At 54.5% G+C, this 922746-nt stretch carries 767 protein-coding genes, 3 tRNA genes, 169 pseudogenes and 3 riboswitches (2 of these 942 running past the window's edge); of the genes and pseudogenes, 600 read left to right on the top strand and 339 right to left on the bottom strand.

Annotation, left to right across the window (positions count from 1 at the left end; genetic code table 11):
* The 3 genes in view from TKWG_RS20050 to TKWG_RS20040 are tightly spaced (at most 15 nt apart) and all read right to left on the bottom strand, a layout consistent with a single transcriptional unit that may run on beyond the window.
* Positions 1 to 2020: the 5' portion of a CHASE2 domain-containing protein gene (locus tag TKWG_RS20050; protein WP_014752603.1), read on the bottom strand. The gene continues 344 nt to the left of window position 1, outside the view; only the first 2020 of its 2364 coding nucleotides appear in the window; its start codon is at positions 2018 to 2020; its stop codon lies beyond the left edge, outside the window.
* A gap of 15 nt (positions 2021 to 2035) precedes the next feature.
* Positions 2036 to 3151, bottom strand: a complete 1116-nt coding sequence (locus TKWG_RS20045) for a FecR family protein (RefSeq protein ID WP_014752602.1) — start codon at positions 3149 to 3151, stop codon at positions 2036 to 2038.
* A complete protein-coding gene (locus TKWG_RS20040; RefSeq protein WP_014752601.1) occupies positions 3148 to 3897 on the bottom strand; it encodes a response regulator transcription factor in 750 nt (249 codons plus the stop codon). Before TKWG_RS20040 ends, TKWG_RS20045 begins: the two co-directional genes overlap by 4 nt.
* A 931-nt stretch (positions 3898 to 4828) precedes the next feature.
* On the opposite strand from TKWG_RS20040, the gene rpsL reads away from it, so the two are divergent.
* From rpsL to TKWG_RS22045, 13 genes and pseudogenes are all read left to right on the top strand, one after another.
* The gene (gene rpsL, locus TKWG_RS20035) at positions 4829 to 5206 is read left to right on the top strand and encodes a 30S ribosomal protein S12 (RefSeq protein ID WP_014752599.1); all 378 of its coding nucleotides are present in this window, start codon (positions 4829 to 4831) and stop codon (positions 5204 to 5206) included.
* A gap of 191 nt (positions 5207 to 5397) precedes the next feature.
* Entirely contained in the window at positions 5398 to 5868 is a 471-nt protein-coding gene (gene rpsG, locus TKWG_RS20030; RefSeq protein ID WP_014752598.1) for a 30S ribosomal protein S7, read from the top strand.
* Between the two features lie 15 nt (positions 5869 to 5883).
* Positions 5884 to 7988 (top strand): annotated as a pseudogene (gene fusA, locus TKWG_RS20025) (elongation factor G).
* Between the two features lie 303 nt (positions 7989 to 8291).
* The gene (gene rpsJ, locus TKWG_RS20020) at positions 8292 to 8603 is read left to right on the top strand and encodes a 30S ribosomal protein S10 (RefSeq protein WP_014752595.1); all 312 of its coding nucleotides are present in this window, start codon (positions 8292 to 8294) and stop codon (positions 8601 to 8603) included.
* A 564-nt stretch (positions 8604 to 9167) separates the two neighbouring features.
* A pseudogene (locus TKWG_RS20015) lies at positions 9168 to 10177 on the top strand (methionine ABC transporter ATP-binding protein).
* Positions 10174 to 10833, top strand: a complete 660-nt coding sequence (locus tag TKWG_RS20010) for a methionine ABC transporter permease (RefSeq protein WP_014752593.1) — start codon at positions 10174 to 10176, stop codon at positions 10831 to 10833. The pseudogene TKWG_RS20015 and the gene TKWG_RS20010 overlap by 4 nt, the downstream one beginning before the upstream one ends.
* 18 nt (positions 10834 to 10851) lie before the next feature.
* The gene (locus tag TKWG_RS20005; RefSeq protein WP_014752592.1) at positions 10852 to 11640 is read left to right on the top strand and encodes a MetQ/NlpA family ABC transporter substrate-binding protein; all 789 of its coding nucleotides are present in this window, start codon (positions 10852 to 10854) and stop codon (positions 11638 to 11640) included.
* 364 nt (positions 11641 to 12004) lie between these two features.
* Positions 12005 to 12400, top strand: a complete 396-nt coding sequence (locus TKWG_RS20000; protein ID WP_014752591.1) for a VOC family protein — start codon at positions 12005 to 12007, stop codon at positions 12398 to 12400.
* 225 nt (positions 12401 to 12625) lie between these two features.
* On the top strand, positions 12626 to 12973 hold the full coding sequence (locus TKWG_RS19995; RefSeq protein WP_014752590.1) for a ribbon-helix-helix domain-containing protein: 348 nt from the start codon (positions 12626 to 12628) through the stop codon (positions 12971 to 12973).
* A gap of 359 nt (positions 12974 to 13332) precedes the next feature.
* Positions 13333 to 13917, top strand: a complete 585-nt coding sequence (locus tag TKWG_RS19990) for a gluconate 2-dehydrogenase subunit 3 family protein (protein ID WP_171815196.1) — start codon at positions 13333 to 13335, stop codon at positions 13915 to 13917.
* Positions 13918 to 13969: 52 nt separating this feature from the next.
* Positions 13970 to 15538 carry a GMC family oxidoreductase gene (locus TKWG_RS19985; RefSeq protein ID WP_014752588.1) on the top strand — a complete coding sequence of 523 codons (1569 nt, stop codon included), beginning with the start codon at positions 13970 to 13972 and terminating at the stop codon, positions 15536 to 15538.
* 221 nt (positions 15539 to 15759) lie between these two features.
* Positions 15760 to 17120 (top strand): annotated as a pseudogene (rmuC, locus tag TKWG_RS19980) (DNA recombination protein RmuC).
* Between the two features lie 20 nt (positions 17121 to 17140).
* Positions 17141 to 17482, top strand: coding sequence for a hypothetical protein (locus TKWG_RS22045; RefSeq protein ID WP_050981685.1), 342 nt, complete (start codon positions 17141 to 17143; stop codon positions 17480 to 17482).
* A 126-nt stretch (positions 17483 to 17608) separates the two neighbouring features.
* Here the strand turns inward: TKWG_RS22045 and TKWG_RS19975 are convergent, their stop codons facing one another.
* The 3 genes and pseudogenes from TKWG_RS19975 to amaB all read right to left on the bottom strand — a co-directional run bounded on the left by TKWG_RS19975 (position 17609) and on the right by amaB (position 20566).
* On the bottom strand, positions 17609 to 18451 hold the full coding sequence (locus TKWG_RS19975) for an aminotransferase-like domain-containing protein (protein ID WP_238534261.1): 843 nt from the start codon (positions 18449 to 18451) through the stop codon (positions 17609 to 17611).
* Positions 18334 to 18810 (bottom strand): aminotransferase-like domain-containing protein, encoded by a 477-nt coding sequence (locus TKWG_RS25605; RefSeq protein WP_238534260.1) that lies wholly within the window; start codon positions 18808 to 18810, stop codon positions 18334 to 18336. Before TKWG_RS25605 ends, TKWG_RS19975 begins: the two co-directional genes overlap by 118 nt.
* A gap of 253 nt (positions 18811 to 19063) precedes the next feature.
* Positions 19064 to 20566: pseudogene (gene amaB, locus TKWG_RS19970) on the bottom strand (L-piperidine-6-carboxylate dehydrogenase).
* Between the two features lie 586 nt (positions 20567 to 21152).
* Between amaB and TKWG_RS19965 the strand changes: the two are divergent.
* The 51 genes and pseudogenes from TKWG_RS19965 to TKWG_RS23420 all read left to right on the top strand — a co-directional run bounded on the left by TKWG_RS19965 (position 21153) and on the right by TKWG_RS23420 (position 65841).
* A complete protein-coding gene (locus TKWG_RS19965) occupies positions 21153 to 22586 on the top strand; it encodes a circularly permuted type 2 ATP-grasp protein (protein ID WP_014752583.1) in 1434 nt (477 codons plus the stop codon).
* A gap of 101 nt (positions 22587 to 22687) precedes the next feature.
* Positions 22688 to 23634: pseudogene (locus TKWG_RS19960) on the top strand (alpha-E domain-containing protein).
* Positions 23635 to 23842: 208 nt separating this feature from the next.
* Positions 23843 to 26431, top strand: a complete 2589-nt coding sequence (locus TKWG_RS19955) for a circularly permuted type 2 ATP-grasp protein (protein ID WP_014752582.1) — start codon at positions 23843 to 23845, stop codon at positions 26429 to 26431.
* Positions 26432 to 27334, top strand: coding sequence for a transglutaminase family protein (locus TKWG_RS19950; RefSeq protein WP_014752581.1), 903 nt, complete (start codon positions 26432 to 26434; stop codon positions 27332 to 27334). It begins immediately after the preceding gene.
* Positions 27335 to 27563: 229 nt separating this feature from the next.
* Positions 27564 to 28741: pseudogene (locus tag TKWG_RS19945) on the top strand (NAD(P)/FAD-dependent oxidoreductase).
* Between the two features lie 94 nt (positions 28742 to 28835).
* Positions 28836 to 29963 carry a branched-chain amino acid ABC transporter substrate-binding protein gene (locus TKWG_RS19940; RefSeq protein WP_014752578.1) on the top strand — a complete coding sequence of 376 codons (1128 nt, stop codon included), beginning with the start codon at positions 28836 to 28838 and terminating at the stop codon, positions 29961 to 29963.
* 129 nt (positions 29964 to 30092) lie between these two features.
* Positions 30093 to 31010 (top strand): ABC transporter permease subunit, encoded by a 918-nt coding sequence (locus TKWG_RS19935; RefSeq protein ID WP_014752577.1) that lies wholly within the window; start codon positions 30093 to 30095, stop codon positions 31008 to 31010.
* Positions 31010 to 31582 carry a hypothetical protein gene (locus TKWG_RS27425; RefSeq protein WP_014752576.1) on the top strand — a complete coding sequence of 191 codons (573 nt, stop codon included), beginning with the start codon at positions 31010 to 31012 and terminating at the stop codon, positions 31580 to 31582. The genes TKWG_RS19935 and TKWG_RS27425 overlap by 1 nt, the downstream gene beginning before the upstream one ends.
* Positions 31506 to 32495: a high-affinity branched-chain amino acid ABC transporter permease LivM gene (livM, locus tag TKWG_RS19925; protein ID WP_407636940.1), complete on the top strand. Its 990-nt coding sequence runs from the start codon at positions 31506 to 31508 to the stop codon at positions 32493 to 32495. Before TKWG_RS27425 ends, livM begins: the two co-directional genes overlap by 77 nt.
* Positions 32492 to 33318: pseudogene (locus TKWG_RS19920) on the top strand (ABC transporter ATP-binding protein). Before livM ends, TKWG_RS19920 begins: the two are co-directional and overlap by 4 nt.
* A gap of 17 nt (positions 33319 to 33335) precedes the next feature.
* A pseudogene (locus TKWG_RS19915) lies at positions 33336 to 34039 on the top strand (ABC transporter ATP-binding protein).
* Position 34040: 1 nt separating this feature from the next.
* A complete protein-coding gene (locus TKWG_RS19910; RefSeq protein WP_014752571.1) occupies positions 34041 to 34640 on the top strand; it encodes a helix-turn-helix domain-containing protein in 600 nt (199 codons plus the stop codon).
* Positions 34633 to 34773, top strand: coding sequence for a hypothetical protein (locus tag TKWG_RS24190; protein ID WP_014752570.1), 141 nt, complete (start codon positions 34633 to 34635; stop codon positions 34771 to 34773). Before TKWG_RS19910 ends, TKWG_RS24190 begins: the two co-directional genes overlap by 8 nt.
* A gap of 2 nt (positions 34774 to 34775) precedes the next feature.
* Complete coding sequence (locus TKWG_RS19905) at positions 34776 to 35564, top strand: delta(1)-pyrroline-2-carboxylate reductase family protein (RefSeq protein ID WP_014752569.1); 789 nt, start codon at positions 34776 to 34778, stop codon at positions 35562 to 35564.
* A 272-nt stretch (positions 35565 to 35836) separates the two neighbouring features.
* The gene (locus TKWG_RS19900; RefSeq protein ID WP_014752568.1) at positions 35837 to 36052 is read left to right on the top strand and encodes a hypothetical protein; all 216 of its coding nucleotides are present in this window, start codon (positions 35837 to 35839) and stop codon (positions 36050 to 36052) included.
* Between the two features lie 117 nt (positions 36053 to 36169).
* The gene (rplC, locus tag TKWG_RS19895; RefSeq protein WP_014752567.1) at positions 36170 to 36859 is read left to right on the top strand and encodes a 50S ribosomal protein L3; all 690 of its coding nucleotides are present in this window, start codon (positions 36170 to 36172) and stop codon (positions 36857 to 36859) included.
* Positions 36859 to 37479 carry a 50S ribosomal protein L4 gene (rplD, locus tag TKWG_RS19890; RefSeq protein ID WP_014752566.1) on the top strand — a complete coding sequence of 207 codons (621 nt, stop codon included), beginning with the start codon at positions 36859 to 36861 and terminating at the stop codon, positions 37477 to 37479. The genes rplC and rplD overlap by 1 nt, the downstream gene beginning before the upstream one ends.
* Positions 37476 to 37778: a 50S ribosomal protein L23 gene (gene rplW / locus TKWG_RS19885; RefSeq protein ID WP_014752565.1), complete on the top strand. Its 303-nt coding sequence runs from the start codon at positions 37476 to 37478 to the stop codon at positions 37776 to 37778. The genes rplD and rplW overlap by 4 nt, the downstream gene beginning before the upstream one ends.
* 1 nt (position 37779) lies before the next feature.
* Positions 37780 to 38607 (top strand): 50S ribosomal protein L2, encoded by an 828-nt coding sequence (gene rplB / locus TKWG_RS19880; protein WP_014752564.1) that lies wholly within the window; start codon positions 37780 to 37782, stop codon positions 38605 to 38607.
* 12 nt (positions 38608 to 38619) lie between these two features.
* Positions 38620 to 38895: a 30S ribosomal protein S19 gene (rpsS, locus tag TKWG_RS19875; RefSeq protein ID WP_014752563.1), complete on the top strand. Its 276-nt coding sequence runs from the start codon at positions 38620 to 38622 to the stop codon at positions 38893 to 38895.
* Positions 38896 to 38898: 3 nt separating this feature from the next.
* Positions 38899 to 39228: a 50S ribosomal protein L22 gene (gene rplV / locus TKWG_RS19870; protein WP_014752562.1), complete on the top strand. Its 330-nt coding sequence runs from the start codon at positions 38899 to 38901 to the stop codon at positions 39226 to 39228.
* Between the two features lie 9 nt (positions 39229 to 39237).
* Entirely contained in the window at positions 39238 to 40044 is an 807-nt protein-coding gene (gene rpsC / locus TKWG_RS19865; RefSeq protein WP_014752561.1) for a 30S ribosomal protein S3, read from the top strand.
* 2 nt (positions 40045 to 40046) lie between these two features.
* Positions 40047 to 40463 (top strand): 50S ribosomal protein L16, encoded by a 417-nt coding sequence (gene rplP, locus TKWG_RS19860; protein WP_014752560.1) that lies wholly within the window; start codon positions 40047 to 40049, stop codon positions 40461 to 40463.
* A gap of 10 nt (positions 40464 to 40473) precedes the next feature.
* The gene (gene rpmC, locus TKWG_RS19855; RefSeq protein ID WP_014752559.1) at positions 40474 to 40668 is read left to right on the top strand and encodes a 50S ribosomal protein L29; all 195 of its coding nucleotides are present in this window, start codon (positions 40474 to 40476) and stop codon (positions 40666 to 40668) included.
* A gap of 1 nt (position 40669) precedes the next feature.
* The gene (gene rpsQ, locus TKWG_RS19850) at positions 40670 to 40951 is read left to right on the top strand and encodes a 30S ribosomal protein S17 (protein WP_014752558.1); all 282 of its coding nucleotides are present in this window, start codon (positions 40670 to 40672) and stop codon (positions 40949 to 40951) included.
* 267 nt (positions 40952 to 41218) lie between these two features.
* A complete protein-coding gene (locus tag TKWG_RS19845) occupies positions 41219 to 41614 on the top strand; it encodes a hypothetical protein (protein ID WP_148274611.1) in 396 nt (131 codons plus the stop codon).
* A 227-nt stretch (positions 41615 to 41841) separates the two neighbouring features.
* Positions 41842 to 42093, top strand: coding sequence for an AbrB/MazE/SpoVT family DNA-binding domain-containing protein (locus tag TKWG_RS19840; protein WP_014752556.1), 252 nt, complete (start codon positions 41842 to 41844; stop codon positions 42091 to 42093).
* A gap of 79 nt (positions 42094 to 42172) precedes the next feature.
* On the top strand, positions 42173 to 43540 hold the full coding sequence (locus TKWG_RS19835) for an FAD-binding oxidoreductase (RefSeq protein ID WP_014752555.1): 1368 nt from the start codon (positions 42173 to 42175) through the stop codon (positions 43538 to 43540).
* A gap of 22 nt (positions 43541 to 43562) precedes the next feature.
* Entirely contained in the window at positions 43563 to 44984 is a 1422-nt protein-coding gene (locus tag TKWG_RS19830) for an FAD-binding oxidoreductase (protein WP_014752554.1), read from the top strand.
* Between the two features lie 211 nt (positions 44985 to 45195).
* On the top strand, positions 45196 to 46101 hold the full coding sequence (locus tag TKWG_RS19825; RefSeq protein ID WP_014752553.1) for a 2-dehydro-3-deoxygalactonokinase: 906 nt from the start codon (positions 45196 to 45198) through the stop codon (positions 46099 to 46101).
* Positions 46082 to 46714 (top strand): 2-dehydro-3-deoxy-6-phosphogalactonate aldolase, encoded by a 633-nt coding sequence (locus TKWG_RS19820; protein WP_014752552.1) that lies wholly within the window; start codon positions 46082 to 46084, stop codon positions 46712 to 46714. Before TKWG_RS19825 ends, TKWG_RS19820 begins: the two co-directional genes overlap by 20 nt.
* Before the next feature lie 154 nt (positions 46715 to 46868).
* The gene (locus TKWG_RS19815; RefSeq protein ID WP_014752551.1) at positions 46869 to 47810 is read left to right on the top strand and encodes a sugar kinase; all 942 of its coding nucleotides are present in this window, start codon (positions 46869 to 46871) and stop codon (positions 47808 to 47810) included.
* A gap of 100 nt (positions 47811 to 47910) precedes the next feature.
* On the top strand, positions 47911 to 48207 hold the full coding sequence (locus TKWG_RS19810) for a type II toxin-antitoxin system Phd/YefM family antitoxin (RefSeq protein WP_014752550.1): 297 nt from the start codon (positions 47911 to 47913) through the stop codon (positions 48205 to 48207).
* An 8-nt stretch (positions 48208 to 48215) separates the two neighbouring features.
* Entirely contained in the window at positions 48216 to 48611 is a 396-nt protein-coding gene (locus TKWG_RS19805; protein ID WP_014752549.1) for a type II toxin-antitoxin system RelE/ParE family toxin, read from the top strand.
* 153 nt (positions 48612 to 48764) lie between these two features.
* Complete coding sequence (locus TKWG_RS19800) at positions 48765 to 49511, top strand: FadR/GntR family transcriptional regulator (protein WP_014752548.1); 747 nt, start codon at positions 48765 to 48767, stop codon at positions 49509 to 49511.
* Positions 49508 to 50352 (top strand): annotated as a pseudogene (locus tag TKWG_RS19795) (fumarylacetoacetate hydrolase family protein). The gene TKWG_RS19800 and the pseudogene TKWG_RS19795 overlap by 4 nt, the downstream one beginning before the upstream one ends.
* A 235-nt stretch (positions 50353 to 50587) precedes the next feature.
* Positions 50588 to 51556, top strand: coding sequence for a tripartite tricarboxylate transporter substrate binding protein (locus TKWG_RS19790; protein ID WP_014752545.1), 969 nt, complete (start codon positions 50588 to 50590; stop codon positions 51554 to 51556).
* Positions 51557 to 51633: 77 nt separating this feature from the next.
* Entirely contained in the window at positions 51634 to 52101 is a 468-nt protein-coding gene (locus TKWG_RS19785) for a tripartite tricarboxylate transporter TctB family protein (protein WP_014752544.1), read from the top strand.
* A 10-nt stretch (positions 52102 to 52111) separates the two neighbouring features.
* Positions 52112 to 53642: pseudogene (locus tag TKWG_RS19780) on the top strand (tripartite tricarboxylate transporter permease).
* Positions 53639 to 54720, top strand: a pseudogene (locus TKWG_RS19775) (Ldh family oxidoreductase). Before TKWG_RS19780 ends, TKWG_RS19775 begins: the two co-directional pseudogenes overlap by 4 nt.
* Before the next feature lie 19 nt (positions 54721 to 54739).
* Positions 54740 to 55492, top strand: coding sequence for an SDR family NAD(P)-dependent oxidoreductase (locus TKWG_RS19770; protein ID WP_014752542.1), 753 nt, complete (start codon positions 54740 to 54742; stop codon positions 55490 to 55492).
* Between the two features lie 113 nt (positions 55493 to 55605).
* Positions 55606 to 56163, top strand: coding sequence for a TRAP transporter small permease (locus tag TKWG_RS19765; protein ID WP_014752541.1), 558 nt, complete (start codon positions 55606 to 55608; stop codon positions 56161 to 56163).
* Between the two features lie 21 nt (positions 56164 to 56184).
* Positions 56185 to 57463, top strand: a pseudogene (locus tag TKWG_RS19760) (TRAP transporter large permease subunit).
* Between the two features lie 32 nt (positions 57464 to 57495).
* Positions 57496 to 58515: a TRAP transporter substrate-binding protein gene (locus tag TKWG_RS19755; RefSeq protein WP_148274610.1), complete on the top strand. Its 1020-nt coding sequence runs from the start codon at positions 57496 to 57498 to the stop codon at positions 58513 to 58515.
* A gap of 33 nt (positions 58516 to 58548) precedes the next feature.
* Entirely contained in the window at positions 58549 to 60333 is a 1785-nt protein-coding gene (locus TKWG_RS19750; RefSeq protein ID WP_014752539.1) for an IlvD/Edd family dehydratase, read from the top strand.
* Positions 60334 to 60594: 261 nt separating this feature from the next.
* Positions 60595 to 62004 (top strand): FAD-binding oxidoreductase, encoded by a 1410-nt coding sequence (locus TKWG_RS19745; protein WP_014752538.1) that lies wholly within the window; start codon positions 60595 to 60597, stop codon positions 62002 to 62004.
* Between the two features lie 136 nt (positions 62005 to 62140).
* Positions 62141 to 62770, top strand: a complete 630-nt coding sequence (locus tag TKWG_RS19740) for a bifunctional 4-hydroxy-2-oxoglutarate aldolase/2-dehydro-3-deoxy-phosphogluconate aldolase (RefSeq protein WP_014752537.1) — start codon at positions 62141 to 62143, stop codon at positions 62768 to 62770.
* Positions 62771 to 63092: 322 nt separating this feature from the next.
* Positions 63093 to 64088, top strand: coding sequence for an Ldh family oxidoreductase (locus tag TKWG_RS19735; RefSeq protein ID WP_014752536.1), 996 nt, complete (start codon positions 63093 to 63095; stop codon positions 64086 to 64088).
* Positions 64088 to 64900: a 2-oxo-tetronate isomerase gene (gene otnI, locus TKWG_RS19730; RefSeq protein ID WP_014752535.1), complete on the top strand. Its 813-nt coding sequence runs from the start codon at positions 64088 to 64090 to the stop codon at positions 64898 to 64900. The genes TKWG_RS19735 and otnI overlap by 1 nt, the downstream gene beginning before the upstream one ends.
* A gap of 34 nt (positions 64901 to 64934) precedes the next feature.
* Entirely contained in the window at positions 64935 to 65738 is an 804-nt protein-coding gene (locus TKWG_RS19725) for an aldose epimerase family protein (RefSeq protein WP_014752534.1), read from the top strand.
* Positions 65668 to 65841 (top strand): hypothetical protein, encoded by a 174-nt coding sequence (locus tag TKWG_RS23420; protein ID WP_171815195.1) that lies wholly within the window; start codon positions 65668 to 65670, stop codon positions 65839 to 65841. The genes TKWG_RS19725 and TKWG_RS23420 overlap by 71 nt, the downstream gene beginning before the upstream one ends.
* A 236-nt stretch (positions 65842 to 66077) precedes the next feature.
* Here TKWG_RS23420 and TKWG_RS19720 read toward each other — a convergent pair.
* Positions 66078 to 67051, bottom strand: a pseudogene (locus TKWG_RS19720) (tripartite tricarboxylate transporter substrate-binding protein).
* Between the two features lie 327 nt (positions 67052 to 67378).
* Here TKWG_RS19720 and TKWG_RS19715 point away from each other — a divergent pair.
* The 10 genes and pseudogenes from TKWG_RS19715 to TKWG_RS19665 all read left to right on the top strand — a co-directional run bounded on the left by TKWG_RS19715 (position 67379) and on the right by TKWG_RS19665 (position 77227).
* Positions 67379 to 67894 (top strand): SRPBCC family protein, encoded by a 516-nt coding sequence (locus tag TKWG_RS19715; protein ID WP_014752530.1) that lies wholly within the window; start codon positions 67379 to 67381, stop codon positions 67892 to 67894.
* The gene (locus TKWG_RS19710; RefSeq protein WP_050981684.1) at positions 67878 to 68228 is read left to right on the top strand and encodes an ArsR/SmtB family transcription factor; all 351 of its coding nucleotides are present in this window, start codon (positions 67878 to 67880) and stop codon (positions 68226 to 68228) included. The genes TKWG_RS19715 and TKWG_RS19710 overlap by 17 nt, the downstream gene beginning before the upstream one ends.
* Positions 68229 to 68687: 459 nt before the next feature.
* Positions 68688 to 69461 (top strand): ABC transporter ATP-binding protein, encoded by a 774-nt coding sequence (locus tag TKWG_RS19705; RefSeq protein ID WP_014752528.1) that lies wholly within the window; start codon positions 68688 to 68690, stop codon positions 69459 to 69461.
* A pseudogene (locus tag TKWG_RS19700) lies at positions 69458 to 70175 on the top strand (ABC transporter ATP-binding protein). Before TKWG_RS19705 ends, TKWG_RS19700 begins: the two are co-directional and overlap by 4 nt.
* A 44-nt stretch (positions 70176 to 70219) precedes the next feature.
* Positions 70220 to 71416, top strand: a complete 1197-nt coding sequence (locus TKWG_RS19695) for an ABC transporter substrate-binding protein (protein ID WP_014752525.1) — start codon at positions 70220 to 70222, stop codon at positions 71414 to 71416.
* Positions 71417 to 71502: 86 nt separating this feature from the next.
* Positions 71503 to 72390, top strand: coding sequence for a branched-chain amino acid ABC transporter permease (locus tag TKWG_RS19690; RefSeq protein WP_014752524.1), 888 nt, complete (start codon positions 71503 to 71505; stop codon positions 72388 to 72390).
* Entirely contained in the window at positions 72387 to 73367 is a 981-nt protein-coding gene (locus TKWG_RS19685; RefSeq protein WP_014752523.1) for a branched-chain amino acid ABC transporter permease, read from the top strand. The genes TKWG_RS19690 and TKWG_RS19685 overlap by 4 nt, the downstream gene beginning before the upstream one ends.
* Before the next feature lie 705 nt (positions 73368 to 74072).
* A pseudogene (locus TKWG_RS19675) lies at positions 74073 to 75066 on the top strand (tripartite tricarboxylate transporter substrate binding protein BugE).
* 104 nt (positions 75067 to 75170) lie between these two features.
* Positions 75171 to 75617 (top strand): annotated as a pseudogene (locus TKWG_RS19670) (tripartite tricarboxylate transporter TctB family protein); the annotation flags it as partial.
* A 103-nt stretch (positions 75618 to 75720) separates the two neighbouring features.
* Positions 75721 to 77227 (top strand): annotated as a pseudogene (locus tag TKWG_RS19665) (tripartite tricarboxylate transporter permease).
* Positions 77228 to 77567: 340 nt separating this feature from the next.
* Here the strand turns inward: TKWG_RS19665 and TKWG_RS19655 are convergent.
* Positions 77568 to 78314 carry an SDR family oxidoreductase gene (locus TKWG_RS19655; protein WP_014752519.1) on the bottom strand — a complete coding sequence of 249 codons (747 nt, stop codon included), beginning with the start codon at positions 78312 to 78314 and terminating at the stop codon, positions 77568 to 77570.
* Positions 78315 to 78506: 192 nt separating this feature from the next.
* On the opposite strand from TKWG_RS19655, the gene TKWG_RS19650 reads away from it, so the two are divergent.
* Positions 78507 to 79292 carry an IclR family transcriptional regulator gene (locus TKWG_RS19650; RefSeq protein ID WP_014752518.1) on the top strand — a complete coding sequence of 262 codons (786 nt, stop codon included), beginning with the start codon at positions 78507 to 78509 and terminating at the stop codon, positions 79290 to 79292.
* A gap of 113 nt (positions 79293 to 79405) precedes the next feature.
* On the opposite strand, the gene TKWG_RS26740 is transcribed toward TKWG_RS19650, so the two are convergent.
* A complete protein-coding gene (locus TKWG_RS26740) occupies positions 79406 to 80896 on the bottom strand; it encodes an outer membrane protein assembly factor BamB family protein (RefSeq protein ID WP_322786579.1) in 1491 nt (496 codons plus the stop codon).
* Positions 80872 to 81894, bottom strand: a complete 1023-nt coding sequence (locus TKWG_RS26735; RefSeq protein ID WP_171815194.1) for a PQQ-binding-like beta-propeller repeat protein — start codon at positions 81892 to 81894, stop codon at positions 80872 to 80874. The genes TKWG_RS26740 and TKWG_RS26735 overlap by 25 nt, the downstream gene beginning before the upstream one ends.
* A 369-nt stretch (positions 81895 to 82263) precedes the next feature.
* On the opposite strand from TKWG_RS26735, the gene TKWG_RS25600 reads away from it, so the two are divergent.
* The 3 genes from TKWG_RS25600 to TKWG_RS19630 are packed head-to-tail and all read left to right on the top strand — an operon-like array spanning position 82264 to position 82949.
* Positions 82264 to 82500 carry a type II toxin-antitoxin system RelE/ParE family toxin gene (locus tag TKWG_RS25600; protein ID WP_238534258.1) on the top strand — a complete coding sequence of 79 codons (237 nt, stop codon included), beginning with the start codon at positions 82264 to 82266 and terminating at the stop codon, positions 82498 to 82500.
* Positions 82433 to 82654, top strand: coding sequence for a type II toxin-antitoxin system RelE/ParE family toxin (locus TKWG_RS25595; RefSeq protein ID WP_014752517.1), 222 nt, complete (start codon positions 82433 to 82435; stop codon positions 82652 to 82654). Before TKWG_RS25600 ends, TKWG_RS25595 begins: the two co-directional genes overlap by 68 nt.
* Entirely contained in the window at positions 82632 to 82949 is a 318-nt protein-coding gene (locus tag TKWG_RS19630) for a helix-turn-helix domain-containing protein (protein ID WP_014752516.1), read from the top strand. Before TKWG_RS25595 ends, TKWG_RS19630 begins: the two co-directional genes overlap by 23 nt.
* Positions 82950 to 83156: 207 nt before the next feature.
* Here the strand turns inward: TKWG_RS19630 and TKWG_RS19625 are convergent, their stop codons facing one another.
* On the bottom strand, positions 83157 to 84590 hold the full coding sequence (locus TKWG_RS19625; protein WP_014752515.1) for an NAD-dependent succinate-semialdehyde dehydrogenase: 1434 nt from the start codon (positions 84588 to 84590) through the stop codon (positions 83157 to 83159).
* A gap of 353 nt (positions 84591 to 84943) precedes the next feature.
* Here TKWG_RS19625 and TKWG_RS19620 point away from each other — a divergent pair.
* The 5 genes and pseudogenes from TKWG_RS19620 (at position 84944) to TKWG_RS19600 (ending at position 90324) form a co-directional block, all read left to right on the top strand.
* Positions 84944 to 85626 (top strand): annotated as a pseudogene (locus tag TKWG_RS19620) (response regulator).
* Positions 85623 to 87037 (top strand): annotated as a pseudogene (locus tag TKWG_RS19615) (sensor histidine kinase N-terminal domain-containing protein). The pseudogenes TKWG_RS19620 and TKWG_RS19615 overlap by 4 nt, the downstream one beginning before the upstream one ends.
* 289 nt (positions 87038 to 87326) lie before the next feature.
* Positions 87327 to 88262, top strand: a complete 936-nt coding sequence (locus tag TKWG_RS19610) for a Bug family tripartite tricarboxylate transporter substrate binding protein (protein ID WP_238534447.1) — start codon at positions 87327 to 87329, stop codon at positions 88260 to 88262.
* Between the two features lie 87 nt (positions 88263 to 88349).
* Positions 88350 to 88787 carry a tripartite tricarboxylate transporter TctB family protein gene (locus TKWG_RS19605; protein WP_014752513.1) on the top strand — a complete coding sequence of 146 codons (438 nt, stop codon included), beginning with the start codon at positions 88350 to 88352 and terminating at the stop codon, positions 88785 to 88787.
* Positions 88784 to 90324 (top strand): annotated as a pseudogene (locus tag TKWG_RS19600) (tripartite tricarboxylate transporter permease). The gene TKWG_RS19605 and the pseudogene TKWG_RS19600 overlap by 4 nt, the downstream one beginning before the upstream one ends.
* 138 nt (positions 90325 to 90462) lie before the next feature.
* On the opposite strand, the pseudogene hutG reads toward TKWG_RS19600, so the two are convergent.
* Positions 90463 to 91259, bottom strand: a pseudogene (hutG, locus tag TKWG_RS19595) (N-formylglutamate deformylase).
* A 30-nt stretch (positions 91260 to 91289) separates the two neighbouring features.
* Positions 91290 to 92879, bottom strand: coding sequence for a gamma-glutamyltransferase family protein (locus tag TKWG_RS19590; protein WP_014752511.1), 1590 nt, complete (start codon positions 92877 to 92879; stop codon positions 91290 to 91292).
* A gap of 318 nt (positions 92880 to 93197) precedes the next feature.
* Here TKWG_RS19590 and TKWG_RS19585 point away from each other — a divergent pair, with 318 nt between their 5' ends.
* From TKWG_RS19585 to TKWG_RS24170, 9 genes are all read left to right on the top strand, one after another.
* Positions 93198 to 94568 (top strand): aspartate aminotransferase family protein, encoded by a 1371-nt coding sequence (locus tag TKWG_RS19585; RefSeq protein ID WP_041710497.1) that lies wholly within the window; start codon positions 93198 to 93200, stop codon positions 94566 to 94568.
* Between the two features lie 170 nt (positions 94569 to 94738).
* Complete coding sequence (locus TKWG_RS27420) at positions 94739 to 94909, top strand: spermidine/putrescine ABC transporter ATPase (RefSeq protein ID WP_014752509.1); 171 nt, start codon at positions 94739 to 94741, stop codon at positions 94907 to 94909.
* Positions 94906 to 95862: an ABC transporter ATP-binding protein gene (locus TKWG_RS19580; protein WP_014752508.1), complete on the top strand. Its 957-nt coding sequence runs from the start codon at positions 94906 to 94908 to the stop codon at positions 95860 to 95862. Before TKWG_RS27420 ends, TKWG_RS19580 begins: the two co-directional genes overlap by 4 nt.
* 25 nt (positions 95863 to 95887) lie before the next feature.
* Complete coding sequence (locus TKWG_RS19575; protein WP_014752507.1) at positions 95888 to 96949, top strand: ABC transporter substrate-binding protein; 1062 nt, start codon at positions 95888 to 95890, stop codon at positions 96947 to 96949.
* Positions 96949 to 97197, top strand: coding sequence for a hypothetical protein (locus TKWG_RS24180; protein WP_014752506.1), 249 nt, complete (start codon positions 96949 to 96951; stop codon positions 97195 to 97197). The genes TKWG_RS19575 and TKWG_RS24180 overlap by 1 nt, the downstream gene beginning before the upstream one ends.
* A complete protein-coding gene (locus TKWG_RS19570) occupies positions 97185 to 98126 on the top strand; it encodes an ABC transporter permease (RefSeq protein WP_014752505.1) in 942 nt (313 codons plus the stop codon). The genes TKWG_RS24180 and TKWG_RS19570 overlap by 13 nt, the downstream gene beginning before the upstream one ends.
* A complete protein-coding gene (locus tag TKWG_RS19565; RefSeq protein ID WP_014752504.1) occupies positions 98127 to 98963 on the top strand; it encodes an ABC transporter permease in 837 nt (278 codons plus the stop codon). It abuts the gene before it with no gap.
* Between the two features lie 124 nt (positions 98964 to 99087).
* Positions 99088 to 99471 (top strand): TetR/AcrR family transcriptional regulator, encoded by a 384-nt coding sequence (locus tag TKWG_RS24175; protein ID WP_202947741.1) that lies wholly within the window; start codon positions 99088 to 99090, stop codon positions 99469 to 99471.
* Complete coding sequence (locus TKWG_RS24170; protein ID WP_238534257.1) at positions 99408 to 99680, top strand: TetR/AcrR family transcriptional regulator C-terminal ligand-binding domain-containing protein; 273 nt, start codon at positions 99408 to 99410, stop codon at positions 99678 to 99680. The genes TKWG_RS24175 and TKWG_RS24170 overlap by 64 nt, the downstream gene beginning before the upstream one ends.
* A gap of 32 nt (positions 99681 to 99712) precedes the next feature.
* Here TKWG_RS24170 and TKWG_RS19555 read toward each other — a convergent pair whose 3' ends face one another.
* Positions 99713 to 100504, bottom strand: a complete 792-nt coding sequence (locus TKWG_RS19555; protein ID WP_014752501.1) for a MipA/OmpV family protein — start codon at positions 100502 to 100504, stop codon at positions 99713 to 99715.
* A 210-nt stretch (positions 100505 to 100714) separates the two neighbouring features.
* Here TKWG_RS19555 and TKWG_RS19550 point away from each other — a divergent pair, with 210 nt between their 5' ends.
* The 24 genes and pseudogenes from TKWG_RS19550 (at position 100715) to TKWG_RS23100 (ending at position 114663) form a co-directional block, all read left to right on the top strand.
* Positions 100715 to 100936, top strand: a complete 222-nt coding sequence (locus TKWG_RS19550; RefSeq protein WP_014752500.1) for a hypothetical protein — start codon at positions 100715 to 100717, stop codon at positions 100934 to 100936.
* Between the two features lie 321 nt (positions 100937 to 101257).
* Entirely contained in the window at positions 101258 to 101626 is a 369-nt protein-coding gene (gene rplN / locus TKWG_RS19545) for a 50S ribosomal protein L14 (RefSeq protein WP_014752499.1), read from the top strand.
* 11 nt (positions 101627 to 101637) lie between these two features.
* Positions 101638 to 101967 carry a 50S ribosomal protein L24 gene (gene rplX / locus TKWG_RS19540; protein ID WP_014752498.1) on the top strand — a complete coding sequence of 110 codons (330 nt, stop codon included), beginning with the start codon at positions 101638 to 101640 and terminating at the stop codon, positions 101965 to 101967.
* Positions 101968 to 101969: 2 nt separating this feature from the next.
* Positions 101970 to 102509 (top strand): 50S ribosomal protein L5, encoded by a 540-nt coding sequence (rplE, locus tag TKWG_RS19535; protein WP_014752497.1) that lies wholly within the window; start codon positions 101970 to 101972, stop codon positions 102507 to 102509.
* 11 nt (positions 102510 to 102520) lie between these two features.
* On the top strand, positions 102521 to 102826 hold the full coding sequence (gene rpsN, locus TKWG_RS19530) for a 30S ribosomal protein S14 (protein WP_014752496.1): 306 nt from the start codon (positions 102521 to 102523) through the stop codon (positions 102824 to 102826).
* A gap of 11 nt (positions 102827 to 102837) precedes the next feature.
* A complete protein-coding gene (rpsH, locus tag TKWG_RS19525; RefSeq protein ID WP_014752495.1) occupies positions 102838 to 103233 on the top strand; it encodes a 30S ribosomal protein S8 in 396 nt (131 codons plus the stop codon).
* A 10-nt stretch (positions 103234 to 103243) separates the two neighbouring features.
* Positions 103244 to 103776, top strand: a pseudogene (rplF, locus tag TKWG_RS19520) (50S ribosomal protein L6).
* A 21-nt stretch (positions 103777 to 103797) separates the two neighbouring features.
* Positions 103798 to 104163 carry a 50S ribosomal protein L18 gene (rplR, locus tag TKWG_RS19515; RefSeq protein ID WP_014752494.1) on the top strand — a complete coding sequence of 122 codons (366 nt, stop codon included), beginning with the start codon at positions 103798 to 103800 and terminating at the stop codon, positions 104161 to 104163.
* A gap of 15 nt (positions 104164 to 104178) precedes the next feature.
* Complete coding sequence (gene rpsE / locus TKWG_RS19510; RefSeq protein WP_014752493.1) at positions 104179 to 104700, top strand: 30S ribosomal protein S5; 522 nt, start codon at positions 104179 to 104181, stop codon at positions 104698 to 104700.
* A 3-nt stretch (positions 104701 to 104703) separates the two neighbouring features.
* Positions 104704 to 104892, top strand: coding sequence for a 50S ribosomal protein L30 (gene rpmD / locus TKWG_RS19505; RefSeq protein ID WP_014752492.1), 189 nt, complete (start codon positions 104704 to 104706; stop codon positions 104890 to 104892).
* A 23-nt stretch (positions 104893 to 104915) separates the two neighbouring features.
* Positions 104916 to 105359, top strand: coding sequence for a 50S ribosomal protein L15 (rplO, locus tag TKWG_RS19500; RefSeq protein WP_041709669.1), 444 nt, complete (start codon positions 104916 to 104918; stop codon positions 105357 to 105359).
* Positions 105360 to 105370: 11 nt separating this feature from the next.
* Complete coding sequence (secY, locus tag TKWG_RS19495; RefSeq protein ID WP_014752490.1) at positions 105371 to 106705, top strand: preprotein translocase subunit SecY; 1335 nt, start codon at positions 105371 to 105373, stop codon at positions 106703 to 106705.
* A gap of 3 nt (positions 106706 to 106708) precedes the next feature.
* Positions 106709 to 106927 (top strand): translation initiation factor IF-1, encoded by a 219-nt coding sequence (infA, locus tag TKWG_RS19490; RefSeq protein ID WP_014752489.1) that lies wholly within the window; start codon positions 106709 to 106711, stop codon positions 106925 to 106927.
* A gap of 25 nt (positions 106928 to 106952) precedes the next feature.
* Positions 106953 to 107066, top strand: a complete 114-nt coding sequence (gene rpmJ, locus TKWG_RS22845) for a 50S ribosomal protein L36 (RefSeq protein WP_014752488.1) — start codon at positions 106953 to 106955, stop codon at positions 107064 to 107066.
* Between the two features lie 31 nt (positions 107067 to 107097).
* Positions 107098 to 107463 (top strand): 30S ribosomal protein S13, encoded by a 366-nt coding sequence (gene rpsM, locus TKWG_RS19485; protein WP_014752487.1) that lies wholly within the window; start codon positions 107098 to 107100, stop codon positions 107461 to 107463.
* Between the two features lie 12 nt (positions 107464 to 107475).
* Positions 107476 to 107874, top strand: coding sequence for a 30S ribosomal protein S11 (gene rpsK / locus TKWG_RS19480; protein ID WP_014752486.1), 399 nt, complete (start codon positions 107476 to 107478; stop codon positions 107872 to 107874).
* 17 nt (positions 107875 to 107891) lie between these two features.
* Entirely contained in the window at positions 107892 to 108515 is a 624-nt protein-coding gene (gene rpsD / locus TKWG_RS19475) for a 30S ribosomal protein S4 (RefSeq protein WP_014752485.1), read from the top strand.
* Between the two features lie 132 nt (positions 108516 to 108647).
* Positions 108648 to 109631 carry a DNA-directed RNA polymerase subunit alpha gene (locus TKWG_RS19470; RefSeq protein ID WP_014752484.1) on the top strand — a complete coding sequence of 328 codons (984 nt, stop codon included), beginning with the start codon at positions 108648 to 108650 and terminating at the stop codon, positions 109629 to 109631.
* 259 nt (positions 109632 to 109890) lie between these two features.
* Positions 109891 to 110280, top strand: a complete 390-nt coding sequence (gene rplQ / locus TKWG_RS19465) for a 50S ribosomal protein L17 (protein WP_014752483.1) — start codon at positions 109891 to 109893, stop codon at positions 110278 to 110280.
* Between the two features lie 275 nt (positions 110281 to 110555).
* Entirely contained in the window at positions 110556 to 110774 is a 219-nt protein-coding gene (locus tag TKWG_RS19460; RefSeq protein WP_014752482.1) for a CopG family antitoxin, read from the top strand.
* A 221-nt stretch (positions 110775 to 110995) separates the two neighbouring features.
* The gene (locus tag TKWG_RS19455) at positions 110996 to 112240 is read left to right on the top strand and encodes an MFS transporter (protein ID WP_014752481.1); all 1245 of its coding nucleotides are present in this window, start codon (positions 110996 to 110998) and stop codon (positions 112238 to 112240) included.
* Between the two features lie 23 nt (positions 112241 to 112263).
* Entirely contained in the window at positions 112264 to 112587 is a 324-nt protein-coding gene (gene cutA / locus TKWG_RS19450; RefSeq protein ID WP_014752480.1) for a divalent-cation tolerance protein CutA, read from the top strand.
* 42 nt (positions 112588 to 112629) lie between these two features.
* Positions 112630 to 114092 (top strand): annotated as a pseudogene (dsbD, locus tag TKWG_RS23110) (protein-disulfide reductase DsbD).
* Positions 114093 to 114159: 67 nt separating this feature from the next.
* Entirely contained in the window at positions 114160 to 114663 is a 504-nt protein-coding gene (locus TKWG_RS23100; RefSeq protein ID WP_085946378.1) for a thioredoxin fold domain-containing protein, read from the top strand.
* Between the two features lie 141 nt (positions 114664 to 114804).
* On the opposite strand, the gene TKWG_RS19435 is transcribed toward TKWG_RS23100, so the two are convergent.
* Entirely contained in the window at positions 114805 to 115071 is a 267-nt protein-coding gene (locus tag TKWG_RS19435; RefSeq protein WP_014752478.1) for a hypothetical protein, read from the bottom strand.
* 271 nt (positions 115072 to 115342) lie between these two features.
* Between TKWG_RS19435 and TKWG_RS26285 the strand changes: the two genes are divergently transcribed.
* From TKWG_RS26285 to TKWG_RS19420, 5 genes are all read left to right on the top strand, one after another.
* Positions 115343 to 116065 carry a DUF1800 family protein gene (locus TKWG_RS26285; RefSeq protein ID WP_081489354.1) on the top strand — a complete coding sequence of 241 codons (723 nt, stop codon included), beginning with the start codon at positions 115343 to 115345 and terminating at the stop codon, positions 116063 to 116065.
* Positions 116049 to 116348: a DUF1800 family protein gene (locus TKWG_RS27415; RefSeq protein ID WP_050981680.1), complete on the top strand. Its 300-nt coding sequence runs from the start codon at positions 116049 to 116051 to the stop codon at positions 116346 to 116348. The genes TKWG_RS26285 and TKWG_RS27415 overlap by 17 nt, the downstream gene beginning before the upstream one ends.
* Entirely contained in the window at positions 116255 to 116974 is a 720-nt protein-coding gene (locus TKWG_RS26280; protein WP_081489353.1) for a DUF1800 family protein, read from the top strand. Before TKWG_RS27415 ends, TKWG_RS26280 begins: the two co-directional genes overlap by 94 nt.
* Positions 116971 to 118158, top strand: a complete 1188-nt coding sequence (locus TKWG_RS19425) for a DUF1501 domain-containing protein (protein WP_014752477.1) — start codon at positions 116971 to 116973, stop codon at positions 118156 to 118158. Before TKWG_RS26280 ends, TKWG_RS19425 begins: the two co-directional genes overlap by 4 nt.
* A 202-nt stretch (positions 118159 to 118360) precedes the next feature.
* Positions 118361 to 118915: an MOSC domain-containing protein gene (locus TKWG_RS19420; RefSeq protein WP_041710495.1), complete on the top strand. Its 555-nt coding sequence runs from the start codon at positions 118361 to 118363 to the stop codon at positions 118913 to 118915.
* 66 nt (positions 118916 to 118981) lie between these two features.
* Here TKWG_RS19420 and TKWG_RS19415 read toward each other — a convergent pair whose 3' ends face one another.
* Entirely contained in the window at positions 118982 to 119296 is a 315-nt protein-coding gene (locus TKWG_RS19415; protein WP_014752475.1) for an antibiotic biosynthesis monooxygenase family protein, read from the bottom strand.
* Positions 119297 to 119536: 240 nt separating this feature from the next.
* Between TKWG_RS19415 and TKWG_RS19410 the strand changes: the two genes are divergently transcribed.
* Both TKWG_RS19410 and TKWG_RS19405 read left to right on the top strand, forming a co-directional pair.
* A complete protein-coding gene (locus TKWG_RS19410; RefSeq protein ID WP_014752474.1) occupies positions 119537 to 119719 on the top strand; it encodes an antitoxin VbhA family protein in 183 nt (60 codons plus the stop codon).
* On the top strand, positions 119706 to 120311 hold the full coding sequence (locus TKWG_RS19405; RefSeq protein WP_014752473.1) for a Fic/DOC family protein: 606 nt from the start codon (positions 119706 to 119708) through the stop codon (positions 120309 to 120311). The genes TKWG_RS19410 and TKWG_RS19405 overlap by 14 nt, the downstream gene beginning before the upstream one ends.
* Positions 120312 to 120490: 179 nt before the next feature.
* Here the strand turns inward: TKWG_RS19405 and rfbB are convergent.
* Positions 120491 to 121574: pseudogene (rfbB, locus tag TKWG_RS19400) on the bottom strand (dTDP-glucose 4,6-dehydratase).
* 144 nt (positions 121575 to 121718) lie between these two features.
* Here rfbB and rfbC point away from each other — a divergent pair.
* Together rfbC and galU are read left to right on the top strand one after the other, a co-directional pair.
* A complete protein-coding gene (gene rfbC / locus TKWG_RS19395) occupies positions 121719 to 122273 on the top strand; it encodes a dTDP-4-dehydrorhamnose 3,5-epimerase (RefSeq protein ID WP_014752469.1) in 555 nt (184 codons plus the stop codon).
* A gap of 54 nt (positions 122274 to 122327) precedes the next feature.
* Positions 122328 to 123164, top strand: coding sequence for a UTP--glucose-1-phosphate uridylyltransferase GalU (gene galU / locus TKWG_RS19390; RefSeq protein ID WP_014752468.1), 837 nt, complete (start codon positions 122328 to 122330; stop codon positions 123162 to 123164).
* Positions 123165 to 123298: 134 nt separating this feature from the next.
* Here the strand turns inward: galU and hemB are convergent, their stop codons facing one another.
* Complete coding sequence (hemB, locus tag TKWG_RS19385) at positions 123299 to 124312, bottom strand: porphobilinogen synthase (protein WP_014752467.1); 1014 nt, start codon at positions 124310 to 124312, stop codon at positions 123299 to 123301.
* A 306-nt stretch (positions 124313 to 124618) separates the two neighbouring features.
* Positions 124619 to 125241, bottom strand: a pseudogene (gene yihA / locus TKWG_RS19380) (ribosome biogenesis GTP-binding protein YihA/YsxC).
* Between the two features lie 172 nt (positions 125242 to 125413).
* Here yihA and TKWG_RS19375 point away from each other — a divergent pair.
* The 5 genes from TKWG_RS19375 to ccsB all read left to right on the top strand — a co-directional run bounded on the left by TKWG_RS19375 (position 125414) and on the right by ccsB (position 129724).
* Complete coding sequence (locus tag TKWG_RS19375) at positions 125414 to 126127, top strand: c-type cytochrome (RefSeq protein ID WP_014752465.1); 714 nt, start codon at positions 125414 to 125416, stop codon at positions 126125 to 126127.
* Between the two features lie 198 nt (positions 126128 to 126325).
* Entirely contained in the window at positions 126326 to 127141 is an 816-nt protein-coding gene (locus TKWG_RS27410; RefSeq protein ID WP_407636873.1) for a cytochrome c biogenesis protein ResB, read from the top strand.
* Positions 127138 to 128364 carry a cytochrome c biogenesis protein ResB gene (locus tag TKWG_RS27405; protein ID WP_407636872.1) on the top strand — a complete coding sequence of 409 codons (1227 nt, stop codon included), beginning with the start codon at positions 127138 to 127140 and terminating at the stop codon, positions 128362 to 128364. The genes TKWG_RS27410 and TKWG_RS27405 overlap by 4 nt, the downstream gene beginning before the upstream one ends.
* 8 nt (positions 128365 to 128372) lie before the next feature.
* Positions 128373 to 128972 (top strand): hypothetical protein, encoded by a 600-nt coding sequence (locus TKWG_RS27400; RefSeq protein ID WP_407636871.1) that lies wholly within the window; start codon positions 128373 to 128375, stop codon positions 128970 to 128972.
* On the top strand, positions 128957 to 129724 hold the full coding sequence (gene ccsB, locus TKWG_RS27395) for a c-type cytochrome biogenesis protein CcsB (protein ID WP_407636870.1): 768 nt from the start codon (positions 128957 to 128959) through the stop codon (positions 129722 to 129724). The genes TKWG_RS27400 and ccsB overlap by 16 nt, the downstream gene beginning before the upstream one ends.
* Before the next feature lie 128 nt (positions 129725 to 129852).
* Here ccsB and TKWG_RS19360 read toward each other — a convergent pair.
* The 6 genes and pseudogenes from TKWG_RS19360 to lptM all read right to left on the bottom strand — a co-directional run bounded on the left by TKWG_RS19360 (position 129853) and on the right by lptM (position 136083).
* A pseudogene (locus TKWG_RS19360) lies at positions 129853 to 130745 on the bottom strand (ABC transporter permease).
* Positions 130732 to 131694, bottom strand: coding sequence for an ABC transporter ATP-binding protein (locus TKWG_RS19355; RefSeq protein WP_014752462.1), 963 nt, complete (start codon positions 131692 to 131694; stop codon positions 130732 to 130734). Before TKWG_RS19355 ends, TKWG_RS19360 begins: the two are co-directional and overlap by 14 nt.
* A 3-nt stretch (positions 131695 to 131697) precedes the next feature.
* Positions 131698 to 132732, bottom strand: coding sequence for an ABC transporter substrate-binding protein (locus TKWG_RS19350; RefSeq protein WP_014752461.1), 1035 nt, complete (start codon positions 132730 to 132732; stop codon positions 131698 to 131700).
* A 207-nt stretch (positions 132733 to 132939) separates the two neighbouring features.
* A complete protein-coding gene (locus tag TKWG_RS19345) occupies positions 132940 to 133857 on the bottom strand; it encodes a TauD/TfdA dioxygenase family protein (RefSeq protein ID WP_041709664.1) in 918 nt (305 codons plus the stop codon).
* 374 nt (positions 133858 to 134231) lie between these two features.
* Positions 134232 to 135479 (bottom strand): diaminopimelate decarboxylase, encoded by a 1248-nt coding sequence (lysA, locus tag TKWG_RS19340; RefSeq protein WP_014752459.1) that lies wholly within the window; start codon positions 135477 to 135479, stop codon positions 134232 to 134234.
* 304 nt (positions 135480 to 135783) lie between these two features.
* Positions 135784 to 136083, bottom strand: a complete 300-nt coding sequence (lptM, locus tag TKWG_RS24165) for an LPS translocon maturation chaperone LptM (RefSeq protein ID WP_407636869.1) — start codon at positions 136081 to 136083, stop codon at positions 135784 to 135786.
* A 35-nt stretch (positions 136084 to 136118) separates the two neighbouring features.
* Here lptM and cyaY point away from each other — a divergent pair, with 35 nt between their 5' ends.
* Complete coding sequence (gene cyaY, locus TKWG_RS19330) at positions 136119 to 136448, top strand: iron donor protein CyaY (protein WP_014752457.1); 330 nt, start codon at positions 136119 to 136121, stop codon at positions 136446 to 136448.
* Positions 136449 to 136696: 248 nt separating this feature from the next.
* On the opposite strand, the pseudogene TKWG_RS19325 reads toward cyaY, so the two are convergent.
* Positions 136697 to 139149 (bottom strand): annotated as a pseudogene (locus tag TKWG_RS19325) (penicillin-binding protein 1A).
* Positions 139150 to 139358: 209 nt separating this feature from the next.
* Here TKWG_RS19325 and TKWG_RS19320 point away from each other — a divergent pair.
* The 5 genes and pseudogenes from TKWG_RS19320 to TKWG_RS19300 all read left to right on the top strand — a co-directional run bounded on the left by TKWG_RS19320 (position 139359) and on the right by TKWG_RS19300 (position 144886).
* Complete coding sequence (locus tag TKWG_RS19320) at positions 139359 to 139934, top strand: shikimate kinase (RefSeq protein WP_014752454.1); 576 nt, start codon at positions 139359 to 139361, stop codon at positions 139932 to 139934.
* A pseudogene (aroB, locus tag TKWG_RS19315) lies at positions 139934 to 141065 on the top strand (3-dehydroquinate synthase). Before TKWG_RS19320 ends, aroB begins: the two are co-directional and overlap by 1 nt.
* 3 nt (positions 141066 to 141068) lie before the next feature.
* The gene (locus tag TKWG_RS19310) at positions 141069 to 142199 is read left to right on the top strand and encodes a deoxyguanosinetriphosphate triphosphohydrolase (RefSeq protein ID WP_050981678.1); all 1131 of its coding nucleotides are present in this window, start codon (positions 141069 to 141071) and stop codon (positions 142197 to 142199) included.
* 304 nt (positions 142200 to 142503) lie between these two features.
* Entirely contained in the window at positions 142504 to 143208 is a 705-nt protein-coding gene (locus TKWG_RS19305; protein ID WP_264300329.1) for a helix-turn-helix domain-containing protein, read from the top strand.
* A 47-nt stretch (positions 143209 to 143255) separates the two neighbouring features.
* Positions 143256 to 144886, top strand: a pseudogene (locus TKWG_RS19300) (acyl-CoA synthetase).
* 193 nt (positions 144887 to 145079) lie between these two features.
* On the opposite strand, the pseudogene uvrA reads toward TKWG_RS19300, so the two are convergent.
* Positions 145080 to 147886: pseudogene (uvrA, locus tag TKWG_RS19295) on the bottom strand (excinuclease ABC subunit UvrA).
* A 162-nt stretch (positions 147887 to 148048) separates the two neighbouring features.
* Here uvrA and TKWG_RS19290 point away from each other — a divergent pair.
* Both TKWG_RS19290 and ssb read left to right on the top strand, forming a co-directional pair.
* Positions 148049 to 149266: an MFS transporter gene (locus TKWG_RS19290; protein ID WP_014752451.1), complete on the top strand. Its 1218-nt coding sequence runs from the start codon at positions 148049 to 148051 to the stop codon at positions 149264 to 149266.
* Positions 149267 to 149357: 91 nt separating this feature from the next.
* Positions 149358 to 149867, top strand: a complete 510-nt coding sequence (gene ssb / locus TKWG_RS19285; protein ID WP_014752450.1) for a single-stranded DNA-binding protein — start codon at positions 149358 to 149360, stop codon at positions 149865 to 149867.
* 298 nt (positions 149868 to 150165) lie between these two features.
* On the opposite strand, the gene TKWG_RS19280 is transcribed toward ssb, so the two are convergent.
* A complete protein-coding gene (locus TKWG_RS19280; RefSeq protein WP_014752449.1) occupies positions 150166 to 150588 on the bottom strand; it encodes a DUF805 domain-containing protein in 423 nt (140 codons plus the stop codon).
* 106 nt (positions 150589 to 150694) lie between these two features.
* A complete protein-coding gene (locus TKWG_RS19275; protein ID WP_014752448.1) occupies positions 150695 to 150961 on the bottom strand; it encodes a hypothetical protein in 267 nt (88 codons plus the stop codon).
* Positions 150962 to 151417: 456 nt separating this feature from the next.
* Here TKWG_RS19275 and TKWG_RS19270 point away from each other — a divergent pair, with 456 nt between their 5' ends.
* The 7 genes from TKWG_RS19270 to TKWG_RS19240 all read left to right on the top strand — a co-directional run bounded on the left by TKWG_RS19270 (position 151418) and on the right by TKWG_RS19240 (position 156751).
* Complete coding sequence (locus TKWG_RS19270) at positions 151418 to 152299, top strand: RNA polymerase sigma-70 factor (protein ID WP_014752447.1); 882 nt, start codon at positions 151418 to 151420, stop codon at positions 152297 to 152299.
* A gap of 178 nt (positions 152300 to 152477) precedes the next feature.
* The gene (locus tag TKWG_RS19265) at positions 152478 to 152957 is read left to right on the top strand and encodes a carboxymuconolactone decarboxylase family protein (protein ID WP_014752446.1); all 480 of its coding nucleotides are present in this window, start codon (positions 152478 to 152480) and stop codon (positions 152955 to 152957) included.
* Positions 152958 to 153061: 104 nt separating this feature from the next.
* On the top strand, positions 153062 to 153433 hold the full coding sequence (locus TKWG_RS19260; protein ID WP_014752445.1) for a cupin domain-containing protein: 372 nt from the start codon (positions 153062 to 153064) through the stop codon (positions 153431 to 153433).
* A 26-nt stretch (positions 153434 to 153459) separates the two neighbouring features.
* Positions 153460 to 154533 (top strand): LysR family transcriptional regulator, encoded by a 1074-nt coding sequence (locus TKWG_RS19255; RefSeq protein WP_014752444.1) that lies wholly within the window; start codon positions 153460 to 153462, stop codon positions 154531 to 154533.
* Between the two features lie 111 nt (positions 154534 to 154644).
* On the top strand, positions 154645 to 155403 hold the full coding sequence (locus tag TKWG_RS19250) for an SDR family oxidoreductase (protein WP_014752443.1): 759 nt from the start codon (positions 154645 to 154647) through the stop codon (positions 155401 to 155403).
* Positions 155404 to 155424: 21 nt separating this feature from the next.
* Complete coding sequence (locus TKWG_RS19245) at positions 155425 to 155940, top strand: Ohr family peroxiredoxin (RefSeq protein WP_014752442.1); 516 nt, start codon at positions 155425 to 155427, stop codon at positions 155938 to 155940.
* 58 nt (positions 155941 to 155998) lie between these two features.
* On the top strand, positions 155999 to 156751 hold the full coding sequence (locus tag TKWG_RS19240) for an SDR family NAD(P)-dependent oxidoreductase (protein WP_014752441.1): 753 nt from the start codon (positions 155999 to 156001) through the stop codon (positions 156749 to 156751).
* Between the two features lie 33 nt (positions 156752 to 156784).
* Here TKWG_RS19240 and TKWG_RS19235 read toward each other — a convergent pair whose 3' ends face one another.
* Complete coding sequence (locus TKWG_RS19235; protein WP_014752440.1) at positions 156785 to 157708, bottom strand: LysR family transcriptional regulator; 924 nt, start codon at positions 157706 to 157708, stop codon at positions 156785 to 156787.
* A 154-nt stretch (positions 157709 to 157862) separates the two neighbouring features.
* Between TKWG_RS19235 and TKWG_RS19230 the strand changes: the two genes are divergently transcribed.
* From TKWG_RS19230 to TKWG_RS19205, 7 genes and pseudogenes are all read left to right on the top strand, one after another.
* Positions 157863 to 158735 (top strand): SDR family oxidoreductase, encoded by an 873-nt coding sequence (locus TKWG_RS19230; RefSeq protein WP_041710488.1) that lies wholly within the window; start codon positions 157863 to 157865, stop codon positions 158733 to 158735.
* Positions 158736 to 158744: 9 nt separating this feature from the next.
* Positions 158745 to 160256 carry an AMP-binding protein gene (locus TKWG_RS19225; RefSeq protein ID WP_014752438.1) on the top strand — a complete coding sequence of 504 codons (1512 nt, stop codon included), beginning with the start codon at positions 158745 to 158747 and terminating at the stop codon, positions 160254 to 160256.
* Positions 160257 to 160324: 68 nt separating this feature from the next.
* The gene (locus tag TKWG_RS19220; protein ID WP_014752437.1) at positions 160325 to 161305 is read left to right on the top strand and encodes a Bug family tripartite tricarboxylate transporter substrate binding protein; all 981 of its coding nucleotides are present in this window, start codon (positions 160325 to 160327) and stop codon (positions 161303 to 161305) included.
* Between the two features lie 491 nt (positions 161306 to 161796).
* On the top strand, positions 161797 to 162285 hold the full coding sequence (locus TKWG_RS26275) for a tripartite tricarboxylate transporter substrate-binding protein (protein WP_014752436.1): 489 nt from the start codon (positions 161797 to 161799) through the stop codon (positions 162283 to 162285).
* Positions 162219 to 162713, top strand: a complete 495-nt coding sequence (locus TKWG_RS26270) for a Bug family tripartite tricarboxylate transporter substrate binding protein (RefSeq protein ID WP_264300257.1) — start codon at positions 162219 to 162221, stop codon at positions 162711 to 162713. Before TKWG_RS26275 ends, TKWG_RS26270 begins: the two co-directional genes overlap by 67 nt.
* Before the next feature lie 130 nt (positions 162714 to 162843).
* The gene (locus tag TKWG_RS19210; RefSeq protein ID WP_014752434.1) at positions 162844 to 163764 is read left to right on the top strand and encodes a tripartite tricarboxylate transporter substrate binding protein; all 921 of its coding nucleotides are present in this window, start codon (positions 162844 to 162846) and stop codon (positions 163762 to 163764) included.
* 79 nt (positions 163765 to 163843) lie between these two features.
* Positions 163844 to 164736: pseudogene (locus TKWG_RS19205) on the top strand (SMP-30/gluconolactonase/LRE family protein).
* Between the two features lie 11 nt (positions 164737 to 164747).
* On the opposite strand, the gene TKWG_RS26265 reads toward TKWG_RS19205, so the two are convergent.
* From TKWG_RS26265 to TKWG_RS26255, 3 genes and pseudogenes are all read right to left on the bottom strand, one after another.
* On the bottom strand, positions 164748 to 164990 hold the full coding sequence (locus TKWG_RS26265; protein ID WP_264300328.1) for a type 2 periplasmic-binding domain-containing protein: 243 nt from the start codon (positions 164988 to 164990) through the stop codon (positions 164748 to 164750).
* A complete protein-coding gene (locus tag TKWG_RS26260; protein WP_264300256.1) occupies positions 164951 to 165403 on the bottom strand; it encodes a LysR substrate-binding domain-containing protein in 453 nt (150 codons plus the stop codon). Before TKWG_RS26260 ends, TKWG_RS26265 begins: the two co-directional genes overlap by 40 nt.
* A 149-nt stretch (positions 165404 to 165552) precedes the next feature.
* Positions 165553 to 165663: pseudogene (locus tag TKWG_RS26255) on the bottom strand (helix-turn-helix domain-containing protein); the annotation flags it as partial.
* Between the two features lie 131 nt (positions 165664 to 165794).
* Here TKWG_RS26255 and TKWG_RS19195 point away from each other — a divergent pair.
* The 12 genes and pseudogenes from TKWG_RS19195 (at position 165795) to TKWG_RS19145 (ending at position 176888) form a co-directional block, all read left to right on the top strand.
* Positions 165795 to 166856: an LLM class flavin-dependent oxidoreductase gene (locus tag TKWG_RS19195; RefSeq protein ID WP_014752432.1), complete on the top strand. Its 1062-nt coding sequence runs from the start codon at positions 165795 to 165797 to the stop codon at positions 166854 to 166856.
* A gap of 20 nt (positions 166857 to 166876) precedes the next feature.
* A complete protein-coding gene (locus tag TKWG_RS19190) occupies positions 166877 to 167671 on the top strand; it encodes a flavin reductase family protein (protein ID WP_014752431.1) in 795 nt (264 codons plus the stop codon).
* A gap of 84 nt (positions 167672 to 167755) precedes the next feature.
* Positions 167756 to 168525, top strand: a pseudogene (locus tag TKWG_RS19185) (enoyl-CoA hydratase/isomerase family protein).
* A gap of 3 nt (positions 168526 to 168528) precedes the next feature.
* Positions 168529 to 170661: an acetate--CoA ligase family protein gene (locus tag TKWG_RS19180; RefSeq protein ID WP_014752430.1), complete on the top strand. Its 2133-nt coding sequence runs from the start codon at positions 168529 to 168531 to the stop codon at positions 170659 to 170661.
* A gap of 17 nt (positions 170662 to 170678) precedes the next feature.
* Positions 170679 to 171950, top strand: a complete 1272-nt coding sequence (locus tag TKWG_RS19175) for an acyl-CoA dehydrogenase family protein (RefSeq protein WP_456047810.1) — start codon at positions 170679 to 170681, stop codon at positions 171948 to 171950.
* Positions 171883 to 172842 carry an acyl-CoA dehydrogenase family protein gene (locus TKWG_RS19170; protein WP_041709661.1) on the top strand — a complete coding sequence of 320 codons (960 nt, stop codon included), beginning with the start codon at positions 171883 to 171885 and terminating at the stop codon, positions 172840 to 172842. Before TKWG_RS19175 ends, TKWG_RS19170 begins: the two co-directional genes overlap by 68 nt.
* A 12-nt stretch (positions 172843 to 172854) precedes the next feature.
* Positions 172855 to 173612 (top strand): annotated as a pseudogene (locus TKWG_RS19165) (SDR family NAD(P)-dependent oxidoreductase).
* A pseudogene (locus TKWG_RS27390) lies at positions 173545 to 174521 on the top strand (SDR family oxidoreductase). Before TKWG_RS19165 ends, TKWG_RS27390 begins: the two co-directional pseudogenes overlap by 68 nt.
* 56 nt (positions 174522 to 174577) lie before the next feature.
* Positions 174578 to 174883, top strand: coding sequence for a Rossmann-fold NAD(P)-binding domain-containing protein (locus TKWG_RS25560; RefSeq protein ID WP_014752423.1), 306 nt, complete (start codon positions 174578 to 174580; stop codon positions 174881 to 174883).
* A gap of 45 nt (positions 174884 to 174928) precedes the next feature.
* The gene (locus TKWG_RS19155; protein ID WP_014752422.1) at positions 174929 to 175696 is read left to right on the top strand and encodes a carboxymuconolactone decarboxylase family protein; all 768 of its coding nucleotides are present in this window, start codon (positions 174929 to 174931) and stop codon (positions 175694 to 175696) included.
* A 200-nt stretch (positions 175697 to 175896) separates the two neighbouring features.
* Positions 175897 to 176478 carry a PaaI family thioesterase gene (locus TKWG_RS19150; protein WP_148274604.1) on the top strand — a complete coding sequence of 194 codons (582 nt, stop codon included), beginning with the start codon at positions 175897 to 175899 and terminating at the stop codon, positions 176476 to 176478.
* Positions 176479 to 176576: 98 nt separating this feature from the next.
* On the top strand, positions 176577 to 176888 hold the full coding sequence (locus TKWG_RS19145) for a PaaI family thioesterase (RefSeq protein WP_014752420.1): 312 nt from the start codon (positions 176577 to 176579) through the stop codon (positions 176886 to 176888).
* An 87-nt stretch (positions 176889 to 176975) separates the two neighbouring features.
* On the opposite strand, the gene TKWG_RS19140 is transcribed toward TKWG_RS19145, so the two are convergent.
* Entirely contained in the window at positions 176976 to 177956 is a 981-nt protein-coding gene (locus TKWG_RS19140; RefSeq protein ID WP_014752419.1) for a Bug family tripartite tricarboxylate transporter substrate binding protein, read from the bottom strand.
* 504 nt (positions 177957 to 178460) lie between these two features.
* Here TKWG_RS19140 and TKWG_RS19130 point away from each other — a divergent pair.
* Positions 178461 to 179258: an SDR family NAD(P)-dependent oxidoreductase gene (locus TKWG_RS19130; protein WP_014752417.1), complete on the top strand. Its 798-nt coding sequence runs from the start codon at positions 178461 to 178463 to the stop codon at positions 179256 to 179258.
* 243 nt (positions 179259 to 179501) lie between these two features.
* Here the strand turns inward: TKWG_RS19130 and TKWG_RS19125 are convergent, their stop codons facing one another.
* Positions 179502 to 180113 (bottom strand): superoxide dismutase, encoded by a 612-nt coding sequence (locus TKWG_RS19125; protein WP_014752416.1) that lies wholly within the window; start codon positions 180111 to 180113, stop codon positions 179502 to 179504.
* Between the two features lie 116 nt (positions 180114 to 180229).
* A complete protein-coding gene (locus TKWG_RS19120) occupies positions 180230 to 180706 on the bottom strand; it encodes a hypothetical protein (protein WP_148274603.1) in 477 nt (158 codons plus the stop codon).
* Positions 180707 to 180983: 277 nt separating this feature from the next.
* Between TKWG_RS19120 and TKWG_RS19115 the strand changes: the two genes are divergently transcribed.
* Together TKWG_RS19115 and TKWG_RS19110 are read left to right on the top strand one after the other, a co-directional pair.
* A complete protein-coding gene (locus TKWG_RS19115) occupies positions 180984 to 181565 on the top strand; it encodes a PadR family transcriptional regulator (RefSeq protein WP_014752414.1) in 582 nt (193 codons plus the stop codon).
* Positions 181566 to 181699: 134 nt separating this feature from the next.
* Positions 181700 to 182494, top strand: a complete 795-nt coding sequence (locus TKWG_RS19110; protein WP_014752413.1) for a siderophore-interacting protein — start codon at positions 181700 to 181702, stop codon at positions 182492 to 182494.
* 93 nt (positions 182495 to 182587) lie between these two features.
* Here TKWG_RS19110 and TKWG_RS19105 read toward each other — a convergent pair.
* Positions 182588 to 183463, bottom strand: a pseudogene (locus tag TKWG_RS19105) (DMT family transporter).
* 136 nt (positions 183464 to 183599) lie between these two features.
* Here TKWG_RS19105 and TKWG_RS19100 point away from each other — a divergent pair.
* The 5 genes and pseudogenes from TKWG_RS19100 (at position 183600) to TKWG_RS19080 (ending at position 189983) form a co-directional block, all read left to right on the top strand.
* Positions 183600 to 184930 (top strand): annotated as a pseudogene (locus tag TKWG_RS19100) (aminotransferase-like domain-containing protein).
* Between the two features lie 177 nt (positions 184931 to 185107).
* Entirely contained in the window at positions 185108 to 185614 is a 507-nt protein-coding gene (locus tag TKWG_RS19095; RefSeq protein WP_014752409.1) for a flavin reductase family protein, read from the top strand.
* Positions 185615 to 185726: 112 nt separating this feature from the next.
* A pseudogene (locus TKWG_RS19090) lies at positions 185727 to 187087 on the top strand (LLM class flavin-dependent oxidoreductase).
* A 38-nt stretch (positions 187088 to 187125) separates the two neighbouring features.
* Positions 187126 to 188466 (top strand): MFS transporter, encoded by a 1341-nt coding sequence (locus TKWG_RS19085; protein ID WP_014752407.1) that lies wholly within the window; start codon positions 187126 to 187128, stop codon positions 188464 to 188466.
* A gap of 47 nt (positions 188467 to 188513) precedes the next feature.
* The gene (locus TKWG_RS19080) at positions 188514 to 189983 is read left to right on the top strand and encodes an NAD-dependent succinate-semialdehyde dehydrogenase (RefSeq protein WP_014752406.1); all 1470 of its coding nucleotides are present in this window, start codon (positions 188514 to 188516) and stop codon (positions 189981 to 189983) included.
* Here the strand turns inward: TKWG_RS19080 and TKWG_RS19075 are convergent.
* Positions 189951 to 190883 carry a LysR family transcriptional regulator gene (locus TKWG_RS19075; RefSeq protein WP_014752405.1) on the bottom strand — a complete coding sequence of 311 codons (933 nt, stop codon included), beginning with the start codon at positions 190881 to 190883 and terminating at the stop codon, positions 189951 to 189953. The two genes, TKWG_RS19080 and TKWG_RS19075, sit on opposite strands and share 33 nt — an antisense overlap.
* A gap of 75 nt (positions 190884 to 190958) precedes the next feature.
* On the opposite strand from TKWG_RS19075, the gene TKWG_RS19070 reads away from it, so the two are divergent.
* Entirely contained in the window at positions 190959 to 192188 is a 1230-nt protein-coding gene (locus tag TKWG_RS19070) for an MFS transporter (RefSeq protein ID WP_014752404.1), read from the top strand.
* 71 nt (positions 192189 to 192259) lie between these two features.
* On the opposite strand, the pseudogene TKWG_RS19065 reads toward TKWG_RS19070, so the two are convergent.
* The 3 genes and pseudogenes from TKWG_RS19065 to TKWG_RS19055 form a co-directional block, all read right to left on the bottom strand.
* Positions 192260 to 193806, bottom strand: a pseudogene (locus TKWG_RS19065) (acetolactate synthase large subunit).
* 57 nt (positions 193807 to 193863) lie between these two features.
* On the bottom strand, positions 193864 to 194862 hold the full coding sequence (locus tag TKWG_RS19060) for a Bug family tripartite tricarboxylate transporter substrate binding protein (RefSeq protein WP_014752403.1): 999 nt from the start codon (positions 194860 to 194862) through the stop codon (positions 193864 to 193866).
* A 372-nt stretch (positions 194863 to 195234) separates the two neighbouring features.
* Positions 195235 to 198855: a hydantoinase B/oxoprolinase family protein gene (locus TKWG_RS19055; protein ID WP_014752402.1), complete on the bottom strand. Its 3621-nt coding sequence runs from the start codon at positions 198853 to 198855 to the stop codon at positions 195235 to 195237.
* Between the two features lie 371 nt (positions 198856 to 199226).
* Between TKWG_RS19055 and TKWG_RS19045 the strand changes: the two genes are divergently transcribed.
* From TKWG_RS19045 to TKWG_RS18995, 11 genes and pseudogenes are all read left to right on the top strand, one after another.
* Positions 199227 to 200201 carry a TRAP transporter substrate-binding protein gene (locus TKWG_RS19045; RefSeq protein ID WP_014752401.1) on the top strand — a complete coding sequence of 325 codons (975 nt, stop codon included), beginning with the start codon at positions 199227 to 199229 and terminating at the stop codon, positions 200199 to 200201.
* On the top strand, positions 200198 to 200707 hold the full coding sequence (locus TKWG_RS19040; protein WP_014752400.1) for a TRAP transporter small permease: 510 nt from the start codon (positions 200198 to 200200) through the stop codon (positions 200705 to 200707). The genes TKWG_RS19045 and TKWG_RS19040 overlap by 4 nt, the downstream gene beginning before the upstream one ends.
* A gap of 83 nt (positions 200708 to 200790) precedes the next feature.
* A complete protein-coding gene (locus tag TKWG_RS19035) occupies positions 200791 to 202089 on the top strand; it encodes a TRAP transporter large permease (protein WP_014752399.1) in 1299 nt (432 codons plus the stop codon).
* Positions 202090 to 202460: 371 nt separating this feature from the next.
* Positions 202461 to 203510 (top strand): type VI secretion system protein TssA, encoded by a 1050-nt coding sequence (gene tssA / locus TKWG_RS19030; RefSeq protein ID WP_014752398.1) that lies wholly within the window; start codon positions 202461 to 202463, stop codon positions 203508 to 203510.
* A gap of 59 nt (positions 203511 to 203569) precedes the next feature.
* Entirely contained in the window at positions 203570 to 204136 is a 567-nt protein-coding gene (tssB, locus tag TKWG_RS19025; protein WP_041709659.1) for a type VI secretion system contractile sheath small subunit, read from the top strand.
* Between the two features lie 13 nt (positions 204137 to 204149).
* A complete protein-coding gene (tssC, locus tag TKWG_RS19020; RefSeq protein ID WP_014752396.1) occupies positions 204150 to 205646 on the top strand; it encodes a type VI secretion system contractile sheath large subunit in 1497 nt (498 codons plus the stop codon).
* 188 nt (positions 205647 to 205834) lie between these two features.
* The gene (locus tag TKWG_RS19015; protein ID WP_014752395.1) at positions 205835 to 206320 is read left to right on the top strand and encodes an Hcp family type VI secretion system effector; all 486 of its coding nucleotides are present in this window, start codon (positions 205835 to 205837) and stop codon (positions 206318 to 206320) included.
* 114 nt (positions 206321 to 206434) lie between these two features.
* Positions 206435 to 207256, top strand: a complete 822-nt coding sequence (locus TKWG_RS19010) for a type VI secretion system accessory protein TagJ (protein ID WP_014752394.1) — start codon at positions 206435 to 206437, stop codon at positions 207254 to 207256.
* Between the two features lie 63 nt (positions 207257 to 207319).
* On the top strand, positions 207320 to 207874 hold the full coding sequence (tssE, locus tag TKWG_RS19005) for a type VI secretion system baseplate subunit TssE (RefSeq protein WP_014752393.1): 555 nt from the start codon (positions 207320 to 207322) through the stop codon (positions 207872 to 207874).
* Positions 207874 to 209891: pseudogene (gene tssF, locus TKWG_RS19000) on the top strand (type VI secretion system baseplate subunit TssF). Before tssE ends, tssF begins: the two are co-directional and overlap by 1 nt.
* Positions 209837 to 210487 (top strand): DUF3540 domain-containing protein, encoded by a 651-nt coding sequence (locus TKWG_RS18995; protein WP_014752391.1) that lies wholly within the window; start codon positions 209837 to 209839, stop codon positions 210485 to 210487. The pseudogene tssF and the gene TKWG_RS18995 overlap by 55 nt, the downstream one beginning before the upstream one ends.
* A 44-nt stretch (positions 210488 to 210531) precedes the next feature.
* Here the strand turns inward: TKWG_RS18995 and TKWG_RS18990 are convergent, their stop codons facing one another.
* The 4 genes and pseudogenes from TKWG_RS18990 to TKWG_RS18980 all read right to left on the bottom strand — a co-directional run bounded on the left by TKWG_RS18990 (position 210532) and on the right by TKWG_RS18980 (position 214378).
* A complete protein-coding gene (locus TKWG_RS18990) occupies positions 210532 to 212025 on the bottom strand; it encodes a DHA2 family efflux MFS transporter permease subunit (RefSeq protein WP_014752390.1) in 1494 nt (497 codons plus the stop codon).
* 57 nt (positions 212026 to 212082) lie between these two features.
* Positions 212083 to 212346 carry a hypothetical protein gene (locus tag TKWG_RS27565; RefSeq protein WP_456047809.1) on the bottom strand — a complete coding sequence of 88 codons (264 nt, stop codon included), beginning with the start codon at positions 212344 to 212346 and terminating at the stop codon, positions 212083 to 212085.
* Positions 212347 to 212465: 119 nt separating this feature from the next.
* Positions 212466 to 213254: pseudogene (locus tag TKWG_RS27560) on the bottom strand (efflux RND transporter periplasmic adaptor subunit); the annotation flags it as partial.
* Positions 213255 to 213589: 335 nt separating this feature from the next.
* A complete protein-coding gene (locus TKWG_RS18980) occupies positions 213590 to 214378 on the bottom strand; it encodes a DUF924 family protein (protein WP_014752388.1) in 789 nt (262 codons plus the stop codon).
* A gap of 216 nt (positions 214379 to 214594) precedes the next feature.
* Here TKWG_RS18980 and TKWG_RS18975 point away from each other — a divergent pair, with 216 nt between their 5' ends.
* The 3 genes from TKWG_RS18975 to TKWG_RS18965 all read left to right on the top strand — a co-directional run bounded on the left by TKWG_RS18975 (position 214595) and on the right by TKWG_RS18965 (position 216869).
* Positions 214595 to 214783, top strand: a complete 189-nt coding sequence (locus TKWG_RS18975) for a YqaE/Pmp3 family membrane protein (RefSeq protein ID WP_014752387.1) — start codon at positions 214595 to 214597, stop codon at positions 214781 to 214783.
* Between the two features lie 54 nt (positions 214784 to 214837).
* A complete protein-coding gene (locus TKWG_RS18970; RefSeq protein WP_014752386.1) occupies positions 214838 to 215332 on the top strand; it encodes a GyrI-like domain-containing protein in 495 nt (164 codons plus the stop codon).
* A 229-nt stretch (positions 215333 to 215561) separates the two neighbouring features.
* Complete coding sequence (locus tag TKWG_RS18965) at positions 215562 to 216869, top strand: NAD(P)/FAD-dependent oxidoreductase (RefSeq protein WP_014752385.1); 1308 nt, start codon at positions 215562 to 215564, stop codon at positions 216867 to 216869.
* Positions 216870 to 216980: 111 nt separating this feature from the next.
* On the opposite strand, the gene TKWG_RS18960 is transcribed toward TKWG_RS18965, so the two are convergent.
* Entirely contained in the window at positions 216981 to 217769 is a 789-nt protein-coding gene (locus TKWG_RS18960) for an IclR family transcriptional regulator (RefSeq protein ID WP_171815193.1), read from the bottom strand.
* 313 nt (positions 217770 to 218082) lie between these two features.
* Between TKWG_RS18960 and TKWG_RS26730 the strand changes: the two genes are divergently transcribed.
* From TKWG_RS26730 to TKWG_RS18915, 11 genes are all read left to right on the top strand, one after another.
* The gene (locus TKWG_RS26730) at positions 218083 to 218529 is read left to right on the top strand and encodes an ABC transporter ATP-binding protein (protein WP_322786575.1); all 447 of its coding nucleotides are present in this window, start codon (positions 218083 to 218085) and stop codon (positions 218527 to 218529) included.
* Positions 218526 to 219161, top strand: a complete 636-nt coding sequence (locus TKWG_RS26725; protein WP_322786574.1) for an ABC transporter ATP-binding protein — start codon at positions 218526 to 218528, stop codon at positions 219159 to 219161. The genes TKWG_RS26730 and TKWG_RS26725 overlap by 4 nt, the downstream gene beginning before the upstream one ends.
* 2 nt (positions 219162 to 219163) lie before the next feature.
* Positions 219164 to 220036 (top strand): ABC transporter permease, encoded by an 873-nt coding sequence (locus TKWG_RS18950; protein WP_014752383.1) that lies wholly within the window; start codon positions 219164 to 219166, stop codon positions 220034 to 220036.
* A 3-nt stretch (positions 220037 to 220039) separates the two neighbouring features.
* Positions 220040 to 220831 (top strand): ABC transporter permease, encoded by a 792-nt coding sequence (locus TKWG_RS18945; protein WP_014752382.1) that lies wholly within the window; start codon positions 220040 to 220042, stop codon positions 220829 to 220831.
* A 37-nt stretch (positions 220832 to 220868) separates the two neighbouring features.
* Positions 220869 to 221159 carry a (2Fe-2S)-binding protein gene (locus TKWG_RS18940; protein ID WP_014752381.1) on the top strand — a complete coding sequence of 97 codons (291 nt, stop codon included), beginning with the start codon at positions 220869 to 220871 and terminating at the stop codon, positions 221157 to 221159.
* Positions 221156 to 221818 (top strand): FAD-dependent oxidoreductase, encoded by a 663-nt coding sequence (locus tag TKWG_RS26720; RefSeq protein WP_014752380.1) that lies wholly within the window; start codon positions 221156 to 221158, stop codon positions 221816 to 221818. The genes TKWG_RS18940 and TKWG_RS26720 overlap by 4 nt, the downstream gene beginning before the upstream one ends.
* 703 nt (positions 221819 to 222521) lie before the next feature.
* Positions 222522 to 223646 (top strand): NAD(P)/FAD-dependent oxidoreductase, encoded by a 1125-nt coding sequence (locus TKWG_RS18930; RefSeq protein ID WP_014752378.1) that lies wholly within the window; start codon positions 222522 to 222524, stop codon positions 223644 to 223646.
* 34 nt (positions 223647 to 223680) lie between these two features.
* The gene (locus TKWG_RS18925; protein WP_014752377.1) at positions 223681 to 224742 is read left to right on the top strand and encodes an ABC transporter substrate-binding protein; all 1062 of its coding nucleotides are present in this window, start codon (positions 223681 to 223683) and stop codon (positions 224740 to 224742) included.
* Positions 224743 to 224991: 249 nt separating this feature from the next.
* Positions 224992 to 225894 carry a tannase/feruloyl esterase family alpha/beta hydrolase gene (locus TKWG_RS25555; RefSeq protein ID WP_050981676.1) on the top strand — a complete coding sequence of 301 codons (903 nt, stop codon included), beginning with the start codon at positions 224992 to 224994 and terminating at the stop codon, positions 225892 to 225894.
* Between the two features lie 11 nt (positions 225895 to 225905).
* Positions 225906 to 226709, top strand: coding sequence for a tannase/feruloyl esterase family alpha/beta hydrolase (locus TKWG_RS25550; protein ID WP_050981675.1), 804 nt, complete (start codon positions 225906 to 225908; stop codon positions 226707 to 226709).
* Between the two features lie 378 nt (positions 226710 to 227087).
* On the top strand, positions 227088 to 228470 hold the full coding sequence (locus tag TKWG_RS18915) for a GntP family permease (RefSeq protein WP_041710478.1): 1383 nt from the start codon (positions 227088 to 227090) through the stop codon (positions 228468 to 228470).
* Between the two features lie 4 nt (positions 228471 to 228474).
* Here the strand turns inward: TKWG_RS18915 and TKWG_RS18910 are convergent, their stop codons facing one another.
* The gene (locus TKWG_RS18910; RefSeq protein WP_014752375.1) at positions 228475 to 230436 is read right to left on the bottom strand and encodes an FUSC family protein; all 1962 of its coding nucleotides are present in this window, start codon (positions 230434 to 230436) and stop codon (positions 228475 to 228477) included.
* A gap of 20 nt (positions 230437 to 230456) precedes the next feature.
* Positions 230457 to 231619: pseudogene (locus TKWG_RS18905) on the bottom strand (capsule biosynthesis protein).
* Between the two features lie 400 nt (positions 231620 to 232019).
* Here TKWG_RS18905 and TKWG_RS18900 point away from each other — a divergent pair.
* The 8 genes and pseudogenes from TKWG_RS18900 (at position 232020) to TKWG_RS18865 (ending at position 242979) form a co-directional block, all read left to right on the top strand.
* Positions 232020 to 233129: a Wzz/FepE/Etk N-terminal domain-containing protein gene (locus TKWG_RS18900; RefSeq protein ID WP_014752372.1), complete on the top strand. Its 1110-nt coding sequence runs from the start codon at positions 232020 to 232022 to the stop codon at positions 233127 to 233129.
* Positions 233130 to 233233: 104 nt separating this feature from the next.
* Positions 233234 to 234304 carry a polysaccharide biosynthesis/export family protein gene (locus TKWG_RS18895; RefSeq protein WP_041709651.1) on the top strand — a complete coding sequence of 357 codons (1071 nt, stop codon included), beginning with the start codon at positions 233234 to 233236 and terminating at the stop codon, positions 234302 to 234304.
* A 13-nt stretch (positions 234305 to 234317) separates the two neighbouring features.
* Positions 234318 to 235109, top strand: coding sequence for an ABC transporter permease (locus TKWG_RS18890; protein ID WP_014752370.1), 792 nt, complete (start codon positions 234318 to 234320; stop codon positions 235107 to 235109).
* The gene (locus TKWG_RS18885) at positions 235106 to 235765 is read left to right on the top strand and encodes an ABC transporter ATP-binding protein (protein WP_014752369.1); all 660 of its coding nucleotides are present in this window, start codon (positions 235106 to 235108) and stop codon (positions 235763 to 235765) included. Before TKWG_RS18890 ends, TKWG_RS18885 begins: the two co-directional genes overlap by 4 nt.
* A gap of 90 nt (positions 235766 to 235855) precedes the next feature.
* On the top strand, positions 235856 to 236983 hold the full coding sequence (wecB, locus tag TKWG_RS18880) for a non-hydrolyzing UDP-N-acetylglucosamine 2-epimerase (protein WP_014752368.1): 1128 nt from the start codon (positions 235856 to 235858) through the stop codon (positions 236981 to 236983).
* Positions 236984 to 237013: 30 nt separating this feature from the next.
* A pseudogene (gene wecC / locus TKWG_RS18875) lies at positions 237014 to 238286 on the top strand (UDP-N-acetyl-D-mannosamine dehydrogenase).
* Positions 238287 to 238490: 204 nt separating this feature from the next.
* Positions 238491 to 239558, top strand: coding sequence for a coiled-coil domain-containing protein (locus tag TKWG_RS18870; protein ID WP_014752366.1), 1068 nt, complete (start codon positions 238491 to 238493; stop codon positions 239556 to 239558).
* A gap of 16 nt (positions 239559 to 239574) precedes the next feature.
* Entirely contained in the window at positions 239575 to 242979 is a 3405-nt protein-coding gene (locus tag TKWG_RS18865; protein WP_014752365.1) for a glycosyltransferase, read from the top strand.
* Positions 242980 to 243618: 639 nt separating this feature from the next.
* Here the strand turns inward: TKWG_RS18865 and TKWG_RS18860 are convergent.
* Together TKWG_RS18860 and TKWG_RS18855 are read right to left on the bottom strand one after the other, a co-directional pair.
* Positions 243619 to 244428 carry an alpha/beta hydrolase gene (locus tag TKWG_RS18860; RefSeq protein WP_148274599.1) on the bottom strand — a complete coding sequence of 270 codons (810 nt, stop codon included), beginning with the start codon at positions 244426 to 244428 and terminating at the stop codon, positions 243619 to 243621.
* A gap of 92 nt (positions 244429 to 244520) precedes the next feature.
* On the bottom strand, positions 244521 to 245390 hold the full coding sequence (locus tag TKWG_RS18855) for a hypothetical protein (RefSeq protein WP_148274598.1): 870 nt from the start codon (positions 245388 to 245390) through the stop codon (positions 244521 to 244523).
* Positions 245391 to 245674: 284 nt separating this feature from the next.
* Here TKWG_RS18855 and TKWG_RS21995 point away from each other — a divergent pair, with 284 nt between their 5' ends.
* From TKWG_RS21995 to TKWG_RS18840, 3 genes are all read left to right on the top strand, one after another.
* Complete coding sequence (locus TKWG_RS21995) at positions 245675 to 246298, top strand: LbetaH domain-containing protein (protein WP_014752362.1); 624 nt, start codon at positions 245675 to 245677, stop codon at positions 246296 to 246298.
* A 341-nt stretch (positions 246299 to 246639) separates the two neighbouring features.
* Positions 246640 to 248241 carry a heparinase II/III domain-containing protein gene (locus tag TKWG_RS18845; protein ID WP_014752361.1) on the top strand — a complete coding sequence of 534 codons (1602 nt, stop codon included), beginning with the start codon at positions 246640 to 246642 and terminating at the stop codon, positions 248239 to 248241.
* Positions 248220 to 249719 (top strand): heparinase II/III domain-containing protein, encoded by a 1500-nt coding sequence (locus TKWG_RS18840; protein ID WP_014752360.1) that lies wholly within the window; start codon positions 248220 to 248222, stop codon positions 249717 to 249719. The genes TKWG_RS18845 and TKWG_RS18840 overlap by 22 nt, the downstream gene beginning before the upstream one ends.
* Before the next feature lie 379 nt (positions 249720 to 250098).
* Here the strand turns inward: TKWG_RS18840 and TKWG_RS18835 are convergent, their stop codons facing one another.
* Positions 250099 to 250422 carry a YfbU family protein gene (locus TKWG_RS18835; RefSeq protein WP_264300255.1) on the bottom strand — a complete coding sequence of 108 codons (324 nt, stop codon included), beginning with the start codon at positions 250420 to 250422 and terminating at the stop codon, positions 250099 to 250101.
* Positions 250423 to 251564: 1142 nt separating this feature from the next.
* Here TKWG_RS18835 and TKWG_RS21990 point away from each other — a divergent pair.
* The 8 genes from TKWG_RS21990 (at position 251565) to TKWG_RS18795 (ending at position 263617) form a co-directional block, all read left to right on the top strand.
* A complete protein-coding gene (locus tag TKWG_RS21990; RefSeq protein ID WP_014752358.1) occupies positions 251565 to 252749 on the top strand; it encodes an FkbM family methyltransferase in 1185 nt (394 codons plus the stop codon).
* Positions 252712 to 253359, top strand: a complete 648-nt coding sequence (locus TKWG_RS18825) for a hypothetical protein (RefSeq protein WP_148274596.1) — start codon at positions 252712 to 252714, stop codon at positions 253357 to 253359. Before TKWG_RS21990 ends, TKWG_RS18825 begins: the two co-directional genes overlap by 38 nt.
* 201 nt (positions 253360 to 253560) lie before the next feature.
* Positions 253561 to 254718 (top strand): glycosyltransferase, encoded by a 1158-nt coding sequence (locus TKWG_RS18820; protein ID WP_014752356.1) that lies wholly within the window; start codon positions 253561 to 253563, stop codon positions 254716 to 254718.
* Complete coding sequence (locus tag TKWG_RS18815; RefSeq protein ID WP_014752355.1) at positions 254711 to 256564, top strand: glycosyltransferase; 1854 nt, start codon at positions 254711 to 254713, stop codon at positions 256562 to 256564. Before TKWG_RS18820 ends, TKWG_RS18815 begins: the two co-directional genes overlap by 8 nt.
* A gap of 243 nt (positions 256565 to 256807) precedes the next feature.
* Positions 256808 to 258226 carry a mannose-1-phosphate guanylyltransferase/mannose-6-phosphate isomerase gene (locus TKWG_RS18810; RefSeq protein ID WP_041709646.1) on the top strand — a complete coding sequence of 473 codons (1419 nt, stop codon included), beginning with the start codon at positions 256808 to 256810 and terminating at the stop codon, positions 258224 to 258226.
* Positions 258227 to 258656: 430 nt separating this feature from the next.
* On the top strand, positions 258657 to 260285 hold the full coding sequence (locus TKWG_RS21985; protein ID WP_014752353.1) for a Hint domain-containing protein: 1629 nt from the start codon (positions 258657 to 258659) through the stop codon (positions 260283 to 260285).
* Between the two features lie 249 nt (positions 260286 to 260534).
* Positions 260535 to 261599 (top strand): CgeB family protein, encoded by a 1065-nt coding sequence (locus tag TKWG_RS18800; RefSeq protein WP_238534251.1) that lies wholly within the window; start codon positions 260535 to 260537, stop codon positions 261597 to 261599.
* Positions 261596 to 263617 (top strand): capsular polysaccharide biosynthesis protein, encoded by a 2022-nt coding sequence (locus TKWG_RS18795; RefSeq protein WP_014752351.1) that lies wholly within the window; start codon positions 261596 to 261598, stop codon positions 263615 to 263617. Before TKWG_RS18800 ends, TKWG_RS18795 begins: the two co-directional genes overlap by 4 nt.
* Before the next feature lie 74 nt (positions 263618 to 263691).
* Here the strand turns inward: TKWG_RS18795 and TKWG_RS18790 are convergent, their stop codons facing one another.
* The 5 genes and pseudogenes from TKWG_RS18790 to TKWG_RS18770 all read right to left on the bottom strand — a co-directional run bounded on the left by TKWG_RS18790 (position 263692) and on the right by TKWG_RS18770 (position 267621).
* Positions 263692 to 263919 carry a hypothetical protein gene (locus tag TKWG_RS18790; RefSeq protein WP_014752350.1) on the bottom strand — a complete coding sequence of 76 codons (228 nt, stop codon included), beginning with the start codon at positions 263917 to 263919 and terminating at the stop codon, positions 263692 to 263694.
* Positions 263920 to 264080: 161 nt separating this feature from the next.
* Positions 264081 to 265016: a hydroxyacid dehydrogenase gene (locus tag TKWG_RS18785; RefSeq protein WP_014752349.1), complete on the bottom strand. Its 936-nt coding sequence runs from the start codon at positions 265014 to 265016 to the stop codon at positions 264081 to 264083.
* A gap of 26 nt (positions 265017 to 265042) precedes the next feature.
* Positions 265043 to 266041, bottom strand: a complete 999-nt coding sequence (locus TKWG_RS18780; RefSeq protein WP_014752348.1) for a Bug family tripartite tricarboxylate transporter substrate binding protein — start codon at positions 266039 to 266041, stop codon at positions 265043 to 265045.
* Positions 266042 to 266104: 63 nt separating this feature from the next.
* Positions 266105 to 267279 (bottom strand): annotated as a pseudogene (locus tag TKWG_RS18775) (UxaA family hydrolase).
* A gap of 60 nt (positions 267280 to 267339) precedes the next feature.
* Complete coding sequence (locus tag TKWG_RS18770; RefSeq protein ID WP_014752347.1) at positions 267340 to 267621, bottom strand: UxaA family hydrolase; 282 nt, start codon at positions 267619 to 267621, stop codon at positions 267340 to 267342.
* Positions 267622 to 267816: 195 nt separating this feature from the next.
* Here TKWG_RS18770 and TKWG_RS18765 point away from each other — a divergent pair, with 195 nt between their 5' ends.
* The gene (locus TKWG_RS18765; RefSeq protein WP_014752346.1) at positions 267817 to 268548 is read left to right on the top strand and encodes a GntR family transcriptional regulator; all 732 of its coding nucleotides are present in this window, start codon (positions 267817 to 267819) and stop codon (positions 268546 to 268548) included.
* Positions 268549 to 268737: 189 nt separating this feature from the next.
* Here TKWG_RS18765 and TKWG_RS23750 read toward each other — a convergent pair whose 3' ends face one another.
* The 7 genes and pseudogenes from TKWG_RS23750 to TKWG_RS18730 all read right to left on the bottom strand — a co-directional run bounded on the left by TKWG_RS23750 (position 268738) and on the right by TKWG_RS18730 (position 275061).
* Positions 268738 to 268902: a hypothetical protein gene (locus TKWG_RS23750; protein WP_171815192.1), complete on the bottom strand. Its 165-nt coding sequence runs from the start codon at positions 268900 to 268902 to the stop codon at positions 268738 to 268740.
* 392 nt (positions 268903 to 269294) lie between these two features.
* Positions 269295 to 270788, bottom strand: coding sequence for a class I adenylate-forming enzyme family protein (locus TKWG_RS18755; RefSeq protein ID WP_014752345.1), 1494 nt, complete (start codon positions 270786 to 270788; stop codon positions 269295 to 269297).
* A gap of 10 nt (positions 270789 to 270798) precedes the next feature.
* Complete coding sequence (locus tag TKWG_RS18750) at positions 270799 to 271533, bottom strand: CoA-transferase subunit beta (RefSeq protein ID WP_014752344.1); 735 nt, start codon at positions 271531 to 271533, stop codon at positions 270799 to 270801.
* On the bottom strand, positions 271533 to 272363 hold the full coding sequence (locus tag TKWG_RS18745; protein ID WP_014752343.1) for a CoA transferase subunit A: 831 nt from the start codon (positions 272361 to 272363) through the stop codon (positions 271533 to 271535). Before TKWG_RS18745 ends, TKWG_RS18750 begins: the two co-directional genes overlap by 1 nt.
* 16 nt (positions 272364 to 272379) lie before the next feature.
* Positions 272380 to 273105 carry an enoyl-CoA hydratase/isomerase family protein gene (locus TKWG_RS18740; RefSeq protein ID WP_014752342.1) on the bottom strand — a complete coding sequence of 242 codons (726 nt, stop codon included), beginning with the start codon at positions 273103 to 273105 and terminating at the stop codon, positions 272380 to 272382.
* Positions 273102 to 274263 (bottom strand): annotated as a pseudogene (locus TKWG_RS18735) (CaiB/BaiF CoA transferase family protein). Before TKWG_RS18735 ends, TKWG_RS18740 begins: the two are co-directional and overlap by 4 nt.
* 27 nt (positions 274264 to 274290) lie before the next feature.
* Positions 274291 to 275061, bottom strand: coding sequence for an IclR family transcriptional regulator (locus TKWG_RS18730; protein WP_014752341.1), 771 nt, complete (start codon positions 275059 to 275061; stop codon positions 274291 to 274293).
* A gap of 161 nt (positions 275062 to 275222) precedes the next feature.
* Between TKWG_RS18730 and TKWG_RS18725 the strand changes: the two genes are divergently transcribed.
* From TKWG_RS18725 to TKWG_RS18715, 3 genes are all read left to right on the top strand, one after another.
* Positions 275223 to 276188, top strand: coding sequence for a Bug family tripartite tricarboxylate transporter substrate binding protein (locus tag TKWG_RS18725; RefSeq protein WP_014752340.1), 966 nt, complete (start codon positions 275223 to 275225; stop codon positions 276186 to 276188).
* Positions 276189 to 276216: 28 nt separating this feature from the next.
* On the top strand, positions 276217 to 277884 hold the full coding sequence (locus tag TKWG_RS18720) for an FAD/NAD(P)-binding protein (protein WP_014752339.1): 1668 nt from the start codon (positions 276217 to 276219) through the stop codon (positions 277882 to 277884).
* Between the two features lie 172 nt (positions 277885 to 278056).
* Complete coding sequence (locus TKWG_RS18715; protein WP_014752338.1) at positions 278057 to 279049, top strand: Bug family tripartite tricarboxylate transporter substrate binding protein; 993 nt, start codon at positions 278057 to 278059, stop codon at positions 279047 to 279049.
* A gap of 155 nt (positions 279050 to 279204) precedes the next feature.
* Here the strand turns inward: TKWG_RS18715 and TKWG_RS18710 are convergent, their stop codons facing one another.
* The 5 genes and pseudogenes from TKWG_RS18710 to TKWG_RS18685 form a co-directional block, all read right to left on the bottom strand.
* Positions 279205 to 280176, bottom strand: coding sequence for a Bug family tripartite tricarboxylate transporter substrate binding protein (locus tag TKWG_RS18710; RefSeq protein WP_014752337.1), 972 nt, complete (start codon positions 280174 to 280176; stop codon positions 279205 to 279207).
* Positions 280177 to 280239: 63 nt separating this feature from the next.
* The gene (locus TKWG_RS18705) at positions 280240 to 281256 is read right to left on the bottom strand and encodes a cyclase family protein (RefSeq protein WP_014752336.1); all 1017 of its coding nucleotides are present in this window, start codon (positions 281254 to 281256) and stop codon (positions 280240 to 280242) included.
* Positions 281257 to 281267: 11 nt separating this feature from the next.
* A pseudogene (locus TKWG_RS18700) lies at positions 281268 to 282463 on the bottom strand (CaiB/BaiF CoA transferase family protein).
* 15 nt (positions 282464 to 282478) lie between these two features.
* Positions 282479 to 283453: a tripartite tricarboxylate transporter substrate binding protein gene (locus TKWG_RS18690; protein WP_148274595.1), complete on the bottom strand. Its 975-nt coding sequence runs from the start codon at positions 283451 to 283453 to the stop codon at positions 282479 to 282481.
* Between the two features lie 56 nt (positions 283454 to 283509).
* Complete coding sequence (locus tag TKWG_RS18685) at positions 283510 to 284259, bottom strand: HpcH/HpaI aldolase/citrate lyase family protein (protein WP_322786643.1); 750 nt, start codon at positions 284257 to 284259, stop codon at positions 283510 to 283512.
* 289 nt (positions 284260 to 284548) lie between these two features.
* Between TKWG_RS18685 and TKWG_RS18680 the strand changes: the two genes are divergently transcribed.
* The 5 genes from TKWG_RS18680 (at position 284549) to TKWG_RS26245 (ending at position 286906) form a co-directional block, all read left to right on the top strand.
* Positions 284549 to 284746: a heavy-metal-associated domain-containing protein gene (locus TKWG_RS18680; RefSeq protein ID WP_014752331.1), complete on the top strand. Its 198-nt coding sequence runs from the start codon at positions 284549 to 284551 to the stop codon at positions 284744 to 284746.
* Between the two features lie 253 nt (positions 284747 to 284999).
* Entirely contained in the window at positions 285000 to 285293 is a 294-nt protein-coding gene (locus TKWG_RS18675; RefSeq protein WP_014752330.1) for a DUF411 domain-containing protein, read from the top strand.
* Between the two features lie 92 nt (positions 285294 to 285385).
* Positions 285386 to 285904 (top strand): DUF305 domain-containing protein, encoded by a 519-nt coding sequence (locus TKWG_RS27555; protein ID WP_171815191.1) that lies wholly within the window; start codon positions 285386 to 285388, stop codon positions 285902 to 285904.
* A 112-nt stretch (positions 285905 to 286016) separates the two neighbouring features.
* Complete coding sequence (locus TKWG_RS26250) at positions 286017 to 286616, top strand: LysR family transcriptional regulator (protein ID WP_264300254.1); 600 nt, start codon at positions 286017 to 286019, stop codon at positions 286614 to 286616.
* A complete protein-coding gene (locus TKWG_RS26245) occupies positions 286514 to 286906 on the top strand; it encodes a LysR substrate-binding domain-containing protein (RefSeq protein WP_322786573.1) in 393 nt (130 codons plus the stop codon). Before TKWG_RS26250 ends, TKWG_RS26245 begins: the two co-directional genes overlap by 103 nt.
* 59 nt (positions 286907 to 286965) lie before the next feature.
* On the opposite strand, the gene TKWG_RS18660 is transcribed toward TKWG_RS26245, so the two are convergent.
* The 8 genes from TKWG_RS18660 to TKWG_RS18630 form a co-directional block, all read right to left on the bottom strand.
* Positions 286966 to 287691: an amino acid ABC transporter ATP-binding protein gene (locus TKWG_RS18660; RefSeq protein ID WP_014752327.1), complete on the bottom strand. Its 726-nt coding sequence runs from the start codon at positions 287689 to 287691 to the stop codon at positions 286966 to 286968.
* Between the two features lie 21 nt (positions 287692 to 287712).
* The gene (locus tag TKWG_RS25540; RefSeq protein ID WP_014752326.1) at positions 287713 to 288147 is read right to left on the bottom strand and encodes an amino acid ABC transporter permease; all 435 of its coding nucleotides are present in this window, start codon (positions 288145 to 288147) and stop codon (positions 287713 to 287715) included.
* Positions 288030 to 288284: a hypothetical protein gene (locus TKWG_RS25535; RefSeq protein ID WP_238534440.1), complete on the bottom strand. Its 255-nt coding sequence runs from the start codon at positions 288282 to 288284 to the stop codon at positions 288030 to 288032. Before TKWG_RS25535 ends, TKWG_RS25540 begins: the two co-directional genes overlap by 118 nt.
* A 134-nt stretch (positions 288285 to 288418) precedes the next feature.
* Positions 288419 to 289114: an amino acid ABC transporter permease gene (locus tag TKWG_RS18650; protein ID WP_014752324.1), complete on the bottom strand. Its 696-nt coding sequence runs from the start codon at positions 289112 to 289114 to the stop codon at positions 288419 to 288421.
* Between the two features lie 99 nt (positions 289115 to 289213).
* Entirely contained in the window at positions 289214 to 290095 is an 882-nt protein-coding gene (locus TKWG_RS18645; protein WP_014752323.1) for an ABC transporter substrate-binding protein, read from the bottom strand.
* 19 nt (positions 290096 to 290114) lie between these two features.
* Positions 290115 to 291701 carry a rhodanese-like domain-containing protein gene (locus TKWG_RS18640; protein WP_014752322.1) on the bottom strand — a complete coding sequence of 529 codons (1587 nt, stop codon included), beginning with the start codon at positions 291699 to 291701 and terminating at the stop codon, positions 290115 to 290117.
* A gap of 67 nt (positions 291702 to 291768) precedes the next feature.
* The gene (gene metC, locus TKWG_RS18635) at positions 291769 to 292926 is read right to left on the bottom strand and encodes a cystathionine beta-lyase (protein WP_014752321.1); all 1158 of its coding nucleotides are present in this window, start codon (positions 292924 to 292926) and stop codon (positions 291769 to 291771) included.
* The gene (locus TKWG_RS18630) at positions 292926 to 293516 is read right to left on the bottom strand and encodes a cysteine dioxygenase family protein (RefSeq protein ID WP_014752320.1); all 591 of its coding nucleotides are present in this window, start codon (positions 293514 to 293516) and stop codon (positions 292926 to 292928) included. Before TKWG_RS18630 ends, metC begins: the two co-directional genes overlap by 1 nt.
* 142 nt (positions 293517 to 293658) lie before the next feature.
* Here TKWG_RS18630 and TKWG_RS18625 point away from each other — a divergent pair, with 142 nt between their 5' ends.
* The 3 genes from TKWG_RS18625 to TKWG_RS18615 all read left to right on the top strand — a co-directional run bounded on the left by TKWG_RS18625 (position 293659) and on the right by TKWG_RS18615 (position 296561).
* Positions 293659 to 294519, top strand: a complete 861-nt coding sequence (locus TKWG_RS18625) for a LysR substrate-binding domain-containing protein (RefSeq protein WP_014752319.1) — start codon at positions 293659 to 293661, stop codon at positions 294517 to 294519.
* Positions 294520 to 294632: 113 nt separating this feature from the next.
* On the top strand, positions 294633 to 296036 hold the full coding sequence (locus TKWG_RS18620) for an MATE family efflux transporter (RefSeq protein WP_014752318.1): 1404 nt from the start codon (positions 294633 to 294635) through the stop codon (positions 296034 to 296036).
* Positions 296037 to 296111: 75 nt separating this feature from the next.
* Positions 296112 to 296561 (top strand): PaaI family thioesterase, encoded by a 450-nt coding sequence (locus tag TKWG_RS18615; protein ID WP_014752317.1) that lies wholly within the window; start codon positions 296112 to 296114, stop codon positions 296559 to 296561.
* Positions 296562 to 296579: 18 nt separating this feature from the next.
* Here the strand turns inward: TKWG_RS18615 and TKWG_RS18610 are convergent, their stop codons facing one another.
* From TKWG_RS18610 to TKWG_RS18600, 3 genes are all read right to left on the bottom strand, one after another.
* Complete coding sequence (locus TKWG_RS18610) at positions 296580 to 297005, bottom strand: VOC family protein (protein ID WP_171815190.1); 426 nt, start codon at positions 297003 to 297005, stop codon at positions 296580 to 296582.
* An 89-nt stretch (positions 297006 to 297094) separates the two neighbouring features.
* Complete coding sequence (locus TKWG_RS18605; RefSeq protein ID WP_014752315.1) at positions 297095 to 297835, bottom strand: helix-turn-helix domain-containing protein; 741 nt, start codon at positions 297833 to 297835, stop codon at positions 297095 to 297097.
* Between the two features lie 36 nt (positions 297836 to 297871).
* Positions 297872 to 299398 carry a CoA-acylating methylmalonate-semialdehyde dehydrogenase gene (locus TKWG_RS18600; protein ID WP_014752314.1) on the bottom strand — a complete coding sequence of 509 codons (1527 nt, stop codon included), beginning with the start codon at positions 299396 to 299398 and terminating at the stop codon, positions 297872 to 297874.
* 103 nt (positions 299399 to 299501) lie between these two features.
* Between TKWG_RS18600 and TKWG_RS18595 the strand changes: the two genes are divergently transcribed.
* The 8 genes and pseudogenes from TKWG_RS18595 to TKWG_RS18560 all read left to right on the top strand — a co-directional run bounded on the left by TKWG_RS18595 (position 299502) and on the right by TKWG_RS18560 (position 305801).
* Entirely contained in the window at positions 299502 to 300434 is a 933-nt protein-coding gene (locus TKWG_RS18595; RefSeq protein ID WP_014752313.1) for a LysR family transcriptional regulator, read from the top strand.
* 390 nt (positions 300435 to 300824) lie between these two features.
* Positions 300825 to 301796, top strand: a complete 972-nt coding sequence (locus TKWG_RS18590) for a Bug family tripartite tricarboxylate transporter substrate binding protein (protein WP_014752312.1) — start codon at positions 300825 to 300827, stop codon at positions 301794 to 301796.
* Positions 301797 to 301814: 18 nt separating this feature from the next.
* Positions 301815 to 302500: pseudogene (locus TKWG_RS18585) on the top strand (RraA family protein).
* Entirely contained in the window at positions 302497 to 303450 is a 954-nt protein-coding gene (locus TKWG_RS18580) for an NAD(P)-dependent oxidoreductase (protein WP_014752310.1), read from the top strand. The pseudogene TKWG_RS18585 and the gene TKWG_RS18580 overlap by 4 nt, the downstream one beginning before the upstream one ends.
* 181 nt (positions 303451 to 303631) lie before the next feature.
* A complete protein-coding gene (locus tag TKWG_RS18575) occupies positions 303632 to 304384 on the top strand; it encodes an IclR family transcriptional regulator (protein ID WP_014752309.1) in 753 nt (250 codons plus the stop codon).
* Positions 304385 to 304522: 138 nt separating this feature from the next.
* Positions 304523 to 304660 (top strand): annotated as a pseudogene (locus TKWG_RS25530) (DnaJ domain-containing protein); the annotation flags it as partial.
* A 251-nt stretch (positions 304661 to 304911) separates the two neighbouring features.
* Positions 304912 to 305472 carry a DnaJ C-terminal domain-containing protein gene (locus TKWG_RS23740; RefSeq protein WP_014752307.1) on the top strand — a complete coding sequence of 187 codons (561 nt, stop codon included), beginning with the start codon at positions 304912 to 304914 and terminating at the stop codon, positions 305470 to 305472.
* The gene (locus tag TKWG_RS18560; protein WP_014752306.1) at positions 305469 to 305801 is read left to right on the top strand and encodes a chaperone modulator CbpM; all 333 of its coding nucleotides are present in this window, start codon (positions 305469 to 305471) and stop codon (positions 305799 to 305801) included. Before TKWG_RS23740 ends, TKWG_RS18560 begins: the two co-directional genes overlap by 4 nt.
* A 68-nt stretch (positions 305802 to 305869) precedes the next feature.
* Here the strand turns inward: TKWG_RS18560 and TKWG_RS18555 are convergent.
* Positions 305870 to 306801, bottom strand: a pseudogene (locus tag TKWG_RS18555) (LysR family transcriptional regulator).
* 165 nt (positions 306802 to 306966) lie between these two features.
* Here TKWG_RS18555 and TKWG_RS18550 point away from each other — a divergent pair.
* From TKWG_RS18550 to TKWG_RS18480, 17 genes and pseudogenes are all read left to right on the top strand, one after another.
* Positions 306967 to 309257 (top strand): annotated as a pseudogene (locus tag TKWG_RS18550) (NADP-dependent malic enzyme).
* Between the two features lie 336 nt (positions 309258 to 309593).
* Positions 309594 to 310049 (top strand): VOC family protein, encoded by a 456-nt coding sequence (locus TKWG_RS18545; protein WP_014752303.1) that lies wholly within the window; start codon positions 309594 to 309596, stop codon positions 310047 to 310049.
* A gap of 112 nt (positions 310050 to 310161) precedes the next feature.
* Positions 310162 to 313533: a toll/interleukin-1 receptor domain-containing protein gene (locus TKWG_RS21970; protein WP_014752302.1), complete on the top strand. Its 3372-nt coding sequence runs from the start codon at positions 310162 to 310164 to the stop codon at positions 313531 to 313533.
* The gene (locus tag TKWG_RS18535; protein ID WP_014752301.1) at positions 313534 to 315276 is read left to right on the top strand and encodes an NAD-binding protein; all 1743 of its coding nucleotides are present in this window, start codon (positions 313534 to 313536) and stop codon (positions 315274 to 315276) included.
* A 286-nt stretch (positions 315277 to 315562) separates the two neighbouring features.
* Positions 315563 to 316159, top strand: coding sequence for an ABC transporter ATP-binding protein (locus tag TKWG_RS18530; protein ID WP_171815188.1), 597 nt, complete (start codon positions 315563 to 315565; stop codon positions 316157 to 316159).
* Positions 316156 to 316954: pseudogene (locus tag TKWG_RS18525) on the top strand (ABC transporter permease). The gene TKWG_RS18530 and the pseudogene TKWG_RS18525 overlap by 4 nt, the downstream one beginning before the upstream one ends.
* A gap of 345 nt (positions 316955 to 317299) precedes the next feature.
* The gene (locus tag TKWG_RS22825; RefSeq protein ID WP_014752299.1) at positions 317300 to 317500 is read left to right on the top strand and encodes an extra-cytoplasmic solute receptor family protein 37; all 201 of its coding nucleotides are present in this window, start codon (positions 317300 to 317302) and stop codon (positions 317498 to 317500) included.
* Entirely contained in the window at positions 317497 to 318267 is a 771-nt protein-coding gene (locus TKWG_RS18520; RefSeq protein ID WP_014752298.1) for a tripartite tricarboxylate transporter substrate binding protein, read from the top strand. The genes TKWG_RS22825 and TKWG_RS18520 overlap by 4 nt, the downstream gene beginning before the upstream one ends.
* A gap of 65 nt (positions 318268 to 318332) precedes the next feature.
* Positions 318333 to 318839 (top strand): annotated as a pseudogene (locus tag TKWG_RS18515) (2,4'-dihydroxyacetophenone dioxygenase family protein).
* 2 nt (positions 318840 to 318841) lie between these two features.
* A complete protein-coding gene (locus tag TKWG_RS18510; RefSeq protein WP_014752297.1) occupies positions 318842 to 319585 on the top strand; it encodes an SDR family NAD(P)-dependent oxidoreductase in 744 nt (247 codons plus the stop codon).
* Positions 319586 to 319602: 17 nt separating this feature from the next.
* A pseudogene (locus TKWG_RS18505) lies at positions 319603 to 320327 on the top strand (SDR family NAD(P)-dependent oxidoreductase).
* 9 nt (positions 320328 to 320336) lie between these two features.
* Positions 320337 to 320954, top strand: coding sequence for an IclR family transcriptional regulator (locus TKWG_RS18500; protein WP_322786572.1), 618 nt, complete (start codon positions 320337 to 320339; stop codon positions 320952 to 320954).
* Positions 320920 to 321147, top strand: a complete 228-nt coding sequence (locus tag TKWG_RS26710) for an IclR family transcriptional regulator domain-containing protein (protein WP_322786571.1) — start codon at positions 320920 to 320922, stop codon at positions 321145 to 321147. The genes TKWG_RS18500 and TKWG_RS26710 overlap by 35 nt, the downstream gene beginning before the upstream one ends.
* Before the next feature lie 332 nt (positions 321148 to 321479).
* Positions 321480 to 322502, top strand: coding sequence for a 2-keto-3-deoxygluconate permease (locus tag TKWG_RS18495; RefSeq protein ID WP_081489416.1), 1023 nt, complete (start codon positions 321480 to 321482; stop codon positions 322500 to 322502).
* A complete protein-coding gene (locus tag TKWG_RS18490; RefSeq protein ID WP_014752294.1) occupies positions 322499 to 323713 on the top strand; it encodes a four-carbon acid sugar kinase family protein in 1215 nt (404 codons plus the stop codon). Before TKWG_RS18495 ends, TKWG_RS18490 begins: the two co-directional genes overlap by 4 nt.
* Positions 323710 to 324752, top strand: a pseudogene (gene pdxA, locus TKWG_RS18485) (4-hydroxythreonine-4-phosphate dehydrogenase PdxA). The gene TKWG_RS18490 and the pseudogene pdxA overlap by 4 nt, the downstream one beginning before the upstream one ends.
* Positions 324753 to 324773: 21 nt before the next feature.
* Complete coding sequence (locus tag TKWG_RS18480) at positions 324774 to 325559, top strand: GntR family transcriptional regulator (RefSeq protein ID WP_014752293.1); 786 nt, start codon at positions 324774 to 324776, stop codon at positions 325557 to 325559.
* Between the two features lie 30 nt (positions 325560 to 325589).
* Here the strand turns inward: TKWG_RS18480 and TKWG_RS18475 are convergent, their stop codons facing one another.
* Positions 325590 to 326129, bottom strand: a complete 540-nt coding sequence (locus tag TKWG_RS18475) for a DUF2380 domain-containing protein (protein WP_014752292.1) — start codon at positions 326127 to 326129, stop codon at positions 325590 to 325592.
* A gap of 167 nt (positions 326130 to 326296) precedes the next feature.
* The gene (locus TKWG_RS18470; protein WP_014752291.1) at positions 326297 to 327157 is read right to left on the bottom strand and encodes an SIR2 family NAD-dependent protein deacylase; all 861 of its coding nucleotides are present in this window, start codon (positions 327155 to 327157) and stop codon (positions 326297 to 326299) included.
* Positions 327158 to 327727: 570 nt separating this feature from the next.
* On the opposite strand from TKWG_RS18470, the gene TKWG_RS18465 reads away from it, so the two are divergent.
* The 7 genes and pseudogenes from TKWG_RS18465 (at position 327728) to TKWG_RS18435 (ending at position 335687) form a co-directional block, all read left to right on the top strand.
* Positions 327728 to 327943 (top strand): hypothetical protein, encoded by a 216-nt coding sequence (locus tag TKWG_RS18465; protein ID WP_014752290.1) that lies wholly within the window; start codon positions 327728 to 327730, stop codon positions 327941 to 327943.
* 176 nt (positions 327944 to 328119) lie between these two features.
* Complete coding sequence (locus tag TKWG_RS18460; protein WP_014752289.1) at positions 328120 to 330123, top strand: tellurite resistance TerB family protein; 2004 nt, start codon at positions 328120 to 328122, stop codon at positions 330121 to 330123.
* Positions 330120 to 331423: pseudogene (locus tag TKWG_RS18455) on the top strand (ATP-binding protein). Before TKWG_RS18460 ends, TKWG_RS18455 begins: the two are co-directional and overlap by 4 nt.
* 19 nt (positions 331424 to 331442) lie before the next feature.
* The gene (locus TKWG_RS18450) at positions 331443 to 333647 is read left to right on the top strand and encodes a DEAD/DEAH box helicase (RefSeq protein ID WP_014752288.1); all 2205 of its coding nucleotides are present in this window, start codon (positions 331443 to 331445) and stop codon (positions 333645 to 333647) included.
* Between the two features lie 61 nt (positions 333648 to 333708).
* A complete protein-coding gene (locus TKWG_RS18445; RefSeq protein ID WP_014752287.1) occupies positions 333709 to 333996 on the top strand; it encodes a hypothetical protein in 288 nt (95 codons plus the stop codon).
* Positions 333997 to 334217: 221 nt separating this feature from the next.
* Entirely contained in the window at positions 334218 to 334685 is a 468-nt protein-coding gene (locus TKWG_RS18440; RefSeq protein ID WP_014752286.1) for a Panacea domain-containing protein, read from the top strand.
* A 9-nt stretch (positions 334686 to 334694) separates the two neighbouring features.
* Entirely contained in the window at positions 334695 to 335687 is a 993-nt protein-coding gene (locus TKWG_RS18435; protein ID WP_014752285.1) for a hypothetical protein, read from the top strand.
* A 143-nt stretch (positions 335688 to 335830) separates the two neighbouring features.
* Here TKWG_RS18435 and TKWG_RS18430 read toward each other — a convergent pair.
* Positions 335831 to 335906 (bottom strand) — tRNA-Phe (locus tag TKWG_RS18430).
* 144 nt (positions 335907 to 336050) lie between these two features.
* On the opposite strand from TKWG_RS18430, the pseudogene hemA reads away from it, so the two are divergent.
* The 4 genes and pseudogenes from hemA (at position 336051) to grxD (ending at position 339798) form a co-directional block, all read left to right on the top strand.
* Positions 336051 to 337326: pseudogene (gene hemA / locus TKWG_RS18425) on the top strand (glutamyl-tRNA reductase).
* Between the two features lie 86 nt (positions 337327 to 337412).
* Positions 337413 to 338498: a peptide chain release factor 1 gene (prfA, locus tag TKWG_RS18420; RefSeq protein WP_014752284.1), complete on the top strand. Its 1086-nt coding sequence runs from the start codon at positions 337413 to 337415 to the stop codon at positions 338496 to 338498.
* 72 nt (positions 338499 to 338570) lie between these two features.
* Positions 338571 to 339398, top strand: coding sequence for a peptide chain release factor N(5)-glutamine methyltransferase (gene prmC / locus TKWG_RS18415; protein ID WP_014752283.1), 828 nt, complete (start codon positions 338571 to 338573; stop codon positions 339396 to 339398).
* Positions 339399 to 339468: 70 nt separating this feature from the next.
* Positions 339469 to 339798 carry a Grx4 family monothiol glutaredoxin gene (gene grxD, locus TKWG_RS18410; protein WP_014752282.1) on the top strand — a complete coding sequence of 110 codons (330 nt, stop codon included), beginning with the start codon at positions 339469 to 339471 and terminating at the stop codon, positions 339796 to 339798.
* A 13-nt stretch (positions 339799 to 339811) separates the two neighbouring features.
* Here grxD and TKWG_RS18405 read toward each other — a convergent pair whose 3' ends face one another.
* From TKWG_RS18405 to folB, 4 genes are read right to left on the bottom strand one after another with little or no spacing between them, the layout of a single operon-like run.
* A complete protein-coding gene (locus tag TKWG_RS18405; RefSeq protein WP_014752281.1) occupies positions 339812 to 340606 on the bottom strand; it encodes an EI24 domain-containing protein in 795 nt (264 codons plus the stop codon).
* Positions 340607 to 340636: 30 nt separating this feature from the next.
* Positions 340637 to 341467: an NADPH-dependent 7-cyano-7-deazaguanine reductase QueF gene (queF, locus tag TKWG_RS18400; RefSeq protein WP_014752280.1), complete on the bottom strand. Its 831-nt coding sequence runs from the start codon at positions 341465 to 341467 to the stop codon at positions 340637 to 340639.
* Positions 341468 to 341475: 8 nt separating this feature from the next.
* Positions 341476 to 342507: a tRNA 2-thiocytidine(32) synthetase TtcA gene (gene ttcA / locus TKWG_RS18395; RefSeq protein ID WP_014752279.1), complete on the bottom strand. Its 1032-nt coding sequence runs from the start codon at positions 342505 to 342507 to the stop codon at positions 341476 to 341478.
* A gap of 45 nt (positions 342508 to 342552) precedes the next feature.
* Positions 342553 to 342912 carry a dihydroneopterin aldolase gene (folB, locus tag TKWG_RS18390; protein ID WP_014752278.1) on the bottom strand — a complete coding sequence of 120 codons (360 nt, stop codon included), beginning with the start codon at positions 342910 to 342912 and terminating at the stop codon, positions 342553 to 342555.
* Between the two features lie 296 nt (positions 342913 to 343208).
* Here folB and TKWG_RS18385 point away from each other — a divergent pair, with 296 nt between their 5' ends.
* On the top strand, positions 343209 to 343955 hold the full coding sequence (locus tag TKWG_RS18385) for an NAD(P)/FAD-dependent oxidoreductase (RefSeq protein ID WP_014752276.1): 747 nt from the start codon (positions 343209 to 343211) through the stop codon (positions 343953 to 343955).
* Here TKWG_RS18385 and TKWG_RS18380 read toward each other — a convergent pair.
* The 4 genes from TKWG_RS18380 to TKWG_RS23390 all read right to left on the bottom strand — a co-directional run bounded on the left by TKWG_RS18380 (position 343915) and on the right by TKWG_RS23390 (position 346695).
* Positions 343915 to 344820: a helical backbone metal receptor gene (locus tag TKWG_RS18380; RefSeq protein ID WP_014752275.1), complete on the bottom strand. Its 906-nt coding sequence runs from the start codon at positions 344818 to 344820 to the stop codon at positions 343915 to 343917. The genes TKWG_RS18385 and TKWG_RS18380 overlap by 41 nt on opposite strands.
* Positions 344821 to 344900: 80 nt before the next feature.
* Positions 344901 to 345383, bottom strand: coding sequence for a TonB-dependent receptor domain-containing protein (locus tag TKWG_RS21965; protein ID WP_050981670.1), 483 nt, complete (start codon positions 345381 to 345383; stop codon positions 344901 to 344903).
* Positions 345380 to 346402, bottom strand: a complete 1023-nt coding sequence (locus TKWG_RS26330) for a TonB-dependent receptor plug domain-containing protein (RefSeq protein WP_050981669.1) — start codon at positions 346400 to 346402, stop codon at positions 345380 to 345382. Before TKWG_RS26330 ends, TKWG_RS21965 begins: the two co-directional genes overlap by 4 nt.
* Positions 346369 to 346695 carry a hypothetical protein gene (locus TKWG_RS23390; protein WP_148274590.1) on the bottom strand — a complete coding sequence of 109 codons (327 nt, stop codon included), beginning with the start codon at positions 346693 to 346695 and terminating at the stop codon, positions 346369 to 346371. Before TKWG_RS23390 ends, TKWG_RS26330 begins: the two co-directional genes overlap by 34 nt.
* Before the next feature lie 67 nt (positions 346696 to 346762).
* Positions 346763 to 346923: riboswitch (cobalamin riboswitch) on the bottom strand.
* A gap of 148 nt (positions 346924 to 347071) precedes the next feature.
* On the opposite strand from TKWG_RS23390, the pseudogene metH reads away from it, so the two are divergent.
* The 3 genes and pseudogenes from metH (at position 347072) to TKWG_RS18360 (ending at position 352566) form a co-directional block, all read left to right on the top strand.
* Positions 347072 to 350846, top strand: a pseudogene (gene metH / locus TKWG_RS18370) (methionine synthase).
* A 35-nt stretch (positions 350847 to 350881) separates the two neighbouring features.
* Positions 350882 to 351699 (top strand): annotated as a pseudogene (locus tag TKWG_RS18365) (helix-turn-helix transcriptional regulator).
* Positions 351700 to 351927: 228 nt separating this feature from the next.
* A complete protein-coding gene (locus TKWG_RS18360) occupies positions 351928 to 352566 on the top strand; it encodes an OmpA family protein (RefSeq protein WP_014752272.1) in 639 nt (212 codons plus the stop codon).
* A 120-nt stretch (positions 352567 to 352686) separates the two neighbouring features.
* Here the strand turns inward: TKWG_RS18360 and TKWG_RS23735 are convergent, their stop codons facing one another.
* Complete coding sequence (locus TKWG_RS23735; protein ID WP_171815186.1) at positions 352687 to 352842, bottom strand: hypothetical protein; 156 nt, start codon at positions 352840 to 352842, stop codon at positions 352687 to 352689.
* A gap of 608 nt (positions 352843 to 353450) precedes the next feature.
* Positions 353451 to 353938, bottom strand: a pseudogene (locus TKWG_RS18355) (acyl-CoA thioesterase).
* Between the two features lie 401 nt (positions 353939 to 354339).
* On the opposite strand from TKWG_RS18355, the pseudogene TKWG_RS18350 reads away from it, so the two are divergent.
* The 3 genes and pseudogenes from TKWG_RS18350 (at position 354340) to TKWG_RS27375 (ending at position 358906) form a co-directional block, all read left to right on the top strand.
* Positions 354340 to 356548: pseudogene (locus TKWG_RS18350) on the top strand (heavy metal translocating P-type ATPase).
* A 24-nt stretch (positions 356549 to 356572) separates the two neighbouring features.
* Positions 356573 to 357049: a Cu(I)-responsive transcriptional regulator gene (cueR, locus tag TKWG_RS18345; RefSeq protein ID WP_014752267.1), complete on the top strand. Its 477-nt coding sequence runs from the start codon at positions 356573 to 356575 to the stop codon at positions 357047 to 357049.
* Positions 357050 to 357281: 232 nt separating this feature from the next.
* Positions 357282 to 358906: pseudogene (locus tag TKWG_RS27375) on the top strand (acyl-CoA dehydrogenase family protein).
* A gap of 69 nt (positions 358907 to 358975) precedes the next feature.
* Here TKWG_RS27375 and TKWG_RS18335 read toward each other — a convergent pair.
* The 3 genes and pseudogenes from TKWG_RS18335 to TKWG_RS18325 all read right to left on the bottom strand — a co-directional run bounded on the left by TKWG_RS18335 (position 358976) and on the right by TKWG_RS18325 (position 362998).
* Positions 358976 to 360276, bottom strand: a pseudogene (locus tag TKWG_RS18335) (NAD(P)/FAD-dependent oxidoreductase).
* 131 nt (positions 360277 to 360407) lie between these two features.
* Positions 360408 to 361768, bottom strand: a pseudogene (locus TKWG_RS18330) (esterase-like activity of phytase family protein).
* 312 nt (positions 361769 to 362080) lie between these two features.
* Positions 362081 to 362998, bottom strand: coding sequence for a Bug family tripartite tricarboxylate transporter substrate binding protein (locus tag TKWG_RS18325; protein WP_014752261.1), 918 nt, complete (start codon positions 362996 to 362998; stop codon positions 362081 to 362083).
* 530 nt (positions 362999 to 363528) lie between these two features.
* Here TKWG_RS18325 and TKWG_RS18320 point away from each other — a divergent pair.
* Both TKWG_RS18320 and TKWG_RS18315 read left to right on the top strand, forming a co-directional pair.
* Positions 363529 to 364353 (top strand): sulfite exporter TauE/SafE family protein, encoded by an 825-nt coding sequence (locus TKWG_RS18320; RefSeq protein ID WP_014752260.1) that lies wholly within the window; start codon positions 363529 to 363531, stop codon positions 364351 to 364353.
* Positions 364354 to 364384: 31 nt separating this feature from the next.
* Complete coding sequence (locus tag TKWG_RS18315; RefSeq protein WP_014752259.1) at positions 364385 to 365101, top strand: FadR/GntR family transcriptional regulator; 717 nt, start codon at positions 364385 to 364387, stop codon at positions 365099 to 365101.
* A 101-nt stretch (positions 365102 to 365202) separates the two neighbouring features.
* Here the strand turns inward: TKWG_RS18315 and TKWG_RS18310 are convergent, their stop codons facing one another.
* Together TKWG_RS18310 and TKWG_RS18305 are read right to left on the bottom strand one after the other, a co-directional pair.
* A complete protein-coding gene (locus TKWG_RS18310; RefSeq protein ID WP_014752258.1) occupies positions 365203 to 365643 on the bottom strand; it encodes a T6SS amidase immunity protein Tai4 family protein in 441 nt (146 codons plus the stop codon).
* Entirely contained in the window at positions 365640 to 366134 is a 495-nt protein-coding gene (locus tag TKWG_RS18305) for a type VI secretion system amidase effector protein Tae4 (protein WP_014752257.1), read from the bottom strand. The genes TKWG_RS18310 and TKWG_RS18305 overlap by 4 nt, the downstream gene beginning before the upstream one ends.
* A gap of 137 nt (positions 366135 to 366271) precedes the next feature.
* Here TKWG_RS18305 and TKWG_RS18300 point away from each other — a divergent pair.
* Positions 366272 to 367200: pseudogene (locus TKWG_RS18300) on the top strand (ZIP family metal transporter).
* Between the two features lie 27 nt (positions 367201 to 367227).
* Here the strand turns inward: TKWG_RS18300 and TKWG_RS18295 are convergent.
* Positions 367228 to 367611 carry a COG4315 family predicted lipoprotein gene (locus tag TKWG_RS18295; RefSeq protein WP_014752256.1) on the bottom strand — a complete coding sequence of 128 codons (384 nt, stop codon included), beginning with the start codon at positions 367609 to 367611 and terminating at the stop codon, positions 367228 to 367230.
* Between the two features lie 291 nt (positions 367612 to 367902).
* Here TKWG_RS18295 and TKWG_RS18290 point away from each other — a divergent pair, with 291 nt between their 5' ends.
* The 23 genes and pseudogenes from TKWG_RS18290 (at position 367903) to TKWG_RS18195 (ending at position 387663) form a co-directional block, all read left to right on the top strand.
* On the top strand, positions 367903 to 368529 hold the full coding sequence (locus TKWG_RS18290) for a pyridoxamine 5'-phosphate oxidase family protein (protein WP_014752255.1): 627 nt from the start codon (positions 367903 to 367905) through the stop codon (positions 368527 to 368529).
* Between the two features lie 234 nt (positions 368530 to 368763).
* On the top strand, positions 368764 to 369501 hold the full coding sequence (locus tag TKWG_RS18285) for a FadR/GntR family transcriptional regulator (RefSeq protein ID WP_041710453.1): 738 nt from the start codon (positions 368764 to 368766) through the stop codon (positions 369499 to 369501).
* Positions 369482 to 370693, top strand: coding sequence for a mandelate racemase/muconate lactonizing enzyme family protein (locus TKWG_RS18280; RefSeq protein ID WP_014752253.1), 1212 nt, complete (start codon positions 369482 to 369484; stop codon positions 370691 to 370693). The genes TKWG_RS18285 and TKWG_RS18280 overlap by 20 nt, the downstream gene beginning before the upstream one ends.
* A 19-nt stretch (positions 370694 to 370712) precedes the next feature.
* On the top strand, positions 370713 to 371480 hold the full coding sequence (locus TKWG_RS18275; protein WP_014752252.1) for an SDR family oxidoreductase: 768 nt from the start codon (positions 370713 to 370715) through the stop codon (positions 371478 to 371480).
* 191 nt (positions 371481 to 371671) lie between these two features.
* Entirely contained in the window at positions 371672 to 372250 is a 579-nt protein-coding gene (locus tag TKWG_RS18270; protein WP_148274589.1) for a hypothetical protein, read from the top strand.
* Between the two features lie 26 nt (positions 372251 to 372276).
* A complete protein-coding gene (locus tag TKWG_RS18265) occupies positions 372277 to 372756 on the top strand; it encodes a hypothetical protein (RefSeq protein WP_014752250.1) in 480 nt (159 codons plus the stop codon).
* A gap of 376 nt (positions 372757 to 373132) precedes the next feature.
* Positions 373133 to 373756, top strand: coding sequence for a quinoprotein dehydrogenase-associated SoxYZ-like carrier (locus TKWG_RS18260; protein WP_202947740.1), 624 nt, complete (start codon positions 373133 to 373135; stop codon positions 373754 to 373756).
* Positions 373744 to 373929, top strand: coding sequence for a thiosulfate oxidation carrier complex protein SoxZ (locus TKWG_RS27370; RefSeq protein ID WP_202947805.1), 186 nt, complete (start codon positions 373744 to 373746; stop codon positions 373927 to 373929). Before TKWG_RS18260 ends, TKWG_RS27370 begins: the two co-directional genes overlap by 13 nt.
* A complete protein-coding gene (locus TKWG_RS18255; RefSeq protein WP_014752249.1) occupies positions 373929 to 374849 on the top strand; it encodes a quinoprotein relay system zinc metallohydrolase 2 in 921 nt (306 codons plus the stop codon). Before TKWG_RS27370 ends, TKWG_RS18255 begins: the two co-directional genes overlap by 1 nt.
* Before the next feature lie 8 nt (positions 374850 to 374857).
* Positions 374858 to 375187 (top strand): c-type cytochrome, encoded by a 330-nt coding sequence (locus TKWG_RS18250; protein WP_014752248.1) that lies wholly within the window; start codon positions 374858 to 374860, stop codon positions 375185 to 375187.
* Positions 375188 to 375290: 103 nt separating this feature from the next.
* Entirely contained in the window at positions 375291 to 375683 is a 393-nt protein-coding gene (locus tag TKWG_RS26685; protein WP_322786567.1) for an FAD-dependent oxidoreductase, read from the top strand.
* Between the two features lie 2 nt (positions 375684 to 375685).
* Complete coding sequence (locus TKWG_RS18245) at positions 375686 to 376555, top strand: FCSD flavin-binding domain-containing protein (protein WP_322786566.1); 870 nt, start codon at positions 375686 to 375688, stop codon at positions 376553 to 376555.
* Between the two features lie 269 nt (positions 376556 to 376824).
* Positions 376825 to 377216 (top strand): annotated as a pseudogene (locus TKWG_RS18240) (nuclear transport factor 2 family protein).
* Between the two features lie 14 nt (positions 377217 to 377230).
* Positions 377231 to 378600 (top strand): annotated as a pseudogene (locus TKWG_RS18235) (NAD(P)/FAD-dependent oxidoreductase).
* Positions 378600 to 379412: a transporter substrate-binding domain-containing protein gene (locus tag TKWG_RS18230; RefSeq protein ID WP_014752244.1), complete on the top strand. Its 813-nt coding sequence runs from the start codon at positions 378600 to 378602 to the stop codon at positions 379410 to 379412. Before TKWG_RS18235 ends, TKWG_RS18230 begins: the two are co-directional and overlap by 1 nt.
* A gap of 161 nt (positions 379413 to 379573) precedes the next feature.
* Positions 379574 to 380608: a taurine ABC transporter substrate-binding protein gene (tauA, locus tag TKWG_RS18225; protein WP_014752243.1), complete on the top strand. Its 1035-nt coding sequence runs from the start codon at positions 379574 to 379576 to the stop codon at positions 380606 to 380608.
* Positions 380609 to 380681: 73 nt separating this feature from the next.
* Complete coding sequence (locus TKWG_RS18220) at positions 380682 to 381494, top strand: taurine ABC transporter ATP-binding protein (RefSeq protein ID WP_014752242.1); 813 nt, start codon at positions 380682 to 380684, stop codon at positions 381492 to 381494.
* Positions 381487 to 382313, top strand: a pseudogene (locus tag TKWG_RS18215) (ABC transporter permease subunit). Before TKWG_RS18220 ends, TKWG_RS18215 begins: the two are co-directional and overlap by 8 nt.
* A 177-nt stretch (positions 382314 to 382490) precedes the next feature.
* Complete coding sequence (locus TKWG_RS27365; protein ID WP_014752241.1) at positions 382491 to 383447, top strand: aminotransferase-like domain-containing protein; 957 nt, start codon at positions 382491 to 382493, stop codon at positions 383445 to 383447.
* Positions 383372 to 384055: an aminotransferase-like domain-containing protein gene (locus TKWG_RS27360; RefSeq protein WP_407636868.1), complete on the top strand. Its 684-nt coding sequence runs from the start codon at positions 383372 to 383374 to the stop codon at positions 384053 to 384055. The genes TKWG_RS27365 and TKWG_RS27360 overlap by 76 nt, the downstream gene beginning before the upstream one ends.
* 79 nt (positions 384056 to 384134) lie before the next feature.
* Positions 384135 to 384923, top strand: a complete 789-nt coding sequence (locus TKWG_RS18205) for an IclR family transcriptional regulator (RefSeq protein ID WP_041709639.1) — start codon at positions 384135 to 384137, stop codon at positions 384921 to 384923.
* Between the two features lie 53 nt (positions 384924 to 384976).
* Positions 384977 to 385957 (top strand): AAA family ATPase, encoded by a 981-nt coding sequence (locus TKWG_RS18200; RefSeq protein ID WP_014752238.1) that lies wholly within the window; start codon positions 384977 to 384979, stop codon positions 385955 to 385957.
* Complete coding sequence (locus TKWG_RS18195; RefSeq protein WP_014752237.1) at positions 385954 to 387663, top strand: cobaltochelatase CobT-related protein; 1710 nt, start codon at positions 385954 to 385956, stop codon at positions 387661 to 387663. The genes TKWG_RS18200 and TKWG_RS18195 overlap by 4 nt, the downstream gene beginning before the upstream one ends.
* Here the strand turns inward: TKWG_RS18195 and pta are convergent.
* Positions 387637 to 388682: pseudogene (gene pta / locus TKWG_RS18190) on the bottom strand (phosphate acetyltransferase). The gene TKWG_RS18195 and the pseudogene pta sit on opposite strands and share 27 nt — an antisense overlap.
* A 28-nt stretch (positions 388683 to 388710) precedes the next feature.
* Positions 388711 to 390521, bottom strand: a pseudogene (xsc, locus tag TKWG_RS18185) (sulfoacetaldehyde acetyltransferase).
* A 190-nt stretch (positions 390522 to 390711) separates the two neighbouring features.
* Between xsc and TKWG_RS27355 the strand changes: the two are divergent.
* Positions 390712 to 392388: pseudogene (locus tag TKWG_RS27355) on the top strand (amidohydrolase).
* Complete coding sequence (locus TKWG_RS18175) at positions 392385 to 393356, top strand: CobW family GTP-binding protein (RefSeq protein WP_081489344.1); 972 nt, start codon at positions 392385 to 392387, stop codon at positions 393354 to 393356. The pseudogene TKWG_RS27355 and the gene TKWG_RS18175 overlap by 4 nt, the downstream one beginning before the upstream one ends.
* A gap of 131 nt (positions 393357 to 393487) precedes the next feature.
* On the opposite strand, the gene TKWG_RS26220 is transcribed toward TKWG_RS18175, so the two are convergent.
* The 3 genes from TKWG_RS26220 to TKWG_RS18165 form a co-directional block, all read right to left on the bottom strand.
* Entirely contained in the window at positions 393488 to 393835 is a 348-nt protein-coding gene (locus tag TKWG_RS26220) for a Bug family tripartite tricarboxylate transporter substrate binding protein (RefSeq protein WP_014752233.1), read from the bottom strand.
* Positions 393757 to 394461, bottom strand: a complete 705-nt coding sequence (locus TKWG_RS18170; protein ID WP_014752232.1) for a Bug family tripartite tricarboxylate transporter substrate binding protein — start codon at positions 394459 to 394461, stop codon at positions 393757 to 393759. The genes TKWG_RS26220 and TKWG_RS18170 overlap by 79 nt, the downstream gene beginning before the upstream one ends.
* A gap of 83 nt (positions 394462 to 394544) precedes the next feature.
* The gene (locus tag TKWG_RS18165) at positions 394545 to 395351 is read right to left on the bottom strand and encodes an IclR family transcriptional regulator (protein ID WP_014752231.1); all 807 of its coding nucleotides are present in this window, start codon (positions 395349 to 395351) and stop codon (positions 394545 to 394547) included.
* Between the two features lie 194 nt (positions 395352 to 395545).
* Between TKWG_RS18165 and TKWG_RS18160 the strand changes: the two are divergent.
* The 5 genes and pseudogenes from TKWG_RS18160 (at position 395546) to TKWG_RS18140 (ending at position 403012) form a co-directional block, all read left to right on the top strand.
* A pseudogene (locus TKWG_RS18160) lies at positions 395546 to 397248 on the top strand (GMC family oxidoreductase).
* A gap of 82 nt (positions 397249 to 397330) precedes the next feature.
* Positions 397331 to 398664: pseudogene (locus TKWG_RS18155) on the top strand (MFS transporter).
* 389 nt (positions 398665 to 399053) lie between these two features.
* A complete protein-coding gene (locus TKWG_RS18150) occupies positions 399054 to 400892 on the top strand; it encodes a phosphoenolpyruvate carboxykinase (GTP) (RefSeq protein ID WP_014752230.1) in 1839 nt (612 codons plus the stop codon).
* A gap of 220 nt (positions 400893 to 401112) precedes the next feature.
* On the top strand, positions 401113 to 401565 hold the full coding sequence (locus tag TKWG_RS18145) for a MarR family winged helix-turn-helix transcriptional regulator (protein ID WP_014752229.1): 453 nt from the start codon (positions 401113 to 401115) through the stop codon (positions 401563 to 401565).
* 130 nt (positions 401566 to 401695) lie between these two features.
* Positions 401696 to 403012: an MFS transporter gene (locus TKWG_RS18140; RefSeq protein WP_014752228.1), complete on the top strand. Its 1317-nt coding sequence runs from the start codon at positions 401696 to 401698 to the stop codon at positions 403010 to 403012.
* On the opposite strand, the gene TKWG_RS18135 is transcribed toward TKWG_RS18140, so the two are convergent.
* The 3 genes from TKWG_RS18135 to TKWG_RS23385 form a co-directional block, all read right to left on the bottom strand.
* Positions 403000 to 403503 carry a DUF2938 family protein gene (locus TKWG_RS18135; protein WP_014752227.1) on the bottom strand — a complete coding sequence of 168 codons (504 nt, stop codon included), beginning with the start codon at positions 403501 to 403503 and terminating at the stop codon, positions 403000 to 403002. The genes TKWG_RS18140 and TKWG_RS18135 overlap by 13 nt on opposite strands.
* 114 nt (positions 403504 to 403617) lie before the next feature.
* Positions 403618 to 404445, bottom strand: coding sequence for an META domain-containing protein (locus TKWG_RS21945; protein ID WP_014752226.1), 828 nt, complete (start codon positions 404443 to 404445; stop codon positions 403618 to 403620).
* Positions 404446 to 404502: 57 nt separating this feature from the next.
* A complete protein-coding gene (locus TKWG_RS23385; protein WP_148274586.1) occupies positions 404503 to 404949 on the bottom strand; it encodes a hypothetical protein in 447 nt (148 codons plus the stop codon).
* Positions 404950 to 405238: 289 nt separating this feature from the next.
* Between TKWG_RS23385 and TKWG_RS18125 the strand changes: the two genes are divergently transcribed.
* On the top strand, positions 405239 to 405757 hold the full coding sequence (locus TKWG_RS18125) for a HugZ family pyridoxamine 5'-phosphate oxidase (protein ID WP_014752225.1): 519 nt from the start codon (positions 405239 to 405241) through the stop codon (positions 405755 to 405757).
* A 205-nt stretch (positions 405758 to 405962) separates the two neighbouring features.
* On the opposite strand, the gene TKWG_RS18115 is transcribed toward TKWG_RS18125, so the two are convergent.
* Positions 405963 to 407324, bottom strand: a complete 1362-nt coding sequence (locus TKWG_RS18115; RefSeq protein WP_014752223.1) for an alanine/glycine:cation symporter family protein — start codon at positions 407322 to 407324, stop codon at positions 405963 to 405965.
* A gap of 248 nt (positions 407325 to 407572) precedes the next feature.
* On the opposite strand from TKWG_RS18115, the gene TKWG_RS18110 reads away from it, so the two are divergent.
* Both TKWG_RS18110 and TKWG_RS18105 read left to right on the top strand, forming a co-directional pair.
* On the top strand, positions 407573 to 408550 hold the full coding sequence (locus tag TKWG_RS18110) for a metal ABC transporter solute-binding protein, Zn/Mn family (RefSeq protein ID WP_041710446.1): 978 nt from the start codon (positions 407573 to 407575) through the stop codon (positions 408548 to 408550).
* Positions 408551 to 408593: 43 nt separating this feature from the next.
* Positions 408594 to 409109: a single-stranded DNA-binding protein gene (locus TKWG_RS18105; RefSeq protein ID WP_148274584.1), complete on the top strand. Its 516-nt coding sequence runs from the start codon at positions 408594 to 408596 to the stop codon at positions 409107 to 409109.
* Positions 409110 to 409173: 64 nt separating this feature from the next.
* On the opposite strand, the gene TKWG_RS18100 is transcribed toward TKWG_RS18105, so the two are convergent.
* From TKWG_RS18100 to hmpA, 3 genes are all read right to left on the bottom strand, one after another.
* Positions 409174 to 410592, bottom strand: a complete 1419-nt coding sequence (locus TKWG_RS18100; RefSeq protein WP_014752220.1) for an amino acid permease — start codon at positions 410590 to 410592, stop codon at positions 409174 to 409176.
* 216 nt (positions 410593 to 410808) lie between these two features.
* Positions 410809 to 411429, bottom strand: a complete 621-nt coding sequence (locus tag TKWG_RS18095) for a trimeric intracellular cation channel family protein (protein WP_014752219.1) — start codon at positions 411427 to 411429, stop codon at positions 410809 to 410811.
* A 293-nt stretch (positions 411430 to 411722) separates the two neighbouring features.
* Positions 411723 to 412946 carry an NO-inducible flavohemoprotein gene (hmpA, locus tag TKWG_RS18090; RefSeq protein WP_014752218.1) on the bottom strand — a complete coding sequence of 408 codons (1224 nt, stop codon included), beginning with the start codon at positions 412944 to 412946 and terminating at the stop codon, positions 411723 to 411725.
* A 273-nt stretch (positions 412947 to 413219) separates the two neighbouring features.
* Here hmpA and TKWG_RS18085 point away from each other — a divergent pair, with 273 nt between their 5' ends.
* The 4 genes and pseudogenes from TKWG_RS18085 to TKWG_RS18070 all read left to right on the top strand — a co-directional run bounded on the left by TKWG_RS18085 (position 413220) and on the right by TKWG_RS18070 (position 417087).
* A complete protein-coding gene (locus TKWG_RS18085; RefSeq protein WP_081489412.1) occupies positions 413220 to 413723 on the top strand; it encodes an Rrf2 family transcriptional regulator in 504 nt (167 codons plus the stop codon).
* 177 nt (positions 413724 to 413900) lie between these two features.
* On the top strand, positions 413901 to 414875 hold the full coding sequence (locus tag TKWG_RS18080) for a Bug family tripartite tricarboxylate transporter substrate binding protein (protein ID WP_014752216.1): 975 nt from the start codon (positions 413901 to 413903) through the stop codon (positions 414873 to 414875).
* A gap of 7 nt (positions 414876 to 414882) precedes the next feature.
* A pseudogene (locus TKWG_RS18075) lies at positions 414883 to 416444 on the top strand (sulfatase-like hydrolase/transferase).
* Positions 416445 to 416601: 157 nt separating this feature from the next.
* A complete protein-coding gene (locus TKWG_RS18070) occupies positions 416602 to 417087 on the top strand; it encodes a thermonuclease family protein (protein WP_014752215.1) in 486 nt (161 codons plus the stop codon).
* Here the strand turns inward: TKWG_RS18070 and TKWG_RS18065 are convergent.
* Both TKWG_RS18065 and TKWG_RS18060 read right to left on the bottom strand, forming a co-directional pair.
* A complete protein-coding gene (locus TKWG_RS18065; RefSeq protein ID WP_014752214.1) occupies positions 417084 to 418235 on the bottom strand; it encodes a glycosyltransferase family 4 protein in 1152 nt (383 codons plus the stop codon). The genes TKWG_RS18070 and TKWG_RS18065 overlap by 4 nt on opposite strands.
* 419 nt (positions 418236 to 418654) lie before the next feature.
* Complete coding sequence (locus TKWG_RS18060) at positions 418655 to 418867, bottom strand: type II toxin -antitoxin system TacA 1-like antitoxin (RefSeq protein ID WP_014752213.1); 213 nt, start codon at positions 418865 to 418867, stop codon at positions 418655 to 418657.
* Positions 418868 to 419033: 166 nt separating this feature from the next.
* On the opposite strand from TKWG_RS18060, the gene TKWG_RS18055 reads away from it, so the two are divergent.
* Together TKWG_RS18055 and TKWG_RS18050 are read left to right on the top strand one after the other, a co-directional pair.
* The gene (locus TKWG_RS18055) at positions 419034 to 419723 is read left to right on the top strand and encodes a type 1 glutamine amidotransferase domain-containing protein (RefSeq protein ID WP_014752212.1); all 690 of its coding nucleotides are present in this window, start codon (positions 419034 to 419036) and stop codon (positions 419721 to 419723) included.
* 159 nt (positions 419724 to 419882) lie between these two features.
* Positions 419883 to 421187 (top strand): M20/M25/M40 family metallo-hydrolase, encoded by a 1305-nt coding sequence (locus TKWG_RS18050; RefSeq protein WP_014752211.1) that lies wholly within the window; start codon positions 419883 to 419885, stop codon positions 421185 to 421187.
* A 156-nt stretch (positions 421188 to 421343) separates the two neighbouring features.
* Here the strand turns inward: TKWG_RS18050 and TKWG_RS18045 are convergent, their stop codons facing one another.
* Positions 421344 to 421838 (bottom strand): methylated-DNA--[protein]-cysteine S-methyltransferase, encoded by a 495-nt coding sequence (locus tag TKWG_RS18045; RefSeq protein ID WP_014752210.1) that lies wholly within the window; start codon positions 421836 to 421838, stop codon positions 421344 to 421346.
* A gap of 299 nt (positions 421839 to 422137) precedes the next feature.
* Here TKWG_RS18045 and hmgA point away from each other — a divergent pair, with 299 nt between their 5' ends.
* The 5 genes and pseudogenes from hmgA (at position 422138) to TKWG_RS27350 (ending at position 426918) form a co-directional block, all read left to right on the top strand.
* Positions 422138 to 423490 (top strand): homogentisate 1,2-dioxygenase, encoded by a 1353-nt coding sequence (gene hmgA / locus TKWG_RS18040; protein ID WP_014752209.1) that lies wholly within the window; start codon positions 422138 to 422140, stop codon positions 423488 to 423490.
* A gap of 118 nt (positions 423491 to 423608) precedes the next feature.
* Positions 423609 to 423920, top strand: a complete 312-nt coding sequence (locus TKWG_RS26215) for a phasin family protein (RefSeq protein WP_014752208.1) — start codon at positions 423609 to 423611, stop codon at positions 423918 to 423920.
* Positions 423808 to 424041 (top strand): TIGR01841 family phasin, encoded by a 234-nt coding sequence (gene phaP, locus TKWG_RS26210; protein ID WP_264300324.1) that lies wholly within the window; start codon positions 423808 to 423810, stop codon positions 424039 to 424041. The genes TKWG_RS26215 and phaP overlap by 113 nt, the downstream gene beginning before the upstream one ends.
* Before the next feature lie 234 nt (positions 424042 to 424275).
* Positions 424276 to 425541 carry an MASE1 domain-containing protein gene (locus tag TKWG_RS18030; RefSeq protein WP_171815184.1) on the top strand — a complete coding sequence of 422 codons (1266 nt, stop codon included), beginning with the start codon at positions 424276 to 424278 and terminating at the stop codon, positions 425539 to 425541.
* 43 nt (positions 425542 to 425584) lie between these two features.
* Positions 425585 to 426918 (top strand): annotated as a pseudogene (locus TKWG_RS27350) (HdeD family acid-resistance protein).
* A 171-nt stretch (positions 426919 to 427089) separates the two neighbouring features.
* Here TKWG_RS27350 and TKWG_RS18020 read toward each other — a convergent pair.
* From TKWG_RS18020 to TKWG_RS17990, 7 genes and pseudogenes are all read right to left on the bottom strand, one after another.
* Entirely contained in the window at positions 427090 to 428076 is a 987-nt protein-coding gene (locus TKWG_RS18020) for an Lnb N-terminal periplasmic domain-containing protein (RefSeq protein WP_014752205.1), read from the bottom strand.
* Positions 428077 to 428378: 302 nt separating this feature from the next.
* Positions 428379 to 428867, bottom strand: a complete 489-nt coding sequence (locus TKWG_RS18015; RefSeq protein ID WP_014752204.1) for an EF-hand domain-containing protein — start codon at positions 428865 to 428867, stop codon at positions 428379 to 428381.
* Positions 428868 to 429148: 281 nt separating this feature from the next.
* Positions 429149 to 430603 carry an alanine/glycine:cation symporter family protein gene (locus TKWG_RS18010; RefSeq protein WP_014752203.1) on the bottom strand — a complete coding sequence of 485 codons (1455 nt, stop codon included), beginning with the start codon at positions 430601 to 430603 and terminating at the stop codon, positions 429149 to 429151.
* Between the two features lie 110 nt (positions 430604 to 430713).
* Positions 430714 to 432195, bottom strand: coding sequence for an aldehyde dehydrogenase (locus tag TKWG_RS18005; protein WP_014752202.1), 1482 nt, complete (start codon positions 432193 to 432195; stop codon positions 430714 to 430716).
* Positions 432196 to 432208: 13 nt separating this feature from the next.
* Positions 432209 to 433044: pseudogene (locus TKWG_RS18000) on the bottom strand (dihydrodipicolinate synthase family protein).
* 98 nt (positions 433045 to 433142) lie between these two features.
* On the bottom strand, positions 433143 to 434504 hold the full coding sequence (locus TKWG_RS17995; RefSeq protein WP_202947739.1) for an NAD(P)/FAD-dependent oxidoreductase: 1362 nt from the start codon (positions 434502 to 434504) through the stop codon (positions 433143 to 433145).
* A complete protein-coding gene (locus tag TKWG_RS17990; RefSeq protein ID WP_041709637.1) occupies positions 434470 to 435423 on the bottom strand; it encodes a 4-hydroxyproline epimerase in 954 nt (317 codons plus the stop codon). Before TKWG_RS17990 ends, TKWG_RS17995 begins: the two co-directional genes overlap by 35 nt.
* A 242-nt stretch (positions 435424 to 435665) precedes the next feature.
* Here TKWG_RS17990 and TKWG_RS17985 point away from each other — a divergent pair, with 242 nt between their 5' ends.
* Complete coding sequence (locus TKWG_RS17985) at positions 435666 to 436514, top strand: AraC family transcriptional regulator (protein WP_014752199.1); 849 nt, start codon at positions 435666 to 435668, stop codon at positions 436512 to 436514.
* Between the two features lie 23 nt (positions 436515 to 436537).
* Here the strand turns inward: TKWG_RS17985 and queC are convergent, their stop codons facing one another.
* Together queC and TKWG_RS17975 are read right to left on the bottom strand one after the other, a co-directional pair.
* The gene (gene queC / locus TKWG_RS17980) at positions 436538 to 437245 is read right to left on the bottom strand and encodes a 7-cyano-7-deazaguanine synthase QueC (RefSeq protein WP_014752198.1); all 708 of its coding nucleotides are present in this window, start codon (positions 437243 to 437245) and stop codon (positions 436538 to 436540) included.
* Between the two features lie 68 nt (positions 437246 to 437313).
* Positions 437314 to 438218, bottom strand: a pseudogene (locus TKWG_RS17975) (LysR family transcriptional regulator).
* 106 nt (positions 438219 to 438324) lie between these two features.
* Between TKWG_RS17975 and TKWG_RS17970 the strand changes: the two are divergent.
* Complete coding sequence (locus TKWG_RS17970) at positions 438325 to 439200, top strand: pirin family protein (protein WP_014752196.1); 876 nt, start codon at positions 438325 to 438327, stop codon at positions 439198 to 439200.
* Between the two features lie 14 nt (positions 439201 to 439214).
* On the opposite strand, the gene TKWG_RS17965 is transcribed toward TKWG_RS17970, so the two are convergent.
* Both TKWG_RS17965 and TKWG_RS17960 read right to left on the bottom strand, forming a co-directional pair.
* Positions 439215 to 439685 (bottom strand): DUF2784 domain-containing protein, encoded by a 471-nt coding sequence (locus tag TKWG_RS17965; RefSeq protein ID WP_081489411.1) that lies wholly within the window; start codon positions 439683 to 439685, stop codon positions 439215 to 439217.
* A 219-nt stretch (positions 439686 to 439904) separates the two neighbouring features.
* Complete coding sequence (locus TKWG_RS17960; protein WP_041709634.1) at positions 439905 to 440810, bottom strand: LysR family transcriptional regulator; 906 nt, start codon at positions 440808 to 440810, stop codon at positions 439905 to 439907.
* A 136-nt stretch (positions 440811 to 440946) separates the two neighbouring features.
* Between TKWG_RS17960 and trpB the strand changes: the two genes are divergently transcribed.
* Both trpB and trpA read left to right on the top strand, forming a co-directional pair.
* Positions 440947 to 442158, top strand: a complete 1212-nt coding sequence (gene trpB, locus TKWG_RS17955; protein WP_014752193.1) for a tryptophan synthase subunit beta — start codon at positions 440947 to 440949, stop codon at positions 442156 to 442158.
* The gene (gene trpA, locus TKWG_RS17950; RefSeq protein ID WP_014752192.1) at positions 442155 to 442964 is read left to right on the top strand and encodes a tryptophan synthase subunit alpha; all 810 of its coding nucleotides are present in this window, start codon (positions 442155 to 442157) and stop codon (positions 442962 to 442964) included. The genes trpB and trpA overlap by 4 nt, the downstream gene beginning before the upstream one ends.
* A 45-nt stretch (positions 442965 to 443009) precedes the next feature.
* Here the strand turns inward: trpA and TKWG_RS17945 are convergent, their stop codons facing one another.
* The 3 genes from TKWG_RS17945 to TKWG_RS17935 are packed head-to-tail and all read right to left on the bottom strand — an operon-like array spanning position 443010 to position 445505.
* Positions 443010 to 443792 carry an IclR family transcriptional regulator gene (locus TKWG_RS17945; RefSeq protein ID WP_014752191.1) on the bottom strand — a complete coding sequence of 261 codons (783 nt, stop codon included), beginning with the start codon at positions 443790 to 443792 and terminating at the stop codon, positions 443010 to 443012.
* A 50-nt stretch (positions 443793 to 443842) separates the two neighbouring features.
* On the bottom strand, positions 443843 to 444295 hold the full coding sequence (locus TKWG_RS17940; RefSeq protein WP_014752190.1) for a MaoC family dehydratase: 453 nt from the start codon (positions 444293 to 444295) through the stop codon (positions 443843 to 443845).
* A gap of 19 nt (positions 444296 to 444314) precedes the next feature.
* Entirely contained in the window at positions 444315 to 445505 is a 1191-nt protein-coding gene (locus TKWG_RS17935) for a CaiB/BaiF CoA transferase family protein (RefSeq protein ID WP_014752189.1), read from the bottom strand.
* A 125-nt stretch (positions 445506 to 445630) separates the two neighbouring features.
* On the opposite strand from TKWG_RS17935, the gene TKWG_RS17930 reads away from it, so the two are divergent.
* From TKWG_RS17930 to TKWG_RS17910, 5 genes and pseudogenes are all read left to right on the top strand, one after another.
* A complete protein-coding gene (locus tag TKWG_RS17930; protein WP_202947738.1) occupies positions 445631 to 446650 on the top strand; it encodes a C4-dicarboxylate TRAP transporter substrate-binding protein in 1020 nt (339 codons plus the stop codon).
* A gap of 37 nt (positions 446651 to 446687) precedes the next feature.
* Positions 446688 to 447206 carry a TRAP transporter small permease gene (locus TKWG_RS17925; protein ID WP_014752187.1) on the top strand — a complete coding sequence of 173 codons (519 nt, stop codon included), beginning with the start codon at positions 446688 to 446690 and terminating at the stop codon, positions 447204 to 447206.
* Positions 447203 to 448518: pseudogene (locus TKWG_RS25505) on the top strand (TRAP transporter large permease). The gene TKWG_RS17925 and the pseudogene TKWG_RS25505 overlap by 4 nt, the downstream one beginning before the upstream one ends.
* A 26-nt stretch (positions 448519 to 448544) precedes the next feature.
* Entirely contained in the window at positions 448545 to 449687 is a 1143-nt protein-coding gene (locus TKWG_RS17915; protein WP_148274581.1) for a type 2 periplasmic-binding domain-containing protein, read from the top strand.
* A pseudogene (locus TKWG_RS17910) lies at positions 449684 to 450861 on the top strand (CaiB/BaiF CoA transferase family protein). The gene TKWG_RS17915 and the pseudogene TKWG_RS17910 overlap by 4 nt, the downstream one beginning before the upstream one ends.
* Positions 450862 to 451043: 182 nt before the next feature.
* Here TKWG_RS17910 and acuI read toward each other — a convergent pair.
* The 8 genes and pseudogenes from acuI to TKWG_RS17870 form a co-directional block, all read right to left on the bottom strand.
* Positions 451044 to 452029 (bottom strand): annotated as a pseudogene (gene acuI, locus TKWG_RS17905) (acrylyl-CoA reductase (NADPH)).
* A 199-nt stretch (positions 452030 to 452228) separates the two neighbouring features.
* Positions 452229 to 452995 (bottom strand): annotated as a pseudogene (locus tag TKWG_RS17900) (IclR family transcriptional regulator).
* A 91-nt stretch (positions 452996 to 453086) separates the two neighbouring features.
* Positions 453087 to 453696 (bottom strand): annotated as a pseudogene (locus TKWG_RS17895) (cysteine dioxygenase).
* A gap of 81 nt (positions 453697 to 453777) precedes the next feature.
* Positions 453778 to 454524: an enoyl-CoA hydratase/isomerase family protein gene (locus TKWG_RS17890; RefSeq protein ID WP_014752180.1), complete on the bottom strand. Its 747-nt coding sequence runs from the start codon at positions 454522 to 454524 to the stop codon at positions 453778 to 453780.
* A complete protein-coding gene (locus TKWG_RS17885; RefSeq protein ID WP_014752179.1) occupies positions 454521 to 456017 on the bottom strand; it encodes a class I adenylate-forming enzyme family protein in 1497 nt (498 codons plus the stop codon). Before TKWG_RS17885 ends, TKWG_RS17890 begins: the two co-directional genes overlap by 4 nt.
* A gap of 40 nt (positions 456018 to 456057) precedes the next feature.
* Positions 456058 to 456857 (bottom strand): annotated as a pseudogene (locus TKWG_RS17880) (tripartite tricarboxylate transporter substrate-binding protein).
* Between the two features lie 303 nt (positions 456858 to 457160).
* On the bottom strand, positions 457161 to 457502 hold the full coding sequence (locus tag TKWG_RS17875; protein ID WP_014752178.1) for a carboxymuconolactone decarboxylase family protein: 342 nt from the start codon (positions 457500 to 457502) through the stop codon (positions 457161 to 457163).
* A gap of 64 nt (positions 457503 to 457566) precedes the next feature.
* Positions 457567 to 458769, bottom strand: coding sequence for a mandelate racemase/muconate lactonizing enzyme family protein (locus TKWG_RS17870; protein ID WP_014752177.1), 1203 nt, complete (start codon positions 458767 to 458769; stop codon positions 457567 to 457569).
* 389 nt (positions 458770 to 459158) lie between these two features.
* Between TKWG_RS17870 and TKWG_RS17865 the strand changes: the two genes are divergently transcribed.
* Positions 459159 to 460148, top strand: coding sequence for an NAD(P)-dependent oxidoreductase (locus TKWG_RS17865; RefSeq protein WP_014752176.1), 990 nt, complete (start codon positions 459159 to 459161; stop codon positions 460146 to 460148).
* Positions 460149 to 460242: 94 nt separating this feature from the next.
* On the opposite strand, the gene wrbA is transcribed toward TKWG_RS17865, so the two are convergent.
* Together wrbA and TKWG_RS17855 are read right to left on the bottom strand one after the other, a co-directional pair.
* The gene (gene wrbA, locus TKWG_RS17860; RefSeq protein WP_014752175.1) at positions 460243 to 460842 is read right to left on the bottom strand and encodes an NAD(P)H:quinone oxidoreductase; all 600 of its coding nucleotides are present in this window, start codon (positions 460840 to 460842) and stop codon (positions 460243 to 460245) included.
* A 277-nt stretch (positions 460843 to 461119) separates the two neighbouring features.
* Positions 461120 to 461719, bottom strand: coding sequence for a TetR/AcrR family transcriptional regulator (locus TKWG_RS17855; RefSeq protein WP_014752174.1), 600 nt, complete (start codon positions 461717 to 461719; stop codon positions 461120 to 461122).
* Positions 461720 to 461861: 142 nt separating this feature from the next.
* Here TKWG_RS17855 and soxC point away from each other — a divergent pair, with 142 nt between their 5' ends.
* Together soxC and TKWG_RS17845 are read left to right on the top strand one after the other, a co-directional pair.
* Positions 461862 to 463205, top strand: coding sequence for a sulfite dehydrogenase (gene soxC, locus TKWG_RS17850; protein WP_014752173.1), 1344 nt, complete (start codon positions 461862 to 461864; stop codon positions 463203 to 463205).
* Positions 463192 to 463767 carry a c-type cytochrome gene (locus TKWG_RS17845; RefSeq protein WP_014752172.1) on the top strand — a complete coding sequence of 192 codons (576 nt, stop codon included), beginning with the start codon at positions 463192 to 463194 and terminating at the stop codon, positions 463765 to 463767. Before soxC ends, TKWG_RS17845 begins: the two co-directional genes overlap by 14 nt.
* Here the strand turns inward: TKWG_RS17845 and TKWG_RS17840 are convergent.
* From TKWG_RS17840 to TKWG_RS17790, 10 genes and pseudogenes are all read right to left on the bottom strand, one after another.
* Positions 463704 to 464624 carry a GntR family transcriptional regulator gene (locus TKWG_RS17840; RefSeq protein ID WP_081489410.1) on the bottom strand — a complete coding sequence of 307 codons (921 nt, stop codon included), beginning with the start codon at positions 464622 to 464624 and terminating at the stop codon, positions 463704 to 463706. The genes TKWG_RS17845 and TKWG_RS17840 overlap by 64 nt on opposite strands.
* A 61-nt stretch (positions 464625 to 464685) precedes the next feature.
* Positions 464686 to 465441, bottom strand: coding sequence for an aspartate/glutamate racemase family protein (locus tag TKWG_RS17835; RefSeq protein WP_014752170.1), 756 nt, complete (start codon positions 465439 to 465441; stop codon positions 464686 to 464688).
* Entirely contained in the window at positions 465438 to 466874 is a 1437-nt protein-coding gene (gene hydA, locus TKWG_RS17830; RefSeq protein WP_014752169.1) for a dihydropyrimidinase, read from the bottom strand. Before hydA ends, TKWG_RS17835 begins: the two co-directional genes overlap by 4 nt.
* Before the next feature lie 11 nt (positions 466875 to 466885).
* Positions 466886 to 467617: a maleate cis-trans isomerase family protein gene (locus TKWG_RS17825; protein WP_041709630.1), complete on the bottom strand. Its 732-nt coding sequence runs from the start codon at positions 467615 to 467617 to the stop codon at positions 466886 to 466888.
* Positions 467618 to 467695: 78 nt separating this feature from the next.
* Positions 467696 to 469009, bottom strand: coding sequence for an MFS transporter (locus TKWG_RS17820; RefSeq protein WP_041709629.1), 1314 nt, complete (start codon positions 469007 to 469009; stop codon positions 467696 to 467698).
* Between the two features lie 519 nt (positions 469010 to 469528).
* Entirely contained in the window at positions 469529 to 469852 is a 324-nt protein-coding gene (locus tag TKWG_RS17815) for a type II toxin-antitoxin system HicB family antitoxin (RefSeq protein ID WP_014752166.1), read from the bottom strand.
* 706 nt (positions 469853 to 470558) lie between these two features.
* Entirely contained in the window at positions 470559 to 471065 is a 507-nt protein-coding gene (locus TKWG_RS17805; protein WP_014752164.1) for a ClbS/DfsB family four-helix bundle protein, read from the bottom strand.
* A 222-nt stretch (positions 471066 to 471287) separates the two neighbouring features.
* Positions 471288 to 471929, bottom strand: coding sequence for a 3-isopropylmalate dehydratase small subunit (gene leuD, locus TKWG_RS17800; protein ID WP_014752163.1), 642 nt, complete (start codon positions 471927 to 471929; stop codon positions 471288 to 471290).
* Positions 471922 to 473353, bottom strand: a pseudogene (gene leuC, locus TKWG_RS17795) (3-isopropylmalate dehydratase large subunit). Before leuC ends, leuD begins: the two are co-directional and overlap by 8 nt.
* Before the next feature lie 26 nt (positions 473354 to 473379).
* The gene (locus TKWG_RS17790; RefSeq protein WP_014752162.1) at positions 473380 to 474351 is read right to left on the bottom strand and encodes a tripartite tricarboxylate transporter substrate binding protein; all 972 of its coding nucleotides are present in this window, start codon (positions 474349 to 474351) and stop codon (positions 473380 to 473382) included.
* Positions 474352 to 474532: 181 nt separating this feature from the next.
* Between TKWG_RS17790 and TKWG_RS17785 the strand changes: the two genes are divergently transcribed.
* Positions 474533 to 475435 (top strand): LysR family transcriptional regulator, encoded by a 903-nt coding sequence (locus tag TKWG_RS17785; RefSeq protein WP_014752161.1) that lies wholly within the window; start codon positions 474533 to 474535, stop codon positions 475433 to 475435.
* A 314-nt stretch (positions 475436 to 475749) separates the two neighbouring features.
* On the opposite strand, the gene TKWG_RS17780 is transcribed toward TKWG_RS17785, so the two are convergent.
* On the bottom strand, positions 475750 to 476754 hold the full coding sequence (locus TKWG_RS17780) for a type I restriction endonuclease (protein ID WP_202947736.1): 1005 nt from the start codon (positions 476752 to 476754) through the stop codon (positions 475750 to 475752).
* Positions 476755 to 477073: 319 nt separating this feature from the next.
* Here TKWG_RS17780 and TKWG_RS17770 point away from each other — a divergent pair, with 319 nt between their 5' ends.
* The 7 genes and pseudogenes from TKWG_RS17770 (at position 477074) to TKWG_RS17745 (ending at position 482943) form a co-directional block, all read left to right on the top strand.
* Positions 477074 to 477958, top strand: a complete 885-nt coding sequence (locus TKWG_RS17770; protein WP_014752159.1) for a Bug family tripartite tricarboxylate transporter substrate binding protein — start codon at positions 477074 to 477076, stop codon at positions 477956 to 477958.
* Between the two features lie 156 nt (positions 477959 to 478114).
* Positions 478115 to 478756: a GntR family transcriptional regulator gene (locus tag TKWG_RS17765; RefSeq protein ID WP_014752158.1), complete on the top strand. Its 642-nt coding sequence runs from the start codon at positions 478115 to 478117 to the stop codon at positions 478754 to 478756.
* 74 nt (positions 478757 to 478830) lie between these two features.
* A pseudogene (locus TKWG_RS27345) lies at positions 478831 to 479830 on the top strand (Bug family tripartite tricarboxylate transporter substrate binding protein).
* A 35-nt stretch (positions 479831 to 479865) separates the two neighbouring features.
* Positions 479866 to 480941: pseudogene (locus TKWG_RS17755) on the top strand (isocitrate/isopropylmalate dehydrogenase family protein).
* A 38-nt stretch (positions 480942 to 480979) separates the two neighbouring features.
* The gene (locus TKWG_RS23730) at positions 480980 to 481138 is read left to right on the top strand and encodes a hypothetical protein (RefSeq protein WP_171815183.1); all 159 of its coding nucleotides are present in this window, start codon (positions 480980 to 480982) and stop codon (positions 481136 to 481138) included.
* A gap of 2 nt (positions 481139 to 481140) precedes the next feature.
* Positions 481141 to 481863 (top strand): amidohydrolase family protein, encoded by a 723-nt coding sequence (locus TKWG_RS17750; RefSeq protein ID WP_238534239.1) that lies wholly within the window; start codon positions 481141 to 481143, stop codon positions 481861 to 481863.
* 109 nt (positions 481864 to 481972) lie between these two features.
* A pseudogene (locus TKWG_RS17745) lies at positions 481973 to 482943 on the top strand (5'-nucleotidase).
* 196 nt (positions 482944 to 483139) lie between these two features.
* Here TKWG_RS17745 and TKWG_RS26675 read toward each other — a convergent pair.
* A pseudogene (locus TKWG_RS26675) lies at positions 483140 to 484654 on the bottom strand (M81 family metallopeptidase).
* A gap of 28 nt (positions 484655 to 484682) precedes the next feature.
* Complete coding sequence (locus TKWG_RS17735; RefSeq protein WP_014752157.1) at positions 484683 to 485666, bottom strand: Bug family tripartite tricarboxylate transporter substrate binding protein; 984 nt, start codon at positions 485664 to 485666, stop codon at positions 484683 to 484685.
* 121 nt (positions 485667 to 485787) lie between these two features.
* Between TKWG_RS17735 and TKWG_RS21940 the strand changes: the two genes are divergently transcribed.
* Positions 485788 to 486033 carry a LysR family transcriptional regulator gene (locus TKWG_RS21940; protein ID WP_050981666.1) on the top strand — a complete coding sequence of 82 codons (246 nt, stop codon included), beginning with the start codon at positions 485788 to 485790 and terminating at the stop codon, positions 486031 to 486033.
* Positions 486018 to 486701 carry a LysR family transcriptional regulator substrate-binding protein gene (locus TKWG_RS17730; RefSeq protein WP_050981665.1) on the top strand — a complete coding sequence of 228 codons (684 nt, stop codon included), beginning with the start codon at positions 486018 to 486020 and terminating at the stop codon, positions 486699 to 486701. The genes TKWG_RS21940 and TKWG_RS17730 overlap by 16 nt, the downstream gene beginning before the upstream one ends.
* A 48-nt stretch (positions 486702 to 486749) precedes the next feature.
* Here TKWG_RS17730 and TKWG_RS23095 read toward each other — a convergent pair whose 3' ends face one another.
* From TKWG_RS23095 to TKWG_RS17715, 3 genes are all read right to left on the bottom strand, one after another.
* Complete coding sequence (locus TKWG_RS23095; protein ID WP_238534238.1) at positions 486750 to 487022, bottom strand: hypothetical protein; 273 nt, start codon at positions 487020 to 487022, stop codon at positions 486750 to 486752.
* A gap of 130 nt (positions 487023 to 487152) precedes the next feature.
* Positions 487153 to 487791, bottom strand: a complete 639-nt coding sequence (locus TKWG_RS17720; protein WP_238534237.1) for a transcriptional regulator — start codon at positions 487789 to 487791, stop codon at positions 487153 to 487155.
* A 43-nt stretch (positions 487792 to 487834) separates the two neighbouring features.
* Entirely contained in the window at positions 487835 to 488704 is an 870-nt protein-coding gene (locus tag TKWG_RS17715) for an aldo/keto reductase family oxidoreductase (RefSeq protein WP_014752154.1), read from the bottom strand.
* A gap of 128 nt (positions 488705 to 488832) precedes the next feature.
* On the opposite strand from TKWG_RS17715, the gene TKWG_RS17710 reads away from it, so the two are divergent.
* Positions 488833 to 489741: a LysR family transcriptional regulator gene (locus tag TKWG_RS17710; protein ID WP_014752153.1), complete on the top strand. Its 909-nt coding sequence runs from the start codon at positions 488833 to 488835 to the stop codon at positions 489739 to 489741.
* Positions 489742 to 489948: 207 nt separating this feature from the next.
* Here the strand turns inward: TKWG_RS17710 and TKWG_RS17705 are convergent, their stop codons facing one another.
* On the bottom strand, positions 489949 to 490860 hold the full coding sequence (locus TKWG_RS17705; RefSeq protein ID WP_014752152.1) for a siderophore ABC transporter substrate-binding protein: 912 nt from the start codon (positions 490858 to 490860) through the stop codon (positions 489949 to 489951).
* Positions 490861 to 490953: 93 nt separating this feature from the next.
* Positions 490954 to 492948: a ligand-gated channel protein gene (locus tag TKWG_RS17700; RefSeq protein ID WP_014752151.1), complete on the bottom strand. Its 1995-nt coding sequence runs from the start codon at positions 492946 to 492948 to the stop codon at positions 490954 to 490956.
* A 176-nt stretch (positions 492949 to 493124) separates the two neighbouring features.
* On the opposite strand from TKWG_RS17700, the gene TKWG_RS23725 reads away from it, so the two are divergent.
* From TKWG_RS23725 to TKWG_RS17680, 3 genes are all read left to right on the top strand, one after another.
* A complete protein-coding gene (locus TKWG_RS23725; RefSeq protein ID WP_014752150.1) occupies positions 493125 to 494006 on the top strand; it encodes a response regulator transcription factor in 882 nt (293 codons plus the stop codon).
* Positions 494007 to 494128: 122 nt separating this feature from the next.
* Positions 494129 to 494644 (top strand): SixA phosphatase family protein, encoded by a 516-nt coding sequence (locus TKWG_RS17685; RefSeq protein WP_041710429.1) that lies wholly within the window; start codon positions 494129 to 494131, stop codon positions 494642 to 494644.
* Positions 494645 to 494782: 138 nt separating this feature from the next.
* On the top strand, positions 494783 to 495253 hold the full coding sequence (locus TKWG_RS17680) for a hypothetical protein (protein WP_148274579.1): 471 nt from the start codon (positions 494783 to 494785) through the stop codon (positions 495251 to 495253).
* On the opposite strand, the gene TKWG_RS21930 is transcribed toward TKWG_RS17680, so the two are convergent.
* From TKWG_RS21930 to TKWG_RS17645, 8 genes are all read right to left on the bottom strand, one after another.
* The gene (locus tag TKWG_RS21930; RefSeq protein WP_014752147.1) at positions 495250 to 495645 is read right to left on the bottom strand and encodes a DUF4150 domain-containing protein; all 396 of its coding nucleotides are present in this window, start codon (positions 495643 to 495645) and stop codon (positions 495250 to 495252) included. The two genes, TKWG_RS17680 and TKWG_RS21930, sit on opposite strands and share 4 nt — an antisense overlap.
* Positions 495646 to 495655: 10 nt before the next feature.
* Positions 495656 to 496054 carry a pentapeptide repeat-containing protein gene (locus TKWG_RS27340; RefSeq protein WP_081489408.1) on the bottom strand — a complete coding sequence of 133 codons (399 nt, stop codon included), beginning with the start codon at positions 496052 to 496054 and terminating at the stop codon, positions 495656 to 495658.
* On the bottom strand, positions 495955 to 496707 hold the full coding sequence (locus TKWG_RS17670) for a pentapeptide repeat-containing protein (RefSeq protein ID WP_014752146.1): 753 nt from the start codon (positions 496705 to 496707) through the stop codon (positions 495955 to 495957). Before TKWG_RS17670 ends, TKWG_RS27340 begins: the two co-directional genes overlap by 100 nt.
* On the bottom strand, positions 496700 to 499189 hold the full coding sequence (locus TKWG_RS17665) for a DUF2169 family type VI secretion system accessory protein (RefSeq protein WP_014752145.1): 2490 nt from the start codon (positions 499187 to 499189) through the stop codon (positions 496700 to 496702). Before TKWG_RS17665 ends, TKWG_RS17670 begins: the two co-directional genes overlap by 8 nt.
* 144 nt (positions 499190 to 499333) lie before the next feature.
* On the bottom strand, positions 499334 to 499828 hold the full coding sequence (locus TKWG_RS17660; RefSeq protein WP_014752144.1) for a hypothetical protein: 495 nt from the start codon (positions 499826 to 499828) through the stop codon (positions 499334 to 499336).
* Between the two features lie 6 nt (positions 499829 to 499834).
* The gene (locus tag TKWG_RS17655; RefSeq protein WP_014752143.1) at positions 499835 to 500335 is read right to left on the bottom strand and encodes a hypothetical protein; all 501 of its coding nucleotides are present in this window, start codon (positions 500333 to 500335) and stop codon (positions 499835 to 499837) included.
* Between the two features lie 199 nt (positions 500336 to 500534).
* Positions 500535 to 500858, bottom strand: coding sequence for a hypothetical protein (locus tag TKWG_RS17650; protein ID WP_014752142.1), 324 nt, complete (start codon positions 500856 to 500858; stop codon positions 500535 to 500537).
* A 9-nt stretch (positions 500859 to 500867) separates the two neighbouring features.
* Entirely contained in the window at positions 500868 to 502856 is a 1989-nt protein-coding gene (locus TKWG_RS17645) for a type VI secretion system Vgr family protein (RefSeq protein ID WP_014752141.1), read from the bottom strand.
* A gap of 416 nt (positions 502857 to 503272) precedes the next feature.
* On the opposite strand from TKWG_RS17645, the gene TKWG_RS17640 reads away from it, so the two are divergent.
* From TKWG_RS17640 to TKWG_RS17630, 3 genes are all read left to right on the top strand, one after another.
* Positions 503273 to 504550, top strand: coding sequence for a 3-isopropylmalate dehydratase large subunit (locus TKWG_RS17640; protein WP_014752140.1), 1278 nt, complete (start codon positions 503273 to 503275; stop codon positions 504548 to 504550).
* Positions 504547 to 505059 (top strand): LeuD/DmdB family oxidoreductase small subunit, encoded by a 513-nt coding sequence (locus TKWG_RS17635; protein WP_014752139.1) that lies wholly within the window; start codon positions 504547 to 504549, stop codon positions 505057 to 505059. Before TKWG_RS17640 ends, TKWG_RS17635 begins: the two co-directional genes overlap by 4 nt.
* A 184-nt stretch (positions 505060 to 505243) precedes the next feature.
* On the top strand, positions 505244 to 506107 hold the full coding sequence (locus TKWG_RS17630; RefSeq protein WP_041709626.1) for an isocitrate lyase/PEP mutase family protein: 864 nt from the start codon (positions 505244 to 505246) through the stop codon (positions 506105 to 506107).
* A gap of 68 nt (positions 506108 to 506175) precedes the next feature.
* Here TKWG_RS17630 and TKWG_RS25480 read toward each other — a convergent pair.
* The 3 genes and pseudogenes from TKWG_RS25480 to TKWG_RS17620 all read right to left on the bottom strand — a co-directional run bounded on the left by TKWG_RS25480 (position 506176) and on the right by TKWG_RS17620 (position 507914).
* Positions 506176 to 506645: pseudogene (locus TKWG_RS25480) on the bottom strand (GntR family transcriptional regulator).
* Positions 506646 to 506758: 113 nt separating this feature from the next.
* Complete coding sequence (locus tag TKWG_RS22805) at positions 506759 to 506851, bottom strand: GntR family transcriptional regulator (RefSeq protein WP_014752137.1); 93 nt, start codon at positions 506849 to 506851, stop codon at positions 506759 to 506761.
* A 97-nt stretch (positions 506852 to 506948) separates the two neighbouring features.
* Positions 506949 to 507914, bottom strand: a complete 966-nt coding sequence (locus tag TKWG_RS17620) for a Bug family tripartite tricarboxylate transporter substrate binding protein (protein WP_014752136.1) — start codon at positions 507912 to 507914, stop codon at positions 506949 to 506951.
* A gap of 608 nt (positions 507915 to 508522) precedes the next feature.
* Between TKWG_RS17620 and TKWG_RS17615 the strand changes: the two genes are divergently transcribed.
* The 3 genes from TKWG_RS17615 (at position 508523) to TKWG_RS21915 (ending at position 510852) form a co-directional block, all read left to right on the top strand.
* Complete coding sequence (locus TKWG_RS17615) at positions 508523 to 509392, top strand: TauD/TfdA dioxygenase family protein (RefSeq protein ID WP_014752135.1); 870 nt, start codon at positions 508523 to 508525, stop codon at positions 509390 to 509392.
* Positions 509393 to 509485: 93 nt separating this feature from the next.
* Positions 509486 to 510436, top strand: coding sequence for an Nramp family divalent metal transporter (locus tag TKWG_RS17610; protein ID WP_050981662.1), 951 nt, complete (start codon positions 509486 to 509488; stop codon positions 510434 to 510436).
* Positions 510437 to 510504: 68 nt separating this feature from the next.
* Entirely contained in the window at positions 510505 to 510852 is a 348-nt protein-coding gene (locus TKWG_RS21915) for a divalent metal cation transporter (RefSeq protein ID WP_148274578.1), read from the top strand.
* A gap of 48 nt (positions 510853 to 510900) precedes the next feature.
* Here the strand turns inward: TKWG_RS21915 and TKWG_RS17605 are convergent, their stop codons facing one another.
* The 3 genes from TKWG_RS17605 to TKWG_RS17595 all read right to left on the bottom strand — a co-directional run bounded on the left by TKWG_RS17605 (position 510901) and on the right by TKWG_RS17595 (position 513524).
* Positions 510901 to 511914: a LacI family DNA-binding transcriptional regulator gene (locus TKWG_RS17605; protein WP_014752134.1), complete on the bottom strand. Its 1014-nt coding sequence runs from the start codon at positions 511912 to 511914 to the stop codon at positions 510901 to 510903.
* 172 nt (positions 511915 to 512086) lie between these two features.
* Positions 512087 to 512386: a HigA family addiction module antitoxin gene (locus TKWG_RS17600; RefSeq protein WP_014752133.1), complete on the bottom strand. Its 300-nt coding sequence runs from the start codon at positions 512384 to 512386 to the stop codon at positions 512087 to 512089.
* A 217-nt stretch (positions 512387 to 512603) separates the two neighbouring features.
* Entirely contained in the window at positions 512604 to 513524 is a 921-nt protein-coding gene (locus TKWG_RS17595) for a LysR family transcriptional regulator (protein WP_014752132.1), read from the bottom strand.
* 113 nt (positions 513525 to 513637) lie between these two features.
* On the opposite strand from TKWG_RS17595, the gene TKWG_RS17590 reads away from it, so the two are divergent.
* The 11 genes and pseudogenes from TKWG_RS17590 (at position 513638) to TKWG_RS17545 (ending at position 522105) form a co-directional block, all read left to right on the top strand.
* Positions 513638 to 514792 carry an iron-containing alcohol dehydrogenase family protein gene (locus tag TKWG_RS17590; RefSeq protein ID WP_014752131.1) on the top strand — a complete coding sequence of 385 codons (1155 nt, stop codon included), beginning with the start codon at positions 513638 to 513640 and terminating at the stop codon, positions 514790 to 514792.
* A 22-nt stretch (positions 514793 to 514814) separates the two neighbouring features.
* Positions 514815 to 515696 (top strand): TauD/TfdA dioxygenase family protein, encoded by an 882-nt coding sequence (locus TKWG_RS17585; RefSeq protein ID WP_014752130.1) that lies wholly within the window; start codon positions 514815 to 514817, stop codon positions 515694 to 515696.
* 57 nt (positions 515697 to 515753) lie between these two features.
* Positions 515754 to 516730 (top strand): annotated as a pseudogene (locus tag TKWG_RS27335) (Bug family tripartite tricarboxylate transporter substrate binding protein).
* A pseudogene (locus tag TKWG_RS26190) lies at positions 516727 to 517544 on the top strand (alpha-hydroxy acid oxidase); the annotation flags it as partial. The pseudogenes TKWG_RS27335 and TKWG_RS26190, both read left to right, overlap by 4 nt.
* Positions 517538 to 517926, top strand: a pseudogene (locus tag TKWG_RS26180) (alpha-hydroxy-acid oxidizing protein). The pseudogenes TKWG_RS26190 and TKWG_RS26180, both read left to right, overlap by 7 nt.
* A gap of 82 nt (positions 517927 to 518008) precedes the next feature.
* On the top strand, positions 518009 to 518341 hold the full coding sequence (locus TKWG_RS17570) for a nuclear transport factor 2 family protein (RefSeq protein ID WP_014752126.1): 333 nt from the start codon (positions 518009 to 518011) through the stop codon (positions 518339 to 518341).
* Positions 518342 to 518353: 12 nt separating this feature from the next.
* Positions 518354 to 519124, top strand: a complete 771-nt coding sequence (locus tag TKWG_RS17565) for a fumarylacetoacetate hydrolase family protein (protein WP_014752125.1) — start codon at positions 518354 to 518356, stop codon at positions 519122 to 519124.
* Positions 519121 to 520113, top strand: a complete 993-nt coding sequence (locus TKWG_RS17560) for an NADPH:quinone reductase (RefSeq protein ID WP_014752124.1) — start codon at positions 519121 to 519123, stop codon at positions 520111 to 520113. The genes TKWG_RS17565 and TKWG_RS17560 overlap by 4 nt, the downstream gene beginning before the upstream one ends.
* 187 nt (positions 520114 to 520300) lie before the next feature.
* A complete protein-coding gene (locus tag TKWG_RS17555; RefSeq protein ID WP_041709625.1) occupies positions 520301 to 520918 on the top strand; it encodes a TetR/AcrR family transcriptional regulator in 618 nt (205 codons plus the stop codon).
* Positions 520911 to 521618: a glutathione binding-like protein gene (locus TKWG_RS17550; protein WP_014752122.1), complete on the top strand. Its 708-nt coding sequence runs from the start codon at positions 520911 to 520913 to the stop codon at positions 521616 to 521618. The genes TKWG_RS17555 and TKWG_RS17550 overlap by 8 nt, the downstream gene beginning before the upstream one ends.
* 43 nt (positions 521619 to 521661) lie before the next feature.
* Entirely contained in the window at positions 521662 to 522105 is a 444-nt protein-coding gene (locus tag TKWG_RS17545; RefSeq protein WP_041709623.1) for a YchJ family protein, read from the top strand.
* A gap of 12 nt (positions 522106 to 522117) precedes the next feature.
* Here the strand turns inward: TKWG_RS17545 and TKWG_RS17540 are convergent, their stop codons facing one another.
* The 3 genes and pseudogenes from TKWG_RS17540 to TKWG_RS17530 form a co-directional block, all read right to left on the bottom strand.
* Positions 522118 to 522549 (bottom strand): SRPBCC family protein, encoded by a 432-nt coding sequence (locus TKWG_RS17540; RefSeq protein WP_014752120.1) that lies wholly within the window; start codon positions 522547 to 522549, stop codon positions 522118 to 522120.
* Positions 522546 to 522880: pseudogene (locus TKWG_RS17535) on the bottom strand (ArsR/SmtB family transcription factor). The gene TKWG_RS17540 and the pseudogene TKWG_RS17535 overlap by 4 nt, the downstream one beginning before the upstream one ends.
* Before the next feature lie 146 nt (positions 522881 to 523026).
* Positions 523027 to 523914, bottom strand: a complete 888-nt coding sequence (locus TKWG_RS17530) for a LysR family transcriptional regulator (RefSeq protein WP_014752118.1) — start codon at positions 523912 to 523914, stop codon at positions 523027 to 523029.
* Positions 523915 to 524056: 142 nt separating this feature from the next.
* On the opposite strand from TKWG_RS17530, the gene TKWG_RS17525 reads away from it, so the two are divergent.
* Genes TKWG_RS17525 through TKWG_RS21900 form a run of 8 tightly spaced genes read left to right on the top strand, consistent with a single transcriptional unit; the run spans position 524057 to position 530309 of the window.
* On the top strand, positions 524057 to 525565 hold the full coding sequence (locus tag TKWG_RS17525; RefSeq protein WP_014752117.1) for an ABC transporter substrate-binding protein: 1509 nt from the start codon (positions 524057 to 524059) through the stop codon (positions 525563 to 525565).
* 32 nt (positions 525566 to 525597) lie between these two features.
* Complete coding sequence (locus TKWG_RS21910) at positions 525598 to 525870, top strand: ABC transporter permease family protein (RefSeq protein WP_014752116.1); 273 nt, start codon at positions 525598 to 525600, stop codon at positions 525868 to 525870.
* Entirely contained in the window at positions 525867 to 526535 is a 669-nt protein-coding gene (locus TKWG_RS17520; RefSeq protein WP_014752115.1) for an ABC transporter permease, read from the top strand. Before TKWG_RS21910 ends, TKWG_RS17520 begins: the two co-directional genes overlap by 4 nt.
* The gene (locus TKWG_RS17515) at positions 526532 to 527371 is read left to right on the top strand and encodes an ABC transporter permease (RefSeq protein ID WP_014752114.1); all 840 of its coding nucleotides are present in this window, start codon (positions 526532 to 526534) and stop codon (positions 527369 to 527371) included. Before TKWG_RS17520 ends, TKWG_RS17515 begins: the two co-directional genes overlap by 4 nt.
* The gene (locus TKWG_RS17510) at positions 527368 to 528360 is read left to right on the top strand and encodes an ABC transporter ATP-binding protein (RefSeq protein ID WP_014752113.1); all 993 of its coding nucleotides are present in this window, start codon (positions 527368 to 527370) and stop codon (positions 528358 to 528360) included. The genes TKWG_RS17515 and TKWG_RS17510 overlap by 4 nt, the downstream gene beginning before the upstream one ends.
* The gene (locus TKWG_RS17505; protein ID WP_014752112.1) at positions 528354 to 529352 is read left to right on the top strand and encodes an ABC transporter ATP-binding protein; all 999 of its coding nucleotides are present in this window, start codon (positions 528354 to 528356) and stop codon (positions 529350 to 529352) included. The genes TKWG_RS17510 and TKWG_RS17505 overlap by 7 nt, the downstream gene beginning before the upstream one ends.
* A gap of 10 nt (positions 529353 to 529362) precedes the next feature.
* The gene (locus TKWG_RS21905) at positions 529363 to 529983 is read left to right on the top strand and encodes a serine hydrolase family protein (protein WP_014752111.1); all 621 of its coding nucleotides are present in this window, start codon (positions 529363 to 529365) and stop codon (positions 529981 to 529983) included.
* Complete coding sequence (locus TKWG_RS21900) at positions 529980 to 530309, top strand: hypothetical protein (protein ID WP_014752110.1); 330 nt, start codon at positions 529980 to 529982, stop codon at positions 530307 to 530309. The genes TKWG_RS21905 and TKWG_RS21900 overlap by 4 nt, the downstream gene beginning before the upstream one ends.
* Here TKWG_RS21900 and TKWG_RS25460 read toward each other — a convergent pair.
* The 9 genes and pseudogenes from TKWG_RS25460 to TKWG_RS17460 form a co-directional block, all read right to left on the bottom strand.
* The gene (locus TKWG_RS25460; RefSeq protein WP_238534234.1) at positions 530283 to 531329 is read right to left on the bottom strand and encodes a metallophosphoesterase family protein; all 1047 of its coding nucleotides are present in this window, start codon (positions 531327 to 531329) and stop codon (positions 530283 to 530285) included. The two genes, TKWG_RS21900 and TKWG_RS25460, sit on opposite strands and share 27 nt — an antisense overlap.
* A complete protein-coding gene (locus tag TKWG_RS25455; protein WP_238534233.1) occupies positions 531212 to 531922 on the bottom strand; it encodes a metallophosphoesterase family protein in 711 nt (236 codons plus the stop codon). Before TKWG_RS25455 ends, TKWG_RS25460 begins: the two co-directional genes overlap by 118 nt.
* A complete protein-coding gene (locus TKWG_RS25450) occupies positions 531847 to 532416 on the bottom strand; it encodes a hypothetical protein (protein ID WP_238534232.1) in 570 nt (189 codons plus the stop codon). Before TKWG_RS25450 ends, TKWG_RS25455 begins: the two co-directional genes overlap by 76 nt.
* Positions 532417 to 532515: 99 nt before the next feature.
* The gene (locus tag TKWG_RS17485) at positions 532516 to 532791 is read right to left on the bottom strand and encodes a type II toxin-antitoxin system Phd/YefM family antitoxin (protein WP_041710423.1); all 276 of its coding nucleotides are present in this window, start codon (positions 532789 to 532791) and stop codon (positions 532516 to 532518) included.
* 115 nt (positions 532792 to 532906) lie between these two features.
* Positions 532907 to 533599, bottom strand: a complete 693-nt coding sequence (locus TKWG_RS17480) for a GntR family transcriptional regulator (protein ID WP_041709620.1) — start codon at positions 533597 to 533599, stop codon at positions 532907 to 532909.
* Positions 533600 to 533698: 99 nt separating this feature from the next.
* Positions 533699 to 534688 carry a Bug family tripartite tricarboxylate transporter substrate binding protein gene (locus tag TKWG_RS17475; protein WP_238534231.1) on the bottom strand — a complete coding sequence of 330 codons (990 nt, stop codon included), beginning with the start codon at positions 534686 to 534688 and terminating at the stop codon, positions 533699 to 533701.
* 70 nt (positions 534689 to 534758) lie between these two features.
* A complete protein-coding gene (locus TKWG_RS17470) occupies positions 534759 to 535112 on the bottom strand; it encodes a hypothetical protein (RefSeq protein ID WP_014752105.1) in 354 nt (117 codons plus the stop codon).
* A 3-nt stretch (positions 535113 to 535115) separates the two neighbouring features.
* Positions 535116 to 536669, bottom strand: a complete 1554-nt coding sequence (locus tag TKWG_RS17465; RefSeq protein ID WP_014752104.1) for a hypothetical protein — start codon at positions 536667 to 536669, stop codon at positions 535116 to 535118.
* A gap of 578 nt (positions 536670 to 537247) precedes the next feature.
* Positions 537248 to 538224, bottom strand: a pseudogene (locus TKWG_RS17460) (Bug family tripartite tricarboxylate transporter substrate binding protein).
* Positions 538225 to 538364: 140 nt separating this feature from the next.
* Between TKWG_RS17460 and TKWG_RS17455 the strand changes: the two are divergent.
* From TKWG_RS17455 to TKWG_RS17410, 10 genes and pseudogenes are all read left to right on the top strand, one after another.
* Positions 538365 to 539960: a class I adenylate-forming enzyme family protein gene (locus tag TKWG_RS17455; protein ID WP_014752101.1), complete on the top strand. Its 1596-nt coding sequence runs from the start codon at positions 538365 to 538367 to the stop codon at positions 539958 to 539960.
* Positions 539961 to 540050: 90 nt separating this feature from the next.
* Positions 540051 to 540824 (top strand): citryl-CoA lyase, encoded by a 774-nt coding sequence (locus TKWG_RS17450; RefSeq protein ID WP_014752100.1) that lies wholly within the window; start codon positions 540051 to 540053, stop codon positions 540822 to 540824.
* A gap of 285 nt (positions 540825 to 541109) precedes the next feature.
* Positions 541110 to 541907: an NADPH-dependent oxidoreductase gene (locus tag TKWG_RS17445; protein ID WP_014752099.1), complete on the top strand. Its 798-nt coding sequence runs from the start codon at positions 541110 to 541112 to the stop codon at positions 541905 to 541907.
* Between the two features lie 106 nt (positions 541908 to 542013).
* Positions 542014 to 542469, top strand: a complete 456-nt coding sequence (locus tag TKWG_RS17440; RefSeq protein WP_014752098.1) for a MerR family transcriptional regulator — start codon at positions 542014 to 542016, stop codon at positions 542467 to 542469.
* Positions 542417 to 542800, top strand: a complete 384-nt coding sequence (locus tag TKWG_RS17435) for a carboxymuconolactone decarboxylase family protein (protein WP_014752097.1) — start codon at positions 542417 to 542419, stop codon at positions 542798 to 542800. The genes TKWG_RS17440 and TKWG_RS17435 overlap by 53 nt, the downstream gene beginning before the upstream one ends.
* Before the next feature lie 62 nt (positions 542801 to 542862).
* Positions 542863 to 543318: an SMP-30/gluconolactonase/LRE family protein gene (locus tag TKWG_RS17430; RefSeq protein ID WP_171815179.1), complete on the top strand. Its 456-nt coding sequence runs from the start codon at positions 542863 to 542865 to the stop codon at positions 543316 to 543318.
* A gap of 22 nt (positions 543319 to 543340) precedes the next feature.
* Positions 543341 to 543628, top strand: coding sequence for a serine/threonine protein kinase (locus tag TKWG_RS17425; protein WP_014752095.1), 288 nt, complete (start codon positions 543341 to 543343; stop codon positions 543626 to 543628).
* A gap of 198 nt (positions 543629 to 543826) precedes the next feature.
* Positions 543827 to 544723, top strand: coding sequence for a LysR substrate-binding domain-containing protein (locus tag TKWG_RS17420; RefSeq protein ID WP_014752094.1), 897 nt, complete (start codon positions 543827 to 543829; stop codon positions 544721 to 544723).
* A 258-nt stretch (positions 544724 to 544981) separates the two neighbouring features.
* A pseudogene (locus TKWG_RS27330) lies at positions 544982 to 546153 on the top strand (alpha-hydroxy acid oxidase).
* Between the two features lie 82 nt (positions 546154 to 546235).
* Positions 546236 to 547227: pseudogene (locus tag TKWG_RS17410) on the top strand (Bug family tripartite tricarboxylate transporter substrate binding protein).
* Between the two features lie 397 nt (positions 547228 to 547624).
* On the opposite strand, the gene TKWG_RS17405 reads toward TKWG_RS17410, so the two are convergent.
* A complete protein-coding gene (locus TKWG_RS17405; RefSeq protein WP_202947734.1) occupies positions 547625 to 548032 on the bottom strand; it encodes a TetR/AcrR family transcriptional regulator in 408 nt (135 codons plus the stop codon).
* A 151-nt stretch (positions 548033 to 548183) separates the two neighbouring features.
* Between TKWG_RS17405 and TKWG_RS17400 the strand changes: the two genes are divergently transcribed.
* A complete protein-coding gene (locus TKWG_RS17400) occupies positions 548184 to 548954 on the top strand; it encodes an SDR family NAD(P)-dependent oxidoreductase (protein ID WP_014752092.1) in 771 nt (256 codons plus the stop codon).
* Entirely contained in the window at positions 548947 to 550161 is a 1215-nt protein-coding gene (locus TKWG_RS17395) for an MFS transporter (RefSeq protein WP_238534228.1), read from the top strand. Before TKWG_RS17400 ends, TKWG_RS17395 begins: the two co-directional genes overlap by 8 nt.
* A gap of 33 nt (positions 550162 to 550194) precedes the next feature.
* Here TKWG_RS17395 and TKWG_RS17390 read toward each other — a convergent pair whose 3' ends face one another.
* Entirely contained in the window at positions 550195 to 550935 is a 741-nt protein-coding gene (locus TKWG_RS17390) for a GntR family transcriptional regulator (protein WP_014752090.1), read from the bottom strand.
* A 109-nt stretch (positions 550936 to 551044) separates the two neighbouring features.
* Between TKWG_RS17390 and purB the strand changes: the two are divergent.
* From purB to TKWG_RS17375, 3 genes and pseudogenes are all read left to right on the top strand, one after another.
* Positions 551045 to 552405: pseudogene (gene purB / locus TKWG_RS17385) on the top strand (adenylosuccinate lyase).
* Positions 552406 to 552425: 20 nt separating this feature from the next.
* Entirely contained in the window at positions 552426 to 553400 is a 975-nt protein-coding gene (locus tag TKWG_RS17380) for a Bug family tripartite tricarboxylate transporter substrate binding protein (RefSeq protein ID WP_014752089.1), read from the top strand.
* A 3-nt stretch (positions 553401 to 553403) separates the two neighbouring features.
* Positions 553404 to 554917: pseudogene (locus tag TKWG_RS17375) on the top strand (fumarate hydratase).
* 170 nt (positions 554918 to 555087) lie between these two features.
* On the opposite strand, the gene TKWG_RS17370 reads toward TKWG_RS17375, so the two are convergent.
* Positions 555088 to 555999, bottom strand: coding sequence for a LysR substrate-binding domain-containing protein (locus tag TKWG_RS17370; protein ID WP_014752086.1), 912 nt, complete (start codon positions 555997 to 555999; stop codon positions 555088 to 555090).
* A 145-nt stretch (positions 556000 to 556144) separates the two neighbouring features.
* Here TKWG_RS17370 and TKWG_RS17365 point away from each other — a divergent pair, with 145 nt between their 5' ends.
* The 4 genes and pseudogenes from TKWG_RS17365 to TKWG_RS17350 all read left to right on the top strand — a co-directional run bounded on the left by TKWG_RS17365 (position 556145) and on the right by TKWG_RS17350 (position 560329).
* Entirely contained in the window at positions 556145 to 557149 is a 1005-nt protein-coding gene (locus TKWG_RS17365) for a Bug family tripartite tricarboxylate transporter substrate binding protein (RefSeq protein WP_014752085.1), read from the top strand.
* A 4-nt stretch (positions 557150 to 557153) separates the two neighbouring features.
* Entirely contained in the window at positions 557154 to 558218 is a 1065-nt protein-coding gene (locus TKWG_RS17360; protein ID WP_014752084.1) for a maleylacetate reductase, read from the top strand.
* A gap of 129 nt (positions 558219 to 558347) precedes the next feature.
* Complete coding sequence (locus tag TKWG_RS17355) at positions 558348 to 559157, top strand: citryl-CoA lyase (RefSeq protein WP_014752083.1); 810 nt, start codon at positions 558348 to 558350, stop codon at positions 559155 to 559157.
* 21 nt (positions 559158 to 559178) lie between these two features.
* Positions 559179 to 560329: pseudogene (locus TKWG_RS17350) on the top strand (CaiB/BaiF CoA transferase family protein).
* Here the strand turns inward: TKWG_RS17350 and TKWG_RS17345 are convergent.
* Complete coding sequence (locus tag TKWG_RS17345; protein ID WP_014752082.1) at positions 560304 to 560894, bottom strand: DUF4202 domain-containing protein; 591 nt, start codon at positions 560892 to 560894, stop codon at positions 560304 to 560306. The pseudogene TKWG_RS17350 and the gene TKWG_RS17345 overlap by 26 nt on opposite strands.
* Positions 560895 to 561137: 243 nt before the next feature.
* On the opposite strand from TKWG_RS17345, the gene TKWG_RS17340 reads away from it, so the two are divergent.
* The 13 genes from TKWG_RS17340 (at position 561138) to TKWG_RS23370 (ending at position 578085) form a co-directional block, all read left to right on the top strand.
* Positions 561138 to 562796: a type VI secretion system Vgr family protein gene (locus tag TKWG_RS17340; RefSeq protein WP_014752081.1), complete on the top strand. Its 1659-nt coding sequence runs from the start codon at positions 561138 to 561140 to the stop codon at positions 562794 to 562796.
* 242 nt (positions 562797 to 563038) lie between these two features.
* Positions 563039 to 563521, top strand: coding sequence for an immunity protein YezG family protein (locus TKWG_RS17335; RefSeq protein WP_014752080.1), 483 nt, complete (start codon positions 563039 to 563041; stop codon positions 563519 to 563521).
* Positions 563522 to 563839: 318 nt separating this feature from the next.
* Complete coding sequence (locus TKWG_RS17330; protein ID WP_014752079.1) at positions 563840 to 564073, top strand: hypothetical protein; 234 nt, start codon at positions 563840 to 563842, stop codon at positions 564071 to 564073.
* Positions 564074 to 564149: 76 nt separating this feature from the next.
* Positions 564150 to 564617, top strand: a complete 468-nt coding sequence (locus TKWG_RS17325) for a hypothetical protein (protein ID WP_014752078.1) — start codon at positions 564150 to 564152, stop codon at positions 564615 to 564617.
* 407 nt (positions 564618 to 565024) lie between these two features.
* On the top strand, positions 565025 to 566731 hold the full coding sequence (locus TKWG_RS17320) for a ShlB/FhaC/HecB family hemolysin secretion/activation protein (protein ID WP_238534227.1): 1707 nt from the start codon (positions 565025 to 565027) through the stop codon (positions 566729 to 566731).
* A gap of 81 nt (positions 566732 to 566812) precedes the next feature.
* Positions 566813 to 569122 carry a two-partner secretion domain-containing protein gene (locus TKWG_RS17315; RefSeq protein WP_014752076.1) on the top strand — a complete coding sequence of 770 codons (2310 nt, stop codon included), beginning with the start codon at positions 566813 to 566815 and terminating at the stop codon, positions 569120 to 569122.
* A 2-nt stretch (positions 569123 to 569124) separates the two neighbouring features.
* Positions 569125 to 569340 carry a hypothetical protein gene (locus TKWG_RS17310; RefSeq protein WP_014752075.1) on the top strand — a complete coding sequence of 72 codons (216 nt, stop codon included), beginning with the start codon at positions 569125 to 569127 and terminating at the stop codon, positions 569338 to 569340.
* Positions 569321 to 570262: a filamentous hemagglutinin family outer membrane protein gene (locus TKWG_RS17305; protein ID WP_014752074.1), complete on the top strand. Its 942-nt coding sequence runs from the start codon at positions 569321 to 569323 to the stop codon at positions 570260 to 570262. The genes TKWG_RS17310 and TKWG_RS17305 overlap by 20 nt, the downstream gene beginning before the upstream one ends.
* On the top strand, positions 570229 to 573789 hold the full coding sequence (locus TKWG_RS17300) for a hemagglutinin repeat-containing protein (protein WP_050981659.1): 3561 nt from the start codon (positions 570229 to 570231) through the stop codon (positions 573787 to 573789). The genes TKWG_RS17305 and TKWG_RS17300 overlap by 34 nt, the downstream gene beginning before the upstream one ends.
* Complete coding sequence (locus tag TKWG_RS21895) at positions 573765 to 575876, top strand: VENN motif pre-toxin domain-containing protein (RefSeq protein WP_050981658.1); 2112 nt, start codon at positions 573765 to 573767, stop codon at positions 575874 to 575876. The genes TKWG_RS17300 and TKWG_RS21895 overlap by 25 nt, the downstream gene beginning before the upstream one ends.
* A gap of 41 nt (positions 575877 to 575917) precedes the next feature.
* Positions 575918 to 576211, top strand: a complete 294-nt coding sequence (locus TKWG_RS17295) for a hypothetical protein (protein WP_202947733.1) — start codon at positions 575918 to 575920, stop codon at positions 576209 to 576211.
* Positions 576212 to 576765: 554 nt separating this feature from the next.
* Entirely contained in the window at positions 576766 to 577086 is a 321-nt protein-coding gene (locus tag TKWG_RS17290) for a hypothetical protein (protein ID WP_041709618.1), read from the top strand.
* A 528-nt stretch (positions 577087 to 577614) separates the two neighbouring features.
* Positions 577615 to 578085 carry a DUF596 domain-containing protein gene (locus TKWG_RS23370; protein ID WP_014752071.1) on the top strand — a complete coding sequence of 157 codons (471 nt, stop codon included), beginning with the start codon at positions 577615 to 577617 and terminating at the stop codon, positions 578083 to 578085.
* A gap of 859 nt (positions 578086 to 578944) precedes the next feature.
* On the opposite strand, the gene TKWG_RS17275 is transcribed toward TKWG_RS23370, so the two are convergent.
* Both TKWG_RS17275 and TKWG_RS17270 read right to left on the bottom strand, forming a co-directional pair.
* Complete coding sequence (locus tag TKWG_RS17275; RefSeq protein WP_014752068.1) at positions 578945 to 579898, bottom strand: alpha/beta fold hydrolase; 954 nt, start codon at positions 579896 to 579898, stop codon at positions 578945 to 578947.
* A gap of 112 nt (positions 579899 to 580010) precedes the next feature.
* Positions 580011 to 580439: an organic hydroperoxide resistance protein gene (locus TKWG_RS17270; protein ID WP_014752067.1), complete on the bottom strand. Its 429-nt coding sequence runs from the start codon at positions 580437 to 580439 to the stop codon at positions 580011 to 580013.
* Positions 580440 to 580563: 124 nt separating this feature from the next.
* Here TKWG_RS17270 and TKWG_RS26665 point away from each other — a divergent pair.
* The 6 genes and pseudogenes from TKWG_RS26665 to TKWG_RS17250 form a co-directional block, all read left to right on the top strand.
* Positions 580564 to 580971 (top strand): annotated as a pseudogene (locus tag TKWG_RS26665) (cupin domain-containing protein); the annotation flags it as partial.
* Between the two features lie 185 nt (positions 580972 to 581156).
* Positions 581157 to 581384 (top strand): helix-turn-helix domain-containing protein, encoded by a 228-nt coding sequence (locus tag TKWG_RS25435; RefSeq protein WP_322786560.1) that lies wholly within the window; start codon positions 581157 to 581159, stop codon positions 581382 to 581384.
* Positions 581385 to 581510: 126 nt separating this feature from the next.
* Positions 581511 to 582692: an ABC transporter ATP-binding protein gene (locus TKWG_RS17260; protein WP_148274571.1), complete on the top strand. Its 1182-nt coding sequence runs from the start codon at positions 581511 to 581513 to the stop codon at positions 582690 to 582692.
* On the top strand, positions 582692 to 583042 hold the full coding sequence (locus TKWG_RS17255; protein ID WP_041709614.1) for an ATP-binding cassette domain-containing protein: 351 nt from the start codon (positions 582692 to 582694) through the stop codon (positions 583040 to 583042). Before TKWG_RS17260 ends, TKWG_RS17255 begins: the two co-directional genes overlap by 1 nt.
* Complete coding sequence (locus TKWG_RS23720; protein WP_014752066.1) at positions 583042 to 583191, top strand: ABC transporter ATP-binding protein/permease; 150 nt, start codon at positions 583042 to 583044, stop codon at positions 583189 to 583191. The genes TKWG_RS17255 and TKWG_RS23720 overlap by 1 nt, the downstream gene beginning before the upstream one ends.
* Before the next feature lie 214 nt (positions 583192 to 583405).
* Positions 583406 to 583735: a YegP family protein gene (locus tag TKWG_RS17250; RefSeq protein ID WP_014752065.1), complete on the top strand. Its 330-nt coding sequence runs from the start codon at positions 583406 to 583408 to the stop codon at positions 583733 to 583735.
* 82 nt (positions 583736 to 583817) lie between these two features.
* Here the strand turns inward: TKWG_RS17250 and TKWG_RS17245 are convergent, their stop codons facing one another.
* Positions 583818 to 584825, bottom strand: a complete 1008-nt coding sequence (locus tag TKWG_RS17245; RefSeq protein WP_014752064.1) for a Rossmann-fold NAD(P)-binding domain-containing protein — start codon at positions 584823 to 584825, stop codon at positions 583818 to 583820.
* Positions 584826 to 584929: 104 nt separating this feature from the next.
* On the opposite strand from TKWG_RS17245, the gene TKWG_RS17240 reads away from it, so the two are divergent.
* The 5 genes from TKWG_RS17240 (at position 584930) to TKWG_RS17220 (ending at position 589450) form a co-directional block, all read left to right on the top strand.
* Positions 584930 to 585577, top strand: a complete 648-nt coding sequence (locus TKWG_RS17240; protein ID WP_014752063.1) for a TetR/AcrR family transcriptional regulator — start codon at positions 584930 to 584932, stop codon at positions 585575 to 585577.
* 126 nt (positions 585578 to 585703) lie between these two features.
* Positions 585704 to 586582 (top strand): LysR family transcriptional regulator, encoded by an 879-nt coding sequence (locus TKWG_RS17235; protein ID WP_407636938.1) that lies wholly within the window; start codon positions 585704 to 585706, stop codon positions 586580 to 586582.
* A gap of 103 nt (positions 586583 to 586685) precedes the next feature.
* Positions 586686 to 587465 carry an aldolase gene (locus tag TKWG_RS17230; protein WP_014752061.1) on the top strand — a complete coding sequence of 260 codons (780 nt, stop codon included), beginning with the start codon at positions 586686 to 586688 and terminating at the stop codon, positions 587463 to 587465.
* A gap of 54 nt (positions 587466 to 587519) precedes the next feature.
* On the top strand, positions 587520 to 588848 hold the full coding sequence (locus tag TKWG_RS17225) for an MFS transporter (protein WP_014752060.1): 1329 nt from the start codon (positions 587520 to 587522) through the stop codon (positions 588846 to 588848).
* The gene (locus TKWG_RS17220) at positions 588845 to 589450 is read left to right on the top strand and encodes a 2-hydroxychromene-2-carboxylate isomerase (protein WP_014752059.1); all 606 of its coding nucleotides are present in this window, start codon (positions 588845 to 588847) and stop codon (positions 589448 to 589450) included. The genes TKWG_RS17225 and TKWG_RS17220 overlap by 4 nt, the downstream gene beginning before the upstream one ends.
* Before the next feature lie 19 nt (positions 589451 to 589469).
* Here the strand turns inward: TKWG_RS17220 and TKWG_RS17215 are convergent, their stop codons facing one another.
* From TKWG_RS17215 to TKWG_RS17205, 4 genes are all read right to left on the bottom strand, one after another.
* Positions 589470 to 589892: a VOC family protein gene (locus tag TKWG_RS17215; RefSeq protein ID WP_014752058.1), complete on the bottom strand. Its 423-nt coding sequence runs from the start codon at positions 589890 to 589892 to the stop codon at positions 589470 to 589472.
* Positions 589893 to 590115: 223 nt separating this feature from the next.
* Positions 590116 to 590730: an IclR family transcriptional regulator gene (locus tag TKWG_RS17210; protein WP_238534224.1), complete on the bottom strand. Its 615-nt coding sequence runs from the start codon at positions 590728 to 590730 to the stop codon at positions 590116 to 590118.
* Positions 590700 to 590912 (bottom strand): hypothetical protein, encoded by a 213-nt coding sequence (locus TKWG_RS25430; protein WP_238534222.1) that lies wholly within the window; start codon positions 590910 to 590912, stop codon positions 590700 to 590702. The genes TKWG_RS17210 and TKWG_RS25430 overlap by 31 nt, the downstream gene beginning before the upstream one ends.
* 18 nt (positions 590913 to 590930) lie before the next feature.
* Entirely contained in the window at positions 590931 to 591548 is a 618-nt protein-coding gene (locus TKWG_RS17205; protein WP_014752057.1) for a flavin reductase family protein, read from the bottom strand.
* Between the two features lie 398 nt (positions 591549 to 591946).
* Between TKWG_RS17205 and TKWG_RS27325 the strand changes: the two genes are divergently transcribed.
* The 7 genes and pseudogenes from TKWG_RS27325 to hpaI all read left to right on the top strand — a co-directional run bounded on the left by TKWG_RS27325 (position 591947) and on the right by hpaI (position 596440).
* Positions 591947 to 592186, top strand: coding sequence for a tripartite tricarboxylate transporter substrate-binding protein (locus tag TKWG_RS27325; RefSeq protein ID WP_407636863.1), 240 nt, complete (start codon positions 591947 to 591949; stop codon positions 592184 to 592186).
* Positions 592132 to 592728, top strand: coding sequence for a Bug family tripartite tricarboxylate transporter substrate binding protein (locus TKWG_RS17200; protein WP_407636862.1), 597 nt, complete (start codon positions 592132 to 592134; stop codon positions 592726 to 592728). The genes TKWG_RS27325 and TKWG_RS17200 overlap by 55 nt, the downstream gene beginning before the upstream one ends.
* Before the next feature lie 27 nt (positions 592729 to 592755).
* Positions 592756 to 593151 (top strand): RidA family protein, encoded by a 396-nt coding sequence (locus TKWG_RS17195; RefSeq protein ID WP_014752056.1) that lies wholly within the window; start codon positions 592756 to 592758, stop codon positions 593149 to 593151.
* On the top strand, positions 593144 to 594016 hold the full coding sequence (locus tag TKWG_RS17190) for an amidohydrolase family protein (RefSeq protein ID WP_014752055.1): 873 nt from the start codon (positions 593144 to 593146) through the stop codon (positions 594014 to 594016). Before TKWG_RS17195 ends, TKWG_RS17190 begins: the two co-directional genes overlap by 8 nt.
* Positions 594013 to 594871: pseudogene (locus TKWG_RS17185) on the top strand (fumarylacetoacetate hydrolase family protein). Before TKWG_RS17190 ends, TKWG_RS17185 begins: the two are co-directional and overlap by 4 nt.
* A 3-nt stretch (positions 594872 to 594874) precedes the next feature.
* Positions 594875 to 595656: pseudogene (gene hpaH, locus TKWG_RS17180) on the top strand (2-oxo-hept-4-ene-1,7-dioate hydratase).
* A 16-nt stretch (positions 595657 to 595672) separates the two neighbouring features.
* Positions 595673 to 596440, top strand: coding sequence for a 4-hydroxy-2-oxoheptanedioate aldolase (gene hpaI, locus TKWG_RS17175; RefSeq protein WP_014752053.1), 768 nt, complete (start codon positions 595673 to 595675; stop codon positions 596438 to 596440).
* Positions 596441 to 596598: 158 nt separating this feature from the next.
* Here the strand turns inward: hpaI and TKWG_RS27320 are convergent, their stop codons facing one another.
* From TKWG_RS27320 to TKWG_RS17145, 7 genes and pseudogenes are all read right to left on the bottom strand, one after another.
* Positions 596599 to 597060, bottom strand: a complete 462-nt coding sequence (locus TKWG_RS27320) for an FAD-dependent oxidoreductase (RefSeq protein WP_407636861.1) — start codon at positions 597058 to 597060, stop codon at positions 596599 to 596601.
* The gene (locus tag TKWG_RS27315) at positions 597051 to 597812 is read right to left on the bottom strand and encodes an NAD(P)/FAD-dependent oxidoreductase (RefSeq protein ID WP_407636860.1); all 762 of its coding nucleotides are present in this window, start codon (positions 597810 to 597812) and stop codon (positions 597051 to 597053) included. Before TKWG_RS27315 ends, TKWG_RS27320 begins: the two co-directional genes overlap by 10 nt.
* Positions 597813 to 597929: 117 nt before the next feature.
* Positions 597930 to 598692 (bottom strand): annotated as a pseudogene (locus TKWG_RS17165) (ABC transporter ATP-binding protein).
* A gap of 12 nt (positions 598693 to 598704) precedes the next feature.
* Entirely contained in the window at positions 598705 to 599469 is a 765-nt protein-coding gene (locus TKWG_RS17160) for an ABC transporter permease (RefSeq protein WP_014752050.1), read from the bottom strand.
* A 31-nt stretch (positions 599470 to 599500) separates the two neighbouring features.
* Positions 599501 to 600508, bottom strand: coding sequence for an ABC transporter substrate-binding protein (locus TKWG_RS17155; protein WP_014752049.1), 1008 nt, complete (start codon positions 600506 to 600508; stop codon positions 599501 to 599503).
* A 15-nt stretch (positions 600509 to 600523) separates the two neighbouring features.
* Positions 600524 to 601486 (bottom strand): LysR family transcriptional regulator, encoded by a 963-nt coding sequence (locus TKWG_RS17150; protein ID WP_014752048.1) that lies wholly within the window; start codon positions 601484 to 601486, stop codon positions 600524 to 600526.
* 459 nt (positions 601487 to 601945) lie between these two features.
* Complete coding sequence (locus TKWG_RS17145) at positions 601946 to 603202, bottom strand: winged helix-turn-helix domain-containing protein (RefSeq protein WP_014752047.1); 1257 nt, start codon at positions 603200 to 603202, stop codon at positions 601946 to 601948.
* Between the two features lie 250 nt (positions 603203 to 603452).
* Between TKWG_RS17145 and TKWG_RS17140 the strand changes: the two genes are divergently transcribed.
* Positions 603453 to 604472: a hypothetical protein gene (locus tag TKWG_RS17140; protein ID WP_014752046.1), complete on the top strand. Its 1020-nt coding sequence runs from the start codon at positions 603453 to 603455 to the stop codon at positions 604470 to 604472.
* Between the two features lie 225 nt (positions 604473 to 604697).
* Here TKWG_RS17140 and gcvA read toward each other — a convergent pair whose 3' ends face one another.
* Positions 604698 to 605600, bottom strand: coding sequence for a transcriptional regulator GcvA (gene gcvA, locus TKWG_RS17135; protein WP_041709612.1), 903 nt, complete (start codon positions 605598 to 605600; stop codon positions 604698 to 604700).
* Positions 605601 to 605699: 99 nt separating this feature from the next.
* Between gcvA and TKWG_RS17130 the strand changes: the two genes are divergently transcribed.
* Entirely contained in the window at positions 605700 to 606548 is an 849-nt protein-coding gene (locus tag TKWG_RS17130; RefSeq protein WP_014752044.1) for an EamA family transporter, read from the top strand.
* 22 nt (positions 606549 to 606570) lie between these two features.
* Positions 606571 to 607464 carry an alpha/beta fold hydrolase gene (locus TKWG_RS17125; RefSeq protein ID WP_014752043.1) on the top strand — a complete coding sequence of 298 codons (894 nt, stop codon included), beginning with the start codon at positions 606571 to 606573 and terminating at the stop codon, positions 607462 to 607464.
* A gap of 109 nt (positions 607465 to 607573) precedes the next feature.
* Here TKWG_RS17125 and TKWG_RS17120 read toward each other — a convergent pair whose 3' ends face one another.
* The 4 genes from TKWG_RS17120 to TKWG_RS17105 all read right to left on the bottom strand — a co-directional run bounded on the left by TKWG_RS17120 (position 607574) and on the right by TKWG_RS17105 (position 612304).
* Entirely contained in the window at positions 607574 to 608548 is a 975-nt protein-coding gene (locus tag TKWG_RS17120; RefSeq protein ID WP_014752042.1) for a Bug family tripartite tricarboxylate transporter substrate binding protein, read from the bottom strand.
* A gap of 42 nt (positions 608549 to 608590) precedes the next feature.
* Complete coding sequence (locus TKWG_RS17115; protein ID WP_014752041.1) at positions 608591 to 610069, bottom strand: sulfatase-like hydrolase/transferase; 1479 nt, start codon at positions 610067 to 610069, stop codon at positions 608591 to 608593.
* Between the two features lie 15 nt (positions 610070 to 610084).
* Positions 610085 to 611008 carry a LysR family transcriptional regulator gene (locus tag TKWG_RS17110; RefSeq protein ID WP_081489331.1) on the bottom strand — a complete coding sequence of 308 codons (924 nt, stop codon included), beginning with the start codon at positions 611006 to 611008 and terminating at the stop codon, positions 610085 to 610087.
* A 423-nt stretch (positions 611009 to 611431) separates the two neighbouring features.
* Entirely contained in the window at positions 611432 to 612304 is an 873-nt protein-coding gene (locus TKWG_RS17105; RefSeq protein ID WP_014752039.1) for an alpha/beta fold hydrolase, read from the bottom strand.
* A gap of 602 nt (positions 612305 to 612906) precedes the next feature.
* Between TKWG_RS17105 and TKWG_RS17100 the strand changes: the two genes are divergently transcribed.
* The 3 genes from TKWG_RS17100 to TKWG_RS17095 all read left to right on the top strand — a co-directional run bounded on the left by TKWG_RS17100 (position 612907) and on the right by TKWG_RS17095 (position 615218).
* Positions 612907 to 613827 (top strand): restriction endonuclease, encoded by a 921-nt coding sequence (locus TKWG_RS17100; RefSeq protein WP_014752038.1) that lies wholly within the window; start codon positions 612907 to 612909, stop codon positions 613825 to 613827.
* A 3-nt stretch (positions 613828 to 613830) separates the two neighbouring features.
* On the top strand, positions 613831 to 614079 hold the full coding sequence (locus TKWG_RS22790) for a hypothetical protein (protein WP_014752037.1): 249 nt from the start codon (positions 613831 to 613833) through the stop codon (positions 614077 to 614079).
* Positions 614080 to 614405: 326 nt separating this feature from the next.
* Entirely contained in the window at positions 614406 to 615218 is an 813-nt protein-coding gene (locus TKWG_RS17095; RefSeq protein WP_014752036.1) for a hypothetical protein, read from the top strand.
* A 22-nt stretch (positions 615219 to 615240) separates the two neighbouring features.
* Here the strand turns inward: TKWG_RS17095 and TKWG_RS17090 are convergent, their stop codons facing one another.
* Complete coding sequence (locus TKWG_RS17090) at positions 615241 to 616257, bottom strand: epoxide hydrolase family protein (RefSeq protein ID WP_202947731.1); 1017 nt, start codon at positions 616255 to 616257, stop codon at positions 615241 to 615243.
* Positions 616248 to 616409 (bottom strand): hypothetical protein, encoded by a 162-nt coding sequence (locus TKWG_RS24135; protein ID WP_202947730.1) that lies wholly within the window; start codon positions 616407 to 616409, stop codon positions 616248 to 616250. The genes TKWG_RS17090 and TKWG_RS24135 overlap by 10 nt, the downstream gene beginning before the upstream one ends.
* A gap of 103 nt (positions 616410 to 616512) precedes the next feature.
* On the opposite strand from TKWG_RS24135, the gene TKWG_RS17085 reads away from it, so the two are divergent.
* From TKWG_RS17085 to TKWG_RS17075, 3 genes and pseudogenes are all read left to right on the top strand, one after another.
* Complete coding sequence (locus tag TKWG_RS17085) at positions 616513 to 617079, top strand: CGNR zinc finger domain-containing protein (RefSeq protein ID WP_014752035.1); 567 nt, start codon at positions 616513 to 616515, stop codon at positions 617077 to 617079.
* Positions 617080 to 617245: 166 nt separating this feature from the next.
* Positions 617246 to 617518, top strand: coding sequence for a CopG family ribbon-helix-helix protein (locus tag TKWG_RS17080; RefSeq protein ID WP_014752034.1), 273 nt, complete (start codon positions 617246 to 617248; stop codon positions 617516 to 617518).
* A 49-nt stretch (positions 617519 to 617567) separates the two neighbouring features.
* A pseudogene (locus TKWG_RS17075) lies at positions 617568 to 617768 on the top strand (type II toxin-antitoxin system RelE/ParE family toxin); the annotation flags it as partial.
* Between the two features lie 101 nt (positions 617769 to 617869).
* On the opposite strand, the gene TKWG_RS17070 reads toward TKWG_RS17075, so the two are convergent.
* A complete protein-coding gene (locus TKWG_RS17070) occupies positions 617870 to 618736 on the bottom strand; it encodes a MurR/RpiR family transcriptional regulator (protein WP_014752032.1) in 867 nt (288 codons plus the stop codon).
* A gap of 33 nt (positions 618737 to 618769) precedes the next feature.
* A complete protein-coding gene (locus TKWG_RS17065; protein ID WP_014752031.1) occupies positions 618770 to 620113 on the bottom strand; it encodes an aspartate aminotransferase family protein in 1344 nt (447 codons plus the stop codon).
* A 154-nt stretch (positions 620114 to 620267) separates the two neighbouring features.
* Here TKWG_RS17065 and TKWG_RS27310 point away from each other — a divergent pair.
* The 3 genes and pseudogenes from TKWG_RS27310 to TKWG_RS17050 all read left to right on the top strand — a co-directional run bounded on the left by TKWG_RS27310 (position 620268) and on the right by TKWG_RS17050 (position 623689).
* Positions 620268 to 621085 (top strand): annotated as a pseudogene (locus TKWG_RS27310) (carbon-nitrogen hydrolase family protein).
* Positions 621086 to 621153: 68 nt separating this feature from the next.
* Positions 621154 to 622166 (top strand): annotated as a pseudogene (locus TKWG_RS27305) (Bug family tripartite tricarboxylate transporter substrate binding protein).
* Positions 622166 to 623689 (top strand): M81 family metallopeptidase, encoded by a 1524-nt coding sequence (locus tag TKWG_RS17050; protein ID WP_014752028.1) that lies wholly within the window; start codon positions 622166 to 622168, stop codon positions 623687 to 623689. Before TKWG_RS27305 ends, TKWG_RS17050 begins: the two are co-directional and overlap by 1 nt.
* Before the next feature lie 163 nt (positions 623690 to 623852).
* On the opposite strand, the gene TKWG_RS24130 is transcribed toward TKWG_RS17050, so the two are convergent.
* Positions 623853 to 624335: a hypothetical protein gene (locus TKWG_RS24130; RefSeq protein ID WP_050981653.1), complete on the bottom strand. Its 483-nt coding sequence runs from the start codon at positions 624333 to 624335 to the stop codon at positions 623853 to 623855.
* A gap of 92 nt (positions 624336 to 624427) precedes the next feature.
* Complete coding sequence (locus TKWG_RS17045) at positions 624428 to 625525, bottom strand: sulfatase-like hydrolase/transferase (RefSeq protein WP_050981652.1); 1098 nt, start codon at positions 625523 to 625525, stop codon at positions 624428 to 624430.
* Between the two features lie 716 nt (positions 625526 to 626241).
* On the opposite strand from TKWG_RS17045, the gene TKWG_RS17035 reads away from it, so the two are divergent.
* Complete coding sequence (locus TKWG_RS17035; protein ID WP_238534220.1) at positions 626242 to 627090, top strand: alpha/beta hydrolase family protein; 849 nt, start codon at positions 626242 to 626244, stop codon at positions 627088 to 627090.
* A complete protein-coding gene (locus TKWG_RS25405) occupies positions 627087 to 627263 on the top strand; it encodes a hypothetical protein (protein WP_238534219.1) in 177 nt (58 codons plus the stop codon). The genes TKWG_RS17035 and TKWG_RS25405 overlap by 4 nt, the downstream gene beginning before the upstream one ends.
* Positions 627264 to 627340: 77 nt before the next feature.
* On the opposite strand, the gene TKWG_RS17030 is transcribed toward TKWG_RS25405, so the two are convergent.
* Positions 627341 to 628195, bottom strand: a complete 855-nt coding sequence (locus TKWG_RS17030; RefSeq protein ID WP_014752026.1) for an NAD-dependent epimerase/dehydratase family protein — start codon at positions 628193 to 628195, stop codon at positions 627341 to 627343.
* Between the two features lie 481 nt (positions 628196 to 628676).
* On the opposite strand from TKWG_RS17030, the gene TKWG_RS23360 reads away from it, so the two are divergent.
* The 5 genes from TKWG_RS23360 to TKWG_RS17010 all read left to right on the top strand — a co-directional run bounded on the left by TKWG_RS23360 (position 628677) and on the right by TKWG_RS17010 (position 634438).
* The gene (locus TKWG_RS23360; protein WP_148274568.1) at positions 628677 to 629105 is read left to right on the top strand and encodes a DUF2946 family protein; all 429 of its coding nucleotides are present in this window, start codon (positions 628677 to 628679) and stop codon (positions 629103 to 629105) included.
* Between the two features lie 277 nt (positions 629106 to 629382).
* Complete coding sequence (locus TKWG_RS17020; protein ID WP_014752024.1) at positions 629383 to 631437, top strand: TonB-dependent copper receptor; 2055 nt, start codon at positions 629383 to 629385, stop codon at positions 631435 to 631437.
* Positions 631438 to 631798: 361 nt separating this feature from the next.
* Entirely contained in the window at positions 631799 to 632605 is an 807-nt protein-coding gene (locus TKWG_RS17015; RefSeq protein WP_014752023.1) for a transporter substrate-binding domain-containing protein, read from the top strand.
* A 313-nt stretch (positions 632606 to 632918) separates the two neighbouring features.
* A complete protein-coding gene (locus TKWG_RS24125; protein ID WP_202947729.1) occupies positions 632919 to 633236 on the top strand; it encodes a hypothetical protein in 318 nt (105 codons plus the stop codon).
* Between the two features lie 17 nt (positions 633237 to 633253).
* Positions 633254 to 634438 carry a Fic family protein gene (locus tag TKWG_RS17010; protein ID WP_202947728.1) on the top strand — a complete coding sequence of 395 codons (1185 nt, stop codon included), beginning with the start codon at positions 633254 to 633256 and terminating at the stop codon, positions 634436 to 634438.
* 30 nt (positions 634439 to 634468) lie between these two features.
* Here the strand turns inward: TKWG_RS17010 and TKWG_RS17005 are convergent, their stop codons facing one another.
* Positions 634469 to 635065 carry a TetR/AcrR family transcriptional regulator gene (locus TKWG_RS17005; protein ID WP_014752022.1) on the bottom strand — a complete coding sequence of 199 codons (597 nt, stop codon included), beginning with the start codon at positions 635063 to 635065 and terminating at the stop codon, positions 634469 to 634471.
* A gap of 180 nt (positions 635066 to 635245) precedes the next feature.
* On the opposite strand from TKWG_RS17005, the gene TKWG_RS17000 reads away from it, so the two are divergent.
* Together TKWG_RS17000 and TKWG_RS16995 are read left to right on the top strand one after the other, a co-directional pair.
* Positions 635246 to 635980 (top strand): SDR family NAD(P)-dependent oxidoreductase, encoded by a 735-nt coding sequence (locus TKWG_RS17000; RefSeq protein ID WP_014752021.1) that lies wholly within the window; start codon positions 635246 to 635248, stop codon positions 635978 to 635980.
* Between the two features lie 240 nt (positions 635981 to 636220).
* Complete coding sequence (locus tag TKWG_RS16995) at positions 636221 to 636820, top strand: NADPH-dependent F420 reductase (protein WP_014752020.1); 600 nt, start codon at positions 636221 to 636223, stop codon at positions 636818 to 636820.
* A gap of 51 nt (positions 636821 to 636871) precedes the next feature.
* Here TKWG_RS16995 and TKWG_RS16990 read toward each other — a convergent pair whose 3' ends face one another.
* Positions 636872 to 637726, bottom strand: a complete 855-nt coding sequence (locus TKWG_RS16990) for a PA4780 family RIO1-like protein kinase (RefSeq protein WP_014752019.1) — start codon at positions 637724 to 637726, stop codon at positions 636872 to 636874.
* A gap of 419 nt (positions 637727 to 638145) precedes the next feature.
* On the opposite strand from TKWG_RS16990, the gene TKWG_RS16985 reads away from it, so the two are divergent.
* The 3 genes from TKWG_RS16985 to TKWG_RS16975 all read left to right on the top strand — a co-directional run bounded on the left by TKWG_RS16985 (position 638146) and on the right by TKWG_RS16975 (position 640826).
* Positions 638146 to 639129 carry a DUF1852 domain-containing protein gene (locus TKWG_RS16985; protein WP_014752018.1) on the top strand — a complete coding sequence of 328 codons (984 nt, stop codon included), beginning with the start codon at positions 638146 to 638148 and terminating at the stop codon, positions 639127 to 639129.
* 25 nt (positions 639130 to 639154) lie between these two features.
* Positions 639155 to 640183, top strand: a complete 1029-nt coding sequence (locus TKWG_RS16980) for a methionine synthase (protein ID WP_014752017.1) — start codon at positions 639155 to 639157, stop codon at positions 640181 to 640183.
* A gap of 133 nt (positions 640184 to 640316) precedes the next feature.
* Entirely contained in the window at positions 640317 to 640826 is a 510-nt protein-coding gene (locus tag TKWG_RS16975; protein WP_014752016.1) for a flavin reductase family protein, read from the top strand.
* A gap of 173 nt (positions 640827 to 640999) precedes the next feature.
* Here TKWG_RS16975 and TKWG_RS16970 read toward each other — a convergent pair whose 3' ends face one another.
* Complete coding sequence (locus TKWG_RS16970) at positions 641000 to 641785, bottom strand: LysR substrate-binding domain-containing protein (protein WP_014752014.1); 786 nt, start codon at positions 641783 to 641785, stop codon at positions 641000 to 641002.
* 75 nt (positions 641786 to 641860) lie between these two features.
* Between TKWG_RS16970 and TKWG_RS16965 the strand changes: the two genes are divergently transcribed.
* From TKWG_RS16965 to TKWG_RS16960, 3 genes are read left to right on the top strand one after another with little or no spacing between them, the layout of a single operon-like run.
* Complete coding sequence (locus TKWG_RS16965; RefSeq protein WP_014752013.1) at positions 641861 to 642754, top strand: MBL fold metallo-hydrolase; 894 nt, start codon at positions 641861 to 641863, stop codon at positions 642752 to 642754.
* A 20-nt stretch (positions 642755 to 642774) separates the two neighbouring features.
* Positions 642775 to 643149, top strand: a complete 375-nt coding sequence (locus TKWG_RS25400) for an alpha/beta hydrolase (RefSeq protein WP_238534218.1) — start codon at positions 642775 to 642777, stop codon at positions 643147 to 643149.
* A complete protein-coding gene (locus TKWG_RS16960) occupies positions 643065 to 643775 on the top strand; it encodes an alpha/beta hydrolase (protein ID WP_238534217.1) in 711 nt (236 codons plus the stop codon). The genes TKWG_RS25400 and TKWG_RS16960 overlap by 85 nt, the downstream gene beginning before the upstream one ends.
* Positions 643776 to 644180: 405 nt before the next feature.
* Here the strand turns inward: TKWG_RS16960 and TKWG_RS16955 are convergent, their stop codons facing one another.
* A complete protein-coding gene (locus TKWG_RS16955) occupies positions 644181 to 645185 on the bottom strand; it encodes an AraC family transcriptional regulator (protein WP_041709611.1) in 1005 nt (334 codons plus the stop codon).
* 59 nt (positions 645186 to 645244) lie between these two features.
* Here TKWG_RS16955 and TKWG_RS16950 point away from each other — a divergent pair, with 59 nt between their 5' ends.
* The 3 genes from TKWG_RS16950 (at position 645245) to TKWG_RS16940 (ending at position 647901) form a co-directional block, all read left to right on the top strand.
* Positions 645245 to 646486 carry an MFS transporter gene (locus TKWG_RS16950; RefSeq protein WP_014752011.1) on the top strand — a complete coding sequence of 414 codons (1242 nt, stop codon included), beginning with the start codon at positions 645245 to 645247 and terminating at the stop codon, positions 646484 to 646486.
* An 89-nt stretch (positions 646487 to 646575) separates the two neighbouring features.
* The gene (locus TKWG_RS16945) at positions 646576 to 646878 is read left to right on the top strand and encodes an ArsR/SmtB family transcription factor (RefSeq protein WP_014752010.1); all 303 of its coding nucleotides are present in this window, start codon (positions 646576 to 646578) and stop codon (positions 646876 to 646878) included.
* A 60-nt stretch (positions 646879 to 646938) separates the two neighbouring features.
* Positions 646939 to 647901 (top strand): zinc-dependent alcohol dehydrogenase family protein, encoded by a 963-nt coding sequence (locus TKWG_RS16940; RefSeq protein WP_014752009.1) that lies wholly within the window; start codon positions 646939 to 646941, stop codon positions 647899 to 647901.
* Positions 647902 to 648081: 180 nt separating this feature from the next.
* On the opposite strand, the gene TKWG_RS16935 is transcribed toward TKWG_RS16940, so the two are convergent.
* Entirely contained in the window at positions 648082 to 648417 is a 336-nt protein-coding gene (locus tag TKWG_RS16935; protein ID WP_014752008.1) for an EthD domain-containing protein, read from the bottom strand.
* Between the two features lie 22 nt (positions 648418 to 648439).
* Entirely contained in the window at positions 648440 to 649408 is a 969-nt protein-coding gene (locus TKWG_RS16930; protein WP_014752007.1) for a Bug family tripartite tricarboxylate transporter substrate binding protein, read from the bottom strand.
* A 538-nt stretch (positions 649409 to 649946) separates the two neighbouring features.
* Between TKWG_RS16930 and TKWG_RS16925 the strand changes: the two genes are divergently transcribed.
* Positions 649947 to 650969 (top strand): alpha/beta hydrolase family protein, encoded by a 1023-nt coding sequence (locus tag TKWG_RS16925; protein WP_014752006.1) that lies wholly within the window; start codon positions 649947 to 649949, stop codon positions 650967 to 650969.
* A 358-nt stretch (positions 650970 to 651327) separates the two neighbouring features.
* Here the strand turns inward: TKWG_RS16925 and TKWG_RS16920 are convergent, their stop codons facing one another.
* Positions 651328 to 652365, bottom strand: coding sequence for a Bug family tripartite tricarboxylate transporter substrate binding protein (locus tag TKWG_RS16920; RefSeq protein WP_014752004.1), 1038 nt, complete (start codon positions 652363 to 652365; stop codon positions 651328 to 651330).
* Between the two features lie 285 nt (positions 652366 to 652650).
* On the opposite strand from TKWG_RS16920, the gene TKWG_RS27300 reads away from it, so the two are divergent.
* Positions 652651 to 652971: a porin gene (locus TKWG_RS27300; protein WP_041709610.1), complete on the top strand. Its 321-nt coding sequence runs from the start codon at positions 652651 to 652653 to the stop codon at positions 652969 to 652971.
* Between the two features lie 27 nt (positions 652972 to 652998).
* On the opposite strand, the gene TKWG_RS16910 is transcribed toward TKWG_RS27300, so the two are convergent.
* The 3 genes from TKWG_RS16910 to TKWG_RS16900 all read right to left on the bottom strand — a co-directional run bounded on the left by TKWG_RS16910 (position 652999) and on the right by TKWG_RS16900 (position 655383).
* Positions 652999 to 653316, bottom strand: coding sequence for an NIPSNAP family protein (locus tag TKWG_RS16910; RefSeq protein ID WP_014752002.1), 318 nt, complete (start codon positions 653314 to 653316; stop codon positions 652999 to 653001).
* Between the two features lie 33 nt (positions 653317 to 653349).
* Positions 653350 to 654324 (bottom strand): Bug family tripartite tricarboxylate transporter substrate binding protein, encoded by a 975-nt coding sequence (locus TKWG_RS16905; protein ID WP_041709608.1) that lies wholly within the window; start codon positions 654322 to 654324, stop codon positions 653350 to 653352.
* Between the two features lie 168 nt (positions 654325 to 654492).
* Complete coding sequence (locus tag TKWG_RS16900; protein WP_014752000.1) at positions 654493 to 655383, bottom strand: helix-turn-helix domain-containing protein; 891 nt, start codon at positions 655381 to 655383, stop codon at positions 654493 to 654495.
* A gap of 197 nt (positions 655384 to 655580) precedes the next feature.
* Between TKWG_RS16900 and TKWG_RS26175 the strand changes: the two genes are divergently transcribed.
* From TKWG_RS26175 to TKWG_RS22775, 5 genes are all read left to right on the top strand, one after another.
* A complete protein-coding gene (locus TKWG_RS26175; protein ID WP_014751999.1) occupies positions 655581 to 656297 on the top strand; it encodes a type VI secretion system Vgr family protein in 717 nt (238 codons plus the stop codon).
* 22 nt (positions 656298 to 656319) lie between these two features.
* The gene (gene tssI / locus TKWG_RS26170; RefSeq protein ID WP_081489329.1) at positions 656320 to 657984 is read left to right on the top strand and encodes a type VI secretion system tip protein TssI/VgrG; all 1665 of its coding nucleotides are present in this window, start codon (positions 656320 to 656322) and stop codon (positions 657982 to 657984) included.
* A complete protein-coding gene (locus TKWG_RS16890; RefSeq protein ID WP_041709607.1) occupies positions 657951 to 661397 on the top strand; it encodes an RHS repeat-associated core domain-containing protein in 3447 nt (1148 codons plus the stop codon). Before tssI ends, TKWG_RS16890 begins: the two co-directional genes overlap by 34 nt.
* 616 nt (positions 661398 to 662013) lie before the next feature.
* Entirely contained in the window at positions 662014 to 662496 is a 483-nt protein-coding gene (locus tag TKWG_RS16880) for a hypothetical protein (RefSeq protein ID WP_148274567.1), read from the top strand.
* Between the two features lie 482 nt (positions 662497 to 662978).
* Positions 662979 to 663242 (top strand): PAAR domain-containing protein, encoded by a 264-nt coding sequence (locus tag TKWG_RS22775; protein WP_014751995.1) that lies wholly within the window; start codon positions 662979 to 662981, stop codon positions 663240 to 663242.
* 185 nt (positions 663243 to 663427) lie between these two features.
* Here the strand turns inward: TKWG_RS22775 and rlmF are convergent.
* Positions 663428 to 664317 (bottom strand): annotated as a pseudogene (gene rlmF, locus TKWG_RS16870) (23S rRNA (adenine(1618)-N(6))-methyltransferase RlmF).
* A 292-nt stretch (positions 664318 to 664609) separates the two neighbouring features.
* Here rlmF and TKWG_RS16865 point away from each other — a divergent pair.
* Positions 664610 to 665308 (top strand): annotated as a pseudogene (locus tag TKWG_RS16865) (tRNA-uridine aminocarboxypropyltransferase).
* A gap of 119 nt (positions 665309 to 665427) precedes the next feature.
* Here the strand turns inward: TKWG_RS16865 and TKWG_RS16860 are convergent.
* The gene (locus TKWG_RS16860) at positions 665428 to 666732 is read right to left on the bottom strand and encodes an SIR2 family protein (protein WP_014751991.1); all 1305 of its coding nucleotides are present in this window, start codon (positions 666730 to 666732) and stop codon (positions 665428 to 665430) included.
* A 59-nt stretch (positions 666733 to 666791) separates the two neighbouring features.
* The gene (locus tag TKWG_RS16855; RefSeq protein ID WP_014751990.1) at positions 666792 to 667658 is read right to left on the bottom strand and encodes a TIR domain-containing protein; all 867 of its coding nucleotides are present in this window, start codon (positions 667656 to 667658) and stop codon (positions 666792 to 666794) included.
* Between the two features lie 946 nt (positions 667659 to 668604).
* On the opposite strand from TKWG_RS16855, the gene TKWG_RS16845 reads away from it, so the two are divergent.
* Positions 668605 to 669600 carry a hypothetical protein gene (locus TKWG_RS16845; protein WP_014751988.1) on the top strand — a complete coding sequence of 332 codons (996 nt, stop codon included), beginning with the start codon at positions 668605 to 668607 and terminating at the stop codon, positions 669598 to 669600.
* A gap of 108 nt (positions 669601 to 669708) precedes the next feature.
* Here TKWG_RS16845 and TKWG_RS16840 read toward each other — a convergent pair.
* The 4 genes and pseudogenes from TKWG_RS16840 to TKWG_RS16825 form a co-directional block, all read right to left on the bottom strand.
* A pseudogene (locus TKWG_RS16840) lies at positions 669709 to 670334 on the bottom strand (tyrosine-type recombinase/integrase).
* 82 nt (positions 670335 to 670416) lie between these two features.
* Positions 670417 to 670956 (bottom strand): hypothetical protein, encoded by a 540-nt coding sequence (locus tag TKWG_RS16835; protein WP_014751985.1) that lies wholly within the window; start codon positions 670954 to 670956, stop codon positions 670417 to 670419.
* A 163-nt stretch (positions 670957 to 671119) separates the two neighbouring features.
* Positions 671120 to 671821 (bottom strand): TIR domain-containing protein, encoded by a 702-nt coding sequence (locus tag TKWG_RS25385; RefSeq protein ID WP_238534216.1) that lies wholly within the window; start codon positions 671819 to 671821, stop codon positions 671120 to 671122.
* A 206-nt stretch (positions 671822 to 672027) separates the two neighbouring features.
* Positions 672028 to 673800: a hypothetical protein gene (locus TKWG_RS16825; protein ID WP_014751983.1), complete on the bottom strand. Its 1773-nt coding sequence runs from the start codon at positions 673798 to 673800 to the stop codon at positions 672028 to 672030.
* A 633-nt stretch (positions 673801 to 674433) separates the two neighbouring features.
* Here TKWG_RS16825 and TKWG_RS16820 point away from each other — a divergent pair.
* Positions 674434 to 674715, top strand: a complete 282-nt coding sequence (locus TKWG_RS16820) for a transposase (RefSeq protein WP_041709605.1) — start codon at positions 674434 to 674436, stop codon at positions 674713 to 674715.
* A gap of 536 nt (positions 674716 to 675251) precedes the next feature.
* Complete coding sequence (locus TKWG_RS22765; RefSeq protein WP_081489405.1) at positions 675252 to 675425, top strand: PAAR domain-containing protein; 174 nt, start codon at positions 675252 to 675254, stop codon at positions 675423 to 675425.
* A 358-nt stretch (positions 675426 to 675783) separates the two neighbouring features.
* Here the strand turns inward: TKWG_RS22765 and TKWG_RS27295 are convergent.
* Positions 675784 to 677644: pseudogene (locus TKWG_RS27295) on the bottom strand (N-6 DNA methylase).
* Between the two features lie 94 nt (positions 677645 to 677738).
* On the opposite strand from TKWG_RS27295, the gene TKWG_RS22760 reads away from it, so the two are divergent.
* The 8 genes from TKWG_RS22760 (at position 677739) to TKWG_RS21865 (ending at position 683170) form a co-directional block, all read left to right on the top strand.
* Positions 677739 to 677966 carry a helix-turn-helix domain-containing protein gene (locus TKWG_RS22760; RefSeq protein WP_014751978.1) on the top strand — a complete coding sequence of 76 codons (228 nt, stop codon included), beginning with the start codon at positions 677739 to 677741 and terminating at the stop codon, positions 677964 to 677966.
* Positions 677947 to 678618, top strand: coding sequence for a MamI family restriction endonuclease (locus tag TKWG_RS27290; protein WP_014751977.1), 672 nt, complete (start codon positions 677947 to 677949; stop codon positions 678616 to 678618). The genes TKWG_RS22760 and TKWG_RS27290 overlap by 20 nt, the downstream gene beginning before the upstream one ends.
* A 1489-nt stretch (positions 678619 to 680107) precedes the next feature.
* A complete protein-coding gene (locus tag TKWG_RS23345) occupies positions 680108 to 680332 on the top strand; it encodes a hypothetical protein (RefSeq protein ID WP_148274564.1) in 225 nt (74 codons plus the stop codon).
* 31 nt (positions 680333 to 680363) lie between these two features.
* Positions 680364 to 681071: a P-type DNA transfer protein VirB5 gene (gene virB5, locus TKWG_RS16795; protein WP_014751976.1), complete on the top strand. Its 708-nt coding sequence runs from the start codon at positions 680364 to 680366 to the stop codon at positions 681069 to 681071.
* A gap of 8 nt (positions 681072 to 681079) precedes the next feature.
* Complete coding sequence (locus TKWG_RS23340; protein ID WP_148274563.1) at positions 681080 to 681331, top strand: EexN family lipoprotein; 252 nt, start codon at positions 681080 to 681082, stop codon at positions 681329 to 681331.
* A complete protein-coding gene (locus TKWG_RS16790; RefSeq protein WP_014751975.1) occupies positions 681318 to 682304 on the top strand; it encodes a type IV secretion system protein in 987 nt (328 codons plus the stop codon). The genes TKWG_RS23340 and TKWG_RS16790 overlap by 14 nt, the downstream gene beginning before the upstream one ends.
* Positions 682305 to 682325: 21 nt before the next feature.
* On the top strand, positions 682326 to 682529 hold the full coding sequence (locus TKWG_RS23335; RefSeq protein WP_148274562.1) for a hypothetical protein: 204 nt from the start codon (positions 682326 to 682328) through the stop codon (positions 682527 to 682529).
* A 455-nt stretch (positions 682530 to 682984) separates the two neighbouring features.
* Positions 682985 to 683170, top strand: coding sequence for a helix-turn-helix domain-containing protein (locus tag TKWG_RS21865; RefSeq protein WP_148274561.1), 186 nt, complete (start codon positions 682985 to 682987; stop codon positions 683168 to 683170).
* A gap of 70 nt (positions 683171 to 683240) precedes the next feature.
* Here the strand turns inward: TKWG_RS21865 and TKWG_RS16780 are convergent, their stop codons facing one another.
* The 4 genes and pseudogenes from TKWG_RS16780 to TKWG_RS16770 all read right to left on the bottom strand — a co-directional run bounded on the left by TKWG_RS16780 (position 683241) and on the right by TKWG_RS16770 (position 686006).
* On the bottom strand, positions 683241 to 684011 hold the full coding sequence (locus tag TKWG_RS16780) for a helix-turn-helix domain-containing protein (protein ID WP_014751973.1): 771 nt from the start codon (positions 684009 to 684011) through the stop codon (positions 683241 to 683243).
* Positions 684012 to 684016: 5 nt separating this feature from the next.
* Positions 684017 to 684238, bottom strand: a complete 222-nt coding sequence (locus TKWG_RS22755; RefSeq protein ID WP_081489326.1) for a helix-turn-helix domain-containing protein — start codon at positions 684236 to 684238, stop codon at positions 684017 to 684019.
* Between the two features lie 395 nt (positions 684239 to 684633).
* Entirely contained in the window at positions 684634 to 684867 is a 234-nt protein-coding gene (locus tag TKWG_RS16775; RefSeq protein WP_014751972.1) for a hypothetical protein, read from the bottom strand.
* Between the two features lie 72 nt (positions 684868 to 684939).
* A pseudogene (locus tag TKWG_RS16770) lies at positions 684940 to 686006 on the bottom strand (site-specific integrase).
* Between the two features lie 109 nt (positions 686007 to 686115).
* On the opposite strand from TKWG_RS16770, the pseudogene TKWG_RS16765 reads away from it, so the two are divergent.
* Positions 686116 to 687042 (top strand): annotated as a pseudogene (locus TKWG_RS16765) (ISL3 family transposase); the annotation flags it as partial.
* Entirely contained in the window at positions 686925 to 687323 is a 399-nt protein-coding gene (locus TKWG_RS27285) for a transposase (protein ID WP_407636937.1), read from the top strand. The pseudogene TKWG_RS16765 and the gene TKWG_RS27285, both read left to right, overlap by 118 nt.
* Before the next feature lie 138 nt (positions 687324 to 687461).
* On the opposite strand, the gene TKWG_RS16760 is transcribed toward TKWG_RS27285, so the two are convergent.
* Positions 687462 to 687546 (bottom strand) — tRNA-Leu (locus TKWG_RS16760).
* Positions 687547 to 687780: 234 nt separating this feature from the next.
* On the opposite strand from TKWG_RS16760, the pseudogene htpG reads away from it, so the two are divergent.
* Positions 687781 to 689693, top strand: a pseudogene (htpG, locus tag TKWG_RS16755) (molecular chaperone HtpG).
* 248 nt (positions 689694 to 689941) lie between these two features.
* On the opposite strand, the gene TKWG_RS22750 reads toward htpG, so the two are convergent.
* The 4 genes from TKWG_RS22750 to TKWG_RS16740 all read right to left on the bottom strand — a co-directional run bounded on the left by TKWG_RS22750 (position 689942) and on the right by TKWG_RS16740 (position 692140).
* Positions 689942 to 690160, bottom strand: a complete 219-nt coding sequence (locus TKWG_RS22750) for an antitoxin MazE family protein (RefSeq protein WP_014751971.1) — start codon at positions 690158 to 690160, stop codon at positions 689942 to 689944.
* Positions 690161 to 690367: 207 nt separating this feature from the next.
* Positions 690368 to 690979, bottom strand: a complete 612-nt coding sequence (gene ampD / locus TKWG_RS16750) for a 1,6-anhydro-N-acetylmuramyl-L-alanine amidase AmpD (RefSeq protein WP_014751970.1) — start codon at positions 690977 to 690979, stop codon at positions 690368 to 690370.
* A 49-nt stretch (positions 690980 to 691028) separates the two neighbouring features.
* Positions 691029 to 691289, bottom strand: a complete 261-nt coding sequence (locus TKWG_RS16745; protein ID WP_014751969.1) for a PP0621 family protein — start codon at positions 691287 to 691289, stop codon at positions 691029 to 691031.
* Positions 691289 to 692140: a cytochrome C assembly family protein gene (locus TKWG_RS16740; protein ID WP_014751968.1), complete on the bottom strand. Its 852-nt coding sequence runs from the start codon at positions 692138 to 692140 to the stop codon at positions 691289 to 691291. The genes TKWG_RS16745 and TKWG_RS16740 overlap by 1 nt, the downstream gene beginning before the upstream one ends.
* A gap of 117 nt (positions 692141 to 692257) precedes the next feature.
* On the opposite strand from TKWG_RS16740, the pseudogene ffh reads away from it, so the two are divergent.
* Positions 692258 to 693679: pseudogene (gene ffh / locus TKWG_RS16735) on the top strand (signal recognition particle protein).
* Positions 693680 to 693838: 159 nt separating this feature from the next.
* Positions 693839 to 694639, top strand: coding sequence for a methyltransferase family protein (locus tag TKWG_RS16730; protein ID WP_014751967.1), 801 nt, complete (start codon positions 693839 to 693841; stop codon positions 694637 to 694639).
* 99 nt (positions 694640 to 694738) lie between these two features.
* Here the strand turns inward: TKWG_RS16730 and betT are convergent.
* The 10 genes and pseudogenes from betT to TKWG_RS16685 all read right to left on the bottom strand — a co-directional run bounded on the left by betT (position 694739) and on the right by TKWG_RS16685 (position 706014).
* A pseudogene (gene betT / locus TKWG_RS16725) lies at positions 694739 to 696969 on the bottom strand (choline BCCT transporter BetT).
* Positions 696970 to 697683: 714 nt separating this feature from the next.
* Complete coding sequence (gene lysM / locus TKWG_RS16720) at positions 697684 to 698118, bottom strand: peptidoglycan-binding protein LysM (protein WP_014751966.1); 435 nt, start codon at positions 698116 to 698118, stop codon at positions 697684 to 697686.
* A gap of 392 nt (positions 698119 to 698510) precedes the next feature.
* Positions 698511 to 699449, bottom strand: a complete 939-nt coding sequence (gene pip / locus TKWG_RS16715) for a prolyl aminopeptidase (RefSeq protein WP_014751965.1) — start codon at positions 699447 to 699449, stop codon at positions 698511 to 698513.
* A 20-nt stretch (positions 699450 to 699469) separates the two neighbouring features.
* Positions 699470 to 700336, bottom strand: coding sequence for a tRNA (guanosine(46)-N7)-methyltransferase TrmB (gene trmB, locus TKWG_RS16710; protein ID WP_014751964.1), 867 nt, complete (start codon positions 700334 to 700336; stop codon positions 699470 to 699472).
* A gap of 90 nt (positions 700337 to 700426) precedes the next feature.
* Positions 700427 to 700966 carry a class I SAM-dependent methyltransferase gene (locus TKWG_RS16705; protein ID WP_014751963.1) on the bottom strand — a complete coding sequence of 180 codons (540 nt, stop codon included), beginning with the start codon at positions 700964 to 700966 and terminating at the stop codon, positions 700427 to 700429.
* Positions 700967 to 701111: 145 nt separating this feature from the next.
* Positions 701112 to 703212 (bottom strand): annotated as a pseudogene (gene metG / locus TKWG_RS16700) (methionine--tRNA ligase).
* 190 nt (positions 703213 to 703402) lie between these two features.
* Entirely contained in the window at positions 703403 to 703936 is a 534-nt protein-coding gene (locus tag TKWG_RS16695; protein ID WP_014751961.1) for a chromate transporter, read from the bottom strand.
* A complete protein-coding gene (locus TKWG_RS23715) occupies positions 703933 to 704100 on the bottom strand; it encodes a hypothetical protein (protein ID WP_171815175.1) in 168 nt (55 codons plus the stop codon). Before TKWG_RS23715 ends, TKWG_RS16695 begins: the two co-directional genes overlap by 4 nt.
* Positions 704101 to 704102: 2 nt before the next feature.
* Complete coding sequence (locus TKWG_RS16690) at positions 704103 to 704525, bottom strand: chromate transporter (RefSeq protein WP_014751960.1); 423 nt, start codon at positions 704523 to 704525, stop codon at positions 704103 to 704105.
* 112 nt (positions 704526 to 704637) lie between these two features.
* Positions 704638 to 706014, bottom strand: a complete 1377-nt coding sequence (locus tag TKWG_RS16685) for an MFS transporter (protein WP_014751959.1) — start codon at positions 706012 to 706014, stop codon at positions 704638 to 704640.
* Between the two features lie 177 nt (positions 706015 to 706191).
* Between TKWG_RS16685 and TKWG_RS16680 the strand changes: the two genes are divergently transcribed.
* Entirely contained in the window at positions 706192 to 707166 is a 975-nt protein-coding gene (locus TKWG_RS16680; RefSeq protein WP_081489403.1) for a LysR family transcriptional regulator, read from the top strand.
* 30 nt (positions 707167 to 707196) lie between these two features.
* On the opposite strand, the gene TKWG_RS16675 is transcribed toward TKWG_RS16680, so the two are convergent.
* The 4 genes and pseudogenes from TKWG_RS16675 to TKWG_RS16660 form a co-directional block, all read right to left on the bottom strand.
* Positions 707197 to 708300, bottom strand: coding sequence for an NADH:flavin oxidoreductase/NADH oxidase (locus TKWG_RS16675; RefSeq protein ID WP_014751957.1), 1104 nt, complete (start codon positions 708298 to 708300; stop codon positions 707197 to 707199).
* 502 nt (positions 708301 to 708802) lie between these two features.
* Positions 708803 to 709207 (bottom strand): DoxX family protein, encoded by a 405-nt coding sequence (locus tag TKWG_RS16670; protein ID WP_238534213.1) that lies wholly within the window; start codon positions 709205 to 709207, stop codon positions 708803 to 708805.
* Positions 709208 to 709717: a DUF1097 domain-containing protein gene (locus TKWG_RS16665; protein ID WP_014751956.1), complete on the bottom strand. Its 510-nt coding sequence runs from the start codon at positions 709715 to 709717 to the stop codon at positions 709208 to 709210. It abuts the gene before it with no gap.
* Between the two features lie 79 nt (positions 709718 to 709796).
* Positions 709797 to 710521, bottom strand: a pseudogene (locus TKWG_RS16660) (SDR family oxidoreductase).
* Between the two features lie 238 nt (positions 710522 to 710759).
* Here TKWG_RS16660 and TKWG_RS16655 point away from each other — a divergent pair.
* Positions 710760 to 711661 (top strand): annotated as a pseudogene (locus TKWG_RS16655) (LysR substrate-binding domain-containing protein).
* Between the two features lie 162 nt (positions 711662 to 711823).
* Here TKWG_RS16655 and TKWG_RS16650 read toward each other — a convergent pair.
* The gene (locus TKWG_RS16650; protein ID WP_014751953.1) at positions 711824 to 712111 is read right to left on the bottom strand and encodes a hypothetical protein; all 288 of its coding nucleotides are present in this window, start codon (positions 712109 to 712111) and stop codon (positions 711824 to 711826) included.
* 446 nt (positions 712112 to 712557) lie between these two features.
* On the opposite strand from TKWG_RS16650, the gene apbC reads away from it, so the two are divergent.
* The 12 genes and pseudogenes from apbC (at position 712558) to TKWG_RS16595 (ending at position 725932) form a co-directional block, all read left to right on the top strand.
* Positions 712558 to 713652 (top strand): iron-sulfur cluster carrier protein ApbC, encoded by a 1095-nt coding sequence (gene apbC / locus TKWG_RS16640; RefSeq protein WP_014751951.1) that lies wholly within the window; start codon positions 712558 to 712560, stop codon positions 713650 to 713652.
* 17 nt (positions 713653 to 713669) lie between these two features.
* Positions 713670 to 715451 carry an autotransporter assembly complex protein TamA gene (locus tag TKWG_RS16635; protein WP_014751950.1) on the top strand — a complete coding sequence of 594 codons (1782 nt, stop codon included), beginning with the start codon at positions 713670 to 713672 and terminating at the stop codon, positions 715449 to 715451.
* Positions 715451 to 715894: an AsmA family protein gene (locus TKWG_RS16630; protein WP_014751949.1), complete on the top strand. Its 444-nt coding sequence runs from the start codon at positions 715451 to 715453 to the stop codon at positions 715892 to 715894. The genes TKWG_RS16635 and TKWG_RS16630 overlap by 1 nt, the downstream gene beginning before the upstream one ends.
* Positions 715894 to 716478, top strand: a complete 585-nt coding sequence (locus TKWG_RS16625; protein ID WP_041709603.1) for a hypothetical protein — start codon at positions 715894 to 715896, stop codon at positions 716476 to 716478. The genes TKWG_RS16630 and TKWG_RS16625 overlap by 1 nt, the downstream gene beginning before the upstream one ends.
* A gap of 8 nt (positions 716479 to 716486) precedes the next feature.
* The gene (locus tag TKWG_RS16620) at positions 716487 to 718178 is read left to right on the top strand and encodes a translocation/assembly module TamB domain-containing protein (RefSeq protein ID WP_041709602.1); all 1692 of its coding nucleotides are present in this window, start codon (positions 716487 to 716489) and stop codon (positions 718176 to 718178) included.
* A complete protein-coding gene (locus TKWG_RS16615) occupies positions 718070 to 719470 on the top strand; it encodes a translocation/assembly module TamB domain-containing protein (RefSeq protein WP_014751948.1) in 1401 nt (466 codons plus the stop codon). The genes TKWG_RS16620 and TKWG_RS16615 overlap by 109 nt, the downstream gene beginning before the upstream one ends.
* 2 nt (positions 719471 to 719472) lie before the next feature.
* Complete coding sequence (locus TKWG_RS21860) at positions 719473 to 720984, top strand: translocation/assembly module TamB domain-containing protein (protein WP_050981648.1); 1512 nt, start codon at positions 719473 to 719475, stop codon at positions 720982 to 720984.
* Positions 720897 to 721790, top strand: coding sequence for a translocation/assembly module TamB domain-containing protein (locus TKWG_RS21855; protein ID WP_050981647.1), 894 nt, complete (start codon positions 720897 to 720899; stop codon positions 721788 to 721790). Before TKWG_RS21860 ends, TKWG_RS21855 begins: the two co-directional genes overlap by 88 nt.
* A gap of 85 nt (positions 721791 to 721875) precedes the next feature.
* Positions 721876 to 722439, top strand: a complete 564-nt coding sequence (dcd, locus tag TKWG_RS16605; protein ID WP_014751947.1) for a dCTP deaminase — start codon at positions 721876 to 721878, stop codon at positions 722437 to 722439.
* A 34-nt stretch (positions 722440 to 722473) separates the two neighbouring features.
* Positions 722474 to 724164: pseudogene (locus tag TKWG_RS16600) on the top strand (Orn/Lys/Arg decarboxylase N-terminal domain-containing protein); the annotation flags it as partial.
* Between the two features lie 177 nt (positions 724165 to 724341).
* Entirely contained in the window at positions 724342 to 724737 is a 396-nt protein-coding gene (locus TKWG_RS27280; protein WP_407636936.1) for an Orn/Lys/Arg family decarboxylase, read from the top strand.
* Positions 724730 to 725932, top strand: coding sequence for a BaiN/RdsA family NAD(P)/FAD-dependent oxidoreductase (locus TKWG_RS16595; protein ID WP_014751946.1), 1203 nt, complete (start codon positions 724730 to 724732; stop codon positions 725930 to 725932). The genes TKWG_RS27280 and TKWG_RS16595 overlap by 8 nt, the downstream gene beginning before the upstream one ends.
* A 203-nt stretch (positions 725933 to 726135) precedes the next feature.
* Here the strand turns inward: TKWG_RS16595 and TKWG_RS16590 are convergent, their stop codons facing one another.
* Positions 726136 to 726468, bottom strand: a complete 333-nt coding sequence (locus TKWG_RS16590; protein WP_014751945.1) for a GrlR family regulatory protein — start codon at positions 726466 to 726468, stop codon at positions 726136 to 726138.
* 460 nt (positions 726469 to 726928) lie between these two features.
* A riboswitch (glycine riboswitch) is annotated at positions 726929 to 727033 on the top strand.
* Between the two features lie 10 nt (positions 727034 to 727043).
* Positions 727044 to 727162: riboswitch (glycine riboswitch) on the top strand.
* Between the two features lie 62 nt (positions 727163 to 727224).
* Between TKWG_RS16590 and gcvT the strand changes: the two are divergent.
* The 3 genes and pseudogenes from gcvT (at position 727225) to gcvP (ending at position 731771) form a co-directional block, all read left to right on the top strand.
* Positions 727225 to 728369, top strand: a pseudogene (gene gcvT / locus TKWG_RS16585) (glycine cleavage system aminomethyltransferase GcvT).
* Between the two features lie 73 nt (positions 728370 to 728442).
* Complete coding sequence (gcvH, locus tag TKWG_RS16580) at positions 728443 to 728814, top strand: glycine cleavage system protein GcvH (RefSeq protein ID WP_014751944.1); 372 nt, start codon at positions 728443 to 728445, stop codon at positions 728812 to 728814.
* Positions 728815 to 728893: 79 nt separating this feature from the next.
* Positions 728894 to 731771: pseudogene (gene gcvP / locus TKWG_RS25375) on the top strand (aminomethyl-transferring glycine dehydrogenase).
* A gap of 248 nt (positions 731772 to 732019) precedes the next feature.
* On the opposite strand, the gene TKWG_RS16570 reads toward gcvP, so the two are convergent.
* The 9 genes from TKWG_RS16570 to TKWG_RS23325 all read right to left on the bottom strand — a co-directional run bounded on the left by TKWG_RS16570 (position 732020) and on the right by TKWG_RS23325 (position 739197).
* Positions 732020 to 732916: a CehA/McbA family metallohydrolase gene (locus tag TKWG_RS16570; protein WP_014751943.1), complete on the bottom strand. Its 897-nt coding sequence runs from the start codon at positions 732914 to 732916 to the stop codon at positions 732020 to 732022.
* Between the two features lie 13 nt (positions 732917 to 732929).
* Complete coding sequence (locus TKWG_RS16565; RefSeq protein ID WP_014751942.1) at positions 732930 to 733457, bottom strand: HAD family hydrolase; 528 nt, start codon at positions 733455 to 733457, stop codon at positions 732930 to 732932.
* Positions 733448 to 733600, bottom strand: coding sequence for an HAD family hydrolase (locus tag TKWG_RS23700; protein WP_014751941.1), 153 nt, complete (start codon positions 733598 to 733600; stop codon positions 733448 to 733450). Before TKWG_RS23700 ends, TKWG_RS16565 begins: the two co-directional genes overlap by 10 nt.
* A gap of 48 nt (positions 733601 to 733648) precedes the next feature.
* Positions 733649 to 734005, bottom strand: coding sequence for an extracellular solute-binding protein (locus TKWG_RS26165; RefSeq protein WP_202947726.1), 357 nt, complete (start codon positions 734003 to 734005; stop codon positions 733649 to 733651).
* An 83-nt stretch (positions 734006 to 734088) separates the two neighbouring features.
* A complete protein-coding gene (locus TKWG_RS26160) occupies positions 734089 to 734934 on the bottom strand; it encodes an extracellular solute-binding protein (RefSeq protein ID WP_202947725.1) in 846 nt (281 codons plus the stop codon).
* A gap of 54 nt (positions 734935 to 734988) precedes the next feature.
* Positions 734989 to 735849, bottom strand: coding sequence for a carbohydrate ABC transporter permease (locus tag TKWG_RS16555; protein WP_050981646.1), 861 nt, complete (start codon positions 735847 to 735849; stop codon positions 734989 to 734991).
* Positions 735846 to 736682, bottom strand: a complete 837-nt coding sequence (locus tag TKWG_RS16550; RefSeq protein ID WP_014751939.1) for a carbohydrate ABC transporter permease — start codon at positions 736680 to 736682, stop codon at positions 735846 to 735848. Before TKWG_RS16550 ends, TKWG_RS16555 begins: the two co-directional genes overlap by 4 nt.
* A gap of 94 nt (positions 736683 to 736776) precedes the next feature.
* A complete protein-coding gene (locus TKWG_RS16545) occupies positions 736777 to 737976 on the bottom strand; it encodes an ABC transporter ATP-binding protein (protein ID WP_014751938.1) in 1200 nt (399 codons plus the stop codon).
* Between the two features lie 63 nt (positions 737977 to 738039).
* A complete protein-coding gene (locus TKWG_RS23325) occupies positions 738040 to 739197 on the bottom strand; it encodes a MurR/RpiR family transcriptional regulator (protein WP_014751937.1) in 1158 nt (385 codons plus the stop codon).
* Between TKWG_RS23325 and TKWG_RS16535 the strand changes: the two genes are divergently transcribed.
* Both TKWG_RS16535 and TKWG_RS21840 read left to right on the top strand, forming a co-directional pair.
* Complete coding sequence (locus TKWG_RS16535; RefSeq protein ID WP_050981645.1) at positions 739196 to 741307, top strand: DUF3772 domain-containing protein; 2112 nt, start codon at positions 739196 to 739198, stop codon at positions 741305 to 741307. The genes TKWG_RS23325 and TKWG_RS16535 overlap by 2 nt on opposite strands.
* Before the next feature lie 12 nt (positions 741308 to 741319).
* Positions 741320 to 741634, top strand: coding sequence for a hypothetical protein (locus TKWG_RS21840; protein ID WP_407636935.1), 315 nt, complete (start codon positions 741320 to 741322; stop codon positions 741632 to 741634).
* Between the two features lie 179 nt (positions 741635 to 741813).
* Here TKWG_RS21840 and TKWG_RS16530 read toward each other — a convergent pair whose 3' ends face one another.
* The 3 genes and pseudogenes from TKWG_RS16530 to TKWG_RS16520 form a co-directional block, all read right to left on the bottom strand.
* Positions 741814 to 742338 carry a dihydrofolate reductase gene (locus tag TKWG_RS16530; protein ID WP_050981643.1) on the bottom strand — a complete coding sequence of 175 codons (525 nt, stop codon included), beginning with the start codon at positions 742336 to 742338 and terminating at the stop codon, positions 741814 to 741816.
* Between the two features lie 63 nt (positions 742339 to 742401).
* Positions 742402 to 743198: pseudogene (locus TKWG_RS16525) on the bottom strand (thymidylate synthase).
* A 2-nt stretch (positions 743199 to 743200) separates the two neighbouring features.
* Positions 743201 to 743623, bottom strand: coding sequence for an OsmC family protein (locus TKWG_RS16520; RefSeq protein WP_014751933.1), 423 nt, complete (start codon positions 743621 to 743623; stop codon positions 743201 to 743203).
* A 142-nt stretch (positions 743624 to 743765) separates the two neighbouring features.
* Between TKWG_RS16520 and coq7 the strand changes: the two genes are divergently transcribed.
* The 10 genes and pseudogenes from coq7 (at position 743766) to TKWG_RS16470 (ending at position 757214) form a co-directional block, all read left to right on the top strand.
* Entirely contained in the window at positions 743766 to 744443 is a 678-nt protein-coding gene (gene coq7, locus TKWG_RS16515; protein ID WP_014751932.1) for a 2-polyprenyl-3-methyl-6-methoxy-1,4-benzoquinone monooxygenase, read from the top strand.
* Positions 744444 to 745476: 1033 nt separating this feature from the next.
* Positions 745477 to 746550 (top strand): MraY family glycosyltransferase, encoded by a 1074-nt coding sequence (locus tag TKWG_RS16510; RefSeq protein WP_041710401.1) that lies wholly within the window; start codon positions 745477 to 745479, stop codon positions 746548 to 746550.
* A gap of 140 nt (positions 746551 to 746690) precedes the next feature.
* The gene (gene tviB, locus TKWG_RS16505; protein WP_014751929.1) at positions 746691 to 747965 is read left to right on the top strand and encodes a Vi polysaccharide biosynthesis UDP-N-acetylglucosamine C-6 dehydrogenase TviB; all 1275 of its coding nucleotides are present in this window, start codon (positions 746691 to 746693) and stop codon (positions 747963 to 747965) included.
* Positions 747966 to 748057: 92 nt separating this feature from the next.
* Positions 748058 to 749083: an SDR family oxidoreductase gene (locus tag TKWG_RS16500; RefSeq protein WP_014751928.1), complete on the top strand. Its 1026-nt coding sequence runs from the start codon at positions 748058 to 748060 to the stop codon at positions 749081 to 749083.
* Positions 749084 to 749086: 3 nt separating this feature from the next.
* A complete protein-coding gene (gene murJ / locus TKWG_RS16495) occupies positions 749087 to 750454 on the top strand; it encodes a murein biosynthesis integral membrane protein MurJ (RefSeq protein WP_041709600.1) in 1368 nt (455 codons plus the stop codon).
* Positions 750455 to 750500: 46 nt separating this feature from the next.
* Positions 750501 to 751601, top strand: coding sequence for a glycosyltransferase family 4 protein (locus TKWG_RS16490; protein WP_014751926.1), 1101 nt, complete (start codon positions 750501 to 750503; stop codon positions 751599 to 751601).
* Positions 751602 to 751610: 9 nt separating this feature from the next.
* On the top strand, positions 751611 to 753506 hold the full coding sequence (gene asnB, locus TKWG_RS16485; RefSeq protein ID WP_014751925.1) for an asparagine synthase (glutamine-hydrolyzing): 1896 nt from the start codon (positions 751611 to 751613) through the stop codon (positions 753504 to 753506).
* Positions 753507 to 753538: 32 nt separating this feature from the next.
* Positions 753539 to 754775: pseudogene (locus TKWG_RS16480) on the top strand (glycosyltransferase family 4 protein).
* Positions 754776 to 754921: 146 nt separating this feature from the next.
* Positions 754922 to 756057 (top strand): annotated as a pseudogene (locus tag TKWG_RS16475) (glycosyltransferase family 4 protein).
* A 24-nt stretch (positions 756058 to 756081) separates the two neighbouring features.
* A pseudogene (locus TKWG_RS16470) lies at positions 756082 to 757214 on the top strand (glycosyltransferase family 4 protein).
* Positions 757215 to 757306: 92 nt separating this feature from the next.
* Here the strand turns inward: TKWG_RS16470 and TKWG_RS16465 are convergent.
* Positions 757307 to 758695: a phosphomannomutase/phosphoglucomutase gene (locus TKWG_RS16465; RefSeq protein ID WP_014751923.1), complete on the bottom strand. Its 1389-nt coding sequence runs from the start codon at positions 758693 to 758695 to the stop codon at positions 757307 to 757309.
* A gap of 172 nt (positions 758696 to 758867) precedes the next feature.
* Here TKWG_RS16465 and TKWG_RS16460 point away from each other — a divergent pair.
* Positions 758868 to 760291: pseudogene (locus TKWG_RS16460) on the top strand (FAD-binding oxidoreductase).
* Here TKWG_RS16460 and mutM read toward each other — a convergent pair.
* Positions 760272 to 761098 (bottom strand): annotated as a pseudogene (gene mutM / locus TKWG_RS16455) (bifunctional DNA-formamidopyrimidine glycosylase/DNA-(apurinic or apyrimidinic site) lyase). The pseudogenes TKWG_RS16460 and mutM sit on opposite strands and share 20 nt — an antisense overlap.
* Before the next feature lie 149 nt (positions 761099 to 761247).
* On the opposite strand from mutM, the gene TKWG_RS21835 reads away from it, so the two are divergent.
* From TKWG_RS21835 to TKWG_RS16375, 16 genes and pseudogenes are all read left to right on the top strand, one after another.
* Positions 761248 to 762381: a tetratricopeptide repeat protein gene (locus TKWG_RS21835; protein WP_148274559.1), complete on the top strand. Its 1134-nt coding sequence runs from the start codon at positions 761248 to 761250 to the stop codon at positions 762379 to 762381.
* On the top strand, positions 762378 to 763028 hold the full coding sequence (locus TKWG_RS21830; RefSeq protein ID WP_050981641.1) for a tetratricopeptide repeat protein: 651 nt from the start codon (positions 762378 to 762380) through the stop codon (positions 763026 to 763028). The genes TKWG_RS21835 and TKWG_RS21830 overlap by 4 nt, the downstream gene beginning before the upstream one ends.
* Positions 763025 to 763647: pseudogene (locus TKWG_RS16445) on the top strand (lipoprotein insertase outer membrane protein LolB). The gene TKWG_RS21830 and the pseudogene TKWG_RS16445 overlap by 4 nt, the downstream one beginning before the upstream one ends.
* Positions 763644 to 764539: pseudogene (gene ispE / locus TKWG_RS27275) on the top strand (4-(cytidine 5'-diphospho)-2-C-methyl-D-erythritol kinase). Before TKWG_RS16445 ends, ispE begins: the two co-directional pseudogenes overlap by 4 nt.
* A gap of 4 nt (positions 764540 to 764543) precedes the next feature.
* Positions 764544 to 764619: transfer RNA gene (locus TKWG_RS16435), tRNA-Gln, on the top strand.
* A gap of 96 nt (positions 764620 to 764715) precedes the next feature.
* Positions 764716 to 765165, top strand: a pseudogene (prs, locus tag TKWG_RS16430) (ribose-phosphate diphosphokinase); the annotation flags it as partial.
* Between the two features lie 187 nt (positions 765166 to 765352).
* The gene (locus TKWG_RS16425) at positions 765353 to 766000 is read left to right on the top strand and encodes a 50S ribosomal protein L25/general stress protein Ctc (protein WP_014751919.1); all 648 of its coding nucleotides are present in this window, start codon (positions 765353 to 765355) and stop codon (positions 765998 to 766000) included.
* Positions 766001 to 766135: 135 nt separating this feature from the next.
* Positions 766136 to 766741, top strand: coding sequence for an aminoacyl-tRNA hydrolase (gene pth / locus TKWG_RS16420; protein WP_014751918.1), 606 nt, complete (start codon positions 766136 to 766138; stop codon positions 766739 to 766741).
* Positions 766738 to 767478, top strand: a complete 741-nt coding sequence (locus tag TKWG_RS16415; RefSeq protein ID WP_014751917.1) for a CPBP family glutamic-type intramembrane protease — start codon at positions 766738 to 766740, stop codon at positions 767476 to 767478. The genes pth and TKWG_RS16415 overlap by 4 nt, the downstream gene beginning before the upstream one ends.
* Before the next feature lie 120 nt (positions 767479 to 767598).
* Complete coding sequence (locus TKWG_RS16410; protein WP_014751916.1) at positions 767599 to 767997, top strand: VOC family protein; 399 nt, start codon at positions 767599 to 767601, stop codon at positions 767995 to 767997.
* Positions 767998 to 768729: 732 nt separating this feature from the next.
* Entirely contained in the window at positions 768730 to 769821 is a 1092-nt protein-coding gene (ychF, locus tag TKWG_RS16405) for a redox-regulated ATPase YchF (protein ID WP_014751915.1), read from the top strand.
* 248 nt (positions 769822 to 770069) lie between these two features.
* Positions 770070 to 770279: a hypothetical protein gene (locus TKWG_RS16400; protein WP_014751914.1), complete on the top strand. Its 210-nt coding sequence runs from the start codon at positions 770070 to 770072 to the stop codon at positions 770277 to 770279.
* A 26-nt stretch (positions 770280 to 770305) separates the two neighbouring features.
* On the top strand, positions 770306 to 770629 hold the full coding sequence (locus tag TKWG_RS16395; RefSeq protein ID WP_050981639.1) for a YidB family protein: 324 nt from the start codon (positions 770306 to 770308) through the stop codon (positions 770627 to 770629).
* 446 nt (positions 770630 to 771075) lie between these two features.
* Positions 771076 to 772674: an AsmA family protein gene (locus tag TKWG_RS16385; protein WP_041709598.1), complete on the top strand. Its 1599-nt coding sequence runs from the start codon at positions 771076 to 771078 to the stop codon at positions 772672 to 772674.
* 21 nt (positions 772675 to 772695) lie between these two features.
* Complete coding sequence (locus tag TKWG_RS16380; protein WP_041709597.1) at positions 772696 to 773775, top strand: AsmA family protein; 1080 nt, start codon at positions 772696 to 772698, stop codon at positions 773773 to 773775.
* A 59-nt stretch (positions 773776 to 773834) separates the two neighbouring features.
* Positions 773835 to 774209 carry an MOSC N-terminal beta barrel domain-containing protein gene (locus TKWG_RS16375; protein WP_014751911.1) on the top strand — a complete coding sequence of 125 codons (375 nt, stop codon included), beginning with the start codon at positions 773835 to 773837 and terminating at the stop codon, positions 774207 to 774209.
* Between the two features lie 136 nt (positions 774210 to 774345).
* On the opposite strand, the gene TKWG_RS16370 is transcribed toward TKWG_RS16375, so the two are convergent.
* From TKWG_RS16370 to rsmD, 3 genes are all read right to left on the bottom strand, one after another.
* On the bottom strand, positions 774346 to 774597 hold the full coding sequence (locus TKWG_RS16370) for a YfhL family 4Fe-4S dicluster ferredoxin (protein ID WP_014751910.1): 252 nt from the start codon (positions 774595 to 774597) through the stop codon (positions 774346 to 774348).
* Positions 774598 to 774763: 166 nt separating this feature from the next.
* Entirely contained in the window at positions 774764 to 775282 is a 519-nt protein-coding gene (coaD, locus tag TKWG_RS16365) for a pantetheine-phosphate adenylyltransferase (protein ID WP_014751909.1), read from the bottom strand.
* 86 nt (positions 775283 to 775368) lie between these two features.
* Positions 775369 to 775977, bottom strand: a complete 609-nt coding sequence (rsmD, locus tag TKWG_RS16360; RefSeq protein ID WP_014751908.1) for a 16S rRNA (guanine(966)-N(2))-methyltransferase RsmD — start codon at positions 775975 to 775977, stop codon at positions 775369 to 775371.
* Positions 775978 to 776548: 571 nt separating this feature from the next.
* On the opposite strand from rsmD, the gene ftsY reads away from it, so the two are divergent.
* On the top strand, positions 776549 to 777778 hold the full coding sequence (gene ftsY / locus TKWG_RS21825; RefSeq protein ID WP_148274669.1) for a signal recognition particle-docking protein FtsY: 1230 nt from the start codon (positions 776549 to 776551) through the stop codon (positions 777776 to 777778).
* A 155-nt stretch (positions 777779 to 777933) separates the two neighbouring features.
* Here ftsY and TKWG_RS25365 read toward each other — a convergent pair whose 3' ends face one another.
* The 5 genes and pseudogenes from TKWG_RS25365 to TKWG_RS16330 form a co-directional block, all read right to left on the bottom strand.
* A complete protein-coding gene (locus tag TKWG_RS25365) occupies positions 777934 to 778164 on the bottom strand; it encodes a CHAD domain-containing protein (protein ID WP_041709595.1) in 231 nt (76 codons plus the stop codon).
* A complete protein-coding gene (locus tag TKWG_RS25360; protein ID WP_050981638.1) occupies positions 778143 to 778910 on the bottom strand; it encodes a CHAD domain-containing protein in 768 nt (255 codons plus the stop codon). The genes TKWG_RS25365 and TKWG_RS25360 overlap by 22 nt, the downstream gene beginning before the upstream one ends.
* Positions 778911 to 779024: 114 nt before the next feature.
* Positions 779025 to 779636: a CYTH domain-containing protein gene (locus tag TKWG_RS25355; RefSeq protein ID WP_407636858.1), complete on the bottom strand. Its 612-nt coding sequence runs from the start codon at positions 779634 to 779636 to the stop codon at positions 779025 to 779027.
* A gap of 165 nt (positions 779637 to 779801) precedes the next feature.
* Positions 779802 to 781396 (bottom strand): annotated as a pseudogene (glpD, locus tag TKWG_RS27270) (glycerol-3-phosphate dehydrogenase).
* A 204-nt stretch (positions 781397 to 781600) separates the two neighbouring features.
* A pseudogene (locus tag TKWG_RS16330) lies at positions 781601 to 782075 on the bottom strand (MarR family winged helix-turn-helix transcriptional regulator).
* Between the two features lie 289 nt (positions 782076 to 782364).
* Between TKWG_RS16330 and TKWG_RS16325 the strand changes: the two are divergent.
* The 14 genes and pseudogenes from TKWG_RS16325 to TKWG_RS16260 all read left to right on the top strand — a co-directional run bounded on the left by TKWG_RS16325 (position 782365) and on the right by TKWG_RS16260 (position 795303).
* Positions 782365 to 784715 (top strand): annotated as a pseudogene (locus TKWG_RS16325) (bifunctional salicylyl-CoA 5-hydroxylase/oxidoreductase).
* Between the two features lie 6 nt (positions 784716 to 784721).
* A complete protein-coding gene (locus tag TKWG_RS16320) occupies positions 784722 to 785519 on the top strand; it encodes an SDR family NAD(P)-dependent oxidoreductase (protein WP_014751901.1) in 798 nt (265 codons plus the stop codon).
* Positions 785520 to 785745: 226 nt separating this feature from the next.
* A pseudogene (locus TKWG_RS16315) lies at positions 785746 to 786575 on the top strand (enoyl-CoA hydratase family protein).
* Positions 786576 to 786577: 2 nt separating this feature from the next.
* Positions 786578 to 787747 carry an acyl-CoA dehydrogenase family protein gene (locus TKWG_RS16310; protein ID WP_014751898.1) on the top strand — a complete coding sequence of 390 codons (1170 nt, stop codon included), beginning with the start codon at positions 786578 to 786580 and terminating at the stop codon, positions 787745 to 787747.
* Positions 787748 to 787818: 71 nt separating this feature from the next.
* Positions 787819 to 789487: pseudogene (locus TKWG_RS16305) on the top strand (AMP-binding protein).
* Between the two features lie 34 nt (positions 789488 to 789521).
* Complete coding sequence (locus tag TKWG_RS16300) at positions 789522 to 789944, top strand: RidA family protein (RefSeq protein ID WP_014751896.1); 423 nt, start codon at positions 789522 to 789524, stop codon at positions 789942 to 789944.
* 105 nt (positions 789945 to 790049) lie between these two features.
* Positions 790050 to 791198, top strand: a complete 1149-nt coding sequence (ribBA, locus tag TKWG_RS16295) for a bifunctional 3,4-dihydroxy-2-butanone-4-phosphate synthase/GTP cyclohydrolase II (RefSeq protein WP_014751895.1) — start codon at positions 790050 to 790052, stop codon at positions 791196 to 791198.
* 16 nt (positions 791199 to 791214) lie between these two features.
* Positions 791215 to 791777 (top strand): annotated as a pseudogene (gene ribH, locus TKWG_RS16290) (6,7-dimethyl-8-ribityllumazine synthase).
* 29 nt (positions 791778 to 791806) lie between these two features.
* On the top strand, positions 791807 to 792250 hold the full coding sequence (gene nusB / locus TKWG_RS16285; protein ID WP_014751893.1) for a transcription antitermination factor NusB: 444 nt from the start codon (positions 791807 to 791809) through the stop codon (positions 792248 to 792250).
* Positions 792251 to 792347: 97 nt separating this feature from the next.
* Positions 792348 to 793342 (top strand): annotated as a pseudogene (thiL, locus tag TKWG_RS16280) (thiamine-phosphate kinase).
* 16 nt (positions 793343 to 793358) lie between these two features.
* On the top strand, positions 793359 to 793910 hold the full coding sequence (locus TKWG_RS16275) for a phosphatidylglycerophosphatase A family protein (protein WP_014751891.1): 552 nt from the start codon (positions 793359 to 793361) through the stop codon (positions 793908 to 793910).
* Between the two features lie 2 nt (positions 793911 to 793912).
* Positions 793913 to 794425 carry a CinA family protein gene (locus TKWG_RS16270; protein WP_014751890.1) on the top strand — a complete coding sequence of 171 codons (513 nt, stop codon included), beginning with the start codon at positions 793913 to 793915 and terminating at the stop codon, positions 794423 to 794425.
* A 188-nt stretch (positions 794426 to 794613) separates the two neighbouring features.
* Positions 794614 to 794871, top strand: a complete 258-nt coding sequence (locus TKWG_RS16265) for a FitA-like ribbon-helix-helix domain-containing protein (RefSeq protein WP_014751889.1) — start codon at positions 794614 to 794616, stop codon at positions 794869 to 794871.
* Positions 794868 to 795303, top strand: a pseudogene (locus TKWG_RS16260) (PIN domain-containing protein). Before TKWG_RS16265 ends, TKWG_RS16260 begins: the two are co-directional and overlap by 4 nt.
* A gap of 66 nt (positions 795304 to 795369) precedes the next feature.
* On the opposite strand, the pseudogene pyrF reads toward TKWG_RS16260, so the two are convergent.
* The 5 genes and pseudogenes from pyrF to TKWG_RS16235 form a co-directional block, all read right to left on the bottom strand.
* Positions 795370 to 796193, bottom strand: a pseudogene (gene pyrF / locus TKWG_RS16255) (orotidine-5'-phosphate decarboxylase).
* A gap of 6 nt (positions 796194 to 796199) precedes the next feature.
* A complete protein-coding gene (locus TKWG_RS16250) occupies positions 796200 to 796595 on the bottom strand; it encodes a diacylglycerol kinase (RefSeq protein ID WP_041709592.1) in 396 nt (131 codons plus the stop codon).
* Between the two features lie 308 nt (positions 796596 to 796903).
* Positions 796904 to 797467: a DUF1097 domain-containing protein gene (locus TKWG_RS16245; protein ID WP_014751884.1), complete on the bottom strand. Its 564-nt coding sequence runs from the start codon at positions 797465 to 797467 to the stop codon at positions 796904 to 796906.
* Positions 797468 to 797549: 82 nt separating this feature from the next.
* The gene (locus TKWG_RS16240; RefSeq protein WP_014751883.1) at positions 797550 to 798206 is read right to left on the bottom strand and encodes a pyridoxamine 5'-phosphate oxidase family protein; all 657 of its coding nucleotides are present in this window, start codon (positions 798204 to 798206) and stop codon (positions 797550 to 797552) included.
* A 38-nt stretch (positions 798207 to 798244) separates the two neighbouring features.
* The gene (locus TKWG_RS16235; protein WP_014751882.1) at positions 798245 to 798523 is read right to left on the bottom strand and encodes a hypothetical protein; all 279 of its coding nucleotides are present in this window, start codon (positions 798521 to 798523) and stop codon (positions 798245 to 798247) included.
* Between TKWG_RS16235 and TKWG_RS16230 the strand changes: the two genes are divergently transcribed.
* Positions 798522 to 799556: a helix-turn-helix domain-containing protein gene (locus tag TKWG_RS16230; RefSeq protein ID WP_014751881.1), complete on the top strand. Its 1035-nt coding sequence runs from the start codon at positions 798522 to 798524 to the stop codon at positions 799554 to 799556. The two genes, TKWG_RS16235 and TKWG_RS16230, sit on opposite strands and share 2 nt — an antisense overlap.
* Before the next feature lie 505 nt (positions 799557 to 800061).
* Here the strand turns inward: TKWG_RS16230 and groL are convergent.
* The 5 genes from groL to TKWG_RS16210 form a co-directional block, all read right to left on the bottom strand.
* The gene (groL, locus tag TKWG_RS16225) at positions 800062 to 801708 is read right to left on the bottom strand and encodes a chaperonin GroEL (RefSeq protein ID WP_014751880.1); all 1647 of its coding nucleotides are present in this window, start codon (positions 801706 to 801708) and stop codon (positions 800062 to 800064) included.
* Between the two features lie 45 nt (positions 801709 to 801753).
* Positions 801754 to 802074, bottom strand: coding sequence for a co-chaperone GroES (locus TKWG_RS16220; protein WP_014751879.1), 321 nt, complete (start codon positions 802072 to 802074; stop codon positions 801754 to 801756).
* A gap of 365 nt (positions 802075 to 802439) precedes the next feature.
* The gene (locus TKWG_RS16215) at positions 802440 to 804002 is read right to left on the bottom strand and encodes an AMP-binding protein (protein WP_264300316.1); all 1563 of its coding nucleotides are present in this window, start codon (positions 804000 to 804002) and stop codon (positions 802440 to 802442) included.
* Positions 803947 to 804096, bottom strand: coding sequence for a hypothetical protein (locus TKWG_RS23695; protein ID WP_014751877.1), 150 nt, complete (start codon positions 804094 to 804096; stop codon positions 803947 to 803949). Before TKWG_RS23695 ends, TKWG_RS16215 begins: the two co-directional genes overlap by 56 nt.
* A 60-nt stretch (positions 804097 to 804156) precedes the next feature.
* A complete protein-coding gene (locus TKWG_RS16210) occupies positions 804157 to 804825 on the bottom strand; it encodes a GntR family transcriptional regulator (RefSeq protein ID WP_014751876.1) in 669 nt (222 codons plus the stop codon).
* Between the two features lie 286 nt (positions 804826 to 805111).
* On the opposite strand from TKWG_RS16210, the gene TKWG_RS26145 reads away from it, so the two are divergent.
* The 9 genes from TKWG_RS26145 to TKWG_RS16165 all read left to right on the top strand — a co-directional run bounded on the left by TKWG_RS26145 (position 805112) and on the right by TKWG_RS16165 (position 813659).
* Complete coding sequence (locus TKWG_RS26145; protein WP_014751875.1) at positions 805112 to 805765, top strand: type 2 periplasmic-binding domain-containing protein; 654 nt, start codon at positions 805112 to 805114, stop codon at positions 805763 to 805765.
* Positions 805725 to 806138 carry a type 2 periplasmic-binding domain-containing protein gene (locus TKWG_RS26140; RefSeq protein WP_171815173.1) on the top strand — a complete coding sequence of 138 codons (414 nt, stop codon included), beginning with the start codon at positions 805725 to 805727 and terminating at the stop codon, positions 806136 to 806138. The genes TKWG_RS26145 and TKWG_RS26140 overlap by 41 nt, the downstream gene beginning before the upstream one ends.
* A 127-nt stretch (positions 806139 to 806265) precedes the next feature.
* Entirely contained in the window at positions 806266 to 806751 is a 486-nt protein-coding gene (locus TKWG_RS16195) for a TRAP transporter small permease subunit (RefSeq protein ID WP_014751873.1), read from the top strand.
* The gene (locus tag TKWG_RS16190; RefSeq protein ID WP_014751872.1) at positions 806741 to 808054 is read left to right on the top strand and encodes a TRAP transporter large permease; all 1314 of its coding nucleotides are present in this window, start codon (positions 806741 to 806743) and stop codon (positions 808052 to 808054) included. The genes TKWG_RS16195 and TKWG_RS16190 overlap by 11 nt, the downstream gene beginning before the upstream one ends.
* A 33-nt stretch (positions 808055 to 808087) precedes the next feature.
* On the top strand, positions 808088 to 809419 hold the full coding sequence (locus tag TKWG_RS16185; protein WP_014751871.1) for an FAD-dependent oxidoreductase: 1332 nt from the start codon (positions 808088 to 808090) through the stop codon (positions 809417 to 809419).
* A 21-nt stretch (positions 809420 to 809440) separates the two neighbouring features.
* Positions 809441 to 810184, top strand: coding sequence for an enoyl-CoA hydratase/isomerase family protein (locus TKWG_RS16180; protein ID WP_014751870.1), 744 nt, complete (start codon positions 809441 to 809443; stop codon positions 810182 to 810184).
* The gene (locus TKWG_RS16175) at positions 810181 to 811764 is read left to right on the top strand and encodes an acyl CoA:acetate/3-ketoacid CoA transferase (protein ID WP_014751869.1); all 1584 of its coding nucleotides are present in this window, start codon (positions 810181 to 810183) and stop codon (positions 811762 to 811764) included. The genes TKWG_RS16180 and TKWG_RS16175 overlap by 4 nt, the downstream gene beginning before the upstream one ends.
* Positions 811757 to 812527, top strand: coding sequence for an enoyl-CoA hydratase/isomerase family protein (locus TKWG_RS16170; RefSeq protein ID WP_014751868.1), 771 nt, complete (start codon positions 811757 to 811759; stop codon positions 812525 to 812527). The genes TKWG_RS16175 and TKWG_RS16170 overlap by 8 nt, the downstream gene beginning before the upstream one ends.
* Positions 812517 to 813659, top strand: a complete 1143-nt coding sequence (locus TKWG_RS16165) for an acyl-CoA dehydrogenase family protein (RefSeq protein ID WP_014751867.1) — start codon at positions 812517 to 812519, stop codon at positions 813657 to 813659. The genes TKWG_RS16170 and TKWG_RS16165 overlap by 11 nt, the downstream gene beginning before the upstream one ends.
* Positions 813660 to 813673: 14 nt before the next feature.
* Here the strand turns inward: TKWG_RS16165 and TKWG_RS27265 are convergent.
* Positions 813674 to 814581 (bottom strand): annotated as a pseudogene (locus TKWG_RS27265) (LysR substrate-binding domain-containing protein).
* Positions 814582 to 814691: 110 nt separating this feature from the next.
* Between TKWG_RS27265 and TKWG_RS16155 the strand changes: the two are divergent.
* Complete coding sequence (locus TKWG_RS16155; RefSeq protein ID WP_014751866.1) at positions 814692 to 815399, top strand: SDR family oxidoreductase; 708 nt, start codon at positions 814692 to 814694, stop codon at positions 815397 to 815399.
* Positions 815400 to 815676: 277 nt separating this feature from the next.
* On the opposite strand, the gene TKWG_RS16150 is transcribed toward TKWG_RS16155, so the two are convergent.
* From TKWG_RS16150 to TKWG_RS16140, 3 genes and pseudogenes are all read right to left on the bottom strand, one after another.
* A complete protein-coding gene (locus TKWG_RS16150) occupies positions 815677 to 816636 on the bottom strand; it encodes a Bug family tripartite tricarboxylate transporter substrate binding protein (protein WP_014751865.1) in 960 nt (319 codons plus the stop codon).
* 443 nt (positions 816637 to 817079) lie between these two features.
* Positions 817080 to 818048, bottom strand: coding sequence for a tripartite tricarboxylate transporter substrate binding protein (locus TKWG_RS16145; protein WP_014751864.1), 969 nt, complete (start codon positions 818046 to 818048; stop codon positions 817080 to 817082).
* A gap of 122 nt (positions 818049 to 818170) precedes the next feature.
* Positions 818171 to 819627 (bottom strand): annotated as a pseudogene (locus TKWG_RS16140) (short-chain fatty acyl-CoA regulator family protein).
* Positions 819628 to 819800: 173 nt separating this feature from the next.
* Here TKWG_RS16140 and prpC point away from each other — a divergent pair.
* The 4 genes and pseudogenes from prpC (at position 819801) to TKWG_RS16120 (ending at position 825687) form a co-directional block, all read left to right on the top strand.
* On the top strand, positions 819801 to 820955 hold the full coding sequence (gene prpC / locus TKWG_RS16135) for a bifunctional 2-methylcitrate synthase/citrate synthase (protein WP_014751861.1): 1155 nt from the start codon (positions 819801 to 819803) through the stop codon (positions 820953 to 820955).
* Positions 820956 to 820960: 5 nt separating this feature from the next.
* Positions 820961 to 823564 (top strand): Fe/S-dependent 2-methylisocitrate dehydratase AcnD, encoded by a 2604-nt coding sequence (acnD, locus tag TKWG_RS16130; protein ID WP_014751860.1) that lies wholly within the window; start codon positions 820961 to 820963, stop codon positions 823562 to 823564.
* Between the two features lie 17 nt (positions 823565 to 823581).
* Positions 823582 to 824771: pseudogene (gene prpF / locus TKWG_RS16125) on the top strand (2-methylaconitate cis-trans isomerase PrpF).
* 56 nt (positions 824772 to 824827) lie between these two features.
* Positions 824828 to 825687 (top strand): annotated as a pseudogene (locus TKWG_RS16120) (isocitrate lyase/PEP mutase family protein).
* Between the two features lie 226 nt (positions 825688 to 825913).
* On the opposite strand, the gene TKWG_RS25335 reads toward TKWG_RS16120, so the two are convergent.
* Positions 825914 to 826366, bottom strand: coding sequence for an MmyB family transcriptional regulator (locus tag TKWG_RS25335; RefSeq protein ID WP_238534209.1), 453 nt, complete (start codon positions 826364 to 826366; stop codon positions 825914 to 825916).
* The gene (locus TKWG_RS25330) at positions 826366 to 826716 is read right to left on the bottom strand and encodes a helix-turn-helix domain-containing protein (protein ID WP_238534208.1); all 351 of its coding nucleotides are present in this window, start codon (positions 826714 to 826716) and stop codon (positions 826366 to 826368) included. The genes TKWG_RS25335 and TKWG_RS25330 overlap by 1 nt, the downstream gene beginning before the upstream one ends.
* A 102-nt stretch (positions 826717 to 826818) precedes the next feature.
* Between TKWG_RS25330 and TKWG_RS25325 the strand changes: the two genes are divergently transcribed.
* The 4 genes and pseudogenes from TKWG_RS25325 (at position 826819) to TKWG_RS16100 (ending at position 830379) form a co-directional block, all read left to right on the top strand.
* Positions 826819 to 827538 (top strand): MFS transporter, encoded by a 720-nt coding sequence (locus TKWG_RS25325; RefSeq protein WP_238534207.1) that lies wholly within the window; start codon positions 826819 to 826821, stop codon positions 827536 to 827538.
* Positions 827539 to 827758: 220 nt separating this feature from the next.
* Positions 827759 to 828346, top strand: a complete 588-nt coding sequence (locus tag TKWG_RS25320; protein ID WP_238534206.1) for an MFS transporter — start codon at positions 827759 to 827761, stop codon at positions 828344 to 828346.
* Between the two features lie 285 nt (positions 828347 to 828631).
* Positions 828632 to 829072, top strand: coding sequence for a DUF2231 domain-containing protein (locus TKWG_RS16105; protein WP_014751856.1), 441 nt, complete (start codon positions 828632 to 828634; stop codon positions 829070 to 829072).
* A pseudogene (locus tag TKWG_RS16100) lies at positions 829065 to 830379 on the top strand (PQQ-dependent sugar dehydrogenase). The gene TKWG_RS16105 and the pseudogene TKWG_RS16100 overlap by 8 nt, the downstream one beginning before the upstream one ends.
* A 104-nt stretch (positions 830380 to 830483) precedes the next feature.
* Here TKWG_RS16100 and TKWG_RS22720 read toward each other — a convergent pair.
* The 4 genes and pseudogenes from TKWG_RS22720 to TKWG_RS16085 all read right to left on the bottom strand — a co-directional run bounded on the left by TKWG_RS22720 (position 830484) and on the right by TKWG_RS16085 (position 833089).
* On the bottom strand, positions 830484 to 831185 hold the full coding sequence (locus TKWG_RS22720; RefSeq protein ID WP_081489319.1) for an MFS transporter: 702 nt from the start codon (positions 831183 to 831185) through the stop codon (positions 830484 to 830486).
* Positions 831186 to 831247: 62 nt separating this feature from the next.
* Positions 831248 to 831559: pseudogene (locus TKWG_RS27260) on the bottom strand (MFS transporter); the annotation flags it as partial.
* Positions 831560 to 831749: 190 nt separating this feature from the next.
* Positions 831750 to 832085, bottom strand: coding sequence for a DMT family transporter (locus TKWG_RS16090; RefSeq protein ID WP_014751854.1), 336 nt, complete (start codon positions 832083 to 832085; stop codon positions 831750 to 831752).
* 108 nt (positions 832086 to 832193) lie between these two features.
* A pseudogene (locus TKWG_RS16085) lies at positions 832194 to 833089 on the bottom strand (LysR family transcriptional regulator).
* A 103-nt stretch (positions 833090 to 833192) separates the two neighbouring features.
* Between TKWG_RS16085 and TKWG_RS16080 the strand changes: the two are divergent.
* The 7 genes and pseudogenes from TKWG_RS16080 (at position 833193) to TKWG_RS16055 (ending at position 840992) form a co-directional block, all read left to right on the top strand.
* On the top strand, positions 833193 to 834047 hold the full coding sequence (locus TKWG_RS16080; protein ID WP_014751852.1) for an NAD(P)H-dependent oxidoreductase: 855 nt from the start codon (positions 833193 to 833195) through the stop codon (positions 834045 to 834047).
* Between the two features lie 237 nt (positions 834048 to 834284).
* Positions 834285 to 834515: a hypothetical protein gene (locus TKWG_RS16075; RefSeq protein WP_014751851.1), complete on the top strand. Its 231-nt coding sequence runs from the start codon at positions 834285 to 834287 to the stop codon at positions 834513 to 834515.
* 349 nt (positions 834516 to 834864) lie between these two features.
* Positions 834865 to 836550, top strand: coding sequence for a dihydroxy-acid dehydratase (gene ilvD / locus TKWG_RS16070; protein ID WP_014751850.1), 1686 nt, complete (start codon positions 834865 to 834867; stop codon positions 836548 to 836550).
* 294 nt (positions 836551 to 836844) lie between these two features.
* Positions 836845 to 837299 (top strand): annotated as a pseudogene (locus TKWG_RS25315) (AraC family transcriptional regulator); the annotation flags it as partial.
* Positions 837300 to 837446: 147 nt separating this feature from the next.
* Positions 837447 to 837734 (top strand): helix-turn-helix transcriptional regulator, encoded by a 288-nt coding sequence (locus tag TKWG_RS27255; protein ID WP_407636934.1) that lies wholly within the window; start codon positions 837447 to 837449, stop codon positions 837732 to 837734.
* Positions 837735 to 838259: 525 nt separating this feature from the next.
* The gene (locus tag TKWG_RS16060; protein WP_014751849.1) at positions 838260 to 838733 is read left to right on the top strand and encodes a (2Fe-2S)-binding protein; all 474 of its coding nucleotides are present in this window, start codon (positions 838260 to 838262) and stop codon (positions 838731 to 838733) included.
* A 12-nt stretch (positions 838734 to 838745) separates the two neighbouring features.
* Complete coding sequence (locus tag TKWG_RS16055) at positions 838746 to 840992, top strand: xanthine dehydrogenase family protein molybdopterin-binding subunit (protein ID WP_014751848.1); 2247 nt, start codon at positions 838746 to 838748, stop codon at positions 840990 to 840992.
* Between the two features lie 180 nt (positions 840993 to 841172).
* On the opposite strand, the pseudogene TKWG_RS16050 reads toward TKWG_RS16055, so the two are convergent.
* Positions 841173 to 842397 (bottom strand): annotated as a pseudogene (locus TKWG_RS16050) (MFS transporter).
* A gap of 145 nt (positions 842398 to 842542) precedes the next feature.
* Positions 842543 to 843022 (bottom strand): cyclophilin-like fold protein, encoded by a 480-nt coding sequence (locus TKWG_RS16045; protein ID WP_014751845.1) that lies wholly within the window; start codon positions 843020 to 843022, stop codon positions 842543 to 842545.
* A 125-nt stretch (positions 843023 to 843147) separates the two neighbouring features.
* Between TKWG_RS16045 and TKWG_RS16040 the strand changes: the two genes are divergently transcribed.
* Entirely contained in the window at positions 843148 to 844050 is a 903-nt protein-coding gene (locus tag TKWG_RS16040) for a LysR family transcriptional regulator (RefSeq protein ID WP_014751844.1), read from the top strand.
* A 122-nt stretch (positions 844051 to 844172) separates the two neighbouring features.
* Here the strand turns inward: TKWG_RS16040 and TKWG_RS16035 are convergent.
* Positions 844173 to 845488: pseudogene (locus tag TKWG_RS16035) on the bottom strand (MFS transporter).
* Between the two features lie 92 nt (positions 845489 to 845580).
* Positions 845581 to 846743, bottom strand: a pseudogene (locus TKWG_RS16030) (FAD-dependent monooxygenase).
* Between the two features lie 588 nt (positions 846744 to 847331).
* Here TKWG_RS16030 and TKWG_RS16025 point away from each other — a divergent pair.
* Positions 847332 to 847814: a MarR family winged helix-turn-helix transcriptional regulator gene (locus TKWG_RS16025; protein WP_014751843.1), complete on the top strand. Its 483-nt coding sequence runs from the start codon at positions 847332 to 847334 to the stop codon at positions 847812 to 847814.
* Positions 847815 to 847860: 46 nt separating this feature from the next.
* On the opposite strand, the gene TKWG_RS25305 is transcribed toward TKWG_RS16025, so the two are convergent.
* Together TKWG_RS25305 and TKWG_RS16015 are read right to left on the bottom strand one after the other, a co-directional pair.
* Complete coding sequence (locus tag TKWG_RS25305) at positions 847861 to 849003, bottom strand: c-type cytochrome (protein ID WP_238534203.1); 1143 nt, start codon at positions 849001 to 849003, stop codon at positions 847861 to 847863.
* A gap of 1723 nt (positions 849004 to 850726) precedes the next feature.
* Positions 850727 to 851206, bottom strand: a complete 480-nt coding sequence (locus TKWG_RS16015) for a (2Fe-2S)-binding protein (protein WP_014751840.1) — start codon at positions 851204 to 851206, stop codon at positions 850727 to 850729.
* A 276-nt stretch (positions 851207 to 851482) separates the two neighbouring features.
* On the opposite strand from TKWG_RS16015, the pseudogene TKWG_RS16010 reads away from it, so the two are divergent.
* From TKWG_RS16010 to TKWG_RS15995, 4 pseudogenes are all read left to right on the top strand, one after another.
* A pseudogene (locus TKWG_RS16010) lies at positions 851483 to 853767 on the top strand (molybdopterin cofactor-binding domain-containing protein).
* Between the two features lie 21 nt (positions 853768 to 853788).
* Positions 853789 to 854612 (top strand): annotated as a pseudogene (locus TKWG_RS16005) (alpha/beta fold hydrolase).
* A gap of 60 nt (positions 854613 to 854672) precedes the next feature.
* A pseudogene (locus TKWG_RS16000) lies at positions 854673 to 855718 on the top strand (2,5-dihydroxypyridine 5,6-dioxygenase).
* 39 nt (positions 855719 to 855757) lie between these two features.
* A pseudogene (locus TKWG_RS15995) lies at positions 855758 to 856332 on the top strand (N-carbamoylsarcosine amidohydrolase).
* A gap of 207 nt (positions 856333 to 856539) precedes the next feature.
* Here the strand turns inward: TKWG_RS15995 and maiA are convergent.
* From maiA to TKWG_RS15970, 6 genes and pseudogenes are all read right to left on the bottom strand, one after another.
* A pseudogene (maiA, locus tag TKWG_RS15990) lies at positions 856540 to 857177 on the bottom strand (maleylacetoacetate isomerase).
* 36 nt (positions 857178 to 857213) lie between these two features.
* Positions 857214 to 857920, bottom strand: a pseudogene (locus tag TKWG_RS15985) (fumarylacetoacetate hydrolase family protein).
* A gap of 92 nt (positions 857921 to 858012) precedes the next feature.
* Positions 858013 to 858480 (bottom strand): cupin domain-containing protein, encoded by a 468-nt coding sequence (locus TKWG_RS27550; RefSeq protein WP_238534202.1) that lies wholly within the window; start codon positions 858478 to 858480, stop codon positions 858013 to 858015.
* On the bottom strand, positions 858399 to 858959 hold the full coding sequence (locus tag TKWG_RS27545; RefSeq protein WP_238534201.1) for a cupin domain-containing protein: 561 nt from the start codon (positions 858957 to 858959) through the stop codon (positions 858399 to 858401). Before TKWG_RS27545 ends, TKWG_RS27550 begins: the two co-directional genes overlap by 82 nt.
* Positions 858960 to 859164: 205 nt before the next feature.
* Positions 859165 to 860151, bottom strand: a complete 987-nt coding sequence (locus TKWG_RS15975) for a Bug family tripartite tricarboxylate transporter substrate binding protein (RefSeq protein ID WP_014751833.1) — start codon at positions 860149 to 860151, stop codon at positions 859165 to 859167.
* 40 nt (positions 860152 to 860191) lie between these two features.
* Positions 860192 to 861396, bottom strand: a pseudogene (locus tag TKWG_RS15970) (3-hydroxybenzoate 6-monooxygenase).
* Positions 861397 to 861534: 138 nt separating this feature from the next.
* Between TKWG_RS15970 and TKWG_RS15965 the strand changes: the two are divergent.
* Positions 861535 to 862467, top strand: coding sequence for a LysR substrate-binding domain-containing protein (locus TKWG_RS15965; RefSeq protein ID WP_014751832.1), 933 nt, complete (start codon positions 861535 to 861537; stop codon positions 862465 to 862467).
* 124 nt (positions 862468 to 862591) lie between these two features.
* Here the strand turns inward: TKWG_RS15965 and TKWG_RS15960 are convergent.
* Positions 862592 to 863946 (bottom strand): annotated as a pseudogene (locus tag TKWG_RS15960) (FAD-dependent oxidoreductase).
* A 22-nt stretch (positions 863947 to 863968) separates the two neighbouring features.
* Positions 863969 to 864935: pseudogene (locus tag TKWG_RS26645) on the bottom strand (Bug family tripartite tricarboxylate transporter substrate binding protein).
* A gap of 122 nt (positions 864936 to 865057) precedes the next feature.
* Here TKWG_RS26645 and TKWG_RS15950 point away from each other — a divergent pair.
* The gene (locus TKWG_RS15950) at positions 865058 to 865945 is read left to right on the top strand and encodes a LysR family transcriptional regulator (RefSeq protein ID WP_014751829.1); all 888 of its coding nucleotides are present in this window, start codon (positions 865058 to 865060) and stop codon (positions 865943 to 865945) included.
* A gap of 156 nt (positions 865946 to 866101) precedes the next feature.
* Here the strand turns inward: TKWG_RS15950 and TKWG_RS15945 are convergent, their stop codons facing one another.
* Positions 866102 to 866806 (bottom strand): glutathione S-transferase family protein, encoded by a 705-nt coding sequence (locus TKWG_RS15945; protein ID WP_014751828.1) that lies wholly within the window; start codon positions 866804 to 866806, stop codon positions 866102 to 866104.
* A gap of 115 nt (positions 866807 to 866921) precedes the next feature.
* On the opposite strand from TKWG_RS15945, the gene TKWG_RS15940 reads away from it, so the two are divergent.
* Positions 866922 to 867281 carry a winged helix-turn-helix transcriptional regulator gene (locus TKWG_RS15940; protein ID WP_014751827.1) on the top strand — a complete coding sequence of 120 codons (360 nt, stop codon included), beginning with the start codon at positions 866922 to 866924 and terminating at the stop codon, positions 867279 to 867281.
* Positions 867282 to 867556: 275 nt separating this feature from the next.
* On the top strand, positions 867557 to 867745 hold the full coding sequence (locus TKWG_RS15935) for a hypothetical protein (protein WP_148274556.1): 189 nt from the start codon (positions 867557 to 867559) through the stop codon (positions 867743 to 867745).
* Between the two features lie 128 nt (positions 867746 to 867873).
* Here TKWG_RS15935 and TKWG_RS15930 read toward each other — a convergent pair whose 3' ends face one another.
* From TKWG_RS15930 to TKWG_RS15920, 3 genes are read right to left on the bottom strand one after another with little or no spacing between them, the layout of a single operon-like run.
* Positions 867874 to 869259 carry a saccharopine dehydrogenase family protein gene (locus TKWG_RS15930; protein ID WP_014751825.1) on the bottom strand — a complete coding sequence of 462 codons (1386 nt, stop codon included), beginning with the start codon at positions 869257 to 869259 and terminating at the stop codon, positions 867874 to 867876.
* Between the two features lie 41 nt (positions 869260 to 869300).
* The gene (locus tag TKWG_RS15925; RefSeq protein WP_014751824.1) at positions 869301 to 870398 is read right to left on the bottom strand and encodes a carboxynorspermidine decarboxylase; all 1098 of its coding nucleotides are present in this window, start codon (positions 870396 to 870398) and stop codon (positions 869301 to 869303) included.
* Positions 870399 to 870410: 12 nt separating this feature from the next.
* Positions 870411 to 870797 carry a helix-turn-helix domain-containing protein gene (locus tag TKWG_RS15920; RefSeq protein WP_014751823.1) on the bottom strand — a complete coding sequence of 129 codons (387 nt, stop codon included), beginning with the start codon at positions 870795 to 870797 and terminating at the stop codon, positions 870411 to 870413.
* Between the two features lie 370 nt (positions 870798 to 871167).
* Here TKWG_RS15920 and TKWG_RS15915 point away from each other — a divergent pair, with 370 nt between their 5' ends.
* Positions 871168 to 871599 (top strand): carboxymuconolactone decarboxylase family protein, encoded by a 432-nt coding sequence (locus TKWG_RS15915; RefSeq protein ID WP_014751822.1) that lies wholly within the window; start codon positions 871168 to 871170, stop codon positions 871597 to 871599.
* Between the two features lie 227 nt (positions 871600 to 871826).
* On the opposite strand, the gene TKWG_RS15910 is transcribed toward TKWG_RS15915, so the two are convergent.
* On the bottom strand, positions 871827 to 872540 hold the full coding sequence (locus tag TKWG_RS15910) for a TerC family protein (RefSeq protein ID WP_014751821.1): 714 nt from the start codon (positions 872538 to 872540) through the stop codon (positions 871827 to 871829).
* 476 nt (positions 872541 to 873016) lie between these two features.
* Here TKWG_RS15910 and TKWG_RS15905 point away from each other — a divergent pair, with 476 nt between their 5' ends.
* On the top strand, positions 873017 to 873652 hold the full coding sequence (locus tag TKWG_RS15905; protein ID WP_014751820.1) for a carbonic anhydrase: 636 nt from the start codon (positions 873017 to 873019) through the stop codon (positions 873650 to 873652).
* A 37-nt stretch (positions 873653 to 873689) separates the two neighbouring features.
* On the opposite strand, the gene TKWG_RS15900 is transcribed toward TKWG_RS15905, so the two are convergent.
* The gene (locus TKWG_RS15900) at positions 873690 to 874817 is read right to left on the bottom strand and encodes a transporter substrate-binding domain-containing protein (RefSeq protein WP_202947722.1); all 1128 of its coding nucleotides are present in this window, start codon (positions 874815 to 874817) and stop codon (positions 873690 to 873692) included.
* Between the two features lie 554 nt (positions 874818 to 875371).
* On the opposite strand from TKWG_RS15900, the gene TKWG_RS22710 reads away from it, so the two are divergent.
* The 8 genes and pseudogenes from TKWG_RS22710 to TKWG_RS15875 all read left to right on the top strand — a co-directional run bounded on the left by TKWG_RS22710 (position 875372) and on the right by TKWG_RS15875 (position 883375).
* Positions 875372 to 875464, top strand: a complete 93-nt coding sequence (locus TKWG_RS22710) for a potassium-transporting ATPase subunit F (RefSeq protein WP_081489317.1) — start codon at positions 875372 to 875374, stop codon at positions 875462 to 875464.
* A pseudogene (gene kdpA / locus TKWG_RS27245) lies at positions 875448 to 877196 on the top strand (potassium-transporting ATPase subunit KdpA). Before TKWG_RS22710 ends, kdpA begins: the two are co-directional and overlap by 17 nt.
* Positions 877197 to 877199: 3 nt before the next feature.
* Positions 877200 to 879261, top strand: a pseudogene (gene kdpB, locus TKWG_RS15890) (potassium-transporting ATPase subunit KdpB).
* 17 nt (positions 879262 to 879278) lie between these two features.
* Positions 879279 to 879845 (top strand): potassium-transporting ATPase subunit KdpC, encoded by a 567-nt coding sequence (kdpC, locus tag TKWG_RS15885; protein WP_014751813.1) that lies wholly within the window; start codon positions 879279 to 879281, stop codon positions 879843 to 879845.
* Positions 879846 to 879985: 140 nt separating this feature from the next.
* Positions 879986 to 880623 (top strand): annotated as a pseudogene (locus TKWG_RS22705) (histidine kinase); the annotation flags it as partial.
* A 207-nt stretch (positions 880624 to 880830) separates the two neighbouring features.
* Complete coding sequence (locus TKWG_RS15880) at positions 880831 to 882288, top strand: DUF4118 domain-containing protein (protein WP_407636933.1); 1458 nt, start codon at positions 880831 to 880833, stop codon at positions 882286 to 882288.
* The gene (locus TKWG_RS22700) at positions 882285 to 882683 is read left to right on the top strand and encodes a sensor histidine kinase (protein ID WP_014751810.1); all 399 of its coding nucleotides are present in this window, start codon (positions 882285 to 882287) and stop codon (positions 882681 to 882683) included. The genes TKWG_RS15880 and TKWG_RS22700 overlap by 4 nt, the downstream gene beginning before the upstream one ends.
* Before the next feature lie 2 nt (positions 882684 to 882685).
* Positions 882686 to 883375 (top strand): response regulator, encoded by a 690-nt coding sequence (locus TKWG_RS15875; protein WP_014751809.1) that lies wholly within the window; start codon positions 882686 to 882688, stop codon positions 883373 to 883375.
* A 132-nt stretch (positions 883376 to 883507) separates the two neighbouring features.
* Here the strand turns inward: TKWG_RS15875 and TKWG_RS15870 are convergent, their stop codons facing one another.
* The gene (locus tag TKWG_RS15870; protein ID WP_014751808.1) at positions 883508 to 884389 is read right to left on the bottom strand and encodes a LysR family transcriptional regulator; all 882 of its coding nucleotides are present in this window, start codon (positions 884387 to 884389) and stop codon (positions 883508 to 883510) included.
* Positions 884390 to 884542: 153 nt separating this feature from the next.
* On the opposite strand from TKWG_RS15870, the gene TKWG_RS15865 reads away from it, so the two are divergent.
* On the top strand, positions 884543 to 885541 hold the full coding sequence (locus TKWG_RS15865; protein WP_041709586.1) for a Bug family tripartite tricarboxylate transporter substrate binding protein: 999 nt from the start codon (positions 884543 to 884545) through the stop codon (positions 885539 to 885541).
* A gap of 95 nt (positions 885542 to 885636) precedes the next feature.
* Entirely contained in the window at positions 885637 to 885912 is a 276-nt protein-coding gene (catC, locus tag TKWG_RS15860; protein ID WP_014751806.1) for a muconolactone Delta-isomerase, read from the top strand.
* Between the two features lie 110 nt (positions 885913 to 886022).
* Here catC and TKWG_RS15855 read toward each other — a convergent pair whose 3' ends face one another.
* On the bottom strand, positions 886023 to 887141 hold the full coding sequence (locus TKWG_RS15855) for a muconate/chloromuconate family cycloisomerase (RefSeq protein WP_014751805.1): 1119 nt from the start codon (positions 887139 to 887141) through the stop codon (positions 886023 to 886025).
* Positions 887142 to 887434: 293 nt separating this feature from the next.
* On the opposite strand from TKWG_RS15855, the gene TKWG_RS15850 reads away from it, so the two are divergent.
* Positions 887435 to 888400, top strand: coding sequence for a Bug family tripartite tricarboxylate transporter substrate binding protein (locus tag TKWG_RS15850; RefSeq protein WP_014751804.1), 966 nt, complete (start codon positions 887435 to 887437; stop codon positions 888398 to 888400).
* A gap of 26 nt (positions 888401 to 888426) precedes the next feature.
* Here the strand turns inward: TKWG_RS15850 and TKWG_RS15845 are convergent, their stop codons facing one another.
* The 14 genes and pseudogenes from TKWG_RS15845 to TKWG_RS15785 form a co-directional block, all read right to left on the bottom strand.
* Complete coding sequence (locus TKWG_RS15845) at positions 888427 to 888693, bottom strand: Ada metal-binding domain-containing protein (RefSeq protein WP_014751803.1); 267 nt, start codon at positions 888691 to 888693, stop codon at positions 888427 to 888429.
* Positions 888656 to 889477 (bottom strand): 2OG-Fe(II) oxygenase, encoded by an 822-nt coding sequence (locus TKWG_RS15840; protein WP_014751802.1) that lies wholly within the window; start codon positions 889475 to 889477, stop codon positions 888656 to 888658. The genes TKWG_RS15845 and TKWG_RS15840 overlap by 38 nt, the downstream gene beginning before the upstream one ends.
* The gene (locus TKWG_RS15835) at positions 889464 to 890231 is read right to left on the bottom strand and encodes a 2OG-Fe(II) oxygenase (RefSeq protein ID WP_014751801.1); all 768 of its coding nucleotides are present in this window, start codon (positions 890229 to 890231) and stop codon (positions 889464 to 889466) included. The genes TKWG_RS15840 and TKWG_RS15835 overlap by 14 nt, the downstream gene beginning before the upstream one ends.
* A 198-nt stretch (positions 890232 to 890429) precedes the next feature.
* Positions 890430 to 891218 (bottom strand): IucA/IucC family C-terminal-domain containing protein, encoded by a 789-nt coding sequence (locus tag TKWG_RS15830; RefSeq protein ID WP_050981637.1) that lies wholly within the window; start codon positions 891216 to 891218, stop codon positions 890430 to 890432.
* Positions 891190 to 892005 (bottom strand): ABC transporter ATP-binding protein, encoded by an 816-nt coding sequence (locus TKWG_RS15825; protein ID WP_014751799.1) that lies wholly within the window; start codon positions 892003 to 892005, stop codon positions 891190 to 891192. Before TKWG_RS15825 ends, TKWG_RS15830 begins: the two co-directional genes overlap by 29 nt.
* Before the next feature lie 36 nt (positions 892006 to 892041).
* Complete coding sequence (locus TKWG_RS25280) at positions 892042 to 892980, bottom strand: FecCD family ABC transporter permease (RefSeq protein WP_264300314.1); 939 nt, start codon at positions 892978 to 892980, stop codon at positions 892042 to 892044.
* Between the two features lie 183 nt (positions 892981 to 893163).
* Positions 893164 to 894068: pseudogene (locus tag TKWG_RS25275) on the bottom strand (FecCD family ABC transporter permease); the annotation flags it as partial.
* Positions 894065 to 895003, bottom strand: coding sequence for an ABC transporter substrate-binding protein (locus tag TKWG_RS15810; protein ID WP_014751796.1), 939 nt, complete (start codon positions 895001 to 895003; stop codon positions 894065 to 894067). The gene TKWG_RS15810 and the pseudogene TKWG_RS25275, both read right to left, overlap by 4 nt.
* A gap of 205 nt (positions 895004 to 895208) precedes the next feature.
* Complete coding sequence (locus tag TKWG_RS15805; RefSeq protein ID WP_202947719.1) at positions 895209 to 896672, bottom strand: TonB-dependent receptor; 1464 nt, start codon at positions 896670 to 896672, stop codon at positions 895209 to 895211.
* Positions 896673 to 896683: 11 nt separating this feature from the next.
* A complete protein-coding gene (locus tag TKWG_RS24085) occupies positions 896684 to 897202 on the bottom strand; it encodes a TonB-dependent receptor plug domain-containing protein (RefSeq protein ID WP_202947718.1) in 519 nt (172 codons plus the stop codon).
* A gap of 363 nt (positions 897203 to 897565) precedes the next feature.
* Positions 897566 to 898578 (bottom strand): annotated as a pseudogene (locus TKWG_RS27240) (endonuclease/exonuclease/phosphatase family protein).
* Between the two features lie 250 nt (positions 898579 to 898828).
* Complete coding sequence (locus tag TKWG_RS15795) at positions 898829 to 899608, bottom strand: SDR family oxidoreductase (protein ID WP_014751793.1); 780 nt, start codon at positions 899606 to 899608, stop codon at positions 898829 to 898831.
* A gap of 5 nt (positions 899609 to 899613) precedes the next feature.
* Positions 899614 to 900357: a class II aldolase/adducin family protein gene (locus TKWG_RS15790; RefSeq protein ID WP_014751792.1), complete on the bottom strand. Its 744-nt coding sequence runs from the start codon at positions 900355 to 900357 to the stop codon at positions 899614 to 899616.
* Positions 900354 to 901295, bottom strand: a complete 942-nt coding sequence (locus TKWG_RS15785) for a Bug family tripartite tricarboxylate transporter substrate binding protein (RefSeq protein ID WP_014751791.1) — start codon at positions 901293 to 901295, stop codon at positions 900354 to 900356. The genes TKWG_RS15790 and TKWG_RS15785 overlap by 4 nt, the downstream gene beginning before the upstream one ends.
* Positions 901296 to 901560: 265 nt before the next feature.
* Here TKWG_RS15785 and TKWG_RS15780 point away from each other — a divergent pair, with 265 nt between their 5' ends.
* Positions 901561 to 902139, top strand: coding sequence for a flavin reductase family protein (locus TKWG_RS15780; protein WP_014751790.1), 579 nt, complete (start codon positions 901561 to 901563; stop codon positions 902137 to 902139).
* Positions 902140 to 902276: 137 nt separating this feature from the next.
* Here the strand turns inward: TKWG_RS15780 and TKWG_RS15775 are convergent, their stop codons facing one another.
* The gene (locus TKWG_RS15775) at positions 902277 to 903416 is read right to left on the bottom strand and encodes an NAD(P)/FAD-dependent oxidoreductase (RefSeq protein ID WP_014751789.1); all 1140 of its coding nucleotides are present in this window, start codon (positions 903414 to 903416) and stop codon (positions 902277 to 902279) included.
* Between the two features lie 365 nt (positions 903417 to 903781).
* Here TKWG_RS15775 and TKWG_RS15770 point away from each other — a divergent pair, with 365 nt between their 5' ends.
* The 3 genes and pseudogenes from TKWG_RS15770 to TKWG_RS15760 all read left to right on the top strand — a co-directional run bounded on the left by TKWG_RS15770 (position 903782) and on the right by TKWG_RS15760 (position 907654).
* Entirely contained in the window at positions 903782 to 904936 is a 1155-nt protein-coding gene (locus tag TKWG_RS15770; RefSeq protein WP_014751788.1) for a TRAP transporter substrate-binding protein, read from the top strand.
* A 131-nt stretch (positions 904937 to 905067) separates the two neighbouring features.
* Positions 905068 to 905691 carry a TRAP transporter small permease subunit gene (locus tag TKWG_RS15765; RefSeq protein WP_014751787.1) on the top strand — a complete coding sequence of 208 codons (624 nt, stop codon included), beginning with the start codon at positions 905068 to 905070 and terminating at the stop codon, positions 905689 to 905691.
* A pseudogene (locus TKWG_RS15760) lies at positions 905688 to 907654 on the top strand (TRAP transporter large permease subunit). The gene TKWG_RS15765 and the pseudogene TKWG_RS15760 overlap by 4 nt, the downstream one beginning before the upstream one ends.
* A 71-nt stretch (positions 907655 to 907725) precedes the next feature.
* Here the strand turns inward: TKWG_RS15760 and TKWG_RS15755 are convergent.
* From TKWG_RS15755 to TKWG_RS25260, 4 genes are read right to left on the bottom strand one after another with little or no spacing between them, the layout of a single operon-like run.
* Entirely contained in the window at positions 907726 to 908133 is a 408-nt protein-coding gene (locus TKWG_RS15755) for a TfoX/Sxy family protein (RefSeq protein WP_014751786.1), read from the bottom strand.
* Positions 908130 to 908825: an ATP-binding cassette domain-containing protein gene (locus TKWG_RS15750; protein ID WP_014751785.1), complete on the bottom strand. Its 696-nt coding sequence runs from the start codon at positions 908823 to 908825 to the stop codon at positions 908130 to 908132. The genes TKWG_RS15755 and TKWG_RS15750 overlap by 4 nt, the downstream gene beginning before the upstream one ends.
* Entirely contained in the window at positions 908816 to 909013 is a 198-nt protein-coding gene (locus tag TKWG_RS25265; protein ID WP_014751784.1) for a hypothetical protein, read from the bottom strand. Before TKWG_RS25265 ends, TKWG_RS15750 begins: the two co-directional genes overlap by 10 nt.
* Entirely contained in the window at positions 908994 to 910841 is a 1848-nt protein-coding gene (locus tag TKWG_RS25260) for a glycine betaine ABC transporter substrate-binding protein (protein ID WP_014751783.1), read from the bottom strand. Before TKWG_RS25260 ends, TKWG_RS25265 begins: the two co-directional genes overlap by 20 nt.
* Before the next feature lie 402 nt (positions 910842 to 911243).
* On the opposite strand from TKWG_RS25260, the pseudogene TKWG_RS27540 reads away from it, so the two are divergent.
* The 12 genes and pseudogenes from TKWG_RS27540 to TKWG_RS15700 all read left to right on the top strand — a co-directional run.
* Positions 911244 to 911815, top strand: a pseudogene (locus TKWG_RS27540) (DUF6963 family protein); the annotation flags it as partial.
* Positions 911810 to 912172, top strand: a complete 363-nt coding sequence (locus TKWG_RS27535) for a DUF7259 domain-containing protein (protein WP_456047816.1) — start codon at positions 911810 to 911812, stop codon at positions 912170 to 912172. The pseudogene TKWG_RS27540 and the gene TKWG_RS27535, both read left to right, overlap by 6 nt.
* Entirely contained in the window at positions 912159 to 912368 is a 210-nt protein-coding gene (locus TKWG_RS26640; protein WP_322786558.1) for a TetR/AcrR family transcriptional regulator, read from the top strand. Before TKWG_RS27535 ends, TKWG_RS26640 begins: the two co-directional genes overlap by 14 nt.
* Positions 912326 to 912631, top strand: coding sequence for a hypothetical protein (locus TKWG_RS26635; RefSeq protein ID WP_322786557.1), 306 nt, complete (start codon positions 912326 to 912328; stop codon positions 912629 to 912631). The genes TKWG_RS26640 and TKWG_RS26635 overlap by 43 nt, the downstream gene beginning before the upstream one ends.
* Entirely contained in the window at positions 912628 to 912864 is a 237-nt protein-coding gene (locus tag TKWG_RS26630) for a hypothetical protein (RefSeq protein WP_322786556.1), read from the top strand. Before TKWG_RS26635 ends, TKWG_RS26630 begins: the two co-directional genes overlap by 4 nt.
* The gene (locus TKWG_RS15730) at positions 912815 to 914491 is read left to right on the top strand and encodes a thiamine pyrophosphate-dependent enzyme (RefSeq protein WP_041709581.1); all 1677 of its coding nucleotides are present in this window, start codon (positions 912815 to 912817) and stop codon (positions 914489 to 914491) included. Before TKWG_RS26630 ends, TKWG_RS15730 begins: the two co-directional genes overlap by 50 nt.
* Positions 914492 to 914504: 13 nt before the next feature.
* A pseudogene (locus TKWG_RS15725) lies at positions 914505 to 915751 on the top strand (D-amino acid dehydrogenase).
* An 86-nt stretch (positions 915752 to 915837) separates the two neighbouring features.
* Positions 915838 to 917433 (top strand): ABC transporter substrate-binding protein, encoded by a 1596-nt coding sequence (locus TKWG_RS15720; RefSeq protein ID WP_014751777.1) that lies wholly within the window; start codon positions 915838 to 915840, stop codon positions 917431 to 917433.
* A 7-nt stretch (positions 917434 to 917440) separates the two neighbouring features.
* Positions 917441 to 918380, top strand: a pseudogene (locus tag TKWG_RS15715) (ABC transporter permease).
* 33 nt (positions 918381 to 918413) lie between these two features.
* Positions 918414 to 919297: pseudogene (locus TKWG_RS15710) on the top strand (ABC transporter permease).
* A complete protein-coding gene (locus TKWG_RS15705) occupies positions 919294 to 920979 on the top strand; it encodes an ABC transporter ATP-binding protein (RefSeq protein ID WP_014751776.1) in 1686 nt (561 codons plus the stop codon). Before TKWG_RS15710 ends, TKWG_RS15705 begins: the two are co-directional and overlap by 4 nt.
* A gap of 48 nt (positions 920980 to 921027) precedes the next feature.
* Positions 921028 to 922500: an N-acyl-D-amino-acid deacylase family protein gene (locus tag TKWG_RS15700; RefSeq protein ID WP_014751775.1), complete on the top strand. Its 1473-nt coding sequence runs from the start codon at positions 921028 to 921030 to the stop codon at positions 922498 to 922500.
* A gap of 125 nt (positions 922501 to 922625) precedes the next feature.
* Here TKWG_RS15700 and TKWG_RS15695 read toward each other — a convergent pair.
* Positions 922626 to 922746: pseudogene (locus TKWG_RS15695) on the bottom strand (sterol desaturase family protein); it runs 697 nt beyond the window's last position.

Genomic DNA, 922746 nt, shown 5'->3' with positions numbered 1-922746 from the left:
AGCGCATCAGCAAAGACTGATCCCCTTTGATAAAGGCGCATAGCGGTGTGATGTCGCTCACAATCGAAATATTGCGCGCCCGGCTATCGACCCAGAGTTCATTGATGGCGTCCTGCAACAGATCACTCAGATTAAGCGGTACAAATTCGATGTCCGCCTTTTCTGCACGCGTAAACTGTACGAAGTCTTCCACCAGACCAATGGTTCTTTCCGATAAATGGCTGATGCGTTGCAACAGCGTGTCGGTGGGCAAGGCGCGCGTCGCATCTGCCTGCAGATCGATCAATGCCAGGATGGAGTTTTGCGGCGCCCGCATGTCATGCGAGATAAATCGCAAGGTGTCATCACGCTTGCGTTCGGCCTGACGCAGCGCACTAATATCGATCAGGTTCAGGATATATCCCGAGCGGCGATGGCCGGCAGTATAGGTCGGCATGGATTTGAGCAACAGGTCATTGCCGGCGCGATCACGCACTTCGAATCCTTCCTCGGCATGAATGCCGGTTGCCGCATTGTCGGTCTCCGACATTTGCCCCGATAGGGCGCGCTCAGGATGTTCAATGGCTGCCGTCAGTTCACGACATATCGACGCATCGGGAATAATGGCAGTGAGCAAGGTCTGCACCGGCAGCCCTTCGGTCAGCGCCAGATCGCCCAGGCTGGCCATATATCGTTTGGCGCTACCGGTCCACAGCGTGAGCTGATGGCTGGCGTCAAAGACCAGGGCGGGGTCCGGAATGGCGTTGAAGCTGTCGCTGATGAACTGGCGTAGTGAACGCACCCGGTTCAGCGCAAAGCGCAACTCCATGATTCGTTCGTTTAATGACAAATGAAATTTCTGGGGCACATCGGCCAATTCCATCTCTGCCCGTAGCAGGGGGTACTCGCGATTGAGTTCACTCATTTCCCAACTCATCTGGTTCAGGGCAATTTCCTGCGTGCGCCAGCTCCAGACGGGATAGGTCAGCGCAATCCCGCTCATGGCTGCGACAGGAGACACCCAGTAGCTGGCCAGGGCCAGTGTCAGCAGTGAACCGGCCAGCACCAGTAACAGCGCCACCAGCGTGGCAAACAGGACTCGACGGGGCGACAGTTGCCTGATCGCAATTAATAACAACAGCACCGGTACCAGGGAGATCAATGTGTGCGTCCACGTCCCGGGCTCGGTAATCCAGTTGTCTTCACGCGCCGCTTGCAGCACGTTGGCCAGGACTTCGACGCCCGACATATTGTCTACGGTGCTCGTGGCGGTCGGCGTCGGAAAACGATCGCCCATCCCGGTTCCCCATGCGCCGATCAGGACATACTTGTTGTTGAAATAGCTGGCTGGAATACGACCGAACAGCACGTCGCTGTATGAAATCATGGGGAAGGTGAGCGGGGAGCCCACATAGGGGATCAGATAGGGGCGTTGCGTGCTGCGTGCGGCGAGCGAGGCGACCGTGGCGGAATCGCCGCCGGCGGCCAGCATCGCCAGGGCAAAATGCTGTTGCGTGTTGTCCTGGGGCGCGGTCAAACGGATGCGGCGCACCATGCCGTCGGAATCGGGCACAATATTGATAAAGCCAAGCGCACGGGCGGCATCTGCCAGTTTGGCGATGGGATTGACCGGCAATTGCTGGCCGGGATCAGTCAGAAAATTGGCCAGCACCACCGTGCCATTGCGTTCAATGGCCTGCTCCAGCTGTTGATCACCCTGGGGGTCATGGGGGTCGGCATCGGCAAAAAGAATATCGAATCCCACAGCGCGCGCATTGCGCAGCGATGTCAGCAGATTCGCGTGAACATTGCGCTCCCATGGCCAGAAACCGATTTGTGTCAGGCTCTTGTCGTCGATGACGACAATGGCAATGTCCGGCGCGGGCTGCCGCGCTTTTGTGTAATTGACAGCTACATCGTACAGGGTAAAACTGAAACGCGACAGAAGCGAAAACTGGCTGCATACTGCAGTTACGGTCAGGATCAGCAGTGTAACCAGAACCCATTCCCGATGAAAGCGTCGGCCAAGCGTACCCAGCATTACGCCTGCCGCCGCTTAAAACGCGGGCCGCAGCAGGTAGCTGCCGTTACCGACGCCGACGGGCGATCCCTGTCCATCATTGATCGTATTCATCGTTTGCTCGATTTGCAGCACCGCGTGGTCGCCCGTCAGCATCTGCTGGTCAACGGAGCGTACCAGCACGTAGACAGTACCATTGCGTACTGCCGGCAGGGTCGCCGTGGTGCCGGTAATGCGCTGGCTCCACAGTACGTCATAACCCTCGCTGTCTTCAGCCAGGACAAGTTCATAGGCAACGGCACCAGCAACCGGATCAAAACGAAGCTGACGATTGTGTGATTGCGCGCCCATCGGATGTAAAACCGGCGGCGCCAGCAATGCGTATGTTCCCGAAGGTTTTCCGGCAGCGTCGGTTACCGTACCCTGGTTATTACCTAGCCTGGTAAGCGTGGCCCCATCGGCTGGCGAAAAATCGGCCTGGCCCTTGATGATGGCGCTGTAGGCGCCGCCCTTGTCCTGGTGCGTTCCCGCACGCAGGATGGTGCCGCGAACCCCGGTAACACTTACCGGAGTTCGGATTTCAAAGCGCCCCACGCCTTCGCCGCCCGGGTTGACATGACTCTGGACTTCGCCGCGGTCGATGGTGAAGATGGCGTCGATATAGCCTGTGCCCGAAAAGCGCTGCAGCCGTTTTGCGGTGATGGTGCTGTTGACCGGTACCAGAACCTTGCTGTTGTCCGGCAGCGTCAGAGTAACGTTGCTGTTGGGGCCCGTCGTAATGACCGCGCCCTCGTTGATCTGGCCACCAACTTGCGTGATCGGCGAACCGTTAAGAAACGCCTGTCCGCGCAAGTGAGAAATGGTCGCGCTCGCAGGGATCTCGTCAATCAGGGAAAACGGGATTTTCAGTTCAAAGCCGACAGGAATCTTGTATTGATCGGCTATGCCGTTGATTTTGCGAATGGTTTTCCAGTTTTCCTGATTCTGGGTAAAGCGCTGGGACAGCGTCAGCAGAATATCGCCGGGAAGAAATCGATAGGTGAAATAGTCGCCACGCGCGCCCGTTGCCTGACCGAAAGCCGGGCTGCTGACCAGCGCGCCGATCATAAGCAAGGACAGCAGATATACCAGGATTGCTCTGGATGTGTTCATGAGAGACCGGAGACGCGGGTCTGTTTAGGCTGTGCCTGGGTGTCTGTGGCAGCAGGCTCTGTCACCGTTTCCAGGCGATAGCCCAGTGCGTACGATGACACAATGCGTAGCCCGTTCTCGGGGCGAATCTGCAGCTTTTGCCTGACGTTGGACAAATGCGTGTCCAGCGTGCGGGAGGTGGCGGGAATTTCGCGATTCCAGATGGATGCGCTCAGCGCATCGCGAGAAAACAGCCGCCCCATGTTGCGGAAAAACAGAACCGCCAGGTCAAACTCCTTGGGCGCCAGGGCAACCACTTCGTTGTGCAGGCGTACCGAACGCATTTGCGTGTCGATGTGATAGGGGCCGACTTCAATCACGGTATTGTCAACATCGGCCGGATTGGCGCGGCGCAGCAGCGATAGTATGCGCACACGCAGGGCCTGTGTCGTATAGGGTTTGGCAATGTAATCGTCGGCACCGGCCTCAATGGCTTCGACCAGGTCTTCTTCGCTGGTCCGACTGGTCAGGAACAGCACCGGCAGGGAATACCCAATGTTGCTGCGCACCCAGGTCAGGACATCCTTGCCGGTAATTTCGGGCAGTTCCCAGTCCAGAATGAGCAGATTGAACATTTCAGGATCCCGCAGAGCAGACATGAGTTCTTTGCCTGAACTGTAATGTGTGCAGCCATACCCCATGTTTTCTACAGCCTGCACCATTTGCGCCGCCTGGGCGAGATCATCTTCTAGTATGGCAATCTTCATGTGATTTTTTTTCCTAGTATGGCGAGGCGCAGGATCGCTGGCCTGGCGCATGGCCCCGCAAGGCGGGAATTTAGTAGGCAATTATAGCAAAACCGTTGTTTTTTATGGACTATTTCACTAAAGAGCGTAAAGGCCGAAGCATTTTCCGGCCTTTTGTCAGGCCCTGGCTGTGCGATTCTTAAGGGGTGCAACGTACTGTTTTCTTGACGTTTTATAGGGATTGTGTTAATGTGACGGGCTACCTAGTGGAAATAGTGCTAGGTAATAGCAGTAAGACTTGTTGCTCTTTGGTTGTTTTAAGGTCTCTGTTATATGGTCGTTTCGCCGACAGGCGCTTTGTGAAAGGCGCCTTTTGACGCTTTCAGTTGCGTGTGCGTGATATTTGCGCGTGGCTTCTGGGTTTATGGAAAGCTTATGGTTTTCCTGGTGAAATGATGCTGGTTTCGAGTTGGTGTTGCAGCCTGGCGCATACATGCGCTTAGCGCAAGGCGCATCAATCAGGAAGCAGAACATGTAACGCGGCTGGCCCCGGTAATTTGTGGCAAAGCAATATTTCATTGAACGTTTCACGCAAACTTCTCTGGAGCTTTCTTTCACAATCGGGCGCGAAGACATCTTCGGGAGCACAATTTTAAGAGCAGTATCCTGGTCAGAATGTCGTGCCAAAGCAACATGCAGGCGGGCAACACAGCAACGTGCATAAAAGCAACAGTCGTGTTGGTCATCTGTCTAGCGCACAAAGCCTGTACAGGTTTTTTCAGCAAGAGAAAAACCTGTCCGAACAGTCCCGACACGCTCCGGTCATATGCCGGCGCTACCATCGCGACTTTGCTGTCCATTCTTCCCCGGGCGTACATTAACGTCAGTACGTAAAACAGACGCAAATATAAATCGGTACAGGTTTTCTGTACATGAAATAGGATAGAAGGTCATGCCAACCATCAGCCAGCTCGTGCGTAAACCGCGCGTAAGCAGCCATGAGAGCAGCAAAAGTCCTGCACTTGAAAACTGCCCTCAGCGTCGTGGCGTATGCACTCGCGTGTATACCACCACACCTAAAAAACCTAACTCTGCGATGCGTAAAGTTGCCAAAGTGCGCTTGACCAACGGTTTCGAAGTTATTTCGTATATCGGTGGTGAAGGTCACAACCTGCAGGAACACTCCGTGGTTCTTGTTCGTGGCGGTCGTGTAAAAGACCTCCCGGGTGTGCGCTATCACATCGTGCGCGGTTCACTTGACCTGCAAGGCGTCAAGGACCGTAAACAGTCGCGTTCCAAATACGGTGCAAAACGTCCGAAGAAAGCCTAATTCGCTTTTTCAACGGTTTCATCCGGTTTGGTGCTCACGCACAAAAAAATGCTTCCTTCCCACCGGTTGGTAAGCGTGCAGCCGCAGCTGCGAGAAAAAATTATCTGCGGTACGTAAGGGGCTGACCTCTCATATAGGCAGCCACGGCCACGCAAGTGGTTCAACTGAAACAGACACTCTAAGGAAGTACAATGCCACGTCGTCGCGAAGTACCAAAACGCGAGATCCTGCCTGATCCAAAATTCGGCAGTGTTGATCTTGCAAAATTCATGAACGTTGTCATGCTGGCAGGCAAGAAAGCCGTCGCAGAACGTATCATTTATGGCGCGCTTGATCATGTTCAGGCCAAAACAGGTAAAGAACCTATTGAAGTGTTCAACCTGGCAATCAACAACATCAAACCCATCGTCGAGGTCAAAAGCCGTCGCGTGGGTGGTGCCAACTATCAGGTACCCGTCGAAGTCCGTCCCGTTCGTCGCCTCGCGCTGGCAATGCGCTGGCTGCGTGAAGCCGCCAAAAAACGCGGTGAAAAATCCATGGACCTTCGTCTTGCCGGGGAGCTGATGGATGCGGCCGAAGGCCGCGGCGCTGCAATGAAAAAGCGTGAAGACACACACAAAATGGCAGAGGCCAACAAAGCCTTCTCCCATTTCCGCTGGTAATTTAAGGACACAACCATGGCCCGCAAAACCCCGCTCGAACGATACCGCAACATCGGTATTTCTGCCCACATTGACGCCGGTAAAACGACAACAACAGAACGCATTCTGTTTTATACCGGTGTGAGCCATAAAATCGGTGAAGTGCACGATGGTGCAGCAACGATGGACTGGATGGAGCAGGAACAGGAACGCGGTATCACCATTACTTCAGCCGCGACCACCGCTTTCTGGCGGGGCATGGCGGGTAACTATCCGGAACACCGCATCAATATCATCGATACGCCCGGACACGTTGACTTCACGATTGAAGTTGAGCGTTCCATGCGCGTGCTCGATGGCGCCTGCATGGTTTACTGTGCAGTAGGCGGCGTTCAGCCCCAATCCGAAACCGTATGGCGTCAGGCCAACAAGTACAAAGTGCCGCGTCTGGCCTTTGTGAACAAAATGGACCGTACCGGTGCAAATTTCTTCAAGGTTTATGACCAGTTGAAAACGCGCCTGCGCGCCATCCTGTGCCTATCGTCATTCCTATCGGGTCTGAAGATACCTTCACCGGCGTGGTCGATCTGATCAAGATGAAAGCCATCATCTGGGACGAAGCCAGCCAGGGTACCAAGTTTGAATACCTGGATATTCCTGCTGAACTGGTGGATTCTGCCAATGAATGGCGCGAAAAACTGGTTGAAACCGCTGCCGAAGCTTCCGAAGAACTCATGGAAAAATACCTTGAGAGCGGCGAGCTGAGCGAAGAGGAAATCCACCAGGCGATTCGTACCCGCACCATTGCATGTGAAATTCAACCCATGCTTTGTGGTACCGCGTTCAAGAACAAGGGCGTGCAGCGCATGCTGGATGCAGTGATTGATTATCTGCCTTCACCGGCCGATATTCCTCCTGTTACCGGTGAAGATGATGAGGGTAACCCTATCACCCGCAAGGCCGATGACAAGGAAAAATTCTCTGCGCTGGCATTCAAGCTGATGACCGATCCTTTCGTTGGTCAGCTGACTTTCGTACGTGTTTATTCAGGCGTTCTGGCCTCTGGTGATACAGTCTACAACCCGATCAAGGGTAAAAAAGAGCGTATCGGCCGGATTCTGCAGATGCATGCAAACAACCGTGCAGAAATCAAGGAAGTGCTGGCAGGCGACATCGCCGCTGTGGTCGGTCTTAAAGACGTGACAACGGGCGAAACCCTGTGTGACGTGGATTCGCATATCATGCTTGAACGCATGGTATTCCCAGAGCCCGTGATTTCACAGGCAGTCGAGCCAAAAACCAAGGCTGACCAGGAAAGAATGGGTATGGCCCTGTCTCGTCTGGCCGCAGAGGATCCATCCTTCCGCGTGCGCAGTGACGAAGAATCAGGCCAGACCATCATTTCCGGTATGGGCGAGCTGCACCTGGAAATTCTGGTCGATCGCATGAAGCGCGAGTTCAACGTGGAAGCCAACGTGGGTAAACCACAAGTGGCCTACCGTGAAACCATCCGCAAGGTATGTGAAGAAGTTGAAGGCAAATTCGTCAAACAGTCCGGTGGTCGTGGTCAGTATGGTCACGTTGTACTCAAACTGGAGCCGCTGCCTCCTGGTGGCGCCGGTTACGAATTCGTTGACGCGATCAAGGGCGGTGTGGTTCCTCGTGAATACATTCCTGCCGTTGACAAAGGTATTCAGGAAACCCTGTCTGCCGGTGTCGTCGCCGGATACCCGGTCGTTGATGTCAAGGTAACCCTGTTCTTCGGTTCTTACCATGATGTCGACTCGAACGAAAATGCCTTCCGCATGGCCGCATCCATGGCCTTCAAGGAAGGGATGCGCAAGGCCCAGGCGGTTCTGCTGGAGCCGATGATGGCTGTAGAAGTGGAAACACCTGAAGATTACGCCGGTACAGTGATGGGCGATTTGTCCTCACGCCGTGGTATGGTTCAGGGTATGGACGATATGGTTGGTGGCGGTAAAGTGATTAAAGCCGAAGTGCCACTGGCAGAAATGTTTGGTTATGCAACCAATCTGCGTTCTCTGACACAGGGTCGTGCAACGTACACGATGGAATTCAAGCAATACGCTGAAGCTCCGAAGAACGTTGCCGAAGAAGTCATCAGCGCCCGCAGCAAATAAACACAATAGGTGTTGCGCCTGTTCTCTCCAAAGGTTCAGGCAGGCGCAACGTTTTCATATTCAGATAGATTAAGTATTGGATAGATATTATGGCAAAAGGTAAGTTTGAACGTACCAAACCACACGTAAACGTAGGTACTATTCGCGGCCCGCGTTAATGGCCGTACCGTCGGCGCCGGCGTGGTTGCTAAAATCACGAAGTAATATTTACAGATGCATCCGGCAGTCTTCGGACTGTCGGGCGTCTTTGTCGCTACCCTGATCAGGTAGTTCGTTCTTTATAATTGTTCTTTAGGAATTCCCATGAAAAACCAGAAAATCCGTATTCGCCTTAAAGCATTTGACTACAAGCTTATCGACCAGTCAGCTGCTGAAATCGTGGATACAGCAAAGCGCACCGGTGCCGTTGTCCGTGGCCCAGTTCCACTGCCAACCCGCATCAAACGCTACGACGTACTGCGTTCACCTCACGTGAACAAAACATCACGTGACCAGTTCGAAATCCGTACGCACCAACGTCTGATGGACATTGTTGATCCTACAGATAAAACCGTTGACGCGCTGATGCGCCTGGATTTGCCTGCTGGTGTTGATGTAGAAATCGCACTGCAATAAGACATATGGTTGTTCATTGGCCGGTCTGATCTGCCGCTCTGGCGATGGCTCACTGGCCATAAAAAAATACCGTGCCCTGGCACGGTATTTTCTTTTCAGGGCAACGATAGCGGTTGGCGGCCGCGCTGCAAGGCAAGCCAGGCTCATGTGAGTGTGCCGGATTCCGCAACGAGTAAGGGGCGGCTTGCCGCAGAGGACGGGCAGTGAATGAGCATGCGGCAATCGTGCTGCCAGCGTGATTGTGGCAGAATAGCGCCATAGGCACCCCTGTATCAGCACGCTGTAATCAGCAGCCTGCATTGCACATGACGGTACGCGGCCAGAGTCAGGTTGTTCCGGCGCCGCCGTATCAGCAGGGAGCCAGATCAATCGTTGGACCACAGTATCGTACGGATGGGCCACCCGCGTGAGGGTCCGGACGCCGTTTCCTGCTGCTTTGTTTGTTTTCTTGCACCCTGCTTTTTCGTCAATTCTATATACCCATAAGCAATATTCAAATAAAAACAAATTTATACAGGTAATATAAAATTCGTTTAAACCACACCGATTTTCAGAGTATGTACGTTGATTGAGCTAAAAAATATTCATAAATCCTACGCTTCCCGCGACAAAGTGGTCGAGGCGCTGGCCGGCGTCAGTCTGGACATCGCCCAGGGCGAAATTTTCGGCATTATCGGCCGTTCCGGCGCCGGCAAAAGCACCCTCATACGCATGCTCAATCTGCTGGAGCGTCCCACCAGCGGCAGTGTGCTGCTACACGGTCAGGACATCACCAAAATCAGTGAAGCCGCGCTGCGAACCTTGCGTCACAAGATCGGCATGGTATTCCAGCACTTCAATCTGCTTACCAGCCGCACTGTGCTGCAAAATGTGGCCTTCCCCCTGCGCCTGGCCGGAATGGACAAACAGGCAAGAACCGAGAGGGCGCTGGCATTGCTGGAGCTGGTCGGACTGCAAGACCATGCTTACAAGTACCCCAGGCAGCTATCGGGTGGGCAGCAACAGCGGGTGGGCATTGCGCGCGCGCTGGCCAATGAGCCGGAGCTGCTGCTGTGTGATGAGGCCACCAGTGCGCTGGACCCGGAAACGACACAGTCGATCCTGAACCTGGTGCTCGACATTAACCGGCGCTTTGGCATTACCGTGGTGCTGATCACCCACAGCATGGATGTGATCCGCAGCGTCTGTGATCGCGTGGCGATTATCGACAATGGCCGGATCGCCGAATCGGGCGAGGTAGTCGAGGTTTTTTTGCATCCACAGCATGCAACAACGCTGTCACTGCTCTCCGAGAGCGGCGTCGATGCCGATGGCTGGAAAGAATTGATCGAAGGCGTGCCGGGCCGCATCGTGCGCCTGACCTACCGCGGGCACAGCACGGCGCGACCGCTGTTGAGCCAGGCCAGCCGCGATCTGGATGTAAATCTGAGCATCCTGCAGGGGCAGTCGGCAAAATCAAGGATACGCCCTATGGGCAGCTGGTGCTGGCTGTGGATGCCGATCCTTCGCGCTATGAGCCATTGGAGGCATTTTTTCGGCATAATCAGGTCAATTACGAGGTATTGAGAGCATGAATTGGAGTACGCTGGACTGGCCCCTCATCGGAGAGGCCACGATCGATACTTTGCTGATGACCGGCTGGTCGCTGTTGTGGACCGTGATCATCGGCCTGCCGCTGGGCGTTTATCTGTTTTTGACCAGTGACCGCCAGTTGCTGGCCAACAAGCCTATTTACCAGTCTGTGTCGCTGGTGGTCAATATTTTGCGTTCGGTGCCGTTTCTGATTCTGTTGATTGTGCTGATTCCGTTTACCCGCCTGATCATGGGCAGTGCGCTTGGCGTAGGCGGGGCGATACCGCCATTGGTCGTTGGCGCCGCGCCGTTCTTCGCGCGTCTGGTCGAAAATGTCCTGCGCGAGCTCGATCCGGGCATATCTGAAGCATGTCGGGCCATGGGTGCCAATTCGCGCCAGACTGTGCTGTGGGCGCTGCTACCCGAAGCCACAACCGGTATTATCAGTGCAGTGGTTGTTACCACGATCATGCTGATCAGCTATTCGGCCATGTCCGGGGTGATCGGCGGTGGCGGCCTGGGTGATCTGGCCATCCGTTTTGGCTATCAGCGCTATCAGACCGAAGTCATGATCATTACTGTGGTTATTCTGATCCTCATGGTGCAGCTGGTGCAGTCCGTGGGTGATTATCTGGTTCAACATTTCAACCGAAAATAGCAATAAGGAGTATTGCAAATGAACTTAAAACACATTCTGGGTGGCTTGCTTGTAGCCGGTTCCCTGATCAGCCTGTCAGCGGCTGCCAACGAGAAACTGAGTGTGGCCGCTACGCCGGTGCCGCACGCCGAACTGCTTGAGCACATCAAGCCTGCGCTGGCCAAGGAAGGGGTTGACCTGACCGTCAAGGTCTTTACCGACTATGTGCAGCCCAACCAGCAAGTTGCCGATAAGCAGCTGGATGCCAATTTCTTCCAGCACAAGCCTTATCTGGACACGTTCAACAAGGAAAAGGGCACCAAGCTGGTTTCAGTCGGCCTGGTCCATGTTGAGCCGTTTGGCGCATACTCCAAGAAAATCAAAAATGTTTCCGAGATCAAGGACGGCGCAGTTGTTGCCATTCCTAACGACCCGTCCAATGGCGCGCGCTCCTTGCTGTTGTTGCAGAAACAGGGCCTGATCAAACTGAAAGACCCTGCGAATCTGCTGGCCACTGCAAGGGACGTGACAGAAAATCCCAAGAATCTGGAATTCAAGGAACTGGAAGCCGCTACATTGCCGCGGGTGCTCGATGACGTGGATCTGGCGTTGATTAACACCAACTATGCGCTGGAAGCGGGCCTGAATCCGACCCAAGACGCCTTGTTCATTGAAGGCGCCGACTCGCCTTATGCCAATCTGGTGGCAACTACGGAAGACAAAGCCAAATCACCGGCTATCGAGAAGCTGATCAAGGCATTGCAGACTGACGATGTGAAAAAATTCATCGAAGAAAAATACAAGGGCGCGATTGTACCTGCGTTCTGATTAAGTCGCTTTGCTGGCGTGACGGCCCGGGCTGCAACACCTGCAGCCCGGATGTTTGTCGCCCCGCAGCCTGGTGCCGGCGTCTGTCCTGGATGTCTGCAACTGCAATATTTACAGCGCCTGTCTTTGCAGCTTGCGTCTCTTGCGCTTTGAGGCAAATTCGCGTCGCGGGACATCTGTCCATCTAAGTGCCAGCGCGGCGCGCCTGTCCAGGTACACGCGTTCACGCACCCTCGGATGCCTGTAGTAATCCGCTATTACCCCCATTGGCCTGCTCTGCTGCATAATCCAGGGACAGCGAGGCCGGAGGCATCACCGCCAGGCCCGTACATTGGTTTATACAAGGTTACAGGGGGACCACGATTTGGCAAAAGTCATACACGTCATGTTGCGCTGTCTTGATCTGGCAGCATCCAAGGCATTCTACAAAACCGCTTTCGGCCTGGAGCCGGCGCATGAGCTGGATTTCCCGGACTTTACGCTGTCGTACCTGCGAAACGCAGAAAACGATATGGAGATCGAACTGACCTGGAACAAGGGGCGTCAGGAACCGTACTCGCATGGCGATGGCTATGGTCATGTGGCGGTCTGTGTAGACGACCTGGAGGCCGAACATGCGCGTCTTGTGCAGGCAGGCCTGTCTCCCCTGGAGATCAAGCGCTTTCATGATGGCGATACCTTGCTGGCCCGGTTCTTTTTTATAGTGGACCCGGATGGCTATAAAATCGAAGTCCTGCAACGGCACGGGCACTATCAGTAGCGACCTGCTGCAGGCGGATCGTTGCCCGGATAGGCGGTCGCGCTTTGACCGGCTCATGATTCCGCTAAAGTGGTATTATCCAGTCACACGGGTGACCGTGGTCAGGTCCATAACAATTGCAGCGCCAGCGCGTTTTCGCATGGGTGCCATCTCTCGTGCGCCAATGCAGCACAGACCGGGCTTTGTACCGGCCTTGCCGGTTGGACGTCTGCAACAGGAGGCAATATGTGCAGCATTTATTCTCACACGGATCCCATCATGTACGAGTGCCGCAGCCGCTCGGTACGTATCGCCAAAGTGGTAACCAGTATCAAGCTGGAAAACATGTTCTGGGAAGTGCTGGCGGAACTGGCGCGCCGCGATGGCACAACCACCAATCAACTCATTGCCACGCTCTACGACGAGGTTTACGCCTATCGCGGCGAAGCCACGAACTTTACCTCTTTTCTGCGCGTCACCTGTATGCGCTACCAGGCCGTACGCTACGCCACGACCGGTGCAGAGCCGACGGCCCTGCAGACCTGTCCTCCACTGAAGGTGGTCCATGCCGAGAAAATGGCGCTGGTTGGTTAACCGCGGTTTCCAGCTGCCGCGTTGATCGCATCCGTGGGCCACTGCCGCTAAACCACCAAGCCCGTCATCGGTGTCGCTCTGCAACCCGCTATTGCCTGATTAGATCCTCTGTGCGCTTGCCCGCATTCTGCGGGCTTGCCATGGCCTTGTCCTGGCCTGACAGAGGCCTTGGGCTGCCTGATGACCTATTTGTGTCCTGAAAATCATAATGGGCATTGGGGTTTTCCTCTAGACATGTAGTAAATGGGTATTACCCGAGTCCATCGGTAAAGCACATAATGGTCGCATAACTAAACGAAGCGAGCCCTGGCATCAGCCTTCGGTTGTGCTTCGGATGAATGCGACTGCTACACGGAGGAATGATGGATACACCGATCCTGTTAAAAAAGACAAATCCTAATGGCGCCCTGACCCGGCGCGAATTTCTGCGCGGCGCTGCCGTGCTGACGGGGGTGCTGGCAGCTGGTTCCACACTGGCCGTATTTGCACCGTCGCGTGCCTGGGCGCTGGAAACCACGTACCTGAACCAGATACAGGCCGAGACGCTGCTGGCAATGGGCAAGGCGCTGTATCCGCACAGGGACCTGCCCGATGCGGTCTACGCCTTGCTGGTCAAGGATATGGATGCACAAATGGGAGATGCTGCGCAGGCCACACTGTTGGCCGACGGCGTGGCAAAACTCGACAGGCAGGCGAAAGGCGCTTTCTCAAGTCTTGCGCTGGATAAACAAACGGCGCTGTTGCAGAAAATGCAAGCCGATCCGTTCTTTCAGGCGGTACGAGGCCAATGCATCACCTCCATATACGACAACGATATGGCCTACCGTCACTTTGGCTACGAAGGGGAAGTCTGGAGCAAAGGCGGCTATCTTGCACGTGGCTTTGACGATCTGAAGTGGCTGCCCGACCCGCCCCAGAGCGCCAGCCCTTCCATGCAATCATAAAGCGCACCGGCGCTCACAGACAGAGACAGGCAGGACTAAGGAGATAAGCATTATGACAAGTTTTGATCACAAGGACGACAGCGTTGTTGTCATTATCGGCTCGGGCGCAGGCGGTGGCACGCTGGCCAATGAATTATGTCAAAAAGGAATCAGCGTTGTGTTGCTGGAAGCCGGCGCACGGCAAAGCACCGCATCGTTTGTTCAGGATGAATGGAAATCATTCAGCCAACTGGCCTGGCTGGACAAGCGCACGACATCCGGCACCTGGCGCATTGCCAAGGATTTTCCCAATCTGCCGGCCTGGATCTGCAAGACGGTGGGCGGCACCACAACGCACTGGGCGGGCGCCTCTTTGCGGTTCCAGGAACATGAATTCAAGGCGCGGACCCATTATGGGCAGCTCAAGGATGCCAACCTGCTCGATTGGCCCATCACGCTCAAAGATATGGAGCCCTATTATGCGCGGGCCGAAGACAAGATGGGCGTAACGCGCACGAATGGCATTCCCGGCCTGCCCGGCAACAATAACTTCAAGATCATGTACAACGGTGCGACGCGCCTGGGTTATAAAAAGATCAGTACCGGACACATGGCTATCAACAGCCGGGCCCGAGACGGCCGCGGCGCCTGTCTCCAGCAGGGGTTCTGTTTTCAGGGCTGCAAGATGGGGGCCAAGTGGTCAACCCTGTATACCGAAATTCCTAAGGCAGAAAAAACCGGCAAGCTGGAACTGCGTACCGAGTGTCATGTGGCGCGCATTGAGCACGATGCAAAAGGCAAAGTCACCGGCGTGGTGTATTTTGACAAGGACGGCAACGAGCAGCGCCAGTCTGCCCGCATCGTCTGTGTAGCCGGCAATTCCATTGAAACGCCACGCCTGTTGCTGCTGTCGGCATCATCCAAATTTCCCGATGGGCTGGCCAACAGTTCCGGTCAGGTCGGGCGCAATTACCTGCGCCACACCACCGGATCGGTGTATGCGGTGTTTGACGAGCCGGTTCATTTTTACCGCGGCACCACCATGGCCGGCATCGTACAGGATGAGGCCGGCCATAATGACAAGCGTGGTTTTGTTGGCGGTTATGAACTGGAGACCATCGCGCTTGGTCTGCCGTTTTATGCCGCGTTTCTTAACCCGGGAGGCTGGGGCAGCGATTTTGCGTCGTACATGGACGCCTACACGCGAACAGCAGGGTTGTGGATTGTGGGCGAAGACATGCCGCGTGAAACCAATCGCATTACCCTGAATCATGACCAGAAAGACCAGCACGGGCTGCCGGTGCCGAATGTGCATTTTGATGATCATCCCAACGATCACGCGATGCGCGAGCATGCGTTCGGTCAGGCAATTGCCATGTATGAAGCTGCAGGCGCTCGCAAGGCGTTTCGCACGCCGCCATACCCCTCGACGCACAACCTGGGCACCTGCCGGATGAGCGCCAGACCGGAAGATGGCGTTTGCAATAAACATGGCCAGACGCATGACATTGCCAATCTGTTTATATCCGACGGTAGCCAGTTCACTTCCGGCGCGACCGAGAACCCCACATTGACGATTGTTTCGCTGGCTATTCGCCAGGCCGAATACATCGCCGATCAGATGCAACGCCGGCAACTGTAGCAACGGTAGCTGTAGCATCGGTAGCTGTAGTTCGGGCAAGGGGCCTTGGCACAAACCATTGCCCGGGTGCGGCTGTTGTGCGTTTGCGCTAGAATGCATGACGTGCCCAGATTGTCGGGCAGCTTTCCGGGGTTCTGTCGTTATGTGTTTGTCCGCTCTGTCTGTGCTTCATGCTTCAAACGTGAACAGGCGCTGTGCGCCTGCTGTCGCGGCCCGTCTCTATGGCCTGTGGTTGCTGCCGGAGTGCGCACATGAATGAGGTGGTCGCAGCCTTGCAGGCCTTGCCCTTGCTGTGGGTGCTGGTTGCCGCTGGCGCCGTGGCGGGCGCGCTGCTGTGCGCCCTGTTCATGAACTATCGGCTTGCCACTGCCCGGGCGCGGGCAGCAGGCCTGGAAGATCTGCTGGCCGAGCGCGACCGGTTGCAGGAGCAGGAGCAGCATCGCCATGAACAATTGCAGATGCAATATCGAGAGCTGGATACGCAAAAGGATGAGCTCGCCGCTCAACTGGCCGCGGCGCGCAGTGATGTGGCCCATGCCCGGCAACAGAACGAGCAGCACAGCGACAGGCTGACGCAGTTCGAAGCGCAAGTGCGTGAGCTGGAAGCAGCGCGCAATACACTTGAAAAACAGCACATTTCCCTGCAAGCCGATTATGCGTACAAGACGCAGAGTCTGGAGGCCATGCGAGCACAGTTTGACGCATCGCGCGAACAATTGAGCACGGAGTTCCGTAATCTGGCGACCCGCATCTTCGAGGAAAAGGAACAAACCTTCTCGCGCAACAGTCGCCAGTCCATTGAAGGGCTGCTGCAGCCTCTGCGTGAACAGATCGACCGATTTCAGACACGGGTTAACGAGGTGCACGATCAATCGCTGCAGGGGCACAGCATGCTGCGCTCACAGATCGGCCAGTTGATGGACATGGGCATGAAAATGACCCATGATGCGCAGGCACTGGCGCGTGCGCTCAAGGGCGATAAGAAGGCCCTGGGCAACTGGGGCGAAATGCAGCTGGAAAGCGCGCTGGAAGCGGCCGGCCTGCACAAGGGCGCGCATTTTGATACGCAGGTGCTGTTTCGCAGCGAGGACGGCCGCGCCAACTACCCGGATTTCATTGTCTTTTTGCCTGATGGCAAGAACATTGTGCTGGACAGCAAAGTGTCGCTGGTGTCCTATGAGCAGGCTGTGAATGCCAACGAAGAAACGGCGCGACAGGGTTTCTGGACGCGCATCTGCGGGCGGTGCGCACGCATATTGACCAGCTGGCGGCCAAGGACTATACCGCGCTGGCCGGCATGAAAAGCCCGGGCTTTGTGTTGATGTTCATGCCCATAGAAGGCGCCTATATCGAAGCTTTGCGTCATACCCAGAATATTTTTCAGTATGGGTATGAGCGCGGCGTCATTCTGGTATCACATACGACATTGATGCCGATTCTGCGCACCGTGTCGTATTTGTGGATGATGGCCGACAGCAATGAGCAGGCGCAGGCTATCGGCGAACGCGCCAGCGATGTGTACAACCAGGTGGCGCGCGTTGCCGAGCATCTGGCAAACTGGGTGGCACGATCGGCACACTGAGCACGCATTACAATGCCGTCGTGCGTAGTTTCGCCGGCAATCAAGGGCTGACCGGCAAGGTTGACCGTTTCCAGAGCTTGTCGGCCAAGGCCGCCAAGACCATGCCGGAATTGCAGCCAGTCACCACCGAGGTCGATGTGCATCGACTGTCTGGAGTCCTGCAGACAACGCCGGATTCTGCTCAGAACGCTAACCTGAATCGGCATCCGACGCCGTTACAAGATACGTTTGCCGCAGGCAGCGATGCCGTGCCGGACCCGCAAGCTACCGATAGCACAGGCACGTGTGTGACGCCGGTGTCCTCAGGCATGGCAGATCCGGCAGTGAGCGATCAGAGCGATCAGGCAGCCTCAAGGTCGTGACTGCGAGCCTGCAAAGTCTCGGCCAGCCTATGCCTGCGCACCTCTATCGGCCGGCGGTTTCGGCTGGAGGTGGGTGTTGACGGCTTGATTCTGGTGTGTACCGGCGCCGGCGGCCATGCCGGCACCTTAAGCCCCTTGCGCAAGCCGCTGCGTGGCGCGGAAAAGGCGCTCGCACCCCTGAATAATCTGCTCGGGCGTACTCATGGTAAAACTCAGTCTGAAGGCCTGCGGATCGGGTTGTGCTGCGTAAAAAGCACTGCCGGGCACAAACATTACATTCTCCTGTATGGCCAGTGGCAGCAGCGAGGCGGCATCCAGCCCGTCCTGCAGGCGTGCCCAAAGGAACATGCCGCCTTCGGGCTCAAGCAGGGTCAGACTCTCGCCAAAGTGCTGCCGCAGCGACGCAATCATGAGGCGGGCGCGTTCGCCATAGGAGGCGGCAATGTTCGGCAAATGGATCTCATAGCGTCCCGAATCCAGATAATGGGCAGCCACTGCCTGTAAATAGGGCGCCGAGCACAGGTCATCAACCTGCTTGGCCAGGACACATCTGCGCAGAATATCAGCATGCGCCCGCATCCAGCCCAGACGCAGGCCCGGGGCGATGGTTTTTGACAGACTGGACAAATACACGACCTGGTCGGCCACGGGTGTATCGTGAGCCAATTGGGCAAGCGTTGGCACCGGCGTTCCGCAAAAGCGCAACTGGCCATAGGGGTCGTCTTCAATCAGGACGCAGGACGTGCCGGCAAGCAGATCCAGCAAGCGGCGCCTGCCCTGCAAGTCCATGGTGGCGCCTGTCGGGTTCGCAAAGGTGGGCACCAGGTAAAGCAGCTTGGGCTGGTGTTGCCTCAACACGTCGTCCAGCTCAGCCAGATCGGGGCCCTGGGGGCCGCTGCCAATCGTGACAATGTTTGCGCCAGCCAACCGTAATCCCTGAAGGGCCGCAGGATACGTGGGTCGTTCCACGACCACCCTATCGCCAGGCTGGATGAAGCGCGCAACAGCAGCTCAAAACCTTGTTGAGAGCCGCTGGTGACAATCAGTTGCTCGGCCTGGGTAGGAATTGCGCGCTCTGTTGTCAGGCGAGCAAAGGACGCGCGCAGTGCGGGCCAGCCCTCTGTTGCACCGTAGGACAGCGTCGTGCCTAAATTGTGGGCCACTGCAAGTAATGAGGTCTGCAGACCAGCCTCGTCGAACAGCTCCGGCGCCGGGTAGCCACCCGCAAAAGAAATCATGCCCGGTTGCGACAGGTAGCGGAACAGTTCACGAATGGGAGAGCCCTTGACCTGTGCAAAGGGTTCGGCAAAGCGGAAGGTAAATGCCATAAAATTGCTCGCGGTAAACGTAATTTTCGAACCGTAATGTTCGGACAGCGTAACGGTCAGACAGATTCAGCAGTCGGCTGAAATTGACAACAGCTTAACTAAGCAACAGCAAGACAACAGCATAAAGCGGCAGGGCAGAGGGACACTTATTGCATGTGGCATAACATGGCATGCAAGCCGCATTGCCGGAAACCGGGCTTCAAACCCGGACGCCAGCAATGCAGTTGGCATTTGCCATCGTATGCGCTGGTGCTTAGTCTTCGCCGAAGCGGATACCCTGAGCCAGCGGCAGTTCACGAGAATAGTTTACGGTGTTGGTGGCGCGACGCATATAGGCTTTCCAGGCGTCTGAGCCTGATTCGCGGCCGCCGCCGGTTTCTTTTTCTCCGCCAAAGGCGCCACCGATTTCCGCACCCGATGTGCCGATGTTCACATTTGCAATACCGCAATCGGAGCCCGATGCGGACATGAACTGCTCGGCCTCGCGCAAGTCTGTGGTGAAAACGGCAGAAGACAGGCCCTGTGGTACGTCGTTTTGCATCTCAATGGCCTCTTCGAACCTGTCATAGCTCATGATGTACAGAATGGGCGCGAATGTTTCGTGACGCACGACGTCTGTCTGCCCGGGCATTTCGACAATGGCCGGCCGGACATAGAATGCATTGGGGAAGCGCTCTTGCAGTGCGCGCTCGCCCCTGTCACCGTGCCACCCTGTTCGGTGGCCTGGCCCAGCGCATTTTGCATGGCCTCGAAGGCGGCCTGATCAATTAGCGGCCCGACCAGCGTGCCGGCTTCCAGCGGGCTGCCGATGGTGGCCGATGCATAGGCTTTTTTCAGGCGGGCGGTCAGCTCCTGCACGACATCGCGATGCGCGATAATGCGGCGGGTGGACGTACAACGCTGGCCGCAGGTGCCGATGGCGCCAAAAAGAATGCCGCGCACCGCCAGATCCAGATCAGCCGACTGGCTGACAATAATGGCATTGTTGCCGCCCAGCTCCAGCAGGCTACGGCCGAAACGGGCTGCCACGCGTGGTCCTACCTCGCGACCCATGCGGGTCGAGCCGGTGGCCGATACCAGGCAACCTTGGGGCTGTCTACCAGCACCTGGCCCACGTCGCGCTGGCCGATCACCACCTGGGCCAGATGCGCCGGTGCGTCGCCAAAGCGCTTAAGGCGCGCTCAAACAGGGCCTGGGTTGCCAGTGCCGTGAGCGGGGTTTTTTCCGAAGGCTTCCAGATGACTGCGTTGCCGCATACCAGCGCCAGGGCAGTATTCCATGACCATACGGCCACCGGGAAATTGAATGCGGTGATCACACCGACCACACCTACCGGATGCCAGGTCTCCATCATGCGGTGGCCGGGGCGCTCCGATGCGATGGTCAAGCCATACAGCTGGCGCGAGAGGCCGACCGCGAAATCACAAATGTCGATCATCTCCTGCACTTCGCCTTCACCCTCTGCGGTGATCTTGCCGGCTTCGACGGACACCAGACGACCCAGGGCCGCCTTGTGTTCACGCAGCTCTTCACCCAGCAGCCTGATCAGCTCGCCACGGCGCGGTGCCGGAACATTGCGCCATGCCTTTTGGGCAGCAACGGCCTGGTCAATCGCCTGGTTCGTTTGCTGCTTCGTATGTTCCCGAACATCGGCAATGCGAGCACCGTCTACCGGCGAGTGGACCGGCAGCGAACCACCGGTGACCGATTCCTGGGCGATGCCCAGCGCGCTGAATAATTCCTTGACTGAATCCATTTTCGGTTTCCTTGTTTGCCGGCAGAACCGGGATAGATAACGGTAACAATAGACACACGGATCACACATACAGGCGACAGAGCCTGAACTGTCAATAAATGCCAACGAACTTCACGTAGCGCAGCTTGACGATGATTCTGTCCTATATGCTATTGTTAACATAAAAATAATTGCGAACGAAATTTTCAACCAAAACTGTTTGAACAGAACGCTGGCACAGCTTCAACATTGCTTTAATCCGGGCTTTACTGTGCTTTGCACCGCGTTTTAACCACAGCTTTGAATGGGAGGTGCTATCACGCTTAAATGGCAAGCGGCAATGGCCAGCGACGTTACCGGGGTGAGCCGCAAGGGCAATGGTCGTTCAACATTCAATTGTGGTAGCGTACTGCCATCCTTTCTTAAAGTCAAAAAATTTCTTAAAGGAAATTTAACACTAACGGAGGTCTCGTCCCATTCGTACTTTCCCCTGTTCATCATGACTCACTAGACCCTGGCGCCGCTGCCGCCAGTTGGCGTGGCCCGAAAGTGGCACCACTTTTGCTTTGGCAATCCTGCGCAATCAGTTAACAAAGGAAACAGGTATATGGCTCCCAAGTTTTACAATGAGATATGGCTGGAAGAGGCGAAAAAGAAACCGGTCCCCCGCAAGCACTATGAAGAATACCTCAAGTGGCTGGAGCGACAGGAGGCCGATTTGCTGCTGAACAAACGCGAAGAAGCCGAGGCGCTGTTTCAGCAGGTGGGGATTACCTTCTCGGTATCGGGCGACGGCGATGGCACAGAGCGCACCATTCCGTTTGACATCATTCCCCGCGTATTCCCGCAACGAGAGTGGAACGCCTTGCAGCGCGGCGTCGAGCAGCGCGTCAGGGCCCTGAATATGTTCCTGCATGATGTCTACCACGACAAGGACATGATTCGCGCCGGGCTCATTCCTGCCGACCTGATCATCAATAACACGCAATACCGCCCGGAGATGGTCGGTCTGGATGTGCCGCATCAAACCTATGCGCATATCGCGGGCATAGACATCGTGCGCGCCGGTCAGGGTGAGCTGTATGTGCTCGAAGACAATCTGCGGGTGCCGTCCGGCGTGAGCTACATGCTGGAGAACCGCAAGATGATGATGCGGCTGTTCCCCGACCTTTTCAGCAAAATCAAAGTCACACCGATAGCGCATTATCCTGATCTGCTGCTTGAAACCCTGATCGAGTCGGCGCCTGAAGGCATCGACAAACCCACCATTGTGGTGCTCACGCCCGGTATGTACAACTCTGCATACTTCGAGCATACGTTTCTGGCGCAGCAAATGGGCGTGGAGCTGGTCGAAGGCAAGGACCTGTTCGTCAAGGACGATTATGTCTACATGAGAACCACCCAGGGGCCGCAGCGCGTCGATGTCATGTATCGCCGCCTGGACGATGACTTTCTGGATCCCGAGGTGTTTCGCAAGGATTCGGCGTTGGGCGTGCCGGGTCTAATGCGGGCGTACAAGGCGGGCAACCTGACGCTATGCAATGCCATCGGCACCGGTATCGCCGACGACAAGTCGGTGTACCCGTATGTGTCGGAAATGATCCGCTTCTATCTGGGCGAAAAACCGCTGCTGAGCAATGTGCCCACTTATATGTGCCGCAATGAAGAGGATAAGGCCTATGTGCTGGCCAACTTGAAGGAACTGGTGGTCAAGGAAACGCATGGTGCCGGCGGTTACGGCATGCTCGTGGGGCCGGCGGCCACGCGCGATGAGCTGGCCAGGTTCGAGCAGCTGATCAAAAAGGACCCGGCCAAGTACATTGCCCAGCCGACGCTGGCGTTGTCCACGTGCCAGACGTTCGTTGAGGCCGGCATCGCGCCACGTCATGTGGATCTGCGGCCGTTCGTGCTATCCGGCAAGACGATTCGCATGGCTGCGGGTGGATTGACCCGCGTGGCATTGAAGGAGGGATCATTGGTGGTCAACTCGTCGCAGGGCGGCGGCACCAAGGATACCTGGGTCATCAACCGGCGCGGTTAGGAGCACCGGCCGGACGCAAAGCGGGTGGATGCCGTCTGGCTGACCGCGCCGTCGCGCTGCAGCAGACCGCATTGTCGTCGAATCAAGAATAAGGAAGAATCATGTTAAGTCGTACCGCCGATCATATTTACTGGATGTCCCGTTACCTGGAGCGGGCAGAAAATACCGTGCGTCTGCTGGAGGTCTGTTACCAGACGACCCTTATGACCAATGACGAAGACCATTCGGACTATAGCTGGCGCAGTGTGCTGGCGACACTGGAAACGCTGGAACAGTATGAGGCAGAATGCGGCGCCATCAGCGCGGATCGGGTGATCGATTTTGTCGTCAACAGCAAGAACTACACCTCGTCCATCGTTTCATGCATCCGGTTGGCCCGGGAAAATGTGCGGGCGATACGCGGCACTGTGACATCCGAAGTATGGGAAACCATCAATGCTACCTGGCTGGAGATGAACCGCCTGCTCAAGACGCCGATGCTGGCCAGCAATCCGACGCGGTTCTTCGAATGGATCAAGACTCGTTCCCTGCAGACGTTGGCGCCCAGGAAGGTACCATGCTGCGCAACGAAACGTACAATTTCATGCGGCTGGGCACCTATCTGGAGCGCGCCGACAATACTGCGCGCATGCTGGAAATTCGTTTCTACCTGGAAAATGCGGCCGACGACAAGCGCAAGCTGGTCACCCAGCTCTATCACTGGACTGCGGTGCTGCGTTCGCTCTCCGGCCTGGAAATTTATCGTCAGGTGTTTCGCGAAACGGTCGACCCCAAGCGGGTGATCGAGCTGATTGTGTTGCATCCGGACATGCCGCATTCATTGGCCCATTCCTCATGCGAGCTGCTGGCTCATTTGCAAAAAGTACGCAATGCCAAATCCGATGAAACGCTGCGCCTGGCTGGAAGGCTGGATGCGGACCTGCGCTATACCACGATCAATGAAATTTTCAAGGCGGGTCTGCATGACTGGCTGACCAGGTATCTGGAGAATATGGAGGTGATCGGCCAGGGTATCAATGACGATTTCCTGTGGCAGCCGGTGCAATAGCATCATCGGCTGCTGCAGGCCTGAAGAACATGCAACGGCGCTGGCGGGGCGCAATCGGCTGCGGCAGTACGCGCGCCAGGGCGTGTGTCCCAGCTGGCACGGGGTGTGGTGCAGGTGCATCGTTGTCGCCGATTAGTCGAAACAAGGGGTAGGCGTCTGGGCGAAATTGCGTACAATGACTCATTGTAAAGTCATCATCAATGGTTGCATGGACTTTTCTCTTGATCAATTACTGCGTCCTTCCCCGGATGGAGCGTTTTCCGAGCTGCGTGACCAGGCCCAGCACCTGGCGCCGGAGTGGGAGTCTGTGCTGTCTGCGCTCAGGAATCTGGCTCCCGCTGATCTCAAGGGCTTTCTGGCATACATCACCGAAAACATCCAGAACCGCGGCAGTATCTACAATGCCTATAGCGAAGATGGCAGTACCGAGCCCTGGGAGTCGCTCAGTGTTATTCCATATGTGATTTCTGAGCAGGAATGGGACTTCATCGAGCTGGCGGTGGCCCAGCGCGCGGCGGTGATCAACGACACGCTGCGCGATATTTACGGCCCGCAGCAATTGATTCGGCGGGGCCTGGTGCCTCCTTCGCTCATATTCGGCCAGCGCGGTTTTCTATGGCCTTGTATCAATACCCTGGATACGCACGAAAATCACCTGCATATGTACGCGGTTGATATTGCCCGCGATGCGCAGGGGCAGTGGCGGGTGCTGAAGGATCGGACCCAGGGGCCGCTGGGTGCAGGCTATGCCCTGCAGAATCGCCAGATCATGAGTACAGCGTTGCCGGCACTGTTTAATCAGTTGCGGGTTCACCCGCAAACCGATTATTTCCGCGCGCTGCGCCAGACCCTGCTATCGAGCATGTCGGTCGAAGACGGTAACGTGGTTACGGTGCTGCTCTCGCCCGGCCCCAAACATCCGGCATATTTCGAACATGTTTTCCTGGCCCGGCAAATGGGGGTGCCGATTACCGAGAGCCTGGACCTGACCGTACGCAACGATCTGCTGTATCTGAAGACGCTGCGGGGCCTGCAGCGGGTGCACGTGGTGCTGCGTCGCCTGGAAGACAGCGAATGCGATCCGATGGAGCTGTATGGCAGCGACTATCCAGGTATTCCTGGCCTGCTGCAGGCCATCCGCAAGGGCAACGTGACGGTGTGCAATGCATTGGGCTCGGGCGTACTCGAATCTGCGGGCATGCTGGAATTTTTACCCGGCATCTGCCAGCATCTGCGCGGCGAACCCTTGCTGATGGATTCGATCCGCAGCTGGTGGTGTGGCGACGAGGCCAATCTGGAATATGCGCGCAAGCACTTTGATTCGCTGATGTTCAAATCCAGTTTTTCATCGATGCGCGCCAGCCCGCAGTACGTGCCAGATCTGAATCAGGTGCAGCGCGAGGCGCTGTTGCAGCGGCTGGAGACCAGCCCGCGTTCGTTGGTAGCGCATGAGGTAATGCCGCTGGCCCGCATCCCGGAAATTGATCTTGAATCGCAGCAGCTGCAGATGCGTCGCTTTACCATGCGGGTGTTCGCCACTCTGACCCATGATGGTTCCTATCAGGTCATGCCCGGCGGGGTGGTACGGGTCGAAGACAAAAGCAATACGCCGGTATTGTCTTCGCGCAACCGGCAGATCAACAAGGACCTATGGGTCTGTCGAGCGGGCCGTTCTGCCGTGCCGACGGAGGTTACCGTGCCGCCGGTTCGCGCCCGGGTGCGCAGTGTACCGGATGCGTTTGAGGCCAAGCCGCTCACGCTCGAACAATTGCTGGCGGCGCATACGACCACCCCGGCCCGCATTGGCGAGAATCTGTTCTGGATGGGGCGCTATGGCATCCGCGCCGAACTGTCGGTACTGCTGCTGCGCACCATCATCCGCAACCTGACCGAACGCGTGACCGAGAAGGAAACACTGATCACGTTGCTGTATAAGCTGGCAACGGATCTGCATGTACTGCCTGTGCCGTCGGCGCAATCCATCGGCGATGACGATACCTATGACATCAATTTCATTCGTCATCAGCTGGGCGCATCGCTGGCGCCTTCATCGCTCAGCGGCGCGCTGAACAATAATGTGAACTATCTGCATCAGTGTGCGTTCAATATACGGGAAAGGCTGTCGCTGGATGTGTGGTGGGTGGTCAACTACATGCCCGCCTATCTGGGTACCACCGAATTCGATCTGACCGTGGTGCAGCAGCGCATGCAGGAACTGTTCGCCAGTTGCTCGATCCTGTCGGGTTTTACGCATGAACAGATGACGCGTGATGAGGGCTGGAGCTTTCTGCTGTTGGGCCGTCTGATCGAAAAGCTGGGTCGCATGAGCGATACGCTTGGGTTTTTCCTCAAGCAGAGCGAGCATGACAAAACCATTATGCTCGAGTCGCTGCTGGAAATCGCCTACAGTATCGTGACCTATCGCGCCCGCTACCATCGCGAAGAAGAGATGCTGGCCGTGCTGTATCTGCTGGTGTTTGACCGCAGCAATCCTTATTCACTGCGCTACCTGTGCCAGAGCCTGCTGGATAACAGCGCTGCATTCAGTGTCCAGGAGGCGCAAAGCAGGCAAATCCTGCAAAAGGCGCTGGGCGATATGGATGCGATTGATCTGGCGCGCTTTGCAGTGGGAACGCCTGCAGCCGACCAGATTTATCAGCAACTGGCCAATGTATGCGCCGATATTTCTTACGGGCTGTCCATTTACGCCAACAGCATCAGTCATCAGTATTTTCTTGTTACCGAGACCATTACGAGCGATACCGGTCTTGAGGCGGCCAACAAGGAGTTCCTGTAAATGGTGACTTATCACATTCAGCATGACACGGAATATGATTACCACTCACCGGTGACCCAGTCGCGGCAGATACTGCGGCTTTCTCCGCGTATATTGCCCTGGCAGGGACCCGAGTCCCACACCATCAATATTGAGCCGTGTCCGGACAAGATCGACTTTTTGCTCGATTGCTTTGGCAATCCCCTGCAGTATTTCACCCTGATGGGTGACCACAACCGGCTGGCGGTGCGGGCGCATTCAGTGGTCAGCCTGACTCATCGGCGGCTGCCGGACAGCGCAGCTACGCCGCCCTGGGAAGAGGTCGTGAATCATTTGCGCTATATGTCGGGAAGGACGTATCTGCCCTATGACTTCGAGGCCACCCAGTTTCGCTTCGAATCGAATCACATCCGCCTGCTGCCCGCTATTGCCCAGTGGGCGCGTCAGGCCATCCGTCCCGGCATGCCTGTGCTGGCCGCGGTGGGAGCGTTGCAAGCGCGTATTTTCAACGAATTTGTGTTTGACCCGCAGGCCACCACCATTTCCACCCCGGTGCAGGAGGTCTTTCAAAAGCGTCGCGGCGTATGCCAGGACTTTGCGCATTTCATGATTTCCTGTCTGCGCGCGCTCGGCCTGGCTGCGCGCTATGTCAGCGGCTATCTGCTGACCCACCCGCCGGCCGGCCAGCCCCGGTTGGTCGGGGCAGACGCCTCGCATGCCTGGGTGTCCGTCTATATTCCAGGCCATGGCTGGGTAGACTCGGATCCGACCAATAATGTGTTTCCCGACCAGGAACATATCACCCTGTGCTGGGGCCGCGATTTTTCCGATGTCTCACCAATTCGGGGCATGATGTACGGAAGTAGTGCGCATAGTCTGAAAACCTCGGTTACGGTCATGCCGGAAAGTGAAATGCCGCGTTAAATTGCCTCTATTTCAGTTGTGATAATCGTAAATTTCCTGTCGGAATTATTTTTTCATCAGGGTTTTCCATAGGATTCGGTCGATTTTTTATATTCGCAAGTTATTGATTTATAACAATAAAAAATAGCGCTTAAAAATTTACCTTTAAACTTAAAAAAAAATTATTGACGAATTTTTTTTCTTATGAGAATTTAGATATATGTCTTAACTTCTTCCCGGAAAATTCGGTGTGAATAGTCAATATGATGTCGTGATCGTTGGTGGTGCAGCCACGGGCAGTTCGCTGGCCTATTTCCTGAGCGCATCGGCTTCCTTCGACGGTTCAATCCTGGTGATCGAAAAAGATGCCAGTTATCAGAAATGCGCAACGGCCCTGTCAGCCGCTTCCATCCGGCACCAATTCTCAACGCCGGAAAATATTCAGCTCTCGCAGTTCGGCACCGAGTTCCTGCGTCACTTCGGCGACACACTGGCCGTCGATGGCGATCGCCCCGATGTGGGCTTCCAGGAAAAAGGCTACCTGTTTCTCTCCACCCCTGGGGCGAGAAGGTCATGCGTGAAAACAATGCGCTGCAGCGTAGCCTGGGGGCCGATATCGTTTTGAAAACGCCTGCAGAACTAAAGGCAACATGGCCCTGGCTGAACGTGGAAGACCTGGCGCTTGGCTCCTACGGCGTAACAGGCGAAGGGTGGCTGGATGCCTATGGCATGATGCGCGCGTTTCGCCGCAAGGCTATCGCCCAGGGGGTCACCTACATTGAAGATGAAGTCGTTGCCATCAACAAAGCCGGCAGAACCGTGACAGGCGTGACCCTGAAAAGCGGCAGGCAAATTGCCTGCGCCACGCTGGTCAATGCGGCCGGAACAGGGGCGGCGGCGCTCTCGGCGCAGGTGGGCGTGGTGTTGCCGCAAGAGTCGCGCAAGCGCTGCGTCTTTTATTTCACCTGCCCCGAAAAAATTGCCGATTGCCCCATGGTGATCGATCCGAGCGGCGCCTATTTTCATCCGGAGGGTGAAGGCTTTATTGGTGGCATACAGCCCCCGCAGGATCAGGATCCCGAATGCTTTGACTATGACGTTCAGCATGAGTTGTTCGATGAGCTGCTGTGGCCGATTCTGGCCGCACGCGTTCCGGCCTTCGAAGCCCTGCGCTGCGAGCATGCTTGGGCGGGCCATTATGACTACAACACGTTCGACCAGAATGTGATTCTTGGGTACCACCCAGCTGTAGAAAATATGGTTTACGCTAATGGTTTCAGCGGACATGGTATGCAACAATCACCCGCTGTTGGTCGCGGGCTGGCTGAACTTATCGAATTTGGAAAGTATCGCAGTCTTGACCTCTCCCGCATGAGCTGGGAACGTGTTTTGAACAATCAGCCCATTGTGGAGCAGAATGTGTGGTAGTGGTGGTAAGTAGCGTGACCGGCGTGTGCCTGTCGCATATTCAAAATTGGTTTTGCCTCGTGCAGGACCCATGCTCGTCGATCAGGAGAAAAGCATGAATAAAATGTTGAAGAGAGTATTTCTGGCCTCCGCGCTTACCGCTGCCTTCGGGACGCCGGCGCTGGCCGCAGATGAAATCAAAATCGGCCTGGGCGCGCCCATGACAGGGGGCAGCGCAGCGTTTGGCAAGCAGTTGCAGACCGGTGCACAGGCAGCCATTGATGCCATCAATGCCAAGGGCGGCGTTAACGGCAAGCAGCTCAAACTGGTTACCGTTGATGACGCATGTGATCCCAAGCAGGCGGTCGCTGCCGCCAATCGCCTGGTTGATCAGGAGAAAGTCACGGCCGTGATCGGTCATTTCTGCTCGTCCAGCACCATCCCCGCTTCCGAAATCTATGACGAAGCCAACATCCTGAACATCACGCCGGCTTCGACCAATCCCAAGGTGACCGAAAGGGAACTGTCAACGATTCTGCGCACTTGCGGACGCGATGATCAGCAGGGTGAAGTGGATGCGCAATTCATGAAGGATGTGCTTAAGGTCAAGCGCGTTGCGATCATCAATGATAAAGATACTTACGGTGTCGGCCTGGCCAATGCCACGCGCGATGCTGCCAAGAAGCTGGGTATTGAAGTGGTGCTTGAAGACGGCGTGACACGCGGCGAGCGTGACTACAATGCGCTGGTCACAAAAATCAAGGGCGCCAACGTGGATGCCGTCTTCTTCGGTGGTCTGTATGCCGAGGCCGGTGTGCTGGTCAAACAGATGCGTCAACAGGGTCTGAAAACGCCATTCATCTCTGATGATGGTATTGCCGATCCCGCTTTCGTGACTGCTGCAGGCGGTATCCAGAATGCAGAAGGCGTATATATGAGCTTTCTGAAAGACCCGCGCAATGACCCGGCTTCCAAAGAAGTCGTTGATGCGCTGAAAAAATCGGGTAGCGATGCCGAGGGCTTTACACTGTATTCCTATGCTGCAGTACAGGCTGTCGCAGCGGCACTGGCAGCCAACAAGGATGAGACAGACGGCACCAAGCTGGCCGACTGGCTCAAGGCCAATCCGGTTCCCACAGTAACGGGTAACAAGGGCTGGGATGAAAAGGGTGACCTCAAATCCAACGACTTCGTGCTGTATGTCTGGAACAAAGACGGCAAGTACGTAGAGTATAAAAAGTAAGGTCTGAACGGGACGGCGCATGACATCAACATGCGCCGTCTGCATTTACCGCATAAATACTCCCAAGAAGCGATGGCTGTTTTTTCGCAAAACACCAGACCTTTGTCTTCACCCTGAAAAGGTACAATCATGGATTGGTATATTCTGGGCCAGCAATTGGTAAATGGCGTCACGCTGGGCGCTATTTACGGCTTGATTGCAATTGGCTACACCATGGTTTATGGCATTATCGGCATGATCAATTTCGCCCACGGTGAAATCTACATGATCAGTGCTTATATCACTGCAATTGCATTTGCCGTATTCACATTTCTTGGCATAGATTCGCTGGCGCTTTCCTTGCTGCTTACCCTGATGGTCACCATGTTTATTACCGGGCTGTATGGCTGGTATATTGAACGCACCGTGTACCGTCCGTTACGCACGACCAATCGCCTGGCCCCGCTGATTACGGCCATCGGCGTTTCCCTGCTGCTGCAAAACTATGTGCAGGTCAGCCAGGGGCCCTATGTACAGGGTGTGCCCTCGGTTATTCAGGGTGGCTTTACTATCGGGTCTGATGCCGGCTTCTTCCAGATTCGCTATATCGATCTGCTGATTGTGGTTGTCAGCTTTATTGCCATGATGATCCTTACCTGGGTGATTCAGAAAACCAGCCTGGGCAGGCAATGTCGGGCGGTTGAACAGGATCGCAAGATGGCGACCATCCTGGGAATCAATACCACCCGAATTATTTCAACTGTATTTGTCATCGGTTCGGTGATGGCGGCGGTGGCCGGTGAACTGGTCACATTCAACTACGGCTCTTTCGATTTTCATATTGGCTTTATTCTGGGTATCAAGGCGTTTAGCGCGGCCGTGCTGGGCGGAATTGGTTCGTTGCCCGGCGCCATGCTGGGCGGCCTGATCCTGGGTGTGCTCGAATCGCTGTTCGCCGGCTTCGTGAGCAGTGACTACAAGGATGTGTTTTCCTTCAGTGTGCTGGTGCTGGTGCTGATCTTCAAACCGAGTGGCCTGCTGGGCCGGCCTGCCGTGGAGAAAGTGTAATGAGTACCACGCAAACTACAACCATCGATTTTGGCCATTCATTGCGCGACGCTGTGGTTGCCGGCATCTTGACCATGCTGGTATTCAGTCCGATTACCAATTTCGTTCTCAAGCAGTACTCGTTCACGCTGGACTGGTTCCGCAGCCCGTTCTTTCTGAATGGCGTGGCTATCGGCCTGATTGTCGCGTTCGTGCGCTTTTTTGTATCGGTGGGCGCGCAGACACAGACCGGGCAGAACTTCATCCAGAACTTTATCAAGACCGAACACGGTGTTGAGGTGGAAGATGAGTATGCCGATGGCGGCAAGCGCCTGAGGCACGTACTGCTGTGGGGCGGCGGCCTGATGGCACTGTTCCTGGCGCTGGGTCTGTCCGGCATCATCTACCGGGCGCCGGCATTGCCTGGTGCTGGTCGTGCTGTTCGTCATGATCGCCATGGGTGTGCGTATACCGAAGCGCCGGGGCAAGAAACATCCGTGGAAGGGTGCGCTGCCGGTGTTGTTTCTGGTGGGCCTGTTGCTGCCTTTGTTGTTCTTCTACTTCGGCTGGTTCGGCAAAAGCTGGATCAATAACCTGACCCTGGCCATGGTGTATGTATTGCTGGGGCTGGGTCTGAATATCGTTGTCGGGCTTGCCGGTTTGCTTGATCTGGGCTTTGTGGCGTTCTATGCGGTCGGCGCCTATTTTCTGGCATTGGGCGCCGAGTACCTGGGTATCGGTTTTTGGACCGCGCTGTTTCTTGCGCCTTTGCTGGCGGCGCTATGCGGCGGGCTGCTGGGGTTTCCGGTACTCAAGATGCATGGGGATTATCTGGCCATTGTGACGCTGGGTTTTGGCGAAATTATCCGCCTGGTACTGGTCAACTGGATCAGTTTTACCGGCGGTCCCAATGGCGCATCGGTTCCGGACCCGACTATTTTCAATCTGGAATTCGTACGGCGCGCACGCGGTGACGCAGTGGCGTTTCATGACTTTTTCGGTCTGCCGTACAGCAGTGACTATCGTTATCTCTTTGTCTATTTGTTGCTGTTTGTGATCAGCATGATTGCGCTGCGCTTTTTTACCCAGTTGCGCGTCATGCCCATCGGGCGATCCTGGGAAGCCTTGCGGGAAGACGAAATTGCCTGCCGCTCACTGGGCATTAACCACGTGACGGTCAAGCTGTCCGCCTTCATGCTGGGCGCGATGATCGGCGGTCTGGCAGGCGTATTTTTTGCCACGGCACAGGGCTTTATCAGTCCGCAATCGTTCAACTTTTTCGAGTCGGTGCTGATTCTGTCTATTGTGGTGCTGGGCGGCATGGGATCATCCATCGGCGTGATCATCGCTGCCTTTACGCTCACGCTGTTGCCTGAATTCCTTCGCGAATTTGCTGGTTATCGCGTGCTGATTTTCGGTCTGCTCATGATTTTGATGATGATCTGGCGGCCCAACGGCCTGTTGCGGCCGAAACGATCCGTATTCAGAAAAAGCGAGGTGGCATGATGGCCCAGGACGTGAAAGAGGACGCGATACTATCGGTTCAGCACCTGACACGCCGATTTGGCGGCATTATTGCCAACAATGATGTCAGTTTCGATGTACGCAGGGGATCGATTACGGCGTTGATCGGCCCCAACGGCGCCGGCAAAACCACGGTCTTTAACTGCATTACCGGCTTTTATACGGTCTCGGCCGGACATATCTACCTGACCCAGCCTGACGGACAAGTGGAAATCGGCGAACTGCTGGGCCGCAAGGTAACCGGTGGTTCATACCTGGTTGCCCGTGCCGGTATCGCCCGTACGTTTCAGAACATCCGTCTGTTCAAGGATATGACCGTGCTGGAAAACCTGTTGGTGGCGCAGCATCGCAAGCAGAACCGTAACCTGTTTTCCGGCCTGCTGGTCACCTCGGATTTTTCAGACAAGGAAGAGGCCACGCTGGCCCGTGCTTTCGAGTGGCTTGAGATCGTTAATTTGTCCGAAGACGCCAACCGGCTGGCGGGCGAACTGTCCTATGGTCGCCAGCGTCGCCTGGAAATCGCGCGCGCCATGTGCACCGATCCGGCAATTATCTGTCTGGATGAACCGGCCGCCGGCCTGAATCCGCGTGAAACCCGGGAACTTTCAGCGCTCATCCGCAAGCTGCGCGACGAGCATAAGGTGACCGTTCTGCTGATTGAGCACGATATGGGCCTGGTTATGGAGATTTCCGAGCATATTATTGTGATGGATCAGGCAAGGTGATTGACGCCGGCACGCCGGAACACATTCGCAATTCCGACGTGGTGATCGCTGCCTATCTGGGCACCGAAGTGGAGGACTAAGCATGGCAGACACCCCAATTCTTGAAATCAAGGATGTGAGCTCCTACTACGGGCAGATTCAGGCACTCAAAAACGTGTCGCTGCATATCAATCCGGGTGAGATCGTTACGCTGATCGGCGCCAATGGCGCCGGCAAAAGCACCCTGCTCATGACCATTTTCGGCGCGCCCCGGCGCGCACCGGGCAGATCCTGTACAAAGGCAATAACCTGTTGCGCCTGCCGCCGCATAAGATTGCCACCCAGGGCATTGCCCAGGTGCCCGAGGGTCGCCGCATCTTCCCGAAAATGACGGTGGAAGAAAATATCATGATCGGGACCCTGCCTATTGGCGACGCCCATCTGGACGAAGACCGGCAGCATATGTTTGATTTGTTTCCGCGCCTCAAAGAACGGCGCAACCAGCGTGCCGGGACGCTGTCGGGCGGAGAGCAGCAGATGCTGGCTATCGCCCGCGCACTCATGAGTCGGCCCGACATGATTTTGCTGGATGAGCCCAGCCTGGGGCTGGCGCCGCTGATTGTGCGCCAGATTTTTTCAGTGCTCCGGGAATTGGGCAAAAGCGGCAAAACCATTTTTCTGGTTGAGCAAAATGCCAATCACGCGCTCAAGCTGGCCGACCGGGCTTATGTCATGGTAACCGGCGAGATCAGGATGACGGGTACCGGCGCAGAACTGCTGGCCAACCCGGAGATCCGCGACGCTTATCTGGGAAGCCATTAGGATGGCTGCCCGCGAGGAAACGCCGCTGATGCAGCGTCTGCGTGCCGTGCGCCAGGCCAATGACCTGACGCTGGAGCAGGCCGGACGGGCCTGTGGCATTGCGGCCTCGACGCTCTCGAAAATCGAGAACGGGCTGATGTCGCCCACCTACGATGTATTGCAGAAGCTGGCCATCGGTCTGTCGCTGGATGTTTCCGAACTGTTTACGCCGGCGCGCGAACCGATGGGGGCGGGCCGTTGCGTGGTTGATCGCAGCGGGCAGGGCAAGGTGCACAAGACGCGGTATTATGAACATCTGCTGCTGTGCTCGCAGCTCTCGCACAAGCGGATGATGCCCTTTCTGACACGTATTACAGCCAGGGACCTGAGCGCATTCAGTGACTGGAATCGTCACGAAGGCGAAGAATTCGTTTATGTGATCAGTGGCCAGATCCAATTGCATACGGAATTTTATGCCGAGGCAACGCTGGGGCCGGGCGACAGTTTTTATATTGACAGCCGCATGGGGCATCGCTGCATCAGCGTCAGCCAGGAAGATGCACAAGTGCTCTGGATGGCGACCCAGCGCCCCGAGGCAGAATCAGGAGAAGTAAATGAGTAGTCCGGTGCCACGTGTGTTCAGTGCCGAAGAAACGCGCCAGTTAATCGCTTTCGGGCCGTTGCGCCAGCATATCCTGGATGCGGCCTTGCAATACGCGGCAGGCCAGATTCACAGCCCGATCGCCAGGTGCTGACAGTGCCTGGCAGCAAGGATGGTGTGCTGCTGTCCATGCCTTGCACGGCCCAGGATATTTGCGCACATAAGCTGATTTCCCTGCTGCCGGACAATCCTGCGCAAGCTCGGCCCACCATCCAGGGCATGGTGTCAGTGCTCGACAGCGCCACCGGTGTCCCGCTGTTCGTGCTGGACGGCCCCACGGTGACCGCAAGACGTACGGCCGCACTGTCCATGGCCGGCCTGCAGCTTTTTCTGGAACAAGAGCCGCGCACCATTGTGATCATTGGTGCCGGGAGCCAGGCCGATGGGCACGTGCAGGCCATAGCCGAGCTGTATCCCGATGCCACGGTGCATATTGCCGCACGCGAGCAATCCTGGGCAAAGGCCCAGACCTTTTGTGAACGCCACGCCGCCCTCGGCATCCACTTGCAAGTGACCGATCTGAATCAATTGCCGGAACAGTTTGACGCGGTCATTACGCTGACTACGGCTGTTGAACCGGTTTATCATGCGCCTCCGCTGGCCGGGCGCCTGATTATCGGCGTGGGCGCCTTTCGCTCGCATATGGTGGAGGTGGCGCCGGAAACGGTGATGAACAGCGTGTGCTATGTCGACGATCTGGTCGGAGCACAGCATGAAGCCGGCGATTACATTCAGGCGAAAAAAGACTGGAGCGACGTGACTACGCTGGCGCAGGCCATTGAAAGCGACATCGATTATTCCCGTCCGATCATGTTCAAGACCGTCGGCTGCGCCGCCTGGGATCTGGCGGCAGCGCGTTGCGCAAGGGCGGCGGCGGGCCTTTAGTGGGGGCTTGAGGGGCGTTAAGTGAGCCGCGATGAGCAAACGGTCCGTTCATGAATTATTGAATGACTCCCCTATACCGCGCCTCGGTCCCCTCTGATTTTTTAGCCGCTTTTTTGGATGAACGAGAGTTCGCGCTCGATACGACAGCGCCTGCCCCTGTCGCAAATTTCTGACATAAATGATTGATTCGGCGTGGCTTTTTTGTTCATTGCCAGTAAGTTTTCTTGCCAAACGGCTCGCGCAATGCTATAGTCACAGGCTAACCACTGTAGTTGGGTTCACTGATTGACCGGCTTTTGAACTGGTTTCAGGCGCTAAACAAGTATCAAAGAAAGATTTTAAAGATGGGCGAAGCGGGCATGGAAAGTGCGGCGCGGCGTGGTCTTTATGCCTTTTCTTATACCTGTATGCGCCTTGATCTGTTTGGTCAGTTGCTGGTTTTGCGTTGTCATTTTTTTGGTACCGCAATGCCGCTGACAGCACTTTGAATTGAACCTGCATGGGTATTGTTGTCCGGGAAGGCAATGCGTTGCAGCCTTGAGTTTACCGGATGAATCATATTAAATTTAGCCCCAGCCAATCGTAGCTGGGAATTGGAGAAAATGATGTCGAATACGACACCTACGCCTGCCGCTTATCGGCTGGGACTGGTTGGTCGCAAGGTTGGCATGATGCGTATCTTCACGGAAGAAGGCGAGTCAATCCCTGTCACCGTGCTGGACGTATCCAACAACCGAGTTACCCAGGTCAAGTCTCTGGACACAGACGGCTATGCTGCCGTTCAGGTAGCCTACGGCGAACGCCGTGCAAGCCGTGTGGTCAAGGCACAAGCAGGTCACTACGCAAAAGCCGGTACAGAAGCCGGTTCCATCCTTAAAGAATTCCGTCTCGATCCTGCAAAAGCCGCTGAATTTACAGCCGGCGCCGTTGTTGCTGTCGAAAGCGTATTCGAAGCCGGCCAGAAAGTCGACGTGCAAGGCACAACGATCGGTAAAGGCTTCGCAGGTACCATCAAGCGTCACCACTTTGGTTCCCAGCGCGCTTCTCACGGTAACTCCAGGTCGCATCGCGTGCCTGGTTCTATCGGTCAGGCACAGGATCCAGGTCGCATTTTCCCTGGTAAACGCATGTCCGGTCACCTGGGTGATGTAACCCGTACCGTTCAAAATCTTGATGTTATCCGTGTTGACGCCGAACGTGGTCTTCTGATGGTCCGTGGCGCAGTGCCCGGTCACAAGAATGGCGACGTCGTGGTTCTGCCGGCCATCAAAATGTCTGCGAAAGGAGCCAAATAATGGATCTTAAGCTCCTGAACGATCAGGGCCAGTCTGACGCAACCGTCAGCGCACCTGACACAATCTTTGGCCGTGACTTTAACGAAGCACTGGTTCACCAGGTCGTGATTGCCTATCAGGCAAATGCACGTGCCGGTAATCGTGCCCAGAAAGATCGCGAACAGGTCAAGCACAGCACGAAAAAACCATGGCGCCAGAAAGGCACCGGGCGCGCTCGTGCCGGTATGACATCTTCCCCAATCTGGCGTGGAGGTGGTCGTGCATTCCCGAACTCTCCTGAAGAAAACTTCAGCCAGAAAGTCAACAAAAAAATGTATCGCGCGGGTATCCGTTCGATCCTGTCTCAACTGGCTCGCGAAGGTCGCATCGCCGTTGTTGACGCTTTCACTTTCGACACGCCAAAAACAAAACTGGCTGCGTCAAAACTGAAAGCCATGGGTCTGGATTCTGTTCTGATCATCACCGATACTGTTGATGAAAACACCTACCTGGCAACTCGCAACCTGCCAAACGTAGCTGTTGTAGAACCGCGTTACGCTGATCCGCTGTCTCTGGTCCACTACAAAAAAGTGCTGATCACCAAAGCAGCTATCGCTCAATTCGAGGAGATGCTGGGATGAAAGCAGAACGTTTATTGCAAGTGATTTTGGCACCCGTCATCACCGAGAAAGCGACTTTCATCGCCGAATCTGGTGCGAAGCCCCAAATCGCGCTGCGTGTTGCACCCGATGCAACCAAGCCCGAAGTGAAAGCAGCTGTTGAAATGCTGTTCAAAGTTGAAGTTGATTCCGTCTCTGTACTGAACCGTAAGGGTAAGGTCAAGCGCTCAGGCCGTTTCGTCGGTCGCCGCAAAGCCAACCGTATTGCCTACGTTTCACTCAAGCAAGGTCAGGAACTCGACTTTACGGAGGTAAACTGAGATGGCCTTAGTTAAAACAAAACCAACCTCTGCCGGCCGTCGCGGCATGATCAAGGTTGTGCATGCGAACCTGCACAAAGGTGCTCCGTTTGCAGCCCTGACAGAACATCAGAAACGTGGTTCCGGCCGTAACAACAATGGTCATATCACTATTCGCCATCGTGGCGGTGGTCATAAGAGCCATTACCGTCTGGTCGATTTCCGTCGCAACAAAGATGGCATCCCTGCAAAGGTAGAGCGTCTGGAATACGATCCTAACCGTACAGCACACATTGCCCTGCTTTGCTATGCAGACGGCGAGCGTCGTTACATCATCGCTCCTCGTGGTCTGGAAGTCGGCGCATCACTGTTGTCCGGCAAGGAAGTGCCTATCCGCGTGGGTAACACCATGCCGATCCGCAATATTCCTATCGGTTCAACCATCCACTGCATCGAAATGCTGCCAGGCAAAGGCGCGCAAATCGCCCGTTCCGCCGGTGCATCCGCTGTACTGATGGCCCGTGAAGGCATTTACGCCCAGATCCGCCTGCGTTCCGGTGAAGTTCGTCGTGTGCATATTGATTGCCGCGCGACAATCGGTGAAGTCGGCAATGAAGAACACAGCCTGCGTCAATACGGTAAAGCCGGTGCGATGCGTTGGCGTGGTATTCGTCCGACCGTTCGTGGTGTTGCCATGAACCCGGTTGATCACCCACACGGTGGTGGTGAAGGCCGTACAGGTGAAGCTCGTGAGCCGGTCAGCCCATGGGGTACACCGTCCAAAGGCTTCAAAACCCGCCGCAACAAGCGTACTGACTCAATGATTGTGTCACGTCGCAAGCGTAAATAAGGGGCGAACTAAATGTCACGTTCTATTAAAAAAGGTCCTTTCGTAGACGCCCACTTGCTCAAAAAAGTGGATGCCGCCGTCGATGGGAAAGAGAAAAAACCGATCAAAACCTGGTCGCGTCGTTCAACCATCCTGCCTGATTTCATCGGCTTGACAATTGCTGTTCACAATGGCCGTCAGCACGTGCCTGTGTATGTGAACGAAAATATGGTTGGTCACAAGCTTGGCGAGTTTGCTCATACCCGTACATACAAGGGCCATGCTGCAGACAAAAAGTCTAAGAGGTAAGCGATGGAAACTACAGCCGTTATTCGTGGTGTACATATCTCTGCGCAAAAAACCCGTCTGGTTGCGGACATGATCCGTGGCAAGTCTGTGGCACATGCGTTGAATATCCTTACATTCACACCTAAAAAAGCCGCTGGTATCGTCAAGAAAGCGCTGGAATCCGCAATTGCGAATGCCGAGCATAATGATGGTGCCGATATTGACGAACTGAAAGTGACGACAATCTATGTCGACAAAGCTCAGTCAATGAAGCGATTCTCCGCAAGGGCCAAGGGCCGCGGTAACCGTATCGAGAAGCAGACTTGCCACATTGTGGTCAAAGTCGGCGCATAAGGAGTCACAATGGGTCAGAAAATTCACCCTACCGGGTTCCGTCTCGCAGTTAACCGTAACTGGAGCTCACGCTGGTACGCTGACGATAAAGACTACGGCGCCATGCTGGCCGAAGACGTCCGCGTTCGCGAGTACCTGAAACGGAAACTGAAAAACGCATCCGTCGGTCGCGTCCTTATCGAGCGTCCTGCAAAAAATGCACGGATCACTGTATTTTCTGCACGTCCCGGTGTTGTCATCGGTAAACGCGGCGAAGATATCGAGAGCCTGAAGTCAGACCTGCAACGCCTGATGGGTGTGCCGGTTCACGTTAATATCGAAGAAATTCGCAAGCCTGAAACCGATGCTCAGCTGATCGCTGATTCTATCGCTCAGCAGCTGGAAAAACGGATCATGTTCCGTCGCGCCATGAAACGCGCGATGCAGAACGCCATGCGCCTGGGTGCGCAAGGTATCAAGATCATGTCCGCCGGCCGTCTGAATGGTATCGAAATTGCCCGTACCGAATGGTATCGTGAAGGTCGTGTGCCTCTGCACACCCTGCGCGCCATCATCGATTACGGCACCTCTGAAGCACAGACTACCTACGGTATTATTGGTATCAAAGTCTGGGTCTACAAAGGTGATCTGCTGCCAAACGGCGAAATGCCTGCTGAAGTGGCTGCTGCTCCTCGTGAAGATGAGCGTCGTCCACGTCGTCCTCGCGGTGACCGTCCTGATGGACAGCGTCGTCCAGGCGGCCGTGGTCGCAGCAGTGGTCGCAAAGCAGGTGATGCTGCAGCGCCAGCCGCAGCAACTGCGACAGAAGGAGAATAATTATGTTGTCACCAGCACGCAGGAAATACCGTAAAGAGCAGAAAGGCCGCAATACCGGTCTGGCTACTCGCGGTACCAATGTAAACTTTGGCGACTTCGGTCTGAAAGCTACTGGTCGCGGTCGTCTGACGGCTCGCCAGATTGAGGCAGCCCGTCGTGCCATGACCCGTCACATCAAACGTGGCGGTCGTATCTGGATCCGAATTTTCCCAGACAAGCCGATCTCTCAGAAACCTGCTGAGGTCCGGATGGGTAACGGTAAAGGTAACCCGGAGTACTGGGTAGCCGAGATCCAGCCTGGTAAAGTATTGTACGAAATGGACGGCGTCAGCGAAGAGCTGGCACGTGAGGCGTTCCGTCTGGCAGCTGCCAAGCTGCCAATCGCGACAACGTTTGTCACACGTCACTTCGGCGCATAAGGAGAGATTCATGAAAGCAAGTGAACTCCGTTCGAAAGAGACGACCGAGCTGTCCAAAGAGCTCGAAAGCCTGTTGAGGGCGCAATTTAGCCTGCGTATGCAGCGCGCTACTCAGCAGCTGTCCAACACCAGTCAGTTATTGAAAGTGCGTCGCGACATCGCGCGTGTACGCACCGTCATGACTGAAAAAGCTGCAGGTAAGTAATATGAGCGAAACAACGCAAACGACACCCGCAAAGCGTCAGCGTACCCTGATCGGTAAAGTGGTTAGCAACAAGATGGACAAATCCGTTGTCGTTCTGGTAGAACGTCGCGTGAAGCACCCCATCTACGGCAAAATCGTGGTCCGTTCAAACAAGTACAAAGCGCATGACGAATCCAATGAGATTAACGAAGGCGACACAGTAGAAATTGCTGAAGGCCGTCCTATTTCACGCAGCAAATCGTGGAGTGTTATTCGTCTTATTGAAGCAGCACGCGTCATCTGATGCTTCACCGGCGCTAGGCAAGTCATTGGCCTGTGCATTATGCAGGCCTGCGACAGCATAGTTTGCCGGTATGCGAAGAAGAAGTACCAAAGCCATCCTTTTGAAGGATGCTTTTTTGCGTATTGCCAACAGATCATACGTTCGCAGCACCGTTTATCGGGGTAAACCCCGGGCCCAGGACGAGAGGCCGGGTTCATATGGCCATTTATCGTGATGCAGTCAGCGCTGATTGACTACAATCAACCTATTTTTATCAAAGGAGATGGCATGCGTCTGATTCTACTTCCGGCGGTCCTGGTCAGTATGGTTCTGCCCGGTTGCGCGACCGGCTCGGCGGACGGCAACAGAGATGGCAGTAATTCTGGCCGCACACAGCAGTCCGTTTATACCTGCAAGGGTAAGCTGCAACTGGGCGTGGCCTATGAGTTCGTCAACGACAGGGCAACCAAAGTGATTGTCAGCGACAAGCGCCGAACATATGAACTGACGCGTGCAGACCAGACCGACGGCGACGCTACGGCGTTTACCAATGGAACGGTCACGTGGATTGCCAGCGGCGAGGTCACGCCGCAATCCATAAATACCCATCAGGGTAGTCGTCTGCTCAAGGTGGGGCGCAACGGCAGAGCGACTGCCGCAGCCAGTGACTGCAACCCGGCCTGAATACGTTTTAACTTCAGTACATCACGCCACGCCTTTTGCAAGGGTGGCGTTTTCATTCATCCATGATGATGTCCAGCAGGCTGCCGGCCAACGTCGCCACGAATAATGACGCATTAACGTCGTTGCCGGTTGAGAGATGGCCCGCTAGGACATGCGACAATGCGATCCTTTGGAGGCAGTTTAAAGAATCAATTACTGCATCGTCATTCAAGTTACAAGGATTTTCCATGGCGTCACTAAAGATAACGATGAAAGGACAGGTCACCCTAACGCGGGACTTACTGCAGCATCTTGGTATCAAACCGGGGGAACGGATCGACTTTGACAAGATGCCGGGCGGTGAGCTTCGGCTCAGAGCTGCGCGTCCTGCAGGTACGATTGAAAATTTTATTGGGCGGCATGCCGGCAAAGTTAAAACACCAATAACTATCGAGAAAATGAACGAGCTTGCCGCCGCTGGGCCGACATATAAGCGGTGATCAGCTGCAGGTGGCGGTTGCAGGGTGGTCAATCGTATAGAATAAATCTTCTGTCATTTTCTGCGATCCCCTCTTTTTCATGTCTGATTCCTTTATCTCCCAATTACCGGCAGAACTGAACGTTTTGACGGACCCGGCTTCGCTCGTACGATACAGCAGCGACGCCAGCGGTTTGCGGGCCGGCGCTCCGCTACTGGTGGCGAGGCCTGCCACGGTCGAGCAAGTGGCCGCGCTGGTTGCCCTGTGCGCCAGGCATAACAGGAAAATCACCATTGCCGGCGGTGGTAGCGGATTGGCCGGTGGGGCTGCGCCCGACGACGGCGATGTGGTCATTTCGCTCGAACTGCTGAACCGAATTGAAGATATTGATGAAGCGGGCGGTACCGCGCTGGTGCAGGCTGGTGTTGTGTTGGAGACGCTGTGTGCGGCGGTGGAAGAAAAGGGCTGGTACTTTCCGCTGGACCTTGGCGCGCGCGGCTCCTGTCAGATCGGGGGCAACGTGGCGACCAATGCCGGTGGCAATCGGGTCCTGCGTTATGGCACCACCCGGCAACTGGTGCTGGGCCTGGAAGTCGTGCTGCCAGACGGCACTATCATGACCGTGCTGGATCGCACCCTTAAAAACAATACTGGCCTGGATTTGAAGCAGCTGTTCATCGGCACCGAGGGTACGCTGGGCATTATCACACGTGTGGTTGTGCGCCTGTTTCCCCGTCCGCAGACAAGGCGCTCGGCCCTGGTTGGCCTGGCTTCGTTCGCGCAGCTCGCGCCCTTGCTAAAGGCGGCGCGCAGCGCGCTGCCCGAGTTGTCCAGCTTCGAGGTGATGTGGGCAGACTATGTGGCCCAGGCTGCCGGCGTTACCGGCAGGGCGATACCCTTTGATGGCCAATGGCCGCTGACCGTGCTGCTTGAAACCGAAGGCGCCGACACGCCCATGTTTCATGCCGGTTTCGATGCCTTCCTGGAATCCATGCTTGAGAACGACGCCGTGCAGGATGCCATTGTGCCGCAAAACCTGGAACACGCAGCAGATCTATGGGCGATCCGCGATGGCATTGGCGAGCTGTTCACTTCGCTGCGGCCATTCGTGGCCTTCGATATAGGTATTCCCTTAAAAGATATGGGCGCCTTCATAGAGCAGGCCATGGCTGAGATCAGCCGGCGCTGGCCGCAGGCCTCTAACCTGCTTTTCGGCCATCTTGGCGATGGTAATTTGCATCTGACGACCGGCCATCTGCAAGCGGACGATATTGTGCCGGTGGAAGAGGCGGTATACGCCCTTACCTGCAGGTTTAATGGCAGCATTTCGGCCGAGCATGGCATTGGCCGTCTGAAGAAACCGTTTCTCCATTACAGTCGTGATAATACCCAGCAGCAGGTGATGCGTCGCATCCGCGACGCACTGAATCCGCAAGGTGTGCTGAACGCGGCACGTATTCTTGATTGATATTTTTTAAGGCCACAACGCCATGGCATATAGCCCAGCTACCCCTGTTTCCAGCGCGCCCAGGCATCTTTGCGAGACGGCGCGCGCTGCTTTTGTTGCCCATTTCGGCGAACGCTTCACCACCGGTGCGGCGGTTCGTGATCATCATGCGCGTGATGAATCGGCGTACCCGCCGGTGCAGCCCGACGGTGTCTTGTTTGCCAGGGACACCGACGATGTGGTTGCCGCAGTCAAACTATGTACCCAATTCAATGTGCCGCTTATTCCATTTGGCATCGGTTCATCCATCGAGGGCCATGTGCTGCCCATCGAAGGCGGCATCACGATCGATTTTCGGGACATGAACCGGGTGCTGGCCATTCAGCCGGAAGATTTCACCGTAACGGTGCAGCCGGGGGTGATTCGCACTCAGTTAAATGATGAAATCCGCCATACCGGTTTGTTCTTTCCCATCGATCCGGGTGCGCACGCATCCATCGGCGGCATGACCGCGACCCGCGCTTCCGGAACCAATGCGGTCCGTTACGGCACCATGCGCGACAATGTACTATCGCTCAAAGTGGTCACGGCAACCGGCGAGGTCATCCGTACCAGCAGTCGCGCCCGCAAATCATCGGCCGGCTATGATCTGACGCATTTATACGTGGGTAGTGAAGGCACGCTGGGCGTGATAGTGGAAATTACCCTGCGAGTGTATCCGCTACCCGAGGCGGTGACTGCCGCGGTGTGTTCGTTCCCGACATTGCGCCATGCCGTGCAGGCCGTGACCGAGATCATGCAAAGCGGTGTGCCCATTGCCCGCGTCGAGTTCATGGATGAACGCGCCGTACGTGCCGTCAATGCCTACAGCAAAACCGCGCTGGCCGAACAGCCGCTGCTGCTGTTCGAATTTCATGGATCGCCTGCAGGCATTGCCGAACAGGCCGTGATCGTACAGGAATTGACGGCGGGGCAGGGTGGCACGGCGTTCCAGTGGGCCGAAAAACCCGAGGAACGTACTGTGCTGTGGACGGCCCGCCACAATTACTATTTCGCCTGCCTGCAGCAACGGCCTGGTGGACGCGCCATCACCACCGATGTGTGCGTGCCCATTTCGCGTCTGGCCGACTGCGTGACCGACACCGCGGCCGATTTGCAAAGCCTGGCCTTTCCCTGGTCGATTGTCGGCCATGTTGGCGATGGCAATTTCCATGTGGTCATGATGATTGATGCAGATAATGAGCAGGAATGGCATCAGGCAGAAGACATCAACAACCGCCTGGTGCTGCGCGCCATACAGATGGACGGCACCTGCACCGGCGAGCATGGCGTGGGCATTCACAAGATGGGTTTTCTGAAGGCAGAACATGGCGAGGCAGCACTGCAACTGATGCGCAACATCAAGCACGCCTATGACCCCAACAATATCTTCAATCCGGGCAAAATCGTCAGTTGGTCGGCCTGATCGACCAATGGCAAATGTGATCGTCGCGCCACGCCAGGCGTGCCAGCGCAGATGATGCAGCAACCAGACAAAGGCAAACAGTAATCTGGTTTTCTGTTCATTTGTGATAAGCTGATCGCCGCCAGGCACATGGTGTCATGTGCCCGATAGTGCTGCAGGCACCCGAAAGAACACCATATGCGCCGGCGCAATAACAGGAGAAGAAGACAAAATGGTTTCGCGTTATCTCGCAGCAGACTGGGGCTCAACCAATCTGCGTCTGTGGTTGGTTGAAGACGGCATTGCCGTGAAAAATGCGGCATCGCCCTTTGGGATTACGCGGATGCAGAACCAGTCGTTTCCCGCTGTTCTGCAGGGCCTGCTGCAGCAAATGCAGATTGCGCAGTCCGACATTTCACGCGTTTACATTGCCGGCATGGCCGGCAGCAATGTGGGCTGGCAACAGGCGAACTATCTGCACTGTCCGGTATCGCTCAACGCCCTGGGCACAAGCCTGACGCCGGTGGATCCGGGTTGGCCGGCGCAGGCCGGCATTATTCCCGGGGTGTGCGTGCCCGGCCCGGATGGCGCCGATGTGATGCGCGGCGAGGAAACCCAGTTGCTGGGCGCACTGCAAGAGACGGCATCAGCCCTGTTTATCCTGCCTGGAACGCACAGCAAATGGGCGCGCGTGCATCATGATGTCATCCACAGCTTTACCACGGTCATGACCGGGGAACTGTTTGATGTACTGCGCCACCATTCCCTGCTGGGTCGGGGTCTGCCTGCGGCAGCGCCACACCCCGAGTCTTTTGATCGCGGCGTCATGGCCGGGCTGGCTGCCAGCGATACCATGACCGAACTGTTTACCGTCAGGGCGCGGCATATTTTGGGTCATCTGCCCGCCCAGCAGGTTGACGACTACCTCTCGGGGCTGCTGATCGGCTCCGAAGTGCGCGATATGCGCCAGCGTTTCGAGGTTTCGGCCGATACGCCAGTCACGCTGGTGGGTAGCGGTTCGCTCTTTACACGCTATGATCGCGCCCTGCATCTGGCGGGCATTGCATTTACGACCCAGGACGCCGATACGGCCATTTTGAACGGAATAAGGAAAATACATGACTCCCTGGACTCCTGAGCTGCCGCTGATCGCCATTTTGCGCGGCATCGGCCCTGATGAAGCGCTTGACCACGTGCAGGTGCTGCATGAGGCTGGCTTTGACGCCATTGAAATTCCCACCAACTCGCCAGACTGGCAGGTGAGTGTGCAGCGCGTGAGCCAGGCCTTTGGCGAGGCGCTGATGACCGGGGCCGGAACGGTCCTCACATCGGAGCATCTGGCGCAGTTGTCTGCAGCCGGCGGCAGGCTGATGGTGACACCCAATACTAATCCAACGCTGATCGCCGAGGCTGTCAATACCTACGGTTTTCAGGTGTGCGCCGGGTTTGCCACGGCCAGCGAGGCGTTTGCCGCCATGCAGGCGGGTGCGCAGGCGCTCAAGCTGTTTCCATCCAGCGTGTTCGGGCCGGATTACGTCAAGGCGCTCAAGGCCGTATTGCCCGCACACGTGCCGCTGTATGCGGTCGGTGGCATCAACCCCGGGAATCTGGCCAGCTATCTGGACGCAGGTTGCATCGGTGCGGGGCTGGGGTCCGATCTGTATCGGCCCGGCCAGCAGGTGGCCGTGACGCGTGAACGCGCACAGCGCTTTGTACAGGCCTGGCAGGCTGCGCGACCGCAGGCAAGGTAAAGATGGATGTGTCCGCGCTCAGGATTCTGCTTGCGGTAATGCCTCTTGCGAGTTGTGCCCGGGGATAACAGGCGTTTTGATATCGCGCGGCAACACGTGCTGTCCGGGTTGGTACAGAATCAGAAAACACAGACAATAACTGGAGAATAGAGACATGGCGACATTTGATGTGGCGCTGTTTGGGGAAATGATGGTGCTGCTGGTGGCTGCCGATCCGGGGCCGCTGGAAGCGGTGCACACCTTTCACAAAATGACGGCCGGCGCCGAAACCAATGTGGGCATTGCGCTGGCCCGCCTGGGCGCAAAGGTCGCCTGGGCCAGCCGGCTGGGTGACGATACCATGGGCAAGTATCTGAAAAATGTCATGCAGCAGGAAGCCATCGATTGCTCGCGGGTGCTGATGGTGCCGCGTGAACGCACCGGCTTTATGCTCAAGGGCAAAGTTACCGAGGGCGATCCGCCAATTGAATATTACCGTTCAGGCTCTGCCGCCAGCGCCATGACGGCGGACGATCTGGATCCTAACTGGCTGGGCCAGGCCCGGCATTTGCATGTCACCGGCATTTTCCCGGCCCTGAATGCCGGTACCTATGCGCTGACCGTCGCCGCCATGCAGCACATGCGTCGCGCGGGGGGAACGGTTTCCTTTGATCCCAATCTGCGTCCGGCCTTGTGGGGGTCCGCCGAGCTGATGCGCGCGCGCCTTAATGAGCTGGCCGGCCTGGCAGACTGGGTCTTGCCCGGACTGGAAGAGGGCCGAATCCTTAGCGGTGCCGACAGTGAAGAAGGGATTGCGGCATTTTATCGGGGTCTGGGTGCGCAGGCCGTTATTGTCAAGCTGGGTGCGCACGGCGCGTTTGCACAGGCTGGGGAGCAATCGTTCCGGGTCCCGGGCTATCCCGTGGAAAAAGTGGTGGATACCGTGGGCGCCGGAGACGGGTTTGCCGCCGGGCTCATCAGTGGCCGACTCGAAGGGCTGGACTGGCAGGCCAGCGTGCGTCGCGCCACTATCATCGGCGCCTGTGCTGTACAGGTCGCTGGGGATACTGAAGGCTACCCCGACCGGGCCAGACTGGCGGAACTGGACAAGGTTTAAGTATTCCCGCATTACGGATTCTCCTAATTTCACTCCTTTTTCTGTGCTGGTATAATGTACGTTATAGTGTACAAAAATTTGTATAAATGGGAGCAATACCATGGGAATCACTTCCGGTGACGTCATTTCGCTATCCCAGGCCCGGGCAAATTTGTCCGAACTGGCCGATCAGGTCAAGGGGGGCGCTGAGAAAATCATCACCAAAAATGGCGAAAGCTATGTGGCTATCATTGATGCCCAGCGACTGGATTACTATCATCAATTGGAACGTGAGCGCATCCACTTGCTGCTTATTGATGATGCCAGCAAGGGGCTGGCAGATGTCGCCACTGGAAAAGTGAAAGATGCTCAGTCTACCCTGGCGGCAATCAAACGCCGTCGCAGCGCAGCAGGCTGACGGTGCATATGGCGCAAACAGCTCGCTATACCATCAGGCTGACAGCCCACTTTGAACGCAACCTTGAACAAATTGAAGCTTTCCTGTTGGAGACCGAAGCGCCTCAGACGTTTGACGCGCTTCTGGATGAACTGACAGATACCATCATTCCGAATCTTGCGCGTTTTCCGCATATGGGCCGTGTGTTCTCGGCCCGACCCGCACGCTCGGTCGAAGTTGCTAATGGTATTGAACGTCTGAGCGCACAATTTGACGTCATTGCCAATTCAGGCGATCAGTTGCGCGAATATGTGATGTCGAACTATTTGCTACTGTATGCAACAATCAATACGACCGTCTACTTGCTCTCCATCCGGCATCAACGCCAACTGTCTTTCGACTTCGCAAATCACTGGCCGTCCTGAAAATCAGGGCTTTTTTGTCCTACCTAGGGTTTTCTACAGTTGCGGCATGTCATTCAGTGGTCTTACCATTGAACGCTAATTTGAGATCCACCGTTTAACCGGGGTATTTCAGGCAAGCGGCCCAGCCAAAACAGAAAAAGCGAAAAGAGACAAGTGAAGTTCGAAGCCATCAAATCCCGCTCCGTGTCGGAACTGGTTGCCCAGCGATTGATCGATATGATCCGCAAGGGGCAACTGGTTGCCGGCCAGCAGCTGCCGCCAGAGCGGGAACTGGCGGTGTTGTTCGATGTGGGCCGGCCTGCTGTACGTGAAGCCATCCGCGGCCTGTCGCTGCTGGGCCTGGTCAAGATCCAGCAGGGCGAAGGCAATTTCATCAGCTCACTGAATGTGGAAGACCTGATTGAGCCGCTCAGCCTGCTGATTGACCTGCATTTTGATCAGATCAACGAACTGTTCGATGCGCGCAAAATCATTGAAGGCGGCATTACGCGCCTGGCTTGCGAGCGGCTGACCGAAGCCGAAGTTGAACGCCTGCGCGTCAACGTTGAGGAAGCGCGTGCCGCGCTGGCCCGCAATGACCACGAGGCCATTCGTCATCTGGATATCGAGCTGCATCAGACCATCATCAACGCCTGTGGCAATGTTTATCTGCAGCGGGTGGCGCAAAGCATTAGTTTGCTCAGCCGCAAGAGCCGTACGATCACAACCGTCATTCCGTCGATCTTGCAGTCCACCTTTGACGATCACGAACATATTGTGCAGGCCCTGGCCGAACGCAATCCGGCCAAGGCTTCCGAAGCCATGTACCGGCACCTGGACCATGTGCAGAAGCACTACAACGACTATCAGCAAGCCGGCGCAACGACGCCGACACACACAAACCAACAGGAGTCAGTATGAAACTCATTCGTTATGGGGAAAGCAAGCAGGAAAAACCGGGCATCGTCGATAGCGACGGCCGTATCCGTGATCTGTCCGGCGTCATCAGCGATGTCGACGGCAGCACCATCACAGAAAGTGGCCTGGCGCGTCTGCGTGGGCTGGATATCTCGACCCTGCCAGTTGTCGAAGGCAATCCGCGCATTGGTCCCTGCGTTGGCAACATCGGCAAATTTGTTTGTATCGGCCTGAACTATTCTGATCACGCGGCTGAGTCTGGTCTGCCGGAGCCTTCCGAGCCCGTGGTATTTAACAAGTGGACCAGCGCCATTGTGGGCCCCAATGACGACGTGGCCATTCCCCGCGGTTCAAAGAAAACCGACTGGGAAGTGGAGCTGGGCGTGGTTATCGGCAAGGAAGCACGTTACATCAGCAAGGAAGATGCGCTCTCGCATGTGGCCGGCTATTGTGTGATCAATGACGTATCGGAGCGGGAATACCAGACCGAGCGTGGCGGCACATGGGATAAGGGCAAGGGTTGCGATACGTTTGGTCCTATCGGCCCTGGCTGGTAACGGCAGATGAAGTGCCCGACCCGCAGGCATTGAATTTATGGCTGGAAGTGGATGGCAAACGCTATCAGGACGGCACCACCGCCAAAATGATTTTTGATGTTGCCACGATTATTTCGTATCTGAGCAATTTCATGAGCCTGCAGCCAGGCGATGTGATTTCCACAGGTACGCCGCCCGGCGTTGGCATGGGCGTCAAGCCTGAACCTGTTTACCTGAAGGCTGGCCAGACCATGCGTCTGGGAATTGAAGGCCTGGGTGAACAGACACAGAAAGTGGTGCAGGCCTAAGGCTGGCACAAGCGCGGCGCGAAGGAGGCGCCGCGTTGCTTTAATCTGAATGGCGCTTGCGATATTCAGGTTGTTGATGAAGTCGGGCGTCCGACCGCCGGAACAAGGTTGGTGCGATGCCAGACAGCAGTAGTAGATGTATAAAAACAGAACCGTCCGTCGCGCAATTCGTGTGTACGGACACCACATCTCAGGAGCCCGGCTGCGCCGGGGTTGCCTGTAAACGGAGACAGACATGAACAAACGCAATATGCTCAAAGGGTTGCTGGGATTGACGTTGACAGTGGGCGCAGGCATGGCTCACGCGGCCTACCCCGAGCGTCCTATCACCATGATCGTACCCTGGGGTGCCGGTGGCGGCACAGATGCCACGGCCCGTATGATCGCCACCCTGCTTGAAAAAGAACTGGACAATCCGGTGAACGTGGTCAATCGTACCGGCGGCAATGGTGTCGTGGGCCATATGGCCATCTCCAAAGCCAAGCCTGATGGTTACACGCTGGGCATGCTCACGGTGGAAATTGCCACCATGAAGCACTTGGGCCTGACCACCATTACCCCGGCCGATTACACGCCGCTGGCCCTGATGAACGAGGATCCTGCCGGCGTGACAGTAAGCGCCACGTCTGAATATAAAGACATGAAAGGCCTGATGGAAGCCATCAAGGCTAATCCCGGTAAGCTGAAAGCCTCTGGTACCGGACAGGGCGGCATCTGGCATATCGCCATTGCCGGCCTGGTCAATAAAGCCGGCCTGCCAGCCAATTCGGTGCCTTTCGTTCCTTCCAACGGCTCTGCGCCTGCCATGCTCGAGCTGGTTGCCGGTGGCATCGATATCGTGCCCACATCCCTGCCGGAAGCGCGTTCAATGATCGATGCCGGTAAAGCTAAACCGCTGGCCATCATGTCCAAAGAGCGGTCACCCATGTACCCGGACGTGCCAACGTTGAAGGAAACCACTGGCAATGACTGGACCGTGGGCGTGTGGCGTGGCATTGCCGGTCCCAAAGGGCTACCCGATGACGTGACTACCAAGCTGGATGCCGCGCTCAAGAAAGTCAATGAGAGCAAGGAGTTTCGTGATTTCATGGCCAAACGCGGCTTTGGTGTTGCCTACGCCAGCGGCAAGGAATATGGCGATTACATGGCCAAGTCCACCGCTGATTTCGGCGAAGTGCTCAAAGCCATCGGAATGGCCAAATAAACTGATATGAACCGGGTAGTCGGTTCTGTGCGCCTGGCGCGCACGGAGCCGCACTGCCGACCCTGTGGAAAATTCCCATGAAGATCAGTGATACCCTTTCCGGCATTATCATCGGCATTTTTGCCATTCTCGTTTTTGTAATGGCGCTGTCGTTTCCCCCTACACCCGGCCAGGAATATGGCTCGGGACTGTTCCCTCGTCTTATAGCTATCGGGTTGCTCATTTGTTCAGTGTGCCTGATCGTGCAAAGCCGGCGTCGGCGGGACCACCAGCAGTGGCTGGCCTGGCCTGGCCTTAATATGGTGACTTTTCTGCGCTTCTGCATGATCCCGGCAGCGCTCATTTTCTATTTTCTGACGGCGGAATCGCTGGGCTTCTTTATTTCATCCGGCATTATCCTGATGGTCTCGTTCCTGGTGTTTGGCGTCAAACCCTTGCGCGGCCTGATTCTGACCGTAATCAGCGTGCTGGTCATCCACTTTTCCTTCTACAACATTCTGCAAGTCCCGCTGCCGTGGGGATTGCTGGAAACTTTCGCGTGGTGACCCTATGTTCATGAGCAATTTTACTGCTGCACTGGGTCAGGTAACCGACCCGTTCGTGCTGGGCGTCATTCTGGTGGCGGCGATTTTCGGTCTCTTTGTGGGTGCCATTCCGGGCCTGAGCGCCACCATGGCCGTAGCCCTGCTGGTGCCCGTGACCTTTTTCATGGATCCTGTTCCGGCCATTGCCATGATGGTCACCTCAACCGCCATGGCCATTACTTCCGGCGATGTGCCCGGGTGCCTGTTGCGGATTCCCGGCACCCCGTCGTCGGCGGCGTACACGGATGAAGCCTACAACATGACCCGCAAGGGCATGGCAGACCAGGCGCTGGGCGCCAGCATCGTGTTTTCTTTTGTGGGCGGTCTGTTTGGCACACTCGTGCTCATTACCTGCGCCCCCATGCTGGCCAATTTCGCGCTGAATTTCTCTTCATATGAATTTTTCTGGCTGGTGGTATTGGGCCTGTCGTGCGCCATCGTTATCACGCCGGCCAGCCAGCTCAAGGGTTTTGTGTCGTTGCTTATCGGCCTGTTGCTCGCTTGTGTGGGTATGAATAACCCGGCAGCTATCCGCGCTTTACCTTCGGCAACGAAGACCTGATGAACGGAGTGACATTGCTGCCGATGATGGTGGGCATGTTCGCCATTGCCGAAGTCCTGCGCTATGCCGTTAACTCACAGGACAGCATCGGTGAAGTCAAGACACAGATCGGCAATATCTTTACCGGCATGTGGAAACTGACAAAGAAATATCCTGCGTCCATTTTGCGTGGCAGTGTGCTGGGAACCATCGTGGGCGCATTGCCGGGCGCAGGTGCCGACATTGCCGCCTGGATGTCTTACGGCATTAGCAAGAAATTTTCCAAAGAACCGGAAAAATTCGGCACCGGACACGTGGAAGGCATTGTCGAGGCTGGCGCTTCGAACAATTCGGCACTGGCCGGCGCCTGGATCCCGGCGCTGGTTTTCGGGATTCCAGGAGATTCCATTACCGCGATCGTAGTGGGTGTGCTGTACATGAAAAACCTCACACCGGGACCCATGATTTTTACCAATAATGCAGTTGAAATGTACTCCATTTTCCTGGTGTTCATTATTGCCAATATTCTGATGCTGCCGCTGGGCTATGCGCTGGTCAAGATTGCCAGAAAAGTTCTGCGGGTGCCGCGCTCTCTGCTGATGCCCATTATTTTGCTGTTCGGTATTGTCGGTACCTTTTCCATCAACAATAGCCCGTTCGACGTGATCATCATGATGCTCATGGGGCTGCTGGCCTATGTCATGGAAGAGAACGACTTTCCCATTGCACCGGCCGTGCTGGGCGTGGTGCTGGGCGGCATGCTGGAAGAAAACTTTATTTCATCCATGATCAAGCTGACGGTGATTTTCTCATGTTCTTCAGCCGGCCCATTGCTGCCATTCTGGGCGTGGTGGCCATTCTGATCTGGACCATTCCCATTATCAAACTGTTCCTCGGCAAATCCAAGCCGCCGGCCGGCGGCACTGGAGATCCGGTGACCAAACCAGGAATCACGACATGAACCAGACCACCAACCCCGCTAAGCAACAGGCCGACGAGCGCTATGACGCCGAGGCATTGCGCGAGTTTGCACGTGCGCTGCTGGTGGCCGCTGGCGCCGCGGATAACATTGCACGCACTGTATCGGACGTATTGCTTGACGGAGATCTGCTGGGCCATACCACGCACGGGCTGGCGCTGCTCAATCCGTATTTGCAGCAGATCGAACAGGGCAAGATGAGCACGCAAGGCAGCGCCGACATTATTTCCGACAAAGGGGCATCGTTGTTGCTGGACGGGCGGCGTCTGCCGGGACCGTGGTTGGTGAATCAGGCTATAGATATGCTGCTGCCGCGTGCGCGGCAATACGGCAACGCCACGGCAGTGATTCGCCAGAGCCATCACATTGCCTGCCTGGCCAGTTATTTGCTGCGGGCGGTTCGTGAAAACATGCTGATTGTGCTCAGCTGTTCCGATCCGTCAGGCGCCAGCGTTGCACCTTTTGGCGGCACCCGCGCTGTGTTCACACCGAATCCGATTGCGATTGGTATACCTTCGGCATCGCCGTTCCTGGTGGATATTTCTGCCTCGATTACCACAAACGGCATGAGCGGCCGCCTGGCCAAGGAAGGCAAGCAATTCGAAGAAGAATGGCTGATTGATAGCACCGGCAAGCCCACACGTGATCCCGCTGTACTGTCGCAAGAGCCGCCAGGAACCATCCTGCCGCTGGGCGGCCTGTCGGTAGGACACAAGGGCTTTGGACTTGCACTGCTGATTGAAGCGCTCACCGGTGGCCTGGCCGGCCATGGCCGGGCCGACAACGTCCAGGGTTGGGGCGCGACCGTTTTTGTCAGTCTGTATGATCCCGAAGCATTTGGTGGCAAAGACCAGTTTGCGCGCCAGATGGACTGGATTGCCGATGCCTGCCGCAACAACCCGCCCCGCGAGGCTTCGATAATGTGCGCATGCCCGGAGACCGTGGCCTGGCATTGTATGAACAACAGAAGAAAAACGGCGTGCGCTTGCATCCGTCCATTACGCCACTGCTGCAGGAATCTGCGCAAACCTATGGCATCGGCATGCCGGCCACACTTTAATTTACGACAAGGATAGACAATGAGTCAGAACAGTTTACAGAACCGGGTAGCCGTTATTACGGGCGGAGCACGCGGTATTGGCCTGGCTGCCGCCAAACGCATGCTGGAATCGGGCGCATCGGTCGCGCTGTGGGATCTGGATGCCGATCGGCTGGCGCAAACGCGTCAGCAACTGGAAGCGCTGGGCAAGGTGACTGCGCATGCGCTGGACCTGACAGATCTGGCCGCGGTGGAAAACGCAGCGGCTGACACGTTGCAGCAACATGGCAAGATCGACATTTTGGTCAATAACGCCGGCATTACCGGCGGCAACGGAGTGACCTGGGAGCTGGATCCGGCCGTATGGCAGCAGGTAGTGCAGACCAATCTGATGGCTCCTTACTATACCTGCCGCGTGCTGGTGCCTGCCATGCTCAAAAACGGCTACGGTCGCATCGTTAATATCGCCTCAATTGCCGGTAAAGAGGGCAATCCGAACGCCTCGCATTACAGCGCCTCCAAGGCTGGGCTGATCGGACTGACCAAATCGCTGGGCAAGGAACTGGCCGAACGTAATATTCTGGTGAACGCGATTACCCCTGCGGCGGCAAAGACTGAAATTTTCGATTCGATGTCGCAGGAGCATATTGACTATATGTTGTCCCGGATTCCCATGAAGCGGTTTCTTGCCGTGGACGAGGCCGCCTCCATGATCTGCTGGCTGGCTTCGGAAGAGTGCGCGTTCAGTACCGGCGCCGTATTCGATCTGTCAGGCGGGCGGGCAACCTATTGATGACACCATAGCGTCACAAACCCGTGCGATTGTGTTTCATACATGGAATGCAAAGCAGAAAAATGATACATGCAGCCAGAAGCCGCATGGCATCTTAGTATAAGGAGATATTAATGACGATCCTTGAAAGTTCGTTATTTCGGTCAGTGGCAGCGATTACGCGGACCGTGGAAAAGGCGCTAACTTATATGCTGGGCCTTTGCGTACTGGTGATGGTGGTGCTGGTGTTCGGCAACGTTGTCCTGCGGTACGGCTTTAACTCGGGTATTACCATTTCCGAAGAGGTCGCCCGGATGTCATTCGTCTGGCTGATTTTCCTGGGCACCGTCATCGCGTTTCGCACCAAGCAGCATCTCGGCGTGAACATGCTGCTGGACCGCCTGCCGATCATGCTGCAGAAAGTCATCCACATCCTGCGTCAGCTCATCATCATGTGGGTCCTGTGGTTGCTCATGCAGGGCGGCTGGGACCAGATGGTAATTGGCATGAACACCGCCTTGCCGGTGACTGGCTGGTCGCAGGCCCTGTTCAGCGGCATGGTCTGGTTCAGTGCGGTGGCCATGTTTGTCCTGGCTATCGGCGACATTGCAATTGCAATCATGACGCCGGCGGACCGCAGCTATCAATATCGTTTCAGAACTGCGGTCGACCATGTCGACGACGCCGGTTAACGCAAGTAACAGGAAACCAACATGACCGTAACCATATTTCTTTCCGTGTTGCTGGGCTTTATGGCATTTGGCATGCCAATCGCCTTTGCCCTGCTGCTCTCGGCCATTGGCCTGATGTTTTATCTGGACTTCTTTGATGTGCAGATTCTGGCCCAGAACATGCTGGCCGGCGCCGACAACTTTTCCTTAATGGCTGTCCCCCTTTTCATGCTGGCCGGTGAAGCCATGAATGCCGGTGGCATGTCGCGCCGTATGGTGGCTCTGGCCAGTTCTCTGGTGGGCCACGTACATGGCGGACTGGGCTATGTCGCCATTATGGCAAGCGTGTTGCTGGCTGCGCTCTCGGGTTCGGCTGTCGCCGATTCGGCAGCACTGGCTGCAATGCTGGTGCCCATGTTGCGCAATCGTGGCTATGATCTGAAACAGTCCTGCGGGCTGATCGCTGCCGGTGGCATTATTGCCCCCATCATTCCACCGTCCATTTCGTTCATTATTTTTGGCGTGGCCGCCAATATTTCGGTTACCAAGCTGTTCATGGCCGGCATTGTGCCCGGGCTGCTCATGGGCCTGACCCTGGTTTTGGTGTGGACGTTCGTCGCGCGCCGCTCCACCAGCTTCAAGCCCTTTCCAAAAGAACCTGGTCTGTCAGGGCCAAGGCCTTGCGTGAATCGGGCTGGGCGCTGGTGCTACCCGTTATCATTATCGGCGGCCTGCGCTTCGGCATTTTCACGCCGACAGAGGCGGCAGCGGTGGCAGCCATTTATGCGCTGTTCGTGGGCATGGTTGTCTATCGCGAAATCAAGCCCCGAGATCTGATGAAGCTGCTGGTCAATGCGGCCACAACCACCAGTGTAGTGATGTTCCTGGTGCGGCCGCGCTGGTTACATCCTATATGATCACGCTGGCCGATCTGCCCAAGGAACTCATTGCTTTGCTGGGCCCGCTGGTTGACTCGCCTACGCTGCTGATGCTTGTCCTGGTGGTGCTGCTTGTGCTGGTTGGCACAGCCATGGATCTGACACCGACTATCCTGATTCTGGCGCCGGTGTTGATGCCGGTCATCAAGGAAGCCGGTATTGATCCAACTTATTTCGGGGTGATTTTCATTATGGTCGGTTGTACCGGCCTGCTGACCCCGCCCGTAGGAACTGTGCTGAATGTGGTCTGCGGCGTAGCCCGCATTCGTATGGAAGATATCATCAAGGGCGTGTGGCCATACGTGACGGCCTACACCCTGCTGATTCTGCTGCTTGTGCTTTTCCCGCAGATTGTCACGGTACCGATGAACTGGTTCTATTGATCTGCAACTATACCTATATCCTGGAGATGAAAATGAAGACATTGAAAAAGACCGTTGTGGGCCTGACAGCAGTAGCGCTGCTGGGCATGGGTTCGGCGGCCGTATGGGCCAAGGACATCAAGCCACGCATTATCCGCTTTGGCTACGGCCTGGCCGATGACAGTCCGACCGGCAAGGCGTCGGCACACTTTGCCGAAGTGGTCAGCAAGCTGAGCGACGGCAAAATGAAGGTCAAGACTTTCGGCAATGGCGCCCTTGGTCCTGATGAGCAGTTGATCAATTCATTGATCAGCGGTTCCGGCGAAATTACGTTTGTATCTACGGCACCGATAGCCAGCCTGATCCCCGAATTCGGCGTGTTTGACCTGCCGTTCCTGTTCGACAATGAAAAAGTGGCGGACGCGGTACTGGACGGTCCCGAAGGCCAGAAGCTGCTGGACAAACTGCCGGCCAAAGGCCTGATCGGACTGAACTACTGGGAGAATGGTTTTCGCAATATCACCAATTCCCGGCGTGAAATTTCCAAACTGGAAGACATTAGCGGCGTCAAGTTGCGCGTGATGCAGAACCAGGTCGCTCTGAGCGTGTTCAAGGGCCTGGGCGCCAATGCTATTCCCATGCCGTTTACGGAATTGTTTACTGCGCTGGAAACCAAAACGGTAGATGGCCAGGAGAATCCGCTGTCCACGATCCAGACCAGCAAATTCTATGAGGTGCAGCCCTACCTGACACTGTCCAACCACGTGTATACGCCTTTTGTATTCCTGGCCTCCAAGAAATGGTTTGACCAGTTGTCCCAGGATGAAAAGGACGTCATTGTGCAGGCAGCCAAAGACAGCCAGGCATTCCAGCGCAAAGCCAGTCGCCAGGGCAATGAGGACGCACTCAAGTACCTGAAAGAGCATGATGTCAAAGTGGCCGAATTTTCTACAGAGGAAAAAGAGAAGATTCGTGAAAAAGTGGCACCGATTGTAGAAAGCCTGAAAGCCAAGATTGGCACAGAAACAGTGGAAGGTGTACTGGAAGCGGCCAAAAAGGCTTCCGGCGCCTGAGTATTATTACAATTGAAATAGAAGGAACCCGTTATGTCTAAGTCAGAAAAAACGCCTTTGCGCAGCCGCCGGTGGTTTGACAATCCGGCCAATCCAGGCATGACTGCCCTGTATATCGAACGCTATATGAATTACGGTATCACCAGGGAAGAACTGCAGTCGGGCAAGCCCATTATCGGCATTGCCCAAACGGGTTCCGATCTATCTCCGTGCAACCGCCATCACCTGGAGCTGGCTACGCGGGTGCGTGATGGCATTCGTGATATGGGCGGAATTCCGCTGGAATTTCCGGTCCATCCCATACAGGAAACCGGCAAGCGCCCGACCGCGGCCCTTGATCGCAACCTAGCCTATCTGGGGCTGGTTGAAATCCTGCATGGCTATCCGCTGGATGGCGTGGTGCTAACTACAGGCTGCGACAAAACCACGCCAGCGTGCCTGATGGCAGCCGCCACCGTTAATATTCCTGCCATTGTGCTCTCAGGCGGCCCCATGCTCGACGGCTGGTGGAAAGGCAAGTTGGCCGGTTCCGGCACTGTTGTCTGGGATGCGCGCAAGCGCCTGTCTGCTGGCGAGATCGGCTATGACGAATTCATGAATAATGTGGCCTCATCCGCCCCGTCGGTCGGCCACTGCAATACCATGGGCACGGCGCTGTCCATGAACTCTCTGGCTGAAGCGCTGGGTATGTCGTTGCCCGGCTGTGCCGCCATTCCGGGACCACATCGGGAACGAGGCTGGATGGCTTACGAAACGGGTCGCCGTATTGTCGATATGGTCCGGGAAAATCTGCGTCCGTCCGATATCATGACGCGCGCTGCCTTTGAAAATGCGGTTGTCGCGGCCGCGGCGCTGGGCGGCTCGTCCAACTGTCCGATACACATGGTGGCCATTGCCCGTCATATGGGCGTTGATCACACGCTGGCAGACTGGCAGCGTCTGGGTCCGGACATCCCATTGCTGGTAGACTGCCAGCCTGCGGGGCGCTTCCTTGGGGAAGCATTCCACCGTGCCGGGGGCGTGCCGGCGGTCATGAAAGAACTGCTGGATGCCGGTAAAGTAGATGGCACGGCCATGACCGTGACCGGCAAGACACTGGCCGATAACCTGGCAGCGGTACCTGTCCCGGATCGTGAAGTGATTCGCGCCTACGACACACCGCTTAAAGAGGCGGCCGGCTATGTTGTGCTCACCGGCAATCTGTTTGATAACGCAGTAATCAAGACCAGCGTGATCGATGATAAATTCAGGGCCCGTTTCCTGTCTGACCCGGCTCATCCGAACGTGATGGATTTGAAGGCGGTGGTTTTTGAAGGGCCTGAAGACTATCACGATCGTATTGAAGATCCGGCGCTGGGGATTGACGACAAATCCATACTGGTGATTCGCAACAGCGGCCCGGTAGGCTATCCGGGGGGCGCAGAAGTGGTCAATATGCAGCCACCTGCCTATCTGCTTAACAAGGGAATCGATACGCTGCCCACCATGGGAGATGGTCGCCAGAGCGGTACCTCGGCCAGCCCGTCCATTCTGAACGTCTCGCCCGAGTCAGTGGTCGGTGGTGGACTTGCCTTGCTGCGCACCGGTGATATCGTCAGGGTAGATCTGAACACCTGTCGCGTCGATGTGCTGATTCCCGATGAAGAACTGCAGGCGCGCCGCGACGCGTGGGTAAAACCGGAGCTGCTGAACATGACGCCGTGGGAAGAGATCTACCGCGGCATGGTGGGCCAGCAGGGCGATGGTGCATGTCTGGAAGCGGCAACGGCCTATGTGGATATTATCCAGACGCGGGGCGAATCGCGCGATAATCATTAATGCCAGTTGTCGTGACTATTGGCTTGCTATTTCGTCTGCGCTATTGGTAACGAAATGGCTAGCCGATGGTGGCCAAATGGCAAACCAATGACAGTGGTGCTGTAGCAATGCCCTGGAGGGCAGGCCCGTACAAACGCCAGCCGCTTGGCGCTGCAGTACCACTGCCGGCAGGCATGAATCATGTCTGTCACTTTTCATTCATTATTGACGCCTTGCCTGTGTGATACAACATAGAGTCAACAGCAGGGCAGCGAGCATACTATGACAGTTCTGGACAAGAAAGCCATTCGTACTCTTCCCGAAGCAGCCATTGCCGCTTTTCGCCAGCGCTTCGGTGAACGTTTCATTACCTCCATGGCCGTGCGAGAGCACCACGGTACCGACGAATCCCCGTACCCCGTGTGCCCGCCCGAAGCCGTCATCTTTCCGCGCGACACCGATGAGGTGGTCGACGCTGTCAAGATCTGCAATCAGTACAAAGTACCGGTCATTCCTTTTGGCATTGGTTCTTCGCTGGAAGGGCACGTGTTGCCCATCGAGGGCGGGGTTACGCTGGACTTTACCGAGATGAACAAGGTGCTGGCCATCAACGCCGAAGACTTTACCGTGACCGTGCAGCCGGGCGTGATTCGCACGCAGCTCAATGATGAAATCCGGCACACCGGTCTGTTCTTTCCGATCGATCCCGGCGCGCACGCGTCTATCGGAGGCATGACCAGTACGCGCGCTTCGGGGACCAACGCCGTGCGCTATGGCACCATGCGCGAGAATGTGGTCTCCATGAAAGTGGTGACAGCCACCGGCAAGGTGATTCGTACCAGCAGCCGCGCCCGCAAGTCTTCATCGGGCTACGACCTGACCCGCCTGTTCGTTGGCAGTGAAGGCACCCTGGGCATTATTGTCGAAGTTACCGTACGCGTCTATCCGCAGCCCGAGGCGGTGACGGCGGCCATTTGCAATTTCCCCACGCTGGAGTCTGCGGTGCAGTCGGTCATTGAAATCATGCAGTCAGGCGTGGCGATTGCGCGAGTCGAGTTCATGGATACACGGGCGGTCAAGGCAGTTAATGCCTATAGCAAGCTCACGCTCAAGGAAACACCGCTGCTGCTGTTTGAATTTCATGGCAGCGAAACCGGCGTGCGTGAGCAGGCCGAGATTGTGCAGGAAATTGCGAAGGACAACGGCGGCATGGACTTTGAGTGGGCCGAAAAGCCCGAAGATCGCAAACGCTTGTGGACGGCCCGTCATAATTCACATTATTCCGGCCTGCAATTGCGTCCTGGTTCGCGTTCTGTTGCGACCGACGTATGTGTGCCGATTTCGCGGCTTGCCGAGTGCGTCAGCGAAACCGCCCAGGAGCTCGAAGGCATGCCCTTTCCGTACACCATCGTCGGGCATGTGGGCGATGGCAACTTCCATGTGCAGATGCTGATCGACCCGGACAGCCGTGAAGAATGGGATATGTCCGAAGGCATCAATCGCCGGCTGGTATCGCGCGCCATTCGCATGGACGGCACCTGCTCGGGTGAACATGGCGTGGGCATTCATAAAATGGAGTTCCTCAAAGAAGAGCATGGTGAGGACGCACTGCAATTGATGCGGCTGATCAAGCATGCTTATGATCCCAACAATATTTTCAATCCAGGTAAACTGGTTTCCTGGAATGCGTAAATCACAATTGAACTGATGGCGCGGGCGGTTTTCAGCAGATTGCTGCCCGTGTCTGGTTCAACATCACGCCCGTGACGCGCCATCTCGTCGAAGCGAGCCTGTGCCGGGTGAGATTAATCACAAAGGAAATACTGTCGTGGACACACTTGCCATTCTTAAACGGGGCCCGGTCATGCCGGTCATGGTCATTCAGTCGGTTGATGAGGCCCTGCAGGTCACTCGTGCCTTGCTGGATGGGGGCATTAACACATTTGAAATCACACTGCGCACCCCCGCTGCACTCGACGGCGTGCGCGAACTGGTCGCGGCATTTCCGCAAGCATTGATCGGTGTGGGCACGGTACGGGACGCAGATCAGCTGGAAGCGGCGCTGCAGGCAGGTGCGCGTTTTGCCGTGTCGCCCGGCCTGCCCGCGGCTCTGTTGCCGGCGCTGGCCGCCAACCGGGTGCCGTTTTTGCCAGGGGTTGCCACGCCCACCGAGGCCATGAACGCCTTTGATGCCGGCTTTGCGGCCCAAAAGCTTTTTCCGGCAGAGGCCGTAGGCGGCGTGCCATTGCTCAAGTCGCTGCACAGCCCCTTGCCCGATATTGTTTTTTGCCCTACCGGTGGGATCCACGCAGCCAACGCAGCGACTTATCTGGCGCTGCCCAACGTCGCCTGCGTCGGCGGCTCCTGGCTGGCGCCCGCAAATCTGGTGCAGGCAGGCGACTGGGCGGGGATCACAGCGCTGGCCGCCGCCGCACTGGCCCAGTCGCGTCAGGGCTGACAGGCTCACCCGGTCGCAGCCAGCCCGGCGGCGTGCCGCTCATCGGTGGGATGGCCGACTCCGTTTTACGCCCAAATCCGCTTTATTAACCCTGTTATGCTCGTCGATAACAGGCGGCCCAGCCTGGACAAGACTGCTTTTTGTCGCCGCATGCCACCCTATTTCCATTAAATCCCATGCACGTGCCGAAAAATTGCCGGTACGCCTGGCGATCTGCGGCAGTGTCCGCTCTTCCTGAATTATCATTAGGCTGAAGCAGGTCGTGTTGCGCATTTGTCGCAGCACCGCCCAGGATCACACACAACAATATGGACGAGGCAGCATGAGCACAATTTCACTTTCTTCCCTGATCACCCTGGCGCAGGATACCCTGGCCGCCGCCGGTGCCAATCCGGTTATGGCCGAGACAACGGCCAAAGCATTGGTGTTTGCAGATGCGCACGGGATTGCCACGCATGGCGTTTCGCGCGTGCCTAGTTACGCGCTGCACCTGTCTTCAGGGCGGGCCGACGGGGGAGCTGAACCGGAAATTGTGCAGGAAAAAGCATCAGCGCTGCTGGTTGATGCGCGCACCGGGCTGGCCTTTCCAGCCTGCGAGCTGGCCATTACCGCAGCGATAGAAAAGGCCAGGCAGACCGGCATTTGCATTGCCGGCGTGACCAACAGCCATCATTTCGGCATGGCGGCCTATCATCTGGAGCCGGTGGCCCATGCCGGACTGATCGGGCTGGCCTTCAGCAACTCGCCTTCGGCGATCACGGCGTGGGGTGGCAAGCGGCCGCTTTTTGGTACCAACCCCATCGCTGCGGCTTTTCCGCGCGAGCAGGCCGAGCCGGTGGTAATTGATCTGTCTTTGTCGCAGGTGGCCCGGGGTAAAGTCATTCTGGCAGCACGCGACGATAAGCCCATTCCCGATGGCTGGGCGCTCGATAGCGAAGGCCGGCCCACCAATGATGCCAAGGCGGCCCTCAAAGGCAGTATGCAGGCTGCTGGCGGCGTCAAGGGGTCAATGCTGGCCCTGATGGTTGAAGTGCTTTGCGTGGCGCTTACCGGGGCTAATTTCGGCTATGAGGCCGATCCGCTTTATGATGACACCGGCAACGAACCCAGGCTGGGCCAGGTATTTATTTTGATCGATCCGCAAGCCCTGGCCGGCCAGCAGACCTATTTCAATCGTCTTGAAGACCTGATTGCCGCCATGCTGGAAGATGACGGGGTCCGCCTGCCTGGCGCGCGCCGTCATGATCTGGCCAATACGGCCCGGGAAGAGGGCATCACGGTGCCCGACAGCCTGTTGGCACAAATGGGATACCAGTGATGTTGAAATTTGCTGCAAATCTGTCCCTGCTGTACACCGAGGTGCCGTTTCTGGATCGCTATGCGCTGGCGGCGCAGGATGGCTTCAAGGGGGTTGAATGCCTGTTCCCTTATGATGATGAGGCCGATGCGATTAGCCGCCGACTGCAGGACCACGGCTTGCAGCAAGTGCTTATCAATGCGCCACCGGGCGTTGCGGCTGCCGGTGAAAAAGGGCTGGCCTGTCTGCCGGGCCGTCAGGCCGAATGCCTGGATGGCGTGAAAAAAGCCATTGATTACGCATTGATTCTGGGCGTGCCGCGCATCCATGTGATGGCCGGGATCGTCCCTGACCAGGCCGCCCAGGCCGCTGCGCAAGACCAGTATCTGGATACCCTGTCCAAAGCGGCCACGCTGCTGCAGGGCGCCGGTCTGGACCTGATGATCGAACCAATCAATCCAGTCGATATGCCCGGTTATTTTCTGTCGCGTCAGGCGCAGGCACGCGATGTGCTGGCGCAGGTCAACATGGATAACCTGCGTATCCAGATGGATCTTTATCATTGCCAGCGCACCGAAGGCGATGTCACTCGTCATATTGGGCAATCGCTGGGCGCCGGGTTGGTCGGCCATATGCAGATTGCCGGCGCACCGGACCGGCACGAGCCCGATACGGGAGAATTGAATTATTCGTATATATTCAGGCAGCTTGAGGCGGCCGGCTACGATGGCTGGATCGGCTGCGAATATCGACCGGCGCGCGGCACTCGTGACGGACTCGGCTGGCTGCAGCGCTATTGGGCTGCTGGTGCAGCGACAGCACAGAGCGCATGAAGCTGATATATACATTGCACATAAAGGACACGGAATGAGTAAAACGAAACTGATTACCCTGCGTGCCGACCAGGCCGAATTGATCGTCGCGCCTCACATCGGGGGTGCCATTTGCGGCTACCGGCATCGCATTGATAACGTCATATGCCCCTGGTTGCGCGATGCTTCCCGACAGGCGATTGACGAAGGTCTGGTCTCGGAGATGTCCAGCTTTCCGCTGCTGCCTTGGTTCGGACGGCTGCGCAACGGCACCTTTGAGTTCGAAGGCCAGCGCGTGACCTACCCTTCAGCCAAGCCTGACTCACCGCACAGCATCCATGGCATTGTGCGTAACAAGCCCTGGACCGTGGAATCACAGCAGGAAAATGAACTGGTCATACGTTATACGCATGCGCCGGATGCCTGGCCGTACGCGTTTGTTGCCGAGCAGCGTTTCGTACTGGAGCCGCTACGACTGAAGGTGCACCTGACGGTGACCAATACCGGTCACCGTGTCATGCCGGTGGGTATGGGACATCATCCTTATTTCGTGCGTCATTCCAATACGACACTGACCGCTGGCGTGGGGCAGGCGTGGATCAGCGATGAGGAGGTCATGCCGCTGAATCTGGCCATGCACCCGGATACCGATGCGCTCAAACAGGGTATTGCAATCGACCGGCATGTTTTCGATCATCCTCACTGCCTGGGATCATGTGGCCGACATCCACTGGCCCGACGAACGCCGGACCTTACGCATGACGGCAACCCAGCCTCTGGATTTCCTGGTGGTCTACAGCCCGCCGGGCAAAGACTGGTTCTGCGCCGAGCCGGTCAGCAATACGTCCGATGCCTTTAATCTGAACGCCACCTACGACCCGACACAGGTGGGTGGACAGCCGCTGGAGCCGGGGCAATCGCTCACCTCGGTGATGACATTCGATGTGGCCTTCAGCGAGTAGTGTCTGTCAGGTTAGCGCAGGACTGAAAAAATGCCGGGTACGGTAATTCGCATCACAGATGCCATCGCCGGCAGGCACCGCTGACATATTCATAATGTCACCATTGCAATTACATCTGACATAGCGGCAGGGCGTGTTGTAATACGCTCGCGCCAGCAGAAAAAAAGCCTGCCAGAATCGGGTTCACAGGCGCAAGTCCGGCGGCCCATGCCACCGGATTTGTGCATCCATGCGATTTAGTTGATGCTGATGTTTTCTGCTTTCAGGATAGGGCCCCATTTGGCCACTTCGGCGGCAAGCCATTTGTGCAGCGACTCGGGGGTCTGGCGCTCTGGGCTCACAATCTGTGCACCCAGCTGCTCCATCCGTTGCACAAACGCAGGGCTTTCAGGGCCACCTTCAAAGACTCGTTCAATTTGTCTATGGCTTGCTTGGGCGTGCCTTTAGGCGCGTACAGACCATGCCACACTTTAACGTCGAATCCTTTGAGCCCTTGTTCGGCCAGTGTCGGCGCATCGGGTAACTGTTTGATCCGCTCGGGCGTAGTCACGCCGTAGAATTTCAGATCCTTAGCCTTGATATGCGGCAGGGTCTGCGTGGTCTGGTCACACAGCACGTCGACCTGCTTGCCCATTAAGGCGGTCATGGCGGGGCCGGTGCCTTGGAAGGGGACGGTGGTAAATTTCACACCCATGGCCTGCTGCAGCAGCGAACCACAAAGCTGGGAGACCGCGCCCGGGCCGGCATTAGCCAGATTGATCTTGTCGCCGTTGGCTTTGGCGTAATCGACAAACTCCTTGAAATTGTTCGGCGGCAGATCGGCGCGGGCCATCAGGGTCATGGGCACGTCGACCACTTCACCAATATATTCAAAGCTCTTGAGCGGGTCATAGCGCAGCTTGCTGTACATGGCGGGGGCCGTTGCCATGCCGGTGTGGTGCAGGAAAATCGTGTGGCCGTCAGGCTTGGCGGCTGCAACGTAGCCTGCCGCCAGTGTGCCGCCGGCGCCGGTCCTGTTTTCCACCACCACGGTTTGCTTGAGCACCTTGCCCATTTCGTTGGCAAGAGACCGGGCGACAACATCGGTCGGGCCACCAGCGGCAAAAGGCACGATCAATGAAATGGGCCGTTGCGGATAATCGGCAGCGGCGGACAGGGCGGGGGCAACCAGCAGGGCCAGCGTGGCAGTAAGGCGCAGGGGTGTTCTCATATTAGTGTCTCCGTATGGGGGCGTGGGCGCACAATGGGGCACGCGAATTAGTCAGCGGGGTAGTATGTCGAAAAATGCCCTGAAGGCCTATCGTTAAATCCGAAAGGCAGGCTTTTTCATTTTGATAACCCCCTTCGGGCAAGTGCTGCCTAGGGTTCGCCGGTAGACCCCTAGATAAGGGAGGGCAGCCTGGAGCATCCGGTTACATTCGTGATGGACCAGACCTGTATAGGTCCATCGTTGCGGCAAAAAAAAACGTTTGCCTGTTCGATTTTCCTGTTATACACTAAGTGCAACTATATGGTTGCACCTAAACAGGAGGATCACATGTCTTCAAACCAGATTGAAAAAAGCGTCACGCTGGCCGCACCCGTCTCCCGGGTGTGGCGTGCCCTGACCGATGCGCAGGAGTTCGGGCAGTGGTTCGGGGTCGCGCTCGAAGGACCCTTTATCGAGGCCGAGACAGTCCGGGGAAAATTCACTGGCCCATTGGACGAGGCTGTTATCGAGCAATACCAGCGTCAGGCTGGCCTGGAGCCGGCACCCGTCAATCTGCCGCAAGAGAGTTCGACATTCTGCACGGTGCAGACGATCGAGCCGGAGCGATACTTCAGCTTTCGCTGGATCCCTTTCGGTATTGATGCCCAAGCGGATCCACATAACGAACCTACTACACTGGTCGAGTTCCGCCTGGAGCCCGTTGCTGACGGCACCCAACTGACGATTACCGAATCGGGGTTCGACAACGTGCCCGCACATCGTCGCGCCCGTGCTTTCCTGATGAACACGGGTGGCTGGGAAGGTCAGATCCGCAATGTGAAGCAATATGTCGAGCGTGATTGATCAGGCCACTGCCGATGAGCAGAGCTTTGCAGATGTGTTTGCTGCGCTTGGCGATGCCACCCGGCTTGCGCTGGTGCAGCAACTGGTGGAGCAGGGCGCGCAATCGGCGACACGTTTGTCCGAGAATGCACAGGTTACGCGCCAGGCCATCATCAAGCATCTACAGGTGCTCGAAGGCGCCAACCTGGTGCAGCACCAAAGGCACGGTCGCGAAGTACGCTATGCACTGAAAACACAACGGCTGCAAGAAGCGCAGGCCTTTCTGCACGGCATCTCGGCAGGCTGGGATCGTGCGCTCGAACGCTTGCGGCATATGGTAGAGGGAGATGTGTAAAAAAACGGCCTGTGATGCCCACGCACTGGACGCCGTAGACATCGGCGACACAGGTTAGCGAGTTGGCAAAGCCTATGTTCTGGCCCGCCTGCGTGCCGAAAAAATATGACAATTGCAATAGTCGACGACTATTGACTTTCACCTCGCCAAAACGGCCTGCCAGGCCAGCAATGCCTGGAGTTGCGAAAAGCGTAGTAAAAGTGATGCCTTGGCGCATTCGACGATTTTCTGATTCGCCGCGCCAGCAATTGTCGCCTATGCGACAGACAATGTTTCTAAAATGGTCTTTTTTTATCCAATCGTCTCTGAATTTGCCGTGTAGTTTCATTAACTATTGCCGTCAACAATTCACCTATGGTTAGCACTAATAGCAAATTGACGTGTTCGTAAGCATACTGTCTGCTACATACGGCAGCGGGTGAACTACCTGCTTTCTTGCGGGTTTCACAAGACAAGAACATGACAGATCTAATATTAGAGACAAAGAAACTGACCAAGGAATTTCTTGGTTTTGTGGCGGTAAATGCTGTTGATCTGCAGGTGGAAAGAGGGTCCATCCATGCGTTGATCGGCCCTAACGGCGCGGGCAAAACAACGTGCTTTAACCTGCTGACAAAATTTATTACGCCAACCTCCGGCGAGATTTTTTTCAACGGCCAGAACATTACATCTGCAAAACCTGCACAGATTGCGCGCAAGGGAATCATCCGTTCTTTCCAGATTTCCGCCGTGTTTCCGAACATGACGGTCCTTGAAAATGTACGCATCGGGCTGCAGCGTGAAGAAGGCACGTCCTTTCATTTCTGGAAAAGCGATACCTCGCTGGACAAGCTCAATGACCGGGCCCGTGCGCTTCTGGCAGAAGTTGATCTGCTGGATTTCCAGGATCATATTACTTCCAGTCTGCCTTATGGCCGCAAGCGTGCGCTGGAAATCGCCACGACGTTGGCGATGGAACCCGAATTGATGCTGCTGGACGAACCCACGCAGGGAATGGGGCATGAAGACGTGGATCGCGTTACGCAATTGATCAAAAAAGTCAGTGTCGGGCGCACCATTCTGATGGTTGAGCACAACATGAATGTCATCGCTTCTATTGCCGATCGTATTACAGTGCTGGCGCGCGGAACCGTGCTGGCCGAAGGCGATTACGCCACGGTTTCAACCAATCCAGCCGTTATGGAAGCCTATATGGGCACCGCCGACGCCGCTTTGCAAGGAGCGCATGCATGAGCGCCCTTGCCCTTGAAATAAAAGATCTGCACGCGTGGTATGGCGAGTCGCATATTCTGCATGGCGTAAACATGAGCGTGCCCAAAGGCAGTGTCGTGACCCTGCTGGGCCGTAACGGCGCCGGCCGCACCACGACCATGCGCGCCCTGCTGGGTCTGACCGGCAGCCGCAAGGGTTCTGTGCGGATTCACGGCCAAGAGGCCATCAGTCTGCCGACCCACCGCATTGCTCACCTGGGTGTTGGCTATTGTCCGGAAGAGCGCGGTATTTTTGCCAGCTTAAGCTGTGAAGAAAACCTGCTGCTGCCGCCGCCGCTGAAAAACGACAAGGCCGCGGCCAATGCCATGTCGCTGGATGAAATCTACGCCATGTTCCCGAATCTGAAGGAACGTCGCAATTCACCCGGCACCCGCCTGTCGGGCGGCGAGCAGCAGATGCTGGCAGTGGCGCGCATCCTGCGCACTGGCGCCGACATCCTGTTGCTGGACGAAATTTCCGAAGGCTGGCGCCGGTCATTGTGCAGGCGCTGGCTCGCATGATTACCACGCTCAAGCAAAAGGGGCTGACGATCATCATGGTCGAACAGAATTTCCACTTCGCCGCGCCTTGGCAGACCATTTCTATGTCATGGAACACGGTGAGATCGTAGAAGCTTTTCCGGCTGCACAACTGTCTGCAAAACAAGATACGTTGAACGAGCTGCTTGGCGTTTAACGTTTCAATTAACAACAATTAATCATATCTATTGGAGAGTAACGATGAGACTCACAAAAACGCTTTGTGCGCTTGCACTGGCTTCGCTGGGCACCCAGGCCATGGCTGCGGGCATTTCCGATGATGTTATCCGTATCGGCTTCATTACCGATATGTCAGGCGTCTATTCTGATATTGACGGCAAAGCCGGTGTGGAAGCCATCAAAATGGCCATTGAAGATGCTGGCGGTGCGATCGATGGCAAGAAAATCGAACTGCTCAGTGCCGACCACCAGAACAAGGCCGACGTGGCTTCGGCCCGCGTGCGGCAATGGATCGACCAGAATAAGGTGGACATGATTATCGGTGGGACCAATTCGGCTACCGCACTTGCGTCTGCCGCTGTGGCTGCCAACAAGAAAATCCCTTATATTGCGATCGGCCCCGGTAGTACCGCGCTGACCAATGCCAACTGCACGCCTTACACCATCCACTACGCCTATAACACCAAGGCGCTGGCCAACGTAACCGGTGGCGCCGTGGTCAAACAGGGCGGTACCAAATGGTTCTTCCTGACCGCCGATTATGCATTCGGTCACGCGCTTGAAGCCGATACCACCACGGTAGTCAAGGCGAACAAGGGTGAAGTCGTGGGTTCGGTCAAGGTGCCGCTTGGCACAACGGATTTTTCGTCCTACATGCTGCAGGCGCAGTCTTCTGGTGCACAGATCATGGGTCTGGCCAATGCCGGTGGCGACTTCATCAACTCCATGAAAGCCGGCAGCGAATTCGGTGTTTTCCCCGCGATCAAGCCGGCCGGGCTGCTTGTGTTCATCAACGACGTGCACTCGCTGGGCCTGAAAACCACGCAAGGCCTGTACCTGACGTCCTCCTGGTATTGGGATCAGGACGATGAGTCGCGCGCCTGGTCAAAAAAATTCGAGGATAAAGTCAAACGTAAGCCTTCATTCCTGCAGGCTGGTGACTATGCTGCGGTGGGCACTTATCTGAAAGCCGTGGCTGAAACCAAGACCGATAACGGTGATGAAATCATCAAATGGTTCAAATCCAATAAAATCAACAACATGTTCATGAAAAACGGCGTGACCCGCAAGGACGGCCTGGTGGTACATGACATGTATCTGATGCAGGTGAAAACACCGGAAGAATCCAAAGGACCTTGGGATTACTACAAGGTTGTGGAAAAAGTCCCCGGCGAAGTCGCCTACGGAGCGGAAAGCGAATCAACCTGCAAGCTCTGATTCTGCAGGCCTGTTCTGACAGGCGCGCCAATCGCGGCGCCTGTCAGATTCATGAATGTTATTTAAACTGACGCAGTCGTTGAAATATGATTACCATTTTTGGCATACCCCTTGCTGCTTTTCTGGGCCAGATTCTTCTGGGCCTGGTCAACGGCTCTTTTTATGCAGTGCTATCGCTTGGCCTTGCCGTGATCTTCGGCCTGCTCAACGTGATCAACTTTGCTCACGGCGCACTGTATATGCTCGGAGCATTCGTGGCGTGGATGGGCCTGCAGTTTCTGGGCCTCAATTACTGGGTCATGCTCATTGTCGCCCCGCTCGTGGTGGGCCTGCTCGGCATTATCATTGAACGCTTGCTGCTGCGTCACCTGTACAAGCTGGATCATCTTTATGGTCTGCTGCTTACGTTTGGCCTGACCTTGCTCATCGAAGGCATTTTCCGCAGCATGTACGGCGTATCCGGACAACCCTATCCCACGCCGGAATCATTGCGCGGCGCGGTCAACCTGGGTTTCATGGTATTGCCTATCTATCGCGGCTGGGTCGTCGTCGCCTCGATTATCGCCTGCCTGGTCACCTGGTACGTGATTGAGCGTACCCGCCTGGGTGCATTGCTGCGCGCCGGCACCGAGAATTCCAAACTGGTGGAAGCGTTCGGCATCAATGTGCCGCTCATGGTGACGTTAACCTATGGCTTTGGCGTTGCCCTGGCTGGATTTGCCGGCGTGCTTGCCGCACCAGTCCTGCAGGTATCTCCGCTGATGGGATCGAATCTTATTATTGTCGTGTTCGCTGTTGTGGTGATTGGCGGCATGGGGTCCATTATGGGCTCTATTGTCACCGGTCTCGGACTGGGCGTTATCGAAGGGCTGACCAAAGTATTCTGGCCGGAAGCGTCCAGTACGGTCGTCTTCATTATTATGGCAATTGTCTTGTTATTGCGTCCTGCCGGACTCTTCGGGAAAGTGAAATGAACCGCCAACTGCTTGCCTTGCTGGTTTTTGCCCTGGCACTGGCCTTTCTGCCTGCTTTGGGTATCTATCCGATTTTCGTCATGAAAATCCTGTGTTATGCGCTGTTTGCCTGCGCCTTCAATCTTCTGCTGGGTTACGTGGGCCTGCTGTCCTTTGGTCATGCCGCCTTCTTTGGCGGTGCCGCCTACGCTGCCGGCCACGCCATCAAGGTCTGGGGCCTGACGCCGGAACTGGGTATTCTTTTTGGCGTCATCATTGCAGCCCTGCTGGGATTGATTGTGGGCTGGCTGGCCATCCGGCGCAGCGGCATCTATTTCACCATGATTACGCTTGCCATGTCGCAGATGGTTTTCTTCTATTTTCTGCAGGCCCCCTTTACCGGCGGCGAAGACGGCCTGCAAGGCGTACCGCGTGGCAAGCTGTTCGGCATGATTGACCTGAGCAACGATCTGAATCTGTACTATTTGGTGATTGTCATTTTCCTGATTGGTTACTTCATCTGCTGGCGCACCGTGAAGTCGCCTTTTGGTCAGGTGCTGCACGCGATCAAGGAAAATGAACCACGCACCGTTTCACTGGGATATGACGTCGAAAAGTTCAAGCTGCTGGCCTTCGTGTTGTCTGCGGGCCTGGCCGGGCTGGCCGGCGCCACCAAGACCCTGGTGTTTGTTTCAGCAACGCTGTCTGACGCCATGTGGCAGATGTCGGGCACGGTTGTACTCATGACCCTGATCGGCGGTGTGGGCACCTTTACCGGACCGGTGATCGGTGCGCTGATTGTGGTGTTCATTGAGAACAAAATCGGCGATATCGGACGCATGCTGGCCAGTTCAACCGGCATTCAGTGGTTCCAGACGCTGGGCGAGTCGGTCACTATTGTCATGGGGCTGATTTTCATTCTGTGCGTTATGGCGTTTCGCAAAGGGATTGTCGGTGAGCTGCTGGCCCTGCTGCCGGCAAATCGGAAGAAGCACTAGCCACCCCACGCGGCGCGATCACAAACGCCGGCAGCCCGCGCCAGATCGCTTCAGCGGGCTGTGATTTGCTGCTGCTAATGCGCGCACGCCCAGTCCGGCCTGGGTGGAATGCCTACTGTGTGCATAAACCGCATGCATCGTCCTGCCGGTCGTGACATACTGGCTCACCCGGGGCGTATCGGGCGGACAATAAGCGGCAAATTTCGTGTTGTGCTGACGGAACGCAAAGGCCAGGGAGTGGCGCGGCGCAATTGGCGCAATAAATCGCAGGCTGGCGCATGACCGGCGCAGAGGACCCAACACGGCAGTATAGAAAGATCGGATATCAGACAAATGGAATTGAGTGGCAGGACCCGCATTAGCCCATGATTTCACATACGTGCAAAATTGACGGCGTTTCACGTGCAATGGCCGGCAATTGCGGAAAGCATATCCATATCAGTTGTAATATCACGCATGTCGTATACCCGAAGGCCTGCGCGAACAGGAAGCACCATGACATCACATTACTGCACGGTTACATTGCATCAATGTCTCCGCAATTACCCTAGGTTCAAATATTAGGGCTTGCTTCCAGTGCATGTTCCTTAATACTATCTTGTTTTAATTGAAGCCAAGTGCGCGCAATCCGCCACGGTGTTTGAATTAAATCCGCCAGGATTTCATCTGTAATGATGCCATCTCCGAGAATTCTATAACTAAGGAATGTCAATGAAAAAGCGTACCCTTTTTTCAGTTGTTACATCCGCCCTTTGCCTGAGTGCTGTAGCCGTGGGCTCTGCACATGCACAGGCAGCGGATTACCCAAGTAAACTATCCGCGTCATTGTGCCGTTTGCACCAGGCGGCTCTACCGATATCGTTGCTCGTGTAGTCACGACAAAAATGAGTGATATCCTGGGCAAACCCATGGTCATCGAAAACAAAGGTGGCGCAGGCGGTGCACTGGGCGCAACTGAAGCGGCCCGCGCCAAACCAGATGGCTACACGCTGTCCATTGCCACCGTCTCCACCATGGCGGTCAATCCTGCGTGCAAACCCACCGGTCTGGGCTACGATGCGCTTAAAGATTTCGCACCCGTAGTCAATTTCGCCAATGTACCCAACATCCTGGAAGTGAATCCCAAGTTTCCTTCCAAAGACTTCAAGGCTTTCCTTGAAGAAGTTAAGGCCAATCCTGGCAAATATTCCTATGGTTCTTCGGGCACCTGCGGCGTGCTGCACCTGTTCGGAGAAGCCTTCAAGCAAACCACCAAAACTGATATCGTGCACGTGCCTTACCGTGGCTCGGGCCCTGCCGTTACCGACGCTGTCGGCGGACAGATACAAATCCTGTTCGACAACCTGCCTTCATCATTACCCCAGATTCAAGGTGGCAACCTGCGGCCTATGGCAATCGCCTGGAAAGAGCGCTTGCCAGCCTCAAAGATGTACCCACTTTCGCTGAACTCGGTTATGAAAACCTGAATCAGCCTGTCTGGTATGGCCTTCTGGCTCCAGCCGGCACACCCAAGGAAGTGATCGATAAACTCAACAGTGTGGCTGTAGAAGCACTGAAAGATCCCAAAGTTGTTGAAGCTCTGGAGAAACAGGGCGCATTTGCTTCCGGTAATTCGCCTGAAGAATTCGGCAAGGAAATTCAGCAACAATTCGATTGGGCCAAGGACGTCGTCAAGAAAGGCAATATCAAGCTCGACTGACGCATCAGGCTGACCGTCAAGTGCAACCGGGACTGGGCATCCCGGCGGCACCGTGACCGCAGCATTGCCTTGCGCAAAGTAAATTAAAAACGAAGGTTTAGTATATGCACATCAAAAGTCAACAGGATTTTTGGGCAGGAATCATGTTCGTCGCTATCGGAGTGGGCTTTGCCCTGTTCTCCGGAGCGTATGACATGGGTACTCCAGCCCGCATGGGTCCGGGTTATTTTCCATTCTGGCTGGGCGTCTGCCTGGCGTTGCTTGGCGCTGTCGTCTTTATGACCTCCCTGCGCGGCGAGGCTAAAGAAGACTCCGACATCGGCCATTTCGACTGGGACATTCTTTTTCTGATCATCGGTTCGATTGCCGTATTCGCGCTCATGCTGGACCATCTGGGACTGTACATTTCGGTTCCATTGCTGATTATCTTCAGCAGCCTGGCCAGTCATGAATTTAGCATCAAGATCGCGATTTTCAATGCCATTTTCCTCACATTGTTCACCTGGCTGGCGTTCATCAAGGGGCTTGGCCTGATTTTCCCCTTGCTGCCAGTCCCTTTCGGCGAATGGTCCCTGCTCGCGCAGATCTTCGTCCCTCTGTCACTCATTATCGCTGTTGTGACGCTGGCACGTCGTCTCAAAGGAAAATAACATTATGGAACTATTTGAACACCTGGCGCTGGGGTTTTCGGTGGCGTTTACGCCTGAGAACCTGCTGTATGCGCTGCTCGGATGTATTCTCGGAACTTTGATCGGCGTATTGCCTGGTATCGGCCCCGTCCCTACCATTGCGATGCTGCTGCCGCTTACCTACGTTCTGCCCCCTGTTGCCGGTTTGATTATGCTTGCCGGTATTTACTACGGCTCCCAGTACGGGGGGTCAACCACGGCCATTCTGGTGGCGCTACCGGGGGAAACCTCGGCGGTGGTCACGGTGCTCGATGGCCACCAGATGGCCAAGAATGGGCGAGCGGGAGCGGCGCTGTCGATCGCGGCGCTGGGCTCTTTCTTTGCCGGTTGTTTTGCCACAGTCCTGCTGGCCGCATTCGCACCGCCACTGGCTGAGGTCGCCTTCAAATTCGGGCCTGCAGAGTATTTCTCGCTGATGGTGCTGGGTCTGATTGGTGCCGTGGTCCTGGCCTCAGGCTCCCTGCCCAAGGCGATTTGCATGATTCTGCTGGGCCTGTTGCTAGGCATGGTTGGTACCGATGTAAACTCCGGCGTTGCCCGTTTTGACTTCGGTATTCCTGAGTTGCAGGATGGGATCGACTTTGCCGTGGTCGCCATGGGTGTTTTCGGCCTGGCTGAAATCATGAACAACCTGGCGCAAAAGGAAAATCGCGTCAACATTACCGACAAGATCGGCAGCCTGTATCCAAACAAACAGGAATTCAAGGAAGCGGCGCCCGCTGTTCTGCGTGGTACGCTGCTGGGTTCATCACTGGGTATTCTGCCTGGGGGCGGTGCAGTATTGTCGTCCTTTGCCTCCTATACCATGGAGAAAAAGCTTTCCAAAAATCCGGAACGCTTCGGCAAGGGCCATCCCGCCGGTCTGGCCGGTCCTGAGACTGCCAAGCAACGCGGCGGCGCAAACCTCGTTTATCCCGCTACTCACGCTGGGTATTCCGGGTAACGCGGTGACAGCGCTGATGGTGGGTGCGATGACCATTCACAACATTCAGCCAGGCCCGCAGGTCATGAGCAGCAATCCCGATTTGTTCTGGGGTCTGATCGTGTCCATGTGGATCGGTAACATGATGCTGGTGATCCTGAACCTGCCGCTGGTCGGTCTGTGGGTCAAACTGCTTAAAGTGCCTTACCGCATGCTGTTCCCGGCCATTGTGCTGTTCTGCTCGATAGGTGTGTACTCGTTGAACTACAACGTGTTCGATATCTATGTGATGGCTATTTTCGGCATCATCGGCTATTTCTGGAGCAAACTCAAATGCGAGGGCGCGCCGCTGTTGCTGGGACTGGTACTGGGCCCGATGATGGAAGAGAACTTCCGTCGCGCCCTGCTGTTGTCACGAGGTGATTTCACTACCTTTGTCACGCGGCCGCTGTCCATGTCACTGCTTATTGCAGCAGCCATTCTTGTGGTGATTGTGGCCATTCCATCGATCCGCAAGAAACGTGAGGAAACCTTCGTCGAAGAAGACTAACCCCGCGTTCTGAAAGAATAATCCCCGCCCGGGTCTGTAGTTAAAAACAACAGGATCCGATCAGGCGGGGATTTTTTATGCCCTCCGATATTGGGAACAAGGGTCAGGGCAATGACGGCCGACGCATTAAAGTAATAAAAATAATAAAGCGTGCCACCGGCCAGGTGAGCACGCTTTACGGTTTCCTGACGGGTCACCGCTGCATTATGATCTGCAATGCAGCGGTAATCCATATTTTATGCGCTGCACCGTGGTGGCCAGCGCCGTTACAACAACCAACGTGCCGATCAGATGATGATCGTGAGGGTGGATGCCGGTTCAGTGAAGCTGGCATGCGCCATTATAGCGACCAGCCGCCATCAATAATCTGTGTGGTGCCGGTCGTGTAAATGGACTCATCGGACGCAAGGTACAAGGCAAGATAAGCAATTTCTTCAGGACGGCCGACGCGGCCGATAGGCTGGCGCGAGACAAAGTTAGCGCGCATCTCGTCTTCAGACGTGCCATATTTTTTGGCCTGACCGGCAATGCGGTCCTTCAGTGACGGCGATTCCACGGTGCCCGGGCAAATGGCATTGCAACGAATACCCTGGCCGACGTAGTCGGCTGCTACCGCCTTGGTCAGCCCGATCACCGCTGCTTTGGTCGTACCGTAGACAAAGCGGTTGGGCACGCCTTTGACGCTGGATGCCGCAGAGGCCATATTGATGATGGAGCCCTGTTTTTTCTCCAGCATACCGGGCAGGAAGGTGCGAATCATGTAATACATGGAAGTCACATTCAGATCAAAGGAAAACGCCCAATCTTTAGGCTCGCATCCCAGAATATTGCCGTCATGCACATACCCGGCGCAATTGAACAGGGCATCCACGGCGCCAATTTCCTTGTGCAGCGCGGCAATCTGTTCTGGTTTGGTCACATCCAGCTTGCGCGTTTCGCAACCCTTGAGCTCGGCCAGCAATGCCTCGTTAATGTCTGTGGCATACACTTTGGCGCCTTCACTGACGAACAGTTCCGCTGTTGCCCGGCCTATGCCCTGGCCTGCTGCGGTGATAAGTACGGTTTTTCCTGCCAGACGCTGTCCCATGGGGGATCCTCCTTGCGTTTTCATTAATAAAAATAGTTTTGATATATAAACAAAGGTTATCTTACCGGAATAGTGGTAACGCTTCAATCACTGGCGTATTTCTGTCACTGAGGAATTACCCCAATGCCTGGCCGGCCCTGGGCAAAACCTCGTATACTCTGTCATCACTTTTATCAGTAAAAAATGACTTTTATGATTGGAAAGACCTCGGACGCCAACCCATCGCGTTATTCGGCCCCCGCGCTGGAAAAAGGGATGGCCATTCTTGAAGTGCTGAGCGAGAGCACCCAGGGCTGCACCATGAATGAATTGAGCGCCCGGCTTGGACGCTCGGTGAGTGAAATATTCCGCATGGTGATTGTGCTGGAAAAGCTCGGCTATATTGCCGCCGATGCCAGCGATCGCTACACACTGACGCTACGGCTATTTCATCTGGCCCACCGGCACTATCCTGTTCGTCAGCTGACCGAATGTGCCTTGCCCCTGTTGCAGGAGCTGGCCGTGCGCAGCCAGCAATCCTGTCATATGAGCATTTACCGCCAGGGTAGGCTGGTGATCATTGCCCAGGTGGACAGTCCGGCCAGATGGTCGCTCAGCCTGAAACTGGGAACCGAAATGGGCTTGGGCGATACCTCGTCCGGACAGGTGCTGCTGGCCTTCTGCGACGACCAGGAACGCGAGCGCATGCTGCAGACTCATGTTCCCACGGACGGCGAACTCCTCTTGCCGGAGGAACAATTACGCCGGCAACTGGCCAAGGTCAGGAAAGCGGGATATTCGGTTATGAAAAGCCGACAGATCCAGGGCGTGACCAATATCGCCGCACCTGTGCGCAACGAGCACGGACAAGTCATTGCTGCTATCAACGTGCCGCACATCGCCCGTATCGATGCCTTGCATACGCCCTCGGCGGACGCCATACGCCCCATGCTGCTGGATGCAGCGGAACGCATTTCGCGCCGGCTGGGGCTTGAATAACGAGCTGTGGGCAAGCAGGGGGTATTGGCACGGACAGTTTGTGCCGGTAAGTGGAGAAGGGACTCTGTCGCCAGCTGTACCGGCTGCGGCAAAGTCCCTGTTGCTCCGGCGAGTTACTGCGCCAGTTTGTAAGCCATGACGTAGTCGCCCAGTTTGGTGCCGACCGAACCGTGACCGCCGGCAACCAGTACGACCATCTGCTCGTTTTTACTGTTTAGATAGGTCATGGGAGTTGCCTGTCCGCCAGCTGGCAGCCGGGCGTTCCACAGTACCTTGCCGGTCGTCAGATCGTAGGCCCGCAGATAATCATCTACGGCAGCGCCCATGAAGACCACGCCGGAGCCGGTGATCATCGGGCCGCCAATGCCCGGTACACCCATGGTTATGGGCAGTGGCAGTGGTGACAGGTCGCGAATGGTACCGTTTTTGTGTTTCCATGCCGTCTGGCCAGTACGCAGATCTACCCCGGCCACAAAGCCCCATGGCGGTTGCTGGCAAGGCACACCCAGCGGCGACAGGAACGGATGCATATTGACTGCATACGGCGCACCCTCATTGCTGTTAACGCCCTGTTCGCCCACGTTCATCTGTACGTCTTTACCCAGTTCTTCCTTGGGTACAAGCTGGGACACGAACGCCAGTTGCAGGGGCATGCCGAACATAACCTGGCGTTTCGGATCGACCGCGACCCCGCCCCAGTTAAAGGCGCCGAAGTTGCCTGGATACACAATCGTTCCCTGCAGCGAGGGCGGTGTGTACTGGCCTTCATAGCGCAGCGATTTGAACTGGATGCGGCACCACAGCTGATCAAACGGCGTGCCGCCCCACATTTTGCCTTCGGTCAGGGGATCGGGTTTGAAGTTCAATGCCGATTCCGGTTGAGTCGGCGCGCTGTGCTCGCCTTCAATCGTACCTTGTGGCGCCTGCACTTCGCGTACCGGCAATACGGCTTCGCCAGTACGACGGTCCAGAACGAAAATATCACCCTGCTTGGTGGGCACGACCATTGACGGCACCACGCCCGCGGCGGTGTTGATGTCCATCAGGCTGGGCTGGGCAGGCGAGTCCATGTCCCACAGGTCGTGGTGAATGAACTGGTGAACCCACTTGGCCTGGCCGTTGTTCAGATCCAGAGCGACTACAGACGTAGCATATTTTTCCTCATGCTCGTTGCGGTACTGCCCCAGTTGATCTGGCGTGCGGTTGCCCATGGGGAAATATACCAGGCCCAGTTTTTCGTCGACACTGCCCACAGACCAGCTGTTGGGCGAGCTCGCCGTATATTTCTGATCCGGGTTGTTCGGATCAAACGGGGCGGTATCATCAGGGTTGCCCGAATCCCAGTTCCACAACAACTGGCCAGTGCGAACGTCATAGGCGCGGATCACGCCGGAGGGCGAGTTGATATCATAGTTGTCATTGACTGCACCCGCGACCACGATCTTGCCATCGGCAATCACCGGTGGTGAAGTGGAGTAATAATATCCGTGCTGCTTGAAGGGCATATTGTGCGTCAGATCCAGTTCGCCGTTATTGGCAAAATCCTTGCAGACTTCGCCTGTTTGCGGATCCAGTGCGATCAGCTTGGCTGTGGCGGTTGGCAAAAACAGACGGGTGCTGCAAGCGGCGCCGGTATCGGCGACTGTCGCAGGCGCAGCAGGGCGGGAGCGGGTGTTGCACTTGTTGCCGCAGTGGCCTGGCCATTGTCGGTGGTTGCCGTGGCGGCCTCGCCTGCTGTTGTGGACGCGGCAGCGCCGGTTGCGGCACCATCACCGGCCCAGTAAGACAGGCCGCGGCAGGTTTGGTGTTGACGCTGGCCATCGGCCACTACATCGGCCTTGTACTCCCACTTTTTCTCGCCGGTATCGGCGTCCAGTGCGATCGCCCAGTTATGCGGCGTGCACAGATAAAGCGTATTGCCTACCTTGATCGGCGTTGCCTGGTAGGTAAACTCGTTGGTATCGCCTTCGAGCTTGACGTCGCCGGTCTGATAGGACCAGGCCAGTTTCAGCTTGCTGACGTTATCCGGTGTAATCTGGTCCAGCGGCGAGTAGCGCTGGCCGTAGCCCGTGCGGCCATAGGCGTGCCAGTCGCTATCGCCGGTATGGGCGTTGTTGCCCATGTCCGGCTCAGCACTCACGACTGCATCGGGCAGGGTTCCCTCGATTTCATGGGTGGGATTGAAGATGCTGCCCAGTGTGCCAATGGCAATCACGACTGTGATAACGGCGAGTACGGCCTTGGAATTGGTCGTCTCGTTGGCGGCCATGCGGCGGTCGGATTCAAGACGGCTGCGCTGCGGGCGAGCCACGCCGGGCAACAGCAGGATCAGGCCGAGAATCAGGAAAAAACCCAGGCGGGCTGCCAGCGGCCACCAGTCATAGCCGGATTCGAAAAACGCCCACACGGCCGTGCCGATCAGGAAGGCTGCGTATAGCACGAGTGCAAAAGGGCGGCGTTTGAACAGAAGAAATGCCGTGATCAGCAGGACGATACCCGCAGCCACATAATAGATGCTGCCTCCAAGTGACAACAGCCAGCCGCCTCCGACGGCAAGTGCCAGGCCGGATAGTAGCGTGAGTAATGCCGCGATGGCGTTCATGATCTGCTCCGTTTGTTGATAATACATTTGTCATAGACACTATGCTCACTTACAACATGTCCTGAAAACAAAGCAGCAGGCATGGCCAGCACCGTGTCAGATCCGATTTTGTCATTCTAGCACCGCTGTATGTCAAATAACCGAGTCGTGAGCGCGGACATTCGTTCCCATATGTTAATTGACATGAGCCTGAATGGCCGGCCATAAAAAATTCCTCATTCAAGTTTATCGTGCACGTCACGCAAAAGCCTGAAACCGCTTTAGGGGCAATAGGCGTCTTCGTGGCGCTGGCCGCAACGGTTAGAATTTTGCTCAAAGCGTTATTTTATGTAATACTAAGTGTTATATAAATATTGTTGAAATAGCTGTATGAGGGTTTTCAAAAACGCGTGGTTTGATCGTTTTGCTCGAAAACACGGCATTACAGACGAAGCGCTCTTGGACGCCATTGCCCGCGTAAAGCGTGGGTTAATCGACGCCGATTTAGGGGCAGGCGTCCTCAAGCAGCGTGTAGCACGGCCTGGTCAGGGCAGGTCCAGTGGTTTTCGCACCATCATTGCAGTACCGCATTGCAGAGCGCGCTTTCTTCGTGTATGGATTTTCTAAGAACAACCGCGACAATATCGACGATGATGAAGAGGCCGCGTTCAAGAAAGCGGCAGGATATGTGCTGGGGCTTTCAGATTCTGATCTGGCCGAGCTGATCGATCAAAAGCAATTTACGGAGGTACATGATCATGACAAAGAAACACCGAAGTGACGCCTATGCAGCCATCCACGAAACAATGGAGTCGCTACACAACGTCGGCGCCATCAACAAACAGACCATGCGGGAATTCGACGAAACCTGCCTGACACCGGCGCTACCAATGGCGCCTGAAAGCATACGTGCCCTGCGCGAACGGGAACACTTGTCGCAGCCCATCTTTGCACTTTATCTTAATGTCAGCAAAAACCTTGTCTCCGACTGGGAGCGTGGCATCAAGAAACCGGGTGGACCTGCGCTGCGTCTATTGAGCATAGTAGAAAAACACGGTATTGAGGCTATCGCCTAACGCCCGATCCGCACGTGTCCAAGTATATGGTTTCTTTTTTCGAGAACTGTTACGGTCAAGGTTGGAACTGCTTCGTGTGCAGTTTTTCCATACCCGTTCACATGGGGAAATAAAAAACCGGCGTCCCTTGCGGGAGCGCCGGTCATATACCAACAGCAAATGCACGACATCATTTTGACCTGGCCGCAAGGACCGGGTCAGGCGTCATCATACCTGGGTAATAAATTTGGTTACCAGGTAACCGTCAAAGGTTTCGGTACCGCCTTCACTGCCGATGCCGCTGTCCTTGACGCCGCCAAACGGCGTTTCGGGCAGGGCCACGCCGAAGTGGTTGATGTTGACCATGCCCGCTTCGATTTCATTGGATGCCTTGGTGGCGGTCTGCAATGAGGTGGTGAACACATATGAAGAAAGGCCAAAAGGCAGGCTGTTGGCGCGCTTGATCACTTCGTCCGTATCGGAAAAACGCACCACCGGCGCGATCGGGCCAAACGGCTCTTCGGTCATCAGGCGCGACTCGTCACTGATATTGGTGACCACGGTCGGCGGGAAAAAGTATCCCTGGCCGCCCAGCGGATCGCCGCCCAATTCGATGGTAGCGCCCCCCTTGCGGGCATCTTCGACGAAAGAGGAAATGGCGCCGACACGACGCTCGTGGGCCAGCGGCCCCATTTCCGTGTCCTTGGCGGTGCCATCGCCTACCTTGACGCCTTTGAGTGTTTCGACAAATACAGAAAGGAACTGGTCATAGGCCTTTTCCTGCACGTAGAAGCGAGTTGGGGAGATGCAGACCTGGCCGGCATTACGGATCTTGAACTTGGCAAGCATCTTGGCTGCTTTTGGAATATCCGCATCGTCAAACACCAGCACCGGAGAGTGTCCGCCCAGCTCCATTGTGATGCGCTTCATGTGGGCACCGGCCAGCGCGGCCAATTGCTTGCCCACGGGAACGGAGCCCGTGAAGGACACTTTGCGCACGATCGGCGAGCGGATCAGATAGTCGGATACTTTTGGCGGATCGCCCCAGACAATATTCAGAATGCCCTTAGGCAGACCGGCGTCATGGAAAATGCGGGCAATGGCCATCACGGCACTGGGCGCGTCTTCCGGACCCTTCAGGATGATGGTGCAGCCTGCGCCGATGGCGGCGGAAATCTTGCGGATCGCCTGGTTGAACGGAAAGTTCCATGGGGTGAAGGCAGCGCATACGCCAATGGGCTCGCGCACCACAAGCTGGCGTACTGCCGGATTGCGTGGTGGCACGATACGGCCATAAATACGGCGGCATTCTTCGGCGTGCCAGTCGCAGTGGTCGGCGCAGCTGATAATTTCACCTACGGCCTCGGCCAGTGGTTTGCCCTGGTCCCGTGTCAGATTCAGGCCAATGTCCTGGGCCCGTTCACGCGCCAGTTCGGCTGCCTTGCGCAAAATGGCCGAACGATCCATGGGAGAGCTGTGTTTCCAGGTCTGGAATGCGCGATCGGCTGCCTTGAGCGCGCGGTCCAGATCTGCCTCGCTGGCATGCGGCAATTGCGCCAGCACTTCGCCGGTAGCGGGGTTGACGACATCCTGCGTGGCTCGACCGTCTCCTGAAAGAAACTCACCATCAATGTAAAGACTGAGTGCTTCATACTGGCTCATTACTTATCCTTTCTGTGTCTATGGAATTTATATAAAAATGCGCCGCACCATCGCAAGCGACAGTACTGCATAGGGTTGGTTTTTTTTATATTCTTGTGCCTATCCCGATAATAAACGGACTGGCGCAATTTTGCATGCGCTGCACGCGGTAATGAAATATTTTTCATTTGATTCAACCACAGACTGACCGCGGGCAAACCCAGCATGGTCGTCTTGTGCGCTTGTCCTGGCCTGTTGCCAGACCGCCCAGGACAGTTGCAGTTCATGGCCCCAGGTTCATAATCGCCCCATTCAATCTCCTTCGGCTTGCCGGGTGTAAGGTCTTTTCTGTATGCCTGTGCTGTATCGCAACAATGAGAATATTACTTGTAGAAGACGAACCGTCCCTGGCCAAATGGCTCGCCAAAAGCCTGGCACGCTATGCGGGCTTTATTGTCGAATGGGCCGACGACGGGCTGCTGGCGGTACGACGCCTGGAGCTTGAGGAGTACGATGCGGTGATTCTGGACCTGGAGACTGGCCGGGGCTGGACGGCGCCGGTGTACTGGCACGCATGCGAGCCCGCGACGATCGCACGCCCGTCTTGGTATTGACTGCGCGTGATTCCCTGAACCAGCGCATTGATCTGCTGCATCAGGGTGCCGATGATTTTCTGGCCAAGCCATTTGAAATGGGCGAGCTGGAAGCGCGCCTGACGGCGCTGATCCGGCGCAGCCGCGGCAAAAGCCGCCCGCGTCTGCAATTGGGCAACCTGTCGCTGGATGCCGGTCTGCAGCAGTTTTATCTGGCCGAACAGCCGCTGGCCCTGTCTCCTCGGGAAACTGCCGTGTTGCGCGTGCTGATGCAGCGTAGTGGCGAACCGGTGAGCAAGCAGTCCATACTGGACCGCGTGGTGGCCGACGATAAGGAAGTCAATCTGGAAGCCATTGAAGTGATTGTGCATCGGTTGCGCAAGAAATTGGCCGATAGCGGCGCGCAAATCGTGACGGTGCGTGGTGTGGGCTACAGCCTGGAAGCGTTGGCGGCACAGGCATGAATCTGTTCTCGCGCAGCCTCAAATCGATTTTGCTCTGGCTGCTGGTGCCGGCGCTTTTGCTCACCATGCTGACTGCGCTCGGATTGTCCAGCAAGGACCTGCGCAAGCAAATTACGGTGGCCTACGATCGCTCCCTGGTCGGTGCGCTTAATTCGCTGAACCATAATATCTCTACCCAAAGCGGCGGGCTCTCGCTGGAGCAGCCCTATACTTTGCTGGAATTTTACGAACTGACAGCCAATGCCGACGTGTTTTTCAAGATTGCCGCCGACGACGGCCTGTCGGTAATTGGTAATGCCGATCTGCCCATGCCGCAGATGGCCCTGGAGTCGGGTAAAGCGTAATTTTTTGATACCGATTACCTGGGCGAGCCGGTACGCTCGGTGGTCATGGCACGCGAAGCCGTGCCGCCCCTGTATGGCGATAAAAGCGTGCGCATCATCATCCAGGTGGCCGAAGGCATTGGCGACAGGGAATCCTTTATCAACCGCATGTTATGGCGCTCGGTGTTGCGGGATCTGCTGCTTATTTCTGTTGTGATGATTATTGTGATTGTCGGTGTTATTTTCGCGGTGCGACCGCTGGAGCGCCTGCGCTACGAAATGCGTTCGCGCACCATCAATGATCTGCGACCCGTGAGCACGGAGGGGATGCCCAAAGAGGTCAAGCCGCTGGTTAATGCAATCAATCAGCATATGCAGCGCTATACCGAGCAGGCCGACCGGCAGCGTCAGTTTCTGGATGACGCTTCGCATCAGCTGAAAACGCCGCTGGCGGTCCTCAAAACACAGCTGGATTACGCCTTGCGCGAGTCGGACCCGCAGGAAGTGCGCGAGGTACTGCTATCGATGACTGAAGGAGTGGATCGGGCCATTCGCATGACCAGTCAGATGCTGGCGCTGGCGCGTGTGCGCGATTCGCTGGATACCCAGGTATGGCAGGATAGCGCCTCGGTCGATCTGGGCGAACTGGTCAATGAACTGGTCCGGGACTTGTGGCCGGTCATACGCGAGCGACGTATTGATCTGGAAGTCATACCTCCCGCGACCCCGCTATTCGTGCGTGGGGTAGCCTGGCTGTTGCAGGAAGCGCTGCGCAATGTGCTGGATAACGCCATCCGCTATTGTCCGCGACAGGGCGCGGTGGTTGTTTCGCTCACGCGTCTGGACGATACGACTGCCCAGGTCGTGATCGAAGATAACGGCCCGGGGATGTCCGAAGAGGACAGGCAGAAAGCCGGCATCCGCTTTCGGCGGGGCAAGGCGGGCAAGCATTTGCCGGCGCCGGGCTGGGGCTGGCCATTGTCAGCACCATCGTGCAAATGCATCAGGCCCGGATGGTGCTGGAGCCGGGCGAGCGGCTCAAGGGCTTGCGTGTGCGCCTAGTGTTTACCCTTAATTTGAGGCCTTAAACGGCATTGCCGCCGCTTTTGAAAGGCAATCGAAAGGTTCCATCTGTAATGTACGCAAAGTTCCGTGGTCCTGTGGGTTATGCGGTTGCCTGATGCGCAGGACAGGCTTTGCCAAGGGTGGGTGCACATATGGGTGTGCCAGCGCAACCGGCAAAACCGGACGGCAACGGCTGGTCAGGCTGCAGGCCCGGCCAATCCCTACCATTTAATTATAAAGATGAGACTAACCATGCGTTCTTCTTTCCTGTCCCGAGCCTTTGGCGCTTCTGTCCTTGCTGCTCAGCTTGCAATGGCACCAGCCGCGTTTGCCGACGAACCCCGTCGTCCTGAATGTATTGCACCGGCGCAGCCGGGTGGTGGTTTTGACCTGACCTGCCGTCTGGCGCAGGAAGGTCTTAAACAGACCGGCGCCCTCAAGGCCCCGATGCGCATCGTGTATATGCCCGGTGGTATCGGCGCGGTCGCCTACAACAACGTGGTTGCGCAAAAACCATCTGAAGGCGGCAATATCGTGGCATTTTCCGGCGGCTCATTGCTCAATCTGGCGCAGGGCAAGTTTGGCAAGTACAACGAAAACGATGTCCGCTGGCTGGCTGCCGTGGGCACCGACTACGGGGTGGCCGTTGTACGCAATGACTCTCCCTATAAAGACCTGAAATCACTGATGCAGGCATTCAAGGACGATCCGACCAAGGTCGTGCTGGGCGCCGGCGGCACCGTTGGCAGCCAGGATTGGATGAAAGCGGCGCTGACTGCCAAGGCAGCGGGCGTGGATTACAAGAAAATGCGTTTTGTTGCCTTTGAAGGGGGTGGCGAATCCCTTACTGCACTGCGTGGCGGGCATATTCAGGCCTATATGGGCGATGCAGCAGAAGCCTTCACCATGCTCGAAGGTGGCGCGCCCATCCGAGTGCTGGCCGTATTCAACGACAAGCGTCTGGAAGGCAAGTTCAAGGACGTACCCACCGCCAAGGAACAGGGCTTTGATATTCAGTGGCCGATTATCCGTGGTTATTATGTTGGCCCCAAAGTGTCCGACGCGGATTACAACTTCTGGATTGATGCGTTCAAGAAGATGACCGCCGATCCTGGCTTTGCCAAGCTGCGCGAACAACAGGGACTGTTCCCCTTTGACAAAACCGGCCCCGAGCTGGATGCCTATATCAAGGAACGCGTTGCCGCGTACCGCGAACTGGCCGATTCCTTTGGCCTGATGAAAAAATAACAGTGCCGCCTGATCCGCTGCCGCCAGCTCTGGCCGGCAGCGGCCGGCGCTGTTGCGCCGCGCCAATCTCTGCCTGGAACTACCACCATGAATGATCGCATATTGGGGATTGTATCCCTGGGGCTTGCCATATTCCTGACCATCTTCGGCTGGAACCTGCATGCACCCGTTTCCTACGAGCCCGTAGGTCCGCGCGCCTTTCCTTTGCTTATTGCGCTGGTCATCGGCCTGTGTGGCCTGTGGCTTATCTACAAAAATGAGTTTACCGCCGAGGCCAACCCGCCCGGCGCCAACGGCCGTATTTTCCTGATGATACTGGTCGCCATGGGTTACGCATTCCTGTTTCAATGGCTCGGCTTTATTATCGCAACTGCACTTATGACCGTGCTGGTGGGTCGCCTGTTCGGCGGCGCCTGGATCAAGTGCCTGATCGGCGGCGTTGTCATGGGTGTTTTGTTTTTCCTCCTGTTCGATCGCGCGCTTGATGTGGTGCTGCCGACAGGTATTCTGGAGGGCCTGCTATGAGCGGCTTACTCGATCACTTATCTATCGGTTTCGGTGTTGCACTCACCTGGAGTAATCTGCTAATTGCTGCTGCCGGTGCTTTCCTGGGTACGCTGGTGGGCGTGCTGCCCGGCCTGGGACCCATCAACGGCGTGGCTATGCTGATTCCGCTGGCGTTTGCCATGAATTTTCCGCCTGAGTCTGCCATGATTCTGCTGGCTGCCGTCTATGTTGGCGCCGAATACGGCGGACGCATTACCTCTATTTTGCTGAACGTGCCTGGCGAAGCCAGTGCGATCATGACCACGCTTGACGGCTATCCGCTGGCGCGCCAGGGCCTGGCCAACGTTGCGCTGTCGTTGTCGGCCTGGTCTGCCTTTTGCGGCGCCATGGTGTCGGTGGTCGGCATTATGCTGCTGGCGCCGTTGCTGGCACGCTGGCCCTGGCCTTTGGCCCGCCAGAGTATTTTGTCCTGATGATTTTCTCGTTCTGCTGCCTGACCAGCCTGCTGGGTAAAAAACCGGTCAAGGGAACGCTGGCGGCCATGCTTGGTCTGGCCATTTCCGTGGTCGGCGTAGATGCGAACTCCGGGGTCTATCGCTATACATTTGACTCCGTGCACCTGGCCGATGGTATCGAGTTTGTGGTTGTCGTGATTGCGCTGTTTGCGGTGGCCGAATTGCTTGAAATGCTTGAGAAGGTCATGGGCGGACAGCACGTGGAAGTCGATTCCAGCGGCCGTAAAATGTTCAACCTGAAAGAGCTGGCCTTTACCTGGTGGAGTGTCGTGCGCAGCGCCTTTGTTGGCTTTTTCGTGGGCGTGCTGCCCGGCGCCGGCGCCAGTGTGGCCGCCGCTGTTGCCTACTCACAGGAGAAACGCATTATCGAGGGCAAGGACCCCAATGCCAAGTTCGGCAAGGGCGATATGCGCGGCCTGGTTGCACCGGAAGCGGCCGCAACCGGCTCGGCCATTGGTTCCTTTGTGCCCATGCTGACCCTGGGCGTGCCAGGTTCGGGTACGACAGCGGTAATGATGGGGGCGCTCACGCTCTATAACATTACGCCAGGCCCGGTGCTGTTCGACTCCAAGCCCGAGCTGGTGTGGGGGCTGATCGCCTCGCTGTTCATTGCCAACGTTATGTTGTTTATCATGAACGTACCAATGGTGCGAGTATTCTCCAAAGTTCTTGCTGTGCCAGGCTGGCTGTTGGTTCCGGGCATTTTGTGCATCAGCTTTATCGGGGTATATGCGATTAACGCGGGCAGTTTTGACCTGATGATGGTTGTGATAGTCGGCGTGATCGGCTACTGGCTGCGCAAGATGGAAATTCCCATGGCGCCGTTGGTGCTTGGGGTGGTGCTGGGTGACATGATGGAGCAAAACCTGCGTCGTGCCCTGTCCATTACCAATGGCGACGCCACAATCCTGGTCCAGAGCAATATTTCAATTGGTTTGTGGATCGCATCGGCAGCGGTTGTGCTGCTGCCTGTGCTGTTGCGCAAGTTCAGCAGTAAAGGCAAAAAGCTGCTGGCGCAGGCTGCAGACGACGGCGAATAAGTTGTCCTGATCGCTTTCTGTCGCAGTATATAAAAGGGCGTCCTGCAAGACGCCCCTTGTTTTTTGCAGCAGGCAAAGCGTGATGGCTGCAGGTTATTTCGTACGTGACAGGGGCCACGCCCCGTTTGCCCGAATCAATTACATTTTTGCGTAGCGCAAGGTGGTTTCCAGCGCCTGCTGCAGCAGCGGCGTGACTCTGGCCGCCTTGGCCTCGTCGTAGGCAAAGGGCCGAGACTCCTGCATATAGGCAATTTGGGTCAGTTCCAGTTGTACTGCGTGAACGCGCTCGGCCGGGTTGCCGTACTGCCGGGTGATATAGCCGCCCTTGAAACGGCCATTGGCTGCAGCGGTAAATTGCCCATCCTGTTCGATTTGTTGCGCCAGCACTGCACACAATTGCGGGTGGGCGCTTTGGTTATTGGCAGTGCCGAAGTTGAAGTCTGTCAGTTTGCCGGGAAAGAACCGGCTGATCTCGGAACGGATGGAATGCGCTTCCCATAGCACGGCAAACCCGTGTTCCTGCTTGATGCGTTGCAGCTCTGTTTGCAGCGCTGCGTGATACGGCTCCCAGAACAACTGTCGACGCCGGATCTTTTCCTGCTCTGACGGTTCACGTCCGGCCAGATAAAGCGGTTCTTTGTCAAAGGTGTCCACGGGGCATAAGCCGGTGGTGTCCTGGCCCGGATACAGATTTTCATCATCGGGCGGACGGTTCAGATCAATAATATAGCGCGAATAGACGGGTGTCAGAAAAGAGGCGCCGCCATCCCGGGCGAATCCGTACAGCCGATCCAGATGCCAGTCGGTATCGTCCACGAATCCGGCCACTTGTGTGAAGTTCGTGGCAATTTGCGGATCCAGCCGGTCCCCATGTGGGGAATGGAAATGAGCAGGGGAATAGCGCCTTGCTGCAGGGAAAAAATAGGGTCCGGCATGATTACTCCGTTTGTTCGTTCATCGCTGTTTCAGAAACCGACGGCCTGGCCATCGCGGCGGGAGTCGGATGCTGCGTAATAGCCATGCTTTGCTTTATAAATCAGCTGCGCGGAGCCAAACTCAAGGCTGTCGGCAGGCGCTACCTCTACCCGGTGTCCACGCGCCTTCAAGGTCTGGACTACGGTCTCAGGCGTATGGGCTTCCAGATACACAATAGGACCATTTTCTACGCGAAAGCGCGGCGCATCGCTCATGGCTTGCGGGTTTTGTGCGAATGCGCCCAGGCGCGCCACCATTTGCGCATGACCCTGCGCCTGCATGCTGCCGCCCATCACGCCGAATGACATCAGCGGCTCGCCATTGCGGGTAATAAATCCGGGGATAATGGTGTGCATGGGTTTTTTCTTCGGGCCGACACAGTTGGCGTGGCCTTCGCGAACGTTGAAGCCGCAGCCGCGATTATGCAAGGCAATGCCGGTGTCCGGGACAACTACGCCGGAGCCAAAGCCGTGATAATTGGACTGAATGAACGACACCATCGTGCCATCCTGGTCAGCGGCGGTCAGATAAACCGTACCGCCACTGGCGGGCATGCCGGCAGCTGGCGTGGATGCCTTTTCCATATTGATCAGACGAGCGCGTTCCTTCAGATAGGCAGGCGACAGCAGATCTGCCGTAGTCATTGTCATATGGGCAGGATCGGCAATATGTTCGTGCAGATCGGCAAACGCCAGTTTCATGGCCTCAACGCCCACATGATAAAAGTCGGGGCTGTCTAGGCCCATGGATTCAAGGTCGAACTGATCCAGGATACCCACGCCCATCAGGGCGGCAATGCCCTGGCCGTTGGGCGGAATCTCGTGCAGCGTCAGGTCACGGAAGTTGGCGCTGATGGGTTCTACCCATTCTGCTGCCGCGCTGTCCATATCGGCGGCAGTCAGATAGCCACCGGTCTGCTCGGCAAAGGCAATGATTTTTTCGGCAAGTGCACCGCGGTAGAAGCTTTCACCGCGGGTCTGGGCAATGTCCTTTAGGGTCGCGGCCTGTTCAGGAAACCTCCACAACTGGCCAGCCTTGGGGAACTGGCCCTCGGGCATAAACGCCTGGGCAAAACCGGGCTGGTCTTTGCAGGTCTCGCCCTGCGCAGCCCAGATGCGTGCAATGTTCGGTGAAACCATAAAACCCTGTTCCGCATAGCGGATGGCCGGTTCGAACAGCGCCTCAAAGGGCAGTTTACCGAATCGTTCCGACAGGGCGCGCCAGCCGGCTACCTGCGTAGGCACCGTTACCGTGCCCCAGCCCTTGCCGGGCATGGTCGGCTGGTCCTTGAACAGGTCATACGTCCATTTTTCGGGAGAGTGGCCACAAGCGCTCAATCCGTATAGTTTGCCTTCATGCCAGATTTGCACGAACAGATCGCCGCCTATGCCGTTCATGACCGGTTCCACCACTGTCAGGGCGATTGCGGTAGCCAGCGCGCTGTCGACCGCGTTGCCGCCACGGTAAAGCATGGACAGCCCGGCCTGCGCGGCTAGCGGTTGCGACGTGCTGACAACGTTGCGAGCGAAAACAGGCATTTTCTGTGAACGGTAGGGGAAGGACCAGTTTAAATCGGACATGGGAAATATTTCACTTCTGTTAATTAGAGGGAAGCAGCGCTCAAAAGAGATGCCATTTGTGTTATATCAATATGAACATGATAATCATAGCTTATTATCAAGGCAAGGCACGTCCACAAAGAAGAAACAGGGGGCCGCATTTGCGTGAACAGTCTGGTCTCGCGGCCGGCATCCATTGCAAGCGGTGGGGCGCTCGCTTGTGCCTGGTCTGCGACAGTTCCTTTGGTGATTTCCCGGACAATAGCCGGCGTGCTCGCCAAGCTGACAGATAGTATGGATAATAACTATGAACCAGACGTAACCGATATTGGAGACACAATGAGCAATTCAATTTCACAGCAGGGCAGTGACGACATCGCCTTTCACATGCATCCCTATACCAACGCGATCACGCATGCCTCACAGGGACCATTGGTGATCACCCGCGGCGATGGCATTTATGTTGAAGACGAAAATGGCAAGAAATACATCGAAGCCATGGCTGGCTTGTGGAGCGTTGCTGTCGGCTTCAGCGAGCAGCGATTGGTGGATGCAGCCATGCGTCAGATGCAGACCCTGCCGTTTTATCACTTGTTTACCCACAAAACACATGAAGCTGCAGTCCGTTTTGCCAAAACCCTGATTGACCTGGCGCCGGTGCCCATGAGCAAGGTGTTCTTTACCAATTCCGGCTCAGAAGCCAATGACACGGTCATGAAACTGCTGTGGTATCGCTCCAATGCACTGGGCCAGCCGAACAAGAAAAAGCTCATTGCACGTCATAAGGGCTATCACGGGGTCACCATCGCATCGGCCAGTCTGACCGGCCTGCCAGGCAATCATAAAGGCTTTGACCTGCCCATTGAGCGCGTGTTACATACGACATGTCCACACTATTGGCGCGAAGGCAAAGATGGCGAAACCGAAGAGGACTTTGCCACTCGCATGGCAGCCGATCTGGAGGCCTTGATCCAGAAAGAAGGCCCCGATACCATTGCGGCGTTCTTTGCTGAACCGGTCATGGGTGCGGGCGGGGTGATTGTGCCGCCAAAAACCTACTGGGAAAAAATCCAGGCCGTACTGAACAAATATGATGTGCTGCTGGTGGCCGACGAGGTCATTTGCGGGTTCGGACGCACCGGCAAAATGTTTGCCAGTGAAACCTATGACATCAAGCCCGATGTGATGGTGCTGTCCAAACAGATTTCCTCTTCGTATCAGCCGCTGTCAGCCATCTTGCTCAACAGCCGCATGTTTGATCCGATTGCAGATGAAAGCAACAAGCTGGGCGTACTGGGCCATGGTTTTACCGCCGGTGGTCATCCGGTGGCGGTAGCTGTGGGTCAGGAAAACGTGAATATCATTCGTGAAAGAAATCTTGTACAAAATGCAGCTGTGACAGGTGCACATCTGCAGCAACGGCTTGCCGGCTTGAGTGATCATCCGCTGGTGGGCGAGGTTCGCGGGGTGGGGCTGATTGCTGGCCTTGAGCTTGTGACTGACAAGGCGGCCAAAACGGCATTGGCCAGCCCCGGGCAACTGGGCACCGCTGTTGGCCGCAAGCTGCAGGAATTGGGCGTGATTACACGCAATATCGGCGATACCCTGGCATTTTGCCCGCCGCTGATCATCAACGCCGAGCAGGTGGATACGCTGGTCGACGCGGTCACGCAGGCGCTGGATGCTACCCAGCAGTCGCTCAGATCCTGAGCCTGATCCACCCGGGCTGCAAACCTGAAGGGGGTGCAGCCAGGCAAACACATTTGCAATCTTTCAGATGTGTTTGCCATGTGCAATACAATGATATGCGCCGGTTGGTGGCGGGGTCGTCGTAGGCGGGACCTGTCGCTGCATGAGTGATACTGGGAGAAGCAAGGCTTATGTCTGCAGCAACTGCGAATAACAACAACCCTCTGGTGCGTTTTAAAAACGTGCGCAAGAGTTATGATGGCAAAAACCAGGTCGTCAGGCACCTGAACCTGGATATCCGGCAAGGCGAATTTCTGACGCTGCTGGGCCCGTCCGGATCGGCAAAACCACCACGCTCATGATGCTGGCTGGTTTTGAAACACCCACCTCTGGCACCATTGAACTGGCCGGCGAGCAAATTGATAACCTGCCGCCTCACAAACGCAATATCGGTATGGTTTTCCAGAATTACGCCCTGTTTCCACACATGACGGTTCAGGAAAATGTGGCCTTTCCCCTCAAGGTGCGCAAATTCGATGCCGATACCCAGCAACAAAAAGTAAAAACGGCGCTGGCCATGGTGCAGCTCGACGGGATGGAAAAGCGTTATCCCGCGCAATTGTCTGGTGGGCAGCAGCAACGTGTGGCGCTGGCGCGGGCACTGGTTTTTGAGCCGGAGCTGGTGCTGATGGACGAACCACTGGGGGCGCTGGACAAGCAGTTGCGCGAACATATGCAACTGGAAATCAAACGGCTGCATGGCGAACTGGGTGTCACGGTGGTTTATGTGACGCACGATCAGGACGAAGCCTTGACCATGTCGGATCGTGTCGCCGTCTTCCATGATGGCATGGTCCAGCAAATCGGTTCTCCACAAGATATATATGAAACGCCCGATACCGCATTTGTCGCCGGTTTCATCGGTGAGAATAATCGTACCCATGGCACCATTACGCAGGCCGGCGTGCGCCAGGCCACCGTCAATCTCGATAGCGGCATGCAAATCCAGGGTACGCAACAATTGGGGATGAAGGTTGGTGACCGAGTGTCGGTTTCCATTCGTCCCGAACGTATTGCGCTCAATCCGGCGGAAAACTCCACGGACGTGCGCTGCCAGGGCAGGGTACAGGAAGTCATTTATCTGGGAGATCACGTTCGTGTTCGACTGGTCATCAATGGCGATCCTGATTTTGTGGTGAAGCAGCCAGTGTCGCAGGTGCGGCAAAAAATAACGGTAGGCGAGACAGTTGATCTTGGCTGGAATCACGAATTTGTGCGGCTTCTGGATCCCATCGAGAAGCCGGCGGCGGTATAACAACCATTGATATGGAGCGAGACAAATGAAAAAGACAACAATTAAAGCTGCCGTGTTGCGCACGGCAGCCATGGCCTGTCTGGGGTTGGGCATGGGCAGCGTGTATGCAGCCGATAGCCTGACACTGGTCTCCTTTGGCGGGGATAATAAAACCGCGCAGGAAAAAGCCTATTACGGCCCGTATGAAAAGGCAACGGGCACCAAGATCACGGCTGCCGAATACAATGGCGAGCAGGCCAAGATCAAGGCCATGGTAGATACCAATAGCGTCAGCTGGGATGCGGTGGAAGTTGAAAGTCCGGAACTGGTGCGCGGTTGCGAAGAAGGTTTGTTCGAGCCCATCGACTGGAGCGTGATCGGCGACAAGGCAGATTTTATCGAAGCGGCGACTGACAAGGATTGCGGCGTGGGCATGTTTGTGTGGTCTGTCGCGCTTTCCTATAATGGCGACAAATTCAAGGACAACGCCCCCAAGAGCTGGGCCGACTTCTGGGACGTGAAAAAATATCCCGGCAAGCGGGGCCTGCGCAAGGGCGCCAAGTACACACTTGAAATTGCCCTGATGGCCGATGGTGTGCCGCCCAAGGAAGTATATAAAGTACTGGCTACGCCGGAAGGGGTGGATCGCGCCTTCGCCAAGCTCGATCAGCTCAAGCCCAATATCCAGTGGTGGGAGTCCGGTGCGCAGCCTGCGCAGTATCTGGTGTCCGGTGACGTGGTCATGACCTCTGCCTATAACGGCAGGATCTCCCAGGCTGCCCGCGAAGGTAAAAACCTGAAAGTGGTCTGGGATGGCAGCGTTTACGACCTGGACTATTGGGCGATTCCCAAAGGCAGCGCCAACAAGGCAGAAACAATGAAATTCATCGCCTTTGCCAGCAAGCCTGAAACCCAGAAAGTGTATGCGGAAAATATCGCTTATGGCGCGGTCAATAAAAAGGCAATCGACCTGATCGACAAAAAATACCTGGCCGATATGCCGACGGCGCCGGACAACGAAAAGAACGCCATTGCACTGGATGTGAACTTCTGGATCGACAACGGTGTTTCTCTGGAGCAGCGTTATAACGCCTGGGTTGCCAAATAATGGGCGGGCCACGCAAGGCGCTCTGGCTGGTTATGCCGCTGTTGCTGTTTCTGCTGCTGACCTTTGTGGCGCCGATCGCTTCGTTTCTGGGCAAAAGCGTGGCCAATCCCGAGGTGGTCACGATCCTGCCGACCACCGTCAAAACACTTAACAAGTGGGAGCCGGGCACGCCGGTAAGTGAAGACATGTACCGTGCCCTGCTGATGATCTGGCCCGGGCGCGGGCCGAGCAGGCCATGGGGCCGCTGATGCAGCGGCTCAATTTCGAGCGGGCGGGGTTCCGTACGCTGATCGCCAAAACAGCACGCCGGCTGCCGTTCAAGATAGATCCGCCCAGTTTCCAGAAGGCATTCGAAGAGATCGACCCGCGCTGGTCGGACCAGGATTATTGGGGCATATTGAAAAACAATGCCCGCGCGCAAACGCCATACTATCTGCTGACCGCCCTGGATCTGAGGCAGGCTCCCGATGGCAGTATCGCTGCGGCACCGCCGGATCAGGGCATTTTCAAAGCTATTTATTTGCGCACGTTCTGGATGGCAGCCGTGGTCACCCTGGTGGCGCTGGTGCTGGCGTATCCGCTGGCCTATCTGCTGGCGCGGTTGCCCGCGCGCACCAGTAACTTGTTGATGATTCTGGTGTTGCTGCCGTTCTGGACCTCATTGCTGGTGCGTACGGCAGCCTGGATCGTGCTATTGCAAAATGGCGGTCTGATCAATCGCCTGCTGATTCAGATCGGGCTGATTGATGCGCCAATGCAATTGGTGTTCAACCGCCTGGGCGTTTATATTGCCATGGTGCACATCATGCTGCCGTTCATGATCCTGCCTTTATACAGTGTGATGAAAGGCATTTCGCCCACCTATATGCGTGCGGCGGTGTCGCTGGGCTGCCATCCCCTGCGCAGTTTCTGGGCGGTGTACTTTCCTCAAACGCTGCCTGGCATTGGCGCAGGCTGCCTGCTGGTCTTCATTACGGCAATCGGCTATTACATTACACCCGCGCTGCTGGGCGGGCCGAAAGACCAGATGATCAGCTACTTTATTGCCTTCTATACCAACGGCACCATCAACTGGGGCCTGGCCGGGGCATTGGCGGCCATGCTGCTGCTGGCGACATTAATACTGTATGCGGTCTATAGCCGGCTAAGCGGCTCCACCCGCCTGGGGGTAGCATAAATGGCGCAGGAAAATATCATTCGCACGCCGTCCGAGCGCATCTGGCGTGTGGTCCACTGGCTGCTGGCCATCCTGGTGTTGTTGTTTCTGATTGTGCCGGTGCTGGTCATTGTCCCACTGTCCTTCAATGACAGTTCCTTTCTGGTGTATCCGCTCAGTGGCTTCTCTTTGCGCTGGTATGAGAATTTTTTCCAGTCGCCTGAATGGATGCTGGGCCTGAAAAATACGCTGATCGTTGCCCCGCTGGCAACGGTCATTGCCACGGTATTGGGAACGGCGGCTGCGCTGGCACTGTATCGGGCACGTTTTCCGGGCAAAGGGCTGTTGCTGGCGCTACTGATTTCTCCCATGGTGGTTCCGGTGGTTATCCTGGGTGTCGCTGCGTATCTGTTTTTCGCGCCAATGGGCCTGGCCAATAATCTGGGCCTGCTGGTAGTCATGCATGCCGTGCTGGGCACGCCCTTTGTGCTGATCACCGTGATGGCTACGCTGGAGGGCTATGATACCAACCTGGGAAGGGCAGCAGCCAGCCTGGGCGCCCCGCCCTTGTATGTATTCCGTCGGGTCACTTTGCCGCTGATTGCGCCGGGCGTGATCTCGGGGGCGCTGTTCGCCTTTGGCACCTCGTTCGATGAGGTCGTCATGACGCTGTTCATTGCGGGGCCCGACCAGTACACCCTGCCGCGCGTCATGTTCAGCGGGATTCGCGAGAATCTGAATCCGACCATCGCTGCTGCAGCAACATTGCTGATTCTGTTCTCTGTTCTCATGCTGCTGACGCTGGAATGGCTGCGACGGCGCGCCGAACGGTTGCGTATGGCAATGCCCCAAGCGTGAACCAAATGCGTGTTGGCGGTGATCAATGGGTGCATGAGGGTGAAGCATGAAAATAAGATACATGATATTATCTTAAATAATGATAACAAAATGCTAATCTGACTGCTAACGATGCTGCGCAAATATGACTATCGCGAAATCTGTAAAAACACGGCGGCGTGGCGCCAGGCTTGAGCAGGCCATTATCCAAGTGGCCTGGGATAAACTGGTCGAGCATGGGTACACGTCGTTAACCATGGAAATGGTTGCCAGCGCAGCCCTCACCAGCCGCTCGGTGCTCGCGCGGCGCTGGACCAGTAAAGCCGCGCTGGTGATGGCGGCCATTAAATATCAGCTGTCCAGGCAGCCGCCGCAAGTGTCCGACCAGGGCGATGTACGAGTAGAACTGCTGGAGTATCTGCAGCGACTTGGCAACTTTGCGCCCATCTTCGCAACTGTGAACGCTTGCTGTCGAACGACATGTTTCGCAAGGCCTTCGCTACGCCGGAAGAGGTCAGGCGGGCGCTGAGCGCCGGCAGACCAGACAATTTGAGCGTGATTCTGGACCGTGCGGTGGCGCGCAACGAAATTGATCCGGACAAGTTGATCCCGCCCGTAAAGACGCTCTTGCGGGATCTGCTGCGTCATCATGTCATGATGCATCGGGTCGCGCCGTCCGAACAATTGCGCATCGCCTGGGTCGATTCAATTTTTCTTCCGCTGGTGCGGCGCGCCTGAACCGGAGAACTCGGTGTTGCCCGGTCCGGTTGCTAGAACCGATAGGCAACGCCAAGGGCGCCCACTGCCTGCGATTTGCGTCGGACCAGCGGGCTGTCGGCCGCGTCTCCCATGAGGCGGCTGACGCCGGCAGCCCCGGTAATGCTCCATGTTTTTGTCAGCTCATAACTGAAGCCAACCCGCAGGGACACGTCCTTGAATCCGGCCGACGGTCGGTATTCCGACAAACCGGAGCGGGCTGCCTGCTGCGCGTTAATGCCGAAGTAGCTTTTCATGTACTTGGCATTAGCCCATTCGACCGATACGCTGGGAATGACTTTAAACCGCTCCGACACGGAATAGGGATAGGAGACGCGTGCGTTGGCAATGAGCCCGCGCTCGCTTTTGCTTATTGCCTGGGTGGCCGATACCGTGAGAATCGCAGCCCAGGCGTTTGTCGATACAAAAACACGTGCACCGAGGGTATCGGATAGCTTGCCGATGCCTTCGGGCACGTCGCTTTCGCTATATCCATCCATCATGTTCAGGCCGGCGCCGATAGTCAGCTGCGGGGATTGCCAGATATTCAAGCCAAGGCCATCGCCTGAGCGCGCAAAAAAACGCCCGTACTGGGCATCCACTACGGGAAAGGGCTGCATTCGATATTCATCGGCGCCTTCATAGCGCGGGGCAATGGCTGCACCCAGGCCGAGTTTGAAATGATCGTCATCGGCGGCATGGGCGGCCGCGGCCGTCAGGCTCAATAAAGCGAACAGGATTCGGGACGGTATGTTAACGGGTAGATCGGCTTGTGCATTTGCAGGGATTGAAACGGCACGCTTCATGCTGGCTCCAGAGAGGTTGACACTTGGGTTTAAGGTTCGTGAAAGAATCTTAAATACAATCGCCGGGCTTGTCAAAGTACGTCAATGTATCTTATTTTGCCTGTCTCACATGCGAGATAGCGTGTTCGACGGGTCCGAACAGGAGCCTGCTATATATAGATAGCGAATGCGTTGGGGGGCAGAACAATGGCCTTGATCTGCAGATGGTCAATGAATGACCGGGCGGCAGCGGCCGATGCGCAGGTGAAGGCTTATGAGCGGCAGGCTGCAAACGGCTTCACTCCGGAAGTATTGAGCGGTGCCAGCCAGCGGGGCGGCCCATCACCGATGCGGCGCAGGCTATCCTTAGTGTTGTGCCCGATTAAACCTGTCACATTCGTCTTTGCCGCCCCAGCCACGCTTTTTTCGAAAAAGTTGTTGTTTTTCAAGTAGTAATTAGCCTTTTTAAGGCGTTTTGCACTTGCATCCGGTACCCAGATAGGATATATTAGAGGACTTCGTTCGTTTACGGGCGGAGAAACTATTTAAACAGATTTCAACCCAGGGTGGCGCACAAACTGATGGGCGCGGCCTGACGGGACCAAAACTGGTTATATGAATAGCATCTGGTGCTTGCTGGCCTGCCTGACGTGCTGATTTACCTTGGTGTTTATATGGGTAGATCGAAAACGAAGTGGGTCGAAATACCAGAAATGGCAAACGGGCTGTCGGGAGACCGACAGTGTATGTAACTAAGTTGGAACAGGAATAATCATGATCCAAATGCAAAGCACGCTAGACGTGGCTGATAACACCGGTGCGCGCCGTATTATGTGCATCAAGGTGTTGGGCGGCTCAAAGCGCCGTTACGCAGCCATCGGTGACATCATCAAAGTGACTGTCAAGGATGCAGCTCCGCGCGGACGCGTCAAAAAAGGCGAAATCTATAACGCGGTCGTCGTACGTACCGCCAAGGGCGTTCGTCGTAAAGACGGTTCGCTGATTCGTTTTGGTGGCAACGCAGCAGTGCTGCTGAACGCCAAACTTGAACCTATCGGTACACGTATTTTCGGGCCTGTTACGCGTGAACTGCGTACCGAGCGCTTCATGAAAATCGTGTCACTGGCACCTGAAGTGCTGTAAGGGGCAGATAGATGGAAAACATTCGTAAAGGTGACGAGGTTATCGTCCTTACCGGTCGTGATAAAAAGCGCCGCGGTGTCGTACTGGCCCGTGTTGACGCTAATTACGTCCTGGTCGAAGGCGTGAACGTTGTCAAAAAACACACTAAACCTAATCCGATGAGCAACAATCCCGGCGGCATCATTGACAAAACAATGCCTATCCACGTTTCGAACGTGGCATTGTTCAATCCTGCAACCGGCAAGGGCGATCGCGTAGGCGTCAAAGAAGTCGATGGACGTAATGTCCGTATTTTCCGTTCTAACGGCGAAGTCGTTGGCGCGAAAGCGAAAGGGGCGTAATCATGGCTCGTTTGCAAGACTTATACAACAGCAAGATCGCTGGCGAAATGAAGAAGCAGTTCGGTTACAAGAGTGATATGGAAGTGCCTCGCATTACCAAGATCACACTGAACATGGGCGTTTCTGAAGCCGTTGCTGACAAGAAAGTGATCGAACACGCTGTTTCCGACCTGACAAAAATTGCCGGTCAGAAACCTGTGATTACTAAAACCAAAAAGGCGATTGCCGGTTTTAAAATCCGTGAAAACTATCCTATCGGCTGCATGGTGACATTGCGCGGTCAGCGTATGTACGAGTTTCTGGATCGTCTGGTTACGATCGCATTGCCTCGTGTACGCGACTTCCGTGGTATCTCCGGTCGCGCGTTCGATGGTCGTGGTAACTACAACGTCGGGGTGAAAGAGCAAATCATTTTCCCTGAAATTGAGTACGACAAAATCGACGCACTGCGTGGCCTGAATATCAGTATCACAACGACAGCTAAGACAGACGAAGAAGCCAAAGCGCTGCTAACAGCCTTCAGCTTCCCGTTTCGTAACTAAGGGGCGATGACGTGGCAAAACTTTCACTCATCAATCGCGATATCAAGCGCGCCAAACTGGTTGAGAAATTCGCAGCCAAACGTGCAGCACTGACAGCGATCATTAACGACACATCGAAATCCGACGAAGAGCGCTACGACGCACGTTTGAAATTACAGCAATTACCGCGTAATGCAAACCCAACTCGTATGCGTAACCGTTGCGTTATCACCGGACGCCCACGTGGCGTGTTCAGCAAATTTGGTTTGACCCGTCACAAACTGCGCGAGATGGCAATGCGCGGAGAAGTGCCCGGTATGACCAAGGCTAGCTGGTAGGAGAATAAATTATGAGCATGAGCGATCCAATCGCCGATATGCTGACGCGTATTCGTAACGCGCAGCAAGTCGAGAAAGTCTCGGTATCGATGCCCTCCTCTAAGCTGAAAGTGGCTATTGCCACCGTGCTGAAAGAAGAAGGTTATATCGAGAGCTTTGAAATCAAAGGTGAAAAAGCCAAGCCTGAGCTTGAGATTTCACTGAAGTATTACGCGGGACGTCCCGTGATCGAACGCATTGACCGCGTATCACGTCCTGGACTGCGCATCTACAAAGGCCGTACTGCCATCCCTCAGGTGATGAACGGTCTGGGCGTAGCCATCGTCTCCACTTCACGTGGCGTCATGACAGACCGCAAGGCTCGTCATGAAGGCGTGGGCGGCGAAGTTCTGTGTTACGTGGCATAAGGAGAAGAATATGTCACGTATAGCAAAATATCCTGTTGAAGTCCCTAAAGGTGTTGAAGTTAACATCACGGACAGCAACATTCATGTTAAAGGCCCTTTGGGTGAACTGAACCAGCAACTGGGCGGCGAAGTCGCTCTCAAGCTGGACGACGGCAAAATCTCTTTTACCGTGGCTGATGATTCCCGCCATGCAAAAGAAATGTCCGGCACTCTGCGCGCCTGGTAAACAATATGGTTACCGGCGTCAGCAAGGGTTTCGAACGTCGTCTGAATCTGGTTGGCGTGGGTTACCGTGCCCAGGTTCAGGGAGATTCACTCAAGCTTCAACTTGGTTTCTCGCATGACATCGTGCACCCGCTGCCAAAAAGCGTGAAAGCCGAATGCCCAACTCAGACCGAAATCGTTCTGAAGAGCTTCGACAAACAGGCTGTTGGCCAGGTTGCCGCGAAAGTCCGCGCCTATCGTCCACCAGAGCCCTACAAAGGCAAAGGTGTTCGTTATGCTGACGAACGCGTCATCATCAAAGAAACCAAGAAGAAATAATAGCGCAGGCAAGGATATATCATGGACAAAAAATTATCCCGTTTGCGTCGTGCAGTGGCGACTCGCCGGAAAATTGCAGAGCTCGGTACATACCGTCTGGCAGTTCACCGTTCGAATCTTCACATTTACGCAAACGTTATTTCGCCGGAAGGCGACAAGGTGTTGTTAACCGCTTCTACGCTCGAGCCCGAAGTCCGCAAGGAACTGGCCGAAGGCAAGAAAAATGGTGGCAACGTTGAGGCAGCCGTCATTGTTGGAAAACGGGTTGCCGAGAAAGCCAAGGCAGCGGGTATCGAGTCTGTAGCATTCGACCGTGCCGGTTTCCGTTACCATGGCCGCGTCAAGGCGCTGGCCGAAGCCGCGCGTGAAGCCGGCCTCAAGATCTAATCGAGGAATTGTCAAATGGCAAAAGCACAAGGCAAGAACGCCCCTGAGCAAGAACGCGATGACGGTTTTCGCGAGAAGATGATTGCGGTCAACCGTGTGACCAAGGTAGTAAAAGGTGGTCGCACAATGAGTTTCGCAGCCCTGACCGTAGTCGGTGATGGCGATGGCCGCATCGGTATGGGTAAAGGTAAAGCACGCGAGGTGCCCGTCGCAGTTCAGAAAGCAATGGAACAGGCCCGTCGCGGCATGGTTCGTATCGCGCTGAAAGAGGGTACCCTGCATCACACCGTCGTGGGTAAACATGGCGCATCTACCGTTCTGATTTCACCGGCTGCCGAAGGTACCGGAGTGATCGCAGGCGGTCCAATGCGCGCCATCTTCGAAGTGATGGGTGTACGCAACGTGGTTGCCAAGAGCCTGGGCTCAAGCAACCCGTACAACCTGGTACGCGCAACATTGAACGGTCTGAACGCCTGCCTGACACCTTCCGAGGTGGCAGCCAAGCGCGGCAAATCGGTCGAAGAGATTCTGGGGTAAATGATGGCACAGAAGAAGCAAATTAAAGTCACGCTTGTTCGGTCCGTTATCGGCACCAAACAAAGTCACCGCGATACAGTGCGCGGGTTGGGTTTGGGTAAAGTAAACAGCAGCCGCGTGCTGGTGGATACACCGGAAGTTCGCGGGATGATTCGCACAGTCGATTATCTCGTGTCCGTTTCGGAAGCCTGAAGCCTTATCGTAAAGGAATAGAGATGTCCGAAATGCAACTCAACTCATTGTCCCCCGCTGAAGGCAGCAAGCATGCCAAGCGCCGTGTTGGTCGCGGCATTGGTTCAGGCTTGGGTAAAACAGCCGGTCGTGGACACAAAGGTCAGAAATCACGCTCAGGCGGCTTTCATAAAGTCGGCTTTGAGGGTGGTCAGATGCCCCTGCAACGTCGTTTGCCAAAACGTGGCTTTACGCCTCTGGGTCAGCACCTGTACGCAGAAGTACGTTTGTCTGAACTGCAGAAGGTCACTGGCGACGAAATCGATGTTCAGGTGCTCAAGCAGCAAGGTTTTATTGGTCAGCAAGTACGTTACGTGAAAGTCATCAAGTCTGGTGACCTTTCCCGTAAAGTATCCCTCAAAGGGCTGACAGCAACAGCCGGTGCCCGCGCAGCGATCGAAGCCGCTGGTGGTTCACTCGCTGAGTAAAAGGGGTAAAAGTGGCTAAAGCACAGGCAGCAGGAAAAGCAGGTAGCGGTAAGAAATACGGCGACCTCAAGCAGCGTCTTGTGTTCCTGATTCTCGCGCTGATCGTGTATCGGCTGGGTACGCATATTCCGGTACCGGGTATTAATCCCGATGCCATGCGCCAGCTGTTCAATTCGCAATCGGGCGGGATTCTGGGCCTCTTTAACATGTTCTCGGGCGGCGCGCTGTCGCGCTTCTCTGTATTTGCTCTGGGTATCATGCCGTATATTTCGGCATCGATTATCATGCAGCTGGTCAGCTCCGTAGTACCTTCTCTTGAGGCAATCAAGAAAGAAGGCGAGGCCGGCCGCCGCAAGATCACCCAATACACACGCTATGGCACGGTGTTGCTCGCGTTGGTGCAATCCTTTGGTATTGCCGCTACGCTGCAGGCTCAACCGGATCTGGTCAATTCACCAGGACCCATGTTTGTCTTTACGACAGTGGTCACCCTGGTAACCGGAACCATGTTCGTGATGTGGCTTGGAGAGCAAATTACCGAGCGTGGTCTTGGCAACGGTATCTCAATCCTGATTTTTGCAGGTATTGTGGCTGGTCTGCCTACCGCTCTGGCAAGCATGTTCGAGCTGGTCAGTCAGAATCAGATCGGAACAGTGTCCGCACTGTTTATTCTGGTCCTGGTGGTTGCAATTACCGCTCTGGTGGTGTTCGTTGAGCGTGGTCAACGCCGAATTACGGTGAACTACGCGAAGCGTCAGGTCGGCAACAAGGTTTATGGTGGTCAGAGTTCGCATCTGCCCCTGAAGCTGAATATGGCAGGTGTGATTCCTCCCATCTTTGCTTCATCCATCATCCTGTTTCCGGCGACCATTGCCAGCTGGTTTTCGCAATCAAGTAACATGCGCTGGTTAAGCGACACGGCAGCCGCGCTGCAGCCTGGTCAACCCCTGTATGTAACGGTATTTACCGCTTTGGTTGTGTTCTTCTGCTTTTTCTACACCGCGCTGGTATTTAACAGCCGGGAAACGGCAGACAATCTGAAGAAAAGCGGCGCATTTGTTCCGGGTATCCGTCCGGGACTGCAGACATCAAAATATATCGACAAAATTTTGATGCGCCTGACACTGATCGGTGCCATTTACATCACGCTGGTGTGTCTGGTTCCCGAATTTCTCCGGATGCAGTGGCAGAATGTACCGTTTTATTTTGGCGGCACCTCGCTGTTGATTATCGTAGTGGTAACAATGGACTTCATGGCGCAGGTACAGGCCTATATGATGTCACACCAGTATGATTCGCTGCTCAAGAAGACAAGTTTTAAGGGTTCGAGCTTACCTATGAGATAGATCATGGCCAAGGATGACGTCATACAAATGCAGGGTGAGGTTGTCGAGAACCTCCCGAACGCAACATTTCGTGTAAAGCTCGAAAACGGACATGTGGTTCTTGGCCACATTTCCGGCAAGATGCGAATGCACTATATTCGGATTCTTCCGGGTGACAAGGTAACCGTGGAACTCACGCCCTATGACCTTTCACGTGCAAGAATCGTCTTCCGCTCCAAATAAGCGGAAACAAAACTAGGAGTCAACCATGAAGGTAATGGCATCGGTAAAAAAGATCTGCCGTAATTGCAAGATCATTAAACGACACGGAGTTGTACGAGTAATTTGTACAGATCCACGTCACAAGCAGCGTCAGGGTTAATCCTGGCGCATCGATTTAACGAGGAACAGACATGGCCCGTATAGCTGGCATTAACATTCCGCCGCATCAGCATGCTGAAATCGGTCTGACCGCTATTTTTGGCATCGGACGCACTCGCTCTCGCAAAATTTGCGAAACAGCCGGTGTGGCCTTTGACAAGAAAGTGAAAGATCTGACAGATGCAGAACTCGAGAAAATCCGTGAACAGGTTGGTCAGTTCACAGTCGAGGGTGATTTGCGTCGTGAAGTACAACTTTCGATTAAACGTCTGATTGACCTGGGTACCTACCGTGGTCTGCGTCACAAACGTGGTCTGCCCGTTCGCGGTCAGCGCACACGTACAAACGCACGTACACGCAAGGGCCCACGTCGTTCAGCACAATCACTGAAGAAATAATCGGGGTAGATTATGGCGAAAGCTTCTGGCGGCGCTGCACGCGCACGCAAAAAAATTAGAAAGGTTGTATCGGACGGTATTGCACACGTTCATGCATCTTTCAACAACACAATCATCACAATTACTGACCGTCAAGGCAATGCCTTGTCATGGGCGACGTCGGGTGGCGCGGGCTTTAAAGGCTCACGTAAATCGACGCCTTTTGCAGCGCAGGTTGCAGCCGAGTCAGCGGGCCGTGTAGCATTGGAATATGGTATCAAAACACTGGAAGTACGCATCAAGGGCCCTGGTCCTGGTCGTGAATCTTCAGTGCGTGCATTGAATGCACTGGGTATCAAGATTTCCAGTATCTCAGACATCACGCCAGTCCCGCATAACGGTTGCCGCCCTCCTAAACGTCGTCGTATTTAATTTAGCAAGGGAAAATAATGGCACGATATACTGGACCAAAATGCAAACTTTCGCGTCGCGAAGGCATTGATCTGTTCCTGAAGAGCGCACGTCGTTCACTCGACTCCAAATGCAAGCTTGACTCCAAACCCGGTCAGCACGGCCGCACCTCTGGTGCCCGTACGTCCGACTACGGCCTGCAACTGCGTGAAAAGCAAAAACTGAAACGTATGTACGGTGTGCTCGAAAAGCAATTCCGTAAATACTTCGCTGAAGCTGAGCGTCGCCGTGGCAACACTGGCGAGACCCTGATTCAGTTGCTCGAATCGCGTCTGGACAACGTTGTATACCGTATGGGTTACGGTTCAACACGTGCAGAAGCCCGTCAACTGGTTGCCCATGGTGCAATCGAGCTGAACGGTCACAAGGCAGACATTCCATCAATGCTGGTCAGCAGCGGTGATGTTGTTTCTGTTCGTGAAAAGTCCAAAACACAGGCTCGTATCAAAGAGTCTATGGATCTGGCATCCGGCAACGGTCTGCCACAGTGGGTTGAAGTGGACACCAGCAAATTGACTGGTACCTTCAAACAGGCGCCGGATCGCGCTGATGTCGCTCGTGATATCAACGAATCCATGATCGTCGAGCTGTACTCACGTTAATGCATCAAAGAAAACAGGGAACCAATATGGTTTCCTGTTTTTTGCAATTTCAAGTTTTTCCAGGTTGTATTTATCTTATCCATCAGCCTTATCGGTGTAACGAGCCGAGGGTATTGAAAAGGACACAGAGTTATGTCTCAAGGTTTTTTGAAACCCCGTTCCATTGAAGTCACACCGGTTACCGAAAACCACGCCAAAGTGGTAATGGAACCGTTTGAACGTGGTTATGGCCACACGCTGGGCAACGCGCTGCGTCGCATTCTGCTGTCTTCCATGACAGGTTTTGCGCCTACTGAAGTGCAGATCACAGGTGTGGTTCATGAGTACTCTACGCTGACAGGCGTGCGTGAAGATGTCGTTGACATCGTTCTGAACCTGAAGGGCATTGTATTCAAACTGAACAACCGTGAAGAAGTGACCGTTACGCTGCGCAAATCTGGCTCCGGCCCGGTCCTGGCCAGCGATATCGATCTGCCTCACGACGTAGAAATTATCAATCCGAATCACGTGATTGCGACGCTGACAGAAAACGGCAAGCTCGAGATGCAAATCAAGATCGAGCAGGGCCGTGGTTATGTTGCCGGCAATATGCGCGCACTCACCGACGAGCGTTCGCACACCATCGGCCGTATCCAGATGGACTCCTCGTTCAGCCCCGTTCGCCGCGTCAGCTATGCTGTCGAAAGCGCCCGTGTTGAACAGCGTACCGACCTGGACAAGCTGATTCTGGATATCGAAACAAACGGCGTGATTTCTCCTGAAGAAGCCGTGCGTCAGTCTGCCCGTATCCTGATGGACCAGATTTCCGTATTCGCAGCCCTGGAAGGCGCCAGCGATACATTCGAAACACCGGTCCGCGGCGTACCGCAAATTGATCCTGTGCTGTTGCGTCCTGTTGACGATCTCGAACTGACCGTTCGTTCGGCCAACTGCCTCAAAGCAGAAAACATCTATTACATTGGTGATCTGATCCAGCGTACTGAAAACGAGCTGCTCAAAACACCTAACCTGGGCCGTAAATCTTTGAATGAAATCAAAGAAGTACTGGCTGCACGTGGCCTGACCCTGGGCATGAAGCTGGAAAGCTGGCCGCCACTGGGTCTTGAGCGTCCTTAAGGTGCAATCTTGTTGGCTGCAGGCCTCAAAACCTGCTGCCTGCATGAGCCCAGGCTCATATTTGCTGTAAAATTGCTGGTTCCCGCAAGGGGCCAAAAGAACCGGATGGTTTCAGGCTTATCATATTTCAAATATGGTCACCCGATTCTGTTCTTATACCAACCGGACCGCCAGTTATGACAGCCGTCATAGCAGGATAGAAGAACCGGTCAAACAGACGGCATAAGCTGTCTTTAACCTAGATTCAAAGGAAATTATTATGCGTCACCGTAGTGGTCTACGTAAGCTGAACCGTACCAGCAGCCATCGCCTGGCGATGTTCCGCAACATGTCTGTATCTCTGATTCAGCACGAAGCGATCAAAACAACATTGCCAAAAGCCAAAGAGCTGCGTCGTGTCATCGAGCCTCTTATCACCCTGGCCAAAGAGCCGACCCTGGCCAACAAACGCCTGGCATTCGCCCGTCTGCGCGACCGCGATGCTGTGGTTAAACTGTTTGCTGAAATCGGTCCTCGCTATAAAGAGCGCAACGGTGGTTACACCCGCGTTCTGAAAATGGGTTTCCGTCAGGGCGATAACGCGCCAATGGCATTCATGGAACTGGTTGACCGTCCTGAAGTTGCCGACGAAGTGGTTGACGCCGAGTAAGGCTGAAATCCCATAGTCGACAGCCGGTGTGCATGCACCGGCGGGCGTCGCAGTATTTCTTTGCCGGGGTATCACAACACCGGTAGCAAAAAGGCATCTGTCTCGGCAGATGCCTTTTTGCGTTGTGTTCAGGGTAAGTCTGGACCTCAACCCGCAATTGTACGGCTGGAGCAATGGTTCACACCTCTCTTGCCTGAATGCAGCGGCTTGGTATTCTGATTTGATCAGATGCATTTTTATATTTCTATACGAATGTATATGCATTTGTGTATGCAATGGGCAAGCGATTATCCGTTACAGGTTTTGATTGGGATTCGACCTATGATTTATCCGGTTTCAGGCCCATGAGTTTCGAAGTGCAAAATAAAACGGCTGCTCTTAATCTGCGGTTGCCGCAAAGTATGCTGGATGCGATTAAAGTGAAGGCAAAAAACAAAGGCATTCCGTATACCCGATATATCAGAATGCTGATCGAACACGATCTTGCACAATAGATGCAAAAGCGTCACAGATGGCGCCAACGCTATTGCTACAAACATGATGTTCTGTGAAGTGGCGATCTGCTAACTCGCTGCGTTCAAAAATGCTTGGCTCTCTTTGAACCCACCGTTCTTTTCTCCATAATCTATTCTTTCAGATTCATGACAGTCGTGCCCGCGCTACAATAAGGCCTGCAAAAATTTCCCCCCTTTCTTTTCCCCAACAGGAACGAACAATGCGTGCTTCGTCTGTGTCAGGTCTTGCTGCGCCCGCAGAACGTGACTACCAAAAAAATGCCAGAAAAGCCATCTGGGCTTCATCAATCGGCTATGCCCTGGACGGATTCGACCTGCTGATCCTGGGTTTTATTTTATCGGCCGTTAGTGCAGGCCTGGGTCTGACCAGCACCGAAGCAGGTTCGCTGGTGACCTGGACCCTGGTGGGCGCGGTCATCGGTGGCGTCGGCTTTGGCCTGCTTAGCGATATTTACGGTCGGGTCCGGGTGCTGACCTGGACGATTCTGCTGTTTGCTATTTTCACAGGAATGTGCGCCCTGGCGCAGGGTTATTGGGACTTGCTGGTATATCGGACTATCGCCGGCCTGGGCCTGGGCGGCGAGTTCGGCATTGGCATGGCGCTGGCCACTGAGGCCTGTCGGCCGTCGCAGCGCGCCCGTGTCTCTTCATACGTCGGCCTGGGCTGGCAGGCAGGTGTACTGGCCGCAGCGCTGCTAACGCCGCTCTTGCTGCCCATCATTGGCTGGCGCGGTATGTTCGCGGTGGGTGTGTTGCCGGCCATTGTCTCGTTTTTTGTGCGCTCCTATATCGGTGAGCCCGAACACTTTGTTAAATCGGCCCCGGTGGCAAAGTCATTTACGCTTGCGCCCCTGCGCTTGCTGGTGGCGGATGCCGAAACCATAAGACGTAGTATCGGGGTGATTATCCTGTGTTCGGTGCAGAACTTCGGCTATTACGGCCTGATGATCTGGATGCCTTCGTACCTGTCTACCCAGTTTGGCTATTCGCTCACCAAATCGGCCAGCTGGACGGCCATGACCGTGCTGGGCATGAGTCTGGGCATCTGGCTGTTCGGGCAACTGGCAGACCGCATCGGTCGTCGCCCCAGTTTTCTGCTCTATCAGGTGGGTGCCGTCATCATGGTTTACGTCTACTCACAGCTGACCACGCCGACCGCGCTGTTGTGGGGTGGGGCGCTGATGGGCGTTTTCGTCAATGGTATGATTGGCGGGTATGGGGCGCTGATTTCCGAGTTGTATCCCCGGGCTGCCAGAGCCACCGCGCAAAACGTCCTGTTCAATATCGGCCGGGCCATCGGTGGATTCGGGCCCGTGGTAGTCGGTGCGCTGGCGACGGCATATTCCTTTGAAGTGGCCCTGGCGTTGCTGGCGTCCCTGTATATACTGGATATTATCGCGACTCTGTTTCTGATTCCTGAACGCAAGGGGATGGAACTGGAGTAATTTCACCTATTCAGGAGTTTCCGATGACAACTGACTGCGTGGTCATGTACACCACCGTCCCCGATACGCTGCTGGCAAAGCGTATCGCGCATTTGCTGGTCGAAGAACATCTGGCTGCCTGTGTGAACTTAAGTCCCGCCGGTCTGTCTATTTATTTATGGGAAGAGAACGTCGAAGGGACCGAGGAAATCACCCTTACCATCAAGACCTCCAGCCGGGCCAGTCTGCGCTGCCAGGAGCGAATCGTGCAATTGCACCCCTACGACGTTCCTGAAATTATTATCCTGCCCGTCCTTGGCGGGCATGTGCCGTACCTGGACTGGGTGCGGGCGCAAACATCGGTATAGAGAGGTCGCGTGTTCACGTCGTCGGATTTGAAGGGCCGCATTATGTGGCTGTTGGGGCTCATGGCCATGCTGTTGCTACTGGCAGCCCCTGCTGTTCATGCGGAAGAAGAATTTCTGGATCCGGAGCAGGCGTTTGTCTTTTCTGCGCAAATGCAGACGCCCTCCGAGTTGCGTATAGACTTTCGCATCGCGCCCAAATACTATATGTATCGCGAGCGTTTCGAGTTTCATATCAAAGGCGATGCGGACAAATCCCAGGCGGCCGCCCTGCTGGGCACACCGGTGCTGCCTAAGGGAGAAGTAAAGTACGACCCGACCTTCGACAAAAACATGGAGGTCTATCATAAGCAGGTAAGCATCCGTCTGCCCCTCCTTAAGCAGACAACGCCGTTTACCGTGCAGGTGGTGGGACAGGGGTGCGCCGATGCCGGCCTGTGCTATCCGCCCATAACCTATGACATCGTCCTGGAGCCCGCGCCCGGCGGCGGCATGAGTATTAACGGCGGCACGCCTGGCGTCAAAAAAGGCGCTGCACCGGCCGCTGCAGTTAGCATGCCACTTGCAGGCAATAATGCCTCTGGCATGGCACAAGAACAGTCATCTTCCGCCGCAAACGATGTTACAAATACCCTTACCGGCCAGGCCGGCACAGGCTCCAGCGCAGTTCAGGCAGCGCAGCCGGGCGCTGGCGCGAGCTCCAGCACCGGTGCCATTTCTACTGTGGCTTCTGCCGAACCCGATAACGCCTCGCTTTTTGATGCCGGCGATACCACCATCGCCCAATGGCTGTCAGAGGCGGGCCTGGCGCGCATTTTATTGATCTGCTTCGCGCTGGGCGTGGTGCTCTCGTTTACCCCCTGCGTCTTGCCCATGCTGCCTATCTTGCTGTCCGTCATTGTGGGTGACCAGAAGGCACGCGGGGGTGTGCCATCCAAAGGGCGCGGCTTTGCACTCACGCTCATGTATGTGCTGGGTACGGCCGTTGTGTACACATTGCTGGGCATTGCGGCTGCCTCTGTCGGTTCGGTGCTGGCAGCCTGGATCCAAAACCCCTGGGTACTTTCGGCGTTCGCGGTGGTGCTGGTTATTCTTGCCATCGGCATGTTCGGTGCTTTTACCATACAGGTGCCGGTGTCCTTGCAGACTTCACTGAACAGCAAAGTGTCGCGGATGCCGGCGGGCGCTATGGTGGTGCTTTCGGCATGGGCATGCTGTCGGCGCTTATTTGCGGCCCCTGCGTTGCGGCGCCGCTGGCCGGTATTTTGCTGTTTATCTCGCAGACAGGTAATCTGGTACTGGGAGGCCTGGCGCTGTTTGTGCTGGCCTGGGGGCAGGGCTTCTCGCTGCTGATCCTGGGCGCCACGTCGGGTGCGCTTATGCCCAAAGCGGGCCCCTGGATGGAAGCGATCAAGTATTTCTGCGGCTTGTTGCTTCTGGCAACGGCACTGTGGATGCTGATGCCTGTGTTGCCCTGTGGGCTCAAATGCTGGGCTGGGCGTTTCTGAGTATGTGTCTGGCGGTGCTGCTGGGCGCCTTCCGCAGTGACACCGGTCCTGTCGCCAGCGCCGGCCCTTGCGGCTCATATTGCGTGCGCTTGGCCTGCTGGCTGCCGCGTGGGCATTGCTGTTGCTGGTGGGTCTGGCAACCGGCAGCCGGGATCCGCTGGCTCCCCTCAAAGGGATCGCGCAGGTAAACGGAGCCGCGCAATCGAGCGTTGCCAAAGTGCAGTTCGAAAGGGTGCAATCACTGGCGGAGCTCGAAGCGCGCATTGCGGCGGCCGGCAAACCAGTCATGCTGGACTTCTACGCCGATTGGTGCATTTCCTGTCACGAAATGGAAAAATTCACCTTTTCCGATAGCCGGGTGGCCAGTGCCATGAACGACATGCTTGTATTGCAGGCGGACGTCACCGGCAATAATGAGCAGGATCGCGAACTGCTCAAGCGCTTTCGCCTGTTCGGCCCGCCGGGCATTATTTTCTTTGACCGCAATGGCCAGGAAATGAAGAGCAATCGCGTGGTCGGTTTTCAGAAGGCGGACAAATTTCTGAAAAAATTGCAGCTGGCGCTACGCTAGGAACAGCGCGGCGGCCAGTCGCCTCTTTTCGCAAGACACAGGCATGCCCTGGCAAGTGAAAGATTGCAAAAGAGGGGGCTAAGAATATTGCTATCCGGGTGTGACAACACGCCGGATGTGGATGCAGCAAGAGGAGAGGATTCAGTCCAGATCGAGCCAGCTACGGTTCTTTTCCGAAAGACCGATGCCAGCCCATTTATTTCCCAGTTCGATCACCAGGAGGCTGTCGTTGGTATCCAGGGCAGGCAGCAAAAGCTCGCGTACCTGCGTGACCCCCAGATTGGTTGCCACGATATAGCTCGAATCGTAGCAATGCCAGCGACTGGGGAAATGTTCATCTATGAGCTGTTTTAACTTGGTAAATCGGGTACCCAGCAGACGGCGGTCATACGTGATCAGCACTTTCATCTCATTTCCCCTGACTATGAAAAACCATTCCCGATATAGTAATACAAATCCGCGACAATGGGCCAGATAGTTGCGGCAAGTAGTGGTCCCTCTTCTGCTGCAGTGATTTTTCCGTAATGCAATAACAGTTTCCTGTTGTCATTTACTGTCACATGCGCATCGTTTCAGCCGCTTTCAATTTGTTAATGCTGCAAGGCGGTACATTACACTAAAATCCCTATGTCTCGCGGGCGAAGCGGGATGGCCCCCAACTCCAGACAGAGAATTGTTCATGCTAAAAATGTGGATCAAATCCAAACAGTACAAGCCAGGAAATTATCCCTGCTCACCGGCTGCTGTCCGCTCACCAAGTCGTGTATCGAAATTTGATGACGTAATGACACGAAGCAGTGCATGGATTGTATTGGTTTTCGTTCTGCTGTTGTCCACCGTCGCTCCGGCATTCGCTGCGCTGTCTGCCGAGGATCTGGCATGGATAAATCGAGTCACTTATGGGGTCAATAAACAGACGGTGATGGAGTACGAAAAGCTGGGTCGCGATGCTTTTTTGAAAAAGCAACTAAACCCACCTCAAGACGATAAGGTTGATAAAGAGACAGCTACTGAACTTAATCGTGGGTATCGTTCTCAAGAGGTGATGATGGAGGATATTACCGAACGGCGCCAGAAGTACCGTCGGCAAGTGAAAGACGAGAAGAAACGGTCGCAATTTAATACTATTTTGCGACGAGAAGGAAATAAAGCGGTGGCCATAGCTGAGCGCCGTCACTTGATGCGGGCGATATATTCTCCATGGCAATTAAAAGAACAAATGGCTTGGTTTTGGCTTAATCATTTCTCTGTATTCGTTAAAAAAGCGAACATTCGATGGCAAATCGCGGACTATGAAGATAAGGCTATTCGGCCCTATGCATTAGGTAAATTCAAGGATATTTTACGAGCTACGATGACCCACCCAGCAATGCTCGATTATCTCGATGCTTCTAAAAAATAAAAAAAACCAACCTAATGAAAATTACGCGCGTGAACTTATGGAATTACACACATTAGGGGTAAACGGCGGATATACGCAAAAGGATGTGACAGAAGTGGCGCGTGTTCTTACGGGCATAAGCGCAGCTTTCGGACCCGTTTCAAATAAACTCGAGCAAGATGCGGGAGTTGGTTTTTCCGAAAAAATGGTTTGCAGTTTTCTCCAAAAGATCACGACTATAAAAACAAGAAAATTATGGGTTCTACTATTAAAGGCACCGGCTGGGATGAAATTGACGCCTTAGCGACGATGCTGGCCGGACAGCCGGCCACAGCAACCCATATCAGTACAAAATTGGCCCAGTTTTTCATGGGTGACAAGCCGGATGCTTCACTAATTAAAGAGATGAGTGAGCGATTTCTCACCAGTGAAGGAGATATTGAACAAACGTTGGAAGTCCTATTTAATAGTCAGGCGTTTCTGTCTTCGTTAGAACGTAAGTTCAGAACTCCCATGGAAGTTGTAGTGTCGACCGCACGGTTGGCTTATGAAGACAACAAAGTGCAGAATTATGTACCGTTGGCGTCGTTCCTGGGAAACCTAGGCCAAGGGCTTTACCAAAGGGTTACTCCAGACGGCTATCCTATGGAAAAAAGCATGTGGGATGGTTCAAGTCAGCTATTTAAGCGTTTTGAGGTTGTCCGTTTCCTAAGTAGTGGTAGCCCACGGTTTTTTCAATATGGAAGTAAGCCTGTAAAGGTCAAGGCGGCAGTACCAGAGTTGAATAATGAATTTTTTGACCAAAATATCAAACCCCATTTGTCTCAGACAACGCAGGCTGTTTTAAAGAAGACGGAGAAGAATCCGGTCTTATGGAATGCAATGCTATTTTCCTCACCCGAATGGATGAACCGGGAGTTTACACAATGAACAGACGTGATTTTTTAGCAGCCACCATGCTGGCTCCACTCACTGTGAACAGTCAACAGCTTTTTGCAGCGGAAGGCACTGACATTAAAGTGTTGGTTATTTTTCTTCGTGGCGCCTATGACGCCTGTAATTTTCTGGTGCCTTATACCAGCGATGACTATTATGAAACCCGACCGCGTATCGCGATCGCGCAGCCTGGCAGTGGAGAGGGCGCGGCACTGAAACTGAATGATAATTGGGGAATGCATCCTGCGTTTCAGCACACTCTACTGCCGTTGTGGGAACAGAAACAGATATCGTTTATTCCATTTGCTGGCACTGCTAATATGTCTCGTAGCCATTTTGAAACGCAGGACTTCATGGAAAGTGGACAGCCAGCTACCGGTTCGCGTGAGCACGGATCAGGCTTTTTGAATCGGCTAGCTGCAGTGCTGGGAGCCAAGGCTCAACCAGTTTCTTTCACGAACAACAATCCGCTCATCATGCAGGGGCCGGCGCGAGTTCCGTTGATTGCCCTTAGCGGCTCGGGCAAATCCATTTATAAAGACGAGCAAATTTCGCTCCTAGAAGAACTATACAAAAACACGAAGGACCAACAAACCGTTGCAGAAGGCGTGGCCAATCATCGTATGATGCTCGAAGAATTCGAAAAGGAAAAGGAAGCGGCCAGCAGGAATGCCATGAATGCTAAAGGTTTTGATTTGCAGGTCAAACGCATGGCTACCCTCATGAAAGATAAATACAGTCTGGGGTTTCTTGATATTGGCAATTGGGATACGCATTTCAGCCAAGGTGGCGCTACCGGTATGCTGGCCAATCAGTTCAAGAGCCTGGGCAGCGGCTTAAAGACATTCGCCGAGGAAATGGGTCCGAAGTGGGACAAGACGGTTGTGTATGTGATGTCTGAATTTGGCCGCACCTTTCGTGAAAACGGCAGTGGGGGCACCGATCATGGGCACGGCTCGGTGCATTGGCTGCTCGGAGGCGCTGTTAACGGGGGCAAGATCCTGGGCGAACAAACCGATGTCAATATTGCCTCCCTGAATGAAGAGCGTGATTACAAGGTGCTCAACAATTCGCGGGATGTGCTTGGCGGATTGTTCAAACAGGTTTATGGTCTGAATAATGCGCAACTGCAAAAGGTCTTTCCTTCATCAAAAGTGTCGGCAATCAAGCTGGTCTGATAGTGCAGTTCAAAGAGTGATGGTTCGCGCAAGTTTGCCTGGGTACGCTCGATGAAGCGGCACAGGCCTGCTAGCGGACTTGAGTAGTATTTCGCTCGCAACACGCTTTGGGGCAGCCAGCCTTACTCAGGCCTGGTGGGGGCCCTACATACAAATGAAATACCCGCGCATTACAATAAAAAAATCTTTGCGGAAATTTCATATGACCATTCCAGCCAGCGGGCGCGTACTGTCTGTCTCCCAAGACGATGTACATCGCTTTTCCAAAACCCCCGTATCAGAGATATGCATCGTGACTGGCCTGGGCGTGCAGGGCGATGCGCATGCGGGCGTCACCGTCAAACATCGATCAAGGGTTGCAGCAGATCCGATGCAGCCGAACCTGCGCCAGGTTCATCTTATGCATGCCGAACTCTTTGCTGAGCTCAAAAGCCAGGGCTTTAATGTGAGGCCCGCTGATCTGGGTGAAAACATTACCACTGAAGGCGTAGATCTGCTGTCTTTGCCCAGGGACACGTTGCTCAGAATTGGCGACGATGTGCTTTTACAGATAACGGGCTTGCGCAATCCTTGCGTGCAAATAGACCTGTTCCAGCCAGGTCTGCTCAAGGCGGTGTTGCTGCGCCAGCCCAATGGTGAGTTGATCCGCAAAGCTGGCATTATGACAATTGTGATAGCGGGAGGAACGGTTCGCGCAGGGGATTCAATCCATGTTCAATTGCCCGCGCCTCCCTACCTGCCGCTGGAGCGCGTGTAGGCGTACTTTTTTCGCTCTTGCCTTTGTTGATCAGCAGGTTTGCTGGTGTGCCAATTATCGTGGCTGCTAGCCGGAAATAATGCCCAGGCGCTCGTCGCCGTATATGTCTTTTACCTGGGCAATCACAACTTTATATCCGTTGAGCCATTTGGCCTGGTTGGCTTTTGCCTGACGATGTACGGGATCATGAATGAGCTTTTCCAGCGCCTGCAGCGACGCCCAGTAATACACATTGGACACCAGCCCGGTAACAGGATTTTCCCAGGCCTCTTCACCCAAATAACCGTCTATATTGCGTGCTATTTCAGCAATGGTTTTGTCCAGACTGTGAAACTCGTCGTCAAACTGTTTTTTTGAGAAAATAAAAGTGGATGAGTACATTGAGAGAAGTGTCATTGAGTAAGTGTGCATACGGATTCTAGCATTACTGAACGCGTAGAGGAGGCCGCAGCACTGGCAAATATGGGTGCGCCGGCAACCAATGCGGGCGATGGAAAAACGATAAGTCACCCGGGTCCATGCAGTTGCATTAGATTCTCGGCAAGTTCATTTAAATATATGATAAGTAAGGTATTTTTGTTATAATGATATGGTTGCTATTTCAATATTTAAAGGTCTTTAATGGACGTGCAGTCAGAAGAGTTTCGGCAGGAAATGCAATCAGAGATTGGCTCTCTGGCCCTGGAAGGGCTGATCCCGGATGCGCAGGCGCTGGCCGACCTGGAACTGGTCATGCAGGGCAAATTGACTATTGAACAGGCAAAGCAGAACGTGTTTGCCCGGATCAGGAATGGCAAAGTATAGCAGCAGCCCCGATTCCTATGTTTATCCGGGTACAGATGTCCTGATCAACAAAGAGGGCATTAAGGACGCCGCGACATTATGCATTGCCGAATCCAACAGTTATCTGTTTGCTTCGGCCGCCTTGAAAGCGCATCCGGTCAAAGGCAACTTTGACTTCAATCATTTGCAGCAAATACATCAACGGCTTTTTGGTGATTTATACGAGTGGGCGGGCCAGGCCCGGACCGTGGATATTTCCAAAGGAACGTCCAGATTCGCTAACCATCAATACATCGAGCAATCGGCCAGGCAACTGTTGCGCCAGCTGCAGGATGAAAACTATTTGCGGGACCAGCAGGCCGACACGATAAGCGAAAGGGCTGCGCATTATCTCGGCGAACTGAACGCAATCCATCCTTTCCGGGACGGTAATGGCAGGGCCACCCGGCATTTTATCGGCCAGCTTGTCAAAGAGGCCGGGTATGCAATCCAATGGGAAAATATCAGTCAGCAGCAAATGACCGATGCTGCCATTCTGTCTTTTCATGGCGATGTGAGCGAGTTGGCCAGCCTGATCAAAGATAACTTGAAAGCGTTGACCGTAAGAAAATAAATACACGGGCTTAAACCCCCGGTTTGTGCAAGGACCAAGGTGCCCGGCTGCAAAAAACCTTGAGCAACCGCGATCCAGGCGCCGGCCCACAATGCCTCGCACCAGCACTCACTCACAATACATCCTCCTCGTCCGACCAGCGCGAGGTAGTATGGCGTGTCCGTTTTGCAGCAGACTGTTTATGTCAATTGTGATAATGCCGAACGCCACCATGGTTCGTTGTCCAGAAACCAGTCAACGGTTTTGATGATGCCCGCGTCAAACGGTTCGCTGGCGACAAAAGCCAGTTCCTGTTCAATCTTTGTCGGATCCATAGCGTAGCGCCGGTCATGGCCGGGGCGATCCTGCACATAGCGGATCAGCGACGCGCTATTGCCCGCCTGCGCCGCCGTTGCCTGCGCAAACCGCTGCCGCAACGGTGGCCGCGTTGCAAAGGCCCGGTCCATAATCTGGCACAACTGATGGATGAGCTGCAGATTGGTCAGCTCGCAGCGGCGCCGACGTTCCAGGTGTCGCCAGCCTTGCCTTGTGCCAGAATCGCTTCGATGGCGCGAACGTGGTCCAGCACGTATAGCCAGTCGCGCACCTGCTGGCCATCGCCAAAAACCGGAATGGTTTTGTTGTGCAGGATGTTTGTCAGTGTCAGAGGGATGAGCTTTTCGGGATAGTGATAGGGGCCGTAATTGTTCGAGCATCGGCTGATGGTCGTGGCCAGGCCATAAGTCTGGTGGTAGGCCCGCACCAGATGATCAGCTGCGGCCTTGCTTGCCGAGTACGGCGAGTTCGGCGCATAGGGTGTGTCTTCGGTAAACGCCGGCTGGCCGGCCGCCAGGCTGCCGAATACCTCGTCGGTACTGACGTGATGAAAGCGATGCGGCAGGGGGGCTTTTTTTTGCAGCGCCGGCACCTCTATCCATACCTGGCGCGCCGCCTTGAGCAGACTGTGGGTGCCGGTGATATTGGTGCGGATAAAGGTATCGGGCCCTGGATGGATCGATCCACATGGCTTTCTGCAGCCAAATGCACGATGGTGTCCACGTTGTGCTGTTGCAGCAATGCGATCACCTGGTCGGTATTGCAGATATTGCCGTGTACAAATGTGAAATTGGCGTGGCGTTCAAGCCCGGCCAGACTGCTGCGGTTGCCCGCATACGTGAGCGCATCCAGCACGACCAGCGTATCGTCTGGATGCGCTCGGAGCCAGTAATGCACGAAGTTGGCGCCGATAAATCCGGCGCCACCGGTAACAAGCAAGGATGCCATTGCGTTCAGGGCCGTTATGTGAAAGTTGCAATGATTCATGATAACAGGACCGGTGTAAACCGCGAAGTCTGTTGTTGGCGATGGTGATGGCCTATCAGTTATAATCAGCGTTGATGCAATCCATTGGGGCTTTGCCCGATACGCATGAAAACAGAACGCCTGGTTATTCCCGATGTCCTGCTGATCACTCCCAAAGTGCATCGCGACGAACGCGGTTATTTTCTGGAGGCCTGGCGCCAGCAGGTGCTTGATGAGGCCCTGGGGCGCGAACTACGCTTTATTCAGGACAACGAATCACAGTCGTCTTATGGCGTGGTGCGAGGGCTGCATTACCAGTTACCGCCTTATGCCCAGAACAAGCTGGTGCGCGTGGTGGCCGGGCGGGTGCGCGATGTCATCGTAGATTTGCGCAAGAGTAGCGCGACCTTCGGACAGTCTCTGCAAATTGAACTGGATGCCGTGGGCAAGCAATCGTTGTTTATTCCTGCCGGCTTTGCACATGGTTTTGCCGTGCTCAGCGAACAGGCTATTTTTACCTACAAAACCGATGCCGCCTATGCCCCCGATTACGAACGTGGTCTGGCCTTTGATGATCCACAACTGAACATTAATTGGCAGGTGCCACGCGAACATATGATACTGTCTGACAGGGATCGGCGTTTCCCTGTGTTTGCCGGCCTGCAGGACTTATACCCCTGAGCGCTGCGGCTTTTATCATAAAATGGCGTTATTCGATACGTCAATGAGGTTTAAATGAATCCGATCCGTAAAGCTGTATTTCCCGTCGCAGGCCTGGGCACCCGCTTTTTGCCGGCGACCAAGGCCATGCCTAAAGAGATGCTGCCCGTTGTGGATAAGCCCCTTATCCAATACGCAGTGGAAGAGGCAGTCAAGGCTGGCATTACCGATCTGATTTTCATTACGGGGCGGCACAAGCGCGCGATCGAGGATCATTTTGACTCCATGCCCGAGCTGGAATCCGAACTGGAAGAAAAGGGCAAGCAGGAGATGCTGGAGCAGGTGCGGCAGGTCATTCCATCCAACGTCAATTGCATTTACATCCGCCAGCCGGCACCGCTGGGCCTGGGCCACGCCGTGCTGTGTGCTGAACCTGTAGTGGGCAATGAGCCGTTCGCTGTGTTACTGGCCGATGATCTGATTGATTCGAACGTGCCGGTGACCCAGCAACTGATTCAGGCTGCCCATGCCAATAACGGAAGTGTGCTTGGTATCCAGACCATTGCTCGCGAAGACTCCAATAAATACGGGATTATCGCGGGTAAATCGGTGTCGTCCAACACGATCCAGGTGAACCAGATCGTTGAAAAACCGGCGCCGGCCGATGCCCCTTCAGACAAGGCCGTGGTGGGTCGCTATATTCTCGAACCGGAGATTTTTGAATACCTGCGCCACATCGGCAAGGGTGCCGGTGGCGAGATCCAGCTTACCGACGGCATTGCTGCCTTGCTCAAAAGCCGTAATGTATTTGGGTTTGCCTACGAAGGTACGCGCTACGATTGCGGTAGCAAGGCAGGCTTTTTTGCCGCCACGGTAGCGCTAGGCCAGAAATACCACGGCTTCAAGCTGTAATTCATTCCTGGCAAGGCAGTCACGGCTAGCGGATATCCCGTACCCGTGATTGCCTGTCAATGAACCAGCCCAGGCCGCAATCGGCCACAGATCGCACACACCGAGCGCGTATGCGATGGCAGGCTGCAGGTGGTTTACTGACGCCCGGTCAAAATGCGGGCAGCTTCAATTGAAAAGTATGTCAGGATACCGTCGGCGCCGGCGCGCTTGAAGCACATCAGCGACTCCATCATCACCTTGTCATGGTCCAGCCAGCCGTTTTGCGCGGCCGCCTTGATCATGGCGTATTCGCCGCTAACCTGATAAGCGTAGGTGGGCACGCGGAAGGTGTCCTTGACCTCCCGTACGATATCCAGATAGGGCATGCCTGGCTTGACCATGACCATATCGGCGCCCTCGCGGATATCTGCTGCAATTTCCCGCAGCGCTTCGTTGCGATTGGCCGGATCCATCTGGTACGTCATTTTGTTGGATTTACCCAAATTGGTGGCCGAGCCAACCGCATCGCGAAACGGCCCGTAAAAGGCGCTGGCGTACTTGGCAGAATAGGCCATGATGCGTGTGTAGATCAGCTTTTCCTTTTCCAGGGCCTGCCGGATGGCGCCGATGCGGCCGTCCATCATATCGCTGGGCGCGACATAGTCGGCGCCGGCGCGGGCCTGGGTCAATGCCTGCTGCACCAGGATATCGGTGGTCTCATCATTCAGCACGTAACCGTCTTCGTCCAGTACGCCATCCTGCCCGTGGCTGGTGTACGGATCCAGCGCCACGTCGCATAAAATACCCAGTTCGGGGAACGCTTTCTTTAGCATGGCAATGGTACGCGGAATCAGGCCATCTTCATGCGTGGCGGCAATACCGTCGGGCGTTTTCAGTGACGGGTCGATAGATGGGAACAACGCCATTACCGGAATGCCCAGCGAAACACAGGTCTCGGCCACTGCCAGCAGCGTGTCGGGGCTATACCTGTTGACGCCTGGCATGGACGCCACCGCTTCGGTCACGCCCGTGCCCTCCTTGATGAATACCGGGTAAATCAGATCATTAACGGTCAGGACGTTTTCCTGAACCAGCCGGCGCGAAAAATCGTCACGACGGTTGCGACGAGGGCGGGATGCGGGAAAATCGGCAGTGATTATTGAAGTCATGGTGTTATCCGTATTGCAATCGGCACCGCAAGGGTGCAATGTAAAGGTGAAGCAAAAAAAGGAGATCAGAAATCATCCACAGGGTTGTGCCGGTTCAGGGCAAGCGAGCAAGAGGCGGTGGGCGCGGCAATCATATCGGTTGCCAGGGCAGGCCGCTTTCCGGTCCGGCGGTTGCGGGCAGGGCACGGCAAGCAAATGTCTTGAACAGGTGTTCTGAAACAAACCCAAGTACGCGATTGTGTTATCAGAGTGCCTGTTGCCCGAAAAGTTCCGCCTGCTCTGCCCGTTCACCTAGGGGCGTGGCGATCAGGGTACGACCTGCGGAGAGATCCAGTTGACGATGCTGCGGTCAGCCTCTTCCAGCCCAATGCGTTGCGTGGCGGAAAACGGCACCGCATTCAGGCGCCGATATCAGCCAGCTCCTGTTTCACCGCAAAGACCGCTTTGATGCGCTGCCCGTAAGGCAGTTTATCGGCCTTGGTCAATAGCGCCAGCACCGGCTTGCCGGTAGGCGCGATCCAGTTGGCCAGGCGCTTGTCCAGATCGGTCACGCCACGGCGGATGTCGATCAGCAGCACCACGCCGGCCAGCGAGCTGCGCTGGCGCAGATAGGCGCCCAGCACTTCAGCCCATTCTTCGCGGGCGTCGCGGGCGACAGAGGCATAGCCGTAACCGGGCAGGTCGGTCAGAAAGCCCAGCGGCTGCTCCGGATCCAGCGGATCGGGGATGCCAAACAGATTGATCAGCCGGGTGCGTCCGGGCGTTTTGCTCGAAAACGCCAGGCGTTTCTGGTTGGCCAGCACATTGATAGCGGAAGATTTGCCGGCGTTGGAGCGGCCCACAAAACAGACTTCAGGCGCCCCTGGCGGCGGCAACTGGTCGAGCCGGGCGGCTGAAGTGTAAAACGAGGCGCGATGTAATATTGACACAAAGGGTTCCGGCAAAAAAAGATTCGTCCTCTATTGTATAATTGCTAAGCCAAAAAATGCCTAAATTCATGTTTGAGGTTTATACTTCCGTGTTTATACGCATTTGTCTTTTAAAATACGGGCCGTGGCTGCTAAAGTGCGCCCCAGATCCATGGGATCACAGAGGATATTCATGAAGCGAGTTTTAACAAACATTCTGGTTGCCGGCAGCGTTTTGGCTGGCATGGCCTTCGGTACGACAGCTTTCGGCGCAGAAGCCGCTGCTGCATCCGCTGTTCCTGACGCCGAGAAAGGTGCAGCCCTTTACACAAAGGGTGATACATCTCGCGGCATTCTTGCCTGTGTTGCCTGTCATGGCGCCAACGGCAATAGTGGGGTTGCCATGTACCCGAATCTGGCCGGCATGCCTCATGAGTACCTCACGCTTCAGCTTGAACACTTCAAGGCGCCCGCCGACAAGGTTATTCGCGGCACGCCAGACGGCAAGCCTACAGCCATGGCGCCTATCGTAGCGCAAATGACCAAGGAAGACATGCAGAACCTGTCGGTCTTCCTGAGCAAACAGCAACTGACTCAACCGGCCAAAGCCAAGCAGGGCGACAATCGGAAAGTGGTTGAACGTGGTCGCCAGATCTGGCGTGCCGGTATCCCCGACCGTGGCGTTCCCGCCTGTGCATCTTGTCACGGCGCGACTGGCCAGGGTATCCCATCGGCCTTTCCCCGTTTGTCCGGTCAGCATCCAGAGTATCTTGAAGCTCAGTTGCATGCCTTTGCCGATGGCTATCGCACGCAGGGTGGCGCGGAAAACATGATGGGTAAAATTGCCAACCGCATGAACAAGGCAGACATCCAGGCCGTTGCAGACTACGCAGCCGGCATTCGCTGATTCAACAGCCTGACGGTCAGCGGCCCCTCGCAATTGGCCGCAACCGACAATTTCTGACCTGTGTTATGGAACTTTTCCGTAGCAACGGGTCAAAGAAGGGGTAACGCGCATCGTGTGCCCCTTTTTCTTATGACAAATTCAGTTTCTAGACCCACTACCAGAGCCTGGGGCGCCCAGCTCGTTGAATTGCTCGGCTCCATGCGTTTTGCTGTGAGCCTGCTCATGTTTATCTGCGTGGCCAGCATTATCGGTACGGTCCTGCAGCAAAACCAGCCTGATCTGACCTACACCGACCAGTTCGGTATGTACTGGTATGCTGTTTTCAGCAAGTTCGGCGTGGCGCAAGTCTATAACACCTGGTGGTTCCTGCTTATCATGACTTTTCTGGTGGTCTCCACCAGCATCTGCCTGATACGCAATGCGCCCAAGATGTTCAAGGACATGCGTTCGTTTCGCGAATATATCCGCGAAGGCAGCTTGCGTGCCTTTCCGCATCGCATAGATATCCAAACCGGCCTGACCAGTGCTGCCTCACTCGCGCGGGTGCGGGGCTGGCTGAAAAAAGAAGGATATGCGGTCAAGGAAAAAACCGACGCCAGCGGCACGCTGCTGGCGGCCAAAAAGGGCAGTGCCAATCGGCTGGGCTATATTTTTGCGCATTCGGCCATTGTGATCGTCTGTATCGGCGGGCTGCTCGACAGCGAGTTGCCCAACCGTCTGCAAATCTGGCTGGGCAGCAAACAACCCATTCCCGACACCGCCAGATACGTTTCCGATGTGCCGGACGCAGCACGTTTTTCGCCGGGCAACCCCAGTTTTCGCGGCAATGTCTCCATCGCAGAAGGCAATTCGTCCAACACCGGTATTCTGGCGCTCAGCGGCGGGCAGTATTTGCAAATGCTGCCCTTCGATATCAAGCTCAATAAATTTATTATTGAGTACTACGAAACCAATGGGACGCCCAAGCGTTTTGCCAGCGAAGTGACGATCACCGACAGGCAACCGGCCAGGTGACCAACGAAACCATCGAAGTCAATCATCCGTTCCAGATGCATGGCATTACCCTGTATCAGTCAAGCTTTCATGATGGTGGCTCCAAGGTGTCAGTAACCGGCTATCCGCTGGCAGGCAGCGACAGCGCGCCGTTTGAGTTGTCCGGCGTGGTCGGAGAGCAGACACGCCTGACCACAACCCTCAATGGTCAGAGCAAGAACTACACCGTGACCTTCGATGACTTCAAACCCATCAACGTCGAAGATCTGTCCGCGCCGAACCCGGGCGCAGCCCAACCCAAAACATTCCAGGAAGACATCCTGGCCGTAACCGGCAGCGCTGCCGGCAGGAGCGAAAAGAAATTGCGCAACATTGGCCCCAGCGTGTCCTATACGCTGACCGATGATCGCAATCAGTCCATCAAGTTCAATAACTACATGCTGCCGGTCATGCTTGAAGACTCACCGGTTTTCCTGATCGGTATGCAACTGCCTGGCGACTCGATGTTCCGTTATGTCCGGATTCCTGCAGATAGCAAAAGCACGGTCAACGAATTTCTGGCCATGCGTGCGGCATTCAATGACAAGGCGCTGCGCCTGAAAGCGGCCACGGCCTATGCAGAAAAGAATCAGGATGGCCGGATTGATAAAGCGGTCATCGTGCAACTGGCCGAGCGCGCGCTCAGTGTCTTTGCAGCCGACGGCTTTGTCGGTATCGACAATTATGTTGAAGGCCAGGGCGTGCCGGAAAGCGACCGGGTTCCTGCCCAGTTGCGCGAACCCATGAAGAAAATCCTGCGCGAGTACCTGCTATTTAGCGCCATTGAGCTGCGCAACCTGGCGCGCGAACAAGCCGGTCTTGCGCCCATCGTTTTCGAAGGGCCGGATGCCCAGGCACAGGCGCGCTGGTTTGATCTGTCCCTGCGTGCCGTCTCTGATCTGGCAAACTACCCGGCGCCCATGTTTCTTCAGCTGAAAACCTTTCAGCACATTCAGGCCAGTGTTTTGCAGGCCACGCGTTCCCCGGGTAAACTATTGGTCTATGGGGGATCAATCCTGCTGATGCTGGGTGTGTTTTCCATGTTCTACATCCGTGATCGTCGAATCTGGATCTGGGTCAAGCCCGGGCAGGATGATCAGGATAGCCGTATGATGGCAGCAATGACCTCGCAAAAACGCACCCTCGACTTCAATCGTGAATTCGAGCGCTTCCGCCATTACTTTACCGGCAACGAAAAAGCCTAGGGGCAAATATGTCAAATACCGTTGTGACCGCATCAGGAGCCGCCGACCAGCTGGTCGATTGGGAAAAGAATATTACCGAGTCCGGTGACAGCCGCGTGCTGCGCGGTAAACCCGACCTTTCAGACCTTTTGTTCCTGCTGGTGCTGCTGGCAGGCGCCGTCTACGCCATCATTCAGTACCCCGATTCGATGGATTACTACGAGAAAGCCATTCTGGTCGGCATGACATTTGCGGCCACCTGGATTGGCTGGTTGTGGCGGCCCGCGCGCAAGCTGATGATCGCCTGTGCCCTGGCTGCCGGTGTGGCCATATGGCTGTATGACGGCCAATTGGCACATGCGGAAAGCAATTTCCTGCTCAAATACCTGCTCTCTTCACAATCGGCCATTTTGTGGATGTGCGCACTGTTTTTCATGGCCACTGTGTGCTATTGGATCGGATTTGTCAGTACGACTGGCGCCTGGATGGGGTCAGCCCTGACCTGGACCGGCGTTTTTGCCGGCTTTACCGGCCTGTTGGTGCGCTGGCGCGAGGGTCATCTGATTGCGCCTGATATGGGCACATCCCTGTCAGCAATCTGTATGAAGTTTTCGTGCTGTTCTGCCTGATCACGGCCCTGTTCTACCTGTATTACGAAAGACGCTACAACACGCGTGCCCTGGGCGGCTTTGTGCTGCTGGTCATCTCGTCTGCCGTCATATTTCTGCTCTGGTATACATTTGAGCGTGACGCTGCCGTGATTACCCCGTTGAATAACGCCCTGCGCAGCTGGTGGATGAAACTGCACGTACCGGCCAATTTCATTGGTTATGGTTCCTTTGCGTTGTCCGCGATGGTCGGTTTTGCCTATCTGGTCAAGCAGCATGGTGCCACCACCAGCTGGAAACCCATGATTCCGCTGCTGGTCGTGGGCGGCGCCATGGTGTCGGAGCTGTTCATTTTCCGAGACAAAGACAATATGGGCTTCTGGTTCGTGTACTTCCTGGGCAGCCTGGCCATCGTGGCGGCCATTTTGCTTGGACGTCGCGTCATTGCTGCCAAATTGCCGCCGCTGGAGGTGCTGGACGATATCATGTATCGATCCATCTCCATCGGCTTTGCCTTTTTCACCGTGGCCACCATTCTGGGCGCGTTCTGGGCCGCCGATGCCTGGGGCACCTATTGGCAATGGGACCCGAAAGAAACCTGGGCCTTTATCGTCTGGCTCAACTATGCCGCCTGGCTGCACCTGCGCCTGATGAAAGGCATGCGCGGGACATTTGCCGCCTACTGGGCGCTGGTTGGTCTGGTTATTACCAGCTTTGCCTTCCTGGGCGTCAATATCTTCCTGTCGGGCCTGCACTCCTACGGAGAGCTGTAAGCCACAGCTGGCGCCCCGCGCCGGACAGCCAAAAAAAGGGATACCCGGTTATACGGCAACCAGGTATCCCAACAGGGAAAATCATCAATTCATTCATCTGCACTCGCGCTGGCGGGCGTTTGTGCTGCCTACTGCTGTGTGCCCCAGCGCCGCACTGTCATTTTTTCCAGGGTTCTGAACACCAGGTTTTCAACCACCAGGCCCAGGATCACGACCATGACCAGTCCGGCAAACACCTGAGCGGTTTCCAGTTCATTCCGGTGCTGGAACACATACCAACCCAGGCCGCCTTGGCCCGATGATGCGCCAAAGACCATTTCAGCTGCGATCAACGTACGCCAGGCAAAGGCCCAGCCAACCTTCAGGCCGGATACGATGGAGGGCAGTGCGGCCGGAATCAGGATCTGCCAGACAAACCTGAGCCCGCGCAGTCCATAGTTCTGCCCTGCCATGCGCAGTGTTTGCGGCACGCTCTGAAATCCGGCAAAGGTGTTCAGGCCAGCGGCCACATAACCGAATGCACCAGTACGAACAATAAGCTGCTTGTGCCCAGTCCGAACCACATCAGCGCCAGTGGCAGCAGCGCAATGGCTGGCAAGGGATTAAACATGGAGGTAAGGGTGGACAGGATATCCCGGCCAAGTCGGGTGGAAATGGCAAATGTGGTCAGAAAAAACGCCAATATCACGCCCAGCGCATAACCTTGCAGCAGCACCGACAGTGAAATCGCCATGCGGGCAGGCAACTCGCCGTTGATCAGGTCAGCCCACATGGCGCCAACGGTGGCGGTAAATGTGGGTAGCAGCAGTTCATTGTCCTGCCAGCGACCGACTATTTCCCAGATCGTCGCCAGAACTGCCAGGATCAGGATTTTGCGCACGCCGTCATGATTGGCCAGGCGATGCGTGAGGCTCAGGGGTTCACGCAGCGACTCGGCCTGTGCTGCGGGCGCCAGTGCCGAAAGCGGATATTCGAACTCCGGTCGGTAAGGGGGTTCGATGCGCAAGCTAGGCTGGTTCATGAGAATGCTCGGCAAGCGTGGAATCTGCTTCGAAGGCAGGCAGCTCCTCGAATAGAAGGCGGTGAATTCGGCTGGTTGCCGCCTGAAACTGCTCGCTCCCCGCACTATCCATACTGAATTGGTGACTGTTGAGCTCTGCACGTACGCGGCCCGGATGCGGCGACAGCAGCAAAATCCGATTGCCGACCACCAGCGCTTCTTCTATGGAATGGGTGACGAACATCAATGTGACCCGGGTTTCTTCCCACAATTGCAATAATTCTTCCTGCATTTTGCGCCGCGTAAGCGCATCCAGGGCGGCAAAGGGCTCGTCCATCAGCAGCACCGCCGGTTCCATCGCCAGCGCGCGTGCAATTGCAACGCGTTGCTTCATACCGCCCGAGAGCGTATGCGGATAGGCATGCAAAAAATTGCCCAGTCCGACCCGGTGCAAATAATGCTCAGCGCGCTCCCTTGCCTGCACCTTGTCCAGCGTACGCGAGGCGCGCAAGGCGAAGATGACATTCTGCAGTACCGTCTTCCATGGGGCTAGCTGATCGAATTCCTGAAAAACCACCACCCGGTCGGGTCCTGGCCCGGAAATGGCGTTGCCATTGAGCGTAAAAGCGCCCGATTGGGGCTTGATAAATCCGGCAGCCGCTTTGAGCAGGCTCGATTTGCCACAACCGGACGGGCCCAGCAGAATGAACCGGTCGCCTTTGTAGATGGAGAAACTAACGTCGCGCGTCGCCTGTACGATGGCATCGCCGGTCTGGTACCGCAGGTTTACCCGCTCTGCACGAAACAGGGCCTCGGGCAGGCTGGCTTCTGGCAGAACATCGCCACGTGGCAAAGACGCCTGTCCTGCCGGACCGGTGGGGGCGCTTTGACTAGCGGGTTGTGATTTTTGCAGCACTTGCGCGGGAGTGGCAGCCAGTCGCAACGACGTGTTTTTCAGTGCATGGGTCATATTTCAACTGCCATTGTGGTTGTGTTCATCATCAAAAAAGTAATCCTGATAGGATGCCGGGCGGTTTTTGATGGCGCCGACATCGCCCATGAACTGAGCCAGCGGGAAGGTGTTTTCCGGCGCCAGCTTGACCTGGATATCGGGATTCCTGATGATCTCAATCAACAAGTTGCGGTCGATATTGCTTTTAGCCGTCCGAATATACGCATCGGCCGCGCCTTCAGGGTTGGCTTTGATAAACGCCGCCGCTTCTTTCAGCGACGCGACAAAGGCGCCATAGGTCTTGGGGTTGTCCTGGCGAAACTTCTCTGTGGCGTACAGCACGGTTGATGTCGACGGTCCGCCCAGCACGTCATAGGATTTCAAAACAATATGCGCGTTCTTGTTGCCCTTGAGTTCCTGTTCCTGATAGGGAGGCGTGGCAAAATGGGCGTTGATTTCCGTGCCGCCCTTGATGATGCTGCCGGTCGCTTCCGGGTGCGGCAGGGTCACCGTCAGCCGATCCAGCTGTTTGAACGCCTCCTTACCCCATTGCTTGGATGCAGCCAGTTGCAATATGCGTGCCTGGACCGAAACGGTTGTTGCCGGCAGCGCAATGCGATCCTTATCGCTGAAATCTGCAATGGTTTTAACGTCTGGATTATTGCTGATCAAATAATACGGAAAGTTGCCCAGGGAGGCGACGCCTTTGACATTGTATTTGCCGCGAGTTTTATCCCAGATGGTCAGCAACGGGCCCACACCGGCGCCTGCGATGTCGATTGAGCCGGACAACAGGGCATCATTAATTGCCGCGCCGCCCGACAGCTTGACCCATTGGGGTTTGATCTCAAGCCCCGTGGTCTTGCCGTGTTTTTCGATCAGTTTCTGATCCTGCACAACCTGCAGCAACAGATAGACGATGCCATGCTGCTCGGCGATTCGCAACTGACCTTCGGCATACGCCGTGGTGCCGGCAAATGCCCAGGCTGCCAGTGCAAGCGCTGCGGTACGCATTGACAGAAAACGAAACGGGCGTCTGGCAGCATTGATACTCATGATGGACTCTCTGGATAAAGTGAAGATTGAAATGTTGTTATTGACGGTCGAGTATGCGGCGTGTTTATTGGCGGGATCAGAACGGCGTACGGGCTAGCTCTATTGTGTTGGCAATTCAGGCAATCCTGCAGCGAGGCGACTACCGGTTCGGGTGCAACTGGCAGATTCACCCGACCCAGGCCGCATCGCGTATTAACACAGTTGTGATCAAACTGGCGCGGTTCCTTCCACTGTGGTCCGGTTCAGGCGGCGACGCTGATCGTCGGGGGTGCCGCCGGCCAGATGGATGACCGAGCGGTTATCCCAGAAAACCATATCGTCCTTCTGCCATTGATGGGTATAAATGAATTCGGGACGGACACTGTGCGCAAACAGTTGCTGCAGCAGATCCTCACTCTCATCCTGCGGCAGACCGACAATACGCGAGGTGAAGTGTTCGTTTACGAACAGGGTCTTGCGGCCATTGTCAGGATGGGTCGTGACTACCGGATGGACCACTGGGCGCACTTCATCCAGCTGCGCCTGCGTCAGTGCCGGGCGCCACGGCGCCTTGGCGCGCTGTTCTTCGTAGCGCTTGATGTAACTATGCTCTGCTTTCAGCGGCAGCAACACTTTTTGCAGCGATGCAGGCAGGGTTTCCCAGGCCAGGTGCATATTTGCAAAATGGGTATCGCCGCCGGAGTCGGGCAACTCACGGGCATGCAGCAGCGAGCCCAGACTGGGCACCGCCTTGTACGACAGATCGGAATGCCAGAAAGCGCCGGCATCGCCCAGGCCGATCGGCTTGCCGTTTTCCCGGATATTGGATATTTGCAGAATTTCTTCGTGGCCTGGCAACTGGAACTGTCTCAATACATGAATCTGCAGCGGTCCGAAGCGACGACTAAATTGCACATGCTGCGCCGGCGTAATGTCCTGCTTGCGAAACACCAGCACATGGTGATCCGAAAAGGCTTGCCTGATACGTGAGAATGCCTCGTCGGACAGTGGTTGATCAAGGTTCAGATCAAGCACCTCAGCGCCAAGCGCTGCGGCCAGTGGCCGTATCACAAAAGGTGATGCAGAGGACTCGGGCTGGCCAACAGGCACAGGAGAAGACGAGAGTGAAGCGTAGACGGCAGACATAGATGACCAAAGACAAAATGGGGGATCAGATATGGCTACTGTATATAAGGAATTCTTATACGTAAAATAGAAAATTCTTATTTATATATTCGGATATAAGGACCTAACTGGAGCCCATAAAGCGCTGGAGGCTTCCTGGGGGTGATACTGTTTCTTGCCAACGGTACAACCGGAGCCTGTTTGATGGGCGCATCGCGCGCGCGGGTGATTGTTGTTGCGGGGGCAGGTTAGATGCAGCGCTATATCTGTCGCTGGACGCGTTATGGCCGTGACTGCATTCCCTATGCCAGTTGTCATAATGAAAAAAGCGAATGCCGGATTGCGGCACTCGCTTTGATTGATTCTCCGGGGGCAAGGGCCGGCGGCAGGTAACCTCAACCAGGCAGCATCTGCTCCGAAGCGAACAGTTCTTCGATGGTTTCGCGGGGGCGGATCAGATAAGTCTGATCCGCGTCGACCATCACTTCTGCACACCGCGGCCGCGTGTTGTAATGGCCCGACATGACAAAGCCATAAGCCCCGGCCGATTCGATTGCCAGCAGGTCATTTTGCTGCAATTGCAACTGGCGGTCGCGCGCCAGCCAGTCGCCGCTTTCGCAGATCGGACCGACAATATCGTACACGCGGGCTTGTGCCGCATCGTTCACGTCGCGTGTATTCGACGGGCTGACAACAGGCAGCACCCCATGCCAGGCGTCGTACAGGGTCGGGCGCAGCAAGTCGTTCATGGCGGCATCCACGATGGCAAAATTCTTGCTTTCGTGATGTTTCAGGTATTGCACCCGGGTGACCAGGATGCCGGCATTGCCAACCAGGGAACGCCCGGGTTCCATGATCAGTTGCAGATGTCCATAACCGCGTTCTTCAAGTCTGGCGAACACCTTGTCCAGCAGCAAGGCTGGCGCAATGGGTGTTTCGTCCTGATAGCGGATGCCCAGACCACCGCCGATGTCCAGGTGTGCCAGCCGGATATCCAGGCCGGCCAGGGTATCAATCAGATTAAGCAGGCGCTCCAGCGCATCCAGATACGGCTCTATCTGTGTGATCTGAGACCCGATATGACAATCAACACCGACGATCCGGATGCCGGGCAGGACGGCAGCGCGCTGGTATACCTGCGCTGCTATTTCAATTGCAATGCCAAATTTGTTGTCCTTCAGCCCGGTGGAGATATAGGGGTGGGTCTTGGCGTCCACGTCCGGGTTCACGCGCAGTGATACCGGCGCGGTGCGTCCCAGCTGGCTTGCGATAAGAGAAATGCGTTCCAGCTCGTCGGTAGACTCCACATTGAAACATTTGACGCCTGCTTGCAGTCCGGCTTTGATTTCCCAATCCTGCTTGCCCACGCCGGAAAAGACAATGGTGTCGGGGCGGGCGCCTGCTTTAAGGGCTCGGGCCAGTTCGCCGCCGGAAACGATATCGAAACCGCTACCCCATTGCGCAAATTGCTGCAATACGGCCAGATTGGAATTGGCTTTCATGCCGAAACAGACCAGTGCGTTGCGATTGGTCAGCGGCTGTGCGTAGGACTCCCAGGCCGCCTTGAGCGCTGCACGGGAATAAACGTACAGCGGTGTGCCGTAGCGTGCCGCCAGCTCGGAAACAGAGACCGACTCTGCCATGAGTTGCGAGCCGTCGTAATGAAAAAAGGGTGCACCGCCGGGGCATTCAGTTCAGACATGATAAACAGTAGTTAATGAAACAATTAAAAGGGTGAAGTCATACGGGGATGACAGAAATGGGGTCAGCACAGATGATGACTGGGTTATAGAAGCACTATAGAAGCATAAAGAACGTCACGCTATCAGGTCCCCAACCGGTCGGCGTTGCCGAGCGGGCGACGTGTCCGCTTTCATTGGGTGGGCTGTGGTGGCCTGTCTCGTGCAGTAATAAGGATCAAACTGCGCCAGGTCACCGTGCCACAGCTCACAGCGCAAGCGCTTTATCGCGTACTTGCAATGCGCTATCACGGTGCGGCAGTTGAGCTGGTGCCGCCAGCGGGTTGCGCGGTGGCAGCGTTTTTGGCCGCTTGCCGCTTCGCCTGTTTTTCTGCTTCGGCCTTCGCCTTGCGGGCTTGATGCGCTCTTCACGTTCCTGCAGCTTCTGTTTTTGCTCGGCAGTGGGAAGATACAGTGGCGCTTTATAGCCGCAAGCCGTTAAACCCACACTCCCGACAAGGAGGGTTACAATAATGGCTAAAAGGCGTTTTATACTTGGCGCAGACACGGCACACCCTATTAAATTTTTTACAGAACCATATTATGACTGAATCAGAATTTCTTGCACGCGCAGATGCCATCCTGGACAAGATCCATGAACAAGCCGACGACTGGTTTGAAACACTGGATATTGACCTGGATGCCAGCCGCAGCGGTCAGGTACTCACTATCGTATTCAATCAGAAAACCCACGTCGTGGTCAACAGTCAGGCACCGCTTCAGGAAATGTGGGTAGCCGCGCCGTCCGGCGGATTTCATTACAAGTTCGATAACACCAACTGGGTGGACACACGCACCGGGACGACGCTTCAGGATAACCTGAGCAGCATTTTTTCCGATATTACCGGTCGCGCGCTCACCATAACCCTCTGAAGCAGCGCGGCATAATCGCTGTATTTCAGGCCGGATATCGCCGCGATCACAATTGTGGCGGCGATCTATATGCCAGGCCGCGTGCAGGTTGAATCGTTCCGCGCGACCCGGAAGTAAAAAGAGCAATAAAAAAAGGGGTTCATGCATGAGATGTGCATGAACCCTTTTTTATCCGTGGCCAAACCGGTTGCCTGCTACTTCAGATCATCAGATCCTTGCCTTTGGGGCCATAAACCGATTTGGGGTGCTTAAAACCGTATGGGTGGCCCACCCATGGGGTTGAACGACTCCAGGGCCTTGCCGATGGCGTCACCCGATGGCGAGCCTGCCGGTTTGGCAGCATTCGAATCCCGAGCACCGCTGCCCGACACACCTATATTAGCCAATGCCTTGCCCTGCGGAAATTCAGAGAAATAGTAGTTGTCACCCACTTTGGTCAACCCTTCAGGCATTGGGCCGGGCTGGGTCACAGGCACTTTTTTGAGGGCGGTTTGCATGTACGTGAGCCAGATCGGCATGGCCGCGCCGCCCCCGGTTTCCTTGTCGCCCAGTGATTTGGGCTGATCAAAGCCCAGCCAGGAAATGCCTACCAGTTTGGGTGTAAAACCGGCGAACCAGGCATCAAATGACTGGTTGGTGGTGCCGGTCTTGCCCGCAATGTCATTGCGTTTGAGCGTGGCCTGGGTTCTGGCGGCGGTGCCCGATTTGGCCACGCCGCGCAGCAGTTCATTCATCACATAGGCTGTACGGGGATCCAGTACGCGGTTGGCTTCGTCGCCGGCCACGGCTGGCTGGGCCTTCATGATGACGCGTCCCGTGGCAATATCCACAACGGAATCAATGATGTACGGATTGATACGATAACCGCCGTTGGCAAACACCGAGTAGGCACTGGCCATTTGTAGCGGCGTTACGCTGCCGGCGCCCAGCGCCATGGTCAGGTACGCGCTTTTGGGCGGCTGACGTGCCGGATCAAAGCCAAAGCGGGAGATGAATTCACTGGCGAACTCCGGACCCACCGTTTGCAGAATGCGGATGGATATCATGTTTTTGGATTTATACAAACCCTGGCGCATGGTCTGGCTGTAGGAGTACGAATTACCGTAGTTCTTCGGGCTCCAGGGTTTACTACGCGTCTGCGCGGCGCTCAGATGAAAGGCTGATCCGAAATATTGGTGCCGGGTGTAATACCGCGTTCAAGACCGGCTGCATACACGAAGGGCTTGAAGGTAGAACCGGGCTGGCGCCAGGCCTGGGTGACGCGATTGAAATCGCCCCGGTTGAAGTCGAACCCGCCGATCATCGATTCGATGGCGCCATTTTGCGGGTTCAGGGAAATGAACGCGCCTTCGACCGTCGGCATATTGATAATCGTCCAGGTGTCGTCCACTTTCTGCAGATAAATGACTGAACCACGCTGGATCCGACGGGAAACCGGTCCGGTTTTGACCAGGGCCCGTTTCACATAGCCCAAAGACTTGCCGCTCAATTCATAGATCTGTTCCGGCGTGCGCGCGGCGACCACTTTGGTGGCGCTGGACGAGAGCACCACGGCTGTCACCAGGTCATCGCTGTCGCGGTATTTATTGCGGATTTCTTCAAGGGCAATATCAAACCGTTCCGTATCATTCTCGATCCCTTCAGGCAGATCAACCTGAGCCGCCGGTCCGGGATACGGTTTTCTTCGCGTATACGACATGATGCCTTCGCGTACCGCATGATAGGCCACTTCCTGGTCTTCCGAGCGGATGGTCGTGTAAACACTCAGGCCACGCCCGTATACATTGTCTTTGTAAACGTTGTACATGAGCTGCCTGGCCAGTTCTGCAACGTACTGGCCATGACGGGCAATGTTGGTTTCCGGTGTTTCCTGCGTATTGTCACGCAGGACGATTTTCTGCGCCATGGCCTGCTGATGCTGTTCGGGTGTAATGTATCCCAGCATTTCCATGCGATCGAGCACGTAATGCTGACGTGCGACAGCACGTTTCATGTTTGCGCGCGGATTGAAGCGGGAAGGCGCCTTGGGAATACCGGCCAGCAGGGCGGCTTCGGCAATGGTAACCTCTGACAGCGGCTTGCCGTAGTATGTGCGGGAAGCGGCGGCAAAACCATAGGAACGATGCCCCAGGTAGATCTGGTTCAGATATAGCTCAAGGATCTGTTCCTTGCTCAGGTTCTGTTCGATCTTGTAGGTGAGCATCAGTTCGTAGAACTTACGGATGAAGGATTTTTCCGAGGACAGGTAGAAGTTTCGTGCAACCTGCATGGTAATCGTGCTGGCGCCCTGTGATTTGGCGCCGGAAACCAGGTTGGCAATAACTGCACGACCCACGCCAGACCAGTCGACCCCGCCATGACTGTAGAAGTTATCATCTTCTGCCGCCAGCAAAGCCTGTTTCATAACATCCGGAATTTCATTGAAGCGCAAGACGTTACGTCGCTCTTCGCCGTATTCGGCCAGCAGGACTTTATCTGCCGTGTACACGCGCAACGGCACCCGCGGGCGATAATCGGTCATCGCCTTCAGATCCGGCAGATTCGGCCAAGTCAGCGCAACGGCAAGGGTACCCAGCAACAAACCGCAAAGCCCGAGGCCAATGCAGAATATGACGGATTGAAAAAGGAACCGGCCTATGCGCGAGCCTGCGCTCGGGCGCTGCACAGTTTTACGAGGGGAGTTGGGTTTACGTGTACTCATCGCAGGCAATTTTAATACCTTCTAGCAGGAAAAGCTGAATTTTTCGGCTCTTTCTGTAACTGAATTGTGCTGTGTGGTGTACATGTGCTATGTTGCAACAAATAAACGACAAATCCTTGAAAACATGGTGTCATTTCTTTGACAACTGTCATAGAACGTCTGTATTTTTCACGCCCCGGCGTAACCGGGAGAAAAACCTTTTTACGTACATGCAGCATACAGAACAGGACAATTCCCATGTCCGCCACACCGGTCAGGCGCCCATTTTCCTTATCGGCATGATGGGCGCCGGCAAAACAACCATCGGCCGAGGCTTGGCCCGCTCGCTGGGTCGCGAGTTTCTTGATCTTGATCACGAACTCGAGGCCCGTTGCGGGGTCAGTATTCCAACCATCTTCGATATCGAAGGCGAAGCCGGTTTCCGGCGTCGGGAAACCCAGGTACTGCAGGAGATCACCTTGCGGCGCGATGTGGTCCTGGCCACCGGCGGTGGCGCCGTTGTGGCGCCCGAAAATCAGGAACTGCTGCGCGCACGCGGTATCGTGTTGTACCTGAAGGCGGGCAGCGACGAGCTCTTTCGGCGAGTCGCAAAGGATAAAAATCGCCCCATGCTGCTGACGGCCAATCCTAAAGCGCGTATCGTAGAACTGTTAAAACAGCGCGAACCCATTTATGAAAGCCTGGCCGATTTCACCATCGAAACCAGCCACGGCTCCATCAATACGGTACTTGACGCGATTGACCGTCTATTGAAAGATTATCAACAACGAGGTGAAAGAATCTGATGGCCCCAGTTAACGTCGCTACATCTGCCGGACAATACCCCATTCACATTGCGCCGGGGCGCCTGCAGCATATTGCCGAATCGGTCCCGGCCAATGCAACGCGGCTGGTCATCATCAGCAATCCTGTCGTTGACGGGCTGTACGGAGACGCATTGCGCCAGGCACTGGCCGGCCTGAACAAACCGGTGCTCACCATCATTGTGCCTGATGGCGAATCCTTCAAATCACTGGATACGCTCAATACCATTTACGATCGCATGCTGAGCGAAAAACTGGACCGCCGCGCCGTCGTGCTGGCGCTGGGCGGTGGTGTCATCGGCGATATGTCCGGGTTTGCGGCAGCGACCTATATGCGTGGCATTCGCTACATGCAGATTCCGACAACGCTGCTTGCCCAGGTCGACTCCTCGGTGGGCGGCAAAACCGCGGTCAATCATCCGCTGGGCAAAAACATGATCGGCGCCTTCTATCAGCCATCAGTGTCGATATCGACATCAATGTCCTGCGCACCCTGCCGGCCCGCGAAGTGTCGGCCGGACTGGCTGAAGTGATCAAATACGGTCTGATCATGGACCGTACGTTTTTTGAATGGTGCGAAAGCAATGTCGCGCAACTGGTGGCGCTTGATGCAGACGCGCTGGCCTATGCCATCGCACGCTGCTGTGAGCTCAAGGCGCAGGTCGTCTCAGAAGATGAAAAGGAAACCGGTCTGCGCGCCATCCTTAACCTGGGCCACACTTTCGGTCATGCGATCGAGGCAGGTCTGGGGTTTGGCACCTGGCTGCATGGTGAGGCAGTGGCCTGCGGGCTGGTTCAGGCTGCCGTGCTCTCGGGCAAGGTGCTGGGCCTGCCTGAAACCGATATCGCGAGGGTACGCGCGCTGGTGCACGCCATCGGCTGTCCGGATATTGCGCCGGATCTGGGGGAGAGCACGTGGCTTGACCTGATGCAGGGCGATAAAAAAACCGAGGCGGCGAAATACGTTATGTACTCATGCCGGCAATCGGCCAGGCGGTGGTTCAGGCTGCTCCATTAAAGCAGGTTCAGGAAACGCTCAGCGAGACGGTCGGCGATATTGCCATCGGTCGTCGCGCAGCTCAGGTTTCCGATATGGCCGGCACCCAGGCATAAAGCATGACAGTGACCACGCTAGCGCCCTACGCGACCCATCCTGCCCACTCCAGGGGGCGGCAGCATCAGGAAGATGCCGACCCGGCGCGCGACCCTTTCCAGCGGGATCGTGACCGCATCATCCATAGCGGGGCCTTTCGCCGGCTCGAATATAAAACACAGGTTTTTGTTAATCACGAAGGTGATTTATTCCGTACCCGCCTGACCCACAGCCTGGAAGTGGCGCAAATTGCACGGGCGGTGGCGCGCAATCTGGGATTGCACGAAGACCTGACCGAAGCGATCTCGCTTGCCCATGACCTGGGTCACACCCCATTTGGCCACGCCGGACAGGATGCCCTTCACGATTCCATGCAGACGCTGCGTCCCGGGGCGGGCGGCTTCGAGCACAATCTGCAAAGCCTGAGGGTGGTCGATGAGCTGGAGGAGCGCTATGCCTCGTTCAACGGCCTGAATCTGACTTTTGAAACCCGCGAGGGAATTCTCAAACATTGTTCGCTGTCGCACGCACGCCAACTGGGCGAAGTAGGGCAGCGCTTTATTGATAGAAAGCGACCGGGCCTGGAAGCGCAACTGGCCAATCTGGCCGACGAAATTGCCTATAACAATCATGATATTGATGACGGCCTGCGTTCCGGTCTGATCACGATTGAACAGATGCGTCAGGTGCAACTGTTTGCCACCTACCATGATGAAGTGAGTCGTCTGTTTCCCGACGTGACCGGGCGCCGGCTTATTGCCGAAATTATCCGGCGCATGATCAACGCGCTGATCGTTGACCTGACCCACACGACCCGGGACAATCTGCGCATTCATCACATTCAGACACGTGAAGACGTGACAGAAGCGCCGGCGTTGCTGCAGTTTTCAGACGCCATGCGTACGCAGGCAGACGAACTCAAATCCTTCCTCATGCATAATCTGTATCGCCACTACAAGGTGATGCGCATGGCGAACAAGGCCAGCACCATTGTCCAATCACTGTTCAAGGCTTTTGTGGATGATCCGCGGCTGATGCCGGCAGACTACCGGCACGATGATGAACGCAGGCAGGCGCGCGCTATTGCCGACTATATCGCCGGGATGACCGATCGTTATGCGATCAAAGAATACAAGCGTCTCTTTGTCGTATAAACCGGGGTATTGCACGGCAAATTGAATTGACTGACATTAAGAATTATTCATAAAAGTACAATTCATTCTTTTTTCAAAAAGCATCAAGAGTATTTTCAAAATAGGAATTGTGCATCTTGTTGGAAAATGATTTCGCATTTTCAATTTAGTTAGTCAAGCGAAATCCTATGGACAGTCCGGCCCCACTCTTGCGCAGCTCTCATGCTCTGTTTGTCGATGGCAATATGCAGAGTTTGCACGGCGTGCTTGCTGCCATGCGCAGCGCTGGTTTCCGTATCACAGTTGCATTTGATGGGCTGCAGGGATACGAAAAAGCCATTACGCTGCAGCCGATGTCGTTGTTTCGGAATTGCACTTGCCCCGACTTGATGGTCTTCCGCTATGTCGTCGGCTCAAGGCCAACACGCTCACCACAGATATCCCCGTGCTCTTCTATAGCGATCTGGACGATCCGCAATCGCGCCTGCAGGCACTGGAATATGGGGCCTCCGACTTCATCTCCAAGTCTCATCCGTATGATGAAGTAGTGGCGCGCATCCGCATTCATGCGGGTATCTCCCAGCGGTTGCATAGTGTGCGGCAACAGCGGGCATCCATGTCCCTGCCGCAGGGCCAAGACCCGCATCCGGGTACCATAGACAGCGATGATGAAGTGGCCGTGCGCATCGTCATGCAATATGCCCAGGAGCATCTGTCTGAAGACCTGAGTCTGCCCAAATTGTCAGCGCTGGTGTCCATGAATAAAAAGCGCCTGAATCGCGCCTTCTACAATGTTTGCGGTTGCAGTGCCTTTGAATACATTCGTGATTTACGTATGCGTACAGCAAAACACCTGCTGGCCACCACGTCGTTGCGCACCCTAACCATTGCTGAAGACGTGGGGTTTTCCAATGCCGCGAATTTCGCTACGGCATTTCTGAACATGCAGGGCATGACGCCGTCGGAATACCGGCGGAAAACGAAGCAAATACGGGTTTCCGAGAGTGTGAAAAACGTGAATGACGTATAAGCGACGACAGCGAACCGATATACAATAAAAAGAAAAGGAGACCTGCCTTGCTTATACGCCATGCAACCTATGCCGCAACAGTATCGGCTACCCACTGGAATGTGCCGCAACACTACAATATCGGCATTGACGTTTGTGATAAATGGGCAGACGGAACCGGCCGCCTTGCCATCATTCATGAAAAGTCGCCCTCGGATATCCAGTACTACACCTTTGACCAGTTGAAAGCCTATTCCAACCAGTTCGCGCATGTATTGCAACAGGCTGGGGTGGCGCGTGGCGATCGGGTGGGTATTTTGCTTGCCCAGGGCATTGAAACTGCGATTGCGCATATTGCCTGCTACAAGCTGGGACTCATTGCCATTCCTCTGTTTTCACTGTTCGGCTCCGATGCGCTGGCTTATCGTCTGTCCAATTCCGGCGCGCGAGCCTGGTAACCAATGCAGATGGGGTGGCCAAGCTGGGCACGATTGCGACACCCTTGCCCGAACTGAAAACGGTTGTGGATATTGACGCCACGCAAAATACAGCGGCAACGCTGGCATTCTGGCCATCGCTGCAACAGCAGCCCGATACCCTTGAGCCGGCGCGCACCCTGGCTAATGATCCGGCCGTCATCATTTACACGTCTGGCACAACCGGCAAGCCCAAAGGGGCCCTGCATGCGCACCGGGTCTTGCCGGGGCATTTACCCGGCGTTGAAATCTCCCATAATTTCTTTCCCGACAATGCCAAAGTCATGTGGACACCTGCAGACTGGGCGTGGATCGGCGGTCTGTTTGATGTCCTGATGCCGTCATTGCATCACGGCATTCCCGTGTTGGCCTGCCGCTTCTCTAAATTTACCGCCGAAGCCGCTTTCGAGATCATGTCGCGGCACCAGGTCACGCACACCTTTTTGCCGCCAACGGCGCTTAAAATGCTGCGCCGGCTGGAAAACCCGCGTGAGCGCTGGCCGCTGGCGCTTCGTTCCATTGCCAGCGGGGGTGAAAGCCTGGGGTTGGAATTGATAGACTGGGGGCGCCGCAATCTGGACATTACCATCAACGAATTTTATGGGCAGACCGAATGCAATATGCTGGTGTCATCCTGCGCCGATCTGTTCGAACCCAAAATAGGCAGCATGGGCAAGGCCGTGCCAGGGCATGACGTGCAGATTGTCAACGATCAGGGGCAGGTGTTGCCAGACGGCACCGAGGGCAATATCGGCGTCAGAAGTCCCGATCCGGTCATGTTCCTGGGCTACTGGAATAACCCGGAGGCTACCCGGGAGAAATTTGCCGGCGACTTCCTGGTCACGGGAGACATGGGCGTGCGGGATGAAGAGGGGTTTTTCCGCTTTGTCGGTCGCAATGACGACGTGATCACCAGCGCGGGTTATCGCATTGGCCCGGGCCCCATCGAAGATTGTATTCTGGGGCATCCGCTGGTTAGCATGGTTGCCGTGGTGGGGCTGCCCGATGACGAGCGCACCGAAGCGGTGACTGCTTTTGTCGTGCTGAACGAGGGCGTGGCGCCATCGGACGCGCTTAAAAAAGAAATCCAGGAACACGTCAAAACGCGCGTCGCTGCACACGAATATCCGCGCCGCGTTTATTTTGTCGACGCGCTACCCATGACCACAACCGGCAAAATCATTCGCAAGGAACTGCGCAATTACACCGAAGCTGCCGGGTAGTTTTGGGCACAGGTGCTCACAGGGCTACCCAGGGACCGGTGTTTATAACGCTCAGGCATCCATCACGCATGGCCAGGTTCGATCAGCCGTTGATCGAACACAACTAAGCCCTTGGTCATCTATCGCGTCGGTCTCGCTTGAGCATCGTTCTCGCTGCAAGCGCGCAGCCCCTGCTGAAATCATGTAGGGCTGCTCAGGCCTTTTCTCTTTCCAGCAGGGGTTTCAGGTAGCGTCCCGTGTGGCTCTTCGGGCTGGCGGCAATATCGGCGGGCGTGCCCGTTGCCACGATCTGTCCGCCACCCTGGCCGCCTTCTGGGCCCATATCAATAATCCAGTCGGCGGTCTTGATCACATCCAGATTATGCTCAATAACCACAACTGTATTACCTGCATCCACCAACTGGTTGATCACCTTGAGCAATAGTGCGATATCGGCAAAGTGCAGGCCGGTTGTAGGTTCGTCCAGAATGTACATGGTCTTGCCGGTACTGCGCTTGGACAGTTCCAGCGACAGCTTGATACGTTGCGCTTCCCCGCCCGAGAGCGTGGTGGCAGACTGGCCCAGGCGGATATAACTCAGGCCCACGTCCATCAGGGTCTGCAGTTTGCGATTGATCACCGGCACCGCGCTGAAGTATTCCAGCGCCTGCTCCACTGTCAGATCCAGCACATCGCTAATGGTACGGCCCCGGTAGCGGATTTCCAGGGTCTCGCGGTTATAGCGCTTGCCATGACAGGTATCGCAAGGGACATACATATCGGGCAGAAAATGCATTTCAACCTTGATAACGCCGTCGCCCTGGCAACTCTCGCAACGCCCGCCTTTGACGTTAAAGGAAAAGCGCCCGGGATCATAGCCGCGGGTACGCGACTCTGGCGTGCCCGCAAACAACTCACGGATTGGCGTAAACAGGCCGGTATACGTGGCTGGATTGCTGCGCGGCGTACGACCGATAGGGCTTTGGTCCACATTGATGATCTTGTCAAAGTGCTCCAGCCCCTCTACCGACGTAAAGGGGGCGGGCTCGGTCTGGGCGCGATGCAATTCATGTGCCATCAGCGTTGCCAGCGTGTCGTTGATCAGGGTGGATTTACCCGAACCGGATACACCCGTGACGCACACCAGTTTGCCAGCAGGTACCTGCAGTTCGACGTTTTTCAGATTGTTGCCCGAGCAGCCGCGTATTTTCAGCCATGCCTGCTCCTTATCCAGCTTGCGCGGATTATGCGCCTTGATGCGCATGCGTCCACTCAAGTAAGCCCCGGTCAGCGATGCTTCATCATTGGCAATCTGGTCCGGGTGCCGGAGGCAATGATCTGGCCGCCATGCTCGCCTGCTCCCGGGCCCATGTCCACCACCCAGTCTGCCGAGCGGATCATGTCTTCATCATGCTCGACCACAATCACGCTGTTGCCCAGATCGCGCAAATGCGCAAGGGTCTGGATCAGCCGGTCATTATCACGTTGATGCAGCCCGATAGAGGGTTCGTCCAGTACATACATGACGCCGGTCAGTCCGGATCCGATCTGGCTGGCCAGCCGGATACGCTGCGCCTCGCCGCCGGAAATCGTATCGGCGCTGCGATCCAGCGACAAGTAATTGAGGCCCACATTGTTCAAAAACTCAAGTCTGGCACGGATTTCCCGCACAATCCTATCGGCAATTTCCTGCTTGGATCCGGTCAGATTCAGGTTTTCAAACCAGTGCAGGCATTCGGACAGCGCCATGGCCTCCACTTCATAGATTGCCATGCCTACCCGCGAACCGCCGCGAGGTTCATTGCCGATCAGCACATGCCGGGCGTCTTCACGCAAGCGCGAGCCGCCGCAATCGGGGCAGACCTGCAGGCTGCGGTACTTGCCCAGTTCTTCACGCACGGTATTGGAATCGGTTTCCTTCCAGCGACGCTCCAGATTGGGAATAATGCCCTCGAATGCATGCTTTTTGACCGAGCCGCGGCCCTTGTCGTTCAGGTACACAAATGAAATTTCTTCGCTGCCCGAACCGTACAGCACCGTTTTCTGAATCGCCGGCGGGAGCTCTTCAAAAGGTACATCCATATCGAATTCGTAATGCGCCGCCAAGCTGGTCAACAGTGAATGGGTAAACGCATTGCGCTTGTCCCACCCCTTGATGGCGCCGCTGGACAGGCTCAGGGTGGGGAAGGCCACAACCCGTTTCGGGTCAAAGAACCAGGTGTGCCCCAGGCCATCGCAGGTTGGACAGGCGCCGACCGGGTTGTTAAAGCTGAACAGGCGTGGTTCCAGCTCTGCCAGCGCATGATTGCAAATGGGACAGGCATAGCGGATAGAAAACGGCTGTTCGTGCTCATTGTCCATATCCAGCACCAGCACGCGGCCATCTGCCAGCTTGAGTGCGGTCTCTATGCTCTCGGCCAGCCGTTGCTTGCTTTCTTCCCGTACCCGCAAGCGGTCAATGACCACATCAATCGAGTGTTTTTCGTTTTTATTCAGAACAGGGCGCGGCTCCAGCTCGGTCATCTGGCCGTTGATGCGCACCCGTACAAAGCCCTGGGCCTGCAACTGGGCAAAATCGTCTTCATAGCTGCCCTTGCGTTCCCGGGCGATGGGGGCCAGGATGGCAATGCGCGTATCGGCAGTCATGGCCAGAATGTGGTCCACCATATGTGCAACCGACTGCGCCTGCAGGGGTTCGCCATGGACGGGACAGTAGGGCGTTCCTACGCGGGCATACAGCAGCCGTAAATAGTCGTGGATCTCGGTAATGGTACCCACGGTGGAGCGGGGGTTATGGCCCGCCGCCTTCTGCTCAATGGAGATCGCCGGCGACAGGCCTTCGATCAGGTCCACGTCGGGCTTGTCCATCAGTTGCAGGAACTGCCGGGCATAGGCCGACAGGCTTTCCACATAGCGGCGCTGCCCTTCTGCGTACAATGTGTCAAAGGCAAGCGAAGACTTGCCTGAACCGGATAAACCGGTCAGAACGACCAGTTTATGACGGGGGAGGTCGAGCGACACATTTTTTAAATTATGCGTACGGGCACCGCGAATGCGGATGGCATCCATGAAATTATCTTTTCCTGTTGAACGAACTGGGTTTTTCTCGGACTAATCCATTACTATAACGCAGGTGTCAATCCCAGTTATACCTTCCTCCCACTTTGTCTTTTTATTTGCTGAATGAATTCCGCTGCGCCAAGTCAACCCGCTCAAGCAGATGCTGCCAAACCGGCTAAACTCAAACTTACGCCCACTGAACGCCGTGCCAGCACGACGCTGGCGCTGCTTTTTGCAGTTCGCATGCTGGGCCTGTTCCTGCTGACACCGGTTTTTGCCGATGCGGCCAAAAGCCTGAGCGGTGGCAGCAATGCGGCCCTGGTAGGCGCCGCCATTGGTGCGTATGGCCTGACCCAGGCCATTTTGCAGATTCCGCTGGGCATGGCTTCGGACCGTTTCGGACGCCGCCCGGTCATTATTGGCGGTATGGTGCTGTTCATCATCGGCGGCATTATCTGCGCCCTCAGCGATTCGGTGACCGGCGTTATCATTGGTCGTTCCATCCAGGGGCTGGGGGCCATTTCTGCAGCCATTACCGCCTGGGTGGCAGATGCGACACGCCCGGAAGTGCGCACCCGCGCCATGGCCATGGTGGGAGGCTCCATTGGTATTTCGTTTGCCCTGGCGCTGGTGCTCGCGCCCCTGCTGGTCGAATATGGCGGTTTGTCGGGCTTGTTCTGGGTTATTTCCCTGCTGGGCTTTGTCAGCCTGCTGCTGGCCACGTTTATTGTGCCGGTGGCGCCCTTGCAGACACCCGCCATCCAGTCCCGTGCGCAAGATGTCCTGAAAAACGGCGACCTGTTGCGTCTGAATTTTGGCGTGTTCTGCCTGCATTGCATCCTGATGTCCATTTTCGTGGTGGCGCCGCCACTGCTGATCGGGTTAGGTGGGTTGACCACAGGTACGCTCTGGAAAGTCTACCTGCCCGTGATTCTGGCCTCGTTTGTGGCCATGGTGCCGGTCGTTTTCTACACGGAAACGCGGCACGTGCACAAGCAGAGCCTGGAGTGGAGCGTAGCCGGCCTGGCCATCGTCATGGCCATCATGGCTTTTGCAACCCATTCGTTTGCCGCCATTGTGGTGCTCTTCGTGGGCTATTTCGTTGCATTCAATATTCTGGAAGCGCTGCAGCCGTCGCTGGTATCGCGCGTCGCCCCCGCAGAGCACAAGGGGCTGGCCCTGGGGTTCTATAATATGTCCCAGGCGTTGGGTGTTGCCGCCGGGGGCGCGGTGGGCGGTCTGCTGGCCCGCTACACGGGTGTGCCGGCCGTTTTTCTCATGGGAGCGGCACTGGCTGCCGTCTGGTTCTTTACTGCCAGAAGCTTCAAATCTCCTACGTAAAGCCCGCGGTGGCTATAATGACCCAATTGTGCAAGCCGGTAAGGGCAGTTAAGATACTGTCCTGATTACCATCTACAGTCAGGATTTAACCATGGCATCAGTCAATAAAGTCATACTCGTCGGCAATCTGGGACGCGACCCGGAAGTGCGCTATTCTCCAGATGGCGCGGCGATCTGCAACGTCTCCATTGCCACTACTTCAAACTGGAAAGACAAGAATTCGGGCGAGCGCCGTGAGGAAACCGAATGGCATCGCGTGGTGTTCTATAACCGCTTGGCCGAAATCGCCGGTGAATACCTCAAGAAAGGCCGCTCGGTTTATGTCGAAGGTCGTCTGAAAACCCGCAAGTGGCAGGATAAGGACACAGGCGCAGACCGTTTCTCAACCGAAATCGTGGCAGACCAGATGCAAATGCTGGGTGGTCGCGAAAGTACAGGTACGGGCGGCATGGACGATGGCGGTTTTGGTGGCGATGAGTCTTATTCCGCTCCGCAACAACGCCAGGCACCCCAGCAGCGCAGCCAGGCACCGCAACAGCAGCGCCCCGCGCAAAAGCCTGCAGCCAATATCATGGATATGGACGACGATATTCCGTTCTAGCGGATACCTACTCCACTTTGCAAATAAACCCCTGTAATAACCAATATTGCAGGGGTTTTATTATTTATATTTTTTGATGGTATCGCATATTATAGAAAATATGCGATACCTTTTGAATGTGTAAACAATGAACGCAAGACATAAGGTCAAGTTGGCTTCTGGAGAGTAATTTTGCTAACCGCAGTTCTGATTGCAACCCCCAATACTGCGCATTATAGGCCAAGTCCCGAGGCGCTTGCTCACCCTTGGTGCCCAGCGTCACGATCGAATTCAAGATTGTATGGTTCTTTTCGCCTTATCAATCGTACGGCTCCTCGTTGCACCAGAAAAGGGCAATGATTGTACCCACAGGCATGAACCACGAGACGAGCTGATACCAGCCGCTTCTGTTTGTGTCGTGCAGGCGACGTGCGGCGACGGAGTGAAACGGTATCAATGTAAAGGCCAGCAAGATTGAAAGAACAAGGTCTGAAAGATTGAGCAGGCCGAGCATCAATAGCAGCAGCACATAGAAAAGCATCGCATACCAGAATTCCGTACGGCTAGCTCTGCCCGTAAAATTAAAGTATCCGGTAAAAAACCTGCGCACCGCCGTTGTAAAGCTGACTGGCGAAGCCGTCTTGCCAAAGCGGTTAGGGCCTTGCGATGGTCTGCTCTTGTAGGAAATTACAAAAACAACAAGCAGCGAAGCCAATATACCAAATGCGAAAATCCAATGCATTAATCCGAAATCTCCATTCTTATGATTATGGGTAGGTTCCAATAGGGCAAGACGACGTTGCAGCCGAAACCAAATCCGGTCCTGCTTTATGCCTGGACGAGATAATTTATTTTTCTAAATTAGGCAGATTAGCTATTGTCTCAAGATGCGTAACTGCTGCTGCAACGGCTATTAAGATTGCCGGCTGAAAGGCGGCTGAGGCGATCCCACCGAACAGGCCGAGCCAAAGCATGACTCCAGATCTTGGCCCGGAGTGCAGCATTTCAATAATTCCCATGACCACGCCCAGGGCCTGAATGACAAATATCACTATAGCGACAATGCAAAGTAGTTGCGGTGCTGTTCGAATTAGTTGGGTGGCAATTTGGCCCATACTCCACTTCTGACCTGATCTCTGAGTAAATATATTTATACTTTGAATGAATATTCAAAGTATATTTGAGTAATCATCGAACAAATCAGAATCTGTGCCTGTTTTGGTTAAAAACAAGTCCGCTGATACGGACTACTTGCTTAAAGTACGACAAATTAGCCGCTGCGACCTTTTCACATCATTATTCATTGACAAGTAGCTGCCAGGTGCAAGCAATTCCGGGGATTTGTGATGAGTGTAAATTTTTGCCGCTCAGTTACGGGCACGATATATTTATCTTTTTTGCTGGTGGCTGCACATCCGGTTGTCCTGATGCCATTGAGCGCCGTTAGCGCCGATACATATTAAGGGCGGTCGCCCCGTTGCAGCACGCACATTCATGGACAAAATCACCTTGCACGGATATTATTGAGACCCGTTCACCCCAGAAGCAGCCACCACCACGGTCAATGATCCATGGACGATATTGCGCGCACTTTTAATGAGCTACGCCCACGATTGCAGAAAATCGCCTATCGCATGCTGGGATCGGTAGCCGAAGCAGAAGATGTCGTGCAGGACGCTTGGCTGCGCTGGCATGGCGCCGTGCAGGATCACATCGAAAATGTCGAAGCCTGGCTCGTGGCGGTGACGACACGGTTGTCGATAGACCGGTTGCGGGCAGTCAAATCGCAGCGCGAGCATTATGCAGGCATTTGGCTGCCCGAGCCATTCATGACGCAATCGCCGCCCACACCTGAACAGATCAGCGAACGCGCGGACGACGTGTCCATGGCATACCTCTTGCTGCTCGAACGCCTGACCCCAGAAGCGCGTGCGGCGTTTCTTTTGCATGAGGTTTTTGACGCAGACTATGATCAGATCGCGGACATTCTTGGCAAAACCCAGGCAGCCTGTCGGCAGTTGGTGAGCAGGGCACGTACGCAGCTGCGCAATGAACAGCCGCGGTTTACCGTGCCGCCTGAAACGCATCATCGCCTGCTGCAAACTTTCGCACAGGTGCTCGAGCGTGGCGATTTTGCCGGAATCAACGCACTGCTGGCCGAAGATGCCGTGCTGATGGGCGACGGTGGCGGCAAAGTGACCAGTTTTCCCAAACCCATGGTTGGCGGACGGCGTATTGCACAGCTGTTCATGGCTGCATCGCTGCGTTACAAAACCGGGCTTCATATTCAGATGGTTGTGCTCAATGAGCAATGGGCCTTGTTGCGTTACATCCAGGGTCAGCTTGAATCGGCGTTGATGTTCGAAGTGGATGGTGAGCGGATCAACCGCATTTATGTCCAGCGCAATCCCGATAAGCTGGTACGCATTGCAGCAGCAGTGACGCCAAGCTGATCGTCGCCGGCAGTTCCGGTGCAGCCTTCACCAGCGATTTGGTGCCTGCCGGGCAACACGGTGATCCCTTCTACCTACCTACCGCCTTGCCCTCGTATTGCCTACGATGATGCTATTCGGCCTCCCGCCGTATTCAGTGCCCGAACATCCGTGGCGCTGCCTTCTCTCTGGAGCAATCATGACACAGCGCATCAACTATATTCAGCAATCGCCTGAACTGTTCAAAAAATTCATGGAATTTAGCAACGCCCTGGCAAACAGTGCCATAGAAACATCGATTCGCGACCTTGTTTCGATTCGTGCTTCTCAGCTCAATGGTTGCGGATTTTGCCTGGATATGCATGTTAAAGAGGCGCGCATCCATGGAGAACGAGAGTTGCGTATTTATCACTTGGCAACGTGGCGCGAGTCCACGCTTTTTGCGCCGCGCGAACGGGCAGCGCTTGCCTGGACCGAAGTGCTGACCAGGCTGCCCGAACATGGCGTCGCAGACGATATCTATGAGCGGGTGCGGGAACAGCTGAGCGAAAAAGAACTGTCTGACCTGACCTTCGATGTAATGGCTATTAATGCATGGAATCGCGCCAATGTTGCGTTCAAGACGGTCCCCGGCTCTGCCGACAAGGCGTTTGGTCTGGATAAGGCCAATCTTGCCTGAGCCGGGCTCCTTTCATTCACCCGATCGGCATTAGGGTTGTATGCCCGGGCCGTTTTTAGGAACGCTTGTATGCTTAATCTGAAACATGTCGCACTTACCTGATCATGATCCCGCTGATCTATACGGGCAGTGCCCAGGCAGCACCACCCGCAGCGGTGGTCAACAAGGTCATGACCCAACCTCTGGCCGACTATCCCGGCAAGGAAATGCTAATGATTACTGTGGACTACCCGCCGGGCGCGGTAGATCCGGTGCATCGGCATAACGCTCACAGCTTTGTCTATGTGCAAGAGGGCACTATTGTCATGCAGGTCAAGGGAGGCAAGGCAGTGACGCTGGGGCCGGGCCAAAGCTTTTATGAAGGGCCAAATGACATCCATACCGTTGGGCGCAATGCGAGCAAGACCAAGCCGGCAAAATTCGTTGTGTTGTTATTGAAGGACCAGAACGTCCCGTTCTTTATCCCCACGCATTAGCCTGTCTGTTGCAAGCAATTGTAATAATGGCGCAAAGGCGGCAATTGCTGTCACAAACCGTGGTGTTCATACGTCTTGTTCAGTATGGATACTCCGACCTTTCTTCCAATGCAGAGCGAACCAGTACGCCCGGCCCCCGCGCCGACGCGCTTGCCAACAGCTTTGTGACCAGCTACGCTGGGGTAGTGGCTTTTCTGGCTGTTGCCAACGAAGGCAGTTTTTCCCGAGCGGCAGACCGGCTGGGCATTGGCCGCTCGGCAGTCAGCCGCAGTATACAAAAACTTGAAGCACAGCTCGATACGCGTCTGTTTCAGCGCACGACGCGCAGCACCTCGCTGACACGGGAAGGCCAATTGTTTTATGAGAACTGCCAGCCTGGCGTGGAGCGCATCGTTCATGCACTGGAAGAGTTGCGGGAATTGCGCAATGGGCCGGCGCAAGGCCATCTGCGCATCCATGCGAGCCCCGGGTTCGGACGCAAAGTAATTGCGCCGCTGCTGACAAGCTTTCATGCCCAATATCCGGCTATCACACTTGAATTGCTACTTGATGTGCGTCCTGCTGACTTCATGACCGATCGCATAGACGTTTCCTTTCGCGATGGCCGGATGCAGGACAGCGACATCGTGGCACGACAGCTGGTTCCGATGCAGATGTTCGTTTGCGCTTCCCCCGCCTACGCACAGGCTTATGGTCTGCCACGCCAGGTTGACGAGCTGGGCAGCCATCGCTGTATAAATTTTCGTAATGCCCTGGGCCGCATCAGGGAGTGGGAATTCAAGATCGACGGTCTGCCTCACCGACGTATGCTGCCAGCCCGGCATACATTCAATGATCTTGATCTGATGCTGCAGGCGGTGCTGCAAGGTCAGGGCATTGCCCAACTCCCAGGGTATCTGGTGTGTGATTTGCTCAGGGACCATCAATTGCAGCACTGCCTGGCGCAGCATGCGCCTGATGACGGCGGTCACTATGTCTGCTATTTAAGCCGCAAGCAGTTGCCGGCCAGAATTCGCGTATTTGTCGATCATATTATCGAGCACACGCGTGCGCTTGACCTCAATTGCATGCAGGCGCCGCTAACTCCGATCACGTCGTGATCCATTGCCATTGATGCGCCTGATGCAACACCATGGGGCCTTTAGCGGCGCTACCGCGACATCACGCTTCACCCTAGAATTTGCCATATACATCAACGCCAGGAGTATTCCATGAAAATCGTCGTCATCGGCGGCACCGGCCTTATCGGTACCAAAGTCGTTAATACGCTGCAGGCACAAGGGCATCAGGTCATTGCGGCAGCACCGTCAACAGGAATCAATACCATCACGGGTGAAGGCCTGGCGCAAGCCATGCAAGACACCAGTATCGTCATCGATCTTGCCAATTCCCCATCGTTTGCAGATCAGGATGTGCTCGCATTCTTTGAAACATCCGGGCGTAACCTGCTTGCCGCCGAGCGCGCTGCTGGTGTACAGCACCACCTGGCATTATCTGTGGTGGGCACTGAGAAATTGACTGAAAGCGGCTATTTTCGTGGCAAGCTGGTACAGGAGAAGCTGATACGCGAATCGGGCATTCCTTATACCATTGTGCAGTCAACGCAGTTTTTTGAGTTCCTGCGCAGTATTGCGCAGGCAGGCGGCGAAGGTCAGACCGTGCGTATCTCTCCGGCGCTTTTCCAGCCTATCGCGTCGGATGACGTGGCTGCGGCAGTGGTGGACTATGCGCTCGGTGCGCCGAGCAATGGGAGCGTGGAAATTGCCGGTCCCGAATGCACAAAGTTTTCACATATGGTGCAGCGTTACCTGCAGGCAAGCGCCGATTCGCGCACAGTGGTGGAAGATGCACAGGCGCTGTATTTCGGCGCCCGGCTCAGCGAAAATTCCCTTATTCCAGGCACGGCCAATCCGCGTCTTGGAACGGTGAATTTTGATGCCTGGTTCGCTCAATCACAGTTGTCGACATAACTAGCGCACCCCTCAATTCGCATGGCTGATCTGCAACCGCCGTCTTTATCCTTGCTCGACGTCTACCATGGGCGCGAAGCCAGGACGCTGTATTCCACTTGCGTGACTGTAACGGGTGGCGATGCCGGGCACGGACGCGCCTCGGGCGTTGCCCGCTCCGATGATGGCAATCTAGACCTGCATTTGCGCCTGCCTGCCGCGCTTGGTGGGCCGGGCGGGGGAACCAATCCGGAGCAGTTATTCGCGGCCGGCTATGCCGCCTGTTTTCATGGCGCGCTAAGCCTGCTGGCCGCTCGCTCAGGCATTTCTATCCCCGGCAGTTCTGTGCAGGTAACGGTCGACTTCAGCCGCGACCCGGTCGATGGCCTGTTTATGCTGACTGCGTACACCTGTATTCGTCTGCCTGGGGTAGAGCGAACCCTCGCGCAGGAACTGGTGCGCAATACAGAGCGATTCTGTCCATATACAAAAATGGCGCGACACGGCATTACCAATACTGTCGCGCTGGCTTGCCTGGACGAAACAGCTGAGCGCTAACAGCGCGTCTTTCCTGTCCAGCCGGCCCATTCACCCCTTTTTTATGTTGAGTAAAACGATGAATCAATTCGAAAACAAGGTTGTACTGATCACCGGTGGCGGCGCAGGCATCGGTCTTGCAGCCGCTGCAAAATTTGCCGCTGGCGGCGCTCAGGTTATTATTACCGGACGCAGGCAAGCTGCCCTGGCGCAGTCTGCGCAGACCGTCCCGGGCATTGAGTATCTGGTGGCAGACGCCGGCAAGCCAGGCGATGCCGTGCAAACCATCGATCAAGTCATACGTCGCCATGGACGTCTGGACGTGCTGGTCAACAATGCAGGCGCTGGCGCAATCCTGCCGTTGTCAGAAGCCGGAGCCGAGCAGATCAGCGACATATTTTCGGTCAACGTTATCGGCCCGTCTTTGCTGGCCACCGCCGCATTGCCGCACCTGAAGCAGTCGGCGGGCAGTATCATCAATGTGTCCAGCACCTTTGGCCACAAGGCTGCATCGGCACTCTCGCATTACGCCGCCAGCAAGGCAGCACTTGAACATATGACGCGTTGCTGGGCACTTGAGCTGGCGCCCGATGGCATACGCGTGAACGCTGTTGCGGCAGGACCGACAGAAACGGATTTTCTGGCTGAAAGAATGCAGTTGTCTGCTGAGCAGATAGAGAGCGTCAAAGCCGATGAGCGTGCCCGCATTCCGTTGGGCAGGCGCGGGCTACCCACAGATGTGGCCGGCTGGATTGTTGCGCTTGCTTCTGCCGAGTCCGGCTGGGTCACCGGGCAGGTGCTGGCGGTCGATGGCGGCCTGAGCGTGGCGTAACGCGGATCGCTTTTGCACTGCGCCTGCTCGCCCTCATTTACCGAACACTGTTTTGAGCTGGGCCTGCAGGTATTGCGTGAGTGTCTTAATGGCAGCCGATGCCAAGTGTGGTCTGGCTGTTGTCAGGATATAAAGTGTCGCGTCAATACCGCCTATCCGATATTGAGGCAATACCAATTGCAGATTGCCCTCGGCTACATCGCGCGCAACAACGTAACTGGGCAATAGCGCGACCCCAAGATCGTTTTTGGCGGCTGTGAGTAAAAAGCGGAAGTTCTCCGATTGCAGGCCGGGCTGTAGCTTGAGCCTTGTGGCAGTCTCACCGTTCTCCAATATGATCTGCTCGTGGAAACGCCGGTTAGATGAGCAAATGAATTGCAGTTGTGCGATCTGCTGGGGGTCTTGCGCTGCTTTACTATGTGCAGCCAGATAACCCGGAGAGGCGCACATGCGCCATTGCACATCGCATATTTTTTTTGCGACATAATCCTGGGGCGGCTCGGCCACGACCCGCAAGGCAACATCCACCCGCGATTCAATCAGATCGTTTACGCGATTCGAAAACATGATTTGCAGATTAAGCCGCGGATAGGCTTTTTTGAAATCAATCAAAATCGGCTGCAAGATGAGCTCCCCCAAGCCGGTTGGCACACTCAGTCTTACGGTGCCTGTCGGTTCTGCACCCAGCATCAACATTTGGTTGGTTGCGGCTTCCAGTTCACGCAATATGCCCAGTCCGTGCTGGTACAGCACTTCACCCTGCTGGGTGAGCTCCAGGCGCCGGGTTGATCTGCGAATCAGCTGGGTATTTAACTGTGCTTCCAGTCGCTTCAGGCTCTTGCTCACATGTGACTTGGTAATGTGATGGCGTTTTGCCGCCTCGCTGAGCGTGCCGGTGTCAATGATCGTCACAAACAGACGGATCAGATTCAGGTCCAGCTCACTGTAGTTGTCCATTCTGTTCCTTCTCCTTTTCGGTCGAATTTCAGACGAAATATCCGTATTGTTATTGTCAACTCACAGGAAACATATATTAGCTATTTATCCGCATTGTTTCCAGCAGATGACATTGCTACACTCAATTGCACAGGAGACAACTATGCAAAACCAAATTTTTTCAGACAATCTATTTCAGGGTCAGCGCGTGCTGGTAACGGGAGGCGGTACCGGCCTGGGTCTGGCCATGGCCGAAAAGCTGGTCAGCCTTGGCGCACAGGTGCATCTTTGCGGGCGCCGCCAGCACGTACTGGAAAAGGCCGCAGCCAATCTGCAGGCGAGTTTTCCGGACAGCCGTGTTTTTGTTCATTCGGTCGATATCCGGAACTCAGACAAAGTTGACCAAATGGTTCAGCAAATCTGGGACGAGCATGGCGGCGTAGACGCATTAATCAACAATGCGGCCGGGAATTTCATTTGTCCGACCGAGGATATTTCAATCAATGGTTTCAAGGCGATAACCGAAACGGTGCTCAATGGCACATTCTATGTCACCCAGGCGGTTGGCAAACGCTGGATTGCTACGCAGCATCCCGGTTCAGTGGTATCTATCGTTGTCACCTGGGTCTGGACCGGGTCGCCTTTTGTCGTGCCTTCGGCCATGTCCAAGTCCGCAGTCGACACCATGACCAAATCGCTGGCCATCGAATGGGGGCGCCACGGTATTCGATTCAATGCCATCGCCCCGGGAGTGATTCCAACAGAAGGAGCATCGGCAAGGCTGCGTCCTACCGAGAGCAACACTGATGCGCTGGTTAGTCAGAATCCCATGCAACGCCTTGGCCAGTTCAGCGACATTGCCAATCTGGCCACCTTTTTACTATGCCCGGAAAACAGCTGGCTCAACGGCCAGACCATCGCCCTGGACGGTGGTGACTGGCTGGCTAACGGTGCGTACTTCAAGCAGTATTTCGAATGGGATAAAAACGACTGGCAGGTTGCCCGTGAACGTATCCAGGCGCGAACGGCATCCGTTGCGCAAAGCTAAGGAGCGCCAATGGAACCGATAATTGTTATCCAGGACAGAAAAACCAGCAAGGCAGCGCATCAGTCGCGAGCCCGCCGGCTGGCATCCGGCCTGCGCGCACTTGGTCTGAAACCAGGCGACACGTTTGCGATCATGTTGCGCAATAGCGAAGCCTTTCTGGAGTCCATTGATGCCAGCAGGCAGGTCGGCACGACATATTGCCCCATCAACTGGCATTTTGCCGCTGCCGAGGTTGGTTTTTTGCTTGGCGATAGCGGTGCGCGATTGCTTATTGTGCATGCCGATTTTTGGGATCGCATACAAGCAGTCGTGCCGCCATCCATGCTCGTGTTGATCGTGGATGAACATCCTGCGTGCACTGGCCAGGCGAACGCGCCGTTGCCCTATGCCAGCTGGCGCGATGGGTTCTCTGAAAGTGACCAATTTGCCGATGCGCCGCGTGGGCACATGGCCTACACCTCCGGCACGACCGGCAAGCCAAAGGGTGTGGTACGACATGTGTTTCCCCCGGAGATTGCCGCAGATCGCAAGCAGGCGGCGCAAAAGTTGCTGCAGCAAACGTTCGGCCTGGCCCAAGGGTGCAGGGCATTGTTGCCGGCACCTATTTATCACAGTGCGCCCAGTCTGTTTGCCCAGAATGCATTGCAAATGTGCGATACCTTTGTAGTGACAGACCGATTCGATCCACTGGAAGTGCTGCAACTGGTGCAGGCGTATCGCATTGAAGTACTGTATCTTGTTCCGATCATGTATGTGCGTATGCTCAAGCTGGACCAGCAGTTGCGCCAGCGCTATGACCTCAGTTCCCTGCGCTTTATTGCTTCCACCGGAGCCCCTTGTGCGCCGGACATCAAGCGGGCAATGATCGAGTGGTTAGGCCCTATTGTGTATGAAACCTATGCATCCAGCGAGGCAGGCCTGATTACATTGCTGGATTCGCATCAGGCACTGGCAAAGCCGGGTAGTGCAGGCATGCCGGCGGGTGAGGCCGTGATCAGAATTTACGACGAGGACGGCAGCGAGTGCGCACCCGGTGTCGCCGGTTATATTTATGTCCGGCAACCGGCATATGCTGATTTTCATTACCGCAATAATCCGCAGGCACGCAACGACATCGATAAAGACGGACTGATCAGCCTGGGAGATATCGGTTACCTGGACGACGATGGCTTCTTATTTGTCTGCGACCGCAAATCCGACATGGTGATCTCCGGTGGGGTCAATATCTATCCTGCAGAAGTCGAACACCAGCTCTTGCAATATGAGGGCATCGCCGATTGTGCGGTTATCGGTGTTCCCGATGCCGAATTTGGCGAGTCGCTGCTTGCGTTTGTACAACCGCAAGCCGGTCAAACGCTGGACACCCAGGCGATCGCAAGCTGGTTGCAGGCGCGCATGGCCAAATTCAAGGTTCCGCGCCAGTTCCTAATCGATGCAGCCTTGCCCAGGGATGATTCCGGAAAAATATACAAGCGCTTGCTACGCGATAAATACTGGGCTGGCCACAGCCGCAAAGTCTAATACAACTGTCATTGTGTGATGGAAAAAGCCCGATAAGTGGCAAAAACGAATAACCAAGGAGACTGTTCATGAATCAACGCATTGCAAACATCATTATTGCAGCTACCGCTACGTTCGGCCTGGGCGTGGCTGCGCCAGCCTGGGCCGCTTATCCCGAGAAGCCCATCAAACTGGTTGTGCCGTACACACCGGCAGGCGCGGCAGACCAACTGGCGCGAGCGCTGGCGCAGAACATGGGTCAGGCACTAGGGCAGGCGGTGGTAGTGGAAAATAAGCCGGGGGCCAGCACCAAAATAGGCGCAACCCAGGTGGCACGCTCGCCTGCCGATGGCTATACCCTTTTTCTGGCAAGCAATTCAAGCATGGTGCTTAACCCCCTGCTTTACAAGAAGTTTCCCTATGATCCCGAACGCGATTACCGTATCGTTTCCATCGTTGCCGATATTCCACTCGTTGTAATCACAAATGAGAAATCCGGCCTGGATAGCATGCAAAAGTTTGTAGACTACGCCAAGCAGCACCCAGGTAAGCTTAACTATGCTTCTGTGGGAAACGGCAACCCTTTGCACCTGGCCACCGAATTATTGCTCGGTCAATATGGCATCAAGGCAACCCATGTTCCCTATAATGGCAGTGCGCCGGCGTTGACGTCTCTCATGAGCAATGATACGCAATTGATGATCGACGTGATCAGCACTTCACTGCCGCTCATCAAGGACGGAAAAATCAAGGCGCTGGCCGTCACCTCGCCCAAGCGTCTTGATGTCCTTCCTGATGTGCCCAGCGTATCGGAAATCGGCAAGACCAACTATCAGGCCTCAACCTGGTTCGGTATTGCCGTGCCCAAAAGCACGCCCGACACTGTCGTGGACGCTCTTCGGATGGCGATTGACACCACACTAAAGAATGAATCATTTCAGAAACGGTTCGAGACACTGGGCCTTTATGTTCAGCAACCGCGCGCGCAGCATCAGGTTGACCAGTTTGTTGACGAGGATCGCGCCAAGTGGAAGACAGTAATAGAAAACAACCGGATTTCGCTGGACTGATAGAAGCGCGCTCAGGCGTCGGGTGCCATTTGGCGGGTCTCGGGCGCTTGGGGTTTTTCTGCCCGTTTCATGTGCGCTGCCGGCGACCATAATCACAAACACAGCCACACATTGCCGGTCGAATTCGGTGACAGTTAGATCATTGGTGTCGCTTACTAATCGACGGGCACAGCGGCGTTCCCGACTGTCTGGCCAGCGCGAAGCAGCCGTAGCAGGCAGGGGGATTTGTCGCTGCCCTGTAAAACAGTTCTGCAATTGCGCGGGGTAATATTTAATCCAAATCAAATATATGATTGACTCCTCACAACAAGCCACGAGCCGACGTGATGGTCTGCTGCACAGTATCAGGGTAAATACCAAGGGATTGGATGCCAATTCATTTGCCCCAGCCGCAGCAACCTCGTCAGGCCCGGCACAGCACTAGTTTTGGAGGAACATCAATGCGCCATATCAAGAGACGCACATTAATAGCTGCTTCACTGAGTGTCGTTATGTCTATCGGATTACCCGCGTATGCCCAGGGAGATGGCAAACCGATTACGATCGTCGTGCCGTATGCTGCCGGTGGTACAAATGACAACTTCGCCCGCCTGCTGGCCGATGGTATCGGCAAGGAACTGGATCGCCATGTAATAGTCGAAAACAAGCCGGGCGCCAACGGCATTATTGGTTCGTCATACGTGGCCCGTGCCCGGCCGGATGGAACCACCTTTTTGCTGGGTGGCTCTGGTCCGGTTTCATTGAATATTCTGCTGCGTCCGGCACTGCCCTATGGCTTTGACAGTTTTGATTCGGTGGCCATGCTGTTTGATGGGCCTTTGACCATCACGGTGCCGACCTCGCTGGGCGTCGATTCCGTTGACGAACTGGTTGCCTATGGTAAAAAACGGGGCAGCCGCTGTTGTACGGCACAATGGGCCCGGGCAGCGTCTCGGACCTTTACGGCCGGATCGTCTCCAAAACCTTCGGTATTCCGTTAACGGCCGTGGCCTATAAAAACAATAACTCGGCGCTCATCGACTTGATGGCGGGGCGCGGCGACATGAATTACGCGACGCCGGTTCCCATGATCCAGAATGCCAAAAATTTGAAGATCCTGGCCCTGAGCACCGAAAAACGCTCATCGCATTTTCCAGACATTCCTTCAGTGGCTGAACTGGGCTATCCGCAATTGAAAACATCCTACTGGACGGCTTTGCTGGCCCCAAAAGGCACACCGGCGAAGATCATCAATGATGTGGCGGCCGCAGCCATGAAAACCGTCAAAACCAAAGCGTTCCAGCAGGTGCTCATAGACAACGGCCAGATCGAAAAGGCCGGCGGCCCGCAAGTGCTTGATGCGCAATTGAAGGCTGATCGCCAGCACTGGGGTAATGTCATTAACGAAAACAAAATCGTCATCAATTAACAGCCGATGCAGCCGTTGCAGTGGGCCGTGGCCGTTGGAAACGGTAGCGATTGCAGCGCAAGCGTAGCGGCCAGTTTGACGGGCCGACAGCCGGATACGGTCAGACAGCAGGATTTCAGGAGAAGCACAAATGTGCAATCAGATGCGGCGCGGCTTGATTGTCGCGGTAATAAGTGCGGTTTTGGCCTGGGCAGCGCCTGCGTTTGCCCTGGATGGCGATAAGCCCATTACGATTGTGGTGCCATATGCGGGAGGGGGAGCCAACGATAGTCTGGCCCGGCTGATGGCTGAGGGAATGAGCAAGGAGTTGGCGCGCCCCGTGATTGTGGAGAACAAGGGTGGTGCCAATGGCATTATCGGTACGTCCTATGTGGCTCGCGCTCGTGCTGATGGCAATACACTGCTTTTTGGCGGGACCGGACCTGTTTCCTTGAACATCATGCTGCGTCCCAAGTTGCCTTACGGTTTTGATAGTTTTGATTCCGTAGCCATGCTGTTTGACGGCCCGCTGACCATTACCGTTCCCACGTCGCTAGGCGTCGATTCGATGGATGAACTGGTTGCCTATGCAAAAAAATCCGATAGGCCGCTGCTATATGGGACGATGGGTCCGGGTAGCGTCACCGATCTTTTTGGATGGATGCTCACCAAAACCCTCAACGCGCCTACCACAGCGGTTTCGTATAAAAACAATACGGCATCGTTGATTGACTTGATGGCAGGGCGAGGCGATCTGTCATTTGCCACACCGATTTCCCTTGTTCAACATCAGCAAGCCGGCGATCTGAAGATACTGGCGCTCACTACCGATAAACGCGATCCATCGTTTCCGGATATCCCTACGGTCACTGAACTGGGTTATCCGCAATTGAAGTCGTCCTACTGGACTGCGCTGCATGCCCCCAAAGGGACGCCCCGCAAAATCATTAACGAGATTTCGGCAGCCGCCGTTAAAACAGTACAGAGCGACGCATTTCGCAAACTGCTTCGGGACAATGGCCAGACCGAAAAAGCGGGGGCCCGACGCGCTGGATGCGCACCTGCAGGCTGATCGTGAGCACTGGGGTAAAGTGATCCGCGACAACAAAATCATCATCAACTAACGTTTTACGTTCTCTCTCGCTTGGCTTATGACTATTGATATTGAACCGCTAGGCTCGGTCCGCGCTGCGCTTGGCGAGTGCCCCATCTGGGATATGGAAAACCAGCGACTCTGGTTCATGGACTGCCGCGCTGGTCTTATTCATCAGATCAATCCGGCAACAGGCGGGCTTGTCGCCTCCAGCGAGGTACCGGCGCCGGCCGGCTCCTTTGCCCTGAACGCAGATGGGCGTCTGGTGGTGGCGTTAAAAGAAGCCATCGCGCTTTATGACCCGGCCACCGGCGTGCTGGAGACCATCGCACAGATTGAAGACAGCCATCCGAATTTACGTTTGAATGATGGTGAGGCCCTTGCCGATGGTTCCTTTATCGTCGGCACCATGCATGTGCTGCGCAACGAAGGGGAGTCGCCCCTGGGTGGTCTTTACCGGCTTTATCCAAATGGCCGGCTCGTCAAGCTGGACAGCAATATTGGCATTACCAACGGACCTTGTCTCAGTCCGGTGGACGGGCGATTCTACGTGAGCGATAGCAGCGTTCGCACCATTTATTCCTATGCCATTGCAGCTGGCGGCGCACTTGCCGACCGGCGTGTGTTTATCAACACCGAGGCATATGCATCCGGTCCGGATGGTTGCTGTTTTGATTCGGCTGGCGGGCTGTGGACTGCCTGGTGCATGCCGGTGCTATTGCCCGTTTCGCACCGGACGGCGTCCTGACGCACAAAATTGAACTGCCCTTGACGCATCCGGCGTCGCTGTGCTTTGGCGGGGCAAACCTGGACGAGTTGTTCGTGACATCCATCCGCGATAGCGGACGCCTGAAGGGGGATAAGCCGCTGGACGGCGCGGTCCTGCGGGTTCGTGGTATTGGTGCGCAAGGGCTGGCACCTGCACACACCCGTATTGGTATGCCGACTTAACCGCTATCCGCCTATCCGCCAAGCTGGCGGTATGCCAGGAACCGGCGGTCGCTGCCTGAGACTTCGGAGGCCACGAAATCCAGGAAGACCCGGATCTTGGCCGGGATCATGGGCGTGTCCAGAATCGTGGCATAGATACCGTCTTCGAAGGAGGAATTGGTTACCCGAAAATCGGGCAGCAGGCGTACCAGGCGTCCCTGGGCAATATCGTTGGCTACCGTATAGTCGTCCAGCAGGGCAATGCCTTCTCCCAGCCTGGCCAGTTCCAGCTGGGCAATACCATTGTTGGTGACGTGGCGCGGGTGCAGGCCACCTCGTCAATGCCCTTGTCAGACAGAAAGCGAAAAACATAGCCTTCGCCCGGTTTCAAATAGCATATCAAGGCATGGTCAGCCAGTTGCGGCGGTGCTGTAAGCGCGGGCATCGACGCAATATAGTCCGGGGATGCCACAAGGTGGCGCTCGCTTTTGAACAGAATCCTGCGCTTTAAGCCGGCTTCAACCGGTGGGGCGATGCGAAAATCAATATCTATTTGCGCCTGGCGCAGATCAGCCTGTGCTTCGGCCAGAATAAGTTCGACGTGAATGTCGGGGTACAGGGTACGAAAGCGCGCGATGAGCGGCGTGAGTACGCCCAGGCCGAACATGACTCGGGAATGGACTCGCAACAGCCCCTGCGGCGAGGTGCTGATAGCGGTAATGCTGTCGTGCGCGTGATTGATGCTCCACAGGATGCCTCCAGCTGATTGGCGTACTCCTGACCGGCCTCGGTCAGCATGACCTGGCGCGTAGAGCGCAGCAGCAATCTGACATTGAGTGCCTGCTCCAGTTCAGTAATCATTCGGGACACGGATGTAGGAGAAATACCGAATTGCCTTGCGGTCTCGGTGAAACTACCGTTGCGTGACACCGACAGAAAAAGCTCCATTGCTTTAAGACGATCCATTGATTACCCCGGAATATGCAGGACAGACAAGCGATTTTTGTCTATTCCATCATCTGGTAATTATAATTTAAGATTGCAGCAAGTCAATCAATACATACTAAAGAGGAATCCTCATGGAATTCGGTGTATTTATTCTTGCGCAACAACGTGGCTACCACCAAACGTCAAAGCAAGTCATCAACAATTCGGTCGAGCAGACCATCGCCGCAGAACAGGCCGGATTCAATAATGCCTGGTATGCAGAACATCACTTCAATAACTACTCGCTGTCGCCTTCGCCGCTTATGATGGTGGCGCACTGTGCGGGCGCGACCAAGCGGATTCGTCTGGGCACCGCCGTCTGCATCCTGCCGCTGTACCATCCGGCTCGTTTCCTGGCTGAAGTCGGTTTTGTCGACACAGTGTCCGATGGTCGTCTTGACCTGGGCATTGGCTCGGGCTACCAGGCGTTTGAATTCGAACGGTTCGGGGTGAAGATGGAAGACGCTTCGAAAATCTATAACGAATTCCTGGACATGATCCCAATGGGCCTGACCCAGCAGACCTTTGAGTATCACGGCCAGTTCCTGTCCATGCCGCCCAGTTCCATTGCCGTACGCTGTCTGCAGGATCCCATGCCACCGCTGTGGATTACTTCGGGTAATCCGGTAGCCCTGGGTCGTGGCGTACGCGAGAATCATAATTTGTTTGTCACCGCTCTGCTCAAGGGCAATGATGCCATCAGAGAGCTGCGCGAGCGCCTGGAGAAGGTGGCTGACGATAATGGACGCGACCTGGATCGCGACGTCAAATTCGGCTTTTTGCGTTGTGGTTATGCATCGGATAACAAGGCGGAAATCGATGCCTATCTGGACAGTGCGCGCTTTCAGCGTCGCATTTCCGAAAGCTTGAAATTTCGTCGTGCCCAGTCAGAAGACGGCTATATGATCAAGGAAGTGCCTTCACAGACAGATGTCACTTTTGATGAGCTACGCAAGAATCTGCCGGTGGGCTCTGTCAATCAGGTCATCGACAAGCTTTTGGAGGAAATCAGCATCCTTAAACCCAACCATATTGCCTTGCAAACGCAGTTGGGTGATTTTGATCAAAAAACCATGCTCAAGCAAATCGAACTGTGGGGTGACAGAATCATTCCGGCCATCAATAAGGAACTGGGTCTTCGGGCTGCTGCCTGACCGACCCGCAGGGGACCACCATGCGCATTCATTTGACAAATACCGGTGCCATCACCGTGCTTGACGCTGCCGAGTTTCGCAAGCTTGATGTTCTGATCGATCCGCTAGCGCCCGAGAAGCTGGAACAGGCGATCTCGAAAATCGGTCGCCGAGAAGATGAAAATCATATCCGGCTGTCGCCGGCGGTGCTGCGGTTCCTGGCGGATCGGGCCGGCGATGCCCAATGGGAGTCCGGGTTTGCGCAAATGATGGCCTATGCGGCCAAGGCGGGTTGGGTGGATGAACACGGCGATGTGCGCGTGCATATCGAGCGCAACGAAATTGACGAGGTCGTGACCGAAGTTGAGTTCAAGGCCGCCATGCGTGCACTGCCTGCAGGCATCAGCGCCGTGACAACGGGCAGCGGAGAAGGCGTGGCCGGACTCATTGTATCGAGCCTGACGTCGATTTCGGCCGAACCGCCTCTGGTTGGCTTCTTTATCAATGAAAGCTCCTCGATCGTGCCCGCGTTGCTGGCCAACGGCCGCTTTGTCGCCAATGTGCTGGGCGAGGCGCATCGCGATGTGATGTCCGCCTTTCTGTGCGAGAAGCAGGGCCCGGCCCGTTTTTCCAAGGGCAACTGGGGCAGCGGTCTGCATGATCAGCCGGTTCTGAATGATGCACTGGCCAGCGTGGAGTGCGACATTGTCAACACCCAGGCGCTGGGCACCCATCGGATGATCGTAGGCAAAATCCGTCGTTCGGTCAGCCGGCAAGCCAGCCCGATGATCAATTTCAATGCCGGCACGCATCGGCTGGAGCCGCTGCCGCTCTAGCTTATCCATTGTTGCCGGATTAACCAGACAAAGCGGCCTGGCGTACTTGTCCGGCACGCGCCACCCCTTTGAGACAGAAATACCATGACTGAAAAATTTGTTCATATAGACGTATCCGACTATGTTGCGGTGGTGACCATGGATCGCAAGCCGGTCAATGCACTGAACCGCGAGATGCGCCGCCAGCTCGTATCGGCTTTTGATGAAATTTCGGCCCGCAGCGATGTGCGCTGTGCCGTTCTGACGGCAAACGGTGCGGTTTTCTGCGCCGGCGCAGACCTCAAGGATCGTCCCGATGAAAACATTGCGGGCGACTTCCTGGAACACAATCGCATTACCCGGGAAACCGGCAACGCGATACGCGAGTGCGCCAAACCGGTGATCGCCGCCGTCAATGGAACAGCGCTGGGAGCAGGGCTGGGCCTGGTAGCGGCCTGCGATATTCTTTATGCTTCTGAAAACGCAACCTTCGGCATGCCCGAAATCAATGTTGGCCTGGCAGGCGGCGCTTCCATGTTGCGTACGCTATTTGGTCGTTCCACCCTGCGCCGCATGTTCTACACAGGCCAGCGGCTGACCGCGCATGAACTGCTGCGTCGCAATGTGATTGAAGATGTACTCAAACCCGAAGAACTGCTTCCTGTCACCATGCGCTGGCGCGCGAAATCGCGGCCAAGGCGCCGCTGGCGACCATCTACGCCAAGCGCGCTGCCAATATGGTCGATGTGATGCCACAGCGTGATGCCTATCGTTTTGAGCAGGAGTTCACCATGCTGCTGGCCAAGACAGAAGATGCACGCGAAGCACGCATGGCCTTTCTGGAAAAACGCGAACCCAAGTTCAAAGGCTGCTGAAATATGGATACATTTATTGCGCCTGAGCCGGGCGCCGGACTGAACGCGTTCTTCATGGCCAGAGGGATCGCCATTGTCGGTGCGTCCGATGACATCACCAAAATCGGTGGCCGTCCCATTTATTTTTTGCGCAAGTATGGTTATGGGGGAACAATCTATCCGGTCAATCCGCGAGGCGGCACCATCCAGGGCCTGCCCGCCTATACCTCTGTGGCCGATCTGCCGCAGGCGCCAGATATGGCAGTGCTGGCGGTTCCGGCCTCGGCAGCCGTACAGGCGCTACAGGACTGTGCTGCGCGCGGGGTGCGCGGGGTAGTCGTATTGTCTTCCGGATTTGCCGAAGCGGGGCCCGAAGGCGCCGTACTACAGGCGCAACTGGTTGCCATCGCCAGAGAGCATGGCATGCGTTTGCTGGGGCCCAACTGCCTGGGCATCATTAGTGTGGCCCAGGGGGTGATCGGCTCATTTTCCATTATTCTTGAGCAGAGCATGCCAGAGGCCGGCCATATGGGCATTGTGTCCCAGTCCGGCAATATCGGCAGCTACGTCGTGCAGAACGTTGCCAGTAAGGGTTTGGGGGTCAGTCACTTTATCGCCACCGGCAACGAGGCGGACATTGACGTGGCCGATGGTATTGCCGCACTGGCCGAGGATGCGCAGACCCGCTTGATCCTGTGTTGCATGGAAACCTGCCGCGATGCCGGCAGATTAACCCGGGCGCTGGACCTGGCACGGCAAAAGAACAAACCGGTGGTGGTGCTGAAAATTGGCTCCACTGACCAGGGGCAGGCTGCCGCCGCATCGCATACCGGCGCGCTGGCCAGTTCCGATGCGGTCATTGACGCGGTCTTCCGGCGCTACGGCGCCTTGCGGGTTGACTCGATCGAAGCGCTGCTGGAACTGGGCCACGCCGCATCCATTTTGCTGCCCGGCGGCCTACCAAAAGGCAATCGGGTCACCGTGCTGGCAGCCTCCGGTGGTTTTGGCATCATGATGGCCGATGCTACCGTCAAAGCGGGGCTCGCGTTAAGCACGCTGAATGAATCCACCAAGGAGCGAATCCGGCAGGTACTGCCGCTGGCCGGTGTCAATAATCCGGTTGACGCGACCGCCCAGGTATCGTCGCGTCCCGAAGTCCTGTTTGGCATGTTGTCGGCGTTGATGGAAGATGATGGCGCTGACGTTACCCAGATCTTTCTGTCGCTGGCTCTATACAACCCCCGTTTGCGCAGCGTGTACATGGAAGCGCTGCGCAATATCCGCGCATCCTATCCGGATCGTCTGCTGGTCGTTACCAGTCAGGGACCTGCTGACGCAGTCAGGGAAATCAATGCGCTGGGCATTCCTGTGTTCCCAGGCATTGACGCCACGGCCCAGGGGCTGGCCGGTCTGCTGCGCATGGCGCAACTGGCCCGCCTGGGTGCGGCACCGCGTTACCAGGATACCGTGCAATCGCTGGAACCCAGCGCCTTTCGCAACGAATATACCGCCAAGAAAGCCCTGGCCGCAGCCGGAATTTGCGTGCAGGATGAAATTGTGGCTGCCAGCGCAGACGAAGCAGTACAGGCGGCACAGCGCATGGGTTTTCCGGTAGTCCTTAAAATTGCCTCCGCAGATATTGCCCACAAAACCGAGATCGGCGGCGTCGTCCTCAATCTTGGCAACGAGCAGGCCGTGCGCGACGCCTACGAGCAAATCATGCAGGCCGCGGCCACGCATGCACCTGCAGCCAGGCTCGACGGCATCCTGGTCACGCCGATGGCCAAGGAGGGCATCGAACTGATCATGGGGGTTTCCAGGGACCCGGTATTTGGCCCGGTCGTGATGGTGGGCACAGGCGGCATTTATGCTGAGATTTTGCATGACGTTGCCGTGCAAACCGCACCGGTTTCTGAAGACGAAGCACATGCGATGATACGGTCGCTCAAACTGTTCCCGATTCTGGATGGCGCACGCGGCCAGCCCAGGGCCGATGTCCAGGCTGCGGCGCATACACTGGCAAGGCTCTCGCAGTTTGCCTGCCGCTACGCATGCAATGTGGCCGAGATCGACATGAACCCGGTACGTATCCTTCCCGAAGGGCAGGGGGCCGTTGTGCTCGACGCGCTTCTGATTCCGATCAACCCTGCAGTATGACATTTTCGAGATCAAGCATGGATTTTCACGCCAACCCGCTGACCGCTCAGCCCGCTATCGCGCCGGACGCCTATCGTGCGCATGCCCGCGAATGGCTGAAAAACAACCTGCCTGCGCATATGCGGGCAGACACTCTGGATTACCGAAGCCCGACGCTGGCCGAATCGAGCCAATGGGAAGCGGCCATGTATCGCGCCGGCCTGGCCGGGATGACCTGGCCGGTGGAATATGGCGGTCACGGGCTCACCCTGCGCGAGCATCTGGCGGTCAACAAAGAAATTGGCGCGCTGGCCATGCCCGAGAGCGTGAGCTCAATCGGCAAGGAGCTTGCCGGCCCCATCATTATGACCGTGGGTACCGAAGCGCAGAAGAAGACCTTCCTTCCTGCCATTCTGCAAATGCAGAACTACTGGTGCCAGGGCTTTTCAGAGCCCGATGCCGGTTCCGATCTGGTGCGGTTACGAACCCGCGCAACACAGGAAGGCGACCAATGGCGGATCAACGGCCAGAAAATCTGGACCAGTGGCGCGGCAAAGGCGCATTACTGTCTTTTGCTGACGCGCACCGGAACGGTGGCCGACAAACATCGGGGCCTGCTTATGTTTGCGGTTCCCATGGATACGCCAGGGATTCGTGTCGTGCCAATCCGTTCCATCGACAACAAAGAATCATTCGCTGAAGTGTTTTTCGATGATGTTATCGTTCCCGACAGCGCAAGGCTGGGCGCACCCGATGAAGGCTGGAACGCTGCCATTCGCGTCCTGTCCATTGAACGAGCCACCAATCGCATGTATCGGCCTTGGCGGTTCGAGTGTGAATTGCGCCAACTGGTTCAGGCGTGCCAATCAGATGCGCAGCTTGCTGGCCGATTGACCGAGAGCTACTATCAGCGCCGCATTGGCCAGCTTGTGTGTGAAATCGACGGGCTCAAGGGACTGGTGGAGCAATCGGTCGACCAGCTGCTTGCCGGGGCCGCCATTGGTGCGCGCGGCTCGCTGACCAAACTATATTGGTCGAATGCCACCAGGCATTCATGGCACTGGCGCAGGAAATCGTCTCACAGGTCGGGCCGTCCTCAAGCCCGCTGGCGCGGCGTGCCCGCGAGCATTTTTGCACTGCCTACCTGTTCTCGCATGCCGAGACTATCTACGCGGGCACGACCGAAGTGCAATTGGACATCATCGCCCAGCGCATTATGCAACTGCCAAAGGATATCTGATCATGAGTCACCAGGAAGAAAATTTGCGCCCCGAAGAGTTTGCCGAAGCGGCTGCCGCTGCGGTCGGTGATGTGCTGGGTCGCGGTGTGCGCGATACCGCCAAGGTGCTGGCCGCTGCCGGCCTGTTTGGTGTGTGCGCCCCGGAGAGCCGGGGTGGCCTTGGCCTGGACCTGGCATTCGGTGTGCCGGTATGTGAGGCTGCCGGTTCCCTGCAATTGCACTTTCCTTTGGTGGAGCAAATGGTACTGGCAAAGGCCTTTGCCGATAGTGACATTGCGCAGGCACTGGTCGACGGTGAGAAAATCGCCACCATTGCCTGGCAGGGCAGCCTCGCAGATAAGACCGCAAGCCATGCCGGGTATGCTGACACGTGCGACTGGATTCTGGTCGCAGACGAAGAAGGAGCAAGCCTTCTTGAAGCCGGCTCGCTGCTCCTGCAGGCCAACGGGACGATGGATCCGGAGTACCCGCAATTTGACGTTGATCTGGCAAACGCTGTGGTCAAGGCGCACCTGTCTGCCGCCGCGTTCGCCACATTAGTGGACGATGCTCTGGTGCTGAGTGCCGGTTTTATCAACGGTCTGAGCGCCGAGGCCTTGACGCGAACAGCACAATATACGTCTACGCGCGTGCAGTTCGGACGCCCGCTATCGGCCAAACAGGTGGTGCGCCATACCCTGGCGCACATGAAGTTGCTGCATGAGTCCTCGACAGCTGCTCTGCGCCGGGCATTGCTCACAAATGAATTCGGTATGTCGCGCGATGTGGCCCCGGCCTTTTCGGGCGCGCTGGGCAATGCCGTATTTATTATCGAAAAAGCCATTCATCTGCACGGTGGCATGGGCTTTACCTGGGAGCTTCCCTTGCATTACTCCCTAAGGGAAGTGCGCAAGATCGAGGCGGCGTTCAATAACGGGCGCAGACTGGAAGGTCTGGGTGCACAGTTCATCGCAACGGTATAAGGAATCAAAGCAATGCAACAGGATATGGCGGGCCGCGTGGCCCTGATCACCGGCGCGGGTAACGGCATCGGCAAGGAAACGGCAAAGCAGATGGCCGCCCGTGGCGCCATCGTTGGTGTTAACGATCTGAAGGAAGAGTTCGTCAGTGCTACCGTACAGGAGATCACACAGGCGGGCGGCAAGGCATTTGACGTGGTGCAGAACATGGCCACGCGCGAAGGGGTGGCTGCTGCCGTCGCGCAGGCGCATCAGCACATGGGACGGCTGGATATCATGGTGAACAACGCCGCCTGGGTGCGCTATCAGGCGGTACCCGACATCATGCCGGAAACCGTGGATCGCATGATTGACATCGGCTTCAAATCCGTGATCTGGGGGCTGCAGGCGGCTGTCGACGTCATGGACCCCGACAGGGGCGGCGTGATCGTCAATGTGGCCTCTACTGCGGCCCTGCGCTCGGCCGCCAATTCAGTGGTGTATTCCGGCATCAAGTCCGGCGTTCTGGGTATCACGCGCGCAGCGGCGGCAGAACTGGGAGCGCGTCATATCCGCGTGAACGCCGTCTGCCCTTCGGCGGTACCCACGGAAGGAACCCAACGCAACCGCAATGCCGAGCGAGATGCCAATCGCATCGCGCGTACGCCGCTGGGGCGCTGGGTACGGTGACCGACATTGCCAGGGGCATCTGCTTTCTGGCCAGCGATGAAGCTGGTTTCATCACAGGCCAGGCGCTGGTTGTCGACGGCGGCATCACCTTTACGAATATCTGACCTTCAGGCGATCACAATGCCCACCATTCTCATTACCGGCGCCGCATCAGGTATCGGTCGCGCCAGCGCGCTGCTATTTGCCAGCCGCGGCTGGCGCTGCGTGCTGGTCGATTGCAATGCCACGGCACTTGCCCAATTGATGCAAACGCTAAGCGCGACAAAAAGTGGCGGCAATGTCACGCATCTGGTGCGGACCGTTGATCTGACGCAGGCGACGCAAATACACTCCCTGGCCGATCCGTCCCTTATTTTGGATGCCATTATCAATAACGCCGGCATGTCCGATACTAGTGGCCTGCAGCTGGTCGATCAGGATCCTGTACACATGGATCGCCTGGTCGCATTAAATCTGCGTGCGCCCGCCTGGTGGTCCAGGCATTGCTCCCACAACTTGCGCCGGGTGCCCGAGTCGTCAATGTGGCTTCAGGCGCCGCATTGCGCGCCATTCCCTGGCGCGGCGCGTACAGCGCCACCAAAGCCGGCCTGCTTGCACAAACCCAGGCGCTGGCTGCAGCCCGGCCTGATCTTGCCGTCAGCGTGCTATGCCCTGGCGTTGTGCGCACCGAACTGGTGGCCGAATTAATTGATATCGGCCGTCTTGAGCCGGCCGATATCGTAGCAAAAGTTCCGCTGGGCCGTATGGCAGACCCGCAGGAGATGGCCGAAGCCCTGTTCTTCCTGGCCTCGGAAGCGGCAGGCCCGCTTAGCGGAGAACGATTCAGCGTGGATGGCGGTTCGTCCATATTTGGTGGTAGCAAGCCTTTCAAACCCGCCGAACTCCCGCCGTTGCCACCCGATAGCCTTGTGGCGTACCGGCCTGCCGGCAACCCGGATGCCGCCTGGGTCGCGGCACTGGCTATCGAAGAGGCGACCCCTGTAAACGCGACCCCTGTAAACGCGACCCTGTAAACGCGCACTACACCGCCACCCTGGATTTCTCCTGCCTGCACGCTCAAGCTGGCCAGATGCTGCACACCGTTCATGAAACGGCACGGCGCTATGCCGGCCAGAACGCAGCGCATAGCAGCCTGACCGTACTCTTGCCGGCGCACGATCAGACCGATAGCTGGCAGCAGGCAGGAGACATCGCCGCTGCACGCATGCTGATCGCCAGCCTGGCCTGTGAACTGGGTCCGCGTGCCATGCGCGTTAACGCCATTGAAATGGATCTGGCTGCCGCTCCTTCCGAACTGGTGCCGCTGCTCAGGTTTGTGGCAGGCCCCCGTGCCCAGTTTCTCACTGGGCAGACTATTCGGGCGCATGCGACCTGACGTTGCACGCCTTTGCCCCATCAATACGAACACGAGCCACACATCATGACCGACCATAGCCCCGAGCAGGAACAGATCAAAGCGCATTTCATTGCCCAGCGCGGCTACTGGAGACCCTGGACACAGGCCATCTTGCGCCACAAGCCGCAATTTCTGGACCGTTACGCGTCTTATGCGGGTTATCCGGCGCAGCATGGCCCGTTGCCCGGGCGCCTGGTTGAACTGATCTACATCGCCCTCGATAGCTCCGCAACCCATCTGTACCCGACAGGTCTGCGAACCCATCTGGATTTTGCCCGCAAGGCCGGGGTGAGCGCGGCAGACGTTTTTGATGTGCTGCATATCGTGGCTACCCAGGGACTGAGTCACGTCTATGACGCCGTGGGCATCCTTGCGCAGGAAGCCGGCCTTGAACCCGACGCGGCCATGTCCGTGCAACAGCGTGAGCGCGTGCTGCAGCACTTTCAGGAAACGCCTGCTTTCATGGAGACATTGGCGCAGCTGGACCCAGGGTATCTTGACGTATTGCTCGATTTTATTGAAGAGCAGAACGGCCAGCCAGCGTCGGGTGGTCTGACACCCACAGAGCGCCGGCTGATTGAAGTTGCCCTGGCCGCCTGCTTTACCGGTTTCAATGAAACGATGTTGCGCATTCGCATCCGGGGCGCGCTCAAAATGGGCATCAGCCAGGCTCAGTTGCTGCAAGCCATTCAGCTTGGGGCGCATTTATCCCTCCATGGTACCGCGTTGGGAGCCAATACATTCGAAGAGAGCGTTCAGTCCGGTGTGTCGGGCAATTCTGCAGAAAAATGAAGTGCATTACCGCTCAAGCACTTGGCCACGCGAGGGGGCGCCAGTCAATCTACCTAGCGTAAAGCCCGGTTTGCCCGGCATTAGCGAGCTTTAACCGGGTTTAGCTGGGCAAACCGGCACGTTCGGCAAGCAGTGTAAAATGGCCGTCTATTCAAAGCCAATGCACCTGCGAACACTTTCCTGCTCAATTCAATTGACATATGCACCCGACTCAAACCCAGACTCACTCCCCCAGCGATGCAGTTACGCCTGACGCGGATGTATTGCGTGTATTGCGAGCCTTGAGTCTGCAGCGCATCAGCGGATGGCATCTTCCTGGCTACTATCTGGGTATTACCTATGAATCGGTGGGTCTTGACGAGGCAACGCTGACAATGGATCTGGATAGCAATGCGGACCGCAACGGCCAGCCGCTGCCGGTTGCTCTGTGCATTCTGGCCGATGTTGCGCTGGCGGCCGCCATTCGCGGAGAAGTGGGATTTGCGACCCGGCTGGCGACGGTCAGCGCCCGGCTCACGTTTACCGGTAAATCTGCAACACAGCGGCTTGCTGCCAGAAGCCATACCCGGTTTCGCTCGGACGCAAACACAATTGCAATCCGCAACAGCAGTGTGGCGGTCTTCTCCGGGGATACGGAAATATGTTTTGCGGAAGCCAATTTTGCCGTTCTGAATCGTCCGGCAGATAAACCTGCGCAAGCGCTGCCCAGTCCTGAGTCATTGGAACAAGTTGAGCAAATGGGTATCAATGATCTTACCGATCAGGAAAACGCGTTTATCTAAAAGCACAGAAAGCCAGTGTCGACGGCAGACATCAAAATGGAGACAGCGCGGGCGATCGCGATACAACTGCGACTTTTACAGAAAGGTTCTGGGGGTTGATGCCGCAAGCGCACGGCAAGGCAGCCACATGCGAGATCGAATGCGGCCTTCATATTGGCAATCGGGTTGGTCATGTACAGGGCGGGATACTGCTGGGGCTTGCGATCAGCACCAGCCTGGCTACTGTAGAGCACGGCTGGCGCATGCTGGAGATCAGCGCCAACTTCATTCGTCCAGGAACCGAGGGCACCTTGAAAGCAAGTAGTCGTATCGTTAACCAGGGCCGCAACCTTGCTCATGTCACATGCGATATTACGACTGACACGGGCCGATTGGTGCTTCAGACCCAATCGACCCTGATCAGGAAGTGAATAAGCCAGGCACCGTCCGCTCTATATAGCTCATGAAGGACGGCGTGTATCCGCTAGCATCGCGCCGGTGGCGCAGCAATGAATCTATCAGTCCAGGCGTATGCCCAATGACTTGATAATGGTACCCCAGGTTTTGGAGTGCGCTTCAATCAGTTCGCCAAATGCCGTAGCACTCATCATGCGCGCCTCCGCACCCTCTGTCTTAAACTTCTTGCTGATCTCTTCAGAAGCAATTGCTTCATTGACGGCCGCATTCAGCTTGTTCGTAATGGCGTCCGGTGTTCCTGCTGGCGCCAGCAAGCCGTACCAGGAATAGGCCAGCATGTCTGGCGTACCCGCTTCAACAAAAGTCGGAATGGATGGTGCTGCCTGCGAGCGCTTTTCCGATGTCATGGCGATCGCCTTCAATCGACCGGCCTGAATATGCGGCAGCGATGTGGTAATGGCATCAAAGAAAAGATCGACATGCCCAGCCACCAGATCGGACATGGCTGGCGACGAGCCTTTATAGGGAACATCAAGAATATCGGCGTTCGTGGCCGCACGCAGCATGGACAGGACCAGATGGGTCGAAGAACCATTACCCAGCGTCGCCGCTGACAGTTTTCCCGGTTCCTTTTTGGTCAGCTCAATGAGCTCCCGTACATTATTTGCCGGCACAGATGGATTGGCAACCAGCACAAACGGCGTCAGGGCGGCAAGCGCAACCGGCTTGAAGTCAGAAACTTTATAGGGCAGCTTGCCAAACAAATGTGGATTGGTCGACAGCGTTGTGGTGACGGCCATCAGTAGCGTATATCCGTCAGGCCGGGCCCGGGCGACCGTTTCAGCGCCAATGATGGTCGAGGCGCCTGGTTTGTTTTCGACCACTACCGGTTGCGACAGCTTTTCGGAAAGCTTCTGGGATAACAGGCGTGCCAGAATATCGGTGAACCCGCCAGGTGAATAGGGAACGACGATCTTTATCGGTTTATCGGGGTAGTGGTTGGCGGTTTGCGAATGTGCCGTGGCGGCAGTGAAGGCCAGTACAGATGCACCGATCAGAACGGTACTTCGAAAAAATTTCATGCTTGGTCTCGCTCCAGTTGGAAACTTAGTCATCATTGTCGTAATTGCATCGCCATCTTTGTGGCGAAAGCTTTTTATACACTGATGGCTTTTCCGCGATAAGGGGCACACCCGCAGAACAATACTGCAAATTCAGGAGCAATGGCATGCGGTCATTTTTATCACATGCGTTATTTAACAGGCGGCAACAAAGCGATGACAGCTGTGATTGGTGCATCGGGTTCATTGCTTGAGCGCCTATTGTCTATTGAATGCTCGATTGTGTTTTACGTGATTTGCAACTAGTGTGTGCAACGCATGCCGGATAAGATAATAACAAGCTGGTCGTGGCGCGCCCAGACGCAGGTCACAGCCGGCATACCCAGTGGGCTGCAAGCCGGGATCGTGGCTGCGTGGATACGCTTTTTCGACGAAGCCCATGGCAGTCAGGTGCAGATTCGTTCTACGCAGTCGCGCGTGACCTGTGCGCATAATACATAACCCAGACGGAGCTAAGGATTCAGGATGAACGATACGTGGTTGGATATTACAGACAGGGTCGTAGCAGTCACCGGCGCAAATGGCGGTATCGGTCGAGCAACGGTGCAAGCGCTGCTTGAAAATGGCGCGCATGTCGCCATGCTCGATCGTCAGGCATTACCGCCTGGCGAAGTGGCCCGGTTGCGTGCCAATGCCAAGGGAGAATGCCTGTCGCTGGCCTGCGATGTGGCTGACGATGATCAGGTCGCTGCGGCTGCAGAAACCGTCAGCAGGCAATTGGGTAACTGTTTTGCACTGGTCAATAATGCAGCGGTGTCTGTGCAGGGGCATCTAGATGCGATTGATATCGCAGACTGGCGTCGTCAGATTGACGTCAACCTGACCGGCTATTTGCGCTGCGCTCGCGCCTTTGGCCGGTCCATGCAGGCCCGGGGCGAGGGCGCTATCGTTCATATTGCATCCATCGCTGGTTCAAACCCTCAGCCCTTCAGCGGGGCATACAGCACAACCAAATCGGCTATCCTGATGCTGTCCCGGCAATTGGCGGTTGAATGGGGGCCGCAGGGCGTACGCAGCAATGCGATCAGTCCGGGATTAATTCGCACACCTTTGAGCGAGCCTTACTATGTTGATTCACACGTGCGTGAGCAACGAGAAAACGCCGTGCCTCAACGTCGTATCGGCATGTCAGAAGATATTGCCAATGTGGCCGTCTTTCTTGTAAGCAATCGCTCAGCCTACGTTAACGGCGCAGAAATTGTGGTCGATGGCGGCTTTGCACAGTCGCTCATGAGTCATATTCCGCGACCTCGTCGCACCTGAATCTATCGGCGCTATGCATCGGTGTGAAAGACGTCAATTGCATTAATCGGCCAACGCATTAATCCGTAAGCGGACCAGCGGTTTCTTCGCCGACCAAGTTGACTGTCAGCCGCGCCGCTGCCATACGTTGGCTTACAGCAGGCGTTCTTTGTGTTCAACGGCAAAGACAGGTCCCGGCCTGCCTTTGCCTCCGTTGTTTGGCCAGAAGGATGCAATGAGAAGCATGCCCTCTGGCGAGTGTGATCAGGCGAGTGCAGCCTCATAGCGGCGCGCTACCTCGGGCCAGTTGACCACATTGTAAAACGCAGCAATGTATTCGGGTCGACGGTTCTGGTACTTCAGATAGTAAGCGTGTTCCCACACATCCAGGCCCAGAATCGGTGTGTTGCCCGTCATCAGTGGGCTGTCCTGATTGGCGGTGCTTTCAACAACCAGTTTTTTTTCGGGTGTAACGCTCAGCCAGGCCCAGCCGCTGCCGAAGCGGGAAATAGCGGCTTTGGTGAAGGCTTCCTTGAACTTTTCCAGACCACCCAGGTCCGTGTCGATGGCTGTGGCAAGTTTGCCATCGGGCTGGCCGCCGCCCTCTGCCGACATGACTTGCCAGAACAGGCTGTGATTGGCATGGCCTCCCCCATTATTGCGTACCGCCGCGCGCACGGATTCGGGCAATTTATCGATATCGGAAATCAACTCCTCAACAGCAGGCGTGGGCAGGTTTGCCCCTTCCAGCGCGGCATTCAGGTTGTTGATATATGTCTGATGGTGTTTGGTGTAGTGGATTTCCATCGTTTGTGCATCGATATTGGGTTCGAGTGCATCGTAAGCGTAAGGTAAAGCGGGAAGGGTATAAGACATGAAGTGCTCCTGATGTAATTCAGTGTTAAAGGGATCGATAAACTGAGTCCTCACAGGGGACGTCAGTCGATTGCGGGCGCTCAACCCGCAAAGGCGTGAATGCAAGAGAAAGCCTGTTAATGCATGGCTATGTCAAGTGTGATGCCAGCCGCGCCCTGGCTTGCCGCCAGTTGCGCTTGATTATCTTGCGGGTGCAGGCTCAGAAAACGGGTAAGTTCACCATAGGTGCGCCGGCTGTGATGCATGGCTGCCAATTGCCACACTTGCGGCAGTGCGTGATCATTCATTGCCGCGCACAGTTTCTCGTGTGCCAGGCACAAGTGCAGGCGTTGCAGCGCCTGGCTGCCAAGACGCTCGTAGGTATCGGCCAGATTGTGATGCGCAATCACATACGCGGCAATGGCGCTATCGGCATCGTCGGCCTGACCAAACAAATCCGTAGCCGTGGTCAGGGCAAGATCATAGTGTCCGATAGCTTCCCTGTAGCGGCCGCTGCTGAATGCATCATTGCCATCTGTCATGGCCTGGCGCCAGCGCACGAGATAATCCTGGCCGTTCACCGCGCATGCTTCGCTCTTTATTTCATTCAGCATAAAATCTCCATGCCATATTTTGTATCGCTTATGCAAATAGTAATGATTTTTATTATATATATCAATCATGGCCATTCCGTCAGTAATGTGAATACTCCATTTATCATTAAAAATGAAGGAGTTATGAAACAAAGTATCCTGTATTCAAGCGCATAAATAAATTTAAATATTGGTTATATGCCATGAAAATGAGCAAGAAATAATCGATTTTATTTCTTTTTTGCTTGACTATTAAGATCATAAAATATATCGTACGATATATTGATAAGGGAGCAAAATGAGAAAAGACAAGTCGCCAGCGCATCGTCAGCGCGAACATGGCCGGCATCGCCACGACGCAAACTTTACTCGTGGCCGCAAATTTTCATCGGACGATCTGCAGCTTATGTTGCTGGCTTTGCTTGAAAAACAGCCCAGTCACGGTTATGAGCTTGTCAAGGAACTGGACAGCCGTTCCGGTGGGTACTGGAAGCCCAGCCCCGGCATGGTGTATCCAGCACTTACCTACATCCAGGAAATAGGCTATGCCTCGGTGGCGGTCAACAGCAATAAAAAATCCTATGCCTTGTTGCCCGAAGGTCTGGCATTTCTGAATGAACACCGTGACCAGGCAGAGGAACTGCTAGCCATGCTGGTGCATCTGGCCAACAAAATGAAGTACATCCAGGGCGCCATGGCCGCTGACAGCGATGCCACCGGCAATGACGGCTGGCTGCCAGAGTTTCTGGCCGCACGCCTGACCCTGAAGCGCGCATTGCTGCTTAAAAGCGGGGCCGATCCACAGGAGCAAAAGCGCATCGCCACGATTTTGCAAAACGCCATTGCGCAAATCAACCAGCCCTGTACACCGCCGCGATAACATCAACTGATCAGTACCACTGCGGTACTGCGCTCGCCGAATGCGCGAGCCATTAGATGCACGCACCTGGATGCGCGCCCAACCCTGTTTATCGACGGCATTTTCAACAGATTCACCCTAAGAGTACCCTGACAATGATGCAAACTCCGATTCCTCCCGAACATACGCCCCTGCGCGTACGCCACCCGCTCAAGGCCCGCCTGTTGCAAGTAGCGCAGGTTAGGCGCCTGACGCCGCGCATGGTCCGTGTCACCTTTCATGGCCCCGATCTGGACGACTTTATCTCTGCCTCGTTCGATGATCATATGAAGCTGTTTTTCCCAGCCGATGGCCAGCCCGTCGTCCCGAATAACACTGAAGCCGGGCTGCAATTTCCAGAAGGCGCTGTGCGCCCGCCGGCGCGCGATTACACTCCACGACGCTATCGTCCCGCAGATAATGAACTGGATATTGATTTTGTGCTGCATGGCGATGGGCCGGCTTCAAGCTGGGTGGAAGGCGCAACAGCGGGTGATCAACTGGTCATGGCCGGGCCGCGCGGCTCATTTGTCATGGCATCAGACTTTGACTGGCAACTGTTGATCGGGGATGAAACAGCACTGCCGGCTATCGGTCGGCGTCTTGAAGAATTGCCTGAAGGCGCCAAAGTCCACGTGATTGCACTGGTGGAAAACGCCGACGAAGAACAGCACTTTCAGACGCAGGCCGATGTACAAATCACCTGGCTGTACCGCCGGCAACAGCCGGAGCAAACGTTGATCGACGCCGTGCGCGCCTTCGTGCTACCGGCCGGTGAAGGTTATATCTGGGGCGGTGGCCAGGCGGCCCAAATGCGGGCTATCAGCCAGTACCTGCTTGAAGAAAAGGGCATTGATAAATCGAGAATGCGTATCAGCAATTACTGGAAGCAGGGCAGTCCGCAGGAGTAGGTCAATATTGTGGCGACTGCAGCAACGCTAGCGTGCTATTGCATTTGTCATAATCAACCGCCCCGCAGACGGCCAGACCATTCTGCCCCAGCCTCAGGCAAAACGCTTGGACCCTGCAACACATGCAATGACCGCGACTGTAACGCCGACCATCAGCATGCTGACCGGTTCGTGTAGCAGCGTCGCGGCCAGCGCAAGACCAAAGAAAGGCTGCAGCAATTGCAACTGGCCGACAGCGGCAATGCCGCCCTGGGCCAGACCGCGATACCAGAACACAAAACCGATAAGCATGCTGAACAGCGACACATAAGCCAGGCCTGCCCAGGCCGGAGCGCCGATGCCGGCGAACGAATCCGGCATGGTCAGCAGCGAGAGAACCAGCATGGCAGGCAAAGACAGCAGCAATGCCCAGCAGATCACCTGCCAGCCGCCCAGATTGCGCGATAGCGCCGCGCCCTCGGCATAACCCAGCCCGCAGACAAGCACGGCGGCAAGCATCAGCAAATCCCCGGTCAGGGATGCGCTCAGGCCTTGTGACAAGGCAAAGCCTGCCACCAGCAGCTACCGGTGACAGAAAACAACCAGAAGGCAGGCGCGGCTGCTCGCCGCCCCGCAATACGCCGAACACCGCCGTGGCCAGCGGCAACAGACCGATAAACACAATGGAATGCGCCGACGTGACATGCTGCAGCGCCAGCGCCGTCAGTAGCGGGAATCCCACCACCACACCCAATGCCACGATGAGCAGCGGGACCAACTGCGCCCGTGTCGGCGTTTTTGCCTGAACATCAGCAGCATGATCAGCGCCAGAACCCCGGCGATGGTCGCACGAGCGACCGTTAAAAATATCGGATCAAATTGCAACACCGCCACCCGAGTTGCCGGCAGCGAGCCACTGAAAATCAGCACGCCCAGAAACCCATTGAGCCAGCCGCCTGCTGTATTTGCCTGCCAATTTCCGTGTTTCATGTATTCACCCGATTGAACATCCGTCATCTATCACACCTGCAATTGCGCCTGTAATATTGTGAGACAGCAATGGCAAAATGCAATCTTAGAACTTATAATCATGACAATCAAATTATTGTCATGGATACATCTGCCTATGGCCCGCCTGCGATATAAAACTGTTGTTGACCGGTTTGCGCAGCAAATCCAGGCAGGCCAGCTGGCGCCGGGAACCCGGCTACCGACCCATCGGCAACTGGCCGCGCGCGAGGGCATGTCTCTGGTCACGGCAACCCGGGTCTACGCCGAGCTTCAGGCCATGGGGCTGATCAGCGGTGAAACCGGGCGCGGCACCTATGTGCGCGCCATCGCGCTCACGCCCGGCCAGGGAACGGATCAGCACGTGGTCGCTGCCGACATGATAGATCTCAACTTCAATTACCCTTCGCTGCCACAGCAGACCGAATTGTTGCGCAATGCGCTCCGGCAACTGTCTACCTCGGGCGACCTGGCTTCGTTGTTGCGCTATCAGCCTTATGGCGGCAGGGCCCACGATCGGGCAGCGATGGCGCAGTATCTGGCGCACCGCGGGCTCAGTGTGGATGCCGGGCAGATCCTGATCGTGAACGGCGCACAGGATGGCCTGGCGATGACGGTAATGGCATGTCTGAATCCGGGCGATGTGGTTGCCGTGGATGCCTTGACCTACCCTGGTTTTCGGGTGCTGGCGCAGATGCTGCATCTGGAGCTGGTGCCCATACCGGCAGACAATCGGGGTCCCGATATGGCTGTACTGGAAAAGCTGTGTCGCGCGCGCCGCATAAAGGCGGTCTATACCATGCCCACTATGAACAATCCGCTAGGCTGGGTCATGAGTGAAAATCGCAGGCAGCAACTGGTTGCCGTGGCGCGTAAATACAGCCTGCTTATTATCGAAGATGCCGCCTACGCCTTTCTGGTTGATGAAGCGCCTGCCCCTATTGCCCAACTTGCGCCGGATATCACAATCTACATCACCGGGTTCTCAAAAAATGTGGCGGCAGGATTGCGCGTGGGCCTGGTCGCAGCGCCACCCACTCATATTGCATCGCTGGAGCGGGCCATACGCGCCACGACCTGGAGTACGCCGGGTGTGATGACCGCCATGACAATTGAATGGATTCGCGACGGCACCGTGTTGCAGCTTGAACGCGAGAAACGCGAAGACGCACAATCCCGTCAGGCTATGGCGCGCAAGATCCTGGCGGGTATTTCGTGCGTCGGCCATCCTTCATCCTATTTCCTGTGGATTCCCCTGGCCGAAGAGGTACGCGCAGATCAGATCGCCATGGCGCTCATGCGAGAACAGATTTCCGTATCAACGGCAGAGCCTTTGCTGCCACTATCCACGTGCCCCATGCGATTCGTCTGGCGCTTGGGTCAGTGACGCCGGAAGTATTACAGACGGCATTGGAACGGGTCAGGCATTGCCTGCTGTCCTGTGCATGAGGTGGATTTTTAATCGGGCAAAGACACCATATCCGCAATGAGAGTCAAGGGTTTCAATTGATTGCGGATTCAACCGAAAATTGATTCATTGAAAATTTCGAAGTATTTCGATCATAATAAATCGTTTGAATTGATAAGAGTGCATGCGTAGCATTTGTCCTCACAGGAGGAAATATCATGCAAGTTCAAAACCAAAATGCTTCTCAAGTCGATCTTCGTAAATTTGCCGGCCAGTTTGCCGCTGGCGTAGCAGTGATATCCACATCAGACTCAAATGGAAAAGGCACTGGCGTGACAATGACTGCGGTACTGTCGCTGTCTTTAAACCCGCCTTTGTTCCTGGTCAGTCTCGCGAACAATTCAAATACGCTTGATGCCATCAACGAAAGCGGGCATTTTTGCATCAATTTTTTATCCGACCAGCAAGCTGAAATTTCAAATGTATTTGCCACAAAAGGCGAAGACAAGCTTAAAAATGTAGATTTTACTCATGGCCTGACCGGCAGCCCGTGCATAATCGGCGCCGTAGCCCATGGAGAGTGTGAAGTCCAGCAGCGGTATGTGGCCGGAGATCATACGATACTCATTGGTCGTGTCGTCCGAACAGCGATACATGGCGGGAACCCACTTGTGTATCACAGCGGTAAATATGTTTCGCTGAATCAACTCGAGAAAGCAGCTTAAACCCCAACAAACTTGATAACGAACTTAAGAGCGCGTTGCATACTTCGTGCAAGGGGGCGCTGCGCTCAACATTAACGCTCATCTTACCTTACCTGATATCAGGAGATATACAGTGAAAAAAAAGATTCTTTTTAATGCCTTCGACATGAACACTGCGGTTCATCAGTCGCAAGGACTATGGCGTCATCCCAATGATCGATCCGGAGAATATAAATCAATCAAATACTGGCAGAACCTCGCTCGCAAGCTTGAAGAAGGCATGTTTGACGGACTTTTTCTTGCTGATGTCACTGGTATCTATGATGTATATGGCTCAAATGCGGATGCGGCGCTTCGAAATGCAGTCCAGGTGCCCAGTAACGACCCTTTTTTAATTGTTCCGCCAATGGCTGACGTAACAAAACATCTGGGATTTGGTATTACAGGCTCACTTACATACGAACCACCCTACACATTCGCCCGCAAAATGAGCACGCTTGATCATCTTACAAACGGTCGAGTGGGTTGGAACATTGTCACTGGTTATCTGAACAGTGCAGCCAAAGCTGCCGGCGCTACGAGTCAGACCGGTCATGATACACGTTATGAAATCGCCGAAGAGTACATGGAAATAATGTACAAACTTTGGGAGGGGTGCTGGGAAGACGATGCTGTAGAAAGAAACAGGGAAACCGGCATATATGTGAATCCTTCGAAAGTGCATCCCGTGGAACATGACGGCACTTATTTCCGTCTGAACGGGATCCATTTATCGGAACCCTCTCCGCAAAGAACGCCAGTACTATATCAGGCGGGGGCTTCATCCAAGGGACAAACATTCGCAGGACGGCACGCCGAGTGTGTTTTTGCAAGCAGCCCGACCAAGAAGGTACTGACCTCGACAGTTAAAAAGCTGCGAGCTGCGACCCAGGAACAGGGCAGATCTGGTGACAGCATAGCGATCTTCGGCATGATGACTTTAATTGTCGGGGGCACTGATGCCCAGGCCCAGGAAAAGTTGGCCGAGTATCGGAAATATGCCTCGCATGAAGGCGCCTTAACGCTCATGTCAGGCTGGAGCGGTATAGATTTCTCCTCTTGTGATCCCAACGAGCCGGTTAAGCATATAAAAAACGACAGTATGCAAACAGCCATTGACCGTTTTACGATTTCCGATCCCAATCGTGTCTGGACTGTCGGGGAAGTGGCCGAACATATTGCAGTCGGAGGCTCAGGGCCTTTAATTGTCGGCTCTGCTGAGACCGTTGCAAACGAATTGCAGCAATGGGTTGAAGAAACAGCGTCGATGGATTCAATCTTGCTTATGCTGTTGCGCCGGACACCATCAACGACATCGTAGATCATGTCGTGCCGATTCTGCAAGAACGCGGAGTATACAAAACACAATACGAAGAAGGCACATTGAGGGAGAAACTATTCGCTGCTGGTCCTCGTTTGGCCAAGCCGCATCCGGCAAGTAGTTACCGTAAATAAGCCATTTATAAAAATACTATTAACAAAGGAGGAGTGCCATGACGGTGACTCTAGATATGACAACAAAAATAATGGATACCACAGTCGAAACGGAAGCGTTGTCAGGACTGTCTCTTGAAAAAAGACGCAAATCATTGAAGGCAGCCGCAGTTGGCAATGTTTTAGAGTGGTATGACTGGACAATCTACGGAACGCTAACCACTTATCTGGCCGCCAATTTCTTCCAGAAAGCGGATCCGACATCTGCGCTATTGTCCACGCTGGCTATTTTTGCGGGTGGCTTCATTGCAAGACCGCTTGGTGGTCTCGTGTTTGGTCGTATAGCCGATAAAAGCGGAAGAAAGCTTACTTTGCTGATCACAATGCTGATGCTTGCCGGGGCCAGTTTAGGAATTGCGTTATTACCCACGTATGAGTCGATCGGCGCCTGGGCGTCTTTGGGGCTTTTTATCATGCGTCTGATACAGGGATTCGCCCATGGCGGTGAGTCGGGGGTTTCATATGTATATATCGCAGAGATTGCACCCAATAAGAAACGAGGTCTATGGACCAGCTCTGTATACGTCAGTGTAATTATCGGAGTCATGTTGGCAACAGGCGTTGCGGCATTGCTGACAGGCGTGCTGGCACCCGAGCAGATGCAAAACTGGGGCTGGAGAATTGGATTTGGTCTTGGCGCTCTTTTAGGTGTCTATGTTCTTTTTCTGCGCCGACAAGCGCATGAAACTGATGCGTTCGAAAGCATTCAGAAAGCCGAGAATGACACAGCGGTTGTAGAACCTATCACCAAGACAAAAATACTGAAGATGTCGCTGCTGGTGATTGTGCTGAATGCAGCCATGAATGTCTGGTACTACACCTGGATTGCCTTTGCGCCCGCTATGGTTATAGCGCAATACAAAATGGATCCTAACGGCGCATTCATCGCGAGTCTTTTAGCGCAGGCTTGCACGATCATATTTCTGCCTATATTTGGCATGCTTTCTGATCGTTTTGGCCGACGGCCAATGGTTATTACATTTGCGTTATTGGTAGCGGTTATGGGTATGCCAATCACATCAATACTCACTAGTCAGCCATGGACGCTTTTTGCGGCACAAAGCCTGGCTCTTCTGGTCTGGACAGTGGGCGTTGGTCACTATCCGGCGCTGATGGCGGAATTGATTCCAGCACGAGTGCGTGCCGTTGGCGTAAGTATTTTGACATCACTTGCTATTGGCATATTTGGTGGAACGGCGCCATACCTCATGTCATGGGTGCAGTCCATCAATGCAGGATGGATGTTTTCGGCATATCAGACTGTACTGGCGGTAATTACGATCATCGCGGCATTAATGATGAAAGAGACCAAGGGTATTGATCTTAAGGCCAAATCCTGACAGGCATTACAAACGCAGTTATTTCCGGATTCTTTAAAGGATATTTGATGATTGACATTGGACTTGATAAATCGTTTGCGCCTTACGCCAAAGAGCGATTATTTATAAATGGTAAATGGGTTGGCTCGGCATCCGATCATGTCATTGAGGTAATTAACCCTGCAACCGGGACTATCATTGCTACCATCCCGAAAGGGAGTTCTAAAGATGCAGAAGCGGCGGTGGATGCGGCCACTAAAGCGTTACCCGAATGGAAGTCTCAAACTGGCAAGGAGCGTGCCAGGATTTTGCGAGCCTGGTTTGACTTGATACTGAAACATGAAACCGATCTTGCCCGATTGCTTACCGCAGAACAAGGCAAACCATTGAACGAGGCCGTTGGAGAAATTCGTTATGCGGCTTCCTTTGTGGAGTGGTTTTCTGAAGAAGCAAAGCGTGTATACGGCGATCTCATTCCTGCACCAACACAAGACTCACGAATCATGGTTTCCAAAGAGCCCATTGGCGTGGTGGCTGCAATCACGCCATGGAATTTTCCTGCGGCAATGATTACTAGAAAGCTTGCCCCTGCACTTGCTGCCGGATGTACTGTTGTGCTCAAACCATCGGAATTAACGCCCTTAACAGCGTTTGCATTAGCTGCCTTGGCCGAAGCAGCCGGTTTTCCAAACGGGGCAATAAATGTGGTTGCTGGCGATGCACAGGCAATTGGTGGTGTCTTTACTGCAGATCCAAGAGTGCGCAAGCTTACGTTTACCGGTTCTACGCCGGTTGGCAAAATTCTTACTGCGGCTTGCGCGGCTACAATGAAAAAGGTATCGATGGAACTGGGTGGAAACGCGCCGGTTATCGTATTCGAAGATGCTGATCTCGACCTGTCGGTCACAGAAGTGATCGCCGCCAAGTTTAGAAACACGGGGCAGACATGTGTCTGCGCTAACCGGATTTTCGTACATAGTTCGATCTACAATGAATTCGCTGAAAAACTGAAGAACAAAATTTCAAGTTTCCGTCTTGGAGATGGTTTATTGCATGAAACAGATCAAGGTCCATTAATAAACCAGATTGCAGTCGAAAAAATTGAAAGACATATCCAGGATGCCGTTGGTAAGGGCGCCAAGGTAGCAATGGGTGGCAATAGAATTGAGGGCAACGGAAATTTCTTTGCTCCTACAGTGTTAATTGACGTACCGCAGGATGCCTTACTCAATAGTGAAGAAACGTTTGGTCCGGTCGCGCCGCTGATTCGATTCGATTCAGAACAAGAAGTGATCCAGGCTGCCAATGCCACCCCATATGGGCTTGCGGCATATGCTTTCACAAATGACCTGCGCCGCTTCTGGAGGGTTTCAGAACAGCTGGAAGCCGGTATTGTCGGGTTCAACACAGGCAGAATTTCTACCGAAGTTGCACCATTCGGAGGGATTAAAGAATCTGGATTGGGACGTGAAGGGTCAAAGTACGGAATTGATGATTACCTGGAATTAAAGTATGTCTGCCTGGGGGATGTGCGTTGACGGTTCCGCTTCTTCGATCAGTTTGTCGAATTTGCTGCTCTGTACACATAGACGAGCAATATCTGTAAACAACTCTGGCGAGTTGCTCGCGCAGGAAATGGAAAATGGCATCAAAAAGTATTTCGGTTCCGTCTGGATTATTTTCAATTTGCCATTTCTGATCGCATCTGAATAATGCGAGACAGGAAGAAATCCAATGCCGACACTGGCTTGCGTGAGTGCAAATAACGCGTCAAGGCTATTACACGTCATTCCCGTTCGTTCTCGCACACTGGAAATACCCAGGATTTGCTCCATAATTCCGTTGGTAAAGGAGTTTTTACCCTGATAGAGGATAGGCAACTTACGGAGCTCTTCCAATTTTATTTTCTCCTGGCCGGGAAACATCGTTGGCGAAGACATCCATGAAAATCGGACTCGGCCGAGATCAAAAGCATCGAAGCCGGGTTCTTGAAATTTCCCAGCCAGGATAACCAGATCAAGTCGCCCGTTTCGAATTCCTTCGATAAGAGATGGGTTGAGCCCGACTTCGAATTCTAATTTAATATTGGGATACTCATGACGAACGGCATTCACAAGGTCAGGCAACCAGGAAATGGCAACCAGTTCTGCAACACCGATACGAACAACTCCTGTAAGCGCGTCCTTAGCTCCAATACGAAGCCTGATTTCGGAGGAAAGAGACATGATTTGAGCAGCATAATTGATCAATTCCCGCCCTTTCAGGGTAAGTCTCGCGGTTCGTTGTGTGCGGTCAAACAGCTCGACGCCCAGCACTTGCTCTAGCTCATGAATGCGAGCGGAAATTGTAGACTGCGTTACACACAGGCGATCCGCAGCTGCCGCGAAACTATTTAACTCGGCAATCGCCAGGAAGCTTTCAAGTTGTCTGAAATTCATAGCATCCTCCAGGGCATCGGGTGTCTGTCAGTGAATAAGTTTCGCCCATGATAGTGCAAAGCAAACGAGGATTTCATGAGAATTTCATTAGAAAAATGGCCTGGGCCGATTACTACTATTTCATTAGCGCAATTGTTCGGCACATCGCTTTGGTTCAGCGCAAACGCAGCGAGTGAGGATCTTATGGATCTGTGGCATGTCAGCGTCGCACAAATTGGCTGGTTGACCAGTGCAGTACAAGGAGGATTCATTGTAGGTACTTTGCTCCTATCACTGACGGGTTTGGCTGATAAATTTCGCGCCAGCAACATATTTGCAGTGTCCGCCATTCTCGGCGCTGTGCTTAATTTGCTTTTTGCCCTTCTGGCCAACGGGATATGGCTGGGCGTCCTATTGCGGTTTCTGGTTGGTTTGACGCTAGCAGGCATATACCCTCTTGGAATGAAGATGATCATAAAATGGGCTCCCGAAAAAGCAGGCTGGGGGCTGTCCATTCTCGTTGCGATGCTAACCTTGGGAACTGCTTTACCTCACGGATTAAAGGCGCTTGCCGCCTCTTATCCCTGGTATATGATTGTATCAGCTTCTTCCTGTTTATCCGTTTGTGGGGCATTGCTTATTCTTGCGCTCGGGGAAGGGCCTCATGGGCAAATCAAGCGGCATACACCGCAAAAAAAGGGAAGCGCAATTTTGGGTTTGAAATCGGCTTTCGCGAGGCCTTCATTTCGACAAGCAGCTTTTGGATATTTCGGGCATATGTGGGAGTTATATGCATTTTGGGCGATTGTGCCTTTGTTGATCTCCTCTGCGATTACAAGCAATAGCTCAAGCATCTCTACGATATCGTTCTATACTATCTCGGCAGGGGCTATTGGATGCGTCATCGGAGGTGTTTTTTCACATCGACTGTCAAACCGTTCAGTTGCTGTCTCGGCGCTATCCTTGTCGTGCGTGTGCTGCATCATTTTCGCTGTTATCGGACATTGGATGTCCCCAACGATTACATTGATTTTATTTCTGATTTGGGGGGCTGCCGTGGTAGCGGACTCTCCCCAATTTTCAGCCATGTCAGCTCAGGCTTGCCCTCCTGAGTACGTTGGCTCAGCACTCGCTCTTCAGAATGCGATTGGGTTTGCAATAACGATGATTTCAATTCTTATCATGACCAGAATAATAGAATCGTTTGGACAAATATCTACGCTTATACTTGCGATCGGTCCGGTTCTCGGATTAATTGCACTGGCAATGCCTGCAGATCAGGCAAGCTCGGAAATATCGAATATCGAAGGTGGGGATATTCCGTGACTTGCTCAGCCAGTGCAAGATTGTATATGGTGAGCGCAACTGTAATTTCGCTGCGCTCACCAGGTTCTGGATCAGATGACCGCTTCAATCAGAAACGGTCCCTTGCGCGCCATGGCGCTGCGCAGCACATCCGATAGGGCTGAGGTAGTGGTTACCCGGGCGGCTTCAACGCCGGCCGCGTTGGCCATGTGCACCCAGTCGAACGCCGGGTTATCCAGATCCAGCATGCGATGGGCATTGCGGCCGGGCGCGCCAGCGCCAACCTGCTTGAATTCGTTATGCAATATGGCATAACTGCGATTTGCAAAGACGACAGTGACCACATCCAGTTGTTCGCGGGCCTGCGTCCACAGGGCCTGCAGGGTATACATGCCACTGCCGTCCGCCTGCATCAGGACCACTTTGCGATCCGGGCATGCAACAGCCGCACCGGTGGCCATAGGGATTCCGATCCCGATGGCGCCACCCGTGATCTGCAGGAAATCGTGGGGTGCCGAACCGAAAGTCGATTTGAACGAATCCCTGCCAGAGGTGACAGACTCATCGCAAATAATCGCGTTCTCGGGCAGCAGGCTGCCAATCGCCTGGATCACGGCGGCCGCGTCCAGTGTTCCGGTCGGCAGGCCAATATCAACACGTTCTGCCAGCAGGCTGATCGGTGTTTTGGTTGCACCCACGGCATCAGCCAGGGCCTCCAGGCACCAGGCAGATCGTCGTCCGGCTGAGTCAGTTCAATACGTTTGCAATTTTCAGGAACGAGCTCGCCTGGCTTGCCTGGGTATGCAAAAAAGGCAACCGGCGTTTTGGCACCCACCAGAATCAACTGTTCGGTGTCTTGCAGCGCTTTGATGGCAAGATCAACACTGAATGGCACGCGTTCTATCTTCACACGACCTGCGCCCCGTTCAATGCGGCTATTGGATTGTTGTGCCATCAGCCGGGCGCCGGTACGCTCGGCAATCCGGGCTGCGGTCTCCAGCGCCTTGCTGCGTAGCGCCTTACCGGATAGCAGGATCACTGTATTGCGACCGTTATTGAGCGCTTCGGTAGCCGCTCGCAAAGCTTCCGGCGTAACCTGTGTACGCTTGACCGGTGGTGCTTTTTGTATGGGAGTCGATGTTTCTGTCCATGCGGCATCTGCCGGCAGAATCAGCGTGGTAACGGCACCATAGCCACTGTTTGCCGCACTGATCGCCGCTGCGGCGGCGCCGGATACATCGTCGGCCGAGGCAATACGCCGTACCCAGTCTGACATGGGTGTGGCAAGGCTTTCGATATCGCTGGTCAGCGGTGCATCGTATTGCAAATGATAGCTGGCATGGTCACCCACGACATTGACCATTGGGGTATGGGCGCGCCTGGCGTTGTGCATGTTGGCCAGACCGTTGGCCATACCTGGGCCGCAATGCAGCAGGGTAGCAGCTGGTTTATCGGCCATCCGCGCATAACCGTCGGCGGCGCCCGTGACCACGCCCTCGAAAACACCCAGCACGCAGCGCATCTGAGGTTTGCGATCCAGCGCTGCTACAAAATGCATTTCAGAGGTGCCGGGATTGGCGAAACATACATCAATATCGTTTTCCAGCAAAGTATCGCAAAGACTATCTGCTCCGTTCATGAATCTATAAACCTTTCTCAACTGTGTTCCGTGTACGGAACGGGTTAACAATAAAAATTATTTGGACTGAATATGTTTGTCCTGAATCAGCTTGTTCCAGCGCTCACGTTCCTTGGCCTCGAATGCGGTCAGATCGGCGCCGAATATCGTGCCTGGCTGGGTGCTGGTCTGTTGCAGCTTGTGTTTCAAGTCTTTTGAGGCCAAGGCTTTTTCTGCAGCAGCAACCAGCGTTTTGATAGCTTCGGGTGGTGTGCCGGCTGGGGCATACAGAGCAAACCATGCGTTCACATCAAAGCCCGGCAGGCCCGATTCGGCCACCGTCGGGACATCCGGGATGGCAGGATCCCGCTGCGCACCCGTTACGGCCACTGCACGTACTTTTCCGCCATCTTTCACTTGTGATAACGTGCTGGGCAGATTATCCATCAGGATGTCCACCTGACCGCCGATCAGCGCGGGCATGGAACCGGACACACCTTTGAACGGTACATGCAGCATGCTGATGCCGGCTGCATCTTCCAGATAGGCGCCGGTCAGATGCACCGATGAACCCACACCAGGAGAAGCGTAGCTAAGTTTTTTATCTTTTGCCGCCTTGGCTTTTGCAATCAGATCCCCAAGCGACTTGATATCTGAATTGGCATTGACGGCAATGATATTCGGTGTGGTGCCTGCCAGGGCAATGGGCACAAAATCCTTTTGTGGGTCAAAGGGCATATCCTTGTACAGAAACTGGTTGATAGTCTGTGTTCCGATGGTGCCCATGCCAATGGTATAGCCATCGGCTTTGGCGCGCGCCAATGCGCCCATGCCTACATTGCCGCCGGCACCGGCCCGATTCTCGACCACAATGCTCTGGCCCAGCTCCTTTTCCAGCGCCTGGGCAACATGCCGGGCGATCAGATCGGTTGTTCCGGCAGGCGGGAAGGGCACAATCAGGGTAACCGGGCGCTCGGGATATCCTGCTGCGTGCGCGGCGCTGGCAACACAGCAGGCAGCCAGGGTCGCCAGTGCCAGAGACCGCAGCGGTGTGATCGTATGGGAAGTCAAAGTCATAGCATGTCTCCTGTGGAAGTATTTTTTATCGTTGTGTCGCATTACTTCGGGTGTCCGGGCGGACACTCTCCCGCATAGTGTATCCGCTTCCAGGCCCAATACAAATGAAATATGGACTTGCGGGTTTCATCGGCTCTAATGTCGAAGCGTTATGTGTTTTGCATGGCGGAATACCGGTGACCTACGCCAAGTGCTATTGCATGTGCGATAGGCCAGTTGCCCCGTATCTGCTATGCCAATTGAACAACCGTGCCTTAAGTGCAGGCGCAGCCGCCTGTTGGCGGCCAGCACTTGTGAGTCGCATTCAAGCTGCGCTTGCGCCGCAACAGGATCGAACAATAGGATCCCGCAACAAGTTGCATTCAAATCAGCTCATTCTGCCTGGCCGTAGCCACCGCCCCCCGGTGTTTCAATCACAAATGTATCCCCGGGCTGCAGACTGGCATTATCTTGCGGGCCGAGCTCGGTCACAGAACCATCTGCGCGCTCGATATAGTTCCTGCCGGTCTGGCCCGGCTCTCCGCCTTTCAGACCGAAGGGCGCGTATTTGCGGTTATTGGAAAGAATGGCAGCAGTCATCGATTCCAGGAAACGCATGCGCCTGATGCCGCCATCGCCACCGTGCCATTTGCCCTTGCCGCCGGAACCGTGGCGGATGGCATAAGACTCAAGGCGTACAGGGAAGCGCAGCTCCAGTACTTCAGGGTCGGTGAGCCGGGAATTGGTCATATGGGCCTGCACCAATGACGTACCGTCAAAGCCTTCATCGTCCGAATCCAGATACACGGGTCCGGCGCCGGTGCCGCCAGAGACGGTTTCATAATACTGGTAGCGGGCATTGCCGAAAGTGAAGTTGTTCATGGTGCCCTGGCTTGCGGCCAGTACACCCAGTGCACCATACAGAGCATTCACAATGCACATGGATGTTTCCACATTGCCGGCCACCACTGAAGCGGGTAGTTCAGGGTTGAGCATGGACGCCGGTGGTATCACGATATTGATAGGCTTGAGGCAACCGGCATTGAGCGGAATTTCATCATTCACCAGCGTGCGAAAGACATAAAGCACGGCAGCCACGGCGATCGAAGCCGGCGCATTAAAGTTATTGGTCAGTTGTGCTGATGAGCCGGTAAAGTCGACTGTTACCGATTCACGGTCGTCATGGATTCGGATCGCCACCTGTATTACGGCTCCATTATCCAGCTTGTAAGTGTAGCTGCCATCACGCAGCAAAGGGATCACGCGACGCACCGACGCCTCGGCGTTATCCTGAACATGCTGCATATAGGCTTGCACTACCTCCAGACCAAAAGTATCACACATGGCATGCAGTTCCCTGACCCCCTTCTGGTTGGCGGCAATCTGTGCCTGCAGATCAGCCAGGTTCTGATCGGGATTGCGGGCAGGATACTTGCCCGACATCAGAATGTCCCGCGCTTCCTGTTCGCGGAACCGGCCATGGCGGACCAGCTGGAAATTGGTGAAAAGCACGCCTTCTTCGTCAATGGTCGTCGAATCCGGCGGCATTGATCCGGGCGTAAGTCCGCCGACATCAGCATGGTGTCCGCGCGAACCGACGAAAAAAATGATCTGTTTTTCTTCTCGATCAAACACAGGTGTAATAACGGTGATATCCGGCAGATGGGTGCCGCCGTGATAGGGATCGTTCACCACATAGGCGTCACCCGGGTGCATATTACCGGCATTTTCCCGCATGACCGTCTTGATCGATTCGCTCATGGAGCCCAGATGCACCGGCATATGTGGCGCATTGGCAATCAGGTTGCCCTGGTCGTCGAAAATCGCGCAGGAAAAATCCAGCCGCTCCTTGATGTTGACCGAATAGGCTGTGTTCTGCAGACTCAGACCCATCTGGTCGGCAATCGACATGAATAAATTATTGAATACTTCAAGCATCACCGGATCGGCATCTGTGGACACGGCCAGTGCATTGCGCAGGGGGACGGTCCGCGTCAGAATCAGATGGTCTTTGCTGTTGAGCGTGGCCGACCAGCCGTCTTCCACAATCGTAGTCTGGTTGGCTTCGGAAATAATGGCCGGGCCGGCGACAACGTCGCCTGCCTGCAGCGCTTGCCGCGGAAATACTGGTGTGTCGTGCCAGGTCCCGTTGCTGTACATTTGGCGATGTGAGTCTGCCACAGGCAGGCTGTCATCGCGTCGCGTAATAGTTGCCTCGTCAATTCGGCTGCCCGCAATCACCGCTTCGACCAGCAAGGACTCGACAACCAGTGGACGGTCTTCGATCAGAAATGAATATCGCTGGCGATACTGTTCATTGAATGCGGCAAGCATCTGTCCTGCATCGGCAAAGTCCACTTCCAGGGCGCTATCGGTGCCCTGGTATTTCAACTGAGCGCGCGTGTTCAGCACGATCTGCATCCCTGTGGTCAGTCGTGTCACCAATTCCGCGCTGGCCTGCTCGCCCAACTGCTCGCGTAATTGCTTCAGTTCCGGGATCAGCTCCTCTTGTAGCGGCTTTTCCACGGTCTGCTGACGAATGGCCACCTGATCGGCCAGACCCATGCCATAGGCTGACAGCACGCCGCCCAATGGGTGGGCGAACACAGTTGTCATGCCAAGTGCATCGGCAACCAGGCAGGCATGCTGGCCACCGGCGCCGCCGAACGTGGTCAGCGTATAGCGCGTGACATCATGGCCTTGTTGCACGGAAATCCGTTTAATTGCTTCGGCCATGTTCTGTACGCCAATCGCCAGAAAGCCTGCGGCCAGCTCTTCCGGACTTACCTGCCTGCCGGTTGCCTGGCTCACCTGCTTGCTCAGCACACCGAATTTTCCGGTCACGACCTGCGCGTCCAGCGGTTCGCTGCCATTGGGGCCGAAGACCGCAGGAAAATAGTCCGGCTGAATTTTACCCAGCATGACATTGCAATCAGTAATGGTCAGCGGTCCCTGCTTGCGATAGGAAGCGGGGCCGGGGTTGGCGCCTGCCGAGTCCGGCCCGACGCGCAGGCGCGCGCCGTCAAAATGCAGAATCGAGCCACCACCGGCGGCGACCGTGTGGATGCGCATCATGGGTGTGCGCATGCGTACGCCAGCCACGGAGGTTTCGTAATCGCGTTCATAGACACCGGCAAAATGTGATACATCGGTCGAGGTGCCACCCATGTCAAAACCGATTACTTTCTTGTACCCGGCCTGTTGGCTGCTGCGCGCCATCCCGACGATACCGCCGGCCGGACCCGACAAAATGGCGTCCTTGCCGCGAAAGCGATGCGCGTCCGACAGGCCCCCCGAAGACTGCATGAACATCAGGTTCACGCCGGGCAATTGCGAGGCGACCCGATCGACATAGCGGGCAAGGATGGGCGACAGATAGGCGTCTACCACCGTGGTATCTCCACGCGATACAAACTTGATCAGCGGACTGACATCATGCGAGGCAGATATCTGTGAGAATCCAATCTCCCGGGCAAGCTGCGCTGCCAGTTTTTCATGTGCCGGGTTGCGCCAGGCATGCATAAACACAATTGCAATACTGCGCAGGCCCTGATCGTACGCTGCTTGCAACTGCGCGCGCAGCGCCTGTTCATCCATTGGGAAAATAACTTCGCCGTCCGCATCGATCCGTTCGTCGGCTTCCAATACCTGTTCATAAAGCATCTCGGGCAGGACCACATGACGGTCGAATAAGCGCGGACGATTCTGATATGCAATCCGCAAGGCGTCTGCAAAGCCGCGAGTAGTCAAAAAAACAACGCGTTCGCCTTTGCGCTCCAATAGTGCATTGGTGGCAACCGTGGTCCCCATTTTGACGCAATCGATATTTTTCACCGGGATCGGATCGCCCTTGGCAACGCCAAGAAGATCGCGTATTGCCTCAATCGCGGCATCTTCATAATGGTCGGGATTGTCCGAGAGCAATTTTCTGGTCAGTAAGGTTTTTTGCGGAGTGATTGCGACGATGTCGGTGAAGGTACCTCCACGGTCTACCCAGAATTGCCACTTGCTCATGTTTTGTGTCCTGCCTGTCTCTGATAAAAATATTGATTGTGAAAATTGCGCTCGTCATCATGCTGACGGGCATTATGCAAGTGTATCAGCACAAATCATGCCAGTGTTTGAGGCGGTATTGCCTGGCCGGTATAAACGCAGGCAAGCGAGCCAAAATCACGCCCACTTTCAGTGCAGACCCTATCAGTGTTTTCCCTTTGCCTGAAAATCTTCTCGTGCCCTTGCGACAAAAATCTTATATTCTCTGAAATATGACAGCCATGAGGCTGATATAACCGAAACTACCAGTGCGCCAGACCCTGCCGATGATTTGGCTGCGGCTGCGTAACCCCCCGATATTGCAGTGACCTCTATATTGAAGGATGCCATCCATGAAAAATAATGCTCTGGTTCTGACCGCGCTTGCTGGCGCTCTGTTTAGTGTGAATGCTTCCGCGGCCACGAAATGGGATTTGCCCACGGCTTACCCGGACTCCAATTTCCATACTGAAATTGCCATGAAATTTGTCAAGGCGGTGTCCGATGCCACGGGCGGCGAATTCAAAATTACCGTTCACTCCAACGCATCGCTGTTCAAGGCGCCGGAAATCAAGCGGGCAGTGCAGGGCAACCAGGCTCAGGCGGGCGAAATCCTGCTCAGCAACTTCGCCAACGAAGACCCCATTTATGAATTGGATGGCCTGCCGTTTTTGGCCACCGGCTATGAACAGGCCTGGAAACTGTACCAGGCCCAAAAGCCCTATCTGGAAAAGAAGCTCGAAGCCCAGGGTATGAAGCTGTTGTATTCCGTGGCCTGGCCGCCTCAAGGAATCTTTACCAATAAGACGCTCAATTCGATTGACGACATGAAAGGCCTGAAATGGCGTGCGTACAGCCCGGTCACTTCCAAAATTGCACAGGAAGTGGGCGCGCATCCGGTGACCATCCAGCAGGCTGAACTGTCTCAGGCATTGGCCACCGGGGTGGTTGATTCGTATATGTCATCGGGCTCTACCGGTTATGACACCAAGACTTATGAGTATCTGAAAAAACTCTACGACACGCAGGCCTGGTTACCCAAGAATGCGTTGATCGTGAATAAAAAAGCCTTCGATGCACTGGATGACAAAGAGCGCAAGGCATTGCGGGATGCCGCGGCCGAAGCGGAAAAAACCGGCTGGGCATTGTCGCAGGAAAAAACCAAATGGTACAACGAGCAGTTGGTCAAGAATGGCGTGGAAATCGTCAAACCGTCCAGCGAGCTGATTGCCGGCCTGACCAAAATCGGCGAGAGCATGATTGCCGACTGGACCAAGAAAGCCGGCGCCGATGGTGAGAAACTGCTGAACGACTACAAATCAAAATGAGACGTTTGCTTAACTGTATCTATGAAGGCGCAGCCTGGCTTGCCGGGCTGTTTATGATCGGCATTCTGGTGTTTGTGCTCTGGTCTATCATCATCCGGCAAATGGGAACCAACTTTCCGGGGCTTGATGCCTACGCCGGTTACTCCATGGCCGCGGCCGGCTTTCTGGCGCTGGCCAGCACCTTTCGCAAGAATGAACACATTCGCGTCACGCTGGTTCTGGCTGCGCTCAAGCCGCGCGCGCGCCACTATCTGAACCTGTTCACACTTGTGGTTGCGATCGTGCTGTCTGGTGCGCTGGCCTGGTTCAGCATCAAGCTGGTTATGGATTCATACAGTTATCACGATCTGTCTACCGGAGAAGATGCAACGCCCTTGTGGATACCGCAGTTGGGCATGGCTGTCGGCTGTCTGCTGTTTTGTATTGCGATCGTGGATGAGTTTATCTGTTCGCTCAAAAAAGGCTACTCGCGCACAGAGGAAGAACCGGTGTCCATGCAGACTTGAACCGTGGGAAGGGTACTTCCCCTGGGTAATCCATGCCGGGCAGGAGTCCCGGCAAATCATGCGCATACCGCGCGGAATGCATTATGAATGAATCACTTGTCATTATTGTCCTGCTGGTTGCCATCTTCGGTTTCCTAGGCGCCGGGGTTTGGGTTGGCCTGACCCTGTCGGGCTGCGCCTGGCTGACTATGGCGCTGTTTTCCTCCAGACCGGCGGGCGATGCCATGTCGCTTACTATCTGGGGGGCGTCCTCGAGTTGGACGCTGACGGCGCTGCCACTGTTTTTATGGATGGGCGAAATTTTGTTTCGTTCGCGGCTCTCCACTGATCTGTTTCGTGGCTTGGCGCCATGGCTGGACCGGTTGCCGGGCAAGCTGCTGCATACCAATATTATCGGCTGCGCTATTTTTGCAGCCGTTTCGGGCTCATCGGCTGCAACCTGCGCCACCATTGGCAAAATGACCATTCCTGAACTCAAGCGTCGTGGCTATCCTGACGATCAGGTGCTGGGTACGCTGGCGGGCGCCGGCACGCTCGGTCTGCTTATTCCGCCCTCCATTATCATGATTGTGTATGGCGTTGCCGCCAATGTATCCATCTCCCGGTTATTTATTGCAGGCGTGGTACCAGGCATTCTGCTGGCTGGTTTGTTCATGGGTTACATCATTGTGTGGTCATTGCTGCATCCCGGGGCCATTCCGCCCGAGCAAAGCAAAATGACGTTCCGGCAGAAAATTGCCGAATCGCGGTATCTGATACCGGTCGTGTTGCTGATTGTGGCTGTGCTCGGTTCCATCTATACCGGGATCGCAACGGCTACGGAAGCGGCCGCGCTTGGCGTTGTGGGGGCATTCGTTCTTTCTGTGCTGCAAGGCTCAATGCGCTGGGCCGCATTCAAGGATTCGTTGCTGGGCGCAACACGACTGTATTGCATGATTGCGCTGATTCTGGCCGGCGCCCAGTTCCTTACGCTGGCAATGGGCTATATCGGATTGCCACGCGCGCTGGCCGAATGGATCGCCTCACTGGGGCTATCGCAATTTGGCTTGGTGCTGGCGCTAATGGTGTTCTTTATTATATTAGGCTGTTTTCTGGATGGGATTTCAATGGTGGTGCTCACGATCGGTGTGCTGCTTCCAACCGTACAGGCTGCCGGGCTTGATCTGGTCTGGTTCGGTATCTTCCTGATTTTCGTTATTGAAATGGCGCAGATTACGCCGCCGGTGGGATTTAACCTGTTCGTTTTATCTGGCATGACCAAAAAGGAATTGCCCTATATCGCCAGAGTCTCAATGCCCATGTTCTTTCTGATGATTGTTGGCGTGATGATTATCTACTGGATTCCCGACCTGGTACTGTGGCTGCCACAGAACGTACGCTAAGTGGACGCGGTGCAATATGCGATGCACGTGTTTGCCTTATGTAAATAGTGTAAACACGCATTGCTGCGAATGGTAAATGCGCCGCAAAATGCGGGATTGATCGCCAAAGTAAAGCCAAATAGCTCAAAAATACTTTGTATATATATGTAATAAAGTGTTTTTAATTTTAATTGACATAATTTTATCAAGACTGAAATCTTATGATGGAAGATAACTTTTGTAAGATTTCAATTGCGATTCGCACTGACCGCTAGGGTTTTCACTAGTCTCAATATGAATTTTAATGTGTAACGTGTAGCGAAATGCGCAAATTGTGTGAAGAACAAACGTCACACACGTTTCACAATGCATGTTTAGGATAGCCGGGGTACATGAAAACATTTGATGAATTGTTCTCTGCGTTTAGCGAAGACAACGCTGGCGAGAATCTGGAGTACGATGCCGCTTTTTTGGCGTTACAGCAGGCAGTTGTAGAAAAGCCCGAACAACAGTTTGGCGATACGATTATTGATGCTCAGGCTCCGGATTGGAATCAGGTTGAAAAGCAGGCACTTGCGCTTTGTGACAGAACTTGCGATTTGCGCGTGATTCACGCACTGGTTTGCGCGTGGACGTCGCAAAATGGGCTTGCAGGCTATGCCTGCGGTGTCCGATTGGCGCACGATGCTTTAGAAAAATGCTGGGTGAGTGTTTATCCGCAATTGGTTGAAGATGATTATGAAGATCCGTTGCCACGCATCAACGCATTGAATTCTCTGGCGGATATGCAGGGTGTGGGGCGCAGCGTACGCAGCGCCAACCTGCTCACCGGTGCACATGGCCAGTTGTCATTGCGTGATGCTGAATCCATTATGGAAGGCTCGCGCGCCGATCTGTTTCCCGGTGGCCGGGCCCGATTGGTGGAAACGCTGAACCAGGCTGCCATTGCTGGTGCGCCGGAAATGGTCGGGCTGGGCAGCGCGGCAAAAAGCCTGCAGAGCATTATAGAGCTGGTCACCGAAAAGCTGGGCACCGAGTGGACGCCTTCAGTCTCATCATTGCAGCGAAGTTTTGAATTGATCACAAATGCATTAGGTGCTGCTGCAACATCGCAATCGGAACAACCTGAGAGCACTGCTGCAGACAACAATGGCGGGCAAGGTGTGGTTGAACCCGCCGCTGGCAATACAGCAACAGTGCAACAGCAAGCAGTGGAAAGGCCGGTGTCATGGACGGAAGTACAAATCAAGACGCGCGACGAGGCAATGGTCGCACTGGAAAAAGTCAGCAGTTATTTTGAAATTCACGAACCGAGCCATCCGGCTCCGTTCCTGATCCGGCGGGTTCAGCAGACCATTCCCCTTAATTTTCATGAAATGCTGAAAAATCTTACCCCCGGTAATGCCGAGCAGTTTGAAAACTGGCTGCCCCGCGAAGAGTAAACAGATACAGATAAATATGATCCGCCGGTTCAGCCGGCCAAGAGTTGGAGAGTAAAAGAATGGCTACACGAATGTCGTCACGCAGAAGCGGTCAGAAGTTCATTGCACGAAACCGCGCTCCGCGTGTGCAGATCGAATATGACGTTGAAATCTATGGTGCCGAAAGAACCATTCAGTTGCCGTTTGTCATGGGCGTCATGGCCGATCTTGCCGGTAAATCCGAAGTGCCGCAGGCCGATATCAACGACCGCAAATTTCTTGAAGTAGACATCGATAATTTCGATGAACGCATGAAGGCCATCAAGCCGCGCGTGGCGTTTCAGGTTCCCAACACCCTGACCGGCGAAGGTGTGCTCAGTGTGGACATGAGCTTTGACAGCATCGACGATTTTTCACCGGCACAGGTGGCGCGCAAGGTCGATGCGCTTAAAGAATTGCTGGAAGCGCGTACTGAGCTGGCCAATCTGCTGACCTATATGGATGGCAAAACCGGCGCCGAAGAACTCATCAACAAGGTACTGAAGAACCCGGCCTTGATGAAAACGCTGGCAGCAGCGCCGAACAAGGATACATCTGCCCCCGAGGCTGACAAGCCTGAATCCGACGCAGACGACACCAGTAAGTAACAGGAAGAGTTAAATGAGCACGAGCGTACAGAAAGAAGCGGTACAGTTAGAAGGACTGGAATCCGATGGTCTCGCTTCATTACTGAAAAAAGAATTCAAGCCCAAGACTGACCAGGCGCGCGAAGCGGTAGAGAACGCGGTGCGCACGCTGGCCGAGCAGGCGCTGGCCAACACGGTCACTATGTCTTCGGACGCCTATTCGACCATCCAGGCGATTATTGCGGAGATTGATCACAAGCTGTCCGAGCAGATCAATCTGATTATGCACAACGATGAATTCCAGAAGCTTGAAGGCGCCTGGCGCGGCCTGCATTATCTGGTCAACAATTCAGAAACAGACGAACTGTTGAAAATCCGCGTCATGTGCATCACCAAGAAGGAACTGGGCCGCACCCTCAAACGCTATAAGGGCGTCGGCTGGGACCAGAGCCCGATTTTCAAGCGTGTTTACGAAGAAGAATACGGCCAGTTTGGTGGTGAGCCCATCGGCTGCATTGTGGGCGATTATCACTTTGATCATAGCCCGCCAGACGTTGAGCTGCTGGGTGAAATGGCACGCATCTCTGCCGCAGCCCACTGCCCATTCATTTCCGGTGCGTCGCCTGAAGTCATGCAGATGGATTCCTGGCAGGAACTGGCCAATCCGCGCGATCTGACCAAAATCTTTACCAATTCGGAATATGCCGCCTGGCGTAGTTTGCGCGAGTCAGAAGACTCACGCTATATCGGTCTGGCGATGCCGCGCTTCCTGGCCCGTCTGCCTTACGGCTCACGCACCAACCCGGTGGATGAGTTCGACTTTGAAGAGGACACCGACGGCGCAACGCATGAGCGATATACCTGGGCTAACTCGGCCTACGCCATGGCGTCCAACATCAACCGTTCCTTCAAGGAATACGGCTGGTGCACTTCGATTCGTGGCGTTGAATCTGGCGGGGCGGTCGAAGATCTGCCTTGCCACACCTTCCCCACCGATGATGGCGGCGTCGATATGAAATGCCCCACGGAAATTGCTATCAGCGATCGGCGCGAGGCCGAGCTGGCCAAAAACGGCTTCATGCCGCTGGTGCATCGCAAGAACTCAGACTTTGCCGCCTTCATCGGTGCGCAGTCGCTGCAAAAGCCCCACGAATATAACGACCCGGATGCCACCGCCAATGCCCGCTTGTCGGCCCGCCTGCCGTATCTGTTTGCATGCTGCCGCTTTGCGCATTATCTCAAGTGTATTGTGCGCGACAAAATCGGTTCCTTCCGCGAGCGTGACGATATGGAACGCTGGCTTAATGACTGGATCATGAATTATGTCGATGGTGATCCGGCCAACTCGTCCCAGGAAACCAAAGCGCGCAAGCCTTTGGCTGCCGCTGAAGTCCAGGTTACCGAGATTGAAGACAACCCAGGCTATTACGCTGCCAAGTTCTTCCTGCGTCCGCATTATCAGCTCGAAGGCCTGACAGTGTCGCTGCGTCTTGTTTCAAAACTGCCGTCGCTTAAACAGAACGACAGCTGATTTGTTCCCGAACATACTGCCCTTTGCACAGGGCAGTGACGATTGACCGGCGCATCGAAGCGATGGGCCGGACAAAACCGGATATCCGGCAGTTGGGGGTATCTGCAGTTGTAAGTAGTACGTGAAGCAATGACAGGCCGAAGTGGCCTGATCGCAAATCAAATTAATTAGCTCACTAGGAGAAAATTGTGGCTGTTGATATGTTTATGAAAATTGAAGGTGCAAACGGTGAATCCAAGGATTCAAACCACAAGGACTGGAGCGACATTCAGTCTTTCGCATGGGGTGCAACACAACCCGGTTCCATGGCTACCGGTGGTGGTGGCGGTACTGGCAAAGCCAGCTTTAACGACCTGAATGTTGTTGCCCGTGTTGACCGTGCTGCACCTGCAGTGATGAAACACTGCTCTACCGGTAAACACCTGAGCAAGGTCGAAGTATCTGTATGCAAGGCCGGTGGTACACAAGTGGAATACTCCAAAATTACGCTGGAAGACGTTCTGGTGACTTCTGTTCAATACACAGGCGCACACGACGGTGATGCCATGATGGTTAGCTATGCGTTCCAGGCTGCCAAAGTCAAACAGCAGTACTGGGAGCAAACAGAGCAGGGCGGCAAAGGTGCTGAATCTGTTGTTGCCTATGACGTCAAACAAAACAAAATCGTCGGTTAATCCGCTTTTGTTGCGTTGACAGCAAGGGAGCTTTTTTTGAGGCTCCAAAGGAGCTAACAGGTATGCCCCGTTGGGTATCTGTTAGCTCATTGCATTTTTTAATACGGAATGGATATGACAGGCATCATAAAGGCACTGGACGGCAAGAGCGTTGATGAACAGCTCGATCAGGTGAAGGCTCAAATAAGAAAAAAACCGGCTGACGCCGATCTGCGTGCCCGGCTGTTCCAGTTGCTGGCCGTCAAGGGATTATGGGACAAGGCTTTCGAGCAATTGAAACTGAGTTCGGAAATGAATGCCCAGGCCCAGCCCGTTGCAGTGCTTTATACTGGCGCCATAACGGCAGAGCAGGAACGCGAAGCCGTCTTTCGTGGCGAGAAAACGCCGGCGGTCTTCGAACAGCCGCCCGAGTGGATGGCCATGCTGCTTGAGGCCTTGCGCAGTGACGCCGAGACGGCGCACGCCCTGCGGGAACAGGCGCTGGAAGCGGCGCCAGCTGTTTCAGGTACGGTTGTGGTCAATGACCAGGAACAGGGACAGCCCTTTGAATGGCTGTGCGACGGCGACAGCCGCCTTGGTCCGGTGTGCGAGGTTATTGCCAACGGCCGCTATGGCTGGGTTCCCATGGATATGATCCAGTCGTTGCGCCTGATTCCGCCTGAAGGGCTGACCGATCTGATCTGGGTTCAGGCCGAAATCACGCTTGTGAGCGGTCGTTCGCAGATCGGCCTGATTCCGGCGCGTTATCCGGCGCCTGCCGATAAAAATTATGCCGATCTGGACGATGCCAGCAATCTGTCGCGTCGGACAGACTGGCAGCAGATCAGCCAGGACATCTATTTCGGAACCGGACAGAAAATGTGGATGACCGATGCGGGCGAGTATGCGTTGCTGGATATGCGCAGCGTCACGTTTCATCATGGGCAGTTGAACTGACCCGCCAGCCTGTATCGGAAACAGAAATAGAACAAAAGCAAGATAGTTACAGGTGTGTCGTATATGGATATGGAAGACATTTCAGGTAAACGAACGGCCTTCGGCATGCGTGAGCGTCGCGCAGCCAAGGATCGTTTGCAGCCGGCATTGCTGGATCGCCTTACCGACAATGAACCGCTGAAAAAAAAGGAAAGTCGCGACAGCGTTATGATCACGTACGATACGCTGCGCCATGCGGTGCTGCGTGACCTGCGCTGGGTGTTGAACACGGTCAATATTGAAACCGTGGACGACCTGGATGCCTTTCCCCAGGTACGCAATTCAACGGTCAATTTCGGCGTCGAAGCCCTGGCCGGCAGGCGCATGTCCGAGATTGACTGGGTTGATATGGAGCAGTCCATCAAGACGGCCATTATTCATTTCGAACCGCGAATTCTGTCCGATTCGCTGGAAGTGGCTTGTGTCAGCGAAGTGACCTCGCTGGAGCATCACAATGTGCTCAGCCTGGAGATCCGCGGCAAACTTTGGTGCAATCCCTATCCGCGCGAATTTTTGTTCCGTACCGACATTGATCTGGAAAGCGGTCATATGGATCTGCAGGAACAGGGGGCTGCCTGATGGAACAGCGTTTCCTTGACTATTACAATCGTGAACTTGCCTACATCCGCGAGATGGGTAAGGAGTTCGCCGATCACTACCCCAAGATAGCGGGCCGACTGGGCATGAATGGCATCGAGGTCGCCGACCCGTATGTCGAGCGCCTGCTCGAAGGCTTCAGCTTTCTGACCGCGCGTATCCATATGAAAATGGATGCCGAGTTTCCGCAATTTTCCCAGCGTTTGCTCGAAGTGGTTTATCCGAATTATCTGGCGCCAACCCCATCCATGGCAGTGGTGCAGGTGTCTCCCAGCATGAACGAGGGCAGTCTGGCCAAGGGCTTTACCCTGCCCAAGGGTACGGTCATGCGTGGGCGCATCCCCAAAACGGAACAGACCCCCTGCGAATTTGTGACCGGCCATGCATTGACCCTGTGGCCATTGCAGGTCACGGCCGCCGAGCTCTCGGGTGTGCCCCCCGACTTGCCCTTGAAGCGGATGAATCTGAACAACCGGAACCAGCCTGTGCGCAGCTCGCTGCGCATCCGGCTGGAAATCAAGGGTGGCGTCAAGCTGCACGAATTCAAGCTGGATCAACTGGTATTTCATTTGAATGGTCAGGACATTCATATGCAGCGCTTGCTGGAGCTCATCATGGGACACACCATCACGGTGCTCTGTCATGATGCCGACAAGCCGGTCAAATGGATTAACCGCATCAATGTCAATGACGTGCGTCATGAAGGGTTCGAGGGCGACCAGGCGCTGCTGCCTGCCGAGGCCCGGATCTTTCAGGGCTATCGCATTATTCAGGAATACTTTGCCTTTCCAACGCGCTTCATGTTTTTCAGCGTCAACAATATGCAAAAAGCGCTCAAGCTGCCGGCAGCCATTGCCGCAGGCAGCGCCAACGCAGCGGCTGGCCAGGAAAGCCGCAGCTTTGAGCTGACATTCCTGTTTGACAAAGACATGCCCGAATTGGAAGGCAATGTGACAGCAGAAAATCTGGCGCTGCACTGCACGCCGGTGGTTAACCTTTTTCCCAAAAAGGCCGATCGGATTACGATTTCGCCCAATACCCATGAATATCATTTGGTGGTTGATCGTACGCGGCCGCTGGATTTCGAGGTTTACAACACGACACGGGTAGCGGGCTACTCGAGTGTATCGGATCTGACCGAAAAGGAATTTCGACCCTTTTTCGGCTCCCTGGGCAGCGATACCGACGATTATGGCGCTTACTATTCCATGCGACGTGAACCGCGTCTGCTGTCTGATACCGCTGCACGCAATGGCGCGCGTACTGGTTATATCGGCAGCGAGGTCTTTATTTCACTTGTGGACAAGCACCAGGCGCCTTTTTCCGAGGATTTGCGGCACCTGAGCATGGATGTGCTGTGCACCAATCGCGACCTGCCCATGCTGATGCCCATCGGCCAGAAAAACGACCTGGCGTTGCGCGTGTCGGCACCCATCGAAGGCATCAAAATCCTGCGAGGGCCGTCGCGCCCCCGGCCTGCGCTGGCCCAGGGTGCCTATGCCTGGCACCTGATCAGCCATCTGGGCCTCAATTACCTGAGCCTGATTGATTTGGATACAGAAAAAGGCGCACAAACCCTGCGTGAGATGTTAAAAATATATGCAAATATCGCTGATCCGGCCGTTGCCAAGCAGATCAACGGCGTTCGGCATGTCCGGGTAGAGGCTGTGCACCATCGCCTGCCCGTGCCGGGACCCATCGTGTTTGGCCGGGGTGCGCGAATTCATCTGGAAGTGGATGAAGGGCATTTTCCGGTGTCAGCCCCTATTTATTCGGAGCCGTGCTTGAGCAGTTTTTTGCCCGGCATGTCTCCATCAATATGATGTCCGAGCTCGTGCTGTCTACCATGCAGCACGGTGAACTGGCCCGCTGGAAGCCCGTATGGGCGCCCGGCCAGCCGTCTGAATCGCTGTACGTTGACGATCAACCGCCAAAGGAACAAAAATGTCTTCAGTTGCCCAGCCTAAAACCTACCCCGTCTACGATCCGGTCCATCTGATCGGCGTCGTGAAAAAGCAGGATGAGCAGGAGTTTGTTGTTGAATGCGATGGTCATGAATGGGTCTGCCGTCGTGCTGCCAGCTGCCTGTTGCAGCCCCAGGTGGATGATACCGTGCTGATCAGCGGTCCCGAACGGGCTCGCGTATACCTGATTGCGGTCATCGAACAGGCTCATCAGAACGAATCCACGGTCAGTGTGCCGGGCAAGCTCAATATTTCGGCCGACTCAGTCAATATCCACAGTGCCGCTGCCATGCAATTGCGCGGTGGTACCGCGCTGGATATCAACACCGTACAATTGAAGCTGAGTGCGGAAAAAGGCCAGTGCGTCGTTAACGAGATGCAATATGTCGGTCGTGAACTGAAAACCACGGTTGGCATGATGCGAATCATCGGCAAGGTTTACGAGTCGATCATGGACCGTTTGTCATTCATGAGCCGCACGTCGTTCAAACTGACCGAAGAGGTTGAACACTTGCGGGCCGGCACTATCGATTATCAAGCCGAACAATCTGCCCGCTTGCATTCCAAATACACCATGGTCACGGCCAAGGACCTGGTCAAGGTCGATGGCAAACAGATCCATATGGGTTGATCCGGGGGGCGCGGGGCGACCCGCGCGCGTGTTGCCGAGTCGCCTTAGTGGGCGCCCGAGGCTGCCCCAGGCTTGGCCATGAACGGCGGCCTGGTCAGCCAGACCAGTCCGACCAGCAGCAAAAACAGCCAGCCCAATCCCCAGAAGACTTCGTTGAATGATATCTGCAGTGCCTGCTGATTAATCAGGTTATTAATATTGTAGGCGGCTATCTCGGTGGTTTCACCGTACTGCTTTAACGCTTCTACCGCTGTCGGATTATAGACATTAATATTTTCGTTTAGCTGGGCATGATGAATAACTGCGCGATGGTCCCACAGGAATGTGGTAATCGACGCCGAGAAACTGCCTCCCAGCACCCGCAAAAAAGCCGCCAGGCCGGAGCCGGCAGCGATCTCGTCGGCACGCAGGTCAGACAGCAGAATGGTCAGCACTGGCATGAAGAAAAACGCGACACCCAGGCCCAGCACCAGCTGGGTCATGGCAATATGCATGTAATCCAGATCGGTGGTGAAGTCCGCACGCCAGAACGAGGTGAACGACATCACTATGAACGACAGGGATGCCAGCACGCGCAGATCAATACGATTGGCATATTTACCCACGATAGGCGCGAGAAAAACCGGCAGGATCCCGATAGGCGCCGACACAATTCCCGACCACATTGAGTCATAGTTCAGGGTGCGCTGCAGCCATAAGGGGATCAGCAGGCTGATGGCAAAGAAAGCGGAATAGCCGAAAATAAGGGCAACGGTGCCGAAGGCGAAATTGCGATGCCGAAAGAGCGTCAGATTCACAATCGGATTGGGGTGGGTCAGCTCCCAGATCAGGAAAGCAATCGTGCCGACCACTGCCACGATCGTCAATACCACGATAAAGTCCGAGCCGAACCAGTCTTTCTCATTGCCCAGGTCCAATACCACCTGCAGTGAACCCACCGCCACAATCAGCAGAATCAGACCCATATAATCTACGCCGGCTTTAATGATCGAAACCGGACGAGATCGCATCTGCACAAAGACAATAAAGCTGGCAAACAGCCCTACCGGAATATTGATAAAGAAAATCCATTCCCACGAGTAGCTGCTGGTAATCCAGCCGCCCAGGATAGGACCGGCTACCGGTGCCACCACCGTGACCATCGACAGGATGGACAGCGCCATGCCGCGGCGCGCCGCGGGATAAATGGAAATCAGCAGGCTTTGCGTGATCGGATACATCGGGCCTGCCACCGCACCCTGCAATGCGCGAAAAACAATGAGCTCCGTCATGTTTGTGGAGATGCCGCAAAGAAACGACGTAATCACAAACAGGATGGTGCAGATATTGAACAGGCGCACCTCCCCGAAGCGTCGACTCAGAAAGCCGGTCAGCGGCAGCGTAATGGCATTGCTCACGGCAAAGGAGGTAATAATCCATGTGCTCTGCGACGAACTGACGCCAAGGTTGCCGGCAATGGTCGGCAACGACACATTGGCAATTGTGGTATCGAGCACCTGCATGAAGGTGGCCAGACACAGGCCAGGGTCGTCAGCCACAGGCTGGCCGGGGCGAACGGCTGTGCGGGCGTGCCGGACGGCGCCTTGGGTTTTTCGTTACTCATCGGTGCTGCTATTATCGGAGTCGTCGGTCGCCAGGTTCTGCTGCACAATGTCGGATATCAACCGGTCCGCCGCCGCTACCTGTTGATCGTAAATCGTGGTCAGCAGCTTGCTGTTCGGATTGATACCGCTGGCAAGCACTGCGCCCTCTGTATTGTGCAAATCGGCTTCAACAAACATGGACATGCCAATGCGCAGCGGGTGTTTTTCCAGCTGCTCAGGTTTGGCAAACTCCACGCGTACCGGGATCCGTTGCACGATTTTGATCCAGTTGCCGGTGGCATTCTGGCTGGCAGCAGGGCAAAGGCGCTGCCCGTGCCAATGCCCAGGCTGCTGATCACACCGTCATACACCACGTCGTCACCGTAAAGGTCGGAGGTAATGTGCACCGGCTGGCCGATACGCATGTCTTTCATTTGTGTTTCTTTGAAGTTGGCGTAAATCCATGCGTTTTTCAGCGGCACCACGGCCATCATGGCGCTGCCGGCCGCTACGCGCTGGCCGACCTGGGCCGCACGCTTGGCGACATAGCCATCAGTCGGAGCCGTAATGGTACTGCGCACATAGGTCAGATACGCGGCTTTCAATTTGGACTCGGCAACCAGAATATCGGGATGCTGGTTGATCAGGGTGCCGGCCACCAGAGCATTGCTTACCTCGGCGTTCTGCTCTGATGCGGTCAGTTGGCTACGCGTTGCTTCGAGCTGGCTGATGGCAGACTGATACTGGCTTTGGGCCTGCAGAAATACATCTCTGGCGTGCGCGCTTTCCTCTTCTGAAATGGCGCCGGACTTGACCAGCTTCTGTCTGCGACTATAGTCGGCCTTTGCCTTGTCCAGCGCTGTTTTGGCTCCCTTGACGGCAGACTCCTGCGCCTGCACCAATGCCTGCTGGGCGCCCGATGTTGCCTTGGCGCCGCTGGCCTGACTGTACAGGCTGCGCACTTGTCTTACGGTTTTGGCCAATGCGGCCTTGGCCTCGTTCAGGGCAACTTCGGCTTCGGTCTGGTCCAGGCGGATCAGCGTATCGCCGGCATGCACAAAGTCGCCATCGTCAGCGAAAATACCCACCACGGTGCCTTGAACCTGTGGCGTGATCTGAATGATATTGCCCTGTACATAGGCGTCGTCAGTGCTTTCATACCAGCGACCATTCAGGTAATACATGACACCCGCAATAATGGCAATGATTACAATCGTCAGGAACAACAGCTTGAACAGAAAACCGCGTTTGTTGCCGGCAGGCTGTTTCTTTTGCCTGGCCTTTGCCCCTGTTGCGGAAGAAGCGGAAACGGCGGACGGTGCGTCGGGGTTGACCGTCGTTGAATTTGAATTGGAACTCATGGAAGATGGTAACCGTGATGATCAGCCGGGCAAACACGGGATCAGGCAATGCCAGCGGCATCACCCGATTCCCGAGCGGCTGGAATAATGTAGGTTCAATTAATTGGGTAAGCAATAATTGCTTGGTCAATTAATGATAATCACAGAAAAAATCACGGTCAAATATTTTCTGAAAACGGCCGTGCAATCGACACGATTCTGTTGTGAAAGTTCGGGAAATTCAGTCCTGCGTAAGCCTTGGCGGCACATTTGCGACCGCGCACCCGTAGCCGGTAGCGGCATTGCAAGCGGTTCGGGCAGGTCGGCTGCTGGCATCCACGCCGCTCAGCAGGCGGGCGGTGCCAGGGGCGTAGAATGAAATAGTATGGGGTTGCCAATGTGCGCGCAGGCGTACAAGAGCCGCATTGATCAGAACGATGATCCGGTTGTGCCAGAAAGGCGATTTCCTCTGGCGTGGATTCGCGCCCCAGAATCTCGTTGCGATGCGGATAACGACCGAAAGCGTCAATGATGGCCTTGTGTTTCAGCTCGAATTGATACGATTCGTTTGAACCATATTTGCGAAACAGGCATTCGGCGGCCTGGTGAATCACAGTGGATTCCGAATGCATCATGGGCATCAGCAAAAAATTATTCTCCTGTTGCGTCAGATCGTTAAATTCGGCGGTCCGCGAGGCCTCCTGGGACAGCACCAGCGCCATTGCATCCTGGGCAAAGGCCAGGGGCGTGCCGCGGCCGATGTTGCGTGAGAACTGATCCAATACGATGATCTCGGCCAGGCGTCCTCGGATGGAACTGCGCCAGCCGCTGAGCTCGGCGCGTGAGGCCTGTTGCCATACATCGGTAAAGCGCTCACGAATCGTTGCATCAAATTGCGGATCGCTGGCGAACCATTGCTCAGAAGGGGTGTGTTCGAACCAGAAGTCAAGAATATCCTGTGGAGACATACGCGATCCTTTTATAGAAATAAAGCAATAAAGCGAAGAGAGAATGGCCGGCGACGGAGGCAGCCAAAGGCGGGTCCTGTGTTAACTGCCTCTGGGCGCCGTGACACTGTCATGGTGTCGCCGACCGTTATAATACAGCCTTGATATTACGGGATTCGTCGCCATTTGCGACGTTATATCACCTCACAATAACTGCATCGTATTACGGGACTTTTCATGAGATTACTGCTCGCCATCTTTCTGCCTTTTGTTGCATTTTTTACGATTGGACGCCCAATCGCCGGTATCGTTTGCCTGATTTTGCAGATCACGCTCATCGGTTGGCTGCCCGCTGCATTGTGGGCTGTCTACGCGCTGAGCCAGTATACGACCGATAAAAAAATCGCCTCGGCGCGTCAGCTTTAAACCGCAATCCCGCCGTGCTGCGCAACCGTTGCATGGTATTGAAAGAGACCTGCCATGCACACTGTTAACCTGCCGTCGTTTCGCATATTCGGCATTCAAACCCGCACCCGCAATGCCGACGAAGAGACATTGAAGACGGCAAGGCTGCCCCTGCTCTGGCACGACGTGTACACTGAACTGGTTCCCGAGCTGCCTGCAGATGCCCCCATCTATGGGGTTTATGGGGAGTATGAATCGGATCAGGACGGCCGTTATACCGTGACGGCGGGGGCGGACCAGAAACCAAAAAAATGCAATCTGGATCTGGTCGAGGTCACCGTCCCCTCAGGACAATATCTGGTCTTTAGCGGCAAGGGGAAAATGCCCGAAACGGTCATCCGGGTATGGCTGGATATCTGGGATTATTTCAAACGCGAAGATACGCCTCATCAGCGGGCCTATACCACCGATTTCGAAATATATCGGGGCGCGAGGAAAGGGCGATTGAAGTCAGTGTGCATATCGCCATCAAATAAATCATCACGCTATCGCTTGGCCGGGTGGGCGTGACCTGGCTCGGTTTGACCGCCGCCCAGGGCCAGAGCTCGACGAATAGTTTTGCGACTGCTGCCTGCATGGTAGATTCCCCGGCAAAACAAGCGTTATCGGCAAAGCATGTTGCAGATAGATTACACATTTGCGGCGGTTTTCATTCGGATGTGATAAAACGATTGAAAATTACTGCCGGCCACTTATGATGGAAAGCTCTTTGAGTTCTTTCTGTCCGAAGTCGATACGCGTGAAAAATCCCTATTTACCTCACTATAACAACCATTCCGGCTGGAACGCGCTGCTGCCTGCGCGCACCGCAACCACTGAACCACAAGGCCCGCGAGCCTTTGACTTCATTGTTATCGGGGCTGGCTTTACCGGTCTGTCGGCGGCCCGGCGCCTGGCGGAACTGGCGCCGGAAAAATCGGTGCTCATTCTGGAAGGCAGCGTCATCGGCGAGGGCTCATCAAGCCGCAATTCCGGATTCATGTCTACGTTTCCGCGTTCGGGCATTGCAAAGGATCCGGCGCAGGACGATCTGCTGGGGCGCATGCAAATTCGTGTCTATGAACAGGGGTTACAGTGGCTCAAGCAGACCCTGCAAGAGAACAGGATTGAATGCGACTGGGATGAACATAGCGGTAAATACAATGCATCGGCGACACCCGCCGGCAAGGCATCCCTGCTGTCGGGCATTGATAAAAACAAGCGACTGGGCATTGACAGTGAAGTGCTGAGCCAGGACCAACTGGCGCAGCGACTGGGTACGCGTTATTACGATTTTGGTTATTACACACGCAATAATGTATTTGTCCAGCCTGCGGCCATGCATCGTGGCCTGGCCGATACCCTGCCGGAAAATGTCACTTTGCTGGAAGAAACGTTTGCTAATCGTGTTGCCGGCAGCGCAGGCCGCTACACGGTGTCGACCAGCAAGGGTGATTTTTCCGCGGGCCAGCTGGTGATTGCCAATAACGCCTTTGCCCGCAAACTGGGTTTCCTGAAAGACCGTCTGATTGCCATCTATACGTATGCCGGGCTGACCCCGGCGCTATCGGATGAACAGGCCGCTGCCCTGGGGCCGGCCAGGCAATGGGGCTTGCTGCCGGCTCACCGCCTTGGCACGACGCTGCGCAAGGTGTCGGGCAACCGTTTTATGGTACGTAGCGCCTATTCCTATGAATCAGAGCGCAGTGCTGCTGCGTATACCACCATGCTCACGCATTATTACAAACGGCGTTTCCCGCAAATGGCATCGCATGAGTTTGAGTTTGTCTGGGGAGGAACCACCGCGCTGACGCGTAACGGCGGAATCTTTTTCGGTAAGCTGGCCGATGGCATCTACGGTTCGCTCGGCTGCAATGGTTCGGGCGTGCTGCGAGGCACGGTAAACGGGCGCCTGTTGGCCGAGCTTATGCTGAACCATCAGTCAGAAGAGCTGGATGCGGTACTGGGACTGGGTGGGCCGTCCTGGCTGCCCCCGGAGCCGTTGCGGGCGCTGGGTGTCAAAAGCGCGATCTTCTATCAGGGAATCCGGGCCAGCGCCGAGCGTTAAAAATGCCCACAGAGGCTGCGCCGTTTCGTGCCTCACCATTGCGCCGTCCACTGTATCGGTTATGGCGCAGTGTATTGCGATCGCAATACCTGTGAGATAAATTGCTGTCGCTTAGTTTGATAGCGCCATATGGGGGCTGCCCAGCGCCGGGTCAAAGGGATTCAGACTGCTGCTGATCGCGGCCGCTTCACGTTTCAGAATATCCACAATAAAGGGCAGGCGCTCCTGAGTCAGCCTCTCGGTAAGGACGCTCAACCCGATTGCGCCTACCGGATAGCCAGTGGTGTCGGTAAACGCTACTGCAATACCGCCGATGCCCGTCAGTTTGCCGGGACCGGTGTTCAGCACATAGCCGTTTTGCTGCGTCTGCTTGATTCTTGCGCGCAACTGCGGCTCGTCAATTCCATCGTCCTGGTAAAAGCGCGGAATGTTGAATGCCAGGATGGCATTTTGCTCGCTTTCCGGCAGGGCGGCCAGAATGGCTATACTTCCCTGGCCCAGCCCAATGGGAATGCGCCCGCCAATACCGCCGGTCAGCGATTGAGTGATATAGCTGCCTTCCATTTTATCGATACACACCACGTCATAGCGGTCTCGCAAAAGCACAAACGCCGAATCCTGCAGTGTGCCCACAATTCTGAGTATGGAACTGCGACAGGTGGCGCGCAGCGACGATTCATTGTGATGCGCACGAGCCACCAGGGAGAATAGCTCCAGGGTCAGCGCGTAGGATTTACTTCCCTGGCGCTGCAGCACAAAGCCTTCGGCAATCAGCGTTTGCAAAAGCCGGTGCACCGTAGCCTGGGAAAGTTCAAGCTGGCGGGCAATGTCGGTCACGCGCAACCCTTGCGGACCTGCATCACTGAGCAAGCGCAAAATACCCAAACCTTTGGTAAGCACACCTTGTGCGCCTGCTGATTGCTGATCCATAGTTGTATTTTGTTTAATGAAATTAATATTTAAATATTATATATATTTTTCCATTAAATGAAATATAAATAAAAATAATTTTATTAGTAGAAATACCAATATATAAATCGGCCCATGCAAGGGACAATTATCAAGCTTAAATACAACTGTCATAAACAGCATGACTGTTGCGCGCGCCCTTGATGCATTCTCGTTGTTTGCCGCCGTATCCCCTCATACGATGCCGCATGTGCGAAACAGTGCAGTCTGCGGAACCATATCAAAACGAACGAAGTGAGGACGTATGTCTTTTTTGCAGTTACACGGCCTGACCAAAAAATTTGCGGACACCACCGCTGTCGACAATCTGTCTCTTGACGTTGCCAAAGGCGAATTCGTTTCGCTGCTTGGTCCGTCCGGCTGTGGCAAGACCACCACCCTGCAGATGATTGCCGGATTCGTTGACGTGACCGCTGGCAGCATCATTCTGGATGGCAAGGACATCACGTTTGCAAAGCCCAATGAAAGAGGGCTGGGAATTGTTTTCCAGACATACGCGCTTTTTCCGCATATGACAGTGGAAAAGAATGTGGCCTTTGGTCTGGAAATGCGCAAGCTATCGGGCAGCGATATTGCCAGGCGCGTTAAGGATGCACTGGCCATGGCGCAACTGGAGAAATTTGCACAGCGCTATCCGCGCGAACTGTCGGGCGGCCAGCGCCAGCGCGTGGCCCTGGCGCGCGCCTGGTGATTCAGCCCCCAGTGCTGTTGCTGGATGAACCTTTGTCGAATCTGGATGCCAACCTGCGTGAAGAGATGCAGTTTGAGCTGCGCCGGATTCAGCAACAGGCGGGTACCACCACCATCATGGTGACGCACGACCAGGCCGAAGCGCTGTCAGTCAGCGATCGTGTGGTTGTCATGCGCGAAGGCAAAGTCATCCAGATTGATGAGCCTTACGTCATGTACGAAAATCCGGCCACGCCCTTTATTTCCCGCTTCGTTGGCAAGACCAATACCTTTACGGTCACATTGACGGCGACAGCGCAGGGCCGCCAGTTCGATCTGGACGGTCACAGCATCATTCTGAAAAATGAAGCAGGTATGGCGCCAAGTACAGGCGCCTGCGAAGCACTCATGTCTTTGCGTCCCGAAAAAATCGTGATTGGCCGGCAAGGACAGGGGCGCTTTGCCGGTTCGGTCAAAAACAGCTTTTTCCTTGGCAATTTATGGATGTACGAGGTGCAGACCGCTTTCGGGCTGGTTATCGTATCGGTCATCAATAACCACCAGCAGGTTTATAAAATTGGCGAAAACGTCAGCCTGGACTGGCATGAAGGCGCGCTCAAGGTCCTGACGGCCGAGCCTGCCGGGGATCTGTAACCATGACGCATCCTGATCCCGGCGCCGCGCCGGTGCGCAAGCGGCGCCTGAGCTTTCTGGGCGCCATGCCACTGACACTGCTTTTTATCGGCCTGCTGATCGTGCCGCTGGTGCTTACCATCGTGCTGTCATTCCGGCCCTACGATTACGACCTGGGCGTGCAAGCGGGCTGGACGCTGGACCAGTACATTGAAATATTCACCAGCAACTACACACTCACGGTATTTTGGCGCACGCTCTGGATATCGGGCCTGGTCACAATCATCTGCGTCCTCATTGGTGTGCCCGAATCATATATCTTAAGTCGCATGAAAGCGCCGTGGAACTCTGTTTTCCTGCTGGTTATCCTGTCTCCTCTGCTTATTTCACTTGTGGTGCGGGCGTTTGGCTGGAGCATGCTGCTCAACCCCATGTCGCCCATTGGCAAGCTGACCGAGATGATGGGCCTGGGGTCACTGCTATACACCTCTTCAGCCGTAGTAATCGGCCTGGTGCATGTCATGCTGCCGTTCATGATTATTCCCGTGTGGACGTCGCTTAATAAAATTGATCCGCAAACCATCAAGGCAGCATACTCGCTCAATGCCACCAAATGGCAGACCATCAAGCGGGTCATTCTGCCGCAGGCCACACCTGGCATTTTGTCGGGCAGCCTGATTGTCTTTGGCCTGTCCACCAGCGCGTTTGCGATCCCCGTGCTGCTTGGCGGAGGACGCTCCCGCATGGTGTCCAATAGCATTTATGAGCAGTTCATGATTGATCTGAACTGGCCCATGGGGGCAGCGCTGGCCATGATGTTGCTCATTATGAATCTGATCATTATGATGTCCTACAATCAAATTCTCGAGCGCTCCTATAAGCGCAGTTTGGGGTAAACAATGAAAAACGGACCCCTCTCCCTGTTGTTCAACACGCTGGTCACAATCTTCATTCTTGCGCCACTGGTTATCGTGTGCCTGGTCGCCTTTACACCGGAAGATGTGCTGTCCATTCCCACCACCAGTTTTTCATTGCGCTGGTTCCGGGCTGTCTTTAACGAATCAGGTTTTATCGCCGCCTTCCAGACCAGCCTGTGGGTGGCCTTTGCCAGCGCTTCAATCAGTGCTGCATTGGCACTGCCCGCCGCGTTTGCCATTGCCCGTGGACAATTTCGTTTCCGGCATGTGATCAATGGCCTGTTTCTATCGCCATTGATGATTCCCAGTCTGGTCATGGGTGTTGCTCTGCTGCGCCTGTTTGCGATGCTGGGCGTTCGCGGCAGCCTGTTATGGCTCATCCTTGGTCATGTCATCATTGTTACGCCATATGTGATACGGCTGGTGCTGGGATCTCTGGTGGGCTTTGATAAAAGTATTGAGCATGCTGCCGAGTCACTGGGCGCAGGCAAGTGGACAGTGTTTCGGCGCATTACCTTTCCCCTGATCCTGCCGGGTATTTTCGGCGGGTGGATCCTGGCGTTCATCAACAGCTTTGATGAGCTGACCATGTCCGTCTTCCTGACTTCACCCACCACCATTACGCTGCCCGTCAAGATGTACATGTATGCGACCGAGTCCATCAATCCGATGCTGTCGGCCGTATCGGCGCTCATCATTGTGCTGACTGCGCTCACCATGTTCGTGCTTGATCGCGTCTATGGACTGGATAAAATCCTGATCGGAAAGCAGTGATCATGGCAAATGCAATCATGCAGAAAAAGGCAAGCTGATGCCGGGGCTTTTTATGCGACTGGTTGACCAGCAGCGCGAGCCGTGCCATTTTTTTGTGAATGGCACGCCGTGTACGGCACGCCTGGGCGACACCATCATGACGGCGTTGCTCACCCTTAATGAGCATCTGCGCCTGACCGAGTTCACCGGTTCTCCACGCGCCGGCTTCTGTCTGATGGGCGCATGCCAGGATTGCCTGGTGCTGCAGGAAAACGGCGAGCGCGTACGCGCCTGCTCTACACTGCTGCAGGAAAATATGCGATTTGTAATACCGGGGCAAAACAGGTGAGCGCGCACGCACCGGTCATCGTGGGGGCGGGCCCGGCAGGCATACGTGCCGCCCAGGTCCTGGTGCAGGCTGGGTTGCGTCCCATCGTCATTGATGAGGCATCCAAACCAGGTGGGCAAATCTACCGCCAGCAGCCTGATGGATTCACCAGAACTGGCCGCCAGCTTTATGGTTTCGAACATAGCAAAGCCAGTGCGCTGCACGAGACCGCAAGGCAAATGATCGCGTCGGATCAGATTGATTATCGGCCCAACACCCTGGTGTGGGACGCAGATGCCCACCAGCTGTATGTCATCCGTGATGGTAAGCACGATGCAATTGCTTATGAACGCGTGATCCTGGCAACCGGGGCCACCGATCGGGTATTGCCTTTTGCCGGCTGGACGCTACCTGGTGTATACACGCTGGGCGGCGCACAAATCGCCCTGAAGTATCAGGCTGCGCGATCGGCAAGCGAGTCGTGCTTGCCGGTACCGGACCGCTCTTGTATCTGGTTGCCTATCAATACTGCAAGGCGGGCGCGCAGGTGTCCGCAGTGCTCGATACCAGTCCATTCCCCACGCTGCGCCAGGGTATGCAAGCCTTTGCCGCCGATGCGCCGCTCATGGCCAAGGGGGTTTATTACATGGCCTGGCTGCGGGCCCACGGTGTACCGATGAAGCATGGGGTCGCCGGTTTTGAAGCAGATGGTGTAGCCAGAGTCGACGCGGTCCGTTGGCGTAAAGCGGCCGATTCGGCAATGCAGACCGTAGCTTGCGATGCCCTGGCTTGCGGCTTTGGGCTGCGTTCCGAAAATCAACTGGCCAGCCTGCTGGGTTGCGACTTTGTGTTTGACGAACAGGATTGCACTTGGCAGCCGCAAGTGCAGCCCGGCGGCCAGAGCAGTCGAGCCAATGTGTATCTGGCCGGCGACGGCATGCGTATTGGCGGCGCCGATATGGCCGAACTAACCGGCAGGCAGTGTGCCTACAGCCTGCTGCAGGATCTGGGTGTTCATTGCGATCATAAACAGGTGGCGCAACTGGCCCGGCGTATTGCCCGAGGCCGAAAAACACGGCGTTGTATCGACCATATGTTTGCGCCGCCGGCCCACTGGCTGGATGCGGCCGACGACGCGCTCATGGTATGTCGTTGCGAGGAAATCCGGGTGGGCGAAATCCGACAGATGCTGCGTGACGATCCGCATTCAGGCCTGAACAGAATGAAAGCGCTGTCGCGCGTGGGCATGGGGCGTTGTCAGGGCAGAATGTGTGTGGCCGGGGCGTCCATGCTGTTGGCGCATGAACAGGGCATTGCCCTGTCCGGCGTGGAGCGATTGCGCAATCAACCGCCGGTCAAGCCGATTCCGATAGGTAGGGTGGCATGCAAACCCTGAACACCGATGTCCTGATCATTGGCGCTGGCATTATTGGTGCCAGCACCGCCTATTTCCTGTCCAAACAGGGCTTGCAGGTGTTGCTGTGCGATGCCGGACAAAGCGGCACCAAGGCCAGTGGTGTTAACTTCGGCGGCGTCAGGCGCCAGGGACGACCGCTGTCGCAAATGCCACTGGCGATGCGTTCACATGAACTGTGGGGGCAACTGTCCGAACTCATTGGCATAGACGGTGAATATATTCGCTGTGGGCATCTGAAAGTCGCGTTCACCGAACAGGATATGGACCGCCTGCAGGCATACAACAGCAGCGTGGCATCCTGTGGTCTGGATCTGCAATGGTTGGATGCCGGGCAGGTGCATAGCCGCTACCCGTGGTTAAGCAGGGATATTGTCGGGGCATCGCTGTGTCCGGCAGACGGTCACGCCAACCCGAGACTGGTGTCGCCAGCCCTGTCCTGGGCGGCGCAGCAGTCCGGGACCAGACTCATGGAGCATTGCCGGATCACCAGCAGCTGTTATGACGGTCGTCATTTTCAATCGGAAACGGCAGACCAACAGCGTATTCAGTCGCGCTTTGTTGTCAATACGGCAGGCGCCTGGGCGGGAAACATCGCAGCGATGTTCGGTGAAGCGGTGCCGCTGACCGAGATCTACCCACAGATGGGCGTGACCGAACCGCTACCGTCCATCATGAATGTGGTGCTGGGTGTACAGGGCGGTGGCCTCTATGCCAGGCAGGTCGCACGCGGCAATATTATTTTCGGCGGCAGTCGGGCGCACTCGGTGACAGCCGGTTATGCCCGGCCGTCGCAGCAGAGTGTGAGCATGCTGCTAAGCCGTCTGGCCGGGCTGATTCCCGGCATTGCAAATGCCCATGTCATCAGGTTCTGGAGCGGGGTCGAAGGCGCCACCCCAGACCTGAACCCCTGTCTTGGCCCAAGCAGCACAACGCCTGGCTTGTTTCATGGTTTCGGCTATAGCGGAGCGGGGTTCCAAGTAGGCCTTGCATCGGGAGAGGTGCTGGCGCAGCTAATTGCGACCGGCAATAGCCCGATCCCGATAGAGGATTTTCGAATTGACAGATTTACAGCTGATTCCGGCAAGCTGTAGATCTCTTCATGGAATGCCGGCAAAAGGAACACAGATGAAATCAGTATCAGTAAAAAAACGTCCGATCGTTGCGGCTTGCATGCTGGCTGTGGCCGGAATGCTGACGGGTGTGAACGCGAGCGCGGAACAGAAAACGCTTTATCTTGGCATGAACGGCGGTGATATGCAGCGCGGGTTCGAAGAGCACGTCTTCCCGGCTTTCGAAAAAGCCAACAACGTGAAGATTGTTGTGGTGCCTGGCACGTCCACAGATGTCCTGGCCAAGGCGCAGGCATTCAAGGACAAGCCGCAAATGCATATCATGTTTCTGGATGATGGCATCATGAATCGCGCCACCAGAATGGGGTTGTGCGAACCCATCAAGGATGACAAGGCGCTGTCCGAGTTGTATCCGGAAACGCTGATTGGTAAAAATATGGCTGCCGGCGTGGTCACGACCATGACCGGCCTGTCATACAACACCAAACTATTTAAGGAGAATAACTGGGCGCCGCCGACATCCTGGAAAGATCTGGCTGATCCCAAGTACAAGGGTAAAGTGGTATTTCAGTCTGTGGCCAGCAGCACCTATGGCCTGCATGCCTTCATGATGCTCAACCGCATTGACGGCGGCGACGACAGCAATTATCAGGATGCGCTGACCAAGTTCAAGGACACGGTCGCCAAAAACGTGGTTGCCTATATTCCGAGTTCGGCCAAGATTTCCGAGATGACACAAACCGGAGAAGCGGCCCTGTTTCCGCTGACACCCACAGCCATCTATTCGCTGAAAGAAAAAAATCTGCCTGTGGAATATGTGGATCCCAAAGAAGGTTCCGTGCTGCTGGCGGTCGCCCAATGCGTGATTGCCAACAACAGCGAGCCTGAGCTGGCGCAAAAGCTGGCCTCCTATCTGCTATCGGTGCCTGCACAGGAAGGTGCGCTCAAATTCGGACAGTATCCATCCAATAAAAATGTAGCCGCCAAAACCGAGCACAAGGAACTGCTGGGCGATTTTGAGAAATATATGAAGCACGTGGTTGTTGTAGATTGGGACAGCATCAATAAAGTTCGTCCGAAACTGAATCGCGACTGGAAGGAACAGATCGAACGTTAAGACAGTCAGGACGAAGCACACGCGACAAGGCAGGCCGGACAGATCGCATGCGACATAACGCCGCTGCGGTCAGGCCGATCGGTCAGGCTGGATCTTCAAAGCCGACGACTGCGGCAACCCGCGTGCTCTTCGTGCTACCACTGTCCCGACATCGCTGGTCACACCTGAGCGACCCTTTCCATTTTCTTCAAAAGCATTTAGTATCTGATAAAAATTTACACAAATGCAATAAAAGAAAGAGGAGAGGTCATGTCTGTTGTGTCATCGCGATGGGTCACCACGCTGGGTGCCGTGTGCTGCCTGGTGATTGTCACAGGTTGTGCCGTAACAGGGCAGGATGGTCAGGCTGCCCGGTCCTGCAACGTGCTTAACGGCGCTACCGTACCTGCTGCTTCCATTGGCCTGGCTACGCGCGGTGCGACGGTCACTGCTACGGCGTACCAGCCAGCAGTGTCTGCCTCGCCCAAATCACACGAAGGCTATTGCAAGGTGCTGGGCGACATTGCACCGGTAGATCCGCAGGCGCCTGCCATCAAATTTCAACTGAATTTGCCCGCAAATTGGAACGGCAAGTCGCTGATGATTGGCGGCGGCGGGTATAACGGCGTGCCGGCAAAAACCACAGACCTGCTGCCGGCCGGCCCAGTGAGTAAACCCGACCCCATTGGACTTGGCTACGCCACTTACGGCAGTGACTCCGGTCACCAGCTGGCTGACGATCCGGCCAACCCCGGCAAGTTTGCGCTGAACCAGGAGGCCCTGAAAAACTTTGCCTATGAAGCGCTCAAGAAAACCCATGACACGGCCCAGTACCTGATTGCCGGCCATTATGGCAAGCGCCCACAATTGAAATATTTTGCAGGCGGCTCTACTGGTGGCCGTGAAGCGCTCGCCGTGATCCAGAAATGGCCGGACGACTTCAACGGCGTTATCGCGCTTTATCCGGCCTTTGCTGCCGCCTCGCTGGATCTGCAATTTGGCCGCATTACGCGCGCCCTGGCCCAGCCCGGCGCCTACCCTAATCAGCAAAAACGGGATGTCCTGTATAAGGCCGGCATGCAGGCATGTGATGGGCTCGATGGCGTCAAAGATGGATTAATCAGCAACCAGCGCCAATGCAACCGGATTTTTGATCCTGCCAGGCGACCGTAGACGGACGCCCCTTGCGCTGTGAGGGCGGTGCTGACACGGGCAACCAATGCCTGTCGGACGCGCAGATCCGGGCAATGAAAGTATTTGCGTCAGATATCATATTCAAACCGCCGGTCGGCAGCGGTGAAGTGCGGCATGCCGGCTTTAACACCTGGGGCGTAGACCTGGGGCGACCGGCAGGCGACAGTAAACTGCAGGCCACCGTCAATTACCTGAACCTGGGCTCGATTGCGCCGGCGTATCCCATGCCGCCCAATCCTGCCGGCAGCCAGAGCGTACCCTACCATGCCGGCTTCTGGGATCAATGGGCCAGGTATTTCATCACGCAGGATCCCGCATTCAACAGTTTGTCGCTGGATCCGACGCGACCAGGCAAATGGCGCAAGCGCATTAATGAACTTACCCGGTTACAGGATATCAACCAGACAGACCTGTCTGCTTTTGCCGACCGCGGCGGCAAATTGCTTATTGCCCACGGGGTGGCCGACGGTCTGGTGCCAACGCGAGCGACTGAAGACTATGTACGGCGCGTGCGCGCCACCATGGGTAAACAGAAAGCCGACCAGTTCCTTCGGTATTATGAAATCCCCGGCTATGGTCATGCCATCAGCACCGTGTTCAATGCCAGTTGGGATTCCCTGGGCGCACTGGAGAACTGGGTCGAAAAGGGCGTCGAACCTGGACCGCAAGTGGTGGCCGATACGGCTGGCGTGCCCGGCAGAACCCGGCCGCTCTGTGAATATCCGACATGGCCCAGATACACGGGCAGCGGCGACGTGAACCGCGCGGCTTCATTTGAATGCGCGCGCCAGTAGCAAAGCAGCGTGGGTTGCGGGTGCGCAATAAGTCGGTAGGCTGAGTTATTTTTCATTCACATTTATTCCATTAATAGTGCGTATTTAATACATGCGCGCTGTTAATGGAACATGCCCATTTGTCAGTTGACCATCTGGCCATCTGAGCAATTGACCATGGTCACGCATCGCACACCAACTAAGGGATAACGCTAATATAGTTAACCCTTGCCTAATTCCGCAACATTAAATCCCTATAATGGCAGCCATTATTCCAATAAGCTGGAAAAATCAACTATTTATGGCAGCCTCGGTACCGGAAAACAGCATTTGCTGGCCTTTTTCCCGTTTCCAATAAGCTGTCGCTTTATCCTTACCAAGGGGATTATTTTGTTTAGCATGATATCTATTGTGATATCTCTGGTTCTGCTGATGTACCTGGCGTACCGGGGATATTCCGTTCTGATCCTGGCGCCGCTGATGGCTGGTCTGGCCGTTCTGCTCTCGGGAGATGTTACCCAGCTGCTGCCGATTTATACCGAAACCTTCATGCCGGCGCTGGGTAAATACCTGCTGCAGTTCTTCCCCGTCTTTCTGCTGGGTGCTCTGTTTGGCCAGCTTATGGCAGACTCGGGTGCGGCCGCGTCTATCGCCAACTGGATCATGCGTGTGCTTGGTCCCCGCCACGCCATTCTGACTGTTGTTCTGGCTTGTGGCATTCTCACTTACGGCGGCGTCTCGCTGTTCGTGGTGGCTTTTGCCATCTATCCTATTTCAAAAGTCATGTTCTACATGGCCGATATCCCGAAACGCCTGGTGCCCGCTGCCATCGCCCTGGGCGCCTTTACCTTTACCATGACGGCGCTGCCGGGCACGCCTGCCATCCAGAACACCATTCCCATCCCGTATTACGGCACCAACGCCTTTGCGGCGCCTGGCCTGGGGATTATTGGTGGAGCGATCATGTTCGGCCTGGGTATGTTGTGGCTCATGAGCCGGGCCCGCAAGGCCAAAGCAGCCGGGGAAGGCTACGGCGACCATAACGATGGCGTTGCCAACGAGGTTATCAGCACTGACCACAATATTTCATTTGTAAGCAGCATCATCCCGCTGATCCTGGTGATCGGTATCAATGCCCTGTTTACCTATGGCATATTCGAGGGCATGGATCTGGCCTTCCTTAAGGAAAAATTCCCGGCACTGAATGTGAAAGGCGCGCTGGGCCTGTGGGCCATCATTATTTCACTTGTTGTTGCGTGCCTGTGGCTCATTATTGCCCGGCTGCGTCACTGGACTAACCTGCAAGACACCATCAATAAGCGCGCCTACGGCTCCATGCTGCCCATCTTCAATACCGCGTCTGAAGTGGGCTATGGCGCCGTGATCGCCAGCCTGGCCGGCTTTGCCATTATCAAGGAATTCGTACTGGGCGTCGCGCCCGGCAACCCGCTTATTTCCGAGAGCATTGCCATGACCTCGCTGGCCGGCATTACCGGTTCTTCATCCGGTGGCCTGAGTATTGCCCTGCAAACACTGGGGGCAGATTACCTGCGTCTTGCCCAGGAAAACAATATCAGTCCTGAACTGCTGCATCGCGTAGCGGTAATGTCAGCCGGCGGGTTTGATACCCTGCCGCATTGCGGCGCGATTATCACGCTGCTGGCTATCTGCGGCCTGACGCATCGTCAGTCCTACCTGAATATTGCCGCTGTGACAATTGTGATACCGCTGATCGCTGTGGCCACGGTTATTACACTGGGCACCATATTCGGTTCGTTCTGATCGGTCAGTCGTGACTGCGGCTGATACCCGGTCGGTATGCGAAAAAATCCCGTCCGGCCACCAGTGCTTCGGAGGCCGACCAGAGCGCGGCCGCTACGTCGGGTTGTTGGACATCCCTGGCGTATTGCATCAGCGTGGCGGCCAGCGTATTGGGTTCGTCGGTAAACGTATTTAACTGTGCGTTCAGATCCTGCAGGATGGCACGGGTTTGCGGCGTCCAGCTGTCTTGCATACTCTGCAACTGTGCAATACTGTGCCCGAAATTGAGCGCCGAAATAAGATGCGCCGGCGCCAGGCTATGTCGCTGGCTCGATTGCGCCAGATGAGCAGTCAGGCGCAGCGTCTGGCGAACCGAGCGCGCCATCCATCGCCCGGCCCCCAGTTTATCGCTGTTATTGATCAGCCGGAACAAATCGCGATTGACGGTACTGGTGGCCTCATGCACGTGCCGGTCGCTGCGCCGCGGCAGAAGAATAAAGCCGCCTGCCACAATACATGCCGCCAGAATCATTGATCCGGACTCGGCCATCACATCCATAGACGTAACAACACGGGCCGGTAACATGGCCTGGCTACCCAGCAAAAACGCCATCGTGGCATCCAGTGCCGGAAAACCGAACATCGTGCTGGCCCGCGCCATACCGCCCACCAGCAGAAACGGCAGGATAGAGGCCACAACCAGCCCGGTACTGTGGATATGCGGAAAAATTGCGAGCCGGTAGCCAATCGCAATAATGGAGCCGACAATAATACCCTTGAGCAGGAACGGCGCCACGATCTGCGGCTTGACCATGGAGCCCAGCACCAGTGAAAACATGGCGGTCGCCAGCGCGGTCATCTCACCAATAAAAGAACCCCCCACATAGGCAAGCGATGCCGATACCAGCGTGATCAGGCCGCACAGCAGGCCGGTCTGACGTGCCAGACCCCAGCTGGTTGCCGGCGCCAGCACGGGCGCGTCCGGTTTGAACATAAACCGCGCCGACTCCTGGTCTGAAGTGAGCAGCCACTTGGCGCCTTTTAGCAGACGTTGCAAGTGTTGCGCCAGGGTTGGGTCTGTCGCCTTGGCCAGGGCCAGTGCCTCGTCCATGCGCTGTTCGCTCAGTATCTGATTGGCATCTTCTTTGGTTAGCGCGGCAATGGCCAGCAGCGCATCGCCCAACTGCGGCGCCACAGGCTGCCCCGGGCGGTTGTGCGTATGCAGCCGGCGCGATGTCGCCAGCAGGCCGATTGTAGAGACAATCATGGCATTGATCACTCGCTTATGCTGGGCAGCAGCGGGCGACCCGGCCATAATGGCGATGCCCGACGTTTCCAGGCGGCTTATCTTCTGCAGAATCTCGGCTTCCTGTGCAGCGCCGCATTTTGTCGTGCCGTTAAGCGTGGTTCCCAGCAAATAGCAGGCACTTGCCGCCACCTCGCACACAGACAGGTAGAACCGATCACGATCGGCATTGGGTGTGAGCAAGGCAGAAGACAGGGTAATCATCACCACCCCGATAAACGTACACTCCACCCGGGCCAGCGCCAGTTGCATATAGTTCTCTGGCGCGAACATGCAGGGAATGACCACAACCACAGCTGTAATTCCGGCCATCAGCGCTGCGTACGAGTGCACGCCGTAAAGCAGATGGGTCAGGGCGCCAAACACCGCCACCCACAGCGCCAGCATCAAGAGTGAAGCATAGGGGGCATCCTGAATGAAGTGAATCATGCTAAACCCGGCCAATGCCCCCAGTGCCGTGCCTACGAACCGATACAGCCCGCGCTCGAATGCCAGTCCGCGGGTCGCCTGGGCGACAACAAACACCGGCATGGCTGCCCAGAACGGGTTGGGAATGTGCAGAAAAGAAGCAATGGCAAAAGCCAGCCAGGCACTAAGGGCAAGTTGCAGCCCGTAAACTACTCCCCGCCTGTCCAGCCCGATTTTCTGGGCGAGAAAGTGAGGGAGGTTTGCAGTTGTCATAGTACGGTGGGTACGTGGATTCAGCCGTGGATGTGGCTGTCGGTTCGAAACTTGTTCGGTTGGATTGAATCTGCGTCGTTTTTCAGCGCGACCCAGGACAGGCCAGTGGCGGCTTTCTCACCTTTGATGCGCTTGTAGAAATTACCATTGATTTGCGTGGTCGCAATCAGATAGTTACGGAATGAGTCAAAAAGCTTGCTGTCCACTTTCTCGTCCTGTGCCTCACGCCAAAACTCATCCAGGGTCCCTGGTAAGTAAGTCCCTTGAAGTCATACATGGCACGGCCGCAAACCTTAAGTGGAGAGCCGTGTAACAAGGCGGACAGACCCACGGTACTATTTACCACGACAGTACCAATGGCGTGATCCAGTAAGGAAGGCAAATGCTGATCATGAATGTAATGGACGCGACCGGACAAATCGTACAGAAACTCCAGTTGCTGCAGCCAGTTGGAATAATCGTTATAACCGCGGTCCATGGGGTGGTGTTTGATCACCAGGTGGGTGCCCAAAGGCGCATGCTTGGAAAACGACGTAACCACATGACGGATAAAGGTTTCTACCGTTGCAAAGTCAGAATGGGTATGAATCTGGGCATCGTTATAGACCTGTAGCGGCAGCAGGAAATACTGTTTGGAGAGCGTCGTGGTCAGCTTCTTCTGCATATTCCGCTCTGTGATACGGTAATAGGCCTTGCGCAGGAAACTGCGGGTCCAGATATACCCTTCTATGATATGCAAGCGCCGATGATGGCGATAGTGCCAGAAGAAGGGCTTGAGCAGCAAACTACAGACGTAATACAGGAACGCCCACGTCATCATTTGGGGGAAGGCATAGCCCACCTGTTTTTCCCTGGGTGTTGGAATGGCCTTCTGGCTGAAATAAAATTGTGCTTCCCGGGCCGCGCTTGAATGGTTATTCACGCCGTTTTTTTCAAGTGTGATGAAATTTGGCCGCACGTAGCCTTCTTCAAAAACACCGATCTGTACGCCGTACTGGGTTGCGATTTGGTGGGCAACAACGTGAATGGGGCGGCAATCGCCAAACAGGAAGACGATGTCAATATCCAGATCGTTCAGCAGATTCTCAAAAAAACTGCGCCACTCCCGGGGATGGCTGCGAAAATTGATCGCATCCTTACCATTGAAGAGCCAATCGCCGCCGTTGAAATTGATAGCGTGCACGGTTGCACCCTGGCGCCGAAGGTCAGTTGCAAAGCGACGAAAAAAAGGACCCACCGGTCCTTGCAATAGCAAAATGTTCTTGCCGCTGAACGCTTCGATTCCTTCAATTATCACAATTGTTTAGGCGTCCTTTCATGTGAAATATAATTTTATCCGCAAAAAAAAGCGGGGAATAGCCGCTAGGATACTGCAATTATGATCAACAAATATTGTATCACGGCGTAACAATCATGAAACTATATTTCAAGTATTGAGAAATTACAATTAATAATCAGTTACTTAGGTGTGATAAATAAACATCACTTTAACTAAAAAACCGTTGTTCATATCCAAATTTGGGACTGACATCTGATTTTCATTCTACAATCCATCCACGATTAAACCTATCTGCGACCTGTCGATGTCAAATTCATCTCCTAAAAACCGGTTTTTATTTATTGGCATTGTTCTCATCCCTTTTGTGGTGGCAATTATTTATTACACCGTATTTGCGACCAATAGGTATGTCAGTACTGCTCAAGTTGCTGTGCGACAAACAGATAATGCAAACTCCGCGATCAGTAATGCTCCCGGCTTGGCATTATTATTGGGAGCTACAAATCCGACATCCAGAGAAGAGACGTTATTTTTGAGGGAGTATATCGTTTCAAATGACATGTTAAATGTTCTCAAAAAAGAAGTGAATTGGATGGAACATTACGCGTCAATTTATACAGATCCATTTTATTGGTTAGATAAAGATGCCCGTCAGGAAGATGCCCTATCGTATTTTCGTAAAGTTGTGCAGGTGCACTTTGACACCGAAACCGGTTTATTAAATGTGCAAGTCGAGGCATTTGACCCGGATTTCTCAGAAAAAATCCTTGGTGTGATCTTAAAGGAAAGCGAGCATTTTGTTAATGAATTGTCGCATAAATTAACAAGAGATCAACTGGCTTTTGTTGAACGGGAGTTGCAAACTGCACGTACTAATTACGAATTGCGGCGTGATGAAATGTTGGCCTTTCAAGCTAAAAACAATCTTGTTGATGCTGAGGCGACAATTGCTTCACGCTCACAGATGATTGCGGCGATGGAGGCAGAATTGGCGACTGAGAAGGCAAAACTTACAGCACTGCAATCTTCATTAAGTGCAACCGCTCCTCAAGTACAACAGCAGCGGCGTAGGATTGAAGCAATGGCTCAGCAGTTAGCTGCAGAAAACAAGCGATTGATTTCAAGAGAAGGAAGCCATCAATTAAACACAGTAGCAGCTACTTTTCGCGATTTGTCGATTCGAGCAAAAATTGCTGAAGAGGCCTACAAAATTAGTCTTGCATCGTTAGAAAATACCCGCATTGAAATGAACAAGAAATTCCGTAGTCTTGCCGTAATTACCAGCCCCAATATGCCTGATCGAGCGATTTATCCGGATCGCCTGTATAACCTCTTAGCTGTGCTCATCGCCCTTCTAGCCTTATATGGAATAGTACGTTTTGTTATGGCAACAATCGAAGATCACAAGGACTGACATCAAATGTGTACCGTTGTTAATAGACTGCAATTGTTTAATCTTGGTGAATCATAATGTATCCATACACCCAGCAAAGGTTTTCCCGTGTTCGCTGTTTTCGAATGATGAGCGTGCTTTTTTTTACCGCTATGTTGTCTGGATGTGGGTCAATATTGTCGGGAACAGGCCCGTATAGCAGCGCTATTCGCGACGGTGGTGGGCCTGAAACTGATTTACCATACAAGGTAATCGACCTCAGCCCGCTCAATGTCAACGAGTATTCTCGCAAGGCTCCAATGCCTCCTTCCGCCAAAGTATCCAAAACGGGATCTACCACCATAAAGCTGATTCCAGGCGATGTCATGAAAATCATGATTTCAGACTCGGCGGAGGGTGGTGTCTTTGCCCCACTTGCTTCGGGCGGTACAGTTTTCGACAACGTTCGTGTGTCAAGCGAAGGAACAATCACACTCCCATATGCCGGTACCGTGAATGTGCGGGGCAATACGTTAGCTCAAGTGGATAAGGCAATTAGAAAAGAACTAAAAGGGTCGGTTGCTACTGATCCGCAAGTCCATAGTGAACTAGTGGGCGATTTGTCTGGCTCCGTACTTGTCGCTGGAGCAGTTAAGGCACCAGGTCGCTTCTCAAGTTTGCAGGGACCGTTGACAATTTTGGACGCCATTAACATGGCGGGCGGCCCACTGATGGAGCCACACCTCATTAATGTGGTCGTTCGAAATGGCAAACAGGCTTACACAGTTAATTACGAGGATGTATTGGAGGGCGGAAACAAGCAGGTGGCACCACGTTCTGAGATCATTGTAGAACGTGCTCGTCAACGTTTTGTTGCGATGGGCTCGGTTAAAGATCCCGGTCTTAAGGATTTGCCTGCGCGTAACCCCAGTCTATTGGAGGTGCTAGGGTCGGTCGGAGGGTTGGATGAGACCAAAGCAGACCCACAAGGCGTGTTTGTATTTAGAGTAAATCCGGAGCCTAAGGCAGGAGAGCCTGCTGCGGAAGTGTTTAGATTGGACATGCGGAAACCAGAGTCAATATTTTTGGCAAGGGCTTTCCAGGTGCATCCTGAAGATGCGGTTTATGTAACGAATGCACCAGTTTATGAGTGGAACAAAATAATATCTCCAATCGTTCAGACGATCGTGTTGGGTCGGACGATTAATAGATTGTGATTGAGAGTCTCAAATGACGTTTCAAAATCGTCCTCCCATCAAAATCGTCAAATCTGTACTATTTGCACTGATATTGAGGGAAATGCGCAGTATGTTCAGTGCACGGCGGTTCGGTGCATTCTGGATGTTTTTCGAGCCTGTAATGCAGATCGGGCTGATAATGGCGATTTTCTCATTTCGTGATGTGCATTTAGCTAGTGGTATAGAAATGCCCGTGTTTTTCATGTCCGGCATGGTGCCTTTCTTTTTGCTAAGAAATATTGCGTTGAAAGGCATGGAAGCGGTGAATGCCAATCGAGCCTTATTTAGCTACAAGCAAATTAAACCTATCGATACCGTTTTAGCCAGAGCCATAATGGAGACTGCTTTATACGCATGCGTATTTGTTATCTTCATGTTTATTTTGGGATTTTGTTTTGGTTACGATGTCTCTATTCGTGATCCGCTACGTTGGATAGTAGTCATTTTTGTCGGAGTAATGTTTTCGTTTTCATTGGGATTGATTTTTTGCATAATTGGTGAATTATTCGCTGAAAGCAAAGTGATTATTCGAATGCTATTTTTTCCTCTATATTTACTTTCTGGCGTGATATTTCCGATTTGGGTGTTTCCTGCTGAAGTAATGGATTGGCTGTTATGGAATCCATATTTACACATAATTGACGAATTGAGATTCGCGATGTTTGATTACTATCCGCTCCATACAGGCGTCAATATTATGTATCCGATGAGAGCCGCAATATTCACATTGCTCCTGGCAATGGGTCTATATCGATTGCGACGTTTCAAATTGATAGCAATATGATTGAAATTCGTAATATCACAAAATCGTATCAGACTACTACTGGTAGAGAATATATATTTCGCGACCTATCAGTCTTGGTTCCACCGGAGCGTAATGTCGCATTAATAGGACGAAACGGAGCTGGTAAGTCGACGTTATTACGTCTAATTGGCGGATTGGATGTGCCCGATAGAGGGCACATCAAAGTAAGTGGTTCGATTTCTTGGCCGGTTGGATTGTCTGGCGGCTTTCAGGGCACGCTTTCGGCCAGAGAAAACGTGAAATTTGTTGCCCGCGTGTATGGCGCAGAAGGGGAACGTATGCGGCAGATTGTCAAATTCGTTGAAGAATTCGCCGAAATTGGCCGTTATTTTGACCGCCCGGTTAAAACTTTTTCCTCTGGCATGAGATCTCGTGTTGCATTCGGTCTAAGTCTTGCATTTGATTTTGATTATTATTTGATTGATGAGGCGATGTCTACCGGTGATGCGCACTTCAGAAACAAGGCTACTCAAGCATTCAAAGATCGGATTAGTAAGTCTAAGGTCATACTTGTAACGCACTCAATGTCTCAAGTCCGTGCTATGTGTGATTACGTCTTAGTTGTCGACGATGGAAAAGTATATGCATATAACGACATAGAGTCGGGTATCAAGCGATATGAAAGCGAAAGCTGAGTCTGTCAAAATCAAGACATTTAAATTATTTATAATATTACAGTTGCCATCAACGAGTTCGTTATATGGGGCGTTGAGTATGAGGAATAAATGAAAGTATTAACAGTTTTTGGGACTCGTCCTGAGGCGATCAAGATGGCGCCTTTGGTCAAGCTGTTGGATCAACAGCCGGATATTCAAAGTAGCGTGTGTGTGACAGCACAACATCGACAAATGTTGGATCAAGTGCTCGAGTTATTCGAGATCAAACCACATTATGATCTCAATATTATGAAGCCAGGGCAGACTTTGTCAGGCATCACGACCGAAATTTTAGGACGGATAGAAAACGTTCTGTCTAAAGAGAAGCCCGATTTGGTTCTCGTTCACGGTGATACATCTACAACCTTTGCAACTGCCCTGGCTGCGTATTATCACCAAATCCCAGTTGGACATGTAGAGGCGGGCTTACGAACGGGAGATATTTATTCGCCTTGGCCAGAGGAAGCTAATCGCAAGTTAACTGGTGCGCTGGCAAGATTGCATTTTGCACCGACCGACCAGTCAAAAAATAATCTTTTAAAAGAATCCATTGTAGAAAATACGATAACTGTCACAGGCAATACTGTGATTGATGCACTTTTGTGGGTGAAGGCCAAATTGGAAATAGATAGTCAATTGGCACGATCTTTGAATGAGCAATTTGGATTTATACGCGATGGGTGTAAGTTAGTACTTATAACAGGTCATCGACGTGAAAATTTCGGTGATGGATTTGAGCGTATATGTACTGCAATTAGATCGCTAGCACAGAATTTTCCTGATGTGGATTTTGTATATCCGGTGCATCTCAATCCTCAAGTGCGTGAACCTGTTGCGCGCATACTTGATAACGTTTCGAATGTCCATTTAATAGAGCCTTTGGATTATTTGCCGTTTGTTTACCTGATGACCCGTTCATATATTATCCTTACGGATTCTGGCGGTATACAGGAAGAAGCTCCTTCGCTAGGTAAACCCGTGTTGGTAATGCGAGATACAACGGAACGACCGGAGGCTGTGGCTGCAGGTACCGTGCGTTTGGTGGGAACGGATATTAATAGGATTGGAGCAGAAGTATCGCGGCTTTTGACCGATGAGGCGGCATATATACAAATGAGTATCGCACATAATCCATATGGCGATGGAAAAGCGTGCGAGCGGATTGTCTCGGCAATTCGGAAACATGCTGCCGCTTAATGCGAATGAACAGAAAAAATAGGTGATTTAATGATGAACGAACAAAATACAATGACAGTTTCAGTGGTCGGACTTGGCTACATTGGACTTCCTGCCGCAGCAATGTTTGCATCTCGAAAAACAAAAGTTGTCGGTGTAGATATTAGTCAACACGCTATTGATACGATTAATCAGGGGAAAATTCATATCGTTGAACCTGAATTGGACATGATTGTGAATGCTGCGGTTACAGAGGCTTCCTCAGGCGACCAACAAGCCAGAGCCTGCCGATGCTTTTCTAATCGCCGTCCCTACTCCGTTTAAGGAAAATTACGAACCAGATCTTTCTTATGTTTTATCCGCAGCTAAGTCGATAGCCCCGGTTCTAAAGAAAGGCGATATTGTAATTCTAGAGTCAACATCACCAGTAGGAACTACGGAAACAATGGTCGAGGTACTTGCCGCTGCTCGTCCAGACTTGAAGTTTCCGACTGGCGTAGATTGCAAGGATATGGACATACATGTGGCTTATTGTCCTGAGCGCGTATTGCCAGGACATGTTGTTCGAGAGCTGGTTCAAAATGATCGAATTATTGGTGGTTTAACAAGCCTTTGTTCGCAAAAAGCGATAGACGTATATCGTATTTTTGTCGAGGGCGAATTGCTTGTTACTGATGCGCGCACAGCAGAGATGAGTAAATTAACCGAGAACTCTTTTCGTGATGTGAATATAGCTTTTGCCAATGAGCTATCAATAATTTGCGACAAATTGAATATCAATGTGTGGGAGCTGATCAAGCTTGCGAATCATCATCCTCGAGTGAATATTCTTCAACCAGGTTGCGGCGTCGGCGGACATTGTATTGCCGTAGATCCTTGGTTCATTGTTAATAAAACACCGAATGAAGCCCGAATTGTAAGGACCGCGCGAGAGATTAATGATCATAAGCCGAAATGGGTTCAGAATAAGGTAATAGAGGCCGTTAAAACGTTAGTAGATCAGGGAAAGCTCGAAGACCAGATAAAGATCAGTTGTCTTGGGTTGGCTTTTAAGCCGGACATTGATGATTTACGTGAAAGCCCCGCTCTTGCGATTACAACTGCTTTAGCAAAGAAATACCCAGGGCAAGTAACGGCAGTCGAGCCTAATATTCATATCTTGCCTACTCAGCTCGCTGATTCGCAGTTTGAGCTGTCCACACTCGAGGACTCTCTTGAACAGGCGGATATCTTGGTGGTTCTCGTTGATCATAAACAGTTTAAGACGATTAGCCCGGTAATTCGAGCAGATCAGGTCCTTTGCGACACAAAAGGTATTTGGTAGTTAAGTTGAACGAGCCAAAATTATTTTTTGATTTTGGCTCCATTTGCGGTTAATAGATACATAAGTCGCGTAATCATAAAATAGCGAACACTAGGGCGTAATAACTACAAATAGTAGCTATTGCTGAGGAAAGATTCGATATCAGAAATTGTGTGCGAGTGAAGTGCATAGAATTCGACTTGAAGAATTAAGGATAGATAGAAAATGAGCATGTCCGACATCACCACAAACATTAATAATAAAGATCTAGCTATCATTAAGTTGGAAAATGAATTAAATAGGACCATCCAAATTCATAAGTTTGAGGAAAATTTGTGGATTGAGAAAGCTGATTCGTTGAATTCCATTATCTCGGAGCAGAGAAAAGTTATTTCTCTACTTGAGTCTGTTTTGAAAAGCAATCAACAACTCATGGACTCAATGCAAGCAAATTTCCTCTCGAAAGACGAAGAAATAACTTCACTAGCGCGGGAGATAGAGTCTGAATTCGAAAATACTGCTAAGCAAATAGGGTTTCTAAAAGAAAATATCAATAAGCTTGAAAGTATGTTAGCTGAGAAGCAGCATGAACTTGAGGAAAGTCTTCGTTTTAGAGCTTCACTGGAGGAAGACCTTCGCTCTCTGCGGGTTGCGTACAATGCATACGAACAGGAAACCCGAGATTTAATAAAGCAGCGTGACGAGTTGCAGCTTAAAAATGAGCGTGTCGTGTCTGATTATCAGCTCGCGGAGCAGCGTCTCAATGCATACCGAGCTACCGCGACTAAATTGCAGGAACAATATGATTCTGCGAAATTGACGATTGGTCAGGAAAAGAAAAATAGCACTCTACTTATTAAATCGCTTGAGCAAGAGATTGATAACCTGCGACTAACGCTGAAGCGCAAAGATTCTGATTACGAACATGAGAAATCGTTGTTTGCGAAAAATTCTGCTTCCAAGTTAATTAGTGAAAAAGCAGCACTGTTTGATGAGCTTAGAGTTGCGAAAGAAGAGTTGCATTTAATCCAAGTAGAGAAAACTGAATTGATTAGTCAATTTAGTAGTCAAAAAAATTCTTTATCGAATCTAAATGCAGAGTTGCATGATGAACGAGCGCGTAGACTACAGCAACAAGTGGAGTTCAATAGTTTGGAGGAAAAATTCTCAAAGCTTCAAACAAATATTGCTGGGCTGCTGGCTAGGGAAAAAAAGTATAAGACAGTTATCGCTGAGCTTGAGCAAAAAGTAACACGCGAAAAAAGAGCGTGTTTATGGAATGATTTCATATAGAACAGGATTTGCAATATTGCAAGCAACAAAATCATTCAGAGGCTTCATCAATTTGCCAGGGGCTCTCGTTCGGATATACCGTGATGCCAAAATTCGAAGAGAAAAAAAATCTCTGTTGGCGGATAGCCGCGATATGAATAAATCGGCTAGTGTCACGAAAGCACTTAGCCCGCAACTTCTCCTGCGCGAAACTGGTGATCTGCTCGATACGCAACAGGCGCCCGTAAAGCTAAAAATTGCTGCTGTGATGGACGAATTTACGTACCATTCTTATGCACCCGAAGCTGAAATTTTGCAACTCAATCCCGATAATTGGGAAATTCAACTTGAGGAATTTAAGCCGGACCTGCTGTTCATCGAATCTGCATGGCAAGGACTCGACGGACTTTGGAAAACAAAAATTAGCAATGCAAAAGAGGAAATTCAGGGGGCTATTGCGTGGTGTAAGAAGAATGAAATTGCAACTATGTTTTGGAATAAAGAAGATCCCGTGCATTTCGGGACATTTATTCCATTGGCTAGCATGGTGGATTTTGTATTTACCACTGATATTGATTGTATTCCTAAGTACAAGAAAAAGCTTGGACATAGTCGCGTGTATCTTCTGCCATTCGCAGCACAACCGAAGACCCATAATCCGATTGAAATATACGAGCGGAAGGACGCCTTCAATTTTGCAGGGTCGTATTATTTACGTTATCCGGAACGCCAGCGTGATTTTGCATCACTCATTGATACCGTGGAGAGATTTAGAGATGTGGAGATATTCGACCGAAATTTTGATAACCCTCATCCCCATTACACGTTTCCCGAGAAATACAAACGTTTTATCCTAGGAAAATTGCCATTTTCTGAAATTGATAAAGCTTATAAAGGATACCGCTACGGTATCAATATGAACACCATTAAACAATCACAGACTATGTTCGCTAGGCGAGTATTTGAACTGTTGGCATCCAATACCGTAGTGGTATCTAATTTTTCGCGGGGTGTCCGATTGCTATTTGGTGATTTAGTCGTTTCTTCTGATAGTTCAGCACAGTTGCGTTCGCAACTGGAGGCGTTTTGCAATGACGAACTTAGTTTTAAAAAATTCAGACTGCTTGGGTTAAGGAAGGTATTTTCGGAGCATACATATTCTCATCGTTTAGCCTATATTGTCGCAAAGTTATCGGATAAAACCTATTCCGTGACCAGACCGAAAATATTCGTCGTTGCCAAAGTGAATTCTGTTGAAGACTACAATGCAGCTCGAAAATGTTTTAATGAACAATGCTACGACAATAAACAACTATTGATACTTTCTTCGATCGGTACATTAACTCGGTTTGAAGGAGAGAATTATCATTTTTTTGAAAATAAAAATGAATTTGTTTCATTTTTGAATGAGATGGAGTTTGCTGCATTTGTTGCTGTTTTTGATTCGAAGGATTACTACGGCGAGCAGTACTTGTCAGATTTGGCATTGGCTGTCAAATATACACATGTAAACATAATCGGCAAGGGTGCTCACTACTCGTTCCATGGCGACCAAATCGTATTGGAAGGCGACGGGCAACAATATAAACCAGCTACGACACTATGTGCTCGAGCTTCTATCGTTCGGCGAAGTGCATTAACAAATACGCTTGTAAATGATATATATGATGATCCAAGTAATCTAGTCTATGCCAATGGAGACATGGTGGCAACTGACGAATTTCATTATTGTAAAAATGGTGCAGCTGCTGATGTAAAAAAATTGCTTTTTTGGGTAGGTGATTTATCAGTGGAGGATAAAGGTGTATCTTACTCAAATCAGTTGATTTCGATTGCTGAGGGGTTACAGCCTATGGACGAGATGGAGTTTGGCAGTACGGCGCCTCAAAAAGAATTAGGCCTAACTGCTCAACAGCTTTTTGAGTTCATACCAAAACCGGCCTCTAGTACAATTCAATTTTCGCTTGCCAAAGATAAATTTAAAATTGTATCCAAATTACCCGAGAATAAGCACGCGTATGTCTACACCAATAGGAACTTTAGAAGAGATGAGTTAAATTTGGTTCTCAATAGCGAATTCAAATTGCATTGTTCTGGGAGCTTGTCAGTTTCTACGGTGTTTGAATTCCAAGATGAAAACGAGAAAAAAATTGCTCATTCCATAAATAAAGCTGGTGATACTCATGCCCTCGCGATCCCAGAGAACTGCGTGTACGTTCGATTTGGTTTGAAAATTCAGGCAAGCGGTCAAATTTCGCTCGAAAAACTGGTTTGTGGCTCAAAAGGTGAGCGTCCATTTGCTGTGATAGGAAAAAGTAATCGACTAATTGTGAGCAAACAGTATCCCGATTATCATGATCTTTATAAATATGGTTTTCTTCATTCTAGGGTTCGTGCGTATAAGAATAACGCGGCGTTTTCCGATATGTATCGACTAACAAATGACGATGTCAATTGTTATCGTGAGTTCGAGGGTATTGATGTTGCGTCCGGAGACCACAACTTATTGAAATCAACCCTGTCTACGGGCCAATTCAAGACAGTAATGGTGCATATTTTAGACGAGAAAATGTGGGAAGCATTAAGACCGTATCTGGATGCTGCAAAGATAATCGTGTGGATTCATGGGTCGGAAATCCAGCATTGGAAACATCGAGCTTTTGAATTTAAGAATATGGCGCCTAACGAGATTAAGCGGCAGAAAAAACTCTCTGATAACCGTACTAAGTTTTGGAGAGATATTTTTTCTCTTAAGCATCCTAACTTGCACTTCGTATTTGTATCGCAATGGTTGGCGGACACTACTCAGGACGATTTAGGCATTCAGATACCTAATCAGTTTTACTCAGTGATAAGTAATTTTATTGATCCTAGTATTTTCACTTATTCGGCTAAGAATCCAGAAAGTCGTCTTCAGCTATTGTCCATCCGACCTTACGCAAAGCTAGTCTATGCAAATGATTTAACCGTCGCTGCTATCTTAGAATTATCTAAGCGGCCGTTTTTTGAACAATTGAAATTCACCCTTGTAGGTGATGGCGAACTTTTTGACAATACAGTCAAGCCATTGCGGGAGTTTACAAACGTGCAGTTGATAAAGAGGTTTCTGACGCATAGAGAAATTGCCGGTTTTCATAGCCAAAACGGAATTTTTCTGGTTCCAACGCGAATGGATACTCAGGGAGTGTCAAGGGATGAAGCAATGTCATCTGGTCTCGTCCCTATTACAACAAATGTTGCTGCTATCCCGGAATTTGTAGACGACACGAATTGCCTGATTGTTCCTCCGGAAGACCCTATTAAAATAGCGGACGCCGTAGAAGATCTTTACCGCAATCCAGATAAGTTCCTTTCGCTGTCTGCTACTGCAAGCTCACACGTAAATAATCGTAGCAACTTTGAAAACACTATAGGCAAGGAAATTTGTTTATTCGTCTCCTAATAGTAACAAGTGCATCAGTTTTGGGGTATTGATTGCAAAATTTAACTCTTATTATTTCGATAATATTTCTCGTGTATGTTACGGTATTGGTAGTCATTGCCCAACGAATTTGGCATGCCTCAGATATGGGCGGCGCGAAGTACCCATCAGCGAACTCTCCTCCACTCAGAGATTTGACTGCAACTGAGAGCGGAGTAAATTCTGGAAACCTAATCGAAGAAGACAATAGAGGAGGCGCTGACCAAAGTGTTCAATCAACGATAGACCTGTCAAAATGTAGAGTAAACGATAGCATTGGAAGTTCAGAGATCCAGTTTTATATTTCAAAACTCGACTCTATTCTAGAGATCCGTATTTATTATCGAAATTCGAATAACGCAGTAGCCGCAGAAAAATTTCTAAAAATAAAAAAACCTAAACGAGGATTGAACTCAGTTGAACATGCTAGAAATGGGACTAAATACTGGTATTGGATAGCAATTGTGTATAAAGATAGCGAGGAGTCGCCCAGGTTGCCGATCGGTGTTCAACCGGAGGAAACATAGCTTCATCATTTATGCAGTATTTTTCTGGCGCCGCAACTTACACCTATGTCGTAGTTCGATACTTTAAGAGTGGTAGATTGATTATCTTCGCCATTTAAGTATCAATTGATCCCTGAATTCTCCATTGCCTAATTTTCTTATGTTCCTTGTCGAAATTCTGTGCGACGGCCTGAGCTATATTTAAAAATAATTTATGGCCTTTGATCAAAGGCATTGTTACTGAATATGCGAATCCTAATTCATCGCATCGTGCGACAAACGGAAGTAAGTGCTCTCTGACATAGAAAGGATAGTCAAAGGTATTTTGTGTGAGAAAAAATACTGGGGATTTATGTGGTCTGAATTTTGCCAGATATTTGCATAAGTCTACGTGCGGTTCTGTGAATACTGAGTTAGTGCTGAAGGCCCATTTCCGCTTACTCACCAATGGAGAAAAAAATCTCTTGTTCCGGCCATCAGTGTAATGTGTTCCCGCAAGCTTTGTTTGAGGAATATGTGCATATACGGCGTGTGCTTTGCAGGCTAGGCCGTGTAAAATGGCACCGTAGCCGCCCATTGACGAGCCCCAAATATAGATGGCTGGTAACTTATAAATACTCTTTAAGTTTTGGATTATAAGTTGCAGCATGCGATATGTGAATGGATCTTTGTATTCACCAAACCACCACGACCCCAATCCGTCGGTGCCATGTCGGTCCAATGGAATAATGATCGACCAATCATCTGCTCTGAAATTTGCAAAGTTTTGGTTTGCTCCATGTCCGTGCAGAATTACTAAACATCTCGTTCGTTCGGGATTGCTAGACGGGCAAAACAGGAAAGGCATTGTCCGATTATTTTCAATGACTGTGCCTTCGTAACCTCTGAGCGTAGAGTTGTAATTGGTATTTAAAGAGAAAACCACTGAGTTATCCGAGGGTGATCGTGAATATGGTACTGATGCACTAGCTTCCGTGGAAACGAATGTACAATCTAGGAGAATTTACGGTTCGGCCTTTACTCAGTCGCGACGTGTTGTAGATTACTTGCGTTGGTTGAGTTATCGGATAGACGCCCATTAGGAATTCCAGCAAGATCCACTTCCCGCCCGCTACTTAAGGCTTGTATGAGGGCAATCTCATTTGCCCTAGGTAAAGGTTGATGGCCAGACTCCTGATGCTCATATTCGATAAAAAGAGAATTTGCATTATTTGAATTATATTGCTTTTTAAACGGATGAAAATGATTGTCGTAATGATGAACGTCGACGGTGTTTTGCAGGCATACTAAATTAAAGGAGAACGACATGCCTACTACGTTAATTCGTTGAGGGTATTTCTCTTGAAATAGTTTTGGGTCCATCTTGACGAATGCTACGTCACGGAGTTTTTTGAAGTGATTGGGATAATAGTTGAAGATATTCAATTGTGCATTGCCAATACAAGCAACAACGTTCTCATGAGTAATGCGGTTGGCCGCGTGAAGCACGGGGATGCCGCCAGCAGAAGTACCATAGAAAAGCACTGTCTTATATTGTTTGGACGATATATATTCGTTCAATATTTGGCCAATGAGGTCTGCGTAATGCATCGAGCGATCACCCGCGAACCATGCCATAGTTATATCACTAGAGAAATTTAGAGTTGGATCGGCCGTGCAAATTACGTCGCATTCCAAAGAGCTTGAGTAGCTATTGCGCTGAAAAATAGGAAGCGGTTTGTCGCGTCTAGTACTTCCAGGGAAAAATGTTGTTAACGAACTATTCGATGGGTTTTGAATACAAACCCAAATCGGGAAAAGCACTCCTTGTCGAGCGACGTAGAAGAAGCCGTTATTTATATGTGCGACGCCGTCTTTAATGGATTGAAATATTTTCCCTTCGTTCATCGATTGCCCTTGTAGTCATTTAAACTGGCCATTTACTGCAATGAGTTGGCTTCATGTTAAATCGGTAGTTTGTTAGCACAAATTGTAGCCTACCTTAGCAAACCATACCGATAAATGGTTTCTACATAAATTCTCAATATATGCTGTTTGAAATTAACAACCAATCTTTGGCTTTGGTGCACTCAGCGAATGCCACTAAATAATAATCTCAATCCGTTATAATCGCTAGTTAAATTCCGTAAACAATAGTGCACTGTAGAGTGCATGACGACTTCAGGATATTGATGGATAGATTGAGCAAACACTGGTCTGAGGTATTTGGCGACAAGGGAGAGGCAATCCCGTCGATATATTACTTATGGAAAATGGCGCAACCATATGTAAAAAACCAAGAAATTATCACTTCAAAAAAATACGAGAATTTAATTTATTTGCTTCACAATTCGGTTGTTTACCCCGAATGTAAGCTAGGTCTAAATGTTAAATTCGCTTATGGCGGTATCGGCGTTGTCGTGCACAAAGACGCAATTATAGGGGATAACGTTGCCATAGGGCAAAACGTGACAATCGGCGGTTCCCCAGGAAAAGTTCGGGTTGATGCGAATGGTACAAGATTTTTCGCACCATCGATAGAAGAGGGAGTTTATATAGCTGCAGGAGCGCGGGTCTTGGGTGGGTTAGTGGTAGGCAAGTATTCGGTGATAGGAGCGAACGCTGTGGTTACGACGGATGTCGCTCCATTTTCTATCTACGCTGGTCAACCTGCAACAAAAGTTGGGCAGATTACTCCTGACAACTGTTTAAAATATAAATCTTTTTGGACTCATCTGAAAGATTTGAATTCAAAACAGCTGCGTGACTTGTTTTCTAAAATGATACGGGAATCGGATAATGGGACTAGAGTATAAAGGGGATAATTTTTATTATCGTTTTGTTCAATTTAAACCTGTAAAGTTGAGTTTTCCGATTTTTTGGCAACAAAATCCATATAAGAATAGATACTGGCGACATGACTTTCTGTCGCTGCGATGGCTATCGTCGTATTTGCTAAATAAAAACATTGACGCTAAATCACGTTCGCTAGCGGGAAAATTCTATCGGAATTTCTAGCTTACTCTAACGATTATTCAAAGCCATATTGGGAGGGTTTAGGAGACCACACTACGATATTACGTATGCGGTCATTAATCGAATTATGGCGAGCAGGAAAGGCGGTGTTCTGAAACTGAGTAAGGAACAAAATCTTTACATGCAACGAGCAATCCGGCGTCATGCTGCCCGACTTGCCTCTGATGGTATTTATATTGAAAATAGCAATCATGGTTTAATGGTTGATCAGGCGCTCATGGATCTATCTTTACAAGTGCCTGAATTTGATAGAGATTTAGCGCTTTATAAAAAAGGAGCAGACCGCTTCCGAAAGCAAATATTGGGAATATTTGATAATGCGGGTTTTACCAAAGAGCATTCGATCAGTTATCAATGGTATAACGCCATTGTTTGCCAGCGAATTATTGATGACCACCCCTCTCTAATTGACGAGCAAAGTTTAGAATTATTTGAACAGCAAATTGCCTTTAGAACTTTGGTTTTAATGGAAGCCAGTAAGGAGTCTGATGGCTGCTATCTCGCCTTGGGTGAGTCGTCCTATGAGTTTCCGGAGCGCCATCGCTTAAAACTGGAAAGTCTTTTGAACGAAGAGCAAAAGCGAATCTTATCCTTGATAAGACATAATCAGGTATTAAGACTTTTTATTCCACAAGCAGGGTTTTATTTTGATAAAAACGATTGCTATCACTTTTCTTTGACGATTGGTCGACATTCAACGGTACATAAACAAGACGACGATGGGTCATTCACTTATTCTATAAAAAATAGACGAGTACTCATTGATCCTGGCTATTCTGCAGTCAAAGCTAATGTAATCTATAAATCCGACAAGCAACACAATACTGCCGCACTTATTGACGAATCAGGCACTGTAGCGTCTTTCGTTGCCTCTGCTGAAAGCGCTGCAAGCGTACAAGAATTCAGTGATAGGATCTGTTATACCTTTGTATTAAAGGGTATAAAGGGCCAATTACAGCGGGTAATCACAATAAGAAATGATTGCTTTTTTGAGGTTGAAGATAGCGTCTTAGAAAGTTCGCTTTTAGAAAAAGATTGGGCTTTGGAGCAGAGGTTTTGCTTGGCACCCGATATAGAAGTTAGCGAGGTTGCCCCATCGTTTCTAATGTTTAAAGGGCAAGACAATATCCCATTTATGTTTTGTCGATTGCCCCAAGAAACAAGTTGGTCGCTTGTGAACGATGGAATCATGGCTCATGATGAATCACCTAAATTATTCAAGCGGCTGGTCGTTGTTTCTAAGGATCGCTCGGAGCCGGCTCGGGTTGCCTTCAGGCCAATATCCGCTGATGTAACTCACGGTTGGATAGTTCGGGAGCCAGATAAAAAATACCCATTGGGAGAATCTATTCTCGATAGCGAAAAAAATGCGATGTGCTTTTATAGAGTAGGACAGAATATTGAAAAATTAACTTTCGGCGCGCTCTTTGCAGAACCACCCAAAGCAAACCATATTATCGGATCAGATGTGAATGTAACGACAACTAAAGATGATGTTTTGCTGATTTCTCCTGGCACAATGTGTCCTAAATTATTAAACATATTAAGCGATGAAATTGGTCAGCTGCAGCGGAATGAAAATTTTAAGGTCCGAGGTAATGCGTTTGTTAAAGAAGGGGGCTTATGTCTTGGTACATTTAAGCAAGTCAAATTTTCGATTGGAATATGGATCCATTCACAAATCGGACATGGAAATGGCGCTTGCATTGGCTCTCGTTTATAAGCTATATAATCGCTGCTATAACTAAAGAAAATGCCGAGCTTTATCTAAACAAAATTGCATGCGTCATTGAATCTTGGTTTGCTTATGCAAAGAAAGAAAATAAGGACCACGAGTTTGTGTGGCACGATCAAGGTACGGCGCTGCGATTGGAACAAGTATTGATGTTCCTTGCGTTTGCACACAACGAATTTCCCGAATGGTTCAAGGAGCACATTGTCCCGAAGTGGGATTTTTGGAATGAATTTCTAAACAGCCACGGAACTCAATTAGCAGATGATGGGTTTTATTCACGGCATACGAATCATGGTCTAGAGCAAGTACGGGTGCTGCTGCTGTTAGGATACGCATTGAATGCAGATCAATGGCTCAAGACGGCTAACCAACGACTGGAAGATGAATTGACCTATTCTTTTGGTGAGGATGGCGTTCATGTCGAGAACAGCCCGGCGTACCACGTCTTCGTGTTCAAAATTTTTATCAAGATACTTGGCAAGTACCCTGCGGAGGTCTTGGGGGACAGTTTGAGGAACAAGTTTACAGATATAGCTAGCCGAGCGCTAATTTTCTTGGCCAACATACTACGGCCCGATGGAAAATTACCCATATTGGGAGATACAGAAGAATTGCCAATAACAGATGGTTTTCGTCAAATGTTCGGTCGTACGGAAGCCTACGAATATCTTCAATATTCTTTAAGCGCTGGTGTGCGGGGTAAGCCGTTTCCCAAACGTGCAATGTGCTTTAAGGACGCGGGTTGGGTCGTTATCAGAAATTTTTGGCCTGAAGCGCGGAACTATAGGTTTGGACTCCATCTTATATTTAAGGCTGGGAGTGTTAGCTCGTACCATCGGCAGGAGGATGATGGAAGCTTGGTGCTGATGTTCGGAAACGAGGACTGGTTAATTGATTCTGGAATGTATAACTATAATAAGACCGACCCTATTCGCAAATATATGCGTAGTCGTGCAGCTCATAACGTTATGCAACTCAGAAAGGCCGAGCTTAGCGACACTTGGAAGAAACTAGAGAGGAAGTGGAACTTAACAGAAATTGTAGCCAATGAAGACGCTGGCGAAAAAGTTTATCATGCTGAGCTTGATGTGTATAAAAACGTGTACATGAAACGAGAGGTTCATTCTGCAGGTACTCGAGTAAAAGTTGTAGATACATTTAAGTCACTTGCACCGGATTGCCACCTCGCTGCTTGCCTTTGGCATATTCCCTTAGATAAAAAAATTGAAATCTTGAGTGATAAATTACTGAGGGTTGTGTCTAAATCTGGCCGATCCATGATAATGGCTATAAAGTCAGATCGCCCATTTCAAATTCGCACATATAGCGGCAGTGGTAGTAGAATTTGGGAGAGTTTCGTATCCAGAAAATTCAATCATAAGGAAAATAGCCAGGTCATTGTAGTGGACGCTGGGGAAGTGAGTTCTTGGGAGTTAGAGACCAGCATCCATTTTTCTCGATCGTAACTAAGTGAATTGAGTTGATCAGTTGTAAGTCAGGCAAAGCAACCTTGATATAAGCGAAGCGACTACCATCGTACATCAGACCTTGGTTGTCGCCATCGCATTAGTTTTGTGTATTGAAAATAAAATGCAGAGCCATTACGCAAGCAGCGATTGTGAAGCTTCTGCACTTACTTGCTGCCACATCGCTTGACTCTTTAAATTGCGGACAAAAAGTTAACGGCCGCTAACACGGTCGTATTTGCGCGTGTTTTCTGAATGTTTACGTAGGTAGCGCCGAAGTAAATCGGTTTGCCATCAAGCTCGAAGATTGAAATGTAAAATTTTTACATGCAGGATGATCTCGCAGAGCTATTTTTGGTTTCTGAGATAGCTAATTTTTCTAAGCATTCAATATCCCAGTCACTTCTTTCAGGGTCAAGTGACTTCTTTTTCGTTGACTCGATATTGTATCGAAGGCTTTATGCATCGCTCGATAATCATCTATTGTTGGTGTTCGCGAATTGATGTCACGATAGTCGAATTCTCTGAAAAGCTCTAATTTCTCGATCATGAATAACGCGATGAAAAGGAACTCAGGTTCTTCCCCCGCATCAAACCCTTGGAAGGTGATACTTCTCTGCTCTGGGATTCCGGCAACCAATTCATTTATTTCATGATCAGACAGGTTACTGCAAGCTTCTTCGATATTGCGCCACATGGTCAAAATGTCCGCGTCTTCTGCAACTTTCGGCGACTCTTTTCCCTAGTTAGGCCTAAACTAGGACCATATTTCCATGCTAACGCCCAAGATTGACGATACCTGATGGCGTCCTCTATGAAATCTAAATCAAGCTCGTCCAGAGGACTTTTACATGGTTGCGGATTTGACACACCATTGAAAGAATAATTTTTTCGGTGTTGGATTCCATATGTCGCCACTTACATTAGTAATATTTATTAACATAATGATTGATTTTATCATATTTATGTTTCATATTGATTTTCCGATTTGGGCTTTGTCCAATTCTACACAATCTTGCTATAACGATTTTTTCGCTATTTTTTGCGAAATTTCCCATCGAAATGCATCTTGCGGGAATGCTGTATTGACGTTAATTCTCGCAATTGGGGCTTGGAGAGAATGCACGAGGAGACTGTTGTGCAATTTATGATCCATGCAGTCGAGGCGTAAGAAACCTTGGGGCTCACTTGATCGAGTAATGTTCCCGATAAGTTCTCTAAGCCATTGACAAACCGTGCGCCATCGGAAGCGTATGAAAAGGAATCTGCCTCTGCTGGAGACGTGTCGGTACTAGCATGGATAGGTAGCCCGCAACTCTACCGTAGTAAGCTTGAATCAGTCAGCAACCAAGAGAAATGATGTGAGCGCTATGGTCCACTTAAAAGACCTCAGTGCGCTGCCCACGCCCCCAACGGGCGTGGTGCGTGCGAGATCGGATATTGGGTAGATTGATTTTACTGAGTGCTTACCAACTCAAGCCGTTAGGCTCAGATAATCCGCCTTATTGAACGCTTACTATTAAGATAACACGGTCGAATCTTTTACATTTTGAGACTAACATAGATTCTTTCGTAAAATTATAATGTTCATTGCATATACTGCTCTTTCCCAATACAGTGTCGCGTCATGCGGCGGCATCAACTTCATTAACTTTGCCAGAGAATTTCGACCGTGAACCAACCTACCGATGAACCGCGTTTTGCAACTATAACGGCAGAAGGTGTGGATTACCCAATCTATTTGACCTCTCCGGACCGGGACTACATACAGAAAAACCTGGCGACCAAGGGAGTCCCGTACGAATTGTCTATGCTGACCGATATGAAGTCACGGTTAGCTGCCGAATGCACAGTAGTGGATGTGGGGCCAATATTGGGAACCACACGTTTTATCTTGCTCAGGTTATGGGGTGCCAGGTGATTGCCTTTGAGGCGAATGACGAATTGGCCCACGCCATGGATATTACGGCTAGTGAAGCTGGTTTGGAGGAAAAAGTAACTGTTTACGCTTTTGCTTTGGGCGCAAAGCCCGGCTTTGCAGAATTTGACCATGCCATTCCGGAAAATCTAGGCGGTCAGTCATTGCGAACAGGGACCGGCCGGATCAAGGTCAGAACGCTCGACTCTTTCGGCATTTCTGCTCCAGTTTCTGCAATCAAGATTGACGTTGAGGGAATGGAACTGGAAGTTTTGAAAGGTGGAAAAAAAGTCATCGAAAGCAATCTGCCAATGCTCTACGTAGAATCGCAGACAAAGGAAAGTTTCATAGAAATATCTTCTTATTTGAATACTTTAGGGTATTGCTATCGCAATACTTTCAACGCCACGCCTACTCACTTGTTTATCCATAAAACGAAATTGAACGATGACGACCACATGGCATTATCAGCGTTGAACCGCGTAGAACACGAGTATGATCTGCTGGCAGCCAACCAAAGGATAAAAAAAGACTTAGTTGATTGCCAAATGAAGTATCGAGAGATTTGTCAGTTAAGTAGCAGTTTGAAATCGGAGAACGAGCGCTTGCAAGAACAATTGCAAGTAAATACTGCGGCTGCGGATCAGACGGATATTATTCGTTTGCAAACGGAGCTGGATCAGGCAAAGCGCAAAGAAGCCAGTGCCGATCAACTGATTGAGCGTCTGAGAGATGAGATCGCCCGGGAGCGAAGCGAAAAAGAATTCCAGGCGCAGCAGCTGTCACAACGAAGTCACGCAGGCAGTGCCGATATTGAGTTGCGGGAGAGGTTGACTGCCGAAGTGGAGCGCCTGGGGGCAGAGAATCGCAGCCAAAAGGCGTTACTGGATGGTCAACAGGCGTTGAAGTCGGCTCTGGAAGACAGTAAAAAGAAAAGAGAGGAGATGTCCTTTATTCTGGAGAACACTCAGTCTGAGGTGGCTCAATTGCAGGCAGAGAAAGGCAAACTGCTTGCTGTGATCAAGGAAAAGGATGAGGATGCGGCCGAGTTGAGCACAGAAAAAACAGCAGCTGTTGCAGACAGAGAAAGACAAACTGCTTGTTGTGATTAAGGAAAAGGATGGAGATACGGCCGAGTTGCTACGCCTGAGGGTAGAGGTAGGTGAAGCGCAGAAAAAACAACAAGAGTTGCATGCCGAGCTGGAAAAGCGGGCAAGCTTGTTGGCTGCTCATGATCAGCAGAATAAAGAGTTGACATCGCAATTGCAATCACGAGCATCACAACTGGCAATGCTGGAAAAGCAAACGGCGGAACAGGAGCAACAACGTATCGAGCACGCTAAAGAAATTGAGACGCTGAAGTCTGAGTTCGAGGCGTATATCCAGGGCCTACGAGCACTTCAGGAACAACAACAACGAGACAATGAGCAACAATTACATACGTTAATCCAGAAGAAAATGGAAAATCTGGCGCCGCTGCAGGCAAATCAGGAGAAGCTGGATAAGTTGATTGAATACCGTAGCGATATTGAGAAAATATATTCGGAACGCACTCCGTTATTGAAAGACTTGGATAGTGATCAGGCGGCGGAGCAAATCCAGGAGAAAAGAGCTGCCTTGGAAGCTTTGAATCAGCAACTCGCAGAGTTTAATAATAGACAGGTCTTTGCAACCGTAGTTGACTCGAGCGAAGGACCCAGCCGTCCCAGCCACCCGAAATGAGCCCGCACGGTGGAAAAAAGGGGGGTATTACATATAGACAAATAAACTTATAACTCGTAAGATATAAGAGAGTTTTAGTAATTTGTTATAGTCAATAATACTAGCGGATACAACTATTAGACGGGGACTGGCTGGCTGTATGGTGTTTTTCAATAATGCATCGGATTCTGCTGTATGAGGGTTCAGGATCTTGTAAGCAGAGTGCAGAGCCCTGCCGAGCTATTTATTAATGCGGTTTGCGAACAGGCGAAATCCTCACCTGGCCTCCCTTATGTCCTGACTTTTGCCCCGCTGGCTCAGATCAATCCTTTTCAGCGTCTGTTGTACTGCCGCGCCTCCCAAGCGGGCTACGCAGTTGTGCCAACGGTACAGTTTACCGATCTGGCCAGCATAAACTGGAAGGGACGTTCCGTAATTCACTTGCATTGGCTGGCATCTGTACTCGCGGGTAGTGAGACTCAAGTTGAAACGCAAGAGCGCGTGGTAGCATTCGAGCAGGAGATGCTCCGTTGGCGGCGCGGAGGTCACAAGATTCTTTGGACGCTCCATAATGTTTTGCCTCATAACACTCATTTTCCTGAAGCGGAAATAGCCTTGCGCCGGGTGCTGGTAGAAAACTCCGATGCGATACATATTCTTTCAGAACAGTCTGTAGAGGAAGCACGTAAGTATTACGCTGTGCCGGATGATAAGATTTTTTTCGTTCCCCATCCCTCTTATGAAGGTTGGTATGCCAATGTGGGCGACAAGGCGGCAGCCCGCCTGGACTTAGGATTGGAACCAGACGAATTCGCGTTCGTTCAGTTTGGTGCTCTGCAGCCATACAAAGGAGTGCTGCAACTGGTCGATGCATTTCGGTCGTTAAAGCAGCGTTATCCGTTGCGGCGTTTTCGTTTAGTCGTTGCTGGCAATCCCGTGGACAAACAGTATGTCGGTCAAATACTGGATGCGATTGCATACGAGCCCGAGATCCGTCTCATTCAGAGTGCAATGCAGGAAAAAGAGATACAGACTCTTTTCAACGCCGCTGATGTATTGGTTGCTCCGTACGTAAAGACGCTCAATTCTGGCGTATCCTTGCTGGCAGCAACTTTCAAAAAACCTCTGGTTGCACCCAACGTCGCCGGGGTCGCTCAGACTTTTGCTGATGATAGCCATTTGCTATATTCAGGAGGCGATGGAGACAATTTGCTTGATGCATTGGACCGGTCGCTGACCTACCGTATCGATGACAGTGTTTTTGAAAAAATCTTGGAAACTTACCGGCCGAATCGAATTTCCAGCCTTTTTTTTGAGACTGTAACGCAGCGATTGTTTGCTTCTAAGACTGATGTGGAACAGGCGGGCCAATATGTCTGATAGCCAACCGTTGTTAGATGCAAGTAAGGACCAGCCCGCATTTATTAGATCAGAGACCTTCCCCGTGGGCGAAGGCGATCTGTTAAAGATACGTGCGATAGCTATCGATGCCGATGAAGCTGTCAATGAGCGTGCACTGGTCTGTACGATCCGCTTTTTCGACGGTCAGGGTGCGCTTATTGAGCAAACTTATGAAGGCGTTTCAAAGTCAGCGGTTTATGGCAGTTACGTTTATGTAGCTTCAAAGCGAGATAACGAAGCCACACCCTGGATTAAGGAAGTGATCGTTGCACCTGATGGGGCTCGTTCGCTCGAAATCAGACTGTATCCCTGGAAAACGTCACCAGAAATAAAAGTTGTAGGTGCTATCGAATGCTTGGACATCCGCCGCATACCGACAGATGAGATCAGTTGGAATTTGAGTGCAAAAGAATCCAGGTCGGAGACGTATGAAGTCCTGCCCTTCTGGCGGAGCTTATTCTCTTTTGACGTGTTAAGGAAAAAGGCACTGAAGCAGGATGGTATTCGGATCGAAATCAGGTTTCTCGGGCGCGATGCTAATCCATTGGAGGTCAACAGTGTAGTATCGAGCTCAATAGTGGGAATGGTCGATGCGGCAGGGAAGGATGTCCTGGTTGTGACGCCGGTCGCTCAAAAATGTGAATACCAAGATTATGAAAGATTGATTGCACTCATTCAATTAGTTCCTCCGGGCGCAGCCGTTAGCGCGGTGGTGACGCTTGCCAATGATGACGAAATTTATTCCGTACGGGTGTCGCAGCGAATCTTTGCATTTGAGACTTTGATTGAATCGCGTCTCGCCGCAGACTCAGGGGCACTGATCGTACAGGCTGCTAAATTACCCGACGATTTGGGACAACTTTCTTTCGCAAAATTAGCGGAAAAGAGACCTGATGATTTTGCTGTATTTGACGCCACTCTTGAGTATTATTTGGCGCGCGGAAACATAAAAAAAATAACGGCCACCGCCAACAATATTCTGAACCGGTTTCAAGACGCAAGCTTGTGTATGAAGGCACGAAACGCCTTGGCATTGGTAAAAGAGACCATGCCTTCGTGGCGACCTTGTGTCTCGCGTATCGAGCGGGGTCCAGAAACACGGAAAAAGGACGAATTTCAACCGAAAGTTGGTCATCTTCTGAGATATATAGATATTGAAAACAACGACACGACATCAGATCTGGGCTGGGATCTGGTAAGCATTCAGAAGACGCTGGACGGAAACTGGCCTTTTGTCGTTTTGCCATTAGGGTATCCTGAGAAAGGAGAGCAAGGGCTCCCTTGGGAGCGACGCGTTCATGAGAATATCGCGTGCTATTACCTTAATTGCCTGTCTGTAGAGCAACTTCAGCCGATTCCCGTGACTGCCCAGCTTAATTTTGCGGCGGTATTGGCTGCCGATATTTTTGCGAATGAGGGTGCTGAACTGATACATGTTCAAGAGGGCGAGCGTGGCTACGATTTGGCTTTAGTCGGATTGGCAATAGCAAGCGCAATGCGGATCCCGCTGGTGTACCAGAAGCTCGATGCTGGAGTGAATGCAACGAGTTTCTCTGCTCCGACTCATTCATTGAGCCAGGCCAGGACGAAGAGAGATCATCAGTGCATGCTCGATGCAGATGCCATCATCGTTACTTCCGAGGCGCAACGAAGCAGCCTGGCCGACATAGGCATTGCTGCTGAAAAAATGTTTGTTTGGCCGGATGATGGCTATGCAACGGCAGCTGATGATGATGCGGACGCACAGAATACAAAAATTGCAGACATGTGTCGGGTCGCCTACGCATACGCACAAAGTGCCTGTAGAAAAAAGTATGGATATTGATGCATTCTCCACTGGTTTTCGCGTGGGAGTTGTACAGAGAACCTCAGGCAAATTTAGTGTAGGATATTTTTGATACGGCGCTGTGATTGATGCAGGAATCGCAGCACATGTGGAGAAATGGTTGCGGTGTGTCTTGTGTACATCAGTTGTTCGTTATACTGTCGGGGTTAGCCTGCGGCTGAAGGAACTTGATAGCGGACGGCATTTTCGTCAGCTGCAATAGTGATCGATCTGGAAAAAATAATGAGTCTAATAATACCAGTGATATTGGCAGGCGGGGTTGGCACGAGATTATGGCCACTGTCCCGGGAAGCGTATCCTAAACAGTTCTTGACCCTGGCGGGTGAACATTCATTGTTGCAACAAACCTGGCTGCGTATTGCCGAGCTTGCTGATCGACCGCCAATCGTGGTTGCCAGCGAAGAACATCGTTTTATCGTCTCAGAACACCTGCGCCAGGTAAACGTAACGCCATCGGCCTTGTTATTGGAGCCCTGCGGTCGTAATACGGCGCCGGCCGTCGCAGTGGCTGCGCTACGGGCGTTTGAAATGGGTCTGGACCCGCTTTTGCTGGTTCTGCCTTCCGATCATGTGATCGCTTCAACAGACCAGCTTATTGCAGCCGTAAAGCTCGCAGCCGACGCTGCAGAGGAGGGCGAACTTGTTACGTTTGGAGTCAAGCCCACCCATCCGGAAACGGGTTATGGTTATATCAAGCGCCGACTTGGCGACGGTATTCAGCCGGTAGAGCGGTTTGTCGAAAAGCCCAGTTTTTCGGTTGCTCAGGACTATGTAAATAGCGGCGGATATGTCTGGAATAGCGGGATGTTTCTGTTCAAGGCCAGTGCCTATCTAGCGGAGTTAAGGAAATACCGCCCGGATATTCTGGTATTTTGTTATGAGGCGCTTAAGCAGTCCAGCGTAGATCTGGATTTTATAAGACTGAATCGCGAATTATTTGAAAAAATTCCCGCTATATCTGTCGATTACGCGGTCATGGAAAAAACGGCAAAAGCTGTGGTGCTGGATATTGATGCCGGATGGAGTGATATCGGTTCCTGGGATTCATTGTGGGAAACCTCGCATCCGGATGCCAATGGTAACGTAAACATTGGTGAAGTTATTTCCAAAGACTGCACAAACATGTTGACGTTGTCAGAATCGCGACTTGTGGCAACGCTTGGTCTGGATGATCTCATCGTTGTAGACACGGTCGATGCTTTACTGGTTGCGCATCGGAACAGAGCCCAGGACATAAAGCAGATTGTTGCGGATTTAAAAAAATGCGGACATGCCGAGGCAACGAACCACCGTAAGGTGTACCGTCCATGGGGAACATATGAGCTTATTACGAAGGGCCCGAAATTTATCGTAAAAAAAATCGTGGTCAAGCCAGGGGCCTCGCTCAGTATGCAGATGCATCAGCATCGTTCAGAGCATTGGGTTGTTGTCGTGGGCACGGCACAAATTACCAAGGATGATGCGGTGCAGGTGTTAAATGCGAACGAGAGCCTCTATATTCCGGTGGGTGTACGCCATCGCCTGGCAAATATCGGAGATTGCCCCCTGGAAGTCATTGAGGTCCAATCAGGAGAATATTTAGAAGAGGACGATATTATTCGATTTGACGACGACTATGGTCGAGTGGGTGACGAAGTGTAAGGGAAGGGTGAGTTGCGTTAACTTGCAGTTGAATACGTTTGAACATATTTTTTTCGGATCTACCCGTCTTGAATGCCGCATCAACTCTAGAATGTCATATTCCTGAATATACAATGACATTTTTTCTAGGTGTTTACCCTAAAAATAGAGCTAAACAGAGATAATTGTCGCGATAAGCAATCATTCAGGACTATGCAAACTTGTTTCATCAGATTTCCCATGTAATAATCACATACGAAATATTTCAAATGAATGGGAGTCTACCCATGAAATGTTTCCGGTTTTATCGACATATTGAAAATTCGTACGTATAAACGTCTATTTTTCAGGTAGTTGTGTCGAGATATATCTGTATAGCTAGTTGATGTGCTTCGAGTTGCAATTCATGCAACCAAAATTAATAAATTCAACTTTTATGGATAGGTGAATAATGGCTACTATTGACTTTACACTCTTGGGTGCAAGCACTCAAAATTATGATCAAAATCAGGATCCCAACGATTCCGTACTGGACGTCAGCGTAGGCGCTGGTGCCATAGGTACTAAGACGCTGAATATTACCAACGTTGATGATTTGCCTGGTGCTTTGACGCTGAATCAAACTGTAGCGCTTGGATTGGTTACTACGCAAAATGTAAACATCGGCGAAAACGTTGATGTGGTCATGGGCGGTCTTGCTGGCGTTAACATTGGGAACACGTTTAACTACAATTTGAGCGATAATTCTTCGTTTACGATGTCTCCCGCAGCTATCAATCTTGGCGCGCTAAACACGGTCAATATAGACATGGGTGACACAGGTACGTCAACTTTTACGTTTGACTCAGGCGGTTTGACGTTGGATCTGTCGGGTTTCCCTAACCTTACTAATATTTCAGCTGGTGACCAGATTAACGTGGTTGGAGCAACCAGCGGTGAATACGTCAATGGTGATCTGATTTTCCGTGACGCAAACGGTCTTACCGTCGGTCGTTTCAATGCCGATGGTCTGGATCCAACTCAAGTCGTTTTCAATGGTGGTTCCATGACATATGCTTGCTTCCTCAAAGGCACGCACATTGCTACACCTGAAGGCGAAAAAACGGTTGAATCTCTGGTAGCCGGCGACAAAGTTATTACTGCCTCTGGCGGCGTTGCAACAGTCAAATGGCTGGGTCATCGCACACTGTACAAAAACCGTATTCCTGCCAAGGATGCCGTACGCGCATTCCCTATCCTGATCAAAAAAGACGCCATTGCAGACAATGTGCCTCACGCTGATCTGGTCGTGTCTCCTGGTCACCACCTGGAGTTCAACGGCGCGCTGGTTCCTGCAATGATGCTGGTCAATGGCCAGACAATTGTTCAGCAGTTTGATCGTCGCTCATTTGAGTATTTCCACGTTGAGCTGGAGCAGTTCGATATTATCCTGGCCGAAGGCGTGCCTGCAGAGTCTTACGTAGATATGGGTAACCGTTCTATGTTCCAGAATGCAGATGAAGTTGCCATGAATCCGGATTTTGGCCCATCAGAAGGCCGTCCGAACATCGAAGGCATCGTTATTGCACGTGAAGGCGCTGTTGTTGAAGCCATTCGCAAGCAGTTGCTGGCTCGTGCAGAGCTGCTGACAGGTGCCCAGCGCACTACAGACGCAGCCCTGTGCGTAGAAGTGAACGGTCGTATCATTCAGGCAACACCAGAGTTCGTCAAAGAAGGCGTATACCGCTTTGAACTGCCAGAAAACGCCGGTGACGTGCGTATCGTATCGCGCTCTTCACTGGTGCGTGACGTAACGCATCTGGCACGTCGTGACATCCGTCGCGTTGGTGTTGGCCTGTCAGCTATTGCCTTCACAGACAGCAATGGCCGTCACGATATTGATCTGATGGACAGCCGTATCAGCGGCATGAACCAGCCCCAGGACGTAAAAGGGACTGCCATGCGCTGGACAACGGGCTCTGCAGTAATTCCTGCTGGCGTTATTCAGTCAGCCGGTAAAGCTACACTGGAACTGACCGTGCTGCGTACGTACACGTACTGGCTCGAGACAGCATCAGAGAAAGCTGTTAAAGCTGCGTAATGCACGTAAGTTAGTCACCCGATATGTGGGCTTGAGTCATCAATATCAGGACCGCTGTGGGTAAGTAGAAAAATGGGTAAGCAGATTTATCTGCTTACCCATTTGTTATTTGTGTTGTGCTATAGGCAATGCTTTGCATTGATTGAGTCTTTGCGCTCTGAATAAGCGTTACAATTATGACACGCATAATAACAGGCGGAGCGTGTGTTTCGCCTTATAAGTAGCATGGCCTTTTAAACACAATAATTCGTGATAAGTTTTCTTAACTCTCTGAAGTCTCCTTTGGGAGGAACGCCCATCCTCCCCGGTGGTCGTTTTGCCCACCTGAAAATCGCGCTGATCTCTGATGAATTCACGCGTGTCTGTATCAGCCAGAATGCCAGGGTCAAAAACCTGTCGCCCCTGAACTATAAGCATTTGCTCAAATTCTGGAAGCCCGACCTGGTTTTTGTTGAATCGGCCTGGAAGGGAATTGACGAGTCCTGGAAATTCCAGGTTGCCGCTTATCCAGATCATCCGGATCGCAATAATAAGTCTTTGAAAAAACTGGTGAAATATGCCAGAAAGCAGGGCATTCCGACCGTGTTCTGGAACAAGGAAGACGGGGTGCATTTTGAGCGGTTTATCGATTCGGCCCGTTTATTCGATTATATTTTTACAGTGGATGAAACCTGCATTCCCCGCTACCGGCAGCATGTGGCAGAGAATGTGCATGTGGGCACCCTCCCGTTTCCGGTGCAGCCGCTTTTTCATCGTTTTACCGGGTTTGATTTTAAATACCATACGGCCAATTTTGTGGGCAGTTACAGCAAACATATGCATGATGTTCGCCGGTATTGGCAGGATGCTGCTTTCCAGGCCTGTTCAGACTCCGGGCTGGGTTTGATTGTTTACGATCGTAATTCCGATCGGAAGGCGGCTCATTACCGTTATCCGGCATTGCCTTCTGTGCAGGTGCGGCATGCCATTAAGCATGAGGCAACCGCGATGGTGTATAAAGACAACCTGGTAACGCTGAATGTCAACACGATTGTAGATTCGCCAAGTATGTATTCGCGCCGTCTTATAGAAGCTTTGGCTTGCGGCGCGGTCATTGTGTCCAATCCGAGTCTGTCAATGGAACGCATGTTCAGCGACTTTTGCCATGTGGTCAGCACCCGGGAGGAAATGATGGCAACATTCGAACGACTCAAGCATGGCCCTTCGGACGACGATCTGGCGCGTGCCCGTGCGGGTGCAGAGTTTGTCCTGGCTAATCACACCTGGGAAGATCGTTTGCAGCAGTTGGTGCAAACGCTGGAACTGAATGCATGACCGGCAGGCAGCAGGCGATGGTTGATCCGCAGGTTTCATCGTATGTTGTCAGCCCATTGGATATCGGTCTTTGGCGCAACCGCACATTGCCTGCATTTCTGGACGCACCGCTGAAAATTAGCTGGCTTGGCACGGCGAACAAAGCAGTGCGGTTGGGTTGGGGCCGCAAAAATAGCGGTTTACGAGCAGCCCGGTTGGCCGCTTCTGCTGGCGGGCGGTTCTGTTTGCTGGAAGACGGCTTTTTGCGTTCCGTTGGCCTGGGGGTAGACGAACCGCCGTTGTCCGTGGTGTTTGATCACCAGGGGATTTATTACGATGCCGGCAGCCCGTCCTGGCTGGAACATCTGGCCGCGCAACCGCTGGATCCCGCTGCCACCGCTCGGGCACAGGCACTCATCTCGCTCTGGCGCCAGAATCGCGTTTCCAAATACAACCATTTGCCCGAATTTGCCGGTTCGCTGCCCGCCCGATACGTGCTGCTGGCCGACCAGACGTTTGGGGATGCCTCCCTGCGCTATGGTCAGGCCTCGCCAGAAGACTTTACTGTGATGCTCGATTGCGCGTTGCGGCAACATGCCGATTGCGACGTGTTGATCAAGATTCACCCGGATGTATTTGCCGGCCACAAGAAAGGGCACTTTGATCTGGCTGAGCTGCAGAATAACCCGCGCGTTCGGATTCTGGTTGATAATGTCCATCCGGTGCGTCTTATAGAGCAGGCACAAGCTGTGTATACCGTGACTTCTCAGGTCGGGTTCGAAGCGCTGCTATGGGGCAAACCTGTCTTTACATTTGGCATGCCGTTTTATGCGGGATACGGGCTGACCACGGATGCCCAGGCGGCGCCCGTGCGCCGTCAGCCGGCCTCGCTGGAGCAGTTGGTACATGCAGCACTGGTTCGCTACGCGCGCTACCTGGACCCGGAAACTGGCACACGCTGCGAGCCAGAAAGACTGATTGAGTGGATGGGGTTGCAACGTCGCATGCGTAACCGTTTTGCTTCGCCTGTCTATGCACCGAACTTTTCCCGCTGGAAAAAGCCCATCGTGCAGCGGTTTTTCCAGGGCTCAGAGGTTCGGTTCCTGGAAAAAGCCAGCGATTTTCCCGGAGAGGGGACCCTGGCGGTCTGGGGCCGGCCTGCGGATGTGACGCAATTTGCCCGGCAACGCGTGTTTCTGGAAGATGGTTTCCTGCGTTCGGTGGGCCTGGGCGCCGATCTGGTGCAGCCCTTATCCTGGGTGATTGACCGAACCGGCATTTATTATGATTCCAGCCGTGCCTCGGATCTGGAAACTATTTTGCGAACGGCGGTATTTGACGATACGCTGCGCGGGCGTGCCGCGGCACTTCGTGAGCGGATTGTGGCCGCGAACCTGACCAAATATAACGTCGGTTCCGGACGCTGGCAGCGTCCTGCGGGGATCACACGTGTGATTCTGGTGCCGGGGCAGGTGGAAACGGATGCTTCCATCAAATATGGGTCTCCGGTCCGACGCAATATGGATCTGCTCAAGGCGGTGCGCAATGCCAATCCGGATGCCTATGTCGTTTATAAACCGCATCCGGATGTGGTGGCTGGCCTGCGCGACGCCGGACAAAATGAGCAGCAGGCATTGGATTGGTGTAATGAAGTTGTGGTGGATTATCCGATAGGCGAGCTGTTTGCGTCGGTTGACGAAGTGCATGTATTGACCTCGCTGGCCGGCTTTGAGGCACTGTTGCGTGGCCGCAAGGTGGTCACGTTCGGGCAGCCTTTTTATGCTGGCTGGGGGCTGACGGACGACAAGAACCCCGTTGCGCGGCGTGATCGTACGCTGTCCCTGGATGAACTGGTCGCCGGCGTGCTTATTTTATATCCATGCTACGTGAGCCGGCGCTCTGGTCGCTACACCACTCCGGAAAGCGCCCTGGATGAGTTGCTGGACTGGAAGGCCGCAGGGATAAGCGCAATGCCCCCATGGCGCAAGGCGATACGCCCTGCGTTAGGATTGATCGCCCGGCTTCGCGGCAAACGCTAGGAGCAGACCGTCGAGGATGACCGCCATGCCTCCCCCCGAAATATGCGCCAGATAAGCGGAGGGCGCCGCTGCCGTCAGCGGACTCGCACTGCAGCGTGCTCTTCTATTTCCTGCTCAAACGTCTTGCCGCAGAGTTTGCAGCGATCTTCATAACTGGGATCGCAGGGAACTTCGATCATTTCATCGGCATCTTCGAACGCGCTCATTTCAGAAGCCGCACAGGCATTGCACACAAGGACATTTGTATGTACTGCATTGAGTTCCTCCGGCTCCTGGCCTGAGTAGATAGAAAACATCTTCATACCGTCTCCCTTATCACTTATTGTATTTTTAGTATTTCTGTCATTATAGCGGCATGATCAGCATTTGAGTCATTAGTGTTTTTGCTGTGATTTGTGGCTTTTTAGCCTATTAGGCGCCCAACCTTCTGGTTGCAGAATAGGCCAAAATACAACTGTTTCTGTCATTTCCCCTCTAAATACCCCATCACTTTCTCCGCAATCACCCCCGACACCCGCTCATTGGCTTCTTGCGTTAATCCGGCAATATGTGGCGTCAATATCAGGTTTGGCATATCCGGCAGACTGTTTTTCGCCTTTACCGGCTCATCCTCAAAGACATCCAGCGCTGCGCCGAGCAGTTTGCCGGCCTGCAGGGCCGCCACCAATGCCTGCTCATCCACAATCCCACCGCGTGAGGTATTGATCAGAACGGCTTGCGCTTTCATCCTGGCAATGCGGCTGGCATTGATCAGATGGCGGGTCTCCTTTGTCAACGGGGTATGCAGGCTCACAACGTCACTGTGTTGCAACAATTCGTCCAATGACATTTGCATTGCGCCGGTGCCGGCCCAGATAGGGCTGTCTGAGTTGATCATGGGATCGTATGCGGCGATCTTCATGCCCAGTGCGCTTGCCAGCCTGGCGGTAAGCTGGCCTATGCCGCCGAAGCCCACCAGGCCGAGCGTACGTCCTGCCACCTCCAGACCATTACTGAGTTGGGGGCGCGGCCATTTGCCGGCTGTTACCTGGGCACTGGCCAGATAAGCGCCTCGCAGCAGCACGAATGTGGTTGCAATCACATACTCGGCAACTGCCTGTGCATTGGCGCCTACGGCCGGGTAAACGGTGATGCCTTTGTCTGCGCACAGGTCCATATCGATATTGTCCAGGCCAACGCCCAGGCGGCCCACCACCTGCAGCCTGGGGGCGTGCGCCAGCAGTTGGGCATTAACCTGGGTGCGATTGCGTACGATCAGGGCAGTGGCATTGGCCAGACTTTGAAGCAATGCTTCCTGGTTGTCTACAAGTTCCGGCCGATAGTCCACCTGTGCGATCTGGCGCAGGCGCTCTACTGCCGGTTCATCCATAAATTCAGAGATGACAATTGTGTTGGTCATGTTAAATGTCAGATTCCCGGTGTGATTCAGTTGACTTTGATATTGGCATCTTTGATGGTTTTGGCCAGTTTTTCGATCTGCTCATGCAGATAGGTCTTGAACTGGTCAGAGCCCATGGGGTCGGGGATGAATCCGAGTTTGGTCAGTTGCTCACCCATGGCCTTTTCTCCAACAGCGGCCGTTACCTTGTCGCTGATCTCCTTGATCAGGGCCGGATCGGCGCCTTTGGGCGCCATCAGGCCGGTGAAGTTGTCCACCATAAGCTTGGGCAAACCGGCTTCTGCCGTCGTGGGCACGTCCGGCACGGCAGCGGCGCGTTTTTCAGATGTAATAGCCAGCGCCCGCAGCTTGCCTTGCTGTACATAGGACAGCGATTCCGGATAGTTGGAGAACACCACGTCTATTTGTCCGCCGATCAGATCCACCATGGAGGGTGCACCCCCTTTATAGGGCACATGTGTCATTTTGGTGTTGGTCAGTTCCTGGAACAGGGCAGCCGCAATATGCGGGGGTGTACCGGTACCGCTGCTGCCGACGTTGAGCGTTTTCTTCTTGGCGGTGTCGATCAGGTCCTGCAGGGTTTTGATGGGGCTGTTCTGCGGCACGACAACCATGATGGCGGACGAGGCAATTTTTGCGACGGGAACAAAGTCTGTTTCGATGTCGTAGCCGGCCTTGGGTCCGAACAGCGTTTTATTGACCGCATGAGTCATGGTAATGGCCAGCCAGGTGTTGCCATCCGGTTTGGCGCGGGCCGCTTCCGCGGGTCCCAGGTTGCCATTGGCGCCGGCCTTGTTGTTGACCACGATATTCCAGCCGGTTTTATCGCCTACGCCCTTGGCGACCATACGGGCAGCCACGTCGGTCAGTCCGCCAGGAGCGAAAGGAACAATGTAGGTAATATATTGACTGGGCTTGAACTCAGCCTGCGCCGCTGGGGCCACAATCGTGGTACCTGCACAGAACAATGACAACAGTCCGAATTTGAGTATGCTGCGTTTTGTTGCGGTGTGACGATGTTTCATGGGGTGTCTCCTCCACGATTGTGAGTGGCGGCCGGCCTGGTTTTTTATACCGGCCGCCAGGGTTTACGCACTTTCGAACAGACGGGTCAGAACAAATTCGCGATGGCCCAGTGCTTCGGCAGATGTCCAGCGACCGTTGGCGGTTGCCAGCATGCATTCAAGCAGTTTGTCTCCTGCCTGGTCCAGGTTGATTTCACGCTGCAGCAGGCCTGACGTATCCACGTCCACGTGCTCTGACATGGTTCTGACTGTACGCGGGTTAGCGCAAATTTTGATGACAGGCAGGATTGGATTGCCGATCACATTGCCCTGTCCAGTGGGGAAAAAGTGTACGGCATAGCCAGAAGCCGCGCAAAGCGTGACCATTTCTGCGGCGGCCGAAGACGAATCCATGAACCAAAGACCTTTGCCTGTGGGTGCTTCGGCCTTGTCCAGCACGCCATCAACCATGCATTTTTTGCCGATTTTCTGGATATTACCCAGCGCTTTTTCTTCAATCGTGGTCAGGCCGCCGGCAATATTGCCTTTGGTCGGCTGTGATTCGGACAGATCAGACGTTTTCCAGCGATTGATCATGTCCTGATAGCGATTGAACATGAACATGAAGTCTTCGCGCACTTTGTCGTTGGCGCAGCGGGCGGCCACGATTTGTTCTCCGCCGGTCAGTTCGGATGTCTCGCCAAACACAAGTGTATTGCCAGTGGCGTACAGTTTGTCAAAGGCATCGCCTACGGTCGGATTGGCGCCGCAGCCCGATGTGGTATCAGATTCACCGCATTTGGTGGAGACCCAAAGCTCGGAAATGGGCACTCTACACGCTCCAGTGCCGTGGCGTAATGCACAAATTCCTTGGCTTTTTTGGAGGCGCGCATAATGGTGTCGTGATCGCCGTGCAGTTCAATGGAAAAACCCGCTACTGGTTTACCGGTCTGGGCGATGGCATCGACCACTTTCTTGGTCCAGCCTTCTTCAATGCCGATCACGACGACGGCGGCAACGTTGGGGTTGCATCCCGTGCCGATCAGTGTGCGAAAGTGCAAATCAAGGTCGGCGCCAAACTGCAGGCGTCCGTATGGGTGGGGAATGCCGATAGTGCCCTTGATGTTGTTGGCGACCGCTTCAACGGCGGCGTTTGAAATATCGTCTACAGGCAGAATCACAACGTGATTACGAATGCCGACGCGTCCGTTGTCTCTTCTGTAGCCGCGGAATGTGGTGTTTGAATCAATAATGGCCATGAGGAAAATCCTTGCTCTGAATGTCTGTCGATAGCGGTTGAGGCAGTGCGTTCGCAGTGCTTACCAGCGCTTGGTTTTGATGTTGTGCACGTGGGCGTGGTCGCCGGCGCTGATGGGCGCAACCACTTTTCCGATATCGACACTGTATTTGAAGACGGTGTCGCCATCTTTCATGTCCACCAGGGCTACCTTGTGGCCAATGGGGATGTCCTGGGTGGCTTTGACAGTAATGATTTTGTCTTCTTCCATATTCCAGCAGGACAGTTCCATTCCGGCCGTAATGCCTTCGACGACGGCAACGGCAACGGTGTCCTTTGAATCATGCAGTACGGCATGGATCATCGTTTTCTCCTTTGATTAACAATTTGGATGTGTTTCATTGCATAGCAGATTTGATTCATAATAATTGTAATATTCATACAAGTCAACTAGATCATCTATATGAATTGTGCGAAAAATCATCATAAGCGAATTCTGCTGGCGTTGGGCGCGCAAGCCGTGGCATCATTGCTGCAAGTCATTTAAAATCTGCCACCTATGAACAACAAAGATTTCTTTTTGCCGGGCACGCCCCTTTACTTTGCAGTCAAGCAATCGCTGCTGGCGGCGCTCGCACGTGGCGAGTGGCTTCGCGGCCAGGCCATTCCGCCAGAGAATCAGCTGGCCGAAAAATTTGGTGTATCTATTGGTACGTTGCGCAAGGCGGTTGATGAACTGGTCAGTGAACATATCCTGATTCGTCATCAAGGGCGCGGCACCTTCGTTGCCACGCACGAGAGCGATCAGCATTTCTTCAAGTTTTTCCGAATCCAGCGTCGCGATGGTTTCAAGTCATATCCCACCACGCGCTTGCTGAAATTTCGTCGCAGGAAAGCGACACGCGAGGCCTGCGAGCGCCTGCAATTGTCCAAAGATGCCAGCGTGTTTCATTTTTTTAATCTGCTGAGCCTGAACAATGATCTGGTGATGGTCGATGAAATCCAGGTGCCCGAAATACTTTTTGCCACACTCACTGAGCAAAGCCTGGACGAGCGTTCAAGCACGCTCTATAACTTTTATCAGAATAATTTCGGCATCAATATTGTCGATACTCGCGAAAAGCTCAGCGTTTGCCAGGCCGACAGTGCCGTGGCAGCTTGGCTGAATGTGGAGCAAGCCTCGCCCTTGCTCTTGATTGACCGCACCGCATATACCTATCAGGATCGCCCGGTGGAGTGGCGCCAGACGCGTGTGAATACCGCAAAATACGAATACATCGCCAAAGACTGATAGGGCAGCCGGTTGTTTGCGAAGGCGCAGCTCCGATTTTTCGGTTCAGGCCGCGTGTCTCCTTGCACGAAAGACTGACAGGACTTGTGTTGGCGCTGTAGTCTGACCTCTCATCTCGAAGACCGTATTGTCTCTCCGTGGGATATTGAATCGCAAGCTTGCGTTTGCGCCCGTGCTCACGTGGACCGTTCACTGCCAAGACAAATGAAATTTATTCAATGCTTCTGCGATTGACGCAGCTTTTTGTTGAACCAGTGAATAAAACCATTGAATTTGAATAGTGCGTGGCAAGGTTTGCTGTGCAGAAGACACGCCCGCTAATAGTGCACAATCATCGGTTTCGTAAGCACCCATTTCAAAACATAACCTGGAGTATGCAAATTGTATTTTTTGAACTGTTTTATTTACAAAAAATACGAAATAGGTGTTTCAAGAGGGTAGTAATAAGCTATGTTTTATATAGAATACGCCCGTACGAATGATATTCACCTATCCATCGTACTTTTGCGCCCTGGCTCTGAAGAGCCAGGGTATTTTTTTGTCCTGATATACGTGCAATTGCGAGCGCAGGTTAAAGCGCTGCGCTGTCGAGTGCAGGGTGATATATGACAAGTCACAAACAATCAACGCGTCTTGAATAAACGTCTGTCGTTGGCCCGGTCCTGCTGGCAATACGCTAAATACAGTCTTATTGTCTTCGGATGTCCTATCAGCAGGCTTGTTTGCGCGCGGACGCGTGCAGGGGTTCATGATGTGCTGATTGTTATCTGTGTTCGTTGTTCCAGCTGTTTTGCAAGCGCCTTGCGGTCGACTTTGCCGACCGCATTTTCAGGAAGGGCATCAAGCACAAAAATTGCAGCGGGCTGATAGATCCTTGCCAGGTGAGTTTTAAGCAGGGCGTGCACCTCTTCGATGTTGATGTCGCCGTTTCTTGCCGTGATAAAGGCTACAGGCACTTCGCCCAGGTCTTCATCGGGCTGGCCGATCACGCAGCAATTGGCGACGTCTGCATGCATGGCAATCACGTGCTCTATCTGCGATGGTGAAATGTTTTCTCCGCCACGAATAATGACATCCTTGATGCGGCCTGTAATGTACAGAAAGCCGTCCTCATCGGCGTAGCCTATGTCGCCGGTGCGCAGCGGCCCGAGCTGCGGATCCAGCTGGCCTGGTGCAGACACGCCCACATAACCCAGCATCAGGCTATCGCCGTCTATACAGATCTCGCCATTGGTATGGGCTGCAGTAATGCGTTCACCATTTGCCGACAGCAGGAAGACGTCCTGGTTGTTCAGTGGCTTGCCGATAGAGCCGATTTTTCGTAGTGCCGGCGGGTTCATGGTAGAGGTGCAGGTGGCCTCGGACAGGCCATAAGAGATGACCAGCGGCTGTCCAAGATAATTTTCTATTTTTTTGTGTAATTCAGTTGTGATGGGTGCAGAGCCGCAGCGGGCCAGCCGCAAGTTTCGGATAGCCTCAGCAGGCAAAGGATGGGCCAGCATGCGTGAATACATGGTGGGCACACCGGTAATAATGGTCGGGCCCACGGTTGCCATCAATTGCGGCATGGTCTGGGCAGAAAAGCGTGGCGCAAAATAAATGCAGGCGCCAACTGCCAGCGGGCTAAACAGCTGATTGTTCAAGCCATTGGTGTGATAGATAGGCATCACATGTAGCAGTATGTCGTCTGCCGTCAGTTCGGTCATGGCGATCACGCCACGGGCGTTGTTCAGTACGCCGCGATGGCTTTCCAATACGCCTTTGGGTTTGCCGGTACTGCCCGATGTAAACAGCATGAGCGCGGGACTCGACGACGGTACGCTGCCTGGCCAGTACGGTTGCGCATCGGTCAGGGTCAACGGGTTTATGACGCGAATATCATCTGTAGTGGCATCACGCAAGGGATCGTCCGAGAGCAGCCAGGTAAGCCCGCCGCTATGCAGGCGCTGCCCTCGTTCTGTTGAGCTCAACCCAGGTTCCAGCGGGCAGGGGCAGGCGCCCGCGACCATCACCGCCAGCAGCGTTATCACGGCGTCCAGTCCGCGTTCCATATTGATGGCCACGCGCATGTGTTCGCCCAGGCCGGCGGCCCGCAGGCGTCCGGCCTGCTGCGATACCAGTGTGTATAGTTGGCCGTAGCGGATGCGTGTACTGGCGTCCTGCAGGGCAATGCGGTTTTCAATCGACGCGCTGCGCCAGATTGATTGCCAGTCATTCAGAATGGTTGCGGTTAGCGCCATCAGTGATCTCCTAGCGCAGCGCGACAGCGGCGTCTTTTTCGAATTGTCCGTCCGGGTCCAGCGCCTGCAATGCCGCGATCTCTGCGTCTGTGGGCGCAGCGGTGGGTTTGGCTCCGCCGTGGTCAAAAGTAAATCCGGTTCGGCTCACGACTTCGTCGATGGATGATTCCGGATGAAATGACTGCAGTGCCAGTCGTCCGTCTTTTTTTATGAAGACAGCAATGGGTGTGACCACGCCATGAAAGCCGCCCCATGAAGTGCGAAAGTCCAGTTTTTCCACAAAGGTGCGTGTCGAATGTTCGGTACGCCAGGTGCAGGCGCGCCTTGCGGTGGGCAGCATAACGGCGCCGCCACCGCCGCCGGGTAAGCGCACCTTGGGCGAATGCCAGTCGCCGATGACCGAGTTATTGGCGTTGCCTTCGCCATCGATCTGGGCGGCGCCAAGATAGGTTAGGTCCATTTTGCCGCGAGTGCACAAGTCATAGAAGTCTTCATTGGCAAAGATGGAGGCCGATTGCTGTGCCAGCACCGGATCGGAGCTGGATAGGGGGATCATTGAAGGCGTCGGGTCCACGCCGCCCGCCACGTTGATGTAAATGAAATCCCACTCATAGGCTTTTTTGGCCATCAGGCAGGCCAGCATGGGCATGGTGGAGTTAACGCCGCTGAAGGTGATTTCGTTGGGACGGATAAAGCGAGCGAGGTTGGTAACGATGTAGGAGAAGGGTGACCAGTTGTTTTGCATTATGCGTGTTCCTGTAATTCGGGGGCGGCATTCAGATGCTGGTTGAAAGCGGCCTGGTCCGGATCCAGATAGGCCTGCACTGCCGGATAATCGATCTCGTAATCAGGCCAGCATGAACCCGGCCAGGCGCCGTTTGGCACAATGCTGAAGGCTTCGACCATGAAATACGGAATAAGCGTGGTCTCCGGGTTGTCTGTAAAGACGGTGTCTTCCACCATTTTCTCGGCAACAACCAGCACGCTTTTGGCTGAACGCGACATGATACGGTCCCAGTGATAGGTGCCCAGCACGCGCACGTTGCCCTTGCGGTCCACTTCATTGGCGTGTATTACGGCGTAATCGGGCTGTATTGCCGGAATTACCCACACCTCTTTGCCGGAACCATAGGGGTCGGCAATTTTTACCCAGTTGTTCAACTGGGCCAGTTCGCTGCCTTCGATGCCACCGCAGGGTTGAAACGGGATGCCGAAAGCGGCGGCGCGCAGCCCTGCCGTCAATGTTGCGCAGGCGTGCTCTTCAAGCGCCAGTCGTTGCTGCTCGACGGCCTTGCGATAATACTGGGCCAAGCCGAAATTGCCTTCCATGGCCACAATGCCGGCGCGCGCTTTGGTGGCGGTGCCGGTGCGGCACAGAATATCAATGTCATAGCCGGGAGACTGTTTGATAATCTCCAGGTCCTGCTTGTTTTGTCGAATAAGTTCACGCACAAACGAAAAGGGGCCGCGATGCAGAAAGCTGCCGCCCAGTGCCAGCGAAGCGCCATTGGGAACGCGGCTGACCAGGTCCTGCAGCGATACGCATTTATCAGCCTGGTTAAATCCTGATGTCATGATGGTCTCCAGATTATTAATTGGGTTTCAGGTAGGCCCGGATCCGGTCCTTTAGGCCAGGCGCTGCCGCTGAGCGCACCAGAGCCGCCAGGTTCTGGTCCGACTCCGCATTGGCGTACAGCACCTTGTATAGGTTGCGGCGGGTGATGTCGGACAAAATGGCGTTGTTGGTCTGGGCCTGTTCAATCACCTGCGGCCACTGGTCCTGGTCCTGTAATGCCTGCATGAAGCCCATACCCAGGGCTTCGCTGGCGTCGAAGGTGCGTGTGCTGGACAGGATATCCAGTGCGTTCTGGGTGCCGACGATATTCTGAAATCGTCGCGTACCCAGAATCAGACCGAACTTGATGCCGGGAAAACGGAAGGTGGTGCCGTTGGCGGCAATGCGCCGTTTGCACGAGGCGATAATATCGGCGCCGGCGCCAAAATTGCGTCCGTGACATAAGGCCAATGTCATGGCAGGCGAGGTAGCCAGCAGGTCCAGCATGATTTCGATCTGCACGATACGTTGCAGCAGGTCGCCCTCGCTTGCCGTTTCCAGATCGGTGAAGTCAAACCCCGCACAAAAATTCTTGCCATTGCCTTTGAAGATCAGAAGTGAAATATTTTCCTGATGGGCTTGTTGTATGCCATCTGTGAGTGCCTGCACCAGGGCCGGCGACAGGGCATTCATTTTCTCGGGCCGGTTCAGGGTGAAAGTCCACCACTGTTCGTTGCGTTCAATAATCAATGGTTCGCTCACGCGCTTTCTCCCTGAGTTGCAATGGGCGACAAAATTTCATCGTTGTGCTCGCCCAGCGCTGGCGGCCCCGCTGCGATCCGGCTGGTTTGTCCGTCAAAGCGGATGGGCGAGGCAAAGGTTTTGGCGGTCAGCCCGTTGGGCAGGGGAATGCTTTGTACCCAGTCCATATGTGCTACCTGTTCATCGGCCAGTACATCCGAATATTGATTGATGGGCGCGCAGGGCACGCCGGCCGCACGGAACTGTTCAAGCCAGTATTGCGCATCTTCGCAGGCAAAGATCGATTCCATGATTTCCAGCAGGGCCTGCTGGTGCTGCGCGCGCAGCAACGTGCTGGTGAACCTTTCATCATCAAACAATTCAGGCGTCCCACCACCTGGCATACCGATTTCCACAGCGAGTTGTTGCCGGCGGCCATGCCGAAGTATCCCTGCTTGCAGCGAAAGACCTGATAGGGGGCGTTGCGCGGATGTGCCGAGCCCAGCTTGCGTGGATTGTTGCCGCTGCCGAAATACTCGGATGTCTGTAATGCTGCGATGCCCAGTGTTGCGCCCAGCATGGAAATATCAATATGGGTGCCTTCCCCGTTGCGCTCGGCCATGCGCAAGGCAGACACGATGGCAAAGGCAGCGTACAGTCCGGCAGAAAAATCACACACCGGCACACCGCACTTGACTGGCGGTCCATCGGTTTCGCCGGTCACGCTCATGAGCCCGCTCATGGCCTGTACGGTCAGGTCGAACCCGCCTTCCTGGCTGCGCGGACCACTCTGTCCGTAGGCGGAAATGGAACAGTACACGATTTGCCGATTCAGTTGCCTGATATCGGCATAGCCCAGGCCGAGTCGGTCCATGACGCCCGGGCGATTGTTCTCCAGCACGATATCGGCCGCACGCATGAGCTGGCGGGCAGCCTGCACGTCGGCGGGGTCCTTCAGGTTAAGCGTGACCGATTTTTTGTTTCGGTTCAGCGAAGCGAAATTCTCGCTGTAGCCATCGCTAATGGGAGGCCAGCTTCTGAGCGTGTCGCCCCCTCCGGATGCTCAATCTTGATCACGTCTGCGCCCATATCGGCCAGCAGCATACTGCAGAAGGGCCCCGCAGCGACGTTGCAGATTTCGATAACTTTTACGCCTTGCAGCGTGGCTTCTTGCTTCATGTTTAGTTGCTCACAGAATGGTTTGAATTAGTTTGATTCACCAAAATAACCACGTCGATATCCCGACTCACGGGATATGTCGCGGGCGGCGTCCAGCACCAGTGGCGACCAGCGCTTCATGTTTTCAATTGTCAGTCGTTCTAGCGGCCCCGAGATGCCCAGGGCGGCAATGACCTTGTTGTGTCCGTCAAAAATGGGCGCGGCGATCCCGCCGACGTTGCTGCGCCACTCGCCTCTGTTGATAGCGTAACCAATACGTGTGATGTTGGCCAACTCGTCTTTGAGCGCTACCAGCGAAGTGATAGTGTTTTCGGTATGCCGGATCAGATCGGCTGAATGACGGTTGAGATATTCCTCATTCTGGAAGGCCAGCATGGCCTTGCCGGTTGCCACAGCATAGGCGGGCGCACGGCCGCCGATAATGGAATAGGCGCGCACCGGATTGGGGCTGTCGATTTTGTCGATATAAATGACATCAAGCTGGTCCAGTACCGACAGGTGTACGGTTTCCTGCGTCTGCAGCGCAACGCGGCGCATTAGCGGCGTCGCGATCTTGCGTACATCAAGGCGGGCGAGCCGTTGTGCCGCCAGTTCGAACACCTTCAACGTGGGCTTGTAGCCACCCGAATGACTGCTTTTTTCCACGTAGCCAGCTGCAATCAAAGTCTGCAGGGTACGGTGTGTATTGCTTTTGGTCAGGCCGGATGCAACCGCAAGGTCATCAATCGTATTGGGCTGGTCTTCCTGGGCGCAAATGATTTCAAACAGCCGCAAACCCTTCAGCAAGGTTTTATCCATATAAATCTCAAATATTGAAACTAAAAATCCTATTTCTTAACAATCTAAACTTAGAACCATTAATTCGTTGACCGCATTTTTATTATATGCGATTCTATTTTTTATACAAGAAATAGAATTCAAATTCTGAATGTTAGGATTTAATAAAAAGGAGCGAGACAATGAAATGGTTCTTGAAGACAAGCGGGGCGTTGTGCCTGATCTTTTCCAGTACGCTGGCGCTTGCCGCAGACTGGCCGGCCAAGCCCATCACGCTGGTCGTGCCATATCCGCCAGGAGGCGCAACAGATTTCTCGGCCCGGATGTATGCGCAATATCTGCCCAAGCTACTGGGTACGACGGTGGTGGTGGAAAATCGTGCCGGCGCGGGCGGAGAAATTGGCGCGGAAGCCGTTTCCCGGGCCGCACCCGATGGCTATACGATGCTTTTTGGCGCTATCGGCAGCCATGCGATTAATTCGGTATTACCGTCCAAGCCCAAGACCTATAAATTTCCCGATGCCTTCGAAGGCGTGTCGTTTGGCACGGCTGTCCCGCTCGTAGTTGCGGTAAGCAACGGCCTGGGTGTCAATACGCTGGACGAGCTGGTGAACAAGATAAAGCAAACGCCGGGCAAGATAACCTATGGCTCGGCCGGAGTGGGGTCTTCCCAGCATATGGCCGCTGAAAAATTTCAACTGGCAACTGGCACCAAGTTATTGCATGTGCCATACAAGGGCAGCGGTCCCGCAGTCACAGATCTGCTGGGCGGACAGATTGATATGGTGATCGATACCCTGACTACGCTCTATCCGCAGATCAATAGCGGCAAAATCAAATTCCTTGCCGTCACGACCGCTGATCGTGTTCCCACCATTGCAGATGTGCCCACGTTGAAAGAACTCAACGTCAAGGATTATGTGTTGACCACCAACTACGGCTTGCTGGCGCCGGCCGGCACCCCCAAGGAGATTGTGCAGAAGATGTCCGAGGCGATGCAGACAGTGGCTGCCCAAAAAGAAGTACAGGACAAGTTGATCGCTTCAGGCGCCAAAGCCTATGCCACCACTCCGCAGCAAACGGAACAACTGCTGCTGGATGAAGTAAAGAAATGGTCCGACGTTGCCACTCGCGCAAAAGTTGAATGACATCGTTGAATGACATCGGAGTAATACCATGGATGCAATGTGCCGCTTAGGCATCGTTGGCGGCGGGTCGGTCGGCATTTCATTTTTGGCGCAGTTTATCGCGCATCTGGAAAGTGGCGCAAATAGGGCAGGCAATGTGCCTGGCTGTCACATTACGCTGTTTGAGCCAGCCGAAAAAATCGGCCATGGCACCGCCTACCAGCATGATCTGAATACCAATCTGCTCAATGTGCCGGCGGGCAATATGTCGCTGTATGACAAGCACCGCGCTCACTTTGTACAGTGGCTGGCGGCGCAGCCCGAGGCGTTTTTGCAATCGTATGGCATTCGCGATATTGATCCCGCGGCATTTTATCCTCGTCCGCTGTTTGGCCGATATGTTCATGAGCATTTCGATCGCCTCGTTGCGCAGGCCGCAGCGCTTGGTGTGCAGGTGCAGGTGGTGCGCAGCGCTGTTGTAGCGATCGCCCGCCATGCGGCTGGCCAGGAGCAAGGACAACAGCAAGGACAACAGCAAGGTCAGGACGGTCACGGACAAGGTCAGTGGCCCAAGGTACAGACGCCGATTCAACTAACAGACCATGCCGGTACAAACCATATTGTTGATCACCTGGTCTTGTGTAATGGCAACCTGGCGTCCGACAAGTTCGAAGCGCTGGTGCCGTGTGCAGGGTTCTTGAATAGTCCCTATCCGGTCAGCGCCTTGTCACAAGCCGTTGCCGCCAACGCTACCGTGGCGATCCTGGGAACCAATCTGAGCGCCATTGATGCCGTTGTTGCATTGAAGGCGCACGGGCATGAAGGGCAGATTCATTGCTTTTCCCGGCAGGGCGTGTTGCCGGCGGTACGCAGTGTGCACCCTACCGTTATGCCATACCGACTATCACGGGCAGACGTGCACGCATTGGCGCTTGCCAACGGAGGACGACTGGGCCTGGAGGATGTGGTCGGGCAATTGCATAAGCAGATTCTGGCGGTTGACCCCGGCTTTGACATTCGTGATATTGCCGGCGGCGGTTCAGATGCGGTGAGTTTGCTCAATCATGATCTGGAGGCTGCGTGCAGCGGACCACGCCCGTGGCAGGCGGTGCTGGCGGCAGCTAATGAGGTGATCGATTTACTGTGGTTTTATCTGGACCAGCCGGCCAGACGGCAGTTTCAATCGCGCTGGCGCTCGCAGTGGATGTCGCGTCGTGCCATGTTTCCGGTGCAAAATGCCCGTCAATTGCAAAGTCTGATCGAGAAAGGGCAGTTGCATATTCATGGTGGTTTTCAGATGTGTGAACCGCGTGCGAATGGACACGGTTTCCTGTTGCATCATCGTGATGTCGCAGGCGCATTGCAACAGCACGCATGTGATGTCGTGATCAACGCAACGGGATTTTCCCAGGATGTACGCCAGTCGTCGGATCCGCTGATCATGCAATTGCTGCAATCGGGCCAGGCGCGCGCCAGCGAGTATGGCGGCTTTGAGCTCGATTTTGACACGGGATGCCTGATCAGCGCGAATGGCACTATTGCACATGACATGACGGTGCTGGGTAGCCTGGCTTGCGGCACCTATTTCTGGACGGTGTCCATGGATGTGAATGCCCGGCTGGCCAATGAGCAGGCGGCACGCCTTGCGAGCAAGCTGTGCCGGCAGCATGCGACAGTGGCCGCTGGCGTGGTAGTAACTGCAGACGTTGCTACATAAGTATAAAAAACCGTCTGCATGCATAAGGCAGTACAAAGCGGTATATGAATTCCAAAACCAATGAGCGAAAAGCAGTGCACGAAAATCAGCAGCAATAAGAATAGAGCTAAAAGCTATTTTATTAAATCACTGTTTGTCTGTATAAACCATATTCTAATTGAGAGAAACTGCCATGACACTATTGAGAAAATTGACTGCGCAGTGGCTTAACGCCATGTGTGCGTTTTGCGCATTGAGCGGCACGTCGGCGGCCATTGCTGCTACTGCGGACCCGGACTACCCCAATAAACCGATTCGGCTGATTGTGTCCTACCCCGCCGGCGGCAGTGTCGACGTGGCGGCTCGCATTCTCCAGGAGCCGCTGACCCAGGGGCTGGGGCAAAGTGTTGTGATCGAAAACAAGGGGGGCGCCGGCGGCACTATCGGTACTGCACAGGTAGCCAAAGCGGCGCCCGATGGCTATACGCTGTTGTTGACGCTATCGTCGCATACGATCAATCCTGCCATTTATGCGCAATTGCCCTTTGACACAGAGAAGGACCTGGATCCTGTGTCCATGGTGGCCTCCGCACCTCAGGTGCTGGTGGCACACCCTTCTTTCAAACCGTCAACGGTTGCCGAGCTTATCGCCTACGCCAAGGCTGCAGACAAGCCGGTAATCTACGGTTCCGCAGGGGTTGGTTCGCCTAGTCATATTGCAGGCGAATTATTCAAAAAACTGGGGCAGGTTCAATTGACCCATGCGCCGTATCGCGGTGGTGGTCCGGCAACAGTGGACGTGCTGGGCGGGCAGATACCGTTGCTATGGGTATCACTGCCGGCAGTGACCCAATATATTCGCAATGGCAAGCTCAAGGCGCTTGCCGTCTCCACGAAAGAGCGCACGCCAGTGGTGCCGGATGTGCCATCGATGCCGAAACCATTGACGGTTTCAATGTGGATTCCTGGTATGCCATGTTCGCGCCGGCTGGCACGCCGCGACCAATCATCGACAAAATTCAGAAAGTGCTGGCAGACGCCGCCGGCAATAAAACCATACAGCAGGCTTTCCTGGCCCAGCGCGGTCGCGGTGGGTGGAACGCCACAAGCGCTGGAAGCGGTGGTGAAAAAGGAAATCCCTGCCTGGAAAACGTTGGCAAAAGAGGCGAATATCAAAATTAATTGACTGGGTGATGCTTGGCGGGATGTTCAATGGAGTGCAATGTCGCAGCAGGTATTACCGCAAGGTAAAAGCAGCGCTGCCGGAATCATCCCGGCAGTGTTTTTGCTATCCTCATGGAAGCGCCCAATGGCGTGACGCAGCCAGCCGCATAACGAACTTTAATCGAGCCTGATGTTGTTCTTTTTGGCCACGGCGTCCCAGCGTGTCAATTCGTTTGCAATAAACGACTTGAATGCCTCGGGTGAACTGCCTTCTACCTGCATGCCCAGATTGTTCAATTGCCTGATGGTTGCAGGGTCTTTGAGCGCCGTGCCGATGGCTTCGGACAGTTTGCTGATGACCGGCTCGGGCGTGCCGGCCGGTGCGAAAATGCCATTCCACTCGCTCACATCCATTTTTACGCCTTGTTCTGTCATGGTCGCCACATCAGGCAGATCGCTGCTTCGTTTAGCTGCCGTGGTTGCCAGCGCTTTGAGTTTCTCGCCACGGATGTATGACATGGCCGAGGCTGCATTGGCAAAATAGGTATCCACGACGCCACCCATGACATCGACCAGGGCAGGCGCGCCGCCCTTGTAGGGCACGTGCACGATATCAATGCCGGTTTCCTGCTTGAGCAACTCGCCCACAATGTGGACCGGGCTGCCAATGCCGTAGGAGGCAAACGTCAGTTTACCGGGCGAGGCCTTGGCGGCATCAACATAGGATTTGACGCTGTCATAGGCAGAGTTAGTGGGCACGACCATCAGATAGGGCGAGCTCACGACCTTGGAGACGGCAATAAAATCCTTCAGCGGGTCATACGGCAGTTTGCGCAATACCGGATTGATGGAAAAAGAGGATGCATCATACAGCAGGGTGTAGCCATCGGCAGGCGCGCGCGCCACTTGGGTCGCGCCGATAGAGCCACTGGCGCCCGGCTTGTTCTCTATCACAATGGGTTGCTTCAAGGTGTCGCCCAGGGTTTTGGCAATAATGCGTGCAGCATTGTCGGCACCGCCGCCGGCAGAGTAGGGCACGATCATGCGGATGGCCTTGTTGGGATAGTCTGCAGACCAGGCTGAGCCGCTGGTCAGCACGCCACAGCTCATGGCAAAAACGATAAGGGTTTTATTCAATGACATATGCATTATGTCCTCCGTGATAATTATGATTATGTAACTGTGTTGTTGTCATGCTGGGACTGCACTTGACTATACGGTTGCTACGGGGTTGACCGGTGCCCCGACCATGCCGCGTAAGTATATGGGCGGTGCAGTCAGAAAGAAAGCATGGCGCTCGTGCTCCCGCAACCATTTGGCCAGAATCGATAGATGCCACAGCTCGCCCAAAGGCATGCCCAGTTTGACCAGGCAATGCTCATGCAGCGGTAGCAGCGGTCCCTGGTCTTTTTTCAGCGTGTAGTTGCGCTTTTCCACCGCATGGTTATCGGCGGCAAGTGCAGACACTTGTGATTGTGTGATCCACTCCAGCAATTTCGGATCGTTGCCGTCCAGCGCGCAGCAACTGTTTTTCAGTATCTCATGGTCGTCCTGGGCACTCAGGTTCAGCGCAATATCGGCCAGGCCAGTATGAAAGCATACGATGTCGCCTTTGTTCAGGACAATACGGTCGGCCTTGATGACCGCTTCGATATCGGCAAAACTGACCAACCGGGCTTCGTCGCCAAAGTGATGGCGCAAATCGATCAGTACGCCGCGTCCCTGAATCCCGTGCTGCGCCATGGGATCAATGGACAGCGCGGCAGCGCCATTGAAATGGTCACTGGCCGCATGTTGATGCCCAACGACACGAAAGCCGTTGTAGCCAACCGGCGCTGCCGTCCCCGATCCCTGTGCGTCAAAACAGGAGCAGACATGCCCGAGTGCATCCCATTGTGTTGAATACTGCGGTGACATGGTCACCACATCGTCGCTTACCACATCGGTGGCGCCGGGCGTATCGTTGCCCAATGGAAAGTTGAAAATGGGCACGCCATTTTTCATTGACGGGCGTATCACAGGGCCGGCGCGGCGTGGATTCAGAACCGGCTGTCTGGGAACATCCAGCGGCAGGCTCAGGGCAAAGCTGAGTCCCGTCTGTATCTCGCGGGCGGCTCGCACGCGCGCCTGGGCGTCAATCCAGTTCAAGCGGCCCAGTTGATCGTCGGGGCCGAAGTCTCCCCAGTTTGCTCCAGGCGGGCGCTGTTTCCAGTGAGTGGTTGTAGTCATGAGATTGCCTGTTAACGCACGATGCCGCGCTGTCTGAATAGATCGATTTGCTGCTCGGAATATCCATATTCGGTGAGCAGCTCGCTCGTATGCTCTCCGAAGTCGGGCGCCGCACGATCCGTGGCGCAGGCCGCGTGGTCCATTTTTATCAGGCCGGTAATACTCTTGTATTTGCCGATTTTGCTGTGTGAAAATTCGCGTACCATGCCTTCGGCCTGCACTTGTGGGTGTTCGAACATGTCGTGCACCGGCCGAACCATGGCGCAGGGCACCCGGGTGCCAAAATGCGCTTCCCATTCTGCGGCGCTGCGTTGCTGTAAGGCCTGGCGGATAATGGGCACGATAACGCTGGCGTTCTCGGCGCGTTTGCGCACTGTGTTGTAGCGTTCGTCGGTGGCCAGTGAGGCCAGCCCCAGCAGGGTGCACAGCGCTTCCCAGAAGTGCGGCGTATTGGCCGACAGGTAAATAAACCCGTCCTTGGTGGGATGAATGCCGGTAATGCCGCCCGAGCGCATATCCCGTTCAATGTTCCTGGGCTCGCCTTCTGCCCACACCAGGCGCGTAGACTGCATGGTCAGCGCGCTGGCCAGTAGCGAGACTTCCACATAGGAACCCTGGCCGGTGCGTTCCCGCTTGAACAGCGCCGCATTAACGCTATTGGCGATCATCGCACTGGCGTAGAAATCAACAACAGAGCCATACACAATTTCCGGCTCAGCCTTGCCCATGCCTTGCGAGTCGCAAATACCCGACATGGCCTGCAGCACCTGATCATATCCGGCATTGTTGGCCATGGGACCGCTCGAGCCATAACCGGTCATGGCGCAGTAGACCAGCTTTGGATTCAGTTGTGATAAGGTCGGAAAATCGATCTTCAGCCGCGGCGGCACCGTGGGGCGAAAATTATGCACCAGCACATCAGCCCCACTCAACAGTTTCAGGAATATTTCATAGCCTTCGGCGCTTTTCAAATCCAGGCTGATCCCGCGCTTGCCCTGTTTACGCCGATAAATGCCCGGCTCTCGGCTTGCAGCGTGGATGGATATTTGCGCAGATTATCACCTTCGGGTGGCTCAATTTTAATCACCTGCGCGCCCAGGTCGGACAGCAGCGCGCAACCGTAAGGCCCGGCGATATAGGCGCTCAGATCCAGCACCTGGATGCCGGCCAGGGGCAATGCATTGTTTCCTGAAGTTGTTGATGTCATAAGGCTGATCCGTGTTTATTTCTGTACGTGAATATCGCTGTCCCTGGCGACTTTTTTCCAAAGAGCGATGTTGTCGCTGATTTCCTTGTCAAAATCGGCGGGCGTCATATAGGTGGCTTCGGCACCTTCCTTGAGGAAGAATTTTTTCAGCTCCTCGTCGGACGTTACCTGTTTAAGTGCGTCATTCAGTTTTGCGACAATGGCATCGGGCGTGCCTTTGGGCGCCAGAATGCCCCACCAGATCTTGAAGTTGTAATTGGGGACATCGGCTGCGATAGTCGGCAGATCAGGCGCTACCGGGCTTTTCTGGCTGCTGGTTACTCCCAGAGCAGTGGCCTTGCCGGTGCCAACGGCGGGTAAAAGCGACGGGCCGCTGGCGATCAATACATCCACCTGATCGCCTATCAAGGCATTGGTGGCCGGGCCCATCCCTTTGAATGGCACATGTGTCATCTGTATTTTGGCCAGCGAGTTCATCATTTCGGTGGCAAACTGGTTGCTGCTGCCCGGCCCGGATGAAGAATAATTGAGTTTGCCGGGATTGGCCCTGGCGTAGTCAAGCAGCTCGCTGACCTTGGTGAACCCGAGTGTTTTGCGTACGGCAAGAATGAAGGGGCCTTCGGCCATCAGGCCCACGCCGCGCAGATCGCCAATGGGATCAAAAGGCAGTGAAGGCTGGATTGCAGCATTGGTTGTAAAGCTGGAGGATACGGCCGCCAGCGTATAGCCGTCCGGCTTGGCGCGCGCCACCTGCATGGTGCCGATAGAGCCGCCGGCGCCGCCTTTGTTTTCAATCACAACCGTCGTCTTAAGCAGTGTGCCCAGCTTCATGCCCACGGCACGGGCGAACGTATCATTGGAGCCGCCGGGTGGGTAAGGCACGACAAGTGTGATGGGCCGATCGCCCGGAAAGCTGTCCGGGCCGGCCGCAACGGCGGCCGTCGGCAGTGCGATCAAGGCGCCGAGCAATGCGGCGCCGGCAGCACTCATAATATGCCTATGATTCAAGGTTTTTTTTCTCACTTTTGTCTCCTGGGGATTGTCGATTATTCGCCGATCTGGCGCAGAATCATTTTTGCTTTGTTGATAAATGGAACATCGATCATCTGGCCGTCAAGAACATAGGCGCCATGGCTGGCCTGGCCTGCGGACTCGACGATTTTTCGCGCCCAGTCAACTTCTTCCCGGGTTGGCGTAAATACTTCATTTGCAATAGCAATCTGGGACGGGTGAATACAGGTTTTTCCCAGGAATCCGACAGCTTTGGCCAGCAGCGCTTCCTGTCGGTAGCCTTCGCTGTTGCCGATATTGGCATAGGCGCTGTCATAGGCGTACACGCCTGCGCTGCCCGCCGCTAATCGCAATTGCACCATGACATGATGGACCGTGGCCGGTTCGTAGCGATGGATGCCCAACGGCTCAAATAAATCGCCAAGGCCCAGCTGCAGGCCGGCAATGCGCTTGTCTGTCGCAGCAATGTCTGCAGCGTTAACCAGGGCCAGGGCAGTTTCAATGTTGACCAGGATTGCCGGTGGTTTGTCCAGGGCACTGGCGGCTTTGTCGAAAGCCAGGAAAAAATCCTGCATCTGTTCAGACGACTCGATTTTCGGGATATTGATCATATCCACCGTATCAATCATGCATGCCAGCAGGTCTTCGTCGAACCAGGCAGTACCCATGTCGTTGATGCGCACGATGATGGTCTTTTTCTGTGACCCTGGTTGCAGTGCTTGCAAAAAATCGTTCAACTGTTGCCGGGCCTGGTCCTTGTGCGGTTCCAGTACGGCGTCTTCCAGGTCAAAGGAGATGCCATCGGCCTGGCTGTTAAGGCTTTTTCGAACAATTCCGGTCGTGATGCCGGCACGAATAATTTGCTTTTCATCTTCTCCTCCTTCTGTATCCGCAGATAATAAGTGAAGAAAGATAGAAAAAACGCCTGTATTTTTATCTTAAAAAGATATAAATTATGTCTTTTTGGTTGGACTGTCCGACCACAGACCATGACAACTGAAATAGTGCTTGACCTTCCCATTGTGGCAATGTTTATCCTTTGACCATGACCAATCACAAAGGGAATTTACGCATATGCAATTTCAAATCGACACCATGACCTGCGGCGGATGCGTTCGCCGGGTAACAGCGGCAGTCCAGTCCGTTGATTCGGATGCCACCGTCATCGCCAATGTGGGCGAACACCGCGTAGACATCCAGTCTACAAGTACCCAGCAAGCGCTTATTGCGGCATTGGAAAATGCCGGCTATCCAGCCAAACCGTTGGCATAGGCGGTTTGCCGGCGGCACCACGCAGTTGAAAAAACGCGCGTTGCAAGCGCGTTTTCTCGCTTTATATTGAAATGGGAACTTATCGGGGCATGGGCAGACAAACATTCATTCTCTTTTGCAGGGTTTTTTAATGAAAACGTTCATAGTTTCAATGGCGCTTTTAACCGCAGCTTCCGGGGCCTACGCTTCGGAAAAGTCGGTCACTGTGTATCACGATCCAAATTGTGGCTGTTGTACTGGCTGGGTACAACACATGCGCGATTCCGGCTATACCGTAAACGCGATTAAGACCGCAGATATGTCCGCCATCAAGCAAAAACTCAAGGTGCCTGCTGCATTGGCGTCCTGCCATACTGCCGTGGTCGATGGTACCGGCCAGATCGTGGAAGGGCATGTGCCGGCAACGGTGGTTGATAAGTTGGTCGCCAAGCGCGCCATCCCCGGCGTCGCTGCGCCAGGCATGCCCGTGAACTCCCCTGGCATGGGACCCATGGATGGCAATCTGGTCACCGTAGATTTTTCCGGTAAGCCATTCTCCCGAGATTAGCCAGCTAAAAACCGGCGTGTTCATATGCGCCACACTTGCAATGCAGCCAGTACGCTGAATATCTATTTTTTAACTGTTTTGAAGGAATGATCATGCACCAACATCCATTGCCCTGTTTTGCCAGAACATTCGTCGCTCGCGGCCTGGTTGTCGCGGCACTTGCGGTAAGTGGTTTTGCCATGCCGATGGCAGCCCACGCCCAGGCTGGCGGACATGCGCATATGAACACCGGCGATGCGCCCAAGGATATGCATGCTTCCATGATGAACATGCAGCAGCAAATGGACGCGGTAAAAGCGTCCGGCGATACCGATTATGATTTTGCCGTGATGATGCGGATCCATCATCAGGGAGCAGTGGATATGCGCAAATGGAATTGGATAAAGGCAAAGACCCGCAATTGCAGGCCATGGCCAAAGAGATCATTGCTGCTCAGAAAAAAGAAATCGCTCAGTTTGATCAATGGATTGAGCAATACGAGAAACAAAAGAAATAAGGCCGCTGGCTTTTGCCTGCCTTGTCCTGTATTGGCAGGGCATGCGTCCGCGGGACTTGCTGCCCAGAGCATAGTCTGTGAGGCTGCCGGCGCCTTGCCTTCATTCTGTGCTTAAATAGCTGACACAGCACCCGGCAGGCTCAACGCAGCCTGCCGGGATTAAGTGCCCTGATCGCGAATCCGTTATGCGCGAATCCATGATGCGCCGACTCATGTTGCGCGGAACAATGATGAATACAAACTTTATTCGCACTTTTCTTTTGGTTCATCAGCTTGGCTCCATGGCCCAGGCTGCCAGAAAGCTGAATGTTACGCACGGGACGGTAGCGCAGCAGATTGCGGCGCTGGAAAAAGAAATCGGTGTGACACTGGTAGCGCGCGCCGGTAAAACCGTGCATGTGACCGAAGCGGGTCTGCGTCTGCTCGACAGACTGATGCTGATCATCAATGAAATAGATGCATTGCCAGGGCTGGCCAATTCAAATGAAATACGCGGTGAGCTCAGAATCGGCGCTGGCAATAGCGTGCTCAACAGTATCCTGCCCGATATCCTTAGCCTGCTGGTGCGACGTTATCCCGAAGTCAATGTAGTCGTGCAGCCCGGAGTGTCACCGGATTTTTATCGTGACATTGAAAATGGTAACCTGGACGCGGCCATTGCGATTGAGCACCTTATGCCTTGCCCAAAACCCAGGAATGGCTTTTGCTTCGCGAAGAGCCATTTGTGTTGCTTGCGTCCGAAGTGCATCACGGGAAAAAACCGACACAGTTGCTGCGTTCAGAACCCTTCATTCGCTATGACCATAATAGCTGGAGCGGCAAGCTGATAGAACGGTATTTGCGTGCCGTGGCGATCGTTCCGGTTGAGCGCTTTGAGTTGAACGCGATTGAATCCATTGCCCTGATGGTCAATCAGAATCTGGGCGTTGCCATCATTCCCGATTCAGCCAATCTGTATAAACGGGATCTGAAAATCATCAAATTGCCATTGCCGGAGGTGAGTGCGCCGCGCCGCTTTGGTCTGGTCTGGTCGCGCAAATCGGCGCGCATCAGGCTGGTGCAGGCGTTTCGCGAAGCGGCGCAGATGGCCTATCAATCCTTGAATCGCCAGGGGTGACACTTGTCTGCCTAAGAAACAACCGGGTTGTTACGGGCGCTCACACTGTTATTAAAAACTCAATGCAATATATCGGCCATGAACTTGCGGGCACGCTCGTGCGTGGCCTGGGAGAAGAAGGCGCTTGATGTTGCGTCCTCCAGAAGCTGCCCCTGATCCATAAACCAGATGCGATCGGCCACCTCTCGGGCAAAATTCATCTCATGGGTGACGCAGACCATTGTCATGCCGTCGGCAGCCAGTTTTTTCATCACGGTTAACACTTCACCGACCATTTCAGGATCAAGTGCACTGGTCGGTTCGTCAAACAAAATAACCGGCGGCTGTTGCGCCAGCGCCCGGGCGATGGCCACCCGTTGCTGTTGCCCGCCCGAAAGATTGGCCGGCATTTCATCTTTCTTGGCATACAGGCCTACTTTGTCCAGCAATGCTTCGGCAATCTCATAGGCTTGCTGCCTGGATTGCCCCGCGACTTTAATCGGAGATAAGGCGACATTGTCCTTTACCGACAGGTGTGGGAAAAGATTGAAATGCTGAAAGACAAAACCGATCTTGGCGCGCAGCTGATTAATATTGACGTGTTTGTCGTTGATGCACTGGCCCTCGATGCTGATCGAACCGCTGGCAATGTCTTCCAGCTTGTTGATCGTGCGGATCATGGTTGATTTACCGGAGCCGGATGGTCCGCAAACCACCACCACTTCACCGGTATTGATTTGGCCATTGATATCGCGCAGAGCATGGTAATTTTTATACCATTTGTTGACGTGTTCAAATTTGATCATGATTGTCTCCGTAATTATGGGTCAGGTGGCAGCGCCCAGGCGTTTGGCATTCAGATGGGCTTCCAGGGTCTTTGCCAGTCTGGAAAGCAGCGCGCATATGAAAAAATAAAACAGCGCCAATACAAGATAGGTGCGCAGCGTCCCTGTCAATTCAATACTGTTGATTTGCTGCGCTGAAAAAGCCGCCTCATTGACGCCGATGATATAAACGATAGAGGTAGCCTTGATCGTTGAGACAAATTGATTCAAAAGGGATGGAATCATATTGGTCAACGCCTGCGGAATCTGGATGGTAAACAGGGTTTGAAAATATCCAAGTCCCATGGCTCTGGCGGCCTCTACCTGGCCGGCAGGCAGCGCCTGCAATCCGCCGCGGATGATTTCGGCCAGGAACGCCGATTCATAGATGACAATGGCCGACACGGCAGTCCAGAACGGCGGGATCTCCGTCTCCATGATGGTGGGAAGCAGAAAATATGCCAGAAGATGATCATGATCAGGGGAATGGAACGGAACACGTAGACCCAGATGGTGGACAGGGCACGAATAAGCTTGATTTCGCAGGTTCTGCCGGTACCGATCAGCAGCGCGATCGGAAATGCAGCAGACAGGCTGAGCGCAGCCAGAATCAGTGTTCCGGCAAAGCCGCCAATGGGCCGCCCGGCCAGGATCCCACCAGGAACATCATGCCGTAGGTATTGATAAAATCATACATATAAACGTGCTCCTATCTTCTGAAGTTTGCCGGGTAGCGACGGGCGATCTGCGCGCCAAGCAGAGCAATCAGCAAGGAAATAGCCAGGTAAAGGACTGTCGAAATCAGGAAGATCTGGAAAGTCTGGAAGGTAATGTTTTCAATGCGCTTGACTTGATATGTCAGTTCGGTCACGCCGATGACCATGGCCAGGCTTGTGTCCTTGAACAGAATCAGGGAGCGGTTGATGATGGGCGGCACGGCGATACGAACCGCCTGTGGCAGCACGACACACTGCAGCGCCTGTACTGAACTCAATCCAACCGCCCTGGCCGCTTCGAGTTGGGTACCGGCGATGGCCTTGATCCCTGACCGAATGTCCTCGTAATAATAGGCGCTGACATTCAGGGACAAAGCGATCAATGCAAAGGAGAACTCTGAATTTCCCTGGTTGATCCAAATCTTCAGCGCTTTGGGCAGAACCTCGGGCATGCCGAAATACCACACCATGATCTGCACAACAGTGGGCACATTCCTGTGATATTCCACGTACAGACTGATAATGGCCCGCACGATACGCGATGGGATCAGGTTGGCGGCGGTCAGTAGCAAGGCAACAACAAAGCCGCAGACAAGCGCCCCGAAAAAAAGACGCAATGTCACTGACAGGCCCGTTAATAATAGTGCAACGGTTTCAGGATCAGAGAGCAGGGAAAGCGAAAAATTCATGGTAAGCCCGGTAATGGTTGTTCCCGGATCCTCCTGGTGGGTGTATTGCCTGCGTGGACACCGCCACGCACCGGTAGCGCCACTATCACAGGATTGATATTATTTTTTCGTGCCGGTATCCAATTGGGCAACGGGCACCACTTTGAACGAACGCGTCAGCTTGTAGATGGAGTCGTTGCCGAGCCATTTATTGAATATGGTGTCCAGCTCGCCGGATTTTTCCATCGCGGTCAGCGCTTTGTCCACTGCGGCTTTCAGTTCGGGCTCGCCCTTGTTCATAATGATGCCGATATGCTCTGTGGCCGTGGATTCATCCAGCAGCACGGCTGGCGTATCGGTTTTCTGAGAGTCATTGGCAAACCGCAGCAATACCAATTCTCCCGCGGTCATCGCCTGGACTTTGTCGTTTTGCAAGCCCAGATAACATTGAGAGATGTTCTGATAAGTGAGAATATCTGCTCCCGGTATGACTTTTTGCGCAATGGCTGCCGAGCTGGATCCCGATGAGGCGCATACTTTTTTTCCTGCCAGATCCGCCAGCGTTTTGATGCCGGCGTCTTTTTTGGTCAGTACCTTGATATTTCCCTGTAGATACTGCAAGCTGAAATCCACTTCTTCGGCGCGTTTGGGTAGCCAGGCCACCGAGCCCGCCACAATATCCACACGTCCCATTTTTACTTCAGGGATACGGGCTTCGGTGGACAACGGCTTATGCTGCAGCTTAACGCCCAGTTCACTGGCAAGCGCCTGACAGATATCGACGTCGTATCCGACATACTTACGTTGTTTCGGGTCCTGATAGCCGTAGGGTGAACTGGCATTTTGTGTTCCGCAAATCAAGCTGCCACGGCTTTTGATATCGGCAAGGCGGTTGGCAAAGGCGCTGCTGCTCCAGGTTGAGGCCAGCAAGGCAATCAGCAGCCATGCATGCTTGTTGCCGAACTTAGGGTTTGTCAGGGTGCTGCGGTTTTGTCTCTTCATCGTTCGCTCCAGTGGTGTTTTAGTCAAATAAGAACGTCTGGCGTTCCAGGTCGTCGATCTGCGATATGAGATTGGTTTCCCATTCGAGATATTTTCTTGCTGCTTCCTTGTTTCCCTGATGACGGTCGTGAACAAAAAACAAAAAATCAATACATTGTTCATCAGGCAGTACGGTTTCGTCCGTGCTCACTGCAAGACCACTTTGGATGATCTGTTCATGATCCATGCAGGCAGAATAAATTCGGGTGTGTCCTGCGCGCTCCAGATCGGCCGCAAGAATGTGCAGTTTTTCCTGTCGTTCACCAATGAGCAGAATCGCTTTGTCTTTGTCCTTGGGCGCAACCGCCGCTATCGTTGGACGGATGGCCCAGGTGGCGCCTGCTAACCGCAGTTTTCGAAATTGCATACTGGGCCGGGTATCGATGATCTGTGCCGCAGGATGGGCGATGACAAATGGTGCGATCTGTTCGTTGGCAAGCACGGTTGTGTTGCGCAGGGCCGGACGGTGCGCGGCAGCCGAAGCTGTAATCTGCAGATTTTCCGGGTGCTTCAGAAGATACACTTCCCAGCCCAGTTGCCTGAGCCAGCTTGCAATGACCGGGGCGCGCACACCGTCAAAATCCAGGAGAACCAGTCGGGATTTTCTGACGCCCACATATTCGTCGGTCGCCTGGATAAGCTGACCGCCCGGAGTGTGTTGCACGTTGGCAGGAAGGTTGTCTTGCCTGAACTCTTCGGGCGTTCTGATATCGCACAGGAATGTTGTGCGATCTGATTGAGCCAGCCATTGCGCTACCTGCGCGGTATCAACCGCCTGAACGTTATGGCGCGTGGCAATTGCTGCCGAGCGCTTTTGCAACATCGGCAGGTTCTTGTCCGGTATGGATGGTGGGTATAGCCTGTCAGACTGATGCTCCAGCGGCAGATCGGCCAGGTACCAGCCCTGCGTACCGTTCTCCAGCGCATATACTTTGTTGGGAATGCCTAAATTGATCAGGGTTTGTGCGCCCACGATACTGCGTGTGCGGCCTGCGCAATTGATGACAATTGTGGTTTCAGGGTCCGGTGCAAGGTCACTGGCGCGCAGGGCCAGTTCGCCGTTCGGACAGCATACCGACCCCGGGATATTCATTTTCCTGTATTCGGGCACAGGGCGGCCATCAAGCACAATGATTTTATTGCCGTCATCCGCGAGCAGCGCCTGCAATTGCAGTGCGGATATTCTTGGTGTGTCGTAAACATGTTCTGCCAGTTCGCCAAAGGTCTTGCTGGGCAGGTTTACACCGGAGAACGTGGCGTAACCTGCGGCTTGCCATCCCTGTACGCCGTCTTGCAGGATGCTGATATCGGTGTAGCCCAGTGCGGTCGCGGCAAGATGCGCGCGTTTGACAATCTCCTCTTCATGCTTATTACCGTACATCACAATCCGGGTGTTTTTTCTGGGAACCAGCCTTGCGATTTCCAGCTCCAGTGCGCTATAAGGTAGAGAGACCGCAAAAAAAAGATGGTTTTCTCCATATTGGCCATGCTCACGTATGTCCAGGACTGCGATTTCTTCGGCGTCATGAATTTGTTTTTTCAGCGCGTGGGCGTTGATATATTTCATTGTCAGTTCTCGTGTCTTGCTCGAAAAGGGTTTATAAGTATTGGTGTTGCGACGGACTCGTGCCCGCTTATGTGATGTGGTTGAGCATGCTGTCAAGATCGCGCATGAGGTCTGCAGGATCTTCCAGGCCGATGTGCAGGCGCAGGAGGTAGCCGTGTTTGCTATCGCGCAGTCTGGTGCGTTGCGGGTCGACGGGCAGGACCAGGCTTTCATAGCCTCCCCATGACGAGCCGATGCCAAACAGTTGCAACCCGTCTATCGCCTGTTCGATTTTTTCCGTGGCCAGTGCGGGATCAAATTCTATGGTCAGCAGACCATTGGAACCGGTGGCATCTCGCTGCCACAGGGCATGGTTTGCATCCCCTTGCAGGGCGGGGTGAAACACGTTGCGTATAGTCTGATGCGTGCTCAACCACTGGGCAAGGTGCAGGGCGCTGCTGGCATGACGTTGCAGCCGCAGTTCCAGCGTGCGAAGCCCGCGCAGCACCAGGAAGGCATCTTCGGCCGAGACAGTCTGTCCGAGATTGATGCTGGCCTGTTCTATCTGGGCAAAGCAGGCCTTGCTGGCTGTGACCGAGCCCATCATCACATCTGAATGGCCGCCGAGGTACTTGGTAGCCGCCACGACCGAAATATCGCAACCCAAATTGAGTGGCTGGTAGTTAATGCCCGAGCCCCATGTGTTGTCTGCGCAAAGCAGAATATTGCGTTGTTTGCACACGTGTGACAGTGCCGGTAAATCAAGCATGTCATAAAGCAGCGAGCCCGGAGATTCAACATAGACCATTTTTGTCGTCGGCCTTAACTGACGCTCCCAATGTGGATCAGTCGGCGAAAAATCACTGTATGTGACCCCAAACTTGGCCAGCTGCGTTTCGCACAGCAGGCGCATTGGCTCATAGACGCCGTCTGAAATCAGCAAATGGTCTCCTGATTTCAGGCATGCAAACAGGGTGGTGGCAATCGCGGCCAGGCCGGTTGGAAAAAGCTTGCTGCGATACCCGCCCTCAATTGCGGTGATGGCATCTTCCAGCGCATAAACCGTTTCGTTGCCGCGGGCGCCGTAGGACAGTACCCTGTCGGTCTCGCGTTGTGCGCGCGCGGCGCGCCATTGGCCCAGGGTGTCGAAAAGATAGGTGCTGCCTTTGACAATGGGCGTATTGGCCCATCCAGATTCTGGACGCCCCAGCGAGGCCAGTTGGGTTGCTCTGGAGACAGCTGACATCAGCCCTGGCTCCGCTGGGTTTTGACGCCCACGTCCATGATCTTGCAGGTGTTGTTGGTGGTGTCGAAAGCCATGCGCTCGGTCAGGGTTTCCAGCGCTCGCCCATACATATGCAGGTGACGGATATTATCGTCTTCGATACGCACGGCATGAATATCATCGGGCATCAGGGCAATGCCATGGCCAGGCTCCACGGCCTGCATGCCCGTTTGTACAACTGTGGCATGGCCCGGCACGCTGCCATCGTCGGTGCGTTCATACAGATAGTTGCTTTCCACGCCCTCGACCGCAGCAATACAGGCCCAGGTGGTGTGATTATGCGGAACAATTTTTTTACCTGGCTTCATGACGTTCAGATAAAGCGCATAGCTGTCATCGGGCTCAGAATGAATCAGATAGCGCGCTTGCAGATCTTCGCCGGTTGGCGCAGGGTACGTGTCCTGTCCCCACCACGCTTTGTGCGCCGCAATTTCAATCAGGGCATCGCGTATTTTGGCGAGCTTTTCCCGGTCCAGTTGATCCTGGCCGAGGTCTTTGGCGACACTGATAAATTTCTGGATGGCAACCTGCTTGTCTTGCTTTGCGTTCATTTATTTCTCCTGTGATTTTTTCAAAGTATAGATAGTTCAACCAGTCTTTACTAATTAGAAATTTTTGAAATCATATAAGCAGTGCTAATATGTCCTCTATGAGCGGTATTCTTTCAAGGGCTTGTTTTTAAGGGTATTCCCTATGAATAATCTGGATCTTGGCTTGCTCAGAACGCTGGTAACTGTCGAAAAAACTAATACATTCTCCGGTGCGGCACAGGTTCTGTTCAAAACCCAGTCGGCGATCAGCCAGCAGATGCAAAAGCTGGAACAGCAAATGGGATATCCCTTGTTCCAGAAAAAAGGAAGACGGCTGGTGATGACCATGCAGGGCAAGCAATTGGCCGAGTATGGCAGGCGGTTGCTGGCGATCAATGACGAGGTGCTGCGTACCGTTGGTCAGCAGCAAATGGAAGGGCATATTCGCCTGGGGGCGACGCTGGATGTGGCGGACACTATTTTGCCGCTCATGCTGACCTATATTGCCCGGCAGGCGCCCAGGGTAAAACTGGAGATCCAGGTTGATCGGAGTCCTTCGCTCATGGTTTCACTGGAGGCCGGCGATATTGATTTGACGATTTCAACTCGCGATGATCCGGCCTTGAACGGGTTTGTGTTGCGCACTTCGCCCACAGCATGGGTATGTGCCGCAGATTTTCCGTATAACCGCCGGGCCCCGTTGCCGCTGATCCTTGCCGATGAACCCAGCATTTTTCGTCGTCTGGCGCTCAGTGCGCTGGAGGGCACACAGATAAAATGGCATATCAATTACCTGGCCCCTTCGCTGGTCGGAATTAAGGCAGCGGTGCGTGCCGGGCTGGGGGTGACGGTCAGAAGCGTTGAGTTTCTGGGTCCGGATATGCGTGTGCTGGGCGAGGCCGAGGGCTTGCCGCCATTGCCATTCGTGACGTACCGCCTGCTCACGCGCAAAGACACCATCAGCCCGCTGACGCTCCATATCTATGAAATGTTGCGCGCCCAGTTCGAATATGTCGACAGTTAATCTTCAGGACCAGGGCGCCGCTTGCTGTCCTGCCGCCTTGGGGGTCTGAAAAAAATAAATTGAGATATCATGTACTGGTTCAAATTTTTTGCGCTGTTTGCATCTGGTGTGTTGTGAAAGCTGGTACTACCGTTAAAGAGATCTCAGTTCTTGCCTGGCCGCTGGTTTTGATGCAACTGGCCTCGATCGCGCTTACTACAACCGACTTGATTATGATGGGTATGCTTGGCCCGACCGAGATCGCGGCCGGCGGCATTGCCATTACGCTTTTCGGGCTGCTTAGAACCTCTAGTGTCGGGCTGGTCACGCCAATGGGCAACTTACTTGCCCAGACCTGGGCAAAAGGCGGTATTAGCGTCAGGGCTCGTCTGGCCGCGCAGGTGCGACTTGGCCTGCTGCTGGCAACAGCGTGTGGCGCGCTGATGGTAGGGGTCATGCTTATCGCTTTTCCTTTCCTGCGTTTTCTGGGTCAGGATCCGCAACTGCTGTCGCTGGGCTATTCGCTGCTGATTTTTCTGGCCCCTAGCCTTATTCCGCTACTGTGGCTGCAAGTGCTGCGCAATGCGGCGGTCGCGCTCAAGCGTCCGGGCCCGTTGCTGTTGATTACGCTGGTCGCCGTGCTGGTCAATATCGGATTGAACTTGCTGTTTGTATTCGGAATTGGTGCCTGGACCGGTATGGGATTGCCGGGCGTAGGACTGGCAACCCTTTTTACGCAGACGCTGATGGCCGTCGGGTTTTATGCGCTGGTTCGCAGGGACGCGCTGCTTGCACCGGTGCTGCGGCTGCCCACGCCTGGCTCCGTGTCATTGCATTCAATCAGCGCTCGTTTGTTCATCCGCGACACCCTGAGGCTGGGGTTGCCTACCGGGGCGGCCTATGCCAGCGAAGCCGGGTTTGTTTCGGTGCTTACTCTGGTTGCCGGTACACTTGGCGCAGCAAGCCTGGCGGCCCATACGCTTGCATTCCAGTATGTGAATATTGCATTTATGGTTGCCATCGGTTTGTCCCATGCGGTCTCCATTCATATGAGTCATGCCTTGCCGCAGCGCGATACATCACGCTTGCGATTACTGGCCAAGGCAATTATCCGGATGGGCTTTGTGGCGATGGGCGCGGTAGCTATTATTTATGTGACCATACCCCAGACCCTGATCGGCCTGTTTCTGGAAGAGAATACGGATAATGTCAGCAGCGTTCTGCAGATTGCCGTTCCTCTGCTGGCATTGGCTGCGCTGCTGCAATTTGCCGATTGCCAGCAAAACCTGGCCGTAGGTGCCATGCGCGGTATTCTCAAGGCGCGTGATACATTTTTATTGACCATGGTGGGGTATTGGTTAATTGGTGTCCCTGTTGTGCTGGTATTCACCTATGTCCTGCACATGGGCGTCAATGGTATCTGGCTGGGGTTTTTCATCGGGCTGAGCGCCACTGCGCTGTTGCTCTGGTGGCGTTTTTATTATTATGTACGTCAGATGGAGCACCAGGCCCAGCGCCAGCGTAAAGCGCAATCGTAGCGCCAGGGCAGGCGTGACGGCCATAAGCGCGTAAGACCGTATCCGAAGCGTTATCTAACATTGGGAAGTGAGATCATGAACCACGCTGTCAGCAACGAAGATGTGTTGAAAAGGGTACGGGGCATTCTGGCCCGGCAGCCGTTTAGCGCACTATTGAAAACCGAGGCCACGCGTGCGCTGGCTGATGGCACATGTGAGTTCCGGATCTCCATTGACGACAACCTCATGCAGCATATGGGCATGGTGCATGGCGGCGTGCTCGGCTATGCAGCCGATACTGCGCTTACCTTCGCTGCCGGTATTGTCTACGGGGCGCCGGTGATCACATCTGAATTCAAGATCAATTTCTTGCGGCCCGTTCTCGGGCAGGCGCTCATCGCCAGGGGGCATGTAGTCTATAAAGGGCGTACCCAGACCGTCACGCGTTGCGATCTGTTTGTTGTGAGAGACGGCGCAGAAAAACTGTGCGCCACGGCGCAGGGCACGATTGTGGTACTGGCCGAGTCTGCCGGTACCGGAGTCTGAGGTCGTTTACAACGCCGATTACGCCGCTTGTCCGCCGCTATCGCGCTGTTCGACCACGTCCACGCAAACACCGGCAGGGTCCGACAACATAAAATGGCGCTGACCCCATGGTTCGTCTTTCAGGGGCAGGAAGATGTCACAATCGTGGCCGTCGGTCAACCGGCGATATTCCTGTTCGGCATTGTCAACCTCCAGGCTCAAGACAATGCCCGCACCCTGGTACGCAGCATGCAGTTGCGGCGGCTGGCTGGCGCTGTTCGGGGCCATGAATGCCAGCTCGGCTCCGCTGGCTTCATGCACAAGATGAACATACCAATCTTCCTGGAAGACGATGTTGAAAGCAAAATGGCGTGTGTAGAAATCGGCACAAGCCTGCAGTTTTTCGGTAATCACAATTGAATAGATTTTTTTCATCATGGGCTCCTGAATCTCAGGCCTGATCATAGGCTGTCCGGCGTTGCCTGTATTGTATATTTTGGCCATGGTTGCCTGAATGCGGGCAGGACCGCTTGTCTGGTACAGGTGCTTTATTGCTAGCGGTATTGCTGCCGGAATGCCACAGGTGTAATACCCGTGATGCGCTTGAACTCGCGGATGTAATGTGATTGATCGGTATAGGCGTCAATACGTTGATTGGCCAGCGCCTGGTGAAAGCGCAGGATTTTCAGAAAGTCGTGGGCCGAAAATCCGGTTTTTTCAGGAAAAAGTCGCTGCAATTGCCTGCGGCTGTAGCCGGATATCCGGACCAGATCGTCCACACGCGTTAAATGGTCCGCTTGCGCCAGCAATTTGGGCATCCAGGCCGCGCCGTTGACGGCCCCTTGCAGGGTGAGTTGGCGCACGAGGTTTTGCAGCAGCTGTTGCCGGTCCCCTTCTGGAGATGCGCTCAATTGACGGGTGAAGGCAGGCATATTGATGTCGCCCAGCGAAGAAAAGGTCTGTGATTGCGCGATAATATGCTGCGATCCGCGCCAGACGCCGGGGTATAGCCGGATGCCGCAATAATGAAATTGGCGCCCCAGATTCAAATCAAGCGCCCGTATGCCGGGCGACATGACCAGAACATCTTTTGTCTGTCCGAACAGATCAAAGACCAGATCAATACATGCATCTGGTACCACCAGGTAGTGGCAATCGGTGGGCAGTATGCAAGTTGTGCGCAATTGCCAGAGACAATAGATCTGGTCTCGGAATGCAGAATCAGGATGGTGTTCCTGGTAGAAAACACCATCCTGCAAAAAGCGAGGGATGCCGGGCTGGACGGGCGTATGCATGAACGCCAGTTTACCGGCCCCGTATTCAAAGTGAAACTATTTTGCCGTTGGCATGGCAAATTCCGCGCCTTTGTCAATGCTTTGCGGCCAGCGCTGCATGATGGATTTCTGCCGTGTATAAAAGCGTACACCTTCTTCGCCGTAGGCATGCATATCGCCGAACAGGCTTTTTTTCCACCCGCCAAAGCCGTGCCACGCCATCGGTACCGGAATGGGCACGTTGATGCCGACCATACCAACCAGAATACGACGTGAAAACTCTCTGGCCGTATGCCCGTCACTGGTAAAGCACGATACGCCATTGCCGAATTCGTGATCATTGATCAGATTGATCGCTTCACCCAGGTCTTTGACCCGGATGCAAGCGAGCACGGGGCCAAAGATTTCTTCCTTGTAGATGCGCATGTCGGCCGTGACATTGTCAAACAGCGTGCCGCCGGTGAAAAAGCCGTCTTCATTGCCTTGTACTTTATGGCCGCGTCCGTCAACGACAAGCTTGGCCCCTTCTTGCACGCCAATCTCAATGTACGATTCGATTTTTTCCAGCGACTGGCGCGTGACGATGGGACCCATTTCCGCTTTGGGATTCATGCCATCTGCAATAACAAGCTGTTTGGCCCTTTCGGCAACTCGTTCCACAATCTTATCGGCAATGTCGCCCACCAGCACGGCAACCGAAATCGCCATGCAGCGCTCGCCGGCAGATCCGTAAGCGGCGCCGATCAAGGCGTCGACGGTCCGGTCGATATCTGCGTCAGGCATGACGACCATATGGTTCTTGGCGCCGCCCAATGCCTGTACCCGTTTGCCAAAGTGAGCGGCGCGCTCGCTGATGTAGTGCGCGATCGGCGTGGAACCAACAAAACTGACGGCAGAGACATCGGGATGCTCCAAAATGGCATCTACTGCCGGTTTGCCGCCCTGGACCACGTTGAAGACGCCGTCAGGCAGGCCGGCTTCCTTGAACAGGCGAGCCATGAACAGGGAGGCACTGGGATCACGCTCGCTGGGTTTAAGGATAAAGGTATTGCCGGCGGCGATGGCTACCGGGAACATCCAGCACGGCACCATGCAGGGAAAGTTAAATGGCGTAATGCCGGCAACGACACCCAGGGGCTGGCGCATGGTCCAGTTGTCGATACCCGTGGATACCTGATCCGTGAAGTCGCCTTTGAGCAGTTGAGGAATACCGCAGGCAAATTCGATGACATCGATACCGCGTGCAACTTCGCCCTGGGCATCGCTGAAGACTTTGCCGTGTTCCGCCGTAATAATGGCCGCCAGTGTGTCGGCGTGTTCATGCATTAAACCGAGAAACCGGTTCATAATGCGCGCCCTGCGAATAGGGGGAACATCGGCCCATCCTGCGGCCGCTGCCTTGGCTGCGCTGACCGCCTGGTTCACCTCGTCTGCGCCGGAGAGCACAACGTGGCGTGCCGTTTTACCGGTGGCAGGATTGAACACGGCCTGTTTTTCCGTGGACTGGGGTGTAACGGCGCTGCCATTGATATAGTTGACGACATCGCTACTGTCTGTGAAAGCGGCGGTGGATGGGGAATTCATAGTTGGCTCCTTGCTGATGATGGCACCAGTATAGACACGGCAAAGCAACGCGATCAATAGGCCAGTTGTGGATTAATTGTTCAAAATAATGGACAATGCAGGTATGAAAAATTTGAAAAACGAACCCTTGTGGTCTCATATCTACTGGCTTGGCATGCTGGAGGTCGCAGGCAGTTATACTGCTGCAGCCCAGCGGCTGGGGGTGAGCAAGGCGGCCATGAGCCAGCGTATTCAGGAACTGGAAAGTGCCCTGGGAATAGCGCTGGTCCAGCGCACGACGCGCAGCGTGAGGCTGACCGAAGCCGGGCGCGAACTGGTTGCCGAAACCAGGCCGGCATTCAGCAGCATTGAAACCGGATGTGCCCGCATCCGCGAACTGGCCGATACACCCCAGGGCATTATCCGTCTGACCGCGCCGGTGGCGCTGGCCCGCCAGCAGATTATTCCGCGTTTTCCGGCGTTCATGCGCCAATATCCGAAAATTCGCATCGAGATAGAGCTGTCCGATCATATCAGTCCGCTGGCGCAGGAAGGGTTTGATCTTGCCATTCGTCATTCTTCCACCGTGCCGGAAACCTATGTTGCCTGGAAGCTTTGCACCACCAGAACACTGCTGCTTGCCAGCCGGGAGTATCTGAAAACGCATCCACGGCCGGTGCGGCCGCAGGATCTGGTTGATCACAACTGTCTTACCTATTTGCGCTCCGGCGGGCAGCCGGCCTGGCATTTCGAGAGCCGCAGATCATCGTCGCGGCGGGTGAGTGTGCAGGTTAATGGCTCGTTCGCAGCCAATAACAGTGAAACACTCCGGGAAATGGTGCTCGCGCATCAGGGTATCGCGCTGGTGCCCGATTTTTCGGTGGCAAGAGAGCTGGACCGGGGTACGCTGGTGGAGCTGCTGCCGCAATGGCAGTCGGTTAGTGTTTTTGGCGACCATATCTATGCGCTGCGTCCGTATAGCCCGCATGTGCCGGGCATTATCCGCCTGCTGGTGGATTACCTGAAAGCGTCGTTTCGGGAACAATCGTTTCTGTAGTGTCTGCATTGGGGCGGGCAAGGGCCGTTTTCTGCACGGCAGCGGTGCCCATTATGCCCGGCCGCCGGGCTTTTCGGTTATGGCGCGAAAGCGGCTTTCTCGTTGAGCCGCGTGTACGCCGCCCAAAATAGCGGGCCTTCCGTACTACGTCCTGTACTCCTTTTTCTTGCTTGGCTCCTGTTGTTTCAGCGGGGCTCTTCGCAACATTTTCCTGCTGTCAGCCCGCGATTGCATATGTAATCCCGCCACGCAAATGATCAGATGTGTTGCAGTTGCATTGTCCAGTATGCGTTGCATTGTACAAAACGCCATTGCAAACAACGAATCGCATGGATAGGATTCGTTCAGCTTCAATGCGATCGTAATAATCAGAAAATGACGGAGACAACGATGAAAACAGGTTCAAAACTGATCTTGGCACTGGCGTGCGCGCTTGCGGTACCGGCCGCTTATGCACAGAGTTATCCGACCAGGGCGGTCAAGCTGATCGTGCCATTCCCGCCGGGTGGCGGAACGGACTATATTGCCCGCGAGCTGGCCTTGCATATGGGTAAACAAAAAAACTGGAACGTAGTGGTAGAGAATCGGCCTGGTGCGGGTGGAAGCGTGGGGCTGGGATCGGCAGCCAATGCAAAGCCCGATGGTTACACCATCGTATTGGGGCAGACCAGCAATCTGGCCATTTTGCCTACATTGCAACCCAAAATCCAGTATGACCCGGTCAGCAGTTTTACTCCGGTTGCATTGGTTGCCGAAGCGCCATTGGTATTTGTCGGCCCCAGAGAGGCTACTTATTCGAATGCTCAGCAATTTATCGAACAGGTTAAGGCAGCGCCGCCAAATAGCATGAATTTTGGTATTCCGGGTATTGGCACAGTGGCGCATTTGACCTCGGTGCTGTTTCAGCAGAAATCAGGTATCAAGATTGAAAATATTCCCTACAAAGGCGCGGCCGACGGCATTCCTTCGCTGATCGGTAATCAGATTCAGGCGTATATGTCATCGGCGTCCACCTTGACTGGCGCGATTGAAGATAAGCAGATTAAGCCGCTGGGCGTCACCTCCCTGACCCGTATGAAGACCTTGCCCGATGTGCCGACGCTGGATGAATCCGGTTTCAAGGGGTTTAACGCCACCACCTGGTTTGGCATTCTGGTTCCCGCGGCAACGCCAGATGAAATCGTGCAAGTGCTGGGACAGGCCATCCGGACCGCCATGGACGATAAAAAATTCCAGACGCAGATCGAGAACTCCGGCGCGATGGTTGTTGACGGCGATCAGCGAGCCTTTGCTGAAAGAATAAAAACCGACACTGCAATGTGGGCCGATGTCATCAAGACCGCAAATATCACACTCAAGTAACAGGAGCAGGCAAGCGTCATGAAGTACTTACCATTTATCCGCAAGGACATTCAACGGCCGGATCCGGAGCTGGTCAGGCGTGCTGCGCAGTTTCAGGCAGCCATCCTGGCCGACGTGGGCGGGCGTCGCGGCACATTGGGCGGCAGCATACAGCCTCGGGCTTCGGGAATGAAAGTTGCCGGACCTGCGTTTACGGTAGAAGTGCGTCCGGGCGACAATCTGATGTTTCATGCCGCACTGGCCATGGCGCAGCCCGGAGATGTCATTGTGGTTGAAGGCAAGGGCGATCTGACGGCGGCATTGTGCGGAACCATTATGGTTACCCAGGCGCAGGCTGCAGGCCTGGCTGGCTTTGTCGTTGATGGCGCGACCCGCGACACTGAAGAAATTGCCGCAGGCACGTTTGCCGTATTTTCGGCAGGAACCAATCCCAATGGTCCGACCAAATCGCTTGGTGGGCGCATTAACTGGCCGGTTACGCTGGCTGGCACGACCGTGAACCCGGGCGATCTGATTGTGGGCGACGATGACGGCGTGGTTGTGGTTCCCCAGGAAAATATTGAACAAATGCTGATTCTGGCAGAACAGAAAGTACAAGCCGAAGCCAGACGGATAGCGCAAATTAAGGAAGGAAACCTTGGGGCGCCTGGCTTGAGAATGCTCTGATGCTGGCTGGTGTGCTACGCCAGGGAGAAGCGCTGTGACAACCGCCCGTCCCAAGATTCTGGTTACGGGCGCCGACCTGGCCGCCCAGGCGCTGCATGTGCTGCAGGACTATGAAGTAATTTATACCGGCGCTTTGCCGAGTGAGGCGCAGCTTATTGCACTTGTCAAAGCACATGATCCTGTCGGCATCATTGTGCGATACGGCAGAATTACCAGGAGTGTCATTGAGCATGCGCGCGGCCTGAAGGTTATCTCCAAGCATGGCAGCGGCATTGATACGATCGATGTGGCGGCGGCCAAAGACAACGGTATTGTTGTATGCGCAGCTGCCGGCGCCAACGCTGCTGCGGTTGCCGAGCATGCTTTGGCGTTGTTGCTGGCGTGTGCAAAATCCATTGCACAACAGAATGCGCGCATGCATGACGGCCATTGGGATAAGGCCAGGCACAAGAGTATTGAGCTGCGGAACAAAACTATCGGTTTGATTGGGTTGGGCAGCATCGGGCGCAAAATGGCCACGATGTGCCGGGCCATGCAGCTCAATGTGATTGCCCATGATCCTTTTGTAACGCATGACGACAACCTTACCCTGGTGCCACTGGAGCAAATCTGGTCTGAAGCGGATTTCATCTCGCTGCACTGTCCGCTCACCGATGACAACCGTAATTTGATCAATGAAGTCACGCTGGCCGCATGCCGCAAGGGGATCATATTAATCAACACGGCCCGTGGTGGCCTGATTGATGAAACGGCGCTGCTGGCTGCGGTGCAGTCCGGCCAGGTGTTTGCTGCCGGGCTCGACAGTTTTGCCCAGGAGCCGCCTGCCAGCGATCATGCATTCTTTGGCGAGTCGCAAATTATCCTGAGCCCGCATGTCGGCGGGGTAACCGGTCAGGCGTACATCGATATGGGCGTGGCTGCCGCAAAAAACCTGTTGCGCAGTCTTGTCGATAGCGGCATTCAGAGTCGAAAACAAGAGACCGCATAGCGCGTGATTCGCATGACATCATCAAATGTATATAAACTGATGCCATGGTTTGTATGATGGATACTTCAGCTTTTTTGACGGCGTTTATGCGGGCTTGGGAATGTCGTAACATTGCATTGGATGAGCGGATCGCAGGCTGGTGTGCGCATGTGTACAGTTGGTGGACAGGAGGGCTGGCGTCTTGAAGAATAAAAAGGATCAGGAAAAAGATGGCGAGAACGTGATTGCCGTGTCGCGCGCCATCGGCCTGCTTGAAAGTTTTCAGCCGGATGATGAGTTTCTGTCGTTGCTGCAACTGAGCACCAGAAGTCAGTTGCACAAGTCCACAGTGTTGCGCATTGCGCGGACGCTGGCGCATCACCGCTATCTTGTGCAGCGCGAGGATGGCGCATGGCGCCTTGGGCCCGCGGCCGGCTGGCTTGGCGCCAGATACCGCTCGTCGTTTGACGTTTCGGCTGCCGTAGAGCCGGTCTTGCAGGAGTTATCGGCCTTGTCCTCGGAGAGTTCTACTTTTTTCGTACAGGAAGGCGAGGCGCGGATTTGCCTGTATCGCATTGAAGGTCCGCAGGCGATCCGGTTTCATATCAGCGTGGGGCAGGTGCTGCCGCTAGACAAGGGGTCGCCGGGCAAGGTGATTCTTGCTTTTTCAGGAAAGCCCGGCCGGCAATACGATACCATCCGTCGCAATGGCTACTATATTTCAATTGGCGAGCGCGACCAGGATGTGGCCAGCATTTCTGCACCGGTTTACGGCGTCAATTGGAAACTGCTGGGGGCCATCAGTATTTCCGGACCTTCCAGTAGATTGTCCCGTGCCGTTCTCAAGGGGTATGCCGACACCCTGATCGCCAAGGCCAACCGATTGTCCCTGGCCCTGGGCGGTAAGCACAAGGGCCTGCCGGCCAGCACACAGCGGACCACCTGGCACCCGTAACGGCGCGGTTTGCCCGCGGCGATGTAACCATCGTGAGAGCCCTGCCGGCCATCGTTATCGCCGGGTGTGGCGCAACACGAAATACTTGTTAAAATCAATACATCAAACCCGTAATGACATTGATACCGGCAGGTGCAGATGAAATACGTTGATTATTACAAAACCCTTGGTGTAGAGCGCAATGCGACCGAGGCGCAGATTAAGAAGGCCTATCGCAACCTGGCTCACAAATATCATCCCGATGTATCCAAGGAGCCCGATGCCGAGACTAAATTCAAGGAAGTAGCCGAGGCCTACGCCACGCTGAAAGACCCGGAAAAACGGGCCGCCTATGACAATCTTGGTCAGCACCGGCAGGGCGATGATTTTGTACCGCCCCATCAGTGGCAAGAACATTTTCATGAATCACCGGATGCGTTTTCGGATGTGGATCTGTCCGATCTGCTTAAGGCATTTGCCGAAGCGCAGCGTGAAGGGCGGCCCGCTACGCCAATCGTGCACGTCATGGGGAAACCTTTGAGTTCACCATGCCGATTACGCTGGAACAAATCTATAACGGCGCCGAGACAGAGATCTCGATGGCTGTCCCCGATTATGACAGCCAGGGTCTGTTGCACCGTGTGCCCAAGACTTTTCGCATTCGCATCCCCAAGGGGGCGGCCGATGGCCAGCGCTTGCGCCTGGCTGGCAAGGGCGGGCAGGGCATGAACGGCGGTGCGCCCGGAGACCTGTTCGTCGTTATGAAGTTGCAACCGCATAAGCATTTTCAAGTAAATGGTAATGATCTGACGCTCGAGGTGCCGCTGGCCCCATGGGAGGCGGTACTGGGGGCGAGCGTGGAAATTCCCACGCTGGGCGGTCCGGTGGCGCTGACCATTCCGCCCGGTACGGTCGCCGGACGCAAAATGCGCCTGTCCAAACGAGGTCTTCCGGGCAGTGGCAACGTACAGGGCGACCTGTATGCGGTTATCACAATTGAAGTTCCCACATCGGTGAGCGAACGTGAGAAAACGTTGTACACCGAACTGGCTGCCGCATCGTCGGGGTTTGAGCCGCGCAGGCAGCGATTTGCAGGAGGCCAATCATGAACGTGCAAATGACTGAAACCATCTGGCTGAACCAGGACGAAGTGTGTTCGCTGCAGCATGTGGCAGCTGTTTCAGGCCTGAGTGAAGCCGAAGTCCTGGATCTGGTTGAGACCGGCGTGCTCGCGCCCGTGAGCGGGCAAACCGGCTCGGGCATGTTTTATTCCGAATGTATTGTCGTGGCGCGCAAGGCGCGGCGGCTGCGGGATGACTTTGACCTGAATGCCGATGGCGTAGCGCTGGTGCTTAATTTATTGCGTCGGGTGGATGCGCTGGAATCCGAATTGCTGGCATTGCGGCCGGCGCCCGGTCGGCACCGCCAGGCAAAGTAACCACAATTGCAATTTTGAGCGGGATGCGGTGTGGCCCGGGCCGAGCCGTGTTCTGCCATGCTCTGTACTCAGTATTGATAGCGCTCCTGGGAATAGGCGGAGCGGTGTTTTATGCAATAGTCCTTGAGTGACTGGACAAAGCGCGTATCTACATCACGTTTGTGTCTGTCCTTCAGGCTGAACAAGGCGATGGGCGACAGCGTCCACTGCAGCGACCAGGGAACTACGGCCACGCCGGCAATGCGTACCAGTTCTTCGGCAATATCATTGGGCACGATTGAGACCACATGATCTCGCGCGGCAATGATTTCACCGGTCAGCTTGGCCGACAGGCTTTCGATGAGCGGCTGCGGAGGTACCACGCCGGCGCTCAGAAACATATCTGCCACCTGCTCGCGCAAGGGCGCCGGGGCCGGTTCAAGAATCCAGTCCAGTTCTGCCAGATGTCGCCAGTCGGCCCGGCGCTGGCCAAGCCGCGCCGCCAGTTCGCGATTGGTAATCAGACGGGGCGACTGATAATAAAGCACTTCCTGCTGCAGCCCGGTCATATCCAGGGACGCCGATGCCCGCCCGATCACAAAATCCAGCGCATGCTCCCTGAGCATCTTCATCAGGCTGCGGCTGGTGCCGTCATGAATGGTAACGGTCATCCGTTGGCGGTCGGGCAGGGTGCGTTCGAGCGCTGCCGACAGCATTTGACCGGGAATAAACGGGATGCGCCCACATGCAGGTGGGCAACGCGGCCGGCATTGACCGCTGCCATTTCACGGGAGAGCGCACTCACGTCGTGCAACATGCTGCGGGCACGCGTAAGCAGTACCTTGCCTGCTGCTGTCGGCGTCATGCCGCGTCCGGTGCGCTCAAACAGGGGCACGCCGAACATATCTTCCAGTTCTGCCAATGCATGGGTGACGGCCGGCTGGCTGGTGCCCATTTGCTGGGCAACACGGGTCAGCGCACCCAATTCTTCGATGTGAAGCAGCAAGGTGAGGTGGCGCATTTTCAGACGACCCGCGAGTCTGTGTTCAAGCGTATCGGCAGGGGGCGTGTTCAATTTTTAAGCAGATATAAGGTAATTGATATAGCACTATCATAATTGAAAATAATTTACTTATGAAGAAAGCCTAAACTAGGTGCAAAATCAATTCGTCAGGAGGCTACCGCCATGAGTACTATCGATCGTCAATCCGCGCTGGATTATCATGAATTTCCCGTGCCAGGCAAGATATCCATTACCGCTTCCAAACCGCTGGTTACCCAGCGGGATCTGGGGCTGGCCTATACGCCGGGTGTGGCGGCTGCCTGTGAAGAAATCGTAGCCGACCCTCTCAATGCATTCCGCTATACCGCGCGTGGCAATCTGGTGGGCGTGATCAGCAACGGCACCGCTGTGCTTGGCCTGGGAAATATCGGCGCACTGGCCTCCAAGCCAGTTATGGAAGGCAAGGCTGTTCTGTTCAAGAAATTTGCCGGTCTGGATGTTTTTGATATCGAGATCAATGAAACCGATCCGGACAAGCTGGTGGAAATTATTGCGGGGCTTGAGGCCACCTTTGGCGGCATCAACCTGGAAGACATCAAGGCGCCGGAGTGTTTTGAGGTAGAGCGTAAACTGCGCGAGCGCATGAGTATTCCCGTATTCCATGACGATCAGCATGGCACCGCGATTACTGTTGCGGCGGCCTTTATCAACGGCCTGACGGTGGTCGGCAAGGATATTACAAGTGTGAAGGTGGTGTCGTCCGGAGCAGGCGCAGCAGCGCTGGCATGTCTGGATTTGATGGTGGATCTGGGTCTGCCGCTGGAAAATGTATTTGTGACGGATATCGACGGGGTGGTTTATGAAGGCCGTAATACGCCCATGGGCCCTGAGATGCAGCGCTTTGCGCAGAAAACCGAGCACCGTACGCTGGCCGATGTGATCGATGGCGCCGACGTTTTTCTGGGCTTGTCCGCCGGGGGCGTGCTCAAGCCCGAAATGGTCAAAACCATGGCGGCACGCCCGCTGATCCTGGCGCTGGCCAATCCGAATCCGGAAATCATGCCGGAAGTGGCATTGGCAGTGCGTGACGACGTGGTCATGGCCACCGGCCGCTCCGATTTTCCCAATCAGGTCAATAACGTACTGTGCTTCCCGTATATTTTCCGTGGCGCGCTGGATGTGGGCGCCACCACCATTACCCGTGAAATGGAAAAAGCCGCGGTTTATGCGATCGCCGGGCTGGCCAAAGAGGAAATCAGCGATGTGGTCGCTACTGCCTACGGTGGCTATGATTTGTCATTTGGCCCGGAATATCTGATTCCCAAGCCTTTCGATCCTCGCCTGATTGTCCGCGTGGCGCCTGCTGTGGCCAAGGCGGCCATGGAAAGCGGTGTGGCAACACGGCCGCTGGATGATCTGGAGGCCTATGCCGAAAGACTGCAGCAGTTTGTATATCATTCCGGTGCTTTCATGAAGCCGCTGTTTGCTTCGGCCAAACAGATTGTTCGCGATGGCGGCAAGGCCCGCATTGTCTTTACCGAAGGCGAAGATGAACGCGTATTGCGTGCGGTGCAGGTTGTGGTCGATGAAAAGCTGGCGCGTCCGATCCTGGTGGGCCGTCCTTCTGTTCTGCTGGCCCGCATTGAAAAATATGGACTGCGTCTGAAGCTGGGCGAGGACGTAGAGGTAACCAACCCGGAATTTGACTCGCGCTTTCATCAGTACTGGACCAAATACTGGGAAGTCATGTGCCGCCGTGGTATCACAAAGGAAATGGCGCGCGTGGAAATGCGCCGCCGCCTGACCCTGATCGGTGCCATGATGGTACATGTCGGCGATGCCGATGGCATGATCTGCGGCACGGTAGGCTCCTATCATGACCATTTGCGTTTCGTTGACCAGATGATCGGTAAAAAACCCGGTACGTCTTCGTATGCCGCCATGAATATCCTGCTGCTGGATCAGCGCATGGTGGCGCTGGTCGATACCCACATCAATGATGATCCTACCGCCGAACAGATTGCCGAGTACACCCTGGCTGCGGCGAAGGTACTGGCGCAGATGGACGTTGTGCCAAGGTGGCCTTGCTGTCGCGGTCCAATTTCGGCTCGGGCAGTTCAGCTTCTGGCGACAAGATGCGGCGTGCGCTGGAGCTGGTGCGGGCACAGGAGCCGGAGCTGGAAATTGACGGTGAAATGCACGGTGACTGCGCATTGAATGAAGTGCTGCGCGAGCGCATTCTGCCTTCATCGACATTGAAGGGATCAGCCAACTTGCTGGTCTGCCCCAACGTCGACTCGGGCAATATTGCCTATAACCTGCTCAAAACCGTGGCCGGGGGCAACGTGGCGGTCGGACCGTTCCTGTTGGGTGTGAATGCGCCAGTGCATATCCTGACCTCAAGCTCTACTGTTCGACGCATCGTTAATATGGCTGCACTAACGGTTATTGACGCGAATCGCGTCGAGGGCTGATCGCCCTGGCCGTTTCCTGCAATACCCAGTAAACTATAAAGAACCGATAATCGCCTAGCATTGTCGCCGCCGGTCATGGTCAGATAACACGCTGGTCATGCTGTGCGGTTATGCGGGCTGTGAGTTTTGCCTGCAAGGGGCATGCAATAGCAACGGATACAGCGCGACGGTCATGGCGCGCCTGTATACTTATGCGCAGGCACCATGCTGCAAATACACTATAGAGGTAATGGGCAATCCGGGCCGGATAACGTACTCGTTTGCTGGTTTGTGTGTTCAATCACAAATGTAAATGCCGCTTGCTCTTGCCGTTCTGACTGGATCAGGAGGATCATCATGTTGGAAAAAAGCGCCATTATTCCCTGTCTGCGGTACAAGGATGCGCCCGCAGCGATTCGTTTTCTGTGCGAGGCATTTGGGTTTACCCGCCATGCGGTCTACGCAGACGAAAAAGATCCGAATATCATTCATCACGCCCAACTGGTTATTGGCAACAATATGATCATGCTGGGCAGCGACCGGGAGTCGCCAGCCAAAGATCTATATCACTGGCTGACACCCGATGAAGCGCGTGGCATCACCATGTGCATTTGCATGCATGTTGATGATCCTGATGCCCATGCTGAGCATGCTGCCAGGTGCGGCGCCGTTATTATTCAGCCGCCTTACGATAACCAGGCTACCCGGGGCGTTCCTATGACGCCAAAGACATGGAAGGCAATATCTGGAATTTCACCAGTTATGATCCGTGGCAGCCATTGTGACCGTACCGCGCTAACACAAGCGCAATAAGGAACTCACAATCCGATACATCATTTTGCCGTAAACCGGGTGGCCGGCTATTGTCTATAGCGCCGATCTACAGTAAAACCATGGCTTGGGAGCCTGTCAGCATAAAGATAATATGACCGAAGAAACGGCAGACAACCGGCTGACCTATGCGGCGTTTATCAGTTACAGCCACGCTGATAACAGACAGGAGGGGCGCAAATGGGCAGACTGGCTGCATCACGAACTGGAAACCTACGAGGTGCCTGCCGATCTGGTGGGCAGACCCAATCGCGCCGGCAAACCGATAGCGGCGCAGATCTACCCCGTTTTTCAGGACGAAAAGGAACTGTCGGCCAGCGCCAGCTTGTCTTCGGCGCTGACCGCAGCGCTTGATGCCTCATCTTATCTTGTCTACTTAAGTTCACCACAATCGGCCCGTTCTGTTTATGTAAGCGAAGAACTGCGCCGTTTCAAACAAACCGGCAAGGGCGATCGGATTATTGCGTTGATCCTTGCCGGGGAACCGGAATACGGCACAGAGTCTTCCGCGCAGCAGTGTTTTCCGGAAGTGCTGCGATATCGTGTAGATGAGTCCGGCAATATCGATCACAGCGTAAGTCAGGAGCCCATCGCTGCGGACGTTCGTCTGCCCGGTACGCAGGACCAGGGTTTTACGACGCCCGAGGCCTACAGGCAGTCTTTGCAGGGCGATCGAACCCTGTCCAGAAAGGAAGTGGAGCGCCGCGTTCAGGCGTACAAGGATCGGCTTGATCTGGCCAAGCTCAAGATTATTGCGGGTGTGCTTGACGTGCCGCTGGGCGACTTGACACAGCGTGATCAGGCCTATCAACTGGCCAAGGCCAGGCAGCGTACGAAGATTGTCAAGCGGATTGCAGTTGTGATCGGAGTGCTGGCTGTCATGGCAATGGCGCTGGGTGTATATGCCTGGACAGAACGCAATGCTGCGCAAACCATGCTATCGCGCTCATTGTTTCTGTCTGGCCTGAATAAGATTGATCAGAAGGAAGTGGCCGAAGGCGCTGCGTATATGGCGGCCGCTGCTCGCTACGGCAATGAACGGACCGCGCTATACCTGCAATCGATGCTAATGCGCCAGAACGGCATGACGCCGATGCCCAGACTGGATTCAACACCTGTATTCAGCCCCGACGGCCATTGGATCGCGGCGCTCAATGCGACGTCCAACGAGCAGCGCGGCCTGCAGATATGGGATGCATACGCGCAGAAACTGCATGCCACAGTGACTGACGCCAAAGCTAACGCTTTCTCGAAACTGGCGTTTGACGGCCAGAATGCGCTGTATTTTATGACGGCCGACAACACGATAGCAAAGTGGCAGGATGGCAAGCCGCAAGAGACGGTTTATAAGGCGCCCAACGATTTGCGTATCGTCTCCTTTGCGCCAGGTGCGGATGGCAGATGGCTGGTGATACAGGGCTGGCATGTCGTCGACGGCAAAATGCAGTACATCAAATCACTGCTGTTCAATACGCACGACCGGCAAACGGTAATTGACCAGGTTCCGGTGCGACAACGCGAGGGCGGCAACACTCAACGCTACCTGTTTGCTCCGCAGGGCAACGCCATTGCATTTCACGAGACCGAGGATAATGACAACCGTGTGCGCGTGTATCCCATGGATGCAGACGGAAAATTGCAGCAGGCCAGGAATTATGTGGTGCCGGGCGGGATTATCTGGGTAAGGTTCAGTCCGGATGCACGTCATGTTTTTGTGCGTGCGGCCAACGGCCTGTATCACATCGACTTGCGGCGCAACGATAGCCAGATCGCCAAAGTTGCTGGCCAGCTGATTCCAGACGATATTTATTTCAACGAAGATGGCAGGTCTTTTGTCGTGGTCTGGCAGAGTAACTACACCGTGTACGATATCGACAACAACACGCCGGTGACCTCCGGTAACGCGGGTATCAGCCTTTCGGCCATGCTGCGTGATGACGTAGCCAATGTGTCTCCTGACCTCACACAACGTGTGGAGAATCAGGAAGGAATATTTTTTCTGGTCACTGATCTGGCGCCGCCATTATTGCGTTCGCAATTGAATCTGGGACCGGATCTGATGTCATTTCGCGCCATGCCAGATGGCAAAGGCGTTGTGCTTTTGAAAAAAGATAGTCATAACCTGCAGTACGCAGCGCTGGGAGGCAACAGCAAACTCAGAGATTTCATACGCACGCCGGAGCAAATTGACCGCTTTGGCGTTGCCAGCGAACAGGACTACGTCTACACCATTTCCGAACCCAGGCAGGGTATGAGTACATTGCGGTTTTATCGTGCCACAACAGGTAAGCCGATGGGCAAGCCCTTATCAGTCAGAGGCGTGATATCGTTCAGCCATGATGGCAGCACGGTGTCCTCCCGAATTGACGACGAGAAAATGGCAATCTGGGAAATAGAGACAGGAAACCGTAAGCAGACTTTTGGCTTGCGTAAAAACGAGAAATATAAACTGTCGGCCGACTTGTCGATCATCCTGGTTCTGGAGTCGCCAAACAAGTGGCGGGTGCAGCAGGTTGCCACCGGCGAGATACTGCACCGGGAGCAGACCGAGCTCAAGGGCGCCTATTTCACGCCAGACAATAAATATCTGCTGGCTTTTTTCAACGGCAAGGCCCAGCTGTATGATCTGAAAGATTTTGTCAGCCGGCTGACGCTGCCTACCGCGGGCGATGCACCGAAGGCTGAATTGAGCCCGGACGGCAATATGCTTGCTATGGCCGAAGACAATAAATATATCCGTTTGTGGAACCTGGAGCGTAAACAGGCTGTTGGGCAAAAAATCCGAAATGATGCGGCAGGCGGTTATTTGAAATTTTCCCGGGACGGCCAGCTGCTGTTCGCATCCGATCCGCTGGACCTGCGCAGTGACAAGGGCATTGCCATGTATGACACGCAAACCGGGATGCCCGTTGTGATGCCATTTGCTATTAGTCGGATAGATGACGTGGTGCTGTTACCCGATGGCAAGGATATTGTCACGCTGGATACTCGCAGCAGTCAGTCAATACTGAATGTGTGGGCGGTGCCTGATGCCTTGCTTGGGCCGGTGCAGGAGCTGGCCGATCAGAGCGAAATCTACTTTGGCAAAAAGTATGACAACGACGCTGCGGCCGTAGTCGACGCGCCCAGTGTGGCGCAGCGTCCTGAATCATGGTTCTTCCAGGACCCGTACAATCGCCCGTTGGTGCCAGACTCCACGGTGCCGCTGACGGCTTATATCGAAAAACAGCTTCCCATACGTAATCCGGACCAGTTGCGCCTGATCTACAACTATTGGCGCTTTCATCCGCAGGCGCGGGCTGCGCTTGCCGTGTATTTCAGTCAGAATAAGGACACCGCATTCGTAGCCAATAGCCTGATACGCATGACTCAACTACAGCTTCAACGGGTAAAGGATGAAAGTGTCAGGAAGAAAACCGTGACGCTGCTTGAGCAGGCGCAGAAAAACATGCAGGAGCATCCGTAAATGAAATTATCGCGCCGTACAAAAAGCATTCTGGTCATGATCGGTGGGCTCGCGGTCATCGTGCTGACCTGGAACGGCCTGGGACAGCATTACCCGCAAATCAATGAATGGCTCTATCTGCCTGAAAGACTGTATCGCACCTTGCGAACGCTGATGGGATCGGACCCGGTGTCGTCGTCTTTGCCTCCGGAAAACCTGCCATGGCAACTGACATTGGTCAAAATCGTGGTGACGCTGGCGCTGCTGGCAGGAATGTATCGGATCGCCCAGAAGCTTTTTGTTGAATATTACACCCAATTTCGGCTGCTGTTCAGGCGTAACCAGATACTGGTGATTGGCATTAATCGAAAGGGCCAGGCGTTGCTCGCAGATCTGAAGCGTACTCACGATACAACCGGAGTGGCCATTGAGCTGGACGCCGATCATAGCAATGCGAGTGCGCTACGGCGCGATGGCCATCTTGTTTATTTTGGCGATGGTACGCAAAGCGCGGTGCTTCAGGATGCGGGTATTCGCAGCGCGCGCTTCATGATATGTTTTCTGGATAAAGAGCAGACCACCATCAATGTGGTGCGGGCGCTGCACCAGATCACGCAGAAAAATCCGGAGAAATATCAGGTACGTTGTTTCCTGCACATAGGCAACGCCAAGGTAAGCACCATGCTGCAGCAATCGGACTATTTCGAGGACGAAAAGAAAAATGGCATTGACTTGCGGTTTTTCAATCACCATCAGATGATTGCACGGCAGTTCTTTGCACGACTTGCTTATGACTATGCCCAGCCTATGCGCGATCCCAATGCAGCCTTTCGGCTGATTGTCTTTGGTGCTGGAGAGACGGCCAAAGCCTTGCTGGTGCAGGCGCTGCAGGTGATGCATACGATTAATCCGGCCTCGCCGGACATTATTGTGTACGGCGCAGACGCCGAGCACGCAGGCAGGCAACTGGCTGCCGAGTATCCGGGTGCCGCAATGGTGTCGTCTATCAAATATATGCCGTTCGATGGCGCTTATGATCATATTCTGAATGAGCTCGTCATTGATCCGCCGGCTCATCTTGTTCCAGTGGTGATTGCTGCTTTTGACGACGATTCGGTCAATCTCAAGCTATCGCTGGAAATATTGCACGCGACTCCTGCAGCCGCGTTTCGCGTGTTCGCCTTGAACTATCACAATGATGGCCTGAATGCGCTACTCAAGTCGCGACAGAGCAGATTGAACCGGCTGACCTTTTTTGGCAGTCTGGAATCGGTGTGTCAGGTGGAGCTGATTACACAGGAGCGGCTGGACGTCACGGCGCGCAGTATTCATGAAGACTATCTGCAACAACTTGCACCGCAGCAAGGTTCGCTCAGCGAAAGCGATGCTTACAAGCAATCGTGGGACATGTTGAATGAACAGGCCAAGGACGCCAATCGTGCGCAGGCGGATCATATCGCCTACAAGCTGGCCATGTGCGGAAAGCTGGCGGCGCTACAGGAGCAGGGGGCGGGCGTGCAGGAGGCCCTCTCATTTACCGCCGAGGAGGTGGAGATGCTCGCACAGGTGGAGCACACACGCTGGATGGCGCAACGTTATCTGGCAGGCTGGCGTTACGGCGCCCAGCGTGATGACCAGCGGCGCTTGCATCCTTCTCTGGTGGAATGGGCGATGCTTCCCGAGGCCGAAAAACAAAAGGACCGCGATGTTGTATTGCGCATTCCATTCCTTGTGCAAGGCCACAGGGCCAAACCGTCTGTCTGAGCACCGCCAATGGCACGCCCGCGTCGCGCTTTCGGTGTATATTGTGCGGGTTCCCAGTGAGCGGCGATGAGGCGGCTTTACTGTGGCCGATGGTGTCGCGGCATGGCCCGCAGCCTTTTGACGGTTGTCCTGCGACGCCGTCGTTAACGATGGTAAGCATAAGTTGTGGTAACCGATAATCCAGAAGTAAAGACGCCTGCGCTACTGCAGGCCAGAAATCTCAGTCGCAAAGACCCTTTAAATGGTCATATATTGCTGCATCCGGCGCACTGCACGGTCGGGCGCGGTGATCGCATTGTGTTGTCCGGTGCCTCGGGGTCCGGCAAAAGCGTATTCGTACGGACTGGCCTTGCTGGACAAGCCCGACGCCGGCGAACTGGTTCTGCGCGGTAAGCCGGTGCAACCGGCAGACGCTTGTCGCTACCGGGCTCAGGTTGCCTATATCCGGCAAAGCCCGGTGTTGCTGCAGACCAGTGTCGAGGGCAATCTGACCTTTCCTTTCGGGCTCGCCGTAAACCGGGATAAAAGGTACGACCGGCAGAAAATTGAACGGTTTCTGCACGCTATTGACCGCCCCAGCTCATTTCTGACCAAGGATTCGGACACGCTATCGGGTGGAGAGAAGCAACTGGTCTGCCTGTTGCGCGTATTGCAGCTGGATCCCTGTCTTTTGCTGCTGGATGAGCCTACTTCGGCGCTGGATGAGACTACGGCGCAACTGGTGGAAAAGCTGATTGAGCACTGGATGCACGTGAACGATCATCGCACGGCGACACTGTGGATCAGCCACGATGAACAGCAAAAGGCCCGGGTGGGCAATCGTGTATGGCAAATGAAAAGCGGTCGCCTCACGACCGATGAAATAGCAGGCAGGCAAGCATGAACCTTGAATATATGGAAATATCGATCGGGGAAATTGGCCTGGCAGCATTGCTTATCCTGGCCAATGGGTTGATTTCATTGCTGTTGCGGTTAAAGCTGGAAAGGCAATTGTTGATTGCCTCTGTAAGAATGGTGGTGCAGCTGTTCGCCATCGGCCTGATTCTCAAATGGGTGTTTGCTGCAGATAAATGGTATATCGTGCTGGCAATCATGACTGTGATGACCGTGATTGCCGGGCTGGCGGCCAGAAACCGCAGTCGCATTCGTTACCGGGGCATGCAATTTGATGCCCTGTTTTCAATCTGGATACCTTCCTGGCTGATCATGGCCATTGGTCTGGTATTGATCATGCGTATACAGCCCTGGTATTCCCCTCAATATGTGATTCCGGTGCTGGGCATGATCATGGGCAATACCTTGACCGGCGTGTCGCTGGGGCTGGATCGCATTACCAGTGAACTGACACAGCGGCGTGATCATGTAGAGATGATGCTCTCGCTTGGCGCCAGCGGCTGGGAGGCCTATCGTGAAGCGGCGCAGACGGCGGTGCGTGCAGGATGGTGCCCACCATCAACAGCATGATGGTGATCGGGCTGGTCAGCCTGCCGGGCATGATGACCGGCCAGATCCTGGCGGGACAGGATCCCGAGCAGGCGATCCGTTACCAGATCCTGCTGATGTTTCTGCTGACCGCCTCTTCGGCTATCGCATGCGTACTGGCTATTTTGCTGGTCTATCGGCGCGTATTCAGCCACAGCATAATTTCCTGTATTGGAAATTGCACGAGTCTGCCTAGCTATTGCGTATGTGTTAAGGGTAGCCGCATAGGGCACAGATATAAGGTCCGGCTGTAAGTTTCCACAAAGGAGACCTGCAGCCGGATTTTTTATGTCTGCTCAAAATGCCCGGTGAGCCGGTAGATGTAATTCATTTGTGATCATTTCGGTTGTGATTAAGGGTTTTCCCCAGATGGCTGGTGAACACATCTTCTATACACTATATCCATAATATAGAAATAAATCCATATTATGGATTATATCAATATAACACCGCGCTCATGTCCGTATCGAGCGCCGGGCGCGCCACGTCCATTCCCTTTCATTTATTACTTAATTGAACATTTTCTGGAGACAAATCTGTCATGATCTACCATCGTCGTGCCTTGCTGGCCTCACTGATTGCCTGTGCCGGCCTGGCCACCGTTCCCACCCTGGCTGCCGCGGCAGATGCCTATCCTGCCCAGCCCATTACACTTGTGGTTCCGTTTCAACCTGGCGGTGGCACCGATGCCGTTGCCCGCAGTTTTGCCAAGCCGCTGAAAAGCACTTTCCCAAAGGTATGATCGTGCTTAACAAGTCTGGCGCGGGCGGCGCGGTGGGGTGGAAGTATGTGCTCAACCAGAAGCCGGATGGCTATACCCTGGCCGTGGTAACCGGCGAGTTTGTGACATTGCCCCTGCTTAATCTGTTTGATCGCTCTTACAAGGATTTCACGCCGCTGGTTCAATTGAATGCGGATCCAACAACCCTTGTGGTGCACAATGATTCGCCCTATAAATCTGTAGAGGATTTCCTGGCAGCCGCCAAGAAAAATCCTGATGGCATGAACGTGGGAACCCCGGGCACGGGCGCCGTTTACGACGTTGCACTTAGTGCGTTCGAGGTCAAGTCAGGCACCAAGGTAACGCATGTCCCTTATCCCGGATCGGGTCCGTCGCTGCTGGCATTGCTGGGTAAGCAGGTAGATGCCGTGGCCACCAGTCCCGCTGAAGCGGCCGAATATGTTCGTAGCGGCAAAATGCGCCTGCTGGTAGTAATGAACGAGGAGCGCGTGCCTGAGTTCAAGGATGTGCCGACAGCAAAAGAAAAAGGGATTGACGTCTCCTATGGTACCTGGCGCGGCGTTGCCGGCCCGAAAAATATGCCGGCCGACGCGGTCAGGGTGCTTAAGGACGCATTTGAGAAAGTGGCACAGGATCCTGAACTGATCAAGTCCATCAGACAGCAGAATCTGGGCTATGTGTATGCGGATGGCGAGGCATTTGCGCAGAAAATGGCTAAGGAAACTGAAGGATATAGCAAGGTTCTGAAAGAATTGGATATCAAGTAACCCGGCCTGCTTTTAGAACTCACATTTGACATATCGCCCCGCATGGACGGGGCCAAGGAATTGTTATGACTGAACCCACTCCCTATCGTTACCCCAACCCGAAAGAAGCATTGAAAGATATTGTGGTGCCCAACGCCGTTCCTGAAGACGAGCGCATCTGGGTTCCGCAGGCGCCAATGTATGGTTTCGTCCGCTCTGTCTGAACGTCTCGCAGGGATACTGGATGAATCTGTTGCGCGTCAGGAAATCGGGCGTACTCAGCTGTCATCGAGCATCCTCAGCCGGTACACGGTTACGTAATCAAAGGCACCTGGCGTTATCTGGAGCATGACTGGGTGGCTACGGAAGGCAGTTATGTTTTTGAGCCGCCCGGTGAAACCCATACGCTGTATGTGCCCGAAGACGTGGAGGAGATGATCACCATGTTCCAGGTCAACGGCATCATGTATTACGTGGACAGTGAAGGAAATCATACCGGTTACGAGGATGTCTTCACCAAGCTGGATATGTGTCGCAAGCATTATGAAAGCGTCGGCCTGGGCGCCGATTATGTGGACCAGTTCGTACGCTGATCATGAATAATAAAGCCAATTATGATTTTTCACACCGCACAGCCGTCGTGACCGGCGGCAGCAGCGGGATCGGCCTGGATATTGCGCAGCGCCTGTTGGCTGCCGGGGCCAAAGTGACTGTCTGGGATTTGAAGCCGCCGCCGCAAGCCTTGCAGGAGCAGGGCATGCAGTTTAATGCGGTTGACGTTTGTGATAACGGTTCTGTCCAGGACGCGTGTAATAAAGTGGTTGCCAGTTGCGGGCCTATCGATATGCTGGTCAATTGTGCCGGATTCGCCGGTTCTACATTGCCGCTGGAACAGACCGATCCGCAGGAATGGCAACGGGTGATTGCCGTCAATCTGCTGGGGGTCTATAACACGTGTCGGGCGGCCGTCCCTGTGATGAAGCAGGCACAGGCAGCGCGCATCGTCAATATTGCCTCGCTGGCTGGCAAGGAGGGCACGCCAAACGCCTCTGCCTATAGCGCGGCCAAAGCGGCGGTGCTGGCGCTAACCAAATCACTGGGCAAGGAACTGGCGCACACCCAGGTCCGTGTCAACGCCATTGCGCCTGCAGCGATTAATACGACGCTGTTGCAGCAGATGTCGCCGGCACATGTACAAACCATGATCGATAAAAGTCCGATGAAGCGGCTGGGCGAATGTGAAGAAGTGTCCGAACTCACACTCTGGCTGCTGTCCGCATCATGTTCGTTCAGCACAGGTGCCGTGTTTGATCTTTCCGGCGGTCGCGCCACCTATTGATAATATTTGGAAAACTCATGAGTTTCAGACAAAATTTGCTTGAAGGGAAGACCGCGGTGGTCACCGGCGGTACCCAGGGTATTGGACGCGCCATTACAGAAGAACTGGCCGCGCTGGGCGCGCGGGTTTATGCTGCCGGCCTGCCATCGCCCGGCCAGGAACCATATCGCCATGCGACAGTGACAGAAGTCATTGTTGACGTGACCAGTGACAAGGATGTGGCGGCGTTCGCAGCGTCCCTGGACAAAGTGGATGTGCTGATCAATTGCGCGGGCATTATCGCGCGGGTCGAAGAGTTCAAACTGCCCGTGTTTGAGCGGGTGATTGATGTCAATCTGGTTGGCACCATGCGTTTGTGCGAGGCCTTGCGCCCCTTGCTTGCGGCATCGACAGGTTGTATTGTGAATATGGCCTCCATGCTCAGTTTTTTTGGTGGCGGACTGGTGCCTGGCTATAGCGCCAGCAAAGGAGGCATTGCGCAATTGACCAAATCGCTGGCCATTGCTTACGCTGCTGACGGGATTCGCGTGAATGCGGTGGCTCCGGCTGGATCGCCACACCTCTGACCGAAGCGCTGCAGAACGATGAGAGCCGGGCCCGGCCCATTCTGGATCGCACGCCGCTCAAGCGCTGGGGGACCCCCGACGATGTGGCCCGTGCAGTCACCTTTCTGTGTTCGGATGCGTCTTCATTCATGACGGGTGTTATCATGCCGGTTGATGGTGGCTATATGGTAACTTGAATTTTCATCATGACAATAACGACTTCCTCGCAGGGCAAGGCTGGCCAGCCGGTAGCGGGCACCGCTTCATTTTCCAAATTCATGCGCGTACTGGATGCCATCGCAGGCAACGCAGGGCCAGGTGTCACGATCCAGGATCTGAGCGTATCGGTGGGCTACCCCAAGCCAACGCTATACCGAATCGTGGATGCCCTGCTGGCCGAAGGCCTGATTATCAATAAAGGCGGGCAATTGTTTGGTCTGGGGCCGCGCCTGATCAGCCTGGCCAGCCAGGCCCTGGAAAGCTCCGACCTGCGTAAGGTTTGTCGGGAGCAGTTGATGGCGCTGCGCGATCAGACCGGCGAAACCGTTCACCTGGCCGTACCGGTCAATGGTGCGATGACCTATATCGACAAACTTGAAAGCCTGCAGGCGGTACGCATGAATTCCCGGCTGGGCAGCCAGGTCACCTTTTATTCAAGTTCAGTTGGCAAGGCGTATCTTGCTGCGCTCAAGGATGATGCGCACAGGCGCCAACTTGTCAGCGCGATCACATTTGAAAAATTCACAGACAATACACTGCCTGGCGCCCAACCGCTTTATCAGGAAATTCGTGATATCGAACAACAGGTTTTCGGAAGATCGTGAAGAGAATGAGCGTGATATTTTTTGCTACGGCTGCGCCATTCTGGACAAACATGCCCGTCCGGTAGCGTGTATCAGCATCAGTATTCCCCTGTTTCGCATTGCGGCTGATCGTCGCAAAACATATATTGAACCGCTCATGGACGCGTGTAAAGTCCTGTCGCAGAAGCTGCGGTTGCTGGATATTGACGCCTGAGCGCGTGCTGGCGCCTGGTTCAATCCGGATGACTTCCCTGGCGGGCGCTCAGGCAATCCTGGGAAACGAGTGACCGGACCCGGCCACGGCCCGCGCCTTGCGGGCTATTTCATTTGCATTGGCCACAAAAAACTACAGTCTGATTACAAAAAAATTACGCCAGGGATCCGTATCGGATTGACAAGCCGTTTTGAAAAGACAATAATCGCACCTGTACGTACAGGTTGTACGTACAGAGTCATGGCAAAGATAAGAAGCACGATCAACAGCCATGCACCAGACTATTCATTTTCTTTATTACTTCCCCTTTGACCAAAAGGCTGGGTCGGATGATGACACAAGAGCGTTCAATATTTCCCATGTTCCAAACCATGCAGAAAATCCCTGGTGGATTGATGCTTATTCCCCTGATTCTGGGTTCGATACTGGGGACATTTGCCCCCGAAGCCCTTGGCATCGGCAGTTTCACCACTGCGTTGTTTAAAAACAGCGCCTTGCCGCTGATTGCATTGCTGATTTTCGCTACCGGTACGCAGGTCAATATGCGCACCGGCGGCCCGATCCTGGCAACTGCGGGCACCATTCTTTTTTGCAAAACGCTTATTCCGGCCAGCCTGATTGTGCTGCTGGGCAGCTTTGTTGGTATTGACGGCGTGTGGGGAATCTCTATCCTGGCACTGCTGGCTGCATTCGATAACAGTAACGGCGGCCTGTGGCTGGCGTTTACCGGGCAGTATGGCGATGCCCGGGATCGGGGCGCCTATGTGGCCAGCGCCGTGAACGACGGACCGTTTTTCAGTCTGCTGTTCCTGGGCGCTTCGGGTCTGGGCGATATTCCTTTAATCGCGCTTGTCGCGGCGTTGGTGCCGTTCCTGCTGGGCGTGCTGGTTGGTAACCTTGACGTGCAATGGCGCAAGGTGCTGGATCCCGTGCCTAATATTGTGATCCCGTTTTTTGCCTTTGCACTGGGTACCGGCATCAACCTGTCGGCGATCGTCAGTGGCGGCACGACCGGCATTATTCTGGGCTTTCTGATCAGTCCCATTACCGGCTTCCTGGTTTACATGGGGTACAAGTTCATCCTGCGACGCGGCGGAAAAAGCGGTATTGGCTTTGCTGCCGGCACGACCGCTGGCAATGCGATTGCAACACCGGCCATTGTTGCGGCGGCCGATCCACGCTTTCAGGTCTATGTTGAGACCGCGACTGCACAGGTTGCGGCATGCGTGCTGATCAGCTCAATCATGGCCCCCTTGCTGGCTTCTTATTTCCTGAAAAAATCCGGTGAATTAAAGCCGGTAGATGATGGTATCTCGGGCGTTGCTGAGACTGCCGGGGAACCTGCGAAGTTATGAAGCCGCAGATAGCGATCATTGCGGATGATCTGACCGGGGCGGGAGATTCCGCCGTGCAGTTCGTACGCTGTGGCTGGGAAACGCAGTTGTATGTTGGCGGTTCCGAAGAGGCCTTTGCGCTGGGCGATATGCAGGCCCAAGTGGTCTCGGTTAACAGCAACAGCCGCGCCATGGCGCCGCAGGCAGCAGCCCAGGCGGTTGCCCGCGAAATGCAGACCTTTCGCAAGCATGGCGTGCGTCATGTATTCAAGAAAGTAGATTCCACTTTGCGTGGCGCATTCGCGGCGGAAATTGAAGCGGCCCGTCAGCAATGGCATGAGAATGCGATCGCCGTGGTGTGCCCGGCCTATCCGGCCACCGGCAGAACATTGGAAAATGGTGTTTTGCTGGTCAACGGCACCCCGGTGACAGAAACCTCGGCAGGAACTGATCCGGTCACACCCGTCATGGAAAGTTCCGTGCCGGTGATGCTGGACTGCGACCTGGTCAGCCCGACGCAAGACGATACGCCAGCCACGCTTGCACAAAAAATAGGCGGTTGTGGACCGATAGTGGTGGTCGATGCCAGTACAGATGCTGATCTGAAACGCCTCGCACAGGCTATTGTGATGCTTGGCGAACGTGCGCTGCCGGTAGGCGCTGGTGGACTGGCAATGGCGATGGCAGCTGCGTGGGCCAGCGACCCTGCTTCAGGCGACATTGTTCTGGCCGTGGTGACCTCACAACACAGTGCCACGCGCGCGCAGGTGGTGGCGCTGCAAGAGTATGGTGCGACGGTGCTGACACCCGAGCCGCTGGTGCTGGGTGACGATGGCCTATGGCAGTCATGGCAGCAAGCGATGCTTGAGCAGATCACACGTTCGGGCGAGGCCAGCCGAATTCTGGTGCTACTGGCGCCGGCCCGCCAGGTGCCCGATCTGACCTCTGCCATGGTTGCCCGGCGTCTTGGGCAGTCTGCGCTGGCGATTGTGGGTACCGGCAAGGTGCGCGGACTGATTGCTACCGGTGGCGACGGTGCAGAGCAGGTGATGTCTGCTTTGCAGGCGACCGGGATTCGATTGATTGATGAAGTGTCCGGAGGCGTTCCTTTGGGCACGCTGATTGGCGGCGAATTTGCCGGCATGCCGATTGTGACCAAGGCCGGTGGCTTTGGTGCGGAAAATGTTTTGATTCAGGCTGCAGAAACCCTGACGGAAAGGAAATTCAAATGAGCACGAAAAAATTGCCCGTATTGGCGGTAACCGTTGGCGACGTGGCCGGTATTGGTCCTGAAATTACAGCCAAAATGCTGTTGAACCATCCCGGTCTGCGTAATATTGCCAAGTTTGTCGTCATCGGCGACGTGGCGGCTTGCGCAAGGCCGTATCGAGCCTGAATGGCGACGTGAGCAAGGTTCGGGAAATTTCGGCACCGGCCGAGGCAACCAACGAAGCCGGAACCATTGAGATCATCCAGGTTGGCCCCTCTCTTGAAGACGTTCAATTGGGTAAGCTGGATGCGCGTGCTGGCGCTGGCTCTGCGCTGTTTGTCATGAAAGCCTGTGACCTGGCTCGCAAGGGCGAAGTGGACGGTATCGTGACTGCGCCGCTGAACAAGGCAGCCATGCACCTGGGTGGCCATAAGTGGCCCGGCCATACCGAATTGCTGGCTCATGAATTTGGTGTCAAAAATTATTCTCTGGTGCTCTCGGCCGGCGATTTGTATGTATTTCATGCAACCACGCATGTGTCGTTGCGTCAGGCCATTGAGGATGTGAACCCCAAGCGCATGGACGACATTTTGCAACTGGTTCACGCGTTTTCCAAAGCGCTTGGTCGTCAGGAAGAGCCGATTGCCGTCTCGGGCCTGAATCCGCATGCCGGCGAGAACAATATCTTCGGCACGGAAGACAGTGCTATATTAACGCCTGCCATCGAACGGGCCAGGGCAGCGGGAATCAATGCTGTGGGTCCGATTCCGGCAGATGCGCTCTGGCCGCAAGCCGTACGAGGCAAATGGAAATTTCTGGTCGCGTGCTATCACGATCAGGGTCATGCACCATTTAAAGCGGTCTATGGCGATGACGGTGTAAATATTACAGTCGGCTTGCCGGTTGTGCGAGTCTCTGTGGATCACGGTACTGCGTTTGATATTGCCGGTCAGAACATTGCGCGCGAAGAAAGCCTGATCCTGGCCGCCGAGCGCGCAGCCAGCCTCTCCCTGGGCTGGTCTTCCGTATGGGAAGCAGCTTCAAAATCGGAAGGGGTATAGTTTTAATTTGGCGGGGATATCGTGCTTTATCTGAAAAAAATCGACGTAAAAAACAAAGGTAAAGAGGCGTTGTACAGGCAGGTCGCCGCCAGCCTGAAAACCGCCATCTCTGAAAATCGGCTGCCTCCGGGTAGTCCGATTCCCAGCGAGAACGCGCTGTGCGGACACTTCAATGTGGCGCGCAGTGTCGTGCGCCAGGCGCTGGCGCTGCTGGTTGATGATGGATATATTCTGAAGCAGGCTGGCCGCTCTTCGGTAGTTGCTCCGCGCATGAAACACCGGCGTAATCTGCAAAACTCGCTTAGCCTGCACGCGCAGCTGGAACGCGAAGGCACGCGCTTACAGACGTCGGTGGTCAAATTTGAAGAGGCCGCTTTGCCCGCAGAGGTTGCGGCATTCTATGGCGACACTGAAGGCCTGCTGCTGGAGCGCGTGCGGTATATTGACGATGAACCTATTTCATATGTGAAGACCTGGCTGCCCAAGGAATTTGCTTCCCTGAGCAGCGAAGACCTGATCGACCAATCGCTGCATCGCCAGTTGCTGGTACGCTTTAACCGTGAGCCGCAACAGGGCCGCAACCAGATTCAGACGGTCCCCAGCGACAAGATGCTGGCCAATTATCTTAAAGTGAAAAAAAGCGATTCGTTGCTGCAATTGCAGGCGTGTTATTACGATCAGCATGGATTGCCGCTGGAGTGGTTCACTGCCTGGCATCGGGCTGACCGTGTCGTCTTTGATATCGCGGTGGACGCCTCGCTGGATAATAATATCCAGGTCAAGGATTTTCAGCGAACAATCAAGTAGTTCAGGTAAGGGGGCTCACCGGCACCCATCCTATTGCCTGTTAATGCAATTGCTCTCAATATCACGTACCGCAAATTTTGCCGCATGCTGCCATGCCTGATCGTTATCGCCGCGATAGGATAGCGTGCGCTCGCACACAGGGGTGTTCTGGTTCAGATCTACCATGGCATATTTGATCCAGCCTACCAGCGTGCTCATCTTGTGTACCTCGCCAAAAAGTAGATGGCTTGCGCCGGCCTTTTTTGCGTCGGCTGCCAGTGCTTCAAGACCCGGTTCCGCAGCATTGCATGTGTCATTTTGGCAGGCCAGCGGCACTGTTTTTATTGTTTTGTTTTGCGCCAGACCATGGCGAACCGCTTCATTCAGTGCGTTCAGGCGTCGGGCATGGTCGGCTGTCTGGTCTTTGACTTCACCCGACGTATCTTTGAAAGCGAAGTTCGCAGCAGCCAGTGTTGGTGGCGGTTTGGCGCTGGTGGTCGCGCTTAACGTGGCAGCAGCCAAACCGGCAAGCAGCAACCATGAGTGCGGTCTGCAGCTGAAGCGATAGAGTGGTCGAACAGGATATGGCATGACATTGGCCTCCGGTATTGGCCGATAGCGGGCGCAGGCAGGGTGGTACAAATGCATATCAACCTTGACTGTAACTCAGGTGACCAAACATGTCACGTGCGAAAGCCACGAGCAAGGGCAGGTGTTTGCTCGTCCGAAGGTTGATGTGGCAATGCGCTGGCGCCGGATCAGGGCTGTGTTTTTCCCAAGTAACCCATGTCGTCCAGTGCGTTTTGAATTTGCGTTAGCGCTTGCTGTGCGCCCATGGCCAGCGAAACATTCTTTGCTGTTTTCTTTATATTTGCTTCGTGCGTATTGATGCGAACGATTGGCGCCTTTTGGCGTTCGCCAAAGTAGCGCACAGTGGCAACGGCGGTGCCCGCGCCCAGTTCAACAATAACGGGACGCCTGGTCTTTTTCAGCCAGGCCTGCAGGTGCTGATGCTGCTGGCGGCTACGGGTGTCCACCCAATGCCAGTCGTTGAACATCATGATGTTGGGCCGCGCCAGCGAGCCACAGTGCGGGCAGCGCGGCGGCGGGTTCAGCAGCAGACAGCGTTGCATATCTACTTGCGGCTCAAAGTCGTCAGCCGGCCAGATATCCTGTTCGCAAACGTCTATGCATTGCAAATAGTGAATCGAGCCGTGGCATTCAACGATCTGCTCGGGGGCAAAGCCTGCTTTTTGAAACTGACCGTCGACATTGCTGGTAAACACAAATGCATTATTTGGCATGCGTGATGCAATCTGCCGCAGGATCTGGAAGCCGGCATGAGGCGTTGTCTGCCGATACAGGGCCAGGCGATGCCCATAAAATCCCCAGGCAAGCTCGGGGTGCTCGGGAAAATAGACAGGCGAGGCGATATCTTCGAAACAAATACCCGAAGTACGCAGCGCCGGATAGTGCTGCCAGAAGCCTTCGGCGCCGCGAAAATCAGGCAGACCCGAGTCCACACCCATACCGGCGCCGGCAGTAACAAGCAGCCCATCGGCTTCACTGATCAGCGTGGCCGCCTTTTTTATAAAGGCTTGTTGTGATGAAGAGTCCATGAGAGGGCCGGCAGAGTTAATTTAATTTTTTATTGACGCAACAGGTAACGACCTATCTTCCCATATTTTGGTCGTTGGCGTGCGTTTGACAGACGGCTTGTATTCAGAAAGACACAAATGAATAGTTCGTTGCTCGAAACTACAAGCCAAGTTGTCAGCGACATTGCAGAACGGCCGATTGTTCGGGCTTTCCAGCAAAATGTTCTGACTTCTTGTCAATATCCATAAGCCGCTATGCTTAAATATTGATTGCCGAGATGGAGTCCGAGGGTCAATTCCTCTATGTTCGCCTGTACTTGCGCATAACTATTTTCTACACGGAAGTGGGAGCCGGTGGCGTGGAACTTACAAAATTGCTTCAAAATGACACAGTTTTAATCAAAAGTAACATAATCTCTCAAAAAACTTTAAAATGACCAATGTCGATCAGCATTCTGCGACTGTCGTTTTGTGGGACTGGTGCCGCAGGCACGATATGACAAGCTTCGTAACCGTTAAGCGCATGAAGGCTTTTGGAGTAACTTTCAATGCGGGCAAACCAATGTAAAGCTCGCCGGAGTGAACAATAGCATGGCAAGAGGTAAGAGACCAAAATATAGAGAGACCATTGGTATAGCAGCCATTGGTTTGTTGGTATTTTTTAATAGCATTCCTCGTGAAATTTGGATTGTAATTGGAGTGACCGTCGCCATGGGTGCGGTCATTTATTTTTACCGTAATCCCGAGGCAGTACGGATGAAAATTATAAAAAGAGTGAGCTTTCAGTTTCGTCGTCGCTTCACCTAGGGGATCCACTGCCGATCACGACGAGCTCAGTGGTCCCTACTCCCCGCACGGCTCCTGGGGATGACGATGAGCCTATTTCGATAGCCCACAGTCTTGAGTCTGTCCCGTCCTCATTTCGTGTTCCCGTTGCACCACAGAACTATAGCCAGACTAAATGGATTCCTGCTGGGGAGACTGTGATTATTGCGGGAATTTCGATTCCTGGAGGTCTTCTATACGTCGGGAGGACTCTATTAACGGCTTCACGAAACAATGATCCCGCGCTCATAGATCCCTCTAAGCCTGTGGCGAAATACGGCAATTACGCGGAACGGCAGATGGGCTATTGGCCTAGCTATTCCGAAATTTCGCCTATTGCCAGGCGTGCCTATTTGAATTGGCTAGCTGATGGTCGAATGGATCCGGCGGCTGACATTGGATACGTTTTTCTTTTCTTATATGGGCTGGAGCGACGGGCCATTCTTGATGCATCCAAGGAGGACGCAGCCAAAGCTGATTGGCCGATTATTGCAGTTGAATTACGCCGACTCTTGGGAATCTATGGTGAGAAGTCAGGTTCATTCCGAAATTATGCTGGTTCGTTGCTCGATTGGGTATCGGTTTCAGAGTGTCCTGAGAAGGCATATCTCAAACCTATCCCGAGCTTTCCCAAGACGTACGAACTGCCGCTTTATATTCGAGTAGCTTTGGGCCAGACCGCAGTCGATAAGGTACCCGTACCGGCACCTCTTGCGCTGGTATGGGTAAAGCTTGATCCGACAATCTATCTGAGAACCCCGGCGACACGTTGTCCTGAAGAATTTGACAGGATTTTCGTTTGCAGATATTACGAGACTTTCGGTGAGGGGCTGATTCTTCCAAAGAATAGAACCAGACTCAAGATGGTTCACCGACCAGCTTCTGCAGGCTTTCACGGCTACAACGACGTTAGTTTGACTTTCGGGGATATACCGGATGTCACTGCTCTTACCGCTCCTATTAACAAGTTGCAGAAAGTCGTCGAGACAGCTACGAAAGATCTGGAACCTTTCAGTCGCTACGTCGGAAAAAATCCGAACGATAGGTATTCTCTTGAGGGACTCGTGCTATTGCCGGTCAAATTATGGCCCGAAAGTACTCAGGAAATTTTGTTTGCGCTAAAAAAACGGATGGACAATGGGGTTGTCACAATGTCCTTCCAGGACTTGCTTGCTAGTTTGGGTGCTAGGGCGACATTTACGAGAGATAGAACGCTCGCTTTGCTTCGTGCACTCGAATCGTTAAACATTGGTGTTGAGCCTGACGTTCTGGGCGGGGCCAAACAACCCAAGCCTGATGAGGATGTGGTGCTCTTTGCTGTTTCATCTGCAGGAGCGACAGATCGTTCTGCACCTGCGTACCAAGTCGCCGTCTTGACTTTAGATTTGGCATCTGGAGTGGCGGCAGCTGACGGTCAATTTAATATCGAGGAAATGGATCATCTTGAGAAACAGGTGCAGACGTGGACGCATCTTACTCCATATCACATCAGCAGGCTCCTGGCTCATTTGCATCTGTTGAGGAAAACACAGATATCTCTATCCGTGCTGAAAAAAAAGATTGAGCCGCTGAATCCGTCCGCTAAAGAGGCTATCGCTGCTTTTATGGCAACTGTTGCTCAGTCGGACGGGCACATCTCGCCCACAGAAGTAAAAATGCTGGAAAAGGTGTACAGAGTGCTCGGCATTGAAGCAGCAAAGATGTTTACCGATGTTCATGCAGTAGCTGCTGGTGCAAAGCCTGCCTTGATCACTGTCGCTGAAGTAGAGAGAACGGGATTCAAGCTCGATCCTGCGCGTATCGCTGCGCTTCAAAAGGACACGGAGGTTGTTTCGGCATTATTGTCGGGCATATTTAACGAAAATAATCTGGATGAACCAGAATCCATGGAAGAAGAGTCGGAGAGTGAGGTCGAGAGTATATCGCCCTCCGGGTTGCTTGGTCTGGATGAAGCGCATAGTGCCTTAGCGCGCCTGTTGCTTTCGCGCCCTGAGTGGACCAGAAGCGAGCTTGGTGATGCTGCTGGCGATCTCGATTTAATGATTGACGGAGCAATCGAAACTCTCAATGAGGCGGCTTTTGATAAATATGATGTGCCGTTTACGGAGGGCGAAACCCTTGTAATAGTTAACCCTGAATTATTGGAGAAAATCGAAGTATGAATGTTCCGATACGTCCTAAAGACCGCGACGCGATAATTCAATCTTTGCGAGCGGGCGTCGTGCCTCGTAGTGGCCAGTATCTGATTCAAATTGGTCGACGTAGTGAGATAGACACGCTGGTTGGCGATATTAATCGCATTGCAGACGGCGGTTCAGCATTCCGTGTGGTCATTGGTGAGTACGGCGCGGGGAAAACTTTCTTCTTAAATCTGATCCGCTCCATCGCTCTCGAGAAAAAACTGGTGGTGGCTAGCGCCGACTTGAATCCCGATCGGCGTCTTCATGCCAGCGGTGGTCAGGCTCGTTCGCTCTATGCCGAACTGATGCGTAACCTATCGACGCGCACCAAGCCGGAGGCGGCGCGCTGACCGGAATTGTTGAGAAGTTTATAGCCACAGCCAAGACCGAGGCTAAGGCGTTGAATCAATCCACAGAGACAGTCTTGCGTCAACGACTCGATCAGTTAAACGAGCTGGTCAATGGTTATGATTTTGCCGATGTTATCGCTGCGTATTGTCGTGGACACGAGGAAGGTAATGAACAACTTAAATCCGATGCTGTTCGTTGGCTGCGTGGCGAGTTTTCCACTAAAACCGATGCCAGAAAAGCACTTGGAGTCCGGAGTATAGTGGACGACTCGGATGTGTACGACCAACTCAAACTTATGGCACGCTTCGTGCGTCTTGCGGGTTTTTCTGGTTTGCTTGTTGAGCTTGATGAACTGGTTAATCTCTACAAACTGGCGAATACTCAGGCCCGAAATTCAAACTATGAGCAGATCCTGCGTATCTTGAACGACTCTTTGCAGGGTGCCTCTGTTGGCCTTGGATTCATTCTGGGAGGGACACCAGAGTTCCTGTTGGATACTCGACGGGGACTCTACAGCTATCCTGCCTTGCAGAGCCGTTTGGGGCAAAATTCTTTCGCCTCAAATGGGCTTGTTGATTTTAGCGGGACAGTGATTAGTCTGTCGAGTCTAAAACCCGAAGACTTTTACGTCTTGTTGCAGAAGATCCGCATGGTCTATGCATTTGGTGATTCCAGCAAATTTCTTATACCTGATCAGGGTATCTCCAAATTTATGGAGCACTGCTCTAAGCGGATCGGCGACACATACTTTCGTACGCCACGCACGACTATTACAGCATTTATCAATTTGCTTGCAGTGCTGGATCAAAACCCCGACGCGTCGTGGCAAGACTTGCTTGGTGGCGTTGACATTGTTGCCGACACGGGGGGTATGGCTGACCAACAGGTCGAAGCCGATGCTGATGATGGATTCGCCACGTTCAAGATGTGATAAGGCTGGTTGAAATCGAATGTCTGACGATAGCAATTCCTTTTTCCTGCTAGATGAGCGTATCCAGCGCTTTATCTGGGCGGAAGGCTGGGAATCACTGAGAGATATTCAGGAGGCCGCCATTCCGCTGATCCTCGAGGCAAATAGCGACGTTATTGTGGCTGCAGCTACCGCAACCGGCAAGACGGAGGCGGTTTTTCTACCCGCATTGACGCATCTGCTTCAAAACGAACCACTGGGACTCATTGTCTATGTTAGTCCTCTCAAAGCACTGATCAATGATCAGTTTGGGCGCCTTGAGCATCTTTGTGAGCACCTGGGGGTGCCAGTGTGGCCATGGCATGGAGATATTTCGTCTTCAGCCAAGGCTCGCTTCTTGTCGAAGCGGCAAGGGGTATTGCTAATTACTCCCGAATCTCTCGAGGCAACACTATGCAATCGAGGATCTGCGATCAGAGCGGTGTTCGAGCGACTGACGTTTATTGTCATCGACGAACTTCACGCATTTATCGGAACCGAGCGCGGTAAGCAACTACAATCTCTTATGCACCGTATCGAGCGAGTGATTGATCGTCAGGTGCCGCGAATTGGCCTTTCTGCAACTTTGGGTGATATGTGTTTGGCGGCGGTGTTCTTGCGTCCGGGAAAGGCAACCTCTGTTGCCTTGTTGGAATCGAGATCCTCGCATAGTGAACTAAAAATCCGGGTCAAGGGCTACGAGGAACCTGTGCTTGTACCCGTCGAAGATTATGATAAGAAGGAACCAGATCCAGTCACGCCGACGCAAATCGCGCAGCATTTGTTCAGGGAGTTGCGCGGTGAGAACAATCTTATCTTCCCGAATTCGCGTCGCGAGGTTGAGCGGTACACGCATTTACTCAACAAGTTATGCACGCAGCATCAAGTTCCCAACGAATTCTGGCCACATCACGGTAGCTTGTCCAAGGAGATTCGCTCAGAAACTGAAGCAGCCTTGAAGCAGAAGGAGTTTCCGGCAACTGCCATTTGCACCAGTACGCTGGAGTTGGGTATTGATATTGGGGCAGTAAAAAGCGTTGCGCAGATCGGGGCCCCGCCTTCAGTAGCGAGTTTGCGCCAACGCCTGGGTCGATCCGGTCGCCGCAAGGGAGTACCAGCAATTTTGCGAGGCTACAGTGTAGAGGATATGCTTGGCGCTAATTCATCACTGGCTACCGAACTTCGATTAGATACTGTAAAGATGATTGCAATGATTTCGCTATTGGTAGAGGGTTGGTTTGAACCTCCGATGGCGCATGGCCTTCATTTGTCAACGCTTGTGCAACAGATGTTATCCTATGTGGCGCAAAACGGCGGGGCTTCGATCGGACAGCTTTACGGAGTGTTTTGCACGTCGGGTGCACCTTTCGTTGGTCTGAGCAAGGGTGAGTTCGTTGAGTTTGTTCGCCATTTGGGAAAACGAGAACTATTAATGCAAGAGTCATCCGGTCTGCTATTACATGGTCGCCTGGGAGAGAGGTTTGTCAATCACTATGCTTTTTTTGCCGCATTTTCTACTGATGAGGAGTTTCGCATTGTCTGCAGTGGTAAAGCGCTCGGCACTTTACCCGTATCGCAGATGCTAAGTATCGGGCAGCGTATTTTGTTTGCCGGCAAGACCTGGTTAGTTGAAGATATCGATGATGCGCAGAAGACTATTTTTGTTGTTCGTTCCGGCGGCGGGATTCCTCCGCTCTTTTCTGGCGGAGCGGGACGAACGCATACACGCGTACATCAACGAATGCGTCAACTGCTGGAGTCTTCCGACATGCCACCGTTTCTTGATGATGTGGCCGGGCGTTTCTTGCTTGAAGGTCGAAGAAGCTACGTTGCACGTAATCTAGCAAATGTTTTTGTGATTGACCAAGGAAGGGAAGTCGTATTCTTAACATGGCTTGGTGATGCCGCTAACGAGGCGCTCGCATCCCTCCTTCGATGGCGAGGATACACAGTGAGTGCTGCGGGCCCTGGTATCGAAGTCGCCAAGAATGAATCGAGCGTTGAAGATATTATTGGCACTCTAATCAATGCTTCGGTGGAAGAACCACCCATTGAAGTCCTTCTGAGGGATGTGAGTAATTTACAGCGAGAGAAGTGGGACTGGGCTTTGCCGGATGCGCTTCTGCGCAAGGCATATGCGAGTTTGTATCTGGATATAGACGAGGCGTTGGCTTGGGTAAGAAAGCTTCCGAATGTGTCCAGTTGAGGTGTATGTAGTGGCCAGCTTCAGGGTGTTGGATTGATGTCGTCTGTCGTAAAGAAAGCTAATGCTTTACATGGGCCATTCGAACGAAGTGAGGCTTAGCGAGCCAAGGTGCTTGATCAATTGGTTCGCGGCCTCAGAGCTACCTGTCGAAACCGATGCCAAGCGTCAGGACCTTTACCGTGAATTTTTCGGCTTACTTGACGAAATGATCGGTGGGCTACAGACTTCATCGGAGCATGCATGTCTCGCCGGAGACGATTCCCTTGCCGGCCAGATCGACGATGCCCGCGACATTATCAGCGGTTTGAAATCTTATTTAAGGATACTAACCCCCAATGAATTACCTTGACGCATTAAATCTTGCGGTGCCAAGTGCTATCGATCACAGTTGTAAAAAATGTTAACTAGCTAGGTGAAAGCTGTTAGTATCAAGTTAATGTCGTTAATATTGGTATAATTTATTATTAATATTTGCACTGTACAAATATACAGTTGCTGGTCTATACTAATAGTCCAGATATCAATATCCTATTGGTCTAATTTTATGTTTCAGCGAGACGCGGAGGCATTATGTCTATCACTGCATTACAACTTGGTAGTGAGTTGGTTCGTCGTGCGGCCAAAAGGAATTTCAAATTAACCAATTTATCATTACAAAAATTGGCATATTTTGCCCATGGCTGGCATTTAGCATTATTTGATAAACCATTGTTAGAGGAAAACGATGCGTTTGAGGCATGGCGTTATGGCCCTGTTTTACCAGAGCTATATCATGCGTTGAAAGCGTTTTCCAATAATAATATTCCTGCGGATCACCCATTGATTGCTTCGCAAGAAGAATTGGACTCTACTCGGGTTGAAGCTAAGCTAATTGAAAAAATTCTGGATGAATATGGAAATTTTTCCAGTTTTCAGCTTGTGCGATTATCCCACGATCCTGACGGTCCATGGGCGAAAGTATATTCTGAGCCAGGTTTTTCCATCGCTATTGACGATGATAGTATCGGACGCTTTTTCAAAAAAGATTTAGAAAATTAAGAGTCTAATATGGCTGTTAAGAAGAAAAGTAAAAAGCAGGATGCTGAATCGGCCGCACAAGACACACTCTTAGACAATATTAAGATTAAGCGTAGCGCTGTTCCTAATGATAAAAAGGACGAGGTAGATTATTCAATTGACGCTATTGCTCCAAAATTTGTTAAATATGAAGAGCGAATAGTCGCGTTTGTCGATATTTTGGGGTTCAAGGAGATCGTTTTGCGGTCACAAAAGGACCCTGATCTGGTGAATCAGATATATAACGGGCTAGATGTTAGAAAGGATGAATTAGCGCGACACTTTGTGGCGGAGTTAGGGCTATCGCTTTCCCCGGAAGATTTCGACGATCGATTCCATACATTTTCTGATTGTATTGTGATGTCAGTAGATTCCAAAATAGAAGAGTTAGGCCTTCTCATTTTTATGATTTTCAAAATCTGCAGGCAATTATTATTGGCTGGATTTTTAAGTAGAGGAGGAGTGGCAATAGGACAACTTTTACACTTAACTCCTGAATCCACACCCGGATCTGACCGGAACTCGTCGATGGTATTTGGCCCCGCTTTTGTTGATGCATATAATCTTGAGTCAAGTCATGCTGGCTGTGCGAGAATTATTCTGCAGCAAAAGTTAAGACAAATGATTCATGATCATAGACAAAAGCATCCATATAAAAAACTAACAAAATTTTTTGATGCCCATGTGTCGCGTGCTGATGATGGCCCCGCATTTGTGAATCAATTTGCCGATTTTCCTGGTAATAATTTTTATGAGGAAAATGTTGATGTCCAGCCCGACATCAAAGCGATACAGGCGCATCTTCAAGAAAAGCTTAACGAAGTGTCAGATAAACCCTATCATTTTCAGAAGAATGCGATCTTAGCGCGAGAGTTTAATAATGCAATTAAATTAGCATCTAAAGTACCAAGATATGCAGACTGCAAAAAATATATTATTTCATCAGATGCGCTTCCTGGTAAAAGACGCAAACCAAGGAGGTAGGGTGTGGGATAATTCTAAATCCATCAGTCCCGAATCTTATTTCTCCTTTATCAGTTTCCCGTAAACAACCAGTAAATGATAATTTCAGCAATAAAAAAGGACTTATAGCTGGTGCTGTAAGTCCTTAATTAATATAGCAATATTGGTGGCCTGGGGCAGAATCGAACTGCCGACACAAGGATTTTCAATCCTCTGCTCTACCGACTGAGCTACCTGGCCAACAAAGAACGAAATAATACACTAGTTTTTGACTTGTGTATATATTTTGCAGCCTTGGTGACATAAATAATTAAAAAACATCGCTGGAAGGTCTATAATCAGACTAATACCAGATCATAAAAGAAAATTCAAGATATTACGGCCATGTCACTTGACGTTCTTACCTTCGGTTTGAATCATCATTCGGCGCCGGTGTCAGTACGCGAGCGGGTTTCCATGCCCGAACAGCTGCTGCGCCCGGCGCTTGACGGCTTGCGCTCGGCGTTTGGCGCCCGGGTGCAGGAAGCCACGATTCTGTCTACCTGTAATCGCACCGAAATCTACTGTGCGGCCCAGCCCGAAGTGGCTGAGCACATCCCCTCATGGCTGGCTGACTTCAATTCGCTTGAAGCCAACGAGCTGCGTCCGCATTTGTATCAGTACAACAAGGATCTGGCCGTACGTCACGCCTTTCGTGTTGCCAGCGGGCTCGATTCCATGGTTCTGGGTGAGCCGCAAATTCTGGGGCAAATGAAAACCGCCGTCCGTGCGGCCAGCGATGCCGGGTCTCTGGGTACCTTGCTGCATCAGCTGTTTCAGAAAACTTTTTCGGTGGCCAAGGAAGTGCGTACGCAAACGGCAATTGGCGCGCAATCGGTGTCCATGGCTTGGCAGTCTCAGTTCGACTGGCCCAGCGGGTGTTTGGCGATCTGTCCAAAACCAGGGTGCTGTTTATTGGCGCCGGTGAAATGATCGAGCTGTGCTCCACCCATTTTGCTGCGCAAAAGCCCTCCTGTATGGTCGTTGCCAACCGCACGCGCGAGCGTGCCGAAACGCTTGCGTCCCAGTTCGATGGCAAGACCATGAAGCTGGCAGACCTGCCTGAGCGTTTGGCTGAATTTGATATTGTGGTGTCCTGTACCGCCAGTTCCCTGCCCATATTGGGTCTGGGGCTGGTGCAAAAAGCCTCCAAGGCGCGTCGTCATATGCCCATGGTCATGATTGATCTGGCCGTGCCGCGCGATATCGAACCCGAAGTGTCGCAACTGGATGACGTCTACCTGTATTCAGTTGATGATCTGGGCCGTTATGTGCAAATGGCCAGTGATTCACGCCAGGCCGCCGTGGTCCAGGCAGAGGCCATTATTGACAGCCGCGTTCAGAATTTCATGCACTGGATGGATTCCCGCGCTGTCGTGCCGGTGATCCGTAACCTGAATCAGGCGCCGATGCCATCGTGCAGGCCGAACTGGATCGGGCCCGCCGCCTGCTGGCTAAGGGCGAGAACGCCGACCAGGTTCTTGAACAGTTTGCCCGCAGCCTGACCCAGAAGTACCTGCACGCCCCTATGGTCGCGCTCAACCGCAGCCAGGGCGATGATCGTACTGCGCTCATGGATATGCTGCCCCGTCTCTTTCCGTATCAGGATTCCAGCCATTAGCGGCGCTCTGGCCCGCTATCTTTGGCGGCGGCGCTAAGCAGGCGCCGCCTTTTTCCTGAACACGCCGTTTTCTTCAAACATTCGTTATGAAATCATCAATGCGCTCCCGTCTGGAGCAAATCTCGCATCGCCTTATCGAGGTGGATGCACTGCTTGCCGAGCCCGATACCGCCAACGATATGGACCGGTTTCGTAAACTGTCGCGTGAACGCGCGGAAATTGATCCGGTGGTCATGCTGTTTCGCAGTTACGAAGCGACCGAGGCCGATATGCAGGCCGCAATGGACATGTCATCGGACCCGGAGCTGCGGGAGATGGCTGAGGAAGAACTGAAGCTGGCCAAAGCGCGCCTGGAAGAGCTGCAAGAGCAATTGCAAGTGCAATTGCTGCCGCGGGATCCGGACGATGGGCGCAGCGTTTTTCTTGAAGTGCGTGCCGGTACCGGCGGCGATGAAAGCGCCATTTTCAGCGGCGACCTGTTTCGCATGTACAGTCGTTATGCCGAGCAGAAAGGCTGGAAAGTAGAAGTGATTTCCGAGAATGAATCGGAAATGGGCGGGTATCGCGAAGTTATTGCACGGGTAGATGGCGATGGCGTGTATGGACGACTGAAATACGAGTCTGGCGCGCATCGGGTGCAACGGGTGCCCGAGACCGAATCGCAGGGCCGGGTGCATACCTCTGCCTGCACGGTCGCCGTGTTGCCCGAAGCCGATGAAATTGCGGAAGTGGCGCTAAACCCGGCTGATCTGCGCATTGACACGTTCCGGGCAAGTGGCGCGGGCGGTCAGCATATCAATAAAACCGATTCGGCTGTGCGTATCACGCATATTCCAACCGGCATCGTTGCCGAGTGCCAGGATGATCGGTCACAGCACAAGAACAAAGCGCGCGCCATGAGTGTACTGGCTGCCCGCATCAACGATATTGAACGCCAGAAACAGCAGCAGAAAGAAGCGGCCGAGCGCAAGAGCCTGGTGGGTACGGGTGACCGTTCCGAGCGCATCCGCACTTACAATTATCCTCAGGGGCGGGTCACGGATCACCGAATCAACCTGACTTTGTATAAACTGGCACAAATCATGGAAGGCTCGCTGGATGAGCTGACGGGGGCCCTTATTGCGGAGAGGCAGGCTGAGTTGCTGGCCGCCCTGGGTGACGACTCGCTGTAAGCATCATGCAGCACTGAATATCAATGACATCATTTGACCGGAGTGATACCGGCAGTAGTAGAAGGAGCAGGAATGGCGCTGGCCATCACGATTGAATCTTTGACGCGAACCAGTGGCCTTCCGCCACTTGAGACCCGGATGCTGATCGGTCGCACGCTAGGCGTGTCGCGTTCCTGGATGATTGCACACGACCGTGATCCCCTGAGCGATGAACAGGTAGTACAGATTCGCGCCCTGATTGAACGACGCGCAAGCGGCGAGCCCATGGCTTATATCATGGGCGAGCGCGAATTCATGGGCCTGTCCTTTGAGACGTCTGCCGCGGCGCTTATTCCGCGCCCGGAAACGGAGTTGCTGGTGGAAACTGCGATAGACTATGTACGCGACCACCCCAGGGCCAATGTGCTGGATCTGGGCACCGGCACCGGTGTTATTGCCGTTTCCATTGCCCGGTTTTGCCCTGGCGCGCTGGTGCTGGCCACAGATAAGAGTCCAGATGCCCTCGCGCTGGCGCGACGCAATGCGGAAAAACATCGTACCGCGCACGTACGTTTTCTGGAAAGCGACTGGTTTGATGGCATTCCACAACAGGCCTTCGATTTGATCGTGTCCAATCCGCCATATATACGGCGGCATGATCCCCATTTGCAGAAGGGCGATCTGCGTTTTGAACCACCCATGGCGCTGACCGATTATTCCGATGGGTTTGCGGCCATCCGGCGCATTATTGCCGGCGCCCGGGCTTATCTGGCCAACGGCGGCTGGATGTGGATTGAGCATGGATGGGACCAGGCCGAGCATGTTCGCTATATGCTGGCCAAGGTCGGTTTTAAGAATATTGAATCCCGCAATGATTTATCCGGTATTGAGCGCATTTCCGGCGGGTGCTTTACGATTTAGCGTTAAACTATTTTGAGAGATGGCCAGATGATGGAACTGGTTTCTTTCAATGCTGACACAGGTGAATACAATGAGCGAAGTACAGAATTTTATCCGAGAGACCGTTACAGAACACCCTGTTGTGTTGTTCATGAAAGGCACGGCTCAGTTTCCGCAATGCGGCTTCTCTGGCAAGGCCATCCAGATTCTGCGTGAATCCGGTGTAAAAAAACTGGTTACTGTCAATGTGCTGGACGACCAGGAAGTGCGCGAAGGCATCAAGCAGTTTTCCAACTGGCCCACTATTCCCCAGCTGTATGTCAAGGGTGAATTCATTGGCGGTTCGGATATCGTGAGTGAAATGCACGAAAGCGGCGAACTCAAAACAGTGCTGCAGCAGGCTGGCGCGTTCGAATCCTGAGCGCGCGGCGCTGTCAGGGCAGGCGTTTGGCCTGGACAGCGCTGTTCTCTACAGCTGCGGCAAGCCGTTGCGTCCGCACGGCTTTGACCGCCATTAATCCATAATGGGTGCACACCAGGATTGAAAATACGGGCATGACAAAGCCGGCAAACGGGATCAGGGCAATGGCTGCGCAGATCAGCCCGATCAGCCAGAAACCACGACTGTAATGACGAAGCACGTAAGCCCGCTCTTCAAGGGTTGCGTGTTCGACAATGGCGTCCAGCCGGGTCATATGCGAGAACGCATACGCACCCCAGAATAATGATAGTGCGATTCCGGCAAAGGGAATCAGCCAGAGCGGCAAGGTAATCAGCCAGCCAACTACGAAAATCGTACTTACCTTGACCGTATTGGCCAGGCTGGTGACCGTGGCATTCTCGCCTTTTTTCTGCACATCCGGGTAGCTGCCATCGCCGATGACTTTCAATGCCATGGGCATGACCAGAATGGCTGCGGCCGCCAATCCGGCGATGCCGCTGACCGCGAGCAGGGCCACAAAGGTCAGCACGCCCGTGAGCCAATCGCTCATGGTGACAAACCCCCAGCCGGACAGTCGCGTAGACACGGACTGGAACCAGCCCCAATGCATGGCGGTATTGTCCAGCCAGTTATCCAACGGACCCCAGGCGAACACCAGCAGTATCACGGCTGTGATCAGGGCAATGACAAACGGCAAAATGACGGCAAGCAGCATGGAAGGGCGCATTTGCGTTGCGATTGCCTTGCTGAACGCGGCGGCGACGCTGACATAGGGCGGTTGTTTCATAAGTACGACCAGCTTTTGTGGAGTGTGAGGTTATTGACGCGCATTGCGGGCATCAGCGGGAACGAAATCCGGTTGCGTGCTGCGCCAGGGGTTGATATCCAGGCCGCCACGGCGTGTGTAGCGGGCATAGACGGTCAGTGTTTCTGGCGCACAGCTGCGCATAATATCGCAGAAAATCTGTTCTGCACATTGTTCATGAAATCCGTTATGTCCCCGATAGGACACAATATACTTCAGGAGCGAGGCGTGATCGATGGCGGCGCCGGTGTATTCGATTTGCAGGCTCCCCCAGTCGGGCTGACCGGTGACCGGACAGTTGGACTTGAGCAGATTCGTGCGCAGCGTCTCGTGTCTGGATTGCGTGGCGTCAGCCTGTAGCAGGCCTGCGTCCGGCGCATAGGTGGAGACTTCGATATCCAGTGTGTCCAGCAGGGTGCCTTCAAGCTCGCCCAGGGTCTGGTTTGCAAAGTCTGCCGGCGCAAACAGCGTGACGCTGACCGCGCCGCCGGCGGCGGCGCTCAGGTCCTGCTGCATGCGCGCCAGAACGGCATCGCCGTCGGGCATGGTGGTCTGGTTGAATGAATTCAGATACAGTTTGAACGACTTGGATTCGATAATGTGGGTGCTGCTGGCGGGAAAGCAAAAACGGGCCAGGGCCACTTGCGGTTTGCCTTTGGGATCTAGCCAGGACAGTTCATAGGCGTTCCAGATATCGGCGCCGTGCCAGGCCGGGTGTGGCTGCAGGCTAAGGTGCGCACGGCCGGCATCGCGGGCAATGGGAAACAGCAACGACGGATCATAGTGTTCGGGATACTGGGTTTCTTTGCCCAGTGGTGCGTGCAGCAAAGTCGAGTCTGACATGGAATGCCTCACAATGATTGAATGCGGATCGTGCGCGCGCGCGATGAGTTCCCGGAAGTGAGGGTGCCTGCCGCTTGTGCGTTGGCGCTCTGGGTGGACGGGTGGCCATGAGCATCGTCATGATCGTCAATCGCTTGCGTAAAGCTTGCGCCAGCGGTGGTATCGGCGGCATCGGCAAAGGTGTCGGCGTCGAAGGCCTTGTCGCCGTTTTCGTCGGCAACACCAGTGGGCCGCAGGCCGGCGAAGTCAAACAGGTCGCGGTCCATCAGGTGCGACGGCGTAATCGCCGACAGGGCCTTGAAGGTGTTCCAGACTTTCTTGGGGCTTTCCTTTTCCCATGCCGCAATCATGCGGCCCACTTCCTGGCGTTTCAGGTTTTCCTGGGAGCCGCAAAGATTACAGGGAATGATGGGGAACTGCTTGAGTTCGGAATAGGCAATCAGTTCCTTTTCCGCAATATAGGCAAGCGGACGGATCACAGTATGTCGGCCGTCATCGGAAACCAGCTTCGGCGGCATGGATTTGAGTTTTGCCGCGTAGAACAGATTCAGGAAAAAGGTGGCCAGAATATCATCGCGGTGGTGGCCCAGCGCAATCTTGGTGGCGCCCAGTTCGGTGGCGACGCGATACAGAATGCCGCGGCGCAGGCGGGAACACAGCGAGCAGGTTGTCTTGCCTTCCGGAATCAGGCGTTTGACAATCGAATAGGTATCCTGGTTTTCGATATGAAAAGGCACACCCAGTTCGGTGAGATAATCTGGCAGGACATGGGCAGGAAAGCCGGGCTGCTTCTGATCCAGATTCACCGCGATAATATCAAAATGAATGGGCGCGCGTTTTTGCAGGGCCAGCAGGATATCCAGCATGCTGTATGAGTCTTTGCCGCCCGAGAGACAGACCATCACTTTGTCGCCGTCTTCGATCATGTTGTAATCGACGATCGCGGTACCCGCTTCGCGCATGATGCGTTTGGTCAGCTTGTTGTCGTGCTGGCGCTGTTTCAGGGCAGCCTGATGGCTGGAGTGGGCGGCAGAAGTCATGATAGTGACGTGTTCAAGTCCAAAATAGGAAAGGGCAGCGTGTTGCTAGCGGGTCGCTTCAACTTCGATGCCAACGGCGGCGCAATCGGAGAAAGCCAGAGGCTTGCCGATACGCAGGCGTACGCGGAAAACCTCGGGAAAATCATTCAGAATGCGCTGTATAACCATGTCGCCCAGCGTTTCCACCAGATGGACATGCGCGCGCGTGCATTCTTCGATAATCGCTTCGCGCAGCTTGCGGTAGTCCAGTACGCTGCGAATATCATGGTCATTGACCTGCTGGTCAACGCGCATGTCGATATCGGCATCAATATGCAGGGGCTGGGTGGCGCGCAGTTCGTGCTCCAGGATGCCAATGCGGGCATCCAGCGCGAGCCGGGTGAAAAAGATACGGCGAGTGGTCATGTGAAATCGGTAAAAGAGGCGCCGGAAAAGTCCGGTTTTTATTCAGGATGCTATTGTAGTGTTTTAGGGTAGCAGCCGGGGGTACAATAAGCTTTGTTTAGATAAATTCATGATTAAACGAGGATTTTTCCCAAAAATGCAGCAGGCTGTCTATGATGCCATTGTGATTGGCGCAGGCCCGGCAGGTGCGTCCTGTGCGGTGTGGCTGGCCATATGGGGTTCTCTCCCCTGATCATTGAATCCAGCGGACGCGCCGGTGGCTTAAGTGCAGTAATCCGTTCGAGGATACCTGGAATGTGACGGCACCCGGATTGACGGGCGAGGAAGTGGCCGCCAGAATCAAACTGAGCCTGGATAGCGCCCGCGTGCCGGTGCTGCTCAATTCACATGTGACGCGTATCGAACGCGAGCAGGCAGGCCAGGGCGACAAGGGGCAATTCAAGGTGTATTTCGGCGCAGACCTGCCCTTGCATGCACGCTATGTCGTTATTGCAAGCGGGGTAGAACCCAGGAAACCGCCGGAGTGGGAGCGTGATCACTATGATGACGTACTTGTCGGACCCGGCAAGCATGTAGCCAATTATGAATTTGCCCTCAAGGACGTGGCCATTCTGGGCGGGGGTGACAATGCCTTTGAAAACGCCCTGTTTCTGAAAGAGCGGGGTGCCAAGTCTGTGCACATTTATGCGCGCACGCTACGCTGCCAGCGCCATTGGATGAAGTTTCTCAATGAATCGGATATCACCACCGGCGCCTACACCTTTGATCCGGCGACCCGCCAGGTGAACGGCCGGACCTACGATGTTGTGCTGGTGCTTTATGGTTTTCGCGCCCGTTTGCAGGGCATGCAGGATCTGGGTCTTGATTGCGATGAACTCGGCTATGTGCGTACCGATTTTAAAACGACGCAAACCAATTTGCCGGGCATTTACGCGATCGGCGAAGTGACCCATCGGCAGCATCCTTGCGTGGTGACATCAATGGCAGACGGCGTGGTGGCGGCTAAGGCGATCCAGAAGCAACTGGAGCAAGGCGACGTCTGATCTGATCAATATTGCTGCATAACTCTGGCAGCTTGCGAATCAGTCTGTCGGCAGGGCGAAAGATAATATCCGGATCCATGCCCAGCAGTTGGTCTGCCTGTAACTTAATGCCCATGGAAGAAAAATAGCGGGCAACGGCCTGGCTTTCCCTGGCGATGTTTTTTGCGGCAAAGAGAACGGCCTGCGGATGGGCAAGCAGCAGTTGTTCCCGGCTGACTACCGGCGCTGGCGCCGACAGGGTTTCAAAGGCCGATTCAGCACCGCAGGCGTGCAGGGCATCAATAACAAACGAACCTGCGCCTAACGTATAGAGCGGCTCCTGGCTGACCAGCGCGAAGGTTTTTACCTTTGCTGCATGCTGGTAACGCTGGCGCGTGGTTCTCAGTATTTCCCGCAGCTCCTGCGCGGTGGCGCCAGCGGTGGCCTGGGTGCCGAACAGCGCGCCCAGTTCTTCAATATCGTCAATGATGCGGTCCAGGCTGGCCGGCGCCTGATAATGCACGGGTATATTCAGCTTGCGCAAGGCAGGGTACAGGTCCTTGCTGTTTTTATAGCCCCAGGCCAGAATGACATCCGGCTGCAGAAGCGCGATCCGTTCCACATTGGGGGTCACGCCGCTGCCCACCTTGGGCAAAGCGCCGACAGCAGGCGGGTAGTTACTGCCTTCGGAAACGCCCAGCAGATGGTCGCCGGCACCCGCAGCATAGACAAGCTCTGTCAGATGTGGCGATAAACTGACCGCATTTTTTTCTATCGTCTTTGCCGCCGGCGCTGCCAGGGCGAACGAGCACACGAGTGCCGCAAGCACTGTTCCTGTTATTGCAATTGTCATAGACAGAAAAGAGGGGTGCTTGCGGCAGGCCATGATTTACATCCTGAATGCAAGATTCAAAAAGACATTGGAACCGGCCGAGTTGTAGCCATATGAAGTCTCATATTTCTTGTTCAACGCGTTGTTCCAATACACCTGGCTTCCAGGTTCTTGCTGAAGGCATAGCTGGCATGCAGGTTCAGCACGCCATAGCTCCCCAGCCGTTTTGCCTCTGTATTTTGCTTGTCGTCGTAGCGCGCGCCGGTGTGGGTGAAGTCTGCCCCCACGGTCGCCCGACCGAATGTATGGCTGGCTCCGATTCGATAAACCTGTTTGGCACGACGGATCAGCCGTTTGCCGCTCTCATCATCTTTCGGGTTCATGAAATCTGCGCCCGCATAGATGCGCGTATTGTCAAAGCGGTGCTCGGCATTGACGGAAACGCCGCGAACCGTGGCCCTGTCGACGTTTTCGGCGGTGCAGTTGAACATTTCGTCACAGACGTAGCCATTGATCAAATCGCGATAGCGAGTCTGCCAGGCATTGACCGACAAGGTGCTGGACTCGGTTCGCCACGCGGTGCGCAACTCAATGTTGCGTGAGGTTTCCGGTTTCAAATTCGGATTGCCTGATAGCCAAAGCTCAGCGGAGTGTACAGATCGGCAAAGGTGGGAACGCGATAGCCGGTATTGCCCGCCAGTCCGACAGACCATTGCTGCGTGATATCGAAATCGTAGCCCAGGCTGCCTGTGGTTTTGCTGTCATAGCCGGAGACATTGTCGTTGCGCAGGCTGGCCTGGATGTGATGACGATTGAAGTCGCCGCGATAAATCAGCCCGACTGCGTTGGTATGACGTTTGTCCTGTTCGTAGGTGGTGGTGCCAAAAATGCTTTCATCCTTGCGCTCCAGCACCAGTGATAGCTTGTTCTGACGATTGATGGAGAAGTTGTTTTGCCAGGAGTAGGTGCGCTGTATGCTGCCGAGCACCGAATCGCCATATGAGGCGCGCGAGTCATACACATTACGGTTCACGCTGACCTGCAGCACGCTTTCCCACCAGTCTGTGAGCTGGTTATTGCTGGTAACGGCGACCGATTGCTGGCGCATAATGCCAAAAGTATTTGTGTCGTAGGCGCCGCTATCGAAGTCGCCATGGGTATAGCCGTTATAAAAAGAAACGCCCAGGCGGTTGCCAGGTTTCCATGTGTAGCCCAATGCACCCGATAACGACGCCTGCTCGTAGCCGTCACGATCCGGGTTGTAGATCATTGCGCCCAGTTTTTCACGGGTGGCATTAAAGCCATCGCTGCTGGCGTAGCTGCCCGCCAGGCGATAGTCCCAGGCGTTGCTGGCGCCGGAGACGCCCACGCTGGCCTTGAACAGGCTATGAGTGCCAACGCCAATATTGCCGAACACGCTCAGTGGTTTATCCTGGCCATCGCTGCGGGTAATAATGTTGATGACCCCGCCCATGGCGTCAGAACCATACAGGCTGCTGGCTGCGCCGCGCACGATCTCTACCCGTTCGATGGTGGTCGGATCCATGGCGCTCAGGTAGGTACTGCCGGTTGCCGGGTCATTGATGCGCTGGCCGTCAACCATCACCAGCGTCTGCTGGGGGCCTGCGCCACGCACGAACAGCCTGACAAGGTTTGCGGGCCGCCGAGTTGATAGGTTTGGATTTGCGGCTGGCGGGCAAGCAACTCGGTCAGGGAGGTCGCGCCTGCATTGCGCAACGTTTCGCTTGTGATAACGCTGACATCGCCGTACACATCGCCAAGCGCCTGATTGGCACGTGCCGGCGTGGCAATAATGGTTTCAAGACGGGTAACGGGCGTATCAGGAGAGACAGGGGTAGAGGTTTGCGCCATGACGGTTGCAGGCAGAACCGCCAGGGCAAGCGCCATGGGGGTAAGAGAGAACTTCATATGGTATACCGGTAAAGATGCGCGACCCCGCACATCAGGTTCGAATAAATACTGTCTGGATAAGCAGAGCAGCGGCAGGTTCAGGGCCGATGTCGGGCTGCAGGCCGAAAGCCTGATTACCGTTGCGGGGGCAGCACAGGTTGGCGCGCCATCTTGCGCGTTCTGTTTCCCGTTTACCATTCACTCCATGCATAGCAAGGTGAATGCACCCTGAATGCGCGATTGTAATTGATTGGTACAGATCATGACAGTTGCCAGGCCATTTGGACGGCCTGCAGCTGCTATTTGCCTGCCGTTTGCAGGGGTTTGCCGGTAGAACGGTTGCAAATCCGCTACAATTTTGTATTAAATTCAACTAATTAGATTGAGCCTGAACGTGTCTTATCCTGCCCTGCCTTATCCCGTTGACTCCTATACCTCTGGTGCCCGTTTTGTGCAGGAACTGCAAAAGGGGCGAATCCTGGTGCTGGATGGGGCCATGGGCACCATGATTCAGCGCTATAAGCTGACCGAGGCCGATTTTCGTGGCGAGCGTTTCGCTGAACATCACCAGGACGTCAAAGGCAATAATGAGCTGCTCTCCCTGGTGCGTCCCGATGTCATCAGCCAAATCCACGAGCAGTATCTGCAGGCCGGGGCTGATGTTATTGAAACCAATACCTTTGGCGCAACCTCGGTAGCCCAGGGCGATTACGATCTGCCCGGCCTGGCCTACGAACTGAATCTGCAATCGGCCCGGCTTGCGCGCACGGCCTGTGAAGCCTACAGTACGCCCGATCGTCCGCGTTTTGTCGCCGGCGCCCTCGGCCCTCAGCCCAAAACGGCCTCTATTTCTCCGGATGTAAACGATCCGGGGGCGCGCAATATTACCTTTGAGCAATTGCAGGCGGCCTATGAAGAGCAGCTTGCCGGCCTGCTCGATGGCGGCATTGATATCGTGCTGATCGAGACCATTTTCGATACGCTGAACGCCAAGGCGGCGATCTTTGCGGTGGAAACGGTGTTTGAGCAGCGCGGGATCCGTCTGCCGGTGATGGTGTCCGGTACAGTGACTGACGCGTCCGGACGTATTCTGTCAGGCCAGACGGTGGAAGCCTTCTGGAATTCGGTGCGGCATGCACGGCCGGTTACCATCGGCCTGAACTGTGCCTGGGTGCTGCCCTGATGCGCCCATATATTGCTGAACTGTCCAAAATCTGTGATACCTGGCTTTGCGTGTATCCCAATGCCGGTCTGCCCAATCCCATGAGCGATACCGGATTCGATGAAACGCCGGATGACACATCGAGTTTGCTTGAAGAGTTTGCAACCGCCGGGTTTGTGAATATGGTGGGCGGCTGTTGTGGTACGACGCCCGAGCATATTGCCGCGATTGTTCGCAAGGTGCAGCAGCTGCCGGCGCGCACGGTGCCGGATGTGCCGATCAAAACCCGCCTGTCTGGCCTGGAGGCGCTGAACATTGATGACGAATCGCTGTTTGTGAACGTGGGCGAACGCACCAATGTGACCGGCAGCAAGATGTTCCTGCGCCTGATCCGCGAAGAAAAATTTGATGAAGCGCTGGCGGTGGCGCGCCAGCAGGTTGAAAACGGCGCACAGATCATCGACATCAATATGGATGAGGCCATGCTCGATTCAAAAGCGAACATGCGCCGCTTTCTGAATCTGATTGCTTCCGAACCCGACATTGCCCGGGTACCCATCATGATTGACAGTTCCAAGTGGGAAGTGATTGAAGAGGGCCTCAAGTGTGTGCAGGGCAAGCCGATCGTCAACTCGATTTCCATGAAGGAAGGCGTGGAGCCGTTTCTGGCGCATGCCCGCCTGTGCCGCAAATACGGCGCAGCCGTAGTGGTCATGGCGTTTGACGAAGAAGGTCAGGCCGATACGCTGCAGCGTCGCAAAGACATTTGCGGCAAAGCCTACCACTTGCTGGTGGATGAACTGGATTTCCCGCCGGAAGATATTATTTTCGACCCCAATGTGTTTGCGGTGGCCACGGGCATTGAGGAGCACAATCATTACGCAGTGGACTTTATCGAAGGCACCCGCTGGATCCATGACAACCTGCCGCATGCGCGTATTTCCGGTGGTGTCTCCAACGTAAGCTTTTCGTTCCGTGGTAACGAGGCCATGCGCGAAGCGATTCATACCGTATTCCTGTATTACGCCATTCAGGAAGGCATGACCATGGGCATCGTAAATGCCGGTATGCTGGGTGTGTACGCGGATATGGATCCGAAGACACGCGACCTGGTCGAGGATGTGATACTGGATCGCCAGGAGCCGGTGGGCAAAACTGATCCTGCAGACGAGCGTACGCCGACCGAGCGTCTGGTGGAGTACGCCGATGAGGTCAAAGGCAGCGGCACGAAAAAAGAAGCCGATATGACCTGGCGTGAACAGGACGTGGAAAAACGCTTGTCGCATGCACTGGTGCACGGAATTACCCAATTCATTGTTGAGGATACCGAAGAGGTGCGGCAAAAGATTGCCGATCGTGGCGGGCGTCCCATTGAGGTAATTGAAGGGCCGCTGATGGACGGCATGAACGTGGTGGGCGATCTGTTTGGCGCGGGCAAGATGTTCCTGCCTCAGGTGGTCAAGTCTGCCCGGGTCATGAAGCATGCCGTGGCGCATCTGATCCCTTTCATTGAAGAGGAGAAGCGCCAGATTGAAGCGGCCGGTGGCGACGTGCGCGCCAAAGGCAAAGTGGTTATTGCAACTGTGAAGGGCGACGTGCACGATATCGGTAAAAATATCGTTACCGTGGTGTTGCAGTGTAATAACTTCGAGGTCGTCAATATGGGAGTCATGGTGCCGTGCGCGCAGATCCTGGCCAAGGCCAAAGAGGAAAAGGCCGATATTGTGGGGCTGTCCGGCCTGATCACCCCGAGCCTGGAAGAGATGGCCTATGTGGCATCCGAGATGCAGCGCGACCCGTATTTTCGTGACAACAAAATTCCATTGCTGATCGGCGGGGCGACCACCAGCCGGGTGCACACGGCGGTCAAGATCGCACCGCACTATGACGGCCCGGTCATCTATGTGCCCGATGCCAGCCGTTCGGTAGGCGTGGCAACCAATCTGGTTTCCGATCAGGTTGAGAGTTATCTGGCGCAGGTACGCGAGGAATATGAGCTGGTGCGTGAACGCCACGCCAATCGCAAGGCCACGCCTATCATCCCGCTGGAAGAAGCGCGCAAGGGTGCGCCGGTTATTGACTGGAGCAGCTACACGCCGCCGCGTCCGAAGTTCCTGGGGCGTCGCGAATTCAAAAATTTCGATCTGGCCCAAATTGTGCCGTTTATCGACTGGACGCCGTTTTTCCAGACCTGGAGTCTGTTTGGTCAGTATCCGAAAATTCTGGATGACAAGGTGGTGGGAGAGCAGGCGCGTAAACTGTTCGAGGACGCGCAGGCGATGCTCAAAAAAGTGGTGGAGCAACGCTGGCTGAGCGCCGGTGGTGTGATTGCCTTTTATCCTGCCAATAGCGTCAACCACGAAGATATTGAAGTGTATGCCGATGAGTCGCGTGAACGGGTGCTGTTTACCTGGCGCAATTTGCGGCAGCAAAATGCCAAGCGTGAAGGCGTGGCCAACAAGTGCCTGGCCGACTACATTGCACCCAAGGAAACCGGCGTGAAGGACTATATCGGTCTGTTCGCCGTTACCGGCGGTATAGGCATTGAGAAGCACGAGCAACGCTTTGAAGCGCAGATGGACGACTACTCGTCGATTCTGCTCAAGGCCCTGGCTGATCGTTTTGCCGAAGGTTTTGCAGAATGCATGCATGCCCGGGTACGTCGCGATCTTTGGGGTTATGTCGCCGATGAGAGTTTGGATAATCAGGCGCTGATTGAAGAAAAATATCAGGGCATCCGTCCTGCGCCGGGTTATCCCGCCTGCCCTGAGCATCGTGTTAAAACCGATATGTTCAACATCTTGCAGACTGAAGATATCGGCATGTATCTGACCGATGGCATGGCCATGTACCGGCGTCCAGTGTGTCTGGTTTTTATTTGAGCCATCCGGATTCCAGCTATTTCAATGTGGGGACTATCGGTCAGGATCAGTTGCAGGACTATGTTGCGCGCAGCGGCCTGTCTGAAGAAGAGGTTCGTCGCTCGCTCATGAGCGTACTGGGGTAAGTACAGCGCTGAACGTATCATCTGGCAGGAGTGGCATGGCCGACAAACACGGAGCATTTCGCAAGCAGGCACTGGGTGCGTTTGTACGCAGCGCTCGTGATCGTGTAACTCCCCAGCAGGCAGGGATTGCTGGTGGCCAGCGCCGCCGCACGCCCGGCCTGCGTCGTGAAGAGGTGGCCCAGCTGTGCGATATCAGCGTTACCTGGTACACCTGGATTGAGCAGGGACGTGATGTGTCGGTGTCGGCCACAGTATGGGCGCGGCTGGCTACCGTATTGCAAATGACCAGGGCCGAGCGAGCTATCTGTTTGAACTGGCCGATGTCAGTGACCCTGATCATGACAGCGCTGTCGTCTCGGCGCCAACCGCGTCGTTGCAGGCATGCGTCGATAGCATCAATGCGCCGGCATATATTCTGGACCGGCATTGGGATGTACTGGCGTTTAACGCCGCGCTGGACCAGGTGTTTGCCGGATGGATGAGTGCGCAAGCGCAGCCTAATCTGCTGCGTTTTATTTTCCTGGATGCACAAGCGCCCGACATCGTCGTAGACTGGGAGACCCGTGCCAATCGAGTGGTAGCGGAGTTTCGCGCAGATATCGGCGCTTATCTGGACGATGGCGACACCTCCAGTCTGATCGATGAGCTGCTGGCCGGCAGTCCTGTGTTCAGCCATTGGTGGGCACGCCAGGTGGTGGTCGAACGCGAAGGCGGCTTAAGGGAATTTAACCATCCGCAATTGGGCATCCGGCAATTTGAACAGATCACTTTTCGCCTGGCCACCCAGCCCGATTGCAAGCTGGTCATGCTGCTGCATCAAAGGGTTTGCCCGGATATAACAACGCTTGGATGATTACTTGCGCTTTGGCGATTGCTCGGTTATTGTATTGACACCATCAAGGTTATCACAGTCTTTCGGCTCTTTTTTGGGCAGGTCGTGATAATTACGACTGTCATAAGACAGCGTTCACCCGGGCGGCAGTCCGGTCTGAATGTGGCTCAGGATATGTGGTGTGGCTGATTTTCAACCTGGTTATTCAGATTTTTTAGTACAGCAAACAAATCCAATAAGGAGAAGTCAATGATTATTCGTCAAACTCGAATCGCGGCAGTGCTGGTAGCTGGCGCGCTGCTGGCCGGATGTGCTACGCAAGGCGGCAACACGGCAGCAGGCACCGGCGTTGGCGCCGCACTGGGTGCCGGTCTGGGCGCGCTGATAGGAGATTCTTCCAAAAGCGCGGGCATCGGCGCCGGTATTGGCGCTATCGGCGGCGCCATTGTTGGCTATAACTGGGACCGCATTGTGGGTCGCGTGAATGATGCCGGCGGCAAAGAGCTGGGCATTTCCACCACCAAAATGCCTGACGGCAGCCTCAAAGTGAATATTCCTGAAGGTGCGACCTTCGATACGGCGAAGTATGATCTGAAACCTGCGCTGTTCCCTGTGCTTGATGCCCTGGCCCAATCAATGAATGAAAGCCAGCAATTGCGTCTGAAATCTGTCGGCCATACCGATAGCACCGGCAAAGCAGCATTCAATCAGCAGCTATCTGTGAATCGCGCACAAAGCGTGGTCAATTATCTGGGCGGCAAAGGCGTCAATACCAGCCGCATGAGCATTGAAGGTCGTGGTCCCAACGATCCGATCGCAGACAATGCGACCGCGCAGGGCCGTGCTCAGAACCGACGTGTAGAGCTGTACCTGTACGCGGTTAAATAAATTTTATCGTCGTAAAGACGGCAGCCCTTAAAAAAAGCCCGCTGTCCGGTTTCATTACCGGCAGCGGGTTTTGTATTTCAGATCAACTGCTGGCGCCGCTGCTTGCGGCAGCCGCAGAGATTATTTTTCAGAATGCATGCGAAATTGCGGCTGATTCATTGCCATGCCCAGCTTGAAGCCGGTGGGTTTAACCGGTGTGCTGACAGCAGGGTGCTGCTGATTGTTGTTATTGTTCTGTGCGCCAAATTCCTGGCGGAAGCGTGTAAGTAATTTCATTGTAGTTTCCTTTATTATGAGATTATTGTTTTTGGTTTTCTGCGCGGAGACGATCCGGTTCAGCTATGCATAGCGTAGCCGAAATTTATTGCAGAATCATGATTGCGCCGGCGTTTCGTTGTAAGTATGAGAATGCAGGCGCATCAATTTGTTAAGGGTGTACCTGTGATGGCAGCTGCAATGGATATAGCAACGCTGACGCCACGGGCAATATAACAATGACGATATGGAGTTCTGTCTCGCGTTGCGGTGTCGTGAGAAAGACCCGCAAACTTAGTAAGAATAATTATTCAGTATGAATCTGGCATCAGGATTGCCGGTCGTGTGAACGTCGGGATTGAAATTGCGGAACCGGTGGGGGCTCCTGCCTGCTGGGGGTATGCCCGGTTTTTTATACACAGGTTATTGTTTGCAAGCAGTCAGAATTTCAAATGACTGATATTTCACATGACCAGTACAGATTGATTGCCAAAAATAATTCGCAAAAAATGCTACTGCTCAAATACTACTGTTCAAATTACCAATACAAATACGTCATGGTAGTCAGCTATATTAGCAGTGCTTTATGAGCGTGTCAAGCTAAATTATTGATATATTTCGATATTTTATCAGGCGCCGGCAGTAGCTCGGATTTCCCCATAGCGCGCTTCGAGTTCCTGGCGCAGCGAACGTCGCATTTTTGCCGCTTCATAGCGGCAGCGATCCAGGTCATTGTCGGGCGTGAGCGCAGGAATCTGAACGGGGCTGCCATTGTCATCGACGGCGACCATGGTAAAAAAACAGCTATTGGCGTGGCGAATCTGCTTGCTGCGAATATTTTCGGTCACCACCTTGATGCCGATTTCCATGGATGTATTCCCGGTGTAGTTCACCGAAGCCAGAAAAGTGACCAGTTCCCCAACGTGGATAGCTGGCGAAACATGACCTGGTCGACCGACAGCGTTACAACATAGCGACCGGCATATCGGCTGGCACAGGCATACGCGACCTGGTCAAGCAGCTTCAGAATGGTGCCGCCGTGGACATTGCCCGAGAAATTGGCCATGTCAGGCGTCATCAATACAGTCATGGTAAGTTGGTGATTGGGCAGATCCATGGCGGCAACGTCCGGTAAAAGTAAGGAAGGCGTCAGTTTACCCATATTGCCGGGTTGGCGCCATATGCGCGTTGTGATTGTCTGCCTGAATGGGCTTGGACCGGATTTGACCCTGAGATTGACATGCGCATCAGATGCTTGACCTTCCCATCATGGTAAGCTTTACATTGAAGAACATAAACTGTTTGCGCCGTCATTATTGCCTGGCCGACCGCGTTGACAGACCCGTGCCGCGCTGGCCTGGGCGATGCCACTATCGACCCGAGACGGAACCATAAGCGGCGGTTTTTCTTCGAAAGGACGCAAATCATGAGCTCTACAACCCTATCCCGCAGTGTGGCGGGCCATCCTGCCCCCAGGCAGACAATGAAAACCGGCTGATAGAACTATCGGTGGCCGGTATGACCTGCGCTTCCTGCGTGCGGCATGTTGAGAACGCCCTGTCTACCGTGCCGGGCGTGCAGTCGGCCAGCGTCAACCTGGCTACCGAAAGGGCGCAGGTGCGTGCGCCGCTGGATCTGGACAGCACTTTGCTGACCCAGGCCGTGGTGCGCGCCGGCTACGAGGCGCAGGTGGTGAGCAATCCCCAGCAAAGCAGCAACACAGAAGCAGCACGGCGCCAAGCCGACAGGCTTGAACTCAAGCGCGATCTGCTGCTGGCCGTGCTACTGGCGCTACCGGTGTTTATTCTGGAAATGGGCGCCCACGCAATACCGGCATTCCACCATTTTGTGGCAGAAACCATTGGTATGCAGAACAGCTGGTATCTGCAGTTCGTCCTGACCAGCGCTGTGCTGGCAGGACCGGGACGTCGTTTTTTCGTCAAGGGGATACCAGCCCTGCTGCGCCTGACGCCTGATATGAACTCGCTGGTTGCCGTGGGCACGACCGCAGCCTATCTGTTTTCGGTCGTAGCCACCTTCGTTCCTGCCTGGCTACCCAGCGGCACCGTTAACGTTTACTACGAGGCGGCGGCGGTGATTGTCGCCTGGTGCTGCTTGGACGTTATCTGGAGGCCGGGCCAAGGGCAATACATCGGAAGCGATCAGGCGGCTGGCCGGACTGCGGGCAAAAACGGCCCGGGTACGGCGCGGTGCAGAGGTGAGTGAAATTGCCATCGAAGAAGTGGTGGTGGGCGATCAGATCGAACTGCGTCCCGGTGAGCGTATTCCTGTGGACGGGCAAGTGACCGAAGGCAATAGTTTTGTCGATGAATCCATGATCAGCGGCGAGCCGATGCCGGTTGAAAAAACGCCTGGTGCCACTGTGGTGGCGGGCACGGTGAACCAGAACGGTACGTTGAATTTGCGCGCTACCGGTGTCGGTGCCGATACCGTGCTGTCGCAGATCATCCGCATGGTTGAACAGGCGCAGGGCGCAAAGCTGCCGATCCAGACCATGGTCGATCGTATTACCATGTGGTTTGTTCCGGCGGTCATGCTGATTGCGTTGATCACATTTGCAATATGGTTGATATTCGGCCCGCAACCGGCGCTGGGTTTTGCCCTGGTCAATGCGGTGGCCGTGCTGATTATTGCCTGCCCCTGCGCGATGGGTCTGGCAACACCTACATCTATCATGGTAGGCACGGGGCGCGCAGCGCAACTGGGGATTCTGTTCCGACAGGGCGAAGCACTGCAAACATTGATGGACGTGCGCGTGGTTGCGGTCGATAAAACCGGCACGCTGACCCGCGGTTATCCTGAACTGGCCGATTTGACGGTGGCCAAAGGATTTGACCGTGACCAGGTGCTGGCGCTGGTGGCTGCGGCTGAAAGCCGCTCCGAGCATCCCATTGCGCGCGCCATTGTCGCCGCTGCAGAAAAACAGAAGCTGCCCATTGCGTCGGTCCAGAATTTCGAATCCCTGACCGGGCTCGGCCTTCGTGCCCAGGTCGATGCACGACAGATTCTGGTTGGTTCGGACCGGCTGATGATGCAGCACAAGCTGGATCCGGCGGTGTTTTCGACCATTGCCAGCAAGCTGGCCGATGAGGGCAAGACGCCGCTTTATGTTGCGATCGACGACAAACTGGCTGCCGTCATCACAGTGGCCGACAGTATTCGTGAAACAACGCCTGAAGCGATTGCAGCCTTGCATGAGCAGGGGCTCAAGGTGGTCATGGTCAGTGGCGATAACCAGCGCACCGCGCAGGCGATTGCGCGACAATTAAATATCGATGAAGTGGTTGCAGAGGTGATGCCCGACGCCAAAGCCGATACCGTTAGGCGGCTGCAGCAAACCTACGGGCCGGTCGCCTTTGTTGGTGACGGCATTAACGATGCCCCTGCCCTGGCGGTTGCCGACGTGGGGATCGCTATCGGTTCAGGGACCGATATTGCCATGGAGTCGGCCGATGTGGTGCTGATGTCTGGCGACCTGACCCATGTGTCCCAGGCAATCGCCATGTCGCGGGCGACCATGCGCAATATCCGGCAGAACCTGTTTTGGGCGTTCGCCTACAATGCGGCTTTGATTCCGGTCGCGGCAGGCGTGTTGTATCCCTTCAATGGGGTGTTGCTGTCGCCTATCTTTGCAGCGGGCGCGATGGCGCTTTCCAGCGTGTTCGTGGTCACCAATGCATTGCGGCTGCGCCGTTTTGCCGCTTGAGTGAAGTTGATCAGGGGGAATGAGATGAATATTGGAGAAGTGTCGGCAGCCACCGGTGTGAGCGCCAAGATGATTCGCTATTATGAAAAAATCGGCCTGATTAACGCTGTTAACCGCAGCGATGCGGGCTATCGGCAATATACGGTCCAGGACCAGCGCATGCTCGCCTTCATTCGGCGGGCTCGCGAACTGGGGTTTTCGCTTGAACGTATCAAAACCCTGATTGGCCTGTGGGAGGACACCTCGCGACACAGCGCCGATGTGCGGCAACTGGCGCGCCAGTATATTGGCGAGCTGGATGAGGACATTGCCAAATTGCGTTCCATACGTAATGAGCTGGCCTATCTGGCCGATCATTGCCACGGTGACAATCGGCCTGATTGCCCCATTATTGAAAGGCTGGCGCAGGGGGTAGATGACTTTGATGTATTTCCCGCAGTGGGCATGTGTGCTAAAGTAAACATGCAGGTGCATCGGCACCGGTCGCTGGCTGTTGCGTGATATCAATTGTCATATGAGCACTATGACCAGTATCACCGGCCGTGATATACCGCGTTATCGGACTGTGATATCGGCCGAGTTATCAGGATCCGCAATCGAGCCTGATTTATGCTTGCGGTATGAGGCCTGCTATACGAGCCTGTGATGCGCGGCTGCGATATCAGGCGTGATAGCAGTGACAGCTGTGACTGCAAATATGTGTATTGTGATCCACTTGCTTACGGAGGCTCACATGGTCACCACAACATTCATTACGCCGGATAATCAGGTTCCGGATCTGGAAGACTATAATCTATTCAATTGTGATCCAGCGCTGCGCGAGGCGCTGGATGCGTTCTCTGCCGCAGACGCGAAACAAGCATGCCAGAGCTATGGCGAGCGCCTGGGCTCAAAGCATGTCTTGCAGCTGGCGCAGCTTGCCAATGTAAACGGGCCGCAAGCGGCTATTTTCACCCGTACGGCGAGCGCCAGGATCTGGTTACGTTCGATCCCGCCTGGCATTCCCTGCTGACGATGCTGTTCGACATGGGCGTGCATTCTGCGGCCTGGCAGGACGGCCAGCATGTGCGGCGCGCAGCACTGTTTTATTTGCATGCGCAAACCGAAGCGGGCAGTCTGTGCCCGGTCACCATGACCTTTGCCGCCGTTGCAGCGTTGCAGGATCAGCCTTTGTTCAAGCAACTGGCGCCGTTGCTGTACAGTCGTGATTATGACGGCGCCAATGCCCCCGTCTCCCAGAAGCGCAGCATGATGATCGGTATGGGCATGACCGAGAGGCAGGGCGGATCCGATGTACGCAGCAATACCACGCGTGCCGTGGCGTATCGGTCACTCGGAACCGGTCTATGAACTGCATGGGCATAAATGGTTCTTTTCTTCTCCCATGTCGGATGCGCATCTGGTGCTGGCCTATGAACAGGAACAATTAAGCTGCTTTTATTTGCCGCGCTGGAGACCGGATGGCAGCATGAACACGGTGCATATCCAGCGGCTGAAGAACAAGCTGGGCAATCGTTCCAATGCCAGCGCGGAAGTAGTCTTTGATGGCGCCTGGGCGTTACGGGTAGGTGAACAGGGGGCGGGCATTCCCACCATCTTGCGCATGGTCAATCAGACGCGGCTCGATTGCGTGCTTGGCAGTGCCGGATTGTTGCGTCAGGGTTTGGTGCAGGCCATGCATCACACCCGCTATCGTATGGCATTTGGCAAGCGGCTGGCGGATCAGCCTCTGATGCAGTCGGTACTATGTGACCTGGCCCTGGAAAGCGAAGCGGCGCTGTGGCTTGGCATGGCGTTGGCCCATGCGGTGACACAACAGAATGACCCCGTACAGAAAGCATTTTTGCGCATTGTCGCGCCAGCCGCCAAATTCTGGGTATGCAAGCGCAGTATTGCCGCCATTGCCGAATGCATGGAGGTATGGGGGGTAATGGTTACATCGAAGATGCGCCGTTGGCGCGGCTGCTGCGCGAAGCCCCCGTCAATTCCATCTGGGAAGGCTCTGGCAATGTAATGAGCCTTGATGTCTTGCGGGCCCTTGCGCGGGACCCTGACGGGGCCGCGCTGTTGCTGGAGCGCCTTGCCGACGATTGCCGTGCCGACCCGGTGCTGTCACAGGCCATGGTGCAACTGAAACAATGGGTGTCGGAGTCGGGCGATGTGCTGCAATCGAGGGCACGCGAAATCACGCAGCGCCTGGTGCTGCTGGTTCAGGCCACGCTGCTCTATCGGCATGCGCCTGCATGGCTGGCAGAGGCGTTCGTGCGCGCGCGTTTTGAAGAAAGTGCAGGAGTATTTGGCGCCTCCATCTATACCGATGCGGTCGCGATACTGGAGCGTGCCTATCGTCCGGAATAAGCACAGCGGTGGTCGCCGGAACCTGCGTGGGTGACAGGCCGACGACGGGGCTTGGCATCCCGCCAACCATTAATGCAGTTTGACTTTCGGTGTGCTGCGTTTTAGCAGCAGTCGACCCAGGGCGACGGCGCCAGTACGGGCAATACCCAGAATCGCCATGTGATGCATCAAATGCAGGCTCATGTACATCAGGCGTGCCAGCAAGCCTTCAACAAAAAGGCTTTTGCCGGTGAGTACGCCCATCAGGCTGCCTACTCCCTTGTTGTGACCTACGGACACCAGTGACCCGTAATCCTTGAACGCAAATGGTTTGCCACTGCTTGCCGTGCCGTTGATGCGGGCCGAGAGCTCGCCGATCAGATAGTCTGCCTGTTGATGAGCCACCTGCGCCCGGGCAGGCAGATAGCGACCCGGCTCCCATTCGACCTGGGCACAATCGCCCATGGCATAGATCGCCGGATCACTGGTGCACAGGGTTTTGTCGGCAATAACCTGATTGATTTTATTGGTTTCCAGACCCAGTTCGGTCAGAAAAGCCGGCGCCTTGATGCCCGCTGCCCATACCGTCAGGTCGGCCGGATATTTGTTGTCGTTCGAATCGGTAAGGCTTTTTTCCTGTACGGACGCCACCAGCACCGATGTCTTGACGGTAATGCCGCGTTCCTTGAGCAGTCTTGTGGCTGCTGCCGATGTTTTTTCCGGAAGGGCCGCAAGTATGCGCGAACTGCCTTCGAGCAGCGTGATGTGAATATCTTCTTCAGGATTCAGTTCGTTGATGCCATAGAAGCCCAGATTCTTTCCAGCTTCCAGCAGTTCTGCTGCCAGCTCAACACCAGTTGCTCCGCCACCGACAATGGCAATGTTCAGAGAGTGTGCGGGGTCGGTTTTCTTGCGCTGATCGGCGGCTACCAGCTCGCGCAGAAATTTCAGACGAAATTTTTCGGCCTGTTCCGTGGAGTCCAGCGCGGTGGCATATTCTTCGGCGCCCGGCGTGTTGAAAAAATTGGAACGGCTGCCAACGGCCAGCACCAGGGTGTCATAAGACAGGTCTCTGGCTGCAAAAACTTCTTCCCCTTCGTTGTAGACTGCCTTGACGTGAATGCTGCGGGCCTGGCGGTCAATGCCGTCCATTTCGCCTGGTACGAATGTGAAACCGTGGTCCTTTGCCAGCATGGCATAAGACAGCCCCTCGCGGTGAATGTCCAGCGTACCCGATGCCACTTCATGCAGCGAGGCTTCCATATATGGAACACGCCTGCATCTACCAGAAAGATGTGCCGAGGACCGAACTTGCGTCCGAGTTTGGCTGCCAGTTCCAGGCCGCCCGCGCCACCGCCTACTATGATGATCCTGTGTTCCGGTATTTGCATCGTCATTTCCTGATGTTTTCAGTTGAAATAGAACAAACTTGTTTCATTCTAGTAGAAAAACGCCAGGGCAGGCAGATTAAAGCCGGCCTTCGTGCGTGTTGGCCGGCCTGGCTATGCTTGTATTGGAACGGTTATTTGGCCTGTAACAGTTCTGGTGTTTTCAGCAGGATGAGTTCATTGTCATCCTGCTTGTTGGGTTCGCGGCTGGACGAAAACGGAAAGTTGTTATCGTTGCCCACAACGATATGTTCGCCGTCAACAATATCGACATTCTCGATGGTAAAGAACGGGAATTGCAGCACGCCGTTAGTCAGGGGCTTGCGCGCCACCTTGGATGGATCTGCAATGTTCAGCAGATCAATGTACGCGACCTTGCGTACCGGCTTGCCTGCATTCTCAGGACCGAACTGGACTTTGTAAACACGTTTGAATTTGGGCAGATCGGCAAAACAGGTCCGAGGGTCTTCGCCTTGCTTGCAAGCTTTGTCCGGTGTGCCTTCGCCATTGTCCCGTTCGATGATCAGGCCCGTGGTGGCGTCAATCATGTTGAAGTCACCAATTGCGTGGTGCGCCGCCTCCAAAGGATATAGCCAGGAGCGGCCGCTCCATTTTTCCGCAGCAACATCAAATTCCAGTACGCGCAGCACGGTCTTGCCATCGGCCGATTCCCAGGCTTTCTTGTGTTCATCCCAGATTGGACCTTCCAGCAATGGATACAGAAACTTACCATCGGCCGAGGCAGCCATCCCCTCGAACCCTTTGGAGCGTTTCAGATTGACATCTTTATAACTGTCGCCGGGCGCGCCGGGCGTGGCAACCAGGTAATTGTCGGGAGATTGAATTTTACGACCGTCAACTTCTGTGTCGAAGACAGCCTGAACCTTGCCGTCAAGATCTGCCTTGATCAGAAACGGACCGAATTCTTCGCCTATCCACAACGTGTTGCCGATGATCTGAAAGCTTTCCGTATCAAAGTCAGAACCAGTCAGATAGCGTTGCGGCGTACCTTCGTGCACGATGCGAAAGGGCACTTTTTTGTCAGGGTCGCTCAGAAATACGGATTTGATGTGCTTGAATTGCCCAGACTTCCAATCGATGGAGTATTGATTCAGATACAGCATGGAGTCCGGCGAGTTCGCTTTGTTGCCGGAGCCATTATCGGTCAGAATCCAGACGCTGCCGTCTTTCATAACCTGGATGCCGGAGTGGCCCTGCAGGGCTGGCCGGAGATCGGCAGGCTGATGCCGGTCTCGCGATCATTCGATTTACCCATGACGGATGCCGGTTTTTCAACGCGTTTGCGCGTGGTGTATTTGCCCGCAGATTTGAGATCTTCCGGAGCATTATCTGGCGCCGCAATACTGCTATTGGCTGGCAAGATGGCGTGCCCTTCGAGAACGGCGGGGACTTCGGTCTGCGCCAGCGTAATGCTGCTGGCTGTGGCCAGGCCGATTGCCAATGCCAGCGTCGAAAAACGGTATCGGAATGTCATGGAGTGCTTCCTGCATGAGGTTGGAAAGCCGCAAGAATATAGGAGCAGTATGACAGGTGTATGTAAGTGAAATTGAGGGAATGGCCCGGCACTGGCGCCAGGGTCAGCGTTGTGTCGCATTAGGCAGGTATAGTGCCTGGTGCTCCTGATCGCCCAGGTATCGGGGCCGACAGCGGGCGCAGCGGGCGATCAGGCTGGGTAAAAAATAAGTAGTTCGCTACTGTGGTGAAATACCGGCGTCCGTTACCGCCTTAAGCCAGAACTGGTGTTCGTCTGCAATTACTTTTTTGAGTTCCGAGCCTGTGCCGAATGTTAACTCCGCGCCTGGGCCGCCATTGTGCTGATCAGTTTCGGCTCTTTCAGGCTGCGCTCAAGCGCAGCCGATAATGCACTGATGATCTCGGCCGGAACGCCTTTCGGAGCGAACAGGCCGAACATATTTCCTGCAATCAGGCTTTTTTTTGCGCCAGCCTCGGTGAGCGTGGGAACATCCGGAAGCAGGCTAATGCGTTTGGCGGAAGCCACGGCAAGGATTTTGAGCTTGTTGCCTTTGACCAATGGCATGGATCCTGTCACGCTATCGAACATCATGACGGAAAGGCCATTGACCACATCGGGTAAAGCCTGAACACTACCTTTGTAAGGTACGTGTGTAATATCAAGTCCGTTTTGTGCCTTGAAGAGCTCCCCTTCCAGGTGTGAAAGTGTGCCTACACCTTGCGAAGCGAAATTGTAGGCACGGGGTTTTGCCTTTATATATGCGATGAGTTCCGGGATGGATTTGACGGGCAGGATCGTAGGGACGACCAGTGCATGAGGAACCGATCCAACCAGACCGATTGGAACAAAATCTTCAATGAGGTTGGCCGCCTGGTCCCGGTAAACAGCCGCTGCAATGGCCTGGTTGGATGTCGCCGCCAGATACAGGGTGTACCCGTTGGGTGTTGCCCGGGCGCCTGCCGTCAGGCCGATGGCGCCACCGCGCGCGGGACGGTTTTCTACAACTACCGGTTGCCCAAGCTCGCGGGATAGCTGATTGCCGATGGCCCGGGTCAGTACATCGGTTGCACCGGCCGGCGGAAATGAAATAATGATTTGTATCGGGCGATCAGGATAGGCCGATTGGGCTGGCATGGGGAAAAAAAATACAAGCAGAAGGCTTGCGCAGCAAAATGAACGAAGCAATGTCTTGATCGCGACCAACGAATGCAATACTGGGGATAACATCATTACGACCTCCGGAATTCTCTGTGGTTAAGATTGGAACTGAGGTGAAAAGACAAAAATCAAGCGATTAAAAAGGTTGCGTACCTTGAGGTTCTGCGTCGTCTCTTATCAGAACAACGTGTTGGTTTCGAGGTCATTTTTTCCGGGACATAACGACAGAGCACAAGCCGCGGCTGCCCCAAGTGCAGGATCAGTTGCGCAGGTGCTTGTTGCGCCGGCTGAGCTCAGACACCGGTGAGCGCGCGTTCTTGCCTGCGTGCCTGACGCTGTACGCAATATTGCAGTCAGGTCTGTTTTCATCGCCCATGAGTCTCCTTCCATGTATGTGCCGTCGAGTAAAGATTCGAACCAAAAAGATACCATTTTATTGAAAGCACTTTATTTTTTTCATTATGGCATGTAATTTCTATAAATGGAATTATTTATTTCATATTTAATATTAAATACGCTATGAATAGCGACATTATTGGCGTATTGGTTCATTAAAGGTTCAATATGGTACCATTCAAGGCGCATTTACTCTGGAGCAATGCATGCAATACAATATGGAGACTATTGCCTTATTCACGCTCGCAATATTGGCATCGGGCATTGTTGCCGGACTGATTGCCGGGCTGCTGGGGGTGGGTGGCGGCATTGTGCTCGTCCCTGTGCTGTACTATTTGTTTACCCTGCTGCTGGTTGATGAGTCGATTCGCATGCATATGGCAGTTGGTACCTCGTTAAGCACCATTGTTGCGACGGCGGCCTCATCCACCCGGGCTCATCTGGCCAAGGGGTCAATTGATATTGGCTTGCTCAAAAGTTGGGGGCCCTGGTTGCTATGTGGCGCCATAATCGGGATGAGTGTTTTTAGCGCAATTGATTCGAGTGCTTTGTCGTTTGTCTTTGGGTCTGTTGCGCTTCTTGTTGCTGTATATATGCTTTTTGCCAAAGAGCCTACGACAGAAACAACAGATAAATTTCCCAGGGGCGTTGCACGTGGCGTGTTGGGTTTGATCGTGGGAGGCGTGTCTTCGATCATGGGGATTGGCGGTGGAACGTTGAGTGTTCCCATATTGAGTATTTTCAAGTATCCGATGCGCCGTGCCGTAGGCACTGCTGCTGCTATTGGGTTGCTGATTTCAATACCGGGTGCGATAGGTGCATTGCTAAGCGGGTTCGGGAATCCAGATCTGCCACCGTTCAGTATTGGTTTTGTTAATTTGCTGGCGTTCGTTATTCTGGTGCCCGTGACAGGATTTGTCGCTCCTTTCGGTGCCCGAATCGCGCACACGATCAAGCCAAGGTATTTGCGCTGCGCCTTTGCGGTCTTTTTGTTGTTCAATTCATTAAATATGTTCTTAAGCGCGATCTGATATCAAACAAACAGGTTTTCAAGAAAAAACGATGCAACAACCCTTTCCCCTGGTACAGAAGCGCTCAGACAAAATATTGGATCTGCTGCGTGAACGGCTTACTCAGCAGGATGCAATCCAGGGCTCACGCCTGCCGCCGGAGCGTAGCCTGGCAGCCGAACTTAACGTGAGCCGGCGAGTGCTTCGCGAAGCCTTGCAAAAACTTGAAGAAGACGGACTGATTCAGCGAACGCCGGGACGTGGTACGGTCATCGTGGACTTGTCTCAAGCAACGCCTAACCCTGGGGCTGTTGATATTCGGCAATATACCAGTCCGGTAGAGTTGATGGACGCACGCTTTGCTTTGGAGCCGGCCATTGCCGCCATTGCGGCAGCACATGCCACATCGCGCGATATCGATGAAATGCGCCGGTGTATCGAACAGAGCCAGAACGTTATCGCTGATCACAGGGAGTGGGAGAAATGGGATGGCGCCATGCATGCCGCAATCGGTCGTGCGACGCATAATGATCTGCTTGTGCGGTTTTTCGATATGCTGACAGCAGCGCGTGAACAGACGGCCTGGGGACGGTTGCGCAAGGCATCGTTGACCCCGGAACGTCAGTTGCTATACATTCATCAACATACCCTTATCGTGACGGCTATTGAAGAGCGAAGCCCGGAGCAAGCCGCGCAGGCCATGCGTCAGCACTTGACGACAGTGCGCCGGACCATGTTCGATCAACTGGACGAACATGACCTGAAGTAAAACGGGCACTGTGGCTACGACTGTTGCTTGATCATTGCTTGTCGCAATTGCCTGCACTCGTGCGCAGGCTGCGCAGGTGGAGCCGGGATCTGAATCGGTTATTACTTTTTTATATATTGACCGGCCAGTACGTCCAGTTCCTTGCTGTTGAACAGATCAATGCATTTCATCGATTCATAGCTGCCACCCGTCGAGCCGCTGCGCGTGGTTGTCTTGAGGAATTTGTCAACAAGGGCCTGGGCAGCTTCATTGGCTTCAAGGGGCACAGTGGAGTATTCCAGGTAGGCGGCTGCTGTGTTGCTCCAGTCTTCTTCCAGTGCCGCGCTGCCAGCCTGTTTGCTTAGCGTTGCGCCACAACGGGCCAGCGCCCAGTATTTGAACAGTTTGATCTGGTTATCGTCGCTTTTGAGCGCTTGCTGGGGCAGTTGGGTAAACGATTGCAGCTCGTCGGCCGGCTTGGCCGCGTCGGCTGCATGAACCGCACTGCTGGTCATCAAGCCAATGGCACACAGTGCCGCTGCAAAATATCGTCTGCTGTTCATTTCAATTCCCAAAGATAGGCTTTTTCCGGAACAAAGGTCCCATTGTCCGGATCGGCATACAAATGGCAGGAGTCGGCGCATTGCGCACCGTTCCAGAGTGTGACATGGCCCGCCGCATTGTCCCAGCCATGGCCCTTGACCACAAGCAATCCCTTTTTGCCTGCCAGTTGAGCCGGTGTGGGTGCACCATTGATGATGATGTCCGCCTTGCCAAATGTGCTTTCCAGAAAACGGATCATGTCGTTGACGCGGTACATGTACCATTGGCCATCGGCACCGCTGCTGGCTGCGTAGCCGGCTGCGTTCGGCGGAATAGAAATGCCGCTGCGATTGAGCACATAGCTCATGCGAATAGGGCAGGCATTACGAAAAATCAGACTGTCGGTATTGAACTTGACCTTGCCGCCGATCAGCTCGCCCACCATTCTGACTGGTTTGTTTACCTGCGCAAAGGTGTTCCATGCGTGGTCGAATTGTGGTCTGGCGGCCATTGGGCAGTCTCCGGATTATGGATTTGTGAATGCTAGAGTTTCGCACATTGTTGTTGCAATAAATTTAATTAGTGGATGTCATTTTGTTACTATGTGTTTGATTGTCTGCATCCGATTTTCGAGATTTCAAGGTAAAAATGAATACGCATGATGTCGCACAACCATCTTTGTGGCAGGCCTGGATACTGCAGGCCCGTAAAAATCCGCGAGTCACCTTTGGTCTTTTGCTCGCAGGAACGTGCCTGCTGGTGCTGCTGCTGGCCGGTACTTATCGTGCCCTGACTTCGGTTGAGGATACTGCGTTCGACTACGCACTGATCGGTGGTTTTGCCGGGTTCGGGGCCACCGCACTGGGGGCGTTGGCTGCATTCGGCTTGCGTAGCATCCCGGTTCGCACCCAGGATACGATGCTGGGGTTTGCGGCGGGCATGATGCTCGCAGCCAGTTCATTTTCCCTGTTGCTGCCTGGGCTGGAGGCCGCCCACGAGATCACCGGCAGCGCGCTGCTGGGGTCAACGGTCGTTGTATTGGGGCTGGCCTTCGGTGTGTTGCTGATGCTCGGGCTGGATTATTTCACACCGCATATGCATCAGGAGTTGGGTACGCAGGGGCCCGAGTACAAACGTCTTAACGGTGTCTGGCTCTTCGTGCTGGCCATCGTTTTGCACAATTTGCCCGAGGGCATGGCCATCGGGGTCAGTTTTTCCAAGTCCGATATGACGGTTGGGTTGCCCCTGACAACGGCGATCGCCATTCAGGACATTCCGGAGGGGCTGGCCGTGGCGCTTGCCCTGCGGGCTATCGGCATACCGGTAGGACGGGCCGTGTTGCTTGCCGCCGCTTCCGGCATCATGGAACCGCTAGGTGCCATTGTGGGGGTGGGGATGTCCAGCGGTATGGCTGTGGCTATCCCATGAGTCTTGGGCTGGCAGCCGGTGCAATGATATTTGTGGTATCCCATGAGGTCATACCGGAAACCCATCGCAACGGCCACCAGACTTTTGCCACCATCGGACTGATGGCCGGGTTTGCGGTCATGATGTTTCTGGATACCGCGCTGGGTTGACCACCTGGCGGCATCCAGTGCTCACGCCTAGGGTTTGATGACGTGCCAGACGTCCTTGACCCCATCGCCGGTCATGTCGCCGGGCTTGCTGTCTTTCTTGAACAGGTACAGCGGCTGACCTTTGTACGTCCATTGTGACTGGTCGCCATCACGTTTGATCACATCGTAATCGCCGGATTTTTTATCTTCTGCAGTAGCCATCAGTGGTGGCCAGTTCTCTGCGCATTGGCCCGAGCATGCACTTTTTCCCGGGGTTTCCTTGTCCTTGTCAAAGGTGTATAACGTCATGCCTTTGCTGTCGACCAGTATGCCGTTTTCTGTTTTGACCGGTGGTTCGGCCGCGAGGGCAGCGCTGCCGACAAATCCCGCACCGGCCAGGGCCAGTAAGCAGGACAGTAGTGCTTTGTTCATGAGAGTCTCCTTGAAGATGATCGCCGCCGCCGGCGATACACTGCAAAGGATACGCCTTATCGAATTAATTGCATATGGCATGGTAACGCCATGATGAATATTTTTTGCTGTCTGCATGCCACGTCGTTACACATATCGGCTTCTATTTCAACTGTTATTGTTAAAGGCAACCGGCTGTGTTTGTGGCTCTGGCGAGCTGCCTGGATTTCCGTCACAGGAAGGCAACGATCAAGGCGTAGTATAGTAAGTCTTTGTTCCCTTTTTCCATATCGTTTTCCGGAGAACCTGCCGATGACCTTTCATGATCCCCACCACATTGGCACCATCGAGCAACTGACCGCTTTGTTTGGTACGCCCGGCGAGGCGTCGCTGAAAAAGGAAGTGGACCATATACATCCACTGTATCGACCGCTGATCGAGGCTTCTCCGTTTGCCATTCTGGCCACCAGCGGCCCGGATGGTCTGGATGCGTCTCCGCGTGGTGATCCTGCCGGTTTTGTCCAGATTGAAGACGAACACACGCTGTTGCTGCCTGAAAGGCGGGGGAACAATCGCATTGACAGCCTGCGCAATTTGCTTACTGATCCGCGTTTGGCTGTCCTGTTTATGGTTCCTGGCATGGGGGAAATGCTGCGCGTCAATGGCACTGCACACATCAGCGTCGCGCCGACATTGCTGCAGCGCCTGGCCATGCGCGACAAGCCACCGCAATGCGTGATTGTCATGAAAGTGGAGCGAGTCTTTTTTCAGTGCGCCCGTGCCATACAGCGCTCAGGGTTATGGAATCCGGCACCGGCACGAGACCAGTTGAATGTGCCGACAGCGGGTACGATTCTGGCGGGTCTGACCCACGCGCAGATTGATGGTGAAAAATATGATCAGGAGCTGCCGCAACGGCAGCGCGACACGCTGTATTGAATGCGCCAGGGTGGCACGCCGAACTGTGAAAAGCGCTTGCCAATTCCGATATTTTTGCATTGAGCGGGCCTGGGTCGTCGCTGCGCGAGCATCCGCAGGCGTTCAAGATAACCTGACAGCCTAATCCGGCAACCCTTTCTTGTGACCAACATAGCCACGCTGGACTGCGAAATCCGGTTGAATCAGGGTAATTGCTATTATATTTCAATCATCATACGTATTATGATTGTGATCATGATACCTCGACAAACAATACATGATGACGTTCTGAACCGCCTGGGCGCAGATATCTGCACTGGGGTATATCCCGCCGGGACAGTGCTGCCGCCGGAGCCGGATCTGTGCGATCTGCTGGGCGTAAGCCGCATTGTCGTACGGGAAGCGGTCAAGTCACTCAGCGCGCGTGGCCTGGTTACAGTGCGTCGTCGTACTGGCACACTGGTGCAATCATCGGAAAACTGGCAGCTTTTTGATCCCAAGGTTGTCGTCTGGCGAGCCAGCACGGGCATGATCGATGAAAAGTACATCGTCGATTTGATGGAGCTGCGGCGCGTGATTGAGCCGGCCGCCGTTCGGTACGCGGCACAACGGGCCAGTGCCGAAGACCTTGCGCTGATGCGCCATCATCTGGACGCTATGGCAAATGCAATCAATGGCAAGGGCGAATATGTGCCGGCAGATCTGGCTTTTCATGGCGCCATTCTGGATGCTTGTCATAACCAGTTCCTGCGTCAAATGCAGCAGGCAATCAATGTGATTCTTCAGGTCAGCTTCGATCTGTGCGTACAAGTGCCGGATGGACCAGCCCGTTCCCAGTCTTTGCACGAAGCGCTATTTTCGGCGATTGCCGCGCGCAATCCTGTACAGGCGGAACAGGCCGTGCTGGAAATTATCGAGCGTGCAGAAAATGATTTGCATGCCAGTGTAAATAATTCAAGGGTTATCGATCATCATGAAAATCACCAAAATTGAAACGCTGCGTACCCAGGAGTTTTTCAATGTCATCTGGGTGCGCATCCATACCGACAGCGGCGTAGTGGGGCTGGGCGAAACGTTTTATGGCGCTGGAGCTGTAGAGGCGCACATCCACGAAACCCTGGCGATCCGTTTGCTGGGACAGAATCCATTGCATATCGAGGCCTTGCATAAGGAAATGCTGAACCTGCCTATGGCGCAATCGTCTACCGGGGCGGAATACCGGGCGGCATCGGCCATTGATATAGCGCTTTGGGACCTGTTTGGCAAAGTCTGCAATCAGCCTGTGCACCAAATGCTCGGCGGGCTCTGCCACGACAAAATCAGGGTGTACAACACGTGTGCCGGCTACAACTATGTGAGATCGAAAAATATCAAACCAGTGTCCAACTGGCAGATCAACAAAGGACAGGAAGGTCCTTATGAAGATCTGGATGGTTTCATGAATCGTGCAGATGAACTGGCGCTGGATTTGCTTGAGCAAGGCATCACCGCGATGAAAATCTGGCCGTTCGATCCGCCGGCCATCGAGAACAAAGGCTTGTTCATTGACGCCCGGCAGATGAAAAAATCGCTGGAGCCATTTGAAAAAATCCGCAAGGCGGTCGGCGACAAAATGGACATTATGGTGGAGTTCCATTCCTTGTGGAATTTGCCTGCTGCCAAAGAGATCGCGCGCGCCATAGAGCCGTATGCGCCACGCTGGTATGAGGATCCCATTCGCATGAATTCACCGCAGGCATTGGCTGAATATGCAAGGTCTACGCCCGTGTGGGTGTGTGCAAGCGAAACCCTGGGTTCCCGTTATCCATACAAGGATATGCTGGAGCGTGATGCCATGCATGTGGTGATGGTCGACCTGTGCTGGAGTGGTGGGTTGACTGAAGGCCGGAAAATTGCCGCGCTTGCCGAGACCTGGCACCGGCCATTTGCTCCGCACGATTGCATCGGGCCGGTGGGCTTTGCCGCCGCTGTGCATTGTTCGTTCAGTCAGCCCAACACGCTGATCCAGGAATCGGTGCGCGCCTTTTACAAGGGTTGGTACAACGAGCTGGTGACCGCCGTGCCGCGGATTGAAAACGGCTATGTTTTTCCGATGCAAGGACCTGGTCTGGGCGTGGAGCTACGCGACGATGTATTCGAGCGGGACGACTTGACGATTCGTGTCAGCACCCCGGAATCACTATAAGAGTAGAGAAGAAAAAATCATGTCTGAATTATTCAATTTAAATGGGAAGACGGCACTTGTTACCGGTTCGTCGCGTGGGCTGGGGTTTGCCTTTGCCCAGGCGCTGGCAGAACATGGTGCCGATGTCATTCTCAATGGCACCCGCCTAGATCGCCTTGAGCAGGCGGCACAATTGCTGGCCGATCGCGGTTTTCGCGCCGACACGCTGGCCTTCGATGTGGCCGATGAGCATGCGGTGGTCGCCGCCTTTGATTCACTGGATCGCCAGAACAGGCAAGTTGATATCCTCATAAATAATGCAGGTATTCAGCTCAGGAAGCCGTTGACTGAGCTGGCGGTGGCCGAATGGCATAGCGTATTGGACACCAATCTGACCAGCGCCTTTCTGGTGGGGCGTGAGGCGGCCAAACGCATGATCGCACGTGGCAAGGGAGGCAAAATCATCAATATTGGTTCGCTGACCAGCGAATGCGCCCGTGCAACAATAGCGCCCTATACTGTTTCCAAGGGCGGTATCAAAATGCTGACACGTGCGATGACGGCCGAATGGGCTGCGCACAATATTCAAATCAATGCCATTGGCCCTGGATATATGGCAACTGACATGAACGAAGCACTGTTGAGTAATCCGCAATTCGATGGCTGGGTAAAGAGCCGCACGCCGGCCGGCCGTTGGGGGTTGCCCGAAGAACTGGCTGGTGCTGCTGTCTTTCTGGCTTCACGTGCTTCCGACTATGTGAACGGTCAAATCATTTATGTGGATGGTGGCATGCTGGCGGTCTTGTGAATCCGTGCAAACTGAACCCAAGCGGCTTGGTACTTAGCCGGTTCGGACTCAGGCTGCATGAGCCCGGCCAACATCTGATTACAACTTCCTGACGGTTCTTGATGTTCAATCGATGCTCGATGCCAATATAATGCACTTTATCAACAAATTATTATAAGTGCATGATTTTGCGCAGATTAAATATTTTATACATGTTTTCGTTTTATGTATCCCGTAGCGATGGGCCATACCTTGGTCGCGCCGGTTTCCTGCGTCGCTATTGTAGCGCGCTCAAGCTGCTGGGTATGTCGTTTGTAATGGGACTGGCAGGCTGTCAATCGCTGGTACTGGAGGGGTCTTCAGCCGGTGCCGGGATCGCTGGTGCCGCGCTCGCGCAAAAAGTTACGGATAACGCGGCAATTACAACCGGTATCGGCGTTGGCGTTCAGGCGGCCACTCGTTCCGCCGTGCAATATGTGCAGCGCGAAATGCATGGCTATACCCAGGAAGTGATCGCCACCGCGGCCGGTAAATTGAAAGAAGGCGAGGTGGCCAACTGGAAGTCGATTCATTCCATCCCCATGGAGCCCAATGAGCAGGGGCGGGTGACGGTAAGCCGGGTGATCAGCCAGGGTCTGCTGGAATGCAAGGAAATTGTCTATTCCGTCGACAGCGAAGAAAACTCGATGCCCCGCAACGAGTTTTATGTGGCCTCGATCTGCAAGGACGGGCCACGCTGGGCATGGGCCACGGCCGAGCCGGCAGTCAGCCGCTGGGGAGCTTTGCAGTAATGCGGTTACGCGTCAGCCTCACAATAATGACACTTGGCTTTTGTGTCGTTGGCAGCCTGGCCGGTTGTTCATTGATCGCGACGTTGCCGGGTCTTACTGCCGGTGCGGCGACATCATCTGTAACGGGTAATCCGGCGCTGGGCCTGACTGTGGCAATTGCCACTAACGCGGCAGTGGATGCCGGCGTTAAATATGTAATGAAGCGATTTAGTGCAGCAGAGCAGCAGGAAATTGCAAACGCAATCGCGCAGAGCGTACCTGGAGAGCAGCGACGCTGGCGGGTTGAGCAGCCGGTACCATACGGAAATAACAAAGGGCGCACAATCGTTGTCAGCGAATCGGTCAATGCCCTCACAACCTGCAAAAAGGCGCTGTTTTCGGTAGAGGGCATGGTAGATGGCAGGCCAGCCGAGCACTGGTACACGCTGGATGTTTGCAAGAACGGACAGTATTGGCTGTGGGCCCAGGCAGAACCATCGGTCAAGCGCTGGGGCTCATTGCATTGATGGGGCCTGCAGTCCAGGTTATGCAAGAGCCGCTCGTGAGTCATCGGGTGCATGCAGCAACCTGTGTGCTTGCTTACGGCCAGAGCAGCAGCGTCAGTCTTAAATAGCCGCGTAGGCCTGCAGAACCCTTTTTTATTCAACCGTGACCAGTGTGCGGTCGCACTAGCGCACTGGGCAAATGTCAGCTGTCTTTCCTCTTTTCTCTGCAATGGGTACGTTCCTGTCTCAGTCCGACAATTAGATGTATATTGTTATAGTCATGTCTGCAAAGGTCGTTCAGAACCACAACAGAATTACAGTATAAAAAAATGCCTCGCGCGCCAATCACGCCGCGATAAAGTACAGAGAACGGAACATGTTCATTGAGGAGGTTCACATGTTACGCAAATCAGTCTTGCTGATCAGTTCTGTCATGATCATCTCACTGTCTTCGCCCTCGCTGGCCGGGGTCGATGCGCCTGCCTGGGATAAGGTAAACAGCAGCTTTTTCTCCGGAAAAACGCTTGAGGACGGCCCCTTTATTCATATTGACGCCCCCAAAAGAGCGGCCAGCGGTGCGCAGGTGCCGTTTGCATTTTCCATCGACTATCCGGCAACCAAGGATGATTACATCAAGAGCGTGACACTGGTTGTGCCGGAAAATCCTGTGCCGCTGACCGCTGTCTTTCACTTTACGCCCGATAGCGGCAAGGTCGATATTGCTACCCGCATTCGGCTTGAAGTAGATGACTACGTTCACGTTGTCGCAGAAACCAGCGATGGCCGCTATTTTCGCAACGCGGTGCCGGTCAAGGCATCGGGCGGCTGTGGTGGCACGGTCGGTGGCGATGTGAATGCCGCCAAAAAGACTGCGGGGCAAATGAAGCTTGCCGCTGTTGATCCCGTTCATGCCGGCAAACCGGCGCAGGGACGCTTGATGATACGCCATCCCATGAACACCGGTTTGCAGCGCGACCTGATGACTCAGGCTTTCGTCCAGCCTATTTCATCAAGAATATAGACATCCGCTATAACGATAAGCCGATAATGCAGGCTGACACGTATATTGGTATTAGCGAAGATCCGAATTTCCGGTTCTTCTTCGTACCTGAGAAAAGTGGGAAGCTCACGGTCTTGGCAGAGGACAACGAAGGCAAACACTTTCGTCATGAAACAGACGTGACGGTGCAGTAATGCGTGCCGGATTTTTTCGGATGACGCTGCCATGGATAATGATCGCGGCCTGCGCCGTGGCCACTGCCGCACCATTGGAGATGCATGAAGTGGCCCCGGGAGTATATGTACATCAGGGCGCGCATCGGGATTTTGATGAACCTGATTACGAAGGTGATATTGCCAATATTGGGTTCGTGGTTGGAGACCAAGCCGTAGCTGTTATCGATACGGGTGGCTCGTTCGATATCGGCAGCGCGCTTGCACAGGCCGTGGCAAAGACCACGCCGTTGCCGATCCGCTATGTCATCAACACGCATGTTCATCCTGACCATATCCTGGGAAATGCGGCATTTGTCGGCGACAAGGTGCGGTTTGTCGGACATGCACAATTGGCAGCGGCCATGTATGAAAGCCAGGATGCCTATCTGCGTGCGGCGCCTGCACGCGCTGACGGTGGCAAGAACAGGATTGTTCTGCCGACCATCAAAATTTCCGAAACGAAGCGATTGGACCTGGGCGGGCGAACCCTGTTGCTGCAAAGCTGGCCTTCGGCCCATAGCACCACCGACCTGACGGTTCTTGATGAACAGACACAAACGCTATGGACCGGTGATCTGTTGTTCACCGAAAGAACGCCTTCCATTGATGGCGACGTCAAAGGCTGGATCCAGGTAATCGATGCCATCAGGCAGAAGCCGGTGGCGCGACTGGTGCCCGGGCATGGTCCCAGTCCGAAAGACCAGGCTGCGGCCTGGAATGCGCAGCGACGCTATTTGCAGACACTGCTATCGGATATTGCGCAGGGCATTGCTCAAGGGCAGGACATGAGTGACGTGATGCAACACGCGGCAGCGCAGGAAAAAGATCGCTGGCAGCTTTTTGATGTCATCAATCCGCGCAATGTGAACTTGTTGTTTCCGAAAATGGAATGGCAATAGGGCTGAATATGATCATAAGGACCGATATTGCCATGCGGTTATGGATTCTGGCATTGCTCCTAGGCACCACGCAGGCAATGGCACAGGCGCTGCAACCTGATCTGCATATCCGTGTCCTGGCCGCATCCTGTGCGGCTTGTCATGGCACGAATGGAGTCAGTGTGGCGCAAACGCCAAGTCTGGCGGGCATGTCATCCACGCATTTTCTGTCGCGCATGATGGCGTTTCGTACCAGCAAGACAGACACAGATGTCATGACGCAGCACGTCCGGGGCTTGACCGCAGACGAAATTGAGCGTCTGGCCGTCTATTTCTCGGCCTTGCCCGCGCACCAATGACCTGCTCCTGTCCTGGCGTTAATTCTACAGTTATTTCAAATGCAATAGCCATTCGGTTGCATCATGGATTGCGGCATTTCAGTAAACAGATGGGACAGCAACGATGAAGCGCAGGGAGTTTATTCATACCTTGGGGGCGGCCTGGCTTGGCGCCGGTGTCTGGCCGCTAAGTGCGAGCGCTGCGCGCAGTTTGCGACAGGCGCGTGTTGTCATTGTGGGTGCAGGTTTTGCGGGCGCGACGGCGGCAAAGTACCTGCGCATGTGGAGCGACTATCAACTGCCGGTCACGCTGATTGAACAGAATGCGCAGTTTGTTTCCTGCCCGACCAGCAATCTGGTGCTGGGCGGTTCTGTACCGCTGGCGGCGATTACCCGCTCCTATGATAATCTGGGCCGCAAGCATGGCGTGATCGTGCGCCAGGACACGGTGCTGGCTGTAGACCCCGACCGTAAGCAGGTGCGTACCGCAGCCGGGCCATCCCGTATGATTATCTGATTATGGCGCCGGGCATCAGCTTTGATTATTCTCAGTTGCCCATGGCGCAGACCGACGCAGCAAAGGCGCGGGTTCCTCATGCGTGGAAAGCCGGCCCGCAAACGCAGGCACTGGCCCGGCAACTGCAGCACATGCGCAAGGGAGGTGTATTTGCCATCACGGTGCCGCCGCTCCCGTATCGCTGCCCACCCGGACCTTACGAGCGGGCCTGTCAGGTGGCCTGGTATCTCAAACAGCATAATCCCACAGGCAAGGTGCTGGTGCTGGACGCCAACCCCGGCATTACGTCCAAGCGCGCGCTGTTTGAACGCAATTGGGCCGAGCAGTACGCGGGACTTATAGATTATCAGCCGGGTAGTGAGCTGTCCGCCATTGACGTCGATACAGGAGCCGTCAGAACAATTTTCGATACCTGGAAGACTGATGTATTGAATGTCATTCCGCCCCAGGCGGCAGGCCGCCTGGCGCTGGATACCGGTTTGGCCAACAGCGAGGGGCGCTGGTGCGATGTGGATTTTGTGACATATGAGTCGCGCACGGTGCCTGGTGTGCATTTGCTGGGTGATTCTGTCGACTCGGGTCTGCCAAAGTCGGCTCATATCGCCAACTCCCAGGCCAAAGTATGCGCCAGCAGCATGATTGCGCGGCTGGCAGGCGTCCAACCCGATCCGCTTCCGGTCTTTGCCAATACCTGCTACAGCTATGTGGACGATACATCGGCCATGCACGTGGCCAATGTCTACCGATATGACCCGGAAAAAAAGGATATGGTATCGGCCCAAGGCGGTGGCTTGTCCGCGTATCCTTCCGAAAAAGAGGGTACCGATGCACGCTCCTGGGCAAAAAATATCTGGAGCGATACGCTGGACTGACTGGACTTATGCGCGCCCGTTGTCCTGTTTTCGTGCGTGCCTCCTGTGCTGCAATAGCGCAGCGCACAACTGGCGTGCGCCTTATGCACTGCCAATGTGCCGGTGGATACGCTGCAATGCGCAGACGCTTTTGGCTGGTGCACAAGTGAGCAATAATGGCTCATCGTGACTTGTCGAATCTGGACTCAACGAAGTCTGGAAACTGGACCTAGACCATATGGCGAACTTCTTCTATCTTTGATTGAAATATCAAAGCAGGAGAATGCAAAATGAGTAACGCGGTAACTATCCAGACCCTTGAGGCCTTTTCCCAGGCGTGGAATGACCATGACATTGACGCCTGATGTCGTTCATGCATGACGATTGTGTTTTCGAAACCGTGGCCGGAGATCAGGTCTGCGGCAACCGGATTGAAGGACGTGACGCGGTAAGAAAGGCTTTTCAGGCCGCCTGGGAGAACATTCCGGACGCGCAATGGCTCAATGGCAGGCATTGGATCAATGGCGATCGCGGAGTATCGGAAACAACCTTTACCGGTACCCAGAAAGATGGCGCTCGTATTGAAGCCAATATGGTGGACCTGTTCACATTCAAAGACGGCAAGATTCTTGTGAAGAACGCATTTCGCAAGAACCGTCCTGCGATTGCGGCTGGAAAATAGGCAGGAGCATCCTCATGGCAACTTTGATGCGCGCATACGATCCGCTGTTTGATCCGCTTACCGATACCCCGACACAGGGCCAGCAGTACGCACCGACGTACTGGGTCGCCACTGCAGGCGAGCCGCCGCCAGATGACGGGCCGGCGCCGGATGGGCTGATTGCAGATGTGGTTGTGGTGGGTTCCGGCTTTACCGGGCTGTCTACTGCGCTGCATCTGGCCCAGGATCATCATGCCGAGGTGGTAGTCCTGGAGGCCAATGCGGCGGCCTGGGGATGCACCAGTCGAAATGGTGGGCAGGGACAGAATGCCATGGGTCGCCTGTATCGCTCTCAGTGGATTGCCAAATGGGGTGAGCAGACAGCCAAACGGCTGGATGCCGAGATCCGCTCTGGTTTCGAGTACTGGGAGTCACTGGTAGCGCAATTCGATTGTGATGCGCAAACCGGTGGCCATTTATACACTGCGCACCGTGACAAGAAAATTGATTTTCTGCGCAATGAAAGCCGGGTCATGAACAACATTTTCGGCTATAAGACACGCATGCTCAGCCGGGAAGAACTGCGCGAAGAATATGTGAACGACCAGGAAGCAAAGGCCGCCTTATGGGAGCCTCAGGGCGTTGGAGTCCACCCGCTGAAGCTGGCTTTTGGTTATCTGCGACGCGCACGGGAGCTTGGGGTCAAGGTGCACACATCCAGCCCGGTCATGAAAGTGGAAACGCGCGATGGTCTGCACCATTTGCACACGCCCGGCGGCATCGTCAAGGCGCGCAAGGTGGCTTTCGCCACAGGCGGTTATACCACGCAGGGCGTACATACGACAACGCGTTCCAAGCTGATGCCGATCCAGTCCAATTCCATGGTGACCCGTCCGCTGACCGCGCAGGAACTGGCCGAGGCCGGACTCAAATCGACTGTGTTCATTACAGATACCCGTACGCTGCGCTTTTACTATCGGCTGTTGCCTGACGGTTCAGTGCAATTGGCAGTCGTCAGTGCGATTACCGGCAAGGATGCAGCCAATCCCAAGCATCTGGAGTTACTCAAAAAAGGCCTTTACCGCAAATTCCCGTCGCTCGAAGGGTCCCAATTGCGTACAACTGGAGCGGGTGGGTCGATGTCAGCCACGATATGATGCCGCGGATCGTCCAGCCCGATCCTTCGTTGTCGCTGTACTATTCATTCGGCTATGGCGGTAACGGCGTGTCTTCCTCGGCATGGGCGGGCCGACGTCTGGCGCAGCGTATTGTGGGGCAGGACGGAGCACAATGGGATCTGCCCATCTACAATTCGCCGCTGCCCGGACATCTTTTTTCTCCTTTCCGGCGTCTCGGACAGGCCATGCTCTATCACTGGTATTACCTGAGAGATGAGGTGATCTGATGAACCTTCGGTACTGCTCACGTCGCAAGTCTATTGGCCTGGCACTGGCAGCATTCACTTTTGTAATGCTGTATTCAGTGATGCCGCCAGGCGCCCGCGCGGCGCGGGCAGAAACGCTGGTGGTTGCCACCGACACCGCTTTTTTGCCGTTCGAGTTTCGGGAGAACGGCAAATATGTGGGGTTTGATATGGACCTGCTGGACCTTATCACACGTGAAATGGGCGTGTCTTATTCCCTGCTGCCCATGGATTTTTCCAATATCTTTGCGAATCTGACCGCCGGCAAGGTGGATATGGCCATCGCCGGCATCACCATTACCCAGGAGCGGGAACGCAGCGTGGATTTTTCCGATCCGTATTTCCGCAGCGATATTTCCCTGGTGGTTGCCCAGGGCAATACCGATATCAATCGTTTTACCGACCTGGTCGATAAACGGGTGGGCGTCAAGCGGGGTACCGAAGCGGCCGACTATGTCAACCGTATGCTGCCGCAGGCGAAAGTCCTGTACTTTCAGAACATGGATGCAGGTTTTCCGTATCTGGAGGTGGCCGCCGGCAGGCTGGATGCATTGGTTCACGACACTGCAAATGTGCGCTATTACAGCCAGAACAAAGGCCAGGGGCTGGTCCGGGTAGTCGACAGCGTGGCCACACCCAATAATTTCTACGCAATTGCGATGCCCAAGGACAGCGCGCTGACCCAGCGGGTGAATGCCGCGCTGCGCAAGGCGATCGAATCCGGGAGTTACGCCACGATCTATCGCAAGTGGTTTGGCGTGGCGCCCGATCCGGCAAAGTTGATGGTTCGCTGACTTTGCCACAAGCAGGACTGTGAGCAATACAGGAGGAGCAGTACGGCAGCAAGAGAGAGACCCCCGACAAATGCAATATTAATAAAGTCATAGCAAAACATCGTCGCGCCCGACCGGCGCACTTACTACAACGTTGTAAACCACCACTCGTGGAGTCAAACATGAAAAACACGTTTCTGAAAACATTGTTGTGCACCTCGGCAACCGCGGCAACGCTCGCCTGGTCAACCCACGCAGCGGCGCAGGAAGAAGTTACCATCGGCTATCAGCAGATCGTTGGGCCCTATGTGTCTGCGATTGCGATGAAAAAATTCGACGAACCGCTCAAGGCCGCGGGCTATACCGTTAAATGGCGCCAGTTCAGTTCTGCCGGTGATATTTCCAGCGCCCTGGCCTCCGGCGGCATCCCTATCGGCGTGCTTGGCTCTACCGGGATTGCGGCCGCTGCAACGCGCGGCGTGAATATGCAACTGTTCTGGATTCTTGACAACATTGGCCATTCAGAAGCGCTGGTGGTCCGCAAGGAATCGGGCATTAGCAAGCCGGAAGATCTTAAAGGCAAGCGCATTGGCGTGCCGTTCGTTTCGACTTCGCATTTTCATTTGCTGGTAGCGCTCAGCAAGGTGTGGAAAATGAATCCGCGTGATGTGCGCATTCTGAATATGCAACCGCCGCAGATCGTGGCAGCCTGGCAGCGCGGCGATATCGACGCGGCCTATGTCTGGCCACCGGCGCTGACCACACTGCTTAAAGATGGCACGGTGCTGACCGATTCTGAGGAAGTGGGCAAGGCCAGCGTGCCGACGTTTGACGGTATTGTGGTCGACAAAGACTGGGCGCAGAAGAACCCCAAGTTCATGCAGGCCTATACCAAGGTCCTGGCGCAAGCCTATGTTGACTATAAACAGAATGGCGCCAAATGGACCGGAAGCAGTCCCGAAGTCAAGGGTATTACCCAGATGATTGGCGGCGAGTCCAAGGATATTCTGGAAGCGATGAAAATGCTGGTCTTTCCGACAGCAGCCGACATGGCCTCCAATACCTGGCTGGGTGGCGGCGCCGCTTCCGGTGCAGTCAAGGCGCTGACCGAGAGCGCAGCATTTCTCAAGGAACAGAAACAGATTGACTCTGTGCTTGCTGACTACAGCGGTTTTGTGAATGCCAGTTGGGTAGAGCAGGCTGCAAAATCGAAATAATCGGGGCTGCCATAAACGTGAAAGGTGGGAACCCACCTTTCACAGAACCCAAGCGTCGTTGGAGACAATCGCAATGCAAACTGTAGCCGAGAATTTATACGTAAAAGACGTCAACGTGGTGTATCCAGGGATTCGCCACAATGACAGTGTGGTCGCACTCAAGGACGTCAACCTTACCATCAATAGTGGTCAGTTCGTGGTAGCGCTCGGCGCCTCGGGCTGCGGCAAGACAACCTTTTTGAACCTGCTGGCCGGCTTCATGTCGCCTTCTTCCGGTTCGATCATGCTGGGTAATGAACCGATCTCTGGTCCGAGTGCGGATCGTGGCGTGGTGTTTCAAAAACACGCATTGCTGCCCTGGCTCAATGTCATAGAGAATACTGAGTTTGGCCTGAAGCTGCAGGGTGTGTCCAAGGCGAAACGGCATGAGATTGCAGCGCGCAATCTGGAATTGGTGGGACTTAAGGACTTTCATCAACATATGATTTACCAGCTGTCCGGCGGCATGCAGCAGCGGGTGGGTATTGCCCGCATTCTGACCTGCAATCCGGCCATGTTGCTCATGGATGAGCCGATGGCTGCGCTGGATGCATTGACTCGCGAAACCATCCAGGAGTTGTTGCTCAAGGTGTGGGAAGTGACACACAAAATGTTCTTTTTTATTACCCATAGCGTGGAAGAGGCACTCTTTCTTGGTTCCAAGCTGATCGTAATGTCACCACGGCCGGGCCGCATTACCAACACGTACGACCTGTCGTTCAATCGGGAGTTTCTGGCAGGAAAAAGCGCCAGGGAAATCAAATCAAGCCCCGAATTCATCCGCATGCGCGAGACCGTACTTAACATCATCTACAGCGACGAGCGGGAAGGAGGCCACCATGCTTAATAAACTGTTCGGCAGATCTGCTGCCGTACCGGGGCAAGTTTACGGAGCCCCAGGTGCCGGCGCCAGCGTGTTTATCAGTATCGCAACTGCGATTGCATTGCTGGTATTCTGGTCGATTATTACGTATTTCGGCTGGGTGAAGCCACTGTTTCTGCCATCGCCTGTGGCGGTGTATAACAAATTCATCGTAGGCATGACAGATGGCATTGCCAATGCGACGCTTGTCGAGCATACCGTGGCCAGCCTGACCCGGGTGTTTTCGGCGTTCTTTCTGGCGCTGCTTACGGCCGTACCGGTGGGTATCATGATGGGTGTCAATCGCGTCGCGCGTGGGCTGTTTGATCCGATCATCGAGTTCTACCGGCCACTGCCGCCGCTGGCTTATCTGCCGCTGGTCATTATCTGGTTCGGTATTGGCGAGTTTCCCAAGGTTTTCCTGATCTATCTGGCTATCTTTGCCCCATGGCAATTGCTGCCAGAGCCGGCGTCAAGTCGGTGTCAATGGAGCAGATTCACGCTGCCTACTCCATGGGTGGATCAAACAGACAGATTGTTTCGTATGTGATATTGAAATCGGCCCTGCCGGAAATTTTCACAGGCATGCGCATTGGTATTGGGGTAGGCTGGAGTACACTGGTTGCTGCCGAGATGGTGGCGGCCGATCGCGGACTGGGTTTCATGGTATTGAATGCAGCGCAGTATCTGGCCAGTGATACCGTCATTATGGGCATTATTATTATCGGATTTTTTGCGTTTATCTTTGACGCCCTGATCCGCTATATAGAGAAGGCCATGGTGCCCTGGAAGGGCAAGGTGTAGAAAAAACCTGTGCACGCCGCCGGTTTGCCGACATGCGTCGCCTTTGCACGGCGGCCATGTCCGTTTCAGGGATAATCGCAAGCTTCCTTTGCATTTGAAATTATCGCGAACCGGCACACTGACAAGCCCGTCGGGTGCCGGATCACGCCATCATTGGCCTGTTACAAGAAAAAAGCAATGACTAATCAAAGAAAACGAGTCAGTCCGGGATCGGACAAGGTCAGCGCGCCCAGCCGGGCAGCCTTAAGTGCGCTGCTTTGGGAAAAGTTGTTTCGTGAAACCAGTGAATCGCTTGGGCTGCAGGGCCGGATCCGCCAAATGCTGGTGGCCGCCATTACGCAGGGACACCTGACGCCGGATGCGCCGGTGCCTTCCAGCCGTTTTCTGTCGGACACGCTCAAGGTGGCGCGTAACACGGTTGTGTTTGCTTATCAGGAACTGGTCAGCGAAGGCTATCTGGTAACGCGCAACCGCAGCGGTCATTTCGTGGGGCAGGCGGCGCAGCAGCGCAATATGCTGGATATTATCGCCAGCGCCGGCGGCGATGACGAAACCGATTTCTGGCACGGGCGCATCCATGCAAGGCCCAGCCAGCAACGCAACATCCGTAAGCCGGCCAACTGGCAGACCCAGCCCTATCCCTTTGTTTACGGTCAGTTTGATCCTGCCTTGTTTCCCACTTCCGAATGGCGAGAATGCTGCATGAAGGCACTGTCGATCGTGGATATTCGCAGCTGGGCCCAGGACCTGATCATGATGGACGATCCCGAGATTATTGCGGCAATCCAGAACCAGGTTCTGCCGCGACGGGGTTTTTCGGCAACCAAGGATGAAATCATGGTGACAGTGGGTGCTCAGCACGCGCTGTATCTGCTGGCAGATTTATTGGTCAGGCCGGGCAATAAAGTGGGTATGGAAGAGCCCGGTTATCCGGACGCGCGTAATATTTTTTCCAGCCGCACCCGTCACGTGGTGCCGGTGCCGGTCAATGAAGAGGGCGTCGATGTCGAAGGCATCACGGTTGACATGGATATGATTTTTGTCACGCCGAGTCACCAATGCCCCACCGGGGTCACCATGTCCATGGCGCGGCGCAGGCGCTGCTGGAAAAAGCCAATGCCTGCAATACGGTGATTGTCGAAGATGATTTTGAATTTGAAAACAGCTTTATTGATAAACCTTTTCCTGCGCTCAAGAGCCTGGATCAGAACGGGCGTGTGATTTATGTCGGCAGTTTGTCAAAAACATTTGCGCCCGGGCTGCGGCTGGGTTTCATTGTTGGTCCAAAGCCGCTGGTCGACGAGCTGCGTGCACTGAAACGGCTGATGTTGCGACATGCCCCTTCGTTCCTGCAACGGGCCTTTGCCCTGTTCGTCTCGCTGGGCCACTACCAGTCTTTTCTGCGCAAGCAATCGCAAATCTATGGTCAGCGCGAACGGGTGCTGCGTGATGCCCTAAGGGAGTATCTGCCCGCATTTCAGATTATCTCCTCGCCAGGCGGATCATTCTGCTGGGTAAGGGCGCCGGAGCATATCGACACCACCGCGCTGACGGCAGTGGCGTTACAAAACGGGATTGTTCTTGAACCGGGCGAGGTATTTTTCAGCAGGGTATCGAAAGGTGCCCGCCGCTACATTCGTTTTGGCTATGGCTCCATTGACGAGCCGAAAATTGCAATTGGCATTAAAACCCTGGCTGAACTGGTTGCGCAGCATTTTCCGGTAGTTTCAAGAAAACGTTGATCAATATTCCGGTTATTGGTATAATTTATTTCATTATTTGAAATAAATTGCAAAATAACTGGAATAAATGGCGATTTCTATGGATATGATCGAATCTGAACGTGTCGAAGGCAATACCCCAACGCTACGGCTGTTTGCGCTTCTTGAGGTCATTGCCGAAAAAGACAGTTATTTTTCGCTGCAAAGCCTGAGTGAAGAACTGGGTATTCCCAAGCCAACCCTGCACCGTATGCTACAGCAATTGGAAAGCGCAAGGCTGATTATTCGCGACGGCGATGGCAGGCAGTACAGCACGGGTCGTCGTTTACACCAGATGGCGGAAAAACTGCTGCTGAACAACACCATTCATGGCTCCAGACGCGCAGTATTGCGGCACCTGGTCGAGGAAATCGGTGAAAGCTGCAATATTACCGCCTGCAGCGGCAACGAGGTATTGTATCTGGATCGCGTGGAAACGGTTGCGCCGCTCCGGTTCTATCTGCATCCGGGCTCGCGCGTGCCGCTGCATTGTTCGGCCAGCGGCAAGCTGTTTCTTGCGCAAATGTCGCCTTCACAGTGTCGTCGTCTGCTGGAAGCCGCCCCGTTGGAACAGTATACCCCGAATACCCTGACGCGCTTTGACGCGATCGAACAGGAAATAGAGCAGGTGCGCCGGCAGGGCTATGCCATGGACAATGAAGAGTTTTTGCCTGGCCTGATCTGTATTGCCGTGCTGGTTCCGGGAGAAAACGGCAAGTCCAACATGGGCATTGCGGCGCAGTCTCCCATTATGCGCATTACCCGCGAAAAGGCATTGGACTTTTTGCCGGTGTTGCGTCGTGCAGCCGACTCGCTGGCAGAAATTGAAAAAGCCAACGCGGCAGCCTAACTCATTCACGCGCAGTGGTCCGCCATTGCGATCCGCAACGGAGGCAGAACTTCATGACCACCCCGCAAGACTCACCCCGCGCCGTGCGCGAAATTTCCGTCAGGCAAGTCTTCGGGCTTGATACCGATCTGACCGTGCCTGCGTTTTGCGAGCCCACGGACCATGTGCCGGAAATCGACTCCGCCTATCATTTCAATCATGATGTCACGCTTGCCATCCTGGCCGGTTTCATCCAGAACCGGCGGGTCTTGATCCAGGGCCTGCACGGCACCGGCAAGTCCACGCATATCGAACAGGTGGCCGCCAGGCTGAACTGGCCTTGTGTACGGGTCAACCTGGACGGTCATATCAGCCGCCTGGACCTGGTCGGCAAGGACACCATCGTGTTGCGGGAAGGGCGCCAGGTCACCGAGTTCCAGGAAGGGATTCTGCCCTGGGCGTTGCAGCAACCCATGGCGCTGATTTTTGACGAATATGATGCCGGTCGGCCCGATGTCATGTTTGTGATTCAGCGGATTCTGGAGCGCAACGGTCATTTCATGCTGCTGGACCAGAACCGCAGCATCGCCCCGCATGCCCATTTCAGGCTATTTGCGACTGCCAATACGCTGGGGCTGGGCAATCTGAACGGCCTGTACCATGGCACACAATCGCTTAATCATGCGCAGCTGGATCGCTGGAATATTGTTGCTGCGCTCAATTATCTGCAGCCCGAGGACGAGGTGCAGATTACCGCTGCCCGGGTGCCGCAAATGGACAATGCACAAGGACGCCAGACAATTCGCAAGATGGTGGATTTGGCTAATCTTACGCGCAAGGGATTTGAGGCGGGAGATATTTCCGTACTCATGTCGCCTCGCACCGTGATTACCTGGGCAGAGAATCGCCAGATCTTCGGCGATACCGGTCTGGCATTTCGCTTGTCATTCCTGAACAAATGTGATGACGCAGAAAAAGAACTGATTGCAGAATATTATCAGCGCTGCTTCGAGCAGGAGCTGCCCGAAGCATTCATGGGTACCATGCTGACGTGAACGACATTGCGCACAGCATATTCCAGCAACACACCGACGAATTGTGCGGCGCTGCCGTGCGTGCCATCAGCGGGCGCACCAATGCGCATTTCAGAAAGGGCAGGCTGTATCTGGACGACAGTCTGGTGCCGGTGCTGGCGCCGCATCTGCGGCTGGACCCCGATAATCAGACTTTCAGGGATTTTCGAGCCGTGGCCGACGGTCTGGCCTTGCGTCTGTTAGCTTGCGATCCGATCATTTATGAGCAGGCCTGTCCACAAGAAGAGACTGCCCGGCTGCTCTATGATTTTTTCGAACAGGTGCGCCTGGAAGCGACGGTTGCATCAGACTGGCCCGGGGTGCACGCCAATGTGCAGATGCGCTTTCGTGCCTGGGCCGAGGCGTTTGAACATTCGGCCTTGATCGAGTCCAGCCTGGGCATTTTGCTGTTTACCGTTATGTTGACTGTGTGGTCAAGAGTAACCGGGGGCGTGCTTAGCGAAGCGCAGCAGGATCTGCTGGAGGCCACGCGCGCCGGTATGGCAGCTGAAATAGGGCATGAGCTGCATGCCTTGCGCCGTCTGCGCAATGATCAGGCCGCCTACGCAGTGATGGCGGCGCGGCTTGCCGAGAAGGTCAGTTTGAATCTGGCGGAGGAAATCGCGCTGGATCGCCGGCAAAAGGATTCCGAGAAAAACAGCCGCTCGCTGTTTTCCCTGCTGCTCACACCGGATGCGCAGCCCGAAGAAGGGTTTGATGTCGCGCCGTTCGGACAAAGCCGGGTATTCGATCAGCACCAGGCCAGTTACCGTGTATTTACTCGTCGCTACGATCGTGTTGAGCTGGCAGCCTCGCGCGTAAGGCGCGCAGAGCTCAAGCAGTTTCGCCAGCAAATGGACGAAGATCGCGCGTCATTATCTATCGGGGTGGCTCAACTGGCCAGATTGTTTCGCCGCATCTTTCGCATGCCGCAGGACGACGGCTGGATATTTGGACAGGAAGAGGGCATTCTGGACGGCCGCACACTTAGTCAGCTGGTTGCCAGCCCCGCGGAAACCCGGATATTTCGCCAGGACCAGGTCATTGACCGGGTCGATCAGGCGGTCACCATTTTGCTCGATTGCTCCGGTTCCATGCGTACGCATGCGCGCCGCCTGTCGGTGCTGCTCGATACCCTGTTGCGGGCCTTGGGCATGGCTGGCGTGCAAACTGAATTGCTGGGGTTTACTACCGGTGCCTGGAATGGTGGTGGCGCCATGAAAGACTGGCAGCGCCAGGGCAAGCCGGCTCATCCCGGGCGCCTTAATGAACTATGTCATTTGCTATTTAAGCAGGCCGATACGAGCTGGTCGCGCGCGCGTCTGGATATTGCTGCATTGCTCAAGCATGATCTGTACCGGGAAGGCGTAGATGGCGAGGCCGTGCTGTGGGCCTCACAGCGGCTGCTGGAGCAGTCGGTCCGGCGACGCACTCTGATTGTGGTCTCTGACGGCTGCCCGATGGACAGCGCCACGCAACATGTCAATGATGATTTTTATCTTGCCAGCCATCTGCAACAAGTTGTACGGCAAACTATAAGTCAGGGTATTGATGTCGTTGGACTGGGTGTCGGGCTGGATTTGAGTTCGTATTATCCAAGAAGCCTGGCGGTGGATCTGCAGCAGGCACTGACGCCTGCTGTCTTTTACGATATTGCGCGGTTACTGGCCGGCGGACACCGACGATAATTGATCGGCGCCAGCTTGTTGCTGCTGTTGTGCCTGTACGCAAGTGACGGCAATCACATTGTAGACGTCGTCGGCGCTACAGCCCCGCGACAGATCATTGGCCGGTTTGTTCAACCCCTGCAGCAGCGGGCCGACAGCGATGGCGCCTCCCAGTCTTTCGGCCAGCTTATAGCCTATATTGCCGGCATTCAGATCCGGAAAAATCAACACATTGGCTCGACCATGGACCTGCGAATCGCTGAGTTTGCGCGAGGCAATGTCGGGAATAATGGCGGCATCCAGTTGTACTTCGCCATCGATCAGCAGATCGGGCTGCGCCTGTCTGACCAGGCTGGTGGCTTGCTGAACTTTGGTCACGTTGACATGTTGCGCGCTTCCCAGGGTCGAGAACGATAGCATGGCAATGCGGGGCGCTTCGCCAAGCAGCGCACTTGCGCTTTTTGCCGAGTCCAGGGCAATACGTGCCAGCTGTTGTGCGTCCGGATCAATGACCAGGCCGCAATCGGAAAAAATCATGCCACCCTTGGTGGGGTGGTGTTCATGTTCAAAAATCATCAGGAAAAAACTGGACACGATGCTACCGGCAGAGGCATTGGCGCCTACTACCTGAAGGGCGGTGCGCACCACATCGGCAGTCGTGTGAACGGCGCCGGCGACCGAGCCGTCGGCATCGCCCATTTGCAGCATGAGATTGGCAAAGCACAGCGGTTGAGCAATGGCTTGCTGGGCCTGCTGCAGCGTCATGCCTTTTTTCGCGCGCAAGTGGCACAGCTGCTGCGCATAGCGTTCACGCGCTTGGCTGGTTGCCGGATCGGTAATGGCTATCCCCGAGATATCCAGGCCGTGCTGGCTGGCGGTCGCGGCGACTTGCGCCGGATCGCCCACCATGATGACATCTGCAATACGGTCCCGGTGGGCCCGTATTGCCGCTGCAAGCACGCGCGGATCCTGGGCTTCGCACAGCACGATGCGTTTCGGGCGGCTTTCGCCGTTTCGACGATGCGTTGCAAAACGCCCATGATGTGCTCCTCCGGTTGCGCTAGTGGTTTAGACGTAGTCTTTGTATTTGTCCAGGAACCGTACAGGCTTGGACAGCGCATCGCGACGGAATGGATCACCAAGTTCGCGGGTGCACATGATTTCAATGACGCAGGTTTTGCCTTCGTTCATCTGCATGTCCACGGCCTTTTTCAGGGTCGGGCCCACGTCTTCCAGTTTGTCGACAACGAAACCGGTTGCACCCATGGCTTGCGCAATTTCGGCAAAGCTCTGGTTATCCAGTTCGCCGGCAACAAAGCGGCGGTTATAGAAGTCCACCTGGTTTTTCTTCTCGGCACCCCATTGACGGTTATGGAAGACCACTGCGGTTACCGGGATATCGTGGCGCACGCAAGTCATGATTTCGACCATGCTCATGCCCCAGGCGCCGTCGCCGGCATAGGCGATGGCAGGACGGTCCGGTGCAGCCACTTTGGCACCAATAATTGTGGGCAGGGCATAGCCGCAGTTGCCAAAGCTCATTGGTGCAAAGAAGCTGCGTGGTTTTTCGAAACGCAGGTAGCTATTGGCCACCGAGTTGATATTGCCGATGTCTGTAGAGACCATGACGTTTTCCGGCATGGCTTTTTCCAGTTCACGCAGTACCTGGCGTGGATGCAGATATTTGCCGCCTTCTTTCTTGGCTTCTTCGATCATGTCCAGGCTGTACGCATCTTTCTCATGCGTCCATTCATCCAGCTCTTTTTCCCATGCCGCTTTTTCGTCGGCAATGGTTTTGGCGCGCGTCTCTTTGGTTGCGTCCGAAGCCAGTTTCTTGTCCTGCAGCGCTCCAGCAATGCGACGGCCGCTGCCTTGGCATCGCCACAAATGCCAACTGAAATTTTCTTCACGAGGCCGAGCATTTTGTTGTCGGCATCAATTTGAATGATCTTCGCTTCTTTGGGCCAGTAATCCATGCCATGTTGTGGCAGCGTGCCGAATGGGCCCAGGCGTGAACCCAGCGCCACCACGACATCGGCCTGTGCGATCAGTTTCATGGCTGCCTTGGAACCCTGGTAGCCCAGCGGGCCGGCCCACAGCGGGTGGCTGGCAGGGAATGAGTCATTATGCAGGTAGCTGTTGACCACTGGCGCACCCAGCCGTTCGGCCAGTGCTTTACATTCTTCGACCGCATCGGCCATGACCACACCACCGCCGGAAAGGATAACGGGGAATTTGGCGGTAGCCAGCAGTTCGGCTGCTTCGTTCAGGCTTTTCTCGCCACCGGCGCCACGATCCAGACGCTGGGGCTGTGGAATCTCGGTTTCGATTTCGCCGTAGAAATAATCACGTGGAATATTCAACTGGGTCGGGCCGATTTCGGACAAAGCCCGGTCAAAGCAGCGGGCGGTATATTCGGCCATGCGTTTCGGGTTATTGACGTGTCCCTGGTACTTGGTGAATTCCTGGAACATAGGCAGCTGGTTGGCTTCCTGGAAGCCGCCCAGCCCCATGCCCATGGTGCCCGTTTCGGGAGTGATCATTACAACTGGAGAGTGTGCCCAATAGGCGGCAGCAATGGCTGTCACACAGTTGCTGATGCCAGGGCCGTTCTGGCCGATAACCACGCCATGGCGACCGCTGACCCGCGCATAGCCGTCTGCCATGTGCGCGCCGCCTTGTTCGTGAACCACCGGAATCAGCCGGATGCCGGCCGGGGCGAAGATATCCATGGCATCCATAAAGGCTGAACCCATAATGCCAAAGATATTGGTTACGCCATTGGCGACCATGGTTTCAACAAAGGCCTCCGATGGTGTCATTTTCTGCACGCCGCTAACGGCTTTCTGGGGGGATTGCTGGGGTGTTGATGTGTTCATGATTGACGTATCCTCACTTTGTTCGTGGAAATATGAATATTCGGTATGAAAAATTCCGATTTTTGTTAATGATACGAGGAAAATTGAGTCTTGGTCAACATAAATTTTAAAAACCGAGATAAATAATCTCGTAATGTAGAATTTTTATATCCGCCTATAGTAATATGTGCGGGTCAAAGGAGGAGTAAACATGTCGCAATCTAAATCGGACAAGGCAGAGATACGCATCTATCGTGCGCGCAGCATTATCACCATGAATCCCGCGCAGCCGCGGGCCACGCATGTCGCGGTCAGGGATGGCCGTATTCTGGGGGCCGGCGATCTGGCCTCATTACAGGGCTGGGGCGAGGCGGTGGTGGATGACCGGTTTGCGGACAAATTCATCATGCCTGGCTTGATTGAAGGGCATAGCCATTTGCTTGAAGGCGGCATGTGGAGTTTTGTCTATGTGGGTTTTTACGACAGGCGCGGTCCGGATGGGCGCTTGTGGAAAGGTCTGAAAACGTTGCAGGCTGTTGTTGCGCGCTTGCAGCAGGCTGAGCAGGCCATGGAGGATCCAGCCCAAACCCTGTGTGCGTGGGGTTTTGATCCGATCTATTTCCAGGGAGAACGAATAACAACCGAACATCTGGACCAGGTGTCGGCCAGCCGCCCGGTTGTGGTGCTGCATGCCAGTATCCACTTGATGAACGTTAACACTGCCATGCTGCAGATGGCCGGCATCACGGCTGATTCGGGTATCGATGGCGTCGAGTGTGACGCTTCGGGCAGACTGACAGGGCAGTTGCAGGAATTTGCGGCCATGTATCTGGTGTTCCGCAAGATCGGCAACGTCTATTTTGATGAGGGCAGACCTCCCACGGTATCTGGAATTTTGCCCGGGTAGCGCAACTGGCTGGCGTCACCACCGCGACTGACCTGGTCAATGACCTGAGCGAGGACACACTGGCCAGCCTGGCGGCAACCACCGCCGGTGAAACCTTTCCGTTGCGCCTGGTGCCGGCTTATGCGCCCTTGCGCGACCCCGAAGGCAAGGGACTTGATCGGGTCCTGCCCAGCATCGCGCGCAACACGGACAAACTCAGTTTTGGCATTGTCAAACTGATCGTGGACGGCTCCATTCAGGGCTTTACCGCCAGGCTGCGTTGGCCGCATTATTACAAGCCACCGGCAGGTGCGCAGGAGAACGGCATCTGGGTGATTCCGCCGCAACAGTTGCGCGAGCTGATCCAGACCTATCATGATGCGGGGCTGACCGTGCATATCCATACCAATGGCGATGAGGCGACCGACGTCGCGCTCGATGCCTGGAAGCGGTGCTTGCCGCCAGCCCGCGTCGCGACCACAGACATACCCTGCAGCATTGCCAGATGGCCAGCACGGCACAGTTTCGTCGCATGGCCAGCCTGGGTGTGTGCGCCAACCTGTTTGCCAACCATCTGTACTATTGGGGTGATGCCCATTACGAGATGACCATGGGGCCCGAGCGCGCCAACCGCTTGAACGCCGCTGCTACGGCGTTGGCTGAGGGTGTGCCGATTTCATTGCATTCGGATGCCCCGGTTACCCCTATTGCGCCCTGTTTACTGCCTGGTGCGCCGTCAACAGAATGACAGCGTCCGGCCGCGTACTGGGCGAGGAAAACCGGATTTCGGTGCAACAGGCATTGCATGCCATGACACTGGGCGCTGCCTATACGCTCAAGCTGGATGACCGGATCGGCAGTATCGAGACCGGCAAGCAGGCCGATTTTGCCATTCTTGAAGAAGATCCGCTGGCGGTCGATCCGGTCAGGCTCAAGGACATCAGGATCTGGGGCACCGTCCTGGGCGGCACGGTATTTCCCTGCCCGCAGACAGAAGCATGAGCACAACCATGAGCCAGGCCATCGCGCTGACCGTGCTGGGCGGCTTCCTGGGAGCCGGCAAAACGACGGTTCTCAATCAATTGCTGCAGGCGCCCCATGGCTTGCGGCTAATGGTCCTGGTCAATGATTTTGGTGCCGTCAATATTGACGCTTCGCTGATCCAGTCGGTCAGTGGAGACGGCGTTATTTCGTTGCGCAACGGGTGTGTATGCTGTTCCATGGGAGGTGAGCTGATGAACGCGCTTATGGCCATTGAAAAGCAGGCAGCCAACCTGGACGGGTTGATTATCGAGGGTAGCGGCGTGAGCGATCCAAAAAAGATCGCGCAGATCGGTGCGCTGGGTCAGGGGTTTGCCTTGCAGTCCATTATCACCGTCGTGGATGCGGCCGCCGTGCTTGAACAATGTGAGGATCGACATACCGGCCAGATGGTGAAAACGCAGATTGCCGCAGCCCATATAATTTTGCTCAATAAAATTGATCTGGTGGACCAGGCGCGGCGCAAGCTGGTGTTGGCCTGGCTGCATGATACGGCGCCGGGCATCCCCGTGTTTGTCGGTAGCAACGGTCAGTTTGACTGGACACGGCTGTTGTCTGGCTCAGCGCAACATCCATCACAAATGCCTACGGCCAGCGCCATCAGTACCGGGCTGTTTGCCGGCCGGCAGACCATGGCGCCGGCAGCACAGTCATTTGAGTCTTATAGTTTTGACAATGCCGGCGCATTTGATGAGCAACGGTTGCTCGCGGTTTTTGATCAAATGCCGGCGTCGGTTCTGCGCGCCAAGGGCATTGTTCTGCTTGGCCCGGAAAAAAGAATGTGCGTGTTGCATTATGTGCGAGGCCAGCGCGTGAACCTTGAACCAGCAATGCAGACAGCATGCGCCGGACCGCTGGTGTTTGTCGGCACAACGCAGCTGGACAAGGTGGCGCTGCAAGATGCACTCAGGCAGGCCGTGCTGGCCTGAACCTCTCGGGCCATTGGCCGTGGGCCCGCAGCGCCTGCGGCAGGTGCCTGCTATCCTGTTCTCTTGGCAGGCGAGCAGCGCCCGTGGCGGACGCTCCCAAATGGCGATGACAGATCAACAGTCGTATCGCCTCAATTTGCCTTAAAGCCCGATTCCTTGATAATCGGTGGCCAGGTTTTCTTTTCCTTTTCCAGTAACGCCGTCATGCTGGCGGCCGATTCGCCGGTCAGCTCCAGGCCCAGCTTTTCGAAGTTCTTGCGCAACTGGGCATTTTGGGCAATGGCGATAAACGCCTTTTCCAGCCGGGCGATGGTGTCCGGTGGCGTGCCTTTTGGTACATAGGCGCCATACCAGATTTTTACGTTCTCGAAGCCGCCAACACCCTGTTCATGCAGCGTTTTTACACCGGGCAGAAAGCTGACCGGCTGGGTGCCGGCCAGTCCCAGAAAGCGGATTTTCCCGGCGCGATACAGTTCCATCTGCGCACCCGCTGCGTCCACGCCCAGCGGCACATGGCCGCCCATTTCATCATTGACCAGCTGCGGCCGCCGGAATAGGAAGCCGGTTCAAGTTTGACGTTGTGTTGCTTGGCCATCTGCAGCACGCCAAAGTGCGTGGGACCGCCCAGTCCGGCCAGGCCGACAGCGGCAAGCGCCGGATCAGCCTTGACTGCGGTCATATATTCCTGAATCGTTTTGTACGGTTGGACGCTGCCGGTAGATATCACAATCGGCACGTTCGCCAGATTGGCCACGGGCGTCAGGTCGCTGGGGGAATAGTTGAGCTTGGCATAGGTGTAGGGATAACTGGTAAATGGCATGGAGTGCGAGAGCAGGACCGTGCGTCCGTCGGGTTTGGCCCTTGCGACTTCGGTTGCCGCCATCATGGTCGAGGCGCCTGGCTTGTTTTCGACATAAGCCTGGCCATTGCCGGTTTTTCTGTATTCTTCGGCGACAGCGCGCGCCAGCGCGTCGAGAATTCCACCTGCCGGATAACCGACAACAATTTTAATCGTGTCGTTCTGAGCCCAGGCCTGGGAAGCCAGGCCCGGGACCAGTGCGACAGCGGACAAAACCAGGGAACGCAAAAAAGGACGTTTGTTCATGAGATCACCTATAGATCAGTTATTTAAGGCTGTTGAGTACGGCGGTTAAGTACGGCTGTGGATGAAATGAAATGCATGGGTTGTCACGGGGTTTCGAAATCCTGCCTGTCGCCAGGCTTTGCATTGCCGGCCAGCACCTGGCCCAGCGCCAGGGCGGTGTCCTTCATCATGCTGGAGAAAGTGAACAGGTCTGAAAATGAATGCGTCGCGGTCGGGGCATGACAGGCGACAGCCGCAATCACGCGGCCTCGGTCGTCCTGGACCGGCACGGCAATGGCGACCATGCCTTTGACGAACTCTTCGTTGTCGGTGCCGATTTTCTGCTGCGCGATCAGCCCCAGTTCATGAGCAAGGCGTTGGCGGTCGGTAATGGTTTTGGGTGTCATGGCCGGTAGCGGCAGCGTATCGAGCAGGCTCTTGCGGTGCACATCGGGCATCATTGCCAGAAACAGTTTGCCGCTGGCGGTGCAATGCAATGGCACATGGGCGCCGGTGCGCAGATGCAGTTGCAGGCGCATGTCGCTCTCAGGTTCGACACGCGCCAGATAATGCACCTGATTGTCGATCAGCGCGGTCAGATTGCACGTTTCTCCGGTGGCAGCCACCAGCTTTCCAAGCAGCAGTCGGCACATACGATCAAAGTGCGTGGAGCTGAGCACGGACAGTGCTAATTGATGCGAACAGGCGCCCAGTACGTAGCCGCGATCATCAGGCAGCCGCGTGACATAGGCGGCGTCCTGCAACTGTTGCAAAAGCCGCAGAACACTGGCCTTGGGCAACGCGGTGCGCTGGGCGATCTGTGCAAGTGATAGCGGATAGCTGGCGCAGGCCAGGTGCTCTATCACAGTCAGAATACGCAGATGTTTTGAATCTTGATTTGTCATAGTCATGTTTGTCTCTCTATTTATTGTGGAATAAAAAAAATTAAATATCCAATAATTTGAAACTATCCGTTCCGGTAAATGAAATGAAAACGGCGGTTATCGTTTCAAAATTGAAATGATTGGTGTATACCCCTAACAAATCGTGGCTTGCCAGACGCACACTAGCTCCAACAAATCAGAACTGGCAGGTAGACAAGACTATGCAAGAGAACGTGGACTATGTGGTGGTGGGCGGCGGCTCAGCCGGGTGCGTAATGGCCAACAGGCTGAGCGAGAATGGCAAATATTCAGTGTGCCTGCTGGAGGCGGGTCCGGCTGATCGCAATATGTGGATTCATATTCCTATCGGTTATGGCAAGACCATGTTCAATCCGCGATTGAACTGGGGCTTTTACACCGATCCCGATCACAATATGCTGGATCGCCGGATTTACTGGCCGCGCGGTAAAACGCTGGGCGGCAGCAGTTCTATCAATGGCCTGATCTACATCCGCGGGCAGAAGGAAGATTATGATCATTGGGAAGCGTTGGGCAACCAGGGATGGAGTTGGGATGCCTGCCTGCCGTACTTCCGTAAACTTGAAAATAATGACCTTGGGCCCGGCCCGACTCATGGCACGGATGGTCCGCTTAATGCTACGTCGATCCCGACCCGTCACGAATTGGTCGATGCGCTGATTAGTGCCGCCAACAGTCTGGGCATACCGTCTCGCAAGGATTTCAATACAGGCGATCAGCGCGGAGCCGGGTACTACCAGTTGACGACCCGTAATGGCCGGCGCTGTTCCACCGCGGTCGCCTATCTGAACCCGGCAAGGCGCCGCCCGAACTTGCGTATCGAAACCGAAGCGCAGGCCATGCGTATTTTGTTCCGTGGGAAGAAAGCGGCAGGCATTCAATATCGCCAACATGGGACAGTCAAGACATTAAACGTAAACCGCGAAGTGATCCTGTGCGCGGGCGCCCTGCAGTCGCCGCAGTTATTGCAATTGTCAGGGGTGGGTAATCCAGCACACCTGAATCCATTAGGCATTCCCATGGTGCATGCGCTCAATGGCGTGGGCGAGAATCTTCAGGACCATTTGCAGTTTCGCCTGATCTACGAAGTGAACAAGCCCATTACTACCAATGATCTGCTGCGCAGCTGGAGCGGCAAGGCAAAGATGGGCCTGCAATGGGCGCTGCTGCGAGGCGGCCCGCTGGCCATTGGTATTAACCAGGCGCGCTGTTTTGCAACGCCTTGTCCGAAACCGACGCGCGCCCCGATGTGCAGTTTCATTTTGGCACGCTGTCGGCCGATATGGCCGGCGGTAAGGTTCATGACTTTTCAGGCTGCACCTTTTCCGTGTGTCAGTTACGCCCCGAATCGCGCGGACATCTTCGTATTCGCTCGACTGACCCGTTCGAGGCGCCGGCGATGCAGCCCAATTATCTGGCAACCGACCTGGATCGCCGCACGGCCATTGCCGGAGTGCGCTTAACCAGAAAGCTTGCAGACGCCCAGCCAATGCAGTCCCTGATGAAGGGCGAGGTCAAGCCTGGACGCGATGTCCGCAGCGACGATGAGATTTTGCATTTCTGCCGCGAGAACGGCGCCACGATTTTCCATCCGTCGGGCACCGCGAAGATGGGGCCCGCAGAGGACCCGATGGCGGTTGTCGATCACCGGCTGGCCGTCAGAGGCCTGCAGGGACTACGTGTGGTTGATGCTTCGATTATGCCAACGCTCGTGTCGGGAAATACCAACGTGCCGGTTGTCATGGTTGCCGAAAGGGCCGCTGTATTTGTGCTTGAGGATGCGCAGGCCGGTGATCAGGCCAGCCGGATCCAGAGCCCTGCGGTGGCCGGACTCAATGAAGTACAGGTGGAAGCCACCGCAGCAGAAAGCGTGCAGATAAGTTAGCAAGCGGCAGGGAGAGCGAAGCGACGTGCAATTGCAAATGAAATATGTCGGTTCGAAATGAAAGCTGTACATAAATCAATACATGGAGACAACAATGAGTGACAAAAAAGGATTGCGCAGGGTCGTAGCCGCCTCGCTGGTAGGTGCGACGATTGAATGGTACGACTTTTTTCTATATGGAGTGATCGCCGGCCTGGTGTTCAACCAACTGTATTTTCCCGGCGAAGATCCCTATATCGGTACGCTGCTGGCGTATGCAACGTTTGCGGTAGGCTTTCTGGCGCGCCCGCTGGGCGGTATCATTTTTGGTCATCTGGGCGACAAGGTCGGGCGCAAAAGCGCACTGATCATGACATTGATGATCATGGGTGTTTCCACCGTGGCCATCGGTCTGATTCCTTCTTACGACAGTATTGGTATCTGGCGCCAGCATTACTGCTGTTTTGCCGTGTCCTGCAGGGTATCGGCCTGGGAGGAGAATGGGGTGGCGCGGTGCTCATGACCTATGAATATGCGCCGCCAGAGAAAAAAGGATTGTATGCCTCCCTGCCGCAAATCGGGCTGTCTCTGGGGCTGTGCCTGGCCTCGGGTGTCGTCGCGCTGTTGTCGTCCTTGCTGACCGATGCGCAGTTCCTGAGCTGGGGCTGGCGCATTGCCTTTTTGTTGTCATCTCTGCTGGTCTTTGTCGGAATGTACATCCGGCTGGCCGTCAAGGAAAGTCCGGAGTTTGCGCAGATCAAGGCGCAAAATGCGGAAAGCAAGATTCCGTTTGTGGAGATGATCAAGAACTATCCAATGAACATTCTGAAGGGTATGGGTGCTCGCTATATTGACGGCGTATTTTTCAATATTTTCGGCGTCTTCATTATCAGCTATCTGACCAAGAACCTGGAGATGTCGCGAACCGACGCGCTGACCGGCGTGATGATTGCCGCTATCGTGATGTGCGCTTTCATTCCTTATTTTGGCGCGATGTCCGACCGGCTCGGGCGCACCCGTACTTATTTCTGGGGCTCCCTGATTACCGGTTTTTCGGCGATTCCGGCATTCTGGCTCATGACCACTTTTTCGGACAACGTGTTTGTCGTCTGGCTCTCAATTGTGATTCCTTTCGGTATTCTGTATGCCATGGTGTATGGTCCGGAAGCGGCCTTGTTTTGCGAATTGTTTGACACGCGGGTCCGGTACACGGGTATTTCATTTGTGTATCAGTTTTCCGGCATCTTTGCCTCGGGCATCACACCGCTGATCGCCACGGCACTGTTGCGCGAGAATAACGGTCAACCCTGGCTGGTGGTGGCCTATACCGTCATCGTGGGCATTATCTCCGCGTTGAGCGCGGCGTCCATCAAAACAGCCAGAACAGACCGGGAAAGCGTTAAGGCGCGCTCTGCCGTTGCTGCGGTAGCACGATAATTGTTGACTTTCATACCGAAGCCCTCAGCAGGCAAAATTGCCGGTCTGGGGGCTGAAATATAATTGTGCAATGCGTCATTAAATAGCCGATAAGGGCAATTTCAAGTGTGATGTAGCTATGTGCATATGCGGAAAATAACATTTACAAATATCATAGCTGGTAAGCTTGTGCATGCTGTCCGGAACGTAACACAGGCAACAAGTTGAAACGCATAAAGGAGAAAGCATACACATAATCGTCATGCGGTATTAGAATGAGGCGTCATTCCGGACTGATTTACATCCCTGCACGACTGGCAGGCCCGGTCCGGCGCCATACGGCATCGTTTCAACAGACGCCTTCAAAGGAGGCGTTTTTGCATTTGCCAGAATACGGAGATCCAAACCCTATGAATGCAGCTCGACCCGAACCTTCACTTCAAATCAATGCGCCCGAATGGGTGCAGCACGCCGGCCTGAAAGACTGGGTGGCGCAAATTGCCGCGCTGACCCAACCAGATCGTATCGAATGGTGTGATGGTTCCCAGGAAGAATATGACCGCCTGTGTGCGTTGATGGTTCAATCCGGTACTCTGCGCAAACTGAACCCTCAGAAGCGCCCCAACTCTTATCTGGCCTGGTCTGATCCCGATGATGTGGCGCGAGTGGAAGACCGCACGTATATCTGTTCCGAAAAAGAAGAAGACGCTGGTCCGACCAACAATTGGAAAGCACCTGCGCAAATGCGCGAAACGCTCGATGGCCTGTTCGATGGCTGTATGCGTGGCCGCACCATGTATGTGATTCCTTTTTCCATGGGGCCGCTGGGCTCTCCTATAGCCCACATTGGCGTCGAATTGTCCGACTCTCCCTATGTGGCTGTCAATATGCGGCTGATGACCCGGATGGGGCGCAAGGTGTATGACATTCTGGGCAGCAATGGTGAATTTGTGCCTTGCGTGCATTCGGTGGGCAGTCCGCTGGCACCAAACCAGGCCGATGTTTCCTGGCCCTGCAACAAGACCAAATATATCGTGCATTATCCGGAGACCCGTGAAATCTGGTCGTATGGTTCCGGCTATGGCGGCAATGCCTTGCTGGGCAAAAAGTGCTTTGCCTTGCGCATTGCCTCGAACATGGGTCGGGATGAAGGCTGGATGGCCGAGCATATGTTGATCCTGGGCGTGACCTCGCCTGAAGGTAAAAAAATGCATGTCGCAGCAGCGTTCCCTTCTGCCTGCGGTAAAACCAATTTCTCGATGATGATTCCGCCGGCGTCGCTGCCAGGCTGGAAAATCACAACTGTGGGCGACGATATTGCGTGGATCAAACCTGGTGCAGATGGCCGTTTGTACGCGATCAATCCTGAAGCCGGCTATTTCGGCGTTGCGCCAGGCACTAACGAGAAAACCAATTTCAACTGCATGGCCTCGTTGCGTGAAAACGTGTTGTTTACCAACGTGGCGCTTACCGATGATGGCGATGTGTGGTGGGAAGGCATGGGGCCCGCGCCCGCGCACCTTATTGACTGGCAAGGCAAGGACTGGACTCCCGACTCAGGACGCAAGGCTGCCCATCCCAATGCCCGTTTTACCGTAGCGGCAACCCAGAATCCGGTAATCGATCCGGAATGGGACAATCCTGCAGGCGTGGCGATTGACGCCTTCCTGTTTGGTGGCCGCCGATCCGACACTGTGCCGCTGGTAACAGAGGCGCGCAACTGGGTGGAAGGGGTGTACATGGCTGCCACGATGGGGTCCGAAACCACCGCCGCTGCGGCCGGAGCGCAGGGCGTGGTGCGGCGCGACCCATTCGCCATGCTGCCGTTTTGCGGTTACAACATGAGTTCCTACTTCCAGCACTGGCTCGATCTGGGGCGCAGGCTTGAGCAGTCCGGTGCGAAACTGCCTCACATTTTCTGCGTGAACTGGTTCCAGACCGATGACAATGGCAAGTTCATCTGGCCCGGCTTCGGTGAGAACATGCGCGTGCTCAAGTGGATGCTGGAACGCATCGACGGCACGGCCCATGGAGAGGAAAATCTGTTTGGCGTATCGCCACGTTTCGAAGATATTACCTGGGATGGGCTGTCTTTTGACGCTGCGCAATTTAAGCGCATAACCACCATTGAGCAGGAACAATGGCGCCGTGAACTGGGTCTGCACGAGGAGCTGTTCAACAAACTCCAGCAGCGTTTGCCCACGGAGTTGGCACAGATTCGCGAGCGTCTGGACAGCCAGGTCGCCTGATCGTCATTGCGTTGGCAGGGCCGCCCGCTAACGGGTGGTCTTGCCAGGCTGTGCCCGTCAGGCCTGTCCGGTGTGTCCGAACAGATGCCGTCTCTGCCAGCGTTAGCTCGATAGCGGTTTGCCGGCGACATTCCAGGCCTGCAATAAACAGAAAGATAAAAGCCCGACAGAAAAGAAGGTTACCTTTGTAGTTTTCCTGTTAATCTGCTACCATGGCGCTATGGATAAGAAACCGTTGAGCCCCGAACAGGCGCGGGTATCGGAACTGGCTGCAGAACTGCGCATTCTGATTTCCTCGTTTACACGCAAGCTGCGTGCCCAGGCCAGCGCAGGGGACTTCACCCCTTCGCAGCGTTCGGTATTGTTGCGTCTGGAGCGCGACGGGCCCACGACAGTGACCGCCTTGGCGCGTGCCGAAGGTGTCAGGCCACAATCGATGGGCGCAACGGTATCCGGTCTGGAAGCTGCGGGCCATATCAAGGGTACGCCCGATCCGGCCGATGGTCGCCAGACCATACTGTCACTGACACCGCAGTTTCTCACCATGATCCAGGCCAGTCGCGCCGCCAGGGAAGACTGGCTGCTGCGGGAAATCTACGCCTGCTACAACACAAAAGAACAGGAATCGCTGGCCAAAGCCATAGAGCTGCTCAAGCGACTCGTTAGTCACTGACCGCGGCGGTTTTTACGCGCAGCACCATCGCCGACGATCCCGCGTCGCCTGTCGTCTCTACTGAAAGGAGACGACAGCGCCCGCGTCTTGTCGACCTTCAGAACCATTTTTCGGCATCGCGGGGGGAGTTGTGGGTACCATCAAAAGCGGCACATTCAGATCTCTTGCCATTCGGAATTATCGAATCTGGGCAGGGGGCGCCATTGTGTCCAACGTTGGCACCTGGATGCAGCGTACTGCACAAGACTGGTTGGTACTCACTTATCTGACCCAAAACAATGCCACTGCCGTAGGTATTGTAATGGCGTTGCAGTTTGGCCCCCAGATTTTTCTTCTGCCTGTGACCGGCCTTGCCGCTGATTACCTGGATCGGCGCAAACTATTGATTGCAACGCAGGCAGCCATGGGTTTGCTGGCGCTTGGCCTGGGGCTGCTCACGCTCACCGGCCTGGTGCAATTATGGCATGTGTATATCTTTGCGCTTTTGCTGGGCTGCGTCACGGCCTTTGATGCGCCGGCGCGCCAGACCTTCGTTTCCGAGCTGGTTGGCGATACTGATCTGTCCAATGCGGTTGCCTTAAATTCGGCCTCCTTCAATGCTGCCCGCATGATCGGCCCGGCGGTTGCCGGTTTGCTGATTGCCGGCGTGGGCACCGGTTGGGTCTTCCTTATCAACGCCATCACGTACCTGGCGGTGATTGCCTCGCTGTTGCGCCTTAAAGTGCAGGATCTTAACCGGACCAAGCGGGCGCCGCGTACAGCGGGCAGCCTGGTCCAGGGGTTTCGTTACGTCTGGAGCCGGCCCGATCTGAAGGCGCTGTTCATGATGCTTTTTCTGATCGGCACCTTTGGGCTTAACTTTCCCATTTATATCTCGACCATGTCTGTGACCACTTTCCATGTTGGCGCTAATGAATACGGCTTGCTGTCTTCGACCATGGCCATCGGCTCGGTTTGTGGTGCGTTGCTGGCCGCACGTCGGGCTCGTCCACGTATTGCATATGTGTTAACTGGTGCGGGCATCTTCGGTTTTGGGTGTGTGCTGGCTGCAATCTCGCCCAATTACTGGGTCTTTGGTGTAGTGCTTGTGGTGCTGGGGATTGCTGCCCAGACTTTTAATACGACCGTGAACAGCACGGTGCAAATGTCCACCGATGCGGCCATGCGCGGACGGGTGATGGCGATTTACATGGCTATTGCGTTGGGCGGTACGCTCATTGGGGCGCCCATTGTCGGATGGGTCGCCGATGCGTTTGGCCCCCGCTGGTCGTTGGGTGTTGGCGCCGCGGCCGGCGTGCTCGCCATGCTAGTGGGGCTGCGGTACATGTTCAAGTACCGGGCGTTGGCCGTCAAGCTGGTGCAGTATCGTGTGCAGTTCAGCCTGGACGGTCATGAAGTGCAGTTGCGCGAACAACGCCGGCGTCAGGCCCGGATTCAGGCCAGATAGTCAGACAGCGCAATTGCACTCAGGTACAAAGCAAGACTGAATACAACGTGGTTGACGATGGTGCGCAGTCGCATGCGCAGCGGATCCGGCGTCTTGCGGGCGGCCACGCCCAGGCCCAGGCCGGGTTGCATCAGAAACCAGGCGGCGCAGGTGGCCAGCACCAGGCCAACCAGAAACGGGGCAAACAGAGTCGGGTAACTGGCATTCTGGAAGAACCAGATAGCCACGACCAATATGCCGTACACAATACCGATCACGTAATGGGCGATCCAGCCGATAGCCAGTTCGCCGCGAACTGGGATGGCATCTGCAATATTGTCGTGCCGATAGACACCGTCTTTCATGTGGGCAAACCAGCGTCCGGCCAGTGCCCAGTTGGCCGGCGCTGCATCGTAGGCGCGTTTTGCCACAAGCGCCCAGATATCCAGGATAACAGTTGCGGCAATGCCGATCATGATGCCGTGTAAAAAGAGGGTAGGGATGCTATACATGGGAGATGTTCTTGCCGTCTCAAATAAGTAAGAATGTAAGAAGCAATGGTCAGGGTGTTGGCCCGCCCATGGCCGGATGGGACAGGCGCAGGCACGAACCGGCGCCTGGCGCGCTTATTGCAGAGCAACCGCGTCAAAACCGGCCACAATATTGCCGCTGGCATCCAGCATGTCCAGATGCTCCGCGCTGATTCTATAGCGTGTCACAGTAAGCAGGGCATTCAGGAATGCAGTTTCCACTGCCATCCCTTGCGGGCAGGCCATCATGGTGCCGGCCACCTGTTTGAGCTTCAACTGATCGCCTTTCTCTTCGAAGCCGCCCATCATACGATTGCAGCCGCTACTCCCGGAGAGCCTATCGTCGCTGGCCGAAAACACGATATGTGCCTCACGTTGCTGATCGTGCGCCTTGACGGCCTTGCCCTGTAGGGTGACCAGCTTCCAGTAGGTATTGCGCAAGGGGCTGTCGGGCTTGGCTGCTGCGCTGCCGGGCCCCTGGCTCGCCGCGGGCGCAACGGATGAGGCAGCAGCTGCGGCCATGGCCCCGGCTGTATCTTTTGGAGTGCCTTTTCTCATCAGAATCATGAGCGGCTGGTTGTCGGCCTGGGGCAGTGTGACCGGTGCAGCGCCGGAAAAAAGGACACGGCCCTGCACCGATAGCGCTGTGCTAACCCGGTATTGTTGTCCGGGCGGGACAGTGGCGTCGTAGACAATTTCAAACTTGAAGGGGGTCTGGCCGGCAGGGTTCAGGGCTGCATGACCCACTACGGGTCCGGCAGTGCCGTCCGGCTGTACTTGATGCAGACTTGCTTCGAATACGGCATCGGCCGGCGCGGCAATACGTTCGCGATAGATTGCCGTACCCTGGAGCGTTGCCGCCTGCGCATATGACCCGATCACACATGTCATAGCCAGCAAGGGTCGAAGAAAAGCCTGAATCATGATTCTGTCCTTGTGAGTCAATTGAGGTTGCCGTCATCATAACCGGGCGGGCTGTATTCACACAATGACTAGCGCCAACACGACGGTCATCGCGCCGTGCGGGCTGAACCGGATGCACGCGCCGATGCGGGCGCCATTGATGTGACAACACGGCGCATTGCGCCAGCTATTCGGGCGCTTTCCAAGGGTTTGTACTAATATGGGGCGTTTCTTGACCGATAACTCGCTGATTGATGCGGATGGCTGCTGTAAAAACCTGGCATGCAACTTGCTGTATATCCGGTGAGAGGTTTCGACAGAATATTTTCTTTTCTCGCCGCAACAGCTCGAATCTGTGTATTTTTCTTGTAAAGGGGTATTACTATGCACCGCCATCATTTCTACAGCGATATGTTCGATTCTGTCCTGGACAAAATCTGCTACGCAGTCACCCTGCTGGGAACCATGAAGAGCGGCCAAAGGGAAACGTACTGGGATTAAGAGCGAGACAAGGACCGTGATCATACCGTTTGATCGTGGTTTATAAAACTCTGGTAAAAAGGGTAACACCCTGGTCTATTGCCTGTGCAACAGCCCAGGGTTTTTTATTGCCGTTTGCGCCCGGACTGCCGTCAGCGCCCTGCCTGTAAAGACGATAAATACAGGCGTTGGGTACGTGCCAACCTACCGCCGCTACCAGGGATTTGCAACAACTGCCGTAAGACAGGGATCTGGTACACTTTCCGGTGTCAGGCGCACTGGCTTTGCATGCAGCCGCCAGCAGCGCCTTTCAAACCGTATGGAAGAATCTCATATGAGTAATAATATCGATATGCTCACGCTGGCGCCCGAGATTGATCGGTTGCACCAGGAGTGCCTTAGCCTGATCATGGCTACAACCAATGCACAGCATGCGCCATGCGCCAGTTATACACCCTTTGCCTATATGGATGACCGGTTTTATATCCTGGTTTCTGCGCTGGCCGTGCATGGTCAGAACCTGAAAGTGCAGCCAGCCCTGGACATCCTTCTGATCGAGGACGAGAGCCGGGCACGCAATATTTATGCGCGCCTGCGCCTCAATTACCAAGTTACTGCGTCCCCGGTAGAAAAAGGGTCAGAGGAGCATGATCGAGCGATCACATTGCTTGGCCAGCGCGCTGGCAAGACGGTTGCATTGCTCGATAGCCTGGACGATTTCACCCTGTATCGCCTGACGCCGCTGCGTGCAACGCTGGTGCAGGGTTTCGGGAAGGCGTTTGTTTTTGATCCCATGGATCTGTCCGAAGGCGCTATTGCGCTGAACGATAAAAATATCGATCAGTATCGTTAATCGCGCGCCTGCGCCAGGGCACGGGCTGTTTGCCGTTGTGCCATTAAGTGGCTGAAGACTGCAAACAGCAGGGCCGTTGGAGCCCGACCCTGCTGTTTTCTTGTTGCGATATGTGCGCTGTCGTTTGCCTTGGCAGGCGCTTGTGTTGCGGCCAAGTGCAGGGCTTGCAGCAGCCCTGAAGCCGACTGCAAGCCCTGGCGATCGATTAAGGCAATTCGCCCGATTTACGTTTAGCGATAAAGTCGCGGGTTTCCTTAACAATTACCCCTGACAGCAATACCAATGCAATCAGGTTGGGCACCGCCATCAGGCCGTTGAAGGTATCGGCAGCGGCCCAGACCAGGTCCAGGCTGGCAATCGTGCCGATCATCACACTGGCTACATAAATAATGCGATAGGGCAGTACAAACCATTCACCCAGCAGATAGGACGCACATTTTTCGCCGTAATAGCACCAACCCAGAATCGTGGAGTAGGCAAAGAAGACCAGCCCAATGGTGACGATCCAGCCGCCGGGGCCCGGCAGCAACAGATTGAATGTCTGGGTGGTCAGCGCTGCACCGGTCTCGCCGTTCGTGTAAATGCCGCCCATGACCAGCACCAGGCCGGTTATGCTGCACACCACAATGGTGTCCAGGAATGTGCCTGTCATGGACACCAGCGCCTGGCGCACCGGATGATCGGTTTTTGCTGCGGCAGCGGCAATAGGGGCGCTACCCATCCCGGCTTCATTTGAAAATACGCCTCGCGCCACGCCATAGCGGATGACGGTGCCAATGGCGCCGCCTGCGACGGCTTCGCCACTGAACGCATCACGAAAGATTGTGGCAAAGGCCGGACCCAGCAGATCCAGATGCATGAAAATAATGATCAGCCCGCCAGCGACGTAAAAAATGGCCATGAACGGCACAATGAACGATGATGCAACCGCAATGCTTTTGATGCCGCCCAGGATCACGATCGCTGTAAACACGGTGAGCACGATTCCGGTGATCATGGGATCAATGGCAAAACTGGCCTGGATGGATTGGGCCACGGAATTGGACTGCACCGAACTGCCGATGCCGAAAGAGGCCAGGGTGCCAAACAGCGCGAACAAAATGGCAAGCCATTTCCAGTTCAGGCCGCGTTCAATGTAATACATTGGTCCGCCGGACATCTCGCCGCGTTCATTGACGATCCGGTATTTGACCGCCAGCACACCTTCGCCAAACTTGGTGGCCATGCCGAAAATGGCGGTGATCCACATCCAGAAAACGGCGCCAGGCCCGCCCAGAACCACCGCCGTCGCTACGCCTGCAATATTGCCGGTGCCAATGGTGGCCGAAAGGGCAGTCATCAGTGCGCCAAAATGGGAAATATCACCCTGATCATCGCTGCCGTCGCTCTTTTTGGGATGGGGCGTAAACGCCTGTTTGAGGGCGAAGGGCAGCATGGTAAATTGCAGAAATGCCAGTCGCAGGGTCAGATAAACACCGGTTCCGACCAGGAACACGAGCATGACGGGTCCCCACACCCAGCCGCCCACGGTATCAAAAAATGCCTTCAGTACGTCCAAATACTGCATCGTACTTCACTCCTTTATATTGAATTGATTTTTGGCGAAGGCTTCTCCCCGCCGTCGCAGGCTCAAGAATACCTGATTCTTTTTCGCCGGAAAAGGACTGGGCAGACTAATAATGGTGACGGAAAGTACAGAATTTATTGACGCTTTTAGTGTTATGTTATAACATAACTGAAATTGAATTAGCTATACATCTGCCCGCCGCGCGAGGGCGCGGCCCCATTCTTACCCAGAGGTTTCACGTGCACACTGTGTTCAAACAGCTTTTTATTTCCGGCGCCATCGGCGTGGCTTTCATGGGTAGCGTCAGCGCCGCAACGGTCAATGTCGTGACCAGCTTTTCCATTCTTGAGGATTTTGCCAGTCAGGTGGGGGGCGATCGTATCACGGTCAAGTCCATTGTTCCCGTCAATGGCGATGTGCATGCCTATGAGCCCCGGCCAACCGACGTGATCGCGTTCAAGCGTGCCGACCTGGTGCTGGCCAATGGCTTGCAGTTCGATACGTTTATGCAGCGGCTGGCTAAATCCAGCGAAACCAAGGCCCCCGTGGTGGAGGTCACCAAGGGTATTGAGCCCCTGAAAAACACCGAAGACGAACACGGGCATGGGGCAGAGCCGGCCCATGATGATCACGATCATGGCCACGATCACGATCACGATCATGCTCATGAACATGAACATGAACATGATCATGGCGAGTATGACCCTCATGCCTGGCAGTCTGTGCCCAACGCCATGATTTATGTGAAAAATATTGCTGATGCCTTGTGCAAGGTCGACAGTGCAGGATGCGAGTCATACAAGGCAAACGCCAGTGCCTATACGGAAAAACTGCAGGCGCTGCATGAGTCTGTCAAAGCGGCGTTCTCCGCATTGCCCAAAGACAAACGTACGCTCATCACCTCGCATGATGCCTTCGGCTATCTGGGTGCTACCTATGGCCTGACGTTGCTGGCGCCCGAGGGCACTTCCTCGGCGACCGAAGCGACTGCCGCGGATGTTGCTGCGATTATCCGTCAGATTCGGGAGGACAAAGGGTCTGCCGTGTTCATGGAAAATATCAGCAATCCGGCTCTGATCAAGCAGATTGCCTCGGAAGGCAACGTGGCTGTGGGCGGCAAGCTGTATTCGGATGCGCTGTCCGGCCCCGATGAGCCCGCCCCGACCTATTTGAAGATGATGCAATACAACGCCGACACCATTACCAAGGCGATCCTGAAGAAATAGTTGCCGCTGCCGGGGGCGCCTGCTGGCGTGCGCCTGGCGTGGCTTGAACCGAGTTAAACAGGGGCGGCGCAGGGTCGCCCTTTTTGCTTTTGACGATGTGGAGCGCGCGATGCAACGATATCTGAATGAAATGACTGTGCTGGGTGACCTGCTTGCTGATCCGTGCCTGCACTATTTTCCCGATGGTACGGCCGTACTGCGTATCACCCTTGAAACCCGCAGCGAGCAGCGTGACGAATATACAAATGAAATCGTCATAAGCAGCGAACATCATGACGCCGTACTGTATGGAATTCAGGCAGAACAGGTGGCATGGTCCATGCACCAGGGAGACGCGCTGTGGTTATGTGGTCCGCTACGGCGCCGGCATTTTCTGGATGGTGTAACGGGTCGCAGCGGCACGGTCTGCGAGATTGAAGCAAGGCAGATCAACATCTTGCGGGTAAAGCAAAGTTATCTCTCGCCGCTTTTGGCATTCTGCCCTGACTGGCGCCCAACCAACGGCCAGAGCAATAACGGCTTACGCAGCCAAACCCAGGTATCGGGCAGGGCTGCGTAAGTGAATAAAAGTACAAGGGATCGGACGGGGATCAGGTAACGGTCTTGTGCCTGATCCTGTTGTACTAGCGTTCCAGCACTCCGCGAGTGATCGCTGGTTCAAATGTCTTTTCCTTGCGCCAGTATCTGGACAATAGAAAGCCTAGCGCGCAGATAACAAGACTGATCAGGCCGAACCAGAACGCCTTTTTCTGCTCGGGCAAAAACGCCATGGCGCCAAGGATGCTGAGCATACCGGCAATGGCCAGATAACTCAGATACGGAAAGCACCACATGCGAACCCGGATACGTTCGGGGCAGTTCTGTTCCATTCTTCTGCGCAACCTGATGTGGGATACGGCAATCAGGATATAGACCACCAATGCCACCGTGCCATAAGACTCCACGAGAAATGGAAAAATACCGTCGGGGGAGTAGTAAGACACGACAATAGCCGCATAGCCGAACAGCGTGGAAAAAATAATGGCGCGTATCGGCACACCGTTTTCCGACACGCGGGCCAGCGCCTGTGGTGCATCACCGTTGCGGGTTAGGGCAAATATCATGCGAGAAGCGGCATAAAGGCCTGAGTTCAGACATGAGAGCACGGCCACCAGAATGACTGCGTTCATGATGTGCGGTGCGTAAGGGATCTGCATGACCTGCAGTGCGCTTACATAAGGGGTGGAGATGGCCTCGGAGTTCCAGGGCACCAGGCAGACGACGAAAAATACCGAACCGACATAAAAGAATAGCACGCGGCTGATAACCGAATTAGTTGCCTTGGCCACGGACTTGGCCGGATCGGCAGTTTCTGCAGCGGCAATGGTGACAATTTCCGCGCCGAAATAAAAGCCTGTTGCCGCGACGGCGCCGGATAGTACGGGCCCCCAGCCATTGGGCATGAAGCCGCCGTGATTGAGCATTTCACCCAGCCCCACCGCCTGATGGTTGGGCCACATACCCAGCAGGAACAGCCCGCTCAGAAACAGAAACACCACAATCGCGGCCACCTTGATCGAGGAGAACCAGAACTCGAATTCTCCATAGGATTTGACCGAGAACAGATTGGTAACGGTCAGAACGGCCATCAGCGTGAGACTGATTTCCCAGGAAGGAATATTGGGCAGCCAGAACTGGATGAGCTTGGCGCCGGCAATCGCTTCGATCGCCACCACAATCACCCAGAAGTACCAGTACATCCAGCCGGTCATAAAGCCGGCAAACTCGGCCTTGCCAGGTTGCTCGCGGAAAGCGCTGCGGGCGTATTCGTAAAACGAGCCGACGACCGGTAGCGAGGAAGCCATTTCGCCGAGCATGCGCATGACCAGAATAATCAGGATGCCGGTAATCAGAAACGAAATAAGGGCCGCCGGGCCTGCATTTTTTACCACGACCGAACTGCCAACAAACAGCCCGGCTCCGATCACACCGCCAAGTGCAATCATTGACATATGCCGCGGCTTTAACGAGTGCTGCAGCTGGTTTTTACTTTCAATATCCATCAATTGTCTCCTGTATACACGCTTTTATTATTTTTGCTTTGGGAGACGAATGTACAGGTAATAAAGCAGCAGATACAGAGCCAGATGGGCGTAATCTATGGATCCACGCGGCGGCTTTGCCTGTGGGCGTAGGGGTATTTACTAGGGTAAAAACGGTTGGAAACGCCGTAGGCGTCGCCCGGCTACAGAGCTGTCCGCCTTCCTGCGCTCGAACGCTCAGTGCCCATCGCGGTTGTAAATGAATTTGGGCATATTCCACTTGAAGCGCAAGGCCAGCATACGCAGGCTCAGACCCGACAGCAGCGCAATGGTCATGACCAGCTCATGATTCAGACCAAAATGCAGGCCGGCAACATACAACAAGCCGGTCATGATCGATACGCTTGCATACAGTTCGCTGCGAAACAGCAGAGGGATATCGTTGCACAGGATATCGCGCAGAACGCCGCCCACGCAGCCGGTGAGCATCCCCGAAATAATCACAATTACCAACGGCAGCTTCAGCTCCAGCGCCACATTGCAGCCGATGATGGTAAATACGACGAGCCCCACTGCGTCCAGGAATAGAAACAGGTGATATAGGCGATGCATGATGCGCGCCACCGCGATGGTGGCCAGGGCAGCCACGGTGGTGATGATCAGATAATGCGGATGCGCAACCCAGGTCAATGGATGATGGTCCAGAACAATATCCCGAACTGATCCGCCGCCCAACGCAGTAATACATCCCAGCAGGCACACGCCGAGCCAGTCCATGCTGCGGCGACCGGCCGCCAGCGCAGCGGTCATGGATTCGGCAATAATAGCGACGACATAAAGTACGGACAGGATAATCATATGACCCGGGTGCGCGGCCAGGACATGTTGTGCCCTGGCGTGTTGATTACGTTATCCGATTATATCCCGGGGTATGCAAGCTGCTGCGATATACAGCGAGCGCGGGTATTGCGCCCGCCATAAAGCCTGGTCAGCCGCTGATGCTGCTCGCCCCGTTCACGCAACCTGTAGGTGCAGTAGGAGAGGTGCGGAGCCACTGCAGGCTTGTCGGGCCAGTGGCAATAACTGATTGCGCTTGCCAGGTGGGTCCTTGCGGAACATCGCAGTGCACTGCTTGCCCGCGCAAGTACATCTCAGGCGGCAAGCAGTTCGTCGGTCGGACCGAAGAATTCGTAATGAATGCGCTCCGCGGGTACGCCTTTGGCAGCCAGCCCGTTGACAAACACCCGCATGAACTCCTTAGGGCCGCAAATGTAATAATCCGCGTCCTGTACCGGAGTGTTGCGGGTCAGCCAGTCAAGCGAAATCATGCCCGATACGTCGTGATTTTCTCCAGCCAGGTCGGTAGCCTGCGGCTCGCTATAGAAGGTCGACACTTTTGTATGGGCCAGTTTGTGGGCCAGCGTCTGCACATGCTGGCCCATGGCATGGGTCTGGCTGTTCATCGTGCTGTGCACGTAATGCACGTGTAGCTGCGGGTGTTGTTGATAAATGGTCTCAAGCATGCTGACCATGGGTGTCAGGCCCACACCGCCCGAGAGCAATACAATCGGCCGTACGGGGCTGTCAGGCAGATAAAAGTCGCCTGCCGGTGGTGTTATTTCAAGTGTGGTACCGACCCGGACGTGATCGTGCATGAAGCGTGAACCGCCCTGGCTGTCTTGTGCACGCTTGACGGAAATCCGATAGTACTGATCATTGGGAGCGCAGGAAATGGAGTAGTTGCGCTTGATGCCGGCTTGCTCCGGTGCGTTAAAGCGAAAAGTAATGTATTGGCCGGGCTTATGCCGGATAACCGGCCCGCCGTCGACCGGCCGCAAAATGAATGAGGTAATGGTGCTGCTTTCACGAATCTTTTCGCTGACCACAAAGTCGCGCCAGCCGGTCCAGCCGCCAGGTGCCTGCTCTATGGTCTCGCGCAGCGCGCTTTCCCTGTTTTGCAGAATGCCAGCCAGGAACCAGTAGGCCTGGCCCCAGGCCTGAAGTATTTCATCTGTAGCGGCTTGGCCCAGTACATCCTTGATCGCGCCCAGCAGCGCTGTAGCCACGTAGGGATAGTGCTCGGGCAGAATGTGGAACCCGACATGCTTGTGTGCGATGCGCTCGACCGCTGGCAGCAATGCACCCAGATTGTCGATATTTTCCGCATAAGCCAAAATGGCCCCCGCCAGCGCATTGATTTGTTGGCCATTGGCCTGGTTCGCGTGATTGAACAGGTTACGAATATGTTCATCCTTGAAAAGCCGGTCATACATTTTTGCAGTAATGGCTGCACCATGCGTCTGCAAGGCAGGCACGGTGGCTTTTACAATGCGGATGGTATCGGGATCCAGGGCGGTAACGGCGGGTTGAGACATAGCAGGAGCTCCTGTAGTGGGTGGGGTGGCTCAGCCCGACAGCGTTGCGGTCGGGCGATCAATGAAAAGCATGGCCTGGACAATGACAGATATGAAAATTTCACATGTAGATATTTCAGATGTGTTCGCGGTACATGTGGGGACTGGGAGCCGCCATTGTCTTTATAACATTCATTTTAAATGCATCTTATTGCAAATAATTTTAATATGCAAGTCAGATGAATGTTATATTGCATATTTATTGCAACAGTAAAAGCGCATGCCGAGGTCTATATGAGACTGACTCAATACTCAGATTACGCACTGCGGGTACTGATTTTTCTGGGCTCGCGAGACGATGGGCTTTCGTCCATCGCCGAAATTGCACGTGCCTACGACATTTCCCAGAATCACCTGATGAAGGTGGTACAGCATTTGGGACAATTGGGCTATATCGAAACGCTGCGCGGTCGCAACGGGGGCATCAGGTTGGGATTGCCCGTAGAGCAAATCGTCATAGGCCAACTGCTGCGTCATACTGAAGGCGATATTGATCTGGTCGATTGCTCGTCCTGTGCCATCGCAGGCCCCTGCAAACTGCCCTCGATGTTCCGTGAAGCAACCCAGGCATTTCTGGCCGTGCTGGATAAATACACATTGCACGACTTGCTGGGACAACGTAGCGAGCTACGCGATTTGCTGCACTTGTCCACAGCGGAACAACCGTTAAGGCGGGCGCCAGGCCGGCCCTTCATTGAAATTGCTGGCAGCCCCCAGCCCCCAGCCCCCAAAGCTTAAGCTGCGCACGGCGCTCCTTCTGTTTTTCCTGGCTTTCCCGTCGCCAATGATCCGTTTCATACGCGCTATCTGCCGGCAATTCCGCTAGAATAATGACCTTATCCATGCTCTGTTGCTACTGTGCACGCCGGTTGTGGCTGGCGCAACATGGGCTATAACGAAAATAGGGAGACTCAAATGTTGAAACGTATCGGGCCATGGTTGCTGGCTGCCGGGTTGCTGCCGGCGACGCTGACCGCATGGGCGCAGCCGGCCAGGTTTACGGAGCCGGTCACCCTGACGGTCGGGTATGTTCCCGGCGGGGCAAGCGATAACGCAGCGAGGATTCTGGCCAGGGCGCTGGCCAAGGAAATCGGGGTTCCCGTCATTGTGGAAAACAAACCAGGGGGCGGAGGCAGGATTGCTGCGGCTGACCTGAAAAATACAAAAAAAGGTGTGAACGTTCTGATGTTGGGCAACCCTGCGGTCACTGTGATTGCGCCGATTGTTTTTTCGGATCTCAATTACAACCCGCAAGCCGATTTCAAACCAGTCTCTCTTATCACCGACTATAGTTTTGCGCTTGGCGTGCCGGCCTCCAGCAAGGTCAATACAGTCGAGCAGTTCGTGCAATGGGCCAAGGCCAACCCGCAGCAGCTTAACATCGGCGTGCCTGCAACGGGTAGCCTGCCGCACTTTTTTGGTCTCATGCTGGCCGACAAACTCGGGCTGAAGCCGGAAATTGTCGGATACAAAGGGTCATCGCAATTGCTCACAGATCTGGCGGGCGCCAATATTCCGGTTGCCATCGATACGCTGGATACTTTCATTCCCATGGCCAAAAGCGGCAAGGTGAAGGTGCTGGGTGTTTCCAGCGAAAAGCGGGACGACAGCCTGCCCGATGTTGCGCCATTTCACGAGTCCGGGATCGATATCCGCGCGACAGGCTGGAATGCCGTTTTTGCGCCGTCCTCCATGGATGACGAGGTTGTGACGTATCTGGGCGATGCCATCAGTAAAGTCATGGGTGATGCGACAGTTCAGAAAGAAATCCGCTCGGTCAATCTCGTTCCGGTACAGGCCAATGCCGAGCAAACGCGCAAGGCCATTGATGCATTCAGGCAGCAATGGGAACCGGTAGTTCGCGATTCCGGCTTCAAGGTAGGCAAGTAAACAAGAAATGGCAAAAGTAAAAAACGTATTGTTCATCATGGCCGATCAGCTGCGGGCCGATCACCTGAGTTGTTATGGACATCCGCATTTGCAGACGACGCATATTGACAATCTTGCCAGGCGGGGCGTCCTGTTCGAGCAGGCCTTCGTCAATTCGGGCGTGTGCGGCCCGTCACGGATGAGCTATTACACTGGTCGCTATCCGTCCACGCACGGCGCAACATGGAATCGTGTGCCCTTGTCCATTGAAGAAGTGACCCTGGGCGAGTATCTGAAGGCACGCGATATTGATCTGGTGCTTGCCGGCAAGACCCACGTGATGCCGGATAACCATGGGCTGGAGCGCTTGAATATCGATGGGCAGAGCGAGCTCGGCGTGCTTTTGCGGCAAGGCGGCTTTGTGCAGCTTGACCGCTATGACGGTCATCATGAGCCCGGGGCAGAAAGCGGTTATCCTGCGTATCTGAAAGCGCAGGGTTACGATAGCAAGGATCCATGGACAGATTATGTCATTGCGGTAGAAGATGACCAGGGCCAGGCGCAAAGCGGCTGGCATATGCGCAATGTCAATTTTCCTGCCCGGGTAAAAGAAGAGCATTCCGAAACTGCCTATATGACCAATTGCGCACTATCGTATATGCAATCGGCCGGTGATAAACCGTGGGTGATGCATTTGAGTTACGTCAAACCGCACTGGCCTTATGTGGCCCCGGCGCCGTATCATGCAATGTATACGCCTCAGCAGTGTCTGCCCGTGCGCCGGACCGAGCATGAAAAAGAACATGCGCACCCGGTGGTGCAAGCCTATCGCCAGCAAGAGGAAAGTCTCAGTTTCTCCAGCGACGAATGTGTGGCGCGGGTGCGTCCGGCTTATCAGGGACTGATCAAGCAACTGGACGACCATTTGGGCAGGCTTTTCGCTACATGGAATCTGCGGGCCTGATGGATAACACACTTGTCATCATCACTGCAGATCATGGCGACCTGCTGGGCGATCACTGGCTTGGCGAGAAGGAGCTGTTCTACGATGCCGTGCAACGGGTGCCGTTGATCATCTATGATCCTTCAGAGCAGGCCGATGCCACCCGTGGGCGACGCGAATCAAGGCTGGTGGAAAGCGTGGACATTGTGCCAACGATATTGGCGGCACTGGACATGCATATTCCTGCCCATCGAGTTGAGGGACGGCAGCTTCAGTCGCTCGTCCACGACCAGGCGATAGACTGGCGCGATTGCGTCTTTTCGGAACTGGATTACAGCTATCGTGAGGCCAGACTGACCTTGGGCAAATCCACAGGCGAATGCCGGGCGTGGTCGGTGCGTACAGACCGGTGGCGTTATGTTTACTGGAGTACCGAAAGACCCCAGTTGTTTGACCTGCAGAATGATCCTCATGAATTTAATGATCTGGGGGATCACCCAGACTACGAACCGATCAGGCAACAAATGAAACAGCGGCTGCTGGACTGGTTTGCCGGCCTTAAACGGCGCACGACCGTGACCGAAGAGGAAGTGGACAAACAGACGAATAAATACAAGCAGGCCGGCGTGTTTTATGGGCAGTGGTAAGTGAGCTCGACGTGATGGCTTTAGCGGGATTGGCCTGTGCGATGGACAACAGGCCTGGCAGCTCATTGGCGGCGGTAAGCAATACAGCAGGCGGCTGCACATATATCTGTAGCATGGGTCTGACTGGCGATGCAATTGGTTGCCAGGATCACATGTAATGACAACTGAAATATTGCGCTGTCTGATAGCGATTCTTGTGATCGCACCGGCACCGTCGGTGTTCGCGGCCACCTGGCTTGAAGGCTGGGTAGTAGGAGTTTCTGACGGCGATACGTTAACCATCCTGGATCAGGCCAGGCAACAGCACAAAATCCGGATGGCTCAGATTGACGCACCGGAATCGGGCATGCCATATGGGCGCGCTGCCAAAAAGTTTTTGTCTGATGCCGTTTATCGCAGGACCGTGATGGTGCAGGCGGGTGAGCGGGACCGCTATGGACGGGTGCTTGGCACCGTTTATCTGGATCAAAAAAATATCAATATGCAAATGGTAGCCAATGGCTACGCATGGGCCTATCGTAACTATGTTACAGACACTGCGTATTGCGAAGCGGAAGATCTGGCCCGACGCCTGCGTCGCGGCTTATGGGCTGAAAAAGAACCGGTACCGCCCTGGCAGTGGCGTCGCCTGAAACAACGCTAACTAATGGTTGCGGCCTGATGTGGGCGTGCGCGGCTTTGCAGAGCCTGGCGATACACAGTTTCCGTCGCGCTGATGAATTTTTCCTGGTCGAAACGCAGTTCACTTTTGCTGCGGGCCGCCAGTCCCATAGCGCGCAGGTCGTAATGGCCCTGAACAATTTGCGCCAGCAGGGCGGCCAACGCTTGCGGATCGCGCGGGGGAATCACCCAGCCGTCCGTGTCGGCGTCAATATTTTCGGGAAGCCCGCCTTGCCGGGTCACGATGACCGGTTTGCCCATGGCCATCATCTCACGGCATGCGAATGATATTGTTTCAACACGATAGGATAGGACGAAACCGACATCGATGGCGGCGATAAAGGGTCGGACATCGTCCAGATCGCCGACGAAGCTGATGTGCCTGTTCATGCCCAGTTGTTGCACTTCATCCAGCAGTTTTTGCGGGGCGCGGGGGCCGGCGACCGCAATATGCAGGCGATCGATCTGGCGCGGGTCCAGCTGCGCCAGCGCCCGCACCATGTCTATCCAGCCCTTGTACTCTGTCGTACCTGCATTGCTGCCCAGCAGAATGCGAGAATCTTCGGCTGAGCCCAGAATGGATTGGCGCATCGAGCGAAAATCGCCGCCGTTGTGGGCGCTGAAGTAATCGGTATTAATGCCATTGTGCACAGTGGTGATGCCGGCCCGATCGTAAGGGCCGCCAGCCAGCTGATCGGCGACAAAATCACATACGGCAATGCAGTGATCGGTCCCGAAACGGGCGCGCAGCCGTGAGCCGATAGAGTCGGTTGCATGGTCGTTGTGCTTGGTGAAAATGATTGCAGGCTTGCGACGCAACCCCAGCATGGCAAGCATGACCAGCCGGTGATCCGCAGTCCCGTTAACGTGAACTACATCATATTGACCGTTGCGCAGAATATTGCGCAGGTGAGCGGCTGCGGCTGGCAATTGGGGTAGTTTACTGGGGTAATCCTGGGCGTATGTCTGGACTCCGGTCATTGCATTTGCAATACGGTAGAGGGCGCTTTGGGCAGGAACGGCAACGCCGATATCGTGATGAGGGGCCAGGCCGGCGATCAACCTGCTAATGTAAGACGTATGGCCCCCAATGCCGGGGCTGGTGTGAAAGTTGGTATACAGTATTTTCATTTGTTGGCTGAAGTTCCCGGTTGATCTGGATTAATTACCTTGTGGATGATTCCCATTGGCAAGAGGATCCATGATCAATGTCAGGGATGATTGTGCATAGCACAAAGCATACTCCCGCCCTCATGAGCGACCCGCCAGCCGTAACCGTAAGAAAGATTCTTGAGTGCCACAGCGCAGGAAAATATGTAATAAAGCGTGGCACTTGTGTCAATCGTTTCGGCATGCACCAAAAGCAGGCAGAGGGCGGTCAGGCGCCGGTATCATAAAGGTCGGCCGTATCAGTTTCTTTAAGCTTAATGTCAGTAAAAAAAAGAGTCATATATGCAAAAAACGGCTGTCCTGCGCTGGCGCCGGCAAACTTTGTATACGTGTTGTCCTTAACATCTTGATGCGCTTGCACTGGTTCTGCGTAAAATCTATTAACGTATGCTCTCAAGCTTGGTTTCGGGCGCCAGTGCTGCCGGGGCGCCTGAATGCAAGGCGCTACGGGCCGCTTCCCTTGCCGCTACGACGATAAAGTCGCTGCGCGTCATGCCGCGCGCGCTGGCAGCGCGATCGATCAGCATAATATCGTCATTTTTGATACGCAGATTGCATGCATCGCGTCTGCGGTTGGTCGATTGCGTATTCATGATGGCTCCAGTCTGTGCGCAAGGCGGTCTGTGCAGCTGGTGTCATTGTAGGCGGCGCATCTTTCAGCAATTTGACAGTGTTTTCCTGCCGCGCATGTGATAATGGCTCGTTCCTTGGCTCTGTTTTTCGCAATGCTATTATTGAATGATACAACAGGAGAATATGATGAAGATTTTGATGATCCTCACCTCACACGCCACCCTGGGAGCGACGGGCAAACCAACCGGCTTCTGGCTGGAAGAATTTGCGGCACCTTATTATGCATTCCTCGATAGCGGCGCCGACATCACGCTGGCGTCTCCACTGGGCGGGCAGCCGCCGCTGGATCCAAAAAGCGATGAGCCGGATGCCCAGACCGATGCGACCCGACGCTTCAAACAAGACCCGCAGGCACAGGCCGTGCTGGCAACTACGCAACGTCTGGCCCAAGTGAAGGCAGATTCGTTCGATGCCGTCTTTTTCCCCGGGGGGCATGGGCCTTTATGGGATCTGGCGGAAAACGGCTATGTCATGGCGTTGATCAAAGACTTTTATGCAAGCGGCAAGATCGTGTCGGCGGTCTGTCATGCGCCCGCTGTGTTTCGCCACGTGAAAACAGCAGAAGGTCAGTTTCTGGTTCATGATAGAAACGTGACCGGTTTCAGCAATGCAGAAGAAGCGGCGGTGGGGCTGACCGATGTGGTGCCCTTTCTGGTTGAAGATATGCTCAAAGACCATGGCGCACGCTACACCAGTGGCGATGATTGGCAGCCGCATATTGTTGTCGACGGAAGGCTGATTACAGGACAGAATCCGGCCTCTTCAGTTGGTGTGGCCGATGCGGTAATCCGGCAATTACAGCAGAATAAGTCATAAAGTATCGCGTGTCGGTGTGCGCTGGCGCATCGCTTGGCGGTACTGCTCGCATGTCTGCCGGTTTTACGGCGCCGTGATGGTAGCGTGCGCGGCGCGTTGCTGTAGACCAGAAAAAAACAATAGTTAAAAGATTTCAACGTGTTTTTGCAAGGAGGCAATATGAAACACAAACCCAGACCGTCACAATCACACACTACAGGATGGCAACTGGCCACCGGTACCGTGCTGGCACTGGCTGCCGGCGTCGTGCTGGCTGCGCCCGTGGCCAAGGTTCATGACCTGGCCAAGAGCGAACAGCAGGCCTATCTGGATACGCTGCGTGATCTGGTGCACATTGAGTCCGGCAGCCGGGATATTGAAGGGGTCACGAAAATAGCGGGGTTTGTGGCTGACCGGCTTAAGCAACTAGGCGCAGAAACGCAAATCATCGAACCTGCAGATGTCTATCGTATGGACGACACGCCCGAGAAAACCGGGCCGGTGGTGCATGCAACCATCAAGGGGAGCGGGCAATCAAAAATCATGATGATAGCGCATATGGATACCGTGTACCAGAAAGGCGACCTGAAAAACCAGCCGTTTCGTGTCGAAGGCGACAAGGCTTATGGTCTGGGTATTGCCGATGACAAACAGGGTGTGGCGGCCATCCTGCACGTGGTTGATATGCTGAAAAAGTTGAACTACAAGCAGTTTGGGACGGTCACTGTGGTCTTGAATTCTGATGAGGAGATCAGCTCTCCGGGCGCCCGTGCGCTGATCACGAAATTTGCCGAAGACCAGGATGCAGTGTTCTCGTTTGAGGGTGGTGGCAAAGACGGCGGCGTACGGCTGGCAACCAGCGGTATCGGCGCGGCGTATCTGAAAGTCCAAGGCAAATCGTCTCATGCGGGAGCACGGCCGGAAGGCGGCGTCAATTCACTGTACGAACTGGCGCATCAGGTATTGCAAATGAAAGACCTGTCCAGGCCCGAAGAGGGTCTCAAGTTAAACTGGACGCTGGCCAAAGTGGGCACGGTACGCAATATGATTCCCCCCGAAGCGACTGCGCAGGCTGATGCGCGGGCATTGAAGGTGCAGGATTTTGACGCACTGGAAAAAGCCATGCAGGAAAAAATCAAGAACAAGTTATTGCCGGAAAGCAAGGTAGAACTCAAGTTCGAAGTGCGACGCCCGCCGCTTGAAGCCAGCCAGATGAGTCGCAAACTCGCTGCGCACGCACAGGGCATTTATAAGAATGAACTGGAACTGGATATGAGTGTGGCCGACAAAGCAACGGGCGGAGGAACCGATGCGGCGTTTGCTGCCGTCAAAACCCGCGGGGGAGTGGTGGAAGGCTTCGGTCTGAGCGGATTCGGTGCCCACTCGAACAATGCCGAATATGTGCAGATTCCAACCATCGCGCCTCGTTTGTATCTGGCCACCCGTATGATCATGGACATATCCGAAGGAAAAATGACGCCCTGATGTTGTCTATCGGGGCAACCAGCGCGACAGGTTTTTTAGCCAATGTCGCGCAGTCTTGTTCGTAAGCGCATTTATCAAGTCACGCGTGGCATTGCAGGACTAAACGGGATTGATATCCAGCTTAGGCAGTACAGTTGACACGGCGTGGCCTGAAATCTATTGCGCCGGCATCGCCCGACTTTCCAGTTGCAGCAATGTGCGCTTGGCATCCAGGCCGCCTGCAAACCCGGTCAGCTTGCCCGAGCTGCCCACAACACGATGACACGGCGTGACTATGGATACGGGATTGCGCCCGACCGCCGCGCCAACGGCACGGGAGGCCGCAGGGTTGCCTGTCAATTCGGCAAGCTGCCGATAGCTGCGGGTCTGCCCAAACGGAATGGTCAGCAACAGCGCCCATACTTTTTGCTGAAATGGCGTGCCTTGCATATCCAGTTCGAGTTCAAAGCAATCACGCTTGCCTGCAAAATATTCCTTCAGCTGTGCTTGCGTTTTCTGCAGCACAGGATGCGTATTGTCACGTTGCAGACCGCTCAGCTTTACACGACCCGGTCTGTCGTTCTCCCATAGTATGGCGGCCAGGGCATTGTTTCTGGCAACCAGGGTGAGCTCCCCCAGAGGAGAGGGCATGATAGTGTATGAATAGGTCATTCTGATTTCTCCGGTTACGGGCCGATTCTGCAATATCACAGGCCAGTATAACGATGGCCAGCCTGGACATGATACTCGGCGTTCAGGTTTGAAAACAATGGTGTCACTATACTGCGATCCGGCATTGACCACACTCCGCGTCTTGCGCTTGAATCAGGCATATTTCAATGCATTTGCCGACGCTAGAGCATCATAAAAGAAATCACGCCATGTGGCGGCTGGGCTATACTTTCAGTAGCGATGATCATGCGAGGCACAATGATCACAAATGGAATAAACCGCCTACAGGAGCATACAGAATGAACCCGAACAGCCAGATTGATGCCGCTACCCGGCAGAATGTGTCCTCTAGCGGTGACGATCTTGCCTATCAGAGCGGCTTTGGCAATGAATACGCCAGCCAGGCTGTTGCCGGCGCGCTGCCGCAGGGCAGGAACAGTCCCCAGCATGGTCCGCGAGGCCTGTATACCGAACTGATTTCAGGGACTGCATTTACTGCGCCGCGTCATGAAAACCGGCGCACCTGGATGTATCGCCGCCAACCTTCGGTTGTTGCCGGGCATTATGAACCGTTTGAGCAGCCCTATTGGCAAACGGGGGCCGATCCGGCAATTGCCTTGCCTCCCGAGCCATTGCGCTGGGCGCCCTGGAGCAATGACCATCCCCAGGCTGACTTCATTGACGGCATGCGTACCATTGCAGCCAATGGCGATGCCGACGTGCAAAGCGGCGTGGCAATCCATATCTATATCGCCGATCGGCCGATGGCCCAACGTGCGTTTGTCAACGCAGATGGCGAGATGCTGATCGTGCCGCAACAGGGGACCTTGCTTATCACAACCGAAATGGGGCGGTTGCAGGTTCAACCCCGGGAAATAGTCATTATTCCCCGCGGTGTTGCGTTCAAAGTCGAGCCGATAGCGGACGACGGACAGCCGGCCCGGGGCTATGTCTGCGAGAATTACGGAGCGCAGTTCCGGTTGCCCGAGCTGGGGCCCATCGGTTCCAATGGCCTGGCCAATGCACGCGATTTTCTGGCCCCGGTTGCCGCTTTTGAAGACACGGCAGGCGAGTACGAACTGATCCGGAAATTCGGTGGTCGTCTCTGGCGTGTGTCGCTGCACAGTTCACCTTTCAACGTCGTAGCCTGGCACGGTAATCTGAGCCCGGTAAAGTATGACACTGCGCACTTCATGACAATTGGTTCTATCAGCTATGATCATCCTGATCCATCCATTTTCACCGTCCTGACTTCGCCCAGTGATACGCCGGGCACCGCCAACTGTGATTTTGTGATTTTTCCGCCGCGCTGGCTGGTGATGGAAGACACTTTCCGTCCGCCATGGTTTCATCGCAATTTCATGAGCGAGTTCATGGGATTGGTGTATGGCCAATACGATGCCAAACCGGGCGGATTTAAACCGGGCGGCGCCAGTTTGCACAACTGCATGGTGCCCCACGGCCCGGATGAAGAGTCCTATGGCAAAGCAACGGCTGCCGAGCTCAAACCGCAGAAACTGGATAACACACTGGCGTTCATGTTTGAAAGCCGTTATCGTCTTGTGCCCACCCGGTTTGCCATGCAGGGCCCCGAGCTTGATAAAAATTATATCGACTGCTGGATGGGATTGAAAGACCAGTTCGAGCGCTAAGCAAAATCCCGTAGCCGGTTGACCCATATGGCAGTCATCATTTTCCCGCGTGCACGCGTTTCATGTTAATTTACTGTGAAGTTCATCGCTATATATCTATAAACCAAGGAGACATGCCATGGCTAAAAGTACGAAAGACGACGCAAACCAGAGTGCAGGCAACCCTTTTGCTGAACTAAGCAAAATGTATGAACAATTTCAGGTTCCGGGACTGGATCTTGCTGCGATAGCAGACGCACGGCGCAAGGACGTGGACGCGTTGGTGCAGGCTAATAAGGCTGTGTATGATGGTATGCAGGCACTGGCCGCCAAGCAGGCTGAGATGTTCCGGCAGGCGATGGCTGATATTCAGCGCAGTTGGCACCGCGGGCACCAACCCTGCTGCGCAAACCGAACTGGCGCGCAAGGCCTACGAAAAAGCATTGGCTGATATGAAAGATCTGGCCGAGATCGCACGCCGATCCCAGACTGAAGCCATGGCCAGCATCAGTGAAAGGGCGACTCAGCATTTGCAGGAAATTCGCGAGATGGTCAAAAAGCAAACGGGGTAAGTTTTTTGTGACTGAAACGGGCGCCCGCCTTGGTTCGTTCAAGGCAAGCGCCTGTCACAGGGCAGGGGCGAATCGCCGGGCCTGGCGAATCCGGGCGGGATAGCCCGGCGTCCGGTGCCTCTCTGGCACCAGTTGCCGGGCGAGCAGTGACGTTGCCCATTCTCTAACCATCACGTCCGTGATATATTGCATGCATTGCAAAGTGTGACAACAATATACCGGGAACGTATGTCTGTGTTCGAGCCAAAAATCCGCGCTGCCGCCGCTGTCCTTGGATGGGCCGTCGTGTATTGGGCTGCCGCCTATCTCTCCCTGATGCTGGACGATCCGCTCTCGCACGTGGGTTTTGTCTGGTTTCCGGCAGGTATTGGCGTGGCCGCTTTTCTGGTCAGCGACTACCGCCGCTGGCCCTGGCTGCTGGCGGCGTTTTTTATTGCGCATCTGATTGCGGATATCAATTTCGGGCATGACATTGCCATCTCTGTGCCGCTTGCGGTTATTACGCTGGCTTCGGACATGACCACCGCCTGGGTCGTAAGCAGGTACGCTCAGAATAAAGACGGCTTGCAGATCGTGCTGCGCTGGATTGTCGCTACATTCGTGGTCACTGCGATTGCCGCGGTACTGAGTACCGCGTGGCTAACCTTGATTGCCAATGCGCCATTTGACGACCTGGTCTGGGTCTGGTGGGGGGCGCATGCCTCGGGCGTGCTCTACCTGACCGCCGTCGTGATGGGGTTACGCGGTTACCAGCTTGGGCATACCCACACCGGAACCAAAGCGCTCGTGGTGGGCGTGGCCGCCTTGGTATTGATGGCAGTTTGTGCATGGTTCATTTTCGATGCCGAGCAGATGGATATCACACGTCGTCATGCTCCCTGGCGAGCCACGCTGGTGTTTGCGCTGACAGCAATCCCCGTCGCTCTGGCCGTGGTAGCGGCCATTGCCTGCGGCAATCGTATGGGTTCGGCGGCCCTGCTATGCCTGGGCGCCATCGTTATCTATCATTCTTCGCAAGGCACGGGCCCGTTTTTCCTCAGATCGCTGCGGCCCGGGGAGTCACTTTTGCTGGCGCAGTGCTATTTGGTGGGTACCGCTTTGCTGATCGTTTTTCTGCGCGTCTTTACTCAGACAGTCAAGCGTTATGGCGCAGTTCAGGAGCAGCGCCAGGAAACGGCTTTCATGTACCGCCTGGAAGCCGCCAGCGGGCATATGGACTGGGACGGCCGCATCCACGAGGCGCTGGGAGCGGCCCCGGAAACCATGGGCAGCGTAGCGCAGATTCTGGCCTTGGCACACCCCGATGATCGTTCTACGCTTGCGGCCCTGCTGGCGGCAAATGATGGCAAATCAGGTATTGAACTGGCAGCCAAATTTCGATTGAAATCGTCGACATCCGAATGGATTTGGGTCCGCGCGACTGCGCCTGTCCTTATCAGCGAGCCAGACAAAGACATTCTGGTTGGTACCTGGCTGGTTGGGCAAGGGGGGCAATCATGATGCGTAAATCCAGTGCCAGCGTCGTGTTTGGCTGGAGCCTGTCATGATACAGATTGCTTTGCTGTTGTTTGGCGCCAGTTTCGTTCGTCGCAATGCGTACCTGCTGGGCATCATGGGCTTTTTGTGGCTACTGGCCGGGCTGGTGATTTTTGTGGATGCGTTCGATGGTGTTCGTTATTTTCCATTGACGCTATTCGGTGTGCTGCTGCTGATTGAAAGTGTGATTACCTTGAGCGTGGCCTCCAGCGGTATTGGCGCGCAAAAGGCGGTGCTGTATTTCAAGGGGGGCGGGTTCTTCCTGATTTCGCTGTTGATTCTTGCCAACGAAACCATCAGCAATATGCTGCTTGCCATTATCCTGGGCATGGCATATTTTGTGATGGGCCTATTACAGATGGCATCGGCATGGGTGGTTCGGTTTCCCAGCTGGCGTACGGCATTCGGATTCGGCCTGGCAAAAATCGGCTTTGCCCTATTCATGTTCGGCCTTATCCCAGCCACTATTCCGCAACGATTTCCGTCTTTATCGGCATCACCCTCATGATGGGCGGTCTTGTCACGCTGAACGTGTTTTTAAGGGCGCGTCAGTTAAAGGACGGCACATCTGTATTTGAGCTGTTCGTGCCTTCGGATGTGTTGCCCAAAATCCGCAAGTCGCAATTGTCACGGCCTGTCAATGACAGCACGCCGTCCGGCCAGATCCATAGCGAGCCTCTGACCGTGCATGTCTGGACCCCCGAAGGCTCATCCAAAGGCGCGCCTGTTCCGCGTCCGGTCATTAACCGGTATATAGCGGCAGTGGATATCAATGGCGTGATCTCCACGGGACATGCGGCGCTGGAGATGCTGCCTGACACCTATATCAGCCTTTATCCGGGTACCGATATTGACCGCTCTCCCTCCGAATTCTTTCGCATTCTCAAGGCGACCCGCGATAACGATGTTCCGGGACAATTCCAGCCGGATTACAGCACTGAATCACAGGCCTGGTGCCCATCAAACTGGCAGGTAAAATTCAATGCCTACAATCCGGACGGTTTGCAGCGGTTCTGGCAGGAGTACAGGCAGCATGAAATTTACAATCTGACTTACCGCAATTGTTCCAGTTCAGTCAGTTATGCGCTGGAGGCTGCGCTGGACGGTGCGCTGCATGACAGGGCTTCGCGCTCCTGGCAAGAGGTGTTGCGGGTCATGGTCATGCCCGAATTATGGATTGCGGCCCAGATCAGAAAACGTGCGACGACCATGGCCTGGACGCCGGGCCTGACACTGGACTATGCACGCGCGTTGCGCGCCGTGGTGCACCCGGTCGGTACGCCGTGGTTCGCTCGTTTGCTGCGCAAGAGCAAGGCATCGAATGTTTCCATTTCCGGGTAAGCTGGCGCACCTGTGCGCAGGGCCTTGTGGTGGACAAAGTTCCGCTTTATGGCGGCCTTATTTGATTTTATGATGTTCGCCCCGACAATCATCATAGGTCAGCGCGATAGCCGATCCTGCCCACTATCCTCATGATTCATCATGGCTTGGTCGAGCCGTTCACGCGGCAATTCAGATGCCTGGTACGCCGTCGCGGATAACGCGTGAATAATCGCTGCTATCGGAAAGCGCGCGTGCCCGATCTGTATAACGTCCGCGGCTGCGATATTCCTGGACCGAATCGGCGCCTCGCAAGGCGCCGACCTCGTACAGATACTCCGGCAAGTAGCCAGAAGCCAGCAGTCGCCAGTTCAGTGGCAGCCCGGGCACAATGCGATCCATCATCCGAAATATCAGCGTCGTACAATTGCCGGTGATGGTGTGATAAAAGCGTGGCGTGTGAATCAGCCGGTTGGCTTCGTCCAGATAGGCCAGCAGCAGCGATTGCCGTGCCGCGGGCGTCATATGCACACGATATAAATATCCGTCTTCCTGACGGATATTGCTGCGAACGAAAAGCACATCCTTTTCATCGGCCGCGACAATACTCAATTCATACATCTTGAAAAAACCACCCAGTTCAGAGAACGCATCGTCGACTTTACGGCGGATCTCGACTGAAAAAACCAGATACTGGTCGTCGCTGAAACCAAAAGAAACCAGGGCGTGCGCAATGGCCGGCCCGCTCCAGTAGGACAGGGCCAGGTCTACCGAGGCCAGTTTACTCAAATCGTACTGCCTGGTCTCCCATTGTTCGGTAAAGTGCTCGGGAGAATGCCATATGAAATTGCGTACGTTTTCAATCGTCATGGTGTTGCCGGCTAGCGAGCCGTGCACCTGCCTGGATACATCGGGTATCCAGTTGCGATCGTTGGAGGCGCGAATATTCCGCCACCAATACACCAGCGCCAGTATTGATAGGGTATAGGTGATGCCGGCGATCGTTTGCAACGGATCAATGTCAGGATAGAGCAGGGCGGCGATAAAGAGGGCGCTGACCAGCGTCCACAGCGTAATCAGCAGTAGGCGACGCGCTTTGTGCCTGGTGAACTGCACCCATAATGCCAGCGTGCCCCAGAGAAAAACGGCGATGACAATGAATGCCAACGTTATCATCATTATGATTATGGCCAGAGAAAACTTAGGTGAACCATATTACAGTAATTTGATGGTCCTTTAAAGACAAGCGACTGGCTCCCGGTGTGCCGCCTTAGTTGCCGGTGATCGACCAAGTGCTGCTTTGCAAGCGCTGTCCATGCCAGTAGCGGGTCGGCATCCCCGTCGTGACGCGTCTTTTATTCGTACAATAATCCGGCCCATAAAAAAACACACCGTGTTGTCAGCACGGTGTGTTTTTTAGGCCGTATCAGTGACGTCGGCCGTAGTTACTGTGATTTATGCCCGGTTTTTGCGGGCGTCACTTATTTGAGCTGACCGTCTTTATTGGTGTCAGCAGCATCAAAGTCACTGGTGACCTGAGTGACCATTTCTTCATTACTGATCTTGCCGTCCTTGTTGGCATCAACTGCGGCAAACTGCTCCGGCGTCAGAATGGTTCCAACTTCTTCTGGTGTCAGCGCGTTGTCGCTGTTCTTGTCCAGGTTTTTGAATGCGGCAGCCATGGCCTGATTGTATTCTTCTCTGGCAACAGAGCCATCTTTGTTCAGATCAAGCTTGACCAGTTGATCTTGTGGGATTTCTCCACCAGCCGATGGCATAGCGGCCGAAGGCATGCCCTGGCCGCCTGTGGACGGTGCTGCCTGTCCTGATGGTTGTTCCATGGTCTGGCCGGTACCCTGATTCGTTGTCTGGGCCGCGGCGCTATTGGCGAGAAACATGGCAGAGCCAAGGCTGGCGCTGACTGCAAAAAAAGCGGCGGCAGTTTTGCTTCTCAATAATGTGTTACTCATATATGAAACTCCTTTCTTTAACGGCGACAGGCAAAAAAGATACCTGTAAATGCCCGTTGCGACAGGTTTGTGGTGAACGACAGGCTCCTGCAGCACCAAATCGACTTTTTATACTAACACCATTCAATCGGCTATTTCATTTGGAATAATGAGGAGATGTAACGTTTTGATTCGCTGCAAATGTTGGCGTGGCGGGCTTGTTTGGCTGTTTCATCAGCAATCTGCTCCTATTGCTGTGCAGGCCGTCAGCGCTCGCCACTGCCCTTGCCATGCAGAGCCGGTTAACGGGATTGATTGGCTTTTTCGCTGTACTCAATCCAAAAGTCGGCATTGTCTACGCCGGCTACCCGAGGGTCAAAAACAGGGTTCAGGCCGGCTTTTTTCTGACGATCATAATCCTTGAGTACCTTGATTGCCGGTTTGCTCAACAGGACAATGGCGATAAAGTTCAGGTAGCACATGCTGCCAAACCCTATATCACCCAGGCCCCACATCAGGCTGACCGACTGGACGCTGCCCAAATAAACGACAACGAGAAACACAATTTTCAATATGACTTTCAATATGGGATAGCGCAGCTTGCTGTCCAGGTACACCATGGTGGTTTCTGCGATGTAGTAGTAAGCCATCAGCGTGGTAAAGGCAAACAGGAAGATAGCAATGGCGACAAAACCGCTGCCATAATCTGCAAATACGGTGGATACCGCCGCCTGGGTATACGCAGTGCCGGCAACCAGTCCTGGTACATGTTCAACCAGCGGCGATGTGGCGCCGGGTGGCAGGACATTGTATGACTCCGTAATCAGGATCATCAATGCCGTAGCGGTGCATACGATGACCGTGTCGATATACACTGAAAAGCCCTGTACCAGTCCTTGTTTGGCCGGATGCGAGACTTCCGCAGCAGCCGAGCTGAAGGTGGCTTCACCTGCGCCGGCGACGTTGGAAAATACCGCCCGGCGTACTCCCCATGCAATGGCCGTGCCGACAATGCCGCCGAAAACGGCATCACCGCCAAAAGCGCTGGCGACAATAAGTTGCAGCAATGCGGGAATCTTTTCGGCATTCGACCCCAGAATGATCACCATCAATATGACATAGGCAATCGCCATGACCGGTACGACCTTATCGGCAACCCGGGCAATACGTTTGATGCCTCCGAAGATGATCAGGCCGAGTAAAGCTGTCACAATGGCGCCTGTGATGTACGAAGGCATTCCGAAGGCGGTGGAAAAGGACTCGGCAATGGTATTGGCCTGGATGCCAGGCACCAGCACGCCATAGGAAAGGCAAATGACCGTGGCCGCCACGACTGCGAAAGCCTTTAGCCCCAGGCCTTTTTCGATATAGTAGGGTGAGCCGCCGCGATATTGATCGTCTGCGCGCTCCTTGTACACTTGAGCCAGGGTCGATTCAATAAATGCACTGGCGCCGCCCAGCAATGCCATCACAATCATCCAGAACACGGCGCCCGGACCGCCTGCCGCAATGGCAGTGGCTACCCCTGCAATATTGCCTACGCCCACGCGGCCCGATAGGGCCATGCAAAATGCCTGAAAGGAAGAGATGCCATCGGCCGATTCCTTGCGTTCGCGCAACAATCTAATCATTTCGAAAAAATATCTAAACTGAACGGCGCGGGTGATGATAGTAAAGTAAAGACCCACACCCAATGCAAGATAGACGAGGGTATCCCCCCAGATATACCCGACCAGGGTATTGACGAGTTGCTCCATAATTGACTTCTCCTTTGCAAGCGTTCGCGGCACGTTCTGCCAGCGTAGTTTTTGTAATTAAGCGGGTGAAAAAAGGCAGACCGGACATACCGGTTTGCCTTGTCATACCGTCAGTTCACATACCAGATGGTTTTGGTCTGCAGATACTGGTCAAGTGCCTCTACACCCTTGTCGCGACCACCGAAACCGGACTGCTTATAGCCGCCAAAAGGCGTTGCAATGCTGCCTTCCGAGAAGCCGTTAACCGACACTGTGCCGGCCTTGATTGCCCGGGCAACGTGATGGGCGCGGCTCAGGCTGCGCGTGTAAAAAGAGGCGGCCAGTCCGTAGCTGGAGTTGTTGGCAAGCTCAATGGCCTGCTGGTCCGTGCTGAAACTGGTCACGGCCAGCAATGGGCCAAATACTTCCTCCTGGAAAAGGGCCATTTCAGGTGTGATATTGTCGAAAATGGTCGGTTCGATATACCATCCGCTTCCCTGGTCTTCGTAAATAGTGCCGCCTGCAACCAGCGAGCCTCCCTGGGCCAGCGTTTTGTCCAGGTAGGCTTTGACCTTATCGAAATGGGCCTGTTCGATCATTGGACCGATGGCAACGGTTGCATCGCGCGGATCGCCCACTTTCCAGTCGGCCAGTCCCGCCTTGAGTCTGGCCAGAAGGGCATCTTTAATAGACGCGTGTACAATCAGCCGGGATCCACAACTGCAATTCTCACTCATGTTCCAGAACGCGGCAGCAAGGATGGATGGCACGGCGGCATCCAGATCGGCATCTTCGAAAACGATCTGCGGGCTTTTGCCGCCGCACTCGAGCACGATTTCCTTCAAATTGCTTTGGGCTGAATAGTGCAGAAAATAACGACCCACTTCGGTGGAGCCGGTAAAGGAGACCATGTCGACGTCATCATGTCGGCCCAGTGCTTCGCCTACCTTTTCCCCCAGGCCGCAAACCAGTGTGAGCGCACCCGGCGGCACGCCTGCCTGATGCCCCAGCTGCACCATGCGATAGGCGCTGAGCGAGGTCAGTTCTGCCGGCTTGACCACAACTGAATTGCCTGCAGCCAGTGCGGGCGCCACTTTCCAGGCGAACATCTGTGCAGGAAAATTCCATGGCAGGACAACGCCCACGACGCCCATGGGTTCCCTGACAACCAGGCCCAATGCCTCTTTTCCGGTAGGTGCAACCTTGTCGAACAGTTTGTCGATGATTTCTGCATACCAGTAAAATGTCTCGATGGTGGCCGGTATATCGGTGTTAAGGCATTCAGTAATCGGCTTGCCTGCATCAATACAGTCGAGCGCCGCCAGCTCTTCCAGGTTTTCCTGGAGCAGGGCGGCCCAGCGCAACATGATTTGCTTTCGTTCTGCCGGCGCAAGCTGCGACCACTCACCCGACACAAACGAAGTGCGCGCAGCGGCTACTGCCGCATCCATGTCGTGAGCCTCACCGTCGGCAATATGGCCGATCACCGTATTGTCGATCGGACTGCGGTTCTCCAGTTTGCCACCTGTACTGGTGTAATTCGGTATCAGGTGGCCGGCCCAGAGTTCTGCCCGGGCCGCCTGTTCAAATATGGTGTTTTTGCTCAATGTCATCTCTCGCTCCGGTTTAATTGAGCAGCGCAAGAAATTCCTGCTTTTCGCTGTCTGACAGATTGACCAGCGGCAGACGGACATTGCCGGCGTCGAAGGTGCCGCGCAGGCAGCCGATTTTGGCCTTCTGGTTGTAGCTGCCAGACTCCATGGAGTGGATGGCCGGATACATATCGGTCATGATTTTTTTTGCCGTGTCCCAATTCTTGCTGGCGGCTGCGTTGAACAAGGCAATTTGTTCATCGGGGAAAACATTCGCGGCACCTGCAATCCAACTGGTGGCGCCCCAGAAAAAATAGTCGACTGGCTGATCATCACAACCGCAAATCACCTGAAAATCATCGAAATTGGCCTGGATCATGCGTAATGCCTGACTGAAATTGCCGCTGCTTTCCTTGATCGCCTTGATGTTGGGATGGCGTGCCAGGCGCGCTACCGTCTCGAACTCGATTTCGACGCCGACGCGCGCAGGGAAGTTGTACATGATGATAGGCAAGTCTGTGGCTGACGCGACATATTCAAAAAATGCAATGATTCCCTCCTGGCTGGGCAGGCTATAGGGCGGTACCGACAGCATCAGACCGTCGTAGCCAGGCGCTTGGCCTCGTGTGCACGGCGTACCGCTACCTCGGCGGACAGGTCGCTGATTCCTGCGATTAATGTCGCCTTGCCTTTGCCTGCCCGGGCGATTGTCTGCAAGACCGCGGCGCGTTCCTCTTCCGAAAAAGTGTAATATTCCCCGGTGGTGCCGCAGGTCACCAGGCCGGTCACTCCTTTGTCGATATAGGCCAGCGCCAGTTCATTCAGACGGGCGGTATCGACTTTGTTATTCGAGTCAAATGGTGTAACCATGGGTACCAGAATGCCATTCAGATTCATTGTGTTGCTCCTTATTGATGAGATGCGTGAAAACTGAGTTTTTGCGCAGCTAAAACGAAGTTTCTGCGCAGCTAAAACGAAGTTTCTGCGCAGCTAAAACGGTGTAAGCGATAGGGGCGTATGTCTATGCCCGGCTCGGTATTGAAGTACAGTGCCCGGATCAGTTGGGCCGTAACGGCAGCCTGGGTCAGTCCCAGGTGTTGATGACCAAACGCCAGCAGCACCGGCCCCCGCCGATCAATGACCGGCAGCGAATCGGCAATAGAGGGGCGAAAGCCCATCCAGGAGGTTGCATCCGAATCATCCAGCGGGGCGTTCATCATCGGCTGCGCCAGTTGCAGCAATTGCTGCGCGCGTTGCATGTTGGGTGGTGCCTGCAAACCGGCAAACTCCACGGTCCCGGCCAGCCTCAACCCCTCTTGCATTGGCGTCATGATGAAGCGCCGGTCAATGCTCGATACCGGGACAGACAATCGAGCTTTTTCGTTGGGCAGCATCAGGTGATAGCCACGCTCGGTGTCCAATGGCACATCTACGCCTGTGAGCTGGCGCACCAGCGGTCTGGAATGGGCGCCAGCACAAACAACAACATGCTTTGCACACCACTGGCCTGATGACGTATGCAATCGAACGGAGTGATCATCCTGAACGGCTGCCTGCAAAACCTTGCAGCCTTCGTATAGCTGTCCGCCCATTTGCATGAATGCAGTCTTGAGCTGTCCGGTCACAGCATTCAGGTTTGTCACATGACCGGTCTGAGGGTAGAAGAGCGCGCCCAGTTGATTGGCCGCCAGTGCAGGCTCGCGTTCGCGCAGTGCGTTCGTATCCAGCCAGTTATTGGCAATGCCCATGGCATTAAGGCGTGCGCCATGCTGCTGTAATCCGGCCACACTTGCCGGGTTTTCTGCCAGCAACAAAGAACCCTGTATTCGTATCCATTGCGACAAGTTCCATTCATCTGAGAATGTTTGCCATGCGTTCAGGCTCTGTTGGTTAAGCGCCAGCAAGGCCTGATGGATCTGTTCGGCGCGCGCGGGACGCATATTAGCCAGCAATTTGAAAAACCACGGCATGATCTGCGCAAGATAGCGCCAGTCCAGTCGCAGCGGGCCCATGGAGTCCAGCAGCATGCGTGGCAATTGCCGGACAATCGCCAGATCGGCAATGGGGAAAACCTGCTCAATGGCAATATGGCCTGCATTGCCGCAAGAGGCGCCGCCACCGACCTTGTTTGTCTCCAGCAAGACCACTTGTACGCCTGCGCGTTGCAGACTCACTGCAATGCTCAGGCCGATGATGCCCGCGCCAATGATAATTACGCGAGCGCAAGAGAACGTACCGGTCATGTCCGAAAATACCAGGAGCGCGGTAAGGTCGCAGTGAGAAGGAGAGCGGTGTTCATGCTGCAGCGATTCCCCATTTGAAAGGATCACGGTCATCAAGAATGAGGCAGTTTTCGGCACACATATAGGCATTGCCGCGGATCACCGGCACGATACCGTTGCCGCTAGCGTCCGGGCGATAATAGGCAGTAAAATGGCTGCCGATCACACTGGCCTGGCGCCAGTTCTGCCCGGGTTCAAGCAACCCGTCCGCGGCCAGGCACGCGAGTTTGGCGCTTGTGCCCGTTCCGCAAGGTGAGCGATCATAGGCCTTGCCCGGGCACAGAACAAAACTCTGGCTATCGGCCGATGTGGTCTGGCCAAACAATTCGATATGATCGATATCACCGCCATTTTCTCCGGTAATGCCAGAGGCGGTAAGTGCTTGTCGAATGGCCCAACTGATATGGGTTAGCTGATCGACATTGTCAATATGAATATCAGCAAGCGTCTGGTTCACCAGGAAAAACCAGTTACCGCCCCAGGCTATATCGCCTGTGACCGGGCCGATTCCCGGCACCTGTACCGTGACGTCCTTGCGATAGCGCCAGGATCGCACATTGCGCACGGATACACTACCGTCCTCATGCAGGGTGCAATGGACATTGCCTACCGGTGTCTCGATCGTGTGCTCCCCGGCCTGAATGCGTCCCAGATAGGCGAGCGATGCGATCAGACCGATGGTGCCATGTCCGCACATGCCCAGATACCCGCTGTTATTGAAGAAAATGACCCCGGCAGTCGCTTGCGCATCTACCGGTTCACACAGCAATGCGCCGACCAGTATGTCGTTGCCTCGCGGCTCCAGGATAATTGCCCGGCGCAGCATATCGTATTTTTCTTTGAATAGATCCAGCTTATCTGCCATGGAGCCGTTACCCAGACCGGGAAATCCTTGGTAGACCAATCGGGTCGGTTCTCCTTCAGTATGGGAGTCGATGACGTGTAGTTTTGTATATCGATCATGCATAAATGGTGTATTCGCTTAAACAGAAAAGGGATGAATGTTCATCGAGTTCTTATTAGCTTGATCGAAATAGCAATACCTGTCTTGACCGTTTTCTCCATTTCTCTGTCGAAAACTGCATAGCCGGGTTTGCAGGGAGGTGGTAACATCGGCAATATGCAGCGCTTGCGAAAATGATCAGGATTTTCCCGAATCTGAATCTGAATCTGCTTGTGGCTGCAACGCGGACAGAATGAAAAATGCAAATGGCAAATGAACTTTCCTTATCGAGACGCGATCCGCTGCTGTCAGGCGGGCCCTCTGACGCTGCACCCATTTCAGCGCTAGTCACTGCGGTGGCTAAAAACTTTCGGCCACAGAACCTGGAAGCGCTGTTGAGTCATCTGTCGATCCTTGTGCCGATTTTCGATGCCTTACCCAATGTCGTATTCTTTATCAAGAACACGCGAGCAGAGTACGTTCTGGTCAACCATACGTTGGCCAAGCGTTGCGGTCTTGAATGTGTGGAGGATGTCCTGGGCAAGCCGTCGCGTGAGGTGTTCAATACGCGACAGGGTAACGAATATACCGAGCAGGATTATCGTGTGTTGCATACTGGCAATTGCATTGCTGACAAGCTTGAACTACACGTATACAGTTCAGGCGAGCTTGGCTGGTGCCTGACCCATAAAATGCCGATATACGGTGCCTGCGGCGACATTATTGCGATGGCGGGCGTGTCTGTTGATATCCAGTCCGACGAGCTGAATCAGCCCAGCACCAATGAAAGACTGGAGAAAGTAGAAAGCTATGTGCGTACGCATTTTGACCAGGTAATTCGCATGGAAACGCTGGCCGATATTTCGGGGTTATCGATGTCGCAGCTGGAGCGCAACTTTAAGAAAATATTTCATATGACCCCGCTGCAGTTCATTCAGAAAACCCGGCTGGAGCACGCATTGCGTCTGCTGGATCAGAATATGACTATCACCGAGATCGCTGCCCGTTGCGGCTATACGGATCACAGCGCATTCAGTCGTCAGTTCAAGCAGCTCACGGGCGTATCACCTTCGCAATTCAAGGAAAAAAGAGCGGGTCATCAAGCATTGGCGTGACAGCACCCCGTGAACTGTGTGGTTCAGTGGTTTTCGTGCGCGCTTTTGTACAGTTCATAACCCTTGCGTCGCAGGTCACAGGCCGGGCATTGATTGCAACCGTAACCCCAGGGATGGCGATGCTCGCGGTCTCCCAGGTAACAGGTATGAGTGTGTTCTTCAATGAGCTGCACCAGTGGCTGTCCGCCCAATGTTCTTGCCATGTGCCAGGTTTTTTCCTTATCGATCCACATCAATGGGGTTTCAATCACCATGGGCCGGTCCAGGCCCAGGCTCAGCGATACCTGCAGCGATTTGAGCGTGTTGTCGCGGCAATCGGGATAGCCGGAATAGTCGGTTTCGCACATGCCGCCAACCAGTACTTCCAGCCCGCGCCGGTACGCCAGCGCAGCGGCAAAGTTAAAGAACAGCAGGTTGCGTCCCGGCACAAAAGTGTTTGGCAGGCCGCTTTGTTCAAACTCGATGGCTTTGTCCTGCGTCAGGGCCGTATCGCTGATTTGCCCCAGAACTGAAAGATCAAGCATATGATCATTGCCAAGCCTGGCGCTCCAGTCGGGAAAGTGCAAGCGCAACTGTTTGATTACCTGATCGCGGCACGTCAATTCAATGGCGTGCCGTTGCCCGTAGGAAAAACCAATGGTTTCTACATATTGGTACCGGTCCAGTGCCCAGGCCAGGCAGGTGGTGGAATCCTGGCCACCGGAAAAAAGGACAAGCGCCTTGTTATTCATGTCGTATTCCCTGTGTAAGATAAAGTGGACTGATCGCTATCATAGCAAGCCCGCGTGCCGGCGGCGTTTCAATCTTCCTCCAGTGCATCAAAGCGTTGAACCAGATAGTCGATCAACGCCCGTACAGCCGGCATTTGTCCACGTCGCGATGAAAACACCGCGTGGATGATTTCGCGCCGCGGCCTCCAATCGGGCAGCGGCCTGACTAGTGTGCCTTGTGCAAGCTGATCGCAGACCATTAGGGTTGGCAACTGCACAATACCCACGCCGGCCAGGGCTGCGATACGCAAGCCGATCATGTCGGTTGTGATCAGGCGCGGAAAGTGATGAATCACCGCCTGGGCAGAGTCTGGCCCGAACAATGTCCAGGAAAATTGCTGTTGCGGCTGACCCAGGCCAAGACTGGGCCAATCTGCCAGGTCTGCTGGCGCGGCCGGGACGCCACAGCGTTCCATCAGCGCAGGGCTGGCGACCAGACACTGACTGCGGTCAGACAGGGTCCGCATGATCAGATTGCTGTCCTGTAGCGGTGGCGGGCGCACACGAAGGGCAATATCAATGGCTTCTGCCACAGGATCAACCCGTCGATTGGTGGCATCGATCTGTATGGTGACGCGCGGGTGTAGCACCATGAAGTCGGCCAGCATGTAGCCGACACTTGTTTGAAGCAGGGCGATGGGGCAGCTGAGGCGAATGACGCCTTGCGGCTCGGCCCGGGTCATATCAATGATGGCCTGGGCGGCTTCGGCCTCGATCAGCATGGCTTTGCAGTGCTCGTAATAGGCCAGGCCGATGTCAGTCACGCCAAATTGGCGGGTGGAGCGATATATCAGGCGCACGCCCAATTGCTCTTCCAACTGGCTGAGCTTGCGACTGAGTGTGGATTTGGGGATACCCAGCGCCCTGCCGGCAGCGCCAGGCCCTTGTGATCAACAATCTGCACGAAGTAATAAAGGTTATTGAGGTCTTGCATTCTGTTTATTGTTCCATATTTAGAACGATGTCTCCAATTTTTAGATCTATCGGAAAGTTCGTTCCAAGTTTATACTATCTGTACTGTCACGACAAGGAGATGACAAATGAAAAAAGTACTTGGAATCTATAGCGCCCCTCGCCCTCATTGGGTAGGAGATGGGTTTCCCGTCAGGTCCATGTTTTCGTATCAAAGCCACGGTAAACAGCTAAGTCCCTTTCTGTTGCTGGATTATGCCGGCCCGGCCGATTTTGCGCCAGTTCAGCAAAAACGGGGCGTGGGCCAGCATCCTCACCGGGGTTTTGAGACGGTTACGATCGTCTACAAGGGCGAGGTAAGCCATCGCGATTCAACCGGCCAGGGCGGCACGATCGGTCCCGGTGACGTGCAATGGATGACGGCTGGGGCCGGCATATTGCATGAGGAATTTCACTCCGAGGCGTTCACCACCCAGGGCGGTGCGCTGGAAATGGTGCAGCTGTGGGTCAACTTGCCCGCCAAAGACAAAATGGCTGCGCCCGGCTATCAGGCGGTGCTCGATAGCGATATCCCCGTGGTAGCGCTGCCCAATGAGGTTGGCTCGGTGCGCGTGATTGCCGGTGAGTATGGACAAGAGAAGGGACCGGCACACACGTTTACGCCTATGCATGTCTGGGATATGCGCATCAGGCAAGGCGGCATTACCGAGTTTGAGGTCCCGGAAGGCTGGAGCACTGCGCTGGTCGTGCTGCGTGGAACCGTGCTGGTCAATGGCGATACGGTGGCACGCGAAGCGCAACTGGTTGTTCTGGACAAGGCTGATCGCCATATGGCGATCGAGGCCAACAGCGATGCCGTCGTGTTGTTGCTTAGTGGCGAGCCGATTGATGAGCCGATTGTTGGCTACGGTCCGTTTGTCATGAATAGCCAGGACCAGATTGCCCAGGCCATCAGTGACTTCAATAGCGGTCGTTTTGGTCAGATGTCTGAAGCTTCAGCATAGCAGTTGTGTTGCTGTTAAAGCGATGGGCGCCCTGCCCATCGCGCTGGTGTCCAGCCCCGAATCCGTGTCGATAAAATGAGGAGCACTCGAGGGTGCCCCTCATTTTTTTCTGTCTGCCGTTTTCTGTCTGCCATGCGCTGCCATACCAAGATGTAAATAATGACATTTAGAATAACCAGACCAGCCGCCAGCAGCACCTGTACTTCGCGCGTAAGCCCCGGCGGGTAAATGGCCAATAACAGATAATGCTCCAGAAAACCACCGGTATAGGCTTGTTGGCCGGCCATGTCCCGCAAGCTGTTCTCCAGTGGTGTCAACGGGCAGATGGCGCCCAGCCCGACGATGGCAGCACCCCACACCAGCGCCGGCACATGCAGCCAGATGACGTTAAAGCGCAGCAAAACAAGCAGTCCGCCAAATATGGCAAACAGAATAAAGGCAAAATGCGCAACCAGAACCAGGTCGGCAAGCACACGATAAAGCATGGTTTTCCTTTTGGCTCTATTGGCAGGAAGTAGCATGATCACTGCCCGGGCCATGCACGCTGCGCCAGTCATTTAAAACGCCGCCCGCATCTGTTCAACGTGGCGTGCTTGCAATGCCGTGAGTGTGTATGGCGTACCGGCGTGACACTGGCCCGGTATGAACGGCGAGCCTTGTGCATATTTTAGGGCCGCAGCCGATTTATCACAAATGTATAAATACTAGGATTTGGGCTGGATCGCGACATCCAGTGCCTTGCCCAGCCAGTCTGCCAGCAGGGCGCAGCGTTGATCCGCACGGGCTCGCGGCACCCAAAGACTTAAGCGTGCATTCGTTTGCACAAAGCCCCAGGGCGCCTCCAGCCGCCGGGCGGCCAGGTCATCGGCAACAACCTGTTTGGGGGCGATGGCCACGCCCAGGCCTGCCGTGGCTGCTTCCAGAAGATAATAAAGATGCTCAAAAGCGGTGCCCAATTGCAGGCTGTCGCCCGGCAATTGGTTTGCCTGCGCCCATTGTGCCCAGGCCTGCGGCCGGGACGCCGGATACATAAGCGGTTCATGCAATAGCGAGCTTATCGGTGCATCTACCAGTGAGGCATAGTTGGCATATCTCGGACTGAGCACGGCACCAATATATTCCGCGCCCAGGTCGTGCACAAGCATATCATCAGGCCACGGAGGGGCTGCAAAACAAAGGGTTGCATCCACGTTGGGATTACGCGGGTCCAGTTCTCCTTCTCCCGCGGTCAATTGCAATCGCAATTGCGGCAGCTCCTGGTTGAGTTTGTCCAGCCTGGGGATGAACCAGCGCGCCAACAGGCTGCCCGGACAGGCAAGCACAAACGGCAGGTTACCGCTGCGATGGCGAATTTCGGCGCAGGCGTTGCGCACCCGGTCAAAAGCGGCGGCGCTGGCGTCACGCAGCAATACGCCGGAATCTGTGAGTTTTATGCCACGGCCATCCTTTTCAATGAGGGCGATGCCAAGGGACGACTCAAGCACCCGGATCTGCCGGCTGATTGCCCCGTGAGTCACGTGCAGTTCATTTCCCGCTTTGCTCACGCTCAGCAGGCGGGCTGCGGCTTCGAATGCAAGCAAGGCATTAAGAGGGGGTATGTCTCTTGGCATAATGTGTGAGTTTATCTAACGTATTGGGGCTATTTTATCGCTTTTTTTATCAGAGCCGCTGGCTTATGCTGTATTCATGAAAACTGGCTTTCCGATCGATACAGGCGGAAAGCGCATGACAGGAGAATGGATACCCATGGTTTCATTGAATACAAATACAGGCGCGGCAGGGATGTTCGGCGAGTTCGGCGGACAATACGTTGCCGAAACGCTCATGCCGCTCATTCACGAACTGGCTGCCGAATACGAAAAAGCCAGCACCGATGAAAGCTTTCAAAAGGAATTGGCCTATTTTCAGCGGGACTATGTAGGACGGCCCAGCCCACTCTATTATGCAGAGCGGCTGACCGAACATCTGGGCGGGGCGAAAATTTACCTCAAGCGTGAAGAGCTTAATCATACCGGCGCCCACAAAATCAATAACTGTATCGGCCAGATTCTGCTGGCGCGACGCATGGGCAAGAAAAGAATTATTGCCGAGACCGGCGCCGGGATGCACGGGGTCGCAACAGCCACTGTGGCTGCCCGCTTTGGTTTGCAATGCGTCATTTACATGGGTAGCACCGATATTGATCGCCAGCAGGCCAACGTATTTCGTATGAAATTGTTGGGCGCGCAAGTGTTGCCTGTCACAGCAGGCACTGGCACGCTAAAGGACGCCATGAACGAGGCCCTGCGTGATTGGGTCACCAATGTCGACACCACCTATTATCTGATTGGTACGGTGGCTGGTCCTCATCCCTATCCAACGATGGTCCGGGATTTCCAGGCAGTGATCGGTCGCGAAACCCGCGAGCAGATGCTGGCCCAGGAAGGCCGCCTGCCCGACTCGCTTGTCGCCTGCGTAGGGGGCGGGTCCAACGCCATTGGCCTATTCCATGAATTTCTGGATGACAAGGATGTGAAGATTATCGGCGTGGAAGCAGCCGGCCATGGTATTGAAAGCGGCAAGCATGCAGCGAGCCTGAACGGTGGTGTGCCCGGCGTATTGCACGGCAATCGTACGTTCTTACTGCAGGATGACGATGGACAGATTATTGATGCGCATTCGATCTCTGCCGGTCTGGATTATCCGGGCATTGGTCCCGAGCACGCCTGGCTGCACAGTATTGGCCGGGTGCAGTATACGGCGATTACGGATGACGAAGCGCTTGACGCCCTGCATCAATGCTGCCGCCTGGAAGGGATTATTCCTGCGCTGGAAAGCGCTCATGCACTGGCCGAAGCGTTCAAACAGGCGCCTTCTCTGCCCGGCGATCACCTGATGGTCGTGAACCTGTCCGGGCGCGGAGACAAGGATATGCAAACTGTGATGCAACATAGCAAAGAGAAGGAGCAACAAGCATGAGCCGCCTGCAACAGCGTTTTGCACAACTGAAGAACGAGAATCGCGCAGCCCTGGTCACATTTTTAACTGCCGGTGATCCGGACTATGACACCGCCGCCGCCATTCTTAACGGATTGCCACAAGCGGGCGCCGATATTATCGAACTTGGCATGCCGTTTACCGATCCGATGGCCGACGGCCCTGCCATTCAGCTTTCCAGCCTTCGCGCACTGGCGCAGGGTCAGAATGTTGCCGCCACCCTGAAAATGATCGGTGAGTTTCGGCAGCACGATAACGAAACGCCGATTGTGCTGATGGGGTATTTCAATCCTATTCACCGCTATGGCGTGGATCGGTTTATTGCCGACGCAGGCAAGGCGGGGGTGGATGGGCTGATCGTGGTGGATCTGCCGGCTGAACACGATCGTGATCTTTGCCTTCCGGCGCAGGCTGCTGGCATCGACTTTGTACGTTTGACCACACCCACAAGCGATGACGCGCGTTTGCAGCAGATCCTGGGTAATGCCGGCGGCTTTGTCTATTACGTTTCTGTTGCGGGCACCACCGGTGCCGGTTCAGCGACCATAGAGCATGTTCAGCAAGCGGTCACAAGGATTCGCAGGCATACGGATCTGCCGGTCAGTGTCGGGTTCGGGATTCGGACACCGGAACAGGCAGCCAATATTGCCCGGGTAGCCGATGGCGTTGTGGTCGGCTCGGCGCTGGTGCAGAAGATTGCGCAGGCAAAAAATGGTGAGCAGGCCCGCACAGATGTGCTGGGGCTTTGCAGTGAACTGGCGCAAGCGGTACGCAAGGCGCGTAATTGATGCGCGTAGCTCGTTAAAGTATGTCCAGAAGATTGCGTGATGGGTTCAGAGTCCGACCTGTCGCGCAATTTCAGCCGCACATTGTTTCAGTTTTGGCAACGCCCACAGTAAATCAGGCGTATCGCTTTTTTTCAATGCCACGAGCGTGAGTGTTGCCCGGGTTCTTGACTTCGGATTGCCAATGAGTACACCCAGATCCAGCCAGCCGATGAATTTCTCACTGTCCGAATGGTCGTATCCTCGATCCTGAATCATTTCCAGTCTATTTAAAAATGCCGCGCGCTCTGTTGACGACATCGCGAGGAAGTCAGGCTGCCGTTCTAGGTATTCTAGGAGTTCATCAGATCTCATGGCAGCCAGCAGCAATCGCCCTGATACAGTGCCCATAGGAGAGTGTAGGGACCCAATCTCCACGGACAGTCTGAATGGCTTAGGGCTTTCCGACTGTGATAGAACAAGCAGGCGATCACGATGAAGCACGCTCAGGTGACAGGATTCGCGAAGCTCATCTGTGAGGCCATTCATCAGGGGATTGGCGGCTAGCAGTAACTCGTCGTACGGTGAGTGAGTCCGGCTAAGTTCAAACAGTTTGAGCGTGAGGCTATAGGCGCCATTTGCCTGATCCCGTTTCAGATAACCCCTTTGCTCCAGATAGGAGAGCATCCGGAACAATTCACCGGGTTGTCTACCGAGTGCGCGAGCAAGCTGGGCCTGTGTCATGGGCACAGCGAACTCTGACAGATGCTCAAGGATGTCCAGCGCTTTTTCCAGCGCAGGAACCGAATATTTGGTTGTCGCAAGTTGCGTGTCTTTTTCTGGTTCAGTCATTGTGAGAGCACAGTGCTGCGGGTAAAGTAGCTATTTTAATGGGAGACTGTTCAGGAAAGCGGATGGCGCCGTTCGACCAGGTATAAATGTTCACAAACCAGTACTGTTTCCTTGTTCTGGTTGTTGATGCTCACTGATTCGACCACAATGCCGTGTGTCTTGCGTTTGGGATGATCGCGTTTTTCTGTGATTTTAAGTGTGACGTAGAGGGTGTCGCCGATAAAAACCGGCTTGATGAACCGCAGGCGATCGTATCCGTAAGACATGGCGCGCGGATTAATCTGGCTGGCCGTCATGCCAATGCCTACGCTAAACACCAATGTTCCATGCGCTATTCGCTGCCCGAAGTCTTGCGTCTGACACCAGGCGGCATCCATATGGTGCGGAAAAAAATCTCCAGTCTGGCCGGCGTGGACCACAATATCGGTTTCTGTAATTGTCCGTCCCAGTGTGCTGCGTGTCTCGTCCAGGTAATAATCTTCGAAAAACTGTTCATTTATCATAATGATGTGGCTCGCATTGTCATGTTGCTGAATTGGCTAGCAGAGTATCGATCTCGGCGTTGTCTGCGCCGAGTTTGGGTGCTGGCCGTTCACATGTCAAAATTTTTCCGTCTATGCGAATCGGGCAGCGCGTTGTTTTCATTGAGGCACCGCTGGTGGCGGTAATCGTCTGGACTACGTCAAGCGTTTTGAATCCCTGGTGTTTTATGAGTTCTGGCCAGTTTTGTACCGGGGCGCACCAGATGCCTTCAGGCTCAAGGATTGATAACCAATGGGTTGTATCCTGGGTCGACAAGTGATCTGCCAGGATGCGCTTGTAATAATCCCGCTGATCAAACCAAGAGGCCGGGTCTTTTGCCTGTTCGGCAAGCGTGGCGCATCCAATCAGGCTGCCAAGTTTATCCAGTGGTGTCATAGCCAGGGCGAGATAACCATCAGCGGTTTGGTAGATGCCATAAGGTGCCGCAGTATGAACATTGGCGTGATTGACGGTACTGCGAACAGGTTGTCTACCGTCGCTGTTGAGAAAGGCAGTGAAAGGCTCAAATTGGAGATCCATAGCTGACTCAAGCAGACTGACCGTTATGCGGGTTCCGGCACCGGTGCGGGCCTGCTTGAGCAGGGCACCCATGATGCCCTGAGCCAGATGTGCGCCAGTCATCAGATCAATGATCGACAGGCCAGCTGGAACGGGACCGTCATTTGCATTTCCACTGAGCCAAGCGAGGCCGCTCAAAGACTGGACAAGCAAGTCCTGGCCTGGTTTATCACGCCAGGGGCCTTCGTCACCATATCCACTAATTTCACCGTAGATCAGACGCGGATTAATGCTTCGCACTGAGTCATAGTCTAGTCCTATCCGCTGCATGACGCCGGGCCGGAAATTATGAATCATGACATCTGCAATCTGCAGCAATTTCTTAATATTGGCAAGGTCAGCAGGGTTCTTGAGATCCGCGCTATAACTTTGCTTGTTTCTGTTTATGGTGTGAAATAGGGCGCTGTCTCCGTCGTGAGTCTGATTGGCAACAATCAGGCTTCGGCAGGCGTCTCCCCCGTCGGGCCTTTCTACTTTAATAACACGCGCACCCAGATCGGCCAGGCGCAACGCGCATGACGGACCAGCAAGAAACTGACTGAAGTCGAGAACGACAATACCAGCAAGTGGCAGCTCTTCATTTTTATCAGAGGGTATTTTATTTTCATTCATATATAAATTATCAGTTTACAAAATAATCAAATCTATAGTGGTAATCCCTATATATATGCTATTGCATAAAGTTCTGACTTCAAATACATTTCTATTTAAATCAATAGTTCACTAGTAAACTAATAGTGAAAAATAAAATTTTAATAACCACGGAGACAGGTTTCATGCGGATAAGTCAAGTAATGGCAATGGCTGTTGTGGGAATGACCATGTTGGCGTCAGCTGCGACAGCTCAGACGGTGCTGCGTTTCGCCACATCTCAGGTCAATCCCGAAGAGCCCGTTATCAAGGTAATGAAGGATTTTGCCGATAAGGTCAAAGCGCGTTCCGAAGGTAAGTTGCAGGTATCTCTTTTTACTGGGGACCAGCTCGGACCGCAGAAAAAAGTGAATGAAATGATCAAAAGCGGTGCGCGGATGCTGAATGTGACCGATTACGGCCAACTTAGTCAGTTTGTGCCAGACTTGGGAATCGTGGCCGGGCCATACCTTTATACGAGTCTTGAGCAGGCACAACGCCTGTTTGCGTCCGACGTCTTCGATAGCATGGCAAAAAAACTGGAAGCGAGCGGGATAAAACTGATTATGGCAGATGGCCTGTTTGGGTATCGTCATGTTATTTCCAGTAAACCGGTGCGCACGCCAAAGGATATGGAGGGTATGACAATCCGGGTGCCGCCATCTCCAATCATGCTTGCTACATTCAAGTCTATCGGAGCTCGTCCGACAGATCTGCCTTGGAGTGAAGTCTATAACTCACTGCAAACTAACGTTGTTGATGCCGCTGAAGCCAACTACGGGTCACTTGCCGGGTCCAAGTTGTATGAGGTCCGCAAGGTCGTTTCCGAGACTGGTCACCAGATAATGTTCGCTGCGTTTGTTACCAGCACTTCGTTTTTCAACGGACTGCCGCCTGAACAGCAGAAAATTCTGCTGGAGGAGGGCAAAGCCGCGGGTGCTCAATTGACCAGGCGTACTCTGGAATCAGATGCTGCCTATGCGAAATCATTGAAAGAACATGGCGTACAAATCGTGACTGATGTTGATGTCAAGGCGTTCGCGGAAAAGGCCAGGGCTGCTTACGATGCGGTTCCTGGATTGACTCCGGGAATTGTGGAGCAAGCACGCAACGCAATGAAGCAGTAATGTTTGAAATAACTGTTGCAAGAAAGGAACTGCGTTCATGAATTCATTGGATGATAACGACAGGCTGCGTGTCCGCCTGTTCAGTTGGCAACGCGCGGATGAGTTGGTGGGCGTATTCTGTCTACTATTGATCGTGTTTTCGATTATTTGGGGCGTATTGACACGATATGTATTTTCGCAATCGGCCTCTTGGAGCTTTGAGCTGGCGGTCATCGCGTTTGGGTGGATGGTCTTTTTTGGCACCGCTGCCGGCGTACGAAATCGGATGCACGCGGATATTGATGCCCTTGTCACCAGATTTCCCAGGCCGGTACGCAAGGTGGTGGCCATTTTCAACTGGCTATTGCTTGCCGCTCTTTTTGCCGGGTTCATTGTGCTGTTTACGTGGCAGGCGATCGTCGCCCATTCCATTCTTACCGTTGCGTTAAGTCTTCCCCGATCCATCGTGTATGGGCCTATGGCTGTGGCCAGTGCAGGTATTTTGTATCAGCATCTGAAGTTGCATCCGTGGCGACCGCATGCGGAAGACGAGACCTCGGCCGAGGTAATCATATGACTTTCATGCATCTTTGGGGGCCATCAATTCTGATGCTGGTTCTGCTTGCCCTGCAAACCCCCATCACCTGGTCGATGGCTGTGGCAGCGGCTGCTTTCTTTATCTTAAACGTTGATATTGTGCCTATATCCACATTTGCACAGCAGATGAGTGACGGAACGGATTCCGTTTCGCTATTGGCATTACCGCTCTTTGTATTGGCCGGTACCATCATGAATGCAGCGGGCATCACCCGACGCTTGATGACGCTCGCAGAAGTGCTGGTGGGGCACATGACCGGTGCGCTGGCGCAAATGTGTACGGTTTTGGGTACGTTGTTAGGCGGCCTGACAGCCTCAGCCAATGCCGACGCTGCAATGCTATCCAAAACCATTGGCCTGGAAATGGTGCGGCATGGTTACAGTCGACCATTTGCCGCAGTTATTACATCATCGGCCGCCATTATTACGGCTTTGCTGCCACCGTCAATTGGCTGATAATTTACGGATTCCTGTCAGAAACGTCTATCGGCCGACTCTTTGCTGCTGGCGTGGTTCCCGGGCTGGTCATGGCCGTGGGGCTCATGCTGACAACCCATCTGGTTGCCCGCAAGCGTGGCTATAAAGCACAGCGGATATCGCGAGCGACGACTAAAGAAGGCATGTCGGCATTGCGAGATGGCCTGTTGGCGTTATCTATTCCTGTTGTCATTTTTGCTGGCACTCGATATGGGCTGTTTACCACAACGGAGTCTGGCGCCATAGTCGTGCTATATGTATTGCTGATTGCGCTTTTTGGTTATCGTGAAATGAAATTGCGTGATCTGCCCGAAATTCTCGCAGAAGCGGTGCGCGATGCCAGCGTGGTCATGATCATGATATGTGCTGCGGCCGCTTTCGGTTTTTATCTGACCTGGGAGCAGGTTCCTCAACAGATGTCAGGCTGGTTGGCGCACGCGAGTTCGGATCCGTTGATTCTATTGCTGCTCATTAATGCTGCGCTCATTGCTCTGGGTATGGCTATTGAAGGCTCGGCGGCGCTGATTATTCTGACACCGATGCTACTTCCGATCATCGCCCCGGCAGGGATTGATAAAGTTCATTTTGGCATTGTGATGATCACCAACCTGACTATTGCGGGCATCACGCCGCCTGTTGGTGGACTTATGTACATTTCGTCTCAGGTGCTTAAAGTAAAAATGGGTGCGTACTCGCTTGAAGTATTGCCATATCTGGCCATGATGATGTTGTTGCTGGCTTGCATTCTCAGCATGTTTCCGCAATTGTCTCTCTGGCTTCCAGACTTAATCTACGGCAATAGCGCAGTACAGTAGACCACTTCACATTCAGGAACATGGAAATGTCAATATTAAGGGGGATGACGTGGGACCATCCGCGAGGCTATGAGCCGTTGCAAGCTTGCAGCGAGATTTGGCAGCAACACACTGGGGTTCAGATCGAATGGGATCGACGATCATTGCAGGACTTTGAATCGTTCTCTGTCCAGACACTTGCCAGGAGCTACGATCTGATTGTGATCGATCACCCCCACGTGGGGCAGGTAACCCACGAAAAATGCTTGCAACCATTGGATTTGCCCGCGCGATATGCAGAACTGGAAGGCCTGAAAAACAGTAGCGTAGGCGCCTCAGTAGACAGTTATTATTGGCAGAATCACCAGTGGGCACTACCCATTGATGCTGCAACGCAGGTACAGGCTTGGGTGCCAGGCCGCCTGACCGAGCCTACCCAGACGTGGGAGGAGATGATGGTGCTTGCCCGCTTGGGGCAGGTATTATGCCCGCTGCGACCGCCGCATTCTCTGATGCTCCTTTTCTCACTGATGGCGCATTTGGGCGCTCCAGGTTGTCCAGAGCAACCTGATTTATTTGATCCCGCGATCGCATCTGAGGCTTATAATCGCATCCTTGAGTTGAGTGATCATCTTCCGCAGGTTTGTTGGAGTATGGATCCGATCGCTGCATTTGAGCAAATGAGTCGAGTCGATTCACCTGTCACGTGCGTTCCTTTTATCTATGGTTATGTCAGTTACGCGCTGGAAAAATTCAGGCCGGTTCGCGTTGCTTTTTCGAATATACCCGTGATTGATGGCCGCGAGCCCAGCGGCACCACACTTGGCGGAACAGGCATAGCCGTTTCTGCATTCTCTCGTGCATCAGCGCAGGCTACTGCATTTGCGTATTGGGTGGCTAGTGCGCAGGTGCAGCGTACTGTGTATGCCGCATCGGGCGGCCAGGTAGGGCACGCTGCGGCCTGGGAGGATGAATCGGTAAACACGCCCGTTCTCGATTTTTATCGTGCTACGCGTGCCACGCTGGACGGTGCATGGGTTCGTCCCCGGCATAGCGGCTATATGGACTTCCAGCAGAAAGCCTCCGATTTACTCAATGAGTGTCTTCAGGCACGGCGTTCGGCATCTACATTGGTTTTCCAACTAAACGCTCTGTATGCCGCTAGTCTTAAAGGTCAGTCTGTCAAATGACGTCACGCGCGACGGCGACGGCCCCTACGTTACCGCTGGATGGAGTGCTGGTGCTGGATATGAGCCAGTTTCTGTCTGGTCCTTCTGCAGCCTTGCGTCTGGCTGATCTTGGCGCGCGTGTGATCAAGATCGAACGGCCGGGAAGTGGCGACATTTGCAGACATTTGTATCTCACCGATACGGATGTGGGGGGCGACTCTACGCTATTTCATGCGATTAACAGGAACAAAGAAAGCTTTGGGGCCGATCTGAAAACCCTGACGATCAGCAGCAGGTTCGGCAACTGATACAACGGGCCGATGTATTGGTACATAATTTCAGACCCGGGGCCATGGCACGTTTGGGCCTTGATTACCAGGCAGTGAAGTGTTTGAATCCGCGACTGGTGTATGCCGGCATATCAGGGTATGGCGAATCTGGGCCTTGGGTAGAATTCCCCGGACAGGATTTACTAGCGCAATCGCTCTCTGGTGTGCTCTGGTTAAACGGTGATGTCGAGAACGGGCCGGTGCCATTCGGACTTGCCGTGGCTGATATGCTTAGCGGACATTTACTGACTGAAGGGATTCTGGCGGCGTTGGTGCGCAGAGGTATAACCGGCGACGGCGCTCAGGTACAGACTAGTCTGCTTGAGGCGTTGATCGATTTTCAATTTGAGGTATTAACAACCTATCTTAATGACGGCGGGCGCGCACCCGAGCGTTCGGGCTTTAGAAACGCTCACGCCTATTTGGCCGCACCATATGGCGTATATCCGACCCAGGACGGTTATCTGGCACTGGCGATGATGCCGCTTGCCAAGCTGGCCAAAACGTTACCGTTGCCGGCACTCGATTTTTACGTCCAAATGCCGGGAAGCGAGTTTTCGCAACGTGATGCCATCAAGCGGCTGATTGCTGCACATTTGCTTACGCAACCCGTTTCGTATTGGCTGAATCGTCTTCAACCTGAAGATGTTTGGTGCGCTGAAGTGCTGGAGTGGGATCGCTTGCTGAAACACGAAGCTTTCAGGCAACTGGACATTCTGCATAATGTCAGTCGTGATGATGGTATTCGTTTGCGGACCACTCGTTCGCCGATACGCATCAATGGACACCGGGTGGGTGGTGGGCATTTGGCTGCGCCGCGCATTGGTGAGCATACTGAAACGTTGCGCCGCGAATTTAATCTGTAGATCGTGTCGACATTACCGTAGGTGGCAAACATCAGCTTGAGTGCAATTACAGATGAATTAGATGGCTATTTGCACAAAAAACTGTTGGTTACAGCCTTGTATCTACAACAAATAGGGCAGCGCATGGATAGCACATGCTGTACTTTCCATGCGTAACGGCTTGATTAAATTATGAGTGTTTGTTATGTATTTACGTCCACGACAATCCGCCCGCGCACTTTTCCTTCCAGTATCTGGTTGGCCAGGGGAATGACTTCATTTAAACCGACCGTCCGGGAACCGATCAGTGCCAGCTTGGCCGGATCCAGCTCATTGCTCAACCTGTCCCAGGCCTGCTGGCGTTCCTTGACCGGGCAATGCACACTATCGATCCCGACCAGCGTAATGCCGCGCAGAATGAATGGTGCGACCGATGCAGGAAAATCCAGGCCCTGCGCCAGACCGCAAGCGGCAATCGCGCCGCGATACTTGGTGCCCGCACAAACATTGGCCAGCGTGTGGCTGCCGACGCTATCGACCGCGCCTGCCAGCGCTCCTTGCCCAGCGGTTTGCCGGGCTCGCTCAGGGTATTGCGATCAATTATGTCGGCGGCACCCAGTTTGCTCAGATAGTCCGCCTCTTGCTGCCTGCCGGTGGATGCGATCACGCGAAATCCCAAGGATGAAAGCAGCGCGACGGCTACGCTGCCGACGCCACCTGCCGCGCCGGTCACGAGGATGTCTCCTGATTCGGGCGTCAGGCCGTTGCGTTGCAGCGCCATGACACAAAGCATGGCAGTGTAGCCGGCTGTGCCGATGGACATGGCCTGCTCCGGTTTCATGCCCGAGGGCAGGCGGATCAGCCATTTGCCATTGACGCTGGCCTGCTGAGCCAGGCCGCCCCAATGGGTTTCGCCTACGCCCCAGCCATTGAGGATCACGGCGTCGCCGGTCTTGAAATCCGGATGCTGGCTTTGCCTGACCGTACCGCAAAAGTCAATACCCGGAACCATGGGAAACTGCCGGACCACCTGAGACTTCCCTGTAATGGCCAGTCCATCCTTGTAATTGATGGTTGAATATTGCACATCGACAAGAACGTCTCCTTGGGGCAACTGCGCCTCGTCCACGGACGTTGCTGTGGCACGGTATCCGGCATCGTCTTTTTCAATCAGTATGGCGTTGAACATTCGGTATTTCCTCCAATTGGGTAAATGGCTGGTTGCCCGGCGAGCGGGACTGTGAAGCTGATGGTTTCAGGCAGGCCGCTGGTTACGCCCGGGCGCAGTGCGGGTCACCCTGGCAGGCGGCTGACCTGCGGCTATGCCAAGTGTGGTTGACTGAATTCTCATAAAGCACATTCCATTTCAGTATAAATAGACGCGCGGGCTATTCATTGGGCCGGGCTGCTTTTGCCGTGTAGCCCAGTTGTTGCGAAATTGCGCCCGCGCACTGGATAACTTCGGGAACCAGTTGACGTATGCGTGCGGGTGTCAGGCGATCCAGAGGTGCTGATATGCCAACAGCCCCATAATTTGCCCCAGCCCGTTAAAAATGGGAACTGCGATTCCCCCAACGCCGTCGCGCCATTCGCCGCGATTGACGGCATAGCCCTGTTTGGCTGTCCGGGTCAACGCGCGTCTGAGTGTGTCCAGGTCTGCGATGGTCGCGTCTGTATGCTTTTTCAGTTGCGCGGCGTGGCTTTCCAGAAAGCTGTCTGTCTGATAGGCAAGAATGGCCTTGCCGGTCGCGACCGCATAGGCAGGGGCGCGTCCGCCAATCATGGAGTAAGCGCGAATTGGCTGCGGGCTGTCGATCTTGTCGACATATACGACATCGAACCCGTCCAGTACAGACAGGTGGATGGTTTCACCGGTGCTTTCTGCCAGAACGTGCATGGCGCCAGAGGCGATACGCCGCAGATCCAGCTGCGCAAGCTGGTTAGCCGCCAGTTCAAACAGCCGGATACCGCCGATGTAGTTGTCCTGATCGTCGCGCGCTACAAAACCGGTATGAATGAGTGTTTGCAATGTCCGATGTGTATTGCTGCGCGTCAGACCGACTTTATCGGCCAGCTCCTCGATGGTCCGAATTCTCTCGGTAGAGCCAGTAACGACTTCCAGGACTTTCAGGCCTTTGATGAGTGTTTTATCCATGACGTTATATATCCTTCCCTGTACGCTAAGTAATAAGGCGACAGAATACATCAGAGGAGGGGGAAAGAACACGTTCGTCATACCGGCGACATCAGGTTTTTCGGCTTGCAGAACGATCCCATACATTGGGAACCAGGTCAGAAGAATAGCCGGAGATAAACGTTTTTGGCTGACCGCTTGCAAGGTCAAAAACATGCCGATTCACAGCGCCGATGTTGCCGCCGTACAGATGAATGCTGATAGATGGTTTATCTTTGTACGCATTGAACACCTGATGTATATCGCCTTCGGCCGGCAGCAGTGCGTCGACCATGCCGGGTTCGAGCCGGTCCGGCTCCCCGTCGGCAATAAGCGAGCCGTCTGTGTTGGCGCGATAGCGCTGACTCAGTTCTGCTCCACGCAACATGCCAACAAACCCCCACACCATGTGATCGTGCACCGGTGTCTGTTGTCCGGGGCCATACAAAACTGACCAGTGAGAAACGCTCCAGAGGATCACAGTGCAGGAGAAATTGCTGATAAAAAGTGGGGTGCGGCACGGTGCAAAACTCTGGCAGCCAGTCATCCTGGGCAACGAGATCTGCCAGCAAGGGCTGCATGCCAGCGGGTGGTCGCTGAGTGTCAGCATGACCGTCCGTAAGTTTGGTGGCTTTTTGAATAAAATCGCGCAGGCGGTTCAGGTTTGGCGTATCCATTGTCATTCGTCTCTTTATTCGTTTCAATAATTTACATTGCCTTGCAGGCGGTGTGAGCGCTCCATGTTTGTATCATCATGCACGGTTTTACTGCCCTTTGAAAGCGGGCGGGCGTTTTTCGTTAAAGCTTGCCAATCCCTCTGCAAAGTCGGCACTCTCGAATACCCGCTGGTTTTCCCGCCATGCATGGCCGGCGATTTCCACCGGACTCATGGGCGTGGTCTGGGCAGCCAGGCGCTTGAGCATGTTCATCACCAATGGGGCATTGGCGGCCAGCCGTTGCGCCAGCTTCATCGCTTCAACCATATGCTGGCCTGGCGCGACCACACGGTTAACCATACCAACATCATAAGCGCGCTGGGCGGTAATTGGCTCTCCAAGCAACATTAATTCCATTGCTACCTTATGCGGAATCCTGGCTGCCGCTGATGCAATCATGCCGCCAGCAAAGCCCATTTTGGCTTCCGGATACATGAATTTGGCGTCTTCGGTAGCCACGCACAGGTCGCACATGAGTGTGAGAACAATAGAGCCGCCAATGCACCAGCCGCTGATCGCTGCAATGAGCGGTTTTTCCAGCAGAACGCCGACATTGGGTGTGAAGCTGCGGTAGTCTGGTGGCGCAGTGCTGGCCATGTCCTTGCCAGCAGAGAAGGCCTTGGTGCCGGCACCGGTAAGAATGCCGACGCGATCTTCTGGCGTGTCATTCAGGCGTTTCCACGCCAGGGCCAGGCCGGCTTCCACCTCCGGGCCGATGGCATTCAGGCGGTCTTCGCGATTAATGGTGATGATGGCAATGCCATCACGGGATTCGTAAGTTACGGCATCAGTCATGTCAGCTCCTTCAGGGTCTGTTTCAGTTGGTGTTTGAGTACCTTGCCATTGGGGGCAACCGGCAGGCTATCGACAAACAGAATCCGTTGCGGTCGCTTGTAGGGAGAGAGACGATCCTGCAGAAACAGACGCACGTCTTCTTCTTTCAGGCAGGCGCCCGGACATAGTTCGATCATGGCCACGATCTGCTCGTTGCCACAGATGGTGTGCCCCAGCACCGCTGAATGCTGAACCTGTTCATGGGCATTCAGTGCGGTTTCAACTTCAAGCGGCGAAACATTGAAGCCGGAACGGATAATCAGGTCTTTGCTGCGTCCTTCAATGGTAATACGGCCGTCGGGCAATTGTCTGGCGAGGTCTTCGGTATTGAACCAGCCGTCTGATGTCAGGACAGTTGCGGTGCGCTGCGGGTCGCGAAAATAGCCTTTCATGATATTGGGGCCTTTGGCCCACAATGAGCCTTGTTCGCCCTCTTTTACCGGGTTGCGTTCGGTGTCCAGGATTGCAACCTCTACGCCGGGGTTAGGTGGTCCTACGGCACAATCAGGATTGGCGGACTCCAGCCGGGTCCAGCAAATGGCTGATCCTTCGGTCAGGCCGTAACCATTATGCAGTGTCAGGCCGAAAGTCTGCTCTACCTCCCGCTTGAGGGTGGGATCCAGCGGTGCACCGCCAGCCGCAATGACTCTTAACGTCGCAGACTGCAAATCCCGTACTTGTTCCGATTTGACCAGCCGGGAAAACATGGCGGGGGCACCCTGCAAAACAGAGATACCCTCGCGGTTCAGACTGTTTACGCAATGGGCAACGGTAAAGCGCGGCACCAGTTGCACATGGGCGCCAGAGGCCAGCGTGCCAAGCAGGCCAGAAGACAAGCCCATGACATGTGTAATAGGCAGGATACCGTATACACGATCCTCGGGTATCAGGTGTCGTTGCTGCTGCATTAGTGAACCAATATAAAGCAGGTTGCCGTGCGTAAGCATCACACCCTTTGGGGTGCCGGTGCTGCCGGTCGTGTAGATGAGCGCGGCCACCTGGTCCTGCGCCGATCCATAACACGGTTCAGGCAATGTTTCCATTACCGGACCCATTGCCAGGGCGCCGAAAGGCGTTGCTACCGCTTGCGCTCCGTGACGCTTGGCATGCTCACTTGCTGAGGGAGAGTTCTCAGTCAGGTAAAAAATACGCCGAGGCTGGGCATGGTTGCATACGGCATCGGTTTCAAGCGGCGCACGGCGGGCATTTTCCAGGACAACCCAGATATCATCAAGCCCGGCGGCAAGAATGAGTGTTGCCAGCACGGTACTGTTTTCGCCGATCAACGCGAGGCGATCGCCGGGCCGAAGACCGCAGTCGCTCAGAAAGCGCCGGCAGTCGGCTACAGCCCTATCTAACTGTCCGTAACTGAGCGAGCGGATCTCATCGGACACGGCCGGGTTGTCGGGGGTATGCGCTGCCCAATGTTTCAGTACATCACCTAGTCTTCGCATTACTGTTCCTGTTGCAGGCGTATTGCAATGCCTTGCTGTGTCATTTGGCCTGAACGTTCATCTCTGTGGTGATCGCGGCCCAGCGATCAATTTCGGTATTGACGTAGTTTGCAAATTGCTGCGGATCTGAGGGCTTTGGCGTCGCGCCCAGTTGCTTCAGGGTGTTCAACACTTCCTGGCTTTGCAGCGCGTCTGCTGCTGCCTCGCTCAGTGAATTGGTGATATTGTCTGGTGTCTTTGCCGGTACCCAGAATCCGTACCAGGCAGTGACGTCATATTTTGGCAATGTTTCTGATATGGCCGGAATATCTTTGGAATAGGGCGATCGCTGGGCAGTGGTTACGCCCAGGCCACGCAACTGGCCCGAATCTATGTATGGCCAGGCTTCGTTGGCAAATACCATGGTCGTCTGGTTGCCTATCGCCGACTGAATGGCGGGCGCCCGCCCTTGAATGGGGTGTTGATAAGATCAATGCCAGCCATGACCTTGAACAGTTCGCATGACAGGTAGGGCGAGGAGCCGACGCCAGATGTCGCGCAGCTAAGTTCCCCGGGTTTCTGCTTGGCAAGCGCGATCAGTTCGGCAACATTCTTTACTGGTACCGATTTGCTCACGGCCAGAAAATTGGGCACGGACACAATTTGTGCGACCGGCTTGAGATCTTTGCGCAGATCATAAAGCGGGTCCTTGTAGAAATACATGTTCAGTACATTTGAAATACTTCCCAGCAAAATCGTATAGCCGTCCGGCTCTGAACGCACCACTTGTTGTGAGCCCAGCATGCTGCCGGCGCCAGGCTTATTTTCCACAACAATCGTTTGTTTCAGCTCCTTGGCCATTTGGTTTCCAACTGCGCGACCCAGGATATCGGTGGCGCCTCCTGCGGCGTAGGGCACAATCAGGCGTATTGGTTTATCTGCAGGCCAGGCGGCATAAGCACTGGCCGATGCCAGTACGCACGCAGCGGCCAGCGCCAATGATGTTCCCGACCGAACTGCTTTTTCTGCTTGTCTGCTCATTTTATTTCTCCTTTGGGTACTTCCTGATCTGAAAGTGATAGCTGTTACCCGTGGCTTGGAATTATTGTTGCCACGCCCCCGCAAACTGCGTCCGGTGGAAACTGCTTTCCGCCGGGAGAGATTTCATTTGTCCATTTGTTCAAATGCTTCAATTGCGCGTACCGAATACACATAGGCTGCGCCGGCATTGAGCGCTACTGCAGTACCAAGCGCCTCGCTAACTTCTTCCACGGTTGCACCTGCCTTCTGGGCTGCAGCGGCGTGCGATGAAATGCAGCCGTCGCACCGGGTGGTCACGGCCACTGCCAGAGCGATCAATTCACGCGTCTTGTCGTCCAGATGTCTGGCCTGCCCAAGCGCCTCGTTCAGGCCACGATAGGCCGTAACCACCGCAGGGTTGTGTTTGGCAAAAGCGGCGCCGCCCTTGCGAAGATTGCTCAGTGTTGCGTTCCAGTCATTGATCATGTGGTTGTCTCCTTGGTAGACGAGTAGTCACTGCATTGTTGAAGAAATCTGGCTGTAGCTAAAACTATCGGGACTGACGCGGCCGGATCAGTCCGCCGCCTGGTTTTGGCGGATGCGCTCTGATGGCTTCTTCCACGGGTTCTGTTCCCCAGCCTGGCCTGTCCGGAACGATCAGATGTCCGTCTACATACTCAGGAACATAGGTGAATAACTCTTTATCCCATGCCAGTCGGTCAATATCCGTCTCCATGATGCGGAAATTAGGCACCGCGCTTGCAAAATGCGCATTCATCATGGTGCACAGGTGGCCATAGAAATTATGTGGAGCAACATTCACTTCATGGATATCGGCCAGATTGGCGATTTTCATCGACTGCCATGCGCCATTCCAGACAACGTCGACAATCGCAACGTCAACGGCATTTTTCTGAAAGTAAGGCAGGAACTCCCGGGCGCCGAACAGGGTTTCGCATGAACTGATCGGATGTGGACTGTGATTCCGTATATATGCAAGCGCCTCGGGGCTATAGCTGTCAATTTCCACCCAGAAAATGTCATGATCGGCGATGGCGCGCAGTATTTTCAGGTACCCCTCTGTCTTGAAGTTGAAATTCAGATCCAGCAGGATCTCCATATCGTCTCCGGCGCCGTCACGTAATGCTTCCAGGCAATCGCGAAGGTTCCGGATGATCCGGCGATCGGCATTCAATTCGGGATAGAACGGAGCGGCAAAACCCGGGCGCCAGGCGTAGGCGGGGCCATCATCAAAAATGAACGTATTGGATTTGAGAGCGCTAAAACCGCGTTCACGTGCCTCGGCTCCCATGGCCTTGACGCCGTCCAGATCAGTGACGGCAGGTCCAAAGTACTTTGGATGATTAATGCGCCAGGCCGGACAATGAGACCAGTAAACACGCAGCTTATCGCGTACCTTTCCGCCCAGCAATTCGTAGCAGGGCACGTCCAGCGATTTGGCGCGCACATCCAGCAACGCATTTTCCAGGGCACCAATACCTTCGGCAACCACGCCGCCGGCCGCTGGGCGCGTTCGGCTGTAGGCCTCGGCGTAAAAACGTTCCTGACTGGGCACCGCGTTGCCAATAAGCATTTCGCTCAGCTTCTGAATGACCGCAGTAACTCCTGGAGAGCCAAAGCCTTCATCAAACTCCGCCCATCCGCAAATACCGGCATCAGTCGAAATCTTGACGAAATAGTAATTGCGCCAACCGGCGTCGCAGGACAGTGTCTGGACATCTGTGATCTTCAACTTTGACTCCTTTTCCCGGTTTATGAACCGAAGGGTATTAGTTTATAAATCCTAATTATTAGGATTGATATTCTTAAAAATAGGAAGTTTTGAGAATACTAAAACAAATTGACCGGAATGAAAAGCTCTTTCCGAAAAAATTTCATGTGAAATAGCGATGCGGAACATGCAGGGTGGGCGTGCAATACCAATTATGTGGCCTTGCCATATTTCAAACATCATGGATAGAGATCGATTGCTGTGGGTTTTCCCCGATGGCGTGCATTGCGCGGTTCCACGGTACACTTCGCATTTACAAAAAATTCGCAATGTCACGGCGTATGTTGCGCGCACAGTCGATGCGCAGCGTTGTTCCAATTGACCTTTCAACCAGAAACAGGGAGCGCACCATGAGTGCTATTGTTCTGCTGACCAACCCGATTGATTCCCACGAAACAGCACGTCTGAGTGAACATGCGCAAGTGCGCGTTGCTTCGTCGCTGGATCAGCACGTGCTTGCCAAAGAGATACGTGAAGCTGACGTGCTGATTGTGCGCTCGCCAGTCGCTGCTGCGGTTTTGGCGCAGGCTGATCGTCTTCGCGGCATTGTCAGGCACGGGGCTGGAGTGGATATTGTTCCGGTTGCGGAAGCGACGGCAAGGGCAATTCCGGTGAGCAATGCACCCGGGGCAAACGCTGTTGCAGTGGCAGAGTATGTAGTGGGTCAAATGCTGCTGCTTTCACGTCGCCTGCATACGGTAGATTCGCTGCTTCGCAGTGACGGATGGGGCGCATCGCGGACGCTGTCTGACCGAGCTGTTGAACTTCAAGGAAAAACGATCGGTATTATTGGTGTCGGCGCCATTGGCCAGGCACTGGCCCGCATCTGTCATTATGGTTTCGGCATGTCCGTTATCGGCTATCGCCGCGATCCAAGCAAAATGCCAGACTATATCGTTGCAGCAACCAGTGATGATGTTTTTCGAGTGGCCGATTTCGTGGTGCTTGCCTGCCCGTTGACTGCGGAAACCAAAGGCATGGCAAACCAGCGGACATTGAGCCTGATGAAGCCGGGCGCCAGTATTATCAACGTGGCGCGCGGCGCGGTGATTAATCAGACAGATCTTATTGACGCGCTGGCGCAGCAGAAAATAAGCGCAGCGCTGGATGTTTTTGAGTCGCAGCCGCTGCCTGAAGACTCGCCCTTGCGTACGATGCCGAATGTTATTTTAAGCAGTCATATTGCAGGCATTACCATGGAAAGCATGCGTCGCATCAGCGAGTTATCAGTGAACCAGACACTGGATTTGCTTGCTGGAAAATTGCCGACACCCTTGGTCAATCCGGAGGTGACGCAGCGGGCACTGGAGCGGATGCAAATGTTGCAAACCTCGTTCTGAGATAAAGACGGTTATTTCCTCGCTATCAGGCTGGCAGGTCCTGTTTGATGACAACGCCGGGCCAGCTTATAGGGCCAGCGCCGGCGCTTGTACCTCAGCCCTTCAATTTGACCGCTATTTTCGCGACATACTCACCTTGATGCTTGGCGATGCCAAGCTCACGCTCGTCGGGCTGGCGTGAACCGTCGCCGCCGGCAATGGTCGAGGCGCCATAAGGAGTCCCGCCACCCACTTGCGATATGTCGAACAGGGCTGGGTTCGTATACCCAATAGGCACGATAATCATGCCGTGGTGGGCAAGGGTGGTCCAGGTAGAGGTGATGGTCATTTCCTGGCCGCCGCCGGTGCCGGTAGAGGTAAACACACTTGCAATTTTTCCGGCGAGAGCGCCTTTTGCCCATAAGCCACCGGTTTGATCCAGGAACGTACGCATCTGTCCTGCCATGTTGCCGAACCGGGTTGGCGTACCAATAATAATCGCGTCGTAGTCGGCCAGATCCTGAACAGTCGCGACGGGTGCTGCCTGTTCAGCTTTGCCGCCCGCATTGCGAAAGGCTTCTTCATTCATCGTTTCGGGAACGCGCTTGACAGTAACTTCGGTGCCCTGTACCTGGCGGGCGCCGTCTGCAATGCTGTTTGCCATGGTCTCGATATGGCCATACATGGAGTAGTAAAGTACAAGTATCTTCGTCATGCAAAAACTCCTGTCATTGGTAAATGAACCGGCTGGCGAATGTTTGCCGGGTAGGAACGAAGTGCGATACGTTCAGTATAGTAAAAACGAATGTCGTGCAGGTGACTGCAGTTTATCTTTGTCGAATAAACCGCGACTCCGGTCTTGGCAGGCCGGATGCAGCGATGATGATGGTTGATCTTAATCTGTTTACTGCATGTGTACCGGTGACGCGCATCCGAGATTTTAGCAGGGCGATGGGCACCTTGAAGGAATGTGCCTGCGATGTATGGTCCGATTATTTTCGCAGGCCTTTTAACGCAATGTCATTGAAGGATGCGATTGCGTCGGCCAGTTCATCGGGCCGTTCGGGATTAAGCCAGATATAACTGTAATAGTACATTCCCAGCACGGCTTTCATGCGCACGCGCGAGTAGGGCAGCAGTACTCCTGAGTGTGCGCCGCGTTCAACTGTTTCCTTCCAGAGCGATTCGTATTCGCGGTGTAGTTCGGCTACCTTCTGGCGGCGCTCGCTTCCCAGGCTCTGTATTTCGCGAAAGCACACTGTCAGCTCCGGAAGGTTTGCGGCAATGACCTGCAGCAGATCCTGTCCGAGCCGCTGAAGACAACGCTCGGGATCTGCCTCGTCTTTTAACGTTTGTCTGCCCTTGTGTACCAACTCTGTCATATAGCGAGTGCAAATGTCGTCCAGGACATCATCCTTGCTGCGAAAGTGATGGTAGAAGGCGCCGCGGCTGATTTGCAGTGCGTCGCATAGCGCCTGCATGCCCACGGCATGAAAACCATGCGCAGCGAAAAGCTGCGCTGCTGTTCTAAGAATGCGTTGTTGCAGGGTTTGCCCGGACGCGTCCGCAGCGATGACTTCGGTTGGGGCCATGATGGAGCATCAGGTAATGTTAGTGACCCAATTTTAGCAGCAACTTGCGCTTGCCAAGGGATGTAGATATCGTTATCATGGAGAAAACCGATCGATCGGTCGGTCGGTGAGTTTTATGACATTGGCAATATGGGGAGATAATATGAACGAAAAGGATGCATCAACGGCGGCCATTGCCGAGCCTGCGGGCTCGCAGCTAAAGCCCGCGTCTGCAGGGACACGCGCGGCGCGACGTAATTTTCTTTTACACAGCAGTGCTGTAGTGACCGCTGTGGCGACGGCCGGCGTGGCGCGCGAAGCGCTTGCTGCCGATCCCACCAAAGAGGCAGCGGCCGATGCTGCCGCCAATTTGCCGCCGAACGTTCCCAAGTGGACGCGTTCACTGGGCAGCCCGACGGCGAGTCCTTATGGCAAGCCGTCTGCCTTTGAAAAAAAGGCGATCAGAAATATGTACCCTGGCCTTAAGGAGCCGATGTCTGCCTATAGTACCTCGCCGCTGCAGGAACTTGACGGAACAATTACACCCAATGGCCTGTTTTATGAGCGTCATCATGCCGGCGTTCCGCAGATCGATCCTGCCGAACATCGCCTCATGCTGCACGGGCTGGTTGAACGACCTTTGGTATTTACGATGGATGAGATCAGGCAATTTCCCTGTGTTTCGCCTATTTATTTTCTGGAGTGCTCGGGCAACCCGTCCTTTTTGCCACCTTACGGAAAGACTGCTGCAGAGGTAGCGGGACTGGTCAGTTGTGCGCAGTGGACGGGGGTGCCTTTGAAAACGCTGCTGGAACATGCGGGCCTGAAAAAAGAAGCGAAATGGATCGTCGCCGAGGGCGCGGACGGTGCGGCCATGACGCGCAGTATTCCAATTGAAAAATGTCTGGACGACGTGCTGGTTGTCTATAGTCAGAACGGAGAACGCTTGCGGCCGGAACAAGGTTATCCGATCCGGCTTTTTGTTCCCGGGTTTGAAGGCAATATGAGCATCAAGTGGCTGCGCCGGCTGCATGTAACCGACCAGCCAGGGTACACCCGTGAGGAAACGGGCAAATACACAGATCTGATGGCTGACGGACGTGCGCGTAAATTTTCATTTGTGATGGAGTGCAAATCCCTTATTACCCAGCCTTCGGGCACGCATAAACTCACGCGCAAGGGAACGCATGAGATTCGCGGTATTGCCTGGAGCGGACACGGCAAAATCACGGCGGTTGATATTTCCACAGACGGCGGCAATACCTGGAAGGCGGCCACATTGCAGGAGCCGGTGATAAGCAAAGCCCTTACGGCATTTCGCTTTTTGTTTGACTGGAATGGCGAGGAACAGGTGATTATGAGCCGGGCTGTTGATGAAACCGGCTATGTACAGCCAACGCTTGACCAGCTCATTGAAGCGCGCGGCAAGGTTTCTTTTTATCATAACAATGCGATTCAACCATGGAAAATCGCCACGACCGGAGAGGTGACCAATGGACGGGTTTAAACAAATTATGCTCGGCGCCTGTGTTATGGCAATGTCATCTGTGATCCATGCCCAGCAGGCACATGATTTCAAGGGATTGGGTTCGCCGGCAGGCCATGAACAGATCGCGGGCTGGAATATCGATGTTTTTCCGGATGGAACCGGACTGCCTGATGGGCAGGGAACGGTCGCACTGGGCGAAAAAGTATATAAAACCCAGTGCATGAGCTGCCATGGCGTTAATCTGGAAGGCGGCCTGGGGCCAAAACTGGTGGGTGGCCAGGGCAGCCTGGCCAGCGATAAACCGGTCAAGACCATCGGCAGTTACTGGCCTTATGCCACGACGATCTTCGATTACGTGCGGCGCTCCATGCCGTTCCAAAGCCCGCAGTCGCTCAGCAATGAAGACGTGTACAGCGTGACGGCCTATTTGTTAAGCAAAAATAACATTGTGCCAGCAGACACAACACTGGATGCCAAGTCGCTCGCAGCGGTCAAGATGCCCAATCGTGATAATTTTTATGTCGATGATCGACCAGACACCAAGAATGAACGTTGCATGGCCGATTGCTTGAAGAAGTAAATGCGCAGGTAACGAGGGCGGGTGTCATTGGTTTGTTTGGCTGGGCTCATCGTTGGGATCCCAGCCAGCAAATCGGGCCATACATTTTCCTGTATATCCTGAAGCCTGATCCGGAACCGGCTATCAGGCGTCAGGGCGCCGAAAATGCGTTCAAGATCAATATCATCCGATGTTTCCCGCAGCTTCAGGCTGTTCAATATATGATCCAGATGTGCCAGCATCAGTTGAACGGCGGTTTCGCTATCTTTGTTGATGATGGCCTGCACAATTTCCGAATGCTCGTCGGCTCGGCAACTGAAGGCGGTCGGGGCATCGTAAAGGGAAATAATCAGGCAGGTGAGCGTGGCCAGTTCGCGGGTGCTGCGCAGTAAAGACGAATTACCGGCAAGCTCGGCCAGCAGTATATGGAATTCGCCGGAAAGCCTGATGATGCTGGGCTGATCTTGCTGGAGTCTGGCCTGGTCTTCCAGTTCAAGATGTTCGCGCAACTGGGCAATTTTGGCCTTGTCCAGTGTTGCAACAAGTTTACGCACTGCAAAAGGCTCAATCAATTGCCGCGCTTCGAACACATCCCTGGCTTCTTCCACGGTTGGTTTGGCGACAAATGCACCCTTTTGGGGGATCAGGTCTACCACGCGCTCATGGGCAAGCTTGGTCAACACCTCGCGGATACGTGCGCGATTGACAGAGAAAATGGCCGCAAGCCGATCTTCCCCCAGTTTTGTGCCTGGAGGAATTCGGTGTTCCAGAATGGCCGAGTATAGCCTGCTGGTGATATCCCCCACGCTAAGCTCACGCCCCTTTCGCTTGGTGTTCACACTGTTGCTGACATTCTTGTCTACAGATTTCGTACGCATAGGCGCTATTCTAGCAATTTCCACGTACAGGCTGCGCGCCGCCCGATCTTTGATCACATAATCATGGTTCCCACCGGTCTCTGGCAAGCAACCGCGACAGTGCATCGGGTAAGCCTTTATTCGGTTTGATCGGTGGTGCAGCAAAGCTGCCCTTGCTAGCGCCGTGAGGCGCCAGGATTGCCAGGCTTTGTGCGTGGCACACAGCGCTGGACACCCCATCGACGACGGGTACAGGAATGCGGTCTTTGACCTGCCTGGCCAATCCTGCGAGCGGTGCGCCCGCCAGAATGATAACGTCAGCCCGATCGTGTTCAATGGCCGCTTCGCACAATTGCACCAGGCGCTCGGCATGGTCGGTCTGTACGGTTCCGATATCGCGCAACGGTTCCTCCAGGCTGCGAATGCTTGCCAGGCGTGAGATCAGGCCGTTGCGTTCCACGCATTCACGGTACCAGGCTGTAATACGCGGCGAAATGGCAATTATGGAAAAACGCTGACCCAGCAGGCAGGCGCTTGCCAGCGCGGCTTCGGTCAATCCCACTACGGGTATGTTCATGGCTTCGCGCAACCCGTCAATGCCAGGGTCTCCGAACGCGGCAATGATCACTGCATCATGCAAGTGGGCCTGTTCGGCGGCCAGTATCGCCGCAGCGTAGCCGCCTATCAGGGCTTCGAAACGGGTTTCTATATAGGCGACGCCCAGTTCGGCGGTGCACATGGTGATTTGTGTTTCGGCATTGGCAGCGCGACGGGCTTCGGCTTCAATCAGGTCGCTGACGCTGGTCGATATGTTTGGATTGATAATCAGTAATTTCATTGATTTTCGCTACCTGGAGAATGAATGGGCTGCAGGGTAGGGGCGGTTCTTCGCAAGAACTGTCCCTGGCCCACCGCACCTTTGAACGTTCCATGCTCATAGACGATCTGTCCACGGGACAGCGTCAGGCCCGGGGCAGCCCGCAAGCCGATGCCCTCATAGGGGGTGTAGTCTACGGCGTGATGCAAGTTAATGTTCTGGATCGTCTGCGGATCTTCGGACCAGATGACAAGATCCGCGTCGGCGCCAATGGCGATCGTGCCTTTTCTCGGATGCAGTCCGTATGCCTTGGCCGGATTAGTTGAGGTCAGCTCAACAAAGCGGTTGATGGACAGTCTGCCATCCAGCACGCCATAGGAAAACAGCAGTGCAAGCCGCGTTTCCAGGCCGGGTATGCCATTAGGAATACGGCGGAACGGTACCTGTTTCCCCCCCGGTTTTTTACCTTCCGGCGAATCATATGAGAATGGTGCGTGATCGGATGAAAATATTGTGAACAGTCCGTCCGATAATCCTTGCCATACAAATTGCTGATTGTTTTTGTCGCGCGGCGGCGGGCTGCAGACACATCGGGCGCCTTCATAACGGTCATCGCATCCCAGGTCCTGTTCCGTGAGAAATAAATACTGCGGGCAGGTTTCTGCGTAGATGGTGATGCCCTGGTTGCGAGCCCAACGGATCTGGTCCATGGCTTCTTTGCCCGAAACGTGAACGATCATGATTGGTGCGCCGGCAAGCTCGGAAAGTGAAATTGCCCTGTGCGTAGCCTCGCGCTCCACCAGCATCGGACGAGAGTGAGCGTGGTAGCGGGGGCTGATGCGCTCCTGGTGCTCCAGGCGCCGGGTAAGCCATTCAATACAGTCAGCATTTTCCGCGTGGACCATGGCCATGGCGTTTTTCGTGCGTGCAATGTCCAGCAGATCCAGTATCTGATGATCATTTAACTTCATATCTTCGTATGTCATATACATTTTGAATGACGTATACCCCTCGTCGATCAGACCGGGCAACTCTTGCAGCACCTGTTCTGACGGGTCGGTGATGATCATATGAAAACCGTAGTCGATGCAGGCAAGATCCTGAGCGCGGTCATGGTAGTTGCTCACCGCTTCGCGCAGGGACTGGCCCTTGCGCTGTACCGCAAAGGGAATGATCGTAGTGGTTCCGCCGCAAGCAGCAGAGCGGGTACCCGTTTCAAAATTGTCCGCCATACGTAACGGGGGCGGGATGGGTTCGTCCAAATGGCAATGTCCGTCAATCCCCCCGGGCGTGACCCAGGCGCCTTGCGCGTCTATTTCTTTTGAACCAGAAGCAATGCCCAATCCAAGCTGGGCGATCCTTCCATCCTGTATTCCAATATCACATTTGAAAGTATCGCTTGCTGTCGCTGCATGCGCATTGCGTATAACAAGATCGAAAGTATGTGTCGTCATGATTTACCTTTTTACACTTGGGCTTCACAGAACATCCGACCCCAGCCCTTGAGGTTATGCGGATTTATCTTGAGCATCTCAAACGCTTTCCAGACCACGGCAGCGACCGAGTCGTAAATCGGAATGTCAAGCTCCGCTTCAAGTTCCTTGACGATATGGGCCGCCCTAAGGTTGGTACATAACACGGTAATGGCATCCGGCTGTTTTTCTGCAACCTGACGAATCATGGTGGCCAGTGTCTCGGGCTGGACACAACCGAACTCATGGTTCACGGTAAGACCCAGGTGAGCCTGCGCAATGCAATTGATGCCGGCTTTGCGGTAATTATCGATAATCAGATCCTGTACTTCAGCAATGTACGGTGTGACCAGACCGAGATTGCGAACTTGATTGCGTTGCATCAGTTCATGCAGCGCCAGTACTGCTGTGGTTGCAGGAATGCCGGTGCGTTCGGTAATTTGACGACACAATGTCTCATCGCGCTCAATACCAAGCCAACCGGCCGATGTGCCACTCCAACAAATAACGTCTACATGAGCGTCTGCCAGCAACTGTGCCGCTTCAAGAATGACGGCTGGATCAAACTGGTTAACCGATTGCTCGCGCATGGATATCTCTGTAACCGGAAATCGCGAGAAGTGTGCTGAAACGTGCGGGACGTCGGCGACAATGGCACTGGTCAACGGCTCCAGTGCTGTATTGGACGAAGGGGTGAGCACACCTATAAATTTTCTTTCCATCATTGAATTACCTTGTGGCAAAAACAGGTTCCGTGGCCGTCAAGCCAGAGAACCCGGATTGTGTTGAACTTGCCGATTGAACTAGACCGGAACCTTCTCTTCATATTTGATCAACAGCGTAGAACAGATGAACAGGCCAATGCCGGCGGCGGTGAACAACATGAGCGCGTAGAAATAGGATCCTGTTGCCTGTACAATCATTCCCACGCAGATGGGCACGCCAATTCCGGCTACATTGCCGCCAAGATTCATGATGCCGCCCAGAATACCCACGCGATTGCGGGTGCCAAGGATAGAGGGAATGCACCAGAACAAGCCACACCAGCGCAGGAAAAAGAGCGTTACAGAAAGCAGGATAACGACGGCGATGGGATCTTTGATGACCGACACGCTATAAATTGCAATCGTGGCGATGATCGAGGCAATGGCAAAAACGATTCGCAGCACGGTGCCTTGCGCGGTGCCGGATGCAATCCATTTATCGGCGATCCAGCCTCCTGCGATCTCGCCTACGAAACCGGCGAAAAACATAAGAAATACCGCGCCGCCCATTTCCTTGATGTTAAAGCCGTGTACGGCCGCCAGATAGTTGGGCATCCAGGTCAGCAGGCCGTAGAAGAGGGCGTTGAAACACATCCATCCGAAAAACATGCCCCAGACCGAGCGGTAGCGCAGAAAGTCCAGGACACGCCCGCTGGTAGTGGCGGGCTCGTTGGCCAGATCCTGTGCATGCGCCGCTTCAATGTATTCGGCCTCGGCGCTATTGACGGCGGGATGATCGCGTGGGTGATCGCGAATGATGCGCCAGGCAAACCATCCGCAAATCATCGTGCCGATACCTGCGACGGCAAAGGCCAGGCGCCATGAATCGAATGCAGCAATCAGGCCGGAAATAAGAATGGCGCCCAGTGCCGCGCCTAGCGGCGCGCCGCCGTCAAGCAATGTTGCTCCACGCCCCCGTTCTGTTTGGGTCATCCATATGCTGTTGAGTTTGCCTCCGGCCGGGTAAATGGGCGCTTCTGCGGCTCCCAGTCCGAGGCGGGTCAGCAGCAGGCTGAACCAACCGGTGCAAAGTGCGGCAATTCCTTGGAAAAAGCCCCAGCCAATGGTTGAGGCAACAATGACTTTTCGCGGGCCGAAGCGATCAGCCAGCATGCCGCCTGGAATTTGCATGAACGCGTAGGTCCAGAAAAACGAGCTGAGCAAAATTCCCTGTACGGTGGGACTGATTTCAAATTCTTTGGAGATCAGCGGCATAGCTACGGAAAGCGAGGCGCGATCAATATAGTTGATCGAGATAAGGAACAACATCATTAAAAATATGCGCCACCTTACTTTTGTAGGTTTCGCATCACTGTTGACCGCGTTCAACGCGGAAGCGGGTATGCCTGCCATGAGTTTCTCCGATAGTCGGGCTAATAGGGACCTCTTTCTGACAGGTACTTTAGCGTTTGTTATTTATTGTTGAAATAGGTGTTAACACTAAAGTTAACAAATAAACAATGAAAATTTATCTAATAAATACAATATGATAGATGGCAGTGCGAAATTATCCTACGGTGGTGCAGAATGTGCTTTTCGAGTGCAGCAAATAGGCTGTCACTGGCGTCTGTCGAGCAGGCGAGTTCTTTTGCGTGGCAGGATGACCACACAGTGCTTGAAGAGATAAGGGGATGGCTTGGAGGCAGACTGCAGGTGACCAGGCAGATGCCGCAGGGGAAAAGTGCTCGCATGAATCGAATTTTTCTTAAGCAGAGCGATGCTCAAACACCACTAGCGATTGCGCGAAGATGCGCCCCTTTCTGAGGTAAATCAAGGCGGTTAACCGAAGAGACGAGCGCCTGGAATGGCTTCAATCAGGCCGTCGGTATGGATAATTTCTAGTGCTGCTTGATGCGATTGTCCAGGATTGGGCTAGCCTGCCAGTTTGGCGCTTACGAATCGATTCATACTTACTCCCTGCTCTGCTGCGGCAATGGCAAGCTTGCGATGTACCAAGGGTGGCACCCGTACCCGAAATTGCCCACTATACTGTTTATCTGCGATTGGCGAAGGGACGACTTCGCCGTTGCGTTGCATATCCTGAACTGCCTCGGCCACGACTTGCATAATGCCAGCCAAAGCCTGGGCCGGATCACTAGCCAGCCATGACAACGAGGGGAGTTCGGCGCACAGGCCGATATGCTCTTGATCTTCGGGAGACCAGCTTACCCGGTAGGTGTAGTGTTTAACATTCATTGTCATCGTCCAAAGTTGATTACATGTTTTTGGATTTGTCGAGTGCAGCCAAGACCTGTCTGACCTGATAGATTTTGGCCTTGCCGTTACTATTTTGAATATTGATCCGAGGGTCTCCTTGCCACGGCGTCTTAAAAATCATGTGACTGGAGCTGCTTGAACGTGGTTCGCCAAAAAAATGCGTGCAGATTTTCACCAATTCGGAAAAGCGAACATTTGCGGGCTGATTTCTCATTTTCGCCAGAATTTTCTCTATTCCAGACACAGCGTTACCACCTCGGAATTAGCGTTATGGTATCAATATTGATACCAAATTTCAACAAACGGAGTCCAACACACCCGTTGGCTGTTTAGCGACAAGCAAATTATCAGCATGTGTAATTCTGCGCCATCACCACGGTACCTAGTGCTGATTAGTGCACTCACGCAGGTCGTTTATTTTGTACACCTAGAGTTTATTGGTACTGTGTGACCGCACACAATATCGGAATCTACGAAGCGCTGGGCAGGATAACGGTCAGATGGTATTCACTGTCCTCAGCGCATGCCGCGGTGCACGGTTGTCATATCGGCGTAACAGTGCCAATCTAAAAAGAAATCTTTTTCATAAAACGTTTTTGAGCCTGAGCAGACAGAACCGCCATGGACCATGCGGAATTATCTGTGTCATGTTCTGCGCTAAGTATGGCAGCTCGTCGGTACGCGACTACAGCTGCTTCCATTTACGGATTTTTTTGCGAAACGTCGTGAACGGCGCAACCGTATTGATATGCAGCCAGTAGTATACGGGCCAGGCGGAAGGGGTTGAAGATGCCCACTGGCGGCGCCCGGATTCGAAGAAGTCCTGGTCAGAGAGTGAATCCACAAGGCAGATAATACCAACGAGGCGATTAGCGAACTCGGCCTGTAATTGCTGTATTGAAATACCGTTCCATTTTTGATAGAACGATTCATAGAGGCTGCCAAGCTTATTCCACTTAAAACCAGGCGCCGGTGTGGTCACTTCAAGGCCCTTTTTTTCGTCCCGCTCCCAGCTGAGCAACAAGTCCATCCACCCAAGCTGATAAGCAAGCATCTGCACAGGGCTGCGATCTACACCTGTTTTCATTAGATCTCGCTCGGATTCCGCAATATCATTAAATTCCGAAACGAATAAGTTTGCTTGCTTGACAAGCTCATTTTTAAACGCTTCTTTGGATTGGTATGTTTTCACGACCAGGACTTTGATGCTTTATATAACTAACTTCAGGCACGATAGGGCGCTGTTCCTTATTTATTTTATGACGCTTGCACAAAGGAATGTTTGATCTGGATCGAATACTTGACGATACAACACGTGCATGGTCACATCATAGCCGGGTCGTGATCCCTTGCCTGCTCAAACGCTTGCGCATAGACGGCAAGCGTTTGGTTTTCATTGTTAAGACCGGGAAACTCAGCCTCGTAGGCGGGTGACTGTTTTGCTTGCCACGTTCGCTTGCCAGGGATAGCGCTTGTGATACTGCTGCACGAAATCATCAATTTGCGGTTTCAGGGTGAGTGTTGCATCGACAAGATCGAGGTTCTCCAGGAACATGCGTCGATGACGTTCATGCAGCTTGAAGCCGGCGCGAGTGGTATGGCTCTGGACCGTCATATTGACCAGATCAATCGCCACATGCGCTGTCTGTGGGTTCTCGACGTCTGCCAAAATGTTCTTTACCTCGTCTTCGGTCAGGACAACCAGCAGCAGGCGGTTATTCATCGCGTTGGAGTAAAAAATCTCGGCAAAGCTGGATGCTATGACGGCCTGTATGCCGAATTGGCTGAGTCCCCATACGGCATGCTCGCGGCTTGAACCGCAACCGAAATTGGCACCGCCCACCAGGATATTGGCGTTGGCATATTCGTTGCGGTTCAGCACGAAATGATCAATGCGCTGGCCCTGCCGGTCGAATCGCATGTCATAAAGCAGACCCTTATCCAGTCCTTTTTTGTCTATACCGCGCAAAAACTGTTTGGGCATGATCTGATCGGTATCCAGATTAGGCTGGGGGATTGGGGCAGCCACGCCCGAGATGACATGGTGTTCAGTCATGAAGACTCTCCGGTTGATCCAGCTTGCGTACATCGGTAATGACGCCTGTAATGGCAGCGGCAGCGGCCATGGCCGGGCTCATGAGATGGGTGATGGCACCGCGACCCTGCCTTCCTTCAAAATTGCGATTGGTGGTCGAGGCGCAGCGCTGTCCGAAGCCGAGTACGTCGTCATTCATGGCAAGACACATAGAGCAGCCGGGCTGGCGCCATTCAAAACCGGCATCTATCAATATTTGCGCAATGCCCTCGGCCTCTGCCTGTTGGCGCACGGCGCCAGAGCCGGGTACGACCATGGCGCGCACGCCATTTGCAACATGACGCCTTTGTACAATTTGCGCTACTTCACGCAAATCCTCAATGCGGGCATTGGTACAGGAGCCGATAAACACGTGTTGTATCGGCGTACCCAGCAGCGAGGTGCCGGCGGTCAGGCCGGTATAGTCAAGCGCTGTGCGGTGTATGATCGGGCGCCTGTCTCAGGATGGCCATGCCGATCGTCTGCAGGGATCAGCTCTTCTACGGAAATTGCTTGATCAGGGCTGATCCCCCAGGTCACGTAAGGCGCAACCTCGCCTGCGTCAAAGTGATGTGTAACGTCAAATACGGCATTGTCATCGCTGAACAAGGTCGCCCAGTGAGCGAGAGCCTGTTCCTGTATGTCGGTTGAAATATCAGTGGCGCGTTCCAGTACGTAATTAATGGCTTGCTGATCGGGAGCGATCAGCGCGCCTCGCGCCCCGGCCTCTACGGCCATATTGCATAGGGTGAAGCGCGATTCAATAGACAGCGCGCTGATGGCCGCACCGCAAAATTCGATCACATATCCACGGGCGCCTGAGCACCGATATGACGAATGATCATCAAGATCAAATCCTTGGCGGTGCAGCCGATGGGCATCCTGCCCTGGACCTCTATTCGCATATTGCCGGCCAGGCGATACACCAGCGTTTGCGTCGCAAGAACATGTTCCACTTCAGAAGTGCCGATGCCAAAGCCCAGTGCGCCCAGCGCCCCATAGGTGGTGGTATGGCTGTCCCCACATATGACTACCATGCCTGGACGTATCATGCCGTGTTCGGGACTGACAACGTGCTCGATTCCCTGCAACGGATCATTGGTATCAAACAGGGGGATGCCGTGCATATCACAATTGCGTTTGAGGTTGCTGGCTTGCAGGGCGGAGGCCGGATCTGCGATGATCCGATTCTTGACCGAGTGAGTGGGAATAATGTGGCTGACGACGGCAACGTTCTGCCCCGGCAAAGGTACCGGCAGGCCTTTGTCGTTCAAGCCGGCAAAGGCTTGGGGGCTGGTGTACTCGTTCATCAGATGCAGGTCTGTATAGAGCAAAATATTCTGCTCATCCAGCCTGGCGACGGTATGCGAGTCGAGCAGTTTTTGGTAAAGGGTTTTTGCAGTCATTTCATCTCTTCATACAGGGAGCCGGTTTAGTCGGCCTTAATGCCGCTGGCCTTGATCAGCGATGCCCATTTTTTCATGTCGCTGGTCAGCAGCTCGCGCGCTTGGGTGGTGGTTGACGGTGCGGGATCAAATGCCTCTTTGGTCATGCGTTGCTTCAGTTCGGGTTTGTTCAATGTCGCATTGAGTGTGGCATTCAGTTTTTCGATTACCGGCTTTGGTGTGCCAGCAGGAGCAAACACCATGAACCAGGTCTCGAAGCTGTAATCGGGCAAACCGGCTTCGGCAATGGTGGGTACATCGGGCATCAGCGCAGAGCGTTTGGGGCCGGTCACGCCAAGGGGTCGCAACTTGCCCCCCTGAACTTGTGGCAAGGCAGCTGAAAGCACGGGAAAACTCAATTGCACATGCCCGCCAATTGTGTCCAGTAAAGCCGGACCGCCGCCTCGGTAGGGAACGTGAGTGATATTGGTTTGCGAGACCGACTTGAACAGCTCGGCCGCCATATGAAAAGTGCTGCCTGTGCCGGCTGAGCCATATTGCAGCGTCCCTGGGGCGGCTTTGGCATCACGGATCAGGTCTGTGACTGTTTTGGCTGATAGTTGATTATTTACGACCAGCACGTGCTGAGAGGTAGCAACCATGCCAATCGGATCCAGATCGGCGAGCGTGTCGTAGGGCATGCGCTGGTAGAGCGCAGGGTTGATTGCCAATGACACTGTCTGCAAACCAATGGTGTAGCCGTCGGGCTTGGCCTTGCTGACCAGGTCAACGCCAATATTGCCGCCAGCTCCTGCCTTGTTTTCAATGACGACGGGCTGGCCCAGGGCCTTGGCCCAATCATCGGAAATCAGGCGGGCAGCGATATCGGCGCTGCCGCCGGGTGCGTACGGGACGATAAGCCTGACCGGCTTTTCCGGAAAGGACTGGGCCAGACAGGCGGTGGGCAAAACAAATGCCATGCCTATAAGTATTTGGCGTAACGGGGTAATCCTGCGCATTGTTTGTCTCCTGGAATTATTTTGTATGTGGTTTTGCCGTATCCGTGTTTGCCTGACACGAAAGCCTATTCTAATTTGCTTGGTTGCAGACATAATGTCAACATATTCAATTTATTATTTCCTGTGGAGATATAATGGGTATGAATTTCAATTGAAATTGACACCTGAATATTGCACTTGCATGGATTCCTATTCTGATCTCGGATTTTTCGTTTTACTGGCCAGACATGCGACGCTGGCGCGTGCTGCGCAGGAGCTCGGCGTTACACCGTCTACCGTGAGCAAGCGTCTTGCTGCGCTGGAGCAGCGCCTGGGTGTCCGACTCATGAATCGCACCACGCGCCGGATCAGCTTTACGGTGGAAGGAGAGTCCTATCTGGCTCAGGGCAATCATCTGCTAAACGAACTGAAAATGCTTGAGCAGACACTGGTGGGCAGCCGCGCTGCGCCGCGAGGTCTGCTGCGTGTTCACGCTACCCTGGGCTTTGGCCGACGCTATATCGTGCCGCTAGTGTCGCAGTTTCAGCGAGACAATCCCGAAGTAGAAATACAAATGCAATTGAGTGATCGTCCGGTCAATCTGGTCCAGGATGGCTTTGATGTTGCGATTTGCTTTGGCGAACAGCGTGACTCCAGCCTGACGGCAAGGACCATTGCCCTGAATTGTCGAATCCTTTGCGCCTCTCCCAGATATCTTGAAAGCGCGGGCACGCCGGCGCATCCGTCGGAACTGCGCACGCATCGGTGCATTGTCATTCGGGAAAACGACGAGACTTTCGGCACCTGGCGCCTGAGCATGGGCAATCGCAGTGAAACCGTCAAAGTGCGTGGGCCGCTTAGCACTAACGACGGCGAATCGGCATTGGCCTGGGCGCTGGATGGGCACGGCATTTTGATGCGGTCCGAATGGGATGCGAAACCTTATCTTGAATCAGGACGTTTGCGGCAGGTGCTGCAAGAGTGGAGCCTGCCGCCAGCCAATGTCATGGCAGTCTATCCCACGCGACAGAACCTGTCAGCCCGCACTCGGGCATTTGTCAACGCCCTTGTGGAGTGGTTTGAGCCGCAGGGCAAGCGGTTTTGAAGTGGAAAGGACAAAAAGTCGTTTTGTCCAGTTCACTGCCTTAATACGTTGCATCTGGCTGTTGACGTTGAATCATCACGGAGGTTGGGGCTGCCAAGATTTCGGGTGCATGCCTGGGACTAAGTTATTAATAGGCAGGTCACTGAGAATCTATTACTCCGCGATCTTGACGCTACGTTTGAAGTTGTCGTCGTTTTTACAGTATTCAAGGGCTTGCCTGAGCAAGCCAGCCAGCCTGTATAGATTCTCTGGTTTGTCCAACACGATTTGATTCCCGGTTCCCAATTCGAGACCTGCTCTTAGAACTTCGGCTTTCAAGGCTTCAGTGATTGGTTCAATGAATTGGACAGTAGGCGTCGCCGATCGCCCCAGAAACGGAACAGCCATCTATTGGACTTCCCTCTATGCACGATAGAGTAATAGGTTTCTGTATCTCTGGGCTGCAGGTCTTCACCGACGAGAATATCGCAGCATATATTAAATAGTCTTTGTTCATCCGCAGTTGTAATTATGTTTTCATTATTCGGATCAGTAATGGAATTGTCTTCCGCTTCGACTGAATCTTTCGGACTTTCTTCCCTTACGGTTGTTTCCTGGGTCTTTTCTGTGGCCGATAAGCTAGTGGCTACCATTGTACTTATAGACTGAGCGATGGCCTGCTTGACTATGGGCTGGACACTTTCCAGAAAACGTCCAGTGAGCGTTCTTTGAATATTTGAGTGTGAAACTACGTATCGAACAAACTCCAAATTGCAGTCTTTCAAAGCAGAGGTAATGACTTCTTTGAAGCAACTTAAGTATATATTTTCCTCTGCTAGCGCCCGTAGCGCCTCGGGCTCGAGCTCATCATGATGGAAGCGGCGAAGCTGGTTTGCAACGTCGGGATTGCATTCCTCAAAGTTGATCGTCAGGAACGGGTCCGTATCCATAATGTTTTTGTTGACCAAATCCGTAAAAAAACGCCATTCTCTGCCATTCGTGATCGCTGACGACTGTCCAACTTCCGGCGTGGCGTTGTAATAGCGTGAAAGTTGCGGGCAGTGATTAGTCAGGTTTTGCGAAAAGCCTTTGGCCTCAATGAAAATGACCGGGATCCCCGCACTAAATAATGTGTAGTCTACGCGTTCGGAAGCTTTTACTCCCGGAAAGTCTGCAGCATATTCTGCTTGTACCCGAGTTGGATCATAAGGGCTAAAACCTAAAATATCGAGAAGCGGCAAAATAAGCGCCTGTTTTGTAGTCTCTTCTGTAGCGCAATGCAATCCGACCTTTTTCACATGTTCGATGTGCAAGTCGATTCGCTTTTTGAATTCTTCCATTGTCGTCTCTCCGATTTAGTTCTCATCTTGAACGGATACCACTGGTCTTATGATGCATTCAATTTCGTTTGTAGTTTATTGTTACTATTTTCGATTAAGTATATGCAAGAGTTCGAGTATTGGATACAGCCCATATTGTAATAATTGCTTGAAATACAGCTTTTCGTCGTAAATAGGATCAATAGCAACAGACTTGATGCTAATCCGTGCCTTTTGAACCGCCTTTGTCTTTACACGCTTCCCGAAATTCGTGTACCATTCGTTTAAATATATTTTTGTATACATAAATATATTTAAATAAAACACATAGGAGAAAGGGATGAATACAAGCCGTTGGCTGGCGCCGTGTGCCGCCGTGCTTTTTGCTTTGGGAGGTGGCAGCGCATTGGCGCAAGCGCCGGATGTCTGGCCGGAACAGCCAATCACACTTGTTGTTCCATTTGCTGCCGGCGGCGGTACAGATAGCATTGCACGGGAGTTTGCGTCCGAACTCGGTCAGGCGCTGGGCCAGACGATCGTGGTGGAAAACCGCGGTGGCGGCGGAGGCTCCATTGGCGCGGCCAGAGTGGCTCAGGCTCGAAAGGATGGCTATACACTGCTATTTGCCACTTCTACGTTTGCAACCAATGCCGCCTGGGAGCAAAGCAAGCTTTATGATCCGATCAAGGATTTCACACCAATTGCTCAACTGGGTAATGGTCCGCTGATGCTGGTGGCTGACAAATCCCTCGGGCTCAGCACAGTGGGCGAGTTGATTGAAAAGGCAAAATCTGATCCGGGCGGTGTGAACTATTGCTCAGCAGGTCCGGGAAGTATCAACCATTTGTCGGGCGCCTTATTTACACAGCGCGCGGGCGTGACCATGTCGCACGTTCCATATCGGGGCAGTGGTCCGGCCACACTGGATCTGATCGCTGGGCGAGTGCAGGCTTTTTTCGCGACCATGCCCACGATGCTCGAACAGGTAAAGGCAGACAAGGTCAAATTACTGGCAATGACTTCCAAAGAACGTTCGCCCTTGTTTCCGGAAGTGCCAACATTGCAGGAGTCGGGCGTGAAGGATTTTGATATCAAGACCTGGTGGGGCGTGCTGGGCCCGGCGGGTCTTCCCGAGCCGGTTGTGCAAAAGCTTAATGCCGCAACGAATAAAATTGCGCAAGGCCGTTTGATCAGCAATCGCCTGAAGCACGAAGGGCCAACGTAGTGACTGGCACGCCCGGTGACTTCGGCAAAATGCTGATGCAGGAATTGACGATGTGGCGATCGGTTGTCGATACAATACCGAAATCGTAGCGCGCCGGGCAAGACTGGCTGGGCGCCGTGTATTTCATGTCGAAACGTTAGTTGAGCGAAAACCACCATGCCTATTTCCAAAGACAATACCCAGTTTCATGCGGCCTATCAAGATATCAAGCAGAAAATTCTTAGTGGATTTTTCAGCAGCGATGCCCGCCTGCGCGAAATGGAAATTTCCAAGCTGATAGGCATGGGTCGTACGCCGGTAAGGGAGGCGCTCAAGCGGCTGGAGGACGAGCGGTTGCTGACCCATGAGCCGCGTCGTGGCCTGGTCATCACCCGAATCGACAAGCAGGGTGTCACAGAGCTTTATGCCATGCGTGAAGTCCTGGAGGGCGCCGCTGCGGAATTTGCTGCGCGTCATGCGACTGATGCCGAAATTGACAATATGCAGTCGATTCTGGAGCAGAGTGAACAGCCTGATAGCGATCCGGTCAGAATGAACTTGCAATTTCACGAGGCTATCTATGGTGCTGCACATAACCAGCATTTGATTCGCACGCTGCAGTCCATTTCAGATACAACGTTTTTGCTGGGCCGCAGCACACTGCAGTCGCCGCAACGGGCGCAAAAGGCCGTGGCGGAACATCAGCAAATCCTGGCCGCCATCCGTGATCGCGATCCTGAAGCGGCCAGCATTGCGGCGAAAAACCATATCCGTCAGGCATTTCTTGAACGGTTGAAAATGTTGCGTGATGCCGACTAATCCGGTGTAGAGGCGGGCGGGCCCCGATTCGCCTGGTGTGAGGCTATTGCGCTGGAAAAGATGAAGGTGGAAATATGAATGAGCAACAATTGGCAATGAGCAAGCGACGCTTTATGCAAAGCAGTTGTGCACTCCTTATGCTGCCGCTAGCGCGAATGGCTGCAGCCACTGGTGACGCTTATCCGGCCATGCCGATATCGGTCACGGTACCGTATGCGCCAGGAGGGCAGGGTGATCTATTTGCCAGAATGCTGTCAGAACCACTCGGCAAGGCGCTTGCCCAAACGGTGGTCGTTGAAAACCGCCCTGGAGCCTCTGGCATGCTGGGAACGCGATTGATTATTCGTCAGAAGCCAGACGGACACCATCTGCTGCTCGGGCAAACAGGCGAAATTGCAATCAACCCCGTTGCAAACCCGAATGCGGGTTATAAAGCGCTGGAAGCGCTCGAGCCATTGTGCTGGTTGGCGACTCGCCTCTGGTGCTGATAACCGCTAGTGGCTCGCCGTTTAAAACGCTTAATGATTTGCTTGCCAAGGCAAGGCAGGCGCCGGAATCAGTCAATTATGCATCGTCAGGGACGGCCACGCCCGGACATCTGGCCGCTGTCGCGCTGGAGCTGGGCACTAATACCAAAATGACGCACGTTCCCTATAAAGGGGCAGGTCAGGCAATGACGGATGTGATTGGCGGACAGGTTGATTGCTTCTTCTCAAGTGTTTCGGCCGCCATGGGTCATATCAAATCCGGTTCGGTCAGGCGCTTGCGACAACGACGGGCAAGCGACTTGCTTCCCTGAAAGATACGCCAACGGTCTCAGAAGCGACGGTGCCTGGCTTCAATTACAGCTTATGGGGCGGTTATTTCGCACCCGCAGGAACATCAAAAGAAGTGATTCTGCGACTGAATCGGGAAATCAACAGAATATTGGCGCAGCCAGCGATCCGGGCACGACTCGATGCCGATGGTGCGGCAGTTGACGCCAATTCACCAGAGCAATTTGCCGAATTCGTGAAGGCCGAGATCAGCAAGTACAGCACGCTGATACAGTCAGCCGGCATCGTCCTTGAATAATCATTTACAACATAATTAGCGCATACAGGAATTTTATGAAAATCGTAATTCTTCCGGGAGATGGAATCGGTCCGGAAACTATGGCAGTAGCAGAACAGGTTTTGAATGCTGTGTCCGACCGCTTCAATCTGGAACTGGAGCTGATGCATGACATGGCCGGGCACGACAGCCTGAAGCAGTACGGCAGCACGGTGACGCCCGCATTGCTGGAGAAAGTAAAGGCGCCGACGGACTGATGTTGGGCCCTATGGCCACCTATGATTTCAAGGATGAGGCCAAAGGTGAAATTAACCCTTCCAAATTCTTTCGCAAGGAACTTGATCTGTATGCCAACATCAGACCATCCCGGACATACACAGGTGTGCCAGCACGGCTGGGTGAGTTTGATCTAGTGGTGGTCCGGGAAAATACCGAGGGTTTCTACGCTGACCGCAATATTGAACAGGGCAGCAGCGAACTGCTGATTACTTCTGATGTTGTCATCTCCCTGCGACGTATCACCCGCAAATGTTGTGAGCGGATTGCGCGCTCTGCTTTCGAATTGGCAATGACACGCAACAAGCACGTCTCTATCGTCCATAAGGCAAATGTCCTGAAAATTGCAGATGGCATGTTTATTGATATTTGCCACGAAGTGGGGCGTGAGTTTCCTGAAGTCAGGGTCGACGATTTTATCGTGGATGCCATGATGGCTCATGTAGTGCGTGACCCCGCCAAATTCGACGTCATCGTGACGACCAATATGTTCGGCGATATTTTGTCCGATCTCACGGCAGAGTTGTCTGGAAGTCTTGGGCTGGGTGGCTCGCTGAACGCGGGCGACAAGTACGCGATGGGTCAGGCTGCTCATGGCTCGGCGCCGGACATCGCCGGTCAGAATATTGCCAATCCGATCTCCCAGGTTTTGTCGGCTGCCATGCTGCTGAACTGGTATGGTCAGCGCAAACAGGCGCCTCGGTTCACACACGCTGCAGATGTCATTTTCCAGGCAATTGCTGACTCAATCGCATCCGGCAGAGTAACGAAAGATCTTGGCGGATCATTAGGCACAAAAGAAGTAGGACAGTCGCTGGTTCAATTGTTGGGTGCTGGCGAGCACATGGTGTCCTGAACGCTTTCTGGCGTTTGAACAAACACAAGTGGTTATATATGTCTTTTATTCATGAGCTGGCCTGCGACTGTCATGTGCATGTGATTGGTTCACATCAGCGTTACCCCATGCTTGAGCGCCGGTTCTATACGCCGGCCGAAGCGAACCTGAACGCATTGCGGCAGCACATGGTCGATTATCGCTGGGCCGGGCTGTGATTGTGCAACCCAGTATATATGGAACAGACAATCGGTGCCTGACCGATTGCCTGGACGCCGAACCAGGCATATTTCGCGGAGTGGCCGTGTTGGATCGTGATGTGACTGATGACCAACTGGCAGTGCTGTCCGGCAAAGGAGTGATCGGGATTCGCATCAATCTGGAAAGTACGGGGGCTGGTAATATGGAGCAGGCACTTGACGCCATTCGGTACTGGGCGAGCAGGCTGGCCGGAACCGGCTGGCATATTCAGATATATGCCGGTTACCAGCTCATCAATGATGTTCTGGCGCAGTTGGGTGTGTTGCCAATTACGCTTGTTATTGATCATTTCGCGTTGGTCCCGCCCGGGCTTGCTCTGGGCCAGCTTCGTATCAGCCAACTATACAGACGTCTGGCCAGTGGCGACGTGTATATTAAGCTATCGGGCGCTTACCGGGTGGGAACGGCGGACGATGCAGATCGAATTTCCAGGCTTGCGCATTCATTATTTGCTGCAAACCTTGAAAGGGTGGTGTGGGGCAGCGACTGGCCGCATACCAACCGGGAGTCAGGGAAATTGGCGACTCAGATCAGCGCATACCGGGATGTCAGCCCCGATCTGCTGGCGAGGGAGCGTTCGCAGTGGCTGTTGACTGATGATATTGCATACAAGATCCTTGTCGAGAATCCCGCCAGGCTTTATCGTTTCGGTGACATGACTGATTCAGGGAAAATCGGCTAGTTATTCTATAAAATGCATTATCTGCATTCTGTATAAAGAATTGACCAATGAGCGCGCAGCGTAGCCCCATAGAGATCAACCCCCAAGAGCCCGATACGCAAAGGACGCCATGCCCTACGATCTAGCAGATCGCCTGGTTATTGGCGTGGCCTCCAGTGCCGTATTTGACCTGACCGACTCTGACGCAGTCTTCAAACGCGACGGCGAGGAAGCCTATCGCAAATTCCAGGAGCACAATCTTAATAATCCGTTGCCCAAGGGAATTGCCTTTCCTTTTGTAAAAAGACTGCTTTCGCTTAATCATATGCGGCCCGATCCTGAAGATCCGCTGGTCGAAGTAATATTGTTGTCTCGAAATGATCCGGATACGGGGCTGCGGGTAATGAAGACGATTGAACACTATGGGCTGGGTATCACGCGTGCCATTTTCATGCAGGGGCGCTCGCCCTACGAGTATATTCCTGCATTGAACATCTCGCTGTTTTTATCTGGCAACAAGTCTGATGTAGATGCGGCAATTCGCGCGGGATATCCTGCCGGGCATGTTTTGGATTCAAAATTTGATGATGACGAACAGGATCACGCCTTGCGTATTGCATTTGACTTTGATGGCGTGCTGGCCAGTGATGAGTCTGAAAGCATTATGCAAGCGTCGGGATTGAGCGATTTTCATGCTCACGAAGTGGCAAATGTCATGAATTCGCATGGTCCCGGACCGTTACAGGATTTTCTGATTCGGATCGCAAAGATTCAATCCATTGAAGAGCAATTCAAAAAACAAAACCCCGACTATGAGAATCGGCTGAGAGTATCGCTGGTCACTGCCAGGAATGCGCCATCGCACGAAAGGCGCTCAATACCCTGAAAGCCTGGGGCGTGATGACCAATGATGCTTTCTTTCTTGGTGGCATTGCCAAAAAACATGTGCTGGGTGTCCTAAAACCACATATTTTCTTTGATGACCAATCGGCGCATCTGGAGCTAACCAGCTCGCTTGTTCCGTCGGTACATATTCCATTTGGCATAACCAATAAGGATGTCGTTGTGGCGCCCAAACCGTCCCAACCGTCCAAAACCTGATCGGGAAATCTATATGTTCATTTGGACCAAGGGACGGCAGGGCATGTCATATGTGCGCCAGCCATAGCCCGTAGTCAAAGCCTCACAATCAAAGCTCGCGGTTTTCACACACAGGCCAGAAAGAACAATTGCCTTCCTGGCCTGTGTGTAAACCATTTTATTGACTGATGTCCATTATCAAACCGCCGGTTTACGGCTACTGTATCCCTTCAGCATGCGCCAATGTCGCCTCGCTATCCAGGGGATAAATGGGGCGAGACAGATGCCGGAACGGGAAAATGTCATAATCCGAGCTGCATACGCCGGGGCCGGCGATCAGGACAATATGCCGGGCGTCTTTTTCAAATCCCGCTCTGAAATGCTGGCGTGATTTGATCAGTACATATTTCTTGCTGAACGGGTCTATACCTGCGTGGGTAAATACACCCACATCATAGGGCTCCTGGGCTTTTCCGATATAAATATGGTCACGCCGTTACTTTCCAGGACCACGGTGCGGCCCAGGCTGAGCCACATTCCGGTAAACATGGGCCGGTAATCTGGAAATTGCCATCGGTAATATTAACGATTTTGCCGGTAATTCGAAGTGGCTGGCCTTTGAGTTCGAGTTCGGGCATATCCGTTTTTCCACCCAGATCAATCGTTACTGTTTCTCCTATCCCCGACTTGATGAGCGTGTCCACTGCCTGCGGATCCCAGATCGGCCCGGCAACCACATCTGTCAGTTCCTGTTTCATCACTTCTTCCAGAACGGCCATCACATCCGTGACGCCGCCAGCACCACAGTTGTCGCCGTGATCGACAAGAATGACCGGCCCTTCTTCCAGCTGCTTTGCCTTGGCAATGGATGTTGACAGGGGCTCTACGTCATAGACAAAATCCTGTTTCCTGGACCATGCCAAATCGCATAACTCATTGAGCAACTGTTCGGCTTGCGCTGTTTTGTTTTTCTCCGCGACAATCACAACTGACAAGCCGACATGAGGAATATCAGCCAGCGGGAATCCACCAAAAACGGAAGCATTCAGCACCACACCGTCAGCTTCGGCTTGCATGGCTTTGTCCATGATGTCTTTCATGGGCTGGCCCGACGGCGTCTGCCTGAGCATGTGCGTCAGCATCGGCAGACGGCGCCAGAGAATGGTGGTTTCCAATTGCTCAGACAGGATTCTTTTGAGCGTACGTCCAGCTCTTGCGCCGGTCTCATAGATGTCTACATGAGGATAGGTGCAGTAACCCGTAATCACGGTTGCATTACGGACGAGTGTTTCACTGAAATTGGCATGAAAGTCCAAGGCAACCACGACCGGTACCTGTTCCGGCACCACCTGCCGGATACGACGCAGTAATTCACCTTCTGCGTCGGGGTATCCTTCGGCACCATGGCGCCGTGCAGATCCAGTAATACTGCATCACAGCCTTTTTTTACAGTAGCAATAACGGTGTCTGCAATATGTTCAAACGCGGCTTTCTGTACAGTGCCGCTGGGTACCGAGTTGGCAAGGATAGAGAAATCCACTTCGGCATCGAGTGAGGCGGCCAGATCCAGATAGGCGGCGGCCGCGCTGTTGGTGTTTTCACACAATTGCATCGCCCGCAGGCCATAGGCTGGGCCGTCCGTTTTGGTACCGCGACAGAACGAATGCAGTTGCGTCTGGATAGGTGAAAAAGTATTTGTCTCGTGTCGGACTAATGCTACGACCACTTTCATGCTGTTACCCTGTTTTTACTTGAGGTTGTTACTGTTTTTCCAGACCGGACGCGTCGACCAGTTTTTTGTACCGCTGGGTTTCTTCGAGAATGAACTTGCGGCTTTCAGCGGGAGGCGTTAAGACAGGTTCATAGGCAAACAAATTCAATGCGTCTGTAAAGTCCTTGTCGTGCTCGCCTTTCTTGATGGCCTGATACAGTTTCTCGATAATCTGCGGCGGTGTGCCGTTTTTTACCACTACTGAAAGATTCGATTTGACGGTCAGCGCTTTGGGATCGTCGTAGGATTGTGTCTGAATGGAGGGGATCTTTTTCAGCGGCTGTGACTGCAGCACTGCCAGCGGTTTGACTTTGCCGCCTTCGTAATAAGACATGGAAGAGCCTGCAACATCAATATGGGCCGTGGTGACGCCGCCGATCAGGTCGGAGACGGCCGGTGGCGAGCCGCGGTATGGAATGATTTCGAAATCAAGCTTGTTCTCTTTTTTCCATTTGTCCAGCGCCAGGTAAGCCGAGCCGCCAATGGTATTGACGCTGATGGAAGCCTTGTTCGGATTTTCAAGAATGAACTTTTTCAGATCTTCCATCGTATTGAACGGACTGTCTTTGTTTACGATAAGCCAGTGGGCATAGGTATTGAGCACGGTAACGCTGGTGAAATCCTTGTCGCCGTCATAGCGTGGCTCCTTCAGCAGAAAGTTATTGATGTTCAATGTGTTGTCACTGGCTACGAATAAGGTGTAACCGTCGGCCTTGTCTTTCAGGACCGACAGCGCGGCCGGAATCGTGCCGCCGCCGGCAATGTTCTCAACGACTGCGTTGTTGCCCAGGTTTTCAGATAGTTTCTTGGCAACCAGGCGTCCAAGAATGTCAGCCGAACCGCCGGCAGGATAAGGAACAACCACGCGAAATGGTTTGGCGCTAGGCCAGTCTGAGTCGGCTGCATGGGCCGATAAACTGGTGAGTGCGACAAGGGACACCGAGGCGCAAAGCAATGATTTTAGAAATTTCATTTTTTGTCTCCGTTTGTGGAACGAATTATTTAATAAACTGGAATTTGTAGTTTAAATTCACCATTTAGATATGTCTAATATATAATTTATCTAATATCCATTTATTTTAAATATGATAATCATGGACGAGCATCAATTGCGCTGCTTTGTGACGGTGGTGGAAACCGGCAACTTGTCGAAGGCCGCCAGGCTTATGAATATGACTCAACCGCCGCTGAGCATATTGATTCAGAAGCTTGAGCAGTCTATGGATGTCGCGCTGTTTAATCGGCAGAAGAACCGCCTGGTATTGAGTGAGCCGGGCAGGCTTTTTTATATCAGGCCAAAGATATTCTGGCCTCTTTCAAGACATTGCGGCACGATGTAAAAAATAATGCCGCCGGTACAGAAGGAAACGTATCCATCGGCTGCTCCACGGCGGCAAGCCTTTTTATCCTGCCTCTTGTGATGGAGCGCATTCAACACGAAGGGCTCAATATCACGGTGAATGTTCGGGAAGGAGCAAGCGCTTATATTCTGAATTGCCTGCGCGGCAACGAGCTGGATGTCGGAATCATCAGGACCCGATTTCAGTCGGAAGATCTAGTGATGCGTACCCTGATGACGGAGCCGCTGATGCTCACGGTCTCACAAGATCATCCCTTGGCAAGCAGGCAAGATGTGAAGCTATCGGATCTGGCGCAGGAGAATTTCCTCTTGCACGCCAGCACGGACAGCAATGGCATACGCGAACATATTCTGGAAGCCTGTAGCATGGCGGGTTTTAACCCAAGGATCGTTTATTCCGGGAACGAAACTTTGCCCATGTTGATGATGATTGAGCGCGGCATCGGCATTGGCTTTGCGCCCAAAATGTTTGAAAAAATCTTTATCGGCCGTAACGTAAAGTTCATCGAGTTGCTGCAGCCAAAGTTGACCAGCCAATTGAACTTGGTAACGGTGAAGTCGCGTGCCGAGTCTGCGGTCACAACGCGGTTTTTGAAAATTGTGTCGGAGGTGTTGGATGAGAAGTCAGCAGGTTACGTCTCTGTTTGAGCGACTGTGAATGACTGATAATCCTGAACTGATTCGCGCGCACTTTCGCTATTCTATCGCTGCCAGCCCGTCCACTTTTTCTGCTACCGCGTGAGCTGACGCAATGAGATCGGTGACAATCCGGTCGTCTATGTTCAAATCCCCTTCATATTCACCCAGATTACGAATGCCATGACACTTGTCCAGTATCCGCCAGACTTCAGGCCCCAACCCCAATGTGTGCGGCAGTAGCTGGAATACGATATAGCGATTCCGGTCTGTAGCCATGCCAGCGTAAAGCTGCCAGGCACAGGGAATGTGCGGCGTTGTAGGCCAGGTCAAAGCGGCTTTCTATCGACAAGGATGTATTTTGGGCGTCGCGCAGCCGTGCATGGCCCGAACGTTTAAGGCCTTCGAATTCCCGACGATCTGCCGGTTCAGTCTTGAGTACCTTGCCGGACCGGTAGGTTTATCAAACGGGGAGGGCATCATCGTCTCCGATAATCCAGGTTTTTGGCTGACCCAGGACGCGGGTTAGAAAGGACTCCTTTGTGGCAATTCTTTTTGCAAATTCAGCCTGTGTCAGAATCGTTGGATTGACGGGGCGGCCGATTGCGTGGCTGGCCTCTTCAAGCGCGGCGTAGGTCTCACCATAGCTGATAGAGTCGGAAAGCAGCATGAGATCGACATCGCTGGTCGCCGTGTCCGTTCTCTTGGCTATTGAACCATAAATAAACGCTGTTGTAATGTGCGGCGCCAGCGGCGCGAGTGCGTTGCGAATGGGTTCGGCCACCCCGATGGTTTTTTGTACGATGGCGCGCAGCTCGCCAAAAATGGGTGAGTGCTGGTTTGCCTGATAGTGTTTCTGATTACCTCTGCGTGTTGCAGTGACCAGCCCGCTGTCAGCCAGCGTGGCCAATTCGCGCTGTACGGCACCGGAGCCGCTGCTGGCTAGACCGATGATTTCATTGGCATAAAAGCTACGGTCTGGCTGGCCAAACAGGATTCGCAGCACCTGTTGCTTGGTGCTGGAAAACAATGCATTCGCCAGACTGACTGACGGTTGAGAAGATGGTGTTGAAATACCCATATTGGGCATGATTATACCCAATATGGGTATCTTTGAAAAGCACTAATATCTCGACTGACAATTGTCAGTCGCCCGTCATTTTGTCCAGTTCTCTGATCGCCTCCGCCGGTAGCACAAGCTCGCTCGCGGTGAGATTCTCCTGCAAATGTGCGATAGATGAGGTGCCAGGAATAAGCAGGATATTGGGCGAGCGCTGCAGCAACCAGGCAAGCGCCACCTGCATGGGAGTTGCGTTCAGACGCGCGGCTACCTCAGAAAGCGTTGCAGACTGCAATGGAGTGAAGCCGCCCAGTGGGAAATAGGGGACGTAGGCAATATTGGCCCGAGCCAGATCGTCAATGAGCGCGTCATCTTCGCGATGCGCCAAATTGTAGTGATTCTGCACGCACACGATATCGCATATTCTGCGCCCTTCGGCGATCTGGGTTGGCGTCACGTTGCTCAGCCCGATGTGGCGTACCAGGCCCTGTTGCTGCAGTTCGGCCAGGGCCGTCAATGGCGCTTCGATGGACCCTTCGGCCGGGCCATGAGGTGAGATCATGCAGCGAAAGTTGACTACATCCAGCATATCCAGGCCGAGATTGCGCAAATTGTCATGAACGGCCTGCGTAAGGGCTTCGCGCGATATGGCCGGATTCCATGAGGCATCGTTGCCACGGACGGCGCCGATTTTCGTCACAATAACCAGATCGTCGTGATAGGGCGACAGTGCTTCGCGAATAAGCTGATTGGTGATATGTGGGCCATAGAAATCACTGGTGTCTATATGATTGACGCCGCTTGCCACGGCGTGTTGCAACACAGCGATGGCTGCCTGGTGATCCTTGAGTGGGCCGAATACCCCGGGTCCGGCCAATTGCATGGCGCCATAGCCAAGCCGGTTTACCCTGAGACTGCCCATTGGGTATGTATTTGATTGTTCAGGAAAAGTCATGGTGGTTCCTTTGATGACAGTTAGCATAATCGAAGCTGATACGCCACATATTAAGCTTTTAATATTGTTATGATAATCGGGTGCAATCCATACAGCATGTGCGGATTTTCGCACAATGCGGAGGCGTGATGAAAGTTGATCCTGGAGATTTGAATGCATTTGTTGCGGTGGCACGGGCCAAAGGGTTTCGCAGTGGCGCACGCAAGAGTGGCAGCAGCGCCTCTGCTTACAGCGAAGCGGTGCGTCGCCTGGAGGCGCAGCTCGGAGTCAGGTTGCTGAATCGAACGACGCGCAGTGTGGTGCCAACCGAGGCAGGGCAGAGCCTGCTGGCCCGACTTGGCCCGGTCCTGGCGGAAATGGAGGCGGCGCTCGATGTCGTTAATGTATTTCGGGAGCGACCCGCCGGTACGCTTCGACTCAATGTGCCGGTAAGCGCTTCGCGGCTGGTATTGGCTGATATCGTACCGGGGTTTCTGGCGGCTTATCCGGATATTCAACTGGAAATATTCTCAGAGGAAAGCTTTGTCGATGTGATCGCAGCCGGATGCGATGCGGGCATTCGCTACGAGGAGCGTCTGGAGCAGGATATGATTGCGGTGCCAATCGGCCCGCGAACTCAGCGTTTCGCTGCCGCCGCCGCGCCCGCTTATCTTGAGCGCTGCGGTCGACCGAAGCATCCTCGTGATTTGCTGAACCATGCCTGTTTGCGCATGCGGTTTTCCAGCGGTTCAATGCCACCATGGGAATTTGAAAGAGAGGGGGAAAAATTGCGGGTAGATCCTAGCGGGCCACTTATCGTACAGGCAGGCGGCGGCACGGATCTGGCTGTGGATGCCGCGATTGCCGGTAGTGGAATTATTTTTCTTTTCGAAGATTGGCTGCGACCACATCTGCAAAGTGGCGCGCTGGTCCCGGTACTCAAGTCGTGGTGGGTAAGCTTTTCGGGACCGTTTTTGTACTATCCGGGCCGACGTCTGGTGCCCGCACCGCTACGCGCGTTCATTGATTTTGTCAAAGCAGATGGTGAGCAACAGTGACTGCTCCAAGCACTTGAGGGGTGCCTGCCCGCACGAGATGAACTGGAGGCGCTGCGCAGAAGGCTTTGCCGCGCAGCGGGTATCTACCGCTTTAACTGTACAGGCCGCAGCGCTGTTTTGTAATAATGGTAAAAAATTCGGGAAGACAGTCCAGCGCTTCGTCTTCCCGAATGGGTATCACGATTCGAATATTGCTTATTCTATAAATTATTTTGCATTCAATGCTGCAGCAATCTGATCAATATTCTGTTGCATGGATGTCAGGCCGGCGCTACCCATGATGTACCAGTTGTATGGGTCCAGATAGACGATACGGTTGTTTTTGGCGGCTGCGGTGTCACCAATAACGGAGTTTTCCAGCAATTGGCGAGTTGGCTTGCCCTGCTTGCCGGTGGCCGCATTGCGATCAATCACGAACAACCAGTCCGGATTGGCTTTGGCAATGTCATCCAGTTTGACCGGGTGGCGATCTTTTGCCGAGAGGTTCTTCACTGCGTCGTTGGGAACAAAACCGAAAACGTCATAGATCATGCCAAAGCGCGAGCCAGGACCAAAGGTGCTTGTTTTTTCGCCAACCGCAAGAATAAGCATGGCATTACCCGCTGTAGCCGCCTTGGCTTGCAGGCCTGCAACAGCATCATTGAGTTTTTTCAAGGCTGCCTGAGCTTCGGGTTCTTTATTGTAAATGGCAGCCAGCGTCTGTGTATTGCGTTCGATGCTCTTGAGGGGCGCCTGCGTATCCACGCTCAAATCGAGTGTTGGAGCAAGTTTGGCCATATCATCGAATTTGGCGCGAGAGCGACCGCCCACGATGATGAGTTCAGGCGATACTTCTTTGACGGCGTTGTGATCGGGCTCAAACAGCGTGCCTACTTTGGGCATGCTATCAGCGTTATATGCAGACAGTGAATCCGGAAAGCGGGCTTTGGGTACGCCAGCAGCCTGCACACCCAATACCTGCATGATGTCCAGCGTGGGCAGATCGAACACGACCGTTTTTGCCGGCTGAGTTTTGACCGTGGCCTGTCCTTTTGCGTGTTGCACTGTTACCTGGTCAGTTTGGGCCATGGCCTGGCCCGCCAGTGATATCACACCAATGGCCAAGGTTGTTTGCACCATGGCTAGCCAGTTTTTTTGTTTGTCGTGTAGTTTTCATTTGTGATGCCTTTGTTATGATGAACCGCAACGGCAGCGCTGCGGTTGTTATTTCAATCAGAATTTGACGTTCATGCCAAGCCAGTAGCGACGGCCATCTTCCACGTAACCATATTCGTCATAGCGGACCTGCTTGTCGAAAATGTTGTAGATGCCTGCATACACGGTGACGTTTTTATTGACATCATAAGAGCCACCCAGGTCAACGTAAGTCGCAGACGGCGCCATGGTGGTACTGGCCGAGATGCCCTGGGTCGGATCGCTTTCCTTGCCACGGTAAGTCACTTTCATCCAGCCATTGAGCTTGTCTGTCGGTTTCCAGTCCAGTCCCAAATTGAACATATGCTCAGGCATTTGGTTCAGAGGGTTACCGGCGTACTGGCCGCTTTTCTGCTTGGAATAGGTATAGGTGTAACTGGAAGTCAATGACAACTTCTCGCTCAGCGGTGCCGTCAAGGTTGCCTCCACCCCACGGGTGATGGCGTCGTCCACGTTCACATAAGTGGTAGCCGAGCGTCCCTGGGCATTTACCGGTCCGCATTCCGGGCAAGGCACCCGGGTGATCTTGTCGGTGAACTCGTTGTCGAACAGGGTGATGCCTGCCATCAGGCCGCTATCATCGTTATAAATTAGTCCAATCTCTTTGGTCAGTGTTTTTTCCGGCTTCAGGTCGGGATTGCCATACATATTGCCGCCGCGGCTGGTAGCGCCCCAGTCTGGCAGGGTTTGCCGCAGAGATGGGGCACGAAAACCGGTAGAAACGCCGCCCTTGATCGTCCAGTTGTCGTTCAGATGCCAAACGCCATACAGCCTGGGGCTCCAGTGGATGCCGGAGGTTTTCTCGTTATCCATACGCAGCCCGCCAGTCAGGGCAAACGAGTCGGTAATCTGCCATTCATCTTCGACAAAAAAGGCGTATTGCCAGCGGTCTACGGTAGACCGATCGGACATTTTGTTGGTGGTCGTGTCTTTGAGATCTTCCAGACTATAGAAGGCACCAACCGTGGCAATATGACGCTCGAACAGCGGCATGCTCCATTTGGTGCTGGCCGTTGTGTTGCGAATTGTCATTTCGCGGGCCAGATTCTCGGTTTCTTCGCGCTGAATATAGGTATTCGAGGTGCCAAAAGACCAGCGACCGTCATGGGTTAGGGAAAAATGCTTGCGGTTGAATCGGCGACGGCTTTCCTCTTCGGTCGGCGCCAGGGTTTTGCCTGGCGTTGAAAGATAATCCTGCCTGGACGCGCCCGCTTCAAGCACCATATCGTGATCGCGATTGGGTGTCAGGGCCAATTTGGCGGTAACGCCGCGATTGATATGGCGGTTATAGCCCTCGACGATGTCATCCTCGCTGCGATGCGAGTAGATGCCATAAAGACTGAAACCGAGCAGGTCCTCTTTAATGGGGCCGGCAATATAGAAATTACCCTGGAAATTGTTGCCAGAGGCTGAATGTTGCTGCAGGGTGGAGTCCAGCCGTACGGAACCACCCCATTTTTTCGGAATCTTGCGCGTAATTACATTCACCACACCGCCCATGGCGTCTGAGCCATAAAGCGAAGACATGGGGCCGCGTACCACTTCGATCCGCTCGATGGCCTCCAGCGGCGGCACCCAGCTTTGGTCAGTGCCGGTGCTGCCGTTGGTCTGGGTTTCGCGAGTGCTCATGCGTTTGCCATCGACCAGAAGCAAGGTATAGTTGGCGCTCATGCCGCGCAGGGTTATGTCAGATGTGTTGTTGTCCGAGGGCGTCATGATCACACCCGGCACGTCTCGCAGTGCATCGGTCAGATCGCGATAGGCGCCTTTTTCCAGTTTTTCCCGGGGAATCACGCTGATAGAGGCCGGGGCATCAATGATGTCCTGTTCAAAACCACTGGCGGTGACCACAATGGGGTTCAGTGACGCAACGCCGGTTTCGTCGCTCGCTGCCTGAGCGTAGGCGACTTGAAGCAGGGTAGCGCCAAGACTGAGTGCGCATACTGCAGCGATCTGGCGGGCAGGGGTCTTTCGAGCCGGTTCTCGCTTTGATACCGGGGTAACGGGCAACATCAGAAAATTTCCTCTCTGGCAATGATAGAATGAGACGTATTCTCTATATGAAGTTCTAAATGAGAATTATTAGCTATTAGATATTGTCAGCTGTTGTTCAGCAATGTTCTTTCCATAACTTTTGATATCTTTGCACTTCTTGACATACACTTTGCCCGTCGGGCACGGCATATGTGATGAAGCGCTTTACACCAAACATGCGCACTGAAAAGCCGAATGCGCTACGCGTTCTCTTGATTGAAAACGATGTGGCGTTATCCAAAATGCTTTGTGAATATCTGGAATCCCAGGGGTATTGCGTTCTGTTGGCGCACTCGGGCTACCAGGCCGACCGATTAATGCGGCGGCGGCATCATCTAGCCGTGCTGGATGCAGATATGCAGGACGTTTCCAGTCTGGAGTGGCTCAAGGGATATCGCCGGCAATCTAATAACCCTCTGATTTTGCTGACCGGCCCGGATACCGACTGCGTAACCGGCCTGGAATCGGGTGCTGATGATTGCCTGGCCAAACCACTGTGCATGGCCGAATTGAAGGCGCGCATGCATGCCCTGTTAAGGCGACACGGAATCGATGAGGTACCGCCGCCATCACCGCCACCATTGCGCCACTTCCAGCATAGCGGTTCATATCGCGCTGCATCTTACCGTAGCATTTCGTATCGTGGCTCACGGTTTGATGAACCCGTCTTGTTCGGGGCTGCCGATGCAAATGTCGGCGGGGTGCTTGTTGCGGGCCCGCTTTCGCTGAATCCGGCCACCGGGGCGACCACGCTGCATGGCAGTGCCGTTGTCCTGACCGGCGCGGAACAGCGTATTCTTGAAGTGTTGATGCGTTCTGTCGGTCGCGTGGTTCAGCGGCATAGTATTGGTGCGTTCGCACTGGGACGCATTCCTTCGTCTTATGACCGCAGCATAGATACGCATATCAGTAGCTTGCGTCGGAAGCTGGGGGCCAGCGCACCAAGCTCCACGCTTCTTATCAGAAATCTTCGGGGGCAGGGTTATTTGCTGGCGACCGAAGATGCAGAGGCCGAGATGGCCGGTTCCGCCGGCTGATTAACGCAACGATCCTGCAGAGATTTTGTCATACCGCTGCGCACGGCGGTATCATATGATAGATTCTTCACTGAACAGGAAAAAGTGTGCCAGCCTGGGCACCAGCCATACAAAGGTCGTTTATGCTCAGACTCATGTTGCTTCGTCACGCGAAATCCAACTCAATTCCTGGTGTTGCTGACCTGCAGCGCCCCCTTGCAGAACGCGGATACCGTGAAGCCGAACTTGTCGGACAGTATCTGGTGGCGCAGCAGCTCAAGCCAGAGCTGACCATCGTGTCGAGCGCCACGCGCACGCAACAAACCTGGACCCATCTGTCGGCTGCCTTTGATACGCCGGTAAAGAAAATAACAGAAGAGCGCATCTATGAATCATCGGTAGACAATATTGTTCATGTCATACGTAATATTGAGCCAGGGCCGCGCGTGGTGCTGGTGATTGGACATAATCCCGGACTGTACCTGACGACACAATATTTGTCGGGCGAGGGCGATGAGGATGCCCTGGAGCGACTGGAAATGGGGTTTCCGCCGGCATCGCTGACTGTGATGGATTTTGATGTGGATGCGTGGGAATTGGTCGGCAAGGGTGGTGGGAGGCTGCTGCGGTTTGAAACGCCGGGGACGATGGTGGGATAGCGATCACACGCTAAATTATCATGATAGTGTCAGATTCAACGCATGGTTGTTATTCATTGAACAGAATCTGGGCGATCGGTATACTAAACGTGGCTTTACCGGTAAAGAGCCGATTCATTAATTTTGAGATCAACACTCATGCAGGGTAATCCATTTTCTTCTGTATCTATGCTCATTGCTGTTTGTATTGCGCTGCTCGCACAAATTGCAACATTAGTGTTGGCAGCCTATATCTACTTCAAGCCTCTGTCCTACGAATATTTTGATTATCTTCCCTGGTTGCAATTATCACTCATTCCGTGTGGCGTACTATGCATACGAATGTCAAGAGAACAGAATCGCCAAACAGAGCGCATAATGCAGTACGGTGTTGATGGGAGGGCAAAAGTGCTGACCATCGAACCACTTGGGGCCGGAGATGAAGTAATGCAATACTATACCTTCACGGTAAAAGCTGATTTTCAAAGTGAAAAAATTGAAATCGTGGATGCTATTACGATTGAAACCTATAAGGATATATCAGCAATGGATGTGGTGCCTATCCGATATATCCCCAACACCAGCGAAGTTATCATTCTCTTCGATCATTTAAACCAGCAAAAAAATTAAGCGGCTAGACACAAATTCTTAAATTGAATGCTGGGAATCGCGTCAAAAACAATGACATTCCTTCTGTTACTTTTCTCAATTCCAGACAGACGGACTGATGGCTTGTTTTTAAGTTTATAGGTGTTTGAGTAATTGGCCAAATGTCCCGTTTTACTCATAAAGATTTGTGATGCGATGCCACCAGCAACGCCTGGTTGATCACCAAAAGAAATGGCTTTTTTCGTACCTTTATTGTGCACCGGAGCGCAGCAAAATAGGATTCGGAAGCATGGGTTGGGTGCCAGCAGATGGGTGCCAAAATTCGGGTATGGAATAGGTAGCATGGTGGGCGGTGTCTTGCAGAAGTCTGGAAAACCAATAAATCCACCACCGAGTGATGTAATGTTATACATAAATTATCCTTTAAAAATACGGGTTCTTGTGTCTTACACTGTGTAACTCGGCGCGCCTTAGCGCAACATCATCTGTATTTCCTGGAAAGCCTGTTGCACGACCGGTAGCTCCGTGCGCTCGAATATGAGTTCGATTGGCGTCTTGAAAGTTAGCATTTTCTATAATGGCGTAATCAAAATTGGCATACGCCAAATTGCAACTTGTGAATACGGTGCCTTCACAGCGAGAGCGTTCAAATATGGAATATTCCAAGTTGGATCGACTGAAATCAGTATTGGTAAGTATCGCGTCAGACCAGACCGTCTTATTCAGCTGAGCGCCTGACAGGACGCGTTGGTCAGCGTCGCCTGGGTAAATACGGTCTCTTCTGCATATAGGCCGTTCATTTGTGCGTCGGACAGCACGCATTGGGCAAACACCGAGCCCTTAACGTTTGCACCGGTAAAGTTGGCTCCTTGGAGTCGGCCTTCTGAAAACTGACAAGCAACAAGTCGTTTGTTTGAGAAGTCCATCTCCCGCATATCGCAATCAATCAACATAACCTGATTAAACAATTCACTCTCCAGGTTTGTCTGTCTTAGATCTATTTCATAAAAAATAATCTTGTCGAGGTCTGCTCCGATGAATGAACACCCAGAGAGATCTGCTTCATGAAAAACACATCTGACGGCTTCACTCTTGCTCAGAAGTCCATTGCAAAAAATTACCTTTTGGAAGACAGTGTCTTCGATTTTGCAGTTCTCTAACTTTGCCTGTGTCATGTTGGATTCATTGAATATACTGTCTATGAGGGTACATGATGAGACTAGTGTTCCTGAGAGCGTGGACGTCAGGAATGAACTGTCACTCAGATCGCTCGAAGTAAATTCGGCGCCTGTAAAATTGCAATTTGAAAATGTCACCTCTCTCAGATCGCAATTGATAAAGTGACAGCTCGAGAAATCCACCTTGTCAAATGTCATACCGGACAGGTCCATGCCGTCTATTTTCAAACCCGCAAAAACTTCATCAGAACATGGAGAACTCTCTTTGATATACCGCTGAAATATGTCCTCATTCATTTGCGAATAACCTGAATAGGTGTTGTTCGTTTTCTCTATAAACAGGATACAACTCCAGTTGATCCTTATATGCGCCGCTTAGTTTAGTGTCATTATCAATGTGTACCTTAGAAACATTGGTGCGAAACAAGGTCGCCCCTTCAAAATCAACTCCTGATAAATTGGCTTTTTCCAGAGAGGCTTCGATCAAGTTTGCATTTTTGAACGAGCTTCCGGTTAAGTCTGTTTTGTGAAATATGGCGTCTCGTGCGATTGCATGATCAAAGTTACTATAGGTTACTCGGGATTTTGAAAAATCTGATTCGGATATATCACTATAGGTAAACGTATTTTCTGTAATCGTCATATTTATGAAAGTACATTCTTTCAAACGGCTGCCCACAAATTTACACTTGATGAGCTGTGTATCATCTTCTATCAAGAGGTTGTCCAGGTGGCTTTTGAGAAATTCACAGCTCTTCATGCTGCTTGTGGTAATTGAAGCGTCCTTTAGCGTCGAGGACTCGAAAATAGTATTTTCCAACTGGCAGTCTAAAAAAGCCCATTTTTCAATCTGACATAGGTTGAATAAAACATTTTTTAGCGAGAAATGAGAGGACATACATGTTTCAAAGCGACATTCCCTATATGTTGAATCAGCAGAATCAAGATAATCACTAAGAATGTTCACGAATTTTGAACGCGTCACACTAGAGTTGGAAATGGATATTTTCATTAGTTCAGTGCTGTCGAAATTACAGTCTTCCAATTTGGAGTGGGTTATGACGGATTCGGCAAGATTGGCGCGTGTGAAATTTACAGATTTCATTGTCACACGATTGAATCTGGATCGCACCAGGACAGCCTCGCTAAAATTTGCATCCGTAATGTTTGCATTCTCAAAATTAGCACTTTCTAAAAAGGACCCGGAGAAATCAGCGCCTTGTAAATCAAGATGACTTAAATCGGCCCCTGTAAAATCAAGACATGCTAAGGGTTCATTTTGCTGATAACGTCTTATGATCTCTGCGCGCAACGCCAAGCTTTTTTGAGGTTTCAGCGGCGCGACGGTTTGCTGATAGTGTGCTGAATAGAGATATGATTTTCTGAGAGACTCTTTGATCTCTTCGGACTCATTCTTCTTGGTAGAAGTCGTTTGCGTGTCAGGCCACCACATATTGCTTGAATGCTCTATTTGGTCAACAAAATCCAGATCAGGCGGCCCCGAGCGAGCTACTTTCCACGTTTTCAGATCGACATTTTCCATATTTTGCAGTTCTGCAATATAGCGATCCATTTCAGGTTCTTCTCTTTCCTGCATTAGCGCAATAGTCTGCAACTTCGCGTCCTCGGCGATTTTTTCCCAACGATCAGGATTGTCATCTATGTCCATTGGGTTTTCCGGAGGTCCCACAAACTCTGGGATGAGAGTCTGATAGTCAAGGCCATTTTGGTCGAACCAGGCCTTGGTCTGAGCATGTTGCTGCTGCATATACATATCCAGTCGACGGCCCAATCTATTTTTATCGACTACAGGGTCCGTATGCTCAAGTGAGCGCATCAAGGACGCAGGGATCAGCTCTTCGTCTTTGTCCAGATGATACATTGCCTCTTTAGGGTCAATCCTCCATCTGAGCACCTGTTCATAATAATCTGCGCTTCTTGGCTCGTCTGTGGTTTCAATGGCAGCCATGGCCATTTCAACATCATCCGCTTCAGAGTCCAAAATGTCCATGGAACCATGAAACATCATGATATAAGACTTGGTATCCGGTAGAAGCCAAAGCGTCGATGCCTGCATGTTTTCAACATCTCTGATATATTGCTGATTTTTTTCATTTCGGGCCAGTACCGTAACTCTAGCCTGTAGATTTGCGATGGAGTCTTCCCAGCACGGCGTGTCTGTATTCATGTTCCAGATTCGAAACGCATCACCGAGTGGTAACTGCTCTAGATGTGTCCACTGTTGGTCATGAGCCGCCATGTTGAATATCGTTGGATCCATGTCAGGAAGAAAGCCGGGGAAATCATATTTATGCCAAGCCTCGCTGTAGGTGCCTTGCTTATTTATCCTTTGTGGATGAGTCAAGCCGATCGGTCCAAAGGAAGCAGGGGGCGGGCGATCAGATTTTCTTTGGATTGGATGCAATGGATCTTCAATGTTCGGCAGGGGAACTGTTTTGATGCCGTTGATGATTTGCTCATCTATGCCTTTTCCTTCAGGATTATCGGCAAACTGCTGCCCTCCGAATGCATGGCTCCAATCGAGGGGCATGCCAGTGAACGTTTTTGCTGCGGTAGGGGAATTGTTGATCCAGAATCTGTCTCCGGTGACTTTTAGTGTTTTTTCAAGCGTTCCCACTTGTACCTTTACCATGCATTGTGTTTTATTGTCCTGATGATCTGTATAGGCGGCGCCACTGATCAGGTACTCTGGATAGCCTTCGGCATAACCTGATCCAATACGCCTCCGCTGTCGAGTAAGGGTAGTATATCTGACCATATTTCCTGATCCAAACCAAGAAACTGGCCGTGACGGTCACGACAAACATGAATATATACGCCGAACGCCAGTTTGGTTTGCCCACGCCACTGGAATGGCCTTGTTAAGAGGCCAGCACGAAATGGTTTAATTATTTTCATGAATTTAGGTTTCTGTTCTCTGGCCTTTGATACGTTTTACATATAACGCCTGTAATTTTTTATACCCTTCTCCTTTGTGAAATCCATTCTTTCTTGTTTTTTTCGCGACACTACCGATTTGAACTTGAAATACACCTAAATGAAGTCTTGTTTTCGAAGGGAGCAGGAAATGGCGCCCTCTATTATAGGTTGACGACGAGCAATTCAGATAAACAGCCGATACGTTCATACTGTATCCATACAGAGCAAAATTGAACGGTGAATGTGCTGTTTTGCTGAAATAGAGATAGAAATCAAGTCCTACAATTTTCACGACATTCGTATATTTTTCTAATATCTCAGGTGCGTTGCATGTAATCTGGCTGTCTGTAAACCAACTCAACGTATTGTGATGAGTATGAGTAGACGCTGACTTGACCGTCTTTTCCAGGTCGTTTTCGTAATTAAACGTTGCGTCCTTGACGTACACATCTGTTGTGTCTTTTTTAAAAAGAGCCATGGTTACTTACCATAAAACAGTTAAGCCGGAATAGCTATAACCCTTATTGTTTTCATTGCGTTCACGTGTTTCGCATTTTTCTTTATTTAAAACATAAACATCAACAGCACAAAGGAAATAAGGGTAAGTAGCTTTGCCGTTGGTGGCTTTAAAAGGCGAAGGATTAAGAAATAATCCATATACTAGCGTATAGAGTCCAGCTACCTCAGTTTTCCTCGTTCGAGCATGTGTCGCGGTGATATTGGCACTCGAAATATTGCTTGCGGCTGCGCCAAAGTTGGCGACACCAAGTGAGAATGAGTGGCTGTATTGCCTCGTGACGGTATCGCCGTTACGGGTGAACGTTTGGTCGTTTGTGGTGAAAGTTTGTCCACTTGCATCGATCAGCAGGCCATTTTTATAAGTCAACGTAGAGGTTCCATTTACCGTCACGTTTTCTTTCTGTTCAAAAGTGGTCGTGACGTTAGCCTCGTATTTGTTTTCAAATGTCCCCTTATACAACGCCATTATTCTTCCCCTTCAAGAAACGTTTGATTTGTTAGATTTAACATGTTCCGATTTGACCGTGACCATACGGATACCGCTAGCTTTGGTTTTTTTCCCGTTTTGGTTTTTTCCACCTCAGTAAACCCAGATAGAGATCCAACTGTATACAAAACCTGGATTGGGTTCGCATTAATCCAAAGGGCGACACCGTTACTGGTTACTATCGTGCCTGATGCCCAAGCCATCCAAAGGCTTTCACCATGAAAAAACCGAACACATTTACATTTGCCGCATAAATGGACATACTTAAATTGCCGGCTTTCGAGTCATGAGAGTTATCGATATCCCAACTTGCTACTTTTGCTGTGTCGAGAAAGGTTTGAGCGCGTATTTCCAGCTTTCCTGAATCAATGGTTAGCGTCATTCCGCTTTTGTAATTCTGTGTCGACTCTCCTGTAACTGTTTTGGTCTCTTTGCCATTTATTACGTTGTACGTTGCTTTTTTCTTATATATATCGGTGTAGGTGCCTTGATAACGAGCCATACCGCGCCTTTATTTCGGACAACACAAAGATAGTAAGGTCGGATCCGTGGGTGTCCCTGGTTCGTCCGGCCCTTCCGGCCCTTCGGGATTGGCATCCGCCGTCCAATCCCCTTCTACCACAAGATTGGCTTTTCCTTTTATGTAGATATCTGCGTCACCGTCAATGTAATATGAAGCCTTTTTCATTTTGACGTTCGTTTTACCCGTGCGTTCCAGATGGTATTCGCCCTGTTTCTCCTTTACTTTATCAGACGTTATACTCCGGTTTTTATACTTTTCCTTCGTGACGGCGCTGACCGTTTTTTCAAGGCCGCCCTCATAATGCAATTTCGTTTTTTCAACGACATGGTCATGTCGCTCTTTCATAACTTTTTTGAACTCACTGCCGTGAATAAGCGTATGAGAACTGCCACCAATACACGCGCGAAGATCCGCACCAATATCCATATCCAGTTGAGCCAGACATTTGGTGATCATATTCATTTGTGATCTCAGTGCGACCAGCTCTGCTCCCAGCGTGTCATCGAAATACATTAAATTCGTGGTGCTGGTATCCCCGAACACCGACTGACTCCTGAACCCGCTAATTGATGCTTTGCCTGGCAATTCCACCGGCGGCATATTATTGGCGTTATAAACCCGCCCCAATACAATAGGCCTATCCGGACACCCACCAATAAAGTCGACCACGACCTCATCCTTGATCCGGGGCAGTTGCAGGCCGCCGAAGCCGCCGCCAGCCCATGGGCTGGATACGCGAACCCAGCAGGAGCTGTTTTCATTTTTCTTACCGTAGCGGTCCCAATGAAACTGCACTTTGATGCGACCGTACTTGTCTGTCCAGATTTCCTCTCCCTCAGGGCCCACTACGCGTGCAGTTTGCGGTCCGTGGGTGCGAGGAATAGGCGTGATACGGGGCGCACGATACTGGATAGAGGCGGGCAGGGCGATAAAGGATTCTTCATAGAAATCCTCGGAGTTGGTGCCGGTGGCGTAGCCTGCAACGCTCATCCGGTAATTGACCGAGACCACCAGGTATTCCTTGTTCTCTGTCGATCTGGGATGGTTCCTCAGGTTGAAGGTAAAGCCGGCAGCAATGCCGCGGGCATTGGCGATGCCCCGTACCTGTTCCTGAATGCTTTGCAGTTCCTGCAGCCGTACACGAGAATATTGCTCGCCATGATCGGGCTCTTGAAAGCCTCCCTGCCATTCAAACATTTCCAGATTGCCGTTTTGCGATCCGCCGGCACGCTTCGATACGGAATCCAGGCTTGCGCCAGGTTTGGTGAAATCATAATCAGTGGTTGCGTAACCGTCTGGTGTGATCTGGGCGACCACTTCCCACATGGAAACGTATTCTTCCTGGGGCTTGCCCAGGCGATCCGGACCGTAATAGGGGATTGAATCGTATCCCGGCGTGGCCTTGTGCGACGAAATATCGTCTGTCATTACCAGGGTGTGTTGGCCGTTTTCATGCTTGAAGTAATAGTAAATACCTTCATGTTCCATGAGACGGCTGATAAACGCAAAATCCGTTTCCTGATACTGGACGCAATATTCCCAGTTGCGGTAAGAGCCGCTGAGCTTCATTTCAAATGGGTATCCGTATTCGCCCAGGACTTCCTTGATGACATCCGGCACGGTTTGTTGCTGAAATATCTTATTGTCAGAGGTTTGGGTCAGGTACCAAAGCCAGGGTCGGACGGTCGCCTTGTATATGTAATATCGAGAGGTGGCATTTTCGCGGCCAATCAACTCAAATCGCGTGACCTGACCGTTCAGAAAACGGGATCCGGCCAGCGTCTCAATTTCAAGCGTGAGCGGTTTACCTAGCAGGCTTTTTAGGTCCAGACTGTAATTGTCGGCAATCAGTTCGACGTCGAAATCAAATAATTGCGACAGGCCTTCGGATCCGTTCATCTGGCGAAAGCCCAGGCTGCCTCCGAGTGGCGTGTGTGCAACAATGGAGCGAAACTGGATCGAATTTGGAATATCCACGGAGTTGTCCTTAGGTAAAAGGATGCGTGCGTTGCCGGAAAAACGTTAGAATGTTGTTTATTTACAGATAGTTAATGGTTTTTTTGAGTCTTGTTTCATTAACATTACTACTCAAACGAATGTACGCAATCTGGGTATAAATTACAACTGGCGTATCTACCATATACGTAACAAAACATTATTATTACTGTAGCGATAATGTAATTTGTTTCATTTGCTAATTATAAAATCGGCGCCATGGCCGAGTGTGCCTGCCTATCCAGATCGTATAGTAGGCCCGGGCATTGCGAAATGGCTGGAGCCGGTCCCGGCCGGTGAGCGCGATGAGTTTTGGTGTGTATACGCAATACTTGTATTGTTGTAAGTACATCTTTATAATAAGGTAGACTTCGTATATTTTCCCAAAGGACTTTGCTATGGCGGCGCAGACGCTTGCACAGAAACTGATCGCCCGGGCCAGCCACCGGCAGGAGGTGGCGGTGAACGAGATCGTGACATGTGCAGTGGACCTGGCCATGTTTCACGATTCCAGTGGTCCGCGCCGGCTCAAGCCTATGCTTGAAAAGCTCGGGGGCCAAATCTGGGATAAATCCAAGGTGGTCCTGGTGATGGATCACTACGTCCCCGAAGAAGATGACGACTCACGCCGGATCCTGAAAATCGCACGCGACTGGGCCAGCGAGCAACAGCTTCCCAATGTATATGATTCTATTGGCATCTGCCACGTGGTGCTGCCGCAGAAAGGTCATTTAAGCCCGGGCATGTTTTGCGTCGGTGGCGACTCGCACTCGCCCACGGGCGGGGCATTTGGCGCGTATATGTTCGGCATCGGCAGCACCGAGATGCTGGGCGTGGTGGTAACTGGTGAAATATGGGTACGCACGCCGCCGACCATTGCCATGGATTGGTCCGGGCTACTGCCGGCCGGCGTGACGGCCAAGGACATGATGCTGCATATGATTGGGTTGTATGGTACCAATGGCGCCAATTATGCGGCCGTCGAATATACCGGTAGCGCGGTGTCGGCGCTTTCCATGCAGGAACGCATGACGCTATCGAATATGAGTGCCGAGCTGGGTGCGCAGGTGGGCCTGATTGCACCGGACCAGACCACGCTGGATTATCTGGCGTCGGTGGGCGTAAATGCAGACGTAGATCTGGATTATTGGCGCAGCGATGACGCCGCTCAGCGCGAGGTACGCTCTTTTGACGCCAGCACGCTGTCGCCTATGGTCGCGGCGCCGCACAGTCCGGACAATGTTCATCCTGTCGATCACATGCGTGATATACCTGTGCAGGTGGCCTACATCGGCGCCTGTACCGGCGCCAAGCTGGAAGATTTGCGTGCCGCCGCAACGGTGCTCAAAGGCCAGCGTGTCGATTCCGGCGTTCGCCTGATGGTGGCGCCGGCCACCTTGCGTGACCAGCAGGATGCGCAGGATGAAGGAATAATGGATATTCTGGTTAATGCGGGCGCGCAGGTATTTGCCACTTCCTGTGGTGCCTGTTCGGGCTATGGCAATGCGCTGAAGGGGGCCGCCAATGTGATCTCCAGTACGGCGCGCAATTTCAAGGGGCGCATGGGATCGGCTGACACCCAGGTGTATCTGGCCTCGCCCTACACGGTTGCCGCATCGGCACTGACGGGACGTATTTCAGATCCACGGATCGTGCTGGCGGAGGGTAAACAATGAGCAGATATCGCGTTTGGCGAGTTGGCGAGAATATTGATACCGACGCATTGGCGCCAGGGGCCTATATGAAAATGGACCTGCCAGAGCTAGCTACGCATTGCCTGGAGGCTCGCTACCCTGGTCTTGCCGCGGCGCTGCGGCCTGCAGACGTGCTTGTTGCCGGCCCTGGTTTTGGTATTGGCTCGTCGCGGGAACAGGCGGTCGGCGTGCTGGTCCAGCTGGGTGTTAAAGCAGTGATTGCACCGTCCTTCAGCGGTTTGTACTTTCGCAATGCCTTCAATCTGGGCTTGCTGGCCATTGTATGCTCCCAGGCCGAAGCTATTGACGAGGGCAGTTATATTGAAATTGATACGGAGCGATCAGTGCTGCGCGTCTATCCTGATACAGAGACCGGCAGCGAGCCGTTGCACACGTTTGCCTGTCAGGCCATTCCGCCATTTCTGGTTCAGATGGCGGCGGCTGGCGGTTTGCTGGCCCAGCTGGAGCGCAAACTGGCTGGCGCATCCTGACAATGGTGGCTGTGAGCGTCGCGCTGGCAGCTAGCGCTATGAAGCTTGTGATCGCGGCGTTCGTTCGTCGCCGGACGTTTGTTCTGGCCGTTTAATTTGCTCCTTCTTCCGATATGCATTGGCGGGTGTCCGTTCGTCAATAACCTTCTTCTGGTCGACATCTGGTCCAGAACTGAACACTTGAATACAAATGAAATCACTTAAAACTCTTCTGCAATCTTCTTCCTGCCTGCTTGTGCCAGGCGTTTATGATTCCTTGTCTGCCCTGATTGCAGAACAGTCCGGTTTTCAGGCTGTGTATCTTTCCGGTGCCTCAATTGCCTACACCCGGCTGGGTCGCTCCGATGTAGGCCTGACCACTTATACGGAAGTGGAGCAGACGCTCTCGCGCATTGCCGATCGCATCAGTCTGCCGGTTATTGTGGACGGTGACACCGGCTTTGGTAATGCGATGAATGTCATGCGCACGGTACGGGGTTTCGAGAAGGCCGGCGCATCCATGATTCAGCTTGAAGACCAGACATTCCCGAAGCGTTGCGGTCATCTGGCCGGAAAATCGGTGATTCCTGTTTCCGAAATGTGTGGCAAGCTCAAGGCTGCGCTGGATTCGCGGCACAGCCAAGGCACGCTAATTCTGGCCAGAACCGATGCCGTGGCAGTGGAAGGGCTGGACGCAGCGCTGGAACGGGCCGAAGCCTATCTGGAATGTGGCGCGGATGTTCTTTTCATAGAAGCGGTGCGCTCCGAAGAACAGATGAGCCAGACTTGTGCGCGGTTCAATGGGCGCGTGCCATTGCTGGCCAATATGGTGGAAGGGGGTATGACACCTATTCATTCGGCAAGCGATCTGGGGAAAATCGGCTTTAGCATTGTGATTTTCCCCGGCGCTGCGGCGCGCGCGGTTGCGCATGCGCTTGAGCGCTTTTACGGCCAGTTGTACCAGCACGGTTCGACCAACGGGTCGGCGGATGCGATGCTCAATTTTGATCAGCTTAACGATTTGATTGGTACACCGTCATTGCTGGAGCAGGCTGCGCGTTACGAGTAAGCAATAGAAGTACGAGGTGGTGCGCATTTATACGAAAGCGATGCGCATGAAGAGGGTCAATAACTCAACTACGCCTGCGTGTCGTTCACAATCCAGCCGTCGATTCCTTTGGAGCGCTTATTCGATAGCGCCATGCGATACTCGAATCGTTCAGGATTGTAGACGGCAATCAGATATTCAACCGGGCGTCCCTGTGTGTCGCGGGTTAACCGTTTGATACATAGCAGCGGCGATGAGATGCCGACATCCAGCGCATCGGCGTGATGGGCGTCGGCCGCCGTTGCGGTAAAGGCCTGCTCGGCCGAACCAAGCTTGATACCCAATCCTTTCAAGAGCGCTTGCAAGGGCTGCTGCGTCATGTCCTCTTTGGTATACCTCCGCCCGATATCCTCGGTACATAGGTGACCAGATAGGAAAAGGGTTTGTCGTCGTGATAACGAACACGGATAGCCTTTTGCACTTTGCTGTTGGCAGGCAATTCCAGTTGATGCGCCGCTATCTGGCTGGCGGTTTCGTATTCAAAACTGAGCAGACGCATCTGGGTGCCCGAGCCATTTTATTCAAATGGGCTACCAGTTTATTGATATCCGCCGACAGAGGCTGTGTCGCAACATTGCGCGGCAGGGAAAGTTCCGGAACCCTGGCGCCGCTCTACCAGCCTTCGCTTTGCAGAAGATCCAGGGAGCGCCGGATGGTCAGGCGCGAGACCTGGTAGGTCTCTGCCAGCACGTTTTCTCCCGGCATCGCTCCTGATGGTCATACTGACCATTTTCTATCGCCTGTTTGAGCAGGCGGTATATTTTGTAGTAGCGAGGCGTGGGATTATCAATCATAGGGGCAGTCAGTCGGCAGTTACTCCGGTGAATTTTACGACGTCGGCATAGCGTTTAATGTCTTCGGACACAAACCGGGCAAATTCCTCTGGCGTACTGGTAACCACGGTACCGCCTTCGGGCTCAATCATTTTCACAAAATTCTCGTGCTGCGCACCTTCTACAGCGGCCTTATTCAACTGAGTCAGGCGCTCTTTGGACATGCCGGCTGGCCCGAACATGCCGAACCAGGCTTTGGAAGAAAATCCTTTGACGGTGTCGCCGATAGGCGGTGCGGAAGGGAATTGTTTCATTGGTTCAGGGCTGGTTACGCCGAGAATCTTGATGCGCTCGCCGCCGGCCAGCGGCATTACGTTGACAGCACTGGCAAACATCAGATCCACCTGTTCACCCACTACATCCTGTATGGCGGGCGATGTACCTTTGTACGGTACGGTCAGGCCTTTGATCTTGGCGCCCATCTCGAAGCTGGCCGTGGCCATATGCAGGGAAGAACCCATGCCGCCTATCGCAAAAGAGTATTTACCTGGCTCTTTTTTGGCCATGTCGATCAGCGAGGTCACATCCGATGCCGGGAAATTTTTGCGGGCGATCAGTACGCTGGGTACTTCGGCGAGCATGGTGATGGGCGTGAAATCTTTCTCCGGGTCGAACGGCAGCTTTTTGTAAAGCGTCGCATTAACCGTAAAACTGGTGAAACTGATCAAAAGCGTATTGCCATCCTTGGGAGCGCGGGCAACGGCATCAGCGGCAATATTTCCGCCGGCGCCTGGCCGGTTCTCGACGATCACGGTTTGCCCAAGAATACCGCTCATTTCCTGGGCAATCCCGCGGGCAACGCGGTCGGTGGTGCCCCCGGGCGTTGCGCCCACGACCAGTTTAAGCGGCGGTTTGTCTGCTGCGTAGGCGGCAAAGCCGGTCGTGCAGCCAAGTATGACGGCGAGCAGGCCAGCACGTAAATAGGATTGGTGCATGCAAAGTCTCCTCTAATTATATGCATGTAAAGAACGTATTAAATCATATACATGTACTGATGATAATACAAGTTAAGTGTAAGCATGAATATTGCAGGGAGTTATAGCTCACTTGTCGGGCAGCGAGCCATGCCTGTTGTGATAAACTGGCAGGCTACTTAATGTGCCGTGCCGGCTCGCTTTCCTGCGAGCAATAAAGCGGTCGTTGCATCATCGTCACGCGAATGAAATCGGCCGTCACCATGTGGCCCAGTCGCAGGTTAATGCGTGGCCGAAACAATACATAATGCGTCTTTTTTATTCTTCTATCGTATTTATATCCGATCTGATTGCCTGGTTTGAGTTCGCCTTTTTTGCGCAGAAGCGACAGCAGTTTAACTAAGCTAAGACGCGTCTAAATACGAGAACGTAACAACCAGTATCAATTCCGGATTGCTGGTTAAGGGTTTTTGTCGCAAAATATGATTACGTAGTCATTTTTTTGCAAGAGTGCTAGCGTACGACGTGTTGCTTCGGCGTTCGGTCGTCACCTTCGGAAATTGACCTGCCTGTCTGTAAGAATTAACAATAATTCACGAGCCTATTGCTGCTTTAGAGGAGGATTCATCATGAGTTTATCAATTGCACCCGTTCATCCCCATTTTGTTGGTGAGGTGAGTCACGTCGACCTTCGGAGTGCTGACAATCAAGCGTTGCAGGCCATTCGGGATGGGATGGACAAGTACGCAGTACTCGTTTTTCATGATCAACCGATGACGAACGATGAACAATTAACATTTGCTCAGCGTTTGGATGGAGAGTTGCACACTAAAACGTCGCTATCTGTGTTGGAGAAAAGCCGTTTCGGAACCAATGCCATTACGGATATTTCAAATGTAAATGACAAAGGCGAGGTGCTCAAAGCCGATGACCGCCGTCGTGTCAGTTCATTAAGCAATCGGCTTTGGCATACGGACGCATCTTTTAATGACCCAGCCGGGCGTTATTCCATGTTGTCGGCCAAGGTTGTGCCGCCTGTCAGTGCGGATACGGAATTTGCGGATATGCGTGCTGCCTATGATTATCTGGATGAAGAAACCAAAGAGAAAATCGAAGGTCTGGCTGTTTTTCATTCCATCGTTTATTCGCGTCATGTGCTGGGTTTCGAGTTCTCAGAAGAAGAAAAGGCCAAGTTGCCTGGAGCTGTTCATCCTCTGGTTCGCGTCATTCCCCGTTCTGAAAGAAAATCGTTGTATTTGGCCTCACATGCCTCGCATATTGTTGACTGGCCTGTGCCCGAAGGTCGCGCCTTACTACGCGAGTTGACCGAACATGCAACCGCCCGTGAATTCGTCTATCGGCATGCCTGGAAAGAAAATGATTTTGTGATATGGGACAACCGGGCGACGATGCATCGCGGCCTGCCTTTTGATGACAAAAAATACCCCAGAGAGTTACGCCGAACGACCACGCTGGACCTTGAAATGGTAACCGCCTGAACCACAAAGACGGTGCAACCATAAAACACGTCGAAAACTAGTTGGCTGCATCACAGGCGAAATAATGACTTATAACAAGGAAGAGACAAAGCTATGACTGTAAATGCAACTGACATCAAAGCGTCAGGGAAGGCGGCTGCGGCGTCATATCCCGAAAGCATGGTCCCTGATGCCGATCCGGCACCCGCGGGCGCGCCCATACCTTCAACATTCTGGGGCTATGTGAAGTCCTTTGGACCGGGTATTGTCCTTGTCCTTACCTGGTTGGGGGCCGGAGATCTGGTCGACAATGCGGTGGCAGGAGCCCATTATGGGTACACCCTGATGTGGGGGCTTGCGCTGGCATTGATTGTGCGCTATCTGCTTGTCAGCATTATCGCCAACTATCAACTGATGAACATACAGGGGCATACCATTTTTGAAGGGTATGCCAAGGTATGGAAGTATTATCCGATCTTGCTGGCAATTGGAGGCATCGTTCTTGGCCACTTCTATGAGTCTTACACCATCAAAGGATCAGGAGAGGCTCTGTATTATCTGACTGGCGAATCTGGCTCCGTCATGCTCTGGAGTATTGTAGCTGTGATTGCGGCGGTGCTGATTACCGGTAAGGCGGTATACCGCTATCTGGAAAATGTAGAAAAAATTATTCTGGTCGTTCTGGCCGCGAGTCTGATAGGCGGCGCCATTGTGGCAAAACCGGATGTGGGCGCGATTGTCGCTGGTACTTTTGCATTTGAGGTCCCTCAGACAGTCGGCTCTTATGGCGCCTTACTGATCGTTATATCGCTTATTGGTGCAGTAGGCGGTTCGCTTGCCAATTTGCTCTATCCCACATTCATGAAAGAAAAAGGATACATTCGACCTGAGCATCGCAAAGTGCAACGGTATGATTTGCTATTCGGCATTTTTGTCATTATCGTGCTGGATCTGGCCGTCTGGGTCATGGGGGCAGAAGTATTACACCCGCGTGGTATAACAATATCCAATTTCAATGACTTGGCGCATCTGCTCGGTCAGGTGGCCGGGCGCTTGGTGAGTTAGTCATCTATTTGGGCGTGCTGTGCGCCTGTTTCAGCTCGGTCATTGGCTATGCGCTTGGATTTCCGAAAATGGCAATGGAATGTGTGTATTGCGTTGCCCCTGAGCGCAAGGAAAAGTACAAGGCTGAACCCAGCAAAGATCCTCTGTTTCGCCTGGCTTACTTTCTTGTAGCCATTTTGCCTTTGATGTGGGCAATTCCAGGCATGCCGGGTTTTATTCTGTTGACCATATTTGTAAATGCAGCACAGGTTGTGCTTATGCCGCTGGTTTCCATCGGTTTGATTGTGCTGATCAACCGTAAAGATCTCATGGGTGATTTAGCGGGCAATAAGTTCCATACCATCATGCTTGTATTTCTCACGGCACTGGCGATTTGGGGCTCGTACGTTACCTTCGCTTCTATGCTGGGAGCCTGACTGCAGATGCGTGTAGCGGGTAATGCAGGATGATGGCGATACGGGAAGTTATGGGTCGATTTTGCTGGTGGTCTCTCGAATCACGAGTTTGTTGGGAAGCCTGACTGTCTCTGGCTTAAGTTCGGGATTTTCGATCCGCAGCAGCAGACGGTCAACAACCAGGGCAGCCATGCTTGCCAGTGGCTGCCGGATCGTTGTAAGGCCGATCGCTTCCCAGCCAGCCATTGGGATATCATCGTACCCCATTACCCACAGGTCTTCAGGAACGCGCTTACCACACGCTCGGGCGCCATCGAGCGCACCGATTGCGATGATATCATTGGTACAAAAAACGGCGTCAACATCGGGCGCTAAACGCAACAGAGATTGCATCGCCTGATAGCCATTTTCATAAGTAAAAACAGTGAATTGGGACGGAGGGTGAATAAGTTTAATGGGCCTGGTGGCATTTTTCAATTTCTCCATAAACCCTTTTTCACGATCCAAAATTGTGCTGGCTTCGGAAAATCCGGTAAGCAGGCCGATATGCCGACGCCGACCTTTGACAAAATATTCCGCCACTACTTGGCCGCCTTTATAGTTATCGCTGATCACGGCATCATAGGATTGACCAGATAGCTTGCGGTTCAAAAATACAACCGGCTTGCGACGGGCAATCATTTGGTGTTGGCGCCTGGATGACGCAACGGCTGTTGCGAAGATAACACCGTCCACATCGCTTTCAGCAATCGCGCTCGCCGTCGCATCGTCCAGCTCAGTGCTTGTTTCCCATATCGTGGTTTTTAAACCATGACTCGCCAACTGATTGACGAGCAGGTGCAAAAGACAAGGGTATAGTGGATTTGTCAGGTTGGCCAGTACCACAGCGATGGCGCCACTGCGATTGGTCTTCATCTGGCGTGCTGCAGCGTTTGGCGTATAGCCATGTTCCTGAATTACTTGCAGCACATGTTTGCGTGTTTCGCTCTTGATACTGGGGTGATTTCTGATCACACGTGATACTGTGCTTTGCGATACGCCTGCTAGAAGGGCAATATCCTGGCTGGTCAGGTTTTTTTTCATTTGGTAAAGTAATATTGTTATTTCATATTAAGCGAACATCTGATTTACCCGTCATCCAGCGACTCGCCTTCTGTTGTTCATCCGAAGCAGCGTAGCAATGCTGCTCTCAGACGATATCTATCCATTGAGTAATATTGCTGACAGGAAAAATTTTTATCAGAAATTGCAATTGCTATATTTGAGCTTGCTCCAGGGGTTTGATTTTAGCCAGTACATCGGCCAGCGCATCTTTTGCTCGCGCCTGATCGTAGCTCAATTGCAAACCTGTCCAAAACTCATCAGAGGTACCAAAATAGCGCGACAAACGCAGGCCGGTGTCTACCGTCACGGCGCGATTGCCGGCGATAATCTCACCAATGCGTCTTTGTGATACGCCAATCTCTTTTGCCAGCCGATACTGGCTGATGTTCATGGGTTTCAGAAACTCTTCCTGCAGTATTTCGCCAGGCGTTGGATAAGGTACGGTACGCATAGTCACCTCCTAGTGATAGTCCACAATTTCTACGCGCTCGGCGTCATGCCCTGTCCGGACAAGCAAAGGACTTGATCGTATAGTAACGTAAGGCGTTAGTAACGTAAACAGATAGTATCAAGATCATCGAAAAAAGCAATTCGCAGCTTCCGAGCTGGTGATCTCTAGCTCCCTAAAAGCATCGCAATCGTGTTCAACCCCAACGCCACCCGCACATTCACAATTTACCCGACGTACTAGTCCAGTTCATATCCTGAAAATACCCGCGCAGGTGGTCAATGAACAGGCGCACCTTGTATGGCAGGTAGCGTTTGCTTTGGATGACCGCGTAAATATCCAGTCCTTCACATTTGTAGTCGGGTAGCACCACCTGAAGCCGACCCTGGGCGATCAATTCCTCGACCATGTAGCGCGGATGCATGGAGATGCCGTAATGGCGCTGCGCCAGATGCAGTAAGGATTCACCCAGGTTCGAGTTGAAAGCGCCGCCGACCTGAACTTTATGCTGCTTGCCTTGGGTATCAGTCAATTGCCAGACAGAGGTAGGGGCTTTCAATGTGTGCAGCAGGCAGTTGTGGTCTTTCAAATCTGCAGGATGTTTCGGTTTCTTGCCCCGTTTCAGATAATCGCTTGTCGCTACCAGCACTTGCGGCACAACGGCGATTTTGTAGGCGATCTGGCTGGTGTCGCGCAGATGAGGGGCAATTCTGACCGACAAATCCATATTCTCGGCAATCAGATCGCTGCGGCCATCATCAAGTTGCATCGTGATTTGTACTTCCGGATAGGTTTGCAGAAAAGCCTGGGCAGCAGGCGCCAGGTGAACAGCACCGAAAGAGGGTGGTGAGCCCACACGAATTCTGCCGGTCGGGCGCTGCACCGAGCTGCGCACCAGGTCTTTGAGTTCGGTGAGCGCACGGGACACGCTATCGGCATTGCGCAGCAAAATTTCACCGCTTTCCGTCAGGCTGACACGCTTGGTGTTGCGCTGTAACAGCTGGGTCTCGAAGGTTTGTTCCAGCCAGGCAATTTTCTTGGAAATAACCGAGCGGCTGGTGCCAAGCCGCTCGGCTGCTTTTGTAAAGCTCAGGCCTTTTGCCACCTCCACAAAGACCTCAATGCATTCGACAGTGTTCATGGTTGTGCACTACCTGTGTTCGCCAATGGGAAACAGTTATTTTGCCATCTGTTTCTATGCATACGCAATTCTCATGCATAGAATGGCCGTAATTTCCGACTTTGTTATATCTCATGACTATCCCTCATATCGATTATCACCTGTTTGGCACGCATGTAAAGTTCGGCCCGGGCTGTGCGCAGGATTTGCGCGCAGAGCTGAGCGCGCTGGGCAGTATTCGTCCGGTGGTGCTGATGCAGCAACGCATGGCCGACTCGCACCACTGGGCAACATTGCGTCAAAGTCTTGGCGGTATGCAATTACATGCGTTCACTCAGGTGCCGAACCACAGTAGCGTGACATGGGTAGAACAGATGGCGCGCGAGATAGCAGATTTTCGGCCCGACAGCATTGTTGCCCTGGGCGGCGGCAGTGTGTCCGATTCTGCCAAGGCGTTGTCTATGCTGCTGGCAGAGGGCGGAACGCTGGCCGATCACGTGACTCGCTTTACCCCACCGTCGAATGTCGAAATCCCGGTGCGGACAAAGCCAAAACTGCCGATCATTGCGTTGCCGACCACTGCTTCAGGTGCTGAGTTGACGCCATCGTTTGGCGTGCGGCAAGACGATCACAAGCTGCTTTTCTGGAATCGCCAGGTGGCCAGTCGCACGGTGCTGATTGATCCGGACTTAAGCAGCGATATTCCCCTGGCGCTGATGCGTTATACCGCCATGAATGGTCTGGCGCATTGCTTTGAGGGTATGTATTCGCGCAACCGATCACTGATCTCCGACGGTATTGCATTGCAATCGATTGAGTTGTTTGCCCAGGCGCTCACAGACGATGGCCTGAGCCAGCAGGCGCAGCGCTGGCGTCTGCTGCTGGGCGGGCATTTGTCCGGCATTGTTCTGTCAATGGCCAGGACCTGCCTGCATCATGCCATTTGTCATGTCATTGGCGCCAGGCATAACGTGGGGCACGGTCAGGTCAATACCATCATCCTGCCGCACGCGCTGCGCTTTAATGAATCCGTCGCCAGCGCCAGTCTGGCTCCCGCGCTGGCGGTGCTCAATCGCATAGCCGGTACCAGGCATTCAACTGTTTCCGGCTGGATTGCACATGTGATTGAACAACTGGATCTGCCCGCGTCTCTGGCCGGTATTGGTATCACGGCTGACGATCTGCCGCCGATTGCTGCGCAGACCATGACAGAGCGCGGACTTGCAGTAAATCCCCGTCCGGTTAGCCATGCCGATGAGGTGTTGTCCATTCTGCGACAGGCCGCTTAATACTTTTGTAGAGGAATCATTTATGAGAATTGAACCAAAGGCCGCCAGCCTGGGTGCCACGATTTATGGCGTTGACCTGTCCATGCCATTGACCCCAGACAATCACAAGGCCATTGAACAGGCATTGGGCCAGTATGGCGTTGTCAGCTTTCCCGACCAGGAACTGACTGCCAGGCAACTGCGTGACTTTTCGGCGCATTTTGGCACGCTGGAAATCAACGTCGCTAATCTGTTTCATGACGAGCAGTATCCGGAAGTCATGATTCTGTCGAATATGAAAGAAAACGGCAAGCCCATCGGCCTTAGTGATGCCGGGCAGGATTGGCACACCGATATGTCCTATAGCAAAACCATTGCCTTTAGCAACGTGCTGTATGGCATCCAGATTCCTTTTCGTGATGGTAAATCATTGGGCAATACAGCCTTCTGCAATATGCATGCGGCGTACGAAGGATTACCCGAGGAACTGAAGGCAGAGCTGGCAGGCATGACGATCACGCATGACTTTAACAAGTTCTGGGACATGATGCGTCGTGAGAAGGGAAGCACGCGTCCACCGCTGACTGAGGAGCAGCGCAGACGCAAGCCGCCGGTCTCGCACCCGGTTTTTCTTACCCATCCGATTACCGGCCGCAAGGTGTTGTATGCCAATCCGGGATATTCCATGAGAATCAATGAACTGCCGCAGGCGCGCAGCGATGAGATTCTGCAGTTTCTGTTCACACATCAGGTAAGGGAAGAGTATTGCTATCGTCATCAATGGGCTCAGGGCGATGTGCTGATGTGGGACAACATTGGCACGATTCACAATGCGGTGGCGGACTACGGCCCGGATGAGCATCGCCTGATCAAGCGGTGCCAAGTCATGGCAGATGAATATTTTCCAGAGCAGTATGAACGTTAAGCGAAACCCTTTTGGGTGGCACTACGAAAAAAAACATAATTTGAATTGGAGACTACAATGAAGCTGATAAAAAATCTGGCTGTCGCTGCTGCGACGATGGCATGCCTGGTTACCGGTGTTGCCGGGGCCGCAAACTATCCCGACCGGCCGATCCGTATGGTGCTTGGGTATTCTGCGGGCGGCCCGACAGACGTGGTTGCCCGTGTGGTCGCCAAGCATATGAGCGAATCGCTGGGGCAGCCTGTTGTCGTGGAGAACAAGCCCGGTGCCAGCGCACATATTGCTGCAAATGACATCATGCAGGCGGCACCAGATGGTTACAAAGTGCTGGTAACCTCGCTCACTCTTAACGTAAACCCCCTGCTGTATCCGGACCGATATAACTACGAAGCGACCAAGGTATTTGAGCCGATTGCCAACTTTGTGACCTTGCCAATGGTGGTCGTGACAAACTATAAATCGCCCTATAAAAATATGCAGGATTTGATTGCGGACGCCAAGGCGCACCCGGGCAAGCTCACTTTCGGGTCATCCGGGTTCGGCGGATCGGCCACCTGACGGCAGAAATGCTGGCGACACAGGCGGGTCTGGATATGGTGCATGTACCATTCAAGGGCAATGGCCCGGCATTGCAGGAAATGATTGCCGGACGAATCTCCTTTATGTTCTACCCCAGCGTGGGTATTGCCGACTATGTGGCAGACAAGCGCTTGCGGATATTGGCAGTCGGTACCCGGGAACCGCATCCGGACTTTCCGGGCGTGCCCACCCTGGAAAGCATGGGCCTGAACGGCTTTGAAGAAGCCGCGTCTTTTATCGGCATGCTGGCCCCGGCAGGAACACCCAAGGATATCGTGACCAAATTGAATCAAGCGGCAGTGGCCGCGCTGTCCAAGCCCGAGGTGAAAGCGCAGCTAAAACAGTTGGGTGCGAACATTGTCGGCAATTCGCCGGAGGCGTTCCGCGAATTCCTGATTAAGGACAAGGCGCGCTGGCAATCCGTTATCAAGAACGGCAACGTGAAGCCAGAATGAAGCAGCGAGACATGAAGCGGATGGCCGTCAATGACTGTTATTGCATAGCGCGTTTGAGAGATAGGGCCCGCGCCAGGTTGCCGAGCGGGGTGTTTGATTTCTATGACGGCGGCGCCGAAGACGAAATCACGCTCCATGACAATTGCAATGCATTCAGCCGGGTCCGCCTGCTGCCGCGTGTACTACGAAATGTCTCTCGAGTGGACATGTCTACGCAGCTATTTGGCGCTGCCATGGCGCTGCCCATGGCCATTGCGCCGACCGGCGCCGTCGGGTTCGGCTGGCGCGGCGGCGATATCGCGCTGGCGCAGGCGGCGGCCAAACATGGCATACCGTACACGCTTTCAACGTCGGCCACGGCGTCCATCGAGGAAATTGCCGACAAGGCTCCCGGGCGGCTGTGGTTCCAGGCCTATATCCTGCAGGACAAACAGCGTCTTCAATCGTTAATTGATCGTGCCAAGGCGGCCGACTACGAGGCGCTGGTCATTACGGTTGATCTGCCAGTTGGTGGCAAGCGGGAAAGAGATTTGCTCAATGGCCTGAGTTTTCCCATGAAATTGGGATATCGCAACATCGGGCAGTTTGTCAGAAAGCCTGGTGGTCGCTCAATATGTTGCTGCACAAGCCGCCGGTGATGCCAAGTTTGCAGGGGCTGGCAACATTGCAGGCGGACAGGGCCAGGATGCAGGGTGTTGCCGGAATGAATTACGATCCGGCATTTGATCTGGCCGCGTTGCGCGCGCTGCGTGATCGCTGGCCCGGCAGGCTGATTATCAAGGGCGTTGTCAATCCGCTGGATGTTGAATCGATTCTGGCGGTGGGCGTGGATGCACTGATTGTGTCAAACCACGGCGGGCGCCAACTGGATACAGGCTGGCTACGCTGGACGCCTTACCTGGCATCGTGCGTGCCGTCAATCAACGCGTGCCTGTGCTGCTGGACGGCGGTATACGTCGTGGCAGCGATGTATTCAAGGCGCTTGCTCTGGGGGCGGCAGGGGTGCTCTCAGGCCGAGCGACCTGTTCGGCGTGCTGGGCGGCGGCTATGAAGGCGTGGATCGTGCCTTGACTATCCTGAGTGATGAACTGAGACGGACGATGCAGCTTTGCGGCACGCCCAGTCTGGCAGATATTGACGCCTCGGTCCTGGCACACACGTCTTTGAATCGTAGTAACGGAGATCTATTGGTATGAATGCAGCAATGAAACAGTGTGAGAATCAGGTGATGCTGTTTTTTCGCCATCTGGATGAACGTAGCTACAGCGCCTGGCGGCGGTGCTGACACCGGATGCGATCTGGCGGCGCCAGGGCAAAGTGCTCAGGGGGCCGCAGCAAGTGCAACAGGCATTGCAGCAGCGTTCGCCAACCATGAGAATCGCGCACATTATTACAAATCTGGTATTTGATAAATGCGAAACGCAATGTTGCACGATCCGCGGCTATATGCTGGTGATTCGGCATGAGCCCGACGGACCAGTCCAGGGGCCTTGCCCTTTGCAGGGTATTGATTCGATCCGCAACGTGCATATTCAAATGAAGCGGGTGGCAGATAGCTGGCTGATTGCCGAGCTGAGCGCAGAAGAGACGATTTTTTCAGCGAACGCGTAAAGGGGAAAAACGATGAGATGGCTTCGATATAGTCTTAAGGGCGAAACCGGCTACGGAATACTCAGTGATGAGGACACGATCACAGTGGTCAGGGGAGACCCGCTGGGCAAATATGAAACAACGGCAACACGACTGCAATTGCAGGACGTCACCATTGAAGTGCCTATTGTCCCACCCACCTTCTATTGTGTGGGCCTCAATTACGTCAAGCACATCAGTACAGAAGGGTTGACGATTCCAAAAAAACCGGACGTGGGCTATCGGGCGAACAACGCGCTTATTGCGCACGGCCAGGACGTGATCATGCCTGCGGATGCCACGCGCATCCATTACGAAGGTGAATTGGTGGTTGTGATCGGCAAGAAAGCAAAGAATATTTCAGTGGGCGAGGTAAAGGATTGCATTTTTGGCTACACGATTGGCAATGATGTGAGCGAACGCAACTGGCAGGCGTCCGATCGCACGTTCTGGCGTGCAAAGAATACGGATACATTCAAGCCGATGGGGCCATGGATTTGCACCGATGCCCAAATTGCGACCATGCAGACGGTGGTATCGGTCAACGGCGAGCAAAGTACGCGCTTTGATACGGCAGACATGCTTTTTGGCATTGAGGAATTTATCAGCACCATGAGCCGATATCTCACCCTGTACCCTGGCGACATGGTGTGGATGGGCACGGACGGCCATTCGCCGAACTTGCAACCGGGCGATCGCGTGGATGTGAGTCTGACGGGACTGGGGACCTTAAGCAATCGCTTCATAAAAGAGGCGCTGACATGATGCAGGCGGCATGGTATGAGAAAAATGGTCCCGCCGACCAGGTGTTGCAGGTTGGACAGCAACCGGTTCCACAAGCGGACGCCGGCCAGGTTCGGGTGCGGCTTGCGTGCTCTGGTGTGAACCCTTCGGATGTGAAATCAAGGGCGGGTGGGCGTCCGGTGCGTTGGAACCTGATTATCCCACACAGCGATGGCGCCGGCATTATCGACCAGGTAGGTCAGGGCGTAGATGCCGGCAGAGTGGGGGAGCGGGTCTGGTTATGGAACGCGCAATACAATCGCGCGCATGGTACAGCAGCCGAATATATTGTGTTACCTGCAGAGCAGGCGGTCGAGTTGCCCGAGAACGTGTCGTTTGAAGCGGGGGCGTGCATGGGCATTCCGGCATTGACGGCTTTTCGCGCTGTGGAGCTGGCCCAGATTGAACCTGAACAGACGGTATTGGTTATTGGCGGTGCATCCGGTGTTGGCTATTACGCCGTCCAGATGGCGCAGGCGCAGGGCGCGCGCGTGATTACTACCGTGGGGTCGCAAACCAAGGCAGCGTTTTTGCATGAAAGTGGCGTCCATGACACGATTCTTTATAAGGAAGAATCTGTTGCCGATCGTGTGCTGGCTATGACAGACGGGGCGGGTGTGAATGCCATTATTGATATGGATCTGTCCACGACAATTGCGCTGGTGGATGCGCATGTGCTGGCGCAGCACGGGCGGCTTGTCTGCTATGGTTCCAATGAGCGCGGGGTTGTGCCCCTTAACTATGGCCAGTGGCTGCCGCGATCGCTGTCGCTGCATTTTTTTCTGGTCTATGAACTAACCCATGCACAAAGGCTGCGCGCATTGGACGGCGTGCAGGCAATGCTGCGCAAAGGACTGCTGGAACACCATATTGGACCGACGTATCCGCTGGCTGATGTTGTGCTGGCGCACCAGGCGGTGGAGAGTGGGACGTCGTTGGGGAATGTGATTGTGAATTGCGGTGGTGGGTAATCGCGCACAGTTGCTTTAGCCAGAATACTCATTGAACATACCGCGCATCAAAATGCGCCTGCAGCAATGTATGCGCATTTTTTGTTATAAGCATATGTTTGACTATTTTAGATCGATCGTTTTAGAATGACCAAAATAACGGATAACCCCCTGTCTTATGGCAAGACTATTTTGAGTGATCGTGACAATGGGCCGACCAAGAGAGTTTGACGAAGACGCCGTGCTGGCTGCAGCGATAGACTGCTTCTGGCAGCACGGATACGAAGCGACTTCAGTCCGGGAGCTGGCCTGCAGGATGGGGCTCACCGGCGCAAGCCTGTACAACGCGTTTGGCGACAAGCGAACCCTGTATCGCCGCGCGCTCAACTACTACGTGCAAACCAGCTTTGCCGCCCGTGCGCATCAGTTGCAGGCAACGCTGTCCCCGCCGGAGGCGATACGCGCCTTGTTTACGGAAACCATTGAACGCTCCCTGGACGATAAGCAGCGACGAGGCTGCCTGATTGTGAACTCTGCGCTGGAAGTGGCGCCGCATGATCCTGAGTTCCGGCAGATCGTCACCGAGGTACTCGGACACGTAGAAGAATTCTTTCGACGCTGCATCCGTGCCGGCCAGCGTGACGGCACGATCACGAACAGCCATAGCGCCATAGAGCTGGCGCGCATGCTGCTGGGTATTCACATCGGGATGCGTGTGCTGGCCAGAACCCGGCCGGAACGCACCTTGCTCGAGGGAATGATTCGCCCCGCATTCACGTTACTTACGCCTGACCCATCCCATGCAAAAAGGAAAAATGATGATTGATTTATATTACTGGCCTACGCCCAATGGTCACAAAATTACCCTGTTCCTGGAAGAAGCCGGACTGGATTACCGAATTCATCCTGTAGACATTAGTGCCGGCGATCAGTTCAAACCTGAGTTCCTGGCTTTTTCCCCGAACAATCGCATGCCGGCGATCATCGACACAGCCCCCACCGACGGTGGCGAGCCAATTACCGTGTTCGAATCGGGTGCCATTTTGCAATATCTGGCCGAAAAAACCGGCAAATTTATGCCTGCCGATGTGCGCTCGCGCAAAACAGTAATGGAATGGGTCTTCTGGCAAATGGGCGGACTGGGCCCCATGGCCGGACAGAATCACCATTTCGGCGTTTATGCGCCCGAGAAGATTCAGTACGCCATTGACCGCTATGTTAAAGAGACCAACCGTCTGTACGGGGTGCTTGACCGTCGCCTGGAAGGCCGCCCTTTCATCGCGGGCGAGGAGTACTCAATTGCGGACATGGCGTCATACCCGTGGATCGTGCCACACGAGCGCCAGCAACAAGATCTGCAGGCGTTCCCGAATCTGCATCGATGGTTTGATCAGATTCGTCAGCGGCCGGCTACCGTGCGCGCCTATGCCAGGGGCGAGCCGTTTGCGAGCCGGCCAGCGGTCACCGAGGAAGGCAAGAAGATTCTGTTCGGACAGACCGCCCAGACCGCCGGGGCGCGAGCATGAGGGCGGTATACTTCTTTGCCGATATTACTTTTGCAATTTTGCTGTGAAACAAGACCCCTCCTTTCCCTTGCAGTCGCCATGTCCCTGCGGCAGCGTGTCAAGCTATGAGGCTTGCTGCGGTCGTTGGCACCATGGCGTGCTGCGCCTGATGGCGCCCGATGCGCAAACCCTGATGCGCTCCCGCTATAGCGCGTTCGTATTGGATGAGCTTGGTTATTTGTTAGACACCTGGCACAGCAGCACCCGACCGGTGTCACTGGAACCCAATGCGCCGGGCACCAAATGGCTGGGGCTGGAGGTGCGGCAGCATACTCGGCAAGACGACGATCATGCCACGGTAGAGTTTGTTGCCCGCTCCCGCCACAACGGACGTGCTGCGCGCCTGCATGAAGTGAGCCGCTTTGTACGTGAGGACGGGCGGTGGTTTTATGTCGATGGTGATTTTGTTGAAAAAGAGCGCTCGGCAGGGGCCAGGCGCCCGCAGTAAAGCGGCAGCCAGCTATTCTGCCTGGGTTAGCACATGCTCCAGCTTTCCAAAAAACTGTTGCCATCCGGATTTCGCGCCCCCAAGGGCTTGCTTTTGTTCGGGTCGGAAACCTGATTGCTCCATACGCAGATGGGTGCCTGTTGCCGTTGGCGTGAGCGTAAAGGTGACAACGCTTCTCAGATCGAAGTCTGGATTGTCGTTAACAAAATTCCAGGTGTAGGACAACACGCTGTTCTGCTCGATGGCGAGTACTTCGCAATCGAGCACGCCGCCCCAGTCGCCTTGCAGTTTGAAACGATGGCCAATGGCGGGAGCAAAGTCGTTTTTCATGAGCCATTCTTCTATCAGATGAGGCACGGTAAGCGCTCGCCAGACCTTTTCAGGAGGATGGGCAAGCTCACGTTCTAATACAACTGAGCGTATTTCAGATGTGGTTGTGTTCATTGATCTATCCTTTGGAGAAGTGCTTCAAGGTCGTTAAACCGGCTTTCCCAGAAGCCAGTCATTTTGCTGGTCCAATCGACCAGCGGCGCCAGCGCGCTGCGTTTGGCGCTGTAATGAGTCTGCCTTCCTTCATGGCGGTCTAGCACCAGCCTGCCTGTTTAAGAAGTGCCAGATGCTTTGAGACGGCAGGCTGAGATACGCCGGCTTGTGCGGTCAAGGCGGCCACGGTCTGCTCCCCGTCGCGACAGAGGCGCTCGAAAATAGCCCGGCGGGTTGGATCACCAAGCGTGCGAAACAGCAAATCGTGAGAGTGGGGTGTCGAAGTATTCATAGCTATCCGGTTATGTATTTTAATAATAACCGTACGGTTATGAGTTGGTCAAGCCCTGATTTGCAGGTCTAGTTGTCTTCTAAGTGGAGGTGCGAAAGCCAACCGCAGTGCAAGACTGTATCGCCCGGCAAGTTGTAGCCAGCCGGTTAGTGCGCCAGCATGCCGTTTGCCTGCTCCTGCCTGACCAGACGCCGTACGCCCCCGATAAATTGTTTCTCTAATGTACTGGGTGGTCCCTGTTCGCGGTAGATGGCCACCAGATCAAGGGTGATGGGCGGATCAAATTGCATGCATCGGGATTTGTCTCTTAATACAAATTTTGCTGTGAATTCATCCACAATCGCCAGCCGATCCTCATACTCCGCAATGGCGGCAGCGACGTAATAGGTTTCCACCTTGACCTGGTTGGTAAATTGATACGGAATGGCCATGGACTCTATGATGCGGGTGACAGGGTCTCCCGCAGAATACGTGATCAGCTTTCGGAAGTCTACCTGGCGAGGGTCATTCACCTGGCCGCTGCGCGGTCCGGCCAGCACCATGTTCACTTTGGCAATGGTGGAAGCTGAACAGTCCGGATACTCATCCGGCTTGAATGTGAAAGCGATATTGATCTCGCGCGAGCGCAGTTTTCTGATTAGTTCCGATTCATGTCCCGTAGTGATTTCAATATTGATATCTGGATAGCGTTGCCGAATGAGCGACACGGCCTGTGGCATCAGATGCAGGCCCAGACTTGGCAGGCAACCCAGTTTGAGCGACCCTGCCGGATGCTGGTGAATATTGGACGCCAGCGAGCGAATATGCTCCAGCTGGTTCATCATTTTTTCAATTTCCGGCGCCAGCGACTGCGCTTCCGGCGTCAGCTTCAGCCTGCCTTTGACGCGCTCGAAAAGCTTGAAACCCAGTTGCAGTTCGGCATGCCCCAGGGTTTTGCTGACTGCGGATTGAGAAATATTAAGCAAGCGCGCCGCCCGGCTGACCGAGCCGGTCGTGCGTATGGCGTGAAAGATTTCGATATGTCTTATTTTCACCGGCGTCCCATAGTATGAGTTTTAGTCATGGATGATATAACTTTTTTCCTTTGCATACTATACCCATTGCCTGCAAAATAGCCCGAGAAAGCAGGATCTTCCCATTTGCCATTTTTTAAAGTGTGTTTCCCGGAGAGCCGTTATGATCAGATTTCATTCACTATTGAAAGTCGCAATTGCTGTTGCCTGTGCGCTCAATGTCGCTCAGGCCGCGGCAAGCCAGTTTCGATTGGGCATTGCAAAGGATTTGCTCACGCTCGATCCCATTGCTTCGAGCGATAACCCGTCTATCTGGACACAGTTGCTGATCTATGATCAATTGGTCAAGCCCTCTGCGGATGGGACCAAAATAGAACCTGGGCTGGCCGACAAATGGGAGATCAGCCCGGATGGAAAAACCTATACCTTTCATCTCAGGCAAAACGCGAAATTCAGCGACGGCAAAGCGGTAACGGCAGATGATGTGATTTTTTCATTGAAGCGGGCAGCAGGAGAAAAATCCGGCTGGGCACGATTCTTCAAACCCATTACCGGCTATGAAAAGGTGGATGACAGCACGGTAAAACTTAAGCTGGATGCGCCTTTTACGCCGATGCTGAACAATCTGGCCTTGTTTTCCGCTTCCATATTGCCGGCAGCGCTACTGGAACAAAAGGGCGACGAATTTTTCAATGCACCCATAGGCAGCGGTCCCTTTTCGCTCAAAGCCTGGCAGAAGGGCCAGCGCGTCTCATTAGACAAGAATCCCAACTACTGGCAAGAAGGAAAGCCCGCTGTGGACCAGGCTACGCTGGAGATCATTGGGGACGATAATGCGCGTATCCTTAAGTTGAAGGCCAATGAGCTGGACGCGGCGATGGACATTCCATTTAACCAGGTCGCCATGCTCAAGAATGATCCGAATATCAAGACAGCCGTGGCTAAAGTGTTTCGCACCGATCTGGTGCAGATGAATGCCAGCAAAAAGCCCTTTGATGACATTCGTGTTCGACAGGCTTTGAACTATGCCATTAACAAGCAGACCATTATCCAGGGCGTATTAAAGGGCAACGGCGAACCGGCGTCTTCCTCGTTGCCCATCATGGCGCATCACAATACCGATATCAAGCCGTATCCCTTTGATCCTGCCAAGGCCAAGCAGCTTCTTGCCGAGGCCGGTCTTGCGGACGGTTTCAAGGCGACGCTGCTTATCCCGTCTGGGGATGTGACTTCACGACAGGTAGGTCTGGTCATTCAGAATGCCCTGAGCAAGATTGGCGTGACCATCCAGGTGCAGACCATTGAGAGTGGGTCGCAGTTTACGACAACCAAAGCCGGCAATTATGAAATGTCGCTGACCTATACCACCAGCGATACGATCGACCCTGACCAATTGATCGGCTTTACTGCTGTTAATCCGGAGCGGGCTAATGCCTTACATACGAACTGGAAAAGCGAGCGCGTTAACGCTTTGTATGCAGAGGAACGCAAAACGCCCGAGGGTGCTGAACGCGGACGTATGTTCAAGGAAATCGAAGCAATCGTAAACAAGGAAGCGCCGTTTATCTTTCTTTATCACCAGGGTGTCCCTTATGCCTATCGCTCCAATATCGAAGGCTTCCGTGTTCTGCCCACCTCAAATTACAGGCTTGAAGAAGTCCGGGTGAAGTAAGCGCCAGAATCAGGATACAACAGGGGTAGCTCGTGATATTGCGTTTTATTGTCTTGCGGTTGGTGCAGTTGATCCCGGTATTGCTGGGCATCACGATTCTGGCCTTTCTGCTTTTGCGGGTCATGCCCGGGGATCCGGCAACACTGTTGCTGGGAAGCCGGGGCACGGCCGAGGATATCGCCAAACTGCAGCATCAACTGGGCCTGGATAAACCACTGGTGGTTCAGTACTTTCAGTTTTTGCTGGACTGCCTCAGGGCGATTTCGGCACATCGATTGCCTTTCGCACCTCGGTTGGGCCATTGATTTTTGATCGTCTATGGGTGACGCTGGCGCTTGTCGCCTACAGCACGGTTATTGCAATTGTGTTGACCATTCCACTGGCTTTCCTGGCCGCATTGCGCAAGAACCAGGCAACCGACAACCTGATCAAGTTTCTGTTTATCTGTTTTATGTCGATGCCGGCGTTCTGGCTGGGTATCCTGCTGGTTCTGGTGTTCTCGGTCTATATCCCGATCTTTCCGGTGTCCGGGCTCAACGGTGGTGTTTTCGGTCTGTTGCATTCGCTGTTTCTACCGGCGCTGGTCATTGCGCTGAGTACCGCGGCCCTGACCGTACGTTCCCTGAGAAGCTCGATTATTGCGGTGCTCAATGCCGATTATATTGACACGGCCTATGCCAAAGGCATGAGTCGAATGCAGATTCTCAGGCGTCATGTATTTCGTAATTCGTTACTCTCCACAATCTCGGTGCTGGGGGTGCATACCAGTTGGGTCATCGGTGGCACAGTGGTCATTGAAGCCGTGTTTGCCCTGCCAGGCCTGGGTGGATTAATGGTCTCATCCATTGCTGCGCGTGATTATCCCATGGTGCAGGGGTTGACAGTGACCTTCGCGGTGCTGGTTGTATTGATCAACCTGGCGGCTGACCTGGCCTATGTGGCTGCCGACCCCAGGGTGGAATTATCATGAACACGATATTGAACGGGTGGCGCAGCGGACGGCTTGCGCAGAATTATTCTTTGTGGGCGGGCCTGGCCCTGTTCATGCTCCTGATTCTGGTGGCCTATGTGGTTCCGGCAGTATTCCAGATAGATACATCCGAGATCAATTTTGACAGTAGTCTGCAGGGCCCGAATCTGCAGTATCTCTTTGGCACCGACGACCTGGGGCGGCAGGTATTGTGGCGCTCGATCGAAGCGCTTAAGACCGACCTGGAAATCGTGGCGGTGTGCGTGCTGATTCCATTTGTAACCGGCTCGTTGATCGGCCTGATATCGGGCTATGTAGGCGGGTGGCTGGATACGCTGATTATGCGTATCGTTGATATTGTCTGGGCGTTTCCGTTTTATGTGCTGGTCATTGCCATTGTTGGTTCGCTGGGACCAAGCACGCAGAACATGTACCTGGCCTTTACGCTGGTGGTCTGGATTTCCTTTGCGCGAATCGTGCGCGGCGAAGTGCTGCTGGTCAAGACCACTGAATATGTTCAATCCGCACGGGTCATGGGCTACAGTCACTTGCGGATTCTATTTCTGCATATTCTACCCAATGTTATTACACCTGCCATTGTGTTCATGATGGCTGATGTCGTCCTGACTATTCTGGCGGTGACCTCCCTTGGTTTTCTGGGGCTGGGCATACAGCCACCCACGCCTGAGCTGGGGGTCATGATCGCTGAAGGCCGCAATTACATATTCGATGCGTGGTGGATCTCCGTCTTTCCGGGAATCATGATCATCTATATCGGCGTGACGTTCTCCCTGCTGGGTGACGGGATTGATAATCAACTCAGGGTGAAATCATGAATGTGACAACGGAGGATGTACTTCGGGTAGAGAACCTGCACGCCGGTTTTGGCCAGCGTGGTCGCGCACAGATGGCAATCGAAGGCGTGACGTTCCAGGTTAAGAAAGGCCGGGTATTTGGCCTGGTGGGCGAGTCCGGCTGCGGAAAAAGCACCACCTGCCGTTCGATTATCCGCCTGTTCGGCGGCTCGCCCTTTGTGATTGAACAAGGGCGGATCCTGTTTGACGGCAAGGACCTGGCTGCAATGGACGAGCAGCAGTTGACGCAAGTGCGCGGTCGGAAGATTTCCATGATTTTCCAGGACCCCATGACCGCATTGAATCCGACCATGCGGGTGGGTGATCAGGTGGCAGAAATTGTACGGCGCAATCATGCCGGCTTGTCGTCAGCCCAGGTCCGGGAAAAAGTGGTGGGGCTGCTGCGTGAAGTGGGCATTACCTCTGCCGAGCGACGCTTTAATGCCTGGCCGCATGAATTGAGCGGCGGGCTGCGCCAGCGGGTGCTGATTGCCATGGCGCTATCCTGTGCGCCAGAGCTGCTGATTGCCGATGAACCTACCACGGCGCTGGATGTCACCATTCAGGCCCAGGTTTTACGGCTGCTGCACGAGCTGCGCGAGCGTGTGGGTATGTCTGTGTTGCTGGTCACGCATGACCTAGGCGTGGTCGCCCAGCATTGCGATGATATGGCAGTCATGTATGCCGGCAAAATTGTAGAAAGCGGTAGCGTGGCAGAAATTTTTGCCAACCCGCGCCATCCCTACACGCGGGCGCTGCTCAATGCATTGCCCGCGCACGTTGATCCGCAGCACAAGCTGGAGCCGATCGCCGGCGAGCCTCCTGCCGCCGGGCACTATCCTACCGGTTGTCGTTTTCATCCACGCTGCAAGTTTGCGATCGAACGATGTCAAGTCGAAAGCCCCCAGAGTGAAAACCTGACGCCGGCACACGCCTGTGCCTGTCATCGTAAGGAGGAAGCGTTGTGGTAAGCGAATCACATGCTCCAGCTCTGCTGACGGTACAAAATCTGGAAAAGCGTTATGGTAGCCGACGACGTCTGGGCGACTTTCTCACAGGCAAACAAGCGGGCTTTCTGCATGCGCTCAAAGGCGTGTCGCTGCACGTGAACGAAGGCGAAATTGTTGGGGTGGTGGGCGAATCCGGTTGCGGTAAAAGCACCCTGGGCAAATGTATTGTCGGATTGCAAAGGCCTTCGGACGGAACGGTTATCTGGTCAGACGGCAGATCAATGGACCAGTTTAGCCGATTCGAACGCAGCACCCGGATTCAGATGGTGTTCCAGGATCCGTATTCGTCGCTGAATCCGCGATTTACCATTGGACGCCTGCTCAAAGAGGCGCTGGCGACGCATGTCCCGGCGAGTAATAAAGGTGATCTGGCCGCTGAGGTGGACCGGTTACTTGGCATTGTCGGCTTGCCGCTGTCACTGAAACAGAAGTTTCCTTATGCCTTAAGTGGTGGTCAGCGTCAACGGGTTTCCATTGCCAGGGCGCTGGCCGTCAACCCGCAACTGATTATTGCGGACGAACCCGTGTCTGCGCTGGATGCGTCGGTGCAGGCGCAGATTATCAATCTGTTCGAGGAGATCCGGCATAAGCTGCGGGTCGCGTTTCTGTTCGTCGCCCATGATCTGAACGTGGTTAAGCGCGTGAGCGATCGCGTCCTGGTGATGTATCTTGGGGAGATTGTGGAGGAGGGCAGCAAGGATGATATCTTTTCCCGGCCCCGGCATCCCTATACGCGGGCCTTGCTGTCGGCGATCCCGATTGCCGATCCGTCGGTCAGGAATCCATCTGCGATTCTGGAGGGTGAACTGCCCGATCCGCATGAAACCATTGCAGGCTGCGCGTTCTCGAGCCGTTGTCCTTACGTGACAGAACGCTGCAGGCAAAACCATCCAGAGCTGACACCCGTCTCGGGAACACAACGCGCCAGATGCATACGATTGGCAGAGATCTAGGAAATTTTCTATGTATTACCAACAAACAGAACAATCGAGCCAAATCGGGCAGCGCCTGCTGTCGTCTGTGCGGCAGATATTTGCGCCGCTGGCGCACGACGTAGCTGATTCGAGCATCACGTTGCACTTGTTTCCAAGAGCAGCAGCGGGTATGGCTGCGGGCGAACCTGACGGATTTTCCTGGCAGGGCCAGCGGCAATTTTATCCCGCCAGTGTCGTTAAGGTGGCTTATCTGACGGCGGCACAGGCCGCGTTGCGGGACGGAAAGGTGATGCCGCATGAGGAATTGGGCCGCGCCATAACTGACATGATTCTGTGGTCAAGCAATAATGCAACCAATTACGTTATTGATATGCTGTCGGGCACTACCGGCGATACGCTGTTGCCCGAGGCGGAAATGAAGCAATGGTTTGAGCGGCGCCAGGGTGTGAACCGGTTTTTCGCTGGTCTGGGCTGGCCGGAAGCCAGGGCATCAATGTTTGCCAGAAACTCATGGATGACGATCGCTACGGTCGGGAAAGACTCTTTGTCACGCTGGATGGGAAAAATAATCACAACTGTCTTAGCAGTGATTTCGTGGCACGCCTGCTTAGTGAAATCTGCAGTGGGACATTCCTTGACGCGGGCATGAGCCAGGAGGCGGCCAGGTATCTGAAGCGCTCCCTTTCTTCGGACTTCAAGGCTCTGCCACATTCGCAGGTAAACGGGTTCCTGGGAGAGCATCTGCCGGATAACCTGGAATATTATTCCAAGGCAGGATGGAATGGCTGGACTGGCGACGCGCTATCCAGTTACAACAGGCACGACAGTGCGCATTTTCTGTTGCCGCAGGACTACTGCAAAGCGTATGGCGCCATTACGATTGTGGTTTTTTCCCATGGCAAGGCAGTGTCTGAAGACATCACCTTTCTGCCGCAGATCGGCCAGGCGTTATTCAATATCCTGGGACAGTACTGAGTCTGAACGGCACGCGGGCGCTGTTACTGTAGAGTGCGAGGCCCGCAAGCGCCGCGCAATCAAGACAGTGCGACCGGAACATGAAGTTGTGCTAAAGGCAATACCACCCCGTCGAGCGCATTCGCTTGAACTAATCACCCGTGCCTGGTTGTTGTGCAACCGTTGCAGCGGACACGGTCTGTTCGGGTGCAATAAATTCGGTGGAAGGGCGGCCGTCGGCGTTGTGTTGCAGAATGCGTGCTGGTCGACCTGCGCATCAAGCAGTATTTGGCCTATGCCTGCGCCATTCCATAAGCGTTCACCGCTACGGCGTTGATCCGGCAGGCGCGGCTGTATCTGCAGGTGCCGCCGTTGCGTAAACCAGTTCAGTGGCGAGCGCGGTGAATAAAGCCAGCGGTTAAGGCGATCCAGCCAGTCCAGCAGCCGTCTTGGAAATTCATTCTTGATGCCGCTGCTGGTGATCTGCCAGATGTGCGGGGAACGATCTCGATCGCGCACCTGTACATCGTATGCAAAGGAATAGTGCACGTCGCCCGACAGGATAACGTAATTGCCCGGTGTGCGCGAATGGCGGAAGATGTTCAGCATGACGCTGGCTGAACCGCGATGGGTCATCCAGTTTTCTGCGTCAACCGTTAGCGCGTGGCCGGCGAAGGTGCATAGGCGTTGCACCACTTCAATCAGCTTGACACCAAACATGGGCGTGGGCGAGACGATCACGGCGGCCGTTTCATCCAGCAATTCATGCTGCAAGTCGGTCAAAGACTCCCAGTCCATCAGTCCGGACGGGCGGCTGGGCAATCTCCTGCTGTGCCAGCGGCGTGTACGCGTATCAAGAACGATCACGGTCGGCTGTGTGCGTAGCACATAGTCCCATTGATTGAATGAAAGCAGGCGCGTGATCAGCGCGTCCTGCGCGGTGGCATCCAGGTGATCTGTGGCGTCTGGTGTAGCGGCAAGAGCGCTCGTGTCGTCCAGCACCGCGTCGAACGCATCGGGACGATTGCCCCAGCCTGGCATAGCATGTAGGCCACGAGCGCGTTGCCGACGATGCGTCGCGAGAATGGATGTTCATAGGCGGTGGTGGCCCACTTGGCCGACAAATTCCAGTCATCGGTGATGTCGTGATCATCAAAGATCATCAGGGTCTGCACATGCGCGAGCAGGCGCGAAGCCTTAGGCAGGTCGCGACGGAAGCCCTGCAGTATACCGATCTCGCTTCGCCATTGGCGTGCGTGTTCGACATCAAGCGCAGGCATGGGTGGCTCGGGCACGAGTTGCCACGGTACAGGCGACCAGACCAGCAGATACATGGCCATGACTTCGGCCAGGGTCACCAGGTGGTTGTGTGCGCTGGTAGTCGTAAAAATCGGTTTTTCCACGCCGCCAAAGAAGCGTTCACGCAGCGCCTCGTTCGATTTGAATGCGGGCAGCAGGTCTTCGCGGCGGTAATAGCCTGCCGGGTGAGCGTACAGCGCTTCGCTGTCGGCTACAACGGCGCCGTCAAGATATTCGCCGTACAGGCCCAGGCGATCAATCAATGCGTGGATGGCCGCCAGCATGGGGCCGGCCACGTCATCAGCATAAATCTGGTCGCCACATAACATGAGCATGGCCGGTCGTGTGTCGGCCTGCCCGATGTGCCCGGCCAACAGCTCGTCGGCTCGCGCCAGCCATCGCGTGCTGGGTGATGCGGCTTGCGACATGAGCCAAAGAGAATGTCGTCGGCACGACTGCGCAGCACCAGGGTAGGCTGAGTGGCGTCTTCATGCAGCAGATGCGGCGCCCATTGTGCAATGTTCGCTTCAACCCCGTTGGCCAGGGTCGCGACCAGATCATAGGCAATGACTGTGTCCTGTGGTAGCGGCTCGGACAGGGCGACATCGATCAGATGCAAAAAGGCATGGCGGCCAATGGGAATGATGCGGCAGTTGGTTGCATCAAGCGTCACGCTTCTGGGCGATTCCCCGGCCGGGGCGAGCAGCAGCGTAAATTTGAGCGGTACACTGCCCACCAGCCAAAGCGCCAGGCGGCCTGGTTCGAGGCGGCGCAGGATCGGGCCGGCAAGCACGGGCGGGAGCGGGTTGGAAGTAGATATATGAGTCAATCGAAGCGGGGCGATCTATTACGAATCTAAGATGACAATGACCAGATTAGTATAACAGGCGCTTCAGCTGCGGTTAAAGCTTGTGCAGGGCCGTGTGCATCACATATGCCTTATGGTATTCGAATGAAACAGGTTGATTTTTGCCAGATCTGGCGAACGTGGTGTTTCAAAATCACTGTCGGCAATGCCGGGCATTGCCAGCAAATCGGCAATCTTTCTTTGGCTTGCGGTAATGCGTCGATACAATTCGATGCTCATTAGCACATGAGCTGGGCGGCCTCGGTCTGTAATAAACACCGGCCCATTGTTTGCGGCACGCGTTGCTTCACTTGCCGCTTGGTTGAACTCGCGACTAGTCATGCTGGTAAACGTCATGGCGGCACCTATTGGAATGCGAATATTGTACATGCGCAATTCCTGTGCACATTGAGCGGTTATAGCCGAATTGGCCAATCAATGGCAGTAGGCATTGATTGCTACGCTGGCAGAATCAACGGCAATCGGAAAGCCGACTGAGTTTTTTCTTATTTTCGATGCTTCGCCGCGCATGCTCACGACACAGCGCTTCGGCACGCGTTCCTTCCCGTTGAATGATGGCCTCGAAGATCGCTTCGTGATCTTCCTGAGCACGAGTAAAAAACTCCAGTTCGATCTCCGGATAGTCGCCAATTGACCCCAGATTGCTGGCTCGTGCAAAGACCGTTCGGGATACCGTCTGCATTGATTCGGCAAGATGGGTATTGCGTGCCAATGTGATCAGGGCATCATGAAATTGCTTATTATTGTCTGCCCAGGATTCGACAAATAGCTGTCGCGTTTCCCGTGTCCAGGCGCATATCAGCTCACGGCCCTTGTCCACAAGCATGCGCAGCCAGGCACTGTCTTTATCAGAGATTGCAGTTTCAGCGATCCGCCGCGCCGCGTAGCCTTCCAGCACACCGCGCAGCTCCAGTGCTTCGGCCACTTCATCCATGTTGATCTCGCGCACCCGAAACCCCTGGCGGCCAGATTTTTCAACGTAACCCAGGCGTTCCAGTTCGCCCAGGGCAAGACGCAAGGGCGTACGGGAAACATTGAGCTCAGCAGAAAACTCGATTTCCTTGATGCGTGAACCGGCCGGCAATGATCCTTTGAGGATTCGCCTGCGTAATTCTTCTGTGACGGTTTTTATTAGTGTGGACATGCAAATGAAATAAGGGCGGCGCCAGCCAAGCGGAATCGGCCCACGTAAGTCCAGATTATAGCCAGAAACGCCGACGCCGTTATGTCTGGCATGGCTGATTCAATCCACGGTCGCGCCGATATCCCGGACAATGGCGCCCAATCGCTGCTTTTCCTCTTCAGTGAATGTCTGGAACTGCTCCGGCGTCATGGGGGAGGGGACTGCGCCCCGGCCACGCAGTCGCTGATCGGTTTCCTTAAGCTTGAGTGTTTGACCAATAGCCGCGTTCATTTTATTGATGACTTCCGGTGGCGTGTCTGCAGGTGCGTATAAACCATCCCAGGCATAAAATTCAAATCCTTTCAGCCCCGAGCCGTCCAAAGTGGGCACCCCCGGCAATGATGGACTAGGGGTCTTGCTCGTGACCGCGAGCGCTTTGAGTCTTCCCGCTCTGATCTGTGAAATAACATTGGGCGTGACATCGATAATGAAATCTATTCGGCCGCCAATAATATCGGTCACGGCAGCGGCATTACCTTTATAGGGTACGTGGGTAACAGGCATGCCCGTTTGCTTCTTGAACATTTCGCAGGCAAGATGCGATGACGTGCCATTTCCGGCAGAACCACAGGTCAACGGTTTGTCTGTCCCCGCGCGGTAGTTGCGCAAGTCGGTAATGGTGCCGATTCCTTTTGCATTGTCCCGCGCAACGACCAGGGTCAGTTCGATTGTTGAAAAGCGCCCCACCGCTTTTAACTGATCTGGCTTATAGCCCACGGATTTATATAGTGCATGGTTGATCGCCTGGGTGCCGTTGGTACCATACAGGAACGTATATCCGTCAGCCTTGGCGCGTGCCGCGGCGGCACTGCCGATATTGCCCCCCGCGCCGGGATGGTTTTCTACCACAATACTTTGCCCGACTGTTTTGGCCAGCGGGTCTGCGACCAGTCTGGCCAAGGTGTCTCCTCCGCCTCCTGCCGCAAAGGGCACGATAAGCGTCATGGTACGGTTGGGCCAGTTTGCATTCCCCTGGGCGCCAAAAGCGGTAGCGCCAGTCACCATTGCTGTGATGCCCACAGCCAGCATTGTTGCCTTTGTTTGTCTCATCTGTATCCTCTCTTTGGGAATAAATTTTTATCGTTGAATAACAGCATCGTTGCACTGCCCACTGCCAACATCAAAAACGCGTAGATTTGTACACCAGAGGAACCGGGCGCCTCAAGGCGATGGGTTCACTGATCAGGCAAACCGGATACATGCTCAGCCACATCAGCGCCGTGCTGATAAACGCGCCTGTTCGCGATTCACGTTGTGACTGCTTGCCTATGTGCCAGGCCGACATGAGCATCATCAGCAAAAAGGAATATGGAAAGGCCATGCCATGCGCCAGGGAATAGACAGACGTAAATTTGCTGAGCAGATCTGCTTGCGTGCATTGGGCAAGCCATAGTGTGGCCTTGATATTTCGCGCGTCCATGCTGGCTGCCAGCCAGCATCCGAGCAACCATACGCCGGCACCAAGCTTGCTCATGGTTTAGTCGCCGCAGCAATTGCCTTTGAGCGGGCTGGCGGAAACGCCGCTGTGATTACAGCATCCGCCTTTCCACCAGTCGGCACCTTCGCCGGAACAATACTTGCCGTCTGCGCCGACCATCGTCATGAACATGGGGTGATAGTTGCGGCATACTTCCAGTTCTGTTTTGACCCAATGCAGCGGGTCCCGGGCATAGTGATCCCAATAATCACCCTGCATATTGATGCCGGGCACAGCGGGGTTCCAGCTCTCATCCAGCCAGAGGTCCGGGTCGCCGTACTTTGAGCACAGCTTGCGTATGGCAGGATCATCCAGGGCCTGCAGGCGTCCGTTTTCAATAACATTTTCATTGTCGCCCGAGCGCTCGGTCGTATAGTTCGGAAAATAGAGATGAAGGTGCCAGTGTCCGACCAGATGGCCGGCTCTGGCTGCTTCTCGCTCGGCCATGGACGAAATGATGGTGCCGAACCCCATATGAATCACACCCGAACGTACTCTTTCATAAAGGCAATTGACAAACCCGGAAGGAAAATCCTTGCGGGGCCGATGAATGTGAGGATTTGTCCCGATGGACGCTTCCCACCAATGCATAATGCCCTTGTCCGGAAAACCCGGATACTGGATATCCTTGGTTTTTTCCATGACGTCACGCAATCGGTTTCCGAACTCGCCACCTTCATTAATCTGCACGATTTTGGAATTTTCTACGATCAACTGGGTCCAGTCGCAGGGGGCGATGTGATTGGTTGTTCCGGCAATGACCCCGCATGCATCCTCCTTGGTGGGATGAAACAGCCAGGGGCGGCCTGTGATATGGCCCGGCAAATAAGTCTTGCCGAAGTGTTCATTTCCCCGCCAGGTTTTGGTTACCAGGTCCGGGGCATAGAACTCACGCTTTTCGTCCCAATATTCATCATGGTTGGTGAATGAAATATCGGTCCCTTCAGGATCGGTAATCCTGACTCGCCGGGCGCTACGAACCCGATCCCAGGTCCATTTATCGATGGCATTAATGACTTCTATGGGCATCGCATGAGCCGGTGAGGCCAGAATTTCAGGTGTAATAAAAGGCATGCGCTGGATTTTGACCAGACGCTCGGCCAGGACGGGGCCGCCATAACCCATCAGGATCTTGTCGTAAATTTGCCGTTTCTCTTCTTCCTCCCACATATCCATCCATTCAGCCAGTTCCTTGGTGCGAAAAAGGTAGTACTCAACCTCATCGGCGCCGACCCATTGCCGGATCGGTCCGCGGTCAATGTACTTGATGTCGTATTTCACCTTGTATTTTTGCAATATCTTTTCGCAGGCCTTGATGGTCAATTCACTGTGCCAGTTGTCCACTCTGAGCAAGACCCGCTCGCCTTCCTTCAGATCCCAGCAGGCATTCAATCCGTGGTTATAGGGTCGCTGCGCGACGTGCTCCAGATAAGGCAGTAACTGGTCTTCATGACTGATCTCTACGAATGGCGGACAACGCGGCGGGCGTTTGCTTTTTAACGGAGGACTGTCATAACGGGGAACGCCTTGCTGTCTATTGGATGGTGTGTCCATGCTGTCTCCTGATTCTTTATTTTGAATAATTGCATGCATTTTATAGCTTATTAATTATTAAATAAATGATATGCATGCATTTTGTCATGAATAAGAGATATAGTGAATTTCAGACGTTACGTCTGCTAGCCCGTACAATTCTGGACAATCGCAGCGATCATGTGACGTTTGGCAATGCAATGACGCATGGCCCGGCAAGACCGGCCCAACATATATTTGGCAGGGGTTCGCTAATAGGCAGATCTTGGCGATACAGGTTCGTGTGGCGCCGGAGGGCGCGGTCATTGACCGCGGGGATCTGCATTTGCAGCGGTCGTGGCATGCGTGTGTGGCAATCGTGATGAAGAGAGGCCTCGAAGATTGATGACGCCGAACGCAATGGTATTGGACGTGGGGGCCCTGCGAACAGCGTCGAGGCTAAGTACGAATGTAAGTTACAGTGGATCGATAGCGTAGCATTCAGTGACCCGGTGCATTCGGGACGGTATTAAGCCGGCGGTACTGAGTGCATTTTCAAGAATGTGGCCACGGCGATAGCTGGTACCCATACGCTGGCCGGATTGAGCCGGCCAGGTTGATCAGCGTTTTGCTGTGTTTTTGGCGTCCGGCTTCAGTATCGCTCGCCAGCGGGCGATTTCGGATTTGATCAGCTCAGAGAAGGCTTCCGGCGAAGAGACTTTGACTTCACCGTCAATAACGGCGAGCCGCTTGGCCACTTCCGGATCGGCAAGGCTTTGTTTGAGCGCACTGTTTACTTTCCGGACAATCTCTGGCGGCGTGCCTGCGGGCGCAGGATGCCCCACCAGACCAGGGCCTCGAAGTTATCCAGTCCCTGTTCGGCGATGGTCGGTGTGTCTGGTGCCGACTGCAGCCGCTCTCGCCCCGAGGTGCCCAGCAGCTTGACCCGTTTGTCATCCAGTTGCCCCTTGATTTGCGACAGTCCTGTAAATGCCATATCGACATGCCCGCTGGCTACATCCAGCAAGCCCGGTCCGGCGCCACGATAGGGCACTTTCAACAGATTCAATTGCGTGGCTTCGCGAAACAGCTCTGCGGCCAGGTCGCTTGCCGATCCAGCACCTGAAGTGGCAATCGTCAATTGTTTGGGGTTCTTTTTCGCATTGGCAAGAAGGGCCTGAATATTGTCGGCCTCCAGGGTTGAGCGTGCAGCCAGTCCCATGGCATAGGTAATAACTAATCCTACCGGTGTGAAATCCTCCGGAGTTTTGTAGGGCAGGCTGGGCAACAAGGTGGGATTGGTCGCAAAACTTGGACTGACGATAAGCAGGGTATAGCCGTCAGGAGCCGCTTTGGCGACAGCTTCGGTGCCGATCACGGTATTGCCGCCGCCACGATTATCGACAATAACCGGTTGCTTGACCACCGCTGAGAATTTATCAGCCCATGCGCGCACGATAAAGTCGCCGCCCCCGCCAGCAGCAAAGGGGACGACAATACGTATCGGTTTATTGGGGTAGTCGCTTGCGCCGGCCGCATAGCTGGGGGCAATGGCCAGGACGCTGGCCAATAGCGTTGCTTTGATCAGGTGTTTCATCATGTCTCTCTCCATTGACTGGTTTGGAATTGTCATTTCTTGTAGAGTGATCAAACTTAAAGGATCCAACAGTATACTATTGTGCACTAATGTGTATTTAAAGTAAACTGCGGGTATTCTCCCATGCTAAGGGTAGTTTCATGAAAAGTCCGATTGACGTTTTGCGCAGCTATCGCCCTCACAACGGGACGCTTCATGACGCGTTTAGCAGTCGCTGTCAGAGCCGGAAAGACGATGTTTTTATTATCCAGTCCGAGGCATCGCTTACCTGGGCTCAATTCGGCGCACGCTATGACAGGCTTGCACGTGCGCTGAAGGTCCTTGGCATTGGCCGGGGCGATCGGGTTGCCGTCGTGGGTCGCAACCATACCGCTCATCTGCTGGCGCTGTTTGCCCTGGCTCGCCTGGGGGCGGTCATGGTGCCGGTCAATCCGGATTACAGTACGCGCGAATTGGCCTATGCTTTGGGCCATGCCGACGTCAAAGGCATCATTGCTCAGGCCGATCTTCTGCAATCGATTGAGCAGGCCACGCAAACGATGGTGCCAAAGCCATGGACATTGCTGTGGGGGCAAATTCCGGCAGGCAACGCCGCCTCTGTCGAACAAGCCATTGATAACGCGCCAGATCTCCCCCTTGCAGACGAGGACCGTGCTACCGATACCTGCGTCATTATCTACACCTCCGGGACGACGGGATTTCCCAAGGGCGTGATGCACAGTCAGTGCAATTTACTGCTGGCAGGAGAGGCCAATGTAGCGCGTTTGCATATGCAGCCGGATGATCGGGTAATGATCGTTCTTCCTTTTTTCCATATGAATGCCCTGTTTTATTCGGTGGGTGGCGTGCTTGCAGCAGGCGCCAGCATGATCATTGAACCGCGGTTCTCGGCTACGCACTTTTGGAATGCGGCAGCTGATCACGGCGCTACTATCGTCAATATCATCGAAGCGATTGGGACGATTTTGTGCGCACGCGACCGATCTGAATATCGACCGGACCATCGTTTACGGGTCGTGTATGGCGTACGCAAGAAGGCGGCCGAAGTGTTCCGCCAGGAATTTGGCATCGATCATTTATTCTCGGGTTTTGGGATGACTGAAATTCCGGGGGTAACCTGCAATCCCTATGAAGGGCCGAATAAGGCCGGCAGCATGGGGGTGATTGGCGCCCATCCGGATCCGGACAGGCCATGGGCTCAGTGCCGGGTGGTGGATGATGACGGTTGTGATGTCGACACGGACCAGATTGGTGAACTGTGGGTCAAATCGCCCATTGTCATGCAAGGGTATTTTCGCGACCCCGAGCAGACCGAACAGGCCTTTGAGGACGGCTGGCTCAAGACCGGCGATTTGGTGCGGCGAGATGCCGACGGCTTCTATTTTCACATTTCCCGCAAGAAAGATATTATCCGGCGACGCGGTGAAAATATCGCCGCGGCCGAGATCGAAATGGTAATTGGCGAACATCCGGGCGTCTTGCAGGTTGCCGCGTTGGCAGTGCCCTCCGAGATGGGCGAAGATGATGTCTTTGTGGCCGTGGTTGCCAGGCCGTGGACAACGCTAAGCGAATCTGACGTGGCTGCATGGTGCGCGGATCGGCTTGCTGCCGTCAAGGTGCCGCGTTATGTGGTTTTGCTGGATGACTTGCCGCTTACGCCTACTCACAAGATTGCCAAGGCAGTGCTGCGTAATGATGTACAAATACGCGCCAAGGCAGTGGATTTGCAAGGATGAAAGCATGCAGCGGCATGCGTGCTGTTTGAAAGCAACTGTATTGGCACATACGGCGCCTTACTAATTTATCAGCGCAAAGGACAATGACACATGGCTAAACGCAAGCAACTTAGAACCGATATCAGCTGGAGCACCGAAGATACCATCACCATCAAGGGCCTGGACCTATGCCGGGACATTATGGGTAAGGTTTCGTTGGGCGATATGGCTTTTCTGGAATTGACCGATCGTCTGCCCGACGAACGGGAATCCCGGGTATTTAATGCGCTGGCTGTCATTCTAGTGGAGCATGGCATGACGCCTAGCGCAATCGTGACCCGCATGACTATTTGCGGTGCTCCGGAAGCCATGCAGGCCGCAGTGGCCGCGGGTCTGAACGGGCTTGGCAGTGTCTTTGTTGGCAGCATGGAGAATGCGGCGCGATTGCTGCAAACCGCGTTGCCGGATCCGGCGGCAGAGGTAGATATTGCTGCGCTTGCCAGGCAGATTGTTGAGCAGGAACGCAGCAGCGGCAGAACGATTCCCGGAATCGGTCATCACATTCACAAACCCGTGGACCCGCGTGCGCCACGCTTATTTGACATCGCCGAAGAAAATGGCTTTTCGGGGCCCTATGTCGCGTTAATGAAGGCGGTGGCAGATGAAGCCGGCAGGCAACTGGGCAAGAGCCTGCCCGTGAATGCGACAGGGGCGATTGCCGCTGTGGCCAGTGAGTTGCAGATCCCATGGGATATTGTTCGGGGAATAGGCGTGATGGCCCGCGCAATTGGGCTGGTGGCACATGTGCTGGAAGAGTTGCGTGATCCCATGGCGCGCGAAATCAAAGCGATGGTGGAAGAGCAGGCCACGGCACATCATCGCTGAATGCCGGTCGGGCAGCGGATTATGTCGGGCGCTGTTGTTGTTTCGGGTGCAGCGAACGCTGGCATGACTCGCAAGCCTGGGCAGGACAGACAATCGAATATCTAAAGACCAAGGCGTTATTACTTTAATCATGATGATGCGTTTATCATTATGCGAATATTGATATTGCTGATGAACGTAAAGGTGAGCATGATTGCGCCTGTCATCCCTTATTTGGAGTTGTATTAAAGCTATGAGTCAAGAATCTTCAACCCATGTCAAAACCCTGGCGCCGCACAGGACCTTGTGCAGGCTCGCTATCAACAGGCTGCATTCATTCCGGACGAGGTCAATGCAACCATCGAAACAATGTTCAACCATCGCTCGGTACGCGCCTATACTGATGAGGCGCTCAAGCCTGGCGCCCTGGAGCTGCTGGTTGCAGCTGCGCAGTCTGCCTCCACATCGTCCAATTTGCAGACCTGGAGCGTGGTCGCAGTTCAGGATGCAGAACGCAAGGACCGGTTGGCAAAACTGGCAGGTAATCAGGAACACATACGACGTTGCCCGTTGTTTCTTGTCTGGGTGGCTGACCTGGCGCGTCTGAAATCTCTGGGCGTAAAGCATGGCGTGGCGCACGAAGGACTGACCTATATGGAAGCGTTTCTTGTTGCCGCCATCGACTCGGCGCTGGCAGCGCAGAATGCAGCGGTTGCAGCCGAATCAATGGGGTTGGGCGTCGTGTATATCGGCGGGATGCGCAATCATCCGGAGGAAGTGGCCAAAGAGCTTGGTCTGCCCGACTATGCCTTTGCGACTTTCGGCATGTGCATTGGCTATCCGGATCCGCTAAAACCGGCTTCGGTCAAACCACGTCTTCCCCAGGCAGCGGTCCTGCACAAGGAACAGTACGATGCCTCTGCCCTGGAGGCGGCGGCGCAGAGTTATAACGCGACCATGGATGAGTTCTATAAGGCACAGGGCATGAAGAACAGCGGGCCGTGGGACCTGCACTCCCTGAACCGGCTTCGCGGACCCGAAGCGCTGACCGGGCGCCATCGACTGGTTGAGGCGCTTAATAATCTGGGGTTTGAGCTGAGATAAGACAGTCCTGAGGGCCGGCACCGATGCGCTGCGGGCTCTTGCACTATTGTTCCTTCAAGCATAAAGTGCTTGACTTAGAGCGCACTCTAACTTCTACCATTACGCCATGGAATCCTATCTGACCATCGATGAAGTCGCCAGGCGCACGGGCCTGACGGCCTACACCTTGCGCTATTACGAGCGCATCGGCCTGATTGCATCAATTGCCCGCACAACGGGCGGGCAACGGCGCTATGCGGCATCGGACATGGCCTGGATTGAATTTCTGCTACGGTTGCGGACGACGAATATGCCAATCGGCAAGATGCAGACGTTCGCAAGACTACGTGGCGTTGGGGACTCGACGGTATCGGATCGTCGCCAGATGCTGGAAGAACACTTGACAGACGTTCTTTCGGAAATCGAGGCGTTGCGCCAATCGGCAGAAGCTTTGCAGGCAAAAATCGACTATTACCGCTCACTTGAGCATCCCTCGGCGCCGGATTCACTCTCTGATGAAGGACATGGTAATGAAGAACGAAAGCCGCTACGAACGAGGTCTCGCAAAGCTGCGGGAGATTGATGGGAAGGCCGGTGAGCACGTCCTGGAAAGTCTCGACGGGATTGCCCCGGACTTTGCGCGATATCTGATCGAATTCCCCTTCGGGGATATTTATAGCCGGCCTGGTCTGGACCTCAAAAGCCGGGAGATTGCGGTCGTGGCCGCGCTTACCGCGCTGGGCAATGCAGCGCCTCAGCTCAAGGTGCATATCCAGGCCGCACTGAATGTGGGCGTGACAAGGACGGAAATTGTCGAAACCATTATGCAGATGGCAGTCTACGCCGGATTTCCTGCCGCGCTCAATGGACTGGCGGCCGCAAAAGAGGTGTTTGCACAGCAGGCTGAGCAATGAGGCACATAATTATCCATACAACCCTTGTCATTAGCATGGCCGGCCTTGCCGGATCATTGGTTTTGGCGCAGGCGAACACGACAACACCAGGCCAGGTTGCGACGGGACAGCAGGTCAGGCAGATCCATGATGGGCTGAGTTCACCTGTTGGAATGGCATATGACGCCAGCGGCAATCTGTATATAGCGAACTGGTCTGAAGGTACCGTTGTACGCTTTGCTCCAAACGGTCGCCGCAGCATTTTTGCGCAGGCACTGCGAGGTCCTTCGGGGCTGGCCATCTCCGCGGCTGGTGATATCTACGTTGCCTCTTATAGCGAGGATCTGGTCTGGCGCTTTACTCCTGAGGGAGCTCAAAGTGTTTTCGTACGCGGGCTGGCAACGCCGGCAGGATTATCCTTCGATGCACAAGGCCGATTGCTGATCGCCAACCGGCGAACCAACCAAATTCTGGCTGCCCATCCAGACGGCAAGATAGACATTGTGCCGAAGCACTCCAAACCCCGGTGGCGTCGTTGAGCTTCCTAACGGGGATTTGCTGGTGAGCAATATTGCGGGCGGCATTTCCCTGGTTTCGGGTAGTCGCCTTGCGCGCAGCATCAATGACGATCTGGAAAGTCCCGGCCCAGGTATCGTGAGGGCGGGGGCAGATGCGGCATACGTCGTGGACTATGGCGGTACCACAGTCAGCCGCGTGGATCGTCAGGGCCGGCGCACGGTGATAGCTGACGGGCTGAGCAGTCCCGTGGGCCTGGCACTTGCCCCGGACGGCAGTTTGACGGTAGCCACCTGGGGCGCGAACGCGGCTTTTCGCATCGTGCCGCAATAAGCGTTGCGCGCGCAAGGCGAACTCTGTGTGGCAAGAATGGCGTGGGTATCCGGCTTCAATGTGTCCGGCATGCCTGCCGCTTCAGCAACTGAACACATAAGGGGGGCGCCGTACTCTGGATATAATGGTGCGTTCCCTACCCCATCCATTGTCGGCAGTGCGCGAACAATGAAATCTAAAAACGCGAATGATTGACTTATGCAAAAACGTTTGACGCCTTCCATCACCGCTTTACAGTGTTTTGAAGCGGTAGCGCGACATATGAGCTTTACGCGTGCCGCCGAAGAGATGCACTTGACGCAAAGCGCGGTCAGCAAGCAGATCGCGCAGCTCGAATCAATCCTGAAACACCCCCTGTTTCGCCGCGTCAGGCAGCGCTTACAGTTGACGCCTGCCGGACTGCTGTATCAGTCTGAAGTCAAGGAAATACTGACACGAATTGATATGTCCTCACGCTATATCCTCTCTTATGGCAGCGAAACCGAGGTTTTGACGATCGGTACGCAGCCGACGTTCGGCGCGCGCTGGCTCATACCACGCCTGAATCGGTTCATGAAGGAAAATCCGAGTATTCATATCAAGGTACAAAGCGAGCTCAAGCCATTTGATCTCGTGCAGGCCAATATTGATATCGCTTTTTTTTACGGACGGGGAACATTGCCCGGGGCGGAATGCAAGGAGATGTTCGAAGCGGGGATGGTGCCGGTGTGCCATCCTGATCTGATGCCGCAAGAAGGTATCGGCGAACTGGCCTGTCTGGCAGATATGATTCTGATTCAATGCGCGTCGCGTCCGGAGGCATGGCACGATTGGTTTTTTCATCAGAATTTTCATACAGACAGTAGTTATAACGGTCCCAGATTCGACACGTTCTATATGTGCATGAGAGCAGCACAGGCCGGTTGCGGCATTGCCATGGTACCGCGCTTGCTGGTTGATGAAGAATTGCGTGATAGCAAATTGATTATTCCCTGGCATTATGAACAGCCAAGTGATGGATCGTATTTTGTCGCCTATTCGGAACACTCTGCAGAAGTGCCGAAAATCAAAGCCTTTGTGGCATTTGTCCAATCAGAGGTCGCCGCTGGCCTGTAAGTGCAAGCGAACGGGTTCATGAAAAAAAGGAATGATGGGGTCATATTTTTTCATTTGGCTGACACTATCGAACGTGCTTTAATGGCTGTCTTTGTTGCTTGCCTTCCGGGTTGACCCCGGGGAAACGGCACCCGGTCAGCGCGGTCAAAGCACCCAAAGGGCTTGCGCCTGCTGTTCCGGATATTCTCACCTTTGTAATCCCGGTGTCCTGCATACCGTGTGAGTGAGATTTCAGAAGTCATAACAGCAGAGAAGCATATGAAGAACGTTGATCGCTACTATTCCATATCCGACTTTGAAAAGAAAGCCAGGAAACGTATGCCTCGTTGCGTGGCGGGTTACGTGGGTGGCGGCACCGAGGATGAAGCCTCTTTAACCGAGAGTCTGGCTGTTATGAAGCGCATCGGGTTCAGGCATCGAGGCCTGCAGCCGGTCGAGCAGCGTTCGAGCGAGGTATCCATTTTCGGGCAGACCTATGCAATGCCCGTGGGATTTGCTCCTACAGGCTTTTCCGCTATCGTTATGCACGAATGTGATCTGGCGCTTGCCACAGTGGCCATGCAGACCCGGATTCCGTTTGTGATCAGCGGAGCGTCGAACGTGCCGCTGGAACAATTGCAGCAGGCCACCGGGAATCGGTGCTGGTATCAGGCATATCTTCCTGGTGATATTCCACGTATCGACAAACTGCTGACACGGTTGAAGCGGGCGCAAATTCCGGTGCTGGTTGTGACCGTCGACACCTGCGTTGCCGGTAATCGCGAGAACATTAAGCGGCTGGATTTTACCGTGCCTTCAAGATAAGTCCCAGACTGATCCTGGACGGGATATTGCATCCGCAATGGAGTGTGAATGTTTTCATGCGAACGCTGATCAAAAGCGGTGTTCCCCGGTTTTCGAATCTGTACGAGGAAATTGGCCCGCCCATTACTGAAGACCCGCCTAACGGGTTCCGTGGCGGTCGCGATAAGCTGTCCTGGGAACACATCCGCTGGATACGGGAAAACTGGCAAGGTAGGCTGGTGCTCAAAGGCGTGATGCATCCGAACGATGCCCGGGAGGCAGTAGCGGCAGGTGTTGACGGGCTGATTGTATCGAACCACGGCGGAAGGCAATTGGACGGATCCATCTCACCGTTGCAGGCGTTGCCTGATATTGTCGATGCTGTTTCAGGCGCGATGCCGGTCATGATCGATGGTGGCTTCAGACGTGGTGCCGACGTTCTCAAGGCCGTTGCGCTGGGCGCCAGTATGGTCTTTACCGGCAGGCCACAGTTATACGGAGCAGCCGTGGCTGGTACCACAGGCATTCATAAGGTGGTCGACATTTTTCTATCGGAAATTGATACCAATATGGCCTTGCTGGGCTGCAGCCATCTGTCAGAGCTGACATCCGCTTGCCTGCAGAAGATCGATGCCCCACGGCTATAACGATTGTGATCAAACGCTAAATAGAGCACGAAAATAATACGGCCCGGCGCTGTCGGGCGATGATACTTTATTGGATGGAACCATGAAGAAATTACAATACCAACTCACGCACCTGGCTGCCATATTGGGTCTGCTGGCCGCGCCATTGTCCTACGCGGCGGACGCTGCGACTAATTATCCGACCAAACCCGTCAAGCTGGTTGTCGGCTACGCGCCAGGTGGTACAACGGACATCAGCGCGCGTTTGATGGCCGATATGCTTTCCAAAGAATTGGGCCAGCCGTTCATCGTGGAAAACAAGCCCGGCGCAAACAGTAATATCGGGGCGGAGTATGTTGCAAAGTCCAAGTCTGACGGCTATACGCTGCTGGTTGGGTCAATTTCAACTGCAATTAATTATTCCCTGTATTCCAAGTTGGGATATGACCCATTGAAGGATTTTGCAGCGGTCGGACTGCTCAATATTGTGCCCAATATCATGGCCGTCAATCCCAAGGTGCCGGTCAAGACAGTAAAAGAGTATATTGAATTTACGAAGAAGAACCCCGATGCGCTGACATGTGCCTCGCCGGGCAACGGTTCCTCTGCTCATCTTGGTTGCGAACTATTTAAAATCAAATCTGGTATTTCGATTTTGCATGTACCCTATCGTGGCAGCGGCCCTGCGGTTGCCGATCTGCTGGGCGGGCAGGTGTCTTCCATCTTTGATAATTTACCGCCGCTGTTGCCCATGTGCGTTCAGGCAAGTTAACGGGGCTGGCGGTCACGACGGCCGAACGCGTGCCATTTGCCCCGGACATTCCTACGATTGCAGAGTCTGGCGTAGAGGGCTTTAACGTGGCAGCGTGGTTTGGTGTGTTTGCGCCGGCAGAAACGCCGCCGGCAATTGTCGAGAAAGTCAACGTGGCGCTTAACAAGGCCCTTGCAGACCCGGTATTGGTTAAAAATTACAGTGCGAATGGTTTTTTGATGCCCACGGCGCCTAATACGCCGGCTGCGTTCAGGACGTTTGTCGAGAGCGAAGTGACCAAATGGGCTGAAGTTGTCAAGGCAACAAACCTGAAAATCGACTAAAGGGATGAGACTGCCGACAGCTAAGTGCGATGTGAGATCGCCCTTCTGATCTGGATTATGCGGAGATTGCCTCAGGTAATCTCCGCATTTCTTGCGGTGATTATGTGGTTGTCAACTTCTGATGTTTATCGCCTGACTAGGTGACTGATATTGAATACTGCATTTGCCTGCGTGCTACTTTTGCGAAAAGCAACGCTGCATCAACAGTTCTCTGATTGTCGGTAAGACAAGAATCAATGGCTAGCCGGACAAATGGATATTCAGTCCGCCCGGTCCGGCCAGGCCGCCATGGCCGTTTCCACTACTTTTTCCAGTACCGCACGCGGCACGCCATCCCGTATCTGGATGGCAAAGCCATTCATCAGCGTTGCGTAGAAACTTGCCAGTGCAGCGGTGTCTACGGTGTCAGGTATTTCCTTTTCTGCCTGGGCCTTGCGTAAACGCTGGTGAATGGCTTCGTAGTTGCCTGGCGCAGTCCCTTCAGAAAATCATCAATCTCACGGTGTTCCTCAGCGCAATTGGTGGCGCCCAGCACCACCAGGCAGCCGTGGGTTTTAGTCTTGTTTGCAATTGGCCCCAGCGCTTCGCGCAGCATGATTTCAATGGCCTTGCGTGCTGTTGGCTGTTCGCGCAGGGCACGGGCGGTCGCGCTGCCGTCATGCGTGACATAGTACTCCACCGTTTCCTTGAATAACCCTTCCTTGTTTCCGAAAGCGTTGTACAGACTGGGCGCAGGAATACCCATGGCCGCCGTCAGGTCGGCCATGGAGGTGCCTTCGTAGCCATGAGCCTGAAACAGCTGCATGGCGGCGCGCAGGACAGCATCTCTGTCAAAAGTGCGGGGTCGGCCTCTGGTTACCATAATTAAATTATATAACGATTACTAAAAAATAAGTTGACGGCATGCATCTCTTCAAATTACGATTATATAACGATCACTAAAAAAGGAAATCGATATGTTGCAGCTTACAGGAAAAACAGCGCTGGTGACCGGCGGCTCTCGTGGTATTGGCGCAGCCATTGTGCGTCATCTGGCAAGGGAGGGTGCCAATGTTGCCTTCACCTACTCAAGTTCGGGCGAGGCGGCGCAAAAATTGGTTGCCGAGGTTGATGCACTGAAAAACACATCGGGCCAGGCGTCGCCAGCCGCGGGCGCAACGCTGGCGTTGCAGGTGGACAGTCTGGATCCCATCGCAGTGCAAGAGGCCGTTTCCAGGGCCTTTGATCATTTTGGCAAGCTGGATATTCTGGTAAATAACGCGGGAATCTTTGAATTGAAGCCAACCGGCGAATTCACGATGGATGATTACGAGCGCCAGATGGGCGTGAATGCCCGTGCCGTCTTTGCTGCCATCCAGCGCGCTGCGCAAGTGATGACCGAGGGCGGACGCATTATCAATATCGGCAGCAGTCTGGCCGAACGGGTTCCCAGCCCGGATATGTCGCTATACGCCATGAGCAAGGCAGCGGTGTGGGGGCTGACCAAAGGCGCTGCGCGCGACCTGGGGCCGCGAGGTATCACAGTTAACATTATTCAGCCGGGTTCGACGGATACCGACATGAATCCGGCCAGCGGCCCGCATGCCGACGGGCAACGCAGCCTGCGCGCCATTGCCAGTTTCAACAAGCCGCAAGAGATTGCCGCCATGGCCGTGTATCTGGCCAGCGATGCGGCACGCTCCATTACCGGCGCCAGCTTGTTGATTGATGGCGGCGCAAATGTCTAAGAGTCAAGAGCAACAAACCATGCCTGTGATTGTCTACTTCCTGGCGCTCGCTGTTTTTGCCCTGACCACCTCCGAGTTCATGGTGGCAGGCATGATGCCATCGCTTGCCCAGGCGCTGAATGTTTCGGTGCCCGAGGTGGGCTATCTGATTTCCTATTACGCGGCTGGCATGGTCATTGGCGGGCCTGTCTTGATGCTGGCCCTGCTGAACGTGCCGCGCAAGCGTGCATTGCTTGTACTTATCGGCGTCTATACGATTGGACAGTCGGTGGCCGCAGCGGCAACCACATATGAAATCATGGTCGCGGGACGCATATTGTGCGGCGTTGCTGCATCGGCCTGTTTCGGGCTGGCGCTGGCCATTTGCGCCCAAATGGTTGCGCCCGGCAAGGTGGCCCGCTCGGCCGCCATCGTGATCAGTGGCCTGATGTTTGCAACGGTGTTCGGCGTGCCTGCAGCCACTGCGCTGGAACAGGCGTTCGGCTGGCGCTTCGTATTCTGGCTGGTGGCCGCAATGACGGCAGCATCGGGTATCCTGCTTGCCTTTACGCTGCCGGCCTCGCGGATTGAACAGCGCACCAGTGCGTTGGCAGAATTGGTTTCACTGAAAAACGGCCGCTTGTGGGCCGCCTATGGCACCAGCGCCTTGATCATCGGCGCGACCTTTGCTGCATTCAGCTATTTTTCACCGATCCTGCTTAATGTGAGCGGCTACGACGCTTCAACCATTCCCTTGTTGCTCATGCTTTATGGCGCTGCAACGGTCATTGGTAATTTCATTGTGGGGCGGCTGGCCGACCGTCATACCATGCAGGTTTTGTTCTGGGGCCAGATTATCCTGACGGCGGCTTTGATTGCATTCGCAATTTTCGGACAATTGCAGCCTGTGGCCCTGGGCGCCTTGATATTGATCGGGCTGACCGGCGTTGCGCTGAACCCGGCCATGGTGGCACGCGTGATCAAGACGGCGAACGCAAGCCCACTTGTGAATACCGTACATGCGTCTGTGATTAATATCGGCTTGTTTGCGGGCTCCGCGCTGGGTGGCTTGGGCATCAGCCTGGACTTTGGCATGCGCGCGCCGCTGTGGGTAGGCGCGGCGCTGGCGGTGATTGGCGTGCTGAGTGTCGTGCCGTTAGTGGTGAAAGAAAAGGTTGGGCGGAAAACCGTGAAAGTGGCCGGCGCATTGCAGTCGGAGTGCGCATAGGCAGTGTGGTTACCGGGCTGATGAACGCAGCCCCTACATCTCCCGCTTTGCATCCAGCAGCAATGAAAACCTGCCGCTAGGATGCAAAGTCATGCTGATTTCCACCACTTCATCGTTATCGTCAATATACCGTCTGATCACTTTCAGGGCCGGGGCAGGAGAGGGGGCTTGCAGCACGTCCTCCAGCTCTGCTGGCAAAAGGATCGAATCAATCTCCTGACTAACGGCCTTGAGCGTCACGTTGAATTCTTCCTCCAGTATCGCGCTGACCAACACATCCGGCTTTGCTTTGACCCTGTCGGCCAGTAATGCCAGGTCAAGACCAGCCAACACAACATAAATATCGGTCCAGCCAATCGGCAATTTGTCTGCGGCCTTGCCATAGCGCATTGTGGATATTTTCAATGCATGCAGCCCCGGCTCCAGTCCCAGCGTTGCGGCCAGCTGTTTGTCCAGCACAATCTGTTCTATTGCCTGCACCACTTTTTTATTCTCATTGCTAAACTGCACCAGATCGTTGATGGAATCGAGCCGGTGCAGGTACATGTTTTGCGGCAGCGCAGATTCTACGCGTGTGCCCAGTTTTTTGGTGCGACTGACAAATCCCTGGCGAGCCAGTTCCGCAATGGCCGATCTGATAGTTTGCCGGCTTGCGCTGTACATGGCGGATAACTCGAATTCCGTCGGCAACAGACTGCCAATGCCGTATTTTCCGGAGGCAATGTCGTCTTTCAGGCTCAGCGCAATTTCATTGTATTTAGTCAGCTTTTTCATACTCGAAATTATACGGGCAATTCACCAGATGAGGGTTATTACCGATATTTAATATGTACGTACATAATATATTATATTAATATGTTCGTACATAATGGAAATAAACCTCATGCTGCATAGCTCTGCGTCCACTGTTTTTGACTCCCTGCTGTTTCGCGATACGTTTGGTACGCCGGCCATGCGCAATGTATTTTCGGATGCCAGCCTTATCCGCAAGTACATTGCGGTTGAAATAGCCCTGGCTAAGGCACAATCGCGCCTGAATGTGATTCCGGCAACCGCCGCGGCCGAAATCGAAAGCCGAGTAAAGTTTGAGCAACTCGATTTCGAACGCCTTAAACAAGAAACGGAAAATGTGGGCTATCCCATACTGCCGCTGGTGACCCAGCTTGCAGAACAATGCGAAGAAGCGGGCAAGTACATCCACTGGGGAGCGACCACCCAGGACATTATGGATACCGCTAATGCGCTGCAGATCAAAGAGGCGCTGGCTTTGGTGGAGGCGGATATTCGCGCGCTCAGAAAGATCCTGCAAGAGCTGGCTCGCACTTACAAAGATACCCCGATGGCAGGACGCACGCACCTGCAACAGGCGCTTCCCATTACGTTCGGCTATAAGTGTGCGATCTGGCTAGGCATGTTTGACCGGCACGAGCAGCGTTTGCAGGAACTCAAGCCGCGTGTAGAGGTTGGCCAGCTTGCCGGGGCTGCCGGTACCCTTGCTTCGCTCGGCGACATGGGTCTGGAGGTACAGGCTGAGATGATGCGGGAGCTTGGCCTGGGCATTCCGGTAACAACCTGGCATGTGGCACGAGACAATTTTGCAGAAGCGCTTAATTTTCTAGCCCTGGTCACCGGTTCCCTGGCCAAGATCGCCCTGGACATCATGTTGATGGCCTCCACCGAATATGCCGAGGTGTATGAACCCTTCGTTAAAGGACGCGGGCAAGCAGCACCATGCCGCAGAAAAGAAACCCGATTTCAAGTGAAATTATGCTGGCCTGCGCCAAGGGTGTGCGACAGCATGCCGGGCTGATGCTCGATGCCATGGTCCAGGATTTTGAACGGGCTACCGGGCCCTGGCATGCAGAGTGGATCGCCATTCCTGAGAGCTTTTTGCTCACAGCAAGCGCGCTTGCCCAGGCCCGTTTCGCGCTGGGCGGCTTGGAAGTGGATGCGGCGCAAATGCAGAAGAATCTGGGTATTTCCAAAGGCCTGATCGTGGCCGAGTCAGTCATGATGGCCCTGGCTGCCCATGTAGGAAAACACCAGGCGCATGAGGTGGTCTACGACGCCTGCCGTAAGGTCAATAGCGGCAGCCAGACGCTGGCCGACGTACTCATGCAAACACCGGCCGTCACGCAACACTTGTCTGAAGAGCAAATCCAGGCATTGACCAATCCCGCTAATTACCTGGGCCAGGCACCGGAAATGGTCGCCCGTGCCCTGAACGCATCAGCACGTATCTGAACGCCCCCAAGGAACCCTTTATGAAAACAACCCATCTATTAATCACAAGTGTGGCAGCATTGATTTGCGCCAATCCCTCTTTTGCCCAGTCCTATCCGGAGCGGCCAGTAACGTGGATTGTCCCCTTTGCCGCAGGCGGCCCGACCGATGGCATGGCGCGCATGGTTGCCGCTGAAGTATCAAAGGAACTGAAGCAGCCCATCGTGGTTGAGAACGTCGGTGGTGCCGGCGGGCAAATTGGTGCAGCGAAGGCCTCGAACGCCAAGCCGGACGGTTATACCTTTTTGGTAGGGCATTTCGGGTATATGGCGGCCGCCCCATCGCTGTACAAGACAATGAAGTATGATCCGATCAAGGATTTTGATGCGGTCTTTCGCTTTCCCGATACGCCGCTGGTGTTGCTGGTTGGCGCGGGTTCAAAATACAAGACGGTGGGCGAGATGATTGCGTTTGCCAAGGCAAACCCGGGCAAGATCAATTTTGGCAATGCCGGTGTAGGCTCCAGTTCTCACCTGGTGGCAGAATTGTTTGCTGCCAAGGCAAATATCAAAATCATGCAGATTTCGTACAAGGGAGCAGGGCCGGCGCTGAACGATGTAATGGGTGGGCAGGTGGACGCCATGTTCGATCAAACCAATACCGCCTTGCCTCAGACCAAAGGCGACAGGATCCGGGCACTGGCCCTCACATCATCGCGGACTATGCCGCAGTTTCCAAATGTGCCCACGATTTCAGGCACGATGCCGGGTCTTGAAGCGTCTACCTGGTATGGCATTTATGCACCAAAAGGCACCCCGCGCGCCATGATCGATACCACTTATAAGGCCTATCAGAAGGTCATGCAGAACAAGGCCTTCACCGACAAAATGGAACAACAGGGAATCTTCCTGTTGCCAGAGGAAAATTACGCGCCGGATGCTTTCCAGAAGTTCACCCAGTCGGAAATCGGCAAATGGGCAGACGTAATCAAGCAAGCCGGCATTGAGCCTCAGTGACACATGAAAACCATACGCCTGGAAGATCTGGAAAAAAGCATTGCCAGTGCCTTGCAATATGTCAGTCATCACCATCCGCCTGACTACGTTCGCGCCCTGAAGCAGGCCTATATTGAAGAAGACAACCGCTATGCCAAAAACGCCATTTTGCAAATTCTGATCAATAGCAAGCTGAGTGCGTCGGCCGGGCGGCCGATCTGCCAGGACACGGGTATTGCACATGTGTTCCTGCAAATCGGCATGGATGTGCGTTTTTCATCCGACGCGCAGCCCATGCCGTCATTGCAGGAAGTGGCCGACAACGCCGTTATTGCAGCCTACACTCACCCAGACAATCCATTGCGGGCGACCACGGTGGGCGAACCGCTGGGTGCGCGCAAAAATACGGGCAATAACGCGCCGGCGGTGCTGCATATCACCATGTGCCGGGGCGACGCCTTGCGCGTGACCGTGAGCGCCAAGGGGGGCGGGGCGACGTCAAGGCCCGGTTTGCCATGTTGAACCCGAACGAATCCGTAGAGGACTGGGTACTGGAACAAATGCCGACACTGGGCGCGGGCTGGTGTCCGCCCGGCGTACTGGGCATTGGTCTGGGTGGCAGTCCGGAGCAGGCAATGCAAATGGCCAAGGAGTCGCTGCATCAGCCCATTGATATTCAGCAACTGAAGCACAAAAGCACGCTTGATGATTACGAACGCTTGCGGCTCTCGCTGTACGAGCGTATCAATAACGAACTGAATATTGGTGCCCAGGGCCTTGGCGGCAAGTCTACCGTGCTGGACATCAAACTGCGCCATGCACCGTGCCATGCCGCCATGCTTCCCGTTGCCATTGTTCCCAATTGCGCCGCCACTCGCTATATGACATTTGAATTGGATGGAAGCGGGGCTGCGTGCCTGCCGGTTCATGACAAAAGCCTTTGGGACGATATTCCGGATACGGTCAATGTGGGCGAATCTATTGCAGTCAATCTGGATACGCTGACCAAAGAAGAGGTGAGAAGCTGGAGGGCAGGAGATATGCTGCTACTGTCCGGGAAGTTGCTTACTGCGCGCGATGCGGCGCATAAACGCATTGCGAATATGTTGCTTCACAATCAGCCCCTACCTGTGTCATTGAGCGGGCGGGCTGTTTACTACGTAGGCCCGGTAGATGCCACCGGCGATGAAGTGGTGGGACCGGCCGGCCCGACGACGTCCAATCGCATGGATGCTTATCTGGAAGACTTCATCGACAAGGCCGGGCTGCTCATTTCAATTGGCAAGGCCGAACGTAGCAGGCAGGCCATTGATGTGATCAAAAAGACTGGCACTGCTTATTTGAGCGCTGTCGGTGGCGCGGCATACCTGATCGCCAAAACCATTACACGTTCTCGTGTTGTCGCTTTCGAGGACCTTGGCATGGAAGCCATTTATGAGTTTGAAGTCCGCGACTTTCCGGCGACGGTTGCCATAGACAGTACGGGCGATTATATACACAGGGGGGTTGTGCCGATTATTCCGATGATTCAAGAGTAAGTTGCCGGCGAGAAACGGACGTTCTGCATTTGAAGATCAGAGGCTTGATTGATTCCTGTACTTAGCCTCAAGGCGATCAAGCACTTCGCTTGCGTCTTTTTCATCGCCGCTTTGCATGCCAGTGGCGATAGACCGAATGTCTGACATTGAGCGCTAAAGCCCCACAGCTGCTACGCGGGCGTGGCCCCCAGTTCGCTGGCTTTGGCCTTGGTCTGCTTGCGGATCAGGGAGATCAGGGCCATGCTGGCTGGCGTTTGAACGTGCCTGTCCATAAACAGCAGTCCATGGGTACGGATTGGTGTCGGCCCCTCAAGCGGAATGACGCGCAGGGGCTTATTATGTTCCGCCACAGCGCTAGGCGCGGCGATAAAGCCGACGTTGTCACGCATCACCAGGCCCAGCATGGCCGGGATCGTATTCATTTCGGCAACAATATTGGGTTGGGCGCCAGCGGCGTTGAAACACTCATCAAGCAGGCGGCGCGTTGAAAAGCTTGATGGTAATAAAACCAGTGACTCTCGATGCAGCTCGGCAATACGCAAGCGTTTGCGCTTGGCCAGCGGATGCGTCGTGGCCACGATCAGGGCCAGCTCTTCATTAAACAGTGGTTCAAAGCGTATCTCCTGTTGCTGTTCGGGGCGATAGCCGATGCCGACATCCAGTTGCTCTGCCTTCAGGCCATCCGTGATGGCGTCCCCTGATAATTCCTCAATGACGATCTTGACCGTCGGATTGTGCTTCAGAAACAGGGCAATGCAGTCTGGCAGGAACCCCAGGTTGAACGTATGTGTTGTGCCTATACGCACCGTACCGGTCATGGGGGCGACCGTTTGCTTTAATTCACTCAGGCCCTGATCAATGACAGTCAGGGCGCGGGCAGCGTAGATCAGGAACGATTCACCAGCTTCGGTCAGCACCACCCGCTTGCTACTGCGATCGAACAAATGCTGGCCAATTTCTTCCTCCAACTGGCGAATCTGGTGCGACAGCGTGGACTGGGTCACATGGACGCGTTCAGCCGCACGCGTGAAGTTCAGCGAGCTTGCCAGGGCGATGAAATATCGTAAGTGTCTGAGTTCCATAGGTATTCTATCTATCGATAGCATCGATCATATCAGACGAAAACAATCATTTCTATCTTTTCATCAGGTCAGCTAGACTTGATCGTGCAATAAGTCATATACCAATAATCAATACAGTGCGAAAAGCACTACACAGGACGAGACAATGATAAATGCTCTTAAAAATGCGCGAGATAGTCGCGCAGCGCGACGCCTGCTTGCCACACTGGTTTGTGTGCCATTGTTATGTGTGGCGGGCACGGCCCAGTCCGAGGAATATCCCTCCAAAGCGGTACGCATGGTCGTGCCATTTGGCCCGGGCACAACGACCGACACGATTGCCAGGCTGGTTTCCGACAGAATGTCCAAAGCACTGGGGCAGTCGATCATTATCGAGAACAAGGCCGGTGCGGGCGGAACGATCGGGACCGCGCAGGTGAGCCGAAGCGCGCCCGATGGCTATACGATCGTCATGGGTACGGTCGGCACACATGCGATTAACAAAGAACTGTACTCAAAGCGTGGCTACGATCCCGAGAAAGATTTCGAGCCCATCGCTTTTGTTGGACAAACCCCTACCATTCTGGTGGTGGGTGGCAAATCTCCGTATCACTCGGTCGAAGATCTGGGAAAGGCAGCGGCAACGCCGCCCGGAGTGACGTTTTCTTCTGCGGGCAGTGGCACGTCGGGGCATCTTGCCGGCGAACTGCTGAAAGACCGGTTGAGCGGCACGATGCTGCACGTACCCTACAAGGAAGGGAGCATGGCTTTGCAGGATGTGATGTCCGGGCAAGTGCAGTTCATGTTCTACCATCCCGCCGCGGTATTGTCACATGTGAAGGCAGGCAAGCTGCGCGCTATCGGCGTGTCCAGCAGCCAACGCAGTAGCGCAGCCCCTGATGTAGCCAGTATTGCAGAGCAGACCAAAAGCGAGTTCGATCTGGTAGCGTGGTTCATGATGTACGCTCCGGCAGGTACGCCAGCGCCGGTCATGGCCAAGCTGAAAAAGGCCGCTGACGTAGCGCTGGCTGATCCCGATCTGGCGGCAAAGCTCAAGACACAGGGCGTTGAGCCAGGCGGAGAGTCAACCCGGGATCTGGCCAGGTTTGAAGCGGCTGAAATAGACAAGTGGGCTGACCTGGTGAAAAAATCCGGTGCAAAGGTCAACTGAAGTGATGCAAACGTTCATATATACCGCACATCCGGTACGAGTGGTATTTGGTACGGATGCCTGGAGCACGCTGAAAGATGAGGCCGGTCTGCTTGGTGTTCGCAAAGTACTGGTGCTCTGCACTCCGCGTCAGCGTGCGCTGGCGCAGCAGGCTGTGGATGCGCTTGCCGAGCGCGGCGTCGGTATCTATGACCAGGCAGTCATGCATGTGCCCGTTGCCACAATACGCAATGCACAGGAGGCCGTGCGCAGGGAGAGGGCCGATTGTATTGTGGCACTGGGTGGCGGTTCTACCATAGGACTGGCCAAGGCATTGGCTATTGAAAGTGGCCTGCCCATACTGGCAGTGCCTAGCACCTATTCGGGGTCGGAGATGACAAGCATTTATGGCATCACCGAGGATGGTTTAAAGAAAACCGGTAAAGATGCGCGCGCATTACCACGCACCGTCATCTACGATCCATCGCTTACTTTGAAGTTGCCTTTTGATATTTCTGTCGTGAGCGGCATGAATGCCATTGCACATGCCGCAGAAGGACTGTATGCCCAAGAGGGAAATCCGGTGCTGGCACTAATGGCAGAAGAGGGCGTACGCGCCATGGCTAACGGTTTGCGTCAACTCGGTCAGAACGCCAACTCGCTTGCCGCGCGGTCTGCATGCCTGTACGGCGCCTGGCTTTGTGGCATGGTGCTTGCCGGTGCGGGCATGGCTTTGCATCACAAGCTTTGCCATACCGTGGCCGGCAGCTTTGATCTGCCGCATGCCCAGACCCACTCCATTATCCTGCCGCATGCGATGGCCTACAACGCGAGTGCTGCACCAGAGGCCATGCAACGTATAGCCCGCGCCCTTGGTCAGGAAACGGTTCCCGCTGCCCGTGCCTTGTACGATCTGGCCCAGTCGCTTGGCGCGCCAATGGCATTGCAAGACATCGGGATGCGTGAGAGTGATCTGGACAGGGCGGCCGATATCGCAATTGCCACACCGTATTGGAACCCCCGTCCTATAGAACATCATGGCATACGCACGTTGCTTCAGGCTGCATTTGAAGGGCGGCGGCCTACATAAGCCGCTCTGTATTCGAGCCTTCGATCACGATGATTTTTTTCAACAAGCTCTAATTTATTCAATGCATTTATCCGGTTATAGGTGCGTACCTGCATGCGTAACCGTGTAGATGCTTCTCATTGGAACGTTATGAAAATCGGTAAAGAAACCATTCCTCACTCAGCCATCTGTACATCTAACAGCGAGACCATTGTCGTTAGAGGCAAAGATCTTGCGGTCGAACTGATCGGCAATATGTCTTTCACAGACTATTTTCACTTGCTGGTGACAGGGCAACCACCTACCCCGGCAGCAACAGCGGTATTAAATGCCACATTGGTGGCCATTGCGGAACACGGCCTGGTCCCTAGCGTGCAAGCCAGTCGTATGACACTGGCTGCCGCACCCGATGCCTTGCAGGGTGCGGTCGCGGCAGGAATCCTGGGTTGCGGTTCGGTCATTCTGGGAGCTTCCGAAACCAGCGGCATTTTTCTTGAGGAGATTCGTGTACGTGCCGGCGATGGCCAAGACTATGACAAAGCAGCCAGGCAGGTGGTGGGCGAGTACTGTGCCGCCAGACGCGCGATACCCGGTTACGGGCACCCCCTGCATAAAGCGCGTGATCCGCGCGTGACCGCGCTGTTTGCGGTCGCCGAGCGCGCCGGGGCGGATATGACTTATGTGCACATTGCTGATGCGGTGGAAAAAGTGATTCCAGAGGTTGTCGGCAAGAGCCTTATGCTCAATGTATCTGCGGCCATTCCGGCCGTATTGCTGGGCGTAGGTTTCCCCATGACTGCCTTGCGAGGCGTGCCGATTCTTGCACGTACGGCGGGTCTTATCGGCCATCTGACAGAGGAGTTCCAAAAACCCATCGGCTTTGCCTTGTCGTATCAGGCGACACGCAATTACGTCTACGACGGTGAGTTGCCCGACAACTTTACGCCCGATCACGCCTAGACCCCCTGATGGAGTTTTATCATGATTAAAGTACTTAATGGCATCCGTGTACTGGAGCAAGGTACGTTCATTACGGGTCCCGCAGCGGGCATGCTGTTGGGAGACCTGGGGGCGGATGTGATCAAGATTGAGCAGCCGGGTACGGGCGATCCGTTTCGCGCCTTTAAAGGCGGCCTGTACAGCCCGCACTTTCAGACGTATAACCGGAACAAGCGCAGTGTCACACTCAATACCAAGGACGCCGCCGACCTGGCCACTTTCGATGAACTGATTAGTACAGCAGATGTATATATTCAGAACTTTCGGCCGGGCGCGGCCGAACGGCTAAATGTAGGTGAAGAGCGGCTGCGTAAAATCAACCCGGGGCTGATCTACTGCTCAATCAGTGGGTTCGGACCAACCGGCCCGGCAGCACGACGGCCTGCCTATGATTCGGTAGCGCAAGCAGCCAGTGGCTTCCTGGGGCTGCTGATCAACCCGGAGAACCCACGTGTTGTTGGCCCGGCGTTGGCCGATTCCATCACTGGTTTCTACGCCGCATACGGCATTCTAGGCGCCTTGCATGAGCGCAATAGTACGGGCGTGGGTCGCAAGGTAGAGGTGTCCATGCTGGAGGCCATGAGCCATTTCAACCTGGATGCTTTTACGCATTATTATTCGGCGGGCGAAATCATGGGCCCTACAGCCGCCCGAGCGTATCCCAGTCTTATGTCTTGAAATGCGCCGACCAAAAGTGGATCGCCCTGCATATGTCCTCGCCCGAGAAATTCTGGCAAGGTCTGGCAAGAGCGATTGAACAACCCTTGCTCTTTGACGATCCGCGCTTTTCCGACCGTAACGGACGTATCCAGAATCAGGAAGCACTGATCCAGATTCTGGGGGGGATCTTCGCGAAGCACTCACGCGATGAGTGGTGCCGCCGCCTGGAGTCTGAAGATGTGCCGCATGCGCCCATGTACGACACCAGCGAGGCGCTGGAAGACCCGCAGGCCCGGCATCTGCAAATCCTGGTTTCTGCCAGACACAAGACTATGGGTGACTTTCATACTGTGCGTCCGCCGGTTTCGTTCGATGGGCAAAGAAGCACCGAGGTTATACCGCCGCCTGTACTGGGCGAGCACAATGAAGAGGTGCTGAGCTCATTAACTACAGCCCCGACAACGCCTCGTTAATCACCGCAAGCCCGGCAGGACTGTAATCCAGCGTCAGTGCCTGCTGGCGTCCTGCGTCATCCATCTTGAGCAATGACTTTTGAATAATGCTCACGATTTTCTCTTCATTGTCCAGCCGGAATGCTTCGAACTGATATTGCAGAAAGACCAGGCACAGGGCATTTTCCATGATCTGTACATCGGCATCCTGCTTGATGCCGCGTTTGAGAACAATCGCTTTTACCCGCTCGATCGTTGGAGCATCGTACGCTAATTCACTTAGCATACGTGCTGCCATGTCGGCATGGTGCTGGGCCAGGGCCTTGCGCCAGGTCAGGTAACCAATACGTCCTTCCGGATACTCACGCCGGGGAATCTGCCAGCGACCGATATGCTGGCAGCGCGCGGCCAGTTGCAGGGGGTCGGACGCATTTGGGGCGAGTTTTTGGACCCACTCGGTCAGTTTCGTGGCCAGGAACAACTCACGTGGCCAGTCTTTCCCTTGCCAATTGAAAATATTGGGGTCGGTTCTGTTGACGGCATCAAAGGCGCTGTAAGCCCGGTCCAGCCTGGAAGAGGAAGTCATTGTCTTGTCTTTGGATGTTGCTTGTCAGTGAGTATGGATTTGACCACATTGATGGTAATAACGCCAACATTGCCTGCCAGCGAGCAAGCAAATGCGTTGGGTCCCAAGTTTGAAAGCGTTTGTAAAAATGTATATCGCTGGCTGCCTGGGTTATTTATAATTCGCTGTAAGTGGCTGTTTCTAAATAAATAAGAACATTTCTACATAAAAAGAGGTGGGTGCGACGCAGGCCCGCCACGCTAGATGTCTGCGAATATAAATATATCGAACATAATCAACCCTGACCGGCTGATCAGGGTCTCCATTGCGGCTGATAATGCCCAATTTCTGTTTGACGCCATGCAAGGCGCGGACGGATTATCTACTCTTTCAGACTATACCGTACGCCTGCTGCATCGCTCGATGCAGGTGGATGTGAGGGCGTTGCTGGGTAAATCCCTGACTTTGACCATCGAAACGGCGGCAGCTCCCCGGCACATTAATGGTGTGATCGCCAGCTTTGCACTGGTAGGCCAGGAAGGCGAGGCGGATCGTTATTTTGTGTACGAAGCGCGCGTGGTGCCCTGGTTCTGGCTGGCGACTCACAAAAAAGAATTTCGCATCTACCAGAACCAGTCTGTGCCAGAGACCATCAAGCAAGTGCTGGCGCCCTATGGTTATGCGTTTGAATTCGACCTGGTGGAAAGTTACACGCCACGTGTCTATTGCGTGCAATATGACGAAACTGATTTTCAGTTTGTGAGCAGGCTGCTGGAGGCCGAAGGCATTCATTATTACTTTCGTCATGAGCAGGGAAAGCACACGCTGGTCATGAGCGACGAAATCCAGAGCCACAAGCCGGTAGACGGCTACGAACATGTGCCGTATTTCACCGAAGACAAACTGACGCTGCCACAGCAGGACTATATGACACATGTGGCGGTGTTTCAGGACCTGAGGCCAGGGCAATACACCACCAACGATTACAACTTCACCACACCCCGCGCAGACCTGGCGGCACGCCAGCAGATCAAGCTGGATCACTCGCACAATGAAGCGGAAGTGTATGAATGGCCGGGCAATTACGGGGATGATCCCCTGGGTGAGCGCTACGCACGCCAGCGCATGCAAGAGCAGCACCACGTTCGTGATACCCGGACGCTGCGCAGCACCGCGCGGGGCGTGGCTACCGCCTCGCTGTTCAATCTGGTTCGCTGCCCCCGTACAGAAGAAAACCGCGAATATGTAGTGCTAGGCACCCGCTATGATCTGAAAGAGAACAACTACCATTCAGTAAGCTCGCCAGAGGAGGCGGCGCAAAACGGTCGCCGCTGTGTGTTCGATCTGACCGTGCAATGCGCCACCTTGCCATTCCGGCCGCCGCGTATTACGCGCAAGCCGCGTACCCTGGGACCACAGACGGCTGTAGTGGTGGGCCCTGAGGGCAAGGAGATCTGGACCAATGAATATGGCCAGGTCAAGGTGCACTTTCATTGGGACCGATACGATAAGAAAGACGAGAACAGTTCGTGCTGGATCCGGGTTTCGAGCAGTTGGGCCAGTGGTAACTTTGGCGCGATTCAGGTGCCAAGGATTGGTGATGAAGTGATTGTTGACTTCCTGAACGGGGATCCCGATGCGCCGATTATCACTGGCCGGGTATATAACGCGGCGATGATGCCGCCGTGGAAGCTGCCGGAGAACGAGACCCAAATGGGGATTTATTCGCGTTCCACGCCTGATGGCAATTATCAGACAGCCAATGCGATCCGTTTTGAAGACAAGGCTGGGCAAGAACAGTTATGGATTCATGCCGAGCGCAATCAGGATATTGAGGTTGAGCGAGATGAAACCCATTGGGTGGGAAGAGATCGGAAAAAGAATGTCGATAGGCATGAGCATAGCTTTATCGGTGGTATTTAGACAGAGACGGTTAAACTGGCTAAGGCCGAAACAATTGGCCTGGCAAAAGCGCTGACGACTGGTTTAGCATACCAGGTATCTGTGGGCACAATTGAGTCGCATATTGCTGGTATGCAGATGCAGTTCATCTGCGGTGATTCAAAGATCGTACTCAAACCGAATTCCATACACATAGAAAGTCCGCAAATCCATATAAAGTCAGGTACCAAGGTGCATATTGATATCAAATGGAAATTAATTACATGAATGAAAACTTGGATAATTTGCATCGTTCCATTGCTCAAAATATTTTTGCTAAAGCTCCTGATCGGATATGGACATCCGGGGTATGCATCGTAAAATTAATTTATGGCTATATAGAGGGGAAAATTACTTTTTTTCTAGATGGAGAAGAAATTAGTACGTCAGGAGTCGGTGGACAAAATTATCTTTTAGTAGAAAAACTCCGTAACTCGATGGCCGAAATAAATCAGGGAGATGCCTGGTACACCATGGTGGTCAATGTGCAGGAGGACGGTAAATTCAAATTTGACTTTGATTATGACCATTTGCCAGCATTCGATATTTTGCCGGACCGAGAGGATTGGGAGCGCGAATTTAAAATGTATCCTAGCGCAGATCTTCAGACTCACGTTCAGGATTGGATCGATGGTACGATAAAAGACGATGACTGGGAAGTTGTGACTAAGCGTTTACGAGAGCTGAATCCTTCCGCGGATTCTTGATGTTTTATTTAGTTTTTCTCTATTTTCAAGGGCCGGTGAGGCGCGTCTGGCCGCAGGGCAGAACGGCGGCGCGGCCAGGGCACTACGGGAATAATAGACTAAATCAAAAAAAGTCGACTTGCTAGTAAGCCCGTCTTGGCTCAATTAGCCTAAAAGAGCATTGGAATGGCGGCATACAAGAGTGCAATGTTATGACAGGTGAAATTTCTACTGCTGAAGTAGGATGAGGTGAATTAACCTGCTCTGCGGCTGCGGCTGCGGCTGCGGCTGCGGCTGCGGCTGCGTTTCGCGAGTATCAGTCGAATATGATAAAGATTGGTGACTATCGCTTCCCAGTCGTATGATGGTAGCGTGGCCAAACAGAAGGAGGCTCTTGCAAATTATTTGGCTAAGCGCTCGGATGGTTTAAAAACAGTCATTGCAAGTGTTCATGTGTCATCGGCAGAGATATTTACTACGACGTGTAAAGAAGAAACGTGCACGATGAAAGAGATGGAAAATAAAGCGACAGCATTTTTGTTTTTCAATATAGACTTTACGCCTGCCGAGTAGTTTTTGCTATTCAGAGGAAAGCAAAGAAATACATCGCGAAGTCGCTCGCGCAAATTAACCTCAACTGATTTAAATTATGAAAGTAAGCCAACGCTTTATTTCAATCGGAATAATGTTTGTATTGTTTGTCGTACTATTGGGCACAGCGCTTTTGGCGGGACAAAAAAGCGATGCTGCTCTCGTTTCGGAAAATGGTCAGCTTTCTTGCTCCAAAGCGCAGTTTGACGACTACATCAAGATTATGCTTCTGACAGGCGAGATGACGCTATCTCAGCCGCCGGACTCCGGCACTCTTGCGCAGCAGCAGAAGATGATTGACGCTTTTGCAGCGTTATCGCTACCCAAGGATAAAACAGTCGTTGCTGCGGGTCACACCGAGAGCGGGAAAGTCTATACAACGACATGCAAAAACGAAAAATGCACGATGTACGAAATGGCGCAGCCCGAGCAGGCCTGCTTAAGAGAGTATTGGAATGACTGCCCATATATAGCAATGCAGTTCAGAGAGAAAAAATATTGTTTTTTAGTACCCGCTAGTCAATAGCATGAGCGACAATAATTGCCCCGTTGATAGGAAATCAGCAAGTCGTGAGCAGAACAGCACTAAATCAGAAAACAGTCTGCTCTCTGAGATGGCAGTTGTTTCATTTTCTATGCCCGCCTATATAAAGCAAACGTGCTGCACTTATCTGAGCAAACAACTTTCGGTCATATACCGACGCACCAGCCGACGCCTGTGGCCGGTTTCTGCGTGATTTTTTGATCCATGTAAATTACTTTTGACTGCAGTACTCTTAGAATGCCCGCAAATAGTAGTCATGTTTGCAGGCAGCGATGGTGTATTGGTCAATCCACAAGCTCAATAATTGGCAGCCGCTAAGAAAGCGGGAACGTCTCTTCTCTTTACCTCGTTCACGCCATAGGCGCTATCGGTTGCGGCTGGCCTGCATCGTGCCGGTGCTCATTGCATTTGCTGGCGCCAGCACCGGCGCGCAAACGCTGCGGGCAGACCTGTTGGATGCACAACACATCCAACGACAGCAGCAACAGCAGCAATTTCTTGAAAGTCGCCTGCCATCGGCAGACGTTACTCCTCTTGTTCCCGACATTCCCGCCACGGATCGCAGCCGTTATCCGGTCGAGACACCGTGTTTTCCCATCAATGAAGTTATGTTAACCGGCGACTCGGCCGCGCGTTTTGCATGGGCGCTGGATGCGGCCCTTGCCCCCGGGAACGCTCCGGGCCATTTACCGTCGCCCATAGGACAGTGCCTTGGCGCCCAGGGCATTGAGTTGTTGGCCAGCCAGGTGCAGAACTCAATCATGGCTGCTGGGTATATTACCAGCCGTGTGATGGTCGAGCCCCAGAATATCGGCGCCGGACAACTGGTGCTGTCGCTTATCCCAGGGCGTGTCCATGAGATTCGTTTTACCGATGCGTCGGATACCCGGGCGCGCCGCTGGAACGCTTTGCCGATCAGGCAGGGCAATGTTCTGAATCTCCGCGATATTGAACAAGGCCTGGAAAACTTCCGTCGCCTGCCTACCGTTCAGGCTGATATCCAGATCGCTCCTGCATCTGAACCAGGGCAAAGCGACCTGCTCATCAACTGGAAACAATCCCGGCCGGCTCGCCTGATGGTAACCCTTGACGACGCTGGCAGCAAGAGCACGGGACGCTATCAGGGAAACATGGCGCTCTCGCTTGATCATTTGCTAACGCTGAATGATTTGTTTTACGTAAGCCACACACGCAGCCTTGGCTCATCGGCAGGCGGGGCGCGACAGGCAAAAGACAGTGCGCTGCATTATTCCATTCCGTTTGGCTACTGGCTCTTTAGCGTGAATGGGTCCAGGTTCACATACCGCCAGCCTGTGGCCGGCATCAATGAAAGCTACGTCTACAGTGGCCGCAGCCGCCGGCTGGACCTGACCCTGAGTCGGCAAGTCTATCGGGATGCCAGAAGGAAATTCAGTGTCTACGCCAAAGCCTGGGCGCGTCAATCGCGCAATTTTATCGAGGACACGGAAATCGCCATCCAGCAACGTCGCATGGCCGGATGGGAAGCAGGGTTCAATCATCGTGAATACCTTGGCTCGGCCACGCTTGATCTGGGCTTGTCCTATCGACGCGGTACGGGCGCGGGCAACGCGCGCCGGGCGCCGGAAGAGCTGTTTGATGAAGGCACTTCCCGGCCGCGTATCTGGCGGGCATCGGCCAATGTGTCCGTGCCGTTTTCCATTGGCCAGCAGCCGGTTCGCTACACCGGCACCTGGCAGGCCCAGTGGAACAAGACACCGCTTATTGCGCAAGACCAGTTCAGCATCGGCGGGCGGTATACCGTGCGCGGCTTCAGTGGGGAATATGTGCTAATGGCAGACCGGGGCTGGTTCCTGCGCAATGAGCTGGCGTTTCCGCTGTCCCGGCTGGGCCTTGCCAGGCACGAGGTCTTTGCCGGTGTGGATGCAGGCCACGTCAGCGGCCAGCATGCCAGGCAATTGCTGGGGCACTCGCTGGTGGGATCTGTCATTGGCGTTCGGGGCAACCTGTTCGGCCAAGTGCAATATGAATTCTTCCTTGGCAAGCCATTGAGCAAACCACGGGGGTTCAAAACGCCATCCACCACGGGTGGCTTCAGTATCAGTTTTTCGATATAAGGCGAGGCGCCATGGCGGCCGGCGTGCGCTGGCATTCATGGCAGGGCGGCTGTGTCGAAGCGTTTGTATCGGTGAGTGAGTATGAATAAACGCTGCTATCGTTTGCGATTCAATCATGTTCGCGGCCAGTGGATGGTCGTTGCCGACATTGTGGTCGGGAGGGGAAAAAACCATGGCGGGCGCGCTTGCCGGGCGGATGGCCAGCCAGGTAAAGCAGGCAATAAAAATTGGCTGGGTATGGCGTTGCCGGCAGGCCAGGGCTTCCCGGCAAATTGCCTGCGGCCCATCGGACAGGCCTTATTGCTTGCGGGCGCGGTGGGTCTGATTACGCTTTTGCCAGGGATTCCTGCCTATGCCCAGATCGTGGCCAATAAAGCCATGCCGGCCCATACGCAACCGTCTGTTGTGACCACGGCTAACGGGTTGCCGCAGGTCAATATCCAGACACCCAATGGCGCGGGTGTCTCCATGAACAATTACAGCCAGTTCGACGTACAGAAAAATGGCGCCATTCTGAACAACTCCATTACCAGCACGAAAACCCAGCTGGCCGGATGGATCCAGGGCAACCCCTTGCTCCATAACGAAAGCGCCCGGGTGATCGTCAACCAGATTCAGTCGGCCGATCCCAGCCGGCTGAACGGATATATCGAAGTGGCAGGGCAGCGCGCCCAGGTGGTTGTAGCCAACCCAGCCGGTATCACTTGCGACGGCTGCGGGTTTATCCAGGCCGATCGCGCGGTGCTGACCACGGGGCAGGTAAATCTTAACCCCTCTACCGGTGCGCTGGACAATTATGTGGTGCGTAGCGGCTTGGTGAACATCGCCAACATGGATGCCAGCCAGACGCCTTATGTAGACGTGCTTGCCCGCGCCGTGAAGGTAACAGGTGCGCTGCGCGCCAAACAGTTGGATATCAAAACCGGCGTCAATACGATTGCCGCCGATACAGGGGCCGTAAAAGTTGACGCCACGGCAACGGAGGCGGCCAAACCCGAAGGTTCCGGCACGCAGGGCGACAAGCCGCAAGTGGCGATTGACGTGGCTGAGCTCGGCGGTATGTATGCAGGGCAGATTACGCTACTGGCGACCGAGCATGGGGTTGGAGTGAACAATGCCGGCAATATCCAGGCGGGGGGCGGCCTGACGCTTTCCAGCGACGGGCAGGTTCACAATCGCGGCACGCTGGCGGCAGACGGCGCGCTGCAGGTACAGTCCGGTTCGTTGCACAACGACGGTACGCTCTATGGCAGAACCGAAACCATCGTCAACGCCGTCGGGGCCTTGCAGAACAACAGTCAAATTCTGTCGGGCGGCAATATCGCGCTGGGCGCGAACGGCGCGCAAGGACGCCTGGCAATGGCGCGCGGCAGCCAACTGGCGGCGGGCCTGGAGGTTCCTGATTCTGCAGATGGGCAACACGTGCCATCTGGCAGCGCCGAGGATCGTCGCTTGAAGCCCGGGCAGTCGATCACGTTGCAAGCCACGCAGCAGGCCACCCTCTCGGGCACGATTCAGGTCGACGGCTTTCTGCTGGCGCAGGCCGACAAGTTGTCGGTTGCCGATAGCCAACTGGCGGCAACAGACATTCGGCTTCGCTCCCGCCAGGAAAATCTGCAGGCCGACAATGCGCAGATCTACGCACAAACGCTGGCGATAGACACGCCGAAACAGATTTCTACAGAGCATGCCCGTATCCAGGCCAATGACCTGCAACTGAATGCGGGGAGTATTCGCAATCGATGGGGCCAGATTGTGCACACCGGCGCGAACCCGTTTGTACTACAGACCGGTGAACTGGATAATCAGGGCGGGCTGATCGCGGCGACATCGGCAAACCTGCATATCAAAAGCGACAGCCTGGACAATACCGACGGGTCTGTGCTGCAAACGGCGCCCACTGCCGAAGCGGCAACGCTGAATGTCACCAGCCGCAAGCTTATCAACACCCGCGGCACGATCCGCAGCAATAAGGGTCAGGTCAGCCTGACGCTGGCCGACAACGACGTGCTGGCGAACCAGGCCGGGCAGATTCGCAGCGGCACGGCAATGACATTGCGCGCCGGCGGCATCAATAACCAGGTGGGCCAGATACGGGCCGGCGAGCGTCTTGAGCTGACGCTGGCTCAGCACGGGCAGGGCTTGGATAACCGACAGGGGACGATCAGCGCCAAAAATGCGAGTGTGGACACCGGCGGGCAAGCCCTGAACAACGCGCAAGGTATTGTGCAGGCTGCGCAGGCGCTGCATATCCGCAGTGGCGAGGTGAATAATGACGGGGGCCTGATTCAGGCAGGACAGGCCCTGGAGATGGACACTGCCGGCCAGCGCTTGATCAATACCAATGCAGGCAAGGACAAGGGGGTGGCAGCGGCGGCACCCTGCAATTGACTGTGGGACAACTGGACAACCGGCTCGGCTTTATCGGCGCGGGCAAGGCAGCGACCTTGCGTGCTGGACAGGTGGATAACCGGCAGGGCAGTGTCGTGGGAAGCGACCAGTTGCATGTGCAGGCAACAGGCCTGGATAACCGGGAAGGCAACGTACAAAGCGTCAAGGGTATGAATCTGAGCCTGGGGGACACCAGCCTTGACAACCGATCAGGCTGATTCGGCTGGCGGTTCATTGGACATTCACGCGGGCGCCATCGATAACGAGTACACCTTCAGTGGCGATCGCGCCGCGCAGCAGCAAAAAGGCATTCAGGCCAACACGGTGTCGCTGGCCGGTAGCGCACTGAACAATCGCACCGGCTTTGTCGCGGCAACGCTGGCGCTGGATTTTAAACTGTCTGAAAAAATCGATAACCAGAACGGGTTTGCAACTTCGCTTGGCACGACCCATCTCAGCGACCCAGCGGGAGGACTGCTCCTGAACAATGAGCAGGGCTATATCAGTGCCAAAACCAGCATGCTTGTGCAAGGGGCGCAGTTGACGGGCCAGTTGGGAACCTTCGCTGCCGACCAGCTTACCCTGGATCTGAAAGGTGATTACCGCAATACCCATTCCCTGATCGGGCAATCGAAGCTGGATTTGACCACATCGGGGGATTTGCGCAATGACGCTAAGCTGACCTCTGGTGGCGCCCTGTCATTGAACGCACATCATATTCAAAACGCGCAGGCCGGCCAGATCCAGGGCAGGCAAGCCCGCGTGAATGCCTCTGGCACGCTTGAGAATCAGGGTCTGATCAACGGGCAGGATACGCTGGTGGTCGCCGAGCAGATCCGCAATCTGGGCTCCGGCCGCATTTACGGCCAGCGCCTTGGCCTGCAGGCCAGGGACATTCTGAATGGCGCAGCACCGAATGGTTCGAACCAGGCGGGCACCATTGCCGCTCATGATCGGCTGGATATCGGCGCGCAAACATTGTCCAACCAGGACGGCGCGCTTATCTATAGCGGGGGAGAGCGGCTTTCGGACGCAGCCTGGATGCCGACAACCATGCGACGGGTACAGCTTCTTCGATCGTCAATAACGGTTCGATTATTGATATTGTGGGTTCCGCGACGGTTCATGCCGAGAAACTGAACAATGTGAATGCGGATTATCGGACTCAATTGCAGCAGGTGGGTATCCGATATGGCACAGATTTCGAGCCCATTCCGGAGCACAGCTCTTATGATCCGAGAATACACAAGCGCTATGGCAGTGACATGGCCGTGGTGATCGACGATGACAAATCGATGGTGTATTACGCCGGACCTGAGGGTAATCTATGGGGTATTTTCGGACAACCAGAGGCGCCAAAAGTCGGCATGCGTATCAAATGGGTGCCGCATGGATATGGGGCATTTCCCCGCAACTATTATCTTGACGAGCGGTGGATAGGCCTTGCGCCCAGTTATTTTATTTCCTATATACGCGTACCTGACGATCGTCCTGAGGCAGATGTTGATCGTCCTGGCGCAGATATTGATCGTCCCGGCAGGGGTACCGAAAAGTACGAACTTGTTTATGAGCCGCTGTACAAGCCTGATGATCCAATCTGGGAGAAAACCGGCATTGCTGCACCGGACCCGAATGTTCCTGAGCCTGAAATCGAAGTATGCGGTACTGGGCCGAATAGCTATTGCAGGTTGGTAGCGAACCCGGCGATGGCCGAGTATATGAAAAACAACCCGAGCTATGATCAACTTAACGCGCTTATCTCGCGATATAACAGTGATCTGCAGGGCTACCACGAGGATATGTATTATCAGTACGAGTACCAGGTCACCACAGAAGAGACACGAATCACGCACAGCAAGCCGGGTGAGATCAGTATCGGCAAAAATCTGGCGCTAACAGGTGGCACGTTCACCAATGATAAAAGCCGGGTATTGATCGGTGGGGCACTGACAGGAGCGGTGCAGTCCATTCACAACATCGATGATGAAAATGCCATTCGCCGGATAACGGAAACCGGCAGGCATCGCAAGCACAACAATAGAGACAGATACGAAAGCTGGAAGAAGTATCAAAACGAACGCGAGGAACACATTACGACAGGTGTGACCGTTGTGCAAATGGGCGCAAACAGCCCAGGCCGCAAGGTTGATATCGCTCCAGTCCCAGACCAGGCCTCTGCCATTGCCGTGGGCGGCGTAGCGCCCGTGAGCGAGGTGTCACTGGGCGGACCACAAATAACGCAGAGCGGTGTCGAACCGGTGGTTCGCACCACCATACCCCGGTTTACACTGCCCACCGTCAGCCTGTACCGCATTCGTCCAGAGAACTACGGCGGCCCATTGATCGAGACCGATCCGCAGTTCGCACAGTATGGGAACTGGCTCACCTCCAACTATATGCTGGAGCAATTGGGCCTGGATCCGCAGAAAACCCTGAAACGACTGGGTGACGGTTTCTACGAACGACGGCTGGTCAATGAACAGATTGGTCAGCTCACCGGCCGTCGATTCCTGGGTGGATATGAGAACGACGAGGAGCAGTATCGCGCGTTGATGAGCAACGCGGTCACCTTCGCCAAAAAATTCAAGTTGGTACCCGGTATTGCGCTCACTGCCCAGCAAATGGCGCAATTGACCAGCGATATCGTGTGGCTTGTCGAGCAAACCGTGACGCTGCCCGATGGCACGAAGCAGCGGGTGCTGGCGCCGCAGGTATACGTTAAGACTCGCAAGGGCGATTTGCGCGGCGATGGCGCATTGATCGCTGCCGATACCATCAAACTGGACGCCGATACGATATACAACAGCGGGACCGTTGCCGGCAGGCAGTTGGTGAACATCACTGCCGACAGTATCAGGAATATGGCCGGTGGACGCATCAATGCGAGTCAGATTGATCTGGCTGCCAGGGATGATATCCGTGTTATCGGTGGGGCGATCACGGCAGAACAGGCACTCAAGCTGCAGGCAGGTCGCGATATTGAGATTGCCAGTACGCTGAGCCATTCGGACAGCCGTTCTGGCCAGGACCGGTATCAATATACGGGCATTGATCGCCTGGCCGGCCTGTACGTGACCGGCGCGCAGCAGCCCGGCCAGTTGCATGTACAGGCAGGGCGCAATCTGACACTGACCGCCGCTGCTGTGGCCAATGCAGGCAAGGCTGATGAGAGCAGTACGACCTTGCAGGCCGGCAATGACCTTGCGTTGAAGACCCTGACCACAAGTAAAAGCGACCTGGTAGTGAGCGATGCCAGGAACTTTGTCAAAAGAGCGTCTTCACAGGAGGTGGGCACGCAGATCGCCAGCGAGGGCGACATCCGGCTGCAGTCGGCCAATGATGTCACGCTTAGGGCGGCCGATGTCACCAGCCAGCAGGGCGCCGTGGTGGTTCAGGCCGGGCGTGACATTCGCGTTGAAGCCGGTTCGTCTGAGCTTTCCGGAACCTTGCAAAATTACGAGAGCAAGCGCAGCGGCCTGGCCACCAAATCCTCAGTCATCAAGAGCGACGTGCAGCGGCAAACGTTGCAGGGCAGCGCTGTCAGCGGCGACACAGTAAGCCTGCTGGCCGGGCGCGACCTGAGCATTGTTGCCAGCGACGTGGTCTCAGATAATGACACCACTCTGGTCGCCAAAAACAATCTTCGGGTTGAAGCCGGGACCGAAAGAAGTCGCGAGCACGACTATCGCAAGACCACCAAATCCGGCATTTTGAGCGGCGGCACGCTGGGCTTTACCATCGGCTCGCAAAGCAGCACCTACCGGATGGATGCCGAGGGCGCCATCCAAAGCCAGGCGCGCAGCAGCGTGGGCAGCCTCAAAGGCGATACCCGGCTGCTTGCGGGAGAACAACTCACGGTTCGCGGTTCAGACGTATTGGCCCAGGGCGATGTACTGCTCAAAGGCAAGGCCGTGGTCATAGACCCTGGCACAGACCAGCGGCAGAGTAAAGAAGTACATGAGTTCCAGAAAAGCGGCCTGACTATTGGCGTAGAAGTGCCGGTGGTTGAGGCTGTGCAGGCGGCCGTGCGTGCGGCCGAGCAGAATGGCAAAAGCAAAAATGCCCGCGTCAATGCGATGGCGGCGGCCAATACCGGATGGTCTAGCTACAAGGCCGCGCAGCAAATGGGCAATATGGGGCAGGCCATAGCCCAGTTGCAGGCGGGCGACGCCAAGGGAGCAGCCAGCACCTCTGGCATTAAAGTGTCCATCACTTATGGCAGCCAAAGCAGCCGCAGCAGTACCGAAGTGCAGCAGACACAAACCAGCGGTAGCCAAGTGCTTGCGCAGAACACTGTCACCGTGCTGGCAACAGGCGGGGGCGCGGGATCGGACATTACCGTCACCGGTTCCGATATTGCCGGCAAAAAAGGCACTATTCTGATAGCGGATGATGCCATCAACCTTGCTGCTGCAGCACAAACGTATAAAGAGCGCAGCAAAAACAGTTCAGCTGGCGGCAAAATTGGTGTATCGGCCGGCTACGAAAATGGCTCAGCGGCATTGGGTATTACGGTAGGCGCGAATGTTGGCAAGGGCCATGGCAAGGGCGATGAAACCCGCTATGAATACACTCATGTGGGCGATCGCAATAGCCAGACTGTGCTGCACAGCGGCGGTAGCACCACCCTGAAGGGCGCCAGGTGGCCGGCTCGCAGGTGGTGCTGAAGGCATCGGATCTGTCCATAGAGAGCCTGCAAGATACCTCGACCTACAAGGGCAAGCAGCTAAACGCCAAGGGTGAAGTGACCATCGGTTACGGGGCTTCTGGATCTGGCAGCGCGTCCAAATCCAAAATCTCGGCCGACTACGCCAGCGTCAATGCACTCTCGGGCATCTTTGCGCAGGACCAGGGTTACCAGATCGATGTTGACGGTCATACCGATCTGACGGGGACTGTCATTACCTCCAGCGCCGAGGCTGAAGCCGAAGGTCGGAACCGTTTGACGACGGGTACGCTGGCAGCGCGCGACATCAAAAACTACAGTCGGGTGAAGGCAAGTAGCGTGGGCATTGGTGGCGAAGGCGGGATCATGGGCGGTTCTGGACTGGGCGGAGCAAAAGGTCTGCAGGCCAGCATGGGCTTTGGCTCGGTCAGCAGCAATGAGAGCAGCGTAACGAAAAGCGGCATCAATACCGCCAATATCAACATCACTCGGCCAAAAGCGCAGCAGGAGAAGACTGGAAAATCCGTTGCCGAGACTATCGCCGAGATCAAGACGCCGCTCACGAGCGATGAGACCCTGGCCTACACGGGCTTGGGCAATAGCTTCGACAAAGAAGCGGTTCAAAAAGAAATTGACTTGCAACGCGACGTGTCGCAGGCCTTCAACAGTACCACCCAGAACGCGGCAGGTGAACTTAAAAAACGCATCGCCAGCAACGATGCCCTGTTCGAGGCGGGGCTGATCAGCGAACAAGAGCGCGATACGCGCAATTCCTCGCTGCGCAACTATGCGTGGATACTTGAAACGGTGGCTGCGGGTCTGGCAACGCCATCCAACAGCCTGGCCGGCTCGCTCGTGGCAGCGGCCAGTCCGACCGTTGCTAAGGAAATCGGCCAGCAGTTCAAGCAGACTGGTCAGGAAGGCAGCGCTGGGCACTACCTGGCGCACGCAGGATTGGGCGCAGTGGTGGCTGCGGCGACTGGCAACAACATCGCCGGCAACGCCCTAGCTGCCGCCGGGGCCGAAGCGGCTGCGCCGATTGCAGCCAGCTGGATCTATGGCAAAGGTGTTGGGCAACTGACGCCGGATGAGAAAGCGACGGTGAGTTCGATTGCGGGTCTGGCTGGGGCTGGGATCGCAGGTGCAGCCGGTGGGGACGGGCGCAGCCTGGTCAGCGGCAGTGTGGCGGGGCGCACGGCGGTGGAGAATAACTATCTGACTGCCGAGCAGCTGGATAATTTTGCGCAACGGGCCAGAAATTGTTCTGGAGCGTCATGCAAGAAAGTCATCCAGGACATGGTGGATACCAATGTTCAACAGCAGGAGGAAATTAAAGCCGTGTGCTCAGCATCGCCTGAGCAGTGCCATCAAAAATATGGTTATTTGATTGAACAGTGGGATGTTTTTGATAAATCGATAAAGAAACTGGCAGCGGATAACACACTGCCTGGCGAGTTCCGTGACTATTTGCCTGCTATTTATATGATGGATGCGGAAGCGCAAGGCATTGCGGTTGAGTATGGCTGGAGCAAGCGCTTTGAGGCGATGGGGCTTGATAGGGAAACAGCTGAAATTATGGCTGCTGCACTTCCGATGATGGCGGGCATCAAAGGTGCCAGAGATTCCAGGGGTAGCAACAAAGGGGTTAATGGGTCACGCAATAACGATACTCAGACAGCTGCTGGTATCGGAAATAGTGAGAGAGGAAATCAATCACTTAATTTCAAACAACATATATCTGAAGAAACGGAGATTATCAGTGCACATAATAAATTCCCGTCGAATCCTAATGACCTTACTAAGGTTTTAGGAGTATCACCTAAGGTATCGACAACGCAGCATGGGACAACTAGAATGCTTTGGGAGCCAAATGCTAATACGAGAATTCGTTATGAAAGTCATCCGGGAGATAGTGGACCTTTTAATCCTCGTCACCACGGGGAACATTATCACATCGAAGTTAAACCGGAAAACTTGACTTGGAACCAAGCAAAAAAACAGAATGCAATTTACAAAGTAAAGCCAGAAAATTATAAAGTTGGGAACGGCACAGGCTTTCTACCGAATGAACGACACCCTGGGAAATAAATATGTTACTAAATGATTTTCACATCTCTGATGGAAAAATATTGAAGATTGAATCAAATGTTTTGGATTTGAAATTGACATTCAAAGATTGGAAAGGAAAAAAATGGTTAATAATTTTTAACGAGGTTCTATCAATCCAAGCGATGAGTATCGAAGATGAGGATCTGTCTCATGTCCAAATATTTGAAAGCGATGTTTTTAAAAAACCTACAATGGAATACTTTCCTGACGAAAGGGAGGACCGTTTTCAAAGCTATAACTTTTACGGTGCATGGTCAGAAAATGCTTTACTAAAAATAGTTGCGACTAATGAGTACGCCATCATTGAATTATGAAAATGAGCGATCTCAACGAGCCGATGATTGTACTCAAGCCTTGGGCTAACAAGAGGGGTGAAGTCATGGAAGTTAAACCCATCAAATGACGGAAAAAATGTTAGTTAAGGAAAAACTGGAGCGTATGGCTGTTTTGTTAGAAATCGGCGGTTACCTTGACTGGTCAAAAAGCATTTCAAGTGGCGTGGCGCCATAAATGCTGACCCGTGTACACCTCCTTCGGGGGGGTACTGATCAAGCTCAGAAGGCGCTATCAACAGCTTTCTAGTGGGGAATAACCAAAATCGTTTACCAAATACTATAAATCCCAGAATAATTTGATCAAGATTGAGGAAATTTAGCCAATATAGTCGGAGAATTCAAAATTAAATTTGCGACCGAAATAATAGTAGCTATTCGGGAATGCTGTACCTTTCTACCCCAGTCAGGCACGTTGTTGTCACGGAAAACTTCTGCAGCATTCTGAAAAAAAGGGCTGCTCTCTCGAAAGTGAGACGCAGATAGAAATGTTGATCAACTGAAAAAGGACCATTGGAGTGAAGAGGTTATTATCTATGACAAGAAGTTTAGTTTTTGGAAAGTTCAGCTTGCCAATAACTTTTTGGGCATGGGGTATAGGCGGAGGAACATTACTTGGCATAGTGGGGTTTGGAGGTTTTCATTATGGTTATCCTCTTGTATTCGCAGTGACTAGTATTCTGAAGTTCATTCTTTTCGCGATGGTTCTTTCTGGGATATTTTTTAGATTAAAACAGAAAATAACACTACTTGGCTTAATAGCGTTTTTCGTTGTCCTATTGCAAGTTTTATTGGGGGTTGTAGCGATTATTGTTTTTTCGGCCGCATTGATTGAATGGTTTTCACAGAACGTTTAACTAGGATTGCAGGAATAGTCCGCAAATAATGATGTAGCGAGAGAAATAAAGAATGTCATATGAGGCCTCAAGAACAATTTTAGTTTATACCTTTTTGGGATCATGGATCGGTGGTGTATTTTATGATTGTTTTTTACTACTCAGAAAGGCATTCTTTTGGGGGTATTCAGATTATGTTTTGAGCGATATTGTTGTCTACTTAAGTGTAGTCTTTATGCCTATCAGTGCGATAAAAGGGTTGATTTTCTGGCCACCCGCATTCTTGTCAGGGGTTGTTGCTTCGTTTTTGAAGCTAAGTAGAACCCTGTTTCTCTTGTATTTATTTCAACCGCTAGCGCAGCTTTAAGTTACCTTCATGCCGATATATTTTTATCGTATGTCGCGTTTCCGTACGTTTTAGAAACATCCTTGATTGCGTTTCTGGCATCCATAATTTGCGGCTTGTACGTGTTTCCAGAGCCACGCCATCCAGAGCTGAATAGTAAATCTGTCAACGCTGTCTGGAAACCTTCTACGGATGGTTTTCTCGTGTCAGACGAGCTTCTGCAACAAATTTGGAATGCCGTGCAAGGTTCTGACGCGAATGCCTTGTGGACATATGTTTGTTTGCGCGTACCTCGAATATCAGTAGCGTCGTATCAAGTGCGCAAGGATTTTTTTCTTTGCGTCGTTTCCTGCCTGATGAAGGAAGGGCGACTGAAACTTGCACATAAGGGGAAATATTGTCCTGGTGCGATTGAGGAGCAAGTGCAGGGTTATTTTGATAGGTGGCCCGAGGACGAGGCTAAGCTAGATCGAATCAATTTTCAATTTACGGTGGATTCGGAAGGACGTTTTGTTGACTTCTGGGCCAAATGTGGATTTGTATGGGTTTATAAAGATGGATTCGAAATTTGGACGTATGCGGCACACAAGCTGCGGCGGTACAATTTTTATCAACATGATCAGATACAGGGCCAACACGATGCCGTGGGTAAAGCTATGTTGATCAAGCAATGAATAAAATTGAGATATTAGATAAGCGGGATGCAGGCCTTGAACATCGCGAAAGAGGTTCTTAAAACGGTATTATTGTTTACATTCATTGGGTGTTGGATTGGAGGTACTCTGTTATTTTTGCAGTTCTATATATCGTCCCTATTCAAGAAGGCGATAAATAGCGATCTATGTTTTGAGATGGTTTTGTTACCGCTTCAAGGTGGGATTGGCATTTTTTTTATTCCGCCCGCATTTTTTACCGGGTGTATTGCGGCGTCGTTACCAAAAGAATATAGAGCGGTTTCCGTTCTATTGATTTCAATCGTCGGAACTATATCTAGTTATGAGTACGCTATCTGGCTTTCAGGTAAAGACAACCAGGCCTTAGCGTTGGAGAGTGCTGTACTGGGTTTAATTGCATCTGTTGCTTGCGCTTTATATACCTTCCGAAAGAAACAATGAGCTACTGTCAAATACAAGATAGCTACTGCAAAATGCAAGATGGCCCTGCTGATGGACGTTCATAGCAACGTCAGGAGTATTCCTTAAATTAAAGACAAGAAATACTCCTAGGTATGCGATTATGAGCCAGGTCGGCAACCGCTTGCAGCATGTCGCGGCTAAAACCGGCTTTGGCTTGTACTGCCATGCCATGTAGCACCGCCATCAGAAAAGCAGCAAGGGCAGCGGGTTTGGCTGTTTTGGGCAAGTCGCCCTCTGCCTTTGCCCGTTCGAAGCGTTCACGAAGCTTTGCTTCACCGGCTGCTTCGATCGGATAAGGCGTGTCTGCTGTTTAAGCGCGCTTATCGTCACAACGAGGACAGAGGACAAAAAGCCGACCATTGGGGCTGCCCCCGGTCGGCGTTTTGTTGCGATCCTCTTAGTTCTGCAGAAATTGCAGCAGATCCTGGTTAAAGCGTTCTTTATGCGTATCGGTCAGTCCGTGCGGTGCACCGGAATAAACGATAAGCTTGGCCCCTTTTATCTGAGCGGCAGATGCCTTGCCGGCGGTGTCTATCGGCACAATCTGGTCGTCATCTCCATGAATCACCAAAGTAGGCACATCGAATTTTTTCAGGTCCTCACGAAAATCCGTAGCCGAGAAAGCCGCGATCGAATCATAAGTGTTCTTGTGCCCGGCCTGCATGCCCTGCGCCCACCAGCTATTGATCAGGCCTTGCGAGACCTTGGCGCCTTTACGATTAAAGCCGTAGAAGGGGCCGGATGCCAGATCAAGATATAACTGCGAGCGGTTTTCCAGCGAGGCCTTGCGCAAGCCATCGAAAACCTCCAGCGGCACACCTTGCGGATTTTCGGCCGTTTTCAACATGAGCGGCGGTACCGCACTGACCAGGACGGCTTTCTTGACCCGACTGGTGCCATGGCGGCCAATATAGCGCGCTACTTCGCCGCCGCCCGTGGAAAAGCCCACTGCGGTTACGTCTTTCAGATCAAGGGCATTAATTACGGCGGCCAGGTCATCGGCGTAGTGGTTCATATCATTGCCGTCCCAGGGCTGGCTGGAGCGGCCATGTCCACGACGGTCATGGGCAACCACCCGGTAGCCCTTGTCGGCCAGAAAGAGCATTTGTGATTCCCAGCTGTCCGAACTAAGCGGCCAGCCATGGCTTAAGGTAACGACCGGTCCGTCTTTTGGCCCCCAGTCTTTGTAGTACAGGCGCACGCCGTCGGTCGTGGTGATGTAGTTGCCGTCTACAGTGGCATGGGTAGCCGTTTGTGTGGCGGCGGTGGGTTGTGCCGCGTGAGCGGTAACACCCGTTTGCAGAGAGGCGGCCAGCAGGCCTGTGGCGATTGCGCGGGAAGTCTTGTTCATGGTAATACTCCTGAATTGAGTCAAATGAAAAAAGGTCAGATGCAAGAAGACGTGAGGCCGAATAAAAAGGACAACTGAAATAAAAGGCCAGACGAAATACAAAAGTGTGAAATTAGTTACCGAGTACCAGCGTCACGTCGATATTGCCGCGCGTCGCATTGGAATACGGGCAGACAACGTGGGCCTGGTCGACCAGCGCCTGCAGCGTGTCGTGGTCGATCCCGGGGGCGGTAATGGTCAGTCGTGCCTGGATGCCGAAGCCGGTGGGGATCTGGCCGATGCCGACCTGGCCAGTCACGGTTGTGTCTGCGGGCAAGGCAACTTTCTGTTTGGCGGCGACGAATTTGAGCGCACCCAGAAAGCAGGCCGAATAACCGGCGGCAAACAATTGTTCCGGATTGGTGCCGGGGCCGCCGGCGCCGCCCAGTTCGCGTGGAGTGGACAATTGCACGTCAAGCACCTTATCAGAGGAAGTGGCGCGGCCTTCCCGGCCTCCTGTGGCAGTTGCAGTGGCGGTGTAGAGAACTTTTTCGATAGACATAATGATGATTCCTGTTAGGTGATTTGCTGGTTGGGGAAAGTGTTATCCCGTAAGACGTATTCTGCGCGCACTGACAGGACTGTTGGTGATGTAAAATCCTGAAAACTTACCCAGGAGTATTAAAATGGCTGACAGGCTTGCAGCGCTGATGGCGCATTTCCCTGTAACCGCGCAGGTGTTCAATACCAGCGCGCTGTGTGGCATTAATACGGTGCAAAGCGATGGCGCCAACGGACAGCTGCATTTGGTGCGCAGTGGTGCAGTCCAGGTGCAATACGGCAGCCAGGTGCTGCAGGTAGATCGCCCCAGCCTATTGCTGTTCCCAAGGCCGATGACCCATCACTTTGTGACCGACCCCGAACTGGGTGCGGACATGGTCTGCGCCAATCTGGCATTCGAAGGCGGCGCAGGCAATCCGATAGCCTCGGCGCTGCCCGACCTTGTCTGCCTGCCGCTGGCAGATGTTGATGGCGCCGAGCCGATATTGGCGCTGTTGTTCGAAGAAGCGTTCGAGCAGCGTTGCGGGCGCATCGCGCTGGTTGAGCGGCTGTTCGAGGTGGTGATGATCCAGGTATTGCGCCAGCTGATGGAAAGCGGTCAAATCCATGGCGGCCTGCTGTCCGGCCTGTCGCACGCCCGCCTGCGTAATGCGCTGGTAGCGATGCATGAGACGCAGCGCAGGACTGGACCCTGGATGAATTGGCAACGGTTGCGGGTATGTCGCGCAGTGTCTTTGCCGCAACGTTTCGCGAGACGGTGGGTATCACGCCGGGGCAGTATTTGCAAGGCTGGCGCGTGCGGCTGGCGCAAAAGGCCTTGCGGCGCGGACGCCCCTTGAAGATGATTGCTGCCGAAGTGGGCTACGGCAGCGAAGCGGCACTGTCTCGTGCGTTCAAGGCGCAGTCTGGGCAATCACCGCGGCAGTGGAAGGCGGGGTATATGTAGTAGAGGCGAGTGATCGCCTATCACTCCCTGTTCATCGATGCAATTCGGGTCGCCACGAATGGCACTTGACCAACATCATATACAAGTTCTTTAGACTTCGTTACCCTGCGCAGATCTGAAAGGACTGTGATTCTTCAATCCTCTATGAAGAGATCAAATTCATTTTCCGAATATGTATATGCATTCGGTGTAATCAAATCGGGCTATAAATCTTTTATCCCCGGTTTCATTTTTGTATCGCTGATTTTCTATCTTGTTTCCATTTTGGGTGCAATTGTTCCGTGGTTTTTGAAGCAGGCGACGAATGCTTTCACAGTGGATCTGGCTAAAGCAAATACGTTCTATTTGTTTGTTGCTGCCTATGCTGTGTGCTGGACGCTGGCCGAGGTGCTTTCAAATATCAAGGGCGTATTTTCTTCCTGGATCCTGGCCGGTTGTGATGCGACGATAAACAAAGCCTTGCTGGTTCGTGTCATGAGCATGCCTTATTCAGAGCAGGCCCGGCTCAATGCCGGAAAATTGGCTTCGATCATCACCCGGGCGTCCGGCGCATTTACTTCCATTACCGTCTATATATTCTGGACACTTTTTCCCATACTCATTGAATTTCTTGTGGCACTGACGGCGCTTGGGCAAAGCACTAATGCAGTATTCTTAATAAGTTTTTTAATCTGCATCGTTGTACTGACTGCAATTTCGATTGCGATTGCAATACAAAGCCGGGACTTGCACTCATCTCTTTATAAGGTAATGACCGACAGGGATGGTTATATCGTTGAGCGATTGCACTTGCTATACGATATTCGGCTCAATAACGCATATATGAAGGAACGCTGTGTTACCGACCATCACATGAACCAGGTGGTTCGGGCTATCCGGAAATCCAATGTAAAAATGGGTTTGCGGCTAGGTCTGATGGCACTGGCTATTGGCGTGGCATTAGCTGTTTTTACAGCACTATCTGTTTTTGCTGATGACGGTCAGCGTACCACTGCCGGTGATTTCGTGATGATCGCCGGCTATGTAGGCATGCTCACGCTCCAGCTTCGGCTTCTTGCCGGCGCGTTAATTGACCTGGAAAAACAAAAGGTGGCGCTGGCTGACGGCATTGCCTATCTTGAAGAACCAATCCCACAGATTCAATCAGTACAGTCGCCGCGCTTTGCCAGTACTGATTATGTCTTTGAATTAAAGAATGTCTGCATCGAAAAAGATGGGAAAAATATTATCCAGAATCTGAATTACCGGTTCCAGAGCAATAAATTCACTGTAATAAAAGGCGCATCCGGCGCGGTAAAACAAGTCTGATGAATGCGATGCTTGGGCTGGAGCCTGTCGCCGCAGGCCAGATATTATTTAATGGCGTAGCTGTATCTACCGGCATAAGTGCCAGTATTATTGACCAAGTGTCTGTAGCGCCGCAATCGGCTCAAGTGATGAGCGGAACGTTAAGAGACAACGTGTGCTACGGGATTGAATATGAGCCTCCTGCTGATACCATCTTGATCGATATTTTGAGGATACTGAATTTTACAGAACAGGCTTCGACGCGATTGATTAACCTGGATATACGGCTGGACTCAAGGGGCGAGGGCTTAAGTGGCGGGGAACGCCAGCAGATTGCCATCGCCAGGCGATTGCCAGACAAAAGAAAATAATGATCCTGGACGAACCGACTGCTGCCCTTGACCTGGACACTGCAAAAAGAATTATCACATACTTGCGTAGCAGTATTCCGACGTTAATAGTGATCAGCCATGATGATGAGGTGCAGGCAATGGCAGATGAAATTTTAACGCTGGATTAGTTTTTGGTGTCACTGGTTTCATGAGAGTAATAATTACGCTTGCAATTGTAAGAGCGATTAATTCGCGCGCAGTACTTTGATAACACTTTTTATCACATCCGTATTTCCAAAAAATCAAAATTCCGGTAGTATGCTCGCAGGCACTCGACAAAGCGCCTGGCATCACATGACATCACAGTTGTATTCCCAAATAATTCGAATATCGGAGATTTACATGAGTGGAAGCTATGACTTGAAACGCAGTGGCGAGCAGTACATGTTCAATCTGAAGGCTGGAAATGGACAAATTATTCTGACCGGCGAGCGATATGCTGCCAAGGCCGGTGCGTTGGATGGCATCGAATCGGTCCGCAAGAATTCTCCGATAGACGAAAGATATGAGCGAAAAACCGCCACGAATGGTTCTCCGTTTTTTACATTAAAAAGTGCAAATGGCCAGGTAATCGGGCGTAGCGAAATGTATTCCAGCGCCGCTGCCCGCGATAACGGGATTGAGTCGTGCAAGACAAACGGCCCTACTGGGACAACAAAAGACAATACCTGATTTGGCAGGCGCGCTTGCGCAGGGGCGGGTTGACACCGCAAGTGAGTGTCACCCGGGCCGTCCTGCCTGACCAGCACTCACATCACTCCACATCCAACGCCACAACGTTGCCTCCTTCGGCCTGCAAGCGGGACAGATAGCTCGTGTGATCGACAACCTGGAAAGGGAAATACAATCCAGGCGGCGTCGGCGCTTTGCCATCCAGCCCGGCCAGTCGCTCCAGGATCATGCTGACCCCCAATGCAGTCAATGGCGCGGCGCCGCCCGGATGGAACACGGCATGACGAGTGCGTAGCGGGTGCCCGTCGCTATCTTTGCCGGCCATTTCCATAATGATTTCCGTGGATTTCGGTTCGCCGCGACGCCGTGATGAGCTCACACCCATGGCCAGATTAAATTGCACATCCGAGGCGCCGGTGGCGACCGCCAGGCCTGCAACATCAATAGACGAAAAACCGGTGCCTTCCACTTCGGTGCCATCAATCGCTCGGAAGCTGGCTTTAGCCTCCTCGTTATTACGCCAGATATAGCTGCCGTCACGGCGGGTAAGGGCCGCTGGCATCATCCTGCCCAGTCGCTCAAAATCCTCGGCAACTGCCGGACCGCCTGCATCTTCTTCATCCACAAGTGCATTGATCGTGATCTGGTCCAGCCGGGCAAAAGGCTTGGCACACGTGAGCGTAGCGATGGTTGTGGCACCAACCAGCCACTCATAGCCCAGGACAATTGCTGCCGTGCCGGGCGAGTGCATATAGGTTGCCACTTCCGGGGCGATTTCATACACGCCGGAAGAAATGCTCAGATGCGGCACTCCACGACTGTGCGCGAAACGCAGGCTAGCCAGGCGGTGGTCGGCGTAGAAGACTGCAACAGCGCTGACACGACGGTCACCCAGACCTAGATCGTTGGCACGCGCATCAATTGCCACGCCCTCGGCGTTGCCGATCTCGCTGGCCGCCTGGCGGCTTTTTGCCAGATCGCGACCACCGATCAGTAACGGAACATTTGGGTAGTGAGCGCGAAGCGCGCGTGCAGCCTGGCGTCCGATGGCACCAGTACCGCCCATCAGGAGAATAGCGTCTGAAATCATTGTCATATGTCCTTGAAGAAGGTTAGAATCTACTAAAGGTAGGATAAACCTACGAAAAGTAGCTTAACCTACTAATAGTAGGTAGCGCAAGGAGAAATTTGACTGTGCTTGACCAATCCAATCAGAATGCCGCGAAGAAGGCTGCAAAGACGACCTTAACGAAGCCATCAACGACGCAGGCGCGCCGGCTGCCCAAAGAAGCGCGGCGACAGCAGCTGCTTACTACGGCCCTGTTGATCATCCGCGATGAAGGCGCAGATCGGCTGACATTGGGCAACCTGGCCATCCGTGCCGGGGTGTCCAAACCCGTGGTGTACGAACATTTCGGCACGCGCTCGGGCTTGCTTATCGAGTTATACCGGTGGATAGATACCGAGAGGGTAAGCGCATTTCAGGCGGCCATGGCTGCCGAAACGCGGGGCCGGGAAGAGACCATTCGCCTGCTGGCGACCACCTACATCCATTGCGCGACAGACATTACCGATGATTTTCATACCGTGGGTGCAGCGCTGGCCGGAAGCGAAGAGAAGGCGGCCGTGTTTCAGGAACTGCTCAACAACGTGATCATGATGTTCGTCGCCGTCCTCAAGCCTTTCGACACGCTGCCTGCGGGTGAGTTGGAAAAGCGGTGCATTGGATTTGTGGGGGCCGGAGAGGCGCTGTCATCCGCGCTGGTGCGGGGGACGCTGGACGCGCGGGACGCCGAGGCTGTGTTTGCTGCGTTGATTAGCGGCGGGATGGCGGCAAGTTAATGGGGTGTGAAAAGACTTTCCTGGGCGTTCGTTTAAGAGCGATCCGGGAATGTGTTTATCATGGAACGCATTAACAGTTTCATTCAATTTTGCCCGAGGGGAATAATATGTCTTTAGAGGCAGTAGATCGCCGATTGCGTTTTTTTTGTTTCTATTGCAGATTTAGGATCCCTGTCAAAGGCAGCAACGGTCCTGGATCAAACCCAATCGGGGCTGAGTAAACAACTGGCGCTGCTTGAGACCCACGTGGACCAGCGCTTGTTCTTGCGGACCGGGCGGGGATTAAAGCTTACTGAAGCAGGCGAAATCCTGTATGAGGCAGTTAAACCGGCTTTCCTGGAAATTGATCGGGCGATGGATCAGGTGCGCAAGCAAGGCATTACCCAAGGCACGGTGCGGCTGGCGGCTGTGCATACGCTGAGCTATTACTTCACGGCAGATTGCGTTGCCACGTTCGTTAGCAATCGGCCGCATGTCAATCTTTCATTGATGGGCAGAAGCTCGCCAGAAGTGGTGACACTGGTTGAACATGGTAATGCGGAGCTGGGGCTGGTCTATGATTCGGCGGTCGATTCTGATGTGCTCGATTCCACAGCGCTGTTTGAGGAAGACATGGCGCTAATCGTAAGACATGACAGCGCGTTGAGCGGTCCTCAGGATCTGACTAATGCATCACTCCAACTGGTTGGGTTCCCGCCGCACTACGCCTTACGCAAGATGATACATAGCGGCGGACTACAGCCGCATTTTGTGACAGAAGCAGAAACGGTGGACGCTATGTTGAAACTCGTTTCTTCAGGGGTTGGCGATTGCATTCTGCCCTCCAGGATCCCGACAAAAGTACTGGCTGATTATGGTTTGATGAAGGTGAAAATAGAGCTCCCCTTGTTGCGGCGAAGAATGGTGTTGGTCAAGCATCGAGACAAACCGCTTAGCGCGCTGGCCATCGCGCTGGAGCAATGCATCATACAGTTGGCGCAATCCATGAGCGTACAAACGGAATAGCTGCTATGAATTTTGCTTTATAGCTATATTTGATGTGGATCAATAGAATCTGTCATAGAACCTAGAGCGTTCATCGATAAACAGATTATATGGAGGCCACAGCATGAATGCGCCATTAAGAGAAAAATCCTACTTCGATAAGCGGGTAACCCAGGAGATGTCGAAGCATCTGCAAGTTGTAGAGCGGGATACAAAAGAGACAATGGCCTACGCCTGTCGAATCCTGGCCATGACTGAGCAGGAAGCGGGCCTGGCAGGACAGATCAGCGTCCGGTCCGAGCGCCCGGGCGCTTATTGGACCTTGCGTTTTGGCCTGGGGTTTGATGAGGCGAAACCTGAAGACTTCATCGAAGTGGATCGCGATCTGAATACATTGACCGGGGCAGGAATGGCCAACCCCGCGACACGTTTTCATCTGTGGGTCTATGACGCGCGGCCAGATGTCAATTGTATTATTCATACCCATTCGCCCTGGGCGTCGGCACTGGCTGCCGCGCGGCAACCATTGGTGATCTCCCAAATGGATATGACCCCCTTGCATAACGATTGCGCATTTCTGGGGGAATGGCCGGGTGTACCGATTGCTGATGACGAAGGCGTGATTATTTCAGAGGCGCTGGGCGAGAAAAAGGCGATTATCCTGGCCCATCATGGGTATTTGACCGCGGGCACGTCCTGTGAAGAGGCGACCTACCTGTCGGTTTATCTTGAACGCGCGGCCCGTATGCAGATTCGTGCGCAGGCATTTGGCAAGCTGACCCCCGTGGACGACACGCTTGCTGCCGAAGCCCACGACTATCTGCTGAAGACTTCAATCGTCAAGGCAACCTTCAATTACTGGTGCAGACAGACGCATGGCATTGCTGCGCTGGATCTGAAGTAGTTTTTCGACACGTTAAATAGACAATAAAGATCATTATTATTAAAAGGAACCGGGATGGAGAATAATACGACATCCGGGTCTGTCCGTTCGCGCTCGCAATATGTGACGGCAGGCCTGGCAAGCATGATGGGGACAACCATTGAGTGGTACGACTTTTTCTTATACGGAACAGCCGCAGCACTGGTTTTCAATACGATATTTTTTCCTTCTTTCGACCCGCTGACGGGAACGCTGGCGGCGTTTGCCACCTATTCGGTGGGATTCTTTGCCCGACCGCTGGGAGGCGTCATCTTCGGTCATTTCGGCGATAAGGTCGGCCGAAAGTCCATGCTGCTGATTACATTGTTCATGATGGGGATTCCAACCATCCTGATCGGGCTCATTCCTTCGTATGAGTCTATCGGCTACTGGGGCGCGGTCTTGCTGGTGATCATGCGTTTTATACAGGGCATTGCCGTGGGTGGTGAATGGGGAGGCGCCGTATTGATGGCTGTGGAACATGCCCCTGAAGGCAAAAAGGGGTTCTTTGGCAGCCTGCCCCAAGCGGGCGTTGCGCCGGGCTTGATTCTGTCTTCTCTGGCCATGGGTGCAGTGGCGGCCTTACCCAACGAGGACATGCTGGCTTGGGGTTGGAGAATTCCGTTTCTGGCAAGCGTTTTACTGTTGCTGGTTGGCTGGTTTATCCGCGTCAAGGTCGCCGAATCGCCGGATTTTGAGCGCATGCAAAAGAAAGGCGAGAAGGTTGAGATGCCGGCCATGATCGTGCTCAAGAAATACCCGAAAGAAGTCCTTGTGGTCGTGGGCGGTAGGCTTGCCGAAGTGACCTGGTTCTATACCGTGGTCACCTTTGCCCTGGCCTATGCCACCAATACGCTTGGCTTTGACCGGATGGTGATGCTGGACGCCACTATCTGGGGCGCATTGGTCGCATTGTTTACTATGCCGCTGTTTGGTATTCTTGGCGATCGCCTGAGTTTTAAATGGGTATTCATGGCGGGTTCCGTCGGTATACTGTTGTTTGCGCCCGTGTTCTTCTCCATGCTCGCCAGCCAGAGCGTCGCCTCAATCAATATGGCAATGATAATCGCAATCGGGTTAGTCTACGCCTGCCTGTATGGTCCGGAAGGGAGCCTTTTTTCTGCTCAGTTTCCGCCTGCAGTCAGATACAGCGGCATATCGATTGCGGTGCAAGTGTCCGGCGCTATCGGCGGTGGCCTGGCTCCACTGATCGCAACCTCACTGCTTGCCTACGGCGATGGCAATCCCCGTTATATCGTGTGGTACTTGAGCGGTTTGGGTGTCATTGCCATTATCAGCTCATTCTTCATGCATGGCCCCGCCAAATTTGCAACGCTCACAGAAATGAAAGAGGCGCGGTCATGAATGACAAAACCATAGACTATTATTTTTGGCTGAACTCAGACTGGGCCTATTTGGGAGCTGATCGCCTGCAAGGTATTGCCGACAAATATGACGTGGCGATCAACTACAAACCGGTGGATCTTCCTGATGTCTACGCCAGGACGGGCGGGATGCTACTGCATCAGCGCTCGCCCGAACGCCAGGCCTATCGCGTTGCGGAATTGAAGCGGTGGTGCAGAAAGCTGGGTATTCATATTAATCCACATCCCAGGTATCTGTGTCCTAATGCAGATCTGGCGTCTTGCATGGTGATCGCAGCAAGCCAGAGCGGGGCTGATATCACTGCGTTGTACAAAGCCATCCTTCGAGCTGAATGGTGCGAAGATCAGGATATTTCATCCGACATAACCCTGATCGATATCGCGAACAAACAGCGCCTGGATGGCCAAGCGCTTGTGAACCAGGCGCGCACGCCGCAGATCCTGTCGCTTTACCGACAATATACCGACGAAGCTGTGGGCTGCGGAATATTCGGTTCTCCTTCGTATGTCTTTCAGGATGAACTGTTTTGGGGGCAGGACAGGTTGGACATGCTGGAAGAGGCAATACAAAGGGCAGGCTGAGTTTTTGGCTGCCCTGGGCCTAGCGTAGCGCTTGTCCCATGCCGATCAGATTGCCCTCGCTATCCTTGAACCATGCGGCTAACTCTCCCTTTCCGCCTTTGCTCGCATAGTTTCCCGCGATCTCTGCGATCCCGTTAACGGTTTTCAATTCAGGTGAGTCATAGCTTTCAAAGACGACTCCTCGCGCTCGCAGCGCAGTAACTGCCGCTCGAAGATCGGTTACTTCCAGTCCCATCTGAGTATGTGTGCCAGACGAAGCACCACTGGAGGCGAACAGCCCGAATGCGTTGTTTCCGCAAAAGTATAGATATCCGCCAGGGCGTGCCTCGTCGGGCTCCAGGCCAAGTTTTTCAGAATAGAATCGTCGCGCCCGTTCCAGATCTTGCGCTGGCAGCCGGGCTGCAACGCTGCTGTACTCGAATCCGTCGACATTGGTTTGCATGCTGATTGCCTCCCGTAGCGGCGTTGAATTTGCTGTCGGGTAAAAAACATCGGAATATCCGCTACAGCTTGAATTATTACGCATTCTGATGTGTTGCAGTGAACAGGGTAACAAGTTCCGACATCGTATCGATGTTCCCTGCGGTGCTAGCTATGGTTGTCCGGTTAACGTATACAGCGGGGCTTGGATTGCTGTTCGGAGTTGTTTTGCAATGATATATACCTTATCCGGAATGCATATCTGCATGACGGCTAAGTTGCTCGGCCTGTCCTTTCATCTGCTCCACAACATATGACAGGCGTGATGTATCGAGTCGATTTGACATTGCAGTGATGGTCAGCGCTGCCTGGGCTTGTCCCGCTGCATTGACGACCGGTACCGCAACGGCGCTGGTACCGGACATCACGCCATTCTGTACATAGGCATAGCCCAGTTCTTTGGCCAATTGCACTCTGTCCATCAGTTGCTCTGGTGTCAGTGAACTCTGTGCCAGGCGTTTGGCATTGGCAACAATGATTTGCCGCAAGTCATCTTGCGACAGGCAGGAAAGAATGGCCACGCCCGAGACGCCAGCGCCTAGCGGTCGTCGTGCACCGACATCAATGGACAAGACCTGGATAGGATGATGGCCTGTCTGGCGGGCGATACAAATCGAATCCAGTCTATGCCTTATGCTCAGGAATGCCGTATCGCCGATGCTTTGCGCCAGATGCCCCAGGCAGGTCGGCGCCGCCGATAGCAGGGGGAACCGTTTTCTGCGGGCAAGGCCCAGTAACGTCAATTCATTGCCAATCAGGTATCGACGCGTTAGCGGATCCTGTTCAACCGCCTGTTCCACAAGCAGCGTTTTAAGAATACGGCGTGCGGTAGCCTGTTCAGGCCAGAAATATTGACAATATCGGTCAAACGCACGCCATGCTCCTGACCACAGGCAACCAGTCTCAGAATCTGCATGGCGCGGGAAACAGTCTGACTTGCTGGTTGCGCCGTTTCGGCATCTTCGCTATCGTCAGCATTCATGATTTGTCCTTATGATAGTTAAAGCACTGTTTTGGGGGTTTGTGACACCGCCTGCAAGGTAACCACTTTTCCGAGCGTGGCGTAGTTTGGACCGCCAAGACGGCAAATGGGACGCAAGATCGTACTGTCGATTTTCCCATCATTGAGCAAGCCATCTCGGATATGCCACACCCGGATCTCTCCAACAAAAAACTCCGCACCCGTATCTCCGTATGGCGTCACGCTGTGCAGCCGGCATTCCATACTAATCGGGGCGGCCACAAGACGAGGTACCGGCATTGACTCGCCAGGCAGGGTTTCAAGATCAAGCAACTGCGTTTCACTGATCTGCGGCGGATATTCTCCGGCGCTCTGGTGCAATGGTTCCAGCAGGGTTTCATCTGCAATATTGACGACGAAATGGCTGTTGAAAAGGATATTTGTAGCGGTGTCTTTGCGTACCCCCGCCTTGCGACCAATGTTTATACCGATCATGGGCGGCATGTTGGAAACAATGGTATAGCAACTGAATGGCGCTACATTGGTCAGGCCAGTCTCGGACAACGTGCTTACCCAGGCGATAGGGCGTGGCACGACGATACCGGTCAATAACTTATAGGTCTGCTCCGGACCCATGCTGTCTGCATAAATTTTCATAGGATGGCACCACTAGAAATATGTCCAAATAATAACCGTCATTGCCAGGAAAAACACATGGCAAACGGTATGATGCCCCAGATTTGCATGATGCTGTGAATGCAGAATTGATTTTTAGTCCGCTATTTGGACGTAATGCTGTTTCTCATGTTGTCCCCGGACGCCAACCCTTGCTATCTTTTTCTACACGGTTCCACCATTGATTACAGGAAGAGACAAATGCAAGCACTAAAAATGGTAACGGCCTTATCCATACTCTTGACCTCGACTGCGTATGCCGACACCTGGCCTTCAAAGCCAGTCACCATCGTTGTTCCCTATCCCCCCGGAGCAACGTAGATGTTGCCGCCAGACTGATTGCTCCCGGACTGGCGAAAGCTTTTGGCAAGCCATTTATCGTGGAAAACAAGGCTGGTGCCGGCGGCATGATTGCGGCAGAGTATGTGGCAAAGTCCAAACCGGACGGGTACACGTTCTTCATGGCGGCCAATGGACCGCTGCTTTACAGTCCGATTATTTTCAATCGTGATTCCTATCACTGGGACAGGGATTTCGAAGCAGTCACATCGGTCTCCATGACCCAATGGTGCTGCAGGTTCGTCCAGGGCTACCGATCAAAACAGTCACTGAACTCATAGACTACGCAAAACAGCATCCTGGCAAGCTGAATATGGCTTCGCCAGCGCGCGGTACATCCAATCATTTGATGAGCGAAATGCTGCTCGCGAAAACGGGGGCCAAATGGATGACGGTTCATTACAAAGGCAATTCACCTGCCCTAACCGATTTGCTGGGCGGGCAGGTTGACTTCAGCTTTGACCAGATGTCCGTGGCCTTGCCCTATTTAAAGGAAGGCAAGCTGCGTCCGCTTGCCGTCACATCAGAAAAGCGACTGGCCAGCCTGCCGAATGTGCCGACCCTGGTTGAATCTGGTATTGCAGATGCGGTTGCCTATACCTTTACCGGCTTGATGGCGCCCAAAGGCACGCCTGACGACATTCGCGACAAATTAAGCGCTGCAACGACTGCGGTCTTGAAGGATCCTGCGATTATTCAGCGCTTTGAGACGCTCGGCGCCGAAGCCCACAGCATGACGCCTGATGACTTTAAGGCGTATCTGAAGAAAGAAGACGAGCGGTGGGTACCTATTATCAAAAACGCGAACATCAGTGTGAACTAGGAACAGAACATGTCAGGAGAAATGAATATGGCAAAAAGAAAGAGTATCTACGCGCAAGGGTTCAGTCATAAGAACCCGATTCCGGCGGCCTGCCAGATTGGCTGCATGGTGTTTTCGGGCAGCATTCAGGGAACGGATCCCTCAACCGGTGAGTACGGTTCGACGATAGAGGAGCAAAGCCGGCTTATGTTTGATCATGTGAAACGTATCTGCAGTGCCGCCAGTCTGGAACCCACGGACATTATCAAGATGCATGTGTGGATGAACGATCGGTCGCAACGCGCAGCCTTGAACAAAGAATGGCTGGCGCTCTTTCCCGATCCCGATTCAAGGCCGGCCAGGCACACCATGCAGGCCAGCCTGGATGGTGGCAAATTACTGGAGTGCGACTTCATTGCCGTGAAGGGGGAAGCAAATGCCTGATTATCTTGCCCCTGACCCAAACCCACATTCGCCCAATCCCAAACCGCCTGCCAACAGTTGTGATTGTCAGTTCCATGTATTCGGACCGGCAACCAAATATCCCGTCAGGGCCGGCGCGGCCTATGAAATGCCCACGGCCACGATAGAAGTGGCATTGCAATTGCATCGAACGTTGGGAATACAAAGAGGTGTGATTGTCCAGGCAACCACCTACGGGGCCGACCATCAAGTGGTCCTGGACGCACTGGAGGCGGCCGGACCGGGCTACCGAGGTTGTGCCAATGCACTGGTGCTGCTTGAAGGCAGTGACAGTGATCTCGAAAAGCTCGATTCGGCAGGCATAAAAGGGGCCCGCTTCAATCGCCAGGGACTTGGCGTGAGCATGTCGGAACAAGAATTTGATCATGCGATCGCACGCATTCGGGAACTGGGCTGGTACGCGAAGTTTCAGCCTGAAGCGACCGGCATCATGGATCAACTTGCCATGTTTCAGTCGCTGGACATTCCGGTGATGCTGGATCACATGGGGCGTCCCGATCCTCGCTCAGAAAGCGCCGACCCTAGCCTGAACGCTGTTCTGGAGTTACTCAAAAAAGGCAACTTCTGGGTCATGCTTTCTCTGACAGAAAAGGTATCACGCGCTGGTGCGCCCTGGAATGATGTCATTCCCATTGCACAGGCCTATATTGAGGCAGCGCCGGATCGTGTCGTATGGGGGAGCGACTGGCCGCACCCGGTGTCGGTCAAGCAGCCGCCAAACGAGGGTGATCTGATCGAACAACTGTACCGCTATGCGCCTTCCGAGGCCTTGCTTAAAAAAATACTGGTTGATAATCCAGCCGCCTTCTTTGGATTTGAGAAATGAAGATAGTTTCTTTTGCGATACAAAACAGAGCGCGATTCGGCGTGGTCATTGAACATGAGGTTGTTGATCTGACCGACGCTTTCGGTCCGGATATCAGTACCGTCAATGCACTGCTGGGCAGCGACAAGCTGGCAAGTGTCGTTCAATCGCTGCCTGATGGTGCGCCACGTTACACCCTGGAAGAACTGCATTATCTGCCGCCTATACCCAACCCAGGGAAAATCATTTGTGTGGGGGTCAATTATCACCATCGCAATGAAGAATATAAAGACGGCACCGCAGCACCTGCCTATCCCAGCGTCTTCCCACGGTTCGCGTCATCCATGACCGGCCACGGACAGCCGCTGATTTGCCCGGTTGAAGAGTCCGAGCAGCTTGATTACGAGGCGAAATTGCAATCGTGATCGGAAAGCGCGGCCGGCGCATTCCGCAGCAGCAGGCGCTATCTCATATTGCAGGCCTGACGTGTCTGAATGAAGGCAGCGTACGTGACTGGTTAAAACACGGAAAATTTAATGTCACGCAGGGAAAGAACTTCGATCAGAGTGGCTCTGCCGGGCCCTGGCTGGTTACTGCCGACCAATTCCCTCGTTATGACAATCTTGAAGTGATCACACGGGTGAATGGCGAAGAACGTCAGCGCGATACCACCGCGAACTTGATGTTCTCTTTCGAGTATCTGATCCATTACATTTCCCGGTGGACGACGCTGGAGCCTGGGGACGTGATCTCTACCGGCACGCCGACGGCGCCGGGATTCGATACGATCCGCCGAAGTTTCTTCGGGAAGGGGACGTGGTGGAAGTGGAGGTGCCGACAATCGGCATTCTGAAAAATACTGTCAGAAATGGATGAATGATGCTCAGCAAGCAAATACACAAGAAAGCAATGCGCCTGTTGCTGGATGCAGAAAAAAATGCAACACCCGTTGCGCAGCTGGACGAAACTTTTCCTGGGTTGCAGATCGCCGACGCTACGAGATACAGAAACTGGTCATTGCTGACAAGATAGCGCATGGCGCCGTCCTGCGCGGACACAAGATTGGCCTGACATCCAGGGCAATGCAATCGACGCTTGGCATCAATGAGCCTGATTACGGCCATTTGCTGGATAACATGTTCTATTACGACGGTGATCGAATTGCCGCAGACCGCTTTATTGTGCCGCGCGTTGAAGTGGAGTTGGCGTTTGTCCTTGGAAAGGCGCTCAAGGGCCCGAACGTGTCGCTATTTGATGTTCTGGAAGCCACCGACTTTATACAGCCCGCGCTTGAACTGGTTGACGGACGTACCCGGTATCCACGACGGATTGTTGACAATATCGCGGACAATGCTGCTTCTGCTGCGGTTGTGCTGGGTGGCCGGGTCGTGCGGCCCATGGACATTGACCTTCGCTGGGCCAGTGCGCTTTTGTATAAAAATGGCACTATCGAAGAATCGGGCGTATCTGCTGCGGTTCTTGGGCACCCTGCAATGGGGGTCGTATGGCTGGCGAACAAAATCGCTGATTTTGGCGGTGTCCTGGAAAAAGGGCACATCATACTGGCCGGATCCTTCACCCGTACCGTTCCTGTCACTAAAGGCGATGTGATTCACGCAGACTTCGGCACGCTGGGGAGCATCTCTGTCAGTTTTACCTGATCAAGGGAGAGTCGCAATGATTGCAGGCAAGAACAAATTCAAGCAGGCATTGGCCCATGGGCAGCATCAGTTGGGGTTGTGGGTGTCCTTGTGTAACGCGTACAGTGCCGAAATTGTAGCTGGCGCAGGGTTTGACTGGCTTTTGCTGGATACCGAACATTCGCCGAACGAGGTCTCTGGTGTGCTTGCCCAGTTGCAGGCGGCGGCGCCTTATCCCGTATCGGCAGCCGTGCGGCCCTCATGGAACGATGCAGTCCAGCAAAAGCGCTTTCTTGATATCGGTACGCAGACCTTGTTGATCCCTTATGTTCAGAATGCAGAAGAGGCCGCCAGGGCGGTGGCCGGCATGCGCTATCCGCCACGAGGCAACAGGGGCGTGGGCGGGACCATGCGCGCCAGTGATTTCGGCAGGCAAAAGACATACATGCACGAGTGCGAAAATGAACTTTGTTTACTGGTGCAGGTAGAAACGCAGGAAGGGCTCGATAACCTGGAGGCCATTGCCCGGGTAGATGGCGTGGACGGCGTGTTTATTGGTCCGGCAGATCTATCGGCCAGCATGGGACATTTGGGCAACCCTGGTCATCACGAAGTGCAAAGTGCGATAGAGGATGCGATCCGTCAGGTTCGGGCGCTTGGTAAAGCGCCCGGCATCCTTACATTGGACACGCAATTGGCCCGCCACTACATGGAATGCGGGTCGCTGTTTACGGCCGTGGGTATGGACGTTGCGTTACTGGCTAGAGCGGCCGATCAGTTGGCGGCAGCATTTTCCTTGTCTTAAACAAACAAGATTAAATAACACCAGCCGCAACGGCTTTTTGTGAGTGCTATAGCTGATACTGCCGATAAGAATCCATTGCAGCACTTGCCGGCAGATACACCCCCGACTTTGTTCAAGGTTAAAGTGCCCATCATGAATGAACACCCTAATCCCTGAACCTATCTTTCAGCTCCCGCCTTGCGCTTTTGCAGATATATGGCGGTTTTTACCGCTGCGCCCCGCAGCGGCTCGGGTGGAAGCCAGTTCGGTTTATCCATGGCCAGAACATCTACAAGTTCCTGGGTGCGATGGCCCATTATCAGCTCCGCAAGTAATTTTCCGTAGCAGGTGCCTTTTAGTACGCCTGCGCCATTGCATCCGACGGACGCATAAAGATTTGGCGACATTTCGCCAAAATAGGTCGCGCCGTTACGCGTTAGCGCCGTTGCTCCGCCCCACAGGTGTTCGAATCGATGGCTTTTCGCTGCGGGGTAGCGTCGGCGATAGCAATCAGTCAACAGTTCCAGCACGGTACTTTCGGTCTGTGGCTTTTCATAAGAATAGGCGCTTCGTACCATAAAGCGCTTGTTTTGGATTTTCCGTAACGTGGTGCCCATACGGTTCGCTGGAATCAGCCCCATTCGGGCTCGCTTCCGTGCAACGCGAGCTGCTGTGCATCCAGCTCGGGTGTAATCGCCGCGTAGGTGAAGATCGTGAACATCCGGTCTTTCAGAAAACCCAGTTTGCGCGCAAAGCCGTTGTTGGCAACAATGATTTTTCCCCCGCGAATCAGGCCTTGTGCGGTGAGAACCCCTTGTTCCCGACCCTGCTCGACCGACAAAACGGGGCAGTTCTCCACCAATGTGACATTGGCGGGCAAGTTGTCGGCCAGGCCGCGAATGAGCGCAGCAGGCTGCATAAAAATATTGCTATTGGTTTGAATGGCGTAGCGGTAATATTGAGTGCCCAGACGTTCGGATAGTTGGGCCTGAGAGATCTCCTGGTATGGCACACCCCATTTGTCATATTGACGTGCAGTGTTTTGCAGGCTGATGGCCCCTTCCGCGGTGGCTGCGCCGTGATACTTTCCCTTGGGATTCCAACCGCAATCAATCTGATACAAATCCACCAGTCCCTTGAGCCAGCGTAACCCGCCGTCATAGACTCGGATTTGCTTTTGCGCCACCTCTGCCGGGCTGATATGGCCCGACATATTGGTGTTATGAGGCAAGGCGATGACGAACCCTGAATTTCGGGCTGACGAGCCCTCTCCAACGACACCAGCCTCGAGGACCAGGATACTGGCGGACGCATTCAATTCTGCCAGCCTGCGCGCTGCGGCCAATCCGGTGTATCCGGCCCCGATAACGATAAAATCGTACTTGCTTTGCATCGAAATATTTGTCTTCGCTGTTCGCGCAGGCAACAGAGAGTTCCACCCGGACCGACTTTCGTAGACGGGGTAAGTTGTTCTAGACGACATGTTTAACCTTGATGTTTTTATAGAAAACTATGCACGAGCTTCCAGGCTTTTTTGGACTTCGTGTTGGACCGTGTCCCAGATCTGCGCTTTGAGTTCGTTGAACCGTGGTGACAGTTGAACACTCGCATTACGGGGGTGAGGCAGGTCATTGGGGATGTCCTGTACCACCTTGCCAGGCTTGGATCCCAGCACAATAACGCGGGTCGACAGTAGCAGGGCCTCATCAATTGAATGGGTAATGAACACAATTGTCTTGCCGCTTTGCTCGTAAATCCTGATCAGTTGCTCTTGCAGCACTTGTCGTGTCATTGCGTCCAGGGCGGCAAAGGGTTCATCAAGCAGAATCACATCCGGGTCGTTGGCAAGCACACGTGCAATGGAAACGCGCTGGCGCATGCCGCCGGACAAGGCTTTGGGAAAGGCGTCTTCGAAAGATTGCAATCCGACCATATCGATATATTTCTGTGCAATTTCGTGCCGCTCTTTCTTGGCAATCCCTCTGAGCTTTAATCCGAAAGCGACGTTTTCCAGCACAGTCATCCAGGGAAACAATGCGTATTGCTGAAAGACCATGCCACATTGAGGATCCACGTCTTTTACTTCATGCCCATTGACGATAACTCTGCCTGTGGATGGGCGCACAAACCTGCAACCAGGTTTATCAGGTCGATTTGCCGCAACCGGAAGCCCCCAGCAGCACCACGAATTCGCCTTTCTTGACCTCAATATTCACTTTATCCAGAACATTCAGTGTTCCGTAACTCTTGCTCACATTCTCAATGCTTATCATGTCAATCCTCCTCTAGCGCTGCCAGCGCAAAACCCGGTTTTCAATACGGCGCAGAATCACGTCAATAATCAATACTGTGATACTGATCATGACCATGCCCAGGACAACCGTGTCGGTCTGGAAGAACTCTTTACCGTTCATGATCATGAATCCGAGTCCTTCTTTGGCTGAAACAAGTTCTGCGGAGATAACGCAGGTCCAGGACAAGCCCAGGATGATCTTGAAGCCGCTGATGATCTGCGCAAGACTTGCGGGTAAAATGACTTCGCGCATGACCTGGAACCGGCTCGCGCCCAGGTTGCGGGCAGCCAGTACCAATACCTGGTCAACATTGCGTGTGGCTTCGATCACGTAAAGCAGTGCCGGCGCGATTGTCCCCATGAAAACAATGCTGTACTTCTGAGTTTCTGTAATGCCGAACCAAAGAAGGGACAGCGGAATCCAGCTCATGGAAGGCAGGGGCCGAATCAGCGAAATAATAGGATCAAACACGGCGCAGAATCGGCGGGAAGTGCCTAGCACCAGCCCCAGGGGAATGGAAATGGCTACGGCTAGCGCAAAGCCGATCATCACCCTGCGTGTGGAGGCCAGCACATGTGACATCAATATCCCATCGTTCAGGGTTCGGATGCCGCGCAAGACCACTTCGGTCGGGGAAGGAAGAAAGATGGGATCGACCAGCCCGAAGCGACACACCATTTCCCAAACTGAAACGAAAACGACGACCGATATGCAACTGATCAGGACGAGTTCCCGTTTTTTGGAAACGTAAGACATACTAGAATACTCCTGGTATTTTGTAAAAATCTCAAATGAAATTCGGGTTGATCCAGTCGCTCACTTTGGGAGCGCTGTCCAGTTGTTTGTAGGTAACCAGCATTTCGGCCAGCTTTTGCAGGCCTGTGACAAATTTTCCGTCTTTAGCCATCAAGTCCTTTTGCTGGTCCAGGGTGTACCATTCGGCTCCCTTAATTGTTTGCAATTGCTCTGCATCGTTCAGATTGGTCAGCTTTTTGAGAATCGGCACCGCCTTTTCGGGCGTGTTTTTCAGAACTTCGCATGATTGAAAATAGGCTTTGATAAAGCTTTTGACCGCCTCCGGGTTTGACTCGGCATAGGATTTCTTTACAACCAACAGATCGGGGCCCGGCGTCGTTCCGAACTCCTTGTACAGGCTGAAACTTGTGTCATCGGCCAGCAGTTTGACGCCTGGCATTGAGGACAGAATGTTAAATTGCGGGGTCCATGCGGCGCAGGCATCGATCTGACCGGACTTCATCGCGGCAATGATCTCGGGTCCGGAGATATTGATAACGTTAATATCCTTGTCTGGCGTCAAGCCGCTGGATGCAATCAAGTCCAGCACCAAAAGATGCGTGCTGGATGCAAAGGCCGTGCCAATCGTTTTGCCTTTTAGGTCTGCGATGCTGTTGATGCCTTCCTTGACGAACAGCCCCTCAACCTTTCCGAAATTTTCCGGTACACCGACCACATAGAACTGCTTCACACCGCGCGCCATCAGCGCCATCGTTGAAATGGAGCCAAATCCAGCCAAATCGACGTCTCCGGCCATCATTGCGCTGAGTCGTGCAGAGCCGGTTACAAACGATTCCCAGCGCAAATCAATGCCTTCTTTCTTGAGCAGGCCATTTTCGATTGCCAGATACGTGGGATAGTGCGAAAGCCATGGAGAGCCCCCATATGCCATTTTTTGCAGCTCTTTTGCCGAGGCAAAAAGCCCGGTTCCCGCCAGGCCAATAGCGCCAGCACCTGCGAGGGTATTTTTCAGAAAAACGCGACGATTAGTTGATGTCACTTTGACCTCCTTTAGTCAATATAGATTTTGAGTACTTTTTAACCATGGAATCTTTGTCTGCAATTGGGGCAGAACATGCTGCTCCAGTGCCTGACGACTGCTTCGATAGATTTTCTCTGCTGCATCTTCGTTTTCTCCTCTTCGGGAGATCAAATAAACTGTTCGCTGCAATGCGGGGCCGGGCAGCGGCAGAACGGCGACTTTGTCCCAGAACGACAACCCCTGCGCGACGCATAGTGGCGAGGTGATTGTCCATCCCAGCCCTGAAGCCACCATCGCCATGACCACATCTGCGGAATCAATTTCCAGATAATGGGGAATACTTACATTGCACCGACGCACATAGCGCTCGATCTGTCCACCGTAATGAGAGCGTGAAGCAAATCGAATAAAAGGCATGGCCTGTGCGCACGCATTCAGATCCCGTTTTGCGATCTGGGCTTCCTTTTCTTTCGATACAACTATCAGGAACGGCTCTTGATAAAGCTTGGTTCTGACCAGATCGTCCATGTCCTCGACAGGATCGGACGACACAATGAGATCCAGCTGGCGGTTCAACAGACCATTTGAATGGGTATGGGAAAGCCCCGACCATGCCAGGATGCGGCTGGTGTTGGTCACCATCGATTTCAGAACGTACGGCCCCACCGTTGCGGAAAACGAATCAATCATGCCCAACCGAATCTCCACCTGGTTGAACAACGCCGCTTCGCGTGTCTGCGCAATAAGCCGGTCCATGTCCTCCACGATCTGCTTGGCCTTGCGACTGAGGGAAATGCCGGCCGGCGTCAGTTTGAACGGTCGCCGCTTGCGATCAATCACTTGTGTCTTGAGGATCTCCTCAATATTGGAGACCACCTGAGATACCGCTGATTGGCTGATGCCAAGCTCTTTGGCGGCATGAGAAAAGTTGCCATGCGTAGCGAGTACCTCAAAAACCCTTAATGCTTTAATATCCAAGGAAGTGGCCTTGGTCATGTCTGCCTCCATTTTTTTATTAGCAATATACGGTACAAAGCGAAATTATCCTAGACTACGGCCCATACCATAAGTGAAAATTATAGTAAGTCATATTTGTACTAATGATGAGGGGTGAAAATGGGCTTGTCGGCATGACATTGAGCTCAACGCGGCGCGATTAACACAAATGACGGTGTAATTAGGAACGGCTAGGCGCTGGGTTGGTGTTGCTCTTGCGGCCCCCGCGCTGTTGCGCGGACGGTGCAGCACAGCGCGCTTAACGTAGCGCTTTATGGCCTGGGCCTTGTTGTTGCCGCAGTGCTGGACAATTGATGAAGGAGGCTGGCTATGGGTTGTGGTTCAGAGAACTCCACGTTTCCCAGGCTTGTTCAGCGCAAATTGAATTGCAGCCGGCTGATTCGTATTGGCAGAAAATTAGAACTGCGAAATGACACTTGTAACGCCGAACTATATTGACTACGCCCCGGCCGGTGCCGCCAGGTTCTCTACACGAAAGGCAGCAAGCAGCGGGTCAATTGCAGCAACCGGCGTAACGGCCAGGGACGACAAGCCGAGCCATGATGCCAAAAGCCTGAGTTCTTCGATCAGCCGTTCTATCGTGTGCGGCGGCGCATCGGGCTCGACGTGCGCGCGTTGCACGATCAGCGTGCCAGACTGGCGATCGCCCTTCAGATCCACCCGCGCCGCAATCGCACCATCCAGCAGAAAGGGCAGCACATAATAGCCATGCTCGCGCTTGTGCGCGGGCGTGTAGATTTCCAGCCGATAGCGAAAGTCGAACAGCCGCTCTGTGCGGGCGCGATGCCAGATCAGCGGATCAAAGGGTGAGAGCAACGCTGCGCCTTCGATCTTGCGCCCGGCACGCGCGTCCTTGTGCAGATAGGCTTGCTGTCGCCAGCCCCGCACGCGCACGGGAATGATGGTTCCTTCCTCCACCAGTTGCGCCAGCGGCCGTCGTACGTCCGCAGCGGGAATGCGGTAATAATCGCGCAGGTCCTCTTCGGTGGCAATGCCCAGGGCCTTGGCCGAACGGGCGAGCAGGGCGCGCTGTGCATCTACATCATTGGGCGTGGGCTGCGCCAGCACGGCACGAGGCAAGACGCGTTCAGGCAGATCATAAACACGCTCGAAACTGCCCCGGCGATGCGTTGAGGCGATCTGGCCCGACCAGAACAGCCATTCGATAGCATGCTTTACTTCGCTCCACGCCCACATCTCCTTGGCGGCTCCCTTGGCTGGTTTGTCGGCAGCGGGAGACAGATCGGAGGCTGCCAGGGGGCCTTCGGCGCCGATGCGATGCAGGATGGCATCCGCTTCGGTTCGCCTTGCTTTGGCGTAGGGTTGTAGCTGCGTCCAGACGCCCTCGCCACGAAGCGCGCGGTCCATGCGCCAGCGCAATAAAGGCTGGCAGTCCATCGGCAGCAGCGACGCCGCATGCCCCCAATATTCAAAGAAGCGTTTGGACTTTGCGAGTGTATCGGTGTCTAAAAGCGTGCGATCGTAGGAACCAAGGCGGGAAAAGAGGGGCAGGTAATGGGCGCGCACCAGAACGTTCACGCTGTCGATCTGCAGCACGCCGAGCTGCCCGATTGACCGGCGCAGGTGTGCAGTGTTGATGTTGCCATCACGGGCCAGGCCATTGAATCCCTGCGCAGTGAGTGCGATACGGCGAGCCTGGGCAGGGGAGATTTCCGACTTCGTTAACTTTGACATTAGTACAGCGCCTTGTTGCTTTTTCGGAGAGGCCGCAGGGTGTGCATGGGAGAGCGGCGGATTTTTTATTATAGATACGGAATAAATGACCGCCTGAGCAATGCGCGGGATGAGCGGAAAATAGTCGGGGACGGTACCCCCCAAAATGCGGTTTTGGTGCAAAGTTCCTGCGCCGCCTCAGCAGAGTGATAGAATAGCGCGCCACTCATATCAGGCTGAAACTACTTCAACACTCAATATCAACAAAAACATGAAAAAACTTGACTATCTTGAACAAAAAATAATGGCCGCTGGTCGGCTTGCCCTGGTCTTGCTGGGAGTGATCTTCCTGGCGTTTGCCATCTGGTGGGTTGTCCTGAGCGTGCCTAACGGCTGGCGGCTGTATCTGGCCGACAATGACCAGACCAGCGTACAGAAAGCCGCGGGCTTTACGCCCGATGCAAAGGCTTTTGAGGATGCGGTTCGCAGCACACAGGCCAGTACGACCGGCGAGGACGAAGACACGATCAAACTTCACGAAGCAATGAAAACGCAGGACATTGCTGCGCATTACGATAACATCATCCGCAAGATCCACGCCTTTGCCGATAGCAAGCCCGAAGAGCGCGCACGTATTGAAGCAGCCGCGCTAGAGAACGGCACGGTGCCGCTGGCTCCGGTGGAGTTTGAGGCCGTTGACAAGTACACGAAGCTTTGCGGTCCCGAGTCTGATGCAACGGCTGCCGCCGTCGAAGCTGCTGCTGCCGCCGTTGCCGCCGACGCCGCAGCGGCGGTTGACGCGCAAGCGGAAACCGCGGGTGAAGAGGCGCCGACTGAGGTGGACGTGCTCCCGCATTGCGGCAAGTCAACTGTACGCGGCACAATCGTGGAGAACCTCAATACCGTTCTGTACACTGCGGACAGCGACGAAGACAAGCTCGCCCTGCACAAAGCCTTTATCGCAGGTCTGGACCAAAGTGTGAGCGGCTATCTGGACGGCAAAACGCCGCGTGATTCCCTGTTCGCGCTGCCTGCTGTGCAGATTAGCACCACATTGATTTCATCTTTCTCAACGCAATTCTCGGAAAAACTCAATGCCTCGGACGCCGATGACCGCCTGGGCAACGAAATGGAAAAACTCATTAAAGGCGTCACGCCGCTAACTGTGCTGGCCAATCCGTTTGTGATCGGCGTGCTGGTGTTCCTGGTGGTGTTTGTTAACCTGATGATGATGCTGGCTGTAATGCGCATTGGGCGTCGGCTGGATCAGCAGCCAGATAACCAGTCTTAAGCCAGTATCCGGGAAGGGTAGAGCCGTTCCCAATTTATGATTTGCTGATAACACCCCGAAGATCTCACAGGTATGATCTTTGGGGTGTTTTGCTTTATAACAAGCGTAATAGGTGCATTGCGTGCCCTGCAAGCATTCAGTCTTGCCGTCGCATCAAAAAATGGATCAGAAGGCCAACGGGAGTAAATGTTCAGCTGATCAAGCGCACCGGTTGAGTGCCGCCGATCAGTCTCCAGACGGAGCGCATTTCCCCTCGCGCTCAAGCCATGCGCAAAACAGCATCACGACGTCGTCGGCAGACCGTTCGTCCGGAACATAAGCGCAATAACTGCGTGATGGCAGGCGTGGTCCGCTGAACGGTGCAATTAGCCGGCCGGCAGCAAGATCGTCTGATACAAGCGACGTTGGCCCCATGGCGATGCCCATGCCATCGATGGCCGCCTGCAACGTCAGGTAAAAGTGATCGAAGGTCAGCGTGCCCACCGGGGACAGGTCGTGAACCTGCGCCTTTGCCAGCCAGTCCGGCCACACGCGCGGCAGGCTTGTTGTGTGCAGCAACGTATGTTGTTGCAAGTCTTGCGGTTCACGCAGCGGCAGGCGCGCCAGGAGCGCCGGACTGCAAACCGGCAGCCGCTCCTCGGACAGGAACGGTCTCATCCAATAGCCATAGAACGTATCCGGGCCGCCCCGGATGATGACGTCATAAGTCTCCTTGATGCTTTCCACCGGCTCGTTCGAGGTCTCTACGCGCACGTCTATATTGGTGTGTTCGCTACGGAATTTCTCCAGCCGCGGCACCAGCCAGCGCAAGGTGAACGTTGCCGATGCATTCACCGACAGCGTCCGGGAGACGGTTGCGGGCACACCGTAGTTGGCTGTGGCCTGCGCCAGCTGTTCGAACAGAGGACCGATTTGCGCCAGATAGGCCCTGGCGTCTGCCGTGAGCACTACGCGCCGGTTATGTCGTTCAAACAATGGCGCGCCCAGCCATGCTTCAAGCAGGCGTACCTGCTGGCTTATCGCGCCATTGGTAACGTGCAGTTGCGCGGCCGCTTCCTTAAAGCTGCCCAATCGGCCTGCGGCCTCAAAGGCACGCAATGCATTTAGTGGTGGGAGTTTCTGTTTCATTCGAAATAGTTTATCTAATATGAAGTGGCAATTTATCTGGTTTGTTGCCCGAGCACAAGATAGATATACTTCTTACTACACTTTTGTTTCGGGGCCGGCATGCTCAGCTATGCTTATATTGGTGGTTTCGTTCTTCTTGCGGCGCTGCTTCATGCGGGCTGGAACGCGATGCTGCATGGCAATGGCGATCGCCTGCTGTCCATGACGTGGATGAGCGTGGCCATCGCGGCGGTCTCTACGGTTGTGATTTTGTTCGTTCCATTGCCGGCGCGCGCGGCCTGGCCGTATATCATTACCTCGGGGCTGGTACATATCGCCTACAACGTAAGCCTTGTGCGCTCGTACCGTCGTAGTGATCTGGCGCAAGCGTATCCGATTGCACGCGGTTCCTCGCCGCTATTTGTCACCCTGGGCGCGGCGCTCTTCGCCGATGAGGCCATCGGGCCTTTGCACGCCTTGGGCATCGTGATGATTTCGGGTGGCATTATTACGATTGCGCTGCAGGGGCGCCAGGTGTCGGGCAAGGGCGTGCTGGCTGCGGTGATGACGGGTGTGATCATCGCGTTCTATACTGTGATCGATGGCATTGGCGTGCGCTTGTCGGGTGGACAGGCGCTTTCGTACACGGCGTGGATGTTCCTGTTTTATTGGCTGATGCCTATTTTGTTTGTTGCCAGGCGTGGACTCGCAGCGCTGCTGACGCCGCTACGCACAGCGCCAAGGACAACTGGCATATCGATGATTGGCGGTCTGGTTTCCCTTGCGGCATATGGTATCGTGATCTGGGCGTTGCAGCAGGGCGCGATAGGCGCAGTATCGGCATTACGCGAAACCAGCGTAGTGTTTGCCGTGCTTATCGGAAGACTTTTTCTGCAAGAAACGGTAAATGCAAAACGCTGGCTCGCATGCGTGATCGTGGCGGGCGGGGCGGTTTGCCTGGGGCTTTGACAATAAACGAAAGGATGACGCCATGCTTAAGACAATAGCGACCAGGCAGCTTGAGATTGCCTACGACGAACAGGGCGATGCCGATGGGTGGCCAGTCGTTCTGCTACACGGCTTTCCTTATGACATCCAGTCTTTTGAGGAGGTCGCACCGCAACTGGTATCGCAGGGGGCACGCGTTATCACGCCGTTTCTTCGGGGGTACGGGCCTACCCGATTTGTTGATGAGACCATACCTCGCTCGGGACAGCAGGCCGCGCTGGGGGCAGACTTGCTGGCATTGCTGGATGCATTGAATATCGAACAAGCCGTGGTTGGCGGATATGATTGGGGCGGGCGGGCCGCCTGTATCGTGGCCGCGCTGTACCCGTCCAGAGTACGTGGTCTGGTGTCGGTGAACGGCTACAACATACAGGATATTGCCGCATCCGTGCAGCCGGCCAGTCCGGAAAAAGAGTATCGGCTTTGGTATCAATACTATTTTCATGGCGAACGCGGTCGCGCCGGGCTGACAGAAAACCGCCATAAATTCTGTAAACTCTTGTGGTCATTATGGTCGCCGACCTGGCGCTTCGATGAGAACACCTACGCCCGCTCCGCTGCGGCGTTTGACAATCCCGATTTCGTCGACGTTGTCATCCATTCGTACCGACACCGATTTGGGCTGGCTGATGGCGACCCGCTATTTGACGATATGGAAAGGCGCCTGGCCAGTGCGCCGGCCATTTCCGTACCCACGATTACCCTGGAAGGGGATGCCGATGGCGTGACGCCAGTGGCAGAGGGACAGGCAAACCTGACGCGCTTCACAGGACGTCATGAAAACCGGATCATCCCCAATGCGGGCCACAATCTTGCTCAGGAAGCGCCCGACGCCTTCGCTGCGGCTGTGCTGGATATTAACGACTGGGCAGGCTGATGCGCTGCACGCAAGGCAATTGCTCAGCGTTCAATCAGCGCCGTGAGGCCTTAATGCAGTGCCGCATGCCTACCTAAATATACTCGTCTCGTAATACTAATACCCACGTCTAAGACTGGGCTTTAATATTTTGTTCTCGGACCAGCTTGGTAAATTCCTCTTTTTGCTGTTTGATGAAGTCATTAAACGCTTTTTGGTTTGACGCTAAAAGCTGGATGTTCTGGTCAGCAAACTGTTTTTTAAGTGCAGCTTGTCCAAGAATGTCCGATAACGCCGAAGCAACACTGTTCACGATCTCTGTGGGTGTCGATTTTGGAGCAAATATCCCATGCCAGGAAGAAAATCGGTAATTTGCCACACCTGCTTCTGCGATGGTTGGGGCTTCGGGGAAGGCCGGAGATTTTTCACCCGAAACACCAAGCAACTGTAACCTGCCGGTTCGCACCAGCTGTGTCGCGGCACCATCAAGCATGACATCAACTTCTCCCGCAATGATATCGTTCAGCGCTGGCGCACTGCCCCGGTATGGAACGTGCACCAGCTCAATTCCGGCGTTTGCAGCCAACATTGCCATTGCAAGGTGACTAGGCGTTCCTGTCCCACCGGAAGCATAAGTCAGCTTGCCGGGATTGGCTTTAGCCTGAGTAACAAAATCCGCAAAGGTCTTCAGCCCAAGTTTTGGATTGGCGACAAACAATAACGAAACGCTTGTCAGCCTGGAAACCGTCACAAAGTCATTTTCAGGACTGTAGGACAGTTTGGGCAGGATTATTTCATTGATGACCTGGGTCGCGATATCACCCAACAGGAAGGTATAACCATCTGCAGCTTCGCGCGCGACTGCGGCGGCGCCAATAGAGCCGCCCGCGCCGGAGCGGTTTTCAATGACTACGGACTGCCGCAATTTTTCTGATAGCTGCTGTCCGATAGCCCTGGCAAGCAGATCTGAATTTCCGCCTGGCGGGAACGGCACGATAATACGAATCGGTTTTTCATTTGGCCATTTTGCGGCGCTGATGGCCACTCCTGGTGCGCAAGCGAGCGCGGCCATTAATCCCAGGACGTGGCGTCTGGTTGTTTTCACATTGTCTCCTTCGTCTTTCTGTTATTACAATCGTGTGGGTCTCTAGCCCGGGGAACCCACGGCACGGGCTGGGTCATCAAGTGGCGGCGGGGGGTAGTGAACGCCGCGTTGTCCCCCAAAATGTCGGTCTCCGTTACGAGCGGCATCAGGTGGGGAAAATCCGGCAAGTCGACCATCGATGATCCATTCATTGTCAATGCCCCAGGCGTGATCCATAAGTGCGCGCTCCAGCTTGCTTTGTACCTGGGTGAATTCATCCTTGCCGGCAAGATTAACGAGTTCAGTCGGGTCCGTCTCAAGATCAAACAGCTGGAGATGGTTACCGGCCGGGTACCAAATAAGCTTGAAACGACCGTCATGCGCCATGCGGGTGGCAAGAACATTCTCCCGACACTCTCCGAACAGGATGTTCCGCCGGGTATCTCCGAACATGGAGATGCCATCTACGGTGGAGGGAATGGGCAATCCCGCCAGTGATAACAGGGTAGGCATCACATCCTGAAGCCCCACCAGCCGATTATCGACATGATTGGCTTGCACGCTGTTGCTGCCCGATGCGCCGACAACCAGCATAGGCACTTGTGCGGAAGCTTCATAAAAGACGCGTTTGGCCCAAAGCCCAAAATCCCCCAACATATCTCCGTGGTCACTGCAGATCAGAATGACCGTGTTGTCCAGAACCTGCTCTTCGCGCAAGGTGCCGATCAGAACACGTAGTTGATGGTCGATATGGGTGCAAAGTGCGTAATAGGCGCGTCGAATTGCCTGTAGTTCATGGTTTTTGAATTCTGTTGGCCAATACCGCCTGGTCGCCGACAAGGCGGGGGGCAGTTCTCCTGCAGCCCAATCTGCGTGAAGTGGAAGATCTACGCGGTCCAACTCGTACATATTCATATACGCTTCCAATGGCACCAGAGGAGGGTGAGGGTGCGTATACGACACATGCCAGAATGCAGGCTTGCCGGGATCCCGCCGCTTGATCATCCGTGCTGACTCTCTGGTTATCCAGTTGGTGACATGCAGCCTCTCGTCCAGGTGCCAGGGTCTGAACAAATAATCATTGTTGTTCATGCCATGAAGAAACTGGGCGCCGGCATGTCCCTGATCTGCCAGGTACATGTCGTAATCATCAATGGCGCCAAGCTGGGGACGTCCTTCTTCGGCAAGCCAGATGTCATCAAAGCCCATTCGATCGCGTTGCGGGTGAACGTGCATCTTGCCAACGCCAAACGCCTGATAACCGCCATCCCTGAAGCATTGCGCCACTGTCGGAAAATCCGGCATGCCCAGGGATGGCTGAAACTGGCGATCACCATGGGATCGCGGCGTTGTTCCTGTCATCACTGTGCGCCGGGCGGGAATACAAATCGGACACTCTGAGTAGGCACGCGAAAATCTTGTACCCAGCCGTGCCAATTGGTCCAGTGTCGGCGTCAGAATGGTGGGATGGCCTGCGGCACGCATTACCTTTGCGGGCCACTGGTCCATCATCACGAACAGGATATTAGGTTGATCACGCATTCTCATTCTCTCTATTTATATCTTGCTGCGAACAGCGGGTTTGGCATCGGCCTTGAGCAGACCAATTGCCGATTGCTCGACAATTCGCAGCACTTCCCTGCATGCGGGTGTTAACGGTTTCGCAGAGGAAACCCGCAAGACAAGATTGCGCTGCAGCGCCGGCGAGACAATCTCGGCGGCTTGTAAAAAACCTTTCTCCACGTCCGAGCGAACCGCACTGATCGCCATAATGGCATATACGCCCGCGGTACGAATTAACTGCTTTTGCAAATCCAACGCATCACACTCGGCCACCACATTCAGGCTGATTTTTTTTCGATGAGCCCAATGCAACAGCAGGCCATGCAGCGCATAACGACCGCCCGGAACCAGCAAGGGCAAATTGTCCAACTGCGAGAAAGTTACCGTCTTGGCCCTTGTTATCACATCCCCGGGAGCGCCTACCAATACGTGTGGCACGCTGCCGATAGGAATTTCCTGGCTGCGATAGTCACGCGTATTCGTAGACAATAGGGCCAGGTCCAGCGTGCCGTTTCCAATACCTTCGGCCAACATACCGCTAAGTCCAGATGAAATTTGCAACTGGATTCTGGGGAATTTTTCCCGTACCGTCTTAAATACCTCTGTCACCAGCTGCGGAGAAATGGATGCCAGTACCCCGAAACGCACCTGTCCCGATGCCATGCGAGACTCACCGCGCGCTTCCAGCAACAGCTCATCTGCTTGGGCCAGCCATGCTACAACTTGCGGATAAAGGCGCTGTCCAACCTCATTCAAGCGAACTCCTCGAGCACCTCGTTCAAACAAACGGCCTCCGCACGCTTTTTCCAGTGCCGCAAGCTGCCGGCTTAATGCAGGCTGCGCTACATCGCGAACGGTAGCGGTAAGACTAAGGCTACCGAGGTCGGCTATCTGCACGAATAGCCGCCATTGTTCCATACTAGGTTGATTCAAGCTATAACTCCAAAGGCATAGGTAGTATGCCAATTATAATAATTCATGTCCCCCTCAATGACATCGTGCTGCGGGTTTCGGGTAATCGCTACAGTGAGGGGAGGATGTGGGAATGGAGTCGATAACGCATCCGCGGATCAGCGCGCGCAGCGTCAATAGGGCGTGTGCCTTGGTTATCAATAGTGGTGTGCTTGCGAGTACTGCCATGGGAGGATTAGTCAGCAGCCGTTATCGCCTTCGTATACTCAAATCTCCGTTTTTGAATGACGTCGTTCGGGGCGGCTGACGCCAACAGACCTATCTGTCGGTTGACGTCGCAATTCTCAAAGCCGAGAATCGCCGGGAGAACTTATGATGATTATGATGAAAGAAGCCAACCTGCAAGGCTCGCTTCCTTGCCTCGTTTGGTCACGGCTTGAGTGTTTTGATCCAGTTATCAAGCGCGTTAGCCAGTGCTTGTGGCTGCTCCGGTACCAGTGCGTGGCTGGCGTTGGCGATGACAACCGTGCTAATCCGAGAGCCGAATTCTTTTTTCATTTCCTGGCGGGTCGATTCCGGTTTGAAAGGATCCAGTTCGCCCTGTACTTCCAGTAATGGAGCGTGTCCGCCTGACCACCATTCCGACTGCGGGGTGGCCTTGCCCGCCGCGCGCTGGCTCTTGGCGACATTGCCATAGCTGCCGCTTAACCAGGAACGTGCATCATGCCCTTTGGCAAAAAAACCGAATTGCAATGCCGCCAGCCGCTGGGCTTCGGGGACGCTCTGGTCGGTAGCATGACGCACTTTTTCCACCAGCTCAGGCATGGCTTCCGGATAACTTTTGGCCGCGGCTGCAATAATGACGACACCACGTACTGCGTCCGGGTGATCGACTGCCGTCATGCGAGCGACCCAGTTGCCGAAAGCATGACCGGCAATAATGACGGGCTTTTTGGCAACCTGCTGGATAACCTGATTGATATCATCGGCCAGGTCATGCAGGGTAATGTTTTCTGTCGGGCCCTGGCTTTTGCCGATCCCACGTGGCTCCGGGCGAATAACCTGGTAGCCTTTTTGCTGCAGGAACGGCACCAGCGGATCAAAATCTTCTGCCCCCCGACCGCGAGACGGTAGCAGGACAATAGGCGTTCCGGTGCCATTGATAAAGACCTCGACCTTTGCTCCTTTCGGCGTCTGGATAACCTGAGTCTGGGTATCGGCAATTTTGCTGGCATTGGCGTGAACAGTAAAAACCTGCGCAGCAAGACCAATTCCTACTGCCAGCGACAATAGCTTATTCATTTTCGTCTCCGTCATTGTTTGTATGAGAACGACAAATGATGAGTGATTCCTCCGCCTGGCACCAGATGTTCAGATAGATTTCAGCTATAGGAAAATGGCATAACAAAATTTTTGCCTGTGTCAAGGATGCCATTTATCCTGATATGTCGAAATAAATCGTTTTTATCGACATATCAGACGAATATGTCGATGGCGTAAACATATTGACAGACCGGTTCTTTCTGTATGAGAGAGAGGAGTCGAATTTTCTGGCCGATCCTGCAACGGAAGAGGCCTTGCGCTATAGAACCGCGCTGTGCCGAGGATACCAGTCACTTAATTCAAGGCCGCTGAATACAGCTACTGCAGTTCAGATATGCCGATCAATCAAGGCGGTGGAAACAGATATCCTTGCGGCAGAATATAAGCTGAGCGGCGATGGCGCTCTCGTACCGCGCTGCAGGGTGTGGCGTTCCAGGCCATCGACGGAATGTACGGAGCACAATAAACGCCGAGATTGACGGAGTAAAATGGGGAACTATTGAAAATATCAGGAGACCGGGCGTAGTCCAGCAGCATCTGCTAAACTTTGTTTCAATTAGAAAAACCAGCCGGACGTCACCATGCCTGTGCCTACCTATGATCAATTTATAGAACCCATTTTGCGGTATTTGGCCGCGAATCCGAATGGCGTTCGTGCGAGAGACGCATACGACGCCGTGGCAGATGCGTTGGGTCTTGATGAGCCTCAGCGTCAGGAGCTGATTAGCAGTGGTCAACCAGTCTATAAGAATCGTGCCGGTTGGGCCCACGATCGGCTAAAACGGGCAGGTTTGTCTAGCAGTATCAGGCGAGGTTACTGGAAACTAACAGCAAAAGGTGCCGAGTATGCTGCACACCACGCATTTAAGCTTAATCCGACGGAGGTCGAACATCTGGCGATTGGCTATATGGATGTGAGGCTCAGGCAACTAAATGATGCCGTGCCAGTTGATCCATATTCGTCCGTCAGTCCTACCGCTCCGTCAGCGACTATTAGCCCGGATGATCGTTTGGAACAGGCATTAGCAGAACTTAGAGAAGCAACGGCCAATGAACTTCTTGAAAGTCTTCTTCAAGTATCTCCTGGGCGATTTGAAGTAATCGTGCTGGATGTGCTTCATCGTTTAGGCTATGGAACAAGTCGACATGATCTGCAGCGTGTGGGCGGATCAGGTGATGGTGGAATAGATGGCGTGATTTCGTTAGATAAGCTTGGCCTCGAAAAGGTATATGTCCAGGCCAAGCGTTGGCAAAGTACTGTTGGTCGCCCTGAACTACAGGCTTTTTATGGGGCTCTTGCCGGACAGAAATCCAAACGTGGCGTTTTTATAACAACTTCCGGCTTTACTGCGCAAGCTGTTGAATTTGGTAAATCTGTTGAGGGGATTGTTTTGGTCGACGGAATTCGCCTAGTCAATCTGATGATGGATCACGAAGTCGGTGTGTCGTCGAGAACTTTGAAAGTACCGAAGCTAGATACTGATTATTTTGATGAAGAGTGACAGATGATAAAGCGGGAAGAATTGCAAGATTGGGTGATCGCAGCATTGAAAGAGTCTGGAGGATCGGCCAGTATTGCGGAGGTTGCACGGCATATCTGGATAAATCATGAAAATGACTTGCTTGCTTCAGGAGAGCTCTTTTTTACTTGGCAATATGACATGCGTTGGGCGTGCACTCGTCTGCGGGAACGAAATATCGTGCAGGCAGCGGCGGAATCAAAACGCGGGATATGGACCCTTAGCCGTCTTTGATGGTCTTCTATGCATTAAAGAGAATCTAACAGTAAACGCGAGTCTTGCGGTGACCGCTTAAGCTGAGTATAAAGATCTCCATTTCGACAAAGAGTTTGACCTTTTTGTGAGCGACTGTCCGGAACAGGATTTTGAGTATTGCACAAATTGCTTGAAAGGAAAAAATTCATCGCCGCATAGTAAATCGTACAGTAGTTATGCGTCGAACAATCAGGAATGATAATAGATACAGATGACCTATGATTGTTGAAGGTTTGAATTATAGAAATTCAATAATTGAAGCAGTATATATAGTCGATTCCTAGTCGCATATTGAACTCAAGCGCATGAAGAGCTTTCCAATCTTTCGCATCCATCCCCTAATTCGCTCTCTTCCGTTTTCAGATGAGCTCTTGGCTGAAATTAACGCGGATAGCGATTTTTTGTCGTTCCTTGAGTTTTATAGTCTTCCGTTTGGCTACGATGAGTTCTTTCATTTCAAAAACTACATTCAAGAGCGCAATGTCACGGCGATATTAGAAGAAGCTCCAAAGTCAGAATCTAGTAAAATAGAACTAAGACTAATTGGCGCGGTGAAGCACACATTTGCGTATGGTCGCTTGTTAACGACGTTGGCTGGTAGGGGTGACTTGAACGCCTTAGAAATTCCTCATTTGTTTGAATCGGAAGACGATCTGAACGCCACATTCTCGTTACTGAAGGCGCATCGATACAAAAACGTCGATCAATTGCTTAGGAGCGTCATTGAGCTGGCGGTGAGACATGCTTACTTTTCTTTAGAAAATAGCTTTTCGTCTGAAAACCATAAAACGAAGTCACTTTCAATCACTAACGATAGAGATGGGCTTGTGACAAAGCTGATCTCCAAAAAGCTGCTGAACAATAACGAAGGAAAATTCATTATTGCGCTTTATAGAAGGCTTAGTATTGCAATTCATTCTGGATATAGATACCTCACGTACCCAGAGGAACCTGTTAATCAAAATAAACTGTTTCTCCAGTCCCTGTCCAATATGCAGGACGTGAGTCTCGCTTGCATATACATTATTCTGAATATGATGAGGGTCGATTTGAATAATAATATTTATCGTTACCGTGAACGTGACGCTTTTACCCGATCAAAAGCGAAGTATGTATAGCCTGCCTCGATCCGCGTCACATTCACCTAGCTTCCAACACCACCCCCAACCCCTCCCTCAAATCCCTAACAAACTCCCCCGGCACCTCCAACGACGGAAAATGCCCCCCAGCCTCAGGCTCCCTCCACCTCACAATTTTTTGATATCGTTCCTGCGCCCAAGGCCGCGGACACTTCTCAATATCCTTGGGATAGATGCTGATCGCCGTCGGCACCTCCACCTTCAGTTCCGGATCCAGCGAGTCATGGCTTTCATAATAAATACGGGCAGCCGATGCGCCGCTGCGCGTTAGCCAATACAGGGTGACGTTGTCAAGAATGCGATCTCGGGAAATCCGCTCGAACGGGCTGTCTTCGCTGTCTGTCCACTCATAGAACTTGTCCAGGATCCAGGCAAGCAGCCCGACCGGGGAGTCGACTAGCGCGTAGCCAATGGTCTGGGGGCGGGTGGCCTGCTGCTTGGCATACGCGGCGCGGTAGTGCCAGAAGTCGCGGGTTTGCTCGGTCCATTTGCGCTCGGCCGGCGTGAGGCTTTCTGTTGTCAGCCCCGGCGGCGCCTGCGCGAGCGTTGAGTGGATGCCAAGTACGTGTTCAGGGAACCGGCCGGCCAGGATGGTGGTGATCACGCCGCCCCAGTCGCCGCCATGGGCGACAAACTTGTTGTAGCCCAGTCTTCCCATCAATTCCACCCAAGTGGCAGCGATTTTCTCGGTTCCCCACCCGGTGGTGGTCGGCTTGTCGCTGTAGCCAAAGCCGGGCAGTGACGGGGCCACAACATGGAATGCCGGGGTTTCTGCGTCTTTGGGGTCTGCCAGTTCGTCAATGATATCGACAAATTCAGCAACACTGCCTGGCCAGCCGTGCGTCAGGATCAGGGGCGTGGCGTCGGTGCGCTGTGAGCGGCGGTGCAGGAAGTGGATTCCCAGGCCATCGATAGTCGTTCGGAACTGGCCGATCTGGTTTAGGCGTGCTTCGAACGCTCGCCAATCGTATTCTGTGCGCCAGTAGTTCACGACATCGATCAGGTCGGCTAGCGGCACGCCTGGTCCCAGCGGCGCGGGTCGGGCGCGGGGCGATAGACTGTCTCTGCCTCCGGCAGCCGCGCCGCGGCTAATCGTGCGCGCAGATCGTCCAGGTCAGCGTCGCTTGCGTGGGCTTCAAATGCGTGTATTTCGCTGGTCAGACTAGGCATGAGATCTCCTTGCGATTGTGGTTCCGGCCACGAGCTATTGCGAACCGGCTAAGATGGTTGTAACATGTCGTCAACAATAACGTCAACCAGCTAAGGTGGTTCCATGCGTGCTGAATATCCTGACTTTCGCCTCGGCAATGTGCTGGCAACCAGCTTCACGGGGACGCTTTCCGAGCGTTGCGGTAATCCTATCGAGCGCATTCCCACGCCGCAGCGACTTATTGACTGGCTGGCCGTCTATGGCCTGGCGGTAAAAGCGTGTACCACGGCTCAGTTCAACAGGGCCCGGGACCTGAGGGAGGCCATTCACGCCGCTGCGACTGCCGCTGCGATCGGGCGTGCGCTGCCTGCATCTGCTGTCCGGGTCATCAACGATTGCAGTGCTCAGGGCAGGGCAGCTGCATTCCTGACGCCCGAAGGCAAGCGGCAATGGAAGCTTGGTTCGGCATCCAGTGTGGAAGATGCTCTGGGCGTAATTGCCGCCGATGCGATCAGCATCCTGGCAGGCGAACGGGACGGCAAACTGGCCTTGTGCGCATCACCCAGTTGCCAGGCCGCGTTCTTTGACACCAGCCAGAGTCGTACGCGCAGATGGTGTGATATGGGTACGTGTGGGAATAAGGAGAAGAAAGCGCGGTTTAATGCGAACCGGCGAGGCAAGGCGAGGTAGGGGGACTAACTAGTTATGGTGGCTATGCCAGGTGCAGGCAAATCTTCGGCACATTTGTTGCATTGGGTATATAAAGGCCTTGCTCCGGTAGTGGCCAGTGGCTTGATCTATTCAATATTAATTAGTAGGATCGGTTTTGAATCAAATGTACCAGAAGGTGGATGCTATGCCTAAAGCCGAAACACGCGTGCTTACCGCGCTCGTCCCCGTATTACTTGCAGAGAAAGTGGACCAATTGGCAGATCGGCTTAGGCGTTCTCGTGGCTGGATTATAAAACAAGCACTTTCAGCCTGGATCGCCCAGGAGGAAGAGCGCGACCGCCTGACACAGGAGGCGCTGGCTGAAGTGGAGGGTGGTCATTTTGTTGATCATCAAGCCGTGCAAGCTTGGGCTGACAGTCTGAGCGACCAGGAACCACTGCCGGTACCTCGCTCATGATTTTGAATAGACCAGCAAGACGCTTTCCGAATGAGCGCGTTTATACGAATTTTTAGCCCCAGTGAACAAATCAGCCGCTGCCAGAGCGGTGCAAAAGCTAACCAAAGCCCCAACCATATTGTTAACCGATTCGCGCATTGGCGAACAATTGTTCCAGTTCGAGCCGCGTGACGTGCGCCGCATTCTGGCAGGACATTATGAAACTCGCTACGAAATTCAGGGTGAAACGATCTATGTGCTGCGGCTGTAGCATACCGGGGAATATCGTTAATTCGGGCTGGCTAGCGCAGGGGGCGTTAGTCGATCACATCAGGTATTTAACCCATGGTCGCCCACATCTGTGCGCCTTTCCTAATCAACATAAACCGCAAACCGTTGCAACTGCGCTTCGCTCTTCTTGATCTCCTGTAGGCTTTTCTTTCCGCCTCTGGCCACAAGCATGGCAACTAGGATCTGCGCGATGGACATCGCCGGAACCACGGACGGAAATAGTGATGGCGTGCTATTGGGAACGATCACCAGGGCATGCGACTGTTTGGCGATGGGGGAAAGGGTGCTATCGGTAATGCTGACAATCCGCATCCCTTGTTGACGCGCAAACTCGACTGCCGACACGGAATCTCTCGCATAAGGGTTGTAGCTGAAGACGAGCAAGGCATCGCCGCTGTCTCCCTCCCTCAGATCGTCAGAGAACGTTCCGGCAATACCCGTCAGAAGACGGGTATTGTGCATGAACATAGAACATGCGTAGTTGAAATAGAAGGCGGCAGGAAATAAGCTCCGTTGCCCCGCAACGTAGATGCGACGCGCCTTTCCCAGTATGTCGGTGGCGTGCTTGATTGATTTGAGGGTGTCTGTTGCGGTCAATTCTGTCAGGTGCGTGTTGTCCGCATGCAGCAGTTCCCGGATGAGCTTTTCCGCTTCGTCGCTGCCGCTGCGTTTCTGCAGTGCCGTTGCGCGTTCGGAAAATGAACTGCTGCCTTCGGTCAGCCAGGTTCTGTATACCGAACGAAACGACTCGTAACCGTCGAATCCCAGTTCCCGGGCGAGCCTATGCATGGTGCTGGACTGTAGGCCAGCACTGCTGGCCACGGACCGCATTGAATTCAAGGCCATATACTTGGGATTGTCCATCACATAGCGGGCAGCGCGCTGCAGTACGGGTGACAGGCTCTGATATCGCTCTTCAATCAATCGGTCTACGCTGTGCTTGTCCATGTCCTTTTCTCGCTACTTGCCAATTTTCGCATTCTACAGGATGGACGCGTGAACCTGCGCGATTGCGGCATCGACCGCCTGTGCCAGTATGTCGACCGCGTCTGTGAGTTCCGCAAGGTTCGTGATGTAAGGGGGAGCAAGCAGGACATGATCGCCGTGTTCGCCGTCAATGGTGCCTCCACCCGGATAGCACAACAGCCCTCTTGCGTGTGCTTCTTGCTTGATTCGCGCATGTAGCTGTAGCTGCGCATCGAATGGTAAACGCTGATCACGTTCGCGCACCAGTTCGATGGCCTGGAACAGGCCCCGGCCACGGATGTCGCCGATATGAGGATGGTTGCCGAATCGCTCGGTCAGCAGCGTGCGCAGATCATGCCCCAGTTGCGCCGACTGCTGAACCAATTCATCGCGTTGGACGATTCTTTGGACTGCGAGTGCTGCGGCGCATGCAACCGGGTGTCCGATATAGGTATGGCCATGCTGGAATGCACCCGATCCGGAATGGATCGCTTCCACCACGCGGTCGTGAGCAATGACCGCGCCGATGGGCTGGTAACCGCCGCCCAGACCCTTTGCCAGAGTCAGGATGTCCGGGACTACCCCTTCCGGCACGAACGCGTGGTAAGTACCGGTGCGACCCAGGCCGCACATCACTTCGTCCAGGATCAATAACACACCATAACGATCGCAGACGTCGCGTATTCTTTTGAAGTACCCGGGTACGGCGCATACTGCGCCAGCTGTCGCGCCGACGACGGTTTCGGCGACAAAGGCAGCAACCGTGTCGGGGCCAAGCTTGACAATCTGGTCCTCCAGCTCTTGCGCGAGTCGCGCGCTGTAGTCCTCGTCGGAAAGATTATCCTCTTGTTCATGATAAGGAAAGCAGGGCGATACATGGTAGGTGTCGATCAAAAGCGGCTGATAAAGTGCACGTCTCCCGAGATGGCCGCCAATGGACAGTGCACCCAAGGTATTGCCATGATAGCTTTGGCGGCGGGAGATGATGTGACGGCGCAACGGTTCGCCTCGTTCCACATGGAATTGGCGAGCCATTTTCAGCGCACACTCCATGGCTTCCGATCCGCCGGATACGAAATAAACGTTAGCGAGCCCGGCAGGCGATTGATTCACCAGTGTATCGGCCAGTTCTTCTGCGGGTTCCGAAGTAAAGAAGCTGGTGTGGGCATACTCGAGCTTATGCAGCTGTTCCGTGATCGCACTGATGACTTCTGCATTGCCATGCCCCAGGCACGATACCGCCGCACCGCCCGATGCGTCGTAATAGCGGCGATTGTTGGTATCAATAAGAAAGCATCCTGCTCCTTCGTGCGCGACGGGCATGGATTTACGAGGATTTCGATGAATAATGCGTGTCATAGGTTTCCCAAAGAATAACGGCTCTGTCACTGGTCACTGAAAGAAGTCGCTTGACCATTTGTTTTATGGATCATATGATATATGTAATATTAAAATAGATCAAATGATCCATTAGTGATTATCTGATCGGCCGAAAACACAAGGAGATCCGCAAATGAAAGTCGCGTCAGTACAGATGTTTAGTACGGACAACGTTCAGGAGAATATCGAGAAGGCGTGTCGATACATTGACGAGGCGGCCGCCAAGGGCGCTGACCTGGTTGTGCTGCCCGAATTCTTCAATACCCTGTTTTTCGCCCAGTATCAGGATCCTGTGTATCACAACCTGGCCGAAGCAGACACGGGTCGAACTATCACAGCCATTCGGGAAGCGGCGCAGCGCAATCGCATCGCGGTGATCGCCACGATCTACGAAAAGCAAGAGGCGGGGTTGTATTTCGATACTGCCATGCACATAGATCACACTGGCGCCATCGTATTCAAGTACCGCAAAGTACATCCGGCAGCCGTCCTGAGTCTGGAGAAATATATTTTCGATATGGCACGCGTTTCGACACCTATGCGTTTGACGATTGGCGTGTTGGCATTGGCATATGTTACGACATGGGATTTCCGGAAACAGCGCGTTGCCTGGCGGTCAATGGGGCTGAGCTGCTTATTGCACCGTATGCCACGACACGGGTGAACATGTTCCAGGAAGTACTCAGAACACGGGCCTTTGAAAACGGCTGCTATTTGGTTGCCGCCAATAAAGTGGGCCAGGAGGGCGGCTGGACGTTCGGCGGCAGCAGCCTCATCGCAGCCCCGAACGGCGCCATATTGCAATCAGCAGATGGGCAGTCGGAAGCGCTGCTGGTTGCGGACATCGATCGGACTCAGGTGGATGAGGCGCGCATCGCCTATCCCAGCCGCAGGGATCGACGTCCCGATCTTTACCAGTCTCTCGTGAAAGAAGCAGACGCCAACCTTTGAAGGCGGACAGAAAAATTCTTGCGCCGAGCAAAGCCAGCGCAGGGCCGTTACTATAATGGAGGAATACCATGCGACATACGAATGATTCCGATAAACACAGCAGGGCGCGGCGCGCAGGCAAAAAATGGGCGATGGCGGCGGTGGCAGTCGCTGGAACTTGTGTGGCGTTTTCCGCGCATTCAGCGGACGATTGGCCGACCCGTCCCATACAAATTATCGTGCCCTTCGGGCCAGGTGGAACAACAGATCTGCTTGGCCGACTGGTGGCAGAAGGGCTCTCCAAGAGTCTGAAGCAGAGTGTCGTCGTGGAAAATAAACCCGGCGCTGGCGGCAATATAGGTGCTGCGGCCGTGGCGCATGCCAAGCCGGATGGCTATACCGTGCTCATGGGAACACCGGGGCCTTTGGCGATCAACGCCAACATCTATCCGGATATGAGTTACAAGCCCGAGACGGACTTTGCGGCGGTGTCCTATGTGGCGGATGTACCCAATGTCATTCTGACCAACCCTGCAACCGGCATCAAGAATATCGATGAGTTGCTCGCGGCTGCCAAGGAGCGACCCGGTAAACTGAACTGGGGATCGCCCGGTGTGGGCAGCACCGGGCATATTCAGCTGGAGCTACTGAAGCAATTGGCTGCTGTGGACATTACGCATGTGCCTACAAGGGCGCAAGCCAGGCCAAGGCCGATTTGCTCGCGGGGCATATCCAGCTCTCCGGCGATAACGTTCCAACTGCCCTTGAACAGATCCGGTCGGGGAAACTGGTCGCGCTGGGCGTGGCAAGCGAGAACGAACTACCAGTTCTGCCCGGCGTGGCGCCAGTGAGGAAATCGGTGCCTGGCTACGTATTGCCATCATGGTTCGTCATCGTGGCGCCGGCTGCGACACCCAAGCCTGTCGTTGATCGGCTCAGTGCCGCCATCGACGCTTATGTGAAAGAGCCTGCAGTGCTCGAGCAGTTCCAGAAACTGGGCGCGACACCCGTAGGCGGTCCACCGGAGCGATTGGCCAAGCAATTGACTTCGGAGCAGGCGCGCTATAGGGAAGTCATGGCCAAGATGAAGGAGCCCAAATAATGGTGACAGAATTTGCCCCTCCTGTCGCCAGGCGCAAGCGCCTTGCGGTGGCACGATTCTGGTACGAAGGAAACGCGTTCGGTCCGGTACCGGCGACGATGGAGCAGTTCGAGCAGTATGAATGGCAGAGTGGCCCCGAGGTGTTGAGTCAATCAGCGGGGACGGCGACCGAGATGGGGGCCGTGGCCGCGTTTGCGGAGCAGCATCCCGATTGGGATGTCGTTGTTCTGCGTTGCGCCGCCGCCTTGCCGGCAGGCCCCATTGCGGAATCCGTATTCGATCAATATGTATCGGAAGTCAAAGAAGGGCTCTTGCTTGGTTTGACCCAGGGTGGATGGGATGCAGTCTATCTATCGCTTCATGGCGCGGCGATCACGACGGACAGGGAAACGCCGGAGCTGGATTTTGTTCGTATGGTGCGCAGCATACTGCCCGACGCGCCGCTGGGCGCAAGCTTCGATCTGCATGGCAATATGCCGTCCGGATGGGCGGACGTGCTTGACTTCGCATCCGTTTACCGCACGCATCCGCATATTGATATGGCTGCGACGGCCGATCGGGTGCTTAACGGGCTCGTGGCCTGGGTGACCCAGGGCCTGCGCACGCGGCTGGTGCTGCGTAATGACCGTATCGTCTTGCCCAGTATTAATATGCGTACTCAGGCTGGGCCGATGCATGCGCTGGAGCAGATGGCCCGCGATGTTACGATAGCGCCGGTGATGGAAGTGTGTGTCTTTGGGGGATTTCCTTACTCTGATACGGCGGCCACGGGCTCCTCTGTGTTGGCAATCAGTGATGCGCGGCTGGACCCTGAGGGAAGGGCGGCCACTGCAGCAGCAGAGCAGGTCCTTGCCCATGCTTGTTCGCTGGCTGATCAGTTTCGAATCGAACTGCCGTCTCCAGCGGATGCCGTTGCTGCTGCATTGGCATCATCAAAGCCGGGTTTGATTGCCGTTACGGATTCAGGCGACAACCCATTGTCGGGCGGCGGTGGCGACACGCCGGCATTATTTCGTGCATTAATAGACGCGCAGCCGAGTATGTCCTGTCTGTTTGCCAGCTTTGTCGATCCTGAAATTGTACGCCGTGCAGGCGCAGCAGGCCGTGGTGCAGTGCTTGATGTTCGCCTGGGTGGCCGCCATGGATCGCATTTTGGAGAGGGCGCGGATGTGCGAGTCCAGGTAGACGTGTTGACCGACGGCGTCTTTCGCAACTCTGGTCCCATGCATACGGGAGTGGAGCGCCATTGCGGCAACACGGTCATTCTTCGTCTGGCGCAGTTACCCGACGTCCGTGTCATCGTCACCGAACGTGTCGTGGCTGCAGATGACCCATCCTTTTATGCCTTGCATGGTATAGACCTGAATAAGCTGCGCTTACTGTGCGTAAAAGCCAAAAATCACTTCCGTGCTGCTTTCGCGGAGCGTTGCGCCGAGATAATTGATTGCGACGCACCAGGACCGGCGTGTCAGGACCTGTCGGCACTCCCGTTTCGTCATGGCCATATCGCGGCAGGGTATTGATCGGGGCTCTTCAATACAAAAAAACGGGGCAAATGGTATTTAGTCAACTTGTGTTGGCAAGAAAAGACAACGCCGGTAGCCATTTTGAAATAATGGCAAAACCGGCTGCGTTGTCGCGACATCTTAGGTAAGAAGCCGCTGGCGCAGAGCGACCAGGCTTTCCTTAATCCTCCACCTGCCCCGTCGGCCGCAACCTTTTCTTACGCCGCTGCTGCACCAGCATCGCCTGCAGCGTCTTGATCACCCTGTCCGTCGCCGCATTCTGGCCGCAACGCCATGCCAGGTTCGTCGTTTCCAATGGATCGTCGCCCAGGTTGTACAGCTCGAACTCGGCCGGGCCGCCTTCGGGCTGCGGGCTGATGCTTTGGTCCGGGTTGCTCGCTCCGCCCCAGAATTTGGGGTTGCTGTAGTAGCGCGAGTATTTCCAGATTTGTGGTTCACCGTTTTCGTCGGGTAAGCGCGTGATAACGGTTTCCACATGGCTGGGTTCGGCAATGGGGGAGTACGGGTGGCCGCGCGGGTTGACGTCCGTCAGGCCTTCGCTCACCTCGTCGTCGGTCATAAAGTATAGGGCGTCGTCACTGTAGCCGCCGGTGCCGCTGTTGCGCACAAGTTCGGACAGGTCGGCGCCCACCAGCGGATGCACTTCGGAATGGCTGGGTTTCAGTTCGTTGGCAGCCTCTTCCTGGCTGATGCCGGCCAGGCCTATGAGGGTGGGAAGGATGTCTACATGGCTGGTCAGCGCATGGCTGTGTTGCTGGCCGTTGAACAGGTCGGATTGGATATGATGAATGGAATATGCAGGGATTCTTCGTAGGCGTTATACCATTTCTGATGCATGCCGCCGTGCGCGCCCAGCATATCGCCGTGATCCGAGGTGTAAATGACGATTGTGTTCTCAAAGAACCGGCTGTTGCGCAGCCTTTGATAAACCTTGAGGATTTCCTGATCGACCACGTATTGCAGGTAGTAATACATCTGGTAGTACTGGGGAATGGTCGGGTTGCGGAAGAACATTTCGCCATATTTTTCGGCATAATCCTTCTGCGCGCGGGGCTTGGTGGACAGGTCTTCGCAGCGGGTTGGTGGCAGCGGCAGATTCAGGTTTTTGATGAAGTCCGGGAAATCATAGTCGTATTTGAAGCCAAACAGCCATGGCGAGCCGAAGAAGACGATGTCATGCGGGTTGGTGAACGACGCCACCGTGAGCCAGGGCTGGTCGTTGCCATCCTGGTCCAGCGTGTCCAGCAGACTAATGATCTGATTGGCAAAACCGGGGTCGCGGTTAACGCCTGCGTTGGCTTTGGCCGAGCCATGCGGGTCGGGGCCGATCCAGCCGTCGAAACCATATTCATTCAGCTTGTTCGCTGATTTATACAGTTCCTCTGCGCGCGGTATGGGTGTGCCGTCGTCTTTGGTGCTCATCATGACATTCACACTGCCGGGCAGAATGATGTCCGGGTGCGACAGATGCCATTTGCCGCGGTAAAAGGTGCGATAGCCACCGGCGCGAAAATAGTCGCCCATGGTGGGTACGGTGTTAGGGTCCAGATAGAGCATATTCGGGTCGTACCACTCTTTGGCCATGCCCGACGTTTGCGTGACGCCGTGCAGGGAAGGGTAGTGGCCGGTATAAATACTGGTTCGGCTGGGGCTACAGGCGGTGCTGGCGGTGTAATGCCGATGCATCTCCAGGCTGTTTTCGCGCAGGGCGCTGATGCCCGGCAGGTACTCCTGGCGAAATTGCTGAATGGACGCGTCCTCATATGTTGGAGGGTACCGCTCTTCGTCCGTGGTGATAATCAAGAAATTGAATTGCCCATTGTTCGCTGCCATGACCAGGATCTCCTTGGTGTGCTGGTGGATGATAGGGGTAAAGCCTTGACGATGATGTGGCGTTTGATTAAATGAATCGCGATATGTCTATGCGTCGGTTTTTGACTGCATCGACCTGGGTCGTTTGCCCCGCGTCCTACTGACTAAGGACCGCAAGTGATGGCGTCGCGCGTGTTGCGGATCGCGCAGCATTGCTTAATAAGGATGTTGCGACGGTTTGTCACGGTGGCATAAAGCGCCATGCAAACATCCGCGCCAGCACTCAGGTAAAGGCCGCGGCGACCGTGCGCCGCATAGCAATTGTGATTATTTCTGATGTGCTGCAGTGTGGTATCGGTCAACATGGTTTCTGTACGTCCCCACTTTGAGTACCATGCTCGCCAGACCTGCAGATATCGGCAATACCATTGGCTACGTTTGGCAGCCTGGTACGAAGGCTCTGGCATGGGAAGAGCCAATGGCGTCTATTATGCCATATGTAATTATGTTTTGCGATGCGAAAAAAATTGCAACTGTCATTATGGATGGATTGTGACAGGCATCTTACCAGCGGTCGTGTCGCAGAATCGCTTGGCGGCATCGTAACGGTACGCACGACAGCATAGTACGGTCTGTGGTGTGTCGCCTGCACATCATGGCTGTGATCACGATCGTTCCGTTCGCGGGCCGGTTACCCTATAATCCGCTCTAATATTTACAAAAAACGGAGACTGGGAATGAAGCCTTTAGCAATAACGATAACTTTCGTCATGGCCGCCGGCATTGCCGGTTGCGCATCAACGCGCAATGACAGCGGTCCGTTGACCATTGCCAGGCAGGGCAGCTTTTTTGTGGGAGGGAAAAACATCCAGTCAGACGCGCTCTCGAATTTGCCGGCTTACGCGCCTGCGGGTACGATCGCCGTGAATCAGGTGTATGTGCGCTATCAGGAACCGGCTAATGCGAAAAAGACATCTGTGGTTTTCGTACATGGCTGCTGCCTGACCGGCAAAACCTGGGAGTCGACACCGGATGGTCGCATGGGCTGGGATGAGCTGTTCGTGCGCAAGGGCTTTCCCACGTACGTAGTGGATCAAGCCTCGCGGGGGCGGTCCGCAGCCGATCCGTCGGCCATCGTAGCGGTCAAGAGTGGGCGACAGGCGGCTGACAAGCTGCCGCAGGTGTTCGGCGCCGCGCAGGAGGGTGCCTGGCAGATTTTCCGCTTTGGCCCCAAATACCCCGATGTTTTCCCGGGCATGCAATTTCCACTAGAGGCCCAGGCAGAGTTCTGGAAGCAAATGGTGCCAGACTGGCTCAATGCCTTGCCCAAACCCAATCCCACTGTACCTGCACTATCGGAGTTGGCAAGGAAAGTGGATGGCGCGGTGCTGATCAGTCACTCTCAGTCCGGTATTTATCCCTTTGAAACAGCCAGGCTGAACCCTGCCGGTATCCGTGCATCGTCTCGATCGAGCCCGGCGCCTGCCCTGCGGCAGACAGCGATTTGTCTTCGCTCAAGGGAATTCCGGTACTGGTGCTATGGGGCGACTACGTTAATCAGTCTTCTCGCTGGGCACCACGTTTGAAGGCCTGCAAGGAATTTGTCGCAGCCGCGAACAAGGCCGGTATCAAGGCAGAGAATGTCATGTTGAACGATGTGGGTATGCCAGGCGCATCGCATATGCTGATGCAGGACAAGCATAGCCTGCGGATCGGCACGTGGCTGGCGGACTGGATTGATCAGAACGTGAAGGGGTGATTTTTGCGAGGCTGGTACTTTATCTTTTTATCAATGCCAGCCTTGCGTTGTGATCCTTAAAAATCACGGAACGAATATCACTCCTCTTCATCCCGTTGTGCCGCATACCAATCAAGCGCATTCGACCATTTGGGTGTCCAGCCGCTGGCTCGCAGCCGAGCGTTCGAGAGCCGCTTGCCGCCGGGCGCCCGCAACTGGCGGGCAGGGGCGGGAGCCCCAATTAATTGCGCCAGCGCTTCGTAGAACTGCGCCGTTGGCATCGGGCAATTATCCGTTCCTATATAAAGTGGATGAGGATCGGCCATCGTGAGCAGAAGCGCGCAGGCCTGCGCGGCATCGTCGATATGAATCCGGTTCGCCCAATGACCGGGCCCGTCTGGCGCGGTGATTGTGCCTGCCTGCAGTCCTTTTAACAACTGCAGCCGCCCCGGGCCGTACAAGCCAGACAGCCGCAGCGCGGCCCCTGAGCCCGGCGGCACTAAAGCGCGTAGCGCATCTTCGGCTTCCAACAGCGAGCTGGCCCGAAAGTGCGTTGGCTCCACGGGTGTATCTTCGTTCACCCAATTATCGGACGGCCCCCAGACGGCCGATGATCCCACCAGCACACAGCGCTGCAGCCGGCTAAGACAACCGGCAGGCAGGCTGTTCAACAGCCTTGGCAGTCCAAGCGAGTACACCCCGGTATAGTGCGTCATTGTTCTGCTATCTGGCGATGGGGCGTACAAAATATGGGTGACATCGGAAAATTCTTCTGCCCCCAGGAAAGCGAGGCTTTCCGGGTTCAGCAGATCGGCTTCGCGCCAGGAAATGGTGTTCTCTGATGCAGGCGTTACCTTGCTGCGGCGCAGGCCAATGCATTTCCAATGGGCTGGATCAAACAGCTTTGCCGTTCGTTCGCAGAGGTCACCACCAACCAGCAAGAGTGTGTTCATATGGGCTACTTCATTACGTATTTCAATTGTGAATGATTGTTTTTCGACGCTTTACGATAATCAATCTCGTCATGCCCCCGCTTCTTGTGCCACTGAGCAAGAAGCATAAAGCACGGGGCCAGGATCCTCGTGGGCGCTTGTGTCTGACCTTCTTTATTGTGCTTTTAGCATTTTAGACGAGCTCCCAATAATTGCCGGCATCGTAGGGACGGGAGACATTTTTGGGTAATACCGGTATTAACCCGGCAGACGCGTATCCACCACGCCTCATTCCTGAGACGGCGTTAGCACACCTTCGATCCATTTCACGAAAGCGTGGACCCGACCCGACAGATTTCGCCGATGTGCGACGATCAGGGCACGGGCAGTGCCCGGCGACGAAAAGCTGGCATAAGCTCTGCAAACGCTCCAAGCTCCGGTACTGATGGAAGATTTGTTTGATGTGTAAAAAAGAATCAAAATATTATAAAATGTACATGCGATGTTTAGATCTTCAATGGTTACTCACAGACAAAGTATCAATGGCTGGCAGGGTTTTCTGTGCCTGGCCTTGCTTGCTTTTCTTTGCAGATCGGCGATCCCAATAGGATATATGCCAATATTGTCCGCCAGCAAAGGGGCGGCTGTTGCGCTCACGCTGTGTACGGCACACGGCGGGACGCAGACGCTCCTCCTGGAGGTGCAGAATAAAAACAATGAACCTGCAGACAACGCTCACGCCGATCAGGAATGCCCCTTCGGGCTTGTCATGTCGCATGGCGTACTGCCTGTTCAAGCGCTGCTTACACTGACAACAACAGTCTGGCAGCAGCGTCTGGTCCTGGCCGCTGAACGCAATCGTTCGCTGCCACCACTGCCAGCGCTCGGACCGCCTCTGGGTTCCAGGGCCCCGCCCGTACGCCTCGGTTGATACACACGAGCGATCGTATTTGCTAACGATCGCCTCACTGTGATTTCTATCTTCCGAGGTTTTTAATGTCTGCAGATTCTGTTTGAATGCGGGCTATCGCCGCGTCGATAGTCGGGCGTTGCTCGTCCGTTGCTTGTCCGTGTTGCCGACTCGATGCCCAGACCTTCTATCTGCATGGCGTTGCTGGTCCACTTGCCTTTGCAGCAAGCGGCCGCACTCGGTAAGTAGTAATCATCCTACTGATACCGCTATGTTCAATGAAGGAAATAAACTTGCTATGAAACACCCATGCTTTCATGTTTCTGCGACCATCTGCTCTGCCTGCATGCTTCTGCCTTGGCAGTCTCAGGCAAATACTCAAAAAGCCGTCGTTCCCATGCTGGAGCCGGTCGTGATCACGTCCGTCGCGCCGTCTTCGTCGTTAATGATGTCAACAAATCCAAAACGGCCACGCCAGCCCCTGCCTGCCAGCGACGGTACCGATTATTTAAAAACCATACCGGGCTTTGCTGCTATCAGAAATGGCGGAACCAATGGCGACCCCATATTGCGGGGAATGTTTGGCTCCCGGTTGAATGTGCTGACAAACGGCTCTTCTATGCCCGGTGCATGCCCGTCACGCATGGATGCACCCAGCTCCTACATTTCACCAGAGAACTTTGATGCATTAACCGTGATCAAAGGGCCGCAAACCGTTTTGTGGGGGCCGGGGGCATCAGCCGGCACAGTAAAGTTTGATCGCGATACACCACGGTTTACCAAGTCAGAATTGCGCTTTGATGGCAGTCTGACCGCTGGTTCGTTCGGCAGAAATGATCAGGCTGCTGATCTGACCGTGGGCAACGAAACCTTTTACGTTCGTACAACGGCCAATCACTCCCACTCGGATGACTATAAGGATGGTAATCACAACACAATTCCATCACGTTGGGATAAATGGAATGCAGATTTGACCCTGGGCTTTACGCCAGACCAAGACACGCTACTTGAGCTGACGGGCGGGATAGGGGACGGGAAGGCACGATATGCTGGCAGGGGCATGGACGGGTCTCAATTTAAGCGCGAAAGTCTTGGGCTGACATTTGAAAAGAGCAACATTGGCCCTGTTCTGAACAAAATTGAGGCTCAGTTGTATTACAACTATGCTGATCACGTGATGGATAACTATACGTTGCGCACGCCCGATCCCAGGAGCTCAATGCGTATGCCGATGGCAAGTAATGTTGATCGTGCAACGTGGGGCGGACGCGTTGCTGCGACGTTTGATATTGCACAAAATACAGATCTGGTTACCGGGATTGACTGGCAACAAAGCCGCCATCGCGCACGCATGGGCACAGCTATGCATTCCTATAAAGACAAGGCATGGGAAAAAGATGCCGAATTCGGCAATCTGGGCCTGTTCGGCGAAGCCACCTGGCACGCGACACAGCGGGATCGCCTGATAGCGGGCTTGCGTATTGATTGGGCGTCGGTCAAGGACTTTCGACAAACCATCGGTATGATGAAAATGGCCAACCCCACTGCCGGTCAGCGCCGACGGGAAAGTCTGCCCAGTGGCTTTTTAAGGTATGAGAAAGACCTGCAATCGGTCCCGGCAAGTGTGTACGTTGGCGTCGGGCACGTTACCCGTTTTCCTGATTACTGGGAGCTATTTTCTCCCAGGAAAGGTCCGGAGGGATCGGTCAACGCATTCCAGGGAGTGAAGCCCGAGAAAACGACGCAGCTCGACATCGGCGCACAATACAAAAACGACTACTTCCAGGCCTGGATGTCCGCGTACGCTGGCTATGTACAGGACTTTATTCTTTTCGATTACCAGACTGGCGGCAGGATGGGATCAACCACAATGGCACGTAATGTAAATGCCTCCATCATGGGAGCCGAAAGCGGCTTTACCTATCAGCTTAACCCAAGCTGGCAAATAGGGTCGACATTGGCTTATGCCTGGGGAAGAAACCGGACAGATAGTGCTCCATTACCGCAGATCCCGCCGCTGGAAGCCAAGCTGACGCTTTCCTACGAAAATGGACCGTGGTCAGCTGGCGCGCTCTGGCGTCTGGTCGCCGGCCAACACCGCATCGCAATGAACAAGGGTAATGTGGTGGGCAGGGATTTTGGGCAGAGTTCAGGATTTGGCGTCCTCTCTCTGAATACGAGCTACGCATTCAGTAAGCACGCCAAATTGACGGTTGGCATTGATAACGTATTGAATAAACAATACAGCGAACATCTGAATCTGGCCGGAAACGCGGGCTTTGGTTTCCCATCACACACACGCGTGAACGAACCCGGGCGATCTGCCTGGGCGCAACTGAATCTGCAGTTCTGATTAATAGTTGGCGATACGAGCAGTCTGAACCTCCGGGGGCGTCCGATGCGTCTCCGGAGGATGTATTCGCAGCGGATGATGTGACATTTGTCCGGGATGGGATGGCTAGCCTGTCACGGGCGGAAAGGGTCAAAACGAAAAAGGCTAGCTCTAGTGCGGTTGCTGAGCGACTGTTGCGTCAAAATGCTATATGTAGCGGTCGATGCTTGAATTGACGAGGCCGGCGCCGAACAGGCCGTTGATTTCAAATTGAACGGTCGCAAAACGCATCAGGAAAAATGATGATAAGCTTGTAGCGCTTATAGCAGTCGTGGTTTTTTCCTTATACCAATAATGAATATATGATGCATGGAGACATTTTATGAAATTTCGACTTAAATCCGTATTTGCACTTTTTACCTTGGTCGGGGCGATGGGAGGCGGGCTATCGGCAGCCAATGCGAATACGTTAGCGCAAGTCATGGAGCAAAAAGTATTGCGCGTGGCGATTGATTTGAATGCGCCACCTTACGGCATGACAGATGACAAGGTAACAGCGATTGGTTCAGACGTAGAAACTGCGCAATTGATTGCGGACAGTCTGGGCGTAAAACTTCAGGTGGTGCCAACAACACAGGCCAATCGCATTCCGTTCTTGTTGACCAATAAGGCAGATGTGGTCATTTCAAGTCTGTCGATCACGCCAGAACGCGCCAAAGTGGTTGATTTTTCTATTCCCTATGCAGACAACAAAGCGGTCGTTGCCGTAGCCAAGGATTCGCCCATTAAAGAGATGAAAGACCTGGTTGGTAAAACCGTTGTGACTGCCAGAGGCACGACCAATGACCAACAGTTAACGAAGCAGGCGCCACCCGGCACCAATATTGTTCGTTTTGAAAATGATGCAACGGCCATTACCGCCATTACCAGTGGACAAAGCAGTATTTTTGCCACTGCACCATCAATCATCGGCGCATTGAATAAAAAATATCCGGCTAAAGCAATGGATATCCGAATCGTGATGTCCAGCGCCAAACTGGCCATTGGTGTTGCTAAAAACAACCCGGAAATCAAGGAAAAAATGAATGAACTGGTGCGCGCGAACCTGAAGAATGGCAAGTTAAATGCGATTTATAAAAAATATCACCAGACCGATTTGCCTGCAGATGTCGTTGCGATGGGCAACTGAGCTGGCCAGCAGCTGATCGCTCAAGGTTAATCTTGCGTTCGTGGGCGGGTGAAGATCAATATGCCCGCCAACGCTGTTTATTGCTGATCCTGATTCGGTGCCCGGTGCCCGAATCGAACCGCCTCGCGGCGGCCGTTACCAGTACTGTACCGAAATTCACATTTTCGGTATATTTTTATCTTTTTCGTCGTAAATTACTATTTTGATAGCAAATTCAAGTTGGAATTAGCGTTTTTGCATCCACAAAATTATCGTTTTCACGTATCATTCCCTTTCTGGTATCAATTTTGTGTTCTGATTAGGGAATTTTACGATGCAGGTAGGCTTCAAGGCACTCGCTGACCGCTACGGTATCGCACTTGCACAACCCCTGCGCGTCGAATCGGTGATTGGTACTACGCGAGTGAGTCGAGAGAGCAACGAATTTGTCACAAACAAGTACCCCGCCAGCTATCAGCCGACGGACGACTTCGCGGGACATTTCGAGTTTGGACTCAAGTACGAAGATATTCACCTTGAGTTTTTCGCACGTCTGTTTGCGGTGACTGGGCCAGAGCCGATCGAAGCCTGGAGCCGGCGAGCCCTTTCGGCCAATATGCCCGCCGCACCGGATTTCTCTATGAGTGGCTGACCGGGCGCCATCTCGATGTGCCAGATGTTAGCAATGGTGGCTACGTCGATGCCATTTCAACACAGCAGTACTTGACCCGCGTTAAGCCATTGCGGATACGGCGCTGGCGTATCAACGATAACCTTCCCGGTGTGCCGGCGTTCTGTCCTCTGGTCCGCCGTACTAAGGCCGTGCAGGAAGCGCTGCAATTTGACCTGGATGCTGCACTGCGCGAGTTGAACCAGACCTTTGGCGCCGACATCCTGATGCGTACGGCTAGCTGGCTGACGTTCAAAGAATCACGTGCGAGCTTTCTGATCGAGAAAGAAGCTGACAAGGCTGACAGAATCCAGCGATTTGCCCATGTAATCGCAAAATACTGTGGCCACATCGAGGATCCGCTGAGCAATGATAGCCTGCACACATTGCAAGCCGGCATTCTAGGCCATGAGGCCATCGGACTGGGCCTGCGAAGCTCCCCAGTTTTCGTGGGGCAGGCAACCATGCGCGAGGATATCGTGCACTACATTGCCCCACAATTTGAGACACTGCTCCAACTGCTTGATGGCTTGAAAGCATTCGAGCTGGCAACACGGGGAGCCGAGCCGTTGGCTCGGGCCGCAGCACTCGCCTTCGCCTTTGTGTATATACACCCCATGCGGGATGGCAATGGTCGAATCCATCGCTTCCTGATCAATGACACCCTGATCCGCGATAAGGCAGTGCCTGATGGCGTGATTCTACCGGTGTCGGCCACCATCACGAGTTCGATTGATTTTCGGGCGCGCTATGACCGTACGCTGGAAGTGTTTTCACGGCCATTTATGCAACGCTACGCAACAGCCTACCGATTTGGTGAACTCGTCGTGTACGAGGATGGTACCCAGAGCAACCTGGTCTTCGATGACTACGAAGACGCGCAATTTGCATGGCGCTATCCCGATTTGACCGAACACGTCCTATACACGGCTCAGGTCGTTGCGCATACGATTCGCACCGAGATGGCTGATGAGGCACGCGTGCTGGTCATCTTCCAGCGCGCTCAGGAGCGACTCAAAGATGTACTGGAAATGTCGGATGAGGACGCGAACCGCATCATTCGCTCCCTCAAGGAGAACGGCTGGCAGGTATCTGGCAAGCTGAAAAAAGCGTATCCACAGTTGGACAACGCTGACCGGGCGGAACGTATTCTGGCAGCTGTGCGCTCCGCATTCGAAGAATGAACAGTGAGTGCAGACACCATTGCCTGCACTTTATTTCGCCGCCTTTTTGGCTTTCTTGCCCTTTTTGAACTCGCCGCCAGACGGTTTTGTCAAAATTGCACTCGCAATAACATCAAAAAGATAATCTCCTCGTGGCGCGAATGCAGATTGGTCGCCGATCCAGCCGAGTGCGGACATGAGGGCGAACAGGTCTATCCCTTGCATATCGGGGCGCGCTGTCCCCTCGGCCTGGGCACGCAGCAATAGTCGCGCGCCCGCTTCGTGCACGGCGGCGCAGGAAACGAAAAGCGCGGACTCCGGGTCCTCGTGGGCGCTTGCCATCAAAGCCACCACGCCGCTATAGCTCAGAACAAATGCCACGCCTTCACGAAACCACGACACCAGCGCTTCGTCTGGGGGCGCTGACGTTTCAAGTTCAACTGCCTTTTGCGTGAGTGCGTCCAGATTTTCGCGCAGCAAGGCGTCGAACAAGGCTTCGCGCGTGGGGAAATGCCGCAGCAGGGTGGCCAACCCGACCCCGGCACGACGTGCGATATCCCGCATGGACGCATCGGCACCATGTTCGCTAACCACGCCCCGCGCGACTGAAAGAACATGGTCGTAATTTTTTTTTGCGTCTGCTCGCATAAATTTCCTTGACAAATGGATCGCTGATCCGTATTCTGAATAAACGGATCAGTGATCCGGATGTTTCAATCATGATTATTTTATGATTTTCTTCATGATGTGGATCACTGATCCATAAGATACAGCACATTCGTGCAAATGGGAATAGAAACGTGGTTTTATGCCACAAAAGGAACTGTTATGGGAAAGCTACAAGGCAAGGTTGCTGTTGTTACGGGCGGGTCTAGCGGTATGGCACTGGCCAGTGCCAAGCGGTTTGTTGAAGAGGGCGCCTATGTGTTTATCACGGGCAGAAGGCAAGAGGCATTGGACGAAGCCGTCAAGCAGATTGGTCGAAACGTGACCGGCGTGCGTGCGGATTCGGCCAATTTGGACGATCTTGACCGCTTGTTTGAGACAGTTAAGCGGGAGAAAGGCAAGATCGATGTCCTGTACGCGAGTGCCGGCACGGGCGAAGCCGTCCCGCTGGGCGAGGTTACGGAGCAGCACTTTGATAAAACCTTTGATCTGAACACGCGCGGCACGCTGTTTACAGTTCAGAAGGCGTTGCCGCTGTTTAACGATGGCGGATCCATCTTCATGACCGGGTCCATTGCGTCGGTGAAAGGGTTTCCAGATTTCAGCGTGTATGCGGGTAGCAAGGCAGCATTGCATGCTTTCGCACGCGGATGGCTTAACGAACTAAAGGGCAGGAAAATCCGGGTAAATGTGCTCAGTCCCGGGCAGATCGCTACACCAATTCAGGAGCAGCTTTTTGACGAAGCAACCATTCGCGCTTTCGAATCCCTGGTTCCACGCGGCAAGATGGGCAAGCCTGAAGAAATTGCGGCAGCCGCGCTGTTTCTGGCCTCAGACGATTCGAGCTTTGTAAATGGCGTGGAGTTGTATGTGGATGGTGGTACAGCGGCCATCTGAGGTCGCGCCGCGAATGTGCAGCCAAGAAATAGTGCTCGAAAATCACGCCAAAAGCGTGTGGCCGGCCTGGTAAACGTAAAGACGATGACCTGGACTGTGTCGATTAATAGGAATTCCGATCACAAGACGGGATTAATTGCGGTGATTATGAGGCGGGTGCGGTCATATCTGTACCAGCTACCGGTCACCAAATAATGTGGATCGTGGTTAATCACAAGGTCCACGAAATGGAGAATTAATATGAGTTATTCAATAATTGGTTTTGGTTCGGTAGGCCAGGCGCTTGCCAGATCGTTTGCAAGAAAGAACATCCAGGTAAGCGTTGCCGGCCGACGTGCGCCCGAGGCGTTGACGCAGCAGGCACAAGCGATTGGGCCGACCGTTGTACCCACGACGCTGCAGGAGGCTATCGCGTCCGACATAATCTTCCTGGCAGTGCCTTTTCGGGAATATCGCGAAGTGGCCAGGCAGTTGAATAGCTGGCAGGGCAAGACGATTATCGACGCGACAAATGCCTATGGTATTCCTGAGGACGAGCTGGAAGGGCAACCATCGGCCACCGTTGTCGCCAAGGCATTTTCCGGCGCCAGCGTTGTCAAGGGCTTTAACCATTTGGTTGCAGCCGTTCTGGGCGCTGATCCGAGCGTGAATGGCGGAAGCCGCGTCGTGTTTTTATCAAGCGACGACGAAAGTGCAGTGCCGCCAGTTGCGGCGCTGGCAGAGCAACTTGGCTTTGCACCGATTGCGCTGGGGCCGTTTAAGGAAGGCGGCGCGCTTGTTCACGGCAGCGGCAATACCTGGGGGAAATTGATTTTCAAGGATCTGGTCAGGTTCAAATAGCGGGGCGGCAAGCATCTGCAGCCTGGCAGGTATCATTGACCAGCGCCCTTACTAGGTGCTGGCCAATTGTTGCTCGCGGCGCAGCCGCGCCTCTTCTTCCAGGCGACTATCTTCCAGTTCCAGCAGCAGGCTGTCCATATCCACGGGGCGGGTGTCAGCTTCAACATAGCCGGTCAGCTCAACATCCACGTTCAGTTCACCCGCTTCGTAAAGTGTCCATATTTCCTTGCCATAGCTGGCAGACAGCAGTTGTGGGGCAAAGCGCCCGAAATACGCCGCAAGGTTGTTTACGTCGCGCACCAGCATCTCGCATGCTTCGGTGTTCGCGGCGGCGTCAACGGCCTGGGGTAGATCAATAATGACCGGGCCGTCGGCGGCAAGCAGGATGTTGTATTCGGACAGATCGCCGTGTATGACGCCTGCACAAAGCATGCGTACCACCTGGTTAAGCAGCATGGCGTGCAGCTGCAGGGCACGTTCCTGGGTCAGATCCACGTCGTTAAGGCGCGGCGCGACATCGCCATCCGCATCCATCACCAGTTCCATCAGCAACACGCCGTCGGTGCAAATATAGGGTTGGGGCACGCGCACGCCGGCGTTCGCCAGTTGGAATAATGCGTTTACTTCGGCGTTCTGCCAGACTTCTTCCTGCATCTGGCGGCCGTAGCGGCTGCCTTTTTCCATGGCGCGGGCCTGCCTGGAGTTTTGTACCTTGCGGCCGTCCCGGTACGACGCGGCCTGCCGAAAGCTGCGCTGCTTGGCATCTTTGTACACTTTTGCGCAACGTGTGGCATCGCCACTGCGCACAACGTATACGGTGGCTTCCTTGCCGCTCATCAGCTGGCTAAGGACTTCGTCGATTAGGCCTTCTTCAAGCAACGGCACCAGCCGCTTGGGCACTTTCATGCGACCGCCAATAGTTGGGGGCAGCAAATGTGCTGAATGCGGGGGTGAAAGGCAGACGGGGAAGAGGGCAGAAAGAAATTCATGTCCTATTGTAACGGAGCCGGTAAGCCCGTGGAGCAACAATTTCTATATTTGCTTAATGAAATCAACGACAAAACCTTGGCTGCATCGTCATGCATCGCATCTAAAGCAGCGTGTCTGGTGAGTCCTTATCCCTATTTGTGGGGTAGAGCGCTCGCCATTCTATGAACGAAGCCGGCGAAAGAATGAATTTTATTCACTTTAAATATGACTAATGCAATATAGACTGCCGCCTTTGCATCACAAATGTCTATGTTGCTGAAACTGAAAAAGAAAATTTTGAGCAGCGATCAATAGATAAATGTGGGTTTTATTCTGGGAATTAAGGCAGCAGCATAATGAGTACAGAGTTTACATTTGCCATTAAGAGCACTTGTTTTGATGAAGACTATCGTCCTTCAGACAATACGCGAATTACCACCAACTTTGCCAATCTGGCCAGAGGCGAGAGTCGGCAAGAGAACCTGCGCAATACCCTTAAGATGATTGACAATCGTTTTAATGCCCTGGCGCATTGGGACAACCCCACTGGCGATCGCTATAGCGTCAACCTTGACATTATCTCAGTTCAAATGCGCTTTGAAGGCCAAGGCAATGATCGCGACCTGCCTGTGATTGAAATATTAAAGACCAGCGTAGTTGACCGGAAAACCAACGAATGCATTGAGGGCATTGTAGGAAACAATTTTTCTTCTTATGTGCGAGATTATGACTTTAGTGTGCTGCTGCCGGAATACGCCAGGCATCAGCACGAATTCGGCGCGCCAGAAAATTTTGGAGATTTGCATGGCAAGCTGTTCAAGTGCTTTGTGAATTCAAAGACTTACAAGGATAACTTCGCCAAAGCGCCTGTTATATGCCTGAGCGTGTCAAGCAGCAAGACCTATCATCGTACTGAAAACCGGCACCCCGTGTTGGGCGTGGAATACCACCAAGATGAATATTCATTAACTGACGAGTACTTCAAAAAAATGGGGATGAAGGTCCGCTATTTCATGCCTGCCAATAGTGCGGCGCCGTTGGCTTTTTATTTTTCCGGCGATTTGCTGCGTGATTATACGGACCTCGAGCTCATTAGCACCATCAGCACGATGGACACCTTCCAGAAAATTTACCGGCCAGAGATTTACAACGCAAATTCTGCCGCAGGCAAGTCTTATCAGCCGAGTCTGAAGCACCAGGATTATTCGTTAACCCGGATTGTTTATGATCGGGAGGAACGCAGCCGGCTGGCGGCCGAGCAGGGAAGGTACGCCGAGGAGCATTTCATCAAACCATACCGGGCGATTCTTGAGCAATGGTCCGCGCAATCCCATTTTTGAGAACCCAAACACCATGACTACTACTGTGAAAAAATTATTACCCACCTCAACGGCTGGCAGCTTGCCTAAACCCGCCTGGCTTGCCGAACCGGAAAAACTCTGGTCCCCCTGGAAACTGCAGAATGAGGGATTGATCGAGGGCAAGCAAGATGCGTTGCGTCTGTCTTTGCAGGAACAACAGCACGCGGGAATTGATATCGTTAGCGATGGTGAACAAACGCGCCAGCATTTCGTGACCACATTCATTGAACACCTGGAAGGGGTGGATTTCGAGAACCGCAAGACCGTTAGAATTCGTGATCGCTATGATGCGAGCGTGCCTACGGTTGTGGGTGCCGTCGCCCGGCGCAAGCCCGTGTTTGTTGACGACGCCCGGTTTTTGCGTCAACAGACTAATCAGCCGATCAAATGGGCCTTACCGGGCCCCATGACAATGATCGACACCCTGTATGATGCCCACTATCAAAGTCGCGAAAAACTGGCTTGGGAATTTGCCAAGATTCTTAATCAGGAAGCCAAAGAGCTGGAGGCTGCGGGTGTCGATATCATTCAGTTTGACGAACCCGCATTCAATGTGTTCTTTGATGAGGTCAATGATTGGGGCGTCGCGACGCTGGAAAGAGCCATTGAAGGACTAAAGTGTGAAACCGCGGTTCATATTTGCTATGGCTATGGCATCAAAGCGAATACGGATTGGAAAAAGACGCTGGGATCCGAGTGGCGGCAGTATGAAGAAGCGTTTCCCAAGTTGCAGAAGTCCAGTATCGACATCGTCTCTCTGGAATGCCAAAACTCGCGCGTTCCCATGGATCTGATCGAATTGATTCGCGGTAAGAAAGTGATGGTGGGCGCCATTGATGTGGCCACAAACACCATAGAAACACCCGATGAAGTGGCCAATACGCTGCGAAAAGCACTGCAGTTCGTGGATGCCGATAAACTCTATCCGTGCACCAATTGCGGCATGGCGCCATTGTCTCGCAGCGTTGCAAGAGGCAAGCTGAATGCGTTGAGTGCCGGAGCGGACATCGTTCGCAGGGAACTGGCCAACTGATTTTCTGTCGGGGCATGGTCGTTGCGAGCTGCTCGTGACAACCAGGCACGGGCTAAGGACGCAAGGCTGGCAACCCGGCCGGACTGCTTGTCCTTAGCACCTTTCAAGCTACATCCAGTATTTCAATTGCATTATGTCACTTTCCACTACTGCGATTGAGCCTTTGCATTTTTGCGAAGCGCTCGGGCACTACGCTTCCGGCATCACGGTCATCACATCGCACTTCGAAGACGAGCCCATTGGCTTTACCTGCCAGTCGTTCCATAGCGTGTCCATGGACCCGCCGCTGGTGTCGTTCAACGTGATGACGCGTTCGGCCAGCTATCCCAAAATTCGCCAGGCAGGTCGCTTCGTTGTCAATATTCTGTCCGACGAGCAAGTGGCGCTGTCCAGGCAGTTTGCCCAGAGCGGCACGGACAAGTGGCGCGACGTTCAGTGGCAGGCGTCGCCCCTGGGTAGCCCGATATTGGCCGGCAGCCTTCACTGGCTTGATTGCGAAATATATGCTGAATACGCCGCCGGAGATCACTTGATTGTTATTGGCCAGGTGAAAGCGTTGAACCTGCAGGCGGGTGCCTGCTTGCAGCCGTTGCTGTATTTCAAAGGGCAGTATCGCAACATCGCCACGCCTTGCGCAGTTTGACAGTGTCAGCGAGCAGTCTATGTTACGGCGTTACCCCCTCTATCTGCGCCAGGATAGGTTCCACCTGTTGACGCAGCCATTCGGACGCCGGCTCCCTATCGGAATGCGCCGCCCAAACCATTGAAATGGGCGTGACGGTAAAGTCGAACGGCACCGGCTGGTCGTCAGCCCCATCAAGGTCCGTAGCAGTTGGCAATCCGCGTGGGCAAGGTGGTAATGACTGGCGTGGACATCACGGTGCTGAGCACGGTCAGAAATTCCGGCGCCGCCATCACCACATCCACTTCCACGTTGGCGGTGCGCATCGCATACTCCAGACAGCCGCGGATACTCGCGTTTTGGGAAACCAACGCATGCCGCTGCGCCAGGTAGGCGCTTTGGCTGATGGGCACCGTCAGATCAAGCAGCTTGGGGTTGAAGCAGCATGTGAGTGATTGCTCAAAGAGCAATTTGCGGCGGTGCCGCTCGGCGCCGTCGCCAAAACAGCCGATCGCCAGATCGATCACGCCATCATCCAGCATCCGGTGCACCTCTTCCGGCTGTGCCGGTCGTGCCAGCAGTTTGATGCCCGGCGCGTAGCTTTGGACCTGGGCGGTCAGGCTTGGCATCAGCAGAACCTCCAGTTCGCTCGAAAAGCCGATGGAAAACGTCCGTGCCTCTTGCTCCGGGTGGAAGGCCTCGCGTGTCGTGATCGCATGCTGTGCCTGCTCCAGCAGCCGGGCGATCGGCAACGCCAGGGCGAGCGCGCGCGGCGTGGGTTTCATCACCTGCCCGACGCGGATGAAGAGTTCGTCATCCAACAGCATGCGCAGCGTACTAAGGTTATGACTCATTGCCGACTGCTTGATTTTCAGACGGGTCGCTGCGCGGGTGACGCTGTGCTCGCGCATGAGGGCGTCAAAGGCCACCAGCAAATTCAAGTCGAAAGACCATAAATTGAAATGATCAATGGAAGACATTATTTGAATCGATTTGTTAAATACATACCGCAAGTTTAAACTACAAACACGATTTCAACCAGCGGGATTTTCAACATGATTCATCCGAACAAAATCTACAAGATAGGTGACGTGACCGTCACAAAAATAGAAGAAATACGCCTGAATGTGGCACCACCGGCTTTTCTTTACCCGAATTGGGACGCAGCCGAACTTAACCCCAACCTGCACTGGCTGACGCCAAGTAATATGGACGCAGGCACTGGTAACCTGATTCAGAGCATCCATGCCTGGCTGGTGCGTACGCCGGAGCATACTATCCTGATCGATACCGGCTCGGGCAACGACAAGGAGCGGCCACGCAACCCGATTTTTCACCAACTGAGCACGCCTTTTTTGCAACGCCTTGCCGCCGCAGGCGTGCAGCCCGAAGATGTTGACTACGTGCTGCACACCCACCTGCATGTTGATCATGTTGGCTGGAACACGCAACTCATTAACGGCCGCTGGGTGCCGACCTTCCCTAATGCACGCCATGTGTTCTCTCACGCGGAAGAGGATTACTACGGCAGCCCTGACAGCCACAACGAAGTGAACGTGCCCAGCTTCGGCGTGTTCGAGGACAGCGTGGCGCCGATCATCGCTTCCGGCCAGGCCGATCGCATTAGCAACGACGGCGGCAACTACCTGGAAAACTTTACCTTCCGTCCGACCAAGGGTCACAGCATCGGCCATATGTCGATCGAACTGCGCGCCAAGGGCGAGGCAGCGCTTTTCACCGGCGATGTGATGCATCACCCACTGCAAGTGGTGCGTCCGGACTGGAACTCGGTATTTTGCGAGTGGCAGGAAGCTGCGCGCGCGTCGCGCCGCTGGGTGCTGGAGCAAGGCGCCGAACACAATGTGCTGCTGTTTACCCCGCATTTTGCAGAAACCTCAGCCGGCTATGTGACACGTCAGGGCGATCGTTTCGCCTGGCGCTACGAGTAATGGATCAGGAGATACTTATCGTGAGTGAGAACATTGTGATTAACGGAACCGAAGTTATCTTCGAGCAGCTGCGCGTTGCCACCAGCACACCTGGCATCGACCTGTACGTGCGCAACAAGCGCCCGGCTGCGCTAAAAACATTTACGCCGGAACGCACGATTGTGATGGTGCACGGCGCCACCTTCTCGTCCGGCAGTTTGTACGATGTACCGTTCAACGGCATGTCGTTCATGGACTATCTGGCCGCCGCAGGCTATGACGTCTACGCGCTGGATGTGCGCGGTTACGGCCATTCGGCCGCCCGCCGGAAATGGAGCTGCCAGCCGAGCAGAGCCAGCCAGTTGTCAAGACCGACACCGGCGTGGCTGACCTTGGCACCGTGGTCGACTATGTGATCAAACGGCGCAGTCTGCAGAAAGTGTCCGTGTTTGGCATGTCCTGGGGCGGCACGGTCGCAGGCGCCTATACCAGCCGCAATAATGACAAGGTACACAAGCTGGCCCTGCTTGCGCCACAGTGGTTGAGCGACAAGCCGATTCCGATAGACACCGGCGGCAAACTCGACGCCTGGCGCCTGGTCCCGGTGCGCCAGAGCAAGGAACGCTGGCTTGGCACCGCGCCGGAACATGGCCGTGCAACCCTGGTGCCGGAAGGCTGGTTCGAGCAATGGGCTGATTTCACCCTGGCCGAGGATCCGTGGAGCCGCGAGCGCACGCCGGACCAACTGCGCGCAAGCAACGGCCCAATTCAGGACATCCGCGACTACTGGCGCGCCGGGCGCAAGTATTATGAGCCAGCCGACATTAGGGTGCCGGTGCTGTTGGTTCACGGAGAGTGGGACGTAGACGTGCCAATTGATCTTGCACAAGCGCTCTTTTCTGAGCTTCGCAATGCGCCTTATCGCCAGTGGGCGGAAATTGGTGAGGCCACCCATTTGGTGTTGCTGGAGAAGAATCGCTTGCTGGCGTTTCAGGCGGTCCGGGACTTCTATGATCGTAGTTACGAGCCGGAAACGGCGTAGCACGCACGCCAGGCTTCACAGGTTGCTGAACTAAAGCCGCGCTAAGCGCTGGTATTTATTAGTGTCTAGAATAGTGTCCCGGGCCGGGCTCGAACCGGTCCGCCTTGCGGCGGGGGATTTTGATGCGTTGTAGCTGCACTGTACCGGAAGTTCGGCACAGTGCAGTCATTACGATGGCTGGCAACCCTGATGTTTAGTTAATCATAGTGCCTTAAACAGAAAGACCGTAAGCCTGCATTGCCGCCGGTGAATATCGCAAACCCGCTGCTGCCTGTGGCGCGAAAGCCTTTTCCACCGAAGACATTCAAGAGCCGTAAGGGAGGTAGCAAACCCGTGGAGCAAGAATTGCTATATCGGGTTAATGAAATCAACGACAAGCCGTCGCCGCATAGCCGGACATGGCGTCTACATGCGCATTTGAGCGTCACGGCTGGCTCCCGGAGACTGGCCTGTTATACGTTTGAAAGCGCGACTGAATGCGGCCTGAGATGTATAACCCAGCCGCTGTGCTACGGCCTCAATAGATACTTTGTCATGAGCCAACCATTGACTGGCCAGACGCATTTGCAACTGCGTGGCATAGCGTAAGGGTGGCACACCGATAGTGGCCTGGAATCGTTGCGCGAAAACGGAGCGAGAAATGTGTGATTCAGCGGCCAGCTCTGCGACAGTCCAATCACGGCCGGGTTGCCGGTGCAATGCCAGTATGGCGCGAGCCAGCCGGGGATCACGTAGCGCAGCGACCAGACCAGAGGCGTTCTCGCAACCGCATTCGATCCAGCCACGCACAATCATCGCCGCCGCCACCTCAGCCAGCCGTGCCATAATGCCGGCAAAACCGATTCGACCTGCGCAAATTTCACGTTTCATAGAATCAAGAATAGGCACTAAACCGGGGTAGCGTTCTGCCTGCGTGTCAGCCACCATGACGGTCGGCATCAGTTTACCTAACCCCTGCATACCGCCAAGATCAAACTCCATACAACCATAAAAGAGAATGGCGCTTGGCGTGGGTTGCGTACTTGGGCAAGTGTTTACACCGCTGACTGCCTCTCCAAGAGGCGCAGCACCGAAGTTGTCGATATTGTGAACGGGAGTCTCTGGTTCGGATAGCAGCTGATGCGCTGCGCCCTGGGGAATTAACACCGCGTTGCCGGCTGACAACTCGTGCATGACCCCATCTTCGGTTCGCAAGATCGCTTTACCGACAGCCAGGAAATGGAAGTAAGCGTGTCCTACTTTGGGCTCAAAACCGATCCCAAAGCTTGGGCCTGTTTGAATGCGACGGTACTGTACCCCGCGCAGGCGCATGCCGGCTAGTAGTTCGCTAATGAGTTCAGAGGATAGGGCGAATGGATTTTGCTGTGTCATTTCCGGAGTTTTGATCAAAACATCAAGACTTTTCATCATAGATCATCCGGATGTTTCGGTCTAGACTTTGGGCTGTAACTTTTTGAGGATTTGTTGAAATGAGCAATGATGTCTGTGGCACGGTTTCTGTGCAAAGCGCTGTCAAACCATCCGGCGTGGAACCAGCCTGGATGGCTGTCTTCTCATTGGCAATGGGCGTATTCGGGTTATTAACGGCGGAGTACCTTCCCGCCAGCCTGTTGACACCCATGGCCTACGATTTTGGGGTATCGGAAGCGCTGGCTGGACAAGCCGTGACCGTAACCGCTGTCGTTGCCTTGTTTGCCGGACTGCTGGTTCCGGGACAAACGCGCATGCTTGACCGGCGCGTGGTGCTGTTGGGCTTTACGATATTGATGATCGCCTCCAATCTGCTGGTGGCATTGTCGTCCAACCTGACCGTGTTACTGATTATGCGAATTCTGCTGGGCATCGCCCTGGGCGGCTTTTGGAGTATGGCTGCTGCGGTGGCAATGCGCCTGGTCCCGGCAAGGCTCGTGCCACGGGCGCTCTCTATTATCTTCAGCGGCATTGCCGTCGGAACGGTGGTGTCTGTGCCGCTCGGCAGCTACCTGGGTGGCCTGTACGGCTGGCGCAGCGCATTTTTTGCAGCGGCTGCGGTCGGCGGGATCACACTGATCTTCCAATTATTTACGCTACCCAGTATGGCACCACTCAGGATGGCGCGGACTGCATCGGTATTGGAGTTGCTGCGCCGGCCTGGAATTGGAATCGGTATGCTGGGTTGCGTGCTTGCCCATACCGGTCAATATGCGCTTTTCACTTATATTCGACCCGCTCTGGAAAGCCTGGCTCACATTGATATTGATGGTTTATCGCTCATGCTGCTGGGGTTCGGTGTCGCCAACTTTGTCGGTACACTTCTGGCTGGTTGGCTTATGGAACGTAGCTTGCGAGTCACACTGGTGCTAATGCCGGTTTTGGTTGGCGTCGCGGCGCTGGGCATGATCTGGCTGCCAGTGGAAAGTACAGGGTTGATGTTGTTGGTAGCCCTTTGGGGGCTGGCATTCGGCGGGGTGCCGGTCGCCTGGTCCAATTGGGTAGCGCGCGCGGTTCCCGATCAGGCAGAGACCGCAGGCGGTATGGTTGTTGCCTCGGTGCAGTCTTCCATTGCGGCAGGCGCAGCGCTAGGTGGTGTGGTATTCGGTTTCGGGGGCGTCACGGGCGTTTTCGTCATCGCTGGCGTTGTAATGCTGTTCGCTGCGTTGGTCATTGTTTTGCGTGTACCAATTGCATCGGCCCAGCAGGGGGAAGCAGTTATCTCGGCTACGCAAAGCTGAACCGCGTAAATGCACTTCCAGACATCCCTTGTATGGCTGACCACTGCTCGATAAATTGACATATCGGGAAATTTCGATATAATTGAGTTATGGACTTACTAGACATATTCAAAGCTCTCTCGAACCGTACGCGTCTTGATATTCTTAGACGCTTGAAGGACCCTGTAAACAACTTTCCTCCGCAAGACGAGGGGGATGTTCATACGGTGGGCGTCTGCGTAAGCAGTATTCAAGAGGGTGTTGGGTTGTCGCAGTCCACGGTGTCTGACTATCTGGCTACTTTGCAAAGAGCGGGCCTGGTTGAAGTTCAACGCATTGGTCAGTGGACCTACTATAAACGCAACGAAGAAGCCATCAGCGCGCTTGCCGAACTTATCGGTAAAGACCTGTAATTTTTTTATCTCTATATATCGATAAATCCCGATATCCCTTTTTAACGAAATGAGAATCTAATGAAAGCAATCACACTTAACACCTTTGGCGGTCCAGACGCATTTGAACTTTCTGAGGTAGCCAAACCGGTACCTGGAGCAGGGCAAGTTCTGGTCCGGGTCCACGCAACATCCATCAACCCCCTGGACTACCAGGTACGGCGCGGAGACTACCCCGACCTGGTGCCACTTCCAGCCATTACCGGACACGATGTGTCTGGCGTGGTCGAGGAAATAGGCGCAGGTGTGACCGCCTTCGCCCCAGGTGACGAGGTCTGGTATACGCCCCAAATCTTTGATGGTCCGGGAAGCTATGCCGAGTACCACGTTGCTGCCGAAAGCATCATAGGCAAGAAACCGGCTACGCTGAGTCATCTTGAAGCCGCCAGCCTGACCCTGGTCGGGGGCACCGCATGGGAAGCGCTTGTTGTGCGTGCGGGCCTGCGCGTAGGCGAAAGCATTTTGATACACGGCGGAGCAGGCGGGGTAGGGCATGTGGCCATTCAACTGGCAAAGGCCATGGGTGCGCGGGTAATAACCACTGTGCGTGAAGCAAATTTTGACTTTGCACGCAGCATGGGCGCCGATGTCGTCATCGACTACGCGAAAGAAGATTATGTCCAGGCTGTTATGCGTGAAACAGCGGGCCAGGGCGTTGACGTTGTTTTCGATACCATCGGTGGTGACACCCTTGCCCGTTCTCCTGACGTGCTCGCACAGCTGGGCCGGCTTGTCTCGATTGTTGATATTGGGAAACCGCAAAACCTTATTAACGCCTGGGGCAAGAACGCCAGTTATCACTTCGTGTTCACACGGCAGAATCGTGGCAAGCTAGATGAACTGAGCGCGCTGGTTGAACGCGGACAGCTGCGGCCTCATGTTGGCGCTACTTATTCATTGGCTGATATACCGCTTGCGCATGCTCGCCTGGAGAGTGCTAATAATGGGTTGTGGGGGAAGATTGCGATTGCTGTGGTGCAGTGAGTGAAGTCGGGCGCTGTATACGCTTAGACGTATACGGGTCTGCGAAAGGACGATCACGCAATTGCCGGATATGGCCGTAGCGGAAAACATCCGAAATCCCGTTGCAAACTCATTAAATATTAATGACAGGATTGAGATGATTCCTGAAGTCTGGGTCATGTCCGGCGCTTGGAAAGTTTTTTATGAACCAATGATGAGATTTTCAAAGACTGTGAAGGTCTTTATTTTTCCAATGAATGTTGCTCCATCCGCATGAAGTCGTTTTGCTTCGGGCGACAGATTAGCTTTTTTAAGAGCATCAATGTCGTCATACCAAAGCTCAGCGATACCATCAATATCGGCTTCGATAACCGGAATGTCTTGGCGGAAACGCTCCTCCACAATATTGGACTGGATATAACGCCGAAGGCCCGGAACGGCGTGTGCCAGCGGGGCGTGTTTTTCCACCCAGTGGGTCATGAATTCTTCGTGTGACATGCCTTCTTTTCGTGTAAGCAACGAAATACTTTTGATCATTTAGAGTTTCCCCGAGAGTAAATTACTGTACAACAATATCGGCCGTTTTTATGACGGTTGTCCATAGTTTAGAATCGTTCGTGATTCGTTCGCCTAATGCACTGGATGTACTGGAAGCTGCGTCCATGCCCAGAGTATGAAGACCGTCCTTGTACTTGGAGGATTCGGCAACTGTTTTGACAGCCGCGTTAAGTTTCTCGATCACTTCTGCGGGCGTTCCAGCGGGTGCGAAAACCCCATACCAGCTAAGTGGTTCAAAACCCTTTAAGCCCACTTCAGCAAAGGTAGGAGTGTCGGGAAGGGTATTTATTCGTTTACTGGAAGTGACGGCAAGAGCACGCAAATTTCCCGCTTTAAGCTGCTCCTGACCAGCCACGGCCGCATCCACGACAAACGTAATTCTGCCGCCAATGACATCAACGAGTGCTGGCGCTGTTCCCTTGTAAGGTATGTGCTGAATATCGATGTTCGCACGGTTCTTTAGCAATTCACCCCATAAGTGCCCTGAACTTCCGGGGCCGGCTGAGCCGAAAGTGAGCGTGCCGGGATTCGCCTTTGCATATGAAAGCAAATCATTCAGCTCTTTTGCGGGAAAATCTTTATCAGTGAAGAGTACACTGGCAAATGTTGAAGTCAGACTAATCGGTGCAAATTGGCTGACTTTATAGCTTAATTTCTCTCCAAAAAGAGCGGGGTTAACCGTCATCATTCCTGCTGAAGAATATAACAGCGTATATCCGTCTGGGTTTGCATTGGCAACGAACGAGGCTCCGATGGCGCCGCTTGCCCCTCCCTTGTTTTCGATATAGATTTTTTGAGTAAGTTCTTTTGACAACTCGTCGGCAAACAATCTTGCTGAGGTAGTGGCCGATCCGCCTGGAGCGAAAGGAACAACTAATCGGATTCCCTTTTCAGGATATTCTGCGTAAGCAACCGAGGACGCAATTGCTAACAAGCTTATTGCTATACCTGACTTGATTAATGATTTCATAAAGATTCCGTACGTATAGAACTGATTTAAGCCGAATTTATTTGATCATTGAAGTATCTTGAGATACGTATTGATTGCATCAGCAATGGCGTCAGGCTGTTCTGGCAACAGAGCGTGGCCAGCGTCAGCAATTTGAGCGGTGTTTACACGCTCATCTCCCAGGCCTTGGCTTAATTGCCAGCCATCGCTCTTTGAGCGATTCTGCCATGGCTAGATTCACCTCGACCAAGTATGCCAAACCAAAAATGTGCAATAAGCCTCATCAAAAATCTCCTCATTAATTTGTTCTTTGTTCGCGGCTGCACACTCTGTTTGAATCGTGATGTGAGCGACCGAGTTTGTATATCCAAATTGTTGTTGGAAATGCTATTCTGTTTTGATAATTATGTCAATAAGTTATACTATTGGCCTTTATGAGGCATAGTATTTAAAGCTTAGAGCTTTGACTTTTTCCAATCCAAGCCATGACCAAGGCGACGAAAAAAAGTGAACAATAGGTGTGCTATGAATTTCCGGTAATTATAAAAAGGAGACATAAATGAAATATTTAGGATTGATGGCAACTTTGGGTGTGTCAATTTCTTTGTTCGGCTGCGCATCCAATAAGACTGAAACGGGCCCGATGACCATTGCTAAACAAGGCAGCTTCTTTGTTGGCGGAAAAAATATCAAATCAAATTCGGTATCAAACTTACCCATCTACTCATCATCGGGGACAATTGCGGTAGACCAGGTATATGTCCACTACCAAAAACCGACAAATGCAAAAAATACATCTGTGGTCTTAATCCATGGCTGTTGCTTGACCGGCAAGACTTGGGAGTCTACCCCGGATGGCAGAATGGGATGGGATGAATTATTCGTACGGAATGGTTTTTCTACGTACGTCGTGGACCAAGCCTCGCGAGGTCGGTCTGCCGTCGATACATCGACCCTCATTGCAGTCAAAAGTGGTCGCCTGCCTTCGAAGCAATTGCCGATGGTAAATAACGTATCGCAGGAGGATGCCTGGGAGGTTTTCCGCTTTGGGCCCAAATATCCAGAAGTTTATCCAGGCATGCAATTCCCACTAGATGCTCAGGCAGAGTTCTGGAAGCAAATGGTTCCAGACTGGATAAGAGCATTACCCACCCCAACGCCCACCGTGCCCGCATTGTCTGAACTGGCCCAGAAAATCAATGGCGCAGTGCTTATTAGCCACTCCCAATCTGGTATTTTCCCCTTTCAGACGGCAAAATTGAACCCTGCTGGTATCCGTGCAATTGTATCGATTGAACCAGGCGCGTGCCCTGCAGCAGATGAAGACTTGTCTTATCTGAAAGGTATTCCAGTATTGGTTCTTTGGGGCGATTATGTGAACAAGTCACCACGCTGGGAACCGCGGCTAAAGGCATGCAAGGAATTCGTAGAAGCAGCGAATAAAGCAGGAATCAAAGCGCAAAATGTGATGTTGAGCGATTTAGGCATGACTGGTGCGTCACATATGCTTATGCAGGACAAAAATAGCATTCTGATAGGTAAATGGTTGATCGGTTGGATTAACCAGAACGTGAAAGGCTGATTTTTCTATCCGGGTTTTTTTCATAGAGCGGAGCTCTGCGCGTTCCATTACGGGATAAGAAAACATCAGGGGAAAGCCAGTTCACCAATATTTCGATTGTGCTTGATGAGTTACCGTCGAAAACGGTAGGGCTGGCTTTTCAACAGCATGTATAGTTGTATTCGCTATGCTAATGAGTAAGCACAGCAGTGGCGGCAAGCCATGTTAAGGAGTTTTGGCGATTTCTACGGGCCATTTAACCGTTAAGGCCAGCCAATGGGGCGCGGTGCGACAATGGCATTGAACAACGAACGCTTAAAACCGGGCGCGGTCAACGGATCTAGAAACATATTACGTCCATAGCATCCAAAAATTCGAATCAATTTATCTTGAGCGCGTGATCTCGGATAACAGTCGCAATATCTTGCGCCTCTTGACGATATCTTGCGGAAAAATCTTCCACAGTCTGCAATTCAATAACAATGCCCTCATCATGCAGCCGTTGCTGAGTGGCTTCATCTTTGAGCGCCTCCTGAATCGCCGCGTTAAGCTTCGCTAACGTTTCCGTGGGCGTGCCAACCGGGGCAAAGATCCCGAGTGCGCCCGCCGCGTTGAAACCTGGCGCACCATGTTGCGCAATGACGGGCAGATTAGGAAAGGCGGGACTTGGATCGGGTGAGCCGATTGCCAGCGCACGGACCGCTCCGCTTTGCAGATGGCCAGCTGCCAAGGACGTTGAGCTAAAGATTGCTTGCACACGGCCACCCAACATATCTGTCAGCATTTGTGCGGCGCCTTTGTACGGCACCGGCGTCAGCTTGAGTTCGAACGAGGCATTCAGGTACTCCAGGGCGAAATGGTTAGGTGAGCCGATCCCGCTGGTCCCAAAGTTGAAATGGTTAGGCTGTGATTTGACCAACGCCAAGAACTCATCAAATGTCTTTGCCGGAAAATCGGCAGGAACCAGCAGCAAGGTGGTCGGCCGACCCACCGACGCGACCGGCTGCAGATCGTCAACCGGATCGAACGCCAGGTTTCTTTCCAGCGCCCTGCTTATCTGCAGCGAGGTATACGCCGTAAACAGAATGGTGTGCCCATCCGGGCGCGTCTTGGCAATCTGCCCGGCAGCAATGGCACCCGCCGCGCCGCCTTTATTCTCCGGCACGATCGTGCGATTCAGGATAGGGCCCAAAACCCCTGCAAGCTGACGAGCCACCGTATCAACAATGGCGCCGGGCGGATAGCCGATGATCATTGTCAGGGGAGGACTCGCCGGTGCCGCTGATTGTGCAAACCCGGGCGATGTCACCAACACGGAGGACACTGCGCCAACACGGAACAGCTTTTTAAGCCATGCGGATGAACCTGCTGCACGCATTAACTCGACGCGACGCAGCAGAGAAGAAAACGAGGGCATGCATGCCTCCTAAATCGTTGTTGTTGATGGGATATAACCCGCGCCGTGATGTGCAGAGTCGATCTCTACTCCAGATCAATGAGCACCCAGTATAGGAAGGCATTGCGCCTGCTGTCTATTGGTTTTTCGCCGCTTTCCGTGCTGTGGAAAGTGCAAGCCACCCGGCACGACAAGCGCCGAGATCAGTAACCGCACGCCGAAGCCGACCGTTCGTCGATATGTGTTCACCGGACGCTTACTACTTCGCTTGCGACGGAATGATGCGCTCGTGGAATACACGCTTGTGTGGCTGCTGGCCATTTTCCATGTAGCGGAAAGCGCCTAAAAGTCAATTCCTATATGGTCGGCGTGGTCGCCCCGTTGGGCAATGGCTCGATCAGGGCCTCCTGGCAGATGGCTGATCCCACGCACGGCGCGAACGCTAGCGCCAGCAGTGCGTTCGTTGGAGACAATTTATTAAGTCAGCAAGTCCTTTCACTTGGTTATACCTATAGCATTTCAAAGCGAACCGGTCTGTATGCTTATGGGTCGTATGCCAAACATGTACTCTTGCAGGATGACCTGACTTCTACACTGTTCAGTGCGGGGCTGCGTCATACGTTTTAGTGTTGCTACCCTGATCGTCATCTGCCATCAAGGTTTGAAAAAAGACGTAGGCACCATCAAGCGCGTTTCTTGCGATAAAAGATACCCCGCCTGCGCACTTTCCATCAAGTAGTCCTGCCATTTGGGGTCGCGCTGTAAGGTGGCGCGCCTTTGTTCACGGTCGGCCGCATTCTGGTAAATCCAGATATGGGTATAGCTATTAACGTTGCCCGTCTCGGTTTGCAGGTAGGCCAGCGGCTCGCCCAAGTGATGTCGCTGGATATCGAACCCGCTCTGGGCGTAGAGCGACAGGTGTTTTTTCAAGGTGCCAGCCCGGCAGGTGTAGGTTCGTACGTCGTAAAGCATCAGATGATTTTCCTTTTAATGAATGAACGGCAATCAGTTCACTGTTGCGCCGGAACGCTTGACCAGTGTTCCCCAGCGTTTGACCTCTTCGGCGACAAAAGGCTGGAATACTGTGCTGGTGTTTCCGATAGGATCGGCGCCCAGATCTTTCAGTCGCTTTTGTACAGCAGGATCGGCCACGGATTTGGCAATGGCGGCCGATAGCTTTGCCACTATTGGTGCAGGTGTCTCGGCCGGTACAAACAGGCCGAACCAGGACTTGGCTTCTATCTGCGGGTAGCCAGACTGGGCAAATGTGGGTACGTCAGGCAATGCCGGATGCCGCACATTGCCGGTGACGGCAAGTGGACGCAAGCGTCCCGCTTCAACCTGCGCCAGCACTTCAGGCAGATTGGCAAACATGGTTTGTACCTGACCGCCAATCACATCATTTTGTGCCAGAGAGCCGCCCTTATAAGGCACGTGGGTCATGCTCGCACCAACTAAAGTGCTAAATTGTGCACCCGCTAGATGGGCAGCAGTACCTGTACCGCCAGATGCATAGTTGATTTCGGCCCCATGCTGCTTGGCGTAAGCAGCCAGTTCAGCAGGCGTTTTGACAGGTAACGAGGTATTAACCACCAGCAAGAGCGGCACCGACGCCAAATTGGACAGGCCCACGAAGTCTTTGGTCAGGCTGTAGTCCAGTTTGCGATACAGCGTGGTGTTGATGGCATGACTGGATGTTGCCATTAACAACGTATAGCCGTCGGGCTCGGCGCGCGACACGAGCACTGCACCGATATTGCCGTTGGCCCCAGCCTTGTTTTCTACCACGACAGGTTGCTGCAGTTGTTCGGAAAGTTTCTGACCTACTGTACGCGCGATAACGTCGGTAGCACCGCCTGCAGCGAACGGCACGACAAGCCTTACGGGATGATTGGGAAAGTCCGCCGCTTGCTGCGCTTGCGCGAGTGAGCACGAGCCCAGGGTTATCACTCCTATCCAACTAAGTAGCTTATTCTTCATGTGTTGTCTCCGGTTGTATTTTTATTACGAGTTTATAACGCGGTTTGCATGGCCGCCTTGTGCAAACCCGACAAGGTGGTTCGGTTGAATTATGAACAAACTATACATAGGGGTTTTGCGCTGGTGTTAGGACTTACGCGACCTTATGTTGTACTTTTTCACCGTGCCTCATTCCATTGGCCCGGAGTAACGTTTTTTAAACTCGCCAGGAGTCAGTTGCGTGTGCTTTTTGAAAAAGCGGCAAAAATAGGCTAGGTCATCAAAATTGAGCTGGAAGGCAATTTCAGAAACACTAAGGTGGGTATTGCTAAGCAGGCGTTTGGCCTCCAGTACGATACGTTCGTGTAGCAGTTGACCGGCGGTGCATCCCATGGTTCGTTTAATGGCGTCGTTCAGTTGCCGATCAGTAATATGCAGTTTGGCGGCGTAATCTCTGATTGGGCCGAATTCCAAAAAATGCTCATCGAGCAGCAATTTGAAACGTTTTGTCAGGCAATAGCTTTGTGGCGACATGCCTTCGGTGATGCTCATTGGATAAAGCCGCCGCAGCCGCGTCAGGAGAATCAACAAATACGAACGAACAATGTCGAAGCGGCCATCTTCTCGATTGAGCACTTCTTTTTCAATATCAAACAACAACGGCAGTAGCTCATCGTGCCGGGATTGTTCAAGATAAAGCGCTGGCGTGTCACGCGCGATATGAAAAAAGGGGAACTGAGCAATATCGTCGGAGCGTGGCAACATTTGCACAAAAAACTCAGTACTGAAATTAATCACATAGCCTCTGGGGCGTGTGGAAGACGTCCAGGCATGGATTTGTCCAGGCGATACGAAAAATACGGTATTGGCGCGCAGCTCGAATTGCTCGAAATCCAGCATATGTGCGCCATGGCCTTCCGTCATCCAAAGCAAATGGTAGTAATTGTGCCTATGTGGAAAGGCACGGGGAATGTCATCCCGGTCTTGCAAGCGAACCAGATCGAAATAGAACGGCCCTCCTGCACCACCGAAATCGGAGGTGTCGAAGGTCGGGAAGGTGGGGGACGCTTTGGTGGGCACGCGTGGCTTCTCCGGATAGACTGCGGAATACATGCGTTTGTAAAACGTGGTCGCCGAGACTATTGAAATAATTTGTAAAAATAGGTATAGCCTTCAAACTTGTCTCTTTATAATAGCCGTAAGTGGTTGTTTCTCAATAAATAAGAACATTTCTACATAAAAAGGGGCGGGTGCAGCGCAGGCCTGCCAGTATTTAGATGTCTGCGAATATAAATATAATGAACCCTGACCGGCTGATCGGGGTCTCTATTGCGGCGGATAATGCCGAATTTCTGTTTGACGCCATGCAAGGCGCGGACGGAATGTCTACTCTTTCCGACTATACCGTACGCCTGCTGCATCGCTCGATGCAGGTTGATGTGAGGGCATTGCTTGGCAAGTCACTCACGCTGACCATCAACACGGCGGCAGCGCCCCGGCATCTCAACGGCGTGATCGCCAGTTTTGCGCTGGTAGGCCAGGAAGGCGACACGGATCGTTACTTTGTGTACGAAGCGCGCGTGGTGCCCTGGTTCTGGCTGGCGACTCACAAAAAAGAATTTCGCATCTACCAGAACCAGTCAGTGCCAGAGACCATTAAGCAAGTGCTGGCGCCCTACGGTTATGCGTTTGAATTCGACCTGGTGGAAAGTTACGCGCCACGCGTCTATTGCGTGCAATATGACGAAACTGATTTTCAGTTTGTGAGCAGGCTGCTGGAGGCCGAAGGCATTCATTATTACTTTCGTCATGAGCAGGAAAAGCACACGCTGGTCATGAGTGACGAAATCCAGAGCCATAAGGCCGTAGACGGCTACGAACACGTACCGTATTTCACCGAAGACAAACTGACCCTGCCCCAGCAGGACTATATGACACATGTGGCGGTGTTTCAGGACCTGAGGCCAGGACAATACACCACCAAACGACTATAACTTCACCACACCAAAGGCAGACCTGGCCGCGCGCCAGCAAATCGAGCTGGAGCATGAACATAACCAGGCCGAAGTGTATGAGTGGCCCGGCAACTATGGCGAAAATCCGTTAGGCGAGCGCTATGCACGCCAGCGCATGCAGGAACAACACCACATCCGTGATACCCGTACGCTGCGCAGCACGGCGCGGGGCGTGGCCACCGCCTCGCTGTTCAATCTGGTGCGCTGCCCCCGCACAGAAGAAAACCGCGAGTATGTGGTGCTGGGCACCCGCTATGATCTGAAAGAGAACAACTACCATTCAGTCAGCTCGCCTGAGGAGGCGGCACAAAACGGCCGCCGCTGCGTGTTCGATCTTACTGTGCAATGCGCCACGTTGCCGTTCAGGCCGCCGCGCATTACGCGCAAGCCGCGTACCCTGGGACCACAGACCGCTGTGGTGGTGGGCCCTGAAGGCAAGGAAATCTGGACCAATGAATATGGCCAGGTCAAGGTGCACTTTCATTGGGACCGATACGATAAGAAAGACGAGAACAGTTCATGTTGGATACGGGTTTCGAGCAGTTGGGCCAGTGGTAATTTCGGGGCGATCCAGGTACCGCGTATTGGTGATGAGGTCATTGTAGATTTCCTGAACGGGGATCCTGACAATCCAATTATCACAGGCCGTGTGTATAACGCAGCGATGATGCCGCCGTGGAAACTGCCGGACAATGCCACGCAGATGGGGCTGTATTCGCGTTCGTCTCCGGCAGGAAATTATGAGACAGCCAATGCGATTCGCTTTGAGGACAAGAAGGGCCAGGAGCAGCTGTGGATTCATGCCGAACGTAATCAGGACGTAGAGGTTGAGAATGACGATACGCTGACGGTCGGCAACAACAAGACCGACAAAATCGGCTGGCACTGGAAACTGAGTACGGGCGGCTTTAAGCAGGAAACAATCGATCTGGCTTCGGTTCAAAGCGTTGGGCTGGGCAAGATGATGAACGTCGGCATGGCCTACAACGTGAATGTAGGCGGGCTGTACTTGCGCAATATTGGCCTGCAGATGGCCAGTACGGTGGGCATGGACAGGACCGACCGGGTCGTGCAAAGCTGGACCTCGGATGTAGGGCATGTGTACTCGGTGACGGTGCGGGGCAAGGCCGTGGGCACTGCGGTACAAAAAGAACAGGAGCGCCCGCTGGTAGCCACCCCGGATTTCCAGCCGCAATTGCCTGGCGCGGTGGAAAGTTCGGACGCTAATCAGATTAGGATTACCGATGGCGGCCAGGCGAGCTTGTCAGGCGCTCAATACGCCAAGCTGATTGGCCCGGGTGGCGTCATCACGATTGACGAGGCGGGAATCCGCATCCGGGGCAAAGGCATTTATCTGCAAGCGCCGATCATCAGTATGACGGGCGGCGATGCGCAAGGGCTGGTGCCGGTCACCGAGGCCGATTGCGCCGAGTGCGCCAAGCGCACGACAACGCCGCATCCGGTGGATGTAGCCACCGGGCAGAAGATCTTGGTTACGGATGACTTTGTTCTGCCGGGCCGATTGCCGATCCGCTGGAGCCGGATGTATCGCAGCGCGGACCAGAGAGAGGGGCATTTGGGCGTGGCCTGGAAGCTGCCTTACTCGACGGAAATCAAACAGGCGCGGCAGGCATGGTGTATTTCGATGCCGATGGCCGCCAGTTGAACTTCCCGACCCTGGCTGTGGGTGAAGAACATTTCCATCCGATTGAGAAATACACGCTGCAACGTATTGAAGATAATGCTTCGCAGCCGCGCTACCGAATTCGCTTTACCAATGGCAATGAAGAACATTATGCGCAGCACCCAAAAGAGCCTAAACGATGGCAGCTGCATAGAGTCACGACGCGTGATGGACAATGGCTGGAGTTGAAGTACACCGTCCAAGGCGGACTGGAACACGTGCGCAACAACCGATACACGGTGCGTAGTGAACTGGATGCACAGGGACGGATTCTGGCGTTGCACCTGGCCGGCGATGAGGACGGACAGGTACTGGCCCGCTATTCTTATGATGAACAAGGTGATCTAGTTCTTGCGGTAGACCGGGCCGGTCGTGTCTGGCGTTACCGGTATGCGCATCACCTGCTGACCGAGTATCGCACGCCTTCGGGCGCGGTGCATGTTTCTGAATGGGATGGCGACACGCCGCAGGCGCGATGTGTGCGCACCTATGCGTATGCGGAGAATGCGGCTGCGCCAGGGGCCAGGCCGATGATTACGCGCGATACACGCTTTACGTATCTGCCTGCCTCCAAGACGACGCAGGTTACCGATGGGCTGGGCAACACAACGGAGTATCACTACAACGGGCTGTGGGCGGTGGATCGTGTGACGCATCCGGACGGCAGTGTAGAGCAGATTCATTTCGATGAGACGGGCAGCATCTCGGGCCATACGGATGCGCTGGGACGCAGCACGCGGTTTGTGAACAACGCGGCTGGAAGCCCGACATCGATGATCGATGCGGCAGGGAACGTGACTAGCGTATCCTATAACGCACAGAATCAACCGGTGCAGATCACAGACCCGGCAGGCCATGTGTGGCAGCGCAGCTATGATGACGCGGGGAACTTGGCCAGCGAGATCGATCCACTGGGCCATAGTACAAGCTATGCCTATGCCAATGGCCTGCCGGTCTCGCGCACCGATCCCATGGGCAATGCCACCAAGATGCAATGGGATGAGGCCGGACAATTGGCATCCAATGTGGATTGCTCCGGAAATCAGACGAAGTATCAATATGATTCTCTTGGCCAATTGACTGCGACGACCAATCCGCTGGGGCAGGTCAGCGAGTATTCTTGGAACCGGTCGGGCCAACTGGTAGGCAGTAAGCCTGCAGGTATGGGTTGGACATATGCTGGCTATGATAAGGCTGGCAGGGTAGTAACTCAGACTGATCCGTTGCAACGTATCACGTGTACTAGCTGGGACGCATACAATCAGCGTATTCAGGGCATTGACGCTGCAAAAGGTAATTTGTCCTTCGAATATGATGTCGTTGGGCGGTTAATCAAAATTACCAACGCAAAAGGCGAGTCGACAACCTATACTTATGATAGTCGTGGAAGGCGAGAGACAGAAATTGGATTCGATGGACGACGTCAAACCTTTAAATATAATGCTGCCGGCGAATTGATCGAACGGGTTGATTTCGGGCTAGATGGACAAATTACAACACGGATTGTGTACGATGTTTTAGGAAGACCTATTGAACGGTCAGTTAGTGATGGCAACCGTAGCATCTATCGTTATGATGAACGAGGATTTTTGACTCAAGCGCAAAACTCAACATCCGGAAAGTGTATCAGCCAAGTGACTTACGAGTATGATGCGGCTGGACGGATGGTTTCCGAGGTTCAGGCGCATCACGGAAGAGTATGGAGAATAGACCATACATTTGATTCGCTGGGGAATCGTACTCGTAGCCAAGTGCCTATTGTGGGCACCTTAAGTTGGCTACGCTATGGCAGCGGGTATGTCCACGAAATTCTACTCAACAATAACACGCTCGCTAATTTTGAGAGAGATGCGTTGCATCGTGAAATTCTTCGTGAACAAGGGCCCGTAACGCACCATTTCAGATTTAGTGAAGCCGGTTTTTTAGAAAAGCATCTTTGGCAAAATCTAGACAAGCAGGGTCAGGCGCTGGAGCCAGCGCGCAATTGGCGCTCATGGAGCTATGATGTAGCGGGCCAATTAACTGGTCTGCGCGACGCGTACCGAGGTAATAAGATTTTTGAATACGACGCATTAGCGCGTGTTACTCAAGTAGTGCAACATATAGACAATCTTGGAGCGTGGTATGAAAACTTCGCTTATGATCCCACACATAATTTGGTGGCGATAGAAAAGGGTGATATTAAAGGTGCCTTTAAACAAAAAATTACCAGCCACATTGCTGGTGATCGTTTACTAAAATTTGCTGATCTCACCCCGACAGGTGAAAAAATAGAATATGGATACGACGGTCATGGAAACAGGGTTTCCCGATCACAATTATCGTCTATGCAGACACAGGGGGAAGCAGAAAATTCAGAGATTAATCAGAAGGATGAACACGAATCAGTTCAGAATTTATATCATTACGATGGAAGCCACCAATTAGATAGAATCGTACATGCGGATGGCAGCGTAACGAAATACGTTTATGATGCGCTGGGCCGACGTATAGCGAAACACCATACTAGACCAGATAATAATATTAAAACCACGCTTTTTATGTGGGATAGAGACTGGATGATTCAAGAGACAAAAACCGGGCACGAAACACATGCAGATCAAACGACTACATATATACCTCATCCCGATAATTCCGGACCGCTTGTTAGTTTGAAGTCTGATCGGAGACACCATTATGTAACGGATCATTTGGGTACGCCACAAGAGATATATGACGATTTTCGAAAAGTAGTCTGGGCCGCAGATATGTCGGTGTACGGGAAATTAGGAAAACGTATAGTAAATGAGATTGAAAATCCCATACGTTTTCCAGGGCAGTATTACGATGAGGAATCGGGACTGCATTACAACAGATTCCGGTACTATGATCCTGAAGTGGGGCGATATATAAATCAGGACCCAATTGGATTGAGGGGCGGGCTTAATACCTACCAATATGGTAATGCGAACCCTGTTATGTCTACCGATCCTTTAGGATTAGCGCCTGGTGGTCCATACCATCCACCAGATGGCGTATCTACAGGGTGTACTCAAAATGACACTTGTCAACAAATAACTGGGAAAATGTTTGTTTTGGAACGCATGATCAATTCTCATCAAGGTTGGGATCGGCATATGCCTCCACCACGAGGAGGTGGCAGGCATGCTGGTGAGATAAGTGATTTATGGAGAGCTTTCGCAAAATGTCAGGCGTTGTTCGAGCGAAAATGTAAGAACTGCAAAGATTGTCAAAATAACAAAAACGAACAACCGGCGCCCATGGTAGAGTCTTCAGAGTCGAATACGGGAGCCTTGGTAGCAATTGGGCTCGGGGCGCTATTTGTAGTTGGTGTAATATTCGCACCACAAATTACAATACCAGCGGCCTTGGTGGGCGCAGCTGCGGGATCGTAAGGGATGGAAATGAACGAGGACTTAAACTGTATCTTAGCCAGCTTTGGAGATCCGGAATCTCCAAACATCGACACACTAAAGCGAAATGTCGTGCTTGGCTGGATGGCAGTCTCAGGATATTAATACAATCGGGGCGATATATTCTCTGCTATTGAAACGTGTGTACACGAGTCGTATTGAGCCGCCGTTGGCGTTCGAAGATTACAAAGATCTATTCCTGAGGTTCTATGAACAATGTATTACGGAGGATTCAGCTCTGGCGGATGATCTAGATTCTTTTGTCCTGTCCCGGTACACAGCGGCGCATGATTTTACCCGGTGGTTTATTTCTGTCTTTCAGGATGATCAAATACCGCGACGCTATATTTATGAAATAAAAAACTGGTTGAAGCAGCTATATATAGACGGTTCACCGGCAGTAAAATTATGCATAGAAACGGGAATACTTGAACATCTTTTTACCATTGAACAAATCAAGCGAGACTTCTCTGATTGGAAATCTGATCCCTTGCTTAAGTCTGCATATCGAGCCGCGCTAGCGTCTCATTAGTCGATGACAATGGTTTAAATTGACCTTATATATTTCTTGAAAAGCAGCTATAGCAGTGGAGATAAGTTGAAAACACTTACGGAGTATGGGAAATGGAATATGCACCATAAGACGTTTTATCGACTTACTTTATGTCTGCCAGGGTTGGTGCCGTTATTGTTTTACGTACTATCGTTAGTGGTGGGTCCTGGTAAATTATCCAATTTACTTGTGATGTCACTGGTTTTTGGTGGTGTACAGTATTTGTTTTTTGCTGCCCTTATTTTTTATTTGATTGGTCGCCTTGAATCGTTAAAAGAAGTAAAAAAATTATTCTGGTGTTCTCCATTTATATATATTATTTTTGGCACCGTTGGCTGGCAACTGGCATTTTACGTATGGAAATACTTTAAACCAATGTATAGTTTTTCAGTTGACGATGCTGTTGGTCCATTCTTTTTCTTTTCGATCTTTGGCCTGTTGTTTGGATATATTTATTGTTTGATTATCGAATTTGTTTTTCAAGTATTCAAAAAGAATAAATGGATTAATACTGAGGGTGAATACTGAATTAGATTTTCCTGTCAACTTAACATGACTCTAAAAAACTTCTACAGAGCAACATTGTTTCTGCCAATAGTTGCGCCCTTGATTATATCGATATTCGGTAAAACATCGTTAGGTTGGTGGCTTACAATGTCCATATTCATTTCAGGAATCGAATATATAATTTTTGCCATTGCTATGTTTTATCTAATTGGTAAATATCGAACAGATAAGAAAATAAGGCGATTGTTCTGGCTATCACCTCCAATTTTCATAGTAATTGCTATTTGTGGGTGGTATATAGGATTGTATATAGACAGGCTAACCAATCCGTCACTTATCGTATCTTTCGATATGGTTTATATATTTTTGTTCTATGGATTGCTGATTGGGTATGGCTACTGTCTCTTTTTTGAATTGATCTACCGAGTGTTTCAATCGCTGGGTTGGATCAGCTTGGATCAACATAATAAGTAAAGCTTTTCTGTCATTTGGAAAAAATCATAATGAACAACAAATCGACCCCAGCTGCCACGTTAGGTACTCCAACAACTCATGGTGGCGAGGTAACAACGGCAACCGCAGCTTTCACGATTGAAGGCAGAAAGGTAGCGCGCGTCGGGGACAGGATTACTTGCCCAGAGCATGGGGACGGATTCATCACTGATGGTGGAGTGGCTTCGATTGATGGCAGACGTATAGCCCACCACGGTAGTTCGACAAGTTGTGGCGCCACGTTAATTGTTTCGGGTAGCGGCCCTACAGTCTAGTTTTGATTTGGCGCGACCATGAGCGCTGAGAAGCTTATCGTGCATGGTTTGATTCTCGGGGCTTGATCGAATCTGCGTCCATACGCCGGGCTCACTCAGTATTGGCATTTGCCCCCTGAATACAACCCGCAGCGTCCGGATTCGCGGGTTGATGACAATGATGTAGTTTCCAGTCTCAGCTGCGGCTAGCCGTTGCGTATAGCATTCGCTTCGCGTCTGCTGTGCCATGCTTCGTGATCCGCACGCCTCAAGAAGGTCCAGGCGACGAAGCGGCTTTTTTTCTGGCCTTGCGCCATGTCGACTGTGCGCACATCGAGTGCGCCGGCGTTTTTGATACTGCGATAGACCTCGGGCAGATTTGACTCTTTCGAGACCAGGGTGGAGAACCAAAGCACCTGTTTCTGGACTGTCGTGCTTTCTTCAGCCATGCGGTTGATGAACAGGGCCTCGCCGCCTTCGCACCATAGCTCGGTATCGCGACCGCCAAAATTAAGCAATGGTCGCTTGTGCCGTGCCCCCGCTCGGCCCAGACCGCGCCATTTGCGTTCCGAATTGTTTGCCGCCTCTTCCGATGAGCTATAGAAGGGGGGATTGCATAGTGTCAGGTCAAAGCGATCATTCACGCCGACGAGGCCTTTGAATATATGGGCTGGCGACTTCTGCCGGCGTACTTCGGCTGCGTCGCTCAGGGCAGGGTTGGCCTGGATAATCGCTTGTGCTGATTTGACGGCACCCGGATCGATGTCCGAGCCCGTAAAGCGCCATCCATAGTCGAAATGGCCGATTATCGGATAGATCGCGCTGGCGCCAGTGCCGATGTCCAGTACATGCACCGCCGGACCGCGGGGTATGACGCCTGCATTGCGTTCTGCCAGCAAGTCGGCCAGATGGTGCACATAATCGCCCCGACCCGGAATGGGGGGCATAAATAGCCTTCCGGGATATCCCAGTGAGTCACACCGTACCAGGTTTTGAGCAGGGCGGCGTTGAGCGCCTGGACCGCGGCGGGATTGGTAAAATCAATGCTTTGATCGCCATAGGGATTGGCCCGGACGAAGGCGCCCAGTTCCGGCATGCTTTTGATCAACTCTGTGAAATCGTAGCGGCCTGATGGCGATTGCGGGGATGGAACAGGGATAGGGTGGACATTGCGTTCTGGGGCTACTTTGTGTTGAAGATCTGGCCATGATATCAATGAGTTCGGTAACCGTGGATAAAAATGGCACGAAATTCAATCAGGGCTCGCCTACTGTGCCGGCGATAAGGTTGAACTCAGCGTTACGAAAAGGACGTCCGTTGTGCAAGCCGAAAGGGCTTGGGCAGGCGGTCAGTGCCCATTGACGTCTATGTAGGTGCTACCAGCCAGAATGACTTCGGGTTCGCAGGCGGCCAGCGTGGCCGCTCCTCAGTGCGTCAGGCCTTGTATAATGGCGCATATGTCTGAGTTGAAAAAGTTGCCTCGTCCTCGTTGCGAGCATTGCCAGCGGCCTGCATCGCATTGCCTGTGTGCGTATATAAGTCGCATTCCTAACCGCACGCAGGTACTGGTGCTGCAACACCCGGATGAGGCGAACCACCCCCTGAATACCGCCCGGCTGGCGGTGATGGGGCTGCTTAATGCACAGTTGCTGGTGGGCGAGCATTTTCCGCAATTGGATGACATCGTTGCCGCAGCGGGCCGTGTGTTACTGCTCTTTCCGCAGCGGGAAGCAAGCAGCGCGCAGGTTGCTGCCGTTTCCACTTCCTCTTGCGGTGAGCCTGCCTCGTCGCTGCTAATCGTGCCGGACGGCACCTGGCGCAAGGCACGCAAAATAGTGGGCGCCAACCGGTGCTGGACACACTGCCTCGGCTGAGCCTCGCCCCCTGGCATGCCGTCGGAATACCGGATACGCAAGACGAACCAGCCTGCTGCCGTGTCCACCATTGAAGCGATTGCGCGTAGCCTGTCGCTGCTTGAACCTGAGCAAAGTTTCGATCGTTTATTGGCGCCCTTCAGGGCGCAGGTCGCGCAGCAGGTGCAGGCGATGGGGGAAGAGGTATATAGGCGAAATTATACGAATAGATGAGGGGTGTAATGTGGTAAGGCGGCCTACAGTGCCTTGCGCTAAGCGGGTGGCCTCGTCGGATGCTTACGTTATTGTCTAATGGCAAGTCACGATATGCTCTCTAGATGGAAGATTCTGATTTAGACGCCCCTCACTACCGCCAGTGCATCTGCCCAAGTAGTGTGAGTCTCGATATAATTCCGAATCAACGTCCGGTTCGAGCCAATCACTCCCGACCAACGATTGGCCCACGACTTATAAGCGTGCCAAGAGTAGCCAACATAAAGTTCACGTCTCATGGTGTTCATTGAAATCAACGTCGCATCCAGAAAGGTTTTCTCTATGGAGGTTCCTTTTAGGTCAAGGATGCTGGCCAAATAGATTAGCCAACGGGCTAGATGCTCATATTGATCCCATGCCCCGTTCTCCCGAGTGAGTTCAATTTTGGTGCTGATAACTTCTCCAAACATTTTCACGACTCGCGTGTGGTTGATGCTGACGCCAATCGCAGCTAAGGAGGATACGATCTCGAAGAAGGTATTTTCTATCCGGAGATAGTTTTTTGTGAAACTGTTGTTCTCAAAAATGACTTTACGAATGTTATCGATCGAATCAGCCATTCTCTTTTCGGCTTCTGGCATCGCAGCGTTTAGCTGGCGGAAAAAACTCGCTACTTCGGTCTGATCAATTACCCGAATTCCGTAGCAATGAGAGTAGTAGTCCTTGATGTGCTGAGCCACTGTGGATCGCGATACCAAGAATATATTTGAGCCAATGACATGATTGCGGGAGAACCCCTTATAGTCGCTGATGATTGCCTTGAGGTTTGTATCGCCCAGTGAATAGCCAATAATTACAATAGTATTCTCATGGAGGACGGTGCTAAGTTTTCTAGAGAAGTAAGACTCGGCATTGATGAACTTGAAATAGTCATCTGATGTCACGACCATGTTGTCTGGTGAATCCACTGAGCCATGAACGTGATAGATCTTGACCCTTGCCTGAGACCGTGGGATCGGTAGCCCAGGGGTTAGCGATTGGCAGCTCAAGTTGCCCGCCAATGACTCCAAAAGTTTGTCGTAGTTGGTTGTGATCACTTTGAATGATCTGGTGCCGAGAAACTTCACGAGGTCTGATGTATCGCCTTTTAGAGTTAATTGCCGGATCTGATTCGCGATCTCATGGTGGATGCTCTTTCCGACGTTTGTTAGTTCTATAGAGATAACTTGAGCGGCCTCTTCCAAATCAAGGGGATTGTTACCTGTTGACGGGAAAAGTGCCTCCTTTAGGCTTGTCGGATTCGGCGCTTCATCACAGACTGATTCGAGTAGCCCCTGCCAACTTGGAGCATCGTTTTCCGTTACGGCTTTTGAGAAACCAGTGCCAGTGAACAGGCAGAGTCTGTTAGATGCAGTTGCATATGCGATCTCGAAATACTCACTCAATTGTTAGCTCCTACGTCTAAATAAGTCACAAGCAGTTCATCTTCTCTATGATTCGCAGGCTAAATCATTACTTTATTCCAATCGACTTCATAACCTGCTGCTTTGAGCTCACGGGCAAGAGCCGTCCTCCATTCGCCAGACATTTCCGTCCAAACTACGCCGGCGAAGTCGGTTGGAATATCCACGTTGCCCGATTTTAAAGCGCAAACTTTGTCACGGCCCAACACTCCTATGAAATATCCAAGCTCCAATAGGACATTCTGCCTAACACGGGGCTTCAGATCCTCTCCAGTCTTACCTCCAACATCATCTGGTGTTAGCAGCACGACCGCCATTCCCACGCCAGAGTGCCACTCTATTTTCTCAATAATTGTTCGGCCGCTATTAGCTTGCTCATGAAGGATTATTACTTCAATACCTAGCTTCTCGATGAAACGAGCAACCGTTTCTCGAACGGCTTCATCATGTCCGTGAACAAGGAACACTCTATGCGCATTGACTGCTACACTCGAATGCGAAGGAACGCCGACAGGCACGGCAGTTTCAAGGTCCTCTAGATCCGTATGTAATGTGTTGATCGCTTGTCTGAGCAATGCCTTGGCATCGCTTATTTTTTCCCCTGTAATTCTTTTATAGTCGGGATCGGGCATACCTGAAATCCATACCGTCGGGTGGTAATGAAGATTATATGCCTCGCTGTATCTTTTTGCGGCAGTTGTGTCCGCTCCAAAACATCGCTCTAAAGTGTCTTCGATACTACGTTCAAGAGCCTTAAGCTCCGGAGAGGTCCCACTCTGCACCGTGTGCAGGTCAACTGCATCAAGATCTGCTATGCGTTGTTGAAGTCGCTCTATCCCTCGCGTTAATTGTCCTTCATCCAGAGAAATCTTTGGTTGATTCGCAGTTGATGGTGTTGCCTTCCTCACTTGATTATTCCTTACTGTTCGCCATTGAATGGGTCTACAGGGTAATTGCCGATATCTACTTGTAAAATAACTTGTAAAGTATTACATTTTACAACCAATTCCGGATCGGAGATTCATATGGGCCGCTTTACTGCGCATGCGCAATACGACGATTACAAACCTGATAACTGCCTGGTCGCAGCAGATGATGCCGACAACAATAATCGGTATAATTATCTTAAAAAAACACCATGATTTAAAAGAACATGAATCAGTCTTTGGTATCAAGTTTTATAGTGGCGAAAGGTTTAAATCCATAAAAATATTGCTGTTCGATAGCTCTGGTTTTGAATCCGTTGCCGAGGCGATTAGAAACGCCTCAAGGCTAATACAAGTCCGGATAGCGAAAATCGAGGACATGACGGCGGATGACTTTTTGAAGTTTGTCAACCGATTTAGTCTTGTTATGTCCAGGCAACCAGTGATAGGCAAAGAGGCCTCGTTTGAGGATTAGAACAGTTTGTGCGGTTTTGAGATCAACATTGACCGTATAAGGGCCAAAACATGACGTTCAGGAAGCAAGCCGGAAAATCAACCTAAGTGATTGCTCTTATTTTGGTGACGCGGCTCTGAGTTGAACCGGCACGCCTTGCGGCCGGGGATTTGAGTCGGTGATTTACAGTGTCTCTACAGGGAAATGGGGCGAATTCTAGCGTAGGTTGAAATAGGTAAAACTAATTTTAAATCAGCAGGTTAGCGTATTTTAACTGATCCGGTGAAAACTTATCGCTGTACCAAAATTTCGGTACAGCGTAGACGTGGCCTAGCGCAGATGACTGTACACGACCCTAAACGGCCTTGGCGAGGGGCAGCAGCCGGCTTAGGCAGCTCAGTTTCAGGGAGCTAGCTGCATCACTTGTCTCGTGGTATTTATTCGTTAACGCTGGATAAAACAGGACGGTATCGCATGTTTGAACATTTGCAGAGAGAGCTTCGTCGATTGGCTGCCGCTCAGCAGGTTTCTGTGCCCATTGAAGGTGACGCGGAGGGCTACTCCGATAAAGAGTGTCCCGCAGAGGCGTGCCTGTTCCAGTTCAAGATCTACGGTGATGATTGGACAAATATCGTGAGGGACGAAGAGGTTTTCTGTCCATCTTGCAGGCACGCTGCTCCAGCGAAATCATGGTACACAACCGCGCAGATCGAAGCGGCGAAGGAGTACGCTTTGGGCTCCGTGGTCAACGGCCTGAACGGCGCTATGCGAGCAGACGCTCAAGCCTCTAAACGACGGCAAAAGCCAGGCGCTTTCCTCAGCGTCACATTAGCCGTCAAAGAAGGAAAGGATGCTGTTCTTTTACCGGTAGCTGCAGCGGAACCGATGCGGCTACGAACCAGATGCGACAATTGCGCGTGCAGATACTCCTACGTTGGCGCTGCCTACTTTTGTCCGAGCTGCGGAAAAAATTCGGCGAGCCATACCTTTCTCCAAACATTAGCGACTATCCGAACCTCGGCTGCATTGGGTGGATCGCTGCGCGAAGTACTGGGGCCCGACGAAGCTGAGGTGATGACACGGACTCTGCTGGAAAAAGCCATTTTAGACACAGTTACTTCTTTCCAGCGGCTTGCTGAGCAGTTGTATGAAGCTCGAACCGGCAAAGAGCCGCGGCGCAACGCTTTCCAGAATATTGATGCTGGCTCTGCACTGTGGGAGGCAGAGCTCGGACTTTCGTATTCTCAGCTACTGGAGGCCTCAGCCCTGGCACGACTGCGTATCTACTATCAGCAACGCCACCTTCTTGCACACCAGCAGGGTATCGTTGATAACGATTATGCTGTACGCAGCGGGGATACAACCTACGAGGTTGGACAACGGCTATTAATCAAAGAAGGTGCTGCGCTAGAATTCGCAGGCTTGATAGAACGGCTCGGGATAGCACTATTAGCCCGTTGTTCGCCTTGAACTGCGTTAATTTTCGCCAAGTCACTGCCAAGGGTCACCGCCGTGAATTCAGTTTTTTGCGGGTAGCTGTTTCTGGCCGGCAAGCGACTGCTTGCCGGCCGGGATGCATCAAACCTCGGTTTGTTCTGCCATCTCAAGGGCATCGTCGACCTCGATGCCGAGATAGCGAACCGTGCTTTCCAGCTTCGTATGCCCGAGCAGCAACAGTACAGCCCGAAGATTCTTCGTCCTGCGGTAAATCAGCGAAGCTTTTGTACGGCGCATAGTGTGGGTGCCATTGCGGTATCGTCTAGGCCAATCGAGGCGACCCAGCGATGCACGATCCGGGCATACAGCCGTGTGGACAGATGCGGCGACGTATGCAACCGGCTCGGAAACAGAAAATCCGCCGCCTTTAGTCCTCACGCCTCGATCCAGGCTTCAAGGCTCCCACGGGTTAGCTCCGTGATCTCGAATTGCACCGGTCGTTGGGTCGTTTGTTGCATGGCGGTGGCTCTTGCGGCCATGTGGCTTCCGTGACGGACGTCCTGCACCTGCAATCGCGTGAGATCGCACGCTCGAAGCTTGCTATCGATTACGAGATTGAACATTGCGAGTTCCCGGACGTTCGACGCCATCTGGACTCTCGTTCGGATAGCCCAAATTTCTCGGAGCTTTAGTGGCGGCTTCTGCCCGGTGAGTTTGCCCTTGTTCCATGGTACACGACGGCCAACGGTGACATTCTCGGATTCCATGACAATCTCCTTTCGGGTAAAGGGAGATTGCGTTTGCACCTACGGAGGGTCGCTATCCGACCCAAAGCTGCGATGCATTCACTCAGCCAACTAGAAATGGCATGTATTGTTCAGTCTGTAAGAAGTCAAAATTCGATTCATTTGCTCCTGAATTTTGCACCAGTATGTACAGGGCCTCCCTAGATTTATCGTAATAATTTTTTGCGTTTTCAAATGTCAATTCTCTGTACGGATCAATGCGCGGAGCTTTGTTCTCAGTGTCACGAGTCCATTCAAAATCGTTATTGACTAAACCTATGTCGTACTCTTTGTAGTGGGCTAGCCAGTTACGCATTCTTATTAGGCGGCGAACGGATTGCCACGGATCATTGCCCCAATCTGGCTCAGTTCCGCCAAAAATTTGAATTTGCTCAATTTTTGAGGTGATTCTCAGTTCGTCAAAGTGGCGAAAATTAATCTCCTTCGAGAGAATACTATTGGTAAGTGCTTCTACTGCTGATACACAAGCCAAGATGCACATGGCTGCGGTTTCAGGTTCTTCATCGCTACAACCTCTATCAAGCATCGCTTTCGTTTGGGCTAAAAATGCTTGCTCTGCGTAAAAGTGAACACGAAAAGTCATTGCCAATACCTCATTTTCGATTCTCTTATTTTATGTTTTAGCTTTCCAACAATCCATGACGGCTCATGCCCGACGGTAACCAAAGCCTGAGGTCCAAAACCGACCCGCATCAGACATCAAAAAACTAGATTTTGTCAGCCAAGTTCTACTGCTTGCTGCGAGGCTAACTCCACCCCTTTATGAAGTAGCCACAGGCTTTCAATTCTTTCGCTACCGCGTTCTTCCAGCCACCGTAGCCATCAAGTGTAACGTATACAACCCCGCTAATGTCATTAGGTGTCTCAATCTTTCCCTTCACCAACGCACATACATTTTCACGGCCGAGTTTTGCCATTAAATACCCATGTTCAAATACCACATTTTGCCGAGCGCGGTTTTGCGGAGCAACTGTCGTTTCGTGAATACCGCGTCCATGGTCGCATGCGGTATAAAGGACGAGGGCGAAGTCCGACTCGTTGGTATAGCGCTCAATTTTCTCAATAATTGTCATGCCTGAACTGGCCTGCTCGTGCAGAATTATTGGCTCAAGTCCGAGCTCCACAACAAAACGCGCCACTTCCTGCTTCGCTTCATTATCGCGACCATGCACCATGAAGACTTTTCGCTTGTTCCGCGTTACAGGCCCGGTGGCAACACCTTTTGCGGAAGGGAGTGCCATAACGGAGGGCTTCGGACCCGACTTTTGGGCGGAACTCCCTGCCGACTGTCCGAACTCTAAGAAATCCAGCAACCCGGTGAACTCTTCGGAAATGTACGTTCTACGTTCCAGGTAGGTCTTGAATTTGGGCTGTATAAAGTGCCAAAAAGAAGTCAAGTCGCGATTTACTCGAACAAATGAAGGAACCAGTTGCTCGATATCAGGCATGGACAAAAGTTCCTGCCTGAGGACGCTGTACTCGTTCGTATCAGCCTTTCTGCCGCTCGCGTGGGAGGTAAGCAGAGTAGCTAAGTAGTTAGCCTTCTCAAAAGGAGTACGCAGGAATTTTATGCTCATAGCTGATTGTCCACCGGAGTTTTTTTGCTAAATCGGATATCTCGACGTTTAGCTGGAAGCGCGAGGGGCGACTCTTCCTAGCTATTCGGGTCTTCCGGTTGCCCAAAAAGCGATCTGCCTATCAACCAAACAGATCGCCCAAAGTTATGAATCAGTTGCTCACCTTGCCTCAGGTGCGAACGGCTCTGGTCAATTCCAGCAAGCTTGATGGAATCTGCAACTTTTGATCCGGTCGGATGCGCATCGCCGACGCGCATGTCATATGCGCCAGCAATCTCTGCAAAGATTTGGCGAGCTTTCTCGGCCCCAACCTTTTTGGCCAATACATATTGCAGCAGCTTATTTGAACCAAGTTTTTCCTTCTCTGCGTAGCCTGAATGCTTGAGAATATCGCGCACATTAAGTCGATCCGAGAACACACGGACAAGTTCTTTCGCTAGCCTCAGCAGCGAGGCTTGATCCTTGCTCGTAAATCTGGAAATTTGCTGCATCGCGGCATCATCATCTATATCATGAGTGAACAGCGAAATTCCGTATTCTTCCTGAAATCTCGCTTCAAGCATCCGCATACTCCGGAATAGCATGACTTCTACGGCATGTGTAGATGCCGGTTGAGATTTGACTTGTGCGGCCAGCAACTCACTCGAAACTTTCCCTTCCGGAACAACGTTATGCGCGGCCCAAATATGCTGTTCCCAAGAGGCCAAGCGGGCAACATCATAAGCATAGACAGTAATCAAATCGGAAGAATTAATTCCGAAATGAGTCTTATGTCCACAGGTTGAAAGAATGCCACCAGTTTCTGCCGTATACCACTCAAGTGAAAAGCCTCGATTATTAAGAAGCTCAGTAACTACACTAGATCGGAACCACAGCCATCGGCCAATTTCTTCATCATCCAATTTTGAAGATAGCATGCGCGCGCCATCAGTCTCGACGATGAATTGAGGGAGATTTGTGTCTGCATCCGCCCGAACTCGCATGCTCTGCGATTGATGGTCAATCCATTCATCTCGCCAAAATTCGCCTTCTACCCGGACACCTTCATAACCGCCGCGATGTCCTTGCGAGCTTTCATGGCTGGTGTTGCCATCGTTTTCCGCCCCCATCACTGGAGCGTCCTCATCTTCATCGACGTCAGTTCGCCAAGCTCGGAACACGGCCCAGCTTCCTCCGAAGACGTCATTTAGACTGCGAATTCGGAGCTCAAATCGCCCGCCGTCTCGCTGCTCTTTCTGGTCGTTCAGATTTGCGTACGCGCCACACTCAAGAAGAGGCACATTTTCCACTCTTTGGCGGTAATAAGAGAGGCGAAGTGAAAGATTTCTTGCTGCCAGATAGTCAAGGAGAAATTCTCGCTTGATCTCGATCAGACGATGCTTGCCGTTTTCATCAAGAATTTCGCGAGCCACTACCACGAAATTCTCTTCTGGTCTTACCCAGTTTGTTCCTTCCTTTATCAAGCGGAGTGCTACGACTAAATCAGGATTCAATATCCATAATCTTCCCCCAACGACCGGCTGAGGATGCTCAAAGACGAGGTTAAAACCGATTGGTTCCTTATCGTTGTATTGGTACTGCTCAATGGATGAGTAATAGCCATCCTTATAAGCATACGGAGTCACGTCATGGCCGATGCCGATATCACTCCAGCTTAAGCGCTCATCAACTAATCCCCGATGCTCTGGTGGAAACGCAACAGACCCACATGCAAAAACATCGCTGACGAAGCCTATCTCCCTAACATCCCCATTCTCATCAGCGGCGGATGCCCTCAATGGCACCCAAGTCGCGTTGGAGAAGGCGCGGCGAGTTTCTTTTTTCTGGAGAGTCCACTCTTCATTCATCATTGTTCTTTCTTAAGTGCCAAACACGAGCCGTTCACGGATGACTGTTCTTGACCGACAGCAGACGGTTCTGAGTCAGCGCCTTTACAAGATTTCCACCACATCTAAACATTGGAGTGCACATGTAATGCAAATCCCGGCGATATCGTTTGGCTTCGTCCTGTTTCATGCGTACAGTTCTCAGCCATGGTTGCCTCCGTACTTTATGTAATGTTATATTACAATATGTGGGATTTTTTTGTCACTTTGAGGCAAGACCGCGAGAAAAGGCTTTGCGCAGAAATTATCCCGTTTTTCTGCCAATCAATAGATTTCCCCGATTGACGGCTATCCCGGCTATTTGCGAACGAGGCCACTTCCCAAAGAGGCTTTGCCTCTCTGGACTCTCCACCCTCGCCGGCGGGAGCTCGAGGGGCAGGGTTATAGGCCGTTGGCCCTGCACTCCTACCCCGGGCGCAGCGTGTGGGCACTCCCGCCGCGCCAACCCCTTGACCCGTCATCCGTGCAACCAAAGAACATTGCGAGCATTCAGTCCTGCTGGTTTGGCTGGAAGATGAGTCAAGGGCGGTACCGGAGGCAGCAGCTCGAACCAAAGCGTAGGGAACGGGCGAGGGTACCGGGAGTAGAGCCAAGAACATCCGGGCCAAGCAAGCCGCCAAGATGCAGCCCCGGTTGCTTGCGCTACTGGAGCAGTTCGCCCACAGTCCCGCCCAGGCACTGGCCGGTACGCTCAAGTCGTGGCTGGAGCCGATTGTGAGGGTGTGGCGTTTTTCCAAATCCAACGGCATCACCGAAGGCTTCCATACTAAAATGGAAATGCTTTCGCGACGTGCGTTTGGGTTCAGAGATCTTGAGAATTACCGCTTGCGAGTATTAGCTCAATGCGGCTGGAATGGAGTGATCAATCGAGTTTGGTGAATACCCATCCCCCGATTTTGGCGTAGAGCCCGCTGGATTACGTCATGATGCCCACCCATCGTTTTAACCAGGGGCGAATCGAAGTGGATGCAGAGGAGCTTGAGGAATTGGAATAACTAGCTGCTGGTGCCCGGGGCCGGAATCGAACCGGCACGCCTTGCGGCGGGGGATTTTGAGTTTGCGCTTTAAGGTGTTTGTATAGAGAAAGGTGGTAAAGCTGAGCGTAAGTTAAAGTAGGTAAAAGTAATTGTTAATCAGTAGGTTAGCGTAATTTGGCGAAATTGTCGAGAACCTATGAGCGTACTTGTACTGTACCGAAATTCGGTACAGTAATTAAAAGACAGACGGACAGTAGATAGAGGTGAGCGATAGAAGGCAGCGGGGGATTCTGTTCTGGCTTACCAATATGTGGCCAATAATCCGTTAACCTCTGTTGATCCTATGGGGCTCGACAAATGGGACTGGAATGGTGTAGGCGATAGTGCAGTGTGCAGTTATTATGACGATATGATTGCAGCTCAACCGCAGCATTCACGATTGAAGGCAGAAAGATAGCACGCGTTGGTGACAAGACTACTAGCCAGGAAACGGGAGACTTCATCACAGATGGTGCTCTAGCCACGATTGATGGCAGACGTATAGCCTGCCATGGTGGCACGACAAGTTGTGGTGCCAAGTTAATTGTTCCGGACGAAGGCCCTACAGTGTAATACGTTGACTTTGTCCAAGTTTATAGTCCTACGCTCGAGGTTTTGGCGGCAATTGAGTTGGCTTTGTTATTCAGGAAATATGACGGTCCACGTAAAATCGTGTGGGCAGCTGACCTGGATGCCTATGGTAAAGTAGCCAAGCAGATTGCTGCCGATGTTGACAATCCGATTCGATTCTCTGCTCAATATTATGACGCAGGCTCAGAAAAGAGGGAAGTTCCTAGGAACTGAGATTCGCTGCCTCGTAGAAAGGCTAGCTTCACAGAAGCCCGAGACATCGCCTCAAGGGTTGACCTGTATTCGGAAGCCAACTTCTCCAGCTGAGAAGCTCGGACACTACCTGGGCGTGGAAGCGGAATCATAACGTTCGCAAGTTCAGATGTACGGATACGATTATGTGAAGCTGATGTCCTGATGTAAGACTACGGATCTGACTTTGAACTAACTCGCTTAACAATAGATAAGCAATCAAGTATGAGTCGATCCCCGGTTTGGCAGCTAGCACCTCGAATTCGGAAGAACAAAGCGTCTTCTTCTCGAAATCAGGCGTCATACAAACTCGCGGAATGCGAGGGTTTATCCTTGCAACAAGTATCTCGCCGGGCTGCGTCGGTACCCCGGGAGTTATAGGCGCATATGTTTGGGCTCCAGCGGTGTCTACAAGTCCTTCACCAAGAACATGTAAGACAGATACGTACGCCATACCGGGCATCCAGCGTTCATTACGCCTGGCTTCTCCGCAGAAGTCGACAAGCTCATGCAGTGCAACCATATCGAGGTCTTTCGCCGACTGTACGGACGCGATCGCCTCAAGACGTTGGGCACTGTAGTGGCTAGGAGTCCAGCTCGAACGTAGAACCTCAGATTCTTCGACTGAAACACAAGAAGGATCACGATTTAGAACTTGGGAAGAAGTCAGCTGCTTTGACTGTGCCGCGCTGTAGGCATCGAGAATCTGAGGAAGCTGATTAATCCCCTTTCGCTGCTTGATTTGAATACCTTTACGTGACGAAACCTGGAAACCCAGGTCCGTAGCCTTTGCCATGAACACATGTGAAGAAGCTTGGCTACGTCCCTTCTGGATATATAAGACTGACGTCTTCGTTCGCGTTCCCGCTTGAGCAAATGTAACCGCGGGTAGCTCAATAATCGCTTTTAATGTCGCTGTCTTTGCAAGATGTTGACGTAGAATTGCTGCGGTTCCTTTTGCTGAGACAATGCCGATCCGGAATGACAATAAGCAGACGTCCTCCATCGCGGAGTAGCTTAAGGTTTCGATCAATGAACAAAAGCTCGGAATCGATTGACAGACCGACCTTTGTCAATGAGCTGAAAAACGGTGTGTTTTCGCCGCAATCCGTACGTACTTCTTCGCTAGAAAAGCGAGCCCCAAAAGGGGGGTTGGTTAGAATCAGGTCGACACCGTCGTTCAATTCGTCTAAAGCCGATCCTCGAACCAGAGAGTTCCCTATTTCTATCCGGTGCTCGTTTACATCAAACAATTCCAAATTTATCGTTGCAAGCCGAGCCATTCGCTCGACCTTATCCTGGCCAATGAGCCGGATTTTCTCAAGATCTAGACACCTAGCTTTCGACCGAAAGTAGAATGTTGTGAGAAATGAGCCGACCCCACAAGAGGGGTCAAGTACCGTTAAGTACCGGCTTTGTGAATCGCTTTGAATATCGTTTAATGCCATGTCGACTACGAAATCAACAACTTCCGGAGGCGTCATGTATTGGGCGTCTTCAACATTTCCCCTGAAATTGTCTCGGACGAAGTGCCCAAAAGTTTCATTCAAAATATCGAAAGGATCGCCATTTTCCTTGGCTTGATAGGCAAGATCAACGCACTGACGTATAAGTAAAGTAAGCTCATGCGCTAGCGATTGGTCGTCAGCCCTAAGTGCTAGCTTCGGGTGTTCGCCGAATATTGAGCGCCCGGACTTCTTCCACTGATATTGAGGCAATCTTGCTGCTGTCTCAAATGCACTCTGTAGTTCCGAGACAAGGACAGAGGAGGAAGGGGCGGGGAACTCCGCAATGAGTCCACGCTTATACGCAAGGTAAGTAGCAAACAGTTTCGCGATTTCATCGAGTTTTGCGTTCGAGTCGTCCAGACGGCCAGAACGATGAAAGGTCTCTCGCAAAGCGGTCAAGCTCAGATACACCGAGCTGTATCCGTCAGTTAGCGAATCCGGCGCAGATAATGAAGTTTCCATACCATTCCTTTTTCCATAGCATTCTTTTGATTGGAATCTATTTTGCCAGCTAAACCGCGTTGCTGCAAGTAGATGTTTCCAGCACACTATAAAAATGTCTACCATAACTATCAAAATCGGACGAAGTGTTAGAACGCTTCGTGAGGGGCGTCGGCTCTCTCAAGAAGCTCTGGCAGACCTGGCTGGTGTGAGTCGCAGTTTTCTAGGAGAGATTGAACGCGGGGAAGCAGTACCGTCTATCGAAACTCTACAGAAATTAGCGGACGCGCTAGGAGAAAAGCTTTCCTTTCTAATTACGCAATATGAACGACTTGACGAGTGAAACTACCTTTGCTGACGCGCCTTCGATAATTGATCCTGGATTGGACCCCGGCCATCCACGTCACGCATCAAATCCTACGGCCGCAGCGCTTTCACTGCTGGATTTACATTATGAGGCGTTTTACGACGTGGAACCTTTCGCTTCGCAGACTGGTCATCCGGTCCCAATGGACACAAGGGGATGGTCGCAAATACTGGCGAGCGTTTTATCAGGGATTAACGGCCTAGCGCGGCAGAAAGGGGCAGATCTGGCTGATGGCTCAGACGTTAAAGGCGCAAATACTTGGAAAGCGATAGACACCCCGCGATTTAATGGGGTAATTAAGGCTGGGACCAAGGCTCTAACTTCTGACAAAATAGAAAGCCTTGACGTGATGCCTCACCTCTATCTGGTGTTATGGGATCAGACGATTAGAGATACTGCTCGGTGTCGTATTTGGGTGGTTCGGCCACAGCACGATGTCCTTTTTCGTGGGATTTGTACAAATTGGTACGACAAAAGAACGGCGGATGAAATTTCGTCGACAAATTTCCAGCTTCATCCTCCTCGCCGTAACGACAGCAATGTAATTAGAAACTCTTGCGGTAACCTAGAGTACCCACTTTACTTCTGCGCAGACGTTCCGACGGCGAAAGCGAACGTTACCGCCTGATCACGTTTGCACCCGAGGTTTTGAATATCGGACTGTGTACCGCAACATAAAGTTTGAGTGGTTACTTGTCGTACACCAATGAGGCGAGCCGACTGGTGGCTGCGCCACTAAGTAAAACTCATGGTGCCGGGGCCGGAATCGAACTCCTATAACAATCAATGGTGAGTTAAGAAATGTACATAAAACGGTACCGCTTGGGTAGTGTCAGAGTTGGTACCCGCAGTAAGTAAATCGTCTTTTGTCATCCATTGGAAAATTTCTGTTTGCTCACCGACCTCTCCGGTTAGCGTCATCATCAGATTCTTGGGAGAGTGAAGCTATGCCCGGCCGCAGTCTGCTGCGAATTTTTCCAAGGCGTGGCTTAATTCTATTGGCAGGGGACAGCGTTATTGATTTCACATACGCCGGATACTTTATCGTAACCGTACGTGGGCAGAGCGCCTCCTGCTTGATAGACCACGATCTCGATTTTCCAACGTCACTTCATCGTAGTGTCACCCGTATTGCCAAACTATCATAATTCATGCGGGTTTCGGGCATTTTCGTAGTGGCTGTGCACTACACTGAGGTTGCTGGCCTAAAAAAATATTAAATAAATCAAGTGCTTGATGCCACTGCAAGGTGCGTATTGTGTATAGCCCGAATTTAAGGAAATTTGAGCTATGGAATGGCCCTTTTAAGGGACATTCGGAGGGTCATAACTATCCCGTCGAGCATAGCTCGACGATAGTGCAAAAATGATGCAATGATGGTGCGGGTATGGTGCGCTCGTTCAGGTCGAGTCGTATCGATGATGCAAAAATGATGCAGATATGGTGCAATTATGATGCATTGTTTGTATCGCTGAATGTATTAGCAGGCAGTTATCGAACGCTGAGAATAACCACACGTGAAATCGCTAACGGCTATATTTCGAGATAGTCGTTGGAGCAGAGAAAAGTAAAAATTAGTCAAATCAGGGATCTTACGAAGTATAAATACGTACTACCAGAGTGTGAATAACTACCCTGTCAATTTGTCACCCTCCCCCCGAAATTCGCGGGGGTCGGTGACATAGCTGTGTCATCCCCTCCATGACATGGCTGTGTCAGGCCCCCCATGACATAGCTATGTCATACCAAGAACCACCATATGAATCATCAGTGAACTACTACTAGTGTGGATAACTTTGATATCCACGTGAAACCGCTAACGATAGTGCGAGAAAAGACTATTACAAAAAGCACGTGAAATCACTAACGCTAATTCTAAAGGTGGCCTATGCGTCTTTGGCATGACCGATTATGGCTGGCCGTTCATTGAATAATGGATTGCACAATCCAAAAAAAATCGCGAACAATCAAGGGATTGTTGTGTCAATAGCCGTAAATGAAATGTTGACAGATATTGACAACCTATTGATTTATAAGGATTTATTGACAGATATTGTTTTCTGATGCATGATTGGCAACATTCAATATTCATCTGTTTGGGATATTTCGGAGAGCATATGAAAACTACATTTGTTGTTGCTAAATTATCACCTCCAGAGGGTCTGGGTTCTCCGTTCTATGTTGGTGAACAGGACGGGATAATTCAATGGGGTGGGCCGACTGAAGCTTTTTTATTTTCGACCGTATTGCGGGCGAAATCCTTTTGTCGCAGTTATTCAGAGCCCGAAAATCTAGAAATCTTTCAAGTCGTATCGCGTGGAATTAAATATGCTCAGTCTTGAACGCTCCTGATTTTTAGCAAGGAAGATGACTATGAAAGGAACAATTATTTCTCTAGGGCTGTCGGCTGCGGCATTTGGTACTATGACCACACTCGCATCTCCTGTTTTTGCTGCAGGAATACCGGTCTTTGATGGTGCGGCGGCTGCGAAGTGGGTTGAGCAAATTAGGAGTATGAAAGGCCAGCTCGATATAGCACGTGGTCAGCTGGCTGAAGCTAAGCGCATGTACGAATCAGTTACGGGGGTTCGTGGCTTTGGTGACCTGATGCGGAATCCCGAATTGCGTCAATTCCTCCCTCAAGATGTGACTCAGCTTTATGATGCGGTTCAAGGTGGCAGTTTTGAAGGTATTTCTGGTTCAGTACAGGATATTTTGAAGGCAGAGAGCACTTCAGAATCTTCGGTGGCGAATATGCTTACTGCAATAGACCACCGACAGCGTATCGCGGCGGCGACCGATAAGGCAGTCGGTTTACAAGGTTATGAAGGCGCAAAAAGGCGTCTGGATCAAATTGAGGCTCTTACCGACCAAATTGATAATACGATGGATCAGAAGGCAATTGCTGAGTTGGCTGCACGTATCTCAGCTGAAAAAGCAGCTATTCAGAATGAAACGACGAAATTGCAAATGCTGTCGATGCTTCAGGACGCTGAACAGAAATTGATTGCAGTACAGAAACATGAAGTTAGTCGGAAAATTCTTGATCCTGACAACACCGGTATGCCAGTAATCAAATAGGAAAGTACATGAAAGAATTTGGTTTGGTTATTGCTGTAGTCTTGTCGGCGATTGGTTTGGTGGGGTGTAAAGAAGAATCTACAAAAGATGTACGGTATTGGTACGAGCACAATGAAGAGCGAATGAAACTACTGGCGGAATGTCGCAACAACCCTGGAGAACGAGGAATCACTCCAAATTGTATTAACGCCAGGGAGGCACAAAAGAAAAGATCGCTTGGTCTAGCGCCGGATTTATGGAGTAATAATGGCAGGCTTTAATTTTTTCAATCCGCTTTTCGATAAATTCGATTCGCTGACAGCGACTTTTGTCACGGACGTTTCTGCAAAACTTATTACAACATTGACCCCTGTATTAATGGCTGGTCTTGCGATAAGTTTTATTGTTTATTCATTGGCAATAATACGCGGAGTAATAGATACGCCATTAAGTGATTATATTTGGCGTTGCTTCAGAATAGGAGTGATCGTTTCAATTGCTTCAGCGGGGGGCTTGTATCAATCCGTGATAGCCGATGCAATTGTACATACCCCAGATGACTTGGCGGCAGCATTAGTAGCGGATCCGGCGTCAACCCATACAGCGGGAAATATTCTGGACGCTGCCGCTGAAAAAGGCTATGACGTTGCCGCAAAAGCATTTGATCAAGCAAGCTTTTTTAGTGGTGATGGCTTAACTTACATGGCGTTTGGAGTGCTCGCTATTTTAGCCTCCGTTGCTCTTGCTGGGATTGGCGGGGCTTTCCTAATACTTGCAAAGGTTGCTATAGCTATTCTTGTCGCTTTAGGGCCATTGTTTATATTTGCGCTGCTGTGGCAGGCAACGCATCGTTTTTTTGAGCTGTGGACCGCTCAGATCTTGAATTACGGATTATTGATTGTGCTTTGTTCTGCGGTATTTATGCTGCTAATGAAAATGTTTGGCGATTATATGGAAGGGATTCAATTCGATGGCGTAACGAATGTGGTCTATGCGCTTGGTGGGGCGTGCATGATTTCCGTCGTTTCAGTACTTTTATTACTTCAAATGCCTTCGATCGCGGCCGGTTTGGCTGGTGGTGCGGGTCTGAGCTATATGTGGGAAATGCGTATGTTACGTGGTGGGGTGGAGGCGGGATTTAGAGCTCCAGGCGGCGTATATCGCGGTGCTCGCGTAACAGCGAAAGGCATCCAATCGGTCGGCGGTGGAGTTAGGCGTATAGCTGGCTATGCACGCGGGCGCCTTGCTGCATAAAGTACGAATTTGGGGAAAGAATTGAGTAATCAAAAAAAAGCGTTTTGTCACTATGGTGTTTCGGAGGAACTGAAACATCAATTTGTGAGCGCGGCATCTGCGAATGATCGGGTGGCGAGCCAAGTGATGCGTGATTTGATGCGAGAGTATATTTTTAGAAATAGTAAAGGACGTTTTTGGGATCCTGGTGCAGAGATCAAGCGTAACTTGATTGTTAAAAAATGAGGTAACTATGAGTCGTAATGTTAAAGGAATATATGGGAACTCTGATGGCTGGGTTAATGCAGTATGTCGAGTTGGTGAGTCACTGCTGTCGTTGATCATCTTGATAGCGGCAGGTATGTTTCTTATGTTTTTTTCTTTTGAAGCGCCGGAGGTACTGTGGCGGTATTATTCTAACGGCGATAATGATGGTTTAGTTATATTCACAGGTCTGCTTTTTACTGTACCAGCGTACTTGCAATGGCATTGGAGAAAACAGTTATACCCCCATTTGAAGGTAACATAGAATATAGACTCGTTCCTGGGAATAATTCTCTGGGTTCTGCAGCTAATTCTTATGGAAGGAATGTGATGATATTTTGCATCATTAAGTTGAGGCCATAGGAAGGTTGCGCAAGTTGAATATTTGCTGTGAAGGCAAGACTGCGGAGAAGTACGATAACGATTGGAGCGAAAGAATGACCGAAAAATTCACTCAGTATGACCCAGCCGCTGTCTTGGAGACCTATGACGATATCGCTATTTTCATGAACGATGCTTTTGATACCGACGATTTCGTGTATATAGCTAAAGCGCTTGATATCGTGCAGCGAGCACAGAGCATGATACGAATTGAAGAGAGTAAGAGCCTTTTTCGTGAATAGTGTTGTTGCTTATTTTGGCTTCCTAGCACTTACACGTCGTGTATAAAGTCGCATTACCGGCTCAAATCCGCTATTCCATTTTCTCATTTAATAGTTGTTTGATTTCTTGTATATGCTTGAATCTTACCTTCTGCGACTGTAAATAAGCTGGTGGCGCAGAAGTACAAGGTTGCTCCCCTTCGCTGTTGCGGCTAAAGGTATACGTAGGCGAAAAGCCGCCTTCGCGCGCTTTCTTTGCTAGCGCGCGGAACCAAGAAATGAGAGAGGTATGAATGGTTTTAGCCGCCATGGCACCACGTAATTCATCTAGCAGTAGTTGCTGTTGCGCTTGTGGAACAGCCTTCAATAGTTCTTCAATTACATATTTTTCCTTTGAGGCTAGTCCTCTTGGGATGCACAGAGTATCGTTTTTCAGCTTTTGTGTTGATCTGGTAGGTGGCTCTTCTGGGCATTCGCGGGGCCGTAACGCCTTTTCTTGGGCGAGGCGCTTCAAGCAAGGTGTCTTCGAGCTAAAATCTCCGTGATTTTTTTGATATGTACTTTGTTGGCAATCTGAAAGATGGATAGATTGTTCATGCATATGTAGCATGTACTCATTCGACATCTGTCGTTGATCGGCTTCGTTGTATCGTCGCCATACAGTCAACAGTCCTGATTTCTCAAATACCCTTATCCAGCGTTGAACTGTCCGTGTAGAAACACTGCATTTTTTTGCTAATGTCTGGAGTTTCGGCCAACAACGACCTGTGTCATCAGCTATGTCGGCAAGTGCCATGAGGATGAGCTTTGGAGTGGGTTCTAAGGTTTGAGACCACGCCCAGTTCATTGCCTTGATGCTCATATGTTTTAGGCAGTTGTTTGATCAATGAACCGGGAAAGCTCTGCAACGGAAAATAGGACACGTCTGCCGATTTTGCGACGAGCAGGGCGAAGTTTTCGAGCAACGTCATTATTACCTGCTAATGTGATACGGAGACCATCGGGGCTTCGATTGAGTAACTGTGCTACTTGCTGTAGCGTGAGCAAGGGACTTCCATAGTGTTTTAAGAGTAGTTCTTCTGTCGTCATTGAGCCTTCCTGATTTTCACTTATTTATCGAACTAATAGGAATACTAAGCCGAGTGAAATCCAGAGTAAATAATGCAAATTTGGTGAAAATCTCTCGTAGAAAAACGATGGTGCGATTGTGATGCAACTATGGTGCAACTATGGTGCGCAGATGATGCAAAACACTCTAAGTTAGTAGAATTTTGGTTTCATTTTTTTACAAGATTAGAGTGTAGTTTTTTCACGATATCAGACGAATCGATCTTGCTACGTTCGAAAGAGACTTTGTTAAGTTGTAATTGGCAACTGCGCTTATTTGTCGTCATACCAATTTCTAGAACTATTCGCTACATGAACAACAAGAAGCATCATGGGAGCCGTATCGTCAGAGCGACTCTCGGCACTGTCATAGAAATTTAGAGTTTATTCTCTCCCACAGAATTTGAATAATAGTGAGCAATGATGCCGCCAGCTGCATTACCATACATAACCGCCGCAAAACCTAAGATATACCCAAGGTAGTCTTGTAAAAATTCGGCCCCTTTGCTTGGAAAGCCTACTAGAGCAGTGGCAGCCATTCCCAATATAATTAGGAATGCCAAAACACAAAGTACAGCACACAGTGCTTGAATAAGCCTTTTCAATAGCATATTTTTTATCCCTGTAATTAGTCCGTTGCAGGAGAGTTTGAGGCATTGTTCCAGACTATCGATAACACACACTTACGGGCGCAGCTTATCCAATTTCCCCACCAAATCTTCAGCCCTAAGATGCGTATACCGTTTCAGCATCTGCATGGACTTGTGCCCACTGATCGCCGAGACTTCCTGATCTGAAAGCCCAGCCTCCACCAGTCGGCTAACCGCTTCATGTCGCAAATCGTGAAACCGGAAATCTACCAATCCAGCCGCTTTCTTTGCATCAGTCCATGCCTTATCGAATAGATAAGTCCGTCGAATACCATCGCGACCAGGCTCACCAAAAAATACCAAATCGGTCTCTGGTGGCCGAATGGGGTTATCAATTGCCGCTTGGAACGCTGCTGTAGCTGCCCTGGTCAGCGGCACTGTACGTGGGGACGAGTTTTTCGTGATATCCAGCTTTACAATCCGCTTTTGCAAATCAATCTGGCCAAGCCGCAGGCCGCCAATTTCAGACAGCCTCATCCCTGTTTCCAGAGCTATCCGCACAATCCAGCTGAACATCGGATTCGAATATGCATCAACGGCAGTCAACAGTCGTTTGTTCTCTGCCGCCGTCAACCGTCGATTTCGACCAGCGCCAGGCGCAGGCGCCGAATATTGGCCACGGGATTGAACGGAAGGCCCATGCCCCATTCCTTGATAGCAATGGTAAACATATGGCTTAGCAGAGCCAGTTCCAGTCGTACGGTGTTATTGCTGCGCGGCACCAGTTTATCGTTTTCATCAGGATCACCAGCCAACCGCATGTCGCGATATTGAGCGACAATATCTGCATTCAAGGCGGCCAGGGAGTATTTGCCAAGATGTCTAAGCAGCGGTTGTGCTTTCTTGTGTTCAGAAATTCGGGTTGATTCGCGTTTGGTGGGTGTCACTTCTCGTAGATATCTAGTCAAAGCCGCTTCGAGGGTCATCCGTTCAGCCGGAGCCCGTTGGATAAACACCCCGCGTACCATTTCATCCTCGGTGCGGCGTGACCAGTCGTCAGCGTCTCGTTTGGTTCTAAATGTTTTAGATGTGGTAGGCCAGCCTGTCTTACGGATGACGGCTTTCCAGGTTCCAGAAGGGGTCTTGACGATAGTTGCCATGCGAGGGAAAGCTCCAAAAAGTGTACGCGGCGCTTCACCAGTGGGCTCTTCATCCTAAACGGGGGACAAGCGATATTCATTAAACTTGTTTTACCAAGAACGAAGTTTAATGGAAGAAGTATCGATGTCCCCCGCAGATGCTATTTTAGGTTTGACCGGTGTTGTAGTCCAGCGCGTGCAACACCAGCGAGATATTCATGTCTGGGCCCGGCCGGGGCAACGCCCGCCGTGCTTGTATTGCCGGCAGGGTCCGGTGCGTATCAAGGCGACGTATCAGCGTACGCTCAAGCACACGCGCCTGGGTAATCGGCTGATGATTGTGCATTTGAGTGTGCCTAAATACCATTGCACCACCTGCAATCGCTATTTCCGCCATCGCTTTGTCGGCATTGATCCGCGTCGCCGCGCCACTGAGGCCTATCGGCTGGAGGTGTTTGAGGCCCATGACGGTGGCGTGAGCCAGCGCAGGCTAAGCACCACGCACCGCATCGGCAGCGCCACGGTCGAGCGCTGGTACCAGTCCTTTGTCAAGCAACGCGTGTCCGAACTGTCGGGGCGAAGCTGCCCGCAGGTGCTGGGCATCGATGAGCACTTCTTCAGCCGCAAGCACGGCTACGCGACCACGCTGGTCGATTTGAAGAACCATAAGGTGTTCGATGTGGTGCTGGGGCGCTCCGAAGCGAGCCTGCGCAGCTTTCTGAAGCGCTTGCCGGGCAAGGAACAGGTGCGGGTGATTGTGATGGATCTGTCCGAGACGTACCGTCAGATCGCCCGTCAGTACTTCCCTAATGCGATCATTGTGGCCGACCGGTTTCATGTGGTGCGATTGGTCAATCAGCATTTTATGAAGCTGTGGCAGCAGCACGACCCCGAGGGCCGCAAGAACCGGGGGTTGATCAGCCTGATGCGCCGCCACCACTGGAAGCTGAGCTCGCAGCAGAAGGAGCGCCTGGAGCAGTACCTGGCGCAATACCCCGTGCTACGCTCGCTTTACGTTGCCCGCCAGCAACTGAACGGGTTTCTGGTGCAAAAGAACATCCGGCAAAGCAGGCCAAAAAGCTGCTGCCCCGGCTGCTTGCGCTGCTGGAGCAGTTTGCCCACAGCCCCGCGCACGCGCTGGCCAGCACGCTTAAGTCCTGGCTGGAGCCGATTGTGCGGATGTGGCGTTTCTCCAAATCGAACGGCATTACCGAGGGCTTCCATACTAAAATGGAAATGCTCTCACGCAGGGCGTATGGATTTAGGAATTTTGAGAATTACCGGCTGAGGGTCTTGGCCCAATGCGGTTGGAACGGAGTGATAAATCGAGTTTGGTGAATACCATCCCCCGTTTATGGGGTAGAGCCCACCAGTGTACCGAAACTGTACCTAACTCGCAATTTTGGGAAATCCCCCTGTGTCGGGGTAGAAGCTATAAATCACGCTAGGGCCTTATAAACACTAGGAATTTTGAGCTGGTGCCCGGGGCCGGAATCGAACCGGCACGCCTTGCGGCGGGGGATTTTGAGTCCCCTGCGTCTACCAATTTCACCACCCGGGCAGGTATGGAGGGTATTGCAGATAAGAGCGGAATTATACCCATATTCTTTTTCTTGCGCCATTCCCACGCGCTTACTAATAAAAAATCCTCATTTACCTGCCAATTTCCCACTTTTCCCCTTGAAAACCCTCCCTGCGTCCCCACTACTATCGGATACGAGGGCGAAGTTGCCGAAAAACCGGCTGTTTTGCCCCATTTTTCACCATTTTCCATCCAATTTAACGAAAAGTTACCATGAGTCAATCCGATACTACCGTGAAAAAAGCAGAGGAAACGCTGGGTTTCCAGACAGAAGTAAAGCAGCTTCTGCATTTGATGATTCATTCCCTGTACAGCAATAAGGAAATTTTCCTGCGTGAGCTGGTCTCCAATGCGTCAGACGCCTGCGACAAGCTGCGGTTTGAGGCGATCGACAAGCCCGAGTTGCTCGAAGGCGGCGCAGACCTGGAAATCCGCGTCAGCTACGACAAAGAAGCGCGCACCATCACAATCGCCGATAACGGTATCGGTTTGACCAAGGCCGAGGCAGTGGCCAACCTGGGCACCATTGCCCGTTCCGGCACCAAGGAGTTTTTCTCCCAGCTCTCGGGCGACAAGCAAAAAGACGCTCAGCTCATCGGCCAGTTCGGCGTGGGCTTTTATTCGTCTTTTATTGTTGCCGACAAGGTTACCGTGGTCAGCCGTCGCGCGGCGAGCCGGTGGACCAGGCGGTGTTCTGGGAATCTGAAGGGCAGGGCGAGTTTACCGTTGCCGATACAGAGAAAACAGAGCGCGGCACTAGCGTGACGCTGCATCTGCGTGCCGAAGAAGATGATTTCCTGAGTGGCTGGAAGCTGCGCGAAGTGCTGCGCCGCTATTCCGATCATATTTCCCTGCCTGTGCTTATGCAGAAGGAAGAGTACGATTCCGAGAAGGGCGAGCAAGTCAAAAAGGACGAGTGGGAAACCATTAACCAGGCCAGCGCGCTGTGGACCCGTGCCAAGAACGATATTACAGACGAGCAATATACCGAGTTCTACAAGCACGTTAGCCACGATTTTGAAGAGCCGCTGGCCTGGACGCATAACCGCGTAGAGGGTCGCAGCGAATATACACAGTTGCTATATTTGCCCAAACACGCGCCGTTTGATATGTATGATCGCGAAGCGCGTCGTGGCGTCAAGCTTTATGTCAAACGTGTTTTCATTATGGATGATGCCGAGCAGTTGCTGCCGTCCTACCTGCGCTTTGTGCGCGGGGTGATCGATTCGGCCGATCTGCCGCTGAACGTGTCGCGTGAAATTTTGCAGGAAAGCCGCGATGTGAAGGCAATCCGCGAGGGTTCGACCAAGCGTATTCTGAGCCTGCTGGAAGATCTGGCCGAAAACCGTGCCGAAGACTATGCCGGTTTCTGGACAGAGTTCGGTCAGGTAATCAAGGAAGGCACGGGCGAAGATATCGCCAACCAGGAACGTATTGCCAAGCTGCTGCGTTTTGCCTCTACCCATAACGACGATGCCATCCAGAACGTAACACTGGCAGACTATATCTCCCGCATGAAAGAAGGGCAGGAGGCCATCTATTACGTCACGGCCGACAGCTTTGCTGCTGCCAAGAACAGCCCGCATCTGGAGATCTTCCGCAAGAAAGGTATTGAGGTTCTGCTGCTGTCAGACCGTGTAGACGAATGGATGCTCTCGCACTTCCGTCAGTTCGACGGTAAGTCTTTTGTGTCTGTGGCCAAAGGCGGCCTGGATCTGGACAAGCTTACAGACGAAGCAGAGAAAAAGCATCAGGAAGAAGTGGCCGAGTCCCTTAAGCCTTTGCTGGAGCGCCTGCAAGCGTCTCTGGGCGAGTCTGTGAAGGAAGTCAAAGTCACCAACCGTCTGGTGGATTCTCCTGCCTGCGTGGTGGTTGGCCAGAACGATGTGAGCCCGCACCTGTTGCGCCTGTTGAAGGCCGCTGGCCAAGAAACACCGGATATCAAGCCGGTGCTGGAGATCAACCCCGAGCATGCCCTGATTGAAAAGATCAAGGGCGCCGCAGACGATTCGTTTGACGATTGGGCGCATGTGCTGCTGGATCAGGCTATGCTGGCCGAAGGCGCGCAAATTGCCGACCCGGCTGCGTATGTAAAACGCCTGAATGGTTTGTTGTTGAAAAGCTGAGCAAACGGCAGTGTAATGATGATCGACGTTTAGGATTACTTTTTACGTCGTCGGTTAGTGCAAGTATTGGTTCGCTAGTACGAAATGCAGTTCCGGAAAATACATTCGGGGCTGCATTTTTTTTCTATTGAGGCAATCCCAGCAAATTGCATTGCATCATTTCGTTGAATTGATTGCCTGAATCACAAGCGCGGGTCTGGGTTTGCCAAATTCGCCTTGTGTGGCGATGGTTACCTAGTCGCCACGCATCATTCTTTCCAGCCCTCTACGTCAGTTAAGGTTTCGTCCATGAACTGTTGCAGTGATGGCTCGGCAGAGTCTGATAGCGCGACGATGCGACATTGCCGGCGACATTCCTGCTCGAAGTCTGGACGGCGGGTGTCAGGTACCCAAATTTGTACAGGTCGTAATCCCGCGGCACGCAAATTTTGCCTATGTTTTTGAACTCGTGATCGAATGGAAGGCATGATGTTACCTCTCTCGCAAGCGTTATATGCAACCCGTTATGCAAGGTTACACGTAACCAATCAAGGTGGATAAGGTTGCAGATAATGGGTTGCGCAACAAGTGGGTCTATTTCCCAGACATGCGCATGCTTACTATACTGGCCCGGCTAGCAATCACCAATAGCCGAATCGACTAGGGGTGATGGGCATAATGATCCGTTTAGGTCACTACACCCGCACCAGTCGTTGGCTTGCAATGCCTTCAGGCATCTGCCGCCAATCCCAGCCTGTCAGCCGTTTATACCAATGCCAGTCGAAATACGGCCCAGGGTCGGTCTTGCGTTTGGGGGCAATGTGCTCATGGCCGCGCACGGCTTTAAGCGTATAGCGGTTGCGCAGTACGGTGGTAAGCGCCGCCAGTTGCAGGTATTGTTCGTCGGTAAAGGGGGTAAAGTCTGTGCCTTCCAGTTCAATGCCGATGGAAAAGTCGTTGCAGCGATCACGCCCGTCAAAACGCGAGACGCCGGCGTGCCAGGCGCGCCGGTTGGTGCTCACAAACTGGATAATGCGCCCGTTGCGATTGATAAAGAAGTGCGCCGAGACGCGCAAGTCTGCAATTTCTGCAAAGAAGGGGTGTTCGTCCGGGTTCAGGGTGTTGGTAAAAAGCTGCTGCACATGCGGGCCGCCAAACTGGCTGGGCGGCAGGCTGATATTGTGAATCACCAGCAGGGAAATGTTTTCCAGCAGGGGGCGGCGGTCCTGGTTGGGAGAGCGGATATGTCGGACCCCCGGGGCAGGACACAGCCAGCCGCGTCGGTCCAGTTTCAGGTCTTCGGTCATAGTCATATTTCGTCTGTCATAGGCGGACCATTGAAGGATATCAGGTGTGTTATTTGACACCCAGCCTGGCATGGTCCTGGCTGCACCACTGGCGGCCCTGTTGCGTGATCGCTTCCGAGGCGGGCAGATACACACCGCAATGGGCGCATTGCACCATATCTTCTTCAGGAAGGCTGGCAGGCGCCGCACCTGAAGCGCGGGCAGCCTGCGCTGCTGCGCCGTCATTGAGCTTGCGGATAAAGCTGCGCAGAAAGTGACGCAGCACCAGGTAGAGCACACAAAGCAGGACGATCGTAATAATAAAGCGCATCAGGCACCTCCTTTGTGCAGCATGACATCAAATATAAAGCGGGTGCCGGTGTAGGCAATCATGAGCAGGGCAAAGCCCACCAGAGTCCAGCGCAGGGCAAAGCGGCCGCGCCAGCCACGCAGGGCACGCCCCAGTAGCAGCAACCCGAAAACCACCCATGACATCATGGTGAACACGGTTTTATGGTCAAACGGCAGCAGTACGCCAGTCAGTCTCATGGAAACGGCTACCCCTGTGATTATGGACAGGGTCAGCAGGACAAAGCCGATCCAGATCAGGCGAAACAGGATTTTTTCCTGGACCAGCAGCGGTGGTTGCTCTTCCAGCGCGCGGGCAAAGATTGAGCGTTCGGCGCGGGCTTGCACCGGCTGGTGCAGGTAACGGTCCAGCGAGGTCATCAGAAACGCCTGAATGGCGGCAATGGCGATCAGGCTGTAGGCGCCGATGGAAATAAGCAGGTGCACCTGGAAATAGGCGTCGGCCACCGGAATGACCAGGCTGTCGTGGCCCGGAAACAGGGCTGCCAAGAGGCAAATAACCCCGGCAATGGGCAAAAGCAGCAGTTTTAAGCCGCCGATGTCACTAATGAGGTTTTCCAGCCAGAAGACGATCATGCCCAGCCAGATGGTAAGCGACAGACCTACCGACCAGGACAGGCGCAGCGAACTTTCGTGCAGCATGGCCATGTGCACGGCCACGCCATGCACAATAATCACGGCAGCCAGCAGCCAGCGGGAGGTTCCGGCGGCCAGTACAGGTCGGTTTGAGCCGAGCAGGGGCCGCCAAATTAGTAAACTGAGCAGCAGATAGGCCACGGTGGCCAGAGAGTGAAATACAATGTCGTAAGACATAAAATAATGACGAGTGTTTCCGGATAAGCAATCAGCGGATCTGCATAGCGCGATCCGGCCTGCAGGCATATAGTATAGCCGTTTTGCCCATTCCCCCATTTACTTCAGTGAAATTCCATGTTTGATAATTTGACCAACCGGTTATCCCGGGCCATGAAAACCCTGCGCGGGGAAGCGCGCCTGACCGAAGCCAACACCCAGGAGATGCTGCGCGAAGTGCGCATGGCGCTGCTGGAGGCCGATGTATCCCTGCCTGTGGTGCGCGAGTTCGTTGCCAAAGTGAAGGAACGGGCGCTGGGCACCGACGTGACAGGCAGCCTGAACCCAGGGCAGGCGCTGGTCGGGGTAGTGCACAAGGAACTGACCGCCGTGATGGGCGGCGATCTGGGCGCGAGGCCTCGGAGCTGGATCTGACCACCACGCCGCCGGCCATTATTCTGATGGCGGGTCTGCAGGGGGCGGGTAAAACCACCACCACCGGTAAGCTGGCGCGCCTGCTGGTGACCGGCGAGCTGATCCAGAACGGTCGTAAGGTCCCGAAAAAGAAAGTACTGGTCGTCAGTGTCGACGTTTATCGCCCTGCGGCGATTGAACAGTTGCGCACGGTGGCCGGGCAGGTGGGGGCGGACTTCTTTCCCTCTGCTGCCGACCAGAAGCCGCGCGATATTGCGTTGGCTGCGGTCGATTACGCCCGCAAGCATCATTATGAAGTGCTGATTGTCGATACCGCGGGCCGTCTGGGTGTGGACGAGGCCATGATGCAGGAAATCAGCATGCTGCACGGGCTGATCAAACCAATTGAAACGCTGTTCGTGGTTGACGCCATGCAGGGCCAGGATGCGGTAAACGTGGCCAAGGCTTTTGGCGAGGCATTGCCCCTGACCGGTGTGGTGCTGACCAAGCTGGATGGCGATGCGCGCGGGGGCGCGGCGCTGTCGGTGCGTCATGTTACGGGCAAGCCGCTGAAATTTATCGGGATGTCCGAAAAACTGGATGGCCTGGAAGTGTTCCACCCGGAACGGATGGCGCAGCGCGTACTGGGCATGGGCGATATCGTATCGCTGGTGGAACAGGCACAGCGCAATATTGATATTGCCGAAGCACAAAAGCTGGCGTCCAAGATCAAGACAGGCGATCGCTTTGACCTGAATGATTTTCGTGAACAGTTGCAGCAGGTAAAGAAAATGGGCGATATGAGTTCGCTCATGGAAAAACTGCCCGCGCAATTTGCCCAGGCCGCAGGCCAGATTCAGGGCGGTCAGGCCGAGAAGCAATTGCGTCGCACCGAAGGTATTTTGAATTCCATGACGCCGCAAGAGCGCAGCAAGCCTGAGTTGCTTAAGGCCACGCGCAAGCGTCGTATTGCCGCCGGCGCGCGTGCCGGTGCAGGAAGTGAACAAGCTGCTTAAGCAGTTCGAGCAGATGCAGGGCATGATGAAGCAGTTCAAGAAAGGCGGCATGGGCAAGATGATGCGCGCCATGGGCGGCTTAAAGGGCCTCAAAGGCGGCATGGGCGCGTTTGGCAATTTCAAGAAATAACAATGTTTGACCAGGGTTTTACAAATAAATAGTGCGCAACGGGTTTGAATTGCCAGGCAATAGATGCCGCAGATTATTCAACAATAATTTGATAAGCGACTGGGTATAAAGATGCATACGCGCAGGTTTTGCGCGATGCATTTTTTTTGAGTACCCATTATGTCTCTGAGTGAATTTACAGAAAGTTCAATTGCTGCCGGTGCTGGTGCTGCGTCGGTTCAAGGTTCGCGCGCTACGCGGGCGGCTGCCGCGCTTGACGTTGCCATCCAGGGCAAGCGTAACAGTTCAGGCAAAGCCGCAGCCACAGCCACATCCTCAAACACTTCCGATCAGGCCGTCTATGCCCGGCTTAAGCACTTAAGTCGCGTGCAGCGCCAGCGACGTGGGCTGCTGCTTGCCGCTGCTCTGGTGATTATTGCCTTGTCTTTGTTTACTGAGTCGGCCTGGCGCAATGTCACGCTCATGCATGACCTGATCCAGGCAAGCGGCCTGGTGCTGATCCTTTGCGGCGCGCTGGGACGCATCTGGTCCTCTCTTTATCTGAACGGTCGCAAGAACACTGAGCTGATGACGCATGGCCCATATTCAGTTACGCGCAATCCGCTATATGTGTTTTCCATTATGGGAGTAACCGGCATGGGGCTGCTGTCGGGTTCTTTGCTTACCGGGCTCATCAGCGGTGGCCTGATCTATCTGGTGTTCAACTGGGTGATTGCGCAGGAAGAAGGGACGCTGGAGTTGATTTTTGGCGAACCCTACCGCAATTACAAACGGCATGTGCCGCGCCTGGGTATCACGCTGCGTTATTGGAATAACCCGGCACATCTGGAAATTTCCATGAAGGCGCTGGGGCGTACCGTGCGCGAGGCCTTGTGTTTTCTGCTGGCCGGGCCGTTTTTTATTCTGTTGAATTTTCTGCACAAGGACGGCATTCTGCCGGTGATTGCGCATTTGTTCTGAGGCGGCCCGCGCCAGTGCGGGCCATTGTCTTCAACGATACAGGCCAGGCGCAGTGCCGCGATATCATGGCTTGCGGTGCGCCCGGCCTGTGTTGCGCTACTAGCTCTCCCTGGCCGGCATCGGCGGAGTCAGCACCGATGCGGTATCCGTATTATTGGAGAAGGTCAAAAAGGCCAGGTGGGCTTCGAAGCGCTCCAGTACGTCGTCAATCACCTGCTGTTTGGTCAGGCCCATCAGGTCATAGCCGCCCGAACCAGTCTGGGTAAAGACTTCGAGCCGGTAGTAGACGTCAATCTCGCGCGTCATCCGGCCACTGAACATGGGCACGGGCGCTTCAACCAGAGCGACGTGATAGTGAAAGGCGCGGGAGCGATCCATAGCGACGCGCAATTGCGGCTCTACCACACCACGCTCGCTGGTGATGGTGTCGCAAACGGCATCGTAGCCCTGGTTGCGAAATTCCGCCGCCACATCGTCCAGCGCTGGCCGCACCGTGCGGTCAATAAACTGGATGGCCTGTCGTTGCGATGCAAACGAGTGCAATTGCTCAAGGCGCTGCTTCCATGAGCGTTCCGGCAGATAGCCGCCAATGGGCGCCATGGAGGGCTTGCGCAGCACCTGACCCTCGCGTTCGGCGCGTTCCATGCGCAGCACCTTATAAAACGAAGCCATGACCAGATAAGCGATGATGGTGACCGGCAGCGCGAAAATAAGCGTGGCGTACTCCATGGTGGTAACGCCACCGGCCAGCAGCATTGCCACGGTCAGCACGGCGGTGAGTACGGCCCAGAAGATGCGCAGCCATTTCGGTCCGTCCTGCGAGGGGTCGGGGATGGAGGCGGAAAAGTTGGACATGACCATGGCGCCCGAGTTTGCGCTGGTCAGGTAAAACAGCAGGCCCGAAAGCGTGGCCAGGCCGGTCAGGAACATGGCGCCCGGGAACATGCCCAGCAGCGCATACCAGCCGCGCTCCGGACTGTCGATCGCCAGTTGGGCGAATGCCGTGTCGCCCTGCAAGACGTGATACATGGCAGAGTTGCCGAACAGGGATACGATGAAAAAGTCTCACAGCACCGGTGCGGTGATCGCAGCAATCACGAATTCGCGCAGCGTGCGGCCGCGCGAAATGCGCGCCAGGAAGACGCCGACAAACGGGCCCCAGGCGAGCCAGAAGGCCCAGAAGAACAGGGTCCAGCTGCCCATCCATTCGGAACCGCCGGGCGCGTAAACAAAGGTCTCCAGCGTGCGTGCGGGAAAGGTGACCAGGAACCGGCCGATGTTTTCGGTAAGCGCGTTGAGCAGGAACGCCGTTTGCCCGGTAACCAGAATGTAGACCATCATCGCCACCGCGCTCCACAGGTTGAGCTCGGAAATCCAGCGAATGCCGCGATCAACACCAGAGGTGGTGGCCAGCACGGTCAGGACCACCGCGCCTATGACAAGTGCAATTTGCAGCGAGAGGCCCTGTTCCAGCCCGAAAAGCAGGGAAAAGCCGACACTGAGCAGCACGACACCGATACCCATGGAGGTGGCAACCCCAAAGACGGTTCCCACCAGTGCGATGATGCTGATGCCGTCCCCCAGCGAGCCACGCACGCGTTTGCCCAGCAAGGGATAGAGCGCCGCACGAATCGATAGCGGCATGCCCCAGCGATAGGCGAAATAGCCCATGGCCATGCCCAGCAGGGCATACATGGACCAGCCGGCAACACCATAGTGAAACATCGTCCAGACCACCGCATCCTGCAAGGCTTCGGCCGAGCCGCCGGTGCCTGAAGGCGGGTGCAGGTACTGCACGATCGGGCCGGTGACCGAGAAAAAGAGCATGTCGATGCCTACGCCGGCGGCAAACAGCATGGCCACCCAGGTGGACAATTTGTATTGCGGTCGTGATTGATCGGGCCCCAGGCGCACGTTGCCTTCCTTGGAGAAGGCCACCCACAGCACAAAGCCGATCACCAGCGTCATGGTCAGCACGTAATACCAGCCCAGATTGATTGCGATCCAGTCCACGGCAATTTTCATGGAGGTGCGCGCATCATCGGGACCAAGAATGGCCCATATCGAGAATGCGATAATCACGATTGAAGAGGTCAGCAGCACGCGCCAGTTGATGCGGGCCGTGGGGGCCTCAAGCACATCTTGCGGCCCTTGCTCAGGTCGCTGCGCGACACCGGCGCATCATCGTCGAACGCGCGTTCATGGCGGCGTGGCGTGCCGCCAAACTTGCTGCGCTCTATCGGCACCGGCGGCGTTGTGCCCATGGCTGGCGACGCCTGCTCGGCTGGCTGATCCGGCCGGCCTTCATCGTTGGGTGGCTTGATTGACATTGTTTACTCCTTCGCAGGGCACGCCGGCCCGATACGGTCTTCTAAAGAAATCATTGGCAGACAGGCGAGGTCCTGCCTGCGTTGGCTGTTCAACTGCATGGGTTGCGCCCGTGTGCGATCCTGATACGTGGATGTCCGCGTTTGCTTCCCTTATGGTTTTTTTTGTGCGGGCGTCAGGGGGACTGGCGGTTCCCGTGGGGAAGCCGCGACGGCATTATTTTCCGGGGCAGGTTTTTGCCGGCAATGGGCAGGCTGCCAGGATCAATTCGGAAAGATGTTTTCATTGTGCTCGATGCTCCCCTGCGTGCAGACGTTATCGTTGACGGTTTCTGCTAGGACCCTCAAGCAAGCATTATACCTAGTGGCCAGATTTATGCTGAGCGAAGCTGAATTAAAAGAGCGGTTCTGAAGAAGGTGTGTGGGAAGCACAACTTCGAGCATGGCGTTGGGGCAAAAAGCAACCGTCACTGAAGTGTCATGCTGGAAGAATCAGGCAGGAACGTGCATGCGAATCACGCGACGGCGTTTGCGCAAGGCTGTTGTTTTTGATGAGGCTGGGAGAAGAGGTGGTCTGTGATGCGTGTCAGTCAGGCGATGCTGCTGCCGCTGACACGCAGACCCTTGGCCGGGTGGCTGCGATGGAGCGATTGGTTCGTTCCACCCCTGGACACCAAAATGGCGCCAGTGCAGCTTCCCGTGGCTACAGTGTAGAAATTACTTGGGAATGCGCAGAACCTGGCCTGGATAGATTTTATCCGGGTGGCTCAGCATTGGACGGTTGGCTTCAAAGATTTTCTGGTACTGGTTGGCATCGCCATACTGGTCTTTGGAGATTTTGGACAGCGTATCACCGGATTTGACGGTGTAGAAATTGGATTCTTCTTCTGTTGTCGCAGCAGACAGCTGGTTGTCTACAGAAGCCACACCTTGTGTATTGCCAATTGCAATTGCAATTTTTTCTGCGTCGGCAGTGGTGGCGGCATTGCCTTTCACTGTGACCTTGTCACCATCAACGGCGATATCCAGACCATCAGCATTCAGGCCGTGCTTGGCCAGTTCCTTTTTGAGATCATCGGGGGTTGCCGCTTGCGCTTCGCTACCACCAAATACTTTCTCGCCGACTTCTTTAATAAAACTGAGAATACCCATTGTTATGACTCCTTGTTATCGTAAATGACAACTGCAACTTCAACTTCAATATAGCACGGTTAGTGCGTAGCGCTATTATTCATGGAATACATGACAAACGGAAGTCCCTGAAAGTTAACAAATGTTAGATCGCGCTAATCGCTACGCAATATCGGCCAACGTCGCGTAATACCTGTGCAAACCATAAGCAGACAGGCAAGCCGATTTTTTTTGGGAAAATTGCGTGGTTGGGAGCTGTTTGCAGACTGTTTAGAGAATGTTTGTAGACGATTTGTAGATTGTTGACGCGCATCTAATGCAAAAAGCCGCGCATTGCTGTCGCAGCTTTTTGCTTTGGCCAACCGGTTATGCCGGCGATCCGTTTTTAACGAGACGCCATTTTCTGGCTGATGCTATTGCCGGGCGTAACGGTCGGTAGCTTCAAGCAGCAGCTTGAGAATACCCGGCTCGTTAAAGGCGTGGCCGGCATCGGGTACGATATGAAACTCGGCCTGGGGCCAGGCCTTGTGCAGGTCCCAGGCTGTTTTGGCCGGGGTGCAGCAGTCATAGCGACCCTGGATAATCACACCTGGAATATCTTTGAGCAGGTGGGCGTTATCCAGCAACTGGTTTTCCTGCATAAAGCCCGCGTGGGTGAAATAGTGGTTTTCAATGCGGGCAAAGGCCAGGGCAAAGTGATCGGCAATATAGTTCTGGGTGTTGGACGGGTCCGGATACAGCGTGATCGTGCGGCCTTCCCACTGGCTCCATGCGCGCGCCGCCCTGATCTGCTCGTCGCGATCATCGCCTGTAAGACGGTTGTGATAGGCGGCAATCAGATCATGACGCTCTTCGGGCGGGATCGGGGCGACATAGTCTTCCCAGTAATCCGGGAACAGGTAGGAAGCGCCTTCCTGGTAGAACCAGCGCAGCTCTTCCTTGCGCAAGGTAAAGATACCGCGCACGATCAGCTCGCTCACGTGGCTGGGGTGTGCCTGGGCGTAGGCCAGCGCCAGGGTAGAGCCCCATGATCCGCCAAAGACCAGCATCTGCTCGGTCTTGAGCACCTCAATGCGCAGCCGTTCAATGTCGGCAATCAAGTGTGCAGTGGTATTGTTTTCCAGGCTGGCGTGGGGCGTAGAGCGACCGCAACCGCGCTGATCGAACAGCAGGATGTTGTAATGCTGCGGATTGAACAGTTGGCGATGGTGCGCGCCGCAACCGGCGCCTGGTCCGCCATGCAGAAAAACAGCCGGCTTGCCCTGGGGGTTGCCGCAAAGCTCCCAGTACACCTGGTGGCCGTCTCCAGTATCAAATTTGCCGGTCTGATAGGGTTCAATAGGCGGATACATGCAATGGTCCTTGAAATAGTCTAAATGCGTTTGAAAACCAGATCACGAATGCCATGGCCCAGTCGCAGGCCACGGGTTTCAAATTTGGTCTGGGGCCGGTAATCGGGTTTGGGGGCGTAGTCTGTGCAGGTGTTGCGCAGCAATGCTTCGCCGCTGAGCACCTCAAGCATTTGCCCGGCGTAGTCTTCCCAATCTGTCGCGCAATGGATATAGCCGCCCGGTTTGATGCGGCTGGCCAGCAGGGCGATGAATTCGGGGCGCACCAGACGACGTTTGTGATGGCGCTTTTTCGGCCACGGGTCGGGAAAGTAAATATGCACGCCCGCCAGGCTGTCCGGCGCGATCATGTTCTGCACGACCTCGACTGCATCGTGCTGGATGATGCGAATATTGGTGATGCCAGACTCTTCAATGCGCTTGAGCAGTGCGCCGACGCCGGCGTTGAACACTTCAACACCCAGGAAATTTTCATCGGCGCGCAACTGGGCAATTTTTTGCGTGGTTTCGCCCATGCCAAAGCCGATTTCCAGAATGGTGGGCGCGGCGCGGCCAAAGGCCTGGTCATAGTCAAGCAGGCTGGCCTGGTAGGGCAACGCCCACTTGTCCATATGCAGCTCAACCGCCTGTTTCTGGCCCGGCGTCATATGCGAGCGGCGATGTACGAAGCTGCGGATATGGCGCGCTTTTAACTCGTCGGGGGTCTCGTTACCGGGGCTATTGCCGGCCGGGCTATCGGCGTGATTATCGGCTGAGTTGTCGGCGGAGTTATCGGCCTGATGATTGGTGCTGTTATCCGCACTGTTGTCGGCGTTTTTATTGGGATCTGCAATGGTCATGGTCAAGAGGGCAAGGGCGTACAAAGTCTGGCTTTTTGTGCGGGCGTGCACCCATCAGGCCTTGCGGGGCCTGAAAGGCGGAGCGTCGCTCGTACAACGGAACCTGCATTGTAGTGCATTCGCCCAGCGGGGGCGGGCTGCTCAGGCTGCGAAGCGGAATGTCATGACCCGGGCCGGCGGCACATTGGTCCACACAATTTCACTACTGTAATGACAGGCCTTCAGGGATGACTGCCATTGCGTCTGACGCAGATTGTAGGTGAACTGGATGGCGCGACCGTCATCCTTGAGCAGGGTTTGCCAATGGTGCAGAATCCGGCTGCGCACTTCGGGCGGCAGGGAAATGAGCGGCAGGCTGGAGACGATGGCATTGATGCGTACGCCGGGCGGCAGCAGGGCATCCAGATCGGCGGCATTGCCGTTGATGATGGTCAGATGCGGAAAGCGCCGCTGCAGGTGCTGCGCAAAGACGTTGGAAAACTCTATGACGATCAGCTTGTCGGCCGGAACGCCATGATCCAGTATTGCTTGTGTGATAACGCCGGTGCCGCCGCCCAGTTCAATGACGATGCCGTCATGGTTTAGCGGGATGTGCTTGGCCATATAACGCCCCAGCTTGCGAGAGCTGGGACAGATGGCGCCGGTGAATTTGGGCTGGTGCATCAGCTCGTTCACAAACATGAGCGGGCGTGAGCGCCTGACGGTTTTTTTCAGACGGCCAAAACCGCTTCTGCACCATGTTCCAACCATATGTTTCTACGTCCCGTTTTATTGTTGACCACAACATGATGCTTGTGCACGCGGCCCTTTTTACGGGGCCGGCGTGTTAGCGAACGCGCATGCCAGGCTGACGCTTCCCACGGTTCCAGGATATAGATACCGGGATTGGCTTTTTCATCAGCATCACTGGCGGCAAGCACCATGCCTTCGGAGACACCAAACTTCATCTTACGTGGGGCCAGGTTGGCCACCATTACCGTATATTTTCCGATTAGGGTCTCGGGCTGATAAGCTGATTTTATTCCAGAAAACACATTCCGGGTTCTGCCTTCGCCCACATCCAGTGTAAGGCGCAACAGCTTGCTGGAACCTTCCACATGTTCGCAATTAACAATTTTTGCAATTCGCAAATCTATTTTTACAAAATCATCAATCGTAATTACATCTGCAATGGCTTCGCCGCCGGGCAGCGCCGCGGCAACGGCAGCGGCCACCACATCGGCCTCGGCTGCCGGTGCATCGGGTTCGATCAGGGTATCGAGCATGGCCGGTTCAACGCGCTGCATGAGGTGTTTGAACGGCGCAATATGGTCGGGCAGTTCTGCTGCGTCGCTCCAGGCAAAGCTGCGTTTCATGCCGAACAATTCGGTTGCAATACGCTCGGCCAGCGCAGGCAGCACTGGCGCCAGCATTACAGACAGGGCCTTGAAGCCGGCAATGGCGCGTGAGCACACGTCCTGCAAGGCCAGTTTCTGCTGCTCGTCTGCGGTGCTGATGCCTTTGGCCATCACCCATGGCTGGGCGCTGTCAAATGCCTGGTTGATTTTGTCGGCATGCGCCATCAGGTTGCGGATCGCGCGGGCGTACTCGCGGTTTTCGAAATCAATGCGCACCTGTTCGGTCAGTGTTGCTAATTCAGTTGCCATTGCCTGGGCATCACCGGCGTATCCCAGCTTGCCATCGAAGTGGCGGGTGATAAAGGTGGCGGCGCGGCTGGCAATATTAATGTATTTGCCGATCAGGTCACTGTTGACGCGGGCGATGAAATCATCGGGATTGAAGTCAATGTCTTCAACCCGCGCATTGAGCTTGGCCGCGATGTAGTAGCGCAGCCATTCTGCATTCATGCCAATATCCAGGTACTTCACAGGTGAAATACCGGTGCCGCGGCTTTTGGACATCTTCTCGCCGCTTACGGTAATGAAGCCGTGCACATTCAGGGCATCGGGCACCTTGCGACCGGAGAACTTGAGCATGGCCGGCCAGAACAGGGCATGGAAATACACAATGTCCTTGCCGATAAAGTGAACCTGTTCAGTGCTGCTGTCCGGCGCCAGCAAGGCGTCAAAGTCGATGCCCTGCAGCTTGCAATAGGATTTGAGCGACGCCAGATAGCCTACCGGCGCGTCCAGCCAGACATAGAAGTATTTGCCCGGCGCATCGGGAATTTCAATGCCGAAGTAAGGTTCATCGCGCGAGATATCCCAATCGTTCAGATTGCTTTCTTTGCCTTCGTCATTGCCCAGCCACTCGCGGGTCTTGGCCAGCACTTCCGCTTGCAGGCGCTTGTTGCCCTGGCTGTTGCTGCCGGTGGTCCATTCCTGCAGAAATTCCACGCAGCGCTGATCGGACAGATTAAAGAAAAAGTGTTCAGACGATTTCAGGACCGGTGTCGCGTTGGTGAGCGTGGAGTAGGGGTTGATCAGATCGGTAGGCGCATACACCGCGCCGCACACTTCACAGGAATCTCCGTACTGATCCGGTGCATGGCATTTGGGGCACTCGCCCTTGATGTAGCGGTCGGGCAGGAACATGCTTTTGACCGGATCATAGAACTGTTCGATGGTCTTGGTGCTGATGAAACCGGCAGCCTTGAGCTGGCGATAGATGGCCTGGGACAGTTCGATGTTTTCCTGGCTGTCTGTGCTGTGCCAGTGATCGAACTTGATATGAAAGCCGTTCAGATAGCGCGGGCGCTCCTGCGCATAGCGGGCCACCAGTTCCTGCGGCGTGATGCCTTCCTTTTCTGCCTTGAGCATGATAGGCGCCCCGTGGGCGTCGTCTGCGCCGACAAAATGCACCGTGTGGCCGGCCATTCGCATGCTTCGTACCCAGATGTCAGCCTGGATATACTCCATGATGTGGCCAATGTGGAACGAACCGTTAGCGTAGGGGAGAGCCGTGGTAACAAAAATCGTGCGGGACATAAGATGCAATGTAAGTACAAAAAAGGGGGGAAAAGAGTGATTTTAGACGAATATTGCGGTGGACCGGGGTTTTGCGGCAATGGGCGCGCAATGATGATTGCGCCGCCCCGCCGCTGGCGCTGCCGGTCCAGGCATTAGGGCGCACAACGGGGTATATATTGGGTGTATATATGGCAGCGGCCGATCGCTCTCAGAGCACACCGGCCTGATAGGCCACCACCCCGCCAATGGCGCACACCAGCAGCGCCCACATGGGGTTGGCTTCGGTGAAATAGACAAAGACCAGCGTGCCCAGGACCATGCCCCAGGTGAGCACGTCAAAGGCCGAGTACAGCGACAGCTCAATGCCACTTGCAATAATCAGCCCGATGGCTACCGGTACCACGGCGTCCTGCACCAGTTTGTATTCCCGCCGGTGGGTAAAGTGGCTGATCACCCGGCCAATGGCAAAGGCCAGCACCGATGCCGGCAACACCATGGCAATGGTGGCTACCAGCAGCCCGGCAATACCGGCCACATGCCAGCCGATGATGCTTGCAATAAGCACATTGGGGCCGGGTGCCGATTGCGCGACGGCAAACAGATGGGTAAAAGTGTCGGAGTTCATCCATTGGTGAATATCGACTACCGCGTGGCGGATTTCCGGAATGGCGGCGTTGGCCCCGCCGATGGCAATGAGGGAAATGCGACTGAAGGTCAGAAACAGTTCAAGCAGCACGGTCATGGCTGGTGCCCCTGGCGGCGGGCGATGATGAAGTTGGCAAAAATAGCCAGCGGCATCATCAGGCCGACCACCTGCAACAGGGAAAACTTCAGCAGGACCACAAGTGCAATCGTAACGATGCCGGCCAAGATATGATGGGCGCGCAGGGTGATTTTGCTGGCCATTTTCAGCCTGTGCCAATGACCATGCCGGCAGCGGCGCAGGCTGAGCCTTGCAGGGCGGCATTGAAATAGGGGTTCTGATCCAGGAACTGGTACAGAATGGCCAGCACGATCAAGACCAGAATCGGCAGCACCAGCAGGCCGGCCACAGCCACCGCAGAGCCTTTGATGCCCTGGTAACGGTCGCCCAGCATGACGGCTACGTTGACCGTATTGGCACCCGGTAGGACCTTGCCGATACCCAGCAGCGTGGCATAGTCTTTTTCGCTCAGCCAGCGCTGCTCGCGCACAATCACATGCCGGGCAATCGGCCCGACACCGCCAAAGCCCAGCAGGCCGATTTTGGCAAAGCCACGAAACAGCTCGGGCAGGGTGGCAACGGCAGTGGCGGGGGCAGGCTGGGGCGCGATCGAAGGAGTCTGGGCCATAAAATAGGGGACCAAATAAGGTACCAGGAGTTTAAGTCTTATATAAGACTTAAATTGTACTCTCAATATGCCAAATGTCTCGCGAAAATTTGTAGGGGCGCCGTGCCCGTGCTTATGTTTTCTGCCCGATCAGCGTGATCCAGCCATTGCGCAGGGCAGGCAGCAGGGAGAGTACGGCCAGGGTTGCCATGATCAGGCCGACATTGCGGAACATGTCTGCGTAGCCCACCACGGCGACCCAGTACTGGCTCACGAATGGCGAGATGAACTGGCCGATAAAGATGGAGGTTGCGGCCATGCCGGCAATCCGGCCCCGCAGCGCGGGCGCGGAATGGGCGATGGCGGTGGACATGACATTTGGCATGGCAATGCCCAGGCCCGCGCCCAGGATGGCGTTGGCCAGCACCAGCGCCCCAAAGTGTGATGCGGCCGAGAGCAGGCCGAACCCCGCTGCCATCAGACTGAAGCCCAGCAGAAAAATCAGCGTTGTATCCAGGCGGCGCTTAAGCGCGCCAAAGCACAGGGCCGCCATCCCGCCAGCCAGATTGAAGGCGCCCAGCACCATGCCAAAGCCGCTGGCGTTATAAATGTTCAACGCTTGCATATGAAACTGCAATTGCGACGGGACGGTATAAAAAGAAACATTGATCAAAAAAGCCAGCAGGCAGACGGTTCCCACCACCAGCCAATTTACTGGCGCATCGGTAAGTTTTGTTGCTGAATGCAGGGCGCGCGGGCGTTGTGGTTCTGTCAGACAATACATAACGGCAGGAATCAATACCAGCGCGGCGCCATAAATGACAAATGGCATACGCCAGTGCACTTCGGCCAGCAGTCCGCCGGACATGACAAACACCACGCCACCCAGTTGCACGAAGGCTTGCTGCAAGCCCAGGTATCTTTCCCGCTCTGCGCCGGTAAAATAATCACCGATCAGCGCAGTACTCAGAGTAATGATGGCGCCGATGGCCACGCCCAGTACGGCACGCCCGACCAGCAGGGCGGTCAGGCTGTCGGCAATCAGGCCCGAGGCGCCAGAGACGCCATACAATGCAATGGCCATGACCAGCAGCCCCTTGCGCCCGAACCGGTCTGCCAGCATGCCGGCAAGCGGCGCCGACAGGGCGACAAACAGAGAAGGCAGAGTGAGCACCATGCGGCTGAGCAGGGCGATATGTTCACTGTCGGCAAAACGGGTTGCAATGGCAGGCAGAGACGGGGCAATAATAATGCCGGCCATAATGGTAAGGGTGGCCACCAGCAGCAGTACCAGCTTGCGTGCCGCCAGTCGGCGTGCACTGAACACCGGCGCCGGTAATGTGCGCGTTTGGGCCACATCATCGGCGGGCGGCATCAGGCTGTGGTCGGCGCCGTGAGTCTTGCCGGCTGCAGCTTGCGAGGCTGCGACTTCGAGGCCCGGTTGATGTGACTTTCGCGGCTTATTGGCGTGTTGCCCGGCGGGTGACGTTGGTGGCGTATCGGTGGTCATGACTACCTAGTTTGACAGAGTATGGCGTCATCATAAAACCTGAAGTTAACTTGATGTCAACCCTGCATGGCGTGCAAGTTTTACGAATGCGGCGGCAAATTAGTGATACAAAGGGTAAATGAGGCAGATGCCACCGGCAAGACAACTGCCATTATTTACAGATGTAATATCACGACGATGAAAGATATTCGAAACCTTGACCTGAACCTGCTTAAAGCGCTGGACGCGTTGCTGGATCACAGGAATGTGACCCGGGCTGCGGCTCGCCTCGGCGTGACGCAACCGGCAATGAGCGGCATGCTGACCCGCTTGCGCGATACGTTCGATGATCCGCTATTTGTGCGGGCACAGCGCGGCATTGAGCCGACCGAGAGGGCGCAGGCCCTGGCCATACCGCTAAAACAGGTGCTGGGCGAAGTGGGCGCGCTGCTGCAGCCGCCGGTATTTGATCCGGCCACCGCCAGTCACCATTTTACGATCGCTTCGACCGACTACGCGCTGCGTGCCATTGCGCTGCCGTTTCTGGCCACGCTCAAGCGGCTGGCACCCAATATCAAGGTGGCGCTGGTGCTGGTGAACGACACCCAGATGCTGTCCCAGCTGGAACGCGGCGTTATTGATCTGGCGCTGGTCTCGCCTGAATATACCTGTCCGGATTTGCATGCGCGCAAGCTGTTTGATGAACATTACGTTTGTGTTGTGCGCCAGGACCATCCCATTATCAGGCGTCAGCAGGATCTGACGCTGGAGCGGTTTTGTGAACTGGATCATGCACTGGTGTCTTATACAGGTGCAGGCTTTCGAGGCGCCACGGATGAGGCGCTGGAAAAAATGGGCAAAACGCGCCGGGTCACGGTGTCTGTCAAGAGTTTTCTGATTGTGCCTGATCTACTAAGGGCCAGCGATATGGTATCGATTCTGCCCAGCCGCCTGGTTACCGATCTGGCCGGACTGGCGGTGTTCGAGCCGCCCATCGCCATTGCCGGTTTTACCAAAATGGCGGCCTGGCATGAGCGCACGCATCGTGATCCGGCCCAGCGCTGGTTGCGGCAGTTGCTGTTTGATATCTGCTTTGACAACCATGCGCAATGCATGGCCGGGCCGGCCGACAAGGCGGGTGCGCCGGACCATATGTCCGGCTCCGCGCCTTGATCTGACTGGCCAATAAGCAATAACAATAACTTAAGCCGCTGCGCCGCGGTAGCGTTCCAGCCAGTGTGCGTAGGGTGCGGGCAGGACCCAGGTAGGGCGTGGCTGGCCCAGCGTTTTGGCCAGCACCAGCGGGTAATGCGGGTCGGTCAAATGGGCCCGGCCAATCATGACCAGATCCAGCTGTTCTTCCTGCACCACGCGGTTGGCCACTTGCGGGTCGTCAATGCCCCAGGCCGAGGCTACCGGCAAGCCGGCTTCATTGCGCAGGCGTTGGGCAATGGGCGCCAGGAAAGCCGGGGTTGCCCATGGAATGTGTGTATCCGGGATGACAAAGTTGGCGCTCACGTTCAGCATGTCCAGGCCGCCCTTGCGCATATTGCGGGCCAGTTCAATAGACTCGGCAACCGTTTGCTCATCACGACCGTCATATTCGATCACGCCGAAACGTGCGGTCAATGGCAGGTTCTGCGGCCACGCATCGCGCACTGCGGCCAGGGTTTCCAGCAGAAAACGGCTGCGGCCGGCCAGGTCGCCGCCGTATTGATCATCGCGCTGATTGCTGTGGGCAGAAAAAAAGCTTTGCGCCAGATAGCCATGGGCAAAGTGCAGTTCCAGCCATTCGAAGCCGGCGTCACGGGCGCGTGCCGCCGCGGCAAAATCGGCCTTGACCCGTTCAATGTCTTCCAACGTCATGGCCCTGGGCACTTTGGGCAGGTTTTCGCCATAGGCGATGGCAGATGGCGCGATGGGTTGCCAGCCGCGCGGATCGCCGTCGGCGATATGATCGTCGCCGTCCCACGGACGGTTGGCGCTGGCCTTGCGGCCTGCGTGGGCAATCTGGATGCCCGGCACCGCGCCGGCAGCCTTGATGGAAGCGGCGATTTTGGCCAACCCTGCAACATGTTCGTCACTCCACAGCCCCAGGCAGTCTGGCGTGATACGGCCTTCCGGCGATACGGCCGTGGCTTCGACAATCACCAGGCCGGCGCCGCCACGGGCCAGGCTGGCGTAGTGGATCTGGTGCCAGTCAGTGGTAAAGCCGTCCTGGGCGCTGTACTGGCACATGGGCGGAACCGCAATGCGATTGCGCAAGGTCACGTCTTTGAGGCTGAAGGAGGAAAACAGATTGTTCATATTGGTACTCTTGAAATGGATAAGCGTAAATCGGGCAGGTGGATCAATATTCGTCATGGGCCGCAGCGCGCCAGGCGGGCCGGTGTTGTGGCGGCGCTGCCCCCAAATGTGCCGGGCCAGATCGCTGCCGCTGGTGTTGCGGGGTATTCCACGTATTTGGCCAGGCATTTGGCTTGGCAGGTGCAGCGGCATTGTGTCTTGTGAGCACAGCCCGCCCGCCGCAGGACCGACGCGCACGCGATCGCCACTTTGCCCGTTAGGGGAAATTATGGTGCCGTGCATCAAATAATTCAAATGCTATATTTTTATCTTAGATATCATTTGAAATGATATCAACAGAGATGTCAGCAGCGGGCAGCGGCCAGCGCGTGATCTGTCGCTATGACATTTGCAGATTAAATGACAATCCCCAACTGGCGATCCAGTGCAAAGGCGCCACTGCCGCGTACGGAGATATAAAGGGCAAGGCATGCCATAAGTACGGGGTACTCGATACCGCGATCTATCCACGGCCAGGTCGGGCCCAGCACATAGCAGATTGCCAGCATTTGCACCACAATGGCCAGAGCAACGGGCGCGCCCACAAGCCAAGCGCGAGCATGAATGCACCAACTGTTTCGAGCAGCATAACCAGAAAGGCCAGCTGGGGGGCAAAGGGCAGGCCCATCACATTCTGGATGAGATTGATGGAACCCGCCATGGGGTCGGCCATGGAGCCATGGGAGATCCCCAGAGCCTTGGGTAAACCGTGAGTGAACAGGATAATGCCGAAGGCAAAGCGCAGCAAGGCATACAGGACAGGTTCGGCCCGTGCATACACCGTATCCAGCGCAGGGATCAGCAGGCGCGGGGCGGGCACCGTCGCGTTGTGGATGCCCGTCGTTATTTCGTTTTTGCGGTGGTCCATTTAAGTTCTTCCCTGAAGTGAATGAGCGGTACGGTGCTGAATACGGTGTTGCAGCGAGTGAGCCAGGAATGCAGCGGTCGCACCCAATGCGGTTGCAAGCGTCAGCGTCCCGAAGGTTGCCATGGAAGGGGGCTGGTGCAAGGCAAAGTAAGCCACCAGCCCGAGAAATACGGCGGGCAGGTTATTGACGACAGGCGCCGTGCCCAGCAATAGCGCAATGATGGTGATGGCAAATACCACCGCGCTAATAGCGTAGCTGCCCAGGTAGGGTGTGAGGGCCGCCATGGCATGCGCTGCGCCAATGCCCAGAACTATTCCGATCAGGACACATGCCAGATTGATGATGCCCTGCCGCAGGTTGAGTCCGCGCGTAAAAAACGAGATCCAGCCGACGAACATGGCCCATACCGGTATCTCGAAGGCCACGATGCTTAGCGTTGCGGCCGAGGAGGCGATGACCGATTCGCCAATGACCGTCTTTACGTGTGTGGAAAATGTGTTGCTTGTCATGCGTCATCTCCTTGGGGTTGCAATAATCGGATCGTCGATCGTGTGCCAGCCTCGGGCCGCACTTGTGTGCTGTTTTTGTTCATGCAAAGCCGCCGTTGGCGCGAACCACCTGCCCGTTGATCCAGCCGCCGTCGCTTCCTGCCAGGAAGGCAACCACATTTGCAATGTCTTCGGGCTGGCCCAGACGCTCCAGCGGAGCAAGCTTGCTCAGTTGCGTAATTTGCTCTTCGCTCTTGCCTTCGAAAAACAGTTCGGTAGCAACCGGTCCTGGCGCGACCGCATTGACGGTAATATTGCGACCGCGCAACTCGTTGGCCAGCACGCGCACCAGGCCTTCTACGCCCGCCTTGGCTGCGATGTAGGGGCCGTACTGCGGAAATGACTTGGCGATCACGCTGGTCGAGAGCGCAACAATGCGCCCGCCGGCCTGCATATGCGCGGCCGCCTGCCCCAGCACCAGGAAGGCGCCGCGCAGATTGGTCTGAATGACACGATCGAAGGCGTCGATATTTTCAGGGCAATCGCCGTCATGGTCATCACGCCGGCGCTGTGCACGACGGCAGTAACCTGGCCATAGGTTTGCTGCGTCGTGGCAAAAAGGCGCTGCACGTCTTCGGCGACGGACACGTCGGCCTGCACACTGATTGCCTGTCCGCCGGCGGCGACGATGGTGTCAACCACTTCGCCGGCCCTGGCGGCATTGCCGGCGTAATTGACCACAACCCGGAAACCATCTGCGGCCAGGCGCAAGGCGATGGCGCGACCGATACCGCGCGATGCGCCGGTCACAATGGCGGTCGGCATGGTGGCTTCGGGGTGAGTGGTATGGGCATGCTGGCTGGTTTCTTTGCTGATATTCATCGTGCTGTCCTTGGATGTTGAAGAAGGGCTGCGCCTCTGTGGCGGGCGTGACCCGGGTGATGGTGGTGACCACGCTTGCTGTCTGGCGCGGCGATGAACCACATCATAGCGATTGACGCCCTATGGATAAATAGGGTGAAATTGGCTTGTTAATTCAAAAAACACCAACAATGAGGTGCGTATGGACCGCTTTGATGCGATGCAGCTTTTTATCCGGATCGTGGAGCTGGGCAGCTTTACCGAAGCGGCGGGGGTGCTCAATGTGCCGCGCGCGACCGCCACGCATGCCATTAAGGAATTGGAAAAACGCCTGGGCGCACGGCTGCTGGATCGCACCACGCGGCAGGTTGCCCCCACGCTGGATGGTCAGGCCTTCTATGAACGCAGCAAACGGGTGCTGGCCGAACTGGAAGATGCCGAGACGTCGCTGAGCACGCATGTGACTGATCCCCACGGGACGTTGCGGCTGGATTTGCACGGGGCGCATGCGACCATGATAATCCTGCCGCGCATCGCTCAGTTCCGCGAGCGTTATCCGAATATTGAGGTGGTGATCAGTAGCGGTGACCGATTGGTGCATCTGGTCAGGGAAGGGATCGACTGCGTGGTGCGTGCAGGGCAGCCCCGCGACTCCTCGCTGGTGGTTCGGAAACTGGCGGATATGGAGCAGATTATCTGCGCCAGCCCCGAATATTTGTCCCGTCACGGGACGCCCCAGCACCCCGGCGAACTGGTTCAGCATCAGGCTGTCGGCTTTTTCTCACGCGGCAATGACAGTCGCTATCCCTTCTCTGTCATGATGGATGGCCAGGAGGCGCAGTTCGAGGCCAGTGCTGGATGTCTGTGAGCGATGCGGAATGCTACACCAGCGCCGCCCTTGCCGGTTGCGGGTTAATCCAGGTGCCGCGCTTTCGGTTGCAGGCGCATTTGCAGGCGGGCCGGCTGGTGCAGGTGCTGGCAGACTGGCCGTGTCCGGACCTGCCGGTGTGCGCGCTTTATCCGTTTCATCGCCAATTGTCGCCGCGGGTGCGGGTTTTTATTGATTGGGCGCGCGAACTGTATGGCGAAAAATTCGGCGCCTGAAGGGCTAGCCAACTTATGGAAGGCGTTGGTGCTTGCGGCAAGCCGGGGCGTGAGGGGCTAGGCGCCTGACGGGGCGCAGCCGATGTAATGGCAGGTGGCAGGCAATAAAAAACCCCTGCCAGTGGCAAGGGTTTTGGGTTTGCTGTGCGCACCTTTCGGCGTTTACTTTATTTCCCGTATTTCCACATCTGTGATATCGGGCTTGCGCGAGAAATTGCCGGGCTTTTTGAATTTTTCGGAAAATTCAGTATGAGTCTGGCGGGCGCGGGTTGAGGTTGTTTTCCAGTATTCGCGGGCGACGAACGGTTTGCCGCGCACCTTCGCAATAACATAGAACAACCCCACTGCAATGGCCGCAGAGACCAGGAACACAGCGGCCATGACAAGGCCTGCAATGGTGATGACACCAAATAGCAGCGCTTTGAAAAACCGGTCCAGAAAATCGTTCATAGGGGGTCAGATCCTTGTAAGTGGGAAGAGCCAATAAGCGTCAGTTACTGCTTATTGTACACAAGCAATTGATTTTGCTTGATTTGTTTTTTCTATAGTAGGGCTTTTTCAGGATAATTCAAGGGCCGCCGGCACGCGGATATGCCAAAAGATTTCAAAAAGGGGTTACGGCGGTCACACGCTGGCCTGTTACGCGATGCCGGGCCTTATCAACCTCGGCGGCAGGGGCGGCCAATGCGTGGTAATGGCCTGGCGATACCCTGGAGATGGCCTGGAGATAGCCTGGCAATGCCGCGGCAAAATTTGTTTTGCCGTCACACGTTGCAGGCTGCGCGTCATAGGGAAGATATCCCTGCTCCACACAGATTTTAACAATGTACAGGCCCATTAAACGTTATCATTAAGGCCATTACGTCCCTAAATAGTATCAATTGCAGCGAGTTGAAATGAGTCTGTCGTCAAAAGCCCTTTTGGATGCGTTACGGTCTGTGGTAGACCCGGTTACCGGTATGCCGGTGGCGCCAACGCTCAAGGAGTCCGATATTACGCTTTCCGAAACGGGAGCCACGGTTCGCGTAGAGCCCGGATATGTGACCAGCGCCGCAGCAAAGACCGCCCTGACCGAACAGCTGGAGGCTGCTGCCAGGCAAGCCGGCGCGGCGCAACTGACGCTGCAGTTCAGTGATACGGTGCGGGCGCATGCCGTGCAAAGCGGGCTCAAGCCTATTGCTTCGGTAAAAAATATTATTGCAGTGGCATCGGGCAAGGGCGGTGTCGGCAAGAGCACGACCAGCGCCAATCTGGCGATTGCACTGGCGCAAAGCGGCGCCCGCGTCGGTATTCTGGATGCAGATATCTATGGCCCCAGCCAGCCGCTGATCATGGGCGTCTCGGGCAAGCCGGTATCCAATGACGGCAAGACCATGGAGCCTTTGCGCGCCCACGGGATTACGGTCAATTCCATCGGCTTTCTGATCGAGGCCGATTCACCCGCCATCTGGCGCGGCCCCATGGTTACGCAGGCGCTGGAGCAACTGCTGCGCCAGACCAACTGGCCCGATCTTGATTATCTGATTGTTGATATGCCGCCGGGCACGGGCGATATTGCCCTGACGCTGGCGCAAAAAGTGCCGGTGGTGGGCGCCATTATCGTGACCACGCCACAGGATATCGCGCTGCTAGATGCCCGCAAGGGCTTGCGCATGTTCGAGAAAATGAATATTCCGATTCTGGGTATCGTCGAGAACATGGCGATGCACATTTGCTCGCATTGCGGGCATGCCGAAGCCATTTTTGGCGAGGACGGTGGCAGGCATATGGCCCAGGAGCTGGATGTTCCCTGGCTGGGCGCCTTGCCGCTGGCAAAAAGTATTCGCGAACAGACTGATGCGGGCACGCCCACGGTTGCCAGCGATCCCAACAGCGAGGCGGCGGGACTGTATCGCGAACTGGCCCGGCGTGTGGCCATGGCAGTGGCGGCCTTGCCCAGGGATATGGCGGGTCGCTTCCCCTCTGTGGTTGTTGAAAACCTGAAGAAATAAAAGCGCTGAATGGACCAATGCGATTGAACAAGGCTTGTTTTCTTACAACGATTTTATTGTTGGCCGGTATTGGTCAGGTTTCTGCGCAAAAGCCCGAAGTGATTATTGATCCCAGCGGGCTGGGCCCCGAGGCGCTGGATGCAGTAAACAAAGGTATTTCAGCTGTGGTTCGCATGGCTGACGATCAGGATTCGGGCGAGGCCGACCGGATCCGCCGCAAGGGCCGCGAAGCAGTGATATCTGCCCTGGCTACGCGCGGCTATTTCGCACCCGAGGTCACGCTGGAAGTGGGTGAAGACGTGGGCGGTGAAACCTGGGATATTTCCATTGATCCGGGCAAGGTCTCCAAGGTCAAGTCGGTGACCAATCACTTTACAGGCAGCATTGCCACGCCGCGCTTTAATGATCGCGTATCACAGTTGCGCAAAGACTGGGGCCTGCCGGTAGACAAGGATTTTCTGAACGAACAGTGGAGCAATGCCAAATCGGCTATGCTTGAGGGCGTGGCGGCCAATGATTTTTACCTGGCCCGCATGACGCATTCGCAGGCTGTGGTCAACCCCGAAACGGCCACTGTGGATACCGAGACCACGGTCGATAGCGGCCCGGCAGTCACGCTGGGTCACACTGAAGTGGTGGGCTTGCGGCGTGTGCCTGACAGCCTGATCCGTCGTTATATCAAGTACACGCCGGGCCAGCGCTTTTCCCAGGAACAACTGGATACCTGGCAGCAGCAGATTCAGTCTACCAATTTCTTTCGCGGCGCGTTCGTGACCCTGAAAAAACCACCAGGCGATGAGGTCTATACGCAGGACGCGGTAGAGTTGCCGGTCGCTGTGCGCGTGTCGGAGGCGCCGGCGCGCTCACTGGCCGGGTCATTGGGCATAGATGATGCGGTGGGGCCGGGCGCCGAGATCATGTACAAACAGAATGTGGTGTTCGGCCAGCCGCTGATTATGGAAACCGGCGCCGCGGTGAATGCGAAGTTGCAGCGCGCCTATATGGATTTTCATTTGCCGCCCAATCTGGACGGCAGCAAAGATAGCGTAGGGGTCATGTTCCGTCATTCCGATATCCAGGATGAAGATGTGATGCGTTATGCCGTGGGCTGGAAACGCAAGCTGGAGTTCAAGCTGGATGCGGCCAGCCGGGTCGATTATGAATCGAACTGGGGCGTGCTGGCGGCCTATGACTCGGTCAAGCGCGAGGGCGAGGAGCGTTACCGCCTGCCGTCAATGGTGGCCACCTGGGATTTTCTGCGCCGCGATGTCGACAACAAATATGATCCTCGTGAAGGCAATCTGATTGCACTGGGCCTGGGCGCCGGCGTGACGCTGGATAAAGGCGAACCTTTCAGCCGGGTCGGACTGCGTGCGCAACAGTGGTGGCCGATAGGTCGGCGCGATGTCTTTACCGTGCGCGGCGAAGTGGGACAGGTATTCGGTTCCAGCGGCATGCGCATTCCGGACGACTTCGGCTATCGGACCGGGGGCGCGCGCTCCATCCGTGGTTATAAATACAATGATATCGGCAAAAGCGCCGGCGATGCGGTCGTAGGAGACCGTTCCCTGGCGGTGGTCAGCGTTGAATATATGCGTTACTTCAATGATCGTTTCGGCATGGGTGTGTTCATTGATGCCGGTGATGCGGCAGCGGCATTCAATAAAATGAAGCTGCACGTGGGTTATGGCGTGGGCGCAAGAATCAAGACCCCGGCCGGCCCGCTGTTTCTGGACCTGGCCTATGGGCAACGTGATCGCAGCATACGGCTGCACTTTTCATTGGGAGTGGCATTCTGATGAAAATGAAATATTTGCGCTGGTATCTTCGCTGGAAACCCATTGTCCTGACGATCCTGATCGGGCTGTGCGCCTTTGTGTTCTGGTTCATGGGCACCAATCCGGGCAGTCGCTGGCTGCTCAATACCGTGATCGGCCAGGTGGGTGGCGAGCTGCATAATGTGCGCGGCACCTTATGGAGCGGGATCGAGCTGGAGCGGCTGCTGATCGATACGCCCGAAATCAAGATTACCGGTCGCGAGGCTGTGCTGAAGGTGGACTGGCTTAAACTGTTCAAACGCACCTTGCGTGTAGAGCAGATGAGTGTGGCTGATCTGGACGTCAAGCTGTTGCCGCTGGAGACAACCGAACCGGCGCCGGACGAAGCCAAGCCCTTTGAAATGCCGGGTATTCCGGTTGGCATACAGGTGGATCGGCTGGATGTAGGCGATTTTGCCTGCTGATGCCCGATGGGTCGGGCCTGCCCGTGGGGCTGAGCAATTTCAGTCTGACCGATTTGCTGATCATTGACCAGCATGCCAAAGGCACGCTCAAAAGCGTGCACGTGTCGCATCCGCAGACCGAGGCAGATCTGAACGGTACGCTGGAAGTGGAATCCATCAAAAGCCCGTATCCGATGAAGCTGGATTTGAATGCCAAACTGGCGACGCAAAACAAACAGTCGCCGGTATGCCTGAGCCAGTTCGTGCAGATTGGCGGCGTGCTGACCGGCGCGCTGCAGCAGCGTGATTGCACATTTGATCTGCACACGCAAGTGGCCGGCGATCTGGAAAAACTGGGCGTGACCTTGCAGGGCAGCGGCCAGGGCGCGCACGTGGATGCGTCGTTGAACCTGGGCGTGATGGGTGGCGGAATTCCATTGAACCAGGCCAATGTGAACGTCAAGCTGGGCGACGCCTCTGGCCTGCAGTTCAAGCTGGACAAAAAGGAAAAACAGGCGCGGCAGAGTCTGACCGCCTTGCCGGCTCTTTTGCCAGCCAGCGGCTCACGCTCAAGGGGCAACAGGGGGCGGCCGATTCGGTATTGACTAGCGATATGACATTTGTGGCAGATGTTCTTGGTCTGTCCAATGTGCAGGGATTGCAATTGAAAGGCACGGTCGATGGCGAAAGCCGTCTGCAGGGCAAACCGCTGGCCGCCGACCTGGATATTGATATTGATTCGCAGGGCGTTCTGACGCAGCGCCGGATTGTTGATGGCGAGCAAATGGCCCAGGCCGTTGCCGACAATATCAAGGCCGCGGCCGCACGCCAGGCCCAGGCGGAAGGCAAAACCGTTACCACGGCCAAGGGCGAGGATGCGCTTGAGAAGGCGCAGCAAACCGCCGCAACCACAGATGCAATACAAACGTCGACTACGCTGGTGGACCTGAACCGCCTGAATATTCGCAAGGCAGATATTGATCTGCAACTGGGTGAAAACAGTATCACCACATCGGGCAGCTTCGGGCAGCAGGAAAGCGTGCTGCGTTTGAGTGTGGATGCGCCCAAGCTGGGCCAGCTGGTCGATGGCGTTAACGGTACGGCCAAGCTCTCTGGCACACTGGCCGGCACGATTGCCCAACATGCGATCGATATCAGCGGCAAGGTCAACCAGGGCGCTGCAAAAACCCTGGGCAAGGCGCCGCTGGACCTGTCGGCCACCATCAACGGAAAATGGCACAGGTTGGCAGACGGGATTGACGGCTGGGAAGGCGAGCTGGCCGCATTGAACCTGGCGCATGCCGGGGTGCGCGTGCGCGAGCGCGATGCCTTGCCTCTGTTGTTCAGTCCGAACGCAACCGGTGTGCAGAATGTATGGGCGGCCGGGCCTAGCGCGCTGGGCCTGACCCTGCCCGGCGGCTCCGAAGCACAGATCAAGCTGGACAAGGCCAGTGGCAATGCCCTGGGCGTGACAACAGCGGGATCCTTTACCAACCTGACGATCAGCGACAGGTTGATGGACGAAGTGGCCAGGATGACGGCCGCCGGCGATGCGCAGCCGGCCAATGCAACTGACAAAACAGCGCGGGATGCTGCTGCCAGGGCGCTGGCGCAGAAAACCGCCGGCAGCTTTCCGGATATTGTGTTCGATGGCGACTGGAATATAGCTACGGAAAATGGCCTGCAGGGTGAGATCAATGTGCAGCGCACGGCCGGCGATCGGTTCGTGCCGCTGGTGCAGAACATCCCGGTAGATTTTGAGACACTGCGCATCAAGCTGAATGAAACGCGCCAGGATGAAAAAAATCCGCTGCTGGCCATTGCCGCGCAGGGGCAGGGCCCGCAGTCCAGCCTGGATGCCACGCTGAATCTGGCTATGGCAAATGTGATTCCGTTGCGTGATGGCAAGGTGCAACTGGCATTGACCGATGGCGCTGCAGTGAACGCAGATATTGAAACCATCGCCGGCGTTAGTGAAGGGACCGATAGACTGACCGCCAAGGTCGGGTTGCAGGCGCTGAATCTGCAGGCCCTGTCGGCGGGCGCCACGCCGGCCTCGCTGCTTAACGGCACCGTGTTGCTGGTTGCCGATACGCTGCCGGGCAAACGCGAAATCGCGGATGTGAACCTGGATGCACAATTGGCCCAGGCAGCACATGGAATGACAAGCCGCTGGCCGGCACAATTGGCAGCAAGGTGCACCTGGCAGGTATTTTTGATAAGCAGCCGGAACAGCAGCAGGCCGATCGCACTATCAAGCCGAATCTGGACAAGCTGCAGATCAGCGACACGGATGTGGACCTGACGCTGGGTAATAACCGGATCACAGCGTATGGCGGCTTTGGACAGGATGCCAGCCAGTTGTATCTGGACGTGAACGCACCGGCACTGGCCAATTTCTGGCCATCCCTGCCGGGCAGTGCGCTGGTCAATGCGGTGGTCGATGGCCGCGTGACCAATCATCGCGCGCAAGTTTACGGTATGTATGCACAGGCGCCCAGTCGCGCGCTGGGCAAAGCGCCGGTGGTGTTCGGCCTGAATATCCAGGGCGCCTGGGACAAAGTGGAGGGCGGCCAGGAAGGCTGGGTGGGCGTGCTGGAAGATTTGCAGTTGCGTCATACCGAGTTGCGACTGCAGCAGCAAAGCCCGCTGTCCCTGTCGTTTCTGCCGGCCGATGGCCGGCATCCCATGCAGTGGGCCACCACGGCCTCGCGGTTTGTGCTGGATCTGCCCGAGAATCGCAGTGCGCAGATTCTGCCTGGCGAGTCTGGCGGTAATGGCAGCCAGTGGCAGACCAAAGGGCAGATTAAGGATCTGGTCATTAATCCGCAATACCTGATGAATCTGCAAAAAGCCTTTACAGCCGAAGACCCGGCAGCGGCGCTGGCCGCCACGCAGGCTGCGGACAAGGCGCTGGCGGCGGCTACGGCAGGCAGCAAAAAAGCCGAGGGCAACAGTGACAAGCGCGCGGCAGCCAACGCCGTGGCCGACAAGGACATCACGCTGGATGCGGACTGGGATCTGGCATTCAACCAGATGCTGACCGGCTCGGCGCATATTATGCGCACCGACGGCACGGGCGTGTTGCCCTTCAGGACCCCGGTGCCGCTGGATTTTGACACGATTGCATTTGACATTGAACCGCAGCAAACGCCGCAGGTGCAGGATGGCTACGTCGTAACAGCCAGCGCCACCGGGGAAAAATCACATCTGAATGCGGATGTAAAACTGGATATGGCAACGCCGCTGTTGCTGCGCGATGCCAAGGCTGATCTTGCCCTGCGCGACGGCGCAACGCTGACGCTGGAAGCGCTGGTCTCGCCCAAGGGCGGACAGGACGAATCAGACCGCATTCATATGCGTGTTAATTCCAAGGCGTTGCCGGTCAGCAAGCTGATGGCAGACAGTATCCCCCGCACCTTGCTTAGTACCGATCTGACGGCCGATGTGGATATGTTCTCGCCCACGGCCATCAAATCAGCGACCATCAAGGGCCGTTTTGACAAAGGCAGTATCTGGAATGACAAACCGCTGGTCGGGTCTGTGGACCTGGCGGTGCGCGATTTGGCCTGGGCGGCCAGGGCAGCACGGGTATAGACTTGAATGCCTTCCAGGTGCCGGCGGCCAATATCGACCTGACTCTGGGCAGCAACAAGATACGCAGCAAAGGCGCTTTCGGCCAGGCCGACAGCGTGCTGACGCTGGACGTGGACGCACCGGCCCTGTCTTCGTTCTGGCCCGGCCTGCCTGGCAGCGTCACCGTGGATGGCACCGTCAAGGGCATGGTCGCCAAACACGCGCTTGATCTGAAGGGCATGTTCTCGCAGGGCAAGTCCCGGGAATTGGGCAAGGCACCGGTCAATTTCCGTTTGGCTGCTGATGGTTCCTGGAGCAAGAACGAGCAGGGCATAGAAGGCTGGCGCGGCACGCTCGCTACGCTGGACGTACAGCACGCAGGGATTACCGTGGAACAGGATAAGCCGTGGGCACTGGCGTTTGCCCCTGCGGCAGAAGGCGGGCTGCCGGCCTGGGAAGCCGGACCATCGAACATTAATATCGGCCTGCCGGGTAAACACAGCATCGTGATCAATCAGGATGGCACCACGGGCAGCAACGGCAAGTGGCAGACCAAGGGTTCCATTCGCCGTTTTGTACTGAGCCCGGCTTTCATTCGTGATATGCAAAAGCTGGTCGATCCGGCTGCCCAGGCAGCGCAAAACGCCAATACCGGGATTATCGACCGGCGCAAGCGCGCGCCGCAGGAAACCTCGCTGGTGCTTGATTTCGACTGGGATCTGGCCTTTGATGGCGCACTCACCGGCAAGACTGCCGTCAAGCGCGTCAGCGGCGATTTCATGATCCCTGCGGCAACGCCAATTCCGCTGGGCCTGAACAATATGCTGGTGGGCGCCACCTTTAACAAGACCGGCGCCACCACCAGTACTGCCAATCTGAATCTGGCCTTTGATACGCAAAACAAAGGCAATCTGAAAGGAACCGGGGCCATCGCGTTCAACGGGCTGGCGCCGAATCTGAATGGCGGCTCAAAAATCACGCTTAACGGCAAACTGGCCGACATCAGCTGGATGGGGCCGCTCACCGGCGATATGCTGGATTTGGGCGGAGCCGTGGCGCTGAATGTGACCGCGCAATCGCGCGCCAATGGCCAATGGACGACCAGCGGCAAAATTTCCGGTTCCAAAGTGAAAATCGTGGAAATCGACAACGGCATCCGCCTGCTCGATGGCACGCTGGAGGCTACCCTGCGCGACAACCAGGTGGTTATAAACACGCTGCGCTTTCCGTCGGTGATCCGCATTAAGGCCAATGAATGGCGCACCAAGAAATGGATTGACGATAATGCAGAGGCACAGAATGGTTCATTGGGCATTACCGGCAAATGGAACCTGAACACCAGCAAGGGCGATTTCCGGATCGTCTTCGATCATTATCCGATTATTCAACGGTCCGATCGCTTTGTGATGATCAGCGGCGATGTGGATATTAATGCGCCCTGCCCAAGGTGGATATCAAGGGCAAGGTCACGGCCGATGCCGGCTGGGCCAGCGTGGATATTCTGGGCAGTGTGCCGGCCGTGGATGGCGATGTGATTGTGCTCAAGCCGGGCCAGACCAAGGTAGTCAAGGAAGAGTCTCCCCTGGACCTGACGCTGGATTTTACGGTGGACCTGGGCAAGCGCTTTTATATCGTGGGGCTGGGGCTGGACTCCGGCCTGGTGGGGTCGCTCAACGTGATTCAGGAAAAGAACCAACTGACCGGCGTGGGCGCCTTCCGTACTCGCGGCGGGGCAATCGAAGCGTATGGACAGCGCCTGCAGATCCGTCGTGGTCGCATCACCTTCCAGGGTAACCTGGCCAATCCGATCCTGGATATCGAAGCCTTGCGCACCGGCCTGGATGTAGAGGCCGGGGTCAAGGTAGTGGGCACGGCCAGAAAGCCCAAGATTGATCTGGTGTCCTATCCGGATGTGAGCGAGGTGGAAAAACTGTCCTGGTTGCTGATGGGGCGTGGCCCCGACAGCAGCGGCAGCGACGCGGCCCTGCTGTTCTCGGTGGGCTCGTCCATTGTGGGCGGGGGTGAACCATTCTATCGCAAGCTGGGTCTGGACGATATTGCCATCCGTTCGGGCAATGTCGGCAAGTCCGGTACGGTTCTGCCCGAAAAAACAGTGGCTTCCAGCGTCAACCAGGAATCGTCGAGCGACCTGTCCCAGCAGTTTTTCGTGGCCAGCAAGAAATTTGAAAACGGCATGACAGTGAGTGTAGAGCAGGCCATGGCCGGCACCGGTACCGTGCTGCGCGGCAGCTACCGGCTTTTCAGGAACCTGTCGGCCGATATCAAGGGCGGCACCGTTAACGGGCTGGAACTGGTCTATCGTCGGTTTTTCAGGGACTGATGAAAAATGCATACTCCCCTGCAGCCGCAGGGGCTACAATGGCGCTTTTCCCTTCGGGGCAGACCCCAGCAGAGAGATACAGTCTATGAGTATCAAGAACGACCGGTGGATTCGGCAGGCGGCGCAAGACGGCATGATCACCCCTTTCGAGGCGGGTCAGGTGCGCGAGCATAACGGGCAAAAGATCGTAAGCTACGGCACCAGCAGCTATGGTTACGACGTGCGTTGCGCTGACGAGTTCAAAATTTTTACCAACATCAATTCCACGATTGTGGATCCGAAGAACTTCGACGAGAAATCCTTTGTGGATTTCAAGGGTGATGTTTGCATTATTCCGCCGAACTCGTTTGCGCTTGCCCGCACCGTTGAGTATTTCCGCATCCCGCGCGAAGTGCTTACCGTCTGCCTGGGCAAAAGCACGTACGCGCGTTGCGGCATTATCGTGAACGTGACTCCGCTGGAGCCCGAGTGGGAAGGCCATGTTACGCTGGAGTTTTCCAACACAACGCCGCTGCCCGCAAAAATCTATGCCGGCGAGGGATGTGCCCAGTTTCTGTTCCTGCAGGGCGACGAGGTATGCGAAACATCATATCGCGATCGTGGCGGGAAGTATCAGGGTCAACAAGGCGTCACACTTCCAAGAACATAATCAGGCTATTTGATCAGCCAGCCAGGAGTACCCGATGAAATTTCGTTTTCCCATCGTCATCATTGACGAAGACTTCCGCTCGGACAGCGCGTCCGGTTTCGGTATTCGTGCCCTTGCCGATGCCATCAAGGCAGAAGGCGTCGAGGTTCTTGGCGTAACCAGTTATGGCGACTTAAGTTCGTTTGCCCAGCAGCAAAGCCGGGCCAGCGCCTTTATTCTGTCCATTGACGATGAAGAGTTCGATGTGGACTCGCGCGAAGACGTGGCGCATGCCATCCGCAATTTGCGAACCTTTATTGGCGAGCTGCGCTTTCGCAATGAAGACATCCCCATTTATCTGTATGGCGAGACCCGCACCTCCGAGCATATTCCCAATGACATCCTGCGTGAACTGCATGGTTTCATTCATATGTTCGAAGACACACCCGAGTTTGTGGCGCGCCATATTATTCGCGAATCCAAGAGCTATCTGGACGGGCTCTCGCCGCCGTTTTTCCGCGAGCTGGTCAAGTATGCGCAGGATGGTTCCTACTCCTGGCATTGCCCGGGTCACTCCGGCGGCGTGGCGTTTCTGAAAAGCCGGTGGGGCAGATGTTTCACCAGTTCTTTGGTGAAAATATGTTGCGCGCAGACGTGTGCAATGCGGTTGAGGAACTGGGCCAGCTGCTGGACCATACCGGTCCGGTGGCCGAGTCAGAGCGCAACGCGGCACGTATCTTTCATGCCGATCACTGCTACTTCGTGACCAATGGCACCTCCACCTCCAACAAGGTGGTGTGGCATGCCAACGTGGCCAACGATGACGTGGTGGTGGTCGATCGCAATTGTCATAAATCTATCCTGCACGCCATTACCATGACAGGTGCAATACCGGTGTTTTTGCGCCCTACGCGCAACCACCTGGGTATTATCGGCCCCATTCCGCTGGAAGAGTTCGATCCTGAAAGCATTCAGAAGAAAATCGAAGCCAATCCGTTTGCCCGCGAGCTCAAGAACAAGACGCCGCGCATTCTGACGCTCACGCAAAGTACCTATGATGGCGTGATCTACAACGTGGAGATGATCAAGGAAAAACTGGGCACTATCGTTGATACGCTGCACTTTGACGAAGCCTGGCTGCCACATGCGGCATTCCATGAGTTTTATGCCAATATGCACGCTATCGGCCCGAACCGGCCACGCAGCAAGGACGCGATGGTATTTGCCACGCACTCCACGCATAAGCTGCTTGCCGGCATCTCCCAGGCGTCGCAGATTGTGGTGCAGGAGTCCGAGAACCGCAAGCTGGATCGCAATATTTTCAACGAAGCATTTCTGATGCATACCTCTACCTCACCGCAGTACGCGATTATTGCGTCGTGCGATGTGTCGGCCGCCATGATGGAGCCGCCCGGCGGCACCGCCCTGGTTGCAGAAAGTATCCGCGAAGCCCTGGATTTTCGCCGCGCCATGCGCAAGGTGGCCTCGGAGTATGGTCGCAATGACTGGTGGTTCAAGGTCTGGGGACCGAATCGCCTGGTTTCCGAAGGTATCGGCTTTCAGGAGGACTGGGTGCTGGAGTCTGGCGACGAGTGGCACGGCTTTGGCGACCTGGCCGAGAACTTCAATATGCTGGATCCGATCAAGGCGACCATTATTACGCCGGGGCTGGATATTGACGGTCATTTTGCCGACAGTGGCATTCCTGCGGCGCTGGTGTCCAAGTACCTGGCCGAGCACGGCATTGTGGTGGAAAAAACCGGCCTGTATTCGTTCTTCATCCTGTTTACTATCGGCATTACCAAGGGCCGCTGGAATACGCTGGTGACGGCGCTGCAGCAGTTCAAGGATGATTATGATCGCAATGCGCCGCTGTGGCGTATCCTGCCCGAGTTCTGCGCCGACTTTAAACAGTATGAACGCATGGGCCTGCGCGATCTGTGCCAGAAAATTCATGAGGCCTACAGCCAGCATGATGTGGCGCGCCTGACCACCGAAGTCTATTTGTCGGATATGGTGCCGGCGCTCAAGCCTTCGGATGCGTTTGCCAAAATGGCGCACCGCGAAGTGGAGCGTGTGCCGCTGGACGAGCTGGAAGGCCGCGTGACCGGGGTGCTGCTCACGCCGTATCCTCCGGGCATTCCGCTGCTGATTCCGGGTGAGCGCTTTAACAAGACCATTGTGGAGTACCTGAAGTTTGCGCGCGGTTTCAATGCGAAATTTCCGGGCTTCGAAACCTTTATCCATGGCCTGGGCCATGTGGTTGAGGATGATGGTCGCGACTTTTTCTACGTGGACTGCTTAAGACTGGATGAGTGATTCTGTTGATGTCGTGATCATCGGCGCCGGTGCTGCCGGCCTGATGTGTGCGGCGGTGGCCGGCCAGCGTGGCCAGCGGGTGGTTTTGCTGGATCACGCCAGCCGGCTGGCTGAAAAAATCCGGATCTCCGGCGGCGGTCGCTGCAATTTCACTAATATCGGTACCACCTGGCAGCAGTTTTTGTCGGCCAATCCGGCGTTCTGCCGATCGGCCCTGTCTGCCTATACCCCCGAGGACTTTCTGACGCTGGTGCGCAGCCATGGCATTGCCTGGCATGAGAAGCACAAGGGTCAGCTGTTTTGCGACGACAGCAGCGAGCAGATTATCGACATGCTGGTGGCCGAGTGCGACAAGGGTGGAGTCAAGCGACGCATGCAAGCGCCCGTGACCGCAATTGGCCAGGAAAACGGCCGCTTTACGGTGCAGACCGCAAGCGGCACGCTGAGCGCCGACAAGCTGGTGATTGCGACCGGCGGCATGGCCATTCCCCAGTTGGGGGCGACCGATTTCGGATTGAAGGCGGCGCGCCAGTTCGGCCTGAAAACTATTGAGCCCCGACCCGCGCTGGTGCCGCTGACCTTCGATCAGCAAAGCTGGAAACCGTTTGCCGAACTCTCGGGCCTGGCGGTGCCGGCCCGGCTGGAAACGGGACAGGGTAAACGCCGGGGCCTGTTCGATGAGGACTTGCTGTTTACCCATCGCGGCCTGTCGGGCCCGGGCATCCTGCAAATTTCCAGCTACTGGGAACCGGACACCCCCATCCATATTGATCTGCTGCCAGGCCGGCAACTGGCGCAGGAGCTGGTGCAGCGCAAAAAGGGCAGCAAGCAAAGCCTGGCCCATGCCCTGAGCGAAGTGTGGCCACGCCGACTGGCCGAGAACTGGCTGCAATACCGGGGCATGCTGCCGACGCAGCGGCTGGCCGATATGGCCGACAAGCCGCTGACGCAGCTGGCAGACAGTGCGCAACCGTGGGTTCTGACCCCGTCCGGAACGGTGGGTTACAAAAAAGCCGAAGTAATGCGTGGCGGCGTGGATACCCGCGAGCTGGACCAGAAATCCATGCAGGCACGCAAGGTGCCGGGACTGTATTTTATTGGCGAGGTGGTCGACGTGACCGGCTGGCTGGGTGGTTACAACTTTCAGTGGGCCTGGGCCTCTGCGATGGCTTGCGGGCGCGCGCTGTCAGCGTGACAGAGTACGCAGGCGTGTGACAGGGCGGGACTGCAGAATGTGGGTGATGTGCCTGTACTGTCGTTGTGTTTTCAACGGGCAGGCAATGGGTTCAGATTAACGTGTGCACGCAAGGTGCCGGTCCGGCTGACGGCCGCCTGTGGCGACCGCCCTATAAATTATAAGAATGTGAATGCCGGTCCGGTCACCCCTGGATGACGCTTTTAGAAGCCCAGGTCAATATTGGCGATTTTCCGCGCGTCGATGACGATTTCACGACCGCTGGGTGAATAGCCCGTCAGGCGAAAACCGCTATCGGTTTTGCCGCCCATCAGGGATAGCTCAAAGCTGTTTTCGTCGGTGCCGAAAGACTGGTCGACCGCGGTATAGGCTTTGATTTTCAGGTTGGCGACGATTTCATCGTTGCCATCGGCCTGGATGGTGCCTGAATACAGGTAATGGGCGTCGCCCCCCCGGACCTTGTTGTCTTCTACGACCGTCACTCCGGCGTGGGCTTTGGAATCTGCGATCACTGTTGCGTAGAAACCGTTATCCATAATAGTACTCCTTATGTAGTTGCCACTAGGGCGCTTGATGCTGACTGCAGTGGCGAGCTGCTCTGAAAATAGACCCGCTCGCTAATGAAGCTGCTAATGAAAACGTGTGTTCTGTATCTGATATTGTTGTGTTTTATGCTGACGTTCACCAGCGGATGGCTAGTGTACCGCAACATGATGACACTCGTGTGTGAGGGTACTGCCACGAGTGACAATTGCTTGTGGTCAAGTGTATTCTATCTCTTTTCCAAAGAATTATTTAATTGAAACTATAAGATGTAACAGTTCGTATTGGCACGGTAACAATGCCATAACGCCGGCTAACCTCTGCTAACTTGCGCACTTGTAAATCGGCCGCCGCGTGCCGCCCGGGCAGGGGGGCGATGGCGGTAAAAAATTGAGTATGGGGGTTGTCATAATGGATTTTTTTGCCGTTTGCCTGTATCCTTTCGCATGCTTTTAAATTGTCGTGGGAGAGAGCAGCAGCCGGCTACCAGCCCGTCATGTTGCCACCGAAGGCGCAATTCGCCCGGAATCGCTCAGGTCCATGTACCGCACAATCACCGGCCCGGCCGGTAAGGCACTCTGGAGAGACCTTTTCATTAAGGCGCCGAAGGGGAAACGCGCTGTGCTGCGCCATCAGGCCAGTCCAAAGCGCGCTACAACTCTCAGGCAAAAGGACAGAGGGCGACAAGCGCCGGTTTCGTGGTGAAACCTGTGCGCTGCGACCTTCAATCCTTTTCAACAGGTGCAAGCATGTCTACACAGACAACTCCCCCGACCGCGGCAAGCGCTCCCCCCTCTGAACTGAATCGCACGCCCCTGTTCGCGGCCCATCTGGCTGCCGGCGCCAAAATGGTCGATTTCGGCGGCTGGGAAATGCCTATTTCCTATGGCTCGCAACTGGCCGAACACCATGCCGTGCGCCAGAAAGCGGGCATGTTCGACGTCTCCCATATGCTCAATGTCGATGTGACCGGCCTGCAGGCGCGCCGCTTCCTGAGCCTGCTGCTGGCCAACGATGTGGCCAAGCTGGCCATCGCCGGCAAGGCGCTCTACAGCTGCATGCTGAACCCCGAAGGCGGGGTGATCGACGACCTGATTGTTTACTTTTTCGATGATGACCGCTGGCGTGTGGTTGTGAACGCCGGCTGCGCGCAAAAGGATATTGACTGGATGCAGCGCGTGGTCAGTGAGCACAAGCTGGATGTCACCATCACCCCCCGGCGCGATCTGGCCATGATTGCTGTTCAGGCCCGCAAGCCCGGGAACTGGTCTGGCAGATCCATCCCGACTGGCAGGCGGCCACTGAACCGCTCAAGGCGTTTTTCGCAGCCAGTGTCGGCAACGACACGCTGGTGGCCCGCACCGGTTATACCGGCGAAGATGGCTTTGAAATCGTGCTGCCGGCCGCGCAGGCCGAAACGCTGTGGAACCGCCTGGCCGCCGCGGGAGTGGCGCCTTGCGGTCTGGGTGCGCGCGATACGCTGCGCCTGGAAGCCGGCATGAACCTGTATGGCCAGGATATGGACGAGCAGACCCAGCCGGCGCAGGCAGCACTTACCTGGACAGTTAGCCTGACCGATACCCAGCGCGACTTCATCGGCCGCCAGGCCATTGAATCTGCACCGCGCAAGAACGTCTTTACCGGTCTCAAACTCAATGAGCGCGGCGTGATGCGAGCGCACATGCGGGTACGCACCGTGCAGGGCGAAGGCGAAGTCACCAGCGGCACCATGTCGCCCACGCTGGGCGTGTCTGTGGCATTTGCCCGTCTGCCCCAGGGCGTGGCTGCCGGCGATACCGTTGAAGTGGACATCCGCGGCAAGTGGGTGCCGGCCACGGTGACCGCGCTGCCTTTCGTGCGCAACGGCAAGGCCGTGGTCCCTGCACAGAAATAGAAAACCGTCACATAAACCTTGATACTATATGACCGTGTGCAACGTGGTCATTTTCCTCTTCCAGGAGTCTTGAATGAAATTACCTACCGATCGTAAATACACCCCTTCGCATGAGTGGGTCCTGGCCGAAGGCGACGTGTTCGTTGTCGGCATCACTGATAACGCCCAGGAACAGCTTGGGGATCTGGTCTACGTGGGCGACGTCCAGGTGGGCGCGCAATTGAAGGCAGGCGACACCGCCGGCGTGGTCGAATCGGTCAAGGCCGCTTCGGACATCTACGCACCGGTAGATGGCGAAATTGTCGCATTCAACGATGTGCTGGAAGCGCAGCCTGACCTGGTCAATGCAGACTCCTACACTAACTGGATATTCAAAATCAAGCCCGCCAACGCGGCCGACGCCGACAAGCTGATGGATGCGGCTGCCTACGAAGCCCAGGCCTGAAACCCGCCGCCGTTGCCCGCATTCACGCTGAATGCCAGGCAACAGCGGCATGACTGATTACCACCGGATTACCCAGATTATGTTGCACACACACGAAGCGACGTCCCAGGAATTTGTCGGACGCCATATCGGGCCATCTGAAGCCGAGCAGGCAGAGATGCTGTCTGTCATTGGCGCCGAGAGCCTGGACGAACTGATAGACGAGATTGTTCCTTCCCGTATTCGCAATGCCGCGCCCCTGGCGCTGGACGGGCCACGCAGCGAAGCCGACATGCTGGCTTCATTGCGCGCCATTGCACAGAAAAACGCGGTTTACCGCAACTACATTGGCCAGGGCTATTACGGCACGCTGACCCCCAATGTGATTTTGCGCAATATTCTTGAAAACCCGGCCTGGTATACGGCGTACACGCCTTATCAGCCCGAGATCTCCCAGGGACGACTGGAAGCGCTGCTGAACTTCCAGACCATGGTGACCGATCTGACGGCCCTGGATATTGCCAATGCGTCCCTGCTGGACGAGGGCACGGCTGCGGCCGAGGCCATGACGCTGGCACGCCGTTCTGCCAAGTCAAAAAGCGATGTTTTCTTTGTGTCTGCCCATTGCCACCCCCAAACCATCGAGGTGGTTAAAACCCGTGCAGAAGGGTTGGACATCAAGGTCGTGGTGGCTGATGAAGCCGACGGCCTGCCCGAGTGCTTTGGCGTGCTGCTGCAGTACCCGCATAGCCTGGGCGGCGTGAGCGACTATACGCAACTGGCTGCTAATGCGCATGCCGCAGGTGCTGTGGTGGCGGTTGCCACCGACCTGCTGGCCCTGGCCATTTTAAAAGCACCGGGCGAGTGGGGCGCCGATATTGCAGTGGGCTCGGCGCAGCGCTTTGGCGTGCCGCTTGGGTTTGGCGGCCCGCATGCCGGTTTCATGGCCTGCCGCGATGCCTTCAAGCGCAGCATGCCGGGACGGCTGGTAGGCGTGTCCAAGGATGCGCAGGGCAAGCCGGCCTTGCGGCTGGCGCTGCAAACGCGCGAACAGCATATCCGTCGCGAGAAGGCGACCTCCAATATTTGTACTGCGCAGGTGCTGCTGGCCGTGATGGCCAGCATGTTTGCCGTTTATCACGGCGCCAAGGGCGTGCGGCGCATTGCCCAGCGTACCTATGTGACCACGACCCTGCTGCGCACCCTGCTGCAGTCTGCCGGTTATGAGGTACAGAACGAGACCTGGTTTGATACGCTGCTGGTGCAGACCAGTCACGGTCAGGCACTGCGTGCCGGGCTGGATGCCGCGCAGATCAATGTGCGCTGGGTATCCGACACGCAATTTGCCCTGTCCATGGACGAAACAGTCACCCTGGCAGACCTGCAGGCACTGGCCAATGTGCTGACCAAGCTGCCGGTGCGACTGCGGTTGATGTTGCTGCACTCAACGCCGGCGAAGACACCTTCGTGCCGGTCACCCTGGCGCGCCAGTCCGCCATTTTGTCGCACCCGATTTTTTCCAGCATTCATTCCGAAACCGACATGTTGCGCTACCTGCGCGGCCTGGCCGACAAGGACCTGGCGCTGGATCGCAGCATGATTCCGCTGGGTTCATGCACCATGAAGCTGAACGCCACTGCCGAGATGATTCCCATCACCTGGCCGGAGTTCGCCAATATTCACCCGTTCGCACCGGCTGCGCAAACCACGGGCTATGCTGAACTGGTCAGTCGCCTGTCGGCCGCGTTGTGCGAGATAACCGGCTATGATTCGGTCAGCCTGCAGCCCAATTCCGGCGCGCAGGCGAATATGCCGGCTTGCTGGCCATTCGTGCCTATCACCAGGCCAATGGCCAGACTCAGCGCGATGTGTGCCTGATTCCGTCCTCTGCCCATGGTACTAATCCGGCCTCGGCCAACCTGGCCGGCATGTCGGTGACCGTGGTTGCCTCTGACAGCAATGGCAACGTGGACGTGGAAGACCTGAAGCGCAAAATCGAGCAGACCGGCGATCGTCTGGCTGCACTGATGATTACCTATCCTTCTACTCATGGCGTGTTCGAGGAAGCCGTCGTACAGATTTGCGATCTGGTTCATGCCGCTGGCGGCCAGGTATATCTGGACGGCGCCAATATGAACGCGATGGTCGGGCTGGCCAAGCCAGGCAGCTTCGGTTCCGACGTTTCCCACTTGAATTTGCACAAGACCTTCTGCATTCCGCATGGCGGCGGCGGTCCGGGCGTGGGTCCGGTTGCCGTGCGTGCGCATCTGGCGCCCTATCTGCCGGGTGTCCTGAACGAACAGGGCAAGCCTGACGCAGCCGATGCGGCCGGACGCCCTGGTCCGGTGTCCTCGGCGCCTTTTGGCTCGGCCAGCATTCTGCCCATTTCCTATGCGTATATCGCGCTGATGGGCGCTTCTGGTTTGCAGCGCGCCACCGAAGTTGCGCTGCTCAATGCCAACTATATTGCTACTCGCCTGGCGCCGCATTATCCGGTTCTGTACAGCGGTCGTAACGGTCGCGTTGCCCATGAGTGCATTCTGGATCTGCGCCCCATCAAGGACGCTTGCGGCATTACGGTAGACGACGTGGCCAAGCGCCTGGTCGATTATGGTTTTCACGCGCCAACCATGAGTTTTCCGGTGGCTGGTACCTTAATGGTTGAACCGACCGAATCGGAAAGTCTGAAAGAGCTGGACCGTTTTGTGGAGGCGATGATCTCTATCCGCCGCGAGATTGCCCAGGTAGAGGCCGGTGAGGTGGATGCCCAGGACAATGTGCTGACCAACGCGCCGCATACAGCGCAAATGCTGACTGCCGATGAGTGGAACCATGCTTATGCGCGCAGCCAGGCTGCCTATCCCGGCCATGTCTCGCCTGTCGGCAAGTACTGGCCGCCGGTGGCGCGGGTAGATAATGCCTTCGGCGATCGCAATCTGGTATGTTCCTGCCCGCCGCTGGAAGCCTATATCGACTAATTGGACCCGTAGCAGGTCTGTCGTGGGAGATTTCTGGTAACAGAGCATCCCACATCAAACGAACCGGGGCGACCCACATGGCATTACGTCATGCAAGTCGTCCCGGTTTTTTTGCGGCTGTCGGGTGTGACGTACCTATCGGGCTCGTAATGTATCGGGTGACACAGGCCGCAAGCTCACGCATGCAAGCTGCGCAAGCGTTATGTCCTTTGCTGAACTATGCCGTTAGGTACGCGATCCGCACTGCGTCACTTCCAGACCGGATTGCTCCAGGCGCGCTTGCCATCTGCGCCAATTAAAACGACGCGGTACCACGGGCTTTTTGCCAGCGGCGCCAGATCAATGCTGGCACGGGTCAGTCCGGTCGCAAACTGATAGGCCATCAGATAACCGGCGCCCACAACCAGAATGCCATTGACGGCAGAACAGCGTACATTCAGATGAGTGGCGGTGGTTTCAATATCATGAAAGACCGGTCCCTGGGTGGAGTAGAAACTGCCGGCTTTCAGGGCCGCCACGATATCGGCCTGGTCCCTGCTGTCGGCCTTGAGTTCTACCCATGCCGCGCCAAAGTCCGGTGACTTGAAATGCGCATCATCAACGGCAGTGGCTAGCATCGGGCGCCCGCGGTCCAGCAACCCGTCCAGCAGATAGGCGCCATCGCCCTTGTCATGCATGAGCTGGCAACCGTGGTTGTAGATTTCCACGGCGTGGGCCGCATCAATCGTGAGCGCGTCGGCCAGCGACAGGCTGTACCAGGCCGGGTGAACCAGCGTGACGAAGGCGCCGGCATCGGCTGCACGCCGGGCAATGGTCGGACCGTCTTCACCTTCGCGCGTGGGTTCAAAGTCGTAGGGCAGGCCGATGGCGGTAATATGCCACAGTGCACTGTTTTCCGTGCGCGGCACGTGCAGTTCGGCGGCGGCCAGTGGCGTAAACGTGTCCGAGGCGAATTGCCGCGCATCGGTCAGCGGGAACTGATACGAGGGCAGAAAGTGATCTGTGAGCGCCAGGAAATCGTAACCTGATTCCTTGTATCGCCTAACCACTTCTTCGGTCGGCAGCATGCCGTCGGAATTGGTGGTGTGGGCATGCAGATTGCCACGCAAAAATTTGCCTGGCCTGGAAAAAAGCGTATCAAGCATTATGAAAATTCCTTTACGTTGTACTGTTCGATGTGTGCGCTGACCGCAGCGTAGTCAGGCATGACCATGTTGCGCCAGCGTCGTGCAACTGGTGGGCAAGCGCAGGAAGTGCATGGGCGCCGCCGGTAAATCCAATGACCGGCATGCCTGCGGCCACTGCCGCGCGCACCCCACTGGGACTGTCGTCGATCACCAGGCAACGCTGCGGCGGCGTGTGATACTGGCCTGCCGCGTGCAGGAACAGATCCGGCGCGGGCTTGCCCTGAGCGACATCGTCAGCGCTGTAGATGCGGCCGTCAAAATAGTGCGTGAGGTTTGTGGCTTCGAACGAAAACCGCAGCCGTTCGTGGGAGCTGTTGGACGCCACGCAGTAAGGCAGCGTCAGACGTTCCAGCAAGTCAAGCAAACCTGGCACTGGCGTCAGTTCCTGACGAAATAGCTGTTCGGTCAGTTGCATTTTTCGCCGGGCAAATGCCGGTGGCAACACCAGTTGGTATTGCTCGTGGATGCGCTTGAGCCCCGCCTCAAAGGTCAGGCCCACCAGCAGATCGGCACCTGCGCTTCGTTCAGGCTCAGGCCGAATTCAGCCAGTGCTGCGGCAGACGCCCGCGTGGACAGCACTTCGCTGTCCACGATGACCCCATCGCAGTCAAAAATAATTAGATCCAAAGAAGTATTGATCATGAGATACCGGCAAAATGGGGCGGCGCCTGGCCACCCCGGTTGACATAATTATTTTGCTAACAGGGCATTGGTCGCTTCAGTCATCTGTGCGAGCCCGTCTTCGGGCGTCACCGTGCCGCGCATGACAGAACCGATAATGTCACGCTGTGTGCGCCAGATCTGTACGCCGTTATTACCCGGGTAGCCGCCCCATGGGCTGGCATAGGCAATCTGCTTCAGGCTGGTTTCCCAGTTGGGGTTTTTCTTGTAAAAGTCTCCAAGGTACTCAGGCTGCAGGGCCAGCTTGTTGGTAGGCATATAGCCCGAACCCAGCACCGCTGCTGTCTGACCGACAGGGCCGGTGGCGAACTTGATGAACTGCCACGCGGCTTCTTGACGTTTCTGGTCCTTGCTCAGAATCATCATGGCATTTCCACCGGTAGGCACCTTGCCGGATGCTTTATTCGCTAGAGGGAATACCGAGGAACGCAGGGCAAAGCGCGAGCCGATCAATTCTGAAAATGCTTGGCGCTATTGGGAGAGGCAAAAATAAAGCCCAGCTTGCCTGATACAAACTGTTGGCGCGATTGGTCAAAATCACGCAAGGCCATGGCGCCGTCGGTCACAAAGCTGCGGGCCTTGCGCAATGCATTCAGGCCTGATTCGCCGGCAAAAGCTACGGTTTTACCGTCAGGGTTCATGATGGGGGAGCCTTGCTCCATGATCAGGGCACGCCAGAGCCAGTCGTCCGGCCAGGCATGTACGTCATAGGCCATGCCGTTAATGCCTTCTGAGGTCTTGGCGATGTTCGCGGCAAGCGCCACCAGCGAGGACCAGTCTGTCGGAAATGCATCCGGGTCGCCGCCGGCTTTTTTGACTAGGTCCGCGTTGTAGAAAATAACGGGTGTGGAGGCATTGAAGGCCAGGCCGTATTGTTTGTCGTCGACCTGGGCCAGTTTCAGGACGGACGCCTCGTAATTGGTCTGCAACCACTGATCTTTTTCTTTATCGATAAATGGTTTCAGATCGACTGCCTGCTTGCGGCGCTCCAGCGCATGCACAAGTTCGGGCAATAAATGAAAGCCGGAGAAGTAGACGTCGGGCAATTGCCCGGTCATCATGCTGCGCAGCACGGCCTGGTGCGCTTCGTCATAAGAAGGTGGCGAGGCCCGAAAGCGCACGACAATATCCGGATTCTCCTTGGTAAACGCCTGTGCGACTTTTTCATAAAAAGGATTGTGGCCTGGCCATGCGTGCATGGCATCCAGTGTAATGGTCTCGGCCTGGGCCGTTACCGCGTATGCACACAGGCTGCTGACTGACAGCCCCATCAATATCCGACAAACAGTTTTCATATCACTTGCACTCCAGAAAAAAACTTCCGACCCGCTGGTCTGAAGCTGGCATCCTTACTTGACGCCTGTATTGGTCACGCCCTGAATAAAATGGCGTTGAATAAAAAGGTAGAGAATCATCAGCGGCAGCGTCACGATCGTTGCGGAGGCCATCAGCGCGCCGAAGTTGGCGCCGATCTCGGGATCGGCAAAGGATGCCAATCCCAGAGGAGGCGTCATCAGCTCTGCATTGGTGATCACAATCAACGGCCAGTAAAGATCGTTCCAGTGACTGGTTACGGAAAAGACCGAGAAGGCGGCAATGGCCGGTTTGCTGGCGGGAACGACGATCTGCCAGAGAATGGCCATTTCGGACAGACCATCCAGTCGCGCAGCCTGCACGATATCTTCCGGGAAAATCTTGAATGATTGTCTGAACAGGAAGATGGCAAACACCGACAGAAAAAAGGGCACCATCAAGGCAAAATAGGTGTTGAGCAGGTCGGTTGCAGCCAGCCCCAGAAAGAGCGGAATGGCCGGCACCTGGATGGGGATGCACAAGCCCAGCAGAACGGCGCCAAACAGGAGTCGATCGCCCCGGAAGCGGTAGCGCGCCAATGCCCAGCCACAAGGTATGGCCGTTGCCAATTGCACCAGCAGCACACCGGCGCAGACGATTGCGCCATTGAGCATGTAGCGCAGTAAAGGCGCATCGGCCAGAGCGGTGCGGAAATTATCCCAGCCGACAAACTGCTGGGGCAGCCAGTTGAACGAGCCCGAGAACACTTCCTGGGCGGGACGAAAGGCCGTCACGATCATCCAGTAAAAAGGGAACAGCATGGCCAGCGCCAGCACGAGTAATGTACCGTGGCGCAAACAGGACGATAATGTCAGTTGTGATAGAAGGCGGGCGCCATACCTCGGTTGCGGTGTCATACGTAATGAACCTTTCTTTCGGTTAATCTGGTTTGCAGCCAGGACAGGACCAGAATGCAGGCCAGGAAGAGAACGGTCATGGCAGCGGCACTGCCTGTACGCAAATATTGAAATCCCTCCAGGTAAATCTGGTAAAGAATGACTTCACTGGCTGCCTGTGGACCACCCCGGGTGAGTACGGCTACGGTATCGAAGACTTTGAATGCGGTGATGCTGGAGGTCACGATCACAAATAGCATGGTGGGACCCAGTAGCGGGAGGGTGACGGTAAAAAAGCGGTCCCACGGGCGATCGGCGCCGTCTACGCGGGCCGCGTCATAAAGATCTTCGGGGATGGCCACCAGGCCGGCAATAAACAGCACCATATTGAAACCGGCCAGCTGCCAGATGCCGATAATGGCAAGTGAAATTAACACCAGCCCGGGATCGCCAAAGAATTCCATTTGCGGCAGGCCAAGGCCATGCAGCAATTGGTTGATCGGGCCGATCTGGCCGTGCAGCAGATACTTCCAGACGGTGGCCATGGCCACCAGCGTTGCGGTCACCGGCAGGAAAAACAGGCACTGGTAAATGCGGCGACCCTTGCCGACGCTTTGCACCAGAACGGCCAGAAAGAGGCCGCCGATGACTGAACCAGGAACGACCAGCAGGGTATAGATCACGGTATTGCGCAGCACATGCCAGAATTTGGCATCGCCCAGAACCGACACATAGTTATCGATACCGACAAAGCCCGTGTCCGGCATGCCAAGCTCATAGTTGGTAAAACTAAGCAGCATCACAATGATGACAGGCAGCAGCATGGTGCTGAGCATGAGAAAGGATGCAGGCATGGCAAACCACCAGCCATGCTGTCAGGCCAGCGGCGTTTTTTTTCGGTGACCCGTTCTGCCTGTTGCGCGGGCAGGGCGTGGCAACTGCTCATATTCAGGACACACGCTTGTGAATGGGCAGTACCTCGCAACTGGTGTACGCGGGTGCGATTCTGCTGCCTTGCGCATTGAACCAGAACGTCTGGGCCAGGTTGACCTGCAGGGTCAGCTTGTCGGACCAGTTGCCGCGGGTGCGCAGCCGGTCCACATCGGCAACCGGCGCTCTTGCCACCAGTGGTTCGTTCGAGTGCTGATGCCGACAGAAAATCAGGGCGTCATGACCGAGCACTTCCATGCGTTCGAACGTCGCGGAAAGACGGATTGCATTTGGCATAGGTCGGCTTGATAGATCGGCAATATTCACGCTCTCGGGGCGAAAGCCCATATGAACCACGGCATCGGTGGCCGGCATGGGCAGGGCAATGGGTTCGCCTGCCACGCTAGCGCCGTGCCGCATGTCAGATGTGATTGCCAGCAGGTTCATTTCCGGGCTGCCGATAAAGCGGGCGACACGAATGTCTTGCGGGTCTTCGTACAGATCCCTGGGCGTGCCGATCTGCACGATACTGCCATCCATGACGACAGCGACCCGGCTTGACAATGTCATGGCCTCTACCTGGTCATGCGTCACGTAAATGAACGTCGCGCCGGTGCGCTGGTGCAGGGCGGCGATTTCCGAGCGCATATGGACACGCAACCGCGCATCCAGGTTGGATAATGGCTCGTCCATGAGAAATACGTCGGGCTGTTTCACCATGGCCCTGGCCACAGCCACACGCTGGCGTTGGCCGCCCGATAGCTGCGACGGCCTGGAGTCCAGCAGATTTTCAAGCTGCACCTGGGCGGCCACCGCCGCCACTTCATGGTCAATCTGCTGGCGCAGCTTACGGCTACCAGGCCAGAAGCGACCCAGCAGCGGCCATCTGGCCGGCGCCGGCAAACGCTTCATTCTCAACGGTGTGGCGATGTTCTGCGCAACGGTCATATGCGGATACAGGGCATAGCTCTGAAAGACCATCGAAACCGGCCGATCGCGCGCCGGGAATTGCGTGACATCGCGATCGCCAATATAGACGCGCCAATGCTCGTGCGTAGTCAGGCCCGCGATAATGCGCAGCAGGGTGGATTTTCCGCAGCCGGAGGGGCCGACCAGCGTCAGAAATTCACCGGCGGCAATATCGAGCGATACCTGGGCAAGCGTGCGTTTCGTACCGTAATACTTTTCGACTTTTTCAAGTCTGACTGAAGCGGCCATGATGACTATTACCTGTCTGTTTCAAACAGGCGTCATTCTATTGGTTATTTATTTCAATATTATTTATTGATCATGGAGTTTTACTCCGAACATTGCTTTGGCGCCTGCGTGAGACAGATCGGCAATCGCCATGGCAAGCAATTCCACCAGATAAATCTTGCTGATTGCAGGTGAAATATCTCCACCAATGGTGAGTGGCTCAATCGGCACAGCCAGTAATACCAGGTCTGCAGCCTGGGCAACCGGGCTGTTGACGCGCCCGGTGATGGCAATCGTTTTTGCACCAGCCGAGCGGGCGCGTTTGAGAAACTCCACGGTGTCAAGGGTGACGCCGCTTTCGGAAATGCCCAGCGCCACGCAATGCTTGTCTACATCGGTCATCACTTCATGGGCCAGGACCGGATCCTGAAAAGCCTGGGCGGGCAAGCCCAGCCTCATGAGCCGGTAGGACACCAATTGACTGACAAGCCCGGATATCCCGGAGCCGAACACCGAGATGCGGCGTGCCTTGACCATATGCACGGCAATAGCCAATAACTGCTCGGCATGCAGGGCGTACGCGGTTTTCTGCATACTGAGTGTCAGCCGTCTGAGCAGGGCGCTATAGCGGTCGGCCTCGCTGTCGCTGTCCGTCGCGGCGCTATGCTCATTGGCTGAGAGTTCGGCCATGAGCGCCAGTTTGAAGTCGCTGAAGCCCTTGAAGCCGAGTTGACGGCACAGCCGCAACACGCTGGCCTGGCCGCTGTGGGTGTATTCGGCCAGCTCTGCTACCGTCTGGTGAACCACTTTTTCCGGATTGGCCAGGACATATTGGCCGACGCGTGAAGAAACTTCACTCATCGTACCAATGGCGTTGGCCAAATGGACCAGCGGGGCTTTTTGTTCGTTAAGCATGATCATAAAACGGATAACCTGGCTGGCAGGGGCCTCGTGGCAGTGGACGGAATCGTAGTGTGCACAAGTGCGCCGGGCCGAAATACGGCCAATGCGCCAATGCCACAGACCCAGATCATACACGGCCAATGTGATGTGAATGTGCAAGTATAGCGCAAGCCATTCATCGGGCTGAGCGGGGCGCAGGCCCGGCCGGCGTACAGCAGATGGCCGGGCCTGCACGGCTTGCTCGGTAATGAATTCAAACAGGATTCTGCGCTTTTCCTGTGTCTTGCATACGCAATCGGCGTTAATATGGGCGTTTTTAACGGCCATATTCATTTTCATGATTTTTCAGTCGCGTTTGCGTGCCACGGGCGCCGCTTTGCCCCGGTTCAATTGGGTGCTGGCTTTGCTGGCGCTGGTGCTGGCGTGTTGCTGCGCCAGCCCGGTATGGGCGCAGGACAAGGAAGCGCCACCCGATGTGGCGCAAGTGCTCAAGCAGGCGCAGGAGCAGATCGAGCCCATCAAAAAGCAGTTGGAGAAAATTGCCGATGCTCCGTTAAATGATGCAGCGCTGTCGGGCATGCGTGAGCAAGCCCTGAAGACGCAGTCTGCCGTAGGTGATGTGGCGGCAGCGCTGGTGCCCAAATTGAAGGATGTACAGGAGCGCCTGGCCGAGTTGGGTCCTACGGACGGTGCCGCGCCCGAAGCGGCCAATATCAGCGAGCAACGCGCAGAACTGGGCAAGGAACGTGGCAAGCTGGACTCGCAGATCAAACTGGCACGCCTGATCGGGGTGGAGGCTGAGCAGGCTGCAGAACAACTGAGCAAAGAGCGGCGGGTGCGCTTTCAGGCGCAACTGGGCGAGCGCACGGCCTCTATCGTATCGGGCACATTCTGGGCTGATCTGACACGTGAGTGGTCGCGCGATTCAATCCGCACCCAGCCGCTGGCCAATGAGCTGACCGCACTGCTGGAAGCAGTAACGCCTGTCTTATGGATTGGCGTTGCCATTATTATCGCGTTGATCATTGCCGTGCGCCTGGCCGCCGAAGGGTTGCTGCTCAAGGCCATGACCCGTTTTGTCGCACCGGGCCGCCTGCGCCGGTCTTTGTATGCGCTGGCCGTGGTGCTGATGTCTGCTGTGGCCTATGGACTGGTGGCCGAAACGATTAGAACCGGCTTAAGCTGGAACCAGAGCCCTACGACCACGATGACCGAAATCCTGACGCACATGGTGGTCGTGTCCTGGTTCGGCGGTTTTGTGGCAGGACTGGGTAAAGCCTTGCTGGCCGCACATCATGCCTCGTGGCGGCTGATTCCCATGCGTGACGATGTCGCCCTGAACCTGCGCTGGTTTCCGCTGGTGCTGGCCACCATCATCAGCCTGGGCTGGTTTATCCAGGGCGTATTTGCGACGGTGTATGCCAGCCTGGCGCTGACCGTGGCATTTAACTGCATTATTTCGCTGACTACCAGCATTGCCATGGGCGTGACCATGGTGCGCTCGCGCAAGCGCTATGCGACAGAGACCGATGCCGTACAGCGCAGCAACCAGATGACCATTCCCGGCTGGCTCAATGCGATCATCAGCCTGGCCGGTCTGGCGCTGATTGTCAGCCAGATCGCGCTGCTGCTGGGTTTTGTCGCCCTGGGCACCGTCATTGTGCAGCAACTGGTCTGGATTTTACTGGTACTGCTGTCGGCTTATCTGCTGGCGGTATTCATTGATGATGTATGCACCGTGATGCTGATCGCCGTCAAGCGGAAGAACGGTCAGGAAGATGAGGGCGCCTATCCCGCCATACGCAGCCAGTTGTTGGTTCTGGCTTCGGGCATCGGCCGGCTGCTGGTCGTATTGCTCGCGCTGGCGCTTTTGCTGGCGCCGTTTGGCGGCGGCCCGACAGAATGGCTGCGCAATTTCTCGTTCCTGTATTCCGGCATCTCGCTGGGCGAGGTAAATATTCGTCCTACTGCCATTCTGGTCGCGCTGGCCGTGCTGGTGCTGGGGTTTGTGCTGGTCAAGATCTTGCAGAACTGGCTGACAGACCAGTACTTGCCCACCACCCGCATGGATGCCGGCATGCGGGCCTCGGCCGGCGCCCTGTTCGGTTATGCGGGTTATGTGCTGGCCGGCGCCATGACGCTGTCGGCACTGGGTATTGGGCTGGAACGGGTGGCGTGGATTGCCAGTGCGCTATCGGTGGGTATTGGTTTTGGCTTGCAGGCAATTGTGCAGAACTTTGTCTCGGGCCTGATTTTGCTGGCTGAACGGCCGGTCAGGGTTGGTGACTGGGTCTCGCTCAATGGGGCAGAGGGCGATATCCGGCGTATTAATGTGCGGGCCACGGAAATCCAGTTGTGGGATCGTTCAACCATGATTGTGCCAAATTCGGAATTGATTACCAAAGTGGTGCGCAATGTTACCCATGCCAGCCCATTGGTCGAGTGCTGATCAAGCTGACGACTGCCGCTGGGTACCGAGCCGGCGCGCGTGCGCGACATCATTCTGGCGGCATATACGGCCAATGAAGACATACTGGATGAACCGCGGCCGGATATCCTGCTGGACAGCATTGATGCGACCGGGCTGGTGTTCATTGCCACCGGCTATGTCAACTCGCCGCGCATGGTGGCGCGCGTGCGCAGCGCTTTGCTGTTTGACATACTGCAGCAGCTGCATGAGGCCGATATCGCGCTGGCGGCGCCGGCCACCATGATGCTCAAGGAAGTGGCGGCGGCCCCGCAAAGTAAAACGCATTTTGAGGGCGGGCCGGATTAGGTTCGTAGTTGAATGCCTTTGCGGCATGCACGCCTTGCCCGTCCTGGTCATCGCAAGCTGCTGCGCCAACATATAAGCAATGTGCCTGGCGCGGTACGCAGAAAAACACCCCAAAGGTTGAATTGATGTCCAACTTTTGGGGTGCAGTTTATCTGGCGGGCTCTTATTTCAAAGCAATATCAAGGAATGCTGACCTTGTTCTGTTGCAGATCTTTCGGAATCCGTTCATAAACAACGTAATCGTAGTTCATGCCGTTTTCTTCCGGCTGGGTATCGCGTGAGGTTTCGCGCCACAGTTTTTCGTCCAGGTCGGGGAAAAAGGCGTCGCCATCGACAAATTGGTGAATTTCAGTTGCCATTACCTGCTGGGATTTTTCAATGGCCTGGGCGTAAATCTGCTCGCCGCCAATAACGAACGCGGTATCGCCTTGCTCGAACGCCAGCGCGATGGCTGCGTCCAGCGAGTTCACCACATCGGCGCCTTCGATGCTTAAATCCTGCCGGCGCGTAATAACGATATTGCGCCTGCCTGGCAGGGGGCGGCCGATAGACTCCCAGGTCTTTCGACCCATGATGATGGGCTTGCCCATGGTCAGGGTTTTGAAGCGTTTCAGGTCGCCCGGCAGATGCCAGGGCAGGGTGTTGTTCACGCCGATGGCCCGGTTTTCGATGGCATAGGCAACAAGAATAATCAGTGTAGGCATGTCGGTTCCTGTATAGGGTGCGCAGGCGTGCAGCATTCGCAGACTGCGTCTGAACGGGCAGGCTCAGACTGCGACTGGCGCCTTGATATGCGGATGAAACTGGTAATCGGCAATCTCGAAATCTTCATATTCATAGTCGAAAATGGAATCGGGTTTGCGATGAATGATCAGCCGTGGAAAGGGATATGGCGTACGTGATAATTGCAATTGTGCCTGTTCGATATGATTGCTGTACAAATGGCAGTCTCCGCCGGTCCAGATAAAGTCACCGGGTTCCAGATTGCATTGCTGGGCGACCATGTGCGTCAGCAGGGCATAGCTGGCGATATTGAACGGCACGCCCAGGAAAATATCGGCGCTGCGCTGGTATAACTGGCAGGATAGTTTGCCATCGGCTACGTAGAACTGGAAAAATGCGTGGCAGGGCGGCAGTTTCATTTGCCCGATGTCGGCCACGTTCCAGGCCGAGACGATCAGCCGGCGAGAATCCGGATTGGATTTGATTTGTTCAATGACCTGGGTGATCTGGTCGATATGGCCGCCATCCGGCTTGGGCCAGGAGCGCCATTGCACGCCGTATACCGGCCCCAGGTTGCCCTGGCATCGGCCCATTCATCCCAGATGGTGACGCCGCGTTCCTGCAGCCAGCGCACGTTCGAGTCGCCGCGCAAAAACCATAGCAGCTCGATGAAAATGCTTTTGGTGTGCAGCTTCTTGGTAGTGACCAGGGGAAAGCCCTCAGCCAGATTAAAGCGCATCTGATGACCGAATACCGAGCGGGTGCCGGTGCCGGTGCGGTCTGTTTTGGCTACGCCATGTTCCATTACATGGCGCATGAAATCTTCATACTGCTGGTTCATCTTTATGCCTCGGCGATCACATAAGCGTGGGTAATGGTTGCCGACTTTTCCAGCATGGCAACGGCAGAACAGTATTTTTCGTGAGACAGGCTGACGGCCCGTTCCACCGCTTTTTCAGGCAGGTTCTTGCCGGTGACGGTGAAAACGAAATGGATTTTGGTGAAAATCTTGGGATCGGTCTCGGCCCGCTCGCCCTGTACCGTGACCTGGCAGCGTGTTACCTGGTGCCGGCCGCGTTTGAGAATAAGTACGATGTCGTAGGCCGAGCAGCCACCGGCGCTCACCAGCATCATTTCCATGGGGCGGGGCGCCAGATTATTGCCGCCGCCTTCAGGCGCACCATCCATGGCAACGGTGTGTCCGCTGCCGGTCGTGGCAACGAACAGCATGCCTTCGGGGCCATTCCATTCGATATTGCATTCCATGATCTTTTCCTGCATTAAATCAAAATCAAATCATAACCCATTGCTACAATAGACGATCGGGCAGACATCACCGGGGTAACAAATCGACCGCCAGGGGCGCCTGCATCGTTCTTTTCCTGTCCTTTCCAACACAGGCTGACTTATGACCGAAAAAGCTATTGTTGTACAAGAATTTGACCGTCGTTATTCGCTTGCCGACCGGGTGCTGGCAGAAATCGGGACTGCGCTTGAAGTGCTCTCGGGCGCCTCGCGTGCTTCGCGTCCCAATCCTGCAGGCCCGCAAATGGCCGCCGGCGAACCGGATCTGAGCCAGGCCCAGGCCAGGCATGCGGCCGGGCTGATGCGTGTCAATCATGTCGGAGAAGTATGTGCCCAGGCACTGTATCGCGGGCAGGCGCTCATGTGCAAGGAAACGTCGGTGCGCAAGGTCTTCGAGACGGCTGCGCAGGAAGAGGTGGATCACCTGTCCTGGTGCCGCGATCGTATTCGCGAGCTCAACAGCCATACCAGCCTGCTCAATCCGCTTTGGTATGCGGGTTCTTTCGGACTGGGGGTGCTGGCCAGTGCTGCTGGCCGCGAACGTAACCTGGGCTTCATGGCCGAGACCGAACGCCAGGTGGAGGCGCATCTGGAGCGTCATCTGAGCGATCTGCCTGCGCAGGATAGCCGCTCGCGCGCCATTGTCCAGCAGATGAAGGAAGACGAAGTCCACCATCGTGAAACAGCGGAACAGCACGGCGGCACGCCATTGCCCGTGCCGGTGCGCGGCATCATGACAGCCATGTCCAAAGTCATGACAACGCTGGCCTATCGCGTTTGAATTGCGCACACTGAAAGTGCTGCGCTAAAGCCCTGCCTCTCGCAGTGCAACGCACCCCGGGCGGATCCCGCCCGGATTGCGAGTGGCCTCGCACGTGCGCCCTGAACGGTCTTGTTACCTGCTTTTTGCCGTTCTGGCAGGGCAGGGGTGGTCTTGGGGTTTCCCCTCTTATTTACGGTGAATGTACGGTCGATTGTTGTGAAAACCCCACGAGACGGCTGACCTTCCTGTGTTTTTCATGTGTCAGGGGCGTAAAATATCCAGACATACCCCTACACCAGTGTAATTACCTATGGACATACGGGTGCGGTGTGTCTGTTTTGAAACAGATTGAAGTAAATTGGGTGCAAATTCAAACGCTTGATTGATAATTTTCTTGCATCGCACAAAAAAAAGCAGTACTATCTCTTTAACGGATGACGAAATGGTTTTTCGGAAATTCGCAGTAAGCAGTGACAGCAGTTCTGCAGTTCGCCACATTCAAGAATAAGCGTTGGCGCCACAGTAACAGCTAGCATTGCCCGCAGTAAGAAATGTTGATCATCTCTTTGTTGTCTGCCAGCTGCTTGAGTTTCTTACCTATTTGTCTTGCCAAGGTTGTCTCCTCCACCCTCCTCCTTTGGTGGATTTAGCCAAGATCGCAAGGTCTTGGGCTTTTTTTTGTCTGCGTGCCAGGGAGCAGGGCAGCAAGGCGTGTCGGCTGTGGCATGTCCGGGTGCCCGGGTCATTGGATCGGCTGTTGATGTCCGCCGGGGTGTGGCTATGGATCTGCCTGTTGGCGCCCATCCCGGTATTGATTTTGCGCTGAAAGAGCCGGCCCGCCAGCAGCCTAAATTTGTCATAATGTGAAGGACGGCATTTTTAATGCAGATTAATTATTAAAATTGCCGAATATGAAATGTTATGCCGTTTGTTTCAAACCGGATAGCGCCCGGTCGCTCCGCGTTACTATTGTCGCTTGTTAAGTATTTTGCATTCTGGATCGACTTTGACATTTCCCTGGCAATATCTCTATATCAGCGTTGTCGCCTTTATGGTCGGCGGGCTTATTGTTTTTTCCGAAAGATGGCATGGCCGCTATACCGGCGACTATGATCTGAACAAACCTCAGGCATCCCACAAAAAATCCACGCCCCGTATTGGCGGCCTGGCGGTGTTTGCCGGTACCCTGGCCGGGCTGCTGGTGCTGGGCCGGCCCGACAACATGACGCTTAACTGGCTGTGGCCGGCTTTGTTTGTGGCCAGTATGCCGGTTTTCGTTGCGGGCATTCTGGAAGACATTACCAAGGACATTGGCGCGGGCAAGCGCCTGCTGGCTGCTTTCCTGTCTGCCGCCATTGCCTGGTGGTTTTTTGGTGGGGTCAGCCGCGTCAGCATTGATGTTTTCAATTACATTCTGGGCTTCTGGCCGATTTCACTGATCTTTACCGTGATCGCCGTGGGCGGCTGTACTCATGCGCTCAATATCGTGGACGGCATGAACGGCCTGGCCGGCATGGTCGCCATGCTGATGGCCACCTCAATCGCCCTGGTCGCGTATCAAGTGGATGATCTGGCGATTTTTGCCATTGCCCTTGCTATGGCCTCGTCCATTATCGGTTTCTTCGTCTGGAATTTTCCTTACGGGCGGGTGTTCCTGGGTGACGGTGGCGCCTACTTCATCGGCTTCATGCTGGCCGAACTGGCTGTGTTGCTGGTGGTGCGCAATCCTTCCGTTTCTCCTTTCTATGCGCTGGCCGTGCTGTTTTATCCCGTATTCGAAACACTGTTTTCAATCTGGCGCCGCCGCTTCAAGCGCGGTGTGCCGGTGGACCAGCCCGATGCGCTGCATCTGCATCAGCTTATTTTTCGCCGCCTGGTACGTGTGACGTTCAATCGCAAGGGCCAGGGTATGGTGCCGGTCATGTGCAATGCGCTGACATCCCCGTATTTGTGGGTCCTGACGCTGATCGGCCTGATCCCGGCGACCTATTACTGGGACAATCCCCTCGCATTGTGTATCAGTATGCTGGTATTTGCATCCGTGTATATCTGGCTCTATTCACGGCTGGTGGCCTGGCGCTGCCCGCGCTGGCTACTGCTGCCTTCGGTGTCGCGCCGTCGCTGACCACCGCCGGCAGTCTGCTTTGTTTCATTCCGGTAATACATGCGTGTCGCATCTTCGTCCGTGGTTATCCGGAACTTGTTAAAATTGACGCTTGAAATACGTTCCATCACATCTATTTGAATAGTCTTCTGGAGAACTACGTGCAACTTGGCGATATAAAATTAGCAATTGTCGGACTTGGATATGTCGGGCTGCCTCTGGCGGTGGAATTCGGCAAAAAGCGCAGTGTGCTCGGTTTTGATATCAACCAGAAGCGCATCAAAGACTTGCAGGGCGGTGTAGACCACACGCTGGAAGTCTCTTCCGAAGAGCTGGCCGAAGCCGACAAACTGGCCTATAGTGCCGATCCGGCAGAGCTTGCCAAATGCAATGTGTATATCGTAACCGTGCCAACACCGATAGACGATTACAAGCAGCCGGACCTGACGCCGCTGATCAAGGCGTCCGAAACCATTGGCAAGGTGCTCAAAAAAGGCGATATCGTCATTTATGAATCAACGGTATACCCCGGTGCAACCGAAGAAGATTGTGTACCCGTCCTGGAAAAATTCTCCGGCTTAAAATTCAACGAAGACTTTTTTGCCGGCTACAGCCCAGAGCGCATCAACCCGGGCGACAAGAACCATCGCGTATCAACAATCAAGAAAGTGACCTCGGGCTCAACGCCGGAAATTGCCGACTTGGTCAATGATCTGTACGCCGAGATTATTACTGCAGGCACCCACAAGGCATCCAGCATTCGCGTGGCCGAGGCCGCCAAGGTCATTGAAAATACCCAGCGCGACGTAAACATCGCCCTGATCAATGAGCTGGCCCTTATTTTCAATAGAATGGGTATTGATACCGAAGCCGTGCTGGAAGCGGCCGGCACCAAATGGAATTTCCTGCCGTTTCGTCCGGGCCTGGTCGGCGGCCACTGCATTGGCGTGGACCCCTACTATCTGACCCACAAGGCGCAGGCCATTGGCTATCATCCGGAAATCATCCTGGCCGGCCGTCGCCTGAACGACTCTATGGGTTCGTATGTGGTATCGCAACTGGTCAAAGCCATGACCAAACGCCAGATCCAGGTACAGGGCGCCAAGGTACTGGTCATGGGCCTGACCTTCAAGGAAAACTGCCCCGATCTGCGTAACACGCGCATCGTGGATATCCTGAAGGAGCTGGGCGAGTACAGTATGGATGTAGACGTTTATGATCCGTGGGTTGACCCGGCAGAAGCCGATCACGAATATGGTATTACACCTGTGAAGACGCCGGAGAAGGGCGCCTACGATGCCATTATCCTGGCCGTATCGCATCATCAGTTTGTGAGCATGGGTGCCGAAGGCATCCGGGCGCTGGGCAAGGCCCAGCATGTACTTTATGACCTTAAATACGTACTGAAGGCCGATCAGGCCGATATTCGACTGTAATCAGAAAGGCAGGTAAGTACGAACAGGCGCCAGCGATATGCATTCGATGGCGGCTGTGTTTTGGCAGCTTCAACCAATAGCAGGTGAATATTATGACTCAGGCATTCGACAATCTCAAAAACGCCATTCAGGCCGAACCACGGACCTGGCTGGTTACCGGTTGCGCCGGCTTTATCGGTTCCAATCTGCTGGAGACCCTGCTTTTGCTGGATCAGAAAGTAGTGGGCCTGGATAATTTTTCCACGGGCTTTCAGCACAATCTGGACGAAGTGCAGCAAGCGGTCAGCGCACAGCAATGGGCCAACTTCAAATTTATCGAAGGCGATATCCGTGACCTGGATGCCTGCAAGAAAGCGGTTGCCGGCGTAGATTATGTGCTGCATCAGGCAGCGTTGGGTTCCGTGCCGCGCAGCCTGGATGACCCGATTACTACCAATGCAGTCAATATCAGCGGCTTTCTGAATATGCTGGTAGCCGCCCGCGAGGCCGGCATCAAGTCGTTTGTTTATGCGGCCTCCAGTTCTACTTACGGCGATCATCCGGATCTGCCCAAAGTGGAAGACAAGATCGGCAATCCCTTGTCTCCGTATGCCGTCACCAAGTACGTGAACGAACTGTATGCCAATGTGTTTGCACGTGCCTATGGGTTCAGCTCGGTGGGCCTGCGTTATTTCAATGTGTTCGGCAAACGCCAGAATCCTGACGGCGCCTATGCGGCCGTGATCCCAAAATGGACAGCGTCCATGATCAAGGGTGAAGATGTGTTTATCAATGGCGATGGTGAAACCAGCCGCGATTTCTGCTTTGTAGAAAATGCCGTGCAGGCCAACCTGCTGGCTGCAGCCAATATGCCGGAAGAGGGCAGCCAGGTGTTCAACGTGGCTGTTAACGCGCGCACCAGCCTGAATGAGCTGTTCGCCCATCTGGCCAGCACGCTGGACAAGAATGGTGTGAAGTACGATAAACAGCCGGTATACCGCGATTTTCGCAGCGGCGACGTTCGGCATTCGCAGGCAGACATCACCAAGGCGCATGAACAGTTGGGGTACAAGCCTACACACGATATCCTGGAAGGGATCGAAGTGGCGATGCCGTGGTACACCCAGTTCCTGCGTTGATCCTTGAAGCGGGCTATCGGGCGGTTTAAAGGGCTGCATCCTGACCATATGCGTATCGCGCGCGGCGCGATGCGCGTGGCGTTTTTCCTGCTGATCGGCAAGATGGCTGGTGCGCTCAAGGAAATGGCAGTGGCGCATCGCTATGGCGTGAGCGAGGTGGTTGACGCCTATCAGTTCACCATGACCATGGCGAACTGGCTGCCCATTACCATTGTTGGCGCGTTTTCCATTGTCCTGATCCCGGTGCTGGTCAAGACGCGCTATGCGCCTGGCAGTGAGCGGGTGCAGTTTATCCGTGAGTTGCAGGGCTGGGTGCTGGCCATTGGGGTGGTGACCGGAGTACTGACCTGGCTGCTGTGGCCGTATATTCTTGATTATTCTGCAGGTAACCTGAGCCAGACCACCCGGCAGCACAGCACCGAGCTGATCTGGGCCTTTGCGCCGGCGGCCTTGCTCACGCTGCTGATTGGCGTGGGGACATCGCGCCTGCGCGCGCACGAGCGGCATGTTAATACCCTGCTGGAAAGCATCCCGGCGCTGATGATATTGGTATGGATTCTGCTCACGCCAGGTGATGTCAGCGTCATGCCGCTGCTTTTGGGGACGCTGGTTGGGTACGTTATCCAGGCGGTCTGGCTGATGGTACTGGCGCGCAAGGCTGACAACGGGATCTGGGGCGTTCCCAGTTTTACGTTCAAGTCGCATCAGTGGCCGTTGTTGCTGAATGCGGCCGGCGTGATGCTGATCGGGCAAATCGCCATGAGCTTTGTGGGGCCGCTGGACCAGATTGCCGCGGCCGGTCTTGGCGATAACGCCAACGCGACGCTGGGTTACGCCACGCGGTTGCTGTCATTGATTATCGGCCTTGGCGCCGCTTCGGTGGGACGCGCCGCATTGCCGGTGCTGGCCGACGTGCAAAGCCAGGGCGATGCGCTGCGCGCCCGCAATATGGCGCTCAAATGGTCGGTGCTGATGCTGGCGGGCGGCGTGGTTGCCGTGGCGGCATGCTGGGTGCTGGCGCCCTGGATTGTGAAAATCCTGTTTGAAAACGGCGCCTTTACGGCCGATGACACGATTGCCGTGGCCAGCGTGCTGCGCTGGGGAATATTGCAGTTGCCATTCTATTTCGGCGTGCTGATTCTGGTGCAACTGATGGCCAGCCAGAACCGCTACAAGCTGATGGCCGCCATTGCCGTAGCCAACTTTGCGCTCAAGGCAGTGCTCAACCAGATACTTGCTCCCATGATGGGCGCCGAAGGTATTATGCTGGCAACCAGCTGCATGTACCTGCTGTCTTATATTTGCTATGTCTTTGTGACGCTGACACATGATGTGTCCAAACAATCTTCTTCTGAAAAAACAATCGATTGATATGCCTTTGACTTCGACGACCGCAGCGCCATCCCCCCTGCGAATCATGATCTTTATCCACTCGTTGCATGCCGGCGGGGCGGAGCGGGTGGCGGTCGACCTGGCCAACCAGTGGCATATTCACGGGCACGATGTGATGGTGGTCACCCAGACCGATGCCCGTGGCGACGTTTATGAGCTGAACCGGCATGTAGAGCGCGTGGCGCTCAATACTGCAGGTTTGCGCGGCGTGATGGCCAATCTGCGACGCCTGTACGCCTTGCGCAAAACCATGCAGCGCTACCGGCCCGATATCGTGCTGGGCATGATGACCACCGCGTCGATTTTGTCGATACTGGCATCCACCGGCCTGCGATGCCGGGTTATCGCTACCGAGCATACCCATCCACCATCGCAGAATCTTTCGTCGTTCTGGCTCAAGCTGCGGCGTCGCACGTATCCGCATGCGGCCCGGGTGGTGGCGCTAACGCGCGATACGTCCAGCTGGATCGTCAATCACGTGCCCGGGTCGAATATGGCAGTGATACCGAATGCCGTTCACTGGCCGCTGGCCAATGGTGAGCCGCAGGTGACGCCGCCGCTGCGCAACGGACGCTGCCGCCTGCTGGCCGTGGGACGTCTGCACACAGACAAGGGTTTCGATATACTGATTGACGCATTCAGGGATCTGGCTGCCGTGTTTCCCGATTGGGATCTGGTTATCCTGGGCGAGGGGCCCGAGCGCGATCGCCTGCAGGGACAGATTGATGTGGCCGGGCTGGCCGGGCGTATCAGTATGCCTGGCCGTGTAGGCAATATGCAGCAGTGGTACCAGGCCTGTGATATCTATGTCCTGAGCTCGCGGGTAGAAGGGCTGTCCAACAGCCTGCTTGAAGCCATGGCCTGTGGCATGCCCAGTGTGGCTTTCGATTGTGAAACCGGGCCGCGCGAGATTATCCGGCCCGATATTGACGGGTTGCTGGTCACGCCGGTAGAAGATCCGCAGGCACTGGCTGCCGCGCTGTCGGGGCTGATGCAGGACAAGCAGGCTCGTAAAACGCTGGCCAGTCGCGCTGTGGATGTACGTGACCGCTTTTCGATGCGGCGCGTGCTGTCTTTGTGGCAAGAGGTATTCAACGACATACAGCATCAGGATAAAAAGGGATAGGCAACGCTTATGTGCGGGATTGTCGGGCTTGTAGGCCGGTTCGAACACAAGGAAACATTGCTTGCGCAAAGCTGTGACCGTATTGCCCACCGCGGGCCGGACAGTCATGGCTTCTGGGAAGAGGCCGATAGCGGCGTGGCTTTTGGTCACGTTCGACTGGCGATTCAGGACTTGTCTGAGCAGGGGCACCAACCCATGGCCAGTGCCGATCAGCGCTTTATGCTGGTATTTAACGGCGAAATCTATAACCATCCGCAATTGCGCCAGGCGCTGGAACAGGACGGTTATGCCCATGCCTGGCGCGGACACTCCGATACGGAAACCATTCTGGCCGGACTTATGATCTGGGGCGTGCAGGAAACCTTAAAACGAATGGTGGGCATGTTCGCCATCGCGGTATGGGACAGGCAGACGCGCAATCTGGTGCTGGCTCGTGACCGCTTTGGGGAAAAGCCGCTGTATTACGGTTATACGCCAGATGGCCTGATGTTTGCCTCTGAACTTAAGGCGCTGATGCCTTTGCCGGGTTTTGATGCGCATTTGAATCGTGATGCGATTGCGCTGTTTCTGCGCCATAACTATATTCCTGCGCCCTATAGCGTTTTTACGAAAGTGCGCAAGCTGTTGCCAGGAACCTGGGTGAGTTTGTCGGCAGACCAGATTGAGACAGGCGCATGGCCTGAACCCGTGTCCTATTGGTCTGCGCTGGAGGTGGCCCGTTCGCAGCCGCGTGCGCAATTTGCGCGCGATGATGATGCGGTCGATGGCCTGGATCGCGTATTGCGCCAGGCGATCCGCGGGCAGTTGCTGTCGGACGTGCCGCTGGGCGCGTTTTTATCCGGTGGCATTGATTCGTCCCTGATTGCCAGCCTGACCCGTGAGGAGGCGGCCGGTACGCTCAAGACATTTTCCATTGGCTTTACCGAGCCGGAATACAACGAAGCCGAATACGCCGCCGAGGTGGCGCGCCATTTGGGCACGGACCATACCGAACTGTATGTCAGCGCCCAGGACAGCCTGGATCTGATCCCGTCGCTGCCGCAAATGTATGACGAGCCGTTTGCCGACTCCTCACAGATTCCGACAGCGCTGGTGATGCGCATGGCGCGCCAGCAGGTGACGGTGGCGCTTTCGGGCGATGCCGGTGACGAGCTTTTTGGCGGCTATTCCCGTTATCAACGTGTACAACAGTGGTGGGGCAAGCGCGAGCGTGTGCCGGCGGGCCTGCAAGGGCCGCTGCGTGCCGGTGCGCGCGTTGCTGCCAGCCTGCTCTCCGGGCCGCGTGCAGAAAAGTTCGGCAAGCTCGAACAAGTGCTGGGCGCAGAGAATATGGTCGCGTTCTACCGGCAGTTTGTCTCGTACTGGCAGGATCCGGCCAGCGTGCTCAAGGGCGCAACCGAACCGGATAGCGCGTTTTCGCAGGCGCCATTGGATAGCCTGCTGGATACGATGATGGCCATTGATACCGTTTCGTATCTGCCCGATGATATTCTGGTCAAGGTGGACCGGGCCGCCATGGCCGTGTCCCTGGAGACCCGTGTGCCGCTGCTGGATCATCGGGTATACGAGTTTGCCTGGAGCCTGGACGAAAAATACAAGCTGCGCGGCGGCGACAGCAAGTGGATTCTCAAGCAGTTGCTATACCGTCACGTGCCGCAGCAGATGCTGGACCGACCCAAGAAAGGGTTTTCCGTGCCCATGGGGCAGTGGCTCCGGGGGCCGTTGCGCCAATGGGGCGAGCAATTGCTGGCATTGCCGCGTCTTGAGGCGCAGAACCTGCTGGATGCGCAACGCGTGCGCGAGGTCTGGATGCAGCATCAAAGCGGGCAGGTGGACAACAGTGCGCGCTTGTGGGGTATCCTGATGCTGCAGGCCTGGTTGGATGAATACGGAATCAAACCATGAAAATCATTAACCACGGCAGTAAGGAGTAGCCCATGCGAATCCTGTTACTTGTCAGTTCCATGAATGCGGGCGGGGCCGAGCGGGTGGCCGCATCGCTGGTCAATGCCTGGGTCAGGGAAGGTCACGATGTGTGCCTGATGCCCACTTTTTCGCGGGGCACCGGCCAATCATTCTATCCGCTGGATCCCGGGGTGCGCCAGGTCTGGGTGGCCCGGCATCTGAGCGGGCCGGGCATGTTCCGTACGCTGGCCAAGCCGCTGATCCTGCGGCGCCTGATTCAGGAGCAGGCGCCTGATGTGATCGTATCGTTTCTGACCAATGTGAATGTCATGGTGCTGGCGGCCACTAAGGGCCTGGGCATTCCGGTCATTGTGTGCGAAAGAACCAATCCGGCTGCCAGCAAGAATATCAGCAACGTGCTGGCACGCGCGCGGCGCCTGCTGTATCCACAGGCCGATGCCGTCATGCTGCAGACTCAACAGGCCGCCGAGGTTTTTGCCCGCGTTGTGCCCGGCTTGCAGCATGTGGCGGTCATTCCCAATCCGCTGCCGCCGGCGCTGGAGTCGGCCGCCCGTGCGGTGGACGATACCGGCAGGGTCTCCTATGTGTCGGAGTCTGCCGGCACGGCGCCGGATGGGCAAACGGCTGCAGATGCCGCAACGCCTTCTGATCTGCAAACCCCGGCGGGTGCACGCAAGCAATTGTGCGCCATGGGGCGTTTTGTTGCCACCAAGCGCTTTGAAATGTTGATTGATGTCTTTGCCCGGCTGGCGCCCCAGGTGCCGACTGGGATCTGACGATCTGGGGTGAAGGACCGCTGCTCAGCCTTTTGCAGGAAAAAGTACGCAAACTGGGTTTGCAGGATCGCATCCATCTGCCGGGTAAAACCGATCAGCCTGGGAGGCAATCAGTCGCGCCGATGCGTTTGTGATGACCTCTGAAGTGGAAGGGTTTCCCAATGTATTGCTCGAATCCATGGCGCTGGGCCTGCCTTGCGTGACCATGGATTGCCCCAGCGGCCCTGCGGAACTGTCCCGGGACGGGCGTGACGCCATTCTGGTCGGGCTCTCCGATGTGGACGCCCTGCAGGAGGCGCTGCTTCAGGTTATGACAGATGAAATACTGCGGCGCGAGCTTGGCCATCGCGCCACGATTTCGGTACGTGATCGCTACAGCCTGGCTGCGGTGCTGGAACAATGGCAGTTCCTGTTTGATGCGGTGCTGGGTAAGTCGCGGGTCAAGCCGGCGGCGCCGACGGAGTCGCAATAATGACTGCATTGTCGCAGCCCGCAGGCGCGACTGGCGCCATGAGCCAATCTGCCGGGCCGGATTCGTCTGTATCTGCGCCGGTCGCAGCAGCGCCGACAGATGATGCCAACGCAACTGCAGCAACAACCGCAGCGCCTGCGCGCAAATTGCATGTGGTACACGTGATCAGTGGCCTGGGCCAGGGTGGTGCCGAAGCGGTGCTTAATCGCCTGCTGATGGCGCCCTCCAAAGCAATTCGGCATACCCTGGTGTGCTTTACCGATGACGGGCTGTACGGTGCAGGCCTGCGCGATGCGGGCATCAACGTTATTACCCTTGGCATGAAACCCGGCAAGATCACGCCGCGCGACTTTATGGCGCTGCGCCGCGAACTGATCCGGCTGCGGCCTGACGTGGTGCAGACCTGGATGTATCACGCTGATGCGATTGCCGGACTGGCAGCCCGAACGGCTGGCATCCGGCATATTGCCTGGGGTATACGCAATTCCGGTGAAAATCTCAAGAGCAGCAGCAAGTCTGCCTGGCTGCTGGCGCGCTTTTGCGGGCTGGTGTCCGGCTGGCTGCCGCAAACCATTGTGTGCTGCGCGCAAGGCGCCCGCGCGCGCATGAGCAATGGGGTTATGACGCAAACAAAATGGTGGTGATACAAAACGGTTATGACCTGACGCGCTGGCAGCCCGATGCGCAGGCGCGCGAGCGCTTGCGGCAACAGTGGCAACTGGCGCCCGATGCGCGCGTGATCGGTTTTGTGGCACGCTTCAATCCGCTCAAGGACCATCGCAGCCTGATTGATGCGCTGGCCCAGTGCAAGAAAAACGGGCTGGTTCTGCATTGCGTGCTGGTCGGCAAAGGGCTGGATACAGATAATGCGCAATTGATGCAGTGGCTGCGCGAGGCCGAAGTGACCGACCAGGTCATTCTGCTGGGCATGCGCGATGATGTGCCCGCGGTCATGAATGCACTGGACGTGCATGTGCTCTCCAGCCTGGCCGAGGGCTTTCCGAATGTGGTTGCCGAGGCGATGGCTTGCGGCGTACCGGGGGTGGTAACCGATGTTGGTGATGCCGCCGTGATTGTCGGGGATACCGGTTGGGTGGTGCCGCCGCAGAACCCGGCAGCGCTGGCCGAGGCTATCGGGCAGGCGTTTGCCGCCATCGATGCGCAAGGCCGTGACGTGATTGCCGAAAGGGTGCGCGCGCGGGTGCTGCAGGAGTTCAGCCTGCCAAATATGATTGAACGATATGAACAGACCTGGCGGGCGATGCTTGGCGATGCGCGCTGATTCAACAAATAGGGACCCCGTACTATGACACAGCAGAACTCGCCCCGCTCCCTGATGTTCGTGGTGAATAATCCTGCCTTTTTTTTGTCGCATCGTTTGCCCATCGCATTGGCGGCAAAAGAGCAGGGCTATGAGGTCAGCGTGGCAACCATGGACGGCGCTGCCGTGCAGGCCATCAAATCGCATGGTTTAACGCACCATGTGTTGCCCATGTCGCGCAGCGGCATGAACCCGCTGCTGAACTCAAAACGGTTTACGCCATCTATCAGTTGTTCCGGCGGGTGCGGCCCGACATTGTGCATCTGGTCACCATCAAACCTGTGCTGTATGGCGGCATTGCCGCAAGGCTTGCGGGTGTGAAGGGCGTGGTCTCTGCGATCTCGGGTCTGGGGTTTATTTTTACGCGCGAGCGCAAGGGCATTGACTGGGTCAGGTTGGTTACCCAGCAGCTTTATCGCTTTGCGCTGGGGCACAGCAACAGCCGTGTCATTTTCCAGAATCGCAATGACCGCGATATCCTGAGCCGCATTGGCGCGGTCAAAGATGAGCAGGTGGTGATGATCCGCGGCTCGGGCGTCGACCTTGAGCAATATGCCGCAGTACCGGAGCCGCCGCTACCGATCAAGATTATTTTTGTGGCGCGATTGTTGCGCGACAAAGGTGTCCTGGAATATGTGGAGGCGGCCGACATGTCGCGGCGCGATGGCAAACCCTATCACTGGCTGGTGGTAGGCAATCCCGATCCGGGCAATCCGGCATCGGTCACGCAGCAAGAGGCCACGGCCTGGGGCGATCGCGTGCAATGGCTGGGCGAGCGCAGCGATATTGCTGCGCTGTATGCCGATTCACATATTGTGGTGCTGCCATCCTACCGGGAAGGGTTGCCCAAGTCTCTGGTTGAAGCGGCCGCCTGCGGGCGTGCCGTGATTACGACCGACGTGCCCGGGTGTCGGGATGCAATTGAAGCCGATGAGACCGGCGTGCTGGTGCCGGTTCGGGATGCACGTGCCATTTATGAGGCGGTTTGTGATCTGGCAGAAAATGCGCAAAAGCGTCAGGCCATGGGCCAGGCAGGGCGGGCGCTGGCGCAGGAGGCCTTCGATATCCGCAAGGTAGTGCAGGTGCATCTGGATATATACCAGGCGCTGGGCCGCTAGCTTGCAAAAGGCAGCCGGGGGCGCATGACCCGCCGCCCGCTGCTGCCAGGACGCCGGTTCAGGCGCAGGCCAGGCCTGGTATCATGAAATAATCAGAACGGCAGCGCCGCGCCCGGCGCAAACTGGGCGAACACCGCTTTGAATTCTGCACGGATGCGATCAATCGCCTGCTGCGACTCGCCTTCAAAACGCAACACAATCACAGGTGTGGTATTGGACGCACGCGCCAGGCCAAAGCCGTCTTCATATTCGGCGCGTACGCCGTCAATGGTATTGACGCTGGTGGCGCCCGGAAAATGCGCTTTTTCCTGCAAAGTCTTGATCAGCGAATATTGCTGGCCTTCTTCCATGTCCAGCTTAAGTTCCGGCGTGGAAATGCCCTCTGGCAGGGCATCAAGCACGGCGGTGGGGTTGGGCTCGCGCGAGAGGATTTCCAGCAGGCGCGCGCCGGTATACAGGCCGTCATCAAAGCCGAACCAGCGTTCCTTGAAGAAAACATGGCCGCTCATTTCACCTGCAATAGGGGCGCCGGTTTCCGCCAGCTTGGCCTTGATCAGCGAATGACCGGTGCGCCACATGAGCGGCACGCCGCCGGCTGCCAGAACAGAGGCGGTCACGTGACGGCTGCATTTGACGTCATAGATAATGGTCGCGCCAGGCTGGCGCGCAAGAATATCGCGGGCAAAAAGAATCAACTGGCGGTCCGGCCAGATGATGCTGCCGCTGCGGGTGACAACGCCCAGGCGGTCACCGTCACCGTCGAAGGCCAGACCGATTTCGCAGTCGGTCTCCCGCAGGGTGCGCTGCAGGTCTTCCAGGTTGTGGGGGTCGGCAGGATCGGGGTGGTGATTGGGAAAGGTGCCATCCACATCGCAATACAGCTCGATCACCTCGCAGCCAAGCGCGCGAAACAGTTTGGTTGCGACCACGCCGCCCACGCCATTGCCGCAATCGATGGCAATTTTCATCGGGCGGGTCAGCTTCACGTCCGACACAATCCGCTCTATATACGTCTGGACAATGTCCTTGCGATGTGCAACGCCTTTTACTGCAGCTACCGGCTCAGATTGCAGCGCCTGCATCTGCTCGCGCAGGGCCAGTACGTCGTCGCCGTACAGGGCCTTGCCGCCGATCATCATTTTGAAGCCATTGTATTTTGGCGGGTTATGGCTGCCGGTAATGGCAACGGCGGCGCCGATATTTTCGGAGTAGGATTCGAAATACACCAGTGGCGTGGGCACCATGCCGATGTCTACCGTATCAATGCCTTCATCCAGAATGCCCTTTTGCAGGGCGGCGGACAGCTCCGGGCTGGACAGGCGTCCATCGTAGCCCACCACGATCCGGTCCGTGCCGCAGGCGCGGGCACGCCGGGCCAGCGCGCGCCCCAGCAGGTAGGCAAACGAGGCATTGAGCTGTTCAGGCACAATACCACGAATGTCATAAGCCTTGAATACGGATTGGGGAAGCGCTGGGGTCATAGGTTGTCCTGGTAAATGCGGTTGCAGCCGTTGCGTCACGTACGCGACCGGCAACAGTCACGAATTTCGGTAGAATGTGAACTGTATTATACGTCTGTTGCCAAAGCGGGCTGGTGGGAATTTGTCCGCCAGCCCAGTGCGACAGCGGTCAAATTGAAACGAGCAGAAAAAAATGAATCTATTGGCAACATTGCAGGACATCGTCGGCGCAGATCATGTATTGATCGGAGCGGCGGCACAACCTTATCTGACCGACTGGCGCGGCCGCTATACCGGTCAGGCGCTGGCCGTGGTGCGCCCCGCCTCTGTCGAACAGGTAGCACAGGTGGTGCGCACCTGCGTGGAGCATCAGGTGCCCATGGTGCCACAAGGCGGCAATACCGGTCTTTGCGGGGGCGCCACGCCAGACGGGCAGGGCAATAGTGTCGTGATCGCTCTTGCGCGCCTTAACCGCGTCCTGCAGGTGGATACGGCCGACGATACGATTACCGTGCAAGCCGGCTGCACCCTGCGCGAGGTGCAGCAGGCTGCGATTGAGGCAGACCGTTTGTTTCCGCTGAGCCTGGCTGCCGAAGGCAGTTGCACGATCGGCGGCAATCTGGCCACTAATGCAGGAGGCACGCAGGTGCTGCGCTATGGCAATACCCGTGATCTCACGCTAGGCCTGGAAGTGGTCACGGCAGATGGCGAGATCTGGCATGGTTTGCGTGGCCTTCGCAAGGACAATACCGGCTACGATTTGCGTGATCTGTATATCGGCAGCGAGGGCACGCTGGGGATTATTACCGCGGCAACGCTCAAGTTGTATCCTCAACCAGTGGCGCGTTGCACGGCCATGCTCGCTTTCAACGACATGCCGGCGGCCGTGCGGATGCTGGCGCGAGCCGCAAGGGGTTCGGCGCGGCCCTGACCGGTTTCGAACTTATTTCCCACTATTGCCTGGATTCGGTCACACTGCAGTTTGACCAGCAGAAATGGCCGTTTGACGCGTCCGGCAGGCAGTGCCCGTGGTATGCGCTGCTGGAAATTTCCGACAGCGAAAGCGCCGATCATGCGCGCGAACGTTTTGAAACGGTGGTGGGCCAGGCCATTGAAGACGGGGATGTGGTAGACGCTGTTATTGCTGCATCCATTGCCCAGAGCAATGAATTGTGGCATTTGCGTGAAAGCATCCCGCTGGCGGAAAAACAGATGGGTAAAAACATCAAGCACGATGTGTCGATTCCGGTCTCGCGCATGGCCGATTTTGTTGAACAGACCAATGCGCAGTTGCAGGCGGCGTTTATGGGCGTGCGCCATATTGTTTTTGGCCACCTGGGCGATGGCAATCTGCATTACAACGTGGCAGCGCCGGCAGGCTCGGATGAGACTGCATTTCTGGAACTGCAGCCGCAAGTGTATCAATTGGTGCATGACAGCGTACACGCCTTTGGCGGCTCGATCAGCGCCGAGCATGGGGTGGGGCAGCTGAAAAAAGACCTGCTGCCGTTATACAAATCCGACGTGGAGCTGGCCCTGATGCGCAAGATCAAGCGTGCGCTGGATCCTCACATTCTGATGAACCCGGGCAAGGTTATCAATAGCGCTGACATTTAGGACAGAAAAAAGTGGCGCGCTGGCCCTGCACGATTTTGCGGATTGGCGTGCCACAGCTGCGGCAGGGCTGATTCTCGCGGTCATAGACCGCTGCATGAATTTCAAAATAGGCGCCGGGTTCGCCCTGCGTACCCGTGTAGTTGCGCAGGGTGCTGCCGCCCGATTCCAGCGCTTTTTCCAGCGTATCCAATATAGCCGCGTGCAGGCGCTGCGCTCTTGCCGGCGAAATGCGGTTGGCCGGCGTACGTGGATGAATGCGAGCGGCGAACAGGCTTTCCGACGCATAAATATTGCCTACGCCCACCACAATCTGGCCGCCCAGCAGCGCCTGCTTGATGGCGATGCTGCGCCCTGTAGTCCGGCATGGAGCATTTGCGGGGTGAAGGTCGCATCAAAGGGTTCTATGCCCAGCCCGGCCAGCAAGGGGTGCGCTGCCACTGGCCCGGCGTCGTTAGCGTGCCACAGCACTGCGCCAAAGCGCCGCGGATCGTTCAGGCGGACCGTAACGTCATCGAAACACCACTCCACATGATCGTGCTTGCGCAAAAATTCACCTGCCTGAACATGTCTCAGCGATCCGGACATGCCCAGATGCACAAGCAGGGTGCCGTGTTCGAAACGCAACAGCAGGTATTTGCCCCGCCGCTCGCAGGCCAGTAATTGTTTGCCCTGCAAAATGAGATTCAGCTGGGGCGTTACCGGCCAGCGCATCCGTGCTTCGTGCACGTGGACCGCGAGCAGCCGCTTGCCGGTAATGATCATGTCCAGGCCGCGGCGGGTGGTTTCAACTTCAGGTAGTTCAGGCATAGGAAAGGTGGGGGTGCCCACGGCACGCGCAAAGGCACGCCGCCGCAGATAAAATGCTTATGTTTTAAGGATTTATTAATAATAACTAAGCAGGGATGATAACATTTGTTTTTTGTTATCAGCCACTGCCTCGCTTGCCTGTGATTCCGATGAAAAGCGTTATTCGCGCCGCAGCCCTTGTTGCTCCGCTCATGTGGACTGCGCTCGCACATGCCCAGTTTAACCAGCCGGTAGACCGGCGCGCCATGCTGGATTTTCTGTCGAATGAGCAGGCCACGCCCGTGACGCTGATCAACCATACCGAGGCCGACGACATTTACCGTCTGCTCATCATGGAAATTGCTGCCCAGGAAGGCAAAACCGATCTGGCGGCAGAAACGGCGATGGCCATGGCGCGTGAGCGCAGAATGCCACGTCTGGCCAAACGGGCCATGCATCTGTATATGGCCAAGTCCCAATCCCGGCAGGCTGCCGCAGCGGCGCGGCTCTGGAGTCAGCTGGCGCCCGGCGATGAAGAAGCCGCGGCCGCTACACTGGCGCTGGCGGCCAGCAACGGTGATACGGCGGGCATCGTCAAGGCGCTGCGTGAGCGCATCGCCAAGGCCGGCAACAAGGACCGTGCGTTGTACCAGGCCGCCGCCGTGGTGGCGCGCATGAAAGACAAGCAGGAAGCCCTGAAGGTCTATACAGAGGTCATTCACAAGAACGGCGACAATTTCTCGGTCGCCCACCTGCTGCTGGCCGATCTGGCGGCCCAGGCGGGCAAGCCGGTACTGGCCTGGGAAGCGGCGCGCAAGTCGCTGTCGCTTGATCCGGACTCTGATGCCGCTGCCGAGCGCGTATTGCAATACGGTGTCAAAATCAACCACGACCTGGCCATGTCGCTGGGGCGCAAGTTCATCACTGCCCACCCAAATATCCGTCGGGTCCGTCTTCTGTACATCAGCCAACTGGTTGAAGACAGGAAGTTCGAATCTGCCCTGGCCGATCTGGCGCGTATGCGCAAGGCCTTTCCCGAGGACTTTGACCTGCTGTACCTGGAGGCTCAGGTCAATTACCAGGCCAAGCACTATAAAACGGCACGGGCGCGCCTGACCGAGTTCCTGGAGGTGCAGGGGCAGCGGCGCGAGGCATTGTCCGATGCCGAAACCAATGCCCAGGGCAGTCGACCGATGCGCGCCTGCTGTTTGCCCAGATTGACGAAGATGAAGGCAAGTATCGCGATGCGATCGCCCAACTGGAAAAAATCGATGAATCGGCTGCCTTGCCGCAAATTCGCATGAAACAGGCAGCACTCTACGGCAAGCTGGGAGAGCTAAATAAAGCCATGGCGCTGATTGCCGACATTCGCACCGAAACCCGCGATGACAAAATTATTGTTGAGCTGGCGGGCGCGCAGGTGCTGGCCGCTGCCGGGCGCACCGACAGGGCGGTGACCCGCCTGGTTCAGGCCGACAAGGCCCTGCCTGACAGCCCGGCCATCAAATATGACCTTGCCATGCTGTACGAACGGCAGGGCAAAATCGTTGAAATGGAAACCTTGCTGCGGCAGGTGATGGCGCTCAAGCCGGATTCGCCAGATGCCTATAACGCACTGGGTTACGTCTTTGCCGACCAGAATATCAATCTGGAGCAGGCGCAAACGCTGCTGGACAAGGCTGTGCAACTGGCGCCGGGCAACCCCTTCATTCTGGACAGCATGGGCTGGCTGCAGTTCCGGCTGGGCAATGATGCGCTGGCCAGCCAGTATCTGGAAAATGCCTTCGAGTTGTCGCCGCAAGCCGATATTGCCGCGCATCTTGCCGAAGTCTACTGGTCAAATGGCGACAAAAAACGGGCCCGGGCGCTGCTCAAACAGGGCTGGCAGCTGGACAAGGAAAACCCGACGCTTAAAGATACCCTCAAACGACTGGGAGTCCGCCTCAAATGAATGTACGCGTTTTATCTCGCTATACCCGATTGACCGCAATCTGCCTGGTGGCAGCCACACTGGCGGCATGTTCGACCGTGCCCACCCAGCCCCCGGCTTCGCAGGCCGCCCGAGCCGACGGCACGTTTGAGCGTTCCGGGCGCTTTGCCCTGACCGTTTATGATCGCAGCGCAGAGCGCAACCGCGATTCGGTGCAGGGCGGTTTTACCTGGCTGGATACGGGCGCTGTGCTCACACTGGATCTGACCAACCCGCTGGGTTCCACCCTGGCGCGGGTGGTCGTGGCCGATAACCAGGCGGTGCTCACGCGCTCCAATGGCCAGCGCACGGTGGCCAGCGACCCCGATGCCTGGTGGCCGAGGTGCTGGGCAGCCCGATTCCGGTCAGTGGCATGCGCAACTGGCTCAAAGGCCTGCGCAATGGCCAGGCGAGTGGTCAGCTTACAGGCCAGCATACGGCAGGGCAGACCAACACGGCCCGGAGTGCGCAGACGTTTGACGAAGCCGGCTGGCGGGTCAATATGTCCGATTTTGACAGTAAAGGACCCACGCGCCTGAATTTTGAGCGCACCATGGCGGGTGACCGCATTACCGTTCGCGTGGTAACCGAGAGCGAATGAAGTTTTTGCATGACGTTGCTGCGCCGGCCAAGCTGAATCTGTTCCTGCACGTCACCGGCAGGCGCGCCGATGGTTATCACCTGCTGCAAACGGTTTTTACCTTTATTGACCTGGCCGACCGGCTGCATTTCACCATGCGCGACGACGGGCAAATTGTGCGCGTGACAGATATTCCCGGCGTGCCGCAAGATGAGGATCTGATCGTGCGGGCGGCGCGCCTGCTTCAGCAACACGCCGGAGCGCACAGTGGCGCGGCGGCGGGCGTGACTATTGCCGTTGACAAGCATATTCCCGCAGGCGGCGGGCTGGGCGGTGGCTCCAGCGATGCCGCCAGTACCTTGATTGCGCTGAACCGCCTGTGGGGCTGCGGCTTGTCCCGAGAGGCCTGCAGGCCCTGGGGCTGACGCTGGGTGCCGATGTGCCGGTGTTTATCTTCGGTGAATCGGCCTTAGCCCAGGGGGTAGGCGAGGCGCTGGCGGCGTATCCGGTGCCACAAGCATCTTATGTCGTGCTTGTGCCCACAATCAGTGTCGCAACTGCAACAGTTTTTGCGTATCCTGATTTGACAAGAGACACAAAATCCCTCATAATGCACGACTTTGCTGGACATGATATTCATCAGTTTGGCAGAAATGATCTACAGGCAGCAGCATGTGCCCTTTTCAAACCGCTTTCGCTTATTGTCGGCTGGCTTGAATCCCTGGGTATACAGGCCAGAATGACAGGATCGGGTGCGTGTTTTTTTATACCGTTCGATACTGCCGATCAGGCCCAGGCATGCAGGCATAGTGTAGAATCTGCGCTTGCTTCTCATCCAGAGGCAAGCCAGTGGATAAAACAGGTCGTTGTCTGTCACGGCATCAACCGGCATCCACTGTATAATTGGATATAGAATTTGGGGCGTCGCCAAGCTGGTTAAGGCACTGGATTTTGATTCCAGCATGCGAAGGTTCGAATCCTTCCGCCCAGCCAAATTCGTACTGCATGTGCGGAAACCGTGAATAAGCCGCTATAAACCGGTATGTGCTTATCACGGTTTTTTTATTCACTTCACCGATTCCAGTCATCATGACCAACTCTAATTTCATGATTTTTACCGGCACTGCCAATCCCAGGCTTGCCGTAGACGTCGTTAATCATTTGGACATGTCGCTGGGCAAAATGACCGTCGGTCGTTTTTCTGACGGTGAAGTCATGGTGGAAATCCTGGAAAACGTACGGGGCCGCGATGTATTCGTGCTGCAGCCCACCTGCGCGCCTACCAACGACAATCTCATGGAAATCATGACGATGGTCGATGCACTGCGCCGCGCCTCGGCCGGCCGTATTACCGCCGCTATCCCGTACTTTGGCTATGCCCGGCAGGATCGCCGTCCGCGTTCAGCCCGCGTGGCTATTACGGCAAAAGTGGTTGCCAATATGCTGCAAAGTGTGGGCGTTGATCGCCTGCTTACCATGGACCTGCACGCAGACCAGATCCAGGGCTTTTTCGATATTCCGGTAGACAACATTTACGCCAGCTTTCCAGCGCATCATTACTGGGTGAGACCATTCTGCGTATTTCCCATGCAGAGTCGGTCAGCTCACTGTTTGTAGAATAAGGATTTGATCCGTTGCTGGTCGCGGCAACGGGTCGGGTGGCTGAGCCAACCGGTTCAGCCTTTTTGAAAATACCGTAAACGGTATTGTTTATTTGGAGTTCTCCATGAAATTTGAAGCCACTACGCGTAGCGTTCAGGGATCGAGTGCGAGCCGCCGCCTGCGTCGCGCAGGTCGTGTACCGGCCATTGTTTATGGTGGAAAAGGCGAAGCGCAAAGCATCGAACTTGACCACAATGAAATTTTCCACGCACTGCGTAAAGAGCCATTCCACACGTCCGTACTGGACATGATGCTCGACGGCAAAAAGCAGACTGTTCTGCTGCGCGCCGTACAATGGCACTCTTACAAGCCACTCGTGCTGCATGTGGATTTTCAGCGTGTCAGTGCCAACGAAGCGCTTACAACACGTATTCCTTTCCACTTTATCAATGGTGACGAATCTCCTGCTGTCAAACAGCAAGGCGCAACCATTTCGCACGTGCTGAACGATATCGAAATTACCTGCCTGCCTAAAGACCTGCCTCAGTTCATCGAAGTAGACCTGGGCAATTTGCAAGCCAATGAAGTTGTACACCTGTCTGACGTTAAAGTCCCGGCCGGTGTTGAGTTTGTTGGTGTGGGTGAAGAAAGCCCCGTGCTGGCAACGGCAACTGTGATTACAGAAAGTGTTGAAGAAGACGCTGCTGAAGCTGACGATACCGCTGCCGACGCAGAAAAATCTGACAAGCCTGCCGAAGACGACGCCAAGTAAGTCTCGAATGTGTTACTTTGCCTGAGGGCAGGGTAACGCGGGCCGGCCTTGCCGGTCAGGCCATTATGTTGGTACACCCCCGCAGTGCATTCGCATTTCGGGGGTTTGTTTCGTAAACTGCAGGGAATTTTGTACATGGCTTCGTTGCCTATCCGTCTGATTGTCGGGCTGGGAAATCCCGGCCAGCAGTATGAATCCACGCGCCACAATGCCGGGTTCTGGCTTGCCGACCACTACGCCGACGACCTGAAAACCCAGTTCGCCCTGGAAACCGGTTTTTTCGGACAGCTGGCGCGTGCGCGTCACGACGGCGAGGCCGTCTATCTGCTCAAACCCGTCACATATATGAACCGCTCCGGCCAGTCTGTGGGCGCGGTGGCGCGCTTCTTCAAGATTGAACCGGAACAGGTGCTGGTGCTGCATGACGAGCTGGATCTGCAGCCGGGCGACGTCAAGCTGAAAAAAGGCGGCGGTCATGCCGGTCATAACGGGCTGCGGGATATTCAGGCCGCTCTGGGCACGGGTGACTACTGGCGCATGCGCCTGGGTATTGGTCATCCGCGTAGCCGGGGCCTGGCCCAGGGTGTGGCAGATTACGTACTTTCCATGCCGGCCAAGGAAGACATGCCGCTGATCGACAATGAAATCAACAGCGCCAGGCTTGTGCTCGGGCCCCTGCTTGACGGTGATTTTGCCGCGGCGTCGCGCCGTCTTGCCGCAGCGCGCGAGGCGCGGTCATGACAGCCGCTACTTTCGGCGCCGACCTCAAAATGTTTCTGCGCTTTGTGCGCAGGCCGCGCTTTACCCCGCGCATCGCCCAGCGGGGCGGTGGTTCGGGCTGGTGGCGCGACTGGTGTCCGAATGTCCGTTTTGCCCGCATGTTGTCCTGGGTGGCTCTGCTATGGTTTGTTAACCTGTTCGTTCTGGCGCCATTGGCCCTGAGCGCAGCAGAAAGCGGCGGCGCTCAGCACCGGCTGGATCCGGATAACATTCCCTGGCTGATGGCCGTTCTGTGGGCGCCGCTGGTTGAGGAAATGCTGTTTCGTTATAGCCTGCGCTACCCCCGTGCCATTCTTTGGGTAGTACCGGTTATGATGATGGTGGTCTTTTCGGGCCCGTCATGGCTGAGCGCCGGTGCGTTTATCCTGGTGCTGGCGCTGCTTGCCGCCCTCAAGTTCCGGGGCTTTGCCGGTCATGACGAAGCATTGCCATGGCGCATACGCAAACTGTATGTACAATGGTTTCCCTGGATCTTTCACCTGTCGGTGCTGATTTTTGCTTTTGTGCATCTGAACAATTTCAAGCTGAACGAGACGCCGTGGTGGATGTATCCGGTTATGGTCATGCCACAATGGATGACCGGGCTGGTCCTGGCCTGGATGCGCGTTCGTTCCGGGATCGGCACGTCCATCCTGATGCATATGATGTTCAATGGCGGGCCGCTACTGCTGATCTGGCTGATGTTGCAGGGTAGATAGGGCGAGCCGGGCGCCGCAGCATCGCGGTGCTCATGGCATGTGTGTTATCTGGCCATTGGCAATGGGCCGCTGGCAGCGCTGGATATTCAATCAATCGCGATCTATATATAGGAGCAGCGCATGCGAATTTATGTAACGAGTGTGTTTGTTGATGATCAGGCCAGAGCATTGGATTTTTACACCAATATTCTGGGTTTCCAGTTAAAGCATGATGTACCTGCAGGCGACTATCGCTGGCTGACAGTCGTGTCCGGCGAGCAGCCTGATGGCGTTGAGCTGCTGCTTGAACCAGGCGCGCATCCGGCAGTGGCGCCTTATAAAGCGGCCCTGGTCAGGGACGGCATACCTGCCGCATCCTTTGAAGTGGACGATCTGGACGCCGAAGTTGACCGGTTGACGCAGCGTGGCGTGCGCTTTACGGTGCAGCCCATGGATGCGGGGCCGGTGCGGATGGCCGTATTTGACGATAGCTGCGGTAATTTGATTCAAATCATTCAGATGGTTGACGCGCCGCAGTGATGCGGTTCGTTCGTCTGATGCTCTCGTCCGCAATGTAATTTCAAGGCTCCCGTCAGGAGTCTTTTTGCTGCTTTCTTTGTGCGTTCAGGCGGCTATGAATGTGCTGTCGGGGCAGTTTTCTGAGATGGCAAATATGCAATGCCCGCGTTGATCCTGCTTGACTGAGCTAAGTGCGTCGCTCTATTGTTGCCCGGATTTGCGCTTTTTGCTAGAATCACCCTATAACATTGATTTTTAAACGTATTGTTCGTATTACTGTAGGAAGTTTGGAAGCTGGAATTTGACCCCGACCACTGGTCCAGCATATCCCCTGACAGCAGGTGAAATCGGTAAGCCTGATGATAGCAGCATGAACGCAGGTTTGGTTCGTGCGCCGACGACAGCACTATGCAAGGTGGCTTGCATATACAGACTAAGAAGGTTGCTCGGCTATCTCTCACTAATACGGAATTGAGGCCCTCATCATTTGGGGGCCTTTTGTTTTGTGCCAACGGGTGTTGTCATGCCTCTGGCTCAGGCCATTCTTGTGTTTGAAGGCATCAATCGATCAAGTAGAGCGTCAGAGAGGGTTACAATCAACGTTTTGCGCAAAACCCGTAGCGCTTCGCGTCGCGTGAGCCGATTGACCGGTTTTGTCTGCAACAGCAATTACTGATTACACATCGCGTTCGTGGACCCGGACAGACCGGGTTCCCCGTGAGGACGCATGTGCCCGAAATTCAAGGAAATTCAATGGCTCTTCAATGTGGGATTGTCGGACTGCCCAACGTGGGCAAATCCACGCTCTTTAACGCCCTGACCAAAGCGGGCATCGCAGCGGAAAATTATCCGTTTTGCACCATCGAACCCAATGTCGGGATCGTGGAAGTACCCGATGAGCGCCTGAATAAACTGGCCGAAGTGGTCAAGCCTGAGCGCATTCTGCCGGCCACCGTCGAGTTTGTGGACATTGCCGGGCTGGTGGCGGGCGCCTCCAAGGGCGAGGGCCTGGGCAATCAGTTTCTGGCCAACATCCGTGAGACCGATGCGACGGTCCATGTTGTGCGCTGCTTTGAAGACGAAAACGTGATTCACGTGGCTGGTCAGGTCAACCCGATTTCCGATATCGAAGTGATCAATACCGAGCTGGCGCTGGCCGATATGGGCACTGCCGAAAAGGCGTTGTTGCGCGCCCAGAAGACTGGTCGCGCTGGCGACAAGGAAGCGCAGCGCCTGGCTGGCCTGCTGGAAAAAATCATTGCCGTTCTGAACGAGGCTCGCTCCATCCGCTCCATGAATCTGGATAAAGATGACCTGGATCTGATCAAGCCCTACTGTTTCATTACGGCCAAGCCTGCCATGTACGTGGCCAACGTGAAGGAAGACGGTTTTACCGACAACCCGCATCTGGCTGCAGTGCAGGAATTTGCCGCCAAAGAAAATGCGCCGGTCGTGGCCGTATGCGCAGCAATCGAAGCCGAGATTGCCGATCTGGACGATGAAGACAAAAACGTATTCCTGGCCGATATGGGCATGGATGAGCCGGGCTTGAACCGCGTGATTCGCGCCGCTTTTCGCCTGCTGGGCTTGCAAACCTACTTTACCGCGGGTGTCAAGGAAGTGCGCGCCTGGACGATTCATGTCGGCGATACCGCACCGCGCGCCGCCGCTGCGATCCATACAGACTTCGAACGCGGCTTTATTCGCGCCCAGACCATTGCCTATGAGGACTTTATTACGCATAAAGGCGAACAGGGTGCCAAGGAAGCCGGCAAAATGCGGGCCGAGGGCAAGGAATATATCGTCAAAGACGGCGATGTGCTGAATTTCCTGTTCAACGTATAAGTCTGTCGTGTTCCGGGAAGGCGTGTTGTGCTTTCCCAAACCCAGTAAAGCCGCGCCTGTTCGCGGCTTTACTGTTTCCGGTCGGTCGGCCTGCGGGCTGGTCTTTTGCGGGCTGAGCCAGCGAACTGGCTTGCAACAACAATAATTTCATCTGTATCAAATGTTTATAGGGTAAATAACATTCACGATGCAGTCCAATTCCGGTGTTATAGTCAAAATTCCTCTTCTTACTCAATCAAGGAAAGATCATGGGAATTCTGGATGCAGTCAATGCTGTACTGGGCGGCGGCAAAAAGCCTGAAGAGCAGCCACAAAATGAACAAATGCAGGAAGGCCAGGTAGCGTCCGGGCAGGCCCCGGGCGACCTGGCGCCCGCCGCGCAGCAGGAAGATATGGGCGGTCTTGGTGGCTTGGGCGGTTTGGGCAACCTGGGCAATGGCATCAATCTGGCGCCCTGAGCGCGCTGTTGCCGGTGGTGTTGTCCATGATCAATAACCAGCAGGGTGGCCTGGGTGGTCTGGCCGAGAAATTCCAGCAAGGCGGCCTGGGTGATATTTTCAACTCCTGGGTCAACAAGGGTGAAAACCGTGAGATTTCCCCGGACCAGGTCGATACCGCGCTGGGGGCCGAGACGGTTGATACCATCGCTGCCCAGTCGGGCCAGTCCCGTGACGACGTTCTGGGATCCTTGTCGGGTATTTTGCCGCAAGTGGTCGACAAATCCACACCAGAAGGCCAGATTCCGGCCGATGGGCAGGCCCGGGGCGAGAACGAAGTGCTCAATTCGCTTTCCTCACTGTTCAAATAGTCCTGTTGTGCCTGCATTCGAATGCCATATCTGTTAGCATAATCAAAATAACAGCCCGATAAATCCAGACAGGCAGATCCGGCAGGCACAGCACGATTGTGAGCTCAACCGGCAGGCGGAGCATCTTTTTATGAAAAGAAGCGCCGCCTGCGACATGCATTGCATGAAGTGCATAAAACGTGCACATGCCTGGCATGTCACCGGCGCTGTGCATCGCGACCGCCGATCCATAGCGTGGCCATGATGGTGGTATGTTGCACATTTTTATGTGCCAGTACTGCTTTGCATGGGTAATGTGGTTTGGCCGTTCCCGGCGCGCATGCTTGCCGCTCATGGCCACTTTACACACGTGGCAGAGCCGCTACTGTCGGTTGCAATTATCGGAATGACAGACGGTCCTTGAGCGGGCTGTTCCCACTTATTATGAATGAGAGACCAAGCCGCCCATGAAAGTCTGGCTTAAAAGAATTTTGATCGGCCTTGTGGTACTGATGCTGTTTGCCTTTGTCGGCGCAGCCGTCTTTTTACTGACGTTCGATCCGAACGCCTATAAACACAAGATCGAAAGCATTGTGCAGGAACGATACAACCGTACCATGGTCATCGAAGGCGACCTGGAGCTATCCCTGTTTCCGCGTATCGGTCTGTCGGTTCGAAAAATCTCACTGTCCGAACCCAATTCCACCACCACGTTTGCGTCTATCGACAGCGCCCGTTTTGCCGTGGCCATCTGGCCGCTGATGTCGAATCGTCTGGTGGTCGATCATGTTGCTGTCTCCGGTCTGAAGGGCTGGATCGTGCGCGATGAAAAAGGCAATTTTAACTTTGACGACCTGCTGAGCCAGACCCCGCCCACCATAGAGGCAGTTGATCCGCGCTTCAAAAGCGATGAAATTCGTCCGAGTCCTGCCGCAGCCCCCGAAAGCAACAGCGTTTTGCCACAGCCCAAAAAAACCGATTTTAAAATCGATATTGCCGGGCTTGAAGTGCAAAACGGCGCGATATTCTATAAGGACAGGCTGAACAATCTGGATATGCGCCTGAACCGGATGACGGTCAATACCGGCCGGGTCACATTTGATCAACCTTTCGATGTGTCTGTAACGGGCAATCTGGAAGGCGCAAGACCCGTTGCCAACGCCAGTGTGAATATCCAGGGCCTGGTCAAGCTGGACCCGGTCACCAAGCTGTATTCGGCGCGCAATCTGGAAGCCAATATCAAGGGCGTCGTGGGTGATGTGGATGTGCAAACCGGCACCCTGACCGGTGATTTTGAAGTCGATAGTTTTGCACACGCGCTTACCGGATCGGGTATTGATCTGACCATTTCGGGCAAGGGCGCCAAAGGCACGGGGTTGCGCAACCTGGATATGAGCCTGGCGGCGCCCAAGCTGAATTTTGATTCGACGGCGCCGCTGTTGCAGATGACCAATTTCGCGGTCAAGGGCACGGCCTCCGATGAAGACGACGAGAGCTACGAATGGGTGCTCAATTCGCCGGCGCTGGATATCTCGCCCACCGGGGCAGGCGGCAAGCCGTTGACCGGCTCTGTCCGGATCAAGGGCAAGGAACAGTTCGGCGTCAATTTCCGCATGGAAGGCATCAGCGGCACGTCCGATGCCCTGAATGTGGCTCAGATCAAGCTGGAAGGCGCATACGCCCGTGGCAATAAACGCGCGGTCAATTTCAATATTTCTTCGCCTGCCAAAATGGACTTGGCGCGGCGCCTGTTCGCGCTCTCGGCCATGAGTGGCAATGTGGTGCTCAAGGACGTGGAAACGCGGGAGCAGAACATTCCCGTGATCGGCACCTTCAGCGCCGATTTCCTCAAAAGTGTTGCCAGTTTCAAGGCCGATGCCGTCATCAATTCCGGCAAATTCAGTTTTGATGGCAATATTTCCAGGTTTGATGAGCCTTACGTGCGCTTTGCCGTGGGCGCAGATTCGGTGAATCTGGATGAGCTGATCGACAATGTGTCGGGTGATGCTGCCACCGCGCCCGCGACCGGCAACGCACGAAGCGCCCGCAGCACCGCAGCAGGCTGAGATCAAGCTACCACTACCGCTGTGCGCAATCTGGTTAGCGACCTGATGGGTTCGCTTATCGGATCCGGCACCGCCAGCCTCAAACAGATTACCTATCATGGCGTGGTGTATAACGATGTGACGGCAGCCTTAAACTTCACCAAAGACCAGTTGGGTATCACCGATATCAAGTCCAGTATTTTTGACGGACAGGTGCAGGGCGATGCGTTGATCAATATGAAGGACGATGAAGTCACGACCAAACTCAATTTCCAGGACGTCTCCATTGAGCCGTTGCTCAAGGGGCTGGGTATGAATCCGGTCATGACCGGTACGGGCACCTTCTCGTTGGTCTTTGCTTCCAGAAATACACCCGAAGGCGCCAACTGGCTAAGCAATGCCACCGGCTCGCTTGAGGGTGAGGCGCGCGACGGCGCGATCAGCGGTTTTGATCTGGCGCCGGTGCTTGCCGATCCTGCAGCGTATGCCAATAACATTGAACAGGCTGGTACCTGGAAATTTGATCCGGCGGCCAAAACCCCGTATGAAACGCTGAAAACCAAACTGGTACTTGATAAGGGCGAATTGCATTTTGCGCATTTCAGTCTGCTGACCGATCCGCTGCTGATCCAGGCCGACGAAAATCTGGCGGTGTACAACCTGATCAATAACCAGTTTTCTTTCCCAGGCAAGTTTGTCACGCGCCAGCCGGTCACGCTGAATCAGGATGGCTTGCGCGTGAGCATTAAACAGGTAACCTTGCCGTTTGAATTAACCGGCTCGCCCGAGGGTGCGCAATTGAAGGTCAAGTGGCAGCGCCTGAACAATTCTCCGCTGGGCCAGTTCGTTAAGCAGCGCAAGGACAAAGAGGCAGAGGCGCAAAAGCAGGCCGCCGAGCAGGCTGCTGCACAGGAGGCCGCTGTGCCCGCGCCTGAGCCGCAACCTGGTGCAGCGACAGAAGGCCAGCCAGCGCCGGCGACAGCACCGACCAAACCCGAAGGTGCCAACGGCGGCAGCCCATCGCCCGCAGGGCAGGCCGCCCCCGTTGCACCTGCCGCAGGCGATAAACCGGCAGCTGAACCGACAACACCCGCTGTGCCCACACCCGCTCCCACTAAGTAGACCGGCCTTTTGTTATATTCCGGTCTTTGCGCAGCCTTTTTCCTTTTTGATTCTGCATTATGACAACATCAGATTTTCAGCCTATTTATCAATGCCCGGCTATTGCGGGGCCAGTCAAGCCCGCAGCACAATTGCGCTGGCTGCTTGTTGACGAGCAGTCGCGGGCGGTGGACCGGGACGATCCGGCCCTGAAACAAATCGAACTTTCCATTCGCTTCGATTACCTGGTCATTCGCGCGCCTGGCATGCTGCGGCTGGATATCCCGGTGGATGTGCTGGAAGATGATGAAGAGGCTTTTGAAGAGGCGCAGCTTGATGGACGTGCCTTGCGCGTGGTCAGCGAGGGGCAGTTGGCCGATGCGTGGTTCAGCAAGTTGCTGGCGCGGCCAATTCGGCTGGTCAAGCTGCATCCCGATGAAGACCTGACTGCCTGAGGTGCGTAGTCGCCGGTGCCGATAACGCTGTGGCCATTATTTTCGGTGGCAGGCGGAAAGCGGCAGCAGGGGGTAAATCAGCGACAATTCGGCTGGCGGTCCGCCATCACATGCGGACCGCTGCGGGACGGGTTGGTCAGGCTACGGCTGTCAGCTTGTAGAACTTGGCCATGAGCATATCCTGAGACTCTTTCCATTCCGGATTGATCTCAATACACTCGACAGGACAGACCACCTGACATTGCGGCTCGCCATGGTGTCCAACGCATTCGGTGCACTTGGCAGGGTCGATTTCATAGAAATCCACACCCATATAGATGGCTTCATTGGGACACTGCGGTTCGCAGACGTCGCAGTTGATGCATTCATCGGTAATCAGCAGGGCCATAATCTTTCCGGCGCTTTTCGTTTATACACAGTGACAGTGTACGCCAATGGTTGAGCAAATACCTGAAAACAGGCAAGCGTATCAGGGTTAATGGGGCCGCCGCGTGCCCAAGGCCTGGCGGCACCGTTGGTGCCGATATTACTTCTGGCGTGCCCTTTGGGTTTGCTTATTCGCTCTCGGGCGCCTGCGCGTTCCTGGCAGCCAGGCGGGCCTGGGATTTTTCCTGCAGCCAGCGCTCGACCGAGGGGAATACAAACTTACCCACATCACCACCGAGCAGGGCAATTTCACGGACAAACGTGCCGGAAATAAACTGGTACTGGTCGGACGGGGTCATGAACAGCGTTTCAACGTCGGGCAGCAGATGGCGATTCATGCCGGCCATCTGAAACTCATATTCGAAGTCTGATACAGCGCGCAGACCGCGCACGATGATGCGGGCATCTTCCTTGCGGACAAAATCCTTGAGCAGACCGCCAAAGCTTTTGACAGAAACATTAGGATAGTGACCCAGCACTTCTTCGGCAATCTGCAAGCGCTCTTCGATGGTAAACAGCGGATTTTTACCCGCGCTGACGGCGACGCCAACCACAACATGATCAAACAGCCCGGCTGCGCGTCGGACCAGATCCTCGTGTCCGCGGGTGAGAGGATCAAATGTCCCTGGGTATACAGCAGTGATCATCATGAGCTCCGTTTGCTCCCGATCGATGCCGGGAAAGAGGCCGAAAACCGGCCCGAGCGTTTAAAGGAACGTCGATTATAAGGTATTTACTCGCTTTTGTGCGGTGCAATAAGGTGTTCATGTAACTGATAATACACCTGTCCCGCCTTGCCCTGGCGGATAGCAGGGAAGTCGGAGCCCGGGTCTTCGGGCTGGTCCGATTCAATGTATACCAGGCCGCCCGGTTTGACAATGGCCGGCAGAAAAGGAAAGATGCGGTCAAACAGCTTGCCGGCAAAGGGCGGATCAAGCATGACCAGATCGAATCTGGAGGCATCCATGCGTTTTAACATCAGAAAGGCATCGGCGCTATTGATACGTACCTGGCTGGCCTGCAATTTATCGCGCGTGGCGCGCAGTGTCGCCAGCGCGGCCGGACTGGTTTCGGCCATCTGAACGTGCGCGGCGCCACGTGAGGCAGCCTCAAAGCCCAGCGCTCCTGTACCGGCGAACAGGTCCAGCACCGATTTATCGTCGAACCGGCCGTCCCACAGATAGTTCAGCCAGTTAAACAGCGTTTCGCGGATGCGGTCTGAGGTCGGCCGCAAGCCGTCGGCATCAACCACCGGAATCTGCGAGCGACGATATTGACCGCCGATAATTCGGATGGTCTGGCGTTTGCCGGAAGTGCCTGCGGGGCGGTTTGCTGGTTTCATCATTGTTGCGACGTACACTGTTAAAATAGGGAATCCTATTGTTATTGTAGTATTCACTTTCCTGCGACAACCTATGTTCAGTTTTTTCAAACGTAAAAAGAAAACCAGCGAGCCAGTTGAAAAGCCCGTTGAACCGGTGCTTGAGACCCGTCAGCCCGAAACGCTTGAAGAAGGTGCGGCCCTCATGCCGGTGCCCGAGCATACGATTGCCCCGGAACCGGTAGAGACCGAGCAGGCGGCCCAGGGCATACCACCCGCGCAGGAGCCGCCCGTTCGGGAGCCGACTTTGCCCGAACCGCCGGCCAAAGAGCCGCCGGCACCGGTTGAGCCGCCCCCGCAGGAGCCGCCATCCAAAGCGCCCCCGGTTCAGGAGCCGCCAGCGCAAGAGACGGTGGCCACGCCTGCCTCGGCCGAACCGCCCCCAGTGCCGGCTGCTGCTGTCCCTGCGGCTGAGCCCACGCCGTCGACATCATCCTTGCCGCCGCAAGCGCAGCGCAAAGTGCAGTCTGCGCCCGCTACTGCGCCAGTTCATGTGGATCTGACCGAAAAAGCGGCAACCTTGAAAAAAACCATGGATGCGGTGTTGGCTCCGTCTGCGAGCCAGGCTTCGGGCGCGACTAGCCAAACCGCTGTACAGGGCGGGCAAAAGAGCGTTTCTGCCGCAGGCACTCTGCCGCAGCCCGCTGTTGCACCGGCTGCGACACAAGCGCCCGCAGCAGCACCCGAGATAGGTGCCGTTTCGGCAAGGTCCGAAGCACCCCAGGCACCTGCAGCACCGGCAACGCCGCTAGTATCTGCCACATCCGCAGTAACTGCTATATCCGAAACGGCTGCCGCTGCCGAGCAGACGCCGGCAGCGTCCAGCACGGCACAGCGTCCCAAATCAGACCGCAAGTCCTGGCTGGCACGCTTAAAGGATGGTCTGTCCAGGACCGGATCGAATATCAGTTCGCTGTTTGTCGGCGTCAAAGTTGACGAGAATCTGTTTGAAGAGCTGGAAACCGCGCTGATTATGGCTGATGCGGGGATGGAAGCGACCGAATCGCTGTTGGGCAAACTGCGCAACAAGGTGAAAAAAGAACGCATTGAAGACGCACAAACCGTCAAGCACGCGCTGCGCGATCTGCTGGCAGAGCATCTGGCGCCGCTGGAAAAGCAGTTTGATGCAGGCGCCGGACAGACGCGGGTTGTGATGATTGCGGGTGTGAACGGTGCAGGCAAAACCACCTCCATTGGCAAACTTGCTCACCATTTTCAGGCGCAGGGGCACAGTGTGTTGCTGGCCGCTGGTGATACTTTCCGCGCCGCGGCACGCGAACAGCTGATTGAATGGGGGTCGCGCAACAATGTGGCCGTGATCGCCCAGGATGGCGGCGACCCGGCTGCGGTGGCATTCGATGCGGTTAATGCCGGGCGTGCCCGCAAGGCGTCCATTGTCATGGTGGATACAGCCGGCCGCTTGCCTACTCAATTGCATCTGATGGAAGAGCTCAAGAAAATCAAGCGCGTGATCGGCAAGGCCGATGGCGACGCCCCTCACGAGATTTTGCTGGTGGTGGACGGCAATACCGGCCAAAACGCCATTTCGCAGATCAAGGCTTTTGATGCGGCCTTGACGCTGACCGGGCTGGTCGTGACCAAGCTGGATGGTACGGCCAAAGGCGGTACGCTGGCAGCCGTGGCTGCGGGCAGTCAGGGCGTGCGGCCCGTGCCGGTTTACTGGATTGGCGTGGGCGAGTCATTGCAGGATCTGCAACCCTTTGTGGCGTCCGAATTTGCCGGCGCGTTGCTGGGCGATTAATCGGCCACAGGGCCGGGCTGATAAATGCCTGCCATCTCATGACAGCGCTTAACCGAGCCTTTTTATTAAAAAAGACACCCTGCAAACCGGAATAGACAATCCGAGCTTGCAGGGTGTTTTTTTGATCCTGTGCCGATCATGATCGGGGTGGGGTATCAGTCGTAGCGGATTTTTGCGGGGATATGCGTCAGCGCTTCATCAGCCTGGTGTTTCAGGGTTTCCAGCGTGGCAGTAAGCCAGCCCACGGCGAACCAGGCGCCAGGATGGGTTTGCGTGTGCGCGGCAAAGAACGTGAGGGCAGTAGACATATCGTTCAGATGACCGAATACTTCCTGTGCTGCTGCCAGTTTCTTTACATATCCGCTCAGGTTGCAATTGGGGCGCAAGCTTCATATACATTCAGGGCGTAACGCATGCGCTTGATGCGCTTGCGCAGGTCATGATAGGCCTCAATATCCGATTTATCTTCGGTTTTCCAGTGACGGACGATTTGCCTGTTCCATTTGTTCAGGCGCTGCTCCAGCAATCTGCGCAGAACAGGGCGGCCATGTGGCAGTGGCGTCAGGGGGATGATGATCGGTTCAATCTGGGTGGAGGCGCCGACCGCTGCAGGCACTGGCGCTGCTCCAATGCTTTGCTCGGCTGCGGCTGGCTCACTGTGCATCAAATCGGCCAGTTGTTCGTCATCAACCACATCCAGTTGAACCTGTTCGGTGTCATCCGATATAACGGCCACGGGATCGGTTGTGGGCGTCAGTACCGTCCACTCCAGCAGCCGCAGCAGCCATTGCTGAAATGACGGGTCTTTGGCGATGTCGTGCGGTGTGGCCCCATCTTCGTGCGAGCTGAACTGCATGGCAGGCATGCCTGCTTTGTTCAGGACCGGTACCACGGTCGCGAGCATGACGTCCAGATCCCGCGTGGCGCCAAATCGCCCCAGGTGCACGCGAAGCTCATCGCGTACTTCCTGGTCTGGCAGCCATGCCAGGCCGGCAAACAGCTTCCAGTTGCTGGTCAGGCGCCGCATCCCAATCCGCAATTGATGCACATGCTCGGGCCGTCCTACCACAACAACGCCCAGTGTATCAATTTCAGCCAGGCGCCGGCGTTGGCACAGATTTGTTCCAGGCATTCGGTCGTGACCGAGACCAGCGCCTGCGTGGCGCTATCCTGTTTGTCAATTTCGTAGGCGCGCGCTTGCGGGGCGCCCAGAAACGCAGCACTTCGCTGTCGCGTGTCGCATTCTTTACGCTGGCATTGTCCGCAAGCCTGATATTGGCTGCAGATTGCGCCAGGCGTCGCCGCGCTGTGACTTGCTGCGCAGGTCCAGAACCAGCTTGTACTGAGACAGCCATTTTCTGCCGATCTCAAAGATGGCTTCAGGCGAACCCGACACCAGTTCGAATTCCACTTCGGAAACCGGCAATTCCAGTTCGGCAGCACGGATCACGCCGGTATCGAAGGCGATTTCTATGGTGCCCTTGCGCGTGCGCTGGCGCCGATACAACCGGGTAATATCGGTTTCGTAGCGCAGTTCCAGCGGCTTGGCCAGTTTGAGCAGAGCGGCTTCGGCCGGCGTGCCTGCGTACAAACTCAAATCCAGAACCGGGCTGGGACGGTTGTGATTCAATTCCAGTTTGGTCAGCGCATTGCTGCCGGGCATTTTCAGCGTTTGCACCCAGTTATCGCCTTCCAGGCGTAACCGGATGGCGATTTTTGATTTGGCCAGTTCGCGATCTGCGGTATCGAAATACATGGCGCGCAGCGCGATGGTTTCGCATTTCGCTTTTTTCAGCGCCTTTTCTACTTGCGCAGCCGCGGGGGCAGGCACATGTAGCTTAAGTTCCTGTTCAGACATAGTCATTATTAATGTAGTTACACTGCAAAGAGGTGGGAGTTTATCCCAAGGATGATAACACTCCGGCTGCGCATATTTGATGACATGTCATAAATAAGAAATACATTGTCCGTCGTGCCACAAGGGTTTTATGTTCACTGCCGGCAGTGTGTGCACCCGGCGCGATCAGACTGACGTGACCGGTTCTGTCTTAAAAAATGCGTCGCACGCCGTGGCTGCCGCCAGGGTTCTGCCGGTGAGCCAGTGTTCCAGCGTTTGTTGTTGCCCCACGCTGAACTTGAGGCCCAGACGGGTGCGGCGCCACAGGATATCCTGGGTGCTTTGCGCCCATTCGCGATTGATCAGCCAGCGCGTTTCGGCCTCGTACAGGCCGTGTCCGAAATGCATGCCCAGCGCAGCAACGGAATCGGCATCGCCGATAATTTCAGTTGTCATAGAGCCATAGGCCGCCACCAGACGGGCAAGCAGCGCAGTATCCAGCCATGGGTAGCGCACTTGCAATTGCTGCGTATAGCGCTGTGGGTCCAGGTCGGGCAATTGGCCGCCCGGCAGTGGCGCGCTGGCGGTCCAGGCCGGTCCCTGTTGCACAAAGGGCTGAAGCTTTTCCAATGCGTGTTCGGACAGTTTGCGATACGTGGTGATCTTGCCGCCAAAAATCGATAGCATGGCCGGTTCGCCGTTCTTGCCGCCGGTCACATCAAAGACATAATCGCGGGTGACGGCAGCGGCCTGACCCTGGGCGTCATCATACAATGGGCGGACACCTGCCCAGCTTGAGACGATGGCGTCGCGTTGCACCGGCTGGCGCAGGTAGCGATTGACCACCGACAGCAGGTAATCGGTTTCTTCTTCGGAAATGTGCGCGGTACGTGCATCACCATTGAAATCCACATCGGTGGTGCCAATCATGGAATAGTCACCGCGATGCGGCGTAATGAAAACGATCCGCTTGTCATCATTCTGCAGGATATAGGCATGATCGCCTTCGTATAGCTTGCGCGTTACGAGGTGGCTGCCTTTGATCAGGCGCAGGTGATTGCGTGGCCGGGCATTGGGGTCGCGCAGCGTGCCAAGTACATTTTCAACCCAGGGCCGGCGGCGTTGATCAGCACCCTGGCGCTGACCTGTACCTGGCGGCCCCTGGCATCTTGCAGGGTCACCAGCCATCGCCCATCCTGAACGCGTGCGCCAATGCAGGTGGTTCGCGTCAGAATCTGCGCGCCGCGTGCCTGCGCATCCATGGCGTTGAGCACGACCAGCCTGGAGTCGTCCACCTGGCAGTCCGAGTAAATAAAACCTTGTTTGATACGCTCGCTCATGGGCAGGGCAAATGCAGAGTCATCGTCCAGGCGGATATGGCGGGATCCCGGCAGGCGCGCCGAGCGTTTGGCCAGATGATCATAGAGAAAGAGCCCGGCACGAATCATCCATACCGGACGCAGGGTGTGATCGTGCGGCAGTACGAAGCGCAGGGGGCGCACAATATGCGGGGCGATATTCAACAACACTTCGCGCTCGGCCAGCGCTTCGCGCACCAGACGGAATTCGTATTGTTCCAGATAGCGCAGCCCGCCGTGGATCAGCTTGCTGCTGGCCGATGACGTAGCGCTGGCCAGATCGTCCTGTTCACAGAGCAATACAGACAGGCCGCGTCCTGCCGCATCACGCGCAATGCCGGTCCCGTTGATCCCGCCACCGATCACCAACAGATCTGTCTGGTGGATTGGTTGATCGTTCTGCTGAATCGTTGCCGCATTCATCCGTACTGCTCCAATGAAAGATCTCGCCAATTGATGCCCGGGCGGTATCGTCAAAAAAGATTATTTTACCCGATTGGCGCTGTCTTGAAGCCGGGTGTTCTGCCCCTGGCATTTCACCGTTGTCGGCACGGCCGGGCATGCCACCGGGGTCAGGCAAACTCTGGCATGCTCATTTGGCGGGGAGCGCGCCAGTGCAAGGCGTGTTCATTGCTTTGATGCCAGCGCTGCCTGCTTCAGGTCGGCCAGCAGCGCGTACAGATCCTTCTGATTGGCCTTGGGCATGTCGCTGAACATATCCTGAAGCCAGGCTTCGTGGGCAGAGGCCATTTGGTCAAATTGCCGACGACCCTTTGCGCTGAGTCGCAAAAAGGTACTGCGGCGGTCTTCACTGCTGACCTTGGCGCAGGATCAGCCCTTCCTTTTCCAGCTGATTGGCAATAGTGGTGACGTTGCCGTTGCTGACCATCAGTCTTGCTGACAGGTCGCCCATTCGCATGCCTTGCGGCTCTTTGGCCAATTGCGCCATCAGATCAAAACGCGGCAGGGTGCAATCGAATTGCACGCGCAGATAATTGCGGATGCGATTTTCGATCAGGCTGGTGCAGGTAAGCAGGCGCAGCCACAGACGCAATTCGGAATGATCAATGGTTGCGGCACGGGTTTCCAGATCGTGTTGCATAACTGCTCCTGCTGAAATAAACGTAAATAAAACGATATGGCCATTCGTGTGGGGCCGGGCAGATTGTAAACGCTGCCCGGTTGGTTCGGGTGCCCATGCTCGGCATAAGGCACCCTTTGCCGCCTGTTTAAAAAAAGTTTGTAGTGCATTATAAATTAGTTTAAACTTAAAATAAATCACAATTGTGAAACAGGCAAAACTGCAGTGCTGCGCTCTAGTGTCTGCCTCGGCGCCGCCAGCAAGACGGCGCGGCAGGCAACGGTCACAGACTGCGTTCAAAGGATCTGTCATGAATATTGTATGTATCGGTGGCGGCCCCGCAGGTTTGTATGCCGGGCTGCTGTTGAAAAAACGCAATCCGCAGGACCGGGTGGTGGTTATTGAACGTAACCGGCCGTTTGATACCTTTGGCTGGGGCGTGGTGTTTTCTGACGCTACGCTGGAAAACCTGAAAAAGGCTGATCTGCCCACGGCCGAACAGATCATCCGCCAATTCAACCACTGGGACGATATTGATATTCATATCGGCCAGACCACAATCCGCAGCGGCGGACATGGGTTTATCGGTATCGGCCGCAAGAAGATGCTCAATATCCTGCAACAGCGCTGCCTGGATCTAGGCGTGGAGCTGGTGTTCGAGACCGTGGCCGAAGACGATCAGGCCATCGCAATGGATTATGAGGCGGATCTGGTCATTGCATCGGACGGCATCAATAGCCGCATCCGGACGCGCTACGCCGATACGTTCAAGCCGGATATCGACACACGGCGCTGCCGTTTTGTCTGGCTTGGTACACAAAAGACGTTTGATGCGTTTACCTTTGCCTTTGTCAATACGGAGCACGGCTGGTTTCAGGCACATGCCTATCAGTATGAAGAAGGCATGTCCACCTTTATCGTGGAAACCCGAGATGAAACCTGGCGCGCCGCCGGAATCGATACGATGTCGCAGGAGGAGGGCATTGCCTATTGCGAGGCCCTCTTTGCGCCCTGGCTTGACGGACACAAGCTGTTGTCCAATGCCAGGCATTTGCGCGGATCGGCCATCTGGATTCAGTTTCCTCGCGTGATCTGCGAGCAATGGGTGCATCAGCAGCAACTGCCCAATGGTAAAACCGTGCCCGTGGTGCTGATGGGCGATGCCGCACATACTGCGCATTTTTCCATTGGTTCGGGAACCAAGCTGGCCCTGGAAGACGCCATTGAACTGGCTGGCAGTTTCCGTACCCACACTGATATCGGCACGGCGCTGACGCACTATGAAGCGCAGCGCAGCATCGAAGTGCTGAAAATCCAGAATGCCGCACGCAACTCCACCGAATGGTTCGAAAATGTCAAACGCTATAGTCAGCTGGCGCCGGAGCAGTTTGCCTATTCGCTGCTGACCCGCTCGCAGCGTATTTCACATGAAAACCTGCGCTTGCGCGATCCACAATGGATGCATCATTTTGAAAGCTGGTTCAGTCATCAGGCCGGCCAGACCAGGCTCCTGAGAGGGTCGCAGGCGCGGACAACACTGCCGCTGCGATCCCACCCATGTGGACGCCGTTCAGCCTGCGTTCTGTGAAATTGAAGAACCGGATCGTGGTCTCGCCCATGGCCATGTACTCTTGCGTTGATGGGGTGCCCGGCGACTTTCATTTCCAGCATTTGCTGGCGCGCGCCTGGGCGGCGCCGGGCTGGTTATGGTTGAAATGACCTGCGTATCGCCCCAGGCGCGGATTACGCCGCATTGTCCGGGCTTGTGGAACGCGACCCAGTTACAGGCCTGGCAACATATCGTGCAGACGGTTCATGCGCAATCGGATGCAAAAATCGGCATTCAACTGGGCCATGCGGGTCGCAAGGGATCTACCAAAGCGGCCTGGGATGCATTGATATGCCACTGGAATCGGACAACTGGCCACTGGTCTCGGCATCTGCCTGCCGTATTTGCCCGGCATCTCGCAAGTGCCCAAGGCGCTGGATGCCGCAGATATGCAGCAGATTACCGGGCAGTTCGTGCAGTCTACCCAGCTTGCCGCACAGGCGGGGTTTGACGTACTTGAGCTGCATTGTGCGCATGGCTATCTGTTGTCGTGCTTTATTTCTCCACTGACCAATCAGCGCACGGATGCCTACGGGGGCTCCTTGGAAAACCGCCTGCGTTTTCCTCTTGAAGTATTTAAGGCGATGCGCGCGGTGTGGCCTGAAGACCGACCGCTGAATGTGCGTATCTCCGCCAGCGACTGGGTCGAGGGTGGCATTGCGGCAGACGATGCAGTGCTGATTGCCCGGGCCTTCAAGGTCGCGGGTGCTGATCTGATCGACTGCTCGTCAGGCCAGGTCAGCCCCGACCAGAAGCCGGTGTATGGGCGCATGTACCAGACGCCCTTTGCAGACGAAATCCGCAACCAGGAAGGGATTGCGACCATGGCGGTCGGCGCCATCACAGAGGCCGACCAGGTCAACAGTATTATTGCGTCGGGTCGGGCAGATTTGTGCGCCATCGGCCGCCCTCATCTGGCCAACCCGGCCTGGACGCTGAGCGAAACCGCCAGGATCGGCTACACGCAAGTGAACTGGCCCCGGCAGTACAGCGCGGGCAAACGGCAAATCGAGACCCTGTTCGAACGGGCCCAATCAATGCAGAACGGATAAATCATCATGAAGCAGATCGCTACACCTTCATTGGACAATCGTCACGTGCTGATTACCGGCGCCAGCCAGGGGATCGGGCTTGAAGTAGCACGCCTGGTGCTGGATGCCGGCGCCAGGGTGACGCTGCTGGCCCGCAACGGCGAGCGCCTGGCCGCGGCCGCGGCCAGGCTTTCTGCAGATGCGCAGCGAGTGCACACGGTACAGGCCGATATCACAGATGAAAAGGCAATCGGCAGCGCCTTTGACGCAGCGCGGGCGCGTTTTGGTCCGATCAGTATTTTGGTCAACAATGCCGGGCAAGCGCAGAGCGAACGCTTTGACAGAATGGATACCGAGTTCTGGAACCGGATGCTGCAGGTGAATTTGACCGGGACCTATCAATGCATTGCCGCTGCGTTGCCCGACATGCTGGCGCAGGGCTGGGGGCGGATTGTGAATGTGGCGAGTGTTGCCGGCCTGAAGGGCTATGGCTATGTCACGGCTTATTGTGCAGCCAAGCACGGGGTGGTGGGCCTGACCCGTGCCCTTGCCCTGGAGCTGGCGACAAAGAATATTACCGTCAATGCCGTGTGCCCCGGTTATACCGAAACCCCGCTGCTTGATGGCGCCGTGGCCAATATGGTTGCCAAAACCGGCATGACCGCAGATAAGGCAAAGGCGGCACTGGCCAGCAACAATCCGCAGGGCAGATTGGTGCAACCCGAGGAAGCAGCGCATGCCGTACTGTGGTTGTGTCTGCCGCAGTCGGGCAGTATCAATGGGCAAGCCGTCCCGGTCGATGGTGGCGAGAAAATGGCCGGCTAGGGCACGGCGCAATGTGCTGTTAGCAAATAGCCTGCTGCCTGCCTAGGGACGTTCCGTAGCGCGGGAAGCGGGCAACGAACAGGACGGTCCCGTCAGGCAGATGAAAATATCATGCGCTGATCAGGCGGGAAAGCAGCGATGACAAATGTAAATGCCGAAGCATTCACGCATTTGCCGCAAGGAAAACAGGAGAGACACGATGACTATTTCAGATGACATCAACCCCATGCAGGATCAGGGTAAGCCACTGGCAGGCTATCAGGCCACGCATTTTGACTGGCAGGTCAGCGATGACCACAAGGTGGCCACCATTACGCTGAACCGGCCGGAAAGAAAAAACCCGCTAACCTTCGATTCCTATGCCGAGCTGCGTGATCTGTTTCGCGCCTTGTCCTTCGCCAGTGACATCAAGGTAGTGGTGATTGCCGGCGCCGGCGGCAATTTCTGTTCGGGTGGCGATGTGCATGAAATTATCGGCCCGCTGACCCGCATGTCCATGCCCCAGTTGCTTGCCTTTACTCAGATGACCGGTGATCTGGTCAAGGCCATGCGTGGTTGCCGCAGCCGGTGATCGCGTCGGTGGCGGGCGTATGCGCGGGCGCGGGCGCCATCCTGGCCATGGCGTCCGATATCCGGCTGGGCACGGCCGACAGCAAAACCGCCTTTCTGTTTACCCGGGTCGGCCTGGCGGGCGCAGACATGGGGGCGTGTGCGATTTTGCCGCGCATTATCGGCCAGGGCCGCGCCAGTGAACTGCTCTACACCGGTCGCTCCATGTCTGGCCAGGAAGGTCACCAATGGGGCTTCTATAACCAGTTGCATGAGCCGGACCAGGTGCTGGCGGCTGCGCACACCATGGCAGCGCAGATTGCCGCGGGCCCGACCTTTGCCAATGGCATTACCAAGCATTGCCTGCATCACGAATGGAATATGGGCGTGGACGACGCCATTGATGCCGAAGCCCATGCTCAGGCCATCTGTATGCAAACCCGGGATTTTCATCGGGCTTATCATGCCTTCGTGGCCAAAAACAAGCCCGTGTTCGAGGGAGACTGACCATGCCTGATCATGAGTTTCTGGACTGGCCTTTTTTCGATGAGCAACACCGCCATGTTGCCGTCGAACTGGATCGCTGGGCACAGGATAATCTGCGCAATGTACCGCAAGGCAATACCGATGATACCTGTCGCGAACTGGTACGCAGGATGGGAGAGGGCGGCTGGCTGCGCTACGCGGTTCCGGCGGGGCCCAATGGCGCCTGGGGCGGTGCGCTGGAGCAGATTGATTCGCGCATGATCTGCCTGATTCGCGAGACCTTTGCTCGCTATCACGGCCTGGCCGACTTTGCCTTTGCCATGCAGGGCCTGGGCAGCGGCGCCATTGTGCTGGGCGGCTCCGAGGCACAGAAAAAATCCTATCTGCCGCGCGTGGCGCGTGGCGAGCTGATTGCCGCCTTCGCCCTGTCCGAGCCTGATGCCGGGTCCGATGTGGCCGCCATGGCCTGCAAGGCCACGCAGCAGGGATCCGAATATGTTCTGGATGGCGTCAAAACCTGGATCTCCAATGGCGGCATTGCCGATTTCTATTGTGTATTTGCGCGCACCGATTTTCTGCCAGGCGCGCGGGGCATCAGCGCCTTTATCGTGGACAGCAATGCGAAGGGGCTGGACACGTCCGAACGCATTCACGTGATGGCGCCGCATCCGATGGCGGTGCTCAAATTGAAGCAATGCCGGCTGTCTTCCGAGGCTCTGCTGGGGACCAGGGGTGAGGGTTTCAAGCTGGCGATGCAGGTGCTGGATATCTTCCGCGCATCGGTCGCGGCGGCAGCCAACGGCTTTGCCGCCAGGGCGCTGGATGAAGCCCTGGCGCGCAGCAAGACCCGGCAGATGTTTGGCGGCGTGCTGGCCGACCTGCAATTGACGCAGGCCGCGCTGGGCGATATGGCTACGGCGCTGGATGCCAGCCGCCTGCTGACCTATCGCGCCGCCTGGCGGCGTGACGTGTACCAGGCCAGAACCACCAAGGAAGCGGCCATGGCCAAGATGTTTGCAACCGAATCGGCGCAGCAGGTGATTGACCGGGCCGTCCAGCTGTTTGGCGGGCAGGGCGTGGTGGCCGGCGAGTGTGTGGAAGGGTTGTACCGGGATATTCGCGCCCTGCGTATTTATGAAGGCGCTACCGAAGTGCAGAAATTGATTATTGCACGCGAATTACTGCGGGACTGAACCGAAACGGGAGCACAGACTTCCTGACTTATCCGCGCCGCCGGATAAGCCGCTAACACAGGAGACAAGACATGACAGCACAGACGGGATTGCAGGACCGCTTTGTTATTGAGCATCTGCCCGATAGCGGGCAGCAGCCGCAGTACCTGTTCGACTTGCCACAATTGCAATACCCCGAGAAGCTCAACAGTGCCGTGGAACTGATTGACCGGCATGTGCAGCAAGGGCGTGGCCAGAACATTGCATTGCGCTGGTTGCAGGACGGCCAGCAAAAACAGATGAGCTATCAGGCGCTGGCGCAATGGACCAACCAACTGGCGCGGGTGCTGACCGAAGATCTGGGGCTGGTATCGGGTAACCGGTTGCTGCTGCGCGGACCCAATAACGTGGGCATGGCAGGCGCGCTGCTGGCTTGCCTGAAGGCCGGAATTGTCGCTGTACCTACCATGCCGCTGCTGCGCGCCCGGGAGCTGAGTGCCATTGTGCAGATCTCACAGGCACAGGCGGCGCTTTGCGACGAACGGTTGCTGCAGGAGTTGACGCATTGCCGCAACCCCGATCACCCGAACTATTGCCCCACACTGCAGCAGATTATGGCGTTTGGCAACGAAGGACCCGATGCGGTCCATGCGCCCGATAGCATGCAGGCAAGGGCCGACACCAAAAGCGACGCGCCCTACGACGCCCAGACGCTGCGCGATGACCCCTGCATGATCGCCTTTACCAGCGGCACTACCGGTAAGCCCAAGGGCTGCATTCACTTTCATCGCGATGTGCTTGCCATGTGCGATACCTTTTCCAGCCAGGTGCTGCAAACCCGGGAGACTGATATCGCTTGCGGCACGCCGCCGCTGGCCTTCACTTTCGGGCTGGGCGGGTTGCTGTGCTTTCCATTGCGCGCCGGCGGTTCGACGTTGCTGGTGGAAAAGCTGACCCCCGACGCTTTTTGCAGATCATTGCCGATCACAAGGTAACCATGACCTTTACGGCGCCTACCTTCTATCGCAAGATGGCGGCGCTGGCCGAAGGTTATCCGCTGGCTTCGCTGCGGATTTGCGTGTCGGCCGGCGAGGCGTTGCCCGATGATACGCGCCAGATATGGAAAAAGGCCAGCGGCATCAATATGACGGATGGCATTGGGGGTACGGAAATGATGCATGTATATATTTCCAGTACCGGTAATGACATCCGTGATGGCGCGATTGGTCGGGTAGTGCCCGGCTATCAGGCCAAGGTAGTTGATGCTGATATGAACGAGGTGCCGCCCGGTACGCTGGGCCGGCTGGCTGTGCGCGGCCCGACCGGCTGTCGTTATCTGGACGATGAACGCCAGTCCCGCTACGTGCAGCAGCAGTGGAATCTGCCCGGCGATGCTTTTGTGATGGATGACGACGGCTACTTTTATTATCGCGCCCGCGACGACGACATGATCGTCTCGGCAGGCTACAACATTGCCGGCCCGGAAGTCGAAAGCGTGCTCATGACTCATGAAGCGGTGAACGACTGCGGGGTGGTAGGCCGCAGCGATGCCGAGCGCGGCGTAATCGTCAAGGCCTATGTTGTGCTGAACGAGGCTTTACGCCCGACGCCGCACTGATCGCGACCCTGCAGGATTATGTGAAGCAGGAAGCGGCGCCCTACAAGTATCCGCGCGAAATTGAATTTGTGGAGCAGCTGCCGCGCACCGAAACCGGCAAGCTGCAGCGTTTTGTTCTGAGAAAAATGGCCGAAACCCGGTAATAGGGATCGGTAATAGGAATAGGAAACTGAAAACATGGAAATATTGCAACCCTCAGACTGGACCAAGCCCCGCGGCTATGCCAACGGCACCATGATCACTGTTGAAGCCGGCAGCCGCCTGCTATTTGTTGGCGGCCAGATCGGCTGGAATGGGCAACAGCAGTTTGAATCCGACGATCTGGGCGAGCAGGTGCGCCAGACCCTGGAAAATATCGTGGCGGTCCTCAGGGAGGGCGGGGCGGCGCCATCCGATATTGTCCGCATGAACTGGTACGTGACGGACAAGCGTGAATATGTGGCGGCCTATCCGGCGATTGGCGAGCATTACCGCAATGTCATCGGCCGGCATTTCCCGGCCATGACGGCGGTGCAGGTGGCCGGCCTGGTGGAAGACCGGGCAAAGGTGGAAATCGAGGTCACCGCCGTGGTGCGCGGCCCCCAACAATCCTCGGACTGAATGGGGGTCTTGCCGCCTTTTACAGGGGTGACGGGGTAAAATAACGCTTTTGCCCATTGCTGGTGCGCTGCGCCAGCGCCAGTCTTTCCGGATTCAAGCACGATCATGACTTCTGCCGCCCCTGTTTCTCTGGTGCCCGACTGCACCATTTCTCCCGTCTCTGAAATCGTCGAAGAGCTCAAGGCGGGGCGTATTGTCATTCTGGTTGACGAAGAAGATCGCGAAAATGAAGGCGATCTGGTGATGGCGGCAGACTTTGTCACGCCCGAAGCCATCAATTTCATGGTGACCCACGCCCGCGGCCTGGTATGCCTGACGCTGACTGAAGAACGTTGCCGCCAGCTGGAGTTGCCGCTGATGGCCTCGCGCAACGGCACATCCTTTGGTACCAACTTTACCGTGTCCATCGAGGCCGCCGAAGGCGTCACTACCGGTATTTCCGCTGCTGATCGGGCCCGCACCATTCAGGCGGCCGTTGCCAAGAACGCCAAACCTCAGGATCTGGTCAATCCCGGACATATTTTTCCGGTCCAGGCGGTATCGGGCGGGGTGCTGATCCGTGCCGGCCATACCGAAGCAGGCTGTGATCTGACCGCCATGGCAGGCCTGACGCCAGCTGCGGTCATCTGTGAAATTCTTAAACCCGATGGCAGCATGGCGCGTCTGCCCGACCTGGTTACCTTCGCCCGTGAACACAATCTGAAAATTGGTACGATCGCCGATCTGATCCAGTATCGCAGCGAAAACGAATCCATGATTCGCCGCCTGGGCAGCAAAAACCTGAAAACCCCTTTCGGCCAGTTCGAAGCGGTCTCCTATCAGGACAGCATGTCGGGCGCGGGGCATATTGCACTGGTGCATGGCGTGATCGATCCCGACCAGGAAGCGCTGGTGCGCGTGCATGAGCCGGTATCGGTACTGGATCTGCTGGACCTGGAGCGCAATGCACACAGCTGGGGTATCGCCCAGGCGCTGGAGGCGATTTCCGCCAGCCCGGCCGGTGTTCTTGTGCTGCTTAACTGCCAGGGATCGCAAAAAGGCCTGATCGAGGCGCTGGAGAAATGGGGAGAAACCGAGAGCACCGCGCGCAGGGATGATCGCTACGATCTGCGCACTTACGGTATCGGCGCGCAAATATTACGTGAACTGAACGTCGGAAAGATGCGCCTGCTCGCACTTCCACGTAAAATGCCAAGCATGACTGGTTATGCACTTACCGTGACAGGTTACGAAACTTCTTCTGACCCCCGCTGACTTTAAAGGAATGGCTATGAAACCCTATACACTCGCCCCTGATCTGAATGGCGAAGGCCTGCATATCGGTATCGTGTGCGCACGATTTAACGAGGAAATTGGTTTTGCCGAACTCGAAGCCTGCCTGGCCGAGCTTGGCGAGCTGGGTGTCGACGAACGCGACATTATGGTCGTGACTGTGCCCGGCGCGCTCGAAGTGGGCCTGACGCTGGCACAAATGGCCGAAACCTACGAATTTGATGCGCTGATCGCCCTGGGTGCCGTCATTCGTGGTGAAACCTATCACTTCGAAATCGTCAGCAATGAAAGTGCTGCGGCTATTACTCGGGTGTCCATGGATACCAATGTGCCGGTGGCCAATGGTATTCTGACCACAGAAGACGAAGAGCAGGCCAAGGCCCGCGCTGAACAGAAAGGCAAGGATTGCGCCAGGTTGCCGTGGAAATGGCCAATCTGTCGGCTGCGCTGGTGCCCGAGTCGGAAGACGAAGATGATGACTTCGAAGATCTGGATGATGACGACGACCAGGACGACGAAGATGATGAAACCGAAGAAGTAGCAGATACCCCAAGGCGATAGGACAACGAGTGGCTCAGGATAATAAAACAATGCATCGCAGTGCGCGCCGCCGGGCGCGCGAATTTGCCCTTCAGGGTATTTATGCCTGGCTGGTCAGTGGCGACACTGACCTGCGCGAGGCTGGCGCCATCGACGCTCACATTCAGGACAGCCCGGAATTCGAAAATGCCGATCCGGTCTGGTTCAAAACGCTGTTGCATGGCGTTTTTGCCGAGGCGCCGGCGCTGCGCGAAGCATTCGTGCCTTATATCGACCGCCCGCTGGACGAACTCTCGCCCATCGAGCACGGCATTCTGCTTATCGGCAGTTACGAACTCATCCACCATGTAGATGTGCCGTACAAAGTGGCCATTAATGAAGCGGTGGAGCTGGCCAAGGAGTTTGGTGGCACCGACGGCTTCAAGTTTGTCAATGGCGTACTGGACAAACTGGCAGCCCGTGTGCGTTCGCTCGAAGTCAATGCCGGACGCTGATCCGGGGTTGGGGAGCATGCGCGCTTCGGCCGGCGCCTGGCGCTAGCCGGATGCATTTGCGAAGCCGTGGGCTCGCGGTAATTGAAGAGCGGTTTCTATGTCCGGCGAATTTGATCTGATCCGTCAGTTTTTTACCCGCCCGCAACCTCTGTAGACATGGCGGTGGGAGACGATTGCGCCATCCTCACGCCCACCGCCGGCACATCCATGGCTATCAGTAAAGATCTGCTGCTTGAAGAGCGTCATTTCTTTTCCGACGTGGATCCCGAGTCTCTGGGGCACAAATCACTGGCCGTTAATCTGTCCGATCTGGCTGCCATGGGAGCGACGCCGCGCGGCTGCCTGCTGGGCATCGCGCTGCCGCGTTACGATGCCGACTGGCTGGAGGCGTTTTCCCGGGGCTTTAACCGCCTGGCCGATAAATACCAATGCCCCCTGATCGGCGGCGATACCACTCGCAGCGAACACGATATTGTCATCAGCGTGACCGTGCTGGGCGAAGTGACTCAGCCGTTTCTGTTGCGCAGCCGGGCTCTGCCCGGTGATGATATCTGGGTCTCCGGCACCCTGGGCGCCGCCGACTGGGCCCTGAATCTGCTGCTGCGCCAGAAGGCCGGTGAGGTCCTTACTGAAAGCGAAACCCAGACACTGCAGGCCACCCGGCATGCCCTGGAGTGGCCCGAACCGCGCGTGGCGCTGGGGCTTGCCCTGCGGCCGCTGGCGCATGCCGTCATCGACCTTTCCGACGGCCTGGTGCAGGACTTGAAACATATTTTGCATGCCAGCGGCGTCGCTGCCGTATTGTATGAATCTTTAATGCCTGTTAATCTTAGCCTGCCAGACGATGATCCGCAGCAATTGCGCCAGTCCGTGTTGGGCGGGGGTGACGTCTACGAGTTGTGTTTTACGGCGCCGCAGACTGCCAGAGCGGCACTGCAAGCCATTGCTGCAACCCTGCCTGTGACGCTTACGCGCATTGGGCAGGTTCACGTCGGGCAGGGTTTGCGGGTACTTGATGCTGCGCAACAGGATATTTCCGCACTTCCAGCGGGTTTCGACCATTTCCGGCCAGCTCGTCGGCGCAAGCCGTAAACACAGAAGTAATTGCATGATAGAAGACATTCAACCGCAAACGATACATAATGCCGCTGGCACCAAAACGACCGTGAAAGCGCAATGGCCTACTTTCGGCTGGATCCGGGCTAATGTCCATCGCTTTTTTGCCTTCGGGCTTGGCGCCGGGCTGATCAGACCAGGACCGGGAACCTGGGGTACCCTGCTGGCCTGGCTGCTCTGGTGGCCGCTCAGCTTTGTGCTGGGCACAGATTTTTACATGGCCCTGTTTATTCTGGTTTGCTTCGCTTATGGCGTCTATTGCTGCCATCGCGTCGCCCAGGAAATGCACGTGGATGACCACGGCGGCATTGTCTGGGACGAAATGGTCGCCTTCTGGGCGGTCCTGCTGCTGGTTGCGCCCATGAACCTGGGCTGGCAACTGGTCGCCTTTATTCTCTTTCGCTTTTTCGATATCGTCAAACCGCCACCCATCGGCTACTTTGATCGTACGCTCAAAAACGGGTTCGGCGTCATGTGGGACGACGTGGTGGCAGCGGCCTATACGCTGTTCATCATGGCGATCGCCACCAGAATGTTGGGGTAAGTATGTCAGAGTTGTTGAGTGAGCAGTGGCAGGTCGCTGCCCAGTTGGGAGAGGCGCTCAAGAAAAAGAGCTGGCTGCTGGGTACCGCAGAATCCTGCACCGGGGGCCTGCTGGCGGGTGCGATTACCGCCATCCCTGGATCCAGCCAGTGGTTTGATCGGGGGTTTGTAACTTATACCAACGAAGCCAAAATGGACATGCTGAGCGTGAACCAGGCTGCGCTGGATAAATTCGGGGCCGTTAGTGAAGAAGTGGCCATCGAAATGGCCGAAGGTGTGCTGAGCAATGCGCCCCTATCCACCTGCGCGGTCAGCACGACCGGCATTGCGGGCCCGGACGGCGGCACCACACATAAACCGGTAGGCCTGGTGTGCTTCGCTGTTTCCTACCGCAAGGCCGACGGCATCGTCACGCTGCCATTCTCGCAGAATTTTGTCGGGGATCGCCATCAGGTGCGTGTCCAGGCGGTTATCTACGCCATGGAAATTACCCGACGCATCGTCGAGGAAAATTGAACTGATTCTGGCAGGGCTGCGACGCATGGGTAGGGCTGGGCTGGTGGCTGCCGTGAAGTCCTGACCGCGATTGGTGCATATACTCATCGCACGCCTAACATGCCTATCTGAGATGAAGTCGCGTCATTTGATTATGTTGATATCATAAACTATAATTGATATCGAAGTAATCAAAAGGAGATATTGATATGGCATCGGTCACTATCCGACATATCCCCGATGAAGTTCATCGTGCATTACGCCTTCGTGCCGCCAAACATGGGCGCAGCACCGAAGCTGAGATCCGCAGTATCCTTGAACAGGCAGCCAGACCAGAAGGGCGTCTTCAACTCGGTTCGTTAATGACCAGCATTGTCCAGGAAGCCGGCGGATTGACTGAGGCAGAGGTGGAGCATTTTGAAGAGCTTCGTGACAAAACACCAGCCGAGCCTATGGGGTTTGAATGATCGTTCTGGATACGAATGTAATTTCTGAGCTATGGAGGATCAAGCCCGATCCGAACGTGCTGGAATGGATCGATGCTCAGGCGATTGAAACGCTGTATCTGTCGGTAGTAACCGTGGCTGAAATACGATATGGGGTGGCGACCATGCCGGCGGGTAGACGCCGTAAGATCTATCAAGACAGGTTAGAGCAAGAGGTGCTGCCAGCATTCAAGGGGCGTGTTCTTGCTTTTGATCTGGATGCGTCCAGGGTTTATGCTGAATTGATGGCCAGCGCAAAAGCGCAAGGTAAGCCTGTAGGCAAGGATGATGGTTATATTGCAGCCATTGCAGCAACCAATGGTTTTATCGTAGCAACACGAGACGTCAGCCCGTTTACGGCAGTCGGCAGTCTCAGTGATCAATCCCTGGAAACAGTACCCTCAGATACATTGAAAGCGGACTTGTCATGGCACGAGACCTGCCTGTATGACTCAGGTTACCTCGTTTTGCACAAGCGCTTCAGCCTGCGCGCGCCTGATTAATCTGGTCGCGCGTCTCCCGTGCGACACGAGCCGCTTCCTCTTTCCAGTTTTCATCCGAGCTGGCGTACAAAATCGCCCGTGATGAATTGATCATCATGCCGGTGCCGGCGATATTGCGGCCGGCCGTCACGGTTTCTTCGATATCTCCGCCCTGGGCGCCGATGCCCGGCACCAGCAGCGGCATGGCGTCACCCACCCGGGCGCGGACCTTGCTCAACTCTTCAGGGAAGGTGGCGCCGACCACCAGACCGCACTGGCCGTGTGTGTTCCATTTTTCTGCGACCATACTTGCCACATGCAGATATAGCGGCTCCCCGCTGGCAGACTCAACAAATTGCAGGTCTGAGCCACCCGGATTGGAGGTGCGGCACAGAATAATAATGCCCCGGTCTTTCCATGCCAGGTATGGCTCAATGGAGTCGAATCCCATATATGGCTGACGGTAACGGCATCGGCCTTATATCGTTCGTACGCCTCGCGAGCGTAATGCTCGGCCGTTGTGCCAATGTCGCCGCGCTTGGCGTCCAGCACAATGGGCAAATGCGGATAGGTCTCGTGGATATAGGCGCACAGTTGTGACAGCTGTTCTTCTGCGCCCTGTGAAGCAAAATAGGCTATTTGCGGTTTGAAACCGCAGGCGTAGGGTGCCGATGCATCTACGATGCCCTTGCAGAACTCGAATGTGGATTCGCGGTTCTGTTTCATGCTAACCGGTAGTCTTTCGGGATCAGGGTCTAGGCCGACCATGAGAAGGGAGTTCTGGCTTTGCCAGGCGGATTCCAATTTTTCGATAAATGTCATGAATAATTAATGTGAAAACAGACGAACTAAGAGCAAACCAAACCAGACCAGACCGGCGAAAGTAATTACCATCATGACCGCAGCGCTGGCAATATCCTTGGTCTGGCCAATCAGCGGGTGCGTTTCTGCACTAACCGTATCGGCCAGCACTTCGATGGCCGAATTGATAAGCTCTACCGTCAGGACGCTGACCAATACCCCCAGCAACACAACGATCTCAGCAAAATTGCGCCCCAGCAGGAAGGCAAAGGGCGTGAGCGTGATGCAGACAATCAATTCCTGGCGGAAGGCTTCTTCGCTGGAAAAGGCTGCACGAAACCCCTGTGCCGAGTACACAGTCGACTGGATAAAACGCAGTGCGCCGCGATTTTTGCGGCCGTGCGGATGGCTTGGTCGATTCATGAACGACATTGTAGTTCACAAAACGCTACGGCTTGATTAAACGGCGCTATGCGGGCTCATTCAGACGCGTCTACAAGAACCGAGATATGACCCGCGCTGGTGTATTCGATTATATTGACGTCTTCTACAACAGTAACCGTCGCCACACCATCTGGGCGGCAATAGGCGCGTAAGGCTGGTAAGAGTCTTGAATCCCTGGGTAGTCCATTGGGCGGATGATAGAACGACACAATCTTTTGCTGCAGATAAAAGGGCTCAGGGCGAGCTACTCCTTCAATTTACCAAACCCTCAATCCACTCTTTTCACATCACTCACTAACAACCGACTCCATTTTGGACGCCTTCGTCGATTCGTGTCCGACCAAAGCGGCAACTAATGCGGCGTTTATATAACCAGCTGAGGCTCCGACCACGGTGCTGAACAATATTGCAAGCAATGCATTATTGAACGACACCGATAGCAGGTGTTCCGTCGCAAACAATCCCGCCGTGGTGGCAAAAGCAAAAATGCTGGCGTATCCGTAGATGATTGCCGGAGTCACGCTGAACAGGGCAATCGTTCCCATTCTTGTAAGAGTCGCAATGATTGTACCGATACACACCGGTCCCCAGAGTTGCTGACCCCATTCGCTGTCGAAGGGATTGTTCAAAAGGACAATTGCTGATATCCATGCCGCTGTTGCGCCGAGCGCCATATGACTGATGGTCGTGATGAATGCCTGATTGCGGTTGGCCCCGCCATTCATATGAAAGAAACAAGCCCATGTGATGAACACGGCCCACGGTGGAATAAAAGTGAAGAATCCAAGCACATAAAGAACGATGGTCGTCAGTGCAAACGCGCTGAATGTTGCTGCATTGAGTTGAGTCATGACTATCCTTTCATCAGTGATACATAAAATCCGGTTTTAACCGGTCTTCAGCAGCTGACTTTTGCGTCGCTGCCAGCCGGTCTCAGGTCTCGCCTTTACTAAGCATCTCGGCATATTGTTCCGGGGTGATCGTGCCACCCAAGATATCGGCGATCTGCTTATCCCTGGCTGGCAGGGCTTCCTGCAGGCCCTCTATCCGTTTCCAGTGCGGCAGTGCAACCGGCACGTTGTCCTGTGGGACGTGCTTTGCGCTGGCGACGCGCTTGTAGCGGTGGATGTATCGTGCACAGTTAACGAACATTTCCACAATATCGACAAATACCACTATCTCCGCGCCTTGAAACATCTTGAGCGACTCTTCATCACGATGAATCGAGGCGTTGCCATGTATGCGAATGCGATGTGGAATGTCGAAGTTGATCAGCAACATGCCGACCTGATTGTTGATTGAGATATTCCCCATGGAGAGGAACATACCGTTTCCGTCAAAACTCGGAAACGCCAGGGTTTTACTGTCGATGATTTTGAGGAACCCAGGATTTCCCCCTTTGTATGAACAAGTGGGATAACCACGATGGTCGATGGTTGTCAGGAAAAACATCTCGCGGCTCTCGATAAAACCACGATGTTCTTCGCCAATTTCAGTGCAAACGATATTGTCGTTCACGGCATCCGCTAGCTTCACCGTATCAAAATCCTGTTGTAGCGCCCGGTGCTGTTTGCCATAGAGCTCTTGCATGAAACCTCCTTTTCCCATATGTCTGTTTAATGGAATTTTTATTTAATAACTTGTAAAACCCGTGTGGGCTCTTCTGGAAACAGCGTCGGCAGGAAACCGACTTGATTGTGAGTTCCAACCAGACGCCAGGCCTGCAACCGCAGCATCAGAATCCACATATAGGCACCTCGAATCAGTAGCACATTACCTGTATGTTGTGTACTATTGGTTCCACGCTGTCCTGTCTTGATGGTTAGCAGAGAAAAATATACCGCAGCCACGCTATGGAAACTTTTTCCGGTTGGCTGTATTTTTTGACTGAAAAGGTGATATGCCATGGAATATCCTGACAGGCATTCAGCGACGACATTTTCTTCGAATCTGCTGGCGAATTTTGAACGGCTGGGTGCGCAGCGGTTTTGTACTGAAGAGCTGCCGACCAATCAGCGGTTGGAATGGCTCAAGGAAGTGATTGGCCGGGAGTACGCCAATGTTGATGTTGGAACGCCCGATCAGATGCATCTGTATAACGATATGTTGATTTACTTCTGGTCACAGGGGATGCGCTTGTCTCCCATACGGTCCAATGCCATTACGATAGAAAGGCTGCCAAAAGAACCAGAGCATATTTCCCAGGATTGTTATTTCGGCGTATTGTTGACCAAGGGGCAGTACAAGCTTGAGCAAGGCGGTCGGGAAGTGTTTCTCAAACCAGGTGAAATGACGATATACGATGCTACTGAGCCACATCGTGTTACTACTCCCGGGCTGTTCTCCAAGATTTTAATTTCTATTCCCCGTTTTTTGCTTGACGAACGCATTGCCAATATCAGCAGGCTGACTGCAACCAGGCTATCCACTGTGCATGGTGCGGGAGCTATTACTGCCTCGATGATTTCATCTATCGTCAATCAATTAGAAAAACTGGATGAAGCCTCTTTTCAGGCACTATCAGAACCGGTGTTGGAGCTGTTTACCTTATCGTTACAGGAAGTTGTGGGAAAAACAAAGCAAATGTCCCACCATCGGAGCCAGGCATTAATACGGGTTAAACAGTTTATTGCCTGCAATCTGACTGATACCGATCTGAAAGCTGAGGTCATTGCCTCTGCCATGGGTTTATCGGTTCGTTACATCAATAATTTATTTAATGAAGAAGACACCTCATTGATGCGTTATCTCACGCAGCAGCGACTGGCACGCAGCCGTCATTATCTGGCCAGCTCGTTATACAGTCATTTGAGCATTACTGAAGTAGCGATGCAAAGTGGTTTCAGCAATATGTCCCATTTCAGCCGAGTATTCCATCTGACTTATGGAATGCCCCCCCGCGCCTATCGCTATCACTACCAAAACAATCATGGAGTGTAAAGCACGTTAGGTGGCACTGATCAAAGTGATTTGGCGCAGAAGGTAGCTGGAGCAACAATACGTGTACGACCGATGGAGCTACGTTGAAGTAGCCCGGCGCGACGATCTCCTGTCACAATATAGTCTGCCTCGCTAGTCAAAACCAACGAAAGTAGGAAAGCGTCGTTTGGATCGTTCAGTGCCATACCATCAGGCAAAGCGGGCAAGGTATACAGCACAAGGGTCCGTTGCATGTTGTTCATTACTGTGCCCACAGGGTGGGCCGGCAATATAGCCCTGAGCTTAACGGCTCGCATATCGCGACTCGTCTGGTTGTGCGGTCGAAGTCACCAGTTCGAATTTGGCCGCGCGTCAGGCGCAATATCACATCAGGTGTACCTTGCGGTGAAACTAGCGCGCCGGGCATTCGGATCGCCACCCAAAGAAAAACCCCGAAACGGCGAACCGTTCGGGGTTTGTTTGCTGTGGACCTGCACACGGCAGGCCCGGGGTGTATCTGGCTGGATTAGAATCCGCCCATGCCACCCATACCGCCCATACCACCCATGTCAGGCATGGCAGGAGCAGGTTTGTCTTCAACGATTTCGCAAACAGCGGCTTCAGTTGTCAGCAGCAGGCTGGCAACAGAGGCAGCGTTTTGCAGTGCTGTGCGGGTCACTTTGGTTGGGTCCAGAACACCTTGCTCAACCAGATCGCCGTACTCGCCTGTTGCTGCGTTGTAACCGTAGTTGCCTTCACCGGCAGCAACTTTAGCTACAACAACGCTTGGCTCGTCGCCAGCGTTGGCAACGATCGTACGCAGAGGCGCTTCAACAGCACGCAGAATCAGTTTGATACCTGCGTCTTGATCAGCATTGTCGCCCTTGATTTTTTCAATGGCTTTCTTGGCACGAATCAGTGCTACGCCACCGCCAGGAACGATACCTTCTTCAACAGCAGCGCGGGTTGCATGCAGAGCATCTTCAACGCGGGCTTTTTTCTCTTTCATTTCAACTTCGGTTGCAGCACCAACACGGATCACGGCAACACCGCCTGCCAGTTTGGCAACGCGCTCTTGCAGTTTTTCGCGATCGTAGTCAGAAGTGGCTTCTTCGATCTGTGTACGGATTTGTTTAACACGAGATTCGATGTTTGCGCTAACGCCTGCACCGTCAATGATGATGGTGTTTTCTTTGCCTACTTCGATACGTTTGGCCTGGCCCAGATCTTCGATCGTGGCTTTTTCCAGAGACATACCGGTTTCTTCAGAGATCACGGTACCGCCAGTCAGGATGGCGATGTCTTCCAGCATGGCTTTGCGACGGTCGCCAAAACCAGGTGCTTTGACTGCAGTGGTTTTCAGGATGCCGCGGATGTTGTTCACAACCAGTGTTGCCAGGGCTTCGCCTTCAACGTCTTCAGCGATGATCAGCAGAGGACGGCTTGATTTGGCAACTTGTTCCAGGATAGGCAGCAGATCACGGATGTTGCTGATTTTCTTGTCGAAAATCAGAACATATGGATCTTCCAGGGCAGAAACTTGTTTGTCCTGGTTGTTGATGAAGTAAGGAGACAGGTAGCCACGGTCAAATTGCATACCTTCGACGACGTCCAGCTCGTTGTCCAGTGATTTACCGTCTTCAACAGTGATCACGCCTTCTTTGCCTACTTTGTCCATGGCATTGGCGATGATGTCGCCAATAGAGCTGTCGCTGTTGGCAGAGATGGAACCAACCTGAGCAATTTCCTTGCTGGTTGTGCATGGGCGAGACAGTGATTGCAGTTCTGCAACAGCGGCTGCAACAGCCTTGTCGATACCGCGTTTCAGATCCATTGGGTTGATACCGGCAGCTACGTATTTGAGGCCTTCTTCAACCACAGACTGAGCCAGCACAGTTGCTGTTGTGGTACCGTCACCAGCGTTGTCAGATGTTTTGGAAGCAACTTCTTTAACCAGCTGAGCGCCGATGTTTTCAAATTTGTCTTTCAGTTCGATTTCTTTGGCAACAGATACACCGTCTTTTGTAACGGTAGGGGCGCCGAATGAGCGCTCCAGAACAACGTTACGGCCTTTAGGGCCCAGTGTTGTCTTAACAGCGTTTGCCAGAATGTTTACACCACGGACGATGCGCACACGTGCGTCGTCACCGAATAGTACTTGCTTAGCAGCCATGTTTAATTCCTTGATTGATTGTCTCAGTAGCCCTTATTCCCGTGCTTAAGCAGCGGGCAGGTTCGTTTTTGCGGGCGGATTAGCGACTACTGCGAGGATTTCTTCTTCGCGGATAACCAGCAGCTCTTCGCCGTCAACTTTGACGGATTGGCCGGCATACTTACCAAAAAGGACTTTGTCGCCTACTTTCAGGTCAACGGCGATAACTTTGCCATCTTCTGTTTTTTTGCCTGGACCAACAGCAACAACTTCACCCTGATCTGGCTTTTCTGCTGCACTGTCAGGGATAACGATACCGGACGAAGTTTTACGTTCGTTATCGAGGCGCTTGATGATCACGCGGTCTTGCAAAGGACGCAATGCCATGGAGAAACTCCTGAATATATAAAAATAGGTTGGTAAATTGAGTTAGTCAGGCCGGCTGTTAGCACTCGACCCTACTGAGTGCTAATTATAGGGATGAATGGCTCAGTTTCAAGAGGGAAAGTTGGCTTGTTACATTTTTGACACGAATTGGAAGGTGTTATCGTGTCGATGGCCAGTCAGTTTGGAATTTTCGTCACTCAGTTTTGAAGCCACAGCCAATACATTCTCCCAACCCAAGGTAGAGAGTGTGCAACAGACCGATACGCTCTTCCATGTTTTTTCACTGGCGCGGGATGCGATCTCAATACTTAACTGCGGGTCCTGGCCCGATGATTGAGTTCAACTGCATCTCAGCCAATGGCAAATCAATCTTCCGCGCAAACATGATGAGGGCTCTGGCTGGCTGTCTCCATTGCCCGGTTTGGCCAGTCGGCATACGCTTCACGTAGCTGACGGCGTGCGATCTTGCCCACGGCGGTACGTGGAATACTAGCGACCGAAACGAATGCCTGCGGGAGCTGCCATTTGGCGAATCGGCCAAGCAAATGTAAACGCAGTGCTTCGTCTTCGATCGTGGCGCCTTGCGCCAATACCATCAACGCCAGGGGCCGTTCACCCCATTTTTCATGCGGGATGCCGATGACTGTGCACTCAATAATTTCCGGCAATTCAAGAAGCGCATCTTCCAGGTCTTGAGGGGGGATCCATTCGCCGCCCGATTTGATCAGGTCTTCCTTTCTTTCCAGTACCTTCAGGTTACCGCCAGGGTCGATGTGGCCGATATCGCCGGTGCACAACCATCCATCTTCGGTCCAGCGGCCAGGCAAGTTCAGTTCAAAGTACTTGTTGGTCACACATGCGCCTCGCACCTGGACTTCGCCAATCGAGCGTCCGTCATGTGCGAGTACGTTCCCCTCCGATACGATCCGAATATCAACAATGGCCATCGGCTTGCCCTGGCTCAGGCGCCAATCACCACTCGCCAGGTCTACTGCTTTGTTGTGTTTGGGCTGAGGTCTGCTTACCGTAATGACGCTTGCTGTTTCGGTCATCCCCCATCCTTGAAGCAGTGTGATGCCAAAATGCGCAAGACGGTCAAACAGGTGCTGCGGGGGTGCGGCGCCGCCCGTTATGATGGTCATCGGGCAGAGATTGGCCGGTGTCGCAGTTGCAGTCGCTTGCTCCAGGCTGCGCGCAAGTTCTTGCCAAACCGTTGGCACCCCTGCTGAAAACGTGACCTGCTCCGCCTGCATGAGCGCCAGCAAGCTCTGAGGGTCGACCTTAGGGCCGGGCAGAACAAGCTTGGCCCCGGTCAGTGCGCAAGAAAAGGGAAGGCCCCAGCCATTGCCGTGAAACATGGGGACAACGGCCAGAACCGTGTCGTTACGGCTTACGCCATAACCATCGACCATGGCCTGTGAGAAGGCATGCATGACCAGGCCGCGGTGAGAATACACCACCCCTTTGGGGCGGCCGGTGGAGCCGCCGGTGTAGCACATACTCGCCGGCGAATCCTCTGCTATCTCGGGCAGTGTCACGCCAGACGGCACTGGCTCGTCCAGCCAAGCCTCGTACGTTGCAAAACCTGCAGCGTCCTCAAGCCCGTATTGGTTGATGATGACCTTTTCCACCGTTTCGAGTCGCGGCAGTATCTCCAGGAGCTGGGGCAGCAACACATCATCGACGATCAGGATTTTGTCCCTGGCATGGTTGATAATGTAGACCTGGTCATCAGGTGAGAGGCGGTGGTTAATGGTATGCAGCACGCCACCGGCGGCCGGCACGCCGAAGTATGCTTCCAGGTGGACATGATGATTCCACATCAGGGAGCCGACGGTTTCCCCTGACTTGAGCTTTTCAGCGGCGCAGTCCTCAGGGCCAGGCGTCGGCTGCGCGCTGCGATTTGCGCATAGCTGTGCCTGCGTAATTGCCCATCGGCATTTTTGTCACAACTTCAGTCGTGCCATACATACGTTCGGCCAGACGGCAGAGCCAGTTGAGCGTCATGGGGAAGTTCATCATAAAGTGTCTCCGTTACACAGGTTCTCGGGCCCGCTTATCGATGTAGCGGTTATTAAAAGTTCATTTCTTGCCGTATGACTCAATAGTCGAGCGGCAAAACTGCTCCAGATAATCAACAAGCCGGTCTGCATTCTGGACGGCGTCCGCTTCATTCCCAAGCGAGATGCTACGCATCAAGTTGGCATGCGCGGCGCCGGCGGCACTCAGATCGCCCCAGCGCTCGTAGTGGATATACCAAAATCGCCGGGAGCGCGCATGGACCAGGGACATCACACTTTGAATGAGCTCGTTTCCCGAGGCTTCTTCCAGAGCAGCGTGGTTGCGACGCGTTGCCTGGAGGAACTCGTCGCCGTCGCCAGCCGCGGCGCTCTTCTCTGTTGCCGAGGCCAGTTCAAGCATGGCAGCGCGTTGGCTGGCGTTGGCCCGCAGGGCGGCGCAACTTGCCACCAATCGCTCTAGCGGACGCCGGATTTCAAGCACTTGCAACTGCATTGCGATGGTGACATCCACCACCATGATTCCCCGCCGAGGCAAGACGGTAACCAGACCGACTTGTGCCAACTGCTGCAAAGCCTCCCTTACCGGCGTGCGGCCAATGTTGATCTGTTGTGCCAGTTCTGCCTCGGAAAACAGGCTGCCGCCTCGAATCCGGCCTCGGATGATCATGTTTTCGAGCGCTTCGTAGGCGACGTCTTTTAAAGGCTTTTCATGTGAAGGGTTTGTACTCATATACGTTATCCATTGTTTCAATCTTGCCTGTGTATAGGCACCGAGTGAAGAAGTCACTTCTATCTAATATATCACCACAACAGAATCAATATTGCCAATTCAAGCCGTAACTTCTGATTTATTGGGGATAACCCGCGAAATAAATATTTCTGATATATCAGAGATTATTTATCTGATATATTACCATCTATGCATTGATATGTCAGATAAATTCGATGCTTTCGAAGTCGTCACGTTGTCCCCTTTCACCAATAGCAATAATGATTTCCCCCGAGGAGAGGTTTAGATGAAATTATTTTCACGTAATACGTACGCGTCGCTGGCCATTGCGCTGGCTGCAACGCTACCCACGCAGGCATCAGCAGATAAATCCCAGACCTGGCGTGTCCAGAGCTTGTGGCAGTCTGGTACCGTCACTCAACTGGCGTTTGAGCGCTGGGCCAAAGACGTCACGCAAAAGACCAATGGCAAGATCAAGGTCACGCCCTTGCCAACCGGCGCGATAGTGGGACCCAACGAAACATTCGATGCCGTTGCCAGAGGCATCCTCAATGGCCAGCATCCGGCAACCGTCTACTGGAGCGGCAAGAATCCGGCATTTGCCGTGCTGGGCGACTTGAACGCTGCGTACGATGATCCCAAGCTTGCCTACGAGTATTTCTATGAACATGGTGGACTGGAGCTGTTGCGTGAAGCATATAAGCCCTATGGCCTTTATCCCATCGGCGCGGTGTGGTGGGGGGCAGAATCCCTGCCCACGACGCGTAAAGTGGCTTCGCCGGAAGACCTGGCCGGCCTGAAAATTCGTCTTCCCCAAGGCATGTCCTCAGACCTGTTTGCCAGCTTCAAAGCGGTGCCAATCAATCTACCCGGTTCCGAAGTTTTCAGTGCGCTCGATAGTGGCACCATCGAGTCCACCGACTGGGCACGCTCAGCATGAACGAGGAACTGGTTTTCACGACATCGCCAAATTCGTCATCTATCCAGGCATTCACTCTACCCCTACGGGCGACGTCTCTATTCCAATAAAAGTGTGGGACAAACTCGACCCCGAGACGCAGAAAATACTTGAGCAGTCTGTCAAGGATTTTGGTCAGGACCTGGCGGCAAAACTCCAGCAGGCCGATGCTGCGGTCGCGCAAAAGCTTGAGGCGCGGGGCGTGCAGGTCATTGACTGGAGCGCAGCGGATCGCAAGAAGTTCCGTACCGCCGCGATTGCTGTCTGGCAAAAATATGGAGATAAAAATGATTTGTCGCGCCGCGCCGTTGACGGTCAGGTCCAGTTCCTTCGCAGCAAGGGTCTTATTGAGTGACCTGGCCAGGTGACCAAAATCGGCGGTTTTTCGTTAGCCGCTAAAGTTCACGCATCCACTCATTACGCCGCGCTCACTCTTGGCTGAGCCTAAGCGCGGGAACGCGCGCACTCTGGAGCAAGCAATCATGCGATTCATCAGTAACCTGAACCAAAAGATCGGGGACTACGCAAGTGCCATTTACTTCGTGGTCTTCGTTGTCATGATCTACGACGTCATCGTCCGTTATATCTATCACACGCCCACCGAGTGGGCACTGGAATTTGTCATCATGGTGGTCGGGATTCACTACGTAATCTCCGGTGCCCATGCCATTAAAAACAACACGCATGTGCGCATCGACGTCATCTACAACCTGCTGCCGGTACACATGCGGCGCTGGATGGATGTCTTGGCACATCTGCTGGCCATCGTTTATCTATCGATCATTGTTTATTACGGAGTTGAACAGGCATTACCCGCGATTGAAATGGGAGAACGCTCCGGTGGCGGATGGAATTCGCTCGCCCCGACGTACATGAAGATCGCGATTCCTATTGGCGCTGCCTTAATGGTCCTGCAAAGCATCGTCTCCTTCATTGATTCTGTAAAGGGTGTCCGTAATGAGCAGTGAAATCGTTAGCCTCGCAACAGTAGGCATTTTATTGTTGCTTCTTTTCACAGGCATGCCGCTCGCGTTCGCGACGGGGATGACTGCCGTCGTGTTGACGCTTTGGCTTTTCGAACCGGAGACACTGTATTTCATTGTCAGCCGGATCTTCACCTTGATGAATAACTACGCATTGATTTCGGTGCCACTGTTCGTCTTGATGGGGTGCATCCTGGAGAAGGCGGGTGTCGTTGAACGACTATTTTATGCACTGCATATTTGGTCAGGACGCTTGCGCGGAGGATTGGCCGTCGGGTGTCTTCTGGCGGCAACGATACTGGCCGCCATGGTTGGTGTCATCGGCGCTGAGATTGTAGTCCTCGGCATGGTGTGCCTGCCGACCATGTTGGCGCGTGGCTATAACAAGCACCTATCGGTCGGGGTAATTTGTGCCGGTGGATCGCTGGGCACCATGTTGCCGCCCAGTATCGTGCTGATCGTCTACGGCCTGGTTTCGCAGACTTCCATTGGCACCTTGTTTGTCGCTGCCGTTCTGCCCGGGTTCCTGCTCGTTGCACTGTATCTGGCCTATGTGCTTATACGTTGCTACATGAATCCTTCCCTCGGGCCCTTGGCACCGCCCGAAGAGCTCGAACTTCCGATTATGGAGAAGATTGCACTCGGTCGCGCACTGATCTTACCGGTAGGCTTGATACTGATGGTCCTTGGTGCGCTGTACAGCGGCATTGCGACACCCACCGAAACCGCAGCAATAGGCGTTCTGGGCTCGCTGATTGTGGCTGGTGTCAACGGTAAATTGAACTTCGATGCCGTCTGGGACTCGCTGCGACGAACGGGAAGTACCGTGGCCATGTTGACGTGGATTTTCTTTGGCGCCTCCGCATTGGTGTCGGTCTATACGCTGGCGGGCGGCACCGCCTTCCTGCAGGAATTGATCACGGGCTTGCCCATTCCTCCCTTGGCTACCGTTGCGCTCATGATGTTAATCCTCATGATCCTGGGCTGCTTTATTGACTGGATTGGCATCGTGCTGCTCACGATGCCCATTTTTGTGCCGGTCATCAAGGCCTTGGGATTTGACCCTATCTGGTTCGGGATCTTGTTTTGCATGAACATGCAAATCTCCTACCTGGCCCCGCCGTTCGCGCCGGCCGCGTTCTATCTGAAAGCCGTTGCGCCGCCAAATATTTCGCTTGGCGACATCTTTAGAGGCATCGCGCCTTTTATCGGACTTCAGATCATTGCGTTGTTGCTCGTCATGTTCTTCCCGAAGATCGCGACGTGGTTACCGAGCTTCATGGGTTAACGCTGCTTGGCTATCTTGAAATTGGAGAGAAATATGAGAGATGAACGTCAACCGTTCGCGCTGGAGGCCGACGTGCTCGTGATTGGCGGGGGCGCAGCAGGACTGGCCGCCGCAGTGACAGCGGCGCGTCAGAATCTGAAGGTCATTCTGCTTGAGCGCTATGGCTTTGCCGGCGGCGGCGCCGTCGCAGGATTGTCCGGCACGATCTGCGGTCTATTCGAAGCCCGGCAGGACGCCAAGGCAGCCCCCGTGCGTCTGGTATACGGCTTTGCCGAGGAGTTTATCCAGCGCATGCAGGCCAGAGGAGGTCTTTCCGGTCCGACGCTTTACGGCAAGACTTATACCCTGGTGCATGACCCCCTGACGTGGCGTGAGGTCGGTGACGGTCTTCTTGCCGACAGTGGTGTTCAGGTGCTTTATCACACCGTCGTCAGCGACGTGTTGATGGACGGGGGTGAGCGCGTGGCCGGCGTGGTAGCCTACACCAAACAAGGCAAGCTACGCGTCACGGCAAAGATTACGATCGACGCCAGTGGCGATGCAGATGTGACTGCGATGGCAGGACTGCCCACCTACCGCAGCTTGAACGGTGTTATTCAGAATCCGACCATGATCTTTCGCATCAATGGCGTAGACGTTAAACGGTTCCTGGATACCTACGGAGACAATAGCGTGCTTCTTGGTCCTGTCGTCGAGATGATCCAGAAGGCTAACGCATCCAGGAAATACGCGTTGCCGCGCCAGAAGATCTTCCTGTTCCCGACGCCACGCCCGGACCAGTTACTGTGCAACTGCACACGCATCCTGGGTGAAGATGGTCGTGACCTGGATCCGCTTGTTGCGGCTGACCTGACAGAGGCGGAGATTCAGGGCCGCAAGCAAGTACGTGAATATGAACGCTTTTTCCGCGACTATCTCGTTGGGTGCGAAAACGCCTATGTCAACGATACCGGTGTGCAAGTCGGCATTCGCCAAAGCCGCCAGGCCATGGGTGTGGCCACGCTGGCTAACAGCGATGTCGTTAAGGGAACCAAGTTCGGCTCCGGCATTGCACGTTCGGCATGGCCCATTGAGCAGCACGCGGGAGCCATACCCAAACTGGAGTGGCTGTTTAACGACTACTACGAGATCCCATACGAATGTTTCGTGCCGTCGGCAGGGGAGTCGCTTCTGGTGGCCGGGCGATGTCTGTCGGCGGAGGCCGAAGCCATGGCCTCGGCACGGGTGACAGCGCAATGTTTTTCTTACGGGCACGCTATCGGCCACGCCGCAGCGCTCGCTGTACACGAGAAAGTACAGCCCCGAGATATTGATCCCATTGCCGTACGCGTAGCGGTAAACCGCGACGGCGCACAACTTGATTGAATGAACGAGGAGAATTAAACCATGATTAAAGTAGAACACAAGGACAACGTGGCGATTATCACCCTGGACCGCGCGAATCGGCGCAACGCCCTGGGCAGCGCAATGGTCGAGGATTTGGAGCGTCGGTTCGCCGAACTGGACCGCGAGACTTCCATTGGCGCCATCGTGCTAACCGGCACGCAGCCTAGCTTTTGCGCAGGCAGTGACCTCAAGGAATTGGGCACAATGAACCTGGCTGAGATGGCAGAACACGAAGCCATCACCGCCGCCATTGCCCGCAAAATCACCTTCCTTAACACCCCGGTCATTGCTGCCGTGGAAGGGCATGCTTTTGGTGGCGGCTTCATTCTGGCCTGCTCGTGCGATCTGATCGTCACCAGCGCCGCCGCGCGATGGAACCTGGCCGAGGTGCCCAACGGCTGGCTGCCTCCCTGGGGCTTGCAGGCGCTGGCGTCCCGCGTAGGCCCGGTTGTTGCCAAACGGCTTACCTTTGGTCACGAACTTCTAAGTGGCGCCGATGTATTTCGGCTTGGTCTGGCCGACTACGTGATCGACGAAGGTAAGTCACTGGAGGAGGCGATACGCATTGCCAGTCTTATTGCAAACATGCCCCAGCCCGCGGTGGCTTCCACGAAGCAGTTTTTTGCCCCTTTGGTTGCCGGTGCGAGCGAAGTGCTTGACGCGAGCGCCAATCGGGTCTTCATCGATAATTGCAAGCATGATCGTGCCAAGGCGACACTTGCGCGGTTCGGAGCAAAAGCATGAGCAAAATATGCACTGCGGCCCAGGCGGTCGCCCACATCAAGGATGGGGATGTCGTAGCCAGCGTTGGGGTTATCGGCTGGATAACGCCTGACGCCATCCTGCGAGCTTTGCGTCAACGCTTTGATGACACACAAAGCCCGCGAGATTTAACGTTTTACTTTCCATGCGGCACGGGTGATGCGGTGGGCATACCGGGCATGGATCATGTCGCCACCGAAGGCCTTATGAAGCGAATCGTCTCGGGTTCTTACGTCAATCCGACCCATCCTGAGACCGGTGCCCGACCCGCCCTGATGACACTTATCCAGGAAAACCGGATCGAAGCCTATAGCTGGCCCATCGGCGCCAGCATGCATTGGCTGCGCGAAGTGGCGCGCAAGAGCCCTGGCTACTTTACCCGAGTCGGTCTCGGTACTTATATCGATCCCGAGCAAACCGGCGGGCGCCTGACCACGCTTGCCACTGAGGAGCTGGTTCGCAAAGTGCAGTTCGAGGGCGAGCAGTTGCTCTTTTACCCCACCTGGGCTTTGAATACGGCCATCATTCGTGCGACAGCCTCGGACGACCTTGGCAACCTGTCCTTCGAAGAGGATCCTCTCCTGTCCTCGAATATTGCCTTGGCCCTGGCCGTGAAGGCGTGTGGCGGCAAGGTCATCGCGCAGGTCAAGCGCATCTTGCCACGCGATTCGCGATTAGCCGTCTCCACTCGCATTCCTGCGGCGCTCGTCGATCACATCGTGGTTGATCCAGAACAGATGATGGTGACGGACATTGCGACCGATGCAGCCTACCTGGGTAACCAGAACGCGCCGCTGAGTTCGTTAAAGAGACTGCCCCAGACACCGGCGAAAATCATCGCCAGGCGAGCCGCTCGCGAAGTCAAGCAGCACGAACTGACGATATTCGGCTTTGGTGCGTCCTCGGATGTACCGCTGGTCATGGTTGAAGATGGTCTGATCACTGAGTCTAACATTGACGACTATTGGTTCACGACGGAGCATGGCTCCTTTGGTGGCATCGTCATGAATGGGTGGCAATTCTCCGCCAACATCAACCCGCGGGCGAACGTGGATGGCGTCACACAGTTCGACCTGATTGATGGCGGCCTGTGCACATTCGCCGCCTTGGCGTTTGCACAGTTTGATGCGAACGGCAGCGTTAATGTCAGCCGCTTTGGCAAGGCGAACCCGGGGGCAGGGGGGTTTATTGATATCGCGCAAAATGCACAACGACTCGTTTTTACTGGCACCTTCACCACCGGCGGTTTAAAAATATCCTATACCGACGAGGCTGGTTTAAAGATCGAGCGCGAAGGCCAGTCCCGCAAGTTCGTCAAACAGGCTGATCACATCACTTACCGGCTTGGCGACGGCGTGGCAAAGGGCCAGAATGCGCTGCTCATTACCGAACGCGCGGTGTTCTCCGTGACGCCAGAAGGTCTCGTCCTGGAGGAAATCGCGCCCGGTATTGATCTGCAACGAGAAGTGCTCGACTTGATGGACTTTCCGCCAGTCAGCATACGCGAACCACTTGCGATTATGGACCGCGCATTATTCGCAGAGGAGACTGTTCATGCTTGATACCCAGAATGTCGTCGGGGTAACGGTTTACGGTGCCGTCACGGTGCTGACGATCCAGCGGGGGTTTCGCCGCAATGCAATGGATCAGGCCCTGATCGATGAACTTAAGGCGCAGTTGCTAAAACTGGATAGGGACCCATCCGTGGGAGCGATCGTCCTGCAGGGCGAGAACAACGGCTTTTGCTCGGGCAGTGACCTGAAATTCATCAGTCAATTGAGCCTGGAGGATATGGCCCGCTTCGAACGGGAAACGGGCGACATGGCGCGCCTGTTTGCCTTTGTGAAGAAACCTGTCATCGCCGCAGTTGAAGGCTTTGCTATCGGTGGTGGCTTTATCCTGGCCATCTCTTGTGACGTGGTGGTGGCCGCAGAAAAATCACGGTGGAGTTTGCCCGAAGTACCACACGGGTGGCTGACACCCTGGGGTCTGAACGCTTTAATCGAGCGGGTCGGGCGGGTGCGTGCCCGTAACCTTTGCTTCTGCCTGGATGAACTAAGCGGCAAAGACATGCTCGGTATGGGCGCCACTGATTACACGGCGCCAGATGGCCAGGTCCTGGACAAGGCACTGGAGCTGGCTACCCGACTCGCCGCGCTGCCACGGGCGGCCGTAGCGAGCACTAAACGTTTCTTTGCTAACCAGATGATGCCGCATGCCGAGGTGATGGACTTCGAAGCTAATCACTTTTTCGTAGAGAACTGCGCCCACCCAGATGCCACCAGTACCTTAAATAAACATAGGACCCGCCAAAATGCTGATTGACTTTAATGATGACGAGAGAATGCTTACTGAGGCTGTGCGCCGTTTTGCGGAACAGCAACTGGCGCCCGCGATGCCCCGGCACCTATCTGACCATGAGTTCCCGACCGCGCTGGTACAGGCCTTTGGCCAAATGGGCTTTATGGGTACGTCCTACGACCCCGAATACGGCGGTGGTGGCCTGGGCACCTGCGGCGCAACGCTTGTTGCTGAACTACTTGCGCGGGTGGAGCCGTCTTTCGCGGCAATCTTTTTGTGCAACAGCGCACCCACTTCCCTGATTGCCCGCTACGGCAACGACGCCCAAAAACGTCAATGGCTGCAGGCCATCAACGAAGGCAAGATGATCGCCTCCTTTGGTGTGACCGAGCCGCAAGGCGGGTCTGATGTTGCTGGCGTGAAAACCACTGCCGTTCTGGACGGGGACGAATACGTTATTAACGGCCAGAAGATGTTCTCGACCAACGCCGGCACGCCGCTGCACGGATTTTCGACCGTCGTCGCGGTCACCGACCCGGACGCGGGCGCGAAGCGGCTGTCGTCCTTCATCGTGCCTGTTGGTACGCCAGGCTTTTCGGTTGGCAAGCCGGCCAGGAAGATTGGCTGGCGGTTCGCCGACTCAGTTGAACTCTTCTTTGATAATGTACGCATCCCGAAGGAGTATCTCATCGGTCAACGAGGGGATGGATTAAAACAGGTGCTGACGGTGTTGAGCGTAGGTCGCATATTGGTGGGCGCGACAGGGCTGGGCCTCGCTCGCCGCGCTATCGATCTTGCCAAATCCTTTGGTCGCGATCGCAAGGTCTTGGGCAAGCCCATTCTTGAGCATCAAGGTTTATCGTTTCCGCTTGCCGATATACTGACCAAAATCCATGCTGCGGAGCTGATGGTTCGTAACTCGGCCACTTTGGTTGACGAAGGACGTCCTTTTCGCAATGAAACCGGCATGACCAAGCTTTTTGCCAGCGAACTGGCAGTGGAGGCCGCGTTGAAGGCGATCCAGGTCCACGGAGCCTACGGCGTGTTTGAGGAATATCCGGTATCCGGCCTTTTAGGAGAGGCCAAGGTGTTGGAGATCGCCGAAGGCACGAGTGAAATCCAGCGACTGGTGATCGCCCGGGAATTGCTCGATTAAATACGTTGCAACGATCATTGTTCACATTGCCGCACATCACCATTTTTAAAACTCAGGAGCCATTGTCCAACGATTTTGGTTGACCCATCCCACCGATGTCTGGGGGCGACGATATAAAAGTCCGATTTGCCTCGCAGAGACCCTTCGTAGAGTCGGGTCAGCCTGCCTTCCTTTATGTCCTGCTCAACGAAAAAACTGTTGGTCAGTGCAATGCCCTGGCCGGCAATGGCTGCTTCTATGGCGTGTGCGGTTTGATTGAATTTAATGCCAATGTTCGAAGGCACCGATGTCGATCCAATCACTGACTGTATAAACTCGGGCCAGAAATTGTGAGTGTCGCCCAATAAAAGAAACTGCTTCAGGTCATCGGCGCTCGTTGGTCTGCCCATTCTGGATAGCAGGCTGGGACTGCAAACGGCAATAATGTTTTGCTGGTATAAAAGTTCTGTATGTAGTCCCGGTCCAAATGGGGGTTGCCGTACCTGATGGCAAGATCCACTTTGTCCAGGTGAAAGTTAGATATCCGTTCAGTAGCAACGATCTGCAGGTCCAGCGACGGGTTTCTTGCAAGAAAGTTGGGCAGGCGGGGGATTAGCCATTTGGAAGCGAACGTAGGTGTGACACTGAGCGTGATTCGTCTTGGCTCGGGCTTTATTTGCAGCGTTGCCTCGGTGATGATGTCAAATGCGCGGCTGATACCGGCAATATAGGTTCTTCCTTCGCTGGTCAATTGTAGCGAACGAGATAATCGATCAAAGAGTTTGATACCAAGCTCGGTTTCCAGTTTTCGGATCTGTTGCGCCACCGCGCTTTGGGTGACTCCCAATTCTTCGGCGGCAAGACGGAAATTCAGGTGCCTGGAAACGGATTCGAATATCCGCAGGCCATTTAACGAAGGAAGTGGTTTTGTTTTGTCATGCATACAATAGATTTTCTACAGGCAATTTTAAATTTAAGTGCTCAATGCCAGATCCGGAAGATGATATTCTCTATATAAGTATTTATCTTACTGCATAATCACGGAGCGTTTAAATGACTGTAGAAAAAGTTGCAATTGTTATGGGTGGAGGCAGTGGTATGGGCGCAGCGGCGGCCCGGCGCCTGAGCCGCGATGGATATAAAATCGCTATCCTGTCCTCTTCTGGCAAAGGTGAAGCATTGGCCAATGAATTGGGCGGGATTGGCCTCACTGGCTCAAACCAGTCGAATGAAGACATCAGGCGTCTTGTCGAAGAAACAGTAAAAAAATGGAACCGTATTGACGTGCTGGTCAATAGTGCTGGGCATGGACCCCGTGGTCCTATACTGGAAATGACAGATGAACAGTGGCATGAGGGCATGGACGTGTATTTCATGAATGTTGTCCGGGCAACCAGGCTGGTGGCGCCCATCATGCAGGCGCAAAAGTCCGGTTCGATCATCAATATATCCTCTGCCTGGGCGTTCGAGCCGGCAGCCATGTTCCCTACGTCAGCCATTTTTCGTGCAGGACTGGCCTCATTTACAAAACTCTTTGCCGATCAGTTGGCCGCTGACAATGTGCGCATGAACAATGTTCTGCCAGGCTGGATAGACAGTTTGCCCGAGGTAGAGGAGCGGCGGCAGGCGGTCCCGATGCAACGGTATGGCCGCAGCGAGGAAGTGGCCGCAACCATTGCCTTTCTGGCTTCAGATGGTGCCGGGTACCTGACAGGGCAGAATATCCGTGTCGATGGTGGGCTGACTCGTTCTATTTCCTAGATCTGATCCGATTGCTATAGTCAGATGGTTTGGCGTTTTACCCGGAACTGTCGGATATGCTCGCTCAGCCCAGTTTCCCTGCAATCTTTAATCATTGTTTGCGCGCACATATATGCCAGCCAACCCATTTGTGTATTTCAAATGTAAATGCCTTTTCTATGATGAGACTGGCAGTGTGCCAGTCTCGTGTTGAACTCGCTGGATTTTCCGCAGGCTTATGAGCGGCTGCATTTTGCGCGACTGTGTTGAGAAACAGTAAAATTCAGGGACCCAGGATTCAGTTCACCGAAATATCATTTTCCTTGATAATTTTTTCGTAAAACGACGAATCTGATTTAATCAATTGAGCCAGCTCAGCGGGCGTGCTGCCAACGGGAACAAACCCGGCAGCCTTGAATTTTTCCTTCACTTCAGGATCTTTTGCAACCTCAATCAGATTTTTGGACATGGTGTCTACGATTTCCTGCGGCGTACCTTTTGGCGCCATCAGCGATGCCCAGGATTTCATGATAAAGCCCTTATATCCTGCCTCTTGCATGGTCGGGATATTTTGTTCGTCTTCCCAGCGTTTTGCCGAGGTAATTGCCAGCGCTTTGAGCTTGCCCTGTTTTGCGTATGCCATAGGAACTAAGATCGGGTCAAAGACCATGGACACCCGGCCGGCCAGCAGATCGGACAAAATAGGTGCGCTGCCTTTGTATGGGACGTGCGTCATTTGAATGCCCGCTACTTGCGCAAAATGCGCGCCAGTCAGATGCGCGCTGGATCCGATGCCGCTTGACGCGTAGGTGAGCCGATTTGTCTTGCCATATTCGACCAGTTCTTTCAGGTTATTTGCCGGAATGGAATTGTTGATGAACAGAAATAGCGGCAGGTCGGCCATATGCGAAACCGGAACGAAATCGTCATCACTATAGCTAAGTTTATACAGGTGTGGATTGATCGAATGGGCCGCCAGTACGGTAACAAATGTGTAGCCGTCCGGTTTTGCCCTTGCGGCCTGGCCAGTGCCGATCGTGCCGTTTGCGCCAGGCTTGTTTTCAATGACGATGGGTTGCTTCAGTCTCTCGGACAGTTTTTGCATGATCACCCGGCTGACGGTATCAGTTGCGCCACCCGGTGTGTAGGGGACAATGACTGTGATTGGTTTTTCCGGCCATGCCGCTTGCGCGGTAACGGGCGCAGCAAGTGCAGCAAGCATGGAAGTGATGAACAGATATGTCCCTGTCTTTTTCATTATTGTTTTATCCTTGGTTAGGTTTAATGCTTTTTAGAATACCAAAAATTCAATAAAAGATAACGAGGGATTTCACTAGCAAAGCAGGCGATTCTGCGTGAAATGCAACATTAATTCGAAAAGGGCCAAGAATGGCTAAGCACGGCTTTTGCACAGCGGAACAGACTGGCCGATTCGTGGCCTGACAATCCCCAGTAATGTCGTTCGTGCAGGCTGGCTGTGCGGGTGAACGGCCCATTTCAGATATCAGGAAACAGGCGATCAGCATCGACATTTACAGCATCGAGCCGACCCACCGGGATGGTTTCCCTATGAAATATAGAACCTGGTTTTAAGCCCCATCGGGATACACCGGTAAGAAAAAGCCCCGGCAAAGCCAGGGCGAGATATCGAGTGCGGTCAAAGGCGGCGTCAATGCCGCAAGTCAATCACGCTTGTATCGTTCACTTATTGTCTTCGTTCATTTTGCCGACAATATCTTTTTCCTCGGCAAACGTTTTTGCTGCGAACTCGGCATATTCCTTATGATTCATGTAATAAGTCTGGATGCCGTAAGCGGCGATGGCTTTCAAAAATACCGGATCCTTAACGGCTGCAGCAACCGCTGCATCCAGTTTTTCCACGATCTCGGCAGGCAAGCCTTTGGGCCCAGCCAGCCCCAACGGGGAGGGAATAACGACGGGATAACCGGCTTCAGTGAATGTGGGTACGCCGTCAAACGCTTTCAACCTTTGCTTGGAAGCGACTGCCAGAACACGGGCGGTACCCGCTTCCATATAGGGCAGGATGCTATTGGTGGTGATGGCCGCTTTGATATGGCCGCCCAGCAGTGCCGTGATTGCTTCGGCATCGCCCTTGTATGGGACGTGCGTTAATTTGGCGCCGGTCGCATTGCCCAGCTCTACCATGACCATCTGGTTTCCGGTAAAGCGCCCGGGTGTGCCGACACTGATCTCGTCGGGATGCTGCTTGGCATAGTCGACAAATTCCTTGACGGTTTTAATGGGTGATTTGGCGTCCACGACAAGAGCAAAGTCATAGGTTGAAAACGATGCAATATAGGTCAGGTCCTTGATCGGATCGTAGCGGGTTTTTTGCAGATAAGGTTGCCTGAAAATGCCGTGCGGCGCCAGTGTCAGCTTGTAGCCATCGGGGCGGGTGCGGACCATTTCCTGGGCGCCCATGGAGCCTGCCGCGCCCGGCTTGTTTTCGATGACAATTGTCTGTTTCAGGTAGCGCCCCATGCTTTCACCCAGCGCGCGTCCGATCAAATCCGTAGAACCGCCTGCGGCATAGGGGACCACGATGCTGATAGGTTTGTCTGGATAGTTGCCAGCTGCATGAGCAAGACAGGGGGCGATCGCCAGGAGCGCGATGTTTATAAATTTTATTGGACTGAACAGATTCTTCATTCGTTGCCTTTGGTTATTAATGCAGGCACGAGCTGCCCGCAGATACGAGTAAATGGCAATTATAAACGTAATAATTTCAAACACATAACGGGCTTTAATGCGTTCTGCGTACCGGAATTTTTTTAGTTGTTCATGGGGTAGGGAGACACGCTGCTGACGTTTTCATTCACATCCAGCTCCCGGCCAATATAGGGAAATGCACGTTGTGCGCATTGCGGCCGCTCGCATACCCGGCATCCCATGCCGATGGGTGTCGGAATATCCGGATTGCTGAAATCCAGTCCTTTTGCATATACAAGTCGATGTGCATGCTTTACATCGCATCCCAGCGCCACAGCGAAGTCTTTTGAGGGTTGCCCGAACCCGCCGGTCTGGTGACATACCGTACGTGCGATCCACAGGTAAACGCGCCCGTCCGGCATGCGGGCCAGTTGCCTGAGAATCCTGCCGGGACTGGAGAAGGCCTCGTATACGTTCCATAAAGGACAGGCCCCGCCGACACGCGAGAAATGAAAGTGAGCCGCAGACTGGCGCTTTGAAATGTTGCCGGCGCGGTCGACCCGGATGAAGAAAAACGGCACGCCGGTTGCATCGGGTCGCTGCATGGTGCTCAGGCGATGGCAGACTGTCTCGAAGCTGACGCCAAAGCGTTGGCCCAACAGGTCAATGTCGTATTGCAATTGTTCGGCAGACGCCAGGAACTGCCTGTAGGGCAGGATAAGCGCTGCGGCAAAGTAGTTGGCCAGACCCAGGCGTACTAATTTGCGTACAGCCTGACTGGAAAATCGGGCACGTCCACCATGCGCTCCAGCATACTGTCCAGTTCCAGAAATGCCAGTTGTGTTCCCATCTGAAAGGCGCGCTGCCCGGGCGTGATATGCGGCGGCAGACTAAGCTGGCGCAATGCCGGGTTGTAAGCACGCTGCAAGCCCTTTTCTGCGGGCAAGGTATCTACACTGACGCCGTGATGTTCGCGTAAACGTTGTTCCAGCCGGTCTGCCAGGCCCGGCGGGGCTATGTCGGACAGCCCCCAGGCGGTATGGCACTGCTCGGCGTGGGCGTCGAGCTCCGAGAAATGGTTGTGATGGGTAAAGAAAAAATCGCGCGCTTCCTCGTAGGGTTGTGTCTGTATCATCAGCGCGTCTGCAGGATCTTCGGGATCCTTGTAGGTCATCTTTTCCGCCATGGCTTCCAGCCGGTCCACCGCTTCGCGGTGACGTCGATGCAGATCAATCAAAACCCGGCCTACGGCGGGCATATTCGTTGCGATCTCCTGCATTTCCGCTTGTGATATTCGTGCCGCTTCGTGTCCGCCCAGCGCCGACGCCGGCAGGGTAGCTCCAACCTCGCGCAGTGCGGCCACCATGCGCGTCTGTTCGTCGTCTGAAAAAGTGTTTACGTCCATATTGAACACTTCGCTCAGGCGTAACAGGACCGACATGGTCAATGGCCGCTGGTTCTGTTCGATCTGATTCAGGTAACTGGCTGACAGGCCCAGCATGCGCGCCAGCCCGATCTGAGTGAGTTTTCGCTCTTCGCGTAGCCGGCGTAGCCGTACGCCCATGAATATTTTTCGCATTGTGTCCGATCTTATAAGTGCAGACTGTCTGTTATATTCGCAAAATTCGCAATTATGCAATCAGGAGTTTACCAAGATTCGCCTTCTTGTTGATGCAATTGTCAGTAGTTTTGCGTAAACTGCAAATCTTGATTGTTACACGATATTTGTATTGCACAGAAGAGGGGGATACCATGACTCAAGCATCCGAAGCAAAGGGCTTTAAACCAAAGAAATCCGTCGCGCTGTCCGGCGTGGTGGCCGGTAATACCGCGCTATGCACCGTCGGCCGCAGCGGTAACGATCTGCACTACCGCGGCTACGATATTCTGGATATTGCGCAGGCCTGTGAATTCGAGGAAGTGGCCCATCTGCTCATTCATGGAAAACTGCCCAATAAGGCAGAACTGGCATCTTATAAATTGAAGCTGCGCCGCTTGCGTGGCCTGCCGGCTCAATTGCAGCATGCGCTGGAGGCTTTGCCGGCGTCCAGCCATCCCATGGACGTCATGCGCACGGCGGTATCGGTACTGGGGTGCGTGCTGCCTGAAAAGGACGATCACAATCTGCCGGACGCACGCGACATTGCCGATCGCCTGATGGCCAGTCTGGGCTCGGCCCTGCTGTACTGGTACCACTACAGTCATAACGGCCGGTGCATAGACGTAGAGACTAACGATGACAGTATTGGCGGGCATTTCCTGCACTTGCTGCATGGCGAGAAACCCTCCGATGAGTGGGTGCATGCCATGCACACCTCGCTGAACTTATACGCTGAACACGAATTCAATGCGTCCACATTTACCTGCCGCGTGATTGCCGGTACGGGATCGGATATCTATTCGGCGATTACCGGCGGGATTGGCGCGCTGCGCGGCCCCAAGCACGGTGGCGCCAATGAAGTTGCCTTTGAAGTGCAAAAACGCTATGAAACCCCGGATGATGCCGAAGCCGATATTCGCCGCCGGGTGGAAAACAAAGAGGTGATCATCGGCTTTGGCCACCCCGTATATACTATTTCCGACCCGCGCAATAAGGTGATCAAGGACGTTGCGCGCAAACTGTCTGCAACGCAGCAGAACATGAAGATGTTCGACATTGCTGAACGTCTGGAAAGCGTCATGTGGGACATCAAGAAAATGTTTCCCAATCTGGACTGGTTCTCGGCCGTGTCATATCACATGATGGGTGTGCCCACCGCCATGTTTACACCGCTGTTCGTTATCGCACGCACAGCGGGCTGGGCGGCTCACATTATCGAACAACGTATCGACAACAAGATTATTCGTCCGACGGCCAACTATAATGGTCCGGAAGATCAGACCTTTATCCCGCTGGACAAACGCTAATACCTATGAATACTGAAAACCGCAAGCCATTGCCCGGCACCGGCCTGGATTATTTTGACGCGCGCTCTGCGGTCGATGCCATTGAGCCCAATGCCTACGATACTTTACCGTATACGTCCCGTGTATTTGCCGAAAATCTGGTGCGCCGTTGCGACCCTGCGACGCTGACCGATTCACTGCGGCAACTGATTGAACGAAAGCGCGACCTGGATTTTCCGTGGTTTCCTGCGCGCGTGGTGTGTCACGATATCCTGGGCCAGACCGCGCTCGTGGATCTGGCCGGATTGCGCGAGGCCATCGCCAAGCAAGGTGGCGATCCCGCCCAGATCAATCCGGTGGTTCCCACCCAATTGATCGTAGACCATTCCCTGGCCGTTGAGTATGCCGGTTTTGACAAGGACGCATTTGCCAAGAATCGGGCCGTTGAAGATCGCCGCAACGATGACCGCTTTCATTTTATCAATTGGACCAAGAAAGCATTCAAGAATGTCGACGTTATTCCGCCAGGCAACGGTATCATGCACCAGATCAATCTGGAGCGGATGTCGCCGGTTATTCACAGTCGTGATGGCATTGCTTTTCCTGATACCTTGGTCGGTACTGACAGCCATACGCCGCACGTTGATGCGCTGGGCGTGATCGCCATTGGCGTGGGCGGCCTGGAGGCCGAAAGCGTGATGCTGGGGCGTGCGTCCTGGATGCGTTTGCCTGACATTATCGGCGTGGAACTTACCGGGCAACTGCAGCCTGGCATTACTGCCACCGACCTGGTGCTGGCGTTGACCGAATTTTTGCGCAGCCAGAAAGTGGTCTCGTCGTACCTGGAGTTTTATGGTGAAGGGGCGGCCCGCCTGACGCTGGGTGATCGCGCGACGATTTCAAATATGACGCCTGAGTATGGCGCCACCGCGGCGATGTTTTATATTGATCAGCAAACGATTGATTACCTGAAGCTGACGGGTCGGGACGATGAACAGGTCCGGCTGGTGGAAACATACGCCAAACAGGCTGGCCTGTGGGCCGATAGTCTGAAAACAGCCCGGTACGAGCGCGTATTGAGATTCGATTTGTCATCTGTGGTGCGCAATATTGCCGGTCCATCCAATCCGCACCGTCGTGTGTCGACTTCTGAGCTGGCCAGCGCGGGTATTTCAGGTGTGGTTGAAAATGAGCCCGGCCTCATGCCCGATGGGGCGGTCATCATTGCCGCCATCACCAGTTGCACCAACACGAGCAACCCGCGCAACGTGATTGCGGCCGGGCTGCTGGCGCGCAATGCCAATGCGCGTGGCCTGCTGCGTAAGCCGTGGGTCAAATCTTCGCTGGCGCCGGGCTCCAAGGCGGTCCAGTTATATCTGGAAGAGGCCAATTTGCTGCCCGAACTGGAGAAGCTGGGTTTTGGTATTGTGGCCTTTGCCTGTACCACCTGTAACGGTATGAGTGGTGCGCTGGATCCGGTAATCCAGCAGGAAATTATTGATCGCGATCTGTATGCCACTGCTGTTCTTTCGGGCAACCGCAATTTCGACGGCCGTATCCATCCCTACGCCAAGCAGGCTTTCCTGGCGTCGCCGCCGCTGGTCGTGGCTTACGCTATCGCCGGCACAATTCGTTTCGACATAGAGAAAGATGTACTGGGCACGGACCAGAACGGTCAGCCGGTGACGCTTAAAGATATCTGGCCCAGTGACCAGGAGATCGACGCCATTGTTGCCAGCAGTGTTAAGCCAGAGCAATTTCGCAGCGTATACGAACCGATGTTTGCGGTCAGCGTTGATGATGGCAAATCGGTTAACCCTTTGTATGACTGGCGAGCGCAAAGTACCTACATTCGCTGTCCACCCTACTGGGAAGGCGCGCTGGCAGGCGAGCGCACGCTCAAGGGCATGCGTGCGCTGGCGGTGCTGGGAGACAACATCACCACAGATCACTTGTCTCCTTCCAACGCCATCCTGCTCAACAGTGCAGCAGGGGAATATCTGGATAAAATGGGCCTGCCGCAAGAGGACTTTAACTCTTACGCGACGCACCGGGGCGATCACCTGACTGCACAGCGTGCCACTTTCGCCAATCCCAAGCTGCTCAATGAAATGGTGCAGGAAAACGGCGTCATCAAGCAAGGTTCCCTGGCTCGCGTTGAGCCGGAGGGCAAGGTTGTGCGCATGTGGGAGGCCATCGAAACCTATATGGAACGCAAGCAGCCACTGATTATCGTGGCCGGGGCAGACTATGGCCAGGGCTCTTCGCGGGACTGGGCAGCCAAGGGTGTACGTCTTGCGGGCGTAGAGGCCATTGTTGCAGAAGGTTTTGAGCGCATCCATCGCACCAATCTGGTGAGTATGGGCGTATTGCCGCTTGAATTCAAACCTGGCGTTAATCGCCAGACGCTTAATATTGACGGCACGGAAACCTACGATGTGGTGGGAACGCCTGAACCAAGATCTACACTCACACTTGTGATACTTCGCAAAAACGGGGAACGCCTGGAAGTGCCGGTGACCTGCCGCCTGGACACGGCCGAAGAAGTGTCCATCTATGAGGCCGGCGGCGTTTTGCAACGCTTTGCGCAGGACTTTATTGAATCGCCCGCCGCCAGTCAGGCACTATGACAGATAGGGAACAAGTAATGACGCACGCATCACAGATGAAAATTGCCGCGACCTATATGCGTGGCGGCACCAGCAAGGGGGTGTTTTTTCGGCTGAATGATCTGCCCGAAGTTGCGCAGACACCGGGCGCGGCACGTGACGCGCTACTGCTGCGCGTCATCGGCAGCCGGATCCTTATGGCAAGCATACCGACGGTATGGGCGGCGCCACATCCAGCACCAGCAAGGTAGTCATCCTGTCCAAAAGCGAGCGCGCCGGGCATGATGTAGATTATCTGTTTGGCCAGGTCTCCATTGATAAACCGTTCATCGACTGGAGCGGCAACTGCGGAAACCTGTCGGCCGCCGTGGGACCGTATGCCATCAGCAATGGATTGATTGATGCTGACCGCATCCCGCAAAATGGCGTTGCCACCGTGCGCATATGGCAGGCCAATATCGGCAAGACTATCGTGTCGCATGTGCCCATCACCAATGGCCAGGTGCAGGAGACGGGCGACTTTGAACTGGATGGGGTGACCTTTCCCGCAGCCGAAGTGCAGCTCGAATTTGTGGACCCGGCCGCAGACGAAGAGGGTGCAGCAGGCGCCATGTTCCCAACCGGCAATCTGGTTGATGAGCTGGACGTGCCCGGTTTCGGCAAGTTAAAGGCCACCATGATCAACGCCGGTATTCCTACCGTATTCGTGAATGCCCAGGATATCGGCTTTACCGGCACGGAGCTGCAGGATGCGATCAACAGCGATGCCAAGGTGCTGACCATGTTTGAAACCATACGCGCGCATGGTGCGCTGCGCATGGGGCTCATCGCAAATATCCAGGAAGCTGAACGCCGCCAGCACACGCCCAAGGTGGCGTTTGTGGGCCAGCCTGCCGACTACACGGCATCCAGCGGCAAGCAGGTTGCAGCCGAGAGCATTGATCTGGTCGTACGGGCGCTCTCCATGGGCAAATTGCATCATGCCATGATGGGCACCGCTGCAGTGGCTATTGGTACGGCAGCGGCTATTCCTGGCACGCTGGTCAATCTGGCTGCTGGCGGGAGCGAGCGCGAGTCCGTGACTTTCGGTCATCCATCGGGCACGTTGCGGGTCGGGGCGCAAGCCATTGAACAGGCAGGGCAATGGACAGTAAAAAAAGTGCTCATGAGTCGCAGCGCCCGCGTGTTAATGGAAGGCTATGTCCGGATTCCAGCAGATACACTTTGAAAAGTGTACAAGAACATTTCATTTTTAATATCTTAAGATAAAAAAGGATTTACAGCATGTCGACAAGAAAGCAACTCAGATCACTCGTCGAAGCTCGCCGCGGCATTATCGTTCCAGGCGCATTCAATGCCTTGTCTGCCAAAGTCATCGCCGATCTTGCTTTAAAGCCATCTACGTAACAGGCGCGGGCGTAACCAACATGTGGTTTGGCATGCCGGACCAGGGGTTCATGGGTTTGCACGAGATTGCCGATCACACCGCAAGGATCCGTGACGCGGTAGATGTGCCATTGATCGTCGATGCTGATACAGGCTTTGGCAACGCATTGAACGTTCGCCACACAGTAAGAGTGCTGGAGCGTGCCGGCGCCGACTGTATCCAGTTGGAAGACCAGATCGCGCCCAAGCGCTGTGGCCATTTTGCAGGTAAAGAGGTGATCTCTACCGAAGAGGCGGTCAGCAAGATCAAGGCGGCGGTTGATGCGCGCCAGGATCCGGACTTCCTGATCATGGCCCGTACCGATGCGGCAGCCACACATGGTTTTGAGGCAGCGATCGAGCGCGCCCAGAAGTTCGCCGAAGCGGGTGCTGACATTCTGTTTGTGGAAGCAGTGACCGAAGCAGAACAAGTGCGTGCGCTTCCGCAGCGTCTTGCGAAGCCCCAGCTCATGAACATGGTAATCGGGGGCCGTACGCCTATTTTCAATGCCGATCAGCTTGGCGAATTGGGCTATGGCATTGTGCTGTATGCCAACGCGGCCCTGCAGGGCGCCGTCGCCGGCATGCAGAAAACACTGACGGTGCTGCGCGACGAAAAAGAAGTGCAGGAATCCAGCGGGCTGGTGGCGTCTTTTTCCGAACGTCAACGCCTGGTTGGCAAGCCTGAATGGGACGAGCTGGAAAGTCGCTACAGCTGATCAGACAGGCTCGTGTTCAATTGCCTTGCGTCGTTCCAAGGCCGAGAGGGGTTGCAGCTGCAGCCCCGTCTTCATTAGTGATGCGTTAAAAACGTTGGTCATGTTCAATGGGCACGGATCGCGCCACGCGTACCCGGGTCGGTTGAGCGTGATTTCGCATTGCGCACCTGATGTTGTTAAGGCACCAGCGCTATTGCCCGGCATCAGCGGCTCGCCGTGGCATCTATCAGCACGGCGTTTGTTCAGCAAAGCAGACCACCATTTTTAAATGTCTGTGTTCGTCTACCACCAGTGTTTCATGATTGAAATCCTGGCGCGTGTTGCTGGCCGTCATGAAAGATCGCATGGCGCGCCGCGGCGGTTCACTATCAGCGTTTTTCCACCAGCGCCGAAAATCCGGCGAGACCTGCGTAAGTGTCTCGACCAAAGCCAGCATCGCGAGATCGTCTGGCGCGGTAGCCAAATCGTAGCGAAACTGCGCCACCAGCTTTGGTGCGTCTTCACGCCAGGCACCAAAACGCCATCGCATATCCGGATCGGCAAAGACAATACGCAGTATGTTTCTTCTCTCATATTCCCGCGTGCTGAAGCCGAATAAATCATTGGCGGCACTATTCCAGGCAATGACATGCCAACTGAGGTTAACCACGTAAGCGGGCCTTGTTGTCAGATCGTCCATTAACTGCTGGACCAGGGCGAGACCGCAAGCCCATGATGCGCTTCGGGTGGTGGTGGTCGCTTATGCGCAAGAAGAAATAGATGGCTGCATTCACTGTCGCCAAGCTTTAGCGTGCGGGCCACACTTAGCAGGAATGCCTCCGATACCTGAATGTCGCGCCCCTGCTCAAACCAGGTGTACCAGGTGAGTCCCACTCCGGCCAGCGCGGCCACTTCTTCTCGGCGCAAACCCGGCGTTCTGCGTCGCCCGCCGGCTGGCAGGCCAACGTCGGCGGGCGTCAGCTTATTCCTGTGGTGGATCAGAAATTCGGATAACTCGTTCTTGGTACGACGCAGGCTTCGCTCAATCATGGCTATTGTCAATAGTAATAGGATATTTGCTTAAATTGTAATGGGATGATTTTGCGCTGAAAATGGCATTTCTGCAATCGACAAATCAACCTGGAGCAATGAATGATGGCAATAAATGAAGTCTCTAGCTGCTTGGACAACACTGCCGGTGTTCGCGAGTGGGCCGGTCTCGCGCTATTGGCTGCGCCTACGATCCTGCTTGGGCTTGACCTGACGCTATTGCATTTGCTATTGCCGGCGCTGGCTGTCGATCTGCGTCCGACGAGTACGCAGATGCTGTGGATCATTGATGCCTATGGCTTTATGATCGCAGGTCTTCTGGTTTCAATGGGAACGCTGGGCGATAGAGCCGGACGGCGCAAGCTATTGATGGTCGGTGCTGCCGCGTTTGCGGCAGCTTCGGTGATGGCGGCGTATTCCACCAGTGCTGCAATGCTGATTGCCGCACGTGTATTGCTTGGCATCGCCGGTGCGACTTTGATGCCATCCACGCTGGCGCTGATCAGCAATATGTTCTGCCAGCCGCATCAGCGCGCACTGGCCATCGGGGTATGGGCAACCATGTTTGCCCTGGGCATGGCGGCCGGGCCCGTGGTGGGCGGGGCGCTGCTGCACTATTACGGATGGGGGACCGCATTCCTGGTGGCAGTCCCGTTTGTCGGGCTGTTGCTGGTTGCCGCGCCGTTTCTCCTGCCGGAGTATCGCTCACCACAGCAGGGCGTCTGGATATCGTCAGCGTCATATTATCGTTGTTTGCCATATTGCCTATCGTTTACGGCATCAAGCATATCTCCAAGGATGGGGTCGATATCGTTGCTTTAGCGACCGTCGCAGTGGGATTGGTATTCATGTGTTTATTTGTCCGGCGCCAGCGCCGCTTGACCCATCCCTTACTTGATCTGGCTTTGTTTTCCAGTCAGGCATTTTGTGTCGCCTTGATGGTGTTGCTTGTCGGCTTGACGGGAGTGGGCGGAACAATGCTGCTGGTCACCCAGTACTTGCAGTTGGTTGTGGCTTATCGCCATTGTCTGCCGGCTTGTGGATGGGGCCGCCGGCGCTTGCCATGTTGATTGCCGGTATTGCCGCGCCGTTACTGGCACGGCGGATTCGCCCTGGATATGTGATCGCGGGAGCGCTGGCGTTGTCGGTGATGGGTTACCTAATGCTGACGCAACTGGACTCGTCATCGCCAGGCAATATCCTGGTTACCGCGGCATTTTCGCTGGTCTATCTCGGCCTGGGCACCATCGCCGCGCTCGGCACAGAAATGGTTGTGAGTGCAGCACCGCCTGACAAGGCAGGGTCGGCATCGGCCATGTCCGAGACGGTACAGGAGCTGGGTCTGGCCGTGGGCATCGCCATACTGGGCAGTATTGCGACTGCTGTCTATCGAAGTTACATGACCGATCAGGTCCCCGCGACGGCCTCCGCCAGTATCCAGCTTGCGGTGTCCGATAGCCTGGCAGCAAGTATATCGGTGGCTCATGCCTTGCCTGCGGGTTTGCTTGAACAGGCGCAGGCGGCTTTCATGGCGGGATTCAATGTTGCCGCAGCCGTGAGCGCGGTCGGCATTGCCTGCCTGGCGGTATTGGCTGCGATCAAATTGCGGCATGTTGCGGTGAGTTTGTGACTTGCCGGTCTGAACTTGCGACGGTCGGTATTTGAACGAGGCCATGGCGGTACGCCGCAACACGCCCGTACCGGCTGACGCTGGTATTGTCGCTTGCCGGAGCCGGCCCATACTAACAAAATGTAAAGCCTATTTGATTGATTAACATGGTCATGTATGTTGGAATCACAAGTGTGATCGCAGTAGTTCCTGTTTGCGTTCCGGTCTGCTACGCGATCAAAAGCGTCTATTTCCTGTGAAGAACTTGTGAAGAACTTGTGAAGAACTTGTGAAGAGGAGGTGTTTATGACTGCCCCAGCATCACGGCAACAGTCATCATTGGCTAATTCCATCTATCAGTTGTTCAATCCCATTCCTTTCGGATTTTTTGTTGCGGCATTGATCTTTGACGTTGTGTATTTCCAGACTGCCGAGATGATGTGGAGTAAAAGCGCAGCGTGGCTTATTACTATCGGCCTGTTCTTTGCCATCATTCCGCGCCTGATCAACCTGGTGCATGTGTGGATCCCGCGAGGCAGGGTTGTTCTTCCCGCTGAAAAGATTGATTTCGGTTTCAATTTCATTGGGATTCTGGCGGCCATCCTAAACGCGTTTATCCATAGCAGGGATGCGTATGCCGTCATGCCTTCGGGATTGATCCTGTCTGTCATTACGGTCGCCTGCATTGCCGTGTCTGCGATCATTGCGTCCACCTTTTACGCAATCGGGAGGACGCATAATGTCTAAGTTCAAATGGAGCCTGCCCCTTGTTCTCGCGGCCGGCATCTTGCTGGCCGGGTGTAACGATAACGCAACGATGAAGCCCGATGAACAGCTCGGCACCAACCCGACGTTGCCTGAACCGCGACATTTTTTCTCGCCACCCATTCAAGTGCCTGACGGTGTAGGCTGGTCAGAAAACAAGCAGCCCGTCGTTGCCAGCGGTTTGAAAATTGAAAAAATCGCCAGTGATCTGCTGCATCCCCGACAACTTTATACGCTGCCCAACGGCGATGTTCTGGTTGTCGAAGCCAATTCGCCTGGTACAGCGCCTGTTACAACACCCAAACAGTTTTTCAGCGGTTTCGTGAAGGGACAATCGGGTAAGGGGGGCAAAGGCGGAAACCGCATCACCTTGCTGCGACAGACTGCCGAAACCGGTGAATGGGAAAACATGTTTTCTGGAGAATCTGGATTCCCCCTTTGGCGTCCAGCTAATCGGTAACGACTTGTATGTTGCCAATACCGGAAATATCATGAAATACCGCTATGAACCGGGGCAGACGCGCCTCACGGATCCGGGCACGGCGTTTGCCGATTTGCCCGATACCGTCAACCACCACTGGACAAAGGCGCTGCTTGCCAGTGCCGATGGGTCAAAACTTTACGTGGGTGTGGGCTCCAACAGCAATGTCGGTGAGAACGGGATGGCCATAGAATATCGCCGCGCAACAGTGCTGGAGGTGGATGTCAATAGCGGCGGCAGCAGGATTTTTGCTTCCGGTCTGCGCAATCCCACGGGACTGGCCTGGGAGCCACAATCCGGAGCACTCTGGGCAATCGTGAACGAACGGGACGAGATCGGGCCGGACCTGGTTCCGGACTATCTCACTTCAGTCAAGGAAGGCGGTTTTTACGGCTGGCCTTATAGCTACTTCGGCCAGCATCTTGATCCTCGGGTCAAGGCTCAGCGTCCTGATCTGGTCAGTAAGGCGATCGTGCCAGACTATTCCCTGGGCTCGCATGTCGCACCGCTGGGCGTGCATTTTTACACCGGCCAGGGGCTTCCGGAGAAATACCAGGGGGGCGCATTTATCAGCGAACATGGAAGCTGGAACCGCTCGCCATTAAGCGGCTATCGGATCAGCTATGTGCCGTTCAGTGATGGCAAGCCGGCAGGCAAGGCAGAGGCGGTGGTCTCCGGCTTTTTGTCTGAAGATCAGAAGAGCCTTTTCGGTGCGCCCGTGGGCCTGACCCAGGCGAAGGACGGTGCGCTGCTCTTTGCCGATGACGTGGGCAATACCGTCTGGCGGGTGACCGCCGCCAGCCAGTAATCTGGCGGTGGGTTGTCAGGTATTCATGAGGGTAAATGGGCCTGGGTGACGTCTTGCGTACCCGGGCCTTAGATAGTCCCAGGCACGCATCAAATTATCTTGGCTTACGCCTTTGCCGAACGCAGGCTTTTCAAGATAATCATTGCATTGAGCACCGCTGCGATGCTCAGAAAGCCAAATGCAGCCGCAAATCCTGTCGTTGCTGCAATAATGCCGGTTAGCATTGCGCCGAGCCCAGTTCCCAAATCGAAGGTGACGTTCCACAGAACAGAGACCTGGGCCAAGCGGCTGTTGCCGGCGAGCCGGTAGGCGCATACCAGGGTTGCGCTTTGCATGCCTCCGTAGGAAACGCCTAGCAGGGTACTGCCAAGATAAAGCAAGGCCAGGTCCCAGGCCGCGCTTGATTCCAGTACCGACGCGCCAAGCGCAGCCATGCCCAGGCAGCACGCCAAAGCCAGTCCGAAGATCAGGTACCGGGCAGGGTAGCGATCACTTAACGAGCCAAAGGCCCAGCGGGTAGGAGTTGCAAAGCCGGTCAGGCAGAGCAGCGCAATCGTGGCCGAGGCTGCATCAGCGGTAATCTGGCTGGCGAACGTTAGGATGGCGCCGCCGCTACTGGTCACAATCACCAGCGATAACAAGACAGGGGAGATGACCCGGAGGGTGGATTTGCCGTGCGTGATCGCGTGTGCGGCGGACGAATTTTGCGGCCTGGTGTGTTCATTGAGCAGACGGCCAAGGGAATATGTCCAGTACAGGCCCAGTACGGGCAGGGTAGCGAACAGCGTAACCACGAGTTTGCCCAAATGCTGTTCAAGTATAGGCGCCGATGATACAAGTACAAGTTGTGGCCCGCCACCGCCAGGCCATAGATGCCAACGGCTGCGCCCCGACGTGCCGCAGGCACAAGCAGTGCGATAGCGGTTGCGCCTCCTACGGTCAATATGCCAAAGCCGATGCCGCGCACCGCGCTCGATAGCAGAATGACAGGCAGCTCAGAGGATGTCGCTTGCAATATGGCGGGGGCGCCCAGTGATAGTAACCCAGTGGCCAACACCGGGCCCCAGCCGAATCGCTTGAGCGCGCGGTTGACGGACAGTTGGGTCAGGATGGTGAAGGCCATCAGAATGGCCGTCACGCTGCCTGCAGCGGCTTCGCTGGCGCCGCCCTGATTGCCCAGTCTGGTGACAGTGGCAGCAGGAGGCTGAAACTACCGATCCCAAGTCCCACGACCAGCAGAAGTGACACGACACCGGGAATGTGCAGCAGATTTACGTTTCTATCGTTGTCTGTCAAGTCGTTGCTCCATGCATGACCCCGTATTATAACGAAGGGGAGCAAATAACTTCGCGTGCAATTAAATCAATATATTAGTGCGTGACCGATTTTGAAAAAAGCTGAATGATCACAATGCCAAGTGCAATAAACAGCATGCCCACAATGGCCGGCAGGTCCAGTCGCTGTTTATAAAACAGAAATGACATGATCGATACAAGAAAGATGCCCATGCCGCCCCAGATCGCATAGGCTATGCCGATATTCATGGTTTTTACGACCTGCGACAGGCCATAAAAGGAAACGGCATAGCCGATCACCACAACGATGCTCGGGCCTAACTGGGTGAATCCGTGAGAGGCTTTCATCATCGTGGTGGCAAGGGTCTCGGCACAGATCGAGATGGCAAGAATAAGATAGATATTGAGCATAAATCCTCAGCAAAAATTGGGTCTGCAAATTATATATTTTCAGAATGACAGCAAATGACACTACTGCGGTGCGCGCCAGGCCTGGGTCAATCCCTGCCTTTGCGCTGCTTACAAACAACGGACGATATGTTCGCGCAACCATTGATGGGAAGGGTCGCGATGGACGCGGTCGTGCCAGAGCATGAGCATTTCAAAGCCCGGTATCTCCAGCGGAGGCGCAACAACCTGCAGCGCGGTGCTGTGCCTGACCAGTCGCGAAGGGACCATCGCAACCAGATCGGTATTGACCAGCACCGCTTCAAGAAACAGAAAATGCGGTACCGACAGCGCAACGCGCCGGGCCAGGCCTCTTGCGGCCAGTGCCGTATCCGTTACACCATGAAAGCCGCCATTGTCAGGGGACACAATGACATGGTCCAGCTTACAGAACTGCGCCAGGGTGAGGGTGCCTTGTAACGCGGGATGCCCTGTGCGTGCTGCCAGGACATAGCTTTCATTAAACAATGAACGGCGTCGCAGTTGCAACGGCGCTTCCGAGCTGATGTGAAACGCCAGATCAATGTGCGCCTGTTCTGCCTGGCTGGCCAGCGCCTGGGGATTGAGCGCCACAATTGCCATGCGCGCGTTGGGCGCTGCTGATCGCAACCCTGCCAGCGCGCCAAGCAAGATGCTGGTTTCTCCATAGTCTGACGCTGCAACACGCCAGGTTTGATGGCTCTGGGCCGGGTCAAACGGGCCCGACGGCGTCACCGCCTGCGTCAAGGCTTCGAGCGCCTGTCTTAGCGGCTGTCGCAGTTCGTCGGCGCGGGCGGTGGGGCGCATGCCACGTGGCCCGGGTAGTAATAACGGGTCGCCAAAGGTTTCCCGCAATCGGGCAAGCTGCAGGCTGACAGTGGGCTGGGCCAGGTGCAGGCGCTCGGCTGCCCGCGTGACATTATGTTCGGCCAGCAGGCGTCCAACGTGACCAGTAGATTAAGATCCAGACGCCGCAAGCAATTGTCCATGGAAATACCTGAAATTTTAGAAATTCATTTCTAATATACTGCATAAAAACGTATCGTATGCGTATTCAGTATGCGTATTCATTTACCAGAAAAGGACTGCATCATGAATGTGCTTGTCGTTTATGCGCACCCTGAGCCCCGTTCGCTGAACGGGTCAATAAAAAATTTCATTGTCCAGCGGCTGGAGCATGCTGGTCATACGGTTCAGGTTTCGGATCTGTATGCCATGCAGTGGAAGAGCGCGTTGGATCCCCAAGACAATCGCTCACCGACACTGGGCGCGCGCTTTGATCCTTCTTTAGATTCCCAGCAGGCGTTCGTGAACGGTACGCAGAGCATCGACATCGAACAGGAGCAAAACAAGTTGCTGTGGGCGGATACGGTTATCCTGCAATTTCCGCTTTGGTGGTATTCCATGCCGGCGATTCTCAAGGGCTGGGTCGATCGCGTCTATGCCTACGGTTTTGCCTACGGAGTGGGGGAGCACTCGGACACGCATTGGGGGGACCGCTTCGGAGAAGGGCTGCTGGCCGGCAAACGCGCCATGCTGGTGGTAACAGCCGGCGGCTGGTCATCGCACTATGAGCCGCGCGGTATTAACGGCCCGATCAACGACATCCTGTTTCCCATCCAGCACGGTATCCTGTTTTATCCAGGCTTTGACGTGCTGCCGCCGCATGTGATCTACCGCACTGGCAAGATCGATGCAGCGGCGTTTGCCAAGGTGTGCGATGAACTGGGACAGCGGCTGGATACGCTTTGGACGACAGCGCCCATTGCGTTTCGCAAGCAGAATGCCGGGGATTACTGCATTCCGCAATTGACGCTGCGCCCGGAGCTCGCTCAGGGAGAGGCCGGTTTCGGGATTCATGTTTCACATCCCGACGAAAATAAGTTGTCGCAACATCGCGTGACGGTTGAGCAATCTGATCTTATGCATGCCGAACAGACGCGCTGAACGCTTAATGTTACGCATATTCGCTCTTAAATCGTTAAAGAGTAAGACACCCGGATTCAGGTGTCTTGCTGGTTTTTTTTGTTGCGAATCATCCATGTAGAAAATAAAAGTGGCCAAAACCGGGGCGTTCTACGATTACAAAATCACGTATTTAATGATGCTCTGTAATGACCTTCCCTTTGAAAGCGCGAAGAATGAAGGCGCTAGACTTGTAAACCCATCTTCAAAGGAAGGTATATGACGAAAAGATTGACTCGCTCGCTGTTTCTGGTTGCCACTTTTTCCGGCGTCGCCGCACTGGCTGGCTGCGCAGGCAGCGGCTATGATTCCGGAGCTTCAACCGCAGCGGACACCAGTGCGCAAGCGCCCATGACATCCGGTTCGCCAACAACTGATTCTATGCAAACTGCGCCAGCGCCAACGACTCAGTCCACGCCAACCGCACCCGCGCCAACGGCACAACCCTGAATGTCGCGCGCAAGGCCAATAGCGGCGGCTTACAATCGCAATATCCGTTAGCCCTTAAGGCACTTGCGCATGACCTTGCTTGAGATATGGCGCCCAATGCCATATCTCGAATACACCATTTGCCCAATTTAGTCTATTAGAGCAATAGACAATCGGGCATCTCCGAGGACGATTATCCAGCGCCGGTCATTCGGATCCGGCCAATTTCAATTGCCATTCCTTGCCTGACGCTCAGCGAACTGATGCGCTGGGACCACGCGCAGTCGGTAAGGATGTAAACTTGAGTCACGCTATTGATTTGAGCCGGTTATGCCGGCCCCTGACCACCTCGACCGATTCAAGGAAGGCTATGAACTCGCCCAAACGTCTGCGCTCCGCAAACATCACCCAAGGTCCGGCCCGCGCGCCGAACCGTTCCATGTATTACGCGCTGGGATACAAGGAAGAAGATTTCGTCAAACCCATGGTTGGCGTGGCCAATGGCTATAGCACCATCACGCCCTGTAACAGCGGCTTGCAAAAACTGGCCGATGCGGCGATTGAGGCCATTGAGTCATCGGGAGGCAATGCCCAGGTATTTGGCACGCCCACCATTTCCGACGGGATGGCCATGGGAACTGAAGGCATGAAGTATTCGCTGGTTTCGCGCGAAGTGATTTCAGACTGCGTTGAAACCTGCGTGCAGGGCCAGTGGATGGACGGTGTTGTGGTGATCGGCGGCTGCGACAAGAACATGCCCGGTGGCATGATGGGCATGCTGCGCGCCAATGTGCCCTCCATCTACGTATACGGCGGCACGATTTTGCCAGGCCGGCTTAACAATAAAGATTTGAACATTGTCAGCGTTTTTGAAGCGGTGGGAGAGAACGCGGCGGGCCGCATGAGCGACGAGGAGCTGCGGCAGATTGAGTTGCATGCCATTCCTGGCCCCGGGTCTTGCGGCGGGATGTATACCGCCAACACCATGAGTTCCGCATTCGAAGCCATGGGCATGAGTCTGCCGTATTCATCGACCATGGCCAATGTGCATGATGAAAAAACCGAATCGGCCAGTGAATCGGCCCGGGTGCTGCTCAAGGCGATCGAACAGGATCTGAAACCGCGTGATATCGTGACCCGCCAATCCATCGAAAATGCGGTCAGCGTCATTATGGCGACTGGCGGATCTACCAATGCGGTGTTGCATATGCTGGCCATTGCCCATGCGGCCGATGTCGAGTGGACCATCGACGATTTCGAGCGTGTGCGCCAGCGGGTCCCCGTCATTTGCGATCTGAAACCCAGTGGCCACTTCCTGGCCGTAGATTTTCACAAGGCGGGTGGGGTGCCGCAGGTCATGAAGATCCTGCTGAACGCCGGACTGATTAACGGCGACTGCATCACGATTACAGGACAGACGATTGCACAGATGCTTGAAAACGTGCCGGACACGCCCGCAGCAGACCAGCAAGTGATCAAGACCATTGACCAGGCTTTGTACAAACAGGGGCACCTGGCCATCCTGAAAGGCAACCTGTCGCCAGATGGCGCGGTAGCCAAAATAACCGGCCTGAAAAACCCTGTTATTACCGGCCCGGCACGTGTATTCGATGACGAGCAATCTGCGCTGCAAGCCATTCTGGATGGCAAAATCAAGGCCGGTGACGTGATGGTGTTGCGTTATCTTGGTCCCAAGGGCGGCCCGGGTATGCCGGAAATGCTGGCCCCCACAGGTGCATTAATTGGTGCCGGGCTGGGCGATTCGGTCGGCCTGATCACAGACGGGCGTTTCTCAGGGGGAACCTGGGGGATGGTCGTCGGCCATGTAACGCCTGAAGCCGCTGTGGGCGGAACCATTGCCCTGGTCCAGGAAGGCGACTCCATCACCATCGATGCCCATCAATTGTTATTGCAATTGAACGTAGCCGAGGCGGACATAGAAACGCGACGGGCACAGTGGACGGCGCCCAAACCGCGTTACTTGCGAGGCGTTCAGGCCAAGTTTGCGTTCAATGCGTCGCCCGCAAGCACGGGCGCGGTGCTGGACAAGTTCTGAGGCGGTTATGAAGCGCGCAAGCCAGGGCTGGCGGCCCTGGCTGATCGGGCGTGATGATTTGGCATTGCAAGGCGGCTGCGGCCATACGGCCGGGTAGCGCCAGGGCACCTGTAAACAGACAGTTGTAGCGACCCCGCAGTAGCAAAACTTCTGTCGCCAAGGCCCGGTTGTACGCCGGCACTATGCGCCGGCCTGTCTGCGTCTGCCGACGAGTGTATATTGAGCAATGGCGTGAACCCATTTTCGTCGTGTACACTTCAGTTCCACGATATCAATACTTTCAGAGGTCACACCATGAGTGCCCTGGCACATGCGATCAATGCCTTTGCCCGCACCGACGGCGATCACATCACGGCGATTCCGTCGCTCACGTTCCATCGCCGTCAGTCGCCGACGGATCCACTGCATTGCATATATGGCTTTGGCCTGGGTGTGGTCGCGCAAGGCGCCAAGCAGGTCACGCTTGCAGACAGGGTAGTCGAATATGGCCCCAGCCAGTGCCTGCTGGCTACCATTGATCTGCCCGTGTTGTCACGCGTGACCCAGGCCAGCATGCGAGAGCCATATCTGGGCCTGATGCTGGCGCTGGACGCGCATTCGATTGTGCAAACGGCCGCTGAAATGCAATTGCTTCGGCCGGCCAAGGACAGCGCCTGCCAGCCCGTGACGGTGCAAAAGCTGGATACTGCGTTGGCCGATGCCTGATCCGCATGGTCAATCTGCTCAATGAACCGGCGCTGGCGCCTAGTTTGGCGCCTTTGATTCAACAGGAAATCACCATCCGGCTGCTGACCGGCCCGCATGGTCCGCAGTTGCTGCATCTGGTGGCGGCTGGTTCGCCCAGCCAGAAAATCGCCCAGGCCGTGGCCTGGCTCAAACAGAATTATGCGCAACCCATGCATGCCGATGAACTGGCGGCTCGTGCGGGGATGAGTTCGTCTACCTTCAGGCATCATTTTCGCGCCATTACCGGCATGAGTCCTTTGCAATTTCAAAAGCAATTGCGCCTGCAGGAAGCGCGGCAATTGATGCTCAACCAGAATCTGGACGCCGGACACGTGGGCGGACTGGTGGGGTATGAAAGCGCCTCGCAATTTAATCGCGAATACAGTCGTCTTTTTGGCGCACCACCGCAACGCGATGTCAGGCGGATGCGGGTAAGCACAAGCCAGTCTTCACAGTAAGGCAACAGCTTAAACGCCAGGTGTGACCGTATCAGTATGGCAACTGTGATGGTGGGGCGGGCGCCGCCGTTGCATGCCATGTGTGATGACCAAAGCCCGGCGCGCATATTCGGTCAATAAAGGCAATAAAGATAACAAAGGCAATCTCCACGACATCCCACCAGGCGTTTGCCGGGCGATATTGCAAGGCGTCGAATTAATAACTGCAGTGCCTGGCCAGTCTCAGCGAATTAGGCAAAAATTACGGAGAATTGGGCAATTTGTCGGGTTCTTCCGAATCTATAATGGCCTGACATCATAGGCAGCCTGCCTGCTCTGACGCCGTATCCTGGTTACTGGCAGTGCTTGCTGTATCGCTTGCCAGTCTGGTCATCGGGCAGGCCAAGGCCTGGCACGACGGTTTGTTCGGCACGCGATGATCCGCGATGTGTTCATTCCTGTTGGTTTCCCTTCTCAATCCTTCCTCCTTCGATGCAAGTCGTTGCGAATTCCTGATGCAGTTTAATTACGGAGAGCTATCTCATCATGAGTATCCTCAATATCAATGGCAGTGACCATACAGTTGATGTCGATCCGGGTACGCCGGTTCTTTGGGCGTTGCGCGATGCGCTGGATATGACCGGAACCAAATTCGGCTGTGGCGCTGCGCTGTGTGGCGCCTGTACCGTGCATCTGGACGGCCAGGCCATTCGTTCCTGTGTTACGCCGATCTCGGCTGTCCAGGGAAAAAAAATCACAACCATCGAAGCAGTGACCGACGGCAGCGACCCGGTTGGCGCCGCTGTCCATGCAGCGTGGGTCAAGCATGATGTGGCCCAATGCGGCTATTGCCAAAGTGGCCAGATCATGAGCGCGACTGCCTTTCTCAAAAGCAGGCCCAAGGGCAGCCAGCCTACGGCTGATGAAATTGATGCAGCCATGGCCGGCAATATCTGCCGCTGCGGCACTTATACCCGCATTCGCGCTGCCATTGCCGATGCTGCCCAAACCCTTGCCTGAACGGAGTCCTGCATGTCGAACAATACTTTTTATAGTGAATTGCCCCGCGCAGTGCAACATATTCTTGAACAGGGCCAGACTGACAGTCGACCTGCGCTAGCCCGACGCAGTTTTTTGAAAATGGTTGGCGCAGGTGGCCTGGCATTAGGTGCATTTCCTCACGTGCTCATGGCGCAGGAAGGTAAAGGCGCTGCGGCTGCCGCATCGGCGCTCAAGCCGGGCCAGCAGCCCTCTGCATTCGTGCACATTGCCCCCAGCGGCGAGGTAACGGTGACGATCAATCGCCTGGAATTTGGCCAGGGTGTACAGACGGGCCTGCCGATGATTCTGGCCGAGGAACTGGATGCCGACTGGAGCCTGGTGCGCAGCCGTAACGGCAGCAACGATATTGCATACCAGGATCCGCTGTTTGGCATGCACCTGACGGGTGGATCAACCTCGATCAAGCACAGCTATACCCAGTACCGCGAACTTGGCGCCCGTGCACGGGCCATGCTGATGTCTGCCGCGGCCCAGCGCTGGAAAGTGGATGTGGCCAGTGTGCGCACGCAAGCGGGCGCCGTACTGGGTCCGGACGGCCGCAAGGCAACTTATGGCGAGTTGGCTGAAGCTGCAATGGCGCTTCCGGTGCCTGAGAAAGTGCAGCTCAAGGACCCGAAAGCATTTCGCATCATCGGTAAGGCCACCACGCGTATTGATGCCAAAGCAAAGAGCAGCGGACAGCAGGATTTCGGTATCGATATGAACCTGCCGGGTCAATTGACGGCGGTGGTGGCGCATCCGCCGGTATTCGGCGGCAAGCTCGCGTCCATGGATGACGCTGCTGCGCGCGCTGTCAAAGGCGTCAAGGCCGTGCTGCGGGTCCCTGTCGATGGCGGTGGACAAGGCGTAACGGTGATTGCAGATGGCTACTGGCAGGCCAAGCAGGGGCGCGATGCGCTCAAGCTACAGTGGGACACGGCCGGCGTAGAAAATGTAGACAGCGACAAGCAACTGGCTCAGTACCGGGAACTGGCAGACAAGCCCGGTCCTCGGCTGTACGAAGCAGATATGTCGCCGCTGGCCTCGGCGCCCCACAAGCTGGATGCGGAATTTTTCTTCCCGTATCTGGCTCACGCTCCCATGGAGCCATTGAACTGTACCGTTCAGGTGGCCGAGAACGGCGCACAGTTATGGGTTGGCACGCAAATGCCCGGCTTTGATGGAGCGGCGGCGGCCCGTGTGCTGGGCCTCAAGCCCGAGCAGATTCAGGTGAACGTGCAAACCGCCGGCGGCGGATTCGGCCGACGTGGCGTAGGCACCAGCGACTTTGTCGTGCTCGCTTGCGAGGTGGCCAAGGCAGCAAAAACGGCTGGCCTTAACGCGCCGATCCGCACGCTATGGAGCCGTGAGGACGACATCAAGGGCGGCTACTACCGACCTGTGCATCTGCACCGCGCGCGTATTGGCTTTGATGACAAGGGCAAGGTCCTGGCCTGGGAGCATGTGCTGGTTGGGCAATCCATCGTCGCGGGCACGCCACTGGAGTCGATGATCAAAAACGGCATTGATGCTACCGCCACCGAAGGGATGCGCGACCCGTACCCAGTGCCGATGCAATTGACGGTACATCACCCCAAAGTGAACGTCCCCGTATTATGGTGGCGCAGTGTCGGATCCACACACACGGCCTTCGTCATGGAAACGCTGATCGACGAAATTGCGCGGGCGACCAAACAGGACCCGGTTGCTTATCGCATGGCGCTTTTTGGCGAAAAAAGCCCGCGCCATAAGGCTGCCCTGCAATTGGCGGTGGAGCGCAGCGGCTACGGCAAGACGACCTTGCCCGAGGGCCATGCCTGGGGGGTTGCCGTGCATGAATCCTTCAGTTCAGTGGTGGCATATGTGGTCGAAGCGTCGGTGCAGGATGGGAAACCCGTGCTGCATCGTGCGATCGCCGGCGTGCATTGTAATCTGGCTGTCAACCCGCTTAGCGTGGAAGCGCAGGTGCAGGGTGCTGCCATCATGGGCTTGTCGATGTGCCTGCCGGGCGCTGCCATTACCCTCAAGGATGGGCAGGTGCAACAGAGCAATTTTGGCGACTTCAGCGTGCCGCGTATTACCGATGCGCCAGAGATCGCCGTGCACATCGTGCCCAGTGCCGAGCCGCCGACAGGTATGGGCGAGCCGGGTCTGCCGCCTTTGGCGCCTGCCTTTGCAAATGCCATTGCCAGCATTACCGGAAAGCCGTTGCGCAATCTTCCTTTCAAACTGGGGTGAGTCGCGGGGCGCAGGCCCCTGATCTTGCTGAGGCAAAGGCAGCGCCGCTGATAGCCAATACCGGTCTATTGTTCAGACCTGTAAGTGATGTCAGCGGCGCTGCCTTTTCTCTATGCGTGTTCAATACGGGATGCCATGGTCGTGGGCGGCCACTGCGCACCTGGGCGCAGGCCGGACGATTCAGGCGCCTTGCCCGTTATCTGAGCGTGAGGTGTGGAAAATCAGCAAGGCCGCGATCAGCAAAAGGACCGCACTTGCGATAAAAGTGCTTTGATAGCCGCCATGATCAAGCAGCAAGCCGCCGACTGTAGAGCCCAATGCAATCGATAGCTGAATAACTGCAACCATCAACCCGCCACCGGCTTCAGCATTCTGTGGCAATGTTCGCGATATCCAGGACCACCACCCGACCGGGGCTGCGGTCGAAATCAAGCCCCAGAAGCCGAGTAAAGCAATCGTGGCAGCCACTGCGCTGCCCAGGGCAATTAAGGCGAGGGCGGTGACAGCCATGAGCAAGGGAATGGCAATAAGGGTTGCATAGAATCCACGTTTGAGTACCGCGGCAATACCTAGCGTGCCCACGAACCCCGCGATGCCGATCACCAGCAGCACAAGCGTCACCATGGGCGCCTGGACCTGTGTCACGTTCTCCAGGAACGGCCGCACATAGGTGAACAGCGTAAATTGCCCCATGAAAAAGAGACCGACGCCCAGCATACCCAGCTTGACCACCCGGTTGCGCAAGAGGGTGACGATACTGCCGGAAGCCACGCTGCGCGGTTCTGCAGGCATGGAAGGCAGGCTGAGCCATTGCCAGGCAAATGCAAGCAGAGCCACGGGCACCAGACAAAGAAAAGCGCCGCGCCAGCCAATGACAGCACCCAGATAGCTCCCAAGCGGCGCTGCCACGACCGTGGCCAGCGCATTGCCACTATTGAAAATGGCCAAAGCGCGTGGCACCTGGGAAGCCGGAACCAGTCGCATGGCGGTTGCTGCTGACATAGACCAGAAACCGCCGACGACGACACCAATGAGCGCTCGCCCTGTCATATAGATGGCGTAGTTTGGCGCCATCGCGACGATTGCGCCGGAGACTGCCAATCAGCCCTGTCAACAAAAGCAGCAATGTTTTTCTATTCATGGCGCCGGCCAGCGATGAGATCAGAAGGCTTGTTAGGACGGCGAAGGCGCCTGATATGGCAATGCCCTGGCCGGCCATACCCTCGGTAACGCGTAGATCAGCTGCGATGGGGGATAACAGGCTGACGGGCATGAATTCAGAAGCGATCAGTGCAAAAACACACAGGGTCATCGCCAAAACGCCGCCCCAGAACGCGACCGGTGCATCTGCTGGGTGTTCAGTGTCCGTATCGGCACGAGAAAGGTCACATACTTCAGTTGTCATGGTATTTTCAGTGGTGATTATTCAGTTGAAATCGTTCAGGGCGCTGCGCAGTAGCCGTGATGACAAAGCGCTGCCTGTGCAGCGCTGGTGCCTCCGCCTGTCTTGCGGGACGGCTCATATGTCCGGGTCGTAAACGTTGCGGGTATTAGTTTTCGATACGCTCAATGCGTATTTTGTATGGCGCCGGTCGTGCCAGAACGGTTAAGCCATCGGTCACTTTGCCTAGCGGCAACAGGTCTTTCGAAAAGACACCGTTGCCGACAAAAATGGCCAGATTGCCCCAGGGCGCATAATGGGCGATGTCACCGGCCTGAGGGGTCATGCTGTCGGGCGCGCCTTGTTTGTCTAATGCGCGTGGCAGGTCGGCAACGCGTTCAGTGCCTGCGTAATCTTCCAGTGTCAGCGACAGTGGCAATAGGGTGGCGAAGTCTCTGGCAGTGGCGTTGTCATAGAGCGTTGCCGTGACGATCTGATCATCCAGGTGAATACGGATTTTCATGGGCGAAGCCGGTGAGGTTAAGGAGGTTGCGTTTGTGCTTGGTACAGCCACCGGGTGAGTAGAACCAAAGCCCAGCAGGCCCGGGATACAGGCGCCAAGCAGGGCCCATCCGGCGTACTGCATCATACAGGCGGAGCACATCTTTTTCATAGTATGTATTGTGGCAAAGGTGCACCGCTTTGACTAGCTAATGAATGCTTAATGGGCTTATAAGTTATACTAATAAATAAATTCTTCGGGAATGATGCGATATGGTCAGACGCAATCTGAACGATCTTGTCTCTTTTGTGACCGTGGCGCGCGAAGGCAGCTTTACCCGTGCCGCGGCGCTGCTCGGCGTAACGCAATCAGCGCTAAGCCAGGCGATCAGCGGCCTGGAAGCCCGGTTGCAGATCCGCCTGCTTACGCGCACCACGCGCAGCGTATCGGCTACGCCCGCCGGCGAGCGCCTGCTGCTGGCTATTGGCCACCGCTTCGACGAAATCGAAGCCGAACTGGATGAATTGACGGCATTGCGTGACAAGCCGGCCGGCACCGTGCGAATCACTTGCGGTGACCATGTATTGCATGCCATCCTGCTGCCCAGGCTTGAGCCTGTTTTGCGTGAGTATCCGGACATCAAGCTGGAGTTTGATGTGAATTATGGCTTTCGTGATATTGTGGCGGACCGATACGATGCCGGTGTGCGCTTGGGCAACACGATCGACAAGGACATGATCGCGATGCCGATTGGTCCGCCGTTGCGTCTTGCCGTCGTGGCCTCACCCGATTATTTTGCTGCCCACCCGCCGCCACGCAAGCCACAGGATCTCATGGCGCATCGCTGCATCAACCAGCGCATGCAAACGTCTGGCGGGCTGTATGTATGGAACTTCGAGCGTCGCGGCAAACAGGTTAATGTGCGTGTGGACGGCCCGTTGATCTTCAACACTACGCAGCCCCAAGTGGATGCGGCACTGGCTGGGCTGGGCATCGCCTTGCTGCCTGAGGACGAGCTGATGCCGCATATTGAGTCGGGTCGCCTGGTATCAGTGTTGCGCGATTGGTGCCCGACGTTTACAGGCTATCATCTCTATTATCCCAGTCGTCGTCAGCCGTCTACTGCATTTTCGTTGGTGCTCAACGCCTTGCGTATTGGCGGCGCGGGGGCCTAGGGCGTTTTGCGAAATACGAATCACTGTATCCGCATTCTTGTTTTGTTGGCCTTATGCAAAAAACTCTGCAATCATATTCGGATCGCAGAGGTTTTTTTACGGCATCACGGTTGATTGGTGAATCAGCGATTAACCAATTTGGCCGGGAAGGCCGCCATGACAAGCACGGCGTTGAGCAACAGGCACACGGCAAAGAACCATAACGCGGCATGTGCAGTGCCGGTCAAGTCGGTCGCCCAGCCAATCAGCGAGTTGCTGACCAGACCGGCAATATTGGCAATCGAGCAGGCCAGGGCAAAGCCGGTGGCCGCTGCGGTCCCTTTAAGAAACGTCGCAGGCAGGCTGAAGAAGACCGGTACCGCACCCAGCAATGCGCAGGAGGCGACCGTGAAGGTCACAACGGTCAGGATCAGGTTGCTTGACACAAATGTGCTGCATGTCAGGGCGATCGCGCCTACGGTAAGCGGAACCGACAAATGCCAGCGGCGCTCACGATAGTGATCCGAGCTGGCGCCGATGGCCAGCATGCCAATCACACCTGCAATACTGGGAATGGCTGTGAGCAAACCGATGTCAAAGGTATCTGCTACCCCGGCATTACGGATGAACGACGGCATCCAGAAGCCGATGGCATAGGCGCCCAGCAGAATCGAAAAATCAATACTGCCCAGCATCCACACTTTGACATTGAAAAATCCATCCTTGAATGAATGCTTGCTATGTTTTCCTTCGGCATTGTCGTGATCCAGATCACGCTGCAGCAGCGCCCGCTCTTCATTGTTCAGCATTTGGCCTTGTGATGATTATCCGGTAAAGCCCAGAACGTCAGGATGCCCAGCAGCACACTTGGAATGGATTCGAGCAAAAACAGCCACTGCCAGCCGCGCAGGCCATGCAACTGATCAAAGTGGTTCATGATCCAGCCTGAAATAGGGCCGCCAATCACGCTCGATAGCGGCAGGCCAATCATGAACAGGGCAATGATTTTTCCGCGGCGGTAGGTTGGGTACCAGGTTGTCAGGTAATACAGGACGCCAGGCAAAAAGCCCGCCTCGGCGGCGCCAAGGAAAAAGCGCAGGGTATAAAACTGCGTGGGTGTTGTCACGAACATGGTCAGGCCAGACAAAATACCCCAGGTAATCATGATCCGGGCGATCCACATTCTTGCACCAACTTTCTCCAGGATCAGATTGCTGGGCACTTCGAAAATAATGTAGCCGACAAAAAACAGACCCGCGCCCAGACCGTAGGCGGTAACGCTAAATTGCAGATCTTCCACCATTTGCAATTTGGCGAAACCGACGTTGATCCTGTCCAGGTATGCGGCAAGGTAACAGAAACACAGAAAGGGAATAAGGCGCCAGGTAATTTTTGTATAGAGATCCTGGTTTGTTTCGCCGGTTTGGAGCAGTGGTGGGTTTGAAGTGGTCGAGTTCACGTCAAATGTCTCCTGGAGGTAGGGGTCCCGCGCGCGGGACAATAGAGCCGGATGACAGGCGTTGATTGGATCATCCGGTTCCGGGTAGGGTGTTATGGGTTGGTGCTGACACTGGCGCTTTGTGTCGTCAGATCCTGCTCATAGAGGTCGTAGCCGTAAACCCAGCCGGGGTCTTCCTGCTTGAGCAGGAAGGTGTTTGCGTTCGAGACCGACTGGACCTTGGAGGCGCGCTCTTTGCGATTGGCTTCATACAGCTCGAATGCTGTCCGATAGTCGCCAAGCCCTGTCTCTTCAAGGCAGCGGGTCAGCATGGCGGCGTCTTCAATTGCCATGCAGGCGCCCTGAGCCATATGTGGCTTCATGGGGTGGCAGGCGTCACCCAGCATCACCAGGCGACCGCGACTCCAAATGGGCAGCGGGTTGCGATTAAGCAGGGGCCACTTGGTAATGTTTTCTGTAGAACGAATCAGGTTTTGCACTGTCGAGTTGTAGCCATCGAATGCAGCAAGCATTTCTTCCTGGGAGCTGTCTACAAATGAGCCCTGGAAATCCCATGCTTCGTGCGGGACGCCGGTGACAAAATAGTATTCGTCACGTTTGCCGGTAGTGTAGTAAACCATCATGTGACGATCTTCGGTCCACCACTTGACGCAGTCTTCGAATTCATCGGCAAACTTGACAAGATTCTCGCCGCGAATCAGGCGCGATGGGCGACCCAGCCGCTGTACGTGGGCGCTTCTACGCCCAGCAGGGTTTCGCGGATTTTTGAATAAATGCCATCGGCGCCAATCACAATATCGGCTGTGACGCGCGTGCCGTCAGCAAAACCCAGCTGAACTTTATCGCCATCGTCTTCAAGTGTTTCCAGTTTCTTGCCAAAGTGAACGGTGCCGGGTTTGATGCTGGACATCTGCAGGGCATGCATATCGCCGCGATGGATGGTGATATAGGATGCGCCGTATTCTTTTTTTGCCCATGCGCCCAGGGGAATGCGGGACAAATACTCGCCAGAATTGCCGTCCCGACTGAACCAGAAATCCGGATGTGAGCCCATTTGTTCCAGCTCTTTTTCCAGTCCCATGCGGCGGAAAACTTTCATTGCGTTCGGGCCAACGTGGATGCCGGCGCCCAGCCGTGAAAACTGCGGCGCCTGTTCATATACCTCGACTTCAAAGCCGGCTTTCTGCAGCAGGGTCGCGGCTGCAGCACCACCCAGGCCGGCGCCGACGATCGCGATTTTGACTGTATCTTTCATAACGTATCTCCTGACAATTCAATTTATGTCCATTTCAATTAAATAAGAGTGTACACACTTATTTTGTTAATTAAAATAAAAACGAATTGGGGTTTACGAGCAGGCACGTGATTTTGATGTAAGAAAAATAAACAGATAATGCCGATTGTGATTCGAGTCGGAAAAATGCTTTATGCAATGCTGCTCCATTTTGGTTCACAATTGAAATTTTCTAATAATTATCAACGGAATTGGCAGGATGTCCGGCACCGCGGTGGCAGCCTTTACGGGCTGTAGCGCAGGGGCTGATATGCCTGCACCAGAAGCGTGACGCTTGGTAAAGACGCACCAAATAATGTCATTATTAAAGTTGTTTATGCCTGGCCAGTGATGATTGTTATATACTATTAAATAGTGTACAGGCTATAAATGAACGTTGGTTGCAGGCCACAGGCAGGGACTTTTTCAGCGCCATTGCTTCATGCGCCAGTACAAGTGCTGCAAGGGTTGCGCATCGCCTGCGGGTATACTTATAGCCAAAATATCGGGTAAAAGTTATAGAGCGTCATCATTACAGCTTAATCACGTCAAAAAACGAGCAGCCTAACTATGTCCAGAAAACACGAGTCACCTGAAACAGAAGCAGGGCGTGCCAGCGCACCGTATGATGTCACCCAGCAGGTTGGACACTTATTGCGCAAGGCGGTGCAGCGTCATACGGCCATTTTTCAACAGAATGTGGGCGATGATCAGTTGACGGCTATCCAGTTTGTTACCTTATGCGCCCTGCGTGATCGCGGGCGCAGCTCCCAGGCCGAGCTGGTAGAAGCGACGGCGATTGATCAGGCAACCATTCGCGGCATTATTAATCGTTTAAAGGCGCGCGGCCTGATCGCGCTTTCGCCGGGCAAGCTGGACAAGCGCAAGGTGATTGCCAGCCTGACCACCGAAGGGCAGGCGCTGCTGTCCCGCACTATTCCTCGTGCACAGGAAATCAGCAGACTGACAATGGGTCAGCTGAATCCGGCCGAGCAGGTGGCGATTTTGTATCTATTGCAGAAAATGAACGCCAGCGGTCTTCAGGACGAATAGGCCGGCAACCGGATCGCATGGGCGCAGGCATGGGCTGTGCCGGCAGTCATGGATGGCCCGGCTGCTGCCTGATCTCGGCAATTTTTTTACGCAGGTTGTTCCAGGCCGGTTTGTCCGGTGCAAAGCGCGCGCGCATGTACTGCAATAGCGATTCCATTTGCGCATCATTCATGCTGCTTTTGAAACCAGGCATCGTGCTCAGGTTGGTCTGGGCCGGACGGGTAATGCCGTGCATCAAGACCTGAATCACATTATCCGGGTGGTCGCTATGCAGATTACTATTGAGTGCCAGCGATGGGCGTGCGCCGAACAGGACCGGTCCGCTGCCAGAGTCGTGGCACACCGCACAGGCGCCGTTAAATAGCGTCTCCCCGGGTAGCAGTCGCGTCTCCTGGTTCGTCTGGCTGTCTGCCTCCAGCCTGGTGGCGAGCGCGGCATGGCTGCTTTGCGATTGAGCGGCAGCCGGATTCAGGCTGGCCAGGTAATGGGCCATGGCCTTCACATCGGCCTCGGGCAATTGCGCAAGCCCTGCAACCACGGGTCCCATCGGGCCCGCGGCAACGCCATGCAAGGGGGAGTAACCCGTGCGCAAATACTGGAACAGCTCCTGTTCGGTCCACGGGATAGGGGAGGACGAGAGTTTGTTGAGTGCCGGCGCTTCCCAATTGTCGGCAAAGCCGCCGGCCAGAAAATTGTTCTCTCCGGACTTTTCGGCGCCCAGGGCATTGCGGGGTGAGTGACAGGCAGCGCAGTGTCCGCTACTGTTTACCAGGTAAGCGCCACGGTTCCAGAGCGGGCTTTTGTCCGGATTGGGAGTATAGGCCTGCCGGTCCCGATGAAACAACGTATTCCATCCGGCCACCAGGGGACGCAGGTTCATGGGAAAGGGCAGGCGGGTTTCCTGATTGGGCGCCGAGACCGGGGGGCGGGTCATCAGGTAGGCATAAAGCGATTGCAAATCCTCATCAGACATTTTTGCATAGGCGGTGTAGGGAAATGCCGGGTACAGATGCCTGCCGTCGCGATGGATGCCTTCACGCATGGCGCGCTCGAACGCCTTGTATGACCAGGCGCCAATGCCGGTTTCCCGGTCGGGCGTAATATTGGTGGTGAAGATGGTGCCAAAGGGGGTGTCCAGCCCCAGGCCACCGGCATTGGTCTGGCCGCCCGGCGCCGTGTGGCAGACCATGCAGTCCCCGGCAAGTGCGACAAGCCGCCCGCGCTCAATCGCCGTCGCGGAAAAAATAGACGTATCAACCCGGCTGACCGGGGGAATGCTGGTGCGCCAGGGGGCTGCAACCACCAGGCGCCGGTTGCGGCCGCCATCAGTCCACCCAGCCAGCTATTGCGCCAGCGTCGGCTGCGTTTTGCTGTTGGAGGCGGATCCAGCGACAGGGTGGGTAATGCGAATGGCGTTTCACGGATACGCAGTCCGGTCGCGCTGTATATCGCATTGGCAATGGCGGCGGCTGCAGGCAGCTCGACACCTGGCCCCCAGGCCAGCGGCTGATCCAGCGAGCGTGCGCTATTGATGACCTGCACCTCGGGCAGCGCCAATGGGCGCTGTTTGTCTTGTTCTGAGGGGTTGTTGGCGCCTTGTTGGGTCTGTCCCAAAAGAGATTGCGTCCACTTGCCCAGACGATCTTTCAGGGCGCGCTGGGTTTCCGGTGTGGCCGTCGGTGCCCGCTGGGCATCGCTGGCATCATGTCCCACGGTCAGCCTGCTCACCGACAGGCCGCCGCTGCGCGCATCCACGGCCAGTTCGACCGACCACACCGACCATACTTCCTGTGGAGGATTGCGGTCGTTATCAATAATATGGCTATAGGCAATCCCGCGTCCAACTCCGGCCGCCTTGGCTGCCGGGCCGGCGGCGGTCTGGTCCCAGCCGCTTTGTTGCGCAACGCTTCTTAAGAGCTGCTGTCCGCGCTCGCTGTCGATGTGTGCCAGACGGGACTGCACTGGGTCCAGATGATGGTTTGCGCAATATTCATCGAAATGCGATTCCTGTGCAAACACCGTGGCGGCTGTATAACTGTAGGGGTCCGCGGCCACCAGGCTGCTGCCGTTTTTTTGAATGGGGGCGCTGGCATACTCCGTAAGCAGCGCCATCCCTTTTGTCGAGGTAGATTCGAGCCCGCACAAGCGGCCGGCAATGGACGGGCGACGCGGGTCCAGTGCATTGATGCTCCAGTGCGCCTGGTCCGCCAGGCGCTGGCTCGCCGCCGGACGGTTCTGTTCCACTGTGGCTGCCAATGCGGCAGGTGCGTAGGTGGCCTGCACCCGTACCGGCTGATGTAAACCCCAGGCCAACAGTGCGGCTTCGACGGCTGTCTCCAGTCCGTCCTGCGTGTGCTGGCCGTGTTGCACTATCTGGATGGCTTCGGGCGCCAGCGCCAGTAGTGCGCCCAGTTCCTGCCGCAGGGCAGCCTGGCGATGGGTATTTACCCATATCGTGAGTTGATCGCCTCGATGCCAGGCGATCGCCCAATCCGGTGCGTCGGCGGCCAGATGGTTATTCCATTCATACCGGGTTGCCGAATGGATCGTGCCTGACGTTGCTGTCTGGTGTGTTAAGGGTTGCACATCGGGGCCTGCAGCAACAGGCGTCGCCCAGGTGGCGTGCAGCAAGGCACAAGCCTGCTGCGCCTGCGTGCGCTGTACGGCGACAACGCCTACAAAGCTGCCGCGAGTGATGCAACTGACCACGCCCGGCACATTGGCTGCCCGATCACTGTCGAGCGCCTGCAATTGTGCAATCTGGTTCTTTTGTATGCCCAGTTCCCACTGTGGTGGACGCAATACAACGCCATGCAGCAATTGGCTGCTTGCTGGTACAGACAGATCCATGCCGGTGCTATCGTCTGATGCGGCACTGATGCCGGTAGCGGTGGGAGTGATCAACTCCTGTGTCATGGGCGCCCCCTGACCGCGGAGATGGCGGCCGCCATGATTTCCACGTGGGTGCCGCAACGGCACAGGTTGTGACGCAGTTCGTTACGAATTTGTGCTTCCGAGGGGTTGGGGTTGCGGTTCAATAGGGCCTGTATTGTCATGATCATGCCGTTAAGGCAGTAACCGCATTGCGCAGCCTGGTTATCAATAAAGGCCTGCTGGACCTTATTGGGCTGGCCGTTGTCGCTCAGGCCTTCAAGGGTGGTGATCTTGCGGTTTTCTACCACGCTGACCGGTATCACGCAGGAGCGAGCCGCTACGCCATCCACCAGTACCGTACAGGCGCCGCATTCGCCGAGTCCGCAACCGAACTTTGGGCCATTTAAGGCCAGATCATTGCGCAATATGTAAAGCAGCGGCGTATCGGGTTCGACGGTCACGTTGTGGTGCTCGTTATTGACCGACAGGGCGAATGGGCGGGGGGCAATTGGATTCATGTTCCGGGCGTAAAGTATGTCAACTAATAATAAGTTTACACACTTTAATTTTTTGAGCAAACAAAGAATTTAACGAAATTAGACAGGAGTGTGTCAACTCATCTGTCTGCGGGTTTTCACTAGTTTTTTCTGAACATAACCAAAGCTTACACTGAAAACTGCCTATTTATTTTCATTTCCATGAAGATATGCTTTTGCTGTTTAATCATTTTAATATAGCGTGTACACTGTAGTTAATCTTCTAATCCAACACACGCCTGAACCGGATACCCGTTAATGACGTATATGGCACCTCGTACCGAGCAACAATCGCTATTGGAGTCTACCGGCACTCTGCTGGTGCTGCGTGCGCCGGTTGTGCCGCCTGCGCCTGCCCCGGGGCAGCCCGGGGTTGTGTCTGTGTATCTGCAGGATTATGACGATGTGTTCGTTGCTGTCTCCGAGCAGGGCTGGGTCCGGGCCTTTTGCGGCCACGTTGACCTGGGTACCGGCATTCAGACCGCGCTGGCGCAAATTGTGGCCGATGAGTTGGATGTGCCGATGTCTGCCGTGCAGATGGTGCTGGGCCACACCGATGCTTCGCCCAATCAGGGTCCCACTATTGCCAGTGCGTCAATTCAGATTACCGCAAGGCCTTTGCGCCAAGCCGCTGCCCAGGCCCGTCATATTCTAGTGGATTTGGCCGCCGACATGTGGAATGTAGATGCTGAGCAGTTGTCTGTTCAGAATGGCCGGATATCTTCCGCGCATGGGCAGGCCATTGACTACTGGGCGCTGCTGGCGGGAAAGCAATATCGTGAATATCTGCGGGACGACATTCAGACTAAGGCAGCCAAAGACCTGAAAATTGCTTGGCCACGTCTCAGCCCCGTGTGGATATCCCCGCCAAGGCGCTGGGCCAGTTTGCCTATGTCCATGATGTGCGGGTGCCTGACATGTGGCATGGCCGGGTCGTACGGCCGCCCTATGTCGGACGGGATACGGGCGCCTTTATCGGCCACAGCCTGGTTTCAGTGGATGCCGCTAGCGTAGACCATATCTGTCCTGACATCAAAGTGATCGTGCAGGGAGATTTTGTCGGTGTGGTGGCCCGTCGCGAAGAGCATGCAATCCGCGCAGCGCGCGAACTCAAGATTGCCTGGAAGCCAGTTGCACCGCTGGAAGATCTCCAGGATCTGGAAGCGGCCATTCGACGCCAGCCCATGAGCGAACGGGTCCTGCAGGACAATCGTAGCGACCACCCCGATCTGCCCCCGGCAAGGGTCAATATCAAACGAACCTATGTCTGGCCTTACCAGATGCATGCCTCCATCGGGCCTTCATGCGCGGTCGCAGATTACCAGCCTGGACATGTCAGAGTCTGGTCCGGTTCGCAAAACCCGCATATGTTGAGAGTGCATCTTAGCCAGCTCAGTGGCCTTGATGAAGCGCACATAGAAATTATTCGTCTGCAGGCCGCCGGCTGCTATGGCCGCAATTGTGCCGATGATGTCTGCGCCGACGCGCTCCTTCTTTCACAGCATGCCGGTGTGCCGGTTCGCATGCAATTGAGCCGCGAGCAGGAACATGGCTGGGAACCCAAGGGCGCTGCGCAGTTGATGGATGTGCAGGGCTCGATTGATGCACAAGGCAATTTGCGGCATTACGACTTCACCACGCATTACCCGTCAAACGATGGGCCGCTCCTGGCGTTGTTGCTTACCGGCAAAGAGCCGGCGTTGCCGCGCAGCCTGCAAATGGGTGATCGCACTGCGGTGCCACCTTATGGCTATCCAAGCCAGAAAATTGTTTGCAACGATATGGCCACCATTGTGCGCGCCTCCTGGCTGCGCGGCGTTTCGGCGTTGCCCAATTCCTTTGCTCATGACTGCTTTATAGATGAGCTGGCGTTCGAGGCGCAGGCCGACCCGCTGGCATTTCGGGTAAAAAACCTGGCGGCTGACGAGCGCGCCCAGCAATTGCTGCTGGCTGTGGGCGAGCGGGCGCGCTGGCAACCCGGCAAATCCGGCAGTCGGGGAACACCCGATGCCAACGGGTGGCTGCACGGGCGGGGCGTCTCTTACGCCCGCTATATACATTCCAAATTTCCCGGCTTTGGTGCGGCCTGGTCGGCATGGGTTGCAGATATCAGCGTCAACGCCCATACCGGTGAGATCCGGTTGAACCACGTCGTGGTTGGTCAGGACACCGGGCAAATGGTCAATCCGGCGGGGGTACGCCACCAATTGCATGGCAATGTGATCCAGGCGCTCAGCCGCGCCCTGTATGAACAGGTCAGTTTCGATGCCAATGGCACGGTACAGGCCGAGTGGGGCGCATACAAGATTATTGACTTTACTGCCATCCCGCCCATTGATGTCGTATTGATGGACAGGCAGGACGAACCGCCCATGGGTGCAGGCGAATCGGCTTCGGTGCCATGCGCCTCTGCCGTGGCCAATGCCTTGTTTGATGCCTGTGGCTTGCGCTTTTACCAGGCGCCGTTTACGCCACAGACCGTGCGCGAGGCGCTGCAACTGGCCAGCATCTATGGCGCGACGCCTGCGCTGGCCGGCACGTAACTTTTATTTAAGGGAGATTGAATGAGTCACTATCTATATGGCGCCAATATATCGGCCAATGGCATCCGGCAGCATTACCTGCGCTATGGCGGTAACGAAGGTGAACGGGCGAATCGTCCGGCGGTCATCATTATTCCGGGCATTACCAGCCCGGCGGTGACCTGGGGGTTTGTTGGCGAGCGCTTCGCACGCCAGTTCGATACATATATCCTGGATGTCCGGGGTCGGGGTCTGAGCGAAGCATCCGAGACGCTCGATTATGGTCTGGACGCCCAGGCTGCTGACGTGGTTGCGTTTGCCAAAGCCCTGCGCCTGAGTCGTTATATCCTGGTTGGTCACTCCATGGGCGGGCGTATCGGCGCACGCGCTGCGAGCACCGCCCCTGCAGGACTTGAAGCGCTGGTCATGGTAGACCCACCGGTCTCGGGCCCGGGCCGCCGCGCCTATCCTGCCAAATTGCCTGGTATGTTGATTCCATGGCCTTGGCACGCAAGGGGTGCGATGCCCAAGCGATGCGCGCTTTCTGCCCGACCTGGACGCAAGAACAACTGCAGCTTCGTGCGCAGTGGCTGCATACATGCGATGAACGCGCCATTATCCAGAGCTTTAACGATTTTCAGAATGACGACGTCCATGCCAATTTTCCGCAAATCAAGGTGCCGGTCATGTTGATGACGGCCGAGCGCGGCGATGTGGTTCTTGATCAAGACGTTCAGGAAATCACGACGCTGATTCCCGGTCTGACCGTGACCAGAGTTAGCGATGCGGGACACATGATTCCCTGGGACAATGAAGCGGGGTTTTATGCCGCCTTTGGCGACTTTCTTGGCGCCCGGCTCGATTAAGACTGTCGTACCGGCGCTGCGGGTGGCTGCCCGCAGCAGAGCACTTTCATGAGGACTATTATGGCTGTAAGCGATTATCAACTTATCGAGGCATGGCAGAAGGTATTGACCCTGTCCAATCTTGAGGCCGGGCAGACTGTTACGATCCTGACCAGTATGTCAACGCATCCGCAAACGCTGTCATGCGCTACGATTGCGGCGCAATCCAAAGGCGCCATTGTCAACCGGCTGGATCTGCCGCCGGTCAATGCTGAAAAGGCATTAAGCCGGGATGCGCTGGCGTATCTGGGCACCACGCCACTGACCGGGAATAAGGCGGCCATTGCCGCGCTCAAGGCCAGTGATCTTGTGCTGGATCTGATGACATTGCTGTTTTCACCGGAACAACATGAAATTCTTGAAAGCGGCACCAAAATCCTGCTGGCCGTGGAACCGCCGGAAATTCTGGTTCGTACAGTGCCTATCGAAGCGGACCGCAAGCGCGTCAAAGCGGCCTCTGCGCTGATTGCCAAATCAAAACAAATGCATATCACTTCCGAGGCCGGCACCGATTTGCGCTGCCCCCTGGGTGAATTTCCGGCCATCAGCGAGTACGGTTATGTGGACGAGCCCGGCCGCTGGGACCACTGGCCCAGCGGCTTTACGCTGACCTGGCCAAACGAAGGCGGCGCGACAGGACGTATCGTGATTGATAAAGGCGATATCTTGTTGCCGCAGAAAAAATATGTTGCCGAACCCATTACCCTGACAGTCGAAAATGGTTATGCCACCCGTATAGAAGGCGGTATCGACGCGCAGTTGCTGGACGAGTACATGAAGTCCTTTAACGATCCGGAAGCTATGCCATTTCCCATATCGGCTGGGGGCTGCAACCGCGCGCCCATTGGTCCACGCTGGGCCTGTACGACAGGGAAAACACAATCGGCATGGATGCGCGCGCGTTTGAAGGCAATTTCCTGTTTTCTCTGGGCCCCAACAACGAAGCGGGCGGCAGCCGCACCACGGCATGCCATATTGATATTCCCCTGCGTCATTGCACGGTCAAACTGGATGGGGTGGATGTTGTGCGTAACGGCAAGGTTCTGGACGGGGGCGTAAATGAGTAAGGCAGATGCAGTCTATGAGCAGCAGGCTTTGGCGCCGAGCTGGAACCGGTGGCACCCTATGGCCTGTTGATTATCGACCTGGTCAACGGCTTTGCCGATCCAGAAGTCTTTGGCGGCGGCAATATTGCCCAGGCGATCGAGAATACGGAAAAACTGCTGCAAACAGCGCGCGAACAGGGCTGGCCCGTGGCGCACACGCGCATTGTGTATGCGGACGATGGCGCCGACAACAATATTTTCAGTATCAAGGTTCCCGGCATGCTGGGCTTGCTGGAAAACGAACCCAATAGCCAGATTGTGCCGCAACTGACGCCGGTCCAGGGAGAGCTGATCGTACGCAAGAATGTGCCATCGGCGTTTTTCGGCACCTCGCTGGCCGCCTGGCTGACGCAGCGTGGCGTCAAAACCCTGCTGGTCGCCGGCGCCGTCACCAGCGGTTGCGTACGCGCCTCTGTGGTCGATGCCATGCAACTGGCTTTCGCCCGCTGGTCGTCGCCGATTGCGTCGGCGACAGGGCACAGGCCCCGCACGAGGCAAACCTGTTCGATATGAAACAGAAGTACGCGACAGTGGTCGATCGCGCGCAGGCCATGCGTCTGCTTGGCCTGGGCTAGGGCGCTTGCGTGACCGGAATTAAGGACCAATCGCTGTGTAGTAAGGAAAAAGGCTGATGATCAGCCTTTTTCTTTGCGTGCGTTATAGTAACTCTGCTGGTGATTAATAAATACGCCAGCCAGACAGACAGTGAGATATACGTCGTTCGTTGCTGATGAAGCCGGATAGTCCGCACAAAGCATCGCGCAGACTATCCGGATCTGTTGTCAGGCATCAGGCTGCGCCATGGGCTCCGCCTTTGCAAAGCGGGCAAGGCACTGCAGTTTTTTTCAACTGCACAGATCAATGGCCATTGAGTCATATCGACATTAAAACGGCGGGCGCTTTCTATCTGAGGGATTAAATAAACATCGGCCATGGACGGGGCATCTCCAAAGCAAAATCCCTGGCGATTCCGATCCTTTGCCAATAATGTCTCTATGGTATCGAAGCCGGCAGTTATCCAATGGCCGCACCAGGCGTTGATGGCCGTGTCGTCGCCGCTGAAATGTTTGCGCAGATACTGCAGAATGCGGCGGTTATTGATAGGGTGTACGTCGCAACCGACAATGGCAGCAAGCGCACGTACATGGGCGCGCGCTTCTGGGTCTTCTGGCAATAACGCCGGCTCGGGGTAACGTTCCTCCAGCCATTCGATAATGGCGGTAGACTGAATCAGCGTTCTGCTGTTATCCATGGTGAGGGCGGGGACCAGCCCCTGCGGATTGATCGCCTTGTACGGCTCTTCGGCTTGTTCGTCCACTCGGAGGTCCACGGGGATATAATCCGGTGCGAGCCCCTTCAGGTTTAGCGCAATGCGCAGGCGATGTGATGTTCCGCTACGGAAAAAGCTGTAAAGCTTCATGTATATTCCTTCTTTTCTTTACTGAATCCGCAACGGCTACGCTGACTGACCTACATTCAATTGAATATCACCCACGCCTTCCACGCGGCCAGTTATCCTGTCGCCGGGCACGACGGCGCCTACGCCTTCCGGGGTACCTGTGTAAATCAGGTCGCCAGGTTGCAAGTGGTAGAACAGGGACAGGTCTGCAATGATTTCACGGATGTTCCAGATTAGCTTGTCGATATTTGAGCGTTGCTTGACTGCACCATTTACTGATAGTTCAATGGCACCGTTCTCAATAATCTTGCCAGGCATGGGCACGATGTGTGATGCCACTGCTGAATCTTCCACATCCTTGCCCAGGTCCCATGGACGGCCCTTGTCGCGAGCGACCAGTTGCAAGTCGCGGCGGGTCATGTCCAGGCCACAAGCATAGCCATAGATAATTTCATGTGCCTGGTCGGCAGCAACACGAAACCCCGCTTTGCCAATGGCGACCACCAGTTCCATTTCAAAATGGTAGTTACTGGTTTCCGGTGGATATGGGACAGTAGCGCTGACAGTGTCAGGGTTTGCGGACTCTTGGTAAAGTAAAAAGGGCGCTCTGTGCTTTTGTCTACGGGTTTGCCCATCTCTGTGGCATGGGCATGATAATTGCGACCTACAAAAAACAGACGGTTGATGGGAAAATGTTGTTCAGTGCCATGTACTGGCATGGTTTGTGCGGGACGGGGTGTCCAAAGATAATTGACTGTAGTCATGGTGTTTCCGATCTGCAATAGGGATGTAGCCCAGAAGTCTGGGATGGTGAAAGAGCGAGTAAGCAAGGCTGGCGGGCCCTCTGCCCGGCACGTCAGGGCGTGTCGAACTGTTCGCGATAGGCATGCACTGCTTCGAAAATAGGAGCGTCGCTGAAACGGAAAAGGTCCAGCGATGACTGGTCTGCAGCGCATAGGGCGGTAAAAGGCTGCCATGAGGGTATAACAAACATGTCGCCACGCTTGACCTCCCATTGGTGTTCGCCGACGGTAACACTTCCCTGTCCATCGAATACCTGGATCACCGATGAGCCGACCTCGCGCTTGGTTCGCGTATGCGCGCCGCTGCGTATGCGGTGCATCTCACAGCGAATAGTAGGAAGCACGTCACGGCCATTCATCGGATTGGTGTAGCGCACGGCGGCATGGCCTGGGCTTAGCGTAGCGCTGTAGCCTTCTTCTTCCAGTGCGAGCTGTTCGCTCAGTGCCAGATTTGTGTCTTCCCAGCGGTAGGCCAGTAAAGGCGTGGTGGGCTGATCTTCCTGTTGCGATACAGGGCGCAAGCCGGATGTGCCCACAGGCGTTCGGAGCGTGACCTGGCCGGTTTGATGTATTCCTGAGGGTCAAGCTTGTGGCGTCCGACTTCGAAAAACTGCGATTCCGTATAGGAGGCAAAAGGAATGTCCAAACCGTCGATCCATGCCATGGGTTCGATCGACGCATTATGGTGGGCGTGCCAGTTCCAGCCCCCCTGGGGCAGAAAATCGCCACGCGACATGCGCACGGAATCGCCATTGACCACAGTCCAGACGCCTTCGCCCTCTACGATGAACCGAAAGGCGTGCTGGGTATGGCGATGTTCTGGTGCATCTTCGCCAGGCATCAGATACTGGATGGCTGCCCAAAGCGTGGGTGTGGCAAAGGGGCGTCCTCCAAGCGAGGGGTTGGCCAGGGCAATGGCGCGGCGTTCGCCGCCGCGGCCTACCGGTACGATACGGCCGGCTTCTTCGGCCAATTGCACCAGCCGATCCCAACGCCACACGTGGCACTGGCCTTACTTTTTGGATGCATCGGCATCAAATCACCAATTTCTGTCCACAAAGGCACCAGCATCTCGCGCTCAAAACCGCGGTAGAGCTGTTTCAGTTCTGGTGTGGGTTCCGGTTGACCCGGGGAGGCGCTGGCAGTTAACCGGACAGGCGAGGGAATGGCATTAATCACATTCATGGCAATTGGTTCCTATATGTTTAATCCAAACTGATGTTGGCGCTATCTATCAGGTCTTTGTACGTGGCCGATTTTTGGTCAAGACGTTCGCGCAATTGCGTCAACGTCCAGCTCAGCGGCTCGAAGGCAAAGGAATCAAAACGCTTGCGTACTTCGGGGTCACGCAGTACCTCTGCAATATCAGCGTGGATCTTGTCACGTATTTCTACAGGGATGCCTTTGGGTGCGACAAGCGATACGATCGAATTGACGTCCAGTTCGCCAGGCCCGCCGGCTTCTGCTACGGTGGGTACATTGGGATACAGTGTGTGCCTTTCGGGAGCAGCGATCGCCAAATAGCGCAGTTTGCCGCTGTCGTACACCGGTCGGGTGGACGGGATGGTGCCAAATGCCCAGTCCACTTCTGCATTGGCTACCGCGGTATACAGTTGGCTAACTTCCTTGTAGGGAATGTGCAGCATCTTGGTGTTTGTCAGCGAGTCCAGCCATTGCCCACCAAGGTGGCCAGGACTGCCCACAAACCACGACCCATAGGTAACACTGTCGGGGCTTTTTTTAGCCGCTGCGATCAGCTCGGTCAGATTTTTCCAGGGTGATTTTTCACTGACGGCGATCATGAACGGTGTATAAAATAAAGGCGCGACCAGATCAAACTTCTCCAGTGGAAAGTAGTGACGGGCTTTATACAAATGCGGCAGCGCCGAAATATGCTCGCTATCCAGTTGTAGCAGGGAATAGCCATCGGGCGCCCGTTTGCTTACCGCTTCCAATGCAATGAAGCCGCCACCGCCTGGGCGGTTTTCGACCACCACCGGCTGCTTCCACTTCTTGCCAAGTTCCTGGCTCAGGATGCGCAGCACTACGTCAGGACCACTGCCAATGGAAAAGGCTGTGTACAGTGTAACGGTCTTTTGAGGATAGTCGGATGCCTGCCCCCATGCAGTGCTGGTCAGGCAACTAATGGCAAGCGCAGCTGCCATCAGGGTACGGCGTTTGCGAAAAAACATGGTTTGTCTCCTGGAATTTTTTATTTGTTGAGGGTGGCCGTCAAAGCCGATAGCCTTGCATGCAGTTTTGTGCATTCCAGCCGTATAACCACTGCAGGTTGTCATAGAAACGAGATTGTGGTGTGTCTTTCCAAAGTGAGTTTCGAACAGCACGCTCTACACCTGCCGCATGATAAATTCGTCCCATCTCGCGCGTGGACCAGACGACACGGGCGCTGCGCGGTATGCGCAAGGACTCATAAAGCTTGAAAGCGCCAGGCAAGTCGCCGCGGCACTGCTCAATGGATAAGCCGAGCGTGACGGCGTCTTCCAGGGCCATGCAAGCGCCCTGGGCCATGTATTGCGACATGGGATGTGCCGCATCTCCCAAAAGGGTTGCACGGCCAACGCTCCAGTGCGGGACCGGCTCGCGGTCCGCCGTAGCCCAGCGGCGCCAGGAGGTTGGCAGATCAAGCAACTGCCTGGGGCGTTCATGTATGCCTTCGAAATAGGAAAGCACTTCTTCCTGACTACCATCACGCGCACCCCATTGTTCCTGTTGCCGACTGTGAAAGGTGACGACCAGGTTGTATTGTTCGCCGCCTCGCAATGGGTAATGTACGAGATGGCACCGGGGCCCCGCCCATAATACCGGCGCGTTGATACGCAAGTCGTCCGGCATGTTTTCTTTATCTACGACAGCACGGTAGACCACATGGCCGGTCACACGGGTGGCGTCACCGATCAGGTGATCACGTACAACGGATTTAACGCCATCACAGCCGATCACGACATCCGCCCGGAAAACGTTGCCCTCCGCATCCGTCACCTGCGCGTATTGGTCTGTCTGGGTGAAGGTCTTGATCTGTGTGGAGGTTTGAAACGAGATCAGCGGATCGTTTTGTACTCCGTTCAAAATGGCACCGTGAATGTCAGCCCGGTGAATCACCGCATAGGGCCGTTGAAACGGTCGCGGAACTGCTCGCCGGTCTGGACACGCAAAACCTCGGTATTGTCAACTGCGTCCATCATAATGATGTGATCGGTAAAGACGGCGCATTGCCTGGCCGCTTCGCCGACACCCAGTGCGTCAAGGGCTGAGAAGGCATTGGGTCCCAATTGAATGCCGGCGCCGATTTCACCAATCTGTGACGCCTGCTCCAGCAACTGCACCTGAATACCTTGACGGGTCAAAGCCAAGGCAGCCGCAAGGCCACCGATGCCGCCACCCACGATAATGGCGCTCTGCGGTTGTTGTGTCGTCATGGTTGTCTCCTTCTATTGCCACGTTTTCACCCATTATGGCTGTATAGGCATATAATTTAAAATGAAATATTATTATCATTCATATAAAAAACAATATACCTAAGCTCTGTTATCCGAACCCTATTATCTGAGCCCATTATGGATTGGACCCACCGGCTGCGACTGCGCCACGTAAAAATGCTGCTTAGTCTGGCGCAAACGCACAACATAAGCCATTCCGCAGCCAAACTGCATACAACCCAGCCAGGGCTGTCCAAATGGTTGAAAGATCTTGAGGAAGATATTGGCTTGCCCTTATTCGAGCGCCATGCACGCGGCCTGATTCCGACGCCCTATGGCGAGATGCTGATTGCCCACGCCAGACAAATCGATATTCAGCTGGATCGCGCCAGCAGTGATATGGACATGCTGCGTGAAGGCGGTAGCGGCCGGGTCATAATCGGCGCCAGCGGGGTTGCTGCATCTGACACCGTACCGCTGGCCATTATGCGTCTGCTGACACGTATGCCAAAGGCCCGGGTGAATCTTGTCGAAGGAACCACTGACCGATTGATTTCCCAACTGCAGCAGGGGGCGCTGGACATCGTGTTGGGTCGTGCCGATACGGATCTGGCCAGCCCGACTCTGGAGGCTGAGAATCTGTTCTTTGACGGAATCCACTTTGTTGTACGTCCAGGGCACCCGCTTTTGCAAGTTGATCCGCTGCGCTGGTCGGATTTACATGCTTATCGCTGGTTGGTCTGGCCAAAAGGCACGCCGGTGCGTAATGCACTGGATGTTGCGCTGGTGGCAGCAGGGCAGAACCTGGCGCAGGACACGATAGAGACCAATTCCGTTACAGCCAATCTTATGTTCCTGAACAATAGTGACATGATCGGTGTGGCCTCGGTTCGAGCCTCCCTGCGGCTGGCACAGATGAATGTCCTCAGAATCCTGCCAATGCGCTTGTCCGGATCAGGTGCCGTTGCCATGTACTGGAGCAAGGAAGCGTTCATGTCGCATGCCTTACGCCTGGCCTTGAATTGCTTGCGAGAAGTCGCGCATGAGTACGATGCTGAATCAGCTATGTAGTCTTCTGTTGGCGATACTGTCCAATCCTGCTGCCACTTTGTAAGCGTATTGCCCCCGTTGTGCGGATGTGCTGCGGATCGGTCGTGTTGCGCGCATGAACCAAGCGGCATTGCCCATCGTCGTATTATGGCTCCAGCAGGCACCCGTCCGTACGCAAGGCCTGCTGCAGATGTGCTGGATCAAACGTTTGCAACGGTGTTGTGCCAGCCATTGCGGCGGCGGTGCCGGCAGCCTGACCCATCACGAAGCATGCGCCGCTGGCCCTGGCTGCAGACTGCCCTTCATGTGTCATTGAGGCACAGCGGCCCGCAACCAGCAGGTTTTGCACTTGTACGGGTACCAGCATTCGCCACGGCAGATCGTTGTATGCCCGGTCTGGATCTGATGGGAATCCCCATGAAATACCGCCGGATTGATGCAATTCCATGGGCCACGCGTTTATGCCGATCCTGTCATCAAAGCGGGCAGAACCGATGATATCGTCACCCTTCAACGCGTAACATCCCTGAACGCGACGCGTCTCACGGATGCCGATCTGTGGCGCGATTTCGACGATGCGCGCCTCGGAGAAACCCGGAATCTGTTCTCGAAGAAACTGGAAGTAGGCAAGCACCTGGCGTCTGCCTTCTACCTCGCCGGCACTCAGCTCATTGGCGTCCACTGCGTTCAGGCGCGACCCTCGGCATTGGCAATTTGAGTGACATTGGCCCGCCATTCAGACGAATGGATTTGCGGCCTGAGAATCGCGCCGTCTCGCGGGAAGCGATACCGTCCCGGATGTTCCCGTTGCGCACGTTCCATAAAGTCGTTGATGGCCTTGAATTCACCGACTGCAGGCAGTGCCTGCGAGGCGTCCACATGGCCGACACGGAACATCGTCGTCGGAAAGAGTCCACTGCCGTGTCCGTCGCCTATTTCATGGGCCACGCCGGCAAATACGGCCACGTCTGCGTCGCCTGAGCAGTCAACGAAAATGTTGGCTCGGATTGCCTGCCTGCCTGATTTGGTCTCGACCACCAGGGCGTTGATGCGGTTATCTTCCATAAGCACGGCGCAGGCACGGGCGTGAAATAATATGTTTACCCGGCAAGCCAGCATCCATTGGTCGGCCGCACATTTGTATATGGACGTATCGTACGAGCGCACCCTGATGCGACCTTGCATTCCATCCTGAGGCTGGTTCAGTCCGCCCAGCGCTTCAATGCGCGACAGCAGATCGTCTACTGCGCCGCGCACCAACTGCTGCATTTGACCGTTGTGGCGACCGTAAAGGCCTGCAAAGTTAGTCACGCCGCCTGCGGTACCCATGCCTCCAAGAAAGCCATAAGATTCCACCAGCAGTGTTTGGGCGCCATGGCGTGCAGCACTGGCCGCAGCGGCAAGTCCGGCGGGACCGCCGCCGATGACAACAACGTCATACTCGCCAAAAACCGGCAGATTTCGCGATGGCTCCAGCAAGGTCGATGGTAAAGTCGTCATGAATACTGTCCTTGTCTAAGTGTTAATCAAGTTTGATATGGTTCTGTTCGACAACCTGCTTCCAGCGTGCCAAATCCTCTTGCAGGAGCTTGCTGAAATCCGCTTGCGAGTTACCCACCGGATCCATGTACTGGGTGCGAAGTCTGCTCTGGACTGCCGGTTCGGCCAGGATCTGAAGCACATTTTCATGCAAGGTATTGATAATGGAAGAGGGGGTATTGGCTGGCGCAATAAGGCCGATCCAGGCATCTCCCTTTATGTTGGGCAGACCACTTTCGGCTAATGTGGGTATATCGGGAAGCGAAGGCGACCTGGCAGGCGAGGCAACTGCCAATGCCCGTAGTTTGCCTGCCTTAACATGTGGCATCACCGCTGCTGCGGGCAGCAGCGCCATGTCGACATCACCCGAAAGAACCGCCGTGACCGCGGCACCCGATCCCCTGTAGTACATGGACGGCATCGCCCCCTGTTTGAGCAACCAGGGCTGCCATTGCCAGATGCGAAATCGATCCAGCGCCGATAGATGCGAAACTCAGTTTCGAGTCCGTTTTCATCAAGGCGGCCAACTGCTTGGTATCGGTCGTGGCCAGTTTGGATCCGACTACCAGTACCGATGGTTGTGACACGGCCACGGTGACCAATTCGATGTCCCTGGCCACGTCGTACGGCATGCTCCTGAATAATAGGGCATTGACGCCCAGTGCACCCGCAATGCTGACGCCAATCGTTTGTCCATCGGCGTGGGCTTTGGCAACGACGTTGGTTCCGATGTTGCCGGCTGCTCCGCTCTTGTTCTCCACCACGAAGGGCTGCTGTAATTTTGCCGCCAGGCGCTCACCAATAAGGCGAGCAGTAAAGTCCGGGGTAGAGCCGGCATCAAAAGGAACGACGATACTCACGGGCCCGGCAGGCCAATTGTTTGCAAGTGCGCTAGAGCCGGTGATTGCGAGTGTGGCGAGAAAGAAAAGTCGAAGTGCGATCGATTTCATGTTATGTCTCCTGGAGACTGGCTGGTTGTGCCAGATATGTCTGGTTCTTGTGTGCATTTTATGGACCGGGTATCATTGCGTCGATCGAGGATAGGTAATACACGCTAGCAGGAAATTAAATAATGGACATGAAGCTACTAGCCGTATTTGATGAGATATACAAGACCCGCAGCGTCAGTCGGGCAGGAGAGAATCTCGGCATCCCACAGACGTCGGTCAGCCTGGCGCTCGCACGGTTGCGGCGCCGCTTCAATGATCAGCTGTTCGTACGCACCGGGAATGGGATGATGCCAACCCCGCGGGCTGCCATGCTCGTGCCGCAACTGCGCCAGGCTCTGCAATTGCTGCAGCTAGCCACTCAGCAGCAGGCGGAGTTTGATCCGGCATCGTCATACAGGACGTTCAGAATATCCATGACGGACATCAGTCATCTTGAATTTATGCCGGCAATGATGAATAAGGTGGCCAGGGTGGCACCCAATGTCCAGATTGAAGTTCTGCGTATCAAGGCGGATACCGGAAAATTGCTGGAATCAGGGGATGCAGACCTGGCTATCGGGTATATGCCCGAACTTGAGGCTGGTTTTTATCAGCAGAAGTTGTTCAAGGATGGTTTTGCCTGCGTGGTGCGACGCGACCATCCGCGTATTGATGCCAGACTGACCCAAAGCAGGTTCAAAAGTGAGCGGCATGTTGTTCTCATAGCGCCGGGTACCGGAAACGAGATTGTCGAACGGGAACTGAAACGTCAGGGAACACAGCGTAAAGTTGCCCTGTCGTTGCCTACGCTTCCTGGCGTCGGTAATCTGCTGGCCAACACCGATCTGATGGCCACGCTTCCCGGGCGGGTTGCCAAAATACTGGTCAACATTGCGCACGTCAAGGCGCTTGCACCTCCCTACAGATTCCCGGATTTCTCCATCAAGCAACACTGGCATGAACGCTATCACCAGGATCCGGGGAATCGCTGGCTACGCTCTACGGTAGCCGAGTTGTTTCTGGAGATTTGATCGGGTTCCTGCCCGACTTCGTCTTCTATCAGTGAATACGGCACAGAGTTTTAGTCAGATCCAGTTCGCTCAACTGTAGCGTGCTGTATACGCAGCGCGCCGTTTGCATATTGTTGCGCAACGAGGCCCGCGCACGCGGACCCTCCATCGTTTCAATCACGCACCAAACCGTTCAATCACTTCACGCAGCGCCACGTGTCCCAGGAACGCACCGGAACCTGCCGGCGTTTCGCCATTTTCTATTGCAGTTGCAAAGGAGACAGCAGGTGTGCGGCTAATGCGCTCGCGCATGGCAGCAATTTTGGGCCATCGGGTGGGCTCGGCCACCTGGTGGATTGCCAGCCATCGGGCTACGCCTATGAAAATGGCATCGGCCAGACAGGGGTGCGCGCCTAGCAGGAACGGGTTGTCGCCGACCATTTGCTCCAGTTTGTCGTGACGATTGATGACGCCGGCATTGCCCACTTGCTGTAATATCATTTTTACTTGCGGGTCGGGGTTTTCCATTTCCCATGCCTGCCACAGCGGGACAAAAGCGCCGGTGAACCCCGTGTTGATAAAGGCCATGAGCTGATGCATGCGATCAGTCTCAGCAGACCTGGGTGCAAAGCTGATCCGTCTTTCGGTGTCGCGGTCCTGCAGCCAGTTGGCAATCGCCATGGTCTCGGTCAGGACTTGTCCCTGATCGGTAATAAGGACCGGCGTTTCCCTCCTGGGATTGATGCGCAGATAGGCCGGCTCCTGCATTTCGCTCAGCATGTCTACCCGGCACAGGCGATATGGCTTGCCCAGCCATTCCATGGCTGCAATCAGTCCCATGGAGCTGCCGGCGGGAACGCCATAGAGTAAAATCGGTTCCATCAAATATTCTCCGTAATTCATGTGTGATAGCCAGTGTGGCTTGCGCATGCATTATCGATGCATATTCAGTTCCATGTAAATTACGCACTTTTTGGTAACCACTATCGGAGGCATCATGAAAGATCTGGTCTCTTACTGTCCCATCGAAGAAGTCATGCAGGTATTGAGCGGGCGCTGGCCGACGCTGCTGGTCTATTATCTGAAAGACGGCGTCAAGCGATTCAGTGATCTGAAGCGCGACAATCCAACGGTCTCGCATAAGATGCTCACGTTTGAATTGCGCAAACTGGAAAATGCCGGCATTGTCCAGCGCAAGGTGTTTGAGGGCTATCCCTTGCGTGTGGAATATTCCCTGACGGCGGCAGGGCAGGGGCTCGTGCCGCTGATAGATGCGCTGGGCGATTGGTGGAACCAACTGCCAGCGGAGGCCTCCGTACCGCAGACACTGCAGCAACCCGCGTTCACGGGTCAATAAGCGAGCATGATTTGTCCTTAGGCTAAAAGCAAAATGGATCAAGGACCGAATATCAAAATAAAAAGAACAGATTTAATAATGTGATTTGTCTGACATGCCCAGCGTTGCTATGCATGTTCTTTTTTGATGATTTATACTTTTTGTCGACAAGGGGCAGTGGTTTATCGCGACAAGTTGTCTATGGTCAAACAAAGAGCGGGCCTTGTAATAAATATGACTTGTCTATGTAATAGACTCTCTGCTCGGTATCAATATATATGGCGGAGAGTAAATTGGTGAACGCTGAACTGACATTCGATCGTGATGGGCTGATAGAGCAGATTGATATCTACAAAAGACTAAAGCAGAACGGGTATCTGGAGTCTGCTCAAAAGGAACTGGAGTCTATCGAGCGTCTATTGGCGCTCGTGCAGCAGTCGCACCCCACTGAATTTGAAGCATTGAAGGCCAGGCTCGCAGTTTAAGCCCACGGGTAATGGAGCCACTGCATGAAAGCGTCAACCCCCGCAACAGGATAGGGGCTGACGCTTTCATTACTTACGCATTGATTGCTTACGTTTTGATTATTTACAGCAACCCATCCGGCTGACAATCAGCCGCTCAGGCGTTGCCGCGTTGTCATCATGTTTTGCTGTCGGGACGGCGGGTTTTTTGCAAGTACGGCCTGGTCATGAGAAAAATAGTCGAATGCCACCGTGCTGTCCGATTCCTCTTCAGCGGTCAGCATCAACAGTTCTTTTTGCGGCTCCAGCACGCGATCGCCCTTTTCGTCGCGTACGCGCGTAACCAGCCCCATCCGGTTCATGAGCTCAATAAACGGTGCGGGATCAAGTTCTTCTACGTTGACCATGTGCCCGACGTCCCATGTGCCGTCGGCAATCAACATGGCTGCTGCAACAACGGGTACGCCGGCAGTGTATGAAATGGCCTGGCTGCCCACTTCCTCGTAGCTCTCTTCATGATCACAAATGTTATAAATGAGTACTTCCTGCGGCATACCGTTCTTCGTGCCTTTTACCAAGTCGCCAATGCATGTTTTACCCGTGTATCCCGGGGCTAGTGACGCAGGATCGGGCAGCACAGCCTTGACCACTTTGAGCGGCACGATTTCATCTCCCTCTGCCGTACGGATGGGTTTTTCAGAGAGCAGGCCCAGGCTGTTCAAGACATTAAATACATTGATGTAATGGTCGCCAAAACCCATCCAGAACCGGATGTTGGGAACACCCAGGTTTTTTGACATGGAATGCAGCTCGTCATGACCGGTCAGGTAGGTTGTGTGATTGCCAACCACGGGCATTTCCCATTGCTGGCGATGCTCGAACATCTTGCTGGCTTTCCAGCGGTTCTGCTCCCAGGACCAGACGGTAGAGGTGAACTCACGGAAGTTGATCTCTGGATCGAAGTTGGTAGCAAAGTAACGACCGTGGCTGCCGGCGTTAATATCGATAATGTCAATGGAGTTGACCTGGTCAAAATAGGTGTCCAGCGCAAAACGGCCATAGGCATTGACCACGCCAGGGTCGAAACCAACACCCAGCACGGCTGTCACGCCGGCTTTCTTGCAGGCTTCGCGTCGTTTCCATTCATGATTGCCGTACCACGGTGGTGGTTCGCATACCTTGTCCGGGTCCTCGTGAATAGCCGTGTCCAGATAGGCCGCGCCGGTCTCTATGCAGGCAGTCATGACTGACATGTTCAGAAAGGGCGAGCCCACATTGATGACAATCTGGCTGCCGGTTTCACGGATCAGCGTTTTGGTCGCTTCAATGTCCAGCGCATCCAGGGCGTGCGCCTGCAGCCGGCCGGGGCCGTGTTTATTGCCTTTGTCTTTGATAGAGGCAATAATGGCTTCGCATTTGGCCACAGTGCGTGATGCAATATGTATGTCGCCAAGCAAAATATTGTTCTGTGCGCATTTGTGTGCTGCTACGTGTGCGACGCCACCGGCGCCGATGATCAGAACGTTGCGTTTCATTGGATAATCCCCCAAATTGTTAAATACCAGCAGCTACTGTCCTAGGACAGGCTGTTAACGTAGTCGTCAAAGGAAAAGTCGCGCACGACGCGCACGGAGCCATCCTCGTCTTTGACGGCGATGGAAGGCATATGAATGCCGTTGAACCAGTTTTTCTTTACCATGGTGTAGCCACCCGCATCGCCAATGGCAATCTGGTCACCAATTTGCAGCGGCCGGGTAAAGCGGCCTTCGCCAAAAATATCGCCCGCAAGACAGGTTTTGCCGCAAACCATGTAGGCGTGTTCCCCGGTGTCCTGGCCCACCGGCGCGGTTTCACGGTATATCAACAGGTCCAGCATATGGGCTTCGGTGGAACTGTCTACAATCGCCAACTGCTTCTCGTTAACGACAATGTCCAGGACGCTGACCTGCAGCGTTGTACTGTGGCGCACGGCAGCCTCGCCCGGCTCCAGATATACCTGCACCTTGTATTGCTTTGCGAATTGCCGCAGGCGCTCGCAGAAGGCATCCAGCGGATAGTCTTGTGCGGTAAAGCTAATGCCGCCGCCCAGGCTGACCCACTTAAGGTGAGGTAGGATTGCGCCGTAGTCTTGTTCAACCTGGGTAAGCAACTGATCAAAACGTGCAAAATCGCCATTCTCACAATTGTTATGAATCATGATGCCATCGAGTTTGTCCAGCACAGACAGAATGCGTGCCGGATCGCTTTCGCCCAGCCTGCTGTACTGGCGCGCAGGATCGGCCAGATCAAAGCCGGCGCAACTGACACCCGGGTTGACGCGCAGGCCTACCGGTGTGTCGCCTGCTGCGGACGCAAAACGCGTGAGCTGACTGATGGAGTTGAAGATGATTTTGTCGCAGTTGGCGATGACTTCGTCGATTTCATGATCGGCAAAGGCGACGCTATACGCGTGCGTTTCACCGCCGAATTTCTGGTATCCGAGCTTGACTTCATACAGGGATGAAGACGTCGTACCATCCATATACTGGCGCATCAGATCAAAAACCGACCAGGTGGCAAAGCACTTGAGCGCCAGTAATACTTTGGCGCCAGAGTGCTGGCGGATGTAATCGATGACTTGCAGGTTGCGCAACAGCGCAGATTTGTCGATCAGGTAGTAAGGGGTAGAAGGCATTTGCATGGTGTATCAGGTGTCAACAGATGTCATAGCTTGTGAAGAACTCATGGGAGTGGTTTTTTGATGAGGCGGTATTTTCTTGCCCAGGCGCTCCACCACAATGGATGGGCGATCGGTAAACGCGGCCACGATTTGCAGCTTGCCGCCCAGGCTTTCGATGTAATGCTGCAACGTCGATACCAGCATGTCGTTGCGTTTTTCTATCCGTGAAATGGTGCCCTGGCCGATATCCAGCGCAATGGCCAGGTCTTCCTGGGTGTGACCGGTAGCCTTGCGCAATTCTTTGAGAGTTGCCACTTTCAATGTCTGGTCGGCTGCGGTGCGTGTGCGTTTGCCGCTTTTGTCGGCATCACGATCAGTACGGGGCGTCGTCTCTTTGCTGGATTTTTTGGGCATGATCTGGCCTCTGCATGAATGAAATGCGTAAATATGATGCGAACTCGCTTGGATAGCAGGTCTGTCACGTAGGTCGCTGTAAACGGGTGACAGCGTCAAAAGATGAATCTGATCTGCATTTTATGGGCTCCATAATATATGCTTTCAAGTGAATATGCAACCGAAGGCATAATTACAAAATAATTACATATCTTTTGATGAGGCATGGACTATTTGATTGGCTTATTCTTGCACCTGTACGATAGACCATTGTTGTCCTATTATCGCTCAGATGATCCGCCGGCCCGACAACCAACAGATCGCACTTTTGTTGTTGCGTTCACTGTTGTGGCCGCCTGATCCAACCCACCACTCACCGGAGATTTTTGATATGAGTATCCTTCGCTTACCTTACTGGACCTTGTCGCCCGAGGCTTATCAGGGATTGGGCGCAACCAAGAAGGCGCTGGAAAAGAGCAGTCTTGGCAAGCAATTGATCGGGCTGGTATGGTTGCGCATGTCGCAGATCAACGGCTGCGCGTTCTGCCTGGAAATGCATACCAGGGAACTGCGTGCCGGCGATATCGCTGACGCCAAGCTGGACGGGCTGGCCGGATGGCGTGCCAGTGAACGCTTTAACGAGCGAGAACGCGCCGCACTGGCATGGACAGAAGCGCTCACCCATGTGGACAAGACCAGTGCGCCGGACGAAGATTTTGATCCGCTCAAGGCGCACTTTAGCGATGCAGAAATTTCCGACCTGACCTTTGCCATTGCCTTGATGAGCGCATTCAATCGCCTGGCCATCGGCATGCGCCAATGATCATCGCGATTGTTCAATAATCTATAGTCGGGCAAGGGCCGCTGTTTGCAAAGGCTGCAGGCAAAAAAATTACATATGCATTAAGCGCATATGTAATTTGGAGGAAACTGCCGCGATTGGCCGGGTTCACGCCTGGTGGCGCTCTGCAGTTCAATCGCGGCTGATGTACGCCGTTATGCCGCGTCGTGCGCCTGCACCAGTCAGACCGGTGCGCGCACGACGTTCCATTACGCGTTGCGCAGGGCAGCTGCCGCTTTTTTGCGCTGTGCGATCGTGCGTCCTACTACGACGATCAGCAGGGCGCCGATAACCTCAGCAGCCAGCTTCATCATGGTAGAGGGCTCGCCAAATCTTTCCACAATGAAGATGTCTGTGATCAACATGCCGCCGGCGATCCAGCCCAGCAGTGCCGCGCCAAACAGTACAACACTCGGGAAGCGGTCGATCAATTTGAGCACAAGCGTACTACCCCAGATAATGATTGGAACGCTAACGACCAGGCCGAAGATCACAAGGCCAAGCTGGTGCTCGGGATTCGCACCCTGGGCTGCACCGGCAATGGCAATCACGTTATCCAGGCTCATGACAAAGTCAGCGATTAGAATGGTTTTGAATGCCGAGAAAACGGTTGTCCCACCCTGGATGTTGCCATGCGCGTCATCTTCCGGAATCAGCAATTTGATACCGATCCAAAGCAATAGCAGTGCGCCTATGATCTTCAGGAAAGGCACGGTCAGCAGGGTCAGTGCGAAAGCGATCAACGCAACCCGCAGGGCAATGGCGCCGGCGGTACCCCATAGAATGCCCTGTATCCGCTGCTTTTTCGGCAGGTTGCGGCAGGCCAGCGCAATGACAACGGCGTTGTCGCCGCCCAGCAGGATATCAATCAGGATAATTTGAAATACCGCTGCCCAGCTTAGTGTCTGTAAAAGTTCAAGCATAATTCACCATGAATCCGTCTAATTGAATGTTGGAATGAAACGGATCGGGGCGCCTGTCGAACACGTGCATCCCGGGAGGGTGCACGACAAGTCTGAGAGGAGCGTCAGACAAAACAAAACGGCCTGATCCGCAAGGACACAGGCCATCATTTATCTGAGGATGGACCTTGCCCTTGGTGGCAAGGTCTTGCTGCAACATGGATGTGTTGCCCGGGCACCGGGCGTCTGCAGATAACTGCATGACAACCGTAATGACGATGCGGCGGAAGAAAGCTACTCCCCTTGATGGTTGAAGTATAGCGATGATTGGGGCGCTGTCAAGATATTTTTGATGATTTTTACGCTTTTTATGTGATTTTTACCGCCAATGTATGCGTTTTAACTGAGGTTGGGCTATGGGTGGCGCGGCCACCAGGGATGAAAAAAAATAAGAGTAAAATAACCACAAATTAAATTTTGAATTCAGGACCCGATACATGTTTCCCCAACGATTGACCGAAGGCTATGTTTCTTTTCTTCATGGCCGGCTCGAGCGTGAGCGCGCGCGTTATGAACAACTAGGCCAACGTGGCCAGCATCCGGAAATCATGGTCATTGGCTGTGGGGATTCCCGCGTTGCCCCTGAGACCATCTTTGATGCAGGACCGGGCGAAATGTTCGTGGTGCGCAATATTGCCAATCTGGTGCCCCCCTGTGAAACCGATGTCGAGTCATCCTACCACGGCACCAGTGCCGCCATCGAATTCGGGGTCAATGCCCTGCAGGTCAAGCATATCGTCGTGCTGGGCCATGCCAGTTGCGGCGGCGTGGCGGCGTTTGCCAATAAGGCGGCGCCGTTATCCAAGCGGGATTTCATTGGTAAATGGATGTCGCAGATCGCGCCGGTAGTCGAGCGCATTGGGCCGCCAACGCAAGATCGTGAGAGCTGGATTCGGCAACTGGAATGGGCCGTTGTCGAGTATAGCCTGGCCAATCTGATGACCTTTCCAGCCGTTCGCGAACGCGTCGAAGCAGGCCTGCTGAAACTGCACGGTGCCTATTTTGGCGTGGCTACCGGTGTATTGTTCGTTCGCGACGAGCAATCAGGCCAGTTCAAGGCCTATTCCGAATAAACACCGGGCAACGTCAGCCAGCAGGGGCATCTGCCGGCTAACGCGTATTGCCGAAATACCTCACGCGCAACTTGTGTATGTCGCCGCGCTCATGCAAACCAAGCAACTCCAGAGTGACGGGCCGCAACAGCTCGCTTTGCAAGGGAAAGCCAAACCCGTACTTGTCCGGATGAAATACGGCGCCTACCAGGCGAACGGGTTGTCCTGGCCGGGAATGCACGAAGTATTCCAGCACGGGTGCATCGCCGACAAGCGCATCAACCTCGCCAGATAACAAGCCCTGGATCGATGCGTCCAGGGTGTCATAGTTTTGTGTCCTGATTCCCAGGTTCTGGACATAGTCTTCACCGACGCTGCCGCCCAGGACCCCCACGGTTTTGCCGGACAGGTCCGACAGCGAATGAATCTGGTTTGTCAGCGATGTTGTTGTCATGACGCTTGTGATCGATGAAGTGACATAGGCAATGATGGCCACGCCCAGCACCATCCATAACGCCGACCATATGCGGCCAATCCAGCCAAACAGGTTTTTGTGCGTCGTCTTGCCTGTGGTCAGGATTGACATGGTATGGAAAAAATTATCAGCCAGGCCTTCGCGCCATCTGCGCGGGAATTCGCTGTCCAGCCTGCGATCCAGCAATGTAATGATCACTGTCGCAAACAGGGCGAGAATCAGCAGCCAGGCAAAGGTGGTCAAATGCCCACTGTCAGAAAGTCCGTCGATAATATTCTGAAATGAGCCCGACCCCTTGCTCGGCGTCATGATTCTCAGGCCCGAGTCATACCATGGCTGCGTAAACGCAATCGATTGCGCCCGTTGCCTGGTAATGGTGAGGTTCGTTACTGCTGCGTCTATCTCGCCGCTGCCAACCGCTTCTATCAGTTTACGGTAGGAGGGATAACTCTGGTAGGTTGAAGTGAGCCCCAGCTTGTCTTCCAGAGACTCCCAAAGCTCGATTGCCATGCCGGCATATTGCCCGTTTTCGCGTGTCACAAAAGGCGGGCTTTCGTAAACACCGACCGTTACCGGCCTGGATGCCGTGTCCTGATCCTGCGCCCGGACTGCACCGGCAAACAGGCCGATCGCCAGTGCCAGGGCGATCATCCCAAGTATTCTTGTGATCCATCCCGGGCAGGCAGATTCAAATACACCGTATTTTTTCATGTCTCATCAATATTGGTTTATCACAAGATGAGCGTCGGCATGTGGGGGGCTATGCCCGCGCAAAGCGGCTGTGCTTTGCAACGCTCATTACAAGATTCTGCAACGGCAGTAGTCATGCGCAAGCGACTGCAGCTGCAGCGCCCGCATGCTCCTTTATAAACCATATTTGATGATCAAACCGGCTGTTGGTGGTCCGCAGCAACGACTAACCCAATGGACGTGGCCGATCTGGCAGCGTTGCGGTAAGTTGTCCCATGCCAAACGGGAGCACGCCATACGGTTGCGGCGCTGGCTGTTGGCGGCATTAGCGCATTCAATTGCGACTGGCATATAAGGATTGTCATATTAGCGCGCTCATAAAAGACCAAGCAGCCCACGGTTGTATGGCGGGTGCCGCGCCAATACAGTTGCAATTGACAGGGCAAGCGCAGTCTGCTGGTGCGCCGATCAGGTCCAATATATTGATATTGCAGGAAAAAATAATTTTTACCTTATTTTTACACCAATGTTCGTACGATCTGCCGTGTCCCTTACTTTCGGATTGATCGTCCATCATGGAAACAATGCTTCTCTTTCTGTGCTCATTTGTTGCCGTGCTGGTGCTTGCCTATCTGGTTTACGCACTGTTGAATGCGGAGAAATTCTGATATGAGCACCCAGGCCTGGCTTAACCTCGTCCTTTTCATGGCTGTCCTGACAGCGTTGGCGCCGCCGGTTGGCCGGCTGCTGGCCCGGATAGCGCGTCCTGCAGCAACGTTGCGCCCACAGTTGTTCAATCGGCTGGAGCGCGGTATTTATCAATTTTCCGGTGTGGATCCCACAGTGCAAATGGGATGGAAGCACTATCTGCTGTCGCTAATGCTGTTCAATATTGTCGGCCTGCTCGCCGTCTTTCTGTTGCAAACGGTTCAACAGTGGTTGCCGTTGAACCCGCAGGATATGGGCGCGGTGTCTGCAGATTCAGCTTTCAATACTGCAGTCAGTTTTGTGACCAATACCAACTGGCAGGGCTATGGCGGGGAAACCACCATGAGTTACCTGGTCCAGATGGTCGGGCTGGCGGTACAAAATTTCCTGTCGGCAGCGACGGGAATTGCCGTGGTTTTTGCATTGATCCGCGGTTTCACAAGTAAAAGTCAGAACCATATCGGCAATTTCTGGGTGGATATTACCCGAATAACGTTATATGCACTGGTTCCGCTGTCGATCATTCTGGCGCTGGTGTTCGTCAGCCAGGGGGTGATCCAGAATTTTTCGCCATCACTGGTCATCGATACGCTCGAAGGCGGACAGCAGACTATTGCCATGGGACCCGTGGCCTCGCAGGAAGCAATCAAGTTGCTGGGGACCAATGGGGGCGGCTTTTTTAACGTCAATTCTGCCCACCCCTTTGAGAATCCGGGTGCATTCAGCAACTTTGCACAAATGATCGCGATTCTGCTGATTCCTGCGGCCTGTGTTTCTGCTTTGGGCGCATGGTCGGTGATCGCCGACAGGGTTGGACCATCTACGCGGCCATGTCGGTGATTTTCGTGGTGCTGACCGTGTGCGTGCTGCTGGCAGAGCAGCAGGCCAATCCTGCGTTGTCGAGCCTGCCCATTGACCAGGGTGCACAGGCCTTGCTGCAGTCTGGTGGCAATATGGAAGGCAAGGAAGTGCGCTTCGGTATTGTGGGTTCGGCCCTGTTTGCCGCCGTAACAACGGCAGCCTCTTGCGGTGCTGTGGTGGCCATGCATGATTCATTCATGCCGCTGGGCGGCATGGTGCCATTGCTGTTGATGCAACTGGGGGAGGTGGTGTTCGGTGGGTAGTTCCGGTTTGTATGGCATGTTGATTTTCGTCATCCTGGCTGTGTTCATTGCGGGCTTAATGATTGGGCGAACACCCGAATACCTGGGTAAGAAAATTGAAATGCAGGAAATGAAAATGATTGCGCTGGCATTGCTGGTGCCGCCGTTTCTGATCCTGGGTGGCACTGGTCTGTCTGTTGTGCTTGATGTCGGCGTAGCCTCGCTGGGCAACCCGGGTGCACATGGCCTGTCGGAGGTGCTGTATGCCTTCACCTCCGCAGCAAATAACAATGGCAGTGCATTCGCCGGCCTGTCTGCCAACAACGTCTTTTACAACCTGATGCTGGCGTTGGCCATGTTTGCAGGACGGTTCGCGGTTATTGGCGCAGTACTGGCTGTCGCCGGCTATCTGGCAGCAAAACAGCGGGTGCCTGTCAATGTGGGCACCATGCCCACCCATGGCGTCCTGTTTGGCGTTCTGCTTATTGGCGTTGTGCTGATCATGGGGGCGCTGACATACATTCCGTCGCTGGCCCTGGGTCCCATTGCGGAGCATATGCAGTTGTTTTCAGTTCAGTCAGCGGAGTAACGCATGAGTAAAGTCTTATCAATGACAGATGGCATTAAACCAGCGCAGGTGTTGCGCGACACGTTTCTGAAGCTGGATCCACGCATCCAGATGCGTAACCCTGTCATGTTTGTTGTTTACGTCGGCAGCCTGCTGACAGCGCTGTACAGTATCGCCGGGTTCTGGTTCAGCGACCGGAGCAGCCACGGGTTTACGATTGCCATTACATTATGGTTGTGGTTTACGGTGCTTTTCGCCAACTTTGCCGAAGCACTGGCGGAAGGGCGCAGCAGGGCGCAGGCGCAAAGCCTCAAGGGGCTGAAAAACAGCATGATGGCGCGCAAATATGTCGATCCGGTACGGCGCGATACGCTCATCGAAGTGCCTTCGGAGACGCTGCGCAAGGGTGACGTTATCCGCGCTGACGCAGGTCAGTTGATTGCTGCCGATGGTGAAGTGATCGAAGGGGTGGCCACCGTGGACGAATCGGCCATTACCGGTGAGTCCGCGCCGGTCCTGCGTGAGTCAGGCGGCGATCTGTGCTCTGTGACCGGCAGTACGAAAGTGCTGTCCGACTATCTGATCATCCGGGTAGTGAGTGATCCGGGGAGAGTCGTTTCTGGATCAGATGATCCGCATGGTAGAGGGCGCCAAGCGCCAGAAGACCCCCAATGAAATTGCCCTGACGATTCTGCTGGTGTCGCTGACCCTGATTTTCCTGCTGTGCGTGACGACCCTGTACCCGATGTCGGTCTATAGCGTTGCCGCGTCGGGCGCCGGCCAGCCGATCAGCGTTATCGTGCTGATCGCGCTCCTGGTTTGCCTGATCCCGACCACGATCAGCGGCCTGTTGTCTGCCATCGGTGTTGCCGGTATGAGCCGCATGATGAAGGATAATGTCATTGCGCGTTCGGGCAAGGCTGTCGAAGCCGCAGGTGATATCGACGTATTGCTGTTGGACAAGACAGGCACGATTACTTACGGAAATAGACAGGCCAGCGCCTTTATTCCAAGCCAGGGCGTGCCCCTGCAGCATCTGGCATGGCTGGCGCATGAAGCGTCATCGGCAGACGAAACACCCGAAGGCAGAAGTATCGTGGCGCTGGCTCGCGAAATGCAGGTATCGCTTGCCGATCCTGCCGGCCAGCGGCAGGTGATACCTTTTACTGCGCAGACACGCATGAGCGGCGTGGACATTGCGAACAATGGCGCCATGCTGCACATCCGCAAGGGGGCCGTGCAGGCGATCGAACAGTATTGCCTGGTCCAGGGCAACGCCATCCCTTCGGATATTGCCGAACAGGTCAGGCAGATTGCGCAACGCGGTTCGACCCCGCTGGCCATTGCAGAAAACGCCAAAATTGTGGGGTGCATCGAATTGAAGGATGTGGTTAAGCCGGACATCCGTGAGCGGTTTGCCCAGTTGCGCACCATGGGGATCAAGACCGTGATGATTACTGGCGACAACCCTTTGACGGCGGCGGCGATTGCGGCCGAAGCCGGGGTGGATGATTATGTCGCACAGGCTACGCCGCAAACCAAGCTGGATATCATTCGGGATTATCAGCAAAAAGGCCATCTGGTTGCCATGACCGGTGACGGAACCAATGATGCGCCGGCCCTGGCCCAGGCCGATGTGGCCGTGGCCATGAATTGCGGCACGCAGGCGGCGCGCGAAGCCAGCAATATGGTAGACCTGGATTCGGATCCCACCAAATTGCTCGAGGTCGTCAAAACCGGCAAGCAGATGTTGATGACCCGCGGCGCGCTGACCACGTTTTCCATCGCCAATGATGTGGCCAAATACTTCGCCATCATCCCTGCCGCGTTTGTTTCCGTTTACCCCCAGTTGGGCGTGCTTAACGTCATGCAATTGCACTCGCCCGAATCGGCCGTGCTGTCGGCGGTGATCTTCAATGCCCTGATCATTATCGGCCTGATCCCGCTGGCCTTGCGCGGCGTAACCTTTCGTGCGCAAAGCGCCGCGGCGCTGCTGCGCAGAAATCTGCTGATCTATGCCGCCGGCGGGCTGCTGGTGCCTTTTGCGGGCATTAAGCTTATCGATTTGATGCTATCGGTGCTTTGACACCAGGAAATTTCATGATGAAAATATTACGTTCAACGCTTGTTCTGTTTTTACTCTTGACCGTTATCACCGGCTTTGTTTATCCCCTGGTCGTGACCGGTCTGTCCTATGCCTTTTTCCCGTGGCAGGCGCATGGCAGCCTGATCGAAAAAGAGGGAAAAAATATTGGCTCTACCCTGATTGGCCAGTCTTTCACGAGCCAGCGCTACTTCTGGGGACGGCCATCGGCCACGGCTGACCAGCCCTATAACGGCGCGTCGTCCGGCGCCAGTAATCTGGCCGTGTCGGGCCAGGCCTACCGGCAACAACTGGCTACCCGCGTCCAGCAATGGCGTGCCACGCATGGTGATGCGCCGGTTCCGATTGATCTTGTCACCAGTTCGGGTAGCGGGCTGGACCCGGAAATCAGTATTGCCGCGGCGAATTATCAGGCGGCCAGGGTGGCCGAAGCCCGCTCCCTGACGCAGCAACAAGTCCAGGACGTGATCCGGAAAGTTCAGCGCAAGCCGGTCATGCTGTTTTTCGGCGAGCCGCGAATCAATGTGCTGGCATTGAACCTGGCGCTCGATCGCCAGTACCCATGAGTGGCCGGTCAACGTCAGGCGCGGGTCTGGCCTCATGTGCAACGATCATGTCGTCGGGCGCAAACGGCGCCGCTGGCTGCCGGTATTTGCATACAATACAGATGTCATAACCGATTCATTCCATTGCATAACCATGAACTATGGTAACCCCATACCGCAAAGACCCTGATCAATTGCTTGAGGCGCTTGCCCGCGAAGAATCCCGGCAGGCCCGGGGGAAATTGCGTATTTATTTCGGGGCCAGTGCCGGGGTGGGCAAGACCTTTTCCATGCTGACGGCAGCCCATCAGGAATTGGCAGCAGGCCACGATGTCGTTATCGGCGTTATTGAGACGCACGACAGGGAAGATACCCGGCAACTGGCCCTGTCGGTGCCGGCCATCCCGCTTGATATCATCCATTATCGCGATCGTGTTATCCGGGAGCTTGATCTGGACGCCATGCTGACCAGGCGCCGCAGATTGCGCTCATCGATGAACTGGCCCATACCAATGCGCCGGGACTGCGACATAGCAAACGCTGGCAGGATATTGATGAATTGCTGGGCGCAGGGATCGATGTCTGGACCACGCTGAATGTGCAGCATCTGGAAAGCCTGAACGATGTCATTAGCGGCATTACGGACATCCGGGTGACCGAGACCGTGCCGGACCAGGTTTTTGATGACGCAGATGAAGTTATTCTGGTGGACATCACGACCGAAGCGCTGCTGGCCCGATTGCAGGCCGGTAAAGTTTATATGGCTGAACAGGTGCCGTTGGCACGACAGCATTTTTTCCGCAAGGGGAACCTGATTGCGTTGCGCGAAATCGCCTTGCGCCGGACTGCCGAACGTATCCACAAGGATGTCAGGCAGTATCGCCATGAAACGTATGTAGAGGCGATCTGGCGTACGGCCGAGGGCATACTTGTGGTGGTGGACACGGCCCTCACGCCAAATGCAGCCCAGGCCCTGATCCGTCATGGCAGCCGCCTGTCCGGCCAGATGTCCTGCCCGATGCATGTGATGTTCCTGCGAGAGGCAGCCAACAGCAGAGGGCCGGCTCGTTCCAATGGCGACTGGCAGTTGTTGTTGCAGCAGGCCGAGCAACTGCAGGCCACAACCACCGAGCATTATTGCAATGGTGATGTGATGCCTGATATTGTCGCCTATTGCCGCAGCCAGAACTTGTCCCGTTTGTTGCTGGACCGATCGGTTCTGCGCCGATATTGGTGGCGGCTTTCTCCGCTGGTGCGCGTTGGGCAGTTGGGACCGGATATCGATGTCATCATTTACGGAGGTGTTTCCAACCGGCAGCGACAGGCAGCGGCGCGCGCGCAGGATCATGCCTTTGCCCGGCGCGAACCGGTTGATTGGGGCAAGGTGGGGCTTGCGCTGATGTTTGTCTGCGCGACCACGGCCTTATTATGGCCGTTTTCATCGATCCTGGCGATCACCAATATCGCGATGTTATACCTGGCGCTGACCATGGTGGTGGCCTTGCGTCTGGGGCGCTGGCCAGGACTGGTCTGTGCTGTGAGCAGCGTTGCGCTGTTTGACTTCTCATTCATACCACCGCTGCTCTCTTTTTCGGTTGCAGATATTCAATATTTGATTACTCTTCTGGTCATGCTTGCCGTTAGTACCTTGATTAGTCAGCTGGCTGCGCAACAACGCTTCCAGGGCAGGCTGGCATTGCAGCAGACGCAGCGGGTTCACAGCCTGTTCGAACTGGCCAAGCGGCTATCGGGATCGCTGCAGAAGGAGCAAATCGTGCAGGAAAGCCAGAAGCTATTGCTCAGCGACCTGGGCGAAGACGTTTTTGTCATTCTGCCTGACGCACATGAATCGCTGTTGTTGCCAGAGGCCGAGGCGGGGCACGAGGCGGCCGGGCTGGATATGGTGGCGGCGCAGTGGGCGTTTGACAATGAGGACAAAGCCGGTTTTGGGGCCGATACGCTGTCTGCGAACGCCTTTCGATATTTTCCCCTGCATGCGCCGGTGCGGATTCGTGGCGTGCTGGCCGTGCGCATGCAAGGCGCGCCCCATCTGCTGTCGCCGGAATGGCAACAGCAACTGGAGATATACGCGCATGTGATCGCCATCGCATTGGAGCGGATCCATTTCGTAGAGGTGGCCAATGAATTTCTGCGTCAGGTCGAATCGGAGAAACTGCGAGTGACCATGCTCAATATTATTTCGCATGATCTGCGCACGCCCCTGACGGTGCTGATCGGCGAGGCCGAGGTGCTGGCGGCCGAGTCGAACGACAACCATGTCAGGCAAAAGGCTGCGATTATTCTGGATCGTGCCCGCTGTATGCACGATATGATGAGCAAATTGCTGGATATGGCAAGGATAGACTCCGGTCAGCAACACATTAGCAAAAGCTGGCAGTCCATTGAGGAATTAGTGGGGGCGCCGTCCGGCACCAGGATGTGTCCGCCCGGGGTCATGAGTTGAACATCAGCATTGCACCAACCCTGCCGCTGGTCGAATGTGATCCGGTGCTGATCGAACGGGTCATCGCCAATCTTGTAGAAAATGCGCTGCGCTATAGCCCACAGGGTACGCAAATAGATATATCGGCCCGTCACCAGGACGATTCGATTCAGTTAATGGTTGCGGACAGGGGTGTCGGACTGCCTGACACAGAAGCACAGCGTGAGCGTCTGTTTGACAAATTTGTGCGTGCCCATCCCGAGACAGACACTACGGGTGCCGGCCTGGGCCTGGCCATTGCCCGGCAACTGGTGCAGTTGCATGGTGGAACGCTCACGGCGGCCAATCGTGCTGGCGGCGGCAGTGTATTTACGGTGCAGTTACCTGCGCTGCCCGTGCCTCCTGTGCTGGAGTAATCATGCAACTGAAACGAAAACTGCTGCTGCTCGAAGACGATGCGCATATCAGAAAAATGATTCGCCAATGCCTGCCGGACCAGGAATGGGAAATTGCCGAGGTGGTCACGGTGGCAGAGGCGATTGAGGTGGCGACGGCGTTTGACCCTGATCTGGTCATCATGGACCTGGGCCTGCCCGATGGCGATGGCAAGAAATTTTTGCGCAGCTTCAGAGCCAGCTCCAATGCAACGGTCATGGTGCTGACCGCACGCGGCCAGGAGCAGGAAAAAGTGTTTGCCCTGGATGCAGGCGCTGACGATTATCTGACTAAACCGTTTAGCGTGGTCGAATTGCAGGCACGCATCCGCGCCCATCTTCGACGCAGTGTGGCTGCGTCACAGCCGGCGCCCAGCCGTTACCAGTTTGGCGATATTGATGTCGATCTGCAGGCGCGCCGGGTTAGCCGTGCCGGCCAGCTGTTGCACCTGACACCCAAAGAGTTCGACCTGCTGAGCCTGTTGCTGGCCAATGCAGGCAAAGTCGTTACACAGCGCAAGATGATGGTTGAAATATGGGGACCGGCTTTTCTGGATCAGACGCACTATCTGCGTATTTACATGGGCCACCTGCGCCACAAGCTGGAACAGGACCCGGCCCGGCCCCGCTATATTCTGACCGAAACAGGCGTCGGATATCGGCTTGAGCTATGAACGCGGCCTGAACGAACTATGGACGGACACCGCTATTGACCGGCAACTGTTCCAGGGCGCTTGCTACTGCACTTGCCGGCGTACTGGAAATTGCGATCGTGATTGCTTGCGGATGAGCCGCAAGCGTCATGTTCATATGGCGGTACGCTTGAACAGACCTATTGTTTGCTGAAGGAATGCCGAGTGATCGTTTTTGCGCCAACTGAGCATAATGGGTGAGGTAAATTCCGGCTCGTCCAGGTTTACATACACCACATCATCGCGATGCAGGCGACGCACCGATTCGGGCACAATCGCAATGCCGATTGTCGCCGTCACCAGGCCAATAGCAGTCTGTAATTCATTGACTTCCTGAATGACCTGCGGGGAATATCCTTTCTGCCTGCACAGATTCAGGACATGATCCGCATAGCTTGGCCGCGGCTTGGCCGGGTACAGAATAAGCGGTTCCTCCATGATGTCCGCGAGCCGGACCGATGCTTTATTGGCCAGCCGGTGCGTGATGGGCAACGCCACAACAAGGGGTTCGTCGGTCAATACCAGTCGTTCGATTTCTTCATCGTTGAGCAGGATGCGCCCGACACCGATATCGATTCGGCCCGATTTGAGCGCTTCAAATTGCTGCAGGGTCGTCATTTCCACCAGCCCGATTTCCACCTGGGTGTTTAACTGGCGCAATTGGCGGATCAGGGCCGGCATGTGTCCATACAGCGTAGATGGGACAAAGCCGACGCCGAACCAGATACGGTCATTTTTGCCGATCCGGCGGGTGGCATTGATGGTTTCCTGCAGGCGTTGGGTCATTTTCTCGGTCTGGTCCAGGAAGTAGCGGCCGGCATCGGTCAGTACGATACCGCGACCCAGGCGCTCGAATACCGCCACGCCCAGCTCTTCTTCCAGCATTTTTATCTGCCGACTCAGGGGCGGCTGGGCAATATGCAGAATCCGCGCTGCCTTGGTAAAGCTCAGCTCCCGGGCTACGCACTGGAAGTAGCGGATTTGTCTTAACTCCATATTCATACCTTAAAAGTATCGATTACGCCAAATATAGTCTTAGACACGGACAAAAACAATACGGATAATAAAGAAAACTATATAACGGCAAGCCGCGCCGGACGCTTCAAAGCGGCCTTGCGGCAGTAGCACAGCCACTTATCGCGTATGGAGATGCAATTGAAACACAATACTCGTCGATTACCCGGCATCAAAGCGGCATGCGCAGCGACCGCCATTGCTGGTTTGTTTGCTGCCACAGCCGCGGCAGCGGCCTATCCGGAACGTCCCATTACCTGGATCGTGCCTTTCCCGCCGGGAGGCGCAATGGATGTGATTGCGCGTACGCTGGGTGAGTCGATTGCCAAAGACCTCGGCCAGCCGATTGTCGTGGAAAACAAGCCGGGTGCCGGCGGCAATATTGGCGCGGCTCAGGTGGCTAATGCGAAGCCGGACGGTTACACGATCATGATCGTGGCCAATGGCATGGCCGTCAATCCATCGCTCTACAAGAAACTGAGCTACGATCCGATTGCAGACTTCGAGCCAATCTCTCTGCTGGCAGACGTGCCCAATATTCTGGTGACACAAGCCACCCGCAAGGACGTCAATTCGGTTAAAGACGTGATCGAGCAGGCCAAAGCCAATCCCGGTAAGTACACCTATGCGTCGGCAGGCGTAGGCACCTCTATTCACCTGGCCGGGGCGCTGTTTACCTATCTGGGAAAATTGGATATGCTGCACGTGCCGTATAAAGGCAGTGGCCCCGCCGTGTCGGATCTGCTGGGTGGTCAGGTGGACTATATGTTTGACAGTATTACGTCCGCCAAACCACACGTTGACGCAGGCAAGCTAAAAGCGCTGGCCATTACCACGACCAAGCGCTCGGCCTCATTACCCGACGTTCCGACCGTTGCCGAAAGCGGTGTGCCTGGGTACGAATTGCGACCCTGGTTTGCAACGTTTGCACCGGCCGGCACGCCTGCCGATGTCATTCAGACACTGCAAAAAGCCATGCTCAAGGCGATGGAAACGGATAAAGTGAAAACCACGTTCAAGACCATCGGCGCGGAGACAATCGGCAGCACACCCGAAGAGCTCAAGACGTATCTGCAATCCGAAACCGTGAAGTGGAAGAAGATTCTGTCCGAAACGGGTATTTCGGCAAAATGACTGTGACGGTCCAGGTCAGCGTGACGGCGTGAGTCGTTGCGCTTGGATGCTGTCTTTAATCGTTGCATTTGTCCCAATAATATCAAGGATCAAATATGTTATTCATGGTAGAAATGGCAGTAAACATCCCTCATGACATGCCTGCAGACGTCGCTGCGGATATCAAAGCCAGGGAGAAGCAATACTCGCAGGATTTGCAGCGCGCGGGTAAATGGCCGCATATCTGGCGCGTCGTGGGCCAGTATCGTAATGTGAGTATTTTCGATGTGCAGGACAACGAAGAGTTGCACAATCTGCTGTCCGGGTTGCCGTTGTTCCCCTATATGGATATTCAGGTAACGGCCTTGTGCCGACATCCGTCTGCAATTTGACGCTGTTCTACGCCGGCACGACGGTTCAGTATCGTACCGGCTATATTCTTTCTATTTGAACCGGCTGCATTCTATGTAAGCCGGTTTTAAATTGCACCCACCGTCTGATCCTAATTGCGTGTATAGAACGCGATCTTGTCTTCATCCAGTGTGATGCCCAGGCCGGGCCCCTGAGGGATCGCCAGGGTGTAGTCGCTATAGTCCAGCGGCGTGGCCAGTATCTCATCCTTGAGTAACAGCGGGCCGAACATTTCAGTGCCCCACTCAAGCCGGTTCAGCGTACAAAACAAGTGCGCTGCCGCGATGGTGGCAATAGAGCCCTCCAGCATGGTGCCGCCGTACAAGGCGATATCGGCCGCCTGTGCAATGCCGATCAAATCCCGCGCATTTTGCAGGCCGCCGGCCTGTTCGATCTTGATGGCAAATACATTGGCGCAATGCCTACTAGCCAGCGCAAAACCGTCCTGTGGGCCCTTGAGAGATTCATCGGCCATGATCGGCACAATACCCAGCGCCGTCAGGCGTTGCAGACCCGCCAGGTTTTTTTCATGAATGGGTTGTTCCACCAGTTCGACTCCGGCATCGGCCAGTGCTCGCAGGTGCTGGGTTGCCTCGGTTTCCGACCATCCCTGGTTCACGTCGATGCGAATGCTGGCTTCGTCGCTCAGCGCGCCCCGGATGGCACGAATGTGTTTCAGATCCTCTTTGGGCGCGCGCATGCCAACCTTAAGCTTGAACAGTCGGTGACGACGGGTATCGAGCATCTGCTGCGCTTCGTCGATATCTTTGCTGGTATCGCCACTGGCCAGCGTCCAGGCAACACTGATCCGGTCATGAACAGCGCCGCCGAACAGTGCATTCAGCGGCACGCCCAGGCGTTTTGCATAGGCGTCGTAGAGCGCGGTCTCGATGGCACATTTGGCAAAGCGATTGTCCTTGATGGCCTTGTCTATGCGCTGGCGCAGGGCTGCCAGACCTGATGCAGGCTGCCCGATCAGCAATGGCGCAAAATAACGATCAATGTTGGTCTTCAGGCTTTCGGGGCTTTCGCCGCCGTAATTGAGTCCGCCAATGGTGGTCGCCTCGCCGATGCCTTCAATGCCATCGGAGGTTTTGATACGGACCAGCACCAGACATTGGTTATGCATGGTGGCCACGGACATTTTGTGCGGGCGAATGGTAGGGATATCAAGAATTTGCGTACTTACTTCTACTATGGTTGCATCCATATCCATTTCCTCTGATAGCGGATTTATAGTCGTGTTCCGAGTATATAAGTGAGGCGACGTTCGGTCTAATATGGAATTTGTTCGCAGGTATACCAAAAAGGTATGGACGTATGAAAGTTGCGCGCAACACGCAAGCAGTGGGAACAGAGGTTACCGGAATATTGCTGACAGCATCTACGGGTAAATCGGGATTAAACAATGGTGAAGCATGCCTTCATAAATCACAGATGGCGAATTTTCCCTGTAGCGACTACTCTGATCTCATAAATCGAACCTACAATCGGGAGACACGAATGAAATTTTTGCAATCAATTCCTTGTGGCGTGCTGGCTACTGTGCTATTGGCAGGTACCGCCAACGCGGCCTGGCCGGAAAAAACCATCACGATTATTGTGCCCGCTGCCCCTGGCGGCACGACAGACATGTCAGCCAGGCTGGTGGGCGACAAAATGAGCAAAACCCTGGGCCAGACGGTGGTGGTCGAAAACAAGGCCGGGGCAGCCGGCATTATCGGTTCGCAGGCCCTGGCGCGCAGCAAACCAGATGGTTACACGCTGGGCATGGGTAATGTAGGGCCTAATGCAATCAACTATAGCCTGTACAAAACGTTGCCTTATAAAAAGGAAGATTTCAAGCCTATTACGCTTGTCATTTCGGTGCCGAACGTCCTGGTTGTCAACAGTGAGACGCCGGTCAAATCGGTGTCTGAACTGGTTGACTATCTTGCTGCCAATGAAGAGCGAAGAACGTTTGGCTCCTCGGGCAAGGGGCAGTCTCCGCATCTTTCTGCAGAGATGTTCCTGCAACGAATTAAACAAACGGCACAGCATATTCCCTATAAAGGTGCCGGGCCGGCGGTATCCGGTCTGCTGGGCAAGCAATATACATTCATGATCGATAACCTGCCCAGTTCCATGCCGTCTATCAAGTCAGGTAAATTCAGGGCCCTGGCTGTCACGGGCGATAAGCGTTCGGAACAGTTGCCCGATGTACCCACGATGAAAGAAGCGGGTATTGACAATATGGTCGTCAATGCCTGGTTTGGCTTGATGGCGCCGGCCGGCACGCCCGACGATATCGTCAGTAAAATTCAACAGGCTGCCAAAGAGGCGCTAGGCAGCGAAGAAATTGTTTCGCGATTCAAATCTCTCGGTGGCACCCCAGGTGGAAATACACCAGCGGAGTTTGGCACTTTTATTAATGAACAGCAGGCTTTATGGGCCGATACGGTGCGTGCGGCGAATCTGCAAATGCAATAGGCCAGGCGACTATTTCAGTTGGCTTATTACTCCTGCGCGGCCTTCCACCTGGCGTACTGTACCGGAAGGCATACCGCGCAGGGCCGGTACCCGGCAGCAATGGCTGTTGCTTCATCGGCAAAAAACACCCGATGCTTCACATAACCGCCGCGTGCAATGGCCTGCAGGGCGGCGCGGCAATCCAGGCGACCATAGATTTTGCTGCGCCTGTGGCCGCCGAATATACCTGGGCGGGTGCTGCACCACGATTTGCCATCAGATCCGGTCAGTGTCCAGCAGCGAGCCCTGTTCATGAGTATCCCTCTGTTCGTTTCCCGGAGCATGATGGAAAAAGAGTTCCAGCCCGATGCGTTGGCCGCCACGTACGCGGCTGATGGCATGTTTCATATTGACACGGTAAAAGCCCTTGTTTCCCTTGATAGGGCGGTGGCCTGTGCTCATGAGTGCAACATCTCCCGGTCGCAGTGACAGGACAAGGGGACGAGACTGCATGCGCGGACGCTGTTCTGTCATGACCAGTTCACCACCACGAAAATCCTGCTCCGGTTCGCTCAGCAGCAGCGCCACTTGTAATGGAAACACAAGATCGCCGTGGTTGTGTTGGTGCAGGCAAATATAGTCTGATTCCTGCAATTGATGCAAATGGGACAGTTGCTGGTTTTGCCCGGCATCGTGATTCGACTGAACAAAGCGCTCCAGTGTGCCGGGATAGCGGTAGGCCAGATCCAATACTTCGTTCCAGCGGTTGGCGATGGGGGCTAGATGGCGGTAGAGCTGTGTGCGCAACACCGCAAGTACCTGGGGCAATGTATTCTTAAAAAAGTATATCTGACCATGACCCAGTTCACCCCGGGCCAGCGCCATGCCACGCAGTTTCTGGTCGCTTATTTGTTCGCTTCGCGAGTCGTTTATCGGGCAGTTCAACTGTCTGGTCAGGTCTCGAACCTGCGCAGCAGACAATAAGCCGGGTAGCAGGGCGCAGCCTTCGCTGTCCAGATCGGCAGCAATGTGTGCCCAATCCAGGTGATCTATCTGCTGTGTGAAGGCGGTCATGGAAACGGGCTTAACGGGCATCATGAAAAATAATCCCCAGTGTGTGGCGCCGGCCGCTTTGCACGACGCTCACGCCGTGGCGCATGGCGACTTTGCGTGTGCCGCCGCGTTTGCCGGGTGCGGGTCGCTGGTTGACGGTGAAGATGAGTGCGTCGCCTTGTCCTAGCGGAATCACTTCAGCGCGCTGGCTGCTTGCGGTGGTTTCTGTCATGACGAACTGGCCTCCCGTAAAATCGCGACCGGGTGCAGACAGCAGAATCGCCACCTGCAAAGGGAATACATGATCGCCATACAGGTCCTGGTGCAGGCAGTTATAGTCGCCTGGGCCATATTGCAGTATCAGCGGGGTGGGGCGGGTCTGACCGGCAGCATGGCATCGGTTCAGGAACATATCCAGGGCAGGCGGATAATGTGCATTCATATTCAGTTGGCGACCCCAGCGATTGGCGATCGTCGCCAGATGCGGGTAGAGCAGATGGCGCAACTCGTTCAGCAATGCGGGTAGTGGGTAGGCGAAGTACTTGTACTCCCCTCGGCCAAACCCATGACGGGCCATGACGATGCGGCTGCGATAGTCTTGCTCCCGATCATAGCCTGCAGCCAGCGCTTCGCATTGCGCTGCGGTCAACAGGCCTGGCACAATTGCATTGCCGTACTCTGTGAGTGAGCATTCAAGTGCCTGCCAGTCTGCGTTGTTGATCGTGGCGGCGTAGGCAGCCTCGGGTTTAGCCCATTGGCCTTTATCCCTCGTGCATTGATCCAGGTCGTTCTTATCCATTTGTTGCTCCAATACGCGGATGCGGCGGGTTCGTTTTTTGCGCGCAGATCAGGGGCATGGTTAATGACATATGCATTATTTTATTGGCAATGATGACAATAAATAAAGTATAAACAGCACGTGCTGGTTTGACACTCCGCTACTTGCGATTGAAATAGGGATAAGAATAATCTGCTGTGACGCGCCTGGCGTCAGGGTTTAGTTTTTCGCTTTTCTGTTGTGCGTCAACGGGCATACTGAGCAGTACTCTGGCGGCGTGGTTGCCCGAAGATAAAAGCAGCAGGTCTTGCGGATCCGGATCAGCTTGTCGTCGCACCGGGTATGTGCAAAATGATATTGGGCTAACGGGTTATCCTTGACGCCGAAAACAGCGCCGGGCGCATGCAGCAAATAGTCAAAGTCTTCCTGGATACGGGCCTGTTTATCTTGCCCGGCGCTGGCGATCATATGGCGCTCGTATTGCGAATAAATGCGCACGGCCAGGTTCTCCCACAAGATTTTGGCTGATACGCCGGAGGCCGCGCTCAACGCTGCCCACACCGGGGCCAGGTTTTCAGCAAACAACTGGCGCACAATACGTTCGCGCCATTGCTGGCGCTCTCCGGCTTGTGGGCGAGTGACGGCCAGGTTTATTAATGGCATACGCGATTGCCACTTGCCGTCGTGCTGGTATTCAAGAACCGTGTTGCCCAGGGACAGATCAAGCCCTTTGTCGAAGACGGTCATTGCATACAGGGCTGCGGCCGTACTTAGAAACGCGATTCTTTTGCCAAGCAAAGAAGCGGTCACCTTGAGTGTCGGCGAGCCGATGATCGGGCCGATTTCACGCAACAGCATGGTGCAGCGCGCCGGGTCCAGCAACGCCCCCATCGGCATCGAACAGGTTGGATGGCGTTGGCGGGCATCAATCAGCATGAACCTTGTGGTCAGGACCTGCCACTGGTTCGCATCAAAGCCATCAGCCCTGGGACGCGTCAGTGCCTGCACTCTGAATTCCTTTGCCAATGGGGATGCACATGGGGGTGCCGTAAAGCGGGTCTTTTACAATTTTACTTTGCAGATGAAATACATCCTGAACCATGGTTGCATTGAGCACCTGTGCCGGATCGCCTTGTGCGTAGACCTGTCTGTTGGCAATGGCAACCATATTGTGTGCATAACGGCAGGCCAGATTCAGATCGTGCAGAACCATGACGATGGTTTTCTGTCTGGTCGCATTCAACTCGTACAACAGGTCCAGCACTTCGATCTGGTGTGCCAGATCCAGGTATGTGGTGGGTTCGTCCAGCAGCAACGTGTCTGTGTTTTGAGCCAGCGTCATTGCAATCCAGGCGCGCTGGCGCTGTCCGCCGGACAGGGCATCTACCGGCCGGTCCTGAAATTCGGTCAGTTCCGTTTGCGCCAGCGCCTGCGTCACGATGGCCTCGTCTTCCCCGGACCACTGTTGCAGCCAGCTCTGGTGGGGAAATCTTCCCAGGCGCACCAATTGGTAAACGGACAGGCCTTCCGGCGCTGCCGGGCTTTGCGGCAAAATGGCCAGCTCGCGTGCTACCGCTGCCGTGGAACGGCGATGGATATCCTTGCCGTTGAGCAGGACCGTACCCTGCGACGGCCGGATCAGCCGGGCAAACGATTTGAGCAGAGTGCTTTTGCCGCAGCCATTACTGCCGACAAGTACTGTAATCTTTGCCCTGGGAATGGCCAGATTCAGCCCGTCAATGACGACCCGGGTATCGTACTTTAGCGTAAGGTCTTGGCTTTCTATAGGATCCATTCGGATTGATCTTTCATAAAAATAATAACATTCGTGCTATGACCGTGAGCGCAGCAGCAAATAGATAAAGAACGGTGCGCCAATGGCCGACACAAAAATACCGGCGGGCAGATCCAGCGGCAAAAACTGGGTGCGACCGATCAGGTCTGCGATCATGACCATATTGGCGCCGACCAGCATGGTCACGACAACCAGACTGGCGCCGGATTTGCCGCCTATTCGCCGGGCAATATGCGGCGCAACCAGGCCGACAAACCCCAGGGCGCCGGTATAGGCAATGGCGGCGCCCGCCAAATAGACACTTAACGCCAGCAGAACCAGCCGCGCCCGCTCCATGGAAATGCCCAGGCCGATAATCAGCGCATCGTCCAGCTCATTGACTGCCAGCGTCCTGGTCAGCGCAACCAGCAATACGGCAGCCGGCAACAACCACAGGCACAGGGTCGTGACCTCATGCCAGCGCGCGCCATAGACACTGCCGGTCAGCCAAACATAGGCGCTCAGGGTCGAGGAGAGCGGGCTGAACACCAGCAACATAGTCGTGCAGGCGACCATCACAGCAGATATGCCCACGCCCACCAGGATCAGCCTTGTGGGTGAAACACCGCTTTTCCAGGCCAGCAGGTAGACCAGCGCGGCGCCGGCAAAACCGCCGGCCATCGCCGCCAGCGGCAGCCATTGCACGCTGAGCCAGGATGTCATGAATGACAGGAAAAATACCGCTGTGGCCGATGCGCCGCTGGTAACGCCGATAATATCGGGTGAGGCCAGCGGATTGCGAATAATGGTTTGCAGCAACAGGCCGGAGACCGCCAGGGCGCCACCGGCCAGCAGCGCCATCAGCATTCTGGGCGCGCGCAAGATGGAGACGATAAAGGCATTGTCGGCAATTGTCCGGCTGCGCAATGCGTCAAAGACTTCCGGCAACGATAGCATGTACTTGCCGGAAGCGAGCGACAGCAGGGCAACGGCCATCGTGATTAACAGCAACAGGACGATCACTGTGCAAGTGCTGGTATTGATCTGGCGTGAATACCAGTTGTTGCGCACGGTCAGCCATTTATCCATGGCGCATCCCCTTTCTGGCCATGTGGATAAAAAAGGGCGCACCCAGCAAGGCAGTGACCACCCCGATAGCACTTCCTGGGGAATCAGCACGACACGCGCCAGAATGTCAGCAAGCAACAGCAGCAACGCCCCGAACACGGCATAGCCAGGCAGCAGCCAGCGGAAGTCTCCCGGCAGAATACGGCGCACAATGTGCGGGACGATCAGTCCGATAAAACCGATATTGCCGGCCAGCGACACCGCGCCGCCAGCCAGCAGGATGACAATGATGCTCAATAGCGAGCGAATGACAAATGTGTTTTGTCCAAGGCCCCGCGCGATATCGTCGCCGGTAACCAGAATATTGATATGTCTGGCCAGTATGAAACTGGCGGCAAAGCCGACCAGCAGATATGGATAGATCGTGAGCACGGCGTCCATTTCACGTCCGGCAACCGAGCCGGCCATCCAGAACAGAATGCTGTCCAGGCCTTCCTGGCTAATTACCAGCAGCGCCTGGGTGAATGATGCAAACAGGGCGGTAACGGCGGCGCCTGCCAGCACAATGCGAAAGGGGCTGCGGCTGCCGAGCATGCCGATGCAATAAACCAGGGTGCCGCGACCGCGGCGCCGGCAAACGCCAGCATCATGAACTGGGTCAGCGAGCTCGACCCGAATAACGGCGCCAGCAGGACAATGGAAAAAACAGCACCTGCATTGATGCCGAACAGGCCGGGAGAGGCCAGCGGGTTGCGGGTCACGGCCTGCATCAGTCCGCCGGCCACCGCAAGGCATGCACCCACGGCAATGGCCACCGTCATGCGGGAAAGCCTGGTGGTGTTCACCAGAATATGGTTGATATCAAGTGGATCGGGTTTAAACAGTGCGCCCAGTACATCCCCGGGTGCGATATAAGTTTTGCCTATCGACAGGCTAAGGATCGACAGCAGGACCAGTAAACCGAATCCGATAGCCAGTGTCAGGACAGCGCCCGAGCGCGTATGCAGCGTCGTCATTGTTGCACACCTGCGGGAGCGTCAAGCAGTTGCTCCAGTTCATCGAGCATCAAATTGGCGCTCAGAATGCCGCCAGCCAGGCTCCAGTAGACGTTGTCGACCAGATATACCTGCTTGTTCTTTACGGCTTTCAGTTGTTGCCATAGCAAATGCCGGGACCAGTCGTCGTAGCGGTTTTGCACGACCCTGCTGTCCGAACGCATCTGCACGAAGAACACGTCAGCATCCATGACAGGGATGCTTTCCTTGCTTGTCAGTTTCATCAGCGGCCAGCCGGACTTTCTGAACGGTTCGCTCCAGACAAAGCCCAGATCGGCCAGTACCGAGCCGGCAAAGCTGTTTGCCAGATAGATCCTGACATGGTCGTTGCGAAAATCCAGGACCGACACGGACAAGGGCCAGGCCGCGCCGAATTTTTCCTGCAGGCGCTTTGTGGTCTGCGCCAGACGCGTATCCCATTTGTCCAGCAACGCCTGGGCGGCGGCTTGACGATGCAATGCCTGGCCGATTAACCGTGTGTTTTCTCTGAATTCGTATATTTCTTCCACCGCCACGGTGGGGGCGATATAGGACAGCAGATCGTAGATTTTTTCATTTCTGAATTTGGAGGCGATGATCAAATCCGGCTTGAGCCTGGCAATATCTTCCAGGCTGGGCTGGGTCTCCAGGCCTACCATGGGTACGCCTTCCAGGTCTTTACGCAGATAGCGATAGACCGGTTTCTCGGTCCATGACTCCACGGTAGCCAGTGGTTTTACGCCAAGCGCAACTGTGATATCTGTGGCGCCCTGAAACAGCGTGATGATTCGCTTCGGGGTCTGGGCAATGGTGGTTGTGCCCAGCGCATGTTGCACAGTGAACGGTGTGGCCATGGCATTGGTGCAGGCCATGGCGAGCAACAGAAACCCTATCAGAAAGGCCAGAGCAGCTCGCATGCCGGTCGCGCCAGTATGTGCTGGCGCAAGCACAGTTGTGCTTGCGCAGCTCCGATACGGTGCCTCCTGGCTTGTCCACAGTTGTAATAGCGCGTTCATTAGAAGTTGACCGAATATCCTACGGTGACGGTGCGACCACGACCCGCAAAATATCGCAGCGGATCAACCAGGCCACTTTGTGAGTAATAGGTCAGGTATTTCTTGTTCAACAGGTTGGCTGCCGATACGCTGATCGTGCCTTTTGGCAGTTTATAGTCCAAAGACAAGTCAACCAGGCATAGCCGGTAAAGTCCGAGTCTTTTTCGTCGAATTTCTGGCTGAACGCATAATTGACTTGCAGGAAGGAACTCAGTTTGTCAGTCCATTTGGCAGACCAGCTTGCCACAATGCGGTTGGGGGCTACATTCAATGCACCCAGCTTGGCATCCAGGCTGCCGTTATCATCGCTGTCATACTTGCCGTGCATATAGGAGTAGCCGATTTTTGCATAGTGCCGGTCATTGATGTGAACACCCAGGCCGGTCTCGATGCCCTGGATCCGCGTCTTTTCCCGTGCCAACTGGAACTGACCATCGACCGGTACGACTCGCGCGCCATATTTTGAATTCGATTGGTAATAGCTCAGATCAAAATCAAAGCGGTCGTTTTTGTAGCGCAAGCCTACTTCGTAGTTGTCTGTCAGTATGGGTTTGAGCGCCTGGAAGTTATCAATAGACTGTCCGGGCGTGTTGATCGAACGCAAGGCGCGACCAACGTCGGGCATATCGAACCCTTGTGAGAAACTGCCAAATAAGGTCAAATTATCCGTTGGTTTATAGACAATGCCTGTGCTGAACAGTCCTTCATTGAATTTGAGCTTTCCACCTTGCACAGATACGTTTTTATAGGCAGCCAGGGTACGATACGACTGCACATCAAGTTGTCCCATTTCGTAGCGATAGCCGGCAGAGACAGTCAGATTGTCCAGCAATTTGTATTCGGCCAGCACGAACGGTGCATAGCTTGTGTATTTGGACTCCGGTACATATGTGCGACCGGTCAGATACAGGCCTTGGTCGCCTTTGTCGATCAGGGTATCAAAACCGCCGGTCAATTTCAGTTTGCCGTCCAGCAGATCATCTTTGGTCAAAGACAGCTTGGTTCCCCATTTATTTGCTTTGGAAACGGACTGATCATACAGCGTGCCCACGGGCGCAATGCGTGCATCCTGGAACGTGCCGGAATTGGCGGCGCCAAAAAGCCCCTCGAAGCGCTGGTTGAACACCATCGCATTCAATTTGATTCCGGCATTGCCCAGGTTGAGGTTTTCGTAGCTCAGGGCCGTGGTCCATACCGTATTGCTTGGCGCCACCCCTTCAGGGGTGCCACGCACCGAGGTGGACGGAATGCCGGCCTCCCGGTCACCCTTGATGCCGATATAGTCCATGCGCCCCTTGATCCGATAATGATTCATGCTCAGTTGCAGCTTCTGGTCGTCATCGATCCAATAGCCCAGCTTGGCCAGAATGTTATAGGAGCGTGAGCTCATCAGATCGCCCTGGGTGTTGTCGGCGGCAATCATATTGTTCCAGCCGTCCAGCGCCAGACCCTGGCTTTCATAACTGCCCGAAAGCAAATACTCAAAGTTTCCACTGCGGCCATTAATGCCATACGTGGTTTTGTATCCCATGCTCTCCGATTTCAATTGTGATGTAGGCGTGGTGGCCTGAATGCCGAAATGCTGATTGATCGTACCCGGCTCCGGCTTTTGGTCACAATATTGATCACCCCGCCGGTGCCGCCGATGCCGTTGGATGCAGTCGCGCCGTTGATGACTTCTATATGATCGACCATGGAGTAGTCGATCGTGTGCACTTCACGCCCAGTCGGGCGCAAGGGGTTCGATTGCGGTACGCCATCAATCATGATCAGGGGCGTTCTGCCTCGCAGGGTTTCGCCACTGCCGTTCATTTTGTCCCTGCTCGGTGTGTAGGCCGGCAGCAAATTGCTCAGGACATTGGATGAATTGGTTGAAATGGCCAGCTGCTGCTGGATTTGCTCCGAATCAATAATGACGATCTTTTGCGGCGCATTTTCGGGGTCAATATCAGAGCGGGAGGCGGTGGCAACAATGGGAGCCAGAACTTGGGGCGCTTCCTGAGCCTTTACAGATGTCGTGGTACATACTGCCGTAATAGCTAATAGAATATTTTTATGCATCAGGAAGATCCGATCAAAGAGGGCGAAAAATTGAAATGAGAATTATTACATAGCTTTATAAATTCTCCGGCCAACTTGCGGCAAACCAATTGAAATACAAGGGTCTGGATGCAATGACTCAGTTTTTCGCGACCCACTTTGCATGTGCCCAGCCGCCGTGTTCAATGCTTATGTGGGCGCTCCCCGGTTGGAGCGCCCAGCACCCCGACTGCGCGGCGCAGGCCATGCATCCAAGCGTTCACGCAAGACGTGAAGCACAACAGATATATGCGTGACGGGTAAGACGGGACCACGCTAGCGTGGTCGTAACTGCATTGATACATCCGTCATAAAGGTATTGGTTGACTGGTCCAGGACTATGAGTTAATCACAGCTGTCATTGGACCTCCTGGCGTCCTCGGTAATTTTTTCGTCTGCCTGCGCCATCTCTTCGGCGTCAGCCGTTTCCACTTCATGCAAGTCTTCCTGCGCCGGGCAGTACTGAAACTTTGCATAGATGGGAAAATGATCGGACCCGATGTCGGGGAGCTTGGCCATGTGCTTGATCTGGAATTCGGCGCTCTGGAAAATATGATCCAGCGGCCAGCGCAAAAAGCGGTAGTGCGCATGGAAGGTATTGAACATGCCGCGGCCGATGCGGGCGTCCAGTAATTCGCTCACTTTCTTGAACAGACGAGTAGAGTAGGACCAGGCCACGTCATTCAAATCACCAAAGACCAGTGCAGTCTCATCCAGTTCCCGTATCTGTTTGCCTACCAGCAGCAGTTCTGCATCCCTAGGCTTTGATGTTTCGCTTTCGGTTGGGCTGGGCGGCGTGGGATGCAGGCAGTAAATCCGGATTTTTCACCGGAGCGCAATATCACCTGGCTGCGAATGGACGGGATATCTTCTTCCACCCGATACAACACTTCTGTATTTTCCAATGGCAGGCGCGAATATAGGTGCATGCCGTACAGGTTGTCCAGGGGGATGGCCACGCGGTATGGATAATCTTCTTCCAGGCCTGCCAATGCATTCTGCCACCACGCATCAGATTCCAGCGTTAGCAGCAGATCAGGCTTGTATTGCCTGACCAGTGCAATCAGCGCATCGCTACGGCGGTTGGGCGTCAGTACATTAGAGGAAAGCAGCGACACGGTTCGGTCGTCATCCGGCGCATGGTTGCTTAGGACTTCAGTTTTAGCCAGGCGGGTATACGGAAAGATTTTATAGAGCTGGTAAATGAGGGCGATCAGGTTTGCCGCGAGCAAAAAAATCACTAATCCAGAGGCGGCGGGCGGGTTCAATACTGTGAGGCCCAGGCTTGCCAGACACAGAACAGCAATTTGTACTCTGGGAAAGTCCAGGCTGCGGATGGTCCAGTGACTGCTGGGCATAAAAGCGAGTGCTGTTGCAAGCGCCGGCACTACCAGAATCAGAACGTAAAGAAATGACACTCGCGATGCTCCGTGGGATGTAAGCTGCAATTATAGAGAATATTTATGTCACCCATCTGAACAAGAGGTGTCATTGCTAGCGCTCAATACTCAATATTTGTGAATTCAGCGCCTTTGCTAGGTTGATCCGGCGCACATATAAAGTGCATCATGTCGTAGCAGGCCAGCGCCGGAGAGTATTTGCCCACCGCTAGAACGAAATGGAGAAACCGCCGTCTACCGCCAGTACCTGACCGTTTACATACGAGGCTGCGGCAGAGGCAAGGAAAAGTACCGGGCCCACAATTTCTACGGGATTACCCCAGCGTTGCAGGGGATTACGTTCCTGCATTTTGGCAATATTGTCGGGGTTTTCGATCAACGCCTGATTAAATTGAGTGGCGAAAGTCCCCGGTGCGATGGCATTGCTCAATATACCGTCCCGCCCAAATTCGACCGCTAACGAGCGGGTCACGGTATTGAGCGCCTGTTTGGTTACCGGATAGATAAAATCGCCAAAACGAACGATTTGTCCTGCGATTGAACTGATCGTAATGATTCGTCCGTAATGGTTTAACTTCATCAGGGAGACGGCCGCACGTGAAATTTCAATGGTAGACAGAATATTGGTGCGGGTGATGGCTTCGAGCTCCATGGCATCAATATCCTGCAATCGCCGACGCATTCTGATGCTCGCATTGTTTACCAGGATATCAAGACGCTGATGGCTATCTCTTATTTGTTCAAAGGCGCGCTGGCAGGCCTCCCGATCGTCCAGGTCAAATGCCACCCAGTCTGTCGCCAGCCCCAGGGCTTCCAGTTTGCGGGACGCGGCTTGTGCGCTGCATTCATCACGACCGTGAACAATAACCTTTGCGCCGGCTTGTGCCAAACCCTGAGCTATTTCATAGCCCAGGCCGCGGGTCGAACCGGTGACAAACGCCACCTGATTGCGGAAATCGAACAGTGTGTTCTGACAGGTTTCGGTCATACGTTTCAATCTTTGTAGCTCGCATCGCGGCGATCCAGATACCGACGCATGGCCGGCCACTCCATGATGCCGAATGGACGTCTTACGCTGGGTTGGTACAGATGATGTGTTTTGTCTACTACTTCTGCTGAAGGGATAATCAACTTGGTGTTGCCGGCCAATGCATCAACCTGGGCCCGGCACGCCATCTCAAGCCAGTACATGGCGTTGAATGCTTCAGCAATGGATGGCGAGGCCACCAGCAATCCATGGTTGCGCAGAATCATTGCGTCCTGGTGGCCAAGATCGGCTACAAGGCGCTGCTGCTCATCCATGTCGATGGCGACACTCTCGTAGTCGTGATAGGCAATGTCCTTAAAGCGCATTGACGTCTGCGTAATTGGCAGCAAACCGCATTCCATTGCAGATACGGCCATTCCCGCCCGAGAATGGGTATGAATGACACAACCGACGTCATGGCGCGATGCGTGCACGGCACTGTGAATGACGTATCCGGCCTGATTGATGCTAGTGCCATCTGCGTGCGGGTTATCGAGCACCTCGCCTTTTATATTGATTTTGATCAGGCTGGAAGCTGTGATTTCTTCATACATATAGCCATAAGGATTGATCAGTATCTCGTCATCGGTATCGGGAATGCGTGCAGTAATATGGTTGTATACCAGATCGCTCATGCCAAAGAGCGGCATGAGCCGGTAGCATGCCGCCAGGTCAACCCGGGCTTCCCATTCGCTATTGCTGTATTTCATTTTTGGTCTACTCCTGCTTCTTTCACAATTTTTCCCCAGGTGTCATAGTTTTCCTGAACCATTTTGCCGAAGGCCTCGGGCGTCTCGCTCATGACGACTTCGGAACCCAGCGCCACCAGTTTGTCATTGGTTGGCTTATCGCTGAGCGTTCGATTCAATTCGGTGTGCAACTTATCCACAATGTCGCGCGGCGTGCCTTTGGGGGCGAATACTCCCAGCCAGGCGCCCATGTTGAAATTAGGCAAGCCCTGTTCCTGAATGGTCGGAATGTCGGGCGCCAGCTTGGCGCGGTTTGCTACGCTGACGGCCAGGCCATTCAGTTTGCCAGCTTTGACGTGGGGCATTGCTGACACGACGGTGTCAAATGTCATATCAACATTGCCACCTATCACGTCTGTTTGGGACTGGGTGCTGCCAGAATAGGGCACGTGCACCATTTTTGTGCCTGTCTCCTTCATCAGTAATTCCATCAGCAGATGACTGGTCGTGCCTTTGCCGATAGAGGCAAAGGTCAGTTTCTCCGGGTTGCTTTTTGCATAGGCGATCAGGTCTTTAAAGGTTTTTAACCCTTTGCTGTTGTTGGTGACCAGCACATAGGGTAGCCAGGTCGTTTGCCCTATCGGTTCGAAATCTTTTGTCGCATCATAGGTCAGGGACTTGTAAACGTGCGGATTGATGTTCATGGGTGCGGTGGCCGAGAGCACCAGGGTATAGCCATCGGGCCTGGCCTTGGCAACCAGGCCGGCCCCCAGGCTGCCGCCCACGCCTGGCTTGTTTTCAACGATGATAGGCTGCTCCAGGTCTTTGCTCATTTTATTGGCAAGGATACGGGCAATGGCATCGGTCGATGTTCCCGGAGGAAAGCCAACCACAATCGTAATTGGTTTGGCTGGATACTGTGCTGGGGCCGCGCCTGCACCTGCCATAAGTGCCATCATGCAGTTGCCAGCATGCCTTTAATCAAATAGCCATGTGTCATGTCTCGTCCTGATTATGTTTGAATTTATAATGCTATTGGTCATGTATATGTCTACATTTCATGACCAATAGTATCGATCAGCAGACGGTCAGTCTATTTGTCAATGAAAAACGCTGACTTCACCAAAAGTGAACGGGGTGTTCAATTCGGTGGAACCGGTAGGCGCAAAGCCATCAAACCTGACTAGACGTGCCAGCGCTCCATGATTATTCGCAGGATGCATTATGAATCAGTATATCGAACCCGTTCCCTTGGAAAAATCCTATCGGCTGATCAATCACGGCCCCACGATCCTGGTGTCTGCCGCCCATGACGGCGTGGAGGATGTCATGGCTGCAGCATGGGCTTGTGGTCTTGATTTTTCGCCTCCGAAGCTGACCGTCGTGCTCGATAAAAGTACGTGTACACGCAGGCTCGTCGAGAATGCCGGTACATTTGTCGTACAGATACCCACAGTTGCACAGGCGCAGATGACTCACTATGTGGGAAACCATGGTCTGAATGATGAACCCGGCAAGTTGCAAGCCGCTGGCACGAAGCTGTTTCGCATGGATGGATTTGATCTGCCTTTTGTGGTGGGATGCGCAGCCTGGCTGGCCTGCAGGCTGATTCCGGAGCCGCACAATCAGGCGCACTATGACCTTTTTATTGCCGAAATCATTGGCGCCTGGGCCGACAGCCGCGTTTTCCGCAATGGGCATTGGGAGTTCGCCAGCGCCGACCCTGCATTGCGTACGCTGCACTATATCGCCGGCGGTCAGTTTTATGCGATCGGCGATGAAATTGTCGTGAGCGGGCGGTAGTGCCCGCTGGGTTGGACGCATAATTCACGCCAGGGCATGATGTGTTTCCTTGCCATAAAGGGCTAGTGTAAACTGAACACTACGATCGTTTTGTCGCCTTCAGAGAATACCCTGTTCAGGATAGGGTTTGTGTTGCTCTACCTTTCATAGCCAAGGCGAGACAAATCAATAGTCTGGAACCGGCCGTGAACGATCAGCTCCGCAATGCCGCGACCAGCCGCAGGCGCGTGCATCATGCCATGCCCTGAAAAACCCGCTACGGTATAAAGATTAGGCAGGCGCGAGTTCCATGCGCCGATCACCGGGTTACCGTCCAATTCGTTTACTTCATACAGCCCGGCCCAGCTGCGGTGGCAACGGGCCGCCTCAAAGGCCGGAAAGCGATGGGCGACTGCCGGCCAGACCACATCTTCGAAGTTATGGTGATCAACTTCGAAATTATAGCCACGCGGCACATCCCCATCGACCAATCCGCCGGAATAGCCCTGTCCCTCGGAACGGAAGGCCAGCCGGGCCGTATCCTTGACATAAGGTAAAGTGCCCACGTGACTGCCCGGCGTGAAGTAATGCTCAAAGCGCCGCACCGGCGCTATCGGCAATGACATATTGAATAATCGGGCGACATCGCCGGACCAGGCGCCGGTAGCATTGACAAACGATGCGGCGCGAATCACCTGCCCGGTGCTCAAGGTGACCGACTTTGCCTTGATTGCATCGTGATCGGCCGCTACAACCCGGTCGGCAATGTATTGCGCGCCAAGTTCTATGGCTTTGCGACGGAAGCCCCAAAGCAATCCATACGGGTCGCACCAGCCATCTTGGGGCGTATGCACGCCTGCACCCAGATCGTCCACGTACATGGCCGGGAATCGGTCTTTTAACTCTACTGGCGATAGCAGGTCCAGCATGCAACCCTGGGATTGCTGGAAGCGGGCGTTTCTCTCAAGGTTTTTGGTGTCTTCGGGCGGCACGACAAAAAGGTAGCCACCCTCGACCCAATCGACTGGCGCCGGATGTTGTGCGGTGGCCATCGTATGCTCAAAATTTCTGATGAAATCAATGCTGTACAGCGACATGGCGATGTTTTCGGCGCTGGTGAACTGCACGCGACAGCCGCCTGAGGAGCGCAAGGCCGAGGCCAGCTCGTAACCGGGGTCTGGTTCAATAACGCAAACCGACAGTTGTGGCTCCTGTTGTAAAAGATGGTAGGCGGTGGCCGAGCCGATTATTCCGCCACCGATAAGGGCAACGTCAAACAGGTATTGTTGTGCAGGCATAGGAAAGAATCAGTGAAAATAAAATGGACGGAAAAACGCCTGATGTTGATTATTTGACAGCATTGCGCAATTGTCCAGACGCGGTGCGGGGGCATGGGGGTTTTCCTGTATATATTGCAGTTGTAATTGCCTTGCCGGGCCGCCAGGGTGGCCTTGTGGCGCCCACCAGGGAAGGATCATGCAGGTGCTGAGCCAACGCCATTGGCCTACATCGAAAGTTAGCAAATTACAACTGCACTTACACATGTCTGAATGTTCTTGACAACACCGGAATCTGTGCGTATAAACTTCATTGCAGTCGCAGTTTGTAACATGTATGAAAAATGATAAACAATGATTAGATTACAGGTACAAAGGAGACAATTATGACAACTCGCATCGCAAAAAAACGTCAGACAGCAACACCAAAATCATCACGTCGCAAGTTTCTGGGAGGAGCGGCCGCCGGCTCGGTCGCTGCGGTGGGGATGGGATTTCCAGCTATTGTCAGTGCACAGACACCGATCAAGTTTCGTTTTCAGAGTACCTGGCCAACTGTCGATATTTTCCACGAGTATGCCAACGATTTTGCGAAAAAAGTCAATGACATGACCGGTGGTGAGCTCACTATTGAAGTGCTCCCTGCGGGTGCCGTGGTGCCGGCTTTTGCCTTGCTCGATGCCGTATCCAAAGGTACGCTGGACGGTGGGCATGGTGTATTGGGTTACAGCTACGGCAAGCAGAACGCGCTGGCTCTTTTTTCGTCGGGACCGGCATTTGGCATGGACGCCAATATGCTGCTGGCTTGGCACAAATACGGTGGTGGCAAGGAGCTGCTGGTCAAACTGTACGACTCCATCGGCGGCAATGTCGTATCCTTTCTGAGCGGTCCCATGCCAACGCAGGCGCTGGGCTGGTTCAAGAAACCTATTGCGAAGGCAGAGGATCTGAAAGGTGTGAAATTTCGCACCAATGGTCTGGCCATTGATTTGTTTACCGCCATGGGTGCAGCTGTGAACGCGTTGCCCGGTGGCGAAATCGTACCGGCGCTGGATCGCGGCCTGCTCGATGGCGCCGAGTTCAATAATGCATCGTCAGACCGCTTGCTGGGATTCCCGGATGTCTCCAAAGTGTGCATGCTGCAAAGCTTTCACCAATCTTCCGAGACATTTGAAATTACCTTCAACAAAGACAAGTACAACAGCCTGCCAGACAAAATGAAGGCGATTATTCAGAATGCGGTTGAAGCGGCCTCGGCCGATATGTCATGGAAAGCGATTGACCGTTATTCCCAGGACTATATCAAGCTCAAAACAGAGGACAACGTCAAATTCTACAAGACACCGGACGCCATCCTGCAACAGCAATTGACCACCTGGGACGACATCATTACCAAGAAAGCGGAAAACAATGCCTTGTTCAAGGAAATTGAACAGTCGCAACGCAAGTTCGCTGAGCGGGCGGTAGCCTGGGACATGGATACCAATAACAATCGTCGTATGGCCTACAACCATTATTTTGTGAAGAAGGCTGCGGGCTAGGCGCCCGGATGGCGCCGGCAATGCATGCCGGCGCCGGTTCCTGTCGCGTCGACGTGCAGGTCGCTATGACCGGATGACGACTCGCATTCGGCGCAAGGGATTGTTTATTGCTCTGTCCCAGGAGTTTGTTAATGAAAAGAGTTCTCCACCGTATTGATCAGGTCAATACCTGGATCGGACAGCTGTTCGGCTGGTGCGCGCTGATTCTCACGCTGTTTGTCACTTACGAAGTTTTTTCCCGTTACGTCTTCAAAAACCCGCACGCCTGGTCGTTTGATGTAATGAATATGTTGTATGGCGCCTTATTCATGATGGCGGGTGCCTATACATTGGGCAAGGACGGACACGTACGCGGTGATGTACTCTACGGTTTCTTTCCGCCTCGCGTGCAGGCACTGCTTGATCTTATCCTATATATCCTGTTTTTCTTTCCCGGGGTCATTGCGCTGGTGTGGGCCGGATATAACTATGCATCCGAGTCTTTTGCCATTAATGAACATTCGACCATTACTGCAGATGGCCCGCCTATTTATCCATTCAAGGCAATCATCCCCATTGCCGGCTTTGCACTGATCATGCAGGGCATTGTCGAGGTTGTGCGTTGCGTGCAGTGCCTGCGTGACGGCGACTGGCCCTCCCGAGAAATTGACGTTGAAGAAGTCGACGTTGATAAACTGAAAGATATGGTCAACGTGACCGATGCTGATATTCAGGAAGCCGACCAGTACATCGCAAGAAAAGGGGATAAAGCATGAGAAAAGAGGCCTGGTTCGGTATTAGTATTCTGATTGCGATTGTGGGGGCCCTGGTTATTTTCATGCCAGCTCCGGCCGATATTACCAATGGCCATCTGGGCCTGTTGATGCTGGCGTTGATTGTGGTCACCATCATGCTTGGTTTTCCCACCGCGTTCACACTGATGGGTATGGGCGTCATTTTCACGCTGTTTGCCTATCGCGCAATGGGGCCCAAGCTTGCCATAGAACAGACCCTGGATCTGATGGTGTTGCGCACTTACGCCGTCATGACAAATGACGTATTGATTGCCGTTCCGCTGTTCATCTTTATGGGCTATCTGGTAGAGCGCGCCAACCTGATCGAGAAATTGTTCAAAAGCCTGCATCTGGTCATGGCCAGGATTCCTGGATCGCTGGCGGTGGCAACGGTGATTACCTGTGCTGTGTTTGCGACAGCCACGGGTATCGTCGGGGCCGTGGTCACGCTGATGGGCCTGCTGGCGTTACCCGCGATGCTCAAGGCAGGCTATGACGTCAAACTATCGGCCGGTGTGATTACCGCAGGCGGTTGCCTGGGGATTATGATTCCGCCTTCGGTTTTGTTGATTGTGTATGGCGCCGTGGCGGGTGTATCGGTTGTCAAATTATATGCGGCGGCATTCTTTCCGGGTCTGATGCTTGCAGGCATGTACGTGTTGTATATTGTCCTGGTGGCAAAGATAAAACCTGCGTGGGCGCGCCCCTGCCTGAAGAAGAGCGGCGGATTGCCTTGCCTGAGTTTGCTGCCAACATCAAAAACCGCATCAGCAACAAGGCGCTCCCCGGCTTGGTGCGCGCCCTGAAGGGCGAACGCAACAGCGGTATTGCTGCCTCGGTGATACTCAAGCAACTGTTCATCACCCTGATTCCGGCCCTCATGTTCGCCTGCGTGATCGCCCTTAGCTACAACCTTTCAATGCCGTCCAAGCAACAGGTCAGCGTGTTGGCGGAAATGGGCTCGCTCAATGCGCCGTCAACAGTGCAGTATGCCGGTTCTTTGCAGGAGCCCCCAGGCTCGGGACTGGCCGAGCCCCCGGGCTCACTTGCCGAGCCGCCTGGCGCTTCGTTGGCAGAACCGTCGGCTGGCGTTTCCGAGCCACCGGGTACGGTTGCAGAGCCCCCGGGCGCAGCGCCGCCGCAGCCTGAACAGAATGCAACTGGCACGTCAACCGCGCCAGAGGCCGACGTGCCAGGCGTATCGCCGACCTTCTGGATTGTGTTTGCTGTCGGGCTGGCGTTGATGATTGCGTTCTACGCTTGGTTCACCTTTGCCCGGCTGGAAATTTTCAAAATGCTGCTGGCGTCGTTTTTCCCGCTAGCCATTATGATTCTGGCGGTGCTGGGCAGTATCGTGTTCGGTTTTGCTACACCGTCCGAGGCTGCGGCCATGGGGGCCTTCGGCGGTATCTTGCTGGCCCTGTGCTATCGACGCCTGAATATGCCAATGCTCAAGGAGTCTGTGTATCTGGCGGCAAAAACCAGTGCCATGGTATGTTGGCTTTTTGTCGGCTCCAGTATTTTTTCTGCCGCCTTTGCCTTGTTGGGCGGACAGGAAATTATCAACACCTGGGTCGTGTCCATGGACCTGACGCCACTGGAGTTCATGATACTGGCGCAGATTGTGATTTTTTTGCTGGGCTGGCCGCTGGAGTGGACAGAAATTATCGTTATTTTCATGCCGATATTCCTGCCTTTGCTCGCTCATTACAATATTGATCCGCTGTTTTTCGGTATTCTGGTGGCGCTCAATTTGCAAACCGCATTTCTTTCACCGCCCGTAGCTATGTCTGCATTTTATCTGAAGGGCGTTGCGCCCTCGCATGTGACGCTGAGCCAGATATTCATGGGTATGTTGCCTTTCATGGGCATACAGATACTGGCGCTGATTCTATTGTATGTCTTCCCTAAAATCGGTCTCTGGTTGCCGGAAGTGCTGTATTAAATTGCATTTAGCGTGGTGCGCTGTTCGGGGCTGCGATCTGTCCTGAGCAGCGCAGGCCTGAGGTCTTGCCGTCATTTGCGATGTCGGTATGCACTGGTAGGCGAGCCGCCTGAGCGTGCGCGTTGTTTCTTTTCCGGTACACGTGCAGCTGCTTCCAAGCCAAGCTGCGCCCAGTCCAGCATTTGTTGACGATCATCCAGGACTGATTCGGGCGGGGCACGAAACGAAAGCGCGACTGTCTTGCTTTCCCCGTTGGGTTTTGTCGTGGTATAGGTCAGTGCAGGACAGTCTGCTTCGTCGAACTGCCCCTGGGTCTGATTATCGGACTTGACATAGAATCGGTCCTCACCGCTGACGATGGCGAACATTCGTCCGTCAAGATATAGTCCGACACTGCCGAACATTCTGCGTGTGGTGATCGGCCCCAGCGGCGCGAGGAGATCCAGCACATACTCCAGAAAATCTCTGGACGCGCTCATGATGCCTCGGCCGACGAAGTCAAAAAGCTGGCCACATAGTCATCTGCCGGGTTGGCCGTCATTTGCTCCAGGCTGCCTTGTTGAATCAGGCTGCCCTGATTGAGCAGCGCAACCGTACCACCCAGTGTCCGGGCTTCCTCCACATCATGGGTAATAAACACAATTGTCTTGTTCAGCCTGTCCTGCAAGTTCAGCAGCAATGTCTGCAGCTTGCGCCGGATCAGCGGATCAAGTGCTGAAAAGGGTTCGTCCATTAGCAGGATATCGGTGCCGGCCGCCAGTGCACGCGCCAGGCCGACCCGCTGTCGCATGCCGCCGGAGAGCTCATCGTAATAATGCGCCTCGTAGCCTGACAGTTCCATTTCGTTAAGCCAGTAGCGCGCCTGTTCGGCACGCTCACGCTTGGGTACACCGCGCACGCGCAGAGCAAATTCGGCATTCTGCTGCACGGTAAAATGCGGCAATAGGCCAAAGTGCTGAAAGACCATGGCGATGCGCTTCTGGCGAAACTTCTGCAGATCGGGAATCGACAAAGCGGTCACGTCTACATCCTGGATTTGAACCGTACCGGTGTCCGGATCAATCAGCCGATTGATATGCCGCAGCAAGGTGGATTTACCAGAGCCCGATAACCCCATGATGCAGTAAATGCCATTGGAAGGAATATCCAGGTTGATATTTCTCAACGCCACATGACAGCCGGTTTCAGCGGTAATCGCTTCGTTGTCCGAGCCTGATGCAGCAATTTCATAGCCTTGCCATGGCGCTCGCCAAACACCTTGTTGATATTCTGCAGACGAATGAAATGTTCGTCTCTTGCCGGGCTGCCGGCGCCGGTCGGGACTATGCCTGCAGTCGTGTCAATGGCCTCTGTATTCATCGTGTTCTCCTGCGGTTGCCGTAGGCTGGGTGATGCGGTCAATGATCACCGCCAGAATGACGATTGCGCTGCCGGCCTGTACACCCTGGCCGACGTTCAGTGTCTGCACCGCTTCCAGTACCCGCTCACCCAGACCCGGTGCGCCGATCATGGAGGCCAGCACAACCATCGAGAGCGACATCATGACCGCCTGGTTGATGCCCGCCATGATGCTGGGTTTGGCCAGCGGCAGAATGACCCAGCGCAGCATTTGCCAGCGGTTTGTGCCAAATGCCGTTCCGGTTTCATGCATTTCGCGACTGATTTGCAAAATGCCCAGTGCGGTCAGCCGGATAAGCGGCGCGATGGCGTAAATCACTGTTGCGAAAAGCGCGGGCACATTGCCCAGGCCAAAAAGCATTAGCACAGGAATAAGATAGACAAAGCTTGGCATCGTCTGCATGACATCCAGCACCGGTTGCAGCACACGATAGAAGCGCGGACGAGCCGCCACGAAAATGCCTATGGGTATTCCAATGACCACTGTAATAATAACTGCGCAAATTAACAGCGCCAGCGTTTGCAGCAAGGCCGCCCACAAGCCGAAGGCGCCAATCACGTACAGTCCGATGGCGCACGCCACCGCGAAAATAATTGAGCGTGTGCTATGCCAGGCCAACGCAGCAGTGAGGACAATCAACAGCCATGCCGGAATCGCGGCAAGCGCCTGCACCGTCGGACTTAGCAAATAGCGGGTAAGAAATCCACTAACCTGCCGAAACGATTCGCCATAGGTGCCCACCACAGACTTGAGACCGCTATTGAGCTTGTCCTGAATGGACCAGTCCGGGAAGATGCTGCTGACCTCTGCTGTTTGTCCAGTCCATGCCTGCAGCCGTGATGCCGCTTCGGGGCTGACCCATTCCTGCCAGACTTCCGGATGTTCCTTGATGAATTGTTCTGCCTGTCGGGCGCCATCGCGTTTGCTTTCGGTCATCTGCAAAATGGCGCCATTCAATTGATCGGGAGTGAACTGGATTTTTTCAAAGAACTGCATCAGATCAGGATGCTGCTCCTTGAACGGTGTGGATACGGCAATCGACAGCTTCGATACCGGAAAGCCCGTGACGCAGTTTTTGTCGCCGTCTTTTTCCAGCAGGCTGCTCCAGCATTCCGATTCATTTTCCGGAAATTGCAGCGCCTTGAAGGTGTATTTGGCCATCAATCCCGTTGGCTGCCAGTAATAAAAGAGCAGGGGTTTTTTCTGCTCATAAGCCGACGAAATTTCCGCATCCAGTGCCGCGCCCGTACCGGGGTGAACATTATCGAATGTCTTATCCAGGCCAGTCGTGCGCAGCAGGCGGGTATTGAATATCTCACATGTCCAGCCCGACGGACAGTTCATGAAGCGTGGCCTTGGACCGCTGGCTGAATCCCGAAACAAGTCTGAAAAGCGCTCCAGATCCTTGTAGGAACGAAGTTGCGGATTTTGCTCCCAGACATAATCAGGCACGTACCAACCTTGCTGGGCTCCGCCTTTGAGCGTGTCGCCCACCATGGCGGCCTTGTTCTCCTGCAGCGCCTTGTTCATCACTTCGGAGCGCCCGACCCACACTTCACCAATCACCTGAATGTCATTTTGCGACAAGGCATTTTCCTGAGCAGGACCCGAGCCGGGCACCTCTGTAGTCTTGCACTGGTAGCCGTGTTCTGCGATCAGGCGTAATACCGCGCTGGTAAATTGACCGCTTTCCCAGGTCAGTGCGGCGAACTTGACGGGGCTATCGCACGCAGCAAGCGCAGGGGCAGAGACAAAGAGCAAGAAAACAAAAACGATGCGCTGTAACATTGGCCGGACCTTTGCATGTGCTTGATCGGTCAATTACAACCGGCATTTGGTGATGGTGCAAGGCTTTAGCGTCATATTGACGTAAATAGACATCATTTACAGGCTATTGTGGTCGCTGTGAAGCACCGTGGCTTCGCAGCTGCATCCATGAAAAAACAGTGCCGCAGTTCACGGTTGCTACAGGCATATTGGTGCGTTCAATGCCAGGGGAACCTGCTTGGGTCTTTCTTTTCTGGTTAAGTTCGAATGCGTCCTGGCTGACATATTTAATTCGGGTATTCCCTAGAAAATTACGCTTGTGATTTCGAACGCCATGGTGTTAGCATTTAAATATGACCACCCGGTCACATTTGGCATAACGCATCTGTTTTGTCGTTCAATAAACTTTGCAATGGATTTTTTATGACAATTGGAATAGCCGCCAGCGGCGCCAATGCGGGAGAATCAGTACGTGCAGCGGTGCTTGCGGCCCAATTGCTGGGCAGGGGCGCCATTGGCGGCTTTGCCGTATTTGCAGTCATGTTGCACGATGGCAAAGTATGTCACTGCGTGACCCAGAGGGGTGGAGCCACAAACCTGGCCATTCCGGACGAATGGCTGCAGGCCACACGCGCTGCAGCCATTTCCAGCGGGCCCGACAGGCCGGAGCCGCTGCAGCAGTTTTTGCCCGGCTTTGATGGCATCGGGCTGGTATCCGGTCATCGCCTGCCTAATCGGGCGGGAAGTGATGGCGAGCCTTGAATCGTGCCGTGTTGCGGCGCCTGGCAAGCGGAGAAATGCCACAGCATGCGGTGGATGCCGTTTTGCATGCCAATGGGCAAAGTGATGCCGGACTCATCGCCGTTGATGCCCAGGGGCGTATCGGCTTGGGCAATAGCCAGCGAGTCGCCTCAAGAGCGGATCTTGGCAGCTTTTACCGCAGTGAAGGGGACAGGTGCCTGGCCATACTGCACAACTCGATTTATTTTATGCCTGATACGGCAGATGCTGTGGGCAGTCTGGCGTGGGACTGCCTGGGCGGTGATGCCAGTGCATATCAGTTTTTGTCACTGGCGCAGAGTGTGGCATTGCGAACGGCGCAAAGCGACCGAATTCAGCTGAATGCCGACGGGGAAATAGCCCTGATTGAAACGGCAGCTACGCAAGTGGAGAGCATGTCTGGCCGTTTCACTGCGGTTTATCTTGGTACGCCGGTCTGGCAGGCCGCTCGCCTGGTCGGGCACGTGGTCAGCGAGCTGATCGCGCAGGTACAGGATGGCCTTGTGGTTCGCAGCCTGGACCCCGTCTCGGCTATGGTCGTCATGAGAAAGGCTATGCATGTCGCGTCGTGAAAACACCGAGAGAAAGCTTTTGAATGCGCTGGAGGAACAGATCAATGCAACGGGGATGGTGGGCGTAGGCGTTAACGCTGTAGCCAAGCGGGCGGGCGTGAGCAAAGAGCTTATCTATCGCTATTTTGACGGTATGCCGGGATTGTTGCTTGCGTGGATGCAGGAACAGGATTTCTGGACAGCACGCGCGGGCTGATCAGGGTTGAAGAATCCAGCCAGCAGACACCTGCCGCCCTGATTTTGTCGATGTTGCATGCGCAGATCGAAGCGCTCGCAGGCAGTGAGAGTCTGAGGGAGATCCGGCGCTGGGAATTGATTGAACAGAACGAGGTCACCGAACAATTGGCACAGCGTCGTGAGAAGGCGGCAAGGTCGTTCATTGATCGGGTAGACGGGTTAACGCAGGAGCTGGACGTGCCGCAGTGGTCAGCATCATGCTGGCGGGGGTGCTGTATATGATGTTGCGATCCAGAACCGAAAGCCATTTTCTGGGAGTGTCGTTACGCACGAATGCAGGCTGGCAGCGGCTTTATGCGGCGCTGGAGCAGATCATTGATGCGGGTTTTCCTGAAAACCTGCGAACACAGGCATTGGCCGATCTTGAGCGGATCAAGGCGACGGATATTTTGACGGAAGCAGACAATGAAGCGAAGAGCAGCGGATGTATTGATCGAAGCCTTAAGTGCGCATGAAGTAGAGCGCGTCTTTTGCGTACCCGGAGAAAGCTATCTGAGTGCGCTGGATGCGCTCTCGGATCATGCCGGGATTGACGTGGTGACCTGTCGTCATGAGGGGGGCGCCGGTTTCATGGCAGCGGCTGATGCGCGTCTTACCGGGAGACCAGGGGTCGCGCTGGTCAGCCGCGGGCCGGGTGCAATGAACGCGGCGATTGCCGTGCACACGGCACAGCAGGATGCCGTGCCGCTGGTGCTTTTCATTGGCCAGGTCGAACGGGCACACCGTCATATGCAAGCCTTTCAGGAGCTGGATTACGGACAGGTGTTCGGCAGCATGGCCAAATGGGTTATTGAGGTCAATGATGCACAGCGGCTGGCCGAGTGCGTTGCCACGGCGTTTCATTATGCGTGTAGCGGCACACCGGGGCCGGTTGTGGTGGCGTTGCCAGAGGATATGCTTGAAGACATGGTCGACACCGAAAGAGCGTATTGTCTTCCTTTGCCGGCAGCAGGGGCGTCGGACCAGTCGCTCAAGCGTGTCGCCCGCATGATCGAACAGGCGCGTCGGCCGCTGATTATTGCCGGCGGCCTGCTTAAGAACGAAGCAGGACAGACAGCGTTGCAGTGCATGGCCGAGGCGTTTGGGGTACCGGTAGCAACAGCGGTCCGGCATGCCGATCTGCTTGCCAATGATCATCCGCTGTTTGCCGGACACCTGGCCTATGGCGCGCCGGCAGCGTTGGCGCAGGCGGTTTCCCGGGCCGATCTGGTCATCGCTGTAGGTACCCGTCTGGGGGACGTGACGACGCAAGGCTATCGTTTTCCTGCTGCGCCACAGCCACTGCAGCCATTGATTCATGTCTGGCCGGACGCCAGTGCATTGGGCGCGTTGCGCCGAACGGACCTGGGGCTGGTGGCCGATCCTGCCGCTTTTCTTGTAGATTTGTGCGACTTCGCTCCGGCGGCAATCGATCCCGACCATCAGGAATGGAGCAGGCAACTGCATCAGGTGGCGCAATCGTTGACAGACTGGGACGGGCCCGCAGATGCAGAAGATGGTGTTGTGTTTTCGAGTGTGGTGCAAGCGGCCGATCGTTTGCTGGCCGCTGACGCCATTATTACGATTGACGCCGGCAATTTTGGCGGATGGGTCCAGCGTCTGCTTCGTTTCGGCGGTGGCAGGCAAATGATCGCGCCTTCTTCAGGCGCCATGGGATACGGGGTGCCGGCTGCCGTTGCGGCCAGTTTGCGTTATCCGGACCGGCAGGTCGTTTGTTTTGTCGGCGACGGCGGGTTTCTGATGACAGGCAACGAACTGGCCACGGCCATCCAGTACGGCGCGCGTCCGATATTGGTGATTTCGGACAACAGCGCCTATGGCACGATCCGCATGCATCAGGAAAAGCATTTTCCAGAACGGGTGAGCGCAACGAATCTTCGCAATCCGGATTTTGCCGCAGTGGCGCGCGATTTTGGCGCACTGGGTATTCGCGTTGATGACAGTTCACAGATTGATGCGGCGTTGTGCACTGCGCTCGCGGCAGGGGGGCCTGCCGTAATTTCGGTGCACACCAGTTTGCAATATATATCGGCTTCGGCAACGATTGATCAATTGCGTGAGCGCGCAATGCCAAGCCAATGATGTGGGGGCCAGCATGCATATCATTGTGATTGGCGCGGGCATTATCGGCATGACCAGCGCCTATTATCTGGCAAAGAAGGGATATCAGGTCACGGTGGTGGATGCCTGCGCAGGTCCTGGGCAGATGACCAGCAAGGCCAACGGCGCCCAACTGAGTTACAGCTTCGTCGCGCCGCTGGCCGAGCCCGCGGTTCTACCCAAATTGCTGCGTGGCTGCTTAGTTCCCAATCACCCTTGTCATTGCGGTTGCGTGCAGATCCGCAGCAATGGCGCTGGGCATTGGCGTTTCTGGCCGCCTGTCGCACTGAAAAAAGCCGGCAGACAACCGCTGAACTGCTAACGTTGGGTTTGTATAGCAGGCAAATGGTGCACCAGCTGATTGCAGATGAAATGTTGTCGTTTGATTTCAGCAGTTCCGGAAAGCTGCTGGTGTATCAGGATGCCGGTTCTTATGCTGTCGCCAGAAAACAGATGGACTATCAGGCAGCGTTGGGTTCGACGCAAGTCGCGCTGGATCGCGAGGGTTGCCTGGAACTGGAGCCAGCATTGCGCGGCATTGGAGCGCGGATTGCCGGCGGCATTTTCACCCGTAGTGAAGACGCCGGCGATTGCCTGACGCTGTGTCGTGAACTCGAAAGGATACTGCACCAGGGACCGCAGAAAGTTGAATTTCTCTATAACACGCCTGTCATGCGCCTGGATCAGGAAAAAGGTCGCGTTACGGGGTTGCAGACGCAGGCTGGCGATATGACGGCCGACGGCTATGTCATTGCCAATGGCATTGGCGCGCAGGCACTGGCCCGTCAGGCGGGTTTCAATCCCCATATCTATCCTCTCAAGGGATACAGCCTTACTTACGAACTGACTGCACAAAGCGAGGCACCCTGCGTCAGTGTCAGCGACGTGCATAAAAAAGTGGTATACGCGCGGTTGGGTAATCGCTTGCGCGTTGCCGGCATGGTGGACATTGGCGATCGTTCGGACACAGTTCACCCCAGGCGTATCGCCAGTCTCAAACAGGCAGTCGAGGATTATTTGCCGGCGTTGCATCCGGCCGGCGAACCCGTGCCATGGGCCGGGTTGCGTCCTGCTCGCCCGGATAGCAAACCCTTGATTGGCCAGACGCCACTGCGAAACCTCTGGATCAACGCAGGCCAGGGCGCGCTTGGCTTTACGCTTGCCGCTGGCAGCGCTGCCTTGCTTGCCGATCGGCTCTCCGGTGTTCCCACAGCGATTGCCGACAATCTTTTCGCTCCTTAATGCAGGATGCAGTAGCACGTGTACTGGCTACAGTTGACCATACGTCAAGTGCGCCAGCCCCTTATATCGAGTACAGGAGAACTACCATGATGTATAAGGCCAAGCAATTGACCGCTTTGAGGAATATGGCACTGGGAATGGCACTGGCTGCCGCCTTGTCGTGCGTGCCTGCCGTTCAGGCGCAAACCGTCACTGCAGTGATGCAATCAGGATTGCGCGTCATGGATCCGGTCGTCAGTACCGCATTCATGACTCGCGACCACGGCTATATGATTTACGACACATTGCTGGGGACTGACTCCAGCTTCAAGATCCAGCCGCAGATGGCAGACTGGAAGACATCTGCCGATGGCAAGACCTACACCTTTACCTTGCGCGAGGGCCTTAAATGGCACGACGGCGCACCGGTTACTTCAGAGGACTGTGTCGCCTCTATCAAGCGCTGGGCCGAAAAGGACTCTACCGGCCAGGTATTGATGACCATGGTCGCCGATATCAAAGTGATCGATAGCAAGGTGTTTGAGATCAGCCTGAAGGAGCCCACCACATTATTGCTATCGGGTCTGGGCAAGCTCAGTTCGCGTCCTGCGTTCATGATGCCCAAACGCATTGCGCAAACCCCGGCTTCCAAGCCAATTACCGAATACATTGGGTCCGGGCCGTTCAAATTTGTCCAGTCCGAGTTCAGGCCTGGGCTGCGGGTCGTATACGAACGCAATAATGACTATGTGCCGCGCAGCGAACCGGCCAGCTGGACGGCCGGCGGCAAGGTGGTCAATGTTGACCGCGTGCAATGGGTCGCCATGCCGGACCAGATGACACCCATCAATGCATTGATGAATGACGAAATTGACTTCATTCAGCAAGTGCCTTTTGATCTGCTGCCCCTGGTTCAGGATCAGGAAAATATCAAGGTTGAGGTGCTGGACAAGCTGGGCGCCTGGACGTACTTCCGGTTCAATCATTTGCATGCGCCATTCAATAACCGGTTAATCCGCCAGGCCGCGATGTATGCGGTAGGACAGGAAAATGTTCTTAAGGCGCTGGTTGGCAACCCAGAATACTACAAGCCGTGTGCCGCTGTTTTCGGATGTGGCAACCCATATGAAAATGACTATGGCAAAGAGATGGTTGTGCCGGCCAATATAGAAAAAGCGCAGGCGCTACTCAAGCAGGCTAATTATGATGGCACGCCAGTTGTGATTTTGCAGCCTACCGATATTGCCATGCTGTCTGCGCAACCGGTAGTGATCGGCGATGCCTTGCGCAAGGCCGGTTTCAAGGTTGATATGAAGACCATGGATTGGCAAACCGTTGCCACCCAGCAAAGCAATCAGAAATCGCCGGCCGAAGGCGGATGGAATATCTTCTCCACATACAGCATTCTGGCCACTAGCGGTGATCCGTTTGGTAATACGACAATTGCTTCAAACGGCAAAAAAGCCTGGGCCGGCTGGCCGGATGTGCCTGAAATTGAATCGCTGCGACTTGAGTTTGCAAGAGCCAAGGATGATGCCGAGCGCAAGAAGATTACCGCTCAGTTGCAAAAGCTGGTGATAGATGAAGGCGTGGTTGCGCCGCTGGGACAGTTTCTGATCCCTGCCGCATACAGTACCAAGCTGTCCGACGTCTTGCCTTCGCCGGTCACCGTGTTCTGGAATCTGAAAAAATCTGATAAGTGAGTCAGTCATGATTACCTATATTACCCGTCGGCTTCTGGCTACACTGCCGGTTATCGTGATGGTTGCCATAGTCATCTTTGCCATTCTTCGGCTCACACCAGGCGACCTGCTGCCATTATTGCAGGAGACGATGCCACTGCGGCTCAGCTTGAGCAGATCCGCCAGACCATGGGCCTGGATCAGCCGATTTATACGCAATTTGTCGTCTGGGTAGGGCGCTGCTGCAGGGCGACCTTGGCGTTTCGCTGTTATCGGGCACACCCGTGCTGCAGATGATTGCCGGACGCATGGGGCCAACCCTGGCGCTTGCGCTGTCAACGATCGTGCTGACCGTGATCATTGCCATTCCGTTGGGTGTCATTGCTGCATGGCGACAAGGCAAACTGCTGGATCGCCTGATCATGAGCCTGTCTGTGCTGGGGTTTTCGATTCCCACCTTTGTTGTTGGTTATTTACTGATCTATTTTTTCGCCATCCAGCTGGACTGGCTGCCGGTACAGGGTTACAAACCGCTATCGGCGGGGCTGCTGCCTTTTGCGCAGCGCTTGATTCTGCCCACCCTGGCGCTAAGTGCAATTTATGTGGCTTTGATCGCCCGCATCACGCGCAGCAGCATTATCGAAGTCATGGGCGAAGACTATATTCGCACTGCACGCGCCAAAGGCCTGAAAGAAAAATCGGTGCTCATGCGACATGCCTTGCGTAACGCAGCCGTACCCATTGTCACGGTCATCGGTATCGGCATTGCATCCCTGATCAGCGGCGTGGTGGTCACCGAATCGGTCTTCAATCTGCCGGGCCTGGGACGGCTGGTTGTCGAAGCAGTGCTTGCTCGCGACTATCCGGTTATCCAGGGTCTGATACTGCTTTTTTCCATCGTATATATCCTGATCAATTTGATTGTTGATCTGCTTTATACGGTTTTTGATTCAAGAATTCGTTATTGAAGGACTACCATGACTGTCCCACTCACTTCAGAAATGCTGCCGGCTTCGGCCCCTGGGCAGCCGGTTGCGGAACATTATTCGACTTTATCCGGTCAGCTGCGCGCGGCGCTTGGCAGCGTTCCGGTCTTGATTGCATTTGTAATGTTCATGCTGATCATTTTTGTGGCGGTATGCGCGCCCTTGCTTGGCACCGTAGACCCTGTGGCCATCAATCCGGCTGAAAGGCTGGCCAAAGAATCGTCCGCGCACTGGCTGGGCACTGATGCATTCGGGCGCGATACCTATTCGCGTGCATTGTACGGCGCTCGGGTTTCGCTAATTGTCGGTATCGGCGCAACTGTGATGAGCCTGACCGCCGGATTGCTTATCGGGGTGATTGCCGGTTATTTCAGGTTTGCCGATGGCATTATCATGCGGGTGATGGACGGTATCATGGCGATTCCCGGCATTCTGCTGGCCATCGCCCTGGTGTCGCTCACTGGCGGTAGCTGGTCACGGTTCTCGTAGCCATTACGATTCCAGAAATTCCGCGGGTGGTGCGACTGGTGCGTGGCGTGATCCTGTCGGTGCGTGCCGAGCCCTATGTAGAAGCGGCCGTTTCCCTGGGTACACGCGTTCGTACCATTCTGTGGCGCCATATGATTCCCAATACGGTAGCGCCGCTGATCGTACAGGGCACCTATATTTTTGCTGCCGCCATCCTTACCGAGGCGACCCTCAGTTTCCTGGGGGCCGGGCTGCCGCCAGAGATTCCCTCGTGGGGCAATATGATGTCCGAGGGACGCATGTATTTTCGGTTGTTGCCCGGGCTGATCCTGTACCCCGGTATCCTGCTCGCATTGACATTGCTTTGCGTCAATATCCTGGGCGATGTATTGCGTGATGTGCTGGATCCAAGAATGGCGAAAAAATCATGAACCAAGACACTATCAAAAATACGGAAAATGCGGAACCGGTGTTGCGGGTACGCGAACTGTCGGTGCGGGTCGCCGGTGCTGGCCCCGAAAGACGTGTCGTCAATAACATCAGCTTTGATGTATTTGCCGGCGAAACGCTGTGTGTGGTGGGTGAGTCGGGTTCGGGCAAATCGGTATCCTCGTATACGGTGATGGGCCTGCTCGGCGAGGATAGCCTGCAGGCATGCAGCGGCAGCATCATGCTCGATGGCGAAGACGTACTGCAAGCCACGACCAAGCGTCTGCGCGAGCTGCGAGCCACCAGAATGTCGATGATTTTCCAGGAACCGATGACTGCGCTAAACCCTGTGCAGAAAGTGGGGAGCCAGATTGACGAAGTGCTGCGGATCCACAGCACTATGTCTGCAAAACAGCGTCGCCAGGCGGTGCTGCTTATGCTCGAGTCGGTGCATATGCCCGATCCTGAGCGGATCTACGACGCGTATCCGCACCAATTGTCTGGCGGACAGCGGCAACGGGTGGTTATTTGCATGGCGCTGATTCTGCAGCCCCGGCTGCTGATTGCCGATGAACCCACCACGGCGCTGGATGTCACCACCCAGAAACAGATTTTGCTGCTGATCCGTGAGCTTCAGATAAAAAACAATATGGCCGTGCTGTTTATTACGCATGATTTTGGCGTGGTTGCAGAAATCGCCGATCGGATTGTGGTGATGAACAAGGGCGAGGTCATGGAAACAGGCACGCGTGACGTCATTCTCAGAAACCCTAAGCATCCGTACAGCCGCATGCTGGTGTCTTCGGTGCCCAGCCTGGTACCCAAGCAGCGTGAGCAGAACGAGGGGGAAAAGGTGCTTGATGTGTCCGGTCTGGTCAAGACCTATTCCGAGAAAAGATTTTGGGGGACCGGACGCCATATCACTGCGGCCAACAATATCAACCTGACGCTCAGTCGTGGAGAAATTGTGGGGATTGTGGGCGAATCCGGTTCCGGCAAATCAACCGTTGCGCGCTGTATCGTCAGGCTGCTGCAACCGAGTTCGGGTCATATCCATATCAAAGACCGGGATATTGCACAGCTTTCGGGAAGCCAGTTGCGGCCCATGCGCCAGCGTATCCAGATAGTATTTCAGGATCCCTATCGCTCCCTGAACCCGCGCATGACCGTGGGTGATTCGATCATCGAGGGATTGCTCAATTTCGGTGTGTCCAAGGATGTTGCGATGGATAGGGCGGCTGCGTTGATGCAGCTTGTAGGCCTGACTAAAGAGGCATTGCAGCGCTATCCTCATCAATTTTCCGGCGGGCAGCGACAACGTATCTGCATTGCCAGGGCCCTGGCGCTGGAACCCGATATCCTGGTTGCCGACGAGGCGGTGTCTGCGCTCGATGTGTCGGTACAGGCGCAGGTGCTGGCGCTGCTCGATGAAGTGCGCGAACGCACGGGCGTTGGTGTGTTGTTTATTACACATGACTTGCGGGTTGCGGCGCAGATTTGCGATGCCATTATCGTCATGCAACAGGGGAAAATTGTCGAATCGGGCAAGGCCCACACCGTACTGACTGCGCCAACGCAAGCCTATACCCGAGCGCTGATTGATGCCGCTCCGGGCAGACACTGGGATTTTCAGAACTTTCGTGCCATGTCTGAAGCGGGAGAGCAGGCGGGATTGCCGGCGTGACCGCTGTTAATCAATCGCAAGACGCCTTCCATATTTTAGAGATCAGAAATGAATACACATTATGATGTTTTGATTGTCAATGGTGATGTCGTCGACGGCACCGGCAGCGCGCGTTTTACGGCCGACGTTGCCATCTCGGGCGAGCGCATCGTGCACGTTGGCGATTTGTCGCAGGCGAGCGCAGATAAGGTGATTGATGCCAGTGGCCTGATCGTCTGCCCGGGGTTTATTGACGCCCATACCCACGATGACAGGCTGATGCTGTCAGAAGGGGATATGGCGCCCAAGGTAAGCCAGGGAATCACGACCGTGATTGGCGGCAATTGCGGTATTTCTCTGGCGCCCATGCCGCGGGACATTCCGGACCCGGTAACGCCGCCTCTGAATCTGCTGGATGAGCAAGGCGGCTGGTTCCGGTTTCGCAGCTTCGCGCAATACGTCAGCGAACTGAGCGCCCGCCCGGCGGCGACCAACTGTGCCATGCTGGTCGGGCATTCGACCCTGCGCGTTGCAACAATGGATGACGTCACCAGAGCGGCTACCGATAGCGAAATATCTGCAATGCAGGCGCTGGTGATCGAAGCGATGGAGGCCGGGGCCATTGGCGTATCCACCGGTCTGGTCTATCCGCCGGCGGTGGCTGCACCCACGCAGGAAGTAATTGACGTGTGCGCTCCCCTGGCACGCTATGGCGGCATTTATTGCACACATATGCGCGATGAAGGCGATCGTGTCATCGAGGCGCTGGAAGAATCGTTCCTGATTGGCCGGCAGGTTGGCGTGCCCGTTGTTATATCTCATCACAAGGTGGTGGGCGTTCAGAACCATGGTCGATCGGCCGAAACGCTGGCGTATATCGCAGATCATATGACCAGGCAGCCTATTTGTCTAGATTGCTATCCCTACGATGCGTCATCGACCATCCTGTCACCAAAGCTGGTAGCCAATGCGACACGGGTCACGGTGACCTGGTCAAAAGGCCTGCCGCAGATGGCGGGGATGGACCTGGACCAGATCGCAAACCAATTGAATATAAGCACCGAAGAGGCCATTGAGAAGCTGTTGCCCGCCGGTGCGATTTACTATCGGATGGATGACGCCGACGTACAGCGCATCCTGCAATTTGACGACACAATGATCGGCTCCGATGGGTTGCCTCATGATGAAAAACCGCATCCCCGATTGTGGGGAAGCTTTCCACGGGTGCTGGGGCATTACAGTCGTGGCCTGGGGCTGTTTTCCCTGGAGAAGGCATTGCATAAAATGACCGGACTGACTGCAGGCAAATTCGGCCTGACCGATCGCGGTGTCATCCGGCAGGGAGCATTTGCGGATATCACATTGTTTGATGAACAAACGGTGGATGAGGCGGCAACCTTCGCCCAACCTGTGGCCGCTGCCATTGGCATCAGCACGGTCCTGGTCAACGGCAAGATTGTCTGGGAGGATGGCAAACCGAGTGGGCAACGGCCAGGCCGGGTGCTGCGTCGTGACGGCCTGTCGGTTCAGACAACACAATAGAAAAACCCTGTATCCGGTGTTGGATACAGGGTATGAAGAGAATACTGATGCACTACGACGCTGCCGGTGTCAGATCCGTTGGGAACGAGACCGGCTGACCGGCGGCCAGACCGCAAGGCGCATGATCAACGCGCCATGGCGCGGTTGAGCACGCTTTGTTCTTCGGAAGTGAGATTGGGTCCATCCAGACTGACGCTGGCATCATCGTTTCGATATTTTCTGATGATCGGTTTGAGTTCTTCCTTG

The sequence above is a fragment of the Advenella kashmirensis WT001 genome (assembly GCF_000219915.2).
In the GTDB taxonomy this organism is placed as follows: domain Bacteria; phylum Pseudomonadota; class Gammaproteobacteria; order Burkholderiales; family Burkholderiaceae_B; genus Advenella; species Advenella kashmirensis.
This window is presented reverse-complemented; position numbering and strand designations above follow the sequence as displayed.

Excerpts from the sequence above, each read along its gene's own strand:
- TKWG_RS20045 (WP_014752602.1), bottom strand. The coding sequence starts at position 3,151 with ATGAACACATCCAGAGCAATCCTGGTATATCTGCTGTCCTTGCTTATG.
- TKWG_RS20040 (WP_014752601.1), bottom strand. The coding sequence starts at position 3,897 with ATGAAGATTGCCATACTAGAAGATGATCTCGCCCAGGCGGCGCAAATG.
- rpsL (WP_014752599.1), top strand. The coding sequence starts at position 4,829 with ATGCCAACCATCAGCCAGCTCGTGCGTAAACCGCGCGTAAGCAGCCAT.
- rpsG (WP_014752598.1), top strand. The coding sequence starts at position 5,398 with ATGCCACGTCGTCGCGAAGTACCAAAACGCGAGATCCTGCCTGATCCA.
- rpsJ (WP_014752595.1), top strand. The coding sequence starts at position 8,292 with ATGAAAAACCAGAAAATCCGTATTCGCCTTAAAGCATTTGACTACAAG.
- TKWG_RS20010 (WP_014752593.1), top strand. The coding sequence starts at position 10,174 with ATGAATTGGAGTACGCTGGACTGGCCCCTCATCGGAGAGGCCACGATC.
- TKWG_RS20005 (WP_014752592.1), top strand. The coding sequence starts at position 10,852 with ATGAACTTAAAACACATTCTGGGTGGCTTGCTTGTAGCCGGTTCCCTG.
- TKWG_RS19995 (WP_014752590.1), top strand. The coding sequence starts at position 12,626 with ATGTGCAGCATTTATTCTCACACGGATCCCATCATGTACGAGTGCCGC.
- TKWG_RS19990 (WP_171815196.1), top strand. The coding sequence starts at position 13,333 with ATGATGGATACACCGATCCTGTTAAAAAAGACAAATCCTAATGGCGCC.
- TKWG_RS19985 (WP_014752588.1), top strand. The coding sequence starts at position 13,970 with ATGACAAGTTTTGATCACAAGGACGACAGCGTTGTTGTCATTATCGGC.
- TKWG_RS25605 (WP_238534260.1), bottom strand. The coding sequence starts at position 18,810 with ATGGCATTTACCTTCCGCTTTGCCGAACCCTTTGCACAGGTCAAGGGC.
- TKWG_RS19965 (WP_014752583.1), top strand. The coding sequence starts at position 21,153 with ATGGCTCCCAAGTTTTACAATGAGATATGGCTGGAAGAGGCGAAAAAG.
- TKWG_RS19955 (WP_014752582.1), top strand. The coding sequence starts at position 23,843 with ATGGACTTTTCTCTTGATCAATTACTGCGTCCTTCCCCGGATGGAGCG.
- TKWG_RS19950 (WP_014752581.1), top strand. The coding sequence starts at position 26,432 with ATGGTGACTTATCACATTCAGCATGACACGGAATATGATTACCACTCA.
- TKWG_RS19940 (WP_014752578.1), top strand. The coding sequence starts at position 28,836 with ATGAATAAAATGTTGAAGAGAGTATTTCTGGCCTCCGCGCTTACCGCT.
- TKWG_RS19935 (WP_014752577.1), top strand. The coding sequence starts at position 30,093 with ATGGATTGGTATATTCTGGGCCAGCAATTGGTAAATGGCGTCACGCTG.
- TKWG_RS27425 (WP_014752576.1), top strand. The coding sequence starts at position 31,010 with ATGAGTACCACGCAAACTACAACCATCGATTTTGGCCATTCATTGCGC.
- TKWG_RS19910 (WP_014752571.1), top strand. The coding sequence starts at position 34,041 with ATGGCTGCCCGCGAGGAAACGCCGCTGATGCAGCGTCTGCGTGCCGTG.
- TKWG_RS24190 (WP_014752570.1), top strand. The coding sequence starts at position 34,633 with ATGAGTAGTCCGGTGCCACGTGTGTTCAGTGCCGAAGAAACGCGCCAG.
- rplC (WP_014752567.1), top strand. The coding sequence starts at position 36,170 with ATGTCGAATACGACACCTACGCCTGCCGCTTATCGGCTGGGACTGGTT.
- rplD (WP_014752566.1), top strand. The coding sequence starts at position 36,859 with ATGGATCTTAAGCTCCTGAACGATCAGGGCCAGTCTGACGCAACCGTC.
- rplW (WP_014752565.1), top strand. The coding sequence starts at position 37,476 with ATGAAAGCAGAACGTTTATTGCAAGTGATTTTGGCACCCGTCATCACC.
- rplB (WP_014752564.1), top strand. The coding sequence starts at position 37,780 with ATGGCCTTAGTTAAAACAAAACCAACCTCTGCCGGCCGTCGCGGCATG.
- rpsS (WP_014752563.1), top strand. The coding sequence starts at position 38,620 with ATGTCACGTTCTATTAAAAAAGGTCCTTTCGTAGACGCCCACTTGCTC.
- rplV (WP_014752562.1), top strand. The coding sequence starts at position 38,899 with ATGGAAACTACAGCCGTTATTCGTGGTGTACATATCTCTGCGCAAAAA.
- rpsC (WP_014752561.1), top strand. The coding sequence starts at position 39,238 with ATGGGTCAGAAAATTCACCCTACCGGGTTCCGTCTCGCAGTTAACCGT.
- rplP (WP_014752560.1), top strand. The coding sequence starts at position 40,047 with ATGTTGTCACCAGCACGCAGGAAATACCGTAAAGAGCAGAAAGGCCGC.
- rpmC (WP_014752559.1), top strand. The coding sequence starts at position 40,474 with ATGAAAGCAAGTGAACTCCGTTCGAAAGAGACGACCGAGCTGTCCAAA.
- rpsQ (WP_014752558.1), top strand. The coding sequence starts at position 40,670 with ATGAGCGAAACAACGCAAACGACACCCGCAAAGCGTCAGCGTACCCTG.
- TKWG_RS19845 (WP_148274611.1), top strand. The coding sequence starts at position 41,219 with ATGCGTCTGATTCTACTTCCGGCGGTCCTGGTCAGTATGGTTCTGCCC.
- TKWG_RS19840 (WP_014752556.1), top strand. The coding sequence starts at position 41,842 with ATGGCGTCACTAAAGATAACGATGAAAGGACAGGTCACCCTAACGCGG.
- TKWG_RS19835 (WP_014752555.1), top strand. The coding sequence starts at position 42,173 with ATGTCTGATTCCTTTATCTCCCAATTACCGGCAGAACTGAACGTTTTG.
- TKWG_RS19830 (WP_014752554.1), top strand. The coding sequence starts at position 43,563 with ATGGCATATAGCCCAGCTACCCCTGTTTCCAGCGCGCCCAGGCATCTT.
- TKWG_RS19825 (WP_014752553.1), top strand. The coding sequence starts at position 45,196 with ATGGTTTCGCGTTATCTCGCAGCAGACTGGGGCTCAACCAATCTGCGT.
- TKWG_RS19820 (WP_014752552.1), top strand. The coding sequence starts at position 46,082 with ATGACTCCCTGGACTCCTGAGCTGCCGCTGATCGCCATTTTGCGCGGC.
- TKWG_RS19815 (WP_014752551.1), top strand. The coding sequence starts at position 46,869 with ATGGCGACATTTGATGTGGCGCTGTTTGGGGAAATGATGGTGCTGCTG.
- TKWG_RS19810 (WP_014752550.1), top strand. The coding sequence starts at position 47,911 with ATGGGAATCACTTCCGGTGACGTCATTTCGCTATCCCAGGCCCGGGCA.
- TKWG_RS19805 (WP_014752549.1), top strand. The coding sequence starts at position 48,216 with ATGGCGCAAACAGCTCGCTATACCATCAGGCTGACAGCCCACTTTGAA.
- TKWG_RS19790 (WP_014752545.1), top strand. The coding sequence starts at position 50,588 with ATGAACAAACGCAATATGCTCAAAGGGTTGCTGGGATTGACGTTGACA.
- TKWG_RS19785 (WP_014752544.1), top strand. The coding sequence starts at position 51,634 with ATGAAGATCAGTGATACCCTTTCCGGCATTATCATCGGCATTTTTGCC.
- TKWG_RS19770 (WP_014752542.1), top strand. The coding sequence starts at position 54,740 with ATGAGTCAGAACAGTTTACAGAACCGGGTAGCCGTTATTACGGGCGGA.
- TKWG_RS19765 (WP_014752541.1), top strand. The coding sequence starts at position 55,606 with ATGACGATCCTTGAAAGTTCGTTATTTCGGTCAGTGGCAGCGATTACG.
- TKWG_RS19755 (WP_148274610.1), top strand. The coding sequence starts at position 57,496 with ATGAAGACATTGAAAAAGACCGTTGTGGGCCTGACAGCAGTAGCGCTG.
- TKWG_RS19750 (WP_014752539.1), top strand. The coding sequence starts at position 58,549 with ATGTCTAAGTCAGAAAAAACGCCTTTGCGCAGCCGCCGGTGGTTTGAC.
- TKWG_RS19745 (WP_014752538.1), top strand. The coding sequence starts at position 60,595 with ATGACAGTTCTGGACAAGAAAGCCATTCGTACTCTTCCCGAAGCAGCC.
- TKWG_RS19735 (WP_014752536.1), top strand. The coding sequence starts at position 63,093 with ATGAGCACAATTTCACTTTCTTCCCTGATCACCCTGGCGCAGGATACC.
- otnI (WP_014752535.1), top strand. The coding sequence starts at position 64,088 with ATGTTGAAATTTGCTGCAAATCTGTCCCTGCTGTACACCGAGGTGCCG.
- TKWG_RS19725 (WP_014752534.1), top strand. The coding sequence starts at position 64,935 with ATGAGTAAAACGAAACTGATTACCCTGCGTGCCGACCAGGCCGAATTG.
- TKWG_RS19715 (WP_014752530.1), top strand. The coding sequence starts at position 67,379 with ATGTCTTCAAACCAGATTGAAAAAAGCGTCACGCTGGCCGCACCCGTC.
- TKWG_RS19710 (WP_050981684.1), top strand. The coding sequence starts at position 67,878 with ATGTCGAGCGTGATTGATCAGGCCACTGCCGATGAGCAGAGCTTTGCA.
- TKWG_RS19705 (WP_014752528.1), top strand. The coding sequence starts at position 68,688 with ATGACAGATCTAATATTAGAGACAAAGAAACTGACCAAGGAATTTCTT.
- TKWG_RS19695 (WP_014752525.1), top strand. The coding sequence starts at position 70,220 with ATGAGACTCACAAAAACGCTTTGTGCGCTTGCACTGGCTTCGCTGGGC.
- TKWG_RS19690 (WP_014752524.1), top strand. The coding sequence starts at position 71,503 with ATGATTACCATTTTTGGCATACCCCTTGCTGCTTTTCTGGGCCAGATT.
- TKWG_RS19685 (WP_014752523.1), top strand. The coding sequence starts at position 72,387 with ATGAACCGCCAACTGCTTGCCTTGCTGGTTTTTGCCCTGGCACTGGCC.
- TKWG_RS19655 (WP_014752519.1), bottom strand. The coding sequence starts at position 78,314 with ATGGGACAGCGTCTGGCAGGAAAAACCGTACTTATCACCGCAGCAGGC.
- TKWG_RS19650 (WP_014752518.1), top strand. The coding sequence starts at position 78,507 with ATGATTGGAAAGACCTCGGACGCCAACCCATCGCGTTATTCGGCCCCC.
- TKWG_RS26735 (WP_171815194.1), bottom strand. The coding sequence starts at position 81,894 with ATGAACGCCATCGCGGCATTACTCACGCTACTATCCGGCCTGGCACTT.
- TKWG_RS25600 (WP_238534258.1), top strand. The coding sequence starts at position 82,264 with ATGAGGGTTTTCAAAAACGCGTGGTTTGATCGTTTTGCTCGAAAACAC.
- TKWG_RS19630 (WP_014752516.1), top strand. The coding sequence starts at position 82,632 with ATGACAAAGAAACACCGAAGTGACGCCTATGCAGCCATCCACGAAACA.
- TKWG_RS19625 (WP_014752515.1), bottom strand. The coding sequence starts at position 84,590 with ATGAGCCAGTATGAAGCACTCAGTCTTTACATTGATGGTGAGTTTCTT.
- TKWG_RS19610 (WP_238534447.1), top strand. The coding sequence starts at position 87,327 with ATGGCACCAGCCGCGTTTGCCGACGAACCCCGTCGTCCTGAATGTATT.
- TKWG_RS19605 (WP_014752513.1), top strand. The coding sequence starts at position 88,350 with ATGAATGATCGCATATTGGGGATTGTATCCCTGGGGCTTGCCATATTC.
- TKWG_RS19590 (WP_014752511.1), bottom strand. The coding sequence starts at position 92,879 with ATGTCCGATTTAAACTGGTCCTTCCCCTACCGTTCACAGAAAATGCCT.
- TKWG_RS19585 (WP_041710497.1), top strand. The coding sequence starts at position 93,198 with ATGAGCAATTCAATTTCACAGCAGGGCAGTGACGACATCGCCTTTCAC.
- TKWG_RS27420 (WP_014752509.1), top strand. The coding sequence starts at position 94,739 with ATGTCTGCAGCAACTGCGAATAACAACAACCCTCTGGTGCGTTTTAAA.
- TKWG_RS19580 (WP_014752508.1), top strand. The coding sequence starts at position 94,906 with ATGATGCTGGCTGGTTTTGAAACACCCACCTCTGGCACCATTGAACTG.
- TKWG_RS19575 (WP_014752507.1), top strand. The coding sequence starts at position 95,888 with ATGAAAAAGACAACAATTAAAGCTGCCGTGTTGCGCACGGCAGCCATG.
- TKWG_RS24180 (WP_014752506.1), top strand. The coding sequence starts at position 96,949 with ATGGGCGGGCCACGCAAGGCGCTCTGGCTGGTTATGCCGCTGTTGCTG.
- TKWG_RS19570 (WP_014752505.1), top strand. The coding sequence starts at position 97,185 with ATGGGGCCGCTGATGCAGCGGCTCAATTTCGAGCGGGCGGGGTTCCGT.
- TKWG_RS19565 (WP_014752504.1), top strand. The coding sequence starts at position 98,127 with ATGGCGCAGGAAAATATCATTCGCACGCCGTCCGAGCGCATCTGGCGT.
- TKWG_RS24175 (WP_202947741.1), top strand. The coding sequence starts at position 99,088 with ATGACTATCGCGAAATCTGTAAAAACACGGCGGCGTGGCGCCAGGCTT.
- TKWG_RS19555 (WP_014752501.1), bottom strand. The coding sequence starts at position 100,504 with ATGAAGCGTGCCGTTTCAATCCCTGCAAATGCACAAGCCGATCTACCC.
- TKWG_RS19550 (WP_014752500.1), top strand. The coding sequence starts at position 100,715 with ATGAATGACCGGGCGGCAGCGGCCGATGCGCAGGTGAAGGCTTATGAG.
- rplN (WP_014752499.1), top strand. The coding sequence starts at position 101,258 with ATGATCCAAATGCAAAGCACGCTAGACGTGGCTGATAACACCGGTGCG.
- rplX (WP_014752498.1), top strand. The coding sequence starts at position 101,638 with ATGGAAAACATTCGTAAAGGTGACGAGGTTATCGTCCTTACCGGTCGT.
- rplE (WP_014752497.1), top strand. The coding sequence starts at position 101,970 with ATGGCTCGTTTGCAAGACTTATACAACAGCAAGATCGCTGGCGAAATG.
- rpsH (WP_014752495.1), top strand. The coding sequence starts at position 102,838 with ATGAGCATGAGCGATCCAATCGCCGATATGCTGACGCGTATTCGTAAC.
- rplR (WP_014752494.1), top strand. The coding sequence starts at position 103,798 with ATGGACAAAAAATTATCCCGTTTGCGTCGTGCAGTGGCGACTCGCCGG.
- rpsE (WP_014752493.1), top strand. The coding sequence starts at position 104,179 with ATGGCAAAAGCACAAGGCAAGAACGCCCCTGAGCAAGAACGCGATGAC.
- rpmD (WP_014752492.1), top strand. The coding sequence starts at position 104,704 with ATGGCACAGAAGAAGCAAATTAAAGTCACGCTTGTTCGGTCCGTTATC.
- rplO (WP_041709669.1), top strand. The coding sequence starts at position 104,916 with ATGTCCGAAATGCAACTCAACTCATTGTCCCCCGCTGAAGGCAGCAAG.
- infA (WP_014752489.1), top strand. The coding sequence starts at position 106,709 with ATGGCCAAGGATGACGTCATACAAATGCAGGGTGAGGTTGTCGAGAAC.
- rpmJ (WP_014752488.1), top strand. The coding sequence starts at position 106,953 with ATGAAGGTAATGGCATCGGTAAAAAAGATCTGCCGTAATTGCAAGATC.
- rpsM (WP_014752487.1), top strand. The coding sequence starts at position 107,098 with ATGGCCCGTATAGCTGGCATTAACATTCCGCCGCATCAGCATGCTGAA.
- rpsK (WP_014752486.1), top strand. The coding sequence starts at position 107,476 with ATGGCGAAAGCTTCTGGCGGCGCTGCACGCGCACGCAAAAAAATTAGA.
- rpsD (WP_014752485.1), top strand. The coding sequence starts at position 107,892 with ATGGCACGATATACTGGACCAAAATGCAAACTTTCGCGTCGCGAAGGC.
- TKWG_RS19470 (WP_014752484.1), top strand. The coding sequence starts at position 108,648 with ATGTCTCAAGGTTTTTTGAAACCCCGTTCCATTGAAGTCACACCGGTT.
- rplQ (WP_014752483.1), top strand. The coding sequence starts at position 109,891 with ATGCGTCACCGTAGTGGTCTACGTAAGCTGAACCGTACCAGCAGCCAT.
- TKWG_RS19460 (WP_014752482.1), top strand. The coding sequence starts at position 110,556 with ATGGGCAAGCGATTATCCGTTACAGGTTTTGATTGGGATTCGACCTAT.
- TKWG_RS19455 (WP_014752481.1), top strand. The coding sequence starts at position 110,996 with ATGCGTGCTTCGTCTGTGTCAGGTCTTGCTGCGCCCGCAGAACGTGAC.
- cutA (WP_014752480.1), top strand. The coding sequence starts at position 112,264 with ATGACAACTGACTGCGTGGTCATGTACACCACCGTCCCCGATACGCTG.
- TKWG_RS19435 (WP_014752478.1), bottom strand. The coding sequence starts at position 115,071 with ATGAAAGTGCTGATCACGTATGACCGCCGTCTGCTGGGTACCCGATTT.
- TKWG_RS26285 (WP_081489354.1), top strand. The coding sequence starts at position 115,343 with ATGCTAAAAATGTGGATCAAATCCAAACAGTACAAGCCAGGAAATTAT.
- TKWG_RS27415 (WP_050981680.1), top strand. The coding sequence starts at position 116,049 with ATGCTTCTAAAAAATAAAAAAAACCAACCTAATGAAAATTACGCGCGT.
- TKWG_RS19425 (WP_014752477.1), top strand. The coding sequence starts at position 116,971 with ATGAACAGACGTGATTTTTTAGCAGCCACCATGCTGGCTCCACTCACT.
- TKWG_RS19420 (WP_041710495.1), top strand. The coding sequence starts at position 118,361 with ATGACCATTCCAGCCAGCGGGCGCGTACTGTCTGTCTCCCAAGACGAT.
- TKWG_RS19415 (WP_014752475.1), bottom strand. The coding sequence starts at position 119,296 with ATGTACTCATCCACTTTTATTTTCTCAAAAAAACAGTTTGACGACGAG.
- TKWG_RS19410 (WP_014752474.1), top strand. The coding sequence starts at position 119,537 with ATGGACGTGCAGTCAGAAGAGTTTCGGCAGGAAATGCAATCAGAGATT.
- TKWG_RS19405 (WP_014752473.1), top strand. The coding sequence starts at position 119,706 with ATGGCAAAGTATAGCAGCAGCCCCGATTCCTATGTTTATCCGGGTACA.
- rfbC (WP_014752469.1), top strand. The coding sequence starts at position 121,719 with ATGAAAACAGAACGCCTGGTTATTCCCGATGTCCTGCTGATCACTCCC.
- galU (WP_014752468.1), top strand. The coding sequence starts at position 122,328 with ATGAATCCGATCCGTAAAGCTGTATTTCCCGTCGCAGGCCTGGGCACC.
- hemB (WP_014752467.1), bottom strand. The coding sequence starts at position 124,312 with ATGACTTCAATAATCACTGCCGATTTTCCCGCATCCCGCCCTCGTCGC.
- TKWG_RS19375 (WP_014752465.1), top strand. The coding sequence starts at position 125,414 with ATGAAGCGAGTTTTAACAAACATTCTGGTTGCCGGCAGCGTTTTGGCT.
- TKWG_RS27410 (WP_407636873.1), top strand. The coding sequence starts at position 126,326 with ATGCGTTTTGCTGTGAGCCTGCTCATGTTTATCTGCGTGGCCAGCATT.
- TKWG_RS27400 (WP_407636871.1), top strand. The coding sequence starts at position 128,373 with ATGTCAAATACCGTTGTGACCGCATCAGGAGCCGCCGACCAGCTGGTC.
- TKWG_RS19355 (WP_014752462.1), bottom strand. The coding sequence starts at position 131,694 with ATGACCCATGCACTGAAAAACACGTCGTTGCGACTGGCTGCCACTCCC.
- TKWG_RS19350 (WP_014752461.1), bottom strand. The coding sequence starts at position 132,732 with ATGAGTATCAATGCTGCCAGACGCCCGTTTCGTTTTCTGTCAATGCGT.
- TKWG_RS19345 (WP_041709664.1), bottom strand. The coding sequence starts at position 133,857 with ATGTCTGCCGTCTACGCTTCACTCTCGTCTTCTCCTGTGCCTGTTGGC.
- lysA (WP_014752459.1), bottom strand. The coding sequence starts at position 135,479 with ATGGCAGAGTCGGTCTCTGTTTCCGAGCTGGCGGCACGCTACGGCACA.
- cyaY (WP_014752457.1), top strand. The coding sequence starts at position 136,119 with ATGACTGAATCAGAATTTCTTGCACGCGCAGATGCCATCCTGGACAAG.
- TKWG_RS19320 (WP_014752454.1), top strand. The coding sequence starts at position 139,359 with ATGCAGCATACAGAACAGGACAATTCCCATGTCCGCCACACCGGTCAG.
- TKWG_RS19310 (WP_050981678.1), top strand. The coding sequence starts at position 141,069 with ATGACAGTGACCACGCTAGCGCCCTACGCGACCCATCCTGCCCACTCC.
- TKWG_RS19290 (WP_014752451.1), top strand. The coding sequence starts at position 148,049 with ATGAATTCCGCTGCGCCAAGTCAACCCGCTCAAGCAGATGCTGCCAAA.
- ssb (WP_014752450.1), top strand. The coding sequence starts at position 149,358 with ATGGCATCAGTCAATAAAGTCATACTCGTCGGCAATCTGGGACGCGAC.
- TKWG_RS19280 (WP_014752449.1), bottom strand. The coding sequence starts at position 150,588 with ATGCATTGGATTTTCGCATTTGGTATATTGGCTTCGCTGCTTGTTGTT.
- TKWG_RS19275 (WP_014752448.1), bottom strand. The coding sequence starts at position 150,961 with ATGGGCCAAATTGCCACCCAACTAATTCGAACAGCACCGCAACTACTT.
- TKWG_RS19270 (WP_014752447.1), top strand. The coding sequence starts at position 151,418 with ATGGACGATATTGCGCGCACTTTTAATGAGCTACGCCCACGATTGCAG.
- TKWG_RS19265 (WP_014752446.1), top strand. The coding sequence starts at position 152,478 with ATGACACAGCGCATCAACTATATTCAGCAATCGCCTGAACTGTTCAAA.
- TKWG_RS19260 (WP_014752445.1), top strand. The coding sequence starts at position 153,062 with ATGATCCCGCTGATCTATACGGGCAGTGCCCAGGCAGCACCACCCGCA.
- TKWG_RS19255 (WP_014752444.1), top strand. The coding sequence starts at position 153,460 with ATGGCGCAAAGGCGGCAATTGCTGTCACAAACCGTGGTGTTCATACGT.
- TKWG_RS19250 (WP_014752443.1), top strand. The coding sequence starts at position 154,645 with ATGAAAATCGTCGTCATCGGCGGCACCGGCCTTATCGGTACCAAAGTC.
- TKWG_RS19245 (WP_014752442.1), top strand. The coding sequence starts at position 155,425 with ATGGCTGATCTGCAACCGCCGTCTTTATCCTTGCTCGACGTCTACCAT.
- TKWG_RS19240 (WP_014752441.1), top strand. The coding sequence starts at position 155,999 with ATGAATCAATTCGAAAACAAGGTTGTACTGATCACCGGTGGCGGCGCA.
- TKWG_RS19235 (WP_014752440.1), bottom strand. The coding sequence starts at position 157,708 with ATGGACAACTACAGTGAGCTGGACCTGAATCTGATCCGTCTGTTTGTG.
- TKWG_RS19225 (WP_014752438.1), top strand. The coding sequence starts at position 158,745 with ATGGAACCGATAATTGTTATCCAGGACAGAAAAACCAGCAAGGCAGCG.
- TKWG_RS19220 (WP_014752437.1), top strand. The coding sequence starts at position 160,325 with ATGAATCAACGCATTGCAAACATCATTATTGCAGCTACCGCTACGTTC.
- TKWG_RS26275 (WP_014752436.1), top strand. The coding sequence starts at position 161,797 with ATGTCTATCGGATTACCCGCGTATGCCCAGGGAGATGGCAAACCGATT.
- TKWG_RS26270 (WP_264300257.1), top strand. The coding sequence starts at position 162,219 with ATGGGCCCGGGCAGCGTCTCGGACCTTTACGGCCGGATCGTCTCCAAA.
- TKWG_RS19210 (WP_014752434.1), top strand. The coding sequence starts at position 162,844 with ATGTGCAATCAGATGCGGCGCGGCTTGATTGTCGCGGTAATAAGTGCG.
- TKWG_RS19195 (WP_014752432.1), top strand. The coding sequence starts at position 165,795 with ATGGAATTCGGTGTATTTATTCTTGCGCAACAACGTGGCTACCACCAA.
- TKWG_RS19190 (WP_014752431.1), top strand. The coding sequence starts at position 166,877 with ATGCGCATTCATTTGACAAATACCGGTGCCATCACCGTGCTTGACGCT.
- TKWG_RS19180 (WP_014752430.1), top strand. The coding sequence starts at position 168,529 with ATGGATACATTTATTGCGCCTGAGCCGGGCGCCGGACTGAACGCGTTC.
- TKWG_RS19175 (WP_456047810.1), top strand. The coding sequence starts at position 170,679 with ATGGATTTTCACGCCAACCCGCTGACCGCTCAGCCCGCTATCGCGCCG.
- TKWG_RS19170 (WP_041709661.1), top strand. The coding sequence starts at position 171,883 with ATGAGTCACCAGGAAGAAAATTTGCGCCCCGAAGAGTTTGCCGAAGCG.
- TKWG_RS25560 (WP_014752423.1), top strand. The coding sequence starts at position 174,578 with ATGCTGCACACCGTTCATGAAACGGCACGGCGCTATGCCGGCCAGAAC.
- TKWG_RS19155 (WP_014752422.1), top strand. The coding sequence starts at position 174,929 with ATGACCGACCATAGCCCCGAGCAGGAACAGATCAAAGCGCATTTCATT.
- TKWG_RS19150 (WP_148274604.1), top strand. The coding sequence starts at position 175,897 with ATGCACCCGACTCAAACCCAGACTCACTCCCCCAGCGATGCAGTTACG.
- TKWG_RS19145 (WP_014752420.1), top strand. The coding sequence starts at position 176,577 with ATGCCGCAAGCGCACGGCAAGGCAGCCACATGCGAGATCGAATGCGGC.
- TKWG_RS19140 (WP_014752419.1), bottom strand. The coding sequence starts at position 177,956 with ATGAAATTTTTTCGAAGTACCGTTCTGATCGGTGCATCTGTACTGGCC.
- TKWG_RS19130 (WP_014752417.1), top strand. The coding sequence starts at position 178,461 with ATGAACGATACGTGGTTGGATATTACAGACAGGGTCGTAGCAGTCACC.
- TKWG_RS19125 (WP_014752416.1), bottom strand. The coding sequence starts at position 180,113 with ATGTCTTATACCCTTCCCGCTTTACCTTACGCTTACGATGCACTCGAA.
- TKWG_RS19120 (WP_148274603.1), bottom strand. The coding sequence starts at position 180,706 with ATGCTGAATGAAATAAAGAGCGAAGCATGCGCGGTGAACGGCCAGGAT.
- TKWG_RS19115 (WP_014752414.1), top strand. The coding sequence starts at position 180,984 with ATGAGAAAAGACAAGTCGCCAGCGCATCGTCAGCGCGAACATGGCCGG.
- TKWG_RS19110 (WP_014752413.1), top strand. The coding sequence starts at position 181,700 with ATGATGCAAACTCCGATTCCTCCCGAACATACGCCCCTGCGCGTACGC.
- TKWG_RS19095 (WP_014752409.1), top strand. The coding sequence starts at position 185,108 with ATGCAAGTTCAAAACCAAAATGCTTCTCAAGTCGATCTTCGTAAATTT.
- TKWG_RS19085 (WP_014752407.1), top strand. The coding sequence starts at position 187,126 with ATGACGGTGACTCTAGATATGACAACAAAAATAATGGATACCACAGTC.
- TKWG_RS19080 (WP_014752406.1), top strand. The coding sequence starts at position 188,514 with ATGATTGACATTGGACTTGATAAATCGTTTGCGCCTTACGCCAAAGAG.
- TKWG_RS19075 (WP_014752405.1), bottom strand. The coding sequence starts at position 190,883 with ATGAATTTCAGACAACTTGAAAGCTTCCTGGCGATTGCCGAGTTAAAT.
- TKWG_RS19070 (WP_014752404.1), top strand. The coding sequence starts at position 190,959 with ATGAGAATTTCATTAGAAAAATGGCCTGGGCCGATTACTACTATTTCA.
- TKWG_RS19060 (WP_014752403.1), bottom strand. The coding sequence starts at position 194,862 with ATGACTTTGACTTCCCATACGATCACACCGCTGCGGTCTCTGGCACTG.
- TKWG_RS19055 (WP_014752402.1), bottom strand. The coding sequence starts at position 198,855 with ATGAGCAAGTGGCAATTCTGGGTAGACCGTGGAGGTACCTTCACCGAC.
- TKWG_RS19045 (WP_014752401.1), top strand. The coding sequence starts at position 199,227 with ATGAAAAATAATGCTCTGGTTCTGACCGCGCTTGCTGGCGCTCTGTTT.
- TKWG_RS19040 (WP_014752400.1), top strand. The coding sequence starts at position 200,198 with ATGAGACGTTTGCTTAACTGTATCTATGAAGGCGCAGCCTGGCTTGCC.
- TKWG_RS19035 (WP_014752399.1), top strand. The coding sequence starts at position 200,791 with ATGAATGAATCACTTGTCATTATTGTCCTGCTGGTTGCCATCTTCGGT.
- tssA (WP_014752398.1), top strand. The coding sequence starts at position 202,461 with ATGAAAACATTTGATGAATTGTTCTCTGCGTTTAGCGAAGACAACGCT.
- tssB (WP_041709659.1), top strand. The coding sequence starts at position 203,570 with ATGGCTACACGAATGTCGTCACGCAGAAGCGGTCAGAAGTTCATTGCA.
- tssC (WP_014752396.1), top strand. The coding sequence starts at position 204,150 with ATGAGCACGAGCGTACAGAAAGAAGCGGTACAGTTAGAAGGACTGGAA.
- TKWG_RS19010 (WP_014752394.1), top strand. The coding sequence starts at position 206,435 with ATGACAGGCATCATAAAGGCACTGGACGGCAAGAGCGTTGATGAACAG.
- tssE (WP_014752393.1), top strand. The coding sequence starts at position 207,320 with ATGGATATGGAAGACATTTCAGGTAAACGAACGGCCTTCGGCATGCGT.
- TKWG_RS18995 (WP_014752391.1), top strand. The coding sequence starts at position 209,837 with ATGTCTTCAGTTGCCCAGCCTAAAACCTACCCCGTCTACGATCCGGTC.
- TKWG_RS18980 (WP_014752388.1), bottom strand. The coding sequence starts at position 214,378 with ATGTCTCCACAGGATATTCTTGACTTCTGGTTCGAACACACCCCTTCT.
- TKWG_RS18975 (WP_014752387.1), top strand. The coding sequence starts at position 214,595 with ATGAGATTACTGCTCGCCATCTTTCTGCCTTTTGTTGCATTTTTTACG.
- TKWG_RS18970 (WP_014752386.1), top strand. The coding sequence starts at position 214,838 with ATGCACACTGTTAACCTGCCGTCGTTTCGCATATTCGGCATTCAAACC.
- TKWG_RS26730 (WP_322786575.1), top strand. The coding sequence starts at position 218,083 with ATGTCTTTTTTGCAGTTACACGGCCTGACCAAAAAATTTGCGGACACC.
- TKWG_RS18950 (WP_014752383.1), top strand. The coding sequence starts at position 219,164 with ATGACGCATCCTGATCCCGGCGCCGCGCCGGTGCGCAAGCGGCGCCTG.
- TKWG_RS18945 (WP_014752382.1), top strand. The coding sequence starts at position 220,040 with ATGAAAAACGGACCCCTCTCCCTGTTGTTCAACACGCTGGTCACAATC.
- TKWG_RS18940 (WP_014752381.1), top strand. The coding sequence starts at position 220,869 with ATGCCGGGGCTTTTTATGCGACTGGTTGACCAGCAGCGCGAGCCGTGC.
- TKWG_RS18930 (WP_014752378.1), top strand. The coding sequence starts at position 222,522 with ATGCAAACCCTGAACACCGATGTCCTGATCATTGGCGCTGGCATTATT.
- TKWG_RS18925 (WP_014752377.1), top strand. The coding sequence starts at position 223,681 with ATGAAATCAGTATCAGTAAAAAAACGTCCGATCGTTGCGGCTTGCATG.
- TKWG_RS25555 (WP_050981676.1), top strand. The coding sequence starts at position 224,992 with ATGTCTGTTGTGTCATCGCGATGGGTCACCACGCTGGGTGCCGTGTGC.
- TKWG_RS18915 (WP_041710478.1), top strand. The coding sequence starts at position 227,088 with ATGATATCTATTGTGATATCTCTGGTTCTGCTGATGTACCTGGCGTAC.
- TKWG_RS18910 (WP_014752375.1), bottom strand. The coding sequence starts at position 230,436 with ATGACAACTGCAAACCTCCCTCACTTTCTCGCCCAGAAAATCGGGCTG.
- TKWG_RS18900 (WP_014752372.1), top strand. The coding sequence starts at position 232,020 with ATGTCAAATTCATCTCCTAAAAACCGGTTTTTATTTATTGGCATTGTT.
- TKWG_RS18895 (WP_041709651.1), top strand. The coding sequence starts at position 233,234 with ATGATGAGCGTGCTTTTTTTTACCGCTATGTTGTCTGGATGTGGGTCA.
- TKWG_RS18890 (WP_014752370.1), top strand. The coding sequence starts at position 234,318 with ATGACGTTTCAAAATCGTCCTCCCATCAAAATCGTCAAATCTGTACTA.
- TKWG_RS18885 (WP_014752369.1), top strand. The coding sequence starts at position 235,106 with ATGATTGAAATTCGTAATATCACAAAATCGTATCAGACTACTACTGGT.
- wecB (WP_014752368.1), top strand. The coding sequence starts at position 235,856 with ATGAAAGTATTAACAGTTTTTGGGACTCGTCCTGAGGCGATCAAGATG.
- TKWG_RS18870 (WP_014752366.1), top strand. The coding sequence starts at position 238,491 with ATGAGCATGTCCGACATCACCACAAACATTAATAATAAAGATCTAGCT.
- TKWG_RS18855 (WP_148274598.1), bottom strand. The coding sequence starts at position 245,390 with ATGAACGAAGGGAAAATATTTCAATCCATTAAAGACGGCGTCGCACAT.
- TKWG_RS21995 (WP_014752362.1), top strand. The coding sequence starts at position 245,675 with ATGGATAGATTGAGCAAACACTGGTCTGAGGTATTTGGCGACAAGGGA.
- TKWG_RS18845 (WP_014752361.1), top strand. The coding sequence starts at position 246,640 with ATGCAACGAGCAATCCGGCGTCATGCTGCCCGACTTGCCTCTGATGGT.
- TKWG_RS21990 (WP_014752358.1), top strand. The coding sequence starts at position 251,565 with ATGCACAGTAGTGGATGTGGGGCCAATATTGGGAACCACACGTTTTAT.
- TKWG_RS18815 (WP_014752355.1), top strand. The coding sequence starts at position 254,711 with ATGTCTGATAGCCAACCGTTGTTAGATGCAAGTAAGGACCAGCCCGCA.
- TKWG_RS18810 (WP_041709646.1), top strand. The coding sequence starts at position 256,808 with ATGAGTCTAATAATACCAGTGATATTGGCAGGCGGGGTTGGCACGAGA.
- TKWG_RS21985 (WP_014752353.1), top strand. The coding sequence starts at position 258,657 with ATGGCTACTATTGACTTTACACTCTTGGGTGCAAGCACTCAAAATTAT.
- TKWG_RS18795 (WP_014752351.1), top strand. The coding sequence starts at position 261,596 with ATGACCGGCAGGCAGCAGGCGATGGTTGATCCGCAGGTTTCATCGTAT.
- TKWG_RS18790 (WP_014752350.1), bottom strand. The coding sequence starts at position 263,919 with ATGAAGATGTTTTCTATCTACTCAGGCCAGGAGCCGGAGGAACTCAAT.
- TKWG_RS18785 (WP_014752349.1), bottom strand. The coding sequence starts at position 265,016 with ATGACCAACACAATTGTCATCTCTGAATTTATGGATGAACCGGCAGTA.
- TKWG_RS18780 (WP_014752348.1), bottom strand. The coding sequence starts at position 266,041 with ATGAAACATCGTCACACCGCAACAAAACGCAGCATACTCAAATTCGGA.
- TKWG_RS18770 (WP_014752347.1), bottom strand. The coding sequence starts at position 267,621 with ATGATCCATGCCGTACTGCATGATTCAAAGGACACCGTTGCCGTTGCC.
- TKWG_RS18765 (WP_014752346.1), top strand. The coding sequence starts at position 267,817 with ATGAACAACAAAGATTTCTTTTTGCCGGGCACGCCCCTTTACTTTGCA.
- TKWG_RS23750 (WP_171815192.1), bottom strand. The coding sequence starts at position 268,902 with ATGGGTGCTTACGAAACCGATGATTGTGCACTATTAGCGGGCGTGTCT.
- TKWG_RS18755 (WP_014752345.1), bottom strand. The coding sequence starts at position 270,788 with ATGGCGCTAACCGCAACCATTCTGAATGACTGGCAATCAATCTGGCGC.
- TKWG_RS18750 (WP_014752344.1), bottom strand. The coding sequence starts at position 271,533 with ATGCAAAACAACTGGTCACCCTTCTCCTACATCGTTACCAACCTCGCT.
- TKWG_RS18745 (WP_014752343.1), bottom strand. The coding sequence starts at position 272,363 with ATGACATCAGGATTTAACCAGGCTGATAAATGCGTATCGCTGCAGGAC.
- TKWG_RS18730 (WP_014752341.1), bottom strand. The coding sequence starts at position 275,061 with ATGGATAAAACCTTGCTGAAGGGTTTGCGGCTGTTTGAAATCATTTGC.
- TKWG_RS18725 (WP_014752340.1), top strand. The coding sequence starts at position 275,223 with ATGAAATGGTTCTTGAAGACAAGCGGGGCGTTGTGCCTGATCTTTTCC.
- TKWG_RS18720 (WP_014752339.1), top strand. The coding sequence starts at position 276,217 with ATGGATGCAATGTGCCGCTTAGGCATCGTTGGCGGCGGGTCGGTCGGC.
- TKWG_RS18715 (WP_014752338.1), top strand. The coding sequence starts at position 278,057 with ATGACACTATTGAGAAAATTGACTGCGCAGTGGCTTAACGCCATGTGT.
- TKWG_RS18710 (WP_014752337.1), bottom strand. The coding sequence starts at position 280,176 with ATGCATATGTCATTGAATAAAACCCTTATCGTTTTTGCCATGAGCTGT.
- TKWG_RS18705 (WP_014752336.1), bottom strand. The coding sequence starts at position 281,256 with ATGACTACAACCACTCACTGGAAACAGCGCCCGCCTGGAGCAAACTGG.
- TKWG_RS18690 (WP_148274595.1), bottom strand. The coding sequence starts at position 283,453 with ATGAGTGCTGCCGGCGCCGCATTGCTCGGCGCCTTGATCGCACTGCCG.
- TKWG_RS18680 (WP_014752331.1), top strand. The coding sequence starts at position 284,549 with ATGCAATTTCAAATCGACACCATGACCTGCGGCGGATGCGTTCGCCGG.
- TKWG_RS18675 (WP_014752330.1), top strand. The coding sequence starts at position 285,000 with ATGCGCGATTCCGGCTATACCGTAAACGCGATTAAGACCGCAGATATG.
- TKWG_RS27555 (WP_171815191.1), top strand. The coding sequence starts at position 285,386 with ATGCACCAACATCCATTGCCCTGTTTTGCCAGAACATTCGTCGCTCGC.
- TKWG_RS26250 (WP_264300254.1), top strand. The coding sequence starts at position 286,017 with ATGATGAATACAAACTTTATTCGCACTTTTCTTTTGGTTCATCAGCTT.
- TKWG_RS18660 (WP_014752327.1), bottom strand. The coding sequence starts at position 287,691 with ATGATCAAATTTGAACACGTCAACAAATGGTATAAAAATTACCATGCT.
- TKWG_RS25540 (WP_014752326.1), bottom strand. The coding sequence starts at position 288,147 with ATGGAGACGGAGATCCCGCCGTTCTGGACTGCCGTGTCGGCCATTGTC.
- TKWG_RS18650 (WP_014752324.1), bottom strand. The coding sequence starts at position 289,114 with ATGAATTTTTCGCTTTCCCTGCTCTCTGATCCTGAAACCGTTGCACTA.
- TKWG_RS18645 (WP_014752323.1), bottom strand. The coding sequence starts at position 290,095 with ATGAAGAGACAAAACCGCAGCACCCTGACAAACCCTAAGTTCGGCAAC.
- TKWG_RS18640 (WP_014752322.1), bottom strand. The coding sequence starts at position 291,701 with ATGAAATATATCAACGCCCACGCGCTGAAAAAACAAATTCATGACGCC.
- metC (WP_014752321.1), bottom strand. The coding sequence starts at position 292,926 with ATGTCAGCTGTCTCCAGAGCAACCCAACTGGCCTCGCTGGGGCGTCCA.
- TKWG_RS18630 (WP_014752320.1), bottom strand. The coding sequence starts at position 293,516 with ATGAACGCAAAGCAAGACAAGCAGGTTGCCATCCAGAAATTTATCAGT.
- TKWG_RS18625 (WP_014752319.1), top strand. The coding sequence starts at position 293,659 with ATGAATAATCTGGATCTTGGCTTGCTCAGAACGCTGGTAACTGTCGAA.
- TKWG_RS18615 (WP_014752317.1), top strand. The coding sequence starts at position 296,112 with ATGAACCACGCTGTCAGCAACGAAGATGTGTTGAAAAGGGTACGGGGC.
- TKWG_RS18610 (WP_171815190.1), bottom strand. The coding sequence starts at position 297,005 with ATGATCAGGCCTGAGATTCAGGAGCCCATGATGAAAAAAATCTATTCA.
- TKWG_RS18605 (WP_014752315.1), bottom strand. The coding sequence starts at position 297,835 with ATGCATACGCCCGTCCAGCCCGGCATCCCTCGCTTTTTGCAGGATGGT.
- TKWG_RS18600 (WP_014752314.1), bottom strand. The coding sequence starts at position 299,398 with ATGAATTCCCCATCCACCGCCGCTTTCACAGACAGTAGCGATGTCGTC.
- TKWG_RS18595 (WP_014752313.1), top strand. The coding sequence starts at position 299,502 with ATGAAAAATTTGAAAAACGAACCCTTGTGGTCTCATATCTACTGGCTT.
- TKWG_RS18590 (WP_014752312.1), top strand. The coding sequence starts at position 300,825 with ATGAAAACAGGTTCAAAACTGATCTTGGCACTGGCGTGCGCGCTTGCG.
- TKWG_RS23740 (WP_014752307.1), top strand. The coding sequence starts at position 304,912 with ATGCCGATTACGCTGGAACAAATCTATAACGGCGCCGAGACAGAGATC.
- TKWG_RS18560 (WP_014752306.1), top strand. The coding sequence starts at position 305,469 with ATGAACGTGCAAATGACTGAAACCATCTGGCTGAACCAGGACGAAGTG.
- TKWG_RS18545 (WP_014752303.1), top strand. The coding sequence starts at position 309,594 with ATGTTGGAAAAAAGCGCCATTATTCCCTGTCTGCGGTACAAGGATGCG.
- TKWG_RS21970 (WP_014752302.1), top strand. The coding sequence starts at position 310,162 with ATGACCGAAGAAACGGCAGACAACCGGCTGACCTATGCGGCGTTTATC.
- TKWG_RS18535 (WP_014752301.1), top strand. The coding sequence starts at position 313,534 with ATGAAATTATCGCGCCGTACAAAAAGCATTCTGGTCATGATCGGTGGG.
- TKWG_RS22825 (WP_014752299.1), top strand. The coding sequence starts at position 317,300 with ATGATCTACCATCGTCGTGCCTTGCTGGCCTCACTGATTGCCTGTGCC.
- TKWG_RS18520 (WP_014752298.1), top strand. The coding sequence starts at position 317,497 with ATGATCGTGCTTAACAAGTCTGGCGCGGGCGGCGCGGTGGGGTGGAAG.
- TKWG_RS18510 (WP_014752297.1), top strand. The coding sequence starts at position 318,842 with ATGAATAATAAAGCCAATTATGATTTTTCACACCGCACAGCCGTCGTG.
- TKWG_RS18500 (WP_322786572.1), top strand. The coding sequence starts at position 320,337 with ATGACAATAACGACTTCCTCGCAGGGCAAGGCTGGCCAGCCGGTAGCG.
- TKWG_RS18495 (WP_081489416.1), top strand. The coding sequence starts at position 321,480 with ATGACACAAGAGCGTTCAATATTTCCCATGTTCCAAACCATGCAGAAA.
- TKWG_RS18490 (WP_014752294.1), top strand. The coding sequence starts at position 322,499 with ATGAAGCCGCAGATAGCGATCATTGCGGATGATCTGACCGGGGCGGGA.
- TKWG_RS18475 (WP_014752292.1), bottom strand. The coding sequence starts at position 326,129 with ATGCCATATCCTGTTCGACCACTCTATCGCTTCAGCTGCAGACCGCAC.
- TKWG_RS18470 (WP_014752291.1), bottom strand. The coding sequence starts at position 327,157 with ATGGACTCTTCATCACAACAAGCCTTTATAAAAAAGGCGGCCACGCTG.
- TKWG_RS18465 (WP_014752290.1), top strand. The coding sequence starts at position 327,728 with ATGGCAAGAGGTAAGAGACCAAAATATAGAGAGACCATTGGTATAGCA.
- TKWG_RS18450 (WP_014752288.1), top strand. The coding sequence starts at position 331,443 with ATGTCTGACGATAGCAATTCCTTTTTCCTGCTAGATGAGCGTATCCAG.
- TKWG_RS18445 (WP_014752287.1), top strand. The coding sequence starts at position 333,709 with ATGCTTTACATGGGCCATTCGAACGAAGTGAGGCTTAGCGAGCCAAGG.
- TKWG_RS18440 (WP_014752286.1), top strand. The coding sequence starts at position 334,218 with ATGTCTATCACTGCATTACAACTTGGTAGTGAGTTGGTTCGTCGTGCG.
- TKWG_RS18435 (WP_014752285.1), top strand. The coding sequence starts at position 334,695 with ATGGCTGTTAAGAAGAAAAGTAAAAAGCAGGATGCTGAATCGGCCGCA.
- prfA (WP_014752284.1), top strand. The coding sequence starts at position 337,413 with ATGAAATCATCAATGCGCTCCCGTCTGGAGCAAATCTCGCATCGCCTT.
- prmC (WP_014752283.1), top strand. The coding sequence starts at position 338,571 with ATGGCGCTGGCCATCACGATTGAATCTTTGACGCGAACCAGTGGCCTT.
- grxD (WP_014752282.1), top strand. The coding sequence starts at position 339,469 with ATGAGCGAAGTACAGAATTTTATCCGAGAGACCGTTACAGAACACCCT.
- TKWG_RS18405 (WP_014752281.1), bottom strand. The coding sequence starts at position 340,606 with ATGAAACAACCGCCCTATGTCAGCGTCGCCGCCGCGTTCAGCAAGGCA.
- queF (WP_014752280.1), bottom strand. The coding sequence starts at position 341,467 with ATGTCAGACTCGACTTTGCTGCACGCACCACTGGGCAAAGAAACCCAG.
- ttcA (WP_014752279.1), bottom strand. The coding sequence starts at position 342,507 with ATGACTTCTGCCGCCCACTCCAGCCATCAGGCTGCCCTGAAACAGCGC.
- folB (WP_014752278.1), bottom strand. The coding sequence starts at position 342,912 with ATGACCACTCGCCGTATCTTTTTCACCCGGCTCGCGCTGGATGCCCGC.
- TKWG_RS18380 (WP_014752275.1), bottom strand. The coding sequence starts at position 344,820 with ATGGCCTGCCGCAAGCACCCCTCTTTTCTGTCTATGACAATTGCAATA.
- TKWG_RS23390 (WP_148274590.1), bottom strand. The coding sequence starts at position 346,695 with ATGAAGTTCTCTCTTACCCCCATGGCGCTTGCCCTGGCGGTTCTGCCT.
- TKWG_RS18360 (WP_014752272.1), top strand. The coding sequence starts at position 351,928 with ATGATTATTCGTCAAACTCGAATCGCGGCAGTGCTGGTAGCTGGCGCG.
- TKWG_RS23735 (WP_171815186.1), bottom strand. The coding sequence starts at position 352,842 with ATGAAATTACTTACACGCTTCCGCCAGGAATTTGGCGCACAGAACAAT.
- cueR (WP_014752267.1), top strand. The coding sequence starts at position 356,573 with ATGAATATTGGAGAAGTGTCGGCAGCCACCGGTGTGAGCGCCAAGATG.
- TKWG_RS18325 (WP_014752261.1), bottom strand. The coding sequence starts at position 362,998 with ATGATGTTATCCCCAGTATTGCATTCGTTGGTCGCGATCAAGACATTG.
- TKWG_RS18320 (WP_014752260.1), top strand. The coding sequence starts at position 363,529 with ATGCAATACAATATGGAGACTATTGCCTTATTCACGCTCGCAATATTG.
- TKWG_RS18315 (WP_014752259.1), top strand. The coding sequence starts at position 364,385 with ATGCAACAACCCTTTCCCCTGGTACAGAAGCGCTCAGACAAAATATTG.
- TKWG_RS18310 (WP_014752258.1), bottom strand. The coding sequence starts at position 365,643 with ATGAACAGCAGACGATATTTTGCAGCGGCACTGTGTGCCATTGGCTTG.
- TKWG_RS18305 (WP_014752257.1), bottom strand. The coding sequence starts at position 366,134 with ATGGCCGCCAGACCACAATTCGACCACGCATGGAACACCTTTGCGCAG.
- TKWG_RS18295 (WP_014752256.1), bottom strand. The coding sequence starts at position 367,611 with ATGAACAAAGCACTACTGTCCTGCTTACTGGCCCTGGCCGGTGCGGGA.
- TKWG_RS18290 (WP_014752255.1), top strand. The coding sequence starts at position 367,903 with ATGACCTTTCATGATCCCCACCACATTGGCACCATCGAGCAACTGACC.
- TKWG_RS18285 (WP_041710453.1), top strand. The coding sequence starts at position 368,764 with ATGATACCTCGACAAACAATACATGATGACGTTCTGAACCGCCTGGGC.
- TKWG_RS18280 (WP_014752253.1), top strand. The coding sequence starts at position 369,482 with ATGAAAATCACCAAAATTGAAACGCTGCGTACCCAGGAGTTTTTCAAT.
- TKWG_RS18275 (WP_014752252.1), top strand. The coding sequence starts at position 370,713 with ATGTCTGAATTATTCAATTTAAATGGGAAGACGGCACTTGTTACCGGT.
- TKWG_RS18270 (WP_148274589.1), top strand. The coding sequence starts at position 371,672 with ATGTTTTCGTTTTATGTATCCCGTAGCGATGGGCCATACCTTGGTCGC.
- TKWG_RS18265 (WP_014752250.1), top strand. The coding sequence starts at position 372,277 with ATGACACTTGGCTTTTGTGTCGTTGGCAGCCTGGCCGGTTGTTCATTG.
- TKWG_RS18260 (WP_202947740.1), top strand. The coding sequence starts at position 373,133 with ATGTTACGCAAATCAGTCTTGCTGATCAGTTCTGTCATGATCATCTCA.
- TKWG_RS18255 (WP_014752249.1), top strand. The coding sequence starts at position 373,929 with ATGCGTGCCGGATTTTTTCGGATGACGCTGCCATGGATAATGATCGCG.
- TKWG_RS18250 (WP_014752248.1), top strand. The coding sequence starts at position 374,858 with ATGATCATAAGGACCGATATTGCCATGCGGTTATGGATTCTGGCATTG.
- TKWG_RS26685 (WP_322786567.1), top strand. The coding sequence starts at position 375,291 with ATGAAGCGCAGGGAGTTTATTCATACCTTGGGGGCGGCCTGGCTTGGC.
- TKWG_RS18245 (WP_322786566.1), top strand. The coding sequence starts at position 375,686 with ATGGCGCCGGGCATCAGCTTTGATTATTCTCAGTTGCCCATGGCGCAG.
- TKWG_RS18230 (WP_014752244.1), top strand. The coding sequence starts at position 378,600 with ATGAACCTTCGGTACTGCTCACGTCGCAAGTCTATTGGCCTGGCACTG.
- tauA (WP_014752243.1), top strand. The coding sequence starts at position 379,574 with ATGAAAAACACGTTTCTGAAAACATTGTTGTGCACCTCGGCAACCGCG.
- TKWG_RS18220 (WP_014752242.1), top strand. The coding sequence starts at position 380,682 with ATGCAAACTGTAGCCGAGAATTTATACGTAAAAGACGTCAACGTGGTG.
- TKWG_RS27365 (WP_014752241.1), top strand. The coding sequence starts at position 382,491 with ATGACTAATCAAAGAAAACGAGTCAGTCCGGGATCGGACAAGGTCAGC.
- TKWG_RS27360 (WP_407636868.1), top strand. The coding sequence starts at position 383,372 with ATGCCCCACCGGGGTCACCATGTCCATGGCGCGGCGCAGGCGCTGCTG.
- TKWG_RS18205 (WP_041709639.1), top strand. The coding sequence starts at position 384,135 with ATGGATATGATCGAATCTGAACGTGTCGAAGGCAATACCCCAACGCTA.
- TKWG_RS18200 (WP_014752238.1), top strand. The coding sequence starts at position 384,977 with ATGACCACCCCGCAAGACTCACCCCGCGCCGTGCGCGAAATTTCCGTC.
- TKWG_RS18175 (WP_081489344.1), top strand. The coding sequence starts at position 392,385 with ATGAGCACAACCATGAGCCAGGCCATCGCGCTGACCGTGCTGGGCGGC.
- TKWG_RS26220 (WP_014752233.1), bottom strand. The coding sequence starts at position 393,835 with ATGGAACTGTATCGCGCCGGGAAAATCCGCTTTCTGGGACTGGCCGGC.
- TKWG_RS18170 (WP_014752232.1), bottom strand. The coding sequence starts at position 394,461 with ATGAACAAACGTCCTTTTTTGCGTTCCCTGGTTTTGTCCGCTGTCGCA.
- TKWG_RS18165 (WP_014752231.1), bottom strand. The coding sequence starts at position 395,351 with ATGACTATGACAAATCAAGATTCAAAACATCTGCGTATTCTGACTGTG.
- TKWG_RS18150 (WP_014752230.1), top strand. The coding sequence starts at position 399,054 with ATGAATGCAGCTCGACCCGAACCTTCACTTCAAATCAATGCGCCCGAA.
- TKWG_RS18145 (WP_014752229.1), top strand. The coding sequence starts at position 401,113 with ATGGATAAGAAACCGTTGAGCCCCGAACAGGCGCGGGTATCGGAACTG.
- TKWG_RS18135 (WP_014752227.1), bottom strand. The coding sequence starts at position 403,503 with ATGTATAGCATCCCTACCCTCTTTTTACACGGCATCATGATCGGCATT.
- TKWG_RS21945 (WP_014752226.1), bottom strand. The coding sequence starts at position 404,445 with ATGATTCAGGCTTTTCTTCGACCCTTGCTGGCTATGACATGTGTGATC.
- TKWG_RS23385 (WP_148274586.1), bottom strand. The coding sequence starts at position 404,949 with ATGATCACGGTCCTTGTCTCGCTCTTAATCCCAGTACGTTTCCCTTTG.
- TKWG_RS18125 (WP_014752225.1), top strand. The coding sequence starts at position 405,239 with ATGAGTAATAATATCGATATGCTCACGCTGGCGCCCGAGATTGATCGG.
- TKWG_RS18115 (WP_014752223.1), bottom strand. The coding sequence starts at position 407,324 with ATGCAGTATTTGGACGTACTGAAGGCATTTTTTGATACCGTGGGCGGC.
- TKWG_RS18100 (WP_014752220.1), bottom strand. The coding sequence starts at position 410,592 with ATGGATATTGAAAGTAAAAACCAGCTGCAGCACTCGTTAAAGCCGCGG.
- TKWG_RS18095 (WP_014752219.1), bottom strand. The coding sequence starts at position 411,429 with ATGATTATCCTGTCCGTACTTTATGTCGTCGCTATTATTGCCGAATCC.
- hmpA (WP_014752218.1), bottom strand. The coding sequence starts at position 412,946 with ATGTCTCAACCCGCCGTTACCGCCCTGGATCCCGATACCATCCGCATT.
- TKWG_RS18085 (WP_081489412.1), top strand. The coding sequence starts at position 413,220 with ATGAGACTGACTCAATACTCAGATTACGCACTGCGGGTACTGATTTTT.
- TKWG_RS18080 (WP_014752216.1), top strand. The coding sequence starts at position 413,901 with ATGTTGAAACGTATCGGGCCATGGTTGCTGGCTGCCGGGTTGCTGCCG.
- TKWG_RS18070 (WP_014752215.1), top strand. The coding sequence starts at position 416,602 with ATGACAACTGAAATATTGCGCTGTCTGATAGCGATTCTTGTGATCGCA.
- TKWG_RS18065 (WP_014752214.1), bottom strand. The coding sequence starts at position 418,235 with ATGAAAATACTGTATACCAACTTTCACACCAGCCCCGGCATTGGGGGC.
- TKWG_RS18060 (WP_014752213.1), bottom strand. The coding sequence starts at position 418,867 with ATGAATACGCAATCGACCAACCGCAGACGCGATGCATGCAATCTGCGT.
- TKWG_RS18055 (WP_014752212.1), top strand. The coding sequence starts at position 419,034 with ATGAAGATTTTGATGATCCTCACCTCACACGCCACCCTGGGAGCGACG.
- TKWG_RS18050 (WP_014752211.1), top strand. The coding sequence starts at position 419,883 with ATGAAACACAAACCCAGACCGTCACAATCACACACTACAGGATGGCAA.
- TKWG_RS18045 (WP_014752210.1), bottom strand. The coding sequence starts at position 421,838 with ATGACCTATTCATACACTATCATGCCCTCTCCTCTGGGGGAGCTCACC.
- hmgA (WP_014752209.1), top strand. The coding sequence starts at position 422,138 with ATGAACCCGAACAGCCAGATTGATGCCGCTACCCGGCAGAATGTGTCC.
- TKWG_RS26215 (WP_014752208.1), top strand. The coding sequence starts at position 423,609 with ATGGCTAAAAGTACGAAAGACGACGCAAACCAGAGTGCAGGCAACCCT.
- TKWG_RS18020 (WP_014752205.1), bottom strand. The coding sequence starts at position 428,076 with ATGATGATAACGTTGGCATTCATTGTCATCGCCGTTTTTCTCTGGGGC.
- TKWG_RS18015 (WP_014752204.1), bottom strand. The coding sequence starts at position 428,867 with ATGAGTAACACATTATTGAGAAGCAAAACTGCCGCCGCTTTTTTTGCA.
- TKWG_RS18010 (WP_014752203.1), bottom strand. The coding sequence starts at position 430,603 with ATGGAGCAACTCGTCAATACCCTGGTCGGGTATATCTGGGGGGATACC.
- TKWG_RS18005 (WP_014752202.1), bottom strand. The coding sequence starts at position 432,195 with ATGACATTGAGCAAAAACACCATATTTGAACAGGCGGCCCGGGCAGAA.
- TKWG_RS17990 (WP_041709637.1), bottom strand. The coding sequence starts at position 435,423 with ATGCATGATCGATATACAAAACTACACGTCATCGACTCCCATACTGAA.
- TKWG_RS17985 (WP_014752199.1), top strand. The coding sequence starts at position 435,666 with ATGGCAAATGAACTTTCCTTATCGAGACGCGATCCGCTGCTGTCAGGC.
- queC (WP_014752198.1), bottom strand. The coding sequence starts at position 437,245 with ATGAATAACAAGGCGCTTGTCCTTTTTTCCGGTGGCCAGGATTCCACC.
- TKWG_RS17970 (WP_014752196.1), top strand. The coding sequence starts at position 438,325 with ATGAAAAAAGTACTTGGAATCTATAGCGCCCCTCGCCCTCATTGGGTA.
- TKWG_RS17965 (WP_081489411.1), bottom strand. The coding sequence starts at position 439,685 with ATGCTTTATCGTGTGCTTGCCGACCTGGTTCTGGTTGCGCATTTTGCC.
- TKWG_RS17960 (WP_041709634.1), bottom strand. The coding sequence starts at position 440,810 with ATGCCAAGAGACATACCCCCTCTTAATGCCTTGCTTGCATTCGAAGCC.
- trpB (WP_014752193.1), top strand. The coding sequence starts at position 440,947 with ATGGTTTCATTGAATACAAATACAGGCGCGGCAGGGATGTTCGGCGAG.
- trpA (WP_014752192.1), top strand. The coding sequence starts at position 442,155 with ATGAGCCGCCTGCAACAGCGTTTTGCACAACTGAAGAACGAGAATCGC.
- TKWG_RS17945 (WP_014752191.1), bottom strand. The coding sequence starts at position 443,792 with ATGACTGAACCAGAAAAAGACACGCAACTTGCGACAACCAAATATTCG.
- TKWG_RS17940 (WP_014752190.1), bottom strand. The coding sequence starts at position 444,295 with ATGATAAATGAACAGTTTTTCGAAGATTATTACCTGGACGAGACACGC.
- TKWG_RS17935 (WP_014752189.1), bottom strand. The coding sequence starts at position 445,505 with ATGAATGAAAATAAAATACCCTCTGATAAAAATGAAGAGCTGCCACTT.
- TKWG_RS17925 (WP_014752187.1), top strand. The coding sequence starts at position 446,688 with ATGAATTCATTGGATGATAACGACAGGCTGCGTGTCCGCCTGTTCAGT.
- TKWG_RS17915 (WP_148274581.1), top strand. The coding sequence starts at position 448,545 with ATGTCAATATTAAGGGGGATGACGTGGGACCATCCGCGAGGCTATGAG.
- TKWG_RS17890 (WP_014752180.1), bottom strand. The coding sequence starts at position 454,524 with ATGACTGATGCCGTAACTTACGAATCCCGTGATGGCATTGCCATCATC.
- TKWG_RS17885 (WP_014752179.1), bottom strand. The coding sequence starts at position 456,017 with ATGCGAAGACTAGGTGATGTACTGAAACATTGGGCAGCGCATACCCCC.
- TKWG_RS17875 (WP_014752178.1), bottom strand. The coding sequence starts at position 457,502 with ATGATCAATGACTGGAACGCAACACTGAGCAATCTTCGCAAGGGCGGC.
- TKWG_RS17865 (WP_014752176.1), top strand. The coding sequence starts at position 459,159 with ATGAGTGCTATTGTTCTGCTGACCAACCCGATTGATTCCCACGAAACA.
- wrbA (WP_014752175.1), bottom strand. The coding sequence starts at position 460,842 with ATGACGAAGATACTTGTACTTTACTACTCCATGTATGGCCATATCGAG.
- TKWG_RS17855 (WP_014752174.1), bottom strand. The coding sequence starts at position 461,719 with ATGGCCCCAACCGAAGTCATCGCTGCGGACGCGTCCGGGCAAACCCTG.
- soxC (WP_014752173.1), top strand. The coding sequence starts at position 461,862 with ATGAACGAAAAGGATGCATCAACGGCGGCCATTGCCGAGCCTGCGGGC.
- TKWG_RS17845 (WP_014752172.1), top strand. The coding sequence starts at position 463,192 with ATGGACGGGTTTAAACAAATTATGCTCGGCGCCTGTGTTATGGCAATG.
- TKWG_RS17840 (WP_081489410.1), bottom strand. The coding sequence starts at position 464,624 with ATGCGTACGAAATCTGTAGACAAGAATGTCAGCAACAGTGTGAACACC.
- TKWG_RS17835 (WP_014752170.1), bottom strand. The coding sequence starts at position 465,441 with ATGAAATTACTGATTATCAATCCAAACATATCGACCAGCGTCAGCGAC.
- hydA (WP_014752169.1), bottom strand. The coding sequence starts at position 466,874 with ATGACGACACATACTTTCGATCTTGTTATACGCAATGCGCATGCAGCG.
- TKWG_RS17825 (WP_041709630.1), bottom strand. The coding sequence starts at position 467,617 with ATGATGGAAAGAAAATTTATAGGTGTGCTCACCCCTTCGTCCAATACA.
- TKWG_RS17820 (WP_041709629.1), bottom strand. The coding sequence starts at position 469,009 with ATGGCAGGCATACCCGCTTCCGCGTTGAACGCGGTCAACAGTGATGCG.
- TKWG_RS17815 (WP_014752166.1), bottom strand. The coding sequence starts at position 469,852 with ATGAATGTTAAACACTACACCTACCGGGTAAGCTGGTCTCCCGAAGAT.
- leuD (WP_014752163.1), bottom strand. The coding sequence starts at position 471,929 with ATGACTGAACACCATGTCATCTCGGGCGTGGCTGCCCCAATCCCCCAG.
- TKWG_RS17790 (WP_014752162.1), bottom strand. The coding sequence starts at position 474,351 with ATGCGCAGGATTACCCCGTTACGCCAAATACTTATAGGCATGGCATTT.
- TKWG_RS17785 (WP_014752161.1), top strand. The coding sequence starts at position 474,533 with ATGGATTCCTATTCTGATCTCGGATTTTTCGTTTTACTGGCCAGACAT.
- TKWG_RS17780 (WP_202947736.1), bottom strand. The coding sequence starts at position 476,754 with ATGGAAGAATTCAAAAAGCGAATCGACTTGCACATCGAACATGTGAAA.
- TKWG_RS17770 (WP_014752159.1), top strand. The coding sequence starts at position 477,074 with ATGAATACAAGCCGTTGGCTGGCGCCGTGTGCCGCCGTGCTTTTTGCT.
- TKWG_RS17765 (WP_014752158.1), top strand. The coding sequence starts at position 478,115 with ATGCCTATTTCCAAAGACAATACCCAGTTTCATGCGGCCTATCAAGAT.
- TKWG_RS23730 (WP_171815183.1), top strand. The coding sequence starts at position 480,980 with ATGTCTTTTATTCATGAGCTGGCCTGCGACTGTCATGTGCATGTGATT.
- TKWG_RS17735 (WP_014752157.1), bottom strand. The coding sequence starts at position 485,666 with ATGAAATTTCTAAAATCATTGCTTTGCGCCTCGGTGTCCCTTGTCGCA.
- TKWG_RS21940 (WP_050981666.1), top strand. The coding sequence starts at position 485,788 with ATGGACGAGCATCAATTGCGCTGCTTTGTGACGGTGGTGGAAACCGGC.
- TKWG_RS17715 (WP_014752154.1), bottom strand. The coding sequence starts at position 488,704 with ATGACTTTTCCTGAACAATCAAATACATACCCAATGGGCAGTCTCAGG.
- TKWG_RS17710 (WP_014752153.1), top strand. The coding sequence starts at position 488,833 with ATGAAAGTTGATCCTGGAGATTTGAATGCATTTGTTGCGGTGGCACGG.
- TKWG_RS17705 (WP_014752152.1), bottom strand. The coding sequence starts at position 490,860 with ATGGTGCAAACAACCTTGGCCATTGGTGTGATATCACTGGCGGGCCAG.
- TKWG_RS17700 (WP_014752151.1), bottom strand. The coding sequence starts at position 492,948 with ATGTTGCCCGTTACCCCGGTATCAAAGCGAGAACCGGCTCGAAAGACC.
- TKWG_RS23725 (WP_014752150.1), top strand. The coding sequence starts at position 493,125 with ATGAAGCGCTTTACACCAAACATGCGCACTGAAAAGCCGAATGCGCTA.
- TKWG_RS17685 (WP_041710429.1), top strand. The coding sequence starts at position 494,129 with ATGCTCAGACTCATGTTGCTTCGTCACGCGAAATCCAACTCAATTCCT.
- TKWG_RS17680 (WP_148274579.1), top strand. The coding sequence starts at position 494,783 with ATGCAGGGTAATCCATTTTCTTCTGTATCTATGCTCATTGCTGTTTGT.
- TKWG_RS21930 (WP_014752147.1), bottom strand. The coding sequence starts at position 495,645 with ATGTATAACATTACATCACTCGGTGGTGGATTTATTGGTTTTCCAGAC.
- TKWG_RS27340 (WP_081489408.1), bottom strand. The coding sequence starts at position 496,054 with ATGCGTGCTGTCCGACGCACAAATGAACGGCCTATATGCAGAAGAGAC.
- TKWG_RS17670 (WP_014752146.1), bottom strand. The coding sequence starts at position 496,707 with ATGAATGAGGACATATTTCAGCGGTATATCAAAGAGAGTTCTCCATGT.
- TKWG_RS17665 (WP_014752145.1), bottom strand. The coding sequence starts at position 499,189 with ATGGTCAGATATACTACCCTTACTCGACAGCGGAGGCGTATTGGATCA.
- TKWG_RS17660 (WP_014752144.1), bottom strand. The coding sequence starts at position 499,828 with ATGGCTCTTTTTAAAAAAGACACAACAGATGTGTACGTCAAGGACGCA.
- TKWG_RS17655 (WP_014752143.1), bottom strand. The coding sequence starts at position 500,335 with ATGGCGTTGTATAAGGGGACATTTGAAAACAAATACGAGGCTAACGTC.
- TKWG_RS17650 (WP_014752142.1), bottom strand. The coding sequence starts at position 500,858 with ATGGCTCGTTATCAAGGCACCTACACCGATATATATAAGAAAAAAGCA.
- TKWG_RS17640 (WP_014752140.1), top strand. The coding sequence starts at position 503,273 with ATGGCGGCGCAGACGCTTGCACAGAAACTGATCGCCCGGGCCAGCCAC.
- TKWG_RS17635 (WP_014752139.1), top strand. The coding sequence starts at position 504,547 with ATGAGCAGATATCGCGTTTGGCGAGTTGGCGAGAATATTGATACCGAC.
- TKWG_RS22805 (WP_014752137.1), bottom strand. The coding sequence starts at position 506,851 with ATGCCGGGAGAAAACGTGCTGGCAGAGACCTACCAGGTCTCGCGCCTG.
- TKWG_RS17620 (WP_014752136.1), bottom strand. The coding sequence starts at position 507,914 with ATGCACCAATCCTATTTACGTGCTGGCCTGCTCGCCGTCATACTTGGC.
- TKWG_RS17615 (WP_014752135.1), top strand. The coding sequence starts at position 508,523 with ATGAGTTTATCAATTGCACCCGTTCATCCCCATTTTGTTGGTGAGGTG.
- TKWG_RS17610 (WP_050981662.1), top strand. The coding sequence starts at position 509,486 with ATGACTGTAAATGCAACTGACATCAAAGCGTCAGGGAAGGCGGCTGCG.
- TKWG_RS21915 (WP_148274578.1), top strand. The coding sequence starts at position 510,505 with ATGGCAATGGAATGTGTGTATTGCGTTGCCCCTGAGCGCAAGGAAAAG.
- TKWG_RS17605 (WP_014752134.1), bottom strand. The coding sequence starts at position 511,914 with ATGAAAAAAAACCTGACCAGCCAGGATATTGCCCTTCTAGCAGGCGTA.
- TKWG_RS17600 (WP_014752133.1), bottom strand. The coding sequence starts at position 512,386 with ATGCGTACCGTACCTTATCCAACGCCTGGCGAAATACTGCAGGAAGAG.
- TKWG_RS17595 (WP_014752132.1), bottom strand. The coding sequence starts at position 513,524 with ATGAACACTGTCGAATGCATTGAGGTCTTTGTGGAGGTGGCAAAAGGC.
- TKWG_RS17590 (WP_014752131.1), top strand. The coding sequence starts at position 513,638 with ATGACTATCCCTCATATCGATTATCACCTGTTTGGCACGCATGTAAAG.
- TKWG_RS17585 (WP_014752130.1), top strand. The coding sequence starts at position 514,815 with ATGAGAATTGAACCAAAGGCCGCCAGCCTGGGTGCCACGATTTATGGC.
- TKWG_RS17565 (WP_014752125.1), top strand. The coding sequence starts at position 518,354 with ATGAGATGGCTTCGATATAGTCTTAAGGGCGAAACCGGCTACGGAATA.
- TKWG_RS17560 (WP_014752124.1), top strand. The coding sequence starts at position 519,121 with ATGATGCAGGCGGCATGGTATGAGAAAAATGGTCCCGCCGACCAGGTG.
- TKWG_RS17555 (WP_041709625.1), top strand. The coding sequence starts at position 520,301 with ATGGGCCGACCAAGAGAGTTTGACGAAGACGCCGTGCTGGCTGCAGCG.
- TKWG_RS17550 (WP_014752122.1), top strand. The coding sequence starts at position 520,911 with ATGATTGATTTATATTACTGGCCTACGCCCAATGGTCACAAAATTACC.
- TKWG_RS17540 (WP_014752120.1), bottom strand. The coding sequence starts at position 522,549 with ATGAACACAACCACATCTGAAATACGCTCAGTTGTATTAGAACGTGAG.
- TKWG_RS17525 (WP_014752117.1), top strand. The coding sequence starts at position 524,057 with ATGATCAGATTTCATTCACTATTGAAAGTCGCAATTGCTGTTGCCTGT.
- TKWG_RS17515 (WP_014752114.1), top strand. The coding sequence starts at position 526,532 with ATGAACACGATATTGAACGGGTGGCGCAGCGGACGGCTTGCGCAGAAT.
- TKWG_RS17510 (WP_014752113.1), top strand. The coding sequence starts at position 527,368 with ATGAATGTGACAACGGAGGATGTACTTCGGGTAGAGAACCTGCACGCC.
- TKWG_RS21905 (WP_014752111.1), top strand. The coding sequence starts at position 529,363 with ATGTATTACCAACAAACAGAACAATCGAGCCAAATCGGGCAGCGCCTG.
- TKWG_RS21900 (WP_014752110.1), top strand. The coding sequence starts at position 529,980 with ATGAGCCAGGAGGCGGCCAGGTATCTGAAGCGCTCCCTTTCTTCGGAC.
- TKWG_RS25460 (WP_238534234.1), bottom strand. The coding sequence starts at position 531,329 with ATGCCAGGCTGGGGCAATCGTCCCGATGCGTTCGACGCGGTGCTGGAC.
- TKWG_RS25455 (WP_238534233.1), bottom strand. The coding sequence starts at position 531,922 with ATGCTCATGTTATGTGGCGACCAGATTTATGCTGATGACGTGGCCGGC.
- TKWG_RS17485 (WP_041710423.1), bottom strand. The coding sequence starts at position 532,791 with ATGACGTTTACCAGCATGACTAGTCGCGAGTTCAACCAAGCGGCAAGT.
- TKWG_RS17480 (WP_041709620.1), bottom strand. The coding sequence starts at position 533,599 with ATGTCCACACTAATAAAAACCGTCACAGAAGAATTACGCAGGCGAATC.
- TKWG_RS17475 (WP_238534231.1), bottom strand. The coding sequence starts at position 534,688 with ATGAGACAAACAAAGGCAACAATGCTGGCTGTGGGCATCACAGCAATG.
- TKWG_RS17470 (WP_014752105.1), bottom strand. The coding sequence starts at position 535,112 with ATGAGCAAGCTTGGTGCCGGCGTATGGTTGCTCGGATGCTGGCTGGCA.
- TKWG_RS17465 (WP_014752104.1), bottom strand. The coding sequence starts at position 536,669 with ATGGACACACCATCCAATAGACAGCAAGGCGTTCCCCGTTATGACAGT.
- TKWG_RS17455 (WP_014752101.1), top strand. The coding sequence starts at position 538,365 with ATGAAAAGTCCGATTGACGTTTTGCGCAGCTATCGCCCTCACAACGGG.
- TKWG_RS17450 (WP_014752100.1), top strand. The coding sequence starts at position 540,051 with ATGGCTAAACGCAAGCAACTTAGAACCGATATCAGCTGGAGCACCGAA.
- TKWG_RS17440 (WP_014752098.1), top strand. The coding sequence starts at position 542,014 with ATGGAATCCTATCTGACCATCGATGAAGTCGCCAGGCGCACGGGCCTG.
- TKWG_RS17435 (WP_014752097.1), top strand. The coding sequence starts at position 542,417 with ATGAAGAACGAAAGCCGCTACGAACGAGGTCTCGCAAAGCTGCGGGAG.
- TKWG_RS17420 (WP_014752094.1), top strand. The coding sequence starts at position 543,827 with ATGCAAAAACGTTTGACGCCTTCCATCACCGCTTTACAGTGTTTTGAA.
- TKWG_RS17405 (WP_202947734.1), bottom strand. The coding sequence starts at position 548,032 with ATGCAGCTGTTTCAGGCTCATGGCTACGAAGGCACCTCCATGGCCGAC.
- TKWG_RS17400 (WP_014752092.1), top strand. The coding sequence starts at position 548,184 with ATGTTGCAGCTTACAGGAAAAACAGCGCTGGTGACCGGCGGCTCTCGT.
- TKWG_RS17395 (WP_238534228.1), top strand. The coding sequence starts at position 548,947 with ATGTCTAAGAGTCAAGAGCAACAAACCATGCCTGTGATTGTCTACTTC.
- TKWG_RS17390 (WP_014752090.1), bottom strand. The coding sequence starts at position 550,935 with ATGAAAAAGCTGACTAAATACAATGAAATTGCGCTGAGCCTGAAAGAC.
- TKWG_RS17380 (WP_014752089.1), top strand. The coding sequence starts at position 552,426 with ATGAAAACAACCCATCTATTAATCACAAGTGTGGCAGCATTGATTTGC.
- TKWG_RS17370 (WP_014752086.1), bottom strand. The coding sequence starts at position 555,999 with ATGGAACTCAGACACTTACGATATTTCATCGCCCTGGCAAGCTCGCTG.
- TKWG_RS17365 (WP_014752085.1), top strand. The coding sequence starts at position 556,145 with ATGATAAATGCTCTTAAAAATGCGCGAGATAGTCGCGCAGCGCGACGC.
- TKWG_RS17360 (WP_014752084.1), top strand. The coding sequence starts at position 557,154 with ATGCAAACGTTCATATATACCGCACATCCGGTACGAGTGGTATTTGGT.
- TKWG_RS17355 (WP_014752083.1), top strand. The coding sequence starts at position 558,348 with ATGAAAATCGGTAAAGAAACCATTCCTCACTCAGCCATCTGTACATCT.
- TKWG_RS17345 (WP_014752082.1), bottom strand. The coding sequence starts at position 560,894 with ATGACTTCCTCTTCCAGGCTGGACCGGGCTTACAGCGCCTTTGATGCC.
- TKWG_RS17340 (WP_014752081.1), top strand. The coding sequence starts at position 561,138 with ATGTCTGCGAATATAAATATATCGAACATAATCAACCCTGACCGGCTG.
- TKWG_RS17335 (WP_014752080.1), top strand. The coding sequence starts at position 563,039 with ATGAATGAAAACTTGGATAATTTGCATCGTTCCATTGCTCAAAATATT.
- TKWG_RS17325 (WP_014752078.1), top strand. The coding sequence starts at position 564,150 with ATGAAAGTAAGCCAACGCTTTATTTCAATCGGAATAATGTTTGTATTG.
- TKWG_RS17315 (WP_014752076.1), top strand. The coding sequence starts at position 566,813 with ATGAATAAACGCTGCTATCGTTTGCGATTCAATCATGTTCGCGGCCAG.
- TKWG_RS17290 (WP_041709618.1), top strand. The coding sequence starts at position 576,766 with ATGACAAGAAGTTTAGTTTTTGGAAAGTTCAGCTTGCCAATAACTTTT.
- TKWG_RS17275 (WP_014752068.1), bottom strand. The coding sequence starts at position 579,898 with ATGAACAAGACTTCCCGCGCAATCGCCACAGGCCTGCTGGCCGCCTCT.
- TKWG_RS17270 (WP_014752067.1), bottom strand. The coding sequence starts at position 580,439 with ATGTCTATCGAAAAAGTTCTCTACACCGCCACTGCAACTGCCACAGGA.
- TKWG_RS25435 (WP_322786560.1), top strand. The coding sequence starts at position 581,157 with ATGTCGCGCAGTGTCTTTGCCGCAACGTTTCGCGAGACGGTGGGTATC.
- TKWG_RS17255 (WP_041709614.1), top strand. The coding sequence starts at position 582,692 with ATGAATGCGATGCTTGGGCTGGAGCCTGTCGCCGCAGGCCAGATATTA.
- TKWG_RS23720 (WP_014752066.1), top strand. The coding sequence starts at position 583,042 with ATGATCCTGGACGAACCGACTGCTGCCCTTGACCTGGACACTGCAAAA.
- TKWG_RS17250 (WP_014752065.1), top strand. The coding sequence starts at position 583,406 with ATGAGTGGAAGCTATGACTTGAAACGCAGTGGCGAGCAGTACATGTTC.
- TKWG_RS17245 (WP_014752064.1), bottom strand. The coding sequence starts at position 584,825 with ATGATTTCAGACGCTATTCTCCTGATGGGCGGTACTGGTGCCATCGGA.
- TKWG_RS17230 (WP_014752061.1), top strand. The coding sequence starts at position 586,686 with ATGAATGCGCCATTAAGAGAAAAATCCTACTTCGATAAGCGGGTAACC.
- TKWG_RS17225 (WP_014752060.1), top strand. The coding sequence starts at position 587,520 with ATGGAGAATAATACGACATCCGGGTCTGTCCGTTCGCGCTCGCAATAT.
- TKWG_RS17220 (WP_014752059.1), top strand. The coding sequence starts at position 588,845 with ATGAATGACAAAACCATAGACTATTATTTTTGGCTGAACTCAGACTGG.
- TKWG_RS17215 (WP_014752058.1), bottom strand. The coding sequence starts at position 589,892 with ATGCAAACCAATGTCGACGGATTCGAGTACAGCAGCGTTGCAGCCCGG.
- TKWG_RS25430 (WP_238534222.1), bottom strand. The coding sequence starts at position 590,912 with ATGAATGCTGACGATAGCGAAGATGCCGAAACGGCGCAACCAGCAAGT.
- TKWG_RS17205 (WP_014752057.1), bottom strand. The coding sequence starts at position 591,548 with ATGAAAATTTATGCAGACAGCATGGGTCCGGAGCAGACCTATAAGTTA.
- TKWG_RS17200 (WP_407636862.1), top strand. The coding sequence starts at position 592,132 with ATGGTGCTGCAGGTTCGTCCAGGGCTACCGATCAAAACAGTCACTGAA.
- TKWG_RS17195 (WP_014752056.1), top strand. The coding sequence starts at position 592,756 with ATGGCAAAAAGAAAGAGTATCTACGCGCAAGGGTTCAGTCATAAGAAC.
- TKWG_RS17190 (WP_014752055.1), top strand. The coding sequence starts at position 593,144 with ATGCCTGATTATCTTGCCCCTGACCCAAACCCACATTCGCCCAATCCC.
- hpaI (WP_014752053.1), top strand. The coding sequence starts at position 595,673 with ATGATTGCAGGCAAGAACAAATTCAAGCAGGCATTGGCCCATGGGCAG.
- TKWG_RS27320 (WP_407636861.1), bottom strand. The coding sequence starts at position 597,060 with ATGGGGCTGATTCCAGCGAACCGTATGGGCACCACGTTACGGAAAATC.
- TKWG_RS27315 (WP_407636860.1), bottom strand. The coding sequence starts at position 597,812 with ATGCAAAGCAAGTACGATTTTATCGTTATCGGGGCCGGATACACCGGA.
- TKWG_RS17160 (WP_014752050.1), bottom strand. The coding sequence starts at position 599,469 with ATGTCTTACGTTTCCAAAAAACGGGAACTCGTCCTGATCAGTTGCATA.
- TKWG_RS17150 (WP_014752048.1), bottom strand. The coding sequence starts at position 601,486 with ATGACCAAGGCCACTTCCTTGGATATTAAAGCATTAAGGGTTTTTGAG.
- TKWG_RS17145 (WP_014752047.1), bottom strand. The coding sequence starts at position 603,202 with ATGTCAAAGTTAACGAAGTCGGAAATCTCCCCTGCCCAGGCTCGCCGT.
- TKWG_RS17140 (WP_014752046.1), top strand. The coding sequence starts at position 603,453 with ATGAAAAAACTTGACTATCTTGAACAAAAAATAATGGCCGCTGGTCGG.
- gcvA (WP_041709612.1), bottom strand. The coding sequence starts at position 605,600 with ATGAAACAGAAACTCCCACCACTAAATGCATTGCGTGCCTTTGAGGCC.
- TKWG_RS17130 (WP_014752044.1), top strand. The coding sequence starts at position 605,700 with ATGCTCAGCTATGCTTATATTGGTGGTTTCGTTCTTCTTGCGGCGCTG.
- TKWG_RS17125 (WP_014752043.1), top strand. The coding sequence starts at position 606,571 with ATGCTTAAGACAATAGCGACCAGGCAGCTTGAGATTGCCTACGACGAA.
- TKWG_RS17115 (WP_014752041.1), bottom strand. The coding sequence starts at position 610,069 with ATGCGTGATCAACCTAATATCCTGTTCGTGATGATGGACCAGTGGCCC.
- TKWG_RS17110 (WP_081489331.1), bottom strand. The coding sequence starts at position 611,008 with ATGGAACAATGGCGGCTATTCGTGCAGATAGCCGACCTCGGTAGCCTT.
- TKWG_RS17105 (WP_014752039.1), bottom strand. The coding sequence starts at position 612,304 with ATGAATAAGCTATTGTCGCTGGCAGTAGGAATTGGTCTTGCTGCGCAG.
- TKWG_RS17100 (WP_014752038.1), top strand. The coding sequence starts at position 612,907 with ATGCCTGTGCCTACCTATGATCAATTTATAGAACCCATTTTGCGGTAT.
- TKWG_RS22790 (WP_014752037.1), top strand. The coding sequence starts at position 613,831 with ATGATAAAGCGGGAAGAATTGCAAGATTGGGTGATCGCAGCATTGAAA.
- TKWG_RS17095 (WP_014752036.1), top strand. The coding sequence starts at position 614,406 with ATGAAGAGCTTTCCAATCTTTCGCATCCATCCCCTAATTCGCTCTCTT.
- TKWG_RS24135 (WP_202947730.1), bottom strand. The coding sequence starts at position 616,409 with ATGCCTAGTCTGACCAGCGAAATACACGCATTTGAAGCCCACGCAAGC.
- TKWG_RS17085 (WP_014752035.1), top strand. The coding sequence starts at position 616,513 with ATGCGTGCTGAATATCCTGACTTTCGCCTCGGCAATGTGCTGGCAACC.
- TKWG_RS17080 (WP_014752034.1), top strand. The coding sequence starts at position 617,246 with ATGCCTAAAGCCGAAACACGCGTGCTTACCGCGCTCGTCCCCGTATTA.
- TKWG_RS17070 (WP_014752032.1), bottom strand. The coding sequence starts at position 618,736 with ATGGACAAGCACAGCGTAGACCGATTGATTGAAGAGCGATATCAGAGC.
- TKWG_RS17065 (WP_014752031.1), bottom strand. The coding sequence starts at position 620,113 with ATGACACGCATTATTCATCGAAATCCTCGTAAATCCATGCCCGTCGCG.
- TKWG_RS17050 (WP_014752028.1), top strand. The coding sequence starts at position 622,166 with ATGGTGACAGAATTTGCCCCTCCTGTCGCCAGGCGCAAGCGCCTTGCG.
- TKWG_RS17045 (WP_050981652.1), bottom strand. The coding sequence starts at position 625,525 with ATGGCAGCGAACAATGGGCAATTCAATTTCTTGATTATCACCACGGAC.
- TKWG_RS17035 (WP_238534220.1), top strand. The coding sequence starts at position 626,242 with ATGAAGCCTTTAGCAATAACGATAACTTTCGTCATGGCCGCCGGCATT.
- TKWG_RS17030 (WP_014752026.1), bottom strand. The coding sequence starts at position 628,195 with ATGAACACACTCTTGCTGGTTGGTGGTGACCTCTGCGAACGAACGGCA.
- TKWG_RS23360 (WP_148274568.1), top strand. The coding sequence starts at position 628,677 with ATGTTTAGATCTTCAATGGTTACTCACAGACAAAGTATCAATGGCTGG.
- TKWG_RS17020 (WP_014752024.1), top strand. The coding sequence starts at position 629,383 with ATGAAACACCCATGCTTTCATGTTTCTGCGACCATCTGCTCTGCCTGC.
- TKWG_RS17015 (WP_014752023.1), top strand. The coding sequence starts at position 631,799 with ATGAAATTTCGACTTAAATCCGTATTTGCACTTTTTACCTTGGTCGGG.
- TKWG_RS24125 (WP_202947729.1), top strand. The coding sequence starts at position 632,919 with ATGCAGGTAGGCTTCAAGGCACTCGCTGACCGCTACGGTATCGCACTT.
- TKWG_RS17005 (WP_014752022.1), bottom strand. The coding sequence starts at position 635,065 with ATGCGAGCAGACGCAAAAAAAAATTACGACCATGTTCTTTCAGTCGCG.
- TKWG_RS17000 (WP_014752021.1), top strand. The coding sequence starts at position 635,246 with ATGGGAAAGCTACAAGGCAAGGTTGCTGTTGTTACGGGCGGGTCTAGC.
- TKWG_RS16995 (WP_014752020.1), top strand. The coding sequence starts at position 636,221 with ATGAGTTATTCAATAATTGGTTTTGGTTCGGTAGGCCAGGCGCTTGCC.
- TKWG_RS16990 (WP_014752019.1), bottom strand. The coding sequence starts at position 637,726 with ATGAAAGTGCCCAAGCGGCTGGTGCCGTTGCTTGAAGAAGGCCTAATC.
- TKWG_RS16985 (WP_014752018.1), top strand. The coding sequence starts at position 638,146 with ATGAGTACAGAGTTTACATTTGCCATTAAGAGCACTTGTTTTGATGAA.
- TKWG_RS16975 (WP_014752016.1), top strand. The coding sequence starts at position 640,317 with ATGTCACTTTCCACTACTGCGATTGAGCCTTTGCATTTTTGCGAAGCG.
- TKWG_RS16970 (WP_014752014.1), bottom strand. The coding sequence starts at position 641,785 with ATGTCTTCCATTGATCATTTCAATTTATGGTCTTTCGACTTGAATTTG.
- TKWG_RS16965 (WP_014752013.1), top strand. The coding sequence starts at position 641,861 with ATGATTCATCCGAACAAAATCTACAAGATAGGTGACGTGACCGTCACA.
- TKWG_RS16960 (WP_238534217.1), top strand. The coding sequence starts at position 643,065 with ATGGAGCTGCCAGCCGAGCAGAGCCAGCCAGTTGTCAAGACCGACACC.
- TKWG_RS16955 (WP_041709611.1), bottom strand. The coding sequence starts at position 645,185 with ATGATGAAAAGTCTTGATGTTTTGATCAAAACTCCGGAAATGACACAG.
- TKWG_RS16950 (WP_014752011.1), top strand. The coding sequence starts at position 645,245 with ATGAGCAATGATGTCTGTGGCACGGTTTCTGTGCAAAGCGCTGTCAAA.
- TKWG_RS16945 (WP_014752010.1), top strand. The coding sequence starts at position 646,576 with ATGGACTTACTAGACATATTCAAAGCTCTCTCGAACCGTACGCGTCTT.
- TKWG_RS16940 (WP_014752009.1), top strand. The coding sequence starts at position 646,939 with ATGAAAGCAATCACACTTAACACCTTTGGCGGTCCAGACGCATTTGAA.
- TKWG_RS16935 (WP_014752008.1), bottom strand. The coding sequence starts at position 648,417 with ATGATCAAAAGTATTTCGTTGCTTACACGAAAAGAAGGCATGTCACAC.
- TKWG_RS16930 (WP_014752007.1), bottom strand. The coding sequence starts at position 649,408 with ATGAAATCATTAATCAAGTCAGGTATAGCAATAAGCTTGTTAGCAATT.
- TKWG_RS16925 (WP_014752006.1), top strand. The coding sequence starts at position 649,947 with ATGAAATATTTAGGATTGATGGCAACTTTGGGTGTGTCAATTTCTTTG.
- TKWG_RS16920 (WP_014752004.1), bottom strand. The coding sequence starts at position 652,365 with ATGCCCTCGTTTTCTTCTCTGCTGCGTCGCGTCGAGTTAATGCGTGCA.
- TKWG_RS16910 (WP_014752002.1), bottom strand. The coding sequence starts at position 653,316 with ATGCTTTACGACGTACGAACCTACACCTGCCGGGCTGGCACCTTGAAA.
- TKWG_RS16905 (WP_041709608.1), bottom strand. The coding sequence starts at position 654,324 with ATGAAGAATAAGCTACTTAGTTGGATAGGAGTGATAACCCTGGGCTCG.
- TKWG_RS26175 (WP_014751999.1), top strand. The coding sequence starts at position 655,581 with ATGTCTGCGAATATAAATATAATGAACCCTGACCGGCTGATCGGGGTC.
- TKWG_RS16890 (WP_041709607.1), top strand. The coding sequence starts at position 657,951 with ATGGTGTATTTCGATGCCGATGGCCGCCAGTTGAACTTCCCGACCCTG.
- TKWG_RS22775 (WP_014751995.1), top strand. The coding sequence starts at position 662,979 with ATGAACAACAAATCGACCCCAGCTGCCACGTTAGGTACTCCAACAACT.
- TKWG_RS16845 (WP_014751988.1), top strand. The coding sequence starts at position 668,605 with ATGTTTGAACATTTGCAGAGAGAGCTTCGTCGATTGGCTGCCGCTCAG.
- TKWG_RS16835 (WP_014751985.1), bottom strand. The coding sequence starts at position 670,956 with ATGACTTTTCGTGTTCACTTTTACGCAGAGCAAGCATTTTTAGCCCAA.
- TKWG_RS25385 (WP_238534216.1), bottom strand. The coding sequence starts at position 671,821 with ATGCCTGATATCGAGCAACTGGTTCCTTCATTTGTTCGAGTAAATCGC.
- TKWG_RS16825 (WP_014751983.1), bottom strand. The coding sequence starts at position 673,800 with ATGATGAATGAAGAGTGGACTCTCCAGAAAAAAGAAACTCGCCGCGCC.
- TKWG_RS22760 (WP_014751978.1), top strand. The coding sequence starts at position 677,739 with ATGTCTACCATAACTATCAAAATCGGACGAAGTGTTAGAACGCTTCGT.
- TKWG_RS27290 (WP_014751977.1), top strand. The coding sequence starts at position 677,947 with ATGAACGACTTGACGAGTGAAACTACCTTTGCTGACGCGCCTTCGATA.
- TKWG_RS23345 (WP_148274564.1), top strand. The coding sequence starts at position 680,108 with ATGAAAACTACATTTGTTGTTGCTAAATTATCACCTCCAGAGGGTCTG.
- virB5 (WP_014751976.1), top strand. The coding sequence starts at position 680,364 with ATGAAAGGAACAATTATTTCTCTAGGGCTGTCGGCTGCGGCATTTGGT.
- TKWG_RS23340 (WP_148274563.1), top strand. The coding sequence starts at position 681,080 with ATGAAAGAATTTGGTTTGGTTATTGCTGTAGTCTTGTCGGCGATTGGT.
- TKWG_RS16790 (WP_014751975.1), top strand. The coding sequence starts at position 681,318 with ATGGCAGGCTTTAATTTTTTCAATCCGCTTTTCGATAAATTCGATTCG.
- TKWG_RS21865 (WP_148274561.1), top strand. The coding sequence starts at position 682,985 with ATGACCGAAAAATTCACTCAGTATGACCCAGCCGCTGTCTTGGAGACC.
- TKWG_RS16780 (WP_014751973.1), bottom strand. The coding sequence starts at position 684,011 with ATGAGCATCAAGGCAATGAACTGGGCGTGGTCTCAAACCTTAGAACCC.
- TKWG_RS22755 (WP_081489326.1), bottom strand. The coding sequence starts at position 684,238 with ATGACGACAGAAGAACTACTCTTAAAACACTATGGAAGTCCCTTGCTC.
- TKWG_RS16775 (WP_014751972.1), bottom strand. The coding sequence starts at position 684,867 with ATGCTATTGAAAAGGCTTATTCAAGCACTGTGTGCTGTACTTTGTGTT.
- TKWG_RS22750 (WP_014751971.1), bottom strand. The coding sequence starts at position 690,160 with ATGCCTTCCATTCGATCACGAGTTCAAAAACATAGGCAAAATTTGCGT.
- ampD (WP_014751970.1), bottom strand. The coding sequence starts at position 690,979 with ATGACCGAAGACCTGAAACTGGACCGACGCGGCTGGCTGTGTCCTGCC.
- TKWG_RS16745 (WP_014751969.1), bottom strand. The coding sequence starts at position 691,289 with ATGCGCTTTATTATTACGATCGTCCTGCTTTGTGTGCTCTACCTGGTG.
- TKWG_RS16740 (WP_014751968.1), bottom strand. The coding sequence starts at position 692,140 with ATGTCTTACGACATTGTATTTCACTCTCTGGCCACCGTGGCCTATCTG.
- TKWG_RS16730 (WP_014751967.1), top strand. The coding sequence starts at position 693,839 with ATGTCTCTGAGTGAATTTACAGAAAGTTCAATTGCTGCCGGTGCTGGT.
- lysM (WP_014751966.1), bottom strand. The coding sequence starts at position 698,118 with ATGGGTATTCTCAGTTTTATTAAAGAAGTCGGCGAGAAAGTATTTGGT.
- pip (WP_014751965.1), bottom strand. The coding sequence starts at position 699,449 with ATGTATCCGCCTATTGAACCCTATCAGACCGGCAAATTTGATACTGGA.
- TKWG_RS16705 (WP_014751963.1), bottom strand. The coding sequence starts at position 700,966 with ATGTTTGTGAACGAGCTGATGCACCAGCCCAAATTCACCGGCGCCATC.
- TKWG_RS16695 (WP_014751961.1), bottom strand. The coding sequence starts at position 703,936 with ATGACCGTGCTGCTTGAACTGTTTCTGACCTTCAGTCGCATTTCCCTC.
- TKWG_RS23715 (WP_171815175.1), bottom strand. The coding sequence starts at position 704,100 with ATGGCCAGCAAAATCACCCTGCGCGCCCATCATATCTTGGCCGGCATC.
- TKWG_RS16690 (WP_014751960.1), bottom strand. The coding sequence starts at position 704,525 with ATGGCCCAGACTCCTTCGATCGCGCCCCAGCCTGCCCCCGCCACTGCC.
- TKWG_RS16685 (WP_014751959.1), bottom strand. The coding sequence starts at position 706,014 with ATGACCACCGATACGCCACCAACGTCACCCGCCGGGCAACACGCCAAT.
- TKWG_RS16680 (WP_081489403.1), top strand. The coding sequence starts at position 706,192 with ATGAAAGATATTCGAAACCTTGACCTGAACCTGCTTAAAGCGCTGGAC.
- TKWG_RS16675 (WP_014751957.1), bottom strand. The coding sequence starts at position 708,300 with ATGAACAATCTGTTTTCCTCCTTCAGCCTCAAAGACGTGACCTTGCGC.
- TKWG_RS16670 (WP_238534213.1), bottom strand. The coding sequence starts at position 709,207 with ATGGACCACCGCAAAAACGAAATAACGACGGGCATCCACAACGCGACG.
- TKWG_RS16665 (WP_014751956.1), bottom strand. The coding sequence starts at position 709,717 with ATGACAAGCAACACATTTTCCACACACGTAAAGACGGTCATTGGCGAA.
- TKWG_RS16650 (WP_014751953.1), bottom strand. The coding sequence starts at position 712,111 with ATGAACGATTTTCTGGACCGGTTTTTCAAAGCGCTGCTATTTGGTGTC.
- apbC (WP_014751951.1), top strand. The coding sequence starts at position 712,558 with ATGAGTCTGTCGTCAAAAGCCCTTTTGGATGCGTTACGGTCTGTGGTA.
- TKWG_RS16635 (WP_014751950.1), top strand. The coding sequence starts at position 713,670 with ATGCGATTGAACAAGGCTTGTTTTCTTACAACGATTTTATTGTTGGCC.
- TKWG_RS16630 (WP_014751949.1), top strand. The coding sequence starts at position 715,451 with ATGAAAATGAAATATTTGCGCTGGTATCTTCGCTGGAAACCCATTGTC.
- TKWG_RS16625 (WP_041709603.1), top strand. The coding sequence starts at position 715,894 with ATGCCCGATGGGTCGGGCCTGCCCGTGGGGCTGAGCAATTTCAGTCTG.
- TKWG_RS16620 (WP_041709602.1), top strand. The coding sequence starts at position 716,487 with ATGACATTTGTGGCAGATGTTCTTGGTCTGTCCAATGTGCAGGGATTG.
- dcd (WP_014751947.1), top strand. The coding sequence starts at position 721,876 with ATGAGTATCAAGAACGACCGGTGGATTCGGCAGGCGGCGCAAGACGGC.
- TKWG_RS27280 (WP_407636936.1), top strand. The coding sequence starts at position 724,342 with ATGGGCCTGCGCGATCTGTGCCAGAAAATTCATGAGGCCTACAGCCAG.
- TKWG_RS16595 (WP_014751946.1), top strand. The coding sequence starts at position 724,730 with ATGAGTGATTCTGTTGATGTCGTGATCATCGGCGCCGGTGCTGCCGGC.
- TKWG_RS16590 (WP_014751945.1), bottom strand. The coding sequence starts at position 726,468 with ATGGATAACGGTTTCTACGCAACAGTGATCGCAGATTCCAAAGCCCAC.
- gcvH (WP_014751944.1), top strand. The coding sequence starts at position 728,443 with ATGAAATTACCTACCGATCGTAAATACACCCCTTCGCATGAGTGGGTC.
- TKWG_RS16570 (WP_014751943.1), bottom strand. The coding sequence starts at position 732,916 with ATGCTTGATACGCTTTTTTCCAGGCCAGGCAAATTTTTGCGTGGCAAT.
- TKWG_RS23700 (WP_014751941.1), bottom strand. The coding sequence starts at position 733,600 with ATGATCAATACTTCTTTGGATCTAATTATTTTTGACTGCGATGGGGTC.
- TKWG_RS26165 (WP_202947726.1), bottom strand. The coding sequence starts at position 734,005 with ATGATGATTCTGAGCAAGGACCAGAAACGTCAAGAAGCCGCGTGGCAG.
- TKWG_RS26160 (WP_202947725.1), bottom strand. The coding sequence starts at position 734,934 with ATGAAAACTGTTTGTCGGATATTGATGGGGCTGTCAGTCAGCAGCCTG.
- TKWG_RS16555 (WP_050981646.1), bottom strand. The coding sequence starts at position 735,849 with ATGACACCGCAACCGAGGTATGGCGCCCGCCTTCTATCACAACTGACA.
- TKWG_RS16550 (WP_014751939.1), bottom strand. The coding sequence starts at position 736,682 with ATGCCTGCATCCTTTCTCATGCTCAGCACCATGCTGCTGCCTGTCATC.
- TKWG_RS16545 (WP_014751938.1), bottom strand. The coding sequence starts at position 737,976 with ATGGCCGCTTCAGTCAGACTTGAAAAAGTCGAAAAGTATTACGGTACG.
- TKWG_RS16535 (WP_050981645.1), top strand. The coding sequence starts at position 739,196 with ATGATTTTTCAGTCGCGTTTGCGTGCCACGGGCGCCGCTTTGCCCCGG.
- TKWG_RS23325 (WP_014751937.1), bottom strand. The coding sequence starts at position 739,197 with ATGAAAATGAATATGGCCGTTAAAAACGCCCATATTAACGCCGATTGC.
- TKWG_RS16530 (WP_050981643.1), bottom strand. The coding sequence starts at position 742,338 with ATGCCTACACTGATTATTCTTGTTGCCTATGCCATCGAAAACCGGGCC.
- TKWG_RS16520 (WP_014751933.1), bottom strand. The coding sequence starts at position 743,623 with ATGGAATGCAATATCGAATGGAATGGCCCCGAAGGCATGCTGTTCGTT.
- coq7 (WP_014751932.1), top strand. The coding sequence starts at position 743,766 with ATGACCGAAAAAGCTATTGTTGTACAAGAATTTGACCGTCGTTATTCG.
- TKWG_RS16510 (WP_041710401.1), top strand. The coding sequence starts at position 745,477 with ATGGTCGGCGGGCTTATTGTTTTTTCCGAAAGATGGCATGGCCGCTAT.
- TKWG_RS16500 (WP_014751928.1), top strand. The coding sequence starts at position 748,058 with ATGACTCAGGCATTCGACAATCTCAAAAACGCCATTCAGGCCGAACCA.
- TKWG_RS16490 (WP_014751926.1), top strand. The coding sequence starts at position 750,501 with ATGATCTTTATCCACTCGTTGCATGCCGGCGGGGCGGAGCGGGTGGCG.
- asnB (WP_014751925.1), top strand. The coding sequence starts at position 751,611 with ATGTGCGGGATTGTCGGGCTTGTAGGCCGGTTCGAACACAAGGAAACA.
- TKWG_RS16465 (WP_014751923.1), bottom strand. The coding sequence starts at position 758,695 with ATGACCCCAGCGCTTCCCCAATCCGTATTCAAGGCTTATGACATTCGT.
- TKWG_RS21835 (WP_148274559.1), top strand. The coding sequence starts at position 761,248 with ATGAAAAGCGTTATTCGCGCCGCAGCCCTTGTTGCTCCGCTCATGTGG.
- TKWG_RS21830 (WP_050981641.1), top strand. The coding sequence starts at position 762,378 with ATGAAACAGGCAGCACTCTACGGCAAGCTGGGAGAGCTAAATAAAGCC.
- TKWG_RS16425 (WP_014751919.1), top strand. The coding sequence starts at position 765,353 with ATGAAATTTGAAGCCACTACGCGTAGCGTTCAGGGATCGAGTGCGAGC.
- pth (WP_014751918.1), top strand. The coding sequence starts at position 766,136 with ATGGCTTCGTTGCCTATCCGTCTGATTGTCGGGCTGGGAAATCCCGGC.
- TKWG_RS16415 (WP_014751917.1), top strand. The coding sequence starts at position 766,738 with ATGACAGCCGCTACTTTCGGCGCCGACCTCAAAATGTTTCTGCGCTTT.
- TKWG_RS16410 (WP_014751916.1), top strand. The coding sequence starts at position 767,599 with ATGCGAATTTATGTAACGAGTGTGTTTGTTGATGATCAGGCCAGAGCA.
- ychF (WP_014751915.1), top strand. The coding sequence starts at position 768,730 with ATGGCTCTTCAATGTGGGATTGTCGGACTGCCCAACGTGGGCAAATCC.
- TKWG_RS16400 (WP_014751914.1), top strand. The coding sequence starts at position 770,070 with ATGGGAATTCTGGATGCAGTCAATGCTGTACTGGGCGGCGGCAAAAAG.
- TKWG_RS16395 (WP_050981639.1), top strand. The coding sequence starts at position 770,306 with ATGATCAATAACCAGCAGGGTGGCCTGGGTGGTCTGGCCGAGAAATTC.
- TKWG_RS16385 (WP_041709598.1), top strand. The coding sequence starts at position 771,076 with ATGAAAGTCTGGCTTAAAAGAATTTTGATCGGCCTTGTGGTACTGATG.
- TKWG_RS16375 (WP_014751911.1), top strand. The coding sequence starts at position 773,835 with ATGACAACATCAGATTTTCAGCCTATTTATCAATGCCCGGCTATTGCG.
- TKWG_RS16370 (WP_014751910.1), bottom strand. The coding sequence starts at position 774,597 with ATGGCCCTGCTGATTACCGATGAATGCATCAACTGCGACGTCTGCGAA.
- coaD (WP_014751909.1), bottom strand. The coding sequence starts at position 775,282 with ATGATCACTGCTGTATACCCAGGGACATTTGATCCTCTCACCCGCGGA.
- rsmD (WP_014751908.1), bottom strand. The coding sequence starts at position 775,977 with ATGAAACCAGCAAACCGCCCCGCAGGCACTTCCGGCAAACGCCAGACC.
- ftsY (WP_148274669.1), top strand. The coding sequence starts at position 776,549 with ATGGATGCGGTGTTGGCTCCGTCTGCGAGCCAGGCTTCGGGCGCGACT.
- TKWG_RS25360 (WP_050981638.1), bottom strand. The coding sequence starts at position 778,910 with ATGCCTGGAACAAATCTGTGCCAACGCCGGCGCCTGGCTGAAATTGAT.
- TKWG_RS25355 (WP_407636858.1), bottom strand. The coding sequence starts at position 779,636 with ATGTCTGAACAGGAACTTAAGCTACATGTGCCTGCCCCCGCGGCTGCG.
- TKWG_RS16320 (WP_014751901.1), top strand. The coding sequence starts at position 784,722 with ATGAAGCAGATCGCTACACCTTCATTGGACAATCGTCACGTGCTGATT.
- TKWG_RS16310 (WP_014751898.1), top strand. The coding sequence starts at position 786,578 with ATGCCTGATCATGAGTTTCTGGACTGGCCTTTTTTCGATGAGCAACAC.
- TKWG_RS16300 (WP_014751896.1), top strand. The coding sequence starts at position 789,522 with ATGGAAATATTGCAACCCTCAGACTGGACCAAGCCCCGCGGCTATGCC.
- ribBA (WP_014751895.1), top strand. The coding sequence starts at position 790,050 with ATGACTTCTGCCGCCCCTGTTTCTCTGGTGCCCGACTGCACCATTTCT.
- nusB (WP_014751893.1), top strand. The coding sequence starts at position 791,807 with ATGCATCGCAGTGCGCGCCGCCGGGCGCGCGAATTTGCCCTTCAGGGT.
- TKWG_RS16275 (WP_014751891.1), top strand. The coding sequence starts at position 793,359 with ATGATAGAAGACATTCAACCGCAAACGATACATAATGCCGCTGGCACC.
- TKWG_RS16270 (WP_014751890.1), top strand. The coding sequence starts at position 793,913 with ATGTCAGAGTTGTTGAGTGAGCAGTGGCAGGTCGCTGCCCAGTTGGGA.
- TKWG_RS16265 (WP_014751889.1), top strand. The coding sequence starts at position 794,614 with ATGGCATCGGTCACTATCCGACATATCCCCGATGAAGTTCATCGTGCA.
- TKWG_RS16250 (WP_041709592.1), bottom strand. The coding sequence starts at position 796,595 with ATGAATCGACCAAGCCATCCGCACGGCCGCAAAAATCGCGGCGCACTG.
- TKWG_RS16245 (WP_014751884.1), bottom strand. The coding sequence starts at position 797,467 with ATGACTCAACTCAATGCAGCAACATTCAGCGCGTTTGCACTGACGACC.
- TKWG_RS16240 (WP_014751883.1), bottom strand. The coding sequence starts at position 798,206 with ATGCAAGAGCTCTATGGCAAACAGCACCGGGCGCTACAACAGGATTTT.
- TKWG_RS16230 (WP_014751881.1), top strand. The coding sequence starts at position 798,522 with ATGGAATATCCTGACAGGCATTCAGCGACGACATTTTCTTCGAATCTG.
- TKWG_RS16235 (WP_014751882.1), bottom strand. The coding sequence starts at position 798,523 with ATGGCATATCACCTTTTCAGTCAAAAAATACAGCCAACCGGAAAAAGT.
- groL (WP_014751880.1), bottom strand. The coding sequence starts at position 801,708 with ATGGCTGCTAAGCAAGTACTATTCGGTGACGACGCACGTGTGCGCATC.
- TKWG_RS16220 (WP_014751879.1), bottom strand. The coding sequence starts at position 802,074 with ATGGCATTGCGTCCTTTGCAAGACCGCGTGATCATCAAGCGCCTCGAT.
- TKWG_RS23695 (WP_014751877.1), bottom strand. The coding sequence starts at position 804,096 with ATGATGAACTTCCCCATGACGCTCAACTGGCTCTGCCGTCTGGCCGAA.
- TKWG_RS16210 (WP_014751876.1), bottom strand. The coding sequence starts at position 804,825 with ATGAGTACAAACCCTTCACATGAAAAGCCTTTAAAAGACGTCGCCTAC.
- TKWG_RS26145 (WP_014751875.1), top strand. The coding sequence starts at position 805,112 with ATGAAATTATTTTCACGTAATACGTACGCGTCGCTGGCCATTGCGCTG.
- TKWG_RS16195 (WP_014751873.1), top strand. The coding sequence starts at position 806,266 with ATGCGATTCATCAGTAACCTGAACCAAAAGATCGGGGACTACGCAAGT.
- TKWG_RS16190 (WP_014751872.1), top strand. The coding sequence starts at position 806,741 with ATGAGCAGTGAAATCGTTAGCCTCGCAACAGTAGGCATTTTATTGTTG.
- TKWG_RS16185 (WP_014751871.1), top strand. The coding sequence starts at position 808,088 with ATGAGAGATGAACGTCAACCGTTCGCGCTGGAGGCCGACGTGCTCGTG.
- TKWG_RS16180 (WP_014751870.1), top strand. The coding sequence starts at position 809,441 with ATGATTAAAGTAGAACACAAGGACAACGTGGCGATTATCACCCTGGAC.
- TKWG_RS16175 (WP_014751869.1), top strand. The coding sequence starts at position 810,181 with ATGAGCAAAATATGCACTGCGGCCCAGGCGGTCGCCCACATCAAGGAT.
- TKWG_RS16170 (WP_014751868.1), top strand. The coding sequence starts at position 811,757 with ATGCTTGATACCCAGAATGTCGTCGGGGTAACGGTTTACGGTGCCGTC.
- TKWG_RS16165 (WP_014751867.1), top strand. The coding sequence starts at position 812,517 with ATGCTGATTGACTTTAATGATGACGAGAGAATGCTTACTGAGGCTGTG.
- TKWG_RS16155 (WP_014751866.1), top strand. The coding sequence starts at position 814,692 with ATGACTGTAGAAAAAGTTGCAATTGTTATGGGTGGAGGCAGTGGTATG.
- TKWG_RS16150 (WP_014751865.1), bottom strand. The coding sequence starts at position 816,636 with ATGAAAAAGACAGGGACATATCTGTTCATCACTTCCATGCTTGCTGCA.
- TKWG_RS16145 (WP_014751864.1), bottom strand. The coding sequence starts at position 818,048 with ATGAAGAATCTGTTCAGTCCAATAAAATTTATAAACATCGCGCTCCTG.
- prpC (WP_014751861.1), top strand. The coding sequence starts at position 819,801 with ATGACTCAAGCATCCGAAGCAAAGGGCTTTAAACCAAAGAAATCCGTC.
- acnD (WP_014751860.1), top strand. The coding sequence starts at position 820,961 with ATGAATACTGAAAACCGCAAGCCATTGCCCGGCACCGGCCTGGATTAT.
- TKWG_RS25335 (WP_238534209.1), bottom strand. The coding sequence starts at position 826,366 with ATGGACGATCTGACAACAAGGCCCGCTTACGTGGTTAACCTCAGTTGG.
- TKWG_RS25330 (WP_238534208.1), bottom strand. The coding sequence starts at position 826,716 with ATGATTGAGCGAAGCCTGCGTCGTACCAAGAACGAGTTATCCGAATTT.
- TKWG_RS25325 (WP_238534207.1), top strand. The coding sequence starts at position 826,819 with ATGATGGCAATAAATGAAGTCTCTAGCTGCTTGGACAACACTGCCGGT.
- TKWG_RS25320 (WP_238534206.1), top strand. The coding sequence starts at position 827,759 with ATGGGGCCGCCGGCGCTTGCCATGTTGATTGCCGGTATTGCCGCGCCG.
- TKWG_RS16105 (WP_014751856.1), top strand. The coding sequence starts at position 828,632 with ATGACTGCCCCAGCATCACGGCAACAGTCATCATTGGCTAATTCCATC.
- TKWG_RS16090 (WP_014751854.1), bottom strand. The coding sequence starts at position 832,085 with ATGCTCAATATCTATCTTATTCTTGCCATCTCGATCTGTGCCGAGACC.
- TKWG_RS16080 (WP_014751852.1), top strand. The coding sequence starts at position 833,193 with ATGAATGTGCTTGTCGTTTATGCGCACCCTGAGCCCCGTTCGCTGAAC.
- TKWG_RS16075 (WP_014751851.1), top strand. The coding sequence starts at position 834,285 with ATGACGAAAAGATTGACTCGCTCGCTGTTTCTGGTTGCCACTTTTTCC.
- ilvD (WP_014751850.1), top strand. The coding sequence starts at position 834,865 with ATGAACTCGCCCAAACGTCTGCGCTCCGCAAACATCACCCAAGGTCCG.
- TKWG_RS27255 (WP_407636934.1), top strand. The coding sequence starts at position 837,447 with ATGCATGCCGATGAACTGGCGGCTCGTGCGGGGATGAGTTCGTCTACC.
- TKWG_RS16060 (WP_014751849.1), top strand. The coding sequence starts at position 838,260 with ATGAGTATCCTCAATATCAATGGCAGTGACCATACAGTTGATGTCGAT.
- TKWG_RS16055 (WP_014751848.1), top strand. The coding sequence starts at position 838,746 with ATGTCGAACAATACTTTTTATAGTGAATTGCCCCGCGCAGTGCAACAT.
- TKWG_RS16045 (WP_014751845.1), bottom strand. The coding sequence starts at position 843,022 with ATGATGCAGTACGCCGGATGGGCCCTGCTTGGCGCCTGTATCCCGGGC.
- TKWG_RS16040 (WP_014751844.1), top strand. The coding sequence starts at position 843,148 with ATGGTCAGACGCAATCTGAACGATCTTGTCTCTTTTGTGACCGTGGCG.
- TKWG_RS16025 (WP_014751843.1), top strand. The coding sequence starts at position 847,332 with ATGTCCAGAAAACACGAGTCACCTGAAACAGAAGCAGGGCGTGCCAGC.
- TKWG_RS25305 (WP_238534203.1), bottom strand. The coding sequence starts at position 849,003 with ATGGTCTGCCACACGGCGCCGGGCGGCCAGACCAATGCCGGTGGCCTG.
- TKWG_RS16015 (WP_014751840.1), bottom strand. The coding sequence starts at position 851,206 with ATGAATCCAATTGCCCCCCGCCCATTCGCCCTGTCGGTCAATAACGAG.
- TKWG_RS15975 (WP_014751833.1), bottom strand. The coding sequence starts at position 860,151 with ATGTTTTTTCGCAAACGCCGTACCCTGATGGCAGCTGCGCTTGCCATT.
- TKWG_RS15965 (WP_014751832.1), top strand. The coding sequence starts at position 861,535 with ATGGATTGGACCCACCGGCTGCGACTGCGCCACGTAAAAATGCTGCTT.
- TKWG_RS15950 (WP_014751829.1), top strand. The coding sequence starts at position 865,058 with ATGGACATGAAGCTACTAGCCGTATTTGATGAGATATACAAGACCCGC.
- TKWG_RS15945 (WP_014751828.1), bottom strand. The coding sequence starts at position 866,806 with ATGGAACCGATTTTACTCTATGGCGTTCCCGCCGGCAGCTCCATGGGA.
- TKWG_RS15940 (WP_014751827.1), top strand. The coding sequence starts at position 866,922 with ATGAAAGATCTGGTCTCTTACTGTCCCATCGAAGAAGTCATGCAGGTA.
- TKWG_RS15930 (WP_014751825.1), bottom strand. The coding sequence starts at position 869,259 with ATGAAACGCAACGTTCTGATCATCGGCGCCGGTGGCGTCGCACACGTA.
- TKWG_RS15925 (WP_014751824.1), bottom strand. The coding sequence starts at position 870,398 with ATGCCTTCTACCCCTTACTACCTGATCGACAAATCTGCGCTGTTGCGC.
- TKWG_RS15920 (WP_014751823.1), bottom strand. The coding sequence starts at position 870,797 with ATGCCCAAAAAATCCAGCAAAGAGACGACGCCCCGTACTGATCGTGAT.
- TKWG_RS15915 (WP_014751822.1), top strand. The coding sequence starts at position 871,168 with ATGAGTATCCTTCGCTTACCTTACTGGACCTTGTCGCCCGAGGCTTAT.
- TKWG_RS15910 (WP_014751821.1), bottom strand. The coding sequence starts at position 872,540 with ATGCTTGAACTTTTACAGACACTAAGCTGGGCAGCGGTATTTCAAATT.
- TKWG_RS15905 (WP_014751820.1), top strand. The coding sequence starts at position 873,017 with ATGTTTCCCCAACGATTGACCGAAGGCTATGTTTCTTTTCTTCATGGC.
- TKWG_RS15900 (WP_202947722.1), bottom strand. The coding sequence starts at position 874,817 with ATGAAAAAATACGGTGTATTTGAATCTGCCTGCCCGGGATGGATCACA.
- TKWG_RS22710 (WP_081489317.1), top strand. The coding sequence starts at position 875,372 with ATGGAAACAATGCTTCTCTTTCTGTGCTCATTTGTTGCCGTGCTGGTG.
- kdpC (WP_014751813.1), top strand. The coding sequence starts at position 879,279 with ATGAAAATATTACGTTCAACGCTTGTTCTGTTTTTACTCTTGACCGTT.
- TKWG_RS15880 (WP_407636933.1), top strand. The coding sequence starts at position 880,831 with ATGTCCTGCCCGATGCATGTGATGTTCCTGCGAGAGGCAGCCAACAGC.
- TKWG_RS15875 (WP_014751809.1), top strand. The coding sequence starts at position 882,686 with ATGCAACTGAAACGAAAACTGCTGCTGCTCGAAGACGATGCGCATATC.
- TKWG_RS15870 (WP_014751808.1), bottom strand. The coding sequence starts at position 884,389 with ATGGAGTTAAGACAAATCCGCTACTTCCAGTGCGTAGCCCGGGAGCTG.
- TKWG_RS15865 (WP_041709586.1), top strand. The coding sequence starts at position 884,543 with ATGCAATTGAAACACAATACTCGTCGATTACCCGGCATCAAAGCGGCA.
- catC (WP_014751806.1), top strand. The coding sequence starts at position 885,637 with ATGTTATTCATGGTAGAAATGGCAGTAAACATCCCTCATGACATGCCT.
- TKWG_RS15855 (WP_014751805.1), bottom strand. The coding sequence starts at position 887,141 with ATGGATGCAACCATAGTAGAAGTAAGTACGCAAATTCTTGATATCCCT.
- TKWG_RS15850 (WP_014751804.1), top strand. The coding sequence starts at position 887,435 with ATGAAATTTTTGCAATCAATTCCTTGTGGCGTGCTGGCTACTGTGCTA.
- TKWG_RS15845 (WP_014751803.1), bottom strand. The coding sequence starts at position 888,693 with ATGAACAGGGCTCGCTGCTGGACACTGACCGGATCTGATGGCAAATCG.
- TKWG_RS15840 (WP_014751802.1), bottom strand. The coding sequence starts at position 889,477 with ATGATGCCCGTTAAGCCCGTTTCCATGACCGCCTTCACACAGCAGATA.
- TKWG_RS15835 (WP_014751801.1), bottom strand. The coding sequence starts at position 890,231 with ATGGATAAGAACGACCTGGATCAATGCACGAGGGATAAAGGCCAATGG.
- TKWG_RS15825 (WP_014751799.1), bottom strand. The coding sequence starts at position 892,005 with ATGGATCCTATAGAAAGCCAAGACCTTACGCTAAAGTACGATACCCGG.
- TKWG_RS25280 (WP_264300314.1), bottom strand. The coding sequence starts at position 892,980 with ATGGCCGTTGCCCTGCTGTCGCTCGCTTCCGGCAAGTACATGCTATCG.
- TKWG_RS15810 (WP_014751796.1), bottom strand. The coding sequence starts at position 895,003 with ATGCGAGCTGCTCTGGCCTTTCTGATAGGGTTTCTGTTGCTCGCCATG.
- TKWG_RS15805 (WP_202947719.1), bottom strand. The coding sequence starts at position 896,672 with ATGGGATACAAAACCACGTATGGCATTAATGGCCGCAGTGGAAACTTT.
- TKWG_RS24085 (WP_202947718.1), bottom strand. The coding sequence starts at position 897,202 with ATGCATAAAAATATTCTATTAGCTATTACGGCAGTATGTACCACGACA.
- TKWG_RS15795 (WP_014751793.1), bottom strand. The coding sequence starts at position 899,608 with ATGACCGAAACCTGTCAGAACACACTGTTCGATTTCCGCAATCAGGTG.
- TKWG_RS15790 (WP_014751792.1), bottom strand. The coding sequence starts at position 900,357 with ATGAAATACAGCAATAGCGAATGGGAAGCCCGGGTTGACCTGGCGGCA.
- TKWG_RS15785 (WP_014751791.1), bottom strand. The coding sequence starts at position 901,295 with ATGATGGCACTTATGGCAGGTGCAGGCGCGGCCCCAGCACAGTATCCA.
- TKWG_RS15780 (WP_014751790.1), top strand. The coding sequence starts at position 901,561 with ATGAATCAGTATATCGAACCCGTTCCCTTGGAAAAATCCTATCGGCTG.
- TKWG_RS15775 (WP_014751789.1), bottom strand. The coding sequence starts at position 903,416 with ATGCCTGCACAACAATACCTGTTTGACGTTGCCCTTATCGGTGGCGGA.
- TKWG_RS15770 (WP_014751788.1), top strand. The coding sequence starts at position 903,782 with ATGACAACTCGCATCGCAAAAAAACGTCAGACAGCAACACCAAAATCA.
- TKWG_RS15765 (WP_014751787.1), top strand. The coding sequence starts at position 905,068 with ATGAAAAGAGTTCTCCACCGTATTGATCAGGTCAATACCTGGATCGGA.
- TKWG_RS15755 (WP_014751786.1), bottom strand. The coding sequence starts at position 908,133 with ATGAGCGCGTCCAGAGATTTTCTGGAGTATGTGCTGGATCTCCTCGCG.
- TKWG_RS25265 (WP_014751784.1), bottom strand. The coding sequence starts at position 909,013 with ATGAATACAGAGGCCATTGACACGACTGCAGGCATAGTCCCGACCGGC.
- TKWG_RS25260 (WP_014751783.1), bottom strand. The coding sequence starts at position 910,841 with ATGTTACAGCGCATCGTTTTTGTTTTCTTGCTCTTTGTCTCTGCCCCT.
- TKWG_RS27535 (WP_456047816.1), top strand. The coding sequence starts at position 911,810 with ATGCCTGATACGGCAGATGCTGTGGGCAGTCTGGCGTGGGACTGCCTG.
- TKWG_RS26640 (WP_322786558.1), top strand. The coding sequence starts at position 912,159 with ATGTCGCGTCGTGAAAACACCGAGAGAAAGCTTTTGAATGCGCTGGAG.
- TKWG_RS26630 (WP_322786556.1), top strand. The coding sequence starts at position 912,628 with ATGATGTTGCGATCCAGAACCGAAAGCCATTTTCTGGGAGTGTCGTTA.
- TKWG_RS15730 (WP_041709581.1), top strand. The coding sequence starts at position 912,815 with ATGAAGCGAAGAGCAGCGGATGTATTGATCGAAGCCTTAAGTGCGCAT.
- TKWG_RS15720 (WP_014751777.1), top strand. The coding sequence starts at position 915,838 with ATGATGTATAAGGCCAAGCAATTGACCGCTTTGAGGAATATGGCACTG.
- TKWG_RS15705 (WP_014751776.1), top strand. The coding sequence starts at position 919,294 with ATGAACCAAGACACTATCAAAAATACGGAAAATGCGGAACCGGTGTTG.
- TKWG_RS15700 (WP_014751775.1), top strand. The coding sequence starts at position 921,028 with ATGAATACACATTATGATGTTTTGATTGTCAATGGTGATGTCGTCGAC.